Annotated in this window: 726 protein-coding genes, 11 tRNA genes, 3 rRNA genes, 1 other RNA gene and 39 pseudogenes (2 of these 780 only partly in view); 349 read left to right on the top strand and 431 right to left on the bottom strand. The window is 43.3% G+C overall.

The genetic code is table 11. The features are described from left to right. Nucleotides 1-384, bottom strand: partial view of a hypothetical protein gene (locus VYM24_RS17885; RefSeq protein ID WP_330940542.1) — the 5' portion only. It extends 348 nt beyond the left edge of the window; only the first 384 of its 732 coding nucleotides appear in the window; it begins with the start codon at nucleotides 382-384; its stop codon lies off the left edge, out of view. A gap of 553 nt (nucleotides 385-937) precedes the next feature. Here VYM24_RS17885 and VYM24_RS17880 point away from each other — a divergent pair. From VYM24_RS17880 to VYM24_RS17815, 14 genes are all read left to right on the top strand, one after another. Beyond that, nucleotides 938-1741 (top strand): polysaccharide biosynthesis/export family protein, encoded by an 804-nt coding sequence (locus tag VYM24_RS17880; RefSeq protein ID WP_330940541.1) that lies wholly within the window; start codon nucleotides 938-940, stop codon nucleotides 1739-1741. Between the two features lie 11 nt (nucleotides 1742-1752). Beyond that, nucleotides 1753-3312: a GumC family protein gene (locus tag VYM24_RS17875; RefSeq protein ID WP_330940540.1), complete on the top strand. Its 1560-nt coding sequence runs from the start codon at nucleotides 1753-1755 to the stop codon at nucleotides 3310-3312. Nucleotides 3313-3315: 3 nt separating this feature from the next. Further along, nucleotides 3316-4482 carry a hypothetical protein gene (locus tag VYM24_RS17870; RefSeq protein WP_330940539.1) on the top strand — a complete coding sequence of 389 codons (1167 nt, stop codon included), beginning with the start codon at nucleotides 3316-3318 and terminating at the stop codon, nucleotides 4480-4482. Then, on the top strand, nucleotides 4479-5771 hold the full coding sequence (locus VYM24_RS17865; RefSeq protein WP_330940538.1) for a lipid II flippase MurJ: 1293 nt from the start codon (nucleotides 4479-4481) through the stop codon (nucleotides 5769-5771). Before VYM24_RS17870 ends, VYM24_RS17865 begins: the two co-directional genes overlap by 4 nt. Nucleotides 5772-5779: 8 nt before the next feature. After that, on the top strand, nucleotides 5780-7516 hold the full coding sequence (locus VYM24_RS17860) for an LTA synthase family protein (RefSeq protein WP_330940537.1): 1737 nt from the start codon (nucleotides 5780-5782) through the stop codon (nucleotides 7514-7516). Nucleotides 7517-7610: 94 nt separating this feature from the next. Next, nucleotides 7611-8627 (top strand): glycosyltransferase, encoded by a 1017-nt coding sequence (locus tag VYM24_RS17855; RefSeq protein ID WP_330940536.1) that lies wholly within the window; start codon nucleotides 7611-7613, stop codon nucleotides 8625-8627. A 2-nt stretch (nucleotides 8628-8629) separates the two neighbouring features. Further along, complete coding sequence (locus VYM24_RS17850; protein WP_330940535.1) at nucleotides 8630-9826, top strand: glycosyltransferase; 1197 nt, start codon at nucleotides 8630-8632, stop codon at nucleotides 9824-9826. 37 nt (nucleotides 9827-9863) lie between these two features. Further along, complete coding sequence (locus VYM24_RS17845) at nucleotides 9864-10886, top strand: radical SAM/SPASM domain-containing protein (protein ID WP_330940534.1); 1023 nt, start codon at nucleotides 9864-9866, stop codon at nucleotides 10884-10886. Next, nucleotides 10883-11980 (top strand): glycosyltransferase family 4 protein, encoded by a 1098-nt coding sequence (locus tag VYM24_RS17840; RefSeq protein ID WP_330940533.1) that lies wholly within the window; start codon nucleotides 10883-10885, stop codon nucleotides 11978-11980. Before VYM24_RS17845 ends, VYM24_RS17840 begins: the two co-directional genes overlap by 4 nt. 56 nt (nucleotides 11981-12036) lie before the next feature. Next, the gene (locus VYM24_RS17835) at nucleotides 12037-12657 is read left to right on the top strand and encodes an exopolysaccharide biosynthesis polyprenyl glycosylphosphotransferase (RefSeq protein ID WP_330940532.1); all 621 of its coding nucleotides are present in this window, start codon (nucleotides 12037-12039) and stop codon (nucleotides 12655-12657) included. Nucleotides 12658-12661: 4 nt separating this feature from the next. Continuing rightward, nucleotides 12662-14098 (top strand): capsule assembly Wzi family protein, encoded by a 1437-nt coding sequence (locus VYM24_RS17830; protein ID WP_425286608.1) that lies wholly within the window; start codon nucleotides 12662-12664, stop codon nucleotides 14096-14098. 5 nt (nucleotides 14099-14103) lie between these two features. Further along, the gene (gene rfbC, locus VYM24_RS17825; RefSeq protein ID WP_291549105.1) at nucleotides 14104-14652 is read left to right on the top strand and encodes a dTDP-4-dehydrorhamnose 3,5-epimerase; all 549 of its coding nucleotides are present in this window, start codon (nucleotides 14104-14106) and stop codon (nucleotides 14650-14652) included. Between the two features lie 5 nt (nucleotides 14653-14657). After that, nucleotides 14658-15971: a UDP-glucose dehydrogenase family protein gene (locus VYM24_RS17820; RefSeq protein ID WP_007214156.1), complete on the top strand. Its 1314-nt coding sequence runs from the start codon at nucleotides 14658-14660 to the stop codon at nucleotides 15969-15971. Nucleotides 15972-15992: 21 nt separating this feature from the next. Continuing rightward, the gene (locus VYM24_RS17815; protein WP_330940531.1) at nucleotides 15993-16793 is read left to right on the top strand and encodes a DUF4738 domain-containing protein; all 801 of its coding nucleotides are present in this window, start codon (nucleotides 15993-15995) and stop codon (nucleotides 16791-16793) included. A 41-nt stretch (nucleotides 16794-16834) separates the two neighbouring features. Here VYM24_RS17815 and VYM24_RS17810 read toward each other — a convergent pair whose 3' ends face one another. The 4 genes from VYM24_RS17810 to serB all read right to left on the bottom strand — a co-directional run bounded on the left by VYM24_RS17810 (nucleotide 16835) and on the right by serB (nucleotide 23908). Beyond that, entirely contained in the window at nucleotides 16835-18142 is a 1308-nt protein-coding gene (locus tag VYM24_RS17810) for a DEAD/DEAH box helicase (RefSeq protein ID WP_330940530.1), read from the bottom strand. Nucleotides 18143-18221: 79 nt separating this feature from the next. Then, on the bottom strand, nucleotides 18222-19859 hold the full coding sequence (locus tag VYM24_RS17805; protein WP_330940529.1) for a RagB/SusD family nutrient uptake outer membrane protein: 1638 nt from the start codon (nucleotides 19857-19859) through the stop codon (nucleotides 18222-18224). An 11-nt stretch (nucleotides 19860-19870) separates the two neighbouring features. Then, on the bottom strand, nucleotides 19871-22603 hold the full coding sequence (locus tag VYM24_RS17800; protein ID WP_330940528.1) for a SusC/RagA family TonB-linked outer membrane protein: 2733 nt from the start codon (nucleotides 22601-22603) through the stop codon (nucleotides 19871-19873). A 75-nt stretch (nucleotides 22604-22678) separates the two neighbouring features. Further along, nucleotides 22679-23908 (bottom strand): phosphoserine phosphatase SerB, encoded by a 1230-nt coding sequence (serB, locus tag VYM24_RS17795; RefSeq protein WP_044271530.1) that lies wholly within the window; start codon nucleotides 23906-23908, stop codon nucleotides 22679-22681. Between the two features lie 413 nt (nucleotides 23909-24321). Here serB and VYM24_RS17790 point away from each other — a divergent pair, with 413 nt between their 5' ends. Then, nucleotides 24322-24828, top strand: a complete 507-nt coding sequence (locus VYM24_RS17790; RefSeq protein WP_007218515.1) for a redoxin domain-containing protein — start codon at nucleotides 24322-24324, stop codon at nucleotides 24826-24828. Between the two features lie 212 nt (nucleotides 24829-25040). Here VYM24_RS17790 and VYM24_RS17785 read toward each other — a convergent pair whose 3' ends face one another. Genes VYM24_RS17785 through lon form a run of 3 tightly spaced genes read right to left on the bottom strand, consistent with a single transcriptional unit; the run spans nucleotide 25041 to nucleotide 29775 of the window. After that, a complete protein-coding gene (locus VYM24_RS17785; RefSeq protein WP_081743786.1) occupies nucleotides 25041-26177 on the bottom strand; it encodes an LptF/LptG family permease in 1137 nt (378 codons plus the stop codon). Next, nucleotides 26174-27304 (bottom strand): tRNA guanosine(34) transglycosylase Tgt, encoded by a 1131-nt coding sequence (tgt, locus tag VYM24_RS17780; RefSeq protein ID WP_330940527.1) that lies wholly within the window; start codon nucleotides 27302-27304, stop codon nucleotides 26174-26176. The genes VYM24_RS17785 and tgt overlap by 4 nt, the downstream gene beginning before the upstream one ends. Next, nucleotides 27301-29775, bottom strand: coding sequence for an endopeptidase La (lon, locus tag VYM24_RS17775; protein ID WP_330940526.1), 2475 nt, complete (start codon nucleotides 29773-29775; stop codon nucleotides 27301-27303). Before lon ends, tgt begins: the two co-directional genes overlap by 4 nt. A gap of 173 nt (nucleotides 29776-29948) precedes the next feature. On the opposite strand from lon, the gene VYM24_RS17770 reads away from it, so the two are divergent. Further along, complete coding sequence (locus tag VYM24_RS17770) at nucleotides 29949-30656, top strand: tRNA1(Val) (adenine(37)-N6)-methyltransferase (RefSeq protein WP_291549092.1); 708 nt, start codon at nucleotides 29949-29951, stop codon at nucleotides 30654-30656. 79 nt (nucleotides 30657-30735) lie between these two features. Here VYM24_RS17770 and VYM24_RS17765 read toward each other — a convergent pair. After that, nucleotides 30736-30810, bottom strand: a tRNA-Pro gene (locus VYM24_RS17765). 374 nt (nucleotides 30811-31184) lie between these two features. Here VYM24_RS17765 and VYM24_RS17760 point away from each other — a divergent pair. After that, the gene (locus VYM24_RS17760; RefSeq protein ID WP_022210405.1) at nucleotides 31185-31544 is read left to right on the top strand and encodes a lipocalin-like domain-containing protein; all 360 of its coding nucleotides are present in this window, start codon (nucleotides 31185-31187) and stop codon (nucleotides 31542-31544) included. 82 nt (nucleotides 31545-31626) lie between these two features. Here the strand turns inward: VYM24_RS17760 and VYM24_RS17755 are convergent, their stop codons facing one another. The 5 genes from VYM24_RS17755 to VYM24_RS17735 form a co-directional block, all read right to left on the bottom strand. Then, the gene (locus tag VYM24_RS17755) at nucleotides 31627-32583 is read right to left on the bottom strand and encodes an ABC transporter permease (RefSeq protein WP_330940525.1); all 957 of its coding nucleotides are present in this window, start codon (nucleotides 32581-32583) and stop codon (nucleotides 31627-31629) included. Beyond that, the gene (locus VYM24_RS17750; protein WP_330940524.1) at nucleotides 32570-33319 is read right to left on the bottom strand and encodes an ABC transporter ATP-binding protein; all 750 of its coding nucleotides are present in this window, start codon (nucleotides 33317-33319) and stop codon (nucleotides 32570-32572) included. Before VYM24_RS17750 ends, VYM24_RS17755 begins: the two co-directional genes overlap by 14 nt. 2 nt (nucleotides 33320-33321) lie before the next feature. Continuing rightward, nucleotides 33322-34470 carry a COG1470 family protein gene (locus VYM24_RS17745; protein ID WP_299091395.1) on the bottom strand — a complete coding sequence of 383 codons (1149 nt, stop codon included), beginning with the start codon at nucleotides 34468-34470 and terminating at the stop codon, nucleotides 33322-33324. Nucleotides 34471-34647: 177 nt separating this feature from the next. After that, nucleotides 34648-35952, bottom strand: a complete 1305-nt coding sequence (locus VYM24_RS17740; RefSeq protein ID WP_330940523.1) for a sensor histidine kinase — start codon at nucleotides 35950-35952, stop codon at nucleotides 34648-34650. Between the two features lie 13 nt (nucleotides 35953-35965). Then, nucleotides 35966-37336, bottom strand: a complete 1371-nt coding sequence (locus tag VYM24_RS17735) for a sigma-54-dependent transcriptional regulator (protein ID WP_330940522.1) — start codon at nucleotides 37334-37336, stop codon at nucleotides 35966-35968. 218 nt (nucleotides 37337-37554) lie between these two features. Between VYM24_RS17735 and VYM24_RS17730 the strand changes: the two genes are divergently transcribed. From VYM24_RS17730 to VYM24_RS17680, 11 genes are all read left to right on the top strand, one after another. Beyond that, nucleotides 37555-39048 carry a TolC family protein gene (locus VYM24_RS17730; RefSeq protein WP_330940521.1) on the top strand — a complete coding sequence of 498 codons (1494 nt, stop codon included), beginning with the start codon at nucleotides 37555-37557 and terminating at the stop codon, nucleotides 39046-39048. A gap of 10 nt (nucleotides 39049-39058) precedes the next feature. Further along, nucleotides 39059-41365, top strand: a complete 2307-nt coding sequence (locus tag VYM24_RS17725) for an ABC transporter permease (RefSeq protein WP_299091382.1) — start codon at nucleotides 39059-39061, stop codon at nucleotides 41363-41365. A 38-nt stretch (nucleotides 41366-41403) separates the two neighbouring features. Then, the gene (locus VYM24_RS17720; RefSeq protein ID WP_299091379.1) at nucleotides 41404-42654 is read left to right on the top strand and encodes an efflux RND transporter periplasmic adaptor subunit; all 1251 of its coding nucleotides are present in this window, start codon (nucleotides 41404-41406) and stop codon (nucleotides 42652-42654) included. 65 nt (nucleotides 42655-42719) lie between these two features. After that, nucleotides 42720-45122 carry an ABC transporter permease gene (locus tag VYM24_RS17715; protein ID WP_330940520.1) on the top strand — a complete coding sequence of 801 codons (2403 nt, stop codon included), beginning with the start codon at nucleotides 42720-42722 and terminating at the stop codon, nucleotides 45120-45122. Between the two features lie 14 nt (nucleotides 45123-45136). Next, nucleotides 45137-47560, top strand: a complete 2424-nt coding sequence (locus VYM24_RS17710; RefSeq protein WP_291551303.1) for an ABC transporter permease — start codon at nucleotides 45137-45139, stop codon at nucleotides 47558-47560. Between the two features lie 947 nt (nucleotides 47561-48507). After that, nucleotides 48508-50826, top strand: coding sequence for an ABC transporter permease (locus tag VYM24_RS17705; RefSeq protein ID WP_330940519.1), 2319 nt, complete (start codon nucleotides 48508-48510; stop codon nucleotides 50824-50826). Nucleotides 50827-50837: 11 nt separating this feature from the next. Further along, complete coding sequence (locus VYM24_RS17700) at nucleotides 50838-53156, top strand: ABC transporter permease (RefSeq protein ID WP_330940518.1); 2319 nt, start codon at nucleotides 50838-50840, stop codon at nucleotides 53154-53156. 135 nt (nucleotides 53157-53291) lie between these two features. Further along, complete coding sequence (locus VYM24_RS17695) at nucleotides 53292-55688, top strand: ABC transporter permease (protein WP_330940517.1); 2397 nt, start codon at nucleotides 53292-53294, stop codon at nucleotides 55686-55688. A 5-nt stretch (nucleotides 55689-55693) separates the two neighbouring features. Further along, on the top strand, nucleotides 55694-57979 hold the full coding sequence (locus tag VYM24_RS17690; protein WP_330940516.1) for an FtsX-like permease family protein: 2286 nt from the start codon (nucleotides 55694-55696) through the stop codon (nucleotides 57977-57979). Between the two features lie 30 nt (nucleotides 57980-58009). After that, nucleotides 58010-58684 carry an ABC transporter ATP-binding protein gene (locus VYM24_RS17685; RefSeq protein ID WP_007218531.1) on the top strand — a complete coding sequence of 225 codons (675 nt, stop codon included), beginning with the start codon at nucleotides 58010-58012 and terminating at the stop codon, nucleotides 58682-58684. Nucleotides 58685-58860: 176 nt separating this feature from the next. Then, entirely contained in the window at nucleotides 58861-61188 is a 2328-nt protein-coding gene (locus VYM24_RS17680) for an ABC transporter permease (RefSeq protein ID WP_330940515.1), read from the top strand. On the opposite strand, the gene VYM24_RS17675 is transcribed toward VYM24_RS17680, so the two are convergent. The 5 genes from VYM24_RS17675 to spt all read right to left on the bottom strand — a co-directional run bounded on the left by VYM24_RS17675 (nucleotide 61175) and on the right by spt (nucleotide 66095). Beyond that, nucleotides 61175-61774, bottom strand: coding sequence for an aminotransferase class IV family protein (locus tag VYM24_RS17675; RefSeq protein ID WP_330940514.1), 600 nt, complete (start codon nucleotides 61772-61774; stop codon nucleotides 61175-61177). The two genes, VYM24_RS17680 and VYM24_RS17675, sit on opposite strands and share 14 nt — an antisense overlap. Further along, on the bottom strand, nucleotides 61758-62762 hold the full coding sequence (locus tag VYM24_RS17670) for an aminodeoxychorismate synthase component I (protein ID WP_330940513.1): 1005 nt from the start codon (nucleotides 62760-62762) through the stop codon (nucleotides 61758-61760). Before VYM24_RS17670 ends, VYM24_RS17675 begins: the two co-directional genes overlap by 17 nt. Nucleotides 62763-62805: 43 nt before the next feature. Beyond that, nucleotides 62806-63492 (bottom strand): hypothetical protein, encoded by a 687-nt coding sequence (locus tag VYM24_RS17665; protein ID WP_291551290.1) that lies wholly within the window; start codon nucleotides 63490-63492, stop codon nucleotides 62806-62808. Between the two features lie 155 nt (nucleotides 63493-63647). Next, nucleotides 63648-64799, bottom strand: a complete 1152-nt coding sequence (locus tag VYM24_RS17660; RefSeq protein ID WP_330940512.1) for an acyltransferase family protein — start codon at nucleotides 64797-64799, stop codon at nucleotides 63648-63650. A gap of 108 nt (nucleotides 64800-64907) precedes the next feature. Next, nucleotides 64908-66095, bottom strand: coding sequence for a serine palmitoyltransferase (gene spt, locus VYM24_RS17655; RefSeq protein ID WP_291551287.1), 1188 nt, complete (start codon nucleotides 66093-66095; stop codon nucleotides 64908-64910). Nucleotides 66096-66305: 210 nt separating this feature from the next. On the opposite strand from spt, the gene VYM24_RS17650 reads away from it, so the two are divergent. The 3 genes from VYM24_RS17650 (at nucleotide 66306) to VYM24_RS17640 (ending at nucleotide 69609) form a co-directional block, all read left to right on the top strand. After that, nucleotides 66306-67337, top strand: a complete 1032-nt coding sequence (locus tag VYM24_RS17650) for a diacylglycerol/lipid kinase family protein (protein ID WP_061438087.1) — start codon at nucleotides 66306-66308, stop codon at nucleotides 67335-67337. A 107-nt stretch (nucleotides 67338-67444) separates the two neighbouring features. Further along, a complete protein-coding gene (gene aspS / locus VYM24_RS17645; protein WP_291551285.1) occupies nucleotides 67445-69202 on the top strand; it encodes an aspartate--tRNA ligase in 1758 nt (585 codons plus the stop codon). Between the two features lie 17 nt (nucleotides 69203-69219). Beyond that, nucleotides 69220-69609, top strand: coding sequence for a GtrA family protein (locus VYM24_RS17640; RefSeq protein WP_291551283.1), 390 nt, complete (start codon nucleotides 69220-69222; stop codon nucleotides 69607-69609). Between the two features lie 55 nt (nucleotides 69610-69664). Here VYM24_RS17640 and VYM24_RS17635 read toward each other — a convergent pair whose 3' ends face one another. The 6 genes from VYM24_RS17635 to VYM24_RS17610 form a co-directional block, all read right to left on the bottom strand. After that, on the bottom strand, nucleotides 69665-70549 hold the full coding sequence (locus VYM24_RS17635) for a carbon-nitrogen hydrolase (protein ID WP_117706299.1): 885 nt from the start codon (nucleotides 70547-70549) through the stop codon (nucleotides 69665-69667). A 299-nt stretch (nucleotides 70550-70848) separates the two neighbouring features. Continuing rightward, the gene (locus tag VYM24_RS17630; RefSeq protein ID WP_291551281.1) at nucleotides 70849-70980 is read right to left on the bottom strand and encodes a hypothetical protein; all 132 of its coding nucleotides are present in this window, start codon (nucleotides 70978-70980) and stop codon (nucleotides 70849-70851) included. A 261-nt stretch (nucleotides 70981-71241) separates the two neighbouring features. Next, a complete protein-coding gene (locus VYM24_RS17625) occupies nucleotides 71242-71352 on the bottom strand; it encodes a hypothetical protein (RefSeq protein WP_330942269.1) in 111 nt (36 codons plus the stop codon). Next, entirely contained in the window at nucleotides 71318-71521 is a 204-nt protein-coding gene (locus tag VYM24_RS17620) for a DUF262 domain-containing protein (protein WP_330940511.1), read from the bottom strand. The genes VYM24_RS17625 and VYM24_RS17620 overlap by 35 nt, the downstream gene beginning before the upstream one ends. 52 nt (nucleotides 71522-71573) lie before the next feature. Further along, on the bottom strand, nucleotides 71574-72614 hold the full coding sequence (locus tag VYM24_RS17615) for an agmatine deiminase family protein (RefSeq protein ID WP_330940510.1): 1041 nt from the start codon (nucleotides 72612-72614) through the stop codon (nucleotides 71574-71576). Then, nucleotides 72611-73153 carry a ferredoxin domain-containing protein gene (locus VYM24_RS17610; RefSeq protein WP_007662536.1) on the bottom strand — a complete coding sequence of 181 codons (543 nt, stop codon included), beginning with the start codon at nucleotides 73151-73153 and terminating at the stop codon, nucleotides 72611-72613. The genes VYM24_RS17615 and VYM24_RS17610 overlap by 4 nt, the downstream gene beginning before the upstream one ends. 185 nt (nucleotides 73154-73338) lie before the next feature. Here VYM24_RS17610 and VYM24_RS17605 point away from each other — a divergent pair, with 185 nt between their 5' ends. After that, a complete protein-coding gene (locus VYM24_RS17605) occupies nucleotides 73339-73959 on the top strand; it encodes an ABC transporter ATP-binding protein (RefSeq protein ID WP_291551332.1) in 621 nt (206 codons plus the stop codon). 16 nt (nucleotides 73960-73975) lie between these two features. Then, nucleotides 73976-74785, top strand: coding sequence for an ABC transporter permease (locus tag VYM24_RS17600; RefSeq protein WP_291551274.1), 810 nt, complete (start codon nucleotides 73976-73978; stop codon nucleotides 74783-74785). Here the strand turns inward: VYM24_RS17600 and VYM24_RS17595 are convergent. Continuing rightward, complete coding sequence (locus VYM24_RS17595) at nucleotides 74782-75189, bottom strand: DUF4891 domain-containing protein (RefSeq protein WP_291551272.1); 408 nt, start codon at nucleotides 75187-75189, stop codon at nucleotides 74782-74784. The two genes, VYM24_RS17600 and VYM24_RS17595, sit on opposite strands and share 4 nt — an antisense overlap. Nucleotides 75190-75297: 108 nt before the next feature. Here VYM24_RS17595 and VYM24_RS17590 point away from each other — a divergent pair, with 108 nt between their 5' ends. The 5 genes from VYM24_RS17590 to VYM24_RS17570 all read left to right on the top strand — a co-directional run bounded on the left by VYM24_RS17590 (nucleotide 75298) and on the right by VYM24_RS17570 (nucleotide 83721). Beyond that, entirely contained in the window at nucleotides 75298-76392 is a 1095-nt protein-coding gene (locus tag VYM24_RS17590) for a Nif3-like dinuclear metal center hexameric protein (protein WP_330940509.1), read from the top strand. A 5-nt stretch (nucleotides 76393-76397) separates the two neighbouring features. Further along, the gene (locus VYM24_RS17585; RefSeq protein WP_330940508.1) at nucleotides 76398-77216 is read left to right on the top strand and encodes a zinc ribbon domain-containing protein; all 819 of its coding nucleotides are present in this window, start codon (nucleotides 76398-76400) and stop codon (nucleotides 77214-77216) included. A 674-nt stretch (nucleotides 77217-77890) separates the two neighbouring features. Further along, nucleotides 77891-79363 (top strand): TolC family protein, encoded by a 1473-nt coding sequence (locus tag VYM24_RS17580; protein WP_330940507.1) that lies wholly within the window; start codon nucleotides 77891-77893, stop codon nucleotides 79361-79363. Nucleotides 79364-79390: 27 nt separating this feature from the next. Continuing rightward, nucleotides 79391-80509 (top strand): efflux RND transporter periplasmic adaptor subunit, encoded by a 1119-nt coding sequence (locus tag VYM24_RS17575; protein WP_291551253.1) that lies wholly within the window; start codon nucleotides 79391-79393, stop codon nucleotides 80507-80509. 29 nt (nucleotides 80510-80538) lie between these two features. Beyond that, nucleotides 80539-83721, top strand: a complete 3183-nt coding sequence (locus tag VYM24_RS17570; RefSeq protein ID WP_330940506.1) for an efflux RND transporter permease subunit — start codon at nucleotides 80539-80541, stop codon at nucleotides 83719-83721. A gap of 116 nt (nucleotides 83722-83837) precedes the next feature. On the opposite strand, the gene VYM24_RS17565 is transcribed toward VYM24_RS17570, so the two are convergent. After that, nucleotides 83838-84287, bottom strand: coding sequence for a type I restriction enzyme HsdR N-terminal domain-containing protein (locus VYM24_RS17565; protein WP_007218551.1), 450 nt, complete (start codon nucleotides 84285-84287; stop codon nucleotides 83838-83840). Nucleotides 84288-84401: 114 nt separating this feature from the next. Here VYM24_RS17565 and VYM24_RS17560 point away from each other — a divergent pair, with 114 nt between their 5' ends. The 5 genes from VYM24_RS17560 to VYM24_RS17540 all read left to right on the top strand — a co-directional run bounded on the left by VYM24_RS17560 (nucleotide 84402) and on the right by VYM24_RS17540 (nucleotide 89755). After that, nucleotides 84402-85178, top strand: coding sequence for an AMP nucleosidase (locus tag VYM24_RS17560; protein WP_115503377.1), 777 nt, complete (start codon nucleotides 84402-84404; stop codon nucleotides 85176-85178). Between the two features lie 8 nt (nucleotides 85179-85186). Further along, nucleotides 85187-86206 (top strand): DNA polymerase III subunit delta, encoded by a 1020-nt coding sequence (gene holA, locus VYM24_RS17555; RefSeq protein ID WP_291551248.1) that lies wholly within the window; start codon nucleotides 85187-85189, stop codon nucleotides 86204-86206. 1252 nt (nucleotides 86207-87458) lie between these two features. Beyond that, nucleotides 87459-87929, top strand: coding sequence for a helix-turn-helix domain-containing protein (locus VYM24_RS17550; RefSeq protein WP_330940505.1), 471 nt, complete (start codon nucleotides 87459-87461; stop codon nucleotides 87927-87929). Between the two features lie 150 nt (nucleotides 87930-88079). Beyond that, nucleotides 88080-88856, top strand: coding sequence for a dihydroorotate dehydrogenase electron transfer subunit (locus VYM24_RS17545; RefSeq protein WP_291551243.1), 777 nt, complete (start codon nucleotides 88080-88082; stop codon nucleotides 88854-88856). After that, the gene (locus tag VYM24_RS17540; RefSeq protein ID WP_330940504.1) at nucleotides 88844-89755 is read left to right on the top strand and encodes a dihydroorotate dehydrogenase; all 912 of its coding nucleotides are present in this window, start codon (nucleotides 88844-88846) and stop codon (nucleotides 89753-89755) included. Before VYM24_RS17545 ends, VYM24_RS17540 begins: the two co-directional genes overlap by 13 nt. An 89-nt stretch (nucleotides 89756-89844) precedes the next feature. On the opposite strand, the gene trmD is transcribed toward VYM24_RS17540, so the two are convergent. Further along, complete coding sequence (trmD, locus tag VYM24_RS17535; protein WP_291551241.1) at nucleotides 89845-90525, bottom strand: tRNA (guanosine(37)-N1)-methyltransferase TrmD; 681 nt, start codon at nucleotides 90523-90525, stop codon at nucleotides 89845-89847. Between the two features lie 79 nt (nucleotides 90526-90604). On the opposite strand from trmD, the gene ligA reads away from it, so the two are divergent. Beyond that, nucleotides 90605-92602, top strand: a complete 1998-nt coding sequence (ligA, locus tag VYM24_RS17530) for an NAD-dependent DNA ligase LigA (RefSeq protein WP_330940503.1) — start codon at nucleotides 90605-90607, stop codon at nucleotides 92600-92602. Between the two features lie 104 nt (nucleotides 92603-92706). Beyond that, on the top strand, nucleotides 92707-93600 hold the full coding sequence (gene dapA / locus VYM24_RS17525) for a 4-hydroxy-tetrahydrodipicolinate synthase (protein ID WP_291551239.1): 894 nt from the start codon (nucleotides 92707-92709) through the stop codon (nucleotides 93598-93600). A 200-nt stretch (nucleotides 93601-93800) separates the two neighbouring features. Here dapA and VYM24_RS17520 read toward each other — a convergent pair. The 5 genes from VYM24_RS17520 to VYM24_RS17500 form a co-directional block, all read right to left on the bottom strand. Further along, nucleotides 93801-93874 (bottom strand) — tRNA-Arg (locus VYM24_RS17520). A gap of 17 nt (nucleotides 93875-93891) precedes the next feature. Next, a tRNA-Arg gene (locus tag VYM24_RS17515) sits at nucleotides 93892-93965 on the bottom strand. 75 nt (nucleotides 93966-94040) lie between these two features. Next, nucleotides 94041-96332: a patatin-like phospholipase family protein gene (locus VYM24_RS17510; RefSeq protein WP_330940502.1), complete on the bottom strand. Its 2292-nt coding sequence runs from the start codon at nucleotides 96330-96332 to the stop codon at nucleotides 94041-94043. Nucleotides 96333-96519: 187 nt separating this feature from the next. Next, nucleotides 96520-98565, bottom strand: coding sequence for a molecular chaperone HtpG (gene htpG / locus VYM24_RS17505; protein ID WP_022393886.1), 2046 nt, complete (start codon nucleotides 98563-98565; stop codon nucleotides 96520-96522). Between the two features lie 125 nt (nucleotides 98566-98690). Further along, nucleotides 98691-101213 carry an ATP-dependent Clp protease ATP-binding subunit gene (locus VYM24_RS17500; protein ID WP_007218560.1) on the bottom strand — a complete coding sequence of 841 codons (2523 nt, stop codon included), beginning with the start codon at nucleotides 101211-101213 and terminating at the stop codon, nucleotides 98691-98693. A 333-nt stretch (nucleotides 101214-101546) separates the two neighbouring features. On the opposite strand from VYM24_RS17500, the gene gyrA reads away from it, so the two are divergent. Together gyrA and VYM24_RS17490 are read left to right on the top strand one after the other, a co-directional pair. Then, nucleotides 101547-104114, top strand: a complete 2568-nt coding sequence (gene gyrA, locus VYM24_RS17495) for a DNA gyrase subunit A (RefSeq protein ID WP_291551234.1) — start codon at nucleotides 101547-101549, stop codon at nucleotides 104112-104114. A gap of 31 nt (nucleotides 104115-104145) precedes the next feature. Next, nucleotides 104146-105357 (top strand): tetratricopeptide repeat protein, encoded by a 1212-nt coding sequence (locus tag VYM24_RS17490; protein ID WP_330940501.1) that lies wholly within the window; start codon nucleotides 104146-104148, stop codon nucleotides 105355-105357. 187 nt (nucleotides 105358-105544) lie between these two features. Here VYM24_RS17490 and VYM24_RS17485 read toward each other — a convergent pair whose 3' ends face one another. From VYM24_RS17485 to tsaD, 19 genes are all read right to left on the bottom strand, one after another. Further along, nucleotides 105545-106675, bottom strand: a complete 1131-nt coding sequence (locus VYM24_RS17485) for a universal stress protein (protein ID WP_299091281.1) — start codon at nucleotides 106673-106675, stop codon at nucleotides 105545-105547. 83 nt (nucleotides 106676-106758) lie between these two features. Then, nucleotides 106759-107031 (bottom strand): hypothetical protein, encoded by a 273-nt coding sequence (locus tag VYM24_RS17480; RefSeq protein WP_007218563.1) that lies wholly within the window; start codon nucleotides 107029-107031, stop codon nucleotides 106759-106761. Nucleotides 107032-107233: 202 nt separating this feature from the next. Next, complete coding sequence (locus tag VYM24_RS17475) at nucleotides 107234-108073, bottom strand: tetratricopeptide repeat protein (protein ID WP_291551230.1); 840 nt, start codon at nucleotides 108071-108073, stop codon at nucleotides 107234-107236. A 12-nt stretch (nucleotides 108074-108085) separates the two neighbouring features. Then, nucleotides 108086-109930 carry a BatD family protein gene (locus VYM24_RS17470; protein WP_330940500.1) on the bottom strand — a complete coding sequence of 615 codons (1845 nt, stop codon included), beginning with the start codon at nucleotides 109928-109930 and terminating at the stop codon, nucleotides 108086-108088. A 22-nt stretch (nucleotides 109931-109952) separates the two neighbouring features. Continuing rightward, entirely contained in the window at nucleotides 109953-110669 is a 717-nt protein-coding gene (locus VYM24_RS17465; protein ID WP_291551227.1) for a tetratricopeptide repeat protein, read from the bottom strand. Further along, entirely contained in the window at nucleotides 110653-111699 is a 1047-nt protein-coding gene (locus tag VYM24_RS17460; protein ID WP_299091269.1) for a VWA domain-containing protein, read from the bottom strand. The genes VYM24_RS17465 and VYM24_RS17460 overlap by 17 nt, the downstream gene beginning before the upstream one ends. Nucleotides 111700-111741: 42 nt before the next feature. Beyond that, a complete protein-coding gene (locus VYM24_RS17455) occupies nucleotides 111742-112725 on the bottom strand; it encodes a vWA domain-containing protein (protein WP_007662474.1) in 984 nt (327 codons plus the stop codon). A gap of 58 nt (nucleotides 112726-112783) precedes the next feature. After that, nucleotides 112784-113863, bottom strand: coding sequence for a hypothetical protein (locus tag VYM24_RS17450; protein WP_330940499.1), 1080 nt, complete (start codon nucleotides 113861-113863; stop codon nucleotides 112784-112786). 8 nt (nucleotides 113864-113871) lie between these two features. Beyond that, entirely contained in the window at nucleotides 113872-114741 is an 870-nt protein-coding gene (locus VYM24_RS17445; protein WP_291551220.1) for a DUF58 domain-containing protein, read from the bottom strand. Nucleotides 114742-114870: 129 nt separating this feature from the next. Continuing rightward, complete coding sequence (locus VYM24_RS17440; RefSeq protein ID WP_007218568.1) at nucleotides 114871-115866, bottom strand: AAA family ATPase; 996 nt, start codon at nucleotides 115864-115866, stop codon at nucleotides 114871-114873. A 264-nt stretch (nucleotides 115867-116130) separates the two neighbouring features. Next, the gene (locus tag VYM24_RS17435) at nucleotides 116131-117546 is read right to left on the bottom strand and encodes an HU family DNA-binding protein (RefSeq protein ID WP_330940498.1); all 1416 of its coding nucleotides are present in this window, start codon (nucleotides 117544-117546) and stop codon (nucleotides 116131-116133) included. 31 nt (nucleotides 117547-117577) lie between these two features. Then, a complete protein-coding gene (locus VYM24_RS17430) occupies nucleotides 117578-117850 on the bottom strand; it encodes an HU family DNA-binding protein (RefSeq protein WP_007218570.1) in 273 nt (90 codons plus the stop codon). A 77-nt stretch (nucleotides 117851-117927) separates the two neighbouring features. After that, on the bottom strand, nucleotides 117928-119226 hold the full coding sequence (gene rimO, locus VYM24_RS17425) for a 30S ribosomal protein S12 methylthiotransferase RimO (protein ID WP_291551217.1): 1299 nt from the start codon (nucleotides 119224-119226) through the stop codon (nucleotides 117928-117930). Further along, nucleotides 119223-120182 carry a signal recognition particle-docking protein FtsY gene (ftsY, locus tag VYM24_RS17420; protein WP_291551215.1) on the bottom strand — a complete coding sequence of 320 codons (960 nt, stop codon included), beginning with the start codon at nucleotides 120180-120182 and terminating at the stop codon, nucleotides 119223-119225. The genes rimO and ftsY overlap by 4 nt, the downstream gene beginning before the upstream one ends. 139 nt (nucleotides 120183-120321) lie before the next feature. Then, on the bottom strand, nucleotides 120322-120480 hold the full coding sequence (locus VYM24_RS17415; protein WP_007214255.1) for a DUF4295 domain-containing protein: 159 nt from the start codon (nucleotides 120478-120480) through the stop codon (nucleotides 120322-120324). Between the two features lie 13 nt (nucleotides 120481-120493). Beyond that, nucleotides 120494-120682 carry a 50S ribosomal protein L33 gene (rpmG, locus tag VYM24_RS17410; RefSeq protein ID WP_002560155.1) on the bottom strand — a complete coding sequence of 63 codons (189 nt, stop codon included), beginning with the start codon at nucleotides 120680-120682 and terminating at the stop codon, nucleotides 120494-120496. 21 nt (nucleotides 120683-120703) lie between these two features. Next, nucleotides 120704-120964 (bottom strand): 50S ribosomal protein L28, encoded by a 261-nt coding sequence (gene rpmB, locus VYM24_RS17405; RefSeq protein ID WP_007214256.1) that lies wholly within the window; start codon nucleotides 120962-120964, stop codon nucleotides 120704-120706. 121 nt (nucleotides 120965-121085) lie between these two features. Further along, nucleotides 121086-121553 carry a CinA family protein gene (locus tag VYM24_RS17400; protein ID WP_291551214.1) on the bottom strand — a complete coding sequence of 156 codons (468 nt, stop codon included), beginning with the start codon at nucleotides 121551-121553 and terminating at the stop codon, nucleotides 121086-121088. Between the two features lie 173 nt (nucleotides 121554-121726). Next, complete coding sequence (gene tsaD, locus VYM24_RS17395; RefSeq protein ID WP_291551212.1) at nucleotides 121727-122749, bottom strand: tRNA (adenosine(37)-N6)-threonylcarbamoyltransferase complex transferase subunit TsaD; 1023 nt, start codon at nucleotides 122747-122749, stop codon at nucleotides 121727-121729. A gap of 200 nt (nucleotides 122750-122949) precedes the next feature. On the opposite strand from tsaD, the gene VYM24_RS17390 reads away from it, so the two are divergent. Beyond that, nucleotides 122950-127449: a translocation/assembly module TamB domain-containing protein gene (locus tag VYM24_RS17390; protein ID WP_330942268.1), complete on the top strand. Its 4500-nt coding sequence runs from the start codon at nucleotides 122950-122952 to the stop codon at nucleotides 127447-127449. Between the two features lie 115 nt (nucleotides 127450-127564). On the opposite strand, the gene VYM24_RS17385 is transcribed toward VYM24_RS17390, so the two are convergent. Together VYM24_RS17385 and VYM24_RS17380 are read right to left on the bottom strand one after the other, a co-directional pair. Further along, complete coding sequence (locus tag VYM24_RS17385; RefSeq protein ID WP_330940497.1) at nucleotides 127565-128680, bottom strand: glycosyltransferase family protein; 1116 nt, start codon at nucleotides 128678-128680, stop codon at nucleotides 127565-127567. Between the two features lie 32 nt (nucleotides 128681-128712). Then, nucleotides 128713-129066: pseudogene (locus VYM24_RS17380) on the bottom strand (UDP-2,3-diacylglucosamine diphosphatase); the annotation flags it as partial. Between the two features lie 230 nt (nucleotides 129067-129296). Here VYM24_RS17380 and VYM24_RS17375 point away from each other — a divergent pair. The 4 genes from VYM24_RS17375 (at nucleotide 129297) to VYM24_RS17360 (ending at nucleotide 135862) form a co-directional block, all read left to right on the top strand. Then, nucleotides 129297-130649: a sigma-54-dependent transcriptional regulator gene (locus VYM24_RS17375; RefSeq protein ID WP_330940496.1), complete on the top strand. Its 1353-nt coding sequence runs from the start codon at nucleotides 129297-129299 to the stop codon at nucleotides 130647-130649. Next, a complete protein-coding gene (locus VYM24_RS17370; RefSeq protein ID WP_330940495.1) occupies nucleotides 130646-132013 on the top strand; it encodes a sensor histidine kinase in 1368 nt (455 codons plus the stop codon). Before VYM24_RS17375 ends, VYM24_RS17370 begins: the two co-directional genes overlap by 4 nt. 143 nt (nucleotides 132014-132156) lie before the next feature. Next, the gene (locus tag VYM24_RS17365; protein WP_330940494.1) at nucleotides 132157-133611 is read left to right on the top strand and encodes a potassium/proton antiporter; all 1455 of its coding nucleotides are present in this window, start codon (nucleotides 132157-132159) and stop codon (nucleotides 133609-133611) included. Nucleotides 133612-134197: 586 nt separating this feature from the next. Beyond that, a complete protein-coding gene (locus tag VYM24_RS17360; protein WP_330940493.1) occupies nucleotides 134198-135862 on the top strand; it encodes a long-chain fatty acid--CoA ligase in 1665 nt (554 codons plus the stop codon). A 181-nt stretch (nucleotides 135863-136043) separates the two neighbouring features. Here VYM24_RS17360 and VYM24_RS17355 read toward each other — a convergent pair whose 3' ends face one another. Then, entirely contained in the window at nucleotides 136044-138068 is a 2025-nt protein-coding gene (locus tag VYM24_RS17355; RefSeq protein ID WP_330942267.1) for a kojibiose hydrolase, read from the bottom strand. A gap of 101 nt (nucleotides 138069-138169) precedes the next feature. On the opposite strand from VYM24_RS17355, the gene VYM24_RS17350 reads away from it, so the two are divergent. From VYM24_RS17350 to VYM24_RS17340, 3 genes are all read left to right on the top strand, one after another. Next, a complete protein-coding gene (locus VYM24_RS17350) occupies nucleotides 138170-138880 on the top strand; it encodes a DUF169 domain-containing protein (RefSeq protein WP_291551203.1) in 711 nt (236 codons plus the stop codon). 1214 nt (nucleotides 138881-140094) lie between these two features. Continuing rightward, nucleotides 140095-140613, top strand: coding sequence for a hypothetical protein (locus VYM24_RS17345; protein WP_291551202.1), 519 nt, complete (start codon nucleotides 140095-140097; stop codon nucleotides 140611-140613). A 110-nt stretch (nucleotides 140614-140723) separates the two neighbouring features. Then, nucleotides 140724-141356 carry a hypothetical protein gene (locus tag VYM24_RS17340; protein WP_330940492.1) on the top strand — a complete coding sequence of 211 codons (633 nt, stop codon included), beginning with the start codon at nucleotides 140724-140726 and terminating at the stop codon, nucleotides 141354-141356. Nucleotides 141357-141477: 121 nt separating this feature from the next. Here the strand turns inward: VYM24_RS17340 and VYM24_RS17335 are convergent, their stop codons facing one another. After that, entirely contained in the window at nucleotides 141478-142047 is a 570-nt protein-coding gene (locus VYM24_RS17335; RefSeq protein ID WP_291551200.1) for a DapH/DapD/GlmU-related protein, read from the bottom strand. 145 nt (nucleotides 142048-142192) lie between these two features. Further along, nucleotides 142193-142899, bottom strand: a pseudogene (locus tag VYM24_RS17330) (helix-turn-helix domain-containing protein). Between the two features lie 352 nt (nucleotides 142900-143251). Between VYM24_RS17330 and VYM24_RS17325 the strand changes: the two are divergent. From VYM24_RS17325 to VYM24_RS17315, 3 genes are all read left to right on the top strand, one after another. Continuing rightward, nucleotides 143252-143719 (top strand): alanyl-tRNA editing protein, encoded by a 468-nt coding sequence (locus VYM24_RS17325; protein ID WP_007218603.1) that lies wholly within the window; start codon nucleotides 143252-143254, stop codon nucleotides 143717-143719. A gap of 22 nt (nucleotides 143720-143741) precedes the next feature. Then, nucleotides 143742-145304, top strand: a complete 1563-nt coding sequence (locus VYM24_RS17320; RefSeq protein ID WP_330940491.1) for a glycoside hydrolase family 43 protein — start codon at nucleotides 143742-143744, stop codon at nucleotides 145302-145304. Between the two features lie 276 nt (nucleotides 145305-145580). Further along, entirely contained in the window at nucleotides 145581-146009 is a 429-nt protein-coding gene (locus VYM24_RS17315; RefSeq protein WP_007214301.1) for an Hsp20/alpha crystallin family protein, read from the top strand. A 91-nt stretch (nucleotides 146010-146100) separates the two neighbouring features. Here the strand turns inward: VYM24_RS17315 and VYM24_RS17310 are convergent, their stop codons facing one another. The 6 genes from VYM24_RS17310 to VYM24_RS17285 form a co-directional block, all read right to left on the bottom strand. Continuing rightward, nucleotides 146101-147243, bottom strand: coding sequence for an acyltransferase family protein (locus VYM24_RS17310; RefSeq protein WP_291551198.1), 1143 nt, complete (start codon nucleotides 147241-147243; stop codon nucleotides 146101-146103). Between the two features lie 67 nt (nucleotides 147244-147310). Next, complete coding sequence (locus VYM24_RS17305) at nucleotides 147311-148429, bottom strand: ABC transporter permease (RefSeq protein ID WP_330940490.1); 1119 nt, start codon at nucleotides 148427-148429, stop codon at nucleotides 147311-147313. Nucleotides 148430-148441: 12 nt separating this feature from the next. Then, nucleotides 148442-149545: an ABC transporter permease gene (locus VYM24_RS17300; RefSeq protein ID WP_291551195.1), complete on the bottom strand. Its 1104-nt coding sequence runs from the start codon at nucleotides 149543-149545 to the stop codon at nucleotides 148442-148444. Between the two features lie 28 nt (nucleotides 149546-149573). Continuing rightward, nucleotides 149574-151034: an ATP-binding cassette domain-containing protein gene (locus VYM24_RS17295; protein ID WP_330940489.1), complete on the bottom strand. Its 1461-nt coding sequence runs from the start codon at nucleotides 151032-151034 to the stop codon at nucleotides 149574-149576. A gap of 15 nt (nucleotides 151035-151049) precedes the next feature. Next, a complete protein-coding gene (locus VYM24_RS17290; protein ID WP_330940488.1) occupies nucleotides 151050-151952 on the bottom strand; it encodes an HlyD family secretion protein in 903 nt (300 codons plus the stop codon). Between the two features lie 22 nt (nucleotides 151953-151974). Continuing rightward, a complete protein-coding gene (locus VYM24_RS17285; protein WP_291551192.1) occupies nucleotides 151975-153237 on the bottom strand; it encodes a TolC family protein in 1263 nt (420 codons plus the stop codon). 174 nt (nucleotides 153238-153411) lie between these two features. Here VYM24_RS17285 and VYM24_RS17280 point away from each other — a divergent pair, with 174 nt between their 5' ends. Then, nucleotides 153412-154311 (top strand): helix-turn-helix domain-containing protein, encoded by a 900-nt coding sequence (locus VYM24_RS17280; protein WP_330940487.1) that lies wholly within the window; start codon nucleotides 153412-153414, stop codon nucleotides 154309-154311. A 112-nt stretch (nucleotides 154312-154423) separates the two neighbouring features. Here VYM24_RS17280 and VYM24_RS17275 read toward each other — a convergent pair whose 3' ends face one another. The 11 genes from VYM24_RS17275 to glmS form a co-directional block, all read right to left on the bottom strand. Continuing rightward, nucleotides 154424-157543 carry an ATP-binding protein gene (locus tag VYM24_RS17275; RefSeq protein WP_330940486.1) on the bottom strand — a complete coding sequence of 1040 codons (3120 nt, stop codon included), beginning with the start codon at nucleotides 157541-157543 and terminating at the stop codon, nucleotides 154424-154426. A 160-nt stretch (nucleotides 157544-157703) separates the two neighbouring features. Continuing rightward, a complete protein-coding gene (gene fucP / locus VYM24_RS17270) occupies nucleotides 157704-159029 on the bottom strand; it encodes an L-fucose:H+ symporter permease (RefSeq protein ID WP_291551187.1) in 1326 nt (441 codons plus the stop codon). Nucleotides 159030-159052: 23 nt separating this feature from the next. Beyond that, on the bottom strand, nucleotides 159053-159442 hold the full coding sequence (locus VYM24_RS17265) for an L-rhamnose mutarotase (protein WP_330940485.1): 390 nt from the start codon (nucleotides 159440-159442) through the stop codon (nucleotides 159053-159055). A 106-nt stretch (nucleotides 159443-159548) separates the two neighbouring features. Then, the gene (locus tag VYM24_RS17260; protein WP_330942266.1) at nucleotides 159549-160934 is read right to left on the bottom strand and encodes a rhamnulokinase; all 1386 of its coding nucleotides are present in this window, start codon (nucleotides 160932-160934) and stop codon (nucleotides 159549-159551) included. Next, complete coding sequence (locus tag VYM24_RS17255; RefSeq protein ID WP_330940484.1) at nucleotides 160934-161572, bottom strand: class II aldolase/adducin family protein; 639 nt, start codon at nucleotides 161570-161572, stop codon at nucleotides 160934-160936. Before VYM24_RS17255 ends, VYM24_RS17260 begins: the two co-directional genes overlap by 1 nt. A 53-nt stretch (nucleotides 161573-161625) precedes the next feature. Then, nucleotides 161626-163398 (bottom strand): L-fucose isomerase, encoded by a 1773-nt coding sequence (gene fucI / locus VYM24_RS17250; protein ID WP_330940483.1) that lies wholly within the window; start codon nucleotides 163396-163398, stop codon nucleotides 161626-161628. 71 nt (nucleotides 163399-163469) lie between these two features. Further along, nucleotides 163470-164450 carry a GntR family transcriptional regulator gene (locus VYM24_RS17245; protein WP_330940482.1) on the bottom strand — a complete coding sequence of 327 codons (981 nt, stop codon included), beginning with the start codon at nucleotides 164448-164450 and terminating at the stop codon, nucleotides 163470-163472. A gap of 187 nt (nucleotides 164451-164637) precedes the next feature. After that, entirely contained in the window at nucleotides 164638-167868 is a 3231-nt protein-coding gene (gene carB, locus VYM24_RS17240) for a carbamoyl-phosphate synthase (glutamine-hydrolyzing) large subunit (protein ID WP_299091148.1), read from the bottom strand. An 84-nt stretch (nucleotides 167869-167952) separates the two neighbouring features. Continuing rightward, a complete protein-coding gene (gene carA, locus VYM24_RS17235; protein WP_291551181.1) occupies nucleotides 167953-169119 on the bottom strand; it encodes a glutamine-hydrolyzing carbamoyl-phosphate synthase small subunit in 1167 nt (388 codons plus the stop codon). A 116-nt stretch (nucleotides 169120-169235) separates the two neighbouring features. Further along, nucleotides 169236-171119, bottom strand: coding sequence for an amidophosphoribosyltransferase (locus VYM24_RS17230; protein WP_291551180.1), 1884 nt, complete (start codon nucleotides 171117-171119; stop codon nucleotides 169236-169238). Between the two features lie 54 nt (nucleotides 171120-171173). Then, entirely contained in the window at nucleotides 171174-173018 is a 1845-nt protein-coding gene (glmS, locus tag VYM24_RS17225) for a glutamine--fructose-6-phosphate transaminase (isomerizing) (RefSeq protein WP_330940481.1), read from the bottom strand. A gap of 423 nt (nucleotides 173019-173441) precedes the next feature. Between glmS and VYM24_RS17220 the strand changes: the two genes are divergently transcribed. The 16 genes from VYM24_RS17220 (at nucleotide 173442) to VYM24_RS17145 (ending at nucleotide 196970) form a co-directional block, all read left to right on the top strand. Continuing rightward, the gene (locus tag VYM24_RS17220) at nucleotides 173442-173864 is read left to right on the top strand and encodes a GNAT family N-acetyltransferase (protein ID WP_291551178.1); all 423 of its coding nucleotides are present in this window, start codon (nucleotides 173442-173444) and stop codon (nucleotides 173862-173864) included. A gap of 413 nt (nucleotides 173865-174277) precedes the next feature. Continuing rightward, complete coding sequence (gene gltB / locus VYM24_RS17215) at nucleotides 174278-178819, top strand: glutamate synthase large subunit (RefSeq protein WP_330940480.1); 4542 nt, start codon at nucleotides 174278-174280, stop codon at nucleotides 178817-178819. Between the two features lie 94 nt (nucleotides 178820-178913). Continuing rightward, nucleotides 178914-180251 (top strand): glutamate synthase subunit beta, encoded by a 1338-nt coding sequence (locus VYM24_RS17210; RefSeq protein ID WP_330940479.1) that lies wholly within the window; start codon nucleotides 178914-178916, stop codon nucleotides 180249-180251. A 19-nt stretch (nucleotides 180252-180270) separates the two neighbouring features. After that, entirely contained in the window at nucleotides 180271-181968 is a 1698-nt protein-coding gene (gene asnB, locus VYM24_RS17205; protein ID WP_330940478.1) for an asparagine synthase B, read from the top strand. Between the two features lie 503 nt (nucleotides 181969-182471). Continuing rightward, complete coding sequence (locus VYM24_RS17200; protein ID WP_227071044.1) at nucleotides 182472-183914, top strand: polyamine ABC transporter ATP-binding protein; 1443 nt, start codon at nucleotides 182472-182474, stop codon at nucleotides 183912-183914. A 16-nt stretch (nucleotides 183915-183930) separates the two neighbouring features. Further along, a complete protein-coding gene (locus VYM24_RS17195; protein ID WP_227071092.1) occupies nucleotides 183931-184704 on the top strand; it encodes an ABC transporter permease in 774 nt (257 codons plus the stop codon). After that, a complete protein-coding gene (locus VYM24_RS17190; protein ID WP_291551175.1) occupies nucleotides 184701-185492 on the top strand; it encodes an ABC transporter permease in 792 nt (263 codons plus the stop codon). The genes VYM24_RS17195 and VYM24_RS17190 overlap by 4 nt, the downstream gene beginning before the upstream one ends. A 25-nt stretch (nucleotides 185493-185517) precedes the next feature. Beyond that, nucleotides 185518-186840 (top strand): ABC transporter substrate-binding protein, encoded by a 1323-nt coding sequence (locus VYM24_RS17185; protein WP_291551174.1) that lies wholly within the window; start codon nucleotides 185518-185520, stop codon nucleotides 186838-186840. Nucleotides 186841-186949: 109 nt separating this feature from the next. Beyond that, nucleotides 186950-187720 carry a glycerophosphodiester phosphodiesterase family protein gene (locus VYM24_RS17180; RefSeq protein WP_330940477.1) on the top strand — a complete coding sequence of 257 codons (771 nt, stop codon included), beginning with the start codon at nucleotides 186950-186952 and terminating at the stop codon, nucleotides 187718-187720. A gap of 513 nt (nucleotides 187721-188233) precedes the next feature. Then, complete coding sequence (gene dapF, locus VYM24_RS17175; RefSeq protein ID WP_330940476.1) at nucleotides 188234-189049, top strand: diaminopimelate epimerase; 816 nt, start codon at nucleotides 188234-188236, stop codon at nucleotides 189047-189049. 98 nt (nucleotides 189050-189147) lie between these two features. Further along, complete coding sequence (locus VYM24_RS17170) at nucleotides 189148-190380, top strand: LL-diaminopimelate aminotransferase (protein WP_227071049.1); 1233 nt, start codon at nucleotides 189148-189150, stop codon at nucleotides 190378-190380. Between the two features lie 82 nt (nucleotides 190381-190462). After that, nucleotides 190463-191182 carry a TorF family putative porin gene (locus VYM24_RS17165; RefSeq protein ID WP_330940475.1) on the top strand — a complete coding sequence of 240 codons (720 nt, stop codon included), beginning with the start codon at nucleotides 190463-190465 and terminating at the stop codon, nucleotides 191180-191182. Between the two features lie 88 nt (nucleotides 191183-191270). Next, nucleotides 191271-191627 carry a P-II family nitrogen regulator gene (locus VYM24_RS17160; RefSeq protein ID WP_007218641.1) on the top strand — a complete coding sequence of 119 codons (357 nt, stop codon included), beginning with the start codon at nucleotides 191271-191273 and terminating at the stop codon, nucleotides 191625-191627. Nucleotides 191628-191732: 105 nt separating this feature from the next. Next, nucleotides 191733-193172: an ammonium transporter gene (locus tag VYM24_RS17155; RefSeq protein WP_330940474.1), complete on the top strand. Its 1440-nt coding sequence runs from the start codon at nucleotides 191733-191735 to the stop codon at nucleotides 193170-193172. 100 nt (nucleotides 193173-193272) lie between these two features. After that, entirely contained in the window at nucleotides 193273-195462 is a 2190-nt protein-coding gene (locus tag VYM24_RS17150) for a glutamine synthetase III family protein (protein ID WP_007218643.1), read from the top strand. A 206-nt stretch (nucleotides 195463-195668) separates the two neighbouring features. Then, nucleotides 195669-196970, top strand: a complete 1302-nt coding sequence (locus VYM24_RS17145) for a S28 family serine protease (protein ID WP_291551168.1) — start codon at nucleotides 195669-195671, stop codon at nucleotides 196968-196970. Between the two features lie 584 nt (nucleotides 196971-197554). On the opposite strand, the gene VYM24_RS17140 is transcribed toward VYM24_RS17145, so the two are convergent. Further along, nucleotides 197555-198124: an HdeD family acid-resistance protein gene (locus tag VYM24_RS17140; protein WP_330940473.1), complete on the bottom strand. Its 570-nt coding sequence runs from the start codon at nucleotides 198122-198124 to the stop codon at nucleotides 197555-197557. A gap of 620 nt (nucleotides 198125-198744) precedes the next feature. Between VYM24_RS17140 and trpB the strand changes: the two genes are divergently transcribed. The 25 genes from trpB (at nucleotide 198745) to VYM24_RS17015 (ending at nucleotide 228290) form a co-directional block, all read left to right on the top strand. Continuing rightward, nucleotides 198745-199944, top strand: coding sequence for a tryptophan synthase subunit beta (trpB, locus tag VYM24_RS17135; protein ID WP_330942265.1), 1200 nt, complete (start codon nucleotides 198745-198747; stop codon nucleotides 199942-199944). Between the two features lie 25 nt (nucleotides 199945-199969). After that, on the top strand, nucleotides 199970-201370 hold the full coding sequence (locus VYM24_RS17130; RefSeq protein WP_330940472.1) for an anthranilate synthase component I family protein: 1401 nt from the start codon (nucleotides 199970-199972) through the stop codon (nucleotides 201368-201370). Between the two features lie 27 nt (nucleotides 201371-201397). Then, nucleotides 201398-201961: an anthranilate synthase component II gene (locus VYM24_RS17125; RefSeq protein WP_227071055.1), complete on the top strand. Its 564-nt coding sequence runs from the start codon at nucleotides 201398-201400 to the stop codon at nucleotides 201959-201961. Between the two features lie 173 nt (nucleotides 201962-202134). Next, a complete protein-coding gene (gene trpD, locus VYM24_RS17120; protein ID WP_227071056.1) occupies nucleotides 202135-203130 on the top strand; it encodes an anthranilate phosphoribosyltransferase in 996 nt (331 codons plus the stop codon). An 11-nt stretch (nucleotides 203131-203141) separates the two neighbouring features. Next, nucleotides 203142-203984: an indole-3-glycerol phosphate synthase TrpC gene (gene trpC / locus VYM24_RS17115; RefSeq protein WP_330940471.1), complete on the top strand. Its 843-nt coding sequence runs from the start codon at nucleotides 203142-203144 to the stop codon at nucleotides 203982-203984. 94 nt (nucleotides 203985-204078) lie between these two features. Next, nucleotides 204079-204702, top strand: a complete 624-nt coding sequence (locus VYM24_RS17110) for a phosphoribosylanthranilate isomerase (RefSeq protein WP_227071058.1) — start codon at nucleotides 204079-204081, stop codon at nucleotides 204700-204702. Nucleotides 204703-204791: 89 nt separating this feature from the next. Beyond that, complete coding sequence (gene trpA / locus VYM24_RS17105) at nucleotides 204792-205568, top strand: tryptophan synthase subunit alpha (RefSeq protein WP_022210224.1); 777 nt, start codon at nucleotides 204792-204794, stop codon at nucleotides 205566-205568. Between the two features lie 131 nt (nucleotides 205569-205699). Beyond that, nucleotides 205700-206737: an asparaginase gene (locus VYM24_RS17100; RefSeq protein WP_029328796.1), complete on the top strand. Its 1038-nt coding sequence runs from the start codon at nucleotides 205700-205702 to the stop codon at nucleotides 206735-206737. A 303-nt stretch (nucleotides 206738-207040) separates the two neighbouring features. Then, nucleotides 207041-209623 carry an LruC domain-containing protein gene (locus tag VYM24_RS17095; RefSeq protein WP_330940470.1) on the top strand — a complete coding sequence of 861 codons (2583 nt, stop codon included), beginning with the start codon at nucleotides 207041-207043 and terminating at the stop codon, nucleotides 209621-209623. A gap of 197 nt (nucleotides 209624-209820) precedes the next feature. Then, nucleotides 209821-212202 (top strand): LruC domain-containing protein, encoded by a 2382-nt coding sequence (locus tag VYM24_RS17090; protein WP_330940469.1) that lies wholly within the window; start codon nucleotides 209821-209823, stop codon nucleotides 212200-212202. A gap of 48 nt (nucleotides 212203-212250) precedes the next feature. After that, nucleotides 212251-212610 carry a response regulator gene (locus VYM24_RS17085; RefSeq protein ID WP_007218657.1) on the top strand — a complete coding sequence of 120 codons (360 nt, stop codon included), beginning with the start codon at nucleotides 212251-212253 and terminating at the stop codon, nucleotides 212608-212610. 28 nt (nucleotides 212611-212638) lie between these two features. Next, a complete protein-coding gene (locus VYM24_RS17080) occupies nucleotides 212639-213811 on the top strand; it encodes a sugar transferase (protein ID WP_227071061.1) in 1173 nt (390 codons plus the stop codon). A 34-nt stretch (nucleotides 213812-213845) separates the two neighbouring features. Then, nucleotides 213846-214685, top strand: a complete 840-nt coding sequence (locus VYM24_RS17075) for a TolC family protein (RefSeq protein ID WP_330940468.1) — start codon at nucleotides 213846-213848, stop codon at nucleotides 214683-214685. 7 nt (nucleotides 214686-214692) lie between these two features. After that, the gene (locus VYM24_RS17070) at nucleotides 214693-216858 is read left to right on the top strand and encodes a GumC family protein (protein ID WP_227071063.1); all 2166 of its coding nucleotides are present in this window, start codon (nucleotides 214693-214695) and stop codon (nucleotides 216856-216858) included. Nucleotides 216859-216884: 26 nt separating this feature from the next. Next, the gene (locus VYM24_RS17065; RefSeq protein WP_227071064.1) at nucleotides 216885-218375 is read left to right on the top strand and encodes an O-antigen ligase family protein; all 1491 of its coding nucleotides are present in this window, start codon (nucleotides 216885-216887) and stop codon (nucleotides 218373-218375) included. Then, nucleotides 218372-219595 (top strand): glycosyltransferase family 2 protein, encoded by a 1224-nt coding sequence (locus VYM24_RS17060; protein ID WP_262908069.1) that lies wholly within the window; start codon nucleotides 218372-218374, stop codon nucleotides 219593-219595. The genes VYM24_RS17065 and VYM24_RS17060 overlap by 4 nt, the downstream gene beginning before the upstream one ends. Continuing rightward, nucleotides 219592-220710: a glycosyltransferase family 4 protein gene (locus tag VYM24_RS17055; RefSeq protein ID WP_330940467.1), complete on the top strand. Its 1119-nt coding sequence runs from the start codon at nucleotides 219592-219594 to the stop codon at nucleotides 220708-220710. Before VYM24_RS17060 ends, VYM24_RS17055 begins: the two co-directional genes overlap by 4 nt. Nucleotides 220711-220858: 148 nt before the next feature. Beyond that, complete coding sequence (locus tag VYM24_RS17050; RefSeq protein WP_227071066.1) at nucleotides 220859-221482, top strand: acyltransferase; 624 nt, start codon at nucleotides 220859-220861, stop codon at nucleotides 221480-221482. Then, complete coding sequence (locus VYM24_RS17045) at nucleotides 221479-222615, top strand: glycosyltransferase family protein (protein WP_227071095.1); 1137 nt, start codon at nucleotides 221479-221481, stop codon at nucleotides 222613-222615. The genes VYM24_RS17050 and VYM24_RS17045 overlap by 4 nt, the downstream gene beginning before the upstream one ends. 7 nt (nucleotides 222616-222622) lie before the next feature. Then, a complete protein-coding gene (locus tag VYM24_RS17040) occupies nucleotides 222623-224077 on the top strand; it encodes a lipopolysaccharide biosynthesis protein (protein ID WP_227071067.1) in 1455 nt (484 codons plus the stop codon). Further along, complete coding sequence (locus VYM24_RS17035) at nucleotides 224074-225018, top strand: glycosyltransferase family 2 protein (RefSeq protein ID WP_317206907.1); 945 nt, start codon at nucleotides 224074-224076, stop codon at nucleotides 225016-225018. Before VYM24_RS17040 ends, VYM24_RS17035 begins: the two co-directional genes overlap by 4 nt. A 22-nt stretch (nucleotides 225019-225040) precedes the next feature. Beyond that, nucleotides 225041-225820: a class I SAM-dependent methyltransferase gene (locus tag VYM24_RS17030; RefSeq protein WP_330940466.1), complete on the top strand. Its 780-nt coding sequence runs from the start codon at nucleotides 225041-225043 to the stop codon at nucleotides 225818-225820. A 2-nt stretch (nucleotides 225821-225822) separates the two neighbouring features. Then, nucleotides 225823-226695, top strand: coding sequence for a glycosyltransferase family 2 protein (locus VYM24_RS17025; protein ID WP_227071069.1), 873 nt, complete (start codon nucleotides 225823-225825; stop codon nucleotides 226693-226695). Nucleotides 226696-226867: 172 nt separating this feature from the next. After that, a complete protein-coding gene (locus VYM24_RS17020; protein WP_227071070.1) occupies nucleotides 226868-227023 on the top strand; it encodes a hypothetical protein in 156 nt (51 codons plus the stop codon). 349 nt (nucleotides 227024-227372) lie between these two features. Continuing rightward, nucleotides 227373-228290 (top strand): DUF7833 domain-containing protein, encoded by a 918-nt coding sequence (locus VYM24_RS17015; protein ID WP_330940465.1) that lies wholly within the window; start codon nucleotides 227373-227375, stop codon nucleotides 228288-228290. Nucleotides 228291-228292: 2 nt separating this feature from the next. Here VYM24_RS17015 and VYM24_RS17010 read toward each other — a convergent pair whose 3' ends face one another. Next, entirely contained in the window at nucleotides 228293-228481 is a 189-nt protein-coding gene (locus VYM24_RS17010; protein ID WP_330940464.1) for a hypothetical protein, read from the bottom strand. Between the two features lie 53 nt (nucleotides 228482-228534). Here VYM24_RS17010 and VYM24_RS17005 point away from each other — a divergent pair, with 53 nt between their 5' ends. From VYM24_RS17005 to VYM24_RS16995, 3 genes and pseudogenes are all read left to right on the top strand, one after another. Continuing rightward, nucleotides 228535-230349, top strand: a complete 1815-nt coding sequence (locus tag VYM24_RS17005; protein WP_330942264.1) for a DnaB-like helicase C-terminal domain-containing protein — start codon at nucleotides 228535-228537, stop codon at nucleotides 230347-230349. Nucleotides 230350-230411: 62 nt separating this feature from the next. Beyond that, the gene (locus tag VYM24_RS17000) at nucleotides 230412-230657 is read left to right on the top strand and encodes a DUF4248 domain-containing protein (RefSeq protein WP_227071072.1); all 246 of its coding nucleotides are present in this window, start codon (nucleotides 230412-230414) and stop codon (nucleotides 230655-230657) included. A 146-nt stretch (nucleotides 230658-230803) separates the two neighbouring features. Further along, nucleotides 230804-231810: pseudogene (locus VYM24_RS16995) on the top strand (AAA family ATPase); the annotation flags it as partial. Nucleotides 231811-231900: 90 nt separating this feature from the next. Here the strand turns inward: VYM24_RS16995 and VYM24_RS16990 are convergent. Continuing rightward, nucleotides 231901-232023, bottom strand: a complete 123-nt coding sequence (locus tag VYM24_RS16990) for a hypothetical protein (protein ID WP_330940463.1) — start codon at nucleotides 232021-232023, stop codon at nucleotides 231901-231903. 23 nt (nucleotides 232024-232046) lie between these two features. Here VYM24_RS16990 and VYM24_RS16985 point away from each other — a divergent pair, with 23 nt between their 5' ends. The 3 genes from VYM24_RS16985 to VYM24_RS16975 are packed head-to-tail and all read left to right on the top strand — an operon-like array spanning nucleotide 232047 to nucleotide 233136. After that, nucleotides 232047-232559 (top strand): HU family DNA-binding protein, encoded by a 513-nt coding sequence (locus tag VYM24_RS16985; protein ID WP_227071073.1) that lies wholly within the window; start codon nucleotides 232047-232049, stop codon nucleotides 232557-232559. 41 nt (nucleotides 232560-232600) lie between these two features. Then, entirely contained in the window at nucleotides 232601-232696 is a 96-nt protein-coding gene (locus VYM24_RS16980; protein WP_149934701.1) for a smalltalk protein, read from the top strand. Beyond that, nucleotides 232693-233136 (top strand): N-acetylmuramoyl-L-alanine amidase, encoded by a 444-nt coding sequence (locus tag VYM24_RS16975; RefSeq protein WP_227071074.1) that lies wholly within the window; start codon nucleotides 232693-232695, stop codon nucleotides 233134-233136. Before VYM24_RS16980 ends, VYM24_RS16975 begins: the two co-directional genes overlap by 4 nt. A gap of 59 nt (nucleotides 233137-233195) precedes the next feature. Here VYM24_RS16975 and VYM24_RS16970 read toward each other — a convergent pair whose 3' ends face one another. The 6 genes from VYM24_RS16970 to VYM24_RS16945 all read right to left on the bottom strand — a co-directional run bounded on the left by VYM24_RS16970 (nucleotide 233196) and on the right by VYM24_RS16945 (nucleotide 241247). After that, nucleotides 233196-234239, bottom strand: a complete 1044-nt coding sequence (locus tag VYM24_RS16970) for a glycosyltransferase family 2 protein (protein ID WP_330940462.1) — start codon at nucleotides 234237-234239, stop codon at nucleotides 233196-233198. A gap of 51 nt (nucleotides 234240-234290) precedes the next feature. After that, nucleotides 234291-235460, bottom strand: a complete 1170-nt coding sequence (locus VYM24_RS16965; protein ID WP_330940461.1) for a glycosyltransferase family 2 protein — start codon at nucleotides 235458-235460, stop codon at nucleotides 234291-234293. Nucleotides 235461-235471: 11 nt separating this feature from the next. Then, a complete protein-coding gene (locus tag VYM24_RS16960; RefSeq protein ID WP_330940460.1) occupies nucleotides 235472-237556 on the bottom strand; it encodes an LruC domain-containing protein in 2085 nt (694 codons plus the stop codon). 503 nt (nucleotides 237557-238059) lie between these two features. Next, nucleotides 238060-239166, bottom strand: coding sequence for a cytochrome-c peroxidase (locus VYM24_RS16955; protein ID WP_287644705.1), 1107 nt, complete (start codon nucleotides 239164-239166; stop codon nucleotides 238060-238062). 160 nt (nucleotides 239167-239326) lie between these two features. Continuing rightward, complete coding sequence (locus tag VYM24_RS16950) at nucleotides 239327-239995, bottom strand: bifunctional 4-hydroxy-2-oxoglutarate aldolase/2-dehydro-3-deoxy-phosphogluconate aldolase (RefSeq protein WP_007213439.1); 669 nt, start codon at nucleotides 239993-239995, stop codon at nucleotides 239327-239329. 226 nt (nucleotides 239996-240221) lie between these two features. After that, nucleotides 240222-241247 (bottom strand): sugar kinase, encoded by a 1026-nt coding sequence (locus tag VYM24_RS16945; protein ID WP_022210192.1) that lies wholly within the window; start codon nucleotides 241245-241247, stop codon nucleotides 240222-240224. A gap of 287 nt (nucleotides 241248-241534) precedes the next feature. On the opposite strand from VYM24_RS16945, the gene VYM24_RS16940 reads away from it, so the two are divergent. The 11 genes from VYM24_RS16940 (at nucleotide 241535) to VYM24_RS16890 (ending at nucleotide 253333) form a co-directional block, all read left to right on the top strand. Next, complete coding sequence (locus VYM24_RS16940) at nucleotides 241535-242593, top strand: LacI family DNA-binding transcriptional regulator (RefSeq protein WP_007218685.1); 1059 nt, start codon at nucleotides 241535-241537, stop codon at nucleotides 242591-242593. Nucleotides 242594-242603: 10 nt separating this feature from the next. Continuing rightward, complete coding sequence (locus VYM24_RS16935; protein WP_227071079.1) at nucleotides 242604-244094, top strand: UxaA family hydrolase; 1491 nt, start codon at nucleotides 242604-242606, stop codon at nucleotides 244092-244094. 264 nt (nucleotides 244095-244358) lie between these two features. Further along, nucleotides 244359-245666 (top strand): Na+/H+ antiporter NhaC family protein, encoded by a 1308-nt coding sequence (locus VYM24_RS16930; RefSeq protein ID WP_330940459.1) that lies wholly within the window; start codon nucleotides 244359-244361, stop codon nucleotides 245664-245666. 229 nt (nucleotides 245667-245895) lie between these two features. After that, nucleotides 245896-246141 (top strand): RNA recognition motif domain-containing protein, encoded by a 246-nt coding sequence (locus tag VYM24_RS16925; RefSeq protein ID WP_007213447.1) that lies wholly within the window; start codon nucleotides 245896-245898, stop codon nucleotides 246139-246141. A 187-nt stretch (nucleotides 246142-246328) separates the two neighbouring features. Continuing rightward, nucleotides 246329-246883 (top strand): 30S ribosomal protein S16, encoded by a 555-nt coding sequence (locus VYM24_RS16920; protein ID WP_007213448.1) that lies wholly within the window; start codon nucleotides 246329-246331, stop codon nucleotides 246881-246883. A 124-nt stretch (nucleotides 246884-247007) separates the two neighbouring features. Next, a complete protein-coding gene (locus VYM24_RS16915; RefSeq protein WP_007218693.1) occupies nucleotides 247008-248102 on the top strand; it encodes a TlpA disulfide reductase family protein in 1095 nt (364 codons plus the stop codon). 306 nt (nucleotides 248103-248408) lie between these two features. Continuing rightward, nucleotides 248409-250616, top strand: a complete 2208-nt coding sequence (locus tag VYM24_RS16910) for an anaerobic ribonucleoside triphosphate reductase (RefSeq protein ID WP_330940458.1) — start codon at nucleotides 248409-248411, stop codon at nucleotides 250614-250616. Nucleotides 250617-250641: 25 nt separating this feature from the next. Then, nucleotides 250642-251151 (top strand): anaerobic ribonucleoside-triphosphate reductase activating protein, encoded by a 510-nt coding sequence (gene nrdG / locus VYM24_RS16905; protein WP_330940457.1) that lies wholly within the window; start codon nucleotides 250642-250644, stop codon nucleotides 251149-251151. 169 nt (nucleotides 251152-251320) lie between these two features. Continuing rightward, nucleotides 251321-252088 (top strand): threonine/serine exporter family protein, encoded by a 768-nt coding sequence (locus tag VYM24_RS16900; protein WP_227071083.1) that lies wholly within the window; start codon nucleotides 251321-251323, stop codon nucleotides 252086-252088. Next, nucleotides 252085-252579, top strand: a complete 495-nt coding sequence (locus VYM24_RS16895; protein WP_007213454.1) for a threonine/serine exporter family protein — start codon at nucleotides 252085-252087, stop codon at nucleotides 252577-252579. Before VYM24_RS16900 ends, VYM24_RS16895 begins: the two co-directional genes overlap by 4 nt. Before the next feature lie 31 nt (nucleotides 252580-252610). Beyond that, nucleotides 252611-253333: a DUF6064 family protein gene (locus VYM24_RS16890; protein ID WP_227071084.1), complete on the top strand. Its 723-nt coding sequence runs from the start codon at nucleotides 252611-252613 to the stop codon at nucleotides 253331-253333. Between the two features lie 77 nt (nucleotides 253334-253410). Here the strand turns inward: VYM24_RS16890 and gpmA are convergent, their stop codons facing one another. From gpmA to VYM24_RS16810, 16 genes are all read right to left on the bottom strand, one after another. Further along, nucleotides 253411-254157 carry a 2,3-diphosphoglycerate-dependent phosphoglycerate mutase gene (gene gpmA, locus VYM24_RS16885; protein WP_330940456.1) on the bottom strand — a complete coding sequence of 249 codons (747 nt, stop codon included), beginning with the start codon at nucleotides 254155-254157 and terminating at the stop codon, nucleotides 253411-253413. Nucleotides 254158-254540: 383 nt separating this feature from the next. Further along, nucleotides 254541-257105, bottom strand: coding sequence for a glycosyltransferase family 1 protein (locus tag VYM24_RS16880; protein ID WP_227071086.1), 2565 nt, complete (start codon nucleotides 257103-257105; stop codon nucleotides 254541-254543). 38 nt (nucleotides 257106-257143) lie between these two features. Continuing rightward, nucleotides 257144-258805 carry a glycogen/starch synthase gene (locus tag VYM24_RS16875; RefSeq protein ID WP_227071087.1) on the bottom strand — a complete coding sequence of 554 codons (1662 nt, stop codon included), beginning with the start codon at nucleotides 258803-258805 and terminating at the stop codon, nucleotides 257144-257146. Between the two features lie 316 nt (nucleotides 258806-259121). Continuing rightward, a complete protein-coding gene (locus tag VYM24_RS16870; RefSeq protein WP_007218700.1) occupies nucleotides 259122-259541 on the bottom strand; it encodes an ATPase in 420 nt (139 codons plus the stop codon). A gap of 37 nt (nucleotides 259542-259578) precedes the next feature. Continuing rightward, nucleotides 259579-261414 (bottom strand): V-type ATP synthase subunit I, encoded by a 1836-nt coding sequence (locus tag VYM24_RS16865; RefSeq protein ID WP_330940455.1) that lies wholly within the window; start codon nucleotides 261412-261414, stop codon nucleotides 259579-259581. After that, nucleotides 261411-262016: a V-type ATP synthase subunit D gene (locus tag VYM24_RS16860; protein WP_007213463.1), complete on the bottom strand. Its 606-nt coding sequence runs from the start codon at nucleotides 262014-262016 to the stop codon at nucleotides 261411-261413. The genes VYM24_RS16865 and VYM24_RS16860 overlap by 4 nt, the downstream gene beginning before the upstream one ends. A 25-nt stretch (nucleotides 262017-262041) precedes the next feature. After that, the gene (locus tag VYM24_RS16855; RefSeq protein WP_029428228.1) at nucleotides 262042-263370 is read right to left on the bottom strand and encodes a V-type ATP synthase subunit B; all 1329 of its coding nucleotides are present in this window, start codon (nucleotides 263368-263370) and stop codon (nucleotides 262042-262044) included. Between the two features lie 140 nt (nucleotides 263371-263510). Continuing rightward, nucleotides 263511-265265: a V-type ATP synthase subunit A gene (locus tag VYM24_RS16850; RefSeq protein ID WP_007213465.1), complete on the bottom strand. Its 1755-nt coding sequence runs from the start codon at nucleotides 265263-265265 to the stop codon at nucleotides 263511-263513. Between the two features lie 18 nt (nucleotides 265266-265283). Beyond that, complete coding sequence (locus VYM24_RS16845; protein WP_227071089.1) at nucleotides 265284-266126, bottom strand: DUF2764 family protein; 843 nt, start codon at nucleotides 266124-266126, stop codon at nucleotides 265284-265286. An 11-nt stretch (nucleotides 266127-266137) separates the two neighbouring features. Next, complete coding sequence (locus VYM24_RS16840; RefSeq protein ID WP_227071090.1) at nucleotides 266138-266728, bottom strand: hypothetical protein; 591 nt, start codon at nucleotides 266726-266728, stop codon at nucleotides 266138-266140. 346 nt (nucleotides 266729-267074) lie between these two features. Next, nucleotides 267075-267184: ribosomal RNA gene (gene rrf, locus VYM24_RS16835) — 5S ribosomal RNA — on the bottom strand. Between the two features lie 69 nt (nucleotides 267185-267253). Further along, nucleotides 267254-270136, bottom strand: a 23S ribosomal RNA gene (locus VYM24_RS16830). 100 nt (nucleotides 270137-270236) lie between these two features. Next, nucleotides 270237-270310 (bottom strand) — tRNA-Ala (locus VYM24_RS16825). 82 nt (nucleotides 270311-270392) lie between these two features. Continuing rightward, nucleotides 270393-270466, bottom strand: a tRNA-Ile gene (locus VYM24_RS16820). A gap of 156 nt (nucleotides 270467-270622) precedes the next feature. After that, nucleotides 270623-272145 (bottom strand): 16S ribosomal RNA (locus VYM24_RS16815). The 16S, 23S and 5S rRNA genes sit together here with 2 tRNA genes alongside, the layout of an rRNA operon. 1057 nt (nucleotides 272146-273202) lie before the next feature. Beyond that, nucleotides 273203-273466: a hypothetical protein gene (locus VYM24_RS16810; RefSeq protein WP_330940454.1), complete on the bottom strand. Its 264-nt coding sequence runs from the start codon at nucleotides 273464-273466 to the stop codon at nucleotides 273203-273205. A 257-nt stretch (nucleotides 273467-273723) separates the two neighbouring features. Between VYM24_RS16810 and VYM24_RS16805 the strand changes: the two genes are divergently transcribed. The 7 genes from VYM24_RS16805 to VYM24_RS16775 all read left to right on the top strand — a co-directional run bounded on the left by VYM24_RS16805 (nucleotide 273724) and on the right by VYM24_RS16775 (nucleotide 280962). Next, nucleotides 273724-274161, top strand: a complete 438-nt coding sequence (locus VYM24_RS16805) for a hypothetical protein (RefSeq protein WP_227071660.1) — start codon at nucleotides 273724-273726, stop codon at nucleotides 274159-274161. Between the two features lie 63 nt (nucleotides 274162-274224). Further along, on the top strand, nucleotides 274225-276483 hold the full coding sequence (gene bioA, locus VYM24_RS16800; RefSeq protein WP_330940453.1) for an adenosylmethionine--8-amino-7-oxononanoate transaminase: 2259 nt from the start codon (nucleotides 274225-274227) through the stop codon (nucleotides 276481-276483). Then, nucleotides 276480-277634 (top strand): 8-amino-7-oxononanoate synthase, encoded by a 1155-nt coding sequence (locus tag VYM24_RS16795; RefSeq protein ID WP_291548511.1) that lies wholly within the window; start codon nucleotides 276480-276482, stop codon nucleotides 277632-277634. The genes bioA and VYM24_RS16795 overlap by 4 nt, the downstream gene beginning before the upstream one ends. Before the next feature lie 12 nt (nucleotides 277635-277646). Next, nucleotides 277647-278345 carry a pimeloyl-ACP methyl esterase BioG family protein gene (locus VYM24_RS16790; protein ID WP_291548510.1) on the top strand — a complete coding sequence of 233 codons (699 nt, stop codon included), beginning with the start codon at nucleotides 277647-277649 and terminating at the stop codon, nucleotides 278343-278345. Then, the gene (gene bioC / locus VYM24_RS16785; protein WP_299094025.1) at nucleotides 278330-279094 is read left to right on the top strand and encodes a malonyl-ACP O-methyltransferase BioC; all 765 of its coding nucleotides are present in this window, start codon (nucleotides 278330-278332) and stop codon (nucleotides 279092-279094) included. The genes VYM24_RS16790 and bioC overlap by 16 nt, the downstream gene beginning before the upstream one ends. A 5-nt stretch (nucleotides 279095-279099) precedes the next feature. Continuing rightward, nucleotides 279100-279741 carry a dethiobiotin synthase gene (gene bioD / locus VYM24_RS16780; RefSeq protein ID WP_330940452.1) on the top strand — a complete coding sequence of 214 codons (642 nt, stop codon included), beginning with the start codon at nucleotides 279100-279102 and terminating at the stop codon, nucleotides 279739-279741. Nucleotides 279742-279789: 48 nt separating this feature from the next. Next, nucleotides 279790-280962: a glycosyltransferase gene (locus tag VYM24_RS16775; protein ID WP_291548505.1), complete on the top strand. Its 1173-nt coding sequence runs from the start codon at nucleotides 279790-279792 to the stop codon at nucleotides 280960-280962. A 21-nt stretch (nucleotides 280963-280983) separates the two neighbouring features. On the opposite strand, the gene VYM24_RS16770 is transcribed toward VYM24_RS16775, so the two are convergent. From VYM24_RS16770 to VYM24_RS16760, 3 genes are read right to left on the bottom strand one after another with little or no spacing between them, the layout of a single operon-like run. Then, nucleotides 280984-282228, bottom strand: a complete 1245-nt coding sequence (locus tag VYM24_RS16770) for an ABC transporter permease (RefSeq protein ID WP_330940451.1) — start codon at nucleotides 282226-282228, stop codon at nucleotides 280984-280986. 19 nt (nucleotides 282229-282247) lie between these two features. Beyond that, entirely contained in the window at nucleotides 282248-282616 is a 369-nt protein-coding gene (locus VYM24_RS16765) for a four helix bundle protein (RefSeq protein ID WP_291548501.1), read from the bottom strand. A 33-nt stretch (nucleotides 282617-282649) separates the two neighbouring features. Continuing rightward, the gene (locus VYM24_RS16760; RefSeq protein ID WP_291548500.1) at nucleotides 282650-283849 is read right to left on the bottom strand and encodes a pyridoxal phosphate-dependent aminotransferase; all 1200 of its coding nucleotides are present in this window, start codon (nucleotides 283847-283849) and stop codon (nucleotides 282650-282652) included. A gap of 214 nt (nucleotides 283850-284063) precedes the next feature. Here VYM24_RS16760 and VYM24_RS16755 point away from each other — a divergent pair, with 214 nt between their 5' ends. Then, nucleotides 284064-285299, top strand: coding sequence for a fucose isomerase (locus tag VYM24_RS16755; protein ID WP_291548499.1), 1236 nt, complete (start codon nucleotides 284064-284066; stop codon nucleotides 285297-285299). Nucleotides 285300-285301: 2 nt separating this feature from the next. Here VYM24_RS16755 and VYM24_RS16750 read toward each other — a convergent pair whose 3' ends face one another. The 19 genes from VYM24_RS16750 to VYM24_RS16660 all read right to left on the bottom strand — a co-directional run bounded on the left by VYM24_RS16750 (nucleotide 285302) and on the right by VYM24_RS16660 (nucleotide 310474). Beyond that, a complete protein-coding gene (locus VYM24_RS16750) occupies nucleotides 285302-287917 on the bottom strand; it encodes a sensor histidine kinase (protein ID WP_299094020.1) in 2616 nt (871 codons plus the stop codon). A 142-nt stretch (nucleotides 287918-288059) separates the two neighbouring features. Continuing rightward, on the bottom strand, nucleotides 288060-289373 hold the full coding sequence (locus VYM24_RS16745) for an ABC transporter permease (RefSeq protein ID WP_330940450.1): 1314 nt from the start codon (nucleotides 289371-289373) through the stop codon (nucleotides 288060-288062). 33 nt (nucleotides 289374-289406) lie between these two features. Next, a complete protein-coding gene (locus tag VYM24_RS16740; protein WP_330940449.1) occupies nucleotides 289407-290645 on the bottom strand; it encodes an ABC transporter permease in 1239 nt (412 codons plus the stop codon). 26 nt (nucleotides 290646-290671) lie between these two features. Continuing rightward, entirely contained in the window at nucleotides 290672-291946 is a 1275-nt protein-coding gene (locus tag VYM24_RS16735) for an ABC transporter permease (protein ID WP_330940448.1), read from the bottom strand. A 2-nt stretch (nucleotides 291947-291948) separates the two neighbouring features. Next, nucleotides 291949-293229 carry an ABC transporter permease gene (locus tag VYM24_RS16730; RefSeq protein ID WP_291548492.1) on the bottom strand — a complete coding sequence of 427 codons (1281 nt, stop codon included), beginning with the start codon at nucleotides 293227-293229 and terminating at the stop codon, nucleotides 291949-291951. A 25-nt stretch (nucleotides 293230-293254) separates the two neighbouring features. Next, on the bottom strand, nucleotides 293255-294493 hold the full coding sequence (locus tag VYM24_RS16725) for an ABC transporter permease (RefSeq protein WP_330940447.1): 1239 nt from the start codon (nucleotides 294491-294493) through the stop codon (nucleotides 293255-293257). A 33-nt stretch (nucleotides 294494-294526) separates the two neighbouring features. Then, nucleotides 294527-295819, bottom strand: coding sequence for an ABC transporter permease (locus tag VYM24_RS16720; protein ID WP_299093996.1), 1293 nt, complete (start codon nucleotides 295817-295819; stop codon nucleotides 294527-294529). A 31-nt stretch (nucleotides 295820-295850) separates the two neighbouring features. Then, nucleotides 295851-296483: a GIN domain-containing protein gene (locus VYM24_RS16715; protein WP_291548487.1), complete on the bottom strand. Its 633-nt coding sequence runs from the start codon at nucleotides 296481-296483 to the stop codon at nucleotides 295851-295853. Between the two features lie 26 nt (nucleotides 296484-296509). Then, complete coding sequence (locus tag VYM24_RS16710) at nucleotides 296510-297772, bottom strand: FtsX-like permease family protein (protein ID WP_299093993.1); 1263 nt, start codon at nucleotides 297770-297772, stop codon at nucleotides 296510-296512. Between the two features lie 14 nt (nucleotides 297773-297786). Beyond that, on the bottom strand, nucleotides 297787-299061 hold the full coding sequence (locus tag VYM24_RS16705) for an ABC transporter permease (RefSeq protein ID WP_330942263.1): 1275 nt from the start codon (nucleotides 299059-299061) through the stop codon (nucleotides 297787-297789). Between the two features lie 51 nt (nucleotides 299062-299112). Then, the gene (locus VYM24_RS16700) at nucleotides 299113-299778 is read right to left on the bottom strand and encodes an ABC transporter ATP-binding protein (protein WP_009132126.1); all 666 of its coding nucleotides are present in this window, start codon (nucleotides 299776-299778) and stop codon (nucleotides 299113-299115) included. 174 nt (nucleotides 299779-299952) lie between these two features. Continuing rightward, nucleotides 299953-301239 carry an ABC transporter permease gene (locus tag VYM24_RS16695; RefSeq protein WP_291548484.1) on the bottom strand — a complete coding sequence of 429 codons (1287 nt, stop codon included), beginning with the start codon at nucleotides 301237-301239 and terminating at the stop codon, nucleotides 299953-299955. 6 nt (nucleotides 301240-301245) lie between these two features. Beyond that, nucleotides 301246-302535 (bottom strand): ABC transporter permease, encoded by a 1290-nt coding sequence (locus tag VYM24_RS16690; RefSeq protein ID WP_291548483.1) that lies wholly within the window; start codon nucleotides 302533-302535, stop codon nucleotides 301246-301248. Between the two features lie 18 nt (nucleotides 302536-302553). Then, nucleotides 302554-303849, bottom strand: coding sequence for an ABC transporter permease (locus VYM24_RS16685; protein ID WP_330940446.1), 1296 nt, complete (start codon nucleotides 303847-303849; stop codon nucleotides 302554-302556). A gap of 5 nt (nucleotides 303850-303854) precedes the next feature. Then, nucleotides 303855-305171 carry an ABC transporter permease gene (locus VYM24_RS16680; RefSeq protein ID WP_330940445.1) on the bottom strand — a complete coding sequence of 439 codons (1317 nt, stop codon included), beginning with the start codon at nucleotides 305169-305171 and terminating at the stop codon, nucleotides 303855-303857. A 21-nt stretch (nucleotides 305172-305192) separates the two neighbouring features. Beyond that, nucleotides 305193-306452, bottom strand: coding sequence for an ABC transporter permease (locus VYM24_RS16675; protein WP_330940444.1), 1260 nt, complete (start codon nucleotides 306450-306452; stop codon nucleotides 305193-305195). 3 nt (nucleotides 306453-306455) lie between these two features. Beyond that, on the bottom strand, nucleotides 306456-307727 hold the full coding sequence (locus tag VYM24_RS16670; protein ID WP_330940443.1) for an ABC transporter permease: 1272 nt from the start codon (nucleotides 307725-307727) through the stop codon (nucleotides 306456-306458). Nucleotides 307728-307780: 53 nt separating this feature from the next. Beyond that, the gene (locus VYM24_RS16665) at nucleotides 307781-309028 is read right to left on the bottom strand and encodes an efflux RND transporter periplasmic adaptor subunit (RefSeq protein ID WP_330940442.1); all 1248 of its coding nucleotides are present in this window, start codon (nucleotides 309026-309028) and stop codon (nucleotides 307781-307783) included. Between the two features lie 519 nt (nucleotides 309029-309547). Further along, entirely contained in the window at nucleotides 309548-310474 is a 927-nt protein-coding gene (locus VYM24_RS16660) for a glucosaminidase domain-containing protein (protein WP_330940441.1), read from the bottom strand. 98 nt (nucleotides 310475-310572) lie between these two features. Between VYM24_RS16660 and cdd the strand changes: the two genes are divergently transcribed. Beyond that, entirely contained in the window at nucleotides 310573-311052 is a 480-nt protein-coding gene (gene cdd, locus VYM24_RS16655) for a cytidine deaminase (protein WP_291548466.1), read from the top strand. Between the two features lie 12 nt (nucleotides 311053-311064). On the opposite strand, the gene VYM24_RS16650 is transcribed toward cdd, so the two are convergent. Continuing rightward, the gene (locus tag VYM24_RS16650) at nucleotides 311065-313194 is read right to left on the bottom strand and encodes an ATP-binding protein (protein ID WP_330940440.1); all 2130 of its coding nucleotides are present in this window, start codon (nucleotides 313192-313194) and stop codon (nucleotides 311065-311067) included. Between the two features lie 365 nt (nucleotides 313195-313559). Here VYM24_RS16650 and VYM24_RS16645 point away from each other — a divergent pair, with 365 nt between their 5' ends. The 7 genes from VYM24_RS16645 to nudC all read left to right on the top strand — a co-directional run bounded on the left by VYM24_RS16645 (nucleotide 313560) and on the right by nudC (nucleotide 322193). Next, nucleotides 313560-315164, top strand: a complete 1605-nt coding sequence (locus tag VYM24_RS16645) for an ABC-F family ATP-binding cassette domain-containing protein (protein ID WP_330940439.1) — start codon at nucleotides 313560-313562, stop codon at nucleotides 315162-315164. A 263-nt stretch (nucleotides 315165-315427) separates the two neighbouring features. Further along, nucleotides 315428-317821 carry a TonB-dependent receptor gene (locus tag VYM24_RS16640; RefSeq protein WP_330940438.1) on the top strand — a complete coding sequence of 798 codons (2394 nt, stop codon included), beginning with the start codon at nucleotides 315428-315430 and terminating at the stop codon, nucleotides 317819-317821. A 67-nt stretch (nucleotides 317822-317888) separates the two neighbouring features. Then, on the top strand, nucleotides 317889-318962 hold the full coding sequence (locus tag VYM24_RS16635; RefSeq protein WP_330940437.1) for a sensor histidine kinase: 1074 nt from the start codon (nucleotides 317889-317891) through the stop codon (nucleotides 318960-318962). After that, nucleotides 318959-320011: a sensor histidine kinase gene (locus tag VYM24_RS16630; RefSeq protein WP_299093974.1), complete on the top strand. Its 1053-nt coding sequence runs from the start codon at nucleotides 318959-318961 to the stop codon at nucleotides 320009-320011. The genes VYM24_RS16635 and VYM24_RS16630 overlap by 4 nt, the downstream gene beginning before the upstream one ends. Beyond that, on the top strand, nucleotides 320008-320730 hold the full coding sequence (locus VYM24_RS16625) for a LytR/AlgR family response regulator transcription factor (protein ID WP_299093972.1): 723 nt from the start codon (nucleotides 320008-320010) through the stop codon (nucleotides 320728-320730). The genes VYM24_RS16630 and VYM24_RS16625 overlap by 4 nt, the downstream gene beginning before the upstream one ends. Nucleotides 320731-320791: 61 nt before the next feature. Further along, the gene (locus VYM24_RS16620; protein ID WP_299093970.1) at nucleotides 320792-321286 is read left to right on the top strand and encodes a GNAT family N-acetyltransferase; all 495 of its coding nucleotides are present in this window, start codon (nucleotides 320792-320794) and stop codon (nucleotides 321284-321286) included. Nucleotides 321287-321389: 103 nt separating this feature from the next. Continuing rightward, a complete protein-coding gene (nudC, locus tag VYM24_RS16615; RefSeq protein ID WP_299093968.1) occupies nucleotides 321390-322193 on the top strand; it encodes an NAD(+) diphosphatase in 804 nt (267 codons plus the stop codon). Between the two features lie 479 nt (nucleotides 322194-322672). Here the strand turns inward: nudC and VYM24_RS16610 are convergent, their stop codons facing one another. The 3 genes from VYM24_RS16610 to VYM24_RS16600 form a co-directional block, all read right to left on the bottom strand. Then, nucleotides 322673-324415 (bottom strand): phospho-sugar mutase, encoded by a 1743-nt coding sequence (locus VYM24_RS16610; protein ID WP_299093966.1) that lies wholly within the window; start codon nucleotides 324413-324415, stop codon nucleotides 322673-322675. 160 nt (nucleotides 324416-324575) lie between these two features. Next, the gene (locus VYM24_RS16605) at nucleotides 324576-326219 is read right to left on the bottom strand and encodes a C69 family dipeptidase (protein WP_299093964.1); all 1644 of its coding nucleotides are present in this window, start codon (nucleotides 326217-326219) and stop codon (nucleotides 324576-324578) included. Between the two features lie 36 nt (nucleotides 326220-326255). Further along, complete coding sequence (locus VYM24_RS16600) at nucleotides 326256-327923, bottom strand: M23 family metallopeptidase (RefSeq protein ID WP_291548455.1); 1668 nt, start codon at nucleotides 327921-327923, stop codon at nucleotides 326256-326258. Nucleotides 327924-328077: 154 nt separating this feature from the next. Between VYM24_RS16600 and VYM24_RS16595 the strand changes: the two genes are divergently transcribed. From VYM24_RS16595 to ald, 3 genes are all read left to right on the top strand, one after another. Then, on the top strand, nucleotides 328078-328200 hold the full coding sequence (locus VYM24_RS16595; protein WP_232304446.1) for an AraC family transcriptional regulator: 123 nt from the start codon (nucleotides 328078-328080) through the stop codon (nucleotides 328198-328200). Between the two features lie 123 nt (nucleotides 328201-328323). After that, nucleotides 328324-328482 carry a DUF3990 domain-containing protein gene (locus VYM24_RS16590; RefSeq protein WP_007216370.1) on the top strand — a complete coding sequence of 53 codons (159 nt, stop codon included), beginning with the start codon at nucleotides 328324-328326 and terminating at the stop codon, nucleotides 328480-328482. A 452-nt stretch (nucleotides 328483-328934) separates the two neighbouring features. Then, nucleotides 328935-330041, top strand: coding sequence for an alanine dehydrogenase (gene ald, locus VYM24_RS16585; RefSeq protein WP_330940436.1), 1107 nt, complete (start codon nucleotides 328935-328937; stop codon nucleotides 330039-330041). A 103-nt stretch (nucleotides 330042-330144) separates the two neighbouring features. Here ald and VYM24_RS16580 read toward each other — a convergent pair whose 3' ends face one another. The 5 genes from VYM24_RS16580 to VYM24_RS16560 form a co-directional block, all read right to left on the bottom strand. Then, nucleotides 330145-330921 (bottom strand): LytR/AlgR family response regulator transcription factor, encoded by a 777-nt coding sequence (locus tag VYM24_RS16580; RefSeq protein WP_330940435.1) that lies wholly within the window; start codon nucleotides 330919-330921, stop codon nucleotides 330145-330147. Then, a complete protein-coding gene (locus tag VYM24_RS16575) occupies nucleotides 330918-331955 on the bottom strand; it encodes a sensor histidine kinase (protein WP_299093954.1) in 1038 nt (345 codons plus the stop codon). Before VYM24_RS16575 ends, VYM24_RS16580 begins: the two co-directional genes overlap by 4 nt. A 71-nt stretch (nucleotides 331956-332026) precedes the next feature. After that, on the bottom strand, nucleotides 332027-332932 hold the full coding sequence (locus VYM24_RS16570) for an efflux RND transporter periplasmic adaptor subunit (RefSeq protein WP_291548448.1): 906 nt from the start codon (nucleotides 332930-332932) through the stop codon (nucleotides 332027-332029). A gap of 10 nt (nucleotides 332933-332942) precedes the next feature. Further along, on the bottom strand, nucleotides 332943-337259 hold the full coding sequence (locus VYM24_RS16565) for a CusA/CzcA family heavy metal efflux RND transporter (RefSeq protein WP_330940434.1): 4317 nt from the start codon (nucleotides 337257-337259) through the stop codon (nucleotides 332943-332945). Nucleotides 337260-337384: 125 nt separating this feature from the next. Further along, nucleotides 337385-338626: an MFS transporter gene (locus VYM24_RS16560; protein WP_330940433.1), complete on the bottom strand. Its 1242-nt coding sequence runs from the start codon at nucleotides 338624-338626 to the stop codon at nucleotides 337385-337387. 459 nt (nucleotides 338627-339085) lie between these two features. Here VYM24_RS16560 and gad point away from each other — a divergent pair, with 459 nt between their 5' ends. Both gad and glsA read left to right on the top strand, forming a co-directional pair. Then, entirely contained in the window at nucleotides 339086-340531 is a 1446-nt protein-coding gene (gad, locus tag VYM24_RS16555) for a glutamate decarboxylase (protein ID WP_330940432.1), read from the top strand. An 89-nt stretch (nucleotides 340532-340620) separates the two neighbouring features. Then, complete coding sequence (glsA, locus tag VYM24_RS16550; RefSeq protein ID WP_299093948.1) at nucleotides 340621-341586, top strand: glutaminase A; 966 nt, start codon at nucleotides 340621-340623, stop codon at nucleotides 341584-341586. Nucleotides 341587-342340: 754 nt separating this feature from the next. On the opposite strand, the gene VYM24_RS16545 is transcribed toward glsA, so the two are convergent. Next, nucleotides 342341-343069 (bottom strand): potassium channel family protein, encoded by a 729-nt coding sequence (locus tag VYM24_RS16545; protein ID WP_291548442.1) that lies wholly within the window; start codon nucleotides 343067-343069, stop codon nucleotides 342341-342343. A 190-nt stretch (nucleotides 343070-343259) separates the two neighbouring features. On the opposite strand from VYM24_RS16545, the gene gadC reads away from it, so the two are divergent. Then, nucleotides 343260-344837 carry a glutamine/gamma-aminobutyrate antiporter GadC gene (gadC, locus tag VYM24_RS16540; protein WP_291548440.1) on the top strand — a complete coding sequence of 526 codons (1578 nt, stop codon included), beginning with the start codon at nucleotides 343260-343262 and terminating at the stop codon, nucleotides 344835-344837. Between the two features lie 142 nt (nucleotides 344838-344979). Here the strand turns inward: gadC and VYM24_RS16535 are convergent, their stop codons facing one another. The 9 genes from VYM24_RS16535 to VYM24_RS16495 all read right to left on the bottom strand — a co-directional run bounded on the left by VYM24_RS16535 (nucleotide 344980) and on the right by VYM24_RS16495 (nucleotide 351984). Next, a complete protein-coding gene (locus VYM24_RS16535; RefSeq protein ID WP_044270189.1) occupies nucleotides 344980-345921 on the bottom strand; it encodes an NAD(P)H-dependent flavin oxidoreductase in 942 nt (313 codons plus the stop codon). A 182-nt stretch (nucleotides 345922-346103) separates the two neighbouring features. Next, a complete protein-coding gene (locus VYM24_RS16530; RefSeq protein WP_291548438.1) occupies nucleotides 346104-346787 on the bottom strand; it encodes a DUF4858 domain-containing protein in 684 nt (227 codons plus the stop codon). 12 nt (nucleotides 346788-346799) lie between these two features. After that, complete coding sequence (locus VYM24_RS16525; protein WP_007209683.1) at nucleotides 346800-347342, bottom strand: DUF4943 family protein; 543 nt, start codon at nucleotides 347340-347342, stop codon at nucleotides 346800-346802. An 18-nt stretch (nucleotides 347343-347360) separates the two neighbouring features. After that, nucleotides 347361-348473: an outer membrane beta-barrel protein gene (locus tag VYM24_RS16520; RefSeq protein WP_330940431.1), complete on the bottom strand. Its 1113-nt coding sequence runs from the start codon at nucleotides 348471-348473 to the stop codon at nucleotides 347361-347363. Then, nucleotides 348460-349011: an RNA polymerase sigma factor gene (locus tag VYM24_RS16515; RefSeq protein ID WP_007209685.1), complete on the bottom strand. Its 552-nt coding sequence runs from the start codon at nucleotides 349009-349011 to the stop codon at nucleotides 348460-348462. The genes VYM24_RS16520 and VYM24_RS16515 overlap by 14 nt, the downstream gene beginning before the upstream one ends. A gap of 107 nt (nucleotides 349012-349118) precedes the next feature. Next, on the bottom strand, nucleotides 349119-349823 hold the full coding sequence (locus VYM24_RS16510) for a hypothetical protein (protein WP_115502752.1): 705 nt from the start codon (nucleotides 349821-349823) through the stop codon (nucleotides 349119-349121). Between the two features lie 8 nt (nucleotides 349824-349831). Next, nucleotides 349832-350542 carry a hypothetical protein gene (locus VYM24_RS16505; RefSeq protein ID WP_118295838.1) on the bottom strand — a complete coding sequence of 237 codons (711 nt, stop codon included), beginning with the start codon at nucleotides 350540-350542 and terminating at the stop codon, nucleotides 349832-349834. Between the two features lie 208 nt (nucleotides 350543-350750). After that, a complete protein-coding gene (gene nadC / locus VYM24_RS16500) occupies nucleotides 350751-351599 on the bottom strand; it encodes a carboxylating nicotinate-nucleotide diphosphorylase (protein ID WP_291548433.1) in 849 nt (282 codons plus the stop codon). Next, nucleotides 351592-351984, bottom strand: coding sequence for a DUF4783 domain-containing protein (locus VYM24_RS16495; protein ID WP_007209689.1), 393 nt, complete (start codon nucleotides 351982-351984; stop codon nucleotides 351592-351594). Before VYM24_RS16495 ends, nadC begins: the two co-directional genes overlap by 8 nt. Nucleotides 351985-352078: 94 nt before the next feature. Here VYM24_RS16495 and rlmH point away from each other — a divergent pair, with 94 nt between their 5' ends. Next, the gene (gene rlmH, locus VYM24_RS16490) at nucleotides 352079-352552 is read left to right on the top strand and encodes a 23S rRNA (pseudouridine(1915)-N(3))-methyltransferase RlmH (RefSeq protein ID WP_330940430.1); all 474 of its coding nucleotides are present in this window, start codon (nucleotides 352079-352081) and stop codon (nucleotides 352550-352552) included. Between the two features lie 17 nt (nucleotides 352553-352569). Here the strand turns inward: rlmH and VYM24_RS16485 are convergent, their stop codons facing one another. From VYM24_RS16485 to VYM24_RS16440, 10 genes and pseudogenes are all read right to left on the bottom strand, one after another. Then, nucleotides 352570-355404: a bifunctional fucokinase/fucose-1-phosphate guanylyltransferase gene (locus VYM24_RS16485; RefSeq protein ID WP_291548431.1), complete on the bottom strand. Its 2835-nt coding sequence runs from the start codon at nucleotides 355402-355404 to the stop codon at nucleotides 352570-352572. 111 nt (nucleotides 355405-355515) lie between these two features. Next, nucleotides 355516-355878, bottom strand: coding sequence for a MarR family winged helix-turn-helix transcriptional regulator (locus VYM24_RS16480; protein WP_007216350.1), 363 nt, complete (start codon nucleotides 355876-355878; stop codon nucleotides 355516-355518). Nucleotides 355879-355913: 35 nt separating this feature from the next. Beyond that, nucleotides 355914-358412, bottom strand: coding sequence for an FAD-dependent oxidoreductase (locus VYM24_RS16475; RefSeq protein WP_330940429.1), 2499 nt, complete (start codon nucleotides 358410-358412; stop codon nucleotides 355914-355916). A gap of 255 nt (nucleotides 358413-358667) precedes the next feature. Next, nucleotides 358668-359855: a clostripain-related cysteine peptidase gene (locus tag VYM24_RS16470; RefSeq protein ID WP_330940428.1), complete on the bottom strand. Its 1188-nt coding sequence runs from the start codon at nucleotides 359853-359855 to the stop codon at nucleotides 358668-358670. A gap of 57 nt (nucleotides 359856-359912) precedes the next feature. Further along, complete coding sequence (locus VYM24_RS16465) at nucleotides 359913-360317, bottom strand: hypothetical protein (RefSeq protein WP_330940427.1); 405 nt, start codon at nucleotides 360315-360317, stop codon at nucleotides 359913-359915. Nucleotides 360318-360512: 195 nt separating this feature from the next. After that, nucleotides 360513-361373, bottom strand: coding sequence for a sigma-70 family RNA polymerase sigma factor (locus VYM24_RS16460; protein WP_007209697.1), 861 nt, complete (start codon nucleotides 361371-361373; stop codon nucleotides 360513-360515). Nucleotides 361374-361584: 211 nt separating this feature from the next. After that, nucleotides 361585-363156 (bottom strand): trypsin-like peptidase domain-containing protein, encoded by a 1572-nt coding sequence (locus VYM24_RS16455; RefSeq protein ID WP_330940426.1) that lies wholly within the window; start codon nucleotides 363154-363156, stop codon nucleotides 361585-361587. A gap of 366 nt (nucleotides 363157-363522) precedes the next feature. Further along, nucleotides 363523-364856: pseudogene (locus VYM24_RS16450) on the bottom strand (transglutaminase-like domain-containing protein). Between the two features lie 58 nt (nucleotides 364857-364914). Then, on the bottom strand, nucleotides 364915-366081 hold the full coding sequence (locus VYM24_RS16445; RefSeq protein WP_330940425.1) for a dipeptide epimerase: 1167 nt from the start codon (nucleotides 366079-366081) through the stop codon (nucleotides 364915-364917). 111 nt (nucleotides 366082-366192) lie between these two features. Next, on the bottom strand, nucleotides 366193-367395 hold the full coding sequence (locus tag VYM24_RS16440) for a C40 family peptidase (protein ID WP_330940424.1): 1203 nt from the start codon (nucleotides 367393-367395) through the stop codon (nucleotides 366193-366195). A 331-nt stretch (nucleotides 367396-367726) separates the two neighbouring features. Between VYM24_RS16440 and rnpB the strand changes: the two genes are divergently transcribed. Continuing rightward, nucleotides 367727-368128: RNase P RNA component class A (rnpB, locus tag VYM24_RS16435), an RNA gene on the top strand. A 120-nt stretch (nucleotides 368129-368248) separates the two neighbouring features. Further along, a complete protein-coding gene (locus VYM24_RS16430) occupies nucleotides 368249-369565 on the top strand; it encodes a YihY/virulence factor BrkB family protein (protein WP_291548422.1) in 1317 nt (438 codons plus the stop codon). A gap of 87 nt (nucleotides 369566-369652) precedes the next feature. Here the strand turns inward: VYM24_RS16430 and VYM24_RS16425 are convergent, their stop codons facing one another. From VYM24_RS16425 to pstC, 6 genes and pseudogenes are all read right to left on the bottom strand, one after another. Then, nucleotides 369653-370189: a nitroreductase family protein gene (locus tag VYM24_RS16425; RefSeq protein ID WP_007209705.1), complete on the bottom strand. Its 537-nt coding sequence runs from the start codon at nucleotides 370187-370189 to the stop codon at nucleotides 369653-369655. Nucleotides 370190-370287: 98 nt separating this feature from the next. Further along, complete coding sequence (locus tag VYM24_RS16420; RefSeq protein ID WP_007209706.1) at nucleotides 370288-370890, bottom strand: riboflavin synthase; 603 nt, start codon at nucleotides 370888-370890, stop codon at nucleotides 370288-370290. Nucleotides 370891-371316: 426 nt separating this feature from the next. Next, the gene (gene phoU, locus VYM24_RS16415; RefSeq protein ID WP_007209708.1) at nucleotides 371317-372012 is read right to left on the bottom strand and encodes a phosphate signaling complex protein PhoU; all 696 of its coding nucleotides are present in this window, start codon (nucleotides 372010-372012) and stop codon (nucleotides 371317-371319) included. A gap of 59 nt (nucleotides 372013-372071) precedes the next feature. Next, nucleotides 372072-372827, bottom strand: coding sequence for a phosphate ABC transporter ATP-binding protein PstB (gene pstB / locus VYM24_RS16410; protein WP_291548421.1), 756 nt, complete (start codon nucleotides 372825-372827; stop codon nucleotides 372072-372074). Between the two features lie 24 nt (nucleotides 372828-372851). Continuing rightward, a complete protein-coding gene (gene pstA / locus VYM24_RS16405; protein WP_425286607.1) occupies nucleotides 372852-373712 on the bottom strand; it encodes a phosphate ABC transporter permease PstA in 861 nt (286 codons plus the stop codon). A gap of 27 nt (nucleotides 373713-373739) precedes the next feature. Next, nucleotides 373740-374923, bottom strand: a pseudogene (pstC, locus tag VYM24_RS16400) (phosphate ABC transporter permease subunit PstC). 242 nt (nucleotides 374924-375165) lie between these two features. Here pstC and VYM24_RS16395 point away from each other — a divergent pair. The 3 genes from VYM24_RS16395 (at nucleotide 375166) to VYM24_RS16385 (ending at nucleotide 379299) form a co-directional block, all read left to right on the top strand. Next, the gene (locus VYM24_RS16395; protein WP_330940423.1) at nucleotides 375166-375981 is read left to right on the top strand and encodes a PstS family phosphate ABC transporter substrate-binding protein; all 816 of its coding nucleotides are present in this window, start codon (nucleotides 375166-375168) and stop codon (nucleotides 375979-375981) included. A gap of 126 nt (nucleotides 375982-376107) precedes the next feature. Beyond that, the gene (locus tag VYM24_RS16390) at nucleotides 376108-377847 is read left to right on the top strand and encodes a glutamine--tRNA ligase/YqeY domain fusion protein (protein ID WP_330940422.1); all 1740 of its coding nucleotides are present in this window, start codon (nucleotides 376108-376110) and stop codon (nucleotides 377845-377847) included. Between the two features lie 27 nt (nucleotides 377848-377874). Then, nucleotides 377875-379299 carry a tetratricopeptide repeat protein gene (locus VYM24_RS16385; protein ID WP_330940421.1) on the top strand — a complete coding sequence of 475 codons (1425 nt, stop codon included), beginning with the start codon at nucleotides 377875-377877 and terminating at the stop codon, nucleotides 379297-379299. A 62-nt stretch (nucleotides 379300-379361) separates the two neighbouring features. Here the strand turns inward: VYM24_RS16385 and VYM24_RS16380 are convergent, their stop codons facing one another. Together VYM24_RS16380 and tpx are read right to left on the bottom strand one after the other, a co-directional pair. Continuing rightward, nucleotides 379362-380270, bottom strand: coding sequence for a DUF368 domain-containing protein (locus tag VYM24_RS16380; RefSeq protein ID WP_291548412.1), 909 nt, complete (start codon nucleotides 380268-380270; stop codon nucleotides 379362-379364). Nucleotides 380271-380480: 210 nt separating this feature from the next. After that, entirely contained in the window at nucleotides 380481-380984 is a 504-nt protein-coding gene (gene tpx, locus VYM24_RS16375) for a thiol peroxidase (RefSeq protein WP_007209717.1), read from the bottom strand. A 125-nt stretch (nucleotides 380985-381109) separates the two neighbouring features. Here tpx and VYM24_RS16370 point away from each other — a divergent pair, with 125 nt between their 5' ends. Further along, complete coding sequence (locus VYM24_RS16370) at nucleotides 381110-381718, top strand: HdeD family acid-resistance protein (RefSeq protein ID WP_227087559.1); 609 nt, start codon at nucleotides 381110-381112, stop codon at nucleotides 381716-381718. Nucleotides 381719-381793: 75 nt separating this feature from the next. Here the strand turns inward: VYM24_RS16370 and VYM24_RS16365 are convergent, their stop codons facing one another. Beyond that, the gene (locus VYM24_RS16365) at nucleotides 381794-382384 is read right to left on the bottom strand and encodes a master DNA invertase Mpi family serine-type recombinase (protein ID WP_291548407.1); all 591 of its coding nucleotides are present in this window, start codon (nucleotides 382382-382384) and stop codon (nucleotides 381794-381796) included. Between the two features lie 319 nt (nucleotides 382385-382703). Here VYM24_RS16365 and VYM24_RS16360 point away from each other — a divergent pair, with 319 nt between their 5' ends. The 3 genes from VYM24_RS16360 (at nucleotide 382704) to VYM24_RS16350 (ending at nucleotide 384923) form a co-directional block, all read left to right on the top strand. Next, a complete protein-coding gene (locus VYM24_RS16360; protein WP_007216327.1) occupies nucleotides 382704-383168 on the top strand; it encodes a DUF4494 domain-containing protein in 465 nt (154 codons plus the stop codon). Nucleotides 383169-383251: 83 nt separating this feature from the next. Further along, nucleotides 383252-383920, top strand: coding sequence for a YggS family pyridoxal phosphate-dependent enzyme (locus VYM24_RS16355; RefSeq protein WP_291548405.1), 669 nt, complete (start codon nucleotides 383252-383254; stop codon nucleotides 383918-383920). Between the two features lie 25 nt (nucleotides 383921-383945). Beyond that, the gene (locus VYM24_RS16350; RefSeq protein WP_291548403.1) at nucleotides 383946-384923 is read left to right on the top strand and encodes a dihydroorotate dehydrogenase-like protein; all 978 of its coding nucleotides are present in this window, start codon (nucleotides 383946-383948) and stop codon (nucleotides 384921-384923) included. Between the two features lie 122 nt (nucleotides 384924-385045). On the opposite strand, the gene VYM24_RS16345 is transcribed toward VYM24_RS16350, so the two are convergent. Together VYM24_RS16345 and VYM24_RS16340 are read right to left on the bottom strand one after the other, a co-directional pair. Then, entirely contained in the window at nucleotides 385046-386953 is a 1908-nt protein-coding gene (locus VYM24_RS16345; protein WP_291548401.1) for a polysaccharide biosynthesis protein, read from the bottom strand. 151 nt (nucleotides 386954-387104) lie between these two features. Further along, nucleotides 387105-388430 (bottom strand): PhoH family protein, encoded by a 1326-nt coding sequence (locus VYM24_RS16340; protein WP_291548399.1) that lies wholly within the window; start codon nucleotides 388428-388430, stop codon nucleotides 387105-387107. Nucleotides 388431-388608: 178 nt separating this feature from the next. Between VYM24_RS16340 and VYM24_RS16335 the strand changes: the two genes are divergently transcribed. Then, nucleotides 388609-389862, top strand: coding sequence for a bifunctional folylpolyglutamate synthase/dihydrofolate synthase (locus VYM24_RS16335; protein WP_330940420.1), 1254 nt, complete (start codon nucleotides 388609-388611; stop codon nucleotides 389860-389862). Here VYM24_RS16335 and VYM24_RS16330 read toward each other — a convergent pair. The 8 genes from VYM24_RS16330 to dnaN all read right to left on the bottom strand — a co-directional run bounded on the left by VYM24_RS16330 (nucleotide 389830) and on the right by dnaN (nucleotide 398879). After that, nucleotides 389830-390204, bottom strand: coding sequence for a RidA family protein (locus VYM24_RS16330; RefSeq protein WP_007209727.1), 375 nt, complete (start codon nucleotides 390202-390204; stop codon nucleotides 389830-389832). The genes VYM24_RS16335 and VYM24_RS16330 overlap by 33 nt on opposite strands. A 354-nt stretch (nucleotides 390205-390558) precedes the next feature. Further along, a complete protein-coding gene (locus VYM24_RS16325) occupies nucleotides 390559-392262 on the bottom strand; it encodes a tetratricopeptide repeat protein (RefSeq protein ID WP_330940419.1) in 1704 nt (567 codons plus the stop codon). A 3-nt stretch (nucleotides 392263-392265) separates the two neighbouring features. Further along, nucleotides 392266-393006: a 23S rRNA (guanosine(2251)-2'-O)-methyltransferase RlmB gene (rlmB, locus tag VYM24_RS16320; RefSeq protein ID WP_291548393.1), complete on the bottom strand. Its 741-nt coding sequence runs from the start codon at nucleotides 393004-393006 to the stop codon at nucleotides 392266-392268. A 37-nt stretch (nucleotides 393007-393043) separates the two neighbouring features. Continuing rightward, nucleotides 393044-394708, bottom strand: a complete 1665-nt coding sequence (gene recN, locus VYM24_RS16315) for a DNA repair protein RecN (RefSeq protein ID WP_299093893.1) — start codon at nucleotides 394706-394708, stop codon at nucleotides 393044-393046. A gap of 36 nt (nucleotides 394709-394744) precedes the next feature. After that, nucleotides 394745-395626, bottom strand: a complete 882-nt coding sequence (porD, locus tag VYM24_RS16310; RefSeq protein WP_291548390.1) for a type IX secretion system protein PorD — start codon at nucleotides 395624-395626, stop codon at nucleotides 394745-394747. Between the two features lie 30 nt (nucleotides 395627-395656). Then, nucleotides 395657-396871 carry a bifunctional phosphopantothenoylcysteine decarboxylase/phosphopantothenate--cysteine ligase CoaBC gene (gene coaBC / locus VYM24_RS16305; RefSeq protein ID WP_291548389.1) on the bottom strand — a complete coding sequence of 405 codons (1215 nt, stop codon included), beginning with the start codon at nucleotides 396869-396871 and terminating at the stop codon, nucleotides 395657-395659. Nucleotides 396872-396875: 4 nt separating this feature from the next. After that, nucleotides 396876-397646, bottom strand: a complete 771-nt coding sequence (locus VYM24_RS16300; RefSeq protein WP_291548388.1) for a 3'-5' exonuclease — start codon at nucleotides 397644-397646, stop codon at nucleotides 396876-396878. A 108-nt stretch (nucleotides 397647-397754) separates the two neighbouring features. Beyond that, on the bottom strand, nucleotides 397755-398879 hold the full coding sequence (gene dnaN, locus VYM24_RS16295; protein ID WP_291548386.1) for a DNA polymerase III subunit beta: 1125 nt from the start codon (nucleotides 398877-398879) through the stop codon (nucleotides 397755-397757). Nucleotides 398880-399056: 177 nt separating this feature from the next. Here dnaN and VYM24_RS16290 point away from each other — a divergent pair, with 177 nt between their 5' ends. Then, nucleotides 399057-399431 carry a DUF3127 domain-containing protein gene (locus VYM24_RS16290; RefSeq protein WP_029328892.1) on the top strand — a complete coding sequence of 125 codons (375 nt, stop codon included), beginning with the start codon at nucleotides 399057-399059 and terminating at the stop codon, nucleotides 399429-399431. A gap of 62 nt (nucleotides 399432-399493) precedes the next feature. Here the strand turns inward: VYM24_RS16290 and VYM24_RS16285 are convergent, their stop codons facing one another. The 5 genes from VYM24_RS16285 to VYM24_RS16265 all read right to left on the bottom strand — a co-directional run bounded on the left by VYM24_RS16285 (nucleotide 399494) and on the right by VYM24_RS16265 (nucleotide 404921). Then, nucleotides 399494-401134, bottom strand: a complete 1641-nt coding sequence (locus VYM24_RS16285; RefSeq protein ID WP_291548385.1) for a DUF3352 domain-containing protein — start codon at nucleotides 401132-401134, stop codon at nucleotides 399494-399496. A gap of 107 nt (nucleotides 401135-401241) precedes the next feature. After that, nucleotides 401242-402006 carry an MBL fold metallo-hydrolase gene (locus tag VYM24_RS16280; protein ID WP_330940418.1) on the bottom strand — a complete coding sequence of 255 codons (765 nt, stop codon included), beginning with the start codon at nucleotides 402004-402006 and terminating at the stop codon, nucleotides 401242-401244. Between the two features lie 66 nt (nucleotides 402007-402072). Then, nucleotides 402073-403071 carry a UDP-N-acetylmuramate dehydrogenase gene (gene murB / locus VYM24_RS16275; RefSeq protein ID WP_330940417.1) on the bottom strand — a complete coding sequence of 333 codons (999 nt, stop codon included), beginning with the start codon at nucleotides 403069-403071 and terminating at the stop codon, nucleotides 402073-402075. 24 nt (nucleotides 403072-403095) lie between these two features. Then, the gene (locus VYM24_RS16270) at nucleotides 403096-403944 is read right to left on the bottom strand and encodes a DUF4348 domain-containing protein (RefSeq protein ID WP_291548380.1); all 849 of its coding nucleotides are present in this window, start codon (nucleotides 403942-403944) and stop codon (nucleotides 403096-403098) included. A 20-nt stretch (nucleotides 403945-403964) separates the two neighbouring features. Beyond that, a complete protein-coding gene (locus VYM24_RS16265) occupies nucleotides 403965-404921 on the bottom strand; it encodes an NAD-dependent epimerase/dehydratase family protein (RefSeq protein ID WP_291548379.1) in 957 nt (318 codons plus the stop codon). Between the two features lie 154 nt (nucleotides 404922-405075). Between VYM24_RS16265 and kbl the strand changes: the two genes are divergently transcribed. Continuing rightward, on the top strand, nucleotides 405076-406266 hold the full coding sequence (gene kbl / locus VYM24_RS16260; RefSeq protein ID WP_330940416.1) for a glycine C-acetyltransferase: 1191 nt from the start codon (nucleotides 405076-405078) through the stop codon (nucleotides 406264-406266). A gap of 39 nt (nucleotides 406267-406305) precedes the next feature. Here kbl and VYM24_RS16255 read toward each other — a convergent pair whose 3' ends face one another. From VYM24_RS16255 to purU, 17 genes are all read right to left on the bottom strand, one after another. Next, nucleotides 406306-408567, bottom strand: coding sequence for a sensor histidine kinase (locus VYM24_RS16255; RefSeq protein ID WP_425286606.1), 2262 nt, complete (start codon nucleotides 408565-408567; stop codon nucleotides 406306-406308). A 137-nt stretch (nucleotides 408568-408704) separates the two neighbouring features. Then, complete coding sequence (locus VYM24_RS16250; RefSeq protein ID WP_291548373.1) at nucleotides 408705-409184, bottom strand: ferritin; 480 nt, start codon at nucleotides 409182-409184, stop codon at nucleotides 408705-408707. A gap of 77 nt (nucleotides 409185-409261) precedes the next feature. Continuing rightward, a complete protein-coding gene (locus VYM24_RS16245) occupies nucleotides 409262-409735 on the bottom strand; it encodes an N-acetylmuramoyl-L-alanine amidase (RefSeq protein ID WP_330940414.1) in 474 nt (157 codons plus the stop codon). A gap of 22 nt (nucleotides 409736-409757) precedes the next feature. Then, nucleotides 409758-409859: a smalltalk protein gene (locus VYM24_RS16240; RefSeq protein ID WP_291548368.1), complete on the bottom strand. Its 102-nt coding sequence runs from the start codon at nucleotides 409857-409859 to the stop codon at nucleotides 409758-409760. Between the two features lie 25 nt (nucleotides 409860-409884). Then, nucleotides 409885-410391, bottom strand: coding sequence for an HU family DNA-binding protein (locus VYM24_RS16235; RefSeq protein ID WP_291548366.1), 507 nt, complete (start codon nucleotides 410389-410391; stop codon nucleotides 409885-409887). A gap of 152 nt (nucleotides 410392-410543) precedes the next feature. Further along, nucleotides 410544-411926 carry a replicative DNA helicase gene (gene dnaB / locus VYM24_RS16230; protein ID WP_299093873.1) on the bottom strand — a complete coding sequence of 461 codons (1383 nt, stop codon included), beginning with the start codon at nucleotides 411924-411926 and terminating at the stop codon, nucleotides 410544-410546. 158 nt (nucleotides 411927-412084) lie between these two features. After that, the gene (locus tag VYM24_RS16225) at nucleotides 412085-412705 is read right to left on the bottom strand and encodes a hypothetical protein (protein ID WP_291548364.1); all 621 of its coding nucleotides are present in this window, start codon (nucleotides 412703-412705) and stop codon (nucleotides 412085-412087) included. 615 nt (nucleotides 412706-413320) lie between these two features. Next, a complete protein-coding gene (locus tag VYM24_RS16220; protein ID WP_291548362.1) occupies nucleotides 413321-413719 on the bottom strand; it encodes a hypothetical protein in 399 nt (132 codons plus the stop codon). Nucleotides 413720-413752: 33 nt separating this feature from the next. Then, nucleotides 413753-413932: a hypothetical protein gene (locus VYM24_RS16215; protein ID WP_291548360.1), complete on the bottom strand. Its 180-nt coding sequence runs from the start codon at nucleotides 413930-413932 to the stop codon at nucleotides 413753-413755. A gap of 239 nt (nucleotides 413933-414171) precedes the next feature. Beyond that, nucleotides 414172-415332 (bottom strand): diaminopimelate decarboxylase, encoded by a 1161-nt coding sequence (gene lysA / locus VYM24_RS16210; protein ID WP_291548358.1) that lies wholly within the window; start codon nucleotides 415330-415332, stop codon nucleotides 414172-414174. 130 nt (nucleotides 415333-415462) lie between these two features. Beyond that, on the bottom strand, nucleotides 415463-416782 hold the full coding sequence (locus VYM24_RS16205; RefSeq protein ID WP_007209749.1) for an aspartate kinase: 1320 nt from the start codon (nucleotides 416780-416782) through the stop codon (nucleotides 415463-415465). A 21-nt stretch (nucleotides 416783-416803) separates the two neighbouring features. Continuing rightward, nucleotides 416804-417529: a cell division ATP-binding protein FtsE gene (locus tag VYM24_RS16200; protein ID WP_330940413.1), complete on the bottom strand. Its 726-nt coding sequence runs from the start codon at nucleotides 417527-417529 to the stop codon at nucleotides 416804-416806. 40 nt (nucleotides 417530-417569) lie between these two features. Further along, a complete protein-coding gene (hisIE, locus tag VYM24_RS16195; protein ID WP_007209751.1) occupies nucleotides 417570-418175 on the bottom strand; it encodes a bifunctional phosphoribosyl-AMP cyclohydrolase/phosphoribosyl-ATP diphosphatase HisIE in 606 nt (201 codons plus the stop codon). 120 nt (nucleotides 418176-418295) lie between these two features. Beyond that, the gene (hisF, locus tag VYM24_RS16190; protein WP_291548353.1) at nucleotides 418296-419051 is read right to left on the bottom strand and encodes an imidazole glycerol phosphate synthase subunit HisF; all 756 of its coding nucleotides are present in this window, start codon (nucleotides 419049-419051) and stop codon (nucleotides 418296-418298) included. Between the two features lie 42 nt (nucleotides 419052-419093). After that, nucleotides 419094-419822: a 1-(5-phosphoribosyl)-5-[(5-phosphoribosylamino)methylideneamino]imidazole-4-carboxamide isomerase gene (gene hisA / locus VYM24_RS16185; RefSeq protein ID WP_291548351.1), complete on the bottom strand. Its 729-nt coding sequence runs from the start codon at nucleotides 419820-419822 to the stop codon at nucleotides 419094-419096. Nucleotides 419823-419838: 16 nt separating this feature from the next. Beyond that, nucleotides 419839-420432 carry an imidazole glycerol phosphate synthase subunit HisH gene (gene hisH / locus VYM24_RS16180; protein ID WP_044271849.1) on the bottom strand — a complete coding sequence of 198 codons (594 nt, stop codon included), beginning with the start codon at nucleotides 420430-420432 and terminating at the stop codon, nucleotides 419839-419841. Nucleotides 420433-420441: 9 nt separating this feature from the next. Next, on the bottom strand, nucleotides 420442-421299 hold the full coding sequence (purU, locus tag VYM24_RS16175) for a formyltetrahydrofolate deformylase (RefSeq protein ID WP_291548350.1): 858 nt from the start codon (nucleotides 421297-421299) through the stop codon (nucleotides 420442-420444). Nucleotides 421300-421634: 335 nt separating this feature from the next. On the opposite strand from purU, the gene VYM24_RS16170 reads away from it, so the two are divergent. Continuing rightward, nucleotides 421635-421708: transfer RNA gene (locus VYM24_RS16170), tRNA-Asp, on the top strand. 260 nt (nucleotides 421709-421968) lie between these two features. Next, entirely contained in the window at nucleotides 421969-427632 is a 5664-nt protein-coding gene (locus VYM24_RS16165; RefSeq protein ID WP_330940412.1) for a C10 family peptidase, read from the top strand. Between the two features lie 68 nt (nucleotides 427633-427700). On the opposite strand, the pseudogene VYM24_RS16160 reads toward VYM24_RS16165, so the two are convergent. The 9 genes and pseudogenes from VYM24_RS16160 to VYM24_RS16120 all read right to left on the bottom strand — a co-directional run. Next, nucleotides 427701-427850: pseudogene (locus VYM24_RS16160) on the bottom strand (SAM-dependent methyltransferase); the annotation flags it as partial. A 29-nt stretch (nucleotides 427851-427879) separates the two neighbouring features. Further along, nucleotides 427880-427993, bottom strand: a pseudogene (locus VYM24_RS16155) (zinc finger domain-containing protein); the annotation flags it as partial. Between the two features lie 117 nt (nucleotides 427994-428110). Then, nucleotides 428111-428872 (bottom strand): zinc ribbon domain-containing protein, encoded by a 762-nt coding sequence (locus tag VYM24_RS16150; protein ID WP_330940411.1) that lies wholly within the window; start codon nucleotides 428870-428872, stop codon nucleotides 428111-428113. Continuing rightward, nucleotides 428869-430176 carry a DUF58 domain-containing protein gene (locus tag VYM24_RS16145; RefSeq protein WP_330940410.1) on the bottom strand — a complete coding sequence of 436 codons (1308 nt, stop codon included), beginning with the start codon at nucleotides 430174-430176 and terminating at the stop codon, nucleotides 428869-428871. The genes VYM24_RS16150 and VYM24_RS16145 overlap by 4 nt, the downstream gene beginning before the upstream one ends. After that, a complete protein-coding gene (locus VYM24_RS16140) occupies nucleotides 430173-431147 on the bottom strand; it encodes an AAA family ATPase (protein ID WP_291548341.1) in 975 nt (324 codons plus the stop codon). The genes VYM24_RS16145 and VYM24_RS16140 overlap by 4 nt, the downstream gene beginning before the upstream one ends. An 11-nt stretch (nucleotides 431148-431158) precedes the next feature. Continuing rightward, a complete protein-coding gene (locus VYM24_RS16135; protein ID WP_291548339.1) occupies nucleotides 431159-432430 on the bottom strand; it encodes a DUF4350 domain-containing protein in 1272 nt (423 codons plus the stop codon). After that, a complete protein-coding gene (locus tag VYM24_RS16130; protein ID WP_330940409.1) occupies nucleotides 432427-433041 on the bottom strand; it encodes a DUF4129 domain-containing protein in 615 nt (204 codons plus the stop codon). Before VYM24_RS16130 ends, VYM24_RS16135 begins: the two co-directional genes overlap by 4 nt. 7 nt (nucleotides 433042-433048) lie before the next feature. Beyond that, a complete protein-coding gene (locus tag VYM24_RS16125; RefSeq protein ID WP_330940408.1) occupies nucleotides 433049-433996 on the bottom strand; it encodes a hypothetical protein in 948 nt (315 codons plus the stop codon). After that, nucleotides 433977-434939: a stage II sporulation protein M gene (locus tag VYM24_RS16120; protein ID WP_044271803.1), complete on the bottom strand. Its 963-nt coding sequence runs from the start codon at nucleotides 434937-434939 to the stop codon at nucleotides 433977-433979. The genes VYM24_RS16125 and VYM24_RS16120 overlap by 20 nt, the downstream gene beginning before the upstream one ends. A gap of 102 nt (nucleotides 434940-435041) precedes the next feature. On the opposite strand from VYM24_RS16120, the gene VYM24_RS16115 reads away from it, so the two are divergent. Then, nucleotides 435042-435767 carry an RDD family protein gene (locus tag VYM24_RS16115; protein WP_291548332.1) on the top strand — a complete coding sequence of 242 codons (726 nt, stop codon included), beginning with the start codon at nucleotides 435042-435044 and terminating at the stop codon, nucleotides 435765-435767. A gap of 47 nt (nucleotides 435768-435814) precedes the next feature. Here VYM24_RS16115 and VYM24_RS16110 read toward each other — a convergent pair whose 3' ends face one another. From VYM24_RS16110 to VYM24_RS16095, 4 genes and pseudogenes are all read right to left on the bottom strand, one after another. Continuing rightward, the gene (locus VYM24_RS16110) at nucleotides 435815-436234 is read right to left on the bottom strand and encodes a pyridoxamine 5'-phosphate oxidase family protein (protein ID WP_044271800.1); all 420 of its coding nucleotides are present in this window, start codon (nucleotides 436232-436234) and stop codon (nucleotides 435815-435817) included. A 91-nt stretch (nucleotides 436235-436325) separates the two neighbouring features. Further along, the gene (locus tag VYM24_RS16105) at nucleotides 436326-437201 is read right to left on the bottom strand and encodes a helix-turn-helix domain-containing protein (protein ID WP_291548329.1); all 876 of its coding nucleotides are present in this window, start codon (nucleotides 437199-437201) and stop codon (nucleotides 436326-436328) included. Nucleotides 437202-437427: 226 nt separating this feature from the next. Further along, nucleotides 437428-437604, bottom strand: coding sequence for a hypothetical protein (locus VYM24_RS16100; protein ID WP_330940407.1), 177 nt, complete (start codon nucleotides 437602-437604; stop codon nucleotides 437428-437430). Nucleotides 437605-437879: 275 nt separating this feature from the next. Then, nucleotides 437880-438713, bottom strand: a pseudogene (locus VYM24_RS16095) (BT4734/BF3469 family protein); the annotation flags it as partial. Nucleotides 438714-439128: 415 nt separating this feature from the next. On the opposite strand from VYM24_RS16095, the gene VYM24_RS16090 reads away from it, so the two are divergent. The 8 genes from VYM24_RS16090 to VYM24_RS16055 all read left to right on the top strand — a co-directional run bounded on the left by VYM24_RS16090 (nucleotide 439129) and on the right by VYM24_RS16055 (nucleotide 450926). After that, the gene (locus VYM24_RS16090; protein WP_291548326.1) at nucleotides 439129-439764 is read left to right on the top strand and encodes an HU family DNA-binding protein; all 636 of its coding nucleotides are present in this window, start codon (nucleotides 439129-439131) and stop codon (nucleotides 439762-439764) included. A gap of 132 nt (nucleotides 439765-439896) precedes the next feature. Further along, a complete protein-coding gene (locus tag VYM24_RS16085; RefSeq protein WP_330940406.1) occupies nucleotides 439897-441558 on the top strand; it encodes an IS1182 family transposase in 1662 nt (553 codons plus the stop codon). A gap of 509 nt (nucleotides 441559-442067) precedes the next feature. Next, a complete protein-coding gene (locus VYM24_RS16080) occupies nucleotides 442068-443198 on the top strand; it encodes an OmpA family protein (protein ID WP_291548324.1) in 1131 nt (376 codons plus the stop codon). A gap of 443 nt (nucleotides 443199-443641) precedes the next feature. Next, on the top strand, nucleotides 443642-444970 hold the full coding sequence (locus VYM24_RS16075) for an SWIM zinc finger family protein (RefSeq protein ID WP_330940405.1): 1329 nt from the start codon (nucleotides 443642-443644) through the stop codon (nucleotides 444968-444970). Further along, nucleotides 444957-446435 (top strand): DUF5691 domain-containing protein, encoded by a 1479-nt coding sequence (locus VYM24_RS16070; RefSeq protein WP_330940404.1) that lies wholly within the window; start codon nucleotides 444957-444959, stop codon nucleotides 446433-446435. The genes VYM24_RS16075 and VYM24_RS16070 overlap by 14 nt, the downstream gene beginning before the upstream one ends. An 11-nt stretch (nucleotides 446436-446446) precedes the next feature. Beyond that, nucleotides 446447-447526 carry an ATP-binding protein gene (locus VYM24_RS16065; RefSeq protein ID WP_291548320.1) on the top strand — a complete coding sequence of 360 codons (1080 nt, stop codon included), beginning with the start codon at nucleotides 446447-446449 and terminating at the stop codon, nucleotides 447524-447526. A 39-nt stretch (nucleotides 447527-447565) separates the two neighbouring features. Next, a complete protein-coding gene (locus VYM24_RS16060; protein WP_330940403.1) occupies nucleotides 447566-449785 on the top strand; it encodes a DUF5682 family protein in 2220 nt (739 codons plus the stop codon). Nucleotides 449786-449795: 10 nt separating this feature from the next. Next, nucleotides 449796-450926 (top strand): vWA domain-containing protein, encoded by a 1131-nt coding sequence (locus tag VYM24_RS16055; protein ID WP_291548316.1) that lies wholly within the window; start codon nucleotides 449796-449798, stop codon nucleotides 450924-450926. Here the strand turns inward: VYM24_RS16055 and VYM24_RS16050 are convergent. Further along, nucleotides 450923-451819: a helix-turn-helix domain-containing protein gene (locus VYM24_RS16050; protein WP_291548314.1), complete on the bottom strand. Its 897-nt coding sequence runs from the start codon at nucleotides 451817-451819 to the stop codon at nucleotides 450923-450925. The two genes, VYM24_RS16055 and VYM24_RS16050, sit on opposite strands and share 4 nt — an antisense overlap. Next, complete coding sequence (locus VYM24_RS16045; RefSeq protein ID WP_291548312.1) at nucleotides 451816-452724, bottom strand: helix-turn-helix domain-containing protein; 909 nt, start codon at nucleotides 452722-452724, stop codon at nucleotides 451816-451818. Before VYM24_RS16045 ends, VYM24_RS16050 begins: the two co-directional genes overlap by 4 nt. A 191-nt stretch (nucleotides 452725-452915) precedes the next feature. On the opposite strand from VYM24_RS16045, the gene VYM24_RS16040 reads away from it, so the two are divergent. The 4 genes from VYM24_RS16040 (at nucleotide 452916) to VYM24_RS16025 (ending at nucleotide 455841) form a co-directional block, all read left to right on the top strand. Continuing rightward, nucleotides 452916-454097 carry an iron-containing alcohol dehydrogenase gene (locus VYM24_RS16040; RefSeq protein WP_330940402.1) on the top strand — a complete coding sequence of 394 codons (1182 nt, stop codon included), beginning with the start codon at nucleotides 452916-452918 and terminating at the stop codon, nucleotides 454095-454097. Between the two features lie 98 nt (nucleotides 454098-454195). Continuing rightward, entirely contained in the window at nucleotides 454196-454810 is a 615-nt protein-coding gene (locus VYM24_RS16035) for a flavodoxin family protein (RefSeq protein ID WP_330940401.1), read from the top strand. Nucleotides 454811-455056: 246 nt separating this feature from the next. After that, nucleotides 455057-455191: a hypothetical protein gene (locus VYM24_RS16030; protein WP_291548307.1), complete on the top strand. Its 135-nt coding sequence runs from the start codon at nucleotides 455057-455059 to the stop codon at nucleotides 455189-455191. Between the two features lie 23 nt (nucleotides 455192-455214). Beyond that, nucleotides 455215-455841: an MFS transporter gene (locus VYM24_RS16025; protein ID WP_330940400.1), complete on the top strand. Its 627-nt coding sequence runs from the start codon at nucleotides 455215-455217 to the stop codon at nucleotides 455839-455841. 274 nt (nucleotides 455842-456115) lie between these two features. Here the strand turns inward: VYM24_RS16025 and VYM24_RS16015 are convergent, their stop codons facing one another. Together VYM24_RS16015 and VYM24_RS16010 are read right to left on the bottom strand one after the other, a co-directional pair. After that, nucleotides 456116-456310: a transcriptional regulator gene (locus VYM24_RS16015; protein ID WP_291548303.1), complete on the bottom strand. Its 195-nt coding sequence runs from the start codon at nucleotides 456308-456310 to the stop codon at nucleotides 456116-456118. 17 nt (nucleotides 456311-456327) lie between these two features. Continuing rightward, entirely contained in the window at nucleotides 456328-456504 is a 177-nt protein-coding gene (locus VYM24_RS16010) for a hypothetical protein (RefSeq protein WP_291548302.1), read from the bottom strand. 190 nt (nucleotides 456505-456694) lie between these two features. On the opposite strand from VYM24_RS16010, the gene VYM24_RS16005 reads away from it, so the two are divergent. The 5 genes from VYM24_RS16005 to VYM24_RS15985 are packed head-to-tail and all read left to right on the top strand — an operon-like array spanning nucleotide 456695 to nucleotide 461513. Next, a complete protein-coding gene (locus VYM24_RS16005; protein WP_330940399.1) occupies nucleotides 456695-457723 on the top strand; it encodes an alpha/beta hydrolase in 1029 nt (342 codons plus the stop codon). 13 nt (nucleotides 457724-457736) lie between these two features. Beyond that, a complete protein-coding gene (locus tag VYM24_RS16000) occupies nucleotides 457737-458264 on the top strand; it encodes a cyclophilin-like fold protein (protein WP_330940398.1) in 528 nt (175 codons plus the stop codon). Between the two features lie 13 nt (nucleotides 458265-458277). Further along, the gene (locus VYM24_RS15995) at nucleotides 458278-459177 is read left to right on the top strand and encodes a DUF3737 family protein (RefSeq protein WP_330940397.1); all 900 of its coding nucleotides are present in this window, start codon (nucleotides 458278-458280) and stop codon (nucleotides 459175-459177) included. Next, the gene (locus tag VYM24_RS15990) at nucleotides 459161-460327 is read left to right on the top strand and encodes a MalY/PatB family protein (protein WP_330940396.1); all 1167 of its coding nucleotides are present in this window, start codon (nucleotides 459161-459163) and stop codon (nucleotides 460325-460327) included. Before VYM24_RS15995 ends, VYM24_RS15990 begins: the two co-directional genes overlap by 17 nt. 37 nt (nucleotides 460328-460364) lie before the next feature. Then, on the top strand, nucleotides 460365-461513 hold the full coding sequence (locus VYM24_RS15985; protein ID WP_330940395.1) for an aldo/keto reductase: 1149 nt from the start codon (nucleotides 460365-460367) through the stop codon (nucleotides 461511-461513). On the opposite strand, the pseudogene VYM24_RS15980 reads toward VYM24_RS15985, so the two are convergent. Continuing rightward, nucleotides 461510-462701 (bottom strand): annotated as a pseudogene (locus VYM24_RS15980) (sugar MFS transporter). The gene VYM24_RS15985 and the pseudogene VYM24_RS15980 overlap by 4 nt on opposite strands. Nucleotides 462702-462807: 106 nt before the next feature. Between VYM24_RS15980 and VYM24_RS15975 the strand changes: the two are divergent. The 4 genes from VYM24_RS15975 (at nucleotide 462808) to VYM24_RS15960 (ending at nucleotide 465513) form a co-directional block, all read left to right on the top strand. Then, on the top strand, nucleotides 462808-463359 hold the full coding sequence (locus tag VYM24_RS15975) for a GNAT family N-acetyltransferase (protein ID WP_330940394.1): 552 nt from the start codon (nucleotides 462808-462810) through the stop codon (nucleotides 463357-463359). A gap of 402 nt (nucleotides 463360-463761) precedes the next feature. Continuing rightward, entirely contained in the window at nucleotides 463762-464046 is a 285-nt protein-coding gene (locus VYM24_RS15970; RefSeq protein WP_291554860.1) for an RNA recognition motif domain-containing protein, read from the top strand. 152 nt (nucleotides 464047-464198) lie between these two features. Further along, nucleotides 464199-465290, top strand: coding sequence for an NAD(P)H-dependent flavin oxidoreductase (locus tag VYM24_RS15965; protein WP_299093215.1), 1092 nt, complete (start codon nucleotides 464199-464201; stop codon nucleotides 465288-465290). A gap of 16 nt (nucleotides 465291-465306) precedes the next feature. Further along, a complete protein-coding gene (locus tag VYM24_RS15960; RefSeq protein WP_425286664.1) occupies nucleotides 465307-465513 on the top strand; it encodes a hypothetical protein in 207 nt (68 codons plus the stop codon). Nucleotides 465514-465607: 94 nt separating this feature from the next. On the opposite strand, the gene VYM24_RS15955 is transcribed toward VYM24_RS15960, so the two are convergent. The 4 genes from VYM24_RS15955 to VYM24_RS15940 all read right to left on the bottom strand — a co-directional run bounded on the left by VYM24_RS15955 (nucleotide 465608) and on the right by VYM24_RS15940 (nucleotide 469372). After that, the gene (locus VYM24_RS15955; RefSeq protein ID WP_330940393.1) at nucleotides 465608-466486 is read right to left on the bottom strand and encodes a VIT1/CCC1 transporter family protein; all 879 of its coding nucleotides are present in this window, start codon (nucleotides 466484-466486) and stop codon (nucleotides 465608-465610) included. A gap of 131 nt (nucleotides 466487-466617) precedes the next feature. Further along, a complete protein-coding gene (locus VYM24_RS15950; protein ID WP_330940392.1) occupies nucleotides 466618-467553 on the bottom strand; it encodes a DUF1848 domain-containing protein in 936 nt (311 codons plus the stop codon). A gap of 9 nt (nucleotides 467554-467562) precedes the next feature. Continuing rightward, entirely contained in the window at nucleotides 467563-468084 is a 522-nt protein-coding gene (locus VYM24_RS15945) for a hypothetical protein (protein WP_291554870.1), read from the bottom strand. 103 nt (nucleotides 468085-468187) lie between these two features. After that, nucleotides 468188-469372, bottom strand: coding sequence for an iron-containing alcohol dehydrogenase (locus VYM24_RS15940; RefSeq protein WP_330940391.1), 1185 nt, complete (start codon nucleotides 469370-469372; stop codon nucleotides 468188-468190). A 293-nt stretch (nucleotides 469373-469665) separates the two neighbouring features. Between VYM24_RS15940 and VYM24_RS15935 the strand changes: the two genes are divergently transcribed. The 5 genes from VYM24_RS15935 (at nucleotide 469666) to hydF (ending at nucleotide 476070) form a co-directional block, all read left to right on the top strand. Continuing rightward, entirely contained in the window at nucleotides 469666-470661 is a 996-nt protein-coding gene (locus tag VYM24_RS15935; RefSeq protein ID WP_330940390.1) for a quinone-dependent dihydroorotate dehydrogenase, read from the top strand. A 158-nt stretch (nucleotides 470662-470819) separates the two neighbouring features. Continuing rightward, nucleotides 470820-472280: a monomeric [FeFe] hydrogenase gene (locus VYM24_RS15930; RefSeq protein WP_299093225.1), complete on the top strand. Its 1461-nt coding sequence runs from the start codon at nucleotides 470820-470822 to the stop codon at nucleotides 472278-472280. A gap of 76 nt (nucleotides 472281-472356) precedes the next feature. Further along, entirely contained in the window at nucleotides 472357-473394 is a 1038-nt protein-coding gene (gene hydE / locus VYM24_RS15925) for a [FeFe] hydrogenase H-cluster radical SAM maturase HydE (RefSeq protein WP_330940389.1), read from the top strand. Nucleotides 473395-473416: 22 nt separating this feature from the next. Beyond that, nucleotides 473417-474835: a [FeFe] hydrogenase H-cluster radical SAM maturase HydG gene (hydG, locus tag VYM24_RS15920; RefSeq protein ID WP_299093228.1), complete on the top strand. Its 1419-nt coding sequence runs from the start codon at nucleotides 473417-473419 to the stop codon at nucleotides 474833-474835. Nucleotides 474836-474888: 53 nt separating this feature from the next. Continuing rightward, nucleotides 474889-476070 carry a [FeFe] hydrogenase H-cluster maturation GTPase HydF gene (gene hydF / locus VYM24_RS15915; protein ID WP_299093230.1) on the top strand — a complete coding sequence of 394 codons (1182 nt, stop codon included), beginning with the start codon at nucleotides 474889-474891 and terminating at the stop codon, nucleotides 476068-476070. 96 nt (nucleotides 476071-476166) lie between these two features. Here the strand turns inward: hydF and VYM24_RS15910 are convergent, their stop codons facing one another. The 3 genes from VYM24_RS15910 to nuoF are packed head-to-tail and all read right to left on the bottom strand — an operon-like array spanning nucleotide 476167 to nucleotide 480358. Further along, nucleotides 476167-476643, bottom strand: a complete 477-nt coding sequence (locus VYM24_RS15910) for an NADH-quinone oxidoreductase subunit NuoE family protein (RefSeq protein WP_330940388.1) — start codon at nucleotides 476641-476643, stop codon at nucleotides 476167-476169. A gap of 20 nt (nucleotides 476644-476663) precedes the next feature. After that, entirely contained in the window at nucleotides 476664-478430 is a 1767-nt protein-coding gene (locus VYM24_RS15905; protein ID WP_289123297.1) for an NADH-dependent [FeFe] hydrogenase, group A6, read from the bottom strand. Between the two features lie 20 nt (nucleotides 478431-478450). Then, entirely contained in the window at nucleotides 478451-480358 is a 1908-nt protein-coding gene (gene nuoF, locus VYM24_RS15900; RefSeq protein ID WP_330940387.1) for an NADH-quinone oxidoreductase subunit NuoF, read from the bottom strand. Between the two features lie 179 nt (nucleotides 480359-480537). Between nuoF and VYM24_RS15895 the strand changes: the two genes are divergently transcribed. After that, nucleotides 480538-482424, top strand: a complete 1887-nt coding sequence (locus VYM24_RS15895; protein WP_330940386.1) for an FISUMP domain-containing protein — start codon at nucleotides 480538-480540, stop codon at nucleotides 482422-482424. A gap of 12 nt (nucleotides 482425-482436) precedes the next feature. Further along, a complete protein-coding gene (locus tag VYM24_RS15890; RefSeq protein WP_299093239.1) occupies nucleotides 482437-484239 on the top strand; it encodes a hypothetical protein in 1803 nt (600 codons plus the stop codon). A 99-nt stretch (nucleotides 484240-484338) separates the two neighbouring features. Here VYM24_RS15890 and VYM24_RS15885 read toward each other — a convergent pair whose 3' ends face one another. From VYM24_RS15885 to VYM24_RS15800, 18 genes are all read right to left on the bottom strand, one after another. Continuing rightward, a complete protein-coding gene (locus VYM24_RS15885) occupies nucleotides 484339-484644 on the bottom strand; it encodes a hypothetical protein (RefSeq protein WP_291537451.1) in 306 nt (101 codons plus the stop codon). A gap of 284 nt (nucleotides 484645-484928) precedes the next feature. Then, the gene (locus tag VYM24_RS15880) at nucleotides 484929-485078 is read right to left on the bottom strand and encodes a hypothetical protein (RefSeq protein WP_291554889.1); all 150 of its coding nucleotides are present in this window, start codon (nucleotides 485076-485078) and stop codon (nucleotides 484929-484931) included. Further along, nucleotides 485075-485260, bottom strand: a complete 186-nt coding sequence (locus VYM24_RS15875) for a hypothetical protein (protein ID WP_291554892.1) — start codon at nucleotides 485258-485260, stop codon at nucleotides 485075-485077. Before VYM24_RS15875 ends, VYM24_RS15880 begins: the two co-directional genes overlap by 4 nt. 73 nt (nucleotides 485261-485333) lie before the next feature. Beyond that, nucleotides 485334-486473 carry a DegT/DnrJ/EryC1/StrS family aminotransferase gene (locus VYM24_RS15870; protein WP_330940385.1) on the bottom strand — a complete coding sequence of 380 codons (1140 nt, stop codon included), beginning with the start codon at nucleotides 486471-486473 and terminating at the stop codon, nucleotides 485334-485336. A gap of 105 nt (nucleotides 486474-486578) precedes the next feature. Then, complete coding sequence (locus VYM24_RS15865) at nucleotides 486579-487169, bottom strand: sugar transferase (protein ID WP_291553690.1); 591 nt, start codon at nucleotides 487167-487169, stop codon at nucleotides 486579-486581. Between the two features lie 5 nt (nucleotides 487170-487174). Further along, entirely contained in the window at nucleotides 487175-487708 is a 534-nt protein-coding gene (locus VYM24_RS15860) for an acyltransferase (RefSeq protein ID WP_291553692.1), read from the bottom strand. Further along, nucleotides 487695-488687, bottom strand: a complete 993-nt coding sequence (locus VYM24_RS15855; RefSeq protein ID WP_291553694.1) for a glycosyltransferase family 2 protein — start codon at nucleotides 488685-488687, stop codon at nucleotides 487695-487697. The genes VYM24_RS15860 and VYM24_RS15855 overlap by 14 nt, the downstream gene beginning before the upstream one ends. Before the next feature lie 3 nt (nucleotides 488688-488690). Beyond that, complete coding sequence (locus VYM24_RS15850; RefSeq protein WP_291553697.1) at nucleotides 488691-489971, bottom strand: nucleotide sugar dehydrogenase; 1281 nt, start codon at nucleotides 489969-489971, stop codon at nucleotides 488691-488693. 20 nt (nucleotides 489972-489991) lie between these two features. Next, entirely contained in the window at nucleotides 489992-490741 is a 750-nt protein-coding gene (locus VYM24_RS15845) for a glycosyltransferase family A protein (protein WP_291553759.1), read from the bottom strand. Between the two features lie 26 nt (nucleotides 490742-490767). Next, on the bottom strand, nucleotides 490768-491754 hold the full coding sequence (locus VYM24_RS15840; RefSeq protein ID WP_330940384.1) for an EpsG family protein: 987 nt from the start codon (nucleotides 491752-491754) through the stop codon (nucleotides 490768-490770). A gap of 87 nt (nucleotides 491755-491841) precedes the next feature. After that, nucleotides 491842-492849 carry a TDP-N-acetylfucosamine:lipid II N-acetylfucosaminyltransferase family protein gene (locus tag VYM24_RS15835; RefSeq protein WP_291553701.1) on the bottom strand — a complete coding sequence of 336 codons (1008 nt, stop codon included), beginning with the start codon at nucleotides 492847-492849 and terminating at the stop codon, nucleotides 491842-491844. A 237-nt stretch (nucleotides 492850-493086) separates the two neighbouring features. Then, complete coding sequence (locus VYM24_RS15830; RefSeq protein ID WP_291553702.1) at nucleotides 493087-494022, bottom strand: ATP-grasp domain-containing protein; 936 nt, start codon at nucleotides 494020-494022, stop codon at nucleotides 493087-493089. Continuing rightward, nucleotides 494019-494474 carry a GNAT family N-acetyltransferase gene (locus tag VYM24_RS15825; protein WP_291553704.1) on the bottom strand — a complete coding sequence of 152 codons (456 nt, stop codon included), beginning with the start codon at nucleotides 494472-494474 and terminating at the stop codon, nucleotides 494019-494021. The genes VYM24_RS15830 and VYM24_RS15825 overlap by 4 nt, the downstream gene beginning before the upstream one ends. Then, a complete protein-coding gene (locus VYM24_RS15820) occupies nucleotides 494471-495415 on the bottom strand; it encodes a 1-aminocyclopropane-1-carboxylate deaminase/D-cysteine desulfhydrase (RefSeq protein ID WP_291553705.1) in 945 nt (314 codons plus the stop codon). Before VYM24_RS15820 ends, VYM24_RS15825 begins: the two co-directional genes overlap by 4 nt. After that, nucleotides 495403-496518, bottom strand: coding sequence for a DegT/DnrJ/EryC1/StrS family aminotransferase (locus VYM24_RS15815; protein WP_291553707.1), 1116 nt, complete (start codon nucleotides 496516-496518; stop codon nucleotides 495403-495405). Before VYM24_RS15815 ends, VYM24_RS15820 begins: the two co-directional genes overlap by 13 nt. A gap of 28 nt (nucleotides 496519-496546) precedes the next feature. Then, on the bottom strand, nucleotides 496547-497992 hold the full coding sequence (locus VYM24_RS15810) for a lipopolysaccharide biosynthesis protein (protein ID WP_299092147.1): 1446 nt from the start codon (nucleotides 497990-497992) through the stop codon (nucleotides 496547-496549). Nucleotides 497993-498003: 11 nt separating this feature from the next. Beyond that, complete coding sequence (locus VYM24_RS15805) at nucleotides 498004-498492, bottom strand: UpxZ family transcription anti-terminator antagonist (RefSeq protein WP_291553712.1); 489 nt, start codon at nucleotides 498490-498492, stop codon at nucleotides 498004-498006. A gap of 74 nt (nucleotides 498493-498566) precedes the next feature. Beyond that, complete coding sequence (locus VYM24_RS15800) at nucleotides 498567-499103, bottom strand: UpxY family transcription antiterminator (RefSeq protein ID WP_029328032.1); 537 nt, start codon at nucleotides 499101-499103, stop codon at nucleotides 498567-498569. Between the two features lie 816 nt (nucleotides 499104-499919). Between VYM24_RS15800 and VYM24_RS15795 the strand changes: the two genes are divergently transcribed. Continuing rightward, complete coding sequence (locus VYM24_RS15795) at nucleotides 499920-500279, top strand: hypothetical protein (RefSeq protein WP_330940383.1); 360 nt, start codon at nucleotides 499920-499922, stop codon at nucleotides 500277-500279. Between the two features lie 115 nt (nucleotides 500280-500394). Further along, a complete protein-coding gene (locus VYM24_RS15790; RefSeq protein WP_291553717.1) occupies nucleotides 500395-502596 on the top strand; it encodes a VapE domain-containing protein in 2202 nt (733 codons plus the stop codon). Nucleotides 502597-502727: 131 nt separating this feature from the next. On the opposite strand, the gene VYM24_RS15785 is transcribed toward VYM24_RS15790, so the two are convergent. Continuing rightward, the gene (locus VYM24_RS15785; protein WP_294503792.1) at nucleotides 502728-502964 is read right to left on the bottom strand and encodes a DUF4248 domain-containing protein; all 237 of its coding nucleotides are present in this window, start codon (nucleotides 502962-502964) and stop codon (nucleotides 502728-502730) included. 317 nt (nucleotides 502965-503281) lie between these two features. On the opposite strand from VYM24_RS15785, the gene VYM24_RS15780 reads away from it, so the two are divergent. The 3 genes from VYM24_RS15780 (at nucleotide 503282) to VYM24_RS15770 (ending at nucleotide 507288) form a co-directional block, all read left to right on the top strand. Continuing rightward, nucleotides 503282-503782, top strand: coding sequence for an HU family DNA-binding protein (locus VYM24_RS15780; RefSeq protein WP_330940382.1), 501 nt, complete (start codon nucleotides 503282-503284; stop codon nucleotides 503780-503782). Nucleotides 503783-503810: 28 nt separating this feature from the next. Continuing rightward, on the top strand, nucleotides 503811-503906 hold the full coding sequence (locus VYM24_RS15775; RefSeq protein WP_007216224.1) for a smalltalk protein: 96 nt from the start codon (nucleotides 503811-503813) through the stop codon (nucleotides 503904-503906). Nucleotides 503907-504348: 442 nt separating this feature from the next. Next, nucleotides 504349-507288: a hybrid sensor histidine kinase/response regulator gene (locus VYM24_RS15770; protein WP_330940381.1), complete on the top strand. Its 2940-nt coding sequence runs from the start codon at nucleotides 504349-504351 to the stop codon at nucleotides 507286-507288. Nucleotides 507289-507330: 42 nt separating this feature from the next. On the opposite strand, the gene VYM24_RS15765 is transcribed toward VYM24_RS15770, so the two are convergent. Continuing rightward, entirely contained in the window at nucleotides 507331-511341 is a 4011-nt protein-coding gene (locus VYM24_RS15765; protein WP_330940380.1) for a hybrid sensor histidine kinase/response regulator transcription factor, read from the bottom strand. A gap of 558 nt (nucleotides 511342-511899) precedes the next feature. On the opposite strand from VYM24_RS15765, the gene sucC reads away from it, so the two are divergent. Together sucC and sucD are read left to right on the top strand one after the other, a co-directional pair. Further along, nucleotides 511900-513048, top strand: a complete 1149-nt coding sequence (gene sucC / locus VYM24_RS15760) for an ADP-forming succinate--CoA ligase subunit beta (RefSeq protein ID WP_330940379.1) — start codon at nucleotides 511900-511902, stop codon at nucleotides 513046-513048. Continuing rightward, the gene (gene sucD, locus VYM24_RS15755; RefSeq protein WP_330940378.1) at nucleotides 513045-513917 is read left to right on the top strand and encodes a succinate--CoA ligase subunit alpha; all 873 of its coding nucleotides are present in this window, start codon (nucleotides 513045-513047) and stop codon (nucleotides 513915-513917) included. Before sucC ends, sucD begins: the two co-directional genes overlap by 4 nt. Nucleotides 513918-513954: 37 nt before the next feature. Here sucD and VYM24_RS15750 read toward each other — a convergent pair whose 3' ends face one another. Then, a complete protein-coding gene (locus tag VYM24_RS15750; RefSeq protein WP_330940377.1) occupies nucleotides 513955-514827 on the bottom strand; it encodes a pyridoxamine kinase in 873 nt (290 codons plus the stop codon). A gap of 279 nt (nucleotides 514828-515106) precedes the next feature. Between VYM24_RS15750 and VYM24_RS15745 the strand changes: the two genes are divergently transcribed. From VYM24_RS15745 to VYM24_RS15730, 4 genes are all read left to right on the top strand, one after another. Next, on the top strand, nucleotides 515107-517530 hold the full coding sequence (locus tag VYM24_RS15745) for a sensor histidine kinase (protein ID WP_330940376.1): 2424 nt from the start codon (nucleotides 515107-515109) through the stop codon (nucleotides 517528-517530). A gap of 51 nt (nucleotides 517531-517581) precedes the next feature. Beyond that, a complete protein-coding gene (locus VYM24_RS15740; protein WP_330940375.1) occupies nucleotides 517582-518796 on the top strand; it encodes an MFS transporter in 1215 nt (404 codons plus the stop codon). A 161-nt stretch (nucleotides 518797-518957) separates the two neighbouring features. Continuing rightward, a complete protein-coding gene (gene fldA / locus VYM24_RS15735; protein WP_299089620.1) occupies nucleotides 518958-519464 on the top strand; it encodes a flavodoxin FldA in 507 nt (168 codons plus the stop codon). Nucleotides 519465-519486: 22 nt separating this feature from the next. Beyond that, nucleotides 519487-519840, top strand: coding sequence for a DUF2023 family protein (locus VYM24_RS15730; protein ID WP_007212218.1), 354 nt, complete (start codon nucleotides 519487-519489; stop codon nucleotides 519838-519840). Nucleotides 519841-519935: 95 nt separating this feature from the next. Here the strand turns inward: VYM24_RS15730 and VYM24_RS15725 are convergent, their stop codons facing one another. The 8 genes from VYM24_RS15725 to VYM24_RS15690 all read right to left on the bottom strand — a co-directional run bounded on the left by VYM24_RS15725 (nucleotide 519936) and on the right by VYM24_RS15690 (nucleotide 529738). Continuing rightward, nucleotides 519936-521996, bottom strand: coding sequence for a cytochrome c biogenesis protein CcsA (locus VYM24_RS15725; protein WP_299089614.1), 2061 nt, complete (start codon nucleotides 521994-521996; stop codon nucleotides 519936-519938). Further along, nucleotides 521983-523137, bottom strand: coding sequence for a Rid family hydrolase (locus tag VYM24_RS15720; RefSeq protein WP_330940374.1), 1155 nt, complete (start codon nucleotides 523135-523137; stop codon nucleotides 521983-521985). Before VYM24_RS15720 ends, VYM24_RS15725 begins: the two co-directional genes overlap by 14 nt. Before the next feature lie 12 nt (nucleotides 523138-523149). Then, nucleotides 523150-523884, bottom strand: coding sequence for a hypothetical protein (locus VYM24_RS15715; RefSeq protein WP_330940373.1), 735 nt, complete (start codon nucleotides 523882-523884; stop codon nucleotides 523150-523152). A 19-nt stretch (nucleotides 523885-523903) separates the two neighbouring features. Next, nucleotides 523904-525115, bottom strand: coding sequence for a porin (locus VYM24_RS15710; RefSeq protein WP_291553751.1), 1212 nt, complete (start codon nucleotides 525113-525115; stop codon nucleotides 523904-523906). A gap of 45 nt (nucleotides 525116-525160) precedes the next feature. Continuing rightward, on the bottom strand, nucleotides 525161-526594 hold the full coding sequence (locus tag VYM24_RS15705; RefSeq protein ID WP_330940372.1) for a di-heme oxidoredictase family protein: 1434 nt from the start codon (nucleotides 526592-526594) through the stop codon (nucleotides 525161-525163). 128 nt (nucleotides 526595-526722) lie between these two features. Next, nucleotides 526723-527841, bottom strand: a complete 1119-nt coding sequence (locus VYM24_RS15700; RefSeq protein ID WP_291553753.1) for an imelysin family protein — start codon at nucleotides 527839-527841, stop codon at nucleotides 526723-526725. Between the two features lie 40 nt (nucleotides 527842-527881). Continuing rightward, nucleotides 527882-529252, bottom strand: a complete 1371-nt coding sequence (locus VYM24_RS15695; protein WP_291553754.1) for a hypothetical protein — start codon at nucleotides 529250-529252, stop codon at nucleotides 527882-527884. A 114-nt stretch (nucleotides 529253-529366) separates the two neighbouring features. Beyond that, nucleotides 529367-529738, bottom strand: coding sequence for a hypothetical protein (locus VYM24_RS15690; protein WP_410490202.1), 372 nt, complete (start codon nucleotides 529736-529738; stop codon nucleotides 529367-529369). Nucleotides 529739-529837: 99 nt separating this feature from the next. Here VYM24_RS15690 and VYM24_RS15685 point away from each other — a divergent pair, with 99 nt between their 5' ends. Genes VYM24_RS15685 through VYM24_RS15675 form a run of 3 tightly spaced genes read left to right on the top strand, consistent with a single transcriptional unit; the run spans nucleotide 529838 to nucleotide 534055 of the window. Next, on the top strand, nucleotides 529838-530449 hold the full coding sequence (locus VYM24_RS15685) for a TetR/AcrR family transcriptional regulator (RefSeq protein WP_044155328.1): 612 nt from the start codon (nucleotides 529838-529840) through the stop codon (nucleotides 530447-530449). A gap of 58 nt (nucleotides 530450-530507) precedes the next feature. Beyond that, entirely contained in the window at nucleotides 530508-532328 is a 1821-nt protein-coding gene (locus tag VYM24_RS15680; protein ID WP_330940371.1) for an ABC transporter ATP-binding protein, read from the top strand. Continuing rightward, nucleotides 532325-534055 (top strand): ABC transporter ATP-binding protein, encoded by a 1731-nt coding sequence (locus VYM24_RS15675; protein WP_299089602.1) that lies wholly within the window; start codon nucleotides 532325-532327, stop codon nucleotides 534053-534055. Before VYM24_RS15680 ends, VYM24_RS15675 begins: the two co-directional genes overlap by 4 nt. A 126-nt stretch (nucleotides 534056-534181) precedes the next feature. On the opposite strand, the gene hcp is transcribed toward VYM24_RS15675, so the two are convergent. Beyond that, nucleotides 534182-535834: a hydroxylamine reductase gene (hcp, locus tag VYM24_RS15670; RefSeq protein ID WP_330942262.1), complete on the bottom strand. Its 1653-nt coding sequence runs from the start codon at nucleotides 535832-535834 to the stop codon at nucleotides 534182-534184. A 258-nt stretch (nucleotides 535835-536092) separates the two neighbouring features. Here hcp and VYM24_RS15665 point away from each other — a divergent pair, with 258 nt between their 5' ends. Together VYM24_RS15665 and VYM24_RS15660 are read left to right on the top strand one after the other, a co-directional pair. Then, on the top strand, nucleotides 536093-536731 hold the full coding sequence (locus VYM24_RS15665; protein ID WP_299089600.1) for a Crp/Fnr family transcriptional regulator: 639 nt from the start codon (nucleotides 536093-536095) through the stop codon (nucleotides 536729-536731). Between the two features lie 45 nt (nucleotides 536732-536776). Continuing rightward, on the top strand, nucleotides 536777-537466 hold the full coding sequence (locus VYM24_RS15660; RefSeq protein WP_138292627.1) for a Crp/Fnr family transcriptional regulator: 690 nt from the start codon (nucleotides 536777-536779) through the stop codon (nucleotides 537464-537466). 38 nt (nucleotides 537467-537504) lie between these two features. On the opposite strand, the gene VYM24_RS15655 is transcribed toward VYM24_RS15660, so the two are convergent. The 5 genes from VYM24_RS15655 to nrfH are packed head-to-tail and all read right to left on the bottom strand — an operon-like array spanning nucleotide 537505 to nucleotide 542926. Continuing rightward, nucleotides 537505-538794, bottom strand: a complete 1290-nt coding sequence (locus VYM24_RS15655) for an alginate export family protein (RefSeq protein ID WP_330940370.1) — start codon at nucleotides 538792-538794, stop codon at nucleotides 537505-537507. An 8-nt stretch (nucleotides 538795-538802) separates the two neighbouring features. Continuing rightward, nucleotides 538803-539594, bottom strand: a complete 792-nt coding sequence (gene ccsA, locus VYM24_RS15650; RefSeq protein ID WP_330940369.1) for a cytochrome c biogenesis protein CcsA — start codon at nucleotides 539592-539594, stop codon at nucleotides 538803-538805. After that, nucleotides 539591-540823: a cytochrome c biogenesis ResB family protein gene (locus VYM24_RS15645; RefSeq protein WP_330940368.1), complete on the bottom strand. Its 1233-nt coding sequence runs from the start codon at nucleotides 540821-540823 to the stop codon at nucleotides 539591-539593. The genes ccsA and VYM24_RS15645 overlap by 4 nt, the downstream gene beginning before the upstream one ends. Nucleotides 540824-540832: 9 nt before the next feature. Continuing rightward, nucleotides 540833-542314 carry an ammonia-forming cytochrome c nitrite reductase gene (gene nrfA / locus VYM24_RS15640; RefSeq protein ID WP_330940367.1) on the bottom strand — a complete coding sequence of 494 codons (1482 nt, stop codon included), beginning with the start codon at nucleotides 542312-542314 and terminating at the stop codon, nucleotides 540833-540835. Nucleotides 542315-542335: 21 nt separating this feature from the next. Then, nucleotides 542336-542926: a cytochrome c nitrite reductase small subunit gene (nrfH, locus tag VYM24_RS15635; protein ID WP_195209308.1), complete on the bottom strand. Its 591-nt coding sequence runs from the start codon at nucleotides 542924-542926 to the stop codon at nucleotides 542336-542338. Nucleotides 542927-543087: 161 nt separating this feature from the next. Here nrfH and VYM24_RS15630 point away from each other — a divergent pair, with 161 nt between their 5' ends. From VYM24_RS15630 to VYM24_RS15565, 14 genes are all read left to right on the top strand, one after another. Beyond that, on the top strand, nucleotides 543088-545838 hold the full coding sequence (locus VYM24_RS15630) for a heparinase II/III domain-containing protein (RefSeq protein WP_330940366.1): 2751 nt from the start codon (nucleotides 543088-543090) through the stop codon (nucleotides 545836-545838). 263 nt (nucleotides 545839-546101) lie between these two features. After that, nucleotides 546102-548918 carry a ligand-binding sensor domain-containing protein gene (locus VYM24_RS15625; protein WP_330940365.1) on the top strand — a complete coding sequence of 939 codons (2817 nt, stop codon included), beginning with the start codon at nucleotides 546102-546104 and terminating at the stop codon, nucleotides 548916-548918. Between the two features lie 295 nt (nucleotides 548919-549213). Further along, complete coding sequence (locus VYM24_RS15620) at nucleotides 549214-549729, top strand: sigma-70 family RNA polymerase sigma factor (RefSeq protein WP_291548645.1); 516 nt, start codon at nucleotides 549214-549216, stop codon at nucleotides 549727-549729. Between the two features lie 46 nt (nucleotides 549730-549775). Then, nucleotides 549776-552982: a SusC/RagA family TonB-linked outer membrane protein gene (locus tag VYM24_RS15615; RefSeq protein WP_425286605.1), complete on the top strand. Its 3207-nt coding sequence runs from the start codon at nucleotides 549776-549778 to the stop codon at nucleotides 552980-552982. Between the two features lie 12 nt (nucleotides 552983-552994). Continuing rightward, nucleotides 552995-554710: a RagB/SusD family nutrient uptake outer membrane protein gene (locus VYM24_RS15610; protein ID WP_299089590.1), complete on the top strand. Its 1716-nt coding sequence runs from the start codon at nucleotides 552995-552997 to the stop codon at nucleotides 554708-554710. Between the two features lie 36 nt (nucleotides 554711-554746). Further along, on the top strand, nucleotides 554747-556174 hold the full coding sequence (locus VYM24_RS15605; RefSeq protein ID WP_299089588.1) for an Ig-like domain-containing protein: 1428 nt from the start codon (nucleotides 554747-554749) through the stop codon (nucleotides 556172-556174). Nucleotides 556175-556199: 25 nt separating this feature from the next. Continuing rightward, nucleotides 556200-557585, top strand: coding sequence for an alginate lyase family protein (locus VYM24_RS15600; protein ID WP_117723647.1), 1386 nt, complete (start codon nucleotides 556200-556202; stop codon nucleotides 557583-557585). A gap of 156 nt (nucleotides 557586-557741) precedes the next feature. Then, nucleotides 557742-560504, top strand: coding sequence for a two-component regulator propeller domain-containing protein (locus VYM24_RS15595; RefSeq protein ID WP_330940364.1), 2763 nt, complete (start codon nucleotides 557742-557744; stop codon nucleotides 560502-560504). A gap of 219 nt (nucleotides 560505-560723) precedes the next feature. Next, nucleotides 560724-561239, top strand: coding sequence for a sigma-70 family RNA polymerase sigma factor (locus VYM24_RS15590; RefSeq protein ID WP_291548637.1), 516 nt, complete (start codon nucleotides 560724-560726; stop codon nucleotides 561237-561239). 41 nt (nucleotides 561240-561280) lie between these two features. Further along, nucleotides 561281-562531: a DUF4959 domain-containing protein gene (locus VYM24_RS15585; protein WP_299089581.1), complete on the top strand. Its 1251-nt coding sequence runs from the start codon at nucleotides 561281-561283 to the stop codon at nucleotides 562529-562531. A gap of 35 nt (nucleotides 562532-562566) precedes the next feature. After that, nucleotides 562567-565860, top strand: coding sequence for a SusC/RagA family TonB-linked outer membrane protein (locus tag VYM24_RS15580; RefSeq protein ID WP_330940363.1), 3294 nt, complete (start codon nucleotides 562567-562569; stop codon nucleotides 565858-565860). A gap of 24 nt (nucleotides 565861-565884) precedes the next feature. Next, nucleotides 565885-567912, top strand: coding sequence for a RagB/SusD family nutrient uptake outer membrane protein (locus VYM24_RS15575; RefSeq protein WP_330940362.1), 2028 nt, complete (start codon nucleotides 565885-565887; stop codon nucleotides 567910-567912). A 201-nt stretch (nucleotides 567913-568113) separates the two neighbouring features. Then, nucleotides 568114-570627, top strand: a complete 2514-nt coding sequence (locus VYM24_RS15570) for an alpha-L-arabinofuranosidase C-terminal domain-containing protein (RefSeq protein ID WP_117723642.1) — start codon at nucleotides 568114-568116, stop codon at nucleotides 570625-570627. A 72-nt stretch (nucleotides 570628-570699) separates the two neighbouring features. Then, the gene (locus VYM24_RS15565; protein ID WP_291548627.1) at nucleotides 570700-572130 is read left to right on the top strand and encodes a glycosyl hydrolase family 28 protein; all 1431 of its coding nucleotides are present in this window, start codon (nucleotides 570700-570702) and stop codon (nucleotides 572128-572130) included. A 123-nt stretch (nucleotides 572131-572253) separates the two neighbouring features. On the opposite strand, the gene VYM24_RS15560 is transcribed toward VYM24_RS15565, so the two are convergent. Then, nucleotides 572254-572589: a hypothetical protein gene (locus tag VYM24_RS15560; protein ID WP_330940361.1), complete on the bottom strand. Its 336-nt coding sequence runs from the start codon at nucleotides 572587-572589 to the stop codon at nucleotides 572254-572256. Between the two features lie 241 nt (nucleotides 572590-572830). Here VYM24_RS15560 and VYM24_RS15555 point away from each other — a divergent pair, with 241 nt between their 5' ends. Next, a complete protein-coding gene (locus tag VYM24_RS15555) occupies nucleotides 572831-573679 on the top strand; it encodes a hypothetical protein (protein WP_330940360.1) in 849 nt (282 codons plus the stop codon). 134 nt (nucleotides 573680-573813) lie between these two features. On the opposite strand, the gene VYM24_RS15550 is transcribed toward VYM24_RS15555, so the two are convergent. Further along, nucleotides 573814-574437, bottom strand: a complete 624-nt coding sequence (locus tag VYM24_RS15550; protein ID WP_025835850.1) for an HU family DNA-binding protein — start codon at nucleotides 574435-574437, stop codon at nucleotides 573814-573816. Between the two features lie 445 nt (nucleotides 574438-574882). On the opposite strand from VYM24_RS15550, the gene VYM24_RS15545 reads away from it, so the two are divergent. Further along, a complete protein-coding gene (locus VYM24_RS15545) occupies nucleotides 574883-576976 on the top strand; it encodes a BT4734/BF3469 family protein (RefSeq protein WP_117723639.1) in 2094 nt (697 codons plus the stop codon). Nucleotides 576977-577096: 120 nt separating this feature from the next. On the opposite strand, the gene VYM24_RS15540 is transcribed toward VYM24_RS15545, so the two are convergent. The 3 genes from VYM24_RS15540 to VYM24_RS15530 form a co-directional block, all read right to left on the bottom strand. Next, nucleotides 577097-578437, bottom strand: a complete 1341-nt coding sequence (locus VYM24_RS15540; protein WP_330940359.1) for an ATP-binding protein — start codon at nucleotides 578435-578437, stop codon at nucleotides 577097-577099. 233 nt (nucleotides 578438-578670) lie between these two features. After that, nucleotides 578671-579429, bottom strand: coding sequence for a hypothetical protein (locus VYM24_RS15535; RefSeq protein WP_330940358.1), 759 nt, complete (start codon nucleotides 579427-579429; stop codon nucleotides 578671-578673). A 522-nt stretch (nucleotides 579430-579951) separates the two neighbouring features. Next, nucleotides 579952-581298, bottom strand: a complete 1347-nt coding sequence (locus VYM24_RS15530; RefSeq protein ID WP_330940357.1) for an ATP-binding protein — start codon at nucleotides 581296-581298, stop codon at nucleotides 579952-579954. Nucleotides 581299-582033: 735 nt separating this feature from the next. Between VYM24_RS15530 and VYM24_RS15525 the strand changes: the two genes are divergently transcribed. Further along, nucleotides 582034-582519, top strand: a complete 486-nt coding sequence (locus VYM24_RS15525) for a hypothetical protein (protein ID WP_044271757.1) — start codon at nucleotides 582034-582036, stop codon at nucleotides 582517-582519. Between the two features lie 75 nt (nucleotides 582520-582594). Here VYM24_RS15525 and VYM24_RS15520 read toward each other — a convergent pair whose 3' ends face one another. Next, complete coding sequence (locus VYM24_RS15520) at nucleotides 582595-586401, bottom strand: hypothetical protein (RefSeq protein WP_330940356.1); 3807 nt, start codon at nucleotides 586399-586401, stop codon at nucleotides 582595-582597. A gap of 212 nt (nucleotides 586402-586613) precedes the next feature. Between VYM24_RS15520 and VYM24_RS15515 the strand changes: the two genes are divergently transcribed. The 12 genes from VYM24_RS15515 to VYM24_RS15460 all read left to right on the top strand — a co-directional run bounded on the left by VYM24_RS15515 (nucleotide 586614) and on the right by VYM24_RS15460 (nucleotide 610399). Further along, nucleotides 586614-589985, top strand: coding sequence for a family 43 glycosylhydrolase (locus VYM24_RS15515; RefSeq protein WP_330940355.1), 3372 nt, complete (start codon nucleotides 586614-586616; stop codon nucleotides 589983-589985). A 91-nt stretch (nucleotides 589986-590076) separates the two neighbouring features. Continuing rightward, the gene (locus VYM24_RS15510) at nucleotides 590077-591462 is read left to right on the top strand and encodes a glycosyl hydrolase family 28 protein (RefSeq protein ID WP_330940354.1); all 1386 of its coding nucleotides are present in this window, start codon (nucleotides 590077-590079) and stop codon (nucleotides 591460-591462) included. A 12-nt stretch (nucleotides 591463-591474) separates the two neighbouring features. Further along, nucleotides 591475-593967 carry an alpha-L-arabinofuranosidase C-terminal domain-containing protein gene (locus VYM24_RS15505; RefSeq protein ID WP_330940353.1) on the top strand — a complete coding sequence of 831 codons (2493 nt, stop codon included), beginning with the start codon at nucleotides 591475-591477 and terminating at the stop codon, nucleotides 593965-593967. Nucleotides 593968-594042: 75 nt separating this feature from the next. Then, nucleotides 594043-596787, top strand: a complete 2745-nt coding sequence (locus VYM24_RS15500) for a two-component regulator propeller domain-containing protein (RefSeq protein WP_330940352.1) — start codon at nucleotides 594043-594045, stop codon at nucleotides 596785-596787. Nucleotides 596788-597015: 228 nt separating this feature from the next. Further along, entirely contained in the window at nucleotides 597016-597426 is a 411-nt protein-coding gene (locus tag VYM24_RS15495) for a hypothetical protein (protein WP_299090173.1), read from the top strand. 18 nt (nucleotides 597427-597444) lie between these two features. Next, nucleotides 597445-597960: a sigma-70 family RNA polymerase sigma factor gene (locus VYM24_RS15490; protein WP_291548610.1), complete on the top strand. Its 516-nt coding sequence runs from the start codon at nucleotides 597445-597447 to the stop codon at nucleotides 597958-597960. A gap of 46 nt (nucleotides 597961-598006) precedes the next feature. Then, a complete protein-coding gene (locus VYM24_RS15485) occupies nucleotides 598007-601342 on the top strand; it encodes a SusC/RagA family TonB-linked outer membrane protein (protein WP_330940351.1) in 3336 nt (1111 codons plus the stop codon). 30 nt (nucleotides 601343-601372) lie between these two features. Beyond that, on the top strand, nucleotides 601373-603382 hold the full coding sequence (locus VYM24_RS15480; protein ID WP_291548608.1) for a RagB/SusD family nutrient uptake outer membrane protein: 2010 nt from the start codon (nucleotides 601373-601375) through the stop codon (nucleotides 603380-603382). A 169-nt stretch (nucleotides 603383-603551) separates the two neighbouring features. After that, entirely contained in the window at nucleotides 603552-604976 is a 1425-nt protein-coding gene (locus VYM24_RS15475) for a glycoside hydrolase family 30 protein (protein ID WP_291548607.1), read from the top strand. Between the two features lie 102 nt (nucleotides 604977-605078). Beyond that, nucleotides 605079-607004 (top strand): glycoside hydrolase family 127 protein, encoded by a 1926-nt coding sequence (locus VYM24_RS15470; protein ID WP_291548606.1) that lies wholly within the window; start codon nucleotides 605079-605081, stop codon nucleotides 607002-607004. A gap of 247 nt (nucleotides 607005-607251) precedes the next feature. Beyond that, nucleotides 607252-608694 carry a TlpA family protein disulfide reductase gene (locus tag VYM24_RS15465; protein ID WP_299090161.1) on the top strand — a complete coding sequence of 481 codons (1443 nt, stop codon included), beginning with the start codon at nucleotides 607252-607254 and terminating at the stop codon, nucleotides 608692-608694. Nucleotides 608695-608785: 91 nt separating this feature from the next. Continuing rightward, a complete protein-coding gene (locus VYM24_RS15460) occupies nucleotides 608786-610399 on the top strand; it encodes a hypothetical protein (protein WP_330940350.1) in 1614 nt (537 codons plus the stop codon). A gap of 124 nt (nucleotides 610400-610523) precedes the next feature. Here VYM24_RS15460 and VYM24_RS15455 read toward each other — a convergent pair whose 3' ends face one another. After that, nucleotides 610524-612455 (bottom strand): glycoside hydrolase family 97 protein, encoded by a 1932-nt coding sequence (locus VYM24_RS15455; RefSeq protein WP_299090152.1) that lies wholly within the window; start codon nucleotides 612453-612455, stop codon nucleotides 610524-610526. Nucleotides 612456-612799: 344 nt separating this feature from the next. On the opposite strand from VYM24_RS15455, the gene VYM24_RS15450 reads away from it, so the two are divergent. The 5 genes and pseudogenes from VYM24_RS15450 (at nucleotide 612800) to VYM24_RS15430 (ending at nucleotide 622448) form a co-directional block, all read left to right on the top strand. Then, a complete protein-coding gene (locus VYM24_RS15450; RefSeq protein WP_291548602.1) occupies nucleotides 612800-614398 on the top strand; it encodes an alginate lyase family protein in 1599 nt (532 codons plus the stop codon). Between the two features lie 52 nt (nucleotides 614399-614450). Further along, nucleotides 614451-617396 (top strand): annotated as a pseudogene (locus VYM24_RS15445) (beta-L-arabinofuranosidase domain-containing protein); the annotation flags it as partial. 76 nt (nucleotides 617397-617472) lie between these two features. After that, the gene (locus VYM24_RS15440; protein WP_299090145.1) at nucleotides 617473-619416 is read left to right on the top strand and encodes a glycoside hydrolase family 97 protein; all 1944 of its coding nucleotides are present in this window, start codon (nucleotides 617473-617475) and stop codon (nucleotides 619414-619416) included. Between the two features lie 145 nt (nucleotides 619417-619561). After that, nucleotides 619562-621211 (top strand): glycoside hydrolase family 43 protein, encoded by a 1650-nt coding sequence (locus VYM24_RS15435; protein ID WP_330940349.1) that lies wholly within the window; start codon nucleotides 619562-619564, stop codon nucleotides 621209-621211. A 13-nt stretch (nucleotides 621212-621224) separates the two neighbouring features. Further along, nucleotides 621225-622448 carry a glycoside hydrolase family 88 protein gene (locus VYM24_RS15430; RefSeq protein ID WP_224319189.1) on the top strand — a complete coding sequence of 408 codons (1224 nt, stop codon included), beginning with the start codon at nucleotides 621225-621227 and terminating at the stop codon, nucleotides 622446-622448. A gap of 18 nt (nucleotides 622449-622466) precedes the next feature. On the opposite strand, the gene VYM24_RS15425 is transcribed toward VYM24_RS15430, so the two are convergent. The 4 genes from VYM24_RS15425 to VYM24_RS15410 all read right to left on the bottom strand — a co-directional run bounded on the left by VYM24_RS15425 (nucleotide 622467) and on the right by VYM24_RS15410 (nucleotide 626795). After that, a complete protein-coding gene (locus VYM24_RS15425; RefSeq protein ID WP_299090136.1) occupies nucleotides 622467-624791 on the bottom strand; it encodes a sensor histidine kinase in 2325 nt (774 codons plus the stop codon). A gap of 172 nt (nucleotides 624792-624963) precedes the next feature. Beyond that, nucleotides 624964-625419: a preQ(1) synthase gene (queF, locus tag VYM24_RS15420; RefSeq protein ID WP_007216146.1), complete on the bottom strand. Its 456-nt coding sequence runs from the start codon at nucleotides 625417-625419 to the stop codon at nucleotides 624964-624966. 7 nt (nucleotides 625420-625426) lie between these two features. Next, entirely contained in the window at nucleotides 625427-626083 is a 657-nt protein-coding gene (queC, locus tag VYM24_RS15415; protein WP_299090130.1) for a 7-cyano-7-deazaguanine synthase QueC, read from the bottom strand. A gap of 31 nt (nucleotides 626084-626114) precedes the next feature. Beyond that, nucleotides 626115-626795 (bottom strand): queuosine precursor transporter, encoded by a 681-nt coding sequence (locus VYM24_RS15410; RefSeq protein ID WP_217713263.1) that lies wholly within the window; start codon nucleotides 626793-626795, stop codon nucleotides 626115-626117. Nucleotides 626796-626954: 159 nt separating this feature from the next. On the opposite strand from VYM24_RS15410, the gene VYM24_RS15405 reads away from it, so the two are divergent. Further along, nucleotides 626955-628235 (top strand): DcaP family trimeric outer membrane transporter, encoded by a 1281-nt coding sequence (locus tag VYM24_RS15405; protein ID WP_330940348.1) that lies wholly within the window; start codon nucleotides 626955-626957, stop codon nucleotides 628233-628235. Nucleotides 628236-628342: 107 nt separating this feature from the next. On the opposite strand, the gene VYM24_RS15400 is transcribed toward VYM24_RS15405, so the two are convergent. From VYM24_RS15400 to VYM24_RS15390, 3 genes are all read right to left on the bottom strand, one after another. Then, nucleotides 628343-628654: a type II toxin-antitoxin system RelE/ParE family toxin gene (locus tag VYM24_RS15400; RefSeq protein WP_299090116.1), complete on the bottom strand. Its 312-nt coding sequence runs from the start codon at nucleotides 628652-628654 to the stop codon at nucleotides 628343-628345. Beyond that, on the bottom strand, nucleotides 628654-628971 hold the full coding sequence (locus VYM24_RS15395) for a hypothetical protein (protein WP_299090109.1): 318 nt from the start codon (nucleotides 628969-628971) through the stop codon (nucleotides 628654-628656). Before VYM24_RS15395 ends, VYM24_RS15400 begins: the two co-directional genes overlap by 1 nt. A gap of 172 nt (nucleotides 628972-629143) precedes the next feature. Beyond that, nucleotides 629144-630475: an OmpP1/FadL family transporter gene (locus VYM24_RS15390; RefSeq protein WP_299090107.1), complete on the bottom strand. Its 1332-nt coding sequence runs from the start codon at nucleotides 630473-630475 to the stop codon at nucleotides 629144-629146. 412 nt (nucleotides 630476-630887) lie between these two features. On the opposite strand from VYM24_RS15390, the gene VYM24_RS15385 reads away from it, so the two are divergent. From VYM24_RS15385 to VYM24_RS15365, 5 genes are all read left to right on the top strand, one after another. After that, nucleotides 630888-631886, top strand: coding sequence for a 2-hydroxyacid dehydrogenase (locus VYM24_RS15385; protein WP_291548585.1), 999 nt, complete (start codon nucleotides 630888-630890; stop codon nucleotides 631884-631886). 84 nt (nucleotides 631887-631970) lie between these two features. Continuing rightward, entirely contained in the window at nucleotides 631971-632675 is a 705-nt protein-coding gene (locus VYM24_RS15380) for a pirin family protein (RefSeq protein ID WP_007213364.1), read from the top strand. Nucleotides 632676-632756: 81 nt separating this feature from the next. Then, nucleotides 632757-633488: an MBL fold metallo-hydrolase gene (locus VYM24_RS15375; RefSeq protein ID WP_330940347.1), complete on the top strand. Its 732-nt coding sequence runs from the start codon at nucleotides 632757-632759 to the stop codon at nucleotides 633486-633488. A gap of 12 nt (nucleotides 633489-633500) precedes the next feature. Next, the gene (locus VYM24_RS15370) at nucleotides 633501-634631 is read left to right on the top strand and encodes a DUF4468 domain-containing protein (protein ID WP_291548583.1); all 1131 of its coding nucleotides are present in this window, start codon (nucleotides 633501-633503) and stop codon (nucleotides 634629-634631) included. Between the two features lie 25 nt (nucleotides 634632-634656). Continuing rightward, the gene (locus tag VYM24_RS15365) at nucleotides 634657-635034 is read left to right on the top strand and encodes a VOC family protein (protein WP_044270928.1); all 378 of its coding nucleotides are present in this window, start codon (nucleotides 634657-634659) and stop codon (nucleotides 635032-635034) included. A gap of 77 nt (nucleotides 635035-635111) precedes the next feature. On the opposite strand, the gene VYM24_RS15360 is transcribed toward VYM24_RS15365, so the two are convergent. Continuing rightward, nucleotides 635112-635294: a hypothetical protein gene (locus VYM24_RS15360; RefSeq protein ID WP_044270930.1), complete on the bottom strand. Its 183-nt coding sequence runs from the start codon at nucleotides 635292-635294 to the stop codon at nucleotides 635112-635114. A gap of 110 nt (nucleotides 635295-635404) precedes the next feature. On the opposite strand from VYM24_RS15360, the gene VYM24_RS15355 reads away from it, so the two are divergent. Next, nucleotides 635405-636136, top strand: coding sequence for a class I SAM-dependent methyltransferase (locus tag VYM24_RS15355; RefSeq protein ID WP_291548581.1), 732 nt, complete (start codon nucleotides 635405-635407; stop codon nucleotides 636134-636136). A gap of 23 nt (nucleotides 636137-636159) precedes the next feature. Here VYM24_RS15355 and VYM24_RS15350 read toward each other — a convergent pair whose 3' ends face one another. Both VYM24_RS15350 and VYM24_RS15345 read right to left on the bottom strand, forming a co-directional pair. Beyond that, on the bottom strand, nucleotides 636160-636699 hold the full coding sequence (locus VYM24_RS15350) for a TlpA family protein disulfide reductase (RefSeq protein ID WP_330940346.1): 540 nt from the start codon (nucleotides 636697-636699) through the stop codon (nucleotides 636160-636162). A 21-nt stretch (nucleotides 636700-636720) separates the two neighbouring features. Next, nucleotides 636721-638586 (bottom strand): SLC13 family permease, encoded by a 1866-nt coding sequence (locus VYM24_RS15345; protein WP_330940345.1) that lies wholly within the window; start codon nucleotides 638584-638586, stop codon nucleotides 636721-636723. Between the two features lie 241 nt (nucleotides 638587-638827). Between VYM24_RS15345 and VYM24_RS15340 the strand changes: the two genes are divergently transcribed. Continuing rightward, entirely contained in the window at nucleotides 638828-644620 is a 5793-nt protein-coding gene (locus VYM24_RS15340; protein ID WP_291548577.1) for a DUF3320 domain-containing protein, read from the top strand. A gap of 54 nt (nucleotides 644621-644674) precedes the next feature. On the opposite strand, the gene VYM24_RS15335 is transcribed toward VYM24_RS15340, so the two are convergent. From VYM24_RS15335 to feoB, 5 genes are all read right to left on the bottom strand, one after another. After that, on the bottom strand, nucleotides 644675-645148 hold the full coding sequence (locus VYM24_RS15335) for a hypothetical protein (protein WP_044270936.1): 474 nt from the start codon (nucleotides 645146-645148) through the stop codon (nucleotides 644675-644677). Between the two features lie 315 nt (nucleotides 645149-645463). Next, nucleotides 645464-646204: a Fic family protein gene (locus VYM24_RS15330; protein WP_291536980.1), complete on the bottom strand. Its 741-nt coding sequence runs from the start codon at nucleotides 646202-646204 to the stop codon at nucleotides 645464-645466. Between the two features lie 124 nt (nucleotides 646205-646328). Continuing rightward, nucleotides 646329-646400 (bottom strand) — tRNA-Cys (locus VYM24_RS15325). Between the two features lie 52 nt (nucleotides 646401-646452). Continuing rightward, a complete protein-coding gene (locus VYM24_RS15320) occupies nucleotides 646453-646668 on the bottom strand; it encodes a hypothetical protein (RefSeq protein WP_044270937.1) in 216 nt (71 codons plus the stop codon). Then, nucleotides 646665-649136, bottom strand: coding sequence for a ferrous iron transport protein B (feoB, locus tag VYM24_RS15315; RefSeq protein WP_330940344.1), 2472 nt, complete (start codon nucleotides 649134-649136; stop codon nucleotides 646665-646667). The genes VYM24_RS15320 and feoB overlap by 4 nt, the downstream gene beginning before the upstream one ends. Before the next feature lie 162 nt (nucleotides 649137-649298). Here feoB and tilS point away from each other — a divergent pair, with 162 nt between their 5' ends. Continuing rightward, on the top strand, nucleotides 649299-650609 hold the full coding sequence (gene tilS / locus VYM24_RS15310) for a tRNA lysidine(34) synthetase TilS (protein ID WP_299090062.1): 1311 nt from the start codon (nucleotides 649299-649301) through the stop codon (nucleotides 650607-650609). Between the two features lie 16 nt (nucleotides 650610-650625). Here the strand turns inward: tilS and VYM24_RS15305 are convergent, their stop codons facing one another. From VYM24_RS15305 to VYM24_RS15285, 5 genes and pseudogenes are all read right to left on the bottom strand, one after another. Further along, a complete protein-coding gene (locus VYM24_RS15305; protein ID WP_408912610.1) occupies nucleotides 650626-650880 on the bottom strand; it encodes a phosphatase PAP2 family protein in 255 nt (84 codons plus the stop codon). Then, nucleotides 650881-651021 carry a hypothetical protein gene (locus VYM24_RS15300; protein WP_217713400.1) on the bottom strand — a complete coding sequence of 47 codons (141 nt, stop codon included), beginning with the start codon at nucleotides 651019-651021 and terminating at the stop codon, nucleotides 650881-650883. Nucleotides 651022-651458: 437 nt separating this feature from the next. Further along, nucleotides 651459-651596 (bottom strand): annotated as a pseudogene (locus VYM24_RS15295) (sensor histidine kinase); the annotation flags it as partial. Between the two features lie 69 nt (nucleotides 651597-651665). Beyond that, nucleotides 651666-651980, bottom strand: a pseudogene (locus VYM24_RS15290) (response regulator transcription factor); the annotation flags it as partial. A gap of 89 nt (nucleotides 651981-652069) precedes the next feature. After that, nucleotides 652070-652900, bottom strand: a complete 831-nt coding sequence (locus VYM24_RS15285) for a 4Fe-4S binding protein (RefSeq protein ID WP_299090053.1) — start codon at nucleotides 652898-652900, stop codon at nucleotides 652070-652072. A gap of 291 nt (nucleotides 652901-653191) precedes the next feature. Between VYM24_RS15285 and rho the strand changes: the two genes are divergently transcribed. The 7 genes from rho (at nucleotide 653192) to VYM24_RS15250 (ending at nucleotide 663037) form a co-directional block, all read left to right on the top strand. Beyond that, nucleotides 653192-655240 (top strand): transcription termination factor Rho, encoded by a 2049-nt coding sequence (gene rho / locus VYM24_RS15280; RefSeq protein WP_330940343.1) that lies wholly within the window; start codon nucleotides 653192-653194, stop codon nucleotides 655238-655240. Between the two features lie 177 nt (nucleotides 655241-655417). After that, the gene (locus tag VYM24_RS15275) at nucleotides 655418-657229 is read left to right on the top strand and encodes a tetratricopeptide repeat-containing sensor histidine kinase (RefSeq protein ID WP_330942261.1); all 1812 of its coding nucleotides are present in this window, start codon (nucleotides 655418-655420) and stop codon (nucleotides 657227-657229) included. Continuing rightward, a complete protein-coding gene (locus VYM24_RS15270) occupies nucleotides 657226-659190 on the top strand; it encodes a histidine kinase dimerization/phospho-acceptor domain-containing protein (RefSeq protein ID WP_330940342.1) in 1965 nt (654 codons plus the stop codon). Before VYM24_RS15275 ends, VYM24_RS15270 begins: the two co-directional genes overlap by 4 nt. 95 nt (nucleotides 659191-659285) lie before the next feature. Next, nucleotides 659286-660605: a signal recognition particle protein gene (ffh, locus tag VYM24_RS15265; RefSeq protein WP_217713236.1), complete on the top strand. Its 1320-nt coding sequence runs from the start codon at nucleotides 659286-659288 to the stop codon at nucleotides 660603-660605. A gap of 155 nt (nucleotides 660606-660760) precedes the next feature. Beyond that, the gene (gene folD / locus VYM24_RS15260) at nucleotides 660761-661642 is read left to right on the top strand and encodes a bifunctional methylenetetrahydrofolate dehydrogenase/methenyltetrahydrofolate cyclohydrolase FolD (RefSeq protein WP_224319171.1); all 882 of its coding nucleotides are present in this window, start codon (nucleotides 660761-660763) and stop codon (nucleotides 661640-661642) included. 93 nt (nucleotides 661643-661735) lie between these two features. Next, nucleotides 661736-662872, top strand: coding sequence for a CapA family protein (locus VYM24_RS15255; protein ID WP_330940341.1), 1137 nt, complete (start codon nucleotides 661736-661738; stop codon nucleotides 662870-662872). Between the two features lie 91 nt (nucleotides 662873-662963). After that, a tRNA-His gene (locus VYM24_RS15250) sits at nucleotides 662964-663037 on the top strand. 71 nt (nucleotides 663038-663108) lie between these two features. Here VYM24_RS15250 and VYM24_RS15245 read toward each other — a convergent pair. Genes VYM24_RS15245 through VYM24_RS15230 form a run of 4 tightly spaced genes read right to left on the bottom strand, consistent with a single transcriptional unit; the run spans nucleotide 663109 to nucleotide 668091 of the window. Next, nucleotides 663109-663975 (bottom strand): helix-turn-helix domain-containing protein, encoded by an 867-nt coding sequence (locus tag VYM24_RS15245; RefSeq protein ID WP_299090029.1) that lies wholly within the window; start codon nucleotides 663973-663975, stop codon nucleotides 663109-663111. A gap of 29 nt (nucleotides 663976-664004) precedes the next feature. Further along, nucleotides 664005-665645, bottom strand: a complete 1641-nt coding sequence (locus VYM24_RS15240; RefSeq protein WP_299090026.1) for an MFS transporter — start codon at nucleotides 665643-665645, stop codon at nucleotides 664005-664007. Nucleotides 665646-665649: 4 nt separating this feature from the next. Then, entirely contained in the window at nucleotides 665650-666741 is a 1092-nt protein-coding gene (locus tag VYM24_RS15235) for an HlyD family secretion protein (RefSeq protein ID WP_330940340.1), read from the bottom strand. A gap of 24 nt (nucleotides 666742-666765) precedes the next feature. Then, complete coding sequence (locus VYM24_RS15230) at nucleotides 666766-668091, bottom strand: TolC family protein (protein WP_330940339.1); 1326 nt, start codon at nucleotides 668089-668091, stop codon at nucleotides 666766-666768. 315 nt (nucleotides 668092-668406) lie between these two features. Here VYM24_RS15230 and VYM24_RS15225 point away from each other — a divergent pair, with 315 nt between their 5' ends. Both VYM24_RS15225 and VYM24_RS15220 read left to right on the top strand, forming a co-directional pair. Beyond that, nucleotides 668407-668706 (top strand): hypothetical protein, encoded by a 300-nt coding sequence (locus VYM24_RS15225; RefSeq protein ID WP_299090016.1) that lies wholly within the window; start codon nucleotides 668407-668409, stop codon nucleotides 668704-668706. A 220-nt stretch (nucleotides 668707-668926) separates the two neighbouring features. Beyond that, nucleotides 668927-670564 (top strand): B12-binding domain-containing radical SAM protein, encoded by a 1638-nt coding sequence (locus VYM24_RS15220; protein ID WP_330940338.1) that lies wholly within the window; start codon nucleotides 668927-668929, stop codon nucleotides 670562-670564. A 33-nt stretch (nucleotides 670565-670597) separates the two neighbouring features. On the opposite strand, the gene VYM24_RS15215 is transcribed toward VYM24_RS15220, so the two are convergent. Continuing rightward, the gene (locus tag VYM24_RS15215; protein ID WP_330940337.1) at nucleotides 670598-671467 is read right to left on the bottom strand and encodes an Rpn family recombination-promoting nuclease/putative transposase; all 870 of its coding nucleotides are present in this window, start codon (nucleotides 671465-671467) and stop codon (nucleotides 670598-670600) included. Nucleotides 671468-671800: 333 nt separating this feature from the next. Here VYM24_RS15215 and VYM24_RS15210 point away from each other — a divergent pair, with 333 nt between their 5' ends. Both VYM24_RS15210 and VYM24_RS15205 read left to right on the top strand, forming a co-directional pair. Then, nucleotides 671801-672217: an HU family DNA-binding protein gene (locus VYM24_RS15210; RefSeq protein WP_299090012.1), complete on the top strand. Its 417-nt coding sequence runs from the start codon at nucleotides 671801-671803 to the stop codon at nucleotides 672215-672217. A gap of 44 nt (nucleotides 672218-672261) precedes the next feature. Further along, entirely contained in the window at nucleotides 672262-672819 is a 558-nt protein-coding gene (locus tag VYM24_RS15205; RefSeq protein WP_330940336.1) for a pentapeptide repeat-containing protein, read from the top strand. On the opposite strand, the gene VYM24_RS15200 is transcribed toward VYM24_RS15205, so the two are convergent. From VYM24_RS15200 to VYM24_RS15185, 4 genes are all read right to left on the bottom strand, one after another. Beyond that, nucleotides 672796-674292: a PAS domain-containing sensor histidine kinase gene (locus VYM24_RS15200; protein WP_330940335.1), complete on the bottom strand. Its 1497-nt coding sequence runs from the start codon at nucleotides 674290-674292 to the stop codon at nucleotides 672796-672798. The two genes, VYM24_RS15205 and VYM24_RS15200, sit on opposite strands and share 24 nt — an antisense overlap. A gap of 255 nt (nucleotides 674293-674547) precedes the next feature. Then, a complete protein-coding gene (locus VYM24_RS15195; protein WP_115502896.1) occupies nucleotides 674548-676284 on the bottom strand; it encodes a helix-turn-helix domain-containing protein in 1737 nt (578 codons plus the stop codon). Nucleotides 676285-676288: 4 nt separating this feature from the next. After that, nucleotides 676289-676726, bottom strand: coding sequence for a Fur family transcriptional regulator (locus tag VYM24_RS15190; RefSeq protein ID WP_021967015.1), 438 nt, complete (start codon nucleotides 676724-676726; stop codon nucleotides 676289-676291). A gap of 5 nt (nucleotides 676727-676731) precedes the next feature. Continuing rightward, nucleotides 676732-678681 carry a heavy metal translocating P-type ATPase gene (locus VYM24_RS15185; protein ID WP_330940334.1) on the bottom strand — a complete coding sequence of 650 codons (1950 nt, stop codon included), beginning with the start codon at nucleotides 678679-678681 and terminating at the stop codon, nucleotides 676732-676734. A gap of 288 nt (nucleotides 678682-678969) precedes the next feature. Between VYM24_RS15185 and VYM24_RS15180 the strand changes: the two genes are divergently transcribed. Continuing rightward, nucleotides 678970-679227 carry a hypothetical protein gene (locus VYM24_RS15180; RefSeq protein WP_291548534.1) on the top strand — a complete coding sequence of 86 codons (258 nt, stop codon included), beginning with the start codon at nucleotides 678970-678972 and terminating at the stop codon, nucleotides 679225-679227. A gap of 103 nt (nucleotides 679228-679330) precedes the next feature. Here VYM24_RS15180 and VYM24_RS15175 read toward each other — a convergent pair whose 3' ends face one another. Both VYM24_RS15175 and VYM24_RS15170 read right to left on the bottom strand, forming a co-directional pair. Then, the gene (locus VYM24_RS15175; protein WP_330940333.1) at nucleotides 679331-679984 is read right to left on the bottom strand and encodes a DUF1349 domain-containing protein; all 654 of its coding nucleotides are present in this window, start codon (nucleotides 679982-679984) and stop codon (nucleotides 679331-679333) included. A 30-nt stretch (nucleotides 679985-680014) separates the two neighbouring features. Continuing rightward, nucleotides 680015-680572 (bottom strand): sugar O-acetyltransferase, encoded by a 558-nt coding sequence (locus tag VYM24_RS15170; protein WP_007665276.1) that lies wholly within the window; start codon nucleotides 680570-680572, stop codon nucleotides 680015-680017. A 113-nt stretch (nucleotides 680573-680685) separates the two neighbouring features. On the opposite strand from VYM24_RS15170, the gene VYM24_RS15165 reads away from it, so the two are divergent. The 5 genes and pseudogenes from VYM24_RS15165 to VYM24_RS25415 form a co-directional block, all read left to right on the top strand. Continuing rightward, nucleotides 680686-681438: a response regulator transcription factor gene (locus VYM24_RS15165; protein ID WP_291548530.1), complete on the top strand. Its 753-nt coding sequence runs from the start codon at nucleotides 680686-680688 to the stop codon at nucleotides 681436-681438. Nucleotides 681439-681485: 47 nt separating this feature from the next. After that, nucleotides 681486-682391 carry a class A beta-lactamase, subclass A2 gene (bla, locus tag VYM24_RS15160; protein WP_330940332.1) on the top strand — a complete coding sequence of 302 codons (906 nt, stop codon included), beginning with the start codon at nucleotides 681486-681488 and terminating at the stop codon, nucleotides 682389-682391. Then, a complete protein-coding gene (locus VYM24_RS15155) occupies nucleotides 682388-683014 on the top strand; it encodes an NUDIX hydrolase (RefSeq protein ID WP_330940331.1) in 627 nt (208 codons plus the stop codon). The genes bla and VYM24_RS15155 overlap by 4 nt, the downstream gene beginning before the upstream one ends. A gap of 26 nt (nucleotides 683015-683040) precedes the next feature. Next, nucleotides 683041-683645, top strand: a pseudogene (locus VYM24_RS15150) (arginase family protein). Nucleotides 683646-683732: 87 nt separating this feature from the next. Then, nucleotides 683733-683852, top strand: a pseudogene (locus VYM24_RS25415) (cation transporting ATPase C-terminal domain-containing protein); the annotation flags it as partial. An 86-nt stretch (nucleotides 683853-683938) separates the two neighbouring features. Here VYM24_RS25415 and VYM24_RS15145 read toward each other — a convergent pair. Further along, nucleotides 683939-684172, bottom strand: coding sequence for a hypothetical protein (locus VYM24_RS15145; RefSeq protein ID WP_291548523.1), 234 nt, complete (start codon nucleotides 684170-684172; stop codon nucleotides 683939-683941). 352 nt (nucleotides 684173-684524) lie between these two features. Next, on the bottom strand, nucleotides 684525-685538 hold the full coding sequence (locus VYM24_RS15140) for a tyrosine-type recombinase/integrase (RefSeq protein ID WP_299089972.1): 1014 nt from the start codon (nucleotides 685536-685538) through the stop codon (nucleotides 684525-684527). A 529-nt stretch (nucleotides 685539-686067) separates the two neighbouring features. Here VYM24_RS15140 and VYM24_RS15135 point away from each other — a divergent pair. Continuing rightward, entirely contained in the window at nucleotides 686068-686364 is a 297-nt protein-coding gene (locus tag VYM24_RS15135) for a YtxH domain-containing protein (protein ID WP_291554898.1), read from the top strand. Nucleotides 686365-686432: 68 nt separating this feature from the next. Here VYM24_RS15135 and VYM24_RS15130 read toward each other — a convergent pair whose 3' ends face one another. From VYM24_RS15130 to VYM24_RS15085, 10 genes are all read right to left on the bottom strand, one after another. Beyond that, the gene (locus tag VYM24_RS15130) at nucleotides 686433-687935 is read right to left on the bottom strand and encodes a MutS-related protein (RefSeq protein ID WP_291554900.1); all 1503 of its coding nucleotides are present in this window, start codon (nucleotides 687933-687935) and stop codon (nucleotides 686433-686435) included. 37 nt (nucleotides 687936-687972) lie between these two features. Continuing rightward, nucleotides 687973-688365 carry a VOC family protein gene (locus VYM24_RS15125; RefSeq protein WP_291554902.1) on the bottom strand — a complete coding sequence of 131 codons (393 nt, stop codon included), beginning with the start codon at nucleotides 688363-688365 and terminating at the stop codon, nucleotides 687973-687975. Nucleotides 688366-688624: 259 nt separating this feature from the next. Further along, complete coding sequence (locus VYM24_RS15120) at nucleotides 688625-690127, bottom strand: glutamine synthetase family protein (protein WP_291554904.1); 1503 nt, start codon at nucleotides 690125-690127, stop codon at nucleotides 688625-688627. A gap of 49 nt (nucleotides 690128-690176) precedes the next feature. Further along, a complete protein-coding gene (locus VYM24_RS15115) occupies nucleotides 690177-691184 on the bottom strand; it encodes a beta-ketoacyl-ACP synthase III (RefSeq protein ID WP_291554906.1) in 1008 nt (335 codons plus the stop codon). 172 nt (nucleotides 691185-691356) lie between these two features. After that, nucleotides 691357-692013 (bottom strand): flavin reductase, encoded by a 657-nt coding sequence (locus VYM24_RS15110; RefSeq protein WP_299089960.1) that lies wholly within the window; start codon nucleotides 692011-692013, stop codon nucleotides 691357-691359. A gap of 121 nt (nucleotides 692014-692134) precedes the next feature. Then, entirely contained in the window at nucleotides 692135-693973 is a 1839-nt protein-coding gene (locus VYM24_RS15105) for a helix-turn-helix domain-containing protein (protein WP_330940330.1), read from the bottom strand. An 81-nt stretch (nucleotides 693974-694054) separates the two neighbouring features. Further along, the gene (locus VYM24_RS15100) at nucleotides 694055-694282 is read right to left on the bottom strand and encodes an ATP-binding protein (protein WP_291554912.1); all 228 of its coding nucleotides are present in this window, start codon (nucleotides 694280-694282) and stop codon (nucleotides 694055-694057) included. 46 nt (nucleotides 694283-694328) lie between these two features. Then, a complete protein-coding gene (locus VYM24_RS15095; protein ID WP_330940329.1) occupies nucleotides 694329-695867 on the bottom strand; it encodes a DUF6850 family outer membrane beta-barrel protein in 1539 nt (512 codons plus the stop codon). Nucleotides 695868-695877: 10 nt separating this feature from the next. Then, a complete protein-coding gene (locus tag VYM24_RS15090) occupies nucleotides 695878-697053 on the bottom strand; it encodes a DUF4876 domain-containing protein (protein ID WP_330940328.1) in 1176 nt (391 codons plus the stop codon). A 38-nt stretch (nucleotides 697054-697091) separates the two neighbouring features. Next, nucleotides 697092-699629: a TonB-dependent receptor plug domain-containing protein gene (locus tag VYM24_RS15085; protein WP_330940327.1), complete on the bottom strand. Its 2538-nt coding sequence runs from the start codon at nucleotides 699627-699629 to the stop codon at nucleotides 697092-697094. A 391-nt stretch (nucleotides 699630-700020) separates the two neighbouring features. Between VYM24_RS15085 and VYM24_RS15080 the strand changes: the two genes are divergently transcribed. From VYM24_RS15080 to VYM24_RS15070, 3 genes are all read left to right on the top strand, one after another. Further along, complete coding sequence (locus VYM24_RS15080) at nucleotides 700021-700260, top strand: hypothetical protein (RefSeq protein ID WP_330940326.1); 240 nt, start codon at nucleotides 700021-700023, stop codon at nucleotides 700258-700260. Nucleotides 700261-700600: 340 nt separating this feature from the next. After that, complete coding sequence (locus tag VYM24_RS15075) at nucleotides 700601-701056, top strand: helix-turn-helix domain-containing protein (protein ID WP_330940325.1); 456 nt, start codon at nucleotides 700601-700603, stop codon at nucleotides 701054-701056. A gap of 652 nt (nucleotides 701057-701708) precedes the next feature. Continuing rightward, nucleotides 701709-702881: a contractile injection system tape measure protein gene (locus tag VYM24_RS15070; RefSeq protein WP_299089941.1), complete on the top strand. Its 1173-nt coding sequence runs from the start codon at nucleotides 701709-701711 to the stop codon at nucleotides 702879-702881. 81 nt (nucleotides 702882-702962) lie between these two features. On the opposite strand, the gene VYM24_RS15065 is transcribed toward VYM24_RS15070, so the two are convergent. Next, the gene (locus tag VYM24_RS15065) at nucleotides 702963-704015 is read right to left on the bottom strand and encodes a class I fructose-bisphosphate aldolase (protein WP_291554925.1); all 1053 of its coding nucleotides are present in this window, start codon (nucleotides 704013-704015) and stop codon (nucleotides 702963-702965) included. Between the two features lie 115 nt (nucleotides 704016-704130). Further along, nucleotides 704131-704859 (bottom strand): hypothetical protein, encoded by a 729-nt coding sequence (locus VYM24_RS15060; RefSeq protein WP_330940324.1) that lies wholly within the window; start codon nucleotides 704857-704859, stop codon nucleotides 704131-704133. Between the two features lie 177 nt (nucleotides 704860-705036). Here VYM24_RS15060 and VYM24_RS15055 point away from each other — a divergent pair. Both VYM24_RS15055 and VYM24_RS15050 read left to right on the top strand, forming a co-directional pair. Then, nucleotides 705037-705697: pseudogene (locus VYM24_RS15055) on the top strand (ATP-binding protein); the annotation flags it as partial. A gap of 14 nt (nucleotides 705698-705711) precedes the next feature. Continuing rightward, nucleotides 705712-706115: pseudogene (locus VYM24_RS15050) on the top strand (DUF3872 domain-containing protein). 165 nt (nucleotides 706116-706280) lie between these two features. Here the strand turns inward: VYM24_RS15050 and VYM24_RS15045 are convergent. The 3 genes from VYM24_RS15045 to VYM24_RS15035 all read right to left on the bottom strand — a co-directional run bounded on the left by VYM24_RS15045 (nucleotide 706281) and on the right by VYM24_RS15035 (nucleotide 708256). Next, nucleotides 706281-707150 (bottom strand): Cthe_2314 family HEPN domain-containing protein, encoded by an 870-nt coding sequence (locus VYM24_RS15045; RefSeq protein ID WP_330940323.1) that lies wholly within the window; start codon nucleotides 707148-707150, stop codon nucleotides 706281-706283. Nucleotides 707151-707245: 95 nt separating this feature from the next. Continuing rightward, nucleotides 707246-707452 carry a DUF3873 domain-containing protein gene (locus VYM24_RS15040; RefSeq protein WP_330940322.1) on the bottom strand — a complete coding sequence of 69 codons (207 nt, stop codon included), beginning with the start codon at nucleotides 707450-707452 and terminating at the stop codon, nucleotides 707246-707248. A 719-nt stretch (nucleotides 707453-708171) separates the two neighbouring features. Beyond that, nucleotides 708172-708256, bottom strand: a tRNA-Ser gene (locus tag VYM24_RS15035). A 514-nt stretch (nucleotides 708257-708770) separates the two neighbouring features. Here VYM24_RS15035 and pflB point away from each other — a divergent pair. Then, nucleotides 708771-710999, top strand: coding sequence for a formate C-acetyltransferase (pflB, locus tag VYM24_RS15030; RefSeq protein WP_330940321.1), 2229 nt, complete (start codon nucleotides 708771-708773; stop codon nucleotides 710997-710999). Nucleotide 711000: 1 nt separating this feature from the next. Next, nucleotides 711001-711726 carry a pyruvate formate-lyase-activating protein gene (pflA, locus tag VYM24_RS15025; RefSeq protein ID WP_291555061.1) on the top strand — a complete coding sequence of 242 codons (726 nt, stop codon included), beginning with the start codon at nucleotides 711001-711003 and terminating at the stop codon, nucleotides 711724-711726. 83 nt (nucleotides 711727-711809) lie between these two features. Here the strand turns inward: pflA and VYM24_RS15020 are convergent, their stop codons facing one another. Further along, nucleotides 711810-713117 (bottom strand): porin family protein, encoded by a 1308-nt coding sequence (locus tag VYM24_RS15020; RefSeq protein WP_330940320.1) that lies wholly within the window; start codon nucleotides 713115-713117, stop codon nucleotides 711810-711812. A gap of 15 nt (nucleotides 713118-713132) precedes the next feature. Next, nucleotides 713133-713681 (bottom strand): RNA polymerase sigma factor, encoded by a 549-nt coding sequence (locus tag VYM24_RS15015; RefSeq protein ID WP_330942260.1) that lies wholly within the window; start codon nucleotides 713679-713681, stop codon nucleotides 713133-713135. A gap of 177 nt (nucleotides 713682-713858) precedes the next feature. Here VYM24_RS15015 and VYM24_RS15010 point away from each other — a divergent pair, with 177 nt between their 5' ends. Continuing rightward, on the top strand, nucleotides 713859-714557 hold the full coding sequence (locus VYM24_RS15010) for a NigD1/NigD2 family lipoprotein (RefSeq protein WP_330940319.1): 699 nt from the start codon (nucleotides 713859-713861) through the stop codon (nucleotides 714555-714557). A gap of 125 nt (nucleotides 714558-714682) precedes the next feature. Here the strand turns inward: VYM24_RS15010 and VYM24_RS15005 are convergent, their stop codons facing one another. Genes VYM24_RS15005 through VYM24_RS14990 form a run of 4 tightly spaced genes read right to left on the bottom strand, consistent with a single transcriptional unit; the run spans nucleotide 714683 to nucleotide 718869 of the window. Then, nucleotides 714683-715699, bottom strand: coding sequence for a zinc-binding alcohol dehydrogenase family protein (locus tag VYM24_RS15005; RefSeq protein WP_330940318.1), 1017 nt, complete (start codon nucleotides 715697-715699; stop codon nucleotides 714683-714685). A 23-nt stretch (nucleotides 715700-715722) separates the two neighbouring features. Then, a complete protein-coding gene (gene fucP / locus VYM24_RS15000; RefSeq protein ID WP_291555053.1) occupies nucleotides 715723-716982 on the bottom strand; it encodes an L-fucose:H+ symporter permease in 1260 nt (419 codons plus the stop codon). A 15-nt stretch (nucleotides 716983-716997) separates the two neighbouring features. After that, a complete protein-coding gene (locus tag VYM24_RS14995; protein ID WP_330940317.1) occupies nucleotides 716998-717921 on the bottom strand; it encodes an amidohydrolase family protein in 924 nt (307 codons plus the stop codon). Nucleotides 717922-717936: 15 nt separating this feature from the next. Next, entirely contained in the window at nucleotides 717937-718869 is a 933-nt protein-coding gene (locus tag VYM24_RS14990) for an aldo/keto reductase (RefSeq protein ID WP_291555049.1), read from the bottom strand. Nucleotides 718870-719050: 181 nt separating this feature from the next. On the opposite strand from VYM24_RS14990, the gene VYM24_RS14985 reads away from it, so the two are divergent. After that, nucleotides 719051-720067 (top strand): LacI family DNA-binding transcriptional regulator, encoded by a 1017-nt coding sequence (locus VYM24_RS14985; protein WP_299096444.1) that lies wholly within the window; start codon nucleotides 719051-719053, stop codon nucleotides 720065-720067. Between the two features lie 21 nt (nucleotides 720068-720088). On the opposite strand, the gene VYM24_RS14980 is transcribed toward VYM24_RS14985, so the two are convergent. The 8 genes and pseudogenes from VYM24_RS14980 to VYM24_RS14945 form a co-directional block, all read right to left on the bottom strand. Next, nucleotides 720089-720176, bottom strand: a tRNA-Ser gene (locus VYM24_RS14980). A 239-nt stretch (nucleotides 720177-720415) separates the two neighbouring features. Beyond that, nucleotides 720416-720706, bottom strand: coding sequence for a helix-turn-helix domain-containing protein (locus VYM24_RS14975; RefSeq protein ID WP_016272733.1), 291 nt, complete (start codon nucleotides 720704-720706; stop codon nucleotides 720416-720418). 3 nt (nucleotides 720707-720709) lie between these two features. Then, nucleotides 720710-720865, bottom strand: a complete 156-nt coding sequence (locus tag VYM24_RS14970; protein ID WP_016272734.1) for a helix-turn-helix domain-containing protein — start codon at nucleotides 720863-720865, stop codon at nucleotides 720710-720712. 378 nt (nucleotides 720866-721243) lie between these two features. Then, nucleotides 721244-721962, bottom strand: a pseudogene (locus tag VYM24_RS14965) (DUF6047 family protein). A 752-nt stretch (nucleotides 721963-722714) separates the two neighbouring features. Beyond that, nucleotides 722715-722852, bottom strand: a complete 138-nt coding sequence (locus VYM24_RS14960) for a hypothetical protein (RefSeq protein WP_175271170.1) — start codon at nucleotides 722850-722852, stop codon at nucleotides 722715-722717. Between the two features lie 15 nt (nucleotides 722853-722867). Then, nucleotides 722868-723050 carry a hypothetical protein gene (locus VYM24_RS14955; RefSeq protein WP_025076624.1) on the bottom strand — a complete coding sequence of 61 codons (183 nt, stop codon included), beginning with the start codon at nucleotides 723048-723050 and terminating at the stop codon, nucleotides 722868-722870. Nucleotides 723051-723155: 105 nt separating this feature from the next. After that, nucleotides 723156-727205 (bottom strand): hybrid sensor histidine kinase/response regulator transcription factor, encoded by a 4050-nt coding sequence (locus VYM24_RS14950; protein ID WP_016278366.1) that lies wholly within the window; start codon nucleotides 727203-727205, stop codon nucleotides 723156-723158. A 209-nt stretch (nucleotides 727206-727414) separates the two neighbouring features. Continuing rightward, the gene (locus VYM24_RS14945) at nucleotides 727415-728449 is read right to left on the bottom strand and encodes a hypothetical protein (protein WP_025076625.1); all 1035 of its coding nucleotides are present in this window, start codon (nucleotides 728447-728449) and stop codon (nucleotides 727415-727417) included. A 401-nt stretch (nucleotides 728450-728850) separates the two neighbouring features. Between VYM24_RS14945 and VYM24_RS14940 the strand changes: the two genes are divergently transcribed. Then, the gene (locus VYM24_RS14940; RefSeq protein ID WP_016278368.1) at nucleotides 728851-729993 is read left to right on the top strand and encodes an OmpA family protein; all 1143 of its coding nucleotides are present in this window, start codon (nucleotides 728851-728853) and stop codon (nucleotides 729991-729993) included. A 120-nt stretch (nucleotides 729994-730113) separates the two neighbouring features. Then, nucleotides 730114-731337 carry an NAD(P)/FAD-dependent oxidoreductase gene (locus VYM24_RS14935; protein WP_016278369.1) on the top strand — a complete coding sequence of 408 codons (1224 nt, stop codon included), beginning with the start codon at nucleotides 730114-730116 and terminating at the stop codon, nucleotides 731335-731337. Nucleotides 731338-731586: 249 nt separating this feature from the next. Here VYM24_RS14935 and VYM24_RS14930 read toward each other — a convergent pair whose 3' ends face one another. Then, nucleotides 731587-731793: a hypothetical protein gene (locus tag VYM24_RS14930; protein ID WP_007665878.1), complete on the bottom strand. Its 207-nt coding sequence runs from the start codon at nucleotides 731791-731793 to the stop codon at nucleotides 731587-731589. Nucleotides 731794-731856: 63 nt separating this feature from the next. Beyond that, nucleotides 731857-732207, bottom strand: a complete 351-nt coding sequence (locus VYM24_RS14925) for a YtxH domain-containing protein (protein ID WP_007665880.1) — start codon at nucleotides 732205-732207, stop codon at nucleotides 731857-731859. A gap of 682 nt (nucleotides 732208-732889) precedes the next feature. On the opposite strand from VYM24_RS14925, the gene VYM24_RS14920 reads away from it, so the two are divergent. Further along, nucleotides 732890-733405, top strand: a complete 516-nt coding sequence (locus tag VYM24_RS14920) for an outer membrane protein (protein WP_007665883.1) — start codon at nucleotides 732890-732892, stop codon at nucleotides 733403-733405. A gap of 238 nt (nucleotides 733406-733643) precedes the next feature. Here VYM24_RS14920 and VYM24_RS14915 read toward each other — a convergent pair whose 3' ends face one another. Together VYM24_RS14915 and VYM24_RS14910 are read right to left on the bottom strand one after the other, a co-directional pair. After that, nucleotides 733644-734567, bottom strand: a complete 924-nt coding sequence (locus tag VYM24_RS14915; protein WP_118216013.1) for a YihY/virulence factor BrkB family protein — start codon at nucleotides 734565-734567, stop codon at nucleotides 733644-733646. A 1-nt stretch (nucleotide 734568) separates the two neighbouring features. Next, on the bottom strand, nucleotides 734569-736014 hold the full coding sequence (locus VYM24_RS14910; RefSeq protein ID WP_138292036.1) for an alpha-amylase: 1446 nt from the start codon (nucleotides 736012-736014) through the stop codon (nucleotides 734569-734571). A 300-nt stretch (nucleotides 736015-736314) separates the two neighbouring features. Between VYM24_RS14910 and VYM24_RS14905 the strand changes: the two genes are divergently transcribed. Continuing rightward, nucleotides 736315-737388 (top strand): mechanosensitive ion channel family protein, encoded by a 1074-nt coding sequence (locus VYM24_RS14905; protein ID WP_016272765.1) that lies wholly within the window; start codon nucleotides 736315-736317, stop codon nucleotides 737386-737388. A 158-nt stretch (nucleotides 737389-737546) separates the two neighbouring features. On the opposite strand, the gene VYM24_RS14900 is transcribed toward VYM24_RS14905, so the two are convergent. Continuing rightward, nucleotides 737547-738833, bottom strand: coding sequence for a histidine-type phosphatase (locus VYM24_RS14900; RefSeq protein ID WP_306562424.1), 1287 nt, complete (start codon nucleotides 738831-738833; stop codon nucleotides 737547-737549). 454 nt (nucleotides 738834-739287) lie between these two features. On the opposite strand from VYM24_RS14900, the gene VYM24_RS14895 reads away from it, so the two are divergent. From VYM24_RS14895 to VYM24_RS14870, 6 genes are all read left to right on the top strand, one after another. Continuing rightward, nucleotides 739288-739545: a GlsB/YeaQ/YmgE family stress response membrane protein gene (locus VYM24_RS14895; protein ID WP_016278377.1), complete on the top strand. Its 258-nt coding sequence runs from the start codon at nucleotides 739288-739290 to the stop codon at nucleotides 739543-739545. A gap of 29 nt (nucleotides 739546-739574) precedes the next feature. Continuing rightward, nucleotides 739575-739871: a YtxH domain-containing protein gene (locus tag VYM24_RS14890; protein WP_120129981.1), complete on the top strand. Its 297-nt coding sequence runs from the start codon at nucleotides 739575-739577 to the stop codon at nucleotides 739869-739871. Between the two features lie 83 nt (nucleotides 739872-739954). Next, nucleotides 739955-740227, top strand: a complete 273-nt coding sequence (locus VYM24_RS14885) for a hypothetical protein (RefSeq protein WP_016272768.1) — start codon at nucleotides 739955-739957, stop codon at nucleotides 740225-740227. Nucleotides 740228-740405: 178 nt separating this feature from the next. Then, nucleotides 740406-741359 (top strand): manganese catalase family protein, encoded by a 954-nt coding sequence (locus VYM24_RS14880; RefSeq protein WP_044534897.1) that lies wholly within the window; start codon nucleotides 740406-740408, stop codon nucleotides 741357-741359. 267 nt (nucleotides 741360-741626) lie between these two features. Further along, a complete protein-coding gene (locus tag VYM24_RS14875) occupies nucleotides 741627-741917 on the top strand; it encodes a YtxH domain-containing protein (protein WP_195210053.1) in 291 nt (96 codons plus the stop codon). Nucleotides 741918-741975: 58 nt separating this feature from the next. After that, complete coding sequence (locus VYM24_RS14870; RefSeq protein WP_016278380.1) at nucleotides 741976-742167, top strand: hypothetical protein; 192 nt, start codon at nucleotides 741976-741978, stop codon at nucleotides 742165-742167. Nucleotides 742168-742473: 306 nt separating this feature from the next. Here the strand turns inward: VYM24_RS14870 and VYM24_RS14865 are convergent, their stop codons facing one another. The 27 genes and pseudogenes from VYM24_RS14865 to VYM24_RS14735 form a co-directional block, all read right to left on the bottom strand. Continuing rightward, nucleotides 742474-742734, bottom strand: coding sequence for a hypothetical protein (locus VYM24_RS14865; RefSeq protein ID WP_025076626.1), 261 nt, complete (start codon nucleotides 742732-742734; stop codon nucleotides 742474-742476). After that, nucleotides 742735-742911 carry a hypothetical protein gene (locus VYM24_RS14860; protein ID WP_016278381.1) on the bottom strand — a complete coding sequence of 59 codons (177 nt, stop codon included), beginning with the start codon at nucleotides 742909-742911 and terminating at the stop codon, nucleotides 742735-742737. A gap of 163 nt (nucleotides 742912-743074) precedes the next feature. After that, nucleotides 743075-743376 (bottom strand): annotated as a pseudogene (locus VYM24_RS14855) (helix-turn-helix domain-containing protein). A gap of 4 nt (nucleotides 743377-743380) precedes the next feature. Continuing rightward, complete coding sequence (locus tag VYM24_RS14850; RefSeq protein WP_025076627.1) at nucleotides 743381-743545, bottom strand: helix-turn-helix domain-containing protein; 165 nt, start codon at nucleotides 743543-743545, stop codon at nucleotides 743381-743383. Between the two features lie 295 nt (nucleotides 743546-743840). After that, complete coding sequence (locus tag VYM24_RS14845; protein ID WP_025076628.1) at nucleotides 743841-744578, bottom strand: DUF6047 family protein; 738 nt, start codon at nucleotides 744576-744578, stop codon at nucleotides 743841-743843. 57 nt (nucleotides 744579-744635) lie between these two features. Continuing rightward, a complete protein-coding gene (locus VYM24_RS14840) occupies nucleotides 744636-744965 on the bottom strand; it encodes a hypothetical protein (RefSeq protein WP_016278385.1) in 330 nt (109 codons plus the stop codon). Between the two features lie 11 nt (nucleotides 744966-744976). Continuing rightward, the gene (locus tag VYM24_RS14835; RefSeq protein ID WP_016278386.1) at nucleotides 744977-745693 is read right to left on the bottom strand and encodes a DUF6047 family protein; all 717 of its coding nucleotides are present in this window, start codon (nucleotides 745691-745693) and stop codon (nucleotides 744977-744979) included. Beyond that, entirely contained in the window at nucleotides 745694-745870 is a 177-nt protein-coding gene (locus VYM24_RS14830) for a hypothetical protein (RefSeq protein ID WP_009860284.1), read from the bottom strand. Between the two features lie 5 nt (nucleotides 745871-745875). Beyond that, nucleotides 745876-746910 carry a DUF6047 family protein gene (locus VYM24_RS14825; RefSeq protein ID WP_330940316.1) on the bottom strand — a complete coding sequence of 345 codons (1035 nt, stop codon included), beginning with the start codon at nucleotides 746908-746910 and terminating at the stop codon, nucleotides 745876-745878. A 430-nt stretch (nucleotides 746911-747340) separates the two neighbouring features. Then, nucleotides 747341-747970: an RteC domain-containing protein gene (locus tag VYM24_RS14820; protein ID WP_016278389.1), complete on the bottom strand. Its 630-nt coding sequence runs from the start codon at nucleotides 747968-747970 to the stop codon at nucleotides 747341-747343. Between the two features lie 196 nt (nucleotides 747971-748166). After that, entirely contained in the window at nucleotides 748167-749465 is a 1299-nt protein-coding gene (locus VYM24_RS14815) for a sigma-54-dependent transcriptional regulator (protein ID WP_016278390.1), read from the bottom strand. Further along, nucleotides 749437-751818, bottom strand: coding sequence for a hybrid sensor histidine kinase/response regulator (locus VYM24_RS14810; protein WP_016278391.1), 2382 nt, complete (start codon nucleotides 751816-751818; stop codon nucleotides 749437-749439). Before VYM24_RS14810 ends, VYM24_RS14815 begins: the two co-directional genes overlap by 29 nt. Before the next feature lie 186 nt (nucleotides 751819-752004). Next, the gene (locus tag VYM24_RS14805; protein ID WP_032941512.1) at nucleotides 752005-753357 is read right to left on the bottom strand and encodes an efflux transporter outer membrane subunit; all 1353 of its coding nucleotides are present in this window, start codon (nucleotides 753355-753357) and stop codon (nucleotides 752005-752007) included. After that, a complete protein-coding gene (locus tag VYM24_RS14800) occupies nucleotides 753358-756471 on the bottom strand; it encodes an efflux RND transporter permease subunit (protein ID WP_016278393.1) in 3114 nt (1037 codons plus the stop codon). Next, nucleotides 756468-757592, bottom strand: a complete 1125-nt coding sequence (locus tag VYM24_RS14795) for an efflux RND transporter periplasmic adaptor subunit (RefSeq protein WP_016278394.1) — start codon at nucleotides 757590-757592, stop codon at nucleotides 756468-756470. The genes VYM24_RS14800 and VYM24_RS14795 overlap by 4 nt, the downstream gene beginning before the upstream one ends. Beyond that, entirely contained in the window at nucleotides 757589-758128 is a 540-nt protein-coding gene (locus VYM24_RS14790) for a GNAT family N-acetyltransferase (protein WP_016278395.1), read from the bottom strand. The genes VYM24_RS14795 and VYM24_RS14790 overlap by 4 nt, the downstream gene beginning before the upstream one ends. Before the next feature lie 115 nt (nucleotides 758129-758243). Continuing rightward, the gene (locus VYM24_RS14785; RefSeq protein WP_330940315.1) at nucleotides 758244-760037 is read right to left on the bottom strand and encodes an LTA synthase family protein; all 1794 of its coding nucleotides are present in this window, start codon (nucleotides 760035-760037) and stop codon (nucleotides 758244-758246) included. A gap of 160 nt (nucleotides 760038-760197) precedes the next feature. Beyond that, entirely contained in the window at nucleotides 760198-762555 is a 2358-nt protein-coding gene (locus tag VYM24_RS14780) for a TonB-dependent receptor domain-containing protein (RefSeq protein ID WP_016278397.1), read from the bottom strand. Further along, complete coding sequence (locus VYM24_RS14775) at nucleotides 762552-763592, bottom strand: hypothetical protein (protein WP_009860272.1); 1041 nt, start codon at nucleotides 763590-763592, stop codon at nucleotides 762552-762554. The genes VYM24_RS14780 and VYM24_RS14775 overlap by 4 nt, the downstream gene beginning before the upstream one ends. After that, nucleotides 763592-764983: an MBOAT family O-acyltransferase gene (locus tag VYM24_RS14770; protein ID WP_016278398.1), complete on the bottom strand. Its 1392-nt coding sequence runs from the start codon at nucleotides 764981-764983 to the stop codon at nucleotides 763592-763594. The genes VYM24_RS14775 and VYM24_RS14770 overlap by 1 nt, the downstream gene beginning before the upstream one ends. A 17-nt stretch (nucleotides 764984-765000) precedes the next feature. Beyond that, nucleotides 765001-765243, bottom strand: coding sequence for an acyl carrier protein (locus tag VYM24_RS14765; protein WP_009860270.1), 243 nt, complete (start codon nucleotides 765241-765243; stop codon nucleotides 765001-765003). Between the two features lie 19 nt (nucleotides 765244-765262). Then, nucleotides 765263-766765, bottom strand: coding sequence for an amino acid adenylation domain-containing protein (locus VYM24_RS14760; protein ID WP_016278399.1), 1503 nt, complete (start codon nucleotides 766763-766765; stop codon nucleotides 765263-765265). Then, nucleotides 766749-767066 (bottom strand): hypothetical protein, encoded by a 318-nt coding sequence (locus tag VYM24_RS14755; protein ID WP_227073466.1) that lies wholly within the window; start codon nucleotides 767064-767066, stop codon nucleotides 766749-766751. Before VYM24_RS14755 ends, VYM24_RS14760 begins: the two co-directional genes overlap by 17 nt. A 462-nt stretch (nucleotides 767067-767528) precedes the next feature. Beyond that, on the bottom strand, nucleotides 767529-767951 hold the full coding sequence (locus VYM24_RS14750) for a hypothetical protein (protein ID WP_016268058.1): 423 nt from the start codon (nucleotides 767949-767951) through the stop codon (nucleotides 767529-767531). Nucleotides 767952-768196: 245 nt separating this feature from the next. Then, nucleotides 768197-768769: a pilus assembly protein N-terminal domain-containing protein gene (locus VYM24_RS14745; RefSeq protein WP_016268059.1), complete on the bottom strand. Its 573-nt coding sequence runs from the start codon at nucleotides 768767-768769 to the stop codon at nucleotides 768197-768199. A 735-nt stretch (nucleotides 768770-769504) separates the two neighbouring features. Beyond that, the gene (locus VYM24_RS14740) at nucleotides 769505-771694 is read right to left on the bottom strand and encodes an alpha-galactosidase (RefSeq protein WP_016278400.1); all 2190 of its coding nucleotides are present in this window, start codon (nucleotides 771692-771694) and stop codon (nucleotides 769505-769507) included. Nucleotides 771695-771734: 40 nt separating this feature from the next. Further along, the gene (locus VYM24_RS14735; RefSeq protein WP_016278401.1) at nucleotides 771735-774023 is read right to left on the bottom strand and encodes a TonB-dependent receptor; all 2289 of its coding nucleotides are present in this window, start codon (nucleotides 774021-774023) and stop codon (nucleotides 771735-771737) included. Nucleotides 774024-774293: 270 nt separating this feature from the next. On the opposite strand from VYM24_RS14735, the gene VYM24_RS14730 reads away from it, so the two are divergent. Continuing rightward, nucleotides 774294-775937, top strand: a complete 1644-nt coding sequence (locus VYM24_RS14730) for a DUF6377 domain-containing protein (protein WP_009860263.1) — start codon at nucleotides 774294-774296, stop codon at nucleotides 775935-775937. Between the two features lie 279 nt (nucleotides 775938-776216). Here the strand turns inward: VYM24_RS14730 and VYM24_RS14725 are convergent, their stop codons facing one another. From VYM24_RS14725 to VYM24_RS14680, 10 genes are all read right to left on the bottom strand, one after another. Continuing rightward, complete coding sequence (locus tag VYM24_RS14725; RefSeq protein ID WP_227073467.1) at nucleotides 776217-776432, bottom strand: DUF3788 family protein; 216 nt, start codon at nucleotides 776430-776432, stop codon at nucleotides 776217-776219. Between the two features lie 96 nt (nucleotides 776433-776528). After that, nucleotides 776529-776684: a hypothetical protein gene (locus tag VYM24_RS14720; protein WP_009860260.1), complete on the bottom strand. Its 156-nt coding sequence runs from the start codon at nucleotides 776682-776684 to the stop codon at nucleotides 776529-776531. A gap of 4 nt (nucleotides 776685-776688) precedes the next feature. Next, on the bottom strand, nucleotides 776689-777516 hold the full coding sequence (locus tag VYM24_RS14715; RefSeq protein ID WP_016278403.1) for a hypothetical protein: 828 nt from the start codon (nucleotides 777514-777516) through the stop codon (nucleotides 776689-776691). A gap of 156 nt (nucleotides 777517-777672) precedes the next feature. Continuing rightward, nucleotides 777673-778419 (bottom strand): hypothetical protein, encoded by a 747-nt coding sequence (locus VYM24_RS14710; protein WP_009860258.1) that lies wholly within the window; start codon nucleotides 778417-778419, stop codon nucleotides 777673-777675. A gap of 149 nt (nucleotides 778420-778568) precedes the next feature. Continuing rightward, complete coding sequence (locus tag VYM24_RS14705) at nucleotides 778569-779609, bottom strand: DUF4848 domain-containing protein (RefSeq protein ID WP_009860257.1); 1041 nt, start codon at nucleotides 779607-779609, stop codon at nucleotides 778569-778571. A 46-nt stretch (nucleotides 779610-779655) separates the two neighbouring features. After that, on the bottom strand, nucleotides 779656-780330 hold the full coding sequence (locus VYM24_RS14700; protein WP_009860256.1) for a porin family protein: 675 nt from the start codon (nucleotides 780328-780330) through the stop codon (nucleotides 779656-779658). Between the two features lie 51 nt (nucleotides 780331-780381). Further along, nucleotides 780382-781695, bottom strand: coding sequence for a DUF4249 domain-containing protein (locus VYM24_RS14695; protein ID WP_009860255.1), 1314 nt, complete (start codon nucleotides 781693-781695; stop codon nucleotides 780382-780384). Nucleotides 781696-781702: 7 nt separating this feature from the next. Next, on the bottom strand, nucleotides 781703-784303 hold the full coding sequence (locus tag VYM24_RS14690) for a TonB-dependent receptor (RefSeq protein ID WP_032941513.1): 2601 nt from the start codon (nucleotides 784301-784303) through the stop codon (nucleotides 781703-781705). Continuing rightward, entirely contained in the window at nucleotides 784300-785118 is an 819-nt protein-coding gene (locus VYM24_RS14685) for a FecR family protein (protein WP_016278406.1), read from the bottom strand. Before VYM24_RS14685 ends, VYM24_RS14690 begins: the two co-directional genes overlap by 4 nt. A gap of 64 nt (nucleotides 785119-785182) precedes the next feature. Further along, nucleotides 785183-785713, bottom strand: a complete 531-nt coding sequence (locus VYM24_RS14680) for an RNA polymerase sigma-70 factor (protein WP_032941520.1) — start codon at nucleotides 785711-785713, stop codon at nucleotides 785183-785185. Nucleotides 785714-786005: 292 nt separating this feature from the next. On the opposite strand from VYM24_RS14680, the gene VYM24_RS14675 reads away from it, so the two are divergent. The 8 genes from VYM24_RS14675 to VYM24_RS14640 all read left to right on the top strand — a co-directional run bounded on the left by VYM24_RS14675 (nucleotide 786006) and on the right by VYM24_RS14640 (nucleotide 794033). Then, nucleotides 786006-787097, top strand: a complete 1092-nt coding sequence (locus tag VYM24_RS14675) for a sensor histidine kinase (RefSeq protein ID WP_016278408.1) — start codon at nucleotides 786006-786008, stop codon at nucleotides 787095-787097. Then, the gene (locus tag VYM24_RS14670) at nucleotides 787078-787833 is read left to right on the top strand and encodes a LytR/AlgR family response regulator transcription factor (protein WP_016278409.1); all 756 of its coding nucleotides are present in this window, start codon (nucleotides 787078-787080) and stop codon (nucleotides 787831-787833) included. Before VYM24_RS14675 ends, VYM24_RS14670 begins: the two co-directional genes overlap by 20 nt. A gap of 1055 nt (nucleotides 787834-788888) precedes the next feature. Next, complete coding sequence (locus VYM24_RS14665; RefSeq protein WP_025076632.1) at nucleotides 788889-789182, top strand: hypothetical protein; 294 nt, start codon at nucleotides 788889-788891, stop codon at nucleotides 789180-789182. A gap of 31 nt (nucleotides 789183-789213) precedes the next feature. Further along, on the top strand, nucleotides 789214-790227 hold the full coding sequence (locus tag VYM24_RS14660; RefSeq protein ID WP_016278410.1) for a hypothetical protein: 1014 nt from the start codon (nucleotides 789214-789216) through the stop codon (nucleotides 790225-790227). Between the two features lie 64 nt (nucleotides 790228-790291). Next, nucleotides 790292-790882 carry a hypothetical protein gene (locus tag VYM24_RS14655; protein ID WP_016268078.1) on the top strand — a complete coding sequence of 197 codons (591 nt, stop codon included), beginning with the start codon at nucleotides 790292-790294 and terminating at the stop codon, nucleotides 790880-790882. Nucleotides 790883-790908: 26 nt separating this feature from the next. Further along, nucleotides 790909-792843, top strand: coding sequence for a ParB/RepB/Spo0J family partition protein (locus VYM24_RS14650; RefSeq protein ID WP_016268079.1), 1935 nt, complete (start codon nucleotides 790909-790911; stop codon nucleotides 792841-792843). A 129-nt stretch (nucleotides 792844-792972) separates the two neighbouring features. Next, complete coding sequence (locus VYM24_RS14645; protein ID WP_016268080.1) at nucleotides 792973-793212, top strand: hypothetical protein; 240 nt, start codon at nucleotides 792973-792975, stop codon at nucleotides 793210-793212. A gap of 359 nt (nucleotides 793213-793571) precedes the next feature. Further along, nucleotides 793572-794033, top strand: coding sequence for a hypothetical protein (locus VYM24_RS14640; RefSeq protein ID WP_016268081.1), 462 nt, complete (start codon nucleotides 793572-793574; stop codon nucleotides 794031-794033). A 21-nt stretch (nucleotides 794034-794054) separates the two neighbouring features. Here VYM24_RS14640 and VYM24_RS14635 read toward each other — a convergent pair whose 3' ends face one another. The 19 genes and pseudogenes from VYM24_RS14635 to VYM24_RS14545 all read right to left on the bottom strand — a co-directional run bounded on the left by VYM24_RS14635 (nucleotide 794055) and on the right by VYM24_RS14545 (nucleotide 807185). Next, a complete protein-coding gene (locus tag VYM24_RS14635) occupies nucleotides 794055-794966 on the bottom strand; it encodes a M48 family metalloprotease (RefSeq protein ID WP_016268082.1) in 912 nt (303 codons plus the stop codon). Between the two features lie 156 nt (nucleotides 794967-795122). Further along, on the bottom strand, nucleotides 795123-795584 hold the full coding sequence (locus tag VYM24_RS14630; protein ID WP_016268083.1) for a TraQ conjugal transfer family protein: 462 nt from the start codon (nucleotides 795582-795584) through the stop codon (nucleotides 795123-795125). Between the two features lie 25 nt (nucleotides 795585-795609). Continuing rightward, complete coding sequence (locus VYM24_RS14625) at nucleotides 795610-796200, bottom strand: conjugal transfer protein TraO (RefSeq protein ID WP_016268084.1); 591 nt, start codon at nucleotides 796198-796200, stop codon at nucleotides 795610-795612. A gap of 16 nt (nucleotides 796201-796216) precedes the next feature. After that, a complete protein-coding gene (gene traN / locus VYM24_RS14620) occupies nucleotides 796217-797116 on the bottom strand; it encodes a conjugative transposon protein TraN (protein ID WP_016278411.1) in 900 nt (299 codons plus the stop codon). A gap of 4 nt (nucleotides 797117-797120) precedes the next feature. Continuing rightward, nucleotides 797121-797525 carry a conjugative transposon protein TraM gene (traM, locus tag VYM24_RS14615; RefSeq protein ID WP_005655072.1) on the bottom strand — a complete coding sequence of 135 codons (405 nt, stop codon included), beginning with the start codon at nucleotides 797523-797525 and terminating at the stop codon, nucleotides 797121-797123. Between the two features lie 12 nt (nucleotides 797526-797537). After that, a complete protein-coding gene (locus tag VYM24_RS14610; protein WP_330940296.1) occupies nucleotides 797538-798389 on the bottom strand; it encodes a conjugative transposon protein TraM in 852 nt (283 codons plus the stop codon). Further along, nucleotides 798373-798663, bottom strand: a complete 291-nt coding sequence (locus VYM24_RS14605) for a hypothetical protein (RefSeq protein ID WP_009040011.1) — start codon at nucleotides 798661-798663, stop codon at nucleotides 798373-798375. The genes VYM24_RS14610 and VYM24_RS14605 overlap by 17 nt, the downstream gene beginning before the upstream one ends. Beyond that, nucleotides 798653-799276, bottom strand: a pseudogene (gene traK, locus VYM24_RS14600) (conjugative transposon protein TraK). Before traK (VYM24_RS14600) ends, VYM24_RS14605 begins: the two are co-directional and overlap by 11 nt. Nucleotides 799277-799306: 30 nt before the next feature. Beyond that, nucleotides 799307-800320 (bottom strand): conjugative transposon protein TraJ, encoded by a 1014-nt coding sequence (gene traJ, locus VYM24_RS14595; protein ID WP_330940297.1) that lies wholly within the window; start codon nucleotides 800318-800320, stop codon nucleotides 799307-799309. 27 nt (nucleotides 800321-800347) lie between these two features. Further along, nucleotides 800348-800977: pseudogene (locus tag VYM24_RS14590) on the bottom strand (DUF4141 domain-containing protein). 4 nt (nucleotides 800978-800981) lie between these two features. Next, nucleotides 800982-801257, bottom strand: coding sequence for a hypothetical protein (locus VYM24_RS14585; RefSeq protein WP_004313115.1), 276 nt, complete (start codon nucleotides 801255-801257; stop codon nucleotides 800982-800984). Then, the gene (locus tag VYM24_RS14580; protein WP_008020351.1) at nucleotides 801258-801389 is read right to left on the bottom strand and encodes a hypothetical protein; all 132 of its coding nucleotides are present in this window, start codon (nucleotides 801387-801389) and stop codon (nucleotides 801258-801260) included. 22 nt (nucleotides 801390-801411) lie between these two features. Then, nucleotides 801412-803916, bottom strand: a pseudogene (locus VYM24_RS14575) (TraG family conjugative transposon ATPase). Nucleotides 803917-803919: 3 nt separating this feature from the next. Beyond that, a pseudogene (locus VYM24_RS14570) lies at nucleotides 803920-804240 on the bottom strand (DUF4133 domain-containing protein). A gap of 23 nt (nucleotides 804241-804263) precedes the next feature. Next, nucleotides 804264-804563, bottom strand: a complete 300-nt coding sequence (locus VYM24_RS14565) for a DUF4134 domain-containing protein (protein ID WP_009860229.1) — start codon at nucleotides 804561-804563, stop codon at nucleotides 804264-804266. Nucleotides 804564-805035: 472 nt separating this feature from the next. Continuing rightward, the gene (locus tag VYM24_RS14560) at nucleotides 805036-805968 is read right to left on the bottom strand and encodes a hypothetical protein (RefSeq protein WP_016278418.1); all 933 of its coding nucleotides are present in this window, start codon (nucleotides 805966-805968) and stop codon (nucleotides 805036-805038) included. Nucleotides 805969-805971: 3 nt separating this feature from the next. Further along, nucleotides 805972-806514, bottom strand: coding sequence for a DUF3408 domain-containing protein (locus VYM24_RS14555; RefSeq protein WP_016278419.1), 543 nt, complete (start codon nucleotides 806512-806514; stop codon nucleotides 805972-805974). 2 nt (nucleotides 806515-806516) lie between these two features. Then, the gene (locus VYM24_RS14550; RefSeq protein WP_016278420.1) at nucleotides 806517-806927 is read right to left on the bottom strand and encodes a ParA family protein; all 411 of its coding nucleotides are present in this window, start codon (nucleotides 806925-806927) and stop codon (nucleotides 806517-806519) included. A gap of 63 nt (nucleotides 806928-806990) precedes the next feature. Beyond that, complete coding sequence (locus VYM24_RS14545) at nucleotides 806991-807185, bottom strand: hypothetical protein (protein WP_025076634.1); 195 nt, start codon at nucleotides 807183-807185, stop codon at nucleotides 806991-806993. Nucleotides 807186-808077: 892 nt separating this feature from the next. On the opposite strand from VYM24_RS14545, the pseudogene mobA (VYM24_RS14540) reads away from it, so the two are divergent. The 3 pseudogenes from mobA (VYM24_RS14540) to mobC (VYM24_RS14530) all read left to right on the top strand — a co-directional run bounded on the left by mobA (VYM24_RS14540) (nucleotide 808078) and on the right by mobC (VYM24_RS14530) (nucleotide 811901). After that, nucleotides 808078-808512, top strand: a pseudogene (gene mobA, locus VYM24_RS14540) (conjugal transfer protein MobA). A 148-nt stretch (nucleotides 808513-808660) separates the two neighbouring features. Next, nucleotides 808661-809842 (top strand): annotated as a pseudogene (mobB, locus tag VYM24_RS14535) (conjugal transfer protein MobB). Between the two features lie 46 nt (nucleotides 809843-809888). After that, nucleotides 809889-811901, top strand: a pseudogene (gene mobC / locus VYM24_RS14530) (conjugal transfer protein MobC). 112 nt (nucleotides 811902-812013) lie between these two features. On the opposite strand, the gene VYM24_RS14525 reads toward mobC (VYM24_RS14530), so the two are convergent. Further along, nucleotides 812014-815181 carry an SIR2 family protein gene (locus tag VYM24_RS14525; RefSeq protein ID WP_025076639.1) on the bottom strand — a complete coding sequence of 1056 codons (3168 nt, stop codon included), beginning with the start codon at nucleotides 815179-815181 and terminating at the stop codon, nucleotides 812014-812016. A gap of 18 nt (nucleotides 815182-815199) precedes the next feature. Continuing rightward, nucleotides 815200-815406 (bottom strand): annotated as a pseudogene (locus VYM24_RS14520) (helix-turn-helix domain-containing protein). A gap of 487 nt (nucleotides 815407-815893) precedes the next feature. Here VYM24_RS14520 and VYM24_RS14515 point away from each other — a divergent pair. From VYM24_RS14515 to VYM24_RS14495, 5 genes are all read left to right on the top strand, one after another. Beyond that, a complete protein-coding gene (locus tag VYM24_RS14515) occupies nucleotides 815894-817183 on the top strand; it encodes a DUF3945 domain-containing protein (RefSeq protein WP_016278429.1) in 1290 nt (429 codons plus the stop codon). A 101-nt stretch (nucleotides 817184-817284) separates the two neighbouring features. After that, nucleotides 817285-817731 (top strand): DUF1896 domain-containing protein, encoded by a 447-nt coding sequence (locus tag VYM24_RS14510; RefSeq protein WP_016278430.1) that lies wholly within the window; start codon nucleotides 817285-817287, stop codon nucleotides 817729-817731. Continuing rightward, the gene (locus VYM24_RS14505; RefSeq protein ID WP_016278431.1) at nucleotides 817721-817900 is read left to right on the top strand and encodes a hypothetical protein; all 180 of its coding nucleotides are present in this window, start codon (nucleotides 817721-817723) and stop codon (nucleotides 817898-817900) included. Before VYM24_RS14510 ends, VYM24_RS14505 begins: the two co-directional genes overlap by 11 nt. A 153-nt stretch (nucleotides 817901-818053) precedes the next feature. Beyond that, nucleotides 818054-822022 (top strand): N-6 DNA methylase, encoded by a 3969-nt coding sequence (locus VYM24_RS14500; RefSeq protein WP_122287921.1) that lies wholly within the window; start codon nucleotides 818054-818056, stop codon nucleotides 822020-822022. A gap of 81 nt (nucleotides 822023-822103) precedes the next feature. After that, nucleotides 822104-823081, top strand: a complete 978-nt coding sequence (locus VYM24_RS14495; RefSeq protein WP_025076640.1) for a hypothetical protein — start codon at nucleotides 822104-822106, stop codon at nucleotides 823079-823081. A gap of 156 nt (nucleotides 823082-823237) precedes the next feature. Here VYM24_RS14495 and VYM24_RS14490 read toward each other — a convergent pair whose 3' ends face one another. From VYM24_RS14490 to VYM24_RS14480, 3 genes are all read right to left on the bottom strand, one after another. Further along, nucleotides 823238-823567 carry a hypothetical protein gene (locus tag VYM24_RS14490; protein WP_016278516.1) on the bottom strand — a complete coding sequence of 110 codons (330 nt, stop codon included), beginning with the start codon at nucleotides 823565-823567 and terminating at the stop codon, nucleotides 823238-823240. Then, the gene (locus VYM24_RS14485; RefSeq protein WP_016278515.1) at nucleotides 823564-823869 is read right to left on the bottom strand and encodes a MerR family transcriptional regulator; all 306 of its coding nucleotides are present in this window, start codon (nucleotides 823867-823869) and stop codon (nucleotides 823564-823566) included. Before VYM24_RS14485 ends, VYM24_RS14490 begins: the two co-directional genes overlap by 4 nt. Before the next feature lie 492 nt (nucleotides 823870-824361). Then, the gene (locus VYM24_RS14480) at nucleotides 824362-826224 is read right to left on the bottom strand and encodes a hypothetical protein (RefSeq protein WP_016278514.1); all 1863 of its coding nucleotides are present in this window, start codon (nucleotides 826222-826224) and stop codon (nucleotides 824362-824364) included. A gap of 611 nt (nucleotides 826225-826835) precedes the next feature. Between VYM24_RS14480 and VYM24_RS14475 the strand changes: the two genes are divergently transcribed. Continuing rightward, nucleotides 826836-827684: an RES family NAD+ phosphorylase gene (locus VYM24_RS14475; RefSeq protein ID WP_016278513.1), complete on the top strand. Its 849-nt coding sequence runs from the start codon at nucleotides 826836-826838 to the stop codon at nucleotides 827682-827684. A 553-nt stretch (nucleotides 827685-828237) separates the two neighbouring features. On the opposite strand, the gene VYM24_RS14470 is transcribed toward VYM24_RS14475, so the two are convergent. Both VYM24_RS14470 and VYM24_RS14465 read right to left on the bottom strand, forming a co-directional pair. Beyond that, nucleotides 828238-829449, bottom strand: coding sequence for a site-specific integrase (locus tag VYM24_RS14470; protein ID WP_016278512.1), 1212 nt, complete (start codon nucleotides 829447-829449; stop codon nucleotides 828238-828240). Nucleotides 829450-829688: 239 nt separating this feature from the next. Beyond that, nucleotides 829689-829773: transfer RNA gene (locus tag VYM24_RS14465), tRNA-Ser, on the bottom strand. A gap of 113 nt (nucleotides 829774-829886) precedes the next feature. Here VYM24_RS14465 and VYM24_RS14460 point away from each other — a divergent pair. Beyond that, complete coding sequence (locus VYM24_RS14460) at nucleotides 829887-832412, top strand: endonuclease MutS2 (protein WP_291554515.1); 2526 nt, start codon at nucleotides 829887-829889, stop codon at nucleotides 832410-832412. 11 nt (nucleotides 832413-832423) lie between these two features. Next, nucleotides 832424-833635 (top strand): L-serine ammonia-lyase, encoded by a 1212-nt coding sequence (locus VYM24_RS14455; protein WP_291554517.1) that lies wholly within the window; start codon nucleotides 832424-832426, stop codon nucleotides 833633-833635. A gap of 104 nt (nucleotides 833636-833739) precedes the next feature. Here VYM24_RS14455 and VYM24_RS14450 read toward each other — a convergent pair whose 3' ends face one another. The 6 genes from VYM24_RS14450 to VYM24_RS14425 form a co-directional block, all read right to left on the bottom strand. After that, entirely contained in the window at nucleotides 833740-834243 is a 504-nt protein-coding gene (locus VYM24_RS14450) for a PepSY-like domain-containing protein (RefSeq protein ID WP_330940314.1), read from the bottom strand. A gap of 12 nt (nucleotides 834244-834255) precedes the next feature. Continuing rightward, nucleotides 834256-834693 (bottom strand): PepSY-like domain-containing protein, encoded by a 438-nt coding sequence (locus VYM24_RS14445; protein WP_217713824.1) that lies wholly within the window; start codon nucleotides 834691-834693, stop codon nucleotides 834256-834258. 98 nt (nucleotides 834694-834791) lie between these two features. After that, a complete protein-coding gene (locus tag VYM24_RS14440; protein ID WP_299088584.1) occupies nucleotides 834792-836081 on the bottom strand; it encodes a sensor histidine kinase in 1290 nt (429 codons plus the stop codon). After that, a complete protein-coding gene (locus VYM24_RS14435) occupies nucleotides 836078-836755 on the bottom strand; it encodes a response regulator transcription factor (RefSeq protein WP_299088585.1) in 678 nt (225 codons plus the stop codon). The genes VYM24_RS14440 and VYM24_RS14435 overlap by 4 nt, the downstream gene beginning before the upstream one ends. Nucleotides 836756-836802: 47 nt before the next feature. Then, a complete protein-coding gene (locus VYM24_RS14430) occupies nucleotides 836803-837351 on the bottom strand; it encodes a DUF4738 domain-containing protein (protein WP_007213261.1) in 549 nt (182 codons plus the stop codon). A gap of 427 nt (nucleotides 837352-837778) precedes the next feature. Beyond that, the gene (locus VYM24_RS14425; protein ID WP_291554527.1) at nucleotides 837779-837940 is read right to left on the bottom strand and encodes a hypothetical protein; all 162 of its coding nucleotides are present in this window, start codon (nucleotides 837938-837940) and stop codon (nucleotides 837779-837781) included. 73 nt (nucleotides 837941-838013) lie between these two features. Between VYM24_RS14425 and VYM24_RS14420 the strand changes: the two genes are divergently transcribed. Next, entirely contained in the window at nucleotides 838014-838208 is a 195-nt protein-coding gene (locus VYM24_RS14420) for a hypothetical protein (RefSeq protein ID WP_291554529.1), read from the top strand. Nucleotides 838209-838268: 60 nt separating this feature from the next. On the opposite strand, the gene VYM24_RS14415 is transcribed toward VYM24_RS14420, so the two are convergent. From VYM24_RS14415 to VYM24_RS14360, 12 genes and pseudogenes are all read right to left on the bottom strand, one after another. Next, nucleotides 838269-838862 carry a type 1 glutamine amidotransferase family protein gene (locus tag VYM24_RS14415; protein ID WP_291554532.1) on the bottom strand — a complete coding sequence of 198 codons (594 nt, stop codon included), beginning with the start codon at nucleotides 838860-838862 and terminating at the stop codon, nucleotides 838269-838271. A 42-nt stretch (nucleotides 838863-838904) separates the two neighbouring features. Further along, a complete protein-coding gene (locus tag VYM24_RS14410; protein ID WP_291554534.1) occupies nucleotides 838905-839504 on the bottom strand; it encodes a hypothetical protein in 600 nt (199 codons plus the stop codon). 182 nt (nucleotides 839505-839686) lie between these two features. After that, nucleotides 839687-840103: pseudogene (locus VYM24_RS14405) on the bottom strand (MBL fold metallo-hydrolase); the annotation flags it as partial. Nucleotides 840104-840181: 78 nt separating this feature from the next. Beyond that, the gene (locus VYM24_RS14400) at nucleotides 840182-841570 is read right to left on the bottom strand and encodes an aldo/keto reductase (RefSeq protein WP_291554535.1); all 1389 of its coding nucleotides are present in this window, start codon (nucleotides 841568-841570) and stop codon (nucleotides 840182-840184) included. Between the two features lie 50 nt (nucleotides 841571-841620). After that, nucleotides 841621-843126: a 4Fe-4S binding protein gene (locus VYM24_RS14395; RefSeq protein ID WP_291554537.1), complete on the bottom strand. Its 1506-nt coding sequence runs from the start codon at nucleotides 843124-843126 to the stop codon at nucleotides 841621-841623. Between the two features lie 19 nt (nucleotides 843127-843145). Beyond that, nucleotides 843146-843658, bottom strand: a complete 513-nt coding sequence (locus VYM24_RS14390; RefSeq protein WP_291554539.1) for an ECF transporter S component — start codon at nucleotides 843656-843658, stop codon at nucleotides 843146-843148. Between the two features lie 14 nt (nucleotides 843659-843672). Further along, a complete protein-coding gene (locus tag VYM24_RS14385) occupies nucleotides 843673-845583 on the bottom strand; it encodes a TonB-dependent receptor (protein ID WP_330940313.1) in 1911 nt (636 codons plus the stop codon). Between the two features lie 123 nt (nucleotides 845584-845706). Then, a complete protein-coding gene (locus VYM24_RS14380) occupies nucleotides 845707-846462 on the bottom strand; it encodes a LytR/AlgR family response regulator transcription factor (protein WP_291554543.1) in 756 nt (251 codons plus the stop codon). 35 nt (nucleotides 846463-846497) lie between these two features. Continuing rightward, a complete protein-coding gene (locus VYM24_RS14375) occupies nucleotides 846498-847514 on the bottom strand; it encodes a sensor histidine kinase (RefSeq protein WP_330942259.1) in 1017 nt (338 codons plus the stop codon). Nucleotides 847515-847761: 247 nt separating this feature from the next. Further along, nucleotides 847762-848079, bottom strand: a complete 318-nt coding sequence (locus tag VYM24_RS14370; protein WP_073314005.1) for a helix-turn-helix domain-containing protein — start codon at nucleotides 848077-848079, stop codon at nucleotides 847762-847764. Next, a pseudogene (locus tag VYM24_RS14365) lies at nucleotides 848076-848433 on the bottom strand (type II toxin-antitoxin system RelE/ParE family toxin). Before VYM24_RS14365 ends, VYM24_RS14370 begins: the two are co-directional and overlap by 4 nt. A 717-nt stretch (nucleotides 848434-849150) precedes the next feature. Next, a complete protein-coding gene (locus VYM24_RS14360) occupies nucleotides 849151-849291 on the bottom strand; it encodes a hypothetical protein (RefSeq protein WP_299088595.1) in 141 nt (46 codons plus the stop codon). A 340-nt stretch (nucleotides 849292-849631) separates the two neighbouring features. On the opposite strand from VYM24_RS14360, the pseudogene VYM24_RS14355 reads away from it, so the two are divergent. The 4 genes and pseudogenes from VYM24_RS14355 to VYM24_RS14335 all read left to right on the top strand — a co-directional run. After that, a pseudogene (locus VYM24_RS14355) lies at nucleotides 849632-849928 on the top strand (MobV family relaxase); the annotation flags it as partial. A 349-nt stretch (nucleotides 849929-850277) separates the two neighbouring features. Next, complete coding sequence (locus tag VYM24_RS14350) at nucleotides 850278-851612, top strand: hypothetical protein (protein ID WP_330940312.1); 1335 nt, start codon at nucleotides 850278-850280, stop codon at nucleotides 851610-851612. A 435-nt stretch (nucleotides 851613-852047) separates the two neighbouring features. Continuing rightward, nucleotides 852048-852682 (top strand): annotated as a pseudogene (locus VYM24_RS14340) (aldo/keto reductase); the annotation flags it as partial. 112 nt (nucleotides 852683-852794) lie between these two features. Beyond that, nucleotides 852795-853163, top strand: coding sequence for a winged helix-turn-helix transcriptional regulator (locus VYM24_RS14335; RefSeq protein ID WP_299088598.1), 369 nt, complete (start codon nucleotides 852795-852797; stop codon nucleotides 853161-853163). Here VYM24_RS14335 and VYM24_RS14330 read toward each other — a convergent pair whose 3' ends face one another. Next, nucleotides 853164-853850 (bottom strand): potassium channel family protein, encoded by a 687-nt coding sequence (locus tag VYM24_RS14330; RefSeq protein ID WP_291554570.1) that lies wholly within the window; start codon nucleotides 853848-853850, stop codon nucleotides 853164-853166. It lies immediately after the preceding gene. A gap of 24 nt (nucleotides 853851-853874) precedes the next feature. Beyond that, nucleotides 853875-855704, bottom strand: a complete 1830-nt coding sequence (locus VYM24_RS14325; protein ID WP_330940311.1) for a TrkH family potassium uptake protein — start codon at nucleotides 855702-855704, stop codon at nucleotides 853875-853877. Between the two features lie 134 nt (nucleotides 855705-855838). Between VYM24_RS14325 and VYM24_RS14320 the strand changes: the two genes are divergently transcribed. Next, nucleotides 855839-857206 (top strand): TrpB-like pyridoxal phosphate-dependent enzyme, encoded by a 1368-nt coding sequence (locus VYM24_RS14320; protein ID WP_029327877.1) that lies wholly within the window; start codon nucleotides 855839-855841, stop codon nucleotides 857204-857206. A gap of 16 nt (nucleotides 857207-857222) precedes the next feature. Here the strand turns inward: VYM24_RS14320 and VYM24_RS14315 are convergent, their stop codons facing one another. The 5 genes from VYM24_RS14315 to VYM24_RS14295 form a co-directional block, all read right to left on the bottom strand. Beyond that, the gene (locus VYM24_RS14315) at nucleotides 857223-858797 is read right to left on the bottom strand and encodes a ClC family H(+)/Cl(-) exchange transporter (RefSeq protein ID WP_330940310.1); all 1575 of its coding nucleotides are present in this window, start codon (nucleotides 858795-858797) and stop codon (nucleotides 857223-857225) included. A gap of 76 nt (nucleotides 858798-858873) precedes the next feature. Further along, the gene (locus VYM24_RS14310) at nucleotides 858874-861621 is read right to left on the bottom strand and encodes an outer membrane beta-barrel protein (protein WP_330940309.1); all 2748 of its coding nucleotides are present in this window, start codon (nucleotides 861619-861621) and stop codon (nucleotides 858874-858876) included. 31 nt (nucleotides 861622-861652) lie between these two features. Continuing rightward, nucleotides 861653-862195, bottom strand: a complete 543-nt coding sequence (locus tag VYM24_RS14305) for a hypothetical protein (protein WP_291535653.1) — start codon at nucleotides 862193-862195, stop codon at nucleotides 861653-861655. A gap of 24 nt (nucleotides 862196-862219) precedes the next feature. Beyond that, entirely contained in the window at nucleotides 862220-862573 is a 354-nt protein-coding gene (locus VYM24_RS14300) for a hypothetical protein (protein WP_330940308.1), read from the bottom strand. Nucleotides 862574-862577: 4 nt separating this feature from the next. Then, nucleotides 862578-863117 (bottom strand): RNA polymerase sigma factor, encoded by a 540-nt coding sequence (locus VYM24_RS14295; protein ID WP_291554582.1) that lies wholly within the window; start codon nucleotides 863115-863117, stop codon nucleotides 862578-862580. A 164-nt stretch (nucleotides 863118-863281) separates the two neighbouring features. On the opposite strand from VYM24_RS14295, the gene VYM24_RS14290 reads away from it, so the two are divergent. From VYM24_RS14290 to VYM24_RS14280, 3 genes are all read left to right on the top strand, one after another. Then, nucleotides 863282-863803 (top strand): GNAT family N-acetyltransferase, encoded by a 522-nt coding sequence (locus VYM24_RS14290; RefSeq protein ID WP_007213232.1) that lies wholly within the window; start codon nucleotides 863282-863284, stop codon nucleotides 863801-863803. A gap of 723 nt (nucleotides 863804-864526) precedes the next feature. Continuing rightward, a complete protein-coding gene (locus VYM24_RS14285) occupies nucleotides 864527-864823 on the top strand; it encodes a MerR family transcriptional regulator (RefSeq protein WP_016268110.1) in 297 nt (98 codons plus the stop codon). A 5-nt stretch (nucleotides 864824-864828) separates the two neighbouring features. After that, nucleotides 864829-865158, top strand: a complete 330-nt coding sequence (locus VYM24_RS14280) for a hypothetical protein (protein WP_011965447.1) — start codon at nucleotides 864829-864831, stop codon at nucleotides 865156-865158. Nucleotides 865159-865319: 161 nt separating this feature from the next. Here VYM24_RS14280 and VYM24_RS14275 read toward each other — a convergent pair whose 3' ends face one another. From VYM24_RS14275 to VYM24_RS14255, 5 genes are all read right to left on the bottom strand, one after another. Continuing rightward, the gene (locus VYM24_RS14275) at nucleotides 865320-866342 is read right to left on the bottom strand and encodes a hypothetical protein (RefSeq protein WP_330940307.1); all 1023 of its coding nucleotides are present in this window, start codon (nucleotides 866340-866342) and stop codon (nucleotides 865320-865322) included. Nucleotides 866343-866423: 81 nt separating this feature from the next. Beyond that, nucleotides 866424-870386, bottom strand: a complete 3963-nt coding sequence (locus tag VYM24_RS14270; RefSeq protein WP_330942258.1) for an N-6 DNA methylase — start codon at nucleotides 870384-870386, stop codon at nucleotides 866424-866426. A gap of 153 nt (nucleotides 870387-870539) precedes the next feature. After that, on the bottom strand, nucleotides 870540-870719 hold the full coding sequence (locus VYM24_RS14265; RefSeq protein WP_330940306.1) for a hypothetical protein: 180 nt from the start codon (nucleotides 870717-870719) through the stop codon (nucleotides 870540-870542). Further along, nucleotides 870709-871155 carry a DUF1896 domain-containing protein gene (locus VYM24_RS14260; protein ID WP_330940305.1) on the bottom strand — a complete coding sequence of 149 codons (447 nt, stop codon included), beginning with the start codon at nucleotides 871153-871155 and terminating at the stop codon, nucleotides 870709-870711. The genes VYM24_RS14265 and VYM24_RS14260 overlap by 11 nt, the downstream gene beginning before the upstream one ends. 101 nt (nucleotides 871156-871256) lie before the next feature. After that, nucleotides 871257-872546 (bottom strand): DUF3945 domain-containing protein, encoded by a 1290-nt coding sequence (locus VYM24_RS14255; RefSeq protein ID WP_330940304.1) that lies wholly within the window; start codon nucleotides 872544-872546, stop codon nucleotides 871257-871259. Nucleotides 872547-872892: 346 nt separating this feature from the next. Between VYM24_RS14255 and VYM24_RS14250 the strand changes: the two genes are divergently transcribed. Beyond that, nucleotides 872893-874149 carry a hypothetical protein gene (locus tag VYM24_RS14250; protein WP_330940303.1) on the top strand — a complete coding sequence of 419 codons (1257 nt, stop codon included), beginning with the start codon at nucleotides 872893-872895 and terminating at the stop codon, nucleotides 874147-874149. Between the two features lies 1 nt (nucleotide 874150). Next, a complete protein-coding gene (locus VYM24_RS14245; protein WP_330940302.1) occupies nucleotides 874151-875629 on the top strand; it encodes a hypothetical protein in 1479 nt (492 codons plus the stop codon). A gap of 134 nt (nucleotides 875630-875763) precedes the next feature. Here the strand turns inward: VYM24_RS14245 and mobC (VYM24_RS14240) are convergent. The 4 genes and pseudogenes from mobC (VYM24_RS14240) to VYM24_RS14225 form a co-directional block, all read right to left on the bottom strand. Continuing rightward, a pseudogene (mobC, locus tag VYM24_RS14240) lies at nucleotides 875764-877779 on the bottom strand (conjugal transfer protein MobC). Between the two features lie 46 nt (nucleotides 877780-877825). Beyond that, complete coding sequence (gene mobB / locus VYM24_RS14235; RefSeq protein WP_425286604.1) at nucleotides 877826-879001, bottom strand: conjugal transfer protein MobB; 1176 nt, start codon at nucleotides 878999-879001, stop codon at nucleotides 877826-877828. Between the two features lie 148 nt (nucleotides 879002-879149). Continuing rightward, nucleotides 879150-879584: pseudogene (mobA, locus tag VYM24_RS14230) on the bottom strand (conjugal transfer protein MobA). Nucleotides 879585-879672: 88 nt separating this feature from the next. Then, nucleotides 879673-879882, bottom strand: a complete 210-nt coding sequence (locus VYM24_RS14225) for a hypothetical protein (RefSeq protein ID WP_330940301.1) — start codon at nucleotides 879880-879882, stop codon at nucleotides 879673-879675. A gap of 580 nt (nucleotides 879883-880462) precedes the next feature. Between VYM24_RS14225 and VYM24_RS14220 the strand changes: the two genes are divergently transcribed. The 21 genes and pseudogenes from VYM24_RS14220 to VYM24_RS14120 all read left to right on the top strand — a co-directional run bounded on the left by VYM24_RS14220 (nucleotide 880463) and on the right by VYM24_RS14120 (nucleotide 894574). Further along, complete coding sequence (locus VYM24_RS14220) at nucleotides 880463-880657, top strand: hypothetical protein (protein WP_004315593.1); 195 nt, start codon at nucleotides 880463-880465, stop codon at nucleotides 880655-880657. Between the two features lie 63 nt (nucleotides 880658-880720). After that, complete coding sequence (locus tag VYM24_RS14215) at nucleotides 880721-881131, top strand: ParA family protein (protein WP_009860224.1); 411 nt, start codon at nucleotides 880721-880723, stop codon at nucleotides 881129-881131. A 2-nt stretch (nucleotides 881132-881133) separates the two neighbouring features. Continuing rightward, nucleotides 881134-881628, top strand: a complete 495-nt coding sequence (locus tag VYM24_RS14210; RefSeq protein ID WP_330940300.1) for a DUF3408 domain-containing protein — start codon at nucleotides 881134-881136, stop codon at nucleotides 881626-881628. A gap of 3 nt (nucleotides 881629-881631) precedes the next feature. Continuing rightward, nucleotides 881632-882570 (top strand): hypothetical protein, encoded by a 939-nt coding sequence (locus tag VYM24_RS14205; RefSeq protein WP_330940299.1) that lies wholly within the window; start codon nucleotides 881632-881634, stop codon nucleotides 882568-882570. 456 nt (nucleotides 882571-883026) lie between these two features. Then, the gene (locus tag VYM24_RS14200; protein ID WP_118423309.1) at nucleotides 883027-883353 is read left to right on the top strand and encodes a hypothetical protein; all 327 of its coding nucleotides are present in this window, start codon (nucleotides 883027-883029) and stop codon (nucleotides 883351-883353) included. Nucleotides 883354-883374: 21 nt separating this feature from the next. After that, nucleotides 883375-883803: a hypothetical protein gene (locus tag VYM24_RS14195; RefSeq protein WP_330940298.1), complete on the top strand. Its 429-nt coding sequence runs from the start codon at nucleotides 883375-883377 to the stop codon at nucleotides 883801-883803. 265 nt (nucleotides 883804-884068) lie between these two features. Continuing rightward, nucleotides 884069-884368: a DUF4134 domain-containing protein gene (locus VYM24_RS14190; RefSeq protein WP_009860229.1), complete on the top strand. Its 300-nt coding sequence runs from the start codon at nucleotides 884069-884071 to the stop codon at nucleotides 884366-884368. A gap of 23 nt (nucleotides 884369-884391) precedes the next feature. Continuing rightward, nucleotides 884392-884712: pseudogene (locus VYM24_RS14185) on the top strand (DUF4133 domain-containing protein). A gap of 3 nt (nucleotides 884713-884715) precedes the next feature. After that, a pseudogene (locus VYM24_RS14180) lies at nucleotides 884716-887220 on the top strand (TraG family conjugative transposon ATPase). 22 nt (nucleotides 887221-887242) lie between these two features. Next, nucleotides 887243-887374 carry a hypothetical protein gene (locus VYM24_RS14175; protein WP_008020351.1) on the top strand — a complete coding sequence of 44 codons (132 nt, stop codon included), beginning with the start codon at nucleotides 887243-887245 and terminating at the stop codon, nucleotides 887372-887374. Next, nucleotides 887375-887650 (top strand): hypothetical protein, encoded by a 276-nt coding sequence (locus VYM24_RS14170; RefSeq protein ID WP_004313115.1) that lies wholly within the window; start codon nucleotides 887375-887377, stop codon nucleotides 887648-887650. A 4-nt stretch (nucleotides 887651-887654) separates the two neighbouring features. After that, nucleotides 887655-888284, top strand: a pseudogene (locus VYM24_RS14165) (DUF4141 domain-containing protein). A gap of 27 nt (nucleotides 888285-888311) precedes the next feature. Continuing rightward, nucleotides 888312-889325, top strand: coding sequence for a conjugative transposon protein TraJ (traJ, locus tag VYM24_RS14160; protein WP_330940297.1), 1014 nt, complete (start codon nucleotides 888312-888314; stop codon nucleotides 889323-889325). Between the two features lie 30 nt (nucleotides 889326-889355). After that, nucleotides 889356-889979, top strand: a pseudogene (gene traK / locus VYM24_RS14155) (conjugative transposon protein TraK). Beyond that, nucleotides 889969-890259 (top strand): hypothetical protein, encoded by a 291-nt coding sequence (locus tag VYM24_RS14150; RefSeq protein WP_009040011.1) that lies wholly within the window; start codon nucleotides 889969-889971, stop codon nucleotides 890257-890259. The pseudogene traK (VYM24_RS14155) and the gene VYM24_RS14150 overlap by 11 nt, the downstream one beginning before the upstream one ends. Beyond that, nucleotides 890243-891094 (top strand): conjugative transposon protein TraM, encoded by an 852-nt coding sequence (locus tag VYM24_RS14145; protein ID WP_330940296.1) that lies wholly within the window; start codon nucleotides 890243-890245, stop codon nucleotides 891092-891094. The genes VYM24_RS14150 and VYM24_RS14145 overlap by 17 nt, the downstream gene beginning before the upstream one ends. Before the next feature lie 12 nt (nucleotides 891095-891106). Beyond that, nucleotides 891107-891508, top strand: coding sequence for a conjugative transposon protein TraM (traM, locus tag VYM24_RS14140; protein WP_330940295.1), 402 nt, complete (start codon nucleotides 891107-891109; stop codon nucleotides 891506-891508). 10 nt (nucleotides 891509-891518) lie between these two features. Next, a complete protein-coding gene (gene traN, locus VYM24_RS14135; protein ID WP_330940294.1) occupies nucleotides 891519-892418 on the top strand; it encodes a conjugative transposon protein TraN in 900 nt (299 codons plus the stop codon). A gap of 16 nt (nucleotides 892419-892434) precedes the next feature. Then, the gene (locus VYM24_RS14130; protein WP_330940293.1) at nucleotides 892435-893025 is read left to right on the top strand and encodes a conjugal transfer protein TraO; all 591 of its coding nucleotides are present in this window, start codon (nucleotides 892435-892437) and stop codon (nucleotides 893023-893025) included. A gap of 25 nt (nucleotides 893026-893050) precedes the next feature. Next, nucleotides 893051-893510: pseudogene (locus tag VYM24_RS14125) on the top strand (TraQ conjugal transfer family protein). Between the two features lie 152 nt (nucleotides 893511-893662). Continuing rightward, nucleotides 893663-894574 (top strand): M48 family metalloprotease, encoded by a 912-nt coding sequence (locus VYM24_RS14120; protein ID WP_330940291.1) that lies wholly within the window; start codon nucleotides 893663-893665, stop codon nucleotides 894572-894574. 21 nt (nucleotides 894575-894595) lie between these two features. Here VYM24_RS14120 and VYM24_RS14115 read toward each other — a convergent pair whose 3' ends face one another. The 9 genes and pseudogenes from VYM24_RS14115 to VYM24_RS14075 all read right to left on the bottom strand — a co-directional run bounded on the left by VYM24_RS14115 (nucleotide 894596) and on the right by VYM24_RS14075 (nucleotide 902874). Then, nucleotides 894596-895057 carry a hypothetical protein gene (locus VYM24_RS14115; protein ID WP_330940290.1) on the bottom strand — a complete coding sequence of 154 codons (462 nt, stop codon included), beginning with the start codon at nucleotides 895055-895057 and terminating at the stop codon, nucleotides 894596-894598. Between the two features lie 361 nt (nucleotides 895058-895418). After that, complete coding sequence (locus VYM24_RS14110; protein WP_009860244.1) at nucleotides 895419-895658, bottom strand: hypothetical protein; 240 nt, start codon at nucleotides 895656-895658, stop codon at nucleotides 895419-895421. Between the two features lie 123 nt (nucleotides 895659-895781). Next, nucleotides 895782-896009 (bottom strand): hypothetical protein, encoded by a 228-nt coding sequence (locus VYM24_RS14105; protein ID WP_330940289.1) that lies wholly within the window; start codon nucleotides 896007-896009, stop codon nucleotides 895782-895784. 67 nt (nucleotides 896010-896076) lie between these two features. Then, a complete protein-coding gene (locus tag VYM24_RS14100) occupies nucleotides 896077-897978 on the bottom strand; it encodes a ParB/RepB/Spo0J family partition protein (protein ID WP_330940288.1) in 1902 nt (633 codons plus the stop codon). Between the two features lie 26 nt (nucleotides 897979-898004). Beyond that, nucleotides 898005-898595 carry a hypothetical protein gene (locus tag VYM24_RS14095; protein ID WP_330940287.1) on the bottom strand — a complete coding sequence of 197 codons (591 nt, stop codon included), beginning with the start codon at nucleotides 898593-898595 and terminating at the stop codon, nucleotides 898005-898007. A 63-nt stretch (nucleotides 898596-898658) separates the two neighbouring features. Further along, a pseudogene (locus VYM24_RS14090) lies at nucleotides 898659-899676 on the bottom strand (fusion protein). A gap of 32 nt (nucleotides 899677-899708) precedes the next feature. Further along, nucleotides 899709-899990: a hypothetical protein gene (locus VYM24_RS14085; RefSeq protein ID WP_330940286.1), complete on the bottom strand. Its 282-nt coding sequence runs from the start codon at nucleotides 899988-899990 to the stop codon at nucleotides 899709-899711. Between the two features lie 1056 nt (nucleotides 899991-901046). Next, nucleotides 901047-901802 carry a LytR/AlgR family response regulator transcription factor gene (locus VYM24_RS14080; protein WP_330940285.1) on the bottom strand — a complete coding sequence of 252 codons (756 nt, stop codon included), beginning with the start codon at nucleotides 901800-901802 and terminating at the stop codon, nucleotides 901047-901049. Next, entirely contained in the window at nucleotides 901783-902874 is a 1092-nt protein-coding gene (locus VYM24_RS14075) for a sensor histidine kinase (RefSeq protein ID WP_330940284.1), read from the bottom strand. Before VYM24_RS14075 ends, VYM24_RS14080 begins: the two co-directional genes overlap by 20 nt. 351 nt (nucleotides 902875-903225) lie before the next feature. Here VYM24_RS14075 and VYM24_RS14070 point away from each other — a divergent pair, with 351 nt between their 5' ends. The 18 genes and pseudogenes from VYM24_RS14070 to VYM24_RS13985 all read left to right on the top strand — a co-directional run. Beyond that, on the top strand, nucleotides 903226-903873 hold the full coding sequence (locus VYM24_RS14070; protein ID WP_330940283.1) for a hypothetical protein: 648 nt from the start codon (nucleotides 903226-903228) through the stop codon (nucleotides 903871-903873). Nucleotides 903874-903894: 21 nt separating this feature from the next. Next, nucleotides 903895-904695, top strand: coding sequence for a hypothetical protein (locus tag VYM24_RS14065; RefSeq protein ID WP_330940282.1), 801 nt, complete (start codon nucleotides 903895-903897; stop codon nucleotides 904693-904695). Between the two features lie 35 nt (nucleotides 904696-904730). Further along, nucleotides 904731-905213, top strand: coding sequence for a 4-hydroxy-3-methylbut-2-enyl diphosphate reductase (locus VYM24_RS14060; RefSeq protein WP_330940281.1), 483 nt, complete (start codon nucleotides 904731-904733; stop codon nucleotides 905211-905213). A gap of 47 nt (nucleotides 905214-905260) precedes the next feature. Next, nucleotides 905261-905934: pseudogene (locus VYM24_RS14055) on the top strand (porin family protein). A gap of 33 nt (nucleotides 905935-905967) precedes the next feature. Then, complete coding sequence (locus tag VYM24_RS14050) at nucleotides 905968-906795, top strand: hypothetical protein (RefSeq protein ID WP_330940279.1); 828 nt, start codon at nucleotides 905968-905970, stop codon at nucleotides 906793-906795. Between the two features lie 5 nt (nucleotides 906796-906800). Beyond that, on the top strand, nucleotides 906801-906953 hold the full coding sequence (locus VYM24_RS14045; protein ID WP_330940278.1) for a hypothetical protein: 153 nt from the start codon (nucleotides 906801-906803) through the stop codon (nucleotides 906951-906953). Nucleotides 906954-907158: 205 nt separating this feature from the next. Then, nucleotides 907159-907731 carry an Ig-like domain-containing protein gene (locus VYM24_RS14040; protein WP_007655484.1) on the top strand — a complete coding sequence of 191 codons (573 nt, stop codon included), beginning with the start codon at nucleotides 907159-907161 and terminating at the stop codon, nucleotides 907729-907731. A gap of 436 nt (nucleotides 907732-908167) precedes the next feature. Further along, nucleotides 908168-908338 carry a hypothetical protein gene (locus VYM24_RS14035; protein ID WP_330940277.1) on the top strand — a complete coding sequence of 57 codons (171 nt, stop codon included), beginning with the start codon at nucleotides 908168-908170 and terminating at the stop codon, nucleotides 908336-908338. Continuing rightward, entirely contained in the window at nucleotides 908325-909827 is a 1503-nt protein-coding gene (locus VYM24_RS14030; protein WP_330940276.1) for an amino acid adenylation domain-containing protein, read from the top strand. Before VYM24_RS14035 ends, VYM24_RS14030 begins: the two co-directional genes overlap by 14 nt. Before the next feature lie 15 nt (nucleotides 909828-909842). Next, nucleotides 909843-910085, top strand: a complete 243-nt coding sequence (locus VYM24_RS14025; RefSeq protein ID WP_013611724.1) for an acyl carrier protein — start codon at nucleotides 909843-909845, stop codon at nucleotides 910083-910085. 18 nt (nucleotides 910086-910103) lie between these two features. Continuing rightward, nucleotides 910104-911498 (top strand): MBOAT family O-acyltransferase, encoded by a 1395-nt coding sequence (locus VYM24_RS14020; protein ID WP_330940275.1) that lies wholly within the window; start codon nucleotides 910104-910106, stop codon nucleotides 911496-911498. Next, a complete protein-coding gene (locus tag VYM24_RS14015) occupies nucleotides 911498-912538 on the top strand; it encodes a histidine kinase (protein ID WP_330940274.1) in 1041 nt (346 codons plus the stop codon). Before VYM24_RS14020 ends, VYM24_RS14015 begins: the two co-directional genes overlap by 1 nt. Further along, nucleotides 912535-914328, top strand: coding sequence for an LTA synthase family protein (locus tag VYM24_RS14010; protein WP_330940273.1), 1794 nt, complete (start codon nucleotides 912535-912537; stop codon nucleotides 914326-914328). Before VYM24_RS14015 ends, VYM24_RS14010 begins: the two co-directional genes overlap by 4 nt. A 261-nt stretch (nucleotides 914329-914589) precedes the next feature. Further along, entirely contained in the window at nucleotides 914590-915129 is a 540-nt protein-coding gene (locus VYM24_RS14005) for a GNAT family N-acetyltransferase (protein ID WP_330942256.1), read from the top strand. Nucleotides 915130-915172: 43 nt separating this feature from the next. Beyond that, nucleotides 915173-916294 (top strand): efflux RND transporter periplasmic adaptor subunit, encoded by a 1122-nt coding sequence (locus VYM24_RS14000; RefSeq protein ID WP_330940272.1) that lies wholly within the window; start codon nucleotides 915173-915175, stop codon nucleotides 916292-916294. Then, on the top strand, nucleotides 916291-919404 hold the full coding sequence (locus VYM24_RS13995) for an efflux RND transporter permease subunit (protein ID WP_330940271.1): 3114 nt from the start codon (nucleotides 916291-916293) through the stop codon (nucleotides 919402-919404). The genes VYM24_RS14000 and VYM24_RS13995 overlap by 4 nt, the downstream gene beginning before the upstream one ends. Then, the gene (locus tag VYM24_RS13990) at nucleotides 919405-920760 is read left to right on the top strand and encodes a TolC family protein (RefSeq protein WP_330940270.1); all 1356 of its coding nucleotides are present in this window, start codon (nucleotides 919405-919407) and stop codon (nucleotides 920758-920760) included. Nucleotides 920761-920941: 181 nt separating this feature from the next. Then, nucleotides 920942-922746, top strand: the 5' portion of a protein-coding gene (locus VYM24_RS13985; RefSeq protein WP_330942255.1) for a hybrid sensor histidine kinase/response regulator. It continues 577 nt past the right edge of the window; the window shows 1805 of its 2382 coding nt (coding positions 1-1805); its start codon is at nucleotides 920942-920944; its stop codon lies beyond the right edge, outside the window.

Below are 922746 nucleotides of genomic sequence, written 5' to 3'. Positions count from 1 at the left end.
TAAACTGTCAGCTCTTATAGTACCATTTACATCCAATGAAACCGTTGGATCAGGAATTCCAATTCCCATTTTTCCATTTGTTTTGAATATAAATTGAGGGGTAAAAAAGTCTTCGCTCCAATGCTGTCTTCCAATCATGAATCTATCGCTATAGTCATCACCAACATTTAGAATAAAATCTGTTTGATCAAATCTAATATTATTTCTAACGAAAAATATATCATCAAGGTTATCAGAAAAATCTCCAAAGAACAACTTTTTCCCATATCCTAAATATTCTACGTCAGAAGCTCCCAATTGCAAATCCTTATCAATAATCTCAGTTTGAGAAAAAGCTCCCATGCAAATCAATAGGAGTGAACATAATGCATAAATCTTTTTCATAATAATATTTTTTAGAGGTTAATAATTATGTATGAAAATTAGCCAATTAAATTTCAAAACATAAAAATATTAATATGTTAAGAAACATAAATGTGATATAATGCAACTAAACCATTAAATTATTCATTTATATACAACATATTAATCCTTATTCATGGAATATTTTACTTTTAATTTCTCTATTCGTATTCATTTGTTGAATTACACACAAAATCAACACCTCTATTTTTTGAGTAAATACAATATTTATAGAAAGATTTTGAAGCGAAAATGAATAGTCATAACCTAATAAGATTGTAAATGATAATAATATATTCAAAGACAAAATGGCAAATTCAACTATTAATTCATATCGCCAAACAAATTATAAACCGCAACAAAAAATACCGCGTCGAACAGCGAAGTATTATTATTAGTGCTTTATTTGATAAAACGCTCAAGAAACAATGAACAAATTATAGACAACCTAACAATAAACCCGCCTAACCAACGTTTATTGACTATAGAACTATTACTTTTGCGATAGTCAAATTAATAAAAGATAAGATATACGATGAAAATAAAAACGCTGATTCCTGCTTTTTCGTTACTATTATTAATGTCGTGCAAAACAACGACTAATACTATTACCTATTTTCAGGATTTAGACAACCAGATGCCAGCTGTTACCGAGCAATCTGTTAATTATACCCCTCGGATTGCTCCTGATGATCAATTATCAATAACTGTATCTGGGACAGATCCGAATGCTGTAGCAGCATTCAATATGCCACTTGCCAGCTATTTGGCCCCAGGGGAAACAAATGTTACCTCTACACCTGTACTTCATACTTATTTAGTAAATTCACGCGGAGAGATTGATTTCCCAGTACTTGGTAAAGTACAAGTTGCTAATATGACACGTAGCGAATTGACAGACATGATGAGTGAAAAGATTTCCGCTTACGTCAAGTCTCCAATTGTTACGATACAGATAAGGAATTTCAAAGTTTCAGTACTGGGTGAAGTTAATAAACCCGGAACGGTAAATGTACCTAATGAACGCCTGTCCGTACTTGATGCCCTTGGTATGGCAGGAGATTTAACAATATATGGCAACCGTACTAATGTGCTCCTAATCCGTGATAACAACGGAAAAAAAGAATATCACCGTTTTGATCTGACATCCGCAGAAACTCTGACTTCACCCTTCTATTATCTACGGCAGAATGACGTTCTCTATGTGGAGCCTAATAAAGCTAGGAAAGGAAATGCCAAATATAGCCAGAACGGACAATTTAACGTATCTTTGGCATCAACTATAATCAGCGCTTTATCGGTGTTGGCATCGTTAGGGATCGCATTATTGGTTAAATAAATCACTTAGTTATGAATGACGAAAACATACATATAGGAGCGCTTTTAAAGCAATTCCTAGCCTACTGGAAAATATATACACCTATTGGCATTATCTGCCTGATTGTCGCCGTCTGTTTCTTAATAGCCACACCTCAAGAATATCAGTTTACAGCACGTATACAACTAATCAGAGATAATCAAGGGATGATGTCTGAACTGAAAATGTTGAAAAGCACAGGTATAGGCGCAATGTTGGGCGGAAGTAGTTCAGGAAGCAGTGTGGAAGATGAAGTAATAGTACTGATGTCGCGTACCAATATGACTGAAGCGATCCGTGAAACCGGATACCAAGTGGAAACGCGTGAACGGCGAGGCCTAAAAAATGTACTGCTTTATGGAAAAGACAATCCGGTAACATTTCTCTTTCCCGAACAGTTTTTAGATACCTTAAGTAAACCAGTAAAAATAAAACTAACACTATCGAATGGAATCATACAATCAGCCCAAATAAAATCAACTCTATTTAAGACGGTGAAAGTAAAAGAACAGTCGCTGCCTTGTCGATTGCAATTACCTATTGGCACCATTATGATTACCCCGAATGCAGACGTTTCCGTTCCCGGAGAAAAAACACTGACTATTCGGATTACTCCATTGCAGCAAACCTATGAAGATTTGTATGATGATTTATATGCAGGTGCACAAGAAACAATTTCAGACATAATAATACTCCTGTTTGAGAACGAGAATAAACAGCGGGGATATGACTTCTTAAATACTATCATGTCCACTTACAACCGATATAGCCGAAATGTAAAAGTAAAGGAAGCCACTATTAATGCAAAGTTTGTGAAAGAACGTTTGGATACCATTACTACGGAACTTGCATATCTGGAACATCAGATCGAAACTTATAAGAAGCAGAATAACATACCGGAGCCTGCTTTATATGCTAAAGCGACCGTTACAGGATATCAAGAATTGGAAAGTATTATTTTAGAAACGGAAGCTCGCCTAAAAATGCTGGATTATGTAGTGGATTATATGAAAAATCCCCTGAATGAGTATGCTTCAGTGCCTGCTATAGAAGGAATCGGTGAAAAATCTATTGCCCTTTATAATCAATTGGTACTTGACCGACAGCGCCTGCTTCTTTCTTCCGAGAAAGGAAATCCGGCTTTGATACTTGCCGACAAACAATTGACCGAACAGCGCAAAATGCTGCTGGAAGCTATAGATGCAGCTCGGCAAAGCATACGTGCAAGCCTAGAGGAAATAAATAAGAAAAATCGGGCATTCAACAGCCAGCTAAGTGCTCTGCCCACCCAAGAAAGGGAATATGTTGAAATGAAGCGTCAACAAAAAATAAAAGAGACTGTCTATTTGTTCCTTATGCAAAAATTGCAGGAGAAAGAGTTGGCAAATTCTCCGGACGAGCAGGCGGGTAGGGTGGTAGACGCAGCATATAGTTCGGCAAAGCCCGTATATCCACGCAAAGTGTTTGTACTGGCAATAGCACTTGCTACAACTTTCATTCTCTCACTGATCACTATTAGTTTTCGGGTGTTTGTTTTCACTAAAACAAAATAAGCCATGCTGTCCCGGTTAGTGTTCTCTAAAAACAACTTATTTTTCGCCTTTCTCATATTTGGCTATTTATTCGGGGTTATCTTCTATGACTTTATCGGATTCGACTATGTAGATGAGTTAATGGCTCTCTTCCTTGTCGTCTTTACCGGGATGGTGGTAATGGAACGCAGAAATTGGAAAGAGTTGATACCCATAGGAATAGTTACCGGAATTTTTATATTCTACTTGATATATTCATTTCTTATCAAATCCAATACTCCCATTGCGATTTGCATGGATTTCTTGACGCAGTTAAAGCCTTTCCTGGGATTTTATTGTACCTTCCTGATAGCTCCGGCACTAACTGTATCTCAGAAACGCTTCTTGTCCATTCTGTGCATAGCAATAGCGGGAGGACTTTTCATTTTAGGAATCATCGATGTTAATTTTTTGTTCTTCGGTCATCAATCTCGTTATGCGACAGCCGTTGTCGCTACTTTTTTTCTACTTAGCTATTGCTCTACCAATTCATGGAGCGACATTGCCGTTTTATTGTTAATATTAACCATCGGACTGATTTCCACCCGTTCTAAATTTTATGGTTTCTGGGCAATCGCCATTTTTCTGATGGTCTATATGAAATTGGGCGGAAAAATACGTTTTAACATAACAACAACAGTCCTGTTCGGGTGTCTTGCTTTAATAACTATTTGGTTGGCAAAAGACAAGATTATACTCTATTATGTGGATGGAATGATGAACTCCCAAGAAATGTGGAGCCGTCCTGCCATGATGCTTACTTCCATGCAAATCTTATATGACTATTTTCCTTTTGGAAGCGGATTAGGAAGTTTTGGAACATTCGCTTCTGCAGAATATTATTCTCCTGTCTACTCCGCTTACGGAATTGATCACTTGTGGGGATTATCAAAAGATATGCCTGCATTTATATGTGATGCATTCTATCCCGAATTAGCCCAATTTGGAGTCGCAGGCGTCATACTCTATTTTGCTTTTTGGTTCTCAATCCTCAGGAAATCAACGAAAGAACAATTGCCCACTAGGCAATTGTTTGTTTTGCTAATATTTATATTTTTTCTGATAGAAGGAATTGCCGATGCCACTTTTACGCAAAACCGGGGATTGTTTATATTGATATTATTAGGTCTTATATTATCTTCGAATAAATGAAGCTGAAAATTGGAACATATAAAAAAGGAGCCGTATATTCTTCCGCTTTCAGCATCGGAAGTAAACTGACAGCTTTTGTCATGCAGCTTCTAATTGCTTACTATCTGGGGGCAAATACAGGAACGGATATTTATTTTTATTTATTTAATATAGCTATTTTAGTAGGTGGGCTAGTGCAAACACTTAATACATCTATTTTAATTCCTAAAGCTATGTTCCTGCGCTATAATGAATCATCAAGAGCTGAAATGCAATTTCACAATTCATTTCTTTACACATTCTTATTACTGGCAGCAGGTGCATTACTTCTATTCTGCATAATTGGAGGCAAACAAGCACCAGAATGGATTATGAATTTCCCCACCCAAGATATACGCAGTCACATCTCAGTATATTACTTGTTTTTCCCACTGACTCTCCTTATCATAGTAAATCTCTATGTAAGTGAAATATTGGTTTCATTCAAGTATTTTACATTGGGACTTTCGTGTAATTTCATGATAAACTTTAGTGGCATTGTCGCACTTATCTTATTAGGTCAAAAAGCAGATGTTTCAATCGTGATGTATAGTAGCTGTTGTGCATGCTTACTGAATATTATCTTGTTGCTTTGGTTTATGAAGAAAAAGCTGAGATGGCAATTCTCGTTAGTAAAATTCGCTCTTGTCCGTTCACAAAGCAAAGCGTTAACCGGGCTGGCTGTTAATCAGGGAATCATTATTTTTGCATCCACTTTTCCCATGTATCTATTGTCCCAATATCAGCCGGGAATAATAACTGTCATCAATTATGCACAGAAGTTTATCCAAGCTCCGTTAGCACTCATACAGCAAATAACTTCTGTTCTTCAAATAAAGCTCAACAATCTATACAGCCACGGTGAAAAGGAAGAAATGTATCATGTCACTTTGCGGGTAACTTTACGTTTATTTCTGTTTACGATATGCACTTCTTTGGTTATCTTCCTGTTACGTACTTTTATTGCCGAGGAATTGTTCGGATTAGGAAAAATGCCGTATGCCGCCATGGAAAAGCTATCATCCCTTATCGGTATAATGACATTTGCAATGCCTTTTACCGCCGTCAGTTTGGCATGCATGAAAATATATTTTACAGAAGGCCGTATACGTCTCTATATCATTATTATGTCATTGAGTAACCTATTCTCATGTATATGTTACTACTTTGCTATAGAGACATGGAAGGAACATGGATATGCTGTTGTGTACTTATTCATTGAATTTGTAATTATGATAGGTATTGTGGCGTTTTTAAAACGCAGAAAATAAAGAAAAAAATGAAAGATTATAGATTAAGCAGCTGGAAAAAATATCCTAATGAACTTTTTTATATAGCAGCAATGGCAACTCTAATTTTACAGCTATTGCATCTTCGCTATGACCTTTTATTACACTTTGATAAGGATTTAGGATTGTTGAGCTACAGTGCCCGTTCTATGGTTGACGCACTCTTGCTACTACTACCTTATTGGTTGCTTCCTGCTAAATTACGCATATATTATGTTAGTATTATAGTTTTCCTATTCTCTTTTTGGGGATTGTCTCAATTATGGTATTATCGTACTTATGATGATCTGATGCCATTTTCCTCTTTTCTCCTATTTGATAATATTTCCCCTTTGTTATTAAATAGCATAAAAGCATCCATGAAATTAACAGATATTCTGTTTATTTTGCCACCATTCTTTTTATTCATTCTTTATTGGTTTCTTTTTGTGGATACAATAAAAAAGACACCTGTCAATTCTAAAAAAAGAGTCATATATACGATTAGTATCTTACTTTTTGCTATTCTTATACATTTAATGAATGCATATGTGTTTTATTCAAAAATGCAAAATAGGACGACTTGTCATTTAGGAATTCGCTATGTTAATACGGTTAATTACATATCGTATTTTGACTTTAATGGATTTGTCCCCTTCTGTATACATTCATTTATAAACACCATATTAGAAAAACGCAGTTTGGATATTAAAGAGAAAGAAGAAATAGAATCATTTTTGAGCAAATACATGCTTAAATATACAGATAATCAATACGCTGTTAAAGAAAAACAGAATTTAATTGTGATAATAGTTGAATCTCTTAACTCATGGCTTATTAATTTTAAACTGGATAGTATAGAAGTAACCCCTCATTTAAATCAACTTTGCCAGGAAAATAATTCAATTCTTGCTTTACATATACAACCTCAAGTCAAAAGTGGTAGATCAAGTGATGCACATTTCATGTACAATACAGGACTGTTACCAATAAATAATGGTGCGGTGGCTGTACGATTTGGAGAGGCTGAATATCCTTCTTTGGCAAAAGCGTTAAAAGGGTATAAATCATTATCTATGGTTTGTGATGATGCTAAATATTGGAATCAAGAAACAGCTTTCAAATCTTATGGATTTACACAATTATATGATAGTCGTTCAATGATGAATACTTCAGGAAACATAAATGATCATATCTTGTTAGAAAAGGCTGCCAATCAAATTAAACATGCCGATTTCCCTTTTTACGCACAACTGGTAACAATTAGCATGCATTATCCTTATAATACATTAGAGATTCCTTCTACAAATATTTCTAAATCAAAATTGTATACCAAAAATATTAGAAACTTTCTGGAAAAAGCCCATTTTTGTGATAATGCTATTGGCAAATTTATTCAAGAATTAAAAGAAACAGGAATCTATGAGAAATCACTTATAGCAATTATTTCGGATCACAACGAAATAGATAAGAACCAAATTGAAAATAGAAAAGAGACTCTACCTGAAGATAAAGAAATAGCAATGATTATACTCAATGGTTCACAAAAGTTGAATTACACCTCTAAAATGGAACAAATAGATATATATCCGACTTTACTTGATTTAATGGGGGCTAATAACTATCCGTGGAAAGGTTTAGGGCATAGTATTTTTCGTAAGGACTCTATACTATTACTCCCATTAGAAGAAAGAAGAAGTTATATTTCTGATTTGATTATAACAAAAGGATATTTTAAAATGAAGTAACATGCGCATATTATTACTGAATTCCATATTATATACTCCCCGCACCACAGCTAAAGGGAGATTTATCCCCCAGGTAACTTCTATTGAAGATTGCATGATTATAAAACTGGGGATAGAGTTTGTTAATCAGGGACATGAGGTGACTTTAGTAGCTGCGGAAGATTATAAGCCAACTAATCAGCAGGATTTTCCCATAGAAATAGTTTATTTCCGTTCCATGCTGCCTAAATTGTTCCTGCCGACTGTACTGCCTTTTCATCCGCAACTGATTCACTTCATCAAGAAACACAAAGGACAGTTTGACATGATTATCAGCAGCGAAATTTTTTCGTTTAATTCTTTATTTGCTGCATGCTTAGTACCTGATAAAACTCTTATATGGCAAGAATCAGGCAATCATAATCGAAAATTCTTCAGATTGCCATCTTTGATATGGTATCACCTTGTAGCACGCGCATTTATGCGCAAGGTAAGAGTCATACCCCGTTCTCTTATAGCAGGAAAGTTCACAAAACAGTTTGGTTTGAATGTTTTTTCTAATTTTATAGATCACGGTGTAGATGGAAAAGTTTTTCATTTCCAAAAAGAAAAGAAAGCTTCATTTATTGTTATAGCCCATTTGGATAGAGATAAGGATGTAATATCTATTATCATCTCCTATAAGAAATTCATAGAACGATATTCTGACAGACAGTATTCATTATACATTATCGGAGAAGGGGAGGAATCAGAGAATCTGAAAGACTATGTCCAAAGTAACCAACTGAGTAATCAAGTTCTCTTTTTGGGAAGAATCCCGCAAAGGGAATTGAGTAAATATCTAAGCGAATCTGTTTGTTTACTTTGCAATTCCAGAAAAGAACTAAATATGTTGTCGATAGGAGAAGCTATAGTAGCAGGAACTCCAGTACTTACAAATACGGTTCCGTATAGCCATGAATGGATAACACAGAATAAGTTAGGAATAGCTAAAGATAATTGGACAGAAGAAGATATGTATGAAATAGTGATGAATAATAGGTATTATGTGGATAATTGCTCACGCTATTCTTCACAACTCTTATTATCGGAACTTCCCAACAAATTCATAAAACAATTCAATATAAAATAACTATGAGAATTCTCATTGTAAATAAGTTCCTATACCTTCGGGGAGGTGACTGCACCCACTCCCTAAATTTAAAGCAATTATTACGTAATGCAGGCCATGACGTGTGTTTCTACGCAATGAGTTATTCACAAAATATAGTATGTGAGGAAAATAAATATTTTGCCGAAGAGATAAGTTTCTCTGCGAAGGATCTACAAGGAAAAATAAAAGCTGCCAACCGCATTATATGGGGGATAGGAGTAGCGCAAAACTTCAAAAAACTTTTAGATGAATTTCAGCCTGACGTTGTGCACCTGAATAATATTCATTCGTATCTTTCACCTATAGTTGCGAAACTGGCATATCAAAGAGGAGTCAAAGTAATCTGGACACTCCATGACTATAAACTGATCTGTCCTTCATACAGCTGTCTTTGCAAGGGAAATACCTGTGAAGCATGTTTTACGGATAAAAAGCACGTAGTACTCCGTAAATGCATGAAGAACAGTTTTCCGGCAAGCATATTGGCTTGGGGGGAAGCCATGAACTGGAATAAGAATAAGCTTTCATTATGGACAAATAGTTTTATCTGTCCTAGTCAGTTCATGGCGGAAAAAATGCAGCAAGGAGGATATCCGGCCAGTAAACTACAGGTCATTAGTAACTTCATTGGAGAAGAACAAGTGCAATATATAATAAATACCCCCAACCCCATACGGGAAGAAGCATACGCATATATAGGACGACTTTCACAAGAAAAAGGTGTTGAGTCACTTTTAAAGGCTGCTTCTCGTTTACCTTATAAACTATATATTGCCGGCAGCGGACCTTTAGAAGCTGGTTTGAAGAAAAAATATACTGCAAATAACATAATCTTTCTTGGACATTTGGGAATAATGGATACTATTGAATTACTCAAAAAAATATCATTTACTGTCATTCCTGCTATTTGGTATGAAAATAACCCACTAAGTGTAATAGAATCCTTATGTTGTGGTACTCCTGTGTTAGGGCGAAATATTGGCGGCATACCGGAATTAATAGAAACCAGCAGCTTTAATCGCCTCTTCACTCAAGACGAAGAATTACCTTCACTAATTACTAAAATGTTCAATACCGTTGTTTCTGCCAATAGAGATGAATTATCCACCGCGGCCTTGCAACGCTTCTCCGGTGAGCATTATTATCAAAAGTGGCTTGAAATAGTAGGAAAGGAATGAAAAATAGTATTTTTGCAAATAAATAAACTGCATATATATGAAATCCGCTATAAATTCCCCCACTGACATGTGTATCATTGTTACATATCGCTGCCCGATGCAGTGCCAAATGTGTAATATATGGCAAAATCCCACAGATAAAAATAAAGAAATCACTCCGGCAGAAATTGAAAAACTACCGAAAGTGAAGTTCATAAATATTACAGGAGGAGAACCTTTTATCCGGGAGGATCTGGAAGAAATTGTAAAAGTAGCATTCCATAAGTCTCCTCGTGTTGTTATTTCAACTTCAGGATGGTTTGAAGAACGTATTATCCGTTTAGCTGAAAAGTTTCCTAAAATAGGGATACGTATTAGTATTGAAGGATTATCTCAAAAGAATGATGAACTTCGAGGAAGGCAAGGCGGGTTCGATAAGGGACTTCGCACCCTGTTACTACTCAAAGAAATGGGAGTAAAGGATATCGGTTTCGGAATTACTGTTTCCAACTCCAATTCAGCTGATATGCTTTCTTTATACCGCTTATCTCGTTCGCTGGAAATGGAATTTGCAACTGCAGCCTTACATAATTCATATTACTTTCATAAAACAGATAATGTGATTACCAATCAAACAGAAGTCTGTGGTAATTTTAGTAAATTAATAGAATGGCAACTAAAAGAAAAACATCCGAAATCCTGGTTTCGTGCATATTTTAACTGGGGACTAATTAATTATATCAAAGGAAAACCTCGTTTGCTTCCTTGTGAAGCTGGTTTAGTTAATTTCTTTGTAGATCCTTATGGGGACATTTATCCCTGTAATGGCATGGAAAGTAAATACCGGAAAGAAAGTATGGGAAACATCCGTACTATGACTTCCTTTGAAGAGTTGTGGAGAAGCGAACAAGCCGAACGTGTCAGACTCCAAGTGCGTGAATGCCCTAAAAATTGCTGGATGGTAGGAACAGCTGCTCCGGTCATGAAAAAATATATAGCTACTCCAATGCGGTGGGTGTTGCATCAAAAGATACAATCCATACTGGGACATCCCATAATACTAAACGATAAACAAACATGAAGATTGTAGTAACAGGGACCAGAGGCATTCCCGATATACAGGGAGGGGTAGAAACGCATTGCGAAGAGCTCTATCCATTAATTGCAGACAAGCAGCATGAAATTATTGTTATCCGCCGTCCCTATTATGCAGTGGATCGTTCTGTAATAGTATATAAGCAAGTTATTATAAAAGACATAAAAGTGCTGCGCAACAAGCATTTGGAAGCTTTCATACACACTTTTCTGGCTGTGCTGTATGCACGCAAAGTAAAAGCTGATATTGTACATATTCATGCGGTAGGTCCGGCATTAATGACCCCTTTAGTACGGCTATTAGGTATGAAAGCAGTAATCACCCATCATGGTCCTGATTATGATCGTGATAAATGGGGGAAGTTTGCCAAATGGATACTTCGTATGGGAGAAAAAACAGGAATGTACTACGCTAATCATATCATAGTTATTTCTGAACATATCAGACGAATGATTCAACAGAAATATCCGGATAAGAAAAATATAACACTGATTCACAATGGAATAAATCCTGTATCTCCTACACGTAGCACTGAATATCTTCAAAGCCTGGATTTGACAGAATATGGTTATATTTTAGCAGTAGGGCGTCTTGTGAAAGAGAAAGGCTTTGATAAACTAATTGAAGCATTCAAACAATTATCTCCGGTATCTGTAAAATTAGTGATAGCCGGGGATGCTGATTATCAGGATGAATATACTCAGAAGTTAAAAGAAATGTGTAAAGGGCAGAAGAACATACGCCTGGTAGGCTTTATCAAAGGAGAAAAACTTGCACAATTATATACATACGCACGGATATTTGTATTACCTTCCACGCATGAAGGATTGCCTATCGCACTACTTGAAGCTATGAGTTATAATTGTCCGGTACTGGCAAGTGATATTCCAGCTAATAAGGAAATAGGATTACCGGAGGAATGTTACTTCAAAAGTGGAGATTTATCCTGTTTGCAACAGGCTCTGAAGAAACAATTGGAAAATGCTCAGACTGAACGGGTTTCTTACAACTTGTCTGCATATAACTGGCCCAATATAGCCGGACAGACCAAAGAAATATATAATTCTCTAATATTATAAAACAATATAGATAACAATTTAACGTTCTATATACTAAAGAATTCTGTATTTTAAGAATGAATACACCATCTTCAATATATAATTTTCCGTTGAAACGGAAAAGCAACCGTATACTCAAACGAACACTTGACATAGTGTTATCATTGATAGTCTTGACTACGATATATCCAGTGGCATATATCATCATCGGGTGTTGCATCAAAATAAAGATGCCGGGTAAGATTATATTTACTCAAAAGCGCAACGGCTTATATGGGAAGGTATTTACATGTTATAAGTTTCGCTCCATGCTGCCCAATGGTGAAGCCGATACACAACAAGCCTACAATGAAGATCCACGTATTACTCCATTAGGACATTTCCTGCGTATCACCAGTCTTGATGAATTACCACAATTCTGGAATGTGCTTAAAGGAGACATGTCCATAGTTGGTCCACGTCCTCATATGCTGATACATACCGAGCAATATTGTGATATCATTCCTGAATACAATAAAAGACTTAGAGTAAAACCGGGCATCACGGGATGGGCACAGATACACAACCTGCGCGGTGAAACGGAGAAGCTGGATAAAATGAAGAAAAGAGTAGAATATGATATATGGTATATCGAACATTGGTCGTTCTCGTTAGACCTGAAAATCATGTTCAACACAGTGAAAATTATATTCCGATAAAATCATGCGTATAACCTGCCACATGCTTACAATCCTGTTTTGTTTTTCTGTTTCGTCAGTAATGACAGCGCAAAGCGTACTGAAGCATCAAAACATTTCATCTTTCATTGAATATGGAGCATCTGTCCATACCGGTGACAACACTCCTTTGTGGCAGGTCAGCAATCAACATGGATTATCCTCTATTGACAATAACACTTATCTAAGAGGTGGGGCTTTTTATACAGATACAATTCGCCAGTGGAGGTTGGAAGGAGGACTGGACATGGCGGTTGCATCCGGTTTTACATCCACTTTTATATTACAACAGGCTTATGCTGATATACGATATAAATGGTTGGGGATACTCATTGGTAGTAAAGAGATTGACTCACCTTTATTAAATCAGCAATTAAGTAGTGGAGGACTAACCTGGTCGGGTAATGCAAGGCCTATTCCGCAAGCATGGATAGGGCTTCCTGAATATGTGCAAGTATTACCACGCCTCGCCTTAAAAGCTGAAATGTCGTACGGATGGTTTACTGATAATAAATATCAGAGAAAGCAGGTAGGAGAGGATTATTGGTATACTAAAAGCATCAAATATCACCATAAAAGCGGATTCTTACGCATTGGAGTTCCACAGGGTAAGTGGCAACTGGACCTGGGTATGAGCTTGGATGTACAGTTTGGCGGTTATAAAAGTGCCGGAATGGATGCAGGAGATTTAGGAAATAGTTGGAAAGATTATTTCAAGGTATTTATTCCCAGTCGTGGAGATGACAGTAGTCCTGAAGGAGAGCAAATTGCCTATCAAGGTAATTTTATGGGTAGCGAACATATCCGGATGACTTATCGACATGAAGATTTTTCTATCAGCGCTTATCTGGAGAATTATTACGATGATTTCAGTGGAATGGGAAAACTCAACGGATTTGATGGGTTATGGGGGATCGAATACAAATCGAACCATAAACAGGCTATCAACGGTTTTGTACTGGAATACTATCAGACTACTAACCAGAGCGGTCCAATGCATGGAGTGGATTTCACCGTAGTAGAGAAAACGGGAGGTGCCGACGATTATTATAACAACGAGTGGTATCCCGGCTGGGTACACTGGGGAATGACTATGGCTAACCCATTGATCGCTTCTCCCATTTATAACAAAGACGGTGACATGAGTTTCAAATACAACCGCATCCGAGCCTTACATTTAGGTTGGAGCGGAGACATCAGCAACGAATGGACATACCTCGCAAAACTATCATATAATAAAACTTGGGGAACTCCTTTCAAACCTATACCCAATATATTAGAAAATTTTTCTACTTTTGCATCAGTTTTCTATACTCCCCATACATGGAAAGGATGGCGGTTCAATGTATCCGTCGCTTTCGATATAGGAGAGATATATGGTGACAATTTAGGTTGCCAGTTGAAAGTACAAAAAACATTCTGAAAAAGATGAATTACATACAAACGGAAATTGATGGTGTATGGCTGATCGAACCGAAAGTTCTTCGTGACGAGCGTGGCTATTTTATGGAAGCCTTTAAAGAAGAGGAATTCAAAATGCATATCGGTGATGTGCACTTTATTCAGGACAATGAATCAAAGTCTTCCTTCGGTGTATTACGTGGATTACATTATCAAAAAGGAGAATATTGTCAGTCCAAACTGGTACGTGTTATAAAAGGAAAAGTACTGGATGTGGCAGTGGATTTGCGCCAATCATCACCAACTTTCGGTAAATATGTCTCTGCAGAACTGAGTGAGGAAAATCAACGGCAATTTTTCATTCCCCGTGGCTTCGCACATGGTTTCCTTGTCCTGAGCGAGGAAGCTATCTTTATTTATAAAGTGGACAATGCGTATGCCCCACAAGCAGAAGCATCCATTCGTTTCAATGATGAAACCATAGGAATTGAGTGGCCTATAGCAGAAGAACAGCTTTTACTATCTCCTAAAGATAAAACAGCTCCATCCTTCCGGGATGCGACATATTTTGAATAAAGAGTATGAAGATAGCCATCGTCGGTACAGGATATGTCGGTTTAGTGACCGGAACCTGTTTTGCAGAAATCGGTGTCAGCGTTATTTGCGTAGACACGAACAGTGAAAAAATTGAAGCACTGAAAAAAGGTGTTATTCCTATCTATGAAAGTGGTCTGGAAGAAATGGTGAACCGAAATGTAAAAGCCGGTCGCCTACATTTCACTACTTCATTGGAAAGCTGCCTGAATGAGGTAGACGTTGTTTTCAGTGCCGTTGGTACGCCTCCTGACGAAGATGGAAGTGCTGACCTCAGTTATGTGCTTGAAGTTGCCCGTACCATTGGTAGAAACATGCAGAAGTACATATTGGTAGTCACAAAGAGTACGGTTCCTGTAGGTACTGCAAAGAAAGTACGTGCCGCTATCCAGGAGGAACTGGATAAACGAGGTGTTAGTATTCAATTTGATGTAGCCTCTAATCCCGAATTCCTGAAAGAAGGAAATGCTATCAATGATTTTATGAGCCCGGACCGTGTAGTAGTGGGAGTGGAGTCCGAACGTGCAAAGAAATTGATGAGTAAGCTTTATAAACCATTCTTGCTGAACAATTTCCGTGTAATATTTATGGATATCCCGTCTGCTGAAATGACGAAGTATGCAGCTAACTCAATGCTGGCTACCCGTATTAGTTTTATGAATGATATCGCTAATCTTTGTGAACTGGTAGGGGCAGATGTCAATATGGTACGCAGTGGCATCGGTTCGGATACCCGAATCGGGCGTAAGTTCCTTTATCCGGGTATTGGTTATGGTGGTTCGTGCTTTCCAAAAGATGTAAAAGCACTCATCAAAACCGCTGAACAAAATGGCTATCAGATGCGTGTGCTCCATGCTGTAGAAGAAGTCAATGAACTACAGAAAAGCATTCTTTTCGACAAACTTTGCAAGCACTTCAACAACGAACTGAAAGGTAAGACAATTGCCTTATGGGGACTGGCTTTCAAACCGGAGACGGATGATATGCGCGAAGCCCCTTCATTGGTGTTAATAGACAAACTGCTGAAAGCCGGATGCAAAGTGCGGGCTTACGACTCCGCTGCAATGGACGAATGTCGCCGTCGGATAGGTGAGAGCATTTATTATGCCAAAGATATGTATGATGCTGTACTTGATGCTGATGCTTTAATGCTGGTTACCGAATGGAAAGAATTCCGTTTACCATCCTGGGCAGTTATCAAGAAAACCATGGAGAAACCTGTGGTGTTGGACGGGCGTAATATCTATGACAAGAAAGAAATGGAAGAGCAAGGATTTACCTATCATTGCATCGGACATTAAAAATATAAAACAGAGAGAGTTATGATAAAGTGGGGTACTATTTCTATGGTGCTCGTTGTTGTGCTTGTATCATCCTGTAGCAGTACTAAAAATGGGGAAAATTCCGACAGGGAAGACTTAACCGCTAAAGAATTGCTGCAAGGTGTCTGGCTGGACGATGAGACGGATATGCCGTTAATGCGTATTAGCGGTGATACGATCTATTATGCTGACCCACAAAATGCACCTGTTTACTTCAAGGTACTTCGTGATACGATTTATTTACGCGGAAATACCCTTACAGCTTATAAAATAGACCGTCAAACGGAATATAGCTTTTGGTTTCATTCTCTATCTGATGATATCGTAAAGCTATATAAGTCCGATAATCCGGAAGACACTCTGGCATTCTCCACTCAGGAAGTGGAAGTTATCCCCAGCACTTCAGAAGTAATCAAAAAAGATAGTGTGGTTATGTATAAAGGAACGCGTTATCGGGGCTATGTCTATATCAATCCTTCTAAGATGAAAGTAATAAAAACAGTATATTCTGATGAAGGTATAGGTGTGGACAATGTATACTATGACAACGTGATACATATCTGTGTATATGAAGGCAAGAACTTACTGTATGGCAAGGATATTACTAAAAAAGTTTTCGCAACTATTTTCCCGGAGGAAGTATTAAATCAGACCATTCTTTCTGACATGAATTTTATAAGTGTGGATGGAAAAGGCTATCATTATGAAGCCATGCTCCGTATTCCGGAAAGTTCCGTTTATCACCTCGTAAGCCTGACTATCGGTCCTGATAAACAATTACATATAAAAATGGTGGAGTAAAACTCCACCATCAAACAATATCTATTAAAGAAATCCTTCTCTTATTTGTTGCTTTTTCCTGAAGGATTAGCACTTTTTCTCGGAGCATTACTTCTTCCTTTTGAAGCATCTCTTTTCTTCGGAGCATTTCCACTACCTTTATTGGTATTTCGTCCTTTAGCACGGAAGTTACGTTTGCCCCTTCCGTCATAACTACGTGGTTTGTATTCGGGTGACTCGCCTAATTCTTCAGGTACAGGTATTTTATAAATATCTCTTTCCAGGAAATTTTCTATCTGCTTGAAGTTACTTTGTTCCTTTTCATTTACAAAGGTTAGAGCAACACCATCGTTATTAGCACGCGCCGTACGACCAATACGATGAACATAGTCTTCACTGTCATGCGGAACATCATAGTTAATCACAAGACGAATATCATCAATGTCAATACCACGAGCCACGATGTCAGTGGCAACCAGAATGTTTATACGGCCTGCCTTAAACTCATGCATCACTTCTTCACGCTGTGCCTGTTCCAGGTCAGAATGCATTTCGCCTACATTCAGCTTCATCATTTTCAAGGCCTTTGTCACTTCCTTTACTTTCAACTTGGATGATGCGAAGATAATGACACGCTCCGGTGTTTGTTCAGCAAAGAGACTGCGAATTATACCCAACTTCTGATTTTCATAGCAAACATAGGCGGCTTGCACAATTTTATCAGCAGGGCGTGAAACGGCAAGTTTGACTTCAGCGGGATTATTGAGAATGGTGTTGGCAAGTTGTTGTATTTTTGCAGGCATGGTAGCAGAAAACATGATGGTTTGCCGTTCTTTAGGCAAATACTTCACAATCTGCATGATGTCATCGAAGAAACCCATATCGAGCATGCGGTCGGCTTCGTCAAGAATGAAATAGGAAACACGGGAAAGATCTACATATCCCAAACTCAGATGAGCTATCAAACGTCCCGGAGTAGCTATAACAACATCGGCTCCCAACATTAGCCCCTTCTTTTGCTGTTCAAAGAGTATCCCATCGTTACCACCATAAACTGCCACACTGCTGACAGGCATGAAGTAGGAAAAACCTTCCATCTGCTGATCTATTTGTTGCGCCAATTCTCGTGTGGGAGACATAACAATACAGTTTATAGCATCTTCAGGATGTCCACCTTCGGAAAGTTTATTCAGTACAGGCAACAGATAGGCAGCCGTCTTACCGGTTCCGGTCTGTGCCACGGCTATTAAATCTCTGCCTTCAAGTATAACGGGAATGGATTTCTCTTGTATAGGTGTGCACTCATCGAAGCGCATGGCTTCCAGTGCATCAAGTACCTGATCATTCAGTTGTAGTTCGGAAAACTTCATGTTTCTTTTTATTTAGTCGCAAAGATAGGAAATAAAGTGATTATCACAAAAGAATGAAGCTACTTTGCAATCCATTCCTTTAATACCCCGGATGCTGTTCCCATCTCGGATTCATCTGTCTGATTTTCTCGGGAATGGGGAAGACAATAGTATACCCACTTTCTTCGTTGGGAAGTTGCGGACGACTGTTGTAAGAACGGGTAAATTGTCCAAAACGAATTAAGTCCTGACGTCGCCAACCTTCCCAGGTCAATTCTAATTGGCGCTCAGCCAGAAGATTGTCTAAAGTAGCAGTGCGTTCCGGTGCTCCTACACGGGTACGCACCTGATTCAGTTCTTCATCTCCATTGCGTCCGTCACGGACTTTGGCTTCACTCTTCATGAGCAATACATCAGCGTAACGAAACAGAACAATATCATTCTCCATCAGTTTTCCATCTTTCATGGCTTTGTCATCTATCTCATATTTTTTCATACGGGCACCGGCAGTCTTTTCATAAGGTTCATCGGACAGATCCAGTTTAACCTTCCACGGTTCGTAAACTAAAGCTGTTCCATCATCCAATTTCACGACATTACCTTTCAAATCATAAACAGTACCTGCATAATAGCAATAATCAAAACGCGGGTCCTGTTCGTTTGTCTCGTATCCAAAAGTCTGTAAGGCTTCGATAGTGGCGCTTGATCCATTCTCGCCAGACAAACCTAACGCTTTGGCATGATTATAATGGCGCGAACGGAAAAGATATTGCATCTGATTGGTATATAACGTCTTATTCATCGGAATAGTGAAGATGTTTTCAACAGAGCCTTCATTATATACGGCAAAATTGGCGGAATAATCTGATTCAAGACGATAACCTAAAGCTGTAATTTGGTCACAATAGAACTCTACGGTCTGCCAGGCATTGAATGTATTGCCATCCACATCAAAGAAGATTGTTTTCCCATCCGGATGGATATCATCCACCCAGTTATTATCCATATAAATTTCTGCATTCAGTGCCAGTTTTGCAAGCAGGAAGTAGGCTACGGGACGTGTCAAGCGGCCATAGTAATTACCAGAACGGTTACTGAACTGAGCGGGCAGGAGTGGGGCTGCCTCTTGTAGTTCCTTGAATATGAAATTAAAGATATTCTCACGTTCACTTAGTACAATATCTTTTGAGGCAACCTTGGAAGATAGAACCAGCGGAATACTACCGAACAGGTCCGTCAGATAATAATAGTACATTGCACGCAAAGCACGCACTTCGGCACGATAGGCTGGAAGTTCTGCATCTGCATGTGTAAGTGCATAGCTTTCAATTTGTTCCAAAGACTTATTACTGAGCATAACTACTTTGTAGAGATATTCCCAGGTGGCTTGTATCGCATCATTATTTATTCCCCATTTGTGCAAGAACAGTCCTTGCCAGAAACCACCATCGTACCAGTCACCACCACGAGTAGGCATAATGGCTTCATCAGTTGTAAAAGTATTCAGATCATATATGCCGCGTCCTGTTCCCTGCAATCCTTGACTGTCGGAATTTCCTCCGATGTAGTTATAGAGAGAGGCAACTGCATTCAGATAAAGTTCAGTAATGTTACGATAGCCTTCTTCTTCGGGTAATGCATCGCGGGGATTTTCTTTTAGAAAACTATCACATGAGATCATGCACCAACTGAGGGTGACCAAAATACAAAACGAACGAATTATGGAATATCTTTTCATGTCTTTAAGGTTTAGAAGTTTACACTTAGTCCGATGGTATATGTACGATATAAAGGATAATTGCGTTTATCATCTATACCTAAAGTAGAATTCACCGATGAACTGTTTATCATGGGTGTCAATCCGGAATAACCGGAAATAGTAGCCAGATTATTGACCGTCAGTGACAGGCGAAGCGATTGCAGGTAACGGGTATTTTTCAATGGAACATTCCAGCCCACTGTGATATAGTCGAAGTTCACATAATCACCATCTTCCAACCAATAATCTGTAGCTGTCTGATCCTTTATATTCCGTGTAGGCGCTTTCTTCATGACATTATAGTCGGGGAAACTATTCATATTCATATAAGTAAGCGAAGTACCATTATAGACCTTATGCCCGAATGCACCGTTTATCTGTAACGATACATCGAAATCTTTATAACGAAAACTGATGTTAGAGCCAAGAATTGTCTTTGGAACTGCCTGACCTGCTATGTACCGGTCTTCACCATCTTCCAGACTAACACCACCACCATTCAAATCAGCAATCTGATAAGTATAGCCTCCGTTACCATCGGATACTAATCCTGTGCAATGAGGGAGGTAAAATACCCCCAACGGCTGACCTACAATCTGGTATACGATATGATTATATCCGCCATGAAATCCGGCACCATCCAATCCGGCAAGACTCTTGTATTCTGTTGCTGAAATATGCTCACCTTGATAGTTGCCATCGAGGGAAAGCAATTTGTTTTGTTGAAAAGTCAGGTTAGCATTGATATTCAGTTCCATATCTTTGGTTTTCAATGGAGTTATACCAATAGATAGCTCTGTTCCATAATTACGCATGGAACCAATGTTTGCCAGCAAAGTATTGTAAGTGAAAGGCGGTACACTCACATTATAGAGATAGAGCATATCTTTCGTCTTGGAATTATAATAGTTGGCAGTCAGTAACAACCGGTTACCCAGTAAAGCCATTTCTATACCGGCATTGAAGGTCTGTTTCACTTCCCATTTTAAGTCCGGATTCATATTCTTCAATTGGTCCATTGTGACCACAGGCGATGAACCTACCGGAGCAACTCCGTTCGGGCGTATCAGATTCAGCGAAGTGTACGAATCGATTCCATTTTGGTTACCTGCCAAACCATAGCCTGCGCGGACTTTCAGATTGTCAATGAAAGGCAGTTTCTCCATAAACTTTTCCTTGCTGACTACCCATGCAACAGATACAGCCGGAAAGAAACCCCATTTATGATTACTGCCAAACTTGGAAGAGGCATCTCCACGGGCATTCACTGTCAGTATATAACGATCATCATACGTATAGTTCACACGTCCCATGAAGGAGGCCAGGCGAGGATCTTCATAATAAGAATTAGTTCCTTCCCACGAACGGAGAGCGCCTCCCTGAAGATTGTTATAGCCCAGACCATCAATACTGAAATTAGTAACTGTGGTATAGAATCCCGAATATTGGTCTTTTTGCACTTCCGCCAAACCTAAAACATCAAAGAAATGCTTCCGCCATTCTTTTTTATAAGACAACATCAGGTTCCCTAGTAACGATTCCATTTTCTTAGTTCCTTTGTATGCCTGCCCTTGCGCCCAGACCGCAACCGGCAGATACTGTGAATTTTCAATCACATTATAGGTGTAGGAACCAAACAGTGCCAGTTTCCATGCTTCAGACAAATTAAATGTCAACCGTGCATGCGTACTAATGTGCGAAGTAGCGTCTTTATCATTCACGTCCATCCATGCCAGCGGATGAGACAGCTGGCTGGCAAGAACACTTCCATCCCAACTTCCGGTTTCCGGATTTTTATGATTAGGGAAAGTGGGATTAAATGCAGCAGCCGAATAAAACACTTTATGTAAATTTACCAGGTTACGCTCTTTCTGTATGGAACCAAACATTCCGAGATCACATTTCAGAAAATTATCGAATACGTACTGCGTCATATTCATATTCGATGTGAAGTTCCGCAACTTTTCATTAACAATCACCCCTTCGCGATTCATCAAAGCAAGAGAAACACGATAGTTGGAGGTATTTGTTCCACCGGAGAAAGCAATGTGATGATTATGTTGCAGCCCTGTTTGTTCTATTTCCTTCTGGAAATCAGTATTGTTTCCCAAATCAAGAATAGAAACGCCACGTTCTTTAGCTACTGCCCGAAATTCATCTCTATTGAGCATTCTTACCGTTTTATAGCTTGAAGCAATACCGAAACTACCATTATAGTTCACACTTGTACGCCCACTAACACCTTTTTTAGTGGTAATTTCAATAACACCCGATGCTCCGCGCGAACCATATTGCGCTGTTTCCGAAGCATCTTTCAAAATAACAAAACTTTCAATATCCGCCGGATAGATAGACATAAGCATACTCAAATCACCAAAAACACCGTCTACAATAATCAACGGATCATTCCCGGTAGTCAATGAAGTGGTACCACGCAAGCGGACAGCATCCAATGCTGCAGGTCCATTGGAACCTTTCAGAATAGTCAAACCCGGTACCCGTCCGCGGATAGCATCCAATGGATTGGTTATCTGGTCTTTATTCATTTGGTTTTCGGTAATTCTCTCTACAAGTCCTGAAAGGTTCTTGCGAAGGCCTGTGGCATATCCAACAGTCGTTATAGAGTCAGGGAGGCTAACGTGAAGTTTTTCTTGTGCAACGGCTTGAAGGCCAGGGACAGTCAAAAGCAAAGAGAGATAGAAAAAGTTCCTTATTCTCTTCATAGCATTAATATTTAAGAGGTTCCGCAAATATAGATGTCATTATATGAAACAAATATATTTGCGGAATAGTTCAGCTCATTTCGGCAAATCGATATATGAGTCCTTGAAGCCTAAGAAATAGAGCACTCCATCGAGCCCGATTGTATTGATGGACTGTTTGGCATTAGCAACCACTTTTGGTTTAGCATGGAAAGCGATACCCAAACCGGCAACACCCAGCATCGGTAGATCATTGGCTCCATCACCCACGGCAATAGTTTGAGCAATATCCACTTTTTCCACCTGTGCAATCAGACGCAACAGTTCAGCTTTCCGCTTACCGTCTACAACATCTCCCAAATAACGTCCAGTCAACTTTCCATCCACAATTTCCAGTTCATTGGCATATACGTAGTCAATACCATATTTTTGTTGCAAGTATTGTCCGAAATAGGTGAAACCACCGGAAAGAATGGCAATCTTATAGCCGTACTTTTTCAACACATACATCAACCGGTCTACCCCTTCTGTTATAGGCAGGTGTTCTGCTATATCCTGCATTACAGATTCATCCAGCCCTTTCAGTAAAGCTACGCGTTCGCGGAAGCTTTCGGTAAAATCTATTTCCCCACGCATGGCCCGTTCGGTGATAGCTTTTACTTCATCTCCTACACCGGCACGTATGGCCAATTCGTCAATTACTTCCGTCTCAATCAGTGTGGAGTCCATATCGAAACATATCAGACGGCGCATACGACGATACATATTATCGAGTTGAAAAGAGAAGTCCATTTCAAGTTCACTCGCCAACTTCATCAGATGCTCTTGCATGGCAATGCGATCCTTCGGAGTTCCACGGACGGAGAATTCGATACACGCACGTGTACGTAAATCACATTCATCCAATGGAATACGTCCCGTCAGGCGCTTGATAGCATCAATGTTCATCCCCTGTTCGGCAAGGATGCGGGTGACTGCGGAAATTTGGCGGGCAGACAACTTACGTCCCAGTAAAGTAAGGATATAGCGATTTTTTCCCTGCATGTTGACCCAGTCTTCATATTCTTTCACCGAAATAGGATAGAAACGAATCGTCACTCCCAGGGAAGATGCCTTGAAAAGCAACTCTTTCATGATGAATCCTGAATGTTGTTCCTCTGTCTTGCATAAGATACCCAATGACAGTGTATTATGAATGTCCGCCTGACCAATGTCAAGAATAGTAGCGTCGTATTTAGCTAAAATTTCTGTAACGGATGCAGTTAATCCCGGACGATCTTCGCCCGTAACGCGGATAAGAATAAGTTCTGTGCTCAACGATTGCATATAAAATTGTTTATCTAAATTAATGAGTAACACTGTGCAAAAGTAGATAAAATTCCTGCTATATACACCAATTAACATAGAAATATGTATTTAACAGTAATATTCATGAAATGTTTCCTATTTCTCTTGAGGAGAGACTTGATACAAATGATAAAAATATATAATATATATTCGAAAATCACCAGATCGATACTGTACAGAGAGGTATCCAGAAATGTAAAACATGTTATATAACATAAAAAAGTCAACCGTTTACTTGATTTTCAATAATAAAGTTATACCTTTGTCGCCGATTTAGAACGAGTGGTTCTATAATCTTAGTAAACGTTGATTGTATATTTGTTAGTTAAGACGTTGTTTTTAATTCTGACAAACATCTATAAATCAACCAGTATTAACCAAAACCGCCTTACATGAAGCATGTAAAATGGATTTTTGTTGTATTACTAATTAGTTCCTTGACTTCTTTCGTAGAAAAAGACAAACCTACCGGAGGTTTAAATGTGGGTGACATAGCCCCTGATTTTAAAATCAAAACTATGTCGACTGAGCAGCAACCTATTCAAAATCTCTCCAAGATGAAGGGAAAATATGTGTTACTCAGTTTCTGGGCAAGTTATGATGCGCAATCCCGGATGCAAAACGCAAGTTTGAGCAATGCGCTTCACTCAACTTCTCCAAACAATAATGTGGAAATGGTTTCCGTATCATTCGATGAATATCAATCTATCTTCGAGGAAACCATTCGTAAGGACCAAATAGTTACGCCCACCTGTTTCGTGGAAACTAAAGGCGAGTCGTCCGGCATCTTTAAAAAGTACCGTTTAGGCCGGGGATTTACTAACTATTTACTGGATGATAATGGTGTAATTATAGCCAAAAACATCTCTGCTGCAGAACTTTCAGCTTACTTGAATTAAGCTTTCACTGCACATTGCCATGAAAGATTTAAAGAACCTGTAAGACGAAAGTGGGGTTGCTTCTAAAACTTATGTGATGAAAAAAGCATCGTTAAAGTCAAAGGAAGCAAAGACAAAAGAGGAAATGGATACAACAAAAAAGCCCCTCCTGCACTTGTGGTAACACAAGGAGCGGGAGGGGCTTCTTATTTTTATTAATTTGAACTGTTACTCTATTTCGGTGCTCTCTGATACAGATAAAACGCAATGAACGCATAGAGTATATTCGGTATCCATACAGCAATTACCGGAGGTACATTACCATTCACTGCAAAGGTGGAAGCAATCGTCTGGAACAAAATATATGAAAAGCTCAATGCCAAACCTATCCCCAAGTGTAATCCCATTCCCCCTTTAGTCTTTTTCGAAGAAAGAGAAACACCTATCAATGTGAGGATAAATGATGCAAACGACATGGCAATGCGTTTATGATATTCAATTTCGAACTCTTTGATATTGGCAAAGCCGCGCTGCCGCTGCCGACTAATATATTCGCTTAACTGTGGACTGGTCATCATTTCCTGTTGATTTTTCATAATAAGAAAATCGGCAGGTTCCATAAAAAGAGTACTATCGATGCGGTCTCCCTTAACAATGTTCTCTTTCATACCATCCATTTCACGTATCATGTAATCCTTTATAATCCATTTATGGACGGAGGCTGTATCATAAGTGATAGATCGTGCCGTAAGATGAGAAACCAACTGCTTGTCTTTAAATTTATCCAGTGAAAAACGATATCCCGTCTTACTATAATCTTCGAAGCGTTCAATATAAGCAATGACACCCGAATCCACTTCCAACTGAATGTTACGAGCTGTATTCGATTTGCGCTGCTTATAATATTTATCTTCAAAGTTAATACGCGTCACACTACCTTGGGGTATGATATAAGAGCCCAAAAAGAATGTTACTATTGCAATTATAGCTGCTGACACCATGTAGGGACGAAGCATCCTCTTAAAACTCATTCCGGTAGAGAACATCGCAATAATCTCGGAGTTCTCAGCCAGTTTTGAGGTAAAGAAAATAACCGCAATAAACACAAACAACGGACTGAACAGGTTTGCAAAGTAAGGAATAAAATTCAGATAATAATCGAAGATTATGGCTTTCCAAGGAGCTTCGTGTGACATAAATCTGTCCATCTTCTCATTAAAGTCGAATACCACTGCAATGGAGATAATCAATGCAATGGCAAACACATAAGTTCCAAGGAACTTCTTAATAATGTAGAAGTCGAGCCGCTTCAACCATTTCCAGTTATCCGGCATCTTTATACCTTTCATGTTCCAGTTCAGTTTTTTCATAACCTTGTCGATACGCGTTTCACCATCATCGGTTTCCATGTGGAGAAATCACCGGCAATGATGTGCTTGCGAGCTTCCCCCACCAGCCACAGATAAAATGCTAAATTATGAATAGAGGCAATTTGCATAGCCAGTAACTCCTGTGCATGAAACAGATGACGCAGATACGCCTTACTATATAAGGTATCTACCGCAGAAGCTCCATCAGCTTCAATGGGCGAGAAGTCTGTTTCCCATTTCTTATTGCGCATATTGATGATACCATCTTTGGTGAACAACATGCCATTACGCCCGTTCCGGGTTGGCATTACACAATCGAACATGTCTACACCGCGCTCGATACCCTCCAAAATATTGACCGGTGTACCTACCCCCATCAGATACCGTGGCTTATCTTTCGGCAAAATCTCATTCACCAACTCAATCATCTCATACATTTTATCCACAGGTTCACCTACCGCCAGGCCGCCGATGGCATTACCATCCGCACCCTTCGACGCAATGAATTCTGCCGACTGCTTGCGAAGATCAGGATATACACATCCTTGAACAATAGGAAAGAGAGACTGCTGGTATCCATACTTCGGTTCCGTTTCATTGAAGCGCTGAATGCAACGGTCCAACCAACGATGTGTTAGTTCTAATGACTTTTTGGCATACGCATAATCCGAATCTCCCGGAGGACATTCGTCAAACGCCATCATAATATCTGCACCAATCGTACGCTCGATATCCATTACCTTTTCTGGAGTGAAGATATGTTTACTACCATCAATATGCGAACGGAATTCTGCACCCTCCTCACGTAGTTTACGGATACCTGATAATGAGAACACCTGAAATCCGCCACTATCTGTCAGCATAGGACGGTCAAAGCCGTTGAACTTATGCAGTCCTCCGGCTTTTTCCAATACGTCCAGTCCCGGACGCAGATATAGATGATAGGTATTCCCTAATATGATTTGCGCCTTAATATCTTCTTTCAGTTCGGTTACATGCACACCTTTCACCGTTCCTACGGTACCTACCGGCATAAAGATAGGAGTTTCTATCTGCCCGTGATCGGTAGTTATCAATCCTGCACGCGCATTACTTTTACTGTCTGTATATTGTAAGTCGAATGTCATTCTGTTTTCTTTTCTTTCTTTACGGACAAGTCAATGGCATCGGCAACCTTCTCATTGGTCAGCGCAATGGCAAACACCTCTTTCACATCTTTCACGTAATGGAAAGTCAAACCTTTGAGGTATATTTCCTGTATCTCGTCAATATTCTTACGGTTCTCTTCACTTAGAATAATATTCTTGATACCGGCACGTTTCGCAGCCAGAATCTTCTCCTTAATACCACCCACGGGAAGTACCTTACCACGAAGTGTTATTTCTCCTGTCATAGCAAGATTTGCCTTCACTTTACGCTGGGTGAGGGCAGAGGCGAGAGAAGTGGCCATGGTGATACCTGCCGAGGGGCCGTCCTTAGGAATAGCACCTTCCGGCACATGTACGTGGATATTCCAATTATCAAAAATATCTTCATCCAGATTCAGCAAAGAAGCGTGTGCCTTGATATATTCCAAGGCCAGCATTGCAGACTCTTTCATGACATCACCCAGATTTCCGGTCAACGTCAGACGCCCACCTTTTCCGCGGCTCAAACTGGTTTCTACAAACAGGATTTCTCCCCCCACGGCGGTCCATGCTAACCCGGTCACTACACCGGCGTATTCATTGCCCTGATATTTATCACGGGTATACTCAGGTGCTCCAAGGAACTCATACAAATCTCCCGGTTTGATTTCCTGTTTGGCAAAGTAACCATCCGTAGCATACTGGCGTGCCGATTTACGAAGTATTTTACCTATCTTCTTCTCTAATTCGCGTACACCACTTTCACGGGTATACGACTCGATAATAGCCTCCAGCGTATTCTTTGGTATTTTGATATCATTCTTCTTCATACCGTTGGCTTCCAGTTCCTTCGGAACCAGATGGCGACGGGCTATTTCAATCTTCTCTTCAGTGATATAACCACTTACCTCAATCAACTCCATACGATCGAGCAACGGTCCAGGGATAGTATTCAGATTATTTGCAGTAGCAATGAACATTACTTTAGATAAATCGTAATCTACATCCAGGAAATTATCATGGAATGTTGTATTCTGTTCCGGATCAAGCACCTCAAGCAAAGCAGAAGAAGGATCTCCCTGACGATCTGAACTCACCTTATCTATTTCATCCAGGATAAACACCGGATTGGATGAACCAGCCTTTATCAGACTCTTGATAACACGTCCCGGCATAGCACCGATGTATGTCTTACGATGTCCGCGTATCTCTGCTTCATCATGCACGCCACCCAATGACATACGGATATATTTCCGTTTGAGGGCAGCAGCGATAGAACGTCCCAAAGAGGTTTTTCCTACTCCCGGAGGGCCATACAAACAGATAATAGGCGACTTCATATCACCTTTCAGTTTCAATACAGCCAAGTGTTCCAGAATACGTTCTTTCACCTTTTCCAAGCCATAATGATCTTTATTCAGAGTCTTCTCAGCATTGACTAAGTTCAGATTATCTGTAGTGTATATTCCCCACGGCAAACTTAGCATTGTTTGCAGATAATTGAGTTGCACACTATAATCAGGAGATTGTGGATGTGTACGTTCCAGTTTATCCACCTCTTTCATGAAAGTATCTCTTACTTCCGCACTCCACTTAGTAGCGATTGCTTTACGGCGTAATTCTTCTATTTCCTGTTCCTGGCCACCGCCACCCAATTCATCTTGAATGGTCTTAATCTGCTGTTGCAAGAAATATTCACGTTGTTGCTGGTCAATATCCTCCCGTGCGCGCATCTGTATGGACTCCTTGATTTCGGCAAGTTGCACTTCCCGATTCAGTATCTCCAACAAACGATAAGTACGTGCACGCAATGCATCAATACGCAGCAATTCAATCTTCTCATCTTTTTTCAGCGGAAGATTCGTGCAGATAAAATCCACCAGAAACATAGGATTCGTAATATTCTTGATGGCAAATGCAGAATCCTGCGGAAACATATCAGATGATTTGATATATCTTATAGTCAGATCCTTGCAAGCTTCCACCAACGCATGGAATTCCTTATCATTTTTATCAGGAATATCTTCTCCCAACGCTTTTACGCGCCCTTTCAAATAAGGAGTTGTATCTACAATTTCTTCCAATTCCATACGTTTGACGCCTTGCAGAATAATAGTGGTAGTCTGATCAGGCATTTCCAGGATACGGATAATCTTACCTACCGTACCAATAGTATGCAAATCTTCCAACAAAGGCACCTCCGTTTCTGCTACCTTCTGGCAAACCACTCCGATATATGCACCTTTTTTTTCAGCTTCACGCACTAATTTCATGGAAGTCTTTCTCCCGACAGATACCGGCATAAATACACCTGGAAATAAAACCATATTCCGCAAAGGTAATATCGGAAGTATCTCATTCACTTCAATATCCATCAACTGTTCTTCATTCCCCTCAAAATCAGCAATCACTGAAAAAGTGTTTCCTTCTTCTCCCGCTTCCGTATCTTTTAGGTAAAGTCTTTTCTTCATTTCGTTCTTTTTAAGTTTATGTCATACTGACAGGGCTTACAAAGCGCCTGCAAAGTTAATCTATTCTTCATTAATATAAAGCACCTTTTCCATAAAAAGACAAAAACAGTGCCAAATTTGTCGTAATATTCCCGACTTTGTCTATTTTTGCTCTCTATTAACAACTACGATCTATGTCAAATCCTTATTTTCAGTTTAAACAATTTACTATATGGCATGATAAATGCGCCATGAAAGTAGGTACAGATGGAGTGTTGCTAGGTGCTTGGGCAGAGGCAGAAAACTCACAAAAAATCCTCGATATAGGAACTGGCACTGGATTGATAGCTATAATGTTAGCACAGCGATATCCATTGTCGCAAATCACGGCTATAGAAATAGATGAAACTGCGGCAACTCAGGCTAAGATGAATGTAGCCCGTTCTCCGTGGATAAAACGAATACAAGTTATCTGTAACGATTTCAGTCTATTTCAGACCGAAAGTAAATATAATCTGATAGTTTCTAATCCACCGTATTTTGTTGATGCATTGAACTGCCCTGACAAGCAACGCAATATGGCACGTCATACCTGTGAACTAAATTATGAGTTACTTTTCCGACGCTCGGCACATCTCCTTGAAAAGCAGGGGAGGGTATGCATTATCATTCCCGCCGAAGCAGAAAAGTTAGTAATCAACACAGCCTGGAAATATATGTTGTACCCTTCGCGTCGTCTTCATGTCTTCACTAAACCGGATAAACCAAGCCGAAGAGTACTTATTTCATTCAGCCACGAAGAACATGAGTGCATAGAAGAGACTTTATGTATTGAAGTGGAACACCATCAATTTACACCGGAATATATTGCACTGACAAAAGATTTTTATTTAAAAATGTAGTTTGATAACAATGCTGGTATAGGAGGTAAATTCCTTTATACTAAAAAAGGTTTAACTTGGTAGTTAAACCTTTTTTTAGTCGGGGTAGCGGGATTCGAACCCACGACCCCCTGCTCCCAAAGCAGGTGCGCTAACCGGACTGCGCTACACCCCGAGTGCCTTATTTCTTAAAAGCGAGTGCAAAGGTAGAAACTATTTTGTAACAAACAAAGAAATATGAAGTTTTTTTAGAAAAAAATATTTTCCATAAGTTCTAAAAGCTTGTAAAACAATAGTGTTACTCGTAGTTGCTCCGTACCAAGTCCGTATCAGGTCCGTATCAGGTCCGTATCTATAGAGTACGGAGCTACTACGGAGCAGATACGGACTTGGTATATAGTTGATATGCCTCCAACTTGTGAATGGCATCCTACTAGCTAACAGAATAAAAAGATGAAATATTATCTGGCAAAACAATATATTTCGTTTAACTTTATCCCCGCAAACAATTAGTACATCTCAACGTTACACTATAAAATAAAAGACATCATGAAAAAACAAATTTTCAGCATGGCTGTCATGGCAGTCATATTTGCCGCTTGTGGCGGTGGAACAAAAACTCCTGTCACAGTGGTAGGTTCCTGGGTAATGCCCATTAACGGACAACCTGGAGAAGTGCAAGGAATCAAACTGGAAGAGAATGGAGAAGCATCTTCCATTAATATGCACACTTTGATATACAAAGAATGGGAACAACAAGGTGACCAGCTTTATCTGACAGTAAAAAGTATCGGTAATGGAATAGAGATTGAAGGTGTGGATACACTGAAGATTGACAAGCTAACGCCGGATTCTTTAGTGTTAAGTTCCAATTATGGATATACTCTTGAGTATGTAAGGCAGAAATAATACAAACTGCAATATATAAATCCCTGACGACTTTAAAGTAATAAATATCGTCAGGGATTTCTTCTTAACCCAACCAATCAATTTACCTTGAACGTATTTCTCTACGCATAAATATGATATAAGAGAGTGCAAAACAGAGAATTGTAACTGCAATCAATCCTGTTAGCTGTGGCCATATAACCAGTAAACTCTGTCCCAATGGGAGAGGGCTAGGTATTGCCCCTTGAACCTGCTCCATCATTAACGGTCCCAAGCTTCGAAGTGATGGCATCAGCAATACAGAAGTTGCCTGATTGAATAATTCGCATGGATTCAATGACATTATGCCCCAAACTATTTTTTGATAACCGACAACATAATAAGGCGGCATCATATCAGAAGGCATGAACATCTTAGCAATCCAATTGACAATCATCGTATAAAATACACTGAAAAACAACCATATCGCCAGAGAAGCTAAAGCTGAAGTAGCCGTCTGCCGGAAGCAGAGCGAGAACAGTATCGCCATATTCAACCAAAGACCTACATAGAAAACACTTAGGATCAAAAAGGAAATGATACGGGCAAATTCTTCCGGTGTAGGTGGAATACCGATGGCTATCAGCCCGGCTCCCATTACCAAAAATCCTAATACAAACAGCATAATGGTAATCAAAATCAGTGCAGCAACAAATTTGGCATTGATTATACAATCACGGTGTATCGGTTGTGATAATATACGGCATAATGTCCCTTTGTTCAGTTCCGAATTCATGGCATCAAATCCTAAGGCAATACCTAACAGCGGCCCTAAAAAGTTGATGAACAAAACAAAAGAAGGTAATGTGCCATCGGATACGGTAAACAATTTCAAGAAGAAAAAAGTATCTTCCACATCACCTGATTTGACAGCCTCATGCATACTGGTGAGTGATGTATACAAGGCTCCCAAGCAAGTGAGCGTGATAATGGCAAGTAAAATAATAAAGCGCCAACTACGCACATGATCCCGGATCTCTTTATTCACAATAACCCAGAAAGGCAGCTCAATTCCGTTCATACTTCTCACCTCCTTCCTTTATATAATTATTGTAGATATCAATAAGTTCCACTTGTTTACCTTCCATTTCTCTAAGATCAAGCTGAGCCAGTAATTCTCCGTGATTAAATAAGCCCACACGATCACAAGCTTTCTGTACCTGATCTAGATTATGTGAGGAAAACAATACGGTAAGGGAATGTACCCTACTCAAATTACGAATCAATTCTATAAATTCCTGGATTCCGGCAGGATCGATACCGGATGTCGGCTCGTCCAGAATAATGATTTCCGGATTCTTTATCAATACATCCGCTAAACCCAAACGTTGCCTCATACCGCGGGAATACTTTCCTGTCTTTTTATTCACCTGTTCGGTAAGTCCAACCCGGCGCATAAGTTCCTTTGCTTTCTCTTCAGCCTCTTTCCTTGAAAAGCCGTTCAGAAGTGCTGTATAGATGAGGTTTTCCAACCCGGTCATATCATCGTAAAAGCCTAAATCTTCAGGGAGATAACCGATTTTCTTCTTGACTTCAATAGGATTTGTAGTGGAGTTTATTCCACAAATTTCCACTTTACCGGAAGTTGGTTCTGTCAACCCCAGCATCATCAGGATAGTTGTGGATTTTCCCGCACCATTCGGACCCAATAATCCGAAAATCTCTCCTTTGCAGATTGACAGGCTAATATGGTCTACAGCAGTGAAATTACCGTATTTTTTGGTTAAATCGGTAAGTACAATCACTTGTTCGCCCATAATTACCTCCTTCCATATTTTCGGAATAGGTAATAGACACCTCCCACAGCTACAACGATGACTAATATTCCTACCCACCCCCAAAGCATTGGTGTTTTTACTGCAATTCTGAATTGTGCAGTTGCATTTACTTCAGGAGTTCTGGCTTCCATTGTTGTTACATAGTCGCCTGGCAAAGCTTTTTTCGAAGCTTTCATTATAGCCGTAACAGTAGATGTTTCTCCGGCTTTTAATATTTCTATTTTGGCAGGTTCAAAAGATACTTCCCAATCTTTTGGCTTACCGGATGAGAGTTGAATATCCTTTAATAAAGAGGAACCTGTGTTTCTGACAACCAACTCCAGACGCTTCACATCTCCGGCAGTTATTTCAGTACTCAACAATCCTCGTGGAGTAGTCAGTTCCATTTGATATGTACCGGTAACCACCACTTCCAGATCCAGATCAGCAGAAGTATTACCGGCTACTGCACGTACTGAAATCTTATAATTCCCAGCTTCAACATTAGCCGGCGGAGTAACGTCTATCGACACATTCTGGCTGGCATTCGCTTCTACTTGTGCGGAAGTTGCCTGCTTATAATTAGGTTTAAAAATTACATTCCATCCTCTGGGCGCATTAGACATCAACGCATATAACTGCTGATCAGCCGTCTGATTCTTCAGTACGGCATTAAAAGTAAATGTCGATTTTGAGTTGCCCTGCATATTGGGTTGATCAGTAGTAAATTCAGTCTGATAAGTACCTTGCTGGGCTACGGTGACAGTCAAAGGAAGCCGACAGTCTCCAGCAGCTACAACAAAATTGTAGCTACCCTTATTTATTTTTAATGGAACTTCCAATTTCAGGTTAAAGTCTTTCTTTTCACTAGGCAGGACAGCTAATTTGTTAATATTCCAACCACCGGATTTCAATTCACGTTTCCAACTTGCAGGTAATCCTGTAACAGACAGATCTACATTGACCGGAATATCCGAATTATTGATTAAATCAATTTTGTAATCAATACTTGTTCCCGGAGAAACAGAAATCTTTGTATAAGGAGAATAAAGAAACACGCTTGGAATTGAGTCAGAGGCGTGTGTGTAATTCATGGGTATTAAACCCAACAAAATGGTCAATAGCAACAAATAATTAGTTCGCATAATCATATAGAATTTTATGGTTAATTAAATATGAGTTATCGATTTATGTGGCTGCAAAAATAAATAATGGAAAAATTAGTAGCTGTTAAAAGCAATAAAATATCGACACGGAATTTTTATGATTATATAATATTTATGTTTTTTAATAAACTCAAAATAACCTTTTGCAGGTGCAGTATTTATCTAACAGAATTGTAAAGTAAAACAACTCCCTTTTCCCGGTTCCGAATAAACGATAATATTTCCTCCATGCTGATTCATGATCTGCTTGCAAAGACTGAGTCCGATACCCGAACCGGCAGTTTTCGTTGTGAAGAACGGAACAAATATTTTATCCTGCACTTCAGGTAAGATACCTTCACCATTATCCCGAACAGTAATAGTACAACGCCATGCAGTAAGAGAAGAAGTCACTTTAGGCGCAAAAACAGCTTTAACCTCAATTTTCGGCGTTTCGCAGCGGGCAGATGCTTCACGAGCATTTTTCAACAGATTAATAAGCACTTGTTCTATCTGAGCACGATCCACATCCAGTGTCTTCTCCAAAGGTGGAAGCTCGAAATGAATAGTTTCATCAGGAAAAAGTTTCTGTAAATCGGTGAACAGTTCCCGAACCGGCACACTGGCACAGACAGGAGCGGGGAGACGGGTAAGACGACGATAGTTTTCTACAAAACCTAATAGTCCCTTACTACGTCGATGAATGGTTTGCATAGCTTGTAGCATTACAGCATATTCTTTTTCGCCCGCTGCATCTTTTAATGTAACGGGTACACCACGCTCACTAAGTGTTTCAGAGAGGGAAATGATAGGAGTAATGGAGTTCATGATTTCATGAGTGAGTACACGTATCAGCTTTTGCCAGGCTTCCATTTCATTCCGTTCCAGTACAGAATGAATATTCTTCAAACTGATAAGGTGTCTCTCCATGCCACTGGCTACAAAGAGAGTGGTAGCTACTGCCATTTCTAAAGTGGTTCCATTTCGATGAATACGTATGACCTGCGTTTCACCGGAAGGAAGGCTCAAAAGTTCGGCCGGCAATTGCGGATCTTGCCCTAACTGGGCAGTGGCGGCACGATTCAGCCACTCAATACGTCCGGACATATCAGTCACTAATACAGCAGTATCTACCTTGTTCAGCAGACTTTCGTAATACTGATGTTTTATTTCTTCTTCCAACAGGCGGGCACGAAATGCCTGCAAGGTTTCAGATAGCTCTACAGCCATTTCTGTCATCAGTTTATTTTTATAAGGTGGACGGAAAGCTTGTGTCATGTCATTATAACGCAAACTGTCCGTCAGGCGACGCATCATCTGCAATTGCTTCATCTGTATATAATAAAGGTGTATTCCTGTCCCCAGAAGAAACAGGAATGTTATAAGCATGCTAAACCATAAATCAGCACAATATAACACATAAACACCAACAGAAAGTATTGCCAGCAGACAGATATGCAAGATAACAACAAAGGAATACCGCTTCATATTACTTCTTAATTTATAATCCCAGTTTCTCAATCTTCCTATACAATGCAAAGCGCGTAATTCCCAAATATTCCGCAGCACGTGTCATATTCCCCTCGCTCAATCGCATTGCCTTTTCTACAGCTTGCCGTTCCAATTGTTCCAGATTAAGTACTTCTTCTTCTTTTTTAAGACGGGAGGAGGAAGCCTGAAACAAGAAATTATCGGGGCGAAGCAATGAACCGTCACCCAAAATCACGGCACGCTCCATCGTATGCTGTAACTCACGCACATTTCCCGGCCAGGAATAACGCAGCAATTTAGCTCTGGCTTCACGTGTCAGACCCCGCATTTCCTTTTGATATTTCCGGGCATAACGCTGCAAGAAATAATCTGCCAGAAGAATAATATCATTTCCCCGTTCCCTTAAAGGAGGAATATGTAGTTCAATCGTATTGATACGATAAAGTAAATCCTGCCGGAAATTCCCTTCCTCCACCAGATGGCGGATATCCGCATTTGTAGCACAAATCAAGCGTACGTCGATGGATACAGATTGTGTACTGCCCAAACGACTGATCTGTCGTTTTTCAATAGCAGTCAGCAGTTTTGCTTGCATAGGCAGTGAAAGATTTCCTATTTCATCCAAAAACAATGTACCTCCCGTTGCCACCTCCATCCGTCCGGCTTTCGGTTTCCGGGCATCAGTAAATGCTCCTTTTTCATAGCCGAATAATTCACTCTCAAACAATTGTTCCGGGATACTGCCGAGATCAATTGTAACGAATGGCCGTCCGTAACGTGGCGAACAACGGTATAACAAACGGGCTATCACATCTTTTCCTGTTCCATTTTCACCAAGTACAAGAATGTTAGCATCCGTATCACGCAGCTTCTCTATCGTGGCAAACACTTCCTGCATCGCAGCAGATTCACCAATAATAGATTCTTCCACACTACTTCCCGCACCGCTAAGTACTTCCACTTGTTCTTTTAGCAGACTAACTTCACAGCGGGAACGGCGTAATTTAATACCGGATGAGAGTGTAGCAAGTAGTTTTTCTTTTTCCCACGGTTTCGGGATGAAATCGGTAGCACCCGCTTTAATGGCCCGTACCGCTTTATCTGTATCTGCATATGCTGTCATAAAAATAACGACTGCCTGAGGATCAATACGCAAGATTTGTTCCAGACTCTCAAAGCCTTCCTGCCCACTGATGGCATCGCGACTGAAGTTCATATCCAGCAGGATAATGTCCGGCTGGAAGGTCGTCATGAAATATTCGATACGATCGGGGGTTACTGCTACTTTTATTTTTTCCGCATAAGGTTCCAGCAGAAGGTTGAGGGCAAAAAGTACGTCCTCATTATCATCTACTATTAATATTTTTCCTAATTGTTCCATACGAAGCTATTATTATCCGATAATCTTTTTTGCAAATATGAATATATCCGATGCGCAAAGATAAACAATATATCGATGTGTTGTGTGTGCGTATGCGCACTATTTTTGTGCGGTATGGCACACGTTTAACTTACACCATATAGAAGTATAACATTGCAATACAAAGCATTACATATTTGGCATAAGATTTGAATCTCTTCTACTAAAAGGAACATACTATGTGCAAAAAAATACTTTTATTATTGATAGCTTGCGGAACTCTTATAACTATTGATGCGCAGGAACACACTATGGAACTGACATTAGGTCAGACCATAGAACGTGCCCGTCGACAATCACCCGATGCGCAAACAGCCCAACACAGTTTTCGTTCCGCCTACTGGAACTACAAATATTATCGGGCCAACTATCTGCCCGCCTTGAAATTAACTTCCGATCCGTATCTGAATCGTGCTATCAACAAAATTACGATGAGCGATGGTAGCGTGAAATTTGTGGAACAAAACTTATTAAGTACCGACCTCACCTTAAGCCTGACACAGAATATTCCTTGGACAGGTGGTACATTGTTCGTGGAAACTTCTGCCCAGCGGCTTGATTTATTTAGTGACAACTCTACCTCCTGGCAGACATCACCTATAAATGTCGGCTATAGTCAGTCTCTTTTTGGATATAATAGTCTGAAATGGAATCGTCGTATCGAACCATTGCGTTACCAAGAAGCCAAGAAAACTTATGTGGAAACCCTGGAGCTCGTTGCTGCCAACGCTACGCAGAAATTCTTTGCCCTTGCCACCGCACAAAGCAACTACGAAATAGCTTCTACCAACTATGCCAATGCAGACACCTTATATACATATGCACAAGGGCGCTATAATATAGGTACCATTACCGAAAACGAGATGCTACAACTGGAACTTAATAAGCTGACCGAAGAGACCAATCGTATGAATGCCCATATCGAAGTAGAAAATTGCATGCAAGAACTCCGTTCGTATCTCGGTATCCAGGAGGATATACTGATCAAAGTGGATGTCAGCGATCATGTTCCCAATCTTCACATAGATCTAAGTACAGCTTTAATCACAGCACGTCAAAACAGCCCGGATATACTGGACATGCAGCGGTGTAAGCTGGAAAGCGAAAGCCGGGTAGCCAGTGCCCGTGCCAATGCCGGACTGAAAGCCGATCTTTACCTGCGTTTCGGACTGACTCAGACCGGCAATAAACTGAAAGACGCTTATCACAATCCTTTGGACCAACAATACGTCACCTTCGGCATTAGTCTGCCTATATTGGATTGGGGACGTGGCAAAGGACAGGTCCGGGTAGCCCGTTCTAATCGTGACTTAACTTATACTCAAGTAGAGCAGGATAAAACAGACTTTGAACTGAATGTCCGTAAACTGGTAAAACAATTCAATTTACAATCCCAGCGCGTACATATTGCCGCCCGCACCGATGAAACGGCTCAACGGCGTGCTGATGTAGCCCGGCGACTTTATATCTTGGGAAAGTCTACCGTACTCGACCTCAATGCTTCCATCAGTGAAAAAGACGCCGCCCGACGAAATTACATCACTGCACTATATAACTACTGGAGTTTGTACTACACCCTCCGCAGTATCACACTTTATGATTTTGAAGTAGATGCACCGCTGACAGAAACAGAAAGAATAGAGGAAGTGATGGACAGGATGATAAAAAAATGAGGACTAAAATATGCTAAAGCACTATCTTATTGTTGCCCTGCGCAACCTGATAAAATATAAAACGCAGACGATCATTAGCATCATCGGTCTGGCAGTGGGACTCGTTAGCTTCGCATTATCAGGTATGTGGTTACACTATGAGCAGACTTATGATACTTTTCATGAAGGTGCAGACAGGGTTTATGTGGCCGGAACAACCAGTAATTTGGAGAATAGCGGTTATTCCAGCATAACCTCTCCTATGTTAGCGCAACATTTAATGAATACATTTCCCGAAATAGAAAGTGCAACATATGGAAATCGTATAGTAACCATTGAAAATACCAATAACGGGCAAACCAGCTCCTGGAAAAAGATGGAAATTGATAGCACTTTTACTTCCGTACTTCCCTTAGTCTTATTGGAAGGAAGCTATCAGTTTCTGCACAATCCCGATGAAATAGCCATAACCAGACAAACTGCCCTCCGGATTTTCGGCAACGAATCTCCTATTGGTAAACCGGGTCCTACACTGTCCACCACTATCACTGCCGTTGTTGAAGGATGGAAACACACCAATTATAACTTTGATTTGGTAGGCAAACGCGTACCTGATGAAAACAGACTTTGGAACTTTGCATCAGGACAGACCTTGTTCCGCGTGATTCCAGGTACTGATATAGAGGCTTTAAAAAAGAAACTAAAAGATATGGAAGTCACGGATAATGAAGGAAAAAAAATAAAATATCCGGTTATTATCACTCCATTGATAGAAGAACACTACACCCATCCGAGCACATCAGCTTTTATCCACATAGAACATATACGCTTATTTTGCATAATCAGTTTGTTGATAGCGTTGAGTGCTCTTGCCAATTATCTGATAATGTATCTAATACGTATCCGTATGAGACAGCGTGAATGGGCACTTCGTAAAGTGAACGGGGCTTCAAATACAGGCTTGATGTCACTATTGGTTTCCGAGTTGTTACTATTATTATTTATGACCTTCCTTGTGGCTTTGTTTCTGATGGAGATTTCCTTATCTGCTTTCAGGTCAATATCCGGCATCAATGAAAATGCTCTTTTCTTTTATAAAGAAGCTGGTATTTATATGTCAATCGTGCTGTGCATCGCTTTATGCTTCGCTTGGCTCACTTTATTCCTACAAAACCATTTCACGCTACAATCTGCTATTTCCTCCAGTTCTACGACACATTTCTCTAATGTTTTTCGTTGCATAGGACTCTGGTTTCAATTAGCCATCAGCATTGGTTTCATTTTTTGTACAATAGTTATGATGCAGCAACTACACCATCTTCGTACTTCTTCGGATATGGGCATTACTCACCCGGATGTTGAGTTTGTATATTATCTTTCAGGAATATTATCGGACGATGCAGAAGATTGGGTTAGAAAAATGCAGGAGATCCCAGGGATTGAGTTTCACAGAATTACAGATGTCCCGTTACCAATCGGGGGCAAATCAGGTTTCTACATTGATGAATGGGATAATAAACAACAAGCGGAAACTGAATTTATGGTGAATGATTTTCAGATTTCCAAAGAAGCATTCGACCTTTTAGGAATGCAACTGATACAAGGAACTTTTCCAGAAGATTCGCATGGCAAGCCTGTAAAGGTTCTGGTCAATGAAGCTTTTGTCAGGAAGACAGGATGGAAAAATCCTATTGGAAAACAATTTTCCAATTATTATAGTGTATGCGGTGTTGTAAAAGACATTCAGCTTTCGCCTACAGTTCCTGCTTTTCCAAGCGTATTTACAGTGAATCTTTATCCCCCTAAAAACAAGAATGCTTTTACCTATCATGGTAGTTACGAAGACGCCAAACGCACTATTGAAACATATATTCAGAAAACATACCCAAACTTCAGAATTGGGACTCAAAGTGTTGCAAAAATGATAGAGGACTCGCTTGCTTCGGAACGTACATTAATGAAATTACTTTCAGTAGCATCTGCCGTTTGCATTATTATTGCCATATTCGGTATTTTCTCATTAATCAGCCTCTCGTGCGAACAACGTCGCAAAGAAATCGCTATCCGAAAAGTAAACGGGGCAACGATAAAGAATATTATTCTTATATTTCTTAAGGAATATATGAGTTTGCTGGTTTTAGCTGCAATAGTTGCCTTCCCTACAGGATACATCATCATGAAAAGGTGGTTGGAAACTTATGTTATTCAGACAACTATTTCCTGGTGGGTTTATGTCGTTATCCTGATAGCAATCATTATCATCATTCTTTCCAGTATCGGATGGCGCATATGGCAGGCTGCACTAAAAAATCCGGTAGAAGAAATTAGAACTGAATAAGATATAGTAATTATAAATTGTAAAACAATAAAGATATTATGGATATTAAACTCGAAAAAAAACCTTGGTACATCCGTTACCGCTATTATCTGGCAGGAGGAATTCTATTCCTTGCTTTCATTATTTATGTTATTATCCTTTCTGCCGGTCCCAGCAAGCTTCGCATCGACCAGGAAAATGTACAGATTGCTGAAGTCAAAAATGATAAATTTATGGAATATGTAGATGTGGAAGGACTCATACAACCCATTCTCACCATTATCGTTAATGCTCGTGAATCAGGAAGTGTAGACCGTATAGTAGGTGAGGAGGGAAGTTTGCTTCAAAAAGGAGATACAATCCTTGTACTCGAAAACCCCGATCTTCTGCGAAGCATCGAAGACCAGCGCGATGACTGGGAAAAGCAACTGATAACTTATCAGGAAAAAGAAATCGAGATGGAACAAAAAAGCCTGAACCTGCAACAACAAACTTTGCAGACCAACTACGAATTGGATCGTCTCAAGAAAAGTTTCGATCTCGACAAGGAAGAATATAAAATGGGAATCAAGAGCAAAGCTCAACTTGAAGTTTCCGAAGACGAATACGACTATAAAGTGAAAAATGCCCAGCTACAACGTGAAAGCCTTCGTCATGACTCTGCTATGACTGTTATCCGCAAGGACTTAATCCGTAACGACCGAGAACGCGAACGCAAGAAGTATGAACGTGCCTGTGAACGGTTGGAGAACTTAATAGTAAAAGCTCCTATCACCGGACAGCTCAGTTTCGTGAAAGTAACTCCGGGGCAGCAAGTATCATCCAACCAAGGTATTGCTGAAATTAAGGTATTAGATCAATATAAGATTCACACTTCCCTCAGTGAATATTACATAGACCGTATCACAACGGGGCTTCCTGCTACTATTAACTATCAGGGACGCAAATATCCGCTGCGTATCACCAAAGTAGTACCCGAAGTAAAAGACCGTACTTTCGATGTCGACCTGGTATTTACCGGAGAGATGCCGGATAATGTGCGTGTTGGCAAAAGTTTTCGCGTGCAAATAGAACTGGGACAGCCGGAACAGGCTATCGTCATTCCGCGCGGTAACTTCTATCAAACCACCGGTGGACAATGGATATACAAACTAAATGCATCCAAAACCAAAGCTACACGTGTTCCTGTCAGCATTGGACGCCAGAACCCCCAACAATACGAGATTACAGACGGTTTGCAACCTGGAGATTGGGTTATTACTACGGGATATGATAACTTTGGCGAAGCCGAAGAACTGATATTAAAATAAAGAATAATACAGTATCATCAGAGAATAGCAGAATAACAAAAAAAGATTATAACAAATACTGAAATATGAAAACACTCAAATACGCCTGGCGTTTCCTGATACGCTCCAAATCATATACAATTATTAATGTAGTTGGTCTGGCACTCAGCCTGGCATGTACCATCATATTAGTACGCTACATCCACCGTGAGCTACAAGTAAACACACACTGCACGGATGCTGAAAATGTGTATATTCCAATTCGTGATATTGACAATAATGTATTCCCCGGTAGTGTAAGTAATGACAGTGGTGCAGATACCATCTATTTTTTACCTGATGCCATTAAAGAACGAAGCTACTTCATGACATTGAGCAATGATAATGTAAACATAGACGAAAGACCCTATGCAATCCAGATGTTAGTAGCAGATACAACATTCTTTCATTTCTTTCATTATCCCCTGAAAGGCAAACAAATGAAAGCACCTGAAGAGGCTCTCATCACACGCCAATTTGCCAAGCGTGTATTTGGAGAGAAAGATCCTATCGGACAAACTATGGAATATTCAGGAGGCAGACACCTTACCATTTGCGGTATATTGGATGAACCGTCCTGCAAATCATCATTGACATTTGATATCGTAGTAAACATTGATCTCAAATCACGAAGAGAATGGGGCAGAATGTATGTGGAACTTTTACGTTTCATGCCGGGAGTCGATGTAAACGCAATCAATGCTGCCAGTAACGTTTACCGTCAGGTGCCGGATGGATTTAAAATACGATATAATTTTCTTCCTGTCAGCCAACTCTATTGGAACAAAGAACTGGCTGCCGCAGGTGATGATTTGGAAATGTGGCATTATAGTAGTCATTCACATATACTGATACTTACAGGTGTGTGCATGCTGTTGCTATTGGCGGGAATCCTGAACTTTGTAAATATATACTTGGTTTTCATGCTGAAACGTTCCAAAGAATATGGTATAAAGAAGGTCTTTGGTGTGCAAGGGCGCGCTCTTTTTCTGCAACTGTGGTTAGAGAATGTACTCATGATATCCATAGCGTTATTGCTAGCCTGGTTCTTCATTGAAATATTCTCGGGATATGCCAACCGCTTATTGGAGAGCGACATTCCTTATACGGCATTTGACTGGCAGTTGTCATTAGGGGTCCTTCTTTTCTTGCCACTGTTCACCACTATTTATCCCTATATCAAGTACAATTACCTACCACCTATCATATCCATACGTACCATCGGATCATCGCGTCAATCCGTTACCACACGTACGGCTTTTTTATTCATTCAATACAGTATCACGCTTTTACTCATTATACTATCATTGTATTTCAGCGGTCACCTTCGCTTTTTGCAAGATACTCCTCCGGGATTTCGGACTCAAGGGATACTGTATGCCAACTTAGTTCCGACTCCTCAAAACTGGAACTCCGAAAGCGAACAAGAGAGACAACAACGCTGGCAGAATTCCCAAAGTATTCAGCAGAAACTGAATGAATGCCCGTTCATAAAGAAATGGTTCTGCGGAGACCCTACACGCAGTGGAGTGCTGGGCAGTGGAAGTTCTTCTACTCTCATAAATGACAAGGATGTTAAGTTAAACATGATGCTGATGTGGGTACCGGTTGATTTCTTTAGTTTGTATAATCTGCAATTAGTAGATGGTGCATTGCCCGATAAAGTAGAAGGATACGCTCAGTATCTGGTAGCCATGAATGAATCGGCCATGAAGGCCTTCGGTTATACGCGACGGGAAGATGCTTTCATAAGAGGAGAACAGGCACTTTGGATAGCTATGGGGATGGATGGAAAAATAATAGAAGGTGGTATATCTCTGATGCCTGTAGAAGCTGTAATCAAAGATTATTATACCGGCCATCTCACAGCCGGAAAGAAACCTGTGGTATATATGATAACCCCCAATAGCGCCGGCTCGCAATACCAGATTGCATGTATACCCGGAAAAGAAAAGGAACTGATGACTTATTTGAAAAGTGCCAGACAAGAGATATTTAATACTGAAGAATTTGATCATCGATGGCTGGATGAGGATATACAAACTTTATATCGTGAGGATCGCCGTGTAGCAACCGTGTTTACACTGTTTGCCGCCATCTCTATTTTTGTCTCGGCATTGGGATTATTCGGACTTTCCTTATTCGACATCCGCCAACGCTACCGGGAGATAGCCATCCGAAAAGTAAACGGAGCACAACTACGGAATTTATATTCAATTTTGTTCCGTAAATATATATGGGTGATAACCGGTTCCGCATTGTTGACCATACCTTTATCTTATTACCTGATACACATTTATACACGGGATTTTGTTGTGAAAGCTCCCGTCAGTATATTCATCTACCTGATCGCCGTATTAGCGGTGGCAGGTATTTCGTTGGGAACATTGTTCTGGCAGGTGAATAAAGCGACCCGCATCAATCCGGCAACAATCATGAAAACAGAATAAGACAGAAGAAAATCATGAAACAAATTCTACTATCCATACGCATGCTATTGCGTTTTAAAGTATATACTTTTATTAATCTCACAGGACTGGTGTTCAGTATTTCCTGCGCTTTGATTATAGCCCGCTATATTCATCAGGAGAATAATGTAGACCACTTCTGTCCGGAGCTGGAGCGTACTTTCCTGATGACAACCGTCATGGACAACGGGCAGACATATTTAAGTGGTTCTATAGATCCCAACAAGGATCCCAACTACAGAAATCCTCTGTCAGATCCATGTGTTGAAAAGGTCAGTCAGTTTATGCTGTTTTCGGATGATTATGTAATAGTCGACGGACGTCGGTTTACAGTGCAGGCAATGGCGACCGACAGTTTATATCTGGACATGATGCCACATCCTGTAATAGCCGGCAAGCATACACTCAACACCCCCAACGATGCAATTATAACCCACAAATTAGCCAAACGATTATTCAAGAACGAGAATCCGATAGGGAAGACTCTGAAAGTATCAACAGGAGATGTGGTAACTGTTACGGGGGTGATAGACGAACCTTCAACAAAAGCTTCCGTACAATTCGAGATCATCATTTCCAAAAACCTGCGCAACAGCTGGAGCCGTGTGGCAAGTGAACTGGTACAACTACATCGGGCAGAAGACGTCACAGAGCTTAACAAGAAGAATCAGAAACCTATGGAACTGATGGCTTATGGTAAGCGTCCCATATTTTATCAGTTGACGTCACTCAAGGATTTCTATATGAACCATAACCTGCTTGTTTATGATAAAGTTTTGCGAGGAAACCGGACTTCCCTAAGTATTCTCACTATTGTGGCTATTCTGTTATTGCTGGTAGGCATCTTCAACTATGTCAATCTGCATACCGTAGTAATGCTGAGACGTGCCCGTGAGTTCGGGATAAAGAAAGTATTCGGCGCAAATGGAAAAACGGTTTTCCTACAGCTATATTTCGAGAACTTCTGCCTGGGAGCGGTGGCTTTGCTCTTTATCTGGACACTTGTGGAAGTGACACGCAACATCGTTACTTCGTGGTTCGAGATTCCCGTGACATCAGATTTGTCTTTTGATATATGGATATCTGTCTTTCTATTATTGGGGATGCCCCTCATTACGAGTATCTTTCCATTTATTCGCTATAATTATGCGACTCCTGTCAATTCTCTCCGTTCTGTCGGTGTCGGTGGCAACTCTATAGTATCACGCATGATATTTTTGTTCATACAATATGTAGTCACTGTCAGTTTGGTGATCGCGGCTATTTACTTCAGCCGGCAGTTATACTATGTGCTCCATTACGACTTAAATTATAAAACACAAGATATCATTCAGTGCCCACTCTTCTCTAAGCAGACCTCCTGGGACATTACATCGGACGAAGAGTGGCAGGCACAACAACAAAAGGAATCCGCAAACATGGAATTAGTTCAGCGCAGAATGGATGAATCACCTCTATTTTCGCAATGGACTTATGGGCAATTGCCTATACTCATAAATCCCCCATCTACACAATGCACTGCATCGACCGGCGAAAAGGCCGCAATGACTATTAATTTTGTAGATCAACATTATATGGAGTTTTTCGAACTTAAACTAAAAGAAGGACGGATTTGGGATAATGAAAAAGACCAGTTCGCACAATATAAGTTTATCATTAATGAAACGGCCAAGAGAGTATTCCGCATTGAAGATATAACCAAAGCAACTCTGCAAACAGAAAGGAGACTGTTTTATACCAGCGGAATGAATCTGAATGAAAATCCTCCTTATGAAATTGTAGGAGTGATTGAAGACTTCAAAATGGGACATCTGTCCAATCCCGATTATCCGTTGGCGTTTTGTTTCTCAAGAGCCGATCACACGAATCCATTACTGGCTTGCATTGTGCCCGGTAAACGGAGGGAAGCCATCAAATACCTGGAAGATTTATTTCATGAAATAAATGGAGACGGAGAATTTTGTTACTCCTTTGCCGAAGATGATATAGCGGCTATGTATCATGATGATCAGCGTACGACACGTATCTATATTGCTTTTGCAATGATAGCTATCTTTATATCTTGCCTGGGATTATTCGGATTGTCATTATATGACATTCAGCAACGTTACCGCGAGATCGCTTTACGAAAAATAAACGGAGCCACTGCCCGTGACATATTCCGGTTATTGTTGCGTAAGTACTGCTATATATTTGGTGCGGCTTTTGTGGTAGCTTCCAGTGTCAGTTATATTATCATCCATAAGTATATGGAGAACTATCATCATCATGCTCCGATTGCCCTATGGATGTTCCTGACAGCCGGGTTCATCGTGGCTCTTATTTCTTTCTGTACCCTATGGTGGCAAATCCGTAAGGCTATCAGAATCAACCCGGCAAAAGTATTAAAAGGAGAATATAATGGGGCGTATATGTCGTAAAGGAAGCATTGTCGTGATGCAAAACTAGCAATCTCGTAATGTGGAATATTGCTAGTTTTGCATCACGACATTGCTTCTTATGTTCCGTTTAAGGCAGGTTTTGACTATGCCTTGGCTTACCATATTATTTCTCGCGTGCTTTTATTGAATAAATATAACAAATCCAAGACTAATAAAAGGCTTGGTAGGGTTCAAAATAGGGTCAGGGTCACTTATAACCCCATTTACAGGTGATTTTTAATTCCATTAGTCAATATTGCATTGATATACAAACAGTTGGTTTTAGACGTTTTTTTGCAAAAACAAATTCCCGTAGATTCGAAATATTGTAATACGAACGATCTTTTACGAGTAAATGTTTGATACAAAAAAACAGAAAGGTAAAGCAAAAGTGACAAAGAGTAAATTAAAAAAAAACTGATTCCTTAGTAATTTGACGCTATATCAGTGCTTTTATTTTACACCCAATTAAAATATTCTATTCATTTGAGCAGAATTTGGGGGTATAAGTGACCCTGACCCTATTTTGAACCCTTAACACCACATACTTCTTTCTATTTTCAGACTATAAAACGCTAATATACAATGGTTAACCCATCGTCAAGGAGTGTATTCATGAGTGCATCTAATGCATGTTTTTTTAGAGAAAAGCATAAGCGTCTTCCCGATTATTAAAAGAGAAAAAACGCTACATCTGTTCACAGCTAGACTATTACTTCATCAAAAGTTAAGAAGTTATAGTCAGAGTCTATAACTATCCTTTGTGATTTTAAATGTACCATTTGTGCGAATATGCACTATTTTTGTGCAGTATAGCACACTGATTTCAGATTGCCGCATATAGTATTTTATTAATAAACAGCTAGTTGCAATTCTGGCACAAAATTTGAAATCTTAATATGGAAGATTCTGTAAGGACTATCAAAAGTTAATAACGATATAAAACCATGATACAACATTATTTCAAAATAGCATTTCGCAATATACTGAAATATAAAACACAAAGTATTATCAGTATCCTTGGTCTGGCAGTAGGCTTCACCTGCTTCGCCCTTGCCAACCTGTGGATACATTACGAAATGACATATGACGCTTACCACGAAGGAGCCGACCGGATGTATATTCTTTGCAAAGAAAGTGTATTTGGAGTAAACGGTTATTCCACTTCCATGCCATACCCGGCATCGACTCTGCTGAAAAACGATTTCCCGGAAGTGGAAGCCGCATGCGCCTATACCAGATGGGGACAAAAAGCAGATATTAAGGCAAACGATCATAAGGTAGAGGTACATTATATACAGGCGGACTCATGTTTTATGGACATGTTTAATGTCTCCGTTCTATCAGGAAGCATGGATTTTATGTATTCCAATGACAAGATAGCCTTAACAGAAGATATGGCTATGCGTTTGTTTGGCTCTACGGATGTACTGGGCAAAGAAGTTAAAAACTACAATGATAACACACTAACAGTTTGCGCCATTCTCCCGGATCTCAATCACAGTAATCTGTCATTCGGTTGCTGGGGACAGGGAGAATACTTCCGCAGCTGGCAGAATGATTGGAGTAATGGAAGTTTCGAAATCATTATCAAGTTACGTAAAGGGACTGATCCGATAGCCTTTCAGAAAAAACTTGCTGCAAATGAAACGAAAGCCGATCCAAGAGATCCCCGCAGAGTGTTCGAGAGTATCCGGCTAATACCACTCAACGAGTATCATTATTCATCGATTAACAGGAACCCATCTTTCCAATTCTATTATCTGATACTATTTTCCGTAGCCGGAGGCTTGGTGATTCTTTGTTCTCTGTTCAATTATCTCTCTTTGTTCATCACTCGCATGAGGATACGTAGCCGTGAGATAGAACTGCGCAAAGTATGCGGTTCCTCCATCGGAGGGGTATTTATTCTGCTTTCTGTGGAGTACCTATACATCATATTGTTATCCGGTGTATTGGGTATGGCTTTTGTTGAGATGGCCTTGCCCGCCTTTAAGAAAATATCTGGGGTATCCGGAAATATTTATGGAGAATCACTTCTCTATTTTGCAGGAATTCTTTTATTGTCTTTATTTCTGTTAGTGCCATTCACCATCAGACGGTCCCACATCCGGAATAGCGGAAACAAGTACGCACTCCGTAAAGTAAGTATTGCATTCCAGTTGGCAATAGGGATTCTTGTCACGTTCTGCATAATAGTGATGATGAAGCAAATCTATTTCCTTACGAATGTGGATTTAGGATGGGAAAGAAAGGATATAGCTTCCATCAATCTTTTATATCCGGACAATGATTTTGAAACCATTGCTGATAAGATAAAGCAATTCTCATGTACAAGGGAGGTTGTATCCGGACATTGTTGCTTATTGCCTAAATCATCAGGCTTTTCACATACTTTCGATAATTGGGACGGAAAAGAAGATGCGGCGAAAAGTTTAGATATGCTATGTCTGTGGAATTGCGAAAAGACAGTGCCCTTCTACAATCTGAAACTGTTGGAAGGGGAGATGGTGAAGCCGACAGAAACGAATAGCATAATGATTAATGAATCGGCCGTAAAAGCGCTTGGAATGAGCGATCCGATTGGAAAGAAACTTTATCAGAAGGACAGAACATGGACCATTGTAGGCATAATTAAAGACTTCCACATCACGGCACCGACAGAACCGGTGCAACCCTATACTTTAGTCTCAGGGGATATTCTTAAGGGTATGGGATTTTCTTTAGGAAAAGGACAAATCTTAATCAAGTTTCATGATGGCAAATGGAAAGAACTGAAAAACCGGATAGACAGCATATTCAGCCGGGAGTATCCGGAAGTGAGATATAGATTATATAACACAGAAGAAGAATATGCCGGATATCTTAAGTCCGAAGACGCACTGATAAAGTTATTGAGCTTTGTTGCCATGGTTTGTGTACTTATTGCTGCTTTCGGTATATTCTCTCTTGTTACACTAAGTTGTGAACAACGGCGCAAAGAAATAGCTGTACGCAAAGTGAATGGAGCTACAATCCGGGATATTCTTATTATGTTTGTGAAAGAATATATGCTTTTGCTGGTTATTGCGGGTGTCATTGCATTCCCTGTAGGATATGTGCTGATGAAGCGTTGGCTTGAAAACTATGTAGAGCAGACCACAATTAATGCCTGGATATATTTAGTCATAGCCGGTGGCATAGCCATAATAATCTTTGCATGTATCGGCTGGCGCGTGTGGCAGGCAGCACGGCAAAATCCGGCGGAAGTGATAAAGAGTGAATAAGAAAACGAACTATGATACAACATTATTTTAAGATAGCATTCCGTAATATATTGAAATACAGGACACAAAGTATTATCAGTATCCTTGGTCTGGCAGTAGGCTTTACTTGCTTCGCACTCTCAAACCTGTGGATACACTACGAAATAACGTATGACAAATTCTATGAAGGTGTGGAACGAACCCATTTGCTTTACCAAGAAGCCACTTTTAGTGAATCAACATTCAGCACATACAGTACATATATGTTAGCTACTACACTTCGGCAAGAATTTCCAGAAGTAGAAGCAGCGTGTGCAATTTACCAATGGGAAGTAGGACTGAAAACCAAGGAGGGAAAAACGGCAAAAGTCAATTGCATGTATGCCGACTCCACGTTTTTAGAGATGTTCCAACCTACCTCCATATTGTCCGGAAGTATGGAATTCCTTTATTCTGATAATAAAATTGCATTAACAGAAGAGACAGCTATGTCATTATTCGGTTCAACAGAAGTCTTGGGAGAAGAGATAGAGACAGATGATACGCCTAAGACAGTCTGTGCCATTCTGAAAAATGTAGAGAAACACAGTAATCTCTATTTTGCCGCATGGACAATGTCATCACAATTTCAAAAAATAAAAAGCGAATGGGGAGTACATAGATTTCAAACCTACATCCGGCTACGTAAAGGAGTTGAAACTACGTCTTTCCAGAAAAAAATGAGAAATTACAAATCCGGAAACCAATGGTATCCCCAACCTTTCGAAAAATATAAGATACTTCCATTAACTCAGTACCATTACTCTGCCATCAATGAAAAACTATCCCTTAAATTTAATTATTTAGTACTTTTCTCCATAGCAAGCGGAATGATTATACTTTGCGCATTGTTCAATTATCTCTCCTTATTTATCACCCGTATGCGCGCAAGAAACCGGGAAATTGAACTAAGAAAAGTATGCGGCTCATCCATTCGGAATTTATTCATACTTTTTGGTGCTGAATATTTGTTTGTACTGCTTTTATCCGGCCTTTTAGGAATGACATTTATCGAATTATCGCTTCCGAAATTCAGAGACCTGTCAGAAATTAATGGAGATATTTATGGAGAATCATTCCTCTATTTTACAGGTATCCTTTTCATATCCTATATCCTATTAACACCTTTTATTGTCCGCCGATACCACAGACAATCCGGCAGTCTGTTCCTGTTCCGTAAATGCAGTATAGTATTCCAATTGATAATATGTATTTTATTTATCTTTTGCGTAAGCATTCTTATGAAACAACTCAACCATCTGGCAAATGGTGATATTGGTTGGGAAAGAAAGAATACAGCAGTATTAAGACAATATGTTTCTCCGGAATCTTACGCTGCCGTCAGTGCCGAAATAGATAGGATGCCATGTATTGTAGAGACACTGAAGGGATGTGAACCTTTATTTCCAAGATATAGTACACTGACTTACAGGATAAACAGTTGGGAAGGAAAGAAAAGCACGGATCAGGAAGATAGAATAGATATCACCTGCATAAGAGAAGGGAGGGAATTTATCAATTTTTACAACCTGAAGCTAATAGAAGGTGAAATGCTAAAACCGGATGATGCAGATAAAGCTATCATCAACGAGACTTGTGCAAGAAAATTAGGTTTAGATAATCCGATAGGTAAGAAAATCAATATTCACCAAGGAGTTACAATTGTCGGAATCGTCAAAGACTTCCATATCACAGCACCTACAATCCCGGCAGTACCTACTTTATTCTGCAATAAAGGAGGTCTGGGAGGTTCCGATTCTGATGCCAACTATGGCGATATCTTGATAAAATATCGCGCAGGAACATGGGAGGATCTTAAAAAGCGAGTGGACGATGTATATGCCAAAATCTCAACTGGCAGTAATGAATATCATTCTCTTCTCAATATAGAAGAGGAATATTCTAAGTTCCTGAAATCCGAAACGTTATTATTGAAGCTGCTTGGCTTTGCCTCAATTATTTGCGTACTCATTGCCGCTTTCGGAATATTCTCTTTCATTACGCTAAGTTGCGAGCAGCGGCGCAAAGAAATAGCCATCCGCAAAGTAAACGGAGCGTCTGTAAAAGAAATACTTGCCATGTTTGTAAAAGAGTACTTTATATTACTCGTTGCAGCATCAGTGCTAGCATTTCCTATAGGATATGCTTTGATGAAAAAATGGTTGGAAAGCTATATAGAACAAACAGCAATCAGTGCATGGATATATCTGGCCATCTTTAGCGGGGTAGCTTTACTTATTCTGTTATGCATTGGCTGGCGAGTATGGCAGACTGCACGGCAAAATCCGGCAGAAGTGATAAAGAGTGAATAGATGGTGCGTATTCGCACTGTTTATGTGCAGTATGGCACACTACTTGAATAATGTTTTCACATGTACAAATTTAATATACAATACATTACAACTTTGGCATAAGATTTGAGAACCTATTATTAAAATCAAGATACCATGATACTCCATTATTTCAAAATAGCATTCAGAAACCTGTGTAAGTATAAGACACAAAATATCATTTCCATCATCGGATTGGCAGTAGGTTTGCTCTGCTTCTGCATCTGCATATATTGCAGTCGCTTTGTAGAAAGCACAGACCATTGCTTTGCTAATCATAATCGTATAGCAGAATTAAATCTCTATGACAGTAAGGCAGACAGATATTTTTCCGGTTCTCCAGTTCCTCTGGCCGAAGAATTACGCACATGGTCTTTGGGAGAAACGGAAGCCATTTCATCCGTAACCTATCCTCGTGAACGTCCTTATTATGTAGAGTTATCTCAGGAAAAGATACTACCTTATGAGCTTGAAACGATTGAAATAGATACTTTCTACAATGAAATCTTCACTCCGGAAATGGTAGCAGGACACTGGAAAATGGCAAGCCAATCTCTTAACTCCGTCATCCTGAGCCAATCTATGGCCATTAAAATATTCGGTAATGCAGAAAGCGCTATCGGCAAACACATGACTCTCATGAGAAGGCTCAATACCTCTCCTGAAAGCACTCCGAAAACAGGAGGTATCGTCTATACCATTCAAGCAGTGATGAAAGATATCCCTCTGAACAATAGCTTGGATTTTATGCAAAACATAGATATGCTGACCGTAAACGACAGTGAAGGACTTTTGCAAAGCCCTAAACGCCATAACATGACAGGGGCAAGCACCTATGCCTTGCTAGCAGCACAAACCACTTGCGCTGCTTTGGAAAAACAATTCTCAAAAAGGAACTATACTTACACTTTATATAATGAATCCTACGCCATCACAGCCAACGGCATGGGTACTCAACTAAAAAAGCAAGGTGCTTCCTATCTGGCATTGGTGACCGGAATCATAGGAACACTGATCTTGTTGGTAGGTTTGATAAACTTTTTTCATTTTCTCATAGGTTCATTCTTTAACCGGACCAAAGAATACAGCATCATGAAGATGGCAGGCTGCAACTGGAAACAATTATTCAGTCTGCTGTTTACACAATCCCTGATTGTTATCTCCATATCATTCGTATTGGTACTTTGGGGAATCGAATTACTTGGCGACCACATGAATTTCTCATTACCGGGATTAGTTATGTCTTTTAGTCCTGAACTCCTTTTAATGCATGCTCTGCAATACATCGTATTCCTTATTATACTTTGCGTAATCATTTGCCTGTTTGTTTCTGCCCGCATCCGTAGAATTTCAGTACAAACAGGCATCTACGGAAGCAATAAACGCAGGGGGAAACAATGGGGACGTAACTTCATGCTAGGCATCCAGTTCTTTATTTGCTGGGTATTCGTATCGCTGACAATCGCTTTATATCTGCAATCAGAAAAAACAGCCAATACCTTGTTCCACACATTAAGCCAACGGGAGAAAGCGGAAATCTTAAGTATTCCATTGGATTATCCCTTCATGAAGAACGAAGAAAAACTGACCATGATAGAACGCTTCAAGCAACATGCCGGAGTGAAAGAAGTTCTGCTGTCGGATATAAGTTATATGCATGGAATGTCTGGAAACGGATTAACAACCGAGAAAGGAAACGAGAACTCCTGGATTGATATAAGCATTATGGCTGTTCCATCCAACTTCTTCTCTTTCATGAATATTTCCATAGAGCAGGGAAGTACCCCACAGACAGAAAAAGAAATTATAGTAGACAGAGCCTGGCAGGAAATACAGAAAAAAGAGGTTATCGGCATGAATCTGTACAGCTGGAATATGGATTACACAATATGTGGAATATCAGCTCCTTTTCAGGCAGATGTATACAACCGGAGCAGCGGCTATGCTTTTGTTCCATACGATTCTTCCATCTATATAGGCCATTGCTATATCAAGAGCCATCCCGGACAACAGAAAGATGTAGCTCAATGGATAGAGAAAGTCTGCCACGAAATGTTGCCTGAAAACATAACTTACCAAACTAAAACGTTCCTTGATGACATCCATGAGGAACAGGCCATTGAGTATAATCTGAAAGATATTATTCTCTTCTTTGCCATAGTCAGCGTCATTATTACTTTATTAGGTGTATACTCCAGCATCACGCTTGATACAGAACGGCGTCAGAAAGAAGTTGCTATCCGTAAAGTAAATGGGGCGGATGTTCCGCAAATCATCTTGTTGTTTGCACGCCTTTACATCATTCTGTTATTCTGCAGTGCTGTCATTGCATTCCCGCTTGTATACGCCGCGTTGATGCTATGGAAACAAATGTACACGGTGTTCTTTGATTGCGGATTCCTGTTCTGGCTCTGCATATTCCTGATTGTTACTTTTATTACAGCCATTACAATACTTTTCCGTATCTTGCGGATAGCAAGAAGCAATCCGGCGGAAGTCATTAAAAACGAATAAGAACAATGGTATTACATTATTTGAAGATATCGCTCCGAAACCTGTTGAAGTATAAAACTCACAGTCTGATTTCCGCCATTTGCCTGGCGGTGGGAATCGTATGCTACGCTTTGATATGCTTTTTTGTTCAGCAACAGGAAAAGCTTGCCGATTTGCCCAACTGTGAACGGCGGCTAAGAATAGAAATCAGCCAAAGCGAAAGTTCCTTTTTTCGCAGTCATGAAGTGAAGCGGATGGAAGAACAAACAGTCGATGGTTTGGAATGTGTTACTATCCACTCTTATGGCAACTCTACAGAGATAGAAGTCATTGATGACGAACAACGCAATTTGCCTTTCCTGATACGCTATAAAGGAATCAATGCCAATTACTTCGCATACAATGACAGGAAATTATTGTATGGTAACCGTTTACCCAAGGCACCGGATGAAGTGGTCCTGTCACAACAATTCGCACGTAAAGCCTATGGTAACAGGAACCCCATCGGCTCCATCATACACCTCTCTAATCCTAAAAACATACCGGAGAACTCGATACAAGACTTCAGGGTGGTGAATGTAGTAAAAGACAATGACTTACGCATCCGGGAAGCAGATTGTTACTTCTCTTATGAAATCTTATCTAATGACGCGATAAGCGTAGGCGGCTATTTATCTCCTGAGACAGATATAGAAACCTTGAACAAAAATCTGCAGTCGGTAACGTGGCAGCGGGACGAGCATACGGTGCATCCTCACGCATACTTTACTATGCGGCAAGATAAGGCTTGGGAGAATGCGAAACTGTATATACTGTTTGTCGCTTCGCTTATCTTGGTTTCAGGCCTGATAAACTTCCTCAAATTCATCATTCAGATGTTCTACAACCGCCAACGTGAAGTGGCGTTGCGTAAATGTATGGGTTCGGAGTTAAAAGGACTGTTTCTACTTCTTTTCGCTGAGGTATTTTGGATGATGTCCATCGCTTTTCTTCTGTCACTGGTGCTGACGGAAGTAGCCATAAATATTGCCGAGACATACATACCGACGTACGACTTACCCAAATTTTCACTGGCTGCAATTTATGCTGTACAGTTCCGGATATATGTCGCACTCCTCCCTGTATGTATGCTGGTGATATGGTTTCCCATCCGCCGATTACGGCAGGTAAGCATTATCAGCCAAGTCAATAACAACCGCAGTCGCCACATCTTCCGTTCGGTCATGATGTGGTTTCAACTCAGTATTTCGATATTTTTCGTAAGCGGCACGCTCGGTATCCATTTGGTATTGGATGAAATTTGGGGACATGCTTATAGCCCGCTTACTTCCCAAGAGGAGGATGACATTATCGCCCTGAAAATAAACAGCCAGCGTATGGGGCAACATTTGAATCCGATATTAACCGATATCCAAGCTCTACCGGAGTGCGTCGAGATGCTACCCATGATGGACAATATGCAAAACGGATTTTTCTTCATGCACACCTACAAGAAAGCAGACCAGTCGGAAGCGCGAATTGCCTTTACGGAAGGTTCTCCGAGCTACTTTAAGTTTCTAAATATCCCGATGCAAGGGAAAGAAATAGGCGAAGATGCGGAAGGAAGCATTTACGTTAGCGAAAGCTTTAAACAGCAACTGGATAAAGACAGTGTGCAAGGCATGGTGGAACTTAATGGACAGAGTTATCGCATCATAGGTACCTTCAAAGCGCTCTATAAAGAATCACAGAAAGAAGGAGTCATCGGTTCGGTATTCTTTCCCGGCAACAGTTTCGGAAATTTCTACTTTAAACTTGCACCCGGAACAGGCTCCGACAAAGGTATCCGTCGTATCACTGATATCTGTCGGAAATATGTTCCTGACACTTTGCCACTCGAAATCCGTACGCTGGCTGATAATAAACAAACCACCCAAGGATCTATATATATCACCCAGGTTGCGATGACGGTACTGGCCGTTATCAGCGTCTTATTAGTCGTGCTAAGTATCTATTCAGCCATTTCTATGGATACAGTCAGCCGGCAGAAAGAAATTGCCATACGCAAAATCAATGGAGCTACTCCGTGGATTATCGCCGGAATCTTCGGAAAAGTCTATCTGGTTATCTTCCTGTTGGCCTTTGCAATTGCCTATCCATTGGTCAGAACCATGCTGCTATCAATGGATGGTCCTCCGGTACATTGTATACAAGGATGGGAGTGGGGCATTTCAATCTTCTTCAGTATAGCTTTACTGATATTCCTTACTACAGCATACAAAATTTACCGGATCATGCATATCAATCCGGCCGAGATAATAAAAAATGAATAAACAATATTACTAATTAAAATTATCGCTATTATGATTAAAACAGTAAACCTGCAGAAAATCTTCAAGACAGAAGAAGTGCAGACATGGGCTTTGAACAATGTAAACATCGAAGTGAAAGAAGGCGAGTTCGTCGCAGTCATGGGACCTTCCGGTTGCGGTAAATCTACATTGCTGAATATCCTCGGCTTGCTCGATAATCCTTCGGGCGGAGAATACTACCTCAATGGAAAGGAAGTCTCCAAATACACCGAAGCACAACGTACCAGCCTGCGTAAAGGTGTCATTGGTTTCGTATTCCAGAGCTTCAACCTGATTGATGAACTGAATGTATACGAAAACATCGAACTGCCGTTGCTCTACATGGGTATTCCTTCCGCCGAACGCAAACGTCGCGTGGAAACAGCTATGGAACGCATGGCCATTACACATCGGAGCAAACACTTCCCGCAGCAGCTCTCCGGTGGTCAGCAGCAACGTGTGGCCATTGCCCGTGCCGTAGTAGCCAATCCAAAACTGATCCTTGCCGATGAGCCTACCGGTAATCTGGACTCAAAGAACGGTAAAGAAGTGATGGAACTGCTGAATGAACTGAACAAAGAAGGAACTACCATCGTCATGGTAACCCACTCACAGCACGATGCCGGTTTTGCAGGACGTATCATTAATCTGTTCGACGGACAGGTGGTGACAGAAGTGAGTTTGTAAATAAAACAGATAGTTACATCTCTTTTCATAACTATCTGTACATCAGAAGGTTTCAAAAGGCGTCACTTTGAGGACGTCAATGTAGTACTTCGAGGACGTCAAAGTACTGCATTGACCTCCTCAAAGTAATACCTTGACAACCCCGAAGTACCCTACTAACATTATAATCAAAAAACATGTACATTCTGAAGTTTATCCTGCGTAGCTGGTGGCGAAATAAATTGTTCGTCACTATTTCTCTTGTCAGTCTGGTTATCGGTATCGCCTGCACCAATCTACTGACAGCCTTCGTCCTATACGAATACAACATCGAATATAACAACCCCAACCGTGACCGCATCCTCCGGCTGACACAAACACTACCTTTCGCGCAACAAGAAATGCAGGGAACATTCGTATACCACGAATCTGTCCCCGAAATCATCTCACAATTCCCAGAGATAGAAGCTTCATTACGCACACAAGCTATCACTCACACAAAAATCCGTGTGGGCGACCAAGAATATTCCGAACTGAACCTGCTATCGGCAGACAGCGCATTGCCCAAGTTTATCCCCATCGAAACCTTTGCAGGAAAAATAGAAGAAGTATTGACTCACCCGGGAACCATTGCCATCAGTCAAGCTTTGGCCGAACGTTGTTTCGGTACCACCGACTGTCTCGGCAAGCTGCTGGAGATCCCCCAATCCAGCGAAAGTGCCTACCGTATTGCCGCCGTCTTCCGTCTGCCATCACAAAGCATGTTGCGGGCAGACTTGCTCAAGCATCTCAAAAGTCCGGAAGGAACTACCTGTTCAATACTGCTCAAAGAAGGAACAGACCTCAACGCCTTTCGCCAACGCTTCGAGACAACCGAGCTTCCTACTTTATTAGGCAAAGGGTATTATCGTACCCAGACTTTACAGGAATCCTATTTTACCACTACCACACAAGATAGCAACCAGTGTATCGAGCATCGGCAGAAGGCCCTGTTAAGCGTCGGCCTGCTATCCGCTTTATTAATCTTGTTCATAGGTTGCTTCAACTATATCAACCTCAGTTTTTCACGCTTATTGAAACAAATACGCACCTTGCACATTGAAAGCCTTTTAGGTGCAAGCCACCGTCAAATCCGTTGGCACCTCTTTGCCGATACTTTCCTGATGGTGATTGCAGCGTTCTTGTTATCCATTCTGTTGATGAGCGACCTGTTGGCAGTATTCAATGCAGCAATATCCGCGCATCTGTCGTTCTCCTATCTTTTCTCCGTTCAGGTATTCCCTGTTATCTTGCTGTTTGTCATCATTCTATCCGTTGTTCCGGCAGAATACATGAGCCGGAAGATACAGACCTTGTCCGAAAGCCGTTACCGCAACTTCTTTACAGGTCGTAAAAAACAGCGCATTGTAGCGGCACTGGTCACCTTACAATTCATGATTTCTATCGGACTGCTAAGTGCTTTTATGATAATCCGTAGCCAGATGGACCTGATAGAACAGGAGGGAAGCCGCTACAAAGGAATCGTTGAGTTTGGAATCGGCGACTCCCGGCAATCCCCTTTATCTACTTGGATAGAAGACATTAAATCCATCCCCGGAGTGAAGTCTGTTGTATCTTCCCAATCAGGCCTTTATACCATGAGTATGGCCGTTCCCCGCCAAAATGGTGAGAAGAATGACCTTCTGATGCTTGAACTTTATGAAAACTGTCCGGACTTCCTGAATATATACGATTTCGACTTGCTGGATGCCAAACAAACATTCCATTTATTACTCCGTACCTCTGTGCCGGTCATCATCAACGAGTCCTTCATTCGCTATCTTGTGCCCGAAGGAGAATACCCGGTGGGACAACCTATCTCTAAATACGTGCCCGAAAAGAGTGAGAAAGGTACTATTATCGGTGTCATGAAAGATTTCAAGAAATATTCGCTCACAAACAATGTGTTTCCACTGAGAATGATTCTGCACGAAACGCCACAAGATAACTATACCACATTGACCTTACGGTTTGACGAACAAGATCGCACAGCTGTTATCAATCATCTTCGCGGATTATGGGAGAAGAAATACCCCGGTACTCCATTCAATTATGAAGACCCTTATCAGGTACTGATCTCCAATAATCAGGAAGTCACCGACTTTTCCCGCATCCTGCTGATGTATGCATCAATCAGTTTGTTCCTCACACTGTTCGGATTGTTCGGCATCACCCATTATGCTATCCAGCAACGTATACGCGAAATAGGAATTCGGAAGATTCACGGTGCATCATTCGGGCAAATATTATGGCTTGTCAATCGCCCGTTCCTTTACTACATAGGTATAGCGTTTTTACTCATTGTACCCTTGGTCTGCTATCTGATGAATTATTGGCTGCAACAATTTGCTTACCATGTACACATTGGTATCCTTCATTTCCTGCTTCCATTGTTCTTCACTGTCTGCATCACCCTGCTCACAGTATGCCTGAACAGTTATCGGGCAGCAAGAAATAATCCGGTAGATAGTATCAAGTACGAATAACCGTATCCCGGTTAATCTCCAGAACCAGAGACTGAAAATCAATCATCGCATTAAATAAAGCGATGTGTGAATAGGAAGAAATCTCATCTGACGGAATATCACATTCCGTCAGTACCCCCTGTTCCAACAGCAACGCACGTTTTGTGCCTTTCAATAGGGGAGTCCTCGGTGTATACCAGACTCCCTCTTTTTCTAACGCCACATTAGCAATGGAAGTATCCGTCAAAAGATTATTTCTGATAATCAATACATCATCCTGATTGCCACGCAGGGCATACAATACTTCCAGTTCCTTCCGGTCCGTACTTTTGTAGCGATAATCAATCGTATCCGAACCGACCAACCGGAGTGAACGTACAGTTCTCATTGTATAAGCGGAAAATGCCACTTCACATACTTCTCTGCCATAAACTACCCGGCATTTATAAAAACCGCTTTCAGGGCAATCCCCTGTATAATCCAGAATATCCAGTTGATCCGCCATTCCGAAAACCGCCTGTCTCGTCTCATTCATCCTACGGTTGTGATGGGCAAGGTTCTGCAACTTACCGTCACGTACTTGTATCGTTTCAATAAATCGGCACATATATTTTCTGTTTCATTTCTTCATATTCACTGCGGGCGTCACTCTTGAAAGTAATGCCACCACCGCTTTTAAAATACATTCCGTCCGCCTCTTGCTCCACAAAACGTATCATCACGGCACTATCCATATTGTCTCCATCGAAATATCCGGTTATTCCCGTATAGAATCCCCGTTCATATCCTTCAGCTTCACGAATAATCTGCATCGTCTTCTTTTTGGGTGCACCGGTAATAGAACCGGCAGGCAACATACTGAAAAGAATATCACCTAACTGCCGTTTGTAATCTTCTGGAAGTTCACCGCATATCTCCGAACTGGTCTGCAATATCGGTCCCCGATTTGTCTGCAACACATCTATATAGCGATAACGCTCCACCCGGACATGAGATGCCACAATACTCAGATCATTCCTGATCAGATCCACAATCGTAGCATGTTCCGCCGCTTCTTTCCCGTCGTTCATCAAGGTTTGTACGGCATCGGGCAGGGTAGCGTCTATCGTACCTTTCATGGGATAAGAGCTGATAATACCTTTCTTTATCCGAACAAAAATCTCGGGAGAGAAAACTACAAAACGATTCTTTACCCATACTTTATATAAAGCACGGGAGTTACAATATATATCCTTTAAAGTCAGATTGGTTTGTACCGGAGTCCGGCAAGTTAAATTCGTAAGAAAGCTGTTTCCGGCAAGAATATTCTTTTTCACATGTTCGAAAGCACGACTGTATTCCTGGAAAGAAACAGGGTGGGAGATCCATTCTATCTGTTCCGGCAAACTCTCCGGAAGCAATTCTTCCGTTAAACCGACAACCGTTTCATTCGTAAATCCATTCAGGTTATATATCAACTCCTCCGGTGAGACCTCTGCCGTCTCTTCCACATAAACCTGTTCCTGCGAATAATCAATCAGAAAGATAAACGACTTTGAAGAGCCTGCCAGCCTATTCATGCGTGCGATTGCTTCCTGCTTACTATATAGTTTCATACATCTATTTTCGTTTTGCAAGAAGCAAAGGTAATAAAAAAAACTATTTCCGTGCCGCCACTGCCAGCAATACTCCCAACACAATGCCCAGCAATGCCGCGAACAATACACGCATATCCGGCGGAAGCATGAAAGTAATGGTGTGTGCAGGATACCAGAAGAACGGGATTGTCTTCTTAAAGACAAAGTTCCATTGAACGTTCCAGTTCAGTCCGGTGATGATTTTTGTCATCGGGATAGGAGTGACAAGACTCTTAATAGAACCGCCGCACATCAGGATATGCGTATCTGTTATTTTATGGAAAGTCATGAATACCGGAGCAAAGATTGTGTTCATCGTTACCGATATGGCCAGCGCCACCAGCACCTTATCGAAAGACATCGTTTCACTTGTAAACGTTGCGGCGGCATTTGCCATTCCCATATACTCCATGAACTGCGGCACACCTTTTGAAAAGATAATCATAGCGGCATTGATACCCATACCTAGTATGCCCCACACCACCATGCGCGGAATAATACCGAAACCCTTCCGGTTGTACACTCCCGCACTGATTCGTAATCCCAGCACTTCGCCCAACGAAGACAGAATGGCAAACTTCAGAAAGCTCATCACCATGCCGTGCGCGGCATTGAACGACTTATACCAGTCATAAACCGCGTCACTCAAAAAGAAGGGTAGAAAGACTACCACCACCAGAATAATAAACAGGAAATCTTGCTTTTTCATTGAAAAGACGTGTTTTTCATTAATAATGCGGCAAACATACTAAAAAACTTTCAATATCAAAGCAAGATGATAAGAAAAACTGTAAATCCGTAACAAAAGACACACCGTCGATCTATTCTTATTAGCAGAACCACAGTGCTGATGCTATCAGAATATCACTTCTTCTTTAAAAACCGTTTTGCCAAATATTTTCGTATAGGCTCATCATACAGCTTCAAGCACAGGTAAGCCAACACTACATTCAAGGCATAAACGCATAAAGCAACCTGCCAGGTCTCTCCCAAAGTAAAGAGTTGATTTTTAATCAGCCATGCATAGAACAGATACATGAACGGATAATGTATCACATAAACCGGATAAGAAATATCTCCCAGGAACTTACATATCTGAGTTGACTTTTTATCCGTCGTAGTTCCTGACGCTCCTATCCATACAAGGGCGGGGAAAGCCACGATAATACAAAACGCTTCATAAACACCATTCGCGCAGATCGGCTCCGCACCTTCCAGATAGGGCACCGAGAACAGAGCGACCAATGCGATGGCGCATATCCAGAACGCGCCTTTCACTTTCATAGGCCTGAAGTTACGCGACATAAGCATACCCGCGGAAAACGGGAACAGCATCCTCAACAGCCCGCCGCCAAAGTTTACACCGTCCAACGTCCAGCCTACACCTATATTTCCATAACCGGAAACATCGAAAACTGCGAATAGCACCAATGCCACTCCCAACAATACAACGAGCGCAGTCAGTGCCTTATTGGATAAGCGACGGATTAACAAGGCATAAAGAACATTACCTATATACTCGAAGAACAACGACCAGCAAGGCCCGTTCAACGGAAACATCTCACCGTTGCCACGAACTTCATAACCTACGCCCGGCATTGCGGGAATAAAGAATATCGTGCAGATCAGAGACAGCATTATCATGGAGATGCCGATATGTGTTCCATCCCATTGCACGGAACCCTGAATACAGAATGTAATAGCACCCAGAACAGCCCCCATTATCACCATAGGATGAAGACGTATCAAACGACGCTTAAAGAAATCTTTCATTGTGAGACTCTTACCCCAACGGTCGTCATAGGCATAGCCGATAACGAAACCTGAAAGGATAAAGAAAAAATCCACGGCCAAATATCCATGATTGAACGTTGTAATCATAGTATCGCTTGCAAAAGCATAGCCTTCGAATATATGATACCATATTACCATAAGAGCCGCTACACCACGAAGTCCGTCCAGAAGATCGTAATGCGCCTTGGTATCTGAAAATGCTGCTGAGGGGGTATTAGACATTTATTTCTTAGTATTAAGTTAATATTTTCAGATGGCAAAGATACACAAAAAAAAGACCGCCTTCATAAAGACAGTCTCTTTTCATTTTATCTGATTTCAGGAAAATCCTTATTCAATCACTCCGAGTTCACGGAAACATTTCGTCAACTTCTCAACAGCATAGTCTACCTGCTCTTTGGTGTGAGTAGCCATCAATGCTACGCGTACCAGCGTATCTTGCGGTGCACAAGCAGGCGGAATAACCGGATTAATGAAGATGCCTTCATCAAACGCCATCTTAGTTACGATAAATGTCTTTTCCGCATCACGCACATACAATGGAATGATAGGAGATTCAGTTTCACCGATTTCGAAACCGGCATCACGGAATTTCTTCAATGCATAGTTGGTGATGTCCCACAAACGTTGCTGACGTTCCGGTTCATTCATAATGATGTGAAGAGCTTCACGGGCAGCCGCCGTAGCAGCAGGCGTGTTACTTGCCTGGAATATATAAGAACGGGCATTGTGACGCAACCAGTTGATTACCGAAGCATCTCCGGCAACGAAACCACCGATAGAAGCCAGTGACTTGCTGAACGTACCCATAATCAGGTCGATATCATCCGTCACACCGAAATGATCGCAAACACCGCGTCCCTGTTTTCCGAATACACCCAATCCGTGTGCTTCGTCCACCATGATGCTGGCATTGTATTTTTTCTTCAAATGTACAATTTCGGGGAGGTTGGCAAGGTCGCCTTCCATAGAGAAAACACTATCCACCACAATCAGTTTGATAGCATCCGGCTCGCATTTCTGGAGTTCTTTTTCCAGATCGGCCATATCATTATGTTTGTACTTCAATTGAGTTGAGAAGGAGAGGCGGCGACCATCTACGATGGAAGCGTGCACGCGATCGTCACAGATAATGTAATCGTTACGTCCCGTCAATTGCGGAATGACACCTTCATTTACAGTAAATCCGGTGGAAAAACAGAGTGCATCGTCCTTTCCGACAAACTCAGCCAGTTCTTTTTCCAACTCTACATGTATATCAAGAGTTCCATTTAATAAACGGGAACCTGCACAACCTGTACCGTATTTATCTGTGGCAGCTTTTGCGGCTTCTATTATTCTTTTATCGTAAGTCAGTCCTGTATAAGCATTCGAACCGAACATCAGGACTTTTTTACCATCCATCAACACCTCAGTATCCTGATGGCTGTCAATTGTGCGGAAATAGGGGTATACGCCCATTGCCATATATTGCTGTGGCAGGTCGTATTTCGCCAATTTGTCTTGTAGTAATCCCATGAAATGTTTATTATATAATATGAAATATTTAACTCTTAATTACAAGCCTTTTGAAAACAGGGGGCAAAGATAGCAAAATATGTGCTTATCTGTTCTTTTTTTACTAAAAAATATATTTGCCCATGGATTAAAGCCCACTCTATGGTTAAAAATTCAAGTATTTGTATTACTTTTGCCATTTATAAAATTGCATAGTGAAACAACCCTTGCATGGACGAAGAAAAAAAGAAAATATCATTCATTATAAATCCGAAATCCGGCACGCAGAGCAAAGAGCAAATCCTCCATCTGCTCGATGAAAAGCTGGATAAGGCAAAGTATGCCCAGGAGGTAATCTATACCGAATATGCCGGACATGCTGTTGAAATTGCTGCACAAAAAGCAAAGGAGAATGTGCATGCTGTAGTGGCTATTGGCGGTGACGGTACGATCAACGAAATAGCCCGTTCGCTGGTGCATACAAAAACTGCATTGGGCATCATTCCGTGTGGTTCGGGAAACGGACTCGCACGCCACCTGCAAATTTCAATGGAGCCCAAAAAGGCGATAGAAATCATCAACGAAGGAATTATAGACGTCATTGATTACGGAAAAATCAATGAGGTGCCTTTCTTCTGTACCTGCGGTGTGGGTTTTGATGCTTTTGTCAGCCTGAAGTTTGCAAAGGCAGGCAGGAGAGGGCCTCTTACTTATTTAGAAAAGACTCTGCTGGAGAGCTTGAAGTATCAACCTGAAACTTACGAACTGGAAACGGAAGACGGTACCTTAAAGTATAAAGCTTTCCTGATAGCCTGCGGCAACGCTTCGCAATACGGAAACAATGCGTACATAGCTCCACAGGCCATGCTGACGGACGGATTACTGGACGTGACCATCCTTGAGCCTTTCACGGTGCTGGATGTGCCCTCCCTTTCTTTCCAACTGTTTAATAAGACTATAGACCAAAATAGCCGCATCAAAACTTTCCGTTGCCAGACGCTGCGCATCCACCGTACCAAACCGGGGGTAGTGCACTTTGACGGAGACCCAATGATGATGGGGGAAAACATCGATGTGAAGGTAATCAAAGAAGGATTGCAGGTAATCATCCCCCGGTATGCCGAAAAAGACTCTTCGAATGTATTGCAACGGGCCCAGGATTATATAAATGGTCTGAAGCAGATCAATGAGGAGATTGTGCATAAGAATAAGATGATATTGGATAAGAGTAAAGAGCAGATTAAGAAGTTAACGAAAATCTGAGTTTTTTATAAAATAAATCTGTATTTTTGTAGGCTATTTATAGCGTGCATGCATTCTGGCAATGCAGCCGAGTATAGTAGAATGTAAATCGTAAAACGTAAATAAAGATGTTTAGATCACACACCTGCGGAGAACTTCGTATCTCCGATGTCAATAAGCAAGTAACGCTGGCAGGTTGGGTGCAGCGCAGCCGCAAAATGGGAGGCATGACATTTATTGACCTCCGCGACCGTTACGGTATCACCCAGTTAGTTTTCAACGAAGAGGTGGACGCCGCACTTTGCGAGAACGCCAACCGCCTGGGACGCGAATTCGTCATTCAGATTACAGGAACGGTGAACGAACGCTTCAGCAAGAATGCCAATATCCCGACCGGAGATATTGAAATCATCGTATCGGAACTGAATGTGCTGAATGCAGCCCTGACACCTCCGTTCACCATCGAAGATAATACGGATGGTGGCGACGATATCCGCATGAAATACCGTTATCTGGATTTGCGTCGTCCGTCGGTACGTAGAAATCTGGAACTCCGCCATAGAATGACCATTGAGGTACGCCGCTACCTGGACAGCCAAGGCTTCATCGAAGTGGAAACTCCTGTACTGGTAGGCTCTACTCCGGAAGGTGCACGCGACTTTGTGGTACCCTCACGCATGAATCCGGGACAGTTCTACGCTTTGCCGCAAAGCCCACAGACCTTGAAACAATTGCTGATGGTATCCGGTTTCGACCGTTACTTCCAGATTGCCAAGTGTTTCCGTGACGAGGATCTTCGTGCCGACCGTCAGCCGGAATTTACTCAGATAGACTGTGAAATGTCTTTCGTGGAACAGAACGACATCATCAACCTGTTTGAAGGTATGACGAAATATCTGTTCAAAGAAATCCGCGGTGTGGAATTGGAAGGTCAGTTCCAGCGTATGGCATGGGCGGATGCCATGAAATATTATGGTAGCGACAAACCCGACTTGCGCTTCGGTATGAAGTTTGTGGAGCTGATGGACATACTGAAAGGTCATGGCTTCTCTGTATTTGATAACGCTGAATACATCGGTGGTATCTGTGCCGAAGGTGCCGCACAATACACCCGCAAACAACTGGATGCACTGACGGAATTCGTGAAGAGACCGCAGATCGGTGCAAAAGGTATGGTTTATGCCCGTGTAGAGGAAGATGGAAATGTAAAATCAAGCGTTGACAAATTCTATACGCAGGAAGTACTGCAACAGGTGAAAGAAGCTTTCGGTGCCAAACCGGGTGACTTGATTCTGATTTTGAGCGGCGACGACACCATGAAGACACGCAAGCAACTTTGCGAGCTTCGTCTGGAAATGGGTAGCCAGTTGGGACTGCGTGATAAGAATACATTTGCATGCCTGTGGGTGGTAGACTTCCCGATGTTTGAATGGAGCGAACAAGAAAACCGCTTGATGGCTATGCACCATCCGTTCACCCATCCTAAGGATGAAGACATTGCTTTATTGGACACTGATCCGGCAGCTGTACGTGCAGATGCTTATGATATGGTAATCAATGGTGTGGAAGTTGGTGGCGGTTCAATCCGTATCCACGATCCGAAGTTGCAGGCAAAGATGTTCGAAATCTTGGGATTCACTCCTGAAAAAGCAGAAGAGCAATTCGGATTCTTGATGAATGCATTCAAATACGGTGCACCTCCTCATGGCGGTCTGGCATATGGTCTTGATCGTTGGGTATCTCTCTTTGCCGGATTGGATAGTATCCGTGACTGCATCGCATTCCCGAAGAATAACAGTGGACGTGACGTGATGCTGGATGCTCCCGCGGCACTTGATCCGTCTCAGTTGGACGAACTGAATCTGATTGTAGATATTAAAGAATAAGAGTAGGTTAGTTTGTTGTGAGAGAGTCGAGACGCATCTTCCGTTTTGCAATAATCGGTACGCTGAATGCCCTGATTATAGCAGCAGTCATCTGGCTGATGATGGATGAACTGGACATTGACTATATGCTCTCTAACATAACTGCTTACGTCATTGCACAGACTCATAATTTTATCTGGTGCAAGCACTGGATATTCCCTTTGGATGATAAAGAAAAGAAGAGCAGCACCTGGAGGCAGGTGTTGCTCTTTTCTATCGCTTTCGGAATGGCGTATCTGGCGCAATTCCTATTCTTGGTAGTGTTGGTCGAGGTACTGAATTGTGATGAATACCTGGCTCAGTTCCTAGGACTATTTATCTACGGAGGCGTGAATTTTATAATGAACAGGAGAATCACATTCCGTTAACACTTTATCAAACTTCGTTTTGCTGCGCTTTATCGCACTTTTATTGAATTGCATTTTAATCGAGGAAACGTTTCGTCAATCCACCGTATTCATCGATACGGCGATCGCGTAGGAAAGGCCACCAACGGCGTACATTTTCCGAGCGTTCCATATCTATTTCCACTACTATATTTTCCGGACGGTCGTTTCCGGCTTGTGCAAGGAATTCTCCTTGCGGACCTGCTACAAAACTATTTCCCCAGAATTGGATGCCATTTGTCTGCATGGACGGATCGGGTTCGTGACCGACACGGTTAACGGAGATAACAGGAAGTCCGTTAGCTACGGCATGGGCACGCTGGGAGATAATCCAAGCGTTGAGCTGGCGTGCCTTTTCATCATCGGCGTCACTGCTTTCCCAACCGATGGCGGTGGGATAGATTAATAATTCGGCACCTTTCAATGCCATCAGGCGGGCAGCTTCAGGGTACCACTGATCCCAGCAAACAAGTACACCCAGCTTTCCGAGAGAAGTTTGGATAGGTTCGAAACCTATATCTCCGGGGGTGAAGTAGAACTTTTCATAATAGGCCGGATCGTCGGGGATATGCATCTTGCGATATTTTCCGGCAATGCTTCCGTCACGATCAAAAACAACGGCGGTGTTATGATAGAGTCCCGGGGCACGTTTCTCAAACAGGGAGGTTACCAATACGATTTTATTGGCAGCGGCCAGTTCGGAATAAAATCCGGTGGAAGGGCCGGGAATGGTTTCCGCCAGATCAAACAGTTGCGTGTTTTCAGTCTGACAGAAATACAGGGAGTTGTGTAGCTCCTGTAATACAACCAATTGCGCACCATGTGCAGCACAGGCTTCTATGCTTTTAGCCAGGTTCATCAGGTTCGTACGAAGATCTGCTGTATTGGCTTGCTGAATAATTCCGACTTTTATTTTTCTCATACTCATATTCGTTTTTTGTTTATTTTCATTTTTTAGAGAGACAACTTGACAAAGAGATCAGTTTTAGTATCATATAATAAGAGAGAGCATTTTATAATAACTTTTTTCAATGTATCAACTTTCAGAAGCTCTGTAGCACAAATTTTGATATAGAAGCACCGTTCTCCCATATTTTTTACTTGCGACAGGATGGCAGTATGATGGGTAAAGCCTATTACTATTGAAATTCGGCAGTTGTAACTACCAAATTGTTTTCTAACAATTGCCATTCTTCATAGAACGTGCCCATATTCTTTAAGTTACGCTCTGATCAACTGTTCTTTATTTATCAACTTTATAGCTTGATACTGACTTTGCAAGATGGCGGTCTTGATAGTCTGTACGGCTTGGTTATACTTTGTTTCCAATATCTTTTCTGGCTCTTTTTCCATAAGTTACTTTCTTGTATATCTCTGTTGAAGTGCATTATGCATTCATCGTAAATGAAATAGATTCATTTCTTACTATTCTTCTATTCCCTCTACTAGTTTGTCCGCAAGTGGGGTTAACTCTAATTCGAGCACACCAGAAGGTATTTCACAACTCTTAAAAAGGAAATTAAGAATAGAGCGTTTAGTGTTGGTACTTGATGAACTAAGTACATAACATCCTTCCGCAATTTTGGTTCTTTCTTTGCCATCTGCTTCATATATTCAGTAATTTTTGGTTGCTAAATATGCCATAGCAGATAGTGTCGTAATACGTTGTTGACCATCAATAATTAATAAGTTATCTTCTGTCTCGCTTGCTTTTGTTGAAACAATACTTCCAAAAAAAATGGCTATGCAAATGATCTCGATGAATTTTTTTTAAGTCTTCAAAAAGTCGCAAGCAGTGTTTTTGTTGCCATGCATATTTCCTCTGGTACAAAGGAATAATAAATAATGTCTTTGCGCCATAGAAGTAATCGTTTATTTTTGTTGCGTCTCTCATTTGTTAGTACTTTTATATCTTATTCTAAATTATTAGGGTACTTAACTTTCGCTTACATCACTCCCACTGGATATTGCATCGTCACGCAATGCAACGATCCATGCTGCTTTATCAATGCACAGCAATCCACGCTCACTATCTCGTGATGCGGGAAAGCTACTTGAAGCATTTCTTTAGCACGTTGGTCATTCTCCGGCTGACGATAAGTAGGATAAAGCACCGCATCATTCATTATCAAGAAATTGGCATACGTTGCGGGGAGGCGTTCGCCCTCTTCCTCAATCTTGTTTACCATAGGTAATGCCAACAGACGATAGGGGTTTCCATTCAAAGTACGGAAGGTTTTCAGTTGCTCTTCCATTTGATGTAGAGCTTCGTAATGTTCATCCTGCGTATCGGTGCATTGCACATAGGCAATAGTATCCGGTGAGCAAAGACGAGCGAGCGTATCGACATGACTGTCCGTATCATCTCCTGCCAAATACCCATGATCGAGCCAAAGTACCTGTTTCAGATGAAATACAGAACAGAGATATTCTTCGATTTCATCGCGGCTCATCTGTCCGTTACGATTGGGAGAAAGCAAACACTCGGACGTGGTGAGCAATGTTCCCAAACCGTCGCTCTCAATGGAACCACCTTCCAAGACAAAGCCCAGACGATTAACATACCGCCCATTCAGGAAACCGGCTTCCACAGCCTGACGGGTAATCAGGTTATCTTTATCTGAAGCGAATTTCAGCCCCCAGCCATTAAACATGAAATCAAGAATCAAAACACCTTCTGCATCCAGCATGGTAATTGCGCCATGATCACGCGCCCAGGTATCATTCGTTTCACACTCCATGAAACGGACATTCTGCATATTGACGGTAGCTGAAATCTGCTTTTTGACCTCCTCCGGTTCGGGAGTTACAATCAGAAGCAATTCCCGTTGGGCTATTTCGCGTGCGATAGCGGCAAAGCAGGCTTGTACTTCCGCAAGCATATGTGCCCAGTCAGTTCCGGCATGGGGCCAAGTCAGCTGTATTCCGCTTTGCGGCGCCCATTCGGCAGGTAAAACAGCATTGAACTTATCACTCATATTTATCATTCTTTCTTTTCTTCTTTCGGCTTGCGGTCAAAGAACGGATTCTTGGTCGAAGCACTGACCGGAATAGCATACACGGATCTGCATCCCGGCAACCACTCCAATTGCTGCGCAGCAAGTCCGGCAGAGAACATCACACGGGTATCCACACGCAAATCGGCCGCCGTGGCGCAAGCCGAACCGATAGCTATACCTACATCAACCGAATTCACGGCACAAGGCACACCTTCAGGGCGTCCCGCACAAGTGGGATAACCACAATGGCCGCAGTTCAATCCTTGCGCCTGCTCGCGCGTACCTATTATAATTACACATTCAGCCTGCAAAATGTTGGCGGCATCCCGCAAAAAGAACTTCATTCCGTGTTCTTCCACCATAGCAACCATCTTGTCCGACAATACTTTTAAATCGTCTCCGGTGACCATAGCTATTTCAATTATATCTACACCTTTTCCCTTCGGAGCGGTACGGGCAGCAGTCATCATCTGCCTTGCCACGTCCAACACATGTTCGTGGCGGCTTGCACGTTCGTTCTGTATCATAATTCTCACTTTTATTAAAAACTGATAGCAAAGATAATGCAAATTGAGTGCAGAACTTTCATGCTTGCATGAAAAAGTTATGCCGAAATGCAGCTTATCTTATTTAAAGATACTGATTTCAGCTAATAATCCACCGTTTTCTCAGAATTCCTTTCTATATTTGCTTTCAAATGGAGACCAAGATTATACTTCAGATAGACAACGCATGCATCGCTTTCGGAGCAGATACACTTTTTTCCGGTTTTTGCTTACAACTGCACGAAGGGGAAATCGCCTGTATTTCCGGACAATCGGGGCGGGGAAAAACCTCCTTGCTGAATGCAGTTTTAGGATTTGTACCTCTCAAAGCAGGGAGCATCACCCTCAACGGCATTTTACTGGAAAAAGGAACTATCGACCAAATTCGCAGGCAAGTGGCATGGATACCGCAAGAACTGGCACTTCCATCGGAATGGGTGAAGGAAATGGTGCAACTCCCTTTCAATCTGAAAGCTAACCGGAATACCCCCTTTTCACTGGACAAACTATTTGCCTGCTTCGATGAATTGGGGCTGGAAGAGGAATTGTACGATAAACGTGTAAATGAAATCTCCGGAGGACAACGGCAACGTATCATGATTGCCGTAGCCACCCTGATGCAAAAGCCGCTACTGATTGTGGATGAACCGACTTCCGCACTAGATTCGGACTCTACGGATAAAGTACTTGCTTTCTTCCGGAAACGGATGAGGGAGGGAAGTGCCATCCTCGCCGTCTCTCACGACCAGGGATTTGCGCAAGGATGCAACCAGATGATAACATTGTAACTAAGAGATTAACAAAGTGGGAACTATCGACATATCATATACCAGTTTAGCCATCGGATTGTTGCTGTTGCTCATTCCGCTGTTCTATTTGTGGAAGTTCAGGACAGGGTTATTATGGGTTACCGTGATTGGTATCGCACGGATGATTGTACAACTTTTCTTTATCGGTATCTACCTGAAATACTTGTTTCTGTGGAATAACCCGTGGATCAACTTCCTGTGGGTGATTATTATGATATTCGTCGCCGCACAAACCGCTTTGGCACGCACCCAGTTGAAACGGAAAATACTGTTTATTCCTATCTCCATCGGCTTTTTATGCAGCGTTGTCTGCATCGGCATGTACTTCATTGCGATTGTATTACGGCTGGAAAATGTGTTCAGTGCCCAGTATTTTATTCCGATATTCGGTATCCTGATGGGAAACATGCTATCCAGCAATGTTGTTGCGCTGAATGCCTATTACAGCGGATTGAAACGGGAACAGCAATTGTATCGCTATCTGCTTGGCAATGGTGCCACAAAGGCAGAAGCACAGGCGCCTTTTATCAAACAGGCTATCATAAAATCTTTTAGTCCGTTAATTGCCAATATTGCCGTTATGGGTCTGGTGGCACTGCCCGGCACAATGATCGGACAAATCCTGGGAGGTAGTAGTCCGAATGTTGCCATCAAATATCAGATGATGATTATGGTGATAACCTTCACGGCATCCATGCTTTCACTGATGATTACCATCTCGCTGGCATCGCGTAAGTCGTTCGATGCTAACGGAAAATTGCTGGAAGTTATGGTAGAGAAGAAGGAAAAGAATAAAAAACGTTAATCTTTCATTTTGGACGGAGTGTAACGAAGCTGTACATACTGTATACCCGGCTTAATGTAAGCACTATCCATCAGTACTTTCTTTACTTTAAACGTCTCAAGACACCAGTTGATATGCCTTTCTACAGATTTTGTCTGTGACTTCACATAAGAAAGCACCTCAACACTTCCTACCGTATCTATTTCAACTTGCGCCTTTAAGGTACGTATGGGAACCGGTTTTCCAGACATATAACTGGGTAGCTTCTTATTCTTATCTATCCAGAAAATAGCCGTAGCCTTCGGCGTAGTATCCACAAATTCCTCTTGTGCATCCTCTTCGTCGCCATCCTGGGCTTTGGGTGAGGGTTGGCACGAGAAAAGAATGCATAATAAAACGAAAAACGGAAAAAGTAATGCTTTCATGGTATAGAGTTTTACAATTATCCGAACAAATATATAAAAAAAGAGTAAAACGAACAGCTATTCAGTGCATTTTTACTATATTTGCACCGAAATTTTCTATTCGCATACATGAGAATTAAGGAGATAGTAAGCGCCCTTGAACGGTTCGCGCCTCTGCCATTGCAAGACGGATTTGATAATGCCGGCCTGCAAATCGGATTGACAGAAGCGGAAGCAACAGGGGCTTTGTTGTGTCTTGACGTCACTGAAGCCGTGCTGGACGAGGCGATTACGTTAGGGTACAATCTTGTCATATCCCATCATCCGCTGATATTCAAAGGGTATAAATCCATTACGGGCAGGGACTATGTAGAGCGTTGTATCATGAAAGCAATCAAGAATGATATCGTAATCTACTCATCACATACCAACCTGGACAATGCTCCGGGAGGTGTGAACTTCAAGATTGCCGAGAAAATAGGATTGAGTAATGTACGTGTGCTGGAAGCCAAAGAGAATGCTTTGGTAAAATTGGTGACTTTTGTACCCACAGCACAGGCGGAAGATGTTCGTAAGGCTTTGTTTGCAGCCGGATGCGGTTGTATAGGAAACTACGACGCATGCAGCTACAATGTAGAAGGAGAGGGAACTTTCCGCGCCCAGGAGGGTAGCCACCCGTTCTGTGGAAGCATCGGAGAGTTGCATACGGAAAAGGAAGTGCGGATAGAAACCGTATTACCTGCCTACAAGAAATCGGAAGTCATCAAAGCTCTACTGAGCGTCCATCCGTATGAGGAACCTGCATTCGACCTATTTCCTTTGCAGAATAGCTGGACACAGGCTGGGGCAGGAGTTATCGGAGAACTGGAAACACCGGAAACGGAGTTGGAGTTCCTGAAACGCATCAAGAAGACCTTTGAAGTAGGCTGCCTGAAGCATAATAAGCTGACCGGACGTGAAATACAGACCGTGGCGCTGTGTGGAGGAGCCGGAGCATTCCTGATGCCGCTTGCCATACGCAACGGTGCAGACGTGTTCATCACCGGAGAAATCAAGTATCACGATTACTTCGGACACGATACGGATATTCTGTTGGCAGAGATAGGACATTACGAAAGCGAACAATATACAAAAGAAATATTCTATACAATAATCCGGGAGTTGTTTCCTAACCTTGCGCTGCAACAGTGCAAAGTGAATACCAACCCCATAAAATATTTATAAGTAAAATGGCTAAAGAAGCAAAAAAAGATCCTCAGGAATTGACCGTGGAGCAGAAGTTGAAAGCCCTGTTCCAGTTGCAGACTATGTTGTCTAAGATTGATGAAATCAAGACTTTAAGAGGTGAACTTCCGCTGGAAGTACAGGACTTGGAAGATGAAATCGCCGGTCTGAGCACTCGTATCGACAGAATTAAGGCAGAAGTAGCCGAACTGAAATCCGCCATCGCTACCAAGAGAGTGGAGATTGAAACTTCAAAAGCTTCTATCGCAAAATACAAGGAACAACAAGAGAATGTACGCAACAACCATGAGTACGACTTCCTGAGCAAAGAAATCGAATTCCAGACTCTGGAAATGGAGCTTTGCGATAAGAGAATCAAAGAGTTCGCTGCACAGGAACAGGAGAAATCTGCTGAAGCTGCAAAGAGCACAGAAGCGTTGGATGAAAGACAGAAAGACCTGGACGTTAAGAAGAACGAACTGGATGAAATCATCGCTGAAACTAAGCAAGAAGAAGAAAAGCTGAGAGACAAAGCCAAAGAACTTGAAACTAAGATCGAACCGCGCTTGCTCCAATCTTTCAAGCGTATCCGTAAGAACTCTCGCAACGGATTGGGTATCGTATATGTACAACGTGATGCTTGTGGTGGTTGTTTCAACAAAATCCCGCCCCAGAGACAACTGGATATCCGTTCTCGTAAGAAAATCATCGTTTGCGAGTATTGCGGACGTATCATGATTGACCCGGAATTGGCTGGTGTAACCCTCGAACACAAGGAAGAGGTAAAGGAAAAGACAACGAGAAGAAGAAAGACTGCGGAATAATCCATAAGTTACTCAAAAAGAAATGTCTGCCCCTGCAAGTTTTTATTTGCAGGGGCTTTTTATGTTTTCAATATACAAATAAATGATAATTTATTTTCCAATTTATTATTAGCCTATTACTAAATTATTTTTCTCCTATTGGTAAAAAAGAACTTTGCTGTGTCTACTATATCAGCATGACTTCGGAAGAAGTGACTACTGGATCAGTACAATATTCTAAAGAACCGTCTACTGATATCGTTTATAAACAGAAAAAGCGTCTAGCTAAATTAGGAAAAGACACACTATACAAGTACACAATCGTTTCCTTTCATGAAAATTCTGTTTACCCCAAATGGTAACTTTGTTAACCCCGCACGGTAACTCCATTTACATGCCGAGGTAAAGGTCGTTACAATAGGAGGTAAAAGTCGTTACAATAGGCGGTAAAGGTCGTTACATCCTGAAGTAAATGCTTTTACACTCTGTAGTAAATACCCGGTAAATACAATCTATTGATTACCAATAATCTATCAAAAGTCTATCAGCAATCTTTAATTCATTTCTTCAATTATAGATCACTCACACCAACCCACATTCATCTGCCAGAATCCCATTATACCTCCCTAATCTTCTCTAAACAAATAGAGTTCCAAGTTGTTATGAAGCCTGTATCACAAAAACAACCTAAACCTATGAAGATTAAAGCTTGGGGCAGCGTGCTGCTCTTATCGTGCCTATGTTCCGCCGTCACGGCACAGAATGGCAACCATTATTTGGAAAAACCGTTGCCCCGAGGCTGGGGGAATACGGTGGCTCCGAACTCTAAAACGGTCCCTACTTCCGCAGGAACCGCTAATTCTAGCATGGCATCCGCGAATGACAACTTATTCGGCGGACAAATATTACCGGTAGACGACCAGTGGTGGAAAGCATTCAACGACCCGATGCTGGACTCGCTAATCAGCGTGGCATCCGGCGAAAACTATTCCGTACTTGCAGCTATAGACCGCATGGAACAGGCACGTGCTAGCCTGCGGATGGAGCGCAGTAATTTTTTCCCTTCTATTACTTTAAATGGCGGATGGCTCCGCCAGCAAAGCAGTGGCAACACTACCGAATTGCCCCAATCCATCACGCATTATTATGATGCGTCACTCAATGCCAGTTGGGAACTGGATATATTCGGAAGCATCCGGCAACGGGTGAAGGCACAACGGGAATCATTCCAAGCCAGCCGTGAAGAGTACATCTCCGTACAGATATCCCTATGCGCACAAGTCGCTTCGGCCTACATCAACTTGCGGGAGCTACAACAAGAACTGCAGGTGGTAATGCATAACTGCCGGACGCAGGAGGAAGTGCTCAACATCACCGAAGTACGCTACAACACGGGACTTGTATCGAAACTGGATGTAGCACAGGCTAAATCAGTGTATTTCAGCACTAAAGCATCTGTTCCGCAACTGGAATCCGGAATCAGCCAATACATCAACTCGCTGGCTATTCTGCTGGGAACTTATCCGCAGGAAATACGCCCCATATTGGAAAGAATCGGGAAATTGCCCGACTACATGGAACCTGTTGGAGTAGGATTACCCGCCGATTTATTGCTCCGTCGTCCCGATGTGCGCCAGGCCGAAAGACTGGTTAATGCACAAGCCGCACTATTGGGAGCCAGCAAAAGCGACTGGCTGCCACAAGTATTCCTGAAAGGATCTGTAGGATATGCCGCCCGGGATCTGAAAGACCTGACCCAACGGAAAAGCATGACATTTGAAATAGCCCCGACCCTCAGTTGGACACTGTTCAGCGGAACAAAGCTGGTGAATGCTACCAAACAGGCACGTGCACAACTGGATGAAGCGGTGCATAACTTCAACGAAACCGTGCTTACCGCTGTACAGGAAACGGACAATGCGATGAATAATTACCGGAATTCCATCAAGCAGATTGTCGCCCTCCGGGAAGTACGAAATCAGGGAGAAGAGACGCTGAAACTCTCTCTAGAGCTTTATAAACAGGGGCTTAGTCCTTTCCAGAATGTACTGGATGCACTCCGTTCGCTACTGACGTACGAAAACCAGTTGACGCAGGCGGAGGGTAGTTCACTGCTGTATCTGGTGTCATTGTACCAGGCACTGGGGGGAGGATATAAAGAGAACTGAGTAATAATTCCTAAACCATAACCATATATGAAAAATGAAATGTACATCATCCTCACGCTGATTCCACTGCTGGCGGGATGTGGGGACAAAAAAAAAGCAGCGCGCGAAGCGATGCCCGTTCCGGAGATAAGCGTAGCCAGCCCGGTGGTGAAAGACATCACACTGACTAAAGAGTATCCGGGTTATCTGAGTTCGGAAAAGACCGTTGACCTGGTGGCACGGGTGAACGGGACCTTGCAAACCATCGCCTATGCTCCGGGAAGCAGAGTCCGGAAAGGGCAGGTGTTGTTCGTCATCGAACCCACTATTTACCAGGACAATGTAGAACAGGCGGAAGCGGAACTGAACACCGCCCGAGCCAATCTGGAATATGCCCGGAACAACTATGCCCGTATGCTGGAAGCTGTGAAAAGCGATGCTGTAAGCCAGATACAGGTGTTACAGTCGAAATCGAATGTTGCCACTTCGCAAGCGGCAGTCAGCAATGCCGAAGCTGCGCTGAATACAGCACGCACGAACCTGGGTTACTGCACAGTCCGGGCGCCGTTTGACGGAACTGTCAGCCGGAATCAAGTCGATGTGGGCAGTTATGTAGGAGGAAGTCTGCAGCCAGTTACCCTTGCCACGATCTATAAAGATGACCTGTTATATACATACTTCAATATCACTGATAACCAGTGGCTTGCCATGTTGATGCAACAAGGAACCGCACAACAGAAAGATACACTACCCCGGCAAATCACTGTTAACTTAGGGGAAGACGGCATACAACCGTATCCTGCCACACTCGATTACTTCGCACCAAATGTAGACCTAAGCACCGGAACTCTGAATCTGCGTGCCCGCCTGGACAACCCGAAAGGTTTACTGAAAAGCGGACTTTATGTCAGCATCACCTTGCCATACGGCAAAGAATCGCAGGCAATACTGATACCGGACGCGTCCATCGGGACCGATCAATTGGGAAAATATGTATATGTAGTGAACGATTCCGATATGGTGCGATATCGCCACATCGAGGTAGGACAGTTGATAGACGACAGTCTGCGGCAAATAACCGGCGGACTCTCGCCACAGGAACGCTACGTCACCCGGGCACTGATGAAAGTGCGGGAAGGGATGAAAGTAAAGCCCATCAGCAAATAACCAATCGTAAATAACTAAATACTAAGCTCATGTTCTCAAAATTCTTCATAAACCGTCCTATATTTGCTACCGTGCTTGCACTGCTGATCGTGGTGGCGGGACTGGTCACACTGGGCATACTCCCCATTGCGCAGTATCCGGACATTACGCCGCCTACCGTCCAGGTCAGCGCCGTCTACCCGGGTGCCAACGCACAGACAGTGGCCCAAACCGTGGGTATACCCATCGAGCAGCAAGTAAACGGAGTGGACGGCATGCTTTATATGTCCTCCAATTCCTCCTCATCGGGTGCCTATTCGCTCACTATTACTTTTGCCGTCGGAACAGATATCGACATGGCAACCGTACAAGTCCAAAACCGTGTCAGCGTGGCACAGGCTTCATTGCCAACCCCGGTAGTGATACAGGGAGTAACCGTTCAAAAGCAGTCGTCGAACATCGTGATGTTCCTCACCATGACTTCCGAAAACAAGGAGTATGACGGGCTATACCTCAGCAATTACGCCACCCTGAACCTTACCGACCAATTGACGCGCGTACCGGGCGTAGGCGCTGTCAATGTAATGGGAGCGGGAGACTACTCCATGCGTATCTGGCTGGACCCGGCAGCACTGCGTATCCGTAATCTTTCGGCAGCCGATGTCTACCAAGCCATTCAATCACAAAATGTAGAAGTCAGTGCCGGAACCGTGGGACAACCCCTGCCGGGAAATCCGGCTCCAGGTAACACCAACATTGGCAATATCTCTTCCGGCAACGATGCCCCTGCCTATCAATACAGTCTGACGGTGAAAGGGCGACTTTCGTCTCCCGAAGAGTTCGGCAATATCATCTTGCGAACAGAAGCGGGCGGGAGAGTGCTTCGCCTCCGTGATGTGGCTCACATCGACCTTGGCTCCGCATCCTACAGCGTCGTATCCCGGCTGAACGGCCAACCTACCGCCGCCATCGCCATCTATCAGCAACCGGGTTCCAATTCGCTGGATGTATCCAAAGGTGTGAAAGAGAAGATGCAGGAACTGTCAGAATCGTTCCCCAGCGGTATCCATTATAGCGTAACCTTGGATACGACGGACGTCATCCACGCTTCAGTAGACGAAGTGCTGGTAACTTTCCTGGAAACAACCCTGCTTGTAGTACTCGTTATCTTCCTTTTCCTGCAGAACTGGCGGGCGGTTATCATCCCGTGTATCACCATTCCCGTATCACTCATCGGTACTCTGGCAGTGATGGCGCTCTTCGGATTCTCCATCAATACACTGACACTGTTCGGATTGATACTTGCCGTGGCCATTGTGGTGGATGACGCCATTGTGGTGGTGGAAAACTCCACGCGTTTGCTTGATACGGGGCAGTACAGTGCCCGGCAGGCGGTCATTCAGGCGATGGGAGAGATCACCGGTCCGATTGTGGGCGTAGTGCTGGTGTTGCTTGCCGTATTTATTCCTACAATGCTCGTCAGCGGTATCTCCGGACAGCTTTATAAGCAGTTTGCGCTGACTATTGCTGCCAGCACCGTGCTAAGTGGTTTCAACTCGCTGACACTGACTCCGGCATTGTGCGCCTTGATATTACAACCCACGAAGCCTGCGCAGTCGCCACTTTTCCGGGGCTTCAACTTCGTGTACGACAAGACACAAGGGATATATGATAAAACCGTGGGCTGGCTGCTCCGGCGTCCTGCTGCTGCACTGTTGTCTTATGCCGGGTTTACGGCACTCGCTGTGATCCTGTTTATAAAGTGGCCCAGCACCTTTATTCCCGAAGAAGATGACGGGTATTTTCTTGCTGTGGTGCAATTGCCGCCCGCTTCAAGTCTGGAACGCACAGAAGCTGTCGGACGTGAGATCAATGAAATCCTCAACAGCTATCCCGAAGTGAAAAATTATATCGGCATATCCGGCTTCTCTGTCATGGGAGGCGGGGAACAGAGTAATTCCGGCACCTATTTCGTTATCTTGAAGAACTGGGACGAGCGTAAAGGAAGGGAACATACGGCCCAGTCTGTAGTAAATCGTTTCAATGCGCAGGCTTATGGAATTCAGGAAGCAGAAGTTTTTGCCATGGTACCCCCTGCCATTCCCGGACTCGGTGCTACGGGCGGTCTACAGCTACAAGTAGAGGATCGTAACAACCTCGGTGCCACAGAAATGCAACATGCCGTAGAGACGCTGATGGCAACCTATCACACCAAACCTGCATTAGCATCCGTCAGCAGTCAGTACCAGGCTAATGTACCCCAGTATTTCCTGAACATCGACCGGGATAAAGTACAATTGATGGGTATTCCGCTGAATAGTGTCTTTACTTCCTTAGGTTACTACATGGGAGCTGCTTATGTGAACGATTTCGTTGAGTTCGGCCGCATCTATCAGGTAAAGCTCGGTGCACGGGACCGTGCCCAACGAATCATTGACGATGTACTGAAGTTGAGTGTACAGAATGCATCGGGAGAGATGGTACCGTTTTCAGCCTTTATGCGGGTAGAGGAACAGTTGGGAATGGACCAGATCAACCGTTACAATATGTATTCCACTGCCTCCGTCACTTGCAACGTAGCCTCGGGAAGCAGTTCCGGAGAGGCGATACAGCAAATGGAGGCACTCTTTAAGGAGCAACTGGGTGATGAATTTGGTTATGAATGGACGTCAGTAGCCTATCAGGAGACACAGGCAGGAACAACGACAACCGTTGTGTTTGTAATGGCGTTACTTGTTGCCTTCCTGGTACTTGCAGCACAGTACGAGAGTTGGACGAGCCCGGTAGCTGCGGTCATCGGGCTTCCGGTAGCATTGTTGGGAGCGATGATTGGCTGTCTCATCATGGGAACACCTGTCAGCATCTATACACAAATCGGTATTATCCTGCTTGTGGCACTGTCGGCAAAGAATGGTATTCTGATTGTAGAATTCGCCCGCGATTTCCGTGCACAAGGCAACTCCATTCGTGATGCGGCGTTCCAGGCAGGGCATATCCGCTTGCGGCCTATCCTGATGACATCCCTGGCATTTGTATTCGGTGTGATGCCATTGCTGTTTGCTACGGGTGCAGGAGCGGAAAGCCGTATTGCACTAGGAGCTGCCGTCGTGTTTGGTATGGCATTGAATACATTGCTTGCCACAGTCTATATCCCTAATTTCTATGAGTTGATGCAGAAGATACAGGAAAAATTGGGAAAGAAGCAGATAGAAGAAAAGACTGAGAAGGTTTAGACCCTGATTGGGTTCATTGATTTAGATCAGATCCTGATTAGTCTCATTGAAAAGGGCTACACCTAGTTGTGGTCGGAAAATCGGCCACGACTAGGTGTAGCCCTTTTTAGTGGATACTATAACGTCTGATAATCAGGAATATCCGGAAGAAAAGTATAGCTATTCCGCTCATAATCCATCCGGCAGCAATAGTGTTGCATTCCATTACTCACCACAAGGTAATCTACTTTCAGCACCATATTGTAACGCGTAATCTGGTCGAACACCGCTTGCGTAATCTCTATGTCCGGCGCTTTATACTCCACAATCATCCGTGCCGTGAGGTCACGACGGTAAAGCACTGTGTCACAACGCTTCTTCGTTCCGTTGAGCTGTACCTGTACCTCGTTCGCCATCAATGTCTGCGGATATCCTTTATGGTTCAGCAGAAAATGTACGAAATGCTGGCGTACCCATTCTTCGGGCGTCAGTGCTACATATCGGCGTCGTATCACGTCGAAAATAGCAGGTTTCCCTTCACGGTTCACGACTTTAGCATCAAATACAGGTAAGTTTAACGATAACATATTGATATGTGATAAGTGATTAACAAATTTCCGAATTCTACTTTTTTATTGTACTTTTGTGAGTTAAATAATCGCTCCCTGAAAGTATTTAGGGAACAAATTTAATGAAATCTTATGAAAACAAAGCAAGAAATCGTAGCTAACTGGCTACCTCGTTACACAAAACGTAAGCTTGAGGACTTTGGAGAGTATATTCTGTTGACCAACTTCAACAAGTATGTAGATATTTTTGCGGAGAAGTTCAACGTGCCCGTTCTTGGTAAGGACGCTAATATGACGTCTGCTTCAGCAGAAGGCATAACCATCATCAACTTTGGTATGGGAAGCCCTAACGCTGCAATTATCATGGATTTACTAAGCGCTATACAGCCCAAAGCCTGCCTGTTCCTGGGCAAGTGCGGTGGTATTGATAAGAAAAACAGAATAGGGGATCTTATCCTTCCTATCGCCGCCATCCGTGGCGAAGGAACTTCTAATGACTACTTCCCGCCCGAAGTACCGGCACTGCCGGCATTTATGTTGCAACGTGCCGTTTCTTCATCCATCCGTGACCATGCCCGCGACTATTGGACAGGTACCGTATACACTACCAACCGCCGTATTTGGGAGCATGACGAGGAATTCAAGGAATATCTGAAGAAAACCCGTGCCATGGCCGTTGATATGGAAACAGCAACTCTGTTCAGTTGCGGTTTCGCCAATCACATCCCAACCGGAGCCATCTTACTGGTTTCTGACCAGCCTATGATTCCTGAAGGAGTAAAAACTGATAAAAGCGATAATCTGGTTACCCAAAATTACGTAACCGAGCACGTTGAAATCGGCATCGCATCCCTGCGTATGATTATCGACGAGAAGAAAACCGTAAAACATCTGAAATTCGACTGGTAAAAACGAATATGGCAAAACAGGAAATCACGTGTGATGACATCTTAAAGGAACTGAGAACGAAACAATACCGTCCCGTCTATTATCTCATGGGCGAGGAACCCTATTACATTGACCTCATTGCCGACTACATAACAGACAATATTCTGACCGAAACGGAAAAGGAGTTCAATCTGACTGTTGTCTACGGGGCAGATGTGGATATAGCTACCGTTATTAATGCCGCCAAGCGTTATCCGATGATGTCCGAGCATCAGGTTGTGGTGGTAAAGGAAGCGCAGAATATCCGTAATATGGAGGAACTTTCTTATTACCTACAAAAACCACTGCTTTCCACCATATTAGTAATATGCCATAAACATGGCGTATTGGACCGAAGAAAGAAGCTGGCTGCCGAAATCGAAAAGACTGGTGTCCTGTTTGAATCTAAAAAAGTAAAGGATGCGCAATTGCCTGCATTCATCACTTCTTATATGAAACGCAAAGGTATCGACGTGGAACCTAAAGCCACTGCCATGCTGGCCGATTTCGTTGGTACTGATCTCAGTCGCCTCACAGGAGAGTTGGAAAAACTGATCATTACACTTCCAAAAGGTCATACACGCGTTACCCCCGAACAGATAGAAAAGAACATTGGTATCAGTAAGGATTATAACAACTTTGAATTACGCAGTGCCCTTGTTGAAAAGGATGTCCTAAAAGCTAATAAGATAATAAAATATTTTGAAGAAAATCCGAAAACAAACCCAATTCAAATGACTTTATCTTTACTTTTTGGATTCTTTTCTAACTTAATGTTGGCCTATTATGCCCCTGAAAAATCGGAGCAAGGCATAGCCAACATGTTGGGACTACGTACCCCCTGGCAGGCCAAAGACTATCTCGCAGCTATGCGCCGATATAATGGAGTAAAGACCATGCAAATTATCGGAGAAATACGGTATGCGGATGCAAAATCTAAAGGAGTGGGAAATCCATCCTTAAGTGACGGAGATATTCTTCGCGAACTAGTCTTCAAGATTCTGCATTAACAGCTTTTTTCTTCTATGCACTCTTCATTAAACGAGAACTTTAGCTTTTCCTTCACCCCCTTCCACCATTCCCAAATATACTGTTCATAGGCAATAGAGTGTGGAAGGGTATCTGAAATACATACAACGTATTCGCAGAAATAAATGGTCTATATACAGCGAACAGACCATTTATCTGATATAAGCATATAGTCTGTTTAATGTAAATAGACCATATGTTTTTATATAATATAATCTCCTGTCCCGAGTAAAGCAGGCATATTTTTATAGGAAAACAATATACTTTTTCTAAGAAAAAGAAAAATTATATTTAGAAAGTAGTCAGCATATCAATGGAAATAGATCGCTCATTTCTTATTTTAGAAGAGATTATACTTGTTAACTATATCAGCAGTAATAGAGAAGAAAATGCTATTTTCATTATCATTATGTCATTTCTCACTTAAAAAGGGGCTATTTTTCTAGAATGAAAGAATTTTAGAACTAAAAAATAGGGCATAATGCACTGTATTGCAATTAAATACACACAAAATAAGCTTCTGAGAATTAAGAAATCCCAAGTTCACGATCATTTATACAGAAATAAAGCAAGGATTTACAATTACGAAGACTTTAGAACATATCAATTGAACTCTCCTTATTTTAGTGTAACAAATTCTTTCTGTAATATCGAATCTATCATCAAGAATAAATACAATTAGAAAAGGAAATAGTTGTTATTTCAACTATGGAATATTAAAAATGTAATATCACTATATTTACAATTGAATATATAACAATTGTACATATAACAAACGTGATTAAAAAGTATAATACACAATTGTAATAAGACTCTTTTTAATAAAGTAATTATAGAATAACAACGGTGATGGGATAGGGGGTTAACGAGGAATAAAAAAATAGTTAAATAACTAATAATCAGTATATATATAACACTTATATAATCTAATAGTTCATAAACAGAGAAATCAATGAGAAAACAATTGTAATATGGAATATACTACAGATTAAATTTTAGTTTATACATATAATATCCAATGATATACGCGGTTTTATTAAAGTAGAAATATGAGTCTAAAATCTAGGTAATATATATCATCACATTTGTATAAATAACATTTGAAATAATAAACATACAATTGTAATTTCTAAGAAATTACATTTTTAATTTGCTTTTGTAATTTCATTTTTTTACTTTTGTAATCCAAAAGAGAAACAATACAATTGTAAATATCACTATATCGCAACAGTTATGAGCATAAAAGATAGGTTCAAAATGATTATGGATCGGGAAAAATTAACTGCGGGGGCATTTGCCGAAAGTATCGGCGTAGCTCAGGCTACTATCTCGCATATTCTAGGTTCGCGTAACAAATATCCAAGCATGGAAGTAATTCTTCGTCTGCAACAAAAATATAGTGATATTAATCTGAACTGGCTACTTACCGGAGAAGGCGAAATGAGTAAAATGTCCTTTGACTCCGATTCTTCTATTGAGGGTGGATTTGACTATCCATTATTCGCTGAGAATTCCGTAAATCCGTCCAAAGAGACAGGCCCGGCCGAAAATCGCAAGGAAATCGCATTAGAAACGCCTATAAACACCACTAAAGATATTGTAAAACAGGAGATTATCTATAAAGAAAGGCCTACCAGAAAAATCACTGAAATAAGAATTTTCTTCGACGATAATACGTACGAGACGTTTAAACCCGAAAAGTAAGACTCATAAACGACTATTTGCACAATTTCCTGTATCTTTGGATAAGATAAGCATCTCAGCAGAACTTTTTCATGCAAGCATGAAAGTTCTGCATTCGATTTGCATTATCTTTGTGCCCTGAAGATAAAATTCACCTCTTTATATAGGATAATGAAAAAATACATTTTAGATTTGACAGTGACTGAGAACGTCCGACTGCACGCTAATTATGTGCTATTGAAACTGACGTCTCCGTCTCCGCTTCCGGATATGCTTCCGGGACAATTTGCGGAAATACGTGTGGACGGATCTCCAACTACTTTCTTGCGCCGCCCCATTTCCATTAATTATGTAGATAGACAACGCAATGAAGTATGGTTTCTGATCCAACTGATCGGAGACGGAACTAGGCAATTAGGCGAAGCAAAAGCCGGCGATACGGTCAACGTAGTACTTCCTTTGGGAAATGGCTTCACAATGCCTGAAAAGGCTTCTGATAAGCTTCTGTTAGTAGGTGGAGGTGTTGGTACAGCTCCCATGCTTTATCTGGGCGAGCAATTAGCTAAAAACGGCAGTAAACCGACGTTCCTTCTGGGAGCAAGGAGTGATAAGGACTTGCTGCAACTGGAGCAGTTTGCAGCTTATGGTGACGTATATACGACTACCGAGGACGGCAGTCATGGCGAAAAGGGATATGTGACACAACATTCCATATTGAATAAGGTGCAATTCGAGCAGATTTACACTTGTGGTCCTAAGCCTATGATGATGGCGGTGGCTAAATATGCCAAAAGTAAAGATATTGCTTGTGAAGTATCATTGGAAAATACAATGGCGTGTGGTATAGGCGCTTGCCTCTGTTGCGTAGAAAATACAACGGAAGGGCATTTATGTGTATGTAAAGAAGGTCCGATTTTTAATATAAACAAACTATTATGGCAGATTTAAGTGTAAACATTGGAGAATTAATAATGAACAATCCGGTGATGACGGCTTCCGGTACATTTGGGTATGGTGAAGAGTTTGCCGATTTCATTGATATTACGCGAATAGGTGGTATAATTGTAAAGGGTACGACTCTTCACAAACGTGAAGGTAACCCATATCCGCGTATGGCGGAAACTCCATCAGGTATGTTAAACGCTGTGGGACTGCAAAATAAGGGAGTAAATTACTTTGTTGAACAGATATATCCGCGTATTAAGGACATTGAAACTAATATGATTGTAAATGTTTCGGGTTCTGCCATAGAAGATTATGTAAAAACAGCGGAAGCCATTAACGAACTTGACAAAATTCCTGCCATTGAATTGAACATCTCTTGTCCCAATGTAAAGCAAGGTGGAATGGCTTTTGGTGTCACTACAAAAGGAGCCGAAGAAGTGGTAAAAGCTGTGCGCGCAGCTTACAAAAAGACACTTATCGTAAAGCTGTCTCCTAACGTGACAAGCATCGCTGAAATAGCCCGTGCAGTAGAAAATGGCGGCGCAGACAGCGTTTCATTAATTAATACACTGCTTGGAATGGCTATAGACGCAGAACGCAGGCGTCCTATACTCTCCACTGTAACAGGTGGTATGTCCGGTGCAGCAGTAAAACCAATCGCACTCCGCATGGTATGGCAAGTTGCCCAGGCGGTAAAAATACCTGTCATCGGTTTAGGAGGTATCATGAACTGGAAAGACGCAGTGGAATTTATGCTTGCCGGAGCTTCAGCCATCCAAATCGGTACGGCAAATTTCATTGATCCGACAGTTACAATTAAAGTAGCGGAAGGTATAAACGACTATCTCGATAGGCATGGATATAAGTCCGCAAAAGAAATTATCGGTGCGCTTGAGGTATAACTAATAACAAGTGAATATCATTCGCACCCGTTTTACATAAAAAAGGACATTCGTTATGAATGTCCTTTTTCTATTTTTATACAACTGTTTCAATCCTCTCCCAGCAAATCCGGGCGGAGTCTGCGCGTCCGTTCCAAAGACTGTTGCAACTCCCATTCCTTAATCTTAGCCTCATGCCCGGATAATAAAATTTCCGGAACTTTCCAACCATTATAATCGGCAGGTCTTGTATAGACCGGAGCAGCCAAAAGATTATCCTGGAATGAGTCGGACAAGGCTGATTGCTCATCGGAAATAACACCGGGGATGATGCGGACAATAGCATCAGCCATCACTGCCGCTGCCAGTTCTCCACCCGTCAGTACATAGTCCCCAATACTGATTTCTTTAGTGATCAGATGCTCGCGAATGCGATAATCGATACCTTTAAAATGCCCGCAAAGGATAATAAGGTTCTGGGTAAGTGAAAGTGTATTGGCCATTGGCTGATTGAACTGCTCCCCATCAGGAGTCGTAAAAATGACTTCATCATACTCCCGTTCTGCCTTCAAGGCATTGATACAGCGCTCTATAGGCTCTATTTTCATCACCATTCCGGCAAAACCGCCAAAAGGATAATCATCCACCCGTCGATATTTATCTTCAGTATAATCACGTAAATTATGAATATGTATTTCTGCAAGCCCTTTATTCTGAGCACGTTTCATTATGGAGCAATTGAAAAAGCCTTCAATCATCTCCGGTAGAACTGTTATTATATCAATGCGCATATTAATTTTAATTTTCTGCAAAAGTACAAATATTAGAGGAGAAACCTGTATTTTTGCGTTCAAACAATCTGAAATAGCTATGACTGCAAAAGAAAAGATAGATCAGCTCCGTGCCGAACTACATCGGCACAACTACAATTATTACGTGTTGAATGCTCCAGAAATCTCCGACAAAGAGTTCGACGACATGATGCGAGAATTGCAGGATATGGAGCGAGAGCACCCTGAATATCAGGACAAAACTTCGCCAACTATGCGCGTAGGAAGCGATTTGAATAAGAATTTCACGCAAGTGACACACAAATATCCAATGCTTTCATTGGGTAATACCTATTCTGAAGGTGAAGTATCTGATTTTTATGATCGCACTCAAAAAGCCCTGAACGAAGATTTTGAAATTTGTGCCGAACTTAAATATGACGGTACTTCCATCTCACTGACATACGAAAACGGTAAATTAATACGTGCCGTAACCCGTGGCGACGGTGAAAAAGGCGATGATGTAACGGATAATGTGAAGACAATCCGTACTATCCCCCTTGTTTTGCATGGTGATTATCCCAAATTATTTGAGATCAGAGGGGAAATACTAATGCCGTGGGAAGTCTTTGAGGAACTAAACCGCGAAAAAGAGGCACGCGAAGAATCTCTTTTCGCTAATCCGCGTAATGCCGCATCAGGCACTCTGAAATTACAAAACTCTGCTATAGTTGCTTCCCGCAAACTCGATGCCTACCTTTATTATTTATTAGGTGAAGAACTTCCTTGCGACGGACATTATGAAAACCTGCAGAAAGCTGCACAATGGGGATTCAAAATCTCCGACCATATGAAGAAGTGTCACAGCCTGCAAGAAGTGTTTGATTACATCCATTATTGGGATACGGAACGGAAAAATTTACCTGTAGCCACGGATGGCATTGTTTTGAAAGTTAATAGCCTGAAACAGCAGAAAAACCTCGGTTTCACCGCAAAATCTCCTCGTTGGGCCATCGCATACAAGTTCCAGGCAGAGCGTGCATTGACCCGCTTAAACAAGGTGACTTACCAAGTGGGAAGAACCGGAGCAGTAACCCCTGTTGCCAACCTGGATCCGGTACAATTATCGGGTACAATCGTAAAACGCGCCTCTCTGCATAATGCGGATATCATTGAAGGGCTCGACTTGCATGTCGGCGATATGGTTTATATAGAAAAAGGTGGCGAAATCATACCCAAAATTACCGGAGTAGACAAAGATGCCCGGAGTATGATGGTAGGTGAAAAAGTGAAGTTCATCACTCATTGCCCTGAATGTGGCAGCAAATTAATCCGTTACGAGGGAGAAGCTGCGCATTATTGCCCCAACGAAACAGCTTGTCCGCCTCAGATAAAAGGAAAGATCGAGCATTTCATCAGCCGGAAGGCTATGAACATTGACGGATTAGGCCCGGAAACTGTGGATATGTTCTACCGGTTAGGGCTTATTAAGGATACAGCAGATCTGTACAAGTTGACTGTAGATGATATCAAGAATCTGGAGCGTATGGGAGATAAGTCGGCGGAAAATATCGTCAAGGGTATTGCCCAAAGTAAGGAAGTGCCTTTTGAGCGAGCGTTGTTCGCCTTGGGTATCCGCTTTGTTGGTGAAACTGTAGCAAAAAAAATAGCTAAGTCCTTCTCTGACATAGAAGAACTGGAAAATGCAGATCTTGAAAGATTGATAAATATCGATGAAATCGGTGAGAAAATAGCGCAAAGCATCATTTCCTACTTCGCTAATTCCCTGAATAGAGAATTAATAGAGCGACTGAAAGTTGCCGGATTACAGTTTAACCGGAAGGAAGAAGATCTGAGCGGCTATACTGATAAGCTTGCTGGACAGTCTATTGTAATCAGCGGTGTGTTCACCCATCACTCCAGAGACGAATATAAAGATTTGATAGAGAAGAATGGAGGAAAAAATGTAGGTAGCATTTCTGCCAAGACCAGTTTTATCTTAGCAGGAGAAAATATGGGACCCGCCAAATTGGAAAAAGCGCAAAAGCTGGGTGTGCAGATAATGAGCGAAGATGAGTTTTTAGCGCTCATTTCGTAACATTTTTCCAGTGAAATCTTTTTTATAGCTTATATTTGCTGTAGAAATCGAAAATATTCGTACTTTTGCGAGTCATTTAATTAGAGATTACTTAAATTTCACTCATGATACAGACTAAATTGAAAGGAATGGGGGTAGCGCTGATTACTCCTTTTAAAGAGGATGAAAGCGTTGATTACGATGCATTGATACGTTTGGTGGACTATCAACTTCAAAACAATACTGATTTTTTGTGTGTGCTGGGTACCACGGCAGAAACTCCGACACTGACGGAAGAAGAAAAAAAGAAAATCAAGAAAATGGTCATCGAACGCGTAAATGGTCGGATACCTATCCTGCTCGGTGTTGGTGGAAATAATACGCGTGCCATTGTGGATACGCTTCAAAACGACGATTTTACCGGAGTAGATGCCATTTTGTCTGTTGTTCCCTATTATAATAAACCCTCTCAAGAAGGTATTTATCAACATTATAAAGCAATTGCAGAGGCTACAGAGCTCCCAATTGTACTCTATAATGTCCCCGGTCGTACCGGTGTAAATATGAAAGCAGAAACTACGCTGCGCATTGCCCATGACTTCAAAAATGTTATTGCTGTCAAGGAAGCTTCCGGTGACATTACTCAAATGGATGATATCATCAAGAATAAACCGGCCAATTTTGACGTTATTTCGGGAGATGATGGCATTACCTTCCCTTTGATTACTTTGGGAGCTGTTGGAATTATATCAGTCATCGGAAATGCATTTCCACGCGAATTTAGCCGCATGGTAAGACTGGCATTGCAAGGAGATTATGCAAATGCATTGACTATCCACCATAAATTTGCCGAGTTATTCAAGCTTCTTTTTGTGGATGGCAATCCGGCAGGCGTAAAAGCAATGTTGAACGTTATGGGAATGATTGAGAATAAACTCCGCCTTCCGCTTGTGCCTACTAGGATTACTACTTTTGAAGCCATGCGGAAGATTTTGGATGAGTTAAACATTAAGTGCTAAGAAAAAAAAGAAGATACTTCTTTGTAAAACATCCCCTGAGATAGATTTCATCTCAGGGGATGTTTTTTCGTCTCAGAAAAGAAATTAATGCTTATATCTGCATAAGCACGCGGTTATTTCGGACTGACCTGATATAGCTGTTACCTTACGGTGGTATATCATAAAAAAACCTCTGCAAAGTAATTTGCAGAGGTTTTTCGTGATCGCGACAGGATTCAAACCTGTAACCGGCTGATCCGTAGTCAGCTACTCTATTCAGTTGAGCTACGCGACCTTGCTGTTAAAAATATGTGACCGCGACAGGATTCAAACCTGTAACCGGCTGATCCGTAGTCAGCTACTCTATTCAGTTGAGCTACGCGGCCTTTTTGTTTAACGGGTGCAAAGATACGGACTTTTTCCGAAACTGCAAATATTCTACAAACTTTTTTTGAAGAAAATTATTCGATGAAACGGTAATTAAACAGTTGCCAGCCGATACTCAGCCCCACATTCCACTCCCTTCTCGGTGAGCTATAATGATTTACATAAGCAGAGATCGCTCCAAAAGGTAATTGGCAAATAACAGAAACTTCTCCCATATATTCTACCTTTGAGAAAGCTTTTCCATAAAATGCTTTGTTTTGCGTATTCTTCTCGATAGGAAAAATAGGCATAAATCCATAAAATTCTCCTCTTAGATGAAACATATCATTGAAAATAAACATAGGCTTGATACCGGCAGCCAAAAACTGATTGGCACGAAAAGCCTCATTATACATCAGCTTACTATGCGGAGTCGGCGAAAACTCTGCAGCCTGCATCATCGTCGCTGTAAAATTCTCCGAGAAGTTCCTCGATGAATACAGCGCTTCCGCCATCCACCCCAAAACAAATTTAGGCGCCATACTATGATATGCTTCTTTCATATAAGAAATCTGTAACCATGATTGACGTTCCTGTGTAACAGGCTGTTCTACCGGATTTCCAGACTTATATCTTTCTTTTCCCGTAAAAATCTGAGCTATTAATTTCTCGTTATACCCTTTTGTAGCGTATTGACGAGAATTCAGTGTACTTCCATAAAAACTAATAGAACCACCTATAAGCCTGTATAAACTCCTGTCCGAACGGTCTTCTTCAAAGTTTATCACACTGGACTGAAAATAGTTATCTTGCAATTTTCCAATGCCAAAGCCAAATTCAGCCCGTTTATTCGCTAAGAATGGTAGAGCGATAATCAACTTCAAAAATCGTTCATCCTTTGAATTAAAGGAAGGCTTATCGTTTTTAGAGAACAGTTTCTCTTTCTTGTAATAATCAAAAGTACTAATAGATGCAATAAGCCGATATGAAGTAGGAATATGAGTAGGCAAATCTATACGCGCCATCAGTTGGGCATTATTATAAACTTTACCCAATTGACCATCAAACGTAAACTCTTTGGCATAATAATTTAAGTTTTGATAGCCCAGTCCCAGATATATCTGATTGGAACTCGTCGTAGACACACTACCACCCAAGCGGACAGAGAAATTATCCTCCATCTTTACTTTCAGATGCAAATCGTACATATCGGTTTCCTCATTAAATACCGCCTTCGGAATAATTTCCGATATCATGTTGTCCGCAAGTAAACGGAAATATCCACGCTTCAGATCTTCGTAGGTAAATGGTTCATCTTCTTCATCATGAAATTCCTTCTGAATATAAGCCTGTTGCTGGGGGTTAGCTCCATCAATATAAATTTTCTGGAAATAGAGCTGCGGCAGATTACTGCGATAAACCAGACGGCGTAAACGCACATTATCTGCATTCACTCTACGATGAATACGCCCCTTTATAGAATCCATCAAGCTAAGAGTGCGATTGTAACCTATATCATGGAGTTCCTGAAGACGGTCGAAATCAAGTAAGTTCACATCATCATACTTGAATGTCATGAGGATGCCGATAGAATCCGGAATAGAATAGTCCGTCTTCTGCATCACCATGTTCTCAATCTGACTCATAAGGTCATTTTCTTTAGGCTTGGATGGATTGGCGGCCACCACACTACCAATAATAATATCCGGATGAAAATCATCCCGCATTACATCCGTTGGAAAGTTATTATAAATACCACCATCATAAGCCAACACGCTATCTATCTCAATAGGCTTAAAAACAAATGGGAAACTCATAGAAGCACGGACAGCATCTCCCAAGTCACCTTTCCCTAACACTATCTGCCGTTTATTGTATACATCAGAAGCAATACAGCGGAAAGGAACAAACAACCTATCAAAATCACCGTCACAAGCAGCCGTAGCACGGGCAAACAGCTCCACAAATACCAAATTCATCTGGATGGGGTTAACCATACTGGTTGGCAATTGCGGTTTGACATTCAAGGAGTCCTTAAAATCAAAGCGGATATTAAAAAATTCCGGCGTAGGGATACTTTTCTTAAAATAATAGGCGTATTTAGGCTCTACTTTTCCAGAATACCAGCGTTTAAAGTCTTCTGAACGCAGCAAAGTCTCCATATCATCGGGAGAGTATCCCATGGCATACAACGAACCGATAATGGCTCCCATAGATGTACCGGTAATATAATCGATAGGGATATTGTTTTCTTCCAAAGCCCGAATGATGCCGATATGCGTCATACCTTTCGCACCACCGCCACTCAATACAAGTCCAACTTTTTGGGCATGCAACATGGGCAGCAACAAGAAACAAAACGATAAAAGCAAAAGAATTCTTTTCATACTTCAAAGTTCCGAGCTGAAAAATATATTATTATCAAAGTTCAAATATATGCAATTGTTTCGAAATTGGACGTATCCAACGCTAAAAAACAAGCGTTCCCACACAAAATATACGAAAAAAGGAGCATTACAACTCTTATAAAAGTTGCAATGCTCCCGGCATATAGATTGTGAATAAAGGGCGTATTTAGATTAGCTCGATGCTTCTCTTCACAAAGTTATTCAAGGCTTCACCTTTCAGCATGCCATTTTGCAGCAATGCCAGGTCAATCAATTGGCGGACAACTTTATTTTTAGCTGCATATCCGGCAAATACTTCGTCTTTCTTTGTTTTCAATTCTTCCCACTTCTGATCCAATCCGTTCACTTCGTCCTTTTCAGCAGTAGAAATTTCTTCGTCTTTCTTACCTTTTTGTTTATCTTTCAGCTCATTACGACGTTTGTCTACGTCATTCATTTCTTGCTGAATAGGAGCTACAACAGAGTCGCATTCTTTTTCTTCGTCTGCAAGAACTTCTTTCACCAATTTATGATCTGAATTCAACACCAGGTTGAACATATCGGGCATTTCTCCATAGAAACTCATACCCGCCTGAATATTAGCCATTTCTTTCATACGGCGCATATATTCACTTTGGGTAATCATCACAGGAGAAGAGTTTTCACCCAAAGCCTGCGCAGTGATATTAAACTCAACCTTTTCCAGCTTAGGCAACTGGCTCTTGAACACAGCAGAAAGAGCTTCTTGTTTGCCTGCTTCCAGGGTTTCACCTTTCTTATCTTCTTTGATAATCAGATTATCGATAACATCACTATCTACACGGGTAAAGCGAGATTTCTCAAACTTTTGCTCCAACATGCTTACTACAGCAATGTCCAGTTGACCATCCATCAGCAACACATTGTATCCCTTATTTTTAGCAGCCTCGATATAGCTGAATTGCTCATCTTTATGATTAGCATACAAATAGATCAAATTGCCATCTTTATCAGTCTGATTATCTTTGATCAGCTTCTGATACTCTTCAAATGTATAGCATTTACCATCCGTATCGGTGAAAAGGGCAAAATCTTTTGCTCTGTCATAGAAGTCTTCCTGAGTAAGCATTCCGTAATTGATGAAAATCTTCAGGTCATTCCACTTTTCCTCGAACTGTTTGCGATCATTTTTAAAGATAGATTGCAGACGATCAGATACTTTCTTCGTGATATATGTCGAAATCTTCTTCACGTTAGAGTCGCTCTGCAGATAAGAACGGGATACATTCAACGGAATATCCGGAGAATCGAGCACACCATGCAACAGTGTCAGAAAGTCAGGTACGATACCTTCTACTGAATCCGTAACGTATACCTGGTTGCTATAAAGCTGTATCTTATTCTTATTCAATTCGATATTGCTCTTTACTTTCGGGAAGTAGAGGATACCTGTCAGATGGAACGGATAATCTACGTTCAGATGTATCCAGAACAAAGGTTCATCAGACATCGGATACAGGTCACGATAGAACTTCTTATAATCTTCATCCTTCAGTTCGCTGGGCTTCAATGTCCACAACGGATTGCTATCATTGATGATGTTATCTTCGTCTGTTTCAACCTGTTTCCCATCTTTCCAGTCTTTCTTTTTGCCAAAAGCAATAGGTATGGGAAGGAAACTACAATATTTCTTCAACAAAGAAGAAATGCGGGCTTCTTCTAGGAATTCCTTACTTTCATCGTCAATGTAAAGTACTATATCTGTACCACGGTCAGCTTTATCAATGTTCTCAATGGTGAATTCCGGACTACCATCGCAACTCCATTTCACTGCTTGAGCACCTTCTTTATGAGATTTCGTGATAATTTCCACTTTCTTAGCCACCATGAAAGCTGAATAAAAGCCCAAACCGAAGTGGCCAATAATCGCATTAGCATCATTCTTATACTTCTCCAGGAAATCGTTGGCACCTGAAAAGGCAATCTGATTGATATATTTGTCGATTTCTTCGGCAGTCAAACCAATACCACGATCTGAAACAGTAATTGTATCTTTTCCTAAAGACACATGTACGGTCAAATCGCCAACCTCACCTTTAAACTCGCCAATAGAGGCTAAGGTTTTCAACTTCTGCGTAGCATCTACAGCATTAGAAACCAATTCACGGAGAAAAATTTCATGATCGCTATACAAGAACTTTTTGATAACGGGGAAAATGTTTTCGGTAGTTACCCCAATATTTCCTTTTTGCATACTACTTATGATTTATATTTTTAAGTTTATATATTTAATCGTTTGGCAAGTGTAATGCAAAAAAAATGCCAGCCCATAAGGACTGACATTTTGACTGTTTATCATCTTCTAAGAAGACTTTATTTTCATGCTTTCTTAATGTCCAGTTCTCCTTTTTCTTCGTTCAAAGAGACAGAAATCGTATCGCCCGTCTGCAATTCAGAAGAAATAATCAATTCCGAAAGTCCATCTTCCAGATAAGTCTGGATGGCACGCTTCAACGGACGGGCACCAAACTGCACATCATATCCTTTAGATGCCATGAATGTCTTGGCCTTAGCATCAATAACAAGCTTATATCCAAGAGATTCCACGCGCTCATACAAGCCTTTCAACTCAATATCGATAATCTTTTCGATAGCATCCAGCGAAAGCTGGTCGAAAGTAATAATCTCGTCGACACGATTCAGAAACTCAGGGGCAAACGACTTATTCAAAGCCTTTTGTATCACGCCACGTGAATATTCTTTATCATCCGTACGATTCTGGGCGGCAAAACCTACACCACGACCAAAGTCTTTCAATTGACGTGTACCGATGTTGGAAGTCATGATAACCACTGTATTCTTGAAATCTACAGTTCTGCCATAACTGTCAGTCAGGCGACCTTCATCCATCAGTTGTAACAAGATGTTGAATACATCTGGGTGGGCTTTCTCAATCTCGTCCAACAATACGATAGAATAAGGTTTACGGCGTACTTTCTCTGTCAACTGTCCGCCTTCTTCGTATCCTACGTATCCCGGAGGTGCACCAACAAGGCGAGAAACGGTAAACTTCTCCATATATTCACTCATATCCACACGTATCAGCGCATCGGCAGAACCAAACATATATTTCGCCAATTGTTTCGCCAAGTGAGTTTTACCTACACCCGTAGGCCCCAGGAACAAGAATGTTCCGATAGGACGGTTAGGATCTTTCAATCCTACACGACTACGCAGAATAGCTTTCGTCACCTTTTCAATAGCCGGGTCCTGAGCTATAACTTTAGCTTGCAGCTCTTCTTTCATACCTGCCAACTTGATACCTTCAGCCTGTGCCATACGCTGTACGGGCACACCGGACATCATAGAAACCACATTCGCAATTTCTTCCTCACCAACTATCTGACGGTCATCTTTTAAGCGAGCTTCCCATTCAGCCTTCATCTCTTCCAGACGAGCAGAAAACTCTTTCTCATGATCACGGAAGCTGGCAGCAAGTTCGAAATTCTGCGATTTCACCGCATCCGCCTTTTGTTGACGGGCTTCTTCGATCAGTTTCTCCTGTTCTTCAATCTCTTTCGGAACAGTAATGTTTGTCAGATGGACGCGCGAACCGGCTTCGTCCAAAGCATCAATAGCCTTATCCGGGAAATTACGGTCAGTAATGTAGCGGTCTGTCAACTTGACACATGCTTCCAGCGCTTCATCCGTATAAGTCACATTATGATGGTCTTCGTACTTCTCTTTGATATTCTTCAATATCTGGAGCGTTTCCTCGGCAGTGGTCGGTTCAACAATCACTTTCTGGAAACGGCGTTCCAAGGCACCGTCTTTTTCTATATTCTTCCGGTATTCATCAAGGGTAGTGGCGCCTATACATTGTATTTCACCACGTGCCAATGCAGGTTTCAGCATATTGGCAGCATCCATAGAACCGGCAGCTGCTCCGGCACCCACAATCGTGTGAATCTCGTCAATAAACAGAATTACGTTCGGATTCTTCTGTAACTCATTAATGATAGAACGAATACGTTCCTCAAACTGGCCGCGATACTTGGTTCCGGCTACTACAGAAGCCATATCAAGCATTACCACACGTTTATCAAACAGAATACGGGATACTTTCTTCTGAACAATACGTAATGCTAATCCCTCTACAATAGCTGATTTACCTACACCAGGTTCACCTATCAATACCGGATTATTCTTCTTACGACGGCTCAAAATCTGAGCCAACCGCTCGATTTCACGTTCACGACCTACCACAGGATCCAGTCTACCTTCTTCCGCAGCCCGGGTCATATCCATACCAAAGTTATCCAATACCGGAGTATCATTGGATGGTTTCTTAGACGCTGTTTGCGTAGAAGACTGTGAACTACCACTTTGAGAAGAACGTGAAGACATATTCATTTCATCTTCTTCCTCGTCATCATCTTCCGTAAATCCCATACCTGCGTTAGGGCTGGCTTTCATAGAAAGCTGTTCAAACACTGACTTATAATCTATATTATTTTCTTCCAATACCGTAGCGGCCAAATTATTACCGTCTTTCAAGATAGCCAGCAATACATGTTCAGTATCAGCAGTGGCGCTCTTCAGCAGACGAGCCTCGAGTATACACATTTTCAATATCTTAGCTGCCATAGGAGACAATGGAATGTCTGCATCAGGCAACAAGTTATCATCTTCAATCTCTTTTAAAAAACCTTCCAGACGTTTCTTAACTCTGTTTAGGTCTATATCCAGTTTCTGCAATATTTCTATAGCTTTCCCTCCGCCGTCTCGCAACATGCCAAGTAGAAGATGCTCCGGACCGATATATCTATTCTTCAGCCGGTTAGCTTCCTCCTTGCTGTAAGTGATAATGTCAGAAACTCTTTGTGAAAACTGATTATTCATACTTAATATTCTCCTTCCTTATTCTAAGGTGTTACTTAATACAAAGATACGCATTTATAATTTCCAGTACGTATTCTATCGTTTTATTTATTATTTATATACAAAACACGTGCCACAGTTTAATATCCGTTCACCAGTATTATACTAAAGTGCTTTCATTCTTGGGAAAAAGCTCCTTATTAACACCTTATTTATATATTATAAGAACAAAGTAGGTGAGAGAATGGTTCTGAAATAAAGTTTATGGGCGAAAACTTTTGTATATCGTAAAAAAGCAGTACTTTAGCGTGGTTTTTCATGAACCAAAGTATGTATAATTAATAATCTTTTTAAATGCTTGAACAAGACAGAATTATAAAGATTAACATCGAGGAGGAAATGAAGTCATCGTACATTGACTACTCCATGTCGGTCATCGTTTCGCGTGCCCTTCCAGATGTTAGAGATGGTTTTAAGCCTGTCCACCGCAGAATTCTCTTCGGAATGATGGGACTGGGAAATACGTCTGATAAACCTTATAAAAAATCAGCCAGAGTTGTAGGTGAAGTATTGGGTAAGTATCACCCGCATGGTGACTCTTCCGTTTACGGTGCATTAGTTCGTATGGCACAGCCTTGGGCAATGCGTTACATGGTGGTAGATGGCCAGGGTAACTATGGTTCGGTAGACGGCGATAGCGCAGCAGCTATGCGTTACACCGAGTGTCGCTTGCGCAAGATCGGTGAAGATATGATGCAAGACCTCGACAAAGAAACCGTTGATATGCAGAGTAACTTCGACGATTCTTTGCAGGAGCCTACCGTTATGCCTACCCGTATCCCAAACCTTTTGGTAAACGGTGCATCTGGTATTGCTGTAGGTATGGCAACCAATATGCCGACCCACAACCTTTCAGAGGTTATTGATGCTTGCATTGCATACATCGAGAACAACGATATTGAGATAGAGGAGTTGATGAACTATGTGAAAGCTCCCGATTTCCCAACAGGAGGATATATATATGGTATGAGTGGCGTACGCGAGGCATATCTTACTGGTCGCGGTCGCGTTATCATGCGTGCAAAAGCAGAAATTGAAACCAGTTCTACACATGACAAAATAGTCATCACGGAAATCCCGTATGGTGTCAATAAGGCGGAACTGATCAAGAATATCGCCGATTTAGCCAATGATAAGAAGATAGAAGGTATCTCCAATGCCAATGACGAGTCTGACCGTGAAGGTATGCGTATCGTGATTGATATCAAACGTGATGCCAACGCCAGCGTAGTCTTGAATAAGCTCTATAAGATGACGTTGTTACAGACTTCTTTTAGTGTGAACAACGTAGCATTGGTACATGGGCGTCCTCATTTGCTGAATCTGAAAGACATGATTAAGTACTTCGTAGAACATCGCCATGAGGTGGTTATCCGTCGTACTCAATATGACTTACGTAAGGCTAAAGAACGCGCTCATATATTGGAAGGCTTAATCATAGCATCAGATAATATCGATGAAGTAATCCGTATCATCCGTGCAGCAAAGACACCTAATGACGCTATTTCCGGCTTGATAGAACGATTCCAATTAACTGAAATTCAGTCTCGTGCCATCGTAGAAATGCGTTTGCGCCAATTGACCGGTCTGATGCAGGATCAGCTCCACGCTGAATATGAAGAAGTAATGAAGCTGATTGCTTATTACGAAGAAATTCTGTCGAATGACGAACTTTGCCGCAAAGTTATTACTGATGAATTAATTGAAGTAAAAGCAAAATACGGAGATGAACGTCGTTCTGAAATTGTTTATTCATCTGAAGAATTCAATCCAGAGGATTTCTATGCAGATGACGAAATGATTATCACCATTTCTCATATGGGCTATATTAAACGTACTCCATTGAGTGAGTTCCGTGCTCAAAACCGTGGTGGAGTAGGCTCTAAGGGCACAGATACCCGCGATGCAGACTTCATTGAACACATATATCCGGCAACCATGCACAATACCATGATGTTCTTTACTCAAAAGGGTAAGTGCTATTGGCTCAAAGTATATGAAATCCCTGAAGGCACCAAGAATTCCAAGGGACGTGCCATCCAAAACTTGCTGAATATTGATTCAGACGATGCTGTAAATGCATATCTGCGTGTGAAGAACCTTTCTGACACAGACTTCATCAACAGTCATTATGTCTTATTCTGTACCAAGAATGGTGTTATTAAAAAGACATTACTTGAACAGTATTCCCGCCCTCGCCAGAATGGTGTAAACGCTATTACTATCCGTGAGGACGACCGCGTTATCGAAGTACGTATGACTAATGGTGACAATGAAATCATCATTGCCAATCGTAATGGACGTGCTATTCGCTTCCACGAAAGTGCTGTACGCGTTATGGGACGTACTGCAACCGGTGTACGTGGTATGACGCTTGACGAAGACGGACAAGATGAAGTAGTAGGAATGATTTGTATTAAAGATATTGAAGCTGAAACCATTATGGTCGTTTCTGAACAAGGTTATGGTAAACGTTCTGATATCGAAGACTACCGTAAGACTAATCGTGGTGGCAAGGGTGTTAAGACAATGAATATCACCGATAAAACCGGTAAATTGGTAACAATCAAGTCTGTAACAGATGATAATGACCTGATGATTATCAATAAATCTGGTATCACCATTCGTCTGAAAGTTGCTGATGTCCGTATTATGGGGCGTGCTACCCAGGGTGTTCGTCTGATCAATCTTGAAAAGAGAAACGATGAGATTGGTTCAGTATGTAAAGTTACATCAGAAAGCATGGAAGATGAGATTCCTGTTGATGATGAAAATTCTCCGATTCCCACTATAAATGAGGTAGAAGGAGAGGAGGAAGACTATAACTCTGATAATAAAGTCAATAATGAAGATGAAGAATAGACATAATATTAATTTTAATTTTACAACTATCATGAAAAGAGTATTATTTTCAGTGATTTTATTGCTCGCTGCAGGCTTCACTTTCGCTCAAGAAAAGACTGTGAAAGAAGCTAAAAGCATTGCAAATGAAGTGAATCCGGACTTTAATAAGGCCGAGCTGCTCATCAATCAAGCCTTGACTAATCCTGAAACAAAGGATAATGCCGATACTTGGGATGTAGCAGGTTTTATTCAGAAAAGGATTAATGAAAAACAGATGGAAAATGCCTATTTAAGAAAACCTTATGATACTCTTAAGGTATATAATAGTGCATTGAATATGTGCAAATACTACCTTAAGTGCGATGAACTCGCACAAGTTCCAAATGAAAAGGGAAAAATCAAGAACAAGTACAGAAAACCCAATGCTGCTGCTATTGTAGCAGAACGCCCAAACTTGATCAATGGCGGTATTCAATATTATAACTTAGAGAAGAACAAAGAAGCATTAGATTTCTTTGGAACTTATATTGAAATTGCTCAGAATCCGATGTTTGAAAAGGAAAACTTCTTGCAGACAGATACACTCTTAGCTCAGATTGCTTATTATGCAAGCTTGGCAGCAGCAAAGATGGAGGATTATCCCAGTGTTCTGAAATATGCTCCTTATGCACAGAACGACAAAGAAGTAGGTCAGTATGCTATGGAGTTCATCTCTACAGCTTTAAAAGCCCAAGGCGATACTGTTAAGTGGATTGCTTCATTGAAAGAAGGTTTGCAAAAATATCCTCAACATTCATTCTTCTTCGGTCATTTAATTGATTATTATAGCAATAACAATAAATACGATGAAGCCATGCAATTCGCCGATGAAATGTTAGCTAAAGACCCCAATAATACATTCTATCTGTATGTAAAAGGATATCTTTACCATAATATGAAGGATTATGATAAGGCTATTGAATACTACAAAAAGACAATTGAAGTAGATCCTACTTATGCAGAAGCTTATTCCAATTTAGGACTGATCTACTGTCTCCAGGCTCAAGACTTCTCAGAAAAAGCTACTACTGACGTTAATGATCCTAAATATAAAGAAGATCAGATTACCTTGAAAGCTTTTTATGAAAATGCAAAACCTTGCTATGAAAAAGCAAGAGAATTAAAACCTGACCAAAAGGATTTATGGTTGAATGGTCTTTACAGAGTATATTATAATTTAGATATGGGACCAGAATTTGAAGAAATTGAAAAGCTGATGTAAAGTATAAACTTAAAAAGCAGCTGTCTCAAAAATAGATTTTTTTGAAGCGAACCCTAAAAGTTTTACTTTTAGGGTTTATTTTTATGGGTAAGATTCAAGAAGGTGGCTTTAATTTTGTAAAAAGAATATTAGTATTATATATTAAACATAATGCTGATATTAATCTAAAATAATTGCGCTATTTATTTTAGCTTGGGCGTCCATAAATAACTAACAACGGTGTATCAGAATGAAAAATCATCTTCCGAGCAATACCTGGATTAAATAAGCGAGAGAATATATTCCGTTTATAAGTAGTCAACGTAATTATATCAATATGATTAGTTTTTATGTAATTATCTAAGCTGTTCAAGAAATCATCATTCATCACAACATCATAATGAATTTCCAGGTCCGGATACTGCTTTTGAAAGTATTCCTTAATACCACCTAATTTAATTTCATTCCAAGTGTCCTTAACATCTGACAAATGAATCAAAGATACAGAAAAATGAAATGGCTTTAAAGCAGCAATCAAAGAATCAAATGCGATTAAATCCCGTTGATCAAAATTGGTGATAAATGCAATACGTTTAGCTTCTGCAAACTGTTTAAATGGAGTATTCTCGGGAATGGCTAAAACTGGTACACGGCTTCGCTCAATTACCTCAGCAGTTACACTACCAATTAAATCTATATCTTTCTGATTTTTACCACGAGTCCCCATAATAACAATACGTGGTCGATATTCCTTCGAATAACGAAGAATTTCCTCTTCTGGAATACCTTCACGCAACACACAATTATATTTTACATTCGGAAATTCTCCTGAAGCTACTTTTGCTTTTACCTTGTCAGATAAAGAGTTTAAGTCTGCATGAACTCTTTGTAATATGTTTTTTACATTTTCATCATCTGTAAGCTGATAATTAAAAACATCTCCATAAGGTAATGATGTGGTATAGATTGGTGTAAAGTAAACATGAAGCAGCACAACTTCCGCTCCCATATTCTGAGCAAAATTAAAACCAAACTCACATGCCTTCATTGAATAATTAGAAAAGTCTACAGGAATTAAGACCTTGTTACTCTCCTTTTCTACTTTGGGTGACTTCCCTCCCACTACCTCTTCAGAAAGCCAAGCAGAGCTCTCAGTTATCTTCAATGCACGCGGTAGATCGCTTTCTTTTATACGTAAGCGCACCCCTGAAGACACTACAGGTTGTATTTGATTTACATTATGAATATAGGTTTCAATACCTTCATTCTCAAGCACATTCTTCAATATCTGAGCTTTTGCATAAGTCAGAATAGCTAAGGTTACTAATTTGTCTTCCATAATCAACTGTTTTTACTTTATAAACAAATAAGAAATCCCAATTGTTTGTCTATCAATTGGGATTCATTTATAACTTTCTTTTCTTAAGCTCGAACAGGCTCAGCACTGGCATTCATTTCATCTAGAATTTTTAGAGCTCTATCAAGGACGGTAGTATCATCCAACATAACCAACCCACCATCCGGACCAGGTTCTAAATGTATCCCAACACTCTTACCCTCTTTAAAATTGTGACCGCCAAAAAAGTTTCTAACCGTATCAACGTTCAATCCGAGCTCATCGGCTATTCTATGCATACTACCAGTAGGTAATGAATCTTTAATTCTGCGAAGTTCATTAAATGTTATTGTTCTCATATTTATAAATTTAATGGTTAATAACTCTGTGAGTTTCACTTATCACGCTATAAACTTAAGGAAAAAAAAAGATAAAACAAACTATTTCAGTGTCTTTTTTATAAAAATAAAGAAGCCTGTCAAAAGGAGATTTGTATTTTCCCTTTCAACAGGCTTCTTTTTATTATTAACTATCTTATTATGAAAGAATTATATCTATCAATCAGATAACTTCAACAGATGCCGCAGGTACCCATCCTACTTTACCATCCTCTAAGCGGATTTCTTTCCATTCACGCATGGAGTTATCTTTAATTTCAACCTTCCGTCCCTCATGCAATATGAACAAACTGGTGCCACTTTCACTCGGAGTACTACGTACTGTTACACTTGGAGTTAGTACGATAGCATTGTTACGATTCAATAGCTCATTTTTTTGTTGAAAAGCAAAGACATTCGCTAATATAACTAACACCAGAAATACTATCCCTGCAATAAATCCTATTTTCTTCCACACGATTTGCTTGGAAAAGAAGAAGAAGTAAAGAGATGCAAGCAACAAAAAGAAACAAACAACGCCTACCTTTGCCCAAGCATCCACACTCAAACAATTAATCAATGATTTCGTCCAAGATACAAAGAAAACCTCGGGTACGGGAATCACTTTATCAATTGTTTTTGCACGAGCAATCTCCAAATTAGCCCGAATATCAGCATTGCCTGGCTGTATTAAAAGTGCACGCTCATAATTTAAAATGGCTTTTGCTATATCATCAGCCTTATAGTAGCTATTTCCTAAGTTATAGTATACCTCAGCCGCTTCTCCTTCTTTCAGCAGAGCTTCATATATCTGAATAGCAGAGGCATAATCATTCTTCACATATGCGCTATCTCCTTCTGCTTTTGTCACACTGTTCGCTTGCGCAGCAGCTGAAAATTCAGTGTGTGAACCTATTGTTACCGAATCATTCGCTTGTTGTAATGTATCCGATGCAGTCTGTCCAAAAGAGGTCAATGCCATTAACAGGCCAACAAAAGTAAAAAACAATATTTTTTTCATCATATAACCTCCTAATTAATGTTTAATCGAATTCTCCATTTTACTTATTACTGCTAATGAAGCCGAATAGACTTTATCCATAGCCTGGTTATCATCGCCAGGAGCAAAACGAGCAAACTCACAATCATTCAATGCAGTCAGGAATTCTTTAATCAAAGCATCCTCCACTCCATATTTACGAAGTTCCTCTTCAATATTATCTTTTGAAAGTCGAGAAACCGGAATATTCAATTTATCGCTTATATATCCCCAAAGAGCCTTCAATACTTCGTCATAGAAAACATCTTTTTTATTCTCAGCTAACAACTTACCAGCTAACTTCATACGTTTAACAGCAACCTTATTTGCCTTTTTCGTACGCATTTTCGCAACGTTAGCATTAGCAGCTATCTGCTTACGGTAAATGACAAAGAAAATGATAAACGCAACGCTAGGTACTAAATAGAGCAACCAGTACAACATAGAGTCAAAGAAGAAGTCTCCCGTTTGAGAAAGCGTCACATCATTTTGCTTGATGAAGCGAATATCCTCATTCAAGACTTTCAAATCCTCTTTATTCGTAAAGTTAGCAATAGTTTGCGCTGCATTTCCTTCACCTTTCTCTACATGCAATTCATACTCTTCGGTAGTCAATATCTTATAAGTACGGGATTTGATATCGAAATAGCTGAATTTCACCGCTGGTATTTTAAATGTTCCGGCATTGCGTGGAATAGCCAGATATTCAATAACCTTACTACCCGAAAGTCCTGCACTTGTCAGCCTGAATTTATTATCAACTTTAGGGTCATATACCTCGAAGTCATCTGGGAATTTCACCTCAGGATCACCGATTAACTTCAAATTGCCTGTACCGGAAATGACGAGTTTAACAGTTACAGCATCGTTTGTCTTTACATTAGTACTATTAATGGAAGAAGAAATGCTAAACTCTCCCACTCCACCGGAAAAATCAGCAGGTTTATCGCCTGGTAAGGGTTTTACATCTACAGTTAGTTTCGGTGTCATCAATGTCTTTTTGACCTCAATGTAGTTACTGCCACCATTAAAGAAAGCTTCAAACGGATCAGATACATGAGTAGCTTTAGCAATAGAAGCATCAAAACGTGCCGGATCAATAGTCAAATTACCAGACTGCTGCGGAAACAGCACAAATTGCCGGTAAACAGTAGTTTGATAATTCCGTCCCTTATAATGTTCCAAGCTCCATTTTCTATCACCCGGAAGTTCTACTTCCTGTGAATGAAATCCCTTAAAATCAGGAAGTTTCACATTGTCAAAGCCGCGGAGGTCAACCAGAGTATAAATTTTATAAGTCAGCAAGAATGCTTCTTGTTCATACACATTGGTCTTACTAATAGTAGGCAAAATAAAGAGGTCCTGATTGGAAACAGAAGCTCCTGAAGAAGCACGGCTGGTATTGCCCTGCTGGCTACCATTACCTCCGCCTGAAGAAGTTGCTCCGGCCTGATCTGCTGGCAGAACCTTGATCTGCACAGAATTAGAAACCATCTGATTACCATCTGCTGTAATTGTAGCTCCTGGAATTGTGAAACTACCTTCAGCAGTAGCCATCAGTATATAAGTGAAAGTATTACTGCTGGTTGAGGTCGATACCCCATTAACTATTTGCATACTACTTTGCTGAGAGCGACTGGGTCCCATCAGTACGTCAAATCCCTTAATAGAGGGAGCACGGAAATCTCTCACCTTCTGTGTAGTCACTGTATATGCCAGTCTGAACTGGTCACCCACCGCTACAGCATCAGGAGCTGATGCGGTAAATGACACCTTGTCATTAGCCAAAGCTTGCAGACTGACTACTACCAGTGCTATCCATAAGAAAATTAATTTTCTCATATATTATCGTATCTTTTATTATTTACCAATCCTTTTCCAAACGACCACCTTGGATAACTTGCTGTTTCTTCACCTTATCCTGTACATCTTTCTCATCCTGCATCACCGACTTCAAAAGTTGTTCAGCATTTTCCTTTGACATCTGATTTTCTTGTGGCTGAGGAGGTTGCTGCTGTTGATCCTGATTCTGCTGATCTTGTTGATTTTGGTCTTTTTTGTCTTTATCTTGTTCTTTTTCCTGATCCTTTTTATCCTGATTCTGATCTTGGTTTTGATCTTGATTCTGCTGATTCTGTTCCTGATCTTTCAGCATTTTCTGAGCCAAAGCCAAGTTATAACGCGTCTCGTTATCTTTCGGATTATTACGTAGCGACTCTTTGTATGCTTCCACAGCTTTGGCATAATCCTTACCGGAGTGGAATATTACTCCCATATTATGATAGATTTGAGCAAGATTACCCTTATCTTTCTCCATTTTTGTGGCAGCAACAAACTGCTCCATAGCCTCCTGCAACTTATTCTGTTGCATAAGCGTATTACCCAGATTATACATGGATATCGTTGACTTCGGATTCACATCAATAGCTTTCCGATAATTCACTTCAGCATTTACATACGTACTATCTTTATAAGCACGGTTTCCCTTACGAATATAGTCGCGTTCCGCTTTCTGTGCAGAAACTGAAATAGCCGTCAGTAGCAGCAAGATTATTCCGATAGTCCTATTTCTCATCATCATACCTTTCTTCCTTTTTAAACAGATGGATATTACGGAATAATGGGTTTTTACGTTCCAAAATCAGCATTTCAGCCAACAACAGTAACAATATAATCCATGCAACAGCCTGGAATTGTTCGTTGAACTCTGTATAAACCTGTGTTTCCACATCCGCTTTCGCCATTTTATTAATTTCTTGAGCAATTGCCTTTTGCGCAGCATTTGAATTGTCTACACGCACATAAATCCCATCTCCTGCCTGAGCTATTTCCTGACACATCTGCTCATTCAAGCGGGTTACAACCACATTTCCGTCACGGTCACGGCGGAAATCATTGGTTCCTTCTACGGGAATAGGTGCACCATCAGGCATACCCACCCCCAGAACACTGACTTGAATACCTTTATCTGCAGCAGCCTTGGCAGCTTCCACAGCTCCGCCTTCATGGTTTTCACCGTCAGTAATAACGATGACGGCACGCCCTACTCCTTCCTGGGGTGTAAAACTGCGGGTAGCCAGATTAATAGCTGCACCGATAGCCGTACCCTGCTTGGATATCAACGACGGATTAATAGATTCCAAAAACATCTTGGCAGAAATATAATCGCTTGTAATAGGCAACTGTGTAAAGGCATCACCGGCAAACACAATCATACCTACCTTATCATTCTCCATCTTGTCAACCAATTGTGCTACCAGTCTCTTGGCCTTCTCCAGACGACTGGGTTGTACATCTTGTGCCAACATAGAGTTAGAAATATCCAACGCAATCATTACCTCTACTCCCTGACGCTTCACAGTCTCCAACTTAGAGCCAAACTGCGGACGTGCCAGCAATACAGCAAACAGTCCGATTGCAGCAAACACCAGCCAAAACTTCACATCCGGACGATATTTAGATACATCCGGCATCAACTGTGCCATTAGCACCGGGTCGCCAAACTTGCGGATCGCTTTCCGTCTCCGATAATTGGAGTACAGGTAGAAAGCCGCCAAGAAAGGCAACAGAAGCAACAGGTATAAATATGTAGGTTCTTCAAATCGAAACATCTTTCTATGTACAATTTAGTAATTTACAATTAATGCATTGTTTTAAGGTATCTTCTTCAAGATAGAATTACGAAGCAATACTTCAAGTAACACGCACAAGAATGCCGCCAAAGCAAACCAACGGTATTCTTCCTGGCGCTTGCTGTATTCCTTCACATTCAACTTGGTTTTCTCCAACTTATCAATCTCCTCATATACCTCTTTCAGCTTAGAATTACTGGTGGCACGGAAATAATTACCTTCTGTGGTAGCCGCAATCTGCGTCAGTGTCTTTTCATCAATCTCCACCGGCATATTGACATACTGCACAGTGTTACCCACCGGATAAGGATACGGAGCCATTCCGTTCGTACCTACACCAATTGTATAAACCCGGATACCAAAACTCTTAGCTATTTCTGCCGCAGTCAGCGGAGATATATCTCCTTTATTATTTGTACCATCCGTCAACAGAATGATTACTTTAGACTTCGCTTTACTATCTTTCAAGCGAGTAACCGCATTAGCAATACCCATACCGACTGCTGTTCCATCTTCAATAATACCACACTTAATGCCTTGAAACAGATTCAGAAGCACTGCATGATCCACTGTCAACGGACATTGCGTAAAACTTTCACCGGCAAATAAAGTTATACCGATATTATCATTGGGCCGACCATTGATAAACTCCGCAGCCACATCTTTAGCTGCTTCCAGACGATTCGGTTTCAAGTCCTCTGCCAGCATACTGGTAGATACGTCAATGGCCATCATAATATCTATACCTTCAATTTCACTGTTTTGCCAGCTATTAGTAGTTTGAGGACGCGCCAACACTACGATAATCAATGCCAAGGCAATAATCCGTAACATAAAAGGCACATGCAACAAATAGTTCTTATAGCTCTTCGGCGTATGAGCATATACACGAGCATCCGAAATCTGAAGTGTAGCTTCATTATTCCTCCGCCTCATGATATACCATACTATATAAGGTATAAGCAACAGCAGCAAAAACAAATATTCAATATTGGCAAAAACCATTGTATTTACTATTTAACAATTTACAATTTAAGATTGGAGTTACCCTTAAATTCTGCTATCATGCAAAATAATTGTATAACTGCATTCCAATATAAACGAACGAACCAATCAAGGCAACCGATAAAACTACGATGCCTATGCCCAGCAATATTTTAGTACGCAATGAACGTTTCTCAATGATGGTAATTTCAGTGGGTTGCGGTTTTGCATTCTCCACTTCTTTCTCCTTGGTTTCATTGATAAATTCAATGGCATTGATCAGATTCGCATCATTTTCGTTCATCAACGGATTATGCTTAGCAAACTTCACCAAATCGGCAGTCTCAAAAAGAGAACGTAAATCTGCAATAGCTTCTTTATCTTGCATTTCAAGCAGCTTTTCTATAATCTCCGAAGAGGTCATTTCCAAGGCATTGAAACCAAAACGCTCTTTAATATACGTACGCAAAGTATCTGTCAATTCCGTGTAATACTCCTTCGACTGTCCCTTTTGCCATACTTTTTCCCCTTTGATACGCTCTATTTCTTTCATCGCCATCTGATGCGGAGGTAACTTCGGTTCAACCTTTACCTTACGGATGATAGGTTTATTGTCACAGATACGCATGATCAGATAGATAAGTAATAACGCAATCGGAATAAGCAATATGCCACAGGTAATAATCCCATACCAGTCTTCCCACACAAAAGGAGGCTGCATTACTGTCTTCGGACCAAAAAACTGTTCTGGATTCTCAGGATCCAATGGCACATTCATCGAATATACCTTCAGTGCCAATGCCTTCGAACGATATGCCTTATTATCCACCAATACTTCCATCGGTGGCAGATAATACAATGCCGAGTCGAATGATGTAACAGTATACTCCTGCGTAATCAGCATTCGTTTATCATCATTTATATACTGCGTATCTGGCTTTGCAACATCTATAATCTCCACACCACTTACCAGTGTATCCGTATAAACAGGGAAAATAGCCCGTTTATCGGCATCCAAGGCTACCTGAAGTTTAATCTTCGCCTGGTCACCGATATAAATTTGCAGAGAGTCAATGGTAGCATCCACTGTTACCGACTGAGCCACTGCCTTGCTAGTCAACATCCCCAATAGGGTTATCAGAAATAGATATCTTTTCATTTTTCCGATTAATTTCGTTTCGCAAACAAATTCATCAATGCTTTGACATAGTCTTGATCGGTGCGTACCGACACATTATCGACATTGCTCTTAGTGAATGTTTCGCTCAGTTCCACCTGTTTATTCACCCACCAGTCGTGATGAGCACGACGAACAGCACGCGACGAAGTATCAATCCACTGCTCATGTCCGGTCTCAGCATCCTTTATTTTCATCAAACCGATAGCCGGCAGTTCCTCTACCCTGCGGTCATACACCTGGATAGCCACCATATCATGTTTCCGGTTGGCGATAGTCATTGCATTCTTAAAGTTCCCCTGATCAATGAAATCGGATAACAGGAAGGCTGTACAACGACGCTTCATTACATTTGTCAGATATTCCAGTCCGAGCCGGATGTCAGTTTTCCGACTCTCCGCTTTAAAGTCAATCAGTTCGCGAATAATATATAAGATATGCTTACGCCCTTTCTTAGGCGGAATGAATTTCTCTATCCGGTCAGAGAAAAAGATAACCCCGATTTTATCGTTGTTTTGTATAGCCGAAAAAGCCAAAGTTGCAGCTATTTCCGTCACCATATCCTTTTTCATCTGTTTCACCGTACCGAATTCCAAACTACCGGAAACATCCACCAGCAACATAACGGTCAACTCGCGCTCTTCTTCGAACACCTTCACGTAAGGCTTATTGAAGCGAGCGGTCACGTTCCAGTCAATGTCGCGTATGTCATCGCCAAACTGATATTCGCGCACCTCGGAAAATGCCATACCCCTACCCTTGAAGGCCGAATGATACTGGCCAGCAAAGATATTGTTGGATAATCCGCGCGTCTTGATTTCAATCTGACGGACTTTTTTTAACAGTTCACTTGTTTCCATCTATATCGTTAAATAATTCCGTTAATAAATACCGGCAACGTTTTTTTAAAACGTTGACAAGATTCTTTAAAAACGTTCACATCATTTATTAACAGGTCTCGGAAGACCTTTTTAAAAATGCTTACTTAATTAAGGTACTTCAACCTTATTCAGTATTTTGCTGATAATCTCGTCAGAAGTCAGGTTGCTGGCCTCTGCTTCGTAAGTCAATCCGATACGATGACGCAATACGTCATGAGCCACAGCACGAACATCTTCAGGAATCACGTAACCACGACGTTTGATGAAAGCATAAGTACGGGCAGCCAATGCCAGATTGATAGAGGCACGGGGAGAACCACCGAAACCAATCATATCTTTCAGTTCCTTCAGATCATATTTCTCCGGATAACGGGTAGCAAATACAATATCAACAATGTAGCGTTCAATCTTCTCATCCAGATATACCTGACGAACAACTTTACGTGCTTCAATAATCTCCTGAGCTTTCAGAATAGGCTTCACATTGAATTTATCGCCATTGATATTCTGGCGGATAATCATTTTTTCTTCTTCCATCTTCGGATAGTCGATAACCACTTTCAGCATGAAACGGTCCACCTGTGCTTCAGGCAGCGGATAAGTACCTTCCTGCTCAATAGGATTCTGTGTAGCAAGTACAAGGAAAGGTTCGGGCAACGGGAATGTTTCCGTACCAATAGTTACCTGACGTTCCTGCATCGCTTCCAGCAAAGCACTCTGTACCTTGGCCGGAGCACGGTTAATTTCATCTGCCAAAACGAAGTTGGCAAAAACAGGTCCTTTCTTTACTTGGAACGTTTCGTCTTTCTGACTGTAAACCATTGTACCGATAACGTCAGCAGGCAGCAAATCGGGAGTAAACTGTACACGACTGTATTGTGCATCGATCAATGAGGCAAGCGTCTTAATCGCCAATGTCTTTGCCAAACCGGGCACACCTTCTAATAATACGTGTCCATCGGACAGCAAACCGATTAACAATGACTCTACCAGATGTTTTTGTCCTACGATGATCTGGTCCATACCAGCAGTAAGGTTGGTAACAAAAGAACTTTGTCTTTCAATCCGCTCGTTCAGTTCGCGGATATCAATTGTTTCAGCCATAGATACTATTATTTTTATTGTTTAAATTCCATTGATTTCTCCAGTATGCTACTGGTAATTATTTTTTTCGCTCCCAAAAGTACAGGAATAAATTAACCATACCAACTAATTTTTATTAAAAAACAATTAGATTAAACTACTTTCATAGAGTTTAGTAGTTAACAATAGTTTCTGAAAAGAATTTCAAATTCGCAGACAGGAATAAATAGCAAATCACCCCTGCAAGTGAAGTATTATCAACTTGCAGGGGTGCAATATTTTCTTTCATTTCTTTTCGAGCTCCGGTATCTTGATTACAGTACCATACGGCACATGATCGGGATTCTTTATAACACCCGAATTATACTTCACAATATAGGGCCACAGGGCCTTAGTTCCGTAAAAGCGAAGTGCAACCTTTGTCAGAGTTTCTCCTTCCTGGATAGTATAGGTAGCTTTCGTACCTACAATCTTATAATTTACAGAGTCTGGCTCAAAAGGAGTAGCAGCAGCTTTCTTTGTCTCTTTTTTAGGAGCTGTAGCAGGAGTCTTCTGTTTTACAACCGGCTTCGGTTCTTCAACAACTTTAGGAGTAACAACTTCTGCCACAGCATCTTTCTTCGCAACCATAGTTGCGGAATCTTTCCGAATAACACTATCCGTCCGAGCGACCGGAGCGGCCGGCTTCTCCACCTTTTCATCAGCAACTTTCTCTGTTGGCGGTGGAGAAATTCTGTCAAATAAATCCGGATAATACATAAAAGTAACAGCACCTACACATAATAACACAACAAGTACTACGATTCCAATGAAAAACTTCATCGTAGAACTATCTGCTTTATTCACAGGAGGTGATGGAGGTCCAGGAACTTCATAAGTAGGCACCAAATCTTCTTGATCCTTTTGTTCTGTCAGAGGTTCTTCTACACATACATTCACCGGAGTAATTACCTCCGTTACAGGCTGTTTCACTTCTCCAGATAGAATGACAGGTGCCTCTACAAACTGTTCTGGCTCTTCAATCTGAATGACGGGTTCCGTCTGATCAACCTGAATTTCTTCTTCCCGAACAGGTTGTTCTGTAGTTTCTATTCCTTCTTCAACTACCTGAATGTGTTCCTCAACTACTACTACAGATTCTTCTTTAACAATTTCAGCTGTTTCCTCAATGATCTCAGTTGGTACTTCTACCACTTCCACAGACTCCTCTACAGTTTCAGCTGATACTTCTATTGATTCTTCTACGGTCTCTATAGTTTCCTCTGAAACAACGTCTGCCACTTCTTTATTAACGACAGACATTTCTGCCTCCACAAACACCTCTTCTTTTTCCTCCTCTTCAGAATTATCCTCCACCGGTGTATCTTCTAACACGGTTTCATCATTCAATACCACAGTCTCAAAGTGAGAAAAAGGCTTGTTTATCAAGTCCTTCAAGGCAGGTTCCGGAGCAAATGAAACTTTTGTATGCCCCTGTATTTCAAATCGTTCCCCTGTATTTATATTTACGCTCTCACGGCTCTCTACATCAATCAGTTTAAATGTACCCAAGCCTCTAATCTTTACATACTTATCATTCTCCAGCGATTCTTCAATCAGCTGAAAAAACTCTTTCACAAAGCTCTCGGCATCCGCCTTATCCATGCCATGTTTTTCTGCGAGCAATTCTATTAAATTCTGTATATTCAGCTTCTCATTCATATTTATGGAAGATTACTTGAGTAAAAGAGGATTACTTAAACTTATCTTTCAGAGCCGTGCTGGGTCTGTATGTTAATACTAATTTAGGTGGAACCAACATGCGTAATTTGGTTGTAGGATTGATAGTGATACGCTCCGCTTTCTTCTTTACCTCGAACGTACCGAAACTTTGTACAGAAATGGCATTTCCTTCTTGCAACTGTTGCGTCATATCCGACAGCAAAGACGCAATCAGTTCAGATGTGTCCTTTATGGTATATCCCAATCTTCGTGACAATTCTGAAGTAAATTCTTTATTATTCAAAATCCAGCTATTTTTATAAAGTTCGGTGCTATATTAGCAAAACTTCCGCACATACACAAATTCTTCAGGAAAATTATTTAAATAACTCGCCCAAAAAGATCGAAATCATCGGAATTTATAATCTCTACCTGGTAAAAGTTACCAATAAGCAATTTCTGTTTACCCTGTTCTATCAGAACTTCCGGATCTACTTCTGGGGAGTCAAATTCCGTACGGCCAATATAATAATCTCCTTCCAAACGATCGATAATTACTTTAAGGCATTGACCGACCTTTGCTGCACTCTGTTCTGCCGAAATCCCTTGTTGAATTGACATCAACTCATCCAGGCGTGCTTGTTTCACTTCCTGAGGTATTTCATCCTCATAGTGTGCAGCAGCATAAGTACCTTCTTCTTCGGAATAAGTAAAAGCCCCCATTCTATCGAAACGAACCTTACGAACAAACTCTTTTAATTCCTCAAAATCAGCTTCCGTTTCTCCCGGATGTCCTACCATCAAAGTAGTGCGCAGATGAATACCCGGTACTTCTTTACGGAATTGCTCTATCAGATGATAGGTTTCTTCCTGAGTCACATGTCGTCGCATCTTCTCCAGCATCGGATTACTGATGTGCTGAAGGGCGATATCCATATACTTACACACATTAGGACGCTCACGCATGACCCGGAACAAATCCATAGGAAAATGTGCCGGATAAGCATAATGCAGCCGAATCCATTCCACACCAGGGACTTCAGAAATACGTTCTATTAATTCGGGGAGCATTTGCTTCTTATATAAATCCACTCCATAATATGTCAATTCCTGAGCAATAATCTGAAACTCTTTCACTCCCTTACTTACCAGATAACGAACTTCATCCAAGACCTCTTCCATCGGACGTGAGACATGTTTTCCTGTAATAATAGGAATAGCACAATACGAACACTTCCGATCACAACCTTCTGATATTTTCAAATATGCGTAGTGCTTAGGAGTGGTAAGTGTACGTTCTATATGAAGCTCTTCGTGATATGCCTTACCAAGATCCTGCAGCAACTCCGCCCAGTTAAATTTACCATAAAATTTATCTACTTGTGGAATTTCGATAGCTAATTCTTTCAGATAACGCTCCGAAAGACATCCCATTACATATAATTTTTCTAAATTCCCTTCTTCCTTTGCCTGTGCAAATTCCAAAATCATATTGATGGACTCTTCCTTTGCATCACCGATGAAACCACAAGTATTGATCACTGCAATTTCTCCCTCAGGCTTTTCCGTATCATGAGTCACATGATATCCGGCTTCTTCCAATTGCCACATCAAATGCTCCGAGTCCACTAGGTTTTTAGAACATCCTAACGTTATAATATCAATGGTTTTCCGCTTCATGCATTCTCTCCAAACAACGAATCAACAAATTCTTTCTTACGGAACACCTGCAGATCTTCCATACCTTCACCCAGACCAATGTATTTTACCGGTATTTTGAACTGATCAGAAATACCAATAACAACTCCTCCTTTCGCAGTGCCATCTAATTTAGTAATAGCCATCGCAGTCACTTCTGTAGCCAATGTGAACTGTTTAGCCTGCTCAAATGCATTTTGTCCGGTGGAACCGTCCAAAACCAGCAAAACCTCATTAGGAGCATCAGGAACCACTTTCTTCATTACATTCTTAATCTTAGTCAACTCGTTCATCAAGCCAACTTTATTATGAAGACGTCCGGCAGTATCAATGATTACCACATCGGCATTATTAGCAACAGCAGAATTCAAAGTATCATAAGCCACAGAAGCTGGATCAGCGCCCATTTTCTGTTTGATTACAGGTACTCCTACCCGACTTCCCCAAATATCCAATTGTTCGACAGCTGCCGCACGGAAAGTATCCGCAGCACCCAGATAAACACTTTTACCAGCTTTTTTAAATTGATAAGCCAATTTACCAATAGTAGTCGTTTTACCGACTCCATTCACTCCCACTACCATAATAACGTAAGGTTTCTTCTCAATCGGAGCTTCAAAGTCATCCACATCATCCGAATTATTTTCCGTCAATAAGGCAGCGATTTCATCGCGCAAAATGGTGTTCAATTCTTGCGTATTCATATATTTCTCTGACGCAGCGCGTTTCTCTATACGTTGAATAATATTCAACGTCGTTTCCACGCCTACGTCTGATGTTATCAACACCTCTTCCAGATTATCAAGCACTTCATCATCCACTTTCGACTTTCCTGCCACAGCACGGGCAATTTTTCCGAACACACTTTCCTTTGTCTTAGATAATCCTTTATCTAATGTTTCCTTTTTATCTTTTGAGAAAAAACTAAAAAATCCCATATTCTATCTATTAATACAATACATTATGCCACAAAGATATAACAAAGTAATGAAAGTACAGGGATAAAGTACAAAAAAAATCCCCTTATCGGAATACGATAAGAGGATTTTATATTCAAACGTCTTTCAACGGACTATCTTATTTCTTGAAAAAGTCTTGCACTTTTTCGTTCAATACCATCTGTTCATCAAAAGTGTAAGCACCAGTTTTGGGTGACTTAACCATCTTGATAACCTTTGTATAAGCACGACCTTCTTTAGAACCTTCGTGCAAACTTGCTACAGTTTTCTTTGCCATGGGTTATACCTTATTATTTAATTTCTTTATGTACTGTTACTCTCTTCAGGATCGGGTTGTATTTCTTCAATTCCAATCTTTCAGTTGTATTCTTTCTGTTTTTTGTAGTGATATAACGAGAAGTTCCCGGCATACCACTATCTTTGTGTTCTGTGCATTCCAGAATCACCTGTACTCTGTTACCTTTTGCTTTCTTTGCCATAATCAGTATTCTCCTCTACTTTTAGCCAATTACTTTAATGCTTTTCCAATCACAATAACCTTTTGCTACTGCATCGTTCAAAGCAGCGTCCAGTCCTTTCTTATTAATAATACGCAGACCGTTAGCACAAATGCTAAGGCTGATCCAGCAATCTTGCTCTACATAGTAGAACTTCTTGTTAAACAAGTTCAAATCAAAGGTTCTCTTAGTTCTTCTCTTTGAGTGTGAAACATTGTTGCCAATCATGGCTTTCTTTCCGGTAATTTGACAAATCTTCGACATTTCTATCTTATTTTTATAGTTTTTATCTATACTTATTTCAAACAGAGCGCAAAGTAAGTACTTTTATCGATACCAAACAAGTTTTTCATAAAATAATTCACTGTCTGATAGCATTTTTTCTTCATTTCAAGCATGTACGGAGCATCTTTAAAGCATTCTGAATAGCATTTTGCACATTCCTGGCTCTTCCGTCATCCCCCTCTTGTTTGAAAGTTACAATTTCATTTTTATAGGCAGCCGCAATCCACACTGTTCCGACTGGTTTTTCGGATGTACCTCCTCCCGGGCCGGCAATCCCGGATGTGGCAACAGCACAATCCGTTTTCAATGCTTTCATCGCACCTTTCACCATTTCAATCACTGTTTCCTGACTGACAGCTCCATGCCTTTCCAATGTTTCAGCAGAAACATGAAGCAGAGATATCTTTACCTCATTGGAATAAGCCACAATTCCCCCATTGAAGTACTCCGAACTTCCCGGAACAGAAGTCACTAAAGCAGCAACACCTCCTCCTGTACAACTTTCTGCGGTGGAAAGGGATAAATTCTTCAATTTTAGTAATTCCCCGACCTCTTCTTCCAGTTTCATATACCTTATCATATATAATTTATATTTTTGTTCTATTTTTCCTGCTAATATTACCCGGTCCGTGTCCGGACCGTATTTGCTCCGTATCTATAGCTTTGGAGCAGATACGGAGCAGGTACGGCCCAGACACGGACCGGGTGCGGTGCGGACAAAGAAATGTTCTAAAACTCCTTTCACTTCAATGTGACACGCGAATAAGCCGGCGTATCTATCGAACAGAAATCCTTATCCTGATATTTAAAATAACCGGTAATGGCAATCATGGCAGCATTATCCGTTGTATAGCTGAATTTAGGGATAAATATCTTCCATCCATACTTTTCAGCATGTTCACGGAAAGCATTACGCAGGCCGTTATTAGCAGAAACCCCACCAGCTACGGCTACTTGCTTAATCTTATATTCCTTTGCAGCCTTACGAAGTTTGTCCATCAGAATATCTACAACAGTAGCTTCGAGTGAAGCAGCCAGATCAACCTTATGATGTTCGATGAAATCAGGATCTTCCTTCATCCAATCACGTAAAGAATACAGAAATGAGGTTTTCAAACCACTGAAACTATAATCTAATCCGGGAATATGAGGTTTACTAAAAGTAAAAGCCTTCGGATTGCCCTGGCGAGCCAATTTATCAATAATCGGACCACCGGGATACCCCAGCCCCATCACTTTCGAACATTTATCAATAGCTTCCCCTGCAGCATCATCAATTGTCTGGCCCAAAATCTCCATGTCATTGTATGCCTTCACCAGGATAATCTGTGAATTTCCCCCTGATACAAGCAAGCAAAGGAAAGGAAATTCAGGCTGAATGGCATCCTCACCTTCTGCTTTAATAAAATGAGCTAACACATGACCAGTCAAGTGATTAACATCAATCATTGGAATACCTAAGGAACGGGCAAAACCTTTGGCAAACGACACGCCTACCAACAAAGAACCCATCAATCCCGGTCCTCTTGTAAACGCCACCGCACTCAATTCTTCTTTAGTTACTCCGGCACGTTTTAACGCTTCATGAACCACTGGAACGATGTTTTGCTGATGTGCACGTGAAGCTAATTCGGGAACCACACCGCCATAGGCCTCATGCACCGCCTGGCTGGAAACGACATTTGATAGCAGATACCCATCTTTGATGACGGCAGCAGAGGTGTCGTCACAAGAGCTTTCTATTCCTAAAATTATTGTACTCATATCGTTATTTACGTTTAAACGCTGCAAAAGTAGTGATAAAAGTAGGATTGATAACGTATTATTTCATATTTTTGTTGGCTAATTCAAACAAACCGCCTATCAGAAAGTTAAAGAAGACAGTTCGCTGGGTGCTCGGTATTATACTTAGTTTGTATATCGGGACTATATTATTGTTGAACATTCCTTACGTTCAGCGACAAATATCTGTGCTCGTTGCAAACGAACTGGCTAATGTACTGGGTACACAATTAACCATCGGGCGGATCAATATGGGGCTACTGAACCGCATTATTATTGACGATTTATTGTTAAACGACCAGTCAGGCAAGGAAATGTTAAAAGTATCCCGCCTTTCTGCAAAATTCGATATACTTCCCTTGTTCAAGGGCAAAGTATCGATCAGTAACGTACAGTTATTCGGTTTCAACATCAACCTGGAAAAAAAGACACCGGAAGACATACCTAACTTCCAGTTCGTACTCGATGCATTTGCCTCTAAAGATACCATCAAAAAGGAAAGTAATCTGGACATACGTATCAACTCGTTGCTGATACGACGCGGTAAGATGTCTTATAATGTATTGTCGGCAGAAGAAACACCCGGAAAATTCAATGCACAGCATATACAGCTACGAAACATCATCGCCAATATCTCGTTGAAAGCGCTCCAAAATGACTCTGTCAATGCAGCTGTGAAGCGCCTAAGCATTGAAGAAGAAAATTCCGGTTTTGAGTTAAAAAAACTAAGTCTCAAGATTGTAGCAAACAATCAGAAGATGAGCATTGAGAACTTCGCGATTGATTTGCCGAATACTTCGCTTGCAATGGATACCATCCGTATGGAGTATGACAGTTTAGGAGCGTTTAGAAACTTTACCAATGATGTACGCTTTTCCTTGCGGATATTGCCTTCGGACATTACTCTTTGTGACCTCGCCCCCTTTGTTCCGGTCTTTTCCCCTTTCAAGGAAAATTTGCAAGTGGCTTTGGAAGCTAATGGTACTATCAATCAGTTGAATTGTCCTCATCTGTCAATTACAGGAAACCAGCATTTTCATTTAAGGGGAGATGTTTCCTTGCAAGACCTGTCGCATCCTCAGGATGCATTCGTATTCGGCAACCTTTCCAGTTTATATGCTGATCCGGAAGGCATTGCATTTTTCGTTCGCAATTTAAGTAAAAACTACGAAGGTGTTCCTCCGGTACTGCAACGTTTAGGCACCATCTCGTTTAATGGGGAAGTCTCGGGATATTTCACAGATATTGTAACTTATGGCCTGGTACGTACCGATATAGGTTCTATCAAGACCGACTTAAAATTAAGTTCAAATAAAGAAAAAGGTTATTTTTCTTATTCGGGTGCAGTAAAGACTGAAGAGTTTGAGTTAGGCAATATGCTGGCAAATGACCAGTTAGGAAAGGTCACATTCAATCTCAAAGTCGAAGGCAGCCACTACGAAAAGCAATATCCTTCCATAGTAATGAAGGGATTAATCGCTTCCATCGACTATAGTGATTATAACTATGAGAACATCACACTCGACGGAGAATATAAACAAGGCGGTTTCAACGGAAAGGTAGCATTGGATGACGAAAACGGTTCTGTTCTGCTAAATGGTAGCATTAATACAGCCAGTCGTGTACCGACTTTTAATTTCCATGCCGATATCCGTAATGTACGCCCCCACGAGCTTCACCTGACACCTAAATATGAAGATACGGCAGTTTCTATTCAGTTAACGGCTGATTTCACCGGTGGTTCCATCGATGAAATGAATGGAGAGATCAATATTGACAGCCTACAATTCACAGCACCCGATAGAAACTATTTTCTGGACAACTTAAAAATAACCGCCACTCGGGAAGACGAATCGCATAAACAATTAAAAATAGCCTCTAATTTCCTGAATGCAAGTATTGAAGGAGATTATTCCTATCGTACACTACCCACCAGTGTACTGAACATCATGCGAAGATATATTCCTGCTCTAATATTGCCGGACAAGAACCCCATAGAAAGTGAGAACAACTTCCATTTCGACATAAATATCTTTAATACGGATTTATTCTCCACCATCTTTAATATTCCGATTAAGATCTATACACATTCTACCCTAAAAGGTTACTTTAATGACAAAGCACAGCGCCTGCGAGTAGAAGGATATTTCCCGCGTCTACGCTATGGAGACAAGTTCCTTGAATCGGGTATGATCTTGTGTGAGAATCCCGGTGATAAATTTCATGCACGTGTACGATTCAGCAATCGCAAACCGGAAGGTTCCATCAACGTATCGTTAGACGCACAAGCCAAAGATGACCTTATTCAGACCTCTTTGAATTGGGGAAACAGTAGCGCTGTCACATATAGTGGCAAATTAGCTGCTGCTACACATTTCATCCGCACACAAGCTGAGGATCAGAACAAAAAGCGTTCCCGCTCAAACAAGAGTATTCCGGCTTTGAAAACCGTCGTCGATGTTCAAAAAACGGATATTATCCTGAATGACACTTTATGGGAAATACATCCGTCAAAAGTGGTAATCGACTCCGGAAAGATATATATAAACGATTTTTATTTCAGCCATAAAGACCGATACCTGCGCATCAACGGAACTATTTCAAAACAACCTCAGGATACGGTACGCCTGGATTTAAAAGATATCAATATAGGCTACGTATTTGATATTGCCGACCTTGGAGTGAATTTTAAAGGAGAAGCTACTGGTCCTGCCTATGCCAGCGGAGTATTGGAGAAGCCTGTTATGTATACTGACCTTTTCATCCGGGGCCTTGGACTAAATGACGGTTTATTGGGCGATGCCAACATTCACGGAGAATGGCACCATGAAGTAGAAGGCATCTATCTCGATGCCCATATCCATGAAAAAGATACAGCCAAAAGTCATGTATATGGCTACATATATCCCATAAAACCTAAAAGTGCGCTTGACTTACAGATTGAAGCTGACAACACCAATCTGAAGTTCATAGAACACTACATGAGCAGTATCACACCCGAATTTAACGGACGTGCCAGCGGTCACGTACATTTCTATGGCAAATTCAAAGGGCTCACCATGGAAGGGCGCGTACTTGGCAATGCCTCCATGAAGGTAGACGTACTGAATACCACCTTCTTTATAAAAGACAGTATTCGTATAGAACCGAATGGACTGACTTTCCAAGATAACCGGGTATTCGATACACAAGGCAATCAAGGACATGTAGACGGTTATCTGCATTATGAGCACTTCAAAAACCTGGAATACCGTTTCCAGTTTGGAGTGAACAACATGCTGGTAATGAATACGAAGGAGTCACTGGATTTTCCTTTTTATGGAACGGTATACGGAACGGGTAATGCCCTGATAGCAGGTAACGCAAGGAATGGAGTCAATATCGATGTAGCCATGACGACCAACCGGAATACCAACTTCGTATATATAAAGGATAATGTATCTTCAGCCGCCAGCAACCAATTCATCAAATTCGTGGACAAGACACCGCGGCGGGCTGTACTGGATTCTATCAATCTGATTTCCGACTATGAACTGGCGCAACAGGAGATACAGCAAGAGGAAGAAAGTGACACGGATATCCGCCTGAACCTGCTTGTAGAAGCTACACCGGATGCAAGCATGAAGATAGTGATGGATCCCATCGCCGGTGATTACATCAGTGGACGAGGATCCGGAAATATCCGCACGGAATTTTATAACAAGGCTGACGATGTGAAGATGTTCGGTAATTATCGTATCAGCCAGGGAGTTTATAAATTCAGCCTGCAAGAGGTAATACGCAAGGACTTTACCATCAAAGATGGAAGTACTATCAGTTTCAACGGTCCTCCGTTGGATGCCACCATGGATATCCAAGCAAGTTATATGGTGAATTCCGCATCCTTGAATGACTTGGTGCCGAATGTAAGCAACTACGGAATTCCAACGAGTATCCGTGTAAACTGTATCATGAACCTGACGGGGCAACTAACTTCTCCGGACATCAAATTAAGTCTGGAAGTGCCTAATGAACGGGATGAAGTGCAAGCCCTTATCCGTAACTACATTTCAACGGACGAACAAATGAATATGCAGATTCTCTATCTGTTAGGTATCGGCAAATTCTATACACCCGAGAATGTAGATGCCACACAAAACTCGAATATGATGACTTCCGTGCTTTCATCCACCCTTTCGGGACAACTAAACAATGCACTTTCCAACATTATTAATAGTAACAACTGGAATATAGGTACCAACCTCAGCACTGGAGAAAAAGGCTGGACGGATATGGAGTTCGAAGGAATGCTATCGGGGCAATTACTGAACAATCGTCTGCTTATCAATGGTAACTTCGGATACCGCGACAATCCGATGGCAAATACGAACTTTGTAGGTGACTTCGAAGCAGAATGGCTTGTGAACCGTAGCGGAGATATCCGCCTGAAAGCGTATAATGAGACGAACGACCGTTATTACACAAAGACCAATCTGACAACGCAAGGCATCGGTATCATTTTCAAGAAGGATTTCAACCGATGGAAAGAACTTATGTTCTGGAATAAGTGGAGGTTGAAAAGACTGAGACGGGAAATGGAACAAAAGGAAGCGGAAAAGAATACCGAAAAACAAACCGAAGAAACTGAAATCACCGCTACCCAGGCGGCAGCAAAAGCAAAAGAAAAGAGAGGGGGAAGTTAATTTTCCCCTTCTTTATTTTCATACAAACTACCTATAATACCATCCCTGCAAGATGCGACGGTTGAAATACATCCAGCTTAAATCACGATCTATATGTGGAGCAGAGGCTATTTTCTTATTCATATATCAATTTATAATCATTCATAAAGCCTATTCCTTCCGCTGTTTCTATACAGTTCAGCAACCGCCACTCACAACTGCGCACCCAGCTACGGAAATTCTTTTCGGGTTGATACTCACTCCGGGCAAATTCTAACAAACGGTCTACCTCAAAATTATCGGAAATAATACCTGCTCCGCCTCGTGCCGCATCATAAGCGTTACAATCCTGTTCGATGTGCGCCGGCACCATCAACAAAGGCTTACCCAGATACATAGCCTCACAAACGGATTCAAAGCCTGCCGTAGTGGCATACGCCCGGCAACCCGACATATAGCGAAGGAATTTTTCGTCATCCAACTGATGAAATGACAATGTTTCATCCATCCGACACACTTCCGGCTCATCCGGTTTGTCCCAGAAGAAGTGCAAAGGCACTTCAGGGTGCTGCTCATGCCACTGGGAGATACTTTTTCCAAATCCGGCATTAACCATATAACCGTGTATATACTCTCCGGCAGTAGCTTCGCAACAAAGCACTTCACGTCGCAGCAAAGGCGGTACCACGCGTATATACGCTTCTTCATCCGTTTCCATCGGACGGAATGAGAGAGCCAGCTTCTCTTTGGCTCCGATACACGTGAGTCGCGTAAAAAAACGAAGCATCAGCAGGCTTACGGGATTTTTTTGGGGAAACTCAAAGTCATGATGCAGGAAAAGATATTGATGACCGACACTGATCTGCGGTATAGAAGGGCGGAAAAGAAGATAAGTCAAGCCCGTCAGTAACTCATAAAAGTTGATTACGAGGTCCGCATCAGTTTCATGGATACGCCGATGAATATAACAGATGCTACGCAGATAAGCAGGAACCTGCATCAGATTATATGCGATACTGCGAGACATGCTGATCCGCTTATTGGCAGGTGTAGGCAGAAAGTTCGGACTGAGAAAGCGTTTCACAGGTGCCTGTATGCTGCGATTGAAGAAACCCGGCAGGCGACGGGTATTGCTCTTCCCCACCAGTACTTCTACTACCTCGTGCCCGTTGCGCCGTAGTATTTCTTCCAGCGTGATGGCTTGCGTCAGATGACCGCGACCTTCTCCTTGAACTATAAAAAGAACTTTCATATTTATAATTTAGTAATTTACAATTCACGATTTTAACTACAGAGGCGCTCTTCAGGCTTTTCGTCCATCAGCATATCCTCGTACCGTAACACTTCCCAATTTCCGTCCTCATACTCTACGAGTACTGAAAGAGTTTCCACCCAGTCACCGGAGTTAAGATAATGTATATCATCATAATAAGTATTTGCCGGATGATGAATGTGCCCACAAATGATACCGTCACATTTACGTGTACGGGCAAACTTCACCAGTTCCTTCTCAAAATCGGAAATATAAGAAACAGCGGATTTTACTTTTTGTTTAATCGCTTGTGACAAAGAATAATAAGGTTGTCCATGCCAGGCACGATACACATTATAAATACGGTTCAGCCATAATAGAATGGTAGAATAAAAAGTACGTAATCTCATAGTGTCTGTTTTTTAGTTGCAGGCAAAGGTCAGTTATTCGTATTACGCCGACATGTAGAAAATATGACAAGTATCTTTCATTTTTTTCGCTGAACTTCCTCATCTTTACAGAAGATAAACTGCATCTCAGCATAACTTTTTCATGCAAGCATGAAAGTTATACCTTCAATTTGCATTATCTTTACTCCCTCAAAAGAAACTCTCATATGAAAAAGCCCGGAAATATCCTCATTGTCGATGATAACCGCGGTGTGCTCACCGCCGTGCAACTGCTGTTGAAACCCCATTTCGAAAAGATCATCACACTCACTTCACCTGTCACACTTACCTCTGTGTTGCGTGAAGAAACTCCATCGGTGGTGTTACTTGACATGAACTTTACATCAGGCATCAATACCGGAAACGAAGGATTATTCTGGTTGCAGGAGATCAAACGCCTTCATCCCTCCTTACCTGTGGTTCTTTTCACTGCCTATGGAGATATTGATCTTGCCGTACGTGGCATTAAAGAAGGGGCTACAGACTTTATTGTCAAGCCATGGGATAATCAAAAACTGGTGGAAACCTTACTGAATGCAGCCCAAGCCATTCATAATAAGAATAACGGAAAAAATGCCTCGCCCGTAACCCCTGCCATGTATTGGGGAGAAAGTCCCATCATGCAGCAACTGCGCTCGCTAGTGGAGAAAGTCGCCATAACCAATGCAAATATCCTTATCACCGGAGAAAACGGTACGGGAAAAGAGATGCTGGCACGTGAAATTCATGCACTTTCTTCCCGCCGTACGAAGGAAATGGTTGCCGTAGACATGGGAGCCATCACCGAAAGCCTCTTTGAAAGCGAGCTTTTCGGGCATACAAAAGGCTCTTTCACAGATGCATACGCCGACCGTCCCGGTAAGTTCGAAACAGCAGACCATAGCACACTGTTTCTCGATGAAATCGGCAATTTACCCTATCACCTGCAAGCCAAACTACTAACCGTATTGCAACGCCGCAGTATTGTCCGTGTAGGCAGTAACCAGCCTATCGCTGTTGACATCCGTCTGATTTGTGCCACCAACCGCAACCTGAACGAAATGGTACAACGCAATGAATTCCGTGAAGACTTGCTTTACCGTATCAATACTATCCATCTTGAAATTCCGCCTTTGCGCGAACGGCCGGAAGACATTCTTCCTCTTGCCGAACGCTTTATAACGCGCTTCTGCAAGCAATATGACAAAGCATTATTACGGCTCTCCGATGCTGCCTGTACCAAATTGAATACACACACCTGGTACGGAAATATCCGCGAACTGGAGCATGCTATAGAGAAAGCAGTCATTATCTGCGACGGTGACGAACTTCCGGCGGAACTGTTCCAGTTGTCTAAGCGTCCCGAAACCTCACGCACCGGAAGCAATGCTGGTACAGAAGCAGCCACTCTTGAAGAAATGGAACGGAAAATGATACAGAAAGCTCTGGACACCTGTAACGGTAATCTATCCGCTGTTGCCGCACAACTCGGCATCACCCGGCAAACTCTCTATAACAAAATGAAAAAGTTCGGATTATGAAACATTACTACCGATACATCACCGACCGCTACCTTTTCCGTATCGTCATCTCTCTCCTGCTGGCGGGTGCTGTCACGGTATCCATTATTTATAAAGACCTTCTATGGATCGTCATCTCTTCCTTGCTGCTGTTGACGAGTCTGCGCTGGCAATGGAAACTGTATCGTCGGCATACGCAGAAAGTCCTGTTTCTGCTCGATGCCATTGAAAACAACGATGTATCCATCCATTTCTCCGAACACGAAGACATTCCCGACAACCGTATTGTAAACCAAGCCCTGAACCGCGTTGCTTCTATATTATATAATGTAAAGAGCGAAACGGCACAACAGGAAAAGTATTACGAACTCATTCTCGACTGCATCAATACCGGTATCCTGGTACTGAACGATGCAGGTGCTGTTTACCAGAAAAATAATGAAGCCCTCCGCCTGTTAGGGCTGGAAGTCTTCACCCATGTCAGCCAACTTAGCCGTATTGATGTAAACCTTATGGGACTTTTCACCCATTGCTGCCCCGGAGATAAGTTGCAAACCCGCCTGTCCAACGAACGCGGCACAGTCAATCTCTCCATCCGCGTCTCCGACATAACCATCCGTCAAGAGCATTTCCGCATCCTTGCCCTGAACGATATCAATAACGAACTGGACGAAAAGGAAATCGACTCTTGGATACGCCTGACCCGTGTACTGACACATGAAATAATGAATTCCGTCACTCCCATCACTTCACTGAGCGACACATTGCTGACACTGATACAAGGAAGCGAAGAATTAAAAGCGAAAAGTGAATCCATCTCTTCCGACAAAGAAACCGCTGACGAAATCCGTAATGGCCTGCACACCATCAGCACTACGGGCAAAGGACTTCTCTCTTTTGTAGAAAATTACCGTCGTTTCACCCGTATCCCCAAACCGGAACCTTCCTTGTTCTACGTCAAAGGTTTTATCAATCGCATGGTGGAATTGGCACGGCATCAATACCCTGATTCACATATCAATTTCCACTCCCACATCACTCCGGATGACCTTATTCTTTATGCAGATGAAAACCTTATCTCACAGGTATTCATCAACTTATTGAAAAATGCCATTCAGGCCATCGAGGCAGAAGGAATTCCAGAAGGTATCATCACCTTACACGCTTATTGTAATGAAAATGAAGCCGTACTCATCGAAGTGTCCAATAACGGTCCTGCCATTCCTCCTGAAGTAGCAGAACACATTTTCATACCTTTCTTCACCACAAAAGAAGGTGGCAGCGGCATCGGATTGAGCATTTCCCGTCAAATAATGCGCCTGTCAGGTGGCAGTCTTTCCCTACATCCCGGAAGGGAAACAATGTTTGTACTAAAATTCAATTAAGAAAATTTGTAATGAAGAATTATATGAAAAGAAAGTAAAATTCAATCTGAACATTTTACACCTTGCATTTGTTTAAAAATAGACGTAATTTTGCTTTGCGATAACTAAATCCTTGAATAAACAACTTAAATAATACCTAATTTATGATTTTTACAGCAGAAAATATTCTTTTAATTGGTTCTATCTTACTTTTCATTAGTATTATTGTCGGCAAAACCGGCTATCGATTCGGAGTCCCTGCCCTGTTACTGTTCCTTGTCGTCGGCATGATTTTCGGTAGCGATGGTTTCGGACTACAGTTTCATAACGCTAAAGAAGCACAATTTATTGGTATGGTTGCTCTTAGCGTTATTTTGTTTTCCGGCGGTATGGATACTAAATTCAGCGAAATTAAACCAATTCTTGTTCCGGGTATTGTCCTCTCCACATTCGGTGTACTGCTTACCGCTGTCTTTACAGGATTCTTCATCTGGTGGATCTCCGGCATGAGTTGGTCAAATATTTATCTTCCTATCACTACATCCCTACTACTTGCCTCCACCATGTCATCTACTGATTCCGCTTCAGTATTTGCCATCTTGCGTTCGCAGAAAATGAATCTGAAACATAACCTTCGTCCCATGCTGGAGCTCGAAAGTGGTAGTAATGACCCCATGGCTTACATGCTTACCATCGTGCTGATACAGTTCATACAATCCGGTGGAATGGGTATTGCAGGTATCTTCGGTTCGTTCATTATCCAATTTATAGTAGGTGCGGCTGCCGGATACCTTCTCGGCAAACTTGCCATCCTCATGCTGAATAAACTCAACATTGATAATCAGGCTCTTTATCCCATTCTTCTGCTTGCATTTGTATTTTTCACTTTCGCCATTACCGATCTTCTGAAAGGAAACGGTTACCTCGCCGTTTACATTGCCGGTATTATGGTAGGTAACAACAAGATAATGCATCGCAAAGAGATTTATACTTTCATGGATGGATTGACTTGGCTGTTCCAAATCATCATGTTCCTTTGCCTCGGTTTGTTGGTAAATCCTCACGAATTACTCGATATCGCTTTGGTAGCAACGCTGATCGGTGTATTTATGATTGTTATTGGTCGTCCGCTTAGTGTCTTCCTCTGCTTGCTGCCTTTCGGCAAGAAGATTACAAACCGTTCGCGACTCTTCGTTTCCTGGGTAGGTTTGCGCGGAGCAGTGCCTATCATCTTCGCCACTTATCCGGTAGTAGCGCAAGTACCGGGTGCCGACGTGATCTTCAATATCGTATTCTTCATCACGATTGTTTCCCTCGTTATCCAGGGTACTACCGTTTCTTTAGCTGCTCGCTTACTGAAACTTTCTACCCCGTTGGAAAAGACCGGCAATGAATTCGGTGTGGAATTGCCCGAAGAAATAGACAGTGATCTCAGTGATATGACCGTTACTACGGAGATGCTGGAAGAAGGCGATACCCTGAAGGATATCACTCTGCCTAATGGAGCACTCGTAATGATTGTGAAACGAGGCACGGAATTTCTGATACCGAACGGATCGCTGAAATTACATTTGGGGGATAAGCTGTTACTGATTTCGGATAAGAAGAGTAGTAATTAATATGTGTATACTTTTTCTTTCGTTTGCCCGAAAGAAAAAGATACCAAAAAGAAAGTGCACCGGCTACGTCTACGGTGCTACCCCGATACTGCCATGCGCAGACGGGGCTCGAACTCGCTACGCTCAGACAAATCGCCCCTTACCTGCGCCTGACAATATCTCCGCCTGACGCACCTACGCCTATGTCCGAAGGCTGCGCGGTAAAGCGCTGCGCGATATAGGACTATGCATCACAGATGCTATGTAATACAACCACGTAATATTTCCCCCATTTACGCCGCATGGTTTCCCGGCCTCACTGTAGGGGTGTTAAGCGTAGAAAGTGTTTTCGGCGTTAAAAAGGGCAGGTTGTTTGAGCGTAGCGAGTTCCTGCCCTTTAGCTGGAAATGCTACCGGAGTAGCCTCGGAAATGCAGCCTTGATTTTTTCTTTGGTATCTTTCTTTTGCATCAAGGCAAAAGAAAGTACAATTGGTTATTTTTTCTTTTTCTTTCGCCTCCCTTCAAAGAATAAATATATAAACTTGCACGACATCACATTTAGCTCTATATTTGCGCAGTTTTAACTAAAGTGTGCAAATTTAACAGATGGAACAGGAACAACACTTCATTGATTACATTGAACAAAGCATCATTCGGAACTGGAACTTAAACGCCTTGACTGACTACAAGGGTGCTACTCTCCAATATAAAGACGTGGCTCGCAAGGTTGCAAAATTCCATATTGTACTGGAAAGTGCCGGTATCCAGCCGGGTGATAAAATTGCCGTCTGCGGTCGTAACAGCGCACACTGGGCAGTTACTTTCCTGGCAACCATCACTTATGGAGCTGTTATTGTGCCTATCCTTCACGAATTTAAAGCGGATAATATACATAATATCGTCAATCACTCAGAAGCCAAACTGCTTTTTGTGGGAGACCAGGTGTGGGAAAACCTGAATGAAGACGCCATGCCGCAATTGCTGGGCGTTATTCTGATGACTGAATTCACCCCTGTAGTCTGTCGCGACAAACGATTGATGGAAGCTTTCGAACACCGCAATACTCTCTACGGACAACGCTATCCTAAAAACTTCCGTCCCGAACACATCTGTTACCGGAAGGATGAACCTGAAGAACTTGCCATCATTAACTATACTTCCGGTACTACCGGATATTCCAAAGGTGTTATGCTCCCCTATCGCAGCCTTTGGTCCAACGTGAATTACTGCCATGAGATGCTTCCGGTGAAACCGGGCGATAATATGGTTGCCATGCTTCCTATGGGACATGTGTTCGGAATGACTTACGATTTCCTTTATGGTTTTTCAGCCGGGGCACACATCTACTTCCTCACGCGCATGCCGACTCCTAAAATTATCGCACAGTCTTTCGCTGAAATCAAACCACGTGTCATCTCATGCGTGCCTCTGATTGTAGAAAAGATTATCAAGAAGAATATTCTGCCCCGTGTAGATAATAAAATTGGTAAGTTACTGCTCCATGTTCCTATCATCAATGATAAGATCAGAGCCCTTGCACGCAAAGAAGCAATGGAGATATTCGGCGGTAACTTCGATGAAATTATCATCGGTGGAGCCCCGTTCAATGCAGAAGTCGAGCGCTTTCTCAAACAGATAGGCTTCCCCTACACCATTGCTTATGGTATGACGGAATGTGGCCCGATCATCTGTTCCAGCCGCTGGGAAACCATGAAGCTGGCATCATGCGGCAAAGCAGCCACACGCATGGAAGTGAAGATAGATTCGTCTGATCCGGAAAAGGAGGCGGGAGAAATCATTTGTCGAGGTACCAACCTGATGCTGGGATATTATAAGAACCAGGAAGCAACTTCACAAATCATTGACGTAAATGGCTGGCTACATACAGGCGATTTAGGCACAATGGATGCGGAAGGTTATGTAACCGTTCGCGGACGCAGCAAGAATATGTTGCTCACTTCCAGCGGACAAAACATCTATCCGGAAGAGATTGAAAGCAAACTGAATAATATGCCTTACGTTTCCGAGTCACTCATTGTGTTGCAAAAAGAAAAACTGGTAGCACTGATTTATCCGGACTTTGACGATGCATTTGCCAATGGACTGCAACAAACGGATGTAGAGCGTATGATGGAAGCTAACCGTAACGAACTCAACCAGCAATTACCGGCTTATTGCCAGATATCAAAGATGAAGATCCATTTTGAAGAGTTTGAAAAGACAGCCAAAAAATCTATTAAACGGTTTATGTATCAAGAGGCTAAAGGTTAACAAAGATATAAGATTAAGTCTATATTTTTAATTAATGTTATAGAACATACTTTTTTATTTGGATAATTTGCAGTTATCCCGAAAGTACGTATCTTTGCACTGTGTTTTTCATAGTATTAGATTTAAGGTTAACAAAGGTTGGAGTACAGCGGTACTCCTTTTTTTATGCCCGTACGTTTCCTTACCTCTCACGTACATACATCTTTTTCTCCGGTCCTACTCCTTTCACCGTAACCTTTTTCCAATGTGCAGGAAGTACGGAAGATAATTGCTCCACACCGTCATCTGTTATCTGCAATCCACAGAAACCGTTAATAACAGCTTGCAGCAATCCGCCTGCTCCCGTCATAAAGTAAGGATTATCACTGGTGGGCGTTTCCGCCAATACACCGAAAGGCGCACGCAAGTTCGGCTGATAGCAACGGCAGAACATCTCATAGGCACGCTTTGCTTCTCCCATCCGGGCATACTGCACACAGAATACGGAATAAGACATGGCCGGACCATTCTGCGGATCAATCTTATCAACATAGTATTCCATATCTTTCTTTTGCGATTCAGCATCCCCGACAAAATACAATGGATATCCCAATAAATTCACATCAGCCTGCTTTATCATCTCACCGTTGTATGTGGCATGCTCACGAGTAACTCCATCTTTAAAATGAAGAATACGGATATTCTTGCCCACATCTTCCCATATTTCTGGAACAGACTCATTACATATCCTTGCCGCCTCACAAGCATATTCCAAAGCCCGGATAGCCGCACCATTTGTGAAAGCATTATCATCCACCCCATTTGCATATTCATCAGCTCCCACTACATTGCAAATGGAATAAGAACCGTCATCATTACGCGTCACACGGCTTACCCAAAAGTCAGCAACCGCTTTCATTAAAGGAAATGCTTTCGTCCGTAGCCACTGTCCGTCACGGGTAAGGCAATAATAATTCCAGCAGGCAATACTGATGTCCGCAGTGATATGATGTTCCAGAGGACCTGTCAAAGCAAAAGTAGGAGTTGATTCTTCCCCGTAATCATCACTCTCCCAGGGAAACATAGCCCCTTTGAAGCCGTATGACATTGCTTTCTTGCGGGCAGCCATCAAGCGGTCAATACGATAATCGATCATAGATTCGGCAATTCCCTTATTCAGCAACAGCATCGGGGGAAACATCCAAAGTTCCGAATCCCAGAATATATGTCCATTGTAACCTTGCGAAGAAAGTCCCATGGGTGAAATGCTCAATCCGCTTCCTTCCCTGCAAGAAGAATAAAGGTTGAAAAGTGCAAACCGAACCGCCCGTTGTGCTTCGTCATCCCCTTCTATCAAGATATCGCTTTCCCACAATTCATTCCAAAGACTACGATGTGCAGTCATCAGTGAAGTTGTACCTTCATGAATAGCATAAATCACCTGCCGTTCAGCCTCATTATACGGATCGCTAAAGTCACGGACGGAGCATACCGAACCCACCAAGGCAAAAGACATCTGCTCTCCTTTCTTCAGATTCAGCACGAAAGACATCTCTTTAGTCACTTCATCATAAAGAGGCTCCTGTGCCTCTCCCTTATTAAAGATAAAAGCGGAAGAAGCGGAAACTTTTTGTTGCCGATGAGCAGATACAGCATAAGATTGCAGCATATACATTTGTGTATCATCCGCCCTCATTTTCCGGAAACGCTGTGTTGGCTGACTATATTCTTGGGGAATATCCATCCGGGCAACAACTTTCAGGGATACATCGGACAGAGCTTTTATATCCACACAGATAAGCCCCGCATAAGGCATATTTCTTAAAGCGCAAATGCTATAATCCACATCAACTTTCCCGACTGCCCGGAAACTGCTGTTATGAGTTGCTTCTTTCATATTAACACACTGCTTCCAGTTTGTGATACATTCCGTATTCACCTCTTTTCCATCTACCTCCATCAACATCAGGAAAGGATTGATTCCTTTCAACACACGGCTTACCCCCTGAGGACCGTCCGTATCGAACACATGATTCAATATCACCTGCCGCACTGAAAAAGGTTCTTTCCAGGGAAGAATACCGATTCCACCATTCGCCATAGGAGCGCCTACATAAGAAGCTTTTATATCAGAGGCATGAAGTTGCCACAAAGTGTCATCTTCTCCTTTCACCATCTGCACAAAGAAAAAAACAAATAGGAAGAAACAAGAAATGCGTGCTTTCATAATCAATATGGAATTATAGTTTTCTATGCAAAAATAAGTAAAATCCTCAATAATCCGGCAATCAATCGTTATCTTTACTTCCAAACCAAAACTCTGTTATCATGAATATACATACTTTTATGACTAATTATCGGGAAGCATTTGGTGAACGTGCCGAACTTCCCATCGCCTTCTGGTACTCTGACAAACAGGAAAGCGAAACAGAAAAAATTGGCGGTTGCTTCTTCAAAGGCCTGCAACAGGTAAGGGAAGGTAAAACCATCAGCCTGAACAGCGACGTCATAGGATGTGGCGGTGGAAAATTCTACACTGGTTTCACGGAAATGCCTATACACGTACCTAACTTCGTATCTCTGAAAGAGAAGTACAAAAAGACTCCTGAAATGGTAACAGATTTCATAAAGCAAATCCAGGTACCGCGTACAGAAAAAGCCTATCTGCATTTTGCCCGGATAGATAAACTTGCTTCTTTCGATCATGTAGAGGGTTTGCTGTTCCTTGCTACGCCTGATATCCTGTCAGGACTTACCACATGGGCTTTTTATGATACGAATGCATTCGATACCGTAGCTACTCCTTTCGGTTCCGGTTGCAGTTCCGTTGTAACCCTCACTGTTCTCGAAAACCAAAAAGACGGTAAGCGCTGTTTCCTCGGCTTCTTCGATCCGTCCGTGCGTCCCCACTTTGAAGCCAATCTGTTGAGCTTCACCATTCCCATGTCCCGTTTCAAAGAGATGTATCACACCATGCGCGAAAGTTGCCTGTTCGATACACACGCCTGGGGAAAGATAAAAGAGCGTATCAACGAATAAAACATTGAAAAAAAGTAAAGAAACAACGCCCATTTTTTAATTAGTGTTATAAAAACACTTATATAGGTCTAATCATTTGGAAATACGCAGAATATCCGTACCTTTGCATTGTGTTTTTCATAGTATTAGATTTAAGGTTAACAAAGGTTGGAGTACAGCGGTACTCCTTTTTTTATGTCCATACGTTTGGAATATCCTTGCAGTAGATTCTTTCGTTGTTTCCGCCTTTAAATAATGATATAAAGATAAGATTAATCAGTGATATTATCTAATCCCGTACTGACTAATAATTATTTAAAGAAGCACTTTTAAAAAGCTTTCAAAAGTATGAAAATGTTACATAACGATATCGGGGTAGAATATAGTAAAACCGGTCTAAAACCGTCCAGGAGATAGCTGTGGCACTCTTTTACAGGGCTACACCCTTTTCGTCGGATGGTGTAGCCATCACCTCCAAAGGGTGTAGCCATCCGGGGGCAAAGGTGTAGCCCTGCCGAAAGAATGGTTTACTAATACCGGGGATTCATGAATATTATCAACAAGTAATCCTACATACCGGCCTGTTTCCGGCCATATATGACACTACATCTCACCGCTTAAATGATATTCTTCGCGTTATCTTGCCGGGGTTGCGTTCTTTTTTATACCAACGTTAATAAAAAGTAATTTTATTCTTCAAGCAATTTATGCAGATGTTTAAATCTTTATATTTATGATGTATTGACTTCTATATAGAAAAGGAGAGACACTTTACTTTTTTGAGGACGTTTTTATTATTACTCATATTTCGGAATCTGGTAAATTTCAAACCTACGAGTTAATAATAAGTAAACGGGGCTCACGCACATCATATATATATATTTGTTATATATCCGTATGGAGCGTGGGACTGTTGCTTGTTATCATCGTAGGTGGGCTTTACCAGAGCCTCGAAATATGGATGCCATAGTAACAGTTCCCACGTTCTTCTATTTTATAACCTGCTTGCTTTGGGGAATTGACGGGCACATAACACTTATATCTGTAATGGAAACAGCCAACAGGACAAACGCACAGGCAAGGGGGCATTTCTCCTTTTCATGCTCTATTCTATTCAATGCTCCTACGGGGAATCATGTAAAGCCCCCTCCTTCTTAGATGCAATCTCCTTCTAATAACTGTACCTAATAATAACAAGAAATTAGTGAAAACATCAAAACTAAAAAATAAGTAATATGAAACGAATAACCATAGTATTATTCCTTTGTTTCATGGGCATTACCATGATAACAGCGCAGCAAAAGACTTTTAAAGGTACATGGCTGTATGAACAAGGAGAAAAAAGCGGAACTATCCAGCTTGACCTGTATCAGAAAAGTGTTGAAAACGGATTCGATATGGATGGAGCCTTGTGCTACGGAACATTTGCCTTTTCCGATGGCAGTTACTATTCGATAGAAGAAGTTAAAGTAGAAGGCAACAATGCTTTACTACAAAAAGTATTTGATACTGAAATGGGAGAATTTAGAATGCAAATGACCTATAATTCTACCAATCAGTCTATTGAACTCAACACAAACGGAGTAAACGGTTTACCTGATAAACTTCTACTCAGGAAGTCGGATATTCAAAATCAGGAAACAAATGCCGAGAGCCCTATTATTAATGAGGTTGACAATGAAACATCATCTCCTATTAATTGGACCGGTATTGTGGGGGCAAGTGATCCTGATTGTGATTATGATAGGTTATAGTCTTTTCATAATCAACAAGAAAAGTGAGTTCGATCAGGTATACACTTCAGAATACTTCTCGACAATCAGACGTTCTAACGGAAAAGACTCCCAAAGTTCTCCGGCAGAAGATGCGCAAGCCAAAGGATTGCTTGACAAGTCGTCAAGAACTAACCGTATTTCAGAATCATCCGAACGATGCTTCATACCTGGTTGTATTAAAGAAAAAGCAATATAAAAAGTGTGCCGACTATTTACGCCAAGCAATAGATGTAGCTTCTACCCATCCTGAAGTAATATCTGATTTACAGCGATACGCATATATCCTTACTAATAGTCAGAGACGTTTGTTCGATGGCTCATATTCCGTCATGGTAGCCGCTGGTATTGCAACACTATTGGTGGGTTATTTGATGAGTGATATTTTGATTGCCATTCTTTTTGCAGGAGCAATAGCCGTTTATTATTTTGCCTCTTTTGCTCCTGAATATCTTATACTGAACAAAGTAGCTAATTGCTCTCATGCTCCAACCGGTTTTTTAGGCACATTGGCACAAATTGTAGGAAATGCGAAAGTTATCACTTATATATTTGATACTCAAGACCCCATTGATACTATTACGGGAAATAATAAATATCGTTATGATGATTACTCGCAAGTACAAGCCTCTGTATTTATTGTTATTTTAGCTTACTTGCTTACAAGTATTGGCATCATGTACATTGCCTGCTGGCGATTTTTCCGGAATTTCATTATGCACTAAATACTCATCGCTACAATAGAAAAATCCTGTACGTTATATTAATATGTACAGGATTTTTTAATATGATAGAATATAGTCAATTCACAACCAAAGAGGATTATTTTAAATGCGACCTCCACTCCTACCCGGTTATCTCTATCTTTTTGATGATCCGCACAGGATTGCCGGCCACAATTGTCATCGCAGGAACATCCTTTGTCACCACACTACCGGCTCCCACAATGGCTCCGTAACCAATCTTAACGCCCGGTAGTATCGTGGAATTTATACCAATCCAAACCTTGTCTTCAATCACAATCGGGCGACCGTATGTGGCACTACGGTTCTCCGGATTCACGTCATGGTTAATCGTAATCAGATTCACTTTCGGTCCGATAAACACCTCATTGCCTATCGTAATTCCACCTCGTCCAAAAAACGTGCAGCATTGCTGGATAAAGCATCCTTTACCGATAGTTACAGGCTTTCCGTAATCGATGTAGAGTGGCGGTAGAACGGTGGTACTTGCATCCAGTTCCCTACCCCAAATACGTCCCATATATTCATGCACTACTTCGGGAGTGTGATAACCTGTATTCATTTCGGTTGCGGTCTTCATTGTGGCGAAGATGTCAGTTATCAGTTCGTCATAGCCCGGTTCATTAGGTGAAATTATCTCACCACTTAAATCTTTTGCAAAAATATCGTTCATAGCTTCTTTGTTTTTAATATTCTGCGGCAAAGGTACGTGAAACAGGATACATGGACTTTGTTGCACGGCTCAAAGTATTTTGTTCGGAAGGTCATAAATAAAAAAGCCTTGCAACGTCAAAAATTGTAAGGCTCACGATATATTCTTATATCTCCTCTGTCGGAGGCACCCCATACATTCCCTTATATATCTTCGAGAAGTGAGAAAGGTTTTTAAAACCCACTTCAAAACAAATCTCCGACACTCTGCGTCCACCTCTCCTTATCAACTCGTACGCGGCTTCAAGACGGCGTTGTATCAACCATTTCTGCGGAGAGAGATTGCTATATTTCCTGAAATCCCGTTTGAACGTGGAGAGACTGCGTCCCGTGTAGTTGGCTATTTCTTCTAATGACAGATCATTCATGTAATTTCGTTCCAAAAATTCAAGAATATCAATCTTCCAAGGATCGGTAAAGTCAAAAATGGAAGCATAAAGGTTTTTACTGGTATTGAGCAGTACATAAAGCCCCTCAGTCATTTTCAATTGGAGTAACTTATCTGTAGGCTGAATGTTTGAATTGAAATAAGGAATCATAGACTCGAACAAACTTACAATATCGGGACGATTGGATGGTAGTTTGCAAAGACTTACCTTCTCTCGTTTCGCCTCCTTGGGTATTGTTTCTTTGTCTAACTGATTGTAAAAATCACGCAGGAATTTTGTGGTGAACATCAGGAAATTTCCAATTCACCAGAATACATATAGACCAACACGTGTGAATGATTCCGATGCAGGCAACTCACTCCATCATTGAAGCATATTGCCAAAAAGATATCCGAATAACGCAGTGTATTAATTCCGTCCTCCATTTATTTTGCTCAAGTTTAATTGACTAATGAAAATTCAGAAGCAAAGATAGACAAATTTAGGATTTTTAGATAGATGTATGCCTATTGCTAAAAAAATAAGAGAAGGATACCCGTCCATACATACAACTTATTAATTAAATACAGTCTGCACAAATTACAATATAAATCTTTTCAATATCAAAATATAGCCCTACCTTTACGCAAAAATATTATTATGGCAAGATTAATGATATTAATCATTAACGTAAATAATGAAGATTAGATGTGCTTTACAGGCATCTTAAAAAGTCAAAGATGTTTTTATTTTCGATTTGCTAAGAAATAGGAATATAATAAAAAGTTACTAAATAATATGGAACAACAAATTCAACTCAACGACCACAACAAACAGGAATACCCACCTATGCATACCTGCGAGCATATAGTGAACCGTACCATGATGAATCTTTTCGGTTGTGGACGATCAATATCCGCACATATAGAGAGAAAAAAAAGTAAACTGGACTATGCTTTGGAAACTGCTCCTACCGAAGAAGATGTAAAACGACTGGAAGAAGCTGTAAATGCAGTGATTGCGCAAGGATTGGATGTTACCACAGAATTCATCACACAGGAAGAAGCACAAGGACGCTTTGACTTGAAACGACTGCCGGAAGATGCTTCGGAAACCGTACGCATAGTGAAAGTAGGCGATTATGACGAATGTCTTTGTTTGGGAACGCACGTAAAAAACACCTCTGAAGTAGGAACCTTCAAAGTCATCAGCCACGACTGGAATGAAGAAGCTAAACGATGGAGAATGCGTTTCAAACTGCAATAATATCATTTTAAAAGGCACATATATGAAGAAAATCATCTTATCCATCTTTATTATGATGGGACTGGCAAATCTCTCGCATGCTCAACAAGGATATCAAAATCCAATCATTCCGGGCTTCCATCCTGACCCGAGTGTTTGCCGTGTTGGCGAAGACTATTACCTGGTCAACAGCAGTTTCTGTTATTTCCCCGGAGTACCCCTGTTTCATAGTAAGGATCTGGTTAACTGGGAACAGATTGGAAATTGCCTGACACGGGAATCCCAGGTAAAGTTAACCAATGCCGGCACATGGGGCGGAATCTACGCCCCTACCATCCGATACAATGAGGGAGTGTTTTACATGATTACCACCAATGTTTCAAACAAGGGAAATTTTCTGGTTCACACCACAGATCCACATGGTGAATGGTCAGAACCGGTTTGGATAAAGCAAGGAGGTATTGATCCATCCCTTTATTTTGAAGATGGAAAGTGCTATTTGGTCAGCAATCCGGATGTAGGCATCTACCTGTGCGAAATAAATCCGATGACCGGAGAACAGTTAAGCGAATCCAAATGTATCTGGAACGGTACGGGCGGACGCCATCCGGAAGGGCCGCATATTTATAAGAAAGATGGTTGGTATTATCTGCTGATTTCCGAAGGAGGTACTGAATATGGGCACAAGGTAACCATTGCCCGTAGCCGGGATATTGACGGCCCGTATGAAAGTAATCCCGCCAACCCCATCCTGACGCATATAAACAAAAACGCACAGAACAGTCCGATACAGGGAACCGGTCATGCCGATCTGATAGAAGCTCACGATGGTTCGTGGTGGATGGTATGTCTCGCATTCCGTCCGCAAACCGGCTCGCATCATCTGCTGGGGCGCGAAACGTTTATCGCACCAGTACGATGGGATAAGAATGCCTGGCCTGTAGTAAACGGAAATGGAACCATAGCCTTACAGATGGATGTCCCCACCCTTCCACAGCGACCTTTTGAATCGAAAACTCCCCGCACTACCTTCAACACCGAGAAACTGGGACCGGAAGGGATCTATCTGCGCAATCCCAAACAGGAGAACTACATCCTGAATGGTAAGACACTCCGATTGAAAGCAACTTCCGCCAATCTGAACAGTATGGACTCTCCTACTTTCATCGGCCGCAGACAGCAACATATCGACTTCACAGCCGGAACATCCGTTGAACTACAGAAAGGGCAACCGCAGGACGAAGCCGGAATAACGGTATTCATGGAAAATCATTCGCACTATGACCTTTTTGTAAGACAGGATACTAAGGGACAGCAGTCTATCGTCCTGAGATATCAGTTGGGAGAACTGAAACATATAGAAAAGGAAATCAATATCCCCCAAGGAAAAGTGCAGCTTCAGGTCAAAGGAAATAATGAGTTCTATTCATTCGGCTATTCCACCATCGAAAACAAGTTCCAGGAAATAGCCAAGATGAATGCGCGCTATCTCAGTACCGAAACTTCCGGCGGATTTACCGGTATTATATTGGGCTTGTATGCCGTATCCGACTCCTCAAAGGCACAAGCTGAATTTGATTATTTCGACTATCAAGAAAACGAATAAGCCGGAGGCGAAACATTTCACATTCATAGTATTCAAAAGCAATTTTATATAATAAATGTACAAAACGGCATAAAACAAGTAATTTTGTCAGAACTTTAGTGACATTTTGTTAATCAGCGAAACTAAAATCAATTGGCATACGTTTTGCGATTATGTTTGTGAACGACGGTTCAGGAACCGCATGGGAGTGATTAAGAAACAGCTCCCAAAAGCAGTTCAGGATCGGAAGTTCAGAACTAACCGAATGTTTAACTTAAAGGATAGGAGACTAAAATTATGATGCCTGTTAGAAGAACTCAAAATTGGTTACCAAGTATCTTCAATGATTTCTTTGATAACGAATGGATGGAAAAAGCCAATGCAACCGCTCCGGCTATCAACGTGCTGGAAACGGAAAAGGAGTACAAAGTAGAATTGGCTGCTCCGGGAATGACCAAAGATGACTTCAACGTTCATATTGACGAAGACAACAATCTAGTTATCAGCATGGAAAAGAAGACAGAAAACAAGGAGGAAAAGAAAGACGGTCGCTATCTGCGTCGCGAATTCTCATACTCTAAGTTCCAACAGACCATGATATTGCCGGACAATGTAGACAAGGAAAAGATTGCAGCACAAGTAGAAAATGGCGTGCTGAACATCAATCTACCGAAGTTTTCAGCCGAAGAAAAACAGAAGAACAAGAAGTCTATTGAAGTAAAATAAGGTTTCCGGTGAACCCAACAGATGTATTAACCAGAACGGGCAGCTTCTCGCAAGAGAGGTTGCCCGTTTCTTTTTATATCTCCGGATGTATTTATTTCGCCTTACGCGCTCCTTTCAGAAAACGATTGGTCAGCCATTTGCGTACCGGTTCGTCATAGAGCTTCAGGCAGGCATAAGCAAGAACGAAAGCCCCGACAAAGGTCAGTATCATATAAGGAAGTCCTTCGGTGATGGTCGCATTATTGTTGCATGCCCAGGCTGTATATGTGTATATCAGCGGATAATGAGTGATATAAACGGGATATGAGATATCGCCCAGGAACTTACAGATACCTACAGAGCGTTTTCCCGTTACTTTACCACCGGCTCCCATCGAAACAATGACCGGGAAGATAAAGATAATGCAAAGTGCCTCGTAGAGTCCGTTCATCCAGAAACCATCTTCACCGCCAATACGGGGAACGGAAAGAACTATTACAATCATCAGGCTACACCACCAGAATGCGCATTTCTTTACCCGTATGAGCCAGCCCAAACGTGAAAGCAGCAAACCTGCAAAGAACGGATAGAGCAAACGGACAAACCCCACATACTGCTGTTCCCAATTCAATGCCCATCCGCCCACGATATCACCATTAGGTGCCGTAAGACAGAGATGCAAGGTGGCACAGGCTGCCAGAAAAACAAGGATGGACAGAGCAACCTTGTTGAACTTACGGACAAACAGTGCGTACAGGATATTGCCGATATATTCATAATAGAGCGACCATGCCGGCCCATTCAACGGGTGCATTTCCGTCCACCCGCGAATGTCCCACTTCAAAGGGAGGGGAAGCAACGTACAGCCATAGAGCATGATTATCAGAACTGTTCCAACCGATACATTATCCATATTCGGAAAGCAGGGGGATTTCTGGAAGAAAAAGAAAAGGGCGCCGATAATGCTACCCATAATCACCATAGGATGCAGGCGGATGACACGGCGTTTGAAGAAAGTACCGATACTCATCCGGTTCCAGCGGTCATCATAGGCATAACCGATTACAAAGCCCGAAAGCATAAAGAAGAAGTCAACGGCAAGATAGCCGTGATTAATGATTTGTGCGAGATGGTTGCCACCTGAATGTGCTTCAAAAAGATGGAAGGCTACGACCATAACAGCTGCCACTCCACGTAATCCATCCAGGATTTCATAATGCGGCTTAGAGGCAAGATAAGTTGTCTGCGTGTTCATTAGGATATCAGATATAATTAATTTAAATGCAAAAGTAGGATAAAATGTGGAATTACTGAAAGGTATATCAATTATTCTTTCTATAACTCCTCACCGCCCACAGATTAAAGAACACCGCAAAGGCCGTCAATGCTCCCAACTGTGGAAGTAGCTCCACAATGCCACCACCCCGCAGGTAAATGGTACGCATCACCTCTACAAAGTATTTCAGCGGATTGAGTGCGGCAATCAGTTGTGCCCACTCCGGCATACTGTGTACGGGGGTGAACAAGCCGCTCATCAGCATCAGTATCAGCATAAAGAACCACATGACGAACATGGCCTGCTGCAACGTAGCGGAATGATTGGAAATTACCAGACCGAATCCGGAGACTACAAACAGGAAGACCACTGCAAAAAGATATATCGTCACGAAATGCCCCACAGGCAGAATGCCAAAAAGCAGCCATGCCAGAAAGAAACATATCGTAAGCACAATGAAACCTATCAGCCAATAAGGTATCAGCTTGGCAAGAATAAACGTCAGTTTGGAAACAGGCGTTACATTGATCTGCTCGATAGTGCCCACCTCTTTCTCGCCTACCACATTGAGCGCCGGAAGAAAGCCGCAAATCATTGTCAGCAACATCACCATCAATGCCGGAACCATAAAGAGCTTGTAGTTCAGGTTCGGGTTATACAGATTCTGCGTCGAAATGCCGATCCGGGGCAATCCCATCCCGGCAGACATTGCCTTTGCCGGTGATTCCGATTGCAACTCACGGGTATAGTCATTAATGATGGAAGACAGGTACGAGCCGCCCAATCCTCCCTTTGTACCGTTCACCGCATTGACGGCAACCAGCAGGCGGGGGCTTTTACCCGTCACCCAGTTTTTCTCAAAATCGCGGGGAATCTCCAGGATAATATCCGCCGAACCGATTTCGATGGAGCGCAATCCTTCATTGTAAGTATCAGGAAGGGCCGTTGTGCGAAAATAGGTGGATGCACCGATCTTATCCACAAGGCGGCGCGAAAGGACGCTGTGGTCATTATCCACAATGTTCAGGTTGATGTTCTTTATCTCCAGATTTGCCGCCCAGGGCATCAGTATCATAATCATGCAGGGAAAGATAAGAATCATCTTCGGCAGGAACGAGTTACGGAGCAACTGCTTGAATTCTTTTTCTATCAGAAACTTTATCATACCACCACTCTCCTATTCTAATCGATTCTTAAACTTCTTGAAACTAATCGTAATCAGCGCAACCGCCATTACAGCAAGAATACTGACTTCCGTCAATACCAGTGAGATATCCACTCCTTCGATCATCAGCTTCCGCACAGCCTGAATGTACCAGCGGGCAGGAAGTAGGGCCGAAATGTCTTGAAGCAGCAAGGGCATGCTCTCTATGGGAAATATCATACCGGAGAGCAGCATGGTAGGCATCATCAGTATCAATCCCGATGCAAGCATGGCAGCAACCTGCGTCCGCGTCACCGAGGAAATCAGCAAGCCCAGAGCCAGGGAAACAAAGATAAAGAGCAGCGATACCACAATCAGCCAAAACAAGCTACCCGCCACGGGAACATCGAGTACATGAACGGACAGCAGCAAAATCGTGGTCAGGTTGACAAACGAAAGCACAAAGTAAGGAACTGCCTTGGCAAGAATAATGAATAGCGGCTTCACCGGAGAGACCAACAATATCTCCATCGTTCCCGTCTCCTTCTCCCGGACAATGGATATGGAAGTCATCATGGCACAAATCAACATCAGAATCAGTCCCATCACACCCGGCACAAAGTTGTAGGTGCTCTTCATCTGCGGATTATAAAGCAGCTTCACTTCGGGAACAATTGTGAAAATCTGTATTCCCGCCGGAAGCATTTCGCGCCCGGCAGAGGATATGATGTTGGCAGCATAACCGGTCTGTGTGGTTGCCGTATTGGGATCGGTAGCATCGGTCACCAACTGTACACAAGCATCTCCGGCATAAACATGATTCGCGAATTGCTCGCTGAAGATGACTGCCAGGTCAATGTCTCCCCGTCTGAAAGACTTCTCAACCTCGTCCGGAGTATTCAGATTCGTGGTGACGGAGAAATATTCACTCGCATCCAGACGGTCGATAATGCGCCGGGTAACAACATCGTTCGACGGGTCGAGAATGGCGACACGGATGTTCTTCACTTCCGTGGTTATGGCAAAGCCGAAAAGGATAATCTGCACCACAGGCATACCCAGCAATATCAGCATGGTTCGCCTGTCGCGAAAGATATGGAAGAATTCCTTTCGGACAAAAGCTATAAATTGTTTCATTGTTCTTACTAATTATGTTATGAATCGGCTAATCCGCCGTACGCACCGCCTCCCGTGCCAATTGCTGGAAAACATCATCCATTGTAGCAACCTTAAATTGCCGTTTCAATTCATCGGGCGTATCGAGGGCACGGATCACGCCATCCACCATGATAGAGATACGGTCGCAATACTCGGCCTCATCCATGAAGTGAGTGGTGACAAAGACAGTGATTCCCCGGTCGGCAGCCTGATAAATAAGCTCCCAGAACTGGCGACGGGTAGCTGGATCTACCCCACCCGTTGGCTCATCCAGAAAAACGATCTTCGGTTCGTGAAAAATGGAAACGGAAAAAGCAAGTTTCTGTTTCCAGCCCAGCGGCAGACTTTTTACCAGCGTATCACGCTCGGCACTCAACCCGATACGTTCCAGAAGTTCATCGGTCTTGCGGACTATTTCATCTTCCGTCCTACCGTAAATCCCGGCAAACAGCCGGATATTCTCCCACACTTTCAGGTCTTCGTAAAGAGAAAACTTCTGGCTCATATAGCCGATATTCTTTTTCACATCCTCCGTCCGGGTGGCAACATCGAAACCGGCTACGCGGGCCGTGCCTTCTGTGGGATGGCTCAATCCGGTAAGCATGCGCATGGCAGTAGTCTTTCCGGCACCGTTGGCGCCCAGGAAGCCGAATATCTCACCACGATGGACTCTGAAAGAGATATGATCCACTGCCGTGAAATTGCCGAAACGTTTGGTGAGCTTATCCACTTCGATGACATACTCATCTTTCTGTTCCACCTTGCCGTGTTCCAGCCCCGGTGGACAGAGAATACTTGCGAACTGATTCAAAATACGTTCCGGAGTATCTATCCCATGTATCTGCCCCTCATTGATAAAGGCAATGCGGTCACATTGGCGTGCCTCATCAATAATAGGCGTAGAGGCTATGATGGTGATGCCCTGTTCCTTCAACCGGCGAAGCATCCCCCAAAACTCCTTGCGGGAAACAGGGTCTACCCCTGTTGTCGGCTCGTCGAGGAAAAGCACATCCGGTTTATGGATTAGCGCACAACTCAACGCCAGTTTCTGCTTCATACCTCCGGACAAAGCTCCGGCACGACGTTTGCGGAAAGGCTCTATCTGCTGGTAGATATCCTTCACCAATTCATAATTCTCCTCAATGGTGGTATGGAAAACAGTAGCAAAGAAGTTCAGGTTTTCTTCTACCGTCAAGTCCTGATAGAGGGAGAAGCGTCCCGGCATATAGCCTACGCAACGACGGATTTCTTTATAATCCTTCGCTATATCCAGACCACACACCGAAGCGTTTCCACTATCGGGAAGCAGCAAGGTGGTGAGGATACGGAAAAGAGAAGTCTTCCCCGCCCCGTCAGGCCCGATAATACCGAACAACTCTCCGGAAGGAACCGTCAAGGAAACACCCTTCAACGCCTCCACCGCCCCATACTTCTTGGTAACGTTATCTACAACAACCGCATGTTCCATAAACTCATCACTTTATCACTTATTAAACTCCACTCCCCCGTACATGCCTATCTTCAACAGCCCGTCATTGTGCACGGCAATCTTCACGGCATACACCAGGTTGGCACGTTCATTCTTAGTCAGGATAGTCTTCGGGGTAAATTCCGAGGTATCCGAAATCCAGGTAACTACGCCCGGATACGGCTTGTGCTCATCGGTGCCGTAATCGGAGAAGACAGTTACTTTCTGTCCCAGTTTTACTTGCGAAAGTTGTTCGGAAGTGATATAAGCACGAAGGTACATCTGCTCCGTATCAGCCACTTTGAAAAGCGGAGTGCCCATTGCGGTCAGTTCTCCCGCTTCGGCATACTTTGCCAGTACAGTGCCGGTTATCGGAGAGGTGATGTGGCACTTCTTCAACTGGTCTTCCACCTGTGCCACCTGAATACCGACGGATGAACTTTGCCACGTCAGGCTCTGGTGACTATTGGACAAGGTAGAATTCTGCGCAACAAGTTGCTTGCGGAGCACTTCAAGCTGATCTTCCGCATCATCCAGTTGTTTCTGGTTTGCCGCACCTACCTTTAGTAAGTTCGCCACACGGTTCCGTTCGCGCCCGGCGGCAGATATCTGTTCTTTGGTGGCTGCTACCTGTTTCAGGATATCAGGGCGCTGTTCTTCGACGGATTTAATGCTTGCCTCCAGTTGCAGCTTCTTCAGGTAGAATTGTACGGTATCCACTACACCGACTTCTTCACCGGCCTTCAGTAACATTCCTTCTTCTATATCGAAATAAAGCAGGCGGCCCGACGCTTCGGCAGATACAAGCACTTCCGTAGTCTCAAACGTTCCTGTTGCATCATATTTTGGGGCACCGTTTCCACAAGCGGAAAAGAGGGCCAATAGGGAACAGAGTCCCAGTAAATTCCTTGATTTCATAATGATATATATATTTATGCCTTTAATTATTCAATGTATATTTCAGGTTCCAGATGTTCATCAGCAACTGCACCTCATGCAAAGCCTTGGTCTGGCGCGCCAGATTCTCGGCTGTAATTTCACGAAGCATATCGGTTACGGTCAGCGTACCGTTCTCCACTTTAGCCTCGGCGGCCTTGCGGATGTTGACACGCAAACGGATAATCTCATCATCATCCACCATCTGCCGGCGCATGGACTGTATGGCCGAGCTCTGCCCGGTAGATTGCAGGTTGGTATTGAACAGGAACACATCGCGGCTGGTCTCCAGCTTACGGCGGTTGTTATCTATCAGCCTGCGATCATTGCGCAACGTGTACAGGCTACCGAAGTTCCACGACATACGGACGCCCGCTACATAGTATGCGGAGAAATCATCTTTCAACATATTCAATTCCGGATTTCCGTAAGCTCCCTGCACGAACAGCCCGAAGCGGGGACGGAAGCGCGTCTTTAATGAAGATTCCTGTACGTTCAATTGCCCGCCTTGGGCATCGAACCAGCGAAGTTCCGGACGGTTGTTCACCAATGAAGTGGATTCAAAAGCATCGGCGGGCTTCTCCAATGTGGTTCCGGAAGCGATTTCCTTTCCTATAAAGATAGAGAGCATACTCAGATAGGCCTGTCGCGAAGATTCCAGTTCAATGCGTTTCTGCTTCGTGTTCAATATCTCCACGCTTACGGCATCCAGATCGCTCTGATTGGCAATGCCGTTTGCCATATAGTTGGATACTTGCTGATGGGTGCGTCCCAAGTCTTCCTGCAAAAGCTGATTCTGCCTTAACTGTTCGTCCAGCAACAGGATGCCGAAGTATAGCTGATTCACACGATCATTCAACGCATACATATCCACTTCCTGCTTCCCGCGGTCTATCTCCGAAGCGGTCCGGATCAGTTGCTTTTTGGAGCGGATGTCTCCACCGTCCCAGATGTTCTGCGAGACTTCCAGCATCACCTGATACTGATCTTTGGGCATACTCTTTATATCGATTCCCGGAATGTCCACGGGCAGCTTTGTGACATCACTTTGGTAGGTTGCTTTTCCCGAAAGGGTGAATTGTGGCAGATAGCCTTTTCCGGCATTCTCCAGGTTATACTCCCGCGCTTTCTCTATCAGACCGTATTGCCGCACCAGCGGATAATTGGTCTGTGCCGAGTGTTGGCATCCCTCCAGCGTGAGCTGCGCATGTGCCAGCATTGCCGCAAGAACAAAGGAAAAAGAGAGAATAGTTCGTTTTATTTTCATATACATTTTTTATTTCTTTATCGGACACAAAGATAGAGCTTAAAAGTACATGGATACATTCTATTTGTGTGCAATGATGTTCTATTTATCCGATCATCAGTATAAAAAGATAAGAAATCCCTGTGTTTTCTTATCTTTGCCACAGATATAGATAAGTTAAAGGAGGAAAAGGATATGGAAAAGAGTAAGCCCATGGAGCTTGGACTTGGCGAGCTGCTGAGTAATCAAAACATTGTAAACAATAACAGTTTCCGTTTTATCAACCGTGATCTCGGCATTGTCATCAGCTTTGCCCAAATGGATAGCATCCTCTTTAGTACAGGGAGGCCATATCGTACCAGAGAAAGCCGAATCATCCGGATACTGAAAGGTGAAGCACGGATCTCCATCAATCTGATAGAATATAAGGTAAAGGAACCAATGATTATTATCAGCCCATGCAATTCACTGATAGAAATTGTGGAAATCAGTGAGGATTATGACTTTCAGGTCATTGTTCCCGATAATAACTTTCTGCCCATCGTACAAGGAGGCGCTCTGACGGATTCGTACACAAAGCATGGCATTTTCATTTCGCCCACAAAAGAAGAATTAAAGCAAATCGATACTTTCTTTTCAATGTTATGGGATACCGTGCACAAAGTGCCATTCCGCCGGGAAGTGGTACAACACTTGATTATTGCATTACTCTATAATATAAGGTATATCCATGCAAAGAACGAAGAGTCCACACAACTGTATCTCTCACGCCAGGAAGAGGTATTCCGCCGCTTTATCGCATTGGTAAATGAACACAGTAAACGTGAACGTACCATCGGTTTCTATGCAGATAAACTGTGCCTGACTCCTCACTATCTGAGTACGGTTATTCGTGAAGTAAGCGGGCAGACGGTAATGCAGTGGATTAACCAAGCAATTATTCTTGAAGCAAAAGTGCTGCTGAAACACAGTGATTTGTTGGTATTCCAAATCTCGGATGAGCTGGGATTCCCCAATCCGTCATTCTTCAGCAAATTCTTTAAACGGATGACGGGGATGACGCCGGCGGAATATCAAAAGAAACGCCACACCTGAGCGAGGCAAATGCCACACCTAAACGGGGCAAACTCCACACTTCACGCTCGTCCAAGTGTGGCATCGGCACCCACGAAGTGTGGCATTGCGGGTGCTGAAAGAAACTTTCATCTTATAACAAGATAATACGCTTCTGCATAATATCCACCAATTGCGCTTTCAGCAACTTGGCATTGATAGGCTTGGGCATATATCCATCGAATCCGCTTTCCATTACCTTCTGTTCATCCGAAGCATAGGCAAAGGCTGTAACGGCAATGATAGGAATCTTTGCAGAATACTTGCGGATCTCCCGGGTAGCCTCGTACCCGTCCATTACAGGCATATTGATATCCATCAATATAATCTGAGGATTATGTTCCCGGAACATTTCCACAGCCTCCATGCCATCCCAGGCATGAATCAAATGATAGTCGTACTTCAGGATGGATTCAAAAAGCTTATAATTGCTTGCATTATCTTCTGCAACCAATATGGTCAGTTTATTTCTTTCTATCGCAACAGGTTGAATCTCCTTTGGCGTCTGTTTCCTGTCCTCCTTCACTGCTGGCTTGTAAGGAAGCGTAAACCAGAAAGTCGATCCTTTACCCTCTTCCGATTCCACACCGATTCTGCCAGCCATACGTTCTACCAGTGTTTGGCAGATAGAAAGCCCCAATCCGGTTCCTTGGGCAAAAGAGTTCAGCTTGACGAAACGCCCGAAAATGTTTTGCTGCTTATCCTTCGGAATTCCGCATCCGGTATCAGTCACATAGAAATACAATTCATTCTCCCGCATTTCATAGCCAAAACGAATGCTTCCTTTTTCGGTAAACTTAATGGCATTTGTCACAAGGTTAATCATCAGTTGGGACAAACGGTTCTTTTCCGTATAGGCCATACATGGCCCGGCAGGCTCCACAAACTCCAGTTTCACCGCATCCGTCTTCACTCTCAACAAGAAACCACGCTCCAGTTCCCTCATCAACTCATTCAGTTCGATATTAGAGTAATTCAACTCCAACGTTCCCGCCTCAATCTTCGACAAATCAAGAATATCACTGATGAGTTGCAGCAACAAAGTATTATTGTTCTCGATGATGCTAACATATTCCTGCTTTTCCTGTTCTTCTTCGGTAGATGCCAATATCCCCGAGAAACCGACAATAGCATTCAACGGAGTACGGATTTCATGGCTCATATTGGCCAGGAAGGCCGACTTTAAGCGATTGGATTCTTCGGCAAGGTCTTTGGCTGTTGTAAGTTCCTGCTCCATCTTCTTTCGGTTGGTGATGACAAGCGACGAGCCTATCAATGTCAATGGCTTTCCATCCTCATCACGGGCTTCTACGGCAGCCTGTGCCTCCACCCACTCCACCTTGTGCAGGTTGTTTTTCTGCACATTGACGATGCGGTATTCTTCTTTTACTTTTTCCGCCCGTCCTTCTATCAAGTCCCGGTATGCCTGTTTCACCCGTTCACGGTCTTCCTTGAAGATTTTAGCGAAATACTGCGAATCGGGTACAGACAGCTGTGAGTCTTCCACCTCCTGTTCGTCAGTGCTCAGTTCAATCGGTTTATTGATATCACACAAGATCGTTTTGCTCTTCAGATCCCACTTCCAGGGTACAATGTTGGCAACATCAAGAGCCATCGCCAGTTTACTGTTGGTAGCACTCAGCTTTTGCTGTGCTTTGTGCAGTTCTGTACTATCCAGGCAGAAAATATCAATCATATTCCCCTGATGGGTTCCTTTCAATACCACATCGTAAAAAGTATCGATAGCTTTAAAATAGTAAGGAAATGTAATAGCTCTTTTCTCAGTCAACGCCATCTTGGTGAAATGCAGGAATTCGGGCATGGATTCCGGGAATATTTCACTCCCTTTTCTACCTATGACTTCTTCCTTACGATAGAACTGTTTCTCAAATTCAGAATTTACATTCCGGTAAATCAGTTCAATGGGATTGCCATTCTTATCAGTCACCAATTCTTCCTGCATATAGAGCAAAGGCATGTTGTTCACCAGCATCTTGTAAGTAGTCATTGCATCTATTTCGTTTTCCTGTGCTTTCTTTAATGCATTCAGATTACGAATACGGTACAGAAAAAGCAATGTAATAAGCAAAATAGAAAAGATAGTTCCCAAAATGAAATACCGGTAATGCTCCCAAAACGTAAGTGGTTTATTCAGAAAACGGGTGTTGGCAGGACATGCGGAAAGAGAAAGCCCATTACGCGCCAGTATTTCATAATTAATAACAGGTGCCCCATCTGTGGGAATATAGCAAGGAATATGACGTGCCTGTTTATTTTTCAATACATCCGAAATGGTTTGAATCAATGCCGCATCATACCGATCCTGATTGTAAGTATATCCACCCAACATACCTTCTTTTCCACTGGTTATATTTACCATGCTAAGAGAAAAGATAGGGACGGAAGTAGCAGCTATAAGCTTGTGAGAATTAGTGGCTAACATGCTGTTACCGGCAAATGTGTATTTGTAGAACCATGAAGCGAACAGAATTCCCGTCATTTCAGTATCTACGAAATACAGGGAATCCAACAACTGATTGGTCGTCATATTTTCAGCAGACCAGAATCTATACTTGATTTCCGGATATTTCGTATTTAGTTCTTGCTGGATAAGTGCAGAATTGTCTTGATTGACTTTACGCCCGTCACCTATAAATATAAACTCTTTCATGCCGGGAATCATCTGTTTCATTAGGCGAATGTTTTCCGGGATATATAAATCGGCATACAGATAAACTAAATTGTAGGGATCAACTAAGTAAGAGAGAGGAATCCGTTCTTCCAGTGTGGAAGGCCGCCTGTGGATATAAGCTTCATAAGAATCCAAATAATCTTCCTGTGCACAAAGCACAATGGGAATATCTCCCCAGACTTTTCTATATTCATCCCGCAACAACAATGCCGAATTTCCCAGCAATAACAGCATACGTGGAGAGTGATCTTTGTATTTATCGAATATATTACGTTTGGATTCTTCCAAAATAGAATCATTTTCAATCAATAGCATATTCAAATGCTCTACATAGAGAGTGATTTCAGGGTCCTTTTGAACGAATTCCGTAACGTTGGAAATGAGCCGGCTACTCCAGGGAGATGCTTCCGTATATGAGTTTATACAAAGGATATAACTTTTATCATCTATTGCATCTTTTTGTGCAAAAGCAGAAAATACAAATAAGAAATAAAAAAACAGAAGTAGAAGATATTTTTTCATCTGTACCGGAAAAATTTTATGTTATGCGAAATATTTTACTTGTTTTATTTTGCAATACAAAAGTAGAAAAAAAAGACGAAATATAACTTATATAAAATAGAAAAGAGAACCTTTTTTCTATAAAAAGGTTCTCCATTATCGAAATCAGACGTATCTATAACTACTTTCGCATCTTTTCCCTGCTATAGGATCGATGTCCATAGATCACAATTACCACAAAACAGATGAACGGAAGAATGAATGACAAGTTCACAGCAGGCATACCCAGCAATGTACCACAATCTATGATGCTTGCCTGAACTGGCGGTAACACCGAACCTCCGAGAATCGCCATGATCAATCCGGCAGCACCGAACTTAGCATCATCGCCCAATCCCTGCAAAGCTATACCGTAAATCGTAGGGAACATCAGAGACATACAGGCGGATACTCCCACGAGGCAGTACATTCCACAGATATTCTGGAAACTAATTACCCCCACCGTAAACACGCAGGCTGCAATAGCCAGAACTTTCAGTAACAATCCCGGACTGAGATACCGCAAAATAAACGTACAGATGAAGCGGCTGGCACAGAAGATAATCATAGCTACAATGTTATATTGCTGTGAAAGCACTTCCGCGGCTTTCTCTTCCATCCCTTCAGACATGAAGAAGCGTGTGCCGTACTGAATGACAAATGTCCAGCACATAATCTGCGCACCTACATAGAAAAACTGTGCGATCACTCCTTCGCGATAATGATGTATACCGAATATGCGTTTCAATGTAGGCAGGAAATTGATACCATGAGACTGATCGCCATTCTTCGGCATCTTCACCATACGGATCACAATCAGCATAGCCAGAATGACAAGCCCGATAATCAGATAAGGCGCAATCAGTACCATCAGGTCCGAATCACGCACAGCGGCAAATTCCGTATCCGAAAGCCGACTACGTTCCACCGTATCCATCGGGTTCAAACGATTCTGGATAAAGTTCATCGCCACGTACATACCCAGCAACGAACCCATCGGATTGAAAGACTGTGCCAGATTCAACCGGCGGGTGGAGGTAGCCTCATCGCCCATAGAAAGGATATAGGGATTACAACTGGTCTCCAGAAACGAAAGTCCGCATGTCAGGATAAAGTAGGCTATAAGGAAGGGATAGTAATTTCCCGTCAGCATGGCGGGATAGAACAGGAATGCACCGATAGCATACAATCCCAGTCCCAGCAGTACCCCTGCTTTATAGGAATACTTGCGGATAAAAATAGCCGCAGGGAATGCCATGGCAAAATATCCGCCATAGAAAGCCACCTGCACCAATGCCCCGTCGGTAACACTCATACGGAAAATCTTGGAAAAGGCTTTCACCATCGGATTCGTGATATCGTTGGCAAAGCCCCACAAGGCAAAGCAACTGGTGATAAGAATGAACGGAATGAGGTAGCTTACTCCGTCTTTACTGATAATGCTGTTTTTCTTAGTGTTGTTCTTCATGGTAGTTATTTCTTTGGCTGGGATTAGTCATAAAGGTAGAAAATACGCTCCATCGGCTGCCATTTCTCAGCGGCTGTGGAACCGGGTTTCACAAGCTGGAAGATGGCCATATAGTCTTCCCATTCCTGTTGTCGGGGCAAGGAAGCGAGGCGCTCCATAGCTGCATCCCAGTCAAGCCCTACAGGCACTTCGACTATCATAAACAGGCGGGTGTCCAAAAGATATATTTCCATTTCCAGAATACCGGCCTCACGGATACCGGCAGGTATTTCGGGCCAGATGCCCCCTTGGCTGTGCCGGCGGCGGTATTCGGCTATCAACTGCGGATCGTCACGGAGTTCCAGTGTCCGACAGATACGCTCCACCGGCTGATGATGCTCTTTGGCGGGATAACGTTTGATTGATGTGTCCATAGTAAATCAATATTGAAACGCAAATAAACATAGATTTTAGCAGATTAAAAAATGATACGGTAATTATCTACGCAAAGCAGTGTTTATCCGCGTTCCGGCTAAGTTATTAAATAAATTCTTTGATTTCTTCACGGCTGCCGATCTCTCCTTTGGCAATGGCCTGTACCAGGATATTGCCGATAGCGGTGGCCTCTACAGGTCCGGCATAGACGGGAATACCCAAAGCCTCGGCTGTCAGGCGGTTCAGCAGTGAATTACGGCATCCGCCGCCGATGATATTAAGCTGTTCTATCGGAGCGGGAAGCAGACGGTTCAGCTGGTCTATTCCTTGCTTATAGCGCAGAGCGAGTGATTGGAGCACGCAACGCACTACCTCACCGTAAGTTTCCGGTATAGGCTGTCCGTGCGCTTCGCAATACTCCGCAATGGCTTCTTCCATATCCACAGGGTTCTGAAACATCTTATCATCCACGTCAATGACAGATGGAATATCCGCGGATTCGGCGGCAGAAAGCAAGAAATCGTACCCACATCGTTCTCCTCTTTCTTTCCATTGCGTTATAAGACGTTGCAAGATCCAGAGGCCCGTGATATTCTGAAGGAAACGGATCTTACCGCCTACCCCGCCCTCATTGGTGAAGCCTGCCCGGCAAGCTTCTTCCGTGAGGATAGGCTCATCCAGTTCAACGCCCAGCAAAGACCATGTACCGGAACTGAGGAAAGCACAACGGGATTTATCCACCTGTGTCGAAGGAATCGCATAAACAGCGCTTGCCGTATCGTGCGAACCGACAGCTATGACATCCACTTCATCCGTCAGACCAATTTCTTCGGCAATCTCCCGTTTCAGTTTGCCACGTACCGTACCGGGCATCACAATGTCTCCAAAGAGATGCGCAGATACTCCCAAACGCTGGATGAGCGACTGATTCCAGGTCCGGCTATGCGCCTCAAGCAGTTCGGAAGTGGATGCAATACAATATTCATTATTTGCCACCCCTGTGAGGAAGTAACTGAAAAGATCGGGCATAAACAGAAGACGGTCGGCCACTTCCAATTGCGCATCACCGCTTTTCTTCATGCTGTAAAGCTGAAAAAGTGTATTGATGGACATCACTTGTATGCCGGCCTCGGAATAATGCCGGACAAGGTTTCCACCGAAAAACTCTTCCGGCAAACCATCCGTCCGCGGATCACGATAACACACAGGGTTTCCTAGCAAATTACCGTTACGGTCTATCAATCCAAAGTCCACGCCCCAGGTATCAACGCCAATGCTCCTGATACGATATCCCTTGCGCACCGCTTGCCGGAGTCCGTTCTTCATCTCATCAAACAGAGCAAGGAAATCCCAGTACACATGGTTTCCCATCCGCACCTGGCGGTTCGGAAAGCGGTACACCTCTTCCAGTTTCAACGTACCCTGGCAGATGGAACCGGCCATCACGCGACCGCTTCCACCTCCAAAATCTACTGCCAGATAGGTATTCATCATTTAGTCTTCTTTCCTAAAATGTATGTTTCAAGATCATCGATCTCTTCAGGAGTAAGTACGGTGTAGTTTCCTCCGGACTGGATAATGATGCGGCATGCCATTTCAAAGAACATAGCGCGTTCAAAAGCCTGGTCGAAGTCCTTGCCACACACCACCTGCCCATGTTTCAACAAGAGGACGGAATTATGATCTTTCAGAGCATCAATCACTCCCTGTGCCAATTCTTTCGATCCCGGACGATAGTAAGGAACTACCGGAATCTCACTTCCCACATGACAGGGGATCTCCGCTGTTACGTTGAAGTTCGCAGGACGATTCTTCATACATGCCACAGCCGTGGCATAGTGTGACTGGAAATGCAGGACTACATTCACATCCGGACGCTCACGAAGTACTCCCAGATGGAAACCGCTCTCCATAGAGGGTTTCACTCCATTCAATACTTCTCCTGTGGAAAGGCGGCAGACAGCTACTTTTTCTTTAGGCAGAGAAGGTACCCATGAACCTGTTCCGGAAAGCAGGACTTCGTCACCAATGCGCCAGGAGATATTGCCGCTACTGCATATTGTCAATCCGGCATCTCCTACCCGATGTGCTTGGGCAATGAATTGTTCTATGTGATCGTTTGTTATCATGTTTTGTTTATCAAATAGTAATTATTAGTATATCAGGTATTATAGAGAAGTATCTATTTATAGATTGGTCCGTACGTTGTGCAAGCTCTGTAATCAGCTCCCTCTTTATCCATACCGAATGCATTCCAAGCAGCAGGACGGAATATCTTCTTCTCATCCACATTGTGCATACAAACAGGAATACGAAGCATGGAAGCCAGCGTAATCAAATCCTGACCGATATGTCCGTAACTGATAGCACCATGATTGGCTCCCCAGTTATTCATTACCGAGTACACATCTTCAAATGCCGGTTTATCACAAAGACGGGGCACAAACCAGGTAGTAGGCCAAGTACGGTCCGTACGTTCATCCAGCAGCTTGTGAACTTCCGGATCAATCTCTACCGTCCATCCCTCAGCAATCTGGAGCACGGGACCGAGGCCTTTTACCAGATTCAGACGGCTCATCGTCACAGGCATGCCGCCTTTAGACAGGAAGTTGGAAGAGAAACCACCGCCACGGAAATAATCACGGTTAGCTGGATACCAGGTGGTAGCTTCAAGACATTTCTCCATTTCAACCTCGGAGATTTCCCAATGAGGTTTCATGGCAGGTTCACCCTGTGCATTTGTTTGCTGGCCTGTACCGTCCAGAGTGGTAGCACCGGAGTTAATCAGATGAATAATGCCATTAGCTGCCAAACCGGTCAATTCCTTACCCGTAACACGTTTCACAGCTTCAGGACTCCAATATGTACGCACGTCAGAGAATATCTGTGCACGGTTTGTCAGCAAATGGCCGAAGAGCATGGCTACACCGTTGCAGGCATCGTTTTCAGTAGCTACTACGTATGCTTCACGGATACCGTTCCAGTCGAAAGAAGTATTCAGCAGAGCTTCGGAGTAGTCACCATTCGGATAAAAATCCGTCCATTGGCGTTGTCCCTGGAAACCGGCGGCAATGGCGTTGTGTCCAAGTGCTTCTTCCTTGAATCCCATTTCGCGAAGTTTCGGATTACCTTGTATAAGGTCGCGCATGATAAGGGTCATCTTCACAATAAACTCCCAATCTTCGTCTTTTTGCTCACGGGTCTTGGTCTTTGCGGGGATATTGAAATCCTTGCCCTCATTTTTCTTGCAATACTTTTCTGTCCATGCCATCGCTTTAGCAAACTCTTCCTTATCATAGATACCTTCAGTCATGCGACGGATAATTTCAGTCAGGTCTACAGATTCGCAACGGATGCCCAGATATTCCTGGAAGAAATCCGGATTCACAATAGAACCGGCAATACCCATAGATACGCTACCCATCGACAGATAAGATTTTCCGCGCATGGTTGCTACTGCCTGTGCGGCACGTGCAAAGCGAAGCAGTTTTTCTGCAACGTCGGCAGGAATGGAATTGTCATCCAGATCCTGCACATCACGTCCGTAAATGCCAAAAGCAGGTAATCCTTTTTGTGCATGTCCTGCCAGTACAGCTGCCAGATATACAGCTCCCGGACGTTCCGTACCGTTAAATCCCCAAACAGCTTTCGGATAATACGGATTCATGTCCATAGTCTCGGCACCATAGCACCAGCAAGAAGTCACTGTGATAGTAGACCCCACACCTTCGCGTTCAAACTTCTCGGCACAAGCCGCGCTTTCGGCTACGCGACCGATGGTACTGTCTGAAATCACACACTCCACCGGACTTCCGTCACCATTCTTCAAGTTACTGGTGATCAACTCGGCTACTGCTTTAGCCAGATTCATTGTCTTTTCTTCAAGGCTTTCACGTACGCCACCCTGGCGGCCGTCGATAGTGGGACGAATCCCGATTTTCGGATACTTTTTCATGCTATCATTATATTTGGTTAATAAAACATCATCTATGCTGAACTGTGCTGAAACCAGTTTATAAAAAAAGGCTATAAAGAGCCTCTTAAATTTACTTCCGTCGGCAGACAAACCTGTATGGGTTTGCCACTCAAGATGAAATCTGCCGTCAGGATTCCCATCTTTTGCCAATCAACACTCATCACTGTTATTCCCTTATCAATCACTTCATAAGCCGGCGTATCATTATAGGCTATCAAGCCGAAATCAACGCCACACGTCAAACCTGCCGCACGGCTCTTCTTCACAATCTCCACCACATCCACCTGACGGATGGCAATATAGGCTTCACCGGAATGAACTTCCCTGTCGTCCAAAGTCTCTATTACCTCACATTCCAATTGATGATCCGCGCAATACTTCCTGAAATAATCGCACGTCTCCTTGGGATGCTTACTTTCCCGTGCCAGAAACAGGATAAGCTTGCGATAGTTCTGCAACCTATCCGACAATTGAACCATAGCTGCGTAAAAGGCTTCACCGAAGTCCTGACAGATATATGAATATTCCCGCTTATCAAACTGCCCGAAATCAAGCAGCAACAGGCGGAAAGAGTCTATCTTATAGAGATAAGGAGAAATCTTTTCATTATCGAAGTTCATTACCACGTACTTATTATAACGGCCAATGGAATCGCGAAGAATAGCATTGAACAATGCTTCGTTATACTGATGAAACCACAGGTCTACCTTATAACGCGTGGAAAGGCGGCGGATGATACTGTTATACAGCGTATCTTTAAAGGGTGAATATTCATCGAGAAGCAACAGGATATTTTTCTGGCGATTCACCACATAGTAACCTTTACCAGGAGTAGAGTCGATAATCCCCCGCTCCTTCAGATCAATAAAAGCTTTAAAAACCGTGTCGCGGGAAACTTTATAATCGTGGCTCAGCTGATTGATGGAAGGCAGGGCGGTATCCGTCTTGTAACGTCCCATGGAAATGTCCTGACTGATCAAATCGGCCAGTTGTTTTACCTTCGTCGTTTGTTGCCCGAAAATTGTTTTCATATTGCGTATACAGGTTTAATCAAAGTAAGGATGGCACAGGAAACTGTGCTGAACTGTGCTGGTGCAAAGAAAGATTATTTATTCTGAATCAGCAAGAAATAGGAATATGTTTTGCAGCATATAAAAAGCAAAAGCCCCGTTACATCTTTGCAATGTAACGAGGCGCTATCACTTTGTTATACAGAGATTATTTATACTCCGCCCACGATTTAATTGCCAGATCATCCAGCGTCATCGTACAGAAAGCATTGATAAAAGCACTTGCCAGGCGAGCATTCGTAATCAGCGGAACATTCAGGTCGATGGCGGCACGACGAATCTTATATCCGTTGCTCAACTCACCCGCAGTGAGGTTCTTCGGAATATTCACCACCATGTCGATCTCCTTTTTGTGCAGCATATCCAACGCTTGCGGCTGTTGGTTAGTCTCACTGGGCCAATACACCTGCGTATTCTCCACCCCGTTTTCCGTAAGGAACTTACTGGTACCTCCCGTTGCAAAGAGCTTATACCCTTTTTGCTGAAGCAGGCGGGCAGCGGAAAGCATTTCCACTTTCTGTTTCGGTGTACCGGTAGAAAGCAGGATATTCTTCTTCGGAATACGGTAACCAACTGAGAGCATGGCTTTCAGCACAGCGCAGGAGGTATCGCTTCCAATACAACCAACCTCGCCTGTAGACGCCATATCCACACCCAACACCGGATCCGCTTTTTGCAAACGATTGAAAGAGAACTGGCTTGCCTTGATGCCTACATAATCCAGTTCAAAGAGATTCTTGTTCGGCTTCTCCACCGGAAGCCCCAGCATGACTTTCGTAGCCAGTTCAATCAGATTTATCTTCAACACCTTGCTGACGAACGGGAAACTACGCGAAGCGCGCAAGTTACACTCAATCACCTTAATATCATTCTCACGGGCCAGATATTGGATATTGAACGGACCGGAGATATTCAACTCCCGTGCAATCTCACGGCTGATACGCTTAATACGGCGTACTGTCTCCACATAAAGCTTCTGTGGCGGGAACTGGATGGTTGCATCACCGGAGTGCACACCAGCAAACTCGATATGTTCGGAGATGGCATAAGCCACGATCTCTCCGTTCCGTGCCACGGCATCCATTTCCACCTCCTTGGCATGTTCAATAAACTGGCTGACTACCACAGGATGTTTCTTCGATACATTGGCTGCAAGTTGCAGGAAACGTTCCAATTCTTCCTGATTGGAACAAACGTTCATTGCAGCACCTGAAAGCACGTATGACGGACGCACAAGTACCGGGAAACCCACTTCTTCCACAAACTCGTTGATGTCGTCCATGCTCGTAAGCTCGCGCCAGCGAGGCTGGTCTACACCGATACGGTCCAGCATGGCAGAGAACTTCTCACGGTCTTCGGCATTGTCTATGCTTTTGGCGGAAGTACCGAGTATAGGCACCTTCTGCGCATCCAGACGCAGGGCAAGGTTATTCGGTATCTGACCACCGGTGGAAACAATCACCCCGTGCGGATTTTCCAGTTCAAGGATATCCATTACCCGTTCGAAGGTAAGTTCGTCGAAGTAGAGGCGGTCGCACATATCGTAGTCCGTAGATACAGTTTCGGGATTATAGTTGATCATAACGCTGCGATACCCCTCTTTACGAATGGTATTCAGTGCCTGCACACCGCACCAGTCAAACTCTACGGAAGACCCGATACGATACGCACCGGAACCGAGTACAACGATGGATTTTCGGTCGCCGAGGTAATGAACATCATTAGTGATGCCACTATACGTCAGATACAGGTAATTAGTCTGTGCAGGATATTCGGCAGCAAGAGTGTCTATTTGCTTCACCACAGGGACAATGCCAACGCTTTTACGATAATTGCGTACATAGAGGATACCGTCTTCCATGTCTCCTTCATAACCGATGGCACGGGCTATCTGGAAATCGGAGAAACCTTGTACCTTGGCTTTACGCAGCAGCTCGGTAGATAATGAAGAAATTCTTAATTCCTCATTTAATGCGTGCAGCTCTTTGCTGGTGTTCATGATATTCATCAGCTTCTCCAGGAACCACTTATCGATCTTCGTCAGTTCGTGCACCTGATCAACGGTATATCCGGCACGGAAAGCTTTGGATATGACGAAAATACGCTTGTCCGTCGGTTCACGGAGCGCCTTGTCTATATCAGAAATAACAAGTTCCTTATTTTCCACGAAACCATGCATCCCCTGTCCTATCATACGCAGGCCTTTCTGAATGGCTTCTTCAAAAGTACGGCCGATGGCCATTACCTCGCCTACGGACTTCATGCTGGAACCCAGTTCCTTGTCTACACCATGGAACTTACCCAAATCCCAACGGGGTATTTTGCAGACCACATAGTCCAATGCAGGTTCAAAGAAAGCACTTGTGGTTTTTGTTACAGAATTCTTCAGGTCGAATAATCCGTAGCCAAGACCGAGTTTTGCAGCAACGAAAGCAAGCGGATACCCCGTAGCTTTAGACGCCAGAGCAGAAGAACGGCTCAAGCGGGCATTTACTTCTATCACTCTATAATCTTCACTTTCAGGATCATAAGCATACTGCACATTACATTCTCCTACAATACCGATGTGGCGAATGATACGGATAGCAAGTTCGCGCAACTTATGATAATCGGAGTTACTGAGCGTCTGTGACGGAGCGATAACGATGGACTCTCCCGTATGGATGCCCAGCGGGTCGAAGTTCTCCATGTTGCAGACGGTGATACAGTTGTCGAAGCGGTCGCGCACCACCTCATACTCCACTTCTTTCCATCCACGCAAGGATTTTTCTACAAGCACCTGCGGGGAGAAGGAGAAAGCTTTCTCAACCAGCACATCCAGTTCTTCTTCATTGTCACAGAAGCCGGAACCCAGTCCACCAAGCGCGTATGCAGCGCGGACAATCACCGGATAACCCAATTCGGCAGCAGCACGACGAGCGTCAATGGCGTTTTCTACGGCTTCACTCTTAATAGTCTTTACGTTGATTTCATTCAGCTTATGCACAAAAATCTCACGGTCTTCCGTATCGATAATGGCTTGTACGGGAGTACCGAGAACTTTTACGCCGTATTTCTCAAAAACTCCACCTTTGTAAAGGTCGACACCGCAGTTCAGTGCCGTCTGTCCGCCAAAAGCGAGCATAACACCATCCGGACGTTCTTTTTCGATAACTTTCTCTACAAAATAAGGAGTGACAGGCAGGAAGTAAATCTGGTCGGCAACGCCTTCCGAAGTCTGCACGGTAGCGATGTTCGGATTGATAAGAACGGTGTAGATACCTTCTTCTTTCAAGGCTTTGAGTGCCTGGCTGCCGGAGTAGTCGAACTCACCTGCCTCCCCGATTTTCAGTGCACCGGAACCGAGTAGCAGGACTTTCTTTATATTGTTTTCTTTCACGTCAATAATTATTAATTACTAATTACAAATTACTTTCAAAAATCACAAATGACTAATTACCCATTACAAACAAGTAATTTGTAATCAGTAATTTGTAATTAACTTCACGAACTCATCAAACAAAAACTCCGTATCCGTCGGTCCGCTGGCAGCTTCCGGATGAAATTGTGCAGAGAACCAGGGATTCCGTTTATGTCTGATCCCCTCATTAGACCCGTCGTTCATATTGATGAACAGCGGTTCCCAATCTTCTGTCAGCGTATTGTTGTCCACTGCATAACCATGATTCTGCGAAGTGATGAAGCAACGCTCCGTACCCACCATACGTACCGGCTGATTATGACTGCGATGACCATATTTCAGTTTGTATATCTTTGCTCCTCCTGCCTTGCTCAGCAACTGATTGCCCATGCAAATACCAAAAATAGGCAGTTTTTCATTCTTCATTGCCCGACGGATATTCTGCACCGCAGCATCACAGGTATCCGGATCACCCGGGCCGTTACTGATGAAAAGTCCGTCGAACTCCAGTTCATTAAAATCATAATCCCAAGGCACACGGATGACTTCCACATCACGCTTCAGCAGACAACGAAGAATATTGGTCTTCACTCCACAATCGAGAAGCGCTACGCGCTTCAATTGACAATTGACAGTTGACAATTGACAATTAAGCTGTGCTGCAGGGGTATCAATGCTGAAACGGCGAGACTCATTTCCTTTATATACAATAATCTCTTTGCAACTCACCCTATCGACATAATTGATGTCCTCATAATTGTCAATTGTCAATTGTCCATTGTCAATTTCGTTTTCGACGATGTCGAAAACGATGCGCCCCATCATCACGCCATGTTCGCGGAGCACCTTCGTCAACTCACGCGTATCGATACCTGTGATGCCCGGCACTTGTTCGCGCTTCAGCCAATCGGCAAGACTTTCTGCTGCATTCCAATGGCTGAAGTCCTCACTATAATCACTTACAATGATGGCTTCCGCATGGATACGTTCGCTTTCCATAAAGGTGGCCAGCCCATTCGGTTCGATAGTGAAAGGCGGCACACCGTAATTGCCCACCAACGGATAAGTGAGCGCCATCAACTGTCCGGCATACGAAGGGTCGGTCAAGCTCTCGGGATACCCCGTCATGGCTGTGTTGAAAACCACCTCTCCCGCTACCGGCTTTTCGTAGCCAAACGACTTGCCGTGGAAGCGGCTCCCGTCGTCGAGGATAAGAGTTACATTTCTCATCTATATATTTACGATTTAACTATTTGCTATTTACGATTGAGATTACTTCTTCTTGGCGATAACGTTCTACAATGACATTCTTCAATCGTAAATCGTACATCGTCAAATCGTACATCTCAAAATTGATATACTTGTTCTATATAGTCAATAAAGGCATTATTCAGCATCTTCACCCCGCCCGGCGTAGGATAATCACCGCTGAAATACCAGTCTCCCCGATGATTGGGACAAGCCTCATGCAGCCCCTCCAACGGTTGGTATACGATTTCCACCTTCGCCTTTGTTCCGGCAGGTGTCAGCAGTTCTACCATCTTGGCGGAGATTTCCTCGTCAGTGAAGGGTGTATAGATATCCTTCACATAGTTCACCATTTGCTCCTTCGGCAGTCCTACCTGGTCTTTCGATTTTCGGTAGGCAGCGGCAATCACATCTTTCATATCCCGGTCTTTCAGCAACTCGATGGCCGCTTTGAAAGCAATGAATTCACTCATCTTTGCCATATCGATGCCGTAATAGTCGGGATAACGCACCTGCGGGGAAGAAGAAACAATCACAATCTTCTTGGGACCCAAGCGGTCGAGAATACCGATGATACTCTGTTTCAGAGTGGTTCCGCGCACAATGGAGTCGTCAATAATGACAAGATTGTCCACACCCGGCACAAGACTGCCATAGGTGATATCATACACGTGCGCAGCCAAGTCATTACGGCTGTTTCCTTCTGCAATAAACGTGCGCAATTTGATGTCCTTAATGGCTACCTTTTCGCTACGGATACGGCGGGAAAGTATCTGTTCCAGCTCCTCCAGATTGGGGCTATGTCCCAGGGAGGCGATCTGTTGCACTTTCTCTTCATTCAGATAATCATCCAGTCCCTGCAACATACCGTAGAAAGCAACTTCCGCCGTGTTCGGGATGAAGGAAAAGACGGTATGGTCAAGGTCTTTATTAATGGCCTTCAATATGTTAGGTATCAGTTTCTCACCCAACAGTTTACGTTCCCTATAAATATCCACATCACTGCCTCGCGAGAAGTAAATGCGTTCGAAAGAACAGGGTTTCACCTCGCGCGCTTTATTAATTTGGATGGTGCGCAGCTTGCCTGTCTTGTTAATCAGCAAGGCCTGTCCGGGCATTAATTCCTTAATGCTGCCTGCCGGCACATTGAAAGTGGTTTGTATCACAGGGCGTTCGCTGGCAAGCACTGCCACTTCATCATCCTGATACCAGAATGCGGGACGGATTCCCCACGGGTCGCGCACGGCAAACGATTCACCGCTTCCCGTCAGCCCGCATATCACATAACCTCCGTCCCACTCCTTGCTCGAAGTACGCAGCACGTTTGCCAGGTCCATATGATCTTCTATATAGTGAGTCACACCCATACCTGTCAATCCTTCCGCTTCGGCAAGATTGAAGAGGCGCTCCACTTCACGGTCCAGTCGGTGTCCCACTTGTTCCAGCATGATGTACGTATCGGCATACTTCCGCGGATGCTGGCCAATGGCAGTGATACGCGCAAAGATCTCATCCACGTTCGTCATGTTGAAATTGCCGCAAAGAGCGAGGTTCTTAGCCCGCCAGTTGTTACGCCTCAGGAAAGGGTGCACATAGGAAATTCCGCTCTTTCCGGTAGTAGAATAGCGCAAGTGCCCCATGTAAGCCTCTCCCGCAAAAGGAAGGTATTTCTTAGCGTAATCCACATCATGAAGCTGCTCTTTTGTCAAATCCTTAAAGTTACTCTGCACCGTACCGAATATCTCGGTAATGGCGCCCGAACCGAGTGCACGCTCACGGAACATATACTCCTCACCGGGATTTGCTTCCAGCTTTACGCAAGCCAGACCGGCGCCTTCTTGTCCGCGATTGTGCTGCTTCTCCATCAGAAGATAGAGTTTATTCAAACCATACATCCATGTGCCGTACTTCTGTTCATAGTATTCCAGAGGTTTCAGCAGGCGTATCATGGCAACGCCACATTCATGCTTCAGTTCTTCCATCCGATTTATTTACTATTTGACGATTTACTATTTACTATTTGATAGATATGTTGTTCACTCTACCGTGACGCTCTTCGCCAAGTTTCTCGGCTGATCCACATCCATCCCCTTGCATACTGCGATATGATACGCCAGTAACTGCAACGGTACTGTAGTAATCAACGGGTCAAGACACTCAATTGTTTCCGGTAACTCGATACAAGTATCGGCAATCTTGCTGATGACCGTATCCCCTTTTGTCACCAAGGCGATCACTTTGCCCTTACGTGCCTTGATTTCCTGTATATTGCTCAATACTTTCTCATAAAGCCCGTTCTGTGTAGCAATCACCACTACCGGCATTTCAGCATCTATCAATGCGATAGGCCCGTGCTTCATTTCAGCTGCCGGATAACCCTCGGCATGGATATAAGAGATTTCTTTCAACTTCAACGCACCTTCCAGGGCTACGGGATACGAATATCCGCGTCCCAGATAGATAAAGTTATGCGCATACGTGAAAATCTTGGAAAGCTCTGCAATGCTGCCGTTCAGCTTCAGCACTTCTTTCATTTTATCAGGAATGCGGTTCAGCTCTTGCACGATGGCAAGGAATTGCCCCTCATCTATCGTATTTTTTTCTTTGGCAAGCGTCAGCGCCAGCATAGTGAGCACTGTCACCTGTCCCGTAAATGCTTTGGTGGAAGCCACTCCGATTTCAGGGCCTACGTGGATATAAGAACCCGTATGCGTAGCTCTCGGAATAGACGAACCAATCGCATTACAGATACCATAGATAAATGCCCCACGACTCCGCGCCAGTTCCACAGCTGCCAGTGTATCCGCCGTCTCGCCACTTTGCGAAATCGCAATCACCACATCCTTACTGTCTATCACCGGATCACGGTAACGGAATTCCGAAGCATACTCCACTTCCACCGGAATACGGCAAAGACTTTCTATCAGATGCTTTCCGATAAGCGCCGCATGCCAGGAAGTACCGCACGCCACGATGACGAAACGTTTGGCCACCAGCAGGCGGTCTTTGTTATCAATCACTGCGGAAAGCACCACATTTGTACCTTCTACATTGATACGTCCGCGCATACAATCGTGAATGCAATCGGGCTGCTCAAAGATCTCTTTCAACATGAAGTGCGGATAACCACCCTTTTCCAATTGTCCCAGATTCAGCGCTACCGTCTTTACTTCGTGCGGACATTCCACATTTTTCAGGTTCACCACCTTCAGTTTCTCTCCGCGATGAATGACAGCAATCTCTTCATCTTCCAAATATACGACTTTATCTGTATATTCCACAATCGGCGTAGCATCCGAAGCCAGGAAAAACTCATCTTCACCGATACCCACTACCAACGGGCTACTCTTGCGAGCTGCTATAATCTCATCCGGATTGTCCTTATCCAGCACGGCAATGGCGTATGCGCCGATTACTTCACGCAACGCTAATTGCACAGCAGTCAGCAAATCTGTATTTTTGGATTTCTGGATGAATTCTATCAGTTGCACCAGTACTTCAGTGTCCGTACTGCTTTTGAATGAATAGCCTTTGGCCTGGAGTTTTTCTTTGAGAACGGCGTAGTTTTCGATGATGCCGTTGTGGATGAGAGCGAGATGTTCGGAAGAAGAATAATGAGGATGGGCATTAGCGGAGCAAGGTTCCCCGTGCGTAGCCCAACGGGTATGGGCAATTCCGATGTTACCGGAAATATCTTTTTGAGTAACGAAAGTTTCCAGTTCCGAAACCTTACCTTTCGTTTTGTACACATTCAACTGTCGGTTATCACTGATTAATGCTACCCCTGCACTATCATATCCGCGATACTCTAATCGCTTCAATCCTTTGATAAGAATGGGGTAGGCTTTCTTTTGACCAATATAGCCTACTATTCCACACATACTAATTAATATTTGGTTTTGCGCTGCAAAGATATAAAAATCCGAGAACATAAAGTTAATGTTTTGCCTATTTATTTATCAAAAGAATAGAAAAAAGATATTTTCTTGTCAAAAAGTTAAAGAAAACAAACTTATTAAAGCAAAAGGAGACATTTTACAATCTCAAAGCAAGTAGTGGAAATTTGGTTTAATATCGAAAGGAAATCGAGGATTTTCATTGTAATCCGACAGAAATAGCTAAAAGGACGGGATCGAAAGCAGAATAACCCATAGACGCTTTGGTTCTTTAGTAATCAACAATATAAAAAAACGACTATCAAAACTTATGAAAAATATATTCGATGAGTATTAATTCATATCTTTGTCACAGTGTTTTGAATGTATAAGTTTCGAATTTTGCAACTTTAAATAGCAGTTACAATTATGATTAGAAAAATTAAAGTTACAGATTATCCACGTTTGATGGAAATTTGGGAAAGTGCAGTATTGAGTACACATGATTTTCTTAAAGAGGAAGATTTTATATACTATAAGGAACAACTTCCAGTATATTTTCAGTATGTCACTCTATTCGGATTCGAACAAAAGGGAGTCTTAATCGGATTCATGGGAATTGCAGAAGGAAATCTTGAAATGTTATTTATTGACAATAATTATCGAGGCACAGGAATAGGGAAAAAATTAATTACTTATGCCATAAATAATTTGCAAGTAACTAAAGTCGATGTGAATGAGCAGAATATTCAAGCTGTCGGTTTTTATAAATATATAGGCTTTAATATATATAAAAGGTCAAATACGGACGGAGAAGGTAAAGAATATCCTATTTTACACATGCAGTTGTAATCTCTGTTCAATATAGAAACAGGTTCTTAGTAGTAGATCCACCGTCTTTCGAGTATCAGCAAGCATTTCAATACTACGGAGATCATATAGAGATACTACAGAACTGATAAAAACATGAAAACCGATTGCCAAAGCCTACGAATTTGGCAATGTGCCAATATGGCAATTTGGCAATATACGAAACCATCAGTCTCCCCATTTATTACAATACGAATAATAACACGGACAAAAACTTTCATATTAAAAGAAAAACACACCATTTTTATATCATATTAAAACAACCCTCACTCAAATACGTTTTTTCACAAATTACAAACACGAATTTCTTATATCATTTTGAAACTATTTACATATCTTTGTCGAACATTTTGATAGACATAATAGGTATTACCACAAAATAAAGTAAACCAAAAATGAGAAAAGAAGAACTTTTTAACAACAAAACAAAAGTACAACCCTATCAACGACAGCCCAGGCAGTTGGGCTTGTATGATGCAGAGAACGAGCATGACGCTTGTGGTGTCGGTATGTTAGTGAACATCCACGGAGGCAAGTCACACGAACTGGTGGAGTCTGCATTGAAGGTGTTGGAGAACATGCGTCATCGGGGTGCCGAAGGTGCGGATAACAAAACCGGAGACGGTGCCGGCATCATGCTGCAAATTCCGCATGAGTTTATTCTTTTGCAGGGTATTCCTGTTCCCGAGAAAGGGAAATACGGTACAGGCCTTCTCTTTCTGCCGAAAGATGAGAAAGACCAAGGTACTATCTTAAGTATCATCATCGAAGAGATTGAAAAAGAAGGATTGACATTGATGCACCTGCGCAATGTGCCCACCTGTCCCGAAATTCTGGGAGAATCGGCACTTGCCAACGAACCGGATATCAAACAGATTTTCATCACCGGATTTACGGAAAGCGAGACAGCCGACCGTAAACTCTATCTCATAAGAAAAAGAATAGAAAACAAAGTACGCAAATCGGATATTGCCATGCGTAAGGATTTCTACGTTGTCTCCCTATCCACGAAGAACATCATCTATAAAGGTATGCTCTCTTCACTGCAACTGCGAGGCTACTTCCCCGATCTGACAAACCCTTACTTCACCAGCGGCATAGCATTGGTGCACTCTCGCTTCAGTACCAACACCTTCCCTACCTGGGGACTGGCACAACCGTTCCGCCTCCTGGCACACAATGGCGAAATCAACACCATCCGCGGCAACCGGGGTTGGATGGAAGCCCGTGAAAGCGTGCTCTCCTCTCCCGTCCTGGGCGACATCAAGGAGATACGCCCCATCATTCAGCCGGGGATGAGCGACAGTGCCTCACTGGACAATGTATTGGAATTTCTCGTTATGTCAGGCCTCAGCCTGCCGCATGCCATGGCCATGCTGGTGCCAGAATCTTTCAACGAAAAGAACCCCATCAGCGAAGATTTGAAAGCATTCTATGAATACCACTCTATCCTGATGGAACCGTGGGATGGCCCTGCCGCCCTGCTGTTCAGCGACGGGCGTTTTGCAGGCGGTATGCTCGACCGTAACGGATTACGTCCTGCACGCTATCTGATTACGCACAACGACATGATGGTAGTTGCCAGCGAAGTGGGTGTGATGGATTTCGAACCGGGAGACATCAAAGAGAAGGGACGCCTACAACCAGGCAAGATACTACTGGTAGATACCGAAAAAGGAGAAATCTACTACGACGGAGAATTGAAAAAACAGTTGGCCGAAGCCAAGCCTTACCGCAGTTGGCTGGCAACAAACCGCATCGAACTGGATGAGCTGAAAAGCGGACGCAAAGTCCCCCATAGCATAGAGAATTACGAGAGAATGCTGCGCACCTTCGGCTATTCTAAGGAAGATGTGGAGCGGCTCATCGTCCCTATGTGTACCACGGGTGCCGAGCCTATCAACTCAATGGGGAATGATACGCCGCTTGCCGTACTTTCGGATAAACCGCAACTACTGTACAACTACTTCCGCCAACAGTTTGCACAAGTCACCAATCCACCTATCGACCCTATACGCGAGGAACTGGTAATGTCACTGACGGAATATATCGGTGCCGTGGGCATGAACATTCTGACACCCAGCGAAAGCCATTGCAAGATGGTGCGCCTCAACCATCCCATCCTGAGCAACGCACAACTGGATATTCTTTGCAACATCCGCTACAAAGGTTTCAAAACGGTGAAGCTGCCCTTGCTGTTTGAGGTAGCAAAGGGCCGTGCCGGATTGCAGGAAGCGCTCACAGCACTTTGCAAGCAAGCGGAAGAGTCCGTCAGTGAAGGGGTGAACTACATTGTATTGAGCGACCGTGATGTGGATGCCACTCATGCGGCTATCCCCTCCCTACTGGCAGTAAGCGCAGTACACCACCACCTGATTTCGGTAGGAAAACGTGTACAGACGGCATTGGTAGTGGAAAGCGGCGAAATACGCGAGGTAATGCACGCGGCCCTGTTACTGGGATTTGGCGCCAGTGCCCTGAACCCTTACATGGCATTCGCCGTGATCGACAAGCTGGTGGCGAAGAAAGAAATCCAGTTGGATTATGCCACAGCCGAAAAGAAATATATCAAATCCATCTGCAAGGGATTATTCAAGATCATGAGTAAGATGGGGATCAGTACCATCCGCTCATATCGGGGAGCGAAAATATTCGAAGCCGTAGGTTTGAGTGAAGAACTCAGCAATGCTTATTTCGGCGGGTTGAGATCCACAATAGGCGGTATCCGGCTGGATGAAGTGGCACACGATGCAATAGCATTCCACGATGCAGGCTTTGCTGCACAGATAGACGGATTACTCCCCAACAACGGTTTGTATGCTTTCCGTAAAGACGGAGAAAAACATGCCTGGAATCCGGAAACCATTTCTACCTTGCAACTTGCCACACGCTTGGGCAGCTATAAGAAGTTCAAAGAATTCACCAGTCTGGTAGATGGAAAAGAAGCGCCTATCTTCCTGCGCGACTTCCTGGATTTCCGCCGTGCCCCCATTTCTATAGATAAGGTTGAACCGGTAGAAAGCATCATGCACCGCTTTGTAACGGGTGCCATGAGTTACGGGTCTATCAGCAAAGAAGCGCATGAGGCAATGGCCATTGCCATGAATCGGATTCACGGACGCAGCAACACAGGTGAGGGAGGCGAAGACAGCGCACGCTTTACGCCCCGTGAAGATGGAACCAGTCTGCGTAGCGCCATTAAGCAGGTAGCTTCGGGACGTTTCGGCGTCACAACGGAGTATCTGGTGAACGCCGATGAAATACAAATCAAAGTGGCACAAGGGGCCAAACCGGGTGAAGGCGGTCAGTTGCCGGGCTTTAAAGTAGACCAGGTAATTGCGAAAACACGCCATTCCATTCCCGGCATTTCATTGATTTCTCCCCCGCCCCATCACGACATTTATTCCATCGAAGACCTGGCACAGTTGATCTTCGACTTGAAGAATGTAAATCCTCGTGCCAAGATCAGTGTGAAACTGGTAGCCGAAAGTGGTGTAGGAACCATTGCCGCCGGAGTGGCCAAAGCAAAAGCCGACCTTATCGTCATCTCCGGTGCGGAAGGTGGTACGGGCGCTTCTCCTGCCTCCAGTATCCGCTATGCCGGTATCTCTTCTGAACTGGGACTAAGCGAGACGCAACAGACTCTCGTACTGAACGGTCTGCGCGGGCAAGTGATGTTGCAAGTGGATGGGCAACTGAAAACCGGTCGTGACATCGTGCTGATGGCGATGCTGGGTGCCGAAGAATTCGGTTTTGCGACCAGCGCTTTGATTGTACTGGGCTGCGTCATGATGCGTAAATGTCATCAGAATACCTGCCCTGTGGGTGTGGCAACGCAAAACAAGGAACTTCGCCAGCGCTTCCACGGACGTAGCGAATACCTGGTGAACTTCTTCACTTTCCTGGCACAGGAAGTGCGGGAATATCTCGCAGAAATCGGTGTGGAACGTATGGATGACATCATCGGACGCACAGATCTTATTATCCGTAAGTCAGAAAACGAATCACCCAAACAATCCCTGATTACTTTCGACAAAATACTGGCACGCGTCGATAATGGTGCAGCCATCCGCCACACCATCGACCAGCAACATGGCATCGACCACGTAAAAGACGTTGAGATGCTGCATGCCGCTGCCGAAGCTCTGGAAAATCAGAAAGAAATCTCACTGGAATATACGATTGCCAATACGGATCGTGCTTGCGGAGCCATGCTTTCGGGCACCATTGCCGCAAAGTACGGTGAAGCGGGACTGCCGGCACATACCTTGAACGTAAAGTTCAAAGGTTCTGCAGGACAAAGTTTCGGTGCATTCCTTGTACCGGGTGTCAACTTCAAGCTGGAAGGTGAAGCGAACGATTACCTCGGCAAAGGCCTTTCGGGCGGACGGATTGCCGTGTTGCCTCCGGTACGCTCTAACTTCCAGGCCGAAAAGAATACGATTGCAGGAAATACCTTGCTCTATGGTGCAACCAGCGGTGAAGTTTACATCAATGGGCGCGTAGGCGAACGTTTTGCTGTCCGCAATTCCGGTGCCATTGCCGTAGTAGAGGGTGTAGGCGATCATTGTTGCGAGTACATGACGGGCGGTCGTGTGGTAGTCCTCGGTTCAACAGGGCGCAACTTCGCCGCCGGTATGTCGGGCGGTGTAGCTTATGTATGGAATAAGGATGGAAACTTCGATTATTTCTGTAACATGGAAATGGTAGAACTAAGCCTCATCGAAGAAGCCTCCTATCGTAAGGAGTTGCACGAACTCATCCGTCAGCACTACCTCTATACAGGCTCCAATCTGGCACGCATCATGCTTGATGACTGGAACCGGTATGTGGATGAGTTTATCCAGATAGTCCCCATCGAGTACAAAAAGGTACTGCAAGAGGAGCAAATGCGGAAACTGCAACAGAAGATTGCAGAGATGCAGAGAGATTATTAGAATTGACAGTTGACAATTACTGTATAGTCGCCTACTTAATTATGCAAACAAACTAATTACAAACATTTACTTAGTCAAACTAAAGAATAGTATAATGGGAGATCCAAAAGCATTCTTAAACATACCACGGCAGGAAGCGGGATACCGTCCTGTCCACGAACGTATCACCGACTTCAGTCAGGTGGAGCAAACTTTAAACAGTCACGAACGCAAACTCCAGGCATCACGTTGCATGGATTGCGGTGTACCCTTCTGTCACTGGGCATGCCCGTTGGGTAATAAACAACCTGAATTTCAGGACGCACTTTATAAGGGTAAATGGCGCGAAGCATACGAAGTGCTCGCCGCCACAAACGACTTCCCCGAATTTACCGGACGCATCTGTCCGGCACTTTGTGAAAAATCGTGTGTACTGAAGCTTTCGTGTGATGAGCCTGTCACCATTCGTGAAAACGAGGCGGCTATTGCCGAAGCGGCTTTTCGCGAAGGTTACATCGTGCCCATTCAGCCCCAACGTAATGGAAAGCGGGTTGCCATCATCGGTGCAGGTCCTGCGGGACTCTCCGCTGCCTGCCGGCTGAATGCTAAAGGCTATGAAGTCACTCTTTTTGACAGTAAACCCATGCCCGGCGGATTACTGCGCTATGGCATTCCTAATTTTAAACTCGATAAAGCAGTAATCGACCGCCGGATGGGAGTGCTTGAAGCCGAAGGCATCAAGTTCGAAATGGGCGTAACGGTAGATGTGCAGAAACTCCCCGCCGGCTTTGATGCCTACTGCATCTGCACTGGGACGCCGCAGGCACGTGACCTCAATATCCCCGGACGCGAACTGAAAGGTATTTATCTTGCCCTCGAAATGCTGTCTCAGCAAAATCATATCCTCGATGGGGAAACGTTCCCGAAAGAACGTCTGGTAAATGCCAAGGGTAAACGGGTTCTCGTCATCGGTGGCGGTGATACAGGATCGGACTGCATCGGTACGAGTATCCGCCAGGGAGCCGTGAGTGTGACACAGATTGAGATCATGCCACAGCCTCCCGTAGGTCACAATGATGCTACTCCTTGGCCGCAATGGCCCATTGTACTGAAAACGACTTCAAGTCACGAAGAAGGTTGCACACGCCGCTGGTCGCTGGCATCCAATCAGTTTATTGGCAAGAATGGAAAAGTCTGCGGTGTAGAGGTAGAAGAAGTGGAATGGATTCCGGCCCAGGATGGCGGACGCCCTACCATGAAGCCTACCGGAAAGAAAGAAGTGATAGACGCCGATATGGTACTTCTGGCCATGGGCTTCCTGAAACCGGAACAACCGGAATTTCCGGAAAATGTGTTCGTAGCAGGTGATGCGGCACGTGGTGCCAGCCTTGTGGTGCATGCACTGGCGGACGGACGGAGAGTGGCAGAACGGATAGACAAGTATTTAAATTAACCCCTAATCACTAAGTATTATGTGTGGAATCGTAGGTATCTTCAATATCAAATCTCAATCCCAGGAATTGAGAAATAAAGCGCTTCGAATGGCGCAGAAAATCCGTCATCGCGGACCAGACTGGAGTGGTATTTATGTAGGCGGCAGTGCCATCCTGGCTCACGAACGTCTTTCCATCGTCGATCCGGAAAGTGGCGGACAACCTTTGTACTCTCCGGATGGCAGGCAAATCCTTGCCGTCAACGGTGAGATCTATAATCATCGGGAAATCCGTTCCCGCTACGCCGGCAAGTATGCTTTCCGTACAGGATCGGACTGTGAAGTCATCCTCGCATTATATAAGGATAAAGGCATTCATTTCCTCGAAGAATTGAACGGTATTTTCGCCTTTGCCCTTTACGATGAAGAAGCAGACGACTATCTGATTGCCCGTGACCCTATCGGAGTAATCCCTCTTTATATCGGTCGTGACGACCAGGGACATATCTACGTCGGTAGCGAACTGAAAGCTCTCGAAGGTTTCTGTGATACCTACGAGCCTTTTCTGCCCGGACATTACTTCTGGGGACGTGAAGGTAAAATGCACCGTTGGTATCAGCGTCCCTGGACCGATTATGCCGCCGTCAAAGCCAATGACACCATCGCCCGCCGAGCTACCCAACCAGAAATCAACAGCGTAAAACTCTCCCTCGAAGCTGCCGTGCAACGCCAGTTAATGTCCGATGTTCCTTACGGTGTTCTGCTCAGTGGTGGCCTCGACTCTTCCGTCATCTCCGCCATTGCCAAGAAGTATGCCCGCAAGCGCATTGAAACCGACAACCAGAGCGAAGCCTGGTGGCCTCAACTCCACTCCTTCGCCGTCGGCCTGCACGGTGCACCGGACTTGATTAAAGCCCGTGAAGTAGCGGAATATATCGGTACTGTTCACCATGAAATCAATTATACCATTCAAGAAGGGCTTGATGCCTTGCGGGATGTCATCTACTTTATCGAGACATACGATGTTACCACTGTACGTGCTTCCACACCGATGTACCTGTTGGCACGTGTCATCAAGTCTATGGGCATCAAGATGGTGCTTAGCGGTGAAGGCGCCGACGAGGTTTTCGGTGGTTATCTCTACTTCCACAAAGCCCCCACACCACAGGCTTTCCACGAAGAGACGATCCGTAAGCTCTCCAAACTGCACCTGTACGACTGTCTGCGTGCCAACAAGAGCCTCGCTGCCTGGGGAGTGGAAGGTCGTGTTCCCTTCCTCGATAAAGAGTTCTTGGATGTGGCGATGAACCTCAGCCCTGCTGTTAAGATGTGTCCGGGCAAAGAAGTGGAGAAACGCATTGTGCGCGAAGCTTTTCAGGATATACTGCCTCAGAGTGTTGCCTGGCGACAAAAAGAGCAATTCTCCGATGGCGTCGGTTACAATTGGATCGATACATTGAAAGCTATTACTTCTGCCGCTGTCACTGACCATCAGATGGAACATGCTGCCGAACGATTTCCCATCAATCCGCCACAGAATAAGGAGGAATATTACTATCGTAGCATTTTCGAAGAACACTTCCCCAGTCAGTCGGCTGCCCGAAGCGTACCCAGTGTGCCGAGCGTGGCTTGCTCTACTGCTGAAGCACTCGCCTGGGATGCCACGTTGCAAGGAAAAAATGATCCGAGCGGACGGGCGGTGGCAGATGTGCACGAGGCAGCTGGGAACGTGGGCTGATAAAGCCTTAAGCTTCCTGTTATTCGTTTTTAAAGAATGTGCCCAACGTTTATTAAAAACGCCAAAAGGCTCTTTTAAGCCCAGATCCGATAAATATCAACAAGAAAGGCGATAACTTCCTATTGAAATTACCGCCTTTCTTATTGTTCGTCTGTTATTATCTTAGAAAACAAGTAGTATGAATTCTCTATTATCAACTACCCTGCAAAGATATGACATCTGAAAGACGAAGTCAAGTATTTAGGTTGGTTTTTCCGACTTTTATTTTTTCTTTTTTTATTCTTCTCATTTTGTATACCATAAATATAGCAAGCCAGCTCCGTAAATCAGCAGCGCTGACGTACCATAACCGAGGGAAGTACGGAAACTACAAGCCACATAATAATGCGAATTAGTAGTTGAATTTGATTTATTTTCCCAATTTATTCCCTACCTTTGTACCCGCTTTTTTAGAAAGGCAGAATTCGTTCTATTAGTTTTAGGTTAAACACTTAATAACGCTTATGCAAAAGTCTGACTGCATCATCGGTGTAGAGCACGTATCGAAATACTTCGGAGACAAAGCCGTACTGAATGATGTAAACCTCTCTGTCCGTAAGGGCGAATTTGTAACAATATTGGGCCCCTCCGGCTGCGGCAAGACTACTTTGTTGCGCCTGATAGCCGGTTTCCAGACCGCCTCGGAAGGTATCATCACCATCGCCGGAAAAGACATCACGCAAACACCGCCACACCAACGTCCGGTGAATACCGTCTTTCAGAAGTATGCCCTTTTCCCTCACCTCAACGTGTACAACAACATCGCTTTCGGACTGAAACTCAAAAAGATGCCCGAAGCCACCATTGGCAAGAAAGTGAAACAAGCCCTCCGCATGGTAGGTATGACGGACTACGAAGACCGTGACGTCGATTCCCTCTCCGGCGGACAGCAACAACGTGTTGCCATCGCCCGTGCCATCGTCAACGAACCCGAAGTGCTGTTACTGGACGAGCCCCTTGCCGCTCTCGACCTCAAAATGCGTAAAGATATGCAAATGGAGTTGAAAGAGATGCACCAGAAACTTGGAATCACCTTCGTCTACGTTACCCACGACCAGGAAGAAGCCCTTACTCTGAGCGACACCATCGTCGTGATGAGCGAAGGTCGTATCCAGCAGATAGGTACGCCAACAGACATCTACAACGAACCCATCAACTCTTTCGTTGCCGATTTTATCGGAGAAAGTAACATCCTGAACGGGCTCATGCTTCAGGACAAAGCCGTATCCTTTGCCGGACACGAATTTGAATGTGTCGACAAGGGCTTTGGCGAAAACACTCCCGTCGATGTAGTCATCCGTCCCGAAGACATCTATATATTCGAGCCTTCTGCCGCTGCCCAACTGACGGGTACTGTCACCTCCTGCATCTTCAAAGGCGTACATTACGAAATGATGGTACAGACTAACGAGGGCTACGAATTCATGGTGCAGGACTATCACAGTTTCGAGGCCGGACGGGAAGTCGGTCTGCTCGTGAAACCTTTCGACATCCACGTAATGAAGAAAGAACGCACCTGCAACACCTTCGAAGGCAAGCTCATAGACGCCACACACATCGAATTCCTCGGTTACACCTTCGAGTGCACCGAAGTGCAGGACATCGAACCGGGCAGTTCCGTCCTCGTAGAAATAGATTTCCGGAACGTCATCCTCGAAGATAACGAAGAAGACGGTCATCTGACGGGCGAAGTGAAATTCATCCTTTATAAAGGAAACCATTACCATCTCACCGTGTTTACCGATTGGGACGAGGATATCTTTGTAGACACCACTGACGTCTGGGACGACGGCGACCGTGTCGGCATCACCATCGCACCCGAAAATATACGAATTGTTGCACCGGCACAGACCACCGGTTCTATCCCTATTGTCGAATCTGCTAATAAGAAAGGAAGTGCTCAGTAATATATCCCGTTTCTTCATGCGCCGCCGGAACTGGACAGTTCCCTACGCATTGTTTCTCATCATCTTCGTTGTGATGCCTCTGTTGCTCATTGTGGTTTATGCCTTCACCGATGCTGAAGGCGCATTCACGTTTGCCAACTTCCGCAAATTCATGATGCATCCCGAATCTATCAACACATTCGTCTATTCCATCGGAATAGCTGTCATCACGACTCTGGCGTGCCTCCTGCTCGGTTATCCGGCTGCTTATATTCTCAGTCAGAAGCGCTTCAACACTTCCCAGACCATGGTTGTACTGTTCATCCTGCCTATGTGGGTGAACATCCTGATACGTACACTTGCCACAGTGGCATTGTTTGATTTCCTCAACCTGCCGCTGGGCGAAGGTGCTTTGGTATTCGGTATGGTCTATAACTTCCTGCCGTTCATGATATACCCTATCTACAATACGTTGCAAAAAATGGATGACAGTCTGATAGAAGCAGCCCAAGACCTGGGAGCTACGCCTGTACAGGTATTCGGTAAAGTGATCCTCCCCCTCTCGATGCCCGGCATCATGAGTGGTGTAGTGATGGTTTTCATGCCCACGGTTTCCACCTTTGCCATTGCCGAGTTGCTGACGATGAACAACATCAAACTGTTCGGTACCACCGTACAAGAGAATATATATAACGGAATGTGGAACTACGGCGCTGCCTTGTCGCTCATCATGCTGTTGCTGATTGGCGTCACCGCCCTCTTTACCAATGAGGACGACAGTGCACAAAATGAAAGCGGAGGTGTGATATGATAACACGTATTCTGGCGAAAGGCTATCTTTGGTTTCTGCTTGTCCTGCTCTATTCGCCCATCCTGATCATTATGATCTTCTCTTTCACTGAGGCCAAGGTACTGGGTAACTGGACAGGATTCTCCACCAAACTATACAGTTCACTATTTACAGGCGGCATGCACCACTCGCTGATGAATGCCATCTGGAACACATTCGCGATTGCTACGATTGCCGCCACAGCCTCTACCCTGCTTGGAAGCCTGGCAGCTATCGGCATCTTTAACTTGCGCTCCCGGGCACGCCAGGTGATGAATTTCACCAATGCTATTCCGATGATGAATGCGGATATCATTACGGGTGTATCCCTGTTCCTGCTGTTTGTCAGCTTTGGCATTTCACAGGGATTTACTACGGTAGTATTGGCACACATCACTTTCTGTACCCCTTATGTGGTGCTTAGTGTGATGCCCCGCCTGAAGAAAATGAATCAGAATGTATACGAAGCAGCCCTCGACCTCGGAGCTACTCCTTTTCAGGCGCTTCGTAAAGTCATCTTCCCGGAAATTCTGCCGGGAATGATCAGCGGTTTCATCCTCGCTTTCACGCTTTCCATTGATGACTTCGCAGTAACGATCTTCACCATAGGAAATGAAGGATTGGAAACGTTGTCGACATACATCTATGCGGACGCACGTAAGGGTGGATTGACTCCTGAACTGCGCCCACTGTCAACAATCATTTTTGTAACAGTGTTAGTATTGCTGATTGTGATTAACAAGAGAGCAGAACGTTCTAAGAAAGAATAACAATCACAAATTAACTCCATCAACAATGAAGAAATACATATCCCTCTTCCTCTGCATCCTTCTCCTCGCCTCCTGTACCGACTCAGGTGAGAAGCGCAGCCGTGTACTGAAAGTCTATAACTGGGCAGATTACATCGACGAAGAAGTCCTCGCTGAATTTCCTGCTTGGTACAAAGAGCAGACAGGCGAAGATATCCGCATCATCTACCAGGTATTCGATATCAACGAAATCATGCTCACCAAAATTGAGCGCGGACAGGAAGATTTCGACCTTGTATGCCCATCGGAATACATCATCGAACGAATGTTGAAGAAAGATCTCCTTCTCCCTATCAACCGCAATTTTGGGAAGACTCCGGACTATATCCCCAACATCTCACCGTATATTCAGAAAGAGTTGGAGAAGATCAGCCAGCCCGGTCACCACACCAATGATTACGTCGTTCCCTACATGTGGGGTACCGCTGGAATACTCTATAACAAGAAGTTCAAGACCTTTGAAGAAGTCAGCTCCTGGGGATGCCTTTGGGATGCCGTCAACCGTGGTAAGATTCTGATGAAAGACAGTTACCGCGATGCCTACGGCACTGCCATCATCTATGCCCATGCCCGGCAACTTGCCGACAGCACCATCACCGTGGAGCAACTGATGAACGACAATTCCCCTGAATCTATTGCCCTTGCAGAGCAATACCTGAAAGCCTTGAAACCCAACATTGCCGGATGGGAAGCCGACTTCGGCAAAGAGATGATGACGAAAAACAAAGCATGGCTCAACCTTACCTGGAGTGGCGACGCCGTCTGGGCCATTGATGAAGCGGAAGCCGTAGGCGTGGACCTGGACTATGTAGTTCCCCGTGAAGGCAGCAACATCTGGTACGATGGCTGGGCCATCCCCAAGTATGCCCGCAACGTAAAAGCTGCCAGCTACTTCATCAATTATCTTTGCCAGCCAGATATTGCTCTGCGCAATATGGATGCCATCGGCTACGTCAGTGCCGTAGCAACGCCCGAGATTATGGAGGCAAAGATCGATACTACTCTTGAACAGTTCTCCGACCTCAGTTATTTCTTCGGTCCCGGTGCAGACAGCGTTCAGATCAATCCGATACAATACCCTGACCGTAAAGTCGTGGAGCGTTGCGCCATGATCCGTGATTTCGGTGACCGCACAGAGCTTGTTCTCGAAATGTGGAGCCGCGTCAAAGGCGATAATCTGAATACGGGTATCGTGCTTCTCATCTTTGCAGTCTTCGGGATACTGTTTGTGTGGATTGTCTGGAAACGGATCAGCATTTACAAGCAGAAGAAACGTCACCACAGACGCAGACGTCGTATACGCAAGTAAATAGGAGGTAAAGGAACACCTTTATCTCCTGACTCCATTAATAACATAAATGAAACATCACTTTTCAGACATATTTTGTACCTTGCGGCAGAATTATAAATAAGGAACTATGAAACTGAAAAAACTTTTATTTGCCTCCGCTATGTCTCTTGCCGCATGCGGCATTCTGCAGGCCCAAAACACCCAAGTCATTGCCCACCGTGGTTTCTGGAAGACCGACGGCTCTGCCCAGAATAGTATTGCCGCCCTAGTGAAAGCTGACTCCATCCATTGCTACGGCTCCGAGTTCGATGTCTGGCTCACTGCCGACAATAAACTTATCGTAGATCATGACGGTGTATTCAAAGGTGTCCGCATGGAAACATCCACCGAGAAAGAATGTACCTCTATCATCCTCGATAACGGTGAGAACCTCCCTACCCTTCAGCAATATCTCGATAAGGCCAAAGGGTTGAAAACCCGCCTTATCCTGGAACTGAAAGGACACAAGACTCCCGAACGGGAAACGCTCGCCGTAAAGCAAATAGTGAAAATGATTAAGGAGATGGGACTGGAAGAACGTACCGAATACATCACTTTCTCACGCCATGCGACCAAAGAATTCATTCGCCTGGCTCCTAAAGGTACTCCCGTATATTATCTGGAAGGTGACCTCAATCCGCAGGAACTGAAAGACATGGGTTGTGCCGGTCCTGATTACCATTTCTCTGTCTTCAAAAAACATCCCGAATGGATCAAAGAATGTCACGACCTTGGCATGAAGGTTAACGCCTGGACAGTAAATGATGCCAAAGATATGGAACGACTCATCAGCCAGGGAGTGGATTTCATTACCACCAACGAACCAGTACTATTGCAGGAGATATTGAAAAAGAAGTAATGCAGATCGGTAGTTAAATTCATTACTATCCCAATCTATACCAATGCCACACTTTAACTCCCCCAATGCCACACCTCAACAATTCAAACGCCACACTTCGATGGCTCAAATGAATGGCATTGCGGAAGCTAAAGTGTGGCATTTGACTTGCAATAGTGTGGCATTATGCAAAAGATCATTTAGTCAGCAAAAAGAAGAAAACAATTTCATTCTGTCATATACAAATCTTCATTTTTACCTCATAAACTCCATTTTTCCACTTAAAACACGTATTTACGCCACTACCTACATGGAATGAATATACGGAAATAATTCCACAAATAACAATTTCTATAAATATGCACCCGCAAACTTTTAATTTGAAACTTGAATACCGTATATTTGCAGCGACTGAAAGAATAAATAAAAATAATAGAAATAAGATATGTATTCTACAAATAATTTAGCAAAACGTCGTACCTTTGCATCGTGATAAAACAAAAAGAAAGATCAACTCATCAAACAGAGTACAAAATGACAAGAACTGTAAAATTTACTAAGATGCACGGAGCAGGCAACGATTACATTTATGTAAACACCCTGAAATATCCCATCGAAAGCCCTGAAAAACTTTCGGTTGAATGGAGCGCCCCGCATACAGGAATTGGAAGCGACGGCCTGGTACTCATCGGCAGTTCGGACAAGGCAGATTTCAGTATGCGCATCTTCAATGCAGATGGTTCCGAAGCCAAAATGTGCGGCAACGCCAGTCGGTGCATCGGTAAATACTTATATGAATACGGCCTGACTTCCCAAACAGCCGTTACCCTCGACACCCTGTCGGGCATCAAAATACTAAAGCTCCATGTAGAAGACGGAAAAGTGAACACCGTAACCGTGGATATGGGACATCCCGCCGACATGAAAGAACAACCCATTAAAGCCAACGGACAGAAATTCATCGGAACCACCGTATCAATGGGAAATCCTCACCTGGTAATCTTTGTAGAAGATATTAAAGATATCAACCTCGAAAGCATCGGCCCGAAACTGGAAAATCATCCGTTGTTTCCCGACCGCATCAATGTAGAATTTGCCCAGGTGCTAGAGGATGGGAAAATCAGGATGAGAGTTTGGGAGAGAGGTTCGGGCATCACCCAGGCTTGCGGAACCGGAGCCTGCGCCACCGCAGTAGCTGCCGCACTGACCGGAAAATCCGGAAGAAAAACAGATATCATCATGGATGGAGGCTCACTTACCATCGAATGGGACGAAAAAACGGATCACGTATGGATGACCGGAGGAGCAGCCCGGGTGTTCGACGGAGAAGTAATTATGAACGATGAATGAAGAATGAAGAATTACCATGCGGCACAATAGCGCAGCCAATTCTTCAATCATCATTCTTCATTCTTCATTTATCAATACGCTTAAAACAACAAGAAAGTATGGCATTAGTAAACGAACATTTTTTGAAACTACCGGGAAGTTACTTATTTTCAGACATAGCTAAAAAGGTGAATACTTTCAGGATAACGCACCCTAAACAAGAGGTCATCCGCCTGGGTATCGGAGACGTTACCCGGCCACTGCCACCGGCTTGCATCGAGGCGATGCACAGGGCAGTGGATGAGATGACAAATGCCAGTACCTTCCACGGATACGGTCCCGAACAGGGATATGACTTTTTGATTGAAGCGATCATCAAACATGATTATGCTCCGAGAGGCATTCATTTTAGCCCTGCGGAAGTATTCGTAAACGATGGAGCCAAAAGCGATACAGGCAACATAGGCGATATCCTCCGCCACGACAACAGCGTGGGAGTGACAGACCCCATCTACCCGGTATATATAGACAGCAACGTAATGTGTGGCCGTGCCGGAGTATTGGAAGAAGACGGCAAATGGAGCAACGTGACCTACATGCCCTGCACCGCCGAAAACAACTTTGTTCCTGAGATACCGGACAAACGGATTGACATCGTCTACCTTTGCTACCCGAACAATCCGACGGGAACAACGCTGACCAAGTCGCAACTGAAAAAATGGGTGGACTACGCGCTTGCCAACGACACTCTGATTCTGTTCGATGCCGCTTATGAGGCGTTTATACAGGAAGAAGACGTTCCCCACTCCATTTACGAAATAAAAGGTGCCAAGAAATGTGCCATAGAGTTCCGCAGCTTCTCGAAGACAGCAGGATTCACCGGAGTCCGTTGCGGATACACCGTAGTTCCGAAAGAGCTGACAGCCGCCACCCTGACCGGTGAACGCATTCCGCTGAACCGTCTCTGGAACCGCCGTCAATGCACCAAATTCAATGGTACCAGCTACATCACCCAACGGGCTGCCGAAGCCATCTACACCCCGGCAGGCAAGCAGCAGATAAAGGAAAACATCGACTACTATATGAACAACGCCCGAACCATGAAAGAGGGTCTGGAAGCAGCCGGACTGAAAGTGTACGGCGGCGTGAATGCTCCCTACATCTGGCTGAAAGCACCGAATGGCATCGGTTCCTGGCGTTTCTTCGAACAGATGTTATACGAAGCCAATGTAGTAGGAACGCCCGGCGTAGGTTTCGGCCCCAGCGGAGAAGGCTACATCCGCCTGACCGCCTTCGGAAATCACGAGGATTGTGTGGAAGCGATGAAGAGAATCAGGAAATGGCTGGTATGAAAAAGATAACAACTAAAATAAAACTATAGTTTCACCGGACTGATCATCCGCAATTTGTCTAAACTTAAAAGGTAAAATAGGTATGAAAATAAAAAGTGTAAAATTCAGAATGATAGCCATCGCGCTATTATCAGCAACAATGCCTTTCACGGCAAAGGCACAGGATAAAGTGGAAGCCTCAGTCGGTGCAGATTTTGTAAGCAACTACATCTGGCGTGGGACAGACTGCGGTGGTGTAAGTATCCAGCCCAGCATGGGAGTCAGCTACAAGGGCTTGTCACTGGCAGCTTGGGGTTCGGTAGGCATCGACAAGGAAGATGCCAGGGAAATCGACCTCACACTGGGTTACAATACAGGTGGTTTCAGCGTATCCGTTACAGATTACTGGTTCTCCTACCACAAAGAGGATGGCGGATATACAGGAGATTATTTCAAGTATGGCGCACACAGCACGGTACACATCTTCGAAGCCACTCTGGGATATGATTTCGGTCCGCTGGCACTGAGTTGGAACACTTACTTTGCCGGAGATGATTATACGAAGGAAAACGGTGACAGAGCTTATTCCACGTATGTAGGCATCAGCGCTCCCTTCAAACTCGGCGGCCTGGACTGGTCGGCAGAAGTCGGTCTTACCCCATGGGAAGGTGCGTATGCCAATAAATTTAACGTAACCAACCTCACACTGAAAGCAGAAAAAGAAATCAAATTCACAAATTCTTTTTCGCTGCCCACCTTTGCACAAGTGACGTTCAATCCACACACGCAGGGTGCATACTTCGTATTCGGAGTTAGTTTTTAAAGAAGGATAAACGGGTATCAGGTATTTACAGATGCGCCGAATGGCAAATCGTAAATCGTAAATTGTCTAATCGTAAATATATTAAGGTATGAAAAAGATTGAAGCAATTATCCGCAAGACAAAATTCGAGGATGTAAAGGACGCATTGCTCGAAGCGGACATCGAATGGTTCTCCTACTACGACGTCCGGGGAATAGGAAAATCCCGTCAGGCACGTATCTACCGCGGTGTAATGTACGACACCAGTACCATTGAGCGTATCCTGGTCTCTATCGTAGTACGCGACAAGAATGCCGAAAAGACCGTGCAGGCCATCATCAAGTCCGCACAAACCGGAGAAATCGGCGACGGGCGTATCTTCATCATCCCCATAGAAGACGCTATCCGCATCCGCACCGCCGAACGTGGCGACATCGCCCTCTATAATGCTGAACAGGAAAGATAGTCCAGGCAGCACCAAACCGCAACTGTTAAGAGCATCCTTCAGAGAGCTGTAAGAGCTACTTAACAAAACAAAGAATACAAGTACAACTAAAAGCAAAAAGATTTTATGGATAAATATAGTAAACGCAGCATTGCCAGGCTGTGGATAGCTGTTGCTGTCCTTATGGCACTCTGCACAACAACAGAAACTTTTGCACAAACTTCCGCAACAACGGATAGTATATCAGCTACAACAACCGCTGTTATAGCTACATTAGAAGAGACTACTGTAGAATCATCAGCCCCTGACACTGTAGGAGAATTAGTAAACGGACTCAACACTGTATGGATGTTACTCGCCGCTATGCTGGTATTTTTCATGCAACCGGGCTTTGCACTGGTAGAAGCCGGTTTCACCCGGGTCAAGAACACTGCCAACATCCTGATGAAGAACTTCGTAGACTTCATGTTCGGTTCCCTACTCTATTGGTTCATCGGTTTCGGACTGATGTTCGGCGTAGGTGGTTTCGTGGGAATGCCCCACTTCTTCAACCTCTCGTTCTATGATGGAGGAGGATTGCCAACAGAAGGCTTTCTGGTATTCCAAACTGTATTCTGTGCCACAGCAGCTACTATCGTATCAGGAGCCATGGCCGAACGTACCAAATTCTCCATGTATTTGGTTTACACCATCTTCATCAGCGTACTGATCTATCCGATTTCCGGTCACTGGACCTGGGGCGGCGGCTGGTTGATGAACGGCGAAGAAGGTTCGTTCATGATGAATCTGTTCGGCACCACGTTTCACGACTTTGCAGGTTCCACCATTGTTCACTCTGTCGGTGGCTGGATTGCGCTGGTAGGTGCAGCCATCCTTGGTCCACGCATCGGCAAATACGGTAAAGATGGCAAGTCCAGAGCTATTCCGGGACACAACCTCACCATAGCGGCGTTAGGTGTATTCATTTTATGGTTCGGCTGGTTCGGATTTAATCCCGGTTCACAGTTGGCAGCAGCCTCTACGGACGATGCGATGGCTATCTCGCACGTCTTCCTCACCACGAATCTTGCAGCTTGTGCCGGAGGTTTCTTCGCACTGGTGGTCAGTTGGTTGAAATACAGCAAACCATCTTTATCCTTGACTCTGAATGGTATCCTGGCAGGTTTGGTAGGTATCACGGCAGGCTGTGATATGGTTTCTCCGCTGGGTGCCGTCATCATCGGTACAATCTGTGGTATCCTGATGATATTCTCGGTAGAGTTCATCGATAAAGTGCTGAAGATTGACGATCCCGTTGGTGCAAGTTCCGTACACGGTGTCTGCGGTTTCACAGGTACCATTCTCACAGGTTTCTTGTCTACCAGTGAAGGACTCTTTTATGGTGCAAGCTGGGGATTCCTCGGAGCACAAGTATTTGGCGCCCTCGTAGTAGGTGCATGGGCAGCCGGCATGGGATTTCTCATCTTCAAAGGACTCGATAGGATACACGGTCTCCGCGTTTCAAAACGTGTTGAAGAAGAAGGGCTCGACATCTACGAGCATGGTGAATCAGCGTACGGCGCATAAATCATTATCCCGGGCGGGTTTGGCCGCCTTCCCGGGAACAACTAAATAAGAGTTTTTTTACTCCAACAAATATATTTTTATAAACCAACAATTACAAGGTATGTCCAAATTAAGATTCAGAGTAGTAGAAACGGCGTTTAAAAAGAAACCCGTTGCAGTGGCAGCCCCCGCGGAACGTCCGTCGGAATATTATGCCAAGTATGTGTTCAACAAGGAAAAGATGTTCAGGTATCTGCCGAGTAAGGTATATGCCAAACTGATTGACGTGATCGACAATGGTGCTCCGCTGGATCGCAGCATTGCTGATGAAGTGGCAGCCGGTATGAAGAAATGGGCACTCGAAATGGGTGTTACCCACTATACCCACTGGTTCCACCCGTTGACAGAGGGTACAGCCGAGAAACATGACGCTTTCATCGAGCACGATGGTAAAGGCGGTGTGATGGAAGAATTCACAGGCAAACTTCTCGTTCAGCAGGAACCGGATGCATCCAGCTTCCCTAACGGTGGTATCCGCAATACGTTCGAGGCACGCGGTTACAGCGCATGGGACCCCTCTTCTCCGGCTTTCATCGTCGATGATACGCTCTGTATACCGACCATTTTCATCGCATACACCGGTGAGTCACTGGACTACAAAGCACCGTTGCTGAAAGCCCTGCGTGCCGTAGACAAAGCTGCCGTAGACGTATGCCGTTACTTCAATCCGGAAGTGAAGAAAGTAGTTGCCTATCTGGGTTGGGAACAGGAATATTTCCTGATCGACGAAGGTCTGTATGCCGCACGTCCCGACCTGTTGATGACAGGCCGCACGCTGATGGGGCACGACAGTGCCAAAAACCAACAGTTGGAAGACCACTATTTCGGTGCCATCCCTACCCGCGTGGCAGCCTTTATGAAGGAATTGGAAATCGAGGCATTGAAGCTCGGTATCCCCGTTAAAACGCGTCACAATGAGGTAGCTCCCAACCAGTTCGAGCTGGCTCCCATCTTCGAAGAATGTAACCTGGCTGTAGACCATAACATGCTCATCATGGCACTGATGCGTAAAGTAGCCCGTAACCACGGCTTCCGCGTATTGCTGCACGAAAAGCCTTTCAAGGGCGTCAACGGTAGCGGTAAGCACAACAACTGGTCATTGGGTACGGATACAGGCATCGGACTGATGGGACCGGGTAAACTACCCGAAGAAAACCTGCGCTTCATCACCTTCGTAGTGAATACCCTGATGGCAGTCTACAAGCACAATGGATTGTTGAAAGCCGCTATTTCCAGTGCCACGAACGCACACCGCCTGGGTGCCAACGAAGCACCTCCCGCAATCATTTCCAGCTTCCTGGGCAAACAGTTGTCACAGGTATTGGAACACATTGAAGAGAGTACCAAGGATGATCTCGTAAGCCTTAGCGGCAAGCAAGGTATGAAACTGGATATTCCGCAGATTCCGGAATTGTTGATTGACAATACCGACCGTAACCGCACCAGTCCGTTCGCCTTCACCGGAAACCGTTTTGAGTTCCGCGCCGTAGGTTCGGAAGCAAACTGTGCCTGCGCCATGATTGCCCTGAATGCCGCCGTAGCCGAGCAACTGGTAGAATTCAAAAAAGATGTGGACGAACTCATCGAAAAGGGCGAACCGAAGATTTCGGCTATCCTTGAGGTTATCCGCAAATACATCAAGATCTGCAAACCTATCCATTTCGATGGCAACGGCTACAGTGACGAATGGAAAGAAGAGGCCAAGAAACGCGGTCTGGATTGCGAAACCAGTGTGCCTCTCATCTTCGACAGCTATCTGAAGCCGGAAAGTATCCGCATGTTCGAAAATACCGGTGTCCTGACTCAGAAAGAACTGGAAGCCCGCAATGAAGTGAAATGGGAAACTTACACTAAGAAAATCCAAATTGAGGCTCGTGTATTAGGTGATTTGGCCATGAACCACATCATCCCGGTAGCCACGCAGTATCAAACGGATCTCATTGATAACGTTTACAAGATGAAGAACTTGTTCCCTGGCGACAAAGCTGCAAAACTGTCTGCCAAGAACCTTGAACTCATTGAAGAGATTGCCGACCGCACCGCCTTCATCAAAGAGCATGTAGATGCCATGATCGAAGCCCGCAAAGTGGCCAACAAGATCGAAAGTGAACGCGAGAAAGCCATTGCCTACCACGACACCATCGTACCGGCAATGGAGGAGATCCGTTATCATATCGACAAGCTGGAACTGATTGTCGACAACCAGATGTGGACGCTGCCAAAATACAGGGAACTCTTGTTCATTCGTTAAATGAAGAATGAGGAATTCTTCATTCATCATTTAATAACTTTCTTTTGTTGGTTGTTTTAAGTTTGCAGGGGGAGAGGTGCCGGGAGGTAGTTCTCTCTCTTTTTTTGAAAACTAAAATATCATCGTAATTTATTTCCCGGCATATCACTTTTTCGTACCTTTGTCAATATTTACAAAACCAGATGATAAATTAAAAACGATTCATTATGAAGAACATGCACATTCGCTATGCAGCACTCCTACTCTTTGTTTTGCTGTCAGCATCGACCTCTTCTTTCGCACAGACCGTTCTGGAGCAAAAAATCAGCGCGATTTCCGCCATTAAAGAAATCCGCCCACTGGAAACTTCTGAGTTTTCAGAGAAATATGTGACCTATTTTACTCAACCGCTGGATCACCGCCATCCGGAGAAAGGCAGCTTTCGCCAACGCGTTATCGTTTCTCATGCCGGCTTCGACCGCCCCACAGTAATCGTTACCGAAGGCTATGGCGCCGCTTACGCTCTCCGTCCCCAATATCGTGAAGAGCTTTCAAAACTTCTCAATGCCAACATGATATTCGTGGAATACCGCTACTTCCTTGAGTCTACCCCCGAACCCAAAGATTGGCAATACCTGACAGCTGAGAACTCTGCAGACGACTTACATGCCATCACCACCGCATTCAAAAGCATCTATCCGGGCAAATGGATCGCCACCGGCATCAGCAAAGGAGGGCAGACTACCCTTCTTTACCGCACTTTCTATCCGGATGATGTAGATATTTCCGTTCCTTACGTAGCTCCGCTTTGTTATGGAGTAGAAGATGGACGTCATGAGCCTTTCCTGCATAAAGTTTCAACACCGGAAAACCGCAAGAAAATTGAAGATTTCCAATTGGAAGCTTTGAAACGGAAAGCAACTTTACTTCCCCGTTTTGAAAAGTATTGCACCGAAAAGAATTATTCATTCCGTGCACCGATTGAAGAAATTTACGATTACTCGGTATTGGAATATTCTTTCGCTTTGTGGCAGTGGGGTACTCCTATCAGCTCCATACCCGCTACAACAGCCTCTGATGATGAAATATTCTCTCATCTACTTGCCATCAGTGAACCGGGATATTTCACCGCCGACAGCCCCAATGCTTCTTTCTTTGTACAAGCTGCCCGTGAATTGGGATACTATGGTTATGACGTCCAACCGTTCAAGCAGTATCTCTCCATCCAGTCCAGTGAAGGCTATCTGCACCGTCTGATGCTTCCCGAAGAGTTGAAAGATATGCCCTTCGACAAAACTTTAAGTAAGAAAATAACCAAGTTTCTAAAGAAACAGGACCCGAAGATGATCTTCATTTACGGTCAGAACGACCCATGGACAGCCGCAGGCGTCACCTGGCTGAAAAACAAGAAGAATATTCATGTATTTATCCAACCGAATGGCAGCCATCTGGCACGTATCAATACATTGCCCGAAGGAGAAAAGAAAGAAGTGATAGAATTAATAAAGAAGTGGCTGGACAAAGAATGAATTGTCTATTTGACAAATTGACAATTAAACCTCTCCACATTTCTCTTTTTACGCCCCGGAACCTTGTCTGTAGAAAGAAACGCAAGGAATCGGATTTAGAGAAATACAGAATGATATAATTATCATCCTAATTAGATAATATTGCAAGAGCAGAGAAACATTTGCCCTATTTGGAGACAATTTTCCACGGAAGTTGTCTGAAAAATGCTTCTTTCATTTCGGCATCCTCTACTCTTGAAATAGAAAGCATTTGCGTTGTTTTTCGAAGGGGCTACACCCTTTGGAGAAGATGTAGTAACCCCTTAGAGTAAATGGTTACACCTTTTTGTGCAAAGGGTGTAGCCTTACCAAAGAAAAGAATGTTTCTTTTCGGGAAACAGATTGTTAGTTTCGGTCCAATAGATAGTATATTTATAACAAACAGACCGTCTGTTCCACTGAAACAGACGGTCTGAATTGTTAAAAGGCAACGTGTATTACTCCGGAACGAGTCATTTGCACGAAATGATAGTTAGCAATAATAAAGAATACAGAGCTTATATCTTGTAAAACGCTTGAATAGCTATCAGTTTGATTTCCGGCTCTTATTCCACAATTTCCGCGTCCTCGATGTCCTTATCCTTGGGTGCAACCGGCATCTTCGGCCGTTTGCGAGTGAATGTGAACCAATTTGTCAATTCGGAAACTGCATATACTATGCTGGTGATCCCGATAATGATAAATGCCGTGGAACGTACCCCCGTCGGATTGAACAAGGCAATCAGTCCTGCAATCAGAATGAGCACCGGAATGATATAAAATCCCACACGAACCGGCATCCAGCGACGGGCTGCAGAAAACGATGCAATCTGTTGCACACCACCCAGTACAAGGATGAATCCCAATACAAACGTCAGCAAATCCGCAAAGAAACCGGGCATAATCACCAACCAAAGGCCGAACAGCAGGCTACCAATCCCCTCAATAGGAAGTCGGTGCCTTTCCTCCGCATTCATAGCAAAATACCCGATAATACTTAAGAGCGATGGTATCAGAAACACAACACCGATCGTTATTACCAAATAGTCTCCTGCCTCATTGGGAAACATCACCAATATCAGCCCGATTACCAGCGCACATATCGTACGCAAAAAAGAGTTACTTATTCCTTTCATAAGCTTATGATTTTTTGCGAAGATACATTTTTATCCGCACAACTCCACAAGAAAGTCACGAAAAATCAATTAACGGTCAGCCAAGCGTTCATATCTTCGGCCACCAAGAGCCAATATAATAACAAAAGTATAGCAATAGATACGCCAATGGCTACTAAATGTTTTCGTTTCATAGTTCATCCTTTCTTTTTTATATAAATAATAGTTATTCAAAACACAACTATAAAACAAGTTCCCATACAAAAGGTTTACTGATTTCCCTAAATACAAAAAACAAGAGTAAAAGCTCGCATATTCCTATAGTTTCAAGCTGATGAAACAAAAATGAGCCGTTTAAAGAAAAAAAGCAAGAAATTCTTTGGTAATTAAAACAAAGTGCTTACATTTGTCCCCAGCTAAAACAAAAAGACAATGAAAACAATGCTCATAAATACATATTGGTGGTGGCGCCCGTTACAACTCCGACAGTCGTAAGGGAGCAGTGCTCGTATGTATATATGTGAACATAATACTGATTAAGAAAGAGCCCTGTCGCAACCTGCGACAGGGCTCTTTTCTTTTATCCGGTTTTGAAACCCGGACAAATCCCAATAGTTAATAGTTAAATCGTAAATAAAATGATGAGTTTTTTAGTAAATCAAGATGGTTATTACGGAGAATTCGGTGGAGCATATGTTCCCGAAATACTCCACAAGTGTGTGGAAGAGTTGCAGAACACCTATCTCAAAGTACTGCAAAGCGAAGATTTCAAGCAAGAGTTCGACCAACTGTTGCGTGACTACGTAGGACGTCCTTCCCCACTCTACTATGCCCGCCGGCTTTCCGAAAAGTATGGCTGCAAACTCTACCTCAAGCGTGAAGACCTGAACCACACAGGAGCCCACAAGATCAACAACACTATCGGGCAGATTCTTCTGGCACGCCGCATGGGCAAGCATCGCATCATCGCCGAAACCGGTGCCGGACAACATGGCGTAGCTACTGCCACCGTATGTGCCCTGATGAACATGGAATGCATCGTCTACATGGGAAAAACGGATGTAGAACGCCAGCATATCAATGTAGAAAAAATGAAGATGCTGGGTGCAACCGTCATCCCCGTCACTTCCGGAAATATGACACTGAAAGATGCTACCAACGAGGCGATCCGCGACTGGTGTTGTCATCCTGCCGATACCTACTACATCATCGGTTCCACAGTCGGTCCTCATCCTTATCCCGACATGGTGGCTCGCCTGCAATCCGTCATCAGCGAGGAAATCAAAAAGCAACTCATTGAGAAAGAAGGTCGTGACTGCCCTGACTATCTTATCGCTTGTGTAGGTGGTGGCAGCAATGCCGCCGGAACCATCTACCATTACATCGATGATACCCGCGTGCAGATCGTCCTCGCCGAAGCCGGCGGTAAAGGAATAGATACGGGTATGACTGCCGCTACCATCGCCCTCGGACAGACGGGAATCATCCACGGTGCACGCACTTACGTCATTCAGAACGAAGACGGCCAGATAGAAGAGCCTTATTCCATCTCCGCCGGACTGGATTACCCGGGTATCGGCCCCATACATGCCAATCTGGCTGCACAAAAACGCGCCATCGTACTTGCTGTTAATGATGATGAAGCCATCCGCGCCGCCTACGAACTGACGAAACTTGAAGGTATCATCCCCGCCCTGGAAAGCGCACACGCCCTCGGTGCCCTCGAAAAGCTGAACTTCAAACCCAATGATGTCGTTGTACTGACCGTTTCGGGACGTGGAGACAAGGATATAGAAACTTATCTTAATGAAGAATTAAAAATGAAGAATGAAGAATTATGAATGAAGAATTAAAAATTAAAGGGTTATGAATACATATAATTATCAAACTATTAGTCGGACTATTCTTGGAGACTTGCACACTCCTGTAAGTGCCTATCTTAAAGTCCGCGACGTCTTTCCCCAAAGTGCGCTCATGGAAAGCTCCGACTATCACGGTAGTGAAAACAACCGTTCATTCATCGGACTCTGTCCATTGGCAAGCGTCAGCATCGACCATGGAACAGCCATCTTCCGCCTGCCCGACGGCACTCGCGAAGAACGCCCCATCACACCGGAATATCCTGTAGAAAAAGCTTTAGAGGATTTCCTCGGCCGCTTCCATGTGGAAGGCGAATATGCCAATTACTGCGGTCTTTATGGCTACACCTCTTTCAATGCCGTACGCTATTTCGAAAATATTCCCGTAAAAGATAGCCGCGAAGCCACCAACGACGCACCGGATATGCTCTACATCTTGTATCAATACCTCATTGTCTTCAACGACTTTAAGAACGAAATGGTTCTTCTTGAAATGCTTGCCCCCGGTGAAGAAAGTGAACTGGATACCGTGCAGAAAGCCATCAATAACCGTAATTACACCGCCTACGATTTCCGTGCCGTTGGTGAAACCACTTCCCCACTGACCGATGAACAGCATAAAGCAAATATCCGTCAGGGAATCGCCCACTGCCTGCGTGGGGATGTTTTCCAGATTGTTCTCTCCCGACGTTTCGAACAACGTTTCGTAGGCGATGACTTCAAACTTTATCGTGCCTTGCGCAGCATCAACCCCTCTCCTTATCTGTTCTATTTCGATTTCGGAGGTTTCCGCATCTTCGGTTCATCACCTGAGACGCACTGCCGCATCGAAGGCCGTCACGCCTATATCGACCCCATCGCCGGTACTACCAAGCGCACCGGAGATCCCGAACAGGATGCGCTGAACGCCCAATACCTTCATGATGATCCCAAAGAGAATGCAGAGCATGTCATGCTGGTCGATCTCGCCCGTAACGATCTTTCCCGCAACTGCCACGATGTAAAAGTGGATTTCTACAAGGAAATGCAGTATTACAGTCATGTTATCCACCTGGTAAGCCGCGTCAGCGGTACGCTGAACGAGGATGCCCGCCCTATCAAAGCATTCATCGACACTTTCCCGGCAGGCACTCTGAGCGGTGCACCCAAGGTACGCGCCATGCAACTCATCAGCGAACTGGAACCGCACAATCGCGGCGCTTACGGCGGTTGCATCGGCTTCATCGGACTGAACGGTTCACTGAACCAGGCCATTACCATCCGTACTTTTGTCAGCCGCAACGGTGTACTCTGGTTTCAGGCAGGCGGTGGCATCGTAGCCAAGAGTAATGAAGAATACGAGTTGCAAGAGGTGAACAACAAACTGGGAGCACTGAAAAAGGCAATCGTAATGGCGGAGAAAATGTAAATTGTAAATCGTTAAATCGTAAATAAAATGATAGTAATCATAGACAACTACGACTCTTTCACCTACAACCTTGCCCATCTGGTAAAAGAACTCGGCGCAGAAGTAGATGTGCTGCGCAATGATAAATTTGAACTTGAGGAATTGGAGAAATATGATAAGATCATCCTTTCACCCGGCCCCGGCATTCCCGAGGAGGCAGGCTTACTATTAGAGGTCATCCGCACTTACGCAGGACGGAAACCCATACTTGGCGTCTGCCTGGGCGAACAGGCCATCGGACAAGTATTCGGAGGGAAGCTCACTAATCTGAGCGAAGTCTTTCACGGTATACAAACGAATGTAAAAATAAAGAATAAAGATTACATTTTCGACGGTCTTCCTACTGAAATTCCAGTCGGTCGTTATCACTCCTGGGTAGTGGATACAGACGGATTTCCCGAAGAATTGGTTATCACTGCCATCAGCCCCGAAGGTCAAATCATGGCACTGAGACATCGGAAATACGATGTCCACGGCATCCAATTCCATCCGGAATCGGTACTGACTCCCGATGGAAAACAGATTGTAGGCAACTGGCTGAAAGGCGTCTGAAATGCCACATCTCATGAGGCCAAATGCCACACTTCACAGTTCGGAATGCCACACCTCATGACCGTCAACATGTGGCATTCCGAACGCTAAGGTGTGACATTCCGGACGCAGAGTCTTTCAATCGTAAATCGTCCAATCGTAACTAAAAAAAACATCTAATCGTAAATAAAAAAATGAAAGATATATTAACCCGTCTCTTCAACCACGAAGAGCTTACTTCGGAAGAAACCAAGCAGATTCTCCTGAACATCACCCGGGAAGCTTATCCCGAAGCTCAAATTTCCGCATTACTCACTGTGTTTCAAATGCGTAGCATCACAGTAGATGAATTGATCGGCTTTCGCGAAGCCCTTATGGAGACTCGCATCCCTATCGACTTCGCGCCTTACCGGCCTATCGACATCGTAGGTACGGGAGGTGATGGAAAGAACACGTTCAACATTTCCACATGTGCCTGTTTTGTGGTGGCCGGGGCCGGTTACAAAGTTGCCAAACACGGCAATTATGGCGCCACTTCCGTCAGTGGGGCAAGCAATGTCATGGAGCAACACGGCATCCGCTTCACCAATGATCCCGACAAGTTGAAACGCAGCATGGACGAGTGTAACATCGCCTACTTGCACGCCCAACTTTTCAATCCGGCAATGAAGTTCGTCGGCCCTGTGCGCAAGGCATTGGGCGTACGTACACTGTTCAATCTTCTTGGCCCGCTTGTCAACCCCTGCAAGCCTACTTACCAATTGCTCGGTGTAGCCGATCTTGCACAGATGCGACTCTACACAAATGTTTTTTACAAACTCGGTATCGATTTTGCGGTAGTCAACAGTCTCGACAGCTACGATGAAATCTCCCTCACGGACGAATTCAAAGTCATGACGCGCAATTACGAACGGATTTACCGTCCGCAAGCGCTGGGTTTCAGTGCCGCGCAGCCCGAAGAGCTCTTCGGCGGAGCCTGTAAAGAGGATGCCGCCCGCATCTTTGATAATATCCTTAATAACCGTGCCACACGTGCCCAAACACAATGTGTCATTGTCAATGCCGCCTTCGCCATCCAGGTGATGGAACCTGAAATGGAAATCGAAGAATGTATTGCCATCGCTCGCCAATCGCTGGAGAGTGGACGGGCGCTGGAGACGTTGAAGAAGTTTATAGAAATCAATCAATGAACTAAAAAAATATGAAAGATATTTTATCCGAAATCATCGCCCACAAGCGGATTGAGATAGAGCAGCAAAAACAAGCAGTCTCCCTCAGTCAATTGCAAGAGCAAGCTGCTGTCATGATGCAGGAAGCTGTCGGAACCGGAGCTTCCGGCACAACGCCCGTCCGCAGCATGAAACGTGCACTCGCAAGCTCTTCATCCGGCATCATTGCCGAGTTCAAACGCCGTTCTCCTTCTAAGGGCTGGATCAAGGAAAACGCACAGGCCAACCTCATTCCACCAGCTTATGAAACTGCCGGAGCTTCCGCCCTCTCCATCCTCACGGATGAAAAGTTTTTCGGCGGGAATCTGCGTGACATCCGTACAGCGCGCCCTCTGGTCAACATCCCGATCCTGCGTAAGGACTTCATCATCGACAAGTATCAGCTTCTGCAAGCCCGTATTGTGGGTGCCGATGCAGTGCTGCTCATTGCCGCCTGCCTCACGCCTGATGAGTGCCACACGCTTACCATGCAGGCGCACGAACTTGGACTTGAAGTCCTGCTCGAAGTACACAGTACCTCCGAACTCTCCTATATATATAAGGAGACGGATATGGTCGGCGTCAACAACCGTAATCTGGGCAGCTTCGTCACCGATATAGAAAACTCTTTCCGCATTGCAGAAGAGTTAAAAAATGCTGTTGCTGAAATTGATTTTCAGACGCCTCCGCTGCTCGTTTCCGAAAGTGGTATTTCGCACCCTGAAACCATCCGTGAGCTACGCTCGGCAGGCTTCCGTGGTTTCCTTATGGGAGAGACATTCATGCGTACAGACGATCCCGGGAGCACATTGGAAGAACTCATTCACGGTATATGAATTTGGAAATTCACACATAATTTCATATATTCGTGATTTTTAAGCAAAATGTTTTCAATAGTAAATTGTAAATCGTCCAATCGTACATATTATCATGAATACAATGATCAAAGTATGCGGAATGACCGATGCAGACAATATCCGCGATGTAGAAGTATTAGGTGTAGATATGATCGGTTTCATCTTCTACCCCAAATCCCCCAGATACCTGTACCAGATACCCAGGTACCTGCCTACACTTGCCAAACGTGTCGGTGTTTTTGTCAACGAAACCAAAGAAAACATCCTTATGTATGTCGACCGTTTCGGCCTGAACTATGTCCAGCTGCACGGTGACGAATCACCCGAATATTGCCGCACCCTTCATTCACAGGGTATCCGGATCATCAAAGCGTTTTCCATCGCTTTGCCCAAGGATCTTCTTGCCGTATCTGATTATGAAGGTTTCTGCGACTACTATCTGTTCGATACGCGTACCGTCCACTATGGTGGTTCCGGACAGCAGTTCGACTGGAGCATTCTGCAACGTTACATCGGCAGTACCCCTTTCCTGCTTAGCGGCGGTATCAATTCTTACAGTGTCAAAGCTCTGAAAGAATTCCACCATCCCCGCCTTGCCGGTATTGATATCAACAGCCGATTCGAGACATCTCCGGGCATCAAGGATGTGGAACGGATAGAGCGTTTTCTCAAAGAAATGGGAAAATGTACCATTTGACGACTGAAGCACGCCATTGTGAAGAGCAATCGTCAAGTGAAAAGTAATTTCAATCGTAAATCGTAAATAATAAAATCGTAAATAATAAGATGAATCGTATAAATCAACTTTTTCAGGACAGCCCTAAAAATTTGCTGTCCATCTACTTTTGTGCCGGTTGCCCAACCCTGGAAGGTACTGCCGACGTCATCCGTACCCTCGAACGCAATGGAGTCCATTCGATTGAAATCGGTATTCCTTTCAGTGACCCGATGGCTGACGGCATCGTTATACAGGAAGCTGCCACCCGTGCTCTTCGCAATGGTATGTCGCTGCGTATTTTGTTTGAACAGCTTCGCGATATCCGTAGCGATGTCCGTATTCCTCTCATCCTGATGGGCTATCTCAACCCTATCATGAAATTCGGGTTCGAAGCTTTCTGTCAGAAATGCGTAGAATGTGGTATCGACGGCGTTATTATTCCCGATCTTCCCTTCAAAGATTACGAAGAAACGTATAAACCTATTGCCGACCGTTACGACATCCGTGTCATCATGCTCATCACCCCCGAAACCAGCGAAGCCCGTGTCCGCGAAATCGATGAGCATACCGACGGCTTCATCTATATGGTATCCAGCGCTGCTACTACCGGTGCCCAGAAAGATTTCGATAGCCAGAAGCAAGCTTATTTCAAAAAGATACAGGATATGCACCTCCGCAATCCCCGTATGGTTGGCTTTGGCATCAGTAACAAACAGACATTTGACGCTGCTTGCGCCAACTCTTCCGGCGCTATCATCGGCAGCCGTTTCGTCACCCTGCTGAATGAAGCTGAAGGAGATGCGGAAAAGGCGATCACACAGTTGAAAGAAGGGCTGAAGAAGTAATTAGGGAAGAGTGATTAGTGATAAGTAAATGACATTATAATGGCAAAATGTCACTTATCACTATCCACTTATCCCTAATCACTATTTTTTTCCTATCTTTGCACCCAAAATAATCAAACCCGGTTATGTTTATGAAGACTGACTACCCATCCGTGTTGCTAATTTATACCGGTGGAACCATCGGAATGATAGAGAACCCAGAGACAGGTGCGCTTGAAAATTTCAACTTCGATCATCTTCTCAAACATGTTCCCGAACTGAAACGTTTCAATTATCGCATCTCTTCCTATCAGTTTGATCCTCCTATTGACTCTTCTGACATGGAGCCTTCGCTTTGGGCAAAAATCGTAAAGATTATCAACTACAATTATGATTACTTCGACGGCTTTGTCATTCTTCATGGAACCGACACCATGTCTTATACAGCCTCTGCTCTCAGTTTCATGCTTGAGAATTTGGCTAAGCCCGTCATTCTCACCGGCTCTCAGCTCCCTATCGGCACTCTGCGTACAGATGGAAAAGAAAATCTTATCACCTCTATAGAAATAGCTGCGGCCAAGAATCCCGATGGCACTCCCATCGTTCCCGAAGTGTGTATCTTTTTTGAAAATGAATTGATGCGCGGTAATCGTACCACAAAGATCAATGCCGAAAACTTCAACGCATTCCGTTCATTCAACTATCCCTCACTGGCCCATGCAGGCATCCACATCAAATATGACGCCCACATCATCCGCCGTCCTGATCCGACGCGTCCCATGAAGCCTCATTACCTGTTCGATACCAATGTGGTTATGCTCACTCTTTTTCCCGGTATCCAGGAAAGCATCATCAATTCTGTTCTCCATGTCCCGGGTCTGAAAGCGGTTGTACTCAAAACATTCGGTTCCGGCAATGCTCCTCAGAAGGAATGGTTCATCCGCCAACTGAAGGACGCTACAGAACGTGGCATCATTATTGTTAACATCACTCAATGCCAACGTGGCGTAGTTGAAATGGGGCGTTACGAAACCGGACTGAAATTGCTGCAAGCAGGCGTCATCAGCGGATACGACAGTACTCCCGAATGTGCAGTAACCAAACTTATGTTCCTCCTTGGCCATGGTCTCAATCAAGCCGAAATCCGCTACCGGATGAACTCTGATCTTGCGGGAGAAATCACTAAATAAAAAATAAAAAAATATTTAGTCTAAAAGTTACGGATTATAGCAACAAAAGTCTTCCATTGGCTATAATTCCATTTCATTATGCACATTCCGATAAGATACCGACTAAAATCTGCAAGTTTTCACTAAAAGCCTATTACTCTCATTTTTAACAATTAAAGCATCCTATTTGCAACAAAAAAACAACTTTTTCTGCTATCATATCAAATTTATCATTATCTTTGTGGCGAAAATATGCAAGAAATGCGCATTTTTAATAGTCCATAAAGAAAAGAATGACAAATTCAACACATATTATATTTATTAATGATGAAATCAATTAGCAGATTATCAGTAATGGCTACCATGGTAAGCGCCATGTTTTTAGCCAGTTGTGCGGACGATGTTTACGACCCAAGTAAAGAACCGCAGACGCCGCCGGCTGAAAATCCTTTTGGTGAAGGTTTTGCCGCTCCTGATGGCTTTAATTGGTCCATGATCAATTCCGTAAAACTTAATGTTGAGGTAAAGGACGAATTCAATGGTCAGTACCAGTATCTGATCGAAGTATTCACCACCAACCCATTGAGTGATAAAAATGCGACTCCGATTGCGGCTGGTGTAGCAAACAAGAATGCTAATTACGTTACAGAAATCAACATACCTGCAGCAACTGGATATCTGTATATTCGTCAAACAGACCCGAAACAACGAAATGAAATTTACGCATGCGCTGTTCCCGAAAATGGCGGTTCAATGGATTGTAAGCTATACTATACCGGAGTCGGCACAAGAGTCACAGGAAATACAGGTTCAGCATTCGAAGCCGCAAAACAAGCAGGATTTACAGAACCGAAACATAAGGACAGCGAAGACCTTAAACCTCTTTATGATGAAACAAAAATAATACCGGAAGTACCTGCTGTTTCAGATAAGTACGTCCCCAATAATTCAGGAGCGTTGAATGCCGGAGCCAACTTTATTATTGGTGCAGAATATACATCCGAGGCCTCTTTTAAAGACAATTTACGGGTTTATGAAAGTAGCGGCAGAGTAACCGTATTCGTTCAAGGCGTATGGGACTTGTCAGGGGAGGAATTAAATTCCCGACTCGACATCTACGTGATGAATGGCGGTAAAATCATCGCTTCAAATGACCTCACAATAGGTATCAGTAATACTCTTACCATCCAAAGCGGAGGAAGTATCGAAGTCGGAAACACCTTACATTTAGGCGCTCCAACCAAAGTCTATGGCTCCATTTCAGCAGAAAATGTCAATGTAAACATAGGCGGTACGCCTGAAATATATATTGGTGGAAACGGCAGTATCAAAGTTACCCAAACAGCACTTTTCAACAGTTCTCAAATTTTCAACTACGGTGTATTAAGCGCAGGCAAGCTTGAGCTTATGAATGCTACTGTATTAAATAAATCCTATATAGAGAATTGCAAAGACATCAGTTGCAACAACGGTAAGATATTCAATTATGGCGATGTAAAATTCAGCGGAACACTCACGACTAATAATAACATTCAGAATACAGTTTTTGTCAATCACGATCAAGCCACTTTAGTAGGATCAAGATGGGACAATGGCGCTTCTGTTTATAATGACGGCCTTATCCAGCTTACCAATTTCTATAATCCAGCAGTGGGCGAAATCTATAATAGCTGTGCATTTATCATCAGCAATGAATTTACTTTCGTTAATTTGATTTTAGACAATGGTTCCATTACAAGCGATTGGAACAATACAACAAACGAATGGCTTCCCGTTCCGACCATCACTTGCAATCAAAAAGTTAATGTCAAGATGAGAAATAGCTCAATCATCAAAGTCGATAACTTCATTTTAGGCAACTCACCTAACAACATCGTAGGCGAACAAGGCGAGACATCTATGATCAAAGCCCGTCTGCTTACATTAAATGGCGGTGGACTAACCAGCATCAGTGGCAACTTGGTATTTGAGGGGAAATATGCAAAGGATTATCCTACATGGCAACTGAAGACTGAATGCGCTATGACCGGTTATGACGAATCCAAACAATCCATCGAATCCTGTAGCGGCATTATCAACGAAGGTAATGAAGGCGAAGACCCGTACACCCCTGAAATTCCTGTCATTGACGATGCGACGACTTACACTTATGTATTCGAAGACAACTGGCCCAAATATGGCGATTTCGACCTCAACGATATCGTCCTGACAATAAGCAATCGTTCCGTCCAAGCCAATGCAAGCGGCAACTTGAAGAGCGCCAAACTCAATATTGCCCTCGAAGCTGTCGGAGCAAGTAAAGTTCTCGGAGTAGGTATCCGCTTCTTCGGTCTGCCGGAAAATATCACCCCCAAGAAATTCACCGTTAAAGGCGTAAACGCTTCATTTGAAGCTGGGCAAAGCCTCCCGACCCTCATACTGTTTGAAAATGCACACGGTGAATTCAGCTTCAGCGACGAACGACCATTCATTAATACAACTCAGGATGCATCGACCAATAGCGCTGATGTTCCCGATTATTCCATACGTTTCGAGTTTGAAGAATCTAGCAATGTACCCGCGTCAGCGTTCAACATCAACAATCTGGATGTATTCGTCATCACCAGAGCTGCTGACCAGAAGAATAAACGTCTTGAAGTGCACGTAGCCGGTTATGCACCTACCGATCTGGCCAACACCAAGCTGTTCGGACAAGGAAATGACAAGTCGTCTGCGGATGAAAAGCGTTATTACCTGAGCTCTGAAAACTTAGCATGGGGCGTAGTTATCCCGACAGATTTTGCATGGCCCTTAGAGTATAAAAATATCAAAGATGTATACACAAATTTTGTCGGTTGGGTAACCAGCGGCGGAAAAGAGAACAAGGATTGGTATAACAGCCACAATGGTCAGGTATTCAAAAAATAGCCCGGAATTCCCCTAATGCAAAAAGCCGATGAGCACCGTTATTCATCGGCTTTTTCAGTAATATGAGAGGGTGTCATTTCAAATGCCTTGCTATATAGTTAAAAGACATTAACAAAATATCTTTTTAAAGCTTATAAAAGCTGTTATTATCTTAATAGTCCGTATTTTTGTTATTAACCAAACAAAACAAACAAGTCATGGGAAAGAAGTTCAAGACAAATCAGATTCTGGTAGCTGCACTGATTCTATCGTGTGCTTTGTTGGGTAGTTGTGAAAAAAATGCATTCGATCCCGAAAAAGTAAAAGCAACTTACGAAGATAAATTTCCGGTAAAAAACATCGATCCCGATATGGACTGGAAAATGACCAGGCAGGTTACGATAGACATCTCTGTCTACGAAGATTATGGAGTAGATTATACTGTAGAAATCTTCGATCGCAACCCCTATTCTACCGACACCATACCTCACTTACTGGCAAGAGGAACCGCCAATCAGGAATTTTCTTTCCATACCGCAATTGATTGTCCGACTGTGCTTTCCACGCTTTATGTATCGCGTACCGACGAGGCCGATCGAAGGATATTCAAACCCGTAGCCATAACCAACAACCGTCTGACCACATCGTTCGGTAGCCAGACGCTGACACGTTCCTTTTCCCCATCCACCAGGAGTGAAGGCAATTTCAGCATATCCGCAATGTCCCGTCCATACACTGATAAAGAAATAGAGACAATGCTTTCCAAAGCAGTCGAATATACCGGCCAAGATATGGACACCGACATAGCCAATAAAAACATTTTTAAAATAACATCCACCTATGAAGGCAGTATCAACCATGGAGGTACCCCTACTCCCGCAGCCAGTACTCTCAAACTGATTATTGCGCCGGAGGCCAAATGGGAAATTCCCTCCTCCCAGACCATCAACCAGGGACTTGAAATCATAGTAGCCTCCAAAGGTGAAATCAAATTAAAATCCGGTAGCGAAAATACTCCGGCTCTTAAATTTACAAATACCGCTTCACTCACAGTTCTGGGTACCGCTTATCAAGAACACGAAAACGATGAGGCGGAGGATACCCGTGGAAAAATATCCGGCAACGGATGGATAGAATTCTCCAATGGCGGAACCAACTACAATGCCGGAGACATCGACATTGACGGTATCAATAATAATGGCGGTACCTTCTTCAATTATGGTGAAATCGACGTTAAAAAGTTATATGGTCCCTCTACCGGAAGTCTCTTTGTCAACCATGGGGATCTGGAAGCCGACCAGATAGGAGACGAAAAAAATGACAGGGGACCCTTGCTGGAAAACAGTTGCAAAATCGAAGTTGACGGTGATCTGACTTCCTATGGCATCACATTGGGGCAAGGAGCATTCATCAAATGTGAACACCTGCACGCTTCAGACTATATCAACCTGAACGATAACTCTATGATCAAAGTAGAGAATAACTCATGGTTCAATAATTGCAGCATCACCGGTCCGACCGCCCCGAACAGCTATGCATTGCTGAAACTTAATAATATACAACAGGCTAACTGGACCGGAAGCTGGCAAAGCGAAGTAACCCAAGGTTATGTGATCAATAATGTGTACTGCGAATATAAAGGCGGAGGTCGAGACGCTACATGGAATTTTGAGTACTGCTGCCTGAACGGCACTGCAGGAGGAAACGGGAAAAAAGGAAATGGTAACGCAGTTGCATGCAAACCCGGAGAGGCTCCTAAATATATCCCCGAAGGCAGATGCACCGGTGAAGGCAATACTCCGGGAGAAGGCGATCCGGGAGAAGAACCCGAATTAATGCCCTATACCTACGTCTTCGAAGACAACTTCCCCTTGGTAGGCGACTATGACTTCAACGACGTAGTTTTGGACGTATCCATCAATCATGACCGTGGCCGCGACAATAAGATAACGACCACACACATTGATGTCACACTCGTGGCAGCCGGAGCGACTAAGACTATCGGAGCTGGTTTGCGATTGATAAATGTGGATAGAGCTGCCGTTGCAAGTATCAGTTACGAAGGAGATGTAAACCGATTCCAAAACACCCTATCCGGTTCTATGTTAGACAATATCAGCTTTGAAGATGGCATGGTGATTCCTCTCTTCGGAAATGTACATGGCGTATTCGGCGTTGCTCCCGGTACCATGGTCAATACGGGTATCGCTACAGCTCCCACCTATACATACAAGATAAAGATTGAACAGAGCAATGCCTACCAGCACGAGTCTCCGGTTATCTCTAAAGACAATTTGGATTTCTTCATTGCTTATAAGTTCAGAAGTATGCAGCAACGTATGGAAGTGCATCTTTACGAATTCTGGGATTATGGCGCCACCAAAGGAGGAACCGTACAGAAAGAAAATCTTGACTTAGCAGGTAACAATACATGGGCTATTTGTGTGCCCAATTTCCGTTATCCGAGAGAAAGTATCAACATCAGTACGCTAAAGGGTGACGATTGCGCATACCCCAAGTTTTTGGATTGGGCTCAAAACCGCACGCCCGATACTGAAAAATGGCATCTCGATCCTAACGAAAAGAATGTTTACAGATAAAATAATCATATAACAAATAACAGGTATAGAATATTATAAATTACAATAATGAAACAAATATTATTAGTAGATGATAAAGCCTCCATAGGCAAAGTGCTTTCTATGTATTTAGGTAAAGAGTATGATCTTGCATATTGCGAAGATCCTTTGAAAGCTATCGAGTGGTTACACGAAGGTAATGAGCCCGACTTGATTATATCCGATATCCGTATGCCCAAAATGACTGGTTCGGAATTTCTTCATTACCTCAAAAGTAATGAGTTGTTCAAGCACATTCCCGTTATGATGCTTTCCAGCGAAGAGAGCACTACCGAGCGTATCCGCCTGCTCGAAGAAGGAGCGGTCGATTATATTCTGAAGCCTTTCAACCCCATGGAATTGAAAGTACGTTTAAAGAAATTTCTATAATTAAGTAATTAATCTACGTAAAGGCATTATGTTATATTACATATATATTGGTAATAAACGGGTTATCATCGACCACCTGAGCAAAGTAACAGGAGGAATGTTTGTTGCCGTCTCTTCTCCACAGAAAGCGGCTAAAGTCATTGATGGTATTCGTGAGCGATATAACATATCTATCCTTTACGAACAGACAGAAACTCCAGAATCAGACTGTATAGAGCTTTCTTATTTACGAAAGCGTTATCCCCGGGTTTACATAACCCTCATAACAGAAGTGTTAAAACCCGAAAATCGAAAAGCTTACCTCCAGGCAGGCGTCAACAATACGCTTCCGCCGCATGCCGAGGAAGATAGCATCCAAAGTATGAATGCTTATCTCAGGGCACGTAAGGATAGTAAACTGAAAGAATTCAGCGAAACACATCGCAAAGTGTTGAATACATTCCGTCTTCCTATGTGGAAACGCACATTCGACATTCTATTTGCCGGTACTGCTGTTATCATTCTTTCACCATTGCTGATAGGAACAGCTATTGCTGTCCGTGCAGAGAGCAAAGGAAAAGTCATTTATAAGTCGCAACGTGTAGGCTCCAATTATCAGATTTTCAATTTCCTAAAATTCCGTTCCATGTACACTAACGCAGACAAACGGCTGAAGGAGTTGAATGCACTTAATCAATATCAGATTGAAGAAGTAGAGAGTTCTGATGAAGATCCGGAAATCCGCTTTGACGACCTTGTCGGGACACCGGACGAAGAAGAAAACCTGTTGATTTCGGATGATTTCGTGATCTCCGAAGAAGATTTCATCAAAAAGAAAGAGAAAACACAACAGAATGCATTCGTCAAGATTGAAAATGATCCGCGCGTTACTCGTGTCGGACGGTTTATTCGCAAATACAGTATTGATGAGTTGCCACAGCTTTTTAATATTCTGAAAGGTGATATGAGTATTGTAGGTAACCGCCCTCTCCCACTCTATGAAGCTGAGTTATTAACCAGTGATGCCTACATAGACCGTTTTATGGCTCCGGCTGGTTTGACGGGGTTATGGCAGGTTGAGAAACGGGGCGGTGCCGGTAAGATGTCGGCAGAAGAGAGAAAACAGTTGGATATTAAGTATGCAAGAGATTTCTCATTCTGGCTGGATATGAAGATTATCTTTAAGACGCTGACGGCGTTTGTACAGAAAGAGAATGTATAATTGCAATATTAACCATAGATAGCAAATAAAAAAAATGATAAGAAGATATATTACACTCATTTATTGGAGCGCTATTCTTTCGGGATTGTTTGCTTTTCCAACAGCCATTACTGCTCAAGAGCAAACGATGACGCGTGAAGAACGTATAAAAGCTTTAGAGCGTTTAAAGATGGAAGATGCACGATGGGAAACAGTAACTGTGATGCAGACAGGGAAAGAAGTCCCACTTGAAATTGAGAAATTAGAATTACCTCCATTGTCGGTTTTTTTAGATGCTGTAACAGAAAATGCCACAGTAAAACGAGCACAATCGCAAGTGGAACAACAAAAAAATGAGTATCGCATTGAAAAGCGTAATTGGTGGAACTATTTTCGCTTAAATGGCAGTTACGCATTTGGCCGTTTCAATAGCTTAAATGAAAATAGTGAAACTCTCGTTGATTGGTACCAATCGACAAATGTTGGCACACGCCATACTTTCAATTTAGGAGCTACCGTTAGTATAGGTCTAGGTGACCTATTTAATCGCCCATTAAAACTAAAAAACTATCGCTATAACATTGAGCAACTACAATATACACAAGACGAAGTAATGGAAGAACGTAAACTGAAAGTATTAGAAGCATATAATGCTGTAACAGAGCAATTAGCTACCATTAAAGCTAAAGCTGAAACAGCGGCACTATATAATGCACAGATGAAAATATCAGAAAATGACTTTATACAAGGAAAAATAAATATAATTTCGCTTTCATTGGAACGTGCCCGACGTACTGGTGCAGTCACAAATTATGAACAAAGTCGCGTAACTTTACATAACTCCATTGTTTTGTTAGAAATGCTGACTAATGTAAAAATAATCAAAGATAAGTAAATACCTTATGGATATAATGCGATTCATATCACAGTTTCTTTACCGCATCCGTTATTGGCTGTTGTGGGGAACGCTTTTTGTTACAGGTTTAGTTATTTACTTTACTCAGTTCCTTCCATATAGCTATACTGTGAAAAGTAGTTTATATGCTGGTATCACCAGTTCGACTTCACTTGATGGTTCTGCCATCAACTTTGCAGTGGTAACCAGCACTTTTGATAATCTTATCAATATAGCTAAATCTCGGGGAACATTGGAAAAAGTTTCTATCCGTTTATTAGCAAATTCACTCACTTATGGTGAAGAATGGAAGGACAATCAATATATTCAAGCCAAGCATTATCGCCAACTATTGCAAATGACTCCGAAAGAAGTACTGACCTTAGTAGATCGAAAAGATGTTGAGAAAACATTAGCTAACCTTATTACATATCGGAAAGAAAAAAGTAATAATTTTATATATGCTATGTTCAATCGTCCAGTTGCATTTTATAGTGCAACAGCCTTAGAAAGCATTAATATAAAACGTGCGGGGAATAGTGATATACTTGAAATCATGTACACCTCTGCCGATCCAGGTATCACTCAAAAAACAGTAAGTATCTTAATTGATGAGTTAATAAAAACCTACGAAATACTTCGTTTTAAATCAACCAACGATGTAATCGCCTATTTTCAAGAACAAGTACGACTTGCCAAAATAGCATTAAATAAGGAAGAAGACGATTTAATGAATTACAACGTACAAGAACGAGTTATTAATTATCCAGAAGAAACTAAAGCTTTAGCATTTACCCGATACGAAGTAGAAGATCGCTTAGAAGAAGCAGAACGTGTATACCAAGGAGCTGTAGCTTTACGTGATATGCTTGATGAAAAGATGGATATACGTGCTCAAATTATTCGTAGTAACACAAATTTGCTACAAGAACTAAACAAAGTTAGCACGCTGAACCAAAGCATTATGGAGCAAGAGATATTTACCTCCGATAAGCGTCAGCAAGCTGATGGAAAATTACAGAAAGAGAGAGAAGCACTTAAAAAAGCAGAAGATAATATCAGCCATATTTCGGACAATCTCAATGAATTCAATTTCACTAAAGAAGGAGTCGGCATTGAAAGTATGGTAAGTGAGTGGTTAGCAGCTTGCGTCAATGAAGCAAAAGCAAAAGCCGAATTACAAGTATTATTAAAACGCCAAGAAGATATTTTTAGCCAATATAGTCACATGTCTCCCATTGGTACGCAAGTGAACCGCAAACAACGTGCTATTGATATTGCTGAAGATAATTATCGTACACAACTCAAAGGATTGGCAGATGCAAACCTCCGTTTGAAAAACATTGAGATGAGCACTAGTAACTTGCAAACTGTAGCTCCTCCTGATTATCCATTAACGGATAATGGTCGTAAACGCTTACTTTATATTCTTGTTGCATTCGTAGGTACTATAGTGTTCATCATCACTTATTTCCTCCTTATCGAATTACTCGATCGTACATTACGTGACCCCTACCGTAGTAAACGTCTCACTGGTTTACCTGTTGTTGCAGCTTTCAATGGTATCAGTAATTTAAAATATCGTGGTTTCCTCAAAGCTTGTAATCGAATTGCTGCCGCTTATAGTTGTCGCCAATTGAATAAATACATGAATTCTGGACAACCTACAGTCGTAAGTTTACTAAGTATTAATCCACGAGAAGGAAAGTCATTCTTAGCCAAATATTTCATAGAGCATTGGCAATCAGAAGGACTCCAAGTACGTTTAGTACGTCATGATTTAGACTTTGAAGCAGAAAGCAAAAGCTATGTACAAGCCGAGCAGCTTTCTGATTTTTGGCAACTTAATGAAGCCGAACAAATACCTGATATTATTTTAGTAGAATATCCAGCTATCAAAGACGCATCCCTGCCTTTGCCTGTACTTCAAAAGGCTGATGCTAATTTATTAATAGCTAATGCATGCCGTTTGTGGAGAAATAGTGATGATGCTACACTTGATCCCATAAAAGAAGCTTTAAAAAGCACTCCATTTCTGCTTTATTTGAATAATGCAGATCGTGATGTTGTAGAATCGTTTACAGGTGAACTGCCTCCTAAAATGCCAATTCATTCATTCTTTAATCGATTAGCACAATTAGGTCTAACTTCTCAAAAAGCAGCGGTGAAATAAACATATATCATTTGAATAAAAAAAGAATGACATATAACAATCAATATCCGATACGTGAATTGCCTCCCAAAGCATTACTTTATTTTTTGCTTATTGTGGGATTGGTAGCTCTCACTTATGCCATCATTACTCAAAACCTAATAATGGCAGCTGCGATTACTAGTTGTCCTTTAGCAAGTATTATACTCATATATGGACTTCAAAATCCTCGCTTCGGTTATTTATTATATGCCACTTATGCATATTATTTCATGGTTATCATGCGTTATAGTCGCAAAGAAGGACTAAGCGTAGGTTTAGACATGTTATTGTTCTATATGTTTATATCAATCTTGTTTATCACTATTCGCAAAAAGTCTGATATAAAAGTTTCCAATGCAATAAATGTACTAACTGTTACTTACTGTATTTGGATATTGTTCATTTTAATTCAATTTATTAATCCTGGAATCCATTCAGAAGGTATTACTACAGGAATCCGCAACTGGATTTTAGGAACTTTCACATTATATATTGTTTCCTGTTTACTATTAGATAGTCCTAAAATGCTAAAAAGAGGGCTAATCGTCTGGGGAATTTTTACGATCACAGCTTTCCTAAAATTATTGTATCAGAGATATGTTGGTTTTGACCATGCAGAAAGGATATGGCTTATCAATGGAGGTGCTACTACTCATATATTACATAGTGGGATTCGCTATTTCTCATTTTTCTCCGATGCAGGAAACTTTGGCCCACATATGGGAATTATTACTATTGTTTATTCTATTGCAGGATTTCATACTAGTCAAAAATGGCTAGCATGGTTTTATAGAAGTATAGCTTTAATGGGGTTAATAGGTCTATTGATGTCAGGTACACGTGGTGCAATAATAGTTCCCCTTGGAGGAATAGCCTTATATTGTCTACTCTGTAAAAGCATAAAGGTCATGACTACTTCTGCAATTATTGGACTATTTTTATTCGTATTTTTTGCATTTACTAATATAGGAAATGGAAATTCATTTATACGCCGTATGAGAACAGCTTTCCAACCCACACAAGATGCTTCATATAACGTTCGTATAGAGAATAGAGAACAGATCGCTGAATATCTGAAAACTCTTCCATTAGGTGTAGGATTAGGAGAAGATATTCCTAAGTTATGGCCTGCCAAAGACGGTAGTTACACTCAAGGTACACTTCCACCAGACTCGTACTATGTAAGTATATGGATACAAACCGGTATTGTAGGCTTAGTTCTTCAACTTATAATATATAGCATTGTATTATTACGATGTTGCTATATAGTCATGTTTCGTATCCAAAACAGAGAATTAATGCATACACTTGCGGCTTTGACATGTGGAGTCTTTGGAATGTGGATTAATGGATATGTAGGAGAGGGAATGGGGCAACCCCCAACAAACTTCGTAATAGTTGCATCTTTAGCGTTTGTTATGAATGGCATCTATATAGATAAAAAAATTAGTAAACAAAATTCAAATAAAAACTTAAGTAATATAATATCATTATGAGCGATATCTTTTCCATGTTCAATCCCGATTGGTGGGTAGACGAAAACAACAATGCCTTGCAAATAGCTGATGCTGTTTTATATTTAATATTAGCTATTCCGGTATTATACCTTTTTATATGTGCTCTTTTCTCGTTAAGCAGATACAAGAACCCTTATCCACCAGCAAAAGTGCAATATCGTTTTCTTGTTTTATTTACGGTATTACGTAATGGTAAAGAAGTAATTAATTCTATTAATCATTTTTTGGATACTCAGTTATACCCACGTGATAAATATAGCATTGCAGTTGCAGCAACACAGCTACCAGAAGAAGATCTTGTCACTCTGCTACAAATGCCGGTTAATATTGTTGTTCCAGATAAGGAGCATTGTACTAAAGTATATGCTATACAACAAGTTATGGAACGATATTCTCCAGAAGAATATGATATGGTTGTTATTTTTAATTCTGACAACCGTATTGTTCCTAGTGCTTTAGATTATTTCAACAATGCATACTACTCAGGTTGTGATGCAATACAAGCACATCGCATGACGGAAAATCTCACTACCAGTATTGCCGTATTGAATGCTACCAGTGAAGAAATCAATAATAACATCTTCCGTAAAGCCCACACCCGTATGGGATTTTCATCAGCACTTATAGGCTCAGCTATGGCATTTGATTTTACAATGTTCCATGAAATAGCACCTACACTAAAAGGAGCAGATTTAAGTAAAGCTATGGAAACTGCCCTATTGCAACAAAATATCTATACAGAATATCTAGAAGAAGTCGTATGCTACAGTAAAAAAGAAGAAAGTGCTAATGGATATGAAGCGCAACGAATCAGTTGGCTTCGTTCACAATATAGCAGTACTATTTTTGCTTTAAGAAAATTGCCAATAACATTGTTAAGAGGCGAATGGGATTATGCTCTTAAATTATTCCAATGGTTGATGCCATCTCGCTTTCTATTAATAGCCCTTATTGGCCTATGTGCCGTTGGAATTACATTGCTTGATTGGACCCTTAGTTTCAAATGGTACATACTACTTGGTATTATCGGTATCACTTTTTTAATGGCATTACCGGATGGCGAAATAAACAAGCGTTTCAAAAAAGCAATATGGGCTCTTCCTATTTTAGTATTCGCATCTATATTCAGCCACATAACAAGATTATTTGGAGGTGGCAAAAGAAAGAAAAAAACAGAAAGAAGAAAAAAAGATATATGAAAATAGCAATCGAGGCCCAACGTATTTTTCGTCTCAATAAACATGGAATGGATTTTGTAGCCTTAGAAACCATACGTGAACTACAAAAACGGAATGACGGTAATGAGTATTATGTTATTGTCGCCCCAGGTGAAGATCGCTGCATAGAAAATAGTGCTAATCTTTCAATTATTGAACTCAAATGCCCTACTTATCCCCTCTGGGAACAAGTAGGGCTTCCCCGAATAGTAAAACAATTAGGAGTTGATCTTTTGCACTGTACATCAAACACAGCTCCTATACGGTGTTCAGTACCGTTAGTGTTGACATTGCACGACATCATTTATTTAGAACCCCGCCAACATCGAAGCCCATCCCTTTATCAAGAGATGGGTTGGTATTATCGCCGTTTAGTTGTTCCACGCATTTTAGGGAAATGTAAAAAGATTATTACTGTATCTTATTTTGAGTGTGATCGTATTCGTCAGGCTTTAAATATACCATCAGAATGCATTACAGCTGTATACAATGGGTATAGTAGGCACTTCTATCAACAAGAAATAGATATGAACATTGTTCGTAAATATATCCCAGAAAAAGACTTTCTTTTTTTTCTGGGTAATACAGACCCTAAAAAAAATGCCGCACGTACCTTAAAAGCATATAGTACCTATTTACATCAGTCCGAGATTAAACGTCCATTACTTATTGCAGATTTGCAAGAAGAATACATAAATAGTTTACTACAACAAGAAAATATCACTGATATAAAATCACATCTTTACTATCCAGGATACATAAATAATCATGACTTGGCAACTCTCTACAATGCAGCTTTTGTTTTTCTTTATCCATCATTACGAGAAAGCTTTGGAATCCCCATGTTAGAAGCTATGGCATGTGGTACACCTGTCATTACAAGCAACACTTCATCCATGCCCGAAGTTGCAGGACCGGGAGCATTAACGATTGATCCCTATAAACCAAAAGAGATAGCTCAAGCATTGTTATGCTTGGAAACAGATAATACATTGTACCAGCAACAACAGAAATATGGGTTAAAACGCGTAAAGCAGTTTTCTTGGAAGCAAACTGCTAATCAATTGGCAGACATCTATAAAAACGCATCATTATAAAGTAATCCTGTTAGAGTCGTAATAAATATCACATAAAAACAATGCTATTTACAATATGACTTATTGGAAAGTTTTTTTTAGATCACTCTGTCCCATTGTACGTAGAATTTCATTAATGGATTCTTTAAAAATAATACGATAATAAACGATGATAGAAATGTTAAAACGGAGTATTAAACAGAATAATACATTGCTGAAATTTAGTAGTTGGCTAATCAGTCCCCTGGATAATCCAAAACCACGCCTTTGGGTTAAGCTTTTCTTTAATCCTCTTGTACATAAAAAAGGTAAAGGCAGTATTATCCGTTGGAGAAGATCACGTATAGATGTATTCCCATGGAAACGGTTTGAGATAGGAAAAAAATGTACCATTGAAGATTTTACCACGATTAACAATGGCGCAGGAGATGTTATTCTAGGTGATAAAGTGCGAATTGGAATTGGTAGTGTTGTCATCGGTCCTGTAACCATAAAAGATGGTTGTGGATTAGGTCAACATGTATTTATTTCCGGTTTCAATCATTGTTATCAAGATGGTACTAAAAATTCCTCAATCCAACCACTCGATAAGAAAGAAGTTATAATTGATGAAGATACACATATCGGAGCTAATGCAGTTGTTGTAGCAGGAGTGCATATAGGAAAACGATGTCAAATAGGTGCAGGTAGTGTTGTTACCAAAGACATTCCTGATTATAGCATTGCAGTAGGTAATCCTGCGAGAGTAATAAAAAGGTATGACTTGGAACAAAAACAATGGATAAAAATATGAATGTATTATTTCTGATCTTCCACGGGTTCCAAGAATATAATGGAATCAGCAAAAAAATCAAATACCAAATACATGCCCTTATACAATGTGGCATGAATGTGAATACTTGTTATTATAACTTATCCTCCAATGGGCATCGGCAATGGTTAGTTAATGATAAAGTAATTGCTGATTTAGGTATTGGAGTACAAGCAAAAATAAAAAAACGTATTGACTTTAGTGCTATTAGCCAATACGCCATAGAAAATAATATAAACTGGATATACATACGATACTATCATAACGCAAATCCTTTTACTATTCACTTAGTAAAAGAACTCAAAAAGAATGGTATCAGAATAGTTTTAGAAATCCCCACTTACCCTTATGATCAGGAATTTAATCGTTTAAGTCGAAGGTTCATTCTCTATATAGACAAACTTTTCAGACATCGTTTTTGTAAATATATAGACGCCATTGTAACATATTCCAACGACACGAAAATTTTCGGACAACGTACTATACGTATTTCCAATGGCATTGATTTTGCTAATATACCACTACGAAAAGAAACACATGATCTTAGCCAGGAACTGCATTTAATAGGAGTTGCTGAAATACATTTTTGGCATGGATTCGACCGCCTAATCCAAGGTTTAGGGTTATATTATAAAAAGCATCCTAAATATAAAGTTTATTTTCATCTTGTAGGTAACATGGCAGGAAAGCAGGAAAAAGATAAAATAATGTCCCTTATACAAGAATACGGATTAGCCTCCTATGTTATATTACATGGGGCCAAACATGGAGAAGAGTTAAATGAACTTTTCAATCATGCAGACTTTGCTATTGGAAGCTTGGGACGTCATCGTAGTGGAATATACAATATAAAAACTTTAAAGAATAGAGAATACGCTGCACGAGGATTTTCATTCATCTATTCAGAAACAGATGATGACTTTGATCTCATGCCTTACATTTTAAAAGCTCCTGCTGATGAAACCCCTATAGATATTTCACTGATAATTAATTTTTGTCACTCAAAAATAATATTACCGCAAGAAATCAGAAGTTCTATCAAACATTTATCTTGGAGAGAACAAATGAAAAAAGTATGTGAAGATGAAATTTTTCAAAAATACCCCAAATTATAAACACTAAATGGTAAGTATTAAACAGCAAATGCTTTCTGGCGTCTTTTACACCGCGGTCGCCAAATATTCAAGTATCATTATTTCCTTGATAGTGATGGCTGTTTTAGCCCGTTTATTACATCCAGATGACTTCGGCGTCATAGCAGTGGCAACGGTTATCATTAATTTTTTCAACATTTTTACCAATATAGGTTTCTCCTCTGCCATTATACAAAATAAAGAACTTACTTCTAGAGACATAAATAATATCTACATGTTTACTATTTGGCTAGGAATTCTTTTAAGCATATTATTCTTTCTATCTGCATGGAGTATTGCCTCTTACTATAATGACGAGCGGCTCATCTCTATATGCCAATTGCTATCAATCAGCCTATTCTTTTCTGCTATTGCCATTGTTCCGAATACATTATTTTATAAAAACAAAAAGTTTAAGTTTATAGCTTATCGAACTTTCCTCATACAACTCATTATTGGTATATTCTCTATTATTGCTGCTTTATCAGGAGTTGGCTTATACACATTAATTATACAACCAATTCTATCCAGTATTCTTATATTCTGTGTTTCACTAAAAAAATATCCCCAAAAAATACAATGGGTCATAGGTATAAAAAGTGTAAAAAAAATATGGAATTATTCTATATATCAGTTTTTATTCAATGTAGTCAATTATTTCACCCGCAATCTAGACAAGCTTCTCATCGGTAAATATATGGGGATGAACCCGTTAGGTTATTATGAAAAATCTTACCGATTAATGATGTTACCTTTACAAAACATAACATATGTCATTACTCCTGTTATGCACCCTATCCTTAGTGATTATCAAAATGACATGAAAAAACTTGCCTATTCCCACGAACGTATTACACGTTTATTAGCATTCATTGGATTTCCACTCAGCTTAGCACTTTTTTTCTGTTCAGAGGAACTGGTACTATGTATTTTTGGAAATCAATGGCTCCCTTCCATTCCTGTTTTCAAAATTCTATCACTTACAGTCGGTATTCAATTAGTATTATCTTCTTCAGGCCCATTCTACCAAGCAGGTAATGATACTCGGGGATTATTAATATGCGGTATATTTTCTGCAATGGTGAGTGTTTGTGCTATTTTAATTGGTATATTTTACTTTGATTCATTAGAAGCTACCGCTTGGTGCATATTGATTGCTTTCTGTCTGAATTTCATACAATGCTATTGGCAATTGTACCATTTCATGTTCCGTCGAAACCTAAGTTTCTTCTATCACCAACTAATCTCTCCCATCACTTTAAGTTTCATTATTGGTTGTATATTATACTTCACCTCATTATTGATAGGAGAATGTAATCTTATTATGTCATTATCCTTAAAATCTATTTTATCTTTATTGATATGGGGAATATATATACAATTTACTCAAGAATATGACATTGCTTCTAAGATCAAAAACATTTTATTAAAATCCAATAAATGATGAACCTAAATATACTACAATCTATGCCGAGCCCCAAAGTTTCAGTCATTATCCCTATATATAATACTGCTAATTATTTACGTGAAGCATTAGACAGTATTTGCAATCAAAAACTAATCGAATTAGAAATCATTCTTATCAATGATGGTTCTACTGATGACAGTCAAGAAATTATTGAAGAATACACTGCACGAGATACTAGGATACAATATCATATACAACCGAACCAAGGACAAGGTGTAGCACGTAATCATGGCATGCAATATGCTACCGGACAATACATTTATTTTATGGATAGTGACGATATATTAGATACAACAGCTCTACAAGAATGCTTCAATATATGTGAGTCAAACAATTTAGATTTTGCTTTTTTTGATGCAGATGTTATTACAGAGACTAAGACACAACATATACCTGAATACAGTAGAGTGAAGAAGCTAAATAGCAAAATTTGGAATGGAATTGATTTACTAACTTACGAATTGGAACAACATATATTTCGTATTTCTGTATGCTTATGCTTTGTAAGAAAATCTTTTTTAGAAAAGTTTTTCCAAGGATTCCCACCTGGAGTTATTCATGAAGACCATATTTTTGCCATGCAAATTCATTTAAATGCTCAGAGAGTATTTTATATACCTAAGCCATTTTTTAAACGCAGAGTACGTCCTAATTCTACAATGACGAATCGTTTCAATATGCGAAACATAGAAGGTTATACTACGGTTTGTAATATAGTATCCAATATGACTCTACAGGATCCAAAATGGGACTCAATCATAAAAGTGTATTTAAAACAAACTCTCAATGCTGTCATATGGGCAGGGCACGAAATGACGTTTTTAGAAAAAATAGAAGCTGCCTGTCGCTTCCGTAGATTAAAATTATCTAAATACATCACGTTCAGAAATTGGATAGTATTTTGGATAAAAAAATAAATATTAAACATTAAACAAAAAAATGAGAAAACGTATACCTCATACAAGGTATGATTTAAAAATTCGCAAAAGTGATAAAGTTGTCGAAATTGGTTCAGGTCATAATCCATCTCACCGTGCTAATGTCATTGTTGAAAAGTTTATCAATGACAATTACCATCGAAGTGGCGATATTAAGATATATCCGCACCAAGTCTTTGTCAATGCAGATGGAGAGCATCTTCCTTTTAAAGACAAAGAATTTGACTATATCATTTGTAACCAGGTTCTTGAGCATGCGGAAGATCCAGTACAGTTTATAAAAGAGCATTGCCGTGTTGCTAAACGCGGATATATAGAAACTCCAAGTTTATTAGGAGAATTTCTTTTTCCAAAAAAATCGCATAAATGGGCGATATTGTCAATAGATGGAAAGCTAATACTCTTTGAGAAATCTCAAATGCCCCACTATATGCATGATTACGGAATGTTGTTTCTCAACTATCTTCCATATCAATCTTTAACCTATAAAATTCTTCAACTATCTGAGCCGCAATTAGCAGTCAATCGCTACGAATGGGAAGACGATATTGATTTCATTGTCAATCCAACAGACGAATACTATCGTTCTTTTTTCATCCAACCATGGACCAAGGAAATGGTAGAGAAGATTTTTCCACGTAGCAATACTTTGAAAGAGTTTAGGAAATTAATGAAAGGAATATGGTATCTCATTAAATATGAAATGCGTAAATTAGCACCTCGCAAAAAGTTGCTCACATTGGAAGAATATAGGCAATTAAAGAAAATTGAAAATTTATAACTATGGTCTCCATCATCACCGTTAACTACAACGGCCTTACCGACACTTGCGAAATGATCGCCTCATTTCGTAAATACGAAACATATCCCTATGAAATAATTGTAGTGGACAACGGCTCCCGTAATCCCGAAGCTGACGAAATCAAAACGCACCACCCCGAAGTAAAAGTCGTGCAAAACACCAACACCGGATTTGCCGGAGGCAACAATACAGGATTAAAAGTTGCCGAAGGCAGCTACCTGTTTTTCCTCAACAACGACACAATAATTAAAGGCCCGATACTGGAAACTCTCATCCACCGCTTGGAAGCAGCTCCGGAAAACGGCGGCGTCTCCCCTATGCTGAAATACAGCTATGCGCCCGACACATTACAATATGCTGGTTTCACTCCATTCTCACACATCACGCTACGGAATTCCGCCATAGGCTTCAATGAAAAAGAACAACCTTGCTATCAGACAGCACGCGAAACCGCCTCCCTACATGGTGCCGCCATGATGATACGCCGCGATGTTCTGCAACGAGTAGGTCCAATGACGGAAATTTATTTTCTGTTCTACGAAGAATTTGACTGGTCAGCGCAACTGCACCGGGCCGGATACAAATTATGGTACGAACCGAAGGCCGTAGTCTATCATAAAGAAAGCATGACTGCCAAGAAAGGAACTCCTTTAAGAGAATTCTATCTTTCACGCGCCCGCATCCTGTACGCCCGACGAAATATAACGGGAAGTGAAAAGATCCTGTCCTGCCTATACATTGCTTTTATCGCCGCACCTAAAAAAGCGGTGATCTATCTGCTACACGGAAAATTTCAGCTGGCAGCGGCCGTTATTCGTGGAACTTTTTACGGACTTATTTCATCAAAACAATAAACACCAATTATATCCCAAAAATTACCAAACTTTACTTCCTTGTATTTTTACCTTTGCCTCCATTTAATCCATTTATTTCAAATTATGAAAAAAATTATCTAATTCATTTAATTTGTCCATCACCAACAAAAATGGTGTAGAGATTTTCAGTGTCCAAACCGAGACCGAACACATGAAACTGGAATTTATCGTATTGGAACTTTTTGCCCGAGGCATAGAGAAGTTACTGGAAGACAAAGGCAACATCAGTACGCGCATGGAGCGAATGTTAGGAACTCTTCGCGATGTCACCCGCCGTTTCAGGCACACCCCAGACAAAAAAGGCTAATAAGACTGACTGACAGATGTTTGTGTATAATAATCGCAATGCGCATTTCAGCGCAAGAGCCCCACCAAACGTTAAGGAATAATAAATCATCTCTTTTTTCAAGATGTGCGGTCTTGCCCTACCAAACCGCTTTCACGATTATTCTGACAACGGGACAAACGGGCAAGACCGCACATTCCAGCCGTATTATCAATGATTATCTTTGCTGTCGCTAAGAGAAAAACGCTACGAAAAAACGCTGTCGCCACACTAAGCAACTCCGCTTTACGCAACCTTTTCCCACGAACAAATAAATTAATAACAAAACAAGCAAAAAATGAAAAGAAATTTCTATCTACAGCACCAGCTCATGGCCATGCACGACCCCCGAATGCAAAACCTGTTCGACAAGGAAGGCCCCAGAGGTATAGGAACCTACTGGATCATCATCGAAAAACTATCCTTACTGCCCGACGCCAAAGCGCAACTGAAATATCTGCGCTCTTCCACGAGCAAAAAGTTGTCGATTACCTACATAGAGAAAATCATCCGCAACTTCCAGCTTTTCGTACTCGAAGAAGATGGATCCTTCAGTCCCGAAGAACTGAATCCGGTGAAAAAGAAGGAGAAAAAAACGGCAAAAAGTGATAGAGCAAATGCCGTTGCTGATGCAAAAAATGACGAAAATCGGCAAAAAACCGCAGAGGAAAAAACGGAAAATTCGAACGAAAAACAAGCTAACGCGCTAAATACCAGCACCGATAAAGAAACAAGCCGTGAAGTGTTTAAAGAGAATATAAAAGATATAACAACATCAGCAATAAAAGAAAAAGAAACTGCTGCCGCTGATGATGTCAATTTCAATCCCATACGTCCCTGGCAGGAAGTAGTGGATGGACTGGCCGTGAGAACACCCTGGCTGGAAGCAGCCTGCATACACAGCGGCTACGGAGAGCTGCTGATGCGACACATCGAGACGGCCGTGGACTGCTTCAAGAAGCATATCGAAGTCTACGACAAATGGCACAACCTGCTGAGCGAAAGCGATGCACGCCGTTATTTCGTGAATTTCACAAATCCCGGACAGCACACTTCGCAAGCCCTGTACGCAACCCTCATGGCACTCGACGCCAAGCAACAGTCCGCCGCTCCACCCGACCCTTACCGCTACGAACAGCGCATCGACGGTCGACGCACCTACCTGGGTTGTCTCATCCCCGACAATGCCCCGCCCCGACCGGACAACACCGCTTTCTGGAATGAAACCACGAACTCATGGAGATCGTAAATTCACACCGGGCAAAGCAAATGCCACATCCGGGCAAGGCAAACGCCACACCTGAACAAGGCAAATGCCACACCTAAGCAAGGCAAATGCCGCACCTCACCCCCATCCAAGTGTGGCATTCGCCCCCACGAAATGTGGCATTCGAGACGCTGAAGTGTGGCATTTCCAAACGATTTTGCAAATGACTTCACAAATGAAGTCCGCTAACAATTTTCCAAAAATAAATTCAAACAATTCAACAAAAATGAGAAATTTCCATCAGCACGGCATCAACACCCATGGCCGCACCAGCGGAAAAGTCAAGACCATCTGCCCCCAGTGCAACGACACCCGCGGACACAAAGGCAACAAATCCCTCTCTATCGACCTGGACAAGGGCGTGTGCTACTGCCACCACTGCGGCTACAAGCTCTACGTACCCGACGATGCCGAAGAACGGGAACGCCAGCTGCGAAAAGAGAATTACAATCGTGCCCGCAAGCTCCCCTCCCACTTCCGCCGCCCCGTCTTCGACCCCAAGCGCACGACCCTCAGCGAGAAGCTGGAACAATACTGGACGCAGGAACGCTGCCTGGCGCAACACCTGCTGGCCGACCTGCGCATCACCGAAGAACGGGTGAGGCTGCCCGAAAGCAACGAAGAGGAGAACTGCCTCTGCTTCAATTACTTTGAAGGCGGCACGCTCATCAACACCAAGTATCGCAGCGGCCGGAAGCACTTCATGATGGTGAAGGGCGCCGAGCTGATCCCCTACAACATCGACGCCATACTGGACACCCCGGAATGCATCGCCACCGAGGGCGAATTCGACGCCGCCGCCTTCATGACCGCCGGCCGGAAGGATGTCATCTCCGTGCCCGCCAGCGCACAAAGCAACCTCAACTGGATGGATCGCTTCGTAGAAAGCCACTTCGAACCCAAGAAGCTCATCTACATCGCCGTCGACGAGGACAGCTCCGGACGGTTGCTGAGCCAGGAACTGGTGCGGCGCCTCGGATCGGACCGTTGCCGCCTGGTGCACTTCGGTCCCGAATGTAAAGACGCCAACGAGCACCTGATAAAGTATGGCGCGGAAAGTCTGCTCATTACGCTGGAACAGGCTGAAGAAATCCCGCTGGAGGGCGTCTTTACCGCCGAAGACCGTCAGGAGCCTCTCCGCACGCTCTTCGAAAACGGGCTGCAACGGGGCGCTGAAACGGGCTGGGCCAATCTGGACGAAAACTGCACCTTTGAGACGGGGCGCCTCGCGGTGTGGACGGGACGCACCGGTGAGGGAAAATCGGAATTCATCGACGAACTCGTCCTGCGCCTCTGCCTGCGCCACGAATGGAAAATCGGCTTCTTCAGTCCCGAAAACATGCCGATGGAATACCATCTGGCCAAGCTCGCCGAAAAGCTGACCGGACATCCCTTCCGCCCCGGACCGGGCATGACGGAAGCCCTCTACAACCGGACGACGCGCTGGCTGACGGACAACGTGACGCACATCTTGCCGGACTCGGGAAGTTATACCGTGGACTGCATTCTTGAGAAGGCCCGCCAACTGGTGCGCCGCCGCGGAGTGCGCATCCTTGTCGTCGACCCGCTGAACCGCATCGACCAGCAGCTGGAACCGGGACAAACGGAACTGCAATACATCACCTCGCTGCTGAACAAGCTGAGCCGCTTCGCCCTGCAACACAAGTGCCTCGTTATCCTCGTGGCGCATCCGCGCAAGGTGAACCGCAACACCACCAACGGCGAACTACGGCGGGTGGAGATGAATGACATCAACGGTTCCGCCAACTTCGGCAATATGGCCGACTTCTGCTTTACCGTAGACCGGAATGACGCGAAAGAAATCGTCACCATCTACATCGACAAAGTGAGGTTTAAGCATCTGGGCAGCGCCAACACCTGCGCCAAGTTCGTCTACAACCGCATCAACGGGCGTTACTGGCCCTGCGAGGAGGATATCGTGCACCGTGCCGATGGTGACAAACCGGGACCGGTGAACACAGTGTTCGACAATGAAAATTGGTTGAAAAACATTACAGAAGAAAGTTGTCTATTTGATTAATATTCAGTATATTTGTAGAGATAATAGACTCACAAAAAAGAACAATTTATTCAAATTAAAGTATGATGAAAACTGATGATTCTATCTTAGAAGTCTGCTTCCTGATACGCAGCTACGGGAAAGGCGAACTGGCCATGTGCTACATTCACGGAGTGACCCAACAGGCAGCAGTCAACCGCTTCAACACCTGGATACGCAAAGCGCCCGGACTGGAACAACGCCTGCTGGAAATGGGAATGAGCCGCACGGGCAGGAACTACACTCCCGCCCAGGTGCAAACCATAGTCAATGTTTTCGGGGAGCCTTAGAAAAGGGACGAGGAACAAGGGGACGAGTTTGTTCCCTTGTTCGTATGCCGGAAGTAGAGCCGTGGGAAGTAGAGTATAATAATCACAAAGTTATTGCCGGTCAAAAGAAATTTCCCTAACTTTGCCACAAAACAAGGCTGAATCGTATGAAATACCCCATTCTGCATCTGGACCTGAACACGGGCAAATATGACGAAAAGCGCAGCCTTGACGATGTGCTGAACGACACCCTGCACTTTTAGGAGGATTTGTACGGAAGCTCGCCAAGCGAAGTAACCCCGGAGCTGCGCTTCAAGGGCATTATCAGACGTGCCGCCGAGAAGGCCGGACAGCGAGTGGTCATTCTTGTGGACGAATATGACAAACCCATGCTCCAGACACTCGGCAACAAGGAGTTACAGGATGAATACCGAAACACGCTCAAGGCACTCTATTCGGTGATGAAGACGCAGGACAGGTACATACGCTTCGGACTGCTGACAGGAGTGACTAAATTCGGGAAGGTAAGCGTGTTCAGCGACCTGAACAACCTTATCAACCTTTCTATGGACAGGCAGTTCCAAAGCATCTGCGGAATAACCGATGAAAGGACAATCCAATAGCGGTGATCTATCAAAGCGGGTATCTGACGATAAAAGGATATGACGAGGAATTTGACATCTATCGGCTGGGATTCCCCAACAAGGAAGTGGCAGAGGGGTTCATCAAGTATTTAGTGCCCTATTATATGCCGGTGAAGAGCGATGAATCGGTTTACTTCGTATCGAACTTCATCGCCGATGTACGCAAAGGCAACCCCGAACAATTCATGAAACGCCTCGCCACCATGTTTTCCGACACGGACTATAAGATTGTGGGCGACGCCGAACTCTACTTCCAGAACGCCTTCTTCATCGTAATGCGCATGTTGGGATTCTACACCAAAGTGGAACGCCCCACAAGCGAAAGCCGCATGAATATGGTGATAGAAACGAAAGACTACGTCTATATCGTGGAATTCAAGCTGGACGGAACACCTGAAGAGGCTCTGCGCCAGATAGAGGAAAAGGGATACGCCAAACCCTTCGCCATGGACAGCAGGAAGCTATACCGAATCGGGGTGAACTTCTCGCTGGAGAAAAGAAGCATTGACGGGTGGAAGATTGAGGAATAAAAACAAGCGGAGGAATCCCCCCCTCCGTACCTCGTTATTTTTCGGGGACTACACGAAACCTCACATAACCTCCGTTAACCTCATTTATCCTCACGGAACCTCACGAAACCTCACGGAACCTCTCGCCGCGTCATCCGCCTGCCGTATCTTTGTTTCACCGGAGCGGAAGAAGAAAGTATCTCCTACCCCCTCTCCGGAGATTTTATTATTCATTTAATTAAAAAAATTACAAAGTTATGTCAAAAGCTTTAGTAGTGCGCACACAACGCCACAAGAAAATCGGCGACGCGAAATCACCGATGGTTTACACTCTGAAACGCAAACCGAAAGACGCCAAGATCTTCGACCTTGAACGCATCGCCCAAGACATTGAAGCCTTGGGCGGAATGTCGGCCGAAGATGTGGTGCACGTCGGCAGAGCGATCGTCCGCCAAATGCGCCAGACGATGACCGACGGTAACAGTGTCCGTCTGGACGGTTTCGGGATTTTCCACACCACCTTTAAATGTCGTGCCACCGAAGTGGCAAAGGACTGTACGGTGAAGAATATCGAACGTGTCAATATCCGTTTCAAGGTAGCAAACACCTTGCGACTGGCAAACGACAGCATTGCCACCACCAAGGGAGGACCGAACAACATCGTCTTCGAACTGGTGACGGAAGACAGCAGTTCGTCCACCGGTGGCGGTTCCTCTTCCGGCGGCAACGGAGAAGGCGGCGGAGGTCTGGATGAGAATCCGCTGGGATAGTCACTGAACATTAATCATTAATCACTAATCTCTTAATCTTTATGAAAAAAACGACTTGGGACAAGATTTTGAAAGTAATCATCGCAGTGGCTTCGGCCGTAATCGGCGCTTTTAGCGCAAATGCGATGAACCTGTGAGAAGGATCAATTTAATTGTGATCCATTGCAGCGCCACGCGCGAGGACCGCCCCTTTACCGAACAGGACTTGGAAACCGCTCACCGCCTTCGCGGTTTTGATGGCATAGGCTATCATTTCTACGTTCGCCGTAACGGTGATATCAAGTCCACACGCTCGGTCGGGAGGGTCGGTGCCCACGCGCGTGGGCACAATGCAAATTCAATTGGAATTTGTTATGAGGGTGGACTGGATTGCCACGGGTTGGCGAAGGATACGCGGACGGAATGGCAGAAACATTCACTACGGGTACTGGTACGGGCTTTGAAGATGGACTATCCGGAAGCAAGGGTTGTGGGGCATCGGGATCTGAGTCCGGATATAAATGGAAATGGCGAGGTGGAGCCGATAGAGTGGACAAAAGAGTGTCCGTGCTTCAAGGTGAGGGAAGAGGGGTGGTGACACCTCTCTTTTCATTTTCAGCCTTAGTATATACTGACAAAAATAGAATTTTTCAACAGTTAAAAATGAATCCAGCGTCGTATCCTATTTTTCAAATTAGCCAAAACTGCTAAAGAAAGTAGATGATACTTTAACCATACAGGTAATCCCCAAAAAACATAGAGCATTAGATACTTAATAAACATTTTATTTATTGAGCACTTTTCCGGAAAAACAAATTTACGTCGCAATAGAGACATGGCAAACTCTCTCTTTATATTCTTAGCCAACTGTCTAGAAGATAGCACTCTATAAGCAAAATAAGTACCCATCCAAATAATATCAACTAATGCTCCTACGTAAAAAGATTTTGCTGCATACGAAGAAACAAGTTCAGCCTTCAACTTCTCGATCTCCACATACTGCCGAGCAGTACGTTCAGAATACCCTTCAGCAGCAATCAACCCTGTTATCGATGTTGGATTTATAGTATAATAAAGTGTACAAACAGATATCAGCTGACAAGAACGAGCATACATCATTACTTGATATGTAAACCAAGGATCTTCATTCAAATGATACGATATACATCGAATGTGATTTTGACGCAAAAAGTCCATCTTATATAATTTATTCCAAATAGCGACAAATATCTCCTTACCTTGCCCATAACGGTATTCTGCGACAGGATTTTCTCCACCCTCAATTATTATATCGGGGTATGAGCATCCTGGGGCTACTGTTCCAACCAAATCTCTTCGAAGAAAAGAGGCCGCTACAAAATCAACAGGATACTCCTGCATCTTATTGCAGAGTATTTCGATGCAATCAGTAGTAATTACGTCATCACAATCCATCGTAAATAAATAATCACCCGTTGCATTTTCGATAATTGCATTTCGAGCAGCACCTGTACCACGATTATACCTTTGATCAATAATCCGAACAGACTCAGCCCGTTCGTGTTCCGCAACAATCCGATGAACGATATCCATACTATCTCCCTTATCATCAATAAACAGATACTCAATATATGGATACGTTTGATTGAGTGCAGACAATAATGAACACTCTAATAAATTTCCTCCATTATAAATAGGAATTCCAATAGTTACCTTATGCATAGTATTTTAAATCTTACTCAATGTTATTCTTCATAAAGTAGAAAGATAAGATCATTCCACTCCATGCGTTGTATGAATGAACCTCTTATTAGCCTCCTTCAACCGAAACAAATTTAAAAACATCAATAGAAACGAATAGGGGATAAAACATACCGCCCTAACTAATCGCCATTTCCAAAAATGACGAGGAATAGCAACCACTAATGCCAATAACAACAATCCGAATATCACCCACCACTTACATGCTAACATCGGAAACCATATTGAAAAACACACAGAAAAAATAAAAGTAAAGCCTAACAATAAGACCCGTGAGAACGAAGCTTGCTGAAATAACTTATCACAAAAATCCCATTTCCGTTCACGGATAGCTGGAAGCAAATGATGAACAAACTCACCGAAGCTATAGTATTGCGCAGACAACCAACGTCTCCTCTGTTGATAGAAATTCTTAGTCTTCTGTATTTTCTCATCGAGCACATAAGTATCTGGCAAGTAATGAAAGAAAATACGATGATAAAGCAATTTCATTTCCAAAACTCTGTCGAAGCCTCCAACTGAAGTATTACTCATCATCGCTTTATAGAATAAAGAATACTCAAAAGCCATACCGGAACCTATCAGGGCTGCTGACATTCCTAAATTGACATGCCCCAGACGGAATATTGAATTATTTATTTCCTCACTAATGGCATCCAAATAAGCCATATCCGTATTCAAATTCTTTGCTACACGATGAGTCTGTACAACTTGCACTTTCGGATCTGCAAACGCATTATTTACCTCAGAAAGATACGAAGAGTTAATAATATTGTCTGCATCGATAATCAAAGCAACATCATATGAATTCTCCCCTAGATATTCAAGAGCAGTTTTCAGAGATTTCGTATTGGTACTTTTCTCAAAATCGACTTGAAGTAGTCTAATAGGTAATGTACGCAATTTCTCATTTGTCGAAGGTTGCATGTGATCCGAAATCACAACAATATCATATTTATCATTTGGATATTTTTGCGCCAGACAAGCCTGTACCGTATCCGTAATAACTGCATCTTCTCTATATGCCGCTATTAGTAAAGCAAACCGTTTATATTCCTTAACCGATACCGGTTTATCGGGTTTACGCTTAAGTGACGCCAAACTATAAATTAATAAATACAATACGTTTATAGCAAACAAAACGTATAAGATCCAATCGAGTATAAGCAGTACCTGTTCCAAAATTAGAGTTTTTAATATAATTTATCTTTATTTACACCGTTCATCACAGAGATGTCAAACCAATCATAATTTGTCTTATCCTGGGTCCACTTTTCATAATTCAGATAAACTTCCGTAATGTCTTCTCCTTCTGCCGGATAGCTCCATGAAGAAGTTGAAGAAATTCGAGGAATATCAAGTGCCCAAGGATAAGTATTATCCATACGGTAATATATGCCTTTCTTTATATCGGAACGGTCAACTCCCATACCTAACATAGAGAAATCCATCTTTGATGTAGGCTCATAATCTACCAGATGTATCTCATGACCACGTTTACCATTTATGAAAATAAAGGGATTGAACTTTACAAAATTCACCTCCGCATCAGTTAGGAAAGTGTTCAGAGTAATAGTAGCCTCCGTTGCAGGAATATTTTTATGGCTTTGAGATGGATAAGTATTTATTATTCCAGAACCACCAAACACATCATCTGTATTATTCCATATAATCAGAGTGGCATTACCATTCCCACTTTCTAACGTAGCTCCTATTACATTTCTAATCATTCCAGCTGCAAACGGTAATTCAATGCCAAAACCACTTTCCTTTGTACCACCACGTGCCAAAGGCTTCAGAGACAATTGTATTTCACTAATTCCCGAAGTACTTTTAACCCGTTTATAAGTGTAGTTCACAACCAAATCATTGAAATCATAGTCTCCTCTATAGGGCCACAAATCTTCGAAAGCTAAAGTTCCATGCTGCGAATCAAACGGAGATACAGGATCCACATCTATATCATGTTCTGGCGTGATTCCTTTCGGAGGATTTGATACAATTTTAAAAAGAACATCATTATAATCGCGATCATTGTTTATAGAAGCATCATCCCAATAACGGGCATCCATACCAACTACAAGACAATCATAATCAGGACAAGAACGAATAATTGCATTGGACTTATTGATACCCTTACCATTCAAACAAGGAGTGGAATAAAATAATTCATAATTTGGATAATGACTATTGGTTATTGATGCTGCTACAGGTTGTGCAAACCAATAGGAACCGGCATCATCAATAGCAGTACTCAATTTCTTGTATGCCGAACGGGCAAATACGAAACCAACATGGGTATCTTTTGGGAAAATCGTACTATATTCTCCTTTATCTTTATCCCAATATAGTAATTGTACTTTTATACCGGATGCACACTGGATCGAATTAACATTCGGGTAAATCATTGTCATACGCATACCCATAGCATTCGTGCTACCACCACTCATCTCTCCCTTATAAACATCAGCATTAGAAGTCAATTCCCCAGCCTCATAATTGTAGTAAAGCAATGAAGCACATCCATTTCCTACTCCAAAATCACCATCGCCAATATAAGTTACCCATATTTCAGCGCCATCATTGTTTGTAACAACTAAATCACTAGAAAGATTCAATAGTTCTTCACTCTGGAATGATTTTTCCGGATACCAGGAATTTACCAAATTAATAAAATTCGTAGAAATCTCCTCTTTCGTTACTAGAGGAGATTTACCAGGAATCAGAACTCCATTACTATCAGCATCATCCTTAGCAAATGGGGAGAATATGTTATAGCGGGTAGCGATACGGTTATGGACAATCTGAGACACATCAATAGCATGTACCGTTGAACGAGTGTCAGTAAACCCAGGAAATGCAACACCGTGGAAAGAAAGAGACATACTTTCCGACACATCCACCGTTTGCATCTGCCCATAACCAGCTGTTACAGGATAAACATATAATTTCTTCACATTTTCCGGTAAAGTAATCTTCACCTGCAAAAGACCTTGGTCATTAGTGTAACCAGTATAAGCAGGCTCTACATCGTGAGAGATACCTTCATCTGTGCGAGGATCCTCAAAATAAACATTAAAAAGCACACTCTTTCCAAAATTTCCTTCACCATTGAAAGCAGACAAGGATAGATTTTTAGAAGATTTTAATGTAAATGAGAAAGACAGATCAAGAGCAGGTTCGTCAGTGTTCTTGTTTGAATCGTACACATCATTATCCACGCAAGAAGTGACAGCCAAAGCAACCATCAACACCATTGGTAATAATGCTTTTTTCATAACTGTTATTTTTTATTGAATTACGCTACAAATATACAAAGAATGACTGGATTTATCATCTTTTTCAGAAAAGATAATGTCCCATTTTTCGTAATAGGACATAAAAAAACGAGCAAGCTCTCACGAACCTCTCGCCTCTGTGTAAGAAAAGCCTTAAGGCTTTTCTTTTAAACTGCATTATTGTTACCTAAAAATCAATCTTCTTTTTACCAAAAAAATTCTATTACCTATAAAACAAACATTTTTTTACCTTCTATACCTAATTACCTAATTTCTAAATCCAAATTTTAGCCTATGAAAAAAACTATTAACGAATCTTTTTACCTAACTAATTCCTTTATTGAAAACTACAAAACTAATTTATTTAAAAGTCAAAATCATGAGCAGTTTCTCAACTGCGATACAAAGATAAGAAGTTTTTTCGTGTGCGCAAACAGTAGCACTAAAAAATGTATGTTTTATAACATTATTTTAAACTTATCCGCCATTATTTACAGTAGAAACTACTTCTGGACGGATTTAAAATCATCTGTTAACGTTTTCATGAATGCAATAAGATCAGCTTCCTCTTTCGAGGTTAAACCAAGATTGCCTAACTCGTCACGATTGACCGTAGCCGGATACTCAGCCGGAGGAAACTCATCGCTTACATCACGTACATTATAAAAATGCACAATCTCTTCAAGAGTTTGAAAATAGCCATTATGTCCATAAGGAGCAGTCAAAGCAATGTTACGCAAAGTAGGTACGCGAAATTTACCGTTTTCTTCTTCCTTATTCACAATAGCACCTAATCCCAGATCTACACTATCCGAAGTCAAAAGAAAATAATCGGCAGGCACATGAAAATGAGGATTCCCAGGATTACGGGGAATACCAAGATTATCATAAGTATGATCTGTAAAAAGAACACGTCCCGCAAGTTCATCCTTATCTAAGATATGACATTCAGCACACATACCCTTATTTTCAAATAAATTCATTCCATGCAATTCTGTCTCAGTAAAAACTGCCTTACCCTGCATCCAGGCATCATATTTAGAAGAAAAGGAGTTTACTTCCTCAGACTGCTGATAAGCGGCAAGAGCATCTGTTATATGAGCATAAATTGAATCAATATCGGACGCTTCACCATAAATGTATATCAATTCAGGATAATAGGATGCATGACGGATTTTCTCAACAACAGAGTTCTTATTCGGATTTCCCATCTCCACAGGATTAAGAAAAGGCTCGCCTGCCTGATGTTGCAATGAAGGAGAGCGGCCATCCCAAAAGAGTCCGCCTACATAAGTTCCTTCTTTCGCATCATAATAAAGCGAGGGGACATACATAGAATAGCAAACAGTCATGGAATTCCGCTGAGAATAAAGTCCGCCTACAGCACCTTCAGAAACAACACGTGAATCACAATCGGCAAAACCTTTGATTGAAGTATGACAGGTAGCACATGATTGGCCTATGGGTTCAGAAAGTAACGTATCCTGAAAAATAAGCTTACCTAATGCTTCCTTTTTAGCATGTAACGAAAAGGTTGCGTCAGTACAAGATAATAATCCCCAAACAAGTTCAGCACAAATCAGAATCGAAAATTGTGTTTGTAGTTTCATAATATAGCATGTTCTTTTATGTCATTATCAACCAAACAAAAATAGTTTTTTTCAGGTAGCAAACAAATTATAAGATATAAAAAACAAACCACTGGAGTGGCACGATCTGCCAACTCCAATGGTTGTCCCCTTTAAACACCTTTAAACAAAATGAAATATCTTATTTTCTAGCTTCTGCGATATAAGCCAGAGCTTCTTTGCATTTTTCTGTTACATAAGTCCAGTCTTCCGCAGCAACTTTATCATTCGGGAAGAGTTTAGATCCCATACCCACACAGAATACACCGGCTTTGATCCAGGAAGTCAGGTTTTCCTGAGTAGGTTCTACCCCACCGGTCACCATCAGTTTAGACCACGGCATCGGAGCCAACAAGCCTTTTACCAGTTTCGCGCCGAGCACATCACCCGGGAAGATCTTGCAAAGATCGCATCCTGCCTCCTGTGCGAAGCCCACTTCTGAAACGCTTCCGCATCCTGGAGTATAAGCAACCAGGCGACGGTTACAAATCTTAGCGATTTCAGGGTTGAACAATGGGCCTACAACGAAGTTAGCACCCAATTGCAAGTAAAGGGCAGCCGTAGCTGGATCAACGATAGAACCTACGCCCATAGCCATCTCCGGGCACTCTTTCGCTGCAAATTTCACAACTTCTGCAAACACTTCGTGAGCAAAGTCACCACGGTTAGTAAATTCGAAGGCACGAACACCACCTTCATAACACGCTTTCACTACCTTTTTTGCAACTTCTGCATCTTTATGATAGAAGACGGGCACCATTCCGGTAGAACCGATCTTATTCAATACTGCTATTTTATCAAACTTAGCCATATTTTTATTTACTATTTAACAATTTACTATTTACAATTTAAATGTTTTGCTTTGTACTATTGAACTATTTATTCATCCTTGCCTTCATAGTGGTTATCGAACTAATTATTATCTACTAACTTAACTATTCGTACCGCAAACACCTTCAACCTGTTCCTCAATTCTTCCGTTGTCATCAGCAAGAGTATCAAATAGTAAATTGTAAATAGTCCAATAGTAAATAAATTTATCTCTGTACACGTCCACTCGCATCACCACCTGCCAATGCTTCAACTTCTTCTACCGATACCAGATTGAAGTCTCCATTGATAGTGTGCTTCAAGGCAGAAGCGGCTACGGCAAATTCGAGAGCTGCACCCTGGTTAGGCTTCGTCAGCAAACCGTGGATAATACCACCGGAGAAAGAGTCACCACCACCTACACGGTCAACGATCGGATTGATATCGTAACGTTTAGATTCGTAGAATTCTTCACCGTTATAAATCATTGCCTTCCAGCCATTATGACTTGCAGAGAATGATTCACGCAAAGTAGAAATAACATATTTGAATCCGAATTCTTTAGCCATTGCCTTGAAGATACCCTTGTAGCCTTCAGCATCAGTCTTTCCACCTTCTACATCAGCGTCGGGTTTGAAGCCCAGACAGAGCTCCGCATCTTCTTCGTTACCGATACAAACATCAACAAACTGCATCAACGGCTTCATGATGGATTGTGCTTTTTCTTTCGTCCAGAGTTTCTTACGGAAGTTGAGGTCAACCGATACCGTAACGCCATGGCGTTTTGCAGCTTCACAAGCCAATTTTGTCAGTTCGGCTGCCTTATCGGAGATAGCGGGAGTGATACCGGACCAGTGGAACCAATCGGCACCTTCCATGATTGCATCAAAATCGAAGTCAGCTGCATCTGCTTCAGCAATGGCAGAATGTGCACGGTCATAGATTACTTTGCTGGGACGCATAGAAGCACCTGTTTCAAGATAGTAGATACCTACACGGTCGCCACCACGGGCAATGAAATCTGTTTTTACACCATATTTGCGCAGTGCGTTCACAGCTGATTGACCGATTTCGTGTTTCGGCAATTTAGTCACAAAGTAAGCGTCATGTCCATAGTTGGCACAGCTGACAGCTACATTTGCTTCACCACCACCATATACTACGTCAAATGAATCAGACTGAACAAAACGGGTATTTCCCGGAGTGGACAATCTCAACATGATCTCGCCTAATGTAACGACTTTCTTTCCCATAATCTTATTATTTTTTTAATATGTGATTAATTTATAACTTTCAATTTGTCATTTTAAGGCTAAAAACCGCCTTAACCACTTGATACTATGGAGAGTAAACTAAAATAAGGTTCGTTCTTCATAGCCTTCGTGTGCGGGCACAAAGATACAACAATTTTCGTAATTACAAAAATTGTCATATATTTGTGTCGAAAATATTAAGATTATTATTGTGTGCGGACACAGAAGAGTTATAAGGATACAGTATTTTCAATCGTAAATCGTAAATTGCTAAATAGTAAATTGATATGGGGTCTGAAAGAATACGCATTAAAGATATCGCCAAAATGGCGGATGTATCAGTGGGAACAGTAGACCGGGTGATACACGGACGCAGCGGAGTATCGGAAGCCAGCCGGAAACGGGTGGAGGAAATTCTGAAACAGCTGGATTACCAACCCAATATGTACGCCAGCGCACTGGCATCGAACAAGAAATATGCATTCTCCTGTCTGCTGCCGCAACATGAGAAAGGCGAATATTGGACTGCCGTAGAAGCCGGTATCCAGGACGCACTGGTAGCGTATTCGGACTTCAATATCTCCGTGAACCTCTCCTATTACGATCCGTTCGACTATCATTCATTCGGAGATGTTGCCCGGAATATCCTGGAACAGGAACCGGACGGAATTATGTTCGCCCCCACCGTACCTCAATATACGAAACCGTTTACAGAGGAATTAAACAAACGTTCTATACCTTATATATATATAGACTCCAACCTGAAAGATCAGCCCGCCCTCTCCTTTTTCGGACAGAATTCGCACCAGAGTGGATACTTCGCCGCACGGATGATGATGTTGCTTGCAGGCGGGGAACGGGAAATTGTAATTTTCCGTAAAATAAACGAAGGTATTGTAGGTTCTAACCAGCAAGAGCGCCGGGAGATCGGATTTCGTGAATACATGCTGAAGCATCACCCCGATTGCCGTATCTGGGAACTGAACCTGCATGCCAAGCGAGACAGTGATGACGCACAGATGCTGAACGATTTTTTCAGAAAACATCCGAACGTAAAGAATGGTATCACTTTCAATTCGAAAGTTTACATTGTCGGAGAATATTTATTGAAGCAACAAAAAACAGACTTTAAACTGATGGGATATGACTTGCTGGAACGCAACGTGAAATGCCTGATGGAAGGCAGTGTATCCTTTCTCATCGCTCAACAGCCTGAATTACAGGGATTCGATGGCATCAAAGCATTGTGTGACTACCTGATCTTCAAAAAGGAAGTACCAAGAGAAAACTTTATGCCGATAGATTTGCTTACGAAGGAGAATATTGAATTTTATTCAAATAAATAATAAAGTAATTATGGAAACTAAGTACCTTAAAATCAACCCTGCAGATAATGTAGCTGTCGCTATCGTGACACTGCCGGCAGGAGAAAAGCTCACGGTGGACGGGACGGAAATCACTCTGAGTGAGGAAGTGCCCGCCGGACATAAATTTGCATTGAAAGACTTTGCAGAAGGCGAAAACGTCATTAAATATGGGTACCCTATCGGTCATGCACGCATAGCTAAGAAACAGGGGGATTGGATGAATGAGAATAATATTCAGACAAATTTGGCAGGATTGCTGGAGTATACATACAATCCGACAAGCGTTACGCTGGATATTCCACACAAGAACCTGACATTCAAAGGTTATCGCCGTAAAAGCGGTGAAGTGGGAATTCGCAACGAGGTGTGGATTATACCGACCGTAGGTTGCGTGAATGGTATCATCAACCAGCTGGCCGAAGGTCTGCGTCGGGAAACCGGCGGCAAAGGAGTGGATGCGATTATGGCATATCCGCACAACTATGGATGCTCGCAATTGGGAGACGACCACGAAAATACCAAGAAAATCCTGCGGGACATGGTATTGCACCCCAATGCAGGCGCAGTGCTGGTAGTGGGCTTAGGCTGTGAAAACAATCAGCCGGATGTGTTCCGTGAGTTCCTGGGAGAATATGACGAAGACCGTGTAAAATTCATGGTAACGCAGAAAGTAGGCGACGAGTACGAAGAAGGCATGAAACTGTTGCGGGAGCTGTATGAAAAAGCCAGCAAGGACGAACGTGTGGATGTACCCCTGAGTGAATTGCGAGTAGGCTTAAAGTGTGGCGGATCGGATGGTTTCTCCGGTATCACAGCCAATCCGCTGTTGGGTATGTTCTCCGATTTCCTGGTGGCACAAGGTGGTACGAGCGTATTGACGGAAGTTCCGGAAATGTTCGGTGCAGAGACCATATTGATGAACCGTTGCCGCAACAAGGAATTATTTGAAGAAACTGTGAAACTAATTAACGACTTCAAGGAATACTTCCTTTCACATGGCGAACCGGTTGGTGAAAATCCGTCTCCGGGAAACAAGGCGGGTGGTATCTCAACTTTGGAGGACAAAGCTTTAGGATGCACCCAGAAATGTGGCAAAAGCTACGTGGAAGGTGTGTTGCCGTATGGTGAACGTCTGAAAGTAAAAGGATTGAATTTGTTGTCAGCTCCGGGAAATGACCTGGTGGCAGCAACAGCACTGGCTTCCTGCGGTTGCCACATGGTATTGTTCACCACAGGACGTGGCACACCATTCGGAACGTATGTACCGACCATGAAGATTTCCACCAACTCCACACTGGCAAAGAACAAACCGGGATGGATTGATTTCAATGCAGGAGTTATCGTGGAAAACGAGCCGATGGAAAAGACTTGCGAACGGTTTATCGATTACATTATCCAGGTGGCAAGTGGTGAATTCGTGAACAACGAGAAGAAAGGTTACAAGGAAATCGCGATCTTCAAAACGGGAGTTACGCTATAACAATTGACAATTGACGATTGACAATTAAGAGATAGAGGGCGGGCAAAAACTATTTTGTTCCGCTCTTTGTTTTTTTATAATTTTGCAGCGGATGAATGTTTCACCACAGAGTGACACAGAGTCTCCCTGAGTTTAATCAATTTGAAACCCAAAGAATAGAACTCCGTGATACTCCGCGTTACTCTGTGGTGAAGAATTCATAACCCGACGGAAATCAATTCCTCTAACGGCCCGAATGCCTTACGTGTTACAATATATATTAAAATGACAAATACAGCGAATAAACGAAAAGGTGGATGGTGGGCACTGAGCCCGCTGGCGGTATTTTTATGCCTTTACCTGGTGACTTCATTGATTGTAAACGATTTCTATAAAGTACCTATTACGGTAGCATTCCTGTTGTCATCTTGCTATGCCATTGCACTGACGCGCGGATTGAGTCTGGAAAAGCGGGTGTATCAATTCTCGGTAGGAGCCAGCAACAAAAATATCATATTGATGATATGGATATTCATCCTTGCGGGAGCTTTTGCACAGAGCGCCAAACAGATGGGAGCAATCGACGCTACAGTAAACCTGACTCTGAGCATCCTGCCGGACAACCTATTACTGGCAGGAATTTTCATCGCCGCCTGTTTCATTTCACTTTCCATCGGCACCAGCGTAGGAACAATTGTAGCCCTGACGCCTGTAGCCATCGGACTGGCGGAAAAAACCGGTATTGATCTGCCATATATGGTTGCCATTGTAGTGGGCGGTTCATTCTTCGGAGATAATCTCTCATTTATTTCGGATACAACAATTGCATCCACCAAAACCCAGGATTGTGTGATGAGGGATAAGTTCCGGGTGAACTTTATGATTGTGGTTCCGGCAGCACTGGTCGTATTATGTATCTATATATTCCAAGGATTATCAATATCAGCCCCTGCACAGACGCAAGCGATTGAATGGATAAAAGTTATCCCCTACCTCATCGTATTGGGCACGGCAGTGGCTGGCGTAAATGTAATGCTGGTTTTGCTGCTGGGTATCCTCAGCACAGGCATCATAGGTATTGCTACAAGCGGAACAGACATAAGTACGACTTTCTTCGACTGGTTCGGCGCCATGGGAACAGGTATCACGGGAATGGGAGAACTTATCATCATCACTTTACTTGCGGGCGGCATGCTTGAGACCATTCGGTATAATGGAGGCATAGATTTCATAATCTCCCGCCTGACACGTCACGTAAAAGGCAAGCGAGGTGCAGAATTGAGTATCGCCGCACTCGTCAGCATTGCCAATCTATGCACCGCCAACAATACCATCGCCATCATTACCACCGGACCGATAGCCAAGGACATCGCCCAACGCTTTCATCTGGACCGCCGGAAGACAGCCAGTATCCTGGACACATTCTCCTGCCTGATACAAGGTATCATCCCTTACGGGGCACAATTATTGATTGCCGCCGGATTAGCGGGAATTTCTCCCATCAGTATTATCGGTAGCTTGTATTATCCGTTTACAATGGGAATATGTGCATTATTGGCAATATTGGTGAGATATCCACGGAAATATTCGTAAAAAATCTCCCATACTCAATAAAAAATGAAAATATCGAAAAAAAATATGGCAAAAGATGATGCATTATTGAAATAGAATGCGTTACTTTGTACCCGAACAATAAGAAAGTTTATTCGATTTGATTATTTCACGTATGTATTTCCTCTGCATTGAGTATTTCCATCTCTGACCTAACAACTTCCAAAAACTTTGTTTATTGAATTATTAATTTATTATTTTATTTAGATTTATGAATTTGTATGTAGGTAACCTTAATTACAAGGTTAGAGAATCAGATTTGAGAGAAGTTATGGAAGAGTACGGAACAGTAGACTCAGTAAGAATCATCACTGACCGTGAAACAAGAAGATCTAAAGGATTCGCATTCATCGAAATGCCGGATTCTGCAGAAGCATCTAACGCTATCAATGCATTGAACGGTGCTGAATACGGAGGCCGTCCGATGGTAGTTAAAGAAGCATTACCGAAGAATTAATCATTCTCAGATAATACGTTATTAAAAAGAAGGATGGATTTCTAATGAAGTTCATCCTTTTTTTATGGTTGATTTACTGAAAATAACGAGCGAACTCTTTGTCAATCAAAATAAAAGCCCTACCTTTGCAGCCGCTATTACGAGATAGTAGCATAATTCAAATCATTTATTTAAAACATTATTTAAAATGGCAACAAAAATCAGATTGCAAAGACATGGACGTAAGAGCTACGCTTTCTACTCTATCGTTATTGCAGATGTAAGAGCACCACGTGATGGTAAATTTATTGAGAAGATTGGTACGTACAATCCGAACACCAATCCTGCCACAGTAGATTTGAAGTTCGACCGCGCACTTGACTGGGTTATGAAAGGTGCACAACCGACTGACACTGTTCGTAACATCTTGTCACGCGAAGGCGTTTACATGAAAAAACACCTTTTGGGTGGTGTAACCAAAGGCGCATTTGGCGAAGCAGAAGCTGAAGCTAAATTTGAAGCTTGGAAGAACAACAAACAAAGTGGTTTGGCTGCTCTGAAAGCTAAAGACGAAGAAGCTAAGAAAGCTGAAGCAAAAGCACGTCTGGAAGCTGAGAAGAAAGTGAACGCTGAAAAAGCTAAAGCATTGGCTGAAAAGAAAGCTGCTGAAGAAGCAGAAAAAGCCGCTGCCGAAGCTCCTGCTGAAGAAGCAACAGAGGCTCCTGCCGAAGAAGCTCCTGCAGCTGAAGCTGCTGCTGAATAATAGTAAGCACAGCACGATTACAAAAAATGGGATTAAAACTATAAAATCCTCTCCGGTTATGCCGGAGGGGATTTTTTATTGACTATCTTTGTAGCCACATATTTTTACTTAATAATAAAAAGCAATGAAAAAATTTATCTATCTGCTCGCTGTGGCTGCCATCGTTGCCGCCTGTAGCGGAAACAAAGGTTACGTGGTAACCGGAACCGTAGAGGGTGGAGCTGACGGCGACACCGTATTTTTGCAAAAAGTAGACGGAAGAAATCTTGTAAAAGTTGACTCCGCAGTTATCACAAAAGGCACATTCACCTTCAAAGGTGTACAAGATACTGCCGTAAACCGTTACGTGACTTACAGACCGGCAGGAAAAGAAGGCATATTAATGGACTTTTTCCTTGAAAACGGTAACATCAACATCAACCTGACGCGTGATAATGACTCCGCTACCGGTACGCCAAGCAATGATGCTTACCAGGAAATCAGAGCTCAGCTGAATGATTTGAACAAGCAAATGATGACTATATACGAGTCCATGTCAGATACTACACTGACTGACGAACAGCGTGAAGCCAAAATGAAGGAAATGAACGATCTGCAAGAAAAGTCAATGGAAATCACCAAGGCAGGTATCGCTAAGAATATTACAAACCTCGTAGGCGTTCATTTGCTGAAGAATAACTACTACTATCTTGAAGTAGACGAATTGGATCCGCTGATGCCGCAAATCCCGGCTGAATTTGCGAATGATGAAGTAATCATCAAAATCAAAGGAAACGTAGAAAAGATGAAAGCAACTGCCGTAGGCCAGAAGTTCACAGATTTCGAAATGGAAACTCCTGACGGAAAACCCGTGAAACTGTCTGACTATGTAGGTAAAGGTAAAGTGGTACTCATCGACTTCTGGGCAAGCTGGTGTGGTCCTTGTCGCCGTGAAATGCCAAACTTGGTAGAAGCTTACGCTCAATACAAGAACAAAGGTTTTGAAATCGTAGGCGTATCTTTGGATCAAAGTGGCGAAGCATGGAAAGACGCTATTCAGAAACTGAACATCACTTGGCCGCAAATGTCTGACCTGAAATACTGGAACAGCGAAGGTGCTCAATTGTATGCAGTAAGCAGTATTCCTCATACTGTATTGATCGACGGTGAAGGAACCATCATCGCACGCGGATTGCACGGTGAAGAATTGCAGAAAAAGTTGGCTGAAGTATTGAAATAATCTTTGTCCGGAAAAGAATAATCACAGTCAAGGAATTATTCTTATAGTATAAGTTCCCTTGTTACAAATACATGTAGCAAGGGAGCTTTTTTGTATCTACCTACTACACAGAGTTTTCCATTTTGAACAACTTTTAAAAACCGACTAATACAAAAAGTTATCCACTTTACACTTATACACAACTAGAAACCAATTGATTAACATATTTTAGACCGACAAAAGTTTCCCAAAAACAAAAACTTATAGATAAGTTTATACCTTTGTACTCCCAATTCTAATGGATAACTAAAAAATTAAAACGTAACCATGATACAGACTGTAATCAAAAGAGACGGACGTATAGTAGGCTTCAATGAAGAGAAAATAGTAACTGCTATCCGTAAAGCTATGTTACATACGGATAAAGGCGAAGACCTGCAATTGATACGCCAAATCACAGATCATATATCTTTCAAGGGAAGTGCACAAATGACGGTGGAAGCCATTCAGGATGCCGTAGAAATGGAACTGATGAAGAGTAGCCGGAAAGATGTAGCACAGAAGTATATCGCTTACCGCAATCAGCGCAGCATTGCCCGTAAAGCCAAGACGCGCGACATGTTTCTGGAGATTATAGAAATAAAATCCAATGACGTAACACGGGAAAATGCAAACATGAATGCCGATACCCCGGCAGGCATGATGATGAAGTTTGCCAGTGAAACGACCAAACCCTTTGTGGATGACTATCTGCTAAGCGATGAAGTACTGGAAGCCGTAAGCGGTAATTACCTGCATATTCATGACAAGGACTACTACCCTACCAAGAGCCTGACATGTGTTCAGCATCCATTGGATCGTATTTTGACCTGCGGCTTTTCTGCCGGACACGGTGAATCCCGTCCTGCCAAACGTATTGAAACTGCAAGTATCCTGGGATGTATCTCACTGGAAACTGCACAGAATGAAATGCATGGCGGTCAGGCTATCCCGGCATTCGACTTTTATCTGGCACCCTACGTACGCAACAGCTATATCGAAGAAATCAAGAATCTGGAAGAGCTGAACGGAAAGGATTATTCACATCTATATCAGAAAGAGCTTACAGACTATCTGCAACAGCCGCTGGATGGACTGTCCGACGAGAAACGCATTGTGCAACATGCCATTAACAAGACTGTAGCACGTGTACATCAGTCAATGGAAGCATTCATCCATAATATGAATACCATTCACTCACGCGGTGGTAACCAGGTAGTATTCAGTTCTATCAATTACGGCACGGATACATCTGCCGAAGGACGCTGCATCATCCGCGAACTTCTGAAAAGTACCTATCAAGGTGTAGGTAACGGCGAAACAGCCATATTCCCTATTCAGATATGGAAAAAGAAACGTGGTGTGAGCTATCTGCCGGAAGACCGGAACTATGACCTCTACCAGCTTGCCTGCAAAGTGACGGCCCGCCGCTTCTTTCCGAATTTCCTCAATCTGGACGCTACTTTCAACCAAAGCGAAGAGTGGAAGGCAGATGACCCGAAACGCTATCAGCATGAAGTAGCCACCATGGGATGCCGTACGCGTGTATTCGAAAACCGTTTCGGACCGAAAACTTCAATCGGACGCGGAAATATCTCTTTTTCTACCATTAATATCGTACGCCTGGCTATCGAGTGTATGAAGATAGAAGATGAAGAATTGCGTATAGCCAAATTCTTCGCAAAACTGGATTCAATGCTCGAAGTCACTGCACGCCAACTGCACGAACGTATGGAATTCCAGAAAACTGCATTTGCCAAGCAATTCCCATTGCTGATGTCTGCCCTATGGGTAGGTTGCGAAAAACTGAAACCAAACGATACAATTGCCTCTGTTATCAATCAGGGAACGTTGGGCATAGGTTTCATAGGTTTGGCAGAATGTCTGGTTGCCCTTACCGGCAAACATCACGGAGAATCGGAAGAAGCACAAAAACTGGGAATGAAAATAGTAACTTATATGCGCGACCGCGCCGACCAGTTCTCCGATCAGTATCACCATAATTACAGTGTGCTGGCTACGCCTGCCGAAGGATTATCGGGCAAATTCACAGGCGCAGACCGTAAGAAGTTTGGTGTATTGCCGGGAATTACAAACCGGGATTATTACACAAATTCCAATCATGTGCCTGTATATTATAAGTGTAGCGCCCGCCATAAGGCAGAAGTGGAAGCTCCGTATCATGAACTGACACGTGGCGGACACATTTTCTATGTAGAAATAGACGGTGATGCGACACACAATCCTGAGGTCATCATGCGTGTAGTGGACATGATGGACCAGTACAATATCGGATACGGCTCAGTAAACCATAACCGCAACCGCTGTCTGGAATGCGGATATGAAAACTCTACTCCGAATCTGGAAACCTGTCCGAAATGTGGCAGCACGCACATCGATAAGTTACAACGTATCACCGGTTACCTGGTAGGTACTACCGACCGTTGGAACAATGCCAAACTGGCGGAACTCAACGACCGTGTCATTCATAACTAATCACTAATCGTTAATCACTATCAACGTGCTTTCTATCCTTGACATTATAGAAGATACTACAGTGGACGGTCCGGGCTTCCGGACCTCCATTTATGCTGCCGGATGCCCGAACAGATGCCCTGGTTGCCACAATCCTGAATCCTGGGATATCAACCGGGGACGCTGGATGTCGACAGACGAAATTCTGGCGAAAGTGCTTGCCGACAATTTTGCAGACGTAACATTCAGTGGCGGAGATCCGATGTACCAACCCGAGGGATTTACAGAACTGGCATGTGCCATCAAGGAAAAAAGTAGCAAGAACATCTGGTGCTATACAGGATATACTTTTGAGACTCTGCTACGCAATCCACTACAGACCAAACTATTGCAGTATATCGATGTACTGGTAGACGGGAAATTCAAACAGGAACTGCGGGATGAAAGCCTGTGCTTCCGCGGAAGTAAAAATCAACGCTTGATTGACGTACAGGCTTCATTACAGGCAGAAGAGGTGGTGACATACAACTATAATCCCGTACCTCAAATTGCTTAATAATCAGCGTGCTTGAGATGCCGACACCATCTCAAGCTCTCCTTTCTTGCCTTCCTCCTTTCAGAAATTCCCATAATTATAACTTATTATCATTTCCTTCTTTCTTCAAAAAGCCGTACCTTTGCGGCGCTTTTCAAGAATAGATAATATTAGGATAACATTTTAAAGTATGAATTCGCCAAACGAATTAAAAGAAATTACCCGGTTTTTACTGGAGTATGCTAATCGTCTTATGGGGTCCGGCGTACACACTTCGCGTGTGATACGAAACACCCGTCGCATCGGAAAGTCACTGGACGTAGACGTGAAAATGAGCCTTTTCCAAAAGACCATGGTGGTAAGTGTATGCGACATTGACAGCACGGAAGTCTACAATGAAGTAGCCATTATCCCCGCTTTCCCCATCAGTTTTGAACTGAACGCTGAACTGAGTGCACTTAGCTGGGAAGCCTACGACAATCATTTGCCTCTGGAGATACTTTGGGACAAATATGAGAAAATAATATCACGACCGAAGATGGACCCGCTTTGTACATTGTTTCTAGTGGGTTTTGCCAATGCTTCTTTCTGCGCCCTGTTTGGCGGTGACTGGACAGCGCGTCTCATTGTATTCTCCGCAACGCTCATCGGTTTCTATATAAAACAGATTATGCAGAAGAAGAAAATCAATCATTATCTTGTTTTCATTGTATCTGCATTCGTAGCTTCCATGGTTGCTTCTTCAGCGCTCACGCTGGAAACGACAGCTGAGATAGCCATTGCCACAAGTGTTCTTTATCTGGTGCCCGGCGTCCCCTTGCTGAATGGAGTCATTGATATTGTTGAGGGACATGTACTAACCGGCTGCACCCGTCTCATCCAGGCATTACTGCTGGTATTATGTATTTCCGTAGGACTCTCCTGCACTCTTATGTTAATTAGAAACAGTTTATTATGATACTCGTTGATATACTTACGGACGGCATATTTGCCGCAGTTGCCGCCATCGGTTTCGGAGCGATTTCAGATCCTCCCTTGCGCGCTTTTCCTTCCATTGCCTTGCTTGCCGCTATCGGCCATGCTTTGCGTTTTTGTCTGATGACCTATCTGGGAGTAGATATCGCCACTGCATCTCTATTTGCTTCTTTCAGTATCGGCATGGGAAGTCTGGTTTTGGGAAAACGTATCTATTGCCCCATGACCGTGCTCTACATCCCTGCATTGCTGCCTATGATTCCGGGTATGTACGCCTACAAAATAGTATTCTCACTCATCATGTTCATGCAGAATATGAAAGTACCGGAATTGCAGGAAAAGTATCTGATAGACTTATTCACGAACACAATTGTTACTTGTAGCGTCATTTTCATGTTGGCAGTGGGCGCCACTATACCGTTGTTCTTGTTTATCAAACGAGCTTTCTCCATGACAAGACACGAGAAAAATTAAAAGTTGAAAATTAAAATTTAAAAAATTGCGTATGGAAGTTTTTTGGAAAACAATCGCACAATATAATGAAGCAACCTGGATTTTCCAGGTAATTATTACGATTGCAGGTATTCTGCTGACCGTACTACTTTATCAAAAACCGACACTGCTGATAAAGCGGTTGATGAAGGGATATATGGTATTTTTAAATAGCTGGATTTCTATCGTCTACTACATGATCTATTGTGGTGACCGGAATTACAATTATATACTTGCCATATTCTGGGGTATAATTGCACTTATCTGGCTATGGGATCTCATTACAAACTATACTCCGTTTGAACGTTATCACAAATATGACAAACTGACTTACATACTGTATGCCATGCCATTCCTTTACCCTCTCTTGTCATGGGCACGGGGCATGGAATTCCCAATGATGACCACCTGTGTGATGCCCTGCTCCGTGGCCGTATTCACCATCGGGCTGTTACTGGCATTTTCACGCAAAGTGAATCTGCTTGTAATACTTTTCCTTTGTCACTGGGCATTGATAGCGTTTTCTAAAGTGTACATCTACAAAATTCCCGAAGACTTATTGCTGGCAAGTGCAACCGTTCCTGCCATTTATCTCTTCTTCAAGAATTACTTCGACCAGAATCTGCATAAAGAAACAAAACCAAGTGCCAAATATACAAACTGGATTCTAATAGCACTCTGTATAGCAATTGGAGTATTTCTAAGTATCACGATATTGAACGAATTAGTTGGTTAGAGAATTAAATATGAAGTATTAAGTATTAAGTATTAAGGGCCACGCATCATTTAATACCTAATACTTCATATTTCATTCTATTTATTCTTTCCTTGATTTGCTACTGCTTCCATCAACTTCTTTATTTCCTCCGGATCTCCCAAGAAATAGTCTTTCTGCAAATTCAGGTCATCATCAAATTCAAAGACATAAGGTACGGCGGTGGGCAGGTTCAGCTTCACAATATCTTCATCGGAGATATGTTTCAGGTGCTTGATGATTCCTCTTAAACTATTACCATGTGCCACTACCAACAACTCATCGGCTGTTTTCAGATTCGGGAAGATCACACATTTCCAGTAAGGCATGATGCGTTCGATTGTATCTTTCAGAGACTCGGTACGAGGCAGTTCCGCATCGGGCACTTCATTATAACGTGCTTCAAAGCGCGGATTACGAGGGTCATCCTCAGTCAGTGCATGAGGAGCAATATCGTAGCTACGACGCCAGATCAACACCTGCTCTTCACCATATTTGGCAGCTGTTTCCGCCTTATTCAAACCTTGAAGCTGTCCATAATGCTTCTCGTTCAGATGCCAGGATTTCTCTACCGGTATCCAGTCCTGATCCATACGATCCAATACCACATTCAGTGTTTTCACTGCACGTTTCAGGTAGGAAGTATAAGCTTTATCAAACTGGAAACCATTATCTATCAATAACTGTCCTGCCTTTTTAGCTTCGGCAATACCTTTTTCCGTTAAATCTACATCGGTCCAACCAGTGAAACGATTTTCCTTATTCCATGCGCTCTCGCCATGGCGAAGTAATACGATTTTCTTCATACGAATTATTTTTTATTAGTCGTATGAGTAGAACACGCATCTATCGGAACTTGTTCAATAAAAGGGAGGGAGTACTACTATTTCAACTCCACCATCCTGTTCCGGATAAAATGCCCGTGCACCAAACTTTATAATATTCACCTTATCAGCATTCGACAATACTTTTGCCTGATTTCCATCCTGCTCATCAATAAAATAAATTTTTTCGCTCGGAAGGCGATAGTTCCATTTGTGAATATCCGCCAGAAACTATACCAAACAACTCAATGAAAGAAGTAAATGTCTCATAGTACATAATAAAGTGAATAAAAAAGCGAAAAGCTGCCCCGAGAAGTTTAATAAACCTCCCGTGAGCAGCTTCTCTATATTGTTAAATCAAACTCTTACACGAACCAACGAACGTAACAGAAGTCCTGACGGTGAGGCAGGTCAGAGTTTTTCGGGAACATACGGTAGGATACTTTAAAGCTACCTGCGTTCTCTAATTTATGTTTCACCTGAAAGGTATAAAGATTACCCTCTTTTTTCACTACACTGAACGGTTCAACAGAATAAACATGCTGTTTACCGTCTCCGGCAGTATAAGTAGTAACCAGTTCCAAACCGATAGCATCATTCAAGCCTTTCTCATCGATTACATAAGTAATGGTATATTCCTTACCGCTTTCGATAGTAGCTTGAAGCAATTCTTCACACTTGTCATAAGACACTACCTCAATACTGTCCCACTTAGACACCACTTCTTCTTTCCAAGCAGCAATTTCTTTTGCTTTGGCGTTGTCATTAGCAGACAATGCACTGAAACGCTTAGCCAGCTTAGTGTAGAACTTGCTATAATAGTCGTCCAACTGACGTTTCATCGTATAGTGCGGCGCAATCTGTGCGATAGAATTCTTGATAGTTTTCACCCAACCTTCAGAGTATCCCTTCTTATTGCGTGCATAGTACAACGGCAGGATTTCTGTTTCAAGGATGCTATAGATAGTAGCTGCATCGAGCTGATCCTGATGTTCCTGGTTCTGGTAAGTACGCTTCTCAGTCAGCGCCCAACCTGCACCTTCACGATAGCCTTCCAACCACCAACCGTCGAGTACGGAGAAGTTTACAACACCGTTCATCAACGCTTTCTCACCGGAAGTACCGGATGCTTCGAGCGGACGAGTCGGAGTATTCAACCAGATATCTACACCGGATACCAGACGGCGAGCCAGCTGCATATCATAGTTTTCCAGGAAGATAATCTTACCCAGGAATTCCGGACGACGGGAAATTTCGATAATTCTCTTAATCAAACCTTGGCCTGCTCCATCATGCGGATGAGCCTTACCTGTGAACAGGAACTGTACCGGATAGTCAGGGTTATTCACAATCTTAGCCAGACGGTCGAGGTCAGTGAACAGCAAGTGAGCACGTTTGTAAGTAGCAAAACGACGACCGAAACCGATCAGCAACGCATTGGGATTGATCTTATCCATCAGAGAAACGATACGTGAAGGGTCACCCTGGTTCTTCAGCCAAGTTTCACGGTATTGCTTACGAACATAATCGATCAACTTATTCTTCAAGGCCATACGCGTTTCCCAAATCTTCTCATCGGATACGTTATAGATAGCTTCCCAAATCTTCGGGTTAGACTGATCGTACAAGAAGTTTTCATCGAAGTTAGCAGCATAAAGATGTTTCCATTCGGTAGCGCTCCAAGTCGGGAAGTGTACACCGTTCGTAACATAACCCACATGCATTTCTTCAGGGAAATAGCCCTTCCAGATAGTAGAGAACATTTCCTGAGAAACCTTTCCGTGCAACCAGCTTACACCATTCACTTCCTGTGAAGTGTTGCAAGCAAAAACCGACATACAGAAACGTTCGCCTTTGTCGCCCGGATTGTTACGGCCAAGATCCATCAGGTCGTCCCAGCTGATACCCATCTTAGCAGGATAACCACCCATATACTTACCGAAGAGACCTTCGTCGAAGTAATCGTGACCGGCAGGAACCGGAGTATGTACAGTGTACAGTGAAGAAGCACGCACCAATTCGATAGCCTGGTCGTAAGACAAGCCTTCAGCTACATAATCACAGATACGCTGAACGTTGATCAACGCTGCGTGTCCTTCGTTACAGTGATAAACATCTTTCTTGATACCCAGTTTCTTCAGTGTCAAGATACCACCGATACCAAGCAATATTTCTTGTTTCAAACGGTTTTCCCAGTCACCACCATAGAGTTGGTGAGTAATAGGACGGTCGAATTCGCTGTTCATTTCATTATCCGTATCCAACAGATAGAGAGAAATACGCCCAACGTTTACACGCCATACAAAAGCATGAACAAAATAATCCAGATAAGGAACATCTACAATCATCTGATTGCCATTCTCGTCCATCACTCGCTCGATGGGCAACTGACCGAAGTTCTGAGCTTCGTAGTTGGCAATCTGCTGGCCATCCATAGAGAGGGTCTGCGTGAAATAACCGTAACGATATAGGAATCCTACTGCGCAAAGGTCAACATTGCTATCGGAAGCCTCTTTCAGGTAGTCACCGGCAAGAACACCTAAACCGCCAGAATATATCTTAAGTACCTGGCTCAAACCATACTCCATGCTGAAATAAGCAACGGAAGGGCGCTTCTGATCAGGTTTCACGTCCATATACGTTCTGAACATAGCATAGACGTCATTCATTCTCTTCAGAATTACTTTGTCATTTGCAAGCGCCTCGAGTTTAGCATAACTCATTCTTTCCAACAGAAGGACGGGGTTATGACCAACTTCTTTCCACAAAGCAGGGTCAAGGTCTCTAAACAGTTCAGTAGCTTCATAGTTCCAAGACCACCAAATGTTATGTGCCAATTCAGACAATTTCTCCAACTCGGCAGGAATATGAGATTTCACATTCACATCTTTCCAGTTCGGAGTGTTTACATTACTAACTTTAATCTTCATTGTATGATTACTTGATTGATTAATAATTCATATTTATTTTAACCTAACTGACGCTCCATCGCATGACGAAGGGCAAAATCATAGGCTTCATAATAATATTCAATAAAATGCTTCCACAAAGCCTGCTCAGCCACTTGCCCGGCACGCTTGCGAATGTTTTTCACTTCCGCATCCGTCTTTGCTGAGAATGCCGAAATGGTGTCTTTGATACCGTCAGCCACTTCAGAATAGTTGTAATCCGAACGGTGAAGTACCTCTACCCCATCATCAATGCCATGCTGGTTCTTCAGGCTGCTCACCCAAAGTCCGAAACCTGCCAGGTCGGTCGTGACGGTAGGAACATGAAAAGCAACACTTTCCAATGGGGTATAGCCCCAAGGTTCGTAATATGAAGGATAGACACTAAGATCTTCTCCCAATATCAAATCGTAATATTGCTTGTTTATAATGCCATCTTTTCCGTCGAGATAGCAGGGAACAAAAATAATCTTCACCTTATCCTCAGGACGGTTGCTCATGCCCATATACTTCAGCATGTCCAGCACTTGATCATGCGTCATGTTGTGCAGCCAGTGAGTAATCAAAGGTACTTCCAGAGGAGTAGTGAATTTCTCCTTGCTCTTGAGGCGTTGTTGCAGGTCTTCGCGGGCATCACCTACCCATCCCGGCACGTTGATGAATGCCAATACATTCTTTTTCAGGTTCTTATCACGGTTCAGCCGATTCAGTGATTCAAGGAAGACATCGATGCCTTTGTTCTTAAATTCATACCGACCGCTGGTACCGATAATCAACGTATCATCACCCATATCCGTACCCATCAGGCAATTGGCAACGCGCAACATGATAGATCTCGCACGTTTGCGTTTTCCGGTAAACGTAGTCCCTTTTGGTACAAAATCATCTTCAAAACCATTCATTAGCACTACATCGGCAGGCTTATCAAGCAATTCCTTGCACTCGTTGTTCGTGATTTCGCTCACAGTCGTAAAACAGTCCACATAGTGCGCAGTCTGTTTTTCAATGGAATGTTTGGATTGCATATTGAGCTCTTCCGCCATCTGATCGCCGTTGTAAGCGAAGAGATAATCGTAAAGAGGCTTATTGTTACCTGCAATGGAACGTCCGATGGACGTGGCATGTGTGGTAAATATCGTAGCGATTTCAGGAACAGCAGTTTGCAAGTAGAGGGCTCCCATACCGGTCATCCACTCATGTGCCTGATAAATCACTTTATCTGTCTCCGTCAGATTGTAACGATAAAAACTCTCTACTACCTTTCCGGCTGCATACGAAAACATGGATGCTTCATCATAATCACCGTATGCATGCAGTGAATCCACCTGATAGTGGTTCCACATTTCTGTATATATTTCATTCTTCAGTGCGAAAAACGGTTGGAAATCAACCAATATAACGATCGGATTGCCCGGAATGTTCCAGCGTCCTACACGGACGGAAAGGTTATCTTGCTCAGCTGCATGCTTTCTCCATGCTACACAAAGGTTCTCGGACTCGATAAACAAAGGATTCTCTTTACCCTGCCAAAAATCAGGTCCTATAAAAAATAATCTATCATGAAATTTTGCCTGCAAGGTATTTGCTCGCGTGGACAAAACCGTATAGATACCTCCAACCTTATTACATACTTCCCAGCTTGACTCGAAGATGTAGTCGGGGGTTAACAGCTCTTTAGTCATATTACTTTTAATCTCTATTACTTAATACCGGCTGCAAAAGTACACATTATTCTTTGAAAAATAGCCTATTAATCGAAAAAACTAATGAAATATGCATAAACAATCGTTTGAGAAAAATAGTTAGAAGGACTGAATAGCGCTCCGAACACCACACTTCATCAGAGCAAATGCCACACTTCATCAGGGCAAATACCACACTTTGCAACATACAGAGTGTGGCATTTGCCCTGATGAAGTGTGGCGTTTGGAAACAATTAACCCAGAGTTGGCATCGGAATGACAACTCTGGGCTAGCAAATTATTCAGAAATAGAATCTTATACCATCAATGCAGCCACCAATGCCAAAATTGCATAAAATTCGGGAAGGGCTGCATAAATCATTGTGTTAGTCTGCACGTCATGTCCCTGAGAGATACCCACAATACCATTGGCACAAATCTGTCCCTGACGGATAGCTGAGAATAAACATACTAAACCTACACCCAGGCCGATACCCAACATCAGAGGACCATCCGTATTAAAGTCTCTACCCATAGACATCAGGAAAGCAACGAAACCATAAAGTCCCTGTGTAGCCGGAAGAGCCGACAAAATCATATAGCTGGCAGATTTGGAAGGATCTTTTTTCAATGCACCTTCCGCTGCACTACCTGCGATTGTTGTACCAAAGCAACTACCAATTCCTGCAAGAGCCAACATCATGCCCAAGCCAAGATAACCTAAAATTTCATTCATAATGTTCTTAATTTATTTGTTTTTAATTTATTTGTTTTTAATTTATTTGTTTCTTAACCACAGTAAACGGCTTGTAAGCTTCACCTTTACCGTCGTAACCTGAATTTTTAAAGTATTCTACGAATGTCAAACGTAACGGATGCACAAATGCGCTCAGACAAGACATGGCTATGTTCAACGAATGGCCGAACAGCAATATCAGTCCGCAGAACAACCAGCCAAGAGCCGGACCTGCCGCATCATTCACCATAAAGGCAAGCTGATTGAACACACCGCCCAGCATACCACCTGCCAAACCAAGGGCATACAGACGAATGTACGAGAGTATATCTCCCATCAATCCGGTAGCCATATTATAGGTATCCCATACACCGGCACCGATGTTGACAAACACATTCCGATGGATATTATTCAGCAGATAAATACCGATAGCGGCAATACCTCCAATCACAATGAATGCCCAGGTGGAGACGTCTTTCGAAATAATTTCAAAGAAAGAAAGTCCGCCGGTACAGATGAATCCAACCACCAACAGCAACCATCCCCAGGCACTGAGAGATTCCTTGAAGCCATAACGTACGGTCTCGCCAATAGCTTTCACAGTCATGGCTATGCTGATATGTATTACACCGATTATCAATGCCAGCAACATTTGCTTGTCATAAGTCGTCTCACCAATCTTACCCACAATCATAAATTGCTTCATTCCTTCCGGCAATTCCACATCAAACAAGCTGACTCCGAAGAAAGTACCCAGAATAGCACCGAATATTGCGGTGAAAATACCCAGCGTAATTACCAAGTTCATCATGCCTCGCAGTGACTTTGACAACTTCTTCTTCAGGATGAAGCCAAAGACAATCAGCACCAATCCGTACCCGGCATCACCCATACAGAATGCAAAGAACAAGGAAAAGAACGGAGCCAGGATAGGCGTCGGATCAAATTCCGCATAGTCGGGCATACCATACATTTTGGTAAGCACCTCGTACATACGGACAAATGCATTGTTCTTCAGCTTGATGGGAGCGTTGTCTTCTTTGGTGGCTTTCCGTATTTCATAATATACACCACTATCATCGAGCAATTTCTTCACATCTACCTCCTGATCTTCAGGAATCCAACCTTCCAGCAATACGACGGCACCTTCGGCCATTTCCTCACTGTTCAGCTTTACCTTCAACAAGTCGATATCTCCCTGAAGCTGTTCACCGCCGCTTTCAAACGTACGATAATGAGCTTTACAGAAAGCTTTCAGTTCAGCAGTGGTCTGGAGAAGAGCTTCTTCCATTTCCGCTTTCTTACTGTTCAACTCGGACAGGCTCAGAGAGGGCAAACGAAGTGGTTCGATATCCAATCCTACCGGTTCGGGTGTGACGGTCACAAAGTATAGATGCCCGCCATTTTCCTTCACAATGATAGTATTGTATTGTTCCGCCCATGTCTCGTCATAATCCCTTTCCGGACAGGTATAGAATTGCACATACCAGCCTGCATCCTCCAACCTGCGGACAGAAGTCCAGTCAAAATTACCCCAGACTTCCATCTGTGCGATGTCTTTGCCTACAACAGGTAATTGCTGATTCAAATCCTGTATCCGTTCCTGCAAGTCTTCATAGCTTTTTACTAAAGCATCGATTGCCAGTTCGGTGTTCACAGTTTCTTCAGGCTGTTTCTCAGCCAGATTGTACATACTCTGGAGCATACTTTTGTAAAGTGCACGCTTCTGCATAAACTGTTGCAGAGTATCGTCCATCTCACCCCATTGCTTTTCCACAATATGCACTACTCCCAACTCCCGGATTTGATCAAGGAATGTTTCATATTCCTTATGATATACAAGGAATGTGAGCTTCTTCATTTTTGTAATCATGCTTCTGCCTCCTTCCTACTCTCTTGATGGGATTTCATGATTTTCTGCGATGACTTGGAGAGGTTCTCCTCGTCTTCCATGAAGCGCTTGATCTTTCGCAGAGCATCCTGATAGCCTGGAATCTGCACTTTTTCAAAGAGGTTTACCTTTTGGGTAGTCTTCTTACGTGCATGTTCCAGCAAGCCCAGTTTGGCGACGATAAACTCCCGTTCGATAGCCGTCTGTGCCAACACCTTGAGCAAATGAATGCCATCGGCATACCATTTGGGGGCATTGAACAGGCTGTAGGGGCGTATTTCGAAATCAACGTTTTCGAGCAGCGGCACCCGTACACCGGCAATCTTCTTCACGCCGAGATGTACATCGCTCACCTTTATCAATGAGGAGTCAAACTCATTCCAAAGGGCGAACATCGCTTCGTAGGCCTGGATTTCCCGTTCCAACTTCTCATCCAGCGCGGCAGCTTCTGATTTGCAGCGCTTCACTTCCATGCGTAGTGCGCTCTCCTTATTCTTGATAATAGGGAGTGTACGTACCCGCACTTTCAGTTGCTTTTCCAACTGCTGGAGGGAAGTTTTATTATATTGAAACTTTATAGCCACTTTATTAGTGATTAGTTGTTAGTGATTAGTTATTTGCTTTGGGCCAGAACTCGTCAACCAGTTCTTTCTTGATATTCACTTCTTCCGGACGGAAATACTTACCGAACAGGCTCCAGGCCACATCGAGCATCTCAGTTGTATCGAGGTTCACATCAATAGCCAGCAATTGGTTGGAGTAGTCCTTGGCAAATGCAAGGGTACGTTCGTCATAGTTTGTCAGGTCGAAACCATTCTCCAACTTCGTCTTGGCGTTGGCAGCATCGGCGTACAGACGTACAGCAGCATTCATCACCTGCGGATGGTCTTTACGCGTCTTCTTACCTGTAACGAGCTGTTTCAGACGGGACAGTGAACGGAACGGGTCAACGATAACCTTACCAATATCTGTATCACGACGCAGGAACAACTGGCCTTCCGTAATGTAACCCGTATTATCAGGCACAGCATGCGTAATATCGCCACCGGACAACGTTGTCACCGCGATAATGGTAATGGAACCACCACTTGGGAACTGTACTGCCTTCTCATAAATCTTAGCCAAATCCGAATAAAGAGAACCCGGCATAGAATCTTTTGAAGGAATCTGATCCATACGGTTGGATACGATCGCCAACGCATCGGCGTAAGAGGTCATATCAGTCAACAGTACCAATACCTTTTCATTATTGTTCACAGCGAAATATTCGGCTGCCGTCAACGCCATGTCCGGAATCAGCAAACGTTCTACCGGAGGATTCTCCGTTGTATTCATGAAGCTGACAATACGGTCGAGCGCACCGGCATTGGAGAATACATTTTTAAAGTACAGGTAGTCATCGTTCGTCATACCCATACCGCCCAGAATGATCTTATCCGTCTCGGCACGAAGTGCTACGTTCGCCATTACCTGATTAAACGGCTGGTCAGGGTCGGCAAAGAACGGAATCTTCTGTCCGGATACCAGCGTATTGTTCAAGTCGATACCTGCAATACCAGTTGCGATCAGTTCCGACGGTTGTTTACGGCGTACCGGGTTCACAGACGGACCACCGATTTCCACTTCCTGACCTTCGATAGACGGACCACCGTCAATCGGATCACCGAAAGCGTTGAAGAAACGTCCCGCAAGCTGTTCACTCACTTTCAGCGTAGGCGACTTACCCAGAAATACTATCTCCGCATTGGTCGGGATACCTTCCGTACCCTCAAATACCTGCAAAGTCACATCGTCACCGGCAATCTTCACCACCTGGGCGAGCTTGCCGTTTACGGTTGCCAACTCATCATACCCTACCCCTGTTGCTTTCAGCGAACACGTAGCTTTCGTAATCTGAGTGACCTTGGTATATATTTTTTGAAATGCTTTTGTTGCCATCTATTTATTTACTATTTGACAATTTACTATTTACTATTCAAATCTCTGCCATCCTATTTTACTATTTTACTATCTACAACCTCCATGCACCTGCATCCGCAAGGCAAATAGTAAATTGTAAATAGTCAAATAGTACATCCTTAGGCTTTACGTTCTTCAATCAGTTCCTGCAACTGTTTACGGAATCCTTCATATTCTTCTGATTTGAACTTCGAGTAGTTCATCTGCTTACAGATATTGATCATTTTCTTAAAATAATCCATTACTTCATTGAAGTTATCGAATTCAAACTCCGTATGACAGATATCAATAATCATGTTCAAGATATCTTCCTGGCGCTCCATCGGTGTTACAGCGTCAATTTCGTCGAAAGCATCCTGTTGCAGGATTACGAAGTCGATCAATTCTGATTTCCAGAATGTTACATGATATTCTACAGGTACACCGTCATCACCCAGGATATTGATCTGTTCGGCAATCTCCTTACCGCGTTGCAAGCGGTTTTTGATTTCATTCACCTTACCGATCCACTCGCCATTGATGTGAGTTTTGATATATTCCTCAAATTCAGGATATTCGATATATTTAGAATAAGAATCAATCGGATTCACAGCGGGATAACGCTTCTTGTCGGCACGATCCTGCTCAAGAGCGTAGAAACAGCGGGCTACCTTCTTCGTATTCTCCGTTACAGGCTCTTTCAAGTTACCACCGGCAGGAGACACCGTACCGATAAAGGTAATAGAACCCGTTTCGCCGTTACCCAGCACCACATATCCGGCACGTCCGTAGAAATTGGAGATGATAGAAGACAAGTCCATCGGGAATGCGTCAGGTCCAGGCAACTCTTCCATACGGTTGGACATCTCGCGCAAAGCCTGTGCCCAACGAGAAGTGGAATCAGCCATCAACAATACCTTCAGACCCATGCTGCGATAGTACTCTGCAATCGTCATAGCCGTATATACAGATGCTTCACGGGCAGCTACCGGCATGTTCGAAGTATTAGCAATAATGATTGTACGCTCCATCAACTTACGTCCGGTATGCGGGTCAACCAGTTCCGGGAATTCCGTAAAGATTTCCACAACCTCATTGGCACGTTCACCACAGGCAGCAATGATTACGATATCCGCCTCCGCCTGCTTTGAAATGGCGTGCTGAAGCACTGTTTTTCCCGTACCGAACGGGCCGGGAATAAATCCCGTACCACCTTCTACGATAGGATTCACGGTATCAATGACACGTACACCCGTTTCCAACAGTTTGAAAGGACGCGGCTTTTCTTTATAATTCGTCATGGCGCGTTTCACCGGCCATTTCTGTATCATGTTCACATGGATGTCGTTCCCTTCTTCGTCAGTCAGTACAGCTACGATATCTTCGATGCTGTACTCACCTTCGTCTACGATGGATTTCACGGTACATACGCCCTTTTGAGTGAAAGGCACCATGATTTTCAGGGGTTGGAAGTTTTCATCCACTTGTCCCAGCCAGGCAGCGGCTTCCACTTTATCACCTACTTTCACCAGAGGCATAAAGTGCCATCTGCTTCCTTTGTCCAGCGGATAGGTATATTGTCCGCGTTTCAGGAAGACTCCATCCATCTTATCGAGGTCATTTTGCAGACCATCATAGTTTTTCGAAAGCATACCCGGGCCTAATGTCACCTCAAGCATGTGTCCGGTAAATTCGGCTTCAGCCCCTACTTTCAGTCCGCGGGTGCTCTCAAACACCTGCACGTACACATGGGTACCTACCACCTTAATCACCTCCGCCATCAGTCGGTCACCGCCGGTCGAGATGTAGCAAATCTCGTTCTGTGCCACCGGGCCGTCAACGACGAGGGTTACCATGTTGGCGATAACGCCACTAACAGTTCCTTTTGTTGCCATATAATTATGTTATTTATTTTATCTGAATTCTGCGGGAATCTGCACTTCATCCTTCAGCGTTGCTATGATGCTGCGGAACAACTGATTACCCTTTTCCTTATCCAAAGAAATCCACCGTTCTATCATTTCCAGTTGCAGCAGAAAAACGAACAGACGCTCTACGGTGAAATAGTTAAAGAAGGTAGCTTCTTCCATCCAATTCCAACGTAACTGGTCAATTTTCTTTTCCCGTTCCACTAACTCTTCGGTTTCACTGATCTTCACTAACTGATCCAAGAAGTCCACCTCTCCCGTCAGCCCGAAATCACGGGCACCGGATGTACGCAAAGCCTCGCACACTTCCGTATCTCCCACTATCAGCGGAGCGATATCCATCTTGAATTTCCGGGCAGTCAGCGCCACCAGCACATTGTTCATTATCAGATTGAATTCAAACCAAGAAGACACGAACTTATTCCTGCACTTCATTGCATACGCATAGTAAAGCGCAGCCAGACGGTCTTCATACAGAAAATCATCCTCGGCAGGAGTATTGAAATATTCTGAAATAAAAGTGGAGAGATAGGAAGGAAATACGGCATCAGCCACCTCGTCACCATCTTTGAGCAACGAGATAAACTCAGCCAATTCTTCTGCGGAATAATTTCCACGAGGATCAATGGCGGCGTCCTTATCCTTTAGCAATTTCAGAACGTTCGCATTGTCAAACTTCAAATAAAACAGATCAATCAACCGTTTATCTTCGTCAGACAAATTCGGATACAGTTCCGCTTTGAAATCAGCTACCGTATAGCTCAGTTTGCTATCCTCCAAAGTGAGTTCGGGCAAACCGGCTACCAAGTAGTAATAGTATTTACTCATATCCTGTGGTTTTAGAACAGCATTTCCACTAATTGCGGACGCAGGAATTCTTTGAAGTAATTCATAAATTCTTCTTCACCGAAGTTTACTTTGTATGAACCATCGGCAGGCGAAACGGTGAACAACGTCTTATTACCATTTACCTGTTCTATTTGCACACCTTTATCCAGCAACGCTTTTGCTTGTGCGGCGAAATATTTCTTCAGACCATCGGCATCGGCGGTAGAGATCACAATAGGCTCGTTCACACTCCATTTGGAAGCCAATGCAACTATGAAGGCATTCAAATAATCCTTATCAGCAGCAAATGTTTTCACATCCGCATTGACAATCTTATCCGTTACAAGTGTAGCGATTTCAGACTTCAGTGCATTCACTGCCTGGCCGGCGAATAATTTCAATTCCGACTTGGTATTTTCTGCCAGTTCATCGGCAGACTTACGAGAGGCAGCCACGATTGCTTCAGCTTCTTTACGAGCGTCTTCCACAATTTTCTTGGCTTCATCTTGAGCGTTAGCGATAAGTTTCTGGGCCTCAATGTTACCTTTTTCGACCCCCTCGCGGTAAATCTTATCAGTCAACTCTTGAATTTTGTTTTCCATATACACAGGAGTAATTTTAATAATTATATAATTGCGATTTTTTCCCTTTTTATTAGATTCGAGTCCAAAAGTACTAAAATCCCTCAGAAAAAAAGGAGAAAGAATGGAATAAAAATGTCCTCTTTTTCAAAAAAAGCCTTTTTATACCATTTTTATTCCGTAAAGATAAGGATGAAGTTGCAAACTAAAAAGAAAAAGCTTGCTGAAAAAGGAAAATAGGGTTTTCAAAGAGGAAAAAAGGAGAGTCAATTCATCGGCTACCCCACCTACCACAATGCCAAAGAAATATTATACCTATAAACACAAAAAGCCTCCATATCATTTCGATATGGAGGCTTTCCTTCAAAAACGGCGACTACCTACTCTCCCACTTGACGCAGTACCATCGGCGTGACCAGGCTTAACTTCTCTGTTCGGAATGGGAAGAGGTGGAACCCTGATGCTATAGTCACCTGAAATAAGTTAGACACGATGTAAAAAGCAAAGTTAGAAAACTGAACGTATATATCCGCCATACAAGGCAAGGACCAAAAGTCAACGGGCAATTAGTAATGCTCGGCTATGATGTTACCACCTGTACACCTGCATCCTATCAACGTTGTAGTCTTCAACGACCCTAAGAAATCTAATCTTGTGGCTGGCTTCGTACTTAGATGCTTTCAGCACTTATCCAATCCCGACTTAGATACCCAGCAATGCACCTGGCGGCACAACTGGTAAACCAGAGGTCAGTCCAACACGGTCCTCTCGTACTAGTGTCAGAGCCACGCAAATTTCATACGCCCACGATAGATAGAGACCGAACTGTCTCACGACGTTCTGAACCCAGCTCGCGTGCCACTTTAATGGGCGAACAGCCCAACCCTTGGGACCTTCTCCAGCCCCAGGATGTGACGAGCCGACATCGAGGTGCCAAACCCCTCCGTCGATATGAGCTCTTGGGAGGGATCAGCCTGTTATCCCCGGAGTACCTTTTATCCTTTGAGCGATGTCCTTTCCATACAGAAACACCGGATCACTATGCTCTAGTTTCCTACCTGATCGACTTGTGAGTCTCCCAGTCAAGCGCCCTTATGCCATTACACTCTGCCGACGGTTACCAATCGTCGTGAGGGCACCTTTAGAAGCCTCCGTTACGTTTTTGGAGGCGACCACCCCAGTCAAACTACCCACCAAACAGTGTCCTCGCAGCGCGAGTTAGAACTCAAATAACCAAAGGGCCGTATTTCAACAGCGGCTCCACAAATACTGGCGTACCTGTTTCAAAGCCTCCGGCCTATCCTACACATCAATTACCCAAATTCAATGTTAAGCTATAGTAAAGGTTCACGGGGTCTTTTCGTCCCATCGCGGGTAATCGGCATCTTCACCGATACTACAATTTCACTGAGCTCACGGTTGAGACAGTGTCCAGATCATTACACCATTCGTGCAGGTCGGAACTTACCCGACAAGGAATTTCGCTACCTTAGGACCGTTATAGTTACGGCCGCCGTTTACTGGGGCTTCAATTCAATGCTTCTCTTGCGATGACATCTCCTCTTAACCTTCCAGCACCGGGCAGGTGTCAGGCTGTATACTTCATCTTTCAATTTGGCACAGCCCTGTGTTTTTGTTAAACAGTTGCCTGGACCGATTCTCTGCGCCCCGCCTCGCAGCGGGGACCCTTTATCCCGAAGTTACAGGGTCAATTTGCCTAGTTCCTTAACCGTGAATCACTCAAGCGCCTTAGTATATTCAACCCGACTACGTGTGTCCGTTTGCGGTACGGGTACCTTAAAGATTAAGTTTAGCGGATTTTCTTGGGAGTATGTTTACATGCGCTATTGGATTGTTCCGAAGAACGCTCCATACTATCAGGTTCGACTCTCGGAGCGGATTTGCCTACCCCGATCAACATCTACACCCTTCAACGGACTATTCCGTCAGTCCGCGGCACTGTCACGCCTCCGTCTCCACGTCACTCCTTAAGGTAGTACAGGAATATTAACCTGTTCTGCCATCGGCCTCACCGTTCGGCTGAGCCTTAGGACCCGACTAACCCTGATCCGATTAGCGTTGATCAGGAAACCTTAGTCTTTCGGCGAGGGGGTTTCTCACCCCCTTTATCGTTACTTATACCTACATTTGCTTTTCCACACGCTCCAGCAAAGCTCACGCTTCACCTTCAACGCGGAGTGGAATGCTCCCCTACCGATGTATAAACATCCCATAGCTTCGGTAAATTGCTTATGCCCGATTATTATCCACGCCAAACTCCTCGACTAGTGAGCTGTTACGCACTCTTTAAATGAATGGCTGCTTCCAAGCCAACATCCTAGCTGTCTTAGCAATCTGACTTCGTTAGATCAACTTAGCAATTATTTCGGGACCTTAGCTGATGGTCCGGATTGTTCTCCTTTAGGACATGGACCTTAGCACCCATGCCCTCACTCCTGATATAGAACTAATACGCATTCGGAGTTTGTCAAGACTTGATAGGCGGCGAAGCCCTCGCATCTTATCAGTCGCTCTACCTCATATTAGTATAAATCAAGGCTGCACCTAAATGCATTTCGGGGAGTACGAGCTATCTCCAAGTTTGATTAGCCTTTCACCCCCACCCTCAGCTCATCCGGAAGCTTTTCAACGCTTATCGGTTCGGTCCTCCAGACAGTGTTACCTGTCCTTCAACCTGGCCAAGGGTAGATCACTTGGTTTCGCGTCTACTCCTTCCGACTATCCGCCCTATTAAGACTCGCTTTCGCTTCGGCTGCAGATCTCAAGATCCTTAACCTTGCCGGAAAAAGTAACTCGTAGGTTCATTATGCAAAAGGCACGCCGTCACAGCTAAAAGCTGCTCCGACCGCTTGTAGGCGCATGGTTTCAGGGACTATTTCACTCTTCTGTTCGAAGTGCTTTTCACCTTTCCTTCACAGTACTGGTTCGCTATCGGTCTCTCGGGAGTATTTAGCCTTACCGGATGGTCCCGGCAGATTCACGCAAGATTCCTCGTGTCCCGCGCTACTCAGGATACCACTAGGGTTAAGTTAGCTTAGTATACCGGGTTATCACCGTCTATGACTGAACTTTCCAGATCATTCTACTCACTAACTGTCGTCCCACGACGTGGTCCTACAACCCCATACATGCCGTAACACATATGGTTTGGGCTGTTCCCCGTTCGCTCGCCACTACTAGGGGAATCATTATTTATTTTCTATTCCTACAGGTACTAAGATGTTTCAGTTCCCTGCGTTCGCCTCCATCATTAGATGGATAATATCTCTTCAAGATATTGGGTTGTCCCATTCGGAAATCCGCGGATCAAAGGTTATTTGCACCTACCCGCGGCTTATCGCAGCTTATCACGTCCTTCATCGCCTCCGAGAGCCAAGGCATCCGCCATGCGCCCTTACTTACTTTTAGTCTTACCTAGCCGTATGGCTCGATATATACTTTCAGCTTGTTATAACTTTACTTTTTTTTGTACATCATGTCAAAGATCGATTACCTAGAAAAGGTAGAGTGGAGAATAACGGATTCGAACCGTTGACCCCCTGCGTGCAAAGCAGGTGCTCTAGCCAGCTGAGCTAATCCCCCCCTTTTAATTACGAATTACTAAATAACAACTACAAGTCCGAACGGAGTAATTTTTATTCATAATTTGTAATTACTTAAAGAGTAGTCCCAGGCAGAGTTGAACTGCCGACCTCTACATTATCAGTGTAGCGCTCTAACCAACTGAGCTATAGGACTGTCAGTCAAACCCTCGCCTTGCGGCTCGGCTTCTTCTTTCTCTTATATTATATAAACAACTACGCGTAGTCCAAGAGGTTCTAATGGAAGTATCACAAAAGAACCAACCTCTAATATTTGTTTCAATCGTTTAATTGAATTTGAGCGCCGCTCCAGAAAGGAGGTGTTCCAGCCGCACCTTCCGGTACGGCTACCTTGTTACGACTTAGCCCCAATTACCAGTTTTACCCTAGGCCGCTCCTTACGGTTACGGACTTCAGGTACCCCCGGCTTTCATGGCTTGACGGGCGGTGTGTACAAGGCCCGGGAACGTATTCACCGCGCCGTGGCTGATGCGCGATTACTAGCGAATCCAGCTTCATGGAGTCGGGTTGCAGACTCCAATCCGAACTGAGAGAGGCTTTTGGGATTAGCATCACATCGCTGTGTAGCTGCCTTCTGTACCCCCCATTGTAACACGTGTGTAGCCCCGGACGTAAGGGCCGTGCTGATTTGACGTCATCCCCACCTTCCTCACATCTTACGACGGCAGTCTCTCTAGAGTCCTCAGCATGACCTGTTAGTAACTAAAGATAAGGGTTGCGCTCGTTATGGCACTTAAGCCGACACCTCACGGCACGAGCTGACGACAACCATGCAGCACCTTCACAACTGCCCGAAGGAAGATCTGTTTCCAAATCCGTCAGTTGCAATTTAAGCCCGGGTAAGGTTCCTCGCGTATCATCGAATTAAACCACATGTTCCTCCGCTTGTGCGGGCCCCCGTCAATTCCTTTGAGTTTCACCGTTGCCGGCGTACTCCCCAGGTGGAATACTTAATGCTTTCGCTTGGCCGCTTGCATTATATCGCAAACAGCGAGTATTCATCGTTTACTGTGTGGACTACCAGGGTATCTAATCCTGTTTGATACCCACACTTTCGAGCATCAGCGTCAGTTACAGTCCAGTAAGCTGCCTTCGCAATCGGAGTTCTTCGTGATATCTAAGCATTTCACCGCTACACCACGAATTCCGCCTACCTCTACTGCACTCAAGAAACCCAGTATCAACTGCAATTTTACGGTTGAGCCGCAAACTTTCACAACTGACTTAAGCTTCCGCCTACGCTCCCTTTAAACCCAATAAATCCGGATAACGCTCGGATCCTCCGTATTACCGCGGCTGCTGGCACGGAGTTAGCCGATCCTTATTCGTATGGTACATACAAAACAGTATACATACTGCACTTTATTCCCATATAAAAGAAGTTTACAACCCATAGGGCAGTCATCCTTCACGCTACTTGGCTGGTTCAGACTCTCGTCCATTGACCAATATTCCTCACTGCTGCCTCCCGTAGGAGTTTGGACCGTGTCTCAGTTCCAATGTGGGGGACCTTCCTCTCAGAACCCCTATCCATCGATGTCTTGGTGGGCCGTTACCCCGCCAACAAACTAATGGAACGCATCCCCATCGGTTATCGAAATTCTTTAATAACAAGAAGATGCCTTCTCGTTATACTATCCGGTATTAATCTTTCTTTCGAAAGGCTATCCCAGAATAACCGGTAGGTTGGATACGTGTTACTCACCCGTGCGCCGGTCGCCATCAGTCTATTGCTAGACCATGCTGCCCCTCGACTTGCATGTGTTAAGCCTGTAGCTAGCGTTCATCCTGAGCCAGGATCAAACTCTTCATTGTAAAAGTATTGTTATTACTAGTAAGAATACTAGTGATTTTGCTCTGTTCAGGACGCTCGGTTTATTAAAAGTCTTCAAATTACCTATATATATAAGTTACTTGACGGTTCTTTTTTTTATACCCAGAATGTACGCTTGGTTATTAATTATTCATTACTAACCATTGTAGCATTCTGCTCTTGTACTACTTGTATTGTTTATGTAAATTCTTCAAAGATCGCTTCTTTTCAAAACTGCTTTTCTTTTCAGAAAGCGGATGCAAAGGTAAGAACTTTTAAGCATATCTTCCAAATAATTTCAGAAGTTTTTTTTCTTTTTTCTTTTTCTCGTCGTCTCTCTTTGCGAAAGGGAGATAAAAGAGGAAAGAGAAAGGAGTTCTTAGCAACACCGGTTTCCTAATCAGCAAGTCAATTATCGATTGCCTTCGTTTGGAAAGCGGGCGCAAAGGTAAGAACTTTATCACATATCTTCCAAATGTTTCCGGAAGTTTTTTTTCTTTTTTCTTTTAAAATGCTGTATTCTTGGTTGGAATTAAGCCCAAAGAAAAGAAAAACGGTGGAGTTCCTACGCCGTTTCTGTCAGAATGTCAATTGCAAGGCTTACCGTCTCTTGGAAAGCGGATGCAAAAGTAGGGCATATTACGATTCAATCCAAATATATCTATCACTTTTTCACCATATTTCTGAAACAATTTCGTAAATGGCTGATTGATAAGGATGTTGTAGAACATAATTCTGAAAGAAAGGATGAAAGAAGGGGAAGAGGATACATTATTATATATACGTGCGCGAAATGTGCGCGTGAACAGAGGCGGGAAAAAGCACAGGGAGAACCTTAAAGCTGAGGATTGGAGGTATAAAGCTAAGGTTTGAGAACCTAGAGCTGAGGTTTAGCGAGGTAAAGTTGAGATTCATTTTTGCGGAGTTGAGGTATGGTTTTGTAATGATGAAGTTGGTACACTTGGTACAGAGGTTCACCGGCTCCTTTTCCTCACACACACGTGCGCGTATAATTAAGGTGTGAATCCCCACCACTCAGCCACCACCACCGATCATTCCTCACCGCTTATCCGACTTTGTATAAGTTCCATTTCCATCTGCGCTTTCCAACAGACCGTATTTCGCAAGTGCTTCAGCCAAATGGAAGCGGAGGTAATGGCGAGATCCCATAGGGCTTGAATTCCTTCTTCTGCTCCTCGGTGAGGCGAAGCGTGAAAGCTCCGCCCATGACAGCGGATTACTGTCATTTGCCACATTTTCCTCTTGAGCGTCCACCTTACGCGCGTGTGTGAGACGAAAGAAGGGCTGTACCAAGTGTACCAACGTCGGATGGAATTTCGGCTTGATCTTTTATACCGCACAGTTCGGCCAGATGGAAGGCGGTACTTATATGCACATCGTTGTGTCAGGTTGTCAGCGCATTACTGAATAACAAGGAAACAGAAACGTGGGAAAACTATTTTTTATTCATGCGATCATAGGCCTTCAATCGTTATAAAGAGAAAAATATTTTTGTTACATTTGCAGCCGATTAACAAGAATAATACCGAAAAACGGCATTGAACCGATCCGGAAACACCATGAGGAAAAGACAACTCAATAGAACGACCCTGCGCTTCAGGAAATGGAGCCGGAAAGCCTATGCTGCATTTGCCAGCCTGGGACGTTGCGTCACTATCGGTTGTCTGCCCAAAAGTGTGGCGGACTCTTCGCTCTCCAAACAAAAGTCCGGAACATCAGCCAGCTGCAAAAGCGACAGGCAGAGTCTGGAAAATACAGACAACGGAAAAGGACAGGAAACTGACATAGGCACACCGTTGGGAAACGAGAACGGATTGGGAACAAAGCTCGAAATCTTTGATTTCAGAGGATTGACACCTGTTTTATGCCCGGTTACAATCGGTCCTAAAGGGAAACAGTATGTAAACACCTCCTATCTCAGAACAAGACAGGGGTTGAATATAAACACCATTATAAAAAAGCGTGGAACACATGTGACGCGAATCGTGCAAATCTGAAAACAGCATTTGCATGATTCGCGTCATATGTATTTTGTATGCTCATAAAAACAACGTAAGAATATGACAGTAGAAGAATTGAAAAACAAAGTACTGCAAGATGTCCCCATCACACAGGCAGAAGCGGAATGGCTGGCCACACAGCCGGATAAGGAAGCCCTCTATGAAGCGGCACATGAGATCACCGCCGCACGGGCATCGCAGGAGTTCGATATGTGCTCCATCATCAATGCAAAGTCCGGCCGCTGCCCCGAAAACTGTAAATGGTGCGCACAATCATCACACTATAAGACGAAAGCGGATGTTTACGATCTGGTGGATAAGGATGAGTGCCTGCGCCATGCACTGCACAACGAATCACAGGGCGTAGTCCGTTTCTCATTGGTGACCAGCGGGCGGAAGCCTTCGGGGAAAAACATGGAGAAGCTGTGTGAAGCCGCCCGATATATGAGACGGAAAAGTTCCATCCAACTCTGCGCTTCGCTGGGACTGCTAAATGAAGACGAACTGCGTGCCTTGCATACGGCAGGCGTGACGCGCTACCACTGCAATCTGGAAACCGCCCCAAGCTACTTCCCTACCCTGTGCAGCACACATACACAGGAAGAAAAACTACAAACCCTGGCAGCCGCCCGTCGCGTAGGAATGGATATTTGTTGCGGCGGCATCATCGGCATGGGCGAAACAGCCGGACAGCGGATTGAATTCGCTTTTACACTGAGAGATCTGGAAGTGCCCTCTATGCCGCTGAACCTGTTGCAGCCCATTCCGGGAACACCGTTGGAAAGCCAGCCCCAGCTGACCGAGGAAGAAGTGCTGACCACCATCGCCCTGTTCCGCTTCATCAACCCCACAGCCTACCTGCGCTTTGCGGGCGGACGTTCTCAACTGACAAAGGAAGCCGTGAAAAAATCCTTGTACATAGGTGTGAACTCCGCCATCGTGGGAGATTTGCTCACGACCCTCGGATCAAAAGTATCTGAAGACAAAGCACTGATAGAAGATGCAGGCTACCGCTTCAGTGACTCACAATTCGACAGGGAACATTTGTGGCATCCTTACACATCGACCACCAACCCCTTACCGGTGTATAAGGTGAAACGGGGAGACGGGGCAACCATCACACTGGAAAACGGGCAGGTGCTCATAGAAGGTATGTCATCCTGGTGGTGCATGGTGCACGGATACAACAATCCGGTGCTGAATCAAGCTCTCCGGGAACAGACGGAAAAGATGTCACACGTCATGTTCGGCGGACTGACGCATGATCCGGCGGTAGAACTGGGCAAACTGCTGTTGCCACTGGTGCCGCCATCCATGCAAAAGATATTTTATGCCGACTCCGGTTCGGTAGCTGTGGAAGTAGCCATGAAAATGGCTGTACAGTATTGGTATGCCAAGAGTCAATCGGCTCCCGGACGGGCACATCTAGCAAAGAAAAGTAATTTCGTAACCATCCGTCGCGGGTATCACGGAGATACCTGGAACGCAATGTCCGTATGCGATCCGGTGACCGGAATGCACTCCCTGTTCGGCTCGGCATTGCCGGTGCGGTATTTCACTTCCCGTCCGCAATCGCGCTTTGATGGCGACTGGGATGCCGACGACGCGCTGGAACTGCTGGATATTGTGGAAAAGCATCACGAGGAATTGGCTGCACTGATTCTGGAACCCATCGTTCAGGGTGCCGGCGGCATGTGGTTCTATCATCCGCAATTCTTGCGTGAAGCTGCCAGAATATGCAAGGAATATGACATTCTGCTGATCTTTGACGAGATAGCCACCGGATTCGGGCGCACAGGCAAGATGTTTGCCTGGGAATATGCAGGTGTGGAACCGGACATCATGTGCATAGGCAAAGCGCTGACGGGCGGATACATGACGTTGTCCGCCGTGCTGACCACAAACGAAGTGGCGGATTCAATTTCCAATCATGCACCGGGAGCTTTCATGCACGGTCCCACATTTATGGGAAATCCGCTGGCATGTGCAGTGGCATGCGCCTCCATACGCCTGCTGACGTCACCCGAATACAATTGGCAGGGAAAAGTGAGCCGCATTGAAGAACAGTTGTGGCGTGAACTGAAACCCGCGCTGGCACTTCCACAAGTGGCAGATGTGAGGGTGTTGGGCGCCATCGGTGTGATTGAAGTACAAGACCCGGTAAACATGGCGTGGATGCAAAAACGATTCGTGGAGGAAGGAATTTGGGTGCGCCCCTTCGGCAAGCTGGTTTACATTATGCCACCGTTCATCATAGAGCCGGAGCAGTTGACAAAGCTGACAAGCGGGTTATTGAAGATTATAGGAGAAATGGAATGAATGTGACAGATCAAATGCAACAGGAGCTGCAAGGACTGAAAGAGCGCAGCAATCTGCGAACCCTGCCCGCCCTGATCCATGAAGGACGGGAGGTTATCGCAAGCGGACAGCGTATGCTGAATCTTTCCTCGAATGATTACTTGGGGCTAGCTGCCGACCGTACCTTGCGGGAAGAGTTTCTGCAAGAACTGACAGCCGACAGTTTTCTGCCCACCTCTTCCTCATCGCGCCTGCTGACCGGCAACTTCACCGTCTACGCGGAACTGGAACAGACGCTTGCACAACTGTTCGGAACGGAGGCGGCACTGGTATTCAACAGCGGTTATCATGCCAATACTGGTATCCTGCCTGCCGTGAGCGATACGCAAACACTGATATTGGCGGATAAGCTGGTACACGCAAGCCTGATTGACGGCATCCGGCTTTCATCAGCCAAATGTATCCGCTACCGGCACAATGACCTAAAACAATTGGAACGGTTGCTCGCCGAGAATCATGCTGCATACAGACAGGTGATTGTCGTCACCGAAAGTATTTTCAGCATGGACGGAGATACTGCCGATCTGAAAGAACTGGTACGGCTAAAACAGATGTACGAAAATGTATTGCTCTACGTGGACGAAGCGCACGCTTTCGGAGCACGGGGCGAACAAGGACTGGGCTGCGCTGAAGAAACCGGATGCATCCGGGAGATTGATTTTCTGGTAGGCACTTTTGGCAAAGCAGCCGCATCAGCCGGAGCATACATTGTTTGCCGACGCACCATCCGGGAGTATCTGGTGAACAGAATGCGAACACTTATTTTTACAACGGCACTTCCTCCGGTAAATATCGCATGGACTTTGTTTATCGTCCGCCGATTGGGTGGTTTCAGGAAGCGAAGGATACATTTGGAAAATATCAGCAATATTCTTCGCGTAGCTCTGAAAGAAAAGGGATATGAGTGTCCGAGTGCCAGTTATATAGTGCCTATGATTGTAGGGAAAAGTTCAGAGAGTATTTTGAAGGCTGAAGAGTTGCAACGGCATGGCTTTTATGCCTTGCCTGTACGACCACCTACAGTGCCGGAAGGAACATCGCGTATCCGCTTTTCGCTGACGGCGGAAATAAGGGAAGAAGAAGTCAGAAAGCTGGTAAAATATATTAAATAATAATACAGAATTATGAAACAAGTTCATATCATAAAAGACAGGCATCCCCGACTATTATTATTCTTTGCCGGATGGGGAGCTGACGAAACACCGTTCAAAGATTATCAACCTGCGGACAGTGACTACATGCTCTGCTATGATTACCGGACGCTGGAGTTTGACGCATCCTTGCTGAAAAGATACCGTGAGATCAACGTCATCGGATGGTCAATGGGAGTATGGGCGGCAACTCAGGTAATGGGTAAATTGCAGGAAACGGATACAGCTCTCGTCATTAAAAACAGTATAGCCATCAATGGAACCCCCTATCCTATTGATGATACATGCGGTATTCCGACTGCAATCTATCACGGAACCCTGGAAGGTTTGACCGGTCCTTCCCTACATAAGTTTTTAAGAAGAATGTGCTTCAACGGGGAGGCTTTCAAAGAGTTCCTGAACATTACGCCCAAGCGACCGCTAGAGGAACTGAAAGAGGAACTGGTGGAAATAGAACGTATGTATCTCTCACTACCCGCTGCTTCGTTCTATTGGCAACAAGCGGTAGTGGGAAACAACGACCGCATCATTCCTCCCGATAATCAATTGAATGCCTGGCAAAAAGAAGAAGAGAATAACCGGAAAAGCATACGGGTGCATTACACGGAAGATGCCCATTATCAAGTAGAACTGTTCCGATACTATTTGCAGGAAATATGGACAAAAGACTGATTGCGGAACGATTTGCCCGTGCACGGGATACTTACTCGCGCGAAGCCCGCGTACAGCAACAGGTAGCCGAGAAAATGCTGCAACTGCTGACGGAGCGCGCTTCTCCGATCTTTCGCCGTATCGTGGAGTTCGGATGTGGTACCGGCAGCTATTCCAGGTTATTGCTGCACAGGTTGCAACCGGAAAGCCTGCTGCTGAATGATCTATGTCCGGAAATGAAAGAATGCCTCGCCGATTTGCTTCCGCAAGATGCCGTGCAGTTCATTCACGGAGATGCCGAAACACTGGACTTCCCCGAAAAGACGGATTTAATCACTTCCTGCTCTACCTTGCAATGGTTCAATGATCCGGAGGAATTCTTCGCCCGCTGTCATCGTTTCCTGTCGGAAGACGGTTATCTGGCTTTCAGTACCTTCGGTGCTGAAAATATGCGCGAAATCCGCACACTCACAGGACATGGACTTGATTATCTGCCCATAGAAGCGCTGAAAGAACTCCTTGCCCCTCATTTTGAGACTGTGTATGCTGAAGAGGAAATAGTCTCCCTCCCCTTCAGCACCCCACTCCAGGTGTTGCAACATCTGAAGGAAACCGGAGTGACAGGAACGGAAAAGAAAGTATGGACACGGGGACGGTTACAGACTTTCTGCAACAGTTATACCGGACAGTTCAGACGGAAAGACGGAAACGTCACTCTGACGTATCATCCTATTTATATCGTTACACGAAAAAAAAGTATTAAGCATTAAAAGATATGGAAAAGAATGTGTATTTTATCAGCGGTATCGATACAGATGCCGGAAAATCTTATTGTACAGCCTATCATGCCTGTCAACTGATTGGCAGCGGTAAACGTGTTATCACGCAGAAATTCATCCAGACAGGTAACGTCGGCTATTCCGAGGATATAGACCTGCACCGCCGTCTCATGGACATCGGCATGACGGAGGAAGACCGTGAGGGATTGACCATGCCTGAGATATTCTCTTATCCCTGCTCCCCTCATCTGGCTGCACGCATCGACAACCGCCCGATTGACTTCGGAAAGATAGAACGTGCCACGCAAGAACTTGCCCGACGCTACGATGTGGTGCTTGTGGAAGGTGCAGGCGGATTAATGGTTCCGCTTACCGAGGATTACCTGACGATTGATTACATTACAGAAAAACAATATCCGTTGATATTCGTGACTTCCGGCAAACTGGGAAGTATCAACCATACATTGCTCAGCTTCGAGGCAATCCGAAGTAGAGGAATACAACTGGATACGGTGCTGTATAATCTCTATCCTACCGTAGAAGATACTACAATACAAGAAGATACGATGCAGTATATCCACCGGTATCTGGATAAGTATTTCCCGGAAAGCAAGTTTGTGGTGGTACCTGTCGTATAATCATATTTTTTGTGTACATTTGCAACACAAAAAACGTCATACGACCACATGGAAGCATTAACATTCAATACTACAGAACAAGCATTACTTGCCGCTGTCGGTATCCTTTTCCTGATTCAACTCCTTTATTACTTTTGTCTTTATAATCGTATACATGCCCGTAGCCGTGCCGTAAAGCGAAGTGACATACATTTTTCACAGGAGTTGCCTCCTTTATCGGTCATCATCTATGCCCGCGAGGAAGTGGAAAACCTGCGCCGTAATCTGCCTACTGTGCTGAAACAGGATTACCCGCAATTCGAAGTGATCGTCATCAATGATGGCAACACGGATGAAAGCGAAGATTACCTGACCCTGCAAGGGGAAAAGTACCCGAACCTGTATCATAGCTTCGTTCCGAGTTCTTCACGCTACATCAGCCGTAAGAAGCTGGCTATAACTCTCGGAATAAAGGCAAGTAAATATGACTGGCTTGTGTTTACCGATGCAAACTGTCTGCCCGAAAGCAACCAGTGGCTGCGCACCATGGCACGTAACTTTACCTCCCGTGCACAAATCGTACTGGGATACAGCGGATACGAACGTGGGAAAGGCTGGCTTCACAAACGGGTATCTTTTGATAATCTATTTACTTCCATGCGCTATCTGGGCTATGCACTGGCGGGAAAGCCTTATATGGGCATCGGACGCAACATGGCATATCGGAAAGAGTTATTCTATGCCCAGAAAGGGTTCTCAGCACACCTGAACCTGCAACGCGGAGATGATGATTTATTCATCAACAAGACAGCTACAGCCGAGAATACGAGGATAGAGACCGATGCCAATGCAGTGGTACGCGTGCAACCCGTTTACCGTGCCAAGGACTGGCGGGAAGAGAAAATCAGCTATATGGGTACAGCACACTTCTACCGGGGTATCCAACGCTATTTATCGGGCTTTGAAACTACTACACGGTTACTATTTCATACAGCATGGATAGCCGCCCTGGTGATTGGAATACTGAATTTTCACTGGTTGGCAGCCGGCATTGCATTTCTGATATTCTCCTTGCGATACACCCTGCAAGCGCTGATTATCAATAAGACGGCAAAGGATCTCGGAGAGAAACGACGTTACATCTTTACCCTTCCGGTATTCGATATTTTGCAGCCGATGCAATCACTCCGCTGGAAGCTTTATTGCCAATTCAGAAAGAGAAGTGATTTCTTAAGAAGATGACTATTTTCCAATGCCACATTTCTATTCGTATCTCATAGAATTGGCAGGATGGATGCGTGTAATCAGGAAAGAAGGTCCTAAAAGCATAAAAACGGATGCCAGCAAAGTACCAATATTCAGTAATAAGAACAACAGGATACTGAAAGATACAGGAACAGTATCCATATAATACGTTTCAGGATCAAGCTTGAAGATTCCAAACCACTTTTGCAGGAAATAGAATGCCAGTCCGATGGCATTACCCCATAGCATACCTTTTCCGATAAGAAAAACTGAGAGCCAAAGGAATACCTTTCGTATGGTGGTGTTATTAGCGCCAAGAGACTTCAGTATGCCGATCATGGAAGTACGTTCGATGATGATAATCAATAAACCGGACACCATGGTAAAACCCGCTACACCTGTCATCAATATCAATATTACCCAGATATTCACATCCAGAATACTGAGCCAGGAAAATATCTGAGGATTCAGTTCCTCGACGTTGCGCACACAATAGTCTTCTCCGTACTTATCCTCTATTCCATTCAGGTCGGCAGCAATCTGATAGGTGATCTCTTCAAGACGATCATAATCTCGTACCTGCAATTCTGCACCGCTCACTTGCCCCGGTTCCCAGTTGTTGAGGCGGTTTACAAGATATAAATCGGTAAGGAGAAAAAGGTTATCGTATTCCGAGAAGTTAGTCTGATAGATTCCTACAATCTGCAAACGGCGAGCACGAATATCATCCTGGATATAATAGGTATCTATCTTATCTCCGAGTTTCAACCTCAGCTTTGTAGCCAGTGCCTTAGAAATGACTACCCGATTGGAAGAAGCCGTATCACTAAACTGCGGTAACTCCCCTTCCACCAGATGTTCACGGAAAAAGGCAGGATCAAACTCTGGTCCTATCCCCTTCAGAACCATGCCTTGAAAATCCTCGGCAGTCTTTACCATACCCGGTTTGGTAGAATAGCGCTGCACATGCTTCACCTCAGGATATTCGGATAGGACGGAGATGACACTGTCATTCACCACCACAGGACGCGTCTCATAGGAACGCGCAGCATCCGAATTCGTTATCTGAATGTCCGCACCAAAACCTATTACTTTACCACGCACTTCGTTCTTGAACCCAACAATCACCGACACCGTGATAATCATCACCGCCAGACCGATAGCAACACCTATCAGGGCAATGAGCACGGCAGGACGGGAAACTTGCTTTCCGGCATCGCTGTCGCGATAAATACGTCGGGCTAAAAACAAGGAAAGGGTCATATTTTTTAAGTATTAAGTATTAAGTATTAGGTATTTGGGGGTGGTTTTTGAGGGACAGAAGGGTGGAGGTCAGAAGTTTCTGCATTTCTATACAATCCTCATTAATAGAACAGAATTCATCCTCCTTCATGTAGTTTGTATTATATAGCAATTCTAACCAAAAGCCTGTTTCGGAACATTCTTTTTGGGATATAAAGTATTTATGTATAAAATCAGCATGAGATTCCGCATATATAGCTTCACTAATATTGGCTCCTATAGAGGTACCACTACGCAGAAGTTGTTTGGATATAACATATTCTTGTTTTACATCCCGTAAATACTTATACAAGTTTACAATACGAATAGCCAACAACATAGATTTAGCCTTTAACAAGTTCTCCTTCATCCCCCCTAATACTTAATACCTAATACTTAACACCTATTCCGTTCTTCCCGGATATGTCTCCAATGCCTTTGAAAGCACAAAAAGCGCACGGGTCAGGTCTTCCTTCTTCAGCACATAGGCTATACGCACTTCATTCCGACCGGAACCGGGAGTGGTATAGAAGCCGGAAGCTGGTGCCATGAATACGGTTTGTCCCTCATACTCAAAGTCGGAAAGGCACCAGGCACAGAATTTATCAGAGTCGTCCACCGGAAGTTTCGCCACTGTATAGAATGCTCCCATAGGAATAGGCGAATACACACCAGGGATACGGTTCAGTCCGTCTATCAGGCACTTACGACGTTCTACATATTCATCATACGTATCGCGCAGGTAATCCTCATCGGCATCCAGAGAAGCTTCGGCAGCAATCTGACCAATCAACGGAGGGCTGAGACGTGCCTGGCAGAACTTCATTACGGCACTGCGGATTTCCGCATTCTTCGTAATCAAAGCACCGATACGGATACCACACTCCGAGTAGCGCTTGGATACGGAGTCAATCAACACCACATTGTCTTCGATACCTTCCAGATGGCAGGCAGAGATATAAGGAGAACCCGTATAAATAAACTCACGATACACCTCATCGGAGAAGAGGAACAAATCGTATTTCTTCACCAGGTCACGTATCTGGTTCATTTCGCGACGGGTATAAAGATAACCTGTAGGATTATTAGGATTACAGATCAGGATAGCCCTGGTGCGCTCATTAATCAATTCTTCAAACTTTTCTACTTTAGGGAGCGAAAAGCCTTCTTCTATCGTAGTGGCAATGGTGCGTATTTTGGCACCGGCAGAGATAGCAAACGCCATATAGTTAGCGTAAGCCGGTTCGGGAACAATAATCTCGTCACCCGGATTGAGGCACGCCAGGAAGGAGAACAATACCGCCTCCGAACCACCGGACGTAATGATGATATCGTCTGCCGTCAGTTTGATGTTGAACTTATCATAATAGCCCACCAGTTTTTCACGGTAGCTGCGATATCCTGCACTGGGACTATATTCCAGAACTTTCCGGTCGATATTGCGTATTGCATCAATCGCGACTTGCGGTGTGGGCAAATCGGGTTGTCCGATGTTCAAGTGGAATACGTGCACTCCCCTTTGCTTGGCTGCGTCAGCCAGAGGAGCCAGTTTTCTGATAGGAGACGCGGGCATCTCCGTTCCGCGAATAGATATTGCTGGCATGTCTAAGTTTTTACAATTTGACAAATAAATGTTAACGATTGATGATACACTTCCATATATATGCAATCGAAGGTGCAAAAGTAACACTTTATTTGAAATGACGGGGAAGCATTGGCAAAAAAGTTTAAAAACACTAGCTATGACTTAAAAGATAGTGATGAATTCAAAAGAAATTGTACCTTTGAGTGTCAAATCGTAAATCATATACAATGCCATGGTATTAAACCTGATAACATTTGCATCGTTGCTTCATAAACAAGCATCCATTCTCGGCTCACACGAACTTATATTAAACGAACTGGAGAAATATTTCACTGTAAATATTGTAGAATATCAAAACATAAACAAACTCACTAAAGACGATTTCAGCCTGCTTTTCATTGCTACCGGCGGTGTAGAACGGTTGGTTATCCAGCACTTCGAGTCTCTGCCCCGCCCTGCAATCTTACTGGCAGACGGTATGCAAAACTCACTGGCCGCCGCTCTCGAAATCTCATCCTGGCTACGTGGCCGGGGTATGAAAAGTGAAATCCTCCACGGAGAACTACCCGAAATCATCAAACGTATCTTCGTACTCCACAGTAACTTCAAAGCCCAACGGGCACTTTCCGGATCGCGTATCGGCGTAATAGGCTCCCCCTCTTCCTGGCTTGTTGCCAGCAATGTAGATTACCTTCTCTCCAAACGGCGCTGGGGAATTGAATACACCGACATATCCTTGGAACGCGTTTACGAGTATTACAATCAGATCACAGATGATGAAGTGGGCGAAGCCTGCGCTGCTTTTGCCGGTAAAGCGCTTGCCTGCCGCGAAGCTACACCGGAGGATCTGATAAAAGCCATGCGTCTGTATCGCGCCATTAAACGGATTGTGGAAGAAGAAAAACTGAGCGCACTCACTCTGAGTTGCTTCAAGCTCATAGAACAAACCGGAACCACCGGATGCCTCGCTCTCTCCCTATTGAACGATAACGGTATCATTGCCGGATGCGAAGGTGACCTGCAATCTGTCTTTACCCAACTTGCCGTAAAAGTGCTGACCGGCAAGGCTTCGTTCATGGCAAACCCTTCCATGATCAATGCACGTACCAACGAAATCGTACTTGCTCACTGCACCGTAGGTATTGCACAAACCGAACAATACATTATCCGCAGCCATTTTGAAACTGAAATGGGCATCGGCATTCAAGGAATCCTGCCTACAGGCCAGGTGACACTGGTAAAATGTGGCGGAGAATGCCTAGACGAGTATTACCTGAGTACAGGCACCTTGACCGAGAACACCAACTACATCAATATGTGCCGCACACAGGTACGTATAAAAATGGACACACCGGCAGAGTATTTCCTCAAAAATCCATTGGGAAACCACCATACCCTGATACAGGGGAATTACGAAATACTGCTGGATGAATTCCTGCAAGCGAACGGATGCAAAAGAGTTGAATAATACTATTCATTAAAATCGGGTACACGTACTGTAAAGCGTGTACCTTTTCCTAATTCAGAAGACACGTTTATTTCCCCTCTGAAACGCTCTACAATAGTCTGGCAGATACTCAGTCCTAGACCGGCACCTTGCGTAAAGCTATCCACTTTATAGAAACGCTCAAATATGCGTCGCTGGTTTTCTTCTGAAATGCCGCTTCCGGTATCTTCCACAAAGAAAACGGTATAGCCCGGATCTTCTGTCTGGAAACCGAAAGTGATAGAGCCTTGAGTAGTGAACTTCTTGGCATTGTTGATGAAGTTGTTAATCACCTGTTTCAGACGGACAGAATCCGTTACTATCGATTTACTCTCACCTTCGGGCAGCTTCATAACCAGTTCTACTCCCTGAGGCATACTCAGACGCTGAGAGTCATAGATCTGCTGCATCACAAACGTGAGGTTGTATCCGGCAAAACGGAAGTCCATTGAACCGGACTCGATACGGGACAGATCGAGAATATCATTAATCAGTGCCAGTAATAAGGTACAGTTCGTATTGATCGTATCCACAAACTGTTTCACTTCTTCAGGACTGAATGCTTCGATGTCCTTCAGCAAGTCGGAGAAGCCGACAATAGAATTCAACGGAGTACGGATTTCATGGCTCATATTGGCAAGGAAAGCCGACTTCAGGGTATCAGCCTGCAAAGCTTTGTCACGGGCTGCTATCAACTCTTCTTCGGTAGCCTTATAACGCTGAATACTTTGACAAACACCCAATACCATATAAGGCGCCTCGGAATCCAGACCATTGTAAGAAGCACTACGGAATTCCCACCATTCATATTTACCTTCTCCGCTACGCATACGGAAACTCATCCGGGTATCCATTTCCTCGCCTTTGAAAATGGCCGTGAAATGTCGACGAGCCTCTTCCAAATCATCCGAATGAATAAAAAGCTCCAATTCCTTCCGCAAGATGGTCTGCTTGCCGGGAAGCCCGAAGTAATCAAGCAATGCACCTGAGAAATGGAAACTGTGCGTACGTATGTCATATTGCCAGGGATATACGGAACTTGCATCCACAGCCAGATTGAAGAAGCGTTTATGCATTTCTTCCTCTGAGATATTGCGGCAACAAATAGCCATACCTGTCATCTTATTCTTGGAGTAAATCGGCACAATTTCACCAGAAACAGGAAAATAGGTTCCATTATGAACTTCCTGCATGAAAGCCTTTTCCGGAATAGGGATTACACGACGCTCTGTCCTCACCTGTTTCAATAGTGATTGCAGGATGTCTTCTCCGTTTGAATAAATGTGGAAGATGGAACCCGCCATCTGCCCTTCGTAAGAACGTGCCGTATGAGTGTCAGGGTCCAGTTCGAGCATCAACATCAAAGCACGATTGACAAAATGTATACGGAAATCCGTATCGTAAGTTATCAGTCCGTCACGGATAGAACAGAAGATATTATCAAATTCGTCACGCTGCTCCACCAGGCGGTTCTGTATCAGCAAACGCGTCTGGGCATGCATACGACGACGTGATTCATGACGGTTCAAACGATAGAGCCAGATTACAAGAAAGACCAATGCACCTACCACGACAGAGTAGAACAGCACAAACCAGATACGGTAGCGCTCCATCAGCGGTGCATTCATGATAATGCCACTATCACTCACTTTATCCGAGTTCACTCTAAAAAATTCCAACTGCTTGAAGTCATAAAGCAGTTTACCGGGAAGGTCCACAACTCCTACCACGGAAGGGATAGCTCCCTGCAACACCTGTGCAGCACACTTTCCTGCCGCATTAGCTCCTTCGTAAGGTTCCATATCGTGCACACAGAATACTCCGTTAGTCAATGCCAGACTTTGTCCGGCAAAAACCGGAGCTTTAGAGTTTTTTCCGATGAAAGAAAGGAAAGGTGTCCATTTGGGGGCAATGACAATGCGGTTATAGGCATTATAATCATAACAAATAGAGGAAATGACAGGATTAGGAGCCTGTGACTGTACATTCATTACTTTCATCTTATATTCCGGATGAAGTTCCTGGAAATTGGGCCATATACGCTCCAGTTCAGCGGCACCTTTAAGTCCTAAAAGACTACTGTCCGAAACACAAATAACTTCTGTACGATTGGGAAATACACGACGTGCATTTTCGAGTAGGTGCACGAAATCAATCTTGGATGTATACCCACAAACATTGGGTAACTTCGAGATCAGCTTTTCATTGGGATATTTAATACCCGATATCACAACCGGTAGTTTATAAGGTAGGGAATCTCCACAATGCATCAATGTATAAAAGGCCTCATCACTGCTTGTAATAATAATATCCGTATTCTTTTGACGTGCCCGTTCACAAATACGCCGCATAATGACACACTCAGATGCGAAAGTCCAGTAATCAGCATCCAGATATTCTGTTGTAACTTTCGCTTTTATACCTCCACGTGACAGACCATCACGCACTCCTTCCGTTAAACGGTCATTCCAGGGAGTACGGTGATTATATGACTGGATGAAAAGCACGTTGTATGTACGTTCTGCAGCATAAAGATGTCCGGCAAAAACAATGCAAGGAAACAGGCCTATCAGCATCACGAGGAATAAGCGTCTCTTCATATCTCGATTTTCTTCTATTTATGAATAAATGTGCTATGAATTTTCCACGCAAATATACGGATTATATTGAAATACAGAACAGAATGCACCTTTTCTTTTACCCTATGCAAAAGAAAAGGTGCACATATAGAAGAAAACCTGACTATTCATCGTGCAAGGCATCCGCCGGTTTCACTCGCATCGCCTGTGCAGCTGGGAACCAAATACCGGCAATTACCATCAAAGTCATAAGAAAGAAAGTGAATAATGAGACTACAACAAAGCGAAGTCCGGTAGCATCAGCCTGTTCTATCATTATAGCTTCCGCCATAACCAAGTTACCGCAAATAATCAGAGCGGGAATAGCAGCCAGCACCAACAACAGCAACCCTTCTCCCAACAACCGGGAACGTATCCGGGAACGACTGCTTCCCATCGCCATACGCAAAGCGATTTCACTACGGCGGTGACGGGTACGAAACCAGAAAGTGCCCATCAACCCGATAAAAACATTGAAGCTAAAGAATACAGCGATAAGCCGTGCACTACGGATATATGGAGTAATCCCCTCTGATGCATCACGCTCCGCTTTCTGCTCATCATAGCTGCGGACTTCAAACAGATAGAACGGAGCAATCTGCAACAGAGGTGTCATATCACGAAAGAAACGGGTGGCAAAATCATCTGTATCTGCTTCGGGACGTACACGAATGGAAAGAAGGGGAAGAGCTTGCATCCGGTAAAACCAGCCCGGCATAGGGGTTAGAATGAAAGGTTCGTAACGGGCATAATCATCGCTTTTCTGATGGTTGCATACGGCAACCACCCGGTAGCGAAGACTGCTACCGGCATAATAATCAAAGAATTCCTGCCCCAGCACTCCTTTGTCGGTATGGAAAAGGCTGTCTGCCATGTCCGGTGTGATGACGGCAGGCAATGGAGTGTCAGCAGGATTCCACTCGTCTGAAGCAAAGGGCAGTGATGAACCGGAAGAGTACTCGAAGGCATCCATATTCCCGGCGAACTTACCGATGCCTTTTTCTATCGGAATACGCATCACTTTGAAATATTCAGGAGACACATAACGAATATTGGCCTCCATCACACTAACACTATCCACGGTATATCCTTGGAATACAGTATTCCGGGTATAAGCATCGGAACCCAGCCAGATACTGGCGCTTTCTATGCCCGGATATTGTTTGATCCGGCGGAAAAGTTCTTCCATTGGCTTAAACCAGAAATCTTGCAAGCTGTCTTCGGACGAACAGAGCACAAGCTGCTTGGGGTTGGTGGAAAGATGGAGCTTGTATACATGTTCCATATCATAACCTTTGGACTGCTTTTCGGCGTAAGTAAAGCCGTAGAGCATATCAAGACAATACCACAACAACACGAACACGATTAAGAGTTCGGCAAAGAGCCAACCGTTTGCACGACGCTGGTTCCAAATTTGCGTTAGAATGGATTTTATCATAAAGAGTTTTATTTAGTTCAGGGTTCTATATTATTATTCTCCGCTGATGACTTCCGCTATCGGCCGGCGGGTAGCATTCCATGCCGGAATGAATACGGACAACAAATTGAAAAGCACACACACACCCGCTGCGCTCAGGAGCACCGTAGGACGAAGGAAGAGCCAGATGCTGACTTCAAAGTTACCTTCCGTGTAGCCACCTACCAACATCCAGTCTTTGCCCAGCCACAACAGCAGACATGACAACAAGAAGCCCAGCAATGCACCAATGAACGCCAGCAACATATTCTCAAGAAGCAATTGTCCTATCAAAGTAGAACGGCTGGCACCGTAAGCTTTACGTACTGCAAGTTCGGACAAGCGACGGGACATTTGTGAAGAAATCAATCCGCTGACGTTGATAGCCGGAACAATGAGCAGGATTAATCCCAGAATGATACACATTACAGCAGGGCTCAGAAAATCATCACGGAAGAACTGGCGCTCTGTGTAGGTGCTCAGGTCAGGAAGCGTTAATTCATATTCAGTAAGCGAAGCATTCAGGCGGTCGAGCGAGCTTTCTATCTGCAACTTCATCTCTGCGGGGCTGACATCGGGCTTACACAATACCATCGCTTCAAAACTACCGCGCAAGCCTTCACTTCCCCGGTCCGGGTCCTTGGTATAGTAAGGTGTCCAAACTTCACCATAGGCAAAGGTGAAAAGTGAGCTGACATCTTCGGTGACGCCCACTACACGTTTGGGGTAGAAGCCCACGAAATAGTTCTTACCCAACGCTTCTTCCGCCGAACCGAAGGCTTCGCGCGCCAAATGTTCAGCAATGACAACCACATCGGCACAAGCATCAAATTCCTGCTGGTCGAAAGGACGGCCTGCAAGAAAACGAATATCATACAGACGCCAGAAATTTAAATCGACACGTCTCCTTTGGCAACGACGACCTTTCTCTGGTGAAACTCCACAATATTCCATAGGAGAACTCCCCATATAAGTGACCAGTTCTGCGCCGGGTAAATCGCCGAAAACGCGACTGGCAGCCTGATAGGACATACCTGTGTTTGAATTACTATGATCGGCCTTGCGGAAGCTGTAGCCATAGGAGGAATAGACCATACGGTCGCGATGCGACTCAGGACGGATATTGGCTGTCTGGATGTCATAGACCATGTAAACCACCATGACAAAAGCAATGCTAACTGTTGTACCGATGATGGAAACAGCACTGAAAAAGGGATTTTGCCGTATAAGTGCAAGTATTTGTCTGAAGATCATAAGTATATCGTTTTATGAAAATAATACTACTCGTCGTGCAACGCCTCGGCAGGCTGTAATTGCATGGCTTTATAGGCGGGATACCAGATGCCGACAACGATCATCAATGCCATAAGCAACCACGTAAACACAGCCGCAATCAAGAAGCGCTCAAATGTGAACTGCATTTTGCTAATGTCTACCAACTCGGCAATGCCCACATTGAAGGCAATCAGCAGTGCAGGAATGGCAGCAACCGATAACAGCAACAGCCCCTCACCCATCAGACGGAAGAATACACCGCGACGGCTGGAGCCCATCGCCATACGCAACGCCACTTCACGGCGCCGATGTTGTGTACGGAACCAGAAAGTACCGATGACACCCAGAAATATATTCAGCATCAGGAAGAAGAGGATACAAAGTTGAGTCTTCACCTCGTTCACGTCTTCAAGCTCCCGGACATAGCGAATGTCACTGAAAGGAAGTACATCAAGCAAGTAGACATTGCCTATCCGGTAGAGACGATCGGCGTCCTCCATCAGCGCATCAATGAAATCATGGTCCGCATCGGGTGAAACGCGCAGGCTGACCTGGACGTAACGCACATTGCCCAACTCATTGATAAGGGCATCACGGTTCAGATTATAACCGATAAACGCTCCACCCCACTCAAGCGACGTTTCAAAATGGGAACTGCGCACCGGAGCGGCAATAGCGGCAATACGCCGATGATAACCACGGTCGGGATAAGTCAGAGGAACTTCCTTGTTCTGCAAAGAACGGGCATCGGACATATTGAGTTGCGGATACCAGTCAGTGACATTGGAAGTGGTAACCAAAGTCTGGTCGGAAGTAGCGGCAGCAAGCTTGTCTGCACTATCACCATCAGCAGTGTGATAGCGGAAGACACGGTAAAAATCAGGTTCTGACCAAATCTGATGAGCGGTAACTCTGACACTGTCCTGTAGATAAAAGCTGGCGGAACTGCTACCTTCGTTATATGGAAAGCAATTCTGTGAAATGGCAACCGCCTCCACACCGGGACGGTGACGCAGACGTTCGGTAATCTCAAGCAGAGCATCCACATCGTCTTCGGCTGTCAGAGCCGGATCGTATAATGCAGATTTAGGAGTCAGGCTATTGAAAGACAGATTGTAGCAATGTTCCGTATCAAACCCCATCGGAGCATGATAAACGCGTGCGGTGACCGTGACCCAGTCAACAATATACCACAGCACTGCAAAAACCAACAGTAACTCTACGAGCAAAAAAAGATTGCTTCGCCATTCATTCTTTATTTGTGTCAGCAAGTTCTTCATATCTATCTTTGATTAATGGCATCAGTAATATTCATCCGGGAGGCACGCCACGCAGGAATACCTGCGGAAAGTATATTCATCAGAAGGCAAAAGACAAATGCTGCAATAAAAGCCCACGGTGACAGTAACATCCCTGGTGTCAGTACCGTCTCACCACTCAGGGAGGCGTTCATCGAATTGCTGAAAAGGAAATCGTTCAGCACAAAAGTAGCCACGTAACTCAGTGCCAAGCCAACAATACCTGCCAGCAACGTCAACACCAGATTCTCAAAAAAGACCTGACGCATCAATTCGCCGCCCGTAGCACCGAAAGCCTTACGTACTCCAATTTCAGCCATACGGCGACGCATGCGCGAAAGAGTCATACCGGACAGGTTAATCGCCGGAACAAGAAGCAGAATGATGATAACAATAGCATAGCGCAACATCACTCCCGAAACATCCGGTTCTGCATACCAGCGGCGATAAAGATAAGCCAACTGCGTATCGGGCTGCCCGCGATAAAAGACTTCGACATCCTGCAATCCGTCATTATACTTTTTACGCAACAACTCCGTTTCTTCACGAATCGCATCAAAGTCCGCAGATGAACGGGCAAGGATAATGGCATGCATGGGTCCCATTGTATCATTCTGCCAGGACATAGCTTCCGCACCCGCAGCAGTATAAGACACCCATATCTGTGCATAAGCAGCCGTAGCAAGCATAGAGACATCAGCAACCACTCCGGCAACGGTATAGTCGACATAATTCAATTGCACAGTACGCCCCACTGCATCGGTAGTACCAAACAGCCTGCGGGCAGTGGTGGCATCCAGTACAGCACGCGGTAATCCGGCATCACAGTCAGCCTTGGTAAACGGCGCGCCACTCAGGAAACGAAAACAGAAAATCGTCCAGAATGATTCATCGGTTTGCACCATATCTGCCGTTGCCTTCGGTCCGGAAAGGACAGAAGCACGAACTTTATCAACACCACTGACCAAAGTTATAGCTTCGGGCGTGGTCAATGCACGGAAACATTCGCGACCCGTACGCACGGACATGGAAGAATTGGCGGACTCATTATCTGATTTGCCTTTTTGTTTCACAGACATATAAGGAACATAAAGTGTACGCGAGCGATTCACTTCAGGTTCACAATCCACGAGCCGCACCTGGAAAGTAATGACAAGCACCATAATCATACAGATTGCCATTGCCGTACCTAACACAGACACCCAGGTAATGATAGGGTTCTCGCGCAAATGGTAGAATGCCTGAAGAAAATAGAGTCGTATCATAATTATTTCGTTTTATCTTAAAAACTTATTCGTTATGCAAGGCTTCAGCAGGCTGCACTTTCATTGCCTTGCGTGCCGGAATACCGATACCAATAATAATCATCAATGCCATCAATACAAAACTGATACCTGCACAGAGCAATAATCGGTCCCATTCCAGCGTCGTATCGTTACGCCACGAATTCAATTCCATGTGTGCCAGATTCCAATCAATAACCAGAGCAATAGGCGTGACAACCGCCAACAGCAACAAGCCTTCACTAAGCAGTCGGCTGAAGATGGCACGGTCTGTTGCTCCATGTGCTTTATGCAATGCAATCTCCGAACGGCGTTGCTGCGTACGGAACCAGAATGTTCCAAGCAAACCGAGGAAGATATTCAGCAGCAGAAATCCCATACCCATCACATAGTTGCGGATATTATTGGTCCATGCCTGCTGGAAATTGCGGCGTATATCGTGGAAGGAACGAATTTCCGAAATAAAGAGATTACCTACGCGGAACTGGCTTTCGCTATCTTTCTTTAATTTCGTAATAAAATCGTCATCCTGCCCTTTGCGGACACGGACACAGAGTTCCAAACCTACATAATAGAAAGGCAGTTTAGCCAGAAAGCAAAACGAAGAATGAGCCTGGTCGTAGTCATGATAGCGTACATTTTGCAAAGCTGCTCCCAGTTGATACGTTTTGGTTGTATCACCGAAAAGTTGGAAACGCTTGCCTACAAACTCCGTCAGCTTACGGTCGTACTTTCTATAAAGGTTATCAGAAGCCAGAAACTCACCTCGTTCCAACATCTCCGCCAATTGTTCGGGTGTTTCACCACGTGTACCCTGATAGCGGAAAACACGCACAAAGTCCGGAGTAACCATTCTACGGATAGTCCATCCGGGTGACTGAAGCGTATCATAACGCACCTCCCCACTACTATTGCTTCCATTATAAGGATAGGAGTTTTGCGAAAGGCTGACAGCTTCCACCTCCGGACGGCGGCGTAAGCGCTCTACCAATTCAGCAATATCCGCATGTGTGTCATCCCTACTCTTATCAGGCGTATAATCGGGACTCTTCGGTGTCAGTTCACCCAATTCAATGAGATAGCAATGCTCTATATTGAAGCCTCGCGGTTCCAGGTAAGTGGCAGCGCGGGTATAAAGGTAGTCCACTACATACCACATCACTACGCTCACCACCAGCAGCTCCAACGCCAACCATAGGTTCGAGAGCCATTCATTCTTTATCTGTGTAAGAAGTTTCTTAGTCATTTCTTTCAGTGATTAATGTTTAGTGATGAGTGATTAATGCAGGCGTCCGCCTAATGCATTTACAATTCCTACTCTCGATGCACGCCATGCCGGAATACCTGAACTCAATAAGTTCAGTATAAAACAGAACAACAATGCCCAGCCAAAAGTGGAAGCATGTAACAATATGCTGGTATCTACTGCCGGAGGACTGAGTGTCTGACTGAACTCCTGCGCAAACAATAATGTATTACCCAAATAAGCAAATGCCACACTGAGCAATAGTCCCAGTACACCGGCCATCAGGGTCACTACAAGATTCTCAGCAATGATTTGTCCCATCAGTTCCAGCCGTGTACTGCCAAATGCACGGCGCACACCTATTTCAGCCACGCGCTGACGGAGGCGGCTCTGTGTCATACTACTCAGATTGATGGCAGGCACTATCAGCAGGATGACAAAGATTATCAGTCTTTGCCTGCGTGCCTGGTCCACGTCCGGTTCCAGATTGGCAGCAAAGGCTATTGCACTTTTCTCCTGGTCGTAGGGGCGGTTACGATAAATCAACTCGTAACCATCGGCACCAATCAATACATTATATTCCTGCCTGCGCCGCTCGGCTTCCTCGCGGATCGCATCGAAGTCGTCACGGTCATGTGCCAAGATAGTACAACTCATCATGCCCATGTGGTCATCACTCCATGTATCTTTCGTTATCTCTGTTGAGGTATAAGGCACCCATACCTGTCCGTATGCAGATGTGGCCAACGTGGAAACATCCTGCACTACTCCCACTACCTTATAGGGTGCATGGTTTAGCAGAAATTCACGTCCTTCAACATCCGTACTTTGAAACAGCTTCTTTGCCACACTTTCCGTAATAACCGCCACCGGCAATCCGGCATCGAACGTTGCCTTATCATAAGGCTTCCCACCGGTAAACGAAAAATCGAACACGCGCCAGAAAATATCATCCGTCTGCAACAGGTCGATACCTATGGAAGGTTGTCCCGGAAGGTTGACCGGAGTGGAGATCACCATACAAGTATAAATAGTCACCGCTTCAGGTGTCTTCAGAGTCTGGAAACACTCGCGCGCAGTCTTTGCACTCATAGGTCCGTTACTGCTTCCGCCCCCCCAATTTTGGTTTGTAATACTCATATAACGCACATGCAGAAAACGATCACGGTTACTTTCAGGAGCGAAAGGCGCCACTTTTACTTGCTGCATCATCACCACCAACATAATGAGGAAGATGGCAAGTGCCGTACCAGCTATGCTGACAGCACTGATTATCGGCTGTTGCCGTAGCTGTGCCCACGCTTGCGTAAAATATTGTTTAATCATATTGCTTATTTACAGTTTACAATGACCATTGTCACTCCCCTACTTTCAGATTGCGCGTATTCACACCACCGATACCACCTTTTGATATGTCAGCTTGTCCGGCGCGTCCGCTCAACGTAACGCTGCCTACACCTTCCATACTGGCACGCAGGCGGTCACAATTCACATGAATATCAGCCTTGCCTACGCCTTCCATCTTTACTACAAGTGAATTGCACGTCAAATCTTCCACATTTACCTTACCCACACCTTCTATTTCAAATTTCACATCATCCAGTTTCAGCGCTTCATTACAATTAAACGAACCGACACCACTGAATTTCACGCTTTTCAGGTCGGGAGCAGTCAGGTAGATATTCACGCCTTTATTGCGGTTGTTGTTACCATCCTTTTTATTTTTAAAACCGATAATGAGGCAGTCGTTCTTCACTTCTGTAGTCGTGGTAGTCACATACCCTTCCCGTCCTTCTATTTTTAGAGAATAGTTATTGCCCTGCGTAAAATATACTGTTGCTACGGACGTCACCTCAACAGAGGAGAAAGCCTCCACTTTACGAATTTCGCTAACCTGCGGGTCCTTTTCGTTAGCTGCATAAACTGTACCGGCTACTGCGGCAAATAATAAACTCAGAGTTATAAATAAAGCCTTCATAATCTTTCTCATATTAATGATTAATACCAATTTATTTCTTATTCTTCATGTAATGCTTCGGCCGGCTGTATCTTCATCGCCTGCCGTGCCGGAAACCAAATACCAATCGTTACCATCAAAGCTACCAGCAGCCATGCTCCAAAAGAACCGAGCAGAAAGCGCAGGAAACTCCACTCTACAGGCCATGTGGAAATCAGTTCCGACCGTCCGACGGTAAACTCCGCTATACCTATATTATAACAAATAATCATTGCGGGCAACGTTACCAATGCAAGCAGCAACAGTCCCTCGCCCATCAGCAGGCGAAATACCTGATTCTTTGTGCTACCCATAGCCAAGCGCAAAGCTATTTCACCACGGCGACGACGGGTACGGAACCAGAACGTTCCAATCAATCCCAGGAATACATTTACCAACAGGAAAAGCACTACAATTGCCTGGCTGTTCACCTTGTCCGTATCTCCGCACATGACTTCAAACTGCAACTGCTGTTCAGTATAAGGCACGGCATCGGCCACAAACAAATCGTCTACGTCCAGTCGCGGTGCAATCTCACGGACGAACTTCGCACGGTAGTCCGGGCCATCGGCAGCAGCTTTCACACGAAAAACGATTTGCGCCCAATTGTCGGCAAACCGCGTTTTAATCAGGTTTTCGTCCAGACGAAAGAAAAACCACGAGGCATCGCTTCCGTAACGATAGCTGCGGAAGGCTTCTATCTTTCCACCTTGCGTGACGACTGACGTGGTATCGCCATAGTAACTCAGCGGTGTATCCAGTGAGAAGGTCGGCATTCTCTTCTTGAAACGATCCACAGCTGCCTGGCTCAGCATCACGTTGTTCTCCCCCGCAGGAGTCTTGGCAAAGGGGCGTTGCGGGTCGTCACTCATGCGGAAGACGTCGATATATCCGCCGGTAGTTAGGATAATGCGTGCATTCACTCCGATGGTGTCCTGCGCGGCCAGTGAGTTGTCGCTATTGTTTCCGCTCATCGGCAGGCTCCAGTAACACAAGGCGGCCGCTTCAACGCTGGGCTCCTGTTCCAGTTTCTGTAAGGTGCGCAGGTATCTGTCAGCATTCGTCAGGGTAGTGTCACTGGTGGCACCTCCTATAATTGTGGTAAGCTGGTAAACGTGGTCTATATTGTAGCCCAAAGGGCGGTAGAAAGTATACTTGAGGCAACCCAGCGAGTCGCAAAGGAACCACATCACGACAAACACCAGAAAGAGTTCAGCCAGCACCCAGCCGTTGCTGCGCAGGCGCGACCAAATCATGCGTAAATTATGTAATATGAATTTCATACGGTCTCCTTTTCTTATTTATCGTTCAATGCGTCCACAATCGTGCGACGGGTAGCAAGCCAGGCAGGCAAGCCCGCACTCAGCAGATTAATCACCAGGCAGAAAACAAATGCCAGGACAAACACCGCCGGACTGAACAATGCGTCCATGCTCAGGCTGAAATCGCCCGCCGTACCAATGTTATCGCTGTTGGTAAACAACCACGTACGCATGGCATAAACAGCAAGGTAGCTGAATATCAAACCTACCACACCTCCTATCAATGTCAATACCAGATTTTCATTCAATATCTGACGGATAAGTATACCATCCGTAGCCCCAAAAGCTTTGCGCACACCCAACTCGCTGACACGTTGTTGCATGCGGCTATTACTCAGCCCGCACAGATTGAGCGAGGGTACCAGCAGGATAATGAACAAGGCAATTCCATATTGTAGATAAAGCATCGGCAAGTTCGGCCCTATATTGGACCATACGTGGTTTACGTGCGCTACAATATTATCGGGTTGTTCCATAATGTCTATCTGCCTCTGCTCCAACCCGGCATTGACGTCTTTCACCCGTTTCTCGACTCCTTGTTTTATAGCTGGGAAATCATCAGGAGTACGCGCCAATACAGCAATAGTTCTGTTTCCATTATAGCTCCACCAACCGGTCACGTTCAGTTCATTGGAATGGTACATGCTCCATACCTGCGCATAAGCATCCTTAGCCGTAACTGAAATATCTTTCACAACCCCGATGACGCGTACCACCTCCCTATTCAACAACATCTGCCGTCCCGCCGCCTCCGTCGTTCCAAATAGCTTACGGGCTACAGAAGCAGAGACAACGACAGACATCATCTCTCCTCCCCGTTCCGCCTCCGTGAAACTTCTTCCATCAAGAAACTGTAGTTTGAAGATTTTCCAGAAATCGGGATCAGTACTCATGGCATCCACTTTCAAACGGTTGTTTCCATCAGTCAGAGATACCAATGCCACATCTGCTGTACTGAAAGCCGTACAAGCTTCCACTTCCGGAAGCGGCTGTATGCACTCCTTCATAAATGCAGCCGAAGGCTTGCCAAAGTTGTTCCAATCCTTATTCTCCTTTCCCTGTACATGCATAGCAGAGAAATAAAGACAACGGCTCCGGTTCACTTCCGGTTCCAGATCGGCATATTTCGTTTGCCAGGTAATCACGATAGCCATAATCATGGTAATGGCGAAAGCCGTACCCAGTATGGATATAGTGCTCAATAACGGATTCTGCTTCAGAATCGTAAAGGCCTGACGAATCGTTTGCATCATTATATCCTTCCTTTCATTCTTTCATTTTTCATTCTTTCATTTGCTCCGTCATTCCACCTGACGACCGTCGAAGAAGCGTACTGTACGGCTTGTTTGTTTGGCCTGTTCTTCATTGTGAGTTACCATCACGATGGTGCGTCCGTCCTCCTTATTCAACTGATGCAGTAGTTCCATTACCTCAGCACCCATCTTAGAGTCCAGGTTACCGGTCGGCTCATCGGCGAGGATTATTTCAGGATTACCAATAATGGCACGGGCAACAGCTACACGCTGGCACTGACCACCGGAAAGCTGTGTCGGCATGTGGCGCATACGATGGCTCAAACCCACCTTTGCCAACACCTCTTCTGCCAAACGGCGGCGTTCTTTAGCGGACACCTTTCTATATAATAAAGGAAGTTCTACATTATCGAGTACATTCAATGAGTTAATCAAGTGGAAAGACTGGAATACAAAACCCAACTTCTTGTTACGGAAAGCAGCCAGTTCCTTATCCTTCATACCATCCGTACGGGTACCGTCAATCTCAATAATACCACTGGTAGGGGCATCCAAAAGACCTACAATATTCAACAACGTAGATTTTCCGCAACCGGAAGGCCCCATAATACTGAGGAACTCGCCTTTCTCTACTTCGAGGTTCACATTTTCCAATGCCACGGTTTCAATCTCATTCGTACGATAAATCTTGTTTATCTCAGTCAATTTAATCATAATGGTAAGTATTTAATTGTTATTAATTGATTCAATTCGCTATTTATTTGTTCTTCACATATATTAATCAAATGATATGCCAAAAAAGACATATACTCATTATCAGTCAATTAAGTTCACAAGCATGTGTCCGAAAATGAACACTCTGTTCGTTTTCAGTTGTCCGCTTCTGTCTTATTCATCACGCAAAGCCTCAGCAGGTAATATCTTCGCTGCCCGGGTGACGGGTGCATAAGTGCCCAATAAAGCAATAATGAGCAGTATCACATAAGTCAGTATGCTGACTATTAAAAAATGCGTATACGGCTGATTTTGCCAATAAGCAGGATTTCCATTCTCAGTAGGATTGGCAAAGCCCACTGCATAAACACGATGAATTGTCAATGGCAGAGATACGATAAATGCCATCGTCACCAGCAACCATGCTTCCATAAGGAACTGATTGCAGATACCTTTTTGGGTAGCCCCCATACTTCGCATCAATCCGATGTCCTGTCTCCGCGCATTGCAACGTATCCAGAATGTGCCCACCATACCGAGGAATACACACAACAAGGCAAACCCCGCCAGTGAATATTGCAGACGCAAGGTATTCGTCACTCCACTTTCATTTTCATATTTACGACGGATATCTGTAAAACGTCCTAACTTCGTAAAATAGAAATTACCGACGTTGAGTTGTGGAACTACTTCCGCTTTGAAACGTTTCTCAAAAGCAGCAACATCCACATTCGGCTTTAACCGGAAAGTCACCATATACATCCACTGAATCCAACTGTGACTTTCAATTTTGCCTCTTACCTGTATCAGCAAATTACCCGGTTGTTCATTAATCCGGTGTTTATAGTCCTGCAACACTCCCATCACCTCATGGAAAGTACTATCACCATATCTCACTTTCTTGCCTACTGCATCCGTGGTGCCAAAAAGCTCCTCTGCCATACGTTCGGAGACAAATACTCCCTCTCGGGCGGCACAATCTTCGAGCAAAGACATTACCTGCCCATTCTTGGCATCCTTCATGCCAAATGTGCGAAATACATCGCCACCTTCTGTCTGTATGAATTGGTAATATTGCGAATGCACCTTCAATGTGTCATTAAAGTATTGTCCGCCATTCCACGAATTACAATTTGGAAAACTTGCATTAGTCACCAAGGCAAAACTTTCCACTTCGGGACAGTTCTTCACCAGACGGGTGATGCGATACAGGTTTTCCTGTTTGATGGCAGTACTGTCCTGCGTCTTGTCATAGTTGCCATGCTGTTCGTCATAGTAGTCCATATAAAGAGCGTATGCCCGTTCCTCATCATAGCCGGGAGCAATAGCGAGATTAGACGTCAACACATAAATAGGATCAATTACCGTCCAGAGGAAAAAGCTCACGATAACCAGTTCTACAAATATCCATCCATTCTGCCGACGTTGATTCCATAGCTGGTGTCTTATTATCTTCATCATAGCATATTAACGTTTAGAGTTCAACGATTGAATAATAGTACGGCGCAATGCCCATACCGCAGGAATAAGCGCGGATATGAGATTAAGCAACACACAAAGTCCGAATGCCGTACAGAAAACCATCGGATTGAAAAGCATCTCGAATGAAAGGAAAGGAGTCTTCTCAACATCCGTATAACTGTCAAAAAGGGTCAGTATCCAATCGCTTGCCGTCAGCACAATCAGATAAGAAATCAGCAGGCCGAGCAAACCGCCGATGCAGGTAAGCAGAAGATTTTCCCACAGCACTTGTCCGATAAGACTTCCGTTAGTTGCACCATAAGTTTTGCGTACACCCAACTCAGCAAGTCGTTCATCCATACGCGAAGACATCATACCGCTCAGGTTCATGGCAGGAATGAAGAGCAGGGCAAGCAACATATAAAGATATACTCTCAACTCGGCTGCCAAGTCAGGAGCTCCGCAAGAATTCACCCGGAATGTACTGGTCCAGTAATCATCGGGTTGATCCATAAGGTCGTTCATATATTTAGGAGCTGCAAGATTAAACTTCCTGAACACCTCACGTACTTCTTCTTTCAGGGCTTCTTTATCCGTAGCAATAGGAGCCGTCATGTATATTTGCGTATTACCTACCAATTTTCCGGTATTGTCTGATACAATCCAGGAATTAAGCGTTATCGGCATCCACAAATCGCCAACGGAAGAAGGTGTAGCGGCAGAAACATCCTCAACCACACCACAAATCCGGTATTCCTGCGCATCCATCTTAAAACGTCTGCCTACCACATCATCCGCAGCAAACAACCGCCTTGCCAAACTTACCGGAACAACCACTTCCCTGCGTTTTGCATCGACATCTGCTTGTGTGAAAGGCTTGCCGTACAGGAAACGAAATGTAAAGACCTTCCAAAATCCTGCATCCGTATAAAGCGGAGCGATACCGACAGGTTCATTGTTATCCGGAATTTCCACATAATTTTCGCGATAGTTACTTGATGTGGCACCGATAGCATCCAGGTGTGGCAAATCCTGCAACATTTTCACTACATCGTAACTGACACCGGAGCAGTTCCAGCTCTTATCATCATTCTTGGGATAAGATTTCATCATTTTCAGCACTATCATCCGGTCACGGTTATACTCCGGATATATAGCTGCAAACTTTACGTAGAAGATGATAAACATGGTCATGGTGAGAGCTATTGAAAGCCCTGTACCCACCACATAGATACCGGTAAAGAGACGATGCTGCTTTATCAGCGTCCAAGCTTGTTTCAGATAAAGTTTAATCATAGTACAGTCATATTTTTATTATTCGTCACGTAATGCCTCTGTTGGTGGGATACGGCTAATCTTGCGGGCAGGAATATAAATCCCGATCAATACCACCGCCAACAGGATAAAGAAAACGATGAATGACACGATGAGGAAATGCTGCGTGAAATCCATGATCCAACATTCATCAATAATCTGACTCCAGTTGTTACCTCTTTCCAGTCCTTCTTTGACAGCATATTGCAAATAAAGCAAACAGCCTGTCAATACAGCTACAAACGTCAGCACTATTCCTTCACCCATCAACAAGCGGACAATATATCCCGGCGTACCGCCAAAGGAAAGCATAACTCCCACTTCTTCGCGGCGAGTGCGTGTCTGTAGCCAGAAAGTACCGATAACACCCAAGCAAAGATTAATTAAAAAGAATCCCGCCATTGCCAGATTACGACGATACATTGGTGTAACATCATAAGACTCATTTTTCGTTATCAATGCTTCATAAGACCGAACGTTACGGGCAAAAAGATTACCGGCCCGCAACTCTTTCACCATCCACGGTTGAAAATCATGCAAGAAACGCTTCATACTCACATTCTCTTTCAGACGAAGCAATATCCGCATATCATCGTAAGCATCTTCCATATCGATAGATATCAAAGGACGGAAAATGACAGGAGCCGGACGGGAATCGCTGGTTGCCTTAAAGTTTTCCACTACACCGATGACCGGTGAATAAATTGTATCGTTCCCCTCTTTTGACCAACAACGCTTATTACCCGCATTTTTAGTATGGAACAAATGTTCAGCCGTATTTTCAGTCATTACGATGTCATCTTCCGTATAGTCATAATCCGATAATTCCGCAGGTGTTCTGCCTTGTCCGGAACGAAAGCCATAAGTTTCGAAGAAATTCGTATGAGGTATAAACTCCATAATCATTACCGGCAAATCCAAGGTATCACCTTCCGCACGGATAGATGTATTGGCATTCCCCGTCGAATTGGGATAAGCGAAACCCAATACCGGAGCAGTTGATTCTATGCCAGGATAGTCCTTTACCAATTGTGTCAGATTGAAGTAAGATTTCATAATCATGGCCGAATCCTCAGCCTCTTCATCATAACCGGGAGCTTGTGGCTGCAAGGTGCTGAGAGTAACAAGACAAAGGCGGTCAGTATCATAACCCAAAGGAATACTACGGTCATACGTCATCACGATAACCGGGTCAAGGATAATCCACGTAACAATACTGACCAAAATCAATTCCGCCAGTAACCAGCCATTACGGTGACGGCGTGCCCACAGGTTCTTTAATATAAGTTTCAGCATAGTCTTTATCTTTTTTCATTCAATGAATACACAATCGGCTTCCGTAATGCATACCATGCCGGAATCAATGCTGATAATAAATTCAGTAAGATACAGAACAAAAGAGCAACAGCAAATACTATCGGAGCAAACAGCACCTCACCGGAAACCAGTACATTCACTCCTTCCGGAACCGGTTCGGCCCAGTCTTCCAATATCATAAATACCCACTCACGACAAGTATACAGAGCGAACCACGCCAACAATAATCCCAATACACCACCCAACAACGTCAATAAGAGATTCTCCCACATCACTTGTGAAAGCAATCCGCCACGGCCGGCACCGAATGACTTACGCACTCCCATTTCCGACAAGCGGCTTTCCATACGGCTCGCTATCATTCCGCTCAAATTCAAGGCAGGAACCAGCAGGAGCACCAGCAATATCAAAAGAAGATAGCGTATCTGTGCCCATACACCAGTAGTCATACTAGGATAAGGTTTAAACAATCGCTGCAAATGGGAAGTAGGTTGTTCCCAAAGATTCACCTGCCATTCATCCGCATGCAACAGATTTTCCTTACGGACAATTTCCTGAATTTCGGCACGCAACGCTTCGGCTTGCGCATCGTCCTTTACAAGAAAAGTAACGCCAAATGCACCTAAATAAGGTATTCCATAATTGGAGTCACGATATTTAGGAATTACACTATAAGGAATATAGACTTGCGCATAAGAATCCGAAGTCAGGTAACTTGCACTACGCACAACACCACAAACGCGATAATTGACATAATCCAAACTGAATGAGCGTCCCACTACGCCTTCAGTCGTACCAAACAAACGACGGGACAGCTCTTGTGTTATAACAGCCGTGCAGATACCGCTTTCAAGATCGGATGCAGTAAAAGGCTTACCTTCCGAAAAATAAAATGGATAGATACGAAAGAAATTCGGGTCAACCAGCTTTAATTTTACAGTGAAATCCCCGCTGCGATCAGACGGTTGAATATAATTGTTATCTGCACTGTTATACATGAAACCTGAAACAACCTCAGCATTCTTCAACGGATAAAACCACTCTTGCAATGCCTGATAGGAAACAGCCCATTGAAAAGTCTGCTTATTTGGCTCCACTCCTTTTTGAAATCTTGCTGAAGTCAGATAAAGCGTTTGCATGCGATTCACCTCCGGATAAACCGGGGCCACTTTGACATAGTAAATCACAGCCACAATCATAGTCATAGCAATAGCCAGACCTGTACCAACGATATAAAGGGTACTGAAAAGCGGATTCTGCTTCAACAAGACCCACGCCTGCTTCAAATAGATTTTTATCATCCCTGAATATATTACGTTTGTTTATTCGTGATGCAATGCTTCAGCCGGTTGCTCTTTCATAATCCAGCGTGCCGGCACTGCAATGCCCAACATAATCATCGCTGCCAAAATTCCCAATGAAATAGCAAATTCTACAATCCAGCGACCTGCCGTATAAGGAACTTCCGCACTCAGTAAATCCATATGGCGAAAGTTAAGTACAATAATAACTATAGGAACCAAAGCCAGCAACAGAATCAATAAGCCCTCCGCATTGAGCCAAAATACAACCCTTCCCTTTGATGCGCCGACCGCCATACGCAATCCCGTTTCCGAACGGCGTGCCTGCGTACGCATCCAGAAAGTCCCGGTAACGCCGAAAAATACATTCAACAATAGGAAAGCTACAATGAGTTGTACCATTTGCCAGTCCGTTACTACATAATCTATACGGTCGGCACGCATCTCTTCAAACCCTGTTACGGCATTTACATAGATATTGCCGGACGTCAACCGTTCACCCAAAGAGGCAAGCCATTCTTCCATCTCAGCCTGTGTCATATCACGCTTCATGCGTAGAGAATATTCCAATGAAGAAGGACGATACCACTCGAAAAGCTCCTCCATCGTAGAACCGGAAGCTTTGATATAAAACGTGGGAGTAGCCGGTTCAAAATCATTCTCACGAATAGTGGGTGCAACAGCCAGTACAGCTGCATCATTCAGTTCCCCGGTATTCACCAACCGGCCGCGTGGCTCCTTCTCGCCAAAAAACTTTTGCGCCACCTTCTCTGTTAGGATAACCTCATCCTTTGCCGGATTTTCCAGCTCGCGGATATGCTTTCCGTTCACGTCATGTATGCCGAAAACTTCAAAGAAACCAGCATCACCCAGTTGGCGGTGTAAAGATTCGGAATAAGCATTGATGCTATCCGCTCCTGCCGGTTCGACATTCGTCCACGAATTGCCCTGACTGTATGGGCAACTGTAAAAGCTACATCCCACAGCTTCCACCTCACCGGTATTCATCAACCGCCGGGTCAGTTCCGTGATGCGTTCCCAACATTTGGCTCCACGCTCATCCTCGCCTGTATAACCTTCGTTACCGGGTTCCGTTTCCTCCAGATGAAGCCGCCAGCAACGATCGATGTTATAACCTAAAGGCTCATTATAAAGAGTATATTTGCTGTAACCGGCATCCGTAATCATAAAGATAGCCAGCAGAACCAATGTCAGTTCGGCAAATATCCAGCCATTCTGTTTGCGCTGGTTCCATATCAGGGTGATGAGATGACGTATCATGGGTTATTCTTGATTATTCAATGATTTAACAATGTTATACTTTCCGGCACGCCAGGCAGGAATACCGGCACACAGCAGGTTCAGCAGGAAGATGAAAAGCAAAGTTACCAGAAACGTTTCCGGACGTACTAGCATCTCTACATTGAATTCCGTACCCGATGGGAAAAAGATGTCACGCGTCAGCAACAAGACACCAATGGAAAGCACCAATCCGAATATACCGCCAATAAAAGTGATAATGAGGTTTTCATCGATAACCTGACGGAAAACATTACCCGCAGTTGCTCCAAATGCTTTGCGGACTCCTATCTCTGCACGCCGCTTACGAAAGTTAGTCAGCGTTATACCAATCATATTGAGCGCCGGAAGCAATAACAGGAAAAATACGAAACTGCCTTGCCGCAAAAACCAATTGCCATAGGGGATATCATTAACAAAACCATTATTATTGGTAACCACCAGGTCCAGGTTACTCATCGGCCCGTTAAAGAAGCTGACGCCATATTCCGACGTATTCGCATTCAATTGTTTTGCGGCCTTTTCCACTTCCGCACGAATAGCGGTAAAATCGTCGGTACTATGTGCCAGCATCACAATATTAAAAGACCCTACCAGTGCCTCATAAGCATTGGCAGCCGTTTCTGTGCCGGCACTGGAATTATAAGGCAACCATATATCCGAATAAGCATAACGAGCAGTGCGGGGCACATTCTTCACAACACCGCATACCGTATATTCTGTACGATTGATAAGTAGACGTTGACCCTGCGCCTCTGTTTTCCCAAAAAGTCGGCGTGCCAGTTTCTCACTGATAACTGCTTTGCGGATGCCGCTTTCATTGTCTTCATAGGTAAAAGGAGTACCATCTAAAAATGTATAATCGAATATTTTCCAGAAGCGGTCGTCTGTATAAGTAGCCCGATATTTGGTAAAGGTACGCTTGGCAACCGAACTGACGGACACCGTGTTACGGGCATAACCACTCACCTCCTGCGGAGTCTTCAGATTATAGAAAAGCTCGCGTACTACCCGTTTTCCCATTCCGCCATTGTTCCAGTTTCCATCATTACTCTTCATGAAAGCACGGGTTGCAATGATGTGCAACATCCGTCCGCGCTCCGTCTCCGGTGCATATTCAGCCAGACGCACCTGTATCACAAGAATAATCATCATTACAGCGGTAATGGCCAATGCCGTTCCTGCAATAGAAAGCCCGCTAACCAGCGGATTTTCTTTCAGCAGGCTCCACGCTTGCTTTAAATATATCCTTAACATATCTTTCTTATTTTCAATTACTCCGAAAGGCACTTGTTACTTGTAGCTCATAGCTAATTCAACTTCAGCTTATTCTTATTTTTATACTGGCTCATGTCGCTCACTACCACCTGGTCACCTGGCTGCAAGCCACTGATAACTTCCACAAACTCAAAGTTACTATCACCCAATTGTACTTTACGTTTCACGATTTCTTTATCAGAGTCGCGTACAAAGAGGTCATACTCGCCACGTCCTACATAATAAGAAGCATTAGCGATACGCATCACATCTTCTTTCACGGCATTCATCACATACACATCCGTCTTCAGTCCCGAACGCAAACGGCGGTTATTATCCTCATTCAATTGTACGGTGAAAGAAATCACTCCATTCTTTGACAACGGCGTCACACTGCTAACTGTACCTTCCAGTTTCTCACTGCCAATCTTCACAATCGCTTTGCCACCGGCGGCCACACGGTCACCATACGTATCTGCTATTTCACCTTCCACCTTGAAATGGCTAAGATCAGAAATCACGGCAAGCTGGCTTCCCTGAGAAACCTGTGCGCCGATTTGGTTATTAATATAGGTAAGGATAGCTTTGCGTGGAGAACGAACCTGTGCATCATCCAGCGTACGCTTCATCTCGGCAAGGCCTTTGCGGAAAATGCTGAAATCCAACTCCTGAACTTTATATTCGGCAGCAAGCACTTCTTTCTCATTATCATATTGTTGTTTCAGTTGTTCGTATTCCAACTGGGCTACGTTATAGCTAAGTTCTGCCTGACGCACTTTATCCGTAGTTCCCGAACCCAAGCTGTCGAGGTACTGCTCATTACGCAATTCCACTTTTTTACGGTTCAACTGCATGGCCGATACTTTAATTTTCATAGCCAGATCATTCAGTTTGGTCTGATTATTCACCCGAAGTTGATTCAACTTATAGCTGCGCATCTGCTCTTCGTCCAGCAATTTCTTGTAGTCCGTCTCCACGCTCTGCAAGTCAAGTTTCAAGATCGGTGTACCTATATCCACACTGTCTCCACCTTTCTTATATATCTCGACAATTCGGGTATTGATAGGTGAATTGATGATTTCCTCAAAAGCGGGCACCACTTTTCCTGATGCACTAACACTGACTTCAATCGTACCCTTATCAACCGTAGAAAACACCAGATCTTTTGTTTTCACTCCCGTACGCATAAATGAGATGAGTACGCTGATAACGATTACACTTGCCACGCCGATGCCACCGTAGCGAATAATTTTCTTGTTGCGCTCTTTGTTACGCACTTCTTTCGGAATTTCTCTGTCCATGTTGAATATTGAGTTATTTATTATTTTATCAGTTTTCAACCTGTTCCGCTTTTAAAAACGAACAGGCATATTATTCACATTATTTATATATACTAAATGCGTGCCAAAAATGTAAGCAACTGAAAACAAGACGATAGAGAAAAAAACATAGTGTCCGATATCGAACACTCTGTACATTTTCGGATAAACCAATAAACCTTTGAATGGCAACGAAGCAAACTAATATCGGAGACACTACAAACTAATATCGGAGTGCCTACAAACTAATATCGCGGATACTAAAAAATATTCTTACCACATATATTTTTCTTTCTTACAACAACTATAAAAGTATCATACAATAATTATAGAAGTTTCTTACAACAAATATTGTAAGAATAATAATTAGGCAAGCAATTATTAGTTGGATGCGGTGCGGAAATTAGTTGAAGGCGATGAAAAGATTAATAATTAGGGGAATAGAATCTAACCCGTAACAAGTAGATTCTATTCCCCTTTTATGCCAATCGGAAATTTCTGTTATCTCAGCCTCAACCTGTCTCCCACTTCAGGAATATACTCAGCGTCTTTGCGGTTCATCTTATACAGATTCTTCAAGCGTACGCCATACTTTTGAGAAATGGAATGCATGGAGTCTCCGTCTCTCACAATATAAACAGTATACGGTTTGGAAGCTTTCTTCTTTTTCGCTTTCAGATAGATAATATCACCGGCTTCCAAAGTGTAATCTTTATGCAGGTCATTATACTTCACCAGTTTCTTCCAGCTAATATCGAACTCTCCACCCAGAAAGCGGAAAGTATCGCCATCACGAGCCACGACATAAGCTATGTCATTAGCTATATATACCTGATGCGGATTAGCCAGCCAGGGTTTCTTCTTCAACTCCTTTTCCCACTTACGGGCTTCACGCTTACTCATGCCACGACTGTCATACTTATAAAGGTCATAATCCTCTATGATTGTTATCAGTCGATTAGCATAAGAGGGATCAGTTGCATATCCGGCTTTCTTCAGACCGCGCGCCCAACCTTTATAATCTGTAACTTTCAGATCAAACAGGAAAGCGTAACGCGCACCCCTTTTCAGAAAAGCGGAGTGATCTTCATAAGAGTCCCTGGGATTGCTGTATGCACGAAAACATTCATTGCGAGCATCATCATCATGACGCACCGTACGTCCACGCCAGTTACTACCGCATTTAATGCCGAAATGATTATTACTTTTGCGTGCCAGTGCGCTCTGTCCGGCACCGCTTTCAAGAAGCCCTTGTGCCAGGGTAATACTGGCAGGTATCTTGTGTTCCTTCATTTGTTGTACAGCAAGCGGAGCATACTTCTCTATATATTCCACGTAACGGGTATTCCGGCGCTGCGCCTGGGCGGCAACGGTACAAACCAGAAGTGCCAGGATTACAGTGAGTCTGATAGCGTTAATTCTATTCATATCAGTAAAAGTTGAGGTACAAAAATCTTAAAAAGAATTGGAATTACCAATCTCTTTTCTAACTTTGTAACATTAATTACAATATACATCACTGCCTTATGAAAGATTTGACCTTACAAATTGACATTAAAATATACGATTATAATGAATTAAGTGATGCTGACCGCCAACTGATGGATGCCGCACGCGAAGCTACCCAACGCAGTTATGCCCCCTACTCGCACTTCTCCGTGGGTGCCGCTGCACGTTTGGCAAATGGTATGGTTGTCACAGGTACCAATCAAGAAAACGCAGCTTATCCATCGGGACTTTGTGCCGAACGTACTACCTTGTTTTATGCAAACTCCCAATATCCCGATCAGGCAGTAGAAACACTTGCCATTGCTGCACGCAATGAACGGGATTTTTTGGATGATCCGATTCCACCCTGTGGTGCATGCCGTCAAGTGATGCTTGAAACAGAAAAACGCTTCAAACAACCGATGCGCATTTTACTCTTCGGGAAAAAGGGTATTTACGAAATGAAGAGTGTAGGCGCTTTGCTGCCTTTGTCATTTGACGCATCTTCTATGGAATAATACTTCCAAAACTTATTTCTCTATCCATTTACTGACCATCCTGCGCAACTCGAGTGGCGAAACAGGTTTGGTCAAAAAGTCATTGCAACCCACATTGAGCGCCAATGCCCTATCATCGTCATAAGCAAATGCCGTAAGTGCTATGATGGGCATCTGAGCACCGCCTTCCCTTAACATAACGACTGTATCTATCCCGTTCATACCCGGCATCTTCATATCCATAAAAATGAGATCAGGAGCTTGAGTATTGAAAAGGTCTATAGCTTCATTGCCGTCATGTGCTCTCAGCAGACGGTAATCCTTCCTGAGAAGCGCCTCGATCAACAAATAGTTACTATCTATATCCTCGGCCACCAGAAGTAGAGGTTTATAGTTCCTTGGAACAATCTTTATAGCTTGCTCTCCACCCTTTGTTGCAGCATCCGAATCCAATGAGGCATCGAGTGTATACGGATGTGTAAACCAGAAACACGAACCTTCTCCTTCACGGGAGTTTACTCCAATCTGTCCTCCCATCCGTTCTACTAAACTCTGACATATAGACAAACCAAGACCGGCACCCTGTGAAAAAGAGTCGAGTTTTACAAAACGACTGAAAATCTCATGCTGCTGTTCAGCAGGAATACCTTTACCGGTATCCGTTACACAAAAATGCAGCAGACCGTCATCTTTCAATCTATAAGAAAGAGTAACCGATCCCTTGGTTGTAAATTTTAAAGCGTTGGTTATGAAGTTAGAAAGCACCTGCATAATTCGATTCTTATCGGCATCAACCATTATCTGAGGTGAACTTTCGTCAAAACGTAACACCACCGCCTCATCATGTTTTTTATGCGAGCAGGTGGAAATGACTTCGCGGCAAAGTCGGGCCACATCCACTCTTGTTATAATAAGCTCTACCGTACCGGCCTCAATTTTAGAAATATCCAAAATATCAGAAATAAGATTAAGCAGCAGTTCGTTGTTCTCCTCTACCAGAGACATGTACGATTCACGCTCATCATCATCGGCTTCGGCAAGCAGACTTGAAAAGCCCACGATAGCATTCAAAGGAGTGCGTATTTCATGGCTCATGTTCGCAAGGAATGCTGATTTTAGTCTATCCGACTCTTCCGCTTTTTCCTTAGCCAGAATCAACTCCAGTTCTACCTGTTTACGAGTAGTAATATCAGTGGCCAATTCCATGATTGCCCATCGTCCGTCGAGCCATTTTATCGCCATACTCTGGATGGTATACCAACGTTCGGTAATTGGATTATAGTCTTCCCAGAAATGAACACCTGTAAATTTGCGATCAGCATCGAGCAACTGTGGTTTCGGGCAATGCGCACACAATCCATTCAACCCTGCATTCAGCATTTTCCAGCATTCTGCATTTTCCGAAACCTGTCCGGCTTCTTCCCTGAAAGGCTTATTTGCAAAAAGCACCTTCTGTGTATCATAATCACAAACAAAGATATTGGCATTGATATTATCCAATACCTTTTGCATGGTTCGCTGAGACAATTGCAGGGAAGTTTCTACTTGCCAGCGTTTCGTAGCGGTAGATACAATTTGCGATATTTGGCTCATTAGTTCCACATCTTTTTCGTCCCACTGCTTATTCCAGCAAAAGTTAAATGACAGGAAGCCAAAATGCACCCCTAACTGTGACAAAGGAAAAACAGCAATAGCTTTTACACCCTGAATTTCAAGCATCTGAGTAATAAAGGGATCGAGTGAATAAATATCAGACGTACAGATAATATGGTTTTCTTCGAGCATGTCAAACCAAGGCTTCCCCGCTTCAATAGTCATACTCCGCAAGTAATCTATAGCCGGTTCAATACCATCGTTACACCATTCATTGGTACATCCGTACGTAATTCCGTCAAGGTGGTTTTCCCATGTTGCCAAACGATCAACACCAGTATAACGACCGATTTCTGCAAGTGCCATATTCATGGCTGTGGGAATATCTGGTTCCAATTGAAGTATTTGCAGTACCTTAATAAACAACGCCTGCCGCCGGTTGGTTGCTTCCAGATTCTCTTGAATGGCAATCAGGTCTTTAGATTTTTCTTCGACCATTTGTTCGAGCCGGGTACGGTACTGTTCCAGTTCCATACCGACTTCTTCTTGTTCGGAATCAGTAGATTTCATATTTGATCGATAACTGTAAATTGAATAAAATGATTACTTGAACTCTAACGAGCCACATCACACATTTTGCAAATATATGGATTTATTTTACAAATAAAAATTTTCCTATAAAAAGCTATTTCCAAAAGAAATGTTTATCTTTGCGCCCACTAACTAAATAATTGCTACGATGAGAATTTCTAAGTAAAGACAAACATTTCGGTAAACATCACTTTTCACATGCTTTATAATTCAGAATGCTGAGCATCACAAACGTGAATGTTTAGCCAATACTGTGTTTGTCTATTCCCTCCAAAATCGAGATTTTATTGTATCAGAAGTCCTTTTGATACAGTGTATTCACTTCTTTAAACACAGTATTTACCATGAGTATTATTATCAGAGATCTTAGTTATGTCCATTCCGACAAAGAAATCCTGTTCCAACATTTGAACCTCATTATCAATCCGGGGAATAAAATGGCACTGACCGGAAACAACGGTTGTGGAAAATCCACTTTAATGAAGATTATTGCAGGAGATTTATCCGCTACAAAGGGAACTGTCAGTCGTCCGGAACATCTTTACTATGTGCCGCAACATTTCGGGCAATATGATGATCAGACTATTGCACAGGCTTTAAGGATAGATGACAAACTAGAAGCTTTGCATGCCATCCTGAATGGAGATGTATCCGAAAAACATTTCACCACACTAAATGATGACTGGAATATTGAAGAACGTACCCAAGCTACCTTGTCTGCTTGGGGAATGGATAGTATTCCCCTCTCCCGCCTGATGGACGGATTAAGTGGAGGAGAAAAAACACGTATCTTCCTTGCCGGTATGGAACTACACTCACCTACCGCTATTTTACTGGATGAACCAACAAATCATCTAGATACAGCAGGAAGACAACGGCTATATGATCTTGTACAGCGTACTCCTGCCATTGTACTTGTCATCAGCCACGACCGGGCTTTACTAAACCTATTACCTACCATTTGTGAATTATCTTCTACCGGACTGACTTTCTATGGTGGCAATTATGATTTTTTTAAAGAACAAAAGGGTATCCGGTTGAATGCTTTGCAAGAACAATTAGAAGAAAAGCAAAAAGCTCTGCGACTTGCCCGAAAAACAGCCCGTGAATTGGCAGAACAGAAGGCAAAACAAAATGTACGGGGTGAGAAAGCTGCCATCAAAAAAGGAATCCCCCGTATTATGATGGGTGCCATGAAGAACAGAGCGGAAGTAAGCACTAATAAACTGAAAAGTATGCATACTGAAAAAGCGGAAAAGTTGCAACAGGACATGCAGAACATTAAGAGTGCTTTACCTCTTGCAGAGAAATTAAAAACGAATTTCAATGCTTCCACCCTGCATGAAGGTAAGATATTGGCTACTGCAAAGGAACTGAACTTTCAATATCCGGACGCTCCCCAGCCTATGTGGAAAATCCCGTTGAGTTTTCAGTTACGGAGTGGCAACCGCTTCTATATTGAAGGCAATAACGGCAGCGGCAAAACCACATTGTTGAAACTGCTTTGCGGAGATCTTTCTGCCGTCAGCGGAACACTTGACCGTATTGATTTCAGCACAGTTTATCTGAATCAGGAATATTCTCTTATCCATAATGAATATAGTATTCTGGAACAGGCGGAATATTTCAATCGGCGCCATCTGCCGGAGCATGAGCTGAAAACTATATTGAATCGTTATCTCTTCCCGGCAGCTACATGGAACAAGTCTTGCAGATTACTTAGTGGTGGAGAAAAGATGCGCCTTTCCTTCTGTTGCCTGATGATTGCAGATAATACCCCGGATGTTTTCATACTGGACGAACCGACCAATAATCTGGATATTGAAAGTATCGAGATCATTACAGCAACCATCCGGGACTATGCAGGAACGGTAATTGCCATATCACATGATAAGGAATTTCTGAAAGAAATAAACTGTAAATCATGGGTTAAGTTAGGAAGCAAATAGCTTACTACCTTTTTTTCTCTTACTTACTACGAAAGATTTACCAGTTGTACAACTTATACAGCCCGGGTTATACAACTCAACACGTATGAGTTATACAACTGGTAAGGCTTTTGTAATAGATAAGACAAGAAGGAGCCATAAGTATAAAGGTTCTTCCGCTAAATCATAAAGTTTCGTCTACAAAGCCATCCGGTTCGTCTCAAATAAAAGAGTAGCGTATTGCAGAGCCCTATCTTTGTCGCATTAAACCAAAAACGATAAAGATGGATAAAACTAAAGCATTAGTAATAATTGCATTGCTAATTTCAATTTGCTCTTTCGGAAAAGAAGTTTCTAATATCCCCGGACAAGCATCGGTTGATAATGAGAATATCCCACAAAGTAGTGAACGCCCCGTACAAACGCTGCGAGGAGTAGTCAATGACCGGGCATCAGGACATCCTATTCCGTATGCTACGATACAGTTGACGGATATTCCGGGATTAGGGATGATGTGCGATAGTCTCGGACGTTTCGTACTTCCAAAAGTTCCGGTAGGCCGTCATTCTGTACAAGCCTCTTTCATGGGATATGAGTCAGCGACTGTACGGGAGATTCTGGTGACTTCCGCTAAGGAAGTTTATCTGGAAATAGCTTTGCAGGAAAGCGTAAACGAACTGAACGAAGTAGTGGTCCGTGCGCACAACCGGAACGAAGCCATGAATAAAATGGCCGTCGCAGGAGCACGTATGCTCAGCGTGGAAGAAGCGAGTCGCTATGCAGGTGGATTTGATGATCCGGCCCGACTGGTCGCTTCATTTGCCGGAGTAACGCCAAGCGTTTCCAATAATGGTATATCCATCCACGGTAATGCCCCGCATTTATTGCAGTGGCGACTGGAAGATGTGGAAATTCCCAATCCAAACCATTTCGCAGATATCGCCACTTTAGGAGGTGGAATTCTGTCCTCACTCAGTGCACAGGTTTTAGGAAACTCCGACTTCTTCACAGGTGTTTTTCCGGCAGAATACGGCAATGCTGTTTCCGGTGTCTTCGACATGAAACTACGCAACGGAAACAACCAGCGAAATGAAAACACATTCCAGGTAGGTATCATGGGAATAGATTTCGCCTCCGAAGGTCCGTTAAGCAAGAAACATAAGGCTTCGTATATCTTCAATTACCGCTACTCCACTACAGGATTACTGAACGTTGACTTAGGTGGAAAGATGGACTATCAAGACCTGAACTTCAAACTAAACTTCCCTACCCGCCACGCAGGTACCTTTGCCGTATGGGGTACTGCATTACTTGACAAATACAAAAGCTCACTCGAAAAGAATCCGGATAAATGGGATTACCTGGAAGATGCCGGACAGGGACGTTCTACGCAGTACATGGCAGCCGGAGGTGTTACCCATCGCTACTTCTTTAATGAAAACACGTTGCTGAAAACCACACTTGCCGGAACGTATTCCGACCAAGAGGCCATACAAACCACTTATGACAGAGAATTTAATCCTTCACCTAACATCGATCAGAATAGCAGAAGCACAAACCTGATACTGACTTCGTCACTGAACCGGAAAGTAAATAACCGTTTTACCAATAAAACCGGATTAACCTTTACACAAATGTTCTACAACATGAATTTAGAACTCGTTCCATTCATTGATCAACCGTTGGAAACAATCTCAAAAGGAGACGGAAACACCTGTTTGATTTCAGCCTACAACAGTTCTGCATGGGGAATAAACGATAAACTAAGCCTGAACTTCGGCCTGCACGGACAATTACTCACACTGAATAATCGTTGGACCCTTGAGCCACGTGCCAGCCTGAAATGGCAAACAAATACTCGGACTTCCTTTGCTTTGGCTTATGGTATGTATAGCCGTATGGAAAAAATGGACGTTTACTTTGTAAAGACGCAAAGTACCGGTGACCGATCAGTAAACAAAAACCTCGATTTCACCAAAGCACACCATCTGATGCTTTCATTCGCCTATAAGGTTTCAGAAAATACAAGTCTGAAAGTGGAACCTTACATTCAGTTCCTATACGATGTGCCTGTCATGCGCGATAGTTCTTTTTCAGTACTTAACCGAGATGAATTTTTCGTGGAAAATGCTTTAGTGAACAAAGGACGAGGGCGCAACTTCGGTGTAGACTTCACTTGGGAACGAGCACTGAACAAAGGCCTCTACTACATGATAACTGCCTCCCTATTCGATTCTCGTTATTGCGGTGGCGACGGTGTCTGGCACAACACGCGCTTTAACCGAAAATATGTATTGAACGGGCTAATCGGCAAAGAATGGATGCTGGGACGCAACAAACAAAACATTCTCAGTGTCAACCTGAAGCTCACTTTGCAAGGCGGAGAACGCTATGCTCCGATAGATGTGGAAGCAACGATGGATCATCCCGATAAAGAAGTGCAGTATAATGAAACGCGGGCATATTCCATTCAGCGTTCTCCAATGTTGATTGGTAATTATACAGTAAGCTACCGCATCAATAAACGACATGTATCTCATGAATTCTCCGTGAAAGGCCTCAACTTTACGGGCAGCAAAGAGTTCATCCAGCATCTTTATAATATAAAAACAGGAAAGATAGAGGCAAGTGAACAGAAAACAGGTCTGACCAATATCAGCTACAAAATAGAGTTTTAATTTAGGATAATCCAGTGTTTTATATGAATTTATTCTATCTTCGTCATCTCAAATGAAAGATACTTCCATGAAAGTAATACCTATTATAGGCAATGATAATTCTTTTCTATACCGCTTCCTCGTCAGTTCGCGCTTCCGGGTAGCCAGACATATCACTGTCATCGCGGCACTACTTGTCATAGCCTGTAATCTGGTATTATTCAGTTGTCAGGGCTATATAGAGATGTTGGGTAAGTGGACCTATCTTCTTATCTTCAATATGTTTCTGCTCTATGGTTCCATTTTCTACTTCAATTTGCTCTATCTGGTACCCCGTTACTTGCTCAAACAAAGATATCTGACATATATTCTTTCCCTCTCAACTGCTTTAATCGTAGTTTTTATCTTTCAAGCTACACAGGAGTATATTGTATCCGATATCTTCTTAGTTCCTAACATTTATGTCGGATACTCTAAAGTGGCATTTGTAATGGACTATCTTTCCTCTTTCCCACTAACGCTCCTTAGTATCATGGGCGGTGGCATGACTGTCTTGCTGCGGCTTTGGATACTGGAAAACCAACGAGTGATGCAATTAGAAAAAATCAGGTTGCAGTCTGAAATAGGACATCTGAAAGAACAACTTAGTCCTTCCATGTTATTCCGGGTACTCCACTATTCAGGAGAACAGGCATTGGTAAATCCGGGAAAGGCTTCAAAAATGTTAATGAAACTGAGCCAGATACTCCGGTATCAGTTGTATGACTGTAGCCGGGAAAAAGTGTTGTTAAATACAGAAATCAAATTCCTCACCAATTATTTGGAACTGGAACAACTTGTCTCCGGCAAATTTGATTTCCACATGAACGCATCGGGAGAGACAGGACGTACTTTTGTATTCCCATTGCTTTTCATCCCTTTTATACAGTACACCGTAAAACAAATCGAAACACAGGAAGAATATCCTGCATCCATTGGCATCCATCTGCACGCAGAAGATGAGAATATTCAGTTTAACTGCCAGATATCCATACCTTGTTTGGAACCGGAAATAGAATTAAATAAAATCCGGCAACGTCTTGATTTGCAATACGGAGAGAACTACCGGCTGGAATTAACCGCCCAAAGCATTCAGCTTGAATTGAAAGGAAGTGGAAAATGATCAATAACCGTTTTACCAATTTCCTGCTTGCTCCACGTTATCGGACGGCAAGGCATCTGTTTCTGCAATTCGTGGTATTTATGATTACAGTAAACATACTTTGGAATGTCCCCATGCGACCACTCAGCTTTCCTCAAAGGTTGCTGGGATGGGCCATCTATTTTATTTCCATTGATGCAGTTTTCTATATCAATCTTTATTGGCTATTCCCTCGCTTCCTGATGAAAAATCGCCTGTTGATATATGCCCTCGGTGTATCCGGAGTTAGTCTGATAGTCATTATAGCTGTAGCCATATTCCAAATTTTCACCATCGACATTTCTGTTCCCTCATCCGATAACGGTCTATTGCCTATCGTGGTAAATGCCATATCAGGAGTATTAGCCATGGGATTTACCGTAGCCGGAATGTCCGCCATACTCCTACTCCGCCACTGGATACTCTATAACCAGCGTGTAGATGAGATCCAATCTGCCACTCTGCATTCTGAATTGAAGTTTCTCAAAAACCAGATAAATCCTCACTTCTTATTCAATATGCTGAATAATGCCAATGTACTCATTCGAAAGAATCCCGCAGAAGCATCTAAAGTATTATTCAAGCTTGAAGATTTATTGCGTTACCAGATGAATGATAACTTCCGCGAACATGTACCTCTCCGCTCCGATGTCCGTTTCCTGAACGATTATCTGAATCTGGAAAAAGTACGGCGTGACCACTTTGACTACAATATCACAGAGGAAGGTAATATCAATGGCATACAATTGCCGGCCTTGCTATTCATTCCTTTTGTAGAGAATGCAGTGAAGCATAATTTCGATAGTGAACATCCGTCATACGTTCACCTTTTCTTCAAGGTTGATGATAATCAATTGGAATTCCAGTGTGAAAATTCCAAGCCTGCCGTAGCAACAGGCAAGAGCCGTGTAGGCGGAATCGGACTAACAAACATCCGACGTCGGCTCGAACTCTTATATGTCGGTCGCTATTTACTGGAAGTGTCCGAGACAGAAAACAAATATGTAGTAAATTTAAAGCTGAACTTATGAATTGTATTATAATAGATGATGAACCCCTGGCACGCGAGGCTATGGAAATGCTGGTAGAAGAAAATAAAGAGCTTTGCTTACTGAGCATGTTCAACAATGCAGTGTCCGCCGCACGGTTTATGGAAGAACATTCTGTCGACCTAATCTTTCTGGATATCCAGATGCCCGGTATCACCGGCATAGAGTTCGCGCATACTGTCTCCAAACGAACACTTATCATCTTCACCACTGCCTATACGGAATATGCACTGGATAGCTATGAGGTCGATGCCATCGACTATCTGGTCAAGCCGATAGAAGCAGAACGTTTCCAAAAAGCTGTGCAGAAGGCTCTCTCCTATCATTCATTATTGATGAAAGAAGAGAAAGAGGCCATCGAAGCCAATGTATCTTCCGAGTATTTCTTTGTCAAGTCCGAACGGAAATATTTCAAAGTAAACTATGCCGATATTCTCTTCATCGAAGGATTGAAAGACTATGTAATCCTTCAATTACCGGAGCAGCGCATCATAACCCGTATGAATATGAAAGGTATCTCCGAGCTCCTGCCCCAGAATATGTTCCTCCGTGTAAACAAGTCCTATATCGTCAATACCCGCCACATCGATTCATTTGATAACAATGACATCTATATAGGCAATTATGAAATTGCCATAGGCAACAGCTACCGCGATACATTCTTTGAAGAATTTCTAATGAAAGGAAAAAGAAAAGGATAATATAAAAAATAATGATGTACATTTGCATTCCGGAATTAAGCAACTTAACAGGTTTACAGATATGATACAAATTCGTCCCAGCCAACTTTCTGACTTAGACCGCCTGATGGAGATATTCGATCATGCCCGCAAGTTTATGGCATCCGTAGGAAACGGAAACCAGTGGATCAACGGCTACCCACAGCGTGAACTGATTGCCAAAGAAATCACCGACGGACATTGTTACGCATGCGAAGATGAACACGGAAAAATCATCGGAACATTTTGTTTTGTTCCGAGTCCCGACCCTTTTTATGCCATTATTGAAGATGGAGCTTGGCTGAATGATGATCCCTATTATGTGATTCACCGTATCGCTTCCGACGGAAGTTACAAAGGCATTGGCGATATCTGTTTAAATTGGTGCGCCAAGCAATATCCAAGCTTACGTGCGGACACACATAAAGACAATATCATCATGCAAAACCTCCTTGTACGAAACGAATTTATCCGTTGTGGGACGGTTTATGTCTCAAATGGGACGCCCAGAATTGCATACCAGAAAATATCACGATAATCTTCGAATTTTTTCTGCTTTTTTGAGAATAACCGCCTAACTGCTATGGATGCAGGATGCATATAGCTAATATATAATCTTTTAAACAGATATTTTATCAGGAATGGAGAATAGTAAAAACCAGAGCCCTACACAGTGGTTCGTCTTTTTCAAAGACCAACTGTTGCTGAAAAAAGAGAAAACAGAAAAAGGAGAGATTAAATACAGTGTACCTTATGGTACAGAACCACCGTTGGCCCCCGGCTCAGGTAGTACGATCCATGAAGTCTTTCTGCCCACGGATGAAATGGTACATGCATTCGCCATTGAACAGCTTGTTACAGAAACAGAAGAATGGGCTATGGTCAACCTCCGGGGGTCCTACGAATACATCACTCTGGACGAATATAAAGCTGCCGGAAAAGCATATCAGATACTGTATTGGGATCAGCACAGCCGTTTTTGTCCTGCGTGTGGTATGCCTACGGAACATAAGACCCCTATCATGAAAAAATGCCCTTCGTGTGCTTACGAAATATATCCACCTATTTCTACAGCTATCATTGTACTAATACGCCGCGGGGAAGAAATCTTACTGGTGCATGCCCGCAATTTCCGCGGAACATTCTATGGTTTGGTAGCCGGTTTCCTCGAAGCAGGAGAAACTCTGGAACAATGCGTACAACGCGAAGTGATGGAAGAAACCGGATTGCGAGTGAAAAATATCACTTATTTCGGCAACCAGCCCTGGCCCTATCCCAGCGGACTGATGGTAGGCTTCATTGCTGATTATGAAAGTGGGGAAATCAAGTTACAGAAAGACGAGCTCAGTGCCGGAGCATTCTATTCAAAAGAAAATATGCCGGAAATCCCACGAAAACTGAGCATAGCACGAAAGATGATAGACTGGTGGCTAAGCAATAATTAAAAGACGGAAATCATTCAAATAAAAACAGATTGCGGAGGACATGCATTCAACAAACGAACAACTACGAATGAAACGACTCTCATTCACATCAACCAATTAGCATGCAACCGCAATCTGTATATTTTCTCATCTCCCGGTCATTCGACCTTCATCAAGTAATTCTAAAATATATCCATCAGAAAAAAAGGGGATAGTAGCAATTTATCTCAACCGATGCTTTCACTATTGAAAACGCTCTTACGCCACTAATTGCTAAAATCCCCTTTTTATCATCCTAATGGATATTACTAAGGTTTAGGTTAGGTTTATACGTTGCATATAAAACGGCATTTAACAGAGAATGATTTCAGAGTTGACTTAAAGAAAGCAAAAGAACCTTAAAACGGGAAGAATGTCCACGCTAACGGATAAAAAACAAAAAAGGTGCAACCCTTCGCAGGATTACACCTTTCCTTCTGCCTTACAGCAGTTTATCTTTCTCAGATACCAAGTGACTTACGTACTGCCACCACTTTCTCTTCTGCTTCAGCATCAGCACTGGCGTAGCATTTCGGGCAACCCATTTCGCCCTTCACCTCGATATAGAACTTGATTTTCGGTTCTGTACCCGACGGACGAACAGAAATCTTTGTACCGTCTTCCGTGAAATACTGAAGAACATTTGAAGTCTCCGGCATATCCAGATCAACAGCATTTCCCTGAGCATCGATCATCTTCAATGTCTTATAATCCTTGATCAATTTAACAGGTGAACCTCCGATTTCTTTCGGCGGGTTAGCACGGAAGTTATCCATCATGGCTTTGATTTCATCCGCACCGCTCTTACCGGGTTTCACTACGTTTACAGTCGTTTCTTTAGAGAAACCATACTCTACATAGATATCCATCAGCACATCATACAGCGTCTTGCCCTGATCCTTAGCCCAGGCACAGATCTCAGCCAACAATGAACAAGCGGAAACGGCATCTTTATCACGAACAAAGTCTTCTGCCAGGAAGCCGTAGCTTTCTTCACCACCACCAATATATTGCTGCTTACCTTCGCTCAAACGGATTTCACGTGCAATCCATTTGAAACCAGTGTAGCAATCACGCATTTCAATCTTATTCTTATCAGCGACAGCTTTAATCAGTTCAGTAGTTACAATGGTCTTCACAATAAAATCATTCGGCTGCATCTTACCCATTGCAATACGATTCTTGATAATGTAATACAAGAAGATCAGACAAGTCTGGTTACCATTGATAAGCACCCACTCACCTTTATCATCTTTGCAAGCCATACCTACACGGTCAGCATCCGGGTCACTGGCCATTACAATATCGGCATCGATCTTCTTCGCCAATGCGATAGCCATAGAAAGCGCCTCAGCATTTTCAGGGTTCGGAGATACCACTGTCGGGAAATTGCCATCCTTCACCATCTGCTCGGGTACGCAATTTACATTCTCAAATCCCCATTCTTTCAGAGAAGAAGGAATCAGCACACGACCTGCACCATGCAAAGGAGTATAAACAATGCTGAGATCTTTCTGACGCTTGATAACTTCCGGATCTATAGAAATAGAATGAACCATATCCAGATAGATCTTGTCTACATCAGCACCAATTATCTGAATCAACTCTTTGTTACCTTCAAACTTGATATCATCAACAGTCACCTTGTTTACTTCGTCAATGATAGCGGTATCGTGCGGAGCAAGTACTTGTGCGCCATCATCCCAATAAGCCTTATAGCCATTGTATTCTCTCGGGTTATGACTTGCCGTGATATTGATGCCACTCTGGCAACCGAAGTGACGGATAGCAAAAGAAACTTCCGGTGTAGGACGCAAATCGTCGAAGAGATATACCTTGATACCGTTTGCAGAGAAGATATCTGCAGAAATCCGGGCAAACTTGTCGCTATTGTTACGGCAGTCATAACCTACCACAACGGAAATCTGCTCTTTGTCCTTGAAACACTTATTCAGATAGTTGGAAAGGCCCTGTGTTGCAGCACCTACGGTATAGATATTCATGCGATTGGTTCCAGCACCCATGATGCCGCGCAGGCCACCCGTCCCGAATTCCAAATCCTTATAGAAACAATCTATCAACTCAGTTTTATCTTCGTTTTCCAACATGCGTTTTACTTCAGCCTGAGTTTCGGCATCATAAGCCGGGGTGAGCCACATTTGGGCTTTCTCAGTTACCTGCTTGATAAGTTCCTGATTTTCCATACAATTATTGTTATTTTAGAGGTTAAAATATATCTGTTATTTGGAAGACACAAATGTAGGCGAATAAGTTCAAATATCCTACTTTTTCATTAAAGATTTACACTGTATTGTACAGATTTCACAGGAGAAATGAAGTTCCCGTGAAATCTGCAACAGGGTGTTATTCCGGCATTTTATAGCGGTCGCCGGTTTGTTTTGCATATTCTTCAAGGAATTCTTTCGGATATCCGGGACGTATCACACCAGCCGGCTGACCGATGGAATTACGTTCGAACTTACCGTCTTTCATACGTTTCACCACACCATCATTGTATTTTACAATAAGGAATTCGCCGAGACGTTTCCAGGTATCGAGCGTACTTTGCGCGGTCATATTCGTGTAGTTAGTCAGGAACGCTTTTGCCCGGGCAGGATCTTTGGAATACAGTTTGGATGCAGCCGATTCGATACCTTCCTGCGCATCATTGAAAGTAGTTTCCATCTCCGACTGGCTTGCACGTACATCGCCAATCATCAGGTCGTAGCGGGGATAAACCATATTCGCCACCCAGTTGAATATCCAGAAAGAAGAATTCCAAGAGAAGGTAATATAGTCGGCGCCATCTACGCGAGAGTAGCATACAGGCACTTTATCGGTACAGCAATATACAGGTGTGAACACTGTCATATTAGCATCATCCGTACCGAACCACAGCACGCCACCGATAGCATCGGGCATGGTAGAGCGCATCTGAGATACGAAAACAAAACCTGACTGCTGGGTAGAGATGGGACGTTCGTTGAAATATTCCTGGTCGTTCACCTTGAAGGACAGCGGAGAAAGACGGTAAGGAGTATGATAAGGACCTGCACCAAAATCCTTGCTGATATCCAGCGGAGTACCTTCGTAATGGTCGCGCATGGCATTCTTCACATCCTGTACGGAGATTTTGCGGTTGGCTTTCAAATAGAGAGGCATGGGCTGATTGGTTTTACCTTCTATATAAGGAAGGAATTCCTCACCACGGTCGGTAAACATATTGAAGTAACTCCATACACGGGCTTCGCAATAACGGCGTGCACCGAAATCCAGAGGAGCGTATGCATCAGCAAAGCTGAAATCCTTGTTCACACCGTTGAAGTAACCTTTTTCGCGGGCAAAAGAGATGACATCGGAAGAATACATACAGTTGTTCTTATCATTCATATCGAACTGGTGGATGCGCGACTGGTTGGCATGCGCCGAGATACAATCATCCGGAATGCGTACGGCCACCCATACGGCACCACGCACACCGGGGCCTTTGCCAATCATTTCCATAATCCAGATTTCGTTAGGATCGGCAATTGTGAAAGATTCCCCACTGCTGTAATAACCATATTCCTGTACAAGGTCAGTCATCACCTTGATAGCCTCGCGGGCCGTACGGGCACGTTGCAGTCCCAGATAAATCAGACTACCATAGTCAATAATACCGGTAGTATCTACCAATTCCGGACGACCACCGAAAGTGGTCTCGGCAATGGTGAGCTGGAATTCGTTGATGTTACCAATAACATTGTAAGTCTGACGGGCCTGCTCTATCTGGCCCAGATATTTACCGGTATCCCACTCGTGTACATCCATCAGAGTACCTTTCTTATGTACGCCGGCAGGGTAATGGTATAACTCACCGAACAGCCCGTAGGAATCGGCAGAATAGGAAACGATGGTAGAACCGTCAGTAGAGGCATTTTTACCTACAATAAGATTGGTACAAGCCAACGCATGCGCTACGGCTGTCACCATACATAAGACGGAAAGAGTCAGTCTTTTACTTTTCATACTTCAGTTATTTTAATTATCGATTAATATATTCCATTACCAGACAAACTCAAACCGCTCTGTCGTCTGATTGCCGCAGCCATCCGTCACGGTCATCTCTACAATATGTCGTCCGCCTTTCTTCACATGTCGCGGATCGAGTTCACAAACCAGATTTCCACTGATGGAATTGGGCTTGCCAAACAGAGCATATTTTCCGTCTATGGTTCCCCGGTAGCTACTGATACCGGTTTCTCCATCTTTTGCCTTGAAAGTGATGCGTCCCGCGCTCCCCCATTGTTTTGGATTGAGCGGAGTGATTTGGGGCGGTACGGTGTCAATGGCAACAGTATAAGTGCCCAGTTCGCGGATCGTCGTCTTCATTAATCCGTCTTCATACTTGCCACCTATACTATATTTCTTTCCACGATTACCCACACTTGCTACATAATATTTCGTCATATCTTCCAATGGACGGCGGCGCAATCCAACAGTTAATTCGCAACGTCCATGCAAAGGTATACGGGTATCATTCAACTGATAGGTGAAAGCAATGTCTCCACTGTCAGCCCGCACGGCATAATTCAGATATGCGTCATCATAGAGCATCCCTCGGGGGATAACCAGATTCAAACCGGGCTCTTGCAGGATATTTACTTTATTCCAGTGAAAAATGTACTTCTCCCGGTGCTCCACAGGTTTTATTTCCGCACGCTTTCCATGTATCGTAAAACGTACTTTGGAAGTATTTCCCAGCGCATCTTTCAGCGTATAAACGAAGTGGTAGGGACGCTCTTCATTAATATCAACCAGTCCCCGGTTTCCATTGGGAGCATGCAGCATACGTAATGTATTTCCCGGCTCGATGAATGACTTCATGTATTGCCCGTACGTCCACGAATTAATCATCCGGTTCTCATATTCCGAGAAACGATCTACCACACTACGGAACACTTCCACACTATCTACTTCCAGAATGACAGTATGTACTCCGTAACGATTGCTCACCCCGTCCATATAATCATAGGCACGGATAGCGGAACCTACCAATCCCCAAGCAGTAATAGGTTGTTTTGGGGTAAGCGGAAACGCCTGATGCTTCTGGTTTCCGTCCACTACTCCCCTACCCGGTTGAGGAAAAAGCATAATGCCCTCGGCACGAGGAGCCGTATTGTCTTTCACTTTCTTCTTAAAGAAGGGCAACGGGTCGATATAATCGTCCGTATCCGCCTCAAACATATCCAAGTGCAGGTGCGGACCGAAAGAATAACCGGTATTGCCACTCAGAGCGATCACCTGTCCTGCCTTCACCGGATATTCACCCGGTTCGGGAGTAATCTCCACTTCCCACGATTCCTTTTCATATTGCAGGTCTTCCACACGGCGGGCCACATCACCCACAAAAGCACTGAGATGCCGGTTGATGGTTTTATATCCGTTATTATAAGCTACATCGAGCACATATCCCGAACCATGCGTGACGCGAATACGCGAAATATATCCTTCGGCTAGGGCATGTACCGGTTTGCCGATGGTTCCTCCGGTTTTGAAATCCAATCCGCCATGAAAGTGGTTAGCACGTATCTCACCGAAGTTCCCGGAGAAGGTGATGGGGAAATCAAAAGGAGGGGTAAAAGTAGCATCGGAAGGCACATTCTCCGTTGTTTGCGGATAAGCCTGCGCTCCCCATGCCAGAAGTATAAGGGATAATATAGTATGTTTCATATAGGTCGATAAATAATTTGTCGGGCAAATGTACATTATTCCGGGTAGATTATAAAGAAATGCAAGCAAATATTACCCGATAAATATTTATCTTCGCCGTTATGCCCATATCTACCGAGGACTGAAGAAACCCGTTCTTACCGATGCTTACCAATTGCACGCCATAGCCCCACTAGCGGGTTTCAACAGCCGTAGCGCATACTATACAACTTTCAGCCGGGTATTCGGCATGACGCCGATGCAGTATCGGGAAACACTGAAAGAAGAAGAAGTTTAACACACCAAATGACAGACATTTAAGGTTCCTACATCACCACCCTTCGCAGCCAAGCCGAACGCTAAGCACAAATCGTCAACTTACGGCTATTAAGAGGTACTCCCTGCCTTAATTGAGTTGGATATGGAACGTGTCCGCCAAACCTATCGTTGCCTGCATTTCGAAACTTACAACCGTGACTGGCTCGACTTTATTGTACACAGCCGCAAAGGACTGAGATCTTGGCAAGAATATGACTTTGTGGAAGGAGGCGTAGCAAACGACCGCGTAATAGAACGGTAGAAAGCTATATAGCGGGAACTATACCCGCTGAAATAGCCCTTGAACAGTTGGCGTAACATCAGCCCAATAACCAAATGTGCCTGCTCAACCAGCGCCTCATCAACGAATACCTACACTTCAAAGCAAGCATTGTCTTAGTAGTACTTATTATTTTAGGCGTCGTATTTACGATTATTACTATGCACCGTTTGCACAGTACACAAAAACAGTTGCAAAAACAGGATAAAGCAAGTACCAAAGAGAAAAAATACGACTGGTATGGACACTAATCATTTCATATTCATACAAGAATTACCTCCTGAACAAAATATTGAAATTCAAGGGCATCCGATTATTTCAGATTAAAACCTGTATAAAAATACTGTTGTAAAACACCTACTCCCGAAGTACACCGAAACACGGAAATCGCTACATTGCGACATGTTTAACCCCCAATTAAAACTGTTAAGGTTATGATTATCGGAGTACCTAAGGAAATCAAGAACAACGAAAACCGTGTAGGTATGACCCCTGCCGGAGTAGCCGAGTTGGTGAAACAAGGTCATACAGTGTATGTACAGGTATCAGCAGGTGCAAACAGCGGTTTCGCGGATGAAGAGTACACAGCAGTGGGTGCGAAAATGCTGCCAACCATCGAAGCGACCTATGCCGCGGCGGAAATGATTGTGAAGGTGAAAGAACCTATCGCCCCCGAGTACAAACTGATTAAAAAAGGTCAGGTGGTATTTACCTACTTCCACTTCGCCGCCGATAAAATATTGACCGAAGCCATGATAGAAAGTGGCGGTATCTGCATTGCCTACGAAACCGTGGAGAAGGAAGACCGCTCGCTGCCATTGCTCACCCCTATGAGCGAAGTGGCAGGGCGCATGGCTACCCAGGTAGGTGCCCGTTTCCTCGAAAAGCCCCAAGGTGGAAAAGGAAAACTGATGGGTGGCGTGACAGGTGTACGCCCCGCACGGGTGCTTGTTCTGGGTGGTGGTATCGTAGGAACCAACGCCGCACAGATAGCTGCCGGCATGGGTGCTGAAGTCCTGATTACGGACATCAACCTCTCCCGCCTCCGCTACCTCAGCGAAGTGATGCCGAAGAACGTGAAAACGCTCTATTCCTCCATGCACAACATCAAGATGGAGCTTCCCAATATAGATCTCGTGATAGGTTCCGTCCTCATCCCGGGCGATAAGGCCCCGCACCTCATTACCAAAGAGATGCTGAAAATGATGAAACCCGGAACAGTCCTCGTAGATGTTGCCATCGACCAGGGCGGCTGCTTTGAAACCTCCCACCCGACCACGCATAGCGAACCGACGTATGTAGTGGATAGCATCGTTCATTATGCCGTTGCCAATATTCCGGGTGCCGTACCGTTCACCTCCACCATGGCACTGACCAATGCAACGCTGCCCTACACCGTGGCACTGGCAAACAAAGGCTGGCGGAAAGCGTGCAAGGACGACCCCGCACTGGCATTAGGGCTGAATGTGGTAGAAGGACAGGTGACATATAAAGCGGTGGCTGATGTGTTCGGACTGAAGTATGAACCGATAGAGCTGTAAAAGTTACAAGCTACATGAGCTACAAGTTACAAGCTACGAGTGGCTGCGCTATCACGCTGCAAAGTACTTGTAGCTTGTAGCTCTTGTATTCTTCACGACATGCTCAATGTGTCTTGGAAAACCAATCCTTAAATTCCTGCACACGTGCCTTGCTTACCAGCACTTTCTCATCCGATACCTTACAACGAAGATTAATAGACAGACGATTGTTGAACCATAAATCAATATCCTTGATAGCCTCACGGGAAATCAGAAATTGCCGGTTGACACGAAAGAACAGGGATGGATCGATACATTCTGTTATTTCATCCAACGTTTGTGGAAATGTATATTCCTTACCATCGGCAAGAACAACCTTCACTTTGCAGTCCTGAATATAAAACAGCAGAATCATATCCACCGAAACCGGTAGCAACTTGTCACCCTTCACCGGAATGAGAAAATGCGTTTTATAACTTTCCTGCTTTTTCAGCGAATGGATTAATTGCAATAAAGCATTGTCAGGGGATTTCCCTTGTTCCGGACCCTGCAACTGCTCCAACTTATGGAAAGCTTTCTCAATGTCACTCTTGCCAATAGGCTTCAATAAATAATCCACGCTGTTCACTTTGAACGCACGAAGAGCATATTCATCATAGGCCGTAGTGAAAACGATAGGGCAGGTAATATCTACATGATCGAAGATTTCAAAGGCTGATCCGTCAGCTAAATGAATATCCATAAAGATCATATCCGGCATAGAGTGTATGGCAAACCAATCCAATACAGCCGCAATACTGTCCACAGTAGCCTCAACTTCCACTTCCGGCTTCACTTCCTGTAACAAAGCTTTCAGGTTGCGGACTGCCGCTTTCTCATCTTCTATAATAATTACTTTCATGAGACACTTGATATTAAAGGAATACGTATGGTAAACTGCTCGTTCTCGCTGATTTGTATCTCCCGCTTATAAAGCAAATAATAGCGCTTTGCAAGATTTGCCAGCCCTATACCAGTTCCGGTAGTAGCAGTCAGTTTAGGCTGCACCGGATTGGTAACGATTAACTCTTCCCCTTCGGTATAAATACGGATATTCAATGGACGCTTGTCGCTTATTTCATTATGTTTCACAGCATTCTCTATCAGCATCTGAACTGCCATAGGAGGCAAATAATAATTGGCATATTTATTATCAATACCAATATCAAAAGAGAGATTATCTTCAAAGCGCATCTTCAACAAAAAGATATAGGCCGACACAAATTCTATTTCATCCTTCAAAAACACACTTTTCGAATCATTTCCCTGCAAGGTGTAGCGCAAAACACGGGAAAGTTCCTGAATGTATTCCTGTGCTTTATCCTGGTCTTCGCGTACCAGTGACCGGAGAGTATTCAGAGAGTTAAATAGCATATGCGGATTCAGTTGATTCTTCAAAGCCTCATACTGGTTCAGGATGTTCTCGGCCTGCAACTGCTGGTTTTCTATAACGACTTCCTGCTGGCGCCGGATAAGATAGGATATATAACAACTTCCCGATACGGTACAGGTTATTATAAAATCACGCAGAGGATGCAGATAATGATGTACCATGGCATCAATGGCCGGAATATCGAAAGTGTGATGCAGGAATACAAAACATTTCCCTAACAAGCTGCTTAAAATCCAAGTCAGTATCAATGACAATATCATCTTTTGCCAGGTAATTTTTACAGCCGGCTGGTTAAAGTGGAACAGCAAAATGTTCACCTCAAACAGAATCACAAGAGAGATGAAAGTGAAAAACACTTCACTTGCCACATCAGCAGGCCTCATGCCCGGAAACAGTGTCTGGCTCTCGAAAACATCAAAGAGAGAAACCAATTCCGGAAAATGAATCAATGTTGCCACGGAAATGGAAACGATGAGTATGAACAGAGTATACCGGTTTTTCATGCTTGCAGTATTTTACATACAAAGATACATTTTATTCCATCACATCCTTATTTTTTCAAAGATAAGGAACCTTATTGTTCAGCAGAAGCCTGCTCTTTCATAATCCTTGCTGTGACGTACATCCCGGGACGGAATTGATTGTCCGCAGTATCTACCCTGGCATAGACTTCAACAGAGCGTGTATCTTCATCCACTTTCTGCCCGATAGATATCAAAGTAGCCTTAAATACTGTTTTTCCCATTCCGTTTACACGAAATTGTACCGGATTTCCCACTTTCATATCTGCCAGGTCCTTTTCATAGGTTGTCAATCTGAGTAAAGTCCGACTTTTATCTACTATTTCACAAAGGGCATCTCCTACATTCATATATTTACCGACATTCATTTTCACATCTGCCACATAGCCACTGATCGGAGCTTTAATCTGCAAAAAAGGTTGAATACCCTCCTTCAGCAAGACTTCAGGTTCAACTTCCAGTAACTTCAACTGTGCAGCTGCCGCCTCTACACGGCTTTTCATTGAAAGGTAATCTGCCTTGCTTTGCTGAAGTTTCTTTTGGGAGGCTGCTTGTTCGGCAGAAAGAGCTTGCTGGCGAAGGTATTCCGCTTCCAGGAATTCAGTCTGTGCATGACTGTCCAGATAAGTCTGTTGTAAAGTTATAAAGTCGGGATTTTCCAGAGTAGCCAATACACTCCCTTGCCGTACAGGTTCACCGGGCAACAAAGAAGTACTTTTAATAACCCCACCCATCGTAAGCGAAACCGTCGCCATCCGTTGCGGAGGAATAACCATTGTACCGTTAAATGATACCTGATTGGGTTTAGAAGTAGCTGAAGTGATAGCATCGACCTGAATGCTATCTGTCATATTTTCTGCTACGGCAACAGCAGTAGCCTCTTCTGCCGGTTGTACTTCTTTGTTCTCGCCGCATGCTGTCAGCACCAGCAGAATTAAGGGGAAAGTTATCTTTTTCATCGTCATCATTCTATTTAAAAAGTTCGTATTCAAGGGCTGCTATATTGTATTGATATACCGTTTCGAGGTATCCGCGACGAATGTCACGCGCCACATTAACGGCTTGTATAAATTCAGTTATATTCGTTTCGCTATGTTGCAACTGCAGGTTGGCCACCTTCACCAGTTCATCCGCTTCTTTCAATGCCGATGTTGTATAATAGCGCAGACTTTCGGACTGGCGGCGCAAGCTGGCAACAGCTTCCGAAACCTTGTTATATAGATTCTGTGTATTAGTCTCTGCTTCAGTTCTTGCTATGACGGCAGCCACCTTCGCTTGCTTTATCTTGCTATGCCGTGGCAAGAAATAAACCGGAAAGGAAACTCCAACCATCCACGAATTCAATCCTTTCAGTGGAAGTATATCCTGACGTACGTAACCGAAGGACAGCTCAGGAAAAAATCGGCTTCGCTCCACATTCAATTGTGCTTTAGCCTCATTAGCCTGACTCTGGAAATAATTCAGGTGAACTTCCGAAAAAGACGGTGCCTGATAATCTACCGGAAATTGCACCAATGCCGTATCTACCGGAACCAATGGCCGGTCTGCATAACAGACCCAATTCAGGCGTGACAAAGCCAGTTTTTCCTCTTCTTGTGCCTGAAAAAGGCGATTCTTCATATCCACAGCCATACTGGTGGTCATATTTTTTTCCAGCAAAGTTATTTCTCCCTGCTGATAACGCAACTCCCCCATACGCTGTAATTGCCCGGCCAATTTGTTCTGGTCATTGTATAAAGCACGAAGATTGCAGGCATACAGATAATATGCCCATGCACGCTTCACTTCCGCCACTACCTCTTTTTCAACAATCTGCCGGTAGAAAGTCCCCGTTTCAACCTGCCTGTTCACCAAGGCATTCTTATAAAAAGGAGTCAACAGCGAGCCTAAGCCTTGGGTTACTTCCCACTGCTTGTCTTTTCTAAGTTCACCATTCAGTTGTCCCCATGAATAGTTCATCTCGGTAGGAGACAATTCCAAAACTTCTCCCCTGCCCGCCTTTACCTGGCGGATTGCCGCAGAAGCTATTTTCAACCGGGGATGGTTCTGCTTTGCCAGTTCTATAGCCTGCTCCATCGTCACTTTCTCCTGAGCTTTCGCCGTAAAGGGCAACATAACAGCCAACAACAGAAAGAAGAACAAGAACTTTTTCGCAGAGAAACGACGTTTCCATACCACTGTATAGCTTACAATCTGATAGAAAACAGGAATAATAAGCAGTGTCAATACAGTAGATACAATCAACCCGCCAATAACTACAGTAGCCAACGGACGCTGCACTTCGGCGCCGGCCGAGGTGGCAATGGCCATAGGAACAAATCCCAAGGAAGCAACCAGTCCTGTCAAGAAAACAGGCCGCAACAGATGAGCGGTTCCACGGGCAATCACCCGTCTGGTAGAAAGAGCATACATAGTTTCTTTTCTTATGTCATTAAAGTGATTAATCATTAAAATACCATTGAGAACCGCTACGCCGAAGAGGGCAATGAAGCCTACTCCCGCCGAAATGCTGAATGGAAGACCGCGTAGCCATAGTGCCAGAATACCGCCAATCAATGAAAGAGGCACGGTAGAGAACACCACCAATGTATAAGTAACATTCTTGAAAGCGAAAAACAATAGTAACAGAATCAGCATCAGAGCTACCGGTACAACAACCAGCAAAGTGTTGATGGCATTCTGCAAATTCTCAAATTGTCCGCCATATTCGAAATAATATCCGGGCTTCAATTGAATATTCTTGTCCAGCGTCTTTTGTATATCCTGCACCACCTGCTGAATATCCGCTCCACGCACATTGACCCCGATTACAATACGACGCTTGGTTGCATCCCGGTTAATCTGTAACGGACCATTCACCAAATCAATGGTAGCTACCTCACTGACCGGTATCTGAATGCCTTCATTGGAACGGACAAAGAGTTTATCCAGATTCAAATCAGCCACTTTATCCTGATCCAGACGAACCACCAAGTCAAAGCGACGCTCATTCTCAAAGACTACTCCACTAGCCTCTCCGGCATAGGCTGTACGAATAATAGTATTCAATTCTTCTATATTGATACCATAGCGGGCAATCTTTCCACGATTATACTTTACTACCAACTGAGGTAACCCCATTGTCTGTTCCACAATCACATCCGATGCCCCAGGTACCTTTTCTACAAAAGCAGCAGCTTTTTTTGCCTTCTGATAGAGTTCATGTGTATCTTCTCCATAAAGTTTAACAGCAATATCTGCTTTGGCTCCTGTCATCAACTCATTAAAACGAAGTTGGATAGGTTGGGAGAAATTAAACTCCGCACGGTTAGCTAACGGTTCAAGAGCCTCTTTCATCTTCTCTACCATTTCGGCACGACTGGTAGCACTGGTCCACTCCTTGAAAGGCTTCATGACAATCATTACGTCGGCATCTTCCACTGCCATCGGGTCTGTCGGAACTTCCGCCGTACCTATTTTAGCTACCACATGTTTGATTTCCGGGAGTTTATCCATCAGGAGTTTCTCCGCTTCATTGGATACTTCGATACTTTCGCTCAACGAACTGCCGGCCGGAAGCGTCATCTGCATGGCAAAATCCCCTTCATCCAACGTAGGAATAAACTCCGCTCCCAGACGGGTGAAAAGAAAGAGAGAAATAACCAGAGCCACAAACGCAGTTGCAACAGTCTGCCACTTAAAGCGCAAGCAGAATGACAAGGCACGGGCATAGAGTTTATTCAGTGCTTCAAAGAATTTATCAGCAAAAGTCGGTTTTGTCACAATATGATGTTTCAGGAACAGGGAAGCCATCATCGGAACGTAAGTCAATGATAAGAACAGAGCGCCGATAATGCAAAATACCAGGGTTTTAGCCATCGGCGTGAAATACTTCCCTTCTATTCCCGTCAACGTCAGTATAGGGAAAAAGACGATCAGAATGATGAATACAGCAAATGTCGCAGACCGTACCACACTCGAAGCACCTTTCTCTACTTCCGCATCCATTTCTTTTGCCGATAAAGTGCGACCCTTAAACTTCTTACTGTAAATATGCGCCAATATACCTTCCAATATAACAATGGAGCCATCGACAACAATACCGAAATCTATCGCCCCCAAGCTCATAAGGTTGGCAGAAACATTAAAGATACGCATCAGAATGAATGCAAACAACATTGCTAATGGAATGACGGAAGCCACAATCAGTCCGGCACGTACATTGCCCAGAAAAACAATCAATACCAGAAATACGATGATCGCGCCTTCTATCAGATTGTAGATAACAGTAGAAATGTTGCGGTTCACTAATTCAGAGCGGTTCAGATAAGGCTCGATAGTAACACCTTCCGGCAATATCTTCTGTATCTTTTCCACCCTTTTCTCCAGTTCTCCGGTTACGACATTGGCATTGGCTCCTTTCAGCATCATGGCAATGCCACCCACACATTCGCCCTTGCCGTCCATTGTCATGGCTCCGAAACGTTTGGGTGCTCCGAAGCGTACCGTACCGATGTCACTGATACGGATAGGAATACCATTGCGATTAGCTACTACTACCTGTTCCACATCTTTAATGCGGCTTATCATTCCTTCGGAACGAATATAATAAGCACGATTTACTTTCTCGATATAGCTGCCACCCGTATTCTGATTATTCTTATTTAAAGCTTCGAACACCTCTCCGATGGTGATATTGAGAGAGAAAAGTACATCCGGATCAACCGCTACTTCATATTGTTTCAGATAGCCTCCGAAACTGTTTATCTCAACAATTCCTGGAATACCTGACAATTGCCGTTTCACAATCCAATCCTGAATGGTACGAAGCTCCATGGCATCATATTTATCTTCATAATCCGGCTCCACTTTCAATACATATTGGTATATCTCACCCAGCCCGGTGGTGATAGGCATCATTTCGGGCATACCCAACTCGGAAGGAATCTCACCGGCCACACTCTGTATTTGCTCGTTCACCAGCTGGCGGGCATCCAGAGTAGGTACACTCTCTTCAAAGACTACCGTCACCACCGACAACCCGAAACGGGAGACAGAACGGATTTCAGTGACATTCATGATATTGCTCATGGCGATTTCCACGGGCATTGTGATTAGTTGCTCCACCTCTTGTGGAGCCAAGGTTGGTGACACGGTTACAATCTGTACCTGATTGTTTGTAATATCCGGAACAGCATCTATAGGAAGTGTCAACATGGAATAAATTCCACCAATCAAAAGAAACAAAGTGGTAAGCCCCACAAAAAGCTTCTTCTTTACTGAGAATCGAAGGATAGCGTCGAACATGTTTTATACTTTTGTTTTTTGCACAAAAGTAAACTATCCGAATTATACACAGAATGACTGTGTGCTGAACCGGCTATTTTAGCAATTCAACCATCGATATCAGTCATTGAAGTGAAACTACCGACTTACAGCTTATCGCCGAACAGAAAATCTTTCTTCCTCCTATACGCCCATATCAATGCAAGTATCGTAATGCAAAGGTTAAAGATAAACGGAAACTCCTGCGAACGTACATGAAACAATGATTGGAAGAAATCTACGATAAACGGACAAAGCAGCACGGCCAGATAATTCATTGCCATCACAAAAGCCAATGCCAGCGTGGTTTTCTGGGGAACAGCCGTATCCACCGTTTTATCATAAATCAACGGTTGGATAACCCCATAGCCCAATCCCACCAGTATGCAGCCGGGTATAATCAGCCATTCTTTGGGAGAAATCCATATCAGTGCCAACCCCAGTGCAATACACAGCAGACTGTAAAACTTAGTCTTTTCCTTCAGATACTTTACAACATGCCCCAGAAAGAAACCGGGTGCCATGATAGCAAGGAAGAAGAGGGAAATCATCATCCCCGAGTTCCCACTGGAAAAGTGATGTTCCTCCATCAGGAACGGAAGGTTGAACGTCACGATCAATACGATATAAGTGGTAAGCCCGTAGAAAAGCATCAGTTGCAGCAGATGACGGACATGAATACCATACTTACCGGGGATAGCGGGAACAGTCGTTTCTGCCGATGAAGAAGTATCAGCAGGAGATTTATCCGATGACGTGATTTGTGCTTCACAATCCGCATTTTCGTCTTTCAGATGGATGGTGAGTATGATGGCTACCAAAGGTAGTAAATAGACCAGGAAAGGCAGATGCCAGTTCACTTCTGCCAGATAACCGGTAACAGCAGTTGCCACCACCAGCATAACATTTGTAATAGCGGAACTGTATCCAAACTGTTTCACCCGGTAGGTTCCCGTGAAATAGCGGGATATCAATCCGGTAGAAAGCGGAATAATCAGTCCCGCACCAATTCCCAGCAGGGCGCTGACAGCTATTAATTGCCACATTTTTGTGGAAAACAGGTACAGCACCCCACTCGCGGCGAACATCCAGAGCCCCGCGCGTAACAGACGGACGAAGTCGCGTTTCTCGGCCAACTTGCCCGCCAATAAAATAAAAGGTATAATCAATAACGAAGGTAAGGAACTAAGCATCTGGATGTCCAACTCCGAAGCATCCGGAAAAGTGGTGGAAAGCTGTCCCAGAATAGGAGAAACAGCCAATCCCGGCAAAGAGGTCAATGCAGAGATAGACCAGATGCCGATAAGCGTAATTAAGGGAATAGTCCCCCGTCCGGTATTGATTTTCATATATACAATATTTATATAGTTTGAAACAGTGCAATAAAAACAAAAGTACAAAGAGAAAGTTCAAAGAGTGAAGGAGAGTATAAATGATAATTTACCAGCGTAGCGCTGGAGCAAGGTTCTCCTTCGGCGTGCAAGTAATCTTTCAGACACGGATGACACGGATGACGCGGATTCTTTTTTCCTTCGGTGTGATATGCCGGTATGTATAGCGCAGCTTTAAAAATCCGCGTCATCCGTGTCATCCGCGTCTAAAAGATTAAAGTCCGCATTCGTCCGCCTCATCCGCGTCGTCCGCGTACCAATTCTTTCACCCGCTAAATTATCATTTACCTCTCCCTCCCTTTAATAAACGCCAAAATATGTAAAACCCCGGAACTTTCCTCTGCAAACGCCGTTGTTGTGGGAAATTCGACGGGGAAAATCCTCGCCGCCTAAACCTAAACTAAAACAATTAGTAAAATGGAAGATGTAAATTTCAGAAAAGGTGATGCCAAAACAGAAGTGTTTGGATCAAACAGAATGTTGCAACCCTCTCCGGTAGAGAAGATCCCTGACGGACCTACTACTCCCGAGATTGCTTATCAGATGGTAAAAGACGAAACTTTCGCTCAAACTCAACCCCGTCTGAATCTGGCTACATTCGTTACCACTTATATGGACGACTATGCCACCAAGCTGATGAACGAGGCGATCAACATCAACTACATTGACGAAACGGAATATCCCCGTATCGCCGTGATGAACGGAAAATGTATCAACATCGTAGCAAACTTGTGGAACTCTCCTGAAAAGGATACTTGGAAAACAGGTGCGCTGGCCATTGGTTCAAGTGAAGCATGTATGTTGGGCGGTGTGGCAGCTTGGCTGCGTTGGCGTAAAAAACGCCAGGCTCAGGGCAAACCATTCGATAAACCTAATTTCGTTATCTCAACCGGTTTCCAAGTAGTATGGGAAAAGTTCGCTCAGTTGTGGCAGATTGAAATGCGTGAAGTACCTTTGACCCTTGACAAGACTACTCTTGATCCGGAAGAAGCATTAAAAATGTGTGATGAAAACACCATTTGTATCGTACCTATTCAGGGTATGACATGGACCGGACTGAACGATGACGTAGAAGCACTGGACAAAGCTCTCGATGCTTACAACGCCAAGACCGGTTACGATATTCCTATCCATGTAGATGCTGCCAGTGGCGGTTTCATCCTGCCGTTCCTCTATCCTGAAAAGAAGTGGGACTTCCGCTTGAAGTGGGTTCTTTCTATCAGTGTCAGCGGACATAAGTTCGGTCTCGTTTATCCGGGTCTGGGTTGGGTTTGCTGGAAAGGCAAAGAATATCTGCCCGAGGAAATGTCATTCAGCGTAAACTACCTCGGTGCAAACATTACTCAGGTCGGCTTGAACTTCTCCCGTCCTGCTGCTCAAATCCTGGGTCAGTACTACCAATTCATTCGCTTAGGATTCCAGGGATACAAAGAGGTGCAGTATAATTCGCTGACCATTGCGAAGTATATCCATGATGAAATCGCCAAGATGGAACCGTTCGTCAACTATTCAGAAGAAGTGGTGAACCCGTTGTTCATCTGGTACATGAAACCGGAGTACGCCAAGAATGCTAAATGGACGTTGTACGACCTTCAGGATAAACTGTCGCAACACGGTTGGATGGTACCGGCTTATACTCTGCCTTCTAAACTGGAAGACTATGTTGTAATGCGTGTGGTAGTACGCCAGGGCTTCAGCCGCGACATGGCAGACATGTTGCTGGGCGACATCAAGAATGCTATCACCGAACTGGAGAAATTGGATTATCCTACTCCTACCCGCATGGCTCAGGAAAAGAACTTGCCGGTGGAAGCTAAGATGTTCAATCATGGTGGACGCCGCCATAAAAAGGCTGTAAAATAATTGAAGTGATAGGGTGATAGAGTGATAAGGTGATTGAGCAATATCACCCTAACACTCTATCGCCTTAACACTCTAACACTTTATTAACTATGGATAAAAAGATTTCAATCTCTCAACTAAAAGAGGTTGCCCAGGAAGCCTATGAGCAGGTGAAGGGTAACACCGGGGGAAAAAATGCCGATTACATCCCCTACCTTGCCAACATCGACAAGAATCTGTTCGGCATCAGCATCTGTCTGATGAACGGACAAACTATTAATATAGGTGACACTGACTACCGTTTCGGTATAGAATCTGTGTCCAAAGTGCATACAGCCATCCTTATCCTCCGTCAATACGGAGCACAGAAGGTGCTGGATATGATTGGTGCAGATGCTACAGGATTACCTTTCAACTCAATCATCGCCATCTTACTGGAGAATGATCACCCTTCTACCCCCTTGGTAAATGCAGGTGCCATCTCAGCATGTTCCATGGTTGAGCCTGTGGGTAATTCAGATAAGAAATGGGAAGCTATTGTTCAGAATATTACTGATTTGTGCGGTTCAGCTCCACAATTGATTGATGAGTTGTATAAGTCGGAAACAGCTACGAACTTCAACAACCGCTCTATTGCATGGTTACTGAAGAACTATAACCGCATCTACGATAATCCGGATATGGCACTCGACCTGTACACTCGTCAGTGCTCATTGGGTATCACTGCCGGACAACTGGCGATTGCTGCCGGAACCATCGCCAACAGTGGTGTAAACCCTGTCACCAAGAAAGAAGTGTTTGAAGCTTCATTAGCTCCGAAGATTACTTCCATGATTTCTACCGTAGGCTTCTACGAACATTCAGGTGACTGGATGTACACTGCCGGCATACCTGCCAAGAGCGGTGTAGGTGGTGGAGTTATGTCCGTACTGCCCGGTGTATTCGGTGCAGCTGCATTTGCACCTCCTTTGGACGAAGCAGGGAATTCTGTTAAATCACAACTCGCCATCAAGTATATCATGAACAAATTGGGTTTGGGCGTGTTCAATGGTGACCATGTGACTATTGTAGAATAAGACAATCTCTCTTTTTCATAAATAAAAGGCGTCGTCAGTCCGGAGAGGATAGGCGGCGCTTATACTTTTCTTTTCTCTTGAGACAAAAGAAAAGATACCAAAAGGAAAACTCAAGGCTGCACTTCCGGTGCTACTCCGGTACTGCCATCCGCAGACGGGGCTCGAACTCGCTTCGCTCAAACAAATCGCCCCTTACCTACGTCTGACAGCACCTACGCTTACGCACCTACAGTGAGGCCGGGAGACCATGCGGCGTAAAGTAAGTCACACCTTATAAATATAGATGCTTCATAAGTACATAGCTTTCATGGAAATTCTGTTTACCCCAAATGGTAACTTTGTTAACCCCACACAGTAACTCCATTTACATGCCGAGGTAAAGGTCGTTACATGCCGAGGTAAAGAGCGTTACAATAAGTGGTAAAGGTCGTTACATACGGCGATAAATGCTTTTACATCATGAGGTAAATAGATCGTAAATGCTATCTATTGATAATCAGGAGACTATCTAAATTGATTATCAACAAACTAACAAAACCTCATCAGTAATCTATCATTCATTTCCGTACAAACACAAACTAATTCCCCACCGCGCAGCCCTCCGGCATAGGCGTAGGTGCGTAAACGTAGGCACTGTCAGGCGCAGGTAAGGGGCGATCTGTCTGAGCGAAGCGAGTTCGAGCCCCGTCTGCGAATGGCAGTGTCGGAGTAGTACCGGAGGCGTAGCCGAAAGAAAAAGTACATACATACAACATTACTTTATATCTCCTCCCTGCAACTCCTTATAATATTCTTGTTTCTCCTGATTCCTCTTCTGCACCAGACTCGTCACATACACCGTAAATATCGGAAACATCATCATACCCAATGCCGCCAGTAAAACCGACAGTACACGCCCCGTCACCGTCACAGCAATAATATTGGAACCAACCGTCGTTACATCCATAAACGCCCACCACAAAGCATCCCCATAGCCTGTAACTAATGTATTCGCCCCATGCTCCATAACATAAAAAGCCAGACTGGAGAAATAAACCGTAGCAAGCAAAGTCGTAAGGTAAGTAACAAACAGACCGGATGCCTTATTATACGTCAGCCAACCCACCACAATGGCCAACGCATAACCACCGCGCACTAAAGGAATAAAACGCAATAAGTAAGTGATTTCTTCTGAAAACGTCCATCCTGCCCAGGAAATAATGCTCTGGTAAGGAATGGCTACCAGAAGAAATACGAAGTGAGTGGCAAAATAACGTCCTTTATGCTTTGCTAAAAACCACTCCAAAATGAAGTCCAGCAAAAACAATACGCACACGGCAAACTGAACCTTCATAAATACCGTCTGAGTATAGAAAGGAATACCCTTGAATGTATCTACTGAAATACTAACCACTAAAAATAACGAAAGTAACAGAATCACAATGTGTAAGACACCATAAATTCCCTTCTCTCGTAATGCAAATTCTGAAAGAGCCATTTTCATAATAATACCTATTATTTATTCTGATTTAATATATTACTGATTTCTGTCTGATTGCCCTAAAACGTCTTGCACAAGACATTTGTTTAAGTGTTAATTTACCAACTTTCACTTTATCCCCGAAAACAACTCTACCGGGTCGTTGTTATAGAGACTGATTTTAAAACATATTTTTCACCTAAAACCTTAACTTATGGCAAATATTAAACAAACAGTGAAGCTGGGTGTGTTCACCCTCGCAATCATGAATGTAACGGCAGTAGTATCCCTACGTGGACTACCTGCCGAGGCCGTGTACGGAATGAGTTCGGCCTTTTACTATTTATTTGCAGCTATCGTATTCCTTATACCGACATCACTTGTCGCTGCGGAATTGGCTGCGATGTTCCAGGACAAACAAGGTGGTGTGTTCCGCTGGGTAGGCGAAGCCTATGGTAAGCGGCTCGGTTTCCTTGCCATCTGGGTGCAATGGATTGAAAGTACCATCTGGTACCCTACCGTATTGACATTCGGTGCCGTATCCATCGCCTTCATCGGAATGAACGACGCGCACGATATGTCGTTGGCAAGTAACAAGTACTACACACTCGCCGTAGTGCTCATCATCTACTGGCTCGCCACTTTCATCTCATTGAAAGGTATGGGATGGGTAGGTAAGGTAGCCAAAGTCGGCGGTATGGTTGGTACCATTATTCCGGCAGCCTTGCTGATTATCCTGGGCATCATTTATCTGGCTACAGGCGGACATTCCAATCTGGACTTCCACAGCAGCTTCTTCCCCGATCTGACGAACTTCGACAACGTCGTACTCGCCGCAAGTATCTTCCTCTTTTATGCCGGTATGGAAATGGGCGGTATCCACGTTAAGGATATAGAAAACCCCTCCAAGAATTATCCGAAAGCAGTATTTATCGGTGCAGCTATCACAGTTATCATTTTCGTACTGGGTACTTTCGCACTGGGTGTTATCATTCCGGCCAAAGACATCAGCCTGACACAAAGTTTACTGGTTGGTTTCGACAATTACTTCCGCTACATCCACGCTTCCTGGTTATCACCAATCATTGCTATCGCTCTTGCATTCGGTGTGCTGGCAGGTGTATTGACTTGGGTTGCCGGTCCGTCCAAAGGTATTTTTGCCGTAGGTAAGGCAGGTTATATGCCCCCGTTCTTCCAGAAGACAAACAAACTGGGTGTACAGAAGAACATCCTGTTCGTACAAGGTGGTGCTGTAACAGTATTGAGCCTCTTGTTCGTAGTAATGCCTTCCGTACAGAGTTTCTATCAGATTCTGTCACAGTTGACAGTAGTTCTTTACCTTATCATGTATATGTTGATGTTTACAGGAGCTATCGTATTGCGTTACAAGATGAAGAAGTTGAACCGTCCGTTCCGTATCGGTAAGGGTGGTAACGGATTGATGTGGTTCATCGGCGGACTTGGTTTCTGTGGTTCTCTGTTGGCATTCATCCTGAGCTTTATCCCGCCCAGTCAGATTTCAACGGGTAGCAATACAGTTTGGTTCTCCGTATTGATTATCGGTGCCATTATTGTAGTGGCAGCTCCGTTTATCATTTACGCTTGCAAGAAACCGACTTGGGTTGATCCGAATACCAATTTCGAACCATTCCATTGGGAAGAACAACCCAAAGTTGCAGCAAACGCAGCAACAGCAACAGGCACAACAAGCACAGCTACGGCAACACCAACTGCAAATCCTACCGTAAATCCAACTAGTACAACAAATAATTCCGGTACACCTAAATCATAGGGTCGCAATCGGAAAACATGAAAATGGGACTGTACAGATTGACGTACAGTCCCATTTTTTATTTTGGATGGTAAGAAAGCGGTTTGTTTGGGACGAATTTCATTCCCTCTATTCAAAAAATTCGTCCCATATAGCTAAATTCTTATTCCTTTAGCGCATTCCACGCTCTTCTATATCCTTCCGTCAGTTCCTGCATGACCTCAGCAACCGTCTCTATCTGTTTACCGTAAAGTAGTGCAGAAGCCTGGCCAATCTCCAGTTCTCCCTCTTCCAGATCTCCATAGAAAATACCTTTCTTGGCACGTCCATGAGCCAGAAGAATACGAAGTTCATCTTGTGTAGCCCCCACGGCTTCGGCTGCCTCTACAGCGTCACGGAAATTATTCCGCACCAAACGTACCGGAGCAAGCTTCTTCAACAATAACCGGGTATCCCCCTCCTGCAAACGCAGACAATATTCCTTGAAATATTCATGAGCTGAACTTTCCTGAGTCAATGCAAAACGTGTACCTATTTGTACTCCTTCTGCTCCCAGCACACGGGCAGCAAGCATAGCCTCACCCGTAGCAATTCCTCCGGCAGCAATCAATGGTAAGGTAGTAGCGGCACGCACGGCAGGTATCAGGCACAAAGTGGTAGTCTCTTCCCTTCCGTTATGCCCACCGGCCTCGAAGCCCTCAGCAACAACAGCATCCACACCCGCCTCTTCGGCCTTCATCGCAAAGCGGGAAGAACTGACCACATGCACCACTGTCACTCCCCGCTCTTTCAGCCATCCCGTCCATTTGGCAGGGCTTCCGGCGGAAGTGAAAACTATATTGACTCCTTCCTCTACCACTATCTGCATGATTTCTTCAATCTGTGGATACATCAATGGAATATTGACTCCAAAAGGATTATGTGTAGCAGCATGGCATTTACGGATATGCTCACGTAACGTTTCAGGATGCATGGAACCTGCTCCAAGCAAGCCCAGTCCACCCGCATTACTTACTGCCGACGCTAAGCGCCAGCCACTGCACCAAACCATACCACCTTGGATTATTGGATATCGAATTCCGAAAAGGGAAGTAATTCTGTTCATAGTCTCCTACATTTAGGTATTATTAAGGAAGAAACAAGAAAAAAGGGCGAAAGGTTCGGAAGAAAAGGCGATATGTCATAAAAACTGCACCCGGAAATACGAATATACAATATACACAGAACCGGGTGCACAAATTATACAAATGAAGAATTAGACAATTATCCCTATCACAAATCTTTTCCTTAATTCTTAATCGTCTTGACAGGTTCTTTACCCCGCACCGTTACCGAGTCCCCGTATGCACGCAACACTTCCAGCGTACGGGCACGGCGCTTACGTCCCTTAACGTTCCAGAAATCTTTTGTAAAAGGTGCCATTAAATCTAACCCGCCTATACCTCCGCCACTGGCCCCTTGCCAACTGCCCACAGCCATATTGTTTGCCCGTTCCGTCACCCGGTAACGCATTCCGGTTGCTTCTATTTCATCTATACTTTTCCGGAGACCTTTTTCTAAAGGAGTCTTAGCCCAATCGGAATAAATACGAAGTATTTTAAGTTCATAGAAAGGATCCCCACGCCACGTGTCCTTATCTATTTTAATCTTCTTCTGATACACCGGGTCCCAATTGTACTTCGTAGTTGCAGTATACGGGCGCAAGGTAAGAACAACTTTCTTCTTCGGTGTATTTGGTATTTCGGGAAGTGTTGTGTTGAAATCCAGCCATTGTTTCTCCATCGATATCTGCTGTTTGCCCAGAGGTGTCTGTACTCCCATCTCTTTCAGAACTTCCGGATTCAGCTTAATCTCTCCTTCTCCATCCAGCAGACGGCGCAATCGCAGAGAGTCCTGAGGTGTCCAGTTCTGGGCGCAAACGGGAAGGACTACTACTAAAAGCAGTCCGATTATAATGCAATATTTTCTCATTTATTTATTTTCTTACCACCACATATATCCGCTTCCACAAAGCGGTTCATCATAACAAGGATCTATGGTCCACATCGTACGGGGGTATTTGCGGTTTTCCCACCAGCGGCGATAACGGGCGGAAGCATCCAGAACTTCATCATCCGATAAGAAGTAAATGCCTTCGTAATTCTCTGCATCCACATGTACCATTTTGCACCCCATCGAAGCATTCTGCCCCAGACGGATTGTTTCTACTGTCCACAAAATACACTCACCTAAACGAAGCTTGCCACCTGCGGAATAAGAAACCGGAGCCAACGGGAAAGAAGGGATTACCGTTAAATCTTCGGCATACTTCAACAAGTCCCCTATGTCATCAACAGTAAACCGGGGAATAGTGTTCAGACCTTCCGGACTTTCGACAGAGTATTTTCCAGCTTTTAGTTGCTTGACGAATAAATCCACGTCAGGATTATTGTAGTCCAATGTCTCTTCCGTACATGATACAAAAGAAAGAGAAAAGAAGAATATCAAAATGGCCATTACGGCACGTATATTAGAAATTGCTTTCATTGTTGCATTGTATTAAGGTTAATATGTCATACGAACACCGCAAAGTAGATTAAGGTTCGTTGGACGCTCCGTTCGCAGCGTTTTTGTTTGCGAATCCGTATCAAAATGATGAGATACCGTAGGCTCTGCAAACAGAGCAATCCGGTCGTTCAACTTATAACGGACTCCCAGACCTGCTGCAATGGAAAGTTGTATAGGCTCTGCTCCAAAACCATTGTCCCCGGCTCCAGCTATGCATTTCTCGGCAGCACCACCCAATGTAGCATAAAAGTCTACTTTAGAATTGCTCGCCAGCACCGCATTCAGTTTTACCGGAACAGCCAGTGTGTGTATCGTATGGTCTCCGTCAAGACGGTTGTATTGCAAACCTGCCTCCAGAGAAAAATGTTTATTCAAACGACGTTCAGCTGAAACTCCTGCGGTGAACGGCATCCCGAAGTCTCCCTTTGGCAACGCTGTACCTATACCTGCCTTGAAAGCCCATTTTTTAGCAGAACCACCCGCATTGGTAATGGGAAGCGCCTTATCGGAAGCTGAACCAAACTCTGTATTTGTAACTGCAGGATCAGTAGCTGTGGCACGATGATTATTTTCATTCCTTGATGAAGCTGTTTGGCCATACATTCCGTTACCTTGGTGGTGATTGCCATATACGCGTTGGGAAATTGTAATGGAGACAGTGACTGATACAGTCTCTTCATCATCGCCATTCGCAGCAAGTATGCCTCCGGATGATACTGGTACAGGATTCTTATGACCAGGATTTTGCGCTGTAGGTTTAGTCTCATGAATAGAGGGGAACTTTTCCTGCACCACATCTCCGTTCAGGTTACCTTCCGGTGTCAGCGTAGCCACCTTGGTGAATGCTTCCTGAATTTCATCTTTCGGAGAGAAGTACCAGAATGCAGCGGAAGCAGCTCCAAGCACTAATACTACAGAAGCAGCCGCAGCCACCCGGTAGAAGCGTGGAGTAAGAACGGAACGTTTAGTAGCTGCAAAAGTATTGGTTGCATCGGCTTCAACTCTTGGCAGGTCGCCTTTCAGCTCCTCCCAAAAGCCATCCCGCACCGTCATCTCTGCACCAGAGAGGCGACTGCGGAACAAACCGGTTATTTCATCATTTCCTTTCATACTCTGTATATTCTTTAATTCTTTTTGCTAACAAATTTTTGGCGCGATGCAGTTGCGAGGTGGATGAATGTACTTTAATCCCAAGCATTTCCGCTATCTCCTTGTGCGATTTCTCTTCAAACACGTACAAGTTGAAAACGGTTCGGCATCCATCGGGTAATTCTGCCACAAATGCCATCAACTGCTGTTCAGAGAGGCGGCTACCACTGTCGGCTATACTTGCCTCGTCGGGTATGTCGGGCAATTGTTCCTCGTTCACCACCAGCTGGGTGATGCGTTTCTGCTTTCGCAGATAATCTATTGCCTGTGTCACCATTACTCTTGTCACCCACGTTGCCAGTGCACATTCGCCCCGGAAAGTGAAATGGGTGAAGATTTTGATAAACCCATCGTGCAGTACGTCATGCGCGGCATCTTCATCGCCCGTATAGCGGTAGCATACCGCAAGCATCTGCTTGGAATAAAGGGTATACAATTCCTTACGTGCGGAATCCTTTCCTGCCCGGCAGCCCTCTATCAGTTCTATTTCATTTTCCAATGTCAGTGCTATTTTTACGGACGCCTCTTCGCGTCGTTTGTTAGTTAGACGCAGCTTTCCGTAGAATGCTGCAATGTTATATCTAAAAAGAAGTTAAAGAATGGAGATTATTTATACTTTGCTTTCAAAGTCTGTATCTGCTTGTCAAGCATTTCATCCAGTGCATCAAACTCACTCCAATCTAAGATACCGGGAACCATAACGACGAAGTTAATAAAATTATCATGTTCCAAAAGATAGGAGACTTCATCCTTAAAAGTGCGGTCATCACTCAAGATATTCTTTCTTCCCGCAGACAAGGCAAGCCCCATCAGCACATCGGTCTTTATCTTATAATAATCACCCACATCTTTCTTTTTCCTTCCCAACTCAAAATAGGCCTGCATCACATCCTGCAACATACGTTTCTCAGGGATATACTGCATTAATGAGGAACCTTTCAACACGTCCAATGCATCGGTTCTATAAGAGAACTCATCAAAATTATTAAAAAGCTTGCCATACTTCCATAAAGTATCTCCGGGTATCTTAGATACATCCATATTGTGGTTCGACAACACAGTGCTCATGTGTACATCAATATCCAGCAACCGCTTTATTTTACGCAATTCCTCCTTATTGTACTCCAGTTCTTCCGCTACCAGTTGCATCGTCGCCCGCACTTCTTTCTGCCTACTGTGCTCCGCTATCTTGTCACTTCCCCAGAAAGTAACAATGATACCTGCCGCCACAATGCTGAACTGACGGAAATAGTCTCCCAGTTCCCAGCTTTTGAGCACGTTCTTTATCTTATCCCAACCGTTCTGTCCCATAACTCTGATTATTCTAAATGATATTTTTCTTCAATAGCCTGTATTGCCCTATCAATTCTTTTCCCTACACGCTCTATATAGTCGGGAGTAAAATATCTATGAGCAACCCTAACAAAGTTTCGCACCGATATATTCGAAAGGTAGATGTCCCATGCCTCATATCCCCCCTCATACAAACAATGCATCTGTTCATCGGTCAGTGTAAGATTGAAAGGTGTCATAACCTGGTCTTTCATATCATAATAGCCGTTCATAGTCGCCTTAAACCCATCCAATACTTCATAAATCTCAGTCAACTGCAACAGCAATTCTTTATCCGAAATTTTCTGCATCAACATGGAACTTTTAAGTATATCCAGTGCATTCTGGGTATAAGTAAAACTACGTATATGCCCCATTAGAAGGGCAAATTGCCTCAACGAATCTTCAGGTATGATACGAATCTTCAAGTCGTGCTCTGCCAATAAGGCAGAAAGACGTTCGTCTTCCTGAAACTCAGCCACGATATCTTCATATTTCTCCCGGTTACTTTTCAGTTCTTCCTTAATCAGCAACATGGTGGCCCGGATATCCTTCTTCTCCGAATTTCGGGTTACCAAATCACTGCCCATGAAGGTAATCAGCACACCAATCACGACAATGGATATTTGTCGTACGTAGTCTCCCAGCTTCCATCCTTTGACTATCGTTTTTACTCTTTTCCAATCTATCTTTTCCATATCTTCCGAATGCATCATCTATTCACTTGAAACGCATCATCTGTTTGACCTCAACAAACCATGCGTTCACCCCTAACAGACCGCCTGTTTCTCAGTATTCCGTAATATACTGATTATTAACAGGAAAGCCTCTCATAAAGATTGCAATATGATGGCAAACTTATGAGAGGCTTCCCTTTTTATTCCCTAATACGGCCTTCCGCCCTTGTCAACATGCTTTAAAACTCATATCCAATCCTTTTACAGAATGGGTCAGAGCACCTACAGAGATAAAGTCCACGCCACATTCGGCATAGTCGCGCAGTGTATCAAACGTTATTCCGCCTGAAGATTCGGTTTCATAACGGCCTGCTACCATATCCACAGCCTTCTTTGTCATTTCGGGTGTGAAGTTGTCGAACATGATTCGGTCTACACCGCCGAGATCGAGTACTTGCTGCAACTCGTCGAAGTTACGTACTTCAATCTCTATCTTGAGGTCTTTACCTTTTTCCTTGCAATATTCCTTGGCGCGATTAATAGCCTTATCAATGCCTCCGGCAAAATCCACATGATTGTCTTTCAGCAAAATCATGTCGAACAGTCCGATACGATGATTTACACCACCGCCAATCTTTACAGCCATCTTCTCAAGAATACGCATACCGGGAGTAGTCTTACGGGTATCGAGCACACGCGTATTCGTACCTTTCAGTTTCTCGGCATATTTATGCGTCATGGTAGCAATGCCACTCATGCGTTGCATAATGTTCAGCATCAGACGTTCTGTCTGCAACAGAGACTGCACCTTGCCTTCCACTACCATTGCTATATCACCCGGCTTCACCTCAGCTCCATCATTGATGAAGACTTCTACCTTCATAGTAGGGTCGAAACGACGGAACACTTCTTTGGCAACTTCGATACCAGCCAGAATCCCCGGCTCTTTAATCAAAAGTTTGGATTTACCCATCGCCGTAGCGGGAATACACGAAAGGGTGGTATGATCTCCGTCACCTATATCTTCTGCAAAGGCGAGATCTATCAGCCTGTCAATCAGTTCTTCTTCCTTATTCATTCGTTTTATCTATTCTTATTTGATGTATAACATATTTGTTCTGTACTTTTCTGAAGAAACAATTCACTCGAAAGTTTCCATTTGCGGTTCCCAAAGTGCCGATGATGAAACTTGATTCATCCCGCTTTCCTTCGTGATTCACATTGAAGCTACTGACTTTGTTCTCGGCAAAAAAATTAGCCATAGTTCCTTCTGCCGTTTGCTTGTCAGCATTGGTCGTGCGATTATGGATAATCAGATCCACCTTATCACCCAGATACCTGTTTAGTTCCTGAGAGTTTCCCTTCTTGAAGGCCACAACCACCCCCACAGGTACGTCCTGAGCAAAGATCGAGGACACCCATAAGAAGAGGCAGGTCAACAATAAAACTACTCGTTTTTTCATAATCACAAGTATTAATGATACGCAAAGGTAAGCATTTATTGTAAAATACAATAAAAAAGCGCTAATTTTGTGCACAAATCAGAATGTAAACAGCATGAAAACAACATTACTCGTCGTAGGAAGAACTGTAGAACAGCACTTTATAACTGCCATTAATGACTATGTACAGCGTACCAAACGCTACTTATCCTTCGAAATGGAAGTTATCCCGGAATTGAAGAATACAAAAAGTCTTTCTATGGAAGTGCAGAAAGAAAAAGAAGGGGAATTGATATGCAAGGCATTCCAGCCGGGCGACGTGATTGTATTGCTGGACAAAGGGGGAAAAGAAATGCGCTCCATAGAGTTCGCAGACTATATGAAGCGCAAGATGAACACCGTAAATAAACGGCTTGTATTTGTTATCGGCGGACCGTATGGTTTCTCACCCAAAGTATATCAGGCAGCACATGAGAAAATGTCCCTTTCTAAAATGACCTTTTCACATCAGATGGTGAGGCTTATTTTCGTGGAACAACTGTATCGTGCCATGAATATACTTGCAGGTGGCCCCTATCATCACGAATAAAATTCTTCATTCTTCAATTACGACCTTGACACCTGAAATCCTGTTCCCGACAACGCCATTTCTACAAATCGCGCGCGAGGGTTCGGTACATCCTGCGTCAGTATCTCCCGGATGCGCAATGCAGCCTGTGGATCTTTCGCCACCATATACAAGTAACCTCCCCCACCTGCACCCGGCAGTTTATATCCCAGTGTGTAGTCCTTAATCTTATTGATAATTTCTTCTACCGCCGAAGGATTAGTACCACAATCCAGAGCTTTGTTCTGCACCCACGTTTTACCAATCAATGCGCCATAGGTTTCAAAGTCGTTCCTTTGAATGGTTTCTGCCATATCCAATGCATGCGCTTTCATATTTTCCAATATAGCCAAATGCGCAGATGAATTTAGGAACATGGAGCGCACAATCTCTGCCAGGATACCTTTAGCAGTACGTGTAATTCCCGTATAATATAATAGATGGCAGTCACGATATTCAGGATGCGTAAAAAGATGTTCAGGCAACCAGTGTATTAACGGATTCTGTACAAACCCGGTTTCTGTTTGCAACAGTTTGATGCCTTGTAGCACTCCGCCATACTGATCTTGCCAACCACCACCCGTTGTCAGTAACTGTTCCAGAGCAAGTGTACGACGGCATATTTCATTCTTATCCCACATCAAGCCACAGAAATCGCTCAAAGAACCTAAAACCGTAGAAGCTAATATAGAACTGGTTCCCAAGCCCGAGCCTGCAGGAATAGCAGACAATAAAGTAATCTCTATACCTGTGCCGAATGCCTGCAACTGTTTCTCCAACGAAGGATAAACCACTTCTGAAAACGCCGGACCAAAACCAGCCAATGTCAACGCTGCTTTCGGAATAGAGAAAGGAGAACCTATCTTACAGTAATCCTGCAATTCCTCGAATGTATTCACTACTTCCATTGCTCCCATATCAATAGAACGCAACACAACGCGATATTCTTTGCAAGGTTTCACATAAACCTGCAAAGGAGGTTGTCCATTCAGTTCAATCGCCAGATTCACTACATTTCCACCGGCAAAAAGAGAATATGGCGGAGTATCCGTCCAACCACCTGCAACATCAATACGTACGGGACTGCGCCCCCAAACAATCTGATCGCTGTATACATTCAGATATGGGCTGCTTTTCTTTTCATACAAATCAGAAAGTAATCCTTCGCGCAGTAATCCAAAAGCCTCTTTTTCATCATTCTGAAAGTCTTTTCCGTTCAGTTTATCTATCTGAGCCCGAAGCATCCGATTATGAATACGCTGCATCTGAGGTGCATCAGCCGGTAACACATCCGGTTTATCTATCTTCAAACAATGGAAATCCTCGGCAACATCAGCCAAATCCAACTGATAGAAGACACTCTTTTCATAATTGCGTGCCAGCAACTCCCAATTACCTTTCCGGAAACTCTCGCGCTGGGCATATAATTGACGTAAATCAGCTTTCGCTGAGATTTCATCGGCAGAAAGACGTTGACTGTTCAGCCAGATTTCCTTACCTTCTGTCAATTCCGGCTCCGAAGTCATCCAGCGAAGTACTTTGCCCATCTGCTCAACACTTTCTACCACAGGGAAGATTCCGGCAGCCTGTAAGTCATCTTTTCTTCCAGTTACATCATCTGGAGTCAGTCCACGCTCCGCTAACCAATTAGGGAAGGAAATCCCCAGATACAAAGTCTTTTCATCCCGGATATCTCCTTTAGATACATCATCGAAACCATACGGACGAACTACCCAATGCTTCTTTGCAAGAGGCACAATATCTATACAAACTCCATCCGGTAATTCTAACGTCCAGTCATTTTCCGGTACTCCCGTAATGATTTGCCGGGAACCTATCTTCCATGATGTACCGACAAAGCTATTTTCAATCCAAAGGTTATCATTATTGGAAGAAAGAGAGATACCTACTTCTGCATTCTGTACAAATATTGCAGGATTGGGCTTTACTTTCCGGTGCATGATCTGACGCTGATCGTACACTCTATTTTGCAAAGTAACAGTTGAGGAAAGTAGTTCACGACTCGTACCGTAGTGGTAGAATTCTCCACCGGGTAATGGCAATATAGCTACAGACAGCCTATTCAACTCATCATCAATAATGCGTGGATGATTACCAAGGGATAAGCCGAAATCTGAATACAAGTCATAGTACTTTACATCAGAATCCGGACCATCTTTCTGCGAACGCTTCATCAATAGCTCTACAGCCCGATCACTCAGTAACCAGATTCCTATATCCATCAGGAAGAGATGAGTCTTGGAAAGATTCTCCAACTCCTGCAATGACGGTTTCTGCAACATAAAATCCAATGCTTCCGGTTGTTTCCGGTCAGAAACAAACACTCCATGATGTATCGCTAATACCGGATCTACCCAAAGTCCGTAACATACCACATCCGCATCCGGTATGTCCTGCAAAGGTTTCTCAACACGAATATACACATCTCCACTCGCAATCAAAGTACGCAGTTTTTCCGGTGCCCGTTCCATGATTTTCTCATAAAGTGGAACTTGCAAAGACAATAAATTCTGTCCCAACTTCTGTCCACGTGCCCAGCGAAATACAGGTATTGGAGTTAATATTTTCCCGGAGGGAGCGTATCCAGGGAGGCGGCGACTTTGTCCACCGGCATGCAGCAGAATACGTTTCTCTGTTGAGTGTTCTGTTTGTTGGTTTCTATACCATTCCCGCAGAAGCCAAGTGGTTCCTCCACCCGATCCCAGTTTCATCCCTACAGGATCAGATGTGCAAAACCATTCCGTACGGTCTACATTTTCCAATTCATAGAATGCCGACACAAGATTAGGCGGCAAGGATAATAATTTTTGCATATCCAATTGCTATAATACTTAATATATTAGCTGCAAATTAAAGCAATCTTAAGCAAAATCCACGAAAAATTTTAATAATTTTGAAGATGGGGATAAAAATATCCCCATCTTCTATTTTTCCAGCAAACCCACTATTTGCTGTAAGAGTTCAGGCATCTCATGAGTAGTACTTTTGATCGCGGTGATTTGTTCTTTTCCTTCTGTAGTCAATGAAAAATGCATTTGGCGCTTATCCACTTTACCAATAATACGGGCTATTAACTTCTTTTCTTCGACAGAACGTATCAACTTGGAAGTATTAGAACAAGTTAATCCCAAGGCTTCTGCTATTTCCCCGGAAGTAAGCCGGGGAGTATTCAGAAGTGTACAGAGCAACATTCCTTCATTCAGCGAAAGATTGTATTGCTGCATAAATTGGGTTTCAAACTCAGCTATCGCCCGGTAAACATCACGTATTTTACATAAGTCTTCCATATATTTTTCTTCTTTATTTGTTAAATAACAAATAACTATATAAAAAGGTTGACATTGGCTTTATCTGCGCGCTCCATATAAGTTGCAACACCACCGATAGTTACCTCATCTAACAACTCTTCACGACAGATTCCCATCATGTCCATAGACATCTGACAAGCTATAAATTCTACTCCTTGGGCAAGCGCCTGCGAACGAAGTGATTCCAAAGAATCTACCCCTTTACGCTTCATTAAAAAGCGCATCATGCGACTTCCCATACCAAACATATTCATCTGAGACAATTTCAGTTTCAAAGAACTGGAAGGAAGCATCATACCGAACATCCTGCCGAAAACATCTTTCTTTACTTTCGGTTTTTGCATTTTTTTCAAAACATTTAATCCCCAGAAAGTGAAGAATACCGTAACTTTTTGCCCGGTTGCCGCAGCCCCGTTTGCCAATACAAAAGTAGCTAAAGCTTTATCCAAATCATCACTAAAAAGAATCAATGTTTTTCCCCTACCCGTTGCTACAGTTCCGGTGGAAGAAGGACAGACCATATCCGAATTACCTTTTTCTATCACTACCGTATAGCGTCCTTTATCCTCATGGCTTCCCACCAAACGATTACCCGTCGTATCACACCAGGCAGAAGCATCACGTGCAAATCCGGCATCAGTTGCCACAATCTCCACCTGTTCTCCCGGTTCAAGAGTATCCATTGCCTTCTTCACTTGCATGATAGGTCCCGGACATTGTAAACCACAGGCATTGATTTTCAATGGTTCTTTAGATGAACCTCCAGCTGATAATATAGAATCAGATTGCACAACAGTTCCCGAGGTTTCAGTAGAGCCAAAAGTTACGCGAGCATCAACTGAAGCATTCGCTATAGAAGGTACCGGTACCGGAGCAACCGCAGCAGAATACAGTTTATACCCTCCCGAAAGATTACGCACATTCTTATATCCATTTCCCATCAGAATACGTTGTGCCAGATATCCACGCAAACCCACAGCACAAAACAATACAACCGGCTTGTCAGTAGGAACTTCAAACATACGCTCTCTTAAATCATCCAACGGAATATTAATTGCTCCCGGAATAGATCCAAAAGAAAATTCTTCAGCCGTACGGGTATCTATTAACATTACTTCATTCTTATGCTGTACCTGTTCTCGCCAAGTTACGACAGGCATTGCACCACTGATAATATTAGAAGCAACATATCCGGCAATAGCAATAGGATCTTTTGCAGAAGAAAACGGAGGGGCATAAGTATGTTCCGTTTCCATCAAGTCATATACCGTTCCACCACGTTTGATCAAGCCGGCAATCTGGTCAATGCGTTTGTCCACGCCCTCATAACCAATACCCTGCGCGCCATATAATTTTCCCGTAACAGGATGAAATGTTAATTTTAAAGTCAAGGGCAATGCATCCGGATAGTACCCTGCATGAGAAGACGAATGAGTAACAGAACTTTGGTATTCCATTTCCCATTGCTTCAGACGTTTAGCTGCAAGTCCCGTAGAAGCAACCGTCATATCAAATACTTTTGCGATGGAAGTACCGATAGCACCTTCGTAAACAACCTTATTACCAAATACCATATTGTCGGCCACAATACGTCCCTGACGATTCGCAGGATTTGCCAGATAGTTCAGCCATGGTTTCCCGGTCAATGGATGTGGATATTCAATGGCATCCCCTACAGCATAAATATCTTTTGCAGAAGTTTCCAGATATTCATTTACCCAGATACCACCTGCTTCACCTATCTTCAGCCCGGCTTGTTTAGCCAAAGCCGTTGCCGGGCGTACTCCGATAGAAAGCAATACCATATCTGCCGGAATCGTTTTTCCACTTTTCAAAAAGACGGTAATGCCTTGCTTCGTACGCTGAAAATGGGTGACTCCTTCTTCCAGATAGAGTGAAACACCTTTCTGTATCAAATGCTGATGAATAGGTGCAGCCATCGAAAAATCAATAGGCGCCATCACTTGATTACCCATTTCCACAACAGATACGGCAACTCCGGCATGATGCAAATTCTCCGCCATCTCCAGTCCAATAAAGCCCGCACCTACTACAACCGCACGTTTTACGGAATTTTCCGTAAGATAAGACTTTATATGATCGGTATCTTCAACATTACGGAGAGTGAAAATTCCTTCAGAATCAATACCTTCCAGTGGTGGTCGAACAGGTGTGGCACCCGGAGACAACAAAAGTTTATCATAGGTTTCTTCATATTCGCGACCGTCTGCAGTGCGAACAGTAATCGTTTTATCTTTAGGATGAATAGCAATAACTTCATTCTCCACACGTACATCTATACGAAAGCGTTGACCGAAAGAAGCCGGCGTTTGCACCAACAATTTCTCACGCTCTGCAATGACACCACCTATATAATAAGGCAAACCGCAATTTGCATACGAAATGTATTTCCCTTTCTCAAATAAAAGAATATCAGATTTCTCATCAACTCTTCTTAAACGTGCCGCCGCCGTAGCTCCCCCGGCAACACCTCCAATAATTATATACTTCATACTTCTTTATTTTAATTTTGATAGTACAAAGAAAAGGATATTTTCTTAAAGAAAATAATTTCCGATGGAAAATAATGTTAAATCACAGCATAACAACACCATAGCGCATATTAAATCCATTAAGACGGGCAACAAATTCAAAGAAAGAAAGTTCATAAGCACTTAATTTAAGTGCATGAGAAGGGACACAGACATTCGGCTTGAGGCTAATTCACAAACTCAAACACTACACTATCATATCTTAAAAAGAGAATGTTACCAGCCTAATGCAGCAAAGCCGGCAGATGTATACCACTCAGTAGAACGATATGCTTTATCAGTAACGGTATTAGATACTGAAGGGATATAACAGGACACCCCATTAGTGCCTTCCATAGAAAACATATCAGCAAAAGCGGAATAATTCATAGAAGTAGTCGCCCAATATGTTACAGCTACATCAAAAGCTTGCCTCCATATTACATAAGCACTATCATCAGTGATTTTTTTCATCATATTTGCCATATCATAGTAACCTACAGCCCCATCCAAACTAGAACGTTTATCATAATTAAAAATCAAACTGCGCAAGTGTGCATTATCAACTACTCCAGATAACACCTGTTTTGTAACTCTTGCCAAATCAACCAATTTATCTGTTCTCAGCGCACACACAGAGGCGCCCGCTGTCCAATTGCTATTTGATAAGCCTTTACCTTCATTATATTTAGCCGCATAAGGTTCATAATAGGCCTTAGCAACATTCACTGCCGCATCCTCAGCAGAAAACATAGCAGGAACAACAGCGTCATACGAAGCACCAGGACCTGGAATTTCAGTCGGAGAACCTATACAATAATCCGTATAATCACGCAACTCATAGGCAACCTCCACTGCCTGCATGAAACAAGCATCGAACAATATAAAATCAAAATGAGGAGCAGACTTTAATATCTCAACAAATTCAGAGATATTCATTCTATTATCACCATTACCTTTATCCTGGCCTACCCAACGAGTACCAGCACGCAACGGATAAGGCAGCCACCCATCACCATGTGACCAATAAACCAATCCATAACTGTCAGCCTGATATTTGGAATTCGAAAAGACTTTTACAAAAACTTCCTGCGTTTCAGATACACCTACAGAGTTACGGCTTTCATAAGTTTCCACCACCGTCTCCACTACCGATCCTTTTTCATTCTTCAGTTCAAGCAGACGAGGAGATTTACCATCATCTATATAAACCAGAAAATGCACATTGGAGTCTTGAACTTTCGCCATACCCGCTTTCATCTCCGCTAAATCCAAAGAAGCAAATGAAGCAAGGGTATTATCCGCCGCAATATATGCAAGAATCGTACGAGTTCCTTTGAAAGACGTATCCGATTCCTCATGTTCACATGCAACCAGCAATGCAGAGAGACAAACCCATAAAAAGAAGTAAAATTTCGTTTTCATGACTACGGTCTTATTATGTAAGTAAATTCCTTAACCTCTTAAGGAAAATAAAGCAAATTACTCTTCCGGCTTCTTGAATTGGAAAGCTTCAGGAGCAATAGGCACCAATACTATCGTCTTATTCTTCTTATACTTGCTCTTCACTTTTGCTGCCTCCTTTTCCAACTTCTTCTTGTTTTCAGAGAAATAGATCATGCACGTATAGTCAAGAGCTTTCAAATCATATTCCAGATAATTCTTCAACCGATACGTATAAAGATCACGTTTGGGCAAGAATCCAGCCTTATCCAACTTCACACTGTCCAACACTTGAATATCGGTAAAATACACCACTGTGTCGTTGAAAGAGGCAGCAACACCAAATGCATACACAGCTTTTTCTCCTTTACCCTTCTTGAATGAGAATGCCGAGCACACCATAAAAACTAAAGCTACAGCCAAAAGTATACGAACGTATTTCATAATCTGTTTTTTATTAATATTGTTGGCGACAAAGATAATGCAAACCGAGAGCAAAATAAAAAGAATTCATTCATTTTTTATGCTGAGATACAGCTTATCTTCACTTTTATAATAAGGATAACAAAAAACCGGTGATCAGATCATGACCTACCGGTTTTTAATTCCTTCTATTTGTCGGAAATTGATATTTCTTACTTATCCTAAATAAGACTTGAGCAATTTACTACGATTACTTTGTCTTAATCTTCTAATTGCTTTTTCCTTAATCTGGCGTACACGTTCACGGGTCAAACCGAATTTGTCGCCGATTTCTTCTAATGTCATTTCCTGTTGTCCGATACCGAAAAACATCTGTATGATTTCTTTTTCCCTATCGGTTAACGTAGAAAGTGCTCTATCAATTTCCCTCGCAAGAGACTCGTTCACCAAAGAGCGATCCGCCATAGGAGAGTCGTCGTTTACCAACACATCCAGCAAGCTGTTGTCTTCTCCTTCTACAAAAGGTGCGTCCACCGAAATGTGGCGTCCGGATACCTTCAGCGTATCGGAGATTTTATCAACAGGGATTTCCAGTTCATCTGCCAACTCTTCGGGAGACGGGCGACGTTCATTTTCCTGTTCGAACTTGGAGAATGCTTTGCTGATTTTATTCAGCGAGCCTACCTGATTCAACGGAAGACGTACGATACGCGACTGCTCTGCCAAAGCCTGCAAAATGGACTGACGTATCCACCATACTGCATAACTGATGAATTTGAAACCACGTGTTTCATCGAACTTTTCGGCGGCCTTGATCAGTCCTAAATTACCCTCGTTAATCAAGTCGGGCAAACTCAAACCTTGGTTCTGGTACTGCTTGGCCACAGATACAACGAAACGCAGATTGGCACGTGTCAACTTCTCCAGTGCGATACGGTCACCCTTGCGGATGCGTTGAGCGAGCTCTACCTCCTCTTCGACAGTTATGAGGTCTTCGCGACCGATTTCCTGCAAATACTTGTCAAGAGAAGCGCTCTCTCTGTTAGTGATACTTTTTGTAATCTTAAGTTGTCTCATTCTTCTAAAACAGATTTGGGTTGCAAAGTTACGACAAATTATTTTGTTACAAGCAAACTTGCCCTAACTTTTTTATCTTATTCACTATACAATATAAACAAAAAGAATGCCGACAAGTTAATTGCCGACACCCTTTTTCTTCTTTGTTAGCTAATATTACAATCTTCTTACCTATTCACATGTACAATCTACAATTTAGCAATGCCAGCTATTAATCCTGAGCGACACTTACTGCATAACTGCCACGTTTTCCAGAGGGGAACATACCTGTAATGAACAGAACCTGTTCCTGAGTCTTAGCTGCTTCTTTCATCACTTTCTCCAAGTCTTCCACGGTCTTCATCGGTATATTATTCACCTTTAGGATAATGAAACCTTTACGGACGCCACCTTCTGCCATCTTACCATTGCTAACACCGGTTACTTCAAGACCATAACCCAGATTCAATTGTTTCTTCAATTCATCGGGTACAGGGCGGAATGCGGCACCAAGAATATCCATATCGGCATTCTTCACAATCTTCGTAGTACCTTGTTCATTCTTCAGCGTAACTTCTATATTCTTTTCTTTCTTATCACGCATCACTTTCACTTGCACCTTATCTCCTGGACGATGTTTTGCCAAAATTTCCTGCAAGTCGGCAAATTTATGAATAGCCTTACCATCCATGCCAATGATTACATCATCAACTTTAATATCAGAACCTGAAGCTGAACTTCCCTCTACGATTTCACGTACCCAAAGACCATCAATAACACCATATTTTTCTCTGGCTTCTTTCTTTATATCACTCAACTTCTTACCAGCTTTATCAGCAACCTGTGTGTCGCCCGGCTCTTCAGTAAGCGCTGTTACACTCACACCCAATTTCACACGTTGTACCGTACCAAACTGCTTCAAATCAGCAACTACTTTCTTCATAATACTGGTAGGAATGGCAAAACCATAACCTGTATTTGATCCAGTCGGAGAGAAAAGAGCAGCGTTGATACCAATCAATTCACCTTGAGCATTTACCAATGCACCACCACTATTACCTTGATTAATTGCAGCATCAGTCTGAATATACGACTCGATACTCTGCTTACCAGTTTGCTGGCCCATACCTAAAGAGCGTGCTTTAGCACTGACAATACCCGCAGTCACCGTAGAAGTCAGATTAAATGGGTTACCTACAGCAAGCACCCATTCACCAACTTTCAGTGCATCGGAATCACCTACCGGAATAGTCGGAAAATCATCACCTTCTATCTTGATTAGAGCCAAGTCTGTCTCTTCATCCGTACCAATAATACGTCCTTTAAACTGACGGTTGTCATTCAACGTCACACTGATTTCATCTGCACCTGCAATTACGTGATTGTTCGTTACGATATATCCATCTTTAGAGATGATAACACCGGAACCAAAACCTGTACGTTCAGGGGTCTGTACCTGACGTCTTTGCGTACCGCCCCGACCACCGAAAAATTCACCGAAGAAATCAGAGAACGGATCTCTAACTTCTACTTCCTGAACTTTGGAAGCCTGAGTAGAACGAATATGCACCACAGCATGAACTGAATTTTCTGCTGCTTGCGTCAAATCTACAGGTTGAGCATCAACGGCATTATAAGAGGCCAAACGTACGTTCGGATTTTGCTGGAACATTTCATTGAATGCACTGGTACTATCAGCAGGCATATTTTTTTGCAGCATCTTATAGGTGGTTAAACCTGCTACTCCTGAACTGAGAAGTACGATAGCCGCAACCCCGAGAATGTTTTTTGTTGTCTGTTTCATACTAATTTTCTATTCTTTTAATTGTTAATATTCAAGTTTCGTTTAACATTTCGACGTTAAAATAACGACAAAAATCGTTCACTTATTCCGCTTGTCACTCTTTTTTGTTCTCTTTTAACAGTGAACTTTTAGGACTTAACAGCGGTTAACGGCAGAGCCTGACAATTTTACATTTATGCACGTTTACTGACGTGAAAATAAGGCAGATAGGTGTTAATAAGAAACAGATCGTCTATTCAATAAAAACAGATGATGCATTAGGGGCAAACGCATCATCTGTTTGCCCCAAATGCATCATCTGTTTGCCCTCAACGCATCATCTGTTTGCCCTCAACGCATCATCTGTTTTCAGGAGGTGATATTTACTTAATTATCAAGGTATTCTATATCCATGTGATAATCCCACTTCGGAAAATAAAGATTGCCTCCCTCCCATTCCACCTCGCCACGCTGAAAATCCACCGTTTCACTACGAGGATATTTTTTCTCGGGTACCAGTGGCATACCGTAATCGCTGTTCACTATCATACGCCAGGAGTCAATGCCACCCAGAAAAAAATATTCTTCATCCGCATTACGGGCAAAAGTAGGGATGCCAAATGATTGGTCTACAGGAACCCAGCCAATGCCTTCAAAATAGATTTCCGCCCAGTCGTGCAGGTTCCATGCTTTAGGATGCATCATAAAACCACTCTGGAAATGGGCAGGAATACCACTGATACGACAAAGCGTAATAAACAGCAAACTAACCTGACCACAATCACCTTTATGGTTATCTAATACGTATTCGGGAATATTTTCTATAGTAGAATATTCTCGGGCAGAAGCCCAAGGGAAGTTATCATTCACCCAACTGAAGATACGTTTAGCTTTCAACAAAGGATTAGTTTCCCCTGCTGTCAATTTGGCAGCAAGTTCGCGCATACGTGGTGAGAAAATGACATGCTTCTCACGTTCAGCAGTATATTCCTTATATATAGAAGAAGTTGTATCATAGGGCTGAATATCTTTCGGTTTCAGATTATGCCATTCAGCATTAGCTGTATACTCAAAACTTTCAGAGAATACGGTGGTTGATCTTGCACTGCAGTTTTTTCCATGTAGAGAGTGCTATGAAGGCAATCCTGTGGGGACAAAGTATACTTGGATTCGCTGGCAGAGATGAATTTTACATCTTGCTGACGTAACTGATCGGTACGTGGGTAAGGAAGCCAGCAACGGATGAGCTCTCCGGCAGGAACAGCATTACTGTCTACCGTGAGCGTATAGGTGACTCGCATTCGTTTGGGAGCAGTGATAGGATTACCACTCTTTTTCACACTTGCAATGATTTCGGGCAGGTTCTCCATATTTACTTTTTCACTGCCACTGAAGGAGACGCCATCTTTGGCAGCCTTTATCTGATAGCAGACAGAGTCTACACGGAATAAATTAGGCGCGGCATTACGGAAATAACGCTTCTCACCATCCAGAGTCATACACTCCAATGCTTTGGAGGCTTCCCATTGGCACATTTGCTCATCGGAAACATCAGGGATATACTTACGAATATACTCTTTCACTTCATCTTCCGTACGAGAGAAATCAGTGAGGAGGCGTTGGTGCAGATCATCTTCCCAGGTATAGGGCTTGCTTTCCGGTTTTGGAGTACAGGCAGTCACAAGGAAAAGCAAGGCAGCAGCATACAATACTTTTTTCATAATAAGCTAATTTATAGATGATAATTGAGAACGGAAATAGAATTACGATTCAGGATCCTTACAGTTTCACTACTCCGATGCCTGGCAAATCAGGTAACGTGATCTTACCCTTTACGACCTCCATTCCCTTGAAACGGTCGTTGGCAATAAGCAGATTGCCATCCAGATCAGCAAAGTCAACCGCAGGAGAAAACTGGGCAGCAGCAGAGCAAGCACAGGATGTTTCCGTCATACAGCCCACCATCACTTTCATACCCAAAGCACGTGCTAATGTTACCATCTTCCAGCCTTCACGCATACCGGTACATTTCATCAACTTGATATTGATGCCATGAAATGCATCTTTCAGACCGGCCACATCACTCAAACGCTGCAAAGATTCATCAGCAAAGATAGGCAACGGACTCTGTTGTGTCACCCAGGCAATATCATCCAACTGGTTTTTAGGCATCGGCTGCTCAATCATGACAATCCCTTTTTCTTTCAACCATTGTATCATATCAATGGCATAATGCTTATCCGTCCAACCTTGATTGGCATCAACGGCAATAGGCAGGTCGGTCACCGAACGGATTGTTTCGATCATTTCTTTATCATTTTCACGCCCCAGCTTTACTTTGAGAATATTGAATTGCTCAGCACATTCTCTTGTTTTTTCCCGTACCACATCCGGCGTATCGATACCAATGGTAAAAGTGGTCGAAGGAGCTTTTTCCTTATCCAATCCCCATATCTTATACCACGGAGCTCTCAGCAATTTGCCCACAAGATCGTGCAAAGCAATATCTACAGCAGCTTTAGCGGCGGCATCTCCCGGTGAAAGCTTATCTACATAAGCGAGAATATCTTCCAATTGGAAAGGATCGGGAAACTGTCCAATGATATCCTGAACTTTTTTCAGAAAAGCCAGTACACTTTCCATCGTACCCAGTTCTTTCTGTAAATAAGGCGGCATGGAAGCTTCACCATAACCGATAACACCATCGTACTCTATCTCTACTTGCACATCAGGAGTGGTAGTGCGTGAGTAAGTAGCCACTGTAAAAACATGACGTAACTTCAACTCATATTGAAAGAAGCGCAATTTCATCCTGGCATTCACACCACTTTTATTGATATTGAACAGTTTTAGAGCACTTTCTCCTCCAAACACATCATTGATAACCACACCGGAACCCAATGCGGCAAAAGCAGCTGTTTTCAGGAAATCTCTTCTGTTTTGCATAATATTTGTTTTTAAGTTAGAAGCTACGAGCTACGGAGCTACAGGCTACAAGAGCTTTGCAGAATGAAAGCATTGCTACTTGTAGCTTGTAGCTTGTGGTTCGTAACTTTATTATTTATAGTAAGGATTCGTTTCCGTAGTATTCAAGGATGCTTCCTTATTTATATAAGGTAACACGCGCGTAGCAAACAGAAGACGTCCAAGGTTATATTCATCAAAAAGTTCATCGGCAGAATCAAAACTGCTGACATGTACATCACCTTGCGAGTGAATGAAACGTTTGTTACCAATATACATTCCTACATGCACCACACGTTCTTTACGATCTGCTGTAGCTTTACGTCCGAAGAAGATCAAGTCGCCCGGTTGCAGGTTGCTGAAATCAGGAGCGATATCAATATGCTCGCCTACATACGCTTGCTGTGAAGCATCTCGAGGAATGATGATATCATGAATGAAAAGAATGGTACGCATAAAACCACTGCAATCTATCCCTTTGGAAGAAGTGCCTGCCCAAAGATAAGGAACTCCCATCAGCGTATGTGCCGTGCAAATAATGCTGGCAGCATCCTGTTTCAAAGCGGCACGCCATTTCTTTTCCGGCATGGAGATAGATTTGGAAATATAGCCGGTCCGCCCGTCAGGATATGCAACCTTATAGAATGCACCTTTCGTTCCCTCCCACTTCAAGCGATTGCCTGCAACTACATCCGAAACAGTCTGCGAAGCCTGATTGGGTTCAGAATACACAAACCCGTAATGAGAAGTCACCACAATCTTCTCTACTGCGTTCCAAGCATGAAGTTCTTCTTTCGTTACCGGATGAATACCTACACGATGTACCCAAGCGATATAATTATCCGGTGTCTGAATGCGATACCAACCGTCGCGCTGTAATATGCGGACAGGCATTCCCATCAATCCCTGGGTCATCATTTCGGATGAAAAGTCAGGATCAACCCTAAGATTGGACACCGATACTTTTATGATACCATAAGTTTTTCCTTCCAGTGCAGCCTCATCCGGCAACACCTGTAAGCAGTCCATTACTTGATAGTCAGCTTTCGACAACCCGTTCAGTAATGCAGCTTTCGCCTCGGCCGAAGTAGTCACACCACGTAACATCACATTTTTACCGGAAAAGGAATAATCTACATCAAAGAGTGCCACCCGCTTATCAGAAGCATACTGACGCTTCAAGCTGTCGGACAACTGTGCTACATCCGCAGGAATAGTCCTGTCTCCGATTTCCGAAGCTACCGAATACAACGAAACAAAAAGAAACAGGGATACGATAGGAATAAGTTTCTTCATTAGCTAAAATGATTTGGGGGTTATTAAGTGTTAGCAAAGTTAGAAATAATTTCTATTTTGGTTATATATTTTCAGGAATATTAAGAAAGTGCTTAAAAATGGAAGCCTACCGAAGGTTATCTACCCCGCACCCGGTCCGTGCCAGGTCCGTATCCGGTCCGTACCTATAACTATGAAGAAGGTACGGAGAAACTACGGAGAAGATACGGACCGGATACGGAGATCGTACGGAGATCGTACGGAGAAGATACGGAAAAAGCCCTCCTTTACACAAAAACTCTACAAGTTTCTGTGTCCGCTGGCATAAAAATCGTATCTTTGCCGGATAAAAGCAGTTGGTCGGTCTGTCGCTTGCGCTTCGGCGTATGAGGAAAGTCCGGGCAACATAGAGCATCCTACTTCCTAACAGAAAGCTGTCCGCGAGGGTAGAGTAACGTAGAAGAAAATAACCGCCGGTGTCCTTGGGCATGGGTAAGGGTGAGAAGGTAGGGTAAGAGCCTACCAGTCTTGTGGTGACACAAGGGCTGTGCGTCTTGGGAGTTGTAAGGTCATGTAAACCGACGCTATGAGAGCTGCTCGCTCCATGTCGGAGGGTAGACCGCTAAAGCCTGTATGGTGACATGCGGCTCAGATAAATGACAGACACTTTGCTGAATGAAGAATGATGAATGAACAATGAAAAATTCTTCCTGAAAACAGAGAACAGAACCCGGCTTACAGACTGACTGCTTTTTTTAATAATGAAGAACTAAAAATGAAGAGTGAAGAATTTCTATATAGCGCAACAACTTTATAGAATTTCTCGTTCTATATTTTTGATTCTTCATTTTTCATTCTTAATTCTTCATTTATTATGAATAAACGTATTACTGCCCTTTGGAAATTTCTTACATACGACATCTGGCGTATTACAGAGGATGAAGTCACCAAAACGACTTTTTCCCTCTACAATATAATCAAAACCATTTATTTATGTATCAACCGCTTCACCAAGGACAGACTAGTAAACAATGCCTCTGCATTGACTTATAGCACTTTGCTTGCCATTGTCCCTATACTTGCCATATTATTTGCCATAGCACGTGGGTTCGGCTTCTCCAATCTGATGGAGAATCAGGTGCGAATGGGATTCGGAGGGCATAACCAGACCACAGAAGTCATCCTCCAATTCGTAGACTCTTATCTTTCTGAAACTAAAAGCGGCATATTTATCGGAGTAGGTTTAATTATGTTGCTATGGACAGTTATCAACCTGATCACCAATATTGAAATAACCTTCAACCGCATCTGGCAAATAAAAAAGGCACGAAGTATGTACCGTAAAATTACGGACTATTTCTCCATGTTCCTACTGATGCCTATCTTGATTGTAATTTCGGGTGGTCTCTCCATCTTCATGAGCACAACGCTGAAGTACATTGAAGACTTTGTACTGCTTGCCCCTATCCTGAAATTCCTGATCCGCCTCATACCTTTTGCTTTGACCTGGTTCATGTTTACAGGATTATACATATATATGCCGAATACTAAAGTGAAGTTCAAGCATGCGCTCATTGCGGGGGTTCTTGCAGGAACGGCACACCAGGCATTCCAGTTTCTATACATCAGTGGTCAGTTGTGGGTATCGCGTTACAATGCTATTTATGGTAGTTTCGCCGCCCTTCCCCTATTCCTGCTATGGCTACAAATATCGTGGACAATCTGCCTGTTTGGTGCAGAACTGACGTATGCGGGACAAAACATACGGAACTTCAGTTTTGACAAAGACACCAAAAATATCAGCCGGAGGTATCGGGATTTCGTGGCTATCCTTATCATGTCCCTCATTGCCAAAAGATTTGAGGAGAATGCAAAACCATATACAGCAGAAGAAATATCCGAAGAATGTCAGATACCGATCCGGTTGACACACCAGACTTTATATGAGTTACAGGAGATAAACCTATTGCATGAAGTAGTGGACGAAAATAATGAAGATATCGGCTATCAACCCTCCATGGACATCAATAAAATGAACGTCGCTCTGCTGTTAGACAGACTGGACACGCATGGTTCGGAGGATTTCAAAATAGATAAGGACAAGGAGTTCAGCGAACAATGGGAAGTATTAATGAATGCACGGGAAGAATATTACAAAAGTGCAAGCCATGTGCTACTGAAAAATCTTTAATTTAGAGGGTTAGTGATAAGTGATTAGTACCATGCGGTGTCATAGCGCAGTCTGTTAATCACTTATCACTAACCCTTTATCACTGAATCAGTATTTATTGTAAGAAACCACCTTTTCCTTCGGTTTCCTCGCCTTCTTTCTCTTCTCTTTTACAGAGTAGCCGATGGTGATAACCAATAGCAAGCGCTTAGAAGATGGAATACCGGTCAGCTTCTTAATCTCTTTCTCATCAAACCAGCCAAGAATACAAGAACCTAATCCCTCACTCTCGGCAGCTAAAGTGATATGAGCCGTGGCAATACCTATATCTATCAAGGGGAAATACTTATCCTTAATCTTTGCACCCAGAAATGAAGTGACATTCATCGATTCTTCCACAACCAGAATATGAACGGGAGCATCCTTAGCAAATTTATTCATCCCCAGTCCGGCAGTAGCTTTGCCTACTTTAACGGAAAGTTCGGGATCATTGATTACGACAAACTTCCACGGTTGCGCATTACAAGCCGATGGTGCCAGACGGGCAGCTTCCAGTATCCGTTCCAGCTTCTCGGGCTCTACAGGACGCGTCATATCATAAGCGCGGTCACTCTGACGGGAGGCTACTAATTGTAAAAAGTCCATTTGATATATGTTTTTTATTGCACCACAGGTTACACGGATAAACACTGATTATAAAAGGATAATATTTCTGCGCTATTTGCGTAATCTGTGGTGAACTATTATTTAAACTGGAGCATCCGACTGATATATTTGCCGATAATGTCAAATTCAATGTTCACTACGCTATCAACTTTGATATCGTGAAAATTGGTATATTCGAAAGTATAAGGAATGATAGCTACCTGGAAAGTATCGTCCGTTGGATTACACACCGTCAGGCTGACACCATTCACCGTTACAGAGCCTTTATCCACTGTAATGTATCCCCGCTTTGCCATCTCCTTATCGAAAGCATACCGGAAAGTGAAGTAATAACTTCCTTCGGCATCTTCTACACTGATACAGGTGGCAGTCTGATCTACATGCCCCTGCACAATATGTCCGTCGAGGCGACCGTTCATCATCATACTGCGCTCTACATTCACCTTGTCTCCTACGTTCAACAGCCCGAGGTTGGAGCGCTCCAATGTTTCCTTCATGGCTGTAACCGTATAGGTATCCTCTGTCATGCTGACTACCGTGAGGCATACACCGTTATGAGATACACTCTGGTCTATCTTCAATTCATTTACAAATGAGCACTTGAACGTGAAGTGTACGTTCTCTTGTTCTTTTACCAATGCCACAAGAGTGGCACATTCTTCTACTATTCCGGAAAACATAATTCAGTTTACGATTTAATGATTTATAATTCCTTATTTGGAGAACACAAAGATAATGCAAATTGATCGCAGAATTTACATGCTTACATGAAAAAGTTCTGCCGGGATGCAGCTTATCTTCTTCAAAGATACGAAATAAGGGAAATATAAGTACAAAAAAATGGAGCTTTTCACAAAGCCCCATTTTTCAGTTTTCAATAGGTATTAGTTTTTTTTTAAGGTAAAAAGATTGTTTTCAGGATAACGCTGCAAATATAGCGGCTTTTCAGGTTACTTACCAAATTAAAAAACATGTCTTATAACATCTTTTTGAAATTTCTTTGGTTTTATTACCAATTATGCAGCCTTTCTACATCCGCAATCGTTTTCAATGGACAAATATATAGCATTTTTCTAACAAACGCTAAATTTTACCTAAAAAAGAACTCATTTCTTGCTTAAAGGATAATGTTCGTCCGTTTTTCCGCTATGTTTTAACACTTTCGCATCGATAAAGAAGACTATTTCTTCGGCAATGTTGGTAATATGGTCGCCGGAACGCTCCAACTTGCGGAAGACACTTACCAGGTTCAGGCAAGGAAGAACACTGTCCGGATGTTTAGCAATATAACCTGCCAGAATGGTAGTGGCTTCAGCGTTTATTTCATCCAGCAAATTGTCTTTAGCAAAGACTGAAGTTGCCAGATCCTGACTCTCTTCCTGAAGAGCCTTTTTGGCAAGTTCCAGCATGGCAAGCACTTGCGCCTGCATTTCTTCCAGACGTAATTGCTTCAAAAGGTCCGGATCGAGGACAGGCTCTTTACAGTTCAGCACGAAACGGGCTATACCTTCGGCAAAGTCCCCCAACCGTTCCAGGTTTGTATTGATCTTCAACATGGCAAGCACAAAACGCAGATCAATGGCTACGGGATTATACAGGGCGATAATATCTTCTACGTCACTGTCTATTTTCAATTCCAAGGCATTCACGCGACGTTCGCGCACCAACACTTGCTGCGCCAGTTCGCGGTCGAAGGTCAGGACTGCCTCCCCTGCCCGGTCGAGCTGGTTATACACTAAGGTCCACATTTCGTCTATTTCCTTTTTAAGTAAGACGAGTTCCGATTCGATAAACTTTACCATAAATTTCTATTTTAAGATTACTTGTATGATTAATTAGAGGAAAGCAATGAAACAAATGCTTACCCAAAACGTCCCGTAATATAGTTCTGAGTCTCCACTTTCTCGGGGTTCGTAAATATCTTCTTAGTATCGTCAAATTCCACCATTTGCCCCAAATAGAAGAATGCTGTTTTATCACTAACGCGTGCAGCCTGCTGCATATTGTGTGTAACGATAACAATTGTATACTGTTCCTTCAACTCGTGAATAAGCTCCTCTACTTTAGCCGTAGAAATAGGATCGAGCGCAGAAGCCGGCTCGTCCATCAGCAATACGGAGGGAGACACAGCCATGGCGCGGGCTATACAGAGGCGTTGCTGTTGTCCGCCGGAAAGTGCATAAGCGGAAACCTTCAGCTTATCCTTTACTTCTTCCCACAAGGCGGCACCCCTCAAGGACTCTTCCACACGCTGACGGATAAAACTATTGTCCGTCACCCCGTTCACCCGAAGACCATAGGCCACATTCTCGAAAATACTTTTTGGAAAAGGATTGGGACGCTGGAACACCATACCTACTTTCTTACGGAGCTCATCCACCTGGATATCTTTTCCGTAGATATCCTTTCCGTCAATATGGATTTCACCTGTCAGGCGGGTATTGGGAATCAGATCGTTCATACGGTTGAATAACCGCAGAAAAGTGGACTTACCGCATCCCGAAGGACCGATAAAGGCTACCACCGAACGTTCTTCTATCGACATACTGATACCTTTCAGAGCATGAAAGTCGCCATACCAGAAGTTTACATTATTTGCTTCTATTTTACCCATCATTTCATTTACTGTTTATTATTCCCGTTAGTTCATCTTTACTTTCTTCTCAAAATACTTCCGTAAGGCATTTGCCAGAAGATTGACAAAGAGAATGATTATTATTAAAACCAAAGCAGTGCCATAAGCCAGCGGAAGCTGGGATTCCATATCCGTACCACTAGTAGAAATAACATATAGATGATAAGGCAATGCCATGCACTGATCGAGGATACTTGTGGGTAACTGAGGAAGAAAATAAGCGGCACAAGTAAACAGGATGGGTGCGGTCTCACCGGAAACACGTCCCAAAGCAAGAATAAGCCCTGTTATCACATTCGGCATGGCCATTGGCAGAATCACATGCCAGATGGTTTGCAATTTGGTAGCTCCCAAAGCCCGGCTTCCTTCACGCAGGGTATCGGGAATAGCTTTCAGCGCTTCTTCGGTAGTACGAATCACCAAAGGCACGCAGAGCAACCCCAATGTAAGAGAGCCGGCAAGGATACTATCGCCAAACCCCATATAGTTAACGAACAGGGCCATACCGAAAAGACCAAAGACAATGGAAGGTATCCCGCTCAGATTATTCGTCATCATGCGGATAAAACGGACGATCCAGCCCTTCGGAGCGTATTCATTCATATAAATACCACTCATTACTCCCACCGGAAAGGCAAACAGGGCACTGCCTATCATCAGATAGAATGTTCCGACAATGGCAGGCCAAATGCCACCTGCCGTCATGCCGTCCTTCGGCGCGGTAGTCAGAAACTCCCAACTGATAACTCCTATACCTTTATATATAATAAAGCCGAGAATGGCAAAGAGTATCCCTACCACCGTCAGGCTCAGCAAACGGAATGTACCGAATGCAATGCGTTGCGAAAGATGTTTCTTATCTATCATACTCATTTTACTTTTCTCTGTAAAACACTATCTTTTCCGGGCCGATACAGCTTCCACCGTGAAGTTGATCAGCAAACTGATAAAGAACAATACTACTCCCAGAAGGAATAAAGCTTCATAATGAGCTCCTCCGGCAGGTGCTTCTCCCAGTTCCGCTGCAATCGTAGCGGGAATGGTGCGCAAAGGCTCCAGAATGGTATGCGGTATAACGGCCGCATTGCCTGTCACCATCAATACCGCCATCGTTTCTCCGATGGCGCGTCCGATGCCCAGCACTACTCCGGAAGTGATGCCCGATACAGAATAGGGTATCACCACCTTATATATAGTTTGCCATTGCGAAGCTCCCAATGCCAGACTGGCTTCACGCATGGCACGGGGACAGTTGCGCATGGCATCTTCTGTCACAGTGATAATCGTGGGCAATGCCATTATTGCCAATACGATACTTCCCGCCAGACCGCTTTCGCCAACCGGCAAGTCGAACACTTTCTGTATGAGCGGCACAATCACTATCAATCCGAAGAAGCCATAAACCACTGACGGAATACCACTCAGTAACTCAATTATCGGCTTCAACAGATTACGCACCTTAGGATTTGCCACTTCGGACATATAGATAGCTACCGAAAGTCCGAACGGAAGAGCAATCAGAATGGCAAAAAGACTCACCCATAATGTACCCGTTATCAGCGGCAAAAAGCCAAATTGCGCGGCAGGGGTAGCCGTAGGAAACCATTCGGCACCGGCAAAAACGTCTTTCACTGAAATCGTATTATCGCGCAACAAGTGGACGGAATCCTGACGTACAATAAACTGTTGCGGCACAAAAGCAATGATGCCCGGTGTACGCTCCACCAACTCGGTAATTCTTGCTCCGGCATGTTCATAAGAAGGGCCCAGTTCTTCTTCAGTATAATACTGGGTGATATCCTCCAAACGGAAAAGCGGATAGGCATATCCTGCCCTCCGACCTCATTCCAATTTGTTATTTCCTCGTCGAAGACATCTTTTATCTGAGCCGGTGTCAGCTCAGCAACCTTATTATCTTTATTCAATGCCAATACATATCCCTCTTCAATCACCCGGCTGTTGAACAATCCCAACGCCTCGGAAAAGAGAAACAGGATGATAAGCACAATGGTAATACTTGTTACGAAACCACTGCAAGCCAATATACCTTCTACTATTTTTTCAAAAAGTTTCTTCATAAATACCTGTTGATATTCTGCATGCAAAGAAATGGGGCTGATGTTAAGAGAGTGTGACTAACGTTTGAAAGAAATGTTTCAAACCTGTTACAAAAGCGTTACAACCCGCAAAAACACAAGCTTTGTAATAGCATCGTAATACACGATTGCTTTATTTGCAGACAATAAACAAAAAGAGTAGTATGAAGGTTGTTATACTATCGTTAGTTTACTACATAAAGTAATTATAAACAATACCTGTTATGAAAAAAATAAGTATGATCCTACTCCTGACATTAGCTGCAAGCAGCATGCAAGCACAGCGTATTAAAGGCAGCGACACCGTACTCCCCGTAGCACAACAGACCGCTGAAAGGTTTATGGCGCTCAATCCCGATGCCCGGGTTACCGTCACGGGTGGCGGCACCGGCGTGGGCATTTCCGCTTTAATGGACGGAACGACGGATATTGCCATGGCATCCCGCCCCATCAAGTTCAGTGAGAAAATGAAAGTAAAGTCCGCAGGCAAGGAAGTAGAAGAAGTAATCGTTGCCTACGATGCCCTTGCCGTCGTGGTACACCCTTCTAACCCGGTGAAACAACTGACACGCCAACAACTGGAAGATATCTTCCGGGGAAAAATAACAAACTGGAAACAAGTGGGTGGAGACGATCGCAAAATCGTAGTATATTCCCGTGAAACATCTTCGGGCACCTATGAGTTTTTCAAGGAAAGCGTTCTCAAAAATAAAAATTATATGAGCAGTAGCCTTTCCATGCCCGCCACCGGAGCCATTATCCAATCCGTCAGTCAGACGAAGGGAGCGATAGGGTATGTAGGACTGGCTTATCTCTCCCCTCGCGTCAAGTCACTTTCCGTATCTTATGACGGCAAACACTTTGCACCGCCCACCATGGAAAGTGCCACAGACAAGAGTTACCCCATCGTACGACCTCTATATTATTACTATAATACGGAAAACGCCGGACAAGTAAACCCACTCATCAGTTTCATCCTGTCACCTGCCGGTCAGGAAATCATTAAAAAGAGTGGATATATTCCGGTAAATGAAGAATGAAGAACGAAGCATGAAGAATTTAACCGCGCTATGTAAGTATGCCGCAAGGTGAATTCTTCATTCTTCATTCTTCATTCTTCATTTTTTTCTCCTATCTTTGCACGGAATACGAAAACAGACAGCATTATGGCAGATATTAAGAGCGAAGAAGTAGGCGAAAAAAAGAGCCTCAACTTCATTGAACAAATTGTTGAGAAAGATTTAAAAGAGGGTAAAAACGGTGGCAAGGTGCAAACGCGTTTCCCGCCCGAACCCAACGGATACCTCCACATCGGTCACGCCAAGGCTATTTGCCTTGATTTTGGTATTGCAGCCGACCACAATGGCATCTGCAATCTGCGTTTCGATGATACCAATCCTACCAAGGAAGATGTGGAATATGTAGAAGCCATCAAGGAAGATATTCAATGGCTGGGTTACCAATGGGGTAATGAATACTATGCGTCCGATTACTTCCAGCAATTGTGGGACTTTGCCATCCGCCTCATTGAAGAAGGTAAAGCATATATTGACGAGCAGACTTCCGAGCAAATCGCACAGCAGAAAGGTACTCCTACCCAACCAGGTGTGGAAAGTCCCTACCGCAACCGCCCGATAGAAGAAAGTCTCTCCTTGTTCAAGAAGATGAATACAGGTGAAATAGCAGAAGGCGCTATGGTGCTCCGTGCCAAAATTGACATGGCGAATCCGAACATGCACTTCCGCGATCCTATCATTTATCGTGTAGTGAACCATCCACACCATCGCACGGGCACCACTTGGAAAGCTTATCCGATGTATGACTTCGCACATGGACAAAGCGACTACTTCGAAGGCGTAACCCATTCTCTCTGTACGTTGGAATTCGTTCCTCACCGGCCGCTCTACGATCTTTTTGTAGACTGGGTGAAAGAAGGACAGGATTTGAATGATAACCGTCCTCACCAGTATGAGTTCAATAAACTGAACCTCAGCTATACGCTGATGAGCAAACGTAATCTGTTGACTCTGGTAAAAGAGAAACTGGTGAACGGATGGGATGATCCCCGTATGCCGACCATCTGTGGTTTCCGCCGTCGCGGATATTCTCCTGAAGCTATCCACAAGTTCATCGATAAAATCGGATATACCACTTATGATGCGCTCAATGAATTTGCCTTGCTGGAAAGTGCCCTGCGCGAAGACCTGAATACCCGGGCAATCCGCGTATCTGCCGTTGTGAATCCGGTGAAGCTGGTAATTACCAACTACCCCGAAGGACAAGTGGAAGAACTGGAAGCTATCAATAATCCTGAAAAACCGGAAGAAGGCAGTCACTTCATCGAATTCAGCCGTGAACTGTGGATGGAACGTGAAGACTTCATGGAGGATGCTCCTAAGAAATATTTCCGCATGACTCCGGAACAAGAAGTGCGCCTGAAAAGTGCTTATATCGTGAAATGTACCGGTTGCAAGAAAAATGAAGCCGGAGAAATAGTCGAAGTATATTGCGAATACGACCCGAACACCAAGAGCGGCATGCCCGAAGCAAACCGTAAGGTGAAAGGTACCCTGCATTGGGTTAGCTGCGACCATTGTCTCGAAGCCGAAGTACGCCTCTACGACCGCCTGTGGAAAGTGGAGAACCCACGCGACGAGCTTGCCGCTATTCGTGAAGCTAAAAACTGCGATGCCCTGGAAGCGATGAAAGAAATCATCAACCCGGATTCATTGCATATACTGCCCCATTGCTACATTGAGAAATATGCCGCAGGCATGAAACCGCTAACTTACTTGCAGTTCCAGCGCATCGGTTATTTTAATGTAGATCCGGACTCCACACCGGAGAAGATGGTATTCAACCGTACTGTAGGGTTGAAAGATACCTGGGGCAAGATTAACAAATAAAGTAAGGATTATAGGAGTAAACTATTAATGAGCAATAAAAACCTGCTGTCCGGCAGAGATAAAGAACTTCAGGAACTTGCCGAACAATATGAATCGGCAATGTCCGCGAAACAACCATTTTATCTGGACGCAGACGATTTGGCTGACCTTGCCGACTGGTATGGCACCAGAAAGAATTATGATAAAGCTTTAGAAATTGCAGAATATGGCCTGAAGCTACATCCCGACAGTACGGCATTAATGATAGAATATGCTTACCTGCATCTGGATAGCGGAAAAAGAGCAAAGGCACGTGAAATCATCGAAAACCTTCCCGATACCTATTCGCCGGAAGCCAAGGTGGTACGCGCCCACTTGCTGTTGAGTGAAGGTAAGCTGGATGATGCCGAACAGCTACTCGATACGATTGAAGATAAAGAGGACCTGGCAAATGTAATCGATGTATCTTATATGTACCTCGATATGGGCTATCCGGACAAGGCTCTGGCATGGCTCAACCCGGTAAAGGAAGAATATGCCGATGAAGAAGCTTACATTGCCGTAGTTGCAGACTGTTACTATGGGAAAGGTATGATAAAAGAAGCAATTCCTCTATATAACCAGCTGATAGATCAGAATCCATATTCGGCTCCCTATTGGTTCGGACTGGCAAGATGCCATTTTGAAGATCTGAACTTCGACCAGGCAATTGATGCCTGCGACTATGCATTGGTAGGTGATGACGAATTTACAGACGCCTATGTAATGAAAGGGCATTGTTTTTACCAGTTGGGCAATGAGGATGCAGCGTTGGAATGTTATCAGAAAGCTGAGCGGATGCATGGGTTGGCTCCTGAGTTTGTCTATACCTACATCGGCTTATGCAAGGTATCCAAAGGCGAATGGGAAGAAGGATACGAAAATCTGGAAAAAGCAATCCAGGCTAACGAAGCGGAAGAAACTCCCGCACCTACTCTACCCAGCCTATATGCCAATGCAGGACTTTGCCTTTCCAAAATGAAAAAGAAACGCAAAGCGCACCAGTATTGCAAAAAAGCCCAAAAGCTGGAACCGAAAGATCCTGAAGCCTACCTGATTGAAGGCCGCATGTACGTCGAAGAAGGTGACTACGAAAAGGGAATAAAGCAATGGGCAAAGGCCTTGAATTGTGCTCCTAGCGCTGATACCTGGAATGAAATAGGTATGCACAGCATGGAAATCGGGTATCTGGATTATGCGAAAATAGCTTTTGAACGTGTTTGTGAGTTAGAACCGGAATTTGAAGGTATCAATGAAAAGTTGACCGTTCTCTACATGACACTGCATGATAAGGAAAACTTCATAAAGTACAATCAGAAGTGCACCCGCCCCTTTGATCTGAAAGAACTGGAGAAGATGCAGGCTATGATGGAAAATGAAGACCGGGAAGATCTGGCTGTTTATATGCAAAATATCATAAAAGCATTGCAATAAAAAAACAGAGAGTAAAGCTGATTGCTTTACTCTCTATTTTTTTTATATTGTAGGGGGTATCCTTATTTAGCACTACGTGTAGAAAGCTTCTCCAAAAAATATACCAGGAAGAAACCAACAATCATCAATACTACAGCTTCAACAATATATTGATTAGGAAGGATATTCGCTTCAACCAGTGGCTTCACTACTCCATGACTGTCTGTGAACGTTTCAATCGTTTCTTTCCATGGCCATACTTTATTAAGAGACCCCAGCATAAAGCCGGTCAATACCGCCAACGTTATATTACGAAAATTCTTTAACGCATAGGAAAGAACTCGTGAAAAAGTAGTTATACCTATACAGGCGCCTGCCAAGAATACTAATAAAGTCGCTATATCAAGTGTCTTGACCGCTTCCATTATATAAAAGTATTTGCCTAACAGTACCAAAATAAAACTGCCCGATATACCCGGCAAGATCATCGCACAAATAGCAATCGCACCGCAAAGGAAAATGAAAAACAGATTGGATGGCGTTTCAGCAGGAGTTGCCACCGTAATATAATAAGCAACTGCCACTCCTATGATAAAAGCCGGAATTGTTTTCTTATTCCACTCCTTTATATCTTTCCCCACAAACCAGGTGGAAGCCAGCACCAGTCCGAAAAAGAAAGCCCAAACCATTACCGGATGATCCGTAAGCAACCATGTAATAATCTTAGCCAGTGAAAATACACTGACAGCGATTCCAGCTACAATGGAAATTAAAAAATTGCCATTAATGGCTTTCCAGAACGCTCCCCATTTTCCTGTAAAAAACAACTTTAAACTTTTTCCGTTGATGCTTTTTATCGAATCTATCAGTTCATCATAAATTCCCACAATAAAAGCAATTGTTCCTCCCGATACTCCGGGAACCACATCGGCTGCTCCCATTCCCACACCTTTCAGCATGAGTAAGGCGTAGTCTTTTAAACCTCGTTCCATTTTTCTTTGTTATCTATTAATACTTGATTTCATGGTACAAAGTAAAACAAAAAAAGTCAGTTACTCACCATAAAGCAAATAAAATACACAAAAGATAATCCACAATCAATCCATACACCAACTCACTATATAAAAAACAAATGGTGCACAATAGCCTCACGACCCTTGTGCACCTTATTATTCTTATTGCTATTTAAAAATCTGAGATTACTATTTCTTCACAGCCTCTATTGCTTTGTCATAATCCGGTTCTTGAGTGATTTCGGGTACCAGTTCGGTATACATCACTTTTCCATCTTTACCAATGATAACCACTGCACGTGCCAACAAACCGCCCAATGGACCGTCTGCCATACGCACACCATAGCTTTCATCAAAATCTGAAAAACGGAAATCAGACAAAGGAATTACATTTTCAATACCTTCCGTCGTACAGAAACGAGCGTGAGCAAAAGGCAAGTCTTTGGAAATCGCCAATACCACGGTGTCAGGCAGACTTGCTGCCAACTTATTGAACTTGCGCACAGATGTTGCACAAACACTAGTGTCCAAACTCGGGAAGATATTCAATATCACATTCTTTCCTTTCATATCTTTCAAAGAAAAAGAAGAAAGATCAGTCTTTACTAACTCGAAATCAGGAGCAACTGTTCCTGTTTTTATAAACTCACCGATAATCTTAACCGGTTGTCCCTTAAATTTTGTTGTAGCCATAGTTTTCTTTTTTTATATGCTTATATAACAAAAGAACTGTTAGAAAAGTTCGCTCAAAACTTTTCCAACTGTAAATTGTTACTCTCACAAACATGATTACAATAACCATTTAAAATTCGATTTGTATGAAAACTTTATTTGACGAACTTCAATGCGAAGTAAAAAACTGGTGGCTCTCTCTCTTGCTTGGCATACTCTACGTAGTAGTTGCTGTCAGCCTGATGTTTGCACCGTTGAACGGCTACGCTGTTTTGAGTATCCTGTTCAGTATATCCATGTTATTCAGCGGTTTGCTGGAGATTTCTTTTGCTGTAAGCAACCGGAAAAATGTATCCAGTTGGGGCTGGTATCTGGCCGGAGGTATCATCGACATGATATTCGGTTTCTACCTGATAGCTTATCCATTACTAAGTATGGAAGTTATTCCTTTCATTATTGCATTCTGGCTGATGTTCCGAGGCTTCTCATCTGTCGGCTATGCCATGGATCTGAAAAGATATGGAACAAGAGACTGGGGCTGGTATATTGCTTTCGGCATATTAGCCGTAATTTGTTCGCTCATCATCTTATGGCAACCGGCAATAGGCGCTCTCTATGCAGTTTACATGATTTCATTCGCATTCCTGATTATCGGATTCTTCCGCATCATGTTGTCATTTGAACTGAAGAGTTTGCATAAACGTGGAAAAAGCATGAAAGAGAAAAACGAAGATAAAGAAATTCCCGTAGGATAGTCAAGAATTCCACTGCCCGGAGAAACGAGTTGACTAAAGTGCCTGGAAACAGAAACTTGTCAACTCGTTTTCTCATTAGTTACACTTCAGGAAACGATGCATAGTAGTTCGGGATACTCCCATCTGGCGAGCCAGCTCCGAACAGGAAACACCTCGTTGAGCATCTCTTATCAAACGCCTTTTGTTCTCACGAAGTATCCTCATAGCAGGACAAGTTCCCTTCTTTCGTCCCAGTTTTACCCCCTCTTGCCTGCGCCTTGCCAATGCTTCTTTTGTTCGCATGGAAATCAAATTACGTTCTATCTCTGCCATTAATCCGAATGCGAACCCCAATACCTTGCTGTTCATGTCATTTTGAAATACATACCCCTCTTTTGTGCTGTACAGAACAATTTCTTTCTTGATACAAGAATTAAGAATTGTCATGATTTCCAACATTGTACGACTTAATCTTGAAATTTCCGTCACAATCAGCGAGTCACCTCTTTGCATTCGGTTCAACACCCCCGATAACTTCCGGTCTTTGCTTCTCACACTGCCACTCACCGTTTCGGTGTACCACTTGTCAATCTGCAATCCATTCTTCTCTGCAAAACGCAGAAGTTCTTCACGCTGATTAGCCAGAAATTGTTTTTCTGTACTTACTCTTAAATAAGCTACTACCATAATTTTGTTGTTTTTATAGGTTTAACGCGCCAAAGAACAGCAATAACAGCGAGAAATCACACTACCTCCAATCAATGATATACAGGCGATTGCCTCTATTTAGGCTCTTTTATTTGACAACACATATTTCTGATACTATGAGACAAATTATGTAGAAGTACATTTTCAAGGATGAAGCACCAGTCATAAAAAGAAACAATAAAAAATCTCAGCATAACTTTTTCATGCGAGCATGAAAGTTATGCACTCAAATTGCATTATCTTTGTAGTCAGTTTTATAACAAGAATATAAATTCATAATTAAAAAAACAAAGGAATTATGGCAATGCATACATGGTTTGAGTGCAAAATCCGTTACGAAAAAGTGATGGAAAACGGTATGAACAAGAAAGTTACAGAACCTTATTTGGTGGACGCACTCAGCTTTACGGAAGCAGAAGCACGCATCATTGAAGAAATGACGCCGTTTATTTCAGGCGAATTTACAGTATCAGACATCAAACGTGCCAACTATAGTGAATTATTCCCCAGCGAAGAAGAGGCCGCTGACCGTTGGTTCAAGTGCAAACTGATCTTTATTACTTTGGACGAAAAGAGTGGAGCTGAAAAGAAAACATCCACTCAGGTGTTGGTACAAGCTGCCGACCTGCGCGATGCTGTTAAGAAACTGGATGAAGGCATGAAGGGTACGATGGCGGATTACCAGATTGCTTTAGTATCTGAAACACCCCTTATGGATGTATATCCGTATAGCGCGGAACCCAATGACAAACCGGAAGTTTAATCTTTTGAAAGTTGAAGTGATTAGCGTAAACACAGAACGCTTTGATCTTCAACTTTTGAATTTCATATTTCAATTTTCTAATCATGAATATTGCAGAGAATCTTCAACAAGTGCTAAGCGAACTGCCTGATGGGGTGCGACTGGTAGCTGTCTCCAAATTTCACCCCAATGAAGCGATAGAAGAAGCCTATCGCGCCGGGCAACGAATATTCGGAGAAAGCAAAGTACAGGAAATGACTGCCAAGTACGAAAGTCTTCCCAAAGACATTGAATGGCACTTTATCGGGCATCTGCAAACCAATAAAATCAAGTTTATCGTGCCCTACGTGGCTCTGATCCACGGAATTGACTCATACAAACTCCTTGTAGAAGTCAATAAGCAAGCTGCAAAAGCCGGAAAAGTAGTCAATTGCCTGTTGCAACTGCACATAGCAGAAGAAGAAACCAAATTTGGTTTTAGTTTTGACGAGTGCCGGGAAATGTTAGCGGTCGGTGAATGGAAAACTCTCAGTAACATACAATTATGCGGTCTGATGGGTATGGCAACAAATACAGACGACAATGAACAAATAGAGAAGGAATTTTGTTCATTAAGTAGCTTCTTCAAAGAAGTGAAAGACTCATGGTTTGCCGACACGGAGGCTTTTCGGGAGTTGTCCATGGGAATGTCCCACGATTATCACCAAGCTATTGCTGCTGGAAGTACCCTGATACGCGTAGGAAGCAAAATCTTTGGAGACAGAACGTATTAATCATTATTCATTAAACATTATTACCATGGCAACATTAAAAACTACTTTTGCCGGGTTAGAATTAAGAAACCCGATTATCGTCAGCAGCTCAGGTTTAACTGATAGTGCTGAAAAAAATCAGAAATTCTATGAAGCCGGTGTCGGTGCCATTGTTCTGAAATCTCTTTTTGAAGAGCAGATCATGTTGGAAGCTGACTGGCTGGGAGATCCGAATATGTATCCTGAAGGCAGTGATTACTTGGTAGAATACGTCCGCCAACATAAACTGTCAGAGTATCTGGAACTGATTAAGGATACTAAAAAAGTATGCCCCATTCCTGTTATTGCCAGCATAAACTGCTATCAGGATGCTGAATGGGTAGGATTTGCGCAACAAATGGAAGCGGCAGGAGCTGATGCTATAGAAATTAATATCCTGGCTCTCCAGACAGATATGCAGTACAATTACGGTTCATTCGAACAACGGCATATTGATATTCTCAGCCACATCAAAAAAACGGTACGTATTCCTATCATCATGAAACTGGGTGATAACCTGACTAATCCGATAGCTCTGATAGATCAGTTATATGCCAACGGAGCAGCTGCTGTGGTATTGTTCAACCGCTTCTATCAACCGGATATTGATATCGAAAAGATGAAGCAAATCTCAGGAAATGTATTCAGCACAGGAGCTGACCTGGCTAAAGCCTTACGCTGGATCGGTATCGCTTCCGCAGCTGTGAATAAGCTGGACTATGCAGCATCAGGCGGCATTCACTCCCCCGAAGGCATTGTAAAAGCAATTTTGGCAGGAGCTTCAGCTGTAGAGATTTGTAGCGCATTCTATCAGAACAGTTATGCCCTTGTAGGAGAATATATCCACTTCCTGAACTTATGGATGGATCGCAAAGGCATGGAAAACATTCCTCAATTCAAGGGAATGCTGAATGTTAGCGACTTGAATGGAGTAAATACCTTCGAACGTACTCAGTTCATGAAATATTTCTCCAGTAAAAAATAAACAGGAACCGCACAACATATCATTATAAGTAATGCCCCGTAACATATATTGTTAGCATATCTAACATATATTGTTACGGGGCATTACATATATTGGCGTTTCCTTTACAGAGGAATCTTTTCTTATTCGGGTTTCTTATCCAAGGCTTCAAAGCATGAATTCTTACTGATAAACTCAGGAACAATATCCTTCATAGCAGCTACAATCTGCATCTGATCATACGTGTAACTAACCTCTATCAACTTCTGAATGCGTTGCTTCACCTCATCATAATCATATTCGCGAACTGTAGCAATCATAATCTTCTCATGATAAGTCGGCTTTGTCAGCTCTTTCACATTCAGCAATTCTTCATACAGCTTTTCACCATGACGCAATCCGGTGAACTCAATCTTCACATCCGTACGTCCGGAAAGGCTGATCATACGCTTGGCAAGATCCACAATCTTCACCGGTTTACCCATATCAAAGATATAAATCTCACCGCCATTACCCATGCTACCGGCTTCAAGTACCAGACGGCAAGCTTCGGGGATAGTCATAAAATAACGGATAATTTCAGGATGTGTCACAGTTACAGGCCCACCACGTTGAATCTGATCGCGAAAACGTGGAATTACCGAACCATTAGAACCTAACACATTACCGAAACGTGTCGTAATGAATTGCGTCACATGCCCGCCTTTCTCCTGAAGTTTCTTAGCTAAAGACTGCACATAAATCTCACAGATACGCTTGGAACATCCCATTACATTGGTGGGATTCACAGCCTTGTCCGTAGAGATCATTACAAACTTTTCAGCACCATATTTTACAGCCAGATCAGCCAGTGTACGCGTACCGAACACATTGATCTGAATGGACTCGGAAACATTATCTTCCATCATCGGCACATGCTTATAAGCCGCTGCATGGAAAATATATTGCGGTTGATATTCCTTGAAGATATCTTCCATACGCGTAGCATTGGAAATATCCGCAATAATAGTCTCTGCATCAATGTCACGCCAACGATCCTGCAATTCCAGACGAATATCATGCAACGGAGTCTCCGCCTGATCTACCAGAATTAGCTTATAAGGGTTGAAGGAAGCTACCTGACGCATTATTTCGCTACCGATAGAACCGGCAGCACCGGTAATCATTACGCGCTTTCCTTCGAGGTGGGAAGCTACCTTATGAATATCGATTTCAATAGGATCGCGTTGCAGAAGATCTTCAATCTGAATTTCTTTCAACTGAGTACGGTTCAAAGTCTGTCCGCTCCACTCGCTCAAAGGAGGTGCAGTCATAAGCTTGATGTTGTGTGCCAGAAGACGGTCGGCCATATCAGACTTCTTCAGTTCTTCCATTTTGGCCGGCGAAATAATAATTGTATGCACATCGCGGTCATTCAATACATCAATCAGAGACTCGTCATTCGGGAATACCTTTACGCCCATCATCACCTTATTAATCAGTTCCGGCTCATCTGCTATGAAACCACGCAGACGATAGTGATTACGCAGGTTGACACGCAACGCTTTCGCAATGTTCACTCCCGCTTCCTTAGCACCATATATAAAGACGTTGGCGCTATGGCTTCCATCAAAATTCAGAAGTTCATAGAACATCTTCACAACTATACGTGAACAAGCCATAATGGCAAAACTAATGATATAGGCCATAAACAGTACACTCACAGGTGCCAGACGAATATTCAGATAACTATCTAAAAGCACACTCGAAATCATTAACAGAGCATAAGACACCGTCAATGAAACGAAAATGCGCATAATGTCTATAAACGAAGAAAAGCGCAATACGTTAGAATAGGTGCGGAACACCCTAAAGAAGACCAGATTGACAATGACCGTCCATACAATCGTTTTGTCAATGGTAGATGATTCCAGGAAAATACTCCGGAAATCATATCGAAGCGCATAAGCCAATAGGCTGGATACGACGATTATCAGTACATCGATCAACAGAATAGTCCAAATCGGCAATACCTTTGCTGAAAGGTAGCGATGAAAAATTTTATGTTTCATTTCGTTTGACAGTTTTGTTTTTAGGCGAGGCAAAGATACATTATTTTTTATCAAATAGGACAAGAAAAAGATAAAAATGTGTGATAAAATTAAATGGTGGCAAAGTTACGGGTATAACTTTGCCACCATATTTACGACCTATAAAGCTCTGTTACATCAAATTACTAGCTAATTCGCTTAATTGGCTACGTTCTCCTTTTAACAAATTTACATGAGCAAAAAGGTTCTGATCTTTCATACGATCAATCATGTAAACCAAGCCATTGGACTGACTGTCGAGATAAGGTTGGTCTATCTGTTGGATATCACCGGTAAACACCATTTTCGTACCCTCCCCCGCACGGGTTATGATAGTTTTTATCTCATGCGGAGTCAAGTTTTGTGCTTCATCAATAATGCAATAAGTTTCACTCAAACTACGTCCACGGATGAAAGCTAATGCTTCAATAACCAGTTGCTCACTTTTCTGCATATCTTCCAAACGTTTTACCTCTGTTGAGTTAGAAGCAAACTGACGTTTGATTACATTCAGATTATCAAACAAGGGTTGCATGTAAGGAGCTACCTTTTCTTTGGCATCACCTGGCAGGAAACCGATGTCTTTATTGGATAAAGCAACAATCGGACGCGCCAGCAAAATTTGCTTATAGTCATTCATTTGACTAAGGGCAGCTGCCAGAGCCAACAATGTTTTTCCTGTACCGGCTTTACCTGTCAAAGCAACCAATTTGATGTTTGGATCGGTCAACACTTCAAAAGCAAAACTTTGTTCGGCATTCCGAGGTTCGATGCCATAGTTCTTTGTTTTATTCACCCGACAAATGGAATGTGTAAAAGGATTGTAACGGGCAAGTACACTGTTCCTGTCACTTTTCAAGATAAAACATTCATTCGGATGGATGATATCTTTGAAATCAAACTCACTGATATCCAGTCCTTCTCTGGAAGAATAAATCCGGTCTATCAAAGCAGGATCAATTCCCTCAAACACCTCATTTGACTTTTCAAATATATCCACATTTATCACCTTGTCGTTGATATAATCTTCGCAAAGTAAGCCTATGGAACGTGCTTTCATCCGGAGGTTCACGTCTTTTGTCACCAGGATGGTTTTCATATCCTTCTTTTGGCGCGTCAACCAGTCCGCTACAGCCAGAATCTTATGATCGGGAATACGCTCGGGGAATGAGTCGAACACATCCGGAGCATCCACCGAACCGGCTATTACAAACAAATTTCCCAGGCCTTCGCCCAGAGAAGCACCCTTATTAAAAAGATTGTCATCGGTAACTAAATCGAGCTCGCGGAGAAATTCACGAGCATTGAAGTTTATCTGCTCATTCCCTTTCTTGAATTTGTCCAATTCTTCAAGAACCACGATGGGAAGATAAATGTCGTTCTCTTGGAAATTCTTAAGACAGTTATAGTCGTGAAGGATTACGTTCGTATCAATCACAAAATTTTTCTTTGCTCCCATACTCTTTTAGATTTAAATTGTTGATATATTTACCTCCAAAGCGAAGATAAGCTGCACCTTGGCATAAAAAATGGACAAGTTCATTTTATTCTGCTCTCGGTTTGCATTATCTTTGCAGCTTCTAAGATAGGAATTAAAAAGAGAGAATAGTTTGCTTTCTCGTTAAATATTTTAAAAGATGGATTATCAGAACACTTTATTATACTTATATAACAGTGTCCCTATGTTTCAACAGGTGGGAAGTTCGGCATACAAGGAAGGTTTGGAGAATACATTGGCACTGGATGAACACTTCGGACACCTGCACCGGAACTTCCACAGTATCCATGTAGGAGGTACGAATGGGAAAGGTTCATGCTCGCACACTCTTGCTGCTATCTTGCAGGAAGCGGGGTACCGGGTAGGCCTCTACACATCTCCGCACCTCGTAGATTTCCGCGAACGTATCCGAATAAACGGACAGCCCATCCCTGAAGAATATGTAGTCCGGTTTGTAGAAAAAGAACGTGATTTTTTTGAGCCTCTGCATCCTTCTTTCTTTGAATTGACTACCGCTATGGCATTCCGCTATTTCGCTGACGAACATGTAGATGTAGCGATTATCGAAGTAGGACTTGGCGGAAGACTAGATTGCACCAATATCGTGCACCCGGATCTATGTATCATCACCAATATTAGTTTTGATCATACCCAATTCCTGGGTAATACATTAGAAAAGATAGCGGGAGAAAAAGCCGGGATCATTAAAAGTGGAATACCTGTCGTAATCGGAGAAACGACTCCTGAAACAAAACCTGTATTTACAAAAAAGGCTCGCGAAGTAGGTGCTCCCATTCTCTTTGCAGAAGAAAATGAAAAGGATGATTACCCCGGATTGGAATATGAACTGAAAGGGTTATATCAAACTAAGAACACCCGCACGTTACTCACAGCCATCCCTGAACTACGAAAAGCCGGATACAATCTGAGTGAGCAGGCTGTCCGAAGTGGCTTCGCCCATGTTTGTGAACTGACCGGACTGATGGGACGCTGGCAAAAATTGCAGGATGCCCCTACCTTGATATGCGATACCGGACACAATGTAGGTGGCATCACCTATATCACAGAGCAGTTGAAACAGCAATTTTACCGGAAACTACATATGATTATAGGTATGGTAAACGACAAAGACATACGCGGTGTATTAGCATTATTACCCCAAGAAGCCGAATATTACTTCACAAAAGCCAGCGTAAGGCGTGCATTACCTGAAAGCGAACTTGCCCAACTTGCCTCTGAGGCGGGATTGCAAGGAAATTGCTATCCGGATGTTCCCTCTGCCGTGCGGGCTGCACAAGAAAAAAGCCTCCCGGAAGACTTTATCTTCGTGGGAGGCAGTAGCTTTATTGTTGCCGATTTGTTAGCGAACCGCGATGCACTCAATCTCCACTAAAGCATCTTTCGGCAGTGCTTTCACTGCAACAGCCGAACGGGCAGGGAAATCACCATCAAAATAGGTAGCATATACTTTGTTCATATCTGCAAACAATGACATATCCTGTAGGAAAACAGTAGTCTTGACGATATTTGCCATCGTCAAACCCGCTTCTCCAAGGATATGCTTAATGTTCTCCAATGACTGACGTGCCTGTGCTTCAGCACCTTCTGCCATCTGTCCGGTAGTCGCATCAATAGGTAATTGACCAGATACAAATATCATTCCATTCGCTTCGATAGCCTGGCTGTAAGGACCAATAGCCCCCGGAGCTTTCTGACTGCAAATTACTTTTTTCATTCTAATATTATTTTAGTATTCAACAATTTATAGTTCATTCAAGAAAAAAAATTGGTATCTTATGCAGTATTCTGCAACTTCATGCATTTACTTAATAGAATTATATACAAAAGAAAAATTCACTTATACCTGTTTTAAAAACCTAGACTTAGCTAATTCTTTTTTGACACGGGAGTTTCCCGATAAAGGCTCGGCTTGTGAAAGCGGAGCCTTTTTTGCAAAATGCATCATCTATTTTACTAAAACGTATCATTCATTTTACTAAAACGTATCATTCGTTTCACTAAAACGTATCATTCGTTTTACTAAAACGCATCATCCGTTTTTCTCACAGAAACAATGCATTACGACCAATCACTTACAGTGTTTTTCTATTAAAGCATCGACATTCGGATCACCCAGTTCCTTAGCTTTTGCGAAGCTGGCACATGCCTCTTTGTTTTGCTTTAACTGTAGTTGCGCCACTCCTATCAGGCGATAAGCTTCACCATATTTAGGATCAATTTCCAAAGCATCTTTCAGCACCTTGATTGCTTCCTCATTTCTACCCACACGAATGTTTACCACCGCAAGTTCCGAATAATAAGTCAACTCTTTCGGATTAAGCTCAATGGCTTTTGCCAAATCATCCAACGCACGCTGAAACTGCTTTGCCTGAACGGCCGCCTGTTCGCGATAATAGTAGAACACATCATTCACATTGCCACGAACCGCTTTATAGTATTCATCATAATCAAGCATCGCACCGCGTCCTTGTCCGGCATTCAGGCGCATCTGGGCACGTTCCAGCAGATAAGGAGCTGCTTCCTCACTGTACGGTTGCACGAAACGCGCCATACAACTATCCATCAAAGCCAACACTTCTTCCGGAGCTGCTTCCATCAATTCTTTCGTCTTAGCGGCACTAAAAAATGTAGCCGGAGAGGCAATATTGGAACCATTCACCTTCTCATAACAGGCAAGAGCAGCCGCATAGTCCTTCTTGGCAAACTGGATATCGCCTTCCAACTGAACATAAACCGGAAGAGCTTCGATTGCAATCGCTTTACGCACCTCATCCAAAGCCTTGTCATATGTCCAATCTTTATAGCTTTTTTCAGGTTTATCCAACTGATAACCATAAATCAGCTTGGCACGATTGAAGTATGCATCATCTTTCTTTTGCGCCACTTCAAGCGCCTTATCCATATCAGCCGCTACCTTATCCATTGAACTTTTCTCCTTCGACTGGAAGATTTGATTGCTTGCACGGCGAAGATAACCGTCAGCACTGTTGGGATACTGAGATATAAACTCATTCAGTAACTCGGCGTATTTCTCCGGCGCAAGCTGTGAAGAAGCCATATAGAGATAAACCAATGCTTGTTCTTCCGTCTCAGGCAATGCTTTCTTAATGCCGATACTCAATAAAGTATGATCATTGAAAGAAAGAGGACTTATCTTTTGAGCCATAGCATAATCGGCACCTACCGCATAGCAAATGGTAACTGTATCTTTTCCAGAAGATTTCTGTGCCAGACCGAATACTTGTCCCTCAGCAGTCATTACCGGACAACTTACCATTTTATCCTTCAGCTGCATATCAAGTGTATAATAATGATATTGTCCATCTACCTTAGACTCTTCTTTCACCTGTCCGGTAGTATAGGAACGATCTTTCTGTGTAGAATAAGGTAACAGATAAATGCTTGCACCTACAGTCGGGGCCACAGGAGATACCACTAATGCAGGTACTTTTTTTCCTGAAATCGCTACACGGAACTTCACAACATCATACATGTCATTTGCTCCCATAATAACTTCCACAGGCATTTGTGTGCCCTCCGAATTAATGACTACGGCACGCTGCGCACCTTTAAACAAGCTATAATCAGACAGAGCGATTCCATCCTCGGTAACAAAAAATCCATTTCCCGTATTAAGTATCTTATCACTCTCGTCATACGTAACCACCGAGAAAACAGCACGCTTGGCTTTTTCCACCCATTTGGGTGCCTGAGCTACACTCCACTGTGCCAGCAAACAGAGGGCGAGCGTCAACAACAAGTTCTTCTTCATATCTTAGTTGGTTCTTTGTTTCACAGCTTCATAAATCAAAATACCTGCCGCAACAGAAACATTGAGCGACTCGATAGTACCCAGCATTGGGATTTTCACCCACTCATCGCAAAGAGCCAGGTTCTCATAAGAAACACCTTTATCTTCAGCTCCCATTATGATACACAGCGGTCCTGTATAATCAGCTTTGGTATAATCATAGTCACCCTTTTCTGTAGCTGCCACAATGCGGAAACCACTATCTTTGAGATATTGCAATGTAGTCTTCAGATTCTGCTCACGGCAAACCGGCAGAACATGCAATGCTCCGGCAGATGTTTTCATTGCATCAGCATTCACCGTCACGCTTCCTTTAGCAGGAATGATAACAGCATCTACCGCTGCACACTCACAGGTACGAGCTATGGCACCAAAGTTACGAACATCAGTCACACCATCCAACATGACGAACAGCGGGTTCTTGCCTTCTTCGAAAAGAAAAGGCACCAAGTCTTCTGTCTTCTGATACGTAACGGATGAGATAAAAGCAATCACCCCTTGATGGTTCTTACGGGTTATGCGGTTAATACGTTCCACCGGAACACGTTGCACCGGAATCAAAGTTCCTTTTAGCGCAGCAAAAAGTTCTTTGGATAAATCGCTCTGAATGTCTTTCTTCACCAGTATCTTATCGATTTCCTTTCCTGCCTGTATTGCTTCTATCACAGCGCGAACGCCGAAAATCATTTCACTCTTATCAACCATCTTTGAGAAATTAAAATTAGAAATTAAAAATTAAAGGCTATCTTTTGATACCAAGAAGCGCCTTTGCATTATTCAAAGCAGCTTCTGTCAAAGTAGCCCCACTGAGCATATGGGCTATTTCCTCTACCCTCTCCTCATCTGCCAGACGGCGTATGTGGCTATTGGTTTCGGTTTCGTTATCTTGCTTATATACTTTATAATGTGCACATCCGCGCGCAGCAATTTGCGGCAGATGGGTAATACTGATTACCTGGCGATCCTGTTCGCCCATTTCCTGCATAATGTCCGCCATACGGTCGGCAATCTCACCGGATACTCCTGTATCTATCTCATCAAATACAATAGTGGGCAATTTCACCGCACCGGCTATCATCGCCTTGATGGACAACATGACACGTGCAATCTCACCACCGGAAGCTACCGATGAAATATTTTGCAATGAGCCATTTTTATTGGCAGAAAAGAGAAAGTTGACGGTATCTTCACCGTGTACACCAGGCTCTTTTCTTATTCCCATCTCCACCTGAAAACGCACATTAGGCATACCCAACGGCACCAAGCGGGAAGCCATCTGCTTTTCCACTTCACGAGCGGCGCCGGTACGGGCTTTGGTAAGAACAGCAGCCTGCTTTCTCACCTTATTATATAGAGTATCGCAGAGAGTTGTCAACTCACCAATACGTTCATCATAAGAAGTAATGGCCGCCAACTTTGCTGCATATTCTTCAGCAAGTGCCAGTAACTCCTCCACAGTAGTTACCCTATGTTTCTGCTGTAAGGTATAAATCAGATTCAACCGATCGTTAACCTCTTCCAGACGATCAGGATTAAACTCAACATCCTCTTCCTGAGAAGAAACTTCCTGGGAAACATCTTTCAATTCAATATATGTACTTTCCAGGCGTTCAGCAAGTTCAGTAGCCGGAGAATAAACTTTTTGCAGACCAAGCATTGTATTCAGACTTTCCTTCAACCCGGCCAGCAGACCACCTTCATCAGAGGTCAGCAATTGTCCGACACGAAACAAACCGGCCTTTATTTCTTCAGCATGACTCAACACATCCGTCTCCTGTTCCAGTTCTTCCTGTTCACCTGCAGACAAATTTGCTTCTTCCAACTGCTCCAACTGGAAACGGATATAGTCTTCATCTGCCTTATTCTGCTCAGCACGAGCTATGAGGTCTGCCAGTTCCTGTTGTGCATGCTTCCATTCTCTATACAAAGATTGATAAGCAGAAAGTTGTTCATCATTATGAGACAATATATCGAGTACATTCAGCTGAAATCCTTCTTTATTCAACAAAAGATTCTGGTGCTGAGAATGCACGTCAATTAACTGTTCACCCAATTCCTTCATTTGTACAAGCGAAGCTGGAGTATCATTGATAAATGCACGACTCTTACCAGATGCATAAACCTCACGACGCAAGATACACTCTTCTTCATATTCCAGTTCATTATCTTCAAAGAAAGGCTCCATGCCATAAGCTGAAATATCAAAACGGGCCTCAATCACACACTTCGATGCACCCTGGCGAATGGCTTTTACTTCGGCACGCTGACCAAGCAACAAGCCGATAGCACCCAGTATAATAGACTTACCGGCACCCGTCTCACCCGTGATAACGGAGAAACCTGCACCAAAGCTAATATCAAGCTTTTCTATAAGCGCGTAATTCTGTATGTAAAGCGAACGTAACATGACTTAATTACAATTTTAATCTTACTTACTTCCTAATTATTGTTTTATCTTTTCCCACTCGGTAGTCAACGAAGGATTGACAGAAGAGAGTAATTCACATATTTCTTCCTTTTCCTTCATTGCAGCACGGGAATAAAGATTAATCAATTCATCTTTCTTTATTTCAGTAAACAAACCGGGCAATGCCGACATAGGCTTATTCTGTTGCGCCTCTTTCAGACCGCTAAGCATAGATGTTATTACAGCGCGGGCACGGGTAACATTCACAGAGAGTTCATCCATACCTGTACGATGATATCCATACATCAGTTTACGCAAAGGCGCCATGCCATCTTCCAGATAATCAGAAACTAACGCATAACGATTCCGACTGCTATCGAACGCTTTCCAACCGGTTTCACCAAGGTTCTGTGCGGCTGTTACAATGTCTTCAGCTGCCCGAAAAACCTCCGTACCACCCAGTGGAGCCATCGTGTCCATATCCAGTCCGATAATCATATAAGCATAATAAGCAATTACTGCCGTCAGATTACTGTCAATAACATTATCCCGCAGTTGCAGCGGATCGAACTCACGATAGTTGAAAGCAACATCCGTATCTTTAAAGCTAAAAACTACCGTCTGATACCCGGATTGCCAGACGGGGCGTGTAGACTGCACAATCAGCTCACACTTCCAACGTCCATCCGCCTCATTATATTCTTTTACGGTCAGGTTCATAGAACAACGAATCCGTTCATTCACTTCATACTGCGCCTGCGTCCACCGACGGGTATTGATAAACTCCATCAAGGCGTTTTCAAGCGTAGTAAAAACCTGTGTACTCGTACCTTGTATCTGAGAATAATTCACTGTAAATTTACAATTCAATTCCTGAGCAGTGGACTTTAGCGTCACAGCAACCAGAAGCAGAATCATATAAAGCGTCTTATTCCTCACTATCAATATTTACTTATTCTCCAACACTTCCACCAGACGATCTACAATATCCGCAGCTACTTCCGCCTTTGATTTCAACGGAAAGTCCGTCTTGCTTTCACGGTCAATGATACTGATTTTATTCGTGTCGTACCGGAAACCGGCTCCCTTATCATTCAGAGAATTCAGAACGATAAAATCCAGATTCTTCCGTCGCAGCTTATCCTCAGCGTTATGCTGTTCGTCATTCGTTTCCAGAGCAAAACCTACCAATATCTGACGATCTTTCTTCATCTGTCCCAGACAGGCGGCAATGTCTTTCGTAGGTTTCAAACGCAACGTCATTTCCCCTTCCTTTTCCCGCTTTATCTTAGCATCAGCAACCTGTTCCGGTGTAAAATCGGCAACAGCAGCCGAAAGAATAGCAGCATCAGCCTCTGCAAAAAAGTTACACGCAGCATTATACATCTGATCTGCCGATTCCACAGCAAACCAACGTACCGGATATTTCAATTGCTGTTGTACAGGACCTGATATCATAATAACCTTAGCTCCGCGGGCAGCACATTCATCTGCAATAGCAAACCCCATCTTACCGGAAGAATAGTTCCCGATAAAACGTACCGGATCGATCTTCTCATAAGTAGGTCCGGCAGTGATCATAATGGTCTTACCTCGCAAATCACCTTCTCTCCCGGCAAAATAATTCGCCAGATGTTGAATAATGACTTCCGGTTCTTCCATACGTCCCTTACCTACCAGATGGCTGGCAAGTTCTCCTGTACCCGGTTCTATAATATGATTTCCATAAGAACGAAGCGTATCCAGATTCTTTTGTGTAGAAGGATGGGCATACATATCGAGGTCCATGGCGGGTGCCACAAATACCGGAGCCTTAGCCGACAAATAAGTCGTAATCAACATATTATCAGCCACTCCATTTGCCATCTTGCCGATAGTTGAAGCAGTTGCCGGAGCTATAAGCATAGCATCCGCCCATAAACCCAGATCCACATGGCTATTCCATGTACCGTCACGTTGGGCAAAAAACTCACTGATAACCGGTTTACTCGTCAATGCCGAAAGCGTAATGGGAGTTATAAATTCTTTTCCTGCAGGAGTTATGACTACCTGTACCTCAGCACCTTGCTTTATAAGTCCCCGGATAATATAACAAGCTTTATAAGCAGCAATACTTCCGGTTATTCCTAATACAATTTTCTTTCCTTTCAGTGTATTCGCCATGATACTACTTATTGGTTAATTCACGTAGACGGATCTTTGTCAACATAGCCTTGGTGTTCAGTGTAAAGTCACTGTTTAATATCCAGCTATAATAGCCCGGATCGCGTTTCAGCACATCTGTCACCGACATTCCCTTGTATTTTCCAAAGTTAAATACTTCTACACCATTATCATCATAAATCATACGTCCTGCGAAATCCACATTCTTGTTAAAACTGGAATAATCGGCCAGAAAAGCAACATCATTCTGCAATTCCGGATAGCGGTCCAGCTGTGCCATTAGCACCTCATAAGTTGCTTGCGTATCAGCTGCCGCCGTATGTGCATCCTCCAGATTCTTTCCACAATAAAATTTATAAGCAGCAGAAAGTGTACGCTGCTCCAATTTATGGAAAATGACCTGTACATCCACAAACTTGCGGCGGCTCAGGTCAATATCTACACCGGCGCGAAGAAATTCTTCCGCCAGCACGGGAATATCAAAACGGTTGGAATTAAATCCTGCCAAATCACATCCTTCTATATCATTGGCAATAGTACGGGCCACTTCTTTGAAGGTAGGACAATCTGCCACATCCTCGTCATAGATGCCATGAACAGCAGACGCACCTTCGGGAATATGCATTTCCGGATTGATACGAAGTGTTTTTGCTTCCTCATTACCATTGGGGTATACTTTAAGATAACAGATTTCAACGATACGGTCTACATTGATACTCGTTCCGGTCGTCTCTAAATCAAAAAAAACAATCGGGTTTTTGAGGTTTAATTTCATTATTATTATAGGTATAAGCTACGAGCTACGAGCTACAAGCTACAGGCTACGCTATGTCCCGAAAGACACTCGTAACCTGTAGCTTGTAGCTCGTAGCTATAGCAATTATTAATCATTTAACATCATCGGCATCAGTAGCATCAACAACTCCTCATTTTCCTCTTGTTCAACGGGAATGATGACACCTGCACGTGACGGATCTGCCAGTTCAATTATCACTTCATCAGCAGCGATATTATTCAAAATATCAATCAGGAAAGTCGATTTAAAACCGATGCTCATCGGGTTACCATCATACTGGCAAGCGAGTGTTTCTTCGGCAGAAGTAGAGAAATCAATATCCTGTGCCGAAATCACAATCTGATTGAGCTGCATACGCAACTTAATAAGACTGCTTGCCTGTGATGAGAAAATAGATACACGACGCAATGCACCTACCAACTGCATACGGTCCACAGTCACTTTATAAGGATTATTCTGCGGTATCACCGAATTATAATTAGGATAACGTCCTTCAATCAGACGACACACCATGCGGTATTTTTCCAATGTAAACACAGCATTACGTTCATCAAATTCAATAACTACTTGTCCTTGTTCTTTAGGCAACAAATTCTTAATCAACGAAGCCGGTTTTTTGGGCAGAATAAATGCTGCGCGTTCATTACCTTTGGCAGCCAGTGTTTTGCAACGCACCAATTTGTGGCCATCAGATGCCACCATTGTAATATCTTCTGTGGTAATGTCAAAATAGATACCATTCATCACCGGACGAAGTTCATCATCAGCCGTAGCAAATACAGCGCGATTAATTCCACCCAACAATACGGATGCATCCATTTCTACGCGTACGGCATTGTCACCCAGCATAGCCGATTGAGGAAATTCATCTGCATTCTGCCCCATCAGGCTATACTTACCGTTCTGATACTGTACTGTGATTTCCAAAGAATTGGTATTTACTTCAAACGACAGCGGTTGTTCGGGGATTTCCTTCAATGCGTCCAGAATTGTTTTGGCAGCTACGGCAAAGCGTCCGTCAGCATCACTTTCATTCACTTCAACTGACGTCACCATCGTTGTTTCACTATCAGAAACAGTAATCGACAATGTTCCGTCTTTCAGTTCAAAGAGGAAACAATCCAAAATGGGCAACGCATTCTTCGAATTAATCACACGGCTGATAGCCTGTAAATGGCTGGAGAGCGCAGTACTCGAAACGATAAATTTCATATGTTCTGTGTATTTAAGTTTTATATTATTCCCTATTCGTACTATAACTTCATAGTATCGGACAAAGTTACAAAAAAAGATCTTCTCACAGCAAAGAAAATTAAGAAAAAACACCCGGAACTTCTCCGGATTTCCCTAAAAAATTGTAACTTCGCCGCATCATTAAAAAAGAACGCAATGGAATTTACAGGAAAAATTATCGCTATACTCCAACCAAGAGGCGGAGTGGCAAAGTCGGGCAATGAGTGGAAAGCACAAGAATACGTGATTGAAGACCACGGCCAATATCCCCGCAAAATGTGTTTCGATGTTTTCGGAGCAGACAAAATAGAACAGTTTAACATCCAGATGGGCGAAGAACTGACCGTATCATTTGATGTGGACGCACGCCAATGGCAGGACCGTTGGTTCAACAGTATCCGCGCATGGAAAGTAGAGCGTGTTAGTGCAACAGCCCCTGCAGGCGCACCGGGCGCACCTGTTCCGCCGCCGGCACCGACTGCCGCACCGGAATTCCTCACAGGTGACGCAAAAGATGATCTGCCATTCTAAACTAAAAAGGATCTAACACAAAAAAAGGGAGAAAATTTCTCCCTTTTTTTGTGTGTTAAATCTTATATTTTATCTCCTTTGTATAAAAACACCAGATTCGGATATACCACCTCATCCACACAAGTGAATTGTATTGAAAGCACGAAATGCCGGAAAAACTTTGCCTGGCGAAAGAAAAAGTTCGGTATCAGACGCACATAAGTTTCCGGTTGCTCCACCATCTTTTCCATATCCACCATCATTACAAAACTATATGTGGGTGAAAGACTCCCGATCCCCTCTTCATACAACGGGATATCATCCAATACTTCCTCATTCTCCATGGCATCTATATAAGCCGTGAGACTGACAACATCCGGCGCCATCAGCAGATGCCCGCAATAAAAACACACATACGTATAAAGGGCGGACTCTGTGATGCCTGTCAACTGAGTCAACAAGGTATTACGAGGCAATATATAATAACGATATCCTTTCGCCTTTGGATAAAGATGATAATCGGGGTATGCCTGCGGAACAGGAGGCGCATCCATTTCCTTCGGAGAAGTATAAAGCAATGACTGCAAGCGGCGTTCAGCCTGCAACACATTCTTCACCGGAACACTCATCACCGCACAAGGAATCTCATTTACTGTATCTTTCGACTGAAAGAGACAGGATATCATCTGATCTCCTGCATACATTTTCAAGAAATCCATCCATTCTTCATCTCTTTCTTTAATATAATCGGAATAAGTTGCCTTGGCATATTCCTGTTTCGCCGTAAAGCTGCACATAGCATCCATGTCCGAAATGGCCCAACAATCATAAAAGAAAGTAGAAAGTGGAAGCCGTTCTCCCGGAAACCCCTCTACCGGCTGCTGGCGACGCAAAGCATTTATAAAAGTATGCGTAGTGTCCGATCCGTGACTAATCCCCGAACAATAAATAGCATTTTCATTCAGCTTCAAATCAAATTCCGCCCAACTTCCCAAATAGGTCTGCGAACGAATACCATCTGTTTTTTTACCCATCTCCACCGATTTAATGCGCACATACACCGTAGCTTCCACGTTCGCATTCTTCCCGGCATGCATCAGTTTGAATGAAGGCATGTCTATCAACGACTTTTTGGAGAGCCGCGCGTCAATCACCTGTTCTATCAATCGTTTCTGAAAGCTGATCGCCAGAAAGTCCGATGTAAAATACGCTGAAAGGAAACGTCCGTCAGGCATAGGATAAATACTGATCTCCTCACCTCTGTAATCAAAGAATTTAGAAGGGAATGAACTGGAACAATATTTCCTGATGAATGACTCCACCAACTCATAATCACCTGATCCCAGACTGCAATACAACACTTGGTTCAACGGTGTATCCGGCTCATGAAAACTGATAAGCATTTTGTTCATCTGCTTACTAAGTCCGTGCGGAGTATCCTCCAGCAAGGTATGCAGATAGTTCTTCAGATAAACAAAAAGTTCGGAAGCATAAAGGAAGTGATTATCTTTGCTGCAACTCAACAGGTTGATGTCATCCACCAATTCTGCCATACGGTCTGTTTCCAGCACAGCTATTGCGCTTTGAGGCACTAGAGTATAGAGATTAAAATCTTTCTGACTCTCCACCTCATTCAACCTAAAGAATGAATACACCCCGAACCCCGTACATAGCAACACTATGGACACAATCATGGCAATTCTTATGACAAGGCGTAACTTCATGGTTTTTCAGGCATCAAGTTTCGGCAAAAATAAGTATTTCTACTAATAAAACAAAACAAATGTTTCAAAAACTTTAGTAGATATAAAAAGTTTTAGAATGCCTGCCTTTAAAACTCTATTTCCATTCCATCAAAAGTCAGATGCACATCAGGTGGAAGCTGCTTTTCGAGTTCGCCATGCAATCCGGCATGATGGCTCATGTGAATAAAATAAGTTTCGCGCGCACCGATGCGCTTCGCCGTCTCCAATGCCTCGGAAATACTCTGATGCGTAGGATGCGGCTTGACACGCAAGGCATTCACAACCAGAACGTCCAAGTCTTGCAATTGTTCATAGGACTCTTCAGGCATGGTCAGCATATCTGTAATATAAGCCAAACGCTTACCTATACGATACCCCAGAATAGGCAGACGCCCGTGCATCACCTGAAAAGGAATAATCTCCGTATGATTGATAAAGAAGTTTTTTCCCGGCTCCACTTCTTGCAAGAAAATCTGAGGTACACCGGGATATTTATGTTCCAAAAAACAATAGGGCATTCGTGCACGCAAGTGAGTTGCCGTATAGTCATCGGAATATATGGGAATCTCGCCGAAACGGCAGAAAGGACGAAGATCATCCAACCCTCCTACATGGTCATAGTGCTCATGAGTAATCAGCACTCCATCTATTTTTTCAAATGAGGCTACCCTCAACATCTGTTCCCGGAAATCCGGTCCGCAATCAATCAGTATCACCGCATCATCCGTATGCAACAAAGAAGACGCACGCAAGCGGTTATCACGCGGATCGGCAGAAGTGCAAACTTCGCACTTACAACCTATTTCAGGCACTCCTGTCGATGTTCCGCTTCCTAATATTCTTAGTTTCACTTTAATTACATATTAATTATCAATCATCAGTTCTTTCAAAAGCGACCTCTGATAATCATGATTACTTCAAATAAAATTCACTTCGGGATGTATGTCAATGCCAAACTTATCGCGAACTGACGCCCTTACAGCATCCGAAAGGGCTACGATATCAGCCCCCGTTGCCCCACCCCGGTTTACCAACACCAATGCCTGCTTATCATGCACGGCGGCAGGTCCCAGCGATTTCCCCTTCCAACCACACTGGTCTATCATCCAACCGGCAGGAATTTTTATCCGGTCAGCACCCATTTCATAAAAAGGCATCTGAGGATATTGTTCCCGTAAAGCTTCAAAAACTTCACGTGCAACGACAGGATTCATAAAGAAGCTTCCGGCATTACCCAGTACTTTCGGATCAGGCAATTTACTTTCACGAATATTGATAATAACCTGTCGTAATGTCTTCAAGTCAACTTTCGGGTATTTCTCAAGTTCCTGACGAATAGTACCATAGTCCAATGTATAAGACTCTTTCTTACTCAAAGAGAAACCAACATGCGTAACAAACACCTGCTTCATTTCCGGCCGTTTAAAAACACTGTTCCGGTATGAATAATCACATTCATCCGTTTGGTAAACGTGCTTCGCCCCTTGTATGTTCACCGTTTCTACGAAAGAAATCAGATCTTTCACTTCCACGCCATAAGCACCGATATTCTGTACAGCCGAAGCTCCCACCTCCCCGGGAATAAGAGACAGGTTTTCAACTCCATACCAACCTCGATCCGTACAATAGCCCACGAAATCATCCCACACCACACCGGCACCTACACGCACCGAAACCTTTTCTTCATCTTCAGCCGTTACTTCAATGCCGCCAATGCGCGAATGCAATATCACCCCCTCATAATTTCCGGTAAACAGCAGATTGCTCCCTCCTCCAATATGCAGATAAGGAGAAGTAATGCGTTCGGCGGCAATCAACTTCTCCAATTCTTCTACTGAGCTGTATTCCAAAAACACGGCAGCTTCTACATCAAGTCCGAATGTATTGGGTATTTTTCTCATCTCATGCTCCATCATTCGTCATTCGTCATTCGTAATTTCCTAAATACTCGTATCCTCATACTTATATAACTCCCACTCTCCGCGATGTCTGCGAAAATAGAAAATATTGGTATATCCATTTCCAATCCCATTTACTTTCAGGATTTTCGTATTAGAGTAATCGCTATTCTTTTGTCCGTAATTGATATTGGACAGTTTGTCTACAGGCAATACCGGACGGAAAGCATACCACTGGTTCAAGTCGAGTGTAGTCTCCAGGATAGAGAATTCATCATCCGGATCTATCGTGATATACTCTAAAGGTTCGCGAATATGCCGGCTCTGATAAACACTATCAGTCACAAAACGCAAATAAAACGCAACGAAGTCTTCATTCTCCCCCTGCTCTATCTGCCGGAGATTAATAGCTTCCAGCATCCAGACACCCTTGATACGTTCAAAATAGTATTTCTTCACCATACGGTTTTCCAGCAAAATCCATTCCACCTGTACGGATGTCAAGGCAGTATCTCCCACCAATTCCAAGTCATCTTCATCATCGAAGAGCAATGTGTAATAGCTCTGCTGGGTAAACAGATAATCATGTTCCCACTCCCCCCTCTCTATTTTAGAAGGTTTATCAACGTCGTAAAAAGGCAATGGAAACTTAGTCCGCTGCCGTTGCAGGGCGTCATCCGAAGCGTAACTATAGACGAAATCATCAAACGATTCATCCGCTTCTATTGGCTTAGGGTCATTATCAACTTCAGCCTGTGGTACAGTATCAGCTTTGTGTGCAGCCGAATCCACCAAATTGGTGATTGTCGCAAAAGGATCCATCTTCGTCTTCTTGTTGCCGCACGACACCAAGAAAACGAGAAGCAAGAACCCCAATCCTATTTTTCTCATTCTTTACCGGCCCCTGAAGGTCACTTATTTAGTTTAGCTCTTAACTTCTCAAGCATGTCCACCGTCATGGATTCTAAATCATATTGCGGTTTCCAATCCCACTCTTCACGAGCACAACTGTCATCCAAGCTGTCGGGCCAACTGTCGGCAATGGATTGCTTCAATGGGTCAATCTCATATACCATTTCAAAATCGGGTACATGCTTTTTTATCTCCCGGCAGATTTCTTCCGGATCAAAACTCATGGCAGCGATATTGAAAGCGTTCCGATGCTTCAGACGTGCCGGTGCTGCTTCCATCAACGAAATGGCTGCATTCAGCGCATCGGGCATATACATCATATCCATATAAGTACCGGGTTTCAAAGGGCATACGAACTTTTCACCTTTCACTGCGGAGTAAAAAATATCGACCGCATAGTCTGTAGTCCCCCCTCCCGGAGGAGTTACATTGGAAATGATGCCCGGAAAACGAACCGCACGGGTATCTACTCCATATTTAGTATAATAATAATCGCTCAACAATTCAGTAGTTACCTTGGTTACGCCATACATCGTACGAGGACGCTGAATCGTATCTTGCGGCGTCTTCACATGAGGCGTAGCTTCTCCAAACGAACCGATAGAACTCGGAGTAAACACTGCGCAGCCATATTCACGCGCCACTTCCAGCACATTCCATAATCCGTCTATACCAATTTTCCAAGCCATAGCCGGACGGCTTTCGGCAACCACCGAGAGCAAAGCTGCCAGATTATAAATCGTATCAATCTTGAATTGGCGCGCCACCACTTCAATAGACTGACGGTCGGTTACATCAGCAATAGCAGAAGGCCCCGATGCTTTCAATTCTCCTTTAGGCATAGCACTCGGAATGTATCCGGCTATAACATGGTCATCTCCATAACGTTTACGCAATTCCAATGTGAGTTCCGAACCTATCTGTCCGGTTGCTCCAATTACCAAAATATTCTTCATACGACTTATTTATAAGGTGCTCCATCCTTAGAGACGTGCAAATATACATACTTTTTTTTCATTATTCTATCATTTTGCTATTGTTTATTTGAAGAAAAATCGTGTCCTTTGTATCGTTTAGTAATAAGATGACAAACTTTTAATTTATAAAGCTATGTACGGGAAAATGAAAGAACACCTCAGCAATACGCTTGCTGAAATCAAAGAGGCCGGACTCTACAAAGAAGAGCGCCTGATCGAGAGTGCGCAACAAGCCGCCATCACCGTAAAAGGGAAGGAAGTGCTGAATTTCTGCGCTAACAATTACCTGGGTTTGTCCAACCATCCGCGACTGATTACCGCTGCCCAAAAGATGATGGATCACCGTGGCTACGGCATGTCTTCCGTACGTTTCATCTGCGGAACACAAGACATCCACAAAGAACTGGAAGCCGCTATCTCCGACTATTTCAAAACCGAAGACACCATACTATATGCTGCCTGTTTTGATGCCAATGGTGGAGTGTTCGAACCTCTATTCAGCGAGGAAGATGCTATCATCTCCGATTCCCTGAACCATGCCTCCATCATTGACGGTGTACGCCTGTGCAAAGCCAAACGTTACCGCTATGCCAATGCCGACATGGCCGAACTGGAAAAGTGTCTGCAAGAAGCACAGGCCCAGCGTTTCCGCATTGTTGTAACAGACGGCGTTTTCTCCATGGACGGCAACGTGGCTCCGATGGATCAAATCTGTGATCTGGCGGAAAAGTACGATGCCCTGGTAATGGTAGACGAATCTCACTCTGCCGGTGTAGTAGGTCCTACAGGCCACGGCGTGAGCGAGCTATTCAAAACTTACGGACGTGTGGATATTTACACCGGTACACTGGGCAAAGCTTTTGGCGGAGCCATGGGCGGATTCACCACCGGACGCAAAGAGATTATCGACCTGCTGCGCCAACGCAGTCGCCCGTATCTGTTCTCCAATTCTGTTGCTCCTGCCGTGATCGGCGCAAGCATCGAAGTCTTCAATATGCTGAGAGAAAGCAATGCCCTGCATGACAAATTAGTAGAAAACGTCAATTACTTCCGCGAGAAAATGACTGCCGCCGGATTTGACATCAAGCCTACACAAAGTGCCATCTGCGCCGTGATGCTGTATGATGCCAAACTTTCACAGATTTACGCCGCCCGGATGCAAGAAGAAGGCATTTACGTCACCGGATTCTATTATCCCGTAGTTCCGAAAGACCAGGCACGCATCCGTGTACAGATCTCTGCCGGACACGAAAGAGAACATCTGGACAAGTGTATAGAAGCATTTATTAAGGTAGGAAAAGAACTTGGAGTATTATCGCGCTAAAGCACGATAAGCTACGGGCTACGAGTTACCGGCTACAGGTTACTCGTAGCTTGTAGCCTTTACCACCACTGTAAATCTGCTCCCTTTCCCCTGTTCCGACCACAGTTCGATCCTTCCTTGTAGTTTCTCCACAATCACCTGGCAGATAGAAAGTCCCAGACCTGTTCCCTGTGAGAATTCATTTTGTTTATAGAACCGGTTGAAAATCATCTTCTGCTCGGCATATGGAATGCCGCAGCCTGTATCTTCCACATAAATCGCCACTTCCGAAGTATCAGGCAGATAACGGTATCCCAGTTTGATATACCCCGAAGCCGTAAATTTGGACGCATTATTCAGGAAATTAGTTATCACTTGCACTAACCGTCCTTTATCTACATTTATCCTTACCGGCACCGTATCCTTATCTTTAATAAATTCCAACTGTCCCGATATCAACATCTGATGGGTCTGATAGATTTCATCCACCAATTCCCCCACTCCGCATGGAGCAAATTCAAAGGACATATAGCCCGACTCAAGCCGTGAAAGTTCCAGGATATCATTTATCAGTGTCAGCAACAAATCACTATTCCTGTTGATCGTCTTGATATACTCACAGCGCTCATCCGTTTCCAGTTCTTCATCAGCTGCCAATATATTGGAAAAGCCGACAATCGCATTCAGCGGAGTGCGTATCTCGTGACTCATATTCGCCAGGAACGATTGTTTCAGCTCGGCTTTTTCCGCCAGCAGACGCGCCTCTTCCAGTTCATGTTCACGATCTTTAATGTCCTGTATATTCAGCAATAGTCCGGCAGCCTTATAGCCGCCATCCGGCAACGCAATGGTCTTATACCGGAATTCCCACCATTGATATCCCTTTCCGTTGAAGTCGCAACGCACCTGTACCGCCACCTTACGGACTAAGGATATCTTCCTCCAATTTTCCTCCACTTCATCCCGGCATTCCGGATGAATAAACTTAATCAGTTTGTCAAACGTAAGCACCTTCGACATCATTCCCTGCGACTTCCAGAAATCACTCTCGAATATAAAATAATCATTCTCCAACTTCCACGCATACGTATCACTCCCCTCAATAGCCAGCGCCAACGTTTCTTTTTCATCCTCCAACGCATTGAGAGCTTTCTTTTTCCTCCCCTGCTCCCGACGATAGAGGAAAAACAACAAGACAAACAGCATAATCAATAGAACTGTAGTTGAGAAAACAATTCCTCCCCACAGCCAAGGATATTCCTTACTGAACGGAATATGGATAATAGAATACTTCTCTGGAATATCCGTCTTCGAAAGCCCCCTCTGTTTCATCACCTCCCAATCTACCACATACTCTTTAGCACTGTTTGCGATGGGCATATCCAAAGGTTTCTCACCATGCAAAATCCTGACCGCTGCATCCACCATTTCCCCTACCTGTATCGGGATCGTCGTCATATATCCCCCCAACAGTTTCTCGCCATAACCAAAACCTTCATTGATGGCCGTCAAACTGGGACTAGAACAGATATTACCGATATTGACAGTCGTAAAATCTCTTTTCAACTGAAGATAACACCTATCTCTTGTGTATTGGCTTAAACTCCAAAGTAGTCCGGCATCCGAACGATCCTTCTGAAGCCGGACAGTAAGCCCGGCAAAATACGTATAACTCTTTTCTTTTACAAACTCCTTCCATTCCCTGGAATTGAATTCTTTTGAGTTCATGAAACCTTCCACCTTCTCGTCTTTCAACTGTTCCCAAGCATCCTTCCTTATTTGTTTATCCAAGTAAGTGGAGTCTATAATAGTGAAGAGATGTATCTCCTTCCCGAATATCTCTTTCGCAACCTTGATATTCGCCATAAAATCTATTTTATCACGAAATCCGGTCACGTTGGGATATTGCTTTATAAGAGACCAGTTAGGGTAATTCACTCCACCAAAAACAACAGGAAGTTGCTTCGCCAGCGGATGTCCGCACTTCAGCAGCGAATAAGTTGCCTGGTCATCATTGACCAGTATAATTTCCGGTTCCCAGTTTTCGGAAACTTCATCCAGCAGAGAGTGCAGATACAAGGATTCCAAGCTATCCTGATAGGCCTCACAATCTAAATACACCGTACGGAGTTCGGCATCAATCCCTCTCTTCCGGAAAGTTTCGGCAATCATTTCATTAAAATCAGGATAAGCGGCATAAGATTTCTCATAAGAGTGCACCACCAGCACTTTTCGGGTTTCCATCTCCGAACAAGCACTCAGAACATAGCTGCTCAACATTATCCAAAGAAGGTATTTAAGATTTATTTTGCCCATATGCATAGTAACTCATAGTACGTGTCAATAAAGAGTAGCAAAGGTAGATTAAAATACCGAAACAGCCAAAAAGAAATAAAAAAAGCCGCCTGAATAAAATCAAGCGGCTTTTTTGCCTTGGCAATTCTATATCAAAAAGACTATTAACGTTCGCCCAATTTCACATCTACAAAGAAGACACCGGTTGCACCGGCTTTCTTAATCATATCAACGATACCTGCAGCAGTTGCCTCTTCTTCTACCTGTTCGCGTACAAATCCCCACAGGAAGTCCTGCGTTGCTTTATCTTTTTCGGCGGCAGCCACATCCACTAACTTGTCGATCATTTCGGATACACGGCACTCGTGTTTATACACCTGTTCAAATACTTCCAGCGGAGTACCGAAATCATTAGGAACTACATCCAGCTTATCAACTTTGGCTTTACCGCCACGTTTGATTACGTAATCAGCCAATGCACAGGCATGTTCGTTCTCTTCAGCCCACTGTTTTTTCAACCAATGTGCCATACCACAATATCCTTCTTTCTCCATATAGAAAGACATAGCCAAATACATGTTAGCCGACCACATTTCAGCTGTAATCTGCTCGTTAATTGCATTTTGTAATTTTTCAGTAATCATAATCGTATTTTTAATTAAATTGAAATCATTACAAAAGTAACAATGATACACAGACATTGTTCATTTGATAACATTTTTTATATAAAATAGCCCGGATTGACGGGCGTTTCCTGCAAAATAGTCTCAGCATTGAAACACGGACACTCCTTGATCCACTCTTCCGGTTCTATTTCGCCATTGCCGTTCAAGTCAGGACTAAGGTCACGATGACCTGCCAGCCGGGAGCCCGGATAATCCTTCAACAACAACATCACCAATACACGAAGAGAATGTTTCTGTAAATCCGTTCTTGTATCAGAAGCCCGGCCATTCACATCCAGCCCGCCTTCATAGCACACACCAATTGAGCGGGCGTTGTATCCGCGGGCATGCGCACCGGGTTTTTCAACCGGGCGAAGGTTTTTGATATCCCCGTTCTTCCTTATATAATAATGATAACCTGCGCCGGAGAATCCCCGGCGCAGGTGGTCTGTGGTTAAGTCATATTCCGTATAGCAACGGTCAGCGCGGGTGGCGCTGCAATGAATGACGATTAAATCAATTTTTCTCATTTCTTAAAGTATTATCCCGGCATCATTTCCCTGTCATCGCATGCGCGCTAAACGCTCCCAACACAGCCGAAGCCACAGCAATTACAATTTTCAACACCGCATCCCAAGTCAATTTCTTTTTCATACCTTATGTAAGTTTAGATTAAAGTTTACCCCAGCGGGTTTTCATCCAGACCACCGTCTCCGCCGGAATTGCCACCTCCCTGACCGCCAGAGGAGGAACCGTCTTCATCCTCCTTTTTATCCAGGGCAAAGGATACATTGGCCGGGCTTCTGGTTTCCGCTATGGTTCCGTTCACCAGCCGCAATCCTTTGTCCGGTGTGAAACGGATATGCACCCGTTTGATATTCCTTACCTTACAATCCTCCATTTTCTCCACGCCCGAACAACGGAACGTCATGTGAAATATCCCGAATTGATTCAGTTTCACCTTGTCTCCATTGACAAGTGTCCCTTGAATTTCTTCTACCAAAGCCTCGATCACGTGTTTCACGTCACCTTTGGTCATAGCACAATTCTTCTGAATACTGGCAGCAAGGGTGTCGATATCCACCGTGCCGGCAGAGCGGGGTTTCTGACGAAGATAAAACAACATCGGAGAGTCTTTATCACTCACGATTTTTCTACGCTGGAAGCGTTCTACAAGTACATCCATTAAAATTAAAGTTTAGGTTAAAAAAACATTCTGTAATGCCTATCATTAAGCACTTCACAAAGATACAACATTCAGAAGCCAAAGTCAAGTATTTTGCTATTTATTTCTTCACCAAACGACAATTATTTTCATCCCCAATTAATACTTAACACCTATTTCGCATTCTTCATCATCCACTCCAGCGGTGGCACATATTCCCCTATCTTCGTCATGCTGGCATTGTGTCCGAAGTACACATCCCCCGTCTCTCCGTTGCGGTGCTTCGCCACGATCACCACTCCCAATCCCTCACTGGGGTACTTACTCTTGCGCTCCGTCGGCATCCCGTAGAAGGCGGGGCGGTAAAGCAACATCACCACATCCGCATCCTGTTCTATAGCGCCACTCTCACGCAGATCGCTCAGTGCCGGGCGATGATCGGCGCGCATTTCGCAGTCGCGGTTCAACTGGCAAAGTAAGATTACCGGTACATCCAGTTCCTTTGCCATCAGTTTCGCCTTCCGGCTTGCCTCGGCCACTTCCTGTTCGCGGTTGCGGTTCTTCTGTTCCGACTTCATTTCGCAGAGTTGCAGGTAGTCAATAATGATACAGTCGCAGCGTCCTTTCCCTTTCAGCAAGCGTGCCGAGGAACGGATATGATCCATGCCTGTTTTGGGATTATCGTCCACGTAGATGGGAAGCCTTGCCAGCTCCGTGGCGGCATCCAGTGCCTGTTGCTGCTCGCCGGCAGAGAGTTGACCGGTGCGTAAATGGGCGGCATTAAGGTCGGCCGCCCAGGCTGACAGGCAACGGTCACCCAAACGTTCACCCATCATCTCGATGCTGTATATCACCACATGCTTGCCCGCACGCCCTGCCGCCAACGCCAGGTGCAGACCGAAGGCAGTCTTTCCGATAGAGGGACGGGCGGCAATGATGACCAATTCTCCCTGTTGCCAGCCCGCCGTCAGGCGGTCGAGGTCGACGAGCCCGGTAGGAATTCCCGTTACGCCGTCCCGATTGTTAGCCACACGGGCATCCATTTGTTTCAGCGTATCCAGCATCAATTGATCCATGTCACGCATACAGTCGGTAAAAGAAGCTTCTCCTTCAAGGTGATCGAGGAGCCGATGCAGCTCCGCCAGCGTCTCGTCCAGATCTATCGTCTCATCGGCGGCAGCGGCAAGACGACGGTGCAGTCCTACGATCAATTCACGCCTCACGAACTTCTCCCGCAAAAGAAGCGCATGATATTCCAGATGGGCAGAAGAAGCCACGCCTCCGCTCAACGCTGTAATCCGGAACGGCCCGCCCACGGCATCCAGTTTGCCACGCGCGACGAGTTCGTTCTTTACGGTAATGATGTCGATAGGACGCCCCGTATGGTGCAACGCCAACAAGGCGGAGTAGATTTCGCGGTTATTGTCTTCGTAGAACATCTCGGCACGGATCTTATCCGCTACCAGTGCCACAGCAGCGCTTTCCGCCAGGCAGGCGCCCAGCACCACTTCTTCCAGCCGGGCGTCGTGAGGATTCAGTATATCTTCAGTTATCATTGCTATATATTCAAATTTTCATTCAGTTCATAATGGTATAGAAATGAATTATTCACCACAGAGGACACAGAGAGCACAGAGGTTATAATTATCTATGAATTAGAAGTCTAAAAAACTCTGTGAACTCTGTGTCCTCTGTGGTGAAAAGATTCATAACCCTACATAGATGAGTCGCAAAATTCATTCTCAAACACCCTAGATTCTATATAGCGGATCGCCCTATAACAATACCGCACATTGTCCAGACTATAGTAATAATCTTCGATACGCTCCGTAGCCAGCTCCCTTTCCCGGGCAGACAATCTTTTCCAGGCTCTCGAAATCTGCCCCTTGTTTTCTATGGGCAAATGAGTCACTTCGCTGTATCTGACAATAAAAACCTGCAAGGCTTCGTCTACAAGTCTTTCGCCCGGCCGCTTCTTTCCTCCGGGACTTCCCGTCCAGGCATCGTAGCCTGGCACACGGATATGACTAGGCAAGTTCCCCGCCACTTTCTCAATACTTCCCTTGGCAAAACAGTGCTCAAAGAAACGCCGTGTGTGCGCCCTTGTCCATCCCAGTATATCCGACCACCCCAAGAAGGAAATGACCGATTCTCCTCTACCGCAAGTCACCCGCACACCTCCGTGAAGAACCGTCGCTTCCCGGTAGTTAACGTGAGTCAACACCCGCAGAAACGCTTCTTCTTCGCTATCGGCCGCACCCCGTTTCCCATAAATATCCAGCAGCAATGCCCGGGAAACCATGACATAGCCCATCCTTAACGAATTATTATCCATCAATAAACAGTATTTTGAATTAACATTTATTACGAACTTTTTCCAGCCACCTATTCGGCCACCTTTTCATTCTGCCAGTCACCGGGTTACGAGAAAAAGCGGCCAGCCGTCCGGCCAGCGGACGTACATAACATAAGTAAATTAGAAGATAATGATATACTGAAGTATATCTGCAGGAAAACGGATGATACATCTATCCCGAACGGATGATGCGTAGTCCCCAAACAGATGATACGTTCGGGGTAAACAGATAATGCGTTTGCACTAAACGGATGATGCATTTGCACCGAACAGACGATACGTTTTTCGTAAACGTACTCAATCATTTTTACTATTGGATTCAATATCGTATTGTTTATATATTTGCACATAGTATCAAGAAATTCCATTTCTTTCAAATCTCATTTATACTGCAAATATACGCCCATTTATGTGCATCGCAATGGTAAGTATTTACGCGAAAATGAATACAAGTATTTAGAAGTAAAATAGTTACAAATGTATTGATGAATAAAAAATGCAGATAATTTTGCCTCCATTCAATCGGATTACAATTCCTGATATTTAAGATCGGCGGATAACATATCCGCCGGAACACAAAAACATACACACCTATCACCCCGCCTTGTGCACAAACAGCAAATCCTCAACCATCAGGTTGAGGTCTGCTTCGCTGATGCAGCCTTCGTGAAAATAGAAGTAATGGGTGAGCAAACGGCGCACTTGGCGCACGCGGCAGTCGGCTGTATAACCTTTCCACCCACCTACCCTCTTGCCATCCAGTGCCTGACGGATGACGGCTACATACGGAGTAATCAGTTTGCGCACATCGTCACCCGGGCGCACCTGAATCTTCTCACCGGGCATAATGATGGTGACCTCCGGATGGTCGGCGCGAACCACGCGCATGGCCTCCGTCCAACGCACACCATCTGCAATTACGTCACGAGTTGTTTTTTTTGATGCTTCTGTGGCATCCTGTGCCTGAAAGGCACATCTTCTTTTTCTGTTCATTACTTAAAAAAATTGATTATTATTAAATACGAATCAATATTTGATTCCTATATCAGGAACATTCCACAACACTGAAAGAACTTGCAACAATGTGTTTCCGTCTTCTTGCAATATCTTGAATGCCGGTACATATCTGCCCGGTTCCAGTTCCGGCAGGGCCAATATGACTCTGTTATACGAGTATTTATAGATATGCAGAGGATAATTCTGCACCGAGTATTGTCATTTTTATTCTTACTTAAATAGATTATGAAAAATTATAAATGATTCCTGTTCTCAGGACTCAAAGGCGTAATGTTGTGAATACAAAGAAAAGAAAAAGGAGAAATAAGGAGAAGTAAAGGAAAGAAAAGAAGGGAAGCGAGGAAAGAAGAAAGAAAAAGCGTGCAACCCTTATGATAAAGGTGCACGCTCAATGTATCTGTCTATATTCAAATTTCGCATGGATATTTCTACACCAGCTCGTCCGAAGTATAGCCCTTCGGCAACTCGCGGCAATTATAGCTTGAAGCCATAATCTCACCATAGGCGCCTGCAGAACGCAACGCTATCAAGTCTCCACGCTTCACCTTATTCAAGTCTATCGCCTTTCCGAATACATCCGATGACTCACAAATAGGACCTACCACATCATAAGTCTCAACTGTATCTTCTGAAGTGATATTTTCGATCTTATGATAAGCCTGATACAATGCAGGACGAATCAAATCCGTCATACCGGCATCGAGGATAGCAAATTTTTTGTTTGCTCCCTGCTTTACATAAAGCACCTGCGAGATTAGTGAACCGCACTGCCCCGTTATGGCACGCCCCAATTCAAAATGGAGTGTTTGATAAGAGCGCAGCTTCAGATGCTCGGCATAAGTCGAAAAGTAATCCTTAAAATCAGGTATTGCCTGACGGTTGGGATGCTTATAATCAATACCCAGTCCGCCACCTACATTGACGTGCTCGATACGGATGCGGCGTGCCTCCAACTTATCCTGCAGTTCATTCACACGATTGCAAAGAGCCACGAAATCACCCATATCCAATATCTGCGAACCGATGTGGAAGTGCAATCCGATGAACTTCACATTCTTCATCTCCAGTGCCACGTCTATCACATCGTCCATATCCTGCATACTGATACCAAACTTATTCTCTGCCAGCCCGGTAGTGATGTTGGCATGCGTATGTGCACCTACATTGGGGTTGATACGGAAAGCGACATTAGCGATCTTACCTTTAGCAGCCGCCAATTCGTTTATTACTTCCAACTCAGGAATAGACTCCACATTGAAACAGAAGATATTGTAGTCCAAGCTCAGGTTGATCTCCCAATCGGACTTACCTACTCCTGCAAAAACAACCTTATTCGCAGGGAAGCCAGCCTTGATGGCAGCGCGCACTTCTCCCCCACTCACACAATCGGCACCCAGCCCGTTCTCACGGATAATGGTAAGTACCTTCGGATTAGCATTTGCTTTCACAGCATAATGTACCTCAAAATTACCATACTTAGCGGCTTCTGCACGCACGCAGGAAAGAGTGTCGCGCAACACCTTCGTATCATAATAATAAAAAGGGGTACGCAGCTCACGGAATTTATCTATGGGGAATGTTCCTTTCATACTTTAAAACTTTGTTTATAAAGAAAAGAACGCAAATTACGCGAATTACACAAGAGCCTTTATCAGAGAGTTGTGTAATTTGTGTAATTTACGTTCCATATCATATTATATCTGTACTTTCTTATTTCTCTTATTCTTCGTTGAACAGTGCATCACTAAGCGACTGCAATGCCTTATTCTTGTCGCACTCACGGATGAGGAAAGAAATATTGTAGTTACTACCACCGAATGAGATCATTCGTACCGGTATGTCGCGCATGGCATCCAGTGCCTTCGCTTCGAAACCGACATTCTCCCATTCCAAATCACCTACCACACAGACGATACACATATCCTTATCCACCGTAACGGTTCCATACTTCTTCAGGTCGTCCAGAATCTCGTTGAGATGCTTCGTATTATCAACAGATACAGATACTCCTACCTCAGAAGTACAAATCATATCGATAGAAGTCTGATAGCTTTCAAATATTTCGAATACCTTGCGCAAGAAACCATGCGCAAGCAACATGCGGCTGGATTTAATCTTAATAGCCGTAATGTTATCTTTTGCTGCAACCGCCTTAATTTTGCCCTTCTCGGTATCATTGGAAATCATCGTACCGGGAGCAGTCGGGTCCATCGTATTCAGCAAGCGCACCGGGATATTGGCATACTTGGCAGGCTGTATACATGTGGGGTGAAGAATCTTCGCACCAAAATAAGCCAGCTCGGCAGCTTCTTCAAAATGAAGATGACGTACAGGAGCAGTCTTGTCAACGATACGCGGGTCATTATTGTGCATACCGTCGATATCGGTCCATATCTGGATTTCGGAAGCGTTGATGGCCGCACCGATCAAAGAAGCGGTATAGTCGCTTCCACCACGTTGCAGATTGTCTATTTCTCCGTAAGCGTTGCGGCAAATATATCCTTGTGTGATGTAAATCTCAGCACCGGGATGCAATTCCAACTGCATCTGAAGTTTCTCTTTAATATATACAGGATCAGGCTCCGCATTCTTATCGGTACGCATATATTCCAAAGCCGGAAGCAAGATGGACTTCACACCACACTCTTGCAGGTAATAGTTCATCATGGCAGTAGAGATCAGTTCTCCCTGTGCCAGAACCACTTTCTCCTCAAACAGCGTGAAAAGATCTTTGGTATAAGAACGGATGTAGTCAAAATGAGATTTAATCAGTTCCTGGCCTTTCTGTTTATACTCGGGAGTGGAATACAACTCATTCACATGCTGTTTATATTTAGCCTCCAGCTTGTTAATGATTTCGTTGGCACCCTCCGGATTTTTCTTGTACAGATAGTCCGAAATTTCCACCAATGTATTAGTCGTGCCCGACATAGCCGAGAGTACAACTATCTTCTGTTCACCATCAGTGATCAATTTGGCCACTTCCTTTATCCGCGATGCAGAACCTACGGAAGTACCTCCAAACTTTAAAACTTTCATTTTCGTTCCTGTATTAAATGATTATATATTATTATTTGTTTCTTCTACAGTCAGCATCATCCCCGAATACTCGGACGTTACATCTGTTATCTGATGACCTGCGCAGCGATATACCTGTCCCGGAAACTCGTGAAGCAGATGGAGGTTGTGCGTAGTCATCAATACCAATGAGCCACCCATGCGGCTGATGTTATGTAATAGTCCTACAATGGCACGTCCCGTTTCCGCATCCAGATTACCGGTCGGTTCATCCGCCAGGATAATCTCCGGAGAGTTGAGCATAGCCCGGGCAATAACGATGCGTTGCTGTTCGCCTCCCGAAAGTTCGTTAGGGAACTTATATCCTTTATTACCCATTCCTACCTGCACCAGCACTTCAGCAATACGGTCTTTTATTTCCGATTTGTTTTTCCAGCCCGTAGCCTTCAATACAAAAGCAAGATTATCGTTCACCGTGCGGTCAGTCAACAGTTGGAAATCCTGGAACACGATGCCCAACTTACGGCGCAACTGCGGAATATGCTTGCGCTTAATACGACGCATATCATACCCCAGTACCATTGCTTCGCCGGCAGTAATATCCAGTTCTCCGTAGAGTGTTTTTAGCAAACTGGTCTTACCCGAACCTACCTTACCGATAAGGTACACAAACTCTCCCTTCTGCAGCTCAAGGTTTACCTCATTCAGCACGCACAAGTCCTGTTGGTGTACTTCCACATCTTTATATCGTATCAGCGGTTCAGCCATCTCGTTTTTTTTTAATTGTCAATTGTCAACTGTCAATTGTCTAGTGTTTCTTCCACGAAGCGCTATGACGTTCCTGCAATTCGCGTGCCAAATCTTCCAGACTGTATCCTTTGGATGTTAACAACACGATGAGGTGGTATATCAAATCGGCTCCTTCATAGATCAACCGTTCATCAGTTCCGTTACAAGCTTCGATCACTGTTTCCACAGCTTCTTCACCCACTTTCTGTGCCATTTTATTCACACCCGACTCAAACAGGCTGGTTGTGTAAGAACCTTCCGGCATCTCTTCATGGCGCTTAGTAATAAAATCCTGAAGATGCTTCAGGAACATTACAGGCTGTTCATTCTTCTCACCCCAGCATGTATCCGTGCCTGTATGGCAAACCGGCCCCACAGGGTGTACCTGAATCAGCAATGTATCCTGATCACAGTCTTCCTTGATAGAAACGACATTCAGGAAATTACCACTCTCCTCACCTTTCGTCCAAAGACGGTTCTTGGTGCGGCTGAAAAAAGTCACTTTACCGGTTTCTACCGTTTTGTCGTAAGCTTCTTTATTCATGAAGCCCAACATCAGCACCTTAGCGGTATCTGCGTCTTGTATGATTGCCGGAATAAGTCCGTTCATTTTATCAAAATCCATTATCTTATTTACGATTTAGCTATTTACGATTGAAATTACTATATAAAATTGAGCGACCGGAGATTCGTGATTTACCAGAGTAACCTCAATCGTAAATCGTAAATCGTCCAATCATAAATTCTACTTTCTTATCGAGATTCCCTGGGCGCAAAGATACGATTTTAAATCGGGAATTTTAATTTCTCCGAAATGAAAAACACTGGCTGCCAACGCCGCATCCGCTTTTCCTTGCAGAAACACATCACGAAAATGCTCTTTTGCTCCTGCTCCGCCCGATGCAATCACCGGAATAGAGAGGTTATCAGACATTTCAGCAAGCGCTTCATTAGCGTATCCGGTCTTTACCCCATCATGATTCATGCTGGTGAAAAGTATTTCTCCGGCACCACGTTCCTGAGCTTCTTTGGTCCAGGTAAACAGTTCCTTATCTGTTTCTACGCGGCCTCCATTCAGATAGCACCACCAGCCTTTTTCACTTTGTTTGGCATCTACCGCCAACACACATACCTGCGAACCGAAGTTCTTAGCTATTTCATCAATCAGTTCGGGACGGCGAATTGCAGAAGAATTGATAGAAATCTTATCTGCACCGGCATTCAGCAGACGGTCTACATCACTCAATTCGTTGATACCGCCACCTACCGTAAACGGAATACTAATATTGGCAGCAATGCGCTTCACCAACTCTGCAAATGTCTTGCGACCTTCGAAACTGGCTGTTATATCCAGAAAAACCAATTCATCAGCACCTTGCTCACTATACGCACGTGCCAGTTCCACCGGATCGCCCGCTTGACGCAAATTGACGAAATTGGTTCCTTTCACTGTTTGTCCGTCTTTGATATCGAGACAGGGGATAATTCTTTTCGCTAACACTTCTGTTTTGTTTTAACGATTTATATTCATGAGAATGATTCGTCAATAATCCTGCATCATTCTTTCAATTTCCTTCAAAGTAATACGCCCTTCATACAGAGCCTTACCAAAAATAACAGCCGGTACCCCAGCCGTCTCCAATGCACGTATATCTTCCATACTGCCGACACCGCCACTTGCTATCAGGTAAAGGTCGGGATGTTCTTCCAGCATTTCCTTATACAGTTCAATAGAAGGTCCCTGCAACATACCGTCACAACTAATATCCGTGCAAATTACCTTCTGAATACCTTTCTCTACATATTCTTTCAGGAAAGGGAACAATTCACAAGCACTTTCATCCTTCCAGCCATTCACAGCTATCTTCCGGTCTTTCACATCCGCACCAAGAATTATCTTCTCACTGCCGTAAACTTCCAGCCAATGGCAGAACAACTCAGGATTTTTCACCGCAATACTGCCGCCTGTAACCATCTGCGCCCCATTCTCGAAAGCTATCTTCAAGTCTTCATCACTTTTCACGCCACCACCGAAATCAACTATCAGGGAAGTCTGTGAGGTGATTCTATTCAAAACATTATAATTGACTACATGATGAGAAGCCGCTCCGTCCAAGTCTACCACATGAAGCCGGCGAACACCGTGCGCCTCCATCTCTTTGGCCACTTCTACCGGATTTTCGTTATACACCTTCTTACTGTCATAGTCGCCTTGCGAAAGGCGTACACACTTTCCGTCGATAATATCTATTGCAGGAATAAGCTCTATCATATATTCATCTACTTAATTATAATTCTAAAAAATTGCGCAGGATACGTTCCCCTACACCCCCACTCTTCTCCGGATGGAATTGGGTAGCGTAATAATTATCCTTATGCAAGGCAGCGCTAAACGGTTGTATATAATCCGTCACGGCAGCTGTATATTCATTGACCGGAACATAGAAGCTATGCACAAAATAGACAAACTCTTCTTTTGTAAAACCCTTGAATAAGCCACTGTTCGTCTCAGTAAGCGTATTCCAACCCATGTGAGGCACTTTATCCTCATGCTTCTGTGGAACGAAACGCTTCACCTCCGTATCAAAAATACCCAGACAATCCACATCTCCTCCTTCTTCAGAATGGCGACACATCACTTGCATACCCAGACATATCCCTAAAAGGGGCTGCCTAAGTTCCTTAATCAATGCATCCATGCCACTGGCACGCAGAAACTTCATGGTGGTTTCCGCCTCGCCCACACCTGGAAAGATCACTTTGTCCGCCGCACGCAATTCATTTTTATCCGCCGTTACCACAGCTTCCACGCCCAAACGCTTCAACGCATAATCCACCGAATAGATATTGCCCGCATTATATTTGATAATCGCTACTTTCATGAATATACCTTAACTAAATATCACTGTTTTATTCTTATATGCCAATACCTTGCGCTCAATATGCTTCTGCACGGCACGTGAGAGAACAATCTTTTCCAGGTCTTTCCCCTTATTTACAAGGTCTTCTACAGTATCTTTATGAGTGATACGAACCACATCCTGCTCAATGATCGGCCCTGCATCCAATTCTGTTGTCACATAATGACTGGTAGCACCTATGATCTTCACACCACGCTCAAATGCTGCATGATAAGGTCTTGCTCCCACAAATGCAGGAAGGAAAGAGTGATGAATATTGATAATCCGATTGGGATAGGCATCAATCATCCGCTCTGAAATCACCTGCATATAACGCGCCAGTACAATAAAGTTCACCTTATGTTTTGCCAGCAATTCCATTTCTTTTTTCTCCTGTTCTTCTTTTGTCTCCTTTGTAATAGGGAACAGATAGAAAGGTATTCCGAAGCGTTCGGCTACATGTTGCAGGTCGGGATGGTTGCTTATAATAAGAGGAATCTCGACGTTCCACTCTCCTGCCGTATAGCGTGCCAGCAAATCGAACAGGCAATGCGACATCTTAGACACAAATATCGCCATGCGTGGTTTCGCATCCGAGAAATAGAGACGGAAAAACATTTCATATTTCTGTGCGTACAGCGTAGCAAAATAATCTTCAATTTTCTCTTGCGGTATCAGGAAGTTCTTCAATTCCCACTCGATACGCATGAAAAAGATATTCTCCACATGATCGACATATTGGTCCAGATAGATAATATTTCCCTTGTTTACCGTTATAAAGTCTGTCACTTCTGCCAGAATTCCCGGTTTATCGGGACAGTGAAGTAACAGTTTAGCCGTTTTCATCATCCTAAATTATCGTTTTTATCGTTTTCAAATTACAATTTTCTCGATTTGAGTTTGCAAAAATAACGATTTATTGTAAAACAACGAACTTTTCGAGCAAGAAGTTTAAATCAAGCAACAGAAAGCTTCGTTTTCATTACAAAACCATCCCAATGCCCTTTCACAAAAAGCTCTGCAAGGACTTATTTTTTTTTCATATCCCAATGTTCTCAAAATGAGGATATAAAAGAAAAAGTGATAAAATCAAGCAAAAAAAATTCATCATAGCTATTGCAGGTTTCAAAGAAATGCCTACCTTTGCAACCGCAATCGAGAGAGATAGCAAATAAAAATGAAATGGTGCGTTAGTTCAGTTGGTTAGAATACATGCCTGTCACGCATGGGGTCACGGGTTCGAGTCCCGTACGCACCGCAAAGCATTCCCTTGGAAGTCAAATACTTCCAAGGGATTTTTATTTATAACGCGTACCATATTTTCCTTAATTTATGCGTCGATTCCAATTTTTTTTCTACTTTTGCGCCCCGGAAAAACATTTTATTAAAATGAGAGTATTTTTTAGCTAAGCAATGAAACTATCCTGTATCAAAGAATGTATATGCCTACATTCCACCTCCTTAAGATTATACTTACAACATTTACTTTTCAAATAAATCAAAAAAACATTTTATTCTATGTTGAAACAGTTTTTTAAAATGCTGCTTCTTCTTGTCTGTGCAAGTGCTCCTTGCAATATCCATGCCAAGGTTCTTACTCCGGAGGAGGCCGCTAAAATTGCAACTGATTTTTTCAGTGCCGGTAATGTGTCCAGACTAAGTAATATTGATGCATTACAATTAGTGCGTACATCTAAAAAGAGTGACGGTACACCCGTTTATTACGTTTTTAATGCCAAAAACGGCCGCGGTTTTATTATCATATCGGCCGACGACAAGGCAATACCGGTTATAGGATACTCTTACGAGTCTTCATTTGCAACAGACAATGTATCCGATGTTACAACTACTGTGCTTAACAATGCAGTAAAATCTGTAAAAAGCAACTCTGTTGAAATTCGCAAACGCGTAAACACAAGGACTTTTTCAACAAAACTCCTAAAAACACCTGAATGGAGTCAGGAAGCCCCTTTCAATGCCAGGATACCCAATCATCGCCTTGTAGGATGTGTTGGAACGGCCATGGCAACTGTCATGAAATATCACAATCATCCTTCGAAAGGTAACGGTTCGCTTGACGGCATGGATTTCAATGTACAATATGCCTGGAACAATATGCGAACAGACAACTACCGTTTCGGATATTCTGCGGATGAAGCCGAAGCAGTATCCACACTGATGGCTCATTGTGCAGTATCTATCAAAACCGATTTTGGGATGTCGGGTTCAAGTGCTTTCGAAGTACGTATCCCGGCTGCTCTTATATCATATTTCGGTTATGATCCCGGCGTGTCGTACAAGAAGCGTTCCGAAACCGACCGCGCTACATGGGAGGCCATAATCGTTAATGAAATCAATGAAAATCGTCCCGTCATTTACAGTGGTCAAGATGTATCCATCGGCCATGCTTTCGTATGCGATGGATATGAAATAAAAGGTCCCGACACTTATTTCCACATCAACTGGGGATGGGGCGGAGCCGCCAACGGCTATTTCTCTTCTGACGCGCTTAACCCGACAGTCAGCATGTCACACAGCTTTAATGACCAAGCCACCATTATTTATAACATAAAGCCGACGGAATCATCCGCAAGCTGGTCACCTGTGCACATCACATCCGACGAACGGCAAATAGGTATGACTTCCGACATGACGGACATTGACGCCGGCACGAAATTCACGGTGAGAGCCGGCGCTTTTAAGAATGTTTCTTATGAAAACTTCTCCGGGAAGATTGCCGTGGCTCTTTTCTCTTCTGACGGAAAGTTTAAACAACTCCTGAATAGCGGTAAAGGACTGACATTGCAGTCTATGCAAATAATGACACCAAGCTTCTCGGACTTTGAATGTTCGGTACCCGCCGGAACAGATATTGCTGCTGATGATATCATCCGTATGGCTACCATGTCCGGCAACGGTTCAACTGAATGGCTTCCCGTTACCGGAGACCTCATTACGATAAATGAGATAAAAGCGAAAAACAATATCATTCCCTATTTCTCGATAGATATTCCAAACAGTGTAGACGGCGCTCTTATATCTGACGCCGACAACAAAGTCATCAAAGGACGCGACTATTCGTTCAAGGTAGCCGCCACCTCTCCCGACAAGGTTGTTACCGTAAAAGCAAATGGTTTTATCCTCACACCGGCTTCCGAGAATATCTACAAAATCTCAAATGTAACTTCCGACCAACAGATACGCATTATCGTGCAAGCTGCAGAGGATGTAGTAAACAAGCGTAATTTATGGGTTACCGCCGGTGAGCTCGGAAATCTCATCAGCGAAACCGATGCAGGAACCATTAAAGAACTGACCCTCTACGGAACTATTGATGTGCGTGACTTCACGTTCATACGTGAACGCATGAAACTAACCACACTCGATATTTCCAATGTCAATATTGCGGCCAACGGCTCCAATCCTGCCAACGCCATTCCTACCAAAGCGTTCAGTGGTTGCGGCTCATTGCAGCACATAGTATTGCCGAAAAATCTTTCTACTCTGAAAAACGGTTGTTTCAATGCCACCGGTCTGAGAAAAATAGAAATCCCAGCTTCAGTAAGCAACTATGAGTATAATATATTCTTAAATTGCAGCCATTTGAGCGAAGTCATCGTACGCCGTCAATCACCGGCATGGGTTAACTGGTGCGTATTTGCAGGAACTCCCAAGTCAAAACTTGTAGTGCCTGTAGGTGCAGCAACCGCCTACCGTTCAAAAGAGAATTGGCAGGATTTTAAAAACATTGTAGAAGAGAATCCTATTTCACCCTCTTCATATATGGTAGCACTTCAGGAAACGAAAGGAGTAAAAATAACCCCCGACTCCGATAATCTGGAAGTTGCTGCCGGCTCAGCGTTCTCATTTACGATAGAAACCGACAATCGTTTTGGAGATGCCAAAATGGAAGTTTATGCCAATGCCACTAAATTGAGCGCAGAAGCTAACGGACATTATACTGCTACCATCAATGCCAATACGTTGATTTATGCCAATTTTATTTATCCGACACCTACTATCGGGGAATCTTCCTGGAAACTCACAGATTCCAGAGGAGGCGTAGGACTCGCCACTGACGTTATCAATGTAATAGCCGGTAAATCTTTCGCCATACGCGCCAACGCACTGGCAATACCTAAAGATGATGCCGCAATGTTTTATGCCGCCGTTCTTACAGATGCCAACGGAGCCATCAAAGAGTTTATATCTCCTGTATTCAATAATTCATGGACTAATTACGGTGACCTTCCATGCACTTTCAACTGCCTGGTAAAAGAAGCTTCAGTACGTGAAGGCAATCTCGTGCGTATAGCCACTTCATACAACAAGAAAAACTGGCACTTGGTCAAAGGAGATAACGTAAAAGACTCCATTAATGCCATAGGCAATGAAGTGATATATCATAAGGTAACCATGCCATCTACAGTTCAGGGAGCTACTATCCAAGGAGCCATTGACCAGATAGTTCACGGTATGGACTTCTCATGTAAGATCATGCCTGTTTCCGTAGCCGATGCCATAACGGTATCTGTCAATGGCAAAATCGTAGCAGACCGTGTTGGAGTAGCTCAAATAAAGATAGAAAGCGTACGCGAGGATCTTGACATTGCCATACAGGTGGTGTCAGCCGGTGACGAAACCTATACGGCACTCAACATTCATGCAGGCGAACTGGCATCTAAAGTTTCTGCTTCCGCCTTCCCCTCACGCCTTAAACTGATAGGAGAAATGAACGCCGAAGATTTTAAGGTATTACAAGACAACGCTGCCAAACTGGTGGCACTCGACCTGGCTGACGTTACAATAAAGAGCTACCCCAACCCGAATTCATTGCCTACCATGGCATTTGCGTCTTCAACCAGTGGATTGGCCGCATTAACTACTATACTTCTACCCAAGAATCTGGAAAGTATAGAAGCAAATGCATTCTATCGTTGTATCAAAGTACAAGAAATCACCATTCCCGAGAACGTCTCTTATATCGGAAGTAATGCTTTTGCCATGTGTGTGAACTTGAAAAGAATAGTTGTCCTGTCAAAGAACCCTGTAGCCTTGAAGAGCAATCCATTCCCCACAAATACTTCCGGTATAACGCTTGAAGTTCCGCAAGGTACGGAAGCCGACTACGCAGCCAGTGCATATTGGCAAAACCTCAACAGTCAGGCGTCAAAGGTGTACTATAACATCCAGATTGACCAGAATAGAGCTTTCCAATATAGTCAGAACGAACCATTAACCCAAATTGAGGGACCGGGAAACAGCACTAAAACTGTGATGCTTGGCCTACCCAATTTCCAACCGACTTCCTATAAGAAGAATCCGGTTCATCGGCCGGGAGTGGCATTTAAACTTTACGATAACAAAACAGATGTGACGAGTATGCTCGACCCGCTCAGCTCCTCTGATAGTTTCCATCCCGGAGGTTATTATTTAGTGAAATTCTACGGAAACGTAACAGACCCGCAACTTCTGAATTACCCACAGGACCACATCATTGATGTTGTGTTCTATTACAACATCAAAATCACCGACACTTCCGGCAAGGCCAAAATCAGTTTTGTGGATCTGGACGAAAGCAACGTATGGAGAGATGCAGAAATGAATAAATTCATTGAAGGTTCCTCCTTGCGTCCTACACTCTTCAAAGAGGGAGGCAGCTATAAGTTCACCGTTGTTTCAGAAAGCCCCAATATGACCCCTGTGGTTAAAAAGGGCAGCGAGATTGTATATCCGGACGAAAACGGAATATATATAGTAACCGACTTGCAGTCTGATGTGGAGATGGATGTCACAATGACTCTTGCTGAAAACGAGAATGCAGCGCTTGAAGCGGAAGAGATACTCCATATCGGTGAGGAAGAAGCCGCTCAGATTACAGAACTCAACTTGTCCGGAGAGATGACTGATGAAACATTCAGTTATATACGTGATAACTTCACATCCCTGGAAAATCTCAATCTGTCAGGTACGGAAAACAATGATATTCCCTCCGGAGCATTTGCCGGAATGGGAAACCTGGCCCACATAGTAATTCCAGAAAACGTAACTTCAATAGGCAAGAACGCTTTTGAGGGCTGTTCCCAACTTCAGTCACTTTCTCTCAACTCTGTTAACGTAATCGGCGACGGAGCCTTTAAGGGATGTACTTCACTGACAAGTATCACGCTCTACGGAAATTCACAGACTAGCAAGACTCGTGCTTTGACAGCCGGAATAAACGACAACTCATTCGAGGGTATTAATCCCAACTGTATCATTTACCTTGCCAAAGGCTTGGAAAGCCAGATATCTTCAAAATCGAACATTGTGCTCAATGGTGACAACAAATGTGAAGCTTTAACAGATATCATTCTTACCGACAGCTATGCTTTCAATATTCCGGCAAGTTTTAATCTTGGACAGAAGAACATCTCACTGTCTGTCAAATTGAACTATCTGTCGCAAGATGGTTCTAAAGACTGGAAAGGCATTGTGTTACCTTTCACGCCCACACAAATGGTTGACGGAAAAGAGAACAAGTATACCATCGGAGATTCAGGCAATCATACTGTCAGCGTACTGTCTTTCAATGAAAACGGCGAGAAACTTGAAAACCAGGCATCAATAGAGGCAAACAAACCTTATATGATACATCTTAACGGTAAACCGGACGAGACTGTTGATTTTACGTTCTCTACAAGCAACGTCTCAGGCATACGCACCGCAGACGCATCCCTCATGTTCGACGTGCCTATAACTCCGGAAGCCGAAACCATCCTGAAAACCGGTAAACATTTCTGTCTGTATGGCAATTACACCCCTATCCATGCTGATACAGACATGTATATCCCCGATGCCGACGGGTATAGTTTCAACCGCATTACCGATGAAGACATAAAACTTACCATTGCGCCTTTCTCTGTCTATGCAAAAGCCAACAGTCCGGAAGCCGGAAATTCGTTTGAAATAGGTAATGCAGATACTACGACAGGTCTTGGTAAGAACTTCTACAAGGGTCATGAACTGCGACTTTACAAGGACGGAACCAACCTTGTAATCATATCGAATGAAAAACGTGACATCAAGATATTCACGGTTTCAGGGCTGTATGTAACATCACTGACCCTTAATCCGGGCTCAAACACGATATCCCTCAATCCGGGCGTTTATATTGTAGATGGTATTAAAGTAATGCTTTAAACCACTCTGACATATTACTATTAGCCTAATAATGCCTCCTGAAAGCCACATAAAAACTTTCAGGAGGCATTTATTTCAGGATAAGCATCCATCCAGAATTCATCGATCTCAGCCGGACGTTCGTCAGTGAACCATGATACCTCTGATACGGCAATATAACCGCCTTTCTTCAAAAACGGACGCCATAGATTCAACCCGTATTCAAAACCAATATTATAGTTACTCATGTTTTTATTCCTGCAAATAATTATAGATTTTTTATCTTCTGACACTCAGGACAATAGTAAACTGATCCTCCAAGATAGGCTTCTTTGACAATTACACTGCCACAGCGCGGACAGGGATTCTTCCATGTTTTGGAAAGTACTTCTGGCAATTCTAACATACTCTTATATCATTTAGTTATTTATCAATAGGAATATAAATCTCCGTCATCAATCCCTCAACCGGCGTTTCATCCGGTGCATTAAGATACACCTCAAACGTCAACGGACGTTTCTGATGATTTATCACGAAAAGTATCACCTACTTCTATGCAAACGGCTTTCAAAGTATTGATACGTTTAATTTTAGCCTCGGGCATATTATCCGGTTCTTGTTTCGCATTGACAGATTTATACTTTTCGCGATAAGCTGACATTGAAATGCCGAAATGCTTCTTAAAAGCCTTTGCCAGACTAAACTTTGTCTGATAATTAGTCTGCATACCTATCTCTTCAATACTCTGTCCGGTAGCGATAAGCAGATGGGCAATATATTCCAGCCGTAAACGTTGGATATATGTACCGATATTCTCACCGGTAACATTCCTGAAAACCTTTCGGAAATGGAAGAATGAAAGGTGAACCATTTCAGCCAACTGTTCGGGATCAAGCTCATGAAAGAGATTTTGATCAATAAAAGTCCGAACCCCATTGACAGCTTCATAATGAATATGTTGCGTCATCTCTTTCTGTTGCCAGCGTTTCAGGGTGGGAAGACGCTTGTTCAACAAGGTTCTTAATTCTTGTGGAGTATAGTCGGTTCCTGAATACCAATTGTACTTATCTGTGTATTTCACCCAGATATCCACCATTTCATTCAAGGAGATATCCACCGTATAGTTCCCATCTTTCAGACAATAGTAACAATACTCGCCACTGCAGGAGTGATCAGCATTGGTACCTAAATACTCTTCCACATCGAAACGGAGGGGCATCCCACAACTTTGGCAGTACTGTTTGTCCACTGTTTGATTCATAATTGTCTTGATTTCATCTCCAGATACTTGTTTATCACATCAATCGAGAGATTTTCAGGTGTAGTCAATAAAGAATAGATACCATTCTGTTTCAGTGTAGATACAATCAGACGCTTCTCAAAAGCAAACTTCTCCGCAATGACATGGCGGTAATATCCCTCCGTATCCTTCGCAGGAGCGGCAATATACGTTTTCATATCAGCATCTTCAAAGAAAACAACAAGCAAGCGATGCTGACGATTCAGTTGCTGCAAATAAGCCAATTGGCGATTCATACTTCCCATACTGGAGAAGTTGGTATATAAAACCAGGAAACTGCGTTTGCTGACATGTTTATTGAAATGCACGCAGAGAGAGGAAAAGTCCGTCTCACCAAAGGTAGTCTGCTGGCTATAGAGATTCTCAAGCAGAGTTTGCATCTGACCGGGAGCCTTTGAGGCCGGAACAAACGAATCGAAATGTTCATTGAAAGTCACAACCCCTGCCTTGTCCTCTTTCCGCATGGCAACGTACGAAAGAACTAAGGAAGCATTGATTGCATAATCCAGTAAGGTCATTCCACGAAATGCCTGCTGCATAACCCTTCCCTTGTCTATCACACTGTAAATCTGTTGTGAACGTTCATCCTGATATACATTCACCATAAGTTCATGCCGGCGGGCACTGGCTTTCCAGTTGATTGTACGGTAGTCATCCCCCTTGACGTACTCTTTTATCTGTTCGAACTCTGTATGATGCCCTACACGACGAATGCGCTTGATTCCCAGCTCCGTCAGATTATCACTCATTGCCAGCAATTCATAGCGATGCAGCATCAGATAAGAGGGATACACTTTAATATCCTGCTCCTCACCGCATGTATAACGCCGGGAGAGCAAACCTATCCGACCGGTTACGAATACGCGAATCTGTCCGAAACCATAAATTCCCCGGCTTGTCGGACGTAAATGATAGCAGATTTGTTTTCCTTCATTCGCTTGAAGCTGTACCAGGAAACTAATATTTCTCTGCTGAAAAATGAAAGGTACTTCATCGATAACCTCCGCAAAGACAGGATACGGATAGCTGCTTTCCACCCGAAGATTCACCGCATTTTCGTCCCCATTGGAAAAACGAGCGGAACATTGACGGAATGCCCGAATCCCACGAATCCGGTAAAGCATATATCCGTCTGCCAGCACCGACAGCAAGAGGACAAAAAGCAGCCCCTGCCCGATGGTAAACAACGGAGCAAAAGCATACCCACTACCCATCAACAGGATAATCAGGATGAAAACCATATAAAACCGACGGGTCAGAATCATTTCGGAACTTCTACCTTATCAATCAGGCGTTGCGTTACTTTCACTGGTGAATAGCCCTCCATTTCAGCTTCCGCCGTCAGGATAAGACGATGCTGAAGTACGTATGGAGCCACAAACTTGATATCCTCCGGTGTCACAAAATCACGTCCCTGCAAAAGTGCATAAGCCTTCGAAGTCTGCAACATGGCCACGGATGCACGCGGAGAAGCCCCCAGATATACAGCTTTACTTGTACGCGTCTGCTGTACAATCAAGGCGATGTACTGAAGCAATGTACGGTCTATAAACACCTGCTTCATCAGCTTACGAAGCGATAAAAGCTCCTCTTTAGTAATAGCCGGAGTGACATCCTCCAGCTTCACAAACGCAGCATTCGTATGGTGACGCTCCAGAATATCCACTTCTTCATCCAATGAGGGATAATCCATCGTCAGCTTCATCAGAAAACGATCAAGTTGCGCTTCGGGCAATTTATAAGTCCCCTCCTGCTCCACCGGATTCTGTGTAGCCAGAATCGTATAAAGTTCTCCCATCGGATAGGTCGCTCCGTCAATGCTGACCTGACGCTCTTCCATAACCTCGAACAAGGCAGCCTGTGTTTTGGCAGGAGCACGATTTATTTCATCTACCAGTACAATATCGGCAAAGATCGGACCTCGATGGAAATCAAAATCATTGGTTTTCATGTTGAATACCGTTGTACCCAGCACATCACTCGGCATCAAATCCGGAGTAAACTGGATGCGGCTGAAATCTGCGTCGACCAGACGGGCAACCAGGCGTGCCAACAATGTTTTCGCCACTCCCGGCACTCCTTCTATCAACACATGCCCATTTGCCAACACAGCGGTCAGCACCAAGTCCACCATCTGTTCCTGCCCTACAATAACGGAAGCAATCCGGTCTTTCAACTCTTGTATCTTCTCGGAAAAGAGAGTTAGATCCACCCGTTTTTCTGTATTCTCTTCCATAAACTTCTTCTTTATATATGATCGATTATTTCATTCATTTTATCAATAAACTGCTTCATTTGTTCCGCAGTTATCGTTTGCCCTCCATAAATCACCGGTCTGACCGTTCGGATAAACTTACCGATTTCTTCCGCACTCATACCGGTCTTCTGAGCAATCCTATCGAAAGAGCGTTCATCATCCGCCACGTCTTCCACATCCACCTGGATTTCTCTTCTCAACTCTTCTGCAAAATACATATACTTTTTACGAACTAGGTCGGCATGGTCTTTCTTCTGAAAATAGAGAGTGCCTATCAGTTCCGTAAATTCCAATGATTTATTTTCAGGTCGATAGATAACCGGTATCGCACGTTGTCTTCTTCGCGCAGTAAACAACATGAAGAGTAGTATTGCAAGCATCGTCAGATACAAAGCCCAACGAAGTGGCCTCTGCGAGAGGAAATAGCGAAAAGGAGACATCTGCACTTGTGCTGTTTGCTCCATATAAGCTTCGGTACGGACTATGGGAAGTTTTCCCATTTGCGATAACAGGCGGAACAGATAAGTGGCGTTCTTTCCGTCCAGTACACCATAATTGGTAAAGAGCAAAGGTGTGGAAGCCAGAATAACCTCCCCTTTCCCCCACTGATACGACATGGCAACCGGAACATGGATAACAGTATCTGAAAAAGCAGAATCCACCTCAACTTCATATCTGAACTCATCTACTGAAATATCCTTTACTGCCAACACCTTCGCCGGAAGCGAATCTGTGAGAAAGTAAGATGAACACAGTTGGGGATAGAAATAGAAATTCTGCCGGGGATAAACCGTAGAATCCCCTATCCAGCACAGACTATCCCTCATTAGCAGCGAAGTAGCATACTTCTTCAAAGCTATCGGGCTAAAATAGGAATAACTGTTTCTGAACTTCAAGGTATCTTCCAGTTTATTGCTAAACCAGGTACTTACCAACATGATCTTACTGCCCCGTTCCGCCATTTTCAGTAAAGCGTCTACATCCACATCCGATGGCATCCGGTTATTGGCAATAGCCAATATTCCCCGACAAGACACGGTATCTTTCTGTTCCATCTGGTAAAAGGTTTCCCTGGACAATGAATACCCCGTCGGCAGCGAAGCGGACAACAAGCTGTCAAAAACAGCACACCCGAAAGGCTGCTTATCGTAATGGCTGAAAGTAGGATTCCATACGAATTTCTTCGGCAAGCGACATTCTATTGCAAACATCAACAGCAGAAAGATGATAATTCCGACAATGAACCAACGACTTCCTTTCATACAGCCCCTCCTTTCTTCACATCTTCCTGCAAGGAATACATGGTGTGAAACAACGCTTCGGTCGCTTCAAAATTTCCATAACGCACCCGCAGAAAGTGATGGGTCAACTGCCGGAAAGCGGGCAACCGCACTTCATTGATGTACTGTGTGGGTGTTTTGTAAAGTTGCCAGTCTATACGTCCTTCGTCACTGAGTTGCTTTAGCGTCTGCAAGTACAACAACCGGACTGCTTCTCTATAATCAAGACGAGAAAGGGCATCAGTAATTCCTTTCGCAAAATCCACTCCATAAATGGTATCTTCTTCCACCGTATAAGGCAAGGCATTCTTACGGGAATACGTGAATAATTCCGGATGCTTTTTGTAAACAAACCAACCTATCAGAATAAGGATAAGAATAGCGATACCTATCAGAATAAGTTCCGAATATTCTTCCGCAAAGTTGCTACCGAATATTTTTCGCATAACTTCTCCGAACCATCTGTTGAACCACTCGAATAAATTAATTTCAGGAGCGATCAACTCACGGTTGTAGTCATACGCCACATCAGAATGCCATACGGCAACCTGCGCGGTGTCACAAACCAATGTATCAGCCGGAGAAGTTATCATTTACATTTTAGAGTTTATCGAAATTATCAATATCACTTTCTACCATGATGCTATCCACCTTTTCCGAGGCATGACCATACTGATAAGCCAATCCCACAAATGAGAAAATCATGGCAAGGTAAGCACCAAACACCTGTACAATAGCCAACAGATAAAGCAAGAAACTATATCCTACGGATACGGTTGCTTCGGTTCCCCCGCCACTTGTAGCAAAGATGTACTTCACCACTGTTCCTATATACCAGGGTATCAGCGTCACTCCCTGTAAGATACCAGCAATGATTCCCATGACAAGAGATATCATAAAGATACCTCCCCAAGTGGTAAATCCTAAGCGGAAAGTCTTCTTCAAAGCCCCCATGACAGTGATGTCTTCAAGCAGGTAAATAGGTGCCCAAAGGCTAAACGGCACAGCTACGGCTATCATAAACGGGATTAGCAGAATTATAACAATCGGGAACAAGGTAACAGGGAATAAAGCAGCTATGACACCAATAATCAGACTGGCCAACATCGTCAGAACTAATCCGAAGAAAACCAATATAAACATCCTCTTCACATTATGGAGCAACATAGGCCGCAGCATCCCCAACGTGACGCCTCGCAAGCGTTCCTCCCGCTCATTATAGGTCCGGATCATTGCATAAACCAATGCAGTCAGCAAAACAATGCCTATTATCAACAGAAGCATATACAGACCGTAGTAAGAAAAGAATGACAATATAGCAGAGTCAGGAAACATAGATCCAGCCTCCAATAAGCCGGACATGCCTATCGTATAAGTCATCAATCCATTCAGACTTAATGCCTGGACAAGACAAAGCGGTAAAAGCAAATAGGTTGCATACTTCAGCATCAACTTCCAATTCTCTTTTATAAAATCGAAAGATGCATTAAACTTCTCACCGAAAGAACGTTTTACGTACAACGCAATTTTAGGTTTCTCTGTTTCCATGTCGTTTTCTATTAGGTAAATAAATATAGTAGAATAAAATAAATGCCAGAGAAGTAATAATCAGCCCAAGCCTCAACGCATCCGGCAATTCGGTGTGGCGGGTGATAAAACCTTCAATAAATCCTGCCATGATAAATACGGGGATGGTACCTATCACAATCTTCACCCCTCGTTTGGCTCCCCTACGGAAAGATTCAAGCCTTGAATAGGTTCCGGGGAACAGCCATCCGTTTCCCAAAGCGAGTCCGGCAGCACCGGCCACAATGATAGCCCAGATTTCAAGTGTCCCGTGTAACCATACGGCAAGCATGGACTCTCCAAGCAGACCATGCTGGAAAAAGAAAGTCTGGAAAGACCCCAACATGATTCCATTGGCAAAAAGCATATATCCTGTACCGAAGCTGGTTAAGATTCCCATAGCAAAGCAATTGAAGGAAACCATGATATTGTTCAATGTGATTCCCAAGAACATAGGAACTTCCGAAGAGCCGTTATACACTGCCATAGGTTCTCCGTTGGATATATTATCCAATGTCATATCCACATAGTTATTTCCCAGAATCAGACGGACAAAATCGGGATCACCCACAGTAGAAATCACTCCGACCGCTACGCTGACAATGAAAATAAGGAATGAAACAAGCAGTTCACGATGCGCATCGTGCATGGTCTGCGGTATTTCCTGCGTCCAGAAAGTGATGACTCGCGACCACTTCTCACGTTTGTTCCGATAAATTTTATTATGCAGCGCCGAGGCGAGATTGTTCAGATAAATGGTAATGCGGGAAGTTGGAAAATGCGTTTGTGCAAACGCCAGATCGGCAGTAAGGTCCGTATATGTGTCGGCAAGCCTGTCGGGAGACAAGCTTGTAGCCTGCTCCACCACCTTCTCGGCTTCTTTCCATTTTTCGATATTCCGACGAATGAACGTTACTTCTTTCATACTTTTCCTGAAGACTTCGGATGAGTTTTGTCTGAAATCGGTAACAAAAATAAGAGAATAATGATATATTTGCAACGAAATACTAAAAATGTTCAATCGGAAATGGCAGAATCTACTATAATCACCGGGCAATTCGTCCGTATCAGCCAAACACCCGCCAGCATTGGCGAACGATTTCTGGCATTAGTCATCGACTATATCCTGATAGGACTTTATGTATATTCCACAGCAACCCTACTCTCAGAATTCCAGGTATCTTCGGATTTTACTATGATTGTTTTTTTTGCAGTCATCTATCTGCCTGTATTATTCTATGCATTTTTATGTGAAATGTTCAACCACGGGCAGAGCCTCGGAAAGAAGCTCATGAGCATCCGGGTGGTGAAAGCCGATGGTTCCACTCCGAGCATAGGCTCTTATCTGCTTCGCTGGCTTCTCTTCCCGATTGATGTTCCCGTCACCGGAGGGCTCGGAGTATTAGTTATTTTGCTTACCAAGAACAGTCAGCGGATGGGCGACCTTGCCGCAGGCACAATGGTTATCAAGGATAAGAATTACCGCAAGATACACGTCAGTCTTGACGAGTTTGATTATCTGACAAAAGATTACTGTCCCACATATCCGCAAGCCGCCGACTTATCACTGGAACAGGTAAATGTAATCACCCGGACTTTGCAATCCGGGAAAAAGGATCGTGCACGACGCATCGTGCAGCTTGCCCGAAAAGTGCAGGAAATTCTTTCAATCACACCCCGGGATGGCGGACAGGAACAATTCCTGCAAACCATACTCCGGGATTATCAATACTATGCATTGGAAGAAATCTGACAAAGCCAACATTAAATGGTAATTTAGGGAGAACACGAATTCACCAACTACTCAATTACAAAGCTTTCCGATTTAAAGTTATTATAATACCTCCCGGAAATTGCCGTAAACTTCAGCACACAATAATCCGGGTCTGTCACACCTTCCGGATAATACATGGTATCGCCTTCCTGCCATATCATCTCCTTACTGACGGCATCCGTCAGCACTTCCATCGTGCCGCGCAACATCACTCCCCTGAAGAATCGCGTATCACAAAAGTAAATACTTGCACGATTATTCTTCCGATATTGTGCAACACGCATTGACGAAGTGTTCGTGCTCAAATAGATAACTTTTATCCCTTCCCTTTTCCGAGGCTGCAACATAGCTTTGATATTCGGGAAACCCTCTGCATCTATCGAACCGATGAAAGCGGTTTTCAACTTATCAATCATACCTCCCACTGTTTTCTCTACATCTCTCATAATCTAATAATTTTATTGGTTATTGTTGCGGCAAAGATAAACACGGCACAGAAAATCAACACAATAAAAACAAAGGGAGAAATAGCACTTTTTACGGTTTATACAGTTTCCGGTAAGCTAATGGTGTCTCTCCCGTACACTGCCGGAAACAACGCACGAAATAGGCAACGGTGGAGAAATGAAGTTCAAATGACAGGTCTGATATGGAAATATCGGTATAGATAAGCAGCTTTTTGGCCTCGTCCATAATCTTATTCAGGATATATTGTTTGGCACTGATATTCATTGCCGAATTTACAACCTCATTCAGATAGTTGGGAGTAATACAGAGCTTATCCGCATAAAAACGGACGGAATGTTGTTCTTTCAGGTTCACTCCCACTAATTCTATAAATCTACTGACGTGAATGCTGCCGGCTTCCTTATCCTTCTCTCTCAGAGATAACATATTCAGATAAGCCCGGTTGAGCAGCATAAGGGCTTCGTAAAGCAATGCCCTCAGCACATGCACGTCATTCTGCCTGTACAAATCTATCTCTGATTTTATATCATGCAAAAGCAGAATCATACGCTTATAAAGTTCATCAGACAAATGAAGCTTGGAAGCCGTCTTTTCCATATTGAAGAACGGAAGGTGCTGTACGAACAAAGGGTCTTTGAAGAAGGAAGACAAGAATTCATCCTCGAAAATCAATGCATAGCCATTTGCGATATGAGCCGTATCCCAATTCCGTATTTCTCCGGGTTTAGAGAAGAACACATCGCCGGGTATCGCCTCACACATCTGATTATCAATAGAAAAACCGCCCTCGCCTTCTGTTATGAAAGTAATATCATAATAAGTCAACGTATGCACAGCGCCTTCAGCCAGAAAACGCTTCACGTATTTCAGTTCCACGACATCCACCAAAAGTTCACTCCCATACTTATGCTTATAAAACGTATACCGAGGGATTGATTTCTTCATTTAATAAACTCTTACTATGACTTTACGATCCGCAAATATATTGATTCCCGTCATAAATCCACTTCCACACTTGATTTAAAATCATGTTTTTTTGCATCTGCCACGAATGAAGACTTTTTCTCCCGGACAACTGGAAGAAACGATAAGTCCGGAAGTTCTGAAAGATATGTCAGACTGGATTCTCAAATTGAAGAAGAAATAAATATCCGGAGGTTGCCGCCGATACTTATTTACCTACAAACTTAAATTCACGCTCATTGTATCTGTCACCGGCATTGGGGTACTTTTTCAACAGATGTTCTATGTCTGCAATATCTTCGGCAGACAAATCCACATCGGCAGCTTTTACATTCTCTTCCAGATACCGGGAGCGTTTGATTCCCGGTATAGATGAGATTTTCACTACATTGTATTGATTGGTTATTATTGGTAGTAAAAAATAGAAAGACATGCGAAGAGCATTACAATACAAACAAAGAATAAAATGACACTTTTCACAACTCAAACTATTTATTATGCTAAACCACTACTTAAATAAAATATAGGTATAGATTCAACGCACTTCATATCATCTTACAAAATAAGAAGTAACACAATTTTAACTAAAACGAATAGAATTATTAGTTATCACCTTCTCTACCTATGAGTGCCATTTAAGAAATCCTCAAAAACTTCTAAAAATACACTAATGAAATCTCGCTGACGGTACTCCAGATCGTTCAACGCCGTGTTATAACAAAACTCATAGCGCCGTTCCATAAACTCTTCCAGACGCAGAGCGGTATCCTGCTCCGGAGTCAAAATAGTTTCAGAAGCAAAGCCCTTAGACTCTTGGTAAATATTATGGACCATAGCACGCACCGTTTGCTCCTCTGCCTGTACATAATAATGAATAATCGTCTGCCTCACAACTTCCTCTTCCGGTATGCCCGCCTTGCAGCAATACTCCGCAAGGCGGACAAGCAACGGTTGAAGGTTATCTCCCCGTCGCCAGTTCTCCATATCCCGGAGTGCCTTATTGAGGGCGGCTTCAAAAAGCATGGTGAAGGTCTGCGACGTTTCAAAGCCCGGTTCCAGCCTCAGTAACGGATTTTTCTCAGCCAACTGCCGTTGCCGGAAGGTTTGTTCGCCAGGCGATAGGCATGGGCATGAAACAATGCGGCTTCCTGTTCACGCTCCGGTAAGTTTCCATCCGGTAAGGCGAAACACACCCATATTTTCACACTCCTTCCGCTGGAACCGCAAAAAGCGGCAAACGTCTGAGGAAGCAGCATCGCCTGACGTTTCACCAGTTCAGCCTCCGCCAGTCCAGCCAGCTTCTTCACTTCAAGCTGAACCAGACCATTGTATCGTTTCATCCTTCGCCCTCCGTCTTTAGTGCGGGCATACTCCACGGCAGGATAGATACGTGGAAGTTTCCGTTTTCATCTTCTCCATCAGCACATCGGCATCATAAACGGTCATCATCTCTCTGCCTGCATCTTTGTCATGTCTTATTGAAGTGATTTTCATATCATTATCTGTTTTGAATTTTATTTATATAGTATAATTCCTTTAAAGAGCTACAGAGATACTGCTCCAGAAAGCGAAAGTCAAGTATTTAAGCATATTATTCTGCATTTATTTCAAAAAAGTTCAGCCCATGCATTTGGCAGTAAAAGCTTTAATAATAATTGATAAACAAACAGGCATTTACTTGACTTAGCCCTGTTTATTTTGTATCTTTGTAGTAAGCTCTACAGGGTGTCAACCTTGGTTGACAGGGCGATCAACGCAGGTCGACAGGTCGCTCAACCAAGGTTGACAGGGTGGTTGACCAAGGTTGACACCCAATCATTCCTAAGGGTAAACGGGATGTTCCTTAGGAAGAAACAGAATAGTCCCTAATGTAAAACAAATTAATACCTTATAATTAAAACAAGCAACTATGGCAATCTTATTTGAATGGTACGAAAACCCGGTGGCTCCCAACCAGCCACTAGAAGAAACGAAACTTCACGCGCGCATCACCCTGAACGGAAAAACAGGAACCGACCGGTTGCGACGCAAAATACAGGCACGTTGTTCACTGACGGAAACTGATGTGTCCGCCGTACTCGACGCCCTGTCTCATGCAATGGGTGAAGAACTGGCGGAAGGCAGGCAAGTACATCTGGATGGTATCGGTTACTTCCACCCCACCCTGACCTGCACGGAAGAAATAAAAGAAGATACAAAACGGAAGAACACGAAAGTAAGGCTGAAAGGCATCAAATTCCGCGCGGATCAGGAACTGAGAAGTGAAATAGGAAATGTGAAACTGAAGAATATAAAACACAACGGACACTCCAACAAATTATCGGATGAAGAAATTGACCGCCGACTAACCATCTACTTCAGCCAGCACCACATGATGACAAGAAGTGACTTCCAAAGGGTATGCGGCATGATGAAAACGACCGCAATGGGGCATATCCGCCGTTTACGCGGGGAAGGAAAGCTAAAAAACATCGGATTACAGAACCAACCGATATATGTGCCAAACGTGGGGTATTACGGTATTACAGAAGAAGTTATGATGTAAAAATGTAAAAATCAGGAGGTTGTGTCAAAATGCTGGCACAACCTTTTTTTATGCGCAAAGCCCGGACTTTCCCAAGCCCAGGCTTTGTTATTACCCAAAGTTTATGTAACTTTAGGCATCATTTTTTTCGTTATGGCAAAGTTACATTTTCGTCCTTACATTCCCAACCAAACCGTTCTTTTTCCACAAAGAATTGATGAAAACATAGCTGCGGACGACCCTGTCCGCATAGTCAATGCAGTTGTTGATAATCTCAATCTTGATAATTTCAAGAAGCTTTATAAAGAAACGGGGCGCTCAGCTTATCATCCTAAAATGATGCTTAAGGTAATTATCTACGCTTACATGAATAATATCTATTCCTGTCGTAAAATAGAGAAGCTTCTTTTGCGTGACATTCATTATATCTGGCTTGCCGGTCATGAGCATCCGGATTTCATAACCATCAACCGTTTCCGTAACCGTGTAAAGGAGGAGATTAACAACGTTTTCACGCAGTTGGTTCTTGTCCTTGCCGATAAGGGTTTCATCAGTCTTGACGTGGAGTATATCGACGGTACCAAGATTGAGTCCAAGGCCAACAAATATACTTTTGTCTGGCGCAAGACAGTCGAAAAGAACCGTACAAGGTTGCTGAATAAGGTTCGCATCCTTCTGGAGCAGGTGGATGAAGCCATTGTACAGGAGAACTCTGTAAAAGACACATCCGTTGAGTTGACTCCCTCCATGCTCTCTAATATAGTGGATGAACTCAAAGAAGTGCTGGAACACCAGCCTGTAACACAGGACAAGGAACAAAAGAAAGCTCTGCGTGAAAAGAAGAAACAGGTCAGGGAACTTGAAGGGTATCGTGACAAGCTGATGGAATACGACAATCACCTTGAAGTCCTTGGAGAACGTAATTCCTATTCCAAGACCGATCCTGATGCTACATTCATGCGTATGAAAGAAGACGCCATGAAGAACGGGCAGACCAAGCCCGGGTATAATTTACAAACAGGTACTGAAAACCAATTCATCATAGACTTCCGGCTGTTTCCCAACCCCACCGATCCGCTGCCCCTGATCCCTTTCTTCCACTCCTTCCAGCACCGCTATAACCGCTTACCGGGTATCGGTGTGGCAGACTCCGGTTACGGCTCGGAAGAAAATTACCGGTTCATGCAGGAAAACGGGATAGAGGCCTTTGTCAAGTACAACTACTTCCATAAAGAGCAGCGTCCCCGTTATACTCCCAACCCGTTCCATGCGGAAAGTCTCCATTACAATGCGGGGGAGGATTATTACGTTTGTCCGATGGGGCAACACATGAACCGCATAGGAACCAGACATGACAAAACAGCGAGCGGATACATCACCGAAAGTGCCCGGTACAAAGCACAAAGATGCGAAGGTTGTCCTTTGCATGGAAGTTGTTTTAAAGCACGGGGGAACCGTATTATAGAAGTCAACCACCGGTTAAACCAATACAAACGGCAGGCACGGGAAAGGTTAGTCTCAGAAGAAGGAGTCAGGTATAGGGGCAGGCGGTGTATAAAACCGGAAGCTGTTTTCGGACAAATGAAATACAACATGGCATACAAGAGGTTCCGGCATGTGGGAGAAGACAAGGTGACAATGGACTTTGCCTTCTTTGCCATAGCTTTTAATATCAAAAAGATGTGTGCAAAACTGAGAAAAACAGGAAAGGAGCTCATTACACTTACTAAATCTATATTTATTGGACTATTTATAACCCAATACAACGGGAATATAGCAACTTGTTACCAAATGAATGAGAAAAAAGCGGCGTAGACAAAAGAAAAGATAACAGGACTATAAATTATAGAAAAAGGTTGTGCCAACGTTTTGACACAACCTCTGTTTTTTTTACTCTCACCTACACTTAATACTTTAATTATCAATAATCTATTTTAAAAGTGAGGGTAGTGAGAGTAACCCGAACCAACTTTTTATTGAATCTTGAGCAATCATTAAAATATTGTTAATTACCCTTTCATACATCGAACCATGTTTCAAAGATTATGTTGTTACAAATGAACAGCAACCTTAATTATGAATTTAAAATAATGAATTATGAAGAAGAAAATTAAATTTTTAAAGAAAGAATCGCTGTTACGTTAATAAACGGGATTCGAGAAAGAGTAGATTATATGATTAATTAACTTAAAACTTAACAATGATCAAAGCAAACAAGAAATCTGCAACCTAATCCTCCCGCTTTATTCCTGAAAAGAGCAAACAAATAAACTACTTCAGGGCATATAATATTTTATTGTATCAACTATTAATGCATTTCAATTATGAAAAAATCAATTATTTTATCAGCATTTGTTTTAGCAGCATTGACTGCAAATGCCCAGACTACCGTACAAGGCAGTAAATTCACAGACAATTGGTCTATAGAACTAAAAACCGGTATGATAACTCCTGTGAGCCACAGCGCTTTCTTCAAGAACGCCCGCCCGGCTTTGGGAATTGAGTTTACCAAGCAACTGACCCCCGTTTTCGGACTGGGAGTTCAAGGCATGGGATATATAAACACCACGCATAGCAAGACAGCTTTTGATGCTTCAGACCTTAGCTTATTGGGTAAAGTCAACCTGATGAACCTGTTCGCAGGCTATACAGGTACTCCGCGCATATTCGAAGTAGAGGCCGTAGCCGGTGCGGGATGGCTGCACTACTACATGGACGGCCCTGGAGATGTGAATTCCTGGTCCAGCCGTTTCGGGATGAATTTTAACTTCAACCTCGGAGAAGCTAAAGCCTGGACGATAGGAGTCAAACCGGCACTGGTATATGATATGCAAGGCGAGCACAACCGTAGTCGGTTCAATGTGAACAATGCCGCCTTTGAACTAACGGCAGGTGTAGCTTACCACTTTGGTAACAGCAACGGAAGTCATCACTTCACTTTAGCGAAACTCTATGATCCGGCTGAAATAAGCGACCTGAACAATTCTATCAATAATCTTCGCTCACAAGTGAATGAGAAGAACGGTCAGATCAATGTCGACGCACAGAAGATCAGCGCACTGCAACAAGAAGTCAATAACTTACAGAACCGGGTAATTCCCGTTGAGACGGTAGTGGAAACCAGCCGCATTCCGGAATCCATCATTACTTTCAGACAAGGTAGATCTACAGTCGATGCCTCTCAGTTGCCAAATGTGGAACGTGTGGCTTCTTACATGAAGAAACACGCAAATACAACTGTTGTGATCAAAGGATACGCTTCACCGGAAGGCAGTGCCGAAGTCAATGCAAGAATAGCTAAAGCGCGTGCCGAAGCCGTAAAGACAATCTTAGTGAATAAGTATAAAATCAACCCGTCACGTATTACCGCCGAAGGTCAGGGAGTGGGTGACATGTTCACAGAACCGGACTGGAACCGGGTTAGTATCTGCTCTATTATTGAAGATGCCAAATAAACAAAATTAAAAATGGCCTACCTGTACTTAAACATAGGTAGGCCATTTTTTTATTCTATTATTTAAAGTATCCTACAGGATGATTCCGCTTTCCAGACTCCGGACGATTGATTCCGTTAGCCGCCACTGAAAGCACTAAACAAACTAACTATAGTTGTACTTTTCTCATAACTGTGGTATTTTAAAAGTTAAGAGGCAAATATACAAAAAAAGAATGAGAGGCTATGCAAGTTTCAAAATCCATACAAGTCGGTTTTATATATTACTCGCAGGTATGTGATACCTGTTGCCGCAAAGTTTCAGAATCTTTCCCGGCTTTAAGAATACGGATCAAATGATTTCCGGTAAAAACAGAAAACTCTTCTCTTCGAAAAATCTGAAAAACAGAAAAAAAGCATTATACTTGCAATCTAAAAACACACTAATAGCTGACTAAGATTATTATGTTATTAAATCTAACAGAAGAACAAATCATACAATTAGCCCCGGATGCCGCTTCTGTGAAGGCGGGAAAAGGCTTAGCGACAAAAGCCAAATGGGTATTGCTGGAACACAGTGACCGTGCCATCTGGGGACACTGCCAGGGAAGTGGGAAAACTCCATACCAGACCGTAGTTGATACAAAAAATGTTGCATTCAAATGTTCGTGCCCAAGCCGGAAGTTTCCATGTAAACACGGGTTGGGACTTTTATTTTTGTATGCCGCGCAAACTGATTTATTCAAAGAAGCAGACGAACCGGACTGGGTGACCGCCTGGCTTTCCAAACGGGAAGAGAAAGCGGAAAAGAAAGAGCAGAAAGCCAAAAGCGATGCTCCCGTAGATGAAGCTGCACAAGCCAAACGTCAGGCTATGCGCCACCAAAAGGTGCTGAACGGTATTGATGAACTGGAGATTTGGCTGAAAGACCTGCTACGCAACGGGTTAATCAATATACCGGAACGGGCTTATACTCTTTTCGACGGTATTGCCCGCCGGATGGTCGACGCCCAGGCTCCCGGACTTGCCAACCGGTTGAAAGCCATTCAGGAAACAAACTTCTACGAGGAAAGTTGGAAATACAAGTTAACCGACCAACTCGGAAAACTCTACCTCCTGATGAAGAGTTACCGGAACCTGGACCTGCAACCGGAAGAGTGGCAACAGGAAATCCGCACACAGATAGGTTATCCGCAAGCAAAAGAAGATGTGCTGGCGGGTGAAACAATTACCGACCAGTGGCTGGTACTCCATAAAAGAAGTCAGAAGATAAACGAGCTGAATAATGATATTTACTGGCTATACGGATGCCTGAATACTCGCTTCGCCATCTATCTCAGTTTCACAGCTCCCGGAACCTTGGCGGAATTCAATCTTGTTCCCGGCAGTAGCTACGACGGAAAACTCTGTTATTATAAAGGAGTAGGCAGTCTTCGAGCCTTATTCAAAGAATGTGAATTATCCGAAGAAGCGGTTACCCCGCATTTCTGTGCGAATCTGCAAGAAGCAACCGCCCGATACAGGGAAGCCCTGCAACAGAACCCATTTGCCGAAAATGTACCCGTATTAGTAGAAAATCTGCGACTGGCTGTTCAAGGGAAACAACTCTGTGTGCAGGATGCAAACAACGAACTGATGCCTGTGCAGATGCAGGACATCACCCGAACAGACATTCTGTCCGTCACGGGTGGAAAGCCGTTTGCTGCCTTCTTTCTGGCAGACGCCAATTGCTGGGAGCTAAATTCAATGTGGTATCAATCTGACTATTATATTTGGAGAGATGAACGTAACTGAACCAATCATTAATGCAGCTTTATTGGGAACCGCTACCAAAGAATTCATTCCGAACGGTTTACCGAAAACTCTGGAAGAAAACTTCCGACTGCTGCAAGAAAAGAGCGAAGATGCGGAAGATGCTTTCTATCAGTTTTCAGCCCTGACTTTCGCCTACAGCCGTGCCGGAATGGAACCATTACCTGCCGGAGAAGCTATCGCCATGAATGAAGCTCCGGATGACAGTCTACCCTATTTCGACCGGAATATCGGCGACCTGCTGATTCAGATGGTCAATGAACAGAACCGGCATCTTTTATTATATGCTTACCGGAAAGCTGTCCGGTGCAACAAGCTTATTCCGCCATTCTATCTGCGGACGTTAATCTCACATGCCTACGACCGCAATAATCCCGATAAGCACGAAGAGCAAGCACTGCTTTCTTCCTTAACAGGTAACCGTGGACGCTGGCTGCTTACCCATATGGGATTACCCGACTGGGGAGACACCAGAAACGAGACTTGGGAAACAGCCTCGCATGAAGAACGGAAACGGATGCTGCAACGCCTGAGAAAAGAGAACCCCGAACAGGGGCTTGCCTTGCTGCAAACCGAACTGAAAAATGAGTCCGCCGCCCACCGTGACGAACTGATACAATGCCTGCGCACCAATCTGAGTAAAGCGGATGAAAACTTCCTGCAAGAGATTGTCACTACCGACCGAAGCAGTAATGTAAAAGAAACCGCCCGCCGCCTGTTATGCAGTCTGCCCGACTCGGAACTGGTAAAAACATACTGTGACCTGCTGCGTGGAAAACTTCATTATAAGATGTTACTGGGCTGGTCATACGATAAAATCACCTTTACACCTGAGATGAAGAAATTGGGTTTGGAAGAGGTCAGTTCCAACAAGAAAGAAAAAGATGAAGAGTTTCTGCTCCGCCAGCTCGCTGAACGTGTACCGCTCAGTTTCTGGGCAGAGTTCTACGACTGTTCACCGGAGAAAGCCGCCACAAAACTGGCAAAGAAGCCACCATTCGGTTCCTACTTCAACTTATGCCAGCCAATAGAAAACTTCGGTGACAATCTGTGGGCGTATCAAACCCTGAAAGAAGATTCAAATGAAGCCTACGTCTCTTCGCTAATGGGATTACTGACACCGGAGCAACGGGAGGAAATCAACTTCCAGACGGACAGCAAGAGCAATTATATTCCCGAATCCTGGTATAATGCAGACGGGACGCAATGGGGAATAAAATTCTCCACACGAGCTTTACAAAGATTGTTCCATAGCAATTATTACTATTACCCGAAAGAAATGACAGAACGCCTGTCGCTATACTTTCCTCCGGAGATGTTGCCCAAAGTGGAACAACAGACAGTGGCATACGATGCCGACCATGCCATTGCCAAATTCTGCCGACTGACGGCGGAATATATGAGAATGAAAGAAAAAATAAACAGCTTGTTTAATGACAATAAATAATACAAAACAATATGAGTACCTTACTTAGACAACATGCCGAACAGCAATTCGCAGAAGAGCTGCACGAACTGAAAAAGAATGAAACGAACTCTGTTCCCGAAAATTGGGAAATGTCTCCGCAATCAGTAGTCACCTACCTGATGGGTGGCAAACTGAAGAACGGATTTGAAGTTTCACCTAAATATATAGGTAACCGCCGCCTGATGGAGATAGCAGTAGCTACCCTGGTAACAGACCGCGCATTGCTGCTATACGGACTTCCCGGTACGGCGAAAAGCTGGGTGAGCGAGCATATTGCTGCTGCCATTTCCGGTAACTCCACACTGATAGTGCAAGGTACTGCCGGAACAGGAGAAGAAGCCATCCGCTACGGTTGGAACTATGCCCGACTGCTGGCAGAAGGACCCAGTGAAGGTGCACTGGTGCAAACCCCAATTATGAAGGCTATGCAGGAAGGTAAGATAGGACGTATCGAAGAGTTGACACGTATCGGCTCTGACGTGCAGGATACTCTGATCACGATTCTTTCGGAGAAAACACTTCCGGTTCCGGAGTTGAATAAAGAAGTGCAGGCGATACGCGGTTTCAATATCATTGCAACAGCAAACAACCGCGACAAAGGAGTCAATGATCTGTCAAGCGCCTTGAAACGGCGTTTCAATACCGTTATTCTTCCTTTACCGGATACGATTGACGAAGAGATAGACATTGTACGCCGCCGCGTGGAAAGCTTTGAAAAGGTGATGCAACTTCCGGCAGAGAAACCGGCGCTTGAAGAAATCCGTCGTGTAGTAACCATTTTCCGTGAACTGCGGCAGGGAGCTACCAATGATGGAAAGACGAAGTTGAAAACACCCAGTGGTACATTAAGTACAGCCGAGGCTATCTCGGTGGTAAATAACGGCCTAGCCATGGCAGGTTATTTCGGAGACGGACAGATACATGCCGAAGACCTTGTTTCGGGCATTCTCGGAGCAGTGGTGAAAGACCCGGTACAGGATAAAGTGGTATGGCAGGAATATATGGAGACGGTAGTGAAGAACCGCGACGGATGGAAAGATATCTACCGTGCTTCAAGGGATATGATCTGATACCTCCCACTCCATCATACGAACTAAAAGATTAAAAGAATGGCAATTCACTTATTAGGAATAAGGCATCACGGTCCCGGTTCATGCCGGAACGTACTGGAATACCTGCAAGAGCTTCAGCCCGATCTCATCTTGTTGGAAGGTCCGGCAGAAGCCGAGACTCTGCTTCCATGCGTACTGAATGAGCAGATGGAACCACCCGTCGCCTTACTCGCCTATCAACCCGACCAGCCACAGAATGCGGTGTTCTATCCATTTGCCGAATTCTCTCCGGAATGGCAGACGATAGTTTACGCCCTGCGGAACGAAGTACCGTTACGCTTCTTCGATTTACCACTGGTACATTCGATGGCGCAAAATCAGGAACACCATAATACAACCGAAGAGCAACAGGAGGAGATTATCTCCACCGGATACAGAGATCCTTTCGACTATCTGGCAGAAGCGGCCGGATACACAGACGGGGAGTCATGGTGGGAAACTATCATTGAGCACCGCAAAGACAGTGCCGATGTATTTCAGGCTGTGAAAGAGGCCGTAACCGCATTGCGGGAGGAACTTCCCGAACACACCTCTCCCCGTGACCAGCTCCGCGAAGCCTGGATGCGTAAGATGATCCGCACGGCACAGAAAGAAAACTTCGAACGCATCGCCGTAGTCTGTGGTGCCTGGCATGTGCCCGCCCTCGAAAATATGCCTAAAGTAAAAGAAGATAACGAACTGCTGAAAGGACTGCCCAAAATAAAAATAGAATGTACCTGGATTCCCTGGACATACGACCGGCTTGCTTTCCGCAGCGGATACGGAGCCGGCATAGAATCTCCGGGCTGGTATCACTATCTTTGGCATCATCCGCAGGACGACGGTACACTCTGGATCAGCCAGGCTGCTTCCCTTTTCCGTAAAAAGAATATGGATATCTCCGTAGCCCATGTCATCGAAACTGTGAGTCTGGCACAGGTGACGGCCGCTTTACGCAATCTCCCCGCCCCTTCACTGGCTGAGTTTAATGAAGCCATCACCACCGTCATGGGCTTTGGCGATGATATCCTTTTGCAGATCATCAAGGAAGAACTTATCATCAGTAACCGTCTGGGGCGTGTTCCCGATGATGTTCCCAAAGTTCCCTTGCTGGTAGATGTGGAAAAGACTCAAAAACGGTTGCGCGTTCCATTTACAGCCGAAATCAAAGAGCTGACTCTCGACCTTCGTAAACCAAATGATCTGGATAGAAGTATCTTCTTCCATCGCCTGCACCTGCTCGACATAGATTGGGCAATTCCGGGCGGTACTGACGGTAAAGGTACTTTCAAAGAAAAATGGACACTCTACCACAAGCCGGAACAGATTATAAGCATCATCGAAAAGGCTATCTGGGGAAATACACTGGAAGAAGCAACGCAGAAATTTCTGCGCAAACAGACGAAAGAGATACGGCATATTCCGGAACTCACCCGGCTGCTCGACCGGGTAATCCCAGCTAATCTACCGGACTTAGTGGAAGCCATGACAGTGCAACTCGACCGCCTCTCGGCTGCTACTACTGATATCATCGAGATGATGGAGGCAGTACCCGATCTGGTAAATATCGTCCGTTATGGTAATGTCCGCAATCTGGATTTCTCAAAGGTAGGCGATATGCTCCAAGCTATGACTGCCCGTATCCTTGCAGGTGGAGTACTTGTTTGTATCAATATAGACGAAGAAGCCGCTACGGACATACTAAACAAACTGGTGTCTACGGATTACGCAGTTTCCACTCTCAATGATCCGGAGCTGAACAGGATGTGGCTGGAGTTTATCCGCCAAGTGCGTACATCCGTTAATGTACATCCGCTGTTGTCCGGCTATGCCACACGACTGCTGAACGACAAGGGAGACATTTCAGCCGAAGAAGCGCAGAATACCCTTAGTTATTATTCTTCCATCGGTAATGCTCCGGCAGATATGGCCTACTGGTTCGAAGGTTTCCTCCGTTCTTCCGGTTCCATTCTGTTGCTGGATGATAATTTGTGGAATCTGGTAAATAACTGGGTATGTTCGCAAGAAAAAGAAACCTTCATGGAACTGCTTCCCATACTGAAACGCACATTCAGCGAATTCAGTCCCGCAGAACGCCGGAAGTTGGGTGAGAAAGCCAAGGCGGGCGGTGCAGGCGGCATACAGACTGCAACAGCCTCAGCAACTTCACACAATGAAGAGGAAGCTATGAGGGTGATTCCCTTGATTCACCGGTTATTAGGATTTGAAACGAAGTAAAGAGAAAACAATGGAAGAAGAATATCTGAAAAGGTGGCGCCTGATACTGGGCGGAAACGAAGCCGACGGAACGGGTATCACACTGACACCGGAAGAGCAACGCATCGACCAGTCATTGGAAGCCGTATATGACAGCGACCGTCGCGGAGGACTCGGATCATCCGCCCCAAAAGTAAGCCGCTGGCTGGGAGATATCCGTGAGTTCTTTCCGCAGACTGTGGTACAGGTCATTCAGCGCGATGCCATCAAACGACTGAATATCACCTCACTGTTGACGGAAAAGGAAATGCTTGAAACGGTAGTGCCGGATGTGCATCTTGTGGCTACACTGATGTCACTCAGTCGGGTTATTCCTGAAAAGAATAAGGAAATGGCACGGCAGGTAGTCCGCAAAGTGGTGGACGAACTGCTACGCAAGCTCTCCGCTCCTACCCAACAGGCTGTGACGGGAGCGCTCAACCGTTCTGCACGGCGGAGAAATCCACGTTATAACGAGATAGACTGGAAGACCACCATCACCAAGAATTTGAAAAACTACCAACCGGAATACAAGACTATCATCCCGGAAGTCCGCATCGGTTACGGCAGAAAACGGAAAGCGATGAAAGATATCATTCTCTGTCTGGACCAGAGCGGTTCAATGGGGACATCCGTCATTTACTCCGGAATATTCGGATCTGTACTGGCTTCCATTCCGGCTGTGAACACGCGGATGGTGGTATTTGATACGGCTGTGGTAGACCTTACCGATGACTTGCAAGACCCGGTAGACTTACTCTTCGGTGTACAGTTGGGTGGCGGTACGGATATCACCCGCGCCCTGACCTATTGCCAGGGAGTAATCACCCGTCCGCAAGATACGGTGCTGGTACTGGTGACCGACTTGTACGAAGGGGGCGATCCGAGAGAGATGCGAAAGAAGTTTGTATCACTGGTGAATAGTGGCGTGCAACTTATCGTATTGCCCGCCCTGAATGATGACGGTGCTCCTTCTTATGACAAAAATCATGCAGAATTTCTGGCAAATATCGGTGTACCTACCTTTGCTTGTACGCCCGATAAGTTCCCCGACCTGATGGCGGCGGCACTCAGTAAGCAGGATATAGGAATGTGGGTATCCCAGAATGTCAAAAGCACTTAGTTTTGTGACAATCTATATTCGCAGGGAGATACCCCTACCAGTTTTCTGAACAGGTTGCTGAAATATTGTACGCTTGGATAGCACAATTTTTCAGCAACCGAACTTACCGTATAACCTTTGCCTAATAGCATCTCCTTAGCAACTTCCAGCCTTTTCAACTGGAAGTATTCATCCAGATTCTTCCCCGTTTCAAACTTCAATAAATCACTGAAATAACGGGGAGATAAATGGAGTATATCTGCGCAGTATTTAGCTGAGGGTAATACACCGTTTTTCAATTGTCCGGACTGGATATAGTCATCCAACGCAATATCCATCTTGTTCAATATCGCCTTATTGACTTCATTCCGAGTGATAAACTGACGGTCATAGAAACGGGAACAATAATCCAACAGAAGTTCTATATATCTTGAAATCAAGGTCTTACTATGACAATCTATTGCATGTTGCAATTCCTTCTCAATATTGCAGAAACATTCGATGGCCTTGTCCTTTTCGCGCAAGGAAAGGTGCAACGCTTCATTCAGATGATAAGAAAAGAAAGAGTAATTCTTAATGTTCCGCCCCAATGAAGTGCTGCAAAGCAAGTCGGGATGAAAAGCCAACAACCAGCCCTTTCGGGGAAATGCCTTTCCTTCGTTGATATTGACGGATTGTCCCGGAGTCAGGAAAATCATTGTTGCGTTGGAATAGTCGTAATACTTACGGCCGTAAATAAAATCCTCACATTCGCATTCCAACAGTAAGATGGTGTAGAAATCGAACTTGATAGTACGCTGCATCACATTGGCTTTAGATAAGTCAATGGCGCTCACCAACGGATGTAAGGTCTTATTTCCCAAACAGCAATTGCACTGGTGTACGGTCTCTATGTTCAATATATCCTTTTTCAAAACTGTACATTTTGCAGTCTATATTCATTGGGCGTACAGCCGACACGTTTTTTGAACAGGCGGCTGAGGTGTTGCGGATATTGAAACCCCAAAGTGTAAGCAATCTCGCTGATTGTCTCGTCCGTTTCAACGATATGTTCTTTAGCCAGTTCGATCACTTTCATCTGAATATGTTCCTGAGGCGTCATACCTGTTTCTTTCTTAATCATATCACCGAAATAATTGGGCGAGAGATAGATTTTATCCGCAAAGTATTTCACGGACGGCAAGCCATCCTGCACAGGAAGATTGCTTCTGAAATATTCATCCAGAAGTTGCTCAAACTTGGTAAGAGAGTCTTTATTGACGCCGCTCCGGGTGATGAACTGGCGATCATAGAACCGCATACAGTAATTGAGTAGAAGCTCGATATTCATAGCAATCAATGCTTTACTATGCTTATCGATAGGATGCTCCAGCTCGATGCTGATTTTTTTCAGGCAATCCATCACAGTTTCTTTTTCCTGATCGGACAGGTGCAAAGCCTCGCTTACTGAATAAGAGAAGAAAGTATAATCCTTTATTGTCTTTCCGAGGGAGGTTCCGCGAATCAGGTCAGGATGAAAGAGGACACCGTACACTTCTTGCTGCACTACATCATTCAGCATCTCTACTCCGGTAGTCTGACCGGGAGCAAAGCAAACGATGGTTCCTTCCTGATAGTCATAATGCTGGCGACCATACTTGATATCACAGTTCTTAGCTCCTTTCAGAAAGAGTGCATAGAGACCATAAGTCATTTGGATATGATTGACCGATTTGGTTGCTTTGGTAAGATCCACCACACTCACCAGAGGATGCAGGGTTTCCAGTCCGTAGAGACTGTTATAGTGATCTACATTATCTAATTTTATAACTCTATCCATATTCATAAGTATTTGAACCGCAACAAAGATAAGAATTATTTCAATTGAGAAATCAGGTATCTGTAATTGGGGTTATGAAATCTGTAATCCGGGTATCCTGCAATAGCATGAAGACAGCTACTTTTGCAGCATCCGATAGTTCCCTATGGAAAACTATCAAAACGATTACAAATTAAATAACTGGAAGACGTATGAATACAAGAATGAATTTTTCTTTTTACAACCCTACCCGCATCTTATTCGGTGCAGGCGAACTGAACAATCTGCACAAGCAGACAATGCCCGGCAAGAAAGCCCTGCTTTTGATTTCAAACGGCAAATCAACCAAAGTAAACGGTTCGCTCGGCCGTACAATCGAGCAATTGGAAAAAGCCGGCATCGAGTATACCATCTTCGACAAGATTATGGAGAACCCATATAAAAGCGTCATCATGGAAGGTGCCGCTTTTGCCAAAGAAAATGCCTGCGATTTTATTCTGGCTCTCGGAGGAGGTGCCGTACTCGATGCATCAGTCGCCATAGCGGCAATGGCAACGAATCCGGGTGACTTATGGGATTATGTTTTTGGCGGCACCGGCAAAGCAATGCCACTGAAAAATCCGGGATTGCCCATAGTTACCATTGCCACAACTTCAGGAACAGGCTCCGAAATCAACTGCTGGGGCGTTATCTCCAATCCCGACACGAATGAGAAAATCGGTTTCGGCGCACCAGAACTAACTCCCGTTCTTGCCATCGTAGACCCGGAACTGATGCGAACCGTTCCCGCCAAATACACGGCATACCAGGGATTTGATGCTTTGTTCCACAACACAGAGGTAATGATAAGCAGCGGTGTGAATATTCTGAGCGAAGCGATTGCATTGTCCGCCATCGAGAATATCACGAAATACCTGCCACGTGCAGTCAGAGACGGGAATGATATGGAAGCAAGAGAACGCGTCGCCTATGGCAGCACAATGGCAGGCATCACCATGCAACTGACAAGCACCACGGCCGAACATTCCATGGAACATTCCATGAGTGCCTATCATCATAATCTTCCTCACGGTGCAGGGCTGATTATGATTTCCAAAGCTTTCTATGAGTTCTTCATCGAACGTCATGCCTGCGACGAACAGTTCATCAAAATGGCAAAAGTAATGGGCATTGAAAATACCGACAAGCCGGAAGATTTCATCACGGCACTTGTCAAATTGCAAGAGGACTGCGGTGTAGCCGATTTGAAGATGAGCGATTACGGGTTCAAGAAAGAGGAATCCATGACGCTTGCCCGAGGTGCCCGCTCCATGCAGGGAGGATTATTCCTTGCCAATCCTTGCGAAATGACGGATGAAGACTGCGCAGGAATCTTCGATAAATCTTATCGTTGATTGATGGATGGGCGAACCTTATAAGTCATGCCAATGTTTTTAATATGAATATACGGTTCAGAGTCTGACGAATATAATTAATATCAAGAAGAAAAAAGATGAAAGTATTACTGATAAATGGAAGTCCCCGGAAAAACGGGAATACACATTTGGCTTTATCGGAGGTAGCAAAGGCGTTGAATGAAAACGGAGTAGAAACAGAAATCATTTCTATCGGAACAAAAGCCGTACAAGGTTGCATAGCCTGCAACCGATGTAGTGAACTGGGACGGTGTATTTTTAAAGACGAGTTGTACAACAACATCCGCCAAAAACTGGAAGAAGGTATTGACGGACTGGTAGTAGGCTCACCGACCTATTACGCCGGTCCCAATGGTTCGCTGTGCGCCCTGTTAGACCGTCTTTTCTATTCAAGCTCGGAGTTGATGGAGTACAAACCGGCTACGGCAATAGCTGTTTGCCGGAGAGGTGGAGCCAGTGCTACTCTTGACAGATTGAATAAATATTTCACAATAAACCATATGCCTGTCGTTTCTTCCCAATATTGGAATATTATTCATGGAATGATGCCGGGCGATGTCCTGCAAGATGCGGAAGGATTACAGACTATGCGAATGTTAGGCAGAAATATGGCCTGGTTATTGAAAAATACGGCTGACGGGCAGAAACACCCCGAAGCAGAAGCTTTTGTACAGACAAACTTTATCCGTTAATTGAAATCATAATGGAACCATTGAGTTCTCACAGAGAAGCGTAAACAGACTAAAACGATGTGTTTCCATAGTCTGTTTACGCTTTTATTTTTAGACTAAAAGAGGGTAATAGCTATCAATTTATTCTCCAGCATCCCATAATCTGTAATTCGGGTTATCACTCCCGTAATTTGTCTACCAAGATTTGTATGAGTTCTTCCGTACTTTGCAGTATAGAAATCAATGTATCAAAGAACCATATAATTTATGAGACAGACTAATAAATTGAAACCCGATTCGGGTGCTTTGCTCGTATTCATCCTTACCGCAGGAGTCTTCGGAATCATCAATACGGAAATGGGAGTGATTGGAATCCTCCCCCTGATAGCCGAGCATTTATAGCCACCCTTCTGTTCGTGCCCTCCATGCCTGTGAAAGAAAAGCTATCTTACGGTGCGCAACTCAATGTGCTGAAAAAGAAGATTATCTGGTATTCCATTATTGCTGTCACCCTGATAAACGGTGCTTTATTCGGATTCTTCAGTTATATGTCTGATTATCTGAGAACGGTTACGGAAGTTTCTTATAGTGTCATCAGCATCTTGCTACTGATATACGGGCTTGCCAATATTATCGGAAACGTCATTGCAGGAAAACAGTTAGCCACCAACCCAATACGCAGCATGATTTTCATCCCGTTCGCACTATTCACCTTTTATATATGTATATTCATTTTAGGGGAATGGCTTGCGGCCATGACTGTTATTATTCTGATTCTGGGTGTCCTGGCAGGATACGGGCAAAACACCATGCAGTATATGATAACCGAAGCTGCTCCCGAAGCTCCGGATTTCGCTAACGGTTTATTCCTATTATCTGCCAATCTGGGTACGACGGTGGGGGCAGCAGCCTGCGGAGCATTTATCACTTTCTTTGATACACGCTATTCCGTAATCGGGTCTTTGCTGTTTCTTGCGGCCAGCATAGTATTTGTTGTTCTGAGAATCCTGATATTAAAAACGGCGGATAACATATCCGCCGGGAGAAGATGAACGGAACAAATCATCCGTTCCTCACAATGTCCGTAAAGTCCGACCAGTCTTCTACTTTATAGCCTCTGATATCCCGTACGGATTTTCTGAACCAGTCTATCCGGGATAGAGCATTGATGGCCTTGTAAAGGTCTCCTAAATTTCCGTCTTGAGTGAGATAAGTGTTGTATCCAGTTGAAACCGTTCTTTCTCAATACCTCCTTTATTTCAAAGTAAGCACGGTTGTAGGGAGTTCCGTAATGCCTTTCGAGTTCGGAAATGGTCATATCAAAGCTTATGGCAAACATACTTCTTCGGTTTGAGGTTTAAACAAGTCTTGCTGTCCAAAGAATACGTCACCGTCCAACGTTTCAGCAGAAATAACCACTCCTACAAAAGGGTTGTTTTCTACTTCTATCACTCTGGCGGGAATCCATTCTGCCAACCTTGTCAGGTCAGGAGAAATAAGAACTTTATCTCCTACTTTCATAATCTAATCTTTTTTAGTTACGTGGAACAAAGATAATTCCTTTCTATTGATTTTCGATACAAAGGTAACCATTCTTCCTCTAATCTCCAACACAATCTCTCAAGTTCACGCTTCAACTCTTCAATCACATTCTGTCTGTAAAGCGACAATTCCATCATTGCGCCTACATCTTTCTCTTCATTTTCCGCATTCATAAGTTCATTATTTAAAAGAATCCCCTTCAAAAACGGACATACAATCCACAATGTTTGTGAAGGGTAATAAGATAATCTGTAATTCAGGTTATCATGTCCGTAATCTGTCTACAAACAGTATGCTGACTTCGCCGTACATTTGCATTGTAGAAAACAGAGAATCAATTTAATCACCAAAAACAAAGCGTATATGAAACGAATACTATCAGTAGCAGCGTCATTTTTAGTGACACTCGGCACAAGCCTCTCCCTCGCACAAACAGATGCGGACAACTTTTATAAAAGTACTCTTGTCAACATGGAGAAAGTATCCTTCTCCAACCAGTACAAAATGAAAGTGGCCGGAAACCTTTTCCTGCCCAAAGATATGAAAGCAGGAGAAACGTATCCTGCAATCATCGTCGGGCACCCGATGGGAGCAGTAAAGGAACAAAGTGCGAACCTCTATGCCACCAAGATGGCCGAACGCGGTTTCGTCACCCTCGCCATCGACCTGTCCTTCTGGGGAGGAAGTGAAGGAGAACCACGCAACAGCGTCTCCCCGGAGATTTATGCGGAAGACTTCAGTGCAGCAGTCGATTTCCTCGGTACACGCCCGTTCGTCAACCGCAACCGTATCGGTGTAATCGGTATCTGCGGCAGTGGAAGTTTCGCCATCAGTGCGGCAAAAATCGATCCTCGCCTGAAAGCCATTGCAACCATCAGCATGTATAATATGGGTACAGCAAGCCGCAACGGACTGAAACACGCACTGACCCTGGAACAAAGGAAACAAATCATTGCCGAAGCCGCCGAACAACGCTATGTAGAATTTCTGGGTGGAGAAACGAAATATACTGGCGGCACCGCACACGAACTGACGCCTAACTCCTCTCCTATTGAACGCGAGTTTTATGAATTCTACCGTACCGGACGCGGAGAATTCACCCCCGAAGGTGCAACGCCCCTGACCACCACACACCCCACCCTGGCAAGCAACACGAAGTTCATGAACTTCTATCCGTTTGCCGATATCGAGACCATCTCACCGCGCCCCATGCTCTTCATCACCGGAGAGAATGCACACTCACGCGAATTCAGCGAAGATGCCTACAGCAAGGCTGCCGAACCCAAGGAATTATACATCGTGCCCGGTGCAGGCCATGTGGACCTTTACGACCGGGTCAGCCTCATCCCTTTCGATAAACTGGATTCTTTCTTTAAGGAATACCTGAAATAATACCGTGAAGATTATGAAATATTATTTAGTACTCATTTTTATGACGTTGACATTGTCCGTTTGGGGCACATCATGCAGCGACGATGCTCCTATACCCGAAACAGGGCAACAGATACCTCCGGGAAGTACGGACGATGATGATCCCTCGGTTAATCCCGGTAATGACGATGATGATGACGATAACCCTATGAGCAACAATCTAAAAATAACAGTCGGCCCCGCCTCATTCACCGCCACACTGGAAAACAATGCGGCGGCAACAGCCTTCAAGGCATTACTGCCTATGACCCTAAACATGTCCGAACTGAACGGCAATGAAAAGTACTTCTACCTATCGGGAAACCTGCCTACCGCATCTTCCAACCCGGGAACCATCCGCACGGGCGACCTGATGCTTTACGGCGGCTCCTGTCTGGTACTTTTCTATGAGACTTTTTCAACATCCTACAGCTACACTCGCCTGGGGCGTGTAAATAACCCTTCGGGACTGGCATCCGCCCTCGGTTCGGGCAGTGTAACTATAACATTCGAACTACAATAAAAACAAAGAAATTATGGAAATTATCAAAAACAAAGAATTCGGAGGCGAACGCCCCCTGTTTGCCACTCACGACCTCCAACTGGAAAATGTAACCATCCATACAGGCGAGTCCGCACTGAAAGAATGCAGCAACATCATAGCAGTGAACTGCCGTTTCGAAGGGAAATACCCGTACTGGCACAACAATGGCTTCACCATAAAGAACTGTTTCTTTACAGAAGGTGCCCGTGCCGCACTTTGGTACTCGCAGAATGTACAAATGATGGATACCGTAGTGGAAGCACCGAAGATGTTCCGAGAAATGGACGGGATAAAGCTGGAAAACGTGCAACTTCCCAATGCGTTGGAAACCCTTTGGTTCTGCCGCAATGTAGAACTCAGAAACGTACAGATTGACAAAGCCGATTACCTGTTCATACACGGTGAGAACATACGCATCGAAAATTACAGCCAGAACGGCAATTACTCATTCCAGTATTGCAAGAACGTAGAAATCCGCAATGCCATCATCAACTCCAAAGACGCTTTTTGGAATACGGAAAACGTAACGGTATACGATTCCGAACTGAATGGTGAATACCTGGGCTGGCATTCCAGAAACCTACGTCTGGTGAACTGCAAAATTTCAGGTACGCAACCACTCTGTTATGCCCACGACCTGATTATGGAAAACTGCACAATGGCCGATGATGCCGACCTTGCATTTGAATACAGCAGTCTCCAGGCCACCATCAAAGGTCCGGTTCACAGCATAAAGAACCCACGCACGGGAAGCATCACGGCCGAAAGTTACGGAGCCGTCATCATAGATGAGAATATAAAGGCCCCCGGCAACTGCAAACTGAAACTTTGGGACGACCGGACCTGTTTTGACGAAACGCAAGAAGAGATGCAATATGCAGCACAACTTTGATGAAATCATTCCACGCCGGGGCACGAATTCTTATAAATGGGATTCTGCCACGGACCCGAATGTATTGCCGATGTGGGTAGCCGATATGGATTTCCACACAGCACCTGCCGTAACGGAAGCGTTGAAGAAGCGAGTGGAGCATGGCATCTTCGGATACGTCCGTGTACCCGATGCTTACTACAATGCAACGATCAACTGGTTCAAAAGACGTCACGACTGGAGAATAGAAAAAGAGTGGATTATCTATACCTCCGGAGTAGTACCGGCGCTGTCGGCAATCATAAAAGCCCTGACCGGCCCCGGCGACAAAGTCCTGGTACAGACTCCGGTGTATAATTGCTTCTTTTCGTCCATACGCAACAACGGGTGTGAAATCGTTTCCAATCCGCTGATTTATGAGAACGAAACTTACCGGATTGATTTCGATGACTTGGAGAAAAAGGCTGCCGATACAAACGTCAGACTCCTGCTATTGTGCAACCCTCACAATCCCGCCGGAAGAGTATGGAGCCGGGAGGAACTGGTACGCATCGGTGAGATTTGCCTCCGGAATCATGTAACGGTAGTAGCGGATGAAATTCATTGTGAACTGGTTTTTCCGGGATATACCTATACGCCTTTCGCCTCCATATCGCAGGAGTTCCTGATGAATTCCGTCACTTGCATTTCCCCCAGCAAAGCATTCAATCTGGCAGGAGCCCAGATTGCCAACATTGTGTCCGCTGATGCCGAAGTACGCAAAAAGATAGACAAAGCCATCAATATAAACGAAGTCTGCGATGTAAATCCATTCGGAGTGGAAGCTTTGATAGCCGCCTATAATGAAGGGGAAGAATGGTTGGAAGAACTGAAAAGGTACTTGTTCGATAACTATAACTACCTGAGAAGTTTCTTCACCGAATATCTGCCGGAGCTTCCCGTAACGAAGCTGGAAGGTACTTATCTGGTATGGGTGGATTGTTCTGCATTAAAACGTACTTCTGAAAATATAGTGACCTCGCTATTGGAACAAGAAAAGCTCTGGCTGAACGAAGGCAGCATGTACGGAGATGCCGGAGAAGGCTTTGTACGTATCAATATAGCCTGTCCGCGTCAGGTATTGACAGAGGGTTTAGAAAGGTTTAGGCGATGGAAGAACCGAAATTATTAGTAACTTCGCAAAACTTATTAAGACATAGAAAAACATCATGGAATACAGAACATTAGGAAACACCGGTTTGTCAGTCAGCGCCATCGCATTAGGATGCGAAGGGTTCGTTGGCAAAACAGAAGAACAGACATGTGCAGAAATGGATTTCGCCATCAGTAAAGGAATCAACTTTATTGATATGTATGCCTCCAACCCCGATTTACGCAGCAACATCGGCAAAGCGTTGACAGGCCGCCGTGAGCAGTTTATCATCCAGGGACATCTGTGCACCACCTGGGAAAACAACCAGTATCTGCGTACACGTGACATTGACAAGGCAATCGCCTCCTTCGAAGACCAGTTGACACGTCTCAATACCGACTATCTGGATATCGGCATGATACACTACGTGGACAGTGAAGAAGACTTTCATGAGGTATTCAACGGTCCCGTCATCCGGCTGGCCCTGCGCCTGAAAGAAGAAGGCAGAATCCGCCATATCGGACTGAGCAGCCACAACCCCACCGTTGCACGTATGGCTGTGGAAAGCGGACTGATTGAAGTGCTGATGTTCTCCATCAATCCTTGCTACGACCTACAACCGCCCACTGAAAATGTAGATGACTTATGGGCCGATGAAAACTATGCCCACTCCCTGCAGAACATAGATCCGGAACGGGAAAGACTCTACGAACTGTGCGAAGAGAAAGGCGTAGGGCTCGATGTGATGAAAGTATATGGCGGTGGAGATTTGCTAAGTGAAACCAACTCACCCTTTGGCAAAGCTATGACTCCGGTGCAATGCATCGAATATGCACTGACCCGTCCGGCTGTTGCCTCCATCATGGTGGGGTGCAGAAGTTGTGATGAGATGCAGGCAGCCATCGACTGGTGCACCGCCAGCAAAGAAGAAAAAGACTACACCGCCGTCATGGCAGGCATGGAGAAGTTCACCTGGAAAGGCCATTGCATGTATTGCGGACATTGCGCTCCCTGCTCCGTAGGCATCGACATAGCAAGCGTGAACAAGTACTACAACCTGACCATTGCCCAGAACGAGATACCCGAAACTGTGCGTGAACACTACAAAGCCCTCACACACCACGCCTCAGAGTGCATCCAATGCGGACAATGCGAAACGAACTGTCCCTTCGGAGTCGCCATCATCGAACAGATGGAAAAAGCTACAGAGAGATTCGGATATTAGCAGAGCGAACGCTGTTTCACTTTCCACGCATAGAGCAGCACCACGACGAACGAAAGCAACGGAACGATAAACGAGAAAGACATATTCGTCTGGTCGGCCACATACCCCATCATGAGCGGTCCTACCGCTCCTCCGATGGGGGACATCATCAGATAGGAAGATGCACGCTTGGTATAGTTCCCCAATCCTCTCAGCGAAAGTGCGAAGATGGTGGGGAACATGATAGCTTCAAAAGCATATCCCATGAACAGGGCTACCAATGATAAAACTCCCAGATCAAGCACCACCAAAGCCGTAGTAATCACCGTACCCACCGCACAAAAAAACAACACCTTCTCCGCCCGGATATACCGCATAATCCAGCTTCCGGCAAAACGACCGCACATAAACAATCCCAAACCGCCGAACGAAAGCACCACAGAAGCATCACGGGCATTCATCCAACCATCATCCACCACATAATTAATAAAGAAACTGTTGATTGAAATCTCTGCTATCTCATAACAGAACAGGCTGACAATACCGAAAATAAACAGCTTGTGCGACCAAAGCCCGCGTGCTCCGCCCTCGCCCACTTCTTCCTCATCTTCTCCATGCACAATCTCCGGCAGACGGATTTTATAGAACACCAGTGCCACCATCAGCACTATAATTCCCATCAGCGTGTAGGGCAAGGATATATTGCTTTCACCTCCTTCCGAGAATAACAACAACCCACCGATAAGCGGCCCGCATATGCATCCCAAGCCATTGAATGACTGTGCCAGATTAAGGCGGCTGGCAGCCGTTTCACGTTCACCGAGTTCCGTCATGTAAGGATTAGCGGCTGTTTCCAGAAACACCAGTCCGCAGGCTATGACAAACAGGGAGAAAAGAAAGAAATTGAAAGACATCCAGTATTCTCCGGGAATGAAAAGCAGAGAACCTATCCCGTAAAGCAGCAAACCGACCCCCCCCTTTACGGTAGCCATATTTATTGATAAACAGTCCCGCAGGAATAGCCATCACGAAGTAGCCCAGATAGAACATCACTTGCACCCATGCCGAATGGGCACGTGTAATAACCAGCACATCTTGAAAGTGTTTGTTCAGCACATCCAGTATGGCATGTGCAAATCCCCACAGAAAGAACAGGGAAGTAACCAAAATAAAAGGAATCCGATATTCCTTCTTTACCAAATTTTGCATACAGAAATTTCTTATACCGGCCGCAAAGATAGCCAAGAAGTTTCATAATATGACAAATTGCAGTAACTTTGTATTCATCTATAAAGAAATAGTCTGAAAAAACGATATGAAAACATCTCCCAAACAATACATTGAAACCCCACGCCTGATTCTGCGCGACTGGAAAGAAGAAGACATCCCCGTTTTTGCCCGGCTGAACAGTGATGACAGAGTAATGGAGTTCTTCCTCAACAAACTGTCCTATCAGGAAACCCTCGATTTCTATAATCGTATCCGGAAAGAATTCGCATCCAGAGGATATGGACTGTATGCAGTAGAAAAGAAAGAAGACCATGCATTTATCGGTTATGTAGGATTGCATGACGTTATGTTCGATGTAGATTTTGCCCCGGCCGTAGAGATAGGTTGGCGTCTGGCCCCCGAAGCGTGGAATCAGGGATATGCCACTGAAGCAGCTTCAGCCTGCCTGGAATATGCCAAGACGACATTGGGACTGAAAGAACTCTATTCCTTCACCTCACTCCCCAACAAGCGTTCGGAGCGTGTGATGCAAAAGATAGGTATGGTAAAAGACAAAGAATTCAATCATCCGCTGGTTAGTCCTGACCATCCCTTATACAGACATATATTATATAAGATTACTTTGGCAAACATATAGCTGCCGTAGACAGATACCTTTATCAGGTATGCTACTTTGTTTCCGTTGCATTACTACTTCTCTTTATCACAGTGCCTGCAAAGATTGTACGAGTTGTACAACTGGAGCGGTACGAGTTGTACAACTCGTACAATCTTTGCAGGCATCCCAAAAGGTAAAGGCAGTAAGCTGACAAGTTGAATGCATAAAGCCCGCAGATAATGCTAATAAAAAACAATTATCGCTTTTTTATTAATAAATCATGAATTAAAAGTTGCCGTATCCAACTATTGTATTACCTTTGTCGCAGTTTGAGTTACGAATCGTTATCGTATAGTTCTTCTTTTTATCCTTTATTAAGCAGACCTCTCCTTTAATTATCCCCTCACTCTTACATTAGTATTTATTTAATTAAAATTTCAAATGAACATTTACATTTCAGGTTTAAGCTATGGCACAAATGATGCCGACTTGAACGAATTATTCACAGCGTATGGAGAAACCTCTTCAGCTAAAGTTATTATGGACAGAGAAACAGGCAGATCCAGAGGATTCGGTTTTGTAGAAATGACCGACGATGCAGAAGGACAAAAAGCAATTGACGAACTTAACGGAGCGGAATACGACCGGAAAACGATTTCAGTAAGCGTTGCACGCCCTCGCGAAGAAAGACCCCGCAACAACGGATATAATTCCAGACGTTATTAATGTCTACCCTACAAACAAGAACAGGAGATATCATCTTCTGTTCTTGTTTTTTATTAATCAAAAACAACAATACAAAGAAAAGAACATTGCTAAACGAATAGAATACCAGAAGTATATTTATCCGCTTACAGTCTTGTTACAATATCAGTTTTATGAAACCATTTTTTATTGGAAATATAGAGATAAAAACACCTATTATACAAGGTGGAATGGGAGTCGGAATTTCATTATCCGGCTTAGCATCAGCCGTTGCCAATGAAGGCGGCATAGGTGTTATTTCATGTGCAGGCTTAGGTCTGCTATACCCCAAAGGCAAAGGCGACTATACCGAAAAATGCATTTGCGGACTTAAAGAAGAAATTCACAAAGCCCGCCAAAAAACGAAAGGAATCATCGGAGTGAACATCATGGTGGCCCTTTCCAATTATGCAGAAATGGTCCGCACTGCCATAAGCGAAAAAATCGACGTAGTCTTTGCCGGCGCAGGACTTCCACTCGACTTGCCCTTATTTCTTACACCGGAAAGCCAAACGAAGTTGGTGCCCATCGTATCTTCTTCAAGAGCTGCCAAAATCATATGTGACAAATGGGAGAAAAATTACAATTATCTGCCTGATGCCATCGTAGTGGAAGGCCCCAAAGCCGGAGGACATCTGGGATTCAAGAAGGAGCAGTTGCAAGATGCAAAATACGCTCTGGAAACCCTAATCCCCGAAGTAGTGGCGATTGCTACAAACTACAAGGAAAGAAAAGACATCCCCGTAATTGCCGCAGGTGGAATCTCCACAGGTGAAGACATTGCACGGTTCATGCAATTGGGAGCTTCAGCCGTGCAGATGGGAAGTATTTTCGTAACTACCCAGGAGTGTGATGCTTCGGAAACTTTCAAAGAGGTCTATATTCATTCCAAGCCCGAAGATGTTCTCATCATCGAAAGTCCTGTAGGTATGCCCGGACGAGCCATCGACGGAGAATTTATCCGCAATGTAGAGAAAGGGCAGGAAAAGCCAAAGTGTTGTTCGTTCCATTGCATCAAGACGTGCGACTATCAGAAAAGTCCTTATTGCATCATCAAGGCATTGTATAATGCAGCCAAAGGCAATATGAAAAGAGGATATGCATTTGCAGGCAGCAACGCTTTCCTTTCCGACAAAATACGCAGTGTGAAAGAGGTGATAAGTACATTGAACACTGAATTTCTTCTGGCAACCTGCCAATTAGTTCCAGCAAAAATGAAAACTTAAAAAACAATTCGATATGATGAAAAAGAGTATTATCCGACCGGATACAGGGTCTTCCAATCAATTAACAGAGAATGCTATCAAAGAGCACAAGAAAAAAGTGGGAGAAGTAATTCTTGTAGCTATCACTCCACGGACCACGATTGAGCTTCCGGCTCATCTATCTCAGGCTGAAATAGCCGAACGTGTAGAGCTTTATAAGAAGTTGCACAGTTCGAAAATATAGTTTCAGTTTATTTTCATCAATTGACAATAACAGAAAATCCCTGAAGTTTAACACCTCAGGGATTTTTTTATAATCATACGACGAGAACCTTTCTTTAAGCTTCTATCCCTGTCACTGTCTTCAATAAATAGCCTATCAGAAAACTTATTCCGGCCACTGAGAAACTCAATATTGCCATTTCCGAGAAGCGGCGCTTGAAGCTCTCATTCCGGGCTATGGCATAATAATAATTGAAGAAAGCAATAATAAGCAATGCCATCAGAAGCATAATGCATAACGCCATGACAGGGCTCGACAAAAGAATAAATGGCCCCACCAAAGCTACCACGGTAATGATATAAGCAATACCGGTATAAATAGCCGCCTTAACCGGACGCTTGTTTCGTGTCTTTTCCGATTTTGTAGAAAGATACTCGGAAGAAGCCATAGAAAGTGCTGCTGCAATACCTGTAATACTTCCGGTCAAAGCTATCAGTTTCGTATCATTCAGTGCCAGCGTAAAACCTGCCAATGCTCCCGTAAATTCCACTAATGCGTCATTCAAGCCAAGCACCACCGACCCCATATATTCCAAGCGTTCCTCGCTAATCATCCCTATGAGTTTTTCTTCATGATGCTGTTCGTCTTGCGCCATCTCAGCAAAATGTTCCATATCAGGATACTGAGAATAGACGCTCGTTGTTTCTTTCTCTCCCAGCTCCAACCGCCGGACGGCGAATGTAATACCTAACAGGCGTACCAGCCATACATAAAAAAAGATTTCCCAACGATTAGGAGTAACTTCCTGGTGAGTATAACTACGCAACGTAGCATAGTGCCTGCTTTCATCTTCTGAAATACGTTGCAGGATTTTCCGGTTTTCCGAATCTTTTTCAATAGCTGCCAGCTTCTTATATATGATGCTCGATGTGATTTCTTCCCGCTGGAAACCAATCATCTTCTTCAATAGCTCTTGCTCCGTTTCTTGTCCCATTTTTCTATAAATTAAGTAAATGCAAAATTATGAATAACTGACGTTATACAACAATCAAACTCATAATTGTTTTCATGAGAACATAAGTTTTTTCTCGAAAAGAGTCAGAAGACAATAAAAATGCAGTTGTTTTAAAATAAAGAAAGTTGGTCAGTGCGAAGACTTCTCATTTCCCGTTCAACAATTACGGCATCCTCCCCCACTTCTCCAATCAGCATCGGAGAATTCTTGTCGTGCTTGCTACGGTTAAATTTCGCCGTATTATAATTACCTTTAATTGCATAACAGTAGATGCACCCATTAAGACAGCTTTCATAAGTACCAATATCAATGCTTTCCACACAACGGCAGATGTCCCGTTGGTTCTTGTCTTTACGGGAGAGAATGGGATAGCTTGTGATTCTTTCAATCAGACGGTTGTCCACACACAAGCCACTTGGAATGCCTATATGAGATAAATCTACTTTAATGGTGCAAGTATCCAGTTCCATCGATAACTCATCTGCTGTTTTCTTAAAGGTGACTGCCATCGCCTCTATATCTTCTTTTGCCAGTGTCTCTATATTAAATTCACGAAGAGATGCACGGACATGCGGATAATGGTCGATAAAACCCAACATACATTTCTCCGTATATCCTTGCAAAGCAGATGCCATTTCAGCAAACTTAACCTGATGAAAAGCGACTGTATACTGTTCATTCGTAAGGATAGGGTCATACCGCCACACCACTTTTTCCTTTCCTATCTTATCGGCAAGACGCTTAAAAGTATCAATACGCTTGTCAAGTGGTGGTAATTTGCTTTCCAATTCTGTCCCGTAGGGATTCAGTGTAAACTGAAAATAATATTTATAGTCAGCCAGCCTATCCAGTTTCTCAATCATCGGAGCCGGATTCTTTGTCCAAAACACTACACAATCAATGACAGCAGGGTCTAAACTGACCCTGCTAATCATATTTGGATTATACGGATTCGGTACAAGGACATATCTTTCACTGATCCGGTTGAAAAACCATTCCGAATAGAAAGCAGGAATATCCGTCCTGCGGCTGGCACTTATTATCATATTGCCACCCTATTCTTCTTTAGACGACGGAACCACATAATCTTCTTTAATGAACTCATCATACACCCTCTTAGGATGATCGAACGGAGCTACCCCCGTACGGTCTTCATTAAAGTTCTCACGCCGGAACTTCTTCAATTTCAGATTGTCTTCAGCATATTCCCTCAGTTTCCTTTTCTCCTGACCATACAAAGAGCTGGATAACACTTCAGATTCCAACAGGCTCTCTTTAGGAGTGATGGATGGTAATAAGTTCTGTTCCAAGAGTCCACGATACGCCCCATTATACTCACACCAGACATTATTACCCAGAACAAACAAGCGATAGGTATAGTTGGACCATGCTGTTTTGATAGTTATTTCACGAGCATAGATTTCTACTGTCGCTTCTGAGGCATAACTCGGATCGCGAATAACAACCAACTTCCGACCTGAAATATCTTCCTTTACAGAAGCAATCCATCTTTCACCATGCAAGATTTCTTCAATAATTTCAGGCAGTTTTTCTTTAATTTCAAAATGTATTCTCATGTTCTTTGCCTGTGGGTCAGGACTTTTTTATTACCCCCAATTTGATATATGCCCCTAAAGATAACGAAAATTCATTTGAAAAACAATAAGTGCCGCGAAAATATTATCTATTTGCCATCCGATAGATGTTTTCCATATCTTCACGATACAATATCTTCAAATTTCCTGTCGTTCCCTTTCCGCCGGAACTGCACTTATCCGCCATCATCCTGATTTCTTCATCCGTAGCCTGCCGCCCTATCAACTGGCAGATGCTGACAGGCATTCCGATAGCACGATAGAAATTCTCCATGGCTTCAATACCCGCCAAAGCCGTATGTTCAGCCGATTTGAAATCATTCGACACTCCCATCACGTTTACGGCAAACTGTGCAAAGCGCGTCACATTCTCTTTATAAACATATCGCGCCCAACTTCCCCAAAGAGCTGCCAGACCTGCACCATGAGCCACATCAAAGAGTGCGCTTAGTTCATGTTCAAGTTGGTGTGTAGCCCAATCTCCGGTAGTTCCGCATCCCGTCAGGTCATTGTGTGCCAAACTGCCGGCCCACATAATCTGCGCACGGTGAGCGTAATTCTCCGGGGCTTTCAGTACTTCAAAAGCACTGTCCTTCACGGTGCGAAGAATGCCTTCGGCCACAGCATCGGTCACAGTCATGTCATCATCGTGAGAGAAGTAACGCTCCATCGTGTGCATCATGATGTCCGTCACGCCGCAAGCTGTCTGATAGTTGGGCAACGTAAAGGTACGTTCCGGATTCATCACCGCAAACTTGCAACGGCATAAGTCATTGGAATATCCTTTCTTCAAGTCACCATCTTCATTGGTGATTACGGTACTGTTGCTCATTTCACTGCCTGCCGCCGGAATTGTCAGTACGGCAGCCACCGGAAGACAAGCTTTTGCTTTTGCCTCGCCCATATAGAAATCCCAGACATCCCCTTCATAAAGCACACCAAAGGCAATGGCTTTCGCAGAATCGATGACACTACCTCCGCCCACAGCCAGAATAAAGTCAATCCCCTCTTTCCGGCACAGCTCAATACCTTCGTGCACCATCGACAAACGGGGATTAGGCACTACCCCACCTAATTTAACATAGGTGATACCTTCTGCTTCCAATGCCCGGCAAATCTTGTCGAGCAAGCCGGAGCGCTCAGCACTCTGTCCACCATAATGTACCAGAACATTCGTTCCACCATATTGTTTCACCAGTTTTCCTGTTTTCTCTTCCGAAGCTGCCCCAAACACTACTTCCGTAGGAGCATAATAAGTAAAGTCTCTCATTGTTCGATATGATTGCTTGGTTATTATACAAAGATAGAACACTAATATCAAAGATACAAGATTTATAGGAGTTATAACCTGCCAAAGGAATTATTCACACTTCTTTAATCCTGCACGACAAACTCTTCTTCATCTTTTATTTTCTTCTATATATACTTGATGATTACTTATCATTCTCGTTCCCTATTCCTATCCATTCAGAATATAACTTTTCTTTATGTCTGATAAAAGAGTATGAATAGGATATCCGGGCAGAATGGCATAGTTTTGTAACGAATTAAACAGAATATATCATGTATAAGCAAATTATTCGTCCGTTACTTTTTTTGTTGAGCCCCGAGAGAGTACACTCTCTCCTACTTTCGGCTTTGCGATGCTACGGCCATTTGCCATTCGTGCGCTCCTGGATACGCAACTATTACAAAGCTACGGATAAACAGTTGATCTGGAACCAGCTCGTTTTTAAAAACCGAGTCGGACTTTCTGCCGGATTTGATAAAGGTGCAGAAGTATTCAACGAGCTTGCCGATTTCGGATTTGGTTTTATCGAGGTAGGAACCGTGACACCCGACAGCCAGCCAGGCAATCCAAAGCCGCGCATTTTCCGCCTGCCGAAAGCTGATTCACTGATTTCAAGGACAGGATTTAACAACCCCGGATTAGACATTGTGAAACGTAACTTAGAAAACAAAACCGATGCATATTTGCTCGGCATCAATATCAATAAGAATCCCCAATCTGAAAAAGAAGAAGCCGTGAATGATTTCTTGAGACTATATGCTGGTCTGTATAGTCTGGCGGATTACTTCACACTGAACTGGGGTTCCATAGAAGTGACTACGATGCATAAAGTCCTGGAAGCACTCACCACTTTCCGAAATAAACAGAAAAATTATCGTCCTATACTTCTGAAAGTACCTGCCGATATTACTACCGAAGGATTGGACGCAGTGCTCAACTGTATCCAAACCTACAGACTGCAAGGAGTAATAGCTACCAGCCCTACAATGGACCGTTCGAATCTCCTCCCTTACACTCCCGTTCAGTTGGAAGCTATCGGTGCAGGTGGAGTAAGTGGAAAAGGGATTGGAGAAAAATCCATTGAAGCCGTAAAATACCTGCGTTCCCACAGCGAGAAAGGTATGTTGATTATAGGTGCAGGTGGTGTTATGACTCCTGAAGATGCCAGGAAGATGCTGGCAGCAGGAGCCAACCTGATACAGATTTATTCCTCTTTCATCTATGAAGGTCCGGCGATTGTTAAGAACATAATCAAAGCAATTCATTAAAACAGATTTTCTTAAAAACAGAATATGATAAAGTAAAAGTGGTTAGAAACTAATTAACGAGATCATACAAAAGACATTTATAAAATACAATAAAGAAGAAAAAACAATCGTTATCTTTGCACCGTAATTACCGACTAACTAATCCGATAATAAATATTATGGCATTTACCAACAACATTATGATTGTCCGCCACAGATTGCTGACAGAGCTGGTAAAACTGTGGAGGGATAACGAACTTGTAGAGAAAATAGACCGTCTTCCCATTGAATTGAGTCCGAGAAGGTCAAAACATGCAGGACGCTGCTGCGTACATAAAGAACGCGCCGTGTGGAAATACAAATCACTGCCGTTGCTGGGACTGGATATGGAAGATGAAAAAGATGAATTAACCCCATTATCAGAGTATGCAGCACATGCACTGGACCGTGCAGAAAACGGAACACCGAAAGATAACATCATGTGTGTGATTGATGAAGCATGTTCCGCCTGCGTACAAATCAATTACGAAATCACCAACCTTTGCCGCGGATGTACCGCCCGTAGCTGCCAGACCAACTGTCCGAAGAAAGCTGTCCATGTAAAGGAAAGCGGACAGGCATGGATAGACCATGATGAATGCATCAGTTGTGGTATTTGCCACAAGAGCTGCCCCTATCATGCTATTGTCTATATCCCGGTACCTTGCGAAGAGGCTTGTCCGGTGAAAGCCATCAGCAAGGATAAGAAAGGTATCGAGCACATTGACGAAAGTAAATGTATCTATTGCGGAAAGTGTCTCAACGCTTGTCCGTTCGGAGCAATTTTCGAAGTGTCACAGGTATTCGATATCCTGCACAAGATACGCAAAGGAGAAAAAATAGTGGCCATTGTAGCACCGTCTATCCTGGGACAATTCAAGACTACTATTGAACAGGTATATGGCGCACTCAAAGCTGTGGGATTCACTGATGTCATCGAAGTGGCTCAGGGAGCTATGGATACGGTCAGCAACGAAGCACACGAATTGATAGAGAAGTTGGAAGAAGGACAGAAGTTTATGACTACTTCCTGTTGTCCTTCCTACATAGAACTCGTAAACAAACATATTCCGGGCATGAAACCTTATGTTTCAGGTACAGGTTCACCGATGTATTATGCAGCACGCATTGCTAAAGAGAAACATCCGGATGCTAAAGTAGTTTTCATCGGTCCGTGCGTAGCCAAACGTAAAGAGGCCCAGAGGGATGAAGCCGTAGATTTTGTTATGACTTTCGAAGAAGTGGCATCTGTATTGGACGGACTGGATATTCAGTGGGAGCAATCGCAGCCTTATACCATGTCGTTCGCATCCGTACGCGAGGCACATGGATTTGCCCAGGCTGGTGGCGTAATGGGAGCTGTAAAAGCCTATCTGAAAGAAGAAGCTGACAAAATCAATGCCATCCAAGTAGCTAATCTGGATAAGAAAACCATCGGTTCATTGCGGGCGTATGCCAAATCGGGCAAAGCACCGGGGCAATTTATAGAAGTGATGGCATGTGAAGGTGGTTGTATCACCGGACCTTGTACACACAATGAGATTGCCGCAGGTAAACGTCAGTTTGTACAAGAGTTGGCAAAACAGGAAAAGACGTATTGAAACCAGCGTAGCGCTAGAGCACGGAGAGAAAAAATCCGTGTGATCCGTGTCATCTGCGGATGAAAAAATAAATAGCATGAAGAACTTGATTGATCAATTACATAACAAGCGGACGCTAAGTGCTGAAGAATATAAAGCACTACTCCTTTGCCAGGACGCTGATACTTTAAAGTATCTGCAGGAGCAGGCACGGGAGGTGTCACTTGAGCAGTTTGGCAATCGGGTATTTATTCGTGGACTGATTGAGATAACCAACCACTGCCGTAACAATTGCTATTATTGCGGCATACGTAAAGGAAATCAATCTGTCCTCCGTTATGAGTTGACCCGGGAGGATATTCTGGAATGCTGTCGTGAAGGATATACCCTCGGTTTCCGGACTTTCGTCTTGCAAGGTGGTGAAACATCCTCCGTAAAAGATGGTTTTATCCTTGAAACTGTTACGGCTATACGTCGTGAGTTTCCGGATTGCGCCATCACACTATCATTAGGAGAAAAGTCCCGTGAGACTTACGAGCGTTTCTTCCAGGCGGGTGCCAATCGATATTTGCTCCGCCACGAAACACATAATGAAAAGCATTACCATCATCTGCACCCCGATAAGATGTCTATCAGACAACGCCTGCAATGTTTGGCATGGCTGAAAGAAATAAGATATCAGACAGGAACAGGTATTATGGTAGGCAGTCCGGGACAAAACACCGATCATCTGGTGGAAGACCTCCTTTTTATAGAGCGATTTCATCCTGAAATGATAGGAATCGGTCCTTTTATTCCTCACCACGATACCCCGTTTGCAGCATGCCCGCCGGGAAGCATGGAAATGACCCTGAAACTTCTTTCTATCTTCCGGTTAATGCATCCGAAGGTATTATTACCCTCTACCACAGCATTAGCAACGCTTGCACCGGATGGACGGGAACGCGGAATACTGGCAGGAGCCAACGTAGTAATGCCAAACCTTTCTCCCCCGGAACAACGGAACAAATACTCACTTTATGATAACAAAGCCTCTTTGGGAGCCGAAGCCGCAGAAGGCTTACAACAATTAGAAGAAAAACTGACGGTTATCGGATACCGGATATCGAAAGAAAGAGGAGACTATTTCAATTGAAATTAATACTTAATTTAGCACCATGTATAATGTAAGTTCAAAACAGGCAGAAGAGTTCATCGATCACCAGGAGATACTGGATACGCTGGACTATGCCCGCGCCAATAAAGACAACCGCGCCCTCATTGAGAATCTGCTCAGAAAGGCAGCCTCATGCAAAGGTTTGTCCCATCGTGAAGCCGCTCTACTGTTAGAATGTGACCAGCCCGACCTGACGGAACGTATCTTCCATCTGGCACGAGATATTAAGCAAAAACTATATGGCAACCGCATCGTAATGTTCGCCCCGTTATACCTTTCCAATTATTGTGTGAACGGATGCGTTTACTGCCCCTATCATGCAAAGAACCGCACTATCGCCCGCAAGAAATTATCACAGGAAGAGATACGCCGGGAAGTAATTGCCTTGCAGGATATGGGACACAAACGTCTGGCACTGGAAGCCGGCGAAGACCCGCTACGCAACCCCATCGATTATATTCTGGAATCTATTCAGACCATCTACGGTATTCATCATAAGAATGGTGCCATCCGGCGGGTAAACGTGAATATTGCCGCCACAACGGTAGATAACTATCGCCGGCTGAGAGATGCAGGCATCGGTACTTACATTCTTTTCCAGGAAACCTATCACAAAGGGAATTATGAGACCTTGCACCCCACAGGCCCTAAAAGCAAGTATTCCTATCACACCGAAGCTATGGACCGTGCCATGGAAGGTGGTATCGACGATGTAGGCATAGGTGTATTATTCGGGTTGAATACCTATCGGTACGATTTCATAGGATTATTGATGCATGCCGAACATCTGGAAGCGGCATTCGGTGTCGGACCGCATACGATCAGTGTACCCCGTATCTGCCCGGCGGATGATATTGAAACAAAAGATTTCCCCAATGCCATTTCTGATGAAATGTTCTGCCGCCTCGTTGCGGTAATCCGCATTGCAGTGCCTTACACCGGAATGATCATTTCCACCCGTGAATCGGAAACTGTACGGCGCAAGGTATTGGAATTAGGTATTTCACAAATCAGTGGCGGCTCACGTACCAGCGTAGGCGGATATGCCGTACCGGAAACGAAAGAAGAGAACTCGGCCCAATTCGATATCAGCGACCGCCGCACACTGGATGAAGTTGTAAACTGGCTGCTCGATCTGGGACATATCCCCAGTTTCTGTACGGCTTGTTATCGTGAAGGGCGGACGGGTGACCGTTTCATGTCTCTCGTCAAGCGGGGACAGATAGCGAATTGCTGTCAGCCCAATGCCTTGATGACTCTGAAAGAATATCTGGAAGATTACGCCTCATCCGAAACCCGGGAAAAAGGTATCCGCCTCATTCATGAAGAGATGGACCGCATCCCGAATCCGAAAATCCGGGAAATAGCCTTGCGGAACCTACATGAGATAGAGAAAGGGAAAAGAGATTTCAGATTTTAGGCACGGCATAGCCCGCTAAATCCCCATTTATTAACCCCTTAATATTGAGACTAATGAATCAGACTCCTTATGCCAACCGCCTGCACATCGCCCTCTTCGGACGGCGAAACAGTGGAAAATCCAGTCTTGTCAACGCCTTGACAGGGCAAGATACCGTTATAGTCTCCCCTACTCCCGGCACTACTACTGATCCTGTGGCAAAAGCAATGGAAATTCATCCACTCGGTCCGTGCCTTCTTATTGACACTCCGGGCTTCGATGACGAAGGCGAGCTGGGAGAAATGCGCGTAGAACGCACCTTGAAAATAATTGGAAAAACCGACATTGCCCTGTTGCTTTGTGAAACCGGAGACGCACAGGAGCAGGAATGGCTTCAACGATTGAAGGAACGAGGCATCCCTGTCATATTGATTCTGAACAAAGCTGACGCGCGCCCCGATACTACAGAGTTAGCAGAGCAGATAAAAGCCGGTTGCGGGCAACCTCCCATCATCGTCAGTGCCAAAGACGGCACAGGTATCGAAGCTATTCACCACGCCATTCTGGAAAAGTTACCTGCCGATTTCGGAGAACAAACCATCACCGGGAACCTGGTAGTAGAAGGCGATGTAGTGGTGTTAGTCATGCCCCAGAACCTTCAGGCACCTAAAGGACGACTTATCCTTCCGCAAGTACAGACAATCCGCGAACTTCTGGACAAGAAATGTCTGGTTATGAGTTGTACCACAGATAAGTTGAAAGATACACTACGCGCACTTGCCAATCCCCCCAAATTAATTATCACAGATTCGCAAGTATTCCACACCGTATACGGACAAAAACCGGCTGAAAGCCGGCTCACTTCTTTCTCCGTGCTCTTTGCCGGATACAAGGGAGATATACACTATTATGTAGAAAGTGCATTCGCCATCGACCGACTAACGGAACAATCCCGCGTATTGATAGCCGAGGCCTGTGCGCATGCTCCACTGACAGAGGATATCGGCAGAGTAAAAATCCCCCGCCTGTTGCGTAAGCGAACAGGTGAAGGATTGCAGATAGATATTGTCTCCGGAACTGATTTTCCAGAAGATTTATCCCCATACCATTTGATTATCCACTGTGGCGCCTGTATGTTCAATAGGAAATACGTACTTAGCCGCATCGACCGGGCGCGTGCGCAACAAGTTCCCATGACGAACTACGGGGTGGCCATTGCCCACCTCAATGGCATACTGAACAAGATCGTGTACTAAGGGAAGCCCCCCAGCTCCCTAAGGGAAGAGTTTATATACCGTTTTATAATAAACTCTCTCCTTAGGTTACCGCCAACTGCTTCCTTAAAACGGAAGCTATTCCAGTTCCTCCAGCACCTTCTTCACATCCACCGCCTGAAGCCTGCCGTACACCTTCTCTCCAATCATCACTACGGGCGCCAGTCCGCACGCTCCTACGCAACGCAGACAGTCGAGTGAAAACTTCCCGTCCGGTGTAGTCTCCCCTACTTCGATACCCAGCACGCGCTTGAACTCCTCAAGCAATTTCTCCGAACCACGTACGTAGCACGCCGTTCCCATACACACCGAAATAGGATGTTTACCTTTAGGAGTCATCGTAAAGAATGTATAGAATGTTACCACACCATGCACACGCGACACCGGAACATTCAGCTTCGCAGCAATCAGGCGCTGCATCTCTTCTGGCAGATAGCCGTGCAGATGCTGCGCTTCATGAAGTATATTGATAAGTTCGCCCGGCTGGTTGCCATGCTTGTCACAAATAGCGCGCACTTGTTCGGCAACGTCACAGGCTAATTTGATATCTGACATAGTTTCTCCGTTTTAATAAGTTAATCAATCGCCTTATTGAAATAATGCGTATGCAGCAACCGTTCCGCAGTCTCACTCAGCGGTTTACCCAGATATTCCTCGTACAACGTCTTGATGTACGGGTTCTCATGCGACTTGCGCAAAGGTTTCTGTGCGTCTTCCCGATACAGTGCGTTGGCACGTGCATACAGCACTTCCGAGTTGCCATGATGCAGAGGTTGTCCGCCACCACCGATACAGCCACCCGGGCATGCCATAATCTCAATCACATGATACTCATTCCGCCCGTGGCGAATATCTTCCAGCAGATGGCGTGCATTACCCAGACCATGGGCAATACCCACTTTCAGTTCAAAGCCATCCAGGTCAATCGTTGCACGGCGCACCCCTGCCAGGCCACGTACCTGCTCAAAGTTCACATTCTCCAATGTCCGCCCGGTATAAATCTCATAAACCGAACGCAAGGCTGCTTCCATCACACCACCGGTGGTTCCGAAGATGACACCGGCACCCGTCGAAGCTCCCATCGGCTGGTCGAACTCCTTATCCGTCAGTAACGTGAAACCTATGTTAGCCCGTCTGATAAGCCGTGCCAGCTCGCGGGTAGAAATAGAATAATCCACGTCCGGACTACCATCTGTCTTAAACTCATCGCGGTCGCACTCATACTTCTTTGCCAGACAAGGCATAATAGATACCACCACCAACTTCTCACGCGGAATACCCATCTTCTCCGCCCAGAATGTCTTGGCAATGCTACCGAACATCTGTTGTGGCGAACGTGCCGTAGAAGGTATATCAAGCATATCGGGGAAATGATGTTCAAAGAAATTCACCCATGCCGGACAACAGGAAGTCAGGATAGGCAGGCGAACCGATTTATCCCCATTCATATAACGTGTCAGGCGATTCAATATCTCGGCACCTTCTTCCATGATGGTAAGGTCGGCGGCAAAGTCTGTATCAAATACATAATCAAAGCCCAATTCACGAAGGGCGTACACCATCTTTCCCGTTACCAATGTCCCGGCAGGCAGTCCGAACTCTTCTCCCAAAGCCGCCCGAACAGCCGGAGCAGTCTGTACGATAACAATCTTATCCGGATTTTCCAAATCCAGCAACAGGCGGTTAGTATGATCGCGTTCCGTCAATGCCCCTACCGGACAAACAGCTACGCATTGTCCGCAATAAGTACATTCACTGTCGCTCATCATCTTATCAAAAGCCGGAGCAATCGTCGTATTGAAACCACGGCGGATAGCTCCCAACGCCCCCACTGTCTGCACCTCATTACATACACTCTCGCAACGCCTGCAGAATATGCACTTATCCATATTCCGCACAATGGACGAAGTGACTTCACGCTTACGGGGCGAAAGCTCTCCGCCATTATAAGGCATCCGCCGGATATTGAAACGCAGCGCCAAAGTCTGCAACTCACAGTTGCCGCACTTCGGACAGGTAAGGCAATCATTCGGATGGTCCGAAAGTATCAGTTCAGCCACCACCTTGCGGGCATTCATCACGCGCAGGGTACTGGTACGCACCACCATTCCCTCTGTGCAACGGGTGGCGCAGGCGGGAGCCAGATTACGGCGTCCTTCCACCTCCACGACACAGATGCGGCACGAGGCCGGATTATTTTTAACGCAAGTGCCCTTCAAATCAATATGACAAAGGGTGGGTATATCTATACCGATTTTCCGTGCGGCTTCCAGGATAGTCGAGCCTTCGGGCACGGTGATATAATGGCGGTCTATTTGCAGGGTTATTTGTTTTTCTTCCATTTTCTTTCAGTTTAGTTCCCTTAAACTACATTGATTGCTTTGAACTTACAGCGTGCCATGCACATGCCACACTTGATACACTTGTCCGGATTGATGACATGCGGTTTGCGCACATCACCCAGAATGGCATCCGCCGGACAATGTTTAAAGCAAAGATGGCAACCGATGCACAGTTCCGGGTTGATAGTATAAGCCAGCAATGATTTGCACTGCTTCGCACGGCAGGTTTTATCCCTCACATGCTCCACGTATTCATCATAAAAGTTATTGAGCGTAGACAGTACCGGATTGGGGGAAGTCTGTCCCAGCCCGCACAAGGCGGTATCCTTTATCACCTTTCCCAATGTAGAGAGTATATCCAAATCTTTCATCGTGGCTCGTCCTTCGGTTATCTTGTTCAGCAGTTCCAGCAGGCGCTTGTTGCCAATACGGCAAGGCGTACATTTTCCGCATGATTCTTCCACCGTAAAGTCGAGATAGAAGCGTGACACAGAAACCATACAATCATCTTCATCCATCACGATCATGCCACCGGAACCCATCATCGAGCCTTCTGCCAGCAAGTTGTCAAAGTCAATCGGCGTATCCAGATGCTTCTCCGTCAGGCAACCGCCCGAAGGTCCACCCGTCTGTACCGCCTTGAACTTCTTCCCTCCTTTGATGCCGCCTCCAATTTCATAAATCACCTCACGCAGGGTGGTGCCCATCGGCACTTCAATCAAACCTACGTTGTTAATCTTCCCGGCCAGCGCAAACACCTTCGTTCCTTTCGAGCGTTCCGTGCCGATAGACGCAAACCATTCCGCACCTTTCGTCAGGATGATAGGAATATTGGCAAGCGTCTCCACATTGTTCACATTGGTAGGTTTGCCCAGATAACCGGCTTCGGCAGGGAAAGGAGGTTTCAAAGTAGGTTCACCCCGCTTTCCTTCCATGGAGTGAATCAACGCAGTTTCTTCACCGCACACAAATGCTCCGGCACCATAACGTATTTCAATGTCGAAACTAAAGTCCGCACCGAATATATTCTTACCCAGCAAACCGTATTCGCGTGCCTGGGCAATAGCAATCTTCAAACGTTGTATAGCCAACGGATATTCCGCCCGGATATATACCAATCCTTTGGGAGAACCGATAGAATAACCACAAACTGCCATTGCTTCAACAATAGAGTGCGGATCACCCTCCATGATGGAACGGTCCATAAAAGCACCGGGGTCACCCTCGTCAGCGTTACACACCACATACTTCATGTCGGCCTGTTGCTTATGGGCAAATTCCCACTTCTTCCCTGTGGGGAAACCACCACCACCACGTCCACGAAGTCCGGAACGTTTTATCACGTCTATCACCTCTTCCGGCTTTTTGTTGAGAAGACTGTCCGCCAAGGCCATATACCCATCCAGCGCAATGTATTCTTCAATGTTTTCCGGATCGATGAAGCCGCAGTTACGCAGTGCTATACGCATCTGCTTCCGATAGAAATCCATGTGCTTGGAGTCGCTGACGGTCTTCTCCGTCTTCGGATCGATATAGAGCAGCCGTTCTATTTTCCGTCCCCCGATGATATGCTCGCCGACTATCTCGTCGGCATCATCAGGCACCACCTGGGTATAGAACGTGTTATCAGGGATAATCTTTACGATAGGTCCCTTTTCACAAAAGCCGAAACAACCGGTAGTGATAATGTCCACCTTGTCGGCAATATTATTTTTCTCGAGTGCTTGCTGAAGACGTTCAGCAATGATGTGGCTGTCGGATGCCTTGCAACCTGTACCTCCACAGATCAGGATTTGCAAATGCCCGGTTCCCAATGCCAACCCACAGCATTGTTCCGTAACCGCCTCATTGCTTTCTTCGCGTAGCAAGAGCGTGCCTTCTGCCCTTTTCCTGATTGTTTTCAGATCATGGATAGTTAGTACTTTCATTTTGTAATAGATTTGGGGTCGAGAACAAAGATACAAAAAGAGTTGAGATTACAAAAGGAAAGTAATGAAGATTACAGGAAAGAGAATTTCTCATATTGAAAAATTATATATTTTTGCACCCGCTTTCGGAAAAGATCCGAAAGAAGTATCAATATTCAATATAACATTTTACAAAAAACATGAATCACCCTTACAAAAAGATCATCGTTTCCGCCTTGCTCGGAACGTTGTTTTTAGGCGCCTGCTCAGACGATGCACCGTCTGAGGGAGAAGGCAAACAACAAGCTTATTCAGTAGTGGTAAAAGGTATTACGACTTCCGGTTCAGACTCTTCTGAGGAGATACGGGATGTGTCTGTTTTCCAGTTCAGCGATGGCAACCTGTACAAAATGCAACAATTGACTCCCGAATCCAATGGCCAGTCCAGCATTTCCGCACTCAGCGGTTCACGGCTATACTTCCTCACCGGAGTGGCACTTCCGGTCCAGGAAGGAAACATTACCGAGGAAGAATTCCGCAATATGACCATCGGTGAAGGACTGCATGATAATTCAGCTCCTGACTTTATGGCTGCAATCGTTGAGTTGGAAAGTACTCCCCAAACACGCAGTGGTCAGGAAATCAACGTCGGCATGAAACGCGGTGTAGCCCGTATAGACTTGAACACCACGGCAGACAGCAAAACATTAATCAAAGAAGTAATCGTGGAGGATGCTCCGGCTGAAACATATCCGTTCATCGAAAACACTTCCGCATCAGATAAAACGGTAAAGTATTCAAAGAAATTTAATCCCGCTTTCGGTGGAGAGCAACAGGGAATATTCCGCATTTTCGAAAGTACCCGTCCTGTACATATCATCCTGCGTGGTACATACGATGAAATCCCCATCAGACTGGAGATGCAATTACCCAGTATAGAACGTAACAAAGTCTACGAATTGTCAGTACTCAACGTAGGTGCTACAATAGAAGGAATCTTCGAAATCAAGCCTTGGGAAGAAGGCGAAACGATTATCGGGAAACCAGATACGGAGCACCGTATCCTGCTTAGTGCTTCCCAATCCAAGATTCCGGAAGGAGTAACAGTAGATTATGAGAATAATATAGTAGAGGTACCCGCCACAGGAGTCAGTGACATGAAGCTGGCATTTGTTTCCGACACCCGGATTGACATATCGGGCACCGAGGGTATTGGCAATGATGTGAATCTCAGCGGGATGTCGGTATCCGAAGAGACAGAAGGCATAGTGTCGGCATTCAATGTATCGGTGACCGCACAAGGCAGTGGCCGGCTGGGGTATACAATTCTGGTACATTTAAAAAATGCTTTGCTGACCGGCTCTTATGATTATGTAGAAATTCGTGTGGCTCCGAGCGACAAGCAGATTGAGACCGTTGAAATGGGTGGCAGTATTTGGATGGCGTTCAATGCACGCAGCCGGGATCTGGAAGACCAAGTATACCCCTTAGACGGTGCTACTGTTGAGGAGATGTACCATAATGGTTGGGGCAGCAGTATCGGTGGTTTGTTCCAGTATGGACGGAAGTATATGTATGTTCCCTGGCAAGGATACAACCCCTCAAACAATCTGGGTAACCAAACAGCCGACATACCCTGGCAAAACGATACCCACATGCCTTGTCCGGAAGGCTACCGTGTGCCAACCCGCAACGAACTGAATTCCCTTCTCCCCAAAGGACAGGAAATCCCCGGCACTTATACAGCAGGAAACGGAGAAAAAATAACCGCTACACTCCACATTGGCGAAGGAACCCTGACTACCCCGACCGGTGTAACAGGAACGCAACACTATGTGAAATTTACTTCAGAAGATACCGGACGTTACCTTATCATCCCCTTGGCAGGCGGAAAAGGCGACAAATCTGCCACCAATAATCCGGCTTTCGGAAAAAGAGCCGTGTTATGGACAAGCGAACGTAACGGCTGTCCGGGTGGCTATGCATGGACTTACTGGTTGCCGTTTGAAGGTAAGGAAACCACTGCCATTTCCGAAAGACAATTGCAGATGGAAGCGTTTGCATCCTTACGTTGTGTAAAAAAATAAAGGAGGAATTCTATGAAGATTGCAAAAATCATACTATTATTTCTGGCATTGCTGCTGGCAAGTTGCTCAAATGAGCTTGAGCAGGAATCCGGCCTCATGCCGCCTGCCTCCGGTCAGGTAACATTTCTTCTCGGATTGCAGGAAGACGGCACTGCCGTACAGACACGCAATGGGGAAAAAGAAAAGATTGCCCGCATGTGGTATGCCATTGCCGATGACCGGGAAGAAATACTCAAACCGCTGTATCAAAAGCTGGAAGCAGACTTCTCCAAACTGACCATTGAAGGATTGGAATACGGCGACTATACGGTTGTATTCCTAGCTACCACAAGTGCGGAGTCAGATGCGACGATCAACGAACCCGAGCAATTGTCGGATGCCTGGCTGCTGAATCAGGCGGCAAAAGCCCCCCTTGACAATGTCTACTTTTACAAAAAAATAGAGTTGCACATCGGCAAGGAACAAGCTGCGGAATCGCAGACGGTGACATTGGAGCGATGTGTAGGCAGAGTTGATGTAGACTTGAACGTTTCGTCCGATTATATGTGGCGTTTTATCCGCAAAATCGACATCACATTTGATAATGCCGAAGGAATATATACCGGTCTCGGTGCCAATGGCGAATATTCCGGCACAGAAGGTATTGAATCATACGACATCACGGAAAGCCGTTCATTTTACTCATTGCCCAGTAAAGAGGCACTTTCCGGAGTTGTAAATATCGAGTCAAGCCGCAGTGACGGCACATCGTTTGTAAACAAATACCGCTTCAGTAACTGCAAAATCGAGGCAGGCCGTATATCCCACATCAGCATTGACTACCGGCATCCGGAAAGCCTGGACGGATTGCTTTATATCCGCGAGGAAGATTTCTCCCGCTTCGGAACCGACACCATGTTTCTAGCCAACGAGCCACGAAACATCTTTTATGACAGCAAGCACCGTTCCTTTTATGCAAACGCACCGTTACAAGTATCTATCTCGGCTGAACATCAATTACAAGTTAAATTCTTCTCACCGGTTACGATTCATGATGTGACGATTCTATGCCGATTCAATAAAATCAGTACCGAATTCCTTGAATTGGCACATTTCGATGCGATCTATCCTTTCATGGAAGCCACTTTCCCGCTGCCCGTTGTAAGTTCCGACCGGACCTTCACCACCAGCAGCGGCAGAAAGATAGTGATACCTGCACAACCGGAACTTTCCGGTGACGATGTCACGTTTATTATCCGGACGGAAGACCCGTATATGAAGAAGATAGAGCAGATAGACAGCCGGTGGTTCATCCGTTTCTCAGCTTATTCAGCCGACAACGGACACGCTTACTGGCGGCACATGAATCCATTATTATGTCGTCACGGGGTGGCATTGGCCATCAATATGGCTTTCATGTTCTCTTCCGAAGAGTTTAACACAGAAATGAACAAATATGAAGGCAAACTGAAGGATAACGGAGGAAATGCCATCAATCTGGATGCATTACGCCAGAGAATCCGCAGCCATGGAGGACTCGTATTGGGATGTGTATCAGGTGTCGGCGGTCTGGGAGGCGGCAACACTTACGGATTAGCAGACTACTGTTATACCGGAGTCTATTTTGATGCAACACCGCTGGGGTCCAATCCTCATAACTATCCCCGACAAGCTATGTTCCACGAATACGGGCATTGTTTAGGTTATAGTCATAGCAGTACCATGACTTATGGCGACCAATGGACAGTACTCTGCGCCACAGTATTCGTAAACATGGGGCAGGAAGGTAAATTACCAATATGTTCAAAAAACATAATTGCCAATTTACCGATGTAAAAAGATACAAATAGTAAATAAAAGTAAAAAGGGAGGAAGCAGATATGAGTAAATCAAATTTCTGCCCCTCCCTTTTACTATGATATAAATAAAGACCTATTACTTCTGAATCTCTCCTTTTTCATTGAAGAGAACCGGATTCTCAGTACCGGCTGCATCCACCAATGTTACCTTGTAAGTCTTAGTCCCATCTTCAGCAACTTCAACGGCTGCCTCTTTGATGGTTGCTTCGGAGTAGTTTTCCTTGATGGCATCCTGAACCGCCTGCGGGAGTTCTTTTACATCAATCGGTTTAAACTCGTTGATCATCGTTGCGATTTCAACATCTGATACCATGTTGTTAGCAAATGCTACTGAAGTACCCAATCCCATTACCAATGCTACTGCTAAAAATAACTTTTTCATAATTCTAATTGTTTAAGTTAAACATTTCTTGTTAGCTCTCACATAATATAGTGCAAGATGCATGCCAAAGCTATAATCAAAGTTATATTTAGCTATATATCAACTACTTGAACAACTATAAAATAAAAAATATTTTTCTGTTTTGAGTATTTTTTCCACAATTATGTGGAAATCGATCCACAAACAAAAAAAGCCACCATCCTTATGTGGATAGCGACTCTTCTTTCTCCTACAAAATAGTCTATAAAATATACTGACTGGAAACGTGATTATTAGTAATATACTTAATAAAATATGTTTTGTTGAATATCAGAAATTAAGTCCTCTACATAAGAAATAACAAAAGGATAAGTTCCTAAGTACTCTTTTTCAATAAGCACTTCTATAAGTTCATATAAATCCTCTTCAACTTCAGATGCAAATACAACTTTCATTTAAACAAGACTTTTATACGAGGGCGAAGTCTATCCAATAATTCTTCACCAGAAATTGCAGATTTTATATTGTCCCGTTCTCTGGTAGCAATGCTAGGATCAATCTTTGAATAAGCAACAAAAGACTCACTTGCTTTCTGCTGTATCGGTTCTTGTTCCTTATATACTTTAAACTTACCCATATCTCAATATATTTCCTGTAAAGTAAATTTACAACATTGGATTATCCTAATAATCATTCAATAATTTGTACTGCTACTTTTTGCAACAGCCTTTTATTTGCTCTACAATATAAGCCACATCTTCATCCGTCACCCAAGGACCGGCAGGAATACATAAACCCATATTAAACAAACGTTCAGAAACTCCATTCACATAACAAGGATTATGGGCATAGACAGGCTGCAAATGCATAGGTTTCCACAAGGGACGGGTCTCAATTCCCCGTTCATCCAGTTTACACCGGACCTCATCATAGGTAGTACCGGTCTTCACTGGATCTATCAGAATAGTAGACAGCCAATAATTAGCGTTGAAACGACCATCAGGATTAGATTTCAAAGTAATACCGTCCACACCTTCAAAAGCCTTCTCGTAAAGCGCATGTACATGGCGGTGATGCGCAATATGCTCATCCAATACAGTCATCTGACCACGACCGATACCAGCACAAATATTACTCATACGATAATTGTAACCAATCTTTTCATGCTGGTAATGAGGGAAAGGTTCACGAGCCTGCGTAGCATAAAACATGGTTTGCTTCTTGGTGCTTTCATCAGGAACGATCAAAGCGCCACCACCCGAAGTCGTGATCATCTTATTGCCATTGAAAGACAGGACGCCAAAGGTACCGAAAGTACCGCACTTCTGTCCCTTGAACTCAGAACCCAAAGCCTCTGCAGCATCCTCCAACACAGGGATTTCATATTTAGCGGCTATCGCGCAAATCTCATCAATTCTGGCAGGCATACCGTAAAGATGAACAGGAAGAATAGCTTTCGGCTTCTTACCTGTCTTCGAGATTCTGTCCTTAATGGCTTCTTCCAGCAAAACAGGGTCCATATTCCAGGTATCCTCCTCACTGTCGATAAACACAGGGTTAGCTCCCTGGTAAGCTACAGGATTGGCTGACGCGCAGAACGTAAACGACTGGCAGATAACCTCATCACCGACTCCTACACCAAGTTGGATTAATCCCAAATGGATGGCCGCCGTACCCGCAGACAAAGCAACAACTTCCTTATCCTGTCCTACAAAATGTTTCAGTCCGTCTTCGAAAGCATTCACGTTGGGACCTAAAGGAACAACCCAATTAGTATCGAAAGCTTCCTTTATAAAAGCCTGCTCCTTGCCGCTCATGTGAGCAAGGCAAAGATAAATTCTCTTGTCCATTAAATTATTATGATTAAAAGAAAACGATAAATAGAAAAGTAAGAGTATAAAAAGAAAGGTTATTTATGCCATAGATAATAGGGCACAAATAACCATTTTATGATACTACAAATCTTTTCCAAATATTGTATAAATAATGATTTTAATATCATTCCAGAAAGACCAGTGATCCAAATATTCTATATTAATTCTCACTTTATCAGGAAACAGTACCTCATCATTGTATTTTTGAGGATCTTCCTGTTCAGCCAATAATTCTTCTTCATTCCGGTATTTCAAACTGGCAGGCCCTGTGATACCTGGTTTTAAAAAAAGTATCCTCCTATCATCTCCTTGCAATTTATCCGCATATCCCGGCACATCGGGACGAGGCCCCACAAAGCTCATATCGCCTATTAGCACATTCCATAATTCTGGTAATTCATCCAGCTTGTACTTCCTCAACTTCGCCCCCAAAGGAGTGATACGGCTCTCACCTTTCACGGAAACAGAACTCCCCGAATGATCGATAGACATCGAACGAAATTTATACATGGTAAATAGGCTCCCGTATTGCCCCACCCTCTTTTGTTTGAAGATGACAGGACCGCCTGGCATCCTGATGCGAATCAGGAAAGCTACAATCAACAAGACAGGGGACAAAAAGATTAGACCGAAGAAAGAGGCTCCATGGTCGAAAAGAGATTTAAAAAACATATGCCCTACTTACTTTTGCTTATTTCTTTAGCTGGAATGCCAGCCACAACAGAATCATCCGCAACTGATTTATTAACCAAGCTACAAGCTCCAACCACTGAATTTTCTCCAATTATCAATCCCTCATCACTCCGAGCAATTAGAGAACTATTCATTCCAATATAAGCACCATCTTTTATCAGCAACTTGTTATGTCCTTGTTTTCGACCATGGCAAGCAAAAAATACTCCATAAGAAACAGTCACATTATTTCCTATTTCAATCATATCGTAACACATGTCGTCCAAATAACAACGCATCCCTATAAAGGTATTTTTACCTATTTTGTAGCCACACCATCTATAACATTGTACCCTCAAATTTGAAAATGGAATAGTCGGTATCAACACTGCAGAAAACCATTTTCTTATGGGTTTTGAAACAATAGTAAATAGAGAATAATAACAATAATAAGGAGGAGATAAGTTTTCCTTATGAGTTTTCCTCCATATCCAGGAAAAAAGAGTTTCTTTATGACTTCTACAATCAATTCTTTCCATTATGAATACAACTTAAAATTCCCGTTAACGAACCATATCCATAAGATAAATGTAGGAAAACGAAAGTAATGAATAAATAAAAAACATTGAGTCTTTTACGAATGGATACAACCAAACTTATCCCACAAATAACTAATAAATATAGTAGCAAAGAAAAATATGACAAATAGAGAAATGGAAGAAAAAAGAAAGAAAAAAATAGAGGTAAAACCAAAGAACACAAAAACAGCAATGGGATAAAATGCCTTATTGAAAGAGATTTTATTTGCTTAGTATAATATACAGTCAATATATTCCATTTCCCATTTCCGAAATTATTCTTCACCAACCCTTTGAATGTTTCACGGGCTAAATAAACACAATACGTATCAGGCACAATATAAATATGTCCTCCTCCACGTACTATACGCTTGTTCAACTCTATATCCTGATTCCTAATCAGACGTTCATCATAGAAACCATATTTATTAAAGACCTCCCTTTTCCAACACCCGAAAGGAACAGTGTCCACCTCCAGCACCTTGTCAACCCCTAAACGGAATGTGGAATTTCCGACACCAAACCTATTACTTAACACCTCTCTGATGGCTAAAGATTTAGGTGTCTTATTAAGTACATCCGTCCGACAAGTGGCTCCAACATTATCAGCATCCAAAGCCTTCAGCGCTTTCGTTAATACCGAGAAATAGTTTGGTGGATATTGCGCATGAGCATCCAAACGCATGACAACATCCCCCTTTGATGCCTTTATCCCAATATTCATGGCTATCGGAACTATGCGCTTTTCATTATCCAGCAAACGGATAAAAGGGTATTGTTTAGAATAGCCACACACTATGTCGCGAGTACCATCCTTACTCATGCCATCCACAAACAACACTTCCAGATCCTCTTTGGGATAATCTTGAAGCAAAATAGATTGAATGCACACATCAATATATTTTGCTTCATTATAAATGGGGCAAATAACAGAAAGCATAACCTACAGTCTTCCGTCTATAATTTCTCTATTCAAAACGCCCTTTACATCATATACTACACCATTCGTGTTTTTTAAGAAAGAGCGAATGTCTTCATTTTTAAAAGCATCATGAGCTACACCTAACACAACAGCATCAAATTCCCCACACAACTCTTCCAAAGAGTTTTTTGCAAGAGAAATACCATATTCACGGTCAACCTTAGCTGCATCCGCCCACGGGTCGTATACGACAATGTTTTGAGTGTATTCAGACAGAGTGCTATAAATATCCACAATCTTTGTATTACGAATATCCGGACAATTTTCCTTGAATGTGATACCTAACAGCAATATTTTAGCATCCTTCACCATGACACCTTTTTTATTCATCAGTTTAATCACTTGATTGGCGACATAATCCCCCATGCCATCGTTCAATCTACGGGCAGCCGACATCACCCGTGGCAGTACACCATAGACCTGTGCTTTCTGTATCAAATAATATGGATCTACGCTAATGCAATGTCCACCCACCAATCCTGGTTTCAGTTTGATGAAGTTCCATTTGGAAGCGGCAGCCTCTATCACATCGTTCGTATCGATACCCATTGCATTGAATATTTTCGCCAATTCATTCATAAAGGCAATATTCACATCCCGCTGAGAGTTTTCTATGATTTTAGAGGCTTCTGCCACCTTAATACTTGGAGCCTTATGAGTACCGTTCACCAAAACTGAATTATATACACTATCCACAATGTCTGCAATTTCAGGAGTTGATCCGGAAGTTACTTTTTTAATCTTCTCTACAGTGTGCTCCTTATCTCCCGGGTTAATACGTTCCGGAGAATAACCGGCAAAGAAATCGACATTAAATCTCAACCCTGACACTTTTTCTACAACAGGCAGACACTCTTCTTCCGTTACACCAGGATAAACCGTGGACTCATATACCACAATATCTCCTTGCGAAATAACCTTGCCAACCGTTTCGCTGGCTCCCCATAATGGCTTCAGATCCGGACGGTTATTGACATCAACAGGCGTGGGAACGGCCACTACATAAAAATTACAATTTCTAATGTCTTCCAGTTTTGTAGTACACAAGAAACCATTATTTTTAATGGCATCCTGCAACAATTCATCTGACACTTCCAATGTAGAATCATAACCGGCCATTAAGGCATCCACACGATGTTGATTCAAATCAAACCCTACTGTTTTATACTTTGTAGAAAAGAGGCGGGCCAAAGGAAGCCCAACGTAACCGAGACCGATTACGGCAATCTTAATTGAATTCATTTTATAGAACTTATGTAATATTATTTTTTTGAAAACGTACCTCTAAATGCGCTTGTTATAGTAGTCAAAAATGAGATGTCCAATTTATACAATTTATATTTTGCAATGGAGAAATAAATGTTATATGCACATGCAAAAAACAATCCAAATATTATCCTATGTACCCAACCTCTATTAAAAAAATACTCTTTAGTATAGCCATGAAACCAAGAACTTGGACTATCACTAATAACTTTACCGATATAGATAGGTAAAAATATAATATTTAAGCCCGCTTTTATACAATCATATAAAAATTTTTGCTCTTCACCAGCCCCATTTCCAGTTCCCGCTCCCAATCTTTCATCAAATACTATATTATTCTCTATTATTGCTTTTCTCCGAAAAGCAATTTGAACACTACTAATTTTCAAAGCACTTAAATAGCCTATTTTCTTCTTTTTTTTAGGATATTTTTTATCAGAATAATCTAGTGCAAAAGCTATTAAGTCAGCATCTGGATTTTCCTTAAAAGCCGATTCTATCAAGTTTGCATAATTATCATACAGGATTTCATCATCGTCACAAAGAAGACAAATATCAGAACCTGCATACCTTATTGCCATATTGCGACTTTTAGATAGGCCACTTTCCGAACTGTCAATGATCTGCAATCTATATCCATTCTCAGTACATGTTTTCGAGATACAATCATTAGAACATTGATTAACCACAGTAATGTCTGACACAACATTAGTTCTTTTCACTACCTCTATAGGAGAAGAACTCATACATGATAATAATACTTCCATAAAATTCACCAAGGCAATTTTGTTAATCTATCAATTCTCGTATAGTTGTTCAACAGCATACTAATCAATACTAAACTGAACCAAAATGCCGCTAAAACAACAATGCATTTATATTTTTTTACTTTTTTGAGTAATGAAACGTTTCCACTCCATAGCAATACAGCAATGAACCCACCAAATGCCATTAGACGAACATATATAGTATTAGCATCAAACGGTAAAAGAAATAGAAATGCGGATATATATACTATCCCAAATAAAGAACTAACCAAGGTTCTTTCTATTAAAATAGAGGTATTACGAAATAAATAAATTGTTAAACCAAATATATAGAATTGAATTGCTGTTATTATATTAGCTATAATTAAAAAGACAATATGCCTTTCAGCATAAACATTTTCAGCCTCCAGATACCATTCCATATTAATCCCCAATACTGCTTCTAGTGTAGAAAGAGCTTTTAAAAAAAAACAAAAAAGCATAGGGAATAGAACTACGAATTTCAGAATATTCTTTCTCTTTGTAACTGATATAAACAAAAAGGGAAGAACACATAGAAGAAGAATAGATGACTTATGAACATACAGAGCAAGTCCCAGAAGCAAAAAAGCAATAACTATCTTAGCAAATTTTCTTTCAGAATAGTATACCAAAGCCAATAAAATGAGACAATAAGCTAATGGTTGCCGAACCCAACAGACGTGTGTATTAAGACAAAGTATAGTATAAAATGATATAAAATAGATCGGATTCACTTTAGACCTTATCATTATTAAGACAAGAGAAATTGATAATAAGATCATGGAAATAAATCGGAAACCATCAATATCACCACGAAAATATTCCATCAGAACTATCCAAAACTGTTCTATATGGAAATAGGCAAAAGGTGTTATATAAGCCTTATCAACCAACTCAACATACGGTTCATAATCATCTGTATAATAAGCATAAGTACCTAATAGCAAGAAAGCAATGAACCAACATATCAAAACTATTTTTTTTGATATGTCAGTTAGACGATATTTTAAACATAAAAAAGAAATGCCAGCAAGTATCAAATAAAGGACATACATTTGTTAAATTAAAGTTTTTCTATAATTCATCCATTTATTCTTTTCAGCACGCATTATTTTAAAAGCAAGATTTAAATTATATTCTTTTTCTGATTCTGACAAATCATTAAAAAGATCTATATCATCTGCATTTTTAATACTAGAAACATCAAATACCTTATAACCTAATGAAGCAAGCCATTCATAGTTTTTCCCTGCCAAAAAAACTTTAAGACCTAGTTTTAAGCAATTGTTAGCTGCTCCTAAGCCTGATTGGTTTAAATTCGAGCATACATATACATCAAAATTACTTAAGTACTTGTAATATTGATAACGTTCCATCATTTCTTTATCCATCGTAACAGAACCATCAAAGATAGATTTTGCTTGACTTGAAAATTTTTTAATAATATTTTCATCTAACTTAGGATATTGCATCATACAATGAACGTCTAATGCCTCTCTAAATTTAGATAAATGAGCAAGAATATCTAAATAGTATGGTATATTATGAGCGCTATTACCTAGTAATATCTTTTTTCGTTTATAAACTTGACTTTTATCAACAGGCACAAATTGGGAAAAAAAATCAGGTTCCTCCTCCAATGAAGGATTGTAATAAGAGATCTGTTCTACATTTTTAACATGAAAGTCATGAGTTAAACTATCTGTATCTGGATCCATAAGCGTAATTATCTTATAAAATCGTCTATACATAAATATTTTCAAAGGAGTTAATAGTATTGACTTTATATTATTGTAGTTAATGCTTGCTTTGGCACCCCAACAAATCCAATCAGTTCTTTGTGAATATACAGACAGAAAAAACATCACTTTATAAGGTAAATTCCCATGAAGAAGAAAAATATCATTTTTATGTTTTTCTGCGAACCTTAATAGCGATGCAAAATTATTCAAATAAACAAGTTCAACATGTCCATTAAGATGCATTTCATCATATACAGCCTTTTGTTTTTTATCTAAAGCACCATATAAAATAAACCACTGAGGTAATGATGCAAAACCTTCCATACACATAAATGATTTAATAATCTGCGTATTAATATTATAAGGAGGTGCATAAAACAAATGTAATAGCATAATTTCAATATTCATTTTTGGTAAGTACCCAAGTATCCAATAGGATGTTATTCTCTCTATCTGTTAATTTATATTCATTTAGTATATTATGACCATCCTTAGCATCTGCAATGGTTCTTACTTTTTCTACTAAAGCTTATAAATTTGTATAAAAAAGATCTATACGTTTCAAAGAATTTCCTCCCAATATCGTTTAGTAATTATCTGTTCTTGATATAATATACCATCTTGAATATCTTGTGCTATAAAACAATTCAAATGGTTCAAAACCATATTATATCCTACCATACGGCTAAAAGCCACACCTGCTGAAAAACGAGGATTAATGTCAATTAAATAATACTTTCCTTTTGATTGAATAAATTCCATATTAATGCAACCATTTACATGAATAGTATTTCCAATATGTGAAACCAATTGTTTCAACAATATATCGTTAGACATCCTGACTGTAGTACCTGCACCATTTTTGGTACGTATCAGTTCTTCTCTAGCTATCGAAAAATCTTTATTGGTATAACTATTACGGATATAGTCTACAGTAAAGACAGGACCTTCTATCATCTCCTGAAAGATATAACCACTCTTTTTTGAGATTTCTTCAAGTTCCTTTACAGTTGAAATCCGTAACAACCCTTCACTACTTCGTCCGTTATAAGGCTTCGCTATAGTCGGCAATAAAGTCATAGGTACCTCTCCACTTAAATAAGTAGAAATAGAAGGAACTAAATCGTCATGTTTAAACGTTTTGTAAAGTACATATTTATTCCTCGCTATGGCTAAAGTCTGTGATGAAGGCATACACAAAACTATCCCATTCTGTTTGAAAATTGTACGATTTTGATCCAATACATCTATCTCCAAGTCTGTCAAAGGAAATAAATATTCAATATCATGTTTGAGAGAGATATCAAGCAGAAACTGTATATATTCACTTTCTTTCGTAGCGTATGGAGCTTGATAGACCCAATTACAATCTTTAGAAACAGCATGCCACTTTGGAGGATGTATATCACAACCAACAACAGTATGCTCGGCTTTACGCAATGAATTGATAACACAATCTGCCGAAAATGACCCAATGGCCGTAACTAATATGTTCATATCAAATCTAACTTCAGAAAAATTTTTGTTAATTGTTCATATCGTTTCACTTGATATTCTGTAAACCCCAATGATTTATATAACTTTACAGCTATCGGATTTACAGAATCACAAAGTATTCTATACATACCTTTCTCCTTACAGCATTGTATCATTTCATTCAGCAATAATTTGGCATACCCTTTTCCCCTTGCATCTAACCGAGTACTCAATAAAGGCAAATATGCAACATGTGTGTCCATATCATTACAATAAAAAACGACACAAGCTAATATATTTTGCTTAGTTTCATTCAGAATGGCATAAACATATCCATTTTGCAAAAGCTTAGAAGCATATTCTTTCAAATCAACTTTTCGGCTAAGAGAAATCTCAAAATCATTATCTACTACATAAAAATATTGTAATAACAGCTGATAATCGCTTGACTTATTTTTAAGATGATATATCATAATTTAAAATCCGCTTTCTGTGAAAACAAATTCATCATTCCACCTGTATTCCAAAAAAGTACCGTTTTTCCCGACTGTTCTCTTTGCGACAATATTTCACACATTCCATAAAAAGCCTTTCCTGAATAGGTCGGATCAACAAGCATACCTTGGCGTGAAATACATTCTCTAATAGTATCTAATTCTTCATTAGAACTATGTCCATACCCTCCAAAAAGGAATTCATCATGAAAAATTAAGTTTGAAAAGTCATATTGCTTATTCAAGTAATTATTCAAATAAGCTATATCCTCATCCAAGACTTCCTTTTCATCAACATAACAGCGAGCAACTGAAATTCCATGCACCTTTGCAGCGGGAAAATATTCTTGCATTCCACAACAAATTCCGGTCAACGTAGTACCTGTACCACAAGCCACATATACTTCATCTATCGTACCTCGATACTGATACTTTAATTCACGAACTGCATCATAATAAGCATATACCCCTTCCAAAGATTTACCACCTCCATAGCAGTAACGAAAACTTATAGTTTTTTCTTCCATCTCAGCTATAACTTTTTGAATCGTTTCTACTACTTCTGTTTTTGCACAATAAATATGCTCTGCTCCTGCAAGGTTAGTTAAATAATAATTTAACGATTTTTCATAATCTGAAAGATTATCCGTATATGAAACCAAACGCATTTGTATTCCCATTTCGGCACACAATAGAGCCGCTGCACGATTATAATTGCTACATGGTCCACCCGCTGTCAGAAACACATCCACTTTTTCTTTACATAATGGATATAATATATACTGAAGCATTCGAGCCTTACTACCTCCTCCTGCCTTACTAAAAAGGTCATCCCTTTTACACAAACAGCGAATATTGAATTTTCGGCTATAATAAGAAAGTTCCCCAAGAGGAGATACATCAAACTTCAAATGTTGCATTGAATAGACTTTATAACTCTATTAATATCTTCATCACTTAATCCATGATACATCGGCAAACAAATAACACTATCCGCCACCCGATTTGCTACCGGCAAATTCTCAGGCTTGGCGGATTCCCATCCTCGATAAGTGGAGAACTCACTTATCAAAGGATAGAAATACCGCCGGCCTAAAACATGCTGTTCTTTCATCTTGAAATATAGTTCGTCACGCGTCATGCCATATTTCTCGGCATCTATAAAAATGGGGAAATAAGAATAATTGTGACGGACCCCCGGCATATCTTCCATAAAACTGATACCCTCCACATTCCTTAATGCTTTACGATATTTGATTGCTACCTGCCGACGGGATTCAATTGCAACATCCACCTGCTTCAAATTTAACAAACCGTAAGCACTACGCACTTCATCCATCTTGCCATTGATACCGGGAGCAACAATAGTTGTCTCACCGGCAAAACCAAAATTCTTCAAGTAATCAATACGCTTTTTGGTCTTTTCATCCTGACATACTAAAGCGCCACCCTCAATGGTGTTGTAGACTTTCGTAGCGTGAAAACTCAATGTGGACATATCACCCGCATTCAGAATAGACCCGCCATTCACTTCCACGCCAAATGCATGGGCAGCATCGTAGATTACTTTTAAACCATACTTATCGGCAATTTCCTGAATGCGTTCCGTATCACAAGGCTTACCATATACATGTACAGGCATGATAGCAGTGGTCTTAGGAGTAATGGCAACTTCTATTTTGTCGGGGTCTATATTGCAAGTATTAGGGTCAATATCCACAAACACAGGTTTGATGCCGTTCCACCACAAGGAATGGGTAGTAGCAACAAAACTATAGGGCGTTGTTATCACCTCACCTGTAATACGGAGTGCCTGCAGGGCACACATCAAAGGCAAAGTACCATTAGTGAAAAGACTGATGTAGGGTACTTTTAAATATTCACATAAAGCCTTCTCCAGCTCCTGGTGATAATGACCGTTATTGGTCAGCCACTTGCGATTCCAAATATCCTGCAAATAGGGCATAAAGTCGTCAAGCGAAGGAAGCAAAGGAGAAGTAACCGTAATTACTTTCTTTTCCATTTTTCTACAATAAATATATATTTGTTTTTCATTTACGCTTCAAGGCATTAAGAACCAACTGTTTGACTTCGAGATACTCATCAAGATGCAACTTTTCATATATAAATAGTGCCAACAATATTCCAGATAAAATCTGAATGGGCAACAGAGCGTAAACAGAAATATTCCAGAAAGAAACACCCCACATAAATGCCGCTACCACAAAAGAAGTCAGAAAAGTGGGCAATACATCTTTTATTTGCTCGCTTGTAGGATAGTTTATCAAATTGGCCGAATAATAGCTATTCAAAAAATAAGCGATAAAAGAGATCGAGACACCACCCCATAACATATATTCAATGCCATAGACAATACCCACGACCATAGGCCCCATAGCTATAATTTTCTTTATGATTTCCAGTTTCAAAAACAAATCCGAACGCCCTTTTACTTGCAGAATGTTCAAGTTGATGGCATGAAGGGGATAAAGCATTCCACTGAAACAGATGATTTGCAAGAAGTAAACGGCAGGCAACCATTTTTCACCTATCAAAATCAGAATCAATGGTTTCGCAACCGCAGCCAGCCCCAGCATACATGCAAAAGTTATCAACATGGTAATCTTAATCACTTTCCGGTATGCCTCCCTCAAGCGTTCCGGCTCTTCTTGTATGGAACTTAAAACCGGATAACTGACTCGCTGAACAACAGAGGTTAGATTACTGGAAAATATCATATTGAACTGCTCTGCACGAGTATATTGCCCCAACTGCGCAGAAGTATAGAAACGTCCGATTATAATGTAGTAGATATTTTTATAGATAGTATCCAGTAACCCTGAAAGCAACAATTTAGAACCAAAACCAAACAATTCCTTAAAACTCTTCATAGAAAATTCCCATACCGGATGCCATTTACTATATACCCACAAGAACAAAGTATTTAAAAATTGACGGGAAATCTGCTGACCAACCAGACTCCAAACTCCCATCCCCCCGAGTGCCATCCCTATCCCAATGACTCCACTGCTGATAGAAGATATTAAAGAAACTTTGGTTTGCGTCTTAAAATCCACGTCCCTTACAAATCGGGTACGAGGAATAATGGCAAGCGCATTGATTATCAGTACCAAACCTATGATTCTTATAACTTCAACTAAAACAGGCTCCTTAAAGAATACACTGATTACAGGAGCAGCTAAATATAAAAGTACATAAATAAGAATACTAACTGTCAGATTAAAATAGAAAACGGTGCTATAATCAATCCGTTCTATGCGTGTCTTTCGTATCAATGCATTAGAGAAGCCACTGTCTATAATGGAGTTGGAAACCGCTATGAAAATAGCAATTATGGCCATGATACCATATTCTTCAGGAGTCAATAAACGAGCTAGTACAAGTCCTACCAAAAAGGTTATACCAGAACTGGATATATTATCAATAAAACTCCACCCAACACCATGAATGGTTTTATGTCTTAAAGAATCCGTCAATTGTACTTTCTTTATTCGTCAATATACTCCCATGGATAGGAATTATCAACTACATTTTGGAACTCCTTGATAGCTTCCTGTTGATCGGAAGTTAGCGATGCTGAATCCCAGGAAGCAATAATAATACGGCCTTCGTCCGCCAAAGGCTCGTCAAACACCTCACCATAGCAAGCAGTTAGCAGACGGAGCTTCAATAGTGAAGCAGGAAGATTATCGAGAATATCCCAACAACGATCCAACACTTCCTGAACATGCCGTTGCTTCTCACCGTGGTCAATAAACGAGGCACTGTAGCCCATCAGAAGAGCGAGACAAACGTTCGCCTGTTCTTCGATGGTAACACCCTTGACACCGGAATCATACAAAGCAGTGGTCAAGCGATAGACTTCACCGTTACGACGGGACAAGTCATCGCTATAGATGGGGCTCCCGTCACCCCCCAAATACATCAGCTCGTGCGCTGCACGCTGAAGGGCAGCTGTTTCTTCAGAAAGAGACATAATTATTTTAGTTTATGATTTCAGATTTATGATTGATCAACTGCTAACTATCAATGATGATTGTCAACAATCAATTATTTGATTACTTCTATAAGATCCGGATGAATCGTAGCAAGCGCAACGGCAATAACACCTTGTATCTCAATGACCACACGACGATCACGTGCGCCTTTTACTTTCAGAAAAATACCTTCCTGTCCTTCGAAGTCACCACCCGTGATACGTACTTTTGTACCTTTGGACAAATTCAGTTCATCCGGTTGGAAGTACATGAGATGGTCATTGTAAGTACCGGCTACAGCAATAAAGCGTTGCATTTCACTGTCGGAGATAATAATCTTCTGACCGCTACGGGTATCCGTAATGTATTGCAAATAGCTTACCTGTGATTTGATGCGCTTCACATCCGAAGGACAGGCATGGACAAACAGCAAGTTGTGGACAACCGGAACCAAAGCACGGACTTTCTTACCTTTCTTTATGCTGATCTTGTATTGCATGGGGATAAAACAACCCATTTTTTCCTTTTCAAGCAAGCGCATAGCATCAGGCTCTCTACGGTACGTGGCACGCATGGCGTACCATATTTCAGTCTCTTTATCCGCTTCCATTTCAAGGATTATTTCAGAAAAGGGTGTTCCCTCGGGGCTTTGAAGTTCTTGCACACGCTTGAATTTCAATCATTTGCGAACACTTTATGTAAGATATGGTAAGTTTTGTGTTCTTCTTGCCCATTGATTTCCCGTAGTTGTTCATTACCATGACATATAGCAGGTAAAGAGCTATAAACTAATTAATTAAACAGATATATTGTCTTTTAATCGTTCGTTTAAAAGACAGGTTGGAAGGTTGTTTTCATACTAAGATTCTTTCAACAAGAAAGTGATCTCAAAATTACAATCTCATTTCAGAGGTAACAGGCTATATATTAGTAATATATATAGGCAAAAAGAAAATATTTCATTTTTCTTTATCAGAATATTTTGTTGTTTCATTTCTGGGCATTATCTTTGCGCACATTAAACGAACGATTAAAAGACACCCACTATTTACGACAATCATTATTAACACCATATTCATACTCCCCTATCCTATCCCCTATTTCATCATCCTTACAGTTCTGTCCAGACCATCTCTCAACCCCGCAGTTTCTTTTATAATAATGTACCCGCGTATACACACATGCAGGCGCGTATTTCCCTATTTTTTCTTTATAACCTGTTACACACATTCTATAAGTAATAGGTAGTAGCCCCCCATACCTATTTACCACTTTGTGTGTAACACATAGAACAGAAAATATTCACTTTTACTGAAAAGAATGGCAGATATTACAGATAGAACCGTTAATTTTGCTTTCGTACAGTAAACTTAAAATAAATTACTAACTTCTAAAATTGTGATTTTATGACTAAAAAAACACAATCTTGAGTATCGAACTCACTTGCAAGGATGGCTACAACATCGAAATCGAGAGAAAAGAAGACAGGATCAATATCCTGTTAGTTGGAAATGAAGCATTTGGAGAACGGATTTTAGTCCGAGCTGAAGAGAGGAAGGAATTCCTCACTCCATGGATAAACATGCTTATGCACCACAAAAAAGATGCGGGAATCAAAGGAACAATGGATCTGGCAAAGAAGCTGGAACACATTGTACTCTTTGAAAAAGGGAAACATGAAAAAGGTGTTTTGGCCCTGAAAAGCATTAATACTGAAATCATTAACCTAAGAAAAGAATTTCAGGAAAAGGAGGAGGAAGCGAGAAAAAAGAAGAAAAATAAGTAAACACCTAAAATTGTGCAAAAACGCCTTTTCAGTGTGAAAAGGCGTTTTTGCCATTCCGATTATTATCCCCTATTTCGTGCCGCCATAAGGCAGATCCAAAACAAACTAAAAACAAATGGAAAATATTCCGGTTACCGCATACAGCGGATTCAGTAATGTACGGGGAGAAATTACTCTCCGAAAAGCAATGGAAAACATCACAAAAGGGCTGCATGCGAAGCTCGTATTCAAAATCCGAATGCTCGTCAGCCAGGGAAAGACGGAAGAGGCGAACAATGTGAAGAAACAGTTGCCATTCTACACCGTCACGGCAGGATACAAGGAAAAAAGGCAGGCCTACAGCATAACAAGCTATACACATGTCACCCTGCTGGACATTGACGACCAGCCCGAAGAGAAGCTGGAAGAGCTGAGGAAAAAAATTAATGAAGATCCCAACACGCTGGCTTCTTTCCTCACCCCAAAAGGGCACGGGTTCAAGGTTTTCGTGTTTCTGAAAACAGCTTATGCCATCCGGCTGAGGGATACACTGGCAGAAGAAGATAAAGTGGAATTCAACACGTTGGAAAAACATCACCTGGCCATGTACAATGCCTGCAAGGAATATTACGAACAGTTGCTCGGCGTGGAAGTGGACGGCAGCGGCAAAGACATATCAAGGGGATTCTTCACCTCCTTCGATGAAAAGGCATACCTGAATGAAGAACTAATGAAAGAGGTGGACGAGATACTGACTACCATCGTTCCGCCCGAAAAGCCACAGCCGGGAAGGAAAAAAACGGTAAGTGAGAAAGTGATAAGTGGTAAGGTGACAAATGATAAACCGGTGAGTGATAAAGTTATGAGTGATAAGCCGGAAAGCGGAAAGGCGGAAGCCGAACCCTGGGAAAGAATGGAATTCAGCAAGGCGGTGCTTGCGGTGAAGAGGATATCAAAGTTTGAACCGGGAAAACGGGACTGCTTCATCTTCGCACTGGGAAACAAGTGCTATACGAAAGGCCTGGAAGAAGAAGTGGTCATGCGTCTGGCACAGGAAAAATTCGGCAGTGAAGAGTTCAACGCGGCAGCGCCCATACACAACGCGTACATCTATACCGACAGGACAACGGAAGCCAACATGCGCAAGGAAGAAGAGAAGCCGGACACGATTCATCAGCTGCTCGATTTCCTGAAAACGCATTATGATTTCCGAAGGAACATTATAATGGACCGACTGGAGTATCTCGACTTCAACGAGAAGACAGAAAAATGGACAGGCAAGCTACGACCCGTAAGAGCAACAAGCTACAACGCCATATTCCTGGAACTGCAACTGGCAGGAATCAAGTGTTCGCTGGATTACGTGAAGGCGATTGTAAACTCTTCATATCCCAGGGAATTCAATCCTTTCACGGACTACATTGAGAAGCTCAAGCCATGGGACGGAGTGACCGATTACATCGGGCAGCTGGCAGAAACCGTACAGACCGAAGACCAGAAGTTCTGGAAGAAAAGTTTCAGAAAGTGGTTCGTGGGAATGCTGGCATGCGCATTGCAGGACGAGGCGGTGAACCATCTCGTCATCATACTCTACTCAGAGCAGGGAAAAGGAAAGAGCACATGGATACGAAGGCTCCTGCCTCCTGAATGGAGGGAATATTACCGGAACGGAATGGCCAATCCGGAAAACAAGGACCACCAGCTGATGCTAAGCACGCACCTCATCATCAATATGGAGGAGTTTGACGGAGCCAGAATCAGTGACCTGGCAGGACTCAAAAGAACCATCACACAGGAGAGCGTCACGGAACGAAAAGTATACGACATACAGACACTATCCTTCATACGACGCGCGTCCTTCATTGCCAGCACCAACAACCGACTGTGCCTGCAGGATATAGGAGGAAACAGACGATTTCTGCCATCCTCCGTTATTTCGATGGATTACAGAACGCCCGTCAATTACGAAGGGATATATGCGCAGGCATACGCGCTGCTGAACGGAGGATATCAATACTGGTACGAAGGGGAAGAGATAGACGAACTGAACCGGCACAACGAAATGCATCGCATGAAGGATCCGGTGGAGGAGAATCTGCTGGTATATTTCCGGAAACCGGAACCCGAAGATACCTGTGTGAAGTGGATGCCCGCAGCGGCCATACTCAGCAAGATTGCCATCTACGGAAAGATACAGGTGAACAGGCAGGCGATACAGACACTGGTGTTGTCGCTGGAGAAATACAGGTTCCGCACGAGAAGGAACGCGCAGGGAAGCACCGAATATGAAGTGGTGGACTTGCAGAATGATGAGGTAAACAATGGATTCGGGAGGTGAGTTATCATATAACGGAACGGGTGATAAGAATATATGTAATGCAGCATTACATCATATCTTATCACCCGTTACATATATTGGCGTTTTATTTACAAAAAGCACAAATATTTCATTCGCCGGATTCAAACCGTTTAAGGCTCACCGAGATACTTGAATATAAGTCTCACTTCAAGGGGCAGGTAAGAATGGCGGTTCTTGTTATAACCCGCTTCCTTCAGTTCCGCCATCAGTTGCCTGTTAGCGTAAATCCACCGGCGGAGAAGCTGAAGGGCGGTAGTAATACATACACCGGGATTGTAAAGCATGGCAAGGTCGGCTTTGGTATAAGCACGGACAGGGACTTTCTCATCTAAGTTTTCTTCTTTCATAAGTTTGTTTTTTAGTGATTTACATGGTATAAAGGTACTCATTTACAGCGACAACCGAAAGGAATAAAGAAAGTATTACTTCTCATTTACATTCTCTTTTTTTCATACAAACTCAAATAGTTTCAAGCGAAAAGTGGAAGGGAAAAGAACGGGGTATATTTGCAGTATCCAAAGGGGAAAAGAGCGAAAATCTTCCGGCAAGCCCATGATGGCGGAGTTAATTAAGAAAAGCATGAGAAGAGGATTCGGACTATTTCTCCCTGAAGGATAGAGAATTAAATAACCTTGTTTTTTTTACTTTTAAAAAATTATTGATTATGGGAGTACCATTCAAGAAGATTCCGCGGAAAGATCCGCGAAAGGAGGATGCGGTGGCAAAGTTTTATCCGCAACTGGTGACGTTAGGGGAAAATGCCGACCTGGAAGACGTGGCGTACGTGATGAAGGAGAAAAGTTCACTGACTTTGGGAGATATCAAAAGTGTAATTACCAACTTTGTGGAAGCACTGATTGACAAGCTGTATGGCGGTCAATCGGTGAACATCAAGGACTTCGGGGTCTTCAGCCTGTCGGCACGGACCCTCGGAGTGGAGAAAAAGGAGGATTGCACGGCTAAGAACATCAAGGCCGTGAAAATCAATTTCCGCCCCTCGACCACCATCAGACCGGACGTAACGGCAACACGCGCCGGACAGAAAATTGACTTCTACGATCTGGAGGCATTGGTAAACAAGGACGGAAATTCATCAGGTGGAAACTCTTCCGGTGACCAGGGTGGATCTGGTGATGGAGGGCTAGATGAAAATCCGCTGGGTTAAAATATCACTAATCATTTAATCAAAGAATATGAAAAAGTCAATCTGGGATAAAATTCTCAAAATTGTGATTGCGGTAGCTTCGGCTATAGTAGGGGCACTGAGTGCCAATGCTATGAACGTGTAAAGGGGTAAGATAAATCTCGCTTTCTAAAAATGAATAAGGCTGCTTCATCAGAAACAGTCTTATTTATTACAAAATAAAGCTTACCTATCAGAAGTTCAGAATGGTTAGTATAATTTTGCATGATAAAACCATAATTCACAGCAATAACAGAAGGATAAATAGTTAATTCTAGTTAATATGAAATTAAAATGCAATTATAAGAAATCTCACTTTTGTATTTTTGTATCAATATCTAATATTAATTCAATATAAAAGAATACTTAATAATTTGGTTATGAGACTTTTTTTATCTTGGAAACATATAATCAGCCTCTGTTTTGTCTTACTACACTTAAGTTTATCTATTGCCCATGCAACCGTAGTCTCCAAACAGCATCGACTACTTATTATTAACTCATATAATGAAGGAGCTCCATGGAGTCAAACCCTTATAACCCCTATTATGCTCCAAACTTCTTCAATAGAAGATGTCAGTGCCGATTTAGTGCATATAAATGGGACATTTATCCGAAATGACTCGTTGTACAACCAAATGGAAGAAGGAATCTTCCATCGTTATGAAAAAAACAAACCGGATTATTTGGTGCTCATAGGCAGTATAGCTTTTACTTTAAGAGACCGTATTCAGAAAGAATGGGGGGATATTCCAATGATATTGATTGCCAATGAAGATACCTATGCCCCCCGGGAATATTACTTCACGGGACGCTCTATAAATATGGCGGATAATAAGGCCGCACCTCTGAACAACATCAGAGAACAATATAACTTCACATTTATTGAAGCCCCGGATATGTATAAAGAAACCATTGACATGATGGTACGGATGTTGCCCCAAATGAAGAAGATCATATTTGCAGCAGACGAGCTTTATCAGAATCAACGACTGGATCGGCTCATACACTCGTACATCGCATCAGAATATCCGAATATCGAATACGAACGCCTGGTAGGTAAAGAAGAAAACAGCAAGCGACTACAAGAATACCTATTGACAGATGATCCGACCACAAGCATCTTATTTTCTACCTGGTTCTATGAACGTAAAAACCTGTTTGGATCGCCTACACTCATCAGCGGCGATTTCCAGCTAGTGGCATCTTCACCTCAGCCGGTATTTGCACTAAGAGGAGCGTATATCAATAAGGCAGGATTCATTGGCGGATACTTCTATGACCAAGCAGAACTAGAGAAATCATTAACTGACATTATCGGGCAAATGCTCCGGGGAAAAAAGCTACGTGACATTCCATTCGTATATAGTAAAAAGTCATACCCGCTCGTCAACTATGCACAACTGAAATTAGATGGTCTTGATGCAGACCTTTGTCCGTCAAATACAATATTCCTGAATAAACCGCTCACATTCTGGCAAAAATATAAATGGTGGATTATCAGCGGAACGATCCTGCTACTTTCACTTGTGGTCATCGCACTTATAATATACTTGTTTCAGCGAAAGAAAATAGCCTTGTTCAGTGCCCATAATACACTTGTATGCAACATGCCGATATCGTATACCCAGGCCAAAGTGGCTTTCGATGAAAAGGGAGAGGCGATAGATATAAAATACCAAGCCGGTAATAGCTTGTTCAATAGTTTGTTTACAGCAAACGAGGCTAATGATACGGATAAGAATTCGCTTTCACAGATTGAATGTCTTCCCCGATTTATAAAAATGGTATTCAAAGAAAAACAAGCGATTTCCTTCACACACTATTTCAAGGAAACCCACTCTTTTTACGAGTTCATTATCTGCCAGTCGTCCGAAAAATACACTATAGACATTTTCGGAGTTGACATCACAGCACGCAATGAAGCAGAAAACGCATTGCGGGAAATCAACAAGAAGCTGGAAATGACCTTGAGCGTAGCTCGAATCATTCCTTGGCGCTGGAACCTGAAAAGCGATATGATTACTTGCGAATCAGAACAGATACTGGCACACATGAATTTTACCAAAGAAAAAGGATCCACTCCCCAAACGCACATTATAAAGGCCTCCGAATACTTCCGGAAAATGCATCCGGAAGATGTGGAACGTATGCAGCAGATACACAAGAATCTTGTATCCGGAAAATTACAGCATGCCAAAGAAGAATTCCGCATCATCACCGAAGTGGAAGGACGGAAATTTATAGACTGGCTGGAAACCAATGCGGTAGTAGATCAATACGATGAGCAAGGATGTCCGGTATCCTTGGTAGGCTCACTGCTATTGATTACTGAACGCAAGAGACAAGAAAAGGCATTGATAACAGCCAGAGAGAAAGCCTTGGAATCCGAACGGCTGAAGTCTGCATTCCTGGCTAATATGAGCCACGAAATACGTACGCCATTAAACGCTATTGTAGGATTCTCCAGCCTGCTGACCACCACTGAGAATGAACAGGAACGTGAAGAATTCATCAGTATCATAGAGAATAACAACCAACTTCTCCTGCAACTTATCAGCGACATTCTGGACTTGTCGAAAATAGAAGCAAATACTCTTGAGTTCAATTACCAGAACGTTGACCTGAACGGATTGGCAAGAGACGTGGAAAGTACAGTACGGCGCAGGCTGAAAGAGGGTGTCGTTCTGGAATTCATTCCCGGAGTTAGTGAGTGCCATGTACAAACCGAAAAAAACCGACTTTCACAGGTACTTATCAATCTGCTGGTCAATGCCATTAAATTTACTCAGGCAGGCAGTATCACATTCGGCTATGAAATCCGTGGAGAAGAACTTTATTTTTATGTAAAAGATACAGGTTTAGGTATCTCACAAGAAGACCAAAATAAAGTGTTCGAGCGATTTACCAAAGTGAATACTTTCACTCAGGGAACAGGTCTGGGGCTTTCCATCTGCAAAAATATTATCGAAAAGATGAAAGGTCATATTGGAGTAGAATCTGAGGGTAAAGGCAAAGGAAGCACATTCTGGTTCACAGTACCGTATAAGCCGGGAGCAGTTGTGGAGCAGAAGAAACAGCAGCCGGTCAGCCTTGCCCCCAAGGCAGCCCAGCAAAAGCCTGTCATCCTGATAGCAGAAGACAATGAAAGCAACTACCTGCTATTCAATTCCATTCTTAACAAAGAGTACAACTTGGTGCATGCCTGGAATGGTGAAGAAGCCATAGAATTATACCGGAAATTCCAACCGCATGTCATCATTATGGATATCAATATGCCCAAGATGGACGGATACGAAGCAGCACGAGAGATACGGAAATTCTCAGAGAAAGTGCCTATTATTGCCGTAACAGCATATTCTTTCTCTTCGGATAAAGAAAAAGTTATGAAGAACGGATTCAACGGTTATGTACCCAAACCGATTGACGCACATATCCTGAAAGAGAAACTACACAATACTATCAAACAAAACATTGCAGCAATATAATAGCGGGAGGGGCTACCCCCTCCCGCTATTCATTTTCTTGCCTTAATCCGGATTTTCTTTTTCTGTCGTTCCTTTTCCCCTATATTCACTGGGGCTGACTCCGAAGTGTTTCCGGAATACTTCCCTGAAATATTTTGCATCGCAGAACCCGGTCATGTCCGCAATTTCCGTAATGGAACGCTCACTTTCTTTCAACATCCGGGCAGCACACTGCATACGGATGAGACGAACATAGTCTGCCGGAGAACAATCGGTCAACGCTTTTACTTTGTTGTAGAAACTGCTACGGCTCATATGGTGAAGCGAACAAAGCATATCTACCGTAAAATCCGGATCGGCCATATTCTTCTCCACATTTTCCCTGACGGAAGCAATGAACTTCCAGTCAAGTGTATCCCGACATCCTTTCGGCCATTTTTCATTCTCAAAATCCGGACTGCCATACTTTTTATATAGCAAAAGCCTGTTGGCTATCAACCGGTCGATACTTGCCTTCAGGATATTGAGGCTAAAAGGCTTGGCCATATAGTCACCCGCACCGATTTTCAGCCCTTCAAGCATGTTCTTTTCATCTCCCAATGCAGTGAGCAGAAGCACCGGAATATGAGATGTCTCGATATTCCCCTTTATAGCTGCACACAATTCATCTCCCGACATTTCCGGCATCATAATATCCGACAACACAAGATCCGGCTTGAACTCGGACAATATTTCAAGCGCTTCTTTCCCGTTAAGACAGGACTGCACCTGATAATCCTCACCAAGCGTATTTGTCAGGTAGATGCGTAAATCATCATTATCCTCCACTACAAGGATACGCCGCGAAGAAGCCGGATTCTGCTTGAGCGTAACTGATGGAGAAAACGGAGAAATAACTTCGGGCACAGTGACGGGATGTTCCGGAGTCTGGGATATGATAGTAGCTTTATGAAAATGTTTGTTTCCTTTAGGAAAAATGATTTCCACTTGTGTGCCCTGTTCCGCCGTACTCTCTATAGAGATTTTACCACCATGCAAATGCACTAATCTGTGCACCAACGCCAAACCGATGCCGCTGCCACTCACTTTAAGGTTGATGACATTACTACCCCGGAAATAAGCATGGAATAATCCTTTCTGCTCATTACGGGGAATTCCGATACCTGTATCTTTCACCTCAATACGCCAGTTATCCCCACACTCTGAAGCGGAAACATGAATACTTCCATTTTCCGGTGTATACTTCATGGCATTCGACAGGATATTCTTCAAAATAGAATCCATCTTGTCCCTGTCAAACCAGACATTCAGATAACTGAAATTATTCTCATAATCCAGCCTGATATGCTTGACACTTGCATACGAACGGAAAGTATCGCAAATGCCGGACATATACGCCCCCAGTTCATACTCGGACACATACAAGCGGGACGAGTAAGTGTCGATACGTTCAAAATTGATGAGATTAGTCGTAAGCCGCAAAAGTACATCCACATTCCGCAACGCCATACTTACATGATCCTTCCCTTCCTCATTCACCATCTCCCCGTTCCGTAATTCCTCCAACGGAGCTTTTATCAATGTCAGAGGCGTCCGGATATCGTGAGCTGTATTGATAAAGAAACGTGCCTTTTCTTCTGACGCTTTCTTCTGCTTTCTCAACGTGACGATGCGGAACAGAATCACACATACCAGAACCGCCAGCAAAACATAGCCGGCTATAGCCCACGGACTAGCCCATAGCGGAGGAGAAATGATGATCAATATACTGCGCTGTTCATAGCTCTTATATTTCTCCTCGTTGGACACCGAACGCACATGAAGTACATATTTACCCGATGGAATATTGGTAAAACGCATCAGTCCGTCAGCCGAAGGAGCTGTCCATTCTTCATAAAAACCTTCCAATTTCCAAGAGTATAACACATTGGAAGGATAATCATAATTGATAGAGGAAGCTCTCAGTGAAAAAGTATTCTGCCCATACTTAAGCCGTAAGACCTCTGTATTGTTGATATCCGTTTCCAGGGGAGATTCTTCATCACCAGGATACATCAACTGATAAGATATACGCAAATCACTGAGTATCATCGGAGAAAAACCGGGAACCGGAATGTACATATCCGAAGGAAAACCGATAACCCCATCATTGCTTCCCAAAACAAAACGCCCGCTGCTATGCAGAATTCCAGCACCGGGATTGAAGCAGACACTCATAAGTCCTTGTTCACGGGTCCAGTTATTGAAAGACATCTTGCGGGGAGAGAAGTGAACAATTCCGTTTTCCGTACTAAGCAATAAGTCTCCGTTCGGTTTAGGAAGAATCGTATAAATATTGTTGGAAATAAGGGCGCAGTTGTCCGTATAATACTGGGCAAAAGCTTCCTCGCGGGGATTGTAGAGCACCAGGCCGGAACCGCTGGTACCTATATACAACACACCGTCGCCTCCCTGATACAAAGCACAAATATGTGATGATTCCACCGGCATATCAATGCTACGGTACTTCCCGGAAACCTTGTCGAGCAAATACAGTCCCATCGAAGTACCGATCCACATTGAGGAACTATCCTTTTCATGAATACAAGTGATGGAACTCAATCCCGGATATAACCGGGATTTTCCACCTGCCAGGTCAAAACACTTCAAGTTATAAAAACCACCTGACCAGATATTGCCTTCCGAATCTTTCTTTATGTCGCGTATATACTGATCGGGACGTAAATCAAGGTGAAAGAAAAGTGAAGAAGCGATATAATCAACCGTTAATGTACGTTTATTTATCTGGTAAAGACCGGAAGTGAAACCACCTGCCAGAATAATACCCGGTGAAATTTCGCAAAGTGTCAGGAATATGTGATTCTTATCTTCTAACTCATGGTCGAAAGTGCTGAAGAAGGAATGCCATTCGCCCGTACCGGAATTATAAAAACTGATACCGTTACTGGTACCGAACCAGAGATCACCGTCACTGTCTTCAATGACATCATGTACCTGATCATTGACAAGCGACTGGCGGTTGCCAACTGAATGACGTGTCCAGCGATATCCTCCATAGCGGTTGTCACGAATGGTTATACCACTAGGATAATTGGCAATCCAGATACGGCCATCACCGTCCACATACACATCATTGATATTGTTGCCGTTCATCCCGTTATGAATCGTATAATCAGCTACAATGTAAGGAACTGCATGGCACGAATCGACATTCATGCGGTAAATACCTTTTCCGTCAGTAGCTATCAGCACCTCTTTTTCACCCACAGGCACAATCCGTTTGACGTTCACATCGCTAAGAGTTCTGTCCGAACTGGTTTCCGAAGAAGTATTGAGATCACAAATCCAAATCCCCTGTTTGAAAGTACCGACAAAAAGTTTTTTTAAGGTGTCCGAGAAAAACAACTCGCTTACCGGTATATGAAGATCATAGGCAGATTTGCATGTGAGTGACATACGTTGCTCATCCAGTATAGCCTGATACAGTCCGGATTCAGTACCTATGAAGAAATTCATCCCGTCCATCTGTTCTATGGAAGTGATGTTACTGATTATGTCGCATGATAGCGGGAAAGCCTTTTCCGTACGGGTGTCGAACAATGTAATCTGTTCCTTGCTACATAACCAGATACGGCCGGAATGATCCATATAACTATAGGTGATATTCGGTGAAGCAATTCCCTTCTCGGGCTGGGAAGGCATATACACCTGTTCAAAGCGGTCGCGTTCCAACTCATAACGGAAAATGCGACCTTTCCGGCCTATCCCCCACAAAGCACCGTCACCAGCCATATAAAGCCAGTTCAGATTGAACTGCATATTAAGTTTCTGTCCTTTATCCGTCAGTTCATAGTGTTTGATTTCCTTCCCATTGTAACGGTCCGGACCTTCCTGAGTTAAAAACCACATGTATCCCAAAGAGTCTTGCAGAATACGGTAAACTTTCTGGCTACCCAGCCCATCCTCCATGTTTAAGTATTTATATGCCTGGGCTGCACATACCTGAGTAAAAAATACAAGTATGGCAAACAGCACGGAGGTGTTTCTTAATTGATAGAATCTTCTCCTGTTCATCACGGTTCGTGTGTGTTATCACATTAAAATACAAGATTAATACGCAAAAATAACAAAAAAGGAAGAAAAAATCATAGAATAAAAAACGTTTTTTTCATTTTACGGATCAGTTATTATCGCCTTGGCAATATTTTTAAAATGACAAAATATAGAAACCAATAAATCATAAAAACAAAAAGAACTGGTTTTCATAAAAATAGAATATAATTAATGAAAAAATTCAGTATTTACATGTAAACAACATTATAAAAGGAATAAAAGCACAGTAAAAGCATATTTAAAAGTCAAAATTAAAGGCACTATACTGTCATAAAAAGAAACCTTATAAAACATAAAATACCGTCCATAAAGTCATAAAACTTTTCTATTTATTATCTTACTGAAAAGTTGTATATATTGTCAGTTTATATCCACACATAAGACCTAGCTCATAATATTACTCACTTGCGGCTGACAAGCCTGCCTCTTTTCTCTTATTACTCTTCTTAATCACTTATTTGACAACTTTTTAGCTCTTCCGTTTGTTTAAGATAAATAGTAATCTACAATCCATAATCCATGAAAGTACATGAATATCAGGCAAAAGAGATTTTCTCCCGTTATAGTATCCCGGTAGAACGGCACATGTTATGTAATACACCCGATGAAGCAGTAGCTGCTTTTCGACAATTAGGAGTGAACAAAGTAGCCATCAAAGCTCAGGTGCTGACCGGTGGACGAGGAAAAGCCGGAGGCGTCAAGCTGGCAGACAACGAAGCGCTTGTGAGGCAGCATGCTCAGGAAATCCTGAATATGACCATCAAAGGATTTACTGTAACCCGAATCCTGATCAGTGAAGCTGTAGACATCGCGGCTGAATATTATGTCAGCTTCACCATCGACCGCAATGCTCGCTCAGTCGCCCTCATCATGAGTGCGGCAGGTGGAATGGATATTGAGGAAGTGGCCCGTAAAACTCCGGAAAAAATTATCCGCTACAACATTGATCCACTGATAGGATTGCCCAAATATCTGGCACAACGTTTTGCATTTACGCTCTTCGAACAAGCGGAACAGGCCAAACGCATGACCACTATCCTACAAGATCTCTACCAAGCATTCATAGAAAATGACGCTTCACTAGCCGAAATCAATCCACTGGTACTGACAGCTAAAGGCACACTGCTGGCTATCGATGCCAAAATGATATTCGATGACAACGCGCTCTATCGCCATCCCGATGTACAGGCCCTTTTTGAACCGACTCCGGAAGAACAACTGGAAGCCACGGCCAAAGAGAGAGGATTCAGTTATGTACACATGGACGGTGATATCGGTTGCATGGTAAACGGTGCCGGACTGGCAATGACTACAATGGATATGATTAAACTCTATGGTGGTTCACCGGCCAACTTTCTGGACATCAGAGGCAGTTCAAACCCCGTGAAGGTGATTGAAGCCATGAAGATATTGCTGAATGACTCGAAAGTAAAAGCAGTCTTCATCAATATATTTGGCGGCATCACCCGTTGTGATGATGTGGCTATCGGTCTGATACAGGCTTTCGACCAATTGCAAACGGACATACCCGTAATTGTAAGACTGACGGGAACCAATGAGAATATCGGCAGGAAATTATTAAAGGACAGCAACCGTTTTCAGGTGGCGAAAACTATGAATGAAGCCACTCTGATGGCAGTAAAATCAGTGAAAGGAGAAATTGCATGAGCATACTTATCGATAAATCGACCCGCCTGTTGGTACAGGGAATTACGGGCAGAGACGGACACTTTCACGCTGTGAAAATGAAAGAATACGGTACTAATGTGGTGGGCGGCACCTCTCCCGGAAAAGGCGGCAGCACCATCGAAGGGCTTCCCGTTTTCAACACCATGCACAAAGCGGTAGAAAAGACACAGGCCAATGCCTCCATCATATTCGTGCCGGCAAGCCATGCGGCAGATGCCATTATGGAAGCGGCGGATGCGGGAATCAAACTGATTATTTGTATCTCCGAAGGTATCCCCATCCTTGATGTAATAAAAGCCTATCGTTTCACCCAACTGAAAGGCGCAATGCTCATCGGACCCAATTGCCCCGGTTTAATATCTCCGGAGAAAAGTCTGGCAGGCATCTTGCCCGGTAATATTTTTAAAAAAGGAAATGTCGGAGTCATCAGCCGTAGCGGCACATTGACTTATGAGATAGTTTACCACCTTACGGTCAATGGCATGGGACAGTCCACCGCCATCGGCATGGGAGGCGATCCTGTAGTGGGCCTTTACTTCCGCGAACTGCTGGAGATGTTCCAGAACGATGAGGACACGGAAGCCATTGTCATGATTGGTGAAATCGGCGGAAATGCGGAAGAACTGGCAGCTGAGTATATAAAGAAGCATGTGAACAAACCCGTAGTAGCCTTCATAGCCGGGCAATCGGCTCCCCCGGGAAAACAAATGGGACATGCAGGAGCTATTATTTCCGGTAGCTCAGGTTCGGCTGAAGGGAAGATTACAGCACTCACAGCAACAGGGATACGGGTGGCCAAAGAACCGGCAGAAGTTCCTGTCTTATTAAAAGAACTAATAATACAATAATGACTCAAGTATCATATCTTCTGATTATCAAAGATACTCAAATTAATTCGTAGCTGGCACTCTGGATTGGCATATCCAGATTATGCAATACTTTTTCAAGTAGAATTCCTTCCCGGTTATCATACTCATAACCGAAAGTGGCACGAATGCCCTGAAGGATGAATTGCGTGGCACGATCCAAGGCAATAGGAAGACTATCGCCTTGCAATAAAGCTCCGGTGATGACGCTCGTAAAGGTATCTCCCGTTCCCGGATAATGGGCAGGCAGATAAGGACAGGTAATTTTCCAGTAACGATTCCCTACCCGGTTGTAGGCATATACCGAAGTTTTGTGGCTCTCGCCGTGAACGGGAACACTTGTTATAATAACGACCTGAGGACCGGCATCGGATAAAAATCGAAGATAGGTTTTCAATTCTTCATCGGTATTATCTGCTTTGTAAGGTTTGTCCATCAGGTAAAAAAGTTCAGTCAGATTCGGGGTTATCACATCGGCTTTCGCTGCCAGATGGCGCATCTCCCGGATCATCGATTCATCAAAGTTAGTATATAGCCGTCCGTTGTCTCCCAATACGGGGTCAACCACTACCAAGCCGTCCGGCTGGCGGAAATCATCTATAAAATCCGAAACAATCTGTATCTGTCGGGGAGAGCCTAAATAACCTGTATAAAAAGCATCAAACTGCACATCCAGCTTTTTCCATTCGGCAATAATTCTAGGCATTTCATCCGTCAGGTCAAGAATAGAGAACTCCGGATATTGCGTATGACTGGAGAGCACAGCCGTAGGTAAAGGGCAAACTTGAAAGCCCATGGAAGACAAAATAGGAATAACGACTGTGAGGGATACGCGTCCAAAACCAGACAGGTCATGAACGGCAGCTATTCTCTTTACTTTATTTGTATACATTTTAGAGTTTTATTACCCAATACTACCACATTCTTCGTTCACACAAAAATCCCCGCAAAGATAACTTTACGGGGAATAAAGAACAAGCTTAAAGGGAAAATGTTTAGGGATTTTAATTTCTCCGGAAGTAGCATCTTGCATCGATAAAAGCCGGTTACCTATAGGTTTAGACAGTTATAAACATTCTTTTTACAACAAAACCACTAAAATATAAAAGTTATCTCTATATTTGCCCACTGAGATTTTAATAAGGAATAGAAAACAGGAGCAAAAAGATATATGAAAGAGAAGCCAGACTTTGACTGTGATAAATATTGCCAGATTGCGCAAATGGCCAAAATGGGTTGGTGGGAATCGGACCTGAAGAATCGCCAATATATTTGTTCTGACTTTATCATTGACTTACTCGGACTTGAAAGTGACCGGATCAGTTTCGAAGATTTTCACGGAAGAATACGGGAAGATCATCGGAGGCGACTCAGAAATGAATACTTTTCGCTCACAAATATAGAAACCTACGAGCAGATGTTCCCCATCCAGGCAAAAGATGGGAAGGACATATGGGTATATTCTAAAATCAGCTTCAAACAACCGGATGAAGAGGGGTACAAAAATATAATAGGATATCTGCAATGTATAGACAAGCAGACCGAAGAAACAAGTGAAAGTACAGACTCTCTCCAGGTAAACAGCCTGCTTTATCAACAAAACAGTCTTTCTTATTCATTGCTCGCTTTTCTACAATCGGATGATATTACACAGATCATCAATAAAATATTGGCAGATCTCCTCAAACAAACCAAAGGAGACCGTACCTATATATTCGAAATAGACCAGGAACATAAAGTGCAGAGTTGCATTTACGAAGCAACAGCCGAAGGAATATCCCAAGAACTGGATTTCTTACAGAATGTACCTTGGGATGATTCTCTCTGGTGGGATCGCCAAATCTCAGAAAAGAGATCAATCATTCTAAATACGTTGGATGATATGCCGCCCGAAGCAAAAATTTACCGTGATACCCTGGAGGTGCAAGATATTAAATCGGTAATGGCGGTCCCTCTCCTATCGAAAGATAAGGTATGGGGATATATGGGCATCGATATGGTCAGAACACACCGCAGCTGGAGTAACATCGACCATCAATGGTTTTCTTCTTTAGGAAACATCATCAGCATTTGCCTCCAATTACGCAAAGCGGAACTTCAGGCTAAAGAGGATCGCCGCGCATTGGATCACAGTGAAAAGATTCTTCGCAATATTTATAAGAATCTGCCGGTAGGTATCGAGCTTTACAACAAAGACGGGTATCTGGTAGATATGAATGATAAAGAACTTGAGATATTCGGCCTAACGGATATGAAAGAAGCACTGGGGGTATCGCTGTTCGAGAATCCCAATATCCCCGAAGACGTGAAAGAAAAATTGCGTGCCAAAGAGAATGTGGACTTCTCGATTAATTATGACTTCTCTAAGCTCGACCGATACGTAACAAGTCAAAGAAAAGATGTTATCAATCTTCAAACAAAAGTAGCTCTGCTTTACGATTCACAAAATCAATTCAGTAATTACCTGTTTATCAATATAGATACTACAGAAACCACCAGTGCATACAGCAAAATACAAGAGTTTGAACATTTGTTCCTCTTAATAGGCGACTATGCAAAAGTGGGATTTGCTCATTTTAATATAATGACAAGAGACGGGTATGCCCAAGATACATGGTATCGGAATTTAGGTGAAAAGGAAAACACTCCCATGCCTCAGGTCATCGGAGTATATTCGCATGTACACCCGGAAGATTGCGCTGTCCTGAAACAATTTGTAGGTCAGGTTAAAGAAGGAAAAGCCACAAGTTTAAGTAAAGAAGTACGTGTCGATAAAGGTAACGGAAAATATTCGTGGACCAGTATAAACGTAATGGTCAGGGATTATCGTCCTCAGGATGGAGTTATTGAAATGCTGTGTATCAACTATGATATTACTCCCTTGAAGGAGACAGAACAGAAGCTGATCATTGCCCGTGACAAAGCCGAAGAACTGGACCGCTTGAAATCTGCTTTCCTTGCCAATATGAGCCATGAAATACGTACTCCGCTCAACTCCATCGTTGGTTTTTCCAGTCTGCTGGCAGAAACAGACGACAGGGAAGAACGCCAGGAATATATTAAAATAGTAGAAACAAACAATGAATTGCTCCTGCAACTGGTTTCTGATATTCTCGATCTTTCGAAAATAGAGTCCGGAACATTCGACTTCGTACGCTCCGATTTGGATGTAAACGAAAGCTGCATGAAAATCATCAAGTCGCTGGAGATGAAAGTACCGGAAACTGTGGACCTGGTCTTCGAGAAGTATATGCCCGATTGTCATATTTATACAGATAAGAACCGATTCATGCAGGTCATAACCAATTTCATAAACAATGCATTAAAGTTCACGAGACAAGGCACCATAGCTTTGGGGTATGAACAGACGTCACCCCACGAAATTAAATTCTATGTACGTGATACAGGTGTCGGAATTCCCAAAGAAAAACTCGATAGTATATTCGAGCGGTTTGTGAAACTTAACACCTTTGTACAGGGTACCGGTCTCGGACTTTCCATCTGCAAAAGTTTAGTATCTCAGATGGGAGGAAAAATCGGAGTGGAATCAACCGAAGGAGAAGGTTCATGCTTTTGGTTCACTCATCCGTATTAATCATTTTATTTTGTACCTTTGCGCCCGATTTACATTAGAGACGCAACCATCATGCAACAGAATAAACAACGCCCGGTAAGCTCGATAGCTTATCCGATATTGATTGCATTAAGTATTTCCCATTGTCTGAACGACTTACTGCAATCCGTCATAACCGCCACATATCCGCTTTTCAAAGAGGACTTGACACTGAGTTTTGCACAAATCGGATTGATTACGCTGGTTTATCAGATGTCCGCATCAGTGTTCCAACCCGTATTCGGATTGTTTTTTGATAAGCGCCCGTTTGCTTGGACACTACCAATGGGTATGCTGTTCACTATGACGGGGATGTTGAATCTGGCCTTTTCCACCAATCTTTATTGGGTATTGTTCTCGGTATTCATCATAGGTATAGGTTCTTCCGTACTTCATCCGGAAGCATCCCGCATCACTTCACTCGCCTCCGGAGGTAGAAGAGGTCTGGCGCAATCCCTGTTTCAGGTGGGTGGAAACCTGGGAGGCTCACTGGGACCGTTACTGGTAGCTTTAATTGTAGCGCCTTATGGCAGACACAACATCGCATTATTCGCTATTTTATCGGTGATAGCAATCATGGTAATGATACCTGTCGGCAAATGGTACAAAGGATACATTACCCGGATGAAACGTGATCATATTGCCCTGCAACCTCATATGCAGATGCCTTTGCCTATGGGGAAAACGGTTCTTTCCATTTCTATCCTGCTGGTACTTATCTTCTCCAAATATATTTATATGGCAAGCTTAAGCAGCTATTACACTTTCTATCTGATTGATAAATTCGGAGTAAGTGTGCAGGACTCCCAGCTTTACCTCTTTGTATTCCTTGTAGCTACAGCCATCGGTACACTGATGGGTGGTCCTATCGGAGATCGTATCGGAAGAAAGTATGTCATCTGGGGTTCTATTCTCGGTGCTGCACCTTTCAGTATACTGATGCCTCATGTAGGCTTGCTTGCCACAATTATTATGAGTTTCTGTGTCGGCCTGGTTCTTTCATCTGCTTTTCCTGCTATCCTGTTATATGCGCAGGAGTTATTACCCAGTAAACTGGGACTGATTTCCGGATTATTCTTCGGATTTGCTTTCGGAGTGGCAGGTATTGCCTCGGCTGTATTGGGAAATATGGCGGATAAGTTCGGCATCGAAGCTGTTTATAATGTCTGCGCTTATATGCCGTTACTCGGATTGGTTACCTGGTTCCTACCTGATCTGAAGAAAAACCGTAAGCAAATATCTGATTAGTATGAAGAAACTTATAAAATCATCCAAATGGGCAAGACACTTCCTACCCATCATACCTATAAGTGGTTAGGTACAAAGAAGCATTTCATTATTTGTGGGTATTTCATAACCCCCTCTGATGCCGTTACTTTGTAACCGTACAAATTAAACCATTTTATAGTATGAAGAAAATAGGAATATTTTACGGTTCCTCAACCGGAACTACGCAAGGCATTGCCGAAACAATCGCTTCTAAACTTGGCGTCCCCGCATCCGATGTAATCGATGTCAGCAAAATGAACGCCGACATGGTAAAGGAATACGAAGCTCTTCTTTTAGGAACTTCCACTTGGGGTGACGGTGAACTGCAGGATGACTGGTATGATGGCGTTAAAGTGTTGAAGGAATCAGACCTGAAAGAAAAAACAATTGCTCTGTTCGGTTGTGGTGACTCTGAGTCTTATTGCGATACATTCTGCGATGGTATGGGTATCATATACGAAGATATCAAGGATTCCGGTTGCACCACCGTTGGTAAGGTATCTGCAAAAGATTATTCTTTCTCCTCCTCTATTGCCGTTATCGATGGTATGTTTGTCGGACTCGCTCTTGATGACATCAACGAAAGTGATAAGACGGAAGAACGTATCGACGCTTGGGTGAACGACATAAAAAATCACTTGGCATAATTTTCTCTTATTCCATAGCCTTATGACAATATCTGACATTAACCCGGTAGAATTGAAAGTATTCCTGAACCACATCTACGAATTTAAGAAAGGAGTACGCCAGATGGTACTTTATACTACAAACAAGAAGTATGAAGCTTTTGCCGTGAAACGCCTGACAGACCAAAAGATAAGCTATGTTATCCAGCCGGTAGGAAACGGCAGGATCAATCTTTTCTTTGGACGCAAGGAATGTATCGAAGCAATCCGTCTTTTGGTAAGGCAGCCACTGAACAAGCTGTCTCCCGAAGAAGATTTTATACTCGGGGCAATGTTAGGTTATGATATATGTGCGCAATGCGAACGGTACTGTGAAAGAAAAGTCCGGTGCGCTTGATTAACTTTGCATGTGTTTAGTTAGTTGTTTTTGTAGAAAATGCCTGCGGATTCCGTAGGCATTTTTATTATATTATCCCGAAATAGAAAGACACATCAAGCATAGCTATGCATACCGCCCAGCAAATAATTTACTCCGAAGTAAGTCATCAGCACCGTAAGGAAAGCCAACACCATATAAGCATGGAAAAACCGGGGTTGCCGAAAGACGGCAAGCGATTGTCCGTGAAATGCCGCACCATAGATTAAAAAGGTGATCAAAGCCCAGACTTCTTTCGGGTCCCAGGCCCAATAGCGCCCCCATGAAACATTCGCCCACACAGCACCAATAAAAATCCCCGCCCCCAGACAAAATACTGCCGGATAGAGCATCAACCGACTAAAAAGCATCAATTGCTCCACACGGACCTTACGCTGTTCCTGAATCTCCGAATCGATTACCTTTTTTCGCCAGCCTCCTATGCAGAATGCCAGTAATCCATTTAGCATCATAAAGGCAAACAATGCATAAGATACCATAATCAGAGAAACATGGATACTTAACCAAGGAGACAGCAACACAGGCATCAGAGGAGTGATCTGAGGATTGTTCTGCCCAAGATAAGCTACTAATAAGGCAAAACCCGAAATAATCAACCCAAAAGGTAAAGTAAAAGAGAAGCGATGCCGGAATATGCACGCAAGCAGAAGTGTACACAGTGCCATAAACTGCATGGTTTCATATCCATTGCTCAGCGGAATACGCCCGCCAATATACCACCGCAAACAGTAGCCAAAGAGTTGAAAAAGAAATGCCACATAAAGTGCAACTGTAAAAACGCTCCATGCCTTACCCGCTGAACGATGCATGCTGCAATAAAGTAAATAGAAAAATGCCAGCATCCCTACAGTCAGATTGAACATAAACAACAGTTTGCTGAATGGAATGCGATTGTACAGTATTTCAGCCCGCACCTTTACGTCAGACAGTGGTTTTATACTCCCATCTTCCGGTAAAGGACGGATAAGCGTTCCACTCCGTAGCATCAGTATCAATCCTACCTTTTCATCCGTTTCCATAATAGCCTTTTCCAACGAAGTCATTTTCATGTGTGGCTTCTGCCCACCTTTCCAAAACTCCTGCAAACGATAGTTTTGCCCATCAAACAAATCAGTAAGACGGGCATAGGAAGAAGGCAATCGGAGCAAATGACGAAGTTCCGCACTCTTTATATAAATCATCGGTTCATTCTGCCAAACCTCCGGACGGAGTAACCAACCTCCGACAACCTGTTCGGGTGTCATGCCACCATAAGAAGATTTCCCGGTCAGTTTCAATACAAAGTCTCGTGCAAGGGTATTAAAAGGTACTACGCGATCATGATAAATCACTTGTTTGGATGCCAGACTATCCGCCTGTCTGAGTGCAAGTGCCGGAAGGCTTCTGTTTTCCGCTTGCACCACCATTCCCGTAGCCATGAGCAACCACACAAATATTCCTCCTTTCCGAAGCAACGGATGCCTGAGCAATCTGCGGAATTCTCCACTATGACTGACAAGCATCCACAACATGGAGATACCCAGCAAAATATATCCTGCATACGTAATCCCTATTCCCCACGGATCATAATTCACCGACAACCAACTCCCCTCCTTATCATCATCAAAAGAAGACTGGTAAAAGCGATACCCCTGACGAGAGAGGATACGATTCATGGAAACTGGTTCCGCATCCCGGATATAGCTGACATAATCTGCCGGGGCTTCCGTCCCCGGATAATACTCCACCCGGAAACTGTCCAGACACAATGTGAATGGTAATTCGATCACCCGTTTGCTGCCTTGGTCTATGAAAGTTCCCACCTCAGTACCTACTGTGAGATGCATATATCCTTTCTTGCTACATGAAAATGTAATCATGGCTCCCACCAAGATAACGAGGAAGGAGCCATGCAACAACAATGCCGGGAGATGCCGCCACAACTGCCGCTTAACCAACACGGCAACTGCCAATGCGGCAAGTACTCCCCACAAACAACAAAACCAAACTGTATGATAAACATACTTTTCTACAAACTCTGTTCCGTGTACATGCTCCACAAAGGTCACCATAGCGAGCAAAGCCACCAGACAGATATATAAAAAGACGAGACTTTTCTTCAAATTAAAAAGGTGCATATTCCTTATTCTTCAAAGCCTTAACTCCCATACATTCCATTTCGATCAACCATCCGGGACGACATACAGGCGCATGTACAAATACTCTGGGAGTATCCGGGAAACGTTTGTCATACATACTCTTCACAACTGCATAGTCTGCAATGTCACGCAGGTAAACAATCATATGTCCCAAATCATCAAATGTGCACTCCGCCTCTTTCAGCAAGGCTTCTACATTTTCCCACATCCGTTCCGTCTGCCTGCGGATGTCGCCGGGGTATACCACTTCCCCTTTATTGTTGATACTTGCCGTACCCGAAATAAACACTTGACGCCGGTCACCGTAATCGACATAGGTTCCGCGTTCAAAGCTGACACCATACTCATAAGTAGGATTCAGATGCGTAGGGGCATAAAGGAAGTGTATCTGTTCCGGCTTTAAGCCTGCCACAGCATAGGTATCCATTTGCACCAATACTTTAGGATCAGCATGACGTCCGCCGATACCAGTACTGGCAATATAGTGTGTTTTTTCCGTCAGGTTCTGAGTGACGAAAACCTCATTACGCGCCTTTACCACACCGGCATAATTCACATCCACATTCTGTACGAAGAACCAGGTACGGATACAGTTATCCGCCAATTTACATCCTTGTTCCATAAGTTGCATCACGTAGTCATTCAGCAACAAACGGGTCTGGTATTCAGAATTTGCAGCACGATTGAAAACACTGCCTCCCCACAGGTGACGATATGCATTGTGCTTTACTTCAAACAATCCGTTGTGCAGCACTTGTGTCTGCACATCGGTCTGTAAATAAGCCCACAAAGCTATTTTCGTCCCATCCAAAGGGGGTTGCTCTACCACGGAAAGAGCACAGTCGGAACTTTCGGCAGTGATAGCCAGCAGGAGGTCAGCCTGATTGGCGGTATCACTCAGGAAATAACGTTTAAACACAGCCATGGCACCTTTCAATTCACCTGCAAGCAAATCGTTGTAGGCATTGGCTACTGCATTTAATTGTTCCTCATAAGTATCTTCCGGCCGGGTAGAGTGAATCATTACATGAAACTCTGAAACGCCTTCTTTTACTTCATATTTAAAAATCTCAGTTAATGTATTCTCTGATTGGTTGGTTTGTTGTTTTTTGTTGTTCATTTCCAATATCGTTTACTCGTTATTCAAAAAAATACCTTCGTTTATCCAATTATCTATCAGTTTCAATAAGGGTTGCTCATCTTCTGACAGCATATCGGTATGGTTCATACTCGTATCACCAGCCCTGTTCAAGACCAGATGTAAAAAACTCTCTTCTGCACTGCCGGGTTTCACCAATAGTATATCACTATTCTTATGTGCCGGCTGGTTGACCAACGCATTATAGCTCTTACCCTCCGTCAGAAATAAATTACCCGATGCAGAACCGGTCTGCCCATGGCACGCTACACATCTTTTATCGAAAACCTGCGACTGGATGGAACTGAACATACCCACGTCCAGTGTTCCCACATCCATTAATATAGTATCTGTAATAGCTGCGAGTTCTTCATCTTCCATCGTCTTAAATTCGACAATACATTCGCGCAAACGACTGATAACACACAATTTGAGTGATTTCACATCATCACTGATACCTCCCAGTGTCATAACGATATCTGTTCCATCGGCTACATTGACTGGCAGTGATTTCGTTACAACGGCGTATTCACTTTTATCATTGAAGCCTGCCACAACGACACTATAATCATCCGTCCAATTGCTGATACCACTGAAACGACCTGTCAACTTTAGGACACGGCCGCCACGCTGCACCTCTATCTCCTTCTCATAGATTCTTCCATCATCACATGAACAGAAGCAGACTGTCATCCAGATAGCCGCAAAGAATAATATACATTTCTTCATAACTACTCTCTTTCTTTTTTTAGAAAGTATATTGCAGCATTACTGTTGCAGAATGAGTGGCCAGACCTAAATTATCATTATCTCGGTCAAGTTGTGTATCATGCCCCGTACGGGCAATATACTGGTACATAGCCTGGAGTTTCAGGTTACAACCCTTAAAGAAATAATTCATACCCACAGCCGGCATATTCAAAAATCCGTCATCGCCGGTACCGTTACGGTTAAAGAAGTCATAACGCAAGGCAGCCTGCAAACGGGGAGCAACAAAGTAACCGCCCTGTACATAACCACCCAAGTAATTGTAGCTTTCATTAATTTTCTGGCGTTTCGTGAAGCCCACATTCATATAATATGCTTCGGCACCCAGATACAGTTTGTTCTTTAACATGGCAAATTCCACTCCCACACGGGTATCATTGGTACTTTCATTCTCACTTTCCACATTGATTGAAGCCGATACACCGAACATGATCTTATCTTCATTCAAACGGTTAGGATTACCTTGAGTGGACGGCATCACACCTTTAGGCATATAAGTAAAGCGCCCCGCATACAGTAAAGAAGGGATATGCCAATCATCACTCAGAGTTTTTGTAGCTGTATTTACAGAAGAACCGGTACCATTGAATAAACCTACTTCATAGCCAAATTTATCAGCTAACAATCCGTGAATTTCAACACCGAGGTCAAAACCGGTACCGATGTTAGGCGTTACCGCATTCAAGGAATAAGGCAGAATGACAGCAGAAGTCAATGATACTGGCAACTGCGGCAACAATGTTTCGCCCAACGTCGTCAGATAAGCATGTGAGAAAGGTGTTTTGAATTTACCGACACGCACGGCAAACTGTTTTTTAAATTGTACATCGAACCATGCTTGTTGAAGCAATGCTCCCCCACTGGCAGCCGCATTGATAGAAAGATTAAAGGCTACTTTACCAAAAGCTTTACCAGTGAAGCCCAATACAGCATAGGGAATTGAGAAACCGGAATTAGCTACATTATCCTGATTGTATGCCTTATCCAGACCTTCATCATCATACCAATTGAAATTTGCACAAGTCTGTACCAACAGATAGGGCTTGAATACAAAGTCTCCCTTCTTGGTTTCTATCGTAAATCCCTCTCTTCCGGCAAGTGACACTACACCGTTTTCTGTATCTTCTTCATGCTGTGCCATAGCAGCCAACGAAAGGGCAGCCATTACAACCATTAAAATTAATTTCTTCATAATTGCTTGTATAATACTTATTGGTTTTATTGTTCGTTATTTGTTTTATAATGATTTCAGGAATGCGACCAAAGCATCACGATCTTCTTTACTCATCTTTTTGAAGAGATTCTTCGATGCTTCACCTTCACCACCGTGCCACATGATAGCCTCAACATAGTTGCGGGCGCGTCCATCGTGCAGGAAGTAAGTATGACCATTCACAGTTTCCTGCAATCCGATACCCCAAAGCGGAGTCGTACGCCATTCGTTGCCACGGGCCAAACCGCTTACGTAGTTATCATTCAGTCCTACGCCCATAATTTCAGAGCCCATGTCATGAAGCAGGAAGTCCGAATATGGATGAATTGTCTGACTACCCAGCCAGGGAAGACGGGTTCCGTTCAACAGTACAGACCCACGTGGTTTTGTGTGCAAGGTGGTTACATGGCAGAGATGGCACTTCGCCTTATAAAAATTCTGCTCACCCTTGATTACTTGTTCATTATTCACATTGCGACGTGCCGGAACACTAAGGCTCTGCATGTAGAGGTCTACATTCTCCATTTCTTCCGTAGATACATCCAATTGGGCGTAAGAAAGTCCCATCATACTGCCTTGATTTACTTGTGCCTGTCCTTCACAGATTTCTTCGGGATAGCGGCTGTTCGTAACTCCCATATCGCTGGAGAAACCAAGTTCCACTGTCAGGTCGGCATGCTGCGCTTTATTACCGGACAAGCCTAAACTTCTCACTCCTCTCTCGGAGATATAGTTGCAACGGCCACTGATACCATATTCCGGATAATTACTTTTAGCAGCCAAAGCTTCAATTTCAGTGGGATCGAGCGCCATCATTTGTCCCATACCTACGTGGCGCAAAGGAATACGCACCGTACAGAACAGGTCTTCGGGTTTGATGCTGTCCGCATACCATTCATAAATAGAATAATTGGGTTTGCAGAGTTCATACGTCTCACCATCAGGGAATTGGAAAGTCTCATAGGTATATTCCACTTTCAGTTTTCCCTCGGGCTTCACACCATAAATAGCCTGATCATGAAGCACGCGTCCATAATCCTGAAAGAAAGCTCCATTCTTACGACTAATATAAACCAACATAGACGAAAAGCCGGAACTGCCGGAACCACCTTCGCTCCACAAAGTCGGTTGCGTACGTCCGGCATTTCGGTGACAGCTACCACAAGAATAACCGGCATAAACCGGTCCTAGTCCTCCCCCTATTCCATTACTACTGGTGCGGATATCATCATACAATTTGTCACCACGGGTGAAACGTTTATCGTATGCCCCTGTTATCCAGTCAGCAGACCTATCATAAGCATAAGAGGAAGTCAGGAAGTTGGTAGCAGTACCGGCAGAGAGGGCAAAGCCGGCAGGTACTTCTATATCATCCACATCAACTCCATCATTTTCGCAAGCAAACAGTGCCAGAAGTGAAAAACAGATTGGAAATGAGTATTTTAATAAGCCATTCATTCGTTATTGAATTATTATTGCAAAATACGTAACTAACATTTATCTTTTTAACGCAGATGTTGCGGAAACAACAGAATATTCATTATCCCGCTGTTTCCGCAAAATCTTATTTCTAACAAGTAAAAATCTTACTGAATGGTACGGGCTTCACCATCTTTGAAGATCAAATATTCCAAAGTGTGGTAACCACGCAAAGCTTGTGCACCGGCAATTTTATCATCTTCTTCATCATAGTCACCATCCCAGTTCAGGTTAGAGTAATTACCGGAAGTCAGGATCTGTACGATACCATCCTGGTCAAGCGGCCAGCTATCCATATTGGGGTCAAGACCTTTGTCGGCAACCGGACCGAAAAGGAATGCCTCACTGGTTTCCCACGGTGTACGAGCAGCAAGCCATGCTGTGGCACAAGCCTTGAAGTTAGCATTGCTGGGAGAAGTACGGAATGTTTCAACAGCATCGAAAAGAGCCTGATTTCCCGCTTTCAAATCAGAGTAAGTAGGTAATACAACTACATCCACATAATTTCTTACGACTTCAGCCAACACTGTTTTATCAATACTTTCGATACAATTCTTCAAGCTTCCCTTGAGTACTCCCTCTAAAGTGGCACAAGCTTCCATAGCACTTACTGCTTCCGGACTATTGATATTGTTGCGGAAAGGACTCGGGATAGCCCAAATTGCTGCTGCTGCGTTATCAATCGCTTTTTTCACTTCAGTATCAAGATTAGCATTTACCGCGGCTACTGCTTTTGAGAGAGATGACTCGCTAATAGCCCCTGTACGTGTTCCGTAATAAGCATTACGAATAGAATAGATATTGTTACGATAGTCTTCACGAGAATGCCAGCTATACCATGACTCTACAGCATACAAAGCCTTTTCTTCATTATTATGTATGAAAAGATCGTAAGGGTCACCAATTTTGGCGGTACCTACTTCATTGGCAATGTCTACACAGCCGTCAATCAACTGCTCAACACTCGTCAAAGCATCTTGATTCTTAAAGAAATCTGCATAGCTTCCACCTTCATTGTATTTAACCGCCCAGTCATCATAAAGAGCAGTAGCATCATTCACCAACAATTGTGCAACTACTCGCATGTAATTTCCCCAACTACTTGCATTCTCTGCCGTATAGTCAAGATTTTTAGCGTCTATAGTCGTAGTGTCATCATCACTACAAGCCGTAATGGAACACATCATGCCCAATGAAAGAGCCGACAAATAAAAAAACTTTTTCATATTACTTAAACATTAAATTAATTATAAATACCTATTTGAACTATCTCTTGGTAAACCAACCGACATAAGCTATGCCGATAGCAAATTCATTTTCATTGTTATATTTAGTCGATCCAAATACCTTGTTCGTACCAATATGACGGGTAGTATAATCGGCCTTCACAACCAGATTCGGCAATGCAAACCAGTTAACTCCTGCCGTCCATTTGCTTACCTGACAGCGTTTCTCCATTGTAGCTGAACCTTCTGCCTCTTCCTGCGGGTTGTAGTATTCATAACGGGCATAAGGATAAATAACCGGACATTTCTTCTGCGAGAAGAAAGCACTCAGGTTGAGACCAGCCTCCAAGCCATAGCACAGAGCATTCTTAGCTACATTACGCATAGCACCATGATAATAATTGGAGTTATTGGAAAGAGTAACCTTGCTGATCTTGGAAGAATTCTCTAAATCACCATAAATGATATTACCACGAGCGGTAACATATTTATTTTTATACTGTGCATCGGCAGAGTAGATTTTCACTGATGAGCGACCTACGCTGCTATACTTATAATTCTTATCAGCATTGGCCGTCACGTCATTACAATAGTAAAAAGCAGCACCTACACGCAGTCCCGGTACCCCTTTATAGTCCAGACGTGCTACATAAGCAGGCGAAGTAAAGTTATCTTGTTCAAAGAGTCCCTGCTTACCACCGGCAACCCAATTATCGCGACCAAATCCATCAGCATTCAAGCCGGCAACAATCATTGCCTGATAATCAAAGCGCGCATATCCTTTACCAAAAGAGCCGAAGAATTCCAATCCTGTCTCATGCCAGGTAGAAGGAATAATTGTGGTTTCACCCTCAGGACGAGATGTTCCAAAGAAGTTGATAGGCTCATGGTGTGCATTGGTCAATCCCATAGGTACAATCAAATGACCGGCACGAACATTGAAAGCCGAATGTATCAGACGGGTAATGTGAAACTGCTCAAGAGCAACTTCTCCCCCCTTTTCCATTTCTGTTTCATACTCACCGTTTTCTGAATTCTCAAGTTCTGTTTCAATACCTACACCTCCTGCTTCAAACTCTATTTCAGCACCCAGTATCCACTTGGAATTAAACTTGTAGTCAAAAGCCAACACAAAACGAGGAATTGCAATGGTATTGCGATGATCACTGTTATCGACCCCACCATAGAAACGATTCGTTCCGTAGTTCATAAACTTTGCTACCATTTCTCCGTATCCACCGAAACGGAACTTTTCGTATTCGTCATCTTTTGTTACCTGTTTTATTCTCTCTTTCTTTGCCGTAGTTTCAGATACCTCTTCTGTTGAGGTTACTTTTTCAGGTTCATTAGCCCGTAAAGTATTGTTAAAAAGCAAGAAACCTAAGGCGAATAAGCAAGTTAATTTTCTCATCTTTTATCTTAAATTTTGTTGGCGCAAAGGTAGAGGGAGTTGAAAAGGCGGGCAATACCCAAATATGAGTATTATGTTATTAAAAATAATAACAAGTAGGTACTTAAACGAACACTATTTCTTTTTGTTCTTTTTTACAAAGCAGTAATTCACTAAAAAGATAGTCGCAAAGATCACAGCAATCCAGATAAAACTAATAAATATCAAATAGCGATTATAAATGTACTCTCCCTCTTCAGGAACATGATTAAGCATACATAGCAAACAGTTACACTGAGGATTATCAGCATCATGAGAAAAGTAAGAGTACAGTAAAAAAGATAAGCTACCTGCAAAAAGAATAATAATAGCTATTATTCCCCATCTCTTACAACTTAAAGGTCTGCCAATTGCCTTTTTATGATTGGTTAGTTTCACCATATAGTAGTTTATAGTTAGATTATACGCGCAAAGTTGCATGCTTTCAGTGACCTTGGCAATACCCAATAATTGTGATTTTTATAAAAATCTAACAAAAAACCATCATTAATGGGTATTTCAGAAAAGGCGGATTCTCCCCTACTTTGCAGTCGAGAAATAAAACTTATGCAATACCCTAAAGATGACATACAAAAAGAAATTTTGAAAGCTGCCGAAAAGGTATTCCTCGAAAACGGCTTTCCAAAGGCTTCCATGCGTGAAATTGCGCAAGAAGCACAGGTAGGGTTGAGCAATATCTATAACTATTTCAAAAGTAAGGATGATATTTTCTGTACGGTGGTACGGCCTGTAATCAGTGCATTCGAAAGAATGCTACACGAACATCACGGTCGTTATGGAGCAGATATCATGGAGATGTATTCCACAGAATACCTACGATATGTGATAGAAGAGTACATGACATTGATACAAAAGCATCGCAAATTGTTGGTATTGCTATTTTTCCATGCACAGGGTTCTTCACTGGAAAACTTCAAGGAGAACTTCACCGAACGCTCCACATCACTCGTGAAAGAGTACTTCAGAGATATGAAAGAGAAACATCCGCAAATGAATATCAATGTAACCGACTTTTCTATCCACCTGCACACGGCATGGATGTTCACCATGTTTGAGGAATTGATCATGCACCGAGTCGGGATAGAAGATTTGGAACAGATAGTCACAGAATACATCACATTCGAAGTAACTGGTTGGAGAGAGCTTATGAAAATATAAGCTCTCTCTTTTTTTGAATGAATCTGAATATTGTTCGTTTTTAAAAGTATAATAGATTATGAAAGAGAAACTGAAAAAGAAAAAAGGAATCGCCCGCCTGTTTGAAATTGCAGGCGAGCGGAAAGGACTGCTGATCCTGGCCGGTATCTTGTCGGCAGGAAGCGCTACGTGCATGTTGGTTCCCTACTGGTCGGTATACCGCGTATTGCAGGAGTTACTGCTTCACGCCAGTGACTTAGAAAAGATAGATAGCGGGATACTGATATACTGGGGATGGTTTGCCTTCTTCGGACTGATCGGAGGATTATTGCTACTTTATGCGGCACTGATGGCCTCACATGTAGCAGCTTTCCGTATCCTATACGGATTACGTATCAAGCTATCGGAACACATCGGACGCTTATCGTTAGGATACCTGAACGGTACATCTACCGGAAGCATCAAGAAAATTATGGAACAGAATGTAGAAAAGATTGAGAACTTCATTGCCCATACCATCCCCGACCTTGTGAATGTATTGGCTACGGTCACTCTGATGTTTATCATCTTCTTCTCCCTGAATGGCTGGATGGCTGCGGTCTGTCTATTCTGTATCGCATTGAGTATAGGATTACAGTTTGCCAACTTCTTCGGGAAAAAGGCACAGGAGTTTACTAAAATCTACTTTGATACACAGGAACGAATGAGCGCCTCAGCCGTACAATATGTACGTGGCATGCCGGTCGTGAAAATCTTCGGTCAGAGCGTCCGGTCATTCCGCCGTTTCAATAGTGAGATTGAGGCGTATAAGGAATATGCACTGAAAGTATGCGATACATACGAACCCGGCATGGTGGTCTTCACCATATTACTGAACTCACTCATTACGTTTATTCTGCCGATAGGTTTACTATTACTGAGTCATGAGCCACAAAATCTGGCATTAGCCGCTGTCTATCTATTCTTTATTATTATGGGTCCCGGAGTAGCCTCCCCTATTTATAAACTGATGTTCCTCGGATCGGGTACACGGGAAATAGACGAGGGCGTAGAACGTATTGACCGTATCTTTGCCGAGCCACCCGTACCGGAGGCACAAACACCGCAAGTACCCGCCGGTTATGACATTGAATTCCTCAAGGTTAGTTTCGCTTATGAGAATAAAGCGGAGACAACTCGTACCGAAGCGCTGCGCGACATCACCTTCACAGCACGCCAAGGTGAAATTACGGCACTCGTAGGCCCCTCAGGTTCAGGAAAATCTACAGTAGCCAATCTGATTCCCCGCTTCTGGGATGTAGTGGAAGGCGAAATACGGATCGGAGGAGTCAACATCAAAAATATTCCCACCGAAAAGTTGATGGACATTGTTTCCTTTGTTTTCCAGGATAGCTTCCTTTTCTTTGATACCCTCTATGAAAATATCCGGGTAGGAAACTCCAGTGCAGGGCGCGAGGAAGTGATAGCTGCCGCAAAAGCCGCACAGTGCCATGAGTTTATAGAAAGCCTTCCGCAAGGTTATGAAACCCGCATCGGAGATGAGGGCGTCTACCTTTCCGGTGGCGAGTCGCAACGTGTCTGTGTGGCAAGGGCCATCCTGAAAAATGCCCCTATCCTGGTGCTGGACGAGGCGACTGCTTTTGCCGATCCCGAAAATGAATATAAGATGCAGCAGGCTTTGCAACATCTGATCCAGAATAAGACGGTTATCATCATTGCACACCGTCTCTCGTCCATCATTTCGGCACAGCAAATCATCGTACTGAACGAAGGAAAGCTCGTACAGCATGGGAAACACGAGATATTAAGTAAAACGGAAGGATTATATAAGAATATGTGGGACGCTTATACGGATGCGTTCCGCTGGGAACTAAACAGTAAGAAGGAGGTAAAAGAATGAATGCAATAGAAAATATTACGATAGGGCACACCGAACGCCTTCGCAAACCTGTGGGCTACACGATGCTTGCCAACCTGGTAAATATTGTCCCATTCTGCCTGTCTATCGAAGCAATCAACGTGATATTCCGTGCTTTCGATGGCAGCGGAATGCCGCTGGACACTCAACGGCTCTGGACTATTTTTATCCTGCTTGTAGTGTATGTATTTGTCATGGCGTTGGCCGAAAAGGTTTCCTACCGCGCCAATTTCCGAGGTGCCTATGAAATGAGTGCCGCAGGACGTGTTAGCCTGGCAGAGCATTTGCGGAAACTCTCATTAGGCTTCCTGTCACGCCGCGATCCGGGTGATCTTTCCTCCATGCTGATTACAGACTTTACTATGGCGGAAACAGGTATTTCGCATCATCTACCCCAATTGATGGGTGCACTGGTGATGCCTGTACTTGCCTTCCTTGGCTTGCTATGGATAAATTGGCGAATGGCCGTTGCCATGTTTATAGCCCTGCCACTTGCCGTAGGAATATTGCTGGGCAGTACTTACCTGCAATACAAACTGAGCGGCAAACAGATTGCTGCCAAAATCAATGCAGGCAATCGCCTGGAAGAGTACTTGCAGGGAATACGGGTAATGAAAGCATATAATCTGCTGGGCGACAAGTTTGTCCGTCTGAAGAATGCCTTTGCCGAACTGCGCCGTGCCTGTATCCGCCAGGAAGCATTGCTCGGCCCGTTCATACTGCTTTCCGTAACGCTGATACGAGCAGGTCTGACGTTGATGATACTTTGTGGAACGTACTTATTGATAGGAGGAGATTTATCCTTGCTCACGTTCGTTATGTTCCTCGTTGTCGGTTCCCGCGTCTTCGATCCGCTGACTTCGGCACTGACCAACTTTGCAGAATTCCGATATTTCTCCATTGCAGGAGGGCGTATCCTGACGCTGATGAACGAACCGGAAATGCAAGGAAGTAAAGAAGCCCCGGAAAGCGGTGATATCACTTTCTATCACGTATCATTCGGCTATCAGAAAAAACAGGTACTGCATGATGTATCGGTAACACTGCGTAAGAATACACTCACCGCTCTGGTAGGTCCTTCGGGCAGTGGAAAAAGCACCATGCTGAAACTATGCGCACGTTTTTACGATCCGCAACAGGGACAGGTTTTATTTAATGGAGTAGATATGAAAACCCTGGAACCGGAATCGCTGATGAGTCATATCTCAATGGTATTCCAGGATGTGTATCTGTTTCAAGATACTATTCGCAACAATATCCGTTTCGGTAAAACCGACGCTACGGACGAAGAAATAGAAGCGGCGGCCCGCAAAGCATGTTGCCACGATTTCATCATGCGATTGCCCAAAGGATATGATACGCAGGTCGGTGAAGGTGGTTGTACCTTGTCCGGTGGAGAGAAGCAGCGCATTTCCATCGCACGTGCTATATTGAAAGAAGCTCCCGTAGTGCTTCTGGATGAAGCAACGGCTTCACTCGATCCGGAAAATGAAGTGGAAGTACAGCGTGCCATCAATACATTGATTGCAGGACGTACGGTAATCGTGATTGCCCATCGCCTGAAGACGATCAAGAATGCAGATAACATCATAGTATTGGAGGAAGGACGCATGGCTGAACAAGGTAAGCATCAGGAACTACTCGATAATAAGGGGCTATACGCCAAGCTATGGAATATACAGGAAAAGACATTGGGGTGGAAGTTGTAAATTTCAAAGACCACTCAAGAAAATCCTACTAAAATAATAATTCGCCCCTACAAATTAATCACGATATGATTAACTTGTAGGGGCGGGAATTATCCATCCGAATATACTTCAGAATTTATTAATCATTTATGATAATTGGAACATCTTCAAGTCATCTTCCACATCACTGATGGTACCTATCTGAAAAGTATCTACCAAGACTTTTGCCACATTGGGCGACAGGAAGGCAGGTAGCGTAGGTCCTAAATGGATTTTCTTCACACCCAGACTCAACAAAGCCAGCAGTACGATAACAGCTTTCTGCTCGTACCAGGCAATGTTATACACAATCGGGAGTTCGTTGATATCATTCAGTTCGAACACTTCTTTCAGCTTCATTGCAATGACTGCCAGTGAATAGCTGTCGTTGCACTGTCCTGCATCCAGTACACGTGGAATGCCGTTGATATCTCCCAGAGGCAACTTATTGTAACGATACTTGGCACAACCTGCTGTCAGGATGACTGTATCTTTAGGCAACGCCTTGGCAAATTCGGTATAATAATCACGTCCCTTCATACGTCCGTCGCAACCTGCCATAACTACAAAGCGATGAATAGCACCGCTCTTCACGGCATCCACCACTTTATCTGCCAGTTGCAACACCTGATTATGGGCAAAACCACCGATGATTTCTCCACGTTCTATTTCCGTAGGCGGTTGGCATTGCTTAGCTATCTCGATAATTTCGGAGAAGTCTTTTCTACCTTCGGTATCTGCCTGAATGTACTTGCAACCGGGATATCCGGTGGAATTTGTTGTAAACATACGTTCTTTATATTCAGCATTTGCCAACGGGGGAACGATACAGTTCGTTGTAAACAGGATAGGACCATTGAAAGTAGTGAACTCTTCACGCTGCTTCCACCAGGCATTTCCATAGTTGCCTACGAAGTGGGAATACTTCTTGAAAGCAGGATAATAGTGAGCAGGAAGCATTTCGCTATGTGTGTACACGTCGACTCCTGTACCTTCGGTTTGCTTCAACAGCTCTTCCATGTCTTTCAGGTCGTGGCCACTTATCAGGATACCCGGACGCTTCCCTACTCCGATATTCACTTTTGTCATTTCCGGATTGCCATAGCGTTCGGTATTCGCTTTATCCAGTAAAGCCATAGTCTTCACACCGTATTCTCCGGTCTGGAGCACCATCTTCACCCATTCGCCTGCTGGAAGTGATTTTGTGGCAGTGGCGGCCAAAGCATGTTGCATAAAAGTATGGATAGAAGCATCGTCATATCCCAGACGCATGGCATGTTCCAGATATGCCGCCATACCTTTCAGACCATAGGTCATCAATTCTTTCAGGGAACGCAGATCTATGTCGGGCTCACGCAACACACCCACGCTTTCCGCCTTGGAAGCATACTCATCACGTCCGCCCTGCCATTGCAATTCGTCGATTTCAGGTAGGGAAATACCTTTTTCTTTGGCTTCTTCTATTAAACGGTTACGCAATGCCATACCTTTATCCACCCTGTTCAGAATGCTTTCATCATCGAAATTGGCATTTGTAATGGTACAGAATAAGGCATCCACAACAAAACGGTTCACTTCGGCAGCTACAGGATGTCCGGTGTTACGGAACTCATCGGTAACGACCGATATTCCACGTACCACGAACATCAGCAAATCCATTGCCTTCGCTGTATGACTTTCTTTTCCACACACACCTTTCAAAATACAACCGGTGCCTTTCATTGTCTCCTGACACTGGTAACAAAACATTTTAGCTTCCATCATCTTATTCTTTTAGTTATAAAATTGATCTTTAGATAAGATAAGCTGCATCCCAGCATAACTTTTTCATGCAAGCATGAAAGTTCTGCATTCGATCTGCATTATCTTTGGATAAGATAAGCTGCATCTCAGCATAACTTTTCATGCAAGCATGAAAGTTCTACATTCGATTTGCATTATCTTTGTGCAAAGATGGAGAGTTTATGGCAGGTAAATTGTCACGTATGTTACACCCAATCACAAAAAACTTAAAAAAGAATGGAACCACATATATTATTACAGATGCCATTATTTCGAGGCATAACAGAAGAAACGCTGTTAAAGTTCGTTCTGTTGCACCAACATACCCTTAAATCTTATAAACCGGGAGAGTTTATCGCCATGCAGGGAGATATTTACCGTTCTCTCTATATTCTGTGCAATGGAACAGTACGTACGCAAATGGTCAGTGCAGAAGGAAAACAACTCACCATAGAGACCCTCCGTGCTCCGAAACTCCTTGCACCAGCTTTCATCTTCGCTTCCGAAAACCGTTTCCCGGTGAATATCGAAACCCTGGAAACCTCGGAAGTATTGATTCTGAACAAGGATGCTTTTCTGGAGTTCATGCACCAGTACCCGGTCATCATGCAGAATTTCCTGAAGTTGATTTCCGACCGGAGTTTGTTTCTATCCAAGAAACTGAACGAGTTTGCCTTACAAAGCCTGAAATCCAGATTACTCAATTATGTAAAGATGCATGGAGGCATCGGTTCCCAACAGGAAGTGGCACATATACTTGGGGTAGCCCGTCCGTCATTGGCACGTGCCATATCCGAGTTGAGTAACGAGGGCTGCATACAAATAGAAGGAAAAGAAATGCGTATTAATGAGGAGAATTCGAAGAAATACTTTTAATTCTACTTTTTCATCGTATCTTTGTACAACCAACTACCTAATATAATGAGGAAAATAACATTAACCGACAAACATCAGGAATTACTTTTCCAGATTCCGCTGTTCCGTGACCTTCCCCTTAACATCAAGCATTCGTTGCTCGACAGGTTGGATATCTCCCTGTACTCAGTCGACAAAAAAGATATCATTGCCACCCAGGGAACACTCTGCAAAAAGTTATATGTATTGTTGGAAGGGAAACTACGGGTAGATATTATCGACGGATTGGGAAATGAAGTCATGATAGAATATATCGTTGCGGCACGTGCATTCGCCACTCCTCATTTATTCAGTTCGGACGGAGTGCTGCCGGCAACCTTTACCGCCATGGAAGACAGTACCCTACTCACCGCCAGCAAAGAGTCCATGTTTAAGCTTATCAGCGAGGAACCTAAAATATTACACAACTTTCTTTGCATCACAGGCAATTGTAATGTCTGCACAGTATCCCGCCTGAAAACCCTATCACGAAAAACAGTGCGTGAACGTTTCGTTGTCTACTTGCTGGAACACAAGAAAAAGAATTCTTCAACGGTCAACATCATTCACAATCAGGCAACCCTTGCCGAATATCTGAATGTAACCCGCCCTGCACTATCGAAGGAAATTAATAAAATGATAAAGGAAGGAATTATAGATATGGATGGAAAGACAGTGCAGATACTCAATGAAACTATATTAGAAAGGTACGTATAGGAGCTTTCTCCTGATACGTACCTTCATTTATTCTTGTTTTACCACTTCACAAACAGCACTCTGGGGTTGATATTGACAGATACCCATCCCCAATCTTGCCAGCTTTTATGATTGCCGCCTTTCACAACGTCCATCGTCTCCGTTCCGCGCATAATGGAATATCCGGCGGAGAGTTTCACATCCTTCATCACCGACCAGTTTATTTGATAATCGACTTCCGAACCTAATGCTTTCTTCAACCCCGGCAATTTCACCGCAGTTGAGAAATGATGGTAGTTCAAATCCATATCCACCTTATCAGAAGCACGGAAACGTAAACCCAGACGTTTGTCAAACAAGCCGGGAGCATATCCGGGTTTAAAGTCGGACGCGTAGAAATAATCCATAGCTCCGTAAAACTTATGATGTGTGCCATATAGAACATTGAATGCCTTATACTTGTCACTGTCACCACTGTTTCCACTTAGATAATCAGCGCTTGCCACTACGATCCAAGTCGGTTTAAGATTGTATGGGAAAGCATAAGCCACTTGCAGGCTGGCCATGAAAGCAGATACCTTCTGCACATTTTGGTTCTTGCCCGTCTGATAATAGAAGGCGCCGTCTACATTCCACCCATTTTCCCTGTAGGTGATATAAGTTCCCATCGTTTGCAGATAACGGGTGTGAGACTCTTTAGTAGCGGCATCTCCGGTTTCCAATCCCAGATTCATGAACAGTAAGGATGCATCAAAGGGAGTATAATCGGATTTATAGTGATACCAGAGTGTCTGCATATTCTTGTAAGGCTGCGCTCCGGCCTGCACGTAATAGGTACCGCCTATCTTAGTCTCGTCATTCTGGTTGAAAGCAAGGATCAGATGCAGTTGGTTGTTGGGATCGGCATAACCCAGTTTCAATGCATCATGGTAACGTCCGGCTATGTTCCAATCCAGTCCGCCCAGAATGCGCTCGTCATCATACGAAAGGGTCTGACGACCTAATTGTGCAAAGTAGTTTTTACCGAAATTCAATTTAGCCCATGCCTCGTTCATGATGAAACGTCCATTCTTGTCAATCTGCGGATCTTGTCCCCATACCCCCACATGCTGAGCCGAGATTTTCATTTGCAAATCAGAACGCTTGTACTCCATAGAAAGGCGTGCACGGTTATTGATGAATCCCGCAGGTTCCTCTCCTTCATTACGGGGCATCAGAGCACCGTTACGATATTCCGCACGAGGTCTGATCTGGATGGACATTGTAAATTCATTCTCTTTTTCTGTCGTTTGCGTATACGCCATGCTTGGCAAAAGCATGAGAAGCATTGCCCAATAAGTAGTTTTCATAATGATTATCAGTTTAAATTATACGTATGAATGCTGACTCCCTGTGCAGAAGGCAGATAGTTGATGCCGTACCAGCACATTTGCAGCAAAACAAATGATATCAGAAGTAAAATTAAGGCCTTACGGTGTAACAAAGGTTTTCCAAGGCGGAAATGTATATAAATCAGATAGGAGAACCACGTAGCGGCCGCCCATGTCTCCTTTGGATCCCACGACCAGTAATGTCCCCACGCCTCTTTTGCCCATACAGCCCCCGACAGCATGCCTAATGTCATGAATGCCAATCCCACATAAGTCAGATTATCGCATAGGTCCATCTCCCGGCTGTCAATCGGCTTCTTCTTGAACCAAAGCAGATAAATAGCCATCACGGTGGCCGCACCCAGCATAGCATAGGCAAACATATATACGATGACATGCGGCGTAAACCACGGACTTTGCAAAGCCGGCATCAAAGTTTTGTTATGTATTTCCGGTTTGAAGATATTGATACAGATAAATACCAGTGATAGGATAAAACTGAAACTGAGTATCCACTTATACCTCCAACGGCTGTATGTGATGAGTCCTGCCAGTGGAAGAAAGAAAGAGTACCACAGGCGCGTCTCTCCCATGGTCCGCATAGGCGGGCGTTCCAGGGAAATCCACATTCCCACAATAAAGCAGAAGAAGATAGCAAGCCCTATCAAGGTAAGCCCGCCAACAACATATGGTTTTCTTGCGCGCCAAGCGGCAAAGGCACCGAATCCCCAGAAGTGCAGGGCGGCAATTGAAAACGGTACAAAATAATCCCACGTCATTCAGCGTCCTCCTCTTTTCTTTTTTGTGCATTGACAAACAGACAGATAGCTCCCAGCACCATCATGATAATACCTGCATAGACAGCAGGCAACCACGGATCACGTACCAGTTCGAACACACTGATATCGCTCCAACGCCCTTTCGTATCATCATAACTCAATTGATAAATATTCCATCCCGCCACATTCAGGGGATGGTTCACTGCAATCGTATCTTCCACCTGTTTGCCGTCTTCCGTGTATACTTTCACTGTAGATGCAAAACGCTGCGGTTCGCGTTCCGGCATGATAAGGCTTGTCAACGAATCCAGACGCAATGCTTTATATGGGAAAATAAAACTACCGCAACTTACCCAACCCTCTTTTGCAGTTTTCGTCTTTTGATTGATAGCCTGCAAATAAACGGCGTACGTGGCTCCCATCGAATGGAATTCGGTAAACTTCACCGTATCTTCCGTAGCCACAGAAGCCGCCCAGGGAATCGTTTGCCGGATAGTCACCAGCCAATCGGACAGCTGCCCCTCCGTTACACCTTCTTCCAGCAACAAATGTTCCGGTGCTTTCTCTGGCAGTGTACGTCCTGTTTCATTATCAATCAGCATCAGTTTCGGAGGATACTCGTCAATCGTGAAGTCTTTCAGTTCAATGGCCAGCGGAAGTTCTATCAATTTGCCGTACTCATCCATTGCACGCCATTCGGCATTATCTATCCGGGTGGTCATTTTCAACCGCTGCATATCGGCATTTCCCAAGGTTGCCGTAATCAGGGCAATGAACAGCCCGGCATGGTTCAAAAGGAAAGCAAGCTTCTTCCATCTGAATGGAAATCCGGCACGAAGCGTAGTCACTCCCAGCACAGTCACCATCCAGATATAAAGCAATACAAAAGGCCATGCCGAAAGCATTCGTGAAAAGCCAAGCATATCTGCCGGATGACCGGAAGGGATCTGACGGATAAGTCCCATCACCACCGTAATGCCCGCCACCCATAAAAGAGAAGAGACAGCCGATGTATAATGACTCATCCAACCGAAGAAATAAACACGCTTGCGCAGGCAGTGCATGGCAACTATTCCGGCTATATATAAAACCAGAACAATGATGTTCACCGGACAGACAAACAGACTCCAATCTATTTCACCAATTGTAATCTGTAGCAGCCATCCTGTCACCAACAGTCCTGCGCCTATCAGGCATCCTTCTTTAAATCCCCACGGTCTGATCCACATATCTCTGTTTTATTTCTGGGCCAGGCGACCGTTAGCTTTTGCTTTTTCCAGCCACGCAGGTACAGTTGTTTTCAAGAATTTCTCTTTAGCAGCTCTTTCCGCATCCATGTCGAGGCCAATGTATTGTTGTGCTTTCTCTTTGGTTGAAATATCCGGCATCGGCACATCATCCGTAAAACCATGCTTAGCCAATACTCTTAATACAGCCAGACGAGCCTGCATAGCCTTGTCCAAACCATGTGAAAGGATACGTTGGATTTCCTGCGAAGCATGGAAAGCACCTCCATGAGATGCCACACCAAAGTCCCAACGCCACTGCGCCTGACGGATCAGGGCAAGTACGTCTTTCATCTGATCTTCCGTAGCCCCCTTGTCCCATGCAAACTTAGCCTCGATATGAGCCTTGGCAAGTTCCTGTTCCAGACGGTTACGTATTTCGTTAGCCTTACGTTGGCGTTCGTACACATTGTTACGCAATGTTTCTTCACTTTCGCGGTGGCAAGTCTGACAAGTACGGTCAATCATCGCCAGCGGGCTTTGAATATGGTGATCGCTGAATTTCACACCACCTTCGCTCTTATAAGGCATGTGACAATCTGCACATGACACACCTCTCTGACCGTGAATACCCATCTGACAGATTTCATAATCAGGATGCTGCGCTTTCAATATCGGAGCACGACTCAGTTTATGAATATAGTCATAGAAACCTTCATTATCATAATAAGCCTCCATATCTTCCACAGTAAAGCCTTTATCCCAGGGGAAAGTCAGGTACTTGCCATCACCCTTGAAGTAATATTCCACGTGGCACTGCGCACAAACCAGCGAGCGCATTTCCTGCGGAGTAGCTTTCGTAATATCTCTGCCCTGGCGTGCAAAAGCCTCGATCAAAGCTGGACGGCTAATGTGCAGATTCATATTTTCCGGTTCGTGGCAATCGGCGCATCCGATAGGATTTACAATCTCATCACCCATTGCTCCCCACTTATTATTATAGAATGCATCCACACCGATAGCCTCCATCACACGGGGAACATCCGGACTCTTGCAAGTCCAACAGGTAGACGGTTGCGGACCATCTTCGGGAGTAGTAGGCGCACCCGTACGAAGACTTGCCGTAATATCCTCTATCGCATGCATGTGCCCACGCGGAGTCGAATAGTCCTTTGAGAAAGCATATCCTGCCCACAGAACCACCATTTCGGGACGTTGTTCCAATACATCGACCGCAATGTTTCCGTTGAACTCACTCTGGAAATCCGTCTTCGCTGTTTCCGTCCAGGTCTGATATTCACGGGGGAAATCACTTTTGAACACTTCATTACGGGCTTCAATGCCTGTAATAACAGTCCTGCGGTTATTGAACACGCTTTCTAATTCCGCCCGCCTCTCCATCAGCGCGGAAACACATAATCCTAATACAAACACGACTACCATCGAACCACCGAACAGCAGCCAGCCTTGCCATGATTTCAATTTCTTTTCCATAAGTATATTGATTTTATTTCATTATTTCTTAAGCATCTTTTGCAGCCAGCCCGGAACGGGCGATTCGGGATAAGGTACCAGTGCATTGGGAGTGGATGACAACGAGTTGCTTCCGCCATGCGGCACATCCCGGTGACAATCCCAACAAGCCTTACCCTCGCCTACCTGAGACATCATATAATCTATTTTCCCGGTTTTCACAAACTCCGCATTCAACTGCGTATGGCAACGAATACAGTTGTTCATAATCACCTCTGAACTGGCTTCATGCGCCCTGATAACCTGCGGCTCGCTCTTTGTCAGGAAAGCAGCCACATGTTTCATACCGTCCATCCCCTTGAATGTCCATTTCTTTACGGCATTCTCATGAGGAACATGACAATCATTACAAGTGGCATCCCGACTATGTGAACTGTGAAACCATGTAGCGTAGTAAGGTGCCATAATATGACAGTTCACGCATGCCGACGGCTCATCCCCCAAGTAGGTATGCGCCCGCAGCAAGTACATGAACAAGCCTCCCCCGCCCACAACGATACCGCAGATAACTATCGCAGCCACTTTCCATTTGTACGAAGGTAAAAACCTGTTTATAAATGACAATTTCTTCATAGGAAATAGTATTTTTCACAAAAGTAGGGGCTTTATTTTTAAAAAAGTGTAATAATGATTACATATTTTGCATAGTCTTGCGCTATCTTTGTCGTGTTCCGTTGAGTAATTATCCGCCCTCATCCGTATATTCTTTAAACACCTAATGTTATTGATAGAATATGAAAGCACTTAGTTTATTGATATGCCTTCTCTTTTCAGGGATATTACAAGCCCAGGAGGTAGAAATCGCCTTCCGGCAGCAGTTGCCGGACAGCCATCCGCGTTATCTGACGAACAGCAACGGTAAGAGTGAAACCCTGAGTCTGATAGAAAAAGAAGATTGGGCAAAAGACGTATTTGAGAAACTGAAAAGGCGTGCCGATCTTTATGCCAACCTGACAGATGCCCAACCGGACTGGTTACTTTCACGCCTTGCCATGTATTGGAAGTCTCATGCTACGGATGTATATATAAAAGGTGAAACCTTCGACCATGCCGGAGGCGAAAAAGCACCGGCACCCACCGTTCGCTATTCTGGTACGCGCGGCACATTTGCCACCCACGGACGCCCCCGTCTGGAAGACGTAGTGCCATACGATGACGATGTGGAAGGAAATGTGACTTTCTGTAACAACGCCTTGCCCGGCCGCCCTATGGAGAGTGTACATCCTTCTAAAACCGGACGCAACATCGAGAGCCTGAACCGTGAAATCATGGGTATCGCCCGTGATGCCGCCTTCCTTTACTGGCTTACCGGAGAAGAAAGATATGCAAAACTCGCTGCCGGAGTATTCGATACCTATATGACAGGTATCTATTATCGGAATGTTCCCATCGACCTCAACCACGGCCATCAGCAAACGCTGGTAGGCATGAGTTCTTTCGAGGTTATTCACGAAGATATTCTTTATGACATCGTTCCCCTTTACGATTTCCTGTATGACTACCTGAATGCCCGGCATACCGACAAAATGGATATATACGCAGGAGCTTTCAAGAAATGGGCGGACAATATCATTGCAAACGGTGTTCCTCACAACAACTGGAACCTGATGCAGGCTCGTTATGTCATGAATATTGGTATGATACTGGAAAACAACAAGCAATATGCCGATGGCAAAGGACGCGAATATTACATTGATTATGTACTCAACCGCTCTAGTATCCGCCAATGGAGTCTGAATAAATTAGCCGATTATGGCTTCGATCCGAAGACAGGTATCTGGGCCGAATGTCCCGGATACAGCAATGTAGTACTGAATGACTACACCAGCTTTGCTACCCTCTTCGACCGGAATCTGAATTATGACCTGGTGGAAGCAATGCCGGTTCTTTCTAAAGCAGTAGCCGCTACTCCGCAATATTTGTTCCCCAACCGGATGATCTGTGGTTTCGGCGATACCCACCCGGGATATCTGAACACCCATCCTATATCCCGCATGATACGAAATGCACAACACAACGGCAAGAAAGAGCAGGAAGAATATTTCACTGCCATGCTGAAATGCTTCCATCCCGATGCGGGAAAAACCAAAGACAATAAAAAAAGCGTCCCCGTTTCTATCAGTTCTTTCTTTGATGAAAAGCCATTGGAACTGAATCCCAATATCGAAGCTGGAGAAATAAAGCAATATGTCTCTCCCCTCTTCTATGCACCGAACGTTTCCTGGTTGGTACAACGAAACGGAATGAATCCCCGTCACAGCCTTATGATATCCTTGAATGCCAGTGAAGGAAACCACATGCATGCCAATGGCATATCTATGGAGCTTTATGGTAAGGGATATGTTTTGGCTCCCGATGCCGGAATTGGCCTTTACTTATACAGCGGACTGGACTATCTGGAATATTATTCTCAATTTCCCAGTCATAACACGGTTTGCGTGGATGGCATTTCCAGTTATCCGGTTATGAAAAGTAATCACTCCTTTGATCTTAAATCCAGTTTTCCAGTTTCTTCCGAACCGGGAAAAGCTTTCACTTCCGTAACCTATAGCGATGTTTCTTTCCGTGAACCGGAAAGCCGTGCCGACCAGACCCGTATGATGAGTATCGTCACTACCGGTCCGGAAACCGGTTACTATGTAGATATCTTCCGCAGCCGGAAAGAACGCGGTGGTGATAAAATGCATGATTATTTCTACCATAATCTGGGGCAAACCCTAACACTGACAGGCACAGACGGTGCAGACCTGAATCTGCAACCCACCGAGGAACTGGCCTTTGCCGGTGCTCACCTTTATGCTTATTCTTATATCTATGATAAAAAATCGGCTACTACCAACAAAGACATAAAAGCTACATTTACCATTGCCATGCCCGACAAGGATGACATTTCAATGAACTTGTGGATGAAAGGAGAAACGGACCGGGAAGTTTTCACCGCCCTGTCTCCCATGACGGAAGGTTTGAGCCGTACTCCGGGGATGCCATATAATATCAAAGAACAACCTACCCTGACTTTTGTAGCCCGCCAGAAAGGAGAAGCCTGGAACCGACCGTTCGTCGCTATCTATGAGCCCTCATCCGTAAAAGAACCCGGCTGCATTGCCGAAGTAAGTTTCCCCGAAGTAAAAAGCAAAACAGAAAACAGTGCCACCGGTATATGTGTGGTACAGAAAGATGGACGCACAGACTATATTCTGTCATCAGATAATCCCACGGATATCTGCACCAGCGGAAAAATGAGCGCACAAGCCACCTATGCTTTATGGGGAAATAAAAAGGGCGATGATTGCACCTTCTTTTTAGGACATGGCACTTTGCTAAGTACCCCGAATGTAGTTATCAAGACGGAAACTCCCGCAGATGTATTACTGGAATTCAAGAAAGGGGCATGGTACTACACTGCATCCGCCGATTGCACCGTCAGCATCAAAAAGAAGACGTATAAACTAAAAACCAATACAGTGGAAACGGAATTGAAGTGAAAACAATAGCATCAAGTCCATATCATCTCCGTACATGGTCCGTAGCATCTCCGTACGTCCTCCGTATCTGATCCGTAGCTACTCCGTACCAGCTCCATAGGTGCCCCATAGCTATAGACACGGAGCAAGTACGGACTTGGTATGGACCAGATACGCCCCGCTCACAAGCCAATAAGTCAGCAAAGAGTCTCCGACTACCGAATAATCATCCTAAACCCGAATATTTTCGTTCTTTTTCCTTATATTTGCTGTACAGAAACATAATGTATAGAAACGAAAGATACCATATCGTGAAAAACATATCGAAATATATTGTCCTATTATTCCTACTGTTTAGCTCCCTTCCGGGCTATTCCCTCCCCTCTGTCTTCCGGGGACTGTCCGTCACCGAAGGACTTTCCGACTTAGTAGTAAATGCACTTTATAAAGACTCCATTGGCTATGTTTGGATAGGTACCGGCAATTCTTTGGAACGTTTTGACGGCACGCGTCTGAAGCATTTCCTGATTTCCGGAGCAAATGAAAAGATCAAGCGGGTCAATGCCATTGCCGAAATGGAGGGCAACCAGATATGGATGGGAAACGGCATGGGACTTTGGCGGGTGAATACCGAAAAGAATATTCCCGAGCCGATTGCCGCCGAAACATTACACTACGGCGTCCGCACACTTCTACCCGATGGAAAAGGTACTTTATATATAGGTAGCGAGGCCGGTCTGTTTATCTATAAAAACGGGAATCTGGAACAAGTACTTATAGACCCCAATGTCCTGTCAGCCTCTAATATCATCACCGGACTAAGTCTTAGTGAAGAGGGCATTCTCTGGATAGCTACCAACGACGGACTTTATTCCCTGACACTTGCCGACAAAAAAATCGTCCCTTATCATAATATAGTAGAAAACAAGCATCTTTGCTCTTACAACAATATCACCCGCATCGGCAACGTACTTTATCTAGGTACGATGGGGCAAGGTATTATCAGCTTCGATATGCAAACACATAAATTCAGGCACTTCATCGATGTAGGCTGCAATGTGATATCTTCGCTGTCCGGTGATGGTGAAGATATGTTGTATGTGGGTACGGATGGAAATGGAGTACATTTCATTTCTACCAAACAAATGAAGGTTCTACGCTCTTTCCGCCACGAACCGGGAAAAGACGAAAGTATCCGCTCCAACTCCGTATATTCCCTTTTAGTGGATCGTGACGGGCTTATCTGGATAGGCTTCTATCAACTGGGATTGGATTACAGTCTGTACCAGAGCGGACTTTTCTCTACTTACAGTTATCTCCCGTATTTTGACTCCAAAGATATGCCTGTCCGCAGTATTGCAATTACCGAACATGAAAAGTTAGTCGGCTCCCGCGACGGCCTATTCTATATAAACGAAGAGGAACGACGCTTCAAAAACTTTAAATCTCCCGAATTGCGTTCCAGTATGATCTTCTGTATCTACAAATTTCAGGATAAATATTATATCGGAACTTATGGCGGAGGTATGTACATATTCAATCCTGCTGATCTTACCATCCACGACTTCGAACCCAATGAACCGCAGCCTTTCATGCGGGGACAGATTTTCAGCATAAAAGCGGATGCCAAAGACCAATTGTGGATAGGTACCTCAATGGGACTCTATTGCTATAAGAATGGGAAAAGAATCAAGCACTACACCAGTGCCAACTCCAAATTACCCGAAGGGAATGTTTACGAAATCTATTTTGATTCCACTCACAAAGGATGGATTTGCACGGAAAATGGCATGTGTATCTGGGATCCCTCCTCTGAAAGTCTGAAAACCGATATCTTCCCGGAAAACTTTATTCATAAAGAAAAGATCAGAGTTGTATATGAAGACTCCGACCATTATCTTTATTTCCTGCCGGACAAAGGAAGTATGTGTATATCCGATCTCTCCATGAGTCGCTTCAGAAGGTTACAACCTGATACACAACTGGAAGGAAAAGATGGTATGTTTATTCTGGAAGATAATGAGAAATGGCTCTGGATAGGAACCAATAACGGACTCTACCGCTACGACAAGAAAGAGACTTTTATTCCTTATAATTTCATAGACGGTATTCCCAGTTCTATTTTTACACTATGCCCTCCCGTACAGGATCAGCAGGGAAATATATGGATGGGAAATTCCAAAGGGCTGATTTATATGAACTTCAAGCAAAATAATCAGATGAAAAGATACACTTATCCGCTGACGATTACAGATATTTACGTCAACGGAAAGAAATCGCTTCATCCTGTTATTGAGAGTGGGAAAGTCCCTGAAATACAACTTGAATCCTCTCAAAACAACCTAACTTTTCATTTCTCCGGCTTTACCTATACCGAACCGGCTTATATGACTTATGAATACAAATTGGAAGGTGAAGATGAAGACTGGCAGATATTGACCGGAAAATCGGAAATTACTTATTATGATTTGTCATCCGGAAACTATCTTTTCAAGCTACGCTATATCGGGAACCCTGATTCTGAAGTACGCACCGCCGTCCACATTGCCTATCCTGTAGAAACATGGAGTATCATCGCCGTTTCCATTGCTTTAGCTTTTATCGGCTACATTTACTATCAGCGTAAGAGAAAAGCGAAGCAAACGAAAAATATTCAAATCCCGCTTCCTGAAAATGTGCAAGAGCCCGAAAAGCAAGAAAAAACAGCAGAATCAAAATATAAAACCAATAAGATAAGCACGGAAGAATGTCAGCGCCTGACAGAAAAGCTGGAGGCTCTGATGCTTCGTGATAAGCCATATACAAACCCGGATTTGAAAATAGCCGATCTGGCAACCATGCTCGGCAGGTCAGCACATACTTTATCTTATCTCTTCAATCAACATCTGAACCGTAATTATTACGATTACATCAATGATTACCGTATTGAGGAGTTCAAGCGTCTTATCAACGAAGACGAATATTCCAAATATACACTGGGAGCACTTGCCGAACTCTGTGGTTTTAGCTCACGTGCTTCCTTCTTCCGCTATTTCAAGAAGGCTACCGGCATCACTCCCAATGAATATATCCGGAGCATCGGAAAGAATAACGACGAATAACTTATAATATTAAGATATACTCTATCATTTTCCGCACTTAACTTTCAGCACATTGAAAGATAAGTGCGTTTTTGTTGCATCAGATTTTCCGTCCAATTCACCCCGGAGTCTCAAATTATTAGTTGATACTACGAGTCTCAAATTCTTAAACAGCTATATTACAACAAATTAATTAGTTTTCAGTCTAAGTTAATGAGATGAGATTTGTTAAGCACTATAAAAAATTGTTTTCCGTTTTTTACCTTTTATATTTGCAATCGTAAAGCTAACGTAAAACGTAACCAAAGTCTGAAGCATGGAAAACAAAAAGATGACATCCGTTCAATTGATAGCTGACTCTTATACGAGTTACCACCGCTCCGTCTATCTCTATATATGTTATAGGATAAACAATAAAGAGGAAGCTGAAGACATAGCCCAAGATGTATTTCTGCGTTTAATGGACTATAAGCAAATGCTCCGCCCGGACACTGTAAAGTTTTTCATTTACACCATATCCCGCAATCTGGTGAACGACTACTTGCGCCGTCACTATAAGAAGCAAGAAATAACATCTTATATATATGATCATGCAACGACCTGTACCAATGAAACGGAAAACCAAATTATTGCCAATGATTTACTAGCTTGTGAAAAGCGCAAACTGCGCACTCTTCCGGAACAACGCAGAAAGATTTATATCATGAACCGTTTTGAGGATAAATCCTCATCGGAAATTTCCGCCAAATTGAACCTTTCACGCCGTACGGTCGAAAACCATTTGTTTATCAGCCGGAAGGAAATACGTGAATATATGAAACAATGTATCTAATTAGATTACAATCGAAATAATAGTGTTAATTTTAAATTTATAAATTATGAGGAATGAATTTCTGAAATTCTCATCGAAAAGAATTTTATTCTCAGCAGCAATGGCATCTGCACTCTGTGTAGGTAGCCCGCAGCAGGCTTTTGCCAATGTAAATGAGGTACAAGCCATTATGCAGACCGGTACAGTAAAAGGTACCGTAGTGGATGCTACCGGTGAACCCATTATTGGTGCCAACATTATGGTGAAAGGCACCACGAACGGTTGCATTACCGATATTGACGGTAATTTCAGTCTGAGTAATGCAAAAGGGACTTTAGTGGTTTCATTTATAGGCTATAAGTCACAGGAGATTGTGGTAAAAGGAAATGAAACCAATCTGAAAGTGGTTTTGACAGAAGATTCGGAAATGCTGGACGAGGTGGTGGTTGTGGGCTACGGTACACAAAAGAAAGCTACAATGACCGGTTCGGTAACAGTGGTGAATCAGAAGATGTTAGAGAATAAAGGAACAATGTCCAGTCCGGTACAGGCATTGCAAGGCCAGGTTCCCGGTGTCATTATCACACGTAATTCTACAGCCCCGGGCGATGAAAGCTGGAACATGAGTCTGCGCGGTGCAGTTTCAAAAAACACGACCAGCCCATTAGTCATTATCGACGGGGTGGAATATGAAAGTGTAAACGAGCTACGTCTGTTGAATCCCTCCGATATTGAGTCTATCAATTTCTTGAAAGATGCTTCGGCTTCCATCTACGGTAGTAAAGCTGCCGGTGGTGTAGTATTGGTAACTACCAAGAAAGCCCAGGCAGGCAAGGTGCAGGTAGACTATAGCGGTTCGGTAACAAGTAAGTTTATCGGTCTGTCTCCTCATCTGATGAGCCTGGAGCAATGGGCTTCCTCCGTGATAGATGCACGTACCAATGACGGTTACGGTGACGATGATACCTGGATGCGTTATGCAAAACTAGCATTGGCGTATAAAAATCAGTATATCAATCTTGACCATACTACGAATCCCTTTGGAAATGCCTTCACGGACGTAGCGGACTTTGTATTTTTCGATACCAACTGGCAGGATATCATGTGGGGAACAGCCGCTTCCACGCAACACGAACTTGCCATAGCAGGTGGCTCGGATGCCTCAAAGTACCGTCTGTCTTTAGGCTATATGTATGATGACAGTAACTTGAAATGGGGTAACAACAATAACAACCGTTACAACCTGCGCTTGACAAATACCTTTAAACTGTCTGACCGCGCTTCTATTGAGTCGGTAATTGCTTACAACCGCCAGGATCAAGTGGCACCCACACAAATTGGTTCGGCGCTGACCACCAACTCACAGCAACCGGGTTTCCCATCTGCTACAGCTAATGGCAAACCTTATGCATGGGGAACATGGGGTGCACCCAACTGGTATTGTGAATTGGGCGGTGACAACAAGCTGAAAGTGTCCGCCATCAACATCAGCGAGACATTCAGATATTCCATCCTGAAAAACCTGACAGCTTCTGTAACGGCCGGTTATAATACATCAACAGCCATCCGTGATAAACAAAGTAAAGCGATTGATTGGTATAACTATGCAGGTGACCGCGTGGTTCGCAGCAATCCGACAGAGGACAAGAGTTCATATTCCAAATCCAATTCACGTACTGACTTTTACTCATTGTCCGGACACATCGACTGGTCACATATCTTTGCCGATGTCCACGATGTAAAAGTGATGGTAGGTTCGCAATATAACCTGAAAGAGTATGAAGGTACTTTCCTCTATACAGAAGGTATACTGCCCTCACTGGAAATCCCCAATAGCACAAAGGATGTTGTTTACCTGAAGAATGGTGACGACAAATCATCCAAATGGCAAGAGGCTGTAATGTCTTACTTTGGCCGTATCAACTACAATTATCGTTCTAAATACATGTTGGAAGCACAGGGACGTTATGACGGTTCTTCCAAATTCCAGCCCGAAAACCGTTGGGTATTCTACTGGGGTACTTCTGCCGGATGGAGAATTTCGGAAGAAGCATTCATGAAGAATCTGACATTTGTAGACGAACTGAAGCTGAGAGCTTCTTACGGTAGCGTAGGTAATCAGAGTGGCGTTGACCGCTATGACGGTGCACAGTTATACAACTTCACCCCCAGTGGCGGTGCATTGATAGGCAATGGAAAAATCTCTTATGTAGACACTAACGGTAAGTTGCCGAGTACTGACCGTACATGGGAACGCATCCATAATTATAATCTTGGTCTTGATTTCGGGTTCTTGCGTAACCGCCTGACGGGTACGGCAGAAATCTTCTGGAAGAAGAGTGACAATATGTTGATCGACGTAATCTATCCGGGTATTCTGGGTGACAAGGCTCCCACGGCAAATTACGGTGCATTCAAGGCACACGGTTGGGAAGGTATGATCAACTGGTCGGATAAGATTGGAAAAGTAAACTATCATATCGGCGGTACTTTTACCTACACTACCAACGAATTAGTGGATAACGGTGGTAGTGGAGCCATCAAAGCAGGTGTACGCTCCGACCGTGAAGGATATCCTCTGAACTCTGTATTCGGTCTCCGTTACTGCGGTAAGATACAGACAGAAGAGCAACTGAAAAAGTATGTGGATAAGTATAAAAATACCAGTACCATCGGTACACTCAACAACCTGCGCCTTGGCGATAACATGTTCGAAGATGTAAATAAGGATGGCAAGCTGACAGAAGAAGATTTTGTTTACCTGGGTACAGATGATCCTAAAGTACAATTCTCTATCAATGCAGGTCTGGAGTGGAATGGTTTTGACCTTGCCATCGTTTTCCAGGGCGCGGGCAAACGCACCATCTGGCGTGAGGAGAGTACATGGAGAATTCCGATGCGTGCCGTTTATCTGAACACGAGCGACCAGCATATAGGCAACACATGGTCTCCGGATAATCCGGGTGCGTTCTTCCCTGCACTGACCAACCAGTCCGAACTTAACAACTACAACTACCAATGTTCTTCATGGTCGGTAGAAGACGGTGCATATTTGCGCTTGAAAAATGTAACTTTGGGTTATTCGCTTCCGGCTTCCCTGCTTGCCAGAACAAAAATATTGAGTAAGGCACGTGTATATGTAACAGGTAGCGATTTGTGGGAACACAGCAAAATTAACGATGGATGGGATCCGGAAGCAAACCGTAAAGTGGACAACTCCAAGCGATACCCTTTCCTGCGCACTGTAACTTTTGGATTGAATTTAACCTTTTAATTGAAGACAAAAATGAAAAAATATACAATTAAATCTATCTTGATACTGGCAATAGGATGTATGTTACATTCCTGTCTCGACCTGGATCCGAAAGACCAGATTGCCGATGGTAACTATTGGCAGACTGCTACAGACTTCAAGTTGTTCTCCAATCAGTTCTATGGCTGGACACGCGATTTCAAAAACAGCGTCTACGATGCCCCCCACTCCGATAAGCGTTCCGACCTTATCATGGACAAAGGCAGCAAGAATGTATTTGCTAACGGAACCAACAGCATACCGGCTTCCGACGGTAACTATACCGATGCATACAATCGCATCCGTCGCACCAATATCCTCTTGCAGAAAGCAGAGAGTTTTGCAAATCAGAGTGACATCGCACAATATATCGGTGAAGCCAAGTTTTTCCGCGCTTACTGCTACTTTGACCTGTTGCAGCTTTTTGGAAATGTCATAGTAGTCACTACACCGATTGATGTTACCGCTCCCGAAATGCAAGCAGCACGCAACGACCGCAGCGAAGTAGCCGACCTCATCATTCAGGATTTGAAAGATGCCGCCGAATTACTTCCCGTCACTTCCACAGTGGAAAAAGGACGTGTAGGTCGCGAAGGCGCCTGGGCAATGCTTTCCCGTGTAGCGCTCTACGAAGGAACATGGCAGAAATTCCGTGGCAACACAACCCGAGGCAAAGACTTGCTGGACATTGCGGCAAATGCAGCAAAGGAAGTGATCAATGCTAAAACATTCTCTCTGTTTGCACCTGCTATCCTGGGCGACAGCGCGCAGAAGTATATGTTCATTCTGGAAGATACGAAATGTAACCCGGCCGGATTGCAGAAAAGCGCCAATACGGAGTATATTTTCTCCCGCCGTCATGACGAAGCGTTGGCTCCTATCGGTTCAAATATCACGAAAGAGTGTTTGGCAAATGCCCAAATGATTTCTCACAAATTTGCTGCAATGTATCTCTGCCAGGACGGACTCCCTATTGAAAAATCTGAAGTATATAAAGGAGACCAAAAGATATTGGACGAATACCTGAATAGAGATAACCGTATGGTTTATACCCTGTGCAAACCTTACGAATATTTCTGGAGTAACCTGAACTCACGTGTCAACTGGACAGGTGATGCCGTTGACCGCGCTTCAGCTTCCATCAAGGGATTAGTGCCTACCAGTGGAAGCGGTTACAACAACCAGAAATGGGCTTGCGAACGTTATGTGAATGACACCTATGAAAGCTATGACTACCCCGTTATTCGCTACGCAGAAGTTCTGCTGAACTATGCCGAAGCAGTATTTGAACGGGATGAAAAGATTTCTGACGAAGACCTGAACCTCTCTCTCAACTTGGTTCGTTGCCGCATCAACACCAAAATGCCCAAACTGACCAATACATTTGCCAGCACTCACGATCTGGATATGAGAACTGAAATTCGCCGTGAACGTACCATTGAATTGTTCAACGAAGGCTTCCGTATAGACGATCTGAAGCGTTGGAAGACAGCTGAAAAGGAAATGCCGCAAGATTTCCTGGGTATCAGATGGACAGGTACGGAATTCCAGAACAAATGGCCGAACGTTACCAATGAAAGAAACAGCGACGGTTTCATCATCCTGGAGTCAGGACGTAAATGGGAAGATAAGCACTATCTTTACCCATTACCTACCGACCAGTTGCAATTGAACCCGAACCTGAAACAGAACCCGGGTTGGGGAGAATAAATCAATGTTTTTCATTCATAAAAAGAAGATAACAACATGAAGAATAGAAATTCTATATATCAAGGCTTGAGCCGGGCATCCATCGGGATGCTGGCGGCCTGCATGGCTCTGACTGCATGTGATAAGGATCAAGAATTTACTCCTGCCATGCCCGAAGCCAAACTGATCAACGGCATCACATTCAAGGTAAGTGAGAACCTGCCGCTTGCCATTGGCATGGACTCTACTATTGTTTTTGCGATTGATGCTCCCAAAGAACTGGAAGATCGTTCCATTATCTGGAAGTCAACCGACGAAACAGTTGCCAAAGTTTCACAGCAAGGTACTATTACCGGTATAGCCGAAGGTACGGCCATCATTAGTGTGACTCCCGCCATAGGTTTTGGTCCGTCAGCTTCAGTTACGGTCAATGTAATACCCGAAATCATAAAGGCTACCGATATGATGTTGACCAATCCGAAAGAGGGAGAAGATATCTATGAGACAGACCGAATTCAATTGGAGGCATCCATCCTTCCGGCCAATCATACCTATTCTTATCTGACATGGGCAAGCAGTAACCCAAGCATCGCTACAGTATCAGAAAATGGTTTAGTAAACTGCCTGACACCGGGTAAGGCCATCATTACAGCTTACACACACGACCGTAGTGGCGTATCCGCCTCTTATGAGCTGAATATCAAAGAGTACATTCCGGTAGAAAGCGTCTCTATCTCTGCTTTGACAGAACCGCTTTGTATCTCTCGCGGTCCGGTTCAGTTGGATGTTACTTACACACCCGCCAACGCTACCACAGGTTCAGTAGACTGGACTTCCAGCGACGAAAACATTGCTACGGTAGATTTGGGTATTGTAACACCGAAGGGCTTCGGAACTGCTACTATTACAGCAACTTGTAAGGCAACTGGCCAGACGGCTTCCGTATCTGTAACCGTAGAAAGCGGTTGGGTGATTTGGGATGGCCAGAATAATTTCGATGGCTGGAAAATTGGACAGAATTACTCAAGCTATGTGATAGAAGACGGCAAAATGGTGGTTACAGCCGGTGCTCAAAACGCTACCATGAGGCGTGCGGACTTGAGTTTCAGGAATGTCCCCATCAACCTTGATTTCTCCAACTATCCGGTACTTGCCATGCGTTCCACATTGCCAGTTGGCGGAAAAGGAATCGGACAAGGTGGTGCATATACACTGGACATGGTAACTAAGTCCGGAAATGCCGGTAGAGCCCATGTCGGAGAACTTCTGAGTGATGGTACGAATCTGATATACTATGATGTACCGTCTATCAATGCAGCATTAGGCAATGGTGTGGTAGAAGCCAATACCTTCCAAATCAAGGTTGCGGACATTTATAATGAGAACCTGCCTACCGGCCAATATACGGTTTACTGGATTCGCACATTCAAGAGTATAGCCGAAGCGAAAGCCTTTGCAGAAGCGGAGATAGCAACCGGAAACTAAAATACAACTCTAAAGAATACTCACAATGAAAAAGAATTTGATATTCGCATTAGGTCTCTCACTGGTAACAGGCTTCACAGCCTGTTCCAGTGAAATCGAGGACGGAACAACAGACATCGACAGTTGGGAGATGCCTTATGAAGAAGTAGTAGCCAAATACACCTACACTCACCCTTGCGCCATGTTCAACGAGGCCGACTTTACACGTGTGAAGACGATGCTTGATAACGGAAGTGCACCGCAGGCAGTAAAGGATGAATTCAATCTGCTGAAGAGCAGCCAATTTACAAATGTTACCTATACTCCTACGCCTACCGAAAAGATAGTACGTGGTGATGCTACAGGAACGGGAACGAATGAGAACTACAGCAATGCAATGCGCGATGCCGCCGCTGCCTACCAACTATCATTGTTGTGGAAGCTGACAGGCGATACGAAATATGCCGATGCTTCCATCAAAATAATGAATGCTTGGGTAAAGGTGTGCAAGGAAGTAACCTCAAACGATTCCAATCACATGCTTGCCGCAGGTGCACAAGGTTATACTTTCGCAAATGCAGGTGAAATCATGCAAACTTATGCAGGTTGGGCAGCCAACGATTTGACCGCCTTCAAGAAATGGATGAAAGATGTTTTTGCTCCCAAAAACCTGGACTTCATGAAACGTCATCAAGGTACTTGCAGCGATCACTACTGGTCTAACTGGGATTTAGTGAATATGTGTTCGTACCTTGCCATCGGTATCCTGAATGAAGACGACGAAATGGTAAATTATATAGTGAACTACTTCTACAATGGAGCAGGCAACGGCTACATCGGCAAACTCATTCAAGGCACTTTCACCGATCCATTGGGAAGTGGAGAAGAAATAGCCCAAAACCAGGAGAGCGGTCGCGACCAGGGACACGCCATGATGTCAATAGCTGTAACAGCTAATCTGTGTCAAATGGCCTACACCCTCTTCCAATGCAATCCAACAGTGACTCAACTCGACTTCTTTGCCGCAAAAAACAATGCAATAATGAAAATGGGTGAGTATACAGCTCTCTTCAATCTACGCAACGGGTCAGATCAGTTGAATGCCGCCGGTTCATGGTTGACAACAAAAGAACAGATGCCGTTCAATCGTTATGAATATTGCATTGATTGCAGTTGCGCCGATAAGAATCACGGTACTATACATACAGCCGTAGCTGATGATAACGGTCGTGGCAACCTCCGTCCGGGATGGGAAATTCTCTACAATCACTACGCCAAAGTGAAGAAGTTGGGCAGTGGCTACAAGTACGCCAAGATGGCTGCCGACAAAATGCGTCCCGAAGGTGGTGTGGATGGTGGAAGCCGTTACGGCACAAATAGTGGTGCGTTCGACCAATTGGGTTGGGGAACATTAATGCTGTATCGCGAATAAAAGAAAAGGTTAACAGTACCAATGAGATTCTATAAGAAATAGAGAAGTTATACTTTATTCTCTCATCTTATAGAATCTCATTTTATATTTTCATTCGAGTAATACTAAAAGACGACATTTTTTCCTAAATTTGCATAGTATAAAGAAAAAATGCTTATGTCCTTAGGAAAACACATATTAATTCTCGTAATACTTTTTATCGGGGCATTTAATATCTTTGCTTCCGACAATAACTATATTATCTATTCAATAGGAAACGAAGAAGCGAATTGCAAATTCGAAGACAATCGTGTCAATTGCATTTATAAAGATTCCGACGGTTTTATCTGGGTAGGTACGGGTACTACAGTTGAACGCATAAACGGTAAATATACTTCACTTTATACCTTCGCTGAAAAACAAGTAGGAATAACTCCTTCTCCTTTTCTAGTCAACGCATTGATAGAAAATCACAAACATGATTTTTGGGCAGGTACTATCCAAGGTCTTTTTCGCATGAACCATGAAAAACGTATATTAGAACGAGTATTTACTGAGGAAATAAACTTTTCTGTCCAAGCATTAGAAAAAGATGAGGAAAACAGACTCTATATAGGGACAGTAAATGGACTCTACATCTACGATGGGAAAAAACTCCGACACATTATTATTGATGAGAAAAACATTCTTTCTGATAATAATCGTATCTTGGATATTGCAATATACAATCATAATTCTGTTTGGTTGTTAACTCCAAATGGAATTGTTATTTGCGATGCCAAATCCGGTTCACTCAAACAATATAGATGTACTCTATCTTCATGCGGACAATTAAAATGTCTTGTGAAAGTAGATGATACTTTGTATATAGGCACAGAAAAGGGAAACATTATAACTTTCAATTTACTTCACCTGAACTTTGCTCCTTACTGGAATGAAATCAAAGTACCCATTTCAAATCTTACCTATGAAAAAGATGTTTTGGGAGTTGCTACCAGCGGACAGGGAATTTTTCTACTATCCTTAAACGAAAGAAAAATCATTTATTCTGCTACCTATGGTAGAGAAACAGAACAGGATCTCTTATCCAACAACATTTCCTCCATCTTGCTGTCTCAAGGTGATATATGGTGTGGAACAGGATACTATCTGGGTATGAATATATTGAGGAAGAAAAATGAGTCTTTCAAACGCTATGACAAAGGAATCTTCAAAACCAAAGACATTGCAGTACGTAGTTTTCTTCCTACTCGAGAGTATAGCTTCATCGGTACGCGGGAAGGGTTCTATTACGTACACGAAGCGACCGGAAAAATACAATACATAGATGTCCGAGGCGATAAAACCGGAAATTTACGCTCCAATCTGATATTTTCCTTTCATGAATACGAAGGAGATATATTAGTTGGAACCTGTGGAGGTGGTTTGTCCGCCTTCACTCCTCAAACCGCTACTTTTAAAGAAACACCCCTGACTCGTGCATGCGTATCGAATGATATTTTCATGTTTTTAGAAGATGAAAACGGGAAATTATGGTTAGCAACTTCTGACGGTCTTTATTCATATGACAGACAAACTCAAGCAGTCCGGGAGTACAATGCATCAAACAGTGGTATGCCAGGCAATATCGTATATGGTATCTATTTAGATTCAGCCAAGCGCTTTTGGGTAGGCACGGATAAAGGTTTGGCAGTATTTGATAGCCAGACTGGAAAATGTAGCCAGGATATGTTGCCAGAGGTCTATTGTAAAGAAGCTATCCGATACATTTATGAAGGGAGAGACGGCACACTCTTCTTCTGCCAGTTAAACAACCGCTTGTTAGTGGCTGATAAATCATTGAATCATTTTCATCACCTCTCCCCTCTTTGCCCCAATTTTATACAAGATGACCAAGGATTTTATTGGTTAGGGCAATGGGATGGACTATTACGAATTGATGAGAACCTGAATCGCTACACATTTTTTCCTTCTATAAATGATTTGAATACCAATGCCGGACCACCAATCTTAAAGGATAAAAATGGTATGTTATGGATATGTGGCGTGAAAGGGTTGTTCATGGTAAATCCCCGGGCAAACTTTATCCCCTCACCCGTACAAATCACAGAAATACAGATCAATGGTAACTTCTATGCTGACGATTATAAATTAAAGCCGGATTCTACTTTGTATTTAAAATCAAATGAAAATACTATCACTTTCCGATTCGCCTCTTTAGGATACGAAAAACCGGAACTTATTAAGTATGAGTACATGCTTCAAGGCAAAGATTCTACGTGGACAGTGCTGACCAACGAAGATAAAGTTTCTTATTTTGACCTGCCTGCCGGAGAGTATGTTTTCCAGATCCGTAAGTTTCTGGACTCAGATTCAATAGATCAGGTTTCATTTAAAATAAGAACTAATCGTTCTTGGATGGCTTATGCCGGTATTATAATAATAATAGTGATAGTTTCTTTATTCGTTTTCAAGAACAAGAAAACAGTATCAGTAAACGCAACCGTCCCCGATAAATTACCGGAAGATTCCCAACCGGAGAAAAAAGTTACTATCCAAACTACGGAAAGCTATGTGAAGCTAAGTGAAAAAGAAGCCAGCGAAGTAATTGATGCACTAAAGAAATATATGCAGAAGCAACAAGCTTACCTGAACGTAGACTTGAAACAATCAGAAGTGGCGGTTGCTATCGGTTACCCCACCTATCTCCTTTCCGCTATATTCACCCATTATCTCAAAATGGGATATTACGATTTTGTCAACAGCTACCGTGTTGAGCAGTTCAAGCAGTCGGTCAGCGAAGGCAAACATAAAAAATATACTTTGGTCACATTGGCTGAAAAATGTGGTTTTAAATCAAAAGCATCGTTTTTCCGAGCTTTCAAGAAGTTTACAGGTACTACCCCCAACGAATATATCCAGCAATTCGATAAAGAATAACCCATTCTCCATATTACCGGCGGTATCACTTATTTGTGATACCGCTTTATTTTATTGATAATCAAGGAAATTAAACATAAATAGTATCTTTCATAAGTTTGATACACCTTCCATCCTTTTTTCGTTTTCAGTCTGTTTCTTACTACTTATTTTTGCATTGAACTTCTTGACAAAGAAAGGTTCTATAAACAGCAAATTGTAAAACCAAAAATCGAAAGCATGGAAGACTTAAAAGCAACAACACCCTGCCTCATTACCGATTCTTATAAAGAATACTACCCATCAGTATGTTCTTATATTTATTATAGAATTAATAATTGGGAAACAGCAAGGGATTTATCCCAAGATGTATTTCTGCGTCTTATGGACTATAAACAAATGCTTCGCCCCGATACCGTGAAATATTTCATTTTCACCATTGCCCGTAATTTGCTGAACGACTATCTGCGCCGTTATTATAAGAAGCAGGAAATCACCTCATATATATATGATCATGCTATAACCTATACAAACGAGACGGAAAGTCTCATTATTGCAAAAGAACTTTCTCTCTTAGAGAAACATAAATTAAGGATGCTCTCCGACCAACGCAGAAAGATTTATACCATGAATCGCTTCGAAGAAAAATCCATTTCCGAAATTTCTACTGAACTCAGTATATCTCCTCGTACGGTCGAAAACCATCTGTTTGTCAGCCGTAAGGTAGTACGTGATTTCATCAGACAATGTATCTAATTAGATTTATAACAATAGTGTTAATTTTAAATTTATAGTTTATGAAGAAAGATTTGCTAAAGTTCCCGTTCAAGAGAACCTTCTTCTCTACGGTGATTTTGTGTTCTCTGTCTGTCATTTTCAACTCATGCAACGACGATGGAGAAGGACGAATAAAGCTCAATGACAAGGCACCAGCCAAAGTAACAAATGTAACTACAGAATCCGGTCCCGGTGAAGTATATCTGACTTGGACTAATCCCACCGATGAAAGTTTCATGTACACCAAAATTGAATACACAAATACGAAAGGAGTAAAAAAGTATAAACTCATTTCTAAGGAGAAAGCGAATGATAGTGGAATTGCACAAACCACTATCAGTGGTTTTGGCAATACCAATGCGGTTTCTTTCTCTCTATTTTCTTGTTCTGTAAGGGGCAACAATGAAGGAGCAGTCGAAGTATCTGCGTCACCCCAAACACCGGCATTTGTAGACGTAGCTAAAACTATTACTTTAACTCCTGACCTTGGAGGGATATATGTAAATTGGAAAAACATCTATAATACTCCGGTTTACATTGTCCTCAATTATTATGCGGCAAGTGATTCTAAAAAAGCAGGTACATTCAAATTCCAAATAAACGGAAATAGCGAAAGCAAGCAGTTTGTTCAGCTTTCCTACGGAAAAGATGATTTCTTATCCGGCGAAGAGTGTATTATAAATGTAACTACCGAAGACACAGATGAAAATGCATCTGAACCGATAGAATTTAAAATTACTCCAATAGCTGTAGTGAAAATATCCAAGGCTAACTGGTCATTCCCGGGTTATAATGACAGTTCAAACGCCGGTACTATCGGGTATAGCTCACAGGAAACAATCGGAGAAGGCGGCGGCAAATCACCGGCAGGACGTGTCATTGCAATGCTTGATGACAATTTAGAAACCTATTGGCACGCTTCCTGGAAACAAGCCAGCAATTATCCCCACTGGTTTATTGTCGATATGGGTAAGAACGTTACTATCAGCAGCATTGAACTGATACGACGTCAAGGTGATGCTAGAGGGCAGAAAGGTCAGATCTTCTATACATGTTCTGACGAAGATGCAGCGAACAAAGACAATCCAGACAGTTGGGCATGGACCAACCACGGTGCCTTTACTTTCGACCCGGGTATTGATGATCCACAAGTATACCGTATAAATTCGAATCCGGTTGCCAGGTACATAAAAGTGTATTTCGGAACAGAACATAAAGGTACAGGCGCTCAGGCAATGGTTTCCGAAATCAATGTATATGGTGCCGAATAATAAATCCAATACTAAAATATAAATATGTTTATATCATGAGAAAGAAATTTATATTTGCGGCTGCTTTATGCCTGACAACATTATCTCCTGTATATAATGTCAATGCAGCAGTACAAGTGACACAGGAAATACAACAAGACGGACAAACCATACGCGGTAAAGTGATAGATAATACCGGTGAACCCGTTATTGGTGCGAATGTAACAATAAAAGGTACGACGAACGGTGTTATTACCGATATAGATGGCAATTTTGTCCTGAATAACGCGAAAGGTACACTGGTTATTTCCTTTGTAGGTTACAAAACCCAGGAAATTCCCATTGCAGGAAAAACTACGATTAATGTCCAATTGCAGGAAGATTCAGAACTATTGGATGAAGTTGTAGTCACTGGTTATGGTGCACAAAAGAAAGCATCTCTGACTTCCGCTATCAGCCAGATTAAAGGTGATGAAGCTTTCGCCAATAAAGGTATTGCCAATGCTACGGTAGCCTTGCAAGGTGAGATTCCGGGATTAACCATTACCCGTAGTTCTTCTCGTCCGGGTAGCGAAGGAGCAGCCATGAAAATTCGTGGTGACATCTCCATCAACGGTAACTCTTCACCATTGATTATCATTGATGGCATGTCCGGTTCAATGGATGAATTGAACTCAATGGATGCAAGTGACATCGAAAATATTTCTGTATTGAAGGATGCTTCGGCAGCTATTTATGGTGCACGCTCAGCTTCGGGTGTTGTATTGGTGACTACCAAACGTGGTAAGAAAGGCAAAGCGCAAATTTCTTATAACGGTTCTGTCAGCAGAACTATCAATGGTATTCAGATGCCCCTTACCACCAATCGTGAGTGGTTAGACATGTTCTATGAGGCACAGTACTACGATACAGTTGCCAATAATCCAAGTCTGACTACTCCGGAGGAAATTCATAAGAATATCAACTGGTGGATTTTCAACTCTTTTGGTGGTCCCACATTGGACGAGACAGATATTGATCCGGCAACAGGGCAGCCCACTATTTATAAGGGAGAAAAATTGTTCAATGCCCTTAGAAACGGAAATGTCCTCACACTTCAAAATGGCACTAAAGTAGAGCGCTGGGATCCCAACGTATATATGCAAGACTATTTGTATGGTCAGGCTACCTCACAAAAGCACTCGGTAAGTATCGCAGGGGCTGATGACAGATTCAGTTATCGCGCATCTTTAAGTTACTCTGAAAACAACTCACAACTGAAAGTAGCAGAAGATGGAGACAAAAAGTACGGTGCACGTCTGAATGTAGATTATAATGCTACTGACTTCCTGAAATTTGAGACAAGCATGTCTTATGACAAGCGCGATATCACTACCCCGACCACTGACGTAGGAGCAGGCTGGATGGATCCTTGGTTCTGGGCTATTTATAATCAGAATGGGGACGCATATGATACATTTAGCGGTAACCGTAACCCGGTAGGTGGCCTTATTCAGGGGGGACAGAAGAAAAATTCATTAACAACTTTCCGTGGCAACATGAAAGCTACGTACGACTTCTCAAAATGGGTGAAAGGCTTTTCTCTTTCAGCTTCCGGTAATTATAAACTGGTGGAAAGAAGCATTCAGGAAGTCAAAAATCCTGTGTATTATTATGACTGGGTAGGCACAGCTACCGGTAATAAACAAGGTCCCGGCTCATTGAATGAGAATATTGAAAAATGGGAAAATGTTACTTTGGGCGCTTTTGCCAATTATGAACGTACCTTTGCCAATGTCCATACCGTATCTGCCATGATTGGTATGACCGCAGAGCAAGAAACTTCTAAAAAGATAGGTGGAAAACGCAACATGGGTCCTCTTTATTCAGGGTCCGACCTTACCGACCTCGATGTATGGATCAGCGGTACCAATAATGAAGCTTATGGCGGACAGAGTTCCTGGGGATTCGTTTCCTATTTAGGACGTGCAAACTATATTTACGATAACAAATACTCAATCGAAGTATTAGGTCGCCGTGATGGTTCTTCTAAGTTATCCAAGCAACAACGTTGGAAAAACTTCTATTCAATTTCCGGCTTCTGGAGAATTTCACAAGAAAATTTCCTCAAAGATTATTCTTGGCTGAGTGATTTAAAAGTGCGTTACAACTATGGTAAAACCGGTAGTGTAGAAGGAATCGGCAACTACGAACGTTATTCGGCAATCAAGACTGGAGGCACTCTTTTCGGAGAAGATCCTTCACATCATACATCTTTGTGGATTGACGGTATGAGATCTGACCAACGTACCTGGGAAACAATTGACAGCCACAACTTCGGATTGGATTTCGCTTTCCTGAATAATCGTTTGAGAGGTTCGTTCGACTACTTTATCAAGACTAATAACGGTATGTTCATCGGTGTAGATTATCCCTCTGTTTTGGGTGCCGGTGCTCCGAAAACCAATAATGGTAAACTCCGCGCCAAAGGTTGGGAACTTGCTCTTAATTGGAACGACCAAGTGGGACAAGTAAGATATAACATAGGAGCTTCACTTTCTGATGCTTGGTCTAAGGTACTCGAATTAACCAATAATGAAAATGTTCCTAATCCGGGTAAGAATACAAGCCGACTGATAAACAAGCCTATAAATGCCATTTATGTCTATCAGACAGACGGTATCTTCCAGACTCAGGAGGAAGTGGACGCTTTCTATGAAATGTATTATTATACAGCAAACGGAGGAGTTAAGCCGAACAATATTCTTCCTGCACCGGGAGAAACTGGTCTCAACCGCCTTCGTCCGGGTGCTCGCAAACTCGTTGACCTCAATGGTGACGGTGCCATTACTACAGAAGACCTTTATTATGCAGGAGATGCAGCTCCCCGTTTAGCATTCAGCATAAAGGCAGGACTGGAATGGAAAGGCATAGATTTCTCCGCTTTTTTCCAGGGAATTGGTAAACAGGTCACTTTAAGAACCGGAAGTATCTATGCACCATTTGTGACAAACTATACCATGCAGAACAGTACGTTTATGGGTAAAACCTGGACTCAGGAAAATCCGGATGCACAGTACACCATCCTGTCACGCGATAATGGTTTCAACCGATTCAACTATGAGAACAAGGATATCAGTGTACAGAACAACAGATACATCCGCCTGAAATCATTGGTAATAGGTTATTCGCTCCCCAAACAATGGATTGCTAAAGCAGGACTTAGTAAACTCAGATTTTGTTTCTCTGGTGACGATTTGTGGGAATGGACGAAAATCAAAGACGGTTATGACCCTGAGCATGGAGAAGGTGGTAACAATACATTCCCATTCAGCCGCCTGATAACATTCGGTGTGGATCTTACATTCTAATATAACTTTCTAAAAAATATGAGTATGAAAACCATAATAAACAAAATATTCTTAGCCTCAGCATTGACTTTGTCACTGTCTGCATGTAGCGACTTTCTTGAAAAAGAGCCATTGTCGCAAGGAACAGAAGCAATCGTCTTCAAAACTCCGGAACATTTTGTACAGGCAGCTAATGCCCTGTATAACATGGAGGGATGGAAAAATTACGATAATAAAGCCAATTATGACGTCATGGACCGTAACCTTGATATTTCAGGATTAGGCAGTAATGGCGGTGGTTCGGCACCGGAAAGCAACTGGCAATGGGACAAGCCTTACGGGCATATCCGCACTTGCAACATCCTATTGCAAAAAGCAGAAGAGTTCGGTGACAAAGACGCTATAGCCCAGCCCATAGGAACAGCCTACTTCTTCCGTGCATGGCAACACTTCTACCTTCTAAGACTTTTCGGTGGTGTACCCATCGTAGACCATGTACTGGACGTTAATGACGGAGTAATATACGGTCCGCGTAAGAGCCGCTATGAGGTAGCTAATTTTATCATTTCCGACTTGGAAACAGCCATTCCTTTATTGCCCAAAGAAACAGATATCCCTGCTTCTTCTAAAGGAAAAGTCAGTAAAGAAGCTGCCAAAGCATTTTTAGCGAGAGTACTGCTTTACGAAGCTACATGGGAAAAATACGTTCCTACCCTCAACTACGATCTGGATGGAAACGGTAATGAATCAGGTGCCGGTACAGCTAAACCGGAAGGATATTACTCTATCGAAAAGATGCTGACTGAAGCAAAAAAGCTTTCGGGCGAAGTTATCACCGAAGCCGAAACCGGAACTTTCAAACTTTGGAACGAATGTGATTCTTTGAGTTATTTCTACCTGTTCAATATTGATGACGGAGCAGAAAATATCCCAAACTTCAAAAACGCAGGAAAGAAAACAAATAAAGAATTTATCTTATACAAAAAGTATGATTACAATTTAGGTCAGGGCGGCATCAACTTATCACATACGGTTGCCACCTGGCAAGGTTCGAACATCAGCACTTCATTTGGTGAAAGCTTCTTGTGTCGCAACGGATTACCTATCCGTATCAGTTATACAGGCAATATGTCAGATGCACAAGATAATCCACAGTTTGAAGGATATGATACATTTGTGGGTGAATTCCGGAACCGTGACTACCGTTTTGTAGGTTGCGCCATGTCAATACCCGACCGTACTTTCTGGAGCAGCCGCACTGAAGATGGCAGACAACTTACAGCAGCAGGAAAACCATATCCCGATCCTGTATTCCCACAAAACAACGATGTATACAATGCCAATGATCCTGCCTACAAAAGCTCTTGCGGAGTATTCAAACCTACTCTCCGCAATAACAGTACAGCCAGTTCCTACGGTAGCCGTAAATTCTTAATTGAAGGTGCAGGCCGATCTGTGTCCAATAGTGAATCCGCAGATTTTCCGCTGATCCGTCTGGCAGAAGTACACTTGATTTATGCAGAAGCAACTTGTGAATTGGGCAACGGTTCAATCTCCGATGAAGACCTGAACTTCTCTATCAACAAAAACCGGGAACGTGCACGTGTTGCTCCTTTGACAAATGCTTTGATTGCCAATGTTTGGGATGCCGGATGGTTCGATCACGCAACTGGTAAAACAATCTGTAAGAAAATGAACATGCTGGATGAAATCCGCCGCGAAAGAGCATGTGAACTCTTCGGAGAAGGTTTCCGCTTGGATGATTTGAAACGTTGGGGGATTGCCCACATCAATCTTACAGGTCAAAAGTTAGGTCACCGCATCTTGGGAACAGCCTACGAAACAGAAAAGGCCAATGATGCCAACTACTTCGGTGAACCTTGTTACTATCCGGAGAAATATCCCTTGCTATATGGCATTTACGAAGGAACCGGTCCGAATGATCCCGACTACGGACGCTCTATTGCTACCTTAGCAGGAAATCTGAATTTCAGCCAACGCGATTATCTGCAACCTATTCCACAGGTACAGATTCGTCTGAATCCTCAGCTGAAGCAAAATCCGGGATGGTAATTTAGCAGAAACACAGCAATACAGGTTATACTAAGTAAGGTCCGTAATTTTTCATTAAGGGAAAACGGACCTTACCTATTTAAAATATTACCATCTATATCTGGCATAGAAATTTTAAAAAACAGCCTTTTAAGGAATTTTCTGTAAAAGATTAACCTTCAATAGGTATAAAGCGAAGCACCTTCAAATTTAGGAAATAACATGAAAATACTTCTTTTATCAACTATAGTAATTATAGGCTCAATAATATGCAGTCAGCCGGCACTCGCTGCCACTGATAAAATAAATAACGCACCGGATTCTGTTTATATAGTCCCTTATACGACAACACATGATGACGGACGTAGTGGTATGAGATTTGCCTGGAGTCCTGATGGCGAACAATGGTTTAGCGTAGCCAATGGCTACAGATACGTGCGCAGTGATTTTGGAAATACCAAAATGATGATAGCTCCCCGAATCATAAAAGGGCAGGATGGAATGTGGCATGCAGTCTGGCAGTTGAGTAAAACAGGGAAAGCCTTTGCTTACGTAACTTCTACCGACCTAACGCAATGGAGCAGGCAAACCTATTTCATGGCAGACGATACAGATAAGGCAACATATGCAGCATATACTTCCCTCGCATCGGCAGGAATAAAAAAACAAATCATTTTAGGAAAAGACACTCTGGAAAGTTATATGCAGAAGCTCCCGTATAAAGAGCTGGAACAGTTGATCCGCTATGGAGAACATAAAAACTTCTGTAATATCGAAGATGGAGAACTAATGAAACAGGATGCTGTCCGTTTCGCCGGATTACCTCCGGTTATAGCTGATATTCGGGTGAACATGGAACAAACAAAAACAATCAGTAATCGTCTGATAGGTGTCTTTTTTGAAGACCTCAACTATGCAGCTGATGGTGGACTCTATGCCGAATTAATCCAAAACCGCGATTTCGAATATTCACCGAAAGATGGCAATAAGAATAAAGATTGGAACAGTACATACGCATGGAGCATAACCGGCAACAACGCTTCATTCTCTATAAGTGAAGCTCATCCCATCCACCCAAATAATCCTCACTATGCCATATTAGACATACAACAACCGGGAGCTGCATTGATAAATGCCGGTTTCGATGGAATCGTAGTAAAGAAAGGAGAGAAATACTATTTCTCCATGTTTACGAAAACCTTAAGTGAAAAAGGAGGAAAAATCAAGATTTGTTTAAACAGTAAAGACGGCAAAGAAATTGCACAAGCCACTTTGTCTGTTACTTCCGATAAGTGGAAGAAACAGAATATAGTGCTGACAGCAACAGCCAATGCCACCGATGCAGTTTTGGCTATTGTTCCCCAGAATATCGGGAAATATGGTTTGGACATGATTTCCTTATTTCCACAGAAAACCTTTAAAGGTAGAAAAAACGGACTGCGTGCCGACCTTGCACAAGCCATTGCTGATATCCATCCACGTTTTGTCCGTTTCCCCGGTGGTTGTCTGGCGCATGGCGACGGAATAGATAATATTTATGATTGGAAAGGCTCTATCGGTGCTTTGGAAACCCGCAAACCGATGCCTAATATATGGAGATATCATCAGACACGTGGTCTGGGGTATTACGAATTTTTCCAGTTCTGCGAAGATATAAATGCTGAACCATTACCGGTAGTTGCAGCCGGTGTTCCTTGTCAAAACTCCGGTCAGCGCAGCCATCATTCCAAAGATGAAATCAGCTGCGCAGGACAACAAGGTGGTATCCCTATGGAAGAAATGGGAGCATATATCCAAGACATTCTCGACCTGATAGAGTATGCCAACGGCGATGCGAAAAAGACTAAATGGGGTAAAATACGTGCACAGTCAGGACATCCGAAACCTTTCAATATGAAATTCATCGGCATTGGCAATGAGGATATGATAACGGATGTTTTTGAAGAACGCTTCACTATGATTTACAAAGCCATAAAAGAGAAGTATCCCGAAATCACTGTAATAGGAACCACCGGACCATTCAGTGAAGGCACAGATTATGAAGAAGGTTGGGCACTGGCCACCCAATTAGGTGTCCCAATGGTCGACGAACATTATTATAAATCTCCGGGATGGTTTATCAATCATCAGAATTATTACGACTACTATGACCGCAATAAGCCGCAAGTTTATCTGGGGGAATACGCTGCACACCTTAAAGGAGGTCCTAACCTGGAAACAGCATTGGCCGAGGCATTATACCTCACATCCATAGAACGCAATGCAGATATAGTGACAATGACTTCTTATGCCCCTTTATTAGCCAAAGAGGGCCGTACGCAATGGAACACCGACTTGATTTACTTTAATAATACAGAAATTAAACCTTCTGCCAGTTACTATGTACAGCAGATGTACGGACAAAATACGGGTAATGAGTATTTAACATCCACCGTGGCATTAAATAATGATCAGAATGCGGTGCGGAAGCGCATAGGAGTATCGGTAGTTCGTAACAAAGAGCAAGGTGACATTATCATGAAATTGGTAAATATGTTGCCTGTCAGTACTAAGGCGCAAGTAGCACTACCCTCATTAACAGGAATGGACATACAAGCGCAAATAACCATTCTGAGCGGTCAACCGGAAGATAAATCCGTATGTCCGGCTTCAGGAAGCATAAAAGCTGGTGGAAAATTCTATTATGAAATGCCCGCTTATTCATTTACAGTGATAAGAATCCCCCAAAAGCAATAAAATAAGTGAGCATTAGAGTGAGTGAATTCTTTCTATTATTCGTATTCATCTAAAATAATATAATATCATTATATGAGATTGAGAAAGTTCATATTCATCACAAGTATTCTGTTAGGTGCAATCCAAAGTGCAACCGCGCAAAACCAGTTAGTCACCTATCCGGCACCAAAAGGTGCCGAACTGATGAACGACTTCACCGTCAAAGTGAGAGAAGCGGGAAAAGACTGGAAATCCATTGACACTTACCTTATCAAAGTAGATGAGGTACGGAAAACCCAGCATAATGTAGAAAATGCCTCCATGAGCTATTTCGACTTCTCAGGCGAAGTAGAAGTATCGGTAACGTTCAATCACGGAACAATCCAAGCGGGTCGTATCCGCCCACTATCTTACGGAATAGCCCCTTCGATAGAGGGTAATACAATGACCTTCAAACTGGACTGCCCGCGCAACTTGTCGGTAGAAGTAAACGGAGATATTTTCCATAATCTTCATCTTTTTGCCAATCCGATAGATGAGAAGAAACCCAAAAAACTGAAGGATAAGAATCTGATTTACTTCGGTCCGGGCATACACACTTTTCCCGGAGACACACTGAATGTTCCGTCCGGAAAGACGGTTTATATAGCGGGAGGAGCTCTCGTAAAAGGATGCATCCAGGTGGTAAATGCTCAGAATGTGAAGATTCTGGGAAGAGGGATCGTTATTCCCGAACGCTGGGCAGGGCTACGTATCGTCAATTCCAAAAATGTATTAGTAGAAGGAGTTATCACTACCCAATGCCCCACAGGAGGATCGGACAGCATAACGATACGCAACGTAAAATCCATCAGTTCTTACGGATGGGGTGACGGCATGAATGTATTTGCCAGCAACAATGTATTGTTCGACGGCGTATTTTGCCGTAACTCCGACGATTGCACCACCGTCTACGGAACTCGTCTGGGATTTACCGGCGGTTGCAAAAATATCACCATGCAAAACTCTACCCTTTGGGCGGATGTAGCGCACCCCATCTTTATCGGTATTCACGGAGACGTTGAAAACCCTGAGATTCTGGAAAACCTGAACTATATCAATATCGACATTCTGGACCATAAAGAGAAGCAATTGGATTATCAAGGTTGCCTCGCCATCAATGCAGGCGATAATAATCTGATCCGCAATGTGCGTTTCGAGAATATCCGGATAGAAGATTTCAGACAGGGACAATTAGTTAATCTGCGTATCTTCTACAATGAGAAATATTGCAAAGCACCGGGCAGAGGTATTGAGAATGTATTGTTCAAGGACATCTCCTACACGGGAGAGAATGCAGAAGTTTCCATGATTATCGGTTATGACAAAGAACGGAAAGTGAAAAACATTCGTTTTGAAAACTTGCAAATAAACGGTGAAGTGATTTATGATGACATGCCCGATAAACCCAAATGGTATAAGACCGGAGATATGGCACGCATCTTTGTAGGCGAACATACAGAAGAGGTTACATTCAGTAAATAACCGTTTGAAAAAAACAATAAGCTTATCGATACTGTCATCCTAAGCGTAGTCGAAGGATCTCCTCTCCGTGCATTCAGGTGAGTAGATCCTTCACTACGTTTGACATATCTTCCTTATAGAAGATTATTTCCCTCTCCTCTGTCCTCTCTGAGGCCTCATGCTCTGATACTTTTTATACTGTTCGTCCGTCAGAATCTTTTTGAGTTTCGCATCTGCCTCATTACGTTTTTTCTCCATTTCTTCACGTGAAGGTCTTTCGCCCGAAGCATCTCTGTTTGGTCTCATTTCCTCCATTACCGCCTTAAATACTTTAGCCTGAGTTTCATTCAGTCCCAATTCCGTCACCATCTGTTCGATACGTTTTGACGGATCAGGACGTTCGCCTCTGTTTTCCTGTGCCATACCTACAGCCGTTCCCAGAAACAGGGCAAGGGCCAAACTTAAAATTTGCTTCTTCATAATTTTAATGCATTTAAAAGTGAGTTATATTTTCATTGAATTCACCAAATATGCATCTATGACTCTTTTCGCATGAAACAGTTTAATCCCATCAACAAGAAAATCGACCAACAGGAAGTTTTTATAGATGAAACGGAAACTATTCTCTCACCAAGCCAAGGGGATGAGAACTAATTTCTTATATAAAACTCCCTTCTTATACACAAAAACAATTATTTTTGCAGATATAACTTTTTCTACTATGACACGAAAGCTTTTCCTCCTCCACCTCCTGTGCTTCTGTTGCCTCCTTTCAGCCCAAGCAACCGGACAGATACCCGATCTCATCATTATCGGAAAAGACACCTTGATGTTGCAAACGTGCCCGATAGAGCACGATTCAATCTTAAGCAAACAGGTGAGTGAACGTCTCTCCCAAGAGGACTTTTGTACAGCCTGCTGGAGAGGATACCAAGCCACATGGCAAATAGAAGAGGATAAACTGATTCTGAAAAAAATAGAAGACAGCAAAAGCCTTTTCGCCTATCCCGACACAGTGTCGGAAGTTACCGTTGATTTAAATGGCATCTTCGATCAGTATCAGGACAAACGAGGCCGGATAGTAGCCTCTTGGTTCAGTGGAGAGTTGAAGGTTGTGTCCGGTGAACAGATCTATTATGTACACATGGGCTTTAACAGGGAATATGAAAATGAAACGGACTACCAGGTGGAACAAGGCAGAATCATTTCTAAAACCAGTTACCGGAATTCTATAAAAAAGGGAACATCTATAAAAGATGCTATGGATTTAATTAAGACACAGTTCAATAGAGATTATTTTCCGGAACTGGCAAATACAAAAGTGGTAATATCATGCGCAGTACTGCCCAAAGCGGACGGCAGCATCGATAGTATAGAAGTTCACATAATTCGTCCGGACAGTATCATGGAAGAACGTAAAAATCTCTATATAGAACACATCTGTGAAATTTTGAAAAAAGTTCCGCAATGGGAAGTACTCACCGTACGCAATAAAATCCGGAAAACCGAACGGTGGACAATAAGTGTGTCACCCCAAAAAAAACGAACAAGAGGAATTTCTACACAATGAAAGTTTTCCGATAGTTGTCAGCACTCCAGCACTAAGACAGCTAATATACAATAAAACAAACAGTTGCCTTGTGCTGGCAACCGTTGCAACCAGTGCTGACAAACTGTTTATCAGCACTGGTTTTTTCGATATATTTACGGATTTTCCGATTTAACCTCCTGTGGTTCAGCACGTACATACACTTTATGCGAACCACGCCCGATTGTGCTCAAATATCCCTTTTCCACAAGCAAATTGAGGTCATCCAGTGCTTTATTCTTCAAAAGTCCCGTGATACTGCTGTAATCTTTGCGTGTAATGAAGGGATGCGTCTCCAAAAACACCAGTAAACGGCGGTAACGCTCGGCACCGCCAAGCTCCGCACTCTTACGGAAACCATATTTGGCACGCTCCACAGAACCGGCACACCGCTTGCGGAAATCGGGTGATACACGGAAATGTACTTTGCCGAAAAAGATAGTCTGCGCGTGGATTTCTTTCGGATCCATCACCGGACGGCCTTGCAGGCCTGCCGAAAAATATCCCATGTCGCCCAACTGAACGTGGTGTCCTTCGGATAAATAATACGATACCCGGTCCTCTATTGCCGCCAACAAACCATGGATGTCACCGGGGCTGAAACTGGACATTCGGGAAATGTCACTAACCAAACGCTCTGTGTCAATCGTACCTTTATTCACGATACGTGGATACAAGGGTTGTAATTCACCGTCACCCTTCGGGTTAGGTCTTCTTTGGAAGTCATACTGTGCTGCCATTGTTTTTTGTTTCTGTTTAAAGGGTTAATACTGTTCTTCTTAAGTGATTGAAAGCCAAAACAAGGCAGAGAAATGTGCAGATAGTCTGTCGTTTTTGTGCTTTTGGCTTAGGATAAATGTTCTTATGCTTACTCCAAAACTTCGTCCTGCAATTGCGGGCTGTCCGGTGGGCAGTTGCAGGATGCTTGGTTCCCATATCGAAACCATCGGGCCCGCAATTGCAGGACGAAGTTTTAGAGTAAGCAAAGATACGAAATCAATAAGGCAAAAGCAAGTTTTCCCTTAAGTATTCGTTAATTTTTCTCATGCATTTAGGACGACAGTCTTTAAGGATAAATAGAATCATAAAAGGCATTTATAATTTGCTTTCAGCGCATATTATGCGTACCTTGCAGTCGCTAAGGAATAACCCTTATTGCTCAATTATTTCAAAACACATATACGGATGAAAATAACTCTTATCAGAGAAGACCGGGAGAGTGGAAAAGAAACCCTCAGCACCTGCGAAGCTGACGCATGGATAGACCGGATAAAAACAGAAACCAAAGAGGAACACGTCACAAGATTGCGCTCCATGCTCCTTTACACGAATCCTGACAGCGGAGGATACTATGAACACATCGACAAGTTGCCGCGCATTTATCCCTCCGTGGAATTCGGAAGAAGCAGAGACAACGGGCGAAAACTGAAACACTACAACGGCGTAGTGATGTTGGAAGTAAACCATTTGGCCGGATTGTCCGAAGTGGAACTGGTGAAACGGCAGGCGGCTTTGTTACCGCAAACTTGGGCGGCTTTTGCCGGAAGCAGTGGACGGAGTGTGAAAATCTGGGTGAAATTCGCCCTGCCGGACGGAAATTTGCCGGTGAAAGAAGAAAACATGGAGTCTTTTCACGCACACGCCTACCGCATGGCAGTGCAATGCTACCAGCCCATATTACCGTTTCCCATCACGCTGCGAGAGCCTTCTATGACGCAAAGCTGCCGCATGACGCTTGATGCATATCCCTACTTCAACCGGCAAGCCATTCCTTTCTGCCTTGAGCAGCCCTTCGGTATGCCCGGCGAAGAAACTTTCCGGCAACGCCAACTGACGGAAAAGAACCCATTGTCAAGACTGAAACCGGGTTACGAAACCTCGCAGACCTTCACATTATTGTTTGAAACAACCCTCAGCAAAGCACTGAATGAAATGGAAGAATGGAAACGGGGCGACGACTTGCAGCAACTGCTGGTGTGCCTGGCAGAACACTGTTTCAAGGCAGGCATACCGGAGGAAGAGACTGTACGCCAAGTCATGATACATTATTTCAAGCAGGCGGACGAACCAACCGTGCGGACAACTGTCCACAACCTCTATCAGGAATGCAAAGGATTTGGCAAAAGAAAATCGCTGACACCGGAACAAGATACTGCTTTCCGACTAAATGAATTTATGGAACGCAGGTACGAATTCCGTTTCAATGCTTTGACGAGCGACCTGGAATACCGGCAACGGGACTCCATTCATTTTTATTTCCAGCCCGTTGACCAGCGTGTAAAAAACAGCGTGGCAATGGATGCCCTGCAAGAAGGTATCCGTGTGTGGGACAGGGATGTGAACAGGTATTTATCCTCCAATCGAGTACCGCTTTATAATCCGGTGGAAGACTACCTCTGCAATCTGGGCCGCTGGGACGGAAAAGACCGTATCCGCGCGCTGGCCGACCTTGTACCCTGCAACAATCCTCATTGGAGGGAACTTTTCTACCGCTGGTTTCTGAATATGGTGGCGCATTGGAGGGGGCTCGATAAGTTGCATTCCAACAGTACATCTCCCCTATTGGTGGGTGCGCAGGGTTTTCGGAAATCGACCTATTGCCGCATCATCCTTCCACCCGAACTCCGTTTCGGCTACACCGACAGCCTGGACTTCAAGAGCAAACGGGATGCGGAACTGTATCTGGGGCGCTTTATGCTGATCAACATCGATGAATTCGACCAGGTCAGCATCAATCAGCAGGGCTTTCTGAAGCATTTATTGCAAAAGCCCGTTGCCAACCTGCGCAAACCGTATGGCAGCAGCATACAGGAAATGCGGCGCTATGCCTCGTTCATCGGGACAAGCAATCAGAAAGACTTGCTGACCGATCCGAGCGGCAGCCGCCGTTTCATCTGCATAGAAGTGACCGCACCGATTGATACCAACGTAACCATCAACTACCGCCAACTCTATGCACAGGCGATGGAAGCCATCGTAAAGGGCGAACGTTATTGGTTTGATGATGCCGATGAGGCTATTTTGCGTGAAACGAACCGGGAATTCGAGCAAATGAGCCCGGTTGAGCAGCTATTCCATTGTTATTTTCGTTCACCGGAAGAGGGAGAAGAAGGCGAATACTTGTCTCCCATGCAAATACTGGAACATCTACGGAGTAAGAATAGGGATATTAAGCTGACAGCAAGCAATGTAAATCACTTCGGAAGGATATTACGGAAGAATAACCTGGAATATAAGCGAACTTGCAAAGGCATTGTATACCGGGTAGAAAAGTTATAATAATTTATTTTTCAGTGTAACGATAAACGGTTTGCCGTCACTTATCACAACGGTTGCCGTCATACGGCAACCGTTTCTGTTTCAATAGATTAAATAGAGTTGTGCTGAAGTGCTGACAAACTATGCAAACTTATTATTGAAAAAGGTTTCCAGTTGTCCGGCATAGTAAAATGGCACATTATATAATGTGTATTGTTTGCCGGAAGGCAAACGTATCAAATCGGAAGTCAAGGGTCCGTTCCATAGACGCAAAGCAATGTCCTCTTGGGACTCATCCATATACTGATGCAAAGAACGCAGCTTAGAATTATCCCCCGTCTTCACCTCAACAGGTATCAAATGTGATTTATATTTATATACAAAGTCCACCTCCGCTTGTGAATTACGGGCATCGCGAACCCAAAACATGCGTTTGCCTCCAAAGGCAAAAGAAGCCCCCAACAATTCCTGTCCTACTACCTGTTCAGCAATATGCCCATTCCATAATTCATCTGTATCAGAAGTGAACAACAAACTCTCCTGCATTCCAGCTACATAATTAACCAATCCAGTGTCCAACCACAACAATTTTGGACTTCTTTTCAAATCCGGAAGAATAGGAAATGAAGTGGAAATCAATGGATAGACCAGTTCCAACAAAAAAGTTTTCTCCAAAGTTCTGAACGCATTACCCATTTCTGCCGACTTATAGGAAGAACTACAGAATTTGGAGAACTGGAAGCGTTGCCCGGCCAATCCCCAGCCATAATTCAAAATATAGCGAAGGATATCTTGCTCTTTAGGACGTTGTGCATACTTTTCAATATCATCTTTGTAGCCGGACAATAAAGAATTAAATATCTCATTCAAACCCACCCAGCCTTTCCGTTTGGCATAATTCGCCACAGCTTCAGGAAGCCCTCCCACAATCATATACTTTTTAAATAAATCCATCACATAACTATGTACTGACTGCGGCACTTCCAACTGTTCTATTTGCTCCACCAGAATATTCTCTCCCAATGCTCCCAGAAATTCAGTAAACGTACATGGATGTAACGCCATATATTCTACACGACCTACCGGAAAAGAAATATGGTTACCTACGAGACTTTCCAACAATGATCCGGCAGCTATCACATAGAGATCAGGACGTTTCTCATAAAAGTAACGAAGAACCTTTACCGCATCCGGAACATTCTGTATTTCATCTATGAAAATCAGGGTCCGTTGATTCTCCATCTTAATACCAGCTTTAACATAAATACCCCCCAGTAAATCTTCAAAGGAAACGTCCATAGTAAACAGGTCGGCATTTACCTTCTCTTCCAGATTCAAATAGATGAATACATCAAACTCTTCTGCAAATATCTTGACCAATGTAGTCTTTCCCACTTGTCTTGCCCCTCTAAGCACCAGAGGCTTACGTCCTTCTTTTTCTGCCCATTGACGAAGGGCTTTAAGTGCTAATCTCTGAAACATATATAAATTATTAATAATCAGCACAAAGATAAGATATAAATACTAAAACCAAAGCAAAAAGATGCATTTTTCAGACTAAAACCAAAGCAAAAATCTTATTTTCCTGTACTAAAACCAAAGCAAGACTTATCAAATTTGCAACTACACCCCTAATAATTATTGATAAGTATCTTTATAGGTGTATATAACCTTAACATGTTCGTTTATTTCGCTTTCGTATATGACTTTAGATTTCAACATTTTTGTTTCTTAAATAAGTGCAATAATTGTATCCCTATCCCCATTGTGAGCATACGTTCTTTTTTATTTGCCAATAAGTTTTGAGTCCAGTTAAGTAATCCTCCATCACCTATTTCATGTTCTACCCCATCAATAATAATCTTAGCTTTAATTCTAATGCCGTAGTAATAATTATTATGTGAATCTGATTTGGCAATACGAATATCCAAACCGCTATTTTTAGTATAAAAAAAGGTATCTGATACCAATTGACTTTTTTCATCATATCCTTTGCAGGGTATAATTTCAAAAAATATATTTTCAAACCCAAAGACTTCTTTGCAGACCTTCTGTGTTATGGCTAAATGTTTATGCAATTCAGTTCTTTCAAATTCAAAACTACCCGTATCCATACCGCACGAGATTAGGCACAAAAGAGGAAAATGAGGCGTAAAATTTGGGTTTGAGAAAACCTGAGTTCTTATAACTCTTGATACATTACCAAAATTATATGTTTTCTCAGACAGTTCATTACTTTTCTTTAATGAAGCATAATGCAAAGCTATTGCATTTGTTGGGTCGGACTGAACTTCCGTGTTTCTTAGTGCTGTAAGAACTTTTTTTTGATTTACTGTTGCCATTACACTACTTGTACCTAATTGAGCAACAGGGGATAACTCAATTAATTCATAGTTATTATTCGCAATTATTTTACAGCATTCCAATTCTTCCTCTTTAAATTCCAGAAAATCTAATTGTGCAGGTTTAGTCAATTTGTTTTACTGTATTTACTCAATAAGGAAGATGGTGTTTCTTTTGTGGTACGCCTGTCAAACACCTCTAATAGCAAAGAGTTTAACTCTGAACCACTCAATTTATCGGACAGTATATCAACTATTTCATTTAGATTACACCTGCTAATTATATGTTTTATTGCTTCATCTTTCATATATTCATAATGCTATATATGTATTCATTAAATATTAGTCCTTCTTTTATGACCTTGCTGAGTCCTTATGGACTTTGGCAATATTTTTCCTCATGAATGGCTTCATTCTTTCCATATAGCCATTTCTTTTAATCAGTGCCTTAGGAAATTCCATACGCTAAAAGTTTTAAGTATACTTCAAACTTCTATAAAGATAAAGAAAAGTTTTAAGTATACTTCAAACTTTCAAGGAATATAGTTGATACATTCCAAAGATGATGCGCATTTATCCCTCCGTGGAATTCGGAAGAAGCAGAGACAATAGGCGAAAACAGAAACACTACAACGGCGTAGTGACGCTGGAGGATTACTGTAACATCGACAAATCGACCTTGTAATAAGTTGGCGCCACATTACTCTTTTCTAGGAACATCACCATGTAAATGGGAGCATACACTAATTTGCCCTCCACTCGTAGGTTATCATTACAGAAGACTACAGCCTCGGAAAGATCATACTCTTTACAATCCATGATATTAGACAGAGCACGATGCACCTCATAATCTTTTCCCGACTTCACCTCGATGGGTAATACTTTACCGTCAAGTTCGATGACAAAGTCTAATTCGCCTCGCTTCTTATTGTTATAATAATAGGGTTCTATGCCATGCGCCACCAATTCTTGAGCAACCGCATTCTCGTATACGGAACCAAAATTAATATTCTTCTCACCCCTGATAATTCGTAATTGAATGCCTTCGGCATATTGAGCGGCGAGCAAGCCTATATCGTTCTGAAAAAGTTTGAACAGATTGCGTGAGCGAGCAAGCAATAAGGGTATCTTAGGTTCTTCCACATTATAAACAGATAATGCAACCCCCGCATTTTTCAACCAAAGAAAACTGTTCTGATAACGTTCAAACTTGGCATTCTCGTTGAGTTTTTTCAAGATAAACCGTTTATTCTTGGCATCGAGTTCAGGCGGAATGAGATTAAAAATCTCTTCTATATAAAGTTTGTTATCAGGATCATATTGAGCAATGTCACGCTTATACAAACGAATGATATCCTGCTGCACAGCCATTACTGCTTGCAAATTATTACTCTCGATATATTTGCTCACGGCAGCAGGCATACCGCCCACAACCAGATACAAGCGGAACAATTCCATGATTTTAGAGTGGACAAATTCATCCACCGCCACGCGACTTTCCCAAGCATTACGCAGAGAGTCGATTATCTTATCATTAATGCCCACACACGAAATAAACTCCTCGAAATCGAGGGGATACATATCTTTGATTCCCATATATCCCACAGGTTCCGAACGCAAATCCTTCAGCTCTACGCCAAGCAGTGACCCACTCAAAATATAACGATACGAACCCTCATCTACTAAGAATTTGATGGCTGTAACCATCTCAGGACACTTCTGTACCTCATCGAAAAATATGAGTGTTTCACCTTTAATCAGTGGAATTGTAGTCATAGCCGACAAACGAAACAGTATATCCGCACTCCCCTTTGCACCTCTAAAGACTTCTACAGCTTCAGGATTATCTATGAAGTTTATCTCGACAAAACTCTTGAACGACTTTCCAAATTCCCGGATAGAATAAGTTTTACCGATTTGGCGCGCACCGGTAACAAGCAAAGCATTACGAGTGATCTCATAATAACGCTTAATGTAATGGTCAATCTTTCTTTTCAGCATGGCTTCTACAGTTTACCCTAAACGACGAAAACACCTATTTCCGTTTTTCCAAGACAAAACTACCATAATTACGCCACTTATCCAAGGCAAAGAGACACTTTTTATGCCACTTTTCCAAGAAAACAAAAAAACACCTGTCACTTTTTGCCATCAGGCAGAGCGAAATGGCTATTGCAAAACAAGCCTATTCAAGACTTAAATCAAAGCAAAACTCAAAAGACAAAGTAACGCTTAAAAAATAAGTTGGTGCATAAATGATAATTTATCGAAATGAAGAACTAAGAATGAAGAATGAAGAATTACCTTGCGGCATGCTTGCATAGCGCAGCCAAATTCTTCATTAAATTACCATTTATGCGCTTACTCGCTGCACTTGCTTATGTACCAAGTTATTTTTTTAAGTGCTACTAAACAGAAAAGTTACGCAAAATGGAGAAACAAATCCATGATTTCGTTGTTAAATGTGAAAAAAGACGTATCTTTGCAACTGAACTATTTGACATGATGATATTTTAACATATATCATGTCCTCCTTCGGTTAGGTTAAAATGTAGCGATTTGTATCTAACGACCGGATGAGCGTAGCCTGTATCAGTTATTGGTACGGGCTTACTCTTCCTGCGTTAAGGGTGCGCTACATACCTGACCTTAGGGATAGAGTAATGTCCCGTACCTTTATAATAAAGCCATTATAGCCGTATAGGGATTGATTTTAAACTTATAATCAAACACTATATGGCTAATTGGTTATCTACAAAGTCAGTAGCTGAGAAATACGGCATACCGAAGGAGCAAATCCGGGAATGGATTAGGTTACGTTATCTGACATGCTCTTCTATAGGCACAGAACCTTACGAAGACGAGAATCCGTTAGTAGATACTGACGAGCTTGATAAGGCCCTTGAATTTAACTCACTAAAGTCTTGTCCTGACGATGCCATTATGGAGAGAGTGCGAAAAGATCATTTGAGTTGGCTTTATCAAGAGAAAGCACGCTTAGAAAAAATCAACGACGATTTATTAGAAATCAATTATCATCATACCCAACGGGAAGCTGAGTTGGAAGAGAATTTTGAAAAGATGATGAATTATACCAATGAAATTCTCGCGTTATATAAGAAAATAATGAAAGATTATGAGAACATGATGCTTGAGAAAGGAGGAGTCTGGCATTTTCTCTGTCACTTGTTTATCACGAAAAAGAACAAATCTCTCATCTAACCAATATATACCCCGTTTTTACAATCCTTTTCATCTTGTGAATACGGAGCTCGTGATGAACTCCGTATTCTTTTTTTAATCACATACTGTATGTTCTTCACGCAACAGCACACCTTCTTTCCATTCTTCCATCTTTACGGCAGGTACACCTCCCTCCTCTTCCATTCCTGAAAAATAGAACCGTTGTTCCCTGCCATCCTTCAGTGTTACAATCAGTCTATCTGCCGAAGGAGCAAATACAGACTGTACACTATTCTCTTTTTCAAAAGGCTCTATGACAGTCAGGTAACGAACCTGAGCAGCGTCTATGCGCACCCCGAAAGTAATGCGCCTTTCAGCCTCATCACCCAGAGGATAATCTCCACCGATAACTGTTTTCAGACGGACGGCCTGAAGCCCATCCAAATCAAAGGTATATTGAGCAGGAGTTTCAAAACCTGCATTCACAGGTTCGGCAGGAAGTCCCCAACTGTAGTTTTCTCCACTGATATTGATGCGGCCATCGGCATAGTCTCTGGTATTCCCAAAAGGATTATCCTGCACGTTGTTCCTGACAACCGGAAGATCGGCAAGGCGAATTTGTTTACCGTCTTTCGTTTCCAGAATGGCTTCTGCCCAGAATAGAGTCTTAGAACGGTTAGCATGTTGAGTGGCAGAGGACAGAGTTAGTTTCCGGATACCCGTAATATCAACATCCACCTTTCCTTCGCCCAAAATCCAGGCACCAAAACTGCCTTTGGCAAGTAGTTTACCATCTCCCTCTACCGTGTACTTCAGGTTACGCTGCATTCCGTGATCTTCGGGAGCACGTCCGGTGAAAGCTGTGCGTTGGGTATTGGGCCAAGCATTGTAAATGTCCATATAAAGATTTCCCGGTTCACCGGATATGCGCGTTCCACGGTTGTCGGCATCCGGACCGTACTTCGTCAAGAAGCTGGCTTTCAGGGTTCCTGTTACGGAGTAGTGATTGACATCCGTCACTAAAGGAGCGGCACTTAAAGAGTCAGTGCCGAGCTGTGCCGTATGAGAGATATGCTCTTTTTGATCCGCAGTAAGTCCCAGCAAGCCTTTCACCTGGAACAGTAGGTCGAAACGGTGCTGCTTGTCCTCCATGCTCTTGTCATAGTCGGCAAGCACAACATAATCATCGGTAACCACCATCAACCGGCGTTGGAAAATGGGTTCGGTAAATCCGGTCAGCACACCGAACTCCGGATGTTTATCGGGAATAGGGAAATAGCGGGCTTCCCATTCCGTCTTTTCTTTAAAATCTCTCGGACCTTTCATGCTGTGGCGGAGTCCGCCGTATGCCGGATAACTCCATGCGGCAGTGCCTTCTACACAACCCGCCTGAAACAAATCGCCCGTATGGAACAGGCTACGCTTACTATCGTCAGCTTCCTGCTGTTTCAAGTCGACGGTAACCATGTTTTTGGAGATGCTGGTCTGCACATAGAAGTTGTACATGTAAGGGGCATAGCTGTACCATACCATTTCGGGATTGTAGAAGCTACGTCCGTAGCGCATCAATGACAGTAATCCGGTCCGGTCGAAATGTCCGTGATAACCTCCATGGGTTCCATACTTCAATACAGCCTGAATCTTCTCGCGGGCATCCTTTTGAGTGGAACGCAACATCAGTGCTCCGGCATTGTCGGCATAAGCTCCGCGCACTTCGGCGGGTTCCGCATCGGGCAGTTCCGGTACACCGTAAATCAAATCGTTTCTTTTAGGCGTCATACGTATGAATGCCGCATATCGCGGATCACGAAAAGCGTAATAGGCCATTTCGAAACTGTCTCCGCCCACTTCACGTTCCGTAGCGTCGTTGATGCCGAATATCCAACCGCGATAATCAAGGAAGGGAAGCAAGGCATCGGACATCATCTTGATGGTGACATAAGGCTGATGAATAGGGCCGCGAATACGGAAACTATGACCGTGATGCAAATTACGGCGATCTGCGTCTTCATTAGCACCTACCTTATCATATTCAGGGGTAAGATTATAATCTACCGGAAATTTCTCTGTCAATAAGGAATAGCCGAAAGGATTCAAAGCCAACCCTATCTGTACATATTCACTTGCCACCCACAGGTTGTAACTGACGGTACACTCGTACCACCATCCATCGGGCATAGTGTAGGTGCGGAATTTATCTATCAGACAGGAGGGAGCATAAAGCACTTCATCCACAAGCTGGAAGTCCTGAATGGCGAGGGCGCAAAAGAAAACACCTGTCAGTTGGGATACAGCCCAGTTGGCGCCCCCAGTACTTTTATAACGGAGAAATAAGTCTATATAGAGCCGGAACGTATATTCAATTTGCGTACATTCCGCATCAGTCAGTATTCCGGCATCCTGAATCAAATCGTATGCCTGCGCCAAATGCTGGAAAAAGTGCCCCTCTTGAACAGACGATTGGTGGGAAGCTTTCCGGGTAAGCGGAAAACCGTTCTGATAATCGCTTATCATCAACAAGAACTGCTTCACTTTGCGGGCATACTGCAGGCTACGGGTCAGTTGCCAGGCTATGGCGTTATTCATCAAACCATGTTCGTGGGTGGTGGCACAAAGATAAGGAATACCGTCTCCATTAGCCACATAAGGAGGACGCAGGGGGACAATCCATGCTTTGGCATCCTGTACATAACGCTCTTTGCGGTCTTTCGCCCAGTCGTAATTTTCAGCTTTCCTTCGCACTTCATCCCATCCTTCAGCGGTATGGATGGTAAACGGATGCGGCATGCTGCGCAGGGTGGTAAACGTTAATGTCCGGACTGCGGCCGGATTGGCAGAAGGAAGAATCTGCAAAGTTTGTTTTTCCCTCCCTCCGGCAGGGATACCCGGTGGAACTATCACGCGTACATTCACTTTTCGGGTTTCACCGGAGGCTAATTCCAACTGTGCAGGTTCAACGGTGGCAGGAAAAGCCTCCCAACCATATTTCTGAATGGAAAAGTAAACAGACTGCGATGTCGGTTCACAATTGGTGACGGTCACCGGATAAATAATGGTATCGCCGGGTTCACCGGGTCTTGAATAACAGTCAGCTGTTGTTTTCACAGAATTTCCTTCCAGCAATCGGGTGGAAAGTACTTTAACTTTGCCCCTACCTTCACCGGACAGGCGGAAGGCAATGGACTTTATACGCCGGATGGTACTCTGTGACGCTTTGGGAGTATCAAAAACGGAAAAAGGAATAAGTAACCTGCACTCTCCATCCTTCTGTCTTTGCAGAGTGAAACGGGCACGCCGGGTATCGTATATATTTTCCTTGTCCAGGTCTGTTCCTGCTTTCAGATTCTTGGCGGAAGCAAAAACTTCCACAGGAATATTGTCCACACCAGTCAGTTTCAGATTAACTTCCAGAGCGTAATAAGACATCAGATCAATGACGGACTGATTGACATAAGGATGTCGAGGCCCATCCGGTTCCGTATAAATAAAAGTGCCATCAGAAGAACACGTCCAGTCTTTAGCCAAGCCCTGCCAGTTTTTTCTGTCGGTAAAGATTCCGGTTTCCAACTTTTGACGAACTATGGAAACATCATAAATCTTGCCCACGGATGCCGTCTCGTCATATGCTTCAAAACGAACAAGTGTGGAAGACTTGCCCTGCAAGACAGAATCCGGAATGGGATATACTACCTCAAACAGTCCGTGACGGTTTCGGTTTAATCCTTCCGTATAAAGAAGAGTACCGTTTACGGAAATATTAAATAAAAACTTCTTTCCTTTTTCGGGTTTGTCCTCACCGGAATATTGAACCACTAATAATTGCGGGCCTGTGCCCGAAGTCTTCAACTGAAAGGTATTTTGGGTGGATGCACATAAAGCAACAAGGGTACATACCAACGTTAATAATGTCTTTTTCATCATGAAGTATCTATTGATTATTTCAATAAACTACGAATGAAAGCGATTTGTCACTCATTCCAATTGCTATCAAAGATACATTTTCCACCGGAAAAACAAATGATAACCATCTTATTTTGATTGGTAGTAAGTGCAATTCATTCTCAATTCGTATTAACAAAAGGAACCGAAAACAGATAATAACTTTAAATATAATTTTAGTACAGATGTATATCATGAAACAACTCTTACTACTTATTTTGCTTGCCTTAACGGCAATGCCGACAGACGCACAGGAATATCCGAAAGTGATTTTGCCGGGTGATTATCCCGACCCTTCCATCATGCGCGAGGGGGAAGATTATTACATGACTCACTCCCCTTTCTTCTATGCACCGGGATTTTTAATCTGGCATTCAAAAGACCTGGTGAACTGGGAACCTGTGTGTCGTGTATGCCCCGAATACGAAGGTTCGGCCATGGCTCCCGATTTGCTGAAATATAAAGATAAGTACTACATCTACTACCCTACTTCCAAAGGCGAAAATTACGTCATTTATGCCGACAACATCCGCGGTCCGTGGAGTAAGCCTGTAAAGCTGGATGTCAGGGGAATTGACCCGGGACATGTAGTGGGTGAAGACGGACGCCGTTATCTTTTTACCAATAATGGCTGGGTGGCACCACTGAGCGATGACGGGCTAAAAATAACAGGTGAAAACAAGAAGGTTTACGACGGATGGGTATATCCCAAAAACTGGGAAACAGAAGGAGATGATATGTATCTGGAATCTCCCAAACTTCTATTCAAGGATGGCTATTATTATATGACTTCCGCCGAAGGAGGTACAGCCGGACCTGCCACCAGTCACATGTGCGTGATGGCGCGTTCCAAAAGTATCTTCGGCCCCTGGGAGAATTCTCCTTACAATCCGGTGGTACATACGTACAGTGCTACCGACAACTGGTGGTCAAAAGGTCATGGCACACTGATAGATGATGTCAACGGTAATTGGTGGATGGTGTATCACGCTTATGCGAAAGGCTATCACACACTGGGACGGCAGACTTTGATTGAGCCAATGGAATATAGTCCGGATGGATGGTTCCGCCCCACCAAGACTGCCACATCCCTACCCTCTGATCCGAACATCAAACACGGATTAAATCTGAATGATAATTTTACGGAAACAAGTTTAGGCATGCAGTGGACTTTCTGGAAAGAGTATGCTCCCGGTCAGCTCTCCTTCAAGAATAATACACTCCGGATGAATGCTAAAGGCAGTTCACCGGCTGACGGTCGTTTGTTACTCATTACACCCGAAGATAAATGTTACGAAACCCAGGTCGATGTACAGGTAGGCAAAGGCAATAAAGCCGGATTAGTGCTCTTCTACAATGAAAAGGCTTTTGCAGGCGTGGTATCTGACGGGAAGAACTTCACTGTATATAGAAATGCGGAACAGACCGAAACAATTCCCAATAAGATAGGACGAAACTTTAAGGTGAAATTGCTAAATCAGGGGAATAAAGTGAAAATGATGGTCAGCAAAGACGGTAATGCCTGGACTGTATTGGCAGAAGATGTAGACGTCTCGGATATGCACCATAATAAATACAAAGGATTCTTTGCTTTGCGTACAGGTTTACTTTCTTGCGGAAAAGGAGATGCCGGGTTCAGTCAATTCCGTTACCGGAATGCCGTTCCGCAAGAGAAAGACATGAGTGCGTATCTGATGGTTTTTCATAAAGATGAAACTCACGGCCTGTACATGGCTGTCAGTCATGACGGATACACTTTTACAGCCTTGAACGATGGTGAACCGGTGATTGCCGGAGATACGATTGCTTATCAACGAGGAATACGTGACCCGCATATCTATCGCGGACCGGACGGAGCTTTCTATCTTGCAATGACAGATTTACACGTCTTTGCGCAAAGAGACGGCTACCGGACCACCCAATGGGAACGGGACGGCAAATATGGCTGGGGAAATAACCGCGGACTGGTACTTATGAAATCATGGGATCTGATAAACTGGAAACGCACGAATATCCGCTTCGATAAAATGTCGGCAGGGATGAGTGAAATAGGCTGTGCCTGGGCACCCGAAGTGACTTACGATGCACAAAAAGGCAAACTGATGATTTACTTCACCATGCGTTTCCGCAATGAGGCAAACAAGCTATACTATGTTTATGTGAATGATGAATTCGACACCATCGAAACACTGCCCCAGATTCTATTCGAATATCCGAATGAAAAGACTTCGGCCATTGACGGAGACATTACGAAAGTGGGTGACAAATATCACCTGTTTTATGTTGCCCATGATGGTCCGGCGGGTATCAAACATGCTGTTTCGGACAGGGCGAACGGAAATTATGAGTTCGACCCGCGATGGTATGATTTTGAACCCAAAGCATGTGAAGCTCCTAACGTATGGAAGCGTATCGGTGAAGACAAATGGGTATTGATGTATGACGTATATAGTGTTACTCCACATAATTTCGCTTTCATTGAAACATTCGATTTCGTAAACTTTAAAAACCTGGGACGCTTTAACGAAGGAGTGATGAAAACCACCAACTTTACAGCTCCCAAGCATGGAGCAGTCATCCACCTGACAATGGAAGAAGCAGAAAGGTTGGAAAGCTACTGGCAGAAGAATAAAAGAAAGTATGTATCTACGGCCTCTATCCGAAAGAATCCGATACTCCCGGGATTCTACGCCGATCCGGAAGTGATGTATTCCGAAAAAACAGGAAGGTATTATATTTATCCTACGACTGACGGAATACCGAACTGGGGAAGTACAGCTTTCAAGGCGTTCTCCTCGGACGACCTCGTGAACTGGAAAGAAGAAGGAGTTATTCTGGATTTAAAGGATGTATCCTGGGCTAAGAAAAATGCATGGGCTCCCTGTATTATTGAGAAGAAACAGGCGGATGGCAATTATAAGTATTATTACTATTATACGGCAGAACAACAAATCGGAGTAGCCGTTGCCGATAGTCCGACAGGACCTTTCATAGATTCGGGCAAACCCCTGATCGACAAAGTACGCCCCGGAGGTATGAGTAAGGGACAGAACATCGACCCGGATGTCTTTACGGACCCTGCAAGTGGCAAGACGTATTTGTATTGGGGGAATTATTATATGGCTGTATGCGAACTGAATGAAGATATGGTGTCAATCAAACCAAATACAACAAAGATTCTGATAGACAATGATGCTTACTATAGCGAAGCGGCCCATGTGTTTTACAGAAACGGTTACTATTACTTTACCTGGTCTAAAAATGATACCCGCAGTCCAGAATATCAGGTACGCTATGTACGTGCCAAGTCTCCGGTCGGTCCTATTGATGCATCTAAAAGTGAAGTCATACTATGCAAAAAGCCTGAGCAGGGAATTTTCGGTACAGGACACCATTCTGTACTGCCACTTCCGAATAAGGATGAATGGCGCATAGTCTATCACCGTTTCAAATTTCCGGATGCTGTGACCATGGGAAGAAATGCCGGATTCCATAGGGAAGTATGTATTGATAAGTTGGAATTTGACGAAAACGATTCTATAATAAAAATAGTGCCTACATTGTAAGGCGAATTAAACAGAAAAGAATAGAGATTATATTGAGTAATATCTCACCTTAATTCGTATTTTTACGTATAAACCTAAAAATACTTATATCATGAGGTATATATCCATACTTTTCTCTATTCTTTTCTGCTTGCCCATGCAGGCACAGTTAGTGACATATCCTGAAAGTTTAAATCCAGGTATGGCCCATAATGACGACTACACGGTACGTGTGCGTATCCCCGGTGGTGAATGGAAAGACTTGTTCGAATACAAAGTGCAAGTGGACATGGACAATGTACAGGATGCTTCCATGGTACAATTTGATATGGGCAGTCCTGTAGAAATCATGGTGAAAAAGAATAATGGCACAGTGCATGACGTAGCAATCCGCCCTTCGAATAAAGGCATTGAATACAAGCAAATACAAAACACCATTCTCTTCACTTTACGGCAGCCCCAATATCTCTCCATCGAATTTAATGGTGACCGACTGCATAATCTGCATCTCTTTGCCAATCCTTTGGAAACAGAAAAATATGATAAAGAAGAAAAAGGCATTATGTACTTCGGTCCGGGAATACACCGCCCCAAAGACTTACCTAATAACCAAATCTGTATTTCCGGTAATACAACCGTATATCTGGCACCAGGAGCAGTAGTAAAAGCAAAACTTCTGGTAGATAAAGCAGAAAATGTTCGGATCATCGGACGAGGTATCTTAGATCATCCGATACGGGGTATAGAGATAACCGACTCAAAAAATGTACTGATAGATGGAATTACCGTAGTGAACCCTGATCATTATACAGTATTCGGCGGCAGTTCAACAGGAATTACCATCAAAAACCTGAAATCATTCAGTTGCAAGGGTTGGAGTGACGGCATTGACATGATGTGTTGCCATGACGTATTAATCGATAATGTCTTCATGCGGAATAGTGATGATTGCATCGCCTTGTATGCGCATCGATGGAACTGGTGGGGCGGTACGAGCAATATCACTGTACAAAATTCAATACTATGGGCGGATGTAGCCCACCCTATCAACATTGGCGGTCATGGCGATCCGGATTCTGCAACAGGAGAAATTGTTGAAAAAATAACATTCCGCAATATCGACATATTGGAACATGATGAAGATGACCCGATCTATCAGGGATGCATGACTGTGGATTGCGGAGATAAGAACCTGGTACGCAACATCCTGTTTGAGGATATCCGGGTAGAAAACATCCAGGAAGGGCGTCTTTTCTATGTCAAAGTACGTTTTAATTCAAAGTATGATAAACAACCGGGACATGGAATAGAGAATGTAACTTTCCGCAATATAACTTATTATGGAATCGGCGAAAATCCTTCGGTGATTCAAGGACTGGATAAAGAGCGTATGGTAAAGAACGTGACATTTGAAAATATCGTCATAAACGGAGAAAAGATGAAAGACTTGAAAGAATTCACCACAAATGAATTTATTAAAAACATAAAAATAAAGTAAAAAAGTAAAACTATGATACGTAAAATTACAAACTTGTTTGTGTCAGGATTATTAGTCATGTCCTGTAGTTTGCCCCAACAATCCAAAGAAGAGATTATAATCAACCTACAAGAACGGGGAGCTGATATTGCATCCTCCATGTATGGAGTATTTTTTGAAGAAATTAATCACGCCGGAGACGGAGGTTTATATGCCGAACTGGTACAGAACCGTAGCTTCGAGGAGAAAGAAATGCCTGCCGGTTTTCGTGCGGAAGGAAATAAGTTGTTGCCCAAACAAGTGAAGTATCACCTGACGGGTGAAGTGCGTGCCCGCTCCTACCGCTGGAATACGGATGAAGTTCCGGCATGGACTCTGCAAGGCAAAGATTCGCTGGCAGCGCAAATGAAAGTAACCAAGGAAAATCCAAAGTTTCCATCAGCACCCAATAATTTGAAAGTAACTATTACGGATGCCTCCCAACCAATATGGTTGCAAAATGAAGGTTACTGGGGAATGAACATCGTGGAAAGAGAAAAATACTTCTTGCGGACTATTATCCGCACTTCAACGGATTATAAAGGCAAAGTAACAGCTAAGTTAGTTTCTGCCGATGGAAAGATACTTTCTTCGGAAATATTGGAAGTAATCCCTGACGGACGATGGAACGATATAAAGAAAACACTGACTTCAGCCAGCAATGATGCCAAAGCCAGACTTGTGCTGGAATTTGATGCTCCCGGCATAATATGGGTGGATTATGTATCACTTTTCCCGGAAAATACTTTCAACAATCGTCCCAACGGATTGAGACGGGATGTAGCAGAAATGTTGGTAGGATTGAAACCTGCCTTTTTCCGCTGGCCGGGAGGCTGTGTCGTAGAAGGCATTACACTTGACAACCGCTTTGAGTGGAAAAAGACTTTGGGCGATCCTGCCGCCCGCCCGGGTGAATACAGCACATGGGGTTATCGCTGTTCCTATGGCTTTGGTTATTATGAAATGTTACAGTTTTGTGAGGATATCGGTGCGAAAGCAATGTATGTATGCAATGTTGGTTTAGGATGCCAGTTCCGGATGGGTGATGCCTGTCCGGAAAATGAAATTGCATTCTACATAGACGATTGTATGGATGCCATAGAATATGCGTTGGGCGACGAAACAACCGAATGGGGTGCACGACGGGCAGCAGATGGGCATCCTGCCCCCTTCCCTTTGCAGTACGTGGAAATAGGTAATGAAAACTGGGGACCGGAATACGACCGTCGTTTCGATATTTTCTACAAGTCTATCAAAGAAAAATATCCGCAACTGATACTCATCTACAATGAGATGCCGCAACGTGAAGGACCTGCTGTGATTACAAAAACCGACATGATAGATCCGCACTGGTATGTAGACCCATATTTCTTTTTCCGCAATACGACTTTGTTTGATACATATGAACGGGGTAAATATCAGGTTTATGTAGGCGAGTATGCTTGCAACCGCAGTGTAGGTGCAGGCAATATGCTGGCAGCATTATCAGAGGCTGCTTTCATCAATGGCATGGAACGCAACGGAGATCTGGTGACAATGGCTTCGTACGCTCCTTTATTTGAGAACCGCCATGACCGCAGTTGGGCTACCAACCTCATTTGGATTGACACAGACCAGGTGGTGGGACGCAGTTCATACTATGTACAGAAAATGGCAGCGGAGAATCGCCCGACCTATAACGTGAAAAGCAATATCAATATGCATGCCGTAGATCCGGATTTATTTGATAAAGGCTATATCGGGTTCGGAGCCAATTCGGCATCGGTAGAGTTCAAGGATATTAAAATTACACAGAATGGCGTACCTACCAAGCCTGATATGGACAATTTCACTCTCCGGAAAGAAAAGCAACATTTGCTGGAGGAGATATATGAAGGAGATTATACCTTGGAATGTAAAGTCCGTAAAACAGGAGGTGAACAAGGATTTCAAATCTTTCTAGGCATGAGTGCTGACGGAAAAACAGGATATCGCTACAACATCGGTATGTGGAGCAGTAATGACCGTGCTGAATTATTACGCTTGGAAGACGATAAAGAGCGTGGGGTTCTGGTCGAACACTCAGGAATGTTGATAGAGAAAGACAAATGGTATGACGTAAAGATTGTGGTATCTCCCACCAAGAGCGAGCTCTATATGGACGGAAAATCTCTTCTGACATACACAGTACAGACAATGCCGTTACAATTTATTCATTCCGGCTATGACGAAACGAATGGTGAACTGGTCATCAAGGTAGTGAATGCAGCTGCATCCGTTTATTCTACCGCCATCCATGTAGAAGGTGCCCAAAATATAGCCAAAGAAGGCAAAGTCATTTCATTAACGGCTACCAGTGGTACGGAAGAAAATTCCTATGACGAACCGAAGAAGATTTATCCGCAGGAAAATTCTTATAATGGTTTCGGAAAGGCGTTTGACTATGATTTTCCACCGTTTTCTTACACAGTATTGCGGATAAAGGCAAAAATAGAAAACGGGAAATAGAATATGTCCGTCATAGCAAGTAACCATTTTTTCATTATCTTTGTCTCTCAAGCAAGAAAATGAAGTTGCCTATTTATGAAAAACAGTATTCTTCAACTTATAGTATTTTTGTTCTTTACCATATTGATAGCCGAAAGTATACATGCTTCTTCGGCTATCAACTATTATAGTATTACCACTTCTGAAGGACTCCCAAGCAATACGGTCGGAGCCATAAAGAAAGACTCGTCTGGTTTTATCTGGTTGGGAACCAGACAGGGGCTTTGCCGTTTTGACGGATGTGAAATCAAAACATATCCGGCGTTGTCGGAGGATGATATATGGTCTATAGAAGAATTGGACAGTGATACTTTGTTGATCGGTACAGTTTCCAGTCTGAAATATTTTAGCCGAAAAGCGAATACGACAGTAAAGCTGGAACTTCCAGCCACCATTGTCAAAACAATCCAAAAGATTTCCGAAAACCAATTTCTGGCAGGCACGGAAGCCGGACTATATTTAATAAGTAACCATACTCCCCGCCAGATACTTCTGGAGACAGGCCTCTCCTCTTGTAATCACATCACCTCTATTATTCGTGAAGACAAAAATATCTATTGGTTCTCCACAGCCGACGGATTGGGACGGATTGACATCCGCACGATGAAACCCGTCATCTACCGAATGCCGGAAGACATATCAAACAGTAATTTCTTCATTTGCCTGACACGAATCGGCAACTATATCTATTTAGGCAGTTTTAATAAAGGAATATTCCGGTTCGATATGTCTGAGAAAAAATTCTCTAAAGTAGACGGCTTCGAACATAATCTGATAATGACTATAGATTGGCAGGATAATAAATTATTTGTAGGAACCAACGGACAGGGACTAAAAATAATGTCTCTGGAAGATGGAAGTATTAAGGTCGTTTCGCACAAAGAGAAAGCAAAAAATTCTATCAGTTCAAACACTATTACTTCATTTCTGTATGATAATGGTATCTGCTGGGTAGGTACCCAGTTTGGCGGAGTTAGTTATACACCGCGTATCGGTGCTAAATTTTCCTTTTACAACAAAAGTGACTTTTACTCTACGGATTACCGAGTGCGAAGTTTCTATATGTTTCCTAATAGTGATAAGCTAATCGGCACAAGGACAGGACTTTTCTACGTTCAAGAGAAAACAGGAAAAGTCAGACAATATACAATCGAGAACCGTACGTCCAACTTACGCTCAGACATTATTTTATATATAAACCGGATATCCGATAAAGTGTTGGTCGCTACGTATGGAGGAGGCATACACATCTTCGATGAAAAAAGTCTTTCCTTGAAAGATTTGTCACAGGAAGAACTCTTTCTTTATGGCTGCATCTTCCATTTCACTCAAGATGCAAAAGGTAATTTATGGTTTGCGTCCCAAAACGGACTTTATCAAAGTACTCCCGACGGGCATATTTTAAAAAGATATGATACCATGAATTCCATTTTGCCTACCAATGCCATATTCTATTTATGTTTTGACTCCATGGGACGGCTATGGATAGGCACCAAATTCGGTTTACTTTTACTGGATATTTCTACAGGAAAAATGCGGAATGACTGTTTCGGAATTCCCATTAAAAGTGAAATCAAATACATCATGGAAGACTCCCGGAAAGATATATGGGTTTGTACGGACACCGGATTATATAAAATAGGGACAGATCTAACTGTCACTGAACATTTTACAGTTAATGACATATTACCGGACAATCAGGTAGTAAGTATTCAGGAAGACAGTCAGGGAGTTTATTGGATTGCTGCCCGGAAGGAAATTGTCCGATATGACCCTGTCGAAAAAAGGCATTATACGTATCAACGACAAGACGGATTAAGCGATATGGATTTTAATAATGATGTTTTCGTATCTAATGATAGTGTTATCTGGTGGCCCAATGAAGGTGGTTTGATTTGTACTTCAGAAAAAAACATTGATACGGGACATCCTTATATGGGGAAGCCCATTATTACTTCTTATTCCATTTCAGATGTAGAATATGATTTTCCGTATCTGGATATGTCAAACGGTATTCTCCTTCCCTCTTCTGAAAATAGTATCCGCTTCAAATTCTCTAATATGGACTACGCCCTGCCCTATGCTAACTTTTATGAGTATAAATTAGAAGGTTACGACGCTGACTGGGTGAAGCAAACTGGCATCAACGAAGTAATTTATAAAGATCTGTCCGGCGGACATTATACCTTTAAATTGCGCGATTTGAATAGTGGAGATCAAGTAGAGTCAATAGATATTCAGGTCAGAAAGTCATATTGGGTGATAGCAAATGTACTGTTAGTAGTTATTATAATCAGTTGCCTGATCGTTTATTTCTGCTATCGGATATGGAAACTCAAGAAACGAATGAACAATGAACGCCTGATTTTAACTGCTGCCCAGGAACAAGGTAAAACTAGAAAAGTGGCATTACCTGAAACAAAAATCAGTGGAATACTCGATAATCTGCTCTCATATATGGAGCTTGATAAACCATATCTCAATGCGAAATTGGGTATAGGTGAGGTTGCTACAAAATTAGAGTGTACAGAGCCTGAACTCTCCCAGTTACTTAACAATCATATGAACGTGAACTTCGCAAACTTTATTAATGTATATCGAGTCAATGAGATAAAAAAACGCTTAAATCAGGAGAATCTCTCCAAATATACTCTAAAGGCTTTATCGGAACAATGCGGTTTCAGCTCGAAGACTACTTTCTACCGAGTGTTTAAGAATGTAACCGGAATGACTCCGCTGGAATATTGCAAGAAAATGAATCTTGTGATAAAGGAAAACTAACCCAATAGGACATTCCCATTTTTTTTGGCACTCATTTACCAAAAGATATCATACTGAATAACAATACATTAACATCAAATATCAAATTCCATTTTAGTTGGGACAAAAGAGCTATTTTATCATTTGGAAATAGACATATATTGTATGTAGTTTTGCATCAGACAAGGGCTAGGACCTCACAATCATAGGTACTTCCTTTGCTGAATGTTTAACTAAATAGTCAATATTATGAAAAGCATTTTGGGCATTGTATTCCTCATCCCTATTTTTCTTTTTATAGGAAATAATAAATCTGTCGAAACAGTTTATCCATTACCCGATTCTTCTGAATGGAAACTGGCCGAAAATGACATTTCCTTAAAAATAAAAGGAGACTCTCTTTTTTGGACTATCAATTCAGACATGAAAGGAATCCCTTCTATCGTTATTTCTGCCCAATATGTGCTGTCCACTTCAGGAAGAATCAACCTAACATGCAAGTTACCTTTATTATCACAGGATTTATCTTATGTATATGGTGAAAAAAATGCCGAACTGTACCAACGCATTGTCCGTACATCCTTTTATAGTCTGAAGAACAATAGATTGGCATTTTACTCTTCGAAAGATGATTCCATAGTGTTCTATCGTAAAAAATAAAAAAAAGGAGCTAACGATATGCAAACAATAAATTCTAATACTAATCATTTGCTGGAAGAAACTTATAATTCCTTTTGTCCCGTGCTCATCAACTATATCTATCACAAAATAGGCAATTATGAATCTGCCAGAGATTTAGCCCAAGATACTTTTCTCCGTCTGATGGATTACAAGCAAATGCTTCGTGAGGACACAGTGAAAAATATGCTATTCATCATAGCCCGTAATCTGCTCTATGATTATCTACGACGTCATTATAAAAAGCAAGAAGTGACAGCTTACTATTGTGATTATGCTGTTATCACTACGGATGAAACGGAAAGCATCACTATAGCCAATGACCTGTTGGCACACGAGCAGATGAAATTATTTCAACTTTCATCCCAACGCCGTAAAGTCTATGCAATGAATAGATTCCAAGGCAAAACAATACTCGAAATCTCGAAAGAATTGTGCCTTTCACGCCGCACAGTAGAAAATCACTTGCAGGCAGGCCGTCGTGAAATTCGGAAATATATCAGACAATGCATTTGAAAGTCGAACAACAATAATCTAATTGTTAATTTTAATTTTTAATTTTATGAAGAATGATTTCTTTAAAATCTCATCGAAAAGGATTCTATTCTCTACGGTGATGGCTTCTGCCCTCTTGGCAGGTAGTCCGCAGGCAGTATTTGCCGAAGTAAATGAAAAGCAAGCCGTGATGCAAGCAAACACGGTAAAAGGACAAATTGTGGATGCTAACGGAGAATCCATTATTGGAGCCAGTGTGCAGGTAAAAGGGACCAATACCGGAGTTATTTCCGACATTGACGGTAATTTCATTATCAATGCACCGGCAAATGCTACATTAATTATTTCGTATGTAGGCTATCAAACACAAGAAATCAAGCTGAACGGCAAGAGTTCTGTAAAAGTAACCATGCAGGAAGATGCTGAGTTATTGGATGAAGTCGTAGTAGTGGGTTATGGTACACAAAAAAAAGCCTCGCTAACCAGTGCAATCACTCAGGTTCGTGGAGATGAAACTTTGAAAAATCGTACAGCGAATAATGCAACTTTGGCTTTACAAGGTGCTGTACCGGGTTTAACGATTACACGCTCTTCTACCCGCCCCGGTAATGAAGGTGCATCCATGCAGATACGTGGAGATATTTCTGTAAACGGTGGTAGTCCGATGATACTTATTGATGGAATGTATGCCTCGTTAGGTGAATTAAATGCTATGGAACCTAATGATATTGATAATATATCTATTTTGAAGGATGCCTCTGCTGCCATTTATGGAGCACGTTCTTCTAATGGTGTTGTGCTAGTAACCACTAAGAGGGGTAAACAAGGTAAGGCACAAGTTTCCTACAATGGTTCATTTAGTAAATCTATTGATGGAATAAAGCTTCCTTTAACTACCAATCAACAATTTATGGACATGTTCTATGAAGCACAATACAACGATTTTTCAGCGCAATATCCCGAATTGGTTGGTCAGGTTGACGAAAACGGATACCCTGTATTAGAGGGTGTAGGAGGCTTTTGGTGGATTTTAGGTACGCAGGCCAATGGATCGGATGGTTATTTAACCGGTATCAATGATGAAACAGGAGTCGTTTACAAAAATCGTAGGATGTGGGAAGCGTTGAGAAACGGGGAAACTTTTACCCTTAACAAAAGCGGACAGATTCAACGTTTTGAACCGGGACATTATGCGATGGATGATTTGTATGGTTCCTCTTTCTCTCATAAACATAACCTAAGCATTTCGGGGGCAGATGAAAAATTCTCTTATCGTGCCTCATTAGGATATGCAGAAAACAATTCGCAATTGAAAGTAGCTGATGATGGTGAGAAAAGATATAGCGCACGTCTGAATATGGACTATCAGGCAAGCAAATTACTGAAGTTGGAAAGTGGAATGTCCTATGAAAAGCAGGATATTACAACTCCATCTACCGATGTCGGAGCCGGATATTATGATTTCTGGGTATGGCCTTATTACAATGAGAAAGGACAGTTCTATGATACTTTTGGAAATCGTAATGTCATCGGCGGATTGGCTGGTGGTGGCCAAGTGAAAACTGAAAATATACGATTCCGTGGTAACATGAAAGCTACATTTGACTTCTCGCAATGGGTACAAGGATTGTCTGTTTCGGCATCAGGAGCTTACAAATTTTCGCAAACTGGTAAGCAGACTTCGAAAAATGTAATAAGGTATTATGACTGGGTAGGTAATCAGGTATTCCAAAGACAGAATCCGAGTAAGCTGGAAGAGGAGACGAAAAAATATGAAAATTATAACTTGGGAGCTTTTGCAAACTACAACCGCACGTTCAATGGTGCTCATAACGTATCTGCCATGTTGGGTGTAACTGCCGAACAAGAGACATACAAGAGAATTTATGCATCACGCAGCCAAGGTGAGATGTTTGAGGGTTCTGGTCTGACAGACTTAGACGTATATATCGGTGGTACGAACAACGGAGCTGACGGTGGACAGACAGAGTGGGCTTTTCTTTCTTATGTCACTCGTTTGGGATATACTTATAAAGACAAATATTTGTTTGAATTCTTGGGACGCCGTGACGGTTCTTCCAGATTGACTGCCGAGCAACGTTGGAAAAATTTCTATTCAGTTTCTGGCGGTTGGGTAATTTCGCAGGAAAAGTTCATGAAAGGTCTGACGTGGCTCGATTTCTTGAAATTGCGCTATAATTATGGTAAAACCGGTAGTGTGACGGGAATCGGAGAATATGAAAGTTATGCTCTGATGAAAACCGGTCGATTGAACATAGGAACGGGTATGGGGGCACAAGCCACAGCTTATGTGAATGGTATGACTTCCACACAACGTACTTGGGAAACCTTGAAATCGCATGATGTGGGTTTGGATGTAACTGTGCTGGGGAACCGTTTGTCTGCTACGTTTGACTGGTTCCAGAAAACGAATGAAGGCATGTTCATTCCCGTTACCTTTCCTTCTATATTGGGCGCTTCAGCTCCGAAGACAAATAATGGACGTTTTCGTTCCAAAGGATGGGAACTGGCTGTGAACTGGCGCGACCAAATAGGTCAGGTGACATACAACATCGGTGCCAATATTGCAGATGCAAAATCGGAAGTACTTGCTTTGGAGAACAGTGAAAACGTGCCTAATGAGGGTAACAACAAGGGACGCTTGATAGGGAAACCATTGAACGCCATTTATGTATACCGTACGGATGGTATTTTCAAGACACAAGAGGAAGTGAATGCTTATTATGAGAAATATTATTGGAATGCTGACCATACCGGTCCGAAATCCGGAAATATAATTCCGGCTCCGCGCGACAAGGCTACCAACACTCTTCGTCCGGGTGCGCGCAAACTGGTGGACAATAATGGAGATGGTACTATTACGAAAGATGATTTGTGGTATGCGGGTGATACGGCTCCTCATTTGACCTTTGGTATCAAAGCTGGATTGGAGTGGAAAGGCATTGACTTCTCTGCATTCTTTCAAGGAGTAGGCAAGCAGAACGTATTGCGTACAGGAAATATTTATGCACCGTGGGTAACCAACTATGTTATGCAGAATTCTACTTATATGGGTAAGATGTGGAGTGAGGATAACCCGAATGCAGAATATACTATCGCTTCACGTGATGCGGCTTTCAACCGTTGGAACTATCAGAATAGAGATGTCAGCGTACAAGATTCCAAGTATATTCGTTTGAAATCATTGGTATTGGGATATACCTTGCCGAAAGCTTGGACACAGAAGGCCAAGATAAACAAAGTGAGAGTTTATTTCTCTGGCGAAGACCTTTGGGAATGGACCAGTATTACTGACGGCTATGATCCGGAGCATGGTGAGGCATCCAATAACACATTTCCTTTCAGCCGTTTATTGTCATTCGGTCTGGATATAACATTCTAAGTCTAATAACTATTATAAATTCGTGAATATATGAAATACAAGAATATAATGACTCTGTTGGCAGCATTTGCAATGACTGCTACCGGATGTAGTGATTTTCTAGAAAGAGAACCGTTGGCTCAAGGCACAGAAGCAATCTTTTTTCAGAATGCAGAGCAATTTGAACAAGCTGCTAATGAATTCTATAACAATCTGGATGGTTGGAAAGACAAGAATGGTGCAGGCTTTGGATTTGACAAAGGTTTGGATATTTCCGGTTTGGGACAAAACGGTGGTGCCAGTGCACCAGAAAGTGATTGGCAATGGGATAAGCGTTACTCTTATATCCGTCAATGCAATATATTATTGGAAAAGGCTGAAACGTATGGAGGAAATAAGGAGGAAATTGCAGCCTCGGTGGCTACGGCCCGTTTTTTTCGTGCATGGCACTATTTTTTATTACTGAAGCATTTTGGTGGAGTTCCTATTACGAAACAAGTGTTGGATGTAAATAGCCCGGAACTGTTCGGTCCCCGTAACAGTCGTTATGAGGTAGCTGATTTTATCATTAATGATTTGAAAGCTGCTTATCCTAATCTTCCACAAGAAAAGAATATAGGAAGTGATGATAAGGGGAAGGTCAGTCAGGAAGCTGCCAAAGCTTTTTTAGCAAGAGTATTGTTACATGAAGCTACATGGGATAAGTATGTGCCGGAAATTGGTTATAATCTGGATGGTGATGGTACGAAGCATGGTGCGGGTGCAATCAAACCAGAAGGTTATCTGTCTACGACAGATATGTTGACTCAAGCCAAGCAGATGGCAAAAGAAGTAATAGATGAGGCGAATGCCGGAACTTTTCAACTTTGGAATGAATGCGATTCATTGAGTTACTACTATTTATTCAGCATCGACGAGAAGGGTGGTAATATCTGCAATTTCAAAGGAGCTGGGAAGAATACCAATAAAGAATTCATTTTCAGCGTGAAGTATGATTTTGATACAAAAAGACCTGGGCTCAATCTGTCGCATATTGTAGCTACGAGGCAGGGTGCGGAATTCAGCGCAATTTTTGGAGAGTCATTCTTATGTCGTAACGGATTACCTATCCGCATCAGCTATACCGGTGACATGGCAAATGCGCAAAATAATCCTGAATTTGCTGGTTGGGAAAACTTCTATGGAGAATATCGTAATCGTGATTATCGGTTTATCGGTTGTGCGTTCATGCCAGATCGACCATACTGGTCAACCTCGCGTGACAGTAGCGAGCCTTGCACTGAATTAGGCAAGCCTTATCCCGATCCCGTATATCCGGAAGTTCCTTATAATCCGAACGATCCTGCTTTCAGTAGCAAGTTCGCCATTTATACTCCAACTCTTTATGGTGGTAATCATAATGGTTACGGTTGTCGGAAATTTATGTCAGAGGGGGCTAATCGGGCTGATAATAATGAGTCATTCGACTTCCCGCTGATTCGTCTGGCAGAAGTTTATCTGATTTATGCAGAAGCTGCTTGTGAATTGGGTAATGGAAATATCAGCGATGAGGATTTGAATTTTTCCATTAATAAGACCCGTAAACGAGCTGGAATAAATCCACTTACGAATGCGTTGATTGCCAATGTATGGGATGCCGGTTATTGGGATCATGAACAGAACAAGACTGTCTGCAAAAAGATGAATATGTTGGATGAAATTCGTCGTGAACGTGCTTGTGAGCTTTTCGGTGAAGGATTCCGTGAAGACGATTTGAAACGTTGGGGTATTGCTCATATCAATTTGACGGGTCAGAAACTCGGACGTCATGTGTATAATACAGCATATATGACTGGAATAGCCAACAATGCATCAAATCATGGGGAACCCGTATATCAACCGGATAAATATCCATTGACTTATGGAGTATATGAAGGTAGTGGTCCTAATGATCCAGACTATGGTCGTAGCATTGCTAACTTAAAAGCCAATTTACTTTATTCACAACGCGATTATTTGGCTCCAATACCTTTAGGACAGATTCGTCTGAATCCGGCACTGGTACAAAATCCTGGCTGGTAATTAATTTTCTTTCTCAAACAGAGGAAGAATTTGTAAACTACTACGTAGTAGTCCTTATTACTCACAAGTAATATATAAACTACTACGTAGTAGACTTATATAAGCAAAGTTTACTTCCCCTCAAAACAAGATTATTACAAATCCTAAAACAAAAAAATATATCGTGATTATGAATTTAAGATATTTAATCTCAATCCTTATGATTGTTTGGGTAAGTGTCACTACTTCCGCTCAAAAGCTAACAATGTATTACACTACTCCTGCCGAACGCTGGATAGAAAAGAAATATTCTCCTGACAAATCTCCGGCTGAACAGGCAGATATTCAAGTTTACACCGACAGTCTACTACAAAATGTTATCGGATTTGGAGGTACATTTAATGAATTGGGTTGGGATGCCCTGCAATATTTGTCACCGGAAGAACGTAATAAAGTTATGGCATCCTTATTTACGGAAAACGGTGCTCATTTCACCTTAGGACGCACTCCCATCGGTGCCAGTGACTACGCATTCGGATATTATTCTTACAATGATGTAAAGGATGATTATACTATGCGCAACTTCAGCATAGACCGTGACAGATATATTCTCATACCCTACATAAAAGAAGCCTTGAAACTCCGCCCCGACTTGAAATTATGGGCATCTCCCTGGACACCGCCCACATGGATGAAAGTAAATGAGCATTATTCACAAAAAAGTTCCGGCATTGAAGGAACCGATATCGGCCATAACCGACTTGACCCTAATCGTAATGTATTGGGCAATGTCACCGGCTTCAAAATGCAGCAAGGATATCTGCAGGCTTATGCTCTTTATTTCTCTAAATACGTACAGGCCTACAAAAAGAATGGTGTAAACATCCAGATGATTATGCCGCAAAACGAAATAGCATGGACTCCTTGTTGGCCTTCATGCACCTGGCGCCCTGAGGACTTAGCTATTTTTGTTACTCAATACCTGGGACCCCAGTTTGAAAAAGATTCGATAGATGCTGAAATTTGGGCAGGAACAGTCAACTATCCGAATCCGGACTATATACGTACTTTCTTAAAGCAGAAAGATGCAAAGAAATATGTAAAAGGAATCGGAGTACAATGGACGGGAATGAGAGCATTACCTACCGCACATAAAGAATATCCGGATTACCGATACATGCAAACTGAAAATCAATGTGGCAATGGAGAAAATAACTGGTCCGCTCTAGAAAATACATGGAAAGCAGTAGTTCATTGTTTCAATAACGGCGTCGACTCTTATATGTACTGGAATATGGTGTTGAATGAAACATGTAAAAGCGCATGGGACTGGGCACAAAATACTCTTATCATTGTTGACCGTAATACACGTCAGGTACGCTATACCGATGAATATTATCTGATGAAGCACCTTTCACGCTTTGTGCAACCGGGTAGCCGGATGCTGAAAGTTTCCGATAAGGAAAACACTCTTGCATTCCGTAATCAGGATGGCAAAACGGTGATTGTGATTTATAATCCCCTAGAACAAGAACGCTCCTATAGTGTAAAAGCCGGAAACAACAGTTTCAAAGTGATACTTCAGGCGAAATCAATCAATACGCTTGTGCTTTAATTATCTTTTCATACCTTGTAAATAAAAAAAGATAATGCCCTTTTGAGTATTCGGTTTTCCTACTTCGTATTTATTAAGTATAAAACCATAAAAAACAATAATATGAAGCAAAAAAGATTCATCATAATGAGTATTTTATTAGCTGCATCGGTTACTTTTTCCGCCCAATCCATCTATCCCGGACAGCACACCGGAAAGATGAAAAAGGAAACCGTAGCTCCGATGCAGGTTCAGAGTTTTGATTTAAAAGATGTACGTCTGCTTCCGAGCCGTTTCCGTGATAATATGATGCGGGACTCCGTCTGGATGACCTCGATAGCCATCAATCGTCTGCTACACAGCTTTCGCACCAATGCAGGCGTATTTGCCGGACGCGAAGGCGGATACATGACTGTAAAGAAACTAGGCGGTTGGGAATCTCTTGACTGCGAACTGCGAGGACACACCGCAGGGCATCTGCTATCAGCCTATGCATTAATGTATGCGGCTACCGGAAGTGAGATATTCAAACTGAAAGGTGACAGTCTGGTCAATGGGCTGGCCGAAGTACAGACAGCGTTGGGAAACGGATATCTCAGTGCTTATCCGGAAGAGTTGATTAATAGGAATATACGGGGTACAGGCGTATGGGCACCCTGGTACACTCTCCATAAACTCTTCTCAGGATTAATTGACCAATATCTCTATACAGACAACAAACAGGCGCTCGATGTTGTGACCCGTATGGGCGACTGGGCTTATAACAAGCTAAAGCCTCTGGATGAAACTACCCGAAAGAGAATGATACGGAACGAGTTCGGCGGTGTAAACGAGTCTTTCTATAATCTCTACGCAATTACAGGCGACGAGCGTTACCGTTGGCTCGCCGATTTTTTCTATCATAATGATGTCATCGATCCCCTGAAAGAACAACGTGATGACTTGGGAACCAAACACACCAATACCTTCATCCCCAAGGTTCTGGCCGAAGCCCGTAACTATGAGCTGACGAAAAGTGCAGAAAGCCGTACACTAACTGACTTCTTTTGGCACACTATGATTAATCATCATACTTTTGCCCCCGGTTGCAGCAGTGATAAGGAACACTTCTTCGATCCGAAACAGTTCTCCAAACACCTCACCGGATATACCGGAGAAACATGTTGCACATACAATATGCTGAAATTAAGCCGTCACCTGTTCTGTTGGACAGGCGATGCCTCCATAGCCGACTACTACGAACGGGCACTCTATAACCATATCTTAGGGCAGCAAGACCCTAAAACCGGAATGGTGACTTACTTCCTGCCCCTGCTGTCCGGCTCGCACAAAGTGTACAGCACACAGGAGAACTCTTTCTGGTGTTGTGTAGGTAGCGGATTCGAAAACCATGCCAAATATGGGGAAGCAATCTATTACCATAATGATAAAGGGATTTATGTGAATCTCTTCATCCCTTCAGAGGTAAACTGGGAAGAAAAGGAAATGGTTATCCGCCAGGAAACTGCCTTCCCGGCAGAAGAAACAACAGCATTGACCATCCATACGAAAAAGCCAGTAGAAACCACCGTGTATCTGCGCTATCCATCATGGAGCAAGAAGGTGACAGTCAAGGTTAACGGCAAACGGGTTTCTGTAAAACAAAAACCGGGTTCATACATTGCCGTGACACGCCAATGGAAAGACGGAGACAAGATTGAGGCCAATTATCCAATGGAAATACAGTTGGAAACCACTCCCGATAATCCTCAGAAGGGCGCATTGATATATGGTCCGTTAGTATTGGCGGGTGAACTCGGTACTGAAGGAATGCAGTCTCCAGCTCCTTTCTCCAACCCGGAGCTTTACAATGATTACTACACTTATGATTATCATATTCCGGCAGGGCTAAACACCACATTACAGGTAGACCTGAAACATCCTGAACGTTGCCTGCAACGTACAGGGAAGAGTCTGGAATTCAGGAATCAGCAAGGTACACTTTTAAAGCCTCTGTATGATTTGCATCGCCAGCGCTACGTTGTATATTGGGATTTAAGAACAAAGTAGATGAAAAAGACTCTTCTTTCTCTTTGTGGAATATATCTTTCATTTGCATCATGCCGCCCTGCCGCTAACTGGCAGGCGGCTTATGATTTTACACCACTCGATTCCATCATCACGGGTTAGGTAGACAAAGAGTATTATCCCGGTGCCGCCATCTACATAGTGAAAGATATAACAGAAAATAATTGTCCCAGTGTAACCTTATTACTATTTTAGCGTCTCAGATTATGAACTAAATGAAAAACAAATAATGGAATTTATCAAATCTTTATGCCTTGGCGGCATAGCAACCACTATGCTCCTAAGCGGATGTACCCAGAAGAGTATTACTTTAGAAGGCAAAGTAACGAATACATCCGGCACTCCCATTGTATATAACATCACTACAGATGGCATTTACTTACCGAACAAGATTGATACTTTACGCTTAAATGCCGACAGCACGTATCAGATTACCTTACCTGTAAATGGTAACGAAAAGCTGTCTCTTTTTCTATATGGTGAGCGAAACTTAGGTAGTATCTATCTTGCTCCGGGAAAACAGACGCTTGATATCGATGCTTCCAAATTTAATGAACTAAACCCGGTTGACGGTTTGACGAAAGAAAATGAAATCCTCAAGAAGTTGGCTGATCTGAATGAAAACGTATTTAATCTGCGTGCACGTCGAGGAGATATCTTTAACGTCGGTAAGGACACAGTTGCCTCATCCGTATATCAAAAGCTGACAGACTACGCTACTACATTAGAAAACGAAGTAACAGAAGTGGACAATCAGCTCAGACAGAGAGCTATACAGGATATACGTTTACAGGCTTTGATGGCATATATGAATCAATACTTCGGTAACTACCGGAAAGGTTCCGAAACGGTCAAGAAGGAATGGGACGACGCTTACGCCCAAATGTTGGATTTTGCAAACGTCGGTCAGGCTGAAAGCGTGTTCTCTCCTGCATTTGCAGATGTCATATCGAATATGGCAGGCATAGATATTTTCATGAAACATGAAAGGCGTACGAATGATGACAATGAACGCAATCAGTTGTTATTTGATTGGTATAAAACGAATCTAAAAGGTCGGGTACAGGAGGCTGCAATGGGACTTCTCATTCTGGAAGACGAAAGCCGTGAGTATTTTGCAACCGGTATTCCTTCATTGTATGAGGAATTCAAGACATTATATCCCCAAAGCGTGCTAATGCCGAAATTAGAAACAGCGATACAGAAGAACAAAGCGTTCAATGAAGCCGAACTTCCGAAAGACATTCATATATTGAATACGGACAGTGTACGCACCTTTAAGGAAATTACTGACTTATACCCGGGTAAAGTGATCTTTATCGATGTATGGGCTACCTGGTGCGGTCCTTGTCGTGCATCGTTTGCACACATCAAACCTTTGCAGAAATATGCTGCTGAAAATGATATCGTGTTATTGTATGTTTCCATCGATACTCCCCAGAAAGCTGAACTCTGGAAAAAAATGACAGGGCACTATAACTTAAAAGGAGAGCATGTCATTATCAACGAGGCTTTCAAAATGGAAATTTATGAGAAGTTCGGGCGGAACGGTATGCTGTCAATCCCGCATTATGCCATCGTCAATAAAGAAGAAGCACTGCAATTCCCATCGGCAGCCAGCCCGGAAGATATGGATAAGCTGACGGAACAACTGAAAGAAGCCTCTAAATGAACGATTATTAACGAATACTAAGACTCATCGAAATACAGCAAAAACAGGCTTATTCTTCGTTCGTATTAATACTGTAAAAAAACAAAGAACAATGAATAGATATAGACCGTTTTTTTCAATCATCCTCTTGCTGTTCCTTTCTCCCTGTTTGCGGGCAGGGGAATGGCAATGGTCTGTGACTCTTGACGGGTTCGTCTCTCATGAAACGAACCGGAATCCTACAGCTTTCTTGTGGATACCCGCTGACTGTATGCAGGTAAAAGCAATTATTGTAGGACAACACAATATGAGCGAAGAAACTCTTTTTGATAATCCCCTTTTCCGCGAAAAGATGCAGAAGCTGGGAATCGGCTTTGTATGGATAACTCCCGGTATCGACCAGCAATGGGATGTATCGAAAGGTACACAACAGATATTTGAGAAAATGATGGTTTCCCTGGCAGACGTCAGCGGATATAGTAAACTGAAAAATGTCCCCATCGTTCCCATAGGCCATTCGGCTATGGCTACTTATCCCTGGAATTTTGCCGCATGGAATCCGGAACGTACTTTGGCTATCATTTCCCTACATGGCGATGCTCCGCGTACGAATCTTACCGGCTACGGGCGTGAGAATCTGGAATGGGGACGTACCCGTAATATCGATGGAATACCCGGACTGATGATTGAAGGAGAATATGAATGGTGGGAAGCCCGGGTAAATCCGGCACTGGCCTTCCGCATGATGTATCCTGAAAGTTGTATCTCATTTCTGTGTGACGCAGGACGGGGACATTTCGATGTGGCAGATGAAACAGCCGCATACATTGCTCTATTTCTGGAAAAAGCTATCAATCAACGGCTGACGGATGAAGTAACGAAAGACGGTAAAGTAAAACTGAATCCGGTAAACCCAACCAAAGGCTGGCTGGCAGAACGCTGGCATCCCGATCAGAAGAAGCGAGTCAAAGCCGCCCCCTATTCACAATATAAAGGTGATCCTCATGATGCTTTCTGGTATTTTGACCGTGAAATAGCGGAAGCGACTGAAGCACGATATACGCAAAGCCGCGGAAAGAAAGAACAGTATCTGGGTTTTGAGCAAAACGACAGTTTACTGACATACGACAAGAAACAGCATGTACGTGTACAGCCTCGCTTCAATCCGGAAGCCGATGGAATCACTTTCCACCTGAAAGCCGTATGTACGGATTCCCTGAGAACCAAACTATCTGATGAGCATACAGATGCGACACCGATAATCAGTCGCATCTGTGGACCAGTAAAAAAGGTAAATGACACCACATTTATGGTATCTTTCTATCGGATGGGTATGAATAATCTGCGCCGTACCGGTGATATATGTCTGTTGGCAAGCCAAACAGGAGACCGGAAGTATAAAAATACTGTTCAGGAAGTCAGTATCCGCATCCCCTACCGGAATGCGGAAGGACAAAGGCAGTATATATTATTTCCAGGATTACCCGATGTGAAAGCGGGAAGCGCTTCTTTATCTTTAAAAGCCACAAGTGATTGTGGACTGCCCGTCTCTTACTACATCAAAGAAGGTCCGGCTGAAATAGAAGGAGAGCAAATTGTATTCACTCCTATCCCACCCCGCAGTAAATTTCCGGTAAAAGTAACAGTAGTTGCCTGGCAATATGGTATTGCTGGTAAAGTACAGACGGCCGAACCGGTGGAACGTAGTTTCTACATCCTGAAATAACTGTAACCACCCAATAGAGGATGTTTATTTAATAGGTTCGGCCGTTTGAATCTTAGGTGCTGCACTCCTACCATACTGCCACACCACTACCGTAACTTTTTATCTATCTCTTTTACATGTTTCATCACAACTTCTGTTGTTTATAGGTTTTCAAAGATTTATCCTTAGTCACTTCAGGCACTAAACGAATGGCAGAACCTCCCGAAGCCCTCAGATTAAAATACAGAACAGTCTTGGCATTGACACGGAATTTTGAGACTCTGACTTTCGTTCGTGTAGGAATAGATTTGTCGCCATCTGTATAAATTTCAGCTACATAATCTTTTCCTGCAGGCAGAAAACTCAAATCAACCGGTAACGTCCGTGCATCATTATTTGTAATTGAGCCTATGAACCATTCCTCTCCTCTCCGGCGAGCCACAGTAATAAACTCACCGACTTCACCTTGTAAAACCTTCGTATCATCCCAGGTGGTGTACACATCATCAAAGAACTTTAATTCCGGTTCGTCCTGCGAATCCGAAGGCTTATCATACCAATATATATATTGCAGGGGACTGTAATAGACAGCTGCTAAGGCCAGTTGATGCGCCGGTGTAGTCTGGATGGACTTAGAACGAGGAACACCATAATTATCTTTTTCAACGTTCAGCCTGCCAAAGTCCTGGCGATAGTAACATATTGTATAATCGGCTGCTCCGGCTACAAAGCGGGTAAAAGGCAACGTAACATTATGAGTGGCATCCGGAAATTCCTCATTGCCGCGAATACCTTCCTGAGTCATCAGGTTAGGATAAGTACGACTAAAGCCTGTCGGACGGTATTCATCATGAATGTCTACCATTAACCCATAATCAGCACACTTTTTCACGGCTTCGTGCATCCATTTTGTCCACACCTGTGAACCTACCTGCACGAATCCAAACTTAATCCCCGAGATTCCCCATGATTTATACAAAGGAAGTATCTCATCCAACTGTTGCTGCAAAGCCCGCTGATTAACATAGAGTATAACTCCGATACCATGCTGCTTCGCATAAGCAACCACTTCTTTCAGATTCAGAGCATCTATTTTCGGATTCCTATGCGGATCAAGTGTTACAGTAGTAGCATCTGAAGCCTTATCATACTCAAAACCATACCACCCGGCATCAAAATGGATGTATTGCAGATTCCGTTTTACAGCAAAATCGACCAAAGCTTTTCCACCTTCTGTGGTCAAGGTCACTTCACGCATCACCTTTCCCGGTTTAATCCAAGAAGTATCCTTAATCCGACATGGCGGATTCAAATTTAACAGAATATCGTTGTGCTCCAAAATCCCACCCGGCTTGTCAGCACACATGATTACACGCCACGGAGTAGAATAAGGAGCAATATCTTCTACCGGACCATACATAGCCGATATAATCGTATTCTTTTTAGTCGGTGACACATTGAACTTCGTACGTACATAGTCCACTACTTGTGCTTCAGCCAGGCAGACATATCCTCCATCTGCCAGTGTCAGCAGCAACGGACGGTCCGATTCGCCCGGCCAGTTTTCAAGAGGCAGATAAGAATACGGGGTCTGGGCTTTGGGAGTAAAATAGGCTTTAGTACCTTCGGGCATAGTATATTCTGTATACTCATCTGTAATCTTCAAATATTGTCCACCCGGAAAATGGTAACGGAAGGCAATTCCTTCATCATAGGCTCGGACATCAAGAATAAACTTATCACGTCCGTTCTGACGGTTGACAACTATTTTCCATGCATGATAGCAGTCTTTAATTTCACTTCTTTCGCCATAAACTGGATGCCAGATCGTATCTTTCCGACTACTATCCACAGTTCCGATTTCAACCCCATCCCGCCATTCTACATTTGCATTGATTCCCAATAAGGAAGGTTTTACTGTCTGTTTTCCGTTCCAAATCAAAGAATAATGTAACTGTCCACCGCTATCACTCAACGTAAACTGGTATTTTCCATCCGGTGATGTCATATTCACCTCTTTGCCCTGTACACTCAAAGACAAAGCTACACATAACACTCCTACAAATAATTTTTTCATTTCAGAATTCTACTTTATATTATTACTTTACATATCAATAAACCGCCTTAAAAATGCTTTCATACCATAATTCACAATTCAAAGTTATTAAATTATAGTTCTTCCAGACCAGCATTTAAAATAAAAACGAATAGGCAAGCTCTTTTACTCAATATGGATCGTAACTAAATTCATCTATTCCCGTCTGAAAACACATTTTAGTTTCATAATACATTATTCATAGAATGATTTTTCATAATTAAACTAAAAAGTATAATACTGCTTTAGGTAAATTCGCACATAATATACTATATAATACATATTGACTTCTATCTAATATGTATTAACCTTATTATTTTAAGAATATGATGAAAAAGAAATTTATTCCGTTATTTATTCTTCTCTTTTATATGCTGAATATAAACAGTCAAGAGTTTACTCATCCGGGCTTACTTCATTCTGAGTCTTCATTAAAAAGAATCCGGGAACTTGTCAGAAATGAGATCCAACCGGCTTACGGTTCATTCAACATCATGAGAGGAATGCCTGAGGGAAAAGCTGATTATTGCATAAAAGGACCTTTCGAAACTATCAGCCGTGCCGGCAGATATGGTTATACCAAAGACCCTTGTGAACGAGATTTTAATGCAGCTTATTACAATGCCATTCTTTGGATAGTCACAGGAAAAGAGGCTCATGCAGACAAAGCAATGGAGATTATCAGAGCGTATGCAAGTACCCTAAAGAAAATAGAAGGTCCGGATGATCCGCTTTGTGCCGGCCTTCAAGGATTTATGCTGGTAAACGCAGCAGAAATCATGAGATATACATATACAGCAGATAAATATGCCAACGGATGGGATGCAAGAGATACTCCCAAAGTAGAAAGCATGTTCCGAAATGTATTCCAGCCGATACTTACTACTTTCTACAATACCAAACCTTACACCAACGGTAACTGGGGAATTGCAGTAACGAAGGCACAAATGGCATTCGGAGTATTTCTAAACGATAAAAAGTTGTATGAAGGCGCCATAGAGTTTTTTCTGAAAGGCCATGACAATGGAACTCTTCCCAACTACGTAGCAGAATCCGGCCAAATACAGGAAAGTGGACGTGACCAGCAACATGCTATGTTAGGATTAGGATGCCTCTCGGAAATTGCTGAAATAGCCTGGACACAAGGCAAGGATTTGTATAGTGCTTTGGATAATCGCCTTATGAAAGGTTATGAATACTTAGCCAAATCCAATCTGGGCTATGAGGTACCTTTCTTTACCTGGAAAGATATAACCGGAAAATATTCAAACTGGACTACGTTAGGGGAAGAAGGAATGGGACGTTTCCGCTCATTATTTGAAATAGCATACAATCACTATGTTGAACGCAAAGGGTTAGAAATGCCATATACCCAAATTGTATTAGGCATGATACGTCCTGAAGGACCGGGATTTACTTGTGACAACCCAGGCTTCGGCAGCCTGTTGTTCTATTTGGGAAAGGACTCAAATGAAAGAAAAGTCCCCGGACAAATAAATGAGAATCTTTCTCAACTGGAAGGATGGACTTTCGCCAATTGCTCTTATAAACAGGTAGATAATCTTATGTCATTCGTATCATCCGGAGTAAATATGCAAAAGAAAAGGATTTCCTACCACGCAGGAAACTATCCGTATATTGCTGTAAAGGCACCCAAGATTCCAGCATCCGCAAATAAAGACTGGTTGCAATTAAGCTATAGCGTTGCCAGTGCTCCAGAGTTTTGGAAATTAGATTCGAATAAAGCTAAAAAGATAGGAAAAGATATCTATGTATTCAAGATTACAGACTATCTGTCAAATAATGGAACGCACTTCACAGAAAGACCAACAAACATTACTCTTATTCTCAATTTTGGGAATATCAGTAATGAACCAGTAATTGTGGAATGGATTCGTTCATTTGAAAAGCTGGAAGATATTTGAGTAATATATTTCTCTCCTTCGTATATATAAAGAAAGAATTAACAAAAAAGTTATGAGAAATAAGAGTTTAATCCTAATAACAATCTGTGCGGCTCTATCAACCGGTCTTTCCGCTCAATCCATTTATCCCGGACAGCATACCGGGAAAATGAAAAAAATGACAACCGCACCGATGCAGGTAGAAAGTTTCGACTTAAAAGACGTACGTTTATTGCCAAGCCGCTTTCGCGACAATATGATGCGTGATTCTATTTGGATGACCTCCATAGCAACCAATCGTTTGCTGCACAGTTTCCACAACAATGCCGGAGTATTTGCCGGACGTGAAGGCGGATATATGACCGTAAAAAAACTGGGCGGCTGGGAATCACTGGACTGCGAACTGCGTGGACATACAACAGGGCATTTACTATCAGCCTATGCGCTCATGTACGCATCTACCGGAAGTGAAATATTCAAGTTGAAAGGTGACAGCCTTGTTACAGGTCTGGCAGAAGTACAAGCAGCTTTGGGAAACGGGTATCTCAGTGCATATCCGGAAGAATTGATTAATCGGAACATACGTGGGACAAGTGTATGGGCACCCTGGTATACATTACACAAGCTCTTCTCCGGATTGATCGACCAATACCTCTATGCAGATAACAAACAGGCATTGGAAGTAGTTACCCGCATGGGCGACTGGGCTTATAATAAACTTAAACCACTGGATGAAGCCATCCGGAAAAGGATGATACGGAATGAATTCGGCGGTGTGAACGAATCTTTTTATAATCTTTATGCCATCACCGGCGATGAGCGTTATCAATGGCTTGCTGAATTTTTCTATCACAATGATGTTATCGATCCGCTGAAAGAACAACGCGATGATTTAGGAACAAAGCACACGAATACCTTTATCCCAAAAGTTCTTGCCGAAGCACGCAACTACGAGCTGACGCAGGATAATGGCAGTCGGAAACTGACTGATTTTTTCTGGCATACCATGATAGACCATCATACCTTTGCACCGGGATGCAGCAGTGATAAAGAGCATTATTTCGATCCACAACAATTATCCAAACATCTGACCGGATATACCGGTGAGACTTGTTGTACATACAATATGCTGAAACTCAGTCGCCACCTGTTTTGCTGGACAGGAGATGCCAAAGTTGCCGACTACTACGAACGTGCACTCTATAATCATATCCTTGGGCAACAAGACCCTGAAACAGGAATGGTATCCTATTTCTTGCCTTTGCTCTCCGGCTCTCACAAAGTTTATAGTACCCGGGAGAATTCCTTCTGGTGTTGTGTAGGCAGTGGTTTCGAAAGCCATGCTAAATATGGAGAAGCTATCTATTATCACAATGACCAGGGAATCTACGTAAACCTCTTTATCCCGTCAGAAGTAAACTGGAGAGCGAAAGGAATAACTCTGCACCAAGAAACAAGTTTCCCTGCAGAAGAAAACACAGCATTGACCATCCAAACGGACAAGCCTGTTACCACTACGATTTATCTGCGCTATCCATCATGGAGTAAAAATGTGAAAGTAAACGTCAATGGAAAAAAAGTATCGGTAAAACAGAAACCGGGATCATACATTGCCGTAACCCGCCAATGGAAAGACGGTGATCGTATTGAAGCTAATTATCCGATGAGCCTGCAACTGGAAACAACGCCGGATAATCCACAAAAGGGAGCCCTGCTATACGGACCACTGGTATTGGCCGGTGAAGCGGGAACAGAAGGTATGCAAACTCCGGCACCATTCTCTGATCCGGCATTATACAATGACTATTATACTTACAATTATCATATTCCGGCTGAGCTGAATACCACCTTACAAATAGACCAGAAACACCTCGAACACAGTTTACAGCGTACAGGCGAGGAACTGATATTTAAGACATCACAGGGCAATGTTTTAAGGCCACTGTATGACTTACATCACCAACGTTACGTTGTATACTGGGATCTGTCCTCCACATCATGCCGTCCTGCCGATAACCGGCAGACGGCTTATGATTTTACGCCACTTGACTCCATTGTCAACTCTTGGATGAATAAAAAATACTATCCGGGAGCCTCAATCTGTGTAGTCAGAGACGATAGCGTTATCTTTCAGAAAAACTACAAAAACTTTACCCCTGACACCAAAGTCTATGTAGCCTCTGCCGGAAAATGGGTAGCCGCCGCAGTAATCGGAGCAGTGGTAGACTGCACCGAACTGGACTGGAATGATAGTGTAAAGAAATGGATTTCTGAATTAAAAAACGACATAAAAGGAATGATTACTTTACGTCAGTTGCTTTCGCACACATCGGGTGTCCGCTCTTATCTGCCGGAACCACGCGTAGACAATTACAATCATCTGGATTCGGCAATCATGGAAATTCTTCCGCTTGACACGGTTTTCACTCCCGGCACCCGCTTTGAATATGGCGGACTTGCCATGCAGATAGCCGGCCGGATGGCAGAAAAAGCTATGAATAAAGAATTCGAGGAATTATTCCAGGAATTAATAGCCCGACCTTTAGGGATGAAAAACTCTCACTTCACGCCTGTGAATACAGATGGCGGACACGCTCCCATGTTGGGTGGGGGGCTCTGTACCACTTTGCACGACTACATGCGTTTTCTTGATATGATCTACCACAATGGCGTATTTGAAGAAAAGCAAATACTGAAACCCGAAACCATACATGAAATGCAAGCAGACCAAGTGGGAAATGCAGAAGTTCACCCGGGTGAATATGTGGAACGTGCACTGAAAAAATATCATACTGGCATATATGGTTTGGGAGAATGGCGGGAACTTATTGATGAAGCAACAGGAGAAGCCTATCAGATCAGTTCACCGGGTTGGGCCGGCGCCTATCCATGGATCAATAAACAGGACCGGGTATATGGATTCTTCATAGCCCATGTACAGGGAAGTTCACAAAAGGAAGATGGCTTCTCGTCATTTTTTGGAAGTCCTGTCATTTCACAAACTGTCTCGAACATTATTTCCCTAAAAAGATAGAATACATTGAGTATCCTCATATTCCAAATCGTATTTATATAAAAACAATAAATACGAAGATATGAAGACTATCGGATCAGCAATTATTATGTTAGTTCTCACTCCTTCCCTCTTTGCAGACAATGGCAAGGAACTGAAGCTGACATCTCCTGACGGAACACATGAAATAGCATTTTACCAGAAGCAGGTTTCACCTGCGGTAAACGAACTTTGTTATCGGGTAGATTACAAATCACAACCTGTAGTCAATGAATCACGTGCCGGACTGGAACTGGACAACCGGATATGGGAAATGGCTCTGGGAGCACGAAACCTGAAACAGCCTGCCTGCTGGATGGACAATCTGGAAGTGGACTCCGTGACTTACCAACCCGAAACAGACATCACCTGGCAGCCGCTTTACGGTGAACGTAGCAGTGTACGCGATCATTACCGGACCGGCACCCTTTATCTCTCCAAAAAAGATAACTCCGGCTACCGGCTCAACATTGAGGCGCGTGCCTATAATGAAGGAGTAGCTTTCCGCTATTTCTTCCCGGAACACCCGAAGGCTATCTTTCATAAAGTAGTAGGTGATCTCACAGAATACGCCTTACCGGCAGGTACAAAAGCATGGACCGAACAATGGGCACAAGCTTTCTTTGAGTACCTGAACATTGATGATATCAAACATCCGGTAGAACGTGCCCTTACGCTGGAACTCCCGAATGGTAAATGGGCCGCACTGGCAGATGCTGATGTAGATGACTGGTGTCTGACCAAATACCTCGCCTCCACAGAGAAAAAGAATACACTGACTTCTGTAATGTATAGCCCTGTGGATGTAGTGACTTATTATGCCACTCCCTGGAAGATAGTCATGGCAGCCGACAAACCGGGTGAATTGCTGGAACACAATGATATCATCCAGAATCTGAATCCGCCGTGTGAAATTGCCGATGCCGCCGCATGGGTAAAACCAGGCAAGATTATGCGCGAAACAACTATCACCACCGAAGGAGCTATTGCAACCATCGACTTCTGCGCAGCACATAATATCCCGTATATGCTTTTCGACTGGCAATGGTATATGCCCTGTACTTCACATGACGGGGATGCCACAAAAGTGGTTGCCAAACTGGATATGCCCCGTGTTATAGCTTATGGTAAGGAAAAAGGAGTTGGTATCTGGGTGTACGTAAACCAGCATGCACTCATGAAGCAAATGCGTGAACTTTTCCCATTGCTCCGCGAATGGGGAATTGTCGGAGTGAAATCCGGTTTCGTACAATACGCCAGCCATCGCTGGGCAACTTGGATGCACGACATGGTTCGCTTGGCGGCAGAGAATCATCTGCTGATGAATATCCATGATGAATTTCGCCCTTCGGGCTTCAGCCGTACTTATCCGAATTTATTAACTCAGGAAGGCATTTGTGGAAACGAAGAATTTCCCGATGCAACTCATAATGTCACGCTCCCCTTCACTCGTATGATAAACGGTGCAGCCGACTATACGATCTGTTATTTCGACAAACGGCTGAAAACGACTCATGCTCACCAACTGGCAGCATCACTCGTGTTCTACAGCCCTCTGCAAACTATCTTCTGGTATGACAAACCATCGTTCTATCACGGAGAACCGGAAATGGAATGGTTTGAGAACTTGCAAACTGTATTCGACGATACGAAAGTATTGAATGGCGCTCCCGGCAAAAACATAACAATGGCACGCCGAAAAGGTCAGGAATGGTTTGTTGCAGCCATGACCAACAATGAAGGTTCTGAAGAAGAAATACCTCTCACGTTCCTCGATAAAGAAAAGAATTACCTCGCCTGCATCTATACGGATGGGGGAGAAAAGATAAAAACAAGTACACAGGTGAAATGTACTTATCTGCTTGTCAATGCTTCACAAACCATGAAGTTCCAACTGAAACCCAGCGGTGGGGCTGCCATAAGACTGGTGCCTATAGACAGGCAGGAAATGAAGAAGTATAAAAAGTACAAAGGAGAAAGATTATAAAATATGATATCCCATTGAGTGAATAAACAGATTCGCTCGTATTAATAGACAAATAACACATTAAGGTTATTTTCAGTAGATAAAGGTAAAAGTTTGTTTAGGTAAAATCTTTGTTTTCAGGATATTTAAAAAGGTAAATAAAAAGATGAAAAAGATATTTCTGCTAACGACATTGCTATGCGCTGCCTGCTGGCAGGCGGACGCCCAATATGTATCCAAAGCCTGGGTATCTGATCAGAAGGATGGCACATATATCAATCCGGTGCTACATGCCGATTACTCCGATCCGGATGTCTGCGCAGCAGGTGAATATTTTTACATGACGGCTTCCAGCTTCGGATGTGCTCCCGGTTTACCCATTCTCCATTCCAAAGACTTGGTTAACTGGAAATACGCAGGCTATGCGCTGAAACAGATAGAACCCATTGAGTTCTTCAATGCTCCCCAGCATGGAAAAGGTGTTTGGGCACCATCCATCCGCCATCATAATGGAGAGTTCTATATCTATTGGGGAGATCCGGATCATGGCATCTTCATGGTAAAGACCAAAGACCCGGCCGGAGAATGGGAGAAACCGATATTGGTAAAAGCCGGTCGTGGCATGATAGACCCTGCTCCACTATGGGATGAAGATGGAAAAGTTTATCTGGTACACGCATGGGCAGGAAGTCGTGCCGCACTGAACAGTGTTATCACAATTTGTGAGATGAATGCAGAAGGAACAAAAGTGATCAGTGATCCGGTACTGGTCTTTGATGGTAATGATGGAATCAACCATACAATTGAAGGTCCCAAACTCTATAAGCGGAATGGCTACTACTATATTTTTGCCCCGGCAGGCGGAGTAGCAACCGGATGGCAGTTAGTATTGCGTTCGCGGAATATATACGGTCCTTATGAGAAGAAGATTGTCATGGCGCAAGGCTCTACTGACATCAATGGTCCCCACCAAGGCGCATGGGTTGATACGCAGACAGGGGAATCCTGGTTCGTTCACTTTCAGGATAAAGCCATGTATGGGCGTGTCGTTCACCTGAACCCGATGAAGTGGGTAAACGACTGGCCTGTAATTGGAGAAGATAAGGACGGCAATGGTTGTGGCGAACCAGTAACCCGTTATAAAAAGCCCAATGTAGGCAAGAATTACCCGGTAGAAACACCTGCGGACAGTGACGAGTTCAATACCCGTCAATTGGGAATGCAATGGGAATGGCATGCCAATTATCAGGATACATTCGGATATACTTCCGACTTGGGATTCATCCGTATTTACGGACATATTCTCTCCGAGAACTTTGTGAATTTCTGGGAAGTCCCTAACCTTTTATTGCAGAAGTTCATGGCAGAAGAGTTCACAGCAACTACCAAACTAAAAGTTTCCGCCAAAATGGACGGACAGCAATCCGGATTGATTGTGATGGGCTGGGACTATTGCTACCTGGGAGTAGAGAAAGAAGGTGATAAATTTATATTGAAACAAGTGACCTGCAAGGATGCAGAGCAAAAGACACCCGAAACAGTCAATCGCCTGGCAGAATTACCTGCCAGCAGAAAGTACGAAGCAGGTTTGTTTCCCAACTACGAAAGAGATATCTATCTACAGGTAAAAATAGAGAAAGGCGGTATCTGCCACTTCTATTACAGCCTGAATGGTAAGAAATATAAAGCAATAGGTATGCCTTTCACAGCCCGTCAGGGAAAATGGATAGGTGCCAAAGTAGGGCTATTCAGTACCACTCCTTATGGTAAGGAACGGGGATGGGTAGATGCCGACTGGTTTCGCATAGATAAATAAAAAGACTGATTATATGAAAACAAAAGAACTACTGTTCGGTGCATGCTTGTGCATGTTTACAGCTTGCAACATGCCCGAGAAAGGAATGGATGTAGATGTATATGAGGCGCTGGATTACTGTGACGCCCAGGTACAACGCACTTTAACAGAACTAAAAGCGGCAGAAGGTACTATCGATTACTCGATGATGCCGCGTAATATCATGGACAGCCTCAACACCTGGCATTGCCGAAAAGCAACAAAGGATGAATGGTGCAGTGGTTTCTGGCCAGGAGTTTTATGGTATGATTACGAATATACCGGTAAAGCAACCATAAAGGAAGAAGCTGAGAAATTCACCGAACCGTTGAAGTTCCTGTCACAAATTCCGGCATACGACCATGACCTGGGTTTTCTGATCTTTTGCAGCTACGGTAATGGATATCGGTTGACACATAATCCGGAATACAAACAAGTGATTCTGGATACAGCAGATTCACTGGCAACCTTGTTCAGACCTCGTGTAGGCACCATACTTTCATGGCCACGCAATATAGAAATGTTCGGTGGACACAATACGATCATGGATAATATGATAAACCTGGAAATGCTTTTCTGGGCTGCCAAGAACGGAGGAAACCCATATCTGGCAGATATAGCCGTGTCGCACGCCGATAAGACTATGAAATATCAGTTCCGTCCCGACTACACTTCCTATCACGTAGCGGTTTATGATACTTTGACGGGCGACTTCATAAAAGGAGTTACACATCAGGGATATGCAGACAATACCATGTGGGCACGCGGACAGGCGTGGGCTATCTATGGATATACAGTAGTCTACAGGGAAACATTAGATCCACGATATCTGGATTTTGTACAGAAAGTAACAGATGTATATTTGGAAAGATTGCCGGAAGACTATGTGCCTTACTGGGATTTTGATGACCCCAATATCCCGAATGTCCCACGTGATGCCTCCGCTGCAAGTGTAACCGCATCGGCTTTACTGGAACTCTCCACTTACCTGCCCGGCAAAAAAGGGGATGAATATAAGAATGCAGCTATAAAAATGTTGGCAAGCCTGAGTTCGGATAAGTATCAATGCGGCAAAAGCAAGCCGGCATTCCTCCTCCACTCCACCGGACACTTGCCGAATAATTCAGAAATAGATGCCGCCATCATTTATGCAGACTATTATTATATCGAAGCCTTGGTTCGATTGAAGAACTTAATTGAAAATAAAGCTGTCATATAGAAGCAACGCTATCCCCTCTTACTGTTTTGGTTTGAGGGGAAGCGTAAACCAAAATGTAGAACCTTCTCCCAATTTAGAATTCACTCCGATTTCGCCTCCCATATTCTGAATAATGAGCTGGCAAATAGGCAAACCTAAACCGGTGCCCTGCTTAAAGCTATCCAACTTGATGAAACGTTCGAATATAAGATGGAGTTTATCTTCCGGAATACCAGTTCCCGTATCAGTTACATAATAATAGATGTCTTTTTCACGCACTTCATAGCCATAGCGGATGCTGCCGGTCGATGTAAATTTACAGGCATTAGTCAGGAAGTTCAAAACCAATTGTTGAAGTCTGTTTTTCTCTGAATAAACAACATAATCATCCGGCATCCCCGGCTCAAAAATCAGATCAACCCCATCCTGCAAACGAGACTCAACAACTCCCCTCAAGGTTGCTAGCACTCCATTTAATCCAAATTCCGAATAATACAAATCAAGAACTCCGGCCTCAATCTTGGATAAGTCCAGAACATCATTGATAAGTTGCAGCAAGATTCCATTATTCTTCTCTATGATGCTGACATACTCCTTCTTCTCTTCTTCATCTTCAGTCATGGCCAATATACTGGAGAAGCCAATAATTGCATTCAACGGAGTGCGGATTTCATGACTGATATTAGCAAGGAAGGCAGATTTCAGACGGTTGGACTCTTCCGCACGCTCTTTGGCAGCAATCAATTCACGCTCTGCCGCCTTACGCTCCGTAATAAACAATGATGACCCCACCACAACAAAAGGTTTTCCCTCTTCATCATATTGTTCTACAAAAGCACGCACTTCCATCCAGTCCTCTGAGCCATCTGATTTATCAGGTCGATGAACACGGTACTCTTCTTTTATTTTATCAATTTTATTAGCATGCACATCCTCAAAAACCTGCTGGATACGTTCTCTATCCTCTTCACAAACAAAGGTAAGATAGTCATCTATATTGGTGGTATAAGTCATTTCTGAGACTTCTTCTTTTCCCGGCTCTATCGGCTTATAGGAACTATATGTAATTTCATCTGTCCGCAAATCCCATTGCCACGGCAGCAAATCAACCACCTCTAATGCCATAGCCATCTTAGAATGAGTAAAACGCTGATTCTGCTCTACTTGCTGAAGCCGTTCCAGAATCTTATTCCTACGAAGCTGGAAAAAGAGAACAACTACTAATAAAGTAATACTACCTATTACTAAAGCAGACTGATACTTGTCAAAGAAAGTAGGGGGAGCATTCAAATAAACCGTTCCCGGAGGACAGTTTTTAGGAGACAAGCCAAAATCCACCATGTAAGGATAGTTAAAAAGAACCATGGGCTTCGGATTATAATATGGAATATCCCGCGCTTGCTTGCCATCAGCTACAGCATTAATCATCTTCACAATTTCCTCACAGTACAGGTTCATATCATATACACACCCTCCTATTATAGTCCCATCTTCTTCAATACTCGAAATAGAAGAAGATAATGCAAAAAACGGACAAGGCAATGTAGAATTGGCAATCACCTTATAAGAGTTGGCCATCATAAGCATATTACCCGCAAACATTCGTTTGTGAAACCATGAAGCGAACAAAATACCGGTTTCCTCCGGAACTACCCTCCGCAATGTATCCAGTAACTGGTCCGGACTCCAGGTGTCAGCTGACAAGAACTTATAATTAAGATTTGAATATTCTTTCTTCATCAATTCAGAAAGTTGCTGGTCATAATCAATATCCCGATCAGTCTGGTCACCAATTAACAGTAAACTCTTCATCTTCGGAATCATGCGATGCATCAACTGGACACTTTCGGGAATGAAAGCGCGCGCGCCCAGAAAGGTCATATTATACTCTTTACGCAAATCATTCAGGTAAATGCGATCTTTTTGTGGAACAACCTGATTATACATATAGGTGGAATCCGGTCCTATATATCTGCTTTCGGCACATACGATCAAAGGAATATCTCCCCAGTGTTTACGCATTTCATCCCGCAATATCAAAGGGGCATTTCCCAGCATCAACACGGCTTTAGGCGAATTGTGACCATAAGTAGAGAAAAGATTTTCTTTATATTGATTCAATATCTCAGGAGTCTCTATGGTCAGAATATTCATATATTCCACTTTCATGCTTATATCCTTCCGGTCATACTCTTTCTGCATGATGTGTGAAATGATAGTCTGACTCCATGGAGCACCCGATACATAACTGCTGATAATCAATAAATCCGTATCGGAATTCTCTTTCTTATCACCAGCAGACGCCAAAGCAGAGAAAGATAAAAGGAAAATAAGTAAAAGAGATCTAATATGTAGTATTCTCATGATTGCATAACTTGACCGTATTAAAACACAGAAAAGCAGCATTTAGTTCATGAAAAGAAAGACTTTCCTTGTGATTATCAATATTTTCTTAGAAATAGTTTTATATTTGCATTCAACAATTATCACGAAAAGCTATTATATATGAAAAAGTTAATTTATCTCTTCGTTCTTTCTATTCTCTATTCATTAATCGTTGTTCAGCTATACCCTCATACTTCGTACCCGGGCGCCCATAGTTAGCATAAGGATAAATGGATATGCCACCACGCGGAGTAAAAAGTCCTGTTACCTCAATATATTTAGGATTCATCAGATGAATCAGATCCTTCATTATAATGTTCACACAGTCTTCATGAAAAGCGCCATGATTACGGAAACTAAACAGATAAAGTTTCAAGCTTTTACTTTCCACCATTTTTATATCAGGAATATAACTAATACGGATTTCCGCAAAGTCCGGCTGCCCGGTTATAGGACATAGGCTGGTAAATTCCGGACAATTAAAACGTACCCAATAATCATTCTCGGGATGCTTATTATCAAAAGCTTCCAGCACTTCAGGAGCATAATCCTGCTTATATTCCGTTTTTCTCCCCAAAAGGGACAGTTGATCTTTTAATTCGGTCATAATTATATTACCCTTCACTAATTAAATATTTCTCTAATCCCTCACGACGTAACTTACATGCCGGACAATGCCCGCAGCCATCACCCTGAATCCCGTTATAACAAGTCAACGTTTCGTTCCGTATCAGATCAAGCACTCCCAGTTCATCTGCTAATCCCCAGGTTTCCGCTTTGTCGATCCACATCAATGGAGTATGAATTACGAACTGCTCGTCCATAGCCAGGTTCAATGTAACATTGAGCGACTTGATAAAGGTGTCCCGACAATCAGGGTATCCGCTGAAATCAGTCTGCGACACTCCTGTCACGATATGATTGATACCATGTTCACGGGCATATACAGCAGCAATGCTTAGAAAGAAGAGATTACGTCCCGGCACAAATGTATTGGGATAACTACCGGCTGGCTTTTCCTGATCCATAGGCATCGTTGTATCCGTCAGTGAGTTGTGCCCCAACTTACCGATAAAAGATACATCCATTGCTTCAAACTCCACACCAGCTTTACCGGCTATTTCCCGTGCCAGTTCCACCTCTTTCTCATGCTTCTGTCCGTACAGGAAACTCAAAGCGACCACTCTCTTAAACTCTCGTTTTGCCCAAAACAGGCAAGTGGTAGAATCTTGTCCACCACTGAACACTACTAATGCAACTTCTTTATTCACAACCATTCACCACACAGTATTTATCATTACTTTAAATATCTTTGATTTTCAATATATTGTAAGAGATATCCTGATCATATACATCACTACCGTCAATACGTTTAATAGCTGCCACAACACGGATAGTGACCGGAAGAATCAGCACTTCATACAGGGATTTCAATACAATCTGAATACACATCATCACCAGTAATTCAGGCCAGGCAATAATTCCTCCGAAAGCAACAGGAAAGAATATCAGAGAGTCTGCCGTCTCCCCCACTACAGTCGACCAGATGGCACGAGCCGAGAAATGCCGTCCGCCACTTGCCACTTTCATACGACTCATGACATAAGCGTTGAGGAACGAACCAACCAAAAAAGCTGTCAGACTCGCCACCACAATACGAGGCGCCATTCCGAAAACAAAGTTGAAGTGAGCCTCCCCCTCCCAAAATGGCGCAGCCGGTAATGCTACGGCTATCAATCCAAGCATCACCACAAAGAAATTCATAGCAAAGCCACTCCAGATAATGAGACGTGCTTTACGAAAGCCCCACACCTCAGCAATGCAATCATTGATAATATAAGAAATAGGGAAAACCAGTAACCCTGCGGTAACGGTAATACCGAAAACCTGGATAACTTTAGTTTCAAGAAGATTAGCTGCAATCAGACAAACATTAAATAGAATACCCAGCAGCATAAAGGGTACAGATACTTTTTGCTTCATAAATCCTGTTTTTTACGTGGTGTTCTAGAATACACGACCGCTATTCACGGCATCATAAGATCGTTAAATCGGCCGCAAAGATACACTTTCTTCTATTGACCGCAAAACCATTTCTAATTTAAGTTGTTCAAAAGGCATTCACCAAAACCTAACTTAATAATGAAGACAATCTTAAAAGTAATGTTTCTGTTGTGCGGCATCGGTCTTATTCCGTCTGTGGCCAAAGCACAAGAAAAAGTGATTATTGATGACGAGGCATCTAACGGCATCGTCATGGTTACCATCGACAAGGCAGGCGACGAGATCGTCCGTATCATGAACGAATCACAGTTCAGGTACATCCACGATCCACAGGCACCTCGCTTCCTGTTGATGGATAAAAAAGGAAAGTTCGCCCTTGGTATCGGCGGATATGTGCGTGCCACTGCCGAATATGACTTTGGCGGCATCGTGGACAACATAGACTTTATTCCTGCTGATATCCCGAATATCAGCAAAGTAAAGAATCAGTTCCAAATGGACGCACGTACTTCCACTATCTTCCTGAAACTGGTAGGGCATACTAAATTACTGGGTGATTTCGTTGTGTACACTGCCGGTAACTTCCGTGGCGGCGATAAGGTATTCCAATTGCGAAATGCTTATATGTCGTTCCGTAATGTAACAGTGGGTTATACTTATGGTGGGTTCATGGATTTGGCTGCATTGCCGTCCACTATCGACTTTCAGGGTCCTAACGGTGCAACTTTCTACCGTGCCACTCAACTTGCCTACACTTACAAAGGCTTGAAAAACTGGCGTTTCCATGCATCTATCGAAGTGCCAAGCGTAGATGGCGCCACGAATGACGAACTCAGCGTAGCCCAACAACGTATGCCGGACTTCACCGCTTACGCCCAATACGGCTGGGGAGCTAACAGCCATCTTCGTGTGGGTGGCATCGTACGTAGCATGACGTATACCAGCACGCTCAGCAATCATGCATCCGATGTTACCGGATGGGGTGTACAGGCATCTACTTCGTTCAATCTCAGTAAGAAATGGGAAATCTTCGGGCAAGCCACTTACGGAAAAGGTATCGGACAATATCTGAATGACATCAGCAACCTGAATGTGGACATTGTTCCTAATCCGGAAAAAGAAGGCAAGATGCAGGCATTGCCTATGCTGGGCTGGTTTGCTGGGGCACAGTATAATATCTGTCCGAAAATATTCGTATCCGGCACATACAGTATGTCCAGATTATATTCTGAGAATGGTTATCCCAACAATCAACCAAGCAGTTATCGCTACGGACAGTATCTCGTAGCCAATGTATTCTGGAATGTCACTCCAAACATGCAGGTAGGTGCCGAATATCTTCGTGGCTGGCGTACAGATTTCAGCAATTCAACACACCATGCCAACCGAATGAATTTGTTGGTACAATATTCTTTCTAAAAATAACGTATAGATTAAAAATAGCATAGGAAATAAAAAATGGTGCAAATCATCTGATAGTATGTAACTAAGAGATTTGCACCATATCTTTTGTCTTTCTTTTCTCTTTAGACACTCAGCGTTTTTGGATTGCGACGAACATCCCATACTGCGGCAATTTCCACAGTTTGAGTCTCTTCGAGCACCCTATAGATTAGCTTATAATACTTGTGAACTACGAGTGAACGATAAACCTCTACTTGATCTTCTAAAGATGATTCCAAAGGACCAGCATAAGGATTCTTAGTTAAAATCAAGCATGATTTTACAAGTAAGTCGCTCAAAACTGAAGCCATTCCTGCATTTTGGCTCCACGACAGAGTATAATAATAAATTGCTTCTAAACTACTTAGAGCAGTTTCTGTCCAAACTACATTCATTACCATAGTCTTCTACGTGCCAGAACTTCATCCGTAGTGTATACTCTTCCCGCTTTACTGTCCTCCCGTGACTTCCTCAATTCTTCCTTCAACTCCTCCACCGTAAACTGGCAAGGAGCATTCCGGTAATCATATTCTTCCTCTTCCTGCATCAGGCGCAAGACATAATCCCGTATTTCCTGTACGATTCTCGGATTCTCAATCTGCATTACAGACTGCACAGTTTCCACTTTCAGGCTGTTTAAGTCGAGCCCGTAAGCCGTAGCAGGCTCATTCACCGTTTGCTTTTGTTCTTCGGAATCAGAATATTTCTTCATAATCACTCCTTTCTTTGATATTGCATCAACAAAAGTACATAATATTATCCGTAAAAGCTCCCCGTTTCTCTTAAAAGTTTTCTTGAAAAGGAATATCCGAGAAATACAACAAAGCCGCCTCAAGTATAATATACCCAAGACGGCTTCTGCTATATAATAAGTAATTATGAAATCAGAATCTGTAGTTGATGCTAGCGCCAAACACCTTATTTGTACGGCTGTAGACATTTGTACCACTCAATCCGGTATTATTATAGTCCTGGGATTTCTTAGTATAATCTTCGTAAGTAGTCCACATGTACCCAACGTTCAGGGCGGCTCTTGCTGTTAAATTCAACTTGGCACCAAAACCCAGAGTATAAGAATCACAAGAAAAACTGGTATCGCTTTGGTAATTGTCGGACAATCCATAGTCTGTGATCTGACCTCCACAACTCAAAGTCAAATGTTTGGTTACATCCCACTCAATACCGGCCAGATATTCGTTTGTTCCCTTTGTCAGATACTTCTGCTTGCCACCGGCCATTCCTGCACTTTTATCATCAAAGAAGTGGTATTCTACAGATGCGCGCAATACCGGAAGAAACTCATAAGAAGCAGCTATAGAAAGCATGGAAGGAATATCATTCGGAGTATTCACACCATGCTTGTAATCCGCCAATTCACTTTCAGCGGCACCAATCATACGAAGCGAGTTCTCTTTAGTGGAATTCTCAATGTTCAAACTAGTCATAAACTCATATTTTGCACCAATGTTTAGCTTACCCCACTTAGCATCCAAGCCGATAACCGGAGTAAATCCCCATCCGGTCTGGTCACAATCCAAGTCTATGCCGATAAGCTCCGTGCCAACAGGTATCGCTCCTCCGGCAGGAGAAGGCAAATCTACAGCAGCACTGGCTTTCAATGCACCCTGGTAACCACCAGTAAAGTAGTTCATACGACCACCCGCAAAGACAGAAAGCCAGTCCGTTGCCTTATAAGTCAAACCCAACTGTACAGAGTAGATGTACTGTTTGCCATCCATGTAGCTTTTCAGCGAATAGGCATTGCTCGGAATTTTTTGGGCTCCCAATCCGCCTATTACCATAGCATCGAACATGGGAAGACCATCATCAAACGAGGCTTTTCCGCCGCCGCCAGTAATGCCGAAAAAGCCGGAAAGTGTCCAGTCACCCATCTTATAAGCAGCAAACAAACTGGGAATGACAGGAGCAGATGCCTTACCCTCATAATACTTATTCAGCCCCAAACCTTCGCACGAAGCATCGATATTTCTTGTTTGGAAAGCACTCTGAATACTCAAAGACATATGAAAACCGTCATTCGGCAAAAATGCCAGACCTGCCGGATTGGACAAAGCACCATCTATTTCAGTTGTAGCACCACGGGATAGCATACGAAGAAAAGCAGCATGCTGATTTGTATTCGTCAGCAGTCCTCCTGCAAAAGTTGAAGTTGAAACGATTAGCATCATAAAGCTAATCAAGCTAATTTTTCTCATCTAAATCTTTTTTAATTGTTAGCGGGCGCAAAGGTACAATAATATTGCACATCAGAAAGCATTTTGTGCAGAAAGATGCATTACAGACAAAAATTAATTGAAAAAAGAAACTGTTTCTAATGAAACGGATAAAGAAAAGATCATGGAGGATGTATAACAGAACCGTAAGAAGAGAATCTCGTAATCATGAACAACGAACCATAATCTCACAACCAACTAATCTCAAACATGCAAGGAAAATATTAGTTTCTTGCGGCGTGGAAATTAGTTTCTTGCAAGAGCAGAATTAGTCTGCCGCAAGTGTGCAATTGACAAGGAAGGCTACCCGTAACCCTCCGCTACTTCTGAACCTTATCATTCACACACGTGTTATTTATACTATATATACTAAATTCTAAAAACTTCAGAAATCATGGCATATACAATTGCTTTTTTCGGCACCAAGCCCTATGACGAGGCTTCGTTCAATGAAAAGAATAAAGAGTACGATTTTGAACTCCGCTATTATAAAGGACACCTGAACAAACACAATGTGATACTGACACAGGGTGTGGATGCCGTCTGCATATTTGTAAACGACACCGCAGACGCGGAAGTGATCCGCATGATGGCGGACAATGGCGTGAAATTATTGGCATTGCGTTGTGCCGGATATAACAATGTAGACCTGAAAGCGGCTGCCGATTGTGGTATCACAGTGGTACGTGTACCCGCCTACTCACCCTATGCCGTAGCAGAATATACCGTGGCTCTCATGCTATCGCTGAACCGGAAAATTCCACGCGCCACCTGGCGTACACGAGACGGTAATTTCTCTCTGCACGGATTGCTTGGTTTCGATATGTACGGCAAGACGGTCGGCATCATCGGTACGGGAAAGATCGCCAAGAAACTTATCATGATTCTGCGCGGTTTCGGCATGAACGTACTGGCTTATGACCTATACCCCGACTATAACTTTGCCCGTGAGCATCAAGTGGTGTACACCACGCTGGACGAACTTTACCACAGTTCGGACATCATTTCCCTGCATTGCCCTCTCACCGAGCAGACCAAATATCTCATTAACGACTACTCCATCAGCAAGATGAAAGAGGGCGTAATGATTATCAATACCGGACGCGGACAACTGATTCATACCAACGCACTGATAGAAGGATTGAAGAACAAGAAGATCGGTTCTGCCGGACTGGACGTGTACGAGGAAGAAAGCGAATACTTCTACGAAGACCAATCGGACCACATCATTGATGACGACGTACTGGCACGCCTGCTTTCGTTCAATAATGTCATTGTAACCTCACACCAGGCGTTCTTCACCCGTGAAGCATTGGAAAATATCGCCACTACCACACTTCAGAATATCAAAGACTTTGCAAGCGGAAAAGCCTTGGAAAATAAAGTGATATAACTTGTAGCTCAGTAGCTCACAAAACTTTTTAAAAACCAGTTTGTTATCTAAACATATCAACCATTTAAAAGAAAGGAATTAATTATGAAAAAAGTAATAGACAAAGCGGAAAGCCGTGGACGTGCTCTATATGATTGGCTCGACAGTCACCATACATTCAGTTTCGACACCTATTATAACCCGCGTCGTATGAACTTCGGCGCCCTGCGTGTACTGAACGACGACCGTGTAGAACCAGGTAAAGGCTTCGGCACCCACCCGCATAAAAACATGGAAATTATCTCCATCCCTCTGAAAGGAAAGCTGAAACATGGCGACAGTCAGAAGAACAGCCGCTCCATCACGCCGGGTGACATACAGACCATGAGTGCCGGTACCGGTATTTATCACAGTGAAATGAACGGCAGTGACACCGAACCGGTAGAGTTCCTGCAAATCTGGGTAATGCCGGAGAAGCTGAATACACCACCTGCCTATCAGGATTATGACATCCGCCCGTTGCTGCGCAAGAACGAACTGACGTTGATTGTTTCACCGGACGGTGACGCTCCTGCCAAGATGCTGCAACAGGCATGGTTCTCCATCGGAGAGATAGAAGCAGGCAAAAAGATCGGCTACCACATGCACCAGTCGCATGCAGGGGTGTACATCTTCGTGATCGAAGGTGAAGTGAAGGTGGACGACACTGTACTCTCACGCCGTGACGGCATGGGTGTATATGACACTCACAGCTTTGAGCTGGAAACACTAAAAGACTCGCATATCCTGCTGATGGAAGTGCCCATGTAAGTCTTTTAGATAAAAATAACAGCTAAAAGCCAAGGTTTGTGTAGCGTTTTTCGTAATATTGCGCTATAAATTGACCCTTGCATGAAACTTGATTACATTTACCATAGCGGCTTCGCGATTGAAGCGGACGGAGTGACAGTCATTATCGATTACTACAAAGATTCCTCTGAAACGGAATATAATAAAGGTATCGTTCATGACTATCTGTTGGGAAGACCCGGAGAACTATATGTGCTCTCTTCCCATTTTCACCCCGACCACTTTAATCGCGAAGTTCTTTTATGGAAAGCCGGACGCCCGGATATTCACTACATCTTCTCCAAGGACATCCTGAAACATCGTCGCGCCACACGTGAGGATGCCACCTATATAAATAAAGGTGATGTGTACGAAGACCCGAATATCCGTATCGAAGCATTCGGTTCCACGGACGTGGGCATCTCTTTTCTGATCGACCTGCAAGGCATCCGGCTGTTCCATGCCGGAGACTTGAATAACTGGCATTGGAGTGAAGAGTCCACCCCACAGGAAATCCGGAAAGCGGAAGGTGACTTCCTTGCCGAGGTGAAGTGCCTCCAGCAGACCGCCCCTTCGGTAGACGTAGCCATGTTTCCAGTGGACAACCGCATCGGAAAAGATTATATGAGAGGTGCGGAACAATTCGTGGAACGGATAAAAACCACTATCTTTGTACCTATGCACTTCAGCGAGGAATACAAGGGCGGAAATGCTTTCCGGAAGTTTGCCGAAAGCAAAGGTTGCCGTTTCCTTTCCATCACCCGCAGGGGCGAAAGTTTCGATATTACTCAATAAAACATACGCATTATGAAAAATTTGACACAGTTTCTTTTTATGCTGTTATGCATCTGTCTGCCGGCCACAGCGTTTGCAGACGCCAATAAAGATAAAGATGACGACAGCAAGTATCTGGCAGGTGCAGTACCCGAAGTAGATGGAAAAGTGGTATTCACCAAAGAATTCAGCATTCCCGGCATGTCGCAGGAAGAAATCTTCAAACGTATGCAGAACTGGATGGAAGCACGGCTGAAAAAGAATGAAAACACCAGTCGCGTTGTCTACACCAATCCGGAAGAAGGGCAAATCGTAGGTACAGGAGACGAATGGATCGTGTTCAGTTCGAGTGCGCTTTCTTTGGATCGCACAAAGATACTCTACCAGATTTCAGTTGTCTGCGCACCTGAGAAATGTACGATGGAAGTAGAGAAAATCCGCTTCAACTATCGCGAAGGCAAAGAGAAGTATACGGCAGAAGAGTGGATTGTAGACAAGTACGCACTGAATAAAGCCAAAACCAAATTGGTACGAGGACTTGCCAAATGGCGTAGAAAAACAGTAGACTTTGTAGACGATCTGGCCCTTGGAGCAGCCGAAGCCCTCAGTGCAAGCACTGCTAAGAAAGCAGCCGAAGCAGCTGAGCAGAAGGAAGCTAAGAAAGAGGAAAAGAGTGTTGTAAACTCTGGTCCGATAGTAATTGCCCCAAAAGCAGAAGTTGAAGTGAAAACTCCGGCCGAAACCAGCAAAGTCACAGTAATCCCTGCCACTCCGCTCACCCCGGCTACTCCTGCAACGTCAGGTACAGTGCCCGGCTACAAAGAAGTAGCTCCGGATCAACTGCCGGCAAATGCCATCCAAATGGGTGCGGGCAAGTTAGTGCTTGTAATCGGCTCGGATGCTTTCAACATGACCATGATGACAGCAAACGCAGGTGGTTCATTGGGCAAATCATCAGGCAAGCCTGTTATTTTCAGCTTCCTCTCTCCCGATCAGCCTTACGAACAGATGGAGACGGCAGAAACTTACACTGTTCGTTTCTATCCGGCAAACCAAACCGAACCGTCAGTTGTTTTGGAATGTAAGAAGATGCCTTCACAGACTCCGATGGAAGGTCAGCCACGCATGTATGTGGGGGAAATTCTGAAGGCATTCGTAAAATAATCACTAACAACAAATCACTAATTACGTGGAAATAAAAGCTAAATTCGATCATTTTAATATCAACGTTACCAACCTGGAACGTAGTATTGCTTTCTATGACAAAGCATTGGGATTGAAAGAACATCATCGTAAAGAAGCCTCAAACGGCTCCTTCACATTGGTTTACCTGACAGACAACAGCACAGGTTTCCTTCTGGAACTGACTTGTCTGAAAGATCATCCGCAAGCTTATGAACTTGGAGAAAACGAAAGCCATTTATGCTTCCGTGTTACCGGTGATTATGAAGCTATTCACCAATACCATAAAGAAATGGGTTGGGTATGCTTTGAAAATACAGCTATGGGATTGTACTTCATCCATGATCCGGATGATTACTGGATAGAGGTGCTTCCGGCAAAATGATGAAAGAATGGTAAAATGATAAATGGTAAGATGATAGGATTACATTTCCTCATCTTACCATTTATCATTTTACCATCTTATTTATGACGACCTGCCCTTTTCTTTCGTATATCCGCCTTCATCTTGGCAGCACCGGAACCATGTTTCCCAGTAATATACGATTTCTTCTTGGCTTTAGTTTTCACCTTTCCATCTTCTTTGGGTTTGTCTTTCTTTCCTTTAAAGACGATACCGCCCATTATTGCATCTTCTATACTCATATTCGGTTTCTATTACTATTACATTTATAAGCCGACACAAAGATAGTTTTTTTCTACCAATAGCCTGCATTTTTCGTATCTTTGCGGACAACTTTTAAAGATTGAATAGAATGAACACTACACTGCTTTCTGCTGATAAGGACCCGATGGGTGCTGCTATTGCCGATTATTATAAACAAAACAAGGCCGAACGGCTACGGGTCTTCTCCTCACAATTCGACGAGGATGAAATTCCGGTAAAGGAACTTTTTCGCATGAAAAAGCAGATGCCTCTTCTGGAACGTACCGCCCTGCAACTGGCTACGGGAAAGATTCTGGATGTGGGAGCCGGAAGCGGTTGTCATAGTCTTGCCTTGCAGGAAGCAGGCAAGGATGTACATGCCATTGATATTTCACCACTTTCAGTAGAAGTGATGCAACAACGCAGTGTACGGCATGCCACATTACTCAATCTGTTCGATGAACATTTCCAAGAGACATACGACACAATATTAATGTTAATGAACGGTTCTGGAATCATCGGTAAGTTGGAGAACCTGCCTGCCTTCTTCAAAAGAATGAAGCAACTGCTACAACCCAGCGGCTGCATCTTTATGGACTCCAGTGATCTGCGCTATCTGTTTGAGGAAGAAGACGGAAGTTTTGTGATCGATCTGGCAGGTGACTATTATGGAGAAATAGACTTCCAGATGCAATATAAGGATATTCTGGGAGAGTCATTCGACTGGCTTTACATTGATTTCCAGACACTCAGTCTTTATGCAGCCGAAAATGGTTTCCAAGCAGAGTTGGTAAAAGAGGGAAAGCACTACGATTATTTAGCCAAGTTGACCTTGAAATAAGGTCAACCCGGACTTTCTGTTTATTATTTCTTTGCCAGCATTTCATCTATCTTCTTCGTTAATGCGGCAAATTCCTCCTCATTGTACAAGCGGGTCAGCATCACAATGCGTCCGTCTTTATCAATCAGTACATTGCGGGTAATGCCGGCATTACGAAGTGCATATTTGGCAAAGATATCCGCACCGGGATCCAATCCCAAAGGATAAGTAACGCCAGTCGACTTGCCGAATGCAATCACTTTGTCCAACGACTCATCACGATCTATACCAATAAGAGCAAATGCAGAATTATCTTTGTGTTTCAGCCAGATATCCTTTTCGATAAAAGGCATTTCCTTGCGGCATACACCACACCAACTGGCGGTGAACTGTAACATCACTACCTTTCCACGAAGTTCGGAAAGGGTAACTTTCTTACCGTCTGTCAGGGTAATGGTAAAGTTGGGAGCCATCTCCCCTACTCTTACAATGTAGCCGGTGCTATCGGCAGCTGCTTCCTGTGCTTTGCCCGATAAACAGCAAAGGGCAAACAGGATAAAAATCAAACTATTTACTACTTTCATCGATCTTATACTTTAGTTATTTTAAAACGGGAACAATAACGGGAGCACAAAGATCATCACAATTCCCATAATTATCTGTAAAGGCAAACCTACTTTAACATAATCCATGAATGTATAACGTCCTGCAGGCATCACCAATGCATTGGGCGGAGTTGAAAACGGAGAAGCAAAACACATACTGGCTGCCACGGTTACGGCAAATAGGAATGGATACGGACTCAAATCCAACTGTATGGCAGACTGAAGCGCAATCGGTGCAAGAAGTACTGCCGTAGCCGTATTACTAATAAACATAGTCATCAGCGAAGTGGTGAAATAAATACCTGCTAATAACACATAAGGTCCGTAACTACCTAGCCCGTTTACCAGCGATTGGGACACCAATTCGGAAGCTCCGGTCTTTTCCAGCGCCAACGACATAGGCAACATAGCGGCAATCAGAACAATACTTTCCCAGTTAATAGTTTTATATGCCGCTTCCACATTTCGGAAACAGCCGGTAAGCACCATCAGCAAACCTGCAATCATTACTGCCGTTACCGGAACGACAGGGATGAAATCGAACATCATCATTACCACCATTCCCAACATGATAATGGCGGCAACAGGTGCTTTATGATTCAAGGTTACTTTGGCAGCCTCAGCAAGCGGTTGTCCGAGTACTACCCAATCAGAGGGATCTTCACTCAAACGCGCTATATTCTCCCATGTCCCTTGCACCAACAGCACATCCCCCGAATGCATCTTTTCATCCTTCAGATTCTTCAGGATATACTGACGTTTGCGTTGGATACCCAGAATATTCACCCCATATTTCTCTCTGAAACCAGAATCCTTTACCGGCTTATTGACCAGGTTAGAAGCAGGCATCAATACAATCTCAGCAATACCGATTTCTGTGAATTCAAGTTCATCACTCTTTGATTCTACGGCGCCTTCTGCATCATGCGTATCCAGTAACTTCAATGTATTTTCTTCTGCAAAGCGCTCCACATTCGTAAAATCACCCAGTACATACAGAATATCATTCTCCTGAATAATGGTATCAGCAGCAGCCATTTCCTGACTCATCGTCTTAAAGAAATGACGGCGCGAAGAAGATGACTGACGGCGAACCTCCATTATACCCACATTATAACGCTGTGGAATACCCAGTTCCTGTATGGTCTTTCCTGTTAAAGGTGATCTACTCTCCACTCGTACCCGACACAAGTTCTGGAACAGTTGGTACTCTCCTGCCAGCTCTTTCAGTGATTTATTCTTTTTGCCCTTACGGTCCTTATCGCCTTTCTTGGTCAGAAAAATTTTGCTCAATGGAATCAGTACCACCAATCCGACAGCCACACAAACCAGTCCGACAGGAGTAAACGAGAAAAAAGTAAGGGGCGTATATCCAGCAGAAGTCAGTGCTTCCTGAATTACAAGGTTCGGCGGTGTACCGATAAGTGTCATCATACCTCCCATACTACTGGCAAATGCAAGCGGCATCAGCAGGCGACTGACATTGATCTGCGTTCCCATAGCCATACTGACAACAATAGGAAGCATCAAAGCTACCGTTCCGGTATTGCTGACAAAAGCGCCGATGAAGGCAGTCACCAGTACAATAAGAATGAAAAGCTTTAATTCGCTATCACCGGCCAACTTCAGGATACGACTACTGATCATCTTTGCCAAACCCGTCTGAAAAATGGCACCGCCCACAACGAACAATCCTATCATCATGATCACGACGGAATTGGAGAAACCGGTCAATGCTTCCTCCGGAGTTAGAATACCGAATATAATTAGTAACACCAAAGCACAAAGCGCCACCAAATCCGAACGCACTTTGCCACTCATAAAGAATATCGCAGAAAGGAATAAAACAATGAGAGTAATATACATATAGATATAAAATTTGTCAGTTATTAAACAATTCAACAGTGATTTTTGTTCTAAAGCGTTGCAAATATCACAAAAATCAGCACAATGGACAATAGGGTGAATCCTTTTTGAACTAAATAGGCGACAAATATCTCACTAAATTATAAATAAAGTATAGATTATTAGCATTATATTTATAACTTTGAATCCGGGAATGATATTATGGGATCACCTCTTTTATCAGTTAAATTCTATAACAACAATGGGAAACGACAACACAATTACAGGCACCTTCAATGGAACAATCCACCTGGAATACCTGCCATGCATCAATTATGCAATGATACACAACCATGTGCCTTCATGCAATTTCTGCGAACTCATGAACAGTGATGAAGTCGATTGGAACAATATCAAAGTTTCAATAGATGGAGAACTTATTAAGCACTCAGAGAGTATTCTCGAAGTCATTCCGCACGGACAGAACATTCAAATCAACAACCTGGAAATATCACCTGAAAGTGGAAAATTAATCGAATTGACAGAAGGCATCGATACTATCTTTCATCTGGTTATTACGATTTCCGGTGAGATAGCCCATCAGCAAACATTTCCCATCAAACTGATGGCATACGATCAGTGGACCGGTTCCAGGATTATGCCCGAACTCTTAGCTACATTTGTTACTCCCAATCATCCCATACTTTCAAGAATAAGCGTAAAAGCCTCACAATTCCTCGAAAAGTGGACCGGAAACTCTGCCTTAGACGAATATCAGACACAGGACCCCAACCGAGTACGTGCACAGGTAGCTGCTATTTATGAAGCTCTCCGGTCTGAGTCTTTAATATATTCTACGGTTCCAGCCAGCTTTGAAACTTCGGGGCAGCGTATCCGCTTGGTAGATAATGTACTCACCAGTAAACTAGGTACATGTATAGACCTAACTTTACTCTATGCTTCCTGTCTGGAAGCCAATGGCATTCATCCTCTTTTAGTCTTGTTGAAAGGACATATATTGGTAGGTGCATGGCTTACAGAAGATATTTATCATCAAACCGTAGGCGATGATGCTTCTTTTCTACTCAAAGGGAGTGCAAATGGTATCAGCGACATTGTATTAGTAGAGACAACCGCACTGGCATCTTCCCAAAACATTTCATTTGAAGAAGCTGCTACAATGGCTCAGAGAGAACTCAAAGAAGAAAACAGATTCGAGCTGTTTATTGATGTATATAGGTGCAGACTGGATAAAATCCGTCCATTGCCACAACGCATAAATCATAACGGTGAATGGCAAATAGAAAACAGTGGAATAGAACATGAGAATGTAACCCAAAGAATACACCAACTGGACCGGTATGAAATAAAACTGGAGGACAGCAAAGATGAAATAACCAAGCAAATCATTTGGGAAAGAAAACTACTGGACTTTTCTCTACGCAATAATCTGATCAACATCCGGCTTGGCAGAAGAGTTATACCATTCATATCTTTCGAAATTGATCATCTGGAAGATCATCTGCAAGCTGGAGAAAACTACCAGATATTATCCAATCCCGCTAAAAGTAAAATAGAACCGGGTGAGACAGGGCTCTATGATTCTTCTTTATGGAAAGAGAATTTGGAAGAATTAGTAATCAGCGAGCTGAGAAACAAAAAACTCCGTTCTTATCTGACAGAAAGCGAACTACAAAACTCACTCAAATTTGTATACCGTACATCGCGAACCGCCATTGAAGAAAATGGTGCCAATTCATTATTCCTCGTTTTAGGAATCTTGAAGTGGTACGAGTCTTCTAAGAGTGTGAAACCACGCTTTGCTCCTATCTTGCTATTACCGGTAGATATTGTGCGTCGTGGAGGCTCAAGCGGATATATCATTCGCACCAGAGACGAAGAAATTATATTGAATATAACGCTCGTCGAACTATTGAAACAACAATTCAGCGTTAATCTTTCCGGATTGAATCCGTTGCCAAAAGATGATAGTGGCGTAGACGTAAAAAAGATATTCGCTACAATTCGCACCTGCATCCGTAATATGAAAGGTTGGGATGTAGTGGAAGAATCCATGTTGGGGTTATTCTCATTCAACAAGTTTGTCATGTGGAACGATATTCATACCAATGCAGACAAGTTGAAAGAGAATGCCATTATAGCCAGTCTGATGGAAAATCGTATTCAATGGCAGGATACGGTTCCGGAGATTGACGCCAGAGAAATAGACAGAAATCTTGAACCTATCCATTTTGCCATTCCTGTTGATGTTGATTCTTCGCAGCTGGAAGCCGTCATTGAATCAGGAGAAGGAAAGAGCTTCATATTGCATGGCCCTCCGGGAACCGGCAAATCGCAGACCATTACTAATATGATAGCCAATGCCCTGTACAAAGGAAAACGTGTGCTGTTTGTAGCAGAAAAAATGGCGGCACTTTCTGTTGTACAAAACCGTCTGACCAAGATAGGATTAGATCCGTTCTGTCTGGAACTACATTCCAATAAAGTCACTAAATCCCACTTTTTAGCTCAGCTTCAGAAAGCTATAGAAGTCATTCACATCCAGTCTCCAGCCGAGTTTGAAAGCACTTCAAAGCAATTATTTGAGCGTAGAAAGAAATTAATCGATTATATGGAAGCATTGCATCACCCCCATGCTTCCGGTTTCTCTCTCTACGATTGCATTACAAACTATTTATCAATACAGGGAGATGAATTGTCTATCGACTTTTCTCTGTTGCCCCCCATCACCAAGAATCAACTGGCAGACTTTTACGAAAAGATCCAAGAACTGGATACAGTTTTTCAGATAACAGGGCATCCGCAAGACCACCCGTTAAAGGGACTGGAACCATACGATACTTCCATAGAAAGCTCTCAGAAACTACAAGCCGGAATCAGGCGCTTTATAAATTTATTCACTTCGATTACCGCTAACAGAAAGTTGCTTTCAAATAGTCTGGAAATCTCGATACCTGATAATTGGAATGGGATCAACTGGATGGGCAAGATATGTAACCGGCTTCTATCCATCCCATATCTGAATAAAACGTTATTGGAAATGGGTGGTAATACCGACTTGATAGAAGAATGGAAAAATGTTGTCTTGTCCGGTCGTAAACGAGACCAGTTACAAACTGAACTAGGTAAAGACTATGCACCCCAAATTCTAGAAGAAAATGCATTTGCCCTTCAGCAAGAATGGAAAGCTATCGAATTGAAATGGTTCTTACCCAAATTCTTTGCCAGACGTTCTTATCTGAAAAAGCTCAGACTTTACAATACGAGTTTGCAAGCGGTACAAATACCAAGCCTGTTAGAAAAGCTAAATGCTTATCAAAAGAATAATAAAATCATTCAGGAACAATCTTCCGAATTATCATCTTCTTTCGGCTTCTTAGGAAGAAAGAACAAAGAGAAATGGGATGATATTGATTCTATACTTAAGAGTCTTCCGACGATTTACAATACTTTATCGGAATATGCAGTAATCGTTCAACAACCATTTGCAGAAGTTCTGAATCAATTTGCAAATAAAATCAGCATTGACTGGAACGCATTCCAGCAGTCTAATGAAAATACATTCAGGCAACTAATCGATACATCCAACGAGTTGAATACGGTCCTCAATGAAATAAAAGGTTTATGCAACATACAACTGCCGGATAATAATCTTGAAATGAAACTACCGGTTCTACTGAATACTTGGTTGACTCACTTCAATAAAATAAAAGACTGGGGACAATGGTGCATCCGTAAGAGAGAATTGGAATCCCTGCATTTAACTGTAGTTATCGACTATATAACAGATAAGCATAAAAGCGGATCGGAAGCTTCTGATGCGTATATGAAGGGCATTTATCACCAATTAGCTCTAAAAACCATTGATGCAGATGAAACTTTACGTCTTTTCAACGGATTGCTATTTGAGGAAATGATCAGCAAATACAAACAGTTGACCGTAGATTTTCAGGAGTTGAGTAAAAAGGAACTATACTGTAAATTAGCAGCCAAAATACCATCACTGACAATGGAAGCCGCCTCCAGTTCCGAAATAGGAATTCTAAAAAGGAACATTTCAAACGGAGGACGCGGCACATCTATCCGGAGAATTATAGACCAGATACCAACTCTGCTGCCCAAGTTATGTCCATGCATGTTGATGAGTCCGATATCAGTGGCTCAGTATATCGATCTGAATACAGAGAAGTTCGATCTTGTTATTTTCGATGAAGCATCACAGATGCCTACCAGCGAGGCAGTCGGTGCAATAGCCCGCGGTAACGCATTAGTCGTAGTAGGCGACCCCAAGCAAATGCCTCCGACAAGTTTCTTCTCCTCTTCACAAGTAGACGAGGAAGAAGCTGAATTTGACGATATGGAGAGCATTCTGGATGATTGCATCTCGTTATCCATTCCATCCCGTTATCTGACCTGGCACTATCGGAGCAAACACGAAAGTCTGATTGCTTTCAGTAATTCTCAGTATTACAATGGAAAGCTATATACTTTTCCTTCTGTGGATGACAGGATTTCAAAAGTACGTTTAGTTCAGGTAGATGGTACGTATGATAAAGGACGTACACGCAGCAATCATGCCGAAGCGGAAGCCATTGTGAAAGAAATACTGAACCGGCTACGTACATCTGAAGTTCCCGAAAAAAGTATAGGTGTCGTATCTTTCAGCCAGGTACAGCAAAATCTAATAGAAGATATGCTCATTGAGGAGCTGAACAAATATCCTGAATTGGAAGAAAAAGCTTTCCAAAGTAATGAACCTATTTTCATCAAAAATCTGGAGAATGTACAAGGTGATGAACGGGATATTATTCTTTTCTCTATAGGATACGGTCCGGACAGGAATGGCAATGTATCTATGAATTTCGGACCATTGAATAATCAAGGTGGCGAGCGTCGTCTGAATGTAGCCGTATCGCGTGCACGTTATGAGATGATTATCTTCTCAACCTTACGCTCCGAACAAATAGATTTGAAACGTACAAAGTCCAAAGGTGTGGAAGGCCTAAAGAGGTTCCTTGAATTTGCAGAACGCGGCACCTCACCTATTCCGGCCATCCAACTACAGAACCTGCAACAAAGTAATCTTATTGCTTTAATTGCACAGGAACTTACTCAGCGCGGTTATAAAGTGGACACTCTGGTAGGACGGTCAAACTTTAAGGTGGATTTAGCGATTGTCAATCCGTTGCAACCGGATACATATATTCTGGGAATATTGTGTGACGGCAAAAACTATTATGAAACCAAGACTACAAGGGACCGTGAAATAGTACAACCGAATGTTTTGCAGATGCTCCGCTGGAATGTAATGCGTGTATGGTCCGTCGACTGGTTTGAGCATAAGGAGCACGTCGTGGAGCGCATTATCAAAAAGCTGGAAGATTTAAAAAACACAAAAGTAGAAGAACAGCCTCCTCTTCCGACAGAGAATAATGTTCTGAAAACATTCAGTATAGAGAATGAACCTGTTGTAGAGTTAGTGAACAATCGAGAAAGAGAGTATATATTTGCTGACTTGCCCAATATAGGCTACAGTACAGATATCGATACCGTAATGGCTTCCTCCTATCAGGTTAAAAAACAACTTCAACAAATAGTCAAGATTGAACAACCTATAACAAATACTCTGCTATATAAAAAAATATTACGAATTTGGAATCTAACAAGAGTTACCACCCGTCTACAGGTATTTATCGACAGTCTTCTTGAAGATGCATATAAAGACCCCTTATCAGGAGATACTATAATTTACTGGGAGGATAAAGAGAAAGCTAAAGACTGCGACTTTTACCGCATCAACTCCAAACGCGACATTCTGGATATTCCAATCCTGGAAGTAATGAGTGCCGCCCGCTATGCCATAGAACAACAGATATCCATGCCGACAGAAGATCTGAAACGGCTGACTTCCCAACTTCTTGGTTTCAGTAGGAAAGGAAACAATTTAGATATGGTAACGGAGCATACTATACAATTGCTGATTGATAAAGGAATATTCAGCCACGCGAACGGAATGGTATCCATGAACAATTAGGGTTCATGGATACTTTTTTCCGAAAGGGAAAACAGGATAAAAAAGAATGTCTACCTAATAGTCCTCGATAGTGGAATTTCCGAATATATCCTTTTTGATAATCTGCCTGTGCCCTTTACTGTCTTCAATAATGGTATTGCCGAAGATATCTTTTTTGATTGTTTTCTTATTGCCATTATTATCCTCAATAATAGTATTGCCAAAAATATCTTCTTTGATCGTTTTTCTATAACCATTATTATCCTCGATAATAGTATTGCCAAAGATATCTTTTTTAATCGTTTTCTTATGGCCGTTATTGTCTTCGATAATAGTATTTCCCAAAATATCTTTTTTAATCGTAATCTTATTACCATTATCATCTTCAATAATCGTATTATCCCAAATGTCTTTTTTGACTGTTTTCTTTCCCTGATTGACTATCGAATATTCGTAACTATCCTCGATAGAATTAACACTATAGCTCTTCATTATATGGGGAGCTAAAACAAACTGAACTGTAAATAGGATAAATAGAATCTTTTTCATGGCGTATTTCTTTTGGTTTGTAACAAAAGTAATATAGGAAAATGATAACTAACTGGTGAATTCTATAATTATTGATAGGGAAAAACCTAAAATTAATACTTTTCATGTGCTACAATCGTATCGTTTTAGGAGGCTCGGACTACATGCGGTCTACACTCGCACGTTTCATGCCTTTTACGAATCTTCTCCTTTCAGAACGGACACTTTATAGTTTTGACTGTAAAAAGCTTGCTAATCAAAGGTAAATGATAGAATTCAGCATATAATACTATACACAGAATAGATTACTTCCAGAAACATGAAACGGTTGGTGCATTATCCTATTTCTTTAATCCTCTCTATCTGCCTATTCAGAAAATAGTCAGTATATCTACCATAATCCTCCGTTTCATAAAACGCTATCAATCCTTTCCTGTAGTTCAGAATATCTGAGTCTTTCGCAGAATATACTGGAATAATGTCAGCGTTCATTAATGCAATGCTTTCTATCATTCTTGCAGTTCGTTTATTTCCGTCAATGAAAGGTTGCAGACGAGCAATATTACAATGTAAATAGACGGCTTTTTCTAACGGATTAGTATACTTTTCTTGCTGAAAAAGAATCTCGTTAAGTTTACCTTTTATTTCTTGCTGATTCTTAGGTGGAATATACTCCGTTCCGCTGATACGAACAGCACGTGTTCTTAACGAACCTGCTTCTTCATTAGATACCAATCCCGTCGCAATAGATTGATGTATTCTGAAAAGAGTACGCTCGTCTATGGCTTCTTGATTCCTTCCTTTATTGATATATTCCAGTTCAGAAATGAAAGTATTGTAGAGATTTTTAAGCATCTTGGCATCTTCATACTTCTTTTCGGAAGTTATGCCATCTTTTAATAGTGCTTCCGTTTCAACGTAAGTATAAGTATTGCCTTCTATTTTTCCGGAATAGTAACACCAAACCACCGCCAAGTCCTTTATCTCATTAGAGTAAAGTTCTGATAACTTAGCCAAAGGACTTTCTAAAATAAAAGAAGCCCTTTTCTGTTGTTCATCGTTGAATATTGGTTTCATGGCTTTAGAGTTTTCTAATTTGTCTAAAGGTACATTTTACCAGAACCTGCGCCCCTATTTGCGTACCTCCATAAAAGCAAAACTCCGAAGCCCTTTATTATCAGTAGCTTCGGAGCTTTGCTTGAGGTTCCTGGCGGATTCGAACCGCCGTACACGGTTTTGCAGACCGCTGACTAAGCCACTCATCCAAGGAACCAATCTTTTCTCATTTGCGGTTGCAAAGGTAGTACATTTTTTGAAAACTCCAACTATCCGCAGCAATTTTTCTTCTTTTCTTTTTTTGTCACACTACACTCTGCACGCTTCTCATCCATCAATCGCTTTAAGTCACAACCGGTTACGCAATTTGCACATGGATTACCATTTTCTTTTGTCCGGCGAAAAAATGCATAAATTCCCCATCCGATCCGAACAATACACAACAGTAACAGGATTGCAACTACCCATTGTTGCCAATTCATCATACAAATAATCCTCCTATTCTATAAATGACAAATGCCATTACCCACGCAAGCAGCGTGGTATACACTGCCGTAAATAATGCCCATTTCCAGCTACCGGATTCTTGCTTGATTGCTACAATCGTAGCTATACATGGGAAATAGATCAATACAAACACCATATAGCAGAAAGCTACCAATGGCGTAATCGGAATACGTTCGGCAAGACTTACGGCATCCGCTTCAGCATCATTCGTATAAAGCACGCCCAATGTACTTACTACTAATTCCTTAGCACCCACACCTGAAAGTATACCGATACCAAGTTTCCAGTCAAAACCCAAAGGTTCAATCACCGGCTCCATAGCCTTTCCTATCTGTCCGATGTAGGAATTCTCCTGCTGTTCGGCAACCGTTTCATACGCATCATGGTCAGGATAATATCCCAATGCCCATATTACGATGGAAGCTATCATGATAATACCTCCCATTTTACGAAGGTATTGTGCACCCTTCTCCCACGTGTGACGGAAAATGGCTTTTGCTGTCGGTAAACGGTAAGGCGGAAGCTCCATTACGAACGGAGTATCATCCCCCTTCACCAGGAAACGGCTGAATAAACGCGCCAGCAATACCGCCAACAGGATACCTATTGAATATATTAATAACAGTATCAAGCTACCATTGTTCGGGAAAAATGCACCTACCAGCAACAAATAAATAGGCAGGCGGGCACTACATGACATCAACGGATTGACGAGCATGGTAATAAGTCGGCTTTTACGGTTCTCAATAGTGCGCGAAGCCATAATAGCAGGTACATTACATCCGAAACCCATAATCAGAGGAATGAAGGATTTACCATGCAACCCCATCTTATGCATAATCTTGTCCATGATAAATGCAGCACGCGCCATATAACCGGAGTCTTCCATCAACGATATACAAAAATAAAGAATAAGAATGTTCGGCAGGAAGACAATCACACCACCAACACCACCTACAATACCATCTACCAATAGATCTTTCAACGGTCCGTCCGCCATATTGGCATGTATAAAGTTGCCGAGGGTTTCTACCAGCCATTCGATACCCATCATCGGGTATTCGCCGAGCACAAACGTCCCTTCGAACATGAGATACATGAACAGGAAGAAAATGGGGAATCCCCACACACGATGTGTTACAATGGAATCTATCACGCGTGTAGTATGTTCTTTATCCAAGTGATTATCCACAAAGGTTTCTTTCAGTGCACCGGATATAAAACCATATTTTGCATCGGTGATAGCCTGATCGCAATCCTCATTCAGCACGTCTCGGATACGGCGGCTTTCTTGATCACGGACATCTATGATTTCTTTGCCGTTGGGTAAAGTTTTAATCAGCGTTTCCAAATCCGTATCATTCTCCAGAAGCTTGATGGCAAGAAAGCGGGTAGAATACTTATGACGGATACCCTCATTCTCACTAATCACCCGCTTCACCTCTTCAATGCTGCGTTCCAGTTCAGGACCGTGGTTAATGTGAATATGACGATAGAATCCATGATGACGTACTTCTTCTTCTTTATGAGCCGCACCGGTATAGCCGGGCACATACTCCCGATGCCATTCACGCAGGTCATTCAATACTTCTGCACGGACCTTGCCTTTCTGATCAAGGAAGTCGGCACCTTCGTAAATACTGATAACAACGTGAAAAAGATCTTCGATGCCTTTGCCCGTACGCGAAACGGTAGGAACCATAGGAACACCAAAGAGTTCACTCAGTTTCATGTAATCCAGCGTGTTGCCGCTGGCTTCCAGTTCATCGTACATATTGAGAGCCATCACCATACGCACGTTCATGTCAATCAACTGGGTAGTGAGGTACAGATTACGCTCCAGATTAGACGAATCTACCACATTGATAACAATGTCCGGTGTTTCATCAATAATATGATGACGGACATACATTTCTTCAGGACTATATGCTGATAGCGAATATGTACCGGGCAAATCGACTATGCGGAAATGATAACCTTGAAAATTAAAGTAGCCTTCCTTGGCATCCACTGTAACCCCGCTGTAGTTACCAACGTGTTCGTGTGAACCGGAAGCAATATTAAACAGAGAAGTTTTCCCACAGTTTGGATTACCCACTAATGCAACATTAATGGTACGACGTTTACCGAGAGCGATACGTTTCAGTTCTTCTTCCCCCGGATAAATATCTTCACTCATTCCCGGATGATAATTCGGTTTTGTCACTTGCTCTTTCGCCTCATGTTCGCTGAGTATTTCAATCATCCCTGCCTCCTGTCGGCGCAAAGAGATTTCATACCCCATTACTTTGTATTTTATTGGATCTTTCAGCGGGGCATTCAGCAAAACCTCTACAGTCTTGCCTTTAATAAAGCCCATTTCTACAATTCGTTTGCGGAAACCGCCATGCCCCAGTACTTTAACGATTACACCTTTTTCTCCAGTTTTTAATTCGGATAAACGCATAGTCTTCTCTCTTTCTTTAATTTGGATGCAAAGATAAATGATTTGTATTTAGCCTACAAATTATTTAGATTGTTTTTAAATAAGGAGAAATATTCTCCATTCTCCACTTTGTTCCGAAGAATTAGAAAGAATTCAATTCGTTAATATTATCTTTGCACCATTATGAATATAAAGAAAATAGCGCAATACATTGATCAGGAGAAGCTTTTCACACGAGAAGACAAAATACTGATAACATTGAGCGGCGGAGCGGACTCAGTAGCTTTGTTGCGTCTACTTCTTGATATGGGATACACCTGTGAGGCGGCACATTGCAATTTCCATCTGCGGGGCGATGAGTCGGTTCGAGATGAAATGTTTGTCCGCGAACTATGCTTACAATTGAAAGTTCCATTACACATTCAACATTTCCAAACCACGGAAGAAGCGGAAAAGCGCCACATATCCATTGAAATGGCAGCACGGGAATTACGTTATGCCTGGTTTGAGCAGCTCCGTCTACAACAAGGAGCCAACGTTATCGCCGTGGCCCATCATAAAGATGATAGTGTAGAAACTCTCCTGCTCAACCTTATTCGTGGAACAGGCATCAACGGACTATTGGGTATCCGCCCCAAAAACGGAAACATTGTCCGCCCCTTGTTATGCCTCGACCGGAAAGAAATAACCGAATACCTACAAGAAATCGGACAATCTTACGTAACGGACAGCACCAACCTGCAAGACGAATATACACGCAACAAGATACGCCTCAACCTCTTGCCCCTTATGCAGGAAATCAATCCCTCTGTAAAAGAAAGCCTTCTCCGCACCGCAGAACATCTGAATGATGCAGCTCTCTTATATAAGAAAGGTATAGAAGAAGGTAAGCAGAAAGTGCAAACCGAACAAGGTATCCTAATCAGTGCTTTGTTCCAAGAACCTGCACCGGAAACTTTATTATTTGAGATCTTATCTCCATTAGGATTCAACGGTGCACAGATCAAAGATATTTTCGCCTCCCTGAATGGGCAACCGGGAAAGATATTCCTTAGCGGAGAATGGCGCGTGATTAAAGATCGGGCGCTTCTACTGATAGAACCGGTCTGTTCAGAAGATGTTTCAACAGTCTTTTCTCCAGATGATCCTGGCCTACCCTTCCGTTTGACAATGGAAGAATTAGAAGTCACAGATGATTTCATCATTCCCCGTGACCGAAACACTGCTTGTTTCGATGCAGACAAACTAAAACAACCTCTCACAGTCAGACACTGCCGACAAGGCGACACATTCGTTCCCTTTGGTATGACCGGGCGAAAAAAGATTAGCGATTACCTTACTGATCGGAAATTCTCCCTTTCCCGCAAAGAACAACAATGGGTGCTTTGCAGTGGCTCCCATATCATTTGGTTGATAGGCGAACGTACTGATAATCGTTTCAGAATAGACGCCCAAACACGGAAAGTTATTATTCTGAAGTTTATTCTTTATTGATTGTAACGAGCATCCTTTAGAAAGTGATATGACAACTTACTCCTTTTTCTTCTTTTAAGAAATAAGGAGAAACAAATATATTCTTATACCGCTTACGGAAGAAAGTCTTTGTAATAGTTGGATAAAGCCAATAAGCCGCCTGGGTGCTCAATATTCCGATTCCGGCTCCGGTAAGCACATCTGTCAGCCAATGGCGATTGTTATACATACGAAAGAAGCCTGTACCGGCAGCTACTGCATACCCGGCAACGCCTATCCATGGAGAAACCAATTACAAAGCTATCGTGGCAAACTCCACCAGTGCTTTATTCGTTTTACCGCTTAATATTCCTGTCACTTTACTGCCATCTCCTGCAGCGAATACAATCGTAGTCCAACAAATGACCACGATGCCTAAAACAAATCTTTTCATACCTTTTCTTTCCTTTATCTCAAAATTCTGAGGCAAAAGTAAAAGGCAAATTAGAAGACATTTTGAATTTTACCAAGGGGAGACAATCTTTTTGAGAAAAATTCTTAGGATACGTCAACTGATTATTAAAAAGACGTTGACGGAATTTATTCATTTAGGAAAGGTTATGAACTAAAAAAACAGAGTAACGGTGTATATTGTTTACAAATGATACATGCTCCTAAAATAGTCGTATACCGAACCTGATTCAGTCGTATAGTGAATGCCATTCAGTCGTATACTGAATAGGGTTCAGTCGTATACTGAATAAAATACGATTTAACACATTGATAATCAAAAAGTTACTAAAAGTATGTTACTATTGATAAATTCTGACAAATAATTAAAATGTCATCGCCTTCATAACTGTAGGGCTTTGAAATAATTTCGCCAACAAATTACCTAAAATGCACTGTAAACACATGGCGATTCTCTTTGAAAGCGTATTCTACTCTCCAATCATGGTAGTCGCAAATGGCTTTTACAATAGAAAGTCCAAGTCCATTCCCAGACATCTTTGTATCATCAGAACTGAAACGATGAAAGAGTGTACGGGCATTAAGAGATACTCCATCCGCCGGATTACTGACCGTAAATAGTTATCGCAAAGCAAAAGACTTGGCTAAATAATCGTCCGCACCGATCTTCAGTCCCGCCACTTTATCGTCTAAAGAATCCTTTGCCGACACGATGATGACTCCCGTCTGAGGCGATGTACTTTTTATTTTTCGCAGCACATCCAATCAATTTCCTCCGGGAAGCATTAAATCTAGCAAGATACAATCATATCCGTAGAGTTCCACCTTCATGGTAGCCTCAGCAAAGGAAAAGGCTTGTTCGCACAGATAATCTTCCCGACACAGAAAGCTCACAATGCTATCGGACAATTCACGTTCATCCTCTACTATCAATAATTTCATAGTTCCTAATTTTAAATACAGACACAAATGTATCGGAGAATTCTGTAGAAATTCTGCATGAAAGGAGTTTATTGCATGTAGGATTAAAACTATAAAATAATCCGGTCCTCTTTCTGCCGCACAAAGCAGTCTGAAAGCAATGAAGCAAACGGAGTATCATACGTCCGCGCCTTGAACGAACATCCTTTGACGCATGCGCAACACTTTATGCACTTTTCGGCAATCGTATTACATTCGTCACCTTTCAGAATAGCTCCCGAAGGACAATGTACAGCGCAAACACCACAATGCGTGCAAAGTTCCGCATTCACTTCCGGTACACGCGGCAAAGGAACACCACTTTTACGCAACTTTATCACCCGGCGCAGAAACTTGAACAAAGGTAGAAAAGGCTGGCGCGGGCGCTGAATACGATTCACATCCACCGGATACAAGTGCTCCATATCAGCGGCAGCATTTATTTTCGTCCGTATCTTCGCACCAAATTCCTCCGCATATTGCAAATCATTTGCATCCGGACGCCCTGGGGCTATTGGATTTTGTTCCGTACTATACGAATGTTCTCCCACAAAAGTAGCCCCGGCAATAACTTTGAAGCCCTGAGCAGAAGCAAATGCGTCCAATTCTATCAAAGCCTTTTCATACGCGCGGTTACCATAGACCACTACCAGTACAACCGGAGATCCCGATGCACGAATACCCTGCAAACGCTCCATAGCCAAAGGAGCTACCTTGCCGCCATACACCGGCACAGCAATAACAGTCAGTGTATTCTCCGGAATATCTACCTCAGCAGCATGCAGTGTTAAATTCGTAGTAACAACATTTGTTAGTCCTGTTCCGCGAACAATTGCCTCGCCAACTTGTTTAGAAGTACGAGTAGGCGAAAAATAGATGAAATGAACTTCGTTTATATCCATAAATATATGCGTTTTTTCTTGGTTTATCAAGCAAAGATAAAGTTTTAAAATTAAAAAAAAGACGAATTGTTTATGAAACCAAAAATATTTATTACCTTTGCACCGTTGAAACATTCTGTAAACTCCTAAGTGCGGGTAGCTAACAGTTTTCCGGTTCAATAATAAATATCCCATAATCATTATATTAAATACAAGGTATATTTGCCACGTTGCTTGTGACGACAACCGCAGCCGTGTGAACATATCTATCCAATAACAAAAGAAATTTTAAACCATTCACATATATACTGTATGTATAATATCATTCAATTGAACGACAAAAATTTGTCGGAACTTCAATCTATTGCCCAAGAACTGGGTATTAAAAAGACAGACTCACTAAAAAAAGAAGAACTTGTTTACAAGATACTTGATGAACAAGCCATCGCAGGTGCTACCAAAAAGGTTGCTGCTGAAAAGCTGAAAGAAGAGCGTAAAGTGGACAGACAACAAAAACGTACCCGCGTAACCGTAAAAAAAGAGAGTACTGACAAAGTCTTCACCGCCAACAAAAATGGCGACCTCACTAAGGCAAAAGCTGAAGCCACAGTTGCAGCTGCCAAGGTACAACCAGTAGCAGAGGCAGCAAAAGCCCCGGTAGCAGAGAAAGCTCCTGAAATAGTTGCCACCACCACCGTAGCCACTCCCGAAAAAGCTGAAGACTCTACCTCCCCGAAACGTAAACCGGGACGTCCTCGCAAAGTCAAGACGGAAGAAAAAGCTCCCATACCTGCACCTGTGCCTGTTGCAAAGAAGGAAGAGCCTAAAAAAGCTGAACCGGAATTGAGTTTTGAACCCGAAACACCTAAAGTAGTTAAGAAAGTCGTAATAGAGGACAGCCCTATCTTATCAGAACCCGAAGATGACTTCATTCCCATCGAAGATCTCCCGACTGAGAAAATAGAACTCCCTTCAGAACTGCTGGGCAAATTCGAAGCTACCAAAGCCGAGACTCCTGTAGCACCCGTAGCAGAACCCACGCCTGCAACCGCACAACGCCCACGCCTTCGTCCTCGCGACAATAATAATACTCCTTATAATAATAACAACAACAATAATAATCGTAACAACAACCCGCGTCCTGTTCAGCAGCAACGTCCCGCACAACAAAATGCTGGTGATAACTATGCTCCTGTGCAAGAACGCAGACCGGTAATTGAGCGCGAAAAAGCATACGAATTCGATGATATCCTGACCGGTACCGGTGTACTGGAAATTATGCAGGATGGTTACGGATTCCTTCGTTCTTCCGATTACAATTATCTTTCTTCACCGGATGATATTTACGTATCACAATCCCAAATTAAATTGTTCGGACTGAAAACAGGTGACGTTGTGGAAGGTGTAATTCGTCCGCCGAAAGAAGGAGAAAAATATTTCCCATTGGTAAAAGTAGGAAAAATCAATGGACGTGATCCGGCTTTCGTACGTGATCGTGTACCATTTGAGCATCTTACTCCGTTATTCCCCGATGAAAAATTCAGATTATGCAAAGGTGGCTACTCCGACTCCATGTCTGCCCGTGTAGTAGATCTCTTTGCTCCTATCGGTAAAGGTCAGCGTGCATTGATCGTGGCACAGCCTAAAACCGGTAAGACCATCCTGATGAAAGATATAGCCAATGCAATTGCAGCAAATCATCCGGAAGTTTACATGATCATGTTGCTTATCGACGAACGCCCCGAAGAAGTAACTGACATGGCTCGTACCGTAAATGCCGAAGTGATTGCCTCAACTTTTGATGAACCGGCCGAACGTCACGTAAAGATTGCAGGTATCGTACTGGAGAAAGCAAAGAGACTTGTAGAATGTGGCCATGATGTCGTTATCTTCCTGGATTCTATCACCCGTCTGGCACGTGCTTACAATACGGTATCCCCGGCTTCCGGCAAAGTTCTTTCAGGTGGTGTGGATGCCAATGCACTACACAAGCCCAAACGTTTCTTCGGTGCCGCCCGTAATATTGAAAATGGTGGCTCACTCACTATTCTGGCTACTGCATTGATTGATACCGGTTCTAAAATGGACGAAGTTATCTTCGAAGAATTCAAAGGTACAGGTAACATGGAGTTGCAACTCGACCGCAACCTGTCCAACAAACGTATTTTCCCTGCAGTCAACATTGTTGCTTCCAGCACTCGTCGCGATGATCTGTTGCAGGATAAGCAAACATTGGATCGCATGTGGATACTCCGCAAATATCTGGCTGATATGAACCCGATAGAAGCTATGGATTTCGTAAAAGATCGTATGGAAAAAACCAAAGACAACGACGAATTCCTAATGAGTATGAACAGCTAAAACTGAAGTCAAAGGATATAATCAACAAGAAATAGGATTAAATATACAAAAAGGACGAGACATTTTCGGATATCTCGTCCTTTTTAGTTATTTTTGTCGCAATTAATCACATATCATTGTATAAACGTATTAGTTAATAAGGTGAAGCTCAGTAAAACGATCATACTATTATTGTTGATGTTATTTTACGGTACTTCCTATATCCTGTCTGCAAGCAAGGATTTGGAAGATGAGCGTATACATCTTATGGAATACCTGATGGATAACAACTTAGGTTATTCTCAGGAAGTCAGATTAAGCGATATCGCCCAATGGGAAAATGAGCTTGTAGAAATATTCCGTAGCAGAAAGGACTATAAATACATGTTCCTTATGCAGCAGATGGCTGTATATGCCCTTGTTTCAGACGGTCACATCAACGAAGCGTTGGAAAAAGCAAATGTTATGCTGAAACAGGCCACTCAAATGAAATACGATATCGGCATAGCCATAGCCCATTATGCAATAGGAGATACTTATCTTAATGCCAACATGAATAATGAGGCTATCGAAGAATACAAAATAGCCATGCAGAAATTGCATAAAGTATCCGACTCCGAAAAATTACAGGAAAAAGTCTTGATTCAACTAATTCCAACCCTCATCAGAATGGGGAGGATGGATGAAGCTAAAGCCCATTTGGATCAGATGGAACAAATGAATGATTACCAGCACAGCCGTTTCATAGAAAATATCTTCCAAGCATATTATTACCTCTATAATAATGATATGGATAAAGTCCGGAAATATATTCAGGAAGCAGAAGAATGGTATGAATACTATCCGTTTTATTTCCATAGTTCTATCTTGAAATATATACAAGCTGAATATGCCAAAAGAATTGGAGATGACGAACTAGCTATCAAATTATATAATGAGCTGACCATCAATACCAGCAGTGCCAATGTCTATAACAGATATCTGAAAATGAAGAATTCACTGGCACACCTGTATACCAAACAAAGCAGACCTAGAGAGGCATGTGCCATTTTTCAAGACATCAATATTGCACGAGATTCTATCAATGCCCGTAATTATTCCACCCAGATAAATCTGTTGCGAACCATATATCAGGTGGACCGTCTTGAGATGGACAATCAAAGTGAGCGAAGCCGTCTGCTTTTTTATTCAATTATAGGTTGTATCCTCATTCTAGGCATATCTATTGTATCCGTACTTTATATTCGTAAAATCAATGCACGCTTGATTGCATCTCAACATAAATTGGAAAAAGCCCGGCAAAGTGCTGAGAACTCCATTCGTACCAAAAGTCTTTTCCTGTCGAATATGAGTCATGAAATACGTACTCCACTAAATGCCTTGTCCGGTTTCTCATCTATTCTGACCGATGCTAATATTGACATCGGAACCCGACAACAATGCAATGAAATCATTCAGCAAAATTCAGACTTACTTTTGAAGCTGATAGACGATGTTGTTGACCTTTCCAGTTTGGAAATCGGGAAAATGCAATTCCAGTTTGGAAACAGCGATGCAGTAGCTATTTGTCGCAATGTAGTGGATACGGTAGAGAAGATAAAGCAAACATCCGCCGCAGTCCTATTCCAAACGTCTCATGAAAAAATAGAAATCTATACGGATGAAGCACGCCTCCAGCAGTTACTTATCAATCTGTTGATTAATGCAACCAAATTTACCACAGAAGGTAGCATAACCTTATTATTGGAGAAAGAATCAGAAGAAATGACTGTGTTTTCGGTTACAGATACCGGTTGTGGGATCGCCCCGGAAAAACAGGGACAGATATTTAACCGTTTTGAAAAGCTGAATGAAAATGCCCAAGGCAGCGGATTGGGACTCTCTATCTGTCAATTGATTGTAGAACGTTTCGGCGGAAGAATATGGATAGATCCTGAATATAAGGATGGTTCCCGCTTCTTGTTTACTCACCCGATTCACTCTACCAACAGAAAGGAGGCAGCGCAATGAAACAAACCTTGTTAATACTCGCTCTTTTCCTGCAAAGTTTCCTCGCATTTGCAGAAAATATAACAGAAAAATCATCTGTGGCAGACAGTCTGTTAATCGAACTGCGTGCACTTCCGCATGACACCACAAGATTAAAATTGCTTGAAAAACTCGTGCTTACCGAACAAAACTCTCCGCATTATATAGAATATGCCGAAGAAATGTTCAACGAAGCACAGCGCCAAAAGAATCCTAAGTATATATGTAGCAGTACATATTTCAAAATATTGTACTACTATAACAAGAATGAAGTCGATAGTGTCAGTAAACTGGTGAACTACGTGAACCCCATTGCTGAACGCATGGAGTTTTTCAGGTTGTACTTCAATGCACAAAAATTACTTATTTATACTTATACATATAAGGAGAAATATGAATATGCCATCAATGAATCATTAAAAATGCTTGAGAAAGCAGAAGAACTGAATAACACAGACGGCCGTATAGCTGCTTATTCATGTCTGGCAAGTGCATACCATGAAACCAACCGTACAAAAGAAGAAGGAGAAGCGCTTCGAAAAGCTCACAAATATGTTTCGGAACAAACAACCAGCAGTACACAGTTTAATGTTCTGAATCAACTAATTGTATTCAGTAAAGACCAGAAAGACTATTCAAGCCTGAAGACGTATCTGAAAGAAAACAAACAGCTATTGCAAGAAATGCTTAGTTTAGATCCGGATATGTATGAATCATATTTCAATCTTTATCTATTCTCAGAAATATTTCAAACTTACTATTATACAGGGATAGGAAAGATAGACTCGGCTAAATATCATATAGAAGAAGCTCAAGACTTCATAACTCCACAGAGTTATATTCCCTATATGGCCCTGTATTATGATGCAAGTGCGGAGTATTACCGGCATACAAAAGATTATCAGGCTGCACTTCTCTATATAGATTCTGCTCTGATAAAGATGAAACAATTTGAATCTGCCCAAATGGAGTATGCCAAACAATTATCGCGGAAAGCCGACATTCTGCAAGAAATGGGTAAATATGCAGAAGCCCTGCCACTGTACGAAAGTTCCAATCATATTCAGGATTCACTGACTGCTGCCATATCAGCTAAACAACTGGAGGAAATCAAAGAAATGCATCATCTGAACCAATTGGTATGGGAGCGTGGAAAACTAAGAAATCGTGTACAAACCAGTATTCTTTTGAGTCTCGGAATCATCCTGATCTTATGTATCGGCTATATGTTCCGCATCAATCTGATACGAAAAGCACTAAAGATATCAGAAAAAGAAACTCATAAAGCCACACGACAGACAGAAGAAGCCAATGAAATGAAGAATCGTTTCCTCTCCAATATGAGTCACGCCATCCGTGTTCCCCTAAACGGGGTATTGGGGTTCTCACAAATCATAGCAAACGAAACGGAAATAGACGATCAAACCCGCAAAGAATATGCGGAAATTATTCAGCAAAACACGGATCAGCTAATGCGTTTAGTCAACAATGTCCTTGATTTGTCGCGCCTGGAAGCCGGTATGATGAAATTCCAAATGAGTAATTATGACATCGTACAGCTCTGCAACGATGCTGTAGGAATGGCACATATGCAGAATCCGACCTTGCACACTCATTTCATCAGTAACATTGACGAATATATCATTCATACAGACACAAACCGGTTCATGCAATTCATTGTCAGTATTCTGACTTGTCCATTCGCTTCTTTCAAAGAAGAACGCGATCTCAACTTCACTCTGAACAAGAACGGAGAAATATTACGTTTTAAAATCACCAACTGCCCCCTCGCAGACCTCAAATATGCCAATCAGGACTCAGCTTTGCGTAATGATGTCAACCGTCTGTTTATAAAACACTTTGGCGGTACATATCAGGTAATCCCCGATAGCAAAGAAGGTCCAACTATTCTTTTCACTTATCCCGCTACCTCGGTTGAATAATATTATTGCCTTAAATGAAGGTAGATACGTGGATTTTTTGTACTTTTGCACCTCAATAAGAGTAATTTGTAATTTATAAATAGAATTATATCATCATGTTCGATAATTTAAGCGAAAGACTGGAAAGGTCGTTTAAAATTCTGAAAGGTGAAGGAAAGATCACCGAAATCAATGTTGCGGAAACCCTGAAAGATGTGCGCAAAGCACTGTTGGACGCTGACGTAAACTACAAAGTAGCCAAAACTTTCACTGATACCGTTAAGGAAAAAGCATTAGGACAAAACGTGCTGACAGCTGTAAAGCCCAGTCAGTTGATGGTAAAAATCGTGCACGATGAACTGACTCAATTGATGGGGGGCGAAACAGCAGAGATTGATTTGGAAGGAAAGCCGGCAGTTATTTTGATGTCCGGTCTGCAAGGTTCCGGTAAGACAACTTTCTCAGGTAAGCTGGCACGAATGCTGAAAACGAAAAAGAACAAGAAGCCATTATTGGTGGCTTGTGACGTATACCGCCCTGCCGCTATTGAACAGTTGCGCGTATTAGCTGAACAAATTGGAGTTCCAATATACTCTGAACTTGACAGCAAGAATCCGGTGAAAATTGCCGAAAACGCCATTCAAGAGGCTAAAGCCAAAGGATACGATGTAGTCATTGTCGATACAGCCGGACGTCTGGCAGTAGACGAAGAGATGATGAACGAGATTGCCGCTATTAAAAAAGCAATCAATCCAAACGAAATCCTGTTCGTAGTAGACTCCATGACCGGTCAGGACGCTGTAAACACAGCAAAAGAGTTTAACGAACGACTTGACTTCAACGGTGTTGTACTAACTAAATTAGATGGTGACACCCGCGGTGGTGCCGCTCTTTCCATTCGTTCGGTAGTGAACAAGCCGATCAAGTTTGTGGGTACAGGTGAAAAACTGGATGCTATTGATCAGTTCCATCCCTCACGTATGTCAGACCGTATCCTTGGTATGGGTGACATCGTTTCATTGGTAGAACGTGCTCAGGAACAATATGATGAAGAAGAAGCAAAACGCCTGCAAAAGAAGATTGCCAAGAATCAATTCGATTTCAACGATTTCTTGAGTCAGATTGCACAGATCAAAAAGATGGGCAACCTGAAAGACCTGGCTTCTATGATACCGGGTGTAGGTAAAGCTATTAAGGACATTGATATTGATGATAATGCATTTAAAAGTATTGAGGCTATCATCTATTCGATGACTCCGGCAGAACGCAGTAATCCGGCTCTTCTGAACGGTTCGCGTCGTCAACGTATCGCCAAAGGTAGTGGTACGAATATTCAAGAAGTAAACCGCCTGTTGAAACAATTTGACCAAACCCGCAAGATGATGAAGATGGTAACGGGTAGTAAGATGGGCAAAATGATGCCGAAGATGAAATAATAAAGATAAACTGCAAGCATACCAATCCCGCTAATTTCATATTTTAAATGAAGTCAGCGGGATTGTTGTTATATTCGGTTATTTGCTCTATATTTGCGATACTCTTTTAGGCCCCCAATGCAAGATAAATTATAATCAAAACAAAAAATATTTATATGACATTAATTGATGGAAAAGCAATCTCTGAACAAGTAAAACAGGAGATTGCTGCAGAAGTAGCAGAAATTGTAGCAAAAGGTGGCAAATGCCCTCACCTTGCTGCAATTCTTGTAGGCCACGATGGTGGCAGCGAAACGTATGTTGCTGCCAAAGTGAAAGCATGCGAAGTTTGTGGATTCAAATCCAGCCTCATCCGTTATGAAGCGGACGTTACGGAAGAAGAGCTCCTTGCTAAAGTACGTGAATTAAATGAAGATGCAGATGTTGACGGCTTCATCGTACAGCTCCCATTACCCAAGCATATCTCTGAGCAAAAAGTGATAGAAACTATCGATTATCGTAAAGATGTAGACGGGTTTCATCCCATCAATGTAGGTCGCATGTCCATAGGATTGCCTTGCTATGTATCGGCAACTCCTAACGGTATTCTTGAACTACTGAAACGCTATCAAATAGAAACTTCGGGTAAGAAATGCGTAGTACTGGGACGTAGTAATATCGTCGGTAAACCCATGGCTGCACTGATGATGCAGAAAGCCTATCCGGGAGATGCCACTGTAACCGTATGCCATAGCCGCAGTAAAGATCTTGTAAAAGAGTGCCAGGAAGCCGATATCATCATCGCTGCATTGGGACAACCCAACTTTGTAAAAGCTGAAATGGTAAAAGAAGGTGCCGTGGTTATTGATGTAGGTACTACACGTGTACCGGATGCTACAAAAAAATCAGGCTTCAAACTGACTGGAGATGTTAAGTTTGACGAGGTTGCTCCGAAATGCTCATTTATCACTCCTGTACCGGGTGGTGTAGGACCGATGACTATCGTTTCTTTGATGAAGAATACATTGCTGGCCGGTAAGAAAGCAATATATCAATAATAAAAATACCGAATACCGGAAGAAGCCTCTTGTGACAACTCGACTCCTTCCGGTATTTATTTTATCCAGTGGAACCTTAATCCACTCAAAGTCATGAGACAGACAATCCCTCTTGCATTACTTTTCTTCTTTATATCGTGTTGTAGCACAGCACAGGAACAAGTAGTACCGGAATCCACTGATACAATCCCCCCTGCAAAAATCACTCTATTATTTGTAGGCGACCTGATGCAACACAAAGCCCAGCTTGACGCTGCACGTACAGATAAAGGGACTTATGACTACTCTCCCTGCTTCTCTCTCGTAAAAGAGCAAATCAGTGGGGCGGACATCGCTATCGGCAATTTAGAAGTACCTATCGGTGGAAAACCTTACAGCGGTTATCCGGCTTTCTGCGCACCTGATGAATATTTATATGCCATTAAAGAGACCGGTTTCAACGTTCTGTTAACTGCTAACAATCACTGTCTTGACCGCGGTAAAAAAGGTTTGGAACGTACAATCCTAATGTTAGATTCCTTACGTATCCCCTACACCGGAACTTATAGAAATGAAGAAGAACGCCGTCAACGATACCCATTACTCATTCACAAAAACGGTTTTCGAATTGCCCTTCTTAACTATACCTATGGTACCAATGGAGTTAAGCCATCCTCTCCCAACATAGTGAACTATATTGATAAGAAAATCATGCTACAGGATATCGATACAGCACAAACATGGCAACCTGATGTTATCATTGCCTGTATGCATTGGGGAAACGAATACCAATCGCTACCCAGTCGCGAACAACGACAGTTGGCTGATTGGCTATTGAAACAGGGCGTTACCCATATCATCGGTAGCCATCCTCATGTTATACAACCTATGGAACTACGCACCGATAGCATTACCGGAGCACAACACGCTGTAGTATATTCTTTAGGGAATTTCATCTCCAACATGAGTAAAGTAAATACTGACGGAGGACTTATTTTCACATTAGAATTAGAAAAGGACACCACAATATCTACCTCCCCACAAATCCGAATACAACGTTGCGAATATAATTTGGTATGGACAGCACGTCCCAATCTCACCAAAGAAAAAAATTATGTGCTTTATCCTACAGATTCCGCATCTATTTCAAAGCTCCCGGAAGCTGCACGTAACCATCTGAATATCTTCGTCAAAAACTCCCGAAAGCTCCTCCAACAGCACAATGTAGGAATTAAGGAGAATAAAAAATAATGCATATTTCAATAAAATATTTCGCCAAATATTTGCAGTATCAAAGATAATACCTATCTTTGCACCGCGTTTGAGAAATGACGCAAACATGGTGACTGTAGTTCAGTTGGTTAGAGCGTCAGATTGTGGTTCTGAATGTCGTGGGTTCGAGTCCCATCAGTCACCCAAAAGAAAGAGAAATTTCAGTAATGATTTTCCTCTTTTTCGTTATATATCAGACTTTTGGGAGGAATGTTTCACTTCCTCCGATACTGCTGCGGAGATATCCCTGTCTGTTTCCTAAAAAACGTGCCAAAGTAGGAAGCATTAGGGAAGTTGAAGTAATCAGATATTTCCTGTATGCTCTTCTGCGTGTTCTTAAGCAATGAAATGCTCTTGCGGATAATGGCTTTGAACACCAGTTCCTGCACCGTATATCCACAAATCGACTTGGACAATACGGAGAGGTATTTAGGTGACAAACAAAGTTTATCTGCATAAAACTCCACACCGCGCTGCTCCATATAATGCTTTTCAATCAACTGAATCAACCGTATGAAAATATCATGCTTATGCCCTACCGATGCTCTTTGCGTGATAAGTTTACGATTATAGATAGAACAGAGCCGGTATGTCAGCCCCAGCAAAAGTAACTTCTGCTCATAATGATTGAATGTATTTTTCTCTATCCGTAAAGTGTTGTCCAAAAGAGACATGTACTTCAGGACTTCATTCTCTTCACCTGTACTCCATACGTAACATGGCTCCGTGGCAAGCTGTGAGTAGAGATGCATCGAAGTCACACAATTGCCTATGATGTCACGTATGGGCTCTGTCTGGTAAACAAGGATGAATACTTCCGCATCTTCCGACTGCTGGGATACCTGAAAGACAGAACCACCGGGGATAAAAAGAGTCTCATTCACTTTGGCCGAGAAACTATTCTGATTAAGAGTAAACATAAAACTTCCCTGACGGCAAACCACCACTCCCACTCCATTCACTTGAAACGGTTTCTTCAATGACTCAGGGAAATCACGAAGCATACCTTCCGAACTACAAACATCCTTTCCACTTAACAATGCATGGTCAAGACGAGACAAACGTTCCTGCTGAGTATCCATATTATCACAAGTTATGTTGAAAAACAGTGCTAAGTTACTAATTTCCGCTTAGGATAAGGAATAATCAGTACAAATATCATACAAATAAGGCAGCCGTATATAGTCCAGCCCGCCATTTCCTTTACGGCAGATAGGGTAGCCTGCACCTGAATCCGCCCTTTGGTAGACATTGCCGCCATATTGATTGCGTCCTGCTTGCTCTTTCCCTGATATTGCATGCCTTGAACAGTCTGGGTAAACGAGGCGGAAGCCTCGGGATGAAGCATATCCACATTTTGCGCATAGCGGATGACATAATGCTGCTGACGCTCCTGCAATATATTTGAGTAAAGAGCGCCTCCGATGCCAGGTCCCAATACCATGCGCACGGTAAGCATGACACAAATCCAAGTAGAAAGGTACTTATAGGGCATGCGTTGCGTGGCATAAGCAGCCGTCAGGGCATAAAGGAACATCATACCCGTGGCACGGATAATGACCGGATACTTCATCCGCTCGTATAACCCGGCACTCTGCACTTCAAAATACATGAATACCGCCGACAATCCGAGAAACAGGAAACCGGCTGCAAACAGATACTTGAAATGCACTCCTTTAGAGCCCAATATCATAGAAGAGATAGCACCAATCGCATAACCTGCCATACACCAGTTACCCAATGTCGCATTCTGGTAATTATCCAGTTTCATCCCGACACCCGTAAACACATTGACAAACATGGCACTCGAATTGAATATCATCAGTAACAGATAAAGCAAAATGCCCATACGAATGGTACGTAACTTAAAGACATCCAACAGGAAGTAATGCGAATGGCGGTTCTTCTCCATATAGAAAAAGACACAGGCAGATACAACCGCAACCAGAGTGGCAGTGCGGATAGACGCATCATCGTACCAATCCAAGACCTTGCCATAAACCAGCACATAAGTGATGCACACCAATGTAATGCAGAACACCGCCACATTGCCGAACTGCCTGAAGTTGATAGGAAAACGGCGCGTAGTAAACTTATGATAAGGCATTGTGATAAAGATAACCAAGATGGAAAGCAACACTGTACCCATCATAAAATAATACACATACTGCCATTCATACTCAAAAGCCAGCCACGCCGTAAGCGATGTGCCCAATTGCCCTAAAATCATAAAGAACAGGTAAATACCCGGTTGGCTAACGCATCGGTCAATATCCAGTTTATTCCAACCCTTATCATCATCGGGTTCCAGTCCCGGAGTGATGTTGCGGGTAGCTTCCATTCCGGCAGCGTACTTGATAAGCGTAAACAGATTGACCATCATTAGTACCATCCGCAAGAAGCCCATGAGCAGGCTGCAAAGCGCCAGAATAAATATACTGTCCGTCTCCGCACAGATATAGCTAAAGACATACATGAGCGAGAACCCCGCCAGACACATCATCTTCTCCCGGCGGATACACATCAAGCGATACAGGAAAGGAGCGAAAGCCGCCATTCCGATGGAAGTGACGAAATTAGTGAACTGAATATGTTCGGAGATGATGCCCAGTCCACTCATCATCTCGGTGCTGTTGACAGAGTAAACGCCACCCACCGTAAGGATGGGAATAAAGAGCAACAACATGATGATGATGCCTACCGGTTTAGGCACCCAGTTGTAGAAGGGATAGTTTTTAGGGTACGAGGGCATAGCGTCAGAGTTTAGCTTTCACAACTACCATCATACCTGCCGCCAGTCTCCCATTATCTTCTTTGGAAAGATTGGTGAAATCGATACGAACCGGTATGCGTTGCTGTATCTTCACGAAGTTTCCGGCAGAATTATCGGTGGGAACCAACGAATATTTAGAACCCGTAGCCCCCGAAATAGCCGTAACAGTTCCAGTGAATTCTCTGTCGCTGATGGCATCCACCGTGATAGTCACCTCCTGCCCAAGATGCAGATTCTCAATCTGAGTTTCTTTATAATTGACAACGATCCACTTCTGCGTATCGGGCAAGATGTAAGTAATGGTCTGCCCTGCCGAGATGAATTGACCTTCCTCCAAGGCACGACGTCCCAACTTTCCGTCGCAAGGGGCTACGACCACTGTATAAGACAGGTTCAGCTTAGCCATTTCCAACGCAGCCGTTGCCCGCTGAATGGCAGCCTCGGTACTCTCACGACGATGAGACACTTCGTTCACTCCCGAGAGAGCCGCCTTCCGTTGACGTTTCACGGCTTCCAGTTTCTTGTGTGTGGCTTCATATTCCGTTTCTATCTGTTCCAACTGAATGGGAGTTGCAGCATTCCGTTTCACCAGATTCTCATAACGCTGGCGGTCTTTCTCCAGTTTGGCCAAACGGATTTCTATTTCAGAGATGGAAGCATCATAGACAGATGCGGTGGTCTGTGTGGTCTGCAAGGTGGCTCCAATGACGGTGGCCCCTGCCTGCGCATCCTTCAGGGCGGCTTCGGCTTCCATAACGCGGATTTTATATTCACGGTCGTCCAGTACAAGCAAGGTGTCTCCCTTGCGAACTTCCTGGTGTTCGATAAAATAGATCTTCCTGATATACCCCGAGGCACGCAGGTTGACGGGAGATATATATTGTTCTATCTGGGCGTCGTTGCTGGTTTCGGTCTGCTTGTAATCCAGGAAGAGACAGACCACTTGTATTACTCCCCAAATCATGACGCCTATTCCCAACAGGCTGATTACGATTTGCCAACGGCGTAATTTTCTCAACTTCCTTGCTTTCTCCTGATGCGTATTGGATGCGCTATTGTTTTCTACAGTTTCCATATTCAGATGTTATTGATTAACTTGTTATTTGACTAATGATTCTATTTGCCCGGTCAGTTTCAGCAACATAAGGTTGGTCACCCGATAGTTGTAGTGGGCGCTGATGTAGTTGTTCTGGGCTTCGCTCATCCGCATTTCGTCTTGCAGCACTTCGGTCATTGAGGTGATGCCTTCGCGGTAGCGGTCCATAGTGACGGTATATACATCTTCGGCGAGCAAATAATTATCTTTCTGTTTTTTGAAATTCCGCTGGTTGTTCATCAGGTCGTTGGTGGCATTCAGGTATTGGGTCTGCAAATTCTTGCGGGTGTTCTCCTGAGCCAGTTTGATATTTTCGATATCGATGACGGCCTTACGGGTTTTATAGCGTTTGTCCAGACCATCGAAAATGGGAACACGCAGCGAGAGCCCTAAGCCATAGGAACGGTACCAATGCCCGGAAGGACCGGAATGGAACCAGTGGTAAGCCTTATCGGTGTAAGCGGAAAACATCCAGTTGCCCGTCAGATTCAGGGAGGGGATGTATCCGTAGCCAATCATCTTCTTTTGCTGCTCGGCCAGTTGGCGTTGCGATTGTAGCAGTTGGAGTTCGTACAGGCTCTCCGAAAGTCCGGTCAATGCTACGGGGGTGATGGTTTCGGTATCCACCGGCACTAAGGCTATTTGTTTTTCTGCGGGATAATCGATGATGTATTTCAGCAGATTCAGTTGCTGTTCCAGCATGGCCTGTGCATTGTCATACTGTACTTTCAGATTTTCGAGATTAATGTTCACCCGTTTTACATCGACTTCCATTGCCATTCCGTTGTCATAGAAGGCCTGCGTGATGTTCTGCAATTCTTCAAGACGGGTGATATTGGCTTTTATCAGTGCGATTTGCTCAGCGGTGACTTGTCCCAGGTAATACATCTTGCAGACTTGCAGGATGAGGTCTTCCCTCGCCTTTTCATAGGTGAGACGGTTCATTTCGTCCATCGTCCGCGCAATGGAGATGCTGGTGTAGAGGGTTTGGTTATAGAGTGGCATTTGGAGCTGCAATCCTGCATTGGCACTGTATTGCAGGGTATGAGTCACATTGTAGGGATTGCCGTAAGCTGAACCGTCGGTGACGGAGACAGGCGGGTCGATGTTATCATTATAATTGGCAAAACCATTGATTTGGGGCAACAATCGTGCCCGGTTCTCGGAGATGCCATACCTTCCCTTTTGTATCTCTTTCCGTTTACTTTGCAGGGACAGGTTGTTCTCGATACCTATCTTCAGGCAGTCTTCTAATACCAGGGTATCTTGTGCGCCTGCACTCGCAACAGGCAGGCAGAAAAAGGAAAAAATGAATAGTAGCCTTCTCATAACAATTTTTTGATATTTGGAAGCAAAGTTAGCGGGTTAGTACAAAAGGATGCTGTCTATATAACGACTGTTTATGTTCACATTTTCCCTTTTTACAGGGAAATGTTAGTTCACATAATAACAGAGGGCTAAATTTAAGCTACAAGCTACGAGTGACAAGTATATTTCGGTGTACTCGTTACTTGTAGCTTGTAGCTCGTAACTAATCAGGAACATCTACTTATGTAAAAAATAGCAAATGCAGGAAACCATAAAAACGTTTCAATTGTTACTTAAAAAATAGCATGACAACATGTATAACTAAAATAAATGATTATGGAAACAAACAAAAAATTAATCGCAGTCGTAGAAATTGGTGGTGACAAAGCTGTTCAATTCTGGGCAAGAGCCGACGACTTGGCACAGCAATACAATGAAAAGTCAACGGATATAGTTTATACAGTGGTGAAACTTCCCGACTCTGATAACCTGTTCCGCTTCTTTGCCACTTCAAAAGAAGAAATGACGCAGGAAACTTTGCTGGAATGCAGCCGTGAGTTCCTGGATGAATTGCTGACACTGGTTCCCAGCGAATGTGTCAGGATAAAAGTGATTGACAACTCTACAGAACTATAAGCATGAGCAAATAATCTCTATAACAACACACCCCGCTACATTCTTACATAATGTAACGGGGTGTGCTTAGATATGAGGCTTCTGCGCTTTAGCTTTGGCCTTTTCTTCCAGTTGCTTTTTTTCTTCTTCCATACTTTCCCGATATTACTAAAACTCTATGTAAACTTACATATAAATCCTCAGATTTTGCGTAATTTTGCACGAAATAAAACAAACCAGCATGAAAATCCTCTGGCTCGACCTGAACAGTTCATACGCCCACTCCTCACTGGCACTTCCCGCACTGCATGCACAGATAGCCGACGACGACGCCATCGAATGGGACATCGTATCCGCCACCATCAACGAGAACGTGGGCATGGTAGCGGGCGAAGTCTACCGCCACCGTCCCGACCTGCTTGCCGCCACCGCCTGGTTGTTCAACCACGAGCAACTGTTGCACATCATTTCAAGAGTAAAAGCCCTGCTGCCCCAATGCTGCATCGTATTGGGCGGACCGGAATTTCTGGGAGACAACGAATTCTTCCTGCGCAGCAACCCGTTCGTCAGTTGCGTGTTCAGGGGAGAAGGCGAAGAAGTGTTTCCGCAATGGATAACCTACCGCAACCATCCGGCGGAATGGAAGAACATCCCCGGACTCTGTTACCTCGACTCCAACGGAAATTACATCGACAACGGCATTGCCCGCGTACTGGACTTCCACCACCTCGTTCCCCCCGAGAAAAGCCGTTTCTTCAACTGGAGCAAGCCTTTCGTTCAACTGGAAACCACACGGGGCTGCTTCAACACCTGCGCCTTCTGCGTCAGCGGTGGAGAAAAACCCGTACGTACCCTGTCCATCGAGGCAATCCGCGAACGGCTGCAAATCATCCACCGACACGGAATAAAAAACGTACGCGTGCTTGACCGTACTTTCAATTATAATACCCGTCGGGCAAAAGAGCTGTTGGAACTGTTCCTTGAATTTGCCCCCGATATACGTTTCCACCTGGAAATGCACCCTGCCCTACTCTCCGAAGAATTAAAAGAGGAGTTAAAGCTCCTGCCCGAAGGGCTACTGCACCTGGAAGCCGGCATACAAAGCCTTCGCGAGCCGGTGCTTGTGCAAAGCCGACGAATAGGCCGACTGTCGGATGCGCTGGAAGGACTGAAATTCCTGTGTGCCCTCCCCAACATGGAAACGCATGCCGATCTGATTGCCGGACTCCCGCTCTATCATCTTTCGGAGATATTCGAGGACATCCGCGTATTGGCGGAATATGGCGCCGGAGAAATACAACTGGAATCCCTGAAACTGCTTCCCGGCACGGAAATGCGCCGCAGGGCGGAAGAACTGGGTATACAATATTCCCCGCTCCCACCCTACGAGGTGCTGCAAACCCGCGAAATCAATGTGGACGAATTGCAAACCGCTCGGCAACTTTCGCGCCTGCTGGATGGATTTTATAATGCTCCCGCCTGGCAGGGTATCACCCGAAGACTGATTCTGGATAACGAAACGTTCCTGTACGAGTTTCTGGAACATCTGATACGGATAGGATTGATAGATCAGCCGATGAGTCTGGAAAAACGGGGCCTCATCCTGTATGAGTTCTGCAAACGGCATTATCCTGAATATCAGTCGGAAGCAAGCATCGCCTGGATAGAAGCGGGCATGTCGCTGAAGAAGCTCCCGGCAGAACGGGTAAAGACCAAGCGGCAGGTTCCTCCCGAACATTGGGAAGTGCTGTATGGGGAATACAGGGAGAACCTCCGGCTTTGTTTCCTGCCTGTCGGCGAGGAAGAAAACCGGGGGTATTGGTTCGGCTTTGAATCGGAGATACAGAAAATAGAGCCTGTGTTCAAGGCAAGAAATTAAATATATAAGAGTCCGCTGTCTGTTTCACAAAGGTTATAAGCTTGCAATCTCTTCAGGAGTCAAGCCGGTAGCCTTTGATATTAAATCGGTAGAAGTGCCAAGTTGCTTTAAATTACGAGCTATAGAAAGACATTTTTCTATACTACCTTCAGCACGTCCTTCCTCACGTCCCTCAGCGCGTCCCTCAGCACGTCCTTCCAATTTCGCCGCATCTATCACACACAAATGCGTGCGATATGCATTTACGCTTTTCCAATAAAGTTCTTGTTCCTCTTCATTAAGAGAAGCTACGTCGGCAATTTCTTCCAGTTTTTCGAAGACTGCCTTGCGGGCCTTAAATGGCATTCGTTTTAGTGTCTCCATATTTTTCAGTGTATATATCCAACGTTCAAAATCATTCTCACATTCATCCTCTTCCTTATTAAATACGGGCAATGCAATAAAAGTTTGCCGCATCTTATCCGTAAACAACTCGCCCGTATCACGGTCAGCAAGAATGATGTCAGTACGTAACTTAACATGGTCGTTGAGCAAAAAGTTCATAAAAAACACTCCGTAAACGGCCTTGACATTAAACTGCCACTCACCGCCCACCTGCCCCTGCCGAGCCACTGCATGAGACAAATAGAACAACGCACGCTCCTTGAAATACAGTTGCGACTTGTTTTGCATCTCAACAATGATCTTCTCTCCCGTGTCTGTGGTGCAATGAATATCATAAATCAGCGCACGGGCATCCTCCCACTCCGGCAGTTGTTCGTTGTTCAGAAAGGTCAGATCGGTAATCACCCGCTCGCCCTTCAATAAGTCATTTAAGAAATCTATCAGTAAGTCCTTTGATATCTCCTGACCGAATATTTTCTTAAAGCCGTAATCGGTAAACGGATTGATAAATCTTCCCATGTCGTTGTTTTCTGTTTCTTAATCTACCCCTGCAAAGATAAACAAATAGCTTGAATAAGAGATAGATTTATACAATAAACCATCAAAAAAACAGGAGAAGGACGAATATGATATTTTTTTCATGCTCATTTGAGATTATGCCTTTGCCATGCACAGGTTACGGATTAGTTATGCTATCTTTGCGACTCGGTATAGAATCATCCGCATTGATGGTAGGCATCATCCGTATTGATGGTAGGCATCATCCGTATTGATGGTATATTAAAGATATAGATAAGCCTCGCTCAGTCGTAGCATCAAGGCTATTAAACCATAAAGAAAGGAGAAATCAACATGGCTTTCTACAAAAAACAAAAAATACATGGAAAGTGGTATCCGAGAGCAATAACCAAAGGTCGCCCTGCTACAACAGATGATGTGGCAAAACGACTGTCGCTTATGTCAACGGTAAGTCCGGGAGATACCTATGCGGTACTCGTAAATCTGGGTGAAGTGTTGGGCGAACTGATGAGTGCAGGTCGGTCGGTACGGTTGAAAGGTGTAGGAACATTTTATCTCACTTGTCAATCGGAGAATCAGGGAGTAGACACGCCCGAAGAAGTCAGTCCCCAGCAAATCACTGATACAAAAGTGCGCTTCATCCCCGAATACAGCCGTGGACAAAACAACCGGGTAATCGAACGAACCCTCATCGACCCCTATCTGGAATGGGTAGACTTTGACGAAATAGGCAACAACAGCAACAAATAACCCCTCTTCAAGAGGCTGAACAAGACTAATTTCAACCCCACCATATGGAAAACCAAACCATCGAAAAAGCCGATTTCACCATCGACGAACTGGAACCCAACTACTACGAATGTACCTTCGACAAATGCAACTTCTCCGGCCAGAGCATCGGCAGAGTTATCTTTGAGAGATGCACCTTCAAAGAATGCAACCTGTCACTGGTGAAAGCCAGCAACACCTCCTGGCTGGACGTCCTCTTCACCGACTGCAAGATGACAGGCATCAACTTCACCCTCAGCAACCGCTTCGGCCTGTCCGTGGAGTTCCGCAACTGCCTCCTCTCCTATGCCCTCTTCACCGAAATGAAGCTGAAAGGTACCCGTTTCACACGTTGCGACCTGCAAAATGCCGACTTCATGGAGACGCAACTCCCCGAAGCCAAGTTCACCGAGTGCGACCTCTGCTATGCCTCCTTCCATCACACCAACCTGGAAAAAGCCGATTTCAGCACCGCCCGCAACTACACCCTGAACCCTGCCGCCAACCGCCTGAAGAAAGCCCGGTTCTCCCGCTACGGGCTGGAAGGACTGCTGACGGGATTAGGAATAGAGGTTGTCGACTAACGCCTCATTGTGTAATTGAGGAGTGGGTGCCGTAGCACAAGGCAATGTAACCCAAAACGCAGTGCCTGCACCCACTTCCGAAGTCACCCCAATGGTTCCGCCCATGCTCTCTGCTATAGACTTACAAATGGGCAACCCTAACCCAACTCCTTGCGCAAAAGAGTCCACTTTCTCGAAACGGTCGAAAACCACTGGAAGTTTATCCTGCGGAATACCGCAGCCTGTATCTTTCACACTAATCTTGACACCCCCATCTACCATGCTGTACGCTATATCGATATGGCCGCTTTGGGTGTTTTTCAGAGCGTTCGACAGGAAGTTGCTCAGTATCCGTTTGACATACTGAGCGTCAAGTTCCACCATATAATCCTGTTCCGGTTTATCCACACGGACATCCAACTTTCCGTCGGCCTTCATCCTGCACTCGGCGGCACTTTCCACAACGAGGTCCGACAGACAGAACCACGCAGGATACAGTTTAAAGTCTCCTGCCTCCAACTTCGAAAGCTCCAGAACATCATCCACCACCTTCAACAAGAGGGTATTGTTATGCTGTATCAACTGGTTATATTCCTTTTTCTCCTCCATATCCTCCGTCATAGTCAGTATACTTGAGAAACCAACAATAGAATTCAACGGAGTACGTATCTCGTGACTCATATTGGCAAGAAAGGCAGACTTCAACCTGTTGGCTTCTTCCGCTTTCTCTTTCGCTTCCCGTAAGTCCTGCTCCAATGCCTTTCTTTTATCAATCATCAGAGTTCCCCCCACCAGGACAACCGGTTCGCCGTTTTCATCATACTGATATACGGCGCCGTAAATTTCTCTCCACGAAAGAGTACCGTCTTCATTCCGAAGCTGAAATTCCTCATCAAAAAAGTCCGTTTCCTTTCGTTTCAGCCTGTCCAATGCCCTATAGATGTTCTCCCTGCATTCCGGCAGGATAAGCAGCAGATGTTCGTCAGCATCAACTATTCTATCCGTTGCACCTTCATTGTCTCTTTTCCAGGTGATCTCTTTACGCCGCAAATCCCATGTCCAAAGTTTCATACCGGTGGCTTTCAGCAACAAGCGATGCTGAATATCCAGTTGTTCCAACTGGCACCGCTTTTCTGTTGCTTCCGTAACGTCCACGGCCGCACTAATCAGCCAGCGGGGCTCGCCCTTGTAGTACAACAACTGCTTATACATACTCAATACATGTTCGCACCCATCAGCCAATATCAGATGCTGAAAGGTGTTTGATTGGCCGGAACGTATCGTTTCCCGGTCTGTCTGTTGAAAGGCAGAACAAATTTCGGGAGGCAGAACACTTGCATTTTTCCCGATCAGGTCGTCCTGAGAGACACTATATAAATCTTCAGATTTCTTGTTCCAAAAGAGATAGTTACAGTTATCCTTGATGTCCTTCACCGTAGTCGGAATAGGAAGATTATTCAGCAACTCCCGCATCAGGAAATTGTCTTCCTTCATTTCTTCCCACTCTTTTACTGATATGCCATGAAGTTTATACAATCGGAAATAATAGACTGCCGCTACAATTGAAACAACAAAAACAATTTGAATGGCTAGACACAATATAGACATTGTATATACAGATTTTTTGTCGTTATTATTTTGCAAAGGAATAAAATATCGCAAAAATAACTGATATACAGTTTGTCATACATATAAAGAATTGTCCTCAAGTATATTAAAAAAAGTAATATATCACTGATATACAGAATATTATTTTTTCAATTCCTTCTCTGCATTCTTAAATTCGGAAGGAGTCATTCCCGTCCTTGCCTTGAACAATTGGTGGAAAGTAGGCATACTATTGATGCCTGACGCTTCGGCAATGGCACGTAATGTATATTCAGGATGTTCCTTCAATAAATGCATGGCATAATTCAAGCGGAGGTCATTGAGATATCCGTTCAAATTGGTATCCGTATTCTCTTTTATCATCCGGGCAAAACGGGTATTGTTCATCTTGACCATCCGGGCAAGTTCTTCTCTCGATATGTCGGCGGACAGATACAGGTTATCCCGTTTGATAATATAATCCAGTTTGCCGAAAATCATCTTATTCATCTGGGCTTCCTCTTCGTTACCATCGGATGCTTCCGGTTCTGTCTGCCCGGTTTCCGGGAAAGGCTGGCCTTCCGACATTCTCTCGGCATCAGCCTGCAGGCGGTTCATCTCCGTCTGCATGGACATCTGCTCGTTGATGCGCTGCACCAGCACTTGGTTCTTACACTTGATTTTGCGGTTTTGCAGCCACATGCGCCACAGGAAGAACAGTGATAACAAGGAAACACAGAAGATGAAGACTAATGTAATGGTGCGTATGGTTAGTTGGAAAGCCTGTTCCGCAATGCGGGCTTCCTTCTCGTTCACTTCGTAAAGGTTGTCCAGTTCCAGCGCGGCATTGGTTTTATCACGCCGATAGATGCTGTCCGTTATGGACAGGATGGAAGCACGCAGTGCGGCGACTTTCTCATAGTCTTTCAGGGCAAGATAGGCGTCTATCTCCCGTTGCAGAACACCGACGTACTGGGTATTCAAGGTATCTTGCTGACGCATCAGCTCCTTGAAGTCGCGGCAATGGTCTATTACAGCCTGATATTGTTTGGTGACAAACAGATAAGGGGTGGCATCGCGCTTACCGGCAGGAGTGTTATAGACATGGGTAGACTGGTATTTTTTATGGTACTCTTTCCCACGTTCCACATCTCCCAGCAAATGGCAGATGCGGGACAATTTGGAATAGACATATCCGTATTGCTGGTCGAGGAAAGCCTCACGCACTTCCGGATTGCCTTTCATCCCGTCCAACAGTTTCTCACGCTGCAAACCTACCTGCAAGGCATCTTTCAGCCGGTTATCATTAATCAGGTATCCCATCTTTACCCCATAGAAGTAGGAGAGCATCGACTTGCTCAGTTTATCTTTCCTGCCATCCAACAGGGCAATTGCCTTGTCGAAAAGCTCATACCCTTCCTCTTTCAATGACAGCATCCATTTGTTCTCGCCCATACAGAAGAGTAACTTGCATTCTGACTGCGGGTCGTCGAGCCTGCGTGCCAGTTCCAGTCCTTCAACCGCATAACGGTTGCTTTCTTTATAGTCACTCAGGGTATGGGAGAGGTCGGCAAGGATTATGGTCATCTTCAACACATGATCAGGGTTGTTCCCGGAGATAGAATCGTGCACATAGGCCCGGCGGGCATAGTGGAATGCCGATTTATCCTGATACAGGTATGAGTAGACCATGCTACGCAAATCATCCACCATGTATATGGGCAACGCTTGCTTTGTTTCAGCTTCATCCAGCAGTTGCAACGCGCGTTCCGGTTCATCCATATAGATGTCCGTGATATACTGTTCCGTATATATATCCTTTGTTTCTTTATCTCCGCTTGCCAAGGCAGATGCTGACAGAAAGCCTAACAAGAGGAGACATATATAGAAATGTCTCATACGCTCAATCGTCTGTGTCTATTTTCTTATGGACTGCGCAGTCGGCGCAAATCCCCTTGATTACATAATTAATTCCCGTCTGCATGAATCCCTCCGGAAGCGAGACTGACGGGGCGTGCACACTCCGGATGCAATAGGTTTTATGGCAACGCTCGCAATAGAAGTGCATGTGCTGGTCTTCCACCGTACACATACAGCAGTCTTCGCAAACGGCATACTTCAATGAACCGCTTCCGTCGTCCACACCATGTATCAGGTGATGGGAAAGAAACAAGGTCAGTGTCCGGAAAATAGTGGATTTATCAACCGTATCGAGTTTATCTTCCAAATCTGCCATGGACACAGCCCGCCTCATCTCCATCATGGTGCGGAGAATCAACAGCCTCATCGCTGTAGGTTTGATATCCCGAAGGGACAATTTATGTAGATATACGTCTTTCATACTACTCAGAACTTCTTGCCTAATATGCGAACCGAATTGAGAACAACCAGCAAAGCTACCCCGACATCGGCAAACACCGCTGCCCAAAGCGTGGCAAAGCCGAAAGCACCCGCAAGCAAAACCAATATTTTCACGGTGATGGCACCGATAATATTTTGCATCACAATCCGTCTTGTGGCCCGTCCGATGGAAATGGCTGTTGCCACCCGCGACGGTTGGTCGGTCTGGATAACTACATCTGCACTTTCGATAGCGGCATCCGAACCCAGCTCTCCCATCGCAATCCCCACATCACTGAGAGCCAGTACGGGAGCGTCATTCATGCCATCGCCCACAAAGGCTACGGACACGTCCGGGGCAGAATTGAGCTGTTCCAGATGGACGGCTTTATCTTCGGGAAGCAAGTCACCGTAAGCCTTGTCAATGCCCAATTCTGCGGCAAAGATATCAACAATCTCCTGTTTATCACCAGATAACATTTGAATATTATCTATTTTTAAAGCCTTTATTTTTTTTATAGCATCCATGGCATCCTCCTTCAAAGTGTCCGAAAGCAGCAGGCAACCGGCATACTGCCCGTCGATGGCACAGACAACGACAGTGGCCACACAGTCCGTAAGTTCTTCGGGTACAGTTATCTTGCGGTCCTTCAACAGGCGGATGTTGCCGACAAGGACTTTGCGGGGGCCTACTTCGGCTTCCAGACCATAACCTGCCAGTTCATTCAATGTAGTTACTTCCAGAGGTTCTACACCCCGTTCGGCTGCGAAGCGGACAACGGCTTGTGCCACAGGATGGGTGCTCTTCTTTTCTACAGACAGCACCAGGCGCAGCAATTCATCTTCCGTAAGCCCTGCCGCCTGCATGGACGTCACACGGAAACTGCCGGTGGTCAGCGTGCCTGTTTTGTCGAAGACGATGGCATTCACGCGGGTGATGGCATCCAGATAATTGCTGCCCTTAAACAGGATTCCCATACGGGAAGCCGCCCCTATTCCTCCGAAATAGCCCAACGGGATGCTGATAATCAGTGCGCACGGGCAGGATATTACGAGAAATACCAGGCCACGATAGAGCCAATCGTTGAACACATAGTCGAAGCCCGGATGCACCGCCGCAACAAGTGCGGGAAGGGCTACTATCAGGACAGCCAGAAGCACGACAATCGGTGTATAGATGCGGGCAAACCGGCGGATAAACAGTTCGGCAGGCGCTTTGCGCTCTGCTGCGTCCTGCACAAGGTTGAGGATGCGTGCCAGCGTGCTGTAGTCGTAAGGTTTCGTCACCAGTATGCGCACCGCCTGTCCGCTGACAATCATACCGGCAAGGACATCACCGCCTGCGGATACATTGCAGGGCATGCTCTCCCCGGTCAGCGCCGAAGTATCGAAAACGGCCTGCGGGTTTTGCAGAGTTCCGTCCAGAGGGACACGCTCGCCGGGTTTTACTTCAATGGTTTCTCCCACATTGACGTCACGGGGAGAGACTGTGCGGAGCGTGTTTTCACGATATACATCCACCCGTTCGGGGCGCACATCGAGCAGGCCACGGATATTGCGGGTAGCCTGGTTCACGGCTTTATCCTGCAACATCTCTCCCAGGGTATAGAGTAGCATCACGGCAAGCGCTTCCGGATATTCTCCGATATAGAATGCTCCGAGGGAGGCTAAAGCCATCAGGGAGAATTCATTGAACCAGTCTTTCCGCAAGATGCCCTCCCATGCTTCGCGCATCACAGGAAGTCCCACGGGCAGGAAGCCCAACAGGAACCAGCAAAATTCAACCACCGGATGGCTGAATCCTACCCATTCCTGATGCTGGAAGATGATACCCGTGATAAGGAATATACCTGATAGCACCGGAGCTCCTATCTTACGGATTATAGATTGCTCTTTCTCTTTGCTCTGCGGAGAAGTATGTGTATGTGCACAACAACACTGACATTTTGTTTCCATAATCTTAATCTTATTATTTTGTCCGGTACAAAGGTAAGGGATGGGGAGTGCAACCGGGTTGCAAAGGTGATACAGGAATTCATAGGTCGTGTCTCTTCATCCGGGTATAGATGAATTCAATCAAATACATACTCATATAACTCAAATTTCACATGTTATATGAACTTCGTGTAATATGTTTATTATAGCTAATGAAGTACGATTTCAATCGCACAGCATAACCTTTTTCCAAAAACATTGTTACCTTTGCAGAAGTAGCATCATACTAAACAATAAGGAAGTAAAATTATGACAACATTAGAACTTGAAGCCGATAAAGCTCGCCTGGCACACGCCATACTGAATATTGATAACGCCTCATTGTTAGCGGAAGTAAAGAAAAAGCTTGGCGATCTATTGACCATAAACGGTCCTGCGGTTAAAAGCAAGCCCAGACATACACGCCCTATTTCCAAAGAAGTGCAGGATATGGTGATAGGAGAGCTTCCCGCAGATATGGATATAGAGAAAGAGTCTGATAAAATGTGGGAGGATTTGGCCAAATGAAGGTGTTGAAAGGAGTATACCATCAGAAAACACAAAGAGTAGCTGTTCCTGACCGGACAGCCACTCTATGCTCTATTACCTGAAGTGACATAAACACAACGTGTTATTCCGTATTCTTCTTCTTCAACCAATCCACCCTGCGCATATCAGGCAGATGCTTCACCTTAAAATTCTCAAACTTAACCTTAAATCCATCTCCGTCCGGGCAGGCTGCCATCAACCCCACCTTAACGGGAATATTGTCTTGTAACCATGCATTGCGCATCATTATATACGTCTTATCATCAAAGGAATAGAAGATTTCAACCGCATCCAGACGACGGACTGCCTTAATCCAGATATATGGAACCGGCTTATCCAGAGTAATCACACTCCAATCACTTGTCTTATGGGTGACTACTGTACTCAGATTAAACTTTCCGTCCACAAACTCTATACCTGCTTTGATATAGTTCTCATGGTCGATGCGGAGCATTAGTCCCGCCTGGTCGAAACGCTCTTTATAATCACCTGTTATCTTCACCTTCGCCTCGAACTCGCCACCATAAACCGAATAATAGAAAGGAGCGTCATCTACCGTAAAACCATAATGGGAGATGCGCCAGTAATCGCTTTGCGGAGTGACAAACATCGAAAGGGTTTTATCTTTTATCTCCCACTGTTCGGGTTCATTAAACCATTGCATTTTCTCTAACGTCTGCGCAAAAGAAGTTTGCGCCACAACAGCCATCAACAGGCCAAAAAGTAATTTCTTCATTTTCCGTGTTATTTTAATTAATCGTTATTCTTATATCTGACGAACCACCCGGCAAGGATTACCGACAGCCAGCACATTGGCAGGAATACTCTTTGTAACCACACTTCCGGCACCAATAATCGTATTATCACCAATCGTCACTCCCGGCAACACACAGACCTGGGCACCAATCCACACATTATTTCCGATAGTGATAGGATAAGCATATTCAAGTCCTTGGATTCTCTGTTCCGCATCCAAGGCATGTCCGGCAGTATAGAAACCACAATTCGGAGCCACAAAAACATTATCGCCAAATGTAACTTTAGCTCCATCCAGAATGACGCAATTCACATTCGAATAGAAGTTCTCCCCTATTTCGATATTATATCCGTAATCACAATAAAACGGCTGTTCTATCAGGAAAGATTTTCCGGTCTTACCAAACAGTCGGCGGATAATGCTCTCCCGTTCCTTCTTCTGTGAAGGGCGCAAGCTATTCAGTTCATAACATACTTCTTTGCAAGCTTCCCTCTCCGACACAAGCTCTATATCATTATTGGCATCATACAATTTCCCGGCTTTCGCTTTTGCTTTTTCACTCTCCATAATTTATTGCACCTAAATAAATAACCATTAGTTTTCATTACCTTTGCAAAGGTAAAGGCTTACAGATAAGTCGGCAATACTGATTAATAACCATTTTTCCATCTCCATACCGTATGGACATCGTAAATAAACTGAAAAAAGAGCTACTGAAACAAGCGTTCACCGAAGAACAGAAACAGACGGAACGCCTGAATGAGTGCAAACATATAGCTTCCATATATGCACAAACCGAAAATGCCATAGCGGTGTTGAGCGATATGAAAGCCAATATTAGTTATATTTATTACGGCGGAGTAGCCGAGAAACTGGGACTGGCAGAACGAAATACCGCCAAGACCATTCAGTCGATATGGGAAGAAGAAATATTCAGTCACATCCATCCGGATGACTTACAAGAAAAGCATTTGCAAGAACTCCGCTTCTTCCACTTTCTGAAAAGTGTTCCGGAAAAGAAACGTCCGGACTACTACCTTATACACAATATGCGCATGCGCGATCATTCAGGCAGGTATGTACACATCTTGCACAGGATGTTTTATATAGCGAGCCACTCAAACGGAAGTGTATGGTTATCCTTATGCCTTTACAACTTTTCAATGAATACATCGTTAAGTTGCACCATTCTTAACTCGGCAGACGGGCAAACCCTCGAACTGGAAAAGCAGAATTGCAACGACCTGTTGTCAGAGCGGGAAAAAGAAATCCTGCAATTGATAAATAAGGGAAAAATGAGTAAGGACATTGCCCAGACATTATCCATTAGTATAAACACCGTAAACCGGCACCGGCAAAATATCCTGGAGAAACTTCAGGTAAACAATTCTATTGAAGCTTGCCGGATTGCTAAAGAATTGCACTTGTTATGATAAGAGAAGTAAAACCGGGATTAATATTAACTTACTAAAGTACATTTATGAAAGCAAAATTCTTTTTAAGCTGTATAGCGCTGGCAATCTTGTTCAGTGCATGCAATACCACCAACCGCACCCCGAAACAGAAGATAGAACAACAAATAGATTCCCTTCTGAAAGATAAGAAAGCTACGGTAGGCGTTGCCGTACTCGCCAATGATGAGACTGTAGCCGTTTATAATAACCAAATCCATTTCCCCCTGTTAAGCATCTTCAAGTTTCATGTGGGACTGGCTGTTCTGGATAAGATGGATAAAGGGCATATTGCTTTAGATAGTCTTATTGAAGTGAAGTCTTCTCAACTGACGCCCAACACATACAGTCCGTTAAGAGATAAATTTCCCGATCAGAATATTACAATTTCTCTCGGAGAGTTGCTAAAATACACCATTTCGAAAAGCGATAACAATACATGTGATATCCTTATAGAATATGTCGGCGGTATAGAGCAAGTAAATGAGTATGTGAAATCATTAGGAATAAAAGATTGTAATCTTGCGGCAACAGAAACCCTCATGCATACCTCCGGAGATGCTTATCTGAACTGGAGTACTCCGGAAGAAGTAGTCAGATTATTGAATATAGCCGACAAGCAACCCTTATTTGGAACTCAATACAAAGACTTCCTTCAAGCAATCATGCAGGAAACTTCTACCGGCAAAGATAAGCTGAAAGGCCAGTTACCCGCTGACGTAATCGTAGGTCATAAGACAGGTTCTTCCGACCGGACTCCGGAAGGGATAAAGATCGCTGATAATGATGCAGGCTTTGTTATCCTGCCCAACGGACAGAAATATTATATAGCTGTCTTCGTGATGGAGTCGCAGGAAACCGATGCAGATAATGCAGCTATCATCGCCAGTATATCCAAAATTGTATATGATACTTTAAACTCAGATATCCAATGAACAAGAACACTAATCCCCACTGGCTCGAATGGGCCAAGGAATTACAATTCATAGGTCAGGCAGGACTGACCTACTCCCGCGATCCCTTCGACATCGAGCGTTTTGAACGTATCCGGGAAATATCGGCAGAGATCATGAGCCATCAAAGCGATCTGCCGGTAGAGAAGGTAAAAGAATTATTCTGCAATGAAACCGGTTTCCAAACACCTAAACTGGATACCCGTGCCGCCATCTTTAAAGACGGGAAAATACTCCTGGTAAAGGAAAAAGCCGGTGTATGGTCTATGCCCGGTGGCTGGGTAGACGTCAACCAAAGCATCAAAACCAATACAGAGAAAGAAGTTAAAGAAGAAGCCGGACTGGATGTAAAGGCCGTACGCCTGATTGCTTTGCAGGATAGAAACCTGCACAACGTGCCTCCTTATGCATACAATGTCTGCAAAGCCTTTGTTCTTTGCGAAGTTACAGGCGGGAGTTTTCAAAGCAACATAGAAACAACTGAAAGCAGATATTTTTCTATGGATGAGATACCGGAATTAGCCGAAGAAAAGAACAGCAAAGAACAGATAGCCATGTGTTTCGCCGCCTATCAGGATGAAAACTGGAAGGTGCCATTCGACTAAAACGACAACCCGTAAAAAGTAAAGATATGAAGAAAGAAACCACTCTTCTCCGCCTGATTTATCCGCAATGGCAAGGCGGAATTGTAGATCACTGGATGCCGGATATTCCGGCAGAAGACTCTTCCAGAGGTTATTATTTAGGTGCCCAGTTACTGAACCTGCTAGCTCCGGACAGCAATCAGAAAACCGTGGAAGTTCCGGTATCTGCTTGGGAATGGGTGACGAAGAGATTATGAACTTACTGCCCGGTAAGTTTGACACTTCCAAAGCATTAATCGTTGGACTGCGTTCATGGGACAAAGGCATGCAGGAACGGCAAAAGGAACTGGGCATAAAAGGTCTGGCACCGAAAGAAACAGCGGACAACAGTTCCGCCATTATGGAATGGCTGAAAAGTACCGGAGCTTCCAAGGTTGTCATCCACTTTGACCTGGACGTGATAGATCCTGCCGACATGATAGCAGGCGTCGGCGTAGAACCGGATGGTATGAAGACCGAGGAAGTAGTCCGCGTGATTAACGACATTGCTTCCGAATATGACTTGGTAGGATTGACCATAGCCGAACCAATGCCACGTATCGCTATTAAAATCAGCAATATGCTGAACCAGTTGCCTTTATTAAAAGAGTAAGAAAAGAGAAACTCCGGGTTACCGCTGCTGCTTATGACGGTTATGGATATGCCAAACGGGAAATCCTGAAAGACACACTTGCCCTAAGGTTCACAAACGCTTCCATTGAGTTACTTTCCGTGGCTGGTGGGTATTCTGCTCTCCTATTGCGTGCTGACTCTATTGGTAAAGAACTGGTATATCAGAAAGTTTTCGGGTTGGTTATAAAAGAATGCCCTGCTTTTCTTCTTTGTCAGACGATACTGGCGGATGAAGAAAGCCGGGCTATTAGTATCAACAAAACTACAGTGTCATTATTCAGAAAAAGACTCGTCGCATACTTCGGTGACTTGTTCATAAGGAATACATCCATAGCTGCGGTCATCCAGATAACGCAATGCCACATACGGTACGTCTGCCCCGGAAACATACATTTGCAATATAGATATAATCTCCGCCTTGCGCAAGGTAAATGAACCATCTCGCTCATTGTATACCTTCACCCACACACGGTCTCCTCTTTTGATAGGAAGTTCTATATTCTTCATAAACAGTATAATTAATGCGTTTGTTGGAATTACTTGCATAGTAACGGCAAACTACCATTTGATGCAGGCCGGAAAGGCGTTTTCGGACGGCATCATTTTATGGTAAAAAGAAGTTTTCCTGATAATAAGGTACGTAAAGAAGCATTCCACTTTCATAGGATAAAAGCGGAAACACAATTCCTTTTGCCTACTAGGGTAAAAAATCGGAAACTGTATGTATCAGGGATTAATTTTAATATTGTTTTTGCTGTCCGATATAAGATTTATTCATATTTTGTTAGGGTTTGTTTGCTTTTCTATCAAAAAAGGCGCAACTTTGTAGCTGCTATTTGCCGTTACTATGCAAGTAATTTCACCTCAACGAAGTGCCATACAGCATATTAAATCTGCCATCTTTCTTCTTTTTACTTTTCTTCACCAAGGAAATCACTTGCCTGTTTATTCTATCTATCACCTCCGCATCAAACGGTTTCAGATAAGTCATCGTCACCCGAATGGACGAGTGCCCCAACGACTGGCTTATCAGTCCCACAGGTACACCACTATGATAAGCAAGTGTAGCCCATGTATGGCGTGCGGTGTACGAACTTACGGAAACACCGGGCAATAACTGCTTCATCAACCGCGCCAACTCCCGGTTGAAATGCCGTAATGTTTCTTGATAACGGTGGTGATGTTCCTCCATGAACAGGCCTCCATGTAGCAACGGGAACAGATACTCCGAATCCGTCTTGTCCCTGTATTTCTGCAACAGCCTCATCGCATCGGGCGGCACATCCACCACCATCAGTTTCCCCGTCTTGTGCCGATGGTAAGTGATGCGCCTATTTCTCAAATCCGACTTCCGTAAGTGTGCCAGGTCAATGAACGGCATACCGCGCAACATGAACATCAGCAGGAAGTAGGTGAGCACCTGCTGTTGACGCAGTGTCAGCACACTAAAGTCCGTATTCCTGAGTTGCTCCATCTGTTCTGCCGTCAGCGCCCGCTTGGTACGCGACTCCACTTTCGTATAAACATCCTTGAACAGTACCGGATTGTACCCCTCTATGCCCGGTGACATCCAGCGATTGTATACCGCCTGCAACGTACGCATGTAAGTGGAGATCGTGTTCGGACTGGACTGTTGTCCAGCCAGCCAGTCCTCATACTCTTTCAGCCTCTCAGGGGTAAAAATCTCCTGCATGGACAGGGAAGCAGTGGCATTTTTCGGATATCTTTCCTCTGCACAAAACTTCTCATAGGAACGCAGCGTGCAGGCATAAACATGCATTGCCGGAAACTTTCCTTCCCGCTTCAGCATCCCGATAACTTCCGGCATGTAGAGCCGTAAGTCATCTTTCGCATTTTTTCTTTCTACATTCATAAAGCATTGATTTTAATTACATGATTTTAAAAACTGCTTGTACCACAGAACGTACGTGCAGTAGTAATGTTTATGAGCGCCAAAGATAAAGCTAAAGGAATCCGGCAAGAGAATATTTATAAATTATACGAATCGGGTATTGAATTTGATATATAACGGAGAAGGAATAAAAATGATTAGGGTTTAGTGATAAGTGATAAGCTCCATTCGGTATATTATTTTTCATCCGTGTCATCTGCGGATAGAAAATGAATGATCACTTTACCTCATAACCGATACAGAAATGAGTTTTCACCACAGAGTAACACAGAGTCTCACGGAGTTCTATTTTTTTGATTTCAAATTGATTAAACTCTGTGGTGAATTAATTCATAACCCTACAAGAATGAGTTAACTCAACCGCTGGTTCTCATTAATTGTGAAATAGTAGTAATTCTTTCCCTACCCGTTGAACTAATGCCTTGTGCACTCTGTTCTCTGACCAAAATAGAACATTAATTTAGTTTTTAACCATTAAACCTGTTTAATTATGACATGTAAAGATTCTCACTTTTTGATTGGCCTTGGAATAGGTTCAATCTTTGGAGCACTGGCTTATGGCTTTGCCCGCAGTGCAAGAGCAAAAAAAATGAAAGCAGAAGTATTCGATGCCCTGCACAGAATTGAAGAACATACCGAATGCCTGATTGAATCTGCTAAAGAAAAGGCATTGTATGCCGGAGAAAAAGTCGCTGACAGAGTAGCCAATGAAACATCTGTTATTGCTGAAAAGGCCAATGACATCAAAGGCAAAGTTCACTCAATGGCTGATGAAGCTAAGAAGTAATCAATCTGCTCATTATCGCAAAAACAGAGGGAGGCGGGGTATCATACCTACACTCTCTCTGTTTTTCATTATATACTTGTGATTGAATGGGCCTCACTCACCAACGAATCCGGATAATCGCAGATCTCCAATATCTTAATTGCATTATGCTCGGTCGCTACTCCGCGTTTCAGCTTGTAATCAAATGACAGGATACCACCTTTCACCGACTCGCTGAAATAGTATAATTCGTATTCATCTTCCAGCATATCGGCCAGTTCCAGATCGTGCGTAGATACAAATACCAGATTATCACTTTTCACCAGCCAGGAAAGTACAGCTTTCGAAATCGCTATCCGTTCCTTAGTATTGGTCCCTCTGAACAATTCATCGAGCAAGAAGAGATGGTTCCCATGACCGCTTTCATCTACGAAATCCTTGATAGTCGTCACTTCCTGCATAAAGTAACTCTTATTCTCCATCAAGTTATCTCCCTGGTGGATGGAAGATAGAAGAGAAATTCCGGTATTTATCTCAAAGACTTCTGCGAAACAAGTATGAAGTGTTTTCGCTGCCAACAGATTCACTCCTATCGTACGCATGAAACAGGTCTTACCTGCCATATTCGAACCGGTTATCAATGCCGATTTCTCATGCAGTACCATATCGTTCGGAATACAGTTTTCTATCAGAGGATGATACACAGCCTGTGCACGCAGTCGCTCCCCTGCCCTGTTATCTCCCGGCAGACAGTAATAAGGTAGCTTCTCCCTCAAGATGGCAACAGACAAAATAGAATCCAAAAAACCTATGAAGCGGTAAACATGGTGGATAGCCGTCGCCTTCTCCTTCAACAGATGAAAAGTTCTGCCTACCGCATACGCTTCGTGGAGAAAGAATACCCGGATTAATTCCGCTACCATATAAAACATAATAGCCATGTCATTATCCAGACTGAGGTTGAAACGGAAATAAGAGATATACTTTTTCAGCCCCTCTACATCCTTCAGGTCATTCGTGATAGAAGGATCTACAGAGACAAACTCCTTGTTCTGTGCCAGCTTTCCCGCCTGTCTTATCATCTTCAGAAGCTGAGGTATGGAGAAAAAGTATCTCTGGATTTTCGCCTTATTACGATAGTGCAACACTGCATTCGCCACAAATGAAAAGACAAATAAAGTAAGAAACACTCCCGAATGAGTGAGCAGCATCAGAGACAGAAACAGCAAAGGCAGAAACCGGCAGATATTAATAAGAACCATCTCCTTGGCACCAATCCCTGTATTATCATTTTCCAGAATGGATACGATGGAATAAGCATCCGGTTTATCCAGTTCCTTCAGTGCATTGCTTAAAAGAGTACGCAATTCTGTATGAGTTGCCAATGAAGACAGAAGTGCTTCCTGCTTTTCCATGCCGGAGGTTTTATCCGATAGCAGAAGATAATACAAATACTGCCTGCCTATACTGGAATGACAATAATCAATTTCAGCAAACAGGTCATCCAGATTCAGATCGTCAATGCTGTTAGCGGATAAACCGGTTTCGCCTTCGGTATTTCTAAAAAGGAAATAGTTCGCGATTTCGGACATGGTATATTCTTTAATGTTCAGTAACTGTTTTGCGTACTTATTCAGCCTCTTCCGTATCAAGACAGAAAGGATGTCCTGCCGGATCAAACATCGTTCGTGAAGTCCTGAAGTACTGCTCATCCGCCTGCCGGGCTCCCAACTGAATGGCATAAGCCACAGCCTCCTCCAAATTTTCCACATAGAAATCAAGATGAAGCATTTGTCCCTGCTTACCTTCTTTCCAAGGCCATACAGGTGGCTGGTACTCTTCAATCTCCTGAAACGCCATCACCATGCCGGATGGAGAAGTAATAGCCGCCCAACCATTCGCACATTGATGTGTCAGCTCCCACCCCAGCAATTTACTGTAAAACTCAGCTAAAACTCCTGCATCTTTACAGTCAACCACTATATTCATTTTATAGACTAAAGATTTCACATTTGATGTCATAAAGCTCTGTTTTATAATCAATTTATTGAGTAAACAACAAATCTATTAAAATCAACTGGAAAAGCAAACCCTTTTAGGGATATTGTTTTACCTGAACCACTATTCTTTCATGAAAAAGCAGCGATTCACTGAAATCGGGAATAATTGCAAACTATACATGTAATATCGTTATCCCCCACCCCAACGGAACCACCTACCTTTGCAACATCAGAAAACAAGAATAAGACACTACCCTGACTCTTTATCTACAAATTATGCTTTATCCGCAATGGAAATACTTATTAACCAGTTTTAGCATTTCCTCCTGATTGTCACGTACTTCACTACGCAAGGTACGATCTTCATAGGAACGCAATTTACTGATAATTCCATCGACCATTGCAGGGCTAAATACATGATACTGTTCGAAAATAGCACGCTGTTTTTCCAGGCAATCAGCAGAAGCGGCACAGCTATCAGGGAGTTGAGCCAATTGTTTCAGCTTATCCTCATTTTCCTTCTTATGAATGTTCACATTCACATAGGTCTTTTCTGCAATCTCCAAAGCATTTTCAATTTCAAAACCATGACGACATGCTACGGCCAATCCGGCTATCAGTTGGTACAAATCGGCAGAACCGTCCGGAGAGCGCATTTCCACAGTTTGTTTCTGTGTTGTATCATAGTGACTGGGAGCTTCCAACGGATTAGCCAGCATACACATATCTGTCTTTGCCGACCATCCAAGCGGAACACGTACCAATACGGAACGGTTACGGTCACCCCAACAAATATTTGTCGGAGCTTCCTGATGCGGCACCAAACGGAAATAAGAAGTAGGATTCGTATTACCAAAAGCTGTAATGGAAGATGCAAGCTCCATCATTCCCGCAATAGCCTTACGGGCAGTTTCAGAAAGTACACCGTCTTTCAACATCTGGTTTTGACCGTCTTTCATAATACGCATATGGATATGCAATCCTGAACCGGCCTTTCCAGCTGTAATTTTCGGAGCAAACGTAATGTCATACCCGTATTGATAGGCCAGATTACGGATAACCCATTTCGCAATCATCAACTGATCGGCAGCCAGGTCGGCACGTACTGGCAGAAATTCAATTTCATTCTGCTCATAGATTTTACCGTCAAGCGTGAAGTTACCTACCTCGGAATGCCCGTATTTGATCTGTCCGCCCGCCTTTGCAATATGCAGCATACAGTCGGTACGGAAGTCATTGAACTTGGCATAAGGAGCAGATTCATGATAGCCACGTTGGTCAGTGGCAGGGAACAGTCCACTATCTTCTGATATTACATAATATTCCAATTCACCCATAGCCTGAAATTCCATTCCGGTTACATCAGTAAAGGCTTTGCAAGCTTTACGCAACGTATATTCCGGTGAGCTTTCCAGAAGTTTGCCATCTTTATTGAAGTAAGAGCAAAGCATGGAAAGTGTTGTAGTTTCAGCAAAAGGATCGATAAAGGCTGTGCAAAAACGCGGCACTACATACAAGTCGCTACTGCCCGCCTCAATAAATGGGAAAAGGCTCGATCCGTCTACACGTTCACCACAAGTCAGTATGGCATCAAGGTAAGCTGCATCGTTAATGACAAAATTCAATGTTTTCAGTCGCCCGTCTGCAGCGGGATACATGAAGTTCACCATGCGAATATCATTCTCCTTGATATAAGAAATAATGTCTGCTTTCGTAAATTCGGAAGCCGGTTTTTGAAGAGCAGCCACCAGTTGATTGGCGCTCATCGATAGTTCATGATTCATACGTTGGTTGTTTTTTAAGTTATTGTATGGTTAACAATGTGTTGTCATGTTATGACTCCTTTTTTCCATCATATCCCCACTTTACATAAATAGCACCCCAGGCAAACCCTGCCCCAAATGCTGTAAAAATGAGGTTATCGCCTTTCTTTAGCTTATCTTCAAAATCCCAGATACAAAGCGGAAGTGTGGCGGCACTCGTATTGCCATAACGTTCTATATTAACCATCACTTTCTCGGTTGGAATCTCCAGACGTTGCGTTACAGCAGTGATAATGCGCTGGTTGGCCTGGTGGGGAATTACCCAGTCAATATCGTCTTTACTTAAATAGTTTCTTTCAATGACAGCTTCACAAGCATTAGCCATATTGGCCACGGCATATTTGAAAACCGTACGCCCTTCCTGATAAATGTAATGCATGTGATTATCCAGCGTATAATACGAAGGAGTACATACAGAGCCACCCGCTTTAATATGTAGGAAAGGCAGTCCCTTACCATCTGTTCTCAGCACTGAATCCATTACACCTAAATCTTCCGTAGTAGGTTCCAGCATGAAGGCTGCCGCCCCATCACCGAAAATGGGACAAGTGGCACGATCCGTATAATCTATGATTGAAGACATTTTCTCAGCCCCTACCACAATAATCTTCTTGTAGTTTCCCGAGCGAATAAAGTTTGCTCCCGTTTCCAGTGCATACAGGAAACCGCTGCAAACTGCTTGTACATCGAAAGCAAAAGCACGTTTCAATCCCAGTCGCTCACACAAGATGGAGGCTGTAGAAGGTAAACGATAGTCAGGAGTGGTAGTAGCAACAATCACCAGATCAATTTCATCCGGTTGAGAATTCGTACGTTGCATTAACTGTTTGGCAGCTTTGCGGGCCATATACGAAGTTCCCAGTCCCTCTTCATGCAAAATACGTCTTTCCTTTATGCCTATACGCCCCATAATCCATTCATCGGTAGTATCGACCATTTTGGAAATCTCATCATTGGTTAGGATATAATCGGGTATATATCCTCCGACTCCTGTAATTACTGCGTTTATTTTCTCCATAAACTCTACCTAGTTTAGTAAATTCTGATTATAGGGACAATTATATATAAGTGATACTTAAGAAAATGCGGGCGCAAATATACAGAAAAGACTATGAATTCCAAGAATTGGCTAAAAACACTTTGGTCTTTTACCAATGAAAAGGAATAATTGACCAAAATTTCGTTGAATATTATTTCTTAATCCAAATATTGACGATTTCTGAAATAAACATTTGATGTTTGGAAGGTTCGTTTTTATAAGCTTCCTCCATGATTTGTGATTTATAAGGTTCGACCAGGTTGCCATAGTCCAACTCCTGAACAAACATCTTTTTGCACTCAATAATCATTCGTGCTTCTTCAAAGCTCATTAATCCTGAAGGAGTTTCTAGAGGAGTAAGTCCGGTCTCTTTCACCTTATCCGTATTCCTTCCTGACATCGTACCGCATATACGCAGGGCATTGCGATATTTTTCATTAAAGAAGCTGAGGGTGAAACTCTCATGCTGTTGGAGGAATTGATAAGTATAGCGGGTATCGCGTATAAAAATAAAAGTAGAAGGACGTTCCCAAATGTACCCCATACCACCCCAACTGGCAGTCATTGTATTATAGGAACTTTCATCGCCTGCCGTTACAAGCATCCACTCTTTACCAATCAGTTGAATCACATTGTCGGGCAAATCGGAGGATTCAAGTTTATCGTAACGAGATCTCCAATCAGTAAAGGTTACACCACTTTCGGAGGATTCGGAAGTTTGATCATTTACTTTCTTATCACTGGGATTCGTGCAAGATGCAAGGAATAAGAAAAGACTGATTACCGGTAATAAAATCGTTGTTTTCATTGATATAGAATAATTAAGTTATTAATCATTTAATGTGCTCAAAGATAATCAATTTACTGAAAACTCCGACACTTATCAAAAAAGAGAAATGAAAGTAAAGTCTTTATCGCTAAACAACTTATCAATGGGTAGTTGAAGAAGTCCTCTCTACTTTAGGAAACGTTTGTTCTATAAGAAGTTTATTCATAAATTCACTTGGACTCATGTTATGACACCTCTTAAAGTTCCGAACAAAAGTACCAGTGGTTGCATAACCACACTGCTCCGGTAAATCTTTAAGAGCAATTGAAGGATTTTCTCTCATCAGTTGTTCGGCATGCTGAATACGGAAATTATTCAGCCAAACACTGAAGCCTTTATCACAGAATCTATTGATGCTAACCGATAAATAAGAACGATTCGTATTCAGTATATCAGCCAACATTTCTATTGTAAGGTCACTTTTGAGGAAGTATTGTTCATCACGAACTTTATGTAAGGCTTGCCAAAATAAGAGTTCATATTGATCCATAGATGCAGAATGTGATTCAGACGCATTTCCTTCATCGCATTTCTTAATCATTCCTTGAAGTCTATAATTTACGGCACCTTGTTTCTTCAACTTACGGTACATAGATATGGACTTGAATGTGGCTGCTACAGAAATCACTAATAGAAAAATACAGATTGCAGCCACATGTGTATTTACTCTATTTGCATCTTCACTCTCATTTAATTCGTGTTTCAATTCCTGAATCTTTAAACGCTCTGCATAATTCTTTTTATCGTTCTTCGCTTTAAATTCCAAATACATTTGCAGAACTGAATCTCGTCGAGCTAATAAATTAAGAGCTTTTTCATATTGCTTAGTTTCACGGCAGAAAGAACTAAAATTGGTAAGGGCTTTTATTTGGAGCTCCATCCGAACGGGCGTTTTAACCCTCTCTTTCATTAAAGGTTCAACAATCATATAATATTGACTTGCTTGTTGAATCTTACCTTTTTTCCACAATAAATCAGCAAATAAATAACAAGGAGATAAAAAACAATTAGGCAAGATGGCTTCTTTACCTTGTTTTTGACAGTTCTTCGCTTTCTCTTTATAAGATTTCATAGCCCTATCCAAAAACACAAAAGCGGAATCTTCCTGTCCTTCTGGAATATAGGTTTCAGCCATCATACTGTTTAGAACAATCTTATCGCCTCTTTCTGATAACAACCTTGCAGCTAAGTAAATACGTGCACTATCAGGCTTATTAAGCTCCATATAGCTTTTTACAACTTCATTCTGCATTGAAGAATTCGAGATTATTTCCTGATTGTTCTTAATCTTATTATAATACTCCAATGACTCAGAATAATAGCCTGTCGCACATAAATATTTTATCAACATTATACCGGAGGATTTTTGTAAGTCTACAAGTTCATGCTTTACAGCTAATTGATAAGCCTCTTCATATAATGGCAATGCATTATCGTAATCTTCCAACATCACAAAATGTTTTGCGATAGTCAGAAGACACTTACCTATATCTTCTGGCTTATCAGCCTCACGATATTGTTTCAATAATTTATACCAAATAGAAAGAAATTTTTCTTGATTTCCCCGTTCGTTAAGCAATAATGCTTTCATTTCATTCACCTGCCATTCTTCCTTCTGTGAAAGTGAATGATTGGCTTCCAACATCTCTATCCATTTAAGCCCCTCTAAATAAGCACCTGAAATTCCAAATCTATCCAAATTACTATAAATCGTAACTAATTGAAGCAAAATTTTCTTTCTATTTTCACCAGAGCTTAAAGGCAACACCTCTATTAAAAGTCGTTTCTGCTTTTGTATTCCATCTATCTCTTCTTCGTTTCTATACGATATTTTAATTATAGATGCTATTCTATCCCGATCTGACATTTTTTTGACCTCAGATAATAAAGAATCAAAAGAAACTGATAATATCGGCATCTTTGACAATTCTTCATCCAAAACTTCTCTTTTACCTGAATTAGAACAAGCACTGCATAAGAACAGAAAAAGAAATAGATAGAAACTCTTCACTTGGTATAACTATCTAAAGGTTATAGCCCTGAATGCACAAGCACTAGCACAATCTTCACATTCAGTACAGTATCTCTCTTCTGTCATTTTAACTTTTTCATTTTCAATGTAAAGAAGTTCCAAACTGCAAGCATCCACACATTCACCACATCCCGTACATTTGTCAATGTAAATAATCCATCTACCGACAGGTCCCGGACCTAAATTCCGGCCATCCAAATTTTCTTTCTTTTCCATAACTTTGTTGTTTTTGAGTTAGTCGCTTCAAAACTACGGAATCTATTTAGAAAAACAATCCTATTTGTATAGAAATATTTTCTTTATTTGAATTAAAAAGATTTTTAGAAGCATTTTCATATCCCACCGTCAGTCGGGCAAACCAATTAAAAGAAGCTGTATGAGTATAAGTTAGAGATAAATGTAATGCCCATCTGGGCTCTGTTAAGTAATTGTACTCCTGTTCCAATCGATCCATATTCTGCCATAATTTGATTGCGGGCGTATTTTGTCCTGATTGCAACTGTTTTTCAGCTATCATAGTTCCACCTCCTTTACCGTACTCTGCCCCAATAGTTAAATCAATTCGAGCATTAGATAATAAGAAATTCCTAGTAAATGTAGAATATGTAGTAAAACGGCATACAGTTTGCGAATATTCAGCCGGATAAAAAAGCAATTGACTTTTTGTCTGCTTAAAGTCAATTCCCGAAACGATAGAATAACGACTATTCCACTCATTATAAAGTTGATAGTAACCATAAGTCAACCCATATTCAGTAATACGGGCAGTAGAACGGAGAACCTTCCCCGAAGAATGCCATGTACCCATGTTCTCTTCCTGCTGCTGCAAAAGATCATAACTATCCGACTTGTCAAACAAAACTTTACAACTCCATTCGTGTCGATTCAACGAAGAAACTAATGAACCTACACCTTTATAATCCAGTTTCCAGCCATCTGTTTCACCTTCTTTCTTGTTTTGTATACGGTCACTTACTGTATTTTGTCTGACAAGGCTCCCTCCTATCTGTTGAAATAGCCGGAAGCGTCCATAAACTCCCTCTTCTTGTAAGAATCCTCCGAATTCCTGTGCAGAATAATACCATTTTATGTTTTCCCCTTTAGGCAAAGTTTTAAAGTACCCTAACGGATAAGAAACTAAGAAAGGATATGTCGTATGAGTACCTATATTCTGATAATCCACCGTTTCTTTACGATTGCCATAGAATATGGAAGCACCCAAACGATGACTTCCACACTCATAACCAACTCCGGGAGTTATTTTCCACTCCATCCACTGGTTTTCATTCCGGGGATCTGTATCCTTGGCATTCAGGTCAACTAAATAATCAAACCTCGAACCAATCAGCCAATGCGAAGAAACGGGTAATGAAAATGCACCGGACAGTTGGTATTGTTCCGAACGTTGATCGCCACTCACTGAGTCACAAAGATTTATTCCACGCCAGCAGTCACCGGTCATCCCATTCCAATTCACCTCTTGCTTCCGGTTATTCACATATCCTATTTTTCCATATAAAGAGACATTGCCTATAGTTTGGTAGGATTCACCAAACACCGTATACTTATTGGATGAAGCCGGCAAACTGACATTACCAAAGTTTCCATCTTCAAACCTATACCCCACTTCCGCCACAGAGAACGAGCGGAAACGGTTGAATGACATTCCTACCGGATTAGCTCCTGTCAGCCAATTATTCTGCAGATAAACCTCTTGCATAGAATAGATATGCAATGAATCAGACTGCGCATATACGGTAATCGCTGACAGAAGCCATAAAATAAATAATGTACTCCGCATAGTTGCTTGCTTATTTTTTCAAAGACGGTTCGGATACGATAAAGTCCCCTGCCGCATTGTTCGTATCCTGATAAATGAAATGCCCGTTGGTTGATGCTGCGCTTTTACGTATCAACGATTTCCCTGAATAATCTCCTTCCGGAATATACACAGGTTCATGGTTCAGTTCATCAGGCACACGCTTATTGGCAAGCTTGGCTTCATTTTCCACACACTCCACACAATCAATCACCCACTCTTTCGGAATCATCAAATAAAATTTAGTCCTATTAGAAGCTTGGGGCCTGTTTTCCCTGTTCAATGGATTATTTACATATTCCTTTGCACTAACGCCTTCAAATCCAAATATCATGAATGTGGGTCCAACCACCGGAAATGAATACATCCATGCAGTCGAGTTAAGATTTAAAAGCAGATTTAATGGTTTCACACCGGGTGCTATGTTCTGTTTGCTCAGGCTTACATGCCAGAATCCCCAGTCAACTTTAGATAAGTCAACCGAATTGGCATGTTGATATTCGCCTCCGGTATGATCTACAGCATTCGTTGCAATGGTAGTTTCCGCTCCGGGCAATAAAGGATACTCCTTACCGCTACCCGGAAATTGCCAGGTCATATCAGCAACCGGAATCCGTTTCATATCCGTATATTTCACCCAGGGAGATACAATACCCGGCATCGGATCCACCAAAGCCAAACACAATCCATCCAGATATACAGTCTCATCAGAGTTATTATAGAGTGTAACATATTGATCAGCCTGATAATCTGCTCCCAACTCTCCTTTACAGCCCACATAATAAATCTCTTTAATGACCAATGCGTTTATTTTAGAGCGCGCCAGTTGCAACTGAACTTTCATCACTTCTTCACCTTGTTCGGGCAATAACGACAAAGATTCCAATCTTCCACTGAAAATAATTCCGGAAGCAGATTGATAATGTACGGCAACTGTATAATATCCATATTCCACACTAAACAAAGCTACTCCATCAGAAGAACATGAAGAGGTATAAACCGTACCTTGATCCTTATTTGTCAATACCACCTCCATCTCTTCGAAAGGCAAGGTCACTTCATCCGTAGGAGAAAGTAGTTGGACACTCACTGAACATGAAGAACGATTCTCATCCCCGGTACAAGCACAGAAGAATAACACGAAGAAAAACAATACATAATATTTCATTCTCTTTCAATATCTTAAGTTCAATACAAATACTAACTTTAAAAACGGATACTAATTTCCGCACCATAATATAAATCCGGATTCACAACTGCATATTTCTGTATGCTCTGCCGATATCGTTTCGGATTGGATTGCAGCAGGTTATTAGCACAAAAAGCAACCGAAACATGACGTCCTATCTCTTTAGTAACCCGAAGATTCAATAAGAAATAAGGTTTATACGAGTCCTTCAGAAAAGCGGTAGTTGTATTCGCTCTGATCACTAAATCAGCAAAACATTCATCCGTCGCCATGTCCGGCGTGAAAGGATGTTGGTTTCCCTCTCCATCTATATAATAAACCGGATTCAAGCACTTCTGATTATTATTATCCGTGTACACAGGATTATTAAACCGACTCTCCATTCCCCGCTGTTGTTTATCCATCCACACCGCCTGAAGCGTTAGGCTTGTGATCAAACCGATTCCGGGAATTTGAGTAACACACTGAAACCGGCTATTCAATTGCTGCCAGATTTGAGTATTCGCAACAGAAGACCCTGTTTCGTAAATACCTACATAAGGGTAAGCTTTTCCATTCACTTCTATCTGGGGATGCAAGGCAGAAAGTGCCGTATTCTTTTCGCATACATCCAGATATCCGCCACTTATGTAAAATGAAGAACGCAGCGTCTTTGAATGAATCGGACCAATGGTATACTCAACACCTTGTTTTTCCTGTTCTATACCATTCTGGGGTGATAAATAGGTAGCAAACGTAGTATTCAAAGTATATGAAAGAAGTTCACCATCATTCATGACACCCTCATCCGTCAATTCCGGTTGTTCTCCTTTACTAATCAAGGGGGAATAGCGGCGATAGGAAAAAGGTTCGGCAAGTTGGGAGGTGCAATAGCCATTTTTGAGATGTTCCTTAAACCATACCACATCCGCAGTAACACCTCCTATCCGGAAATTTACCCCTATTTCAAACTTCTGATTAACAGGCAAACGCAAGTCGGAGTTAAAATTACGGTCAGTTACAAATGTATGCATGACGGTCAGACGCTGATTATTCTCAGCATCATTGTACGTAAAACAATTCATATCCGTATACGATTTATCGGGATACAAATAAGCAAGTACAGGCATCTTATGCATCAATCCCCACCCCAGACGTACACTGAAACGACTTAGAAAAGCATCATCCGTCCTATCAATAAATATCTGGGAAAGATTGATACGCGGATCAACAGAAAAGTTCCGTTGTAGACGCTTAGTCGGCAACTGAGTAAAACGTACTCCCGCCTGCACTTCGGTCCGCATCTTCCCATAACGGAGAATAAAGTGATTTTCAGCAAAAGCAGAATACTTATATAATAAAGGTATATCCCGATAAGACCTTGTGCGCACTCTGAGCATTTTCAAGGGAGGACGAAGAGGATTGAAACAGATTCCTTTTCCACGATTCCCTTCCACCTCAGCATGAAGTCCCAGTTGAAAATGGTTACTGATGTTCTCACCCATCGTTTTTCTGTGATTGGCAGTCAACGATACATCTCCGCTCAATGGCTTGCCTTCAACGGATAACTGAGAGAAATAATGGGGAGGCAGGAACACTCCGGCATGTTCACCTGCCTGTGCGGTATAGGTAGTGACTTGCTGTGTTCCCGAATAATATGTACTGGATTCATTCTTCTGGCTTCCATACGTAAACCCTAGCTGATATTCAAGATTGGAAATCCAGGAGCGATTCAATTTCCACTGTCCGTTAGCAGAAAAAGATATGTTTTGATCCAGGTATTTCCGAAATTCACCATCCACTGTATTCTGCCCTCTTTTATCATTGTCCTTCATCCAATAACCACGCATATTAAGACGCAAAGTAGCCGACCGGAAATCCTTCGCATAAGCCGCTTGGATTCCAAATCTTTGATAAGATTCTTCAAAGACTTGAGGCGATTGGTTTGAAAGTGCATAATCAGCTCCTAAATAGAGAGTTCCCCCATTATTACTGATCGCAATGCCCTTCCCCACAGAAGCAAGTTTCTCCGTAGCTGTCAGACGAATACCGATAGTAAGAGGTTGTATCCCGGCTTTCGACTTAACCAGAACAACACCACTGGTCACATCCCCATAACGTGCCGAAGGAACACCACGTATCACCTCGGCCGACTCCACAGAAGATGGAGACAAAGAACGCACGTCGAAACCGGATAACACCGTGCTATTAAAGAGGCTTCCCCTACCTTCAAGTCCCATTTGCTGCATATTGGCATTATTATTCATGCGGAGTCCATCCACCACTATGGCTGTCCCTAAAGCATTAGTCGTATTTTCATAAGTTGCACTGCGGATGGTAAAGGCAGCCGGAACATTCTGATCCGGATTGCGTACAAGAACGCCGGGCAATAATTGAGATAAGCCAGAAAGGTCAGTAACCTGTATATGACGAATAGCATCCTGCCCAATGACAGAACGGGTTCCCGGAGCATCTGATTGAGTAGCAGTAACAATCACCTCCTGTAACCGGATGTTGCGAAGAGTATCTATAGCCTGCATTTCAGTCTGTCCATATACCGCCAGCGAACAAACCAAAAAAGCAATTAATATATAACCCCTGTAACAATTATTCATTTGTACAACCCAAGATGGTAATTTACATACCTAACGAGCGTTATATAGCAACCCTCAGATTAGGGGGGCAAAGGAAACAATTTTCTACCAACATTTCATCACCAAACTTTAAAAAATGCAGAATAAAATCACTCTTTTCGGACTTTTGTGTGTACATTTGCAAGCAACAGAACAACAATATCATGCCATTTTTCATATTAAAAACATTACTTATTTGTACTTTTCTGCTGACTTGGGCTGTACTAGGTCTTGCTTCTATCTCTCTAATTTGGAGAAACAAGCATAAAAAGGATTTGACCATATTATTAGCACTAATCCTACTAATATACTGGGGGTTAACATCATATAGCACATGCTACGAAAATTTCTTTCTGCTTCGGAGAACATCCCTCTTACCTACCCTATGCTGTTGGGGACTGACTTTCCTCCCACCTTTACTCTATTTCTTTATCCGCTTCCGTATTACCGGAATATTTCCCAAAAAGTCACAATGGTGGAAACATTTGTTACCTTCGATGCTATTGTCGTGTTGTTACATACTGATGTCAGTTTTAAGTCCGGTGACAGATCACTTAACTTACAGTTGGTCTGAAATTCTATTATCGTTCCCAGCTTGGTGGACACTTTTCCGTTTAACGTGTATAATAACAGGAATCACACAGACTTTCATTTACGTATTACTTTTGCGAAATATGAATGAAACAGACTGTATATTCCTAAAATCAGCTTCCGATATTCAAAGAAAAAGTATCCTAATATCAGGGTTCTTCTTCATGTTCTTATTGAATATGTTCACTTCTTCATACATCTGCAATCTTTTATACAACCTTTGCATTGGCGTATTAAGTGGATATATCTTTCATAATTCTCTCTTACACCAATTCGTAAAACAAAAGCTCAAGTCACATATTTATCGGGAAACATTGTCCCCAGTGAATAACCTAAATCAACAACCAGAAAGCAAATCAGAAAAAAAGGTCGTAGAAAAAGAGGTGCTTATAAATGGCAAGAAGAACTCCAAAGTATACTTGACCCCTCAAAAAATAAATGAAATAAACCAACTATTACAAACACCGGAATTCATTTATGATCAAAAAATAAAATTGGAGCAGTTTGCCCAAAGAGTGGCTGTCAATTCCACCTATTTAAATAGATATTTCAATCAAGAATATGGATGTAGTTTTCTTCAATACCTTACGTCACTTCGCATCGAACAAGCAGAAATGCTTCTAAAAGGCTCGAATGCAGAAATAGGAGACATCTGTTATAATACAGGTTTCAATAGTCCTTCTGCATTTCACAAAGCATTTAAAACCCGATATGGTTGCTCTCCCTCAGAATGGAGAAGAAGATGTCTCACAGAAAAGTTGAATGCAGGCGTTCAATAAAAAGTTGGTTCAAGTTACTCTCACTACTCTCACTTTCGCAGTCAACCCGTATCAAGACGATGCATTTATTTATTTCATATTAGGCGCTATTCTACTGAGAACCATAGATATATCTCTTTATCCTTAGGAATAGTCGGGTGTTGACCTAGGTTGACAGATCTATCAACCTTGGTTGACAAGCCGATTAACCTTGGTTGACAGGCTCGTTAGCCAAGGTCAACACCCAATAAAGCTTATTGGAAAATGCAACACACACAAGGCAAAAACAAATGATCCCTTGTTTGTTTTTTAATCACTATTGAAGCTTTTACCGCAAAACACATGGACTGAATCCTGTTTAGCACACACTGCATATCATCAAAAAAAGGCTGAAATCGTAAAAACAGGAAGACTAATCTCAAGCTGTCCCACTGTATTTCAAGCACTTATAATTATTATTTTAGTTTACTGATTTTAGTATTTAGATTTCCCGATTTCCAGCTATTTTTGCCTGTGTTCATTTGCTGTTTCTCTTCAAATTACAAATAATATAAACTGCCGGATAATCGTTATGAAGCACTAACGGTCACTCAAGGCAGAAACAATTAAAAGCAGGCTGAAAATCAATATATGATAATCAGCAAATACAATATTAATATTAATTTTTATTCTTATGAAAAATGAAAAAATAGACATGAGTAGGGAATCGGCAGCTTTCCGTGTCTCTCAAGATGGAGTGTACATTATCACAGGTACCAATCCGAGACATGGTATCACAGTGTCTACCGGAGTACATGCAACAATTATTCTGCAAAATGCCAACTTATGTGATCCGGAAAACATGGGTGTTGCATTTCATATTGCGGAAGACTGTCATGTCACGGTAATTCTCGAAGGAAACAACACACTGCACAGTGGTCGTGAAATGGCTGCAATTCAATCAAGAAAGCAATCAGTTCTGATCATTAAAGGGGATGGAAAGTTAGTTGCATACGGTGGAGAAGGTGCCGCCGGTATAGGATGCGGATATGCTACCGAATGTGGTGACATTATTATCGAAAGTGGAACCATAGAAGCCTATGCAGGTTATCAGCACGAAACTTCCTGGCGCGCGGGATCTGCAGGAATAGGCGGTGCCGGTCAATATGCAGGTCGAAAAAGTAAATGTGGAAACATAACTATTACAGGAGGAAAAATCATAGCTAAATGTGACAAAGGGAACTGGGATATTGGTCCGGGCGATGAAGGAACTTGTGGCAGTGTAAAAGTAGATGAGAATGTAATAGCTCCCGGAGTGCGTATATATGGCTCTCATTTAGGTACAGAACAATATAGAGATTTAAAACACATACCTATATCCAATGCCGGATTGGTCATTCTCTCCCCATTTCTACCAATGCTTTTTATGAGGCTTAATATGTTAAGCCAAGATCACAGGAGTTTCAATAGTAACGAATCAAAAGTACGAGCTATATTCATTTTACAACACTTTATAGCAAATGAAGACAGGGAGTATGATGAAAAAGATCTGTTCCTCAACCGCTTGTTAATAAATTATCCCTCCAACGAACCACTCCCTAAAAGACTGGTACTAAATCAGAATGAACTTAACACAATAGATTCTCTATTGGAAGCAGCAAAGGCAAACTGGTCAAAAATGAGGAATACTTCAATGAGAGCCTTCCAAGAATCATTTTTGAATAGAGCGGGGGTTATAGAAAAAACGGAATGGACTCTAACTGTAGAGGAACGTGCATACGATATATTATTGGATAGCATTCCCTGGTCATACAAAGTTGTACGGTTACCATGGATGGAAAATATACTCAAGGTTAACTGGAGATAAACTCCGGTTCTGATAACAGTTCACTTTTACATTTAAGCAATCAGTATAGAAGACTTTTATCTTCTATACTGATTAAATACTTTATGCAATCGTTATTGAAGAATCCAAATAAACATCCTGAATGGTATTCAATAATTGAACGCCCTCTTCCATTGGTTTTTGGAATGCTTTCCGTCCGCTGATCAATCCCATTCCACCGGCACGTTTATTGATAACCGCCGTAACAACAGCATCACGCAAATCCGATTCTCCATGAGATTCACCACCGGAATTAATCAAACCGACACGCCCCATATAGCCATTAGCAACCTGATAGCGGCAAAGGTCGATAGGATGTGAAGTTGCGAGTTCAGAATACATTCTTCCATCCGTTTTACCAAAGTGAATAGCTGTGAATCCGCCATTATTGGAAGGAAGTTTTTGCTTTACAATATCAGCCTTGATGGTCACTCCGATGTGGTTGGCCTGTCCGGTAAGGTCGGCTGCCGCATGGTAATCTGTGCCGTCCTTCTTAAAATCATTGTTTCTGAGATAACACCAAAGAATAGTTGCCATACCTAACTCATGAGCATATTCAAAAGCTTGTGATATCTCAATAATCTGACGACGACTTTGCTCCGAACCGAAATAGATAGTAGCGCCAACAGCTACCGCACCCATATTCCATGCTTCTTTTACGGTTCCAAACATCACCTGATCGTAAGAATTTGGATAAGTAAGCAGTTCATTATGGTTCAGTTTTACTACGAAAGGTATTTTATGGGCATATTTACGGGCAACAGCCCCTAATATACCAAATGTGGATGCAACTGCATTACAACCTCCTTCGATTGCCAGTTTCACTATATTTTCAGGATCAAAATAGATCGGATTAGGAGCGAATGATGCTCCGGCTGTATGTTCTATATCCTGGTCGACCGGCAGAATGGATACATACCCGGTATTCGCAAGGCGTCCATGTCCGTACAAAGTTTGCAAGCTATTAAGGGTACGTACATTTCTGTCAGAGTCCACCCAGATTTTATCAATCACATCAGGTCCAGGAACATGAATTAATTTCTTATCTATTGTCTTACACGTATGGTTCAGGTAATATTCTGCCTGTTGTCCCAACAAATCAACTGTTTTACTCATAATATATTCATTTTTAATTTAGAATCATACTAAATAAACAGTTTTTCTTGTTGATTGTTTTATCGCGAAGCCGAAAAACGATTGCTTCTCTCAGAGCAAGTTAGCATCCGAATGATCATCTATGAAACCGCCCTTTTTCTTTTACCAATACCACTTTCAGTTGTGGATCGGCCAACATCTCACGTCCGACAGAAGACAACAAGAACTGCAACTGGCTACTCCTGTGTTTCCAGGTCAGTAAATCTATGGAACGGTTCAAACCTTCTTTTATTTCAGTATACCAATATCCTGGAAATGAGAGAGCGCTAACCACCTCTTTATCCGCGATTTCCTGTAATTCTTCGATGCAATCATCCACTTCTTCTTCACTCAAATCATCCGGTTCATCATAAGTTACATAATACGAAGTATAATAACCGTCTTGAGTGAAAGCTTCCAAAGCTTTCCAATCTTTGCCCTCTATAATCAAACGGTCTTTTGCAATCCGGAAATATTCCGTCATCTCATTCATTCTCTCTAGTGCTACATGTTTATTTCCAGCGGTCAGGTTCTTTATATCCAACCACATTTTTCCTTCATGATCTTTCATATAAGAAAAATAGGAACCCAAACTCAGATTAAAACTTGTATCTACATCATGCGTTACATCAAATACACGGTCTTTCCGAAAGACGAGATCAACCTCTACATTCGGATATCGCCCCTGTTGCTCGTACAATTTTTCCAAAGAATTGCAACGATGAAGCCATATTTTCTCCGGATAGCGACCTATATCCCGGAGCCCCATGAAAAGAAGACACATAAACACGGATGCTAATCCTGTTATAAGATTAATTTTCTTCATAATCAGTTTCTATAAAAAGCTATTCCAAATAATTTTTTATATCCCTGCTTTTGATGACGATATTGCCTGTTTGCTTATTGCAAATATATAAATTTGAAAAAATAATAGAAACTAAAATAGATGAATTACCTTTTTTTATCTATGAATCGACATTCTTTTTAACTAAGTATCATACCGCTTGCAGACTCTCATGATTTCCTTTTAATGGAGAGTATCAACCAATCACTTGCTGGTAGAACAGCAATTCTTCGGTTATTACCTTTTTCTCATCTTGAAATGAAAGAAGGTAACATACCCCCTCCTACCGTAAATGAAGAGATTTTCAAAGGTGCGTATCCTCGTCTTTACGATAGAGACATTGCCCCTACCGACTACTATCCATTCTACATCCAGACATACGTAGAACGCAATGTGCGTTTGATGTGGAATATTGGTGACTTGAGTAAATTTATCCGTTTTTTAAAATTGTGTGCAGGACGTATTGGACAACTCCTCAATATTTCATCATTAGCCAATGAATGTGGAGTATCCGTAACCACAGCCACCTCATGGATTTCTATTTTGGAGGCAAGTTACATCTGTTATTTATTAACACCTGATCACAACAACTATGCAAAACGACTAGTAAAAGCTCCAAAACTCTATTTCTATGACACAGGACTAGCATGTTGATTTCTCGACATAAGAAACGCGGACCAAATAACGACTCATTTCCTTCGTGGAGGTTTATTTGAAAACCTTGTGATTAATGAATTTATCAAAAGGAAAAGAGTCCAACCTTTCATTTTGGAGAGACAGTACAGGCAATGAAGTTGATTTATTGCGCACAGAGGAAGGCTAACAGGGTGCTACATGGTGGCTGCCTTGTTATTGGTGGGTGCGTGTAATGACGATGTAGATATACAGCAGTCTTACCCGTTCCGTATTGAAACGATGCCAGTGCCGAAAAAATAAAGGTGGGTGAAACCGCCGAAATCAGGTGTCAACTTCACCGGGACGAGCGGTTTAAGGAAACAAAGTATTTCATTCGCTATTTCCAACAGGACGGGGCGGGAACGCTGAAAATGTCCGATGGAACGGTGTTACTTCCGAATGACCTGTACCCGCTTCCAGGTGAAACATTCCGGCTTTACTATACCTCTGCATCAACCGACCAACAGACGGTAGATGTGTATTTTCAGGATAGCTTCGGGCGGTTGGAACAACTTACGTTTTCATTTAATAATGATAACAGTAAAGAAGAACAGGGGGAATAAAAATGGAAACATTGATTACACACCTTGTATTTCTCGTTCTCTTTTGGACTTACACTGCATTTGAACTGAAAAATGCTTCTACTGATGTGGAACTGTAGGGTGAAGAATTGGAATATAATTAATCTACAGACTAAAAAATCATTCTTAAAGGATGATTTTTTAGTCTTAATCAGAACATTCCTTCCAATTTTTTTTACCAATACTACACTTGTTGCCTTGTGTTTCTTGCTTAATTTTTTCTAATGTCGCCGAATATTTGTTTTTTGTATCATTATCTATTTTTTGTATAAACGTCTCAGATAATGAACAAAGTATGCAGCGAGTAAATATAAACGCATTATATTTACAAATTTCTGTTTCCTCTAAAAATTTCTTTCTGCTGCTTTTTAATTTGTATTCTAAATATGAACCACGAGTAATTATAACATCATCACTAATAGGCATTGTTTTAGAATACATCGTTAACATCACATACGGACTAATATCCTTAAAAGCAGCATGTTCAATTTTTCCTTCATGAGCAGACTTATTACGTCTATTATCAATAACAGAAAGGTTATTATAATTTTCCCTTAAAAGATGGAATAAAAAAGGGTTGTTAATTTCTTCTTCTTTCTTTTCTATTGATTTCCAGCTACAAGACTTACCCTTTAATTTCAAATCATATAAGTAGTTTACAAGTTTGAAATATAAATCTTTGAGAGTTGATATTTTGTAACAAAGAACATCATAATGGTACAAAGAATAATCTATAATATTGATTTTGCATTTTTCAAAATAACTTTTCCCATAAAAACGTTTCACAAAAATACATGCGTTTTCAATTGAGGAAAGACAATTCTCTATATCAGAAAGAATATAAAAAAGTTCTAATATAAACTTTTCATTATCAGTAAATAGATGATAATTATTTTTATTCATATCAAACCCCTCTCTTTTCTCTGCATCTTGAATTATACTCCCTGCAAGATATATACAGGTTATAGAAAATTCATTTTTTGCAACTTCGTCTAATGATATATAAGGTCTATTCATTGCACAATGTTTAATTGACGACAAAAATACAATTTATATTTAAGATATATGATTATTTCATTAGGAAGTAATCAAGCAAAGATTGTTCTTAAACTTCATTGTTGTATTTTCAGCCATTCATCCCGTTGTTTGCGACACTCGTCGAGCGTTTTGGCAAGCGTGCTGAACAGTTCGCCATCCGTATGGCAATAATCATATTGATAATAGATTTGTCCCCTAAATGCGCCTAAACAGCATTTTACATATTTTTCTTCTCCCGGTGTTTGGGTAATGCTTACCCCGTTTTTGTTTAAAGTTTCCATATTGGTATAATTTATAATGAGTTATCAGATAATCAAAAGTGAAAGCAGCACAATAAAAATAAACGCCATACAAAGCAGGTAAACGGCAGAGATAAACAACCGGAGAAAGAACCGGACTATATAAAAGCCTATGATTAGGATTACCCACATTCCGGCGGTGCTGGTGGCTGCCTGACAGATGATAAAAGCAAGTATTACCCACCTTAAAACAGTCGTTATCTTATTATATATTTTCATTGTCTTAGCGTGTTACGGGTGGATTGCTCCACCCGGTTAATAATCAGGCGCAACGGAAAACAAAACCGTTATCCATCCAGTAATCAGTCAATGGATAGCGTACCTAAAGGTACAGAAGAATTAAAGCAAGGGAGTGATGTGTTTCGATTTAAACTCTATAAAACAAATCGTTTTGCAGGTGTATATGATAAAAGTATTGATGTAGAGTTGTCATGAAATGAGCTATTTGGAGTAATTACTCCTATTATGATTTTTGAATCCTCCGATACTATACTAAAGAGTTCCATTGTGAAATATAGTATAGGAAAAAGCGAAATTGAGAAAGATGATTTTTCAGATTTCACTATAGGAGACTCGGATTTCCATACTATAATAGTACATGATGTCCGGTAGGGCAGACATAAGGGGATAAAAAAATCCCACAAATCGTTGAATTTGTGAGACTTGGCTATTCATTTTCCGGTTTTATCCGGTTAGTTCAGCGGAGAGACAGGGATTCGAACCCCGGGTACCTCGCAGTACAACGGTTTTCAAGACCGCCGCAATCGACCACTCTGCCACCTCTCCAAAACTCCTCCTTTCAAGAAGGGCTTTCCTCTTAAAGCGGTGCAAAGGTACGATTCTTTTTTTATATCACAAACATTTCCGCACAAAAATCATCTTCTATACCTAAAATAACATATATACAAGGAGATTAGTTGATATAACGAATCCTATTATTACAAATAAGTAAAATCATTGTAAAGCAAATCAGGAACAGTTTCAATAGAACGAAATAGGGCTTCGTGTGTCCGTAGGACATATGGAGCCCTATTTCGTTCCCATTAAAGGAAACTTCAACGCACTACAAAGCAAAGGTAAACAGAATAAATCAGGAAAAAGAGGAAAATATTGAAAAGATTTAAGAGGAACAAAAGGTGGTAGTGACGGCAAGTGATGAAAGTGGCATACCTAACAATAGTTATTTTATGCTGTTCAACATAAAAAAGGCATATATATCCATACTATTACGGAAATATTTCCGTAATTTTGCAGCCCCAAAAGGATAACATTACATTTACCCACTAACAAAATGAATATTATGGAATTGAACAAAACCTTTATTGACGGGCTTTGGAGCAAAGAAATCAATGTCAGTGATTTCGTTAGTAAAAACATCGCGCCTTACACTGGAGACGCATCCTTCCTGCAAGGACCTACCGAGCGCACGAAAAAAATCTGGGAACTTTGTCTGAAAGCACTCGAAGAAGAAAGAGCCAACAACGGCGTTCGTTCTCTCGATCCTCATACCGTATCTACCATTACTTCACATCAGGCAGGTTATATAGATAAGGAGAATGAACTTATCGTTGGCTTGCAGACGGATGAACTGTTGAAACGTGCTATCAAGCCGTTCGGTGGCATCAACGTAGTGATGAAAGCTTGCCGCGAAAACGGCGTAGAAATAGATGATAAGGTAAAAGATATCTTTACCCATTATCGCAAGACACACAATGACGGCGTATTCGATGTATATACTGAAGAGATTCGCTCATTCCGCTCATTGGGTTTCCTCACCGGACTTCCCGATAACTATGCCCGCGGGCGTATCATCGGCGACTACCGCCGTCTGGCCCTTTACGGTATCAACCGCCTCATCGAAGCTAAAATGGAAGATTTGCACAATCTGACCGGTCCGATGACCGATGCCCGTATTCGCTTGCGCGAAGAAGTGGCAGAGCAGATCAAGGCTTTGAAAGATATTAAGATAATGGGCGAATATTACGGACTCGATCTTAGTCGCCCGGCTACTTCGGCACAGGAAGCCGTACAATGGGTGTACATGGCTTATTTGGCCGCTGTAAAAGAGCAAGACGGTGCAGCTATGTCTCTGGGTAACGTCTCTTCGTTCCTCGACATCTTTATTGAATATGATCTGGCACACGGCAAAATCAATGAAACATTTGCTCAGGAGCTGATCGACCAATTCGTTATCAAACTCCGCATGGTGCGCCATCTGCGTATGCAGTCATACAACGATATCTTTGCCGGAGACCCGACCTGGGTAACGGAAGCCATTGGCGGACGTTTCAACGACGGACGCGTAAAGGTAACAAAGACTTCCTTCCGCTTCCTGCAAACATTGTATAACCTCGGTCCTTCTCCCGAACCGAACCTGACCATACTTTGGGGACCTGAACTCCCTGAAGGTTTCAAGAAATTCTGCGCACAAGTATCCGTAGATACCAGCTCCATCCAATACGAAAATGATAACCTGATGCGCGAAGTACGTAACTGCGATGACTATGGTATCGCATGTTGTGTATCCTATCAGGCCATCGGCAAGCAGATACAGTTCTTCGGGGCACGTGCCAACCTGGCAAAAGCCTTGTTGCTTGCTATCAACGGCGGACGTTGCGAAAACACCGGTACTGTCATGGTAAAAGGTATTCCCGTATTGACCGGTGAAACATTGAAGTTTGAGGAAGTAATGTCGAACTACAAGAAAGTACTGACCGAAATTGCCCGTGTCTACAACGAGGCAATGAACATCATCCATTTCATGCACGATAAGTATTATTACGAAAAGGCTCAGATGGCATTTATCGATACGAATCCACGCATTAATCTGGCTTATGGTGTAGCCGGTCTTTCCATTGCCATCGACTCACTGTCAGCCATCAAGAATGCAAAGGTTACAGCCCGTCGCAACGACATCGGCCTGACGGAAGGTTTCGATATCGACGGTACATTCCCATGTTTTGGTAACAATGACGACCGTGTAGACCACCTCGGTGTGGACTTGGTATACTATTTCAGCGAAGAACTGAAAAAGTTACCTGTTTACAAGAATGCCCGTCCTACCCTTTCATTGCTGACGATTACTTCCAATGTAATGTACGGTAAGAAAACAGGTGCCACCCCTGACGGGCGTGCCAAAGGTGTAGCTTTCGCCCCGGGTGCCAACCCGATGCACGGACGCGATAAGAATGGTGCCATCGCATCGTTGAGTTCCGTAGCTAAGTTGCGTTATCGTGACTCACAGGACGGTATCAGCAATACGTTCTCAATCGTTCCGAAATCTCTCGGCCCAACACCGGAAGACCGTGTTGAAAACCTGGTAACAATGATGGACGGTTACTTTACTAAAGGTGCACACCACCTGAACGTAAACGTACTGAACCGTGAAATGCTGGAAGATGCCATGGAACATCCGGAGAAGTATCCGCAACTCACAATTCGTGTTTCCGGCTATGCTGTGAATTTTGTGAAGTTGAGCCGCGAACACCAGTTAGAGGTCATCAGCCGTAGTTTCCACGAAAGAATGTAATATGATAAACGTACACTCCTACGAAAGTATGGGAACATTCGACGGGCCGGGTCTCCGGCTCGTCGTTTTCCTGCAAGGCTGTCCATTCCGTTGTCTCTATTGTGCCAACCCGGATACAATAGACGCAAAAGGGGGTACACCTACCCCACCGGAAGAAATTCTGCAAATGGCTATTAGCCAGAAAGTATTTTTCGGGAAAAAGGGTGGCATCACATTCTCAGGCGGCGAGCCTACATTACAGGCCGAAGCGCTTATACCTCTGTTCAAAGATTTGAAAGCAAACGGCATTCACATCTGCCTGGATACCAATGGTGGCATCTGGAATGAAAAAGTAGAAGAATTATTGAGCCTGACGGATTTAGTGCTGCTGGATCTCAAAGAATTCAATCCCGAACGCCATAAGAAGCTGACCGGATGCAGCAATGCAAAAACTTTGCATACGGCCGCCTGGTTGGAGGAACAGAACCGGCCTTTCTGGCTACGCTATGTATTAGTGCCGGGATATAGTGATTTTGAGGAAGACATCCGCAGTTTGGGCGAACATCTCGGTCAATATAAAAGTATACAGCGGGTAGAAATACTTCCCTATCATCGCCTGGGCGTGCATAAGTACGAAGCTATGGGATGGGATTACCAATTGAAAGAAGTAAAAGAAAACACTCCCGAACAGCTGGAACGTGCGGAAAAGTTATTCAAGGAATACTTCGAAACGGTTATAGTAAACTAAAATAAAGGAGTGGTAGGGTGATAAAGTGATATCTCACTACCACTTTATCACCCTACCACTCTATCACTCTTTATTCATACTGATTAGTAAGTCAGACGGATACCTGCCTGCAACGTAAAGTTCGTCGGGTTTTCCTTTCGTATAGTCTCTATCGGAGAGCCATCGTCAAAGAAATAGGAAACACCGGGCTCTACATATATTCCCACTCTATTACTAATATTATATTGAGCACCTACCGCACCCATTACAGATAATTGCACGGGTTTCACCGTTTCCTTTTCGCTTCCTACCTTACCATAGACGCACTTCTCTATTGCACCACCGGCAGATACATACACCGTGAAACGCTTGTCATTAACGAAACTCCAGTTTGCACGCACCGGAATACCGATATAGTGCAGTTTCTGATCTGTCTTTTCCGAACTATTTTCATATGTTATTTCAGACGACAGCATCGTATAAGTCACACCGGTTTCCACAGAAAAATTTTTCGGCAATGCTTTCCGTACCGATAAACCGAAACTAAGAGGTTGCTTATGCTTGATATTTTTAACCTGACGGGTATTTTTCCGCAGATAAGGTACTCCGCCTTCAAATACCAGTTCTTGTCCTTCAGGAATATCCAGAATACCACTGGAAACATTCGGTAAATCCAGTTTATCACTAAACATCGGAGTTGAATTCGGACCTGAGTGCATACCGCCATTTGTATTATCCAGCGACGCAAGTGCTCCCGTATTTCCTACAGACATGCCAACCGCCCAACCTTTATTTCCGGCAGATGATTTCTTTTCAGTAGGCAAATGGAACTTATCTCTACTGGAAGGACGATACACTTCGCGTTCCTTCTTTTCAGGAATCGAAGATGAAGTTTCCGTTTCCTTTGCCTGTTCCGTTTTTTCCGTCGCTTCTGTCACATTTGAATTCAAATCTGAATTCACTATTTCTTCTTGTCGGTTCACGTTTACTTCCTGAACATTGCTTTCCGCCTCCAAATGCTGCGCTACAAGAGCTTGATGACGAGAATCCCCTTGTTCAATGACTCGCCGGATAACAGGTTCCGGCTGTTCTCCTTGAGTATCCGGCTTTGTCTGTTCCGGCAACACATCAGGTATCGTTGCCAGAGCCGGTTCAGCTGCACGACGCACCTCGTCCACTACCGGACTTTGCAGCAACCACAAGCTAACAGACGAGACAGCCACCAGCACAACTGCCGCAGCCGTCATCGCCCAACGGCGGAACATGATCTGTTTCTTCTTTCCTACAGACATGGGTGCGGAGACAGGCAATACTTTCTCCAACCGTTCCCAGCCGGTATCAGGCAACGGTTCGGAATAATCATCCAGCCGCTCCTTTATCTTTTTCAACCACAATTCATCATCTTTCATCATACGTCCTTTCCTTCATTAAGCATTGTTCTTCATCCACTCCCGCACTTTTGTAGCCAAAGTAGCTTTAGCGCGTGTCAGCTGCGAAGCCGATGACTTCTCATTAATACCCAGCATCTGGGCGATTTCCTTATGAGACTTTTCTTCAAATATATATAAGTTGAATACGGTGCGATAACCGGCAGGTAATTCACTGATAAACTGCATCAGCACCTTTTGGGGAATAGTTTCCACTTTCGAAGCATCGGGTTCCTCGTACGTTTCAGGTATGTTGTCCAACCCCTCCGACTGGTTTATTACATCATTCTTGCGCAAGTATTGCAACGCCGTATTCACCATAACACGCTCCATCCACGCCCGCAAGGATCCATCACCTCGCCAAGTGAATTTATCAAAAGAATCGAAGAGCTTCAGGAAACCATCGTGCATGAGGTCTTCTGCTGTATCACGGTCACCTGCATAACGAAGACACACGCTGAGCATCCGCCCTGCATAGCGCTCGTACAGCTCCTTCCTGGCAAGGTTGTCGCCTTGCCTGCACCGTCCTGCCAGTTCCTGTTCTTCCATTCTTTCCTTTGACACGTGTTTACCTTAATAAATGCGGTAAAGATAGAAATACTGCACGTAGCGAGCAAGAAATTAACTCTTTTGTTTCTTTAACAGTCCTTTATGCAGTATTTACCCTCATATTGTATTTTTTGAATACATGTAGAAAATAAGATTAACACCAAAAAACAACAATTGATGAAGAAGCTGAGATTTTATTCGGTAGTATTTACATTTGCACTTTTAATAATACCGATGTTACAGTCTTGTCTGAATGATGATGACGAAAATCGTGGTACCCGTTTCACAATCGGTACGATAGAAGTTATAGGAGAAAAGGAATACTTTTTTAATCTGGATGACGGTGACAAGATGTATCCCAGTGATACTACTTACATCCATAACTACGCAGTGGAAAACAACCAACGTGTATTTATTCATTTCCTTCCATTGGAAGAAGGTATCCCGGGCTATGACTATAATGTGAAACTTATCCAACTTGAAAACATACTGACAAAAGACATTATTCCACTTACCGAGGAAACGGCTGACAGCATCGGTAATGACCGTATCAATGCTACCTCATTATGGATTACAGGAAATTATCTGAACATAGAACACCAGTTCTTCCACAGCAATAATCCAGATAAGAAGCACATGCTGAACCTGGTCATAAATGAAACGGCCGAAACACCTGATCCGGAAGACGAGTATTTCACTTTGGAATTCCGGCACAATGCTTATAACGATGAACAACGTACACCGGGTTGGGGAATCGTATCATTCAGACTGGATGAAATAACCAAGCAATTGACAGGAAAGAAAGGATTAAAAATAATCGTCAATACGATTTATGACGGAAAACAAACCTATACGATAGATCTGAAAAAACAGTAAAATAGGATTAAAACAATAAGAGACCAACCTAAACTGACCAATTAAAGACAGAGAGGGTACATTCCTACAGTGAATGCACCCTCTTTTAATTTTAAAAAGCCTTATTTAAAAGACCTTGAAATCTCTTATAACTGTACAAGGATACGGAATACTTTTCCAGGATTAGCCGCCCACTCTGTCATAGCTTCCAATGCATCTTCAGGTACTGTTACCTTCGTTATTAATTCTTCTACCGGGCAAGTTCCTGCCTTCATATAGTTGATTACCGCACGGAAATCGGCCGGCAGTGCATTTCTGGAACCCCGTATATCCAATTCTTTCTGGACAAAATACTTCGTCTGGAAAGCGACTTCACTCTTCGCATAGCCAATACAAACGACACGCCCTGAAAAAGCAACTTCATCCACAGCCATTACATAAGTCACAGGACTACCGACAGCTTCAATCACAACATCAGCTCCAAAGCCTTCCGTAATCTCTTGAATCCGGCTATGCACATCTTCCGTTTTAGAATTAACCGTATGAGACGCTCCCATTCTCCGAGCCAGCTCCAACTTCTCATCATCCAGGTCCACAGCAATAACAATGGCACCTCTGAGAGCGGCACGAACAATAGCACCTATACCAATCATACCGCAACCAATGACCATCACATATTCATTGTCAATCACCTGACCGCGCGAAACGGCATGAAATCCCACACTCATCGGCTCAATCAAGGCACAATCACGCGGAGAAATATCACCTGCCGGAATAATTTTAGTCCAGGGCAATACAGCATACTCACACATCACGCCATTCCGCTGCACTCCCAATGTTTCATTATGTTCGCAGGCATTGACACGACCATTGCGGCACGAAGCACATTTACCACAATTAGTATATGGATTCAGAGTCACATTCATTCCTTTTTCAAAGCCTGCCGGAACATCCGGACCTATTTCTTCAATGACCGCACCTACTTCATGCCCCGGCACTACGGGCAACTTCACCATCGGGTTACGCCCCAGGAAGGTGTTCAAATCGGAACCGCAGAAACCTACATACTTAATTCTCACTAACACCTCACCGGCACCAACCACCGGTTTTTCAAGTTCAACCACCTTCATTTCAGAGGGATTGACTATTTGAACTGCTTTCATTTTATATATTTGAAATTAATTGTTTAATCAATAACCTTATAACCTTTCCAGCCATAGTAGGCACAGAATATAAAGCAAATCATCGGTACACAATAAGCTGCATAATAAATATGCTCATTGGCGTGCATGAAATAAGCCGTCAGCTGAGGAAGACAGGCATTACCGACAATAGCCATCACGAGAAAAGCCGAACCACTTTTTGTCTGGTCACCCAATCCCTTCAGAGCCAGAGAGAACTGGGTAGGATACATAATAGACATGAAGAAAGAGATAGCCAGCATAGCATATAATCCTACCATACCTCCCCAGATCATTACCACTCCGCACAAAAGAATATTCATTAAGGAATAAACCAACAACATATCCTGCGGACGGAATTTCACCATCAGTCCTGTACCAATCCAGCGCCCGACAAGGAAAGCAAGCATATAAAGTCCGAAGAAAGTTGTTGCGGTTTCTTCCGGAAGTCCTGCATAAGAACAGCAATAGACAAGGAATAAACTGTTGATCGCTGTCTGCCCGCCATTATAAAAGAACTGCGCAATTACCCCCCAACGCAAGTGTGAATGTTTCAGTACACCAAAGTCAATCAACTTTTCTTTCTTTGAACCGGAAGAAGAAGTCTTACTTTCATCTCCTATCTGTGGCAATTTGGAAAATATGAATACCACCGCTATAATCACCAACAGCAAGGCCAGCATCAGATAAGGGAACTTCATTGCATCCGTCTCTACTTGTATATAAGCCTGCCACCCACCCGGATAATCTACGGGTAAAGTATCACGTGTATAATGCGTGCCACTCAGAATCAGTTTACTCAGAAACATAGCAGAGATAAAGGCGCCGAGTCCGTTGAAAGATTGTGCCAGATTCAACCGTCGCGGTGCTGTTTCGGGTGCACCCAAAACGGTAACATACGGATTGGCAGCAGTCTCCAGGAAACACATACCGGTAGCTATGATAAAGAATATGCAAAGATAGGCCCAATAGGCTTTCAACATGGCAGCAGGGAAAAAGAGCAAACCACCCAATGCCGCCAATAATAAACCGAAAACAATGCCTGCTTTGTAGCTATAACGCTTCATGAACATAGCTATCGGAATCGGGAAAATGAAGTAAGCAAGCCAATAGGCAGTTTCGGTAAATGACGCCTCAAAGGTGTTCAGTTCACAGGTTTTCATCAGCTGCCGTATCATTGTCGGGAGCAGATTGCTGCTAATCGCCCAAAGGAAAAAAAGGCAGAATACCAGCGCCAAAGGTATCGCATAAGTATTTTTTTTCATGGTATTATTATCTTCTTATTCAGACATGTTTTTGATATATGGCAATACGGGAAGATCAGTAAATCCATAGAATTTCCGGGCATTTTCTCCGAGGAACAGCCTTTTTTCATCTTCCTGCAAATCGGGTGATTTCACTATAAAATCATACGACATTTTGTAAGTGATTGCGGTAATAGTACGCGGATAATCCGATCCCCACATCAGTTTCTTCATCCCGACCAGTTCGGCTGCTTTCCGTATAGCTTTTACCGCTCCCTTAAAAGGATAGAACTCATCATTGAAAAGCCATGTTATTCCTCCTGATTCAATCATCACATTGGGATGAAGAGCCAGCCGTATCTGTTCTTCCCAATCCGGACGTGTCACCATTCCGAAATGCCCGATAGCAATTCTCAACCGGGGACATTCCTGAATAACTTCCCGCATCTCGTGAACTTGCGTTGCTCCGTCCGCCAAGTCTATGGAAAGCATCACATCCCGTTCTTCCATATAGCGAAACATCTGCATCATCTCTTCACTATTCAGCATCACCCGTCCTTCTTTAAGCAACAGGCGTTGAGCCGGAATTTTAATAGCCTTGAAACCTCTTGCAATTAGTTCTTTTGCCTGTACCAGAAACCCGGGCTTACGAAACTCACACATTCCGCAAACAAAGAAGCGATCGGGATAACGGGAAATTACTTCTGCCAGATATTCATTCTGAATACCATCAATAAATTCCTGTGTAATGACAGCGGCAGCCACTTGCGCATAGTCCATGTTCGACAGAAAAACTTCTGCACTATTCACCCCGTCCATCATAAAGGGAGGAACCATTTGGCGGATTTCTCCCATAAACAACGAGCGTCCATTATCCAGCGTACGAATGGGCAGATCATCCACCACCGTATCTTGCCGTAACCATAGATGGGCATGGGCATCAATTATTGTATAGTCCATATAGACAGCTGTATTTTAAGAATTAGCCCAACTTACGCGTTGCTGTTCCCCAATAATTTCCTGCACTTCATGCACCAGCGTCCAGTCAATCGGCTCTTCAATAAAAGAGACATTCTTTTTCACATTCAGCGGATTGGCCGTACTGAACAATGTAGTTGCAATCCGAGGATTATTAACAGAAAACTGCATAGCTAATTTCTCAATAGGATAATTCTTTGCCTTACAGTGTTCCATTGCTTTGCGACAAGCATCCACCAAAAGTTCCGGAGCCGGATGCCATGCAGGAACGCCCCGTTCACTCAACAATCCCATGGATAGCGGAGAGGCATTTATCACACCTATTCCTTTCGATTCAAAATAATCAAGAAAATCCGCTAGCTTGTCATCGCACAGGCAATAATGGCAGAAATTGAGTATAGATTCTACCGTACCACTGGGCGAGTGGTCAATTACCCATTTCAAGTTTTCAAGTTGCAAGTCAGTGATTCCGACGTGTCCGACAACTCCTTTTTCACGCAATTCTATCAATGCCGGTAATGTCTCATTAACAATCTGGTTCAGATCAGCAAACTCAATATCGTGTACATTAATCAAATCGATAAAGTCGATATTCAGACGTTCCATACTCTCATATACACTTTCTACCGCACGTTTTGCAGAGTAATCCCAGGTATTGACACCATCTTTTCCATAACGTCCCACTTTGGTAGAAAGATAATACCGGTCACGTGGAATGTCTTTCAACGCCTTTCCTAAAACAGTCTCTGCTTTATAATGCCCATAATAAGGGGAGACATCTATAAAATTCATGCCCGATTCGACAGCAGTAAACACAGACTCAATTCCTTCTTTCTCTTTAACATCATGGAAAACCCCTCCTAAAGAAGAAGCTCCAAAACTGAGAGATGATACTTTCATCCCTGTCTTTCCGATTTCATGGTATTGCATAACTAATTAAATTTAAAAGTTTTTAGATGCGACAAAAATAGGGTAAGAATAATTTCAGGACAGCATATAAGAAGCGAAAACAATACGTAATGGTTTACGTAAAAAAAACATCCTTCCATACCCTCTTTTATCGGGGAATGTGTTTTCTTTGTAAATGAATCTAATATAGCAGACTTAAAAAATGGAATACCGGAAACATACCTCATTAAAAGATCTCGCCCAAGCATTAGGCGTATCCATTCCCACTGTATCCAGGGCACTAAAAGACAGTCCTGAAATTAGCAATGAGCTTTGCGCTAAAGCCAAGAAGCTGGCAAAAGAAATGAATTACCGTCCCAACCCTTTTGCCATGAGTCTGCGAAAGAATACCCCGCGTATCATTGGAGTCATTGTACCGGATATCGTTACCCATTTCTTCGCATCCATCCTGAACGGGATAGAGAATATGGCAGTAGACAACGGATACTTTGTCATCATCACCACTTCACATGAATCCTACGAATATGAAAAAAGGAATATTGAGAATTTAGTCAATATGCGGGTAGAGGGTATCATTGCCTGTCTGTCCCAAGAAACTACAGATTATGCTCATCTTGCTGCCCTGAAGGACATTAATATGCCACTCATCCTCTTCGACCGTGTTTGCCTGACCGACCAGTTTTCTTCGGTAGTAGCAGATGGAGTGCAATCGGCACAAATGGCTACCCAACATTTATTGGATACCGGTAGTAAACGAGTGGCTTTCATAGGAGGAGCTAACCATTTGGATATTGTGACAAAAAGAAAACACGGTTACCTGGAAGCTCTTCGTGACAATCGTATTCCCATTGAAAAAGAACTGGTAATCTGTCGGAAAATAGATTATGAAGAGGGCAAAATAGCAACGGAAGCCTTGTTATCCCTTCCTCAACCTCCCGATGCCATTCTTGCCATGAATGACACATTAGCCTTTGCCGCCATAGAAGTTATTAAAAGTCACGGCCTTCACATTCCGGAAGATATAGCTATCATCGGTTATACAGACGAACAACATGCCAACTATGTAGAACCGAAACTATCGGCAGTATCACATCAGACCTATAAAATGGGAGAAACGGCTTGTCGTTTATTAATAGACCAAATCAAAGGGGATAGAACAGTCAGACAAGTAATCATTCCGACAAATCTGCAAATCAGGGAAAGTAGTAGAAAGAAATAATAAAAACGGTTTGTCAACCTGCGGAGAGACGGGGATTCGAACCCCGGATACCCTTTAGGGGTATACACGCTTTCCAGGCGTGCCTCTTCAACCACTCGAGCATCTCTCCTTGTATATTCCGGTAAGTATTTTCAATAAAAAAGCAGCCATTATTTAGCTGCTTTTAGCGGAGAGACAGGGAACGATTAACTTTCATTTTCCCTACTCATTATCAGCATCTTACCAGAAGCCTCTACTCCTATGACACCGAATAATTCACCGCAAATATACTGCAACTTTCTTCCTGTTACACTCTTACTTTTGCAAAGGTAGTAAAAAAATGGCATAAATACAAATCAAACGCTTGATTTAACGAACATAACTTCTATAATTTTCTTCCAATAACAATTGCAATTTAGAAAGAGGATAAAGAAACTTACCACCTATAACAGTATAAGCTATCCCCTTTTCATCACGTAACTTTTGCAAAGTTCTGCTTGATATATGCAACACGCCACATACCTGTTCACCAGTCATATAAACCTCATTGGCGATAGGAACAGGCAAATCTTGAAATTCAAGTACCTCTTTAGAACATTTCTTAAGTATCCTCATCATCATTATGTACTCTTCTGACTGCTTTGTGATTACTCCATCCATATGTTATCTTGCTTTTTGAGTTAATACTCTGACCAAATCACTCTCTTTATACATATATTTGCCACCTATAAAAGAACACGGAATAATTCCGTATTCCCTATAGCTTTGCAAAGTTCGTTTGGAGATATTCAAAGCCAAGCAAACCTCCTGGGCATCCATTCATTTTTCCTTTTCAACAATTCCAAATTTCTTTTTAACAGCTTCAATCTGTGTGAATAAATCCTCAACCTGCTGTTTTAACCGTAAATACGCATTTTTCTCAATTACAACTAACTCCATAATAAATTTGATTTATGATTTTACTATTTGTGAAGCAAAGTAAAGCACATTTCCACATCCGACAAAACTTCCGGAATCAAAGTCACCCATTGGCGTACATTGTCCCCTAAAACATACCCTGAAATATTGTCATGTCATTTCTTTCCCCATATTTACTCAAAGTAAAAACTTTCAGAATCCCGATATAAAGGTGAAAGGCACATCACCGACATCCGCCGGCAATGCGCCTTCCAACCCTCACTTGTTTTCCGTTATCCCTTATATCCTTATACTTTTACTGTTCCGTAAAACTACTTTTTCCTTTATCTCCACCTTCTGCCGTGTATCGGAAAATTGCTCACGCAACAGTTTTCCGACCAGTTTCTTTGCTCTGTCCTGCATCTCGTCATTAACATTCCATCTGTTCCGGCCCAGTAATGCTCTTTCTATCCTTTCAAATTTCTCATAGAAACTGAAATTATCAGGATACTCATCCATCAGTCCGTCCCTCGGATAACCCTTGTCCATGATATGAAGCAAGGTCATCCGGTCATAGTTATCCACGCTTTGGAACAGGCCAAGCCCCTTCTCATTGTCCGGCAGCCGGGCATAATTCTCCCACGTGAGTGAAAGGTCATACACCTCTGTCTGTACGCTTTTAAGAGCCGATTTATCAAGGTAGGCATCCGGTGGAATCTTCTCCAATAGTAACAGGGTATCGTTATCATCATAACAGAGGTTTATCTTCCCCGCCATCAGCGAAGGCCATCCCCGAAGTTCATACACGGTCAGCGACTTTCCTTCAAAGTCCGGCTCAAAGAAACATCTCTCGATATTCTCCTCCATAAAGGCCCCATATTGGTGGTTCCCTTCATAGTTCCGGCTGAAAAGAAGCCCCCCTTATCCGTTTCAACGCCCGTATAGAACTTGTTCCCGTGCCTCAAATCATCCAGCATATCAGCCACCACTACGGGTGATAACTTTATTTCCTCCCACATTTCCGAAGTGAGCCGGCGGGTATAGGTATCATCCTTCGAGAACGGTTCTGTTTCATTTCACAGGCAATACACCACTTCCGACAGAAGCTGGAATCTCTGTAACATAATCCCATGACTACATATACACTGCCGTCTTTTAGCGTTCCATTCTGTTCATTTTCCATATATCAAAGAGTTAAATGTTCATACTCTGTTTTTTCTTTTTAAACGGTATCCTCGTCTTCACTTCCGGCGGCGGGAACCGGGCATTATCCGGTCGCGCAACCGGCGGCGAGACAATCCATCGCTCATTGAGAAGCGGCGCACAGACCAGTCGCAAGTCTCCCAGCCTGTTGAACTTTCTCAGTGTGGGTGCCATGTCGCACCGCTTCGTGCAAATCCCGTATCGGAATATATCCGGTGAGGCGGTCTTGCAGTCCCCGATTTCCGCCCGAAATTTCGCGTCCAACGGTGCCACCTCATGGAGTCTTAATTCCTTTGGTTTTCGTTTCTCGTCCAAAAAGTGTACGGTCAAATCGTTCAAAAACTCTTCATGCGTTCCGACAGCCAACATATCAGCAAGCGGCTACGGCTGCATATCATGTGTGAAATCCACGAGGCCATCTGCCGCCTTCGCTATAGCGGCGAGCCCGTGGACTGACCTGCCAACCCCACACCTGAATATCCATCTTAAAAAAGTCGGGCAATCCCTATGCGGCTGCCCGGATTTTCAATATTTTTCCATACCTCTTTCACTCAATATGATTGTCTATTCATGCCAGTTCTACGAATTCACAGCCTTTCAACAACTTGGTCGGAGGCAACAACAGCGTACAGCGGTAATAGCTCTTGCTGCAGACGAACAGTTCCTTGTCGTAACGGTACGTTTCGGGAACGCTGGTTGCCAGCACCGTCAGCTTTAGCCGCTACATCATCATCTGATAGAGGTCGAACACCTCGGTATTGGCCTTGTAGTCTATCTTGTTCCAAAAGAAAAGGATATCTCTCAAGGGAATTTCAGGCTTGTTGCGGACATAGTCCAACACGATGGTCGAGGAAGAGAGGCTGCTCCGCATGACCATCTTACCCACCGTGATCGGAGTAATCACGTAATCATATTGCAAATAGTGTGGAACCCACCCTAAGCATTTACCCTACCTGACGTAACGACCAGTATCAAGTCGATAGTACTCTCTCTGTTTTTTATCAACTCATCAACGGCTTCCCACACTTCCTCCCCCATGGCACCGATAATCGGATAGGCTTTCTTTCGGATGCGTTCCCATTGCTACTTTGCGGTATTCACTAGGACTTACACCATAATGTTTCCTGAATACTTCCCTGAAATATTTTGCATCACTGAATCCGGTTGCATCCGCAACTTCTATTATCGTGCACCTTTCCTGGATTAGCAGGTTTGCCGCATGTTGCAGGCGGATGGAACGGATGTAGTCGGCCGGTGCGTATCCTGTCAATGTCTTGAGCTTGTTGAAGAAACTCGAACGGCTCATGTGCTGGATTTCACAGAGGGTGTCCACGTTAAAATCAGGACTGGTAATATGTTCCATAACACATTCTCTCACGGTGGCAATGAATTTCCAGTCCAATGCGTTACTGCATCCTTCAGGTAACGGGCCGGTACCAGATTTTAGTCCGGCATATGTTTTTCGGAGCAATATCCGGTTGCCCAGTATGCTCCTGATGTTCGCCTTGAGCACATTCACACTGAACGGCTTGGTTATATATGCATCGGCTCCCTTGTCCAACCCCTTGAGCATATTTTTCTCATCGCTGAGTGCCGTCAGCAGGATGACCGGAATATGAGAGGTTTCAATGTCCGACTTGATGGCTGCACATAGTTCATCACCGCCCATCTCCGGCATCATGACATCCGAAAGGATCAGGTCCGGGTTATATTCCCTTGCCACGACCAACGCGTCGCGTCCGTTTGTGCATGATTGGACGTGGTAGTCCTGTCCCAAGAGTCTCTCAATGTATCCCCGCAAGTCATCGTTGTCCTCCACTACAAGAATACGTGATGAACTTTTGCCATTTTTCATCGTTTCCATCCGCAGTTCGGCAGAACACGTTTCCGGTTGTGGCGGGGCTGCATCTTCCGTCTTTGCCACTGTTATGAAACGTGCCTTGCGCAAATGCCTGTTTCCCATGGGGAATGTAACACGTACACAGGTACCTTCCCCTTCCGTGCTTGATATAATGATCCTTCCCTTATGCAAACGTACTAGTTTGCAGACCAGCATCAGGCCGATTCCGCTTCCCGGCACTTTCTGATTAACGGCATTGCTGCCCCTGAAAAACCTTCCGCCCAGATATTTCCTCTCCCCGGCGGGAATTCCAATCCCCGTATCACTTACCTCTATGCTCCATGTATTCTGTTCAGTGTAGGCACAAACATGGACATTACCATTTCGGGGGGTATATTTCAAGGCATTTGACAATAGATTCTTCAATATGGAATCCATTTTGTCCCTGTCAAACCAGACATTCATAAAAGGGAACTTACTTTCACATGAGAGGTTGACGTTTTTCTGTGACGCATATGTCCGGAAAGTTTCGCAAGTACTTTCCAAGTAGCTGTGCAGCTCATATTCGCCAACACTTAATTGTGAGGTGTAAACGTCCGCCCTTTCGAAATTGATCAGGTCGGTAACCAATTGCAGGAGGTTATTCACGCTTCTCAAGGCCACTCCCACGTTATCCGTCCCTTCCTCTTTTACCTGCTGCCTTTCCACCACTTCTTCCAAAGGAGCTTTTATCAGAGTGAGGGGGGTACGGATATCATGGGCGGTATTTATGAAGAAGCGTGTCTTTTCCTCCGATAGCCTTTTTTGTCTGCGCAACATGACGATCCTGACTGCTATTGTAACGGCTGATATGGCAAGAAGTGCATATCCCGCTATGGCCCATGCGCTCGCCCATGGTGGACGGGCGACAACCACTTCAATACTTTTCTCCTCATAAACTTTGTATTTTTCTTCGTTGGATATGGCACAGATACGCAGGATGTACTTGCCTGGGGAAAGACCGGTGACCTGTATCTGCCCGTCCTGCAACGGGTGGCTCCAGCCGTTATAGGCGCCTTCCAATTTCCATGAGTACAGAATGTTTGAAGGATAATCATAGTTAATGGATATTGCTTCCAGGGAGAAGCTGCTCTGGTCATAAGCCAGTTCAAGTCTGTAATTACCGGCAATGTCCTTTTTTAACGGCGACCCTTCCTCACCAGGATAGACCGGACGTGAAGAAACGGTAAAATCCCTCAGGAGCATCTGTGAGAACTGTGGAACGGGAATCTGCAAGTCAACCGGGAATATGACGATGCCATCATTGCTTCCGAACACAAGACTGTCCCCATACTGGGTTGCAGCGCCGGCATTGAAGCATACGCTCATCAATCCTTGTTCCGCCGTCCAGTTTTGGAAAGTCCGGTCTTCATACAGGAAAGTAACTATGCTGTTTTCCGTACCGAGCAGCAAGCTGCCATCCGGTCTTGGAATGACAATATAAATGTTATCAGAGACAAGGGCACAGTTTTCCATGTGGTACTGGTGTATAAATTTATCGTTTGCACCGTCATATACAAGCAGTCCCGCTCCTCTGGTCCCCACATATAGTGTGCTGTCCGCAGCTTGGTACAAAGTACTGACATGGACTGTCTCGACCGGGAAATCTATGCGACGGTAATCTCCCCGGAGCTTGTCCAGCAGGTATAATCCCATAGTTGTACCTACCCAGATGTGTTCCGCGTCCTTTTCCAGTATGGCGGTAATGGACCCCAGTCCCGGGTAGAGTCGTATGTCACCGGTTTCAGGGTTGATGCGTTTGAGATTACAGTATCCGCCTGACCATATATCCCCTCCGGAGTCCTTTATTATGTCACTGATATATTGGTCAGGGCTTATTCCCGCCAGGGAGGAAGGTGAGATGTACTCCACCATGCCTTTCTTCTTGTCAATCCTGTATATACCTGATGTATACCCACCTGCCCAGATAATGCCGGGTAATACCTCACAGAGGCTCAGGAAGATATTGTTGTCATCGCCTTTCAAGTGCTCGGAACTGCTAAGGAAGGAAGTCCACTGACCGGTTGCGCTGTGAAGCAGGCTGATCCCGTTGCTGGTGGCGAACCACAGGTCACCCTCGCCGTCCCGGACTACATCATGGACCTGGTTATTGGCCAGCGAACTGTTGTTGCCCGGTGAATGCTTGAGCCATTTGTAACTTCTGTAACGGTCGTTGCGTATTGTAATCCCGATAGGATAATTGGCCATCCATATCCGTCCGTCTCCATCCACATAAATATCATTGATGTTGTTCCCGTTCATACCGTTATAATTGCTGTAGTCGGCGGTTATATAAGGCCGGGCGGAGAGAGAATCAACGTCAATCTTGTATACTCCCCTGCCTCCCGTGGCTACCAGCAGTTGCCGCTTTCCAAAGGGGGTGATTCGTTTGATTGCCACGTTCTGTAGCGGACCGTCCGCGATGATGGTTGAAGTCGTGTTCATTCCGTATGCTATAATTCCTTCCTTGAAGGTTCCTATGAACAGTTTCTTTGAATCTTGGTGGAAATAAAGCTCACTTACCGGTATACAGATACTGTCAGTATATGTTCCGACCACAGTTTCTAGGACACCTTCCTTTTCTATGGTTTGCAGTAACCCGTTTGATGTCCCTATAAAAAAGTTTGTACTGTCGGTCTGCGTGATTGCAGTAATATCGTTCGAGGCAGGGGAGTCTATTCTGTCCGTAGTGCCTGCGCGGGTATCATAGCGTATAATACTGTCACCATGGCAGAGCCAGATACGGTCATTACTGTCCATATAGGTACAATTGACGGTGCCTGATGTTACGTCATCCTGCAGGCCGTTAAGCTTGTAGGTCATAACAAAACGGTCACGGGCGGTGTCGTACCGGAATATGCGTCCTTTTCTACCCACAACCCACAGCCTGTGCCTGCTGTCGGTATATAGCCAGTTCAGGTTGATTTGCGGCGCCACCTCCATACTTCCGTCAAAGACGGCATAATGTTTAATCTTGCTTCCGTCATAACGGTCTATCCCTTCCTGGGTAAGGAACCACATGTAACCGTGCCCGCCTTTCTGGATGCGGAAAATTCTCCGGTTACTTAGTCCGTCCTCTATGCCCAGGTATTTATAAATTTGACCCTTGCAGGTAGTAAAAGTGGCTATTAGTAAAGGGAACAGAAAAAGCACCCTCTTTAAAATCTGAAAGTATGTCATTTGTAGTAAAAGTATGCTAAGTTAAATGTTACCCGCAAAATAATAAAAATAGTTTAAATTTAAAAAGGCAATGCAAGTTAGTCATTGCCTTTTATAATGCGGATATCAGTTGGCCCGATTTCGGAAAAGATATAACATGCTTAAAAATGACATCAACCTGTCATACTGTTTGGGGGACCGAACTTCTTACTTGATTTAATGAAATACTGTCAGATATCCACCCTTTCTTGGGTCTTCCTGCTACCGTAGGCGCCTGCAATACAGCACAATACCGCTCCGGAGAGAATTGCAAGGAACGAAATCAGTGCGGACCTCGCTGCGGCATCCGTTGCCTTATCGGCAGCCACGAGTGCCTCATGCTTGATTTCTTTCCATTCCTGTGCGGCTTTCTTCAGGGTCACCTCCAGTTTGTCTATCAGTTTGCCGGCTTCCATACGTGCATTTTCCAGCAGGTTCATATATTGGTCAATAGTTTTATTTGCTTCCGCTTTTGACATATTGGTGTTGTTTGCTATAGCTTTAGCCAAATCATTCCGGTCTATATTTTTGCTGATATTTTCTGTACGTTGTTTCAATCGGTCAAGGAAACTGTCAATGCTCTCATCCGCTTGTTGTGGGGAACGTACTATTTTTTTTACGGACGCTTCCAGGTCATCCTTCACTTCCGCCAGTTGCTTCTGCAGGTAATCCGGCTGAAGTTCCTTCACGTCGCTTTTTAGAAGTGCGGTACGGATATTCTGCGGTATATTCCCTTCTTTCAGGGTTGCATTAAAATCGATTTCTCCGAACAGTTCCTTTGCGTCTTCTGATAATGCTGCAACTCCGTTTCCAACGGTATCACCTGTTCCAGACAAAACGCTGCCCGTAACGGACGAGACCGCTCCAAGAGTATTCACCGTCATTTTTGCCGCACCGACAGCCAGAAAGATTCCCAGTACCACAGCCACAATCAGTGTGGTCGCCCAGACCAGAAATCCGTGTATCATTCCGTCCATACCGGCCAGTTTCCCGGCCACAAAGCCTCCTGCAGCCATGCCGGCAACCAGAATGATAGCGGATCCGATTCCAACAGCAGTGCCGATGCCCGCAACCGGGTGATCTGATAATGGATCAAACATAAACAAACCAATACTTGAATTTAAAATAGACAGTAACACGGATATTGCCAATACAGTCATGACACCGCCGAAAACACTGCCCCAGGACACTCTACCCTTCAGTCCTGCGAAACTTAATTTTTTCATAATTGTCAGGTTTTTAATTAATACTATGATTTGTATCTCTATAAAAAACAGCATTGAAAGAATATTTGTTTGATGAATATTTGTCATTTCAACAGATATTTGTGTTAAAAAACGCATGTATATATAAAGTTATATTTGATGCCGTTATATATAAATCCAAGAATTTGCACCTTATATATCTATGATGTACTTTCACTGCCAATACAGGCTTCTGACACCCTCCGACTTCTTAAATAGATGTTAAATCCATTTCTATTTTTCGAACCATCCTTTTTAACGGGCTGTTTTTTAAACAAAGGTTATGACAAAGTAATTCATTAGATTATGCACAGTCATAACTACACAACAGACAGTACAACGTGTGTGACATATTTATTGTATTACTATTAATTTATTTAATTATGAAAAAATCTATCTTTGTTTTAGCACTAAGCATGAGTATTCTTACCATGCATGCGCAAAATGACCGTACGGCCCTTGAAGGCACACGCCCTGGTGATAACTGGTCTATTGAACTGAAAGCTGGTGCTGTAACCCCTTTGACTCACAGCTCCTTCTTAAAAAATGCCCGACCGGCCTTCGGATTCGGAATCGGAAAACAACTTACTCCTATATTCGGTCTAGGTATTCAAGGTATGGGATATGTAAATACCTCAGCCAGCAAAACTGCATTTGATGCTTCCGAAGTGAGCTTACTCGGTAAAGTCAACCTGATGAATCTCTTTGGAGGTTATATGGGCGAACCACGCGTTTTTGAAATCGAGACTCTGACAGGTATCGGCTGGCTACATTACTATCAGAATGGCCCCGGTGATACAAATTCCTGGTCTACACGCCTTGGTCTGAACTTGAACTTCAACCTAGGTGAGGAAAAAGCATGGACATTCGGTATCAAACCAGCTATCGTATATGATATGCAAGGAGACTTCAGCAAAACTAAAAGCCGTTTCAACGCCAACAATGCCACTTTTGAACTGACTGCCGGACTGACCTACCATTTCATATGCAGCAACGGCTCACATCATTTCACAACAGTGAAGCCTTACGACCCAGTAGAAGTAGGCGAGCTAAATGATGCAGTCAACCGCCTGCGATCACAACTGAGCGACAAGGACATGCAACTGAGCAATGCCGTACAACAGGCCAACAACTTACAAAAGGAACTGGCAGATTGCAGAACCCAAGCTGCCAACATAGAAACCGTGGTAAAAACCAACCGCATTCCAGAATCCATCATCACCTTCAGACAAGGAAAGTCTGTGGTTGATGCTTCCCAACTGCCTAATGTGGAACGTGTAGCCATTTACATGAAAAAACATCCCGAAGCTAAAGTCGTCATCAAAGGATATGCCTCTCCCGAAGGTAACCTCGCTTTCAATGAGAAACTGGCAAAAGCACGTGCCCAAGCTGTGAAGTCTATACTTGTAAAAAAATACAAGATTAACGACACCCGCATTACCGCCGAAGGACAAGGAATCGGTGATATGTTCTCCGAACCGGACTGGAACCGTGTCAGCATTTGTACTATCGAAGAAGGCAAATAATCTACTACCGTAAACGGAAAGCAAATTTCAATAAAACGGCTTTCCCATTTCTCACTCCCCCCTTACTTTCTTCCTGTTTCTCAACAGGAAGAAAGTAAGGGGGAATTAACAAAATATATTATGGACTTACATTCAGGTTTACCCTATTGGATCGTCAGAAATTCCCTATTGGACTATTTCCACCCTTTGGAGGATGATCTGTCAACAGATATCGTCATCGTAGGTTCGGGTATAACAGGCGCTTTGATGGCACACGAATTGTGTCGTGCCGGAATAGAATGTTGCGTGATTGACAAACGCAGCATCGCAACCGGAAGCTCTGCTGCAAGTACCGCTTTACTACAATATGAAATAGACGTACCCCTCTGCCGGATGGCAAAAATCATCAGCGAAGAAAATGCAGCAACCGCCTATCATGCATGCCTGCAATCCATTTCTGATATAAAGAAAGTACTAAAGGAAACAGATGTCGATGCCGGATTTGAGCAATTGTCCAGCGTCTTTTATGCCAGCTGCTCGGCAGACAACAAACTTCTGGAACAAGAATACGAAATACGGCAAAAGCATGAATTGCCGGTCAATCTGCTCAAGAAACAAGAAATCAGAAAACGATATAAGGTGAAAGTGCCCGGCAATGCCCTGGTGAATGAAACATCCGCACAGATGGATGCCTACAGAGCTGCAACCGGACTGCTCACCTATCATATGAAGGAGAACGGTCTGAAGGTCTTTACCCATACCAACATAAAGAAGTGCACTGAAACATCTGATGGCTGTATCATGATAACAGACAAAGGAAATAAAATTAAGTGCGGATATGTAATCGTAGCCACCGGATTTGAGGCCGGACAATTCCTTCCCAAAAAAATTATGGATTTGACTTCTACTTATGCACTCATATCACATCCGGTAGCCCCCGAATATCTCTGGCCGGAACATTGCCTGATCTGGGAAACAGCCGATCCATATCTTTATATCCGTACCACCGACGGAAACCGTATTATTGTAGGTGGTGAGGATGAAAAGTTCAGCGATCCAGAACACCGTGACTCACTACTCAGAAAGAAAATCCGTATCTTGGAGAGAAAAATCAGAAAACTATTCCCCGATATCCCTTTCAAAACAGAAATGGCATGGTGCGGTACCTTCAGTAGCACCAAAGACGGGCTACCTTTCATCGGCAATTGGCCCGGCAAGGAACGAATATTTTTCGATCTGGGATATGGCGGAAACGGAATCACTTTCAGCATGATCGGAGCGCAAATAATTTGTCATAAGCTGCAAGATATTAAAGATGAACGTAGTCACGTTTTCGGCTATGATAGAATCGAAAAATATTGGTAAGACAGACAAGAAGAAAAGACCTCTCTCTCTGTGCATTCTTTTAGGTACGGATTTCACGGTTTTAATTTACCCCGCGTAATCCGTGCCTAAAATATTATCATAATGACAAGTCTCATATACTTTTGACATTACCTTTGTATACTCCTATACAAACATCCCAAAACAAAAATAAATCGGTCACTTCTATCAACCAACACATTTTTATTTTGGGATATTCCTATCTATTCAGCATAAACAGCTATGTGACCATCAATACCTTTCAAGACCGGTCCCCAGCCACTGTGCCATACGAGGCTTACCATAAAAGTAATAGAACAACAATCCTACCCAACTGGTCAAAACTACCAGGATAATGGCTATTAACCTTCTTTCCGCCGGCGCATGAATACGCCATATCTCTAGAGCAGCTTTGATAGTTAAGACCAATCCTATAATCCATATTACAAATCCAATCATAATTCTTCTTTATATAAGATATTACTACTAACAGAATGATATATAAAAAAATCAATTAAGTTTTCACTTGCTTCTTTTTTTTACATCTTCATACCCTTCCTTTATTTCTGTCTTGGCCTTTTCAGCTCCTTGTTTGACATCTTTCTTCGCACCTTTCAATGCGTCCTTTACAGCATCAGCGCCATCTTGAACTTTATCGACTGCCTTATCCACTACAACTTTTCCGGTATCCGCCACTTTTTCCTTAGCTTCATCTAACAGGTCTTCCGTCTGACCGGTTATCTTATGAAAAGCGTTAAATACTTTTTCCTTCAATTTCTTGGCTTTTGAAGTACGTGAGAAACGATAAGCCAGAGTACCGATGACCGTACCTATTCCCAGGCCGATCCATAAACTAGAATTTCTATTTTCCATAATTAAGTTGGTTTTAAACGATTAAAATAATTAAAGTTCAATTTTCTTTCTGTTATAAGTCCCGATAATAATGTACCATAAAAAATACATAAACTATTTTTTAAAGTAACACACTCAGTTCTGAAATTTACATGTAAATATATAGATAGATATATCATCCGCTTATTTCCAATATAAAGGCATATCCTGCGATCCTTTATTTTATTATCACTTTACCTACCTGCGGGAACTTGAAAAGAAATAAACGATTGCCCCGATGACAGAACTGGCTATTAGCCTGATCCGCAAATCAAAACTTAGACTTTTCATGGCTGTAGATTTTAATAATGAAACAATCCTGATATTTTATCCTTTCGTAACAATGCAGGTTCAGTCAGTTACGACAATGTAATATACCACTTGCTCCTTTCTCTACAAACTGGCAATTCAAATGTAACCAACTTTAATCCCTGCCATATACTAAAAACACAGCATTAAAAAAAATGGTTCGAGGCATAAAAACGGAATTAACATCATTTTTTGCTTTATAAAAAATTGAGAAAAGCGCTCGTATCTTAACATCAAAAATCTTTGTATATGTAACAATATATAGCAAACAAATGTAAGCAAACGTTTGTTATTTCCATTAAAAGGAGATCATTCTTCTTTTAAATAAATATTTTATTAACTAAATGCCTTAATTATGAAAAAATTATTCTTGCTGGCCATGATTGCATTGGCATCTGTGGGCATAAATGCCCAAACAGTTAAAGGTGAAGGCTCTTTGATGGGCAACATCGGTTATCAAACGAACTATGAGAGGTTCGGTTTGGGAGTACAAGGACGTTACGCGATAGCGAATAATCTCCGGATTGCTCCGGATGTAACTTTCTATTTTCCTAAAGACAAGATTACCGGATTGGATGTGAGCGTGAATTTCCATTATGTATTCAATTTCAAGAAAGACGGTCAGGGATTTTCCGTATACCCTCTTGCAGGCATCGGCATGCAAAATAATTTCTATGGGAAAAAGAGTATGGAAGTAGACGGTAAAGAAATAGAAATAGACCGAAGCAACTCCACCAAATTCGCCTTTAATCTGGGAGGGGGTATTACACTACCTATCTCCGAACGTAGTTATCTGAATGCCGAGGCTAGGTTTATGTTTGCCAAGGATGACAATGTAGCTATCATGCTGGGATATGGGTACAGATTCTAATGAACTACCCCGAAAAGTTTGACAGTAAATTGTTTACTTATTTAAGAAAGAGTCCGATATTACATTGGGCTCTTTTCCTTTTAACCCAAAAAGAAATTCTTAACTATGGTATTATTTAGATGATTACTTTTACGGGGGTATACTTTGTATGACATGATATTCTTTAAGTCGTTTATGATATCCCCCAGTACTAATATTACTATTATTGACCGGAATGCAAAACAAGGGCCTCCACTTGTCAAGGCTCACGTACTTCAACCATTTTCGTTGCTACCGCATATTCATCCGGGAAAATTTTGCTTCCCATTTCATTAGCCCATGCTTTAGTGAACTCTGCACCTGCGTAGACAATAATGGCAGAATAATAAATCCATGTAATAAAAACAACCATGAATGCCGCTGCACCATAGATAGTTCCTACATTCGCAATTCCGATGTAAAAGGATATTCCCCATTGCCCTACCAACAATAATAGCGTTGTCACTACAGCTCCAATAAAAACATCCTTACTTTTTATTTTTGCATCAGGCAGAACCTTAAAAATCAATACAAAAATAATAACTGTAACACCTATGTTTAATACTTGTCCCACAACTTTCACAATAAACCCTGCCACTTCCGGATAGCTGGCCATAAACTTATTGCTCAAGTCTCCAATAATATTGGTTATACTAAATGTTATCAGAAGCACGAAAGCAAATACTAAAATTATCGAGAATGAAAGTAACCGATTCTGAATATATTTCAGCCAACTCTTCTTTGGCACGGCCTTTATTCCCCAAATCGAATTTAAGGAACTTTGTATTTCTGCAAAAATGGTAGTAGCACCAAATATAGAAATTCCCAGGCTAACAATAGCTGCAGATGCGGAAGAGTCCGTTCTTTCTGCATTTTCTATAATTAAGCGAAGTGCCCCAATTACCTCCGCTCCCACTATCGGTTCCAACTGAATATACAACTGATTAGCCAAATCCATATGCAAAGCTACCCCAATAGTAACTAAAAGAGAAAGAAAGGGGATAATTGAAAATAGTGTCGCATAAGCTAACGATCCGCTTAATCTAGTGACACTATCATCAATAAACCCTTGTCCGGTATCCTTTACAATCTTGATTAATAAGGATAGGCTTAACTTTTTCTTTCCTATGAATTGTTCCGTCATCTCATGCTTTTTTTACCCAAACAGCAAGATTACGCGCATCCACAGAGAACTCTCCATTTCCTTCTTTATCCAAAGTTACTTCATCCGGAATACTTCCGGTAATTTCGCACCACACTTCACCTGCATGTTCTTTCCCTAAACACATCGTTTTACTTCCCGCTTCATCATTCGAGATTAAAAATACCAAGCCTGAATTAACATGTTCCCCATCTCCTGTACGAATAAAGCCTACGGTTGATGGATGGTCGAAATAATCAACTTGATCACCATACGCATACTTTTTCCTTGCATTCAATAGAATATCTATAATTTTAGTATGTGGCGATTTCTCTCCTTTCACCCCATAATAATCACCATAGAACAAACAGGGATAACCATCCTTCATCATAAAAATAAGACCATACGCCAATGGCTTGAACCAATCTTCAACCTGTGATTCCAAAGAACTTCCATGCTGCGAATCATGATTATCAACAAAAGTCACAGCAAGTTCACAATGGTGCTCCACTAAAGTATTCTTCAGAATATTCCGCAAATCATAATCTTTTCCTTCTTGTGATGCCTGAAACATATTATAATGTAACGGAACATCAAACAAGTTAACTTTATGCCCTACTGCTTCCAGATAATTATCCAATGTTTCCAAGTCACCGTTCCAATATTCTCCCACAGCATAGAAGTCATCACCTCTCTCACTTCTTACCGTATCCAGAAACTGTGCAACGAACTGATCTTTCATATGCTTAATTGCATCCAAACGCATTCCATCAAGATCAAGTTCATTTGAAACCCATTTGCCCCAACGATCCAGTTCGGCGACAACCTCAGGGTGATCCAGGTCAATATCATTACATAAAAGAAAATCGTAATTGCCATTCTCTTCATCTACACCATCACTCCAGGCTTTTCCTTCTCCTTGAATCTGAAATATACCACTTCGCTTTCGAGCATCATCAAATCCAGTCCCGGAAAAATGATAATAATGCCACTTAAAATCCGAATATTTATCTTTACGTCCATGAAAGCTATATCCGGTCCATCCTTGTATTTCATAAGGTTTCCCCAAAGCTTTATTTCTTTGATCAGGATCTACTTCCACCACCATAAACTTTTCCGTAAAATCACCACCTGCTTTATGATTCAAAACGACATCCAGATATACAGCAATCTTATTTTTGTGAAGTTCATCAATCATCTCCTTCAATTCATCTTTCGTTCCGTATTTAGTCCTCACAGTTCCTTTTTGTTCAAACTCACCCAAATCATACAAATCATAAGTAGCATATCCTTCATCCTGCTGTTCATCTGCTTTATATGCAGGTGGTATCCAGATCGCTGTCACACCTATTTCATGTAGATGCGACGCATCCTCTCTCAACTGTTTCCACAACTTTCCGTCATTCGGAAGATTCCACTCAAAATACTGCATCATTACTCCATTTTCCATAACTATTTAATTTAAAATTGATGAGTAACTTAACAAAATAAATAATAAGATGGTTCCCACTATAAATGTAAATTATAGTTTAGTAAGAAAAAAGTATAACACAACATCACATTAAGCATTATAAAAACGCCTCCAATGTTTTTAACCATCTCCAATGGAGTAATGCAAATTATCTTAATATTTCTTTTCATATACATAATTTACTTGATTATGAATAGGAATTTTTCTTTATCCGTTTGTTTTTACATAATCCAAAATCAAGGATATTCCATAAAATGTTTAATTAAAAAATTTCCAGCTATGTTAGAAAGAGAAATCTGGGGAAATACTTTAGAAGACTGGGGTATTTCCATACTTATTATTTTAGGAACAATTGTTTTGATGAAGTTAATATCATTCTTCAGCAGAAAAGTACTCAATCCATTTATCACCCGTACCAATAATCGGCTGGATGATATAATTTATTATTCTTTAGAATCACCCGTCAAGTTTGCAATTATGTTATTAGGTATTTGGATAGCTATTCACAGGCTTGTTTCTCCGGATAGTTTTGTAAAAGTAATAGATAATGCTTACAAGATACTGATTATTCTGGATATCACATGGATATTTGCCCGATTATCCAGTAGTTTATTGCAAATCTACTGGGGACGACAATCGGATGGACAAAACAACAAAATGATGCCCATTATCAGACGGACAATACTGGTCATTGTGTGGATAATCGGTCTTGTAATGGCCTTAAGTAATATTGGAGTCAATATTGGTGCATTATTAGGTACTCTGGGTATTGGAGGTATCGCATTTGCCTTAGCAGCCCAAGACACTGTAAAAAATGTGTTCGGCGCTTTCACTATATTGACAGATAAGCCTTTCAACATAGGTGATACGATTCGCGTGGATAATATCGAAGGTACTGTGATTGATGTTGGAGTTCGAAGTACAAAAATCATGGACTACAATAAACGTATCATCACTTTCCCTAATTATAAAGTTACAGATGCTTCTATCATAAATATCTCTTCCGAACCGATGCGTCGAGTCGTCTTGAAACTTGGATTGACATACAACACAACATCTGAAAAAATGAAAGAAGCTTTAAATATACTGAAAGCCATTCCTAAAAGAATAGAAAATGTATCTTCCAAACCATCAGATACCACAGCTGTTTTTACAGAATACACAGACTCTGCACTGAACATCATGTACATATATTTTATAGAAAAACAGGGAGATATTTTAATGGTAACTTCAAATGTAAATATGGAGATTCTAGACTCATTCAATAAAGCAGGCATTGATTTCGCATTCCCAACACGAACGATTTACGTTGAAAAGGATGAATTGGCTGATTTGGCAAAAGAGAAAAAATAGTACGCACACTTTATCCTCAAATCACCCCACTAATATAAATCCAATGTAACAAAAAAAATCCCGACGGTATATAATGATTTCTATACCGCCGGGATAATACAGATACTTTTTCAATTCTATCACAATCATACCACACCAATACTCAACCCATATCTACCTTATTTACAATCATCTGAAAAAGATTCAAGTACCTTTTTCGCCATTTCAACCCGTTTCTTTAAATACATGCAGACAGTTTCCCATCGATAATAAGGAAAACGGGAAGTTGAAACAGGAAGTGTCATTTCTTTTTCATTCAAAAGAAATTTCACCCATATTTCTCGAGCCTTGTCATGATAAAAAATCCACTGTACATTAGCAGCCATCGGAGCAATCTCATAATCTTTCCAATATTTAGATACAGAATCAAGAACAACAACTTTAACATCCGTTCCTTCTATACCCATTAATGCTACAAAAGGAATAACTGTCTCTGCATGAGCAAAACGAAAGTTCGCCCTGGTATCCGACTTGCCCTTTATCACTTCATCAGCTGAATGAATAAATTCTGATAGCAGAGGCCATGCAATTGCAACAGGCAACATTCGCCCAACCGGCGAAGAACTTTTACTCATATATTGTCGCAAATTCTGAGTCTGCCAGTAATTATCCCATTCACCTATTGTGAAAAGACCATCCAAATTTATCGGAGTACCTGTATCTGGTAGTATGGCAGCAATGGAGAATAAAGCCATGACAAATTCCTCTGCCTCCTTATCTGTTTCCTGCCCTGATTCCAGAAAGAAGTTTTTCATAACAGAAGCAGGAGAAATCTTTCGTCGCATAAAAGTCTCGTATATAGGACGCCAATCACCATTTTCTTTATAATCAACATAAGATTGGTTTAAATCGAAGAAACGAAGAATATCATTATATTGCTTCCCTTCATTGCGTTGTATGTGTAAAGAAGAATTAAACTCCACCATACAAGCAAGAAATGCATCCATACTATGTATGCAACGGGGAACATATGTCGCAATTGCCTGCACTTTGGCAGAATCACTGAATAACTGTGGATAGCGTTCTATCATACGTCTGGCAATACCCCGTTGTTCCTCCTCTCCCACCACTGATAACTTCCCCCATTGTCCGTCAAAAGTTTCCGATAGATTCTGTATTGTAGAAAGCAAGGTTACCCCTCCTGATGTTAGCCTATTTTCTCGCTGAGCCAATTCCAAAATCTCCTTCACTCTATTCAAAGCCTTTCCTGAAGTTGGAAAACGCGCTCCATGTCTTCCCAGATGATTAATATAAAACGGAACCATACTATCCTGAAAAAAGCCAAACGAGTCTTTCACAACAGGATACGGCATGGCTGTCCCTGCGTATTGCTTTATCCTATCCTGTCCCCATAAGATGGAAACGGGGCAAAACATAAAAATTCCAATTAACAATAATCCTTTCATATCATAAATTTTATATGTGTAGATTATAACGATGAAAGAAGGATTATGTTTACTTATAAACAACTCTGAGAGAATTCAATACCATAGTATCAAGGCATCTTCGGTTGTTATACATCTTCAGCCAACGGCCATCAGAAAGAACGACATATGGAGTTATATCATTTATTATCAAAATATTAAGCCACAACTTTTATCTATTACAAGTTTGAAATATTGACTGCATGACATAGTTACCTGGCAATAAAACACTACAGAGGATAAACATATAAACAGTACTAATATGGCCAGCCAGCCTATTATTAAAATGAAAATTGTTGTTAAATCCTTTTTTACACCCAAACCATTTTCTTACACAGCATGTTTTTTTTTCAAAACGGAACCGATGGTTTTCCGTCTAATATGATTCCTCAAGCCATCTGTTCCAACAGTATTATTTTAACTAAAACTTAATATTATGTATTTTATTTGGTACATTATCATTGGAATCGTTGCCGGACTCATAGCCGGCAAGATTATGAGAGGAGGCGGTTTCGGACTTCTCATTAACCTACTCGTAGGTATTGTAGGTGGCGTATTGGGTGGCTGGGTATTCGGCTTGTTGGGAATTACTACCACAGGCCTTCTGGGTAGCCTTTTCACCTCTGTTATCGGTGCAGTTCTATTATTGTGGATCATATCCTTCTTTCGTCATCCCAGAAGAACTGATATTTAATTTTTTATTAACCTAAACCCTTTTTAATTATGGAAACTAGTAAATCTAACTTTTTGATTGGGCTGGCAATAGGTTCGGCTATCGGAGCACTTGCTCAACGTTTTTCACGTACGGCAAAAGCCAAGATGCTAAAAAAGAAAATTCACAATGCCATGGCAAAGATTGCCGATCGTGCTGAAAGCCTTGCAGAAACCGTGAGAGACAAAGCACTGGATGCAGGGACCAAAACCGCCGATAAGGTTGCAGATGCGACCTTTGACGTTGCCGAAAAGGCTGACACCCTGAAAAGTAAAGTCCATGCAGCTGCTTTAGAAGCCAAAAAATAGGCTACTATAACAAGCAACTAAAATTACGGGATGTATTTTCAATGCTTCCCGATCCATTTCACCTGAATTAATGATTAATGAATATGAAATGGAACAATAAATGCCAATATACTCCCGCATCCCTGCGGGAAAAGAGTTATGAAGAATTGTACACGCTATGCCTGTCCGCCTATACAGAGGGCCGTACGGATGAGAGGAATAAAAGCTTGGAAGCGTATAGACTCAGGTGCAGCTGTCTGTTCGGAAACAAATGTATGGACTCTTCCCTTTCCGTGGGAGTGCGGAAAAGGATATGCGACGGAAATTGTCATTATATAAAGAAATATATGTCTGAACTGGACAAACTGGAGGAATAAAATTTATTTTCTCCGATCCTTTCTCATTTATATCTCTACCGACAACTTTACCCTCTTGACTTGATTGGACAAACCTCTTCCGGTCTGTATATACGGCCCGGCAAGGATATTCCTATCTTTAATATACAGATGTACATCTAAAATTAACCTGAATTATTAACTTAAAAATGAATCTGTTATGTTTTACCATGTAAAAGATCTTCAGTTCAATGCCCGTGTATCACAGCCGGATCCTCGTTTTGCTCGTGTGATGCTTGAGGCATTCGGAGGGGCCAACGGTGAGTTGAAATCCGCTCTACAGTATTTTGTACAGGCATTCAGTTGCCATAACCCCTACCCTGACAAATATGACATGCTCATGGATATTGCCACTGAGGAGTTCGGTCATCTTGAAATCGTAGGTGCAACCATCCAGATGCTCCTCGGACCAGTAAACGGAGAAATGAAGGATGTGTTGGAAGATACTCCTCTGCGTACCATGATGGAAGGAAAAGCAGGCAAAGAGGATCTTATCCACCAAGCCTTCACCAATCCTGCCTTTCTGGTAACAGCTCCCGGCAGTCCCGTACTGACCGATAGCAACGGGAACCCATGGTGTGCCACCTATGTATCGGCCAATGCTGACCTGACAGTGGACCTGCGTTCCAACATGGCGGGTGAAGCACGTGCCAAAATAGGTTACGAAAACCTTATCCCACTTACGGATGACCCACTTGTAAAAGAAACGCTCACGTTCCTTATGACTCGCGAAGTGACCCATTTTCAACAGTTTGAGGCCGCTCTGGAAACTATTCAGCCTAACTTTCCTCCGGGAGTATTCCAAACATCCCCCCGATACAGCAACCTTTATTTTAATGATTCCAAAGGAAAGGAAACCCGCGGACCATGGAACGAAGGCAAAAGTACGAGGCTCAAAGAAGAATGGCAATATATTGAGAATCCACTGGAGGAAGTCAGAAGTACCGACGGATTACTCCAACGTAAACCTGAAGGCACCAAACGTACGGAAAAGGAAGTACGCCAAACAGATGAAAAACTAGCCAAGGAACGGAGCAGCGAGATACTCTCCCATATCCCTAAAGGAGAAATGCGTTGGTGTGAATATGGAAATGCTAAGAACGGAAACAAATAAGACTTCCGGTTCTACTATTGTTTAACTTAAAAACTAAATTTTATGACAACAAAGAACGAAAAAAAACAGATGGAAGCAAAGGGTAGCAAAAAGTGTACCCAAAGCAAAGCTAAAGAAAGTAAGCCTGCTGCTTCAAACAAAAAATCGGAGAAGAAATAACTTGATCTTCCGACAGTATGAAGTCTAAATCTTCATCCCGGTGGAGAACTGGTTTCTCCACCGGAAATCCTAAAGCATATTGTATAACAAGCAAAAATAGAGAACTATATGAAAAAGATAATGTTTATCACACTAACAATTTTATTTGCACTGTCCGCGCCATCCTGTCGGGACAAAAAAGAACAGAACCGGACAGAACAGCAGATTGAAAATGCAAAAGAAAACGTAAATGACGCATTAGACAAGGCCTCTAACAAAATAGAGGATGGTGCCGACAAAGTCAAAGATGCCTGGAAAGAAACCAAGAAAGACGTGCAACAAGGTACGGAAAAGGTAAAAAAAGAAGTAAAAAAGGATTATAATAAAGCTAAAGATGAAGTAAAAAAGCAGCTTGATTAAGACTGTCATATAAACCTTTATATCTCGATTTACTATCTCTCATTTAATTTATACAGGTATGAATATTCTTGCTATTTGGGTCGTTGGAATAGTTCTGACTATAAGATGCGCCTGGGAAATAGGTTGCCTGAGAATACCGAAAGAAAAAAAACTTATGGCAATCCTGCTGGTAGTCCTTACAAGCTGGATAGGAGCATTCCTCTATACTTTCTTCTTTAAAGAGAAGGTAGGAGCATGGCTAGACAGGTAATGACGAAAACCAAATTGGTAAGATATTCGGGTGTTTAAAGTTCTAATAAGAAAAGGACAGTGCGTGATGCATAGTCCTTTTGAAAATATGGCAAAAAAAGAATACTTGGATATGTTTATTTGATACAGTTTTAAGTTGTTATTTGACTGTAAACAGATCAAAAAAAAATACACATGAAGTGTACACTGCCGCCTTTTGGCGTTCCCTTCTGTTCATTTTCCATACATCAAAGAATTAAATATTTACACCTTGTCCTTTCTTTTTGAACGGTATCCCCCTTTCATTTCCGTTTCCAGAAACCGGGCATTATCCGGTCGTGTAACCAGCAGCGAGATAATCCGCTGCTACTCCTTTGAGAGAGGCACACTCATCAGTTGCAGATTTCTCAGCCGGTTGAAGCACGATGCTCCTTTCCTCACAGAATGCCGTATCCCGTAACCTCACTATCCCTGAAGGATGAATCTTTTCCCTCTCCAGCACCAGACACAGCCGTTCCAGATAATCCGCATTGTCCGTTACAAATATAGGCGGAATCATCACCTTGTCCCGGAAGTCGAAACGGAACATTCAGTGATCGGGTACAAATACCCGGCCTGGTGTATGAAACCGTACGTTATTGCTGATGTAACGGGAAAAGCCTTCTTCTCCCTGTCCCCGCATACTCAGATACATGGGACGGTAAAAGGCATCCAGCGTCATATACAAGCTGCCGCTTTCAGCCATTTGCATTTTCTTCTCTTCCATAAACTCTAAATAATTAATTGTTTCTTTTCTTTCTTGTGTGGAATAATCGAAACGATATGTTTTGCCCGTTGCTGTCTGTTTCCTTGTTTCTGGATTGGATCTTCCCGGCTGTGGACAACATCAGCAGGCACATCCATCTCCGGCAGTTTGGAACATAATTGTTCTAATGCTTAAAACGTCTGAAATCCCTATAATTCTTTCTCAGTACATCATATAGCCCGCTTTCGGGATAAAGCAGTTTCCCCCGATATTGGTATATGGCACTGCCTTTTCATCTCTCAGCGTTTGCAGTGTGCGTCATGAGATGTGCAGCATGGCACATACATCGTCCCCGGTCAGGTAATGTTCGTCTACGATTGTCGGACGTATCCGTGCCGTTGCTTCCTCCACCGCTTTTCCCATTCTCCTGATCCATCCGATCAAATCCTTAAACTCTTCCGAATCTTTTGTGATAATCTCTGCCATCCCTTTATTTTCTTTTAGTTAGTCCGCTTTCCAAAATCTCCTGAATATCCACTTCCCGGTAGAAGAACTTTCCTCCTACATTCAAGTAAGGGATAAGTCCGTTATCCCGATAGTTTTGCAGGCATCTTTTAGATATGCCCAATGCCAAACATACTTCCTGCGCATCCATTCATTTGCCCAGTGCGGGCGGGGCAATCTTTTTTTGAAAGTCACCCATTTGTGCGGCCAGTGTACTGACCAGCTTTCTCAGTTCTTGATACGCGCTTGTATCAATAATCGTCAGTTCCATACTAAAATCATTTTTAAGTTTCTGAATATGCGGCAAAATAAGGCACATCTTACATACCTTCCAAACCGCCGAAATCAGAGTCACCCGTTGGCGTGCATTGGCCTGATAAAACAAAAGCTCGTCCCTGCATCCATGCAGCAACGGGCTTCCATCCTTTTACTTGTCTTTTGTTATTCTACATCTTTCTGCCTTTACTCTTTTTCGGTATTTCGCTTTCGACCTTCATTTTCGGAGCATCATCTTCTTTCTGCCGTGTATCGGGAAAATGCTCATGTAATAGTTTCCCGGCCAGTTTCTTCGCCTTCTCCTGCATCTCGTCATACACATTCCATCTGTCCCGGCCCAGCAGCTTGTTTTCAATCCTTTCAAATTTCTCATGAAAACTGAAATTGTCCGGATACTCGTCTATCAGTCCGTCCCTCGGATAACCCTTGTCCATGATATACAGCAATGTCATCCGGTCATAATTATCCACGCTTCGGGCTAAACCAAGTCCCTTTTCACCATCCGTCAGCCGAGCATAATTCTTCCATGTGGGTGAAAGGTCATACTCCTCTTTGTGCGTAACACTTTTCAAAGCCGATTTATCCAGATAGGCATCCACCGGAATCTTTTCCAATGGCAGCAGGCTGTCATAACTATCATAACAGCGGTTTATTTTTCCTGCCATCAGCGAAGGCCATCCCCGAATTTCATATACCGTCAGCGACTTGCCTTCAAAGTCCGGCTCAAAGAAACGCCTCTCGATATTCGCCTCCATAAAAGCCCCGTATTGATGGTTTCCCTCATAATTCCGGCTGAAAAGCAATACCCCCTTGTCCGTCTCAACACCCGTATAGAACTTATTCCCGTGCTTCAAATCATCCAGCATATCCGCCATCGCTACGGGTGACGACTTTATTTCCGTCCATATCTTCGGCGTGAGCCAGCGGGTATAAGTCTCATCCTTCGAAAACGGGTCTATTTCATTTCACAGGCAATACACCACTTCCGACAAGCGCTGGTACCTCTGCAATATGATTCCATGCTCGTCCATTGCCTTTTCCAGCCTTTTCAGGTAATCCTCATTGTCCCCTTCCTGCAATGGCGGCACGATACCCATATCGGGCACATTATAATACATCAGACTCATAGCCGGCATTTCCTCGCATTTCAATGCTTTCTCCACATCTTCCTGCATGAACTCCTGATAACCTTCCTCACCCGTACCTTTCATGCTGACATGTACGGGATTGAAAAATTTGTCCACAGTTATATATACGCTACCGCCTTTTGTCGTTCCGTTCTGTTCATTTTCCATATATCAAAAATTTAAATGTTTATACTCTGTCCCTTCTTTTTAAACGGTATCCTCGTCTTCACTTCCATATCCGGAAACCGCACATTATCCGGTCGTGTAACCAGCATCGAAACAATCCGTTCCTGCTCCTTTGTCAGTGGCGCACTCATTAGTTGCAAGTTTCTCAGCCGGTTAAAGTTTCTTAGTGTCGGTGCCATGCCACAACGTTTCGTACAAATCCCGTATCGAAGTATATCCGGTGAGGCAGTCTTGCAGTCTCCAATTTCCGCCCGGAACTTCGCATCCAGCGGTGCCACTTCATGGAACCTCAATTCCTCCGGCTTTCGTTTCCCATCGAAAAAGTATCCGGTCAAATCGTTCAGAAACTCTTCTAATGCCTTGTCCCCTTTGTCCGTTTTTCCCAGTAGCAACACCTTCTGTCCGTATTCTACTGCCGTACAAGTAGGAAAAACGGCCAGTCCGTTCCTTATCACGTCCCCGTTCATTCCGAAACGGTGCCCCAACCGCCTGTAGTCATCATTCTCCAATAAGACCGTATGTTCCGCCGATGACGACAGTTGTACGATACCCCTTTCCTCACAGAATGCCGCATCCCGCAGTCTTACCACACCCGAAGGATGAATCCTTTCCCGTTCCAATACCGGCGTGAGCCGTTCCAGATAATTCGCATTATCCGTTCCGAGTATGGGGGGAATCAGACTTTTGTCTCTGAAGTCGAAACGGAACATTCAGTGGTCGGGTACAAATTCCCTGCTTGCAGTATGAAACCGTACGTTGTTGCTGATATATCGGGAGAATCCTTCTTCTCCCTGTCCCCGCATACTTAAATAAACGGGGCGGTAAAAAGCATCCAGCGTCATATACAGACTGCCGCTTTCCACCGCTTGCATTTTCTTTTCTTCCATAAATTCTATATGATTAGTTGTTTCTTTTCCTTTTTATCCGGAGTAATGGAGACCACATGCTTTGCCTGCCGTTGACCGTTACCCCGTTTCTGCGCAGGAACTTCCCGTATGGGGGCTGTATCGAATGATTTACCTGTCTTTTGTTCTTTAGAACGCTGATAAGAAGCTGTTTGCATTCTTTCTGTTTTTTCCATCCGGTTGATACTTCCGCCCAACTTAAATTCCCCGTCCGTTATATGAAACTCCGATTGCAGAATATCCCTTGCCATTACCTTCGCTTCCGTCTGCAAGGCCGCATAGCCGAAATCATGTGACGACATTGGCGCCGATTGCCGTGCCTTGATGCTGTCACCCAACTTTTCAGCCAAATCTCGGAACTCATACTCATAACTGAACGGATGAAAATAGTCTGTCGTCACATGACCGGCATACCCGTTTTCCGAAATATAAAGCAGAGAGGCCACGTCATAATTACGTGGCGAAATACCCAGATTGAAGTCCTTCGTCAACCGGTCAAAGTTACTGTAATCCGGTCTTAAATCGTATTTGTCCGTGCAGACGGCACCTTCCAGCATTTCTTTTCCTGCCAGTTTCTCAGAAGTGAAGCTGAACTTCGATTTACGCAGTTGCATATCGGCACTGCGCAAATCGCTTTTCGCCAGTATGTCGATGCAGTTGTCCGCCAGTTCCGCCACTTGTCGGGAAGGTGTCTCTATCTCATACAGTTTCAATGTTTCCGCCCCTTTGGTCATATTGAAAAATCCATCCGCCAGATATTGCAGATAGCTGTTGCGGGCTTTCATGCCCTTTTCGTTGTCCGAGAAGAACAATACGCCCTCATCCGTCGCCACGGCATACACTCGCCACTTTTCGCCCGACAGTTTTTCATTGTTCCAGCCTTCCGCCTCGTTATGCCGGATAAACTCTTTATATTGCTTGTCTTTTTGCAGTGCTGTGGATGATGCCCGGCGGCTGAACAGTTTCAACCCCGTTTTCAGCGTATAGGCCGCATCCCTCAAAGGAATCTGCCTTCCCGTCACTGCCTTGTGTCTATGAATAGCCGGAACCAGAGTATGAAAATACCAGTCCGCCAGTTCTCCCCGTCGGGAAGGTATCTTCCCTTTATCTGCGAAATCCGCTTTTAGAATCGTTCAGCCGGGTAGGTAGCCCCGTTTGTCGAAGCTCTTCATCATCTTCCCGATATAATCCTCATACGCTTTCGGTACGGCATCACCCGTGTGTACATCCACCGGGGTATTTTTTTCGTCCAGCGTGATGAACACGCTCCCTGGCCCTCCCGCTGTCCGCCCCGATAAACGGGTTATCCAGCGGGTCGTCCAATCTTTCAGTAATCCCATAATCTTGATTTGTTTATAGAAATTTTATAGATGCAAAGAAAGCGCTTTGACCGTCAATCTGCAACACGGCGGACACACAAGTCACCTTTTGGCGGCTGTTGGCATGCAAACTTTACGCCAGCCGTTCGTCCAACATCTTGATATAACTTTTGCGAATAGAGTCAATAAAAGGAGTGGAAACCGTACAGCGATCAAACACCTTTCCCCGTTTGGTGTATAAGGCATTTATTTTCAGGTTAAAAGCATCCTCAAATACTCTGATGACATCTACAATGGTAAGCTTCTTTCCTTCCCCACAGTCCACAACTCCGGCGGCCATCAATGCAGCCACTAATTCTATCAGGTCATTATCCGTACCATTCCAGCGAAGAGTGGATTTCCATTTATCACCCTGCCGGTGGATTTCCATTTTCATATCGGTATCATCCGCATGGTGACGGATATAATCTTTCATCATTTCTATTTCCGCTTCCAATAAGGAAAGAGTTTTGTTGATAAACACATCATAGAGTATATGTCGTCCTTCTTTTATAGTATTGCAGGTCTGTTGCATAAAAGAAAGTTCTATCCTCGTGTAGTTCAACCGTCTTAATAGCTTCATTCTATCCTTATCTTGCGACAGTCCGGCAAGCAGGTTTGCAAAATCATCATAGGCGGCAGGTAATTCTTCCGACATAAGTTCAGAGCCTGTCATGTAGGAGGTGAACATATTGAATAGAAGAGTATTTGTCAATGTTCTCATGGCATTAAATTTTAAAGTTTGAAACTGTTCCGGTTTTCACCGTCACTTGTCATGACCATAAAGGGCAAGTGCTATGCCACAGAAAGACAAACACATTAATGCATTGACAATTAATATGTTACCATGCATTATTTCCAAAACGTGTCTGCATTTATTATCCCCATCAGACACAATGTGTTCAGAATTATGGACACATTCAGTTTAAACCGTATTTTTTCAGTTTCAAATAAAGCGTACTCCGGGATATACCCAACAGCTGGGAGGCAGCTTTCCGATCATTACCCGTAGTTTCCAATGCTTTCACTATCGCTTCCAATTCCGTACGCTCCATATCCAGCCGGTAATTATCCGATGGTTTTATCTCCATCGGAAGGTTGATGTCTTTAAGTGTAATCCATTCATCCTGCGCCAATACACACGCACGCCTCACCACACTTTTTAACTCACGGATATTGCCCGGCCATGAATAAGCCCTGAAAGCCTTCCTCACGTCCATATCAAATTCCTTCACTTTCTTTCCCAATTCCTCGTTCGCATAGGAAAGAAAGAATCCGGCTAACGGAATAATATCATCCGCACACTCTCTCAATGACGGAACATGAAGCGGAAATTCGTTCAACCGATGGAACAAGTCTTCCCTGAACCGCCCCTCACTTATAGCCCGTTCTAAATCCTCATTGGTGGCTGTAAGCAGTCGTATGTCCGCTTGTATCTCTTCCTTTCCGCCAAGAGGTCTATAACGTTTCTCTTGCAAGGCACGTAATAGTAATACCTGAGTTTCCATGTTCAGATTACCAATTTCATCCAGGAACAATGTTCCATGATTGGCGGCAGTAAACATGCCGGTTTTATCTTCAGTTGCTCCCGTAAAAGTACCTTTTTTATGTCCAAACAATTCCGATGCGGCCAGCTCCCGTGGTAATGCCCCGCAATCCACCGCTACAAAAGGAGCGTCCGAACGTCCGCCAAGTGCATGGATCCGTCGCGCCACCCATTCCTTACCTGTACCCGATGCGCCACGTATCAATACGGATAAGCTTTCTGCGGGAGCTACCAAACGAACCATCTCCTGAAGTTTTACTGCCAATGGACTTTTACAGACATAAAAAGCCTGCTCCGGATTTCTCCTTTTCTCCCTACGTTCCAACAGTTCACGGATGACATCAAGTACTTTTTCTGTTTGTACGGGTTTGGGGAGATAATTGTCAGCCCCTTTCTTTACAGCTTCGACAGCACCAGGTATATCTCCATATCCTGTCATGATTAGAAAAGGCATACGATATCCATGTACCCTCATCCATTCGAGCAATTCCACACCATTACAGTCACCAAGGCGGAAATCCGACAAGACCAGATCTACTTCGTGATCGCTTAGAAATTCTTTTGCGGAATTTACTGACAGCACGTAACGGGCATCCATCCCGTTTTTTACCAGCCAGTTGGCGGTAGTACGTGCATATATCCGGTCATCTTCTACTACCAATATGGTTTTCATCCGGTTCAAACTTTAATTCTTTCGCTTTTTTTACGGCCTGTTCCACTGCTTTCATCAGTCTTTTAATACGGGCATCCAATTCCTTACACCATTTTTCAGAGGATAGTGAAGCCATCTCTTCCAGTTCATTCAAGGGTACATTGATACGAATCATCCCCCATAATGGAGCAGCTTTGTGTATGATATGCCTCAATTGCATATAATTTGCCGTTTCCAAAGCGTCCTGCATTTCAGAGAGTTCCTTTTCCGTGTCCTCTATGAACATATCCAATAGTTCCCTCGTATTATCTTCACCCTCCATGATAGCTGCAAAATTCGTTCTGTCTATATATGAGGTAACCGACACTAATTCTTTCTGCGAGAAAGGCTTATACAAGCAGTCCGCAAAACCGGCTTTTCTGAAATATTCCGGTTTCTTGTCCGCCTGTGCGGTTACAGCCAATACAGGAAGTGTTCTTGTTTGGCCGAAGTTGCTGCCACGAAGTAAGGCCAGTACTCCATAACCGTCCATTTCCAACATCCTCATATCCGTAAGCATAAGGTCATAACGGTTACGGCGTAATGCTGCGATCAGTTCACTTACATTCAGGCAGCAATCACATTCCACTCCATGGCGTGCATACATCTTTTGGATTACTTCCAGTTGTATCCGGTCATCATCTATTACCAGCACCCTCATTCCTGAAAGTTCACCACCTTCCAAAGGTGTTTTTATTGTGTCTGTTTTTCCATTTGTTTCACGCATAGGTAGGCATACCTCGAATGTGCTTCCGTGTCCCGGTGTGCTTTGGACATGGATAGTACCTTCCAGCAATGTTACCAATTTATATGTTATCGCCAATCCCAGTCCGAAGCCTTCTTCCGCATTTGGCGCTTTACCTCGTTCAAAAGCGGTGAATATCTGTTCCTGACTTTCCTTATCAATACCTATGCCCGTATCTCTAATGAAGAAGGATAGCTTTCCGACCCGGTATTGTGCGCCTACTTGTATATATCCGGCACTGGTAAACTTTACTGCATTTGAGATCAGATTATTGAGTATTTGCACCAACCGCCCGCAATCCCCCTCAACAAGTATATCAGAATCTATCACTTTTATTACCAAGTCCAACCCTTTCTTTTCCGCTACCGATAAGAATGAGTGGGCAGCATCTTCAATTGTCCGCCCCAAATGAAAGATTTCTTTTTCCGGCTGTTCCTTTTCCGCTTCCAGCCTGTAATAATACAGCAGGTTATTTGCCAACCCAATGACATGGCGCGAGGCATGCAGGATATTCATTGCATACCCTTTGCTCTGTTCCGGACTTTTTTCATCTTGTAATAATTCTGCATATTCGCTGATAGTACCGAGCGGTACACGGAGGTCATGGCTTACTGTCAGTATAAGATTACGGCGCGCGGCCAGCAGTTCACGATTCCGGCAGTCAGACGCTTCCAGTTTCAGCCGATATTCCTGCCTCTTTCTTATGTCCTGATGGATAAAAAGGTAAAATATCACTATTAGCAGGATGGCGATAGCGGCTATAAACAGAATGATACGAAATGATTGCTCCCTTGATGTGGTAATTTCCTCTATTTCTTTTTCTGCTTGCTTGATAACTACTTGTTCAAACTCACCAATAAGTGTGTTTATTTGTGAATTCAGTTCTGTGTTACGCCATTGCAAACTGTCGGAGTAGGTGGTCAACTTATTCCAGTAGTCGGTATATTGTATAGACATTTCTTTTTGCAGGGAATAAAGTTCCCTGGTTATTTGTTGGGATGCGGACGGCTGTTTCGTTTTTTCCTTTTGGTATGCATAGACAGATTTTTCTTCTTTCTTTTTAAATATCCCAAAGAAACCACTCAGCCTTTTTCCCGTCTTTTCTGGTTTGTCTGGTAACAATATAGTATGCATTTGTAAAGCGACAGAAGGTATTCTCCGTTGGAACAAACTGTCAGAATGCAGTAAATCCGAAAGAGTATTCATCACTCCAAGCAATAGTGCTTCTTTTTCCTGTAAAAGCAAAGATATTGTGTCGATTTGTGCATGTTGTATGTCGGACGGATAGTATCGTTTCAGTCCGTTCAAAGCGGTGGTTGCTATTTCACGCTTCATCCGGTATTCATTGAATTTATCCTTGTCACGTAATAGCAGGAAATCATCAGAAAAGGAGAAGTCAAGCAGTTTTTCAAAAGTCCGGTTCACGGCTTCTCTTTTTTGCTTGATAAGTAATTCTTCACTATTCAACATTTCCATCTTCTGATGTTCCAGCCACACAAGAGAAACAATGATAATAAGGAATATGAGTAACGATACATATCCGACAATAATTTTTAACCGGAGAGATACCGACGAGTTATTTATTTGCATTTGTTCTGTTTTCATTCTAAATTATACCATGATATGCGTTTTACATTAAAGTGATATCTGTGATTTTGGCTATAGTTCCATTCTGGCATCAGATAAAATCAATACTCAAATCGGAAAAATATTCTTTTTTGGGGTAGCAAGGTTCTTAGTACCATAATTTGTACCCCTACATCAATCTTTATATTCTTATTTCCCTCCTAATGCATGATATAATTTAATCACTCCTTGTATCTTACTAAATATATTTTGCACTTGAGTCTGTTCGGCATCAAGAAGTGATTGCTGGGTAGTAAGCACTTCCAAATAGGTTGCGTCGGAATGACACATCAGCAGTTCTGTCTTCCGTACAGCGTCGTTCAAAACAGAAATGCGCCTTTCACCAATTTCAATTTGAGATTTTGCCGTCTGCCATACGGTCAAAGCATCGTTCACTTCTTTTCCCGCATTCAGCAATGCTTGCCGGAACAACAGTTTGGCTTCTTCCTGACGGCTTTTGGCTATATTCAAGTTGGCTATATTCACGCCCCGGTTGAATAACGGCTGTGTAAGGGAACCGATGACGTTGAGCAACCATTGTCCGGGATTAGTGATTACTCCGCCTCCATTGTTAGTCCAACCAAGTGTCCCCGAAAGAGTGATATTAGGATAGAAAGCAGCGCGGGCTACATTGGTGGCGTAAAACGCTTGTGCCAGTTCCATTTCAGCCTGACGTACATCAGGACGGTTAGAAAGCAACTGTAAAGGAACTCCGATAGAGATTGTATCAGGAAAAGACGCCTCAGTCAAATTATTCCGTTCAATCGAGTGTGACGGCATGGCAAGTATCGCAGACAAGGCGTTCTCTGTTTCAGAGATACTCTTGCGTATGGCCAGTTGCGATGATTCGAGTTGCATCACGTTTGCCTTTGCCTGTAATACGCCGGCTTCATTTGCCTTGCCCACCTTTTTCAACGCTTCAAGCGTGCGTACCGTAGCCCGCCAGTTTTCCAAAGTCCGATTGTTTATCGCCATCTGCGTATCAAGCATGGAAAGTGTATAGTAACTGTCAGCTATAGTAGCGACAAGTTGTGTTTGTACGGCTTGCTGATAGTCACGGCTTCCTTGCAGTGCGGCGACCGCACCACGCTTTGCAGCCGTGAGCCTGCCGAATATATCAAGTTCCCAACTTGCAGACGCACCAACATTATATGTCTTTGCCGTCGTCCCGTCATACCGGCTGCCACCACCTTCGGCATTAATCCCAAGTGAAGGGAGATATGAAAGCTTAGCCGTAATCAAAGCTGCCTCGGCTGCTTCAACCCTCAAACGTGCCACATTGAGATCAGTATTCTGCTTAATTCCTGTTTCAATCAGAGATTGAAGTTTCCGGTCAGTAAACATTTCCCGCCATGACATAGATGCAATTGTTACTGTATCAATACCTGCCGGTAAGGTCCGATATAGATTCTCTGTCGGGATTTCAGCCCGATGATACCGGCTATATGTGCTACAGCCGGTAAGCATCAAAGCGGATATTATATATATTGCTATCTTCTTCATTTAATTACGTTTAACACGTTCTTGAATATATTGGAATACGATGAATAATGAAGGTACAAGGAACAACAGGGCCAACGTACCTATAATCATACCTCCGATTACGCCTGTGGCAAGCGAGCGGCTACCGTTGGCACCCACGCCATGAGCCATCATCAGCGGAACAAGGCCGAACACCATAGACAGTACGGTCATCAAGATAGGACGCAGGCGAACCTTCGCCGCACTGTATGCCGCCTGTGCCAGGGTCATACCTTCCGACCGCCGTTTGCCGGCATATTCGGTCAGCAGAATGGCAGTCTTGGCAAGCAGTCCGATAATCATAATCAGTCCGGTCTGCATATAGATGTTGTTCTCCAGCCCGAACAGCCATGAGAACAGGAAGCTGCCCATCAGCCCGCAGGGAACTGACAATAAAACCGCGAAGGGAATAAACACGCTTTCATAGAGGGCACACAGAATCAGATATACCAAAACCATACAGAATATGAATATAAGCGTGGTATTATTGGCAGTCTTGCTCTCCTCACGTGAGATACCACCAAACTCATAGGTGTAATTTGCCGGAAGCACTTCGCGCGCCGTCTTCCTGATTGCATCAAGTACCTGCCCCGAACTATAACCTTGAGTCGGAGAACCATTTATCGAAATGGCATTGAACATGTTAAAACGGGTGAGATCCGACGGACCGTTGGTTTTGGTCAGGCGTACAAACTGGCTTAATGGTGCCATACCACCACCGGATGTACGTACATACATGTGATTAAGGGATTCCGCATTTACACGATATTCCGAAGGAGCCTGCATCGTTACATTGTAGAGTTTGGAGAATCGGTTGAAATCCGAAACATATTGTCCCGTGCAATATCCCGAAAGCGTAGAGAGCACATCGGACGGGGAAACACCCGACTGTTCGCATTTCGCCGCGTCAATATCCACCCAGTATTGCGGGTAGTCCGTAGCAAATGAGGAATAGACTTCTCCGATTTCAGGACGCTGCGACAATGCCTCGACAAACTTGTCTGCCTCTTTCTTGAAGGCGGCAATGTTACCGCCGGCCTTGTCCTGCAAGTAAAGTTCAAAGCCGTTCCCCATACCGTATCCGGCAATCATCGGGGGAGACATGGCGAATACGGTGGCATCGGGGATGTCTGAGGTGGCGGCATAAATCTTTCCTATGACATCATTGACCGACTGCCCTTTCCCCTCACGCTGTTTCCAGTCTTTAAGCGTCACGAAATACATAGCTTGTGACGGACCGGAGCCGCTGAAAGAAAAACCGGCTATCGCGCCACTGTATTCAATCTCGCTTACGCTGTCGAGACAGTCGCCGATACGCTTCATGACCTTGCCCGTCTGTGCCATCGAGGTGCCGGGTTTTGTATTCATGCTCACCGACACCGTGCCGGTATCCTCTTCGGGGATGAGCCCCGTCTTCGTGACATTGACAAGTAGTACCAGCAACCCGAACGAGACCGCAATGGTGCCCCACAACAGCCACCGGCGATGGATGATGTATAGTACCCCACGCACATAGCGACGGCTCAGGCGGTTGAAGACCGCATTGAAAGCCTTGCGGAAGCGCGCCGCAAAATTGTTCTTCGTGTTTCCGTGCTCATCGGTATAAGGTTTCAGGAACAAAGCGCACAACGCAGGAGAGAGGGTGAACGCATTGATAGCCGAGATGCCCACGGCAACCGCCATCGTAATGCCGAACTGGGCATAAAAGGCTCCGGAAGTGCCGCCCACCATGGCTACCGGAAAAAACACTGCCATGAATATAATGGTAGAGGTAAGTATGGCCGAAGATACCCCTTTCATGGCATCATCGGAGGCGAGAACTGCAGACTGATAGCCCTCGTCAAATTTCGCCTGTACCGCTTCCACCACCACGATGGCGTCATCGACCACAGTCCCTATGGCAAGCACAAGGGCGAACAGGGTAAGCAAGTTGATGGAAAATCCAATCATGGACATTACGGCGAATGTGCCGATGATGGATACAAAGATGGAAATCGTGGGAATAAGCGTGGACTTGATGTCCTGCAAGAACACATACACCACCACAATAACCAGAAGTATCGCCTCGATAAGCGTCCGTATGACAGAATGGATGGAGGCATACAGGAACTTGTTGGTATCGGTAAGTACCACGAATTCTGTTCCCTCCGGCAGGTCACGCTTCAAGTCATCGAGTACCTCATGAATTTCTTTGATGGTACTTGAAGCATTGGAACCGGCTTTCTGGTTAATAAGCATAATGGCAGCCGGACGACCGTTCACCTCGGTAGAATAATTATAGTTTTCATCACCGAGTTCCACGTCGGCCACGTCCTTCAGCCTCAGTACATCGCCTCCGGGCTGGGACTTGATTACCAGTTCACCGAATTCTTCCGCCGTGGAAAGACGTCCGCGATACTTCATCGTGTATTCATTGGCCGTGGGATGGTTTGCTCCGAACGAACCGGTGGCAGCCTCGATATTCTGTTTCGCCAGAACTGAGGAAATATCATCGGGAATCAGTCCGTATTGAGCCATCTTGTCGGGACGCAGCCAGAGGCGCATACTGTAATTGGAACCGAACAGTTGCGCCTTGCCGACCCCGCTTATTCGTTTCAAGCGTGGCTCGACATTGATTTTCATGTAGTTGTTGAGAAACGTCTGGTCGAAACGGTCGTCGGGTGAGTAAAGCGCGAAAGTCATAAGTTCGGCATTCTGCTGTTTCTCTGTCGTGACACCGCTTTTGGTGGCCTCCGCCGGAAGCTGGCTCAACGCACCGTTTACGCGGTTCTGAACGTTTACCGCCGCCATGTCCGCATTTGCGCCCTGCTTGAAATAGATGTTGATGGATGCGTCTCCCGTGTTTGATGCGGTCGAGGTCATATAAATCATGTCCTCCACGCCGTTGATTGCTTCCTCAAGCGGGACGATTACCGCTTTCTGCACAGTTTCGGCATTTGCACCGGGATAGGTGCAGAATACGTTGACGGTCGGTGGTGCGATGTCGGGATATTGCTCCACGGGAAGGGCCTTCATTGCGATAATGCCCATCAGGACAATCACCACGGAGATAACACCCGAAAACACCGGGCGGTCTATGAAAAAGCGCAAGTTCATGGGGTTACGGTTTTAGGTGTGACAATCATTCCTTCCCTTACAAGTCCTACTCCTTCGCACACAATGGTATCACCGACAGAGAGCCCCTGCTTTACAACGAAGTGGTTGCCGTCGTTCAGACGGTCCGCTGTCAGGTAAGCGGCTTCACTCTTCCCGTTTTTAAGGCGGTAGGCGATAATTTTGTCCTGCAACTCGACAGTGGCGGTCATGGGAACCAGAATGGCATCCGTATTCAGTCCTTGCAGGATGACGTTGCCGATGGTACCGCTCAGCAGCTCGCGGTCGGGATTGGGGAACAGGGCTTTGATTTGTACCGCTCCGGTAGTAGGATTCACCACACCGCTGACGGTCTCTATGTGTCCCTTCTGTCCGTAGAAAGTGCCGTCATTCAGTTGCAGGCTGATTTCAGGCATTTTGGAAATCATCTTGTCAATTGATCCGTATCGCGCCCTGAGCTGACGCAGCTTGTTTTCGGAAACGGAGAAATAGGCGTACATCTCCGAATTGTCAGATACCACCGTGAACGGCTGTGCCATGTTGGGATTGACAAGTGCGCCGATGCGGAAGGGCAGTGTGCCTATCACGCCATCACTCGGACTTTTTATCTCGGTATATGAAAGGTTGTTGCGGGCATCCGTCTCCTGTGCCTTTGCCTGTTCGAGTTCGGCAAGTGCCACAGCCAGTTGATTCCGGGCAAGAGATAGTTCATAATCGGATATGACCTTCTCGTCAAACAAGGCTTGCTTGCCTTGCAGTTCGATTCGTGCCGTTTCAGTCTTGGCTTGTGCAGCGCTGACGTTGGCCTGCGCCGTGCGTAGTGCCGCCAGATAAGGCACTTGGTCAATCACGGCCAATACTTGTTCGGATTTCACCCATTCGCCTTCTTTTACACACAGGCGGCTGATACGTCCCGAAATCTGGGGCATGATGTCCACATCCTGCCGTCCGCGGATGGAGGCAGAATACGTTTCCTGAAATTCAATAGGCCGGGAAGAAACCACCATAACGGGCAGTGTCTGTCCCGTTTCCTGTCTTTTCTGTTCCGGTTTGCAGGCTGCCAGTGAAGCAGCCATAAGGGTCGTTGCCGTGACACCGGCAATCCATGTTCGTCGATTCATCATCTGTTCTTATTGTTTTTCCATTCTTTATTCAATATCGCATAGATGCAGGTATCCTCATACCGTGGTGTACCGTCAGGATGACATATAAACGATATGAACTCTTTCATACATCCTTCACACCTCATTCCGAGACGTTCACACAATCTTTTCGACCGCAGATTATCGTCTTCGACAAATCCGTAAACACGTCGTGCGTCGGCATCACGGAAAAGGTAGTCCAAAAATCCTGTTGCCGCTTCATACGCCAATCCCTTGCCTTCGAAATGTTTGTTGAAATGCCAACCAATGCTATAAGTGTCAGTATATTCGCACAGAGCGAAAACATCACCGATAATAAAATCGTCCTCTCGCAGACATACGGCATAGCGCAGCATATCCTCGGAAGAATGGAAAATATAAGCCAATGCCGATTCTTCAGAATACAGACGGTCACCAACAAAGCAATTGACGCGTGGATGAGAAAGGTATTCCAACAAACCTGCGGCATCCTTCTTCTGAAAGTCCCTGATGATAAGATGTTCTGTTTTAATGATCATATATCGCAAATTTTAGATGCAAAAATACTTCGTACCCAATATGCTGACAATCGGAATACAATCGAAACGGAGAAAACCGCTTCCAGAACGACGAAAATAGCTTCCGAAATATCGGCTATCGCAAATCCTTCAATTTGTCGAATCGTATTATCCGGTCAGAGATTACCTGAGACTGCCGCATTCTCAGAAGTTCCTCGCGGGATAAAAACATGGTATCTCCCTCTATACTTCTTTTCGGGCTGATGGCAATACCCGGCTTTCCAGAATCGAGAATACTTTGACCGATACCGCTCCACCGATAACTCTCCAGACCGAGCAAGTTCAAAAGCGTGGTATAGATGTCCACCTGTCCCATTACTTTTGTATGATACATTGCTATAGGAGAGTTTAATACAATAAAAGGTGTGAACTCGTTCTCCGAAACAATTCCTTTCCCTGCTTTTGTACGGCACAAATCTTTGCGATTGTCCGCCAGTCCTTCGTGGTCGCCGGTTATCACCACCATTGTCCGTCCGTATTCGGGACGTGTTCTCAGATATTCCACGAATTTCCCGATCGCCTCGTCCGTATAATGCGCCACGGTCATATAGTCAGCCATGACTTCGGGAATCCGATTGGAGAAATGGACGGTTTTTAGAGATTCTGGCATCTTGAACGGCGAATGACCGGAATATGTGACCATCTGAATAAATACATTTTCATCGGAACGCCAAATCTCCCCGTTTTCCATCTTTTCCCTGCATTGGCTGAAAAAAGCGTTGTCGCCCAACCTTTTCCGGTTTCCGAATGCTTCCGTCATCCGGAAATCAGGATAAGAGACAATGGTATCTATTCCGAAACTCCGGGCCACCGCCCCCTGATTCCATGTTTTTGTCTTATCCACTGTTAAAAGATAATTGCGAGTTCCCTTAAGTTCTTTCATTGCCTTGGGCAAAGTGTGGTATGTATTGAGAGGAAACCGGCAACTGTATGCGCCGGTCTGCAATGGCAACAGACCGGCGAGCACAAGCAACTGGGCATCAATGGAACGCCCTCCGTTGACTTGTGTAAGCACATGGGGGGCATACAGCGTGGACCGTTCTTTGAGAAGTTTATTGAGATAGGGTGTGATTTCCTGATTCTCAACGGTGAGATTCAGTACCCAGCTCTCCAGTGATTCGGCCAGAATAAAGATGCAGTTGTCCCTGGATGCAATGTCCGGCACAGGAACAAGCGCAGGTCTCTCCGAAAGCCAATTGTGAATTTCATGTTCCTGTTCTTCCGTTAGTTCAGGTAGTTCGTCGGCATAGTCAAAATAGAGTGTGCCGAACAGTGTATAAAGCGGCGGACCACTTGCGTGTCGATGGGCAGACGATTTCATGTTCCTATAGACTGTAAGGAAACCGCCTCGGATAGAAAGATTGACAGCCAACAGTGCACATAAAAATATGAGCAGTGTAAAATAAGCGTGTTTGCCAAACGGAAATATGATTTTCGACCGATGGTTTCTCCAAAGCATAAAAAACACGACAGCGGCAGTTGAAGCAGGAAATAGTCCGTCGCACCATCGGAATGAAGCTGTCACACTCGGTAGAAAATCGGTCAGATTTCCTGCCAATAGGTAACTTGATAAGGGAATGGCGGAAAAATAGCTCCGATAATATAACAAGTTGGCTACCATCCATATATCCAGAACCACCATGACAAGTATGCTTGCCGCTATACGTCTTGTCAATATGTAGGGAACGGACAAGACAAGCGTGGCTGCAAGAGCCGTGGCATACGACTCCCAACATGAGAAAGGTGTAAAGGTGGTGTAATAACACCATATTGCATTAAACAGGAGGAATTTGAAAAATACTCCCGCTATTGGAATGGCAGGCTGTATTCTGCTGCCTGCAACATTCCCTTCTTGTTTGTTAACAGTCATTGGCTAATTCAGTTTAGTGGAATTCTTCCTAATTATTTTTACTTCACTGGGAGCGATAATATCTTGTTTCATAAGATAAAATATATCACTACCGATTACTTCAACCTTGGCTGCTCTCAGAACAATCTGAAATGGTCGCGTTCACACTGAATACGTTTCATCATTTTCCTCTTCGCTTCATCTGCTGTTTCACGATGCGGCTGTCCCCCATTTCAAATGAATCCGATACGGTTTCTTCCGTATATTTCCTGCTTTTTCCACCAAACGTGTAAGTGATGCCTATGGTGATGTCCTGCATGGGTTCAATAAGGCGTGATATGTTCGTGAAATCCCTGGTGCTGGATACCGACTCCCAATACATTTTGCCACCATGACCTAAACCGCTCATGCCACTGATAGCCACATCCAGTTTGTCATTGAGGAAGGAGCGCGCGAGTGTTGCACTTATCATCATCATACCCGAATCGTAACCTTGGAGAGAGTACCGACGCGACATCCATTCCATATTACTACTCCACTTCAACTGCCAAGGCAGATTCTGTTGCCACCCCAGATTCAGGTTACCATGCCAACCATAGTTGCAGGCATCAATCTCCCGGCTTCGCATGTCATTGTAGCCCACTTCTCCATTAAGCATCAAGCGGGCTGAACGTGTCGCGTTCCATGAAGCGTAAGCATTCAGCGATGTCTTGCGATTTCTGGCTATATTGCCAAAGGTGGTATTTATACGCCCGTCCTTCATTGAAGAATACCGGGCAATACCATCGTTACTCCATGAATGATTGAGGCTGATTCGCATTGCTAATGTGTTTGCTTTCAACGTATGTACAATAGCCAGATTATTGAGGTGCTGTGCTTTCAGGTTGGGATTACCATAGGAAAGCTGCGTAGGATCGGACTTATTGACGTATGGGTCGAGTTCTTTGATTCTCGGCCGACGTATGCGCATGGTGTAGCTCACGCCAAAAGTGCTGTTCTCCTTAGCTCTGGCAGTAAGAGTGACGGAAGGTACGAGGTCGCCATAGTGAAGCGAGAATTTACTCCCTTCACCCTTTAAATAGCGTGATTTCTGCCAGGTATGTTCATAGCGAAGCCCTTCCTTCAAGCCCAGCCAACCCCACTGAGCTTCCCATTCGGCATACAGGGCGGCTATGTTTTGATACTGTCGGTAGTGCATGGCAGCCGCCTTTTGTTCCACGAAGCTACCATTCAAAAAGCGCATTTCGGTAGCCCGGCTCTCTCCATGGTCGAAGGAGAACTTCACACCGGCGTTGAGCAGTTGATGCCGGGTAAGTGGAATGGTGAGGTCCGTGGTCAGGTTATGCTGGGTGGTGCGGTCGCAAATTTCTGTACGGATGTCCTTCACGGTGGAAGTGATTTCGGGGTGCAAGGAGGTGTCAAGGCCATCGTATCTGTTCTCTGTATCATTCCGGTTGGGAGCATGGCTTATCTGATAACTCGCAAACAGCCTGCCCTTGTCACCCCACTGACGTTGGTAATCGATGCCTCCATCTACTGAAATCTCGTTCATATTCATCTTCTGACTACCACTAAAAGCCATCCCCTGTCCCCATATTCCACCTGAGTAAAGATAGGTGGGACGGCTCTTCTCTTTTGTGGCAAACCAAGTCGTGGACATGGAAACATGGAGTGATTGGACGGAATCAATATCGTATCCCACACCTACTTCGCCCATTGAGAATGGCGTTTTCGATGAGGACTTTTGTCGCATCCATTGACGTGTCCCGTTGCCGGTTACGTCCGATTCGACAATGGTACCCGTTGAATACATATACTCTCCGTTCAAATTTACGTCATACGACCATTTGCCTTGTTGACCGGAGAGGCTGGCGTCAATTCCGTTGCTCAGAATACCTGTCAGGAGGTGCACGGAGCCACTTGTAGCTCCGTCATACCCGTCTTTCTCCAATGCAAATGCTTGTTTGGCACCACCTTTCTTGGTGGTGATGCAAAGGACACCTCCGGTTCCCTCTGCATCATACCGGGCACCTGGATTAGTGATAACTTCAATGTTCTTCACGTGGCTGGCAGGCATACTGCGCAACGTTTGTTTTGGATTGCGAGTGATGACAGTGCTCAATCTTCCGTCCACATAAACCTTGAACTGCGCGGAGCCGTTCACCATGATATTGTTTCGCCCGTCCACAGTCACCATAGGAACCTTACGCAGTATGTCCAATACACTGCGTGTCTTTGACTCCACATCATTACTCACCTGGTAAGTCACCTTGTCGTTTTTTAGTTTGACTATCGGGGCCTGGTGTACGATGACAACCTCCTCAAGGTTCTGTGTCGGGAATACAACCATCGTATCTGCCTTTTCCGCGCTTACTCCCTGTGCACATATCCTTATAGGTAATCCCAATCCTATAGCTGTTAGCAGGAATGCCTTTGCCGCCATGCCAACATTTGATTTCTTGCTATGCATTTGTACCAAAATATTTATGTTATTGGAATGAATGGCTACATTTTGCAGCCCGTAAATTCCGACTATCATTGACATTTATATATTCTTTCCAGCAGTTTACTGCCCAACAAGGGACGATAGTGTCCTGCCTCATAATAGTGATGGTAATCTTCTGTAAATTCGTTAATGCCGCTGAAATCATACACATTCTCTTTTCCGAAAATACTTTGCAAGATTTCTCTATCATTCGGGTGTAGTTTTTTCTGGTTATAATCCGGACTGATCAGGACATATATCGAGGTTCCATGTTGACGTAGAACTTCCATAATTTCATCCAATACCATCCGTTGCCTGTGAAATATGGCAGGTTCAGCTATAATTGCAGTGCCTTCTCGTTCGGGGAACTCATTTTTACGTTTTTCCCAATATTCCTCACCTTCCTGTTCTATCTGTTTCTCACGAGGATTGAACGCATCATTGTTCTTCGAATCACGTATCCTTCCATAAGGATTCATTCGCTTCATGTCCGGCTCTACATTTCCTGTTATGCGGTATTTCAGATATGGAAACAAGAAATCGGGCATTGCAAATGCCTGCATGAACTCCAGCTGTACGGCAAACGGATTACGTCCCGATATATCAGCTGGAAGTATATGGCTGGAACCCGTCAAGAGATCAAAACGTGAAAGGGAGGTCCGGTCGAGAATCATCAGTACGTTTTTTATTTCCGCACATTTATGGTCAAGGGTACGGAGTTTAAGGCTTATCGCCTTCATACCCTCTGCATTGCCGAAAAGACGAATGGCGCGATCACCGGAATCAAGATATTTTTCCCATTCCCCACACCGGAATGCCATAGTACATGAATTGCCCAAGATAAAAGAATTGAAATGTACACTGTCATTATGATTCAAGTATATCTGCCAACCTACATGCTGTTCGTTGAGCATGACATCTGAATCATACAGGTCATATTTGCGAAGTACCATGAAAGGATCATCGTAAACATAAAGAGCAATCAAAGCCCAAAACGGCATGGCGAATAGCACCAACTTTCGGACAAGGCGCAGGAAAGCAGGTCGTTTGCAGAGGTTTGCTCCAGTAACAGTTTCCGGTATATTTTCCATCAGAATTGCAGATATATGAAGTTTTCCGTGCCGAACTTGCCATAAGCGAACACGGCAAACACAATTAAGTAATACACTATCCAGCGAAGCACGGCAGGCTGCTTTTCAAAACGAAGATGCAAGTCGCCTTTGGACATAAAAAAATCATAAAGTAGCATCAACAATAATGCGGCACCTGCCACGATGCAGATGTGGTCGGACATACCGATATTGATTTCTTTCCAGCTTACATGGATCTGAAAAGAGATATTCCGTAGGAAATAGAATGCGTCTGAAACGGACTGTGCTTTGAAAAACACCAGCGATATGGCAAAAATGAGGTAGGTGCGGATGACTGAGAGCGTGGCGAACAGCCGTTTGCCGATATGTTTCCTTACCCTATTCCGTATTCTTTCAGTCTTTAGTTCCCATACAATCACAAGCCCCTGTATAAGTCCATAGACGGCAAATGTCCATCCTGCACCATGCCATATGCCAAGAGCAATAAATGTCACCATGAGGCTTGCCACCACACCCCATTGCCCCCAACGGCGTGTGAACGATGACAGGGGAAGAAAAAGGTAATCCCGTACCCAGGAGGAAAGGGAGATGTGCCAGCGACGCCAGAACTCAGCCGTGGTTTGGGCGGCAAAAGGATGTGCAAAGTTGGGTGATAGTTTCAATCCAAACAGCATTCCTATCCCAATCGCCATATCCGTGTAGCCGGAGAAATCGGCATAAAGTTCGATGGGATAGAGAAGGCAGGCCATAAACAATTGTACGCCTGATGCGGTATGCATTGAATTGAACGCACCGTCAATATAAGGTGCTATATGGTCGGCAAGTACCATTTTTTTCACCAATCCCACCACAATCAGTCTCAAGCCGTAAGTCATCATGGAGTATGATGCCGGAGAGAGTCTTCGGACTTGCGGGAGCAAATTGGCGGACCGTTCAATGGGACCTGACAGGAACTTCATAAACAGAAGCATGTAAAGCAGGAAATCGATCGGACAACGTTCCGCCTTTTCTTCCTCCCAATAGACTTCCGTCAAGTAACCGATGGCCTGAAATGTATAGAACGACATTCCCAACGGGAAAATAAAACCTGAGTCTCCGGTTAACCGGTTGGCATACCTGAAACCAATCCAGCAGAGGATAAGACAGGATATGCTGCTCCAGTAAACCAAACAAGAACCTTTTTTCCCGCGGGCTTGCTCAACAAGTACTGCTGCGCCGTATGTAAAAAGGCTTACAGCCAGTGCCGTGAGAAGGAATACGGGATTGAAATATCCGATGAAAACTCCACTTGACGCAAGCAAAACAAATTTTTGTCCTTTATCACTGACAAAATGGTATAATGTGAAACAGAGCAGGAACAGCAGGATAAATTCAAGGGAGATGAACGACATTACTTTTCCTCCTATTCCTATTTGGCTTTATTCATGATGGTACGGCAAAGATCGCCCACATTTTTCAATTTCACTATCTCGCGAAACGAGAAACGCACGCCGAATTTATTTTCTATCTCGGTGATAAGTACCATATTGGTCAGTGAATCCCATCCGTCCACATCATGGGCAGTGGTGCTTTCAGTCAATGTGATGTCGTCTCTCTTTAACACTTTTCTGAATATTCCGTTCAGTATTTCCAATAATTCTGTTGTTTCCATATACTTGATTGTTTCTTATTTATTGAGTGATGTACTTTAATAGTTGATTCCGGTCAATTTTATTACTATTATTTTGTGGAAAACAAGGGATGAAGTGAATACGCCGAGGCAACATATAAGAAGGCAGATGGCTTTGCATATACCGTTCGAGGCTTTCCGTATCCTCTGCATCCTTCTCTAAGGCAAGATGCAGTTCGCAACCTCTGTCAGTAGTATAAACCGGCAACACCATAGCGTTACAGGTATGCTTGTAAAACGCTTTAACGTGGTATTCGATTTCACCCAATTCGATTCTGAAGCCTTGTAGCTTTACTTGTGTGTCTTTACGGCCACAATAAATGATATCTCCGTCAGCATCTGCCTGACAGAGATCTCCGGTACGGTAATAAAGTTTTCCAAAGGGAGTCGTAACAAAACATCCAGCGGATTTTTCGGGAGCGCGCCAATATCCGCGCATTAGCTGCGGTCCGGCAATCCACAGTTCACCGGTCTTTCCGGCGGGAAGTTGCTTGCCCGAAGGGGATGCAATCATATAGTCCATACCCGGAAAAGGTTTCCCGATTGCCGCCAAACCGTTATAATGTTTGGCTCCTTCAACCGGGATGATATAAGAAGTGCAGTAGATAGTGGCTTCGGTTGGTCCGTAGAGGTTGATTACTGTGGCATTGGGGATGCAAGTGCGAAATTCATCGAGCAGATTCACGTCAGTGGCTTCGGCGGTAACTATGAGATAGCGTAGGTCCGGAAAACAAATTTCCCCGAAATAAGGACGTGATAACCGAAGTACGGAAGGTGCCATTGCCGCAAATGTAAGACGGTGACGTTCCATGATATCCAGTACATGCAGATATTTCATTCCTTTCTGCGGAACGGCATAGACACACGCCCCGAGGGTGAGGGGATAAAGGAACGACACGACTGAAACATCGAATGTCAGTTCGAACATCTGAAGCATACGGTCGTTTTCGTCTAACTCCCATCCTAAAGCACAGTAAGCCTTGTAGAAAGCATTCAGGTTCCTTCGGGATATAGGAACACCTTTGGGCTCGCCCGTACTTCCTGATGTAAAGATAATGTAAGCAGGCACATCGGGATTAACTTCACACAACGCCATGCCGGAATGCAAAGTATGTCGATAAGAGGAGATACATACCCGTCCTGCATTGATTTCAGGTGGAAGTATATTATCGTTTTCTCCACTGTAAAGCAACAGACCAATGCCGGATTGCCGGGCTATACGACAGTTGCGCTCTGCCGGATAATCAGGATGCAACATGACGTAAGTTTTTCCGGAAAGTAGCACAGCTAAAATGGATGCGTAGGTTTCCATACGATTTTCTGCGGTGATGCCAATAATGTCTTCTTTGAGATTTCTCAGTGTTTCACAAATGCTCCATGCCAATCCGAACAACTCCTGATAGGTATAAGTCTGGTTGTCAAGAACCAGTGCCGGACGCATGGCATAATGATTCGAGGCTCGGACAATAGCAGCCAGCATATCTGCATCATTTATCTTCTTCATAATTTGTATTGTTTCTATTTATATTTTCTTGTTCTGTTTGCGGTTCATGCAACACTGCTTTTTCTTTTGTGGATACTGGTTTGGTACCAAGCATCCACAAAAAATGAGGAAAAGGCAATACCAATTTCACTGTGTTTCCGTTTTTTGTTGTTTCCATTTTTCTCTTCAGTATAATGTAACTATTCTCTTTTGAAAATCTGCCTTTGGGAGAATGCGTTGATGACACCAGAAGTTCCAACAGTTTTTCAGATGACTCTTGTTCTTCTTTTATAAGTCTCAAAGGAAATTGGTTCTCCATCATTGCTTTATTTCTCTATTGGATTGAAATATCTCATTAACTCAGCAGACTGTCCAAAATTACTTACAGGAACAACTGGAACAAAAAAGAACCTGTCTGAAACGGCAAAAACAATTTCCGAAACGGAGTTTTTAAACATTGAAAATAAATTAATATAAACGCTTATCTTATAAACAAAAGCAATATCGTTACCTTGTGAAGAATGTACTTCTAATACTCACTTTGATTAAAGAAACCGTACAAAATGGTCAAAAACAGGTTCTTCCAGAATATAGCCTTTAATCATATACCATAAACAAGAAACCGTCTTAAACTGTGCGATGCTATTTGAAAGTATAGCCAAAACTCAGATAAGGATACAATAACGGGGTTTTATGTAATCCGTATTTATCTCTAAAATTGAATGAAGGACTGACACCGGCACGGAACATAAAACCATTTTCCCGTTGATACCGATATCCAATATTAAATAAAGACATAGTATCTGAAAGTATTCCGCGATTCAACTATCTGAGTAACCGGTTCGATAATGCTGACATTTCCCTCGCTGTTTACCCAATAGGTTTCCTTTATGGAATACAGCCCCATATTGATGCCTGTTCCGGCTTCAAACTTGCTGCGCCGTTTACCCAAAATGCAATTAAACTCCAATGGCACGGAAAAACCATGCCCTTCATAGGAATTGTAGTTCGTCCCATAAAAGTAGGATATTCCGGCACGATAGCCGAAAACTGAACCGGGCTTTATTCTTGTGTCATAAGAAACGCCAATCATATTTGAAGCGCCCAATAGTTCCAAATAAATGCTCTTGTACGTTTTATCCTTGTGCGAACTTTCTATCTCTTGCCCAAAAGCAGAAAAAGCGAGAAAGCATATTAATACGCTCATTACAATATTTTTCATTGAAAATTTATCCGTATCACTGGACCTTATCCACAGCAGCATGAACGGCAACTTGTCATGCAAACAGCTAATAATATGACTATTGCCAATACGACAAGGATAGATAATTTACTTTTTCGATATCCCATTACTCAATTTATTTTTGTTGACATACAATAATCCATAACAATCCTTTTGGAAGAGAAAAAAGATATGCGTTTCTTCTACTCCCAAAAGGATTCTCTGATACTTTATTTTACTGTAACTGAAATAGTTCCAGTTTTCTTGTTCTTGTCAGTAACAGTCACTGATGTGCTACCAGCCTTGACACCTTTGATAATAATCTTTCCATCCTTGACTGTGGCTGTGGCAATTTTCGTGTCCTTGGCGGTTGCTGTATAAGGAGCGGAACCATCTTTTACAGTGACAGCCTCTTCCTTCCCAACAGTTACGGATACAGACTTTTTATCAAAATCAAGTCCGGATGCCGCAGCCTTGACCACCACAGGAATCTTTCCTGTAAGCTTCTTTGAGTCGGAGATGAGCATGGTTGCTGTACCGTCTTTAAGACCGGTGATTGTAATGGTGTTCTTGTCTGCTTTAGCCGTCGCAATCTTGGTATTGCTTGAGGTTACAGTAAATGGAGCAGTACCGCCACTTACAGTAACCGTTGCAGTTTTGCCGGGAGCCACCTCTACTTTAGAGGGGGTACACTTAAGATCTGGAACTTTGGGGTCATCATTCTTATCGCAAGAACCCATGGCTACTGCTAGAACACAGGCGAAAAACGCCATAGTGAATTTAAGAAACTTTACTTTTTTCATTGTTGTTCTTTTTTTTAATTAAAAACTTTATTGTTTTATTGAACGCTCTTTTATGCAATTGCAGAACAAAAGTAGCACTTCAGTGTAAACTCTTTAATTACATTTTATCTGAAACGGCGAAAACGGCTTCTGAAACGACATCTAGGAACACTGAAAAATTCGCTTTGGCACTTTTTTCTGTCTATATTTTGCTTCAATGATTATCCGCAATATCCCCATCCACTCTTCCACATTCCGGCATTTTAGTGCAATAGGGAAGCAGGATACGTGTATAAGTCTAAGGAATGCAGTACAGGGAAGATATGATTAAAAGCCTTTTAATACGCTATTATAAGGCTTTTAAGCCACTTCACTACGGGAACGAGGTTGGCAGATACAGTAAAAAAATAAGGATGAAGCATGCAAATAACCAATCAGTGGGAGGAATGCGGATAATCATTTTGCTTTTTATCAATAAAGAGAGGGTGTGCAAAATGTGAAGTGAACCCCGAAAGTTTTTTGTCTAACTTTCGGGATTCACTTCATTAGCATAAAACAAACCATCCAAATAACATTTCTACTTTACAACAGAGCATAGCTAGTCAACATCCTCGCACAACAAAGACTTAGATATGACCAATACAGAAACAAACGGATATTCTTATCAGCAGCCAATAGGTTCTCTCATCTTTTGAGCCTTTCAATTTTATTTGTTTGTTCAGAAATGTTCTACTACTACAATTTCAAATATACTTATCATTGGGCAGTCAGTTCCACTACATGGCTCTGAGTATGTATAAAGCCAAATACATTCAGTCCAACTTTCATCAAATAATCACCCGAATAAATCTTTCCGTTGGCTTCTAATCTGGAAGTTGCAGCAGGCATTAGATTGATTTCCTCCACTTTATACTGTTTGTCCGGGTCCAGCCCTTGCAGTTTTACTGCCATCAACTTCTCTTGGAAGCGTGGGTGAATGTCATAGGCAAACAGAACCACCTTGTTTGCATCTTTACTTACATAGTTCAGTGCCATATGATTCTCTTCGTATGGAGAAACCAAACGATACTGGTCACCATCCATTATAGCGTTTTGGAGACGTTTCCAGTTGGCTACCGCTGTCTGGCAATAAGTCAGTTCATCGGCAGTAAGTTCTTTCAGACCGATATCGAAGCCAAGTTTGCACATGGAGGCCACGTCGGTGCGGAACTTTATGGAAGTCACCTTGTTCCAGCTCGTCACATGGGCATCCATAGCCTTTGCAGGAAAGAACTGGGAGAAGCCCCACTGGATATAAATACGTTCCACCGGATCGGTATTGTCACTGCACCAGAATTCCGTGAAGTACTTCAATGCTTCGTAATCACAACGTGCACCGCCACCGGAACAAAGCATCATCGGGACATTGGGATAATTCGCCTTTACACGTTTCAGAACATTATAGATACCGCGGACATGATCAATATACAACTGTCCCTGTTTATTCTTCAAATATGGGGAATAGATATTGGTGATAGGGCTGTTGCAATCCCACTTGAAGAAAGCGACATCGGGATTTTCCTGCATAATGTTTTCTACAACGCCATATACATAATCCTGCACTTTCGGGTTACTGAGATCCAGTACCAACTGATTGCGGTAATAATACGTTTCGCGGTTAGGCAGTTGGATGGCCCAGTCCGGATGTTTCTCAAAGAGTTCGCTCTTGGGGTTCACCATTTCCGGTTCAATCCAGATGCCGAACTTCACATCCGCATCTTTGGCAGCTTTTACTAAGGCGGGAATACCGCCAGGCAGCTTATCGTGGGTCACTTCCCAATCGCCCAAACCGGCATGGTCATCCTTACGCGGGTATTTATTGGCAAACCAGCCATCGTCCAGCAAAAACATATCCACTCCCAAATGCTTGGCTTCCTTCATCAGTTCGGCAAGTATCTCCTGATTGAAATTGAAACCTGTATTTTCCCAGTTATTCAAAAGAGTCAGACGGCTGCCTTTACCATCTTTCAGGCTATAGTTGCGTGCCCATTCGTGCAGATTGCGACTGCCTTGCGAGGCACCATCATAACTTAAAGTGAAAATGAATTCGGGAGTGGTGAACACTTCATTCGGTTTCAGTTCGTAGTTCGATGCATAAGGATTGATGGCAGGGATTACACGCAGGTTGCCCACATTGTCCACTTCGAAAGTGAAACGGAAGTTGCCCGTCCAGCCCAGTGTACCCATCAAGACATCACCCTGGTGTTCGTTCACCGGTTGGTCCAGTCCCACTTCAAAGAAGGGATGGGTGTGCATGGCAGCACGGCTTCCCAGCTTCGTGTCAATCACTTTCTTGCCAAACTGCAATTGCTGACTGCTCATCTGCGCCTCTTTTGCCCAGTCACTGCTGAACTCGGTCAGATAATAACTGGAATTATTGAAGTAGAGCATGGTGGAGGCATAGGTGGAGAGCATGACAGGTTTCTTCTCCTGATGCTTTATCTCGCTCCACGTCTTGATGACGTTCTCTTTGGGATAGGCCACATAATGCAGTGCCACATCTACCGGATACTGGTTATCGCGCAGGTTTATCACGGTTTCCGTACCACCTTCTACAGGCTTGGACGAGGAAGAAACGTAATAAAGAATCGTCGACGGATTGCCGTCATTATGAGTGATGGCGATGGCAGGTTCAAAGTAATCTTCATTGCCGGAACCGCTATACACTTCCCAGCCGCGCTTGCTCACGCTGCCGTCCGACCCGGCATGTATATTCCAACGGAAGTTCTGCAAATCCTGCTGGTGCAAGAGTTTCTCGCCCAGGTACGTTTGATACAAGCGGCCGTTTTCGCCTACCTGGAGCACCAGATCGGTGTTGTCCGTAGAGATGCGGATGGTTTCTTTTTCCGCTGCATGGGCATACGTCAGGGACGCACATGCAAAGAGAGTTACAAGTAAATTTCTCATGGTGTACGATAAATTTAGTTACCAAAATATATAAATTAAATTAGAATGAAAGACTTGCGCTGAATTCCAGAGTGAGTGGGCGCAAATAATTACCGCTCATATAGTGATCCTTGAACTTTCCGGCTTCTTCCTTGCTCAACAGTTCGGCACCGTTGATAGTGCCGCTGGCACCCTTCTGATTCAGGAAGTTCACAACCGTAGCTCCCAAAGAGAGATGCTTGTTTACCTTCCAGTTCACGCCGCCGAAGGTTTCCCAACGGCCGTTGAAGTAGAGGGCATTGGTCAGATTGGCATACGTCTTTCCGAAATAACGGAAGCTGAGCCATACGCGCAGGTCGGGAGTGATGTTGTAGCTGGGATCTATTTCAGCAAGTACCTGCGGAATTTCTTTCACGATGTTGCCATTGGCATTCAGGTCGGGCACTCCTTCAAAGGGAGACCTGATGAAATAGTTGTTATAAGTCGGCTTCTGGTAAGTGAACAGGGCATGCAGATGGAAACCTTTGAACGGATTGATTTCTGCCGAGGTAGTCCAGCCCAGGGTCTTGATGTCGTATATTAATAAGGTGGTTTTGGATTGCGTCGTACCGGGTTTCGTTACGTTCTGCTGGTCGATGTTGTTCGACTTGGAAATATATGTAATCATGGAAGTCAGATTTATCCAGTTGTTATGGTAGAACAGTCCGCCACGCAGCAAAGGGATGGTGACGCGTTTGTATTGCTCCTCGGTGGGACCTGTTCCGGCATACTCGTTGATGCGGGGGAAGCGGGTGGCAACAGTTCCATCGGCTGTAAGACCGAAGTTCTTTGTTATCTTATAAGTGAATTGTGCGGTTGCTGCATAATTCAGCTTGTCCTTTACCACTTTATGGGGTTCTATCTTTTCAGTAGAAAGTATGTTGCCGTCATTGTCCGTATATGAATGGGTATCGCCGATATGGAAACCCGCATAACGTCCGTAAGGTATCTGGTCGGCAGACATACGGTAGTATTCCAAGCGGGCACCGTAATAAACGTTAATCTTCGGAGTGATCTGCCAGTTGTCCGTGAAGTAGGCAGCCAGTTTGTTTTCATATCCTTTGGTATATTCCGGACTTAGCTCATTGAAGCCTCTGAACTTATTGGTACTTCCGTCGGCTTCCCGACGATTCAGTATCTGTGGGTATTCGGTGACAGTTCCTATCCATTGGAAAGAGGAAGAATGATAATCCAAATGATAGTACCACTCGTTCAATCCTAACCTCATATCGTGGTTGCCCACTTTCTTTTTCAGTTCGGAAGTAAGCAAAGCATTCTTCACTTTGCCGAAGTGCAACCAAGTGCGTCTTCCTTCCACCAATCCGGTGTAGGCTTCTTTGGAGTCATCCAGGAAAAGACCATCTGTTGCAGTCGCCTCGCTGATATTACTACCGCCAAAGTCTACATAATTGGCTTCGGGGGCATTCATAAATTTGGCGTTAAGTGTCCAGTTTAGATTATTGCGGAAGGTATAGTCGAATAGCATAGCTACTTCGTGCGCCTTGTTTCCGGTGAAATCGCCGAAGCGTCCGCTTTTCATCTTACCATCCGTCACGTCCATGTACTGAAAACGTCCGCCTTCGGGAGCGTACGAGGAAGTACCCAGCTTGAAGCCCGGAATTTCTTTCACACTGCCATCTCCCACATAAATAAAGGGAGCCGCATTAATCATTGAGCCGAGCGCATTGCTTTTCGAGAATTTATAGATGACGGAGAACTTGCCACGATTGTTATTGAACAATCGGGTCAATCCGGCGTGATAAAGCTGGGTACGGTCGCTGAAGTTCTCAAACTTAGGAGCAAAACTGCCCGGATCAAAGTTCTGATAGACACTGGCTGTATAAAGCCAACGGTCGCCAATGCCACCGGATACATTCATGTCCACATTCTGCCAGCCGAAGTGGTTGGTGTGGTAATTCAGTACTCCTTTAAATTCTTTCTGCCCTAACTTGGAGAAGGTATTCACCGAATAAGCGATGTTTCCGGTAGTGATGGCGGATTCGGACGGGTTCATCAGGCCCACTTCGCCCAGACTGGCATCGCTGCGCCAATGGGTAGCCAGTTTGTGCACAGCCGAAGAATATACGGCAGGTAGTCCGTTCTCATATACATTCACATCCTCACTGGGCAGTCCGATTTGAATTTCACGGGGTTTATTGGCATCCGAAGCGTTCAGCATCACATTGCGTTCGCTACCTTTGGATTTCTTTGTACTAATGGTGTCGTTTACTTCTGCCGGATTGCTTGCCATTGCAGAAGAAGCGAATGCGATAATCATCGGCACGATGTGAAAAAAGAGATTGATTTTCATGATATTCATTGATTTAAAATTAAATACTCTGAAGAAAGAACCGGGAAGGATTTTACCCCTTGTTTTTCAACGAGGGCAAAATTAGAGGGTATAATAACGCACTGTTTCTACAAGTAGATATTAAGTAGATTGACAGGAGAGGTGTACAAGGAATAATAGCTTTATAATTAACTATTTAGTAATACTTGCTTTAGAAAAGTAAGTAGATGTATCTGTTTACTGAAAACTTTTAATATCTTTGTATTTATCCACTTTTAATGAATACCTCCTATGAAGAAATGCTTATTATCAGGATTATTTTTGCTATTCGTACTTCTGCCTTTTCGTGCTACAAATAAAGTTGACTTGTCCGGAGAGTTAGAAACTGCTTTGAAACTGCGTAACCAATATTCACGCCAGAAAGAAACACGTATTGACAGTCTTAAACATTTACTCTATCCGAATATGAATGATGATGAACGTTTCCTGTTGTATAACGCCATTTATGAAGAATATTATACTTACCGGTTTGATTCGGCCATATATTACGTAGACCGGGAAGAAGAAGTGGCTATGAAACTCTCCAATCCTACATATCGCAACCTGAGTATCATTCATCGTTCCATCCTCCTCGCCACTTCGGGATATTTCAGTGAATCCATTCAAAACTTGGAACAGATAGACAGCCGTACACTGGACAACGCATTACGGATAGAATATTATACCGCTTATGAGTGGGCATATAGTATGTGGGCCGAATACTCCAATGATAATATATATGCTCCCCGTTATTATGAAAAGGAGATGCTTTATCAAGATTCACTTATCAGTGTTCTACCAGTCGGTTCACCGTTGCATCATTACTGGAAAGGCGAAAACTTCTATCGTCATCGCAGGTATGCCGAAGCTAAAAATTGCTATAAAAAAGCGTTGGAAGGATTACCAGTCAATGTCCGCTTGTTTGCTATGGCAACTTACGGACTGGCATTGGTGTACTCACGAACCAACAACTGGAAAGAATATGAGAATTATCTGATAAAGGCAGCTATTTCCGATCAGGTATGCCCATTGAAAGAGAATCTTGCCTTGCAGGAACTGGCGTTATACATCTTCAAGAACAGGGATGGAGAAGTTTCACGTGCCAATCGTTACTTAAACTATTCTCTAGAAGATGCCATGTATTATAACAACCGTCTCCGTATGCTCGAAATAGCAAGAAAATTCCCTTCCATTGTTCTTTCATATCAGAAACAGAACCTTATTGAAAGCCAACGCTTGCAATGGTCACTGATATGTATCAGTCTTTTATCTATCGGACTGGTAGTTTCTTTGGTTTATATATATCGGCAGATGAACCAACTTCATAAGCGGAAGAAAATTTTGGCAAATATGAACTGTGAATTGCAACACCTGAATAAAGCGTTGGTAGATACGAATCATACACGCGAAGAGTATGTAAGCCTGTTTATGGATTTATGTGCCGCTTATATAGACAAGCTGAAGAAATATCAGGATTTAGTGAAGCGCAAGGTAAAAGCGAAGCAAACAGATGATTTATTGAGACTGGTCAATGCAACCAAACTTTCAGAAATGGATACCAGGGAGTTCTTTATGAACTTTGATACGGCTTTCCTGAATCTATACCCTAACTTTATAAAGGAATTCAATTCCCTATTGCGTGAAGGTGAAGAAATAATACCCAAACGGGGGGAAATATTGACTACGGAACTTCGCATTTTTGCTTTAATACGAATGGGAATTAAGGATAGCTCCAAGATAGCAACCCTTCTGTTCTATTCCCCACAGACAATTTACAACCATCGGAGTGTGGTGAAAAATAAGGCAAAGATAAGGGATAACTTTGAGAAACAAGTGGAAGAAATTTGCACAATAAATTTATTATGCAATCTCACTTCTTCTGCCTCTACTTCTTAAGTACCCTCAAGATGGAGATAATGAGTCAGGAACTGAAAACCATTGACTTCCCGACTGACTTCGGTTCACTGAATGGGATGGAAAGAAAAACTAAAAGAAAGAAAACAGTTTGCTGTCCTTTTTGTATATAAAAAGATATTGCTATTTAAAATCTTTCTTACAAAAAACATTTTCATCTTCAGGTAACTAATCATCTCCGAATATCTATATATATCAGTTTTCCTGTTATTTTTAAATGATAAAATTCATCTTTTATTTCATTGGCGATTGCCAACCTTTCTATTGCTTCAAATGTTTTTCAGCAAAGAAGCAGGATACAGTGAAAAAAATATTATATACATGAAACCACCCCAAGCTCTTTCTTTTGCACATCAGTTTGCAAAGCCATGCTTTACTATCATTGTAATATTGCCATTCAGTAACAATCACAGAATCAGTAAATTCAGTCCTCTGTTCTTCAAAGACTTTATAGCTATGTCCTAATACTTCTTTCAATATTTGGAGTGTCGAAAAAAATGTTTTTATTTTTTAATATTAACGGATTCATAAGTTTTTTCCAATAAGTTTAAACTATGCTTGTATCATTTTTGTTCACATTTTTATGGGCTGTTTAATAGTTACCGTCACCTGTTCTGCCTTATTAGACGGATTATAAAGCAGACTTCCGCATGAACTCATGCACATCATGCAGCCGTACAGCAGAATCCATATTGCAACAATCATTATTTTGCTTTTTTTCTGTTTCATATTATCAATGATTAAAGAATAGTCCTTTCACGATTTGCTGGAACATTCCACCAAAATCCGCATTTATTTCACGCCCGTTATGCTTATACAACGGACGTATTATCGGTACAGTCGATTGCTGGTGAGACCCATTGCCGCCATAACTTCTCATGCCCACATCCATTGCCCATCGTTCTGCCAAATCAAAAGAAAGATAACCGCCATAATGGTAGCCGTTCAGTCTCTTCATCGATTGCACACCCAGCAAATAGGTGCGATGATATGTACCAAAGAGATGGAGCGATGTATTAGGGAGGAATTGATAGGAAACATCGGTTCCAATCCCAAATGTATTGCTACTCGAACGGGGAATACTCAGTTTGTGCGCATATAGGCTTATGCCCAATTTCCATCTCTCGTTTGGAGAATATGCCGTTTTAACTTCAGCATAGTTCGATACGCCAACTCCTATGATATTTTCCTGTCTGCCACGTCCCCAAACATCTATCTTCTCAAACCGATGAATAATCCCGCCGACATTGTATTCGCCTTTATGCAAAGACGAACGGTCAACGGGAAAGCTCTGTGTATAATCAGGACGAAAGTTCAAAAGTGTTTCAGGCATTTTGGGAATGAAATCAAAATGTGGAGACAGAAACGACTTCCCATATTCATAAATCGACAGTTTGGTAGTGTCTATGTTCGTCACGGTCAGTTTTGCACGGCCGAAGAACAGCATAGAATTTTCCTGCCCGTATAATCGGGAGCAAACGGACAACAGTATCATGATGACAAGAGCCACACTGCATGCCGTCAAGTTGATGGCGCAGATTTTTAATTTCTGTTTCCACATATTTTTTCATTTAATTTATATTCAATATACGGCAGTAATGAGACAGCATTCCCTTTGATACCAATGCAATTTGCAGAATAGCTTTGGTTATTCCGACATTATTCTGCAAAACTTACGTAAAAAGCCCAACTGTGTGACGAAGGAAACCTTCAATTATTACTTTGGTTTATACAAGTCTCTTTCATATCCTATTTTTATCTTTACATTCCTGACTGGAGTAAATTGTAACTTCATCTCCATACTGTTATGCGGAAACATAGGAGTAAGTGAAGGCATAACCTTATTAGAACGCTCCATCAAAGAATAACGGATACGGAATAACAAAGACCATCGGTCAATTGGATTGTATTCCATTCCCAAGATGCCACCAAAGTCATTAAACAATTTACGTATCATTGGACTATCATCTAAAAGCCATCGGTTGCCATCCTTGTCTTCTTGTTGTAATATAGAATATTTACCCCAAAACGCTCCTACGCTAAGAGTCAAATGTTTCGTCAACAGATGATGATAGAAAAACTTTACATAAGTAGCCGATCCCCAAAAGGGATAGGTGGTATGACTGCTGATGGTGCGAAATCTCCATAGTCGACCTTCGCACAGATAGTCTGAAGCAAAAGGAAAGTTCGGATTCCCTACAGGACGATTATTCCAAGGAAACAACTGATTGCCAACAATATCGGTTGGCATAAGAAACGGATTGGCAGTAATGATTGCAAAAGACTGTATTGGAACAGAAAAAGCCGTATCTATTTTGTTGTGGGCATTATTCTCAACAATACCAACAGGACGCTCTGTCCTAACGCTTGGCAAGGTATCGATCATTAGGAATTTCCGCTCTGTTTGTGCCAAGGAATAAACATTCCATATAAAGCATCCGATAAAAATCAATTGCTTTCGCATTATATAATCGCTCTACGTTTAGTCTATATTACTTTGCCATGCTAAACCAGCCAAGCTATTACCTCCTTGATGAACAGTCCTTAGCGTCGTTCAGAATGGCAAAGTATAATGATAGTTATTTTTGATCTAAATACATTCTTATAGCACCATTATTTTAAGTTTATATTGATAATATGTGCTTTTCCTATCAGACATTTGGGAACCACATGACCATTAATAACCTCTGTCTGATCTTTACCGTTGGCATCATGTTCAGAAGTAAGATCAGTCCACGTATGAAACTTGCCTGTTAAGGCATTTCCACCAGTAATCTTTCCAAGAATAATATTAAACCCATTTTTCACATTATTATTGAAAATATATCTGGGTAATCGTGGTGCAATAACTTCTTGCCCATATTGTCCTTGTGCTAAATAACTAAAATTGGGACTAAGGAATGAATCGAAATAGTAAGAACGATGTGGATCATTTTTCCAACCATACCACATTTTCTTTTTGGCAGACATTTTAACCCAAAGTCGTCCTCCCCTCATATAAGCATTGAAATATATTTCTTTATTTTTCATCGGTCTGTATGTGGATGTATTTACATCAATAGATTTTGCATTAGCTCTATCTGACAATAATGATTGTGTTGCTTTTGCTACACTTTCCGCTAAATCTTTCCTTATATTTATCCGTTTAATTTCACCGTCAATAACATACATGCCATTTTGGTTTCCGATAAATGTTTCCACATTATCTTCATCCGGCACATAAAGTGACAGATCATTGGCATCAATATTATTGGGTATTAGAATCCCCTCATACTTTTTCTTATATTCTTCGTATGATTGACGGAATTCTCCTTCTGAATTAGCTTTAGTACCAATAGACTCCAATTCATCATCAGCCTCTGCTGCAAGATTATGTAAATTTCTAACTCCAAATTGATTTACTAATTCCAACTTTTCGTTATCCGAGATAGAAGAAAGTTTTTCTTTGAATTCTTGAAAACGACCTTCGCTATCGAAACTTAATGCATACTCTCCATCTCCGACACCTCTTGTCACTAAATTGCCCGTTTGTTGAACGGGAATAAGAACAGCTTTTATAGATGAAGGCTGTTCAACCTTAGAAATTTGCACTTCTTCTTCATTATTACATGCACCAAGCATTGTAACACACATTAAAAAAAATAATTTTTTCATCTTAAATTTTGATTAAATGATTAATATTAAAAATTAACATTGGAGACTAAAACATATAGGCACACGATACAACAAAAGTTCTATTCTTGCAGTCCACACCATTCTTATTTATATTCTTCATACCCCAATCATAACCGATAGAAAGTTGAACGTGGCGAACAATCTCTATCCCAGCACGGAATCCCAGTCCCCAATCGAAGCGATTGAGCATCTTGTCGCTGAAGACATTGTTTGCCGCAGTCCGGGTTGTGACTGCTCCCTCGTCGGGAAAGATGGTTTCTGTGGCCTTCCCGAACAGGCCGATGCTAATATAAGGACCTGCATTGACGAACAGGCTGACATTCCGTCCAGCAGAAAACTTATATCCGATGTGAACAGGAATGTTCAGATAATAAGGAGTAGACTTACTGTTAGAACTGTAGTTTGGTGAGGAATTGCCCGAACCGTTTCCGGCAGAAGGGTTGTAATTAGCGTTGTAATAGTAGCCCGGATTTTCCCAACCATGAGAGGAAAGCATCAGCCCGAAGTCCAGATACAAACCTTTCGCCACCTGCGGAAGTCCAAGCTCCCCCTTTACGCCAGCATGGAAACCGGACTGTGACTGGTAAGCACTCGGAGAACTGAGGTTATAACCTCCTGTCACTCCTACTCTGAAATCCTGCGCCTTTGCCGCCATGTAGAAAGGCAGGATGAAAAGCAATGTCAATAGAATCTTCTTCATAATCGAATTGTTATTTAGTTAATGAATATGTTTCCAATTATCCTTATTTATTCAGTCCCCCGATTGCTCAAACACGAAATACCCATTCCGATATTTGTGGTTGCCGGACATGATGCCTCCGGAGACGACGCGGTCTTTCCCTGTATCATTCGGCTGCGTGGTGAATTGCAGCAAGTCTTCTTTAAGAACGGCATGAAACCAGTTGTTTTGCACTTCCTCGGATAATATATTGGTCATTCCGCCAAACCAATAGAACAAAAGCCATTTCTCGGAGAGGTTTCTCATTTTGTAAGTTCCTCCGTCCCTCGGAATACGGATGCGAAGAGCCGAAGAGTTTTCAATGGTCTCGATTGTCACGTCATTGGAACTCCATTTCATCGGAGGAGCCTCTGATGCTTCGTCCGACAGATTCTTCATCCACTCCGTTTCCGTAATCCGGCATCCCCCCACAACACCGATACCATTTTCCACATTGGAGTAATGGCTCCGTATGGGAGCCAGCCCCTTGTGGCCCAAATCATTGTTCTTGACATCATTCAATGACTTCAGATACCGGAAAAGTTCCTGTGAGAGTTTGTACAGATATACCTTGTACGAGTATTTATAAGTGGTGCCTTCCCACATCGAAATATCATCGGCCGAGTAGGAGATTTTCAAACGCAAGGTATATTCCTTTCCCTTAATCTGCTTGTCGCTCCAGATATAAAGGTTCTGATAGAAATCATTGGAAAGGTCAAATGCGGAGTTTAGTCCGCTCTTGCTATACAGCAGGGGTTCGTCGTCTACCTCCAATTCGAGGTCTGAGAAACTCGTGCGTATGACATGATTGTCCGGCACACTCGTATAAATGCACCTACGTACTATCCGCACTCCATAATAATCCTCCGTATCGGCATTATCCTGAAATGTGATAAGAAACTGCAACTTTGTCTCAATCTCCTGCTTTAGCTTCATATCCATCTTTTTCAGCGGAAAAGACACCGGCAATACCGTCCGGGAGCTTACAGACGGAAGCCCCTGGACAGACACATTTATATCCACCTCATCCGCTTCATGGTATCGACCAAGCACATAGTAGCACTGTACCGGAACAGATGGCGTCGCACTCTCGTTCCAATACACCGGCTGTTCCTTGCCGTTAACCATAAAGTTGACATCGGCATAGGGAATGCCCTTTTGCTGTTCTCCTTTTCGGGAGACAGGCACACTGCGGGACAGCTGTATGAGCGTGGTGTCCTTGCCGGCACCGGGCATACAGTAGAGTACCAGCTTTTCTCCGGCGTTTATATCACCCAACTCGAACTCATAGTTGCACGATGAAAGTATGAACAGGGAGATTATGTATATCAGATTCCTTATTTTCATGTATCTGTCAGAATTTTAATGTGTAACTGAATGACGGAAGTATGGGGAACATCCCCGTCGCTTTCCCCTTGAAACTGCCGTCTGGCATCTCTTGCACCTTGCCGTAAAGGGGATTGATACGGCAATAAGCGTTATAAACGCTGATGTTCCATATCCTTTCATGCCCTCGGTGGGTGGTGCTGCGGAAATTAACACCGAGGTCGAGGCGGTGATATGCCGGAAGCGACACGTTGTTCGGCTGTTCGTATATCCATTCCGAAGCAGACTCGCCACCGATGCCGGGGATGACGGGAGCATTGACCTGTTGTTGCGGCACGGTCATACGGTTCCCTGTATGGTAAGTCCATGAAGCGTATGCCTCTATCCGGGAAGAAAAGTTGTGGCGAACGCTGAGGTTTAATTTATGACGATTGTCAAATTTATCGGGATACCATCCATTATAGAATGTCGGGAAGTTGCGCTTGCTCCATGACAAGGTATAAGCCGCACTGATGTGTGTCCGGTTATTGCTATAGCTGGTTTCCCATTCCAGCCCGTATGCCTTTCCCTTGCCCTCATGGATTTTTTCTTCCCAGTCATCGGCAGAGGGCGTGAGGCTGTTTCCACCGTTATATTCCACAATGTGATTCATCGTTTTGTAAAATCCCTCCATATTCAACCGGATGCGGAAAGGTAGTTGCAGATACATCCCGACCGCATATTGTCGGGAGCGCATCGGTGCAATCTTTTTGGTGGAAGGTACCCAAAAATCCATCGGCAGATTCAAGTATGTGTTGGAAAGCTGGTGCATGAACTGGCTCATTTCCGTATAGGAAGCCTTGAATGTCACACGGTCGCTGCATTGGTAACGGATGGATGCGCGGGGTTCTATGGAATGATAAGTCTTGCCTGTTATATGGAACAGGGTGTAATGCAGTCCGGCATTCAGCTTCAGACGGTTGCTTAGAGCTATGTCGTCTTCGGCATACAATGAAAATTCCTGTCCGTTATAGGAACCTGAAGCCTCGCGTGACAGGGTGTCTTTCTGGCTGTCAGTCCCGGAATAATCCCATGTGCGTGCGCTTTGAGGACGGAAAAAGTGCATCAGGTAATTTGACCCTATACGCAGGCGGTGCGCAGGATTTGGCCGATAATCGAACTCCATACGGTAGCCAATGTCATCGATGGTGGAGCGGTTATTACGCTCGCTATGGGTTATCCCTGATAATTGTCCTTCATTAAAAACCCTTTCTTCGGAAAGGTAATCGTGACGGGAACGGTTATGGGTATAGACACCCGTGAATATGGAGTACAGTTTCGGGGAGAACTGGTACTTCCAGTTCAGGGAGGCCGTCAGATTGCCCCATTGCAGGTTGAATTTAGTACGGTCTTCTTCCCGGTTGTAGTTCGTGCCGTATTCTTTCTCAAACTGCTTGTTGTTCACTTTCATGATGTCATTGCCCGAATATAAGCTGATGTCTGCACGGCTGCGTTCCGAAAAGCGGTGCGTTATTTTGGCGTTTATGTCATGGAAGGCATAGCGCATATTTATCTTATCGGCCTTTGAACTGTTGCGTATGGCCAATGCCGGTACTGTGATGACATCGAGCCATGTGCGACGCATTGCAATGTTGAACGAGGTCCGGTCTTTCTTTATGGGACCTTCAAATTGGATTCGTCCGTCCAAGAGTCCTATGCTTACCGTACCGTGGTATTCTTTCATGTTTCCATCATTGGTACGTACATCCACGACGGAAGAAAGTCTTCCGCCGTAGCGTGCAGGGAAGCCGCTCTTGTAGAAGTCGATGTTTTTTACAATATCCGTGTTGAATGCGGAAAAAAGCCCTCCCAGATGGTTCACCTGATAAAGAGGTGTGCCGTCCAACAGAAAAAGATTCTCATCGTTACCGCCGCCATGTACATACAGCCCGGAAATGAGTTCGGTGCCTGCCGCCACTCCCGGAAGATTCTGTAATGTCTTTACCACATCCGGCGAACTCATAAGCGCATATCCGGTATTCAGTTCTTTGGAAGTCAATGATACTTTTCCTGTTTGGGTAGTCATCAACGGAGAATTCAAATCAGCGGTCACAACCACTTCTTCCAGTTGATATCCTTCTTTTAGATGAATTTTCAGAGTTGTATCATGCTGAAGAAACACATCTTCCGAGTGTTCGCCACAACCTATGGATGAAAAGCGTATGGCATGATGTCCTTCCGGAAGTGTGATACTGAAAAAACCGTGTTCGTTGCTCAATGTGCCTGTTCCTGTCGTGACGTCCCATACTGTGGCATTTATGACTGTTTCACCATCATGCTGATAGACATAACCGCTCAAAGTGTATTTCTTTTTCCGGCTCAACAGTACATGTTTCCCGTTTACTTCCCACTTTATGTCTGTATTACGGAATAATTCATTCAAAGTGGAGTGCAAGCCCCGTCCTTTTAAGGGTTTGCCGATATAGGGTATATCCAGTTTCAATGAGGCATCATACACGAAATTTACGGCATACTCTTTTTTAACTACCTCCATTTGTTGTCTGACGGTACATGAATGAACCTTATGCTGGGCGTGAAGCGAAAGTGGCAATATAAACAAGGTCAATATAAGGATTGTCAGCCTGATCACTTCGTGACCTCCTTCCTTATCTTTACATCCAGCGATTTTTCTATCATGGAAATAATCTCATCCAAGTTGTCTGTATCGAATTCTGCTGTAAGTGTCTTTCCAGTGGAGACACTGGTCAGTTTTACATGGAAGTGTTCGGACAATTCTTTCAGTACTTCAGACAAAGGTGTGTTTTCATAAATGAACTTCCCGGATTTGTCTGCATGATCTTTATCTGAGTTTTTCACCATTATCAGTGGAACATCCGACCCAAAAGGCATAACAGCCTGCATATTCCGGGTAAGTACAATACCATTCTTATTATTTTTAGAAGAGAACAACACCTTGCCTGATAATACATGAACTTCGGTAACGGAACCATTATTGTTCTCGTTTACTTCGAACTGTGTACCCAGCACTTCTATTTTAGCATATTCTCCTGATACAATAAACGGAGCGTACTGGTTACGGCGCACATCAAAACTAATTCTTCCGCTCATATCAACTTCCCGTTTGTTTTTATTGAACCTGTCCGGCAGGTAACTGAGAGTTGAATTGGGAAATAACGTAACCACTGAACTGTCGGGAAGTGTGAATGTTGTGGCATCAGCATAAGAATATAAGCAAACAGGAGATTCTTTCTCCCACATAAGACAATATGCAGTAAATAGGCATATTGCAACAGAGGCAGCAATCCCAGATACATATCGGAGCCATCTGCGCTCTTTGGCTGGATGCGCCTCCTTGTATCTGCGTAAAGCTTTTCGGGTATCAAAAATTCCCGGAGAATAATACCTCAAAACAAATTGTAATCCTTTTAATTCTTCTTTGTCCATTTTCGATGTTCTTTTTAGCTAAGAGTAAAATCAACCGAAATCCTACTATTCCAAACAAAAAAAATTACCCGAAAAAGAAAAAATAAATTTTCCGGCACTCACCTTTGATAGTCTTAAGAGCCTTGCTGATTTGGTTTTTGACCGTGTTTACGGAGATTCCAAGTTGGTCTGCCACTTCTTCGTATTTCAATCCGTCCCGTTTGCACAGCAGGAAGGCTTCACGACAACGATCAGACAATGAATCTATAGCAGTCCACATTCTTGCTTCCATAAATGACTGTTCTTTGTATTCTGTATCAGTAAGAATTTCCTCAAACTCTGAAATAAAACGATTCCGGTCAATCATGTTTTCTTTTTTCAGGATAAAAAAGCATCTGTTGCGCACCATCATAAACAAATAGGATTTTATATCGGAGACGAAACAACCTTTTTCGGACCGTTCGAGAAAATCAGTCAAACAATCCTGTACGACATCCTCTGCATCCTCTGTTATATGCAGGTAATGAAGTGCATACAGGCACAATAGCCGATAGTATTTCCGATAAATACTATCTATATCTATTTTTTCAAATTTGGTTGATTCAGACTTTATCATAATGGCATTTATAACACAAGGATGCAAAATTATCCGTGTAGTATCAGTCGTAATAGTAAAATCCGACTGAAACGGATAAATTGATATCTGAACCGCCCAAACGGGCGGTTTATTGCACAAAAAACTAATTTCCGAATTGGCATTTCGGCAAACGTAAAGTGTAACACTGTTCGTTTCAACATTCATTTTAATCATTTCGAAAGTGATTTTGTCCGTTTCAGCCGATTTTATCTTATCAAATAAAGAAGCAAATCCCTATCTTTGTGGAATATGAAGTAACTTTGCATCTGATATGACAAAAGAAAATATAAAAATAATGAACTGGCGGAACGGGCTTTTATTATCAGCCGTTTCCTATGTGCTCTACCTCATTATATGGTTAATTCTCGATGATGAAACAACTGACCAATCTCCGGGAATGGCGGCAGTCGATTATATCGTCGATTTTTTATTGTGCATGCTCTTTACCTATATATCTTTGGGATTCTCTTATCTTGTTTTTAGGATTTTGCCTTTCAGGACATCTTATGTGTGGGTGATTGTCTATGCCTCATGTCTTTTGACTCTGAATAATATTGTCGCATTCGGCATGATATCTTTATTCAATTTCTTATGGGATGAAACCGGGAACGGACTTCTTGACGAATTACTCAACATGAAAGGCGCATATACTTTTGCAATGATATCCACCTTCATATCAAGCGTTTATGCCAACGCATTCTACCTTCAATCTTACATCAAGGCACGTGACGAGAAGCAAACACTTGAAATGGCACTGATGAAGGAGAAAGAGATCGCCCTACAGTCACAACTCAACTCCCTGAAACTGCAAATCAATCCGCATTTCATGTTCAACAACTTCAACAATCTGCTGGAATTGATTGAAGAAGATACCGGACTGGCTGGCAAATTCCTAAGCAATCTGTCAAAAGTGTATCGGTACATCATTGCTAATTTGGACAGGAATCTGATTCCTGTTACTGAGGAGATAAAATTCCTTGATTCATACTTGTATCTAATGAAGGTACGTCACGCCGGAGGCGTCATTACGAAAATCAGTCCAGAGGTTAAAGAATGTAAGGGGTTCCTTCCTCCGGCGGTGTTGCAGCTTCTTGTGGAGAATGCAATAAAGCATAATAGCTTTTCAATGGAACATCCGCTGTTTATTGCCATTGCGTTGTCGGATGATTATATCACTGTGCATAATCTTAAATCACCTTTGCTGTCAAAAATGGACTCAACGGGTTTAGGCCATAAAAACATCATAGAACGATACGCATTGCTCTGCGACAAAAAGGTTAAGATAGAGAATGCCGAAAACTTCTATTCGGTAAGTTTGCCAATAATTAAAAACATCATTTCCCATGAAAATACTGATTCTTGAAGATGAACAGCGCAATGCCATGCGCCTCATAAGATTACTAAATGATATTGATGCAACGTTTGTAATTGAAGGTCCATTTACAAGCATAAAAGAGGCGGTCGAATTTTTCCAATCAAGAAAAACAACAGACCTCATACTTGCGGATATCCGTCTTACTGACGGTCTAAGTTTCGAGGCTCTTAAATACGCTCCGGCAACCGTACCCATCATATTCACTACTGCATACGATGAATATGCGGTACAGGCATTCAAGTTCAATAGTTTTGACTATCTTCTGAAGCCTTTGGATGTCGATGAACTTGAAGCAGCCATAAATAAAGCAATCAAAGCAGGTAAAAATTATACCGAAGAGAATTTCCGGCAGCTTTTCGACGCGTTACAAAAGAACCAGTTCCGTTATCGGGAACGTTTCCTGTTACCTTATCGTGACGGATATAAGACAGTACGTGTCTCGGACATCAATCATATTGAGACTGAAAATAAGAATGTGTATCTTCGCCTTAATAACGGTACTTCAGAAGTTGTCAATGTGTCAATGGAAGAACTTGAACAGCAACTCAACCCAGACTGTTTCTTCCGTGCAAACCGACAATATATTATCAACGTAGAGCATGTTTTATTCCTCGGTAATTATTTCGGAGGGAAACTTATTGTCCATTTAAAGGGTTATCCGAAGACAGAAATCCAAGTAAGTAAGGAAAAAGCTCAACGTATTAAGGAATGGCTTGACAGGTAAAGTTATAAAAATGATTATAGTAAAGGTATCAAATTCAAAAAATAGTATTTTACTATGAGGTAATATACAAGTTGTCTATAGTTCGTTATACGTATTTCACATATTCATTTATGAATTTCGGAAACAAAATATTGGTTTTAGCAATTTTGCACATATTGTATCAACAAACTATAATTAACCTATTACAATAACAAAACAGCTTCTATTTGTTCTTATAGCATTTGAAGATTTCCGCTTCCGATATTCCGAGCGTCTTTTTAAGACGCTGTAAAGTTCACTGACATAAACAGTTTGAAAGTGATTCGTTACAGATAATTATCATTGCACAGCAATCTTTTATATTTTTCCAATCCTGAGATAGTATCCCCCATAGATTACATTGCAGATAACAGATTTACGAAAATAAGTCAGTAATAGCCTACCATACTGTTCATGCATAATTTTACATATCCACCCTTCATTAAGAACCTGTTGCCATTATGTTACAAAAATCTATAACTTTTTATATAAAAGTATTTCACTCTTTCCAATAAATTTATTCTGTGATCTTATAAGATTTCTAAAAATACTTCAAAGCCTTTTTAGAAGTATAAATTATAGAAACTGACATATAAAGATTCACCTTATTGCAGCAAATTTAAACAAATAATACAAATGAATGCTTTATTTATACTTAAACCAATATAACATGTTATTTTTAAGTGTAAACAAACAAGAATATTTGCATAATAAATATATAAACCAGTTGGCACAGCCTTCCGAATCTTGTCATATTTCAGTTCTCTTTTCCCCATTATAGCCATTTCCCCTTTTTTATAACCTTGTCATGACTTCACCTTGCCGTAGTTCAGGGTGCGAAGCTACGGGCGGGGCCCCTAAAAATCTGCAAGCCCGCTTCGCGCCCTACGGGTTTTGGCGAAAATTTTTCAATCCGTCCAGCGGGGCGGTTGAAAAATTTTCACCAAAAGCCTTGCATATTTTCTCCCCGTCCGTATCTGCCCCCTGAAACGAGCAAGGTGAGGCCACCGACAAGGCATAAAAAAAAAGTCAATGTTATGAAAAAGAGAACTGAAATACAACAAGATTTGAAACGAGGCTTCGGCTTCGCTCCAACCGGCATAAAATTTTGGATGAAGTGGTCGTTGGTCGGCTTCGTGGTGTACGTGGCGGTGCGTTTCGTGTGTGCCTTTGTCGGTGGTGTGGCGGCCTTTTGGAGCGGTTGGTTGCCCATGTTGGCAGTTTTGGCGGTGGTGGTTTTCCTCATCCGTTCCGTGTGGCGCATCCTTTCCGCTCTCCTTTCCCTTTGCGTGCTCGCTCTTTTCATCCTTGTTCTTTGCGTGATACTCTGAAACGAAATATTAATCATTAAAACAACTCATTATGAACAAAGTACATTTATTGGGAGCTAACAGAAGTTACGACAGAGACGTTCAGACCGTTTCAGTCAATCAAGTGGTAGTATTGGAAGGCTACAGCTATGACAGCTATGTTGTGTATGAAGTAACCCGTGACAAGTGGGGAATAACCTATCATCTTGTCAATTTGGAAACACACGAGTTTCACACTTCCGACCTTATCCGGCCATTATCGGAGAAATTCGGAATAGGCATCTATTACGATGATGCGAACCCCAAGTTTTTGGATCCGTTGGAAACAGCCGCTTTACTAACCAAAGCGAAAGAGAAGAAAGCCGAAGCGGAACGGAAAGCGAAGGAAGCAAGGGAAGAATACGAGCGTATCGCAAAAATCGGTGCGGAACGTTTGCGCCCCCTTATCCCGACAGATGCAAAGGCGGTCATTATCGGCACATTGAGGGTGAACGAATGCGACAGTTATACGGACTATTACGACTATAGTATAGCAAGAACCGTCATTTTAGGCTTTTCCAAACATACACGCAACCTCTTTTCAGAAATGCGCAAGCATGCCGCCAATTTTGAGGAAACGGCCTATTTGGCAGAATATAACGCGGATTACGAACACCGTGAAAATTACAGCATGGGGGACGGCATGTATTTGGGCAGGAACAAGTACAGCGGTTGGACAATTGAGAAAGAGCCTATCTGTGACCTTGAAAAGTTCATAGAACGGTATGCGCATACCGCAGGGGATGAAGCCAACCTTTGCATGAAAGCACCGCAGAGGGAAAACGAAGCACAACAGCCGACAGCAACCGCAGCCCCTTCAACCCTCAGTCTTGAAATCGTGGAATACAGCGAAAAGGCGATTGCCGTATTCGGTGACACCAAGCCGATAAAGGACGTTCTGAAAGACTTGAACGGTTTGTTCCGTGCAAACCTCACTTATAAGGGCGAAAGGCGTGCAGGGTGGATATATTCCAAGAAGCAGGAGCTGAAAGTAAGGGAAGCACTCGCCACGTGCATCCGTGTATGACAGCATGAACGGCAGGGCGGAGCAATCCGCCCACCTATCAATGAACCCATAAAAAAGTAACGACATGAGAACAGAAACAAGAACATACACCCTCTATCGGATAACCGAGTTATCCGAGGAAGCCAAAGAGAAAGCACACACCGAATGGTTGTGTAACCGATATTTTTACGGTTGGACGCACGAGAACCGTCAAACCCTTGATGCCTTTTGCGAACGCTTCGGTATCGTGTGCCGTAATTGGAGATATGATGCATGCAATTACAGCTATGACTACCGCAGTAAGCAGGAAGACTGCATAGACGGGTTAAGCGGTTGGCGGTTGATGGCCTATCTGATAAACCACCATTGGAACGACCTATACACGCCAAAATATTTTTGGAAAGGGACGAAAGGACGAAAAAGCAGGATATTTGTAGATATTTGTTGTCCCCTTACGGGCTATTATATAGATAACGATATTCTTGATCCGATTTATAAGTTCTTGAAATCCCCCACCGGGAATGTCACGTTTGACAACCTTATGAACGAATGTCTCGACAGCTTTTTCCGTGCTTGTCGGGATGATATGGAGAGCACCCAGACTTTGGAATACTTCACGGAAGAAAGCAACGCCAACGGTTGGGAATACCTTTCAGACGGAAAACTATTCAATTAATTATCAATATTTAAAAACTTATCATTATGAAAACGAACAAGAAAGTACAGAAGAACAGCGTGCAGAAATCAGAGAAAGAAAATGCAGTAAAAGTAACCGCTTTGGCAATCATCCCGAAGCCGATAATGTTACTCACACCGCAGGACGTGCCCACGGCTACCGAAGTGACGGCCTCCCTCGGAACGGCAGCCGTTCCCAACGTTACGGAAGAAACACCGCAGCAGGTCACGTTCAAGACACCGCTTGCAACGGCCACAGCCGAAACAGACCTTGACATCACCACCGTACAACCAAGCACGGACAACCACCGCAAGACATTCAATGACGCATCATTGCAGGAACTTGCGGAAAGCATTCGGGAAGTGGGCGTTTTGCAAGCCATTGCGGTACGCCCGCACACGGGAGGCGGTTATGAAATCATATACGGAGAACGCCGTTATCGTGCCTCACTGCTTGCAGGAGCAAAGACGATAAAGGCAACTATCTATAATAATATAACAGATGATGAAGCGGAAGATATGTCACTGAGTGAAAATTTACAACGTGAGCAGGTACGCCCCACCGAAGAAGCGAAAGCATTCAAACGCTTGCTTGAAAAGGGACGGTATGATATTTATTCTTTGGCAGGACGTTTCGGACGGAGCGAGAAGTATATCTATACCCGATTGAAACTGAACGAACTCTATGCGCCTATCGGTGAACTGTTAGACAATGAAACAATCACTATCAGCGTAGCCGAAGAGATAAGCACCTATGAACCCAATATCCAAAAGGACGTATATGAGAACCACCTCAAGACAGACAACAAGGACGATTGGAGCGGTTACACACTCAATCTGTTCAAGAAATATTTTGAGAAATACTACACAACCGACCTTAAGCAATACAAGTTCGACAAGACGGAATGCAAGGCATGCGTACACAACGCAGCCAATTACAACCTCTTTGCCGAGCATAACGGATGCGGACACTGCACAAACCGCAAATGTCTGGAAACCAAGAATGCCGCCCATGTGGCAAAAGAGACGGAGAAACTTTTGAAATCCGATCCGAAGTTGGTTGTCGCACGCCCCTACTACGGAAGCCGTAACGATATGGCACTACAAAAATTGGACAAGAAAGGGCATGAAATCAAGGAACTTGACTACAACGTATCGGCAAGGGAATTTCCAAAAGCCCCCGAAGCACCGAAGAAAGAGCAGTTCACCCAAGCGAAAGAGTACGAACAAGCGGTAGAGACTTTTGAGCGCAGAAACGAGGAATATGCCCGAAAGGTGGAGGAACTTGACCGCATGAAGGAGGAAGGCAGGATAAAGACCTATGTGAAGGTAGGGCAGACGGAACCCGAACTCTGCTACGTGGAGATAAACAGGAAGGAAACCGCCCCCGTCACTATCGGGACATTGCAGGAGAGGGACAAGCGTTTCAGACAGCTTTCTATTGAAAAGACCGTTGCCGACACGAAAAAGATTGTCCGGGAGAACGACTATCCCGAAAGCCCGTTCACGCAGTACGAAGACGGTATGGTTTATTTCGCCATGCTTGCCCAACTTCAAAGGAGACATTTTCCACTTTTCGGCATCAAAGACCAGCCTTTCGCATTGGACGAGAAACAGCGGATGAAAATCGTAGCCAAGCTGACGGACGCACAAAAGACCCTCATCAAACGGGACTTCATCAGTCATTTCCTTTGTGAAAACGGCCACGGAGACAACAACGCATCCAAGCTGTTAAGGGACTTCGCAAACATGCACTTTCCCGACCAGTACGGACTTGCCAAAGCCACCCACGAGGAAGAATATCAGAAACGGCATGAACGTTTGGAAGAAAGGATAAAGGAAATGAAGAAAGCGGAAAAGAAAGCAGCCAAAGAAGCGGAAAAACAGCAGACGGCAGAAAAGACGGAGAAGAAAGTCACCGCCCCGAAAACGGAGAAACCCGAAAGCGGAAAAGCCGCCTGAAGCCGAACAGAAAGCATGTGCCGGAGACAACATCCGGCACATCTTTTTCACCGCCCCCCAAGAGAACAGAGGGCAGGGCCGGACGACCCCACCCACACCGCCACCGTAAAACCTTTAAAATACCGATATATGAAGTATATAAGAACAGCCCCGAATGTGGAATATTCCACCGACAGGGATTTTTTTCTTGAGAATCAGATTGTCTGCATTGTAAGCAGGGAGGGCACGAAGTTTTGCAGTCTGATAGAGAACCGTTTGTTCATGCGTTCCGACAGCCGTCATATCAGCAAGCGGATGCAGATGCATATCATGTGTGAAATCCACGAGGACATCCGCCGCCTTCGCTATGGTGGCGAGCCGGTGGAATGACCTGCCACACCCCACACCTGAATACTTCTTCTTAAAAAAGTCGGGCAATCCCTATGCGGTTGCCCGGCTTTTTTCTATTTTTGCAGGGTTGAACCAAAAAAGAAAGTTATAAGATTAAAGATTTTGAATGATAACATATTAGAATAGCTTTTAGCTGTTTGTTCTTACTCTCGAAACGACCAAATTCAATGCAGGAGAATAAACGGGCAGAGTCCTTGTCATACACTAATGGCACGGTCTTAACTCGTTTCCTGCATGGGTGCTTGGTCGTACCGGAGAGTAGAACCTGTTAAGTTCCGTGCTTTTTTGGTACATAACAGGAAGTTACGGACAAGGTATTACTCAAAAATCATAGGAAGATGTACAACAAGAACGTTGCCATTACCGGCAGTACCATTGAAAAGACAACCAAATACGACTGGTTCAAGGAAGATAAAATCCGTATGGAACTCTACCGGATTATCCTTTCACTTTATAATGAAGGTTATCGCACATTCACCTGCAATCCGCATTCCTATATCGGATTATTAGGTGCGGATACGATAGTCATGCTGCGTGAAGCGGGCAAATGCCCGGAGATAATCCTTTCAGTAGCCATACCGGAAACCGCTTTTCCAGCAGATACCAACAAGGTGTATCGTGCCTTGTATGACGACTTGATAAAGCAGGCGGACAATAAAAAAATACTTCCGGAAAAAGAGTTTTTTGGCAATGCGCTTGTCGGTGGTCATATCATCTGTTATTACGATGACTTTTCCACAGAAATGCAGCAGATATACGCATCCGGTACTCCCTATACCAATATCCGTAAAATGATATAGGCACACATTCTTTACCGCAGGTTACAGTAGTTTCTCCAGCCGTGCAATCCGTTTTTCGGTGGACGGATGCGTACTCATGATATATTCGGTGAAAGTCGGACGCTCACCGTAAACGTCTTCCGTCCTTTTCAACCGGCGGAGGAAAGAAAGCAATCCTTCGCCGCAACCATATTTCACTGCATAGGCATCACAACGGTACTCGGCATATTTATTGATATTCACGTCAGTTATCCGGCTGATGCCGTATATAATCCGGTGAAGCAGTTTGTAAACGGCCCACCATAACTTCGCTATGAGTTCACCCACAAGGCCCAAAGCCGGAACCAATGCAAACACCATGCTGCCAATTATCCCGAATATCAAAGCCGGAATAAGAAATATACCATAAAGGCAACGGTAACCGAACGACTCCATCGAGAATAAAAGCACCTGATAGACAAAGTCGTAATGGGAGATATGCCCCACTTCATGGCTGATGATGCCCTTCAGCTCCTCATCCGAAGCGGAGGCGAGTACTCCGCCCGTCAGCCCTATCGTATTGAAACCGAATGCGGCGGCATTTACCCGAGCGTCATTGTTACGATAAAGTTTCAGCTTCCGGTTCATACCCATTTCTGAAAGCAACCGTTCCACCCTCATGCGATCGGAACTGTTCATAGGACGGTATCCTTCTTTTCTGCGTAGCACCCACACATTTAGCGGAGAAATGGAATAAAGGATGAATAACAGCAAAAGATAATACGGTAACGTATTGACTAAATACGGAATCACCCCCTCATCAAACAGCCCCGGTATATATGCCGGCCATATATGGCGCAAGATTGAAAGTAGCAATGCGTAAAACACCGTAATAAAGACAAAATTCACTATCGTGACATAAGCCAGCAGCAACAGCTTGCTGATGATACGGAATATTCTGAGTGTTGTTTTCATGCGTATATGATTGAACTATTAACTTCCGGCTAAATATAAAAACAAATTTTGTGCAATCCGGAACAATTACTTATTCATTTGTTTTCATTAAGCAAATTTCATAAAACAAAGACGATAGGTTTCCCCACCGTCTTTCTTGATAGATAATGGTAGCAGTTATTCCTTTGCCGTAGTGCTTTCTAAATCGAACGTCACCGTCATTTCTCTTTCCCTGCCAAAATTATCCCGGACAAAGAATTTCAGTTCCGAACGTCTGGCGCTTGTCGAACGGTAAAAGAGGGTGAATACCTGCTTCACCGGATTTTCCGTATCCAGTCCCGGCACCTCTGTCAGCGGCCTCACTTCCCGGTTCACAAGTTTTATGCCTTCACTGTCGGACACCTCTCCCTTGCCTTCCATCTGAATGTAACCTATTTCATACTCCGCCTTTTCATAGTCCCCTTCACGGTCAAGATAAAAGCGTATCTCCACCGTTTCACCCGTTGCAATCTGCTTTTGCAGATACCATGACGAGAGGCTGAAATCATAATCCTGCCGGATGTCTATCCCGTCGTTACAAGAACTGAAGGCCAGCGCCGCAAGCAGTGCGCCTATACATATATATAATACGTTTTTCATTTTTTGTTTCTCCTTTCTCTTTTTATTAGTTAATAATAAGGCGAACGCCCAATCCTATCTGGGTATGGAAGTTACCCGCATCCGTTCCGAACAGCGCCCTTTCCTTCACCTGCATCAGCAGGATAATCCGGTCTGTCAGCCAGACATCGAAAGCCGCCGTCAGGCCGCCGCCATAAATAAAGCAGTCACCGTTTGTCACTGCCGCCCCGTCAGGAAGCAGGGAGGTTCCCCAGTTGACTGTCTCGAAGCCGCCCAAAACGGAAAGTCCGATACGGAAACAGACGTTCCGGCCCTTGTCCGACAATACGGGAATAAAGTAACCGAGTTCCCCCGTGAACTGCGCTTTGGGTATTGCCTTATTTTCGTAGGTGTACTCCTTTATCTGATAATCCAGACCATACAGCCAGTAGGTACGGTTACGGTTGGAATGTGTAAAGGCCAGCGAGGTGAAGTAGTGGCGTTCGCCGCCACTCTTCCATGAAAGGAAATGATTCACCCCGCCCGATGTGAACTGTATGCCTGTCTGTCCCGGCAGGTCACGCTGCGCGTGTGCTTCGCCCGCAAAGAGCGACAACACGGCAACTGTCAGTATGAATAGTATTCTTTGCATATACATTATATTATATAGGTTATTATTTCAGATGCAGTTCACTGATTGGTTTTGCCGCCACAAGGTCTGTGTTCTCTATGCGGAACGACTGGTGACGGGCACCGCCCTTTTCGTAAACCTCCACGACGAGCAGTTTGTCATCCGGCAAGGTAAGTTTTGGCAGCACGAATATGTTACGTACCGTGGCTTTTCCGTCCACCGTTGTCAGACGATTGTATGTCCTTACCGGTTCTATGAAGTTCTCCTGCATGGCCGTGCGCTTGGCCACCTTCTTGTCGATAATTTTGAAACGGATATAGTCAATGTCGAACGATATATCCGAACTGTTGCGCAGGGAAGTATGCAGGTACAGCAGGTCATTGTTGATATAAAGCCCTTTGAGCAGTGTCTGTATGCCGTACTTCTTGCAACCGACATGCCTGATGTCCCTTTTGTTCTTCTTATACAGCGTGTACATGATACGGTTCACCACCAGCGGTGTCTCCCCGCCGAGTTCTTTCAGCTTCACGAACATGCGGTCGCCCGCAATCCCGCCTTCGGGATTGTCCCGGAGCCAGTCTTCCATCTCAATGGAAAGCCAGGCCGGTTCGTCCTTATAAACCACATTAAAAGAATAGAAACAACCGTCGGCAGTGATGACGGAGAAGTTCGTTTCCCCTTCAAAACCTTTCACCGCCGCCTTGATGCGTATTACATTTTCCGCTCCCGTGGCCTTGTCCGCTATGATGTCGAACGAACCCAAATCCACATATTTCACTTCGGAAGGGAAAAGGATATGTACGGTTTTCTGAAAAGTCACCTCAATCTTATGCGGTGAGATAATCTGGTTGGTGGGGAAAATCTTTGTTTCCACCGGTTCCTGCGCCTTTACCGACAATACGGTTAAAAGCATTACTAATGATAAAATAATTCTTGTCTTCATCTGATTACTGCTTTTTGGATATTAATAAAAGTTGATAATTCGCTTTCACAGCCACCTTCACCTCACGCATCTTTGTGGCCAGATATTGTGATCCGCCGCCAAGCACGCCCCTTGTCACGTCCATGACGAGTTGTTGCGAGGCACTGCGTGCGAACGAGATGCTTGTTCCGAAACTGCCCCCGATATTGGCAGCGGCTTCTTTCATGGCGGTACGTTCCGCTGTATTCGGAACGAAAAGTCCGGCCTGCCCGTCCATATCGTAAGCCGTTAGTTCCACCGGCAGGATATTCCCGCCACTCTCTATGGAGTTTACCGTGACTGCCATCCGCTGCCCTTCGATACGCACCGTACCATATAGCGGAGTATTGGCAGGTACAAGCACACCGCCCACTTGCAGCGGTTCCAGCAACCGGAACTTCAGTCATGCTCCGGTGGTCACTGTCTGGTCTTCAGCCACGCAGGCACGTATCGTATTGGCTCCGGCAAGCTGTCCGCCGCCCACGGCCGTGGCAAAACCGTAATTGCGGGGTATCGTGTCGGGTATCGGAGGTACGGCCAGTGACGAAACCACATTCTCCGTGGCACGTCCGGCAGCTATGGCGGCAGGATTGCCGGATGAACCGCCCGTAACGCCCGCAGGCTGTATGTTTTTCACCTGTCCCCCCGTCTGTCCGGGGAAATAGCGTGCCGCCATCTCATACGACTTTTCCATCAGTTCCAGCGGGTCTTGTCCTTTCCGTTCGCGTTCCAGCTTTTCGTTAAGCTCCTTCACCTGCCGTTCCAGTTCGTCCACCTTCGGACTCTCCTTCGGTTCCTGATAGAACGAGGTGATCTGCCTTGAAATCTGCCGCTGTTTTTCTCTGAACTCCCGGATAGCATCCGCTTTCGGTACATCTTCTTCCGGTTTCAGCCCGTCCGTTGTGTCCGGTGTCAGATAGCCCCCGGCCACATCTTGCAAGGTTCTTACCTTCTCCTGCCTGCGTTTCTTCATTTCTTCCAGTTCGTAAGCCTTCTGTTTGTCGGCCATCGTCTCCGGTGCGATAGCGTCGGGTATCGTCGTATTGATTCCCGCCATTCCTTCCACCGTTTCGGGTGTGTCCGGTTTGAAGATAAACCAGATGAACCCGGCGCAAAGCAGGGAGAGGAATGTCACCACGCCATAGAATTTCAGTTTGTCGGTAACCTTGCGGTTTAACTTCTTCTCCTTTTCGGATGCAGGTTCCGCTTTCTGCGTTTTTTTATTCTTTTCTTCTTTCTTATCGGATTGTGTCATTGGATACATTGTTTTTTAATGGTTGGATACTGTCCGTTTGGGGAAGCGCAATCCTTTGGAGATGCTGTACCTCAATCGGAAATTTGTCTGTCCCGCAGAAACCGCCCACGATGTAGGCAAGGTCGATGGCGGCGAAGAGTCCGAGCAGGTAAAGGATGATAATCCTTTGCTGCCGGTAGCTCAGCCGTTGCCACCGCCTGCGGAGTTTTATTATATATCGGTCTTTCTCCGTTCTGAACGAGTGGAAGACCTTTTTTATACCGTTATCTTTCATACTGTCCGATGTCCCTGTTTTCGATGATGGTAAAACTCTCTATCAGAAAGCCCTGCGGATTGTTGTCGCTCCGGGTTACATTCCTCAGACGGCAGGTGGTGACAAGCGACCTTTCGGTAACGCTGCTCGAACGGATGATGTGCTGCCGGCTATAGGTCTTCATCTCGTATGGATAACTGTTGAAATTCCCCTGTATGCTGTCCACCGTCAGCGTCTGCGAGATGTTTCCCGCGATCATCCGGTTGAAGTAGCCTTTCTCCTGCAAGTTCCGGTAGTAACCGATGGCACTTTCATCCGAAAGGTAAAGGGCACGCTGGATGTTGCTTTCAATGGCGCTCTTGTCCGGTGACAGGGTGAAAAACAGTTCGTGGAAACGTCTGATATGTTCCCTCGCTTCCACGGGGCGGTTCTGCTGCACGTCCTGCGAAAGTGCCAGCATCAGCGATTTTCCGCTGTCCAGTACATAGATTTTCTGCCGTTGCGCCTCGGCAAACTCGTATGCCTTTCAGGTGGCAAAGACCGTTACCAGTACGCATACTCCCAGGAATACCATTCCGAACAGCCGTAGCTGCCGGAACGATGTCTCGATGTTTTTTAATGATTTGAACTCCATGTCTTCTTTCTGTTTTTTTAAGTGATACGTTTAGAACATTTTCTTGATGCGTCCGGCTACCGATCCACCGACTGCCCCACCGACTGCCGCCGCACCGTTTCCGGCCATTTTCCCGGCACCGTTGGCCTTCTGCCCGTAAGCTCCCGCACCGCCTGCCTGAATAATCCATGAGGACACCGTGGGAACGCAGAAATAACCGATGATACCTATAATCATGAATATACAATACACACTGCCCGATGCGTCTGGTATGAATGTCGGGTCCTGCATCTGCTTGATGTCCTGCTGCAACATCAGAATCTGTATGCGTGAGAGGATAGCACCGAACAGGTCACCCACGGGCAGCCATAAGTAAATACAGATATAGCGTGACAGCCATGTGGTGAGCGTACTCTGGAATCCGTCATAGACGGCCAGCGCAAAAGAGATTGGCCCCAGTATGGAAAGGACAATCAGAAAGAAAGTCCTCAGCGTGTCTATCAGCAGCGAGGCTGCCTGAAAGAACAGTTCCAACAGTTCGCGGAACCATTGCCGTACTTTTTCCCCCATGTCATACACCGCCTTCTGCCCGTACATGTTTATCATCGTGTCCATGTCCCCCAGCGACCAGCCAAGCTCGTCTATCTTCTTGTCAAATTCCTCATCACTCACAAGGAAAGCCTTTGCCGGGTCACGGAGCATCGCTTCCCGTTCCAGTTCGTCCTTTTCTTCCTGATACTTTTTCATGTCGAAAGTCTGCTGTTCCACCAGTGAGGAAGTGGCACTGCATACGGGGGAAAGAATCCCGTTGATTGTACCCAGTACCATTGTGGGGAAAAACATGATGCAAAGCCCCAGCACAAACGGCCTGAAAAGCGGGAACACGTCTATCTCTTCCGCCCTTGAAAGGGACTGCCACACCCGGTACGCCACGTAGAACAGGGCACCTATACCGGCCACTCCCTTTGCCACGCTTGCCATATCCTCGCACAGCGGCATCATTTCATCGTAAAGCGAACGCAGCAACTCATGCAGGTTCGTCCAGTCTATTGATAGTAATACCATAGTCTATCTTTTTTTAATGATGAATGATTACCAGTAACGCTGGTCGTGTGTCCCGTACAGGGCAAGCACCCGCTGGGAATCCCCCTTCTTCTTGCTGCGCAGGTACGATATGCCGATATTCTTTCGGGTATAGTACCATGTCAGGTTCTTGTATTCCAGCACTTCGCCATATATCCGGTTGATGATGTCCAGCCGTTCCTTGTCGGTCATCGAGAGTCCGGTAGCCGTGGTCACTTCCTTCAAGTCCAGCAGCAGGTTGCTGCTTTCTTCAAGCAACCGGTTATACCCGAAAGCAATGGCCGAGAGTTCTTCCACGGTAAAATTCGGGTCGCCCATCATCGTATTGAAATTAGTCACGTAAATATCGCTGATGTCACCTACCAGAAGGATAGTCTGTTGTACCTTGCGTGCCCCTTTTACGAGATCGTGTACAGATTTCAAAGCGTCGTAGTAGGCCTTTCCCTGCTGGTAAATCTTTACAGTCTCCTGAAAGTTACTTCACATGTTCTGTGCCGTTGTGGAAGTCTGTACAATTTCATTGGCCGAGTTTACAATGCCTTGAGCAAGGTTCGTAGGGTCTATCACTGCCCATTGTGCTTTGCTTGTCACCGAAAGGGACAGTAGTGCCATGAATAAAATTATCATTCTCTTTTTCATGCGTCTATCTCCTTTCTTTGGTAAGTAAATACCGGCTGTCGTCATCACGGGCAAACAGTCCGTAACAGCCGAACAGCAATACCTCGCTTCCGCTGAAATACCCGATACATCCGGCATCCTTGTTCCCGTGCAGGAAAAGGTCGTCCCCTTTCCGAAGCGGGATATTGATTTCGGTATAACTCATTTCTCCGGCGAACAGCGTAGCCTTGTATCCCTTGAATCCGTCCGTCACGTGGTTAGATTTACGGATTGTCAGCGTGGAGCCGCCTTCCTTGTTCATTCAGTGACCGCAGATGCGGTCGTGTTCCAGTTCCTTCTTCATTTCCCCGATCAGGTTCAGCAGATCCAGATTGGTCAGGGTAGCATCTCCGAGTGCTTCCCTGCATTGGCTTAATAAATCTTTCTTACTCATTGTTGTCTATAGATTAATATGGTTACTTGTTTTCCTGCCGTTTGCTTTCGGCAAGCTGTTTGATAGCCAGCTCGATGTTTCCATCCAGCTTTTCCGTAAGGCGGGTAAGTTCCAGTTTTTCAGACTCTTCAGTCGTATAGCATATATACTCCTCGTCCGAGACTTCCGTTGCGTACACTGCACTTTGCGTGCCGCCAAGCCCTATCCAGACCTCTTTGTACCTGCGGTTGGCTGCATTGGCAAGATTGATCGAAAGTATCTGTGAGCGTTCCTTGTCCGTCAGACCGAGCAGGTTTTGTATCTGGTCGAACTTGTTCTGGTACTTCCTTTGGTCAAGCAGTATCTTGCAGTCCGAATTGTTGATGATTGTCTCCTTTACAACCGGACTCGATATGATGTCGTCCACTTCCTGCGTCACCACAACCGCTTCGCCGAAGAATTTTCTGACCGTCTTGAAGAGATAGCGGATGTAGTTTGCCATCCCTTCACGTGCGATTGCCTTCCAGGCTTCCTCAATCAGTATCATCTTACGGATACCCTGCAAACGTCTCATTTTATTAATGAACGTCTCCATGATAATGATGGTGACAACCGGAAAGAGGATTGGATTATCCTTCACGACATCCAACTCAAATACAATAAACCGTTTGTTCAATAAGTCCAGTTCCTTGTCCGAGTTCAGCAGATACCCGTATTCACCGTTCTTGTAATAGGGTTCCAGCACATTCAGAAAACCGTCCACATCAAAGTCCTTCTCCCGCACGTTCTTGTCTGCCAGTACCTTGCGGTAGTCCTTCCTTACAAAGTCATAGAACGAGTTGAAATTCGGCTTTATCTTCCGGTTCTTCTTTATCTTTTCGATATACAGGCTGACGGCATTCGAGAGCGCCACTTCTTCCGAGCGTCGGGGCGGCTCGTCCTCTCTTTTCCATAAGGTCAGAATCAGTGTCTTGATGCTGTCCCGCTTCTCGATCTCATACCGGTAATCCTGTGTAAAAAACGGATTGAACGAAATCGGGTCATTTTCCTGGTAGGTGAAATAAACCCCGTCGTCCCCTCCGGTCTTCTGATGTATCAGGTCACAGAGTCCCTTGTACGAATTTCCGGTATCCACCAGCAGGATATGCGTGCCTTGTTCCCAATACTGCCTTACCATATGGTTGGTGAAAAAGCTCTTTCCGCTGCCCGACGGGCCGAGGATGAACTTGTTCCGGTTGGTCACCACCCCCTTTTTCATGGGCAGGTCCGATATGTCGAGGAAGACGGGCTTTCCCGTCAGCCGGTCCACCATGCGCAGGCCGAAGGGGGAGAGCGAGTTCCGGTAGCAGGTTTCTGCCGTAAAGAAGCATAGTGCCTGCTCGGTGAACGTGTAGAAGCTTTCTTCCGAAGGGAAGTCCGCCTCGTTTCCCGGTATGCCCGCCCAGTAGAGGACCGGCAGGTCGGTGGTGTTATGACGGGGTGTGCATTCCATCAGCGCCAGTGCGCTGCCCACGTCGTTCTTCACCCGCCGAAGCTCATCCCCGTTTTCCGCCCATGCGATGATGTTGCAATGGCAGCGCACCGACTGCAATCCATTGGTATGCGCTTCATTCAGGTATTCGTCCAGCCACTCCTTGTTTATCTGGTTGCTGCGGCTGTACCGGGAAAGCGACTGCATGTTCTTTGCCGCCTTCTCGAAACGGGAAAGGTTTTCGTTACTGTCATCTATGAATATCCACTGGTTGTAGATATGGTCGCAGGGTAGCATTACGCCCACGGGGGCGGCATAACTCAAACGGCAGTCCGAGCGGTCTGTCGAGAGGCGTTCGTACCGCCCGTCCGTTTTAACTTTACCCGGAAGGTCATCGAGGTCGGAAAGTGTATGCAGGCAGAGCCGCTTGTCACCGATACGCATCTCGTCCGGATTCAATTGCATGTCCTGCAACATGGTGGTTCCGTCTGCCGAGAGCGTAAGGTACCGTTCGATAATACCCGGTTCGTTTTCCGTTCCCGTAATCTCTTCCGTGGTCAGCCGTTCCAGCCTGATAAGTCCGCTGTCGTTAACGATACTTTCAAACTGTCCCACCGCTTCCATGAAACGCTCCACCGTTTCCTTGTCCCTTATCTCCTTCGGAACCAGAAAACCACGGCAGAGCGTGTTCCAGTTGCTTTGTTGCCGGGAGCGCTCTTTGGTGGTCTTGGTAAGGAACAGGTAGCAGGCGTGGTGCAGGTAGGGACGTTCGTTGAAGTGGCGTTCAAAACTGCGGGAGAGAAAGCTGAGTTCGTCCCGGCGGATGTCCGGCTCGTATTTCTCCGTGATGAAAATATCCTGTTTGTGCAGGATTGAATAGTTCGGCAACACCTTGATTGCCTTCGCTCATGTGGCGTGCATAGCCTCATATTCTGCGGATGATACCGAAAACACTTCCGGCAGTGTGACCCGGAAAGCGACCGTGATGTCGGCGTCCTTGCTGACGATGCAGCCGTGTTCCACCGCCATGATGGGAAACTTGCTTTCCAGTGTGGATGCTTTTAATATACTTCTCATAATTTACGATTGTTGTTTGTTGATCAGACGTATGATACGTTTTCGTGAGAGGATTCTCCGGGGATGCTGCCGGGCCGCGAACAGCTTCATCAGCCCGTGGCTACCGTATTTACGGTTCAGCGTAAAGGTCAGCCATACCAGTATCGTAGCCGCCGATACTCCGAAACCGATGCAGATTCACTGTCCGACGCCCGCCATATACATGATGACGAACATCACGAATACGGCAAGCAGGCCGGCAGCGAAAATAAACAGGTATTGTGCCCGGAGTCCCTTGAACTCAACTTCACGGCCCACCCCTTTATTTATTTCAAAATCAGCCATAAGTTATTGTCTTTTTTATGTTTTTAGAGGAAGAACGACCTCAGAATGGTGGCGGCGACTATCAGAAAGATACAGGCTCCGAACCACGAACTGGCAGTTTTACTCGTGTCGGGGTCGCCCGAACTGAACTTCTGATATACCTTGATTCCACCGACGAGGCCGATTACAGCACCGATTGCATAAATCAGTTTTGTGCCGGGATCGAAATATCCGGTCACGAGTTGTGTCGCTTCGGTGATACCTGCCTGCCCGTTTCCTTGTGCCATTGCCGCACTTGCCGCTGCAACAGCGGCCAGCATCATAATCAATCTTTTCTTTTTCATTTATTTCCGTGATTTTTAAAATGATTAAAAAAGCCACGGACTGCCCCTTTCACTATCCCCATAAGGCAGCCCGCAGCCGCTTATGGTTTATTGATTCAGGGGGTAAGTTCCGGCCGGAAATCAGCCGGAGTCATAATATGCCATTTGCATTGTCACTTGATTTGGTGGTGAAACATTCTTGTTAATTCTCTCTTGAAAGCGGGATGCGGATCATCCCGAATCATAATAGCTTTTTGTCATTGCCACTGTCGTTTTATGGATAAGTTAATGGAATGATTGTCTCTCTGGGAGTTAATAGGTTTCCCCTTATGACGGGAAACCACCGTTTGTCAACTTGAATCGAAATACGTCATAAACATGGATGATACGTTTTATTGTTGGTTTTCTACCGAATCTCTCTCTTTATAGTGATACGGGCCATCAACCCGTATCAAAATAACCTCTTGCCATTGTTACCTCCTTTTTTAATTGGTTAGTCACTGTCCGGAGCAGCCTCATTCAAATGTTCGGCTTCATCCAGAAATTTGTTGATACGGCTGTCGCTGCCATTGATGCTTTCCAGTATCGAACGTTCAATCTGCGTATCTTTGATATGGTGGATTGCCCTTAAAAGGGACAATCGTTTGTCTGTCGGAATATCCTTGCCATTGCAGAGGTCGATAATCAGGTCAATCTCTTCCGGCCCGATACCGGCTGCACTGCCCAGATAATCTTCACGGGCACAGTTCAAATCTTCCAGTCCCTCGTTCAACTCGTCGGTATCCACGTCGTCACCGTTTTCAGTCTGTCCCTTATTATCCTCAAGCCTGCCGGAACTGTCGGCCTCAAAAGCCCGCCACTCTTCCACGCGCTTGTCCCGGAACAAATCCGGGATGCGCTCAGGCGGCACTTGTACAGCCTTCTGCGTCATTGTTTCCTCGGTTCTGTCAGCAAAAGTAGAGGCATTTTCCTTACCTGCAATAGCCCCGGAACCGATGGCGTTTATTGGCGGCTGTTGGCGTGTACCATAGCTTTTTGTAACGACAAGGCTGTCCGTTTCAGGTTGTTTTTGGGGTGGTTTTTCCATATTTTTGCCTTCTGCTTTTTTCTTAGCTTCTACCTTTTCGTCATCCTTCATTTCCGCTTTTGCAGTCGGAATATTCCTCTTTTCAGACTCCGATACCACCGGAACCTCTTTCTTTTCCGTTTTCCCTTTCGTGCGCCTGCGTCCTTTCTTCTGTTCCTCCTTTACCGGATCGAACCATCCGGCTATGCTCCGCAAGGTTTTTGCCATGCGGCGGCGTGCCTTACCGAAACATATTTCGCCAAGCTGTCCTCTGAACAGGAACTTGTCCATGAACAGATAGGCGAACAGCAACCAGAAGAGAACGATTCCGGCTTCATAGTAACCTGATTGTATATCCATAACCTAAAATATTTTGTTATAACTCTTTTGGAGATAAGTCTTCACCTCATCCGCATGTTTCTCAAAATGTTCTTTCAATACATTGTCTATGTAGTTTCCTACCGTCAACTGCCGTTTTCCGGCAATGCCCACGATGACCGATATCTTTTGGTGCAGTTCCTTGTCTATATATACCCCCTGTCTGCCTTCGCATTTATAGGGTGTGAGGAACTTACGGATAAAGTCAGCCAGTGTCGTGCGAATCGTTTTCGGTGACGGTCTGTCCGTAACGACTTCCGAACAGTTGGTATCATCTGCACCGGAAATATCCCGGACTATTTCATTTGTACCATTATCCACTGTTTCGTTCACATCGTTAACTGCCGTTTCGTCCACACTATTAACCTTTTTACCCTTCTCATCGAATAAGGCGTTTTCTCTTTTACCGCAGGTCTCTCCGGTAACGGAAAGGACCGGAGATAAGGCAGGTTCCGAAGGCACACCCGCCATTAAGCTACGCAGGTACGCTTCATCCACCGGATTCTGTCTGCTTGTTTTCTTTGCCATGACTATTCGGTTTTAAGTACAGATATGATTTCATCCATGAACGTATCGAAGCCGCACTCTCTGGTGAAGGCCGCATCGGGAGCGAACAGCGTACTCCGGTAAACGGGGCCGCCGGTAACGGACAAGTCTTTGGTAAAGTTGCTGCGCACTGGAATACGTGTTCCAAGGCAGTCCAGCCCTAACAGGGAGAAGCCTTGTTGATACACATCATACAAGGTCGTGCGCTCCCTGCGGTCAACCATGTTCCAGAACAGATGAAGACTTTTCAGGGAGGACACGCCGGTCTTTATCAGCCGGTCATTAATGGTGGTCGCAAAGTTCAGCGTACTTTCCAGCACAAGACGGTCTGCCTTTATCGGCACGAACAGATAATCGAGCGCACTGATTGCGGCTATCACCCCGTCACTGCCCATTGTGCCGGGCAAGTCGAACAGTACAATATCATAATGCGTATCCGCTTTCCCTTCAAATGCCCTTCACTCCGCCATGCAATCAGCCGGGTTACTACCGATGACCGGATAAGCCTTTTTCTTCAATCGTCCGGCCTGCTCTACCAAGAGGTTCTGATAAACAGGTGTGGTCTTCACCACTTCTATATCCCGTTTTTTCTGTTTGATAATCGAATGTTGCGGATAGTCGCAATCCATCACTGCCACGTTCAACTCTTTCACATAATGCAGTCACGATGCCGCATAAATGGTGAATGTTGATTTACCCACACCGCCCTTTTGGGAGGCGAACGAAACGAATACTGTTTTCTGTCTCTTTTCCATTGTTACCTAATTTAAGTGAATAATTTGATATATTGATAATTAAGCAGATAGACATCTATCCGCTTATTCGTTCTGTCATTTCATTATCCGCTTAGCTTTATAGTTATATAGTTACTTAGCTATAAAGCTATCTGTCTATTTAGCTATATACTTACATAGCTATAATTATATAGCTATTTATCTATCCGGCTATATAGCTATCTGGTTGTCTGCATAAATATTCGGCTAATAGTCCATTTATCTGAATAACGGTGTATCCGAATATCCACTTGCTTGTCTATACATTTTTATAAATGTATAGCTGCATAAGCGGATATATAGCTTTATGAATGCTTGTCTGAAAACATACTTAATCAAATGGCTATTCAGATAGAAAGCTATTCAGATAGAAAACCGTCCGGATAGCTATCCTGATAACTACCTTTTTATCTATCTAAATAAGTAGCTGAATAGCTATCCGGCTGCAAATAAACCTCAAAAAGAGCATCCGTAATGTACGTGTGGTTTCAAAGTCATTTATTGGCGGCTGTTGGCGGGATACCGGGTAATAGCCATACCGAAAAAACTATCTACCTTTGTCGCCGGGAGAGCGCAGCCCGTTCTCGAAAAGAGAACGTCAAACAAATCCTTCAGACCTTTAATCCGGCTCAGCCGGATTTTAATATGCGTCAGCATATAGCGAGGTGTACTTTCAGCGGTTGAAAATATTTCCACCCGCTGAAAGTCTCTCCCCGAAAGTTCTTTCGTGGATGTCAGTTCTCCTAAGTCGAACTTCCTAAATTATTCATGTATGAAAGATGAAACAAGAATCCGTGGCGCCGCAGGGCGCAAGGTGCTGGCAGACCCGCGCACGCACCGCTATTACCTCTGTCTCAATGACGGAGAGAACGAAAAGTTTATCTCCATGTTCGAGCAATCGGGCATGAAAAACAAAGCCGAATTTATCTTCGCCCGTATCTTCGGTTGAGAGTTCAAGGTAGTGAAGATTGATAAGGAAGCGCAGGAATATTATGCCCAGCTCACCGCTTTCTATCAGCAGTTCCGACGCATCGGGAACAACTATAACCAATGTGTAAAGACCATCCATACCATTTACGGGGAGAAGAAATCGCTTGCGTTTCTCTACAAACTCGCTGAAGAAACCCGTAAACTGGAAGAAGTATGCAGGCAGGTTATCGAACTTACAAAGCGATACGAAAAGGAGTATCTCACTAAAAAGGAATAACGTCATGGTACCGAATATCACATCGGGCAGTTCGTTTTACGGAGTGATTGCCTATAATAAAATAAAGGTGGACGACGGTACGGCAAAGGTATTGTGACACCCGAAAATAGCGGCGGACACTTCCGGCAATGTGCCGATTGAAAACTGCGTGCAGGCTTTCGAGCCTTATATCGCACTCAACTCGCACGTCAGGAAACCGGTTATCCACATCTCCTTGAATCCATCCCCGAAAGACATTCTTTCAAAAGAACAAATGACCGTATTGGCGCAGGAGTTCATGGAAAAGTTCGGTTACGGGAACCAGCCCTATATCGTATGACTACATGAAGACATAGACCGCAAACACATGCACATCGTTTCGGTACGCATCAACGAGAAGGGAGAAAAGATAGACCACAACCGGGAGGCTATCCGGGCACAGAATATCTGTCGGGATATGGAAGTGAAATACGGCCTTCATCCCACACTCGGAGAACACAATGAAAGGGAATTACTATCCCTGCAAAAAGTGGATTATCCGAAAGGTGACGTGAAAGCGCAGGTGAAGCATACCGCCCGTACTCTACTGGAATGTTACAACTGCCATTCGCTTGCCGAATACAACACCCTTCTGAATTTGTATAATGTCACTGTTTACGAAGTCAGGGGAAGCGTGGACGGAAAGGAATATCACGGCATCATGTACGGAGCTTTGGACGATGACAGGCAGCAGGCGGGAACGCCTTTCAAATCCAGCAAATTCGGAAAAGTATTCGATTATGAAGCCCTGCAAAAGAAGTTTGCCGCTTCTGCCAAAAAGGTGAAAAGGAACAGCCTTGCCGAAAGGGCACGGCAGGAAATAGTCAAAGCCATGCAGGACATAAGTACGAAAGAGGATTTTGCCCGCAAGCTGAAAGATGCGGATATAGAAGTGGTTTACCGTATCAATCCCGAAGGACGCCTGTACGGTATCACTTTCATAGACCATACCAGCCGGACAGTGTTCAACGGCTCGCGTTTGGGCAAAGCCTTTTCAGCCAATGTATTCAACGAACTGTTCAACAATCCGGATGCGGACCGTACAAGGCTGATACCACTACCGGAGCAGGATACGCCCCGGCAGGAACGGGAAACGGATGCGGAAGAAAGACAGGAAAGGGAGGAATACCGGCAGCAGGAAAATCAAGGCAACTATCAGAGTGAACCGTCCGGCAGTCTGATTGATACGTCCGCACTCGGTGCCATTGACATTTTCTCCGTACTCATGGAAGATGACCATACGCACGAGTACATCGATCCGGCTTTCCGCTTCGGGCGCAAGAAAAAGAAGAAGCGCAGGCGCAGGTTATAATATAATAATGTATGGAACAAGAAGTCTAATTTTAATAGTTACAATTATGCAGAATGAAGATGATTTAAGAGGTCTTGCCAAAGTCACGGACTTTATGCGGGCCATCAGTTTTTTATTTTTGGCGATACACATCTATTGGTTTTGTTACGGCTGGCTACAAGAAATGGGCTGAACGCTCGATATAGTGGATAAGATACTGTCCAATTTCCAGCGTACCACCGGACTGTTCTCAGTGCTTCTTTACACCAAACTGTTTTGTGTCCTCTTCCTCGGTCTGTCCTGTATGGGTAACAAGGGGGTAAAGAAGCATGAAATCACATGAAGGAAGATAATTGTTGCGGCCATAGCGGGCACTATACTCTTTTTCCTGAACTGGTGGTTGTTGTCCGTCAGTGCATCATCAGATGTGTGTGCGGTATTGTATGTCACGACTTTAATCAGTGGTTTCTTCTGTCTGTTAGCATCCGGTTTATGGATAAGTCGTCTGTTGAAGAACAACTTGTTAGAGGACGTTTTCAACCGGGAGAATGAATCCTTCATGCAGGAAACAAAACTCATGGAAAACGAGTATTCCGTCAATCTGCCGACAAAGTTCTGGTATAAAGGGAAGACATACGACGGATTTATCAATCTTGTAAATATTTTTCGAGCAACAATGATATTAGGAACGCCAGGGAGCGGGAAGTCCTATGCGATTGTCAATCAGTTTATCAAGCAAACCATCGAGAAATCCTATGCGCTCTACATATACGATTTCAAGTTTGATGACCTGTCGGTTATCGCTTATAACCATCTGATTAAATACAGACACCGTTATAAGATACCACCCAAATTTTATGTAATCAACTTCGACAATCCAAGAAAAAGCCATCGTTGTAACCCGTTGGCACCCGAACTGATGACGGATATTTCGGATGCGTATGAATCCAGTTATACCATCATGTTGAACCTGAATAAAAGTTGGGTGCAAAAGCAGGGAGACTTCTTTGTGGAATCTCCGATAGTGTTGTTTACTGCGATAATCTGGTTTTTGAAGTTGTATGAAAACGGTAAGTATTGCACATTCCCACATGCCATTGAATTACTTAATAAAAGGTATGAAGACGTATTCACCATTCTGACAAGCTATCCTGATTTAGAGAATTATTTGAGTCCGTTCGTTGACGCATGGAAAGGCGGTGCTGCGGAACAGTTGATGGGCCAGATTGCATCCGCTAAAATTCCACTGTCAAGACTGATAAGCCCGCAATTATATTGGGTAATGTCCGGCAGTGATTTTACGTTGGATATCAACAATCCCAAAGAACCCAAAATATTATGTGTCGGCAACAATCCCGATAGAATTTCTATTTATGGAGCAGCTTTAGGTTTGTATAACTCCCGTATTGTGAAGTTGATAAACAAGAAAAAGCAAATGAAAAGTTGTGTGATTATTGACGAGTTACCCACCATATTCTTCAAAGGTCTGGATAATCTGATTGCCACGGCACGAAGCAACAAGGTTGCGGTCGTGTTAGGTTTTCAGGATTTCAGCCAGCTAAAGCGCGATTACGGAGACAAGGAGGCCGCCGTCATCATGTCAACTGTGGGTAATGTTTTTAGCGGCCAAGTGGTAGGTGAAACAGCGAAAACTTTGTCAGAAAGGTTTGGAAAGATTCTACAAAAGAGGGAATCCATGAGCATCAACCGTAACGATATTTCTACTTCCATCAACACGCAACTGGACAGCCTGATACCTGCCAGCAAAATCAGTACACTTTCGCAGGGCATGTTTGTCGGTGCCGTAGCTGACAATTTCGGAGAGACAATAGAACAGAAAATTTTCCATGCGCAGATAGTGGTGGATAATGAAGCAGTACAGAAAGAGACGGCGGCCTACCAGCCAATTCCCGAAATCAGCAGCTTTCTGGACGAGAACGGCAATGATACAATGGAACAGCAGATACAAGCGAACTACCGGCAAATCAAACAGGATATTGTCGAACTGGTGGAGAACGAACTGATTCGCATAGAGAATGATCCAGCACTTAAACATTTGTTGGGAGGGGAAGATAATTAACCAATTTCACTAGTGTCCCTATTTTAATAGGACACTAGTGAAATTATATATTAGACTTTACGGAAGTTTATCCTTCAACGCATGTGCAAAAAACAAACCTACAAGAAGTCTATTAGATAAAAAATCGATAATCATAAGTTTTACCTTCAAATCTTGTTAATAGATTACCAATCCGAGCTATTTGATTTGATGAATCTATAGTTGCAGGTAGCTTTGTATATAAGTCAAATGAGTTCCAATTCATTTTTGTTAACCCTAATATTTCTGTTGCAATTACATTGATATCTGATTTCCCATAGTGTTTTTTTATTATCAATGGGCTTGGGATACTACGTCCTCCTAAATAAAAAGTTCTGTTATCAGATTTGACTGAAGGAACTATCCCATGTGTCCAGAGTAATGCTTCATAATCATTAACAACAACACATGTTCCTCTCCTAATTGGAAAATTATCAATTTGCAATTTACCATAATTCGACTTGGTGGACATAAATTTGACTTCTCTCTCGAAATTTATTGAAATCAAATCAATATTTTCAATTCCTGCAATTTGCAAGCTATCAACAATACCATTTATTTCATCAGGCTTAAACTCAGTTCTTTTATGTACAACAACTCGTTTGGGTAGATATTCCATAGAATGCAAGAATAATTCTCGAATCGAAATTCCAAAATTATAGGCTTCATTATAAGATAAATATGGATTACGTTTATTATCTATATAGCAATCCTGTACTCTTGATAATTTATATTTCAATCCCTGTCCATGTGAGTCATATATATGACTACATCCTAATACTATTGAGGTTTCACCATTATTATTCTTAACGCTATAGCCAATACCCGCATATGCTGTCTCATTATCATTTGTATTTAATACCCATGGGGTTCTGAGTGATTTCACATAAAAAGAAAGTGATAGCCACCAATAAATTTGGCATGCTAAAGAATCATTCAGCGTATCTTCTTCAATAAATTGAGTACTTATTCGTTTTTGTGCCGAATAGGCTTTTATGTAATCGTGTAAATCAAATACCCACGTATCTTCTTCTATATGTCTATATAGTTGCCATTCATTGGGAATAAAGATTACAATTGTCATATCTGCTTTATAACTCTCATGCAAAGCTTCTATTTTGGTACAAATAGTCCGAGCTAAATTCAATGCACCATCCTTGATGGATGTAGATGAGCTGAATTTCACATCTATCCACTTTTCACCATTTATCAAAGGAATTTCAATTGGTATATTGTATATTTGATTGAATCCAATATAATCAATTATATATTCACTCTTTTCTGGAGCCTTATGCTGGGTATTTAATTTCATGAGAAAATCATATAACCGAGTAGAATACTTTGAAGGACATAATACGCCTAATTCAACATTGAAGGTATTGGTAATTCCATTATTCTGATAATCAAATGGATAATGGTTTACCAAGCCTCTCATTGGATGAAAATCTCTAGATTTGAAGTCGCTATTTTTATTCTGAAATAGTAATTGTGGCTCCAAAAACTCAACACCTTTAAAAACAATCTTTTTTTGCTCCATACTGATTGGATATGACTTATACTTGTCATTCAATACTTTAATTCCTGAAAAAGCCACATTATTGGATATTGAAAAACTCATATCGCTCGTTGTCAGTATAGGAAAAGTAAATCGCAGAGAGTTATTATGGAAGATTAGACTATTCCAATCTTCCAATGCCTGATCATATTGTGCATTATATAATCTGTCGAATTTCTCTTTCGTAAATTGTAACTTAATATCTTTTGGAATAATTTCATTAGAAAGAGTATAGATGTGAATTGTTGGTTTAATACTAAGATATGCGAATTTGGTATCTTTTCCGAAAAAGAACGATAATTCAACAGCATCAGCTATAAAATACTCAATACCATTAACAGCTTTCTTTGAAGTTGTTTTCTTCCATAATTTCCACTTGCCATCAGTCTCTAAATTGGCTGATTTTGAAATACCTATCAATATAGACTTCATCATTAGACGTTGAAAGACAGAAACTTTTCGTATATCATCTACTCCTATAGGATCTTTAAGAATATCTCCCTTAAGATAATCTCCAAATATTTCTTTTACTTTTGCTATTGATGAAACAGCAAATACTTTCCCTTTGAATGGAACTGCAACAATGTCTCTATTGTTACCTATAATTTGGTCTATATTATTCCATAAATGTTCTCCATTTGTTTTTATTTCAAATTGATATACATCTTTCGGAAAAGCCACAGGATGGAGATTGCTTTTTACGAATTTATCATCACGCGGAGATTCTATTCTAAAGCTAGTCTTGGTTTCGTCTTTCTTTATTGTAGATTTTATTAGTTTCTTTATTTCTTCCTGTTTAACTATGTCATCCTCAAAGCAGGCCCTACTTAGCTGAAGTATAGTCTTATCAAACCCATCTGTTGAAATAAAGTAGGCAATGCGGTTATTCACTCTTGCAATATCAATTAAGTCTTTTACTTCACTGCATATATCATCACCAAATCCACACCAATATAAGCGACCTGATCCTGGTTGTGAGAATGCTTCTTTCAAAGCATTCATTAAGGATTTATCTCGGCCACTATAACCCATTACAATTAAATTTTTATCTACAAAATATCGTTTTAAAGCATCTTTAAAGATATTGTTTTGTGTGTCTAATTCTTGATTTGTATTTTTTAATTTTGAATACTTGTAATCACCATGAAGTGCTATGTATAATAATTCATGAGAATTCTCATTTCTGAAAATTCTTTCTGGATCATCTAAAGTTATACATATAGGTGTAATGTTCATTTGATGAGCAGCTCTCTCGGTCAACCCATCAAAGTTTGTTGTCCACACAGATTTAACAATCCCTGCATTATTCAACATGCAGAGTAGCTTATATCCAATATATGGTGCTTTATTATATGCTAATTGTTCAAAATACTTTTGTCTGTCTGCCTCAATAGGGTAAGCTTTTTCCGCATAAAATGAATATTCGTCAGAAGATCCCATTAAAGGATATTCTCCCTGCGCATCAAGCCATGCTTGGATACTCCTACGAACGGCTTCAGACCTGAAGTTTGATACAATTAAAGTCGTATTGGGATTATTGGAAGAATATATATCACGCTTCCACTCCCAAATACAATCTGCCGCAGACTGTATTTGGGAAGAAATTGATGCTCCTGCCCCTAACAAAACAGCATGAGAAACATTCTTGTTTTGTTTTATTGATCGGATAAATGCATCATATTCTAACATATATGTATTAGTTGCCATCTTCTTGTATAGCTAAGTTCAATATTGACTTTTGTTTAATAAATCCCTTCTGTCTACTCTAAGTACTACTGCAATTTGATCAAGTGTTTCTAACGGTGGTTAAATGGTATTCGAGCACCATTTGGATATGGTAGAAGGATCTTTCCCCAATTGCATAGCCAACCATTTTCCTATTTTATTCTTCTCCACCAGAATAACTTTTATACGATTTATATCATTCGTAATACTCCAAATAGTAGATGTAATATGCAAATATATTGAAAATAGTTCAAGTCAATTTACTATATTGTCTTTTTTTTAAAGGAAATATTTCTATATCTGTTCCAGTTAGCACAGAGAACAAAATTAATACAAACGACATCTTCACGCAGATTCCAACTATAGTATCAAATAAGCTAACTCAATTTGCAAAATGCAGATAGTAGATAAAATATATATTTTATCATTCCAAACATAAATTAGATGGCTCTTATTATTTTATGTACAATGATACCGTAAGACAATAATCCTCTGGCTGTAATCCTCTTGACTTTTTGTATTACAATAACTGAATCTTATTTGCATTACTCGCCAAAAAATGCCAAATACCGCCATTCATTCCCCATACTGTCAAAATTATAACATACTATTAACTAATATCCTACATTCGCACCGACGGACTAAAGTTTACCCGGTATTTATTAATTATTGTATCACTTAAATTATTGATTTTATGGTTAAGAAAAAGCAAGAACAACAAGAACAGAGTCAGGACGAACATGTAATGGCCATCCTTGACAAGCGAACAAACAAGACCGCAGTCGTTTCCAAAATGAACGAGCAGGACGGCAGTCTCGAAATCGTGCCACCCGACAAGAAGAACAGCAACAGTTTCCTCAAATTGGACCGTACCTCACCACTGGAACTATTCTTCACGAATTTCAAGAACCAGTACGAAAATCCCACGAGTTTCAGTTTTTTCCTTATTCCTCTCGCAGCATTGGACAAGACGTTGAACGCCGTTGTCCAGATCCGAAAAGGGGAAGACCCCGGAGTGGAAGGTAAAAAACTGGTGGAGAACAGCGAACTCAACGATGAAGGTCGTATCGCCAAACTCGCCCGCCGATATAAGTTCGACGAGCACCAGCTTCCGTGGAAAGAACTCGCCGCATTGGGAGTTGACAAGCAACTCTTGTTTGATAACCACTGCATGGGTGAGATGCTGAAAGGAAGAATTACCTCAATGGCTTTCCCTATCAGCAAGGAAGTGAACGGTGAAAAGAAGGATATGGGAGAAGCCTGTTTCCTCTGTGTCAAAGGGGAGGACGGCAAGGTGCAACTGAAAACTTTAAGCAGGCTCGACAAACCGCAGTATGACCTTCCGGCCTATAAAGGAGTATTCACGGACGAGGAAAAGCAGTCGCTTAAAGACACCGGAACTTTGGGGGCAATCAAAGAGATGAGGGATACACATACAGGAACGGTCTGCAACTGTTATGTATCTTTCCATGAACCAAGCAACCGTATCATAACCATGCCCGTGGATGCCATCAAGATACCCGATTATATCTACGGGAAAAGGCTGGATGACAAACAGAAGCAAATCCTCGCGTCAGGCGGCCAACTTCCCATCAACGACATACAGCGCAAAAATGACACACTACTTTCCGGGGTTGCTTTCGTCGATCCGAGAATAATGGACATCGCTTTCAAACAGTCCGGTGAACAACTGAAAGTCAACGACACTATCATGGGTGCCAAAATCACACCGGAGCAGAAGAAGATGCTCCAGAACCATGAAATGGTGTTCGTTGAAAATATGCGCTACAAAGGCAGGCTATTTTCCGATGATGTACGCTTCAGCAACAAGAGCAACCAACTGCTGATAGGACGTAACGCCCGTGAATACAAGCCTGCCATTGACAGTAAGAAGAACGACAGAAAAAAGGAGGTGAAACAGCAGGCACCCCGTCATGTGGCGTCTGTAAAGGCCCGGTCAAAAAAGAGCCTTTCAGTCGTGTAACAGACAGATTATTCATGTTTACATCAGATATATACCCGGTTCTCTTTTATGGCAGCCGGGTATATATCTAATATCCGATTAACATTTTAAAGTGAAAACAAATGACTATACAAGATAAAAATACCGCAACCGGAGAATTGTCCTATTTTGAGACAGCTCTCCTTTTTTATTTGAGAGAAAGTCACCCGCACATGGCCGATGACAAGGCTTTCATCCGGGAGCGTGCGGACAGTGCCGCAGAGGCTTACGAACACGCCATACGTGAGGGCTTATCTGTTACGCAGGCTTTGGAACTGGCTGACACGGTTCTCTATCAGGACTTGCGCTTTTCCCGGTTCGATGCGGTTTTCGAGGCCGTATCGGAGTGGTTTCCCGAAGTACAGCCCGAAAGACGGACGGATTTCTGTCTGAAGGTATTGCTGCCCGCAGAGGCGATATTCGGCAAATACCCCATAGACGACAGGTTTGAATCATCCCCGTCCTATCATACACTTACCGTTGAACTTACAGGTTTCATACAATCCTATATAGAACGATATGGCATATAACAGACGACAACATCTGGCGGATAACATAGCCGCACTTGAGCTGATACTCATGCGTCCGGAGTTCTGTCTTACGGAACAGGGACGCAAGGTCTTGAACGGTTATTCGGGTTTCGGAGGGTTGAAGTGCATCCTGAATCCGGCGGAGAAAGACACGGACATAGAAAAATGAAGGACAGACAGGGAGCTGTTTCCCCAGGTCCGGCTGCTGCATGAACTTCTGCGTGAGTATTCCAAAGACGGGAAAGAATACAAGGCATACGTCCAAAGCCTTAAAAGTTCCGTCCTCACAGCCTTTTACACACCCGAGCCGGTGGTAACGGCCATGCAGGAAGCACTGCTGGTACCGGAAATCCGTCCGGAACGTTTTCTTGACCCTTCCGCCGGAACGGGCATGTTCATCAGCACTCTGAAGGATGTTCCCGAAATCCATTGCTTCGAGAAGGACAGGCTGACGGGAAGGATACTCTCATCCCTCTATCCGGAAAGCAGGGTGACCATAGACGGTTTCCAGTCCATACAGCCCTATTATAACAACTATTTCGACGTGGTCTCATCCAATATCCCGTTTGGAAATACCAGAGTTTATGACCTGGATTTTGACCGGAGTGAAGACGCCGTGCGTAAATTCTCACTTGCCGCCGTACACAACTATTTCTTTCTCAAAGGCATGGATACGCTGCGTGAAGGCGGGATACTGGCCTACATCACGACTTCGGGTGTCATGGACTCGCCACAGAACCGCCCCGTCAGGGAATGGCTGGTGAACCATGCCAACCTGGTTTCCGTCATCCGTCTGCCGGACAATCTGTTTGTTGATGCGGGTACGGAAGTGGGCAGCGACCTGATTGTGTTGCAGAAGAACACCCGAAAATCGGAACTGACCGAAAAGGAGCGGAACTTTATCGAGACCCGCATCATATCCGGCGGTATCCATATCAACAACAGCTATGCCGATTTAGAGCATATCGTCCATACTTCCGTATCCATGGGCAAGAACATGTACGGACAACCGGCCATGAATTTTATTCATGAAGGAGGTGTCGGCACCATTTCCGAACATCTCAGGCAGTTATTGGCGCAAGATGTGGGAAACCATCTTGACCGGAAACTTTATGAGGCAAACCTGTCCCGTCCCACCGTTTCCACTATCCTGAAAACCGGACCGGAAATCCCACCGGAAACAACAGCAGTGGAGCACCGGCAGGAGATGCAGGAAAAAAGTCTCCTTTCCACCAAGCCTTATGAACCCATGCTCAACCTGTTTGCCGCCTATGCGGATGAAGAGCAAACGGAGGTGCAAGTGGTAGAAAGCAGACCTTCGCCAGGCCGGGCACCGTCGGCATCCCGCAAAAAGAAAGGGGATGAACCGGAAATGTTCAATCTCTTCTCCCAAGAGAACATGTACGATGAAGCCGCCACGCAGGAAGACATGACCGGGGAACGGGCGGCAGCGGAAGCCAGATGGCAGGAGCGCAGACAAAAAATCGAGGAAGAGCGGAAGAAGGAAATGGAACCACGTCCGTTTACCGGAGAGATACGTCCCGAATACAAGAACGGCTCTCTCGTGAAAGCCGGTGAGCAATACGGGTATTTGCAGGGAGTGGGCACTCCCGAAGTACAGTTCCATCCGCTCAGGCTGACTGTCACCCAGCAATACCGGGCCGCCTACTACATCCCCCTTCGGGAAGCCTACCACAATCTCTACAATGCGGAAGCCGAAACGGAAACCGAACAGCCGGAACTAAGGGAGGAACTGAACCGGCAGTATGACCGTTTCCACCGCATGTTCAGGGAGCTGAACGGAAAGGACAACGCCAAGTTCCTGCTGATGGATGCAGGAGGACGGGAAATGCTCTCATTGGAACGTTCCGTCAACGGGAAGATACAGAAGGCGGACATATTCACCGTGCCCGTATCGTTCAACGCCAACGAGGTGACACATGTGGACACTCCGCAGGAAGCCCTTGCGGCATCCCTGAACAAGTTCGGCGAGGTCAATCTGGAATATATGGAGAATCTCTGCGACATCGGCAGGCAGGAACTGCTCGAACAGCTGGAAGAGCGCATCTTCTACAATCCCATGATGAAGAACCATGAAATCAAGGACCGCTTCATTGCGGGCAATGTAATAGCCAAAGCCGAATGGATAGAGAACTACCTGAAAGACCATCCCGATGATGATGCAGGCAAAAAATCATTGGAAGCCCTGCGGAAAGCCATACCGGAGCCTATAAGTTTTGAACAGCTTGACTTCAACCTGGGGGAACGGTGGATACCCATGTCCGTATATGAAGAGTTCGCCGGATACCTCTTCGAGACAAAGGCCCGTATCCATTATACGGAATCCATCGACGAGTTCAGCGTGAGCTTCGAGAGCAGCAACGCGAACATCACCGACAGATATTACGTGAAAGGGGAAAAGAGAGGCTATTACGGCAATGACCTGCTGAAACATGCGCTGCACAACACCGTCCCCGACATAACCAAGACTGTTCAGGACAAGGAGGGCAATGACATAAAGGTACGTGATGCGGAGGCCATCCAGCTTGCCGACACCAAAATCAACGAGATACGCTCCGCCTTCACCGGCTGGCTGAACGAGCAGCTGCCCGAGTTCAAGCAGAACCTTGCGGACATGTACAACCGCAAGTTCAACTGCTATGTACGTCCCGATTACGACGGCTCCCTGCAAAGTTTCCCGTTCCTTGACCTGAAAGGACTGGGCATACCGTCCCTGTACGGCAGCCAGAAGAACGCCGTCTGGATGCTGAAGATGAACGGCGGCGGGATAATCGACCATCAGGTAGGTACGGGCAAGACCCTCATCATGTGCGTGGCCGCCTTTGAGATGAAACGTCTCGGACTGGCGAACAAGCCGATGATTATCGGACTCAAGAGCAATGTGCATGACATAGCCGACACGTTCAGGAGGGCCTATCCGAATGCCAGGGTACTGTATCCGGGCAGGGAGGACTTCACGCCGGAGAAACGCGTCGGAATATTCCATGACATCAAGAACAACAACTGGGACTGCATCATCCTGACGCACGACCAGTTCGGAAAAATACCCCAGTCCCCCGAAATACAGCAGGAGATATATACGCAGGAAATTGAGAGTATCGAAGAGAACCTCGCCGTATTCGAGCAGCAGGGCAATGAAGTGACCGGCTGGATAAAGAAGGGGCTGGAAAGAAGGAAGGAGAACCTGGAAGCCAAACTTGAAAAATTGGAGCAGGATATAAAGGACCGGACAGATGATGTTACAGATTTCAGGCAGATGGGCATCGACCACCTCTTCGTTGACGAATCGCACAATTTCAAGAACCTGATGTTCAACACACGCCATGCGAGGGTTTCCGGCCTGGGCAATCCCGAAGGAAGTACGAAGGCCATGAACATGCTTTTCGCCATCCGCACCATCCAGGAGCGTACAGGCAGGGATTTGGGGGCCACTTTCCTCTCCGGCACGACCATCTCCAACAGCCTGACCGAACTCTATCTCCTTTTCAAGTATCTCCGTCCGAAGGAAATGGAGCGGCAGGGGATTACCTGCTTTGACGGCTGGGCCGCAGTCTATGCGAAGAAAAGCACGGACTTTGAATTTTCAGTGACCAACCAGGTGGTGCAGAAAGAGCGTTTCCGCTATTTTATCAAGGTGCCGGAACTCGCCAATTTCTATGCGGAGATAACCGATTACAAGACCACTGAAGACGTGGGGGTTGACAGGCCGGAACTCAACGAACAACTGTATCATATACCGCCTACTCCCCAGCAGGAGATTTTCATTCAGAAACTGATAAAGTTCGCTGAAACCGGGGATGCGACCTACATAGACAGGGAGCCTCTGTCCGAGGCGGAGGAGAAGGCACAGATGCTGATCGCCACCAACTACTCGAACAAGATGTCGCTTGACATGCGGCTGATAGACCCTGAATACGGCGACAGTCCGGGAAACAAGGCGTCCCATTGCGCGGCCAAGATTGCGGAGTATTACTACAAATATCTTGACCAGAAAGGCACACAGTTCGTATTCTCGGACCTGAGCACTTATAAGCCGGACCAGTGGAACATCTACAGTGAAATCAGACGCAAGCTCGTGGAAGACCACAATATCCCGGAGAAACAGATAAGGTTCATTCAGGAGGCGAACAGCGACAACGCACGCAAGGAACTGTTCAGGGACATAAACTCGGGCCGCATCCGTTTCCTTTTCGGTTCGACACAGAAACTGGGTACGGGTGTCAACGCGCAGGAACGTGCCGTGGCCATCCATCATCTGGACATACCCTGAAGGCCGTCCGACCTGGAGCAGCGCAACGGACGTGCGGTGAGAAAAGGCAATATTATTGCCAAGCAGTACGCCGGCAACAAGGTGGACTGCTATATCTATGCGGTGGAGAAGTCACTGGACAGCTACAAGTTCAACCTGCTGCAAAACAAGCAGGTGTTCATCAACCAGCTCAAAAGCCGCAATCTGGCCGCCCGTACCATTGACGAGGGGGCGATTGACGAAAACGGAGGCGGCAGTTTCAGCGAATACGTAGCCATCCTTTCAGGCAACGACGACCTGCTGGAAAAGGCGAAGCTGGACAAGAAACTGGCGGTCCTCGAAAGCGAGAGGCAGGCATTCCACCGTAACAAGGGAAACGCGAAAGGCAAGCTGAATGAAAGGACTTCGGGAATAGAAAAAAACAATGCCTTTATCGGGCGTTTCACCAGGGACTGGGAATATTTCAACAAGGTGGCCCCCGCAGATGCGAAAACCGGACTCCGTCCCAATCCCCTGAAACTGGACGGTGTGGACTCGAACAATATCGAGGTACTCGGCAACCGGCTTGCCGCAATCAACCGGAATGCCCGGACGGAGGATGACTATATGAAAATCGGGACCCTGTTCGATTTCCGTATCCTTGTCCGTACCGAAAGGACCTGTGAGGGGGACATGCAGGCTTTGCAGAACAAGTTCATGGTCGAGGGGCTGGACGGCATCAAATATACCTACAACAACGGTTATATTGCCAAAGACCCGAAACTGGCCGTCACGAACTTCATCAATGCGCTGGAACGCATTCCCGCCATGATAGAGAAACGGGAGAAGGAGAACGCGGAGCTGTCGAAGGACATCCCGGTCCTTCAGGAGATTGTGGCGGCCTCATGGCCCAAGGATGCGGAAATCAAGCGGCTGAATGAAGAGCTTGCCACGCTGAACCGGAAAATACAGCTTACCATAAAGCCGGCAGGCGGGCATGAAAACGGAACGGATGACGGACCGGAACAGTCACAGAAAGCGAGGCACGTCCCCCCAATGAAAATTGCCGCCCCGTCAAACGGGCTGAAAAAAATATCCTAAGTTTCCCGCGGCACATTGCGGCAACCCCGGAAGCTGCGCTTCCGCAGTCTGCCGCAAAGAGCCGCTTTTCAGGAAAGGACAAAGGTATGGCCGGCATCCGGATAAATCCGGCCTGCCGGCCATACCCTTGTCTGTAAAGGGAAGAAAGCCATTCCGTCATTCCTCTTCCTCAAAGGAAAGGCTCTCCACCTGTCTGTTAATAACCTTCCAGTCAATGGAATCCTTCAGATTGATTATATCCACAATCGAATAATGCCTGGTCCCGTTCTCCTCTTCTGCAAAACGCAGACGCCCGCTCAGACGCTGTTTCTCAATCTCTGCCGGGTCGAGGTTTATCAGCTCACAAACCTCATCGGGCAGCATGGAGAGTTCGACACTGTTGTCCTCGCAGATATGTTGCAGCACGGCCAGCATGTTGAGGGACTTCTTGTAACTTCTCACGAGTGCGGCGAACAAGCCGCTTTCAACCTTAATCATCTTTCTCATAACCTTTTATTTTTAAAGTGTTCTTCTTTTTCCAGCAGCATGGCACGCAGCACGTCCGAACGGCGGTAGTAAATCTTCCCCTTGTCACGGTGGAAAGGCAACGAACCGTCATTGCGGCGTCTAAGAAGTGTCCTGTCGGACATCTTGGTAAGCAGGCGCACGCCTTTTGAATCCAGTATCTCGCTGTCGGGCAAGTTATGTATGGCAGGAGCCAATAACTTCTCAATGCTGGTTACTTTGGCGAGTATGGCACTGAGCATGTGGGTCATCTGCCCACCCGGTGCAGTTCTTCTGTTGTTCATAATGACCTTGTTTTTATTGTTTACGGTGCAATATTACGGAGATATTATAAGGCCGTTGGTTACTCAACCGTTGAGCAACCGCCAAAAAAAGACAGGAAACGACAAAATGAAATAAAAGAATGGCCAGAAACAATTTCCGGCCATTCTTAAAGAAGCAAATATTTAATATTGCGTTTATTATTAGATAATACAATAAATACCTACAAAAGTAATCACTATAAATTTAAGAAACACCTATATTTACATTGGAATTCTTAATGCAAGGTAATATCGTTCTCTATTCTCAAAATTTTATTAAACACCCAAAGTAGGCGAACACGAAGAATATTAATCACTATATCTATCAATAGCTTCTTTATAAATATTCTCGCTTATATCTTTGAACTAAGTTTATTTCACCTCATTTTAAACACCTAAATAAATATCTACACATCATCTACTGAAACTTATTCAGAATATTCCCCCATCTCACCTCACTACAAAATATAGAATTTATACAGGATAATTTTCACTAATCTTCTTAATTATCAAATCTCGCTTGAAAAAAGAAATTATACCATTCACAAAGTACATGTGATTATACCAATTTACACAAACTGTGGTAACAAGCCAATATATTATATGACCCAAATATTCATACCAAGTTATTGGACTGGGATTCACATATTTTATCCCCAACCAATAGACTACAGTAACAATAATAGCGTATGCCACTCCCCATACTCTCATTTTCATAAGTTTGTTTTCAATACATTTATCCTCCAATTGGGCTTTTAAAGAATTGTTTTCACTAGATAATATCTCATTCTTTTCTGAAGTTTCGAGATAAATATCTTCATTCTTTGTAGCTCGATTGATATATTCTAACAACGCCGGAGATGACAATGTTAATAATCTATCAGCTTCATTCCGATCAATTTCACCTTCTGACATTCTAATACATAACTTGGCAATAGATGCTTCACTTATATTATTTTCTATTTGTAATCTTGCAATTCTATCTTGTATTTTGCAAATAACCTTATGAGACGGATAATGTTCAGAACGGTATTTAATCACATTAGCAGAAAGACTTGTCATTGCAAGCATACTTTTGCTATTTCCAATAGAAAGAGACGGATTTGCAAGCCATAGTAACACAAGCAAATCAGAAGCAGTAATGCTAATTCTCTGCCAGACAGGTAGGCTCTTTTCTTTCCTATTAACAGAATAGGAGTTGTTTAAAAACCAACAGTTCACATCGTTAAATTCTGCTATAATTTTATCTTTTCGTTTATACGCAACATATTCCTGAGCTAATAAATCATTAAAAGCACTTTCTCTATTTCCACGAATATTGGTGAGAGTCTGCAAATCTTTTGATTTACCCGTCTTTTCATAAAGTGCTCGAATATTCTGGTTGTATACAATAGAAATTCCTTTTTCTGAAAGATCGTTCTTCAGATTATCCTTGCATGCTTCTAGAAAAGAGCGATCCAGACCGCGTCTACCACATGCAGAAAGTATATCAGCAACATCCAATGTTGCAAATAAATCTTTAGACTTAAACTGTCTGACTTTACTAGATAATAAAATACGAATCTGTTCTACTGTTGTTTCAAGGATTGAGTAACGGAATCCCATCGCAATAGTCAAGTCGTATAATTGTTTACAAGCAGCATAAGATTCTTCAGTATTAAGTTCAATTAAACTGATATAAAAATTGGTATCAACTAATAATTCTGTATCAATAATACGATCTTTTATTTTAAATTTAAAATAAGAGGAAATAATTCCACCAAGATAAATGCTACAAATGATATCGAAATAAAAGTCTTTCTTTTTTATTCTATCATAAACATACTTTGAAACGTGATATGATTGATTATAGATGGCAGTGGACTGATCGTTAAAGATTCGATTCTTTTGATCTTGAATAAAAGTCACAAGCTCTTCAAAATCGTAAGGTACATTGCGTCCCTTACAATAGATTTTGTAGTTGTTTGCTAGTTTTTTTATTAGTTTTTTTTGGTTTTGATAATCTTCAGTAATCGTAGATGTACATTCTGAATCAATAATAAACGAATGATCACTATTTAGAGTAAAACTACCTCCCGAATATTTGCAAACCTGTGGCATTAAGGTAATAATCACAGGAATTGGTATTTCTATTTGAAAATTCTCTCTTACAGAATCGAAAATCTCAGAATAGTCTTTACCCATTATTGCTGTCCCCTTCTTCCGTAACATCCTATTTAGAGTTTCCTTAATTAATGGAACGAAAAGTTGTGTAAGACTTTCGTTACATTCACTGCCATACGTATCTCTTATAAAAGATAGTAATGAATATGTAGCTAAAAGGTTTTCATTCACCATAATTGATTCACTAATATTTTTTGTAGCAATATTTGCTTAACGGTGTATTTTATTTTTTATCTCTGACACATGAGTCTTTCAATTTAAGAGCTTACATCTCGGCTTCTATCACTGTGTATCATTCATACAAGCAACTAATATAGGCTCATAAATAGTTCTTTTACATATAAGAAGAGCAGCAACCTCATGAAAAGCAAGCGTAATAGATACTTGAACCTTAACCTATTTTTTACTGTGCTTTGTCCTTGCTCTATGGAAAAGACCTTGTTTGCAAAAGTAATTAAAATTTGGCAGAAACAAATAGAGAAATGATTGATTTTCAGTTTGCATATAGCAAAATATTAAAAAGGTAAAAAACACTTGTTTTTTATTATGACACTGGAATAGTAATTTCTTCAATTAAAAACACATATGAATATATTTGTTTACAATTCAACTATTCCCTATCTTTGTATACAAAATTATTTATTTTTATGCAAAACTGTATAACTTAAAGCAAGGCTTTGGTAACTAAATCGTTACCTATATTTTCAACATTTATATACAGTGCTAAAATTCCAAGTTATATTAAATCACATAGCTTCATACGCTTAAAATACTCTTCATAAATTATGGATAATAGAACCCAATTAGAAATAGAAACCTATGAATTATGGAATTCTTTCAAAGATGAAGTTTATCACAAAAATAGATTCTTCATCACTCATCCATTGCTTGAAATATTAAAAAAATACATTTCAGAGCATACACTCAATATTAAAATTAATACAATATATTATAGAGCTCGTATCATTGATGAAAAGGCCCTCAAAGATCATTCTTTAAAAATATTCTGTAATAAGAACAATAATCATAGTGGATATTTTAATGAATCCAATCGATTTAGAGGTCTTGTTAAAGAAGCATCATTTATTCCTCCCAATCATAATTTTGTTCGGGACGGGCGAGCCAACCCTAAATTTATCCGGTATTTATATATGGCAGAAAGCCCCGTTACTGCCATATTCGAAGTGCGTCCATTACTTACCGATAATATAAATCTTGCTGAAATAACCGTAAAAGAAAATTTAACTCTAGCAGATTTGGTCATCGATTACAGAATTCCAGATAGAGCAAAATCCAAAGAACAATTAATATTATCATACATTCAAGGCGCATTCTCATTTCCTACCAATAATCCAGATGACTATATCCCATCTCAAATTATCTCTGAATATATTAAGAGTTTAGGATATGACGGAATTCGCTTTAGCAGTTCACTCCACAATGATGGAATCAATTTAACCATATATAATTACAAAAAATGCGAGCCTATATCATCTCGTGAAATAAAAATTGAAAATATAAAGTTAGATGCTAGAGACAAAATTGGAAGTGATTTTGATCATCGACTATTGAGAATACGTAATAATGAAGTTGAGTTCATCGACTATTTAGGAAAATATAAAATATCAGAATAATTTCACATCAATCTGAAATACTCAGTAAATCAGAAAAATCAACCTACCAATTTATACTCAAAGCATTGTTAGTTAGTTGGTATTCATTTTTTTTGTAGTAATCTAATTGAAAACACCCCAAAAACTATACATATATATTTTACTATATATACTCTATTATACCCATAAACAAGTGGGCAATTCTTTTACAAATTTCTTTCATTATCATAGGATACAAATATTCAATATTCTACTGTTATAATTTTAATAGACTAATGCAAATGAGAACATAACCTGATCTTTAATATAATACTTCCTTTTTAATGAGCTTTCAACACAGCAACCAAGCTATAAGACTTTCATGGTTGCTGAGTCGACTGATATTATATCGTAGCAAGCTGTTGGTTCTCTCAAAGTAATTATTCTAAACACCATACAACCAAAATAGAATAATTACATCAAAAAATCCTTATTACTTTCTCAGTCATAGAGTATAGTTGAAATAAAGAAACGATTGTATTTCAACTTTATATACACAAATAGCACTTTTCTCATCTTTTTATCAATCTACTTATTAAAAGTCAACCTTTATTTGTGATACCTCACGTATTATTGTACGATCTAACACACGCGCATAATGACGAGTCATCTGAACATTGGTATGTCCTAACATCTTAGCAACGCTCTCTATCGAGACACCATTGGCCAAGGCAAAAGTGGCAAAAGTATGACGCGCAACATGAGTGGTCAATGTTTTTTTAATACCACAAATATCAGCCAGTTCCTTGAGGTACGCGTTCATTTTTTGATTACAAAGCACCGGAAAAAGTACACCATGTTTCCTGCAATATTCATTGGTGGAATACTTCTCCAATATCTTTAACGGTATTTCCATCAATGGAATGTTGCACATGATTTTGGTCTTCTGTCTCCCCTTTCGTATCCACCTGACACCATTCGAGTCCTCCACAATATGCTCCTTTCTCAATCCGTGAATATCCGAAAAGGCCAAACCAGTGAAACAACAGAACACAAAAATATCCCGCACCTGACTCAGCCGTGGAATATCAATCTCCTTTGAAATCAGTTTTCGGATTTCCGAATCTTCCAAGAAGTCCGGCTCCACCTTATCCAACGAGAACCTGATTTCCAAAAACGGATCATTCTTCATCCATCCCTTGGCCAAAGCGATACGGATAATCTTCTTGAAGTTCTTCAGATACTTGGTGGCTGTATTATGACAACACTTTTTCGAGGTTTTAAGCCAGAACTCGTAATCCTCAACAAACTGGCGGGAAACTTCATCCAAAAGAATATCTTTCTTATGATATGTCTCCCAGACAAAATCCTGAGTATGCTTCAAGGATGTCTCATAACGCTGCACGGTTGCAGGCGCCATGTCCGTACCGGACAATTGGGCGCATTTATCATTATGTTCACGGAAAACCTCAAACAGAGTACGTTGTACGGGGGCATCCTTACCCAAAAAACGCTCCAGGACACTGCCGGCAGAAACCGCTACACCTTCTATTTCCAGTTCACGCTGTATTTTCATTATCCTCAAACGGATAGAATCAAGATACAGATTTAGTTCCTTGTACTCACGCTTCTTTTCCAGAGCCTTTCCTTTTGCCACACTCCAAAATTCCGGAAGAATTGTTTTCTTCACTGAAGCGTCAACCCGGACTCCATTCACTGTAATTCTCATCATTATCGGAGCCTCACCGTTCCGATTCAATTTCGTCCTACGAATGTAGAACAATAGACAAAATGTTGTTCTTTCCATCTTACTTGTTTTTAATCACAAAACTAAATTTCCAAGAGCAACAAGTCAAGATGCAAAATACTGATAAACAATGAATTATTTACTTAATAGGTGTACCTGACATTGAAAGCAAACAGGTACACCGAATAGTACACCGAAAGAATGCTTTGATATGCTTATTTTTGCTATGCACCAAAAACAAAAAATCCCCGTAAAGTATTAATTTACAGGGATTTTCTTTGTTTTGCAATTCTTTCCAGCGGAGAGACAGGGATTCGAACCCCGGGTACCTCGCAGTACAACGGTTTTCAAGACCGCCGCAATCGACCACTCTGCCACCTCTCCAAACTCCTCTTTCAAGAAGTGCTTTTCTCTTAAAGCGGTGCAAAGGTACAAATCATTTTTAAATCTACAAACTTCCTGCTATTTTTTTCACGAATAAATCGTACTTTTGCAACATGATATACCCGCAGAACTTTGAATATAAAATAGGTTTCGACCAAATACGCCAGTTACTAAGTGAAAAATGCCTTAGTACGTTAGGCGTCGAACGAGTTACCGATATGGCATTCTCCGATCACTTTGAGGAAGTGGAGGAGCGCCTGAACCTCGTGACTGAATTCGTACGCATCATACAGGAAGAAGACAACTTCCCCGCACAGTATTTTTTCGACGTCCGTCCATCCCTCAAACGAATACGCGTGGAAGGAATGTATCTGGACGAACAGGAACTTTTCGACTTACGCCGTTCGCTGGAAACGATACGGGACATCGTACGCTTTCTGGAAAAAGAAGATATGGAGGAGGAAGATTCCCCCTACCCTTGCCTTCGGAATCTCGCCAAAGATATCCTGGCATTCCCGCAATTGATCCAGAAGATAAATAATATACTTTCACCTTACGGAAAGATAAAAGACAATGCTTCATCCGAACTGGCACGTATCCGCCGGGAATTGACAAACACCATGAACAGTATTTCCCGTTCATTGAATGGTATCCTGCGCAACGCCCAATCCGAGGGTGTGGTAGACAAAGATGTTACTCCTACTATGCGTGACGGACGTCTGGTAATTCCGGTTGCTCCGGGATTGAAACGGAAGATAAAAGGTATCGTGCATGACGAATCGGCAAGTGGAAAAACCGTGTTCATAGAACCTGCCGAGGTAGTGGAAGCCAACAACCGTATCCGTGAATTGGAAGGAGATGAGCGTAGAGAGATTATCCGTATTCTGGTGGAATTCTCCAATCTGCTGCGTCCTTCTATTCCCGAGGTATTGCAGTCCTACGAATTCCTTGCCGAGATAGACTTTATCCGTGCCAAGAGCTTGTTTGCCCTGCAAATATCCGGTATAAAACCCGCGCTTGAGAATACGCGCTTACTGGATTGGACCATGGCAGTCCATCCGTTACTGCAACTCTCCCTCTCCAAACATGGGAAAAAGGTAGTTCCCCTCGATATAGAACTAACCGAGAAACAGCGCATATTGATTATATCCGGTCCAAACGCCGGTGGTAAGTCCGTTTGTCTCAAAACAGTAGGGTTATTGCAGTATATGCTGCAATGTGGTATGCTCATTCCCATGCACGAACGCAGCCATGCGGGTATTTTCAGCAACATATTCATTGATATAGGTGACGAACAATCCATTGAAGATGATTTGAGTACCTATTCTTCTCATCTTACCAATATGAAGATAATGATGAAGAACTGTAATGAACGCAGCCTCATCCTGATCGATGAATTCGGCGGCGGAACAGAACCTCAAATCGGTGGTGCCATAGCCGAAGCCGTACTGAAACGTTTCAACCAAAAATTAACCTTCGGTATTATTACTACACACTACCAGAATCTGAAGCACTTTGCCGAAGACCATGAAGGGGTAGTAAATGGAGCTATGCTATATGACCGCCACCTGATGCAGGCCTTATTCCAACTTCAGATCGGTAACCCCGGAAGTTCATTTGCCGTAGAAATAGCCAGGAAGATCGGTCTTCCGGAAGATGTGATTGCTGACGCATCCGAAATTGTGGGTAGTGAATACATCAATGCTGATAAATACCTGCAAGACATTGTACGCGACAAGCGATACTGGGAAGGCAAACGCCAGACCATCCGCCAACGCGAGAAGCATATGGAAGACACCATCGCCCGTTATCAGGCAGAAATGGAGGACTTACAAAAATCTCGCAAGGAGATTATAAAAAAAGCCAAGGAAGAAGCAGAACAACTGGTACAAGAGGCCAATGCCCGAATTGAGAATACCATCCGTACCATTAAGGAAGCACAGGCTGAAAAAGAAAAGACTCGCCAGGCACGCCAGGAGTTGACGGAATTCCGTCAATCGATGGAAGCTCTTGCCTCTAAAGAACAGGAGGAGAAAATAGCCCGTAAAATGCAGAAATTGCAGGAAAAGCAGAATCGTAAAAAAGAAAAGAAAAGAAAAGATACTGATAGCGGATTATCAGCGCAGGAGCAGGCTGCGCAAAAAGCCAAGCAGGAAGCAGAGCGCCTGGCAAGCATTGTGCCGGGAGCGATGGTGAAGATAAAAGGACAGAATTCAGTAGGCGAAGTTCTGGAAGTAAATGGAAAAAATGCCGTTATAGCATTCGGCAGTATAAAGACTACCATTAAAGTGGAACGTCTGGAGCGTACAAACACTGTTCCGCAAAAGGTAGACAGTTCTACCAAAAGCACATTCGTCAGCAACCAGACGCAGGACAGTATGTACGAAAAGAAGCTGAACTTCAAACAAGACATCGACGTACGCGGTATGCGGGGTGATGAAGCTTTGCAGGCAGTGACCTACTTTATTGACGATGCCATCCTCGTTGGGATGTCCCGCGTACGCATTCTTCACGGAACAGGCACGGGCATTTTGCGTACACTTATCCGCCAGTACCTGCAAACAGTTCCCGGTATCAGACACTTTGCCGATGAGCATGTGCAATTCGGTGGCGCAGGAATCACAGTTGTTGACCTATAAATAAATATAGTATGAAATCAATTAAAGAACTCTACCGTATCGGTACAGGGCCATCAAGCAGCCATACAATGGGTCCTCGCAAAGCTGCCGAGCTATTTCTGGAAAAACATCCGGAAGCCTCCTCGTTTAAAGTTACTCTATACGGTAGCCTTGCCGCCACCGGTAAAGGGCATATGACTAATATAGCCATTACCGACACTCTGCAACCTGCCGCTCCGGTAGAAATCATCTGGGAACCGAAGATATTCCTCCCTTTTCATCCCAACGGAATGAAGTTCGTTTCTGTGGATGCAGCAGGTAATGAAACAGATTCATGGACAGTATTTAGCGTGGGCGGTGGTGCTTTAGCCGAAGAAAACGATGGTGCATCTTCGGTCAACACTCCCGACATCTACTCCATGAATCACATGACCGAGATTCTGCTATGGTGCGAAAAAACCGGGAGAAGCTATTGGGAATACGTCAAAGAGTGTGAAAACGAGGATATCTGGGACTATCTGAACGAAGTCTGGAAAACCATGCAGGCAGCCGTTCGCCGCGGACTGGAACAGGAAGGCGTATTGCCCGGTCCTTTGAACCTGCGTCGCAAAGCCTCTACTTATTATATACGTGCCAGCGGATACAAACAATCCCTACAATCACGAGGACTGGTATTTGCCTATGCCCTTGCCGTAAGTGAAGAGAACGCTTCAGGCGGAACCATAGTTACTGCACCTACCTGCGGTTCCTGCGGTGTGATGCCGGCAGTATTATATCATCTAGCAAAGAGCCGCGATTTCAGTGACATCCGCATCCTCCGCGCACTTGCCACAGCCGGGCTCGTAGGAAACATAGTAAAGACAAACGCATCCATCTCGGGAGCGGAAGTTGGATGTCAGGGAGAAGTGGGTGTAGCTTGTGCTATGGCCTCAGCCGCTGCCAACCAATTGTTCGGTGGCAGTCCGGCTCAAATAGAATATGCAGCTGAAATGGGATTAGAGCATCATCTGGGAATGACCTGTGACCCGGTTTGCGGATTAGTACAGATCCCCTGTATCGAACGAAATGCCTATGCCGCCGCCCGTGCACTGGATGCCAACCTTTATTCCTCATTCACCGATGGAATGCACCGCGTATCTTTTGATAAGGTTGTAGAAGTAATGAAAGAAACCGGAAACGACCTGCCTTCACTCTATAAAGAGACCAGCGAAGGGGGATTGGCAAAAGATTATCGACCGATGTGAGTGAGTTACAAGCTACGAGTTACAAGTCCTTGCGGCTTGATAGTGCTTAGTAGTTTAAAGACTGACATAGCGCAGCAACTTGTAACTCGTAGCTTGTAACTTTCTCACTCTTCCGGTGGATAAATCGTATCATCCTTTCCCGTTATATCCACAGTATTCATCAGCCCTCCATCTTCCGAATAGAATAACTGATACTTCTGATTTCCCTGTTTCACTTCAATCACATATTGCATGGGTTGTAGCGGATATAGCAGGAAATAATAATCATCTTGTACCCAGTTTGCATATTCGCTATTATTAAATGCAGTCTGGACAGCTCCGGGAACGTCATTCCAATATACTTCCGATTCTGTCATCCACCAGTTTCCATTGGCATCAAACCATATATTCGAATCTTTCCCGTCCAGCCAGCAATCGGCTACAAAATACGAGCTTTTCTGTTTCCAGTCTACGTCCGTAGCACTTGGATACTTCTGTTTCAAAGCCTGTGTTACAGCCTCCGGCACATTGATACTCTTATCATCGCTATCATCATCACTGCATGCACTGAATGTCAGTGCGGTCATGCACATCATCATTGCCAACATCAAAAATTTTGTTTTCATCATTTTCCCCCTCCATTAGTCATCCAAACTGACAAACTGTCCTTTCTTATTGAATTTCAAAGAGAAATCATTGGCAAGTTCCACCTCAATCCCCGTACTTTTACGCTCTATCTTAGTGATAATTTCATTAGGAAAATTAGCCTTTACGTAATCTTTTACAGAAGCTGGGATAAGGGCGGCAGGCACAGCATTCTTTTTACAGTCTACTTCCGTCCAATTACCTTTCTTGTCGAAGTCAATCTCCGTGCGGTCAGTCAGTGTCACTTCATACTTCTTGGACAGGAACTCACTGTCTATCTTGATGTATGAAATCTGCGGTTTACTGAAATACTGATTGATAAAGTTACGCGCAGTCAATGGAAGTTCCTTTACGTCTTTGGTAATCACATCACCGGCAAAAGCGAACTGAACGGCTACGATAGCCAATACGAGAATAGATAAAATCTTCTTCATAATCGTTATTGTTTTTAAGTGTTACTAATTTATTTCCTGTTTTTATTCACACTGCAAATAACGATACTGAATCGGGAAAGATTTGGGAATATTCGCCTTTAGCTTTTCTTTTGAGATTCTTTAACAAGCAAGAACAGATGCATTCCTTCCTGCCACTTATAAGTCAGACTGAGAGAGGCGGACAAAGCAATGGAACGGGCAATGGCAAGCCCCAAACCGGTAGAATCCTTCTTCCCGTCAATACTGCGATAGAAACGCCGGAACAACTTTTCTACATCCAACGGATGTTCACCACTGTTCATGATAGTAAGAGAAGAAGGCGTAGTCGCTATATGCAGTTCACCGCCTTCACGATTATGCACCAAAGAGTTTTTCACCAAATTGGAAACCAAAATCTGTGCCAGGGAAAGGTTGCAGCGAATCACGAAAGGTTCCGCCTCTTTCGTACGTACTACATGTATTTTCTTGCCTTCATATATATCCATCAAATCAGGCAATAGTTCCTCCAAGACTTCATCTACAGAAACATCTTCTGTTTCGGTATATTGTCCGTTTTCAATACGGGAAAGCAGCAATAAAGATTTATTCAGTCTGACAGCTCTGCCCAATGTAGTATATATTTCATCCAGTTCTTTCAACTGTTCTTCCGTCATCGACTCATTCTCCGCAAGCAACTCTATCTTGCCACGAACAATGGCAAGCGGCGTCTGCAACTCATGCGAAGCATTTTCTATAAACTGCTTCTGTTCCTCATACGCCTTATAGCTACGGTTTCCCATATCCACAGCCGCATCACCCAACTGCTGAAATTCCCGTATCTTCGTCGGATTATCCAACACCGGAAGCTCTTTTCCCGGCTGAATTTGTTGCAGCCAGTTCAGCAGGCGATGCAACGGACGAAATACACTTTGCAGTATCAGTCGTGTCCCAATGGATGTGCAAATTAAAAACAGCAGAAACAGCGCGCCCAAATACCATAGGATAGCCTCCACCATATCATCACGCTCCAAGATGGAAATCATCAGTTCCAGCTCATAAAACTGCCCGTCCGGCATACGGAAAGCAGTCTTTAACACCCTCACCGGTTCATCTTCATCTTCGCTTTCTATATAGACAGTAGAGTCATAAAACTCTTCATCATAGTTCTCAGCTTCTTCTTCGGATATAGGCCGGAATTTGTAGAAAGACATCAATGTCCCCTCCGTATCAAGAATAGACGGGTCCATCAAGGCATTATTGATTAATATCTCACTGTAATTTTCAAGCGTATCATCCGTTTCATCCATCACTTCGTCAATAATGGCATAATAAAACAATACACCCCATACCGCCATCAACAGCAATAGCAGCAACGAGAGTTTCCGGTAGGTATAATGAAGCAATTTCATACTTCAGAGAGCTTATAGCCAAAACCATATACCGCCTTCAGTTCCACGGTAGCCTCAGCCTGTTTCAGTTTACGACGAAGATTTTTCACTTGTGAGTAAATGAAATCCAATGAATCTACCTGGTCGATATTATCTCCCCAGACAGACTCCGCAAGACTCATTTTATTAATAACGCGATCAGGATTGACTATAAAATAATAAAGCAGATCGAATTCTTTCCGGTTCAGTTGCAAAGGCACTCCTCCTACCTCTACCTGGCGCTTGTCAGGATACAGCAACAGATTTCCTATTGTAATGGAAACATCACCCTTTGCTTGCCGACGGCGAATAACAGACTTCACCCGCGCATTGAGTTCAGCCAAATGGAAAGGCTTCGTAAGATAGTCATCGGCGCCCAGTTCCAGCCCTTCCACCTTATCATCCAAAGAATCCTTGGCAGAAATAATCAACACACTGTCACTACGATGCAGGTGTTTGAGTTCACGCAATAAATCCAGACCGCTTCCACCGGGCAACATAATGTCCAGCAGGATACAGTCATAATCGTAGTCATTCACTTTATCCAATGCCGAAAAATAATCGGCAGCAGTTTCCACTACGAAATGCTCTTTTACAAGGGAAATGCGGATCGTTTCCCGCAAATCCGGTTCATCTTCTACAATCAGGATTTTCATACCGGCAAAGGAAACTCATAAATTAGGAAACATTCTGGAATCTTTAATCAGATGCTGTCCGTCTCGTGCAAATCTTCCAACAATTCTTCTTTCGCCAAGGATATTTTACCATCGGCAGATACAGTGATCGATAGTGGAATATAAAGGTCGGACTGCGGATAGCACACACTTGCCGCATAAACGATCCCCTGAGGTGTGGTCTTATCATACACCAGTCCCTCAAGGATAGAATGTTTCATGAACTTTGCATCCACTAACGAAGCAAAACTCTCTTTTGTAAACACCTTGTCAACAATAGACTTGCCGCCGGAAGTTATACGCAGGGTGATGCTGTTATCAACAAATTTATCTCCTTGTTCATTAATCACAACAGGTAAACTGTCATCCGGTCTGCGAACCACGCTCGATTGATATTCCTTACCTTTATACGTAAAACTGGTCTTACTATCAGATACCTGCATACGTTGCAAACCATTGGCATCCACACTGTCTTTCATCAGTACCTGTATATCTCCCCTATCCTCTTTTTTCTGAGAAGAACAAGCTGACAACAGCCACATCGCTATACATATCCAGAAGTAAAATACGTTTCTCATTCTACCATTTGTTTACAATTAACGGGAACAAAGGAACAAAAAGGGAGGCAAAAATGCAAGGGAAAAGCAAAAGAAATAAAAACGGGCGAATAATGTTCCGCCCGTTTCATAAAACTAATACCATACTATATTTTATTTATACCTATTGAATATTGATATTTATAAGACAACAGGGAAAGCAAAAAGTTTAATGGAATCTTTTGTTTTAACATAAAAAAAGGGATACAGTCTGGTATTCCCCATTGAAACATCTTTTGCCTCGCTTACAAAAGATTAATACTTGTTTTTAAGTGCCTATCCGCATTTTAGACGTAGTTTGTGTGAATAATCATGCCGTTTTGCACTTTCATCTCTTTCATCGGCTTTCAGACTGTTGCGTGTAAGGTATTTACGCTAAAATATCGCTCGTGGACTACTTTCTGTACTTTCAACCTGTTACCGTATCAATATCCCTTGCTTCGTCTTCCGGCGTATTTAGGGTCTGTGCGCGTTCGCGCTCCAGCATTTCGGGACGTAGTGTTTCGTGGACCAACATGTGATCCGGATGGTATCTATACTTCTCAATGTCAGCAGCATAGGGACTTGACACTTGGAACTTATAACCTTAAGAACCGGAACTCCCTTTGCCTTACCGCTCAAGATGGCATCTTGTGTTGTTTAAGATGGTATGTTATACTGCACAAGATGGCATCTTGAGCGACAAAGGTAGTCATGCTTCAGTAGATATGCAAGCTTTTTGCGGGGGAAAGGTAATAGTGATCAAAGCTAATCCCCATATCAGTGCGGCAGATTTGACTTTACATATCGACTGTGAATATCCGCTTTATAAGAAGATGAAACCGGATGGATCAGCCTGAGACGTGCTGTCTATCCTTACAAAGTGATATGAGTGCGGAAAAGTACATCACAATGGAAAGTTACCTTACAAAGCCATTTTTATAATAATCATAAGCAGCATCAATTTTTTCCGGAGTATCGGCATGCAAAAGAAGTAATAATTCACGGGTAAATTCCAAATGTCCTGTTCCGTTGGCAGTTACAATATTTTTATCGCTAACTGCCTGTTTTTCCTGATACCCGGCTTCATTGGTATATGCACTACCTGCAAATTGCTTCAGATATGGAAGCGTATTACTGGTATGCTTTACATCGTTCAGAAAACCATGCGCTCCCATAAAGGCAGAAGCATTGCAAATTGCTCCAACTATTTTGCCACGCTGTAATGCATCCTGCACAATTGGCACCACCAGTTCTGCTTCAGGCGATTGCCAGTGCATACCACCAACCAGTACCAATGCCGCATAATCAGCAGGCATCGTCTGAAAACTATAATCAGGCAAAGTACGAAAGCCGCCAACGGAACGCACTACATCCAATGTAGGAGCAACTACCTTTGGTACATATTTCACTTCACTGCCCGGTATTACTCCGGTATTCAGGGAAATGGCAAGGAAAGCGCCTTCCCAGTCGGCATATTCATTTAAAAGCAGGAATAAGACTTCTTGTTTCATATTTTTCCATTTTATACAATAGCTCTCATAAAAAGATTCTATCTACTTTGGTTGAAATTCAAGTTCAAAATAAATATAATCCTGTATATTGAATTTTTCATACCATTTTGAAGGATGAGTTTTAGAATAACGAACCCCACAATAATCGATGGCTTCAACTTTTTGTCCATTAAAATTCATTTCACACCGATGTCCTGTAGTATAAGCCATTAATGGAATACGATCAGACACCGTATAAGTTTTAGTCGGCAAGGTTTCCATTAAAATATAATTCTTGGTTACGATAGGAATATGCAAGTTTGTTCCTACCCTATACTGGCAACCAATATGAACACTATCTGCAGATTCGGCTTGTGCAAAAAAATAAAAGTGAGATACACTATCCATCTCACAAGGTATTTCCTCATTCAAGACTTTTCTCTCTGCTTTCCCGTTAGTACATCTCACCATACATAATTTATAGGGCAATCCCTTTTGAGAAGTCTTAACTGTGACATCAAAACCAAAAATGCCTTGAAAATCCATCAATTTTTGTACAAAAGCATCTTTTGGGGATTCATAAATAACTGAAATAGTGTCTTGTGCCACCATAGATACTGTACATAAAGATGTAAGTATCAACATGCATAAATAGTTTTTCATTTTTATAAGTTTACGTTATATGGCACAAATGTAATAAAAAAGCTGATATCATCGCCTTTACATAGCAATCATATCAGCACTCACTATTATTACAGAGATGAAAATTCTATAATGGCATTACCTCCCCTATCTCAGGAATCACCATATTCAGCAAGTCTTGTTCCTGCATCTTCTTCTCATTCTAGATGGATAAAGTTCCAACCTTCATTATACTGGCCGTTTTCCAGAATCGCAAGGTCTATATCCGGAAAGTGCTTCCCAATTTCCTCGAAATGAGAGTCATAACCACCATCACCGGCCATATATATTTTCTGTGTTGGAGTTTCTATCAGAAAGGATGCCCACAATGTCCGATTGGCCTTTAAACCACGACCGGAGAAATGGCGTGTCGGAAGACAATGGACAGCAAAACCATTTTCCAAAACAGCGTCTTCATACCAGTCCAATTCTACAAGCCGGTCTTTATCATATCCCCAATATTCGAAATGTTCTCCAACACCGAGTCCGCAAATCACTTTTCCTACCCGGTCTTTCAGACTTTTCACTGTCCGGTAATCCAGGTGATCCCAATGATCATGCTAAATCACCAAATAATCAATAAAATACGGAAACGCATACTATGCCTATAACCGCCAACACAATCCAAAGCCACATACGTTTTTTATTTTTTACCCGAATCATAATGTTTCTTGTTTCAGTTGCTCCACGAACCCGTCGATACGGCGCAACTCCCTGGGAATATTAATACTCTGCGGGCAGTGAGGCGAACATTGATCGCAACCGATGCAATGGTTTGCCTGTCGCAGGCGTGGCACACTACGGTCATAACCAACAAGAAAAGCCTGGCGTGCCTTTCTATAATTCTCGTCTTGTTGGCTCTTCGGTACATTCCCCTCATTCACACATTTATTATAATGTATAAGCACAGCAGGAATATCAATGCCATACGGACAAGGCATACAGTATTTACAGTCATTGCACGGTACAGTAGGGTACTTCAACATCAATTGTGCCGTTTCTTCCAAAAACTCCTTATCATCATCTGTCAAAGGAATCAGCGGAGAATAGGTACGGATATTATCCTGAAGATGCTCCATATACGTCATGCCACTCAATACCGTTAACACCAGTTCCGGTGAGCCTGCAAAACGGAAAGCCCACGAAGCCACACTATCTTCCGGACGGCGCTGCTTAAGACGTGTCATAATATGAGTCGGTACATTAGACAATCTTCCCCCCAGCAATGGCTCCATAATGATTGCCGGAATATTGCGCTTTACCAATTCATCATATAGATAGTCCGCATTTACATTACGTCCCGAAGAATGTTTCCAGTCCACATAATTAAGCTGTATCTGTACAAAATCCCATTTCACCTCATCATGCAGAGAAAGTGCATAGTCATAAGTATCTACCGTGCCGTGGAAAGAAAATCCCAGATTACGGATACGCCCTGCCTCCCGTTCTTTCAACAGAAACTCCATCATACCATTGTCTATATATCGCGCTTTGAATGCTTCTATTCCACCATTACCGATAGAGTGTAGCAAATAGTAATCAATATAATCTGTCTGCAAATCTTCGAAAGACTTACGATACATGGCTATGGAGTTTTCACGGCTATAGTTACTAAAGTTGGATAACTTTGTAGCAATAAACAGTTTCTCGCGCGGATGACGTTTTAATGCAATACCAGTAGATTTTTCCGACCATCCCTGTACATACACCGGAGATGTATCGAAATAATTCACACCATGCGCAATGGCATAATCTACTAATTCATTCACTGCATCCTGATCAATCATATCCCCTTTGCCATCCGGCGAAGGAACAGTCGGCCAACGCATACAGCCATAACCCAGAAGTGAAACACGATCTTTCTGAGCCACAGAAGTGCGGTAAGTCATCTTATCAGTAGGCACCGGAGTCGATGCACTGCCTCCCGGAATCACCCCATCCTTCTGTTTGCAACTATAAAGAGTCGCAGCAGCCGTTGTCGTAGCGGCACTGATGCCTACAATTTTCAGAAAATCCCTACGGTTTATATTCTTATTATGTTCTTCCATATCTGTTCTTCTAATATTTATCACTTTATCACCCTATCACATTACCACCTTTATATCACCCGATGTCTCTCATGTCCCTCTACATAGATAGCACTGAAAGGACGTGCCGGACAAAGATTCTCACAGGCACCACAACCGATACAACGCTCGACATTCACAGCCGGAATCTTCGGAGAATTCGGATTATCCACCTCAGATGGAATCATCTCTATCGCCGCTACCGGGCAATGACGGGCACAGTTGCCACAATTTACTCCATCAGTCAACGGCACACAATTCTTCCTGATCCATACGGCATGACCGATCTGGATAGACGATTTATCTGCCGGACTGATGGGATGAATGGCATCCGCCGGACACACCTCAGCACACTTAGTACATTCCGGACGGCAATAACCACGTTCATAAGACATCTCTGGCTGCATCAACGTCATCAGATTACCGGATGGACGTAAAACCTGATTAGGGCACACTGATACACAAAGCTGGCAAGCTGTACAATGCTGCGCAAAGTTACGGGCACTCAGTGAACCTGCCGGTACTATAGGTGTGGTCCGTTCCGGTATTTTCTTATCCTCAATGACAGCCAATCCACCATCCACTTTTTTCTCCTGTGCCTTCAGCAATGTACTTGCAGCAAATACGGCACCGGCAGAAAAGAAAGCGCGGCGTGCATTGTCCACCTGCTCCGATGAAACACCAGTCACTTTTTCAGCAGCCAACGGTTTCCGCACTTCCTTATGCGGACGCTCATAACGGATGGCTCCTTTCTTACACTTACCGATGCAATCCATACAAGCCACACAGCGGCTATAATCTATTTTATGATTTTTAGAATCAATGCATGCCGCCTTACAATTACGTGCGCACAAACCGCAACCATTACATTTACTCGTATCGATTACCGGTTTCAGAAAAGAAAAACGTGAAAAGAATCCCAGCACCGTGCCCACCGGACAAATCGTATTACAATATGTACGTCCGTTGCGCCAAGCCAATACAGCCAGAACGGCAAACGTCAGGACAGCTATCGCAAAGGTCCCCGCAGCCTTCATCCACACGTCCACGGAATAGAACATATAACTGTCCGCACGTTCCGCCAGATAGGCAAGCAGGTTATTTCCCCACTGATAGACTGGGGCAAAGAGATTGGAAGCAATCCGACCATATGAACTGTAAGGTGCAAGCAATGCCACCAGAGAGCCGACGCCCCCTATCAAAGCCAATATAAACACGCCCAACACTCCATAACGCAACCAATTGAGTGCAGGCGAATAAGAGTAGCGGTTCTTCTTCCGCTTTTTGCCCAGCCATGAAACTACGTCCTGAAAGACACCCAGCGGACATATTACCGAACAATACACACGACCTAAAAGCAACGTCAGCACAATCAGGGCTATCACAACCCCTACATTCAAGGCCAACAACGCAGGCAAGAACTGAATTTTAGCCATCCAATCGAACCAACCGTGTAGCGTCCCCGTGAAGTCGAGAAACAGCAGCGTAATCAGTACAAAGAAGAAAATGGCAACTGTTAGTCTGATTTTTCGTAACATACTTCTATTTTATGGAATATCATTTATAAACCAAATACTTAATGAACAGATAACCGCCGAAAACTTGCAATACCATTCCCGGAATACCGATACGGAAATCCTGGAAAGCAAGGATGAAGTTCCCCAACGTGGCCCACTCGCCTAATGTGCCCGCAAGCTGATAAGCCAGAACCACCAATGCCAGCATCGGGACAGAGACACGTTTGAAGCGGTTGGCAACATATCCGGCAGCCACAGCCAGCAAGGCCGATTTCAAGAGTATAGCCGGAAGCATGCCCGCAGCAGGCATACCGAAAAGCAGATGATTCAAAACCGGAGAAAAGACAGCAGTCAGTAATCCTACTTTCCAACCATATTTATAGGCTGCGATAAGCGTAAAGAAATAGATGGGAAGCAGCGTGAGACCGCCTTGCGGGATAAGATGGCAAAGCTGTGGCAGAGCCAGGTTGCCCAGAATGAAAAGAGCGGCAGCAAAATACGTTTTCACATTGCCGTAATCCAGAGAATACAGTCTGATAGTTGTTGTTTTCATAATTTATATACTTATTAAAAGTTAATATTTACTCCACCCATAAAAGTAGCTTTCGGCATAGGATAGCCGGCTATTATTTCGTAACGTTGTGCCAGCAAGTTCTCGCCACGCACATAGAACGACAGGTAATTGGTCGCTTTAAAGCTCCCCTGCATATCCCACAGCACAAAGTTCTCCTTGGTTTCCGCATCCAGTTCTGTGTAAAGTCCTTTCACATATTGAATGCCCGTAGATGCGCTCCAACGTCCTTTTCTGAAGTTCATGCCTCCGTAAAGTTTATGTTCGGGAGATGCCAATACAGGATTCTCCATATGAAGCCAGCTATAATTTGCCGTGACACCCCACATCGGGTTGAACTGGTATCCTATATTCGCTTCCGCGCCCCAGTTCTCAATCTCACCGGAGTTTTGGTTCAGCATGCCACTGCCTGCCGGATTGGGAAGACGCAGAATCAGGTTTTCACCATTGATATAGAACACATTTACGCCGTATGACAAACGGTTTTCCATAAGGCGCTGCGAGAAGGAAAGTTCATAATTCCATAGTTTCTCGGGCTTCAAATCCGGATTTTGCGGAGGGAACATATACATTTCGCGAATGGTGGGATTGCGAAATCCCTTACTTGCCATTGCCTTGATTTCCGCATCCTTCGGGAGGTGGAAAGCCAGACCGACTTGTGGAATAAGCTCCGTCCCAGTCTGCGAATGATGGTCTACGCGTGCACCGGCATTTAGTGTGAGCCAGGCAACAATGTCCTGCCGGAAGTCTACATATCCGGCTACTTCATTCAGGGATTTATCCGCCGAGGTTTCACGATGTCCGTCAGAGAATTTGTTCCATGCTTCACCGCCGAAATGAAAATAATCGGCTCCTACAGTCACCCGGTTTCCTTTGAAAAGTTGCAGACTCTGATACCATGATACACCGAGCATCTGGTCGTTGGAGTTGAAGCGGTAGTCAAGCGGTTTTCCGCCGGGCTGATAACCGTCGTTTATCCAGTGGTCTCCCCAGTTATAAAAGAAACTCAATGCTCCCGAGGTTTTTTCGTAATGATTCTCCAGAGCAAAAGAGGTCATACCGCGAGTGATGCGCTGGTCGTTGTCGATATAAGGGCGAGTAACCGCCCCCGGATTGGTGGCATTGAAACGGGTGATATTCACATCTCCCCACAGCTTCCAGTTGTCCGTAAAATCATAACCCAACTTGGCATAACCACCGTATTGTTCAAAGCCCATATCAGCCCGATGCCCGTCTGTACGATTATAAGAAGCCGTCACTGTACTACTGAAACGTCCTTTCCGGATGCGGTTGGTTGCCTCGGTCTGCAAGGTTCCATAAGAACCGGCACCGATGTTGATGCTTGTATTCACACCGTCTTCCTGCATTTTGCGGGTGACGATATTGATAACGCCCCCCATGGCATTGGAACCATAAAGCACTGATGCCGGACCACGGAGCACTTCTACGCGCTCAGCCATCATTGTCTGGTAAGCATCGGCGATGGGATGTCCCATCAAGCCCATGTATTGGGGATGTCCGTCAATCAGAACCAACAGCCCGGTAGTGGGCAGCCCGGCTTGTGCAGGGCCACCGATTCCGCGCAGCGACATTTGTCCTGATGCGCCCGTAGCTACACCATAACCCATCACGCCGCGCGAGGTTGAGAAAAAACCGGGCACTTGTGAATTCAGCACCGGAAGCACGGAGCTTTGCCGACTCGCTTCAAGTTGCGGACGTCCCACCACTGATACAGTCATAGGCAGATGGCGTACATCCGTTTCGCTGCGTGTGCCCGTCACCACCACTTCATTGATAGCGTAGCTTCTCGCTACCTGTGTGCTATCCTTGCCGGTTTGTGCTTGCAGGCTTGCCGCACTTATCAGGCAGCCTATACATAATGCAAGTATCGTTCTCTCTTTTTTCATCTTTAAAATTACTCTTTTATTCTATAAATAGTTTTCGATTGCAAATATAGGGACTGTCGCCTACAGAACCTGTAGACAAATTACAGTAGTATATACCTAAATTACTGATTAACGTCCTGTAACCTAATCGTTATTCACCAACCAGGACTTGAATTCGGATGCCCTATTCTTACTAATATAGACACGCTCGGGAACCTCCACATCGAGCGTCACCAGCAGGCGGCTATCGAACCAGATTGTTATATCCGTCACGCTGTTCCTGGCTATGATGAATTGCTTATTCGCCCGAACAAAGTCAGCGGGCTTCAGAGAGGACATTATCTGTTCCAACGTCTTGGAATACGGATACATGGTCCCGTCTTTCAGATACACACACGTATTCTTATCCGCCGTATAAAAACACGAAACATCCCTTAGACTGACAGGCAGCAATTTATCTTTATAGGGAATCAATAGCTTATCTTTATATCTGGGCGCCGGTGCCAACAGGTTCAACTGAGACAAGTATTGCAGAATATCCTGACGGGTCAGCTTGCTATACTTATCCAGTGCATGCTTCACATCCTCCACCTTCACCGGCTTCAATAGGTAGTCCACGCTATTCACCTTAAAAGCTTCTATCGCATAGCGGTCGTATGCCGTCGTAAAAACAATAGGAGTTTCCAGTTCCATTTTATCGAAGATGGTAAATGCCGAGCCGTCCGACAAATGTATATCCATGAATATCAAATCCGGAGCCGGATTGGATTGCAGCCAATGGATAGTCTGGGTCACACTTTCCGTATTACCGGAAATCTGAATATCATAGGAGACTTCCTTGAGAATATCTACCAGATTCTCATAAGCGGCAGTCTCGTCTTCTACAATAAGCACTCTCATATCGCTACTCTTTTGTTTTGATATTGATTCTATTTTTATTTTAAAGGGAGATAAACCCGGAATGTTTCTTCATCGCACTCCACCCGGATTTGCTTGTTCATCAGCAAAGCAAAACGGCTTTCCAGATTCTTCAATCCGGTTCCGTTGGTATCGGGCGGAGAGAGTTTGGGGTAAACAGGATTGGACACCACCAACTCATTCTGTTCATTCAGCCGGATAGATATTTCCATTTTATGTTCACTGTCTATCATATTATGAACGGTCACGTTCTCCACCAGTGGGAGCAATGAAAGCACTGGCAATGTCAATTCATCCTGCACAGCCTCATCTACCCGGATGGAGAACACCAGCTTATTAGCAAAACGCACCTCCATCACGTAGCGGAAAGACTGGATGAATTCCAATTCCTCCCTCAATGTGACCAGCCCTTTCTTGTCACTCTGAAGAATATAGCGGAAGATGTCGGACAACTCATGCACGTACATCAGTGTTTTCTCGTCATCCTTCTTGCGAATGAGCGATTGCACTCCGTTCAGTGAATTAAAAAAGAAATGCGGGTTTATCTGGTTGGCCAATGCATCGCACCGGCTTTGCAGGTTCTCTATGCGCAAGCGTTCAATCTCGTGTTCCTTCTCCCGCTGTTTGGAGTAGAGCATGGAGATGTGGCCGATAAGCGTGCAGAGGGAACACAGGATGAAGAATTGGGAAAGCAAGGTGCTGCCCAGAAAGTCGGTGCGGATGCCATACGAGGCAATCCAGTAGGAAACGGATGCAAACCCCGCGTAAGCAAGCAACAAATAGCCGAAGTTACGGGCAAAGCGTTCCTTAAACTGTGCATCCGGCAGACGGCGCAGATTATAGCGTATCAACAAGCTAATCAGTACCCAGAAGAAAAAGAAACGGTAGGCGAAATACCAATAAAAGCCCGCACAAACTCCCCAGAATTTTATATCCCAAGGGAGGCAGGCTATATTGGGATATATGATAAAAACCGCACTAATCAGGCTGACCAGCGGCAGTTTACGGCTTATGTAGGTATCGAATGAGGACATCATGTTTTTTCTTCTTTTCTGCAAAGAAAAACAAAATTATCGAGACGCAGCAGCGGCAAAAGAAGCAAAACGAAAAAACAGGGGGTAAAAGCGAATTTAACTTAAAAGGAAAGAGAGTGTATTAAAGATGAAGAAGTCAAAACTCACCACAGATTACACGGATTGACACAGATTAAAATTAAATAATTGATTATCAAGATAGATAATCTGTGGAAATCTGTGAAATCTGTGGTTAAAAAGACTTTCTTTAAAGAATAGTCAGACTGACCCTTTTCCCCAACCCTTCGAAAATGCGGAAGAGAGTGGAGAGTTGTACATCTGCTTTTCCATTCTCGATGCGTGAGATATAGGTTTTCTTTGTACCTATTTTCGCAGCAAGTTGTTCCTGGGTAAGACCGGCTTTCAGACGTTCTTCTTTCAGACGTTCGGCAAGAATAAAGGCTTCTGCCCCCCGTTCAAACTCATTGCGTTCCGGTGTGCCTTTCTGCCCGTATTCCACATCCAATATTTCATCAAAGGTATGGCATCCTTTGACTGATTTTGCTTTAGCATTTGTTTCACTCATAGTCTATTTCCTTTCTTCTTTAAATCAAAATATTCTTTCATAATTGAGGTTGCCTTTTCTATTTCTTTTAGAGGTGTCTTTTGTGTTTTCTTCTGAAAAACCATTAAAGAGAACAACCAGTTTTCCTTCATCAAAGCAACAGAATATGCGAAAGATATTGCTTTCCATTTCTATTCTTATCTCAAATAGTCCTCTGACATTCTCTATATTTCGAAAAAATCTGGAAGGAATATATTCTTCTACACGCAGGAGATTGAGTACATAATTTATTTTTTGTCTCACAGAAGATACTTGTTTATCATAAAACTCTGCAAAATAATCCCCATGCACGATTATTTCTCTTTTATATTCCATTACTGTTTTATTTTACCGCAAAGTAAACTATATAATTAACTTCCGCAATCTATTCCTGCATATTTAACATCAACTTATTCTTCCATTCCCCCTACATCTCGGAATAAATAAGCGGGAATAGCACTTTCATCTGATTTATCGTGTATCGATACAACTGACTAATTGACACTTTGCATATTTGAACGGCTGAGAATGCGTTGTTTTCGTCCGGATGCCTGTGTGAATGAAAACACAGCAGTAAAAAGATGTAAAAACAAGACAAACAACAAGATACAGAAATGTATACATTTAAAATAGCGGGAAATAGGGGCTGAAATGACGGATACGGCAGTGCGAGGTGACGGTTGTACAAGTGTTGGATGCCGGAACTATAGATGTTAGGCGTCGGAACTATAGATGCCAGCCGTTGGAACTATAGATGTGACGCGTCAGAAGTATAGATGCAACGTGTCAGATATAGATATCCAACGTATAGAATCTGTATAAACTAGGCTTAATGCATAAAGAAATAGCATATATATGCACAACAAATGGATTGCCTTTTCTATTTCTTTCTTCTTGCGAAACGGTATTGTAGGGAAAACAAGTGATTAACTTACTTTTTTATACCTATACAAAAAATATTCTATCTTTTTGTTCAAGCAACACAGCAAAAAACTCAAGTCATGTATGGTTTTAAACTAAAATGCTCATTCCTTATCCATTATGAACAAGTGTTTACTTATTCGTTTCATCTAAATAAACCAGGGCAACCGCATCCTCAATGTCTATGTCGCTTAAGACAGAAGGAATGGCGGTAATCTCATTGGATTTGCCTTCTACCTTTTTCTGGGCGATACAAAAACAGTTTTCGCTCACCCAAACATTCATTAGGTACAAGCCCTTGTTGCCACGTGTGGCGGGGGGAAATACCCCGCTGCTTTTTACCGTCGATTACAATTTGCTTCTCGGACAAATCGCATAAAATAGATTTTCCATATAAACGAAGGTTATGCTCAAGTTCAGCACATAGACCTATCAACAGTATGTCTAATAACAAGTGTAAACAACGACCGGTAACACGAGGGTCGGTAACATCTGAAAAATAAGGGCGGATACTAGTATTCATGACGCAAAAGTAATATTTCTAACAATTATATGAAAATTTGGTGCGGTTGCCCTGCCCCAAAAATGACTATAAACTCTTCCATTGTAGATTCATTTCTCTATCGTAAAGGAACTGCTGCTCATAGCCAGGCAATGCTGGGAAGTGAGGTTCACCGAAGAACTGATAAGGCAAACCTTCAGCTTGCACCTCGAAGGGTTCAAGGGCAGGCTCTATTCGAAGGAGCATCGGAAGAAGTTTAGGACAGAACATTCAATGGCAACCATGGAGAGGAACCCGCAGGAGAAGGGGAAATTCCGGCTGTGCATTGACGGAATGCCTATACTTGAGTGGTTTAGGATGAAGTTTCAGGAACTCAAAGAAAAGTTGGGTGTAGGCTGCACCCAAAAGAGGATTGAAACTATAAAACGCAAAAAACGAGAAAATAAGGTTCTATCCAGTAGAGTTTATTTGATTATTTTTCATATTTTTGCATCGGATTGAACAGTGGTTCTTTCCGATGACATATTAGAAAAAAAAAGAAGCGTTATGCTAATCTCTTGCGAATGAAAACCTGAGAAACTTTCAAACGTATACAAGGATGGCATAGTGGTTTCTGCGCTATAGCGTGGGCTGCTATCACTACATCTGTACACAAAGGTTTTCTCAGGACCTTCATTCAAAGGCGTAGGCATTGCAGTTCCACGCTTTTTTTATAATTAAAGGTCTTTAAGGAGCTGAAAAGACAATGGAGGTATTTATGAAAATATTAAATTTGTTTGGACTGTTATTAGGTATAACTTTTAGTCTTGTAGCGTGTAGTGATGACGAAATTAACGGAGATGCTGAAATGGGAGGCAATAGTGGCAGTGGAAATACTCAAACAAGTATTAAACCTCCAATGGAAGGAGAAGGTTTAAATCTTGTTGGAAGTTGGTATGGTTATGGTCCTTATGTTGCTTCTGGAGGAAACGCAAGTGCATACGGACTCGTAAATGGAATTTGGGAGTTTTATAATGACAGTACTTACTCATGGATAGGTTCTAATTCTTTTGGCTATAAATATTCTGAAAAAGGAAAATGGCATTATAGTGTAAAAAATGAAACACTTACAACCGACAGCCCATGTGGTATTAATTGGAAGGTAGAAGAAGTCTTAGAAAGTCAATGGGTGGGTACATTATTAGGGGCTAAAAAAGGAACTTATACTTACACACGCAATAATATTGACATTCTTCCCAGTAACATTAGAATTGTAGATTATAAAGAAGGGGGATTTATTTTGAAAGACACTCTTGTTAATTATCAATTTAACACAAAAGAAATTAAGTGCGGTGTTTGTTACGGAACAAAGAATAATAAAGATATTAGTACTTTTAAAAGATTATATGCCAATAAGATATATACAGATACAATATATACCATATATGGTGTACAATATAAAAAAGTGTACAATGTTGAAATCAATTTGTTGGAAGAAAATGAAAGGTATCAGTTATGTAGTTTTATAGAATACAATGATGGCAACATTGTATATGGTAAAATTTACAATGCTATATGTATTACTCCTCCGCAAAATACGATATATTTAGGAGAAGTACCTGATAAAAATAAAAAAGTCTATTTTTGGGCAACTAAATTTATGGCAAAAAATGAAACTTCTACTGATTTTACTTATAGTGAAGCCTCTGAATATCTTTCTCAGTTAGGAAAAAACTGGAGGATTCCAAGTGGAACAAACATTACAGGGGTATTAGATAAATATATTAATTATTCTAATGAAATTCAGATACTAACTGACGAAGCAGGTAGATTAGATTATATACAATCTAAAAGTAAAATTAATGGCAACAAGCTATGTCTCAAACTTTTTGGACCACTACCAGTTTTTGCTGGATCTGGCTCATCATATATGAGAACTGATGATATTTGGATTTCCGATATTAAAAATACCCAGCACTGTTCTGCTATACTTTATAATTCTGAAAGAAATAGCGCATTTCAGGCTGGCGATATTGGCTTTTACCATCGGAGAAGAGATACCGATTGTACAGCAAAGATTTTGCCTATGTATGAAGTAACGGTTGCGTGGTAATTAAGTTTGTAAATTTGGTTAGGTAAATGAAAGCGTAATTCTAATTGTTATGAATTACGCTTTTATCATATACAGAATCTGATAATTAATAAATGAATTGGGAATTAAATAATATTATAATCCACTGCTGGGCACTTAGTCCCAGCTGATTTTCATTTGTTTATAATTTTGTTCTTTGACATTTTTGTAATCGCAATCGGTAAGTATCTCTCTTACAGGTATTTTATCCAGTAGAAAATAACCCAAAATTTGTAAAATTTCGTAGATTGGACGGTTAACTTTCAATTTGTAAGCGACAATGGCAACCAAACAGTATGTTATGATGGCACAGTACACTTGTGTCTTGACTGCATTCATCGTGGTACTTAAAAAGATTTTACTCTTAGGTGTTGCTTAATCCATTTGAACGATTTATGTAAAGCTTTACATAAATCGTTTATCACTACCAAGCTCTGGATATCGGATGCTGGTTATGACAAAGCCCAGAAAGCCTTTGAAGCATCCATGAAGCGCTTGCAACTCGATTATCTGGATTTATACCTCATTCACCAGCCATTCAATGACTATTACGGTTCGTGGCGTGCGATGGAAGAGTTATATAAAGAAGGTCGCATCCGTGCCATCGGTGTTAGCAACTTTATGCCTGACCGTCTTGCGGATTTGATTCTCTTCAATGAAATCGTTCCTGCCGTCAATCAGGTGGAGACCAATCCATTCCATCAACAAATTGAAGCTGAAGCATTCATGAAAGGGAAAGGAGTTCAAATTGAGTCGTGGCACCGTTTGCCGAAGGAAAGAACAATTTATTCCGGAATGAAACGCTGGCGGCAATTGCAGACAAATATCACAAATCTATCGCACAAGTTGTGTTGCGCTGGTTGATACAGAGAAATGTAGTGGTTATTCCGAAGTCTATCCGTAAAGAACGCATTGTTGAGAATTTCAATGTCTTCGATTTTAAACTGGCTAAAGAAGATATGGAGAAAATAGCTGCATTGGACACTAAGACAAGTTGTTTCTTCTCCCACCGTGACCCGAAGATGGTGGAATGGTTGGGTGGATTGCACTAAGAAATCTTAAGAACGGAGTTAATGAACTAACAGCTTCAATGAATTAAAAGAATATTTGCATACAATCGGCATATTAGTTACTTTTGTAGAGTGTTTTATAAATCAGCAAGATATGAATAGAATAGATATACAAAATAGCTCTTATGCCGATTGTCCTATCCGAATGATACTATCACGAATCAGTGATAAATGGTCGATACTGACGCTCTTCACACTGACGCAGGCACCCGTCATGCGGTTCAATGAACTGCAAAAGACAATACCTGACATATCACAAAAGATGCTGACGGTTACTCTACGCACACTAGAAGAAGACGGACTTGTGAAAAGGAAAATCTATGCACAAGTCCCTCCTAAAGTGGAATACTCGCTGACAGATAGAGCCATGTCGTTATTGCCCCATATAAACTCCTTAATTTCATGGGCGCAAGAAAATATGAATGATATATTGGATGACAGAAAATCTTATAGGAAAGAGTGATTACATCGCTTTCCAGAACTTCTGGAAGTCTTTGTAGCGTCCGTAACAAACCAATTCATCACCCGCCTGTACCTGGTCATTTTCAGGCAATTCATTCATCACATCATGTTCGGTAAATGAAATACCCAGACAGTTTTTCAAGGTCTTGGCACGCTTCAGCGCCAACAGTTTCAAGCCGAATTCCTTATCCAGATTCAACTCATTAGCATAATATCCTATCATCTTCTCCGGCACAGTGAACTTCACCACATAGTAATCCGTATCTACCCGGAAGGTTTCCATATTGGAGCCAAACTCCAACAAATGCACCAAACCACGGGCTGCATCTTCCTCCGGAGTAAGAATCCGTTCCAAATCAAAAGCCTCAAGCACGGAACGATGGACATTATCAATGGCCCGCGCATAAATATGAGCCACTTTTTGTTGTTTCAGCAAAGCCACCACACGAATAGAAGCACCAAAATTCTCGCCAATAGCCACAATTACCACATCCACACCACTCAAGGGGAGAGCGGCAAGTGCCTGTTCATCTGTTGCATCCAGCACAAAAGCCGTAGCAATCTTTTCTTTGATACTGTCTACGCGGCTTGCACTCACATCCGCCCCAATTACTTCGTGTCCCAATACCGACAGTTCTTCGGCAAGCATGTGTCCGTAATTCCCTAAACCGATAATAATATACTTCATAATTTCTGTTTTTACTACTTACTACTAATTTATAATGATCTGCCCACTCGGATACTGATATTTTGTATGCTTTTTTTGCTTAATGATACCCAACATCAGTGTAATCAGTCCCACACGTCCGATGAACATCAGAAGAGCAACAAGCAACTTACTATTATCCCCCAAAGTCGGAGTAAGATTCAGACTGGAACCTACCGTACTCAACGCCGACACACACTCAAACAGAAGTGCCATGACAGATGCCTGAGGTTCCCAGATTGTCAGAATAAACACAAATACAAACAAAACACCGATAGACATCACCACCGTCGCATTGGAACGGCGAATGGAATCGTAAGACAGTTCACGGCCAAATACTTCCACCCGCTCCGTACCACGCAACACGGCAACCAGATTCAGAACAACTACTGCAAACGCATTCACCTTGATACCACCCGCCGTGGACTGCGCAGCGCCACCTACCCACATCAGGAAGATATAAACCAATACACTCTGTACTCCCAGAGAAGCCAGGTCCACACTTGTAAACCCGGCAGTACGCGGACAGGTCGCATTAAAGAACGCCTGTGTCCATTTATCAGCAACTGACATACCGGCAAAAGCATTATTCCACTCAAAAACAGCGATAAGCACCGTACCAAACACCAATAACAGGAAAGTCATAATCAGCACAATCCGTGTATTCAGATTATACAGATGATAAAAACGATGTCTGTCCCACTCCCACGTATGCAGGAATTTCCAGATGCGACGCAAATGATGGAGTACTATATCTTTGAAATTCACTAATATCGGAAAACCTATACCCCCCAGAATTATCAACAGTGATATATAGATAAGGAACGGATTATGCCCTGTCATCACCAGCGGATTACCTAGATTTCCGGGCAACGTGGAGAAACCGGCATTACAGAATGCGGAAATAGCATGAAAGACCGAGAACGCCACTTCTTCCTCAAACGTCATCCCCATCGTACCGTGAATATCACTCCAGATGGCAAGCATACCGACACCTTCAATAGCCAACGTGAATCCCAATATGTACAACAAAGTGGAAAGTAACGAATTCAACGAATTGGAACTGACCATATCACGAACCACCAACTGATTATAAAAGGATGTATTTCCCATAAAGAACATCGCAAAGAAACTGGTCAATGTCATTACCCCCAAGCCGCCAATCTGTATCAGCAGGATAATCACCACAAAACCGGATGTAGTAAAAGTAGACGCTACATCTACCGAAGTCAACCCCGTGACACAAACCGCACTGGTAGAAATAAACAACGAGTCCACCCACGAAATACCGCTCACCGTACATCGGGGCAGCATTAGCAAACCTGTTCCAATAAGGATGATTATCAGGAAACTACCAGCCAGAATCAAAGAAGGATTCGTTCGCCGTCCCAGCACCCTGACCAAGCCATTGGATAAATTAAGGAAAGAGAAGATCAACAAAAGCACTATATGATAGGGCTTTCCATTCAATATTTCCCAAAAATGCAGAATAGCTCCCTCCTCTTCCGGTCGATGGAAAACAACAGGGATAAGGGTGAGGTAAAGCAAGGCAATCAATATCCACGTCAATTTCTTAAAAGTACGCTTTGTGTCCCTGTATTCCAATAACAGGCGCAAAGTGACTTCAGACAGGAAAACACCCCATACAAACCGATAGAGTGTTTGCAGTTGAGAAGCCTCATGTTCGGAAATAGTAAAGCCGTGTTCATATACCACTCCCATAATTAACAGAATAGAAGCCAGGTAGGCTATATAAGTCACCCCTCCAAGAATGATCCGAGTGTACGGATGAATCCATTTATTCTGATACAACAAGAATTTATGATAAATCTTCATGCAGACATCAAATTAAATATCGGGCAAACATAAACAAAACAATGCGTATAGACAAAAAACAAAAGAAAAAAGAAATTGTTTTAAAAATAATAGTTACATTTGGCCTCGTAAAAATTTTAATAGAAGTAACCACTATGAGCAACAAGACAAAAAGATATTTCCTCCCGGAAGAGGAAATACCACATTATTGGTACAATATACAGGCAGATATGGTAAACAAACCGATGCCTCCGCTTCATCCCGGTACCAAACAACCACTGAAAGCCGAAGATTTATATCCTATCTTTGCACAGGAACTGTGCAAACAGGAACTGAATCAGACCGATAAGTGGATCGAGATTCCCGAAGAAGTACGCGAAATGTACAAATATTATCGTAGTACTCCACTGGTTCGTGCCTATGGACTGGAAAAAGCATTGGGTACTCCGGCACATATCTATTTTAAGAATGAAAGTGTCAGCCCAATGGGTTCACACAAACTGAATTCTGCCATCCCCCAGGCTTATTATTGCAAGAAAGAAGGAGTAACCAACGTTACCACTGAAACCGGTGCCGGACAATGGGGAGCTTCGCTGGCTTACGCCGCCCGTCTGTTTGGACTGGAAGCTGCCGTTTACCAAGTGAAAATCAGTTATGAGCAAAAACCTTACCGCCGCAGCATCATGCAGACATTCGGCGCACAGGTTACACCGTCTCCGTCTATGTCCACACGTGCAGGAAAAGATATCCTGACGGCTCACCCCAACTACCAGGGTTCATTGGGAACCGCTATTTCAGAAGCCATCGAACTGGCCCAAACTACACCAAATTGTAAATATACATTAGGATCTGTATTGAGCCATGTAGCTCTGCACCAGACTGTAATCGGTTTGGAAGCCGAAAAGCAGATGGAAATGGCGGGAGAGTATCCTGATATGGTAATTGCTTGTTTTGGTGGTGGCTCTAACTTCGGTGGTATCGCATTCCCATTCATGCGCCACAAGATTCTGGAAGGTAAGCAAACACGTTTCATTGCTGCCGAACCGGCTTCTTGCCCGAAACTGACACGTGGTAAATTCCAATATGATTTCGGTGACGAAGCAGGATACACTCCGCTACTGCCTATGTACACACTGGGACATAACTTTGCTCCCGCTAATATTCATGCAGGTGGATTGCGTTACCACGGTGCAGGCGTCATCGTTTCTCAACTATTGAAAGACGGTCTGATGGAAGCTGTAGACATCAAACAACTGGAATCATTCGAAGCCGGCTGTTTATTTGCCCAAGCTGAAGGTATCATTCCCGCACCGGAATCTTGCCACGCTATTGCTGCCGCCATCCGCGAAGCAAACAAATGCAAGGAAACAGGTGAAGAGAAAGTAATCCTGTTCAACCTCTCCGGTCACGGATTGATTGACATGGCTTCATACGATAAATATCTCTCCGGCGACCTCGTAAACTACGAGCTGACCGATCAGGATATTCAGAAGAATCTGGATGAAATAGGCAGTCTGGCGTAAGGATACCTCATCCATATCAATAAATGTTTGCCAGGCTGACGAGCGGCTCATAGAGTTTTTCAATATCCTGCGCATCCAATTCAATATCAACCTGGTCCCCCGGAATCAACCGTATTCCGGGGGGCTTTGCGTCTTTACCATCCCGGTGTACATTGATAATGGCACAGTTTTCAGGCAAAGAAAGTTCGTCTACAAGTTTGCCATCCATATACGAACCCGTCATCACTTCTATGGATAGTTTATACCTTGTCTGTTCCTGAAAAGCAGGAGTATTGATCATATCCTCATAAAGCGTCACGTTGAAAGGCCTTATCTGAAGAAGTTCCGTAAAATAATAAGTCAATCCACCCACTACTACCGATGGGTAGAACACCTCAAAATGTCCTGTTATCTCGGTAATCAATACGATAGCCGTCAAAGGGGTACGTATCACAGCCACTAGGAAAGCAGACATTGAAATCAACATTACATAACTGACATTCTCCGGCTCAATAACCCCGTATTCCACTCCCAACAAACCAACAATCTGCCCCAGTAATCCACCGGTGACCAGTGTAGGAATAAAACTTCCACCCGGCAAACCGGATGAAACGCAGATAACGGAAAAACCGAAATGCAACAGCATCATTGCTGTTACCCACATAATTTGTGCATGGCTGCCGGATTGCGCCTGTTCCAAAAGAAACTGTTCTCCCCCACCCGTCAGATTGACCTGCATAAAGGAAATAATATAAGCGACCAGCAACAGATAGAACATCTTCATATATACCGAAGTTTTCACCGTTGCATACACCCGTTTGAAGGACACCATCATCATGGAATACAATTTCCCGCAAACAGAAATAATCACTGCAAGTAACAGAAAGTACTTCACTTGGACTCCAAAAGAAAAACCGGGCTCGGCCACTTGTATCAAATGATAAGAATTTACCGGAAAAACCATGCTTGCCACCGCACCGGCCACTACACCGGCCAGCAAGGTAGTAATAGCGGTTTTGGGAGCATCAAAACGCTCGATGGATTCGATGACAAGCAATGAAGAAGCCAACGGCGCCGCAAACGCAGCCGCAAGGCCGGCACCGGCACCGGCAGCAAGCAATTGCTTTCGTTCACCACGTAGAATACGTGTCCAGCGTGCCACAAGGCATCCCACATACGAACCTATTTGTACGGAAGGCCCTTCACGTCCCAACGATAATCCGGCCGATACCGAAAGAATACCGCCGAAGAACTTAGAAACCAACTCAATAAAAGGATGTCTATAGGTGATACGCCCATTGATGGCAGCACGCGTTTGAGGAATACCTCCTCCGGTGATAAGCGGCATTTTCATCACCAGCCAGGATACGAATATCAGCACCGCCCAGAAGAAAAGAAAAAGAGGAATATGCCAGTACCACTCCGGACGGGAAGCAAAAAACTCACTTCGCAGGTTGAAGAAATAATAGAGGCAGTAATGATAAGGAACAGCCACCAACCCCGTCAGCAATCCCACGAAGATGCTGACGAAATACAGGCGGGCATCAACCAGTTTCAGTTTCACAACATACCACTTCCTCAGTTTTCTAAAGTTCTTGAACCTTTGAAACATTCTTCAGAGTTTTCTTTTATTAATTTGAGTATCTACAACAAATTAACCCTGTTGAAGTTTCAAGACTTTGCGTTTTTTACTTTTTCCCCATCATATTCAATCGCAGGATAGCATGCACCATAAAATAACGTCCCAGTACATTGTAGTCCGCATCACGTATGGCAGTAGCCGAAATGGTGCGTACCATGGAAATCTCCTGGCGAAGAATATCATAAAACTTAAAACGAAGTAGTAGTTGTTTCCTTTTCAAGAAAGCTTTCGACAGTTGGCAGTTCCATATCAAGTTCTTCCGTCCGCTGCTGTCGTATCCATATCCGGTACGAAGAAAATACGTGAGATCACTGCTACACTCGAAGCCCCAGGGGAGATAATACTGCAAGTCTCCTCCAAGTTGATAGTCGAACGTTTCCGTGCGCATATCTTTCACATTATTATACGAATTATTATACAACGCTTCTCCACGCGCACTCAATTCGAGTTGCCGGGTACGGAAAGTAAGTTGCAGGCGTTCACGCGCCGTAAGGTGCTGCACGGAACTCTTCATCGGCTCTTCTTTGTTCTGAGTGGTATACCCGTTCTGATTTCTATATTGCAAATAGGAATAGGTACGGAACAGCCAGTTGCGGTTCTTGAAAGGCCCGCTCAATGAAAGGGCACCTGATGCCCGCCAGTTACCGTTCAAATTAACAGGCATGGTGGTTCTGCCTCCCGTTTCACTGTCGTAAGTCACCTGGTTCGTTACACTATTGAGCACATTCTCCACAAAAAGAGATACCACCATATTGCGCTGATGCTTCACATTATACGAATTATAATTCAGTGTAAACGTATTGGTGTACGAAGGTTTCAAAGAAGGATTACCGATGCGAATATTCAATGGATTTGTCATGTCGGCAACCGGTTGTAGGTCACGAACACTCGGCTGTCGTCCTTTTCCTCTATAAATTGCCTGCAACTGTGTACGCTTGGAAAACTTATAACGGAAATTCAGCGTCGGTGAAAAGTTCAGAACCGTTTTACTCATTTGATGTTTGGAAACATCATCCAGAAAAGAACGGCTATCCAGTTTCTGGGGTTCCAGATCGACACCTACATTGTAGTTGTACTTCTTCCGGGAAGTACGGACAGCCATATTGAAAAGATGCGTACTGTATTGGCTCTCGAAACTATTACTGGCCAGAGAATCATAATCGGCAACAAAATCTTCCATCGCCTCATCCCAGTTATAGACAAAGCGGTCCGAATTGGTTACCCGATATTGATAACTGTAACGAAACTGAAGAAAGTAACGGTTAGGCAACGGTTCTACATACACCAGTTGCAGACGATAATTATATCCGTCACCTTCATCATCCACACGCTGGTTGACTACTTTCTCAGTGTCATTCTTGAAATAATGCGTAGTAGAAAAGTTTTTCCTGTCGGCAGAAGAAGCATTCGTTCCATAATCTACTTTCAAAGCCAGATTCCGTCCTTTACGACTGAACTTACGGTTTACTTGCAACATGAAGGTCAGATTATACTGGGAATTATCGTAAAGATTAGAAGCCGTTCTTTCATTCAGAAGTGTTTCGTCCGACCAGCTTTGCTGATATCCACTATTCCGCCTGTCACTTCCCACATAGCGATATTGCGGACGAAATACCAGATTGGTGACTGAATCTATTTTCCACTCCAGATAAGCATTCGCCGTCAGGTTATGATTCTTCATGTGATTGCTGTTAGTGCTGCGGCTTATCGATTTATCCTGTTTCAGGAAATTATCCACCGTAGTACTGTTATCCTCCGAGCGGTCGGTACCCGTATATTGCACATTGGAACGAAGCTTCACTCTGTCCCAGTCATGAGTGAAATTCATGCCTAAAGAATGTGAAGTAACCAGTCCCACCCTATTCAGGATATTTCCACTGGCAGCCGACGACTCCCGTTGCAACTCCGAGAAGCCTTGATTGTTGGTGTTATTCAGATTGCCGATAATAGTAAGTTGAGAATTATCCCGGAAGCGGTTCAGGGTATTGGCAAGTTCATACCGCCCTTTGTTGCCCGTGCCTGCCATGAAATTATCCATCCATCCTTTCTTCATGTCCTTTTTCACCCCCAGGTCAAGTATCATTTCCTCATCCCCGTCATCAATTCCGGTCAGACGTGCCAGATCGGATTTACGTTCATAAGCTCTCAACTTCTCCACCATTTCCACCGGCAGATTTTTCAGGGCAGCTTTCGGATCGTCCGCAAAGAACTCTTTGTCGTCTACCAATATCTTCTTAACTTCCTTGCCATGAATCAACAGCTTTCCATCGCCATCTATCTCTCCACCGGGCAATTGTTTTACAAGATCTTCGAGCATGGAACCTTCGGGAGTACGATAGGCAGAGGCATTGAAGACCGTGGTATCCTGTTCGGTAACTGCCAGAGGAGTTTTACCCACCACTACCGTTTCACCCAACAAAATGCCATCGGAAAATAGTGCAATATCACCCAAGTTCTGCGAAGTACCTCTGAATGAAGAGGGAATAGATTTAGAAAAAGTGGTATAGCCAATGAAAGAAATCTCTAAAAGCAATTTCTTGTCTTTGGGCCAGACAACCGGCATCCTGAATTTACCGTCGTCCGCAGTGGCTACACCTGCAAGAAAAGTACTGTCCGGCAAGGTCAATAAACGTACCGCCGCATACCCCACCGGCTGCTTCGTATCCTTATCAACAACACGTCCGGCAAAGCTTCCTTTGCCGGACTGTGCATTAACAGTCATACCTGACCACAACAAAACAACATAGAATAAAATATTCCGGAAAGTCAAATATGTATGCCTGCCATGGTCCATTCGTGTTTATCAAGTAGTTTAATGAAAAATGTTATTTATTATTTGAAGCTGGTCTTGCATGAGCCGGCCGTTTTCCTTGACCATGTTTCTGACCTTTTCTTCTGTCAAATTCTTTTCTGAATTTATTCGCATTGCTTTTTTCTGTCTGATAGATTTTTGCAATCTGCTTGGGAGACAGAATCTTGCGGAATTCATTATAATATTTCTCGCGAATATCCAGTATCTTACGGCTTTGCGCAAACTGATCCTTGATCTGCTTTTCTATTTCCGCATCTGTCAGTACAGGTTTGGTAGCCGGGGTTGCTTCCGCATTATTGTTCCTGGGCCTTTCCCTGCGGTTCATCATCCGACATTCGCTTAAATCTTTCAGATATTTTTCGTAAACCGGAGTGAACTTGGCAGCTGTTGCATCATCCAGCATCAGTTTCGTCACCATCTGATTGGCTTGTCTTTGAATCATTTGTTCAGGTGTAGGACGTTGCTTATTGGTTTTGTTATCCTTGTTCTGAGCAGAAATTGTCTGGCTACCAATCAGGAGGGCAGCCAAAATTACATAAATAAACTTAGTCTTCATAATCTTCTTGTTTTTAATTAATACCTAATTTAAAAATATGTCATTCTCAGAGAAGTTGACGAGCTCTTCCAACTCCTCATCCGACAGTTCGTGAATCCATTTATCAACCGGATCACTGCTACTTCTTTCTACAGCCAGCATATCCGAAGTTCCTGCAGGTGCATCTTCCGTCCGGAGATAAGACGGAACAAACAATACCCCTGTCAGTATTGCAGCTGCCGCTATGGCAGTAGAGAACATTATCTGTAAACGATGTTTCCGGCGTTGCCCGCCGCAAGTACGTTCCATCACCTTCTGCTGCATATCCTCAAAAAAATTATCAGGAGTGCGGTAAGGTGTCTTTTTACCGATATCGTCAAAATCAAATTCTTTATTCATCGTCCTATCTGTTTAAGATGTATTCTTTTATTTTTTCTTTCGCATAGTGATAATTCACTTTGAGAGTATCGACCTTACTATCCAGTATACGGCTGATTTCTTCATAATCGAGCTCATCGTAATAGCGTAGGTTGAATATTAGCCGTTGTTTTTCGGGCAAACTCAGTATGGCTTCCTGAAACTTGACTGCCAGTTCATTTTCGTAATCAATATAATCGGAAGCCCTCAGTTTACCTATCAGTTCCTCTTGTACTTCTTCGGCAGGAATTGCTTCTTCATCCTTTCGTGTATTCAGCAAGCGCAAACTTTCATTGGTTGCAATCCTGTATATCCAGGTACTCAGCGAGCTTTCACCACGAAACTGGTCCAAATTACGGTACACCCGGATAAAGACTTCCTGAAGAACATCTTCTGCATCCTCGTGCGACACCACCAAACGCCGTATATAATTATATATAGGTACCTGGAAGTTATCTATCAGCATCTTAAACCCTTTCTTCGGGTCGGAAGCATATACCTGCCGGAGCTTATCCTCGTTTATCATCAATTCAGTTTCTTAGCTTTATTAGGTTAGAAACAGAAAGAAGGGTGAAGTTAAATCGGGAAGTTCACATTTTGCATTTATTAAATAAGTGGTTAAAAATAAAGTTTCTTATCTTTGCCGGCAACTCTCCCGTTTCAGATTAATTAAAAAAGAAGGATATTGATATGGAATGTAAAATCAGAAAATGGAAAATAGACGATGCCGCCGAACTTGCAGCAACCTTAAATAACAAAAACATTCAGGACAATCTTCGGGACGGTCTGCCTTATCCCTATACTGAAGACGATGCAAAATATTATATCAATGAAATGCTGAAGGCCGATAAGAACAGTATTTTCGCCTTCGCCATCACCGCTGACGACAAAGTAGTAGGAAGCATTGGTGTGTTTCGCAAAGACAACATTCACTCGCTGACTGCCGAAATAGGCTATTATATAGCAGAACCTTTTTGGGGCAAAGGCTTGGGAACCTGCGCTATCAAACAGACCTGCCAGTATGTTTTTAGCAACACTGATATCCTCCGTATTTTTGCAGAGCCGTTTAGCTATAATATCGCTTCCTGCCGGATTCTTGAAAAAAGCGGATTCAAAGATGAAGGAACACTCAGAAGTAATGCAGTAAAGAACGGGCAGATTCTGGATATGAAGATGTATTCACTTCTCAAGACTGATAACGAAAGGACATAAAAAAAGGCTATCTATCCCAGACAGCCAATCTTTTGTTAACCTTAAATCTAATACTATGAAAAACACATTGCAAAGATACGGACTTTGAGGATATCTCCAAATTTTCAGGGTGATCTACAACATATTACAACATGTTTTAATAGACACTATATTTTCGTTAACTATTAAGGATTTGTTGTATTAATAATTAACATATCCAATCTTTAACTGATGCAATAATTGGTAAGCGTAGTAATAACCTATTGCTAACACTGTATCTCCTTTCTCTGCATTATCTGTCCGATTATATTAGCCTCTGCATTTTCTGATTTGTTTCATTGCTTAAAACAATGTATTTTGTTGTAACTCTCTGAAGATAAAGTAAATATAGAGAGTCTAAAAGATGCAGGTAACGATTTGGTGATGGAAGTCTTGCTTCGGGTTACACTGCTTTGCATAGTTTCAAATAACTCATATACAAATGTAGGCAATATTTGGAATATAGCAAAATATACTGCCATTTATTTTTGTATAAATCTGATTATTAACATATTAATGATTTAAGGCATAACTTATTGATACCTACTTGTTATAGAATAGCCGGGGACAGTGCCTCCCGGCTATTTTTTTTGTCCCAAATTGGCGTTTTCTGTCTTTTTTTGACGGTTGCTCAACGGTTGAGTAACCAATGGCCTTATAATATCTCCGTAATATTGCACCATAAACAATAAAAATAAGGTCATTATGAATAACAGAAGAACTGCACCGGGTGGACAGACAACCCACATGCTAAGTGCCATACTTGCTAAAGTTACCAACATTGAAAAGTTATTGGCTCCTGCCGTACATAATTTGCCGGACAGCGAGATACTGGATTCAAAAGGTGTGCGCCTGCTTACCAAGATGTCGGACAGGACACTTTTAAGACGACGCAATGACGGGACACTCCCCTTTCACAGAGACAAGGGGAAGATATATTACCGTCGTTCGGACGTACTCCGTGCCATGTTACTGGAAAAAGAAGAACACTCTAAAAAATAAGCGTTATGAAGAAGATGATTAAAATTGAAAGCGGTTCATTCGCTGCGCTCGTGAGAAGTTATAAGAAGTCGTTGAATATGCTGGCTGTCCTGCAACATATCTGTCAGGAAAATGATGTGGCGCTTTCCATGCTGCCCGATGAAGTCTGCGAACTGATAAATCTCGATCCGGCAGAAATTGAGAAGCAGCGTTTAAGTGGGCGTCTGCGTTTTGCAGAAGAAGAGAACGGGACAAAGCATTATTCTATTGTAGATATTATCAACCTGAAAGATTCGATTGACTGGAAGGTAATCAATAAGCAGGTGGAAAGCCTTTCCTTTGAGGAAGAGGAATGATGTGATTTACGGCTGACAGACAAGGGCACGGCGGGCAAGGTCGGATTTATCCGGGTGCCCGCCGTGCCTTTGTCCTTTCCTGAGAAGCGGCTCTTTGCTGTAACCTGCGGAAGTGGAGCCTGCGTAGCTTCCGGGGTTACAGCAATGTGCCGCCGGAAACATTAGGATATTTTTTTCAGCTCCTTTGCCGGGGTGATAGTATCCCTTGCCGGTACATGTTTTGCCTGCCGTGGTAAATCAGGGATTACGTCACTGCCACTGGCAAGTTTCTGCTCCTCTGCTGCCGTTTCTTTGCCTTCTGCATTTTCATGTCGTCCTACCGGTTTAAGGGTAAGCTGTATCTTTCGGTTCAATGTGGCAAGCTCTTCACCCAACTTTTTGATTTCTCCCTCTTTGGGCCATGTGGCTGCCACTATTTCCTGCAAGACCGGAATATCTTTTGACAACTCCGCATTTTCCTTTTCCCGTTTCTCAATCATGCCGGGAATACGTTCCAGCGCATTGATGAAATACATTACGGCCAGTTTGGGGTCTTTGGCTATGTAACCGTTATGATAGGTATATTTGATACCGTCCAGTCCCTCGACCATGAACTTGTTCTGCAAGGCTTGCGTGTCACCGTTGCAGGTCTTCTCGGTACGCACAAGGATACGAAAATCGAACAGGGTTCCGATTTTCATGTAATCGTCCTCCGTCCGGGCTTTCTGGTTGATTGCGGCAAGCCGGTTGCCGAGTATCTCGATATTGTCCGAGTCCACACCGTCCAGTTTCAGGGGATTGGGACGAAGCCCGGTTTCCGCATCTACGGGAGCCACTTTATTGAAATATTCCCAATCTCTGGTAAAGCGTCCGATAAAAATGTTGTTCTTCTCTATTCCGGCGGTCTTTTCATTCAGCTTTCCTTTCGCATTACCTTTATTACGGTGATACGCCTGCCTTTCGCTTTCAAGGACTGCCAATTTCTTGTCCAGTTTTGCCTTTTCCAACAAATCATCATTACCTGAAAGGATAGCCACATATTCACTGAAATTGCCTCCGCCGTTTTCGTCTATCGCCCCCTCGTCAATGGTACGGGCGGCCAGATTGCGGCTTTTAAGCTGGTTGATGAACACCTGCTTGTTTTGCAGCAGGTTGAACTTGTAACTGTCCAGAGACTTTTCCACCGCATAGATGTAACAGTCCACCTTATTATCGGCATATTGCTTGGCGATGATATTGCCCTTTCTTACCGCCCGTCCGTTACGCTGTTCCAGATCGGACGGCCTTCAGGGTATGTCCAGATGATGGATGGCCACGGCACGCTCCTGCGCATTGACTCCTGTTCCCAGTTTCTGTGTGGACCCGAAAAGGAAACGGATGCGCCCGGAGTTCATATCGCTGAACAGTTCCTTGCGTGCGTTGTCGCTATTTGCTTCCTGAATGAACTTTATCTGCTTTTCCGGGATATTATGGTCTTCCACGAGTTTGCGCCTTATCTCACTGTAGATGTTCCACTGGTCGGGTTTATAGGTACTCAAGTCTGAAAAGATGAACTGTGTGCCTTTCTGGTCGAGATATTTATAGTAATATTCCGCAATCTTGGCCGCGCAATGGGACGCCTTGTTTCCCGGATTGTCGCCGTATTCAGGGTCTATCAGCCGCATGTCAAGCGACATCTTGTTCGAGTAGTTGGTGGCGATCAGCATCTGTGCCTTTTCTTCCGCCTTGGACAGAGGCTCCCTGTCTATGTAGGCTGCATCTCCGGTTTCAGCGAACTTTATCAGTTTCTGAATGAAAATCTCCTGCTGGGGAGTGGGCGGTATGTGATAGAGCTGCTCGTTGAGTTCCGGCCTGTCAACCCCTACGTCTTCGGCCGTTTTGTAATCGGTTATCTCCGCATAGAAATTGGCGAGTTCCGGCACTTTGATAAAATAGCGGAAACGCTCTTTCTGCACGACCTGGTTGGTCACGGAAAATTCAAAGTCCGTGCTTTTCTTCGCATAGACGGCCGCCCAGCCGTCAAAACAGGTAATCCCCTGCCGCTCCATTTCCTTCGGACGGAGATATTTGAAAAGGAGATAGAGTTCCGTCAGGCTGTTGGAAATGGTTGTACCGGACAAGAAAGTGGCCCCCAAATCCTTGCCTGTGCGCTCCTGTATGGTACGGATGGCGAAAAGCATGTTCATGGCCTTCATGCTTCCTTCGGGGTTGCCCAGACCGGAAACTCTTGCATGGCGTGTATTGAACATCAAGTTTTTGAAATTGTGCGATTCGTCAACGAAGAGGTGGTCGATGCCCATTTGCCTGAAATCGGTCACATCGTCCGTCCGGTCTTTTATATCCTGTTCCAGCTTTTCAAGTTTGGCTTCAAGGTTCTCCTTTCTTCTTTCCAGCCCCTTCTTTATCCAGCCGCTCACTTCATTGCCCTGCTGCTCGAATACGGCGAGATTCTCTTCGATGCTGTCTATTTCCTGCGTATATATTTCCTGCTGTATTTCGGGAGACTGGGGTATTTTTCCGAACTGGTCGTGTGTCAGGATGATACAGTCCCAGTTATTGTTCTTGATGTCATGGAATATTCCGACACGTTTCTCCGGTGTAAAGTCCTCCTTGCCCGGATACAGCACTCTGGCGTTCGGATAGGCTCTCTTGAACGTGTCGGCTATGTCATGCACATTGCTTTTGAGTCCGATAATCATCGGCTTGTTCGCCAGTCCGAGACGTTTCATCTCAAAGGCGGCTATGCACATGATGAGGGTCTTGCCCGTACCCACCTCGTGGTCGATTATGCCACCCCCGTTCATCTTCAGCATCCATACGGCATTTTTCTGGCTGTCGTACAAGTCCGGTATGTCCAGCCCTTTCAGGTCAAGGAACGGGAAACTTTGTAGGGAACCGTCATAATCGGGACGTACATAACAATTGAACTTACGGTTGTACATATCCGCAAGGTGCTGTTTAAATTCGGATAGCTGCTCGTTCAGCCAGCCTGTGAAAGCCGACCGTATTTCATTGATTTTGGCATCGGCAAGCTGGATGGCCTCGGCATCACGCACCTTTATATCATTGCCTTCTTCATCCTGCACGGTCTTGGTTATGTCGGGCACCGTGTTGTGCAGCGCATGTTTCAGCAGGTCATTTCCGTAGTAGCTTCTTTTCTCTCCTTTCACATAATATTTATCAGTGATGTTTGCGTTCGTTTCTTCAAAACTCACACTGAACTCGTCGATGGATTCCGTATAGTGGATATGGGCTTTTGCCTCAAAGAGGTATCCGGCAAACTCTTCATATACGGACACGGGTATCCACCTTTCTCCCAGATTAAAATCAAGCAGTTCGAAACTGATCGGCTCCGGTATGGCTTTCTGCAAGGCTTCCAATGATTTCTTGCTTGCGTCGTCATCGGGATAGTCTTTCAGGTAGTTCTCTATCCATTCTACTTTGGCCACCACATTGCCCGCTATGAAGCGGTCCTTGATTTCATAGTTCTTCATCATGGGATTGTAGAAGATACGGTTGTCCAGTTGTGTGAGCAGTTCCTGCCTGCCTGTTTCACTGAGATTTTCCATATATTCCAGATTGACTTCTCCGAACTTGTTCAGGGATGCCGCGAGCGCTTCCTGCGGTGTATCCACATGTGTCACTTCATTGGCGTTGAACGATACGGGAACAGAAAATATATCCGCTTTCTGTATCTTGCCGTTAACGGAACGTTCCAATGAAAGTATTTCCCGTCCTCCGGCATCCATCAGCAGGAACTTGGCATTGTCCTTTCCGTTCAATTCCCTAAACATGCGGTAAAAACTGTCATACCGCTTGACCAGTTCTTCCCGTAGTTCCGGCTGTTCCGTTTCCGTTTCGGCTTCCTTATTGTAGAGGTTGTGGTAGGCTTCCCGGAGCGGGATATAGTAGGCGGCGCGGTATTGCTGGGTGACTGTCAGTTTAAGCGGATGGAATTGTACTTCGGGAGTACCCAGCCCCCGTAAATACCCGTATTGCTCACCCGACTTCACGATGGAACCGTTCTTGTATTCAGGACGTACCTCTCCGGTAAACGGTCGTGGTTCCATTTCTTTCTTCCGTTCTTCCTCGAATTTTTGTCTGCGCTCCTGCCATTTTGCTTCCGCTGCCGCCCGTTCCCCGGTCATGTCTTCCTGCGTGGCGGCTTCATCGTACATGTTCTCTTGGGAGAAGAGATTGAACATTTCCGGTTCATCCCCTTTCTTTTTGCGGGATGCCGACGGTGCCCGGCTTGGCGAAGGTCTGCTTTCCACCACTTGCACCTCCGTTTGCTCTTCATCCGCATAGGCGGCAAACAGGTTGAGCATGGGTTCATAGGGCTGTGCGGGGCTTTCTTCCCGTACCTCCTGCCGTTCTGTCTCTCCTGCTGTTTCCAATAGTGTCTCAAACTCCGTTTTGAGGATGGTGGAATTGTTTGAGCGGGATAGATTGTCATCATAAAGTTTCCGGTCAAGATGGTTCTCCACATCTTGCGCCAATAACTGCTTGAGTTGTTCGGAAATGGCGCCGACACCTCCTTCATGAATAAAATTCATGGCCGGTTGTCCGTACATGTTTTTACCCATAGATACGGAAGTATGGACGATATGGTCTAAATCTGCATAGCTGTTGTTGATATGGATGCTGCCCGATATAAGACGGGTTTCAATAAAGTTCCGTTTCTTTTCGGTCAGTTCCGATTTCCGGGTATTCTTCTGCAATACGATCAGGTCACTGCTCGCTTCCGTACCCGCATCGACAAAAAGGTTGTCCGGCAGACGGATGGCGGAAACAAGATTGGCATGGTTCATCAGCCATTCCCTGACGGGACGGTTCTGTGGCGAGTCCATGACACCCGAAGTCGTGATATAGGCCAGTGTCCCACCTTCACGTAACGTGTCCATGCCTTTGAGAAAGAAATAGTTGTGTACGGCGGCAAGTGAGGATTTACGCACGACGTCTTCGCTCCGGTCGAAATCCCGGTCATAAACTCTGGTATTTCCAAACGGGATATTGGATGAAACCAGATCGAAGTAGTTGTTATAATAGGGCTGTATGGACTGGAAACCGTCTATGGTCACTCTGCTTTCCGGATAGAGGGATGAGAGGATTTTTCCCGTGAGCTTGTCTTTCTCGAAACAATGGACTTCGGGAACATCCTTCAAGCCGCTGATAAACATGCCCGTTCCGGCAGAAGGGTCAAGAAAACGTCCCGGACGGATTCCCGGTACCTGCAAGGATTCCTGCATGGCCGTTACCACCGGTTCCGGTGTGTAAAAGGCTGTGAGTACGGAGTTTTTAAGGCTTTGGACGTATGCCCTATATTCTTTTTCGTCTTTGGAATACTCACGCAACAGTTCATGCAGCAGTCGGACTTGGGGAAACAGTTCCCTGTCTGTCGTTCATCTTTCAATGTCCGTGTCTTTCTCCGCCGGATTCAGGATGCACTTCAATCCCCCGAAACCCGAATAACCGTTCAAAACTTTGCGTCCCTCTTCTGTGAGGCAGGCTTGGGGACGCATGAATATCCATTCAAGTGCGGCTATGTTGTCCGCCAGATGTTGTCGTTTGTTATATGCCATATTGTTCTATATAAAATTGTATGAAACCTGTAAGTTCAACGGTAAGTGTATGATAGGACGGGGATGATTCAAACCGGTCGTCTATAGGATATTTGCTGAATACAGTTTCTGCGGGCGACAATACTTTCAGACAGAAACCCGCCCGTTTTTCGGGCCGCACTTCGGGAAACCACTCCGACACGACCTCGAAAACCGTATCGAATTTGGAAAAGCGCAAGTCCTGATAGAGAACGGCGTCGGCCAGTTGCAAAGCCTGCGTAACGGATAAACCGTCACGTATGGCACGTTCGTAGCTGCCTGCCGCCTCGTCGACCCGCATTCGGACAAGTGCTTTGTCACCGGCAATATGCGGATGGCTTTCCCTTAAATAAAGAAGGAGAGTCGTCTCAAAATAGGACAATTCTCCGGTTGCGGTATTTTTATCTTGTATAATCATTTGTTATCGCTTTAAAATGTTAATCGGATATTAAACATATACCCGGCTGCCATAAAAGAGAACCGGGTATATATTTGCTAAAAACATGAATAATCTGTCTGTTACATGACCGAAAGGCTCTTTTTTGACTGGGCCTTTACAGACGCCACATGGCGGGGTACCTGCTGTTTCACCTCCTTTTTCTTGTCATTTTTCTTACTGTCAATAGTGGGTTTGTATTCACGGGCGTTACGTCCTATCAGCAGTTGGTTGCTCTTGTTGCTGAAACGTACATCATCGGAAAATACCCTGCCTTTGTAGCGCATATTCTCAACGAACACCATTTCATGGTTCTGGAGCATCTTTTTCTGTTCGGGACTGATTTTGGCACCCATGATAGTGTCGTTGACCTTCAGTTGTTCGCCGGACTGCTTGAATGCGATGTCCATTATTCTCGGATCGACGAAAGCGACACCGGAAAGCAGCGTGTCGTTTTTACGCTGTATGTCGTTGATGGGAAGCTGTCCGCCTGATGCGAGTATTTGCTTCTGTTTGTCATCAAGCCTTTTTCCGTAGATGTAATCCGGTATCTTGATGGCATCCACCGGCATGGTAATGATGCGGTTGCTCGGTTCATGGAAGGATACATAGCAGTTGCAGACCGTTCCCGTGTGGGTGTCCTTCATTTCCTTGATAGCTCCCAATGTTCCGTTGTCTTTAAGTGACTGCTTTTCCTCGTCAGTGAATACTCCTTTATAGGCAGGCAGGTCGTATTGCGGTTTGTCGAGTCTGCTCAGAGTTTTCAGTTGTACCTTACCGTCCTCGCCTTTGACACAAAGGAAGCAGGCTTCTCCCATATCCTTCTTTTCACCGTTTACTTCCTTACTGATGGGGAAAGCCATAGAGGTAATCCTTCCTTTTAGCATCTCACCCATGCAGTGGTTATCAAACAAGAGTTGCTTGTCAACTCCCAATGCGGCAAGTTCTTTCCACGGAAGCTGGTGTTCGTCAAACTTATACCGACGGGCAAGTTTGGCGATACGTCCTTCATCGTTGAGTTCGCTGTTCTCCACCAGTTTTTTACCTTCTACTCCGGGGTCTTCCCCTTTTCGGATCTGGACTACGGCATTCAGTGTCTTTTCCAAAAGGACAAGAGGTACGAGGAAGAAACTGAAACTCGTGGGATTTTCGTACTGGTTCTTGAAATTGGTGAAGAACAGTTCCAGCGGTGAGGTACGATCCAGTTTAAGGAAACTGCTGCTGTTCTTCTTGTCGGGTGGTACGATTTCGAGACTACCGTCCTGCTCGTTCATTTTGGAAACGACTGCGGTTTTGTTCGTTCGCTTGTCAAGGATGGCCATTACATGCTCGTCCTGACTCTGTTCTTGTTGTTCTTGCTTTTTCTTAGCCATAAAATCAATAATTTAAGTGATACAATAATTAATCAATATCGGGTAAACTTTAGCCCGTCGGTGCGAATGTATAGTTTTAATTGATAATGTGTTACGATCTTGAAGGTATAGGTAATGGATGGCGGTGTTTGGCGTTCTTTGACGTTTTACAATATCTTTCAGTAGATACTTCTATTAATATGAATCATAAAAAAACAGTTACAATTATTTCATTAGACGTGTTTGTATTAGAGTTTTTTTTGTAATTTTGTTCTATTACACTTTTTCTTTGTATAAAAAGAAAAGTAAAACTGAAACAATCAGTGATTTTGTATAAAATAAGATTTTTATTAGGAGTTTTGGAAATATGAAAAAGATAAATTTTGAAGAACTTGATTTAGGAGACGAAGTTGTTATTCCTATTCCATTCAGTGAAAGAAAATCGATTTCATTGCTTCTTGGTGCAGGCTTTTCTGCACCCAAAGGCTATCCTGTCGGTAATACAGTTAATAAAAAACTGTTAGAGTATCATACTTATCCTATTAGCTTTTCACCAGCGGGAGAAATTGCAACTACAAGAACAGGAGAAAAACCTGAATTTGGCGTTATGGGTTATCAAAATAGATATGAAAAACAATATAGTTTTTGCCTTGATTTGATTAAGTATTATAATGAAAATAATAAGAACTTTGATTATGAAATATTCTATGATTTCATAAAAAGTAAAGAAATATATGCTGAAGAATATCAGCATTTGGCATCTAAATATTTATCTGAAATTGTTGATTTTAATCAACTTGTATTTGGCTTGCCTGCAATTTATAATCAAATGGTTGCCTATATCTTGAAAGATGATAACTCTAAGCAATGGTATGATGATATTCCATATCATTTAGGAAAATATGATGGATATACTGGTTTTCTAAAATATATTCAGGAATTAGCAGAAAACTATATTGTAAACGTTCATACTCTCAATCATGATTTATTCTTTGAATCATTGAATAAAACAGAGTATATAAATGGAAATATATCTGATGGTTTTGATGAATATGGATCTAATTACTATGGTATTTTAGATATTAATAATATTAAATATCACTGTCGTTTAGAGAGATATACCGGACATTACCTTACCCCTATCAGATTATATAAATTGCATGGTAGTTTAAACTATGTTTTATACCATCGCACTAAAGGAATTTCACTAATACCAGATAAATATGTGAAAATACGCTATGGAATGTCTGCTTCAGATTTACTACGTGGTATTGGTAGCAAAAAACATTATGAATCATATCCTTTTGCCTATCATGCAGACTATTTAACTGGTACTACGTCTAAAATATTAAGATATAAAGAACGATATTTATATAAAAAGTTATTCCATAAGTTTAAACAAAATTTATCAAGATCAGAAAAACTAATTATAATCGGTTATGGAGCTAAAGATGCTGAAATAAATAATATTCTTATGAAATACTTTGACTATAAAAACAAACCGGTTTATATTATAGACCCCTATGCTAAAGGAAATGATATTGTTGAAAAATTTGCAAAAGAAATACATGCACAAATTATCACCTGTCAAATAGAAGATATTAATAAAGAAATGTTTGGTTAAAATGAAAAATGAAGCCACTCTATATTTACAAGAGCAACACAATGTTGAATGTGGCAGTAAACACATACAATATTTCATTGCAACTTTTCTTATTAAACCATATTCGATTGATCCAACAGAAGGTGATATACATGATTATAATAATTGTGACAGTTGCAAAAATGTAAGAAATGCCATAACTGAACTTTTAAAAAAGAAATATGAAAAATTCCCATTTTGTTGCAAATGGCATCAAAACCTATTAAATATTAAAGAGTTTAATAAACTGGATTATATTAATGGGCCTCAAATGTCTGCGGATAAAGTTATATACTGTTACCAGCATATTTTAAATAATCAAGACAAGGATAATTGGAAACAGGATATAACTAATTATTTAGAATATGCGATTGAAAGTTTTGGTAATTTTCCTGAAGGATGTGGTATCCCATTATTTCTTCAAGAATTTATTGAACAACTTCTGTATCGTATAGAAAACAATAAAGATATCAGATGTGATGTAAAACAGTACATTAAATTATATTTTGATGATTTTATGAGACCTGCTGCATCTAATAAAAAGATAAATCCTTTTAATCTCTTAATATCTAAATATAATGTATGGCTAAAATTATTCCCTTTCGATTTCCCTGAATTTAAGGATGCTAAAAAATATTTTGAACAGCAAACACCTTTTTTTATAGAGAATGTAACTTATAATCCATACTCGAAATTATCCAAAGGTACATTAATTACTGAGAATAGATTGGTAAACTACTTAGGTGATTTGACATACCAGTTGCTCAAAAAAATAGACTTTACCGATTTGTCTAAAAATAAAGAACTTAATGACTACTACTCTATAATAATTGATAGTGAATATAGAATAGAAAATAAAAAATTATTTGCATCTTTTTCAAATAACGAATTAAAATATATAGATTTTATCAAAAGATGGCTTGAAGTTCAAAAAAAATATTTTCAACAAACAAAAGAACTATTCAACTTAAATCATCAATTAAAGGGAGATGTATATAATGATTCTTACAATGAAGCATTGGCGCGAATTAGTTATTTCAAAAAATTTATAGAAGACAAAGATGGGTATATTCTTTCTTGGCAGCAAGATAAAGTAAGAGAAAAAGATGTCCAAATTTCTTTTAAAGCGGTTTGGTATAATACAGCTTTTGATGTCAATAGAGAAGTTGGGAATGGTAGAGGTTTTGTGGATTATACAATATCGAAAGGAGTAGATGATAAAACATTAGTGGAGTTTAAATTAGCATCTAATAGTAAAATAAAGTCTAACTTACAACACCAATTACCTATTTACGCAAAAGCTAATGATACAGATAAGTGTATATCGGTTATTATGGTTTTTACAGATAAGGAAAATAAGAGATTAAATAAAATATTGAAAGAATTAAATTTAGAAAAGGCTTCTAATATTATTGTTATTGACGCAAGATATAACAATAAAATATCAGCTTCAAATATATAAAAGGATAATATTTTATTTATATGATTTCAGAACTGCATATTATATCCAGAATGATATATAACAAATTTTGAAAGACAAACATCTTTCAAAATTTGTTATAATTATTACGAAATACAATTACTGGTTATAAGTAATTAATCCATATTATTGCCACCTAATAAATGTTTGAGTTCCGGATCATTTTCAATACGAATTAGTTCATTCTCTACAAGTTCAACAATATCCTGCTTAATTTGTCGGTAGTTAGCCTGTATCTGTTGCTCCATTGTATCGTTGCCGTTCTCATCCAGAAAGCTGCTGATTTCGGGTATGGGTTGGTAGGCCGCTGTCTCTTTCTGTACTGCTTCATTGTCCACGACTATCTGCGCGTGGAAAATTTTCTGTTCTATTGTCTCTCCAAAGTTATCTGCTACGGCACCGACAAACATACCCTGAGAGAGTGTGCTGATTTTGGATGCGGGTATCAGACTGTCCAGTTGGGTGTTAATGGAAGTGGATGTATCGTTGCGGTTGATGCTCATAGATTCTCTTTTTTGCAGAATTTTCCCGAACCTTTCCGACAAAGTTTTGGCTGTTTCACCCACCACTTGTCCGCTAAAAACATTGCCCACAGTTGACATGATTACGGCGGCCTCCTTGTCTCCGTAATCGCGCTTTAACTGGCTGAAATCCTGAAAACCTAACACAACCGCTACCTTGTTGCTTCGTGCCGTAGCAATCAGATTATCCAGACCTTTAAAGAAGATGGTCGGTAACTCGTCAATAATCACACAACTTTTCAGTTGTTTCTTCTTATTTATCAGCTTAACGATACGGGAGTTATAAAGTCCCAATGCCGCCCCATAGATTGAAATTCTATCGGGATTGTTGCCCACACATAATACTTTCGGTTCTTTGGGATTATTAATATCCAGTGTAAAGTCACTGCCGGACATTACCCAATAAAGTTGCGGACTTATCAGTCTGGATAACGGGATTTTAGCACTTGCAATCTGGCCCTGAAGCTGCTCACTCGCTCCACCTTTCCATGCGTCAATAAACGGACTTAGATAGTTTTCCAAATCGGGGTAACTTGTCAGGATAGTAAAGACGTCTTCATACCTTTTATTAAGCAATTCGATAGCATGTGGGAACGTACAGAACTTGCCACCTTCATAGATTTTCAAAAACCAAATTATGGCCGTAAATAATACAATCGGAGATTCTACAAAGAAATCTCCCTGTTTTTGCACCCAACTTTTATTGAGGTTCAACATGATGGTATAACTGGATTCATACGCATCCGAAATATCCGTCATTAGTTCGGGAGCCAGTGGATTACAGCGGTGGCTTTTTCTTGGATTGTCGAAGTTGATTACATAAAATTTAGGTGGTATCTTATAACGGTGTCTATACTTAATCAAATGGTTATAAGCGATAACTGACAGGTCATCAAACTTAAAATCGTATATATACAGTGCATAGCCCTTCTCGATAGTCTGTTTGATAAACTGGTTGACAATGGCATAGGACTTCCCGCTGCCTGGTGTTCCCAATATCATTGTCGCACGAAAAATATTTACAAGATTGATAAATCCGTTGTAGGTCTTTCCTTTATACCAAAATTTAGTTGGCAGATTGACGGAATACTCGTTTTCCATAAGGCGGGTTTCCTGCATGAAAGATTCGTTCTCTGTATTGAAAACGTCCTCTAATAAATTGTTCTTCAACAGGCGACTTATCCATAAACCGGATGCCAGCAGACAGAAGAAACCGCCGGTCAGTGTTGTAATATAAAGTACCGCACACACACCGGATGATGCATTGATAGATAATAACCACCAGTTCAGGAAAAAGAGTATGGTGCCCGCTATGGCCGCAATGAAAATCTGCCTTCATGTGATTTCATGCTTCTTCACTCCCTTGTTGCCCATGCAGGACAGACCGAGGAAAAGGACACAAAACAGTTTTGTGTAAAGCAAAGATGAAAATAGTCCGGTGGTACGCTGGAAATTGGATAGTATTTTATCCACTATGCCAAGCGTTCAGCCTATTTCATGCAGTCAGCCGTAACAAAACCAATAGATGTGTATCGCCAAAAATAGAAAACTGATGGACCGCATAAAGTCTGTGACTTTGGCAAGACCTCTTAAATCATCTTCATTCTGCATAATTGTAACTATTAAAATTAAACTTCTTGTTCTATACTTTATTATATTATAACCTGCGCCTTCGCTTCTTCTTTTTCTTGCGTCCATAGCGGAAAGCCGGATCAATGTACTCGTGTGTATGGTCGTCTTCCATAAGTACAGAGAAAATATCAACAGCACCGAGTGCAGATGTATCAATCAGGCTGCCAGAGGATTCATTCTGATTTTGATTTTCCTGCTGCCGGTATTCCACACCTTCTTGCCTTTCTTCCGCTTTTGTTTCTCTCTCCTGCCGGGATGCTTCCTGCCGGGTTGGCGGTATCAGCCGTTCACGGTCTGCATCCGGGTTGTTAAACAGTTCGTTGAATACATTGGCAGAAAAAGCTTTGCCCAAACGCAAGCCGTTGAACACTGTCCGGTTGGTATGGTCTATGAAAGTGATACCGTACAGGCGTCCTTCGGGATTGATACGGTAAACCACCTCTATATCCGCATCTTTCAGCCTGCGGGCAAACGCTTCTTTCGTACTTATGTCCTGCATGGCTTTGACTATTTCCTGCCGTGCCCTTTCGGCAAGGCTGTTCCTTTTCACCTTTTCGGCGGTGGCGGCAAACTTCTTTTGCAGGGCTTCATAACCGAATACCTTTCCGAACTTGCTGGACTTGAAAGGCGTTCCCGCCTGCTGCCCGTCATCGTCCAAAGCTCCGTACATGATGCCGTGGTATTCCTTTCCGTCCACGCTTCCCCTGACTTCGTAAACGGTTACATTATACAAGTTCAGAAGAGTGTTGTACTCCCCAAGCGAATGGCAGTTGTAACATTCCAGTAAAGTACGGGCAGTATGCTTCACCTGCGCTTTCACGTCACCTTTCGGATAATCCACTTTTTGCAAGGATAGTAATTCCCTTTCACTGTGTTCTCCGAGTGTGGGATGAAGGCCGTACTTCACTTCCATATCCCGACAGATATTCTGTGCCCGGATAGCTTCACGATTGTGGTCTATCTTTTCTCTTTTCTCGTTGATGCGTACCGAAACAATGTGCATGTGCTTGCGGTTGATGTCTTCATGCAGCCATACGATATAAGGCTGGTTCCCGTAACCGAACTTTTCCATAAACTCCTGCGCCAATATGGTCATCTGCTCTTCCGAAAGGATGTCTTTGGGAGACGGATTCAATGAAATATGGATAACCGGTTTCCTGACGTGCGAGTTGAGTGCGATGTAAGGCTCAAAAGCCTGCACACAGTTTTCAATCGGTACATTTCCGGAGGTGTCCGCCGCAATTTTCGGGTGTCACAATACCTTTGCCGTACCGTCATCCACCTTTATTTTATTGTAGGCAATCACTCCGTAGAATGAACTGCCCGATGTGATATTCGGCACCATGATGTTATTCCTTTTTAGTGAGATATTCCTTTTCGTACCGCTTTGTCAGTTCGATAACCTGCCTGCATACTTCTTCCAATTTACGGGTTTCTTCGGCAAGTTTGTAGAGAAACGCAAGCGATTTCTTCTCCCCGTAAATGGTATGGATGGTCTTTACACATTGATTGTAGTTGTTTCCTATTCTTCGGAACTGTTGATAAAAAGCGGTGAGCTGGGCGTAATATTCCTGCGCTTCCTTATCAATCTTCACTACCTTGAACTCTCAACCGAAGATGCGGGCAAAGATAAATTCAGCCTTGTTCTTCATGCCGGATTGCTCGAACATGGAGATAAACTTTTCATCTTCCTCGTCATTGAGACAGAGGTAATAGCGGTGCGTGCGCGGGTCTGCCAGCACCTTACGCCCTGCGGCGCCACGGATTCTTGTTTCATCTTTCATACATGAATAATTTAGGAAGTTCGACTTAGGAGAACTGACACCCCCGAAAGAACTTTCGGGGCGAGACTTTCAGCGGGTGGAAATATTTTCAACCGCTGAAAGTACACCTCGCTATATGCTGACGCATACTAAAATCCGGCTGGGCCGGATTAAAGGTCTGAAGGGTTTGTTTTACGTTCTCTCTTCGAGAACGGGCTGCGCTCTCCCGGCGACAAAGGTAGATAGTTTTCTTGGTATGGTCATTATCAGGCATCACGCCAACAGCCGCCAACAAATGACTTTGAAACCACAGGTACATCACAGATACTCTTTTTGAGGTTTATTTGTAGCCAGATAGTTATTTAGCCATTTATCCGGATAGATAAAAAGGTGCTTATCAGGATAACTATGCGGACGGTTTTATACCCGAATAGCTTTTTGTCTGGATAGCCATTTGATTAAATAAATTTTCAGATAAGCGTTCATTAGGTTATCTATCCGTCTATATGTCTATAGATATATAAAGATGTATAGACAAGCAATTGGATATTCGGATAAATGGACAGGTAAATAGACTATTAGCTAAACAGCCGGATAGCTATGTGGCTACATAGCTGAATAGATAAATAGCTATATAAATGGATAGCTATGTAAGTATGTGGCTAAATAGACAAATAGCTTTATAGCTAAGTAGCTACATAGCTATAAAGCTAAACTGATAATGAAATGAATGAACGGATAGGCGTCTATCCGCTAAACTATCAATAAATCAAATTATTCACTTAAATTAGGTAACAATGGAAAAGAGAAAGAAAACATTATTCGTTTCGTTCGCTACCCAGAAAGGGGGCGTGGGTAAATCAACATTCACCATTTATGTGGCATCGTGACTGCATTATGTGAAAGGACTGAATGTAGCTGTGGTGGATTGTGACTATCCGCAGCACTCAATCATCAAACAGAAAAAACGGGATATGGAAGTGGTAAAGACTGTTCCCGTTTATCAGAGTCTGCTTGTTGAACAGTCGGAACGGCTGGACAAGAGGGCTTATCCGGTTATCGGCAGTAATCCGGCAGACTGCATGGCGGACTGAAGGGCATTTGAAGACAAAACGGATACGCATTATGACGTGGTGCTGTTCGATCTGCCCAGAACTATGGGTAGCGACGGGGTTATCGCCGCAATCAGTGCGCTCGATTATCTGTTCGTACCGATAAAGGCAGACCGTCTCGTGCTGGAAAGCACACTGAACTTTGCTACTACCATTAATGACCGCCTGATAAAGACCGGCTTGTCTTCTCTGAAAAGGCTGTGTCTGTTCTGGAACATGGTGGATCGAAGAGAACGCACGACATTGTATAACATCTACCAGCAGGGGTTCTCCCTGTTAGGGCTGGACTGCCTCCAAACACGTATTCCCGTGCGCAGTAACTTCACTAAAGACTTGTCCTCCACGGGCGGCCCCGTTTATCGGAGTACGCTGTTCGCTCCCGATGCGGCCTTCACCAGAGAGTGCGGCTTTGATATGTTCATGGATGAAATCATGGGAATACTTAAAAACGAATAGTCATGGCAAAGAAAACAGGCGGACAGAATCCGGTGGACGAAGCGTATCTGCGTAGTCTGATGGCAGGGGGGCCTTCGAAGCCTCCTTCATCTCCGGCTCCTTCCATTACCGGAGAGAGTGGCGGAAATAGAGCAACCGCTTTATCCGATGAAAAAGGAAAAGCGGATAACAATGTGAATGGAACAGTAAGGGATATTTCCGGTGCGGATGATACCGACTGTTCGGAATTGGTTACGGATAAACTGTCACCGAAAACGATTCGCACCGCATTGGCCGATTTTATCCGTAAGTTCCTCACACCTTATAAATGCGAAGGCAGACAGGGGGTATATATAGACAAGGAACTGCACCAGAAAATATCCGTTATCGTAGGGATTGCCGGTAAACGGCAGTTGACGGTAGGCAACTATATAGATAATGTATTGAAAGAGCATTTCGAAAAACATGCGGATGAGGTGAAGACCTATCTCCAAAAGAGTTATAACAAAATATTTTAGGTTATGGATATACAATCAGGTTACTATGAAGCCGGAATAGTTCTGTTCTGGTTGCTGTTCGCTTATCTGTTCATGGACAAGTTCCTGTTCAGGGGCGGACTCGGCGAGATATGTTTCGGGAAGATGCGCCGCCGGATGGCAAAAGGTCTGCGGAGCATTGCCGGATGGTTCGATCCGACAAAAGAAGAACCGAAGAAAGGACGCAGGCGTACGAAAGGGAAAACGGAAAAGAAAGAAGTTCCGGCAGTGGCAGTGCCGGAAGCTGAGGAAAGGAACCACCCAACTGTAAAAGTGGAAATGAAGGGCAAAAAAAAGGATGAAGTTAAGGAAAAGACAAAAGGCAAGAACATGGAAAATCCGCCTCAAAAACGGCCTGAAACGGACAGCCTTGTCGTTACAAAAAGCTATGGTACACGCCAACAGCCGCCAATAGACGCCACCGGTTCTGGGGCTATTGCAGGTAAGGAAAATGCCTCTACTTTTGCTGACAGAAACGAGGAAACAGTACCGCAGAAGGCTGTACAAGTGCCGCCTGAGCGCATCCCGGATTTGTTTCGGGACAAGCGTGTGGAAGAGTGGCGAGCTTCTGAGACCGGCAGTTCCGGCAGGCTTGAGGATGATAAGGGACAGACTGAAAACGGTGACGACGTGGATACCGACGAGTTGAACGAGGAACTGGAAGATTTGAACTGTGCCCGTGAAGATTATCCGGGCGGTACATCCGGTATCGGACCGGAAGAGATTGACTTGATTATCGACCTCTGCAACGGCAAGGATATTCCGACAGATAAACGGTTGTCCCTTTTAAGGGCGATCCACCATATCAAGGATACGCAGATTGAACGCTCGATACTGGAAAGTATCAATGGCAGCGACAGCCGTATCAGCAAATTTCTGGATGAAGCCGAACAAATGAGTGAGGCTGCTCCGGACAGTGACTAACCAATTAAAAAAGGAGGTAACAATGGTAAGAGGTTATTTTGATACGGGTTGATAACCCGTATCACTGTAAGGGGAGAGATTCGGTAGAAAACCAACAACAAAACGTATCATCCATGTTTATGACATATTTCGATTCAAGTTGACAAACGACGGTTTCCCCTTTATGATGGGAAACGTATTAACTCCCAGAGAGGCAATCATTCCATTAACTTATCCATAAAACGACAGCGGCAATGACAAAAGGCTATTATGATTCGGGATGACAGGCCGTTCATGGCATTCACCCGGTAAGGTAACAAGAACTATTCACCATTAAATTTTATCCGTATGAATATAGGACTGGTAGATGTGGACGGACATAACTTCCCCAATTTTGCACTGATGCGCCTTTCGGCTTACAACAAGGCAAAAGGTTGTCAAGTAGAATGAGCGGAACTGGCGAGGCGTTATGACAAGGTGCTGGCAAGTAAGGTATTCACCTTCACACCAGACTATGATTACCGGCTACTGGATGCAAGGGAAGTGATAAAGGGCGGAACCGGGTATGATATTCCGGGCAGGCTTCCCGAAACTGTGGAAAACAGCCGGATGATGGACTATTCCATTTACCCCGAATACCCTTTTTCACTCCAGTTCTTTTCAAGAGGCTGCATCCGCAAATGCCCTTTCTGCCTCGTCCGCGAGAAAGAGGGATACATTCAGGCCGTAGAGCCGGTGGAACTGAACCCGAAAGGGAAATGGATTGAGGTGCTGGACAATAATTTTTTTGCCAACCCGCAGTGAAGATCGGCGGTGGATTATCTGATGAAAGAGGGGCAACCCGTGAAACTGCACGGTGTGGACGTGAGGATTATGGACGAGGAACAGGCCTGGCATCTGAACAGACTGAAGATGAGGCAGAACATCCATATTGCGTGGGACTTGCCGCAGCTTGATTTGACGGAACGCCTGAAAGAGATGGTAAAATACGTGAAACCCTACAAGATAACCTGCTACGTACTGATAGGATTCAATTCGACTGTTGAGCAGGACTTGTTCCGGTTGAACGTACTTAGGAAATTGGGAATCACTCCCTTTGTTATTCCTTTCCGGGATTATGGAAATGAACGGATGCCTACGCAGTACGAGCGTGACCTTGCCCGATGGGCGAACCGGATGTGGCTGTTCAAATCCTCTTCCTTTGAAGACTATACACCTCGCAAGGGATTCAAATGTGGGGAATATCTGAAATAAACCGATAAAGACAGTAAAGACAATGAGAACAAACGGCTATTACGATTCGGGATGATCCGCATCCCGCTTTCAAGAGAGAATTAACAAGAATGTTTCACCACCAAATCAAGTGACAATGCAAATGGCATATTATGACTCCGGCTGATTTCCGGCCGGAACTTACCCCCTGAATCAATAAACCATAAGCGGCTGCGGGCTGCCTTATGGGGATAGTGAAAGGGGCAGTCCGTGGCTTTTTTAATCATTTTAAAAATCACGGAAATAAATGAAAAAGAAAAGATTGATTATGATGCTGGCCGCTGTTGCAGCGGCAAGTGCGGCAATGGCACAAGGAAACGGGCAGGCAGGTATCACCGAAGCGACACAACTCGTGACCGGATATTTCGATCCCGGCACAAAACTGATTTATGCAATCGGTGCTGTAATCGGCCTCGTCGGTGGAATCAAGGTATATCAGAAGTTCAGTTCGGGCGACCCCGACACGAGTAAAACTGCCAGTTCGTGGTTCGGAGCCTGTATCTTTCTGATAGTCGCCGCCACCATTCTGAGGTCGTTCTTCCTCTAAAAACATAAAAAAGACAATAACTTATGGCTGATTTTGAAATAAATAAAGGGGTGGGCCGTGAAGTTGAGTTCAAGGGACTCCGGGCACAATACCTGTTTATTTTCGCTGCCGGCCTGCTTGCCGTATTCGTGATGTTCGTCATCATGTATATGGCGGGCGTCGGACAGTGAATCTGCATCGGTTTCGGAGTATCGGCGGCTACGATACTGGTATGGCTGACCTTTACGCTGAACCGTAAATACGGTAGCCACGGGCTGATGAAGCTGTTCGCGGCCCGGCAGCATCCCCGGAGAATCCTCTCACGAAAACGTATCATACGTCTGATCAACAAACAACAATCGTAAATTATGAGAAGTATATTAAAAGCATCCACACTGGAAAGCAAGTTTCCCATCATGGCGGTGGAACACGGCTGCATCGTCAGCAAGGACGCCGACATCACGGTCGCTTTCCGGGTCACACTGCCGGAAGTGTTTTCGGTATCATCCGCAGAATATGAGGCTATGCACGCCACATGAGCGAAGGCAATCAAGGTGTTGCCGAACTATTCAATCCTGCACAAACAGGATATTTTCATCACGGAGAAATACGAGCCGGACATCCGCCGGGACGAACTCAGCTTTCTCTCCCGCAGTTTTGAACGCCACTTCAACGAACGTCCCTACCTGCACCACGCCTGCTACCTGTTCCTTACCAAGACCACCAAAGAGCGCTCCCGGCAACAAAGCAACTGGAACACGCTCTGCCGTGGTTTTCTGGTTCCGAAGGAGATAAGGGACAAGGAAACGGTGGAGCGTTTCATGGAAGCGGTGGGACAGTTTGAAAGTATCGTTAACGACAGCGGACTTATCAGGCTGGAACGGCTGACCACGGAAGAGATTACGGGAACGGAAAACGAACCGGGTATTATCGAACGGTACCTTACGCTCTCGGCAGACGGAACCACCATGTTGCAGGACATGCAATTGAATCCGGACGAGATGCGTATCGGTGACAAGCGGCTCTGCCTGCATACACTTTCCGACCTCGATGACCTTCCGGGTAAAGTTAAAACGGACGGGCGGTACGAACGCCTCTCGACAGACCGCTCGGACTGCCGTTTGAGTTATGCCGCCCCCGTGGGCGTAATGCTACCCTGCGACCATATCTACAACCAGTGGATATTCATAGATGACAGTAACGAAAACCTTTCCCGTTTCGAGAAGGCGGCAAAGAACATGCAGTCGCTTTCCCGGTACAGCCGCAGCAACCAGATAAACAAGGAGTGGCTGGACGAATACCTGAATGAAGCGCATACCAATGGATTGCAGTCGGTGCGCTGCCATTGCAACATCATCGCATGGGCGGAAAACGGGGATGAGCTTCGGCGGGTGAAGAACGACGTGGGCAGCGCACTGGCGCTGATGGAATGCACACCCCGTCATAACACCACCGACCTGCCGGTCCTCTACTGGGCGGGCATACCGGGAAACGAGGCGGACTTCCCTTCGGAAGAAAGCTTCTACACGTTCACCGAGCAGGCACTATGCTTCTTTACGGCAGAAACCTGCTACCGGAACTCGCTCTCCCCCTTCGGCCTGCGCATGGTGGACCGGCTGACGGGAAAGCCCGTCTTCCTCGACATATCGGACCTGCCCATGAAAAAGGGGGTGGTGACCAACCGGAACAAGTTCATCCTCGGCCCGTCGGGCAGCGGAAAGAGCTTTTTCACCAACCATATGGTAAGGCAGTATTGGGAACAAGGCACGCATATCCTGCTGGTGGATACCGGAAATTCGTACAAGGGACTCTGTGACCTGATACATCAGAAGACCGGAGGGGACGACGGGGTTTATTTCACCTACCAGGAAAATGACCCGATTTCGTTCAATCCGTTTTTTACACAGGATTACCGGTATGAGATCGAGAAGCGGGACAGCATCAAGACACTGATTCTGACCTTATGGAAAAGAGAGGACGAGCCGCCCCGACGCTCGGAAGAAGTGGCGCTCTCGAATGCCGTCAGCCTGTATATCGAAAAGATAAAGAAGAACCGGAAGATAAAGCCGAATTTCAACTCGTTCTATGACTTTGTAAGGAAGGACTACCGCAAGGTACTGGCAGACAAGAACGTGCGGGAGAAGGACTTTGATGTGGACGGTTTTCTGAATGTGCTGGAACCCTATTACAAGAACGGTGAATACGGGTATCTGCTGAACTCGGACAAGGAACTGGACTTATTGAACAAACGGTTTATTGTATTTGAGTTGGATGTCGTGAAGGATAATCCAATCCTCTTTCCGGTTGTCACCATCATTATCATGGAGACGTTCATTAATAAAATGAGACGTTTGCAGGGTATCCGTAAGATGATACTGATTGAGGAAGCCTGGAAGGCAATCGCACGTGAAGGGATGGCAAACTACATCCGCTATCTCTTCAAGACGGTCAGAAAATTCTTCGGCGAAGCGGTTGTGGTGACGCAGGAAGTGGACGACATCATATCGAGTCCGGTTGTAAAGGAGACAATCATCAACAATTCGGACTGCAAGATACTGCTTGACCAAAGGAAGTACCAGAACAAGTTCGACCAGATACAAAACCTGCTCGGTCTGACGGACAAGGAACGCTCACAGATACTTTCGATCAATCTTGCCAATGCAGCCAACCGCAGGTACAAAGAGGTCTGGATAGGGCTTGGCGGCACGCAAAGTGCAGTGTACGCAACGGAAGTCTCGGACGAGGAGTATATATGCTATACGACTGAAGAGTCTGAAAAACTGGAACTTACCCGCCTTACGGAAAAGCTGGATGGAAACATCGAGCTGGCTATCAAACAGCTTGCCGAAAGCAAACGGCAGGAAAACAAGTAACCATATTAATCTATAGACAACAATGAGTAAGAAAGATTTATTAAGCCAATGCAGGGAAGCACTCGGAGATGCTACCCTGACCAATCTGGATCTGCTGAACCTGATCGGGGAAATGAAGAAGGAACTGGAACACGACCGCATCTGCGGTCACTGAATGAACAAGGAAGGCGGCTCCACGCTGACAATCCGTAAATCTAACCACGTGACGGACGGATTCAAGGGATACAAGGCTACGCTGTTCGCCGGAGAAATGAGTTATACCGAAATCAATATCCCGCTTCGGAAAGGGGACGACCTTTTCCTGCACGGGAACAAGGATGCCGGATGTATCGGGTATTTCAGCGGAAGCGAGGTATTGCTGTTCGGCTGTTACGGACTGTTTGCCCGTGATGACGACAGCCGGTATTTACTTACCAAAGAAAGGAGATAGACGCATGAAAAAGAGAATGATAATTTTATTCATGGCACTACTGTCCCTTTCGGTGACAAGCAAAGCACAATGGGCAGTGATAGACCCTACGAACCTTGCTCAAGGCATTGTAAACTCGGCCAATGAAATTGTACAGACTTCCACAACGGCACAGAACATGTGAAGTAACTTTCAGGAGACTGTAAAGATTTACCAGCAGGGAAAGGCCTACTACGACGCTTTGAAATCTGTACACGATCTCGTAAAAGGGGCACGCAAGGTACAACAGACTATCCTTCTGGTAGGTGACATCAGCGATATTTACGTGACTAATTTCAATACGATGATGGGCGACCCGAATTTTACCGTGGAAGAACTCTCGGCCATTGCTTTCGGGTATAACCGGTTGCTTGAAGAAAGCAGCAACCTGCTGCTGGACTTGAAGGAAGTGACCACGGCTACCGGACTCTCGATGACCGACAAGGAACGGCTGGACATCATCAACCGGATATATGGCGAAGTGCTGGAATACAAGAACCTGACATGGTACTATACCCGAAAGAATATCGGCATATCGTACCTGCGCAGCAAGAAGAAGGGGGATTCCCAGCGGGTGCTTGCCCTGTACGGGACACACGACCAGCGTTACTGGTAATCATTCATCATTAAAAAAAGATAGACTATGGTATTACTATCAATAGACTGGACGAACCTGCATGAGTTGCTGCGTTCGCTTTACGATGAAATGATGCCGCTGTGCGAGGATATGGCAAGCGTGGCAAAGGGAGTGGCCGGTATAGGTGCCCTGTTCTACGTGGCGTACCGGGTGTGGCAGTCCCTTTCAAGGGCGGAAGAGATAGACGTGTTCCCGCTTTTCAGGCCGTTTGTGCTGGGGCTTTGCATCATGTTTTTCCCCACAATGGTACTGGGTACAATCAACGGGATTCTTTCCCCCGTATGCAGTGCCACTTCCTCACTGGTGGAACAGCAGACTTTCGACATGAAAAAGTATCAGGAAGAAAAGGACGAACTGGAACGGGAAGCGATGCTCCGTGACCCGGCAAAGGCTTTCCTTGTGAGTGATGAGGAATTTGACAAGAAGATAGACGAGCTTGGCTGGTCGCTGGGGGACATGGACACGATGATAAACATGTACGGGCAGAAGGCGGTGTATGACATGGGGGAAAAAGTACGGCAATGGTTCCGCGAACTGTTGGAACTGTTCTTTCAGGCAGCCTCGCTGCTGATAGACACGCTGAGGACTTTCTTTCTGATTGTCCTTTCCATACTGGGGCCAATCTCTTTTGCGCTGGCCGTCTATGACGGATTCCAGAGTACGCTCACCACATGGCTGTCACGCTATATCTGTATTTACTTATGGCTGCCCGTGGGTGACCTGTTCGGTGCTATCCTCTCACGCATACAGATTCTGATGTTGCAGCAGGACATCAAGCAGATGCAGGACCCGACATTCATACCAGACGCATCGGGCAGTGTGTATTGTATATTCATGATTATAGGTATCATCGGTTATTTCTGCGTTCCCACGGTGTCCTCATGGATTATTCAGGCAGGCGGTGCGGGAGCTTACGGGCAGAAGGCCAACGGTGCCGGGAAAATGGCCGGAAACGGTGCGGCGGCAGTCGGTGGGGCAGTCGGTGGATCGGTAGCCGGACGCATCAAGAAAATGTTCTAAACGTATCACTTAAAAAAACAGAAAGAAGACATGGAGTTCAAATCATTAAAAAACATCGAGACATCGTTCCGGCAGCTACGGCTGTTCGGAATGGTATTCCTGGGAGTATGCGTACTGGTAACGGTCTTTGCCACCTGAAAGGCATACGAGTTTGCCGAGGCGCAACGGCAGAAAATCTATGTACTGGACAGCGGAAAATCGCTGATGCTGGCACTTTCGCAGGACGTGCAGCAGAACCGCCCCGTGGAAGCGAGGGAACATATCAGACGTTTCCACGAACTGTTTTTCACCCTGTCACCGGACAAGAGCGCCATTGAAAGCAACATCCAGCGTGCCCTTTACCTTTCGGATGAAAGTGCCATCGGTTACTACCGGAACTTGCAGGAGAAAGGCTACTTCAACCGGATGATCGCGGGAAACATCTCGCAGACGCTGACGGTGGACAGCATACAGGGGAATTTCAACAGTTATCCATACGAGATGAAGACCTATAGCCGGCAGCACATCATCCGTTCGAGCAGCGTTACCGAAAGGTCGCTTGTCACCACCTGCCGTCTGAGGAATGTAACCCGGAGCGACAACAATCCGCAGGGCTTTCTGATAGAGAGTTTTACCATCATCGAAAACAGGGACATCGGACAGTATGAAAGATAACGGTATAAAAAAGGTCTTCCACTCGTTCAGAACGGAGAAAGACCGATATATAATAAAACTCCGCAGGCGGTGGCAACGGCTGAGCTACCGGCAGCAAAGGATTATCATCCTTTACCTGCTCGGACTCTTCGCCGCCATCGACCTTGCCTACATCGTGGGCGGTTTCTGCGGGACAGACAAATTTCCGATTGAGGTACAGCATCTCCAAAGGATTGCGCTTCCCCAAACGGACAGTATCCAACCATTAAAAAACAATGTATCCAATGACACAATCCGATAAGAAAGAAGAAAAGAATAAAAAAACGCAGAAAGCGGAACCTGCATCCGAAAAGGAGAAGAAGTTAAACCGCAAGGTTACCGACAAACTGAAATTCTATGGCGTGGTGACATTCCTCTCCCTGCTTTGCGCCGGGTTCATCTGGTTTATCTTCAAACCGGACACACCCGAAACGGTGGAAGGAATGGCGGGAATCAATACGACGATACCCGACGCTATCGCACCGGAGACGATGGCCGACAAACAGAAGGCTTACGAACTGGAAGAAATGAAGAAACGCAGGCAGGAGAAGGTAAGAACCTTGCAAGATGTGGCCGGGGGCTATCTGACACCGGACACAACGGACGGGCTGAAACCGGAAGAAGATGTACCGAAAGCGGATGCTATCCGGGAGTTCAGAGAAAAACAGCGGCAGATTTCAAGGCAGATCACCTCGTTCTATCAGGAACCGAAGGAGAGTCCGAAGGTGGACGAACTGGAACGGCAGGTGAAGGAGCTTAACGAAAAGCTGGAACGCGAACGGAAAGGACAAGACCCGCTGGAACTGATGGAAAAGTCGTATGAGATGGCGGCACGCTATTTCCCCGGACAGACGGGGGGACAGGTGAAAAACATACAGCCTGCGGGCGTTACGGGCGGTTCATCCGGCAATCCTGCCGCCATAGCTGCCGGACGTGCCACGGAGAATGTGGTTTCGTCACTGGCCGTACCTCCGATACCCGACACGATACCCCGCAATTACGGTTTTGCCACGGCCGTGGGCGGCGGACAGCTTGCCGGAGCCAATACGATACGTGCCTGCGTGGCTGAAGACCAGACAGTGACCACCGGAGCATGACTGAAGTTCCGGTTGCTGGAACCGCTGCAAGTGGGCGGTGTGCTTGTACCTGCCAATACTCCGCTATATGGTACGGTGCGTATCGAAGGGCAGCGGATGGCAGTCACGGTAAACTCCATAGAGAGTGGCGGGAATATCCTGCCGGTGGAACTAACGGCTTACGATATGGACGGGCAGGCCGGACTTTTCGTTCCGAATACAGCGGAACGTACCGCCATGAAAGAAGCCGCTGCCAATATCGGGGGCAGTTTCGGAACAAGCATCTCGTTCGCACGCAGTGCCTCGCAACAACTCGTCATGGACGTGACAAGGGGCGTACTTAGCGGCGGATCACAATATCTGGCCACAAAGATGCGTGAGGTGAAGGTGGCTGTAAAGGCGAATTATCAACTTTTATTCATTTCCAAAAAATAGTAATCAGATTATGAAAACAAGATTTCTTTTATCAATCATTCTGCTGTTGGCTGTTTATTCAAGCAGGGCGCAGGAACCGGTGGAAACAAAGATTTTCCCCACCAACCAGATTATCGCACCGCATAAGATTGAGGTGACTTTTCAGAAAACCGTACATATCCTTTTCCCTTCCGAAGTGAAATATGTTGATTTGGGCTCGTTCGACATCATAGCGGACAAGGCCACGGGAGCGGAAAATGTAGTACGCATCAAGGCGGCGGTGAAAGGTTTTGAAGGGGAAACGAACTTCTCCGTCATCACTGCCGACGGTTGTTTCTATTCTTTTAATGTGGTTTATAAGGACGAACCGGCACAGCTCTCCATTGAGATGGAAGACTGGCTCCGGGACAATCCCGAAGGCGGGATTGTGGGCGACCGCATGTTCGTGAAGCTGAAAGAACTCGGCGGGGAGACACCGCTGGTGGTGAACCGTATCATGTACACGCTGTATAAGAAGAACAAAAGGGACATCAGGCATATCGGTTGCAAGAAGTACGGCATACAGACACTGCTCAAAGGGCTTTATATCAACAATGACCTGCTGTACCTGCATACTTCTCTGCGCAACAGTTCGGATATATCGTTCGACATTGACTATATCCGTTTCAAAGTGGTGGATAAGAAAGTAGCCAAGCGCACGGCCATGCAGGAGAACCTCATAGAACCGGTAAGGACATACAACCGCCTGGTAACGGTGGACGGGAAGGCCACAGTGCGTAACATATTCGTGCTGCCCAAGCTCACCCTGCCGGATGACAAACTGCTCGTGGTGGAGGTTTACGAAAAGGGCGGTGCCCGTCACCAGTCGTTCCGCATAGAGAACACAGACCTTGTGGCGGCAAAACCAATCAGTGAACTGCATCTGAAATAATAACCTATATATAATAATGTATATGCAAAGAATACTATTCATACTGACAGTTGCCGTGTTGTCGCTCTTTGCGGGCGAAGCACACGCGCAGCGTGACCTGTCGGGACAGACAGGCATACAGTTCACATCGGGCGGGGTGAATCATTTCCTTTCATGGAAGAGTGGCGGCGAACGCCACTACTTCACCTCGCTGGCCTTTACACATACCAACCGTAACCGTACCTGCTGGCTGTATGGTCTGGATTATCAGATAAAGGAGTACACCTACGAAAATGAGGCAATACCCAAAACGCAGTTCACGGGGGAACTCGGCTATTTTATTCCCGTATTGTCGGACAAGGGCCGGAATATCTGTTTCCGTATCGGACTTTCCGCTCTGGGCGGTTTCGAGACGGTCAACTGGGGAACCTCCCTGCTTCCTGACGGGGCGGCAGTGACAAACGGGGACAGTTTTATTTATGGCGGAGGACTGACTGCGGCTTTCGATGTCTATCTGACAGACCGGATCATCTTCCTGCTGCAAGTCAAGGAAAGGGCGCTGTTCGGAACGGATGCGGGGAACTTCCATACGCAGGTAGGTTTGGGCGTCCGCTTTATCATCAACTAACCAAAAGAGAAAGGAGAAACAGAAAATGAAAAATGTATTATATATGTATAGGCGCACTGCTTGCGGCGCTGGCCTTCAGTTCTTGTAACGATGAAATAGACATCCGTCAGGATTATGATTTCAGCCTCTCGTCATGGTATCTGCAAAAGCAGATCGCGACGGATGAAACGGTGGAGATATGCTTTTATCTTGACCGTGAAGGGGACTATGAAAAGGCGGAGTATGAAATAGGTTACATCCAGATGGAAGGCAAGGGAGAAGTGTCCGACAGTGAAGGCATAAAACTTGTGAACCGGGAAGTGAGGCCACTGGCAGAGGTGCCGGGACTGGATACGGAAAATCCGGTGAAGCAGGTATTCACTCTCTTTTACCGCTCTACAAGTGCCAGACGCTCGGAACTGAAATTCTTTGTCCGGGACAATTTCGGGCAGGAAAGGGAAATGACAGTAACATTTGACACGGAAAGCGGTACGACGGAAGAATAGCCGTTACCAATACCTATAAGTGAGAACGGCGGGGCATCCCGCCGTTTTTCATTCCATAAATTTGACTGTATGGCAGTAATTTGATTGATTTACCCACCCGGTGATTCAAATTAACTTTTTATATTTACCAACCGTTTTAAATTTATAAGCATATGAAAACAACACTCCGTATATTCCGCATTTTATTCAAGCTGCTTCTGCTCTGTTACGTGACAGTGGTAAACATTATCCTTATATCGGCTTTTTATGTCCTGCTTCTTCTTATTGTGGAATGGGTAGCCCCTTCCTTCCTGCCGGAACTGTTTGCCGAATACTCCTTTGCGCATCATCTGGTCTATTCGATGCCTTTCTATCTTGTACTGCTTTATATCCTGTACAGCCTTTCACCGCTGAACGTATGGATCATGCGGATAAAGGAAGGTTATAAGCCGTTGGGCGGTGACGAACGGGCACGGCTGGAACGCCTGCTCGCAGAAATGGGGATGGAAAGGAAACTGAATATCTACCGTAACAGGGACGCTCGCACGAACGCCGTGACTTTCGGTTTCAATACCATCGGTCTGACGGACGGCATACTACGGGCGGCTACGGATGAGGAACTCAAAGGGATAATCAGCCACGAAGTGGGGCATATTTCGCATTATGATTTCGTTTATCAGGTACTTCTGTTCTCGATGCAGTCGTTGGGCTACCGTTGTCTGTACGGACTGTTCCTGATTCCTGCACTGTTTTTCGGAATAATCGGCAACCTTGTGATTGCAGTGGTTCCGGCTGTCCGGTTCGCTGTGGCGGGGATGGCAAAGCTGTGGTGGAGTCTTTATAAACTGCTGCATCACACGATTTACGGCATCAGCCGGATAGCTGACGTGAATATCAACAAATATGCCGAATACCGTTGCGACACGTATGCCGTGCGTTATGGCTGTGGGGAAGGTCTGCTCTCGTTCCTGCGGCGGTTGGCGGTGACAGAAACGGGCGGCGGGGGGCCTTCGTTTACCGAATATATCATGAGTACGCATCCGTCAACCGAAAAACGGATTGCACGGCTGGAAAAGTTGCTGTAATATGCGGCAAAGGATATATGCCTATATCATTTTACGGATATTGGTATAGGGAATACCGGATGCACGCACCTGCCCGATTTCTTCGGAAAAGTCATCATAATAACAGACGATATGACTGCCGATAAGGGTGTTGCTGAAAACCTCTTTTTCCGGAAGCATTTCTTTATTGTCCGTCTGCTTCATCAGGTCATCATACAAGGCACGATACACTTTGTCGGTATCTGCCGGAAAAGCCGTTTCCGGTATGATTGCCGAAAGGGTTATATCCGGACATTTGTCCGCTTCACGCAGCATGACTATCGTGTCTGCGCCTAATAATCCGATATAGGAATATAGATTGCAGGTAAATGCGCGATAACCTTCATTGTAAAGTGAAAGAATAATCCGGTAGAGGTCCATACGGATTTTATCTTCCCTGAATTGGTCGTATTTTGTTGTCTTTTCAATGGTACTGCCGGTAATGGCAACGCTCTTGTTGTACATCTTGCTATGATTTTTTGGTGGATACCTTGTCCGTAACTTCCTGCTATGTACCGAAAAAAGCACGGTACTTAACAAGTTTTACTCTCAGGTACGACCAAGCACCCATGCAGGAAACGAGTTAAGACCGTGCCATAAGCGTATGACAAGGACTTCGCCCGTTTATTCTCCTGCATTAAAATTGGTCGTTTCGAGAGTAGAATAAACAGCTAAAAGCTATTATATTATGTAATCATTCAACTTTTTTAGTCTTATAACTATCTTTTTAAAATTCAACTGCGCAAAAATAGAAAAAAGCCGGGCAACCGCATAGGGATTGCCCGACTTTTTTCGGATGGGATTTGCAGGTGTGGGGTGTGGCAGGTCAGTCCACGGGTTCGCCGCCATAACAAAGACGGCAGATGTCCTTATGGATTTCACGCATGATGTTCAGTTGCATCCGTTCACTGATATGGCGGTTGTCGGAACGCATGAACAAACGGTTCTCTATCAGGCTGCAAAATTTCGTGCCTTCTTTACTTACCATACAGAGGATTTGATGTTCAAGGAAAAAATCCATATCGGTGGAATATTTCACATTCGGGGAAATTCTGATATATTTCATTGATTGATGTTTTTGAATGATAATTACGGTGGCGGTGTGGGTGGGGTCGCTCGGCCCTGCCCTCTGCTCTTTCGGGGGCGGGGGAAATATGTGCCGGATGATTGTTTCCGGCACATGACATAGTTATTCGCATACGAACAATTTATCTGCATTCTTTCCCGATAAACGGATAAGCCTATCCTCGTATCTATCGTATAGCTTGTTAAATTCATCCTGATATTTTGAACGGTATTCCCCTCTCTTAGTCATCAGTTGTTCGGGCAATTTCCCGTATTTATCTACAAGTTCTTTTTCTGCCAAAGAACACGCAAATTGTTTGATGGTATCAATGATTTCTTCTTTCTTCATCATGTTATAATCTTATAAAATCGAGTTGAATATTGAAAGGTGAAAAACTTCACCTTTCAATACTGTAAATTCAAGCAGCCTCGTCATTATTGGGTAATGTGGGGGAAACATTCTGTTTTCCGTCCTTTTTGGCCGCCGCCTTTTCCGCTTTCTTCATCTCCTTTATCCTTTCGTCCAAACGTTCATGCCGTTTCTGATATTCTTCCTCGTGGGTGGCTTTGGCGAGTCCGTACTGGTCGGGGAAGTGCATGTTTGCGAAGTCCCGTAACAGTTTGGATGCACTGTTATCCCCGTAAGCGTCCTCGCAAAGAAAATGGTTGATAAAGTCCCGTTTGATAACTGTTTTCTGTGCATCGGTCAGCTTGGCTACAATTTTCATCCGCTGTTTTTCATCCAATCGGATAGGCTGGTCCTTGATACCGCAAAGCGGATAATGCTTTCTTTGCAGCTTGGTCAGCATGATGAAATACATCATCCCGTCCTCGTACTGTGTAAAAGGGCTTTCGGGGTAGTCGTTTTCACGGACTACTTTCTTTGTATCGGCTACAATCTTTTCAACGGAAAGTTGTTTGAAACGTTTGTCCCTTGCCTGCAATGTCTCGACGGTGACGGGGGCGGTTTCCTTCTTGTTTATTTCTACATAGCAAAGTTCGGGCTCTGTCTGTCCCACCTTTACATAGGTCTTTATCCTTCCTTCCTCCTTCTTCCGGTTTAATTCTTCCACCTTTCGGGCATATTCCTCGCTTTTCTGTTCAAAGGTCTGTACGGCTTGTTCGTACTCCTTCGGTTTGGAAAACTGTTCTTGTTTCGGTGCTTCGGGGGCTTTCGGAAAACTTTGTGCCGAAACGGTATAATTCAATTCTTTTATCTCGTGCCCTTTCTTGTCGAGTTTCTGAAGTGCCGTTTCGTTCATGCCACCGTAATAGGGTCGGGCTATCACCAACTTCGGGTCGGATTTCAACAGTTTCTCCGTTTCCTTTGCTACAAATGCGGCATTTTTGGTATCCAAACACTTGCGGTTGGTACAATGTCCGCACCCGTTATGCTCGGCAAAAAGGTTGTAATTGGCTGCGTTGTGTACACACGCCTTACATTCCGTCTTGTCGAACTTGTATTGTTCGAGGTCGGTGGTATAGTATTCTTCAAAATACTTCTTGAACAGTTTCAGCGTATAACCTGCCCAATTGTCCCTGCTGTTCTCTTTGAGGTGTTTCTCGTAAACGTCCTTTTGGATATTAGGTTCATAGGTGCTTATCTCTTCGGCTACGCTGATAGTGATTGTTTCATTGTCCAACAGTTCACCGATAGGCTGATACAGTTCGTTCAGTTTCAGACGGGTATAGATATATTTCTCGCTTCGTCCGAAACGGCTGACAAGTGAATACATATCATATCTGCCCTTTTCAAGCAAGCGTTTGAAGGCTTTCGCTTCTTCGGTGGGGCGTACTTCCTCACGCTGCAAATTTTCACTCAGTGACATATCTTCCGCTTCATCATCTGTTATATTATTATAGATAGTTGCCTTTATCGTCTTTGCTCCTGCAAGCAGTGAGGCACGATAACGGCGTTCTCCGTAAATGATTTCGTAACCTCCTGCCGTGCGTGGGCGTACTGCGATAGCCTGCAAAACGCCAACCTCCCGAATACTTTCCGCAAGTTCCTGCAAAGATGCGTCATTGAACGTCTTGCGGTGGTTGTCTGCGCTCGGATGCACGGTGGTAATATCAAGGTCGGTTTCGGCTGTGGCCGTTGCAAGCGGTGTTTTGAATGTGGCTTGCTGCGGTGCTTCTTCCGTTATGGCCGGAACTGTTGCCGTTTCGGGTGTTCCCGTCACTTCGGTAGCCGTGGGCACGTTCTGCGGTGAAAGTAATATCATCGGTTTTGGAATGATTGCCAAAGCGGTTGCTTTTACTGCTGTCTCTTTCTCTGATTTCTGTACGTTGTTCTTCTGTACTTTTTTGTTCGTCTTCATAATGATAAATTTTAAAATGTTGATAATTATTTGAATAAATTTCCGTCTGAAAGGTATTCCCAATTATTGGCATTGCTTTCTTCCGTGAAGTATTCCAAAGTTTGGGTACTCTCCATATCATCCCGGCAAGCACGGAAAAAGCTGTCGAGACAATCGTTCATAAGGTCATCAAACGTGACATTCTCTATGGGGGATTTCAAGAACTTATAAATCGGATCGAGAATACAGTCATCTATGTAATAGCCCGTAAGGGGACAACAAGTATCTACAAATATCCTGCTTTTTCGTCCTTTCATCCCTTTCCAAAAATATTTTGGCGTGTATAGGTCGTTCCAATGGTGGTTTATCAGATAGGCCATCAACCGCCAACCGCTTAACCCGTCTATGCAGTCTTCCTGCTTACTGCGGTAGTCATAGCTATAATTGCATGCGTCATATCTCCAATTACGGCACACGATACCGAAGCGTTCGCAAAAGGCATCAAGGGTTTTACGGTTCTCGTGCGTCCAACCGTAAAAATATCGGTTGCACAACCATTCGGTGTGTGCTTTCTCTTTGGCTTCCTCGGATAACTCGGTTATCCGATAGAGGGTGTATGTTCTTGTTTCCGTTCTCATGTCGTTACTTTTTATGGGTTCTTTGATAGTTGGGCGGATTGCTCCACCCTGCCGTTCATGCTGTCATACATGGATGCACGTGGCGAGTGCTTCCCCTTACTTTCTGCTCCTGCTTCTTGGAATATATCCACCCTGCACGCCTTTCACCCTTATAAGTGAGGTTTGCACGGAACAGACCGTTCAAGCCTTTCAAAACGTTCTTTATCGGCTTGGTGTCACCGAATACGGCTATCGCCTTTTCGCTGTATTCCACGATTTCAAGATTGAGGGTTGAAAGGTCTGCGGTTGCTGTGGATTGTCCTGCCGTATCGCTGTCCGTCTGCGGTGCTTTCATACAAAGGTTGGCTTCATCCCCTGCGGTGTGCGCATACCGTTCTATGAACTTTTCAAGGTCGTAGATAGGCTCTTTCTCAATCGTCCAACCGCTGTACTTGTTCCTGCCCAAATACATACCGTCTCCCATGCTGTAATTTTCACGGTGTTCGTAATCTGCGTTATATTCCGCCAAATAGGCCGTTTCCTCAAAATTGGCGGCATGCTTGCGCATTTCTGAAAAGAGGTTGCGTGTATGTTTGGAAAAGCCTAAAATGACGGTTCTTGCTATACTGTAATCGTAATAGTCCGTATAACTGTCGCATTCGTTCACCCTCAATGTGCCGATAATGACCGCCTTTGCATCCGTCGGGATAAGGGGGCGCAAACGTTCCGCACCGATTTTTGCAATACGCTCGTATTCTTCCCTTGCTTCCTTCGCTTTCCGTTCCGCTTCGGCTTTCTTCTCTTTTGCCTTGGTCAGTAAAGCGGCTGTTTCCAACGGATCCAAGAACTTGGGGTTCGCATCATCGTAATAGATTCCTATTCCGAATTTTTTCGATAACGGCCGGATAAGGTCGGATGTATGAAACTCGTATGTCCGCAAATTGATAAGATGATAGGTTATTCCCCACTCGTTGCGGCTTACTTCATGGACAACATAGCTGTCATAGCTGTAGCCTTCCAATACTACCACTTGATTGACTGAAACGGTCTGAACGTTTCTGTCGTAACTTCTGTTAGCTCCTAATAAATGTACTTTAGTCATAATGATTTGATTTTAAAATGATTCATATTCTGTCAGAGTATCACGCAAAGAACAAGGATGAGAAGAGCGAGCACGCAAAGGGAAAGGATGCGCCACACGGCACGGATGAGGAAAACCACGACCGCCAAACCTGCCAACATGGGCAATACACCGCCCAAAACAATCGCCACACCACCTAAAAAGGCACACACGAAACGTATCGCCACGTACACCACAAAGCCGACCAGCGACCACTTCACCAAATTTTTAATGCCGGTTGGAGCGAAGCCGAAGCCTCGTTTCAAATCTTGCTGTATTTCAGTTCTCTTTTTCATAACATTGACTTTTTTTTTATGCCTTGTCGGTGGCTTCACCTTGCTCGTTTCAGGGGGCAGATACGGACGGGGAGAAAATATGCAAGGCTTTTGGTGAAAAATTTTCAACCGCCCCGCTGGACGGATTGAAAAATTTTCGCCAAAACCCGTAGGGCGCAAAGCGGGCTTGCAGATTTTTAGGGGCCCCGACCGTAGCTTCGCACCCTGAACTACGGCAAGGTGAAGTCATGACAAGGTTATAAAAAAGGGGAAATGGCTATAATGGGGAAAAGAGAACTGAAATACGGCAAGATTCGGCAGGCTGTGCCAACTGGTTTATATATTTATTATGCAAATATTCTTGTTTGTTTACACTTAAAAATAACATGTTATATTGGTTTAAGTATAAATAAAGCATTCATTTGTATTATTTGTTTAAATTTGCTGTAATAAGGTGAATCTTTATATGTCAGTCTCTATAATTTATACTTCTAAAAAGGCTTTGAAGTATTTTTAGAAATCTTATAAGATCACAGAATAAATTTATTGGAGAGAGTGAAATACTTTTATATGAAAAGTTATAGATTTTTTATCATAATGGCAACAGGTTCTTAATGAAGGGTGAATATGTAAAATTATGCATGAACAGTATGGTAGGCTATTACTGACTTATTTTCGTAAATCTGTTATCTGCAATGTAGTCTATGGGGGGGATACTATCTCAGGATTGGAAAAATATAAAAGATTGCTGTGCAATGATAATTATCTGTAACGAATCACTTTCAAACTGTTTATGTCTGTGAACTTTACAGCGTCTTAAAAAGACGCTCGGAATATCGAAAGCGGAAATCTTCAAATGCTATAGGAACAAATAGAAGCTGTTTTGTTATTGTAATAGGTTAATTATAGTTTGTTGATACAATATGTGCAAAATTGCTAAAACCAATATTTTGTTTCCCAAATTCATAAATGAATATGTGAAATACGTATAACGAACTATAGACAACTTGTATATTACCTCATAGTAAAATACTATTTTTTGAATTTGATACCTTTACTATAGTCATTTTTATAACTTTACCTGTCAAGCCATTCCTTAATACGTTGAGCTTTTTCCTTACTTACTTGGATTTCTGTCTTCGGATAACCCTTTAAACGGACAATAAGTTTCCCTCCGAAATAATTACCGAGGAACAAAACATGCTCTACGTTGATAATATATTGCCGGTTTGCACGGAAGAAACAGTCTGGGTTGAGTTGCTGTTCAAGTTCTTCCATTGACACATTGACAACTTCTGAAGTACCGTTATTAAGGCGAAGATACACATTCTTATTTTCAGTCTCAATATGATTGATGTCCGAGACACGTACTGTCTTATATCCGTCACGATAAGGTAACAGGAAACGTTCCCGATAACGGAACTGGTTCTTTTGTAACGCGTTGAAAAGCTGCCGGAAATTCTCTTCGGTATAATTTTTACCTGCTTTGATTGCTTTATTTATGGCTGCTTCAAGTTCATCGGCATCCAAAGGTTTCAGGAGATAGTCGAAACTATTGAACTTGAATGCCTGTACCGCATACTCATCATATGCAGTAGTGAATATGATGGGGACGGTTGCCGGAGCGTATTTAAGAGCCTCAAAACTTAGACCGTCAGTAAGACGGATATCCGCAAGTATGAGGTCTGTTGTTTTTCTTGATTGGAAAAATTCGACCGCCTCTTTTATGCTTGTAAATGGACCTTCAATTACAAACGTTGCATCAATATCATTTAGTAATCTTATGAGGCGCATGGCATTGCGCTGTTCATCTTCAAGAATCAGTATTTTCATGGGAAATGATGTTTTTAATTATTGGCAAACTTACCGAATAGAAGTTTTCGGCATTCTCTATCTTAACCTTTTTGTCGCAGAGCAATGCGTATCGTTCTATGATGTTTTTATGGCCTAAGCCCGTTGAGTCCATTTTTGACAGCAAAGGCGATTTAAGATTATGCACAGTGATATAATCATCCGACAACGTGATGGCAATAAACAGCGGATGCTCCATTGAAAAGCTATTATGCTTTATTGCATTCTCCACAAGAAGCTGCAACACTGCTGGAGGAAGGAATCCCTTACATTCTTTAACCTCTGGACTGATTTTCGTAATGACGCCTCCAGCATGACGTACCTTCATTAGATACAAGTATGAATCAAGGAACTTTATTTCATCTGTAACAGGAATCAGATTCCGGTCCAGATTAGCAATGATGTACCGATACACTTTCGACAGATTGCTTAGGAATTTGCCAGCCAGTCCGGTATCTTCTTCAATCAATTCCAGCAGATTGTTGAAGTTGTTGAACATAAAATGCGGATTGATTTGCAGTTTCAGGGAGTTGAGTTGTGACTGTAAGGCGATCTCTTTCTCCTTCATCAATGCCATTTCAAGTGTCTGCTTCTCGTCACGTGCCTTGATGTAAGATTGAAGGTAGAATGCGTTGGCATAAACGCTTGATATGAAGGTGGATATCATTGCAAAAGTATATGCGCCTTTCATGTTGAGTAATTCGTCAAGAAGTCTGTTCCCGGTTTCATCCCATAAGAAATTGAATAAAGATATCATGCCGAATGCGACAATATTATTCAGAGTCAAAAGACATGAGGCATAGACAATCACCCACACATTAGATATCCTGAAAGGCAAAATCCTAAAAACGAGATAAGAGAACCCCAAAGATATATAGGTAAAGAGCATGCACAATAAAAAATCGACGATATAATCGACTGCCGCCATTCCCGGAGATTGGTCAATTGTTTCATCATCGAGAATTAACCATATAATGAGGTAGAACACATAGGAAACGGCCGATAATAAAAGCCCGTTCCGCCAGTTCATTATTTTTATATTTTCTTTTGTCATATCAGATGCAAAGTTACTTCATATTCCACAAAGATAGGGATTTGCTTCTTTATTTGATAAGATAAAACCGGCTGAAACGGACAAAATCACTTTCGAAATGATTAAAATGAATGTTGAAACGAACAGTGTTACACTTTACGTTTGCCGAAACGCCAATTCGAAAATTAGTTTTTTGTGCATAAACCGCCCATTTGGGCGGTTCAGATATCAATTTATCCGTTTCAGTCGGATTTTACTGTTACAACTGATACTACACGGATAATTTTGCATCCTTGTAAGGTAAATGCCGCTATGATAAAGTCTGTATCAACAGATATAAATTAATTATTTACAAACTAAATTTTAAGTAACATGAAACATTTAAGTTTTTTGAGAAGACATGCCAATATAGTATTCTGCTTACTTTTGTGTCTTGTCTATCAGAGAGCTGAATCTAAAGAATTGTTTTCAAACAATTCTTTAGATACTTGCTATGTGTTAGCTATTGCAAATGTCGATTTAACAACGGATTTGCAAAAAAAATATGAAGAGAGGAACATTGCAACGTCTGCGATTGTCGGATACAGTTTTAGTGATGATGAGGTGAAAATTTATTTGTTGGATGACAGGTATGATTTTGATCTGTATTCTATCCAGAAAGGAGATAGCATAACTTTACATTATCCTCATACGTCACAAGAGAAAGAGAAGAAAGCAATAGCTATACATAATCACAGTTTCCAAGAACGTATCAGAAAGAATTATAGCATCTATATTGATATTGATTTTTGGAATATTGAGAAGAAATTGAGTTTGCCCCCTTCTTTGGACGATGGCCTGTTCCTTAAATGGGAAATCGCAAAACGACGCTTTATAAAGCATATAGTAAAAGATAGCCAAGGCTTCCATAAATTAGATGTTGAGAACGAAGATGATTTACGTTTGTCCAAGCGTACATTCGGCCAGTTATATTGTATGTACATATTGGTTCATAATGAGACCATAAGGAATGAGAAGTAACTTGAAAATAGTAATTTTAGTATGACGAATTTATTTTTATCATTAGCCGTTCTATTGTCAATAGGACTATGCGTAGCATCATGTTCGGATGCTACTGTTGTGAGTGACGAAATGCCTGCAATGCGTGACTACCAGACTGACGCCGAGGTACTTTCAAAGTTTGTTGATGTGAATAAATTGTTGGGAGAGTATTACATCAACGTGAACAAAAAGAACTCCCCATTGGCCTATATCTATGACTCCGATTACCAGGAACTTCAAAAGGTATCTCCAGCCAACCGAACCAGGTTTGAAGACGAACTGAAAACATTAAACTCCAAGCTGGCTGCAGCAGCCAAGCGTGAGGATGTCAGTCAGATTGTTTACAGTACTTATGGTGGCGAGACGTGGATTCGGACGATAAACCATGATGCTGCAGTCACGATAGAGAAAACTTCGCCGGAAGAAGTGGGTACTGTTGTAACCAGAGGCACGCGAGCCTCTCTGCAATTACAGGCAGGCGCAGTGAATGAAGCCAATTTCTATGCCGGCACTCAAATCAAATCCAAGATTGATATCAATATGTTTGGGTATAAATACTATTATTTTGAGATTGACTGTAAAACAGATGCCAAGAAGACCCCGGAAAGCGGAGATTATCCTTCCGGTAACGGTGACAATGACCGAGCGATAGTAATGTCTGGAAGTGGTTCTATGGAGACATGGAATTTTACATGGAAAGCATCGGGCAGCAATCCTAATACTTATTGGAAATTTAAGGGATACCTTTATAATCCTACGGCAACAGGTGCTTGCTTGATTAGGATTGATTTTATCGATTAACGAATAGTAGAAACCTATAAAGGGCTGGAAACAATATGAGAGCAATCGTCTATCTTATCCTAATACTATCGACAACCGCGCTATTATCTGGATGTATCAAGAAGTCGGGCTATTATGATGTCGGTCAGAAAAAGAGAATAGAACAGTTGACCAACAAGAAGTGGGAAAGGGATTACCGCTCGACGTACTACGGCTATGACGTACACGAGATATGGCGCTTTGGCGACAATGGGAAAGGGTCGTGGAGAACAATCACGACTTATATGGATGGAGGGATAAGAGATACCACGACCTACTTCTCTTGGGCTTTCACCACTCCGCAATTCAACGTCATCTACATGGACTATCCTCGTTATTGGCTGATAGACAAGATTGATGACAACAAATTGTGCATATACCTGACGTATGAAGACCCGGTAAGCGTTTCCGGTCAGGAACGAATTTATCAGGAATACACGTTCAAGCCTAAAGAAGAAGAAAAAGAAAAACGGGGAGTTTCTCAGAGCACCCCCAAATAGTAAAACAGATTTATTTATTCATTCATTTAACGACAATTAATTTCAGTATGAAAAAGATTCTATTGACAATGCTTTTCGCCTCTGCCTTCTGCATGGCAGGCAAGGCGCAGGATTTCAGAATGGGAGTGACAGGTGGCTACAACCTCAGTGCTCCGAGTGCTTACGATTCGCAGTCCGGTTTCCACGTCGGATTTAAGGGAGAACTTGGATTTCCGCAGGCAACGAAAGGATTGTATGTGGACTTCGGTCTACTACTCTCGTCGCATGGATGGAAGAGTCCGGGGTACTACTACAACGGAAACTATACCTCCCCTACTGGAGACAAGCCGGACAAACCGTCATCAGGCTTTACTGCAGACAATAAGTGTACTCCTTACTATCTGAATATTCCCGTCCACATCGGCTACAAGTTTTCTGTAGGACGGGACGTCAGCCTGTTCGTCAATGCCGGACCCTATTTTAACATCGGACTGTTTGGCAAAGCAAAGGAAACCATTACTCCCGACAAGGGAACAACCACGACAAAGGAAACGTCAGGCAACATGTTCAGCGACAAAATGCTCAACCCTTCGATTGGGGATTGGGATTCCGTGCCGGGACGGAGATTGCACGCCACGTCCAGTTTTCCATCGGGTATGATTGGGGCATGAAGAATACAAATAAGATTGGTGTGGACAATAAGAACAGGACATTCGTTGCATCCTGCGCTTATATGTTCTGAAAAAGGGTATAAGTTTATACTATAAGAACCGTTATGTGGAAACAGAAATTGAAAATTTGCGGTATTAATCTGGCGGCATATAGTGTGGTTCTCATTATCATGGCTATGTTGTCCGTTTGCTCCCGATTGTACGGGCAAGAAAGCCTTACGCTGTTCCCTGACCGTACAAAACGGATTGTATCAAACATAGACACCACCAAACAGCCATTTTTTGAATATGGAAAATCATTTCTGTCTCCACATTTTGGTATCATTCCCCAAAAGCCTGAAATGCTTTTGAATTTTCGCCCTGATTACACGTTAGGAATCCCTGTTGACCGTTCATCCTTACATAAAGGCGAATATCGCGTTGGCGGAGTTATTCATCGGTTTGACAAGGTGAATATTTTGGGACATGGCAGACAGGAGAACATCATAGGAGTTGGCGTATCGAACTATGCTGAAGTTAAAACGGCATATTCTCCAAACGAGAGATGGAAATTGGGCATAAGCCTCTATGCGCACAAACTGAGTATTCCTCGTTCGAGTAGCAATACATTCGGGATTGGAACCGATGTTTCCTATCAATTCTATCCCCAAACATCGCTTCATCTCTTTGGTACATACTATCGCACATACCTGTTGGATATGAAACCGAAGAGGTGTTTAGACGGCTATCATTATGGCGGTTATCTGTCTTTTGATTTGGCAGAACGATGGACAATGGATGTGGGCATGAGAAGTTATGGCAACAACTTGTTCCACCAACAATGGACTGTGCCGATTATACGTCCGTCGTATAAGCATAACGGCAGCGAAATAAACGCTGATTTTGGTGGGATGTTCCAGCAAATCCTGAAAGGTTTATTCTTTAATCATTGACAAATATGAAACAGAAAAAAAGCAAAATAACGATTATTACAGTATGGATTCTGCTATGCGGGTGCGTGGTATGTATGAGTTCGTGCAGCCATTTGCTATACAATCCGTCCAACAAGGCAGAACAAGTGACGGTGACTATTAAACAGCCCATAAAATAAAGTTCATATGATTATGCGATAATCTAAAACAAGATTGCAAAATCCATAAGAAAGTTATTTCAAATAATAAATATGGCGTTTCGGATGCTGTTTTCGCCGTTTTAGATAAAATGTAATTGAAGAGCTTACACTGAAGTACTACTTTTGTTTTGCAATTGCATAAAAGAGCGTTCAACAAAACAACAAGGTTTTAAAAAAAAGAACAATGAAAAAAGTAAAATTTATCAAATTCACTATGGCGTTTTTCGCCTGTGTTCTTGCAGTAACCATGGGTTCCTGCGATAAGAACGATGACCCCAAAGTTCCAGATCTCAAGTGCACCCCTTCTAAGGTAGAAGTGGCTCCCGGTAAAACAGCAACGGTGACTGTAAGCGGTGGCACGGCTCCATTTACAGTGACCTCAAGTGATAGCAAGATTGCAACAGCTAAAGCAGACAAGAACACTATTACAATTACCGGTGTCAAAAATGGTACAGCGACCATACTCATCTCAGACTCAAAGAAACTTACAGGAAAGGTTCCTGTGATGGTCAAAGATATGGCATCCGAACTTGATTTCGATAAAAAGTCTATATCCGTAACTGCCGGGAAGGAAGAGACTGTCACTGTAAAAGGTGGTTCCGCTCCTTTTACAGCAACCGCCAAGGACACGAAAATTGCCACAGTCACAATCAAAGATGGAAAGATTATTATCAAAGGCGTCAAGGCTGGCAGCACTTCAGTGACTGTTACTGATAAGGATAAGAAAGCTGGAACTATTTCAGTTACAGTAAAATAAAGTATCAAAAAATCCTATTGGAAAGGAAGAAGAAACGCATGTATTTTTTCTTTCCAATAGGATTGTTATGTATTATGGTTTGCTAACAAAAATGAATGGAGTAATGGGATATCGAAAAAGGAGTCGTATTAACAATTGTCTTTTTATTAGTTATTTGCATGACAAATTGCCGTTCATGCAGCTACGGATAAGGGTCAGTAATAATTTTGGAGATAAATATGGATTATATAAGACCCCGTTATTGTATCCTTACCTAAGTTTTGGATATACTATTAAATAACGTCAATAGTTCAAAATGGAGAATCCGCTTTCTTTAAGACTTATAAAAGAAGAACAAGAGTCATCTGAAAAACTGTTGGAACTTCTGGTGTCATCAACGCATTCTCCCAAAGGCAGATTTTCAAAAGAGAACAGTTACATTATGCTGAAAAGAAAGATGGAAACAACAAAAAACGGAAACACCGTAAAACTGATATTGCCTTTTCCTCATTTCTTGTGGATGCTTGGCACTGCCCCCGGTATCCACAAAGAAAAAACAGTGCTGCATGAGCCGCAAACGGAACAAGAAAATATAAACAGAGAACATACAAATTATGAAGAAGAATAATGATGCAGATATGCTGGCTGCTATAGTCCAGGCTTCAAATCGTTATGCCATGCGTCCGGCACTGGTTCTTGACGATCGGACTTATACCTATCAGGAATTGTTCGGATTGGCAGGAAGCATTTGTGAAACGCTGAGAAATCTCAAAGAAGACATTATTGGCATCACGGCTGAAAACCGTATGGAAACCTACGCATCCATTTTGGCGGTACTGTTTTCCGGAAAAACATACGTTATGTTGCATCCCGATTATTCGGCAGAACGCAACTGTAGGATAGCCCGGCAATCCGGCATTGGCCTGTTGCTTTACAATGGAGAGAACGGCAATATACTTCCTCCTGACATCAGTGCCGGTCGGGTGTGTGTTTCCTCACACCGGCAAACTTCACATTCCGGCGTGGTGACGTATGACGTTAATTCCGACGTGCCTGCTTACATCATCTTCACGTCAGGAAGTACGGGCGAACCCAAAGGCGTTCCTATATCCCGGAGAAACTTGAATGCTTTCTACAAGGCTTATCGCGCTTTAGGATGGGAGTTGGACGAAAACGATCGTATGCTTCAGATGTTCGAACTGACATTCGATGTCTCCGTCGTGTCGTTTCTTTATCCCCTCACCCTCGGGGCGTGTGTCTATGCTGTTCCGCAGAAAGGAATGAAATACCTGAACGTACTGGACATCATGGAACGCCATCGCCTTACGTTTGCGGCAGTGGCTCCTTCCATACTTCGATTATCACGTCCTTATTTCGGGGAAATCAGTTTCCCGGACTTACGCTATCTCATAGTCACTGCCGAAGCCACTGACGTGAGTCTGCTCGACGAATTTCGCCCTTGCATACCCAATGCCACAGTAATCAACCTCTACGGACCGACCGAAGCCACCATCTACTGTACTTCGTATGTTATCCCGGCTGAAGGAGCCAAACACCATAACGGCATGGCGGCAATCGGGAAGCCTTTTCCGGATATGGACTACATGATTGTATCCCCATCGGGCAAGCAACTTCCTGTCGGAGAGACCGGTGAATTGTGGATTGCCGGACCGCAACTCATGCGCGGATATTGGCGTGCTCCCGAAAAGACGGCCGGATGTTTTGTTACGAATCCCTTTGGAAAACTTTATTACCGTACCGGAGATCTCTGTCAAGCTGATGCTGACGGGGATATTATTTACTGTGGTCGTAAAGACACGCAGGTAAAGATACAAGGTTTCAGAATAGAATTGGGTGAAATTGAATACCACGTTAAAGCGTTTTACAGGCATGGCCGTAACGCTGTAGTATTGCCGGTTTATGCTACGGACGGAAGTTGCGAACTGCACCTTGCCGTAGAAAAGGAGGCGGAGGATACGGAAAGCCTCGAACGGTATATGCAAAGCCATCTGCCGCCTTATATGGTGCCCCGACGCATCCACTTCATCCCTTGTTTTCCACAAAACAACAGCAACAAAATTGACCGGAACCAACTATTAAAGTACATCACTCAATAAATAAAAATTAAGTATATGGATACAACAGAATTATTGGAGATACTGAACGGAATATTCAGAAAAGTGTTAAAGAGAGACGACATCACATTGACCGAAAGCACTACTGCCCACGATGTGGACGGATGGGATTCGCTGACCAATATGGTACTAATCACAGAGATAGAGAATAAGTTCGGTGTGCGTTTCTCGTTCCGCGAGATAGTGAAACTGAAAAATGTGGGCGATCTTTGCCATACCATCAAGAATAAAGCCAAATAGGAATAGGAGGAAAAAGTAATGTCATTCATTTCCCTTGAATTTGTCCTGCTGTTCCTGCTTTGTTTCACATTATACCATTTTGTCAGTGATAAAGGACGGAAGTTTGTTCTGCTTGCGGCAAGCGGAGTTTTCATCGGATACTTCAATCCCGTATTCCTTGTCACGGCACTGGTTGTAAGCCTTTTTACATACGGCGCAGCGATACTTATTGAGCAAGCCCGTGAGAAAGAAAGAGGTTCCTGTTTGATTTACTGGGGCAGCATATCCTGTCTTGTCCTCTGCTGGATTGGTTTCAGGTATGCCAACCGGCTAACCGGAGACTCAGGTTTTATTTTTCCATTGGGAATGTCGTTCTATACATTTCAGGCCATTGGTTACTTGACGGAAGTCTATTGGGAGGAAGAAAAGGCGGAACGCCGGCTGATAGATTTCCAGCTTTACATGTTTCTGTTTATGAAGTTCCTGTCAGGTCCCATTGAGCGGTCCGCTGATTTGCTTCCGCAAGTCCGAAAACTCTCTCCGGCATCCTATTCCATGATGACTTATGGTTTGAAACTGATTGTGGTAGGATTGGTAAAAAAATTGGTACTTGCCGATCATATAGCACCCTATATTGATGGTGTGTTCAGTTCGATGCACACCGCATCAGGTGTGCAACTGCTTATGGCCTGCCTTCTCTATCCCATCGAACTTTATGCCGATTTTTCCGGCTACACGGATATGGCGATCGGAATAGGAATGTTGTTCGGATTGAAACTGTCACCCAACTTTGCGCATCCCTTTGCTGCGCAAACCACGGCTGAGTTTTGGCGTCGTTGGCACATCTCCCTTTCCTCCTGGGTGCGGGATTATCTTTTTCTCCCCCTGTCATCAGTCACACGTCGTTGGGGACAATGGGGTGTGGCGGCAAGCCTTATGGTAACATTTGTTGCTTTGGGTATATGGCACGGTGCTGGATGGACATTCGCCATCTATGGATTTTTGCAAGGGCTTGTGATTGTATGGGAACTAAGGACAGAAAGAATACGAAACAAGATAAGGAACCATATTGGGGAACGGCTTTTTGCTACGCTTTCAGTCATCCGCACCTACTTCATTTTTGCCGTATCATTGGTGTTCTTCAAGGCACAGTCCGTTTCTGACGCATTCTATTTCCTGCGGAATATCTCTTTTCAGACTCATGCGAGCTGGAAAGAGATCAATATCGGTATGTCCGACCACATCTGCATCGTGGCAGGTGCCGCATTGTTGCTGATGCTGCTTTATGATTTTTTTATGTCCAAAGGCGACTTGCACCTTCGTTTTGAGAAGCAGCCTGCCGTGCTTCGCTGGACAGTGTACTATTTAATAGTGTTTGCCGTGTTCGCTTATGGCAAGTTCGGCACGGAAAACTTCATATATCTGCAATTCTGATGGAAAATATACAGGAAACTATTACTGGCGAAAACCTTCATAAACGACAGGCTTTCCTTCGCCTTGTCCGAAAATCGGTGCTGTTCGCCATACCGTTTTGGGCTTTGATTGCCCTTTATGTTTACGATGATCCTTTCATGGTGCTTCGCAAATACGATGTCTTTGACTCTGACGTCTCGCTCAACGAACAGCATGTAGGTTGGCAGATATACCGGAACCATGATGACAGTGTGCATTTCAATTCTTTCATTTTGGGCAATTCATGTACTATGGCATTTCTGTGTGGAGAATGGGAAAAATATCTTGATTCCAGTGATCGTGCCATCCGGCTCTTCGGTAATGCAGAGAGCATGAAAGCGATAAGTCTCAAACTCCACGCCCTTGACCATGAAGGTGCAGAAATAAAAAACGTGCTGATGATTCTTGACCGGACCTCCCTTTCACGTTTTTACCTCTTGACGGGTTCCAGCCATATACTTCCGGCTGATATATCGGGACGTAATCCGTTTGCCGTACAACTGGAGTTCATACAGGCATTTGCAATGCCTGATTTCTTGTTTCCATACTTGCAATACCGCATAACAGGAAATATAGAACCGGACATGAAGCGGATGAACCCTTATGGAAAGATACGTGATTCGAAGAACAATGATGCGTTCAATCCTCGTGAGAAGCAGATAGAACAGGAAGGTGAGGTGTATTGGGAAAAGCGTAAAAAAGAGTTTCCCGAACGGAATGGCACTGCTACTATAGCTGAACCTGCTATATTCCAAAGGCAACGGGTGGTATTGGATGAAATCATGGAAGTCCTTCACCGTCATGGCACCTCAATACGTATCTTAATCAGTCCGGATTATAACCAGAAAAAACTGCACCCGGATGACAGAGAAATCTTGCAAGGCATTTTCGGAAAAGAAAATGTGTATGATTTCAGCGGCATTAACGAATTTACAGAAGATTACCACAACTATTATGAAGCAGGACATTATCGTCCCTTGTTGGGTAATAAACTATTGGAAAGAATATATAAAGGCGAATGACAGTCAATAGACAAGAAAAGAATGAAATGGGTAGCAGGATGCTGTCCGTTATTCCAATAGCAGGAATATTTTTCAAGTTTCTCCTGTTCAATGCAATATGGTGTTATTACACCACCTTTACACCTTTTTCATGCTGGGAATCGTATGCCACTGCTTTTGTGGCAACCCTTCTGGTGTCTGTCCCTTATATATTGACAAGGCATATTGCGGCAGGCGTACTTGTCATGGCTGTGCTAGATATATGGATGGTTGCCAACCTGATGTATTACCGTACTTACTTTTCAGCCATTCCTCTGTCAAGTTATATGTTGGCGGGAAATCTTGCAGACTTCCTGCCAAGCGTGACCGCCTCATTACGATGGTGCGATTGGTTGTTCCCCATTTCGACTGTTGTCACCGTATTCCTTACATTTCGGATAGGTTGCCGGCAGAAAATCACATTGCGATTTAGCAGACGGACATACTTCGTATTGCTGATTTCTTCATGTGTCCTGTTAAGTATCAATTTATCCGTCCGGGGAGGTTTCATTGCGATATACAGGGCATTGAGGTCATCCGCACATCAACACGCCAGTGGCCCGCCACTCTACACGCTGTTCAGCACACTTTATTTTGATTATGCGGAGGAGTTGCCCGAACTTACAGAAGAACAGGAGCGTGAGATTCATACCTGGCTCTCCGGGAGACCGCCGCTTGTTCCCGTACCGGACATTGAATGCAGGGACAACTGCATCCTTATTTTGGCTGAATCACTGGAAAGTTGGGTGTTGAATCTTACGGTCGAAAATCAGGAAATCACACCTTACCTTAACAAGCTCCTCAAAGAACCGTCTACGCTGTATGCGCCCCATGTGCTTACACAAGTCAACGGAGGGCGTTCCATTGACGCCCAGCTGCTTATGCTTGCCGGTCTGTTGCCATTGCAGACCGGCGCATACAGTTGCCGTTTCCCTTTCAATACATACCACACTTTGCCCAAAGCTATGAAGGAACTGAAAGGCGCACGTAACTATCTTCTCACGGTGGACAAGACAAAGACATGGAACCAAGGAGCAGTGGCACGGAGTTTCGGGATAGACACAATTATCTCTTATCCCGATTTCCGAATGACAGAAACATTCGGAAATCGGAAGCGACTGGGTGATAAGGCATTTTTTGCCCAATGCAGGGAAAAGATTGAAAAAGGAGAAGTTTGGCACTCCGGTGAAAACGTATTTATCCAGATGGTCACTTATTCCGGTCATTCACCGTTCAAGATGCCCGAATCGCTTAAAACCGTTCATTTCTCTAATCGGATTCCCGAAATCATGGCAGACTATATGACAGTGGCGCATTATACAGACGAAGCTATCGGAAAATTCGTGGAATATCTGAAAACCCGTCCCGAATATGAACGTACAATGGTCGTGATAACCGGTGACCACGAGGGCTTGGCAGACCACCGGAAAGAACTGTGCCATACAAAGGCAGGGAAAGGAATAATTTCCGAAGACGAGTTCACACCATTTATAGTATTGAACTCTCCTGTGCCGATGCACTATCTCAAAGTTATGGGACAGGTTGACATATATCCTACTCTTCTGAATTTACTCGGTCTGGAAAAATTCCGATGGAGCGGTATTGGTCAAAGCATTCTTGACCCTCGGAAGCCGGGCATTGCCATCAGTCCGAAAAGAAAAATAGACGGTGACACCTTGCATATATCTGCGGATGAACTTTTACGGATGCAGCAATCTCAAGTAATCTCTGACCGGATAATACGATTCGATAAATTGAAAGATCTACGATAGCCGATACTTCGGAAGTCATTTTTGTTGTTTCAGGCGTGTTTTTCTCCGTTTCGATTGTATTCCGATTGTAACGACCTCGGATACGAAATAATTTTGCACCTAAAAAATAAATAACATGATTATCGAAACGATTAAACGGCTGTCAATAGATATGTTCATTGCAATCATGGCGATTGAAGCAATTGTCATTGCGGCAATCGCTTTGTCGCTTTTGATTGGTACGTTTTGCAAATAATCCCACAGGACATGGAGCAAAAGGAAATATATATCGAAACCGAACGAATTATCATTCGGAATTTCAAACAGAAGGATGCCGAAGGGTTGTTGGAGTATCTTTCCCATCCGCGTGTGAATTGCTTTGCCGGAGACCGCCTTTGTTCCAGAGAGGCGGCATGGGCATATATGCAGTATTCCCCGAAAGACATGCTGCGCTATGCGGTGAGTCTGAAAAAAGATGACTTTATTATCGGTGACGTGTTCGCTTTGCGTGAGAATGAAGATACTTATAATGTGGGGTGGCATTTCAACAAAAGTTTTGAAGGCAAAGGATTCGCTTGTGAAGCGGCTACCGGATTGTTGGATTATCTTTTTCGGGAGGCGGGCGCACGGCGTATCTATGGGTTTGTGGAAGATGACAATATCCGCTCCCAACGCTTATGCGAACGCCTTGGTATGCGCCGCGAAGGATGTTTCAAAGAGTTTGTGACATTCGTAAACAATCCTGACGGCTCCCCCAAATATGAAGATACCTGTGTTTATGCCATTCTCGAAAAAGAGTGGAATACCATCCGTCAGTGGTGACACACCAAACCTATTATGAATTAATACAAAACAAGAAGAAAATATGAACAAGCAATTCATTATCACGAATTTCGCCGCATTTGCCCTTATGCTATTCCTGCCGACCGGATGCAGGCAGGCGGACGGCAAACAGGATGCGGTGCAGAGTTATCGGGTCATAAAGGTCGCGGCAAGTCCGGTGGAAATCTCCGAGTCCTATTCCGCCGCCATACGCGGACGGCAGGATGTGGACATCATGCCGCAAATATCCGGGCGCATTATCCGGTTGTACGTGAAAGAGGGTGAACGGGTGAAGACCGGTCAAGTATTGGCAGTAATCGACCAAGTGCCCTATCGGGCGGCATTACGCACGGCGCAGGCCAATGTCTGCGCGGCACAGGCAAAAGCGGAAACGGCACGAATCGAGCTGTGGGGCAAGCAGTCGTTGTTTGACGAGAAGGTCATATCCGACTACGAGCTTTCTCTCGCCCGGAACCAACTGGCAGTGGCCCGTGCCGAACTCGAACAGGCAAAGGCACAAGAATCGGATGCACGTAACAATCTCTCCTATACGGAAATCAAAAGCCCAAGCAACGGAGTGGTAGGCACATTGCCCTATCGTATCGGTGCGCTTGTCGGTCCCAATATGGCGCAGCCTTTCACGGTCGTATCCGACAATGCGGAGATGTATGCCTATTTCTCCATTTCGGAGAATATGCTACGGCGATATTCAGCTCGCTATGGTTCAATTGACAGCATGATAGCCGGGACGCCGGAAGTGGGCCTGCAACTCAACGACGGCAGCCTGTACAAGGCGAAAGGACGTATCGAAACCGTAAGCGGCGTGGTGGACCCTGTTACCGGAACGGTACAAATCAAAGCCCTGTTCCCCAATCCCGACCGCGAACTGTTGAGTGGCAGCATCGGCAATGTCATCCTTCAAAACCCGAAAACGGAGGCCGTAACCATCCCCATGACCGCCACCGTGGAACTGCAAGACAAGATTATCGCTTACCGTCTGAAAAACGGACAGGCGGAAGCCGCCTATCTCACGGTAGACCGCCTGAACGACGGCAACCGGTTTATCGTAAAAGAAGGACTCTCGGTCGGTGATACTATTGTCGCCGAAGGCGTGGGACTGGTGAGAGAAGGCATGAGCATAACCCCTAAAAACGAACCGAAATGAACCTGCGATTTTTTATAGACCGTCCGGTGTTTTCGGGCGTTATCTCGGTGGTAATCGTACTGTTGGGCATGATTTCCATGTTTTCCTTGCCGGTGGAACAATACCCCGACATCGCACCTCCGACCATCAACGTATTCGCAACCTATCCGGGCGCAAACGCTGAAACCGTGCAGAAGGCTGTGATAACCCCTCTGGAAGAAGCCATCAACGGAGTGGAAGACATGACCTATATGACTTCCACGGCATCGAATACAGGCGATGCCTCCATCAACATCTATTTCAAACAGGGAACCAACGCGGACATGGCGGCGGTAAACGTGCAGAACCGCGTGAACGGCGCGCTGAGCCAACTACCGGCGGAAGCCACCAAAACCGGTGTCACCACCGAAAAACAGCAGAATGCCGAACTGATGACTTTTGCGCTCTATTCGCCTGATGACCGCTTCGACCAGACCTTCCTGAACAATTACGTGAAAATCAATGTCGAGCCGAGGCTGAAACGTATCAGCGGCGTGGGAAAGGCACAGCTGTTCGGTTCCAACTACAGTATGCGACTTTGGCTGAAACCCGACAAGATGGCGCAATACGGGCTTATCCCCGATGACATATCCGCCGTACTCGCACGGCAGAACATCGAGGCCGCCACCGGCTCCTTTGGTGCCAATCATCCTACCGCCAATGAATACACGATGAAATACCGCGGACGCTTGTCCGGCGCGGAAGAGTTCGGTGAGTTGGTCATCAAGTCACTGCCGGGCGGCAATGTACTTCGGCTGAAAGAGGTTGCCGATGTGGAACTGGGCGATGAATACTACAACTATTCCTCCGAGGTGAACGGGCATCCGGCAGCCATGATGCTCATCAACCAGAAAGCCGGGTCCAACGCTTCAAGCACCATCAAGGAGATTCACGAAGTACTTGACGACCTCAGCCGAGACTTACCCGAAGGAACAGAATTCGTGGTGCTTACCGATACCAACAAGTTCTTGTATGCCTCCATCCACTCGGTCATCCGTACTTTGCTAGAAGCGATACTTCTGGTCATCGTGGTGGTGTATGTGTTCTTGCAGGACATCAAGTCAACGCTTATCCCTACCATATCCATCTTCGTTTCCATCATCGGCACATTCGCCGTGATGTCCATAATCGGTTTTTCCATCAATCTGCTCACCCTGTTCGCGCTTGTGCTTGCAATCGGAACCGTGGTCGATGATGCCATTGTGGTGGTGGAAGCGGTGCAGGCGAAGTTCGATGAGGGCTATCAGTCTGCGGTTCTTGCTGCCGATGATGCGATGAAGGGGGTATCTTCGGCTATCCTGACCTCTACCATCATCTTTATGGCCGTGTTTTTCCCCGTTGCCATGATGGGCGGGACTTCGGGAGCGTTCTACACGCAGTTCGGTATCACGATGGCTGTTGCCGTGGGTATCTCGGCAGTCAATGCCTTCACACTTTCACCGGCACTTTGCGCACTGTTGCTGAAACCCTATATCGACGAGCACGGCAACACCAAGAACAATTTTGCAGCCCGTTTCCGAAAAGCGTTCAATGCTGTCTTCGACCGTCTGAGCCGACGCTATGTACGTGGAGTGATGTTCATTATCCACCGCCGATGGCTGTTGTGGAGCATTATATGCGTCTCTTTCGGGTTGCTGGTGCTGCTGGTCAATGTCACAAAGACGGGACTTATTCCTGAAGAAGACACCGGTACGGTCATGGTGAGCATGAATACGAAACCCGGCACGTCCATGGCTCAGACAAGTAAGGTGATGGAACGTATCAACAGCCGTCTTGATAGCATCGGTGAGATTGAATACAGCGGTGCGGTCGCCGGTTTCTCTTTCAGCGGTTCAGGTCCCTCGCAGGCGATGTATTTCGTTACACTCAAAGACTGGGATCTGCGCAAGGGAGAGGGGCAGTCGGTCAATGACGTCATCGGAAAGATTTATGTCGCCACTTCGGATATTCCCGATGCCACGGTGTTTGCCATGTCGCCTCCGATGATTGCCGGGTACGGCATGGGAAACGGTTTTGAGCTTTATTTGCAAGACAAGGCGGGCGGAAACATCGCCACTTTCAAGGAAGAGGCGGACAAGTTTGTCGACGCCTTGTCGCGGCGACCCGAAATAGGCGAAGTCTATTCCTCCTTTGCCACGGATTATCCGCAATACTGGGTGGATATTGATGCCGCGAAATGCGAACAGTCGGGTGTCTCGCCTGCAGACGTGCTTTCCACCTTGTCGGGCTATTATACCGGACAATATGTTTCCGACTTCAACCGGTTCTCCAAGCTCTACCATGTGACCATGCAGGCTCCGGCGGAATATCGCCTGAATGCGGAATCCCTGCATCACATGTATGTGCGCACCTCCGATGGCGGCATGTCGCCATTAAGCCGGTTCGTGCGCCTGACCAAGACCAACGGTCCGTCAGACCTCACCCGTTTCAACCTGTTCAACGCCATCTCGATTAGCGGGTCTCCGGCTAAGGGCTACAGTTCAGGGCAGGTGCTCGAAGCCATCAGTGAGACGGCACGCGAAGTGCTTCCGGCAAATTACACCTACGAGTTTGGCGGTATCTCGCGTGAGGAAAGCAAGACGACCAACAATGCCACGCTTATATTCCTGCTCTGCATGGTTTTGGTCTATCTGATTCTGTGCGCCTTGTATGAGAGCGTGTTCATCCCATTCGCGGTCCTGTTGTCGGTGCCTTGCGGACTGATGGGCAGTTTCCTGTTCGCGTGGCTCTTCGGTCTGGAGAACAACATCTACATGCAGACCGGACTGATCATGATTATCGGTCTGCTTGCCAAGACCGCCATCCTGCTTACCGAATACGCCGGCAAGCGGCGGTCGGAAGGCATGACGCTGGCACAGGCGGCATACAGTGCGGCAAAAGTCCGTCTGCGCCCCATATTGATGACCGTGTTGTCCATGGTGTTCGGCCTTGTCCCGCTGATGCTGGCTCACGGAGTGGGTGCCAACGGCAGCCGTTCGCTTGCCACGGGTGTAATCGGCGGAATGATTGTCGGTACTTTGGCTCTGTTGTTCCTTGTGCCGTCATTATTTATTGTATTCCAATATATCCAAGAACGTGTTAAACATAATTAAATGAAGAAGACAGTAATATATATCATATTGTCGGGATGGATGTTTGCCGGTTGTGGCACATACAGCCGGTATCATCGTCCTGACCTCTCAATGGAGAATCTGTATCGGGACGTACCAGTGGACATTGATACAACGACCATCGCGTCCCTGTCGTGGCGGGAAATGTTTACCGACCCTAAACTCCAGTCCTTGATTGAAACTGGACTTGAACGGAACACAGACCTCAATGTGGCACGGTTACGCGTGGAAGCGGCAGAAGCCGTCCTGATGACTGCCAGACTATCATATCTTCCATCACTGGGACTGACTGCCGAAGGTAATGCCAACAAACATGACGGAGCAACGGCAAAAACATATAATGTGGGAGCATCGGCAAGTTGGGAACTGGACATCTTCGGCAAACTTACGGCGGCAAAGCGTGGTGCAGCCGCCGCATTACAAGGAAGCCGTGCCTACCGGCAAGCCGTACATACACAGCTTGTCGCCACTATTGCAGACAGTTACTATACCCTTGCCATGCTTGACGCACAAATGGCAATAAGCAACCGGACTTTGGAGAACTGGCGGACTACCGTACGTACTCTTGAAGCGTTGAAAAAAGTGGGGAAATCAAACGAAGCCGGCGTATTGCAGGCAAAGGCGAACGTGATGCGACTTGAAGCATCCCTGTTATCCATACGCAAGAGTATTTCCGAAACAGAAAACGCCCTGTCTGCGATACTTGCCATGCCGTCACACTCGATTGGCCGAAGTAATCTGGTCGAGGCAGTTTTCCCCGATACAGTCTCTATCGGAGTCCCTTTGCAACTGCTTTCCAACCGCCCCGATGTGCGTCAGGCTGAAATGGAACTGGCGCAGGCATTCTACGCCACCAATGCGGCCCATGCCGCCTTTTATCCCAATATTACCCTCTCGGGGACTCTTGGATGGACTAATAATGGCGGTGGTGTAATCGTAAATCCCGGACAATGGTTGCTCAATGCCATCAGTTCCCTGACACAGCCGTTATTCAACCGGGGTGCGAATATCGCCAACTTGAAGATAGCCAAAAGCCGTCAGGAAGAAGCCAAACTGTTGTTTCAGCAATCATTGCTGAATGCAGGAAAAGAGGTAAACGATGCTTTGACCGCATGGCAGACGGCAAAATCGCAAATTGAAATTGGTGAAAGTCACGTTTCTGTTTTGAACGAAGCTGTACGGAAGACAGAACTGCTGATATGTCATTCCGGCGCAACCTATTTGGAAGTGCTTACTGTTCAGCAATCACTTCTTGATGCCGAACAGACTCAAGTGCAGAATATATTTGGTAAGATACAAGGAGTGATTAAATTATATCATGCATTAGGAGGGAAATAAGAATATAAAAATTGATGTAGGGATACAAACTATGGTACTAAGACCTTGCTGTCCAAAAAGAATATTTTTCCGCTTTGAGTATTGATTTTATCTGATACCAGAATGGAACTATAGTCAAAATCACAGATTTTACTTTAAACAAAACGCGTATCATGGCATAATTAGAATGAAAACAGAACAAATGCAAATAAATAACTCGTCGGTATCTCTCCGGTTAAAAATTATTACCGGATATGTGTTGTTACTCATATTCCTTACTATCATTGTTTCTCTTGTGTGGCTGGAACATCAGAAGATGGAAATGTTGAACAGTGGCGAATTACTTATCAGGCAAAAAAGAGAAGCCGTGAACCGAACTTTTGAAAAACTGCTTGACTTCTCCTTTTCTGATGATTTCCTGCTATTACGTGACAGGGACAAATTCAATGAATACCGGATGAAGCGTGAAATGGCTACCACCACTTTGAACGAACTGAAACGATACTATCCATCCGACATACAACATGCACAAATCGACACAATATCTTCGCTCTTACAAGAAAAAGAGGCACTGTTGCTCGGAGTGATGAATACACTTTCGGATTTACTGCGCTCTGACAGTCTGTTCCAACGGAGAATACCTGCTGTCGCTTTACAAATGCATATTCCATTGCTACCGGGCAAATCAGAAAAGGAGAAGAAAAAACGGAGCGGTTTCCTTGGTTTGTTTAAAAAGAAAGAAGAAAAATCGGCCTATGCATACCAAAAGGAAAAAACGAAACAGCCGTCCGCATCCCAGCAAATAACCAGGGAACTTTATTCCCTGCAAAAAGAAATGTCTATACAATATACCGACTACTGGAATAAGCTGACCACTTACTCCGACAGTTTGCAATGGCGTAACACAGAACTGAACTCACAAATAAACACACTTATTGGTGAGTTTGAACAAGTAGTTATCAAGCAAGCGGAAAAAGAAATAGAAGAAATTACTGCATTAAGGGAGCAATCATTTCGTATCATTCTGTTTATAGCCGCTATCGCCATCCTGCTAATAGTGATATTTTACCTTTTTATCCATCAGGACATAAGAAAGAGGCAGGAATACCGGCTGAAACTGGAAGCGTCTGACTGCCGGAATCGTGAACTGCTGGCCGCACGCCGTAATCTTATACTGACAGTAAGCCATGACCTCCGTGTACCGCTCGGTACTATCAGCGAATATGCAGAATTATTACGAGATGAAAAAAGTCCGGAACAGAGCAAAGGGTATGCAATGAATATCCTGCATGCCTCGCGCCATGTCATTGGGTTGGCAAATAACCTGCTGTATTATTACAGGCTGGAAGCGGAAAAGGAACAGCCGGAAAAAGAAATCTTTCATTTGGGGCAGACAATTGAAGATGCTGCCCACTCATTCTTATCGGTAGCGGAAAAGAAAGGGTTGGACTTGGTAATAAAAGTGATAGATTCTGATATACTTGTTGAGGGGGATTGCGGGCGGTTGGTGCAAATACTCAATAATCTGATCTCAAATGCAGTAAAGTTTACCAGTGCCGGATATGTACAAGTAGGCGCACAATACCGGGTCGGAAAGCTATCCTTCTTCATTAGAGATACGGGCATAGGTATTGATAAGGAAAGCCAGGAACAGATATTCACCGCTTTTGAACGAGGTAAAGCGCCAAATGCGGAAGAAGGCTTCGGACTGGGATTGGCAATAACACATAAATTGGTGACATTGCTGAAGGGAACTATCCATGTCCAAAGCACACCGGGACATGGAAGCACATTCGAGGTATGTCTGCCTTTGCGTGAGACAAATGGAAAGACCGGCACTACAAAGATTTCTTTGGCATGTGGCGTTCTTTCAGGAATGAGAGTACTGGCAATAGATGATGACCGGATACAACTTGAAGTAATCCAAAAGATGTATGTACGTCATGGGGTGAAATGTGATTGTTGCCTGAATGTAAGTGAACTGATTGCGGCATTACGCCGTAATCG

It is taken from the genome of Bacteroides sp. MSB163 (assembly GCF_036416795.1).
GTDB lineage: Bacteria > Bacteroidota > Bacteroidia > Bacteroidales > Bacteroidaceae > Bacteroides > Bacteroides maternus.
This window is presented reverse-complemented; position numbering and strand designations above follow the sequence as displayed.

Excerpts from the sequence above, each read along its gene's own strand:
- VYM24_RS16890 (WP_227071084.1), top strand. The coding sequence starts at position 252,611 with ATGGAAGTTTTTTGGAAAACAATCGCACAATATAATGAAGCAACCTGG.
- VYM24_RS15725 (WP_299089614.1), bottom strand. The coding sequence starts at position 521,996 with ATGCACCTTTTTAATTTGAAGAAAAGTCTCGTCTTTTTATATATCTGT.
- VYM24_RS16915 (WP_007218693.1), top strand. The coding sequence starts at position 247,008 with ATGAAAAAATTTATCTATCTGCTCGCTGTGGCTGCCATCGTTGCCGCC.
- VYM24_RS14385 (WP_330940313.1), bottom strand. The coding sequence starts at position 845,583 with ATGAAAAAAGAGAGAACGATACTTGCATTATGTATAGGCTGCCTGATA.
- VYM24_RS15185 (WP_330940334.1), bottom strand. The coding sequence starts at position 678,681 with ATGGAAACAAAATGTCAGTGTTGTTGTGCACATACACATACTTCTCCG.
- VYM24_RS17160 (WP_007218641.1), top strand. The coding sequence starts at position 191,271 with ATGAAAAAGATTGAAGCAATTATCCGCAAGACAAAATTCGAGGATGTA.
- VYM24_RS17615 (WP_330940510.1), bottom strand. The coding sequence starts at position 72,614 with ATGATAAATATGAGTGATAAGTTCAATGCTGTTTTACCTGCCGAATGG.
- VYM24_RS15545 (WP_117723639.1), top strand. The coding sequence starts at position 574,883 with ATGAAAATAACTCTTATCAGAGAAGACCGGGAGAGTGGAAAAGAAACC.
- VYM24_RS15665 (WP_299089600.1), top strand. The coding sequence starts at position 536,093 with ATGGAACCACATATATTATTACAGATGCCATTATTTCGAGGCATAACA.
- VYM24_RS15695 (WP_291553754.1), bottom strand. The coding sequence starts at position 529,252 with ATGAGAAAATTAACTTGCTTATTCGCCTTAGGTTTCTTGCTTTTTAAC.
- VYM24_RS15165 (WP_291548530.1), top strand. The coding sequence starts at position 680,686 with ATGGACATCGTAAATAAACTGAAAAAAGAGCTACTGAAACAAGCGTTC.
- cdd (WP_291548466.1), top strand. The coding sequence starts at position 310,573 with ATGAAAGATTTGACCTTACAAATTGACATTAAAATATACGATTATAAT.
- VYM24_RS15005 (WP_330940318.1), bottom strand. The coding sequence starts at position 715,699 with ATGAAAGCAGTTCAAATAGTCAATCCCTCTGAAATGAAGGTGGTTGAA.
- VYM24_RS15040 (WP_330940322.1), bottom strand. The coding sequence starts at position 707,452 with ATGGAAACTTTAAACAAAAACGGGGTAAGCATTACCCAAACACCGGGA.
- VYM24_RS15230 (WP_330940339.1), bottom strand. The coding sequence starts at position 668,091 with ATGAGAAGGCTACTATTCATTTTTTCCTTTTTCTGCCTGCCTGTTGCG.
- VYM24_RS15095 (WP_330940329.1), bottom strand. The coding sequence starts at position 695,867 with ATGCGGAGTACATTATTTATTTTATGGCTTCTGTCAGCGATTACCGTA.
- VYM24_RS17710 (WP_291551303.1), top strand. The coding sequence starts at position 45,137 with ATGAAACAAATTCTACTATCCATACGCATGCTATTGCGTTTTAAAGTA.
- VYM24_RS14810 (WP_016278391.1), bottom strand. The coding sequence starts at position 751,818 with ATGCAAATAAATAACTCGTCGGTATCTCTCCGGTTAAAAATTATTGTC.
- VYM24_RS17335 (WP_291551200.1), bottom strand. The coding sequence starts at position 142,047 with ATGAACGATATTTTTGCAAAAGATTTAAGTGGTGAGATAATTTCACCT.
- VYM24_RS15270 (WP_330940342.1), top strand. The coding sequence starts at position 657,226 with ATGAAACAAACCTTGTTAATACTCGCTCTTTTCCTGCAAAGTTTCCTC.
- hcp (WP_330942262.1), bottom strand. The coding sequence starts at position 535,834 with ATGGAAGCTAAAATGTTTTGTTACCAGTGTCAGGAGACAATGAAAGGC.
- VYM24_RS17755 (WP_330940525.1), bottom strand. The coding sequence starts at position 32,583 with ATGAACGGAATTGAGCTGCCTTTCTGGGTTATTGTGAATAAAGAGATC.
- dnaB (WP_299093873.1), bottom strand. The coding sequence starts at position 411,926 with ATGATAACTGAAGATATACTGAATCCTCACGACGCCCGGCTGGAAGAA.
- VYM24_RS17490 (WP_330940501.1), top strand. The coding sequence starts at position 104,146 with ATGAAAAGAGTATTATTTTCAGTGATTTTATTGCTCGCTGCAGGCTTC.
- VYM24_RS15775 (WP_007216224.1), top strand. The coding sequence starts at position 503,811 with ATGAAAAAGTCAATCTGGGATAAAATTCTCAAAATTGTGATTGCGGTA.
- VYM24_RS14950 (WP_016278366.1), bottom strand. The coding sequence starts at position 727,205 with ATGACATACTTTCAGATTTTAAAGAGGGTGCTTTTTCTGTTCCCTTTA.
- VYM24_RS16680 (WP_330940445.1), bottom strand. The coding sequence starts at position 305,171 with ATGATAAAAATCTATTTGAAGCAGGCGTGGGTCTTGTTGAAGCAGAAT.
- VYM24_RS16590 (WP_007216370.1), top strand. The coding sequence starts at position 328,324 with ATGGAACGTGTCCGCCAAACCTATCGTTGCCTGCATTTCGAAACTTAC.
- VYM24_RS16720 (WP_299093996.1), bottom strand. The coding sequence starts at position 295,819 with ATGATTAAACAATATTTTACGCAAGCGTGGGCACAGCTACGGCAACAG.
- glsA (WP_299093948.1), top strand. The coding sequence starts at position 340,621 with ATGGATAAAAAGATTTCAATCTCTCAACTAAAAGAGGTTGCCCAGGAA.
- ligA (WP_330940503.1), top strand. The coding sequence starts at position 90,605 with ATGACTGCAAAAGAAAAGATAGATCAGCTCCGTGCCGAACTACATCGG.
- serB (WP_044271530.1), bottom strand. The coding sequence starts at position 23,908 with ATGCAATCGTTGAGCACAGAACTTATTCTTATCCGCGTTACGGGCGAA.
- VYM24_RS16750 (WP_299094020.1), bottom strand. The coding sequence starts at position 287,917 with ATGAAGAGACGCTTATTCCTCGTGATGCTGATAGGCCTGTTTCCTTGC.
- VYM24_RS15010 (WP_330940319.1), top strand. The coding sequence starts at position 713,859 with ATGAAGAAGCTGAGATTTTATTCGGTAGTATTTACATTTGCACTTTTA.
- VYM24_RS15890 (WP_299093239.1), top strand. The coding sequence starts at position 482,437 with ATGAAGATTGCAAAAATCATACTATTATTTCTGGCATTGCTGCTGGCA.
- VYM24_RS14560 (WP_016278418.1), bottom strand. The coding sequence starts at position 805,968 with ATGGATATACAATCAGGTTACTATGAAGCCGGAATCGTTCTCTTCTGG.
- VYM24_RS15710 (WP_291553751.1), bottom strand. The coding sequence starts at position 525,115 with ATGAAGAAATTAATTTTAATGGTTGTAATGGCTGCCCTTTCGTTGGCT.
- VYM24_RS15320 (WP_044270937.1), bottom strand. The coding sequence starts at position 646,668 with ATGATGAATTGGCAACAATGGGTAGTTGCAATCCTGTTACTGTTGTGT.
- VYM24_RS15750 (WP_330940377.1), bottom strand. The coding sequence starts at position 514,827 with ATGTATACAAATAAAGTAAAGAGAATAGCTGCCGTTCATGACCTGTCT.
- VYM24_RS17465 (WP_291551227.1), bottom strand. The coding sequence starts at position 110,669 with ATGATGATGAGAAATAGGACTATCGGAATAATCTTGCTGCTACTGACG.
- hisIE (WP_007209751.1), bottom strand. The coding sequence starts at position 418,175 with ATGGATTTTGATAAAATGAACGGACTTATTCCGGCAATCATACAAGAC.
- VYM24_RS15100 (WP_291554912.1), bottom strand. The coding sequence starts at position 694,282 with ATGGAAAAGAAAGAAAATTTGGATGGCCGGAATTTAGGTCCGGGACCT.
- VYM24_RS16925 (WP_007213447.1), top strand. The coding sequence starts at position 245,896 with ATGAATTTGTATGTAGGTAACCTTAATTACAAGGTTAGAGAATCAGAT.
- VYM24_RS17370 (WP_330940495.1), top strand. The coding sequence starts at position 130,646 with ATGAAACATTACTACCGATACATCACCGACCGCTACCTTTTCCGTATC.
- VYM24_RS14150 (WP_009040011.1), top strand. The coding sequence starts at position 889,969 with ATGAAAGATAACGGTATAAAAAAGGTCTTCCACTCGTTCAGAACGGAG.
- VYM24_RS17835 (WP_330940532.1), top strand. The coding sequence starts at position 12,037 with ATGAATACACCATCTTCAATATATAATTTTCCGTTGAAACGGAAAAGC.
- VYM24_RS15960 (WP_425286664.1), top strand. The coding sequence starts at position 465,307 with ATGAAAAAGAGTATTATCCGACCGGATACAGGGTCTTCCAATCAATTA.
- VYM24_RS14205 (WP_330940299.1), top strand. The coding sequence starts at position 881,632 with ATGGATATACAATCAGGTTACTATGAAGCCGGAATAGTTCTGTTCTGG.
- VYM24_RS15145 (WP_291548523.1), bottom strand. The coding sequence starts at position 684,172 with ATGAAGAATATAGAACTTCCTATCAAAAGAGGAGACCGTGTGTGGGTG.
- VYM24_RS14215 (WP_009860224.1), top strand. The coding sequence starts at position 880,721 with ATGGGTAGCGACGGGGTTATCGCCGCAATCAGTGCGCTCGATTATCTG.
- feoB (WP_330940344.1), bottom strand. The coding sequence starts at position 649,136 with ATGCGTTTATCCGAATTAAAAACTGGAGAAAAAGGTGTAATCGTTAAA.
- VYM24_RS14510 (WP_016278430.1), top strand. The coding sequence starts at position 817,285 with ATGACTATACAAGATAAAAATACCGCAACCGGAGAATTGTCCTATTTT.
- VYM24_RS14285 (WP_016268110.1), top strand. The coding sequence starts at position 864,527 with ATGAATAACAGAAGAACTGCACCGGGTGGACAGACAACCCACATGCTA.
- VYM24_RS14500 (WP_122287921.1), top strand. The coding sequence starts at position 818,054 with ATGCAGGAAGCACTGCTGGTACCGGAAATCCGTCCGGAACGTTTTCTT.
- dapA (WP_291551239.1), top strand. The coding sequence starts at position 92,707 with ATGATACAGACTAAATTGAAAGGAATGGGGGTAGCGCTGATTACTCCT.
- VYM24_RS15630 (WP_330940366.1), top strand. The coding sequence starts at position 543,088 with ATGAAAGCACTTAGTTTATTGATATGCCTTCTCTTTTCAGGGATATTA.
- VYM24_RS14505 (WP_016278431.1), top strand. The coding sequence starts at position 817,721 with ATGGCATATAACAGACGACAACATCTGGCGGATAACATAGCCGCACTT.
- VYM24_RS15870 (WP_330940385.1), bottom strand. The coding sequence starts at position 486,473 with ATGGACAAGAGAATTTATCTTTGCCTTGCTCACATGAGCGGCAAGGAG.
- VYM24_RS14025 (WP_013611724.1), top strand. The coding sequence starts at position 909,843 with ATGGATACAACAGAATTATTGGAGATACTGAACGGAATATTCAGAAAA.
- VYM24_RS16950 (WP_007213439.1), bottom strand. The coding sequence starts at position 239,995 with ATGGCTAAGTTTGATAAAATAGCAGTATTGAATAAGATCGGTTCTACC.
- VYM24_RS17770 (WP_291549092.1), top strand. The coding sequence starts at position 29,949 with ATGTCAAATCCTTATTTTCAGTTTAAACAATTTACTATATGGCATGAT.
- VYM24_RS17340 (WP_330940492.1), top strand. The coding sequence starts at position 140,724 with ATGCGCAAGCCAAAGGATTGCTTGACAAGTCGTCAAGAACTAACCGTA.
- VYM24_RS17365 (WP_330940494.1), top strand. The coding sequence starts at position 132,157 with ATGATTTTTACAGCAGAAAATATTCTTTTAATTGGTTCTATCTTACTT.
- VYM24_RS15135 (WP_291554898.1), top strand. The coding sequence starts at position 686,068 with ATGACATGTAAAGATTCTCACTTTTTGATTGGCCTTGGAATAGGTTCA.
- VYM24_RS17860 (WP_330940537.1), top strand. The coding sequence starts at position 5,780 with ATGAAAGATTATAGATTAAGCAGCTGGAAAAAATATCCTAATGAACTT.
- VYM24_RS17050 (WP_227071066.1), top strand. The coding sequence starts at position 220,859 with ATGATAGAAATGTTAAAACGGAGTATTAAACAGAATAATACATTGCTG.
- VYM24_RS14925 (WP_007665880.1), bottom strand. The coding sequence starts at position 732,207 with ATGGAAAATAGAAATTCTAGTTTATGGATCGGCCTGGGAATAGGTACG.
- VYM24_RS15360 (WP_044270930.1), bottom strand. The coding sequence starts at position 635,294 with ATGAGTATAGAAGATGCAATAATGGGCGGTATCGTCTTTAAAGGAAAG.
- VYM24_RS14735 (WP_016278401.1), bottom strand. The coding sequence starts at position 774,023 with ATGAAAATCAATCTCTTTTTTCACATCGTGCCGATGATTATCGCATTC.
- pstA (WP_425286607.1), bottom strand. The coding sequence starts at position 373,712 with ATGATAGATAAGAAACATCTTTCGCAACGCATTGCATTCGGTACATTC.
- VYM24_RS14710 (WP_009860258.1), bottom strand. The coding sequence starts at position 778,419 with ATGCGAAAGCAATTGATTTTTATCGGATGCTTTATATGGAATGTTTAT.
- VYM24_RS16520 (WP_330940431.1), bottom strand. The coding sequence starts at position 348,473 with ATGAAAGGAAATGATGAAATAACCGGTTTGTTCCGCAGTCGCCTCTCT.
- VYM24_RS15705 (WP_330940372.1), bottom strand. The coding sequence starts at position 526,594 with ATGAATGGCTTATTAAAATACTCATTTCCAATCTGTTTTTCACTTCTG.
- VYM24_RS15215 (WP_330940337.1), bottom strand. The coding sequence starts at position 671,467 with ATGGGAAGATTTATCAATCCGTTTACCGATTACGGCTTTAAGAAAATA.
- VYM24_RS17265 (WP_330940485.1), bottom strand. The coding sequence starts at position 159,442 with ATGGACACATCAATCAAACGTTATCCCGCCAAAGAGCATCATCAGCCG.
- porD (WP_291548390.1), bottom strand. The coding sequence starts at position 395,626 with ATGATTCTGCTTCTGGTTGCTGTGACGCTAAAGTCCACTGCTCAGGAA.
- VYM24_RS15335 (WP_044270936.1), bottom strand. The coding sequence starts at position 645,148 with ATGAAAAAGATTCTATTTATCCTATTTACAGTTCAGTTTGTTTTAGCT.
- folD (WP_224319171.1), top strand. The coding sequence starts at position 660,761 with ATGACATTAATTGATGGAAAAGCAATCTCTGAACAAGTAAAACAGGAG.
- VYM24_RS17720 (WP_299091379.1), top strand. The coding sequence starts at position 41,404 with ATGGATATTAAACTCGAAAAAAAACCTTGGTACATCCGTTACCGCTAT.
- VYM24_RS14820 (WP_016278389.1), bottom strand. The coding sequence starts at position 747,970 with ATGAGAACATTGACAAATACTCTTCTATTCAATATGTTCACCTCCTAC.
- VYM24_RS16525 (WP_007209683.1), bottom strand. The coding sequence starts at position 347,342 with ATGAAAGCAATTTCTAATATACGTGCCGTAATGGCCATTTTGATATTC.
- VYM24_RS16470 (WP_330940428.1), bottom strand. The coding sequence starts at position 359,855 with ATGAAAACGAAATTTTACTTCTTTTTATGGGTTTGTCTCTCTGCATTG.
- VYM24_RS16145 (WP_330940410.1), bottom strand. The coding sequence starts at position 430,176 with ATGATTCTGACCCGTCGGTTTTATATGGTTTTCATCCTGATTATCCTG.
- pstB (WP_291548421.1), bottom strand. The coding sequence starts at position 372,827 with ATGATGGGTAAAATAGAAGCAAATAATGTAAACTTCTGGTATGGCGAC.
- VYM24_RS16630 (WP_299093974.1), top strand. The coding sequence starts at position 318,959 with ATGATCAATAACCGTTTTACCAATTTCCTGCTTGCTCCACGTTATCGG.
- VYM24_RS16345 (WP_291548401.1), bottom strand. The coding sequence starts at position 386,953 with ATGAAACATAAAATTTTTCATCGCTACCTTTCAGCAAAGGTATTGCCG.
- VYM24_RS15880 (WP_291554889.1), bottom strand. The coding sequence starts at position 485,078 with ATGAAAGTTGTATTTGCATCTGAAGTTGAAGAGGATTTATATGAACTT.
- asnB (WP_330940478.1), top strand. The coding sequence starts at position 180,271 with ATGTGTGGAATCGTAGGTATCTTCAATATCAAATCTCAATCCCAGGAA.
- VYM24_RS15885 (WP_291537451.1), bottom strand. The coding sequence starts at position 484,644 with ATGAAAAAGTTATTTTTAGCAGTAGCATTGGTAATGGGATTGGGTACT.
- VYM24_RS16530 (WP_291548438.1), bottom strand. The coding sequence starts at position 346,787 with ATGAGAAAATATTGCATTATAATCGGACTGCTTTTAGTAGTAGTCCTT.
- VYM24_RS16035 (WP_330940401.1), top strand. The coding sequence starts at position 454,196 with ATGAAAGTATTACTGATAAATGGAAGTCCCCGGAAAAACGGGAATACA.
- ccsA (WP_330940369.1), bottom strand. The coding sequence starts at position 539,594 with ATGACGTGGGATTATTTTGTACCGTTTTCAATTGCCGCCCTGCACTTC.
- VYM24_RS14040 (WP_007655484.1), top strand. The coding sequence starts at position 907,159 with ATGAAAAAAGTAAAATTTATCAAATTCACTATGGCGTTTTTCGCCTGT.
- VYM24_RS16855 (WP_029428228.1), bottom strand. The coding sequence starts at position 263,370 with ATGGCAACAAAAGCATTTCAAAAAATATATACCAAGGTCACTCAGATT.
- VYM24_RS17110 (WP_227071058.1), top strand. The coding sequence starts at position 204,079 with ATGAATACAATGATCAAAGTATGCGGAATGACCGATGCAGACAATATC.
- VYM24_RS17015 (WP_330940465.1), top strand. The coding sequence starts at position 227,373 with ATGGCCATGCACGACCCCCGAATGCAAAACCTGTTCGACAAGGAAGGC.
- VYM24_RS16850 (WP_007213465.1), bottom strand. The coding sequence starts at position 265,265 with ATGGCAACAAAAGGAACTGTTAGTGGCGTTATCGCCAACATGGTAACC.
- VYM24_RS17000 (WP_227071072.1), top strand. The coding sequence starts at position 230,412 with ATGATGAAAACTGATGATTCTATCTTAGAAGTCTGCTTCCTGATACGC.
- ald (WP_330940436.1), top strand. The coding sequence starts at position 328,935 with ATGATTATCGGAGTACCTAAGGAAATCAAGAACAACGAAAACCGTGTA.
- tsaD (WP_291551212.1), bottom strand. The coding sequence starts at position 122,749 with ATGAGTACAATAATTTTAGGAATAGAAAGCTCTTGTGACGACACCTCT.
- VYM24_RS17095 (WP_330940470.1), top strand. The coding sequence starts at position 207,041 with ATGATGAAATCAATTAGCAGATTATCAGTAATGGCTACCATGGTAAGC.
- VYM24_RS16165 (WP_330940412.1), top strand. The coding sequence starts at position 421,969 with ATGTTGAAACAGTTTTTTAAAATGCTGCTTCTTCTTGTCTGTGCAAGT.
- VYM24_RS14890 (WP_120129981.1), top strand. The coding sequence starts at position 739,575 with ATGGAAACTAGTAAATCTAACTTTTTGATTGGGCTGGCAATAGGTTCG.
- VYM24_RS14885 (WP_016272768.1), top strand. The coding sequence starts at position 739,955 with ATGAAATGGAACAATAAATGCCAATATACTCCCGCATCCCTGCGGGAA.
- VYM24_RS17675 (WP_330940514.1), bottom strand. The coding sequence starts at position 61,774 with ATGTGCCGATTTATTGAAACGATACAAGTACGTGACGGTAAGTTGCAG.
- rlmH (WP_330940430.1), top strand. The coding sequence starts at position 352,079 with ATGAAAACAACATTACTCGTCGTAGGAAGAACTGTAGAACAGCACTTT.
- VYM24_RS17760 (WP_022210405.1), top strand. The coding sequence starts at position 31,185 with ATGAAAAAACAAATTTTCAGCATGGCTGTCATGGCAGTCATATTTGCC.
- VYM24_RS16920 (WP_007213448.1), top strand. The coding sequence starts at position 246,329 with ATGGCAACAAAAATCAGATTGCAAAGACATGGACGTAAGAGCTACGCT.
- VYM24_RS15845 (WP_291553759.1), bottom strand. The coding sequence starts at position 490,741 with ATGAGTTCTTCTCCTATAGAGGTAGTGAAAAGAACTAATGTTGTGTCA.
- VYM24_RS17295 (WP_330940489.1), bottom strand. The coding sequence starts at position 151,034 with ATGGAACATGCGGTTGTTGTAGATAACGTTACCAAGAAGTATGGGGCG.
- VYM24_RS16895 (WP_007213454.1), top strand. The coding sequence starts at position 252,085 with ATGATACTCGTTGATATACTTACGGACGGCATATTTGCCGCAGTTGCC.
- VYM24_RS14750 (WP_016268058.1), bottom strand. The coding sequence starts at position 767,951 with ATGAGCGTATTAATATGCTTTCTCGCTTTTTCTGCTTTTGGGCAAGAG.
- VYM24_RS15525 (WP_044271757.1), top strand. The coding sequence starts at position 582,034 with ATGGCTAATTGGTTATCTACAAAGTCAGTAGCTGAGAAATACGGCATA.
- VYM24_RS15530 (WP_330940357.1), bottom strand. The coding sequence starts at position 581,298 with ATGCTGAAAAGAAAGATTGACCATTACATTAAGCGTTATTATGAGATC.
- VYM24_RS17745 (WP_299091395.1), bottom strand. The coding sequence starts at position 34,470 with ATGATTATGCGAACTAATTATTTGTTGCTATTGACCATTTTGTTGGGT.
- VYM24_RS17665 (WP_291551290.1), bottom strand. The coding sequence starts at position 63,492 with ATGAAAAAGCAAGATTTCCTGTTTATTATTCTGGTGGTGGTAGTCTTT.
- VYM24_RS16620 (WP_299093970.1), top strand. The coding sequence starts at position 320,792 with ATGATACAAATTCGTCCCAGCCAACTTTCTGACTTAGACCGCCTGATG.
- VYM24_RS15220 (WP_330940338.1), top strand. The coding sequence starts at position 668,927 with ATGAAAATCCTCTGGCTCGACCTGAACAGTTCATACGCCCACTCCTCA.
- VYM24_RS17620 (WP_330940511.1), bottom strand. The coding sequence starts at position 71,521 with ATGAGAGACGCAACAAAAATAAACGATTACTTCTATGGCGCAAAGACA.
- rfbC (WP_291549105.1), top strand. The coding sequence starts at position 14,104 with ATGAATTACATACAAACGGAAATTGATGGTGTATGGCTGATCGAACCG.
- VYM24_RS17650 (WP_061438087.1), top strand. The coding sequence starts at position 66,306 with ATGGACGAAGAAAAAAAGAAAATATCATTCATTATAAATCCGAAATCC.
- VYM24_RS14995 (WP_330940317.1), bottom strand. The coding sequence starts at position 717,921 with ATGGACTATACAATAATTGATGCCCATGCCCATCTATGGTTACGGCAA.
- kbl (WP_330940416.1), top strand. The coding sequence starts at position 405,076 with ATGTACGGGAAAATGAAAGAACACCTCAGCAATACGCTTGCTGAAATC.
- VYM24_RS15300 (WP_217713400.1), bottom strand. The coding sequence starts at position 651,021 with ATGAAAAGATTTGTTTTAGGCATCGTGGTCATTTGTTGGACTACGATT.
- VYM24_RS16805 (WP_227071660.1), top strand. The coding sequence starts at position 273,724 with ATGAGGAAAAGACAACTCAATAGAACGACCCTGCGCTTCAGGAAATGG.
- VYM24_RS15895 (WP_330940386.1), top strand. The coding sequence starts at position 480,538 with ATGAATCACCCTTACAAAAAGATCATCGTTTCCGCCTTGCTCGGAACG.
- VYM24_RS17855 (WP_330940536.1), top strand. The coding sequence starts at position 7,611 with ATGATTATAAAACTGGGGATAGAGTTTGTTAATCAGGGACATGAGGTG.
- rpmB (WP_007214256.1), bottom strand. The coding sequence starts at position 120,964 with ATGTCGAAGATTTGTCAAATTACCGGAAAGAAAGCCATGATTGGCAAC.
- VYM24_RS16535 (WP_044270189.1), bottom strand. The coding sequence starts at position 345,921 with ATGAACAGAATTACTTCCCTTTTCGGAATTCGATATCCAATAATCCAA.
- VYM24_RS17880 (WP_330940541.1), top strand. The coding sequence starts at position 938 with ATGAAAATAAAAACGCTGATTCCTGCTTTTTCGTTACTATTATTAATG.
- bioC (WP_299094025.1), top strand. The coding sequence starts at position 278,330 with ATGGACAAAAGACTGATTGCGGAACGATTTGCCCGTGCACGGGATACT.
- VYM24_RS17155 (WP_330940474.1), top strand. The coding sequence starts at position 191,733 with ATGGATAAATATAGTAAACGCAGCATTGCCAGGCTGTGGATAGCTGTT.
- VYM24_RS17685 (WP_007218531.1), top strand. The coding sequence starts at position 58,010 with ATGATTAAAACAGTAAACCTGCAGAAAATCTTCAAGACAGAAGAAGTG.
- VYM24_RS15350 (WP_330940346.1), bottom strand. The coding sequence starts at position 636,699 with ATGAAAGTAGTAAATAGTTTGATTTTTATCCTGTTTGCCCTTTGCTGT.
- VYM24_RS17850 (WP_330940535.1), top strand. The coding sequence starts at position 8,630 with ATGAGAATTCTCATTGTAAATAAGTTCCTATACCTTCGGGGAGGTGAC.
- VYM24_RS15620 (WP_291548645.1), top strand. The coding sequence starts at position 549,214 with ATGGAAAACAAAAAGATGACATCCGTTCAATTGATAGCTGACTCTTAT.
- tpx (WP_007209717.1), bottom strand. The coding sequence starts at position 380,984 with ATGGCTACAACAAAATTTAAGGGACAACCGGTTAAGATTATCGGTGAG.
- VYM24_RS14190 (WP_009860229.1), top strand. The coding sequence starts at position 884,069 with ATGAAAAAGAAAAGATTGATTATGATGCTGGCCGCTGTTGCAGCGGCA.
- VYM24_RS16355 (WP_291548405.1), top strand. The coding sequence starts at position 383,252 with ATGAATATTGCAGAGAATCTTCAACAAGTGCTAAGCGAACTGCCTGAT.
- VYM24_RS17480 (WP_007218563.1), bottom strand. The coding sequence starts at position 107,031 with ATGAGAACAATAACATTTAATGAACTTCGCAGAATTAAAGATTCATTA.
- VYM24_RS17435 (WP_330940498.1), bottom strand. The coding sequence starts at position 117,546 with ATGAATGAGAAGCTGAATATACAGAATTTAATAGAATTGCTCGCAGAA.
- VYM24_RS16580 (WP_330940435.1), bottom strand. The coding sequence starts at position 330,921 with ATGAAAGTAATTATTATAGAAGATGAGAAAGCGGCAGTCCGCAACCTG.
- VYM24_RS16465 (WP_330940427.1), bottom strand. The coding sequence starts at position 360,317 with ATGAAATACGTTCGTATACTTTTGGCTGTAGCTTTAGTTTTTATGGTG.
- VYM24_RS17400 (WP_291551214.1), bottom strand. The coding sequence starts at position 121,553 with ATGAAACTGGAAGAAGAGGTCGGGGAATTACTAAAATTGAAGAATTTA.
- VYM24_RS15855 (WP_291553694.1), bottom strand. The coding sequence starts at position 488,687 with ATGCTTTCTGTTATTTGCCCCATTTATAATGAAGCAAAATATATTGAT.
- VYM24_RS16705 (WP_330942263.1), bottom strand. The coding sequence starts at position 299,061 with ATGCAAACGATTCGTCAGGCCTTTACGATTCTGAAGCAGAATCCGTTA.
- VYM24_RS15140 (WP_299089972.1), bottom strand. The coding sequence starts at position 685,538 with ATGAATGTAGAAAGAAAAAATGCGAAAGATGACTTACGGCTCTACATG.
- VYM24_RS16130 (WP_330940409.1), bottom strand. The coding sequence starts at position 433,041 with ATGATAACTTCTCCGGCTGATACATTGGTTTGTGACACCGCGCAGGTT.
- VYM24_RS14290 (WP_007213232.1), top strand. The coding sequence starts at position 863,282 with ATGGAATGTAAAATCAGAAAATGGAAAATAGACGATGCCGCCGAACTT.
- bla (WP_330940332.1), top strand. The coding sequence starts at position 681,486 with ATGAAAGCAAAATTCTTTTTAAGCTGTATAGCGCTGGCAATCTTGTTC.
- dapF (WP_330940476.1), top strand. The coding sequence starts at position 188,234 with ATGACAAGAACTGTAAAATTTACTAAGATGCACGGAGCAGGCAACGAT.
- ffh (WP_217713236.1), top strand. The coding sequence starts at position 659,286 with ATGTTCGATAATTTAAGCGAAAGACTGGAAAGGTCGTTTAAAATTCTG.
- VYM24_RS17570 (WP_330940506.1), top strand. The coding sequence starts at position 80,539 with ATGTTCTCAAAATTCTTCATAAACCGTCCTATATTTGCTACCGTGCTT.
- VYM24_RS15835 (WP_291553701.1), bottom strand. The coding sequence starts at position 492,849 with ATGGAAGGTTTTGCATCATTACCTCAGTGGTTTATTTTATATGGTGCT.
- VYM24_RS14775 (WP_009860272.1), bottom strand. The coding sequence starts at position 763,592 with ATGGAAAATATACCGGAAACTGTTACTGGAGCAAACCTCTGCAAACGA.
- VYM24_RS14470 (WP_016278512.1), bottom strand. The coding sequence starts at position 829,449 with ATGGAAAGAACAACATTTTGTCTATTGTTCTACATTCGTAGGACGAAA.
- VYM24_RS16455 (WP_330940426.1), bottom strand. The coding sequence starts at position 363,156 with ATGAAACAGACAACAAAAAACATTCTCGGGGTTGCGGCTATCGTACTT.
- VYM24_RS17810 (WP_330940530.1), bottom strand. The coding sequence starts at position 18,142 with ATGAAGTTTTCCGAACTACAACTGAATGATCAGGTACTTGATGCACTG.
- VYM24_RS15590 (WP_291548637.1), top strand. The coding sequence starts at position 560,724 with ATGGAAGACTTAAAAGCAACAACACCCTGCCTCATTACCGATTCTTAT.
- VYM24_RS14335 (WP_299088598.1), top strand. The coding sequence starts at position 852,795 with ATGAATAGAATAGATATACAAAATAGCTCTTATGCCGATTGTCCTATC.
- VYM24_RS17220 (WP_291551178.1), top strand. The coding sequence starts at position 173,442 with ATGATTAGAAAAATTAAAGTTACAGATTATCCACGTTTGATGGAAATT.
- VYM24_RS15975 (WP_330940394.1), top strand. The coding sequence starts at position 462,808 with ATGAAAACATCTCCCAAACAATACATTGAAACCCCACGCCTGATTCTG.
- VYM24_RS14645 (WP_016268080.1), top strand. The coding sequence starts at position 792,973 with ATGAAGTATATAAGAACAGCCCCGAATGTGGAATATTCCACCGACAGG.
- VYM24_RS16910 (WP_330940458.1), top strand. The coding sequence starts at position 248,409 with ATGATACAGACTGTAATCAAAAGAGACGGACGTATAGTAGGCTTCAAT.
- VYM24_RS14245 (WP_330940302.1), top strand. The coding sequence starts at position 874,151 with ATGAAAAATGAAGCCACTCTATATTTACAAGAGCAACACAATGTTGAA.
- VYM24_RS17540 (WP_330940504.1), top strand. The coding sequence starts at position 88,844 with ATGGCAGATTTAAGTGTAAACATTGGAGAATTAATAATGAACAATCCG.
- VYM24_RS14525 (WP_025076639.1), bottom strand. The coding sequence starts at position 815,181 with ATGGCAACTAATACATATATGTTAGAATATGATGCATTTATCCGATCA.
- VYM24_RS14270 (WP_330942258.1), bottom strand. The coding sequence starts at position 870,386 with ATGCAGGAATCCTTGCAGGTACCGGGAATCCGTCCGGGACGTTTTCTT.
- VYM24_RS16980 (WP_149934701.1), top strand. The coding sequence starts at position 232,601 with ATGAAAAAAACGACTTGGGACAAGATTTTGAAAGTAATCATCGCAGTG.
- VYM24_RS15090 (WP_330940328.1), bottom strand. The coding sequence starts at position 697,053 with ATGAAATATTATGTATTGTTTTTCTTCGTGTTATTCTTCTGTGCTTGT.
- VYM24_RS17230 (WP_291551180.1), bottom strand. The coding sequence starts at position 171,119 with ATGGAAGAACTGAAGCATGAATGTGGCGTTGCCATGATACGCCTGCTG.
- VYM24_RS16370 (WP_227087559.1), top strand. The coding sequence starts at position 381,110 with ATGAAAACTTTATTTGACGAACTTCAATGCGAAGTAAAAAACTGGTGG.
- VYM24_RS16755 (WP_291548499.1), top strand. The coding sequence starts at position 284,064 with ATGGTATTAAACCTGATAACATTTGCATCGTTGCTTCATAAACAAGCA.
- VYM24_RS16365 (WP_291548407.1), bottom strand. The coding sequence starts at position 382,384 with ATGGTAGTAGCTTATTTAAGAGTAAGTACAGAAAAACAATTTCTGGCT.
- VYM24_RS17660 (WP_330940512.1), bottom strand. The coding sequence starts at position 64,799 with ATGTCTAATACCCCCTCAGCAGCATTTTCAGATACCAAGGCGCATTAC.
- VYM24_RS17715 (WP_330940520.1), top strand. The coding sequence starts at position 42,720 with ATGAAAACACTCAAATACGCCTGGCGTTTCCTGATACGCTCCAAATCA.
- VYM24_RS15700 (WP_291553753.1), bottom strand. The coding sequence starts at position 527,841 with ATGAAAAAGTTTTTTTATTTGTCGGCTCTTTCATTGGGCATGATGTGT.
- VYM24_RS17805 (WP_330940529.1), bottom strand. The coding sequence starts at position 19,859 with ATGAAAAGATATTCCATAATTCGTTCGTTTTGTATTTTGGTCACCCTC.
- VYM24_RS17800 (WP_330940528.1), bottom strand. The coding sequence starts at position 22,603 with ATGAAGAGAATAAGGAACTTTTTCTATCTCTCTTTGCTTTTGACTGTC.
- VYM24_RS14760 (WP_016278399.1), bottom strand. The coding sequence starts at position 766,765 with ATGAAGAAGATAAATGATGCAGATATGCTGGCTGCTATTGTCCGAGCC.
- VYM24_RS17560 (WP_115503377.1), top strand. The coding sequence starts at position 84,402 with ATGAAAACAAAGCAAGAAATCGTAGCTAACTGGCTACCTCGTTACACA.
- VYM24_RS16650 (WP_330940440.1), bottom strand. The coding sequence starts at position 313,194 with ATGAAATCTACTGATTCCGAACAAGAAGAAGTCGGTATGGAACTGGAA.
- VYM24_RS15610 (WP_299089590.1), top strand. The coding sequence starts at position 552,995 with ATGAAAAAATATACAATTAAATCTATCTTGATACTGGCAATAGGATGT.
- VYM24_RS17840 (WP_330940533.1), top strand. The coding sequence starts at position 10,883 with ATGAAGATTGTAGTAACAGGGACCAGAGGCATTCCCGATATACAGGGA.
- VYM24_RS16290 (WP_029328892.1), top strand. The coding sequence starts at position 399,057 with ATGGAATTTACAGGAAAAATTATCGCTATACTCCAACCAAGAGGCGGA.
- VYM24_RS14255 (WP_330940304.1), bottom strand. The coding sequence starts at position 872,546 with ATGGCTAAGAAAAAGCAAGAACAACAAGAACAGAGTCAGGACGAGCAT.
- VYM24_RS17035 (WP_317206907.1), top strand. The coding sequence starts at position 224,074 with ATGATGAACCTAAATATACTACAATCTATGCCGAGCCCCAAAGTTTCA.
- VYM24_RS14480 (WP_016278514.1), bottom strand. The coding sequence starts at position 826,224 with ATGGTGAATGAAAACCTTTTAGCTACATATTCATTACTATCTTTTATA.
- trpD (WP_227071056.1), top strand. The coding sequence starts at position 202,135 with ATGAAAGATATATTAACCCGTCTCTTCAACCACGAAGAGCTTACTTCG.
- coaBC (WP_291548389.1), bottom strand. The coding sequence starts at position 396,871 with ATGGCGAATACACTGAAAGGAAAGAAAATTGTATTAGGAATAACCGGA.
- VYM24_RS17125 (WP_227071055.1), top strand. The coding sequence starts at position 201,398 with ATGATAGTAATCATAGACAACTACGACTCTTTCACCTACAACCTTGCC.
- VYM24_RS14660 (WP_016278410.1), top strand. The coding sequence starts at position 789,214 with ATGAACAAAGTACATTTATTGGGAGCTAACAGAAGTTACGACAGAGAC.
- VYM24_RS14300 (WP_330940308.1), bottom strand. The coding sequence starts at position 862,573 with ATGAATAAAGAATTTGATTTTGACGATATCGGTAAAAAGACACCTTAC.
- VYM24_RS16945 (WP_022210192.1), bottom strand. The coding sequence starts at position 241,247 with ATGGGAAAGAAAGTCGTTACATTAGGCGAGATCATGTTGAGATTGTCC.
- VYM24_RS16330 (WP_007209727.1), bottom strand. The coding sequence starts at position 390,204 with ATGAAAAAAGTAATTTGCAGTCAGAAAGCTCCGGGGGCTATTGGTCCT.
- VYM24_RS14370 (WP_073314005.1), bottom strand. The coding sequence starts at position 848,079 with ATGAGTGAAACAAATGCTAAAGCAAAATCAGTCAAAGGATGCCATACC.
- VYM24_RS14870 (WP_016278380.1), top strand. The coding sequence starts at position 741,976 with ATGAATATTCTTGCTATTTGGGTCGTTGGAATAGTTCTGACTATAAGA.
- VYM24_RS14320 (WP_029327877.1), top strand. The coding sequence starts at position 855,839 with ATGAGCAACAAGACAAAAAGATATTTCCTCCCGGAAGAGGAAATACCA.
- VYM24_RS16270 (WP_291548380.1), bottom strand. The coding sequence starts at position 403,944 with ATGAGAAAAATAGGATTGGGGTTCTTGCTTCTCGTTTTCTTGGTGTCG.
- VYM24_RS15385 (WP_291548585.1), top strand. The coding sequence starts at position 630,888 with ATGGCATATACAATTGCTTTTTTCGGCACCAAGCCCTATGACGAGGCT.
- VYM24_RS15800 (WP_029328032.1), bottom strand. The coding sequence starts at position 499,103 with ATGGAAGCGGATAAAGAGACTGAAATATGGTACGCCATGCGTGCCACG.
- VYM24_RS15730 (WP_007212218.1), top strand. The coding sequence starts at position 519,487 with ATGACAATATCTGACATTAACCCGGTAGAATTGAAAGTATTCCTGAAC.
- VYM24_RS17045 (WP_227071095.1), top strand. The coding sequence starts at position 221,479 with ATGAATGTATTATTTCTGATCTTCCACGGGTTCCAAGAATATAATGGA.
- VYM24_RS15240 (WP_299090026.1), bottom strand. The coding sequence starts at position 665,645 with ATGCCCTCGTACCCTAAAAACTATCCCTTCTACAACTGGGTGCCTAAA.
- VYM24_RS14515 (WP_016278429.1), top strand. The coding sequence starts at position 815,894 with ATGGTTAAGAAAAAGCAAGAACAACAAGAACAGAGTCAGGACGAACAT.
- VYM24_RS15660 (WP_138292627.1), top strand. The coding sequence starts at position 536,777 with ATGAGGAAAATAACATTAACCGACAAACATCAGGAATTACTTTTCCAG.
- VYM24_RS15715 (WP_330940373.1), bottom strand. The coding sequence starts at position 523,884 with ATGAAGAAATGTATATTATTCTTTGCGGCTATCTGGATGACAGTCTGC.
- VYM24_RS17815 (WP_330940531.1), top strand. The coding sequence starts at position 15,993 with ATGATAAAGTGGGGTACTATTTCTATGGTGCTCGTTGTTGTGCTTGTA.
- VYM24_RS14045 (WP_330940278.1), top strand. The coding sequence starts at position 906,801 with ATGAAACAGAAAAAAAGCAAAATAACGATTATTACAGTATGGATTCTG.
- VYM24_RS16325 (WP_330940419.1), bottom strand. The coding sequence starts at position 392,262 with ATGAAGAAGAACTTGTTGTTGACGCTCGCCCTCTGTTTGCTGGCACAG.
- VYM24_RS17790 (WP_007218515.1), top strand. The coding sequence starts at position 24,322 with ATGAAGCATGTAAAATGGATTTTTGTTGTATTACTAATTAGTTCCTTG.
- VYM24_RS14010 (WP_330940273.1), top strand. The coding sequence starts at position 912,535 with ATGACAGTCAATAGACAAGAAAAGAATGAAATGGGTAGCAGGATGCTG.
- VYM24_RS17475 (WP_291551230.1), bottom strand. The coding sequence starts at position 108,073 with ATGATGAAAAAAATATTGTTTTTTACTTTTGTTGGCCTGTTAATGGCA.
- VYM24_RS17875 (WP_330940540.1), top strand. The coding sequence starts at position 1,753 with ATGAATGACGAAAACATACATATAGGAGCGCTTTTAAAGCAATTCCTA.
- VYM24_RS16265 (WP_291548379.1), bottom strand. The coding sequence starts at position 404,921 with ATGAAGAATATTTTGGTAATTGGAGCAACCGGACAGATAGGTTCGGAA.
- VYM24_RS14865 (WP_025076626.1), bottom strand. The coding sequence starts at position 742,734 with ATGTTCCGTTTCGACTTCCGGGACAAGGTGATGATTCCGCCTATATTT.
- VYM24_RS17500 (WP_007218560.1), bottom strand. The coding sequence starts at position 101,213 with ATGAATAATCAGTTTTCACAAAGAGTTTCTGACATTATCACTTACAGC.
- VYM24_RS16505 (WP_118295838.1), bottom strand. The coding sequence starts at position 350,542 with ATGGAAAAGATAGATTGGAAAAGAGTAAAAACGATAGTCAAAGGATGG.
- VYM24_RS16985 (WP_227071073.1), top strand. The coding sequence starts at position 232,047 with ATGTCAAAAGCTTTAGTAGTGCGCACACAACGCCACAAGAAAATCGGC.
- VYM24_RS15785 (WP_294503792.1), bottom strand. The coding sequence starts at position 502,964 with ATGAAAGAAGAAAACTTAGATGAGAAAGTCCCTGTCCGTGCTTATACC.
- VYM24_RS16775 (WP_291548505.1), top strand. The coding sequence starts at position 279,790 with ATGGAAGCATTAACATTCAATACTACAGAACAAGCATTACTTGCCGCT.
- VYM24_RS14105 (WP_330940289.1), bottom strand. The coding sequence starts at position 896,009 with ATGATGAAGAAAGAAGAAATCATTGATACCATCAAACAATTTGCGTGT.
- VYM24_RS15340 (WP_291548577.1), top strand. The coding sequence starts at position 638,828 with ATGGGAAACGACAACACAATTACAGGCACCTTCAATGGAACAATCCAC.
- hisH (WP_044271849.1), bottom strand. The coding sequence starts at position 420,432 with ATGAAAGTAGCGATTATCAAATATAATGCGGGCAATATCTATTCGGTG.
- aspS (WP_291551285.1), top strand. The coding sequence starts at position 67,445 with ATGTTTAGATCACACACCTGCGGAGAACTTCGTATCTCCGATGTCAAT.
- VYM24_RS16110 (WP_044271800.1), bottom strand. The coding sequence starts at position 436,234 with ATGAGAGATGTAGAGAAAACAGTGGGAGGTATGATTGATAAGTTGAAA.
- VYM24_RS17670 (WP_330940513.1), bottom strand. The coding sequence starts at position 62,762 with ATGAAACTATATAGTAAGCAGGAAGCAATCGCACGCATGAATAGGCTG.
- VYM24_RS17830 (WP_425286608.1), top strand. The coding sequence starts at position 12,662 with ATGCGTATAACCTGCCACATGCTTACAATCCTGTTTTGTTTTTCTGTT.
- VYM24_RS14250 (WP_330940303.1), top strand. The coding sequence starts at position 872,893 with ATGAAAAAGATAAATTTTGAAGAACTTGATTTAGGAGACGAAGTTGTT.
- VYM24_RS14000 (WP_330940272.1), top strand. The coding sequence starts at position 915,173 with ATGAACAAGCAATTCATTATCACGAATTTCGCCGCATTTGCCCTTATG.
- VYM24_RS14800 (WP_016278393.1), bottom strand. The coding sequence starts at position 756,471 with ATGAACTTGCGCTTTTTCATAGACCGCCCGGTGTTTTCGGGTGTTATC.
- VYM24_RS16135 (WP_291548339.1), bottom strand. The coding sequence starts at position 432,430 with ATGAAAGGAAGTCGTTGGTTCATTGTCGGAATTATCATCTTTCTGCTG.
- VYM24_RS16300 (WP_291548388.1), bottom strand. The coding sequence starts at position 397,646 with ATGAAATTAAACCTCAAAAACCCGATTGTTTTTTTTGATTTAGAGACG.
- VYM24_RS16770 (WP_330940451.1), bottom strand. The coding sequence starts at position 282,228 with ATGACCCTTTCCTTGTTTTTAGCCCGACGTATTTATCGCGACAGCGAT.
- VYM24_RS17305 (WP_330940490.1), bottom strand. The coding sequence starts at position 148,429 with ATGATAAAGTTTCTGATAGAAAAAGAATTCAAGCAGTTGCTCCGTAAC.
- VYM24_RS16245 (WP_330940414.1), bottom strand. The coding sequence starts at position 409,735 with ATGAGAAAAATTGATTTAATCGTCATTCATTGCAGCGCCACCCGCGCT.
- queF (WP_007216146.1), bottom strand. The coding sequence starts at position 625,419 with ATGACCGAATTAAAAGATCAACTGTCCCTTTTGGGGAGAAAAACGGAA.
- VYM24_RS14395 (WP_291554537.1), bottom strand. The coding sequence starts at position 843,126 with ATGTTACGAAAAATCAGACTAACAGTTGCCATTTTCTTCTTTGTACTG.
- VYM24_RS14100 (WP_330940288.1), bottom strand. The coding sequence starts at position 897,978 with ATGAAGACGAACAAAAAAGTACAGAAGAACAACGTACAGAAATCAGAG.
- VYM24_RS14460 (WP_291554515.1), top strand. The coding sequence starts at position 829,887 with ATGATATACCCGCAGAACTTTGAATATAAAATAGGTTTCGACCAAATA.
- purU (WP_291548350.1), bottom strand. The coding sequence starts at position 421,299 with ATGATGAAAACGGCTAAACTGTTACTTCACTGTCCCGATAAACCGGGA.
- VYM24_RS14840 (WP_016278385.1), bottom strand. The coding sequence starts at position 744,965 with ATGGAAAATGAACAGAACGGAACGACAAAAGGCGGTAGCGTATATATA.
- VYM24_RS15125 (WP_291554902.1), bottom strand. The coding sequence starts at position 688,365 with ATGACATCAAATGTGAAATCTTTAGTCTATAAAATGAATATAGTGGTT.
- VYM24_RS14565 (WP_009860229.1), bottom strand. The coding sequence starts at position 804,563 with ATGAAAAAGAAAAGATTGATTATGATGCTGGCCGCTGTTGCAGCGGCA.
- VYM24_RS17145 (WP_291551168.1), top strand. The coding sequence starts at position 195,669 with ATGAAGAACATGCACATTCGCTATGCAGCACTCCTACTCTTTGTTTTG.
- hisA (WP_291548351.1), bottom strand. The coding sequence starts at position 419,822 with ATGATAGAGCTTATTCCTGCAATAGATATTATCGACGGAAAGTGTGTA.
- gpmA (WP_330940456.1), bottom strand. The coding sequence starts at position 254,157 with ATGAAGAAAATCGTATTACTTCGCCATGGCGAGAGCGCATGGAATAAG.
- VYM24_RS15175 (WP_330940333.1), bottom strand. The coding sequence starts at position 679,984 with ATGAAGAAATTACTTTTTGGCCTGTTGATGGCTGTTGTGGCGCAAACT.
- VYM24_RS14970 (WP_016272734.1), bottom strand. The coding sequence starts at position 720,865 with ATGGATGCCCAGGAGGTTTGCTTGGCTTTGAATATCTCCAAACGAACT.
- VYM24_RS14310 (WP_330940309.1), bottom strand. The coding sequence starts at position 861,621 with ATGGACCATGGCAGGCATACATATTTGACTTTCCGGAATATTTTATTC.
- nadC (WP_291548433.1), bottom strand. The coding sequence starts at position 351,599 with ATGAATAAGGAAGAAGAACTGATTGACAGGCTGATAGATCTCGCCTTT.
- VYM24_RS16645 (WP_330940439.1), top strand. The coding sequence starts at position 313,560 with ATGAGTATTATTATCAGAGATCTTAGTTATGTCCATTCCGACAAAGAA.
- VYM24_RS17865 (WP_330940538.1), top strand. The coding sequence starts at position 4,479 with ATGAAGCTGAAAATTGGAACATATAAAAAAGGAGCCGTATATTCTTCC.
- VYM24_RS16025 (WP_330940400.1), top strand. The coding sequence starts at position 455,215 with ATGCCTGTGAAAGAAAAGCTATCTTACGGTGCGCAACTCAATGTGCTG.
- VYM24_RS15195 (WP_115502896.1), bottom strand. The coding sequence starts at position 676,284 with ATGAGACATTTCTATATATGTCTCCTCTTGTTAGGCTTTCTGTCAGCA.
- rlmB (WP_291548393.1), bottom strand. The coding sequence starts at position 393,006 with ATGGTTGATAAGAGTGAAATGATTTTCGGCGTTCGCGCTGTGATAGAA.
- VYM24_RS14765 (WP_009860270.1), bottom strand. The coding sequence starts at position 765,243 with ATGGAAACAACAGAATTATTGGAAATACTGAACGGAATATTCAGAAAA.
- spt (WP_291551287.1), bottom strand. The coding sequence starts at position 66,095 with ATGGGATTACTACAAGACAAATTGGCGAAATACGACCTGCCACAGCAA.
- VYM24_RS14130 (WP_330940293.1), top strand. The coding sequence starts at position 892,435 with ATGTATATGCAAAGAATACTATTCATACTGACAGTTGCCGTGTTGTCG.
- VYM24_RS17510 (WP_330940502.1), bottom strand. The coding sequence starts at position 96,332 with ATGAAAAGAATTCTTTTGCTTTTATCGTTTTGTTTCTTGTTGCTGCCC.
- VYM24_RS16475 (WP_330940429.1), bottom strand. The coding sequence starts at position 358,412 with ATGAAGTATATAATTATTGGAGGTGTTGCCGGGGGAGCTACGGCGGCG.
- VYM24_RS15550 (WP_025835850.1), bottom strand. The coding sequence starts at position 574,437 with ATGGCAGCACAGTATGACTTCCAAAGAAGACCTAACCCGAAGGGTGAC.
- VYM24_RS14315 (WP_330940310.1), bottom strand. The coding sequence starts at position 858,797 with ATGTTTCAAAGGTTCAAGAACTTTAGAAAACTGAGGAAGTGGTATGTT.
- VYM24_RS14745 (WP_016268059.1), bottom strand. The coding sequence starts at position 768,769 with ATGAAAAAAGTAAAGTTTCTTAAATTCACTATGGCGTTTTTCGCCTGT.
- VYM24_RS15370 (WP_291548583.1), top strand. The coding sequence starts at position 633,501 with ATGAAAAATTTGACACAGTTTCTTTTTATGCTGTTATGCATCTGTCTG.
- VYM24_RS16480 (WP_007216350.1), bottom strand. The coding sequence starts at position 355,878 with ATGGAAGACTTATGTAAAATACGTGATGTTTACCGGGCGATAGCTGAG.
- VYM24_RS16425 (WP_007209705.1), bottom strand. The coding sequence starts at position 370,189 with ATGGACTTTTTACAATTAGTAGCCTCCCGTCAGAGTGACCGCGCTTAT.
- VYM24_RS16430 (WP_291548422.1), top strand. The coding sequence starts at position 368,249 with ATGAATAAACGTATTACTGCCCTTTGGAAATTTCTTACATACGACATC.
- VYM24_RS17580 (WP_330940507.1), top strand. The coding sequence starts at position 77,891 with ATGAAGATTAAAGCTTGGGGCAGCGTGCTGCTCTTATCGTGCCTATGT.
- VYM24_RS17020 (WP_227071070.1), top strand. The coding sequence starts at position 226,868 with ATGAAACTGGAATTTATCGTATTGGAACTTTTTGCCCGAGGCATAGAG.
- VYM24_RS14415 (WP_291554532.1), bottom strand. The coding sequence starts at position 838,862 with ATGAAACAAGAAGTCTTATTCCTGCTTTTAAATGAATATGCCGACTGG.
- VYM24_RS15425 (WP_299090136.1), bottom strand. The coding sequence starts at position 624,791 with ATGAGAATACTACATATTAGATCTCTTTTACTTATTTTCCTTTTATCT.
- VYM24_RS14445 (WP_217713824.1), bottom strand. The coding sequence starts at position 834,693 with ATGAAGAAGATTTTATCTATTCTCGTATTGGCTATCGTAGCCGTTCAG.
- VYM24_RS16730 (WP_291548492.1), bottom strand. The coding sequence starts at position 293,229 with ATGATACGACTCTATTTTCTTCAGGCATTCTACCATTTGCGCGAGAAC.
- VYM24_RS14930 (WP_007665878.1), bottom strand. The coding sequence starts at position 731,793 with ATGATTGGATTTGTAATATGGATTATAGGATTGGTCTTAACTATCAAA.
- VYM24_RS15115 (WP_291554906.1), bottom strand. The coding sequence starts at position 691,184 with ATGGAGAAAATAAACGCAGTAATTACAGGAGTCGGAGGATATATACCC.
- VYM24_RS17085 (WP_007218657.1), top strand. The coding sequence starts at position 212,251 with ATGAAACAAATATTATTAGTAGATGATAAAGCCTCCATAGGCAAAGTG.
- VYM24_RS15945 (WP_291554870.1), bottom strand. The coding sequence starts at position 468,084 with ATGAGAATACATTTTGAAATTAAAGAAAAACTGCCTGAAATTATTGAA.
- VYM24_RS17355 (WP_330942267.1), bottom strand. The coding sequence starts at position 138,068 with ATGAAAGCACGCATTTCTTGTTTCTTCCTATTTGTTTTTTTCTTTGTG.
- VYM24_RS14695 (WP_009860255.1), bottom strand. The coding sequence starts at position 781,695 with ATGAAAATAAGGAATCTGATATACATAATCTCCCTGTTCATACTTTCA.
- VYM24_RS14755 (WP_227073466.1), bottom strand. The coding sequence starts at position 767,066 with ATGATGGAGAACCAATTTCCTTTGAGACTTATAAAAGAAGAACAAGAG.
- sucD (WP_330940378.1), top strand. The coding sequence starts at position 513,045 with ATGAGCATACTTATCGATAAATCGACCCGCCTGTTGGTACAGGGAATT.
- VYM24_RS14915 (WP_118216013.1), bottom strand. The coding sequence starts at position 734,567 with ATGACGGAACAATTCATAGGAAAGAAAAAGTTAAGCCTATCCTTATTA.
- VYM24_RS15850 (WP_291553697.1), bottom strand. The coding sequence starts at position 489,971 with ATGAATTCAATTAAGATTGCCGTAATCGGTCTCGGTTACGTTGGGCTT.
- nuoF (WP_330940387.1), bottom strand. The coding sequence starts at position 480,358 with ATGAAAGTACTAACTATCCATGATCTGAAAACAATCAGGAAAAGGGCA.
- VYM24_RS16380 (WP_291548412.1), bottom strand. The coding sequence starts at position 380,270 with ATGGAACGAGGTTTAAAAGACTACGCCTTACTCATGCTGAAAGGTGTG.
- VYM24_RS16930 (WP_330940459.1), top strand. The coding sequence starts at position 244,359 with ATGACAAATACAGCGAATAAACGAAAAGGTGGATGGTGGGCACTGAGC.
- VYM24_RS16735 (WP_330940448.1), bottom strand. The coding sequence starts at position 291,946 with ATGAAGAACTTGCTGACACAAATAAAGAATGAATGGCGAAGCAATCTT.
- VYM24_RS16240 (WP_291548368.1), bottom strand. The coding sequence starts at position 409,859 with ATGAAAAAGAAATTGACTTGGGATGCGGTGTTGAAAATTGTAATTGCT.
- VYM24_RS14175 (WP_008020351.1), top strand. The coding sequence starts at position 887,243 with ATGAGTAAGAAAGATTTATTAAGCCAATGCAGGGAAGCACTCGGAGAT.
- VYM24_RS14635 (WP_016268082.1), bottom strand. The coding sequence starts at position 794,966 with ATGAAAACAACACTCAGAATATTCCGTATCATCAGCAAGCTGTTGCTG.
- VYM24_RS17165 (WP_330940475.1), top strand. The coding sequence starts at position 190,463 with ATGAAAATAAAAAGTGTAAAATTCAGAATGATAGCCATCGCGCTATTA.
- VYM24_RS17080 (WP_227071061.1), top strand. The coding sequence starts at position 212,639 with ATGTTATATTACATATATATTGGTAATAAACGGGTTATCATCGACCAC.
- VYM24_RS17375 (WP_330940496.1), top strand. The coding sequence starts at position 129,297 with ATGAAAAAGCCCGGAAATATCCTCATTGTCGATGATAACCGCGGTGTG.
- VYM24_RS16070 (WP_330940404.1), top strand. The coding sequence starts at position 444,957 with ATGAACGTAACTGAACCAATCATTAATGCAGCTTTATTGGGAACCGCT.
- holA (WP_291551248.1), top strand. The coding sequence starts at position 85,187 with ATGGCAAAACAGGAAATCACGTGTGATGACATCTTAAAGGAACTGAGA.
- VYM24_RS14815 (WP_016278390.1), bottom strand. The coding sequence starts at position 749,465 with ATGAAAACCATATTGGTAGTAGAAGATGACCGGATATATGCACGTACT.
- VYM24_RS16635 (WP_330940437.1), top strand. The coding sequence starts at position 317,889 with ATGAAAGTAATACCTATTATAGGCAATGATAATTCTTTTCTATACCGC.
- VYM24_RS17070 (WP_227071063.1), top strand. The coding sequence starts at position 214,693 with ATGGATATAATGCGATTCATATCACAGTTTCTTTACCGCATCCGTTAT.
- VYM24_RS14975 (WP_016272733.1), bottom strand. The coding sequence starts at position 720,706 with ATGGATGGAGTAATCACAAAGCAGTCAGAAGAGTACATAATGATGATG.
- VYM24_RS16225 (WP_291548364.1), bottom strand. The coding sequence starts at position 412,705 with ATGGATAATAATTCGTTAAGGATGGGCTATGTCATGGTTTCCCGGGCA.
- VYM24_RS15200 (WP_330940335.1), bottom strand. The coding sequence starts at position 674,292 with ATGAAGGAAGACAATTTCCTGATGCGGGAGTTGCTGAATAATCTTCCT.
- VYM24_RS15495 (WP_299090173.1), top strand. The coding sequence starts at position 597,016 with ATGAAAAGCATTTTGGGCATTGTATTCCTCATCCCTATTTTTCTTTTT.
- VYM24_RS17630 (WP_291551281.1), bottom strand. The coding sequence starts at position 70,980 with ATGGAAAAAGAGCCAGAAAAGATATTGGAAACAAAGTATAACCAAGCC.
- VYM24_RS16565 (WP_330940434.1), bottom strand. The coding sequence starts at position 337,259 with ATGTTCGACGCTATCCTTCGATTCTCAGTAAAGAAGAAGCTTTTTGTG.
- VYM24_RS16640 (WP_330940438.1), top strand. The coding sequence starts at position 315,428 with ATGGATAAAACTAAAGCATTAGTAATAATTGCATTGCTAATTTCAATT.
- VYM24_RS16090 (WP_291548326.1), top strand. The coding sequence starts at position 439,129 with ATGGCAATCTTATTTGAATGGTACGAAAACCCGGTGGCTCCCAACCAG.
- VYM24_RS17180 (WP_330940477.1), top strand. The coding sequence starts at position 186,950 with ATGAAACTGAAAAAACTTTTATTTGCCTCCGCTATGTCTCTTGCCGCA.
- VYM24_RS16710 (WP_299093993.1), bottom strand. The coding sequence starts at position 297,772 with ATGAAATTCATATTACATAATTTACGCATGATTTGGTCGCGCCTGCGC.
- VYM24_RS15235 (WP_330940340.1), bottom strand. The coding sequence starts at position 666,741 with ATGGAAACTGTAGAAAACAATAGCGCATCCAATACGCATCAGGAGAAA.
- VYM24_RS15330 (WP_291536980.1), bottom strand. The coding sequence starts at position 646,204 with ATGAAACCAATATTCAACGATGAACAACAGAAAAGGGCTTCTTTTATT.
- VYM24_RS15770 (WP_330940381.1), top strand. The coding sequence starts at position 504,349 with ATGCTCCAAACTTCTTCAATAGAAGATGTCAGTGCCGATTTAGTGCAT.
- VYM24_RS15985 (WP_330940395.1), top strand. The coding sequence starts at position 460,365 with ATGGAATACAGAACATTAGGAAACACCGGTTTGTCAGTCAGCGCCATC.
- VYM24_RS15680 (WP_330940371.1), top strand. The coding sequence starts at position 530,508 with ATGAAAGAGAAACTGAAAAAGAAAAAAGGAATCGCCCGCCTGTTTGAA.
- VYM24_RS14430 (WP_007213261.1), bottom strand. The coding sequence starts at position 837,351 with ATGAGAAACGTATTTTACTTCTGGATATGTATAGCGATGTGGCTGTTG.
- VYM24_RS16700 (WP_009132126.1), bottom strand. The coding sequence starts at position 299,778 with ATGATTAAATTGACTGAGATAAACAAGATTTATCGTACGAATGAGATT.
- VYM24_RS17635 (WP_117706299.1), bottom strand. The coding sequence starts at position 70,549 with ATGAGAAAAATAAAAGTCGGAATTATTCAGCAAGCCAATACAGCAGAT.
- VYM24_RS15570 (WP_117723642.1), top strand. The coding sequence starts at position 568,114 with ATGAAAATACTTCTTTTATCAACTATAGTAATTATAGGCTCAATAATA.
- VYM24_RS16870 (WP_007218700.1), bottom strand. The coding sequence starts at position 259,541 with ATGAATGAAATTTTAGGTTATCTTGGCTTGGGCATGATGTTGGCTCTT.
- VYM24_RS15865 (WP_291553690.1), bottom strand. The coding sequence starts at position 487,169 with ATGTTTTTTAAATCTCTTTTCGACCATGGAGCCTCTTTCTTCGGTCTA.
- VYM24_RS16685 (WP_330940446.1), bottom strand. The coding sequence starts at position 303,849 with ATGCTGAAACTTATATTAAAGAACCTGTGGGCACGCCGTCACCGTAAT.
- VYM24_RS15615 (WP_425286605.1), top strand. The coding sequence starts at position 549,776 with ATGAGGAATGAATTTCTGAAATTCTCATCGAAAAGAATTTTATTCTCA.
- VYM24_RS14195 (WP_330940298.1), top strand. The coding sequence starts at position 883,375 with ATGAAAGAGGGGCAACCCGTGAAACTGCACGGTGTGGACGTGAGGATT.
- VYM24_RS16605 (WP_299093964.1), bottom strand. The coding sequence starts at position 326,219 with ATGAAAAGTAAAAGACTGACTCTTTCCGTCTTATGTATGGTGACAGCC.
- VYM24_RS16360 (WP_007216327.1), top strand. The coding sequence starts at position 382,704 with ATGGCAATGCATACATGGTTTGAGTGCAAAATCCGTTACGAAAAAGTG.
- VYM24_RS15515 (WP_330940355.1), top strand. The coding sequence starts at position 586,614 with ATGAAACAACTCTTACTACTTATTTTGCTTGCCTTAACGGCAATGCCG.
- VYM24_RS15070 (WP_299089941.1), top strand. The coding sequence starts at position 701,709 with ATGAAAAATGAAAAAATAGACATGAGTAGGGAATCGGCAGCTTTCCGT.
- nrfH (WP_195209308.1), bottom strand. The coding sequence starts at position 542,926 with ATGAAGAAATTGTCATTTATAAACAGGTTTTTACCTTCGTACAAATGG.
- VYM24_RS14805 (WP_032941512.1), bottom strand. The coding sequence starts at position 753,357 with ATGAAGAAGATAGCAATATATATAATATCCGCTTTGATGCTTACCGGC.
- VYM24_RS15395 (WP_299090109.1), bottom strand. The coding sequence starts at position 628,971 with ATGAAGAAATATTCTGATTCCGAAGAACAAAAGCAAACGGTGAATGAG.
- bioA (WP_330940453.1), top strand. The coding sequence starts at position 274,225 with ATGACAGTAGAAGAATTGAAAAACAAAGTACTGCAAGATGTCCCCATC.
- VYM24_RS17345 (WP_291551202.1), top strand. The coding sequence starts at position 140,095 with ATGAAACGAATAACCATAGTATTATTCCTTTGTTTCATGGGCATTACC.
- VYM24_RS15555 (WP_330940360.1), top strand. The coding sequence starts at position 572,831 with ATGACACGAAAGCTTTTCCTCCTCCACCTCCTGTGCTTCTGTTGCCTC.
- VYM24_RS16060 (WP_330940403.1), top strand. The coding sequence starts at position 447,566 with ATGGCAATTCACTTATTAGGAATAAGGCATCACGGTCCCGGTTCATGC.
- VYM24_RS14305 (WP_291535653.1), bottom strand. The coding sequence starts at position 862,195 with ATGAAGACTAAGTTTATTTATGTAATTTTGGCTGCCCTCCTGATTGGT.
- murB (WP_330940417.1), bottom strand. The coding sequence starts at position 403,071 with ATGATGGAGCATGAGATGAGAAAAATACCCAATACATTCGGACTTGAT.
- VYM24_RS17445 (WP_291551220.1), bottom strand. The coding sequence starts at position 114,741 with ATGGAAACAAGTGAACTGTTAAAAAAAGTCCGTCAGATTGAAATCAAG.
- VYM24_RS17350 (WP_291551203.1), top strand. The coding sequence starts at position 138,170 with ATGAATATACATACTTTTATGACTAATTATCGGGAAGCATTTGGTGAA.
- VYM24_RS17290 (WP_330940488.1), bottom strand. The coding sequence starts at position 151,952 with ATGAAATCAAGGAATTTACTGGGACTCTGTTCCCTATTGGCCCTCTTT.
- VYM24_RS17255 (WP_330940484.1), bottom strand. The coding sequence starts at position 161,572 with ATGATAACAAACGATCACATAGAACAATTCATTGCCCAAGCACATCGG.
- VYM24_RS14550 (WP_016278420.1), bottom strand. The coding sequence starts at position 806,927 with ATGGGCAGTGACGGGGTGATAGCCGCAATCAGTGCGCTCGATTATCTG.
- VYM24_RS15995 (WP_330940397.1), top strand. The coding sequence starts at position 458,278 with ATGGAAATTATCAAAAACAAAGAATTCGGAGGCGAACGCCCCCTGTTT.
- VYM24_RS16740 (WP_330940449.1), bottom strand. The coding sequence starts at position 290,645 with ATGATCTTCAGACAAATACTTGCACTTATACGGCAAAATCCCTTTTTC.
- fucI (WP_330940483.1), bottom strand. The coding sequence starts at position 163,398 with ATGAAAAAGTATCCGAAAATCGGGATTCGTCCCACTATCGACGGCCGC.
- VYM24_RS17100 (WP_029328796.1), top strand. The coding sequence starts at position 205,700 with ATGAAGACTGACTACCCATCCGTGTTGCTAATTTATACCGGTGGAACC.
- VYM24_RS16460 (WP_007209697.1), bottom strand. The coding sequence starts at position 361,373 with ATGAGACAACTTAAGATTACAAAAAGTATCACTAACAGAGAGAGCGCT.
- VYM24_RS16040 (WP_330940402.1), top strand. The coding sequence starts at position 452,916 with ATGAATACAAGAATGAATTTTTCTTTTTACAACCCTACCCGCATCTTA.
- VYM24_RS17320 (WP_330940491.1), top strand. The coding sequence starts at position 143,742 with ATGAAGAAAATCATCTTATCCATCTTTATTATGATGGGACTGGCAAAT.
- VYM24_RS14905 (WP_016272765.1), top strand. The coding sequence starts at position 736,315 with ATGTTAGAAAGAGAAATCTGGGGAAATACTTTAGAAGACTGGGGTATT.
- VYM24_RS17595 (WP_291551272.1), bottom strand. The coding sequence starts at position 75,189 with ATGAAAGCATTACTTTTTCCGTTTTTCGTTTTATTATGCATTCTTTTC.
- VYM24_RS14380 (WP_291554543.1), bottom strand. The coding sequence starts at position 846,462 with ATGAGAGTGCTTATTGTAGAAGACGAGACTGCCGCTTATGAGAATCTG.
- VYM24_RS16010 (WP_291548302.1), bottom strand. The coding sequence starts at position 456,504 with ATGAATGCGGAAAATGAAGAGAAAGATGTAGGCGCAATGATGGAATTG.
- VYM24_RS15380 (WP_007213364.1), top strand. The coding sequence starts at position 631,971 with ATGAAAAAAGTAATAGACAAAGCGGAAAGCCGTGGACGTGCTCTATAT.
- VYM24_RS14880 (WP_044534897.1), top strand. The coding sequence starts at position 740,406 with ATGTTTTACCATGTAAAAGATCTTCAGTTCAATGCCCGTGTATCACAG.
- VYM24_RS15015 (WP_330942260.1), bottom strand. The coding sequence starts at position 713,681 with ATGGAAGAACAGGAACTGGCAGGACGGTGCAGGCAAGGCGACAACCTT.
- VYM24_RS15790 (WP_291553717.1), top strand. The coding sequence starts at position 500,395 with ATGGAAAATATTCCGGTTACCGCATACAGCGGATTCAGTAATGTACGG.
- VYM24_RS16625 (WP_299093972.1), top strand. The coding sequence starts at position 320,008 with ATGAATTGTATTATAATAGATGATGAACCCCTGGCACGCGAGGCTATG.
- VYM24_RS16665 (WP_330940442.1), bottom strand. The coding sequence starts at position 309,028 with ATGGACAGAGAAATTCCGAAAGAAGTGCGTAACAAAGAGCGCAACAAG.
- phoU (WP_007209708.1), bottom strand. The coding sequence starts at position 372,012 with ATGGTAAAGTTTATCGAATCGGAACTCGTCTTACTTAAAAAGGAAATA.
- VYM24_RS14705 (WP_009860257.1), bottom strand. The coding sequence starts at position 779,609 with ATGAAAAAATTATTTTTTTTAATGTGTGTTACAATGCTTGGTGCATGT.
- VYM24_RS15455 (WP_299090152.1), bottom strand. The coding sequence starts at position 612,455 with ATGAAAAAATTATTTGTAGGAGTGTTATGTGTAGCTTTGTCTTTGAGT.
- VYM24_RS14280 (WP_011965447.1), top strand. The coding sequence starts at position 864,829 with ATGAAGAAGATGATTAAAATTGAAAGCGGTTCATTCGCTGCGCTCGTG.
- VYM24_RS14440 (WP_299088584.1), bottom strand. The coding sequence starts at position 836,081 with ATGAAATTGCTTCATTATACCTACCGGAAACTCTCGTTGCTGCTATTG.
- VYM24_RS16845 (WP_227071089.1), bottom strand. The coding sequence starts at position 266,126 with ATGAGTAAATACTATTACTACTTGGTAGCCGGTTTGCCCGAACTCACT.
- VYM24_RS15930 (WP_299093225.1), top strand. The coding sequence starts at position 470,820 with ATGGCATTTACCAACAACATTATGATTGTCCGCCACAGATTGCTGACA.
- traJ (WP_330940297.1), top strand. The coding sequence starts at position 888,312 with ATGGTATTACTATCAATAGACTGGACGAACCTGCATGAGTTGCTGCGT.
- VYM24_RS14875 (WP_195210053.1), top strand. The coding sequence starts at position 741,627 with ATGAAAAAGATAATGTTTATCACACTAACAATTTTATTTGCACTGTCC.
- VYM24_RS16395 (WP_330940423.1), top strand. The coding sequence starts at position 375,166 with ATGAAAAAAATAAGTATGATCCTACTCCTGACATTAGCTGCAAGCAGC.
- VYM24_RS16725 (WP_330940447.1), bottom strand. The coding sequence starts at position 294,493 with ATGACTAAGAAACTTCTTACACAGATAAAGAATGAATGGCTCTCGAAC.
- VYM24_RS16335 (WP_330940420.1), top strand. The coding sequence starts at position 388,609 with ATGGATTATCAGAACACTTTATTATACTTATATAACAGTGTCCCTATG.
- VYM24_RS14375 (WP_330942259.1), bottom strand. The coding sequence starts at position 847,514 with ATGTCCTCATTCGATACCTACATAAGCCGTAAACTGCCGCTGGTCAGC.
- VYM24_RS15400 (WP_299090116.1), bottom strand. The coding sequence starts at position 628,654 with ATGAATGTAGTTTGGACAGAAACTGCTCTAAGTAGTTTAGAAGCAATT.
- VYM24_RS14390 (WP_291554539.1), bottom strand. The coding sequence starts at position 843,658 with ATGAAAACAACAACTATCAGACTGTATTCTCTGGATTACGGCAATGTG.
- VYM24_RS15685 (WP_044155328.1), top strand. The coding sequence starts at position 529,838 with ATGCAATACCCTAAAGATGACATACAAAAAGAAATTTTGAAAGCTGCC.
- VYM24_RS14670 (WP_016278409.1), top strand. The coding sequence starts at position 787,078 with ATGAAAATACTGATTCTTGAAGATGAACAGCGCAATGCCATGCGCCTC.
- VYM24_RS17545 (WP_291551243.1), top strand. The coding sequence starts at position 88,080 with ATGAAAAAATACATTTTAGATTTGACAGTGACTGAGAACGTCCGACTG.
- VYM24_RS15585 (WP_299089581.1), top strand. The coding sequence starts at position 561,281 with ATGAAGAAAGATTTGCTAAAGTTCCCGTTCAAGAGAACCTTCTTCTCT.
- VYM24_RS17705 (WP_330940519.1), top strand. The coding sequence starts at position 48,508 with ATGATACAACATTATTTCAAAATAGCATTTCGCAATATACTGAAATAT.
- VYM24_RS16570 (WP_291548448.1), bottom strand. The coding sequence starts at position 332,932 with ATGAAAAAGATAACTTTCCCCTTAATTCTGCTGGTGCTGACAGCATGC.
- VYM24_RS15355 (WP_291548581.1), top strand. The coding sequence starts at position 635,405 with ATGAACACTACACTGCTTTCTGCTGATAAGGACCCGATGGGTGCTGCT.
- VYM24_RS15745 (WP_330940376.1), top strand. The coding sequence starts at position 515,107 with ATGAAAGAGAAGCCAGACTTTGACTGTGATAAATATTGCCAGATTGCG.
- VYM24_RS15225 (WP_299090016.1), top strand. The coding sequence starts at position 668,407 with ATGGAAACAAACAAAAAATTAATCGCAGTCGTAGAAATTGGTGGTGAC.
- VYM24_RS15205 (WP_330940336.1), top strand. The coding sequence starts at position 672,262 with ATGGAAAACCAAACCATCGAAAAAGCCGATTTCACCATCGACGAACTG.
- VYM24_RS16960 (WP_330940460.1), bottom strand. The coding sequence starts at position 237,556 with ATGAAAAAAGCATTATTACCAATGGTGTTGATGGTTGCTTTGGCTGTC.
- VYM24_RS14625 (WP_016268084.1), bottom strand. The coding sequence starts at position 796,200 with ATGTATATGCAAAGAATACTATTCATACTGACAGTTGCCGTGTTGTCG.
- VYM24_RS15815 (WP_291553707.1), bottom strand. The coding sequence starts at position 496,518 with ATGGAAAAGAAAGTAATTACGGTTACTTCTCCTTTGCTTCCTTCGCTT.
- VYM24_RS17185 (WP_291551174.1), top strand. The coding sequence starts at position 185,518 with ATGAAGAAATACATATCCCTCTTCCTCTGCATCCTTCTCCTCGCCTCC.
- VYM24_RS17055 (WP_330940467.1), top strand. The coding sequence starts at position 219,592 with ATGAAAATAGCAATCGAGGCCCAACGTATTTTTCGTCTCAATAAACAT.
- VYM24_RS17060 (WP_262908069.1), top strand. The coding sequence starts at position 218,372 with ATGAGCGATATCTTTTCCATGTTCAATCCCGATTGGTGGGTAGACGAA.
- VYM24_RS14455 (WP_291554517.1), top strand. The coding sequence starts at position 832,424 with ATGAAATCAATTAAAGAACTCTACCGTATCGGTACAGGGCCATCAAGC.
- VYM24_RS17730 (WP_330940521.1), top strand. The coding sequence starts at position 37,555 with ATGTGCAAAAAAATACTTTTATTATTGATAGCTTGCGGAACTCTTATA.
- VYM24_RS15460 (WP_330940350.1), top strand. The coding sequence starts at position 608,786 with ATGAATAGATATAGACCGTTTTTTTCAATCATCCTCTTGCTGTTCCTT.
- VYM24_RS17285 (WP_291551192.1), bottom strand. The coding sequence starts at position 153,237 with ATGAAAATAAAACGAACTATTCTCTCTTTTTCCTTTGTTCTTGCGGCA.
- VYM24_RS17870 (WP_330940539.1), top strand. The coding sequence starts at position 3,316 with ATGCTGTCCCGGTTAGTGTTCTCTAAAAACAACTTATTTTTCGCCTTT.
- VYM24_RS17385 (WP_330940497.1), bottom strand. The coding sequence starts at position 128,680 with ATGAAAGTTCTTTTTATAGTTCAAGGAGAAGGTCGCGGTCATCTGACG.
- VYM24_RS15475 (WP_291548607.1), top strand. The coding sequence starts at position 603,552 with ATGAATTTAAGATATTTAATCTCAATCCTTATGATTGTTTGGGTAAGT.
- VYM24_RS15080 (WP_330940326.1), top strand. The coding sequence starts at position 700,021 with ATGCTACGAAAATTTCTTTCTGCTTCGGAGAACATCCCTCTTACCTAC.
- VYM24_RS14490 (WP_016278516.1), bottom strand. The coding sequence starts at position 823,567 with ATGAGAAAGATGATTAAGGTTGAAAGCGGCTTGTTCGCCGCACTCGTG.
- lon (WP_330940526.1), bottom strand. The coding sequence starts at position 29,775 with ATGAAGAAAAGACTTTACCTAAAAGATACGGAAGCGGGAGAAGAAGGA.
- VYM24_RS17565 (WP_007218551.1), bottom strand. The coding sequence starts at position 84,287 with ATGTTATCGTTAAACTTACCTGTATTTGATGCTAAAGTCGTGAACCGT.
- VYM24_RS17310 (WP_291551198.1), bottom strand. The coding sequence starts at position 147,243 with ATGAACACGCAGACAACTTATCTTGCCTCTAAGCCGCATTATGAAATC.
- VYM24_RS16445 (WP_330940425.1), bottom strand. The coding sequence starts at position 366,081 with ATGCAAAACAGAAGAGATTTCCTGAAAACAGCTGCTTTTGCCGCATTG.
- VYM24_RS15740 (WP_330940375.1), top strand. The coding sequence starts at position 517,582 with ATGCAACAGAATAAACAACGCCCGGTAAGCTCGATAGCTTATCCGATA.
- VYM24_RS17275 (WP_330940486.1), bottom strand. The coding sequence starts at position 157,543 with ATGAAAAAATATCTTCTACTTCTGTTTTTTTATTTCTTATTTGTATTT.
- VYM24_RS16715 (WP_291548487.1), bottom strand. The coding sequence starts at position 296,483 with ATGAGAAAGATTATGAAGGCTTTATTTATAACTCTGAGTTTATTATTT.
- VYM24_RS14085 (WP_330940286.1), bottom strand. The coding sequence starts at position 899,990 with ATGAAAAAGAGAACTGAAATACAGCAAGATTTGAAACGAGGCTTCGGC.
- trpA (WP_022210224.1), top strand. The coding sequence starts at position 204,792 with ATGAATCGTATAAATCAACTTTTTCAGGACAGCCCTAAAAATTTGCTG.
- VYM24_RS14830 (WP_009860284.1), bottom strand. The coding sequence starts at position 745,870 with ATGGAAGAAAAGAAAATGCAAGCGGTGGAAAGCGGCAGTCTGTATATG.
- VYM24_RS14835 (WP_016278386.1), bottom strand. The coding sequence starts at position 745,693 with ATGTTCCGTTTCGACTTCAGAGACAAAAGTCTGATTCCCCCCATACTC.
- VYM24_RS15470 (WP_291548606.1), top strand. The coding sequence starts at position 605,079 with ATGAAGCAAAAAAGATTCATCATAATGAGTATTTTATTAGCTGCATCG.
- VYM24_RS17170 (WP_227071049.1), top strand. The coding sequence starts at position 189,148 with ATGGCATTAGTAAACGAACATTTTTTGAAACTACCGGGAAGTTACTTA.
- VYM24_RS15955 (WP_330940393.1), bottom strand. The coding sequence starts at position 466,486 with ATGGGACAAGAAACGGAGCAAGAGCTATTGAAGAAGATGATTGGTTTC.
- VYM24_RS15020 (WP_330940320.1), bottom strand. The coding sequence starts at position 713,117 with ATGATGAAAGATGATGAATTGTGGTTGAAAAAGATAAAGGAGCGGCTG.
- VYM24_RS16440 (WP_330940424.1), bottom strand. The coding sequence starts at position 367,395 with ATGAAGAAACTTATTCCTATCGTATCCCTGTTTCTTTTTGTTTCGTTG.
- VYM24_RS14700 (WP_009860256.1), bottom strand. The coding sequence starts at position 780,330 with ATGAAGAAGATTCTATTGACATTGCTTTTCATCCTGCCTTTCTACATG.
- VYM24_RS16255 (WP_425286606.1), bottom strand. The coding sequence starts at position 408,567 with ATGCATATGGGCAAAATAAATCTTAAATACCTTCTTTGGATAATGTTG.
- VYM24_RS17025 (WP_227071069.1), top strand. The coding sequence starts at position 225,823 with ATGGTCTCCATCATCACCGTTAACTACAACGGCCTTACCGACACTTGC.
- VYM24_RS15110 (WP_299089960.1), bottom strand. The coding sequence starts at position 692,013 with ATGAAAACAACGATTTTATTACCGGTAATCAGTCTTTTCTTATTCCTT.
- glmS (WP_330940481.1), bottom strand. The coding sequence starts at position 173,018 with ATGTGTGGAATAGTAGGCTATATTGGTCAAAAGAAAGCCTACCCCATT.
- VYM24_RS17140 (WP_330940473.1), bottom strand. The coding sequence starts at position 198,124 with ATGAAAGGAATAAGTAACTCTTTTTTGCGTACGATATGTGCGCTGGTA.
- sucC (WP_330940379.1), top strand. The coding sequence starts at position 511,900 with ATGAAAGTACATGAATATCAGGCAAAAGAGATTTTCTCCCGTTATAGT.
- VYM24_RS14650 (WP_016268079.1), top strand. The coding sequence starts at position 790,909 with ATGAAAACGAACAAGAAAGTACAGAAGAACAGCGTGCAGAAATCAGAG.
- VYM24_RS14785 (WP_330940315.1), bottom strand. The coding sequence starts at position 760,037 with ATGACTGTTAACAAACAAGAAGGGAATGTTGCAGGCAGCAGAATACAG.
- VYM24_RS16940 (WP_007218685.1), top strand. The coding sequence starts at position 241,535 with ATGGGGTCTGAAAGAATACGCATTAAAGATATCGCCAAAATGGCGGAT.
- VYM24_RS17700 (WP_330940518.1), top strand. The coding sequence starts at position 50,838 with ATGATACAACATTATTTTAAGATAGCATTCCGTAATATATTGAAATAC.
- VYM24_RS17325 (WP_007218603.1), top strand. The coding sequence starts at position 143,252 with ATGGAACAACAAATTCAACTCAACGACCACAACAAACAGGAATACCCA.
- VYM24_RS16055 (WP_291548316.1), top strand. The coding sequence starts at position 449,796 with ATGGAAGAAGAATATCTGAAAAGGTGGCGCCTGATACTGGGCGGAAAC.
- VYM24_RS17195 (WP_227071092.1), top strand. The coding sequence starts at position 183,931 with ATGCGCCGCCGGAACTGGACAGTTCCCTACGCATTGTTTCTCATCATC.
- VYM24_RS15720 (WP_330940374.1), bottom strand. The coding sequence starts at position 523,137 with ATGAACAACAAAAAACAACAAACCAACCAATCAGAGAATACATTAACT.
- VYM24_RS14325 (WP_330940311.1), bottom strand. The coding sequence starts at position 855,704 with ATGAAGATTTATCATAAATTCTTGTTGTATCAGAATAAATGGATTCAT.
- VYM24_RS14555 (WP_016278419.1), bottom strand. The coding sequence starts at position 806,514 with ATGGCAAAGAAAACAAGCAGACAGAATCCGGTGGATGAAGCGTACCTG.
- VYM24_RS14675 (WP_016278408.1), top strand. The coding sequence starts at position 786,006 with ATGACAAAAGAAAATATAAAAATAATGAACTGGCGGAACGGGCTTTTA.
- VYM24_RS13995 (WP_330940271.1), top strand. The coding sequence starts at position 916,291 with ATGAACCTGCGATTTTTTATAGACCGTCCGGTGTTTTCGGGCGTTATC.
- VYM24_RS17585 (WP_330940508.1), top strand. The coding sequence starts at position 76,398 with ATGGCTAAAGAAGCAAAAAAAGATCCTCAGGAATTGACCGTGGAGCAG.
- VYM24_RS15505 (WP_330940353.1), top strand. The coding sequence starts at position 591,475 with ATGATACGTAAAATTACAAACTTGTTTGTGTCAGGATTATTAGTCATG.
- VYM24_RS15410 (WP_217713263.1), bottom strand. The coding sequence starts at position 626,795 with ATGAAGCAAAAAGTATCTGTACCCTTTATGCTGCTGGGTATTCTATTT.
- VYM24_RS14450 (WP_330940314.1), bottom strand. The coding sequence starts at position 834,243 with ATGATGAAAACAAAATTTTTGATGTTGGCAATGATGATGTGCATGACC.
- VYM24_RS14740 (WP_016278400.1), bottom strand. The coding sequence starts at position 771,694 with ATGAGAAATTTACTTGTAACTCTCTTTGCATGTGCGTCCCTGACGTAT.
- gad (WP_330940432.1), top strand. The coding sequence starts at position 339,086 with ATGGAAGATGTAAATTTCAGAAAAGGTGATGCCAAAACAGAAGTGTTT.
- VYM24_RS15435 (WP_330940349.1), top strand. The coding sequence starts at position 619,562 with ATGAAAAAGATATTTCTGCTAACGACATTGCTATGCGCTGCCTGCTGG.
- VYM24_RS15450 (WP_291548602.1), top strand. The coding sequence starts at position 612,800 with ATGATGAAAAAGAAATTTATTCCGTTATTTATTCTTCTCTTTTATATG.
- VYM24_RS14050 (WP_330940279.1), top strand. The coding sequence starts at position 905,968 with ATGTGGAAACAGAAATTGAAAATTTGCGGTATTAATCTGGCGGCATAT.
- VYM24_RS14435 (WP_299088585.1), bottom strand. The coding sequence starts at position 836,755 with ATGAAAATCCTGATTGTAGAAGATGAACCGGATTTGCGGGAAACGATC.
- ftsY (WP_291551215.1), bottom strand. The coding sequence starts at position 120,182 with ATGGGATTTTTTAGTTTTTTCTCAAAAGATAAAAAGGAAACATTAGAT.
- VYM24_RS14665 (WP_025076632.1), top strand. The coding sequence starts at position 788,889 with ATGAAAAAGAGAACTGAAATACAACAAGATTTGAAACGAGGCTTCGGC.
- VYM24_RS17725 (WP_299091382.1), top strand. The coding sequence starts at position 39,059 with ATGCTAAAGCACTATCTTATTGTTGCCCTGCGCAACCTGATAAAATAT.
- VYM24_RS14035 (WP_330940277.1), top strand. The coding sequence starts at position 908,168 with ATGGAAACAACAAAAAACGGAAACACCGTAAAACTGATATTGCCTTTT.
- VYM24_RS16150 (WP_330940411.1), bottom strand. The coding sequence starts at position 428,872 with ATGAATCAAACAGTGGACAAACAGTACTGCCAAAGTTGTGGGATGCCC.
- VYM24_RS16790 (WP_291548510.1), top strand. The coding sequence starts at position 277,647 with ATGAAACAAGTTCATATCATAAAAGACAGGCATCCCCGACTATTATTA.
- VYM24_RS14605 (WP_009040011.1), bottom strand. The coding sequence starts at position 798,663 with ATGAAAGATAACGGTATAAAAAAGGTCTTCCACTCGTTCAGAACGGAG.
- VYM24_RS16075 (WP_330940405.1), top strand. The coding sequence starts at position 443,642 with ATGTTATTAAATCTAACAGAAGAACAAATCATACAATTAGCCCCGGAT.
- VYM24_RS15970 (WP_291554860.1), top strand. The coding sequence starts at position 463,762 with ATGAACATTTACATTTCAGGTTTAAGCTATGGCACAAATGATGCCGAC.
- VYM24_RS15190 (WP_021967015.1), bottom strand. The coding sequence starts at position 676,726 with ATGAAAGACGTATATCTACATAAATTGTCCCTTCGGGATATCAAACCT.
- VYM24_RS15605 (WP_299089588.1), top strand. The coding sequence starts at position 554,747 with ATGAAGAATAGAAATTCTATATATCAAGGCTTGAGCCGGGCATCCATC.
- VYM24_RS16610 (WP_299093966.1), bottom strand. The coding sequence starts at position 324,415 with ATGGAAAATCAGGAACTTATCAAGCAGGTAACTGAGAAAGCCCAAATG.
- VYM24_RS17415 (WP_007214255.1), bottom strand. The coding sequence starts at position 120,480 with ATGGCAAAGAAAACTGTAGCAAGTTTGCACGAAGGTTCTAAAGAAGGT.
- VYM24_RS15805 (WP_291553712.1), bottom strand. The coding sequence starts at position 498,492 with ATGTCTCTTTCTGAAGAAACAGCTGCCCTTCAGCGTGCAGCGCACGAG.
- VYM24_RS16840 (WP_227071090.1), bottom strand. The coding sequence starts at position 266,728 with ATGGAAAACAAAATTCAAGAGTTGACTGATAAGATTTACCGCGAGGGG.
- VYM24_RS17280 (WP_330940487.1), top strand. The coding sequence starts at position 153,412 with ATGGAAAAGAGTAAGCCCATGGAGCTTGGACTTGGCGAGCTGCTGAGT.
- VYM24_RS15765 (WP_330940380.1), bottom strand. The coding sequence starts at position 511,341 with ATGAACAGGAGAAGATTCTATCAATTAAGAAACACCTCCGTGCTGTTT.
- VYM24_RS17040 (WP_227071067.1), top strand. The coding sequence starts at position 222,623 with ATGGTAAGTATTAAACAGCAAATGCTTTCTGGCGTCTTTTACACCGCG.
- VYM24_RS14685 (WP_016278406.1), bottom strand. The coding sequence starts at position 785,118 with ATGGACAAAGAAGAATTAAAAGGATTACAATTTGTTTTGAGGTATTAT.
- VYM24_RS14020 (WP_330940275.1), top strand. The coding sequence starts at position 910,104 with ATGTCATTCATTTCCCTTGAATTTGTCCTGCTGTTCCTGCTTTGTTTC.
- VYM24_RS16955 (WP_287644705.1), bottom strand. The coding sequence starts at position 239,166 with ATGAAACTACAAACACAATTTTCGATTCTGATTTGTGCTGAACTTGTT.
- tgt (WP_330940527.1), bottom strand. The coding sequence starts at position 27,304 with ATGACATTCGACTTACAATATACAGACAGTAAAAGTAATGCGCGTGCA.
- VYM24_RS14770 (WP_016278398.1), bottom strand. The coding sequence starts at position 764,983 with ATGTCGTTCATCTCCCTTGAATTTATCCTGCTGTTCCTGCTCTGTTTC.
- hydF (WP_299093230.1), top strand. The coding sequence starts at position 474,889 with ATGAATCAGACTCCTTATGCCAACCGCCTGCACATCGCCCTCTTCGGA.
- VYM24_RS14945 (WP_025076625.1), bottom strand. The coding sequence starts at position 728,449 with ATGAAAAAATTAAGTTTCGCAGGACTGAAGGGTAGAGTGTCCTGGGGC.
- VYM24_RS16695 (WP_291548484.1), bottom strand. The coding sequence starts at position 301,239 with ATGATGAAGATAATAAGACACCAGCTATGGAATCAACGTCGGCAGAAT.
- VYM24_RS17550 (WP_330940505.1), top strand. The coding sequence starts at position 87,459 with ATGAGCATAAAAGATAGGTTCAAAATGATTATGGATCGGGAAAAATTA.
- VYM24_RS14295 (WP_291554582.1), bottom strand. The coding sequence starts at position 863,117 with ATGATAAACGAGGATAAGCTCCGGCAGGTATATGCTTCCGACCCGAAG.
- VYM24_RS16760 (WP_291548500.1), bottom strand. The coding sequence starts at position 283,849 with ATGCCAGCAATATCTATTCGCGGAACGGAGATGCCCGCGTCTCCTATC.
- VYM24_RS17005 (WP_330942264.1), top strand. The coding sequence starts at position 228,535 with ATGAGAAATTTCCATCAGCACGGCATCAACACCCATGGCCGCACCAGC.
- VYM24_RS14095 (WP_330940287.1), bottom strand. The coding sequence starts at position 898,595 with ATGAGAACGGAAACAAGAACATACACCCTCTATCGGATAACCGAGTTA.
- VYM24_RS14400 (WP_291554535.1), bottom strand. The coding sequence starts at position 841,570 with ATGGAAGAACATAATAAGAATATAAACCGTAGGGATTTTCTGAAAATT.
- VYM24_RS16600 (WP_291548455.1), bottom strand. The coding sequence starts at position 327,923 with ATGAAACATACTATATTATCCCTTATACTTCTGGCATGGGGAGCGCAG.
- recN (WP_299093893.1), bottom strand. The coding sequence starts at position 394,708 with ATGTTACGTTCGCTTTACATACAGAATTACGCGCTTATAGAAAAGCTT.
- VYM24_RS15155 (WP_330940331.1), top strand. The coding sequence starts at position 682,388 with ATGAACAAGAACACTAATCCCCACTGGCTCGAATGGGCCAAGGAATTA.
- VYM24_RS14850 (WP_025076627.1), bottom strand. The coding sequence starts at position 743,545 with ATGGATGCGCAGGAAGTATGTTTGGCATTGGGCATATCTAAAAGATGC.
- VYM24_RS14260 (WP_330940305.1), bottom strand. The coding sequence starts at position 871,155 with ATGATTATACAAGATAAAAATACCGCAACCGGAGAATTGTCCTATTTT.
- VYM24_RS17315 (WP_007214301.1), top strand. The coding sequence starts at position 145,581 with ATGATGCCTGTTAGAAGAACTCAAAATTGGTTACCAAGTATCTTCAAT.
- VYM24_RS16865 (WP_330940455.1), bottom strand. The coding sequence starts at position 261,414 with ATGATTACAAAAATGAAGAAGCTCACATTCCTTGTATATCATAAGGAA.
- trpC (WP_330940471.1), top strand. The coding sequence starts at position 203,142 with ATGAAAGATATTTTATCCGAAATCATCGCCCACAAGCGGATTGAGATA.
- VYM24_RS15510 (WP_330940354.1), top strand. The coding sequence starts at position 590,077 with ATGAGGTATATATCCATACTTTTCTCTATTCTTTTCTGCTTGCCCATG.
- VYM24_RS17750 (WP_330940524.1), bottom strand. The coding sequence starts at position 33,319 with ATGGGCGAACAAGTGATTGTACTTACCGATTTAACCAAAAAATACGGT.
- VYM24_RS14920 (WP_007665883.1), top strand. The coding sequence starts at position 732,890 with ATGAAAAAATTATTCTTGCTGGCCATGATTGCATTGGCATCTGTGGGC.
- VYM24_RS14420 (WP_291554529.1), top strand. The coding sequence starts at position 838,014 with ATGGTATGTTATACTGCACAAGATGGCATCTTGAGCGACAAAGGTAGT.
- VYM24_RS15825 (WP_291553704.1), bottom strand. The coding sequence starts at position 494,474 with ATGATATATCATCTTAAAAATAAGTCAAGCGATTATCAGCTGTTATTA.
- bioD (WP_330940452.1), top strand. The coding sequence starts at position 279,100 with ATGGAAAAGAATGTGTATTTTATCAGCGGTATCGATACAGATGCCGGA.
- VYM24_RS17245 (WP_330940482.1), bottom strand. The coding sequence starts at position 164,450 with ATGAAAACAATTTTCGGGCAACAAACGACGAAGGTAAAACAACTGGCC.
- VYM24_RS17260 (WP_330942266.1), bottom strand. The coding sequence starts at position 160,934 with ATGAATACCTATCTGGCAGTAGATTTTGGAGGTGGAAGCGGTCGCGTG.
- VYM24_RS14610 (WP_330940296.1), bottom strand. The coding sequence starts at position 798,389 with ATGACACAATCCGATAAGAAAGAAGAAAAGAATAAAAAAACGCAGAAA.
- VYM24_RS15060 (WP_330940324.1), bottom strand. The coding sequence starts at position 704,859 with ATGAAGAAAATTAATCTTATAACAGGATTAGCATCCGTGTTTATGTGT.
- VYM24_RS16015 (WP_291548303.1), bottom strand. The coding sequence starts at position 456,310 with ATGAAAGTAGGAGATAAAGTTCTTATTTCTCCTGACCTGACAAGGTTG.
- VYM24_RS17190 (WP_291551175.1), top strand. The coding sequence starts at position 184,701 with ATGATAACACGTATTCTGGCGAAAGGCTATCTTTGGTTTCTGCTTGTC.
- VYM24_RS16970 (WP_330940462.1), bottom strand. The coding sequence starts at position 234,239 with ATGCATAAGGTAACTATTGGAATTCCTATTTATAATGGAGGAAATTTA.
- VYM24_RS17440 (WP_007218568.1), bottom strand. The coding sequence starts at position 115,866 with ATGGCTGAAACAATTGATATCCGCGAACTGAACGAGCGGATTGAAAGA.
- htpG (WP_022393886.1), bottom strand. The coding sequence starts at position 98,565 with ATGCAAAAAGGAAATATTGGGGTAACTACCGAAAACATTTTCCCCGTT.
- VYM24_RS15560 (WP_330940361.1), bottom strand. The coding sequence starts at position 572,589 with ATGAAGAAGCAAATTTTAAGTTTGGCCCTTGCCCTGTTTCTGGGAACG.
- VYM24_RS16120 (WP_044271803.1), bottom strand. The coding sequence starts at position 434,939 with ATGAAAGAAGTAACGTTCATTCGTCGGAATATCGAAAAATGGAAAGAA.
- VYM24_RS15565 (WP_291548627.1), top strand. The coding sequence starts at position 570,700 with ATGAGATTGAGAAAGTTCATATTCATCACAAGTATTCTGTTAGGTGCA.
- VYM24_RS14910 (WP_138292036.1), bottom strand. The coding sequence starts at position 736,014 with ATGGAAAATGGAGTAATGATGCAGTATTTTGAGTGGAATCTTCCGAAT.
- VYM24_RS17300 (WP_291551195.1), bottom strand. The coding sequence starts at position 149,545 with ATGAAACAATTTATAGCTTTTGTCCGAAAGGAATTCTTCCATATCTTT.
- VYM24_RS15575 (WP_330940362.1), top strand. The coding sequence starts at position 565,885 with ATGAAAACCATAATAAACAAAATATTCTTAGCCTCAGCATTGACTTTG.
- VYM24_RS16285 (WP_291548385.1), bottom strand. The coding sequence starts at position 401,134 with ATGAAGTTACGCCTTGTCATAAGAATTGCCATGATTGTGTCCATAGTG.
- VYM24_RS15210 (WP_299090012.1), top strand. The coding sequence starts at position 671,801 with ATGGCTTTCTACAAAAAACAAAAAATACATGGAAAGTGGTATCCGAGA.
- VYM24_RS16670 (WP_330940443.1), bottom strand. The coding sequence starts at position 307,727 with ATGTTAAGGATATATTTAAAGCAAGCGTGGAGCCTGCTGAAAGAAAAT.
- VYM24_RS14990 (WP_291555049.1), bottom strand. The coding sequence starts at position 718,869 with ATGCAATACCATGAAATCGGAAAGACAGGGATGAAAGTATCATCTCTC.
- VYM24_RS14110 (WP_009860244.1), bottom strand. The coding sequence starts at position 895,658 with ATGAAATATATCAGAATTTCCCCGAATGTGAAATATTCCACCGATATG.
- VYM24_RS17065 (WP_227071064.1), top strand. The coding sequence starts at position 216,885 with ATGACATATAACAATCAATATCCGATACGTGAATTGCCTCCCAAAGCA.
- VYM24_RS17030 (WP_330940466.1), top strand. The coding sequence starts at position 225,041 with ATGAGAAAACGTATACCTCATACAAGGTATGATTTAAAAATTCGCAAA.
- VYM24_RS15520 (WP_330940356.1), bottom strand. The coding sequence starts at position 586,401 with ATGATGAAAAAGACATTATTAACGTTGGTATGTACCCTTGTTGCTTTA.
- VYM24_RS15600 (WP_117723647.1), top strand. The coding sequence starts at position 556,200 with ATGAAAAAGAATTTGATATTCGCATTAGGTCTCTCACTGGTAACAGGC.
- VYM24_RS16030 (WP_291548307.1), top strand. The coding sequence starts at position 455,057 with ATGAGACAGACTAATAAATTGAAACCCGATTCGGGTGCTTTGCTCGTA.
- VYM24_RS14225 (WP_330940301.1), bottom strand. The coding sequence starts at position 879,882 with ATGTACCTGTGGTTTCAAAGTCATTTGTTGGCGGCTGTTGGCGTGATG.
- VYM24_RS16200 (WP_330940413.1), bottom strand. The coding sequence starts at position 417,529 with ATGGCTGAACCGCTGATACGATATAAAGATGTGGAAGTACACCAACAG.
- VYM24_RS15390 (WP_299090107.1), bottom strand. The coding sequence starts at position 630,475 with ATGAGAAAAATTAGCTTGATTAGCTTTATGATGCTAATCGTTTCAACT.
- lysA (WP_291548358.1), bottom strand. The coding sequence starts at position 415,332 with ATGAAAGGAACATTCCCCATAGATAAATTCCGTGAGCTGCGTACCCCT.
- VYM24_RS16385 (WP_330940421.1), top strand. The coding sequence starts at position 377,875 with ATGAGCAATAAAAACCTGCTGTCCGGCAGAGATAAAGAACTTCAGGAA.
- VYM24_RS15820 (WP_291553705.1), bottom strand. The coding sequence starts at position 495,415 with ATGCAACATTTGAAGTTTGATGTATCTCCTCTTGGGGAACTTTCTTAT.
- VYM24_RS16065 (WP_291548320.1), top strand. The coding sequence starts at position 446,447 with ATGAGTACCTTACTTAGACAACATGCCGAACAGCAATTCGCAGAAGAG.
- VYM24_RS14940 (WP_016278368.1), top strand. The coding sequence starts at position 728,851 with ATGAAAAAATCTATCTTTGTTTTAGCACTAAGCATGAGTATTCTTACC.
- VYM24_RS15130 (WP_291554900.1), bottom strand. The coding sequence starts at position 687,935 with ATGTCCGAAATCGCGAACTATTTCCTTTTTAGAAATACCGAAGGCGAA.
- VYM24_RS14585 (WP_004313115.1), bottom strand. The coding sequence starts at position 801,257 with ATGAACAAGGAAGGCGGCTCCACGCTGACAATCCGTAAATCTAACCAC.
- VYM24_RS14655 (WP_016268078.1), top strand. The coding sequence starts at position 790,292 with ATGAGAACAGAAACAAGAACATACACCCTCTATCGGATAACCGAGTTA.
- VYM24_RS15950 (WP_330940392.1), bottom strand. The coding sequence starts at position 467,553 with ATGATAATAAGTGCCAGCCGCAGGACGGATATTCCTGCTTTCTATTCG.
- gltB (WP_330940480.1), top strand. The coding sequence starts at position 174,278 with ATGAGAAAAGAAGAACTTTTTAACAACAAAACAAAAGTACAACCCTAT.
- rimO (WP_291551217.1), bottom strand. The coding sequence starts at position 119,226 with ATGAAGCGGAAAACCATTGATATTATAACGTTAGGATGTTCTAAAAAC.
- VYM24_RS14720 (WP_009860260.1), bottom strand. The coding sequence starts at position 776,684 with ATGAAACAGAAAAAAAGCAAAATAATGATTGTTGCAATATGGATTCTG.
- VYM24_RS16990 (WP_330940463.1), bottom strand. The coding sequence starts at position 232,023 with ATGAATAATAAAATCTCCGGAGAGGGGGTAGGAGATACTTTCTTCTTC.
- VYM24_RS17090 (WP_330940469.1), top strand. The coding sequence starts at position 209,821 with ATGGGAAAGAAGTTCAAGACAAATCAGATTCTGGTAGCTGCACTGATT.
- VYM24_RS15255 (WP_330940341.1), top strand. The coding sequence starts at position 661,736 with ATGAGACAGACAATCCCTCTTGCATTACTTTTCTTCTTTATATCGTGT.
- VYM24_RS17150 (WP_007218643.1), top strand. The coding sequence starts at position 193,273 with ATGTCCAAATTAAGATTCAGAGTAGTAGAAACGGCGTTTAAAAAGAAA.
- VYM24_RS16765 (WP_291548501.1), bottom strand. The coding sequence starts at position 282,616 with ATGAAGGAGAACTTGTTAAAGGCTAAATCTATGTTGTTGGCTATTCGT.
- VYM24_RS16340 (WP_291548399.1), bottom strand. The coding sequence starts at position 388,430 with ATGGGAGCAAAGAAAAATTTTGTGATTGATACGAACGTAATCCTTCAC.
- VYM24_RS16485 (WP_291548431.1), bottom strand. The coding sequence starts at position 355,404 with ATGCAAAAATTATTATCCTTGCCGCCTAATCTTGTGTCGGCATTCTAT.
- VYM24_RS16420 (WP_007209706.1), bottom strand. The coding sequence starts at position 370,890 with ATGTTTTCCGGAATAGTAGAAGAATGTGCCACTCTTGTGGCATTGGTA.
- tilS (WP_299090062.1), top strand. The coding sequence starts at position 649,299 with ATGAATATAAAGAAAATAGCGCAATACATTGATCAGGAGAAGCTTTTC.
- VYM24_RS14015 (WP_330940274.1), top strand. The coding sequence starts at position 911,498 with ATGGAAAATATACAGGAAACTATTACTGGCGAAAACCTTCATAAACGA.
- VYM24_RS17460 (WP_299091269.1), bottom strand. The coding sequence starts at position 111,699 with ATGTTTCGATTTGAAGAACCTACATATTTATACCTGTTGCTTCTGTTG.
- VYM24_RS14935 (WP_016278369.1), top strand. The coding sequence starts at position 730,114 with ATGGACTTACATTCAGGTTTACCCTATTGGATCGTCAGAAATTCCCTA.
- VYM24_RS16125 (WP_330940408.1), bottom strand. The coding sequence starts at position 433,996 with ATGGAAACAGAGAAACCTAAAATTGCGTTGTACGTAAAACGTTCTTTC.
- VYM24_RS14080 (WP_330940285.1), bottom strand. The coding sequence starts at position 901,802 with ATGAAAATACTGATTCTTGAAGATGAACAGCGCAATGCCATGCGCCTC.
- rpmG (WP_002560155.1), bottom strand. The coding sequence starts at position 120,682 with ATGGCAAAGAAAGCAAAAGGTAACAGAGTACAGGTGATTCTGGAATGC.
- VYM24_RS15780 (WP_330940382.1), top strand. The coding sequence starts at position 503,282 with ATGGGAGTACCATTCAAGAAGATTCCGCGGAAAGATCCGCGAAAGGAG.
- VYM24_RS14060 (WP_330940281.1), top strand. The coding sequence starts at position 904,731 with ATGAGAGCAATCGTCTATCTTATCCTAATACTATCGACAACCGCGCTA.
- VYM24_RS14210 (WP_330940300.1), top strand. The coding sequence starts at position 881,134 with ATGGCAAAGAAAACAGGCGGACAGAATCCGGTGGACGAAGCGTATCTG.
- VYM24_RS14715 (WP_016278403.1), bottom strand. The coding sequence starts at position 777,516 with ATGTGGAAACAGAAATTAAAAATCTGCGCCATCAACTTGACGGCATGC.
- dnaN (WP_291548386.1), bottom strand. The coding sequence starts at position 398,879 with ATGAAATTTATCGTTTCGAGTACTGCGCTCTCCAGCCATTTACAGGCT.
- VYM24_RS15180 (WP_291548534.1), top strand. The coding sequence starts at position 678,970 with ATGACAACATTAGAACTTGAAGCCGATAAAGCTCGCCTGGCACACGCC.
- fucP (WP_291555053.1), bottom strand. The coding sequence starts at position 716,982 with ATGAAAAAAAATACTTATGCGATACCTTTGGCGCTGGTATTCTGCCTT.
- VYM24_RS17785 (WP_081743786.1), bottom strand. The coding sequence starts at position 26,177 with ATGAAAAAACTGAACTGGAACATGAAAGGTATAAAGATGCCGGATAAC.
- nudC (WP_299093968.1), top strand. The coding sequence starts at position 321,390 with ATGGAGAATAGTAAAAACCAGAGCCCTACACAGTGGTTCGTCTTTTTC.
- VYM24_RS16080 (WP_291548324.1), top strand. The coding sequence starts at position 442,068 with ATGAAAAAATCAATTATTTTATCAGCATTTGTTTTAGCAGCATTGACT.
- VYM24_RS15675 (WP_299089602.1), top strand. The coding sequence starts at position 532,325 with ATGAATGCAATAGAAAATATTACGATAGGGCACACCGAACGCCTTCGC.
- VYM24_RS16675 (WP_330940444.1), bottom strand. The coding sequence starts at position 306,452 with ATGATACGTCATCTCATCACCCTGATATGGAACCAGCGCAAACAGAAT.
- fucP (WP_291551187.1), bottom strand. The coding sequence starts at position 159,029 with ATGAAGAACAACACTAAGAAAAACAGCATTATCAGTAAAGACGGAGTA.
- VYM24_RS17360 (WP_330940493.1), top strand. The coding sequence starts at position 134,198 with ATGGAACAGGAACAACACTTCATTGATTACATTGAACAAAGCATCATT.
- VYM24_RS17590 (WP_330940509.1), top strand. The coding sequence starts at position 75,298 with ATGAGAATTAAGGAGATAGTAAGCGCCCTTGAACGGTTCGCGCCTCTG.
- VYM24_RS14115 (WP_330940290.1), bottom strand. The coding sequence starts at position 895,057 with ATGTACAACAAGAGCGTTGCCATTACCGGCAGTACCATTGAAAAGACA.
- VYM24_RS16660 (WP_330940441.1), bottom strand. The coding sequence starts at position 310,474 with ATGAATAGAATTAACGCTATCAGACTCACTGTAATCCTGGCACTTCTG.
- VYM24_RS15480 (WP_291548608.1), top strand. The coding sequence starts at position 601,373 with ATGAAATACAAGAATATAATGACTCTGTTGGCAGCATTTGCAATGACT.
- VYM24_RS14485 (WP_016278515.1), bottom strand. The coding sequence starts at position 823,869 with ATGAACAACAGAAGAACTGCACCGGGTGGGCAGATGACCCACATGCTC.
- VYM24_RS15440 (WP_299090145.1), top strand. The coding sequence starts at position 617,473 with ATGAAGACTATCGGATCAGCAATTATTATGTTAGTTCTCACTCCTTCC.
- VYM24_RS17610 (WP_007662536.1), bottom strand. The coding sequence starts at position 73,153 with ATGATACAGAACGAACGTGCAAGCCGCCACGAACATGTGTTGGACGTG.
- trpB (WP_330942265.1), top strand. The coding sequence starts at position 198,745 with ATGAGTTTTTTAGTAAATCAAGATGGTTATTACGGAGAATTCGGTGGA.
- nrfA (WP_330940367.1), bottom strand. The coding sequence starts at position 542,314 with ATGGAAAAGAAATTGAAATCATGGCAAGGCTGGCTGCTGTTCGGTGGT.
- VYM24_RS16350 (WP_291548403.1), top strand. The coding sequence starts at position 383,946 with ATGGCAACATTAAAAACTACTTTTGCCGGGTTAGAATTAAGAAACCCG.
- VYM24_RS16690 (WP_291548483.1), bottom strand. The coding sequence starts at position 302,535 with ATGATTAAACTTTATCTGAAACAAGCTTGGACGCTGATAAAGCAGCAT.
- VYM24_RS17575 (WP_291551253.1), top strand. The coding sequence starts at position 79,391 with ATGAAAAATGAAATGTACATCATCCTCACGCTGATTCCACTGCTGGCG.
- VYM24_RS16045 (WP_291548312.1), bottom strand. The coding sequence starts at position 452,724 with ATGGATAGAGTTATAAAATTAGATAATGTAGATCACTATAACAGTCTC.
- VYM24_RS14780 (WP_016278397.1), bottom strand. The coding sequence starts at position 762,555 with ATGATAGTCGGAATTTACGGGCTGCAAAATGTAGCCATTCATTCCAAT.
- VYM24_RS15120 (WP_291554904.1), bottom strand. The coding sequence starts at position 690,127 with ATGAATCATGAACTATCGATGAGCGCCAATCAACTGGTGGCTGCTCTT.
- VYM24_RS15625 (WP_330940365.1), top strand. The coding sequence starts at position 546,102 with ATGTATAGAAACGAAAGATACCATATCGTGAAAAACATATCGAAATAT.
- carA (WP_291551181.1), bottom strand. The coding sequence starts at position 169,119 with ATGAGAAATGTAACTCTTATCCTCGACGACGGGAGCCGCTTCCACGGC.
- VYM24_RS17680 (WP_330940515.1), top strand. The coding sequence starts at position 58,861 with ATGTACATTCTGAAGTTTATCCTGCGTAGCTGGTGGCGAAATAAATTG.
- VYM24_RS14350 (WP_330940312.1), top strand. The coding sequence starts at position 850,278 with ATGAAAATATTAAATTTGTTTGGACTGTTATTAGGTATAACTTTTAGT.
- gyrA (WP_291551234.1), top strand. The coding sequence starts at position 101,547 with ATGCTTGAACAAGACAGAATTATAAAGATTAACATCGAGGAGGAAATG.
- VYM24_RS16390 (WP_330940422.1), top strand. The coding sequence starts at position 376,108 with ATGGCAGATATTAAGAGCGAAGAAGTAGGCGAAAAAAAGAGCCTCAAC.
- VYM24_RS16220 (WP_291548362.1), bottom strand. The coding sequence starts at position 413,719 with ATGAACAGAAAAAGAAGATGTGCCTTTCAGGCACAGGATGCCACAGAA.
- VYM24_RS16575 (WP_299093954.1), bottom strand. The coding sequence starts at position 331,955 with ATGAAAAACCGGTATACTCTGTTCATACTCATCGTTTCCATTTCCGTG.
- VYM24_RS15485 (WP_330940351.1), top strand. The coding sequence starts at position 598,007 with ATGAAGAATGATTTCTTTAAAATCTCATCGAAAAGGATTCTATTCTCT.
- VYM24_RS16000 (WP_330940398.1), top strand. The coding sequence starts at position 457,737 with ATGAAATATTATTTAGTACTCATTTTTATGACGTTGACATTGTCCGTT.
- VYM24_RS15910 (WP_330940388.1), bottom strand. The coding sequence starts at position 476,643 with ATGTCAGATATCAAATTAGCCTGTGACGTTGCCGAACAAGTGCGCGCT.
- VYM24_RS17820 (WP_007214156.1), top strand. The coding sequence starts at position 14,658 with ATGAAGATAGCCATCGTCGGTACAGGATATGTCGGTTTAGTGACCGGA.
- VYM24_RS14170 (WP_004313115.1), top strand. The coding sequence starts at position 887,375 with ATGAACAAGGAAGGCGGCTCCACGCTGACAATCCGTAAATCTAACCAC.
- traN (WP_330940294.1), top strand. The coding sequence starts at position 891,519 with ATGAAAACAAGATTTCTTTTATCAATCATTCTGCTGTTGGCTGTTTAT.
- VYM24_RS15905 (WP_289123297.1), bottom strand. The coding sequence starts at position 478,430 with ATGGAAGAAAAACAAATAACCCTGCAAATAGACCGCCATTATATCACC.
- VYM24_RS15860 (WP_291553692.1), bottom strand. The coding sequence starts at position 487,708 with ATGGAAAGAATTGATTGTAGAAGTCATAAAGAAACTCTTTTTTCCTGG.
- VYM24_RS16140 (WP_291548341.1), bottom strand. The coding sequence starts at position 431,147 with ATGGAAGAGAATACAGAAAAACGGGTGGATCTAACTCTCTTTTCCGAG.
- hydE (WP_330940389.1), top strand. The coding sequence starts at position 472,357 with ATGAAGAACTTGATTGATCAATTACATAACAAGCGGACGCTAAGTGCT.
- VYM24_RS14640 (WP_016268081.1), top strand. The coding sequence starts at position 793,572 with ATGTACAACAAGAACGTTGCCATTACCGGCAGTACCATTGAAAAGACA.
- VYM24_RS15375 (WP_330940347.1), top strand. The coding sequence starts at position 632,757 with ATGAAACTTGATTACATTTACCATAGCGGCTTCGCGATTGAAGCGGAC.
- VYM24_RS13990 (WP_330940270.1), top strand. The coding sequence starts at position 919,405 with ATGAAGAAGACAGTAATATATATCATATTGTCGGGATGGATGTTTGCC.
- VYM24_RS14120 (WP_330940291.1), top strand. The coding sequence starts at position 893,663 with ATGAAAACAACACTCCGTATATTCCGCATTTTATTCAAGCTGCTTCTG.
- VYM24_RS14985 (WP_299096444.1), top strand. The coding sequence starts at position 719,051 with ATGGAATACCGGAAACATACCTCATTAAAAGATCTCGCCCAAGCATTA.
- VYM24_RS14580 (WP_008020351.1), bottom strand. The coding sequence starts at position 801,389 with ATGAGTAAGAAAGATTTATTAAGCCAATGCAGGGAAGCACTCGGAGAT.
- VYM24_RS15875 (WP_291554892.1), bottom strand. The coding sequence starts at position 485,260 with ATGGGTAAGTTTAAAGTATATAAGGAACAAGAACCGATACAGCAGAAA.
- VYM24_RS14860 (WP_016278381.1), bottom strand. The coding sequence starts at position 742,911 with ATGGAAGAGAAGAAAATGCAAATGGCTGAAAGCGGCAGCTTGTATATG.
- VYM24_RS16115 (WP_291548332.1), top strand. The coding sequence starts at position 435,042 with ATGGCAGAATCTACTATAATCACCGGGCAATTCGTCCGTATCAGCCAA.
- VYM24_RS15405 (WP_330940348.1), top strand. The coding sequence starts at position 626,955 with ATGAAGACAATCTTAAAAGTAATGTTTCTGTTGTGCGGCATCGGTCTT.
- VYM24_RS14900 (WP_306562424.1), bottom strand. The coding sequence starts at position 738,833 with ATGAAAGGATTATTGTTAATTGGAATTTTTATGTTTTGCCCCGTTTCC.
- VYM24_RS15465 (WP_299090161.1), top strand. The coding sequence starts at position 607,252 with ATGGAATTTATCAAATCTTTATGCCTTGGCGGCATAGCAACCACTATG.
- VYM24_RS14730 (WP_009860263.1), top strand. The coding sequence starts at position 774,294 with ATGAAGAAATGCTTATTATCAGGATTATTTTTGCTATTCGTACTTCTG.
- VYM24_RS17200 (WP_227071044.1), top strand. The coding sequence starts at position 182,472 with ATGCAAAAGTCTGACTGCATCATCGGTGTAGAGCACGTATCGAAATAC.
- VYM24_RS14070 (WP_330940283.1), top strand. The coding sequence starts at position 903,226 with ATGAAACATTTAAGTTTTTTGAGAAGACATGCCAATATAGTATTCTGC.
- pflB (WP_330940321.1), top strand. The coding sequence starts at position 708,771 with ATGGAATTGAACAAAACCTTTATTGACGGGCTTTGGAGCAAAGAAATC.
- VYM24_RS15595 (WP_330940364.1), top strand. The coding sequence starts at position 557,742 with ATGTCCTTAGGAAAACACATATTAATTCTCGTAATACTTTTTATCGGG.
- traJ (WP_330940297.1), bottom strand. The coding sequence starts at position 800,320 with ATGGTATTACTATCAATAGACTGGACGAACCTGCATGAGTTGCTGCGT.
- VYM24_RS16880 (WP_227071086.1), bottom strand. The coding sequence starts at position 257,105 with ATGAAGATTAAAGTTAGTAATGTAAACACTCCGAACTGGAAAGATGTG.
- VYM24_RS14630 (WP_016268083.1), bottom strand. The coding sequence starts at position 795,584 with ATGAAAAACGTATTATATATATGTATAGGCGCACTGCTTGCGGCGCTG.
- VYM24_RS15045 (WP_330940323.1), bottom strand. The coding sequence starts at position 707,150 with ATGAATAGACCTTATATATCATTAGACGAAGTTGCAAAAAATGAATTT.
- VYM24_RS15965 (WP_299093215.1), top strand. The coding sequence starts at position 464,199 with ATGAAACCATTTTTTATTGGAAATATAGAGATAAAAACACCTATTATA.
- VYM24_RS16250 (WP_291548373.1), bottom strand. The coding sequence starts at position 409,184 with ATGATTACTGAAAAATTACAAAATGCAATTAACGAGCAGATTACAGCT.
- VYM24_RS14410 (WP_291554534.1), bottom strand. The coding sequence starts at position 839,504 with ATGAAAAACTATTTATGCATGTTGATACTTACATCTTTATGTACAGTA.
- VYM24_RS16900 (WP_227071083.1), top strand. The coding sequence starts at position 251,321 with ATGAATTCGCCAAACGAATTAAAAGAAATTACCCGGTTTTTACTGGAG.
- VYM24_RS15285 (WP_299090053.1), bottom strand. The coding sequence starts at position 652,900 with ATGGATATAAACGAAGTTCATTTCATCTATTTTTCGCCTACTCGTACT.
- VYM24_RS16745 (WP_330940450.1), bottom strand. The coding sequence starts at position 289,373 with ATGATAAAATCCATTCTAACGCAAATTTGGAACCAGCGTCGTGCAAAC.
- VYM24_RS16935 (WP_227071079.1), top strand. The coding sequence starts at position 242,604 with ATGGAAACTAAGTACCTTAAAATCAACCCTGCAGATAATGTAGCTGTC.
- VYM24_RS17485 (WP_299091281.1), bottom strand. The coding sequence starts at position 106,675 with ATGGAAGACAAATTAGTAACCTTAGCTATTCTGACTTATGCAAAAGCT.
- traN (WP_016278411.1), bottom strand. The coding sequence starts at position 797,116 with ATGAAGACAAGAATTATTTTATCATTAGTAATGCTTTTAACCGTATTG.
- VYM24_RS15275 (WP_330942261.1), top strand. The coding sequence starts at position 655,418 with ATGTTATTTTACGGTACTTCCTATATCCTGTCTGCAAGCAAGGATTTG.
- VYM24_RS17695 (WP_330940517.1), top strand. The coding sequence starts at position 53,292 with ATGATACTCCATTATTTCAAAATAGCATTCAGAAACCTGTGTAAGTAT.
- VYM24_RS15490 (WP_291548610.1), top strand. The coding sequence starts at position 597,445 with ATGCAAACAATAAATTCTAATACTAATCATTTGCTGGAAGAAACTTAT.
- VYM24_RS16875 (WP_227071087.1), bottom strand. The coding sequence starts at position 258,805 with ATGACTAAAGAGCTGTTAACCCCCGACTACATCTTCGAGTCAAGCTGG.
- VYM24_RS14265 (WP_330940306.1), bottom strand. The coding sequence starts at position 870,719 with ATGGCATATAACAAACGACAACATCTGGCGGACAACATAGCCGCACTT.
- VYM24_RS17470 (WP_330940500.1), bottom strand. The coding sequence starts at position 109,930 with ATGAGAAAATTAATTTTCTTATGGATAGCACTGGTAGTAGTCAGTCTG.
- fldA (WP_299089620.1), top strand. The coding sequence starts at position 518,958 with ATGAAGAAAATAGGAATATTTTACGGTTCCTCAACCGGAACTACGCAA.
- VYM24_RS14065 (WP_330940282.1), top strand. The coding sequence starts at position 903,895 with ATGACGAATTTATTTTTATCATTAGCCGTTCTATTGTCAATAGGACTA.
- VYM24_RS14895 (WP_016278377.1), top strand. The coding sequence starts at position 739,288 with ATGTATTTTATTTGGTACATTATCATTGGAATCGTTGCCGGACTCATA.
- VYM24_RS16510 (WP_115502752.1), bottom strand. The coding sequence starts at position 349,823 with ATGGGACAGAACGGTTGGGATAAGATAAAGAACGTGCTCAAAAGCTGG.
- VYM24_RS15065 (WP_291554925.1), bottom strand. The coding sequence starts at position 704,015 with ATGAGTAAAACAGTTGATTTGTTGGGACAACAGGCAGAATATTACCTG.
- VYM24_RS14795 (WP_016278394.1), bottom strand. The coding sequence starts at position 757,592 with ATGATGAATCGACGAACATGGATTGCCGGTGTCACGGCAACGACCCTT.
- rho (WP_330940343.1), top strand. The coding sequence starts at position 653,192 with ATGTATAATATCATTCAATTGAACGACAAAAATTTGTCGGAACTTCAA.
- VYM24_RS15430 (WP_224319189.1), top strand. The coding sequence starts at position 621,225 with ATGAAAACAAAAGAACTACTGTTCGGTGCATGCTTGTGCATGTTTACA.
- VYM24_RS15580 (WP_330940363.1), top strand. The coding sequence starts at position 562,567 with ATGAGAAAGAAATTTATATTTGCGGCTGCTTTATGCCTGACAACATTA.
- VYM24_RS16795 (WP_291548511.1), top strand. The coding sequence starts at position 276,480 with ATGAATGTGACAGATCAAATGCAACAGGAGCTGCAAGGACTGAAAGAG.
- VYM24_RS15940 (WP_330940391.1), bottom strand. The coding sequence starts at position 469,372 with ATGAGAGACTTTACTTATTATGCTCCTACGGAAGTAGTGTTTGGGGCA.
- VYM24_RS15645 (WP_330940368.1), bottom strand. The coding sequence starts at position 540,823 with ATGTGGATCAGACCGTGGGGATTTAAAGAAGGATGCCTGATAGGCGCA.
- VYM24_RS16105 (WP_291548329.1), bottom strand. The coding sequence starts at position 437,201 with ATGAAGAAATCAATCCCTCGGTATACGTTTTATAAGCATAAGTATGGG.
- VYM24_RS17210 (WP_330940479.1), top strand. The coding sequence starts at position 178,914 with ATGGGAGATCCAAAAGCATTCTTAAACATACCACGGCAGGAAGCGGGA.
- trmD (WP_291551241.1), bottom strand. The coding sequence starts at position 90,525 with ATGCGCATTGATATAATAACAGTTCTACCGGAGATGATTGAAGGCTTT.
- pflA (WP_291555061.1), top strand. The coding sequence starts at position 711,001 with ATGATAAACGTACACTCCTACGAAAGTATGGGAACATTCGACGGGCCG.
- VYM24_RS17845 (WP_330940534.1), top strand. The coding sequence starts at position 9,864 with ATGAAATCCGCTATAAATTCCCCCACTGACATGTGTATCATTGTTACA.
- VYM24_RS17740 (WP_330940523.1), bottom strand. The coding sequence starts at position 35,952 with ATGAAGCGGTATTCCTTTGTTGTTATCTTGCATATCTGTCTGCTGGCA.
- hydG (WP_299093228.1), top strand. The coding sequence starts at position 473,417 with ATGTATAATGTAAGTTCAAAACAGGCAGAAGAGTTCATCGATCACCAG.
- VYM24_RS15830 (WP_291553702.1), bottom strand. The coding sequence starts at position 494,022 with ATGAACATATTAGTTACGGCCATTGGGTCATTTTCGGCAGATTGTGTT.
- VYM24_RS15935 (WP_330940390.1), top strand. The coding sequence starts at position 469,666 with ATGTATAAGCAAATTATTCGTCCGTTACTTTTTTTGTTGAGCCCCGAG.
- VYM24_RS14030 (WP_330940276.1), top strand. The coding sequence starts at position 908,325 with ATGAAGAAGAATAATGATGCAGATATGCTGGCTGCTATAGTCCAGGCT.
- VYM24_RS15540 (WP_330940359.1), bottom strand. The coding sequence starts at position 578,437 with ATGTTTCAGAGATTAGCACTTAAAGCCCTTCGTCAATGGGCAGAAAAA.
- VYM24_RS15170 (WP_007665276.1), bottom strand. The coding sequence starts at position 680,572 with ATGGAGAGTGAAAAAGCAAAAGCGAAAGCCGGGAAATTGTATGATGCC.
- VYM24_RS15655 (WP_330940370.1), bottom strand. The coding sequence starts at position 538,794 with ATGAAAACTACTTATTGGGCAATGCTTCTCATGCTTTTGCCAAGCATG.
- VYM24_RS16235 (WP_291548366.1), bottom strand. The coding sequence starts at position 410,391 with ATGGATGTACTTGTAGAACGCTTCCAGCGTAGAAAAATCGTGAGTGAT.
- VYM24_RS14145 (WP_330940296.1), top strand. The coding sequence starts at position 890,243 with ATGACACAATCCGATAAGAAAGAAGAAAAGAATAAAAAAACGCAGAAA.
- VYM24_RS15990 (WP_330940396.1), top strand. The coding sequence starts at position 459,161 with ATGCAGCACAACTTTGATGAAATCATTCCACGCCGGGGCACGAATTCT.
- VYM24_RS14075 (WP_330940284.1), bottom strand. The coding sequence starts at position 902,874 with ATGACAAAAGAAAATATAAAAATAATGAACTGGCGGAACGGGCTTTTA.
- VYM24_RS16005 (WP_330940399.1), top strand. The coding sequence starts at position 456,695 with ATGAAACGAATACTATCAGTAGCAGCGTCATTTTTAGTGACACTCGGC.
- VYM24_RS14330 (WP_291554570.1), bottom strand. The coding sequence starts at position 853,850 with ATGAAGTATATTATTATCGGTTTAGGGAATTACGGACACATGCTTGCC.
- VYM24_RS17075 (WP_330940468.1), top strand. The coding sequence starts at position 213,846 with ATGATAAGAAGATATATTACACTCATTTATTGGAGCGCTATTCTTTCG.
- VYM24_RS14790 (WP_016278395.1), bottom strand. The coding sequence starts at position 758,128 with ATGATCATTAAAACAGAACATCTTATCATCAGGGACTTTCAGAAGAAG.
- VYM24_RS16205 (WP_007209749.1), bottom strand. The coding sequence starts at position 416,782 with ATGAAAGTTTTAAAGTTTGGAGGTACTTCCGTAGGTTCTGCATCGCGG.
- VYM24_RS17130 (WP_330940472.1), top strand. The coding sequence starts at position 199,970 with ATGAATACATATAATTATCAAACTATTAGTCGGACTATTCTTGGAGAC.
- VYM24_RS17450 (WP_330940499.1), bottom strand. The coding sequence starts at position 113,863 with ATGAAAAGATATCTATTTCTGATAACCCTATTGGGGATGTTGACTAGC.
- VYM24_RS14475 (WP_016278513.1), top strand. The coding sequence starts at position 826,836 with ATGGATAATAGAACCCAATTAGAAATAGAAACCTATGAATTATGGAAT.
- VYM24_RS16560 (WP_330940433.1), bottom strand. The coding sequence starts at position 338,626 with ATGAAAATCAATACCGGACGGGGGACTATTCCCTTAATTACGCTTATC.
- VYM24_RS15245 (WP_299090029.1), bottom strand. The coding sequence starts at position 663,975 with ATGGATACTCAGCAGGAACGTTTGTCTCGTCTTGACCATGCATTGTTA.
- VYM24_RS17690 (WP_330940516.1), top strand. The coding sequence starts at position 55,694 with ATGGTATTACATTATTTGAAGATATCGCTCCGAAACCTGTTGAAGTAT.
- VYM24_RS15345 (WP_330940345.1), bottom strand. The coding sequence starts at position 638,586 with ATGTATATTACTCTCATTGTTTTATTCCTTTCTGCGATATTCTTTATG.
- VYM24_RS17735 (WP_330940522.1), bottom strand. The coding sequence starts at position 37,336 with ATGGAACAATTAGGAAAAATATTAATAGTAGATGATAATGAGGACGTA.
- VYM24_RS15500 (WP_330940352.1), top strand. The coding sequence starts at position 594,043 with ATGAAAAACAGTATTCTTCAACTTATAGTATTTTTGTTCTTTACCATA.
- VYM24_RS16085 (WP_330940406.1), top strand. The coding sequence starts at position 439,897 with ATGGCAAAGTTACATTTTCGTCCTTACATTCCCAACCAAACCGTTCTT.
- VYM24_RS17455 (WP_007662474.1), bottom strand. The coding sequence starts at position 112,725 with ATGGTTTTTGCCAATATTGAATATTTGTTTTTGCTGCTGTTGCTTATA.
- gadC (WP_291548440.1), top strand. The coding sequence starts at position 343,260 with ATGGCAAATATTAAACAAACAGTGAAGCTGGGTGTGTTCACCCTCGCA.
- VYM24_RS16545 (WP_291548442.1), bottom strand. The coding sequence starts at position 343,069 with ATGAAAATGGCTCTTTCAGAATTTGCATTACGAGAGAAGGGAATTTAT.
- VYM24_RS14680 (WP_032941520.1), bottom strand. The coding sequence starts at position 785,713 with ATGATAAAGTCTGAATCAACCAAATTTGAAAAAATAGATATAGATAGT.
- VYM24_RS16495 (WP_007209689.1), bottom strand. The coding sequence starts at position 351,984 with ATGAAAAAACGAGTAGTTTTATTGTTGACCTGCCTCTTCTTATGGGTG.